Source organism: Robbsia sp. KACC 23696, from assembly GCF_039852015.1.
Lineage (GTDB): Bacteria > Pseudomonadota > Gammaproteobacteria > Burkholderiales > Burkholderiaceae > Robbsia.
In genome coordinates this window covers 2132684-3055429 of record NZ_CP156626.1, presented here as the reverse complement: position 1 = coordinate 3055429, position 922746 = coordinate 2132684, and the positions used below count along the sequence as shown (strand labels likewise).

Sequence of the window (922746 nt, the reverse complement as noted above, 5' to 3'; positions counted from 1 at the left end):
CCGATGGCTTGCCGGAGGATCCCCGGCCGCATCCGCGGCTATGGGGGGCTTTTCCGCGCATCCTCGGTCATTACAGCCGCGATCTCGCGCTGATGCCGCGCAGCGTCGCCGTCCACAAGATGACCGGTCTGCCCGCATCGCGTTTCGGCCTGACCGAGCGGGGCGAGATCCGCTCCGGTTATTGGGCGGACCTGACCTTGTTCGATCCGGCCACGATCATCGACGTGGCCACCTTCGACGATCCGGTTCAAGCGGCGGCAGGCATCGCCGCGGTCTGGGTCAATGGCACGCTGACCTATCGCAACGGTCGACTGACGGGCGCACGGGGCGGCCGCTTCGTCGCACGCGGCCCGATCGACGCGGCAACGATGCCGACGATCTGACGACTTCAATTCCTTTTAATCGAGCAGGAGTATCGACAACATGACGGACATCAAACGCTATGGCGTAGAAGGCGGCAAAGGCACGGGCGGACAGAACTTGCCGTTTGCGCGGGCGACGCAAGCCGATGGGTGGCTGTGGGTGTCGGGGCAGACGCCGATGGTCAATGGCGAGGTGGTGGAGGGCGGTATCGTTACGCAATCGCATCAGGCCATCCGCAATCTGCTAGCCATCCTCGAAGAGGCCGGCTATGGTCCGGAGCACGTGATGCGCTGCGGCGTCTGGCTCGACGACGCGCGCGACTTCATGTCGTTCAATCGCGTCTTCGCCGAGTATTTCGGTGCGAACCCGCCCGCGCGCGCCTGTGTGCAATCGAGCATGGTCATCGACTGCAAGGTCGAAGTCGATTGCGTCGCCTATAAGAAGCCCTGAGAAAAGCGCCGCGGTGGGAACGCCGATGGTCATGGCAATGATCGCCGTGGCCAGGGTATCGCACCGCGCCGGCATCCGGCGATGCGCGGTGCGGAGCTCGCGTTGCCACCGCCGCCGAAATACGGCCGGAGCGATGTAAGCGTTGTCAACGGGGAGGCGTCCGCCCCCATTGGTCGCGCGTCGGGCACGCAACAAACGCATAAAAGAAGAACACCCGGGCTGGCGGATGCCCGAAAATACGCCGCCGCAGCCAACAATTTCAATACAATACGCGACCGATTCAGGAGAAAAAAAGATGGCACCCGTTCATGGAGGGATGCTGCTGGTGTACGCACTGGTAGCGGTGATCGCGCTGATCGTGCTGATCGCGAAATTCAAGTTGAACCCGTTCATCACCTTGATGGTGGTGTCGGTCGTGCTGGCGCTGGTGGTCGGCATGCCGATTCCGACGATCGTGAAGTCTTTTGAGACGGGCGTTGGCGGTGCATTGGGGCACATTGCCATCGTGGTGGGTCTCGGGACGATGCTCGGCAAGATGATGGCCGAATCGGGCGGCGCGGAACGCATCGCGCAGACCATGATCAACGCGTTCGGCGTGAAGAACGTCGAGTGGGCGATGATGTGCATCGGCTTCCTGGTCGGTCTGCCCGTGTTCTTCGAAGTGGGCTTCGTGCTGTTGGTGCCTATCGCGTTCAACGTGGCGCGTCGCACCGGCGTCTCGATGATCAAGGTCGGCTTGCCGATGATTGCCGGTCTGTCGGTCGTGCACGGTCTCGTGCCGCCGCATCCGGCCGCGCTGCTGGCGGTAAGTGCTTACAACGCCGATATCGGCCGAACGATCATGTTCGCGCTGATCGTGGGTATCCCGACGGCGATCTGCGCCGGTCCGCTGTGGGCGAAGTTCATCGCGCCGCACATCACCTTGCCGGAACACAATCCGATCGCCGATCAGTTTACGGCGAAGGATGACGGGACGAAGCGCGATTTGCCGAGCTTCGGCCTGACGCTGGTGACGGTGTTGCTGCCGGTTGCGTTGATGCTGGTCGGCAGTTGGGCCGATCTGATCACGACGCCGAAGTCGACGGCAAACGATCTGCTGCGCTTGCTCGGCAATCCCGATATGGCGCTGCTGCTGGCGGTGTTGTTGAGTTTCTATACGTTCGGCAAGGCGCGTGGCTTTACGCGCGACATGATCCTGAAGTGGTCGAACGATTGCCTCGCACCGACGGCCAGCATCACGCTGGTGGTGGGCGCCGGTGCCGGTTTCGGTCGTATCTTGATGGATAGCGGGACGTCGAAGGCGATCGTCGATGTGGCAACCGGTGCGCACGTGCCCTTGCTGATATTGGCCTGGCTGGTGGCGGCGCTGATCCGTCTGGCGACGGGTTCCGCCACGGTGGCGATGACGACGGCGGCCGGCATCATCGCCCCGATCGCGGCGGCGGCCACCGGGACGCGTCCGGAATTGCTGGTATTGGCAACCGGGGCGGGCTCCTTGATCTTCTCGCACGTCAACGACGGCGGCTTCTGGCTGATCAAGGAATACCTGAACATGACCGTCGCGCAGACCTTCAAGACGTGGTCCGTGCTGGAGACGATCATTTCCGTCGTGGCATTGGCATTGACCTTGGGGCTGTCCGTGGTGGTGTGATCACCCTGAACGGACTGCGGTAGAAAAGACGCCGGCGTGTGCATGACTGCACCGCCGGCGTTTTTTTACGCGCCGCGCACGCCGTGGTCGCGTCGACCGAAGAGGGCCGAGCCGTTTCAAAATGGACGACGAACGAAAATTTAACCTACTTGCCAAATTATACCAAGTAGGTTAAATTGCGTAATGGAAAAAAGTGCGCCTCACTGTAAGCTGTCGGTTATCAAAGTCTTAGTGGAAGCTGGCAACGTTCGTACTACGCACTCGGCTCGTGCGGGCGCAAACGCGCTAGGACTTTCGCTGAGCGACATGTTGGATATCGTGTTGGCGCTGACATCGGCGGATTTCTTCAAAAGCATGACCACTTACGCCGATCACACCGTGTGGCAAGACGTCTATCGTCCACGCACGCCAGTCGGCGATGTTTATCTAAAACTAACGGTCGTCGCTGACGTGCTGATCGTGTCTTTCAAGGAGCTATGACTGTGAAATGTCCAGTTTGTGGTGCTGCGGAATTGATTCACGATACGCGCGACCAAACCTACACTTATAAGGGCGCGCACACCGTCATCGCTGCCGTTACAGGTGATTTTTGTCCTGCTTGTTCGGAGTCCCTCCTCGATGCAGCCGAATCGGCGCGTGTCATGCGCGAGATGCGCGCGTTTTCCAAGCAGGTAAATGCAGCGATTGTCGATCCGAGCTTCATTGCGGAGGTGCGCAAGAAATTGGACCTCGATCAACGCGAGGCGGCCGAAATCTTTGGCGGCGGTATCAACGCTTTTTCGAGATACGAGAACGGAAAGACCAAGCCGCCCCTGGCTTTGGTCAAGTTGTTTAAGCTACTGGATCGCCATCCCGATTTGCTCGAAGAGGTCAGAACGGCTTGATGGATTAGCGTCCTATCCTGACAGGCTGATTACGCGCCGCGCACGCCGTGGCCGCGTCGACCGAAGAGGGCCGAGCCGATACGCACTAGCGTACTGCCTTCTTGAATGGCCGCCTCGAGATCGTCCGACATGCCCGCCGATACCGTGTCGAGGTCGAAACCCGCCTCGCGGGCCGCGATCAGCAACTGCTGCAAGGCGCGATGCGGCGCCCGCTTCGCTTCCGGCGATGCATCGCTGCCCACGGCAGCCGGAATAGCCATCAGGCCGCGCAACGTCAGACGCGGCAGTGCCGCGATGTCACGAATCAATGCCAGCGTATCGGCCGGCGCTACACCGCTCTTGCTCGGCTCATCGCTGATATTCACCTGAACGCAGATATTCAGCGGCGGTAAATCGGTCGGGCGCTGTTCCGACAGGCGCGTGGCGATCTTCAAGCGATCCACCGTATGCACCCAATCGAACGCCTCGGCGACCGCACGCGTCTTGTTGCTCTGCAACGGGCCGATGAAATGCCACTCCAAGTCCGCCCGCAGGTCGCGCAATGCGGCGATCTTCTCCACCGCTTCCTGTACATAGTTCTCGCCAAACGCATGCTGACCGAAGGCATGTACGCGACGCACATCGTCGGCGGGAAACGTTTTTGAGACAGCGAGCAGGCGAACGCTGTCCGGCGTGCGATGGGCTTGCCGGGCGGCGTCGCTTATTCGCGCCTGCACCGCGTCGAACTGCGCGTGCAAGCGTGTGCGGTCATGGCTGTCGGCGGGGGACGGAGAGGACGCAGGGGACGATGACATGGCGCGATCAAGGGGAAAGACAAAAGCCGAAGGTCTCACGGTATCACTTTCGTGCAGGGCCGGTTAGCGATATCAGCCGCCGAGCCAGGCGGCCAGCAAGGGCAGCAGGAAAGGGACGACGATCGCGGTGAAGATCGCATTGATGCCCATTCCCAGCCCTGAGAACGCACCCATTTCGGCGCTGGTCTGGAAGGCGCGGGCCGTGCCGATACCGTGCGATGCCACGCCGATCGCAAAGCCGCCCGCCTCGTGCTCACGCACGCGCAGCAGGCGCAGGATCGTCGGGCCGAGCACGGCGCCGGTGATGCCGGTGGCGATGACCAGCACCGCCGTCAGGGAAGGCAGGCCGCCGATTTTTTCGGAAATGGCCATCGCGATCGGCGTCGTCACCGATTTCGGTGCCAATGACGCCACCGTCTGCCACGGGAGCCCCAGCCAGTGCGCGACGAAGACTGCGGACAGAATGGCGGTCAGCGAGCCGGCGACCAGGCCGCCCAGCAAGGGCAGCAGCGAGCGCCGCAGCTTTGCCGATTGGCGGAACAAAGGCACCGCGAGCGCCACCGTTGCCGGACCGAGCAGAAAGTGAATCATCTGCGCGCCCTGGAAGTACGTTGCGTACGGCGTATGCGTCAGCGACAACACCAGCACGATCAGGACGATCGAGATCAATACCGGATTGGCCAGCGGATGCGAGCCGGACCGGCGAAAGAGCACCAAGGCGATCAGGTAGGCACAGAGCGTGAGCACCAAGGCAAACACCGGCGATGCCGATATATGCGTCCAGATTGCCGCCAGGTCGAGAGAGCCGGTCATTGCGCCACCTGCCGGTGTTTCTCTTTGCTGCAGACCCGCATCAAGGCGCGTGTGACCAGCGCCGTGACGGCGATCGCGAGAATGGCACTGATCAACAAGGTGACGACGATGGCCGGCAGTTCTCCGCCAACCTGCGAACCGAAGGCCATCACGCCGGCTCCGGCCGGCACGAACAGCAGCGACAAATGCTTAAGCAAGGTATCGGCCGCCGGTTCGACGGTCCGGGCCGCGCCCGGACGGCATAACAGGAAAATGAATAACAGGATCATGCCGATGACCGGACCCGGGATCGGCAGATGAAACAACAGGGCGAGGGCTTCGCCCAGCAATTGAAAGCCCAGCAGGGCGGCTAATGCGGCAAGCATATGCAACGATCGGATAAGCAAAAAAAATCCTCGGCGCGAAGCCGAGGGGGGCGACCGGGCTGATGCCGCGGTCGTCTCGAATAGACTGTGCGCGTCCTGTCGATGCATCGCCGGTGCGCCGCTGAGGCACGCCGGACGACGCCGTCAGATCAGGCAGCGGCGAGAGGCAGCGTCGGCCCGTCGAAGGCGAAGATCTTGCCCGGGTTCATCAGATTCTTCGGATCGAGCGCATGCTTGATCGCGCGCATCACGCCGATCAGATCTTCGCCGTGTTCCTCGATCAGGAAGCCCATCTTGTGCAGGCCGATGCCATGCTCGCCGGTACAGGTGCCGTCCATCGCGATCGCGCGACGCACCAGGCGCTGGTTCAAGGCCTCGCCCTTTTCAAACTCGCCCTCGGTATTCGGATCGACCAGAATCAGCACGTGGAAATTACCGTCCCCGACGTGTCCGACGATCGGACATAGCAGACCCGAGGCGGCGAGATCGGTGGCGGTCTCGTTGACGCAGTCCGCCAGACGCGAGATCGGCACGCAGACATCGGTCGTGATCGCCTTGCAGCCGGGACGCAATTGCAGGAAGGCAAACAGCGCATTGTGCCGTGCGGTCCACAGCTTGTTACGGTCTTCGGGCTTCGTCGCCCATTGAAAATCCGATGCGCCGTGGCCGTCGGCCAGCTCGCGCACGGTGGCGATCTGCTCGTCGATGGCCGATTGCGAGCCTTGAAATTCGAAGAAAAGCGTCGGCGCTTCCGTCATCGACAGCTTCGAATACTCGTTCAAGGCGCGGATCGCGAGCGGATCGATGAACTCGACGCGCGAGACCGGCACACCCAGCTGGATCGTCTCGATCACCGTCTGCACCGCCTCGTTCATCGACGGGAAGGTGCAGATGGCCACCGACAGATGCTCCGGCTGCGGATACAGTCGAACCGTGACCTCGGTGATGATGCCGAGCGTGCCTTCCGAGCCGACGAACAGGCGCGTCAGGTCATAGCCCGCCGAGGACTTGCGCGCGCGCGTGCCCGTCTTGATCACGCGGCCATCGGCCAGCACAACGGTCAGGTCGAGCACATTCTCGCGCATCGAGCCGTAGTGGACCGCATTCGTGCCGGACGCGCGCGTGGACGCCATGCCGCCCAGGCTGGCATCGGCACCCGGATCGATCGGGAAGAACAAGCCCGTGTCGCGCAGGTGCTCGTTCAGCGCCTTGCGCGTCACGCCGGCCTGGACGGTGGCGGTCAGATCTTCCGCGTGCACCGACACGAGCGCATTCATTTCGGATAAATCGATCGAGATGCCGCCTTCGATCGCCAGCAATTGCCCTTCGATCGACGAACCGGCGCCGTAGGGAATGATCGGCGTGTCGTACTTGGCGCACAGCTTGACGATGTCGCTGACTTCCTCGGTTGAGTGCGCAAAGACCACGGCGTCGGGCGGCACCGGATCATAGGGCGACTCGTCACGGCCGTGGTGTTCACGGACCGCGTCGGACGTGCTGAAGCGCGTGCCGAAGCGACTCTGCAAGGCATCGAGCAATGCAGCAGACAGCGGACCGCGCGATTTCACGCCGTGCGGCGCGTGGGCGGAGGAAGCGGCCGAAGCCGAATGAGGCGCTGAGGTCATGATGGAAAGCGCGTGCCGAAGCGACGTCGTAAGTCATGGGATGACCTGAATTCTACGCTTGATTGCCGCGGCATCACGCGGTGCAACTATTCAAAGTAAGACTTCGGGTATTCGCCATCCGTTCTAAAATGCGCGATTGTCGGGCGTTGGGCTGTATTCGGACCGTGGCGCCTGGCCAAGGTCATAAAAGGAGCGGGCAAAAATGGCGACGGGAAAAGGCAACAGGCTGACGAAGATCGTGACGCGGACCGGCGACGACGGGACGACCGGGCTCGGCGATCTGTCGCGGGTGCCGAAAACGGCTTTGCGCATCGCCGCAATCGGCGACGTCGACGAGTTGAATGCGACGCTCGGGCTCTTTTCCACCGAAGCGATTCCCGAGGCCGTTCGCGCGCGCGTGATCGAAATCCAGCATCACTTGTTCAACCTCGGCGGCGAACTGGCGATGCCGGGGATGCAATATCCCGGCATCGACGACGCCGACGTCGCGCAGCTCGACGCCTGGATTGCCGACGTGAACGCCGAGCTGCCGCCGCTGCGCGAATTCATCCTGCCGGGCGGTAGCCGCGCGGCAGCGTCGGCGCATGTGGCGCGCACCGTCTGCCGACGGGCCGAACGCACCGTATGGCGTCTGGCCGCGGAAGCAGGCGCGCCGGCTGATGCCGTCTCGCGGGCCAGCCGTCTGTATCTGAATCGGCTCTCCGACCTGCTCTTCGTCATGTCGCGTCAGGTCAATCTCGCGGCCGGTCATGCCGAGGTGTACTGGCGCTCCGGACGCAATGCGTAAGATCGGTCCGGCACGCGGATAACGCAGCCTGCGGCCTGCCTGAGCCCGTCCGTCCGCGTTGCACGCACGGTTCGTCCAAGCGGCGGTGACCAGCGCCATAGTCCTATCGATATAGGTCGAGCGCTAACGCCGTGCTTTGCCTCGACGTTCCGATGAAATGCGGCAAAATAGAAACGCATTCCAGTGATCCCGTTCTTCTTGCTATAGGTGTTCTACGAGGCAGTGGTGCGACCCCAATCCTTCAGGATAACGATATATGTCGAGCGAACCCTCTGCATCGACGGCGTTCAACGCAGGGCCGAGAACCTGCGCACCGGTCCCTGGCCGCGGTGCGGTAATGAATCGCACCGTGTTTCCTGAGCCGGAAGCGGAACCGGCTGACGCGCACGCTGCGTATCAGCTGTATCAGGACATCGCGCGCAACCGCGCGCGCAATGGCTTTCTCGATTTTCACAGCAACCAGATGGATCGCGATGCGATGCCGTTTCTGGTGCGGGCGCTGCCTGTCGCGCACGAGATGGCATCCTATCCGACCTTATCGGCCTTTGTCGCCGATCTGCAGCGTCACACGGCCTCGGATCGGTCCGTCTATTTCAATGCCATCGTACCGATGAACGATAGGGCGTCGCAAACGGTGCATACGGTTGCCATGTCGGTGCGGCGCGACGAAGCGCGCACGGGTGCACGGCTCTCGCTGGTCTACGTCGAGCCGGCGTCACTGCCGGCGTTCGATATCGCGGAAGTGCAGGCGGTATCCGAATTGACGCCGATGCACCGAATGGGTCTGGTACTCGCCTCGGTGTATCACGATTTTTTCGGCACGATCTTGCCAGCCGCGTTCGATCCGGCAAGCGCGCCGTATCGATTGGTCATCTCGATGAACTTGCAGAAATCGGCACGGGACTGTGCGATGTTCAGTTTTTTCCTCGCGCGCAGAATGACGCGGGAACTGACCGATCCCTGGCACAGAGACGCCTCCCTGGCGCCATGGCCGCGCGTCCTGCAGGACGCGGCGCTGGCATTGCCGCCGCGTTTCTACAAGCACGCATCGTCGGTGGGTCACATCGGGCAAGTAGTGGAGCAAGCGGGTGGCGATGCCATTATCAATAAACGCGGCGAATCGCTGATGACGCGCACGCACCGATATGTCATGCGTCGTTCCGACAAGCTGAGCGCGAACCACAACGGATCGATTCTGCTGAAACGCGAAGATTACGTGAAGCGCGCGCTCGCCACCTTGCAACAAACGTAATCAGTTGCCGCGGCCATGCAGGACGCGGCGCTGACGCACGGCGGCCGCCAGTGTTTCCAGTACGCCGAGGCTGTCTTCCCAGCCGATACAGGCATCGGTGATGCTTTGACCGTATTGCAGATCGTCGAGCGTGCAGCCCGGGGCCAGGTCTTGACGTCCCGCCACCAGGTGCGATTCGACCATCACGCCGACGATGCGCTGCTCGCCACCGGCGATCTGCGCACCGATATTCGCGCACACCGGAATCTGGTTCTGATGCTTCTTCTCGCTGTTGGCATGGCTCGCGTCCACCATCAGGCGCGGCGCCAGGCCGGCCTGGCCGATCTGCGTGCAGGCGGCATCGACGCTCGCGGCATCGTAGTTCGGCGTCTTGCCACCGCGCAGGATCACATGGCAATCCTCGTTGCCGGCCGTCGAGACGATCGCCGAATGGCCGCCCTTCGTCACCGAGAGGAAGTGATGCGGTTGCGATGCCGACTTGATCGCGTCCACGGCGATCTTCACGTTGCCATCGGTGCCATTCTTGAAGCCGACCGGGCAGGAGAGGCCGGAAGCGAGTTCCCGATGCACCTGGGATTCCGTCGTCCGCGCCCCGATTGCGCCCCACGACACCAGGTCGGCAATGTATTGCGGGCTGATCATGTCGAGGAATTCCGTGCCGGCCGGCACGCCCAGTCGATTGATTTCCACCAGCAGTTCACGCGCGGTACGCAATCCTTCGTTGATCTTGAAACTGTTATCGAGCTTCGGATCGTTGATCAGGCCTTTCCAGCCGACGGTCGTACGCGGCTTCTCGAAGTACACCCGCATGATGACTTCGAGCTCGCCCTTGAAGCGCTCGCGTTGTTCGCGCAGGCGGGCGGCGTATTCGAGCGCCGCTTTCGTATCGTGGATCGAACAGGGCCCGACGATGACGATCAAGCGGTCTTCCATCCCGTGCAGTATCCGATGCAGCGCGGCGCGGGATTCGAAGATCAGTTGCGAGGAAGCCTCGTCGCATGGGAATTCACGCAGCAGGTGCGCGGGGGGCGTCAGCTCTTTCATTTCGCGAATCCGAACGTCATCGGTGTTGTGCGGGCTCATATCGTTTTCCTGGTCTGTCTATCTGTGTTGTCTGCGCTTGGCCGACGTTCCATTCCGTACTTGTCTGGTCACGACACAGCGCGACCGGGCGACAAAAAAGCGAAGCAAAAAAAAACCGCCAGACGGAGCTGGCGGTTCGTTTCGGTGTGTTCAGTGCGTCAGCACGCCTCTCCGTCCGCCATGGGCTCGAGATAAAAATAAAACGCAAAATAAAAGCGGGCGGAATGAGACATGGTCATCACTGGCAACAGTCGTTCAGAGAGGCAGCCGCGGCACCGTCGCGATATCCCTGCGACACGACGCCGCGGCGGCGTCGATAGAGAAACGTTATACGCCCCGCATTCGCGCAAGGCAAGCGGGTCGGTTAATTATGCGGACAATCCTCATAATTGACGCTTCTCATGCGAATAGTCCGCATAATTTTGTTGTTTTTCGCAGATTGCGATAATTCTTAAGCGGTCCCACCCACGGTCATGCGGTCGATCCGCAGCGTCGGTTGCCCCACGCCCACGGGGACGCTTTGGCCATCCTTGCCGCATACGCCCACGCCGCGATCCAGCGCCATGTCGTTGCCGATCATGCTGACGTATTTCAGCGATTCGGGTCCGCTGCCGATCAGGGTCGCGCCCTTGACCGGATAGGTGATCTTGCCGTCTTCGATCATATAGGCCTCGGACGCGGAGAACACGAACTTGCCGTTCGTGATGTCCACCTGGCCGCCGCCGAAGTTGACGGCATATAGACCCTTTTTCACCGAGGCGATGATCTCCTCGGGGGCCTTGTCGCCGTTCAACATATAGGTGTTGGTCATGCGCGGCATGGGCAGTGCCGAGTAGGACTCCCGGCGCGCATTGCCCGTTACCGGCATATTCATCAGGCGGGCATTCAAGGTGTCCTGGATATAGCCTTTCAGAATGCCGTCCTCGATCAGCGTCGTGCACTGCGTGGGATTGCCTTCGTCATCGATATTCAGCGAACCGCGTCGATTCGGCAGCGTGCCGTCGTCGACGATGGTGATGCCCGGCGCGGCCACGCGCTCGCCGATCTTGCCGGCGAAGGCGGACGAGCCCTTACGGTTGAAATCGCCTTCCAGACCGTGTCCCACCGCTTCGTGCAGCAGCACGCCAGGCCAACCCGGGCCGAGTACGACACTCATATTGCCGGCCGGCGCCGGCTTCGCTTCCAGATTCACCAGTGCCGAGCGTACGGCGTCATCGACATAGCTCTCGAGCTTTTCGTCGGTGAAATACAGGTAGTCGAAGCGACCGCCGCCACCGCCGCTGCCCACCTCACGGCGGCCGTCCTGCTCGGCGATCACCGTGACCGAGAGGCGCACCAGCGGGCGAATGTCGGCTGCCATGATGCCGTCGCTGCGGGCGACCATGACGATGTCGTATTCGCCCGCGAGGCCGGCCATCACTTGCTTGATGCGCGGGTCGCGCTTGCGCGCCATCTTTTCCACGCGCTCAAGCAGTTTCACCTTGGTTGTCGCATCCATCGATTCCAAGGGGTCGTGCGGCAGATACAGATCGCGACCATGGACGCCGCGTAACGCGCTGGCGGGCACGATCCGTTTGCCGCCCTTGCCACTGCCGGGTACCTTGATCTTGCCGCTGCCCTGATTGAAGGTGCCGATCGCGCGCGTGGCTTCGGCTGCCTGCATCAGGGCCTGCGGCGACAGATCGTCCGAATAGGCGAAGGCCGTACGATCACCGGCGACGGCACGCACGCCAACGCCCTGATCGATGCTGAAGGAGCCGGATTTGACGATGCCTTCTTCCAGGCTCCAGGCTTCGGAGCGGGTGGTCTGGAAATACAGGTCCGCGTAATCGACGCGTGCCTTGAAAATGCTGCCGAGCGTGCGCAGCAATTGCGCTTCGTCGAGGCCATGCGGTGCCAGCAACGCCTGTTGGGCGACGCTCAGGGAACGGATGGCGGAATCGGTCGGATGCATGCGGAATCCTCGCAAAAGGGAGAAGCGCGCCCTACGGCGGCTTCGGAAAAAATTGCCGGCTTCAGTGCGCCGGTGCCGGCTGCTGGGACACGGCAGTACCGGCTGTTGGGGCAATGTTACCGCGATTGTCATCGCTTCGTCGGACCTCCGGCTTGTTCCAATGGCCCTGCACTTGATAGTGCCGCGTGAGGCTGCGCGAGATCGGTTCGGCCAGCGCCAATTGCGCCACCAAGGTACCGAGGCCGACGATCGGGTTGATGACCGCCGCGGCGATCGATGCGGACACGGCGTTCAAGTGCGGCACCACGGTCACGCGGAAATCCTGCGTTTCGTCGACGACATTGGCCGAGCCGGACATCGTCACCCGCGCCGGTGCCGTCGTCAGTGTCGCATCCTGCGTCGTTGCGATGCCATCATGGATCGCCGTCGTGCCCGACAGTTTGTTGAAGGCCAAGCCTTTGCCGAAGACGCTCTTGAAGTCCAATTGCAGGAAGCGCACCAGCCCTTGCAGACTCAGGATGCCCAGCAGTCGCGCCGCGCCGGGATTGACCTTCAAGAACTGCCCACGGGTCAATTCCAGATTCAGTTTCCCCTCCAGCGTCTTCAGGTCCGGTGTGCCGGGATTGCCGTTCCAGTTCAATGCGCCGTCGAGGCTGCCTTTGCCGCCCTTGATCGTGTTGGGCATCCCGAGTGCCGTCAACAGGGCGCCGGCATCATGAATCCCGAGTTGAAAAATCACGCCGGTATGGGCGTTGGTGCCTGCCGTGTCGACGCGCCAGTTGCCGCTGGCGTGCAAGGTCGCCGACGGATGGGCGAGCGTGAGGTCATCGATCTGCCATATGGTGTCGTCGGCGGTCGCGACATTGTGCGCGAGCAAAGACAGCTTGCCGACGGGCTTGCCTGCGATGCTGAATTGATCGGCCACCAGATCGATTGCAGGGAAACGCTTAGTCGTCTGCGGGACGGCCGCCAGCGTGCGCGTCGTGCGCTCGGCCTGCTGTTGCGCCGCGCCGGTCGCGATGGCGCCGTCATTTGCCGTTGTCGGGTCGGTGGCCGGAATCAGGAGTTTGCTCAATCGGGCGTGCAGGGCGCTGCCGCCTTGCGGCTGCCAACTGGTTTGCCCTGCCACCTCGCGCGAGGCGATATGCGCATGCCAGCCCTGACGGGCGCTCCGGCCTCCCTCGATATGGACATCGTGCCAATGCCGCGAGAGCAGATGGACATCGTCGATGGCGATATCGAAGCGATCCGGCAGCCAGCCACGGCCGGTGCGGTTGGCATCGATGTCCGGCGAGGCATCGGCGGGATCCGGTGCGAAGTTACGCGTGTGCGTGGCGACCGGTACCGCCGCGGGGCGCTCGATTTCGGCCAGCACGGCACGCCAGGCGTCGACATCGAGTTGCGCGGTATGCAACTCACCTAGCACGCCGTGCTCCGGCAACGGCGGCAGATGATTCAAGCCAATGGCGCCGGCGATCACGCTGGATGTCGTGTTGGACGTAGCGTTGCCGGTATGGCTTGCCGGTGCGCTGCCGGCGCCGTTGGGGGTGACCGGCGTGGACGGCACGGTGCGGCGCAGATAGGCCGCGTGCACCGGACCCGCCAGCAGATCGATCCGCTGCACGCTGCTCGACGACTGCGCCGCCGCGCCCCGGGCGCCGGATTTCACGGCTTCGCCATTGCTGCTCACCGTGCGCCAATCCACCGAGACCGGCATCGGTGCGTCGGCGGCTTTATTCAGCGGCGCCGGGAGATCGATGCCAAGCCCCAGCAGGTCGGACTGCAGCGTCAAGCGGGTGGGCTCCACGCCGTCGCGTCTGACTTGCACTTGATAGGGCGCGACGCCGGAGAACCGACGCAATAGCGACGCGTAGCGTGGATCGCTGGCATGGGCCACTCGTTCCGGCGCGACGTGACCGTGAATCTGGATGTTCAAGCTCGCGTCGGCGGCCATCGATCCTTCGGCACGGATATCGCCACCGAGGAAGCGGCCCTGCAGATTGCGGGACGTACCGGTATGCGTGGTGAAGGCCACGTCGCCGGTCAGATTATCGACAGGCGGCGCGTCGCCATAGACGACGCGATTACGTTCGAAATGCAGTTTCCCGGAAACGCTGACCGGATCGACGCGCGGCTTGCCGCCCTTCGTGCCCGAGGTGTTGGGCGGGCCTTGCGTGGTTGCGGCGGCTGGAGCGGCTAGCACCGCGGTGCTGCCTGGCGCGGCGTCCGATGCAGGCGCCTGGGTCGTGGCGGTTTCTGTCCCGCTTGCCAGACTGGTCGCGCCGGGCGTGCCGTGGCGCGAAACATCGATGCGCATCGTCAACGTGGCGTCGCCCTGCGCCTTGGCCGGTGCGGCGATCTGATGACTCCAATAGCCGAGCGGGCTGCGGCCGGCGAAGTCGATGAAATCGGCGAGCGGGCCGCGTATCCGGCTGTCGATCCGCAGCACGCTGTTACGATCGCCCAGATCGGCAATGCGTCCTTGCAGCGTGCTGATTCGGGCCTGCCGGTAGTGCCCTTCGTCGATGTCGAAGCCCAACTGACGGCCATCCACGAACAATCGGCCGGCCAGCCCGTCGAATGCCGGCCATTTTTCCGGCTCGCCATTCGAGAGCCGGACCGCGTCGGATGGCGACACATCGGCAATGGCATCGGTAAAGGGCGCGTTGACGTGGAATACGCTGGTGCCCCCGGCCGGTGCCCCGTCGTCCGGCGTATCGATCTGCGCCACCGCCGGCGCCGGCGCATTGGGCGCGGCGCTCGCGGCTGGCGCGGCTATCCGATAGATACCGCGCGGATAGGGCAGGTCATTGAGTCGGCCATGCGCCTCCACCGTCGCGCCCGTCGAGGTTCCCGCTTTCAACATCCGCGTCAGGTATTCCCGCACCGGTGCGCCGATCGACGTGGGGAGATAACGCGGCACCATCGGCACGCTGGCGCGATCGAGCGCGGCGTTGAGATCGAGATAGCCGTCCTGAGACGTATTGAGCAGCGTGCGGAAGCGCGCCTGAACGTGTCCGGAGAGGTCGGGATTGGACAATGTCACATCGTCGAAATGGGCGTCGAGCCGCTTCGTATCGCCATGCGGCACGATCTGCCAACGCGCGGTGCCGGTCAACGTGTCCAACTGCAAGGTCGGCGCGTCGAACATGCCGCGGATCGTGACGGTGGCATGCCGTGAGTCCAGCTGCACTTGTCCGCCGTCCTGGTCTGCATCGATCACGCCGCGCAGATTGGAAAAGCCCGGTTGTCCGATATGGGGATGGCCCGCCGCATTGACACCGGGGCGCGGCGGCATGGCCGCGAGCGTGACGCCATCGAGGCGTGCATGCAGCTTGAAGCGACGCAACGGCACATCGCCCTGAACTTGGGCAGCCGAGGCGGCGGCCGCGTCGGCCGGCGGATCGCGTTCCCATTCGAGCGCGTAATCGGACAGGACGCCGCTCGGATCGTAGCGGTCGATATTGCGTTTCAATCGGCGCGGCAGCGGCAGCGTGCGAGAGAAATCCGCGAGCAGCCCGATGTCCAGGATATCGCCGGACAGGGCGATTTTCTCGCCGCGTCCGATGCTCGGGACGCGATATTCGCCATCGAAGCGCGACACGTTCAACATGCGCCCGAGCGTCGTGCCATCGGGCAGTGCCGCCTGATCGTCCAGTTCCAGCGAGAGGTCGCGTACCGATGCGTGGTAATCGCCGTCGTGCTGGTTCGCCGCGAACTGGGTATCGACCTTCGGGATACGCAAGGGCGGCAAGCCCTGGCGCAATTGCAGCGCGAGGCCGCGGCCCTTCAGCGACCCGCTGACCTGTCCAACCTCGCCGTGCGCGAATTGCCACCAGCTATGAACATCGATGTGGCCGGCGCGCGCGCCGATCGTGTTGTCGACGTAGTCGTTCAAGGCAGCGACATCCAATGCCGTCGCGCCCAGATAGAGGTCGCCGTCCCAGTTTTGCGGATTGCCGCGGCCGGCCCGGCCGGCGAGCCAGGAGCGAAACGGCGCATGCTGGAAATTGGCGCGGATATCGATCGGCATCACGGCGGCCGCGGTGCCGATGCACGGCGCCTGCGCGCAAGGCTCGCCGGTGGGGTGCACGGTCATGCTCCCCTGCACGCCGAAACGGTGGAAGCGGCCGCTATTGACCAGCGCCATGCGCGCATGGGCCAGTTGCAACAGCGGCGGGGGCGGGGCGCCATGGCCGGGACCGGCTTGATCGATCCATCGGAAGTCCAGATCCCGAACGACGATCTCGCGTTGTCCCAGAAGCCAGCTGGGCACGGTGTAGGGGTTTTCCGCGTGATGCTGACCGACGGCAATACCGCCGATCCGAATCAGTCCGGACGGATCGCGCACGGCGGTCACGCGCGCATGATCGATCGACAGTTGCGACAGGATGGGTTGCAGGCGCAAGAGCGATCGCCACGCCAGCGTGGCTTGGATACGGTCGACGCTCGCATCGGATTGCGCCGGGTCGTTTTCGCCGATATGGAGGTCGGTGACGGTGAACGTCGGTTTGAAGCCGGTCCAATGCGCGCCGATCCGGCCGATGTGAACCGGCGCATGCAACTGCGCGCTGACAAGCGCTTCCACCTTGGGGCGAAAGCGATCGACATTCGGCATCACGACATAGCGCAGCATCAAGGCAACGGCGCCGAAGACGAAATAGACGATCAAGGCAATGATCGTCACGACCGCCAGTACGCGCTTCAATACCCGCATCGAACAAGCGAAATAGCGCGCGCGTCGGCTGCGCTCGTCGGGGCCCGAGGGGTCGCGACCGTCATCGTCGCCACCGCTGCCCCCCCCATCACCGCTCCCCCCATTGCCACCTGCGGAGGCACCGGAAACGATGCCCGGCGCGTTCTGGACGGCCCACTTGCCGCCGCTGGCAAAGGACGCGAGATGCGACGCTACACGGCCCACGCTCTTGGCGCCTGCCCGATGTACGCGGTCTTGCGATTGCGCTGGCGACGGTGACGGGGTGGCGGGCGCGCGGCGATCGAGCATGCGGCGGTAGTTGGGCAGGCAGTGTGAGTTGAGGGCGACGTTCCAATGTATCACAGTGCCGCTGCAGGCCAGGTGAAGCGCGACGCGATGACGGGCCCGTCCTTCGGGCGAACGCTATCTCAGAATGTTCAACAAGCCGCGACCGAGGCCCCGCTGACGCATGGGGTTCAAATACACTCGGATTCGATAAAAACAGGAGTGCAAAAATGCGAACCCAGGTCATGGCAGCGATAACGATAACGCTGACGGCATTGGCGGGTTGTGTGACGGACGCCCAGTTCGAAGCGGGGGTTGGCGCCCTGAAGGGGCGGCCCTTGTCGGATGCGATACAGGTACTGGGCTATCCCACCGGCGAGCGTCGGATCGCCGGGACGCACATCGTTCATTGGGGCGCGAAAACCACCGATATGGTGCCGGTCACGACGTTTGCGCAATCGACGCAGACGGGGTCCATCGGTAAAACCGATTTCGATACATCGAAAACGACGCGGTCGACGCAGTTCGTCCCGGTCACGACCACGTGCGACATCAATCTGCAAGTCAACGAAAACAACATCATCGTCGGCGGGAGCTATGCCGGCGATCTGGACGGCTGCCACAAGGCTATCCGGGCGATGGATGCGTATCGCGCCTCCCGCGGCATCACCTGACGCGTGCCCGAATACGGTTGACCAGGATTTCCGCTGTGACGCGTTTTGGCATACGCTTCCGGTTCTACCGGTGAATCGTGTGTGCGTGCCATGTCCCAACTTCCTTCCGCAGTTCCTTCAGCCGCGTCTGCGGCCCCATCCGATGCTGGCGGGGAGGGCGGCGCGCCGACGCTGTCTCTGTCGCCGACGCTGTCGCAGCGCTGCGCGGCCTATTCCCGCTATGCGGCCCGAACCTTCATGGCACGTCCCGACGTTGCCGGCTATGTCGACGCACAAGGTGCCCAGCCTCTGACCCGTGAAAGCATCGTCGCGCGTCATGCCTGTCGTCGCGATGAGGCGGAGGCCGAGATCCGTGCGACGCACACGCTGCGCGCCGATGCGGTGCTCGATGACGATCAGCGCCACGATGCCCTGTGCACGGCGCTGCGCCGCCTGCGTGCCGACATTTTCTGCACGGTGATGGCCCGTGACCTGGCGGGGCTGGCCGACGTCGCGGAGGTCACCGGTGCGATGAGCGATCTGGCCGAGGTCGTCGTTGCGGAGGCGCTGGACACGATCCAGAGTGCCATGATCCGCCGCTTCGGCACGCCCACGGCGGAATCCGACGGCGCGCCGCTGACGCTCGGCGTCGTCGGCATGGGCAAGCTCGGTGGTCGCGAATTGAATGTGTCGTCCGATATCGATCTGATCTTCGTCTACGAGGAAGAGGGACAGACCACCGGCGGCGAACGCGCGGGTATCGACAATCACGACTTTTTCACGCGGGTGGGGCGCAAGCTGATCGGGGCGCTGTCCGAACGCACCGCGGATGACTATGTCTTCCGTGTCGACATGCGTTTGCGGCCGAACGGCGATTCCGGCCCGCTGGTCTGCAGCATGGCGATGCTGGAGGCCTACTTCTTCGTGCAAGGTCGCGAGTGGGAGCGCTACGCGTGGATCAAGGGGCGCTTGCTGCCGTGTGTCGATCAAAGCGTCGTGCGCGATGCGCAGGCGCGGCTTGCGGTGCAACTCGATCAATTGGTGCGGCCCTTCGTCTATCGGCGCTATCTGGATTTCGGCGTCATCGACGCGATTCGTTCGCTGCATCGGCAGATCGGCGAGGAGGCACGGCGACGGGCGCTGCTCCGGCCGGACCTGTCCGACGACGTGAAACTGGGACGCGGCGGCATTCGCGAAATCGAATTCGGCGCTCAGGTGTTTCAACTCGTGCGGGGCGGGCAGGATCCGGCGCTCCGACTGCGACCGACATTGCAGGTCTTAGCAATTGCAGCGCAGCGCGGCTTGATCGGTGACGCCAACGTCGATGCGCTGCGTGCCGCCTATGATTTTCTGCGGCGCATCGAGCATCGTTTGCAATATGCGGAAGATGCGCAGACGCACGCGATGCCGGTGGAAGCGTCGCGCCGTGTCGCTTTGGCTGCCGCGATGGGATATGCCGATGCGCAAGGCATCGGCGATTACGCGGCGCTGCAAGCGGCTTTGGCCGGGCATCGCGACGTGGTGGAACGGGAGTTCGAACAGGTCTTCGCGCCACAGGATGCACCGCCGGCCGGCACCTTGCCGACCGGCGCATCGGCCGACGGTCCGGCCTTGCGTGTGGGCGGCGATGCGCCGGCGGCGCTGTCCGCCGTTCCGCCGTCTCACGCCGTTGACGATGCGGCCGCGGCCTTGTGGCATGAAACCTCGGCGGAGGGCGGATCGGATGGGCCGCAAGGGCGCGCCGCATTGCGGCAGTACGCGGTCAGCCTCGGGTTGATCGACAGCGACGACGCGGAAAAGGGAGGCGAGGCGCGTGCGGAGGCGACAAGCAAACGCCCCGGCGCTGATGATGTCGCGCTCGACGAGCTGGTCGCGCGGATGCGGGCGATGCATACGGCCTCGCGTTATCAGCAGTTGCCGTCGGAAAGTCGCGAGCGGGTCGATGCACTGGTCCGCCGTGCGCTGGTCGAACTGTCGGCATCGGCCTCCGCGGCATCGCGTGACGCGGCTGCCGCGGGCGAGTCCGGCCCGAGTGCCCGACGCCTGGTGTTCGTGCGCTGGCTCGATCTGCTGGAACGGATTTGCGGCCGCCGCGCTTATCTGGCCTTACTGACCGAGTTTCCGGCGGCCTTACGCCGTGTACTCGACGTGCTCGCCGGCGCGCAGTGGGCGGCCAGCTATTTGATCAAGCATCCGCAATTGCTCGATGAATTGCTCGACGACCGCACCGTGCACGCGCCCTTCGATTGGCCGGCGTTCGCGCGGGATCTGCGCGAGAAGCTGCGCGGCACGGCCAAGGCTGCCGGCGTTGGCGGCGCCCGCGTCCAGGCCGCGCCCGACGTCGAGCAGCAGATGGACCTGCTGCGTCATGCCCAGCATGCCGAAACCTTTCGCATTCTGCTACGGGATCTGTACGGCGTATTGAGCGTGGAAGCGGTCAGCGACCGCCTATCGGAATTGGCCGACACGATCCTCGACGTGACGTTGGAGACCGTCTGGCGCGCGATTGCCGAGCGGCCGATGCTGGATGGCGACCTGCCGCGCTTTGCGATCATCGCCTATGGGAAATTGGGCGGCAAAGAGTTGGGATATGGTTCGGACCTCGACCTGATCTTCCTCTACGACGACCAGCGCGAGGGCGACGACGTGGCGGAGCATTACACGCGTCTGGCGCGTCGGCTTATCAGTTGGTTGACGACGGCGACGGGAGCAGGCCAACTCTACGATGTCGATCTCCGGCTTCGGCCGAACGGTTCATCGGGCTTGCTGGTGACGCCGATCGACGGATTCCGTCGCTACCAACAACGCGCGGCGGGTCAGGCCAACACGGCGTGGGTGTGGGAGCATCAGGCCATCACGCGGGCGCGCTATTGCGCGGGCGATCCGGCGATCGGCGCGACGTTCGAGGCGATCCGCACCGAGGTGCTCGCGACGCCGCGCGACGGGCAGGCGCTAGCGGCCGAGATCGTCGCGATGCGCGATCGCGTGCATGACGGGCATCCGAATCACAGCGGTCTGTTCGATCTGAAGCATGACCGAGGCGGCATGGTCGATATCGAGTTCCTGGTGCAATACGGCGTTCTGTTGCATGCGGCGCACCATCCGGCGCTGATCCGCAATAGCGGCAATCTGGCCCTGCTCGATGTCCTGGCGGGATTGGGATTCGCGCCGATCGACGACATCCATGCGGTGCAGGCCGCGTATCGGCGTTATCGGATTCTGCAACATCGAGTGCGGCTGGACGGCGCCACGCATGCCCGCGTGGCATCGCCGCGGGTGGAAGCGGAGCGGCAAGCAGTCCGCCGACTATGGGACCACGTGTTCGGCAACACGACGCCGGCGTTGGATCCCACGTTGTCGGGGGATCCGATGGGCTAGGCGCCCCTCACGCGGACAGCATTTCCTTCGCATGTCGGCGCGTCGTCGCGGTGATGTCGATGCCGCCGAGCATCCGTGCGATCTCCTCGATGCGTTCGCTGCCATCGATCCGATTGACCGCGCTGACGGTCTCGCTTTCGGCGCCGATCTCGTCGCCGCCGACCGCGGCCTGCGTCGTGATGTCCCGAACCTGCTTTGCCACGCGCAGATGGCGATCGCCCCGTGCCGCGACTTGCGGCAAGTGCGTCACGCACAACACCTGGCGCATGCCACCCAACTGATGCAGCAGCCGTCCGACCACTTCCGCCACCGCGCCGCCGATACCGGTATCCACTTCATCGAAGATCAGCGTCGGCGTCGGGCTGGCGGCGCTGGCAATGACCGACAGCGCCAGACTGATCCGTGCCAACTCCCCACCCGATGCCACTCGGGCCAAGGGGCGGCGCGGCACGCCGGGATGCCCGGCCACCAGAAACTCGACCTGTTCCAGACCGTTCGGGCCGCCGACCAGATGATTGCTGTCGCCATCCCGGACGGACTGTAGCGGCGTCAGCGCAACTTCGAAACTGCCGCCCACCATCGACAGCTCCTGCATGCCGGTGGTGACGCCCGCCGATAGCACGCCCGCCGCGGCGTGCCGAATCGTCGACAACGCCTGCGCGGCTTCACGATAGGCCAGGGCCGCTTCCTGTTCTGCTTTTTCGAGCGCCGTGAAGTCCGCCTCGGCGTCCAGCGCCGCCAGTCGCGTGCGCCGTTCGCCCAAGGCATCGCCGAGCGCTTCCGGTGCGATGCGGAACTTCCGCGAGGCCGCGTGGAGCGCGTTCAAGCGCTCGTCGACTTGCTCCAGCCGCTGCGGATCGAGATCGAGGCGCTGCGCGTAATGCGTCAACGAGTAGACCGCTTCCTGCAGCTGAATTTGCGCGGGCTCCAGCGCGAGGAGGACATCGCGCAGATTCTCGTCGATATCGGCCAGTGCCTGGATACGGCTCGTGATCGCTGAGACGCGGCCGATCAGCGCATCGTCGGATTCGGACAGGACATCGATGGCACCGCGTACCCCGTCGATCAGATTGGCGGCGTGGAAAAGGCGCTGATGCTCCTGGCCGATTTCTTCCCACTCGCCGGCCTGCGGCGCCAGCGTCTCCAGTTCATTGACCTGCCAGGCCAACTGCTCGCGTTCGAGCTGAATCTGCTCGCTGCGCTTGCGCGCGTCGTCGATGCGCGCGCGTGCCGCACGCCAGTCTGCCCAGGCCGAGGCGGTGCGCGCAGCGGCTTGCGTCGCGCCGGCGTGGGTATCGAACAGCAGCCGCTGCGCATCGGGCCGCATCAAGGCCTGATGCGCGTGCTGGCCGTGGATATCGACGAGCATTTCGCCCAGTTCGCGCAACTGGCCCAGCGTTGCCGGCGTCCCGTTGATGAAAGCGCGCGAGCGTGCACCGGTCGCATCGACCACGCGGCGCAAAATCACCGGCGGTCCGACCGGCGCGGATCGTGGCGCGCCGCTGCGGGCGGATTTGCCACGCGTCGGCTTGGCGACGTCCTTCGTGTCCTTGGCCGCCGCAGCCGCGTGCGCCTCGGCCGCATAATCGGCGTCGTCGAGCGCATGGTCGCGCAGCCATTCGGCCAGCGCCGGCGGCGCGTCGAATACGGCACTCAGATCGGCGCGCACGGCCCCGTTGCGCACCACGCTGCCATCGCTGCGTGCGCCCAGGATCAGCGCCAGCGCATCGATCAGAATCGATTTGCCCGCGCCGGTCTCGCCGGAGAAAACGGTGAATCCCGCGTCGAACTCGATGTCGAGGCGGTCGACGATGACGAAATCGCGAATCGAAAGGTGTCGAAGCATGACGGCGTTCAGTTCTGCCGTGGATCGTTGGCCGGATGTTCATTCCAGTACAGCTTCTTGCGCAGCGTGGCGAAGTAGCTATATCCCACCGGATGGAGGAATGGCACCGTATGTGAGGAGCGCCGGATCTCGATGATGTCGTCGAGGGCCAGGGCCGTGAAGGATTGCATGTCGAAATTGACGTTGACCTCGCGGCCGCCGATGACCTGCACGCTGATCTCGGATTTGTCCGGCAGCACGATCGGGCGATTCGACAGCGCCTGCGGCGCGATCGGCACCAGCACGATCCCACCGGCCTGCGGATGCAGGATCGGGCCCTGGGATGCCAGCGCATAGGCAGTCGAGCCGGTCGGCGTTGCCACGATCAGGCCGTCCGAACGCTGCGAATACATAAAGCGCCCGTCCACGACGACGCGTAGTTCCGCCATGCCGGAGAAGCCGCTGCGGTTCACCACGACATCGTTGAAAGCGAGCGCGTCGTATATCTGCTTGCCGTCGCGCATGATCCGCGCCTCGAGCAGCGTGCGCTCCTCGCGTTCGTACTGACCGTCGAGCAGTTCCGGGACCACCCGGTTCATATCGGCGATCGGGATATCGGTGATGAATCCCAGACGCCCGTGGTTGATGCCGATCAACGGCGTGCCGTACGGCGCCAATTCGCGCCCGACGCCCAGCATCGTGCCATCGCCGCCGACGACCACCGCGACGTCGGCGCGCTCGCCGATCTCGGAGGTTGTCGCCACCGACGGCTTGGCCTGCAGCGAATCCAAATGATTCTTGAGATCGATCTCGCCAGCCGTCGCCGCTTCGAAAATCAATGTAAAGCCGCGTGCTTCGATGGCGCGAGCCAGCGTCAGCAACGGTTCGCCGATATTCGGCGTATTCGGCCTGCCGATCAGCGCGACGGTCTTGAAGGGGGAGCGTGTTTCCATTTGCGCATTACACCACAGGCGATGGGGAGAACTCTACCGCAACGGCATCGCCGCGTCCCTCGGGCATTCGGCCAGTGCCTTGGCGAAATGGCACGCGCAACGGTTGATCGACGCGCACGGCCGGCGGTCCCATTGCAACGACTCGCGGGGCGTCGGCTGCGGGCGCAATCGAACCGCAGTGGCGGAATTACCGCTATTCGCTTGTAATCGCTGCCGTTACCGGCCTGCTGGGGGCGGATTGCGCTAGAATTCCTTCATGCTAGACCCTCGCGCCCAAACACTGCTGACGACCCTGATCGAACGGTATATCGCCGAAGGTCAGCCTGTCGGCTCGCGCACGCTGTCTAAGTATTCCGGACTGGCGCTCAGTCCCGCGACGATCCGCAATGTGATGTCGGATCTGGAGGACCTCGGTCTGGTCACCAGCCCGCACACGTCGGCGGGTCGGATCCCGACGCCGCGCGGGTACCGGCTGTTCGTCGACACGATGCTGACGTCGAAGCCGCTGACCGTCGACGGCGAGGCCGCCGATTTTGCAAAGCGGGTGGCGGCGCAACTCCAGCAAGGCCAGCCGCAGAAGGTCGTGGCCGCCGCCGCGGGCATTCTGTCGAATTTGTCGCAGTTCGCCGGTGTTGTCCTGACGCCACGCCGCAGCCAGAGTTTCCGGCAAATCGAGTTCATGCGCTTGTCCGACAAACGCATCCTGCTCGTCATCGTCACGCCCGAGGGCGACATCCAGAACCGGATCATGGCGACGCAGCGCGAGTATTCGCCGTCGCAGCTGGTGGAAGCGTCGAACTATATCAATGCGAATTACGCCGGGCAGTCGTTCGAGGAAGTCCGTCGGCGCCTGCGTGAAGAAATCGACGCCGTGCGGGCCGATATGACGCATCTGATGCAGGCGGCGGTGGAGGTCGGCAGCGAGGAAGCGTCCGGCGACGGCGACACGCTGCTGATTTCCGGCGAGCGCAATCTGCTGGAAGTCACGGACCTCTCGTCCAGCATGGACCGGATGCGTCGTTTGTTCGATCTGTTCGACCAGAAGACCAGCCTGCTGCAATTGCTCGACGTATCGAGCCATGCGCAGGGCGTGCAGATCTATATCGGCGGCGAGTCTAGTCTGGTGCCCATCGAGGAGATGAGCGTGGTCACCGCGCCCTACGAGGTCGACGGCAAGATCGTCGGTACGCTCGGCGTGATCGGTCCGACGCGCATGGCCTATGACCGTGTGATTCCGATCGTCGATATCACCGCGCGACTGTTGTCGAACGCATTAAGTCAGCACTGATCCGGTCTCCCAGGCGCAGCGATGGCGCCTCGGGGTACACTGACGAACAGCCTGCCAATGCGCCTCACTATGAATTCACCGATCAGTGCCCTCGGCGCGGACCTTTTGTCCGAGCCATCCGCCGCAGCGTCCTCGGCCATGTCCGCATCGCCATCGCTTACCTCACCTTCAGCTGTCCCGCCGGCATCGTATGGTGCGTCGTCGTCCGTCGCCGATGCACGGGCAGCGTCGGGAACGGCGGTATTGCTGATCAATCTCGGTACGCCCGATGCGGCGGAACCGGGCGCGGTAGGACGCTACCTCACGGAATTTCTGTCGGATCCGCGTGTCGTCGAGATTCCGGCGCTGTTGTGGCAACCGTTGCTGCGGGGCGTCATCGTCCCGCTGCGCTCGCGCGCCTCCGCTAAAAAGTACGCGTCGGTGTGGATGGACGAAGGATCGCCGCTACGGGTCTACACCGTGCGGCAGACCGCCGCCTTGCGCAGTCGATTTGCCGAACTGGGTCTGCCGGTGCGCGTCGAGTATGCGATGCGGTACGGCACGCCGAACATCGGCGCGCAGATCCGCGCGCTGCAGGCCGACGGCATCGAGCGGATTCTGCTGTTGCCGATGTATCCGCAATATTCGGCGTCCACGACGGCGACCGCTTTCGATGCAGCCTACGATACCTTGCGCCAGATGCGCGACCAGCCAGCATTGCGGGCCGTCAAATCCTATCCGACGGACCCCGGCTATATTGCTGCGCTGGCCGAGCAGGTGGCGCGTTTCTGGCGGGAACACGGCGCCCCGGACTTTGCAGCCGGCGACAAGCTGCTGCTGAGTTTCCATGGCGTGCCGAAGCGCACCATTACGCTGGGAGACCCGTACCAGGCCGAGTGTCTGGCAACCGGCGCACGGCTGGCGGAAGTGCTTGAGCTAGACAGTGATGCCTGCCGGGTGACGTTCCAGTCGCGTTTTGGCAAGGCCGAATGGCTGCAGCCTTATACGGAACCGACGGCGATCGCCTTGGCGCAGTCGGGAACCCGACGCATCGACGTGTTCACGCCCGGCTTTACCGCCGATTGCCTGGAGACGATCGAGGAAATCGGCTTGGAAGTCCGCGATGCCTTCCTGCATGCCGGCGGTGACACATTCCGCCGCATTCCCTGCCTGAACGATGCGCCGGCATGGATTGCCGGCCTTGCCACCCTGTGCGCCGATAATCTCGCCGGCTGGCCCGGCGGTCCGTCGCGATGAGTCGCGGGCGGTCGGGCCGTTCCCAGCAAAAGGGGACGGAGGCCGGGGCACGTGACGACGCCGAGGCGCGGGGCCCGAGCAAGGGCGCCGACACGCAGGGCGGCAAGGCACGTATCGATAAATGGTTATGGGCGACGCGCTTCTTCAAAACCCGGTCGCTGGCGCAACAGGCGGTGCAGAACGGCCGCATCCGCGTGGGCGAAGATCCGGTCAAACCGTCGCGGGATGTCCGTATCGGGGAGGTCGTGACGATCGATATCGAGGCGGGGCGATGGATTGTCGTCGTGCGGGATGTCAGCGAAGTGCGGGGCCCGGCACCGGTGGCGCGGTTGCTCTACGAGGAAACCGAGGCGAGCGCTCAGGCGCGGGAGGCCGAACGCACGCGTCGTCAGCTGTTTCGCGAGCCGGCCGATGGCTGGCACGGCCGGCCGACGAAACGCGAGCGACGTGTTATTGCGCGAGTGGGGAGTTCAGCTCACGATACGCCCGATGGCTGGCCGGATAGGGATTGAGCCAGTCGCGGGTCAGCGCTTTCGCGGTGCCGTATTCCGAGGTCCGCGCGCTTACGGCGCCGGACAGGCAAATGGTCGTCGTTCCCGCCACCAGGAGCGTCAGGATGAAGACGACTGCGAATGTCAATTTCATTTATTCACCTCTTGTTTTGACTGCGCGGCGACGGGACTGGTCTATCCCAATGCACGTCGTCATTCTAATGCGGCCGCAGGGCGGCGTCATCGGGCTAAGTCCCTGTTTCGGGTAAAGAATGTAACCACGTGTTGCGGGTTTTCCCAGGGCTGCCGAGAAGGGGGCGGGAGAGCGGTAACAACGCCTCGTCGGACGCGCACGAGCGGTATTTTTGGGTCACCCGCGGCGCGTGACGAAATGCTGCGGCAGGCAGTCCACCGCGTCGCGTAAATTTCTGCGCTGTGGACTTGAAAACAACGGAATCGTCTCCAACTCGTGGGGAGAGGGCCGTGCGCCGGATCAATCACACAGACTCAGACGGGAAACGAGCATGCAAGACAATCCAGCGAACCGCGATCAGCAGACGACGGACAATGCCGCGGCGGACGCGGTGAATCAGGCATCGCAGGCCGACACGGCGGCGACGGCAGCGGCGTCGAGCGACCAGATCGATGGCGCCGACCAGCAAGCCGAAGCGGCACTGGCGGAAGCGCAGGCGCAGATCGCCGCGTTGAAGGAAGAATTCTTGCGGGCCAAGGCGGAGACGGAAAACGTCCGACGTCGCGGGCAGGACGAGAAGGAAAAAGCGCATAAGTTCGCAATCGAGAGTTTCGCCGAACACCTGCTGCCGGTGGTGGACAGCCTGGAAGCCGGGCTCGGCGCGGACGCCTCGAATGCCGAGAAGCTGCGCGAAGGGATGGACCTGACGCTGAAGCAACTGCTGGCGGCCTTGGAAAAGGGTCGTATCAAGGTTGTGGCGCCGGCGACGGGTGAAAAGTTCGATCCGCACTTTCACCAGGCCATTTCGATGGTGCCGGCGGAGCAAGAGCCGAATACCGTTGTCACGGTCCTGCAAAAGGGCTATGTGATCGCGGAGCGCGTGCTGCGCCCGGCGCTGGTGATGGTGGCCGCGCCGAAGTAAGCGTCGGCGGTCGCGCGACACGTAGCGCGCGACAAAAGGCAGCATTTTCGCGGTCCAGCCCTTGAAATTGGCGTGGCCGCACCTATTTTTCGAACATATTTGAATTGTTGCGCGGAGCCGCGCTCCGCCGGACGGCTGACACAGCCAGGAGAATGAATAAGATGGGCAAGATCATTGGCATTGACCTGGGAACGACGAATTCCTGCGTTGCGGTGATGGAAAGCAAGCAGGCCAAGGTCATTGAGAACGCCGAAGGCGCGCGGACCACGCCGTCGATCATCGGCTATTTGAAGGACGGCGAAATCGTCGTCGGCGCACCGGCGAAGCGCCAGGCCGTGACGAACCCGCGCGATACGCTGTATGCGGTCAAGCGCCTGATCGGTCGTAAGTTCAGCGAGAAGGAAGTTCAGAAGGACATCGATCTGATGCCCTACAAGATCGTGTCGGCCGACAACGGCGATGCGTGGGTCGAAGCGCACGGCGAAAAGCTGGCGCCGCAGCAGGTTTCCGCTGAAATCCTGCGCAAGATGAAGAAGACGGCCGAAGACTACCTGGGCGAGCCGGTCACGGAAGCCGTGATCACGGTGCCGGCGTACTTCAACGACAGCCAGCGTCAAGCGACGAAGGATGCGGGTCGCATCGCCGGTCTGGACGTGAAGCGCATCATCAACGAGCCGACCGCGGCGGCGCTGGCTTTCGGTCTGGACAAGAGCGAAAAGGGCGACCGCAAGGTTGCCGTGTATGACTTGGGCGGCGGTACGTTCGACGTGTCGATCATCGAAATCGCCGATGTTGACGGTGAGAAGCAGTTCGAAGTGCTGTCGACGAACGGTGACACGTTCCTGGGCGGCGAAGACTTCGACCAGCGCATCATCGACTACATCATCAGCGAGTTCAAGAAGGAACAGGGCGTCGATCTGAGCAAGGACGTGCTGGCATTGCAACGCCTGAAGGAAGCGGCTGAAAAGGCCAAGGTCGAGCTGTCAAGCGCGCAACAGACGGACGTGAACCTGCCGTACATCACGGCGGACGCGAGCGGCCCGAAGCACTTGAATCTGCGCATCACCCGCGCCAAGCTGGAAGCGTTGGTCGAGGACCTGATCGAGCGCAGCATGGAGCCGTGCCGTATCGCGATCAAGGACGCCGGTATCAAGGTCAGCGATATCGACGACGTGATCCTGGTCGGTGGCCAGACGCGTATGCCGAAGGTGCAGGAAAAGGTGAAGGAGATCTTCGGCAAGGAACCGCGTCGTGACGTGAATCCGGACGAAGCCGTGGCCGTTGGTGCCGCGATTCAGGGCGAAGTGCTGGGCGGTGGCCGTAGCGACGTGTTGTTGCTGGACGTGACGCCGCTGTCGCTGGGTATCGAAACGTTGGGCGGCGTGATGACGAAGATGATCACGAAGAACACGACGATCCCGACGAAGTTCTCGCAGGTCTACTCGACCGCCGACGACAACCAGCCGGCCGTGACGATCAAGGTCTACCAAGGCGAGCGCGAGTTGGCGGCAGCCAATAAGGCACTGGGCGAGTTCAACCTGGAAGGTATCGCGCCGGCGGCACGCGGGACGCCGCAGATCGAAGTGACGTTCGACATCGACGCGAACGGCATCCTGCACGTGTCGGCGAAGGACAAGGCGACCGGCAAGGAAAACAAGATCACGATCAAGGCGAATTCGGGTCTGTCGGACGAAGAGATCGAGCGCATGGTGGAGGATGCCGAGGCGAACGCAGAGGAAGACAAGAAGCTGCGCGAGCTGATCGACACCCGGAACCAGGGTGAAGCGCTGGTGCACAGCACGCAGAAGGCGCTGACTGAGCACGGCGATAAGGTCGATGCGGACACGAAGGGCAAGATCGAAGCCGCGATCAAGGACCTGGAAGAAGCGTTGAAGGGCAACGATAAGGCTGCCATCGACGAGAAGGTGACGGCGCTGGCAACCGCTTCGCAGCAACTGGGCGAGAAGATGTACGCGGACGCAGCGGCGGCCGGTGCAGCCGGTGGCCCGGACGGTGCGGGCGCGGCGGGTGCAGCAGGCGCCGCTGGTGCCGCGCCGGGCGCAAAGGCCGAAGACGACGTCGTGGACGCCGACTTCAAGGAAGTCAAGAAGGACTAAGCGTCACCTGCAACAGGTAGTGCCGTACCATGGCGGACGGCGCCGAAGCCTCGCTTCGGCGGCCGCCCGCCATCGGTTTTTCCGCTACTGCCTGACTGAATAACGCGTCATGCGGCGCGCGGGGATAGGCAAGCCGTCAAGAGGCGACACAAGGTACGACGATGTCAAAACGCGATTTTTACGAAATCCTGGGTGTAGCGAAGAACGCCAGCGAAGAAGAGCTGAAGAAGGCTTATCGGAAGCTGGCGATGAAGTACCACCCGGACCGGAATCCGGACAATAAGGAAGCGGAAGAGCACTTCAAAGAGGTCAAACAGGCCTACGAGATGCTTTCGGATCCGCAGAAACGCGCCGCCTATGACCAATATGGTCACGCCGGCGTGGACCCGAACATGGGTGGCGGCGCTGGCGCGCAAGGTTTTGGCGGTTTCGCCGATGCCTTCGGCGATATTTTCGGCGACATCTTCGGTCAAGCGGCCGGCGGTGGCGGCCGAGGCGGTCGGGGCGGCCCCCAGGTTTATCGGGGTGCCGACCTGCGCTACAGCATGGAAATCACGCTCGACCAGGCCGCGCATGGCTATGACACGCAGATCCGCGTGCCGGGATGGACCGAGTGCGACGTCTGTCACGGGCATGGCGCGAAGCCGGGCACGAAGGCGCAGACTTGCCCGACTTGTGCGGGGCAGGGTCAGGTGCGGATGTCGCAAGGGTTCTTCAGCGTCCAGCAGACCTGCCCGAAGTGTCATGGAACGGGCAGTTTCATCCCCGATCCCTGCGTGAAGTGTCATGGCGTCGGCAAGATCAAGGAAACGAAGACCCTTGAGGTCAAGATTCCGGCCGGCATCGACGATGGCATGCGGATCCGTTCGGCCGGAAACGGCGAACCCGGTGTCAACGGTGGGCCTGCGGGCGACTTGTATATCGAGATTCATATCAAGGCGCACCCGGTCTTCGAGCGCGATGGCGACGACCTGCATTGCCAGATGCCGATCTCGTTCACCACGGCGGCATTGGGTGGCGATATCGAAGTGCCGACCTTGAACGGGCGCGTGACCTTCCCGGTGCCGGAAGGCACGCAATCGGCCAAGACGTTCCGCCTGCGTGCCAAGGGCATCAAGGGCCTGCGTTCCAGCATTGCCGGCGATCTCTACGTGCACGTGCAGGTTGAGACACCGGTGAAGCTGACCGAGCAACAGCGCGCGCTGTTGCAACAGTTCGAAGCATCGCTTGCCGAAGGCGGTTCGCGGCACAACCCGCAAAGCAAGAGCTGGTTCGACAAGGTCAAGAGCTTCTTCGAGTGATCCGTCCGTGAGTGCGCCGCTGCCCGATTCTGATGACCGGCACGGTGCGCTCGCGCCGGTTTCCCTCTCTCCCTGTTCCCAAATGGCCACGCCGCCTGATCCTCAGGAAAGCGCTGGCCCAGGCGCATCGTGCTTCGCGTTGTTGGACGATGCGCAGTGCGCCGGCGCCTCGTCCGACAACGACGCCCCGATCCCCCTTGCCCCCCGAACGAGCCGGCTCTATACCGGCTTCGTCCGTGAGCACCGCTGCACCGACCCAACGCTGCTCGACGCGGCATGGGCCGGCGTCGAGCGGGACCTCGCGACGGGACTGCATGCGGTGGTGCTCGGCGATTACGAATGGGGTGTCGCGCTGGCCATGCCAGACGCGTGTCCCGACAGCGGCGCCGCGTTGCGCGTCCTTTGTTTCCGGCATTGCGCGCGACTCACACCGGAGCAGACCGATGCTTTTCTGGCATCGATCGCTACGAGCCCCGCCATGCCAAGCGGCATTGCCGACGTCTCGGCGAGCGTCACACCCGATGCATTCGATGCGGCGATCGCTGCGATCCATCGTGCTTTGCATGCTGGCGAAAGCTATCAAATCAATTACACGTTCCGCCTCCGTTTCGGCGTCTATGGCGATCCGATCGTACTCTATCGGCAATTGCGCGCGCGTCAGCCGGTGGCATTCGGGGCCTTGATACGCGCCTCCGACGGCTGGGTGCTCTCCGTTTCCCCGGAGCTTTTCGTGCGGCACGAACACGGCGTCATTCATGCCAAGCCGATGAAGGGGACGGCTGCGCGCGTGCTTGACGATCCGGACCGCGACGCGCTCGCCGCGCGGACCTTGCAGTCCGATGAGAAAAATCGCGCCGAGAATGTGATGATCGTGGATCTGCTGCGCAACGATCTCGGACGCATCGCGCAAGTGGGTAGCGTGCAGGTCACGCGCCTGTTCGAGGTCGACCCATTGCCGTCGGTCTGGCAAATGACGTCGACGGTGCGCGCGACCTTGGCGCCTCGCGTGCGCTTTCCCGATGTGTTGCGGGCCTTGTTTCCTTGCGGCTCGATCACCGGCGCGCCGAAGCACGCGTCAATGGCCCTGATTCGCCAGATCGAGACGACGCCGCGCGGCTTGTACACCGGCACCATCGGCTGGATCGAACCGGCGCCGGCAGGGGGTTCCGACAGCGATAGCGATAGCGACGACGACGACGGGCGCCAATGCGGGGCATTCTGCCTCTCGGTGACGATCAGGACAATTACGATCCACGACCCGCAGGTTTGCGAGACGCTGCCGACCGACGGCGCGCCGGAACCGATCGCCACCGAGCGGACCGGCTTACTGGCGGGCGAGGCGGGGATCGGTGCCGGCATCGTTCTCGACAGCCGCGCGGCGGACGAATACGAAGAATGTTGGCTGAAGGCGCGCTTTCTGACCGGCGCGGACCCGGGGTTCGCCCTGTTCGAAACCATCGCGCTGGATCTCGGAGCAATGCGCGCCGATGCGATGCCCTATCTACCACGCCATCTGGCACGGTTGCAGCACGCGGCACGCCGCCTCGGTTTTGCCTGTCCGATCGAGCGCGTCCTTGCGGCGATCGATGATCGGATCGCCGCGCTGCGCGCCGCCGCGCCGATGATCGATTCCGTATCGGCCGCACGTGAAAGCGGCGTGCGCGCGCCCAGCCATCGCTTGCGCCTTGCGCTAAGCAAGGACGGCACGGTGCACTGCACGGCCGCCCCCATGGCGCCGCTGCCGTCAGGACCCGTCGGTGTGCTGATGGCGCGGGACCATGGATATGCACCCACGCAGGCGAACGACTTCCTTCTCCGCTTCAAAACGACGGCGCGCGCGCAATACGACATGGCCTGGCAGGCCGCAGCCGAGAAAGGGGCGTTCGATATGCTTTTCGAGAATACGGCGGGCGAATTGACTGAGGGAGGGCGCAGCAATGTCTATCTGCAGCTCGACGGCCAATGGTTTACGCCGCCTTTGCAGTGCGGGCTGCTGCCCGGCGTGATGCGGCAAGCGATCCTGGACGGCGCCGTACCGGGCGCGCCTTCCGTCACGGAGCGGGTGCTCCAACGCAAGGATGTCGCCCGCGCGCAGGCCTGTGCGCTATCGAATGGGCTGCGAGGATGGTTCCGCGCGTCGCTGGCGCACTGAACACACCGTTCAGGCCGCCGCGTGGCATGCCGGCATCCGCCCGGGCAGGCGCCCGAGGATATGCCGCGGACGGCCGACCCGTCCCTTAGAACGAATGCTCTTCCGCGGGGAACTGACCTTCCTTCACCGCCTGAACATATGCCGCGACGCCGGCAGCGATCGACGGCTCGCCCGAGACGAAGTCCCGCACGAAACGCGGCCGTTTGCCGGGAAACACGCCGAGCAGATCGTGCAGGACCAGCACCTGGCCGGAGCAATCCGGGCCGGCGCCGATACCGATCGTCGGGACCGCAAGCGCGTCGGTCACTTCGGCCGCCAGCACGGCCGGCACGCCCTCGATGACGATCAATTGCGCGCCCGCATCCTGCAGCGCTTCGGCATCGTTTTTCAGCGACTGCGCACCCTCGATCGTGCGCCCCTGAATCTTGAAGCCGCCCATCGCATGCACCGACTGCGGCATCAGTCCGATATGGGCGCAGACCGGCACCGAGCGTTCGACCAGGAAGCGCACCGTTTCCGCCAGCCAGGCGCCGCCTTCCAGCTTGACCATTTCCGCGCCGGCACGCAATAACGCGACCGACGACGCAAAGGCGTCGGCAGGCGTGCCATAGGTGCCGAAGGGCAGATCGGCGATGATCAACGGCCGCTTCGCGCCGCGTGCGACGCAGGCGGTGTGGTACGCAATATCGTCGAGCGTCACGGGAAGCGTCGTGCCATGTCCCTGCAGGACATTGCCCAGCGAGTCCCCGATCAACAAGACATCCACGCCCACCTGTTCCAGCAATGCCGCGAAACTCGCGTCATAGCAGGTCAACATGGCGATCTTTTCCCCGGCGTCGCGCATTGCTTGCAGCGTAGGGACGGTGATCGCACGGCGTTCCGTGGCTTGAAGGTAACTCATATCGACATCGACCCTTTGACAAAAAATTCACGCGGGCCGCGCATGCGATGAATATGGTCAAGCAGCAGGGCCAGATCGGCTTCGTCCTCGGCGGGCGCCATATTCTCGGCATTGACCGTCAGCAACGGCGCCGCTTCGTAGTGATAGAAAAACTGGTTATAGGCGTCGCACAGCGCGCGGAGATAGGCATCGGACATCTGCAATTCGACGCCGCTGCCTCGCTTCTGAATACGCGCGAACAGCACTTCCGGACTGGCCTGTAGATAGATCACCAGGTCCGGCACCGGTGCGGCGCTGGGCAATTGCGCGGCCAGGCGTTGATAGAGCGCGAATTCGTCCGCATCCAGGTTCAACTCGGCATACAAGGCATCTTTTTCAAGCAGGAAATCGCTGATCACCGGACCGAGCCCGAGCGCTGCGCCACCGGTCACGCCGGCCATCGCGTTGGAGCTGGATGCCGCGGCCGGACCGAACGCGCCGCCGCCGGAGAAGGGTCCCGCGCCCACCGACGCGTTCTTCAGCCCCGCCGCCAAGCGGCGCCGTTCGAGCAGAAAGTGCTGCTGCACGGCCAGCGCGTGGCGTGCCGGATCGCGGTAGAAGCGTTCAAGAAAGGGATTGGTTTGCGGCTGCTCGAAAACCGGCGTCATGGCCCACTTTTCGGCCAGCACCTTCGCCAGCGCGCTCTTGCCGACGCCCACCGGACCTTCGATAACGACATAGCCGTAGCGCGGGCGTCCTTCGGCATCCACCGGTAATTCCGGCGCCGTGACCGGTCGCGATGGCGCCGTGATCGGCAGATCGGCAATGCTGTTCACACCGACGATCGTGCCCGGCGGCAGGGCGCCCGGTTCGATACCGCTGCCTGTACCGACCGCATCGCCGGACGCCCGGTCCGCGCCTGCGGTGGAAAAGGCGCCCAGCGGCGTGGAGGCAAAGCGGGAGCGATTCATCGGCAGCAGGAAAAGAGGGTGGAGGGGGCGACGTCGCGGCTAACGCGTGTTGCCGGGACCGCACGCACCGCGCGCGGCGGCAGCGGTGCTCGCGGTCGGGATGCGGCACTGACACGTCGTGACGATCTCGATACGCTGATCGCGCACCGCCGCGACGTAATCCGCCGCGCGTCCCTTGCCGGGCACGATGACATCGCCGTCGAGTTCCAGCAAGGGCAGCAGCGCGAAAGCCCGTTCCGTCATGCGCGGATGCGGGATGCGCAGGTCGGGCTCGGACATGTCGAGATCGCCGTACAGCAGGATGTCGACATCGAGCGTCCGGGGCGCATTGTGAAACGGGCGCTCGCGGCCGAACTCGCGCTCGACGTCCTGGCATAGCTCCAGCAGGGCGCGCGGTGTCAGGAGCGTGCCGATGGCGATCACGACGTTCAGGTAGTCGTCGCCGCTGGCGTCCACCGGGGCGGATTGATAGAGGCTCGATTTGCCGAGCACGATGATGCCGGGCCGTTGCGCCAGCGCGATGACCGCGTCTTTCAGCGACTGACGTGCATCGCCGAGATTGGCGCCCAGTCCCAGATAGGCAACTGTCATAGCGTAAAACCGTTACAGAGTGCGTCTACACCGTTGGAGTCGGGACATCGGCGCCACCATCATGGTCCTGGCCGCCGTCTTGCCTGCCCTGCCCACCGCGCCGCCGCCGACGTCGCGGCCGGGCGCGCGGGCCGGCTTCACGCGGGCTGTTATTCAGCAATGCCTCGCGTGCCTCGAAGTCGCCTGTGATGAAATCGGTCCACCATTGGCCCAGGGCCGGTTCCAACTCTTCCGATTCACAGCGCAACAATAGGAAATCATACGCCGCTCTGAATTTCGGGTGTTCAAGCAGTTTCAAAGCACTACGGCCAGCGCGCTTTTCCAGGCGCGGCTGCATGCCCCAGATTTCCTTCATATCGGTGACATAACGCCGCTGAATGGCCAGCTTGCCGATCTGCGCGTTCATGACCTCGTCCATCGCGCGGTGCAGCGCCGGAATCGGCAATTCCCCCGCGACCATGTAGCGCTTCCAGCTGCGCTGCGTTTCATGCCACAACAGTGCAGCGAACAGGAACCCCGGGGAGACCGGCTTGCCCGAGCGAATGCGCTGGTCGGTATTCGTCAGCGACAGCGTGATGAACTTCTCGCTGACGGGTTCGGACAATGCCGAGTCGAGCATCGGCAACAGATGACCGAGCAGGCCTTCGGTACGCAGCTTCGTCAGGCAGGCCAAGGCGTGCCCTGACAGCAGCAGCTTCAGCATCTCGTCGAAAATCCGCGCGGCCGGGACGTTGTTCAGCAGATCGGCCATCTCGGCGATCGGTGCACGCGTCGCCGGCTCGATATCGAAGCCGAGCTTCGCCGCAAACCGGACGACGCGCATCATCCGCACCGGATCCTCGCGATAGCGGGTCTCCGGGTCGCCGATCATGCGCAGCGTCCGCGCACGCATATCGGCCATTCCCTCGTGATAATCGAGTACCGTCTGGCTGGACGGATCGTAGTACATCGCGTTGATCGTGAAGTCGCGACGACGCGCGTCTTCGTGCTGTTCACCCCAGACGTTGTCGCGTACCACGCGGCCACTGGCGTCCACCGCATGCAAGCGACGGTCCGGATCCTCGCGTCGACGACGGTTGCGACGATCGCCGCGGCCGCCTTGGTTCGGCCCACGCGGTGCATCCTGGCCGCGCGGCTCGGCGCCGTCATGTCCGTTATCGCGTGCGTCGTCGTGCGATCCCGCATCGTCGCTGTCGTGTGCGTCGTCGGCATCGACGGCGCCGCTGCCGCTGCCGCTGTCGCTGTCGTTCGGCGTGACCGTGGTGCGCGCGGCGGCGCCGCGGCCCGCTTCGGCCGCCGATGCGACGATCGCGGCCTCGGCTTCGGCCGTCGCGGCGTTGTCGGCCGCCGCCGTTTCAGGCGTCGCCGCCGGATCGACCAGTGCCCGGAACGTCGAGACTTCGATGATGTCCTGACCGAATTGCACGTGATTGATCTGGAAGCGTCGACCGATGATGCGCGCGCGTCGGAACAGTTTCTGCACCTGATCCGGCGTGGCATCGGTGGCGACGTCGAAATCCTTGGGCGCGACCCCGAACAACAGATCGCGCACGGCGCCGCCGACGATGAAGGCGCGGAAACCGGCCTGCTGCAGCGTATCGGTCACGCGTACCGCGTTGCGCGAGATCAGATTGGGGTTGATGCCGTGCACGTCGGCGGGGATCACCACCGGGGTGTCCGAGCCGGTAAAGGCCGCCGCGCCGGGCTTTGCGCCGCCGCGCGCCACGTTGGCGTTGCCGCTGGCGGCGCGAATCGAGCGCGCGCGTCGTGCGACGCCGCCACCAGTGGCGCGCTCGGCACGGCCGGCCGCATCGGTCTCCGCTGCCACGCCGTCCGCTGCATCGCCGTTTTCGGTATGTTCACGCGCAGCTTGGGCCGCGCGCGCGGCCTTTTCTCGGGCGCGCGCCGCGGAGCCCGGTGCGGCCGGAGCTGGCGCCGTGCTGCGCGATCGGGGCCGGGCCGTGGCCGCCGGCGCGGCATCCGCGCCGCCATGCTCATCGGCCGACGGCGTATCGAGGGCCCCTTCCATTTCCGTCGAGGGGGACGTGTCGTCTTCCGGACGGCCTAGTAGTTTTTTAATAAATTTTGTAATCACGTCAATTAAAGAGTTCCAGGATGCGCCAGCCGTGCGCGACCGCATGCGCGCGCAACGTCTCGTCCGGGTTCGTCGCAACGGGGTCGCTGACCTCCTGCATCAGGGGCAGGTCGTTACGCGAATCGCTGTAGAAAAAAGTCTGCGAAAAATCGGCCAGTGTCTTGCCCTGGTCGGCGAGCCAGCTATGCAGTCGGGTGACTTTGCCTTCACGGAAGCTCGGCACGCCGACGATGTCGCCGGTGTAGCGGCCGCGCGGCGCACCGTCTTCCGTCGCCAATTCGATGGCCAGCAGATTGTCGACGCCGAACGCCGTCGCGATCGGGCGGGTCACAAAGGCGTTGGTGGCGGTGATGATGCAACACAAATCGCCTGCGTCCTGATGCGCACGGACCAGTTCGCGCGCGCTCGGCAGCAGGTTAGGGCCGATCACGTCGGCCATGAATTGACGGTGCCAGGCATCCAGCTCGTCGCGCGAATGGCGCGTGAGCGGCGCCACCGCCACCCGAAGGTAGGCGTGAATGTCGAGGCAACCGTTCTGGTAGTCCTCGTAGAAGCGCTCATTGTCCCGCTGAAATTGCACCGGGTCGACCAATCCGAGCTGGATCATGAAGCGTCCCCACGCATGATCGCTGTCAGTGGGGATCAGGGTGTGGTCGAGGTCGAATAATGCGAGTCGGGTCATGGAATGTGATTCTACTTGATGCGGCCGGTACGAGTCCGAGCGGAATGGGGAGAAGAGGCTGTTTTTGCGATTCCGACCGGTGCGGCGGCCGGAGGCGCGACGATGCCGTCAGGCGCATCGGCGAGCATCGCGCGCAGCAGCGGCAGCGTGATCGCGCGTTTGCGTTCCAGGGCGAATTGTCCCAGCGCATCGAGTAAACGCTTCAGGCTCGGCATGTCGCGCTGGTAATGGTGCAGCAGATGCGGCGGCACATCGGGTGCCAGCGCAAAGCCACGGTCGCGCGCCGCGATCTGCAGTGCCGCCATTTTTTCATCGTCGTTCAACGGCGCCAAACGATAAACCAGGCCCCAGCCGAGTCGTGTGCGCAGGTCGTCGCGGATCGTCAGACCACGCGGGGGCGCACCGCCGGTGGCGACAAAGGCGACTTTCGGGTCTGCCTGGATTTCATTGAAGAGATTGAAAACCGCGATCTGTCGGGCCGGCGGCAGCCGGTCGCAGTCGTCGATCGCGTAGAGCGTCACGTGCGGATCGAAGCCGAAACTCGACAGCGGGCTCTGCGGCGTCAGCAATCGTACGCGCTGTTGCGCGCTGCCAGCCGGCGCATCGGGCAGGTCGACGGCATCGCACAGTGCGTGCAATAGATGGCTACGGCCGCTGCCGGACTCGCCCCAGACGTAGAACACCCGATCGTCGGGGGCGCGGACCAGGCCTGGCCGCTGGATGTCGGGTGTGGCGAACACGCTACGGCGCAACTGCAACAGTCGGCTCACCAATTCCGTATTCGGGCCGGCGATGAAATTGTCGAAAGTGGCCGGCGGCGGGGTGCCCAGGTCGAGCAGCAACTGGCGGCTGATCGGCGCGGAAGCGGACGATGCCGCCGTCGGAAGATCGGATGCGGTGACGGCAGGCGGGGTCCGCGCCGCACCGGCGGGGGCGCCTGCGTGCAGGCGCGTCAAGACCCGTCTCCGGTCCGCGCGCGTGCCGCCGCGGCAGCCCCGCGCGGGGGCTGGCTGCTGGGGCAGGAGCGAAACGACAGCAAAATCATCGGCGAATCCATCGGGCGGCAGCCTGCATGGGGTAAAATCCGCATTTTACCGAACCTGCCGCGTGCAGACGGTGCCCTTTCACGATGCCGCGCGATTTTGCGTGTGCTTTTCACTGCTTTTCCGTCATGAATGAATCGAAAGACCTTCCCGTGAACGCATCCGCCGCCGGTCTGTCCTACCGCGACGCGGGGGTCGACATCGACGCGGGCGACGCGTTGGTCGATCGTATCAAGCCGCTGGCCAAGCGCACGATGCGTGAAGGCGTGCTGAACGGCATCGGCGGTTTCGGCGCGCTGTTCGAAATCCCGAAACGCTACAAAGAGCCGGTCCTCGTGTCCGGCACCGACGGCGTGGGCACCAAGCTGCGCCTCGCCTTCGAGCTGAATCGTCACGACACGGTGGGCCAGGATCTGGTCGCGATGAGCGTCAACGATATCCTGGTGCAGGGCGCTGAGCCGTTGTTCTTCCTCGACTATTTTGCTTGCGGCAAGCTCGACGTGGATACCGCGGCGCGCGTCGTCGGCGGCATTGCCACCGGCTGCGAGCTGGCCGGCTGTGCGCTGATCGGTGGCGAAACGGCGGAAATGCCGGGCATGTATCCGGACGGTGAGTACGATCTGGCCGGTTTTGCGGTGGGCGCGGTCGAGAAGAGCAAGATCATCGACGGTCGCACGATTCAGCCGGGCGATGTCGTGCTGGGCCTGGCGTCGAGCGGCATCCACTCGAATGGCTATTCGCTGGTCCGCAAGATCATCGAACGGGCGAATCCGGATCTGGACGCCGATTTCGACGGCCGTTCGCTGTCGGACGCATTGATGGCGCCCACGCGCATCTATGTCAAGCCGGTGCTGAGCCTGCTGGAACAGGTTGCCGTCAAGGGCATCGCCCATATCACCGGCGGCGGACTGGTCGAAAATATTCCGCGGATCCTGGCCGAAGGGCTGACCGCCGAGCTCGACCACAGCGCCTGGCCGCTGCCGCCGCTGTTCGGCTGGCTGCAGAAGCATGGCGGCGTGGCGGATGCGGAAATGCATCGGGTGTTCAACTGCGGTATCGGCCTGGTACTCGTCGTGTCCGAGCAGGACGCGGCTAAGGCCAGCGCGGCGCTGTCGGCTGCCGGTGAAGTGGTGTGGCAAATCGGCAAGGTGCGCGCGAGCGCGGCCGGCGAAGCACAGACCGTCGTGATCTAAGCGGGTCTTCTCGGTCTAGGCGCTGCGCGCCTGGGCCAGTGCGTCGATGACGGCGCGGCTGGCCTGCTCGACCACATCGTCGCGGACGCAATCGATCACCGAGCGTCCGCCGATCTTTCTCAGCCAGGTCAGTTGTCGCTTGCACAGCTGGCGCGTGGCGAAAATCCCCTTATCCCGCATCGTCGTTCGGTCGTCTCGACCGTCCAGATAGTCCCACGCCTGTCGATAGCCGACACAGCGCATCGATGCCAGGTCCGGATGCAAATCACCCCTGGCCCGCAGTCGCGCGACTTCATCGATGAATCCGTGGTCCAGCATCGCATCGAATCGCGTGGCGATCCGTGCGTGCAGCACGGCGCGATCGGACGGTTCCAGTGAAATCACCGTATAGCGCGACGCGGCCGACGCGGCGTCTGGCGCCGCGTCGGCCTCGGCTTTCTGGCGTGCCAGCCAGTAGGACATCGTCTGACCGCTGATGTGCAGAATTTCCAGCGCGCGCTGGATACGCTGCGCATCGTTCGGCGCCAGGCGTGCCGCGGTTTCCGGATCGTGCGCGGCCAGACGACGATGCATCGCGGGCCAGCCTTCTCGCGCGGCCTCCGCATCGAGTGCCGCGCGCACGGCGGCATCGGCCTGGGGGAGCGCTGCCAAGCCTTGCGTCAGTGCGTGAAAATACATCATCGTGCCGCCGACGATCACCGGTTGCGCACCACGGGCGCGGATCTCGGCGATCAGGGCGAGCGTGTCGTCGCGGAATTCGGCGGCGGAGTACGCCTGCACGGGATCGCGGATATCGATCAGCCAGTGCGGCACGTCCGCACGTTCGGCGGCGCTCGGTTTCGCCGTACCGATATCCATGTCGCGAAACACTAGCGCGGAGTCCAGGCTGATCAGCTCGACGGCACGTCCGGCCGCGCGTTCATGACGTGCGACCGCCAGCGCGCTCGCCGTCTTGCCCGATGCGGTGGGCCCCAATATGCAGACGACCGGCGCGGCAGTGGAAAGAGAGGGCGGCAACGTCATTGGCCACGCATGAACAGGCGGTCCAGATCACCGATGGTCAACTGATACCAGGTGGGACGGCCGTGATTGCATTGGTCCGCGCGTTCGGTCTGTTCCATCGATCGGAGCAGCGCATTCATCTCGTCGAGCGTGAGCCGACGATTCGCCCGCACCGCATGATGGCAGGCCAGCGTGCCGAGCAAGGTGTGTTGGTGCTCGGTCAACACACGCGAGCCGCCCCAGGCGTGCAGATCGGCGATCAAGGCGCGCGCGAGCGCGCCCAGATCGGCTTCCTTCAGCAAGGCCGGCACCGAGCGAATCGCCAGCGTCGTCGGCGAGATCGGCGCGATGTCGAAGCCGAGCGCCTCCAGCGTTTCGCGGTTTTCCTCGACGGTGCCTACTTCGATCGGATCGGCCGGCATCGACACCGGGATCAGCAGCGGCTGCACGGCGATGGTCCGGTTTGCAAGCGCCGTCTTGAATTGCTCGTACAGGATGCGCTCGTGCGCCGCGTGCATATCGACGATGACGATGCCGCGACCGTTCTGCGCCAGCACATAGATGCCATGCACCTGACCCAAGGCAAAGCCGAGCGGGTGGGCGTCGTCGTCGTCCCAATCGCTGGCCTTGCCGCCGGCGGCATTCGGCAGACCGAGTCCGCGCGCGGCGCGATCGTAGCCGTCGTAGCCGGCAGCGCTACCGATTGCGGCGTTTTCGATGCCGGCGCCTTCGCCGTTCAAGCCGTCCGGGTTGCGGGCGTACGTGGCGCCGGGCTCGGCGACGAACAGCGGCGAGGCGGGGCGCCAGTTCGGATCGTCAGCGCGCGCTGTGGCATCGGCGCCGTCCGCGCCCGGCGCGTCTTCCCGTTTGCCGAACAGCGCGCCGTAGTAGGACGTGCTGGCCGGTGACGCCGCGGGCCCGCCGCGGAAGCCGCCATTGGCACCGCCGAAATACGCGCCGGTATTGCCGCCGCCGGCACCGAGCCGACCAATCGGCAAGGACGCCTGCTGCGTGGCATGCAAAGGCGCCTGCGGGCGCCAGGCTGGCATCGTCTGTGCCGGTACGCCGCCATCGGCCGCGCCGGAGGTCGGGTCGGCAGCCAGGCCGTCCGGGCCGATCGCGGCGGCATGGCCGCCTTGCGTCGTTTCGGGCGACTGCCCGGCGTAACGCGACAAGGCGCGCTGCACGGCGTGGAATACGAACTGGTGGATCGATCGCGAATCGCGGAAACGTACTTCGATCTTCGATGGATGCACGTTGACGTCGACGGCTTCCGGCGGCAGGTCGAGGAACAGGCAATAGGCCGGGAAGCGGTCGCCGTGCAGCACATCCTCGTAGGCCGCGCGGACCGCATGGCCCAGCAGTCGATCGCGGACGAACCGGCCGTTGACGAAGAAATATTGCTGGTCTGCCCGCGTCCGGCTGGTGGTCGGCAAGCCGGCGCAGCCGTAGACGGCGATCGGTCCGGCTGCTTCGTCCACCGGCAGGAAGGCGCGGCTGAAGCCTTCGCCCATGACGGCACCCACGCGCTGCACCGGTTCCGCCGCATTCCAATGCTCGACGGCGCGGCCGTTGTGCAGCACGGAGATCGCGACATCGGGCCGCGACAGGGCCGCACGCCGGACCATCTCCAGGCAATGTCCGAATTCCGTCTGCTCGCTCTTCAGGAACTTGCGCCGCGCCGGCGTGTTGAAGTACAGCTCGCGGACGTCGATGACGGTGCCGGTGCCGCCCGCCGACGGCGCGATGACGCCGGTGTCGGCATCGATCCGCGTCGCATGCGGCGCCGCGGCCGTGCGGCTGGTGATACTCATCTGCGCCACCGACGCGATCGAGGCCAGCGCTTCGCCCCGAAAACCAAGCGTCGCGACCGATTCCAACTCCGCCAGCGAGCGGATCTTGCTGGTAGCGTGGCGCATCAAGGCCAACGGCAGCTCGTCGGCGGCAATGCCGCCGCCGTCGTCGGTGATGCTGATGCGCTTGACGCCGCCGGCCTCCAGCACGATGCGCAACGTGCTGGCGCCCGCGTCCAGTGCGTTCTCCAACAATTCCTTCACCACCGATGCCGGGCGCTCGACGACTTCGCCGGCCGCGATCTGACTGATCAGTTGATCGGGCAGGGCGCAGATCGGACGACTTGCTTGACGGCCACGGCGCGGCCCCGCCGCGGTTTCGGCGGCAGGCAGCGGTGCCCCGATGCCGAGCGAATCGGCATCGTGATCGGAGGTCTGGGAAGGGTTCAAGGTTAACGCGGTGTTAACAAACGATGCGGGAAACTAGCGGTGATCCAGACGGTGCGGCGCGCGGGCGATGCCACCGGGAACGCCATAGGACGATGACGAGAATTATAACGGCATTACCGGAAGGGCCCGCCGAATCCCTTGGCGCGCAGGTGATTCCGGTATGATGTTCTGCGCCTCGCTGGCATCGATCCACTTAACGCAAGGAATAACGATTTGGACACCGTTTTGCATTTCGCCGGCATGATTTTGCATATCGACAAATTCCTCGGCCCTTTCATCGCGAATTACGGGGCCTGGGTCTATGCGGTGCTGTTCCTGATCGTGTTCTGTGAAACCGGACTGGTGATCTTTCCCTTCCTGCCTGGCGACTCGCTGCTGTTTATCGGCGGTGCGTTCGCCGCCAGTGGCGCGATGTCCTTGAGCACCTTGCTGGTGCTGTTGCTGGTTGCGGCGGTGCTCGGCAATACGGTGAACTACCTGATCGGGCGGTCGATCGGACCGAAGGTCTATGAATCGAACTGGCGCTTCCTGGATCGCACGGCGCTGCAACGCACGCATGGCTTCTACGAACGCCATGGCGGCAAGACGCTGGTGCTGGCGCGCTTCGTCCCGGTGGTGCGGACGTTCGCGCCTTTCGTCGCCGGCGTCTCCGGCATGGGCATGGCGCGCTTTCAGCTGTTCAACGTCGTCGGCGCGGTGTTTTGGGTGGGGTTGCTGGTGATCTGCGGCTATTTCTTCGGCAACCTGCCGTTCATCCGCCAATACTTGAACGTGATCGCGCTGGTGGGCGTCTGTGCGGCGATCGTGCCGGTGGCCCTGGCCGGCGTGTACAAGATGGTGCGACAGAAGCGCGCGGCGTCTGGCGCAACGGATTCATCGCGCGGCGCCTGAGTCGCCGGCAGCCGCTCTGTCGGCTGCCCCGTGATCGGACGACGCTGTACGCGGACGATGCCGTGCCGCGGCCGGCCTTGTCTTGACGGCCGGCGCCAACCGACTCACACCATGGCAACCCGCCTCACACCACGGTGTTCTTCGCCAACGGCGGGTGGGCTGCCAGATACTTCTTGATCCCGCGCAGGATGGCGGACGCCATTTCATCGCGATAGCTGTCGCTTTTCAGCCGGGCTTCTTCGTCCGGATTGCTGATGAAGGCCGTTTCCACCAGCACCGACGGGATATCGGGCGACTTCAACACCGCGAATCCCGCCTGCTCGACGTTGTGGCTGTGCAACTTGTTGATGCCGCCGATTTCATTGAGCACGTAGTCGCCGTACTTCAGGCTGTCGCGGATCTGGGCGGTCGTCGACATATCCAACAGCGCGCGCGTCAGCGCGACATCTTTCGTGCCGGCGGGAACGCCGCCGATTTCATCGGACGCGTTTTCGCGATTCGCCATCCACCGGGCCGCCGCGCTGCTGGCGCCATGTTCGGACAGCGCGAACACCGACGAGCCCTTGGCTGTCGGTGTCGTGAACGCATCGGCGTGAATCGATACGAACAGGTCGGCACCGACGCGTCGCGCCTTCTGCGTGCGCACATACAGCGGCACGAAGAAGTCGGCATCGCGCGTCATCATCGAGCGCATATTCGGCTCGTTGTCGATCTTCTCGCGCAGCTTGTGACCGATATCGAGCACCACGGCTTTTTCGTGCATGCCGGTCTGTCCGGTCGCACCCGGGTCCTCGCCGCCATGGCCTGGATCGATCGCGATGGTCAGCAAACGCAGGGTCTTCGGTCCCGCCTTCGCCGGCCCCTTGAAGCCATAGTTGTCGCGCTGCGCAAGCTCGGTGGGTGCCGATTTCGCCGCGGGCGATTTTGCGCCGGACGCCGAGCGTCCACCGGACTCGGGCGACGACGAGAAAGGCTTGGCATCGGCCAGCGTGGAGGTCGACGGTGCGGCCTGCGGCGATGCCGGATTGGTCTGCTGCGCGTACTGACGGAAGAACGCTTCCGAATCGTCCGATTGCGCGGTCGTCGGTCCGGATAGTGGGGCGCGCGGCGGATTGTTCTGCTGCGCCAGCGCCTGCTCCTTCGCCTGCGTCTGTTTCAGCAGCGCCATCAGCGGGTCCGGCGGCACGGCCGGATACAGATCCAGCACCAGACGGTTGCGATAGTTGCCCACCGGCGCCAGCGTGAACGACTGTGGCTTGACGGCACCCTTCAGATCGAACACCAGACGCACGACACGCGGCTGAAATTGCCCGACGCGGACATTCTGGATCTGCGGGTCGTTCGGCTGGATCTTGGCAACGAGATCACGCAAGGACGTGTCCAGATCGACGCCTTGCAAGTCGACCACGAGCCGATCGGGATTCGACAGGATCTGTTGCTGGAAGCCCAGCGTTTCATCCGATTCGATGGTGACGCGGGTGTAGTCCTTGGCCGGCCAGACGCGGACGGCAGTGACGGCCGCGGCCTGCGCGAGGCGCGGCACGCCCAGCGCCAATGCCGCGGTGGACGCGCCGGCTTGCAGCACTTTGCGGCGGCTCCAGCCGCGGTCGGTGCCGGAACTAACTTCGATCGATCGAAAAGGCTTGATCAGCATTGGAGAAGATTCTGAAGAAAAACGCGCTAGTATCTGTTTTGTAAGAAAACTTTAGATCGCGGGCAGGGGATATCTTGCCAGAATCCGACGCAGATGTCCGGATTGCACGCCGTCCTATAGCGTCGTCTTGTAACCAAACATGACGTGGCAGGGGCGCGGGTGGTCGTTTAGGGGTGCGGTTCCAGGACGGCCGCGAGGCAGGCGACGCCGGCAGGACTGATCGCCTGGACCTGCAGCGTGCGGGGCGAACCGGAATCTGTCGCGTCGTCGACGTCCACCGGCTCGGCGACGCCGGGTGCGACCGAATCGGCATCGGTCGCCACATCGACGCGCAGCGTGAGGATCAGATCCGGCGTCGGCAGCACGCCAGCGGCCAGCGAGGGCCATTCGATCAGATTCAGCGCCCGCGCTGCGAGATAATCGTCGAAGCCGGCCTCGCGCCATTCGTCGGGGTCGGCGAAACGATAAAGGTCGAAGTGGTGGATCTGCAACGTGTGCGGCACCGGGTCGGTTCGCGGCAAGGCGTAGGGTTCGACCAGCGTATAGGTGGGGCTGCGCACCCGTCCCGCATGACCGAGCGCACGTAGCACGCCGCGTACGAACGCCGTCTTGCCCGCACCGAGGTCGCCGACCATATGCACCTGGAGGCCGGCAGCCAGGGGAGTGGATACGGAAGCCGCCGACTGCGCCACCGGTGACAGCGCGGCGGCGAAGGCCTGCGCGAATCGCGCGGCGAGCGCGGCGGTCGCGGTTTCGTCGGACAGCGTGAACTGATGTGATGTGGGCAAGGGCGGCGGAGCGGGCATTGCGTAAAATGGCGACGATGAATGCGATGGTAACCGCGCCCGGATCGGGCGCTGAAAATGCAGCCGGGCCGACAACGGGCACCGGCCCTGAAGGCGCCGTCCGCGATGACACCGCGGCGGCCCGGGGTAGCGTCACGCCCGTCGGCGAGCGCGGCAACGCCGACGCTCGCGAACTCGATGCGTCCAGGCTCGCGCAATTGGCTTCGTCGATCAAGGACTGGGCCCGCGCGCTTGGGTTCGACGCGGTGGGCATCAGCGATATCGACTTGCACGCGGCGGAGCCCGGCTTGCTTGCCTGGCTTGCCGCCGGGTACCACGGGCAGATGCATTATATGGAAAAACATGGCCTGAAGCGTGCCCGACCGGCGGAGTTGGTGCCGGGCACGCAACGGGTCATCAGCGTCCGGTTGCCTTATCTCCCCAGCAGCCTCGATGCGGGCTGGCGTGAGACGGAGGCTGGCAGGCTCGACGATCCGGAAGCCGCGGTCGTGTCGGTCTATGCGCGCGGTCGCGATTATCACAAAGTGATGCGGCAGCGTCTGCAACGGCTCGCCGATCGCATTGCCGAGGCGATCGGCCCGTTCGGCCATCGCGTCTTCACCGATTCCGCGCCGGTCATGGAAGTGGAGCTGGCGCGGCGTGCCGGCGTCGGTTGGCGCGGCAAGCACACGCTGTTGCTTGCCCGTGATGCCGGTTCGTTTTTCTTCCTCGGCGAGCTGTATCTGGACGTGCCACTGCCGGTGGATCGGCCCGGAAGCGCGGACGCCGACGCCGGTCCGGATGCGAGCGGACTGCATGATATGTCCGATATGCGGGATCCGGCCGTCGCGTCGCCGTCCGCCGATGGCGCGCATTGCGGCGGGTGCCGGCGTTGCATCGATGCCTGCCCGACCGGTGCGATCGTGGCACCGTTTCGGCTCGATGCGCGGCGTTGCATCTCTTACCTGACGATCGAATTCGACGGCAGTATTCCGGAGGCGATGCGTCCTGCGATCGGTAATCGCATTTATGGCTGTGACGATTGCCAGACGGTCTGTCCCTGGAATAAATTCGCGAAGCGCGCCGATACGCCCGACTTCGATACCCGCAACGACCTGGACAGCAGCCGTCTCGTGACGCTGTTTCATTGGACCGAGAGCGATTTCGACACCCGGCTGTCCGGGAGTGCGATCCGGCGTATCGGCCATTCGCGCTGGCTGCGTAATATTGCGGTCGCGCTGGGCAATGCCTTGCGCGTAACGTCGGACACGGCGGCCCGGCAGCGTCTGCGCGAAGCCTTGACGCGGCACGTGGATCACCCGGATCCTGTGGTGCGAGAGCATGTGGCCTGGGCGCTCGTGCAGGGGGCGGTGTCGACCCTGTCGCTAGCCCCGGCACCGGCGCGATCATGAAACCCACTACGACGGCAGTCGATGCGGCACGAAGGATAGGAAGCAGATGACGACAGGCGAGACAACGGCGCAGCCGCGAGCGAAAAATCGGCGAACGCCGACTGACGCGGGCACGGCGGAAACGGACGCCGCGGCCGGGGTGAAATCGACGCCGCCCGCCAAGCGGGCCGCGAAGACGAGCGCCAAGCTAGCCACCAAGTCGACCAAGGGCGCGACGAAAGTCGTGAAAAAAGTCGCCACAAAAGTCACGACCAGGCAGACCGCAAAGCCGGGCACGCGCCGTGTCGCGCGCGCTGCCGCCGATCCCGATGCACCGCAGGCCGCGCCGCGCAGCCTGACGCTGATCGACGCGTTCTGCGATGCCTTGTGGCTCGAGCACGGGCTGGCGAAGAACTCGCTCGAGGCCTACCGACGCGATCTCCGCCTGTTCGCCGAATGGCTGGCGGCGCGTGGTGCCCCGCCCTTGGATGCCGCCGATGAACCGGAGTTGACCGCCTATGTCGCGGCACGAGGCGATGGCCGGGCGACGTCCGCCAACCGACGGCTCGCGGCATTTCGGCGTTTCTACGGCTGGGCGCTGCGGGAGCATCACGTCCAACGCGATCCGACGCTGCGCCTGCGGGCCGCCAAACGCCCGCCGCGCTTTCCGTCGACGCTGTCCGAGAAACAGGTCGTGGCGCTGCTGGACGCGCCGGATGTCGATACCGATCTCGGCTTGCGTGACAGAACGATGCTGGAGCTGATGTATGCGAGCGGCTTACGCGTCTCGGAACTGGTGAATTTGAAGACAGTTGAAGTCGGCTTGAACGAAGGCGTGTTGCGCGTTTTCGGCAAGGGGTCGAAGGAGCGCCTGGTGCCGTTCGGCGACGAAGCGCAGGAATGGCTGCAGCGCTATTTGCGAGACGCGCGCCCGGCCTTGCTCGGCGCGCGTGCGGCCGATGCGATGTTCGTGACCACACGCGGCGATGGCATGACGCGTCAGGCCTTCTGGTATCTGATCAAGCGCTACGCCTTGCTGGCCGATGTGCGCGGGCCGCTATCGCCGCACACCTTGCGCCATGCCTTCGCGACCCATCTGCTCGATCACGGCGCCGACCTTCGGGCCGTGCAGATGCTGCTCGGCCATGCCGATATTTCGACAACGCAGATCTACACGCACGTTGCGCGCGAGCGTCTGCGTACCTTGCACGCGCGGCACCATCCACGGGGATAGCAGTGAAGAAGAAAGAGCATGTATCCGAGACGCCCGCGACGCAATTTCTGCGCAAGCACGCGGTGCCCTTCGACGGTCATGTGTACGAGTACGTCGAACACGGGGGGACATCGGAGTCGGCGCGCGCGCTGGCAGTGGACGAACACAGCGTGATTAAAACGCTTGTGATGGAAGACGAATCCGCCCAGCCGTTGATCGTCCTGATGCACGGCGACGCCAAGGTGTCGACCAAGGAGCTGGCCCGACAAGCGAAGCGAAAAAAAATCGAGCCTTGCAAACCGGAGGTCGCGAATCGGCATACCGGCTTCCTTGTGGGGGGGACGAGCCCCTTTGGTACGCGCAAGAAAATGCCGGTCTTCGTCGAGAAATCGATACTCGATTTGCCGACGATCTATATCAATGGTGGCCGCCGCGGTTATTTAGTTTCCATCAGTCCGCAGGATATGGTTCGCGTGCTCGATCCGATCGCGGTCGAGGTTGCCCTAATGTAAAAGGCCGCCGCGCAGGTACTTTTCGTGCAGAGAAACCGCTGTGTTATCGGCGGCAGCGTGCCGGAACCGCCGCGCCTGCGGCGTTACCAACGGTATGACCTCGGCGCGAGCGGTGTTGCTGTGACACGTCCTCGCTCAAGGTCTTTCCCGGCCTTCGCACGGCGACACCGTTAGACAACACGCTCTTCGAGGCGCGTATGAACTATGCACAGCTGCTCACCGCGCTAGGGTTGGAAATGCGCCTCGATCTGCAAGAGGCGACGAAGGCAGGCAGTTGCACGATTCAGTTCGACAGTGCTTTGGACGTCACGCTCGAAGCCGATGGCCAAGGCGATCAGCAAAACGTCCTGCAGTTGCATACCTCGCTTGGCAGCGTGCCCGCGTCGGACCGGGAAGCGTTATTCGCGCGTCTGCTGCAGCTTCATCTCTTCGGTCTGGCAACCGAGCAGTCGCACTTCGGTTTCGATCCGCAATTGCAGCGCATCGTTTTTTTTAAGACAGTGATGTTGGCGCACCAGACACGGCAAGAAGCGTTGGCGGCGGTGGAAAGCTTCGTCAATCAAAGTCTGCGCTGGCGCAATTTCCTGCCGACGCTGGCGGCGCACGACGGGGCGGCCGCGCCGAAAACGCATGCGGTTTTTCAGTCGGTGTAGGCATCCGTCTTATTGCCGGATGCGCAGCATGAGCCGGTGAGGTCATGCGGGATCCGGCCTCCAATCCCGCTTTATTTTGTCGCTGCCGTCGTCATGGGGTAAGCCGACGATCCGCTCTTCGATGAGGCGTTGATGGATTCCATCTCTGTGCGAGCGGGCGTCGGCTTGGCGCTGGATATGCTGGGCGCCAGCGTGTTGCGTGAGTCCGATAATCTCAACCGCTTCGTCGATTTTGTCACCGGCGGTCAGGTGAATCGCAACGTGCTGGCCGAGCGCGTATGGCATACCGTCGGTCAGATGGCGAGAGAGTTTGCCGCATCGCCAGCTTTCCTCAGTGAGCGCCATACGACATTGGCCCCGCTCGCGTTGACCGCATTACTGCTCGGCGAAAAAAGCGAGATGATCGACGCGGTCGGGAAACTGGCGAAGGAAGCCATCCATGTCAATCTGACCCAGGCCGATCAAAGTGGTATCAGAACGGAGGTGGTCGCGGCGTTGGGCGATGTCAGCGCCGATCTCGCCTCGAAATTGGCGGCGCACATCGACGAAAAATCCAGCGAAAAAATGCTTGCCACGATGGTGGGCAGGCATGGTTGGGAGCCGTTGGACAAGCTGCTGGGAAAAAGCCTCAACGCGTATGCCGGTGCGACGTTTCTCTATCGACAAATGAAAAACGTCATCGATATGGGCATCGTCGCCAATCCCGAGATCAATCGCGGCGCGGACGATCTAGGTTTCTACAGCGTGGTGGCCGACATGGCCAATCACGCGATCAATGACAGGGGGATTTTGGAGATCGTGCAGCCATTGCGCGCCTTTCTTCCGTCTCCGGACGGTGCGATCGCCGCGGTTGTCAGTGCCTATCAAGCGACATCGGCGGGCGTCACGCGCGGGATCGCGGCGGCTGGCGAGATCGCCGAAACCGTGATCGAACATATCGCCGACGCTTCGGCCGTCGTCGTCAACACGACGCATTACGTTGCCGAAACCGTGCCGTTGATACTGGAGAATCTCCAACTGGCGACGGGCATCGGCATGGAGAGCGTGGTAATAAGCGACGCGTTCGCGCAGGAGGCAAGCAAGCTGCAGGGCGACGCGACACCGATCCCCGTCGATGCCAAGGATAGCGAGATCGCCGAACGCTATCTGACGGAGTTGCTGATCGCATCCAATCGGCGGCCGCGCGAAGAAGAGGACGTGCCGGCCGGCGCGGCACCGCCTGCGCCTGAAACGGTTCGCGCCAGCACGACGGAAGCGGTGGATCCCGCCGCCACGGCGGCGTCGAACGTCATGCAGGCATTGACGGAGATGGGAGAGGCGGACCCCGCGCGCGCCAGCGAGGCGATGCAGATCGTAGATGCTTTGTCGGAGCAGCAGCTCGCCCCGTTGGATCGTAGCGGCATTGCCGTCGTCAAAACGCTCACCGGCAAGATGACGGAGATCGACGCTGTCAGTCACCGCTTGCTGGAGCGAAATACGCGGTACTCGGAGGATGTCGAGAAAGGACTGACGATCATGCCGGTCGCGGTGTCTGATTTGAGCGGCTATCGCGTGGACAGTGCATTCGCCGACGATTTCGAACGGCTCGCTTTAGTCATGTCCGACGACGCTTATGGAATGAGCGACACCGCTGTCGAAGGCGCACGGACGATGTTGAACACGTTTTGGGGCGCGTGGGGATCGGAGACCAGCGATCTCTCGCATGCAGGCAATACGCAACTGAAGCAGCTATGGAATGTCTGCGGCCGAAATGCACAGGTCATGCAGGAGGCAACGCAATACTTAAGTCTGGGCGTGGCGCAAACGGCCCTCGCCGATCCGTTGAAAGCCCATTTTTTGATCGCCGGTTCGGATAAGGCGCGCGTCGACGTCGGCAACGGGGTGTGGGTCGATCTGGAGAGCATCGATGCGCCCGAATATCGATTCGATATCCGCAACCACGATGGCTTGGTCAATGTATCGATCGAAGCGCATTGGCCGATAAGCGCTTTCGGCGCATCGGAGGCGGCCATGCGCACGCCGCAAGGGGAGCAGAACAGCGCATTGATCAGCACCGTCAGCGTCACGATCCGCGCAATGCCCGACGACAGCCTCGCCGTCAACTATTACGCGATGGGCACCACGGCGACGATTGAAAACAAAATCGCCTTCGACTCCGCCACCGGCCGTCTGGCCGACCCGCTGGCCCTCTGAATGCCTGAACGGCAGCCCCCTCGATAGGGGCGGCCCCCGCATTAGGGCGCCGGTGATGGATTGCGCTCGCCAACGCGGTACAATCGCGGCGTTCCGCTGCCGTCTGTCGTGATCGGCGCGGTCCGTAAAATTCAGATGCTCCAGCGAGACCCGTCTTGATCAGCCAACTCATTGCCATCGTGCTCAGCTATCTGCTGGGCTCCGTCTCCTTTGCCGTCGTCGTCAGTTCGGCGATGGGACTGTCGGATCCGCGCTCCTATGGTTCCGGTAACCCGGGCGCCACCAATGTGCTGCGTAGCGGCAATCGGAAAGCGGCCATTCTGACGTTGATCGGGGATGCGCTGAAAGGCTGGCTCGCCGTCTGGCTCGTGAGCCTCTGGGTGCATACGCATGGTTGGGCCGATGCGGATGCGCAGTGCGCGATTGCCGCTTCCGGTATCGCCGTGTTTATCGGGCATCTCTGGCCGATCTTCTTCCGTTTCAAAGGCGGCAAGGGCGTGGCGACTGCGGCTGGGGTGCTGCTGGCCTTCCATCCCTTGCTCGGCGCCGCGACGCTGCTGACCTGGCTGCTGGTCGCCGCCTTGACGCGATACTCGTCGCTGGCAGCGTTGATCGCCGCGATCGCCGCGCCGTTCTACCAAGCCTTTCTGGCCGGCGGCGCCAATCGCGTGACGTGGGCCGTGGCGGTGATGAGCCTGCTGCTGATCTGGCGCCACAAGGCCAATATCACGAAGCTGCTATCCGGCGAGGAAAGCAAGATCGGCGCAAAAAAGAAGGTCGGCTAGGGTTTTGCCACGCGCCTTTTAGTCGCGGAAGTTGTTGAAATCGAGCGGCGTGTCGGTGATCTCTTTCTTCAACAGTGCGATGGTCGCTTGCAGATCGTCGCGCTTGGTGCCGGACACGCGCACGGCATCGCCTTGAATGCTCGCCTGGACCTTGATCTTGGCGTCCTTGATCGTCTTGACGATCTTCTTGGCCAGATCGCCGCTGACGCCCTTCTTGATGGTGATGACCTGCTTGACCTTGTCGCCGCCGATTTTCTCGACCTTGCCGTAGTCGAGGAAACGGACGTCGACATTGCGCTTGGCCATCTTCGACACCATCACGTCCTTGACCTGGCCGAGCTTGAAGTCGTCGTCGGCATGCGCGGTCAGTTCCGTGTCCTTATGCTCGAGGCGCGAATCCGACCCCTTGAAATCGAAGCGGGTCGAAATTTCCTTGTTCGCCTGCTCGACCGCGTTCTTCACTTCGATCATATTGGCTTCGCAAACGACGTCGAATGTTGGCATGGTGCTTGACTCCTGATAGTGCTGATAGGGCGGTCCGCGTCCTTGGGGCGCAGACCGTTATAATCTCTGACCGCGTTATTTTACCGTTGTCGGCATGCCTGGCGGTATGCCCATGTGGGGCGCGCTGTCCCGACCGATCCTGATTTCCACCGATTCCCCGAAACCCTCGATGTCCGTCGACGCTTCCTCCCCGCCCGATGCGTCCCGCGCTGGCGATGCCGACCGCGCCTTCGCGCAAGACCTGCTGCAGCCCGACATCCCGTTGAAGGACTGGAATACTTTCGGCTTCGACGTTCGCGCCCGCTTCGGCGCCACCGTCGACAGCGCCGAGGCCTTGCGTGCGGTCTTGCGCGATACGCGTGTGGCAGGGCTGCCGGTGCATGTCCTGGGCGGCGGCAGCAATATCGTGCTGACGGGCGACCTCGATGCCCTGGTGCTGCGCATCGCCCTGCGCGGGCGGTCGATTGTATCCGCTTCGGACGTTGTCGACGATGGGCGCCGGGTCCGCGTCCAGGCCGGCGCCGGTGAGCCCTGGCATGCTTTCGTCGATTGGACCTTGGCGCAAGGCTGTCCCGGACTGGAAAACCTGGCGCTGATCCCCGGCACGGTGGGGGCGGCGCCGGTGCAGAACATTGGGGCCTACGGCGTCGAAATCGCCGATTTCTTCGACACGTTGACGGCGATGGATCGGCAGACCGGAGACATTCGTCGCTTCGATTGCGCGGACTGCCGTTTCGGCTATCGCGACAGCGTCTTCAAGCAGCCCGGCGGGGAGCGTTGGATCATTCTGTCGGTGACCTTTTCATTGCCGAAGCAATGGGCGCCGCGCCGTGCATATGCCGACCTCGACAAGGTCTTGCAGGCAAGACAATGCACGGCGCCCACGCCACGCGATATCTTCGACGCCGTCGTCGCCGTACGGCAGGCCAAATTACCGGATCCGGCCGTCATCGGCAATGCCGGGAGCTTCTTCAAGAATCCCGTCATCGACGCGGCGCAGTGGGCGTCATTGCAGGCACGTGAGCCGGGCCTGATCGCGTATCCGCAGACGGACGGTCGGTACAAGCTCGCGGCCGGTTGGCTGATCGATCAATGCGGCTGGAAGGGGCGGGGCATCGCCGCCGGCAGCGCGGCGCGGGTGCACGATCGCCAGGCGCTCGTTCTGACGAACACGGGCGGCGCGACCGGGCACGACGTCATGCAGTTGGCCGCATGTATCGTCGATGACGTCGCTGCCCGTTTTGGCGTGCGTCTCGAAGCGGAACCGCTGGTGCTCTAAGCCGGGCGCGCCGCACGGCCAGCGTGGCCGCGTGCGCCCCGGGTCAGGGGTCTTTTCTGCGAATGCAAAAAACAACGGCCCGCCGACGTTTCCGTCAGGCGGGCCGCTGTGTATCCGGCTATCGATCGGGCGTATCCCCGATCACCGGGATTGCATCAACCGCGTTGGCGACGTGCGTTTTCGGCAATCCGCATACGCAGCGCGTTCAGCTTGATGAAGCCGCCAGCATCCGCCTGGTTGTAGGCGCCGCCGTCGTCGTCGAACGTCGCGATCGTCTTGTCGAACAGCGTGTCCTTCGAGTCGCGTGCGACCACCGAGACGCTGCCCTTGTACAGCTTCAGGCGCACCCAGCCGTTGACGTTCTTCTGCGTGTGGTCGATCAAGACCTGCAGCGCCACGCGCTCCGGGCTCCACCAATAGCCGTTATAGATCAACGACGCATAGCGTGCCAGCAGATCGTCCTTCAGGTGGGCCACTTCGCGGTCAAGCGTGATCGACTCGATGCCACGGTGCGCCTTCAGCAGGATCGTCCCGCCCGGCGTTTCATAGCAGCCGCGCGACTTCATGCCGACGTAGCGGTTTTCCACCAGATCCAGACGACCGATGCCATGCTTGCCGCCCAGGCTGTTCAGCTCCGTCAGGATCTCGGCCGGCGACATCGCCTTGCCGTTGATCGCGATCGGATCGCCATTCGCGTACTCGATGTCCAGATATTCCGCTGCATCGGGCGCCTGCTCCGGCGACACCGTCCAGCGCCACATATCGGCTTCGGCTTCGTTTTTCGGATCTTCCAGGTGGCGACCTTCGAACGAGATGTGCAGCAGGTTCGCGTCCATCGAATACGGCGCGCCGCCTTGCTTGTGCTTCATATCGATCGGGATACCGGCGTTCTCGGCGTAGGCGAGCAGCTTTTCACGCGAGAGCAGATCCCATTCGCGCCACGGCGCGATGACCTTGATACCCGGCTCGAGACCGTAGTAGCCGAGCTCGAAGCGAACTTGGTCGTTGCCTTTGCCGGTGGCGCCGTGCGACACCGCTTCCGCACCGGTGGCGCGCGCGATTTCGATCTGGCGCTTGGCGATCAGCGGACGGGCGATCGACGTGCCCAGCAGGTACTCGCCTTCGTAGATCGCGTTCGCACGGAACATCGGGAACACGAAGTCGCGCACGAATTCTTCGCGCAGATCGTCGATATAGATGTTTTCCGGCTTGATGCCCAGCTTCAGGGCCTTCGCGCGTGCGGGCTCCAGCTCTTCGCCCTGACCGATGTCGGCGGTGAACGTGACCACTTCCGCATCGTAGTTGTCTTGCAACCACTTCAGAATGACGGAGGTATCGAGGCCGCCCGAATAGGCGAGCACGACTTTCTTGATATCGCTCATGGTGAACTCTTGACTGGCGAGGAACAGGAAAACCCGTATTCTGCCATTTTCCGGGCCGCTAGCCGTGGTTTTTGCGACATGACCCTGTTACACACCCGGAGTCATGCCAGCGGAAATCCCAACGGCGCGGCAGTGATCGACAGCGGGCCGGATCGGCCCGTGTCGGCTTTTAGTGATTCAATTCGCCCAACAGCAGAAATTCCATCAGCGCTTTTTGCACGTGCAGACGGTTTTCCGCTTCCTCCCACACCACGCTCTGCGGACCGTCGATGACGGCTGCGGTCACTTCTTCGCCGCGGTGTGCCGGCAGGCAATGCATGAATAGCGCGTCCGCTGCGGCCACGCCCATCATCTCCTCGTCCACGCACCAGTCGGCGAACGCCGTCTTGCGCGCGTCGTTCTCCGCCTCGAAACCCATGCTGGTCCAGACGTCGGTGGTCACCAGATGCGCGCCGCGGCACGCTTCCAGCGGATCGTCGATCAGTTTGTAGCCGCCGATCACGCCGTCCGGTGCCGGCTCGCCGGCCAGTGCCGGATCCAGGCGATAGCCGGGCGGGGTCGAGATATGCAGCGTGAAACCGAGGATCCGCGCCGCGTCGATCCACGTATAGGCCATATTGTTCGCGTCACCCACCCACGCGACGGTCTTGCCGCGGATCGTGCCGCCGGTCTTCTCGTGGTAGGTAAAGATATCCGCCAGCACCTGGCACGGGTGATATTCGTTCGTCAGGCCATTGATGACCGGGACGCGCGAATGCGCCGCAAAACGCTCGAGGATTTCCTGACCGAAGGTCCGGATCATGATGATGTCCGTCATGCGCGAGATGACCTGCGCGGCATCTTCGATCGGCTCGCCTCGGCCCAATTGCGTGTCGCGGGTATTCAGATAGACCGCGTGACCGCCCAATTGGTGAATGCCGGCTTCGAAGGACAGCCGGGTGCGCGTCGAACTCTTCTCGAAGATCATCGCCAGCGTGCGGTCGTGCAGCGGATGATAGGTCTCGTATCGCTTGAACTTCTGCTTCAGCAGCCGGGTGCGTTCGAGCAGATAGTCGTACTCGGTGTTCGTCAGGTCCGTGAAGCGGAGATAGTGGCGGAGCGTTTTGTTGGTCATAAGAAGGCGGTGGCCCCGTTTCGTTTCAGTCAGCCGCAGCGAAGCGTGCGCAGGTGCGTTGGCGGCCGGGTGCGCGCAACAGTGCGCAGGGTCGTACGAACGCAATCCACCGTATTGTTTCGGATCGTGTCAGAAAGGATAGAGGATTATGCCTGTTTTGACGAGTATTGCGGACCGTGCTGGCGGCGGGGTCAGGCCGATCACGCTATAATTGCACTCTGGTTCGACAGAACTACGGTTTGCATTCCTTCGGGCAACCCCTCTGTCCTGACTCTGCCGGTATCGCGTGTGCGGCAGGAACCAGCCGACGGGAAGGGGACAGGTGAAAGCTTGCCCGCTTCCTGTTTGCCGGGCTGCGCACGTCAGAGTTGGGACCGACGTTTCAACTGCAACGCTATGGCCGATACTCCACCGCGCGAATATTTCGTTCAGGGCATTACCTCGTCCGGTAAGACGTTTCGGCCGAGTGACTGGTCCGAGCGTCTTGCGGGCGTGATGTCGGCCTTCGGGCCCGGCGCGAGCGGCCCGAACGCACGTCTGAAGTATTCCCTGTACGTCCGGCCGGTGATTCTTTCGGGGATCAAATGCGTGATCGTCGATGAACGGCTGCGCCAGAAGGAACCGATGGCCTTCGATTTCGTGATGAACTTCGCGAAAGACAACGACCTACAGGTCTCGGAAGGCTGTCTCATTTTCGAAGACCGACCGCGCTGATTTCCCGCGCGCACCGCGCCCGCGCCCCTTAGGCCCCTTACGCTGCTATCCCGAGCCCGCAGTCGATCCGGCTCGGCCCAATGCCCTGGCACTCATCGGCGTCTCACCTGATCCGCGTCGGACCAATACAAAAAGCCCGCAAGCGGGCTTTTTTGTAAGCGAAAACGTCGATTCTCCGACGCAATGCTTGATGGCGTATCCGATAAAATGCTATCCAAGAACAGCAGTGAGGCGGATACGCGGGACAGGCGGACGCATCGAAACGCGTCGCCGGCCGTCCGCATCATGCGATGCGGGCGTGTGCCTATTTAGGCAGCAGCTTGCGGAGCCAGAGCAGCCTTCTTCAGGCGAGCAGCCAGACGGCTCTTCAGGCGCGCAGCCTTGTTCTTGTGGATCACGCGCTTGTCAGCCATGATATCCAGCGTCTTGGCCGACAGCTTGAATGCAACCGTCGCCTTCGGCAGATCGCCAGACGTCAGTGCTTTCGCGACGCTCTTGATCGAGGTGCGCGCTTGAGCGCGTTGCGCCGAGCGCAGGGCGTTGCGTTGCTTGCTTTGACGAGCACGCTTGATAGCTTGGGCGGAATTTGCCATGAAAATTACCTTGTCCTGTGCTTCGGCTGTTTTTCAACCGTGCTTCGATTGTTGTTGAAGACAGACCGGTTGACGAGCAACCGAAAACAACCGGAGAAGCGAAATGGAATGATTCGGAACCGTCGAGTATAGCGCGATTCGGATTGGCGAAGCAAGCACCGCGGCAAGAATCTGTGGGGCCGGATGCATTCCGGCGTTGATCCGTATAATAGCCGCAACATGAATCTACTCAAAGCGCTCGTCACTGTCAGCGGCTTCACGCTGCTTTCCCGGATCACCGGACTCGCCCGCGAAACGTTGATAGCCCGCGCATTCGGCGCCAGCATATACACCGACGCCTTCAACGTCGCGTTCCGGATCCCCAATTTGCTAAGACGCCTGTCGGCGGAGGGGGCGTTTTCCCAAGCCTTCGTGCCGATCCTCGCTGAGTTTAAGAATCAGCGCGGACACGATGAGACCAAGGCGCTCGTCGATGCGATGGCGACGGTGCTCGCCTGGTTCCTGGCGATCCTCTCGGTGCTCGGCATCGCCGGCGCCAGCTGGGTGGTCTATGCGGTGGCGTCCGGCCTGGAGCACGAGGGGACGGCCTTCCCCGAGGCGGTCTGGATGACGCGGATCATGTTCCCGTACATCGCACTGATCTCGCTGACGTCGCTCGCGGCCGGCGTGCTGAACACGTATAAGAATTTCTCGATGCCGGCGTTCGCGCCGCTGTTGCTGAACGTCAGCTTCATTGTTGCCGCCACCGTCGTCGCGCCGCATCTGAAGACGCCGATCTACGCCCTGCCGTTTGCCGTCATCGTCGGCGGACTGTTGCAGTTTCTGGTGCAGATCCCGGCCCTGAAGAAAATCGACATGGCGCCACGCATCATGCTCGATCCGATCAAGGCGCTCGGCCACCGCGGCGTCAAACGCGTGTTGGCGAAGATGGTGCCGGCGACCTTTGGCGTATCCGTCGCGCAGTTGAGCCTGATCATCAACACCAATATCGCGTCGCATCTCCCGGCCGGTAGCGTGTCCTGGCTGTCGTACGCCGACCGTTTGATGGAATTTCCGAACGCGTTATTGGGCGTGGCACTGGGGACCATCCTGTTGCCCAGCCTGTCGAAGGCACACACGGACAAAGCGCATGCGGAATATTCGTCGCTGCTGGACTGGGGGCTCCGGCTGACCTTTCTATTTGCGGCGCCCGCCGCCGTGGCGCTGTTCGTCTTCGCCGAGCCGCTGACGGCCACCTTGTTCGGCTATGGCAAGCTCAACGACGCCCATGACGTGACGATGGTGGCGCGCGCGCTCGGCCTGTACGGCGTCGGTCTGCTGGGCTTTACCTTGCTGAAGATCCTGACGCCGGCTTTCTACGCGCGGCAAGATATCAAGACGCCGGTCCGTGTGGCGGTCTGCACGCTGATCTTCACGCAGCTGTGCAACTACCTGTTCGTGCCGGTCTTTGCGCACGCGGGACTGGCCTTGTCGATCGGCGTCGGCGCGACCGCCAATGCGCTGGCCTTGTTCGTCATTTTGCGGATGCGGGGCATCTACCGTCCTGAACCCGGCTGGCCGATCTTTTTTGCGCAAATGTTGGGCGCCTGCCTGATCCTGGCCGGCGTGATGCTGTGGTTTGCACAATCGTTCGACTGGGTCGGCCTGGGGCAGTCGCCCTGGCTGCGCATCGCATTGCTGGGCGCGAGCCTTGTCCTCTTCGCCGCGCTATATTTTGCGATACTGATGCTGATGGGTTTCAAATACAGCTACTTCCGACGGAGGGTGTAACGTGGCGAAGTCGACGGTTGTATTGGATTACTTCGGCGTGCTGGTTGCCGACGACGAGAGCTTGCCGCTGACGGAAGCGGCGCTGTCGCTCGCGCAGGACGCGTATCCGCAACTGGACGTGCAGGCCGCGCTGGCGGATATCGATGCGCTGGTCGACAAATTACGTAAGCGACTGCCGAAACAGGCCGGCGCCGCGCAGAAGCTGCATCTGCTGAACCGCTATTTCTTTCGCGAGCTGGGCTTTGCCGGCAACCGGAACGATTACTACGACCCCGACAACAGCCATCTGAACGCGGTGCTGCACAAGCGGCAGGGCATCCCGATCTCGCTCGCGGTGCTGTATCTCGAAATGGCGCAGCAACTGGGTTTGAAAGTCAGCGGCGTCTCGTTTCCCGGGCATTTCATGTTGCGCGCGACCTTGCCGGCAGGGGAGGTCATCATGGATCCTACCACCGGCGACTCGCTGAGCGAATCGCAGCTGATGGAGATGCTCGAGCCGTACATGATCAGCGCGGGCGAGCCGGTGGCCAGCGCCTTGCGCGCCATTCTGCAGCCGGCATCGGCGCGTGAGGTGGTCGCGCGCATGCTGCGCAATTTGAAGATGATCTATCTGCAAACCGAGCAGTGGCCGCTACTGCTTGCGGTGCAGCAACGGTTGGCGATTTTGCTGCCGCAGAATATCGAAGAGCGTCGTGATCGCGGGCTGGCCTTTGCGCGTGTCGATGCCTATCGTCCGGCCATTGCCGATCTGCAGGCCTATCTGGAAGAACGGCCTGCATCCGAGGACGCGACGATCATCGAAACGCAACTGACCGATCTCCGGCAACGCGCCAGTCAACGGCGCGGAGACGACGAAGCGCGCCTGTAGTCCTACCAGAGCGCGCTTCCTGTGCCGGCCATCGTATTTGGCGGCAGCGGGGTATTGCCGTCGGCGCCGACGTGATCCGGATAGATCCCGCCGACGCCGCCGTCGATCAATCCTTCAACGCGTCCAATGCGCGTTCGCGGATCTCATCGACCTTGCCCAGACCGGCGATGCGACGATAGATCGGCGCGCCTTCGCTGTCGTTCGACTTGGCCCATTGCTGGTAGAAATCGACCAAGGGGCGCGTTTGCGCGTTATAGACTTCCAGGCGCTTGCGGACGACGTCTTCCTTGTCGTCGTCGCGTTGGATCAGCGGTTCACCGGTAACGTCGTCCTTGCCTTCTTCCTTCGGCGGGTTGAACGTCACGTGATAGGTGCGGCCCGACGGTGCATGCACGCGACGACCGCTGATACGGCCGATGATCTCGTCGAACGGTACGTCGATTTCGAGCACGTGATCGATCGCGACATGGCTTTCGCGCATTGCTTCCGCCTGGGGAATCGTCCGCGGGAAACCGTCGAACAGATAGCCGTTCTCGCAGTCCGGCTGCTGCAGGCGTTCCTTCACCAGATTGATGATCAGCTCATCGGTGACCAGTTCGCCGGCGTCCATGAAACGCTTCGCTTCCAGTCCCAGCGGCGAACCCGCCTTGACCGCGGCGCGTAGCATGTCGCCCGTCGAGATCTGCGGAATACCGAAATGTTCCTTGATGAATGCAGCTTGGGTGCCCTTGCCCGCGCCGGGCGCGCCTAACAGGATCAAACGCATGACGATCACTCCGTTTATATGGATCTTGTGCCAAGCTGCCGGCGGGCCAGACGCGTCGCCCCGAAGGTCGTATCGCTTCCTCGCGGCGTATGCCGCAGGGTGCAACATGCGTGCGCCGCGGCGGGAGATTCACGCCGCAGGCCTGCCGACAACTTGAAATTGGGTGTGAAAAAAAGATGATCAACAGCCCGTGGAGGTATCCACGGTGGATCAACGCCGGCGCGCCGACCGCGTTTTAGCCCATCCGCTAGAACGGCGGCGTCATCACGCTGTCGTCGAGGGCGTTTATCTTGGTCACAGACGAGGGCCATGCGAGAGGCCCGTCCCGTCGGTCGAGGACGCGTCGAATTAGACGCGTTCTACCAGCGCGAACGCTGATTATGCCATGGTTGTTGCCGATGAAACCGGCCTGTCACACCGGTTCGGATCAGCGGGCATGCGACATGCTGTCATCGGCGCTTGCGTATGCAAAGCCCTCGCCGTTCAGCTGGCGCGCCTTGCATACGCTTCCCGAGCCCGTGCCAGGTCCTCCGGTGTATCCACGCCCGGAGGGGGCGCATCGGCCGTCACCAGCACCGCGATCCGCTCGCCATGCCACATGGCACGGAGCTGTTCAAGCGATTCGGCGCGTTCCAGCGGTGCCGGCGATAGCGTCGGATAGCGGCGCAGGAAACCGACGCGATACGCGTAGATGCCTACATGGCGATAAACCGGCGCGGGGGCATCCTCGGCCAATTGGCTGCGGCGATCCGCCGCGGCGTCGCGAGAAGCCGCCAGGGCGCTTTCCAGCGTCGGCGCAACAGAGGACGTCGCGGTATTGACAGATGGCGCCGCAGCGTCATGCGCAGCCGTTCCGGATGTCGAAGCGGGCAGCGCGGATGCGTCGTCAGCAAGGGGCACAGCCAGTGCGATCGGGCGTGCATAGCCTTCCCGAAACCACGGGATCGGCGCGCGCGAGAAGTACATCGCCACGCCTTTCGCATCCAGCACCACCTTGACGGCGTTCGGATCGAAGATTTCGTGAATGCCATGGATCGGATGCGCGGCCGTCGCGATCGCGCATTCCGGATGCGCATTCAGATGGGCGGCCACGCCGCGCACCAATGCCGGCGCGATCAGCGGTTCATCGCCTTGAACGTTGACGACGATGGTGTCGTCGGACCAGCCCAGGCGCGTGGCCACTTCGGCCAGACGATCGGTGCCCGACGGGTGATCGGGGCGCGTCAGCATCGCGTCGAATCCCGCGGCGGTCACCGCATCGAAGACCGATTGGGCGTCTGTCGCCACGACCACGGCGCGGGCACCGGACGCCTGCGCGCGTTCCGCGACGTGGACGACCATCGGCTTGCCGCCGATATCGGCCAGCGGCTTGTTCGGCAGGCGGGTGGATGCCAGGCGGGCCGGGACGACGGCAACGAAGTCCGGCGACGCATCGTCACCGATGGACGGGGACGATGCGGGGGAGGAGGCGGGCAGGGACACGGTCGGGTCGATCGGTCAGACGGTGCCGGCAGCCGCATCGGGGCCGGCCGGATTGACCCGTTGCCCTTCGACCGTCGTACGCGCCTCGTCGGCCAGCATGACGGGGATGCCATCCTGAATCGGGTAGGCGAGTTTATCGACGGCGCAGATCAATTCCTGCGCATTGCGATCATGTTTCAGCGGTCCCTTGCACAACGGACACACGAGGATTTCAAGCAGACGAGCGTCCACGGACCTTCTCCACGACAAGCGCTATCAAACGGGGATCCAGCATGCCCTTCACCGGGACGGCCCAGATACGGGGATCATGCCAATCGCCGCATTTTACCGCATCCTTCTCGGTTACAAGGATCGTCTCGGCAGGGTCGTCTTCAAAGGGGTTCCGATCGAAACGATGATGATCGGGTAGCGGCAGCGTGCGCGCTGCGATACCGAGGCCGCGCAACATGTCGAAGAAGCGCTCCGGCGCACCGATGCCGGCTGCGGCGAGGGTGTGTGCGGCATCGCGCCCGGCAAAGGAAGCAAGGGGGCGATGCGGGGTCGGCGCGGGCGCCGAACGGGATGCGGCCTTCTCGGCGGGAGGACAGACTTGCCAGGCGTCGCCCGGCACCAGCGTCATGGCATAGGTATGGGGCCAATCGGCCGGCGCGATCGAGACGGGCGCATTGTTGATCACTGTCGCGTCGCGCGCGCGTGACAGCGGTTCGCGCAACGGGCCGGCGGGAATCAGAAAACCGTTGCCGCCCAGGCGCGAATCGAAGACGACGATTTCGACATCGCGCGCCAACCGATAATGTTGGAGTCCGTCGTCGCACAGGATGACATCAATCGAGGGCGTCTGCGTCAACAACGCCTGCGCCGCGGCGACGCGATCGCGCCCGACGGCCAGCGGCGCACCGGTGCGCCGCACGATCAAGGCGGGCTCATCGCCGATATCGGCGGGGTCCGCCTGCCGTGTCGAGACCGTCGAGAAGCCAGGCGGGACCGTGTCGTTCGAATCGCAACCCGCCGCGACGACCGTCGGCGCCGGGCGTCGGCTTGCCGCGCTGCCATACCCGCGCGACACGACGCCCGGCGTGAAGCCTTGCGCACGCAAGGCCTCGATCAAGGCGATCACGGTCGGCGTCTTTCCGGCGCCCCCCACCGTCACATTACCGACGACGACCACCGGCACCGGCATGCGGACGGACTGGCGCCAGCCTCGCTTGAAACTCGCGCGACGTACGGCGGCGATACCGCAGAACACGACCGAGAGCGGCCAGAGCGACCATGCCAATGGTCCGCGGCGCTGCCATGCAGCCGTGATGATCGCCTCTCCCTTGCCAACGGTCATGCTGCCCTCCCTGCTTGCCGAACCGCGCAATGTAACGCGCCCGACCCAGCGCGGCAAGCGGGGTAGGGCCTGTCACGCGAATGTCATCCACAGGTGCGCGCCGGAAACCTGTGGGAAACAGCCGGAACGTCTTCCTAAGTCCTTGTCATGGCTCGTCTTTCAGGGTGTGCTTATTTTTTGAGCAATTGCGGGGCGGACGCGCGGCGACGGTCCTTTTCCTATCCCCACCTAAACTCGGTTTACATGTGGACAACTTGGGGAGGGGCAAGCTAACCCAATGCCCCACCTACCAAAATTGCCGATGACTAAAATTTAGGCAGCGTCTTCCGCTCGGATTCCTGTCTACCGCGTTCACCGGGCAGGCCCGGTGAACGCGGGGTTGTCCACAGCCTCGTGAGCGCGGGATGGCGGTTTCATCCCCAGTATGCGGCCCCTTTCATGTGAACAACTTGGGGAAGGGACACGTAAACCCTGATTCGATTGGACTTTTTTACACGTGCTGCATTTTTGAGCAAATGCGACAAAATCGGGCGGGGACGGGCGGCCGGACCGCCGTTTCGGGCCAGCTTATTCCCTATCGGTCGTTTGCGGGGGGGCGGTAACTGCCCTACAATCGCCGAAGTGGTCAAAATAAGCCTCGCTGCGCCGTCGGACGTGCCGCCCATTGGGCGTCGTCGATCGGCGAACGAACAAAGTGGGTTCCCGCAATAGGAAGCACAGCGCGTCCCGCTGGTTCGCTCCACGGTCTGCGACGTCGCGCCAAGCGGCGTGGTCGACCCGGCGCATGCGAGGTTAAACATACCCTGCAAACCAACGACAAGGATGCCAACAGCTATGTCATTTGAACTGCCCCCGCTGCCCTACGCGAAAGACGCGCTGCAACCGCATATGTCGCTCGAGACGCTCGAGTACCACTACGGCAAGCATCATCAGACGTACGTGACGAACCTGAACAAGCTGATCCCGGGTACCGAATTCGAAAGCCTCTCGCTGGAAGAAATCATCAAGAAGTCGTCGGGCGGCGTGTTCAATAATGCAGCGCAGATTTGGAACCACACGTTCTTCTGGAGTTCGCTGGCACCCAACGGCGGCGGCGCGCCGACGGGCGCACTGGCCGATGCGATCACGGCGAAGTGGGGCAGCTTCGACAAGTTCAAGGAAGCGTTTGCCGCTGCCGCTGCCGCGAACTTCGGTTCGGGCTGGACCTGGCTGGTGAAGAAGGCCGACGGTTCGGTGGACATCGTTTCGACGAGCAACGCCGCCACGCCGTTGACGACCGATGCCAAGGCACTGCTGACGATCGACGTGTGGGAACACGCTTACTACATCGATCACCGTAATTCCCGCCCGAACTTCCTGGCTGCATTCTGGAACATCGCGAACTGGGAATTCGCGGCGAAGAACTTCGCCTGATCGAATCGAAAAGGTTCGGCAATTCCTAGAAGCGGGCGAACGCCGCGTCGTCCGCGGGTTCAAAGGCTTCCAGGAATCGCATGGCACCGCAAGGCCCTCCGTCGTGAGGGCTTTTTTTATGGCGCCGCGCCTGCCGCGCGGCTAGCGGGGCACGTCGTTCAGTCGGTCGTCGCCACCGCCTGGTTCAGGCCGATCAGGGCCGCACGCCGCGAAGGCCTTCGCACTTATAACGTTCGACCACATTCCCTTCGGCATCCACGCTTTCGAGTTTCACGTCGAAGCCCCACAGCCGGGTCATGTGCCGTAATACTTCGTCGGTCGAACTGTCCAGCGGTCGATTGTCCGCCCGTACGTGCCGCAACGTTAGGCTTCGATCGCCGCGTCGATCGACGGACCAGACCTGGATATTCGGCTCCCGGTGATGCAGGTCGTACTGTTTGGAAAGCGCCTGCCGGACATAGCGATAGCCGCTCTCGTCGTGGATCGCGGAGATGGCGAGCGCATCGTCGTGCTCGTCGTCGAGGACGGAGAAGAAGCGCATATCGCGGATGACTTTCGGCGACAGGTATTGCGCGATAAAGCTTTCGTCCTTGAAGTTGCGCATCGCGTAGTGCAAGGTTTCCAGCCAATCCGAGCCGGCCATATCGGGGAACCAGTAACGATCCTCTTCCGTCGGATGTTCGCAGATGCGCCGGATATCGGTCATCATCGAAAAGCCGAGCGCGTAGGGATTGATCCCCGTGTAGTACGGCTTGCTCACCGGCGGCTGGAAGACGACGTTACTGTGTGAATGGAGGAACTCCATCATGAAGCCGTCCGACAGTTTCCCTTGGTCGTACAAGGTGTTCAGCAAGGTGTAGTGCCAGAACGTGGCCCAGCCTTCGTTCATCACCTGCGTCTGCCGTTGCGGATAGAAATATTGCGCGACCTTTCGCACGATACGAATGACTTCGCGCTCCCATGGCTCCAGCAGCGGCGCTTTCTTTTCGGCAAAGTAGAGCAGGTTCTCCTGCGGCTCGTCGGGGAACCGCTCTTCCACCGCATCGACCGTTTCGATCTTCCGCGGCGGCAGCGTGCGCCACAGCTCGTTGATCTGCGACTGCAGATAGGCTTCGCGCTCGCGCTGCCGCAGCCGTTCCTTTTCCAGCGACAGCTTCTGCGGCCGCTTGTAGCGGTCGACGCCATAATTCATCAATGCATGGCAGGAATCGAGCAATTCCTCGACCCGGCCCAGTCCGTGCCGCTCCTCGCATTCGGTGATGTAGTTCTTTGCGTATACCAGATAGTCGATGATCGCACTGGCATCGGTCCACATCTGGAACAGATAGTTGCCCTTGAAGAAGGAGTTATGGCCGTATGCCGCATGCGCGATGACGAGCGCCTGCATCGTCAGCGTGTTCTCCTCCATCAAATACGAGATACAGGGATTCGAGTTGATCACGATCTCGTAGGCCAGCCCCATCTGCCCGCGACGATAGCCTTTTTCCGTCGACAGAAAATGCTTGCCGAACGACCAATGCCGATAGTTCACCGGCATGCCGATCGAGGCATAGGCGTCCATCATCTGCTCGGAGCTGATGATCTCAAGCTGGTTCGGATAGGTATCGAGTTTGTACGACTTCGCCGCCGCATCAATATGTTTGTTGTACTCCTCGATCAACTCGAACGTCCAGTCGGATGGACTCGGCAAGGGGTCGCGCTTTCTTGCCACGCCGCTCGCCGTCTTCGATGCTCGTTGCGCTTCCTCGTTTGCCTGGTCGATCCACATATTCGTCTCGCCCATCGCTTTCCCCTTTGCGCCCCGCCATGGGAGCGCCCAAACGGATCAATTACCCAGATCAGCCGTGTTTCGCGTTCGCGCGTTTTTCGAAAAGCTCGCGGAACACCGGATAGATATCCGCCGCCGTCTGCACTTTCTTCATGGCGAACTGCGGATGATCGACGGCCATCTGTTCATATTCCTGCCACAGGTTCTGCTCTTCCGGTGCGACCTGGATGTAGGCGAAGTAACGGCATGCCGGCAGAATCGCCTTGCTCAGCAATTGCCGGCATTTCGGCGAATCGTCATTCCAGTTATCGCCATCGGACGCCTGCGCGCCGTAGATATTCCACTCGTTTGGTGAGTATCGTTCCTCGATGATCTTCGCCATCAATTCCAGCGCGCTCGACACGACGGTGCCGCCGCTTTCCCGCGAATGGAAGAACGTCTCTTCATTCACTTCATCGGCGCGCGTATGGTGACGTATGAAGACCATCTCGATACGCTCGTAATTCCGCGTCAGAAACAGGTAAAGCAGGATAAAAAAGCGCTTCGACAAGTCCTTGCGCTGCTCGTCCATCGATCCGGAAACGTCCATGACGCAGAACATCACGGCCTGGCTCGACGGCGTGCTTTGCCGCGTGCGATTGACGTAGCGCAAGTCGAACGGGTCGATAAAAGGAATGCGCGTGATCCGACCTTCCAGCGCGACGATATCCGCCTTCAGCTTGCGGATTTCGTCGAGCTTGGCAGGATCGGCGGCCGTGTCTGGCGCACGTTCCAGTTCCCAAAGCTGCGCCTTCATTTCGCGCACTTCCGCGGCGAGCGGGCCACCTAGGGCGATGCGGCGACCGAGTGCACCGCGTAGCGAGCGCACGATATGGATATTGTTCGGCGTCCCTTCCGCCGCATACCCAGTACGAACACTTTTCCAATTGGGCACGGTCAGGAATTCGCTCGCGATCAGACGCGGCAACTCGAGATCCTCGAAGAAGTACTGCATGAATTCTTCACGGCTCAATTCGAAAGCAAATTCATCCTCGCCTTCGCCGTCCTTGCTGGCCTGACCGCTGCCGGTGCCGCCGCCTCCACCGCCGCCACCGCTGGGGCGCTGGATGCGGTCACCGCGCATGTAGTCGGAATTGCCCGGATGCACCATTTCGCGGGTACCGCCCGGGCCATGCCCGAACACCGGTTCCGACACGTCCTTGCGGGGAATCGTTATTTTTTCCGACTTCTCGATATCCTTGATGCCGCGATCCCGAATCGCTTCGGTTACCGCGCCGCGGATATGACTGCGAAAGCGCCGCAGAAAGCGTTCGCGATTCGCGATGCTTTTGTTTTTGCCGGAAAGTCTGCGGTCGATAATTTGCGGCAAGATGCGTCTCCTGCTGATGAGTCGTCGCGGTCAGTCCTCACCTCACGCCTGCTAGCGTGGATGGACTATTGGACTGCACCACACGCCGTACGAGCGCCGCATGCATAAATCGCATGCGGCGACGTTGGCATCAAGACGCTTTGCGTACGCGCAGATACCATTCGCACAGCAGGCGGACCTGCTTTGGCGTGTACCCCTTTTCCACCATCCGGTTGACGAATTCGTCGTGCTTGCGCTGCTCTTCCGCCGAGCCCTTCGCATTGAACGACACCACCGGCAGCAACTCTTCCGTGTTCGAGAACATCTTCTTCTCGATCACCCGACGCAGCTTTTCATAGCTGGTCCAGTGCGGATTGTTGCCCGCATTGCCGGCCCGCGCGCGAAGCACGAAATTGACGATTTCGTTGCGGAAATCCTTCGGGTTGCTGATACCAGCCGGTTTCTCGATTTTTTCGAGTTCGGCATTCAACGCAGCCCGATCGAAACTCTCGCCCGTGTCGTGATCGCGGAACTCCTGATCCTGAATCCAGAAATCCGCATAGGTCACATAGCGGTCGAAAATGTTTTGACCATACTCGGAATACGACTCGAGATAGGCGGTCTGGATCTCCTTCCCAATGAATTCGACATAGCGTGAAGCCAGTTGATCTTTAACGAAGGACAGGTATTTTTGTTCCTGCTCCGCCGGAAATTGCTCGCGCTCGATCTGCTGTTCCAGCACATACATCAAATGCACTGGATTGGCGGCCACTTCAGTGGAATCGAAGTTGAAGACGCGTGAGAGGATCTTGAACGCGAACCGCGTAGAGGTTCCGTTCATGCCCTCGTCAACGCCCGCGAAGTCGCGATACTCCTGGTATGACTTGGCCTTCGGGTCGGTATCTTTAAGATTCTCGCCGTCGTAGACCTGCATCTTGGAATAGATGCTGGAATTTTCCGGTTCGTGCAGCCGGGTCAAGGCCGAGAATTGCGCCATCATCTTCAAGGTGCCCGGAGCGCAGATGGCGTCCGCCAAAGACGAATTGCGCAGCAGCTTCTCATAAATGCGCACTTCCTCGCTCACGCGCAAGCAATACGGGACCTTGACGATATAGATCCGATCCAGCATTGCCTCGTTGTTCTTGTTGTTGCGGAAGACTTTCCACTCGGACTCGTTCGAGTGCGCGAGAATGATGCCGTCGAACGGAATCGCGCCAAAGCCTTCTGTTCCCTTGAAGTTGCCTTCCTGGGTTGCCGTCAACAACGGGTGCAGCACCTTGATCGGCGCTTTGAACATTTCGACGAATTCGAGTAAACCCTGATTCGCCAAGCAGAGGCCGCCCGAGTAGCTATACGCATCCGCGTCGTCTTGCGAGAACTGTTCGAGCTTGCGGATGTCGACCTTCCCGACCAACGACGAGATATCCTGATTGTTTTCGTCGCCCGGTTCGGTCTTCGCAATGCCCAACTGGCGCAGCACGGACGGGTAGCGCTTGACCACCTTGAACTTGCGGATATCGCCGTTGTACTCGTGCAAACGTTTGACCGCCCACGGGCTGAGGATGCTCTTCAGATAGCGGCGCGGAATGCCGAACTGTTCTTCCAGAATCGGGCCGTCCTCCTCGTAGTCGAACAAGCCCAGCGGCGACTCGTTGACGGGAGAATCCTTGATCGAATAAAAAGGCACCCGTTCCATTAGCTGTTTAAGCCGTTCGGCAATCGACGACTTACCGCCGCCCACCGGACCCAACAGATAAAGGATCTGTTTCTTTTCCTCGAGGCCTTGCGCCGCGTGGCGGAAGTACGAGACCACTTGCTCGATGACTTCCTCGGCACCGTAAAATTCGCGGAACGCCGGGTAGATCTTCATCACCTTGTTCGCGAAAATGCGCGACAGGCGAGGATCATTGCGTGTATCGAGCGTCTCGGGCTCACCGATTGCCATCAACATACGCTCGCTGGCGCTCGCATATACCGACGGATCTGCCTTACAAAGCTCGAGATACTCTTCCAGCGAGAATTCCTCCTCGCGGGACTTATCGAAACGCGTCGCGAAACTGCTGTAGATATCCATGCTTTCCCCTCGCCAACGTGAAACGAATACCCGGTGAAACATAATGCTTCGCCGGTCTGTCCAGTTATTGCCAAGAATTGCATTCCATCTCGTTCCACCTTCGTCGAGCTTAGTACCATTGTGCGCTCAACTCGTGCCAAGTGTAATTCGGCGGATGCACACAACGTCGGAAATCCGTCGCTGTGTGAGTCATCGAGCATCGCATGGTGACTTTGCTATCTATCGATCGCACTGATAGTGATAATCAGCGCAAGAGACGAAGAAAGAACCTTATGAGTCACATGGTAAGCCAATGTCCGAATGTGCGGGGCTGCAAAATAATGGCCCGAACGGGGGTGGGTGTTTTGCAACATGGCATCGAGAACGGCGTGGAACCGTATCCGCTGAGGAACACGGCGCACCGGAATGCATGCGCCGCGCGCACATCGCTGCCGATCAGAACGCGTGTCGCAATCCGACGCGGACGTGCGCTTGAGTTCTGACATTCGACGGTCCTACACCGTTGATAAACGAAAAGGGCGTATCGCCCGACCCACGTTGCACGCCTGCGGTCGTGTAGATTTCGGTGCGTCGCGACAGCGCATAGGCGGCGCCGGCAGTGAGGCCATGAAATTGTAACGTCGCCGCATAGCCGCCGTTTTGCCGCACACGCAGCCGGGTATAGCTGTATCCCAGTCCCAGGCTGACCGTAGGATTGACCTTGAAGGTGCCGCTGAGTTCCGCGATATGGGCGGTGAACGTGGTGGTGTTACCGGCTGTGCCGGCGAGCGCGCCAGCACGGCCGTCGATGCTGCTGTGGACCAGGCTATACGTTGCGGCCAAGCTGGCTTGCCCGAAGTCATAGCTACCACCGATCGCCCCGACGCGGTAACGCGAACCCGATTGTCCCGTTGCGGGCACATTGCCGATGGGCACCGCTGCCGTCGATAAGACCGTGCGCACGCCCGGCGCGTCGAGTTTGGCCAGCAGCGGATTGAAAGCCGCGTTTTTCGAGTCGGTGTAGGCCAGGCCGGCTTTGAAGGGACCGTGGTCATACCCGGCGCCGAGGGACCACACCAGGTTCTGGCCCGTCGCGCCCGCCACGCCACTCAGGCTGACGGCCCCGCCGACATAAAAATGACCGAACAGCGGACTGACGTACTTGATCGCGTTCTGCAGCTGATGGGTGTAATCGAAGTTGTTCAGGTCGAACGGTGCCCCACCGACCGATCGCGCGAAGCGAGCAATCTGGCTGTGCGGCGCGACGAAATCGCTGACGAAATCCGCCTGCCGACCCAGTGCGATGCTACCGAAGGTGCTGCTGCGCAGGCCCACCAGTGCTTTCCGGTTGAACAAGGTGTTGTTTTCGGTAAAGCGGCCCGTGCCCAGATCCATGCCGCTTTCCACCTGGAAGAAGGCACTGAGCCCGTTCCCCAGGTCTTCGCTGCCGCGCAGGCCCCAGCGGCTGCCTTCGAGTCCACCTGCCGGATACAGACCGAACTGGCTGCCTGCCGTGCCATTGCCGTTCTGGACATGCGAGGTGAAGCCCACCGATTGGTCGAGGACGCCATACAGCGTGACGTTGCTTTGTGCCATGACGCTGGAGGCACAGGAGAGGGCTGCGAGAGCAATGAGCGTTTTTTTCATGAGCGTTCCGTTCGGTTCCATTTCTTTGCCGCATCAGCAGACGCCATTTTTGAGCGCAAGCCCCTATGACATCTGAGACGCAAAGCCATTTGCGAGAAGCGGAAGCGACGTTACAAGTGTTGCTGGTGCAAACGCTATTGGCCGAGTGCGCTTTCAGACCAAGGGACAGCACGGAAAAGGGTGGGCAGGCCAAATAAAAAAAGGCGAGCCTGCGAGGCTCGCCCTTATCGCTACTACCGTGGGTCAGACAAGGAATCCGCTGGAGAGTGGATCAGAACGCGTGACGCAGGCCGACGCGGCCGGTGATCTGCGTGTCTTTGTTGGAAGCCCCGACACCATTGATGCCCGTGCCGATGACGTTATCCTTACCCGAGCGTTGCGCGGCGATCGTGGCATAAACTTCCGTGCGACGCGACAGCGCGTAATTGGCACCGGCGGTGATCTGGTGGAATTGGAACTTACCGCGTCCGCTTTGCGTCGCAGTAGTAGCGCCTGCATTGCCGCGAGTGTAGGTATATCCGAGTCCCAGGCCGACAGCCGACGTCAGTTGGTACGTGCCGCTGATTTCCGCGATGTGCGCTTTCAGATCGATGCTGGCTCCGGGCGCATTCACGTCGTTGCGGACGTAGCTATAGGCTGCCGCGATCGTGGCCGGGCCGAAAGCGTAAGCGCCGCCGGCGGCCCCTACGCGATAACGCGTCTGAACGTCGGATAAGCCGCTAATTTGCTGAAACTGTGTCGGTGCACCGCTATTCGGCCGGCCGAGATTCGTCAGGAAGGGATTAAAGCTCGCATTCTTCGAGTCCGTGTAGGCCAAGCCGAACTTGAACGGGCCATTGTCATAGCCTGCGCCCGCGGACCAGAGGATATTGTCCCTGTTCCGTCCCGGAATGCCTGCCAGGCTGACCGCCGCACCAAAGTGGAAGCCGGAGAACGACGGGCTGACATATTTGATCGAGTTCTGCATCTGACTCGAATAGTCGAAGTTGTTCATATCGAATCGCGCGCCGCCGATCGTCCGCGCATAGCGAGCGACCTGGCTGAACGGCGCGACGAAATCAACGACGAAGTCCGATTGCCGTCCAAGGGAGATCGCGCCGAACTGCTGGCTGCGCAAGCCGACCAAGGCCCGCCGATTGAAGAGCGTGCCGTCTTCGGTGAAGCGGCCGTTACCAAGATTCAAACCGCTTTCCACATTGAAGAATGCGCTGAGGCCCGCGCCCAGATCTTCCGAGCCACGCAAGCCCCAACGGCTGCCTTCGAGACCCCCTGCGGGATAGAGTGCGAATTGCCGGCCCGCATTGCCGTTCTGGCCAATTACGTTCGACGTACCGCCGACCGAGTGATCGAGAACGCCATACAGCGTTACGTTGCTCTGCGCCTGAACACCGGCCGCGCATGCCAGCGCGGCGACGGCGATAAGGGTTTTCTTCATTGTGAATCTCCATTCCAGTTATTCGTCACGCCGTGCGTCGATCCGATCGGTTCGAGCGGCAAGACATACGCGAGAAGCTGGAAAGGAAATTAACAACATTGTTTCGTCAAACGAAACACTGAACGCTTAATAGATTTTGTTGACGCTACAGATGCAACAATGCGCCGTCTGCCGCCTTGCGAGGCAGGTCGTTTCGCGATAGCACGTTGCGGGAGCGGAAGAAGGGGGGAGGAGCGAAATGAAGTGGCGCGAGGCCGTGCGAAGCGATCGACGCGGTCAGCCGCGTCCGTCCGTGATGCATGCGTTCACGCGCGAGCGTCGGACCGAAATCCTACGTCCGCGTCCGGCAAGCACGTCACGGCGAGTCTTATTCAAAAGCACCGCCGAGCGCGGCACCGGACATCGGCGATGCATTACCGGCGCGCCGTCCCACGGCAGGCAGGGGCAGCACGATCGGGGGGGTATGCATCGCTTCTTCCGCATCGAGCCACCCTTGCAGTACCTGCAATGGCATGGCGAGCTCACGTGCGACCGCTTCGGCATCCTTGCCTTCGAGCAATACGCGCTCGAGCGCCGCGCGTTTGAACGCGTGACTGAAATAACTTCGGGGAATTTCGTAACCCGTCATGACCGCTACCTCCATCGTTTTTCACCGGGTTCGCCACCGTCGGCGAAGTAACACCAGGGCGGATACCGAGGGGATATCCTGTGCGAGGAGGCGGGCGCGATCGAACGTTTGATCGTCGGGAAGCGCGGCGGACCTCGCAGTACGGCTGCGGGGATCCGCCACGTCGGTCACCGGATCTCGATGACCGGACGGCGGCTCACGTCACGCGACGTGCAGCCAGTGGAAAATTCACGATACTCCGAAAAAATGAACGTTGCATGACACTGCCGTGACGCGGTGTTTCATCGGATGACGCAGGTCAGGAATAACTATAAAAAATCGGCCTGATAGGCCGATGGCGACATTGCGCGTGGCAACGACGCGACAGGCATCCTGCCGCGCCGTTGCGCTTCAACTGCTTGGAAAGAGGCAGTCGAAACGCTTACTTCCCACCTTTCGCACTAATGATGGCGTCCGCAACGTTCCGCGGCGCGTCGGAATAGTGCTTGAACTCCATCGTATACGTCGCGCGGCCTTGTGTGGCGGATCGCAGGGATGTGGAATACCCGAACATCTCGGACAGCGGAACCTCGGCACGAACGATCTTGCCGCCGCCGCCCGGCAGATCGTCCATCCCTTGAACGATGCCACGACGGGACGAAAGGTCGCCCATCACATTGCCCATGAACTCTTCCGGCGTTTCCACTTCCACCGCCATCATTGGTTCGAGCAGACTGGGTTGCGCGCGCCGCATCGCGTCCTTGAACGCCATCGATCCCGCCATGCGGAATGCGTTTTCATTCGAGTCCACATCGTGATACGAACCGAAGGTCAAGGTCACCTTCACGTCGACCACCGGATAGCCGGCCAGGATGCCGGCCTTCAGCGTGTCCTGGATGCCCTTGTCCACCGCCGGAATGTATTCCCGGGGCACCACGCCGCCCTTGATCGCGTCGACGAACTCATAGCCCTTTCCGGCTTCGTTCGGTTCGAGCGTAATCACCGCATGACCGTATTGGCCCCGTCCGCCGGATTGCTTGACGAACTTGCCATCGACATCCTTTGCGGTGCCCCGTACCGTTTCTCGGTAGGCCACCTGGGGTTTGCCGACGGTCGCTTCCACATTGAACTCGCGCTTCATCCGGTCGACGAGAATTTCCAAGTGCAGCTCGCCCATCCCGGAGATGATCGTCTGACCGGATTCCTCGTCCGTCTGCACGCGGAACGACGGGTCTTCCTGCGCCAGTCGATTCAGTGCGATCCCCATTTTTTCCTGGTCCGCCTTCGTCTTCGGCTCGACCGCCTGCGAAATCACCGGCTCCGGGAAAATCATCCGTTCGAGGATGATCACCGCATTGGGATCGCACAAGGTGTCGCCGGTGGTAGCTTCCTTCAGGCCGACCGCCGCGGCGATGTCGCCGGCAAAGACCTCCTTGATTTCCTCGCGCTGATTCGCGTGCATCAACAAGATGCGCCCGAGACGTTCCTTTTTTTGCTTGACGGAGTTGTATAGCGTCTCGCCCGATGTCACGCTGCCGGAATAGACGCGGAAAAAGATCAATTGACCGACAAAAGGATCGGTCATGATCTTGAAGGCCAGCGCTGAGAATTTTTCAGAATCCGACGGCAAACGCTCGGCTTCCTGATCGTTTTCGAGATGTCCTTTGATCGCGGGCACGTCGATGGGCGACGGCAGCAATTCGATCACCGCGTCCAGCATCGCCTGCACGCCCTTGTTCTTGAAGGCACTGCCGCATAGCATCGGCATGATCTCGCCTTTGATGGTGCGGTCGCGCAGCGCGCCCTTGATTTCTTCCTCGGTCAGTTTCTCGCCGCCCAGATATTTATCGAGCAAGGCTTCGCTCGACTCCGCGGCGGCCTCGACCATCTTGTCGTGCCATTCTTGCGCGAGCGCGACGAGGTTCTCGGGAATCTCGCCATAGGTGAATTTGACGCCTTGCGATGCGTCGTCCCAGATGATCGACTTCATCTTGACCAGATCGACGACGCCTTGGAAATGGTCCTCGGCGCCGATCGGGATCTGGATCGGCACCGGATTGCCTTTCAGCCGGGAGATGATTTGTTCGCGCACGCGGAAGAAGTTGGCGCCGACGCGATCCATCTTGTTGACGAAGGCCAGCCGCGGCACGCCGTATTTATTGGCCTGGCGCCAGACGGTCTCCGACTGCGGCTGCACGCCGCCCACCGAGTCATAGACCATGCAGGCGCCGTCGAGCACGCGCATGGAGCGTTCGACCTCGATGGTGAAGTCGACGTGTCCTGGCGTGTCGATGATGTTGATCCGGTGCTCGGGGAAATTCCCGGCCATGCCTTTCCAGAAGGTGGTCGTGGCCGCCGAGGTGATCGTGATGCCGCGTTCCTGTTCCTGCTCCATCCAATCCATCGTCGCGGCGCCTTCGTGCACTTCACCGATTTTATGATTCACGCCGGTGTAGAACAGGATCCGTTCGGTCGTCGTCGTCTTGCCGGCGTCGATGTGGGCACTGATACCGATATTACGGTAGCGCTCGATGGGGGTTTTGCGGGGCACGGTGTCTCTCCAGAGAGGGGCCGCTGCCTGCCGGAAGCCAAGAAAAAGAGGGAGCATGAAACAAGCCAACCCGGGCCGATTCGCGTCGATGCGAATCCAGTCGGGCCAGGTCGCCACTCCAGGCAGCGGATCATATGCAAGCGTCAGCATACTCCAAGCGCCTGGGATACGTGCGTAAGTCCTGCTGGCGCACAAGGTCCTTCGTTCGGCCTTGATGCGCGGTATCGGGCCGCGACAGGCCGACGCGTGGGTAACCCGGACGGCGTCCCGGTTACCCGGCGGCGCTATTACTGACCGCTCAAGCCGCCGATCTGCGAGCCGGGCTTGATGCCATGGCTCGTGAACCAGCCCTTGTCCATCTCCAGCGCATAGCGGATCGCGCGGGTCGGGCAATGGTTGTTCTCGGTTTCCGCCTGCATCTCGTCGATGTCGGTGATCGTGCCGTCATCGGCGATGAAGGCGATCGACAAGGGGATCAGCGTGTTCTTCATCCAGAAGCAATGGCCGGCGCGATCCGGGAAAACGAACAGCATGCCGGCATTGTTGGCCAACGATTTGCGATACATCAGACCCTGCTCGCGATCGGCTTCATTTGCCGCCACCTCCGCGTGGATCACATTGATGCCTGCCGTCAACGTGACGGTCGGGAAGTCGCCCGGTTGCTTGATCGGCGGCGTGGCGCCGGCCAGCGGCTGCGCGATCGCGGGTGCGACCGGCAGCGCCAGGCCGATGACGATGCCGAGCATGCTCAGCAAGCCGAGCGCTGCCGGCGCGGCGGCGCGGCGGGGCGTGGCGAGCCCATGGTCAGGCCGGCCGGGCGTCGTTTGCGTCGATTGAAGGGGGGCGAGGGACAGGCGCGGCACAGACCGCGACGACAGCAGCTTCGTCAGGCGATTCAAGAGGATCACTCCGTCTAGGGGGACGTGCAAGATGGTACTGCACAATTGAAAACAGGCGGATACCCATTGAGTATCCGCCTGCTATGCGCGCGCAAATCAGTGCGCAGCGCGCGTCGCTTGTCGCTGCGCGAGGCCGACAAGGCCGGCCCCGGCGAGCGCCACGATGCTTACTTAGCTGCCGAAGCTGCCGAAGCCGAAGCTGCCTTCTTGGCGTGCTTCTTAGCGTGCTTCTTGTGCGTCGACTTCTTTGCCGTCGAAGCCGCTGCCGGTGCAGCAGCGTCCGAAGCCGGGGTTTGTGCGAAAGCGGCGGTTGCGAACAGGCCAACGATCACGGCAGCGATCAGTTTCTTCATGACGTCCTCGATATCTCGAAATTTACGGAATTTTGGTAAGACCGGCCGTCTTATGCGGCCTGTCATAGCGATTAACGCGCGCCAGCGACATCGGTTGACATCGAACTCAAACTTTTTTTGCGCGCCGTCCGCTGGCCGGGGTGTCGCCGCGCAGACCGTGCCATGGGGCGTCCGCGGCAAGTGCCGTGTAGGCGCCGGGGGCCAAGCCCAGATCGAACAGGTTCACGGCGCCCACCGCGACGCGAACCAGACGCAGCGTCGGATGCCCCACGGCGGCGGTCATCCGACGTACCTGCCGGTTTTTGCCTTCGGTGATCTCCAATGCGATCCATGTCGTCGGAATCGCCGCGCGATACCGGACGGGCGGATCGCGCGGCCAAAGATGATCGGGGGCCGCGATCCTTTGTACGCGGGCCTTGGCGGTGACGAAGTCGCCCAGATCGACGCCCTCGGCCAGTCGGGCGAGCGCCGTCTCGTCGGGTTCGCCATCGACCTGCGCCCAGTAGCGCTTCACGAGCTTCTGACGCGGTTCGGCGATGCGGGCCTGCAGCGTGCCGTCGTTGGTCAGCAGTAACAGCCCTTCGCTGTCGGCATCCAGGCGTCCCGCCGGATAGACGTCGGGCAACGGCACATGCGTCGCCAAGGTCGGGCGAGTGGGATGCGGTGAGAATTGGCAGATCGTGCCAAACGGTTTGTTGAGGGCGAGCAGTGACATAGAAGGGTGTAGAACCGGGCCGGCGGCATCGGGCTGACGAAAAGTGGGCGCCGGCGGACCGGACGACGCGTGCTGGAAGGCGTCGCGAAGGGCGTCCGAGAAGCGTCGCGCGGGATCGATTGGGCGTCTGCCGAAGCCGCGCCGGGAAAATCGCGCGATGAGAGCGTAAAATACCATGTCCCGAGGCGCCCCCACGCCCGCCCGTCGTCGAGTGGAGTCGATCATGCCGTACCAGCACATTCAGGTTCCTGCCCAAGGCGCACGCATCGTCGTGCGCGACGATCACACGTTGACGGTGCCCGATAATCCGATCATTCCCTTCATCGAAGGCGATGGCGTTGGCGCCGATATCACGCCGGTGATGATGAAAGTCGTCGACGCTGCCGTCCGCGATGCTTACGCGGGGCGACGCCAGATTCACTGGATGGAAATCTACGCCGGGGAGAAGGCGCATCGACTCTACGGCGATACCGTCTGGCTGCCGGACGAAACGCTGCAGGCGCTGCGCGAGCATGCAGTGGCGATCAAGGGCCCGCTGACGACACCGGTCGGCAAAGGCTATCGTTCATTGAACGTCGCGTTGCGGCAAAAGCTCGATCTCTACGTCTGTCTGCGGCCGATCCACTATTTCGCGGGCGTGCCGTCGCCATTGCGCGAGCCACAGTACACGGACATGGTCGTCTTCCGTGAGAACTCGGAAGACGTGTATGCCGGCATCGAATGGATGGCCGGTTCGCCCGAAGCCAAGAAATTGATCCGTTTCTTGCAGGAGGAGATGGGCGTTACCGGACTCCGATTCCCGGAGACGTCTTCGATCGGGATCAAGCCGGTGTCGAGCGAAGGCACGAAGCGTCTGGTCCGAAAGGCGATCCAATATGCGATCGACCATGAGCGTCGCTCGGTGACCCTGGTCCATAAGGGCAACATCATGAAGTTCACCGAGGGCGCGTTTCGGGACTGGGGTTATGAAGTCGCCATCGAGGAATTCGACGGAAAGCTGATCGACAATGGCCCCTGGGTCAGCGTACGCAATCCGCGCACCGGTGAGGACATTACGATCAAGGACGCGATCGCCGATGCCTTTCTCGAACGCACGCTGCTGCGGCCGCGCGAGTACGATGTGATCGCAACGCTGAATCTGAACGGCGACTATGCGTCCGACGTACTGGCGGCGCAGGTGGGCGGCGTGGGCATCGCGCCGGGTGCGAATCTATCGGACGATATCGCCATTTTCGAGGCCACGCACGGGACGGCGCCCAAATATGCCGGCATGAACTACGTGAATCCGGGCTCGGAAATCCTGTCGGCAGCGATGATGTTGCGGCATATTGGATGGATCGAGGCGGCTGACAAGATCGTGGAAGCGATGCGTCGGGCGATCGCGCAGAAACGCGTCACCTATGATTTCGCGCGGCTCATGTCGGGTGCCGAACAAGTGAGCTGTTCCGGATTCGGCGACGCCTTGATCGAAAATCTCTAAGCGGCGCGCTTGAACGCAAACAGCCCTCGATTCACTGACACTTGGCGCGGTCCATTGGAGCGCGTTGTGTCGGGAATCGAGGGCTGTTGGCGCTGCGGCTGCCGAACAAGGCGCCAGTCAGGCAGCGCGTGGTTCGCTATCGCCGGGGGCTGTCCGGCGAGTCAGGCGGCTTCCTGAATATTGGAGGCCTGCTTCCCCTTCGGACCTTGCACGACGTCGAAGCTGACTTTCTGGCCTTCCTTGAGCGTTTTGAAGCCGCTCATCTGAATCGCGGAAAAATGCGCAAACAAATCTTCGCCGCCTTCGTCCGGGGTGATGAAGCCGAACCCCTTCGCGTCATTGAACCACTTGACCGTCCCTGTTGCCATCCTGCATCCCCTCTGAAGCGCTTTGTCGCTCAACTGTCACTGAACACCGCCTTGGAACAGCGCGCGGCCCGGTGAAACAGGGTCGCGGCCGGGCGGCAGGCCAAAACGATATTCCCCGGAAATACGGTGTAGAGGGAATATGCGATTTGATTTTTGTGGCTCTTTATTCGACTGTCAAGCGTTTTTTCCTCACATGCTTTCATGGCATTCGCCTATCGCGCGATGACGCCGCGCGTCCTGTTTTTTCTAGGGGAAGACCCTAGGATCAGATGGCGTTCCCGCTGCGCGTCACGCCAATCTTGCAAGGGGCAGCCGGAGAAAAGAATAAGATCGTCTCTCTGAGCGTGTCCGGGTTCTTCGTTTCTTGCCGCATGCCCGAGGGGCAGGGCTTGTCCGCCTTTCGTCGAGGGGTATTCTGATAACGAAGCGCCTGGTCTTGAAAACGGTGATAATCGCCCAAGATAGTTGTCAAGACGCAATGCAAGTCGGCAGCGGTCCGAACGGCCTTGAGGCCGAATGTTCCGGATGGATATGCCGCCATGCAGTGCGTGCGGTTTGGTTTCTTTCCCCCACAGTGAGTGCACTGCGTCTGTTCTGCATGCCTTGCGCGTACCGTCACACTGGAATCGGTCAATTTGTCCGGTGGCGAGGGTGGCAGCAACGTTGTACCGTTGCTGTTAACGCAAAGGCGCATTCCCGATCAGGTTCGGATTGCAGGGCAGCGCGAGATGTTTAGAATGGACGTATGGCGATCATCCCGAACAAGCAGGACGGAACCGTTCTAGAGCGGCAGGAGCAGAAGCTAAAGCCGCCGTCGATGTTCAAGGTCGTGCTGCTGAACGACGATTTCACGCCGATGGAATTCGTGATCTTTGTTATTCAGCAATACTTCAACAAAGATCGTGAGACGGCTTCACAGATCATGCTGAAGGTTCACCGCGAGGGCAGGGGAGTTTGTGGGGTCTATTCGCGAGATGTCGCGGCGACCAAAGTTGAGCAAGTCGTTACCCATGCGCGGCAAGCGGGGCATCCGCTGCAGTGTGTGATGGAGGAAGCATGATTGCCCAGGAACTGGAAGTCAGTCTGCACATGGCGTTCATGGAAGCGCGTCAAGCGCGCCATGAATTCATTACTGTCGAGCATCTTTTGCTGGCGTTGTTGGATAACCCAACGGCTGCAGAAGTGCTGCGCGCCTGCGCGGCGAACATCGACGACCTGCGTCAGAATCTGCGTAATTTCATTCATGACAATACGCCGACGGTACCTGGGACCGACGATGTCGATACGCAGCCGACGTTGGGATTTCAGCGTGTGATTCAGCGCGCGATCATGCACGTGCAGTCGACGTCGAACGGCAAGAAGGAGGTGACAGGTGCCAATGTGCTCGTGGCCATCTTCGGCGAGAAGGATTCGCATGCCGTGTACTACCTGCAGCAGCAGGGCGTGACGCGTCTGGATGTCGTGAATTTCATTTCGCACGGCATCGCGAAGACGGGCGGCGCCGATCCGGCGAAGGCCGCCGACGCCAGTGTCGAGGCGGAAGAAGGCGGGGCGCAGAAGGAAACGCCGCTCGCGCAATTCACGCAGAACCTGAATCAATCCGCCAAGGATGGCCGTATCGACCCGTTGATCGGTCGTGAAGCCGAGGTGGAGCGCGTGGTGCAGGTCCTGTGCCGACGACGCAAGAACAATCCGCTGCTGGTGGGTGAAGCAGGCGTGGGGAAGACCGCGATCGCCGAAGGTCTGGCATGGCGGATCACGCGGGGTGAAGTGCCGGATATTTTGTCCGACGCCATCGTCTACTCGCTCGATATGGGTGCCTTGCTGGCCGGCACGAAGTATCGCGGCGACTTCGAGCAGCGTCTGAAGACGGTCTTGAAGGAGCTGAAGGACCGTCCGCACGCGGTGTTGTTCATCGACGAGATCCATACGCTGATCGGCGCGGGTGCGGCATCGGGTGGGACGCTCGACGCGTCCAATCTGCTGAAGCCGGCGTTATCGTCGGGTCAGTTGAAATGCATCGGCGCGACGACGTTCACCGAGTACCGGGGGATTTTTGAGAAAGACGCCGCGTTGTCGCGTCGCTTCCAGAAGATCGATGTTCCGGAACCCACGGTCGAGCAGACCGTCGCGATCCTGCGCGGTTTGAAGTCGCGCTTTGAAGAGCACCACGGCGTGAAGTATTCGTCGGGTGCGCTGTCGGCGGCGGCGGAGCTGTCGGCGCGCTTTATCACCGATCGCCATCTGCCGGACAAGGCGATCGACGTCATCGACGAGGCCGGTGCGGCGCAACGCATTTTGCCGAAGTCGAAGCAGAAGCGGACGATCGGCAAGTCGGAAATCGAGGACATCATCTCGAAGGTCGCGCGCGTCCCACCGCAAAGTGTGTCGCAGGACGATCGCAGCAAGCTGCAGACGCTCGATCGCGATTTGCGCTCGGTCGTCTTCGGCCAGGATCCGGCCATCGACGCGCTGGCGGCCGCTATCAAGATGGCGCGGGCCGGCTTGGGCAAAACCGACAAGCCGATCGGCTCCTTCCTCTTCTCGGGGCCGACCGGCGTCGGGAAGACCGAAGTGGCGAAGCAGCTCGCGTTCACCTTGGGCATCGAGCTGATCCGTTTCGATATGTCCGAGTACATGGAGCGTCACGCGGTGAGCCGGTTGATCGGCGCGCCGCCAGGATATGTCGGCTTCGATCAGGGCGGTCTGCTGACGGAAGCGGTATCGAAGAAGCCGCACTGCGTGTTGCTGCTCGATGAAATCGAGAAAGCGCATCCGGACATCTACAACGTGCTGTTGCAGGTGATGGATCACGGTACGCTGACCGATAACAACGGTCGGAAATCGGACTTCCGCAACGTCATCATCATCATGACGACGAATGCGGGTGCGGAAGCGATGCAGAAGTCGACGATCGGGTTCACGACGAAGCGTGAAACCGGCGACGAGATGGCCGACATCAAGCGGATGTTCACGCCGGAATTCCGGAACCGCCTGGATGCGATCATCAACTTCCGTGCGCTGGACGAGGAGATCATCCTGCGGGTGGTCGACAAGTTCCTGATGCAGCTCGAAGATCAACTGCACGAGAAGAAGGTGGACGTGCAGTTCAGCGATACTTTGCGCAAGCATCTGGCAAAGCATGGCTTCGATCCGCTGATGGGGGCGCGTCCGATGCAGCGCCTGATCCAGGATACGATCCGTCGTGCCTTGGCCGACGAGCTGTTGTTCGGCAAGTTGGCGACCGGTGGCCGTGTCTCCGTCGATGTCGACGAAGAAGGCAAGGTGCAGTTGACGTTCGACGACAGCGGCGCGCCGCGTAGTCCGAGTCCGGAAACGGTCGAAGTCGAGTAAAGCCGCGGTGTCTCGCAGTGGCGTCGCATCCGACGTCGCTGCGGCACGAGTCGTCATAGGTGGCAGCGTGCCTTTGCAGGGCGATGAAAAAACCCCGCTCGTTGGTGACAACGGGCGGGGTTTTTTACGTCTGACGTTACGTCCGAAAGCGGGCAGCTTAGTGTTTCCCGGTGCTGCCAAAGCCACCGATGCCACGTTCGCTGGCGGTGAATTCCTCGACCAGGTCAAAGGTCGCTTGCACCACCGGTACGATGACCATTTGCGCGATTCGTTCGAATGGCGCGATCGTGAAGGCGGTCTGACCGCGGTTCCACGTCGATACCATTAGTTGGCCCTGATAATCCGAATCGATCAGTCCGACCAGATTGCCCAAGACAATGCCGTGCTTATGACCCAAGCCGGAACGCGGGAGGATCATCGCGGCAAAACCTGGGTTCTCGAGATGAATCGCGAGGCCGGTGGGGATTAGCGTAGTTTGTCCTGGTTCCAGGACCAAAGGCGCGTCGAGGCAGGCCCGCAGATCGAGTCCGGCGCTGCCGGTGGTCGCGTAGGCGGGCAGGTGATCGCGCATGCGCGCGTCGACAATTTTCAGTTGCAGATTCATAGTCAAGGCGAGGAAGGGGAGGCGGATGCCGCCAGGCGATGGGCGATTTCGCCAATCAAGATGCGCGCCAAGCTGGCCTTGTCGCCACGCGGCAGCGGATGACGGCCGGCATCGTCGAACAGCACGATTTCGTTGTCGTCCTTGCCGAACGTCAAATGACCAAGGTTGCCGACCAGCAAAGGCACGCGCTTGCGCGCGCGCTTCTCGGCGGCGTACGTATCGAGGTCGTTGGTTTCCGCGGCAAAGCCGACGCAATACGGCGGATTCGGCCCGTGCGCCACTTCGCGCAGGATGTCGGGATTTTCGACGAAGGCCAGCGTTGGCGCAGGGTCGTCGGAGCGTTTGATTTTCTCGTTTGCCGCCGATGCCGGACGCCAGTCGGCCACTGCCGCCACGGCGATAAAAACGGACCGGGCACGGTCTGGCGTAAGCAGCACCGCCTGCACCGCTTCACGCATCTGCTGCGCCGTCTCGACATCGATGCGACGCACGCCCCATGGCGCCGGCAGCGCGGTCGGCCCGCTGATCAGCGTGACATCGGCGCCGGCGTTGGCGGCGGCCCGGGCGATCGCATAGCCCATCTTGCCGCTCGACCGGTTCGTAATGCCGCGGACGGGATCGATCGGCTCGAAGGTCGGCCCGGCGGTGATCACGACGCGTTTGCCCTGCAGGACTTTTGGCGTGAACCAGGCGATAACGGCATCGCGAATCGCCTCGGGTTCCAGCATGCGTCCATCGCCGACTTCGCCACACGCCTGGTCGCCGGAGTCCGGGCCCCAGATCGCGATGTCGTCGGCCCGCAGTTGCGCGGCATTGCGTTGCGTCGCCGGATTGCTCCACATCTGACGGTTCATCGCCGGCACCATGGCCAACGGACAATCGCGCGCCAGACAGAGCGTCGATAGCAGGTCATTGGCCATACCGTGCGCGACACGCGCCATGAAATCCGCCGAGGCGGGCGCGACGATGATGCCATCGGCCTGGCGCGACAGATCGATATGCGCCATGCCGTTGCCGCCCTGGGACGTCCATTCGTCGACAAAGACCGGGCGACCGGTCAGGGCCTGCATCGTCAACGGTGTGATGAAGCGTGTGGCGGCGTCGGTCATCGCGACCTGGACGGTGGCGCCGGCTTTGATCAGCAGGCGTGCCAGCTCTGCGACTTTGTAGCAGGCGATGCCGCCGGTCAGTCCCAGCACCAGATGCCTGCCGGCGAGCGCGCCGCCGGCAGGCGCGATGGCACCGTGTGGCAGGACGAGATCGTCAGCGGCATCGTCCATCAGCGGCTCCGACGCGCGCGCCGCAGCTCGTCGATGACGAGCAGGGCCGCGCCGATGCAGATGGCACTGTCGGCGATGTTGAATGCCGGCCAGTGCCGTGCATCGACATGAACGTCCAGGAAGTCGATCACATGGCCATGAATCAGGCGGTCGATCACATTGCCCAAGGCACCGCCCATGATCAGCGACAACGCCGTACAGAAGAGGCGCTGGGCGCTGTTGCGGCGGAGCAGATAGCCGATCACCAGTGCGGCGACCACGCCAAGCACGGTGAATCCCCAGCGCTGCCACCCACCGGCGCCGGCGAGGAAACTGAATGCGGCGCCCGGGTTATAGACCAGCACCAGATTGAAGAAACCGGTGACCGCGCGTCCTTCGCCGTAGGCGAAGTTTTGCAGGATGGCGACCTTCGACAACTGGTCGAGCAGGATCACGACGACGGCCAGCCCGAGCCAGGGCAGCAGCGAGCCCCCCGCGCGGCTGTCCACGGTCATCGTTTTTCCTACGGATTTGCTCATTACATTGCTCCTGCCGGCCATTGCCGCATTGTCGCGTTACGTATCGTTATCATTTCGCAGCATTGCCGATGCCCGCGCCTGCGCGCATCGGCCTGCCGATGTCCCGGCGTCAGGCAGCGTGGCGCGTTTCGCCGGCGCCGAACAGATTGCTGAAGCAGCGGCCGCACAGCGTCGGATGGGCCGCGTCGATGCCCACGTCGCCGCGATGATGCCAGCACCGTTCGCATTTCTGTGCCGTCGACGGCGTCACGTCAACCGATTGTTCGCCTTCCGACTCAACCCGTGCGACCACCGCTTGCGAGGTGATCATCACGAACTTCAGGTCGTCGCCCAGACTGGTGAGGGCGTCGAAACGGGCACCGGCCGCACGCACGACGATTTCCGCCTGCAGCGACGAACCGATCTGGCCCGCGGTACGGGCTTCTTCCAACGCCTTCGTCACTTCGCCGCGCACCGTACGCAGCAAGGCCCATTTCTCGATCAGCGCGGCGGCGTCCGCGACCTCCGGATACTGATGATACAGCCCCGTGAAGATCGTTTCGCTTGCCGGATGCAACACCTTCCAGGCTTCCTCGGCCGTGAACGATGCGAACGGCGCCATCAGGTGCAGCAGGCCATTCGCGATATGCCACAAGGCCGTCTGGGCCGCCCGGCGAGCGGACGAGCCCGGTGCCGACGTGTACAGGCGGTCCTTCAGCACATCCAGATAGAAGCCGCCGAGATCTTCGGAGCAGAACGTCTGGATGGCCGCGACCACCGGGTGGAACTCGTATCGTTCGTAATGGCCCAGCAACTGCTTCTGCCAGGTGGTCGTGTGCGCCACCGCGTAACGGTCGATTTCAAGCCAATCGGCAACCGGCACCGCGTCCTTTTCGATATCGAAGTCGGACAGGTTTGCCAGCAGGAAGCGCAAGGTATTGCGGATCCGTCGATAGCCCTCCACCACGCGCTTCAGGATTTCGTCCGAGATCGACAGCTCACCGGAATAGTCGGTGGAAGCGACCCACAGGCGAATGATTTCGGCGCCCAATTTGCTTGAAACCTGCTGCGGCACGATGACGTTGCCGACGGACTTCGACATCTTCCGGCCTTCGCCGTCGACGGTGAAGCCGTGCGTCAGCAATGCTTTGTACGGCGCATGGCCATCCAGCATCGCGCCGCTCAGTAGCGACGAGTGGAACCAGCCGCGATGCTGATCCGAGCCTTCCAGATACAAGTCGGCCGGGAACGACGACACATTCTTGTGCGAGCCGCGCAGCACATGCCAGTGCGTCGTGCCCGAATCGAACCAGACATCCAGCGTGTCGCGGTTTTTTTCGTATTGCGACGCCTCGTCGCCGAGCAGGTCGGCCGGCTCGATCGATTGCCAGGCTTCGATCCCGTGTTGTTCGACGCGTTGCGCGATTTGTTCCAGCAATTCGACCGAGCGCGGATGCAATTCGCCGGTTTCCTTATGGACGAAGAAGGCCATCGGCACGCCCCATTGGCGTTGCCGCGACAGCGTCCAGTCCGGGCGATTCGCGATCATATTGAACAGACGCTGCTTACCCCAGGCGGGGAAGAACTGCGTTTGTTCGACGGCGGCCAGCGCCGATTCGCGCAGCGTCGCACCGCCGTCGGCTGGCGTCAGATCCATGCCGGCAAACCATTGCGACGTGGCGCGATAGATGATCGGCGTCTTGTGGCGCCAGCAGTGCATATAGCTGTGTGCGTGCATCTCGTCGTGCCACAGCGTGCCGGCTTCGCGCAGCGTCTCGACGACCTTCGGATTCGCTTCCCAGATGCTCAGGCCACCGAACAGCGGCAGCGTCGACACGTAACGGCCATCGCCCATCACCGGATTGATGAAGTCGTCGTCGGTCATGCCGTGCGCCTTGCACGAGATGAAGTCTTCGATACCATAGGCCGGTGCCGAGTGGACGACACCGGTGCCGGCGTCCAGCGTCACGTAGTCGCCGAGGTAGATCGGCGCCGTCCGGGCAAAGCCGGCGTGGACTTCGGCCAGCGGGTGATGGAAGCGGATGTCTGCCAGCTTTTCGCCGGTCGTCGTCGCGACGATCCGGCTGTGCTTGGCGGTATCGCCGTCGTCTTCGTCACCGTCGGCCAGCGGCGCGAGGCCGTATTGCGCGAGCGACGGGGCGACGCGATCGGTCGCCAGCAGCAACAGGCCCCAGGCCGTCGCCACCAGCGCGTACTCGATCTCTGGGTGCACATTCAGTGCTTGGTTCGACGGAATCGTCCACGGCGTCGTGGTCCAGATGACGATTTGGCCGGTCTGATCCGGGCGGCCGCCGGTGTTGGGCGGCAATTGGTCGAGACCGAACGCCGCCGCCAGCTTTTCTGGCTCGGCAAAGGGGAAACCGACGTCGATCGCCGGGTCCGTGCGGTCTTTATACTCGACCTCGGCTTCGGCCAATGCCGAGCCACAGTCGAAACACCAGTTCACCGGTTTCAGGCCGCGATAGATATAGCCGCTGTCCAGGATCTTGGCCAGCGCGCGCAGCTCGCCGGCTTCGTTCTGGAAATTCATCGTCTTATACGGATCGTCCCAGTCGCCCAGCACGCCGAGTCGCTTGAAATCGGCCATCTGACGCGTGATCTGTTCGCTGGCGTAGATGCGCGCGCGGCGCTGCACTTCGGCGGTCGGCAGGTTTTTGCCGAACTGCTTCTCGATCTGGATTTCGATCGGCATGCCGTGACAGTCCCAACCCGGCACGTAGGCGGCGTCGAAGCCCGCCAACGTACGGGCCTTGACGATCATGTCCTTCAGGATCTTGTTGACCGCGTGACCCAGGTGGATGTCGCCGTTCGCATAGGGGGGGCCGTCATGCAACGTGAACTTCGGCCGGCCGGCGCTGGCGTCCCGGATCTTCTGGTAGACACCGCGGTCTTCCCATTCCTGCACCCACAGCGGCTCGCGCTTCGGCAAATCGCCCCGCATCGGGAAGGGCGTATCGAGCAAATTGACCGGGTAACGCGACGGCGCGCTGTCCTTGCCGCCTTGCTTGGCCGCTTTCTTGTTGCCGGCGGTCGGGTTCGCGTTGGCCTGGGGCGTCTGCTCGGGTGAAGTGTTGTCGCTCATTGCAATCCTTGTACTCTGACTTTGTACTTTTCTATGCGCCCGGTTCCCGGCGCTCGGCAGGCTTGGTGTCGGTGTCCTGGCGGCCGGCGACTGCATTGTCGCTGGTCTATCGGGCCATTGCTCGACAAAAGCGGACTCAAAAAAGCGGTATGTTCGAGGGGCGGTCGCACGCTGTTCGGCGGTGCGATCGCGGTATCGCTTCAGCGAGGCCGGGTCCGATCGCGACACGGGGCGGGAAACCGCCGCCGCTGTCGGCGTCGCACCGGCGGCGTATGCCGGGCGTCATTAGCGTCTTTCGGCGGGCCCGTGGTTCGGGAAAGCGCCGATCAGCTAATTCGGTCAGTGACGCCGGTCGCGGCGCCCCGTGAGGGCTGTATGGCCGGGGGGAGGCTGAAATACGCGCGTGCCTGGGCGACATCGCGACCGATGGCGGCCTTCAACGCGTCCAGATCGACGTAGCGCGCTTCGCTACGCAATTTCTTCATGAATTCGACGCGGACGATCTTGCCGTAGGCGTCGCCGTGCCAATCGAAGATAAAAACTTCAAGCAGGATACGGCCCGAATCGTCGACCGTCGGTCGCAATCCGAGGCTGGCCACGCCCATCAGCGGCTCCGGCGCGAGGCCATGCACACGCACGACGAGAATGCCCGCGAGCGCAAGCCGCTTGTGGGTGATACGGATATTCAGTGTCGGGAAACCGAGATCGCGCCCGAGCTTTTGCCCGTGGATGACGTGACCGGAGATCATATAGGGACGGCCGAGCAGTCGCGTCGCGTCGTCGATCTCGCCGGCCATCAGCGCGGCGCGGACGGCGGAGCTCGATACCCGCGCACCTTCCGGATCGGCGAGCGTCGCCATCTGTTCGACTTCGAAGCCGTATTCCTTGCCAGCCGATTGCAGTGCCGTGAAGTCGCCGGCGCGCTTCGCGCCGTAGCGGAAATCGTCGCCGACAAGGATCCAGCGGGCATGCAGGCCGTTCACCAGCGTGTCGTGCACGAACGCGTCCGCGGACTGGGAGGCGAATCGCTGATTGAAATGTTCGACGACGACGCGATCAACGCCCGCCGCGCGCAACGCTTCCAGCTTGTCGCGCAGCAAGGCGATACGGGGCGGCGCACCGGCCGGATTGAAGAATTCCCGGGGGTGTGGCTCGAACGTCATGACGCACAGCGGCAAGCCACGGGCATCGGCCGCAGCACGTGCTCGCGCCAGCAGCGCCTGATGGCCGCGATGGACGCCGTCGAAATTGCCGATCGTCAAGGCGCAGGGCGCCTTGCTTTCGGCGTTGGGGAGACCCCTGAAAACTCTCACGATAGCCGTCGGTCGATTTCCAGAAAAGCGTTTGATTATAGACGAAAATGGACGCTTTCGGCGACGCCCGCCACTTATCGGACGATCCGGGCACTTGGATGCGATTGACGTGGTGTTCGGCGGCCCGCGGACGAGGCGGAATGTTAGAATTCGCCGGATGAAAAATATTGTCATCCTGCTGTCGGGTCGCGGCAGCAATATGCGTGCGATTCTCAAGGCATGCGAGGCGCAACGTTGGCCGGCGCGGATCGCTGCGGTGGTCTCGAACCGCGCCGATGCGCCCGCCCTTGAATTCGCCCGAGCGCGGGGAATTCCCACCATCGTGCAAACGGCGGCGGGTTTTGCGTCCCGTGACGATTACGACGCCGCGTTGCAGCGGCAAATCGACGCGTATGCCCCGGACGTGCTGGTGTTGGCCGGGTTCATGCGCGTCCTGAGTGCCGCGTTCACCGGGCATTACGCCGGGCGGCTGCTGAATGTGCATCCGTCCTTATTGCCCAGTTTTGCCGGTCTGCATACGCACCAGCGGGTGCTGGATGCGGGTTTGCCGGTGCATGGCGCGACCGTGCATTTCGTCACGGCGGAATTGGATGCGGGGCCGGTGATTGCACAGGCGGTCGTGCCGGTACGCGCCGACGACGATGCCGAGTCGCTGGCTGCGCGCGTGCTGCGTGCCGAGCACCTCATTTATCCGAACGCAGTACGCTGGTTCGTCGAAGACCGATTGACGGTCGACGGCGCCCGGGTGCGTGCGCGGCTTGATTACCCTGATACACAGTGGCTGTTCGCCACGGAGTTCGCATGAAATTGCATGGTTTCCTGATCGGCCAGACCGAGACATTGCTGGCTGAAGTGCTGCAGTTCAGCGGGCCCGCCGACGCGGCTGTCAGCCGTTTTTTTCGTGTCCATTCCAAATTGGGCCATGCCGAGCGCGGCGTGATCGCCGAAGCCATCTATGCTGTTCTGCGCCGCAAGATGGAGTTCTCGCATCTGGCCGAAGGCGGTAGTGGCTCTCCCACGCGACGCCTGACCTTGCTTGGCCTGATGCAAACGGTCGGCCGGGCGGCGTTGAAGCATGTCGTATCGCCGCAAGAGCGCGATTGGCTCGAACATATCGCGACGATCGATCCGGCGAGCCTGCCGCTGCGCGTGCGCACGAATTTGCCGGACTGGCTCTACCATTCGCTGGCAGCGCGCTTCGAAGGCGAGGAGCTGGCGGCGCTGGCGGCCGCCTTGAACTACCCGGCACCGCTGGATCTCCGCGTGAATACGCTCAAGGTCAACCGCGACAAGGCGGGCGAGACGATGGTCGAACTGGGCCAGGAGCTCGAGCAGACGCCGTATTCGCCGTTGGGCCTGCGGTTGGAGGCGAAGCCGGCACTGACGAAGATGCAGCCGTTCCAGGACGGCTGGGTCGAGGTGCAGGACGAAGGGAGTCAGTTGCTGTGCCAACTGGTTGCGCCGAAGCGCGGCGAGATGGTCGTCGACTTTTGTGCCGGCGCGGGCGGCAAGACGCTGGCGCTGGGCGCGATGATGCGCTCGTCGGGGCGTCTGTATGCCTTCGATATTTCCGAGCGGCGATTGGCGAAGCTGAAGCCGCGTATGGCGCGCAGCGGCCTGTCCAACGTGCATCCGATCGTCATCGACAGCGAGAACGACGTCAAGATCCGACGTCTGGCGGGGAAAATCGATCGCGTGTTGGTGGATGCACCGTGTAGCGGTCTGGGAACGCTGCGCCGGAATCCGGATCTGAAGTGGCGTCAGTCGCCGGCGACGATCGCCGAGCTTCAGCCGAAGCAGTTGTCGATCTTGAAGGCGGCATCGCGTCTGGTGAAGCCGGGCGGCCGTCTCGTGTATGCGACCTGCAGTCTGATGCGCGAGGAAAACGAGACGATCGTCGAGCGTTTCCTGGAAGCGCACCCGGAATTTGTGCTGGTGCCGGCTAACACGGTCCTTGCCGAGCAAAAAGTACCGTTGGACACAGGGTCATACCTATCATTGTTGCCGCATCGCCACGCTACGGACGGCTTTTTTGCAGCCGTGTTGACGCGTGTGAAGACGCCGGTTGCACCGGTGCCGGCAGCCGAGGATGACGTCGCCGCCGAGTGATCCGGAAAACCCTGCTTTAAGTAAGGCAAACGCTTGTCCCAGCGAGGGGATGCCCGTGTAGCGGGTGTCCCTGTTCGACGCCGTGGTGGAGCAGGGAAAATCCATACCGCCTGCGACTGCGCAACGCCACTCCCCTTGGGCTTTCGGGCCTTGTCACGAACGCTGTTTTATCGACGCGGGACGCTCGCCGACGAGGATTTTGACGCCGCGCAAGGTCCTGCCGTGGCCTGACGTTACAATTTCCTCTCAAATTGGCGGGAACCGATGGGTTAGAATCGGCTCTCACCAATGCGTATTTGCTGTCAAGCAAATTTGTTGCTGCGGCATGCGCGTGGCGGGCCCTGAGGGACGCGCTGCAATGCGAGTTGGTGTTGTTGTCCTATCTTCGTCTTCGAGATACATACCTTGGTCGATTCTCTGCTTCAATTCCTCGCGCACGGCTTGCTGGGTTGGCACTGGTGGCAGATTGCGCTGTTCACGCTAGGCGCCACACACGTGACGATCCTGGCCACGACGATTTATCTGCATCGTTGCCAGGCGCACCGCGCGCTGGATTTGCATCCCGCTGCCAGTCACTTTTTCCGTGCATGGCTCTGGCTCACCACGGGCATGGTCACGAAGGAGTGGGCGGCTATTCACCGTAAGCACCATGCCAAGTGCGAAACGGAGGAAGATCCGCACAGCCCACAGACCCGTGGTCTGAAGAAGGTGCTCTGGGAAGGCGCGGAGTTGTATCGCGAAGAATCGCGGAATGAAGAAACGCTGAAGAAGTTCGGCCATGGTACGCCGGACGACTGGCTCGAGCGCAATGTGTACTCGCGCTACTCGATCATGGGCGTTGCACTGTGCATGGTCCTGGATGTCGCGATGTTCGGGCTCGTCGGTCTGTCCGTCTGGGCGATCCAGATGGTGTGGATTCCGTTCTGGGCCGCCGGCGTGGTCAATGGCGTGGGTCACTATTTTGGCTATCGCAATTTCAACTGCGAAGATGCGAGCACGAATCTGCTGCCGATCGGTCTCTTGATCGGTGGCGAGGAACTGCACAATAACCACCATACGTTCGCGACATCGGCGCGTTTTTCGAACAAGTGGTACGAGTTCGATATCGGCTGGATGTGGATCTGCATCCTCTCGACGTTCAAGCTGGCCAAGGTGAAGAAGGTCGCGCCGACGCCGAAGCTGCAACGCGGCAAGACGACGATCGACTTCGAAACGCTGCAGGCCGTGCTGTCGAACCGGTATGAAGTGATGGAGCGCTACGCCATGACGTTGCGCCGTGCGTATCGTCAGGAGTTGGTTCATATCAAGTCGCTGGGTTCCAGCGACAAGTACCAGATCTTCAAGAGCGGTCGTAAGTGGTTCCACAAGGACGAGGCTGTGCTGGGCGAGCACCAGAAGCAGCAAGTGCCGCAGATCATCGAAAACAGCAACGCGCTGCGTACTTACTACGAACTGCGCGGTGAACTGACGAAGATCTGGGAGCGTTCGAACGTGTCCCGCGAGCAGTTGCTGGCGCAGTTGCAGGAATGGTGTCATCGGGCAGAGCAGAGCGGTATTCAGTCGCTGCACGAATTTGCGACCCGTCTGCGTCGTTACGCGTGATGTGACGGCTTGATGCGTGGAAGAAGGGCGCCGGCTTGGCAAAAGCGGCGCCCTTTTTTTATGCTCGGGTGCTTGGGGCAAAAGAGCCGATGTGTGAAGCGGTGATGGACGACCGTACGAGGGTGGTGCGGGGGCTGGCAGGGAGGAAGGTGGTAAGGCAAGGGGGCGGGAGGCAGGGGGCGCAGGAAGCCGCATCGGCTTATTTCTGCGCGCCAATGCAAAAGGCCCGGCGAAGAGCCGGGCCTTTGAATATCGCGCGATAAACGCGACGACAGTAGAGCAAGGTTGGTAGTGCTGGTCAGAGACCAGCCTCACCTTACTTGATCTTCGTTTCCTTGTATTCGACGTGCTTACGAGCAACCGGGTCGAACTTGGAGATTGCCATCTTTTCCGGCATCGTCCGCTTGTTCTTGGTCGTCGTGTAGAAGTGACCCGTACCTGCGGTCGATTCCAGCTTGATCTTGTCGCGTGCGCCCTTGGCCATGAGAAATCTCCTTAAGCTGCGCTACGTGCGCGCAGGTCTGCGAGCACGGAGTCAATGCCGTTCTTGTCGATCAGGCGCAGTGCCGCGGTCGAAATGCGCAGGCGCACAAAGCGGTTCTCGCTTTCGACCCAAATGCGGCGGCTCTGCAGATTCGGCAGGAAACGACGCTTGGTCTTGTTGTTTGCGTGGGAAACGTTGTTGCCGACCTGCGGCCCTTTCCCCGTCACGATGCATTTGCGTGCCATGAAGCACTCCTAGTACGCTAACTTTGCTTGAATAGCCGGTCGATCGCTACCGGAACCTGTCTGCGGGGCGGGAACTGGGGCTCGGAGACTGTGCGATTTACCGCCGTCGCACACCGCCCCATCAAGCCGCCGCCCTACCTTCGCCGACCGAATCCAACCAACGGTCGAGGTGGTGACCCCGCCGCCGAGCAACCGAAAAACCGGCCGTGAACTCGGGTATCCGGGCTAGGCCGGAACACAAAGACGGAGATTTTAGCAGGCTTTCGGCAACGGAATCAAATACATTTACCGTTTAGCCTAGCATCCCGCTGTCTGCGAAGGAAAAATAACCGCGCGTACTCACGATCAGATGGTCCAGCAACCCAATACCGAGCAGCGACAAGCCGGCTTGCAACTGATCCGTCAATGATTTGTCTTCCGCGCTCGGTATCAAGGCGCCGGAGGGGTGATTGTGCGCCACGATCAAGGAACTGGCGTTCAGGCTCAACGCCCGTTTTGCGATTTCGCGTGGATAGACGGCGCTGCGGTCGACGGTGCCATGGGCCATTTCCTCTGCGCGCAGCAGGCGGCAGCCGCAATCCAGAAATAAGGCGACGAACACTTCGCGTGGACTGTTGCCGATCATCAGACGCAGATAATCGGCAACGACCCGGGCATTGTCCAATGCCACGCCGTGTTCGCTGAGGCTCTCGCCCAGCGCGCGGCGCACAGTCTCTTTTATCGCGCGCAGCTGCGCCCGTTTTGCCGGACCAATGCCCGGTATCGCTTCCAATGTCTTGTCGTCTGCTCGCAACACCCCCGTCAGGGAGCCGCAGCGTAACAACAGCGTCCGGGCAATATCGACAGCATTGTGGCCTCGCAGCCCCGTACGGATGAACAGCGCCAGAAGCTCGATATCGCTCAGCACGGTCGCTCCCAGGCGGCTGAGTCGTTCGCGAGGGCGTTCATGCGCCGGCCAGCGCAGGATCGGGATCGTGTCTTGTGGCGTGCTTACGACGGTCAACGCAGGGAGTGGTCTTTTGACCCGCTCCGTGTGGCTTTCCGCGAGGCCCGCAGCGGCCGCGCGACTGCCCGTGGCGTATCGGGCCGTCGGAAGCGGGATAGCGGGCGCACGAAGCGTGGCGAGCGGCGGGTGGGGCATGGTGCGGCTCCAAAAGGGGATGCGGCATGGCGTGGGTGTCGTAATACAGTGGCGCGGCGTGTGCGTTCGCGCGACCAGCTCGCCGCAGTGGCTTACAATGGCGGTCTGTCACTCGGCGCGGACCTCTCGGCCGCCCGACCGGCCAGCGGATAGACTGCGGTTGGACTGATTCGGACATTCTCATGACGTTGATCGACCTTGCCCGCATCGAAGCGGGTTCCCATGTCACGTTGCACTATCGTCTGTCGCTCGCCGACGGGACGGATATCGTCAACACGTTCGCGGACAAGCCGGCCACCTTGCTGTTGGGGGCGGGCCAGTTGGCACCGCCGCTTGAAGCTATTTTGCTGGGGATGAAGACGGGTGCCCACTCGACCTTTCAGCTAAAAGCGGACGAGGCGTTTGGACCGCGGAACCCGGAACTGTTGCAGTGGGTGTCGATGGCCACGTTGCGCGCCAACAGCATGGTCGGCGAGGATTTTTCGCCGGGTGATCTGATCGAATTCAACGCGCCCGGCGGTGGCCGGTATGCGGGCGTCCTGAAGCAGATTGGCGAGACATCGGCGCTGTTCGATTTCAACCATCCGCTCGCAGGCCAGGCCGTTAACTTCGAAGTGCAGGTTATCGGCATCCTTTGATTTCATACCCATCTGTTAGATATGGGGAGTACCTACAAGATGAACGCGGACACGAACGTATTGGAAGCAACGGCACCGGTGGCGCCCATTATCGATGGGGAAATTCTGCTGGCGCAACCGCGCGGATTCTGCGCGGGCGTCGATCGGGCCATCGACATCGTCGAACGCGCGATCGCCTTGTTCGGCGCACCCATCTATGTGCGTCACGAGATTGTCCACAACGCGTATGTGGTTCAGGATCTCCGCCAGAAAGGGGCAATCTTCATCGAATCGCTCGATGACGTCCCCACCGGCAGCACTCTGGTCTTCAGTGCCCACGGCGTGTCGAAGGCGGTTCGGGCCGAAGCGGAATCGCGTGGCTTGCGTATCTATGATGCGACTTGCCCGCTGGTGACCAAGGTCCACGTCGAAGTGGCCAAGATGCGCGCCGAGGAATACGAGATCGTTATGATCGGCCATAAGGGGCACCCGGAAGTCGAAGGGACGATGGGCCAGTCGCCGAAGGGCATGTATCTGATCGAAAGCACGGCCGACGTCGCGACGTTGGAAGTGCGTGACCCGGAGCGTCTGGCGCTGGTGACGCAGACCACGCTGTCGATCGACGACGCGGCCGAGATCATCACGGCATTGAAGGGGCGTTTCCCCAATATCCGTGAGCCGAAGAAGCAGGACATCTGCTATGCGACGCAAAACCGCCAGGATGCCGTCAAGTTCATGGCGCCGCGTTGCGATCTCGTGATCGTCGTCGGAAGCCCGAACAGCTCGAATTCGAATCGCCTGCGCGAATTGGCTGAAAAGCTCGGTGTCCCGTCTTATATGGTGGATTCGCCGGACCAGTTGCAGGAAGCCTGGTTCATCGGCAAGAAGCGCGTCGGCGTGACCGCCGGCGCGTCGGCGCCCGAGGTGCTGGCGCAGTCCGTCATCGCGCGTATCCACGAATTCGGCAAGCGCGACGTGCGTCCGCTCGAAGGCATCGAGGAAAATATCTCCTTCCCGCTGCCGCGCGGCTTGACCTGATGTCACGCGCGGGCGACGATGCGGGGGGCTTCCCCTGCTGATGTTGTCGCCTGCTGCCGCGGTCCGGCATCTGTCTGGCTGCGGCGCCCGGATGTAATCTCCTCCCATCCCGCGCTTCTCGGTCCATCGGCGCCTTTGTGCGAAGCGACGGCATCGTGCCGTCAGTCGTTATCGTGCCTCCGCTTTTCACTACCGGCCGTCCTAAAGATCGCGCCGCCAGCGCTGCCCCGTACTTTGTATCGGTCGCATTCGCCCGAAATCCATTGAATCCTCGCTTTCGTACGCCGTGACATCGCCTCGTCTATTCGACGTCGGTGCAGTCGTCTATCGATCGGTCGAACCATAACGCCTCATCGTTCGTCTTATTTTTCGGTCATTTTGATTAAAGGTGTCATAGAAATTTGACTAGATGACTAGGCTGAGTAGGGTGAATGCGCACGCCGAATCCGGAGCCTTCCTAATATCTCAGGACATTCCCGTTTCACGGCACCGGGTTTGGTTAGACACTTCCCTCTAAATAAACCGATTAAGACACACAAGTCTTGCCACATTTTTTTATTAAACGATGCACCGCGACGGGGCGCCGCAAGCCCCCAAGGCCGTGCGGCGGCCTTGCGGCTTACAGGTTTTCCCTAGAACGGCATCCTAAAACCGGAACGGCTCGACGGTTTGAACACTTGCTGAAAGTATTTGTCCGCACCATGATTGTGCGTTGGCAAAAAAAGCGGATGCACCGCCTTGGCGAAAAGTGGTGCAACTGGGGAAAAATGTTGTTGCAACCCTAGTCATTCGGGGTTGCAACCAATATTGCGCATCGAATAAATAACGGTACAATTCGCCCGACTTTGCAGCTGGACTGTTATGGACAGCTGCCATGGCGGGGATTTGGAGTATGTCGATGACGTTGTTGGGCAAGACCACATCGCGTGTTGATGTCATGGTGACGTTCGCGCGGTTCGCGAATCAGCGAACGCGCTCCCTGTCCTATGGGCAGCTGTCGGGGCCGTCCCGACAGCAGCGTGACATGCCCCTCCCGGACCGGCCTCCGAGGTCCCTATAGGCGACGAGCTGCGTATCTCGTCCAGATTCGTGCCGCGTAGGGACCGCATGAAGCGGCATACGGACAGGCCGCACCCCCCATTGCTTCAAACCGTTTCAGACGCAAGCCCAATTCGCATGTCGGGAAGTTCTCGACGCGCGTGTCGGGCGTAACGAGGGACAAGGCCAAACGCACCGTCGGTGATGTTTGGACCATGCGATGCGCAACCCGCCGGGCAACCGGCACGACAGGCGCCGCCGTTCGCGGCGGTAACAAGGAAGGAGTAGCGAATGGATACCTTCATCCAGCAGATCATCAACGGGCTGGTGCTGGGAAGCATCTACGCGATCATCGCGCTGGGTTATACGATGGTGTACGGGATCCTGGGCATCATCAATTTCGCGCACGGCGACGTGCTGATGGTGGGGGCGATGGTCGCGTTGTCGGCGATCAATGTCCTGCAGGCACACTTTCCGAATCTTCCGGGCTGGGTGACGCTGATCATCGCGTTGGTCATTGCGGCAGTCGTGTGTTCGGTCGTCGGTTACCTGATCGAGCGGGGCGCCTATCGTCCGCTGCGCCGTGCGCCGCGCCTGGCGCCGCTGATTACCGCGATCGGCGTGTCGATCCTGTTGGAAACGGTCGCGATGATGATCTGGGGCCGTAACCCGTTGATGTTCCCGCAGTTGCTGCCGACCGATCCGTTGAATGTCATTGCCGCAACGGACACCACGCCGGGTGCGGTGATTTCCGGAACGGAAATCATCATCATCGTCACCGCTTTCCTGGTCATGGGTGGTCTGCTGTTGCTGGTCAACAAGACGCGACTCGGCCGGGCGATGCGTGCGACTTCCGAGAACCGTAACGTCGCCGGCCTGATGGGCGTCAACCCGAACTTTGTGATTTCCGCGACGTTCATGATCGGCTCCGCTCTGGCGGCGCTGGCTGGGGTGATGATCGCGTCCGAATACGGCAACGTGCACTTCTACATGGGCTTCCTGCCAGGGATGAAGGCGTTCACCGCGGCGGTGCTGGGCGGGATCGGGAATCTGGGCGGTGCGATGGTCGGTGGCATCGTGCTCGGCTTGATCGAGCAGTTGGGTGCCGGTTATATCGGTGGCCTGACCGGCGGCGTCTTCGGCAGTAATTATCAGGACGTGTTCGCATTCATCGTGCTGATCGTCGTGCTGGTGTTCCGTCCGTCCGGTCTGCTGGGCGAACGGGTCGCGGACCGCGCCTGATCGCAGGCGCCGTGTAGAAATAGACGGGCCGGGGCGCCAGCAAGCGTCCCTGTTCGGGAGGGTGAAGGGCCGCGGCGATGCCGCACCGCCTGCCACCTTCTTGCCAAAGCGCAAACGAGTTTAGGAAGACACGAAATGGGTTCCATTCCTCCGATTCAAACCACCAACGAGCTGACGCCGGCTAAGCCGTCGCCAGGCCGAACGGCCAAGTGGCTCGTCGGTGCCATCCTGGTGCTGGCACTGCCGATGGTGGTGGGTACCGCCGGCGGCGACTACTGGGTTCGCGTGCTGGACTTCGCGATGCTGTACGTGATGCTCGCGCTCGGCTTGAACGTGGTGGTCGGTTTTGCCGGTCTGCTGGATCTCGGCTATATCGCGTTTTATGCCGTGGGCGCGTATATGGCGGCGTTCCTCTCGTCGCCGCAGCTGTCGCAGAACTTCGCCTGGATTGCGGCGATATGGCCGCATGGTCCGCATTTCTCGATCTGGTTGATCGTGCCGGTGTCGATGGCCGTGGCCGCGATCTGCGGGATCATCCTGGGTGCGCCGACATTGCGCCTGCGGGGTGACTATCTGGCGATCGTGACGCTGGGCTTCGGTGAAATCGTACGGATCTTCATGAACAACATGGACCGTCCGATCAATATCACCAACGGTCCGAAGGGCATCACCGACGTCAAGCCCGTCAATCTGTTCGGGGTCGATTTCTCGAAGGCGCATGACCTCTTCGGGTTTCACTTCACCGCGGTCTACCCGTATTACTACCTGTTCCTCGTATTTTCGGTGTTCGTGATCTTCGTCTGCGTGCGCTTGCAGCACTCGCGTATCGGCCGTGCATGGGCGGCGATCCGCGAGGACGAAATCGCGGCGAAGGCGATGGGGATCAATACCCGTAACGTGAAGCTGCTGGCATTCGCCATGGGCGCATCGTTCGGTGGCATGTCGGGTGCGATGTTCGGCGCGTTCCAGGGCTTCGTTTCCCCGGAATCGTTCACGTATTGGGAATCGGTCGTCGTCCTGGCTTGCGTGGTGTTGGGCGGCATGGGCCATATCCCCGGCGTGATCCTGGGCGCGGTGCTGCTGTCGCTGTTGCCGGAAGTACTGCGTTCGACGATGGGACCGCTGCAGCATTTCCTGTTCGGCCACACGATCGTCGACGTGGAAGTGATTCGTCAGCTGATCTATGGCCTCGCCATGGTGCTGATCATGTTGTACCGCTCGGAAGGCCTGTGGCCGGCGCCGAAGCATGAAGACCGTGTGGCGAAGATCGCCAAGCGGGACAGTAAGACGATCCGCGCATGAGCTGGCGCAATCTGACGGAGCGGATGAGAAATGAGCAATAACAAGGTGCGCCTGTTCATCAAGGGCGTAAACAAGCGGTTCGGCGGCCTGCAGGCTTTGTCCGATGTCGGCATGACGATCATGGAAGGCCAGATCTATGGCCTGATTGGCCCGAACGGCGCCGGCAAGACGACGTTCTTCAATGTGGTAACGGGGCTGTACGAGCCGGACTCGGGCGAATTCGTGCTGGACGGCTCGACCTATAAGCCGACCACGGTGCACGAAGTGGCGAAGGCGGGCATTGCGCGGACGTTCCAGAATATCCGCCTGTTCGGCGGCATGACCGCGTTGGAAAACGTGATGACCGGTCGCCATGTGCGGACCAAGCAAGGTCTGATCGGCGCGGTGTTGCGGACGCCGGGCGAACGCAGGGAAGAGCGCGAAGTGAAGGAACGCGCAATGGAGCTGCTCGAATACGTCGGCGTGGCGAAGTACGCGGACTACACGGCGCGGAATCTGTCCTACGGCCATCAACGCCGTCTGGAAATTGCTCGTGCGTTGGCGACCGATCCAAAACTGCTGGCGCTGGACGAACCGGCCGCCGGTATGAACGCAACCGAGAAGGTCGAGCTGCGCGCGCTGCTCGACAAGATCCGTTCCGATGGCCGTACGATCCTGTTGATCGAACACGACGTGAAACTGATGATGGGGCTGTGCGACCGTATCACCGTGCTGGACTACGGCAAAGTGATCGCGGAAGGCGTGCCGCAAGACATTCAGAAGGATCCGAAAGTGATTGAAGCCTATTTGGGCTCCGGGGGCCATTGATGAGCGAAGCGATGTTGAGTATCAAGGGCCTGGAAGTGAAATACGGCGGTATCCAGGCGGTCAAGGGCGTGGATCTCGAGGTGCACCAGGGTGAACTGGTGACGCTGATCGGTGCGAACGGCGCCGGCAAGACCACGACGATGAAGGCCATCACCGGTCTGCAAGGGATCAGTGGCGGCGACATTCAATACCAGGGCCAGTCCATCAAGGGCGTCCCTCCGTACGAGCTGTTGAAGCGCGGCCTGGCGATGGTGCCGGAAGGCCGTGGCATCTTCGCGCGGATGTCGATTCTCGAAAATATGCAGATGGGGGCCTATCTGCGTCGCGACACCGCGGCGATCAAGAGCGACACGGAGCGGATGTTCAACTTCTTCCCGCGTCTGCGCGAGCGTCAGGCGCAGTACGCCGGTACGTTGTCGGGCGGCGAGCAGCAGATGTTGGCGATGGCGCGTGCCTTGTTGAGTCGCCCGAAGCTGCTGCTGCTGGATGAGCCGTCGATGGGCCTGTCGCCGATCATGGTCGAGAAGATCTTCGAAGTCGTGCGTGAAATCTCGTCGGAAGGCTTGACGGTGCTGCTGGTCGAGCAGAATGCCCGTCTGGCACTGCAAGCGGCCAATCGCGGCTACGTGATGGATTCGGGCATCATCACGATGAACGGCGACGCGAAGGACATGCTGAACGATCCGAAGGTCCGCGCTGCCTACCTGGGCGAGTAAGCGGTACGCTAGCCGAAAGGGAGAACACGGTCGTCCGTGTGGTCCCGTCGGGGTATAAAAGAAAGGGGGATGGCCTTGCAAGGCCATCCCCCTTTCTTTATTTCGCGCGCCGCTTTTTGCAGGCCCGCGGAAGAAGCACTACGCGGCGCGCCGCAACGCGCCGTGGCTACCTTTACTTCTTGACGACTTTGTCGATCGCCAGACGCAACAGGGCGATCATGTCGTCGATATCGGCGGTGGTCACATTCAGCGCCGGCATGAAGCGCAGCAGGTTCGGGCGCGCCGCATTGATCAACAGACCGGTCGGCGTCAGCAGGCGTGCTTCTTCCACGATCTGCGGGCCGATATCGCTGCCCAGTAGCAGGGCGCGCAACAGGCCTTCGCCACGCTCGCCGGCGAAACCGTACTCCTCGGACAGCTTCAGCAACTGACTACGCAGGTATTCGGCACACGTGCGGACATTTTCCAGGAAGCCCGGCGCCACCATGCGGCTGATGACTTCATAGCCCACCGCCGTCATCGGCGGGTTGCCGTTGTACGTGCCGCCCTGGTCGCCGGCTACGAACACCGACGCCGATTCCTTTGCCAGCAGTGCGGCCAGCGGGAAGCCGCCACCGATGCCCTTGCCCAGCGTCATGATGTCCGGCTCGACACCCGACAACTCATAGGCGAACAACTGGCCGGTACGGCCGCAACCGGTCTGCACTTCGTCGACGATCAGCAGCAGATTGTGCTTGGTCGTCAACGCGCGCAGTTGCTGCATGAATTCGCGCGTGGCCGGAATCACGCCGCCTTCGCCTTGAACCGGCTCGAGCATGACCGCGACGGTCTTGTCGGTGATCAGCTTCTCCACCGATGCGATATCGTTCAAGTCCGCCTTCGGGAATCCCGGCACCTGCGGCGCGAAGATCGTGTCCCAACCCGGCTTGCCGCTGGCCGACATCGTTGCCAATGTCCGACCGTGGAAGCTGTGATCGAAGGTGATGATCTCGTAGGCGCCGTTCCGGTTTTTCTGGCCCCACTTACGCGCCAGCTTGATCGCGCCTTCGTTCGCTTCGGCGCCGCTATTGGCGAAGAACACTTTGTCGAAGACGCTATTTTCCGTCAACAGGCCGGCCAGACGCGCCATCGGCGCGTTGTAGTAGGCCGGGCTCGGATTGATCAGCTTGCGCGACTGTTCCGTCAGCGCATCGACCATGCCGTCGTCGCTATGTCCGAGCGAGTTGACCGCCCAACCCTGGATGAAGTCCAGATATCGCTTGTCGTTGTTGTCGTATAACCAATTGCCCTTGCCGTGCGTAAACACGATTTCGGGACGGTTCGTGATGTACATCAACGAGTTGGTCGGATATTCCTGGAAATTCATCAAAGGCTCCACGGGGAAAAACGGTGACTACTGGATGATGAGCCGACATTGCGGCATTACCGTGAACGCGTGGAGGCGCAGTGCCGTTTTCGATCAAGGCAATGGCGCAGCGGGCCACTCCGACGGCTGATAGGACCGACGCCAGGGTGGCCCGCTGCTGGGCGCAACGCACGAGGCGAAACGCTTTGGAGCAATATCGGGACAATTCGGACAGAAACGCTGCCCGAAACCGCTTCCTGCAAGCAAGGCCGAACGGGTCGGCACCTTGCTTCGCCACATCGGCCTTTACACCGCGTTCGCGAGATCCGCTTCGCTGGTGAAGGCGTCCGCATAGAATTCTTCCGCCGGCAGACCGTGCTGCGCCGTGAAATCGCGAACCGCGGATTCCACCATGACCGGCGCGCCACAGGCATAGACCTGATGGCCCGAAAGGTCGGGCGTGTCGGCGATCACTGCATGATGCACGAAGCCGGTCCTTCCCGTCCAGCCGTCTGCATCCAGCGGATCCGACAAAACCGGGACGAACGTGAAGTTCGGCAGCGCCGCGGACCATCCGTTCGCCAACGTTTCGAGATACAGATCGGCGCGTTTGCGGGCACCCCAGTACAAGGTGATCGGACGCGTGATCTGCTTGTGGATCGCGTGCTCGACGATGGCCTTGATCGGCGCAAAGCCGGTGCCCGATGCCAGCAGAACGATCGGCTTGTCGCTGTCTTCGCGCAGGAAGAAGGAGCCTAGCGGGCCTTCGAAGCGGAGAATATCGCGCGCCTTCATCGCCGAGAACACGTGGTCGGTGAATTGACCGCCGGGCAGGTGACGGATATGCAGTTCGATCGGCCCCTCGTGGTGCGGCGGCGTCGCGATCGAATACGCGCGACGCTTGCCGTCCTTGAGAATGAATTCGAGGAACTGGCCGGCCAGATATTGCAGGCGCTCATTGGCCGGCAATTGCAGCTTCAGAATCATGACGTCGTCTGCGGCTTTTTCGAGTTCCGCCACGCGGCACGGCAACTTCTTCGCCGGCATGTCGCCGACGCCGGCGATTTCGCGAATCTGGATATCGAGATCGGACGTAGCCTGGGCGCAGCAGACCAGCAGATGACCGCGGGTCTTTTCATCGTTGCCGAGGGCCGACGACGAGTGCGGACCTTGCTCGACGGTGCCTTCGACGACCAGACCCTTGCACGAGCCGCATGCGCCGTTCTTGCAGCCGTACGGCAGGCCGACGCCCTGGCGCAATGCTGCGGCGAGGATGGTTTCGTCGGCATCGACTTGGAATTGGCGGCCGCTCGGCCGTAGCGTGACGTTGAAGCTCATGGATCAATAAAATCGGGTCGAAGGGGGAATCGTTCGGCGCGCAATCCGGAGGTTGCGCACCAGCGGACGTTCGGCACGCCCGCGCTACAATGACGACATGATCGCTACGCGTTTGCTCCGCCGACCGCGTGTCGTCATCGTCGGTTACGGCGATGTCGCCGCGCGCACCATACCACTGCTTGCCCCGCGCTACCGGGTCGTCGCCGTGCGGCGTCATGCTGCACGGCGCGAACCCGATGTTGATCAGCGCGAATCGCCATCACCCGTGACGCCGATCGCCGGCGATCTCGATGCGAGACGCTCGCTGCGGCGCGCGGCGGCGTTGACCGCCTCGGCGTTCGGCGTGCTGTACTTCGCACCGCCGGCACCGCAGGGGGCATCCGACCCGCGTACGCGCCGTTGGATCGCGGCGGTGTCGGCCGCGGCGGCAGGGCAGGCGCGTCGCCTGGGGCGGCGTCGCTTCGGGGGTATTGTACCCGAGCACACCGCGCCGGCGTCGTCACGCGGCGCATATGCACTATTGCGCGTCGTGTATGCGAGTACCAGCGGCGTCTACGGCGATTGCGGTGGTGCCGAAGTCGCGGAAACACGTCCGGTGGCCCCGAGCAATGCGCGCGCGGTGCGTCGCGTCGATGCGGAGCGGCAATGGCGCGAGACGGCGAAAAATCAGGCCGCCAGCGGGCAGGGCGGCCGTCGTCTCGCGGTGTCGATTTTGCGTATTCCGGGTATCTATGCCGCCGACCGATTGCCGGTGACGCGTCTGCGCGAGGCGATGCCGGCGTTGCGCGAAAGCGACGACGTATTCACCAATCACATCCAGGCAGACGACCTCGCCGCCATCGCGGTGCGGGCGTTGACGCATGGACGGTCGCAGCGGCTGTATCACGCGAGCGATGATAGTCGCCTCAGAATGGGCGACTATTTCGACAAGGTTGCCGATGCGGTGGGACTGCCGCGCCCACCGCGTCTGCCACGCGATGCGGCGGCGGAACGCCTGTCGCCGGCGATGTGGTCGTTTATGAGAGAGTCGCGGCAGCTGCTTAACGCGCGCTTGCATCGCGAGCTTGGGGTGCGTCTGCGCTATCCGGACGTCGATGCCTTGCTGCGAACGCTCGGCACGTCGGCGCGGTCGGAGGGATCGACGGGAGCCAGCGTTGCACCTAGCCGGCAGGATCAGCCCTGACCGTCTGTCCGGTTGCGCGTTGCCGGGTTCGTTCAGTTGGGCGTCGTGCGCAACGCGACGAGGTCGGCCTCGGTGAGCCAGCGCCATTCGCCTGGCGCGAGGTCGTCGGGCAGCACCAGTTTGCCGATGGCGGCGCGGTGCAAGGCCTCGACGCGATTGCCGGCGGCCGCCACCATGCGTTTCACCTGGTGATATTTCCCTTCGCTGATCGTCAGCGCCAGTTCGTGCGACTCCCGCATCGTCGCGGCGGCCGGGACGCTTGCGACCGTTTCGCCATGCAACAGCACGCCACGGCGCAACGTCTCCAACTGCGCGTCGTCGAGCGCGTGCTTCACGGTTGCGTGATAGCGCTTGGGCACATGTCGCCGCGGCGAGGCCATCGCATGCACGAAGGCGCCGTCATCGGAAAGCAGCAACAGCCCTGTCGTATCCTGGTCGAGCCGTCCCACGCATTGCAGGCCCCGCGTGGCCAATTGCGAAGGTAGCAGCGAAAACACGCTCGGATGATGTTGCGGATCCCGCGAACACTCGACGCCGGATGGCTTGTGCAGCATCACATAGGCTTTTTCGTGAAACGGCCAGATCCGGCCGTCTACTTCGAACTGCAGGTCGGCGGTCGCGAATGCCGCGTCGGCATCCGATTGCACGGTGCCGTCGATCCGGATCGCACCGCGTTCGATCAGCGCCCGGCATTCCCGCCGCCCGCCGAATCCTTGCGAGAAAAGCAGCGTTTCGAGATCCATGCTGCCGGCCGTCGCGCGGCGGTTGTTACGCTTGCTCATTCCCGCGCGTCGTGTCGTCGGCGGACGCATTCGATGCGGCATCCGACGCGGGCCGATCGGCGTCGTCGCGCTTCTGTACCAGCACCCACGGTGCCACGACGACCGCCCACAGTGAGGCATCGTGCGATTCATACGCGCTGGCCGTTTCAGCCGGCATCCGTTGCAGCAGACCGCTGGCTGCCCAGGCGGCGACCTGTTGCGCGTCGTCGCCCGCAACGGCTTCCGCGACGCTGACCAGATCGAGATCGCCGGCGATATGCAGCAGGGTCCCGCGAAGATGCAGCGGGGCCAATTCGGACCATCGGACCTGGGCGGTTTCGCCAAGGAGTTTCAGATAGCGTTCGGAAGGTTCGGAGGACTCGGGCGGCACGGTGATGATGTCAGGACGGAAAATCGGGGAGAGGATTGCGGAGGTATTGTACGCTGCCCGACGCCGGCAGGGCATTCGACCCTCGATCGGCACATAGCGCGATGCAACGCGGGTCGGCCCCGCGCGCGGCCGTCGAGGCCGTTGCGCACATGTGCCTTATTGCGGATCGAGCGTGGCGAAATGACTCACCAGCACGATGACGATCAGCGCCACGCCGATTTCGATCCAGGTCAATGCGCGGAATGCGTTTTGCAAGCGGCCCAGGCGCGCGGCGTCGGACGCGCGTGCGTGGGGGTGCGTCTGCTGCCTGAGCTGCATGGCGGGGACGATGCCATAACGGTTCACCAAAGCGATGCCGATCATCACGGCGACGAGCAGGCACTTGGACATCAAACCATCGCGATACGGCGCGCTCGAAGCGGCCCCATGCCACGGCACGGCGCCGAGTATCCAGGCGATATTGGCGACCCCGGTGGCGACGGCCAAAGCGACAGCGATATGGCCGGCAGTGGAAAAGCGCCGCAGCGTGCGCCGCGCCTGATCGTCGCCGGCGTCCAGCAGCGGCAACGTACATAACAGCATCGGCAGCATGCCGGCCCACGCGGCCGTGGATAGCAGATGGAGCGCGTGATTTGCCCGTTGCAAGCCGCCGGCCCACCCGCAGAGCATCGCGGCATGGCCTTCCAATCCGAGCGTGGCCAGCAGGATGCCGGTGCCGCTCAGCGTCAGACAGGCGATGCGTTGCGCGCCCGCCTTGTCGGGGAGGGCGCACGCGTCGCGGGGCAGGTCGGACGGGAGCGAGCGCGTGGCGCCACGCGGCTCGACCCATGTCAGCAGCAGCGTCGCCAGCGCGATGAGCAAACGCCAGCGCCAGACGGTGCCGAAGGGCGTGTCGAGGACGGCAAGCCAGAGGTCGGGTTGCCAGGCGTCGTCCCAGCCGCCACTCATCTCGGCGGTCTGCACCGGCACCCAGGCGCAGGCGCTCAGCAATGTCAGAGCGCCCAGCCAGCGCGTCGCCTGGCGCGTCTGCGCGGTCAGACGGTGTGCAATGCGCGGCGTGATCCCCGGTCGGGCGATCACGCAGACGTACAGCATCCGTCCGAACCAGGCGATGAGCGCGGTGAAGTGGATGAAACGGCAAAGGACGAGCGCGCTTTCTACGGACATCGAGAGGACGGTGGCAGGCGAAGGGCGGAAAAACGGTATCCGCGCGATCTTACTGCACCCGCCTTTCAAGCGGCATCGAGACACCCTTGACGCGCATGGGGTCTTTACACCCGATGGCGCCGCGCGCGCGTCCGCTTACGTTGCGCGCTACTGCCGTCTCAGAATCGTTAAAGCGTGATGCCGACGATTTTCGGGAATTCCACGCCGATCACCGAGTAGTCGTCATTCGGGCGCTTCAGGTCGCCCAGCGCTAGCGTTTGCGCGGCGGCAGCCAAGGTGCCGGCCGGTACGCCCAGACGGTTCAGCTCGTCGAGCAGCAGACGCATGTCCTTGCTCATCAAGCGGCTTGGGAACTGCGAGGTGAAATCACCCGAGCGGATCGACTTCAGCTTGCGGCCATGGTGCGGCGATACGGCAGCGATGCCGCCCAGCACGTCGAACAGCGTGTCTTTCTCGATGCCGGCCTTCAGACCATAGGTGAACGCTTCCGTCAGCGCGATCATGCCGGCGCCCATGATGCCGTTGATCACCAACTTCATCTTCGAGCCATAGCCCGGGCCGCCGATGTGGTGCACGGCCTTCGCGATCATCGCCAACACCGGCTGCGCACGTTGAAAGTCCGCCGCGTCGCCGCCAGCGATGACGACCAGTTGCGCCGCTTCGGCTTCCGGCGTGCTGCCGCTGACCGGCGCGTCCACGGCCGCGATCCCGCGCGCCTTGGCGGCTTCATACAGGTCGATCGATACTTGCGGCGAGTTCGACGTCGTATTGATCAGCAATTGGCCGGCGCGCATATGGGCGAGTGCACCGTCGTCGCCATACATCGCGGCGCTGACTTGTTCGTCTGCCGGCAGCGACACGATGACGGCATCGACATCGGCCACCAGCGCCGCGATCGATGCGGCCATCGGCGTACCCGCGCGTTCTCCGCTCGTCTGGCTGGGAGCGTAGGCTTTTACCGTCTTGATGCCTTTTTCGCGCAAGTGCACGGCCATACGTTGCGCCATCGCGCCGAAACCGATAAATCCAACGCTGTTGATATCCAGCATGATGGGTCCTTGAAAGGGAAGAGTTGTCGTGATCTGAACCGAGGTTCGCATGCTATCTCGAAAAGAAAACACGCGCGTGTCGGTGGCCTGATAGGCACTATTCGTTTTAAGGGGGTGGCGAGGCGCGATACGAATACTTCGCCGGAGACGGATTTTCAGACGCACGGCTCCTGCGCCAGGCCGTATCGCGCGAGGTTTGCGCGACGTCTTAGAAGCCTGCGAATCGTTGCCCATCAGGGTGCGCGCGCAGTGCCGCATCGATGTGGGCGACGAGATGGTCGACGACGATGGGTTTGCGCAGCAGTACGGCTTCGACGGGCAGGTCGGCCCGTACCAGATCGAGATCGATATGTCCGGTCACGAACAACACCGGCAGGCGCGGATGGGTCGCGCCAAGTACGCGCCCGAGCAAGGCGCCGTTGAAACCGTGCATGGCGCAATCGCTGACGACGATATCGGGCACTGCTTCGTCGATCCGCTGCAGCGCGGTCAAGCCATTCGATGCATGGACGACGCGGAAGCCGGCTTCTTCGAGCAAGGCGGCGACGGCGATACGTAACGCATCCTGATCGTCGACCAGCAGCACCGTGGGCCGCGACAGCGTAGCTCCGCCGGCCAGATCGGTCTTGCTTGGCAATAGGGCGGGCATCGACACCGCGGCTGCGGCGCAATTTGCCGCGCGGCCGACCGGGGGCGCGATGCTCGCCGCGATGGGCGCCGGTTCGGTCGCCGCGACATCATCGGTAGCGCCGATGCGAAGCCATAAGGTGATGGTCGTGCCGGTGCGCGCCGAGGTGTCGATGCGTGCCGTTCCGCCGGCTTTCAACGCGGCGGCCTGCACTTGCGCCAGCCCGAGTCCGGTTCCCTTGTTTGCCGGTTTCGTCGTGAAGAACGGTTCGAAGGCGCGCGCGGCGACGTCCTCCGGCATGCCCGGTCCGGTATCCGAGACCACCAGCATGACGTAATCGCCCGGTGTCAACGGCGGCTCCGCTGCTGCGCCCTCGGGTGCAAACGGGGCGGTCGCGGCGGGCGTCGCGTTCTCGAAAACGGATGCAGAGAGGCTGCAGGCCGCCGCCCCGTCCGATACGGAGGCATCGTTCGACGCCGTTTGCGGTGGGGTGTCGATGCGCGTGCGCATTGTCGTTACCCGGATCGCGCCGACATTGCGCATCGCATCGCGCGCATTGATGACGAGGTTCATCAGCGCCGCCTCGATCTGCGTGGGCGAACAATCGATGCACGCCGTTCCGGCATTCAGCGCAAACGTCAGTCGTATCTCGGGCCCCAGTACCCGGGCCAGCAAGTCCTGGACGCGTTCGATCGTGGCATCGATAAAGCACACCGGCTGTTGCGCCTCGGCATCGTCGTCCTCCTTGGCACTGCGCGAAAACGCCAACAACTGCGACACCAGGCTGGCGCCATGTTCGACGGCGACCATTCCGCTGTTTGCCCAGCGTTTCACATGTTCCGGATGGTCGGCCTTGCGTAGCACCAGCTGCAGGCTGGTGCTGACCGTCTGCAGCAGATTGTTGAAGTCGTGAGCGATGCCGCTGGCCAATTGCCCCACGGCACTGACACGTTGCTCGTGCCGAAGCCGCGAGTAGACGCCGCCCGACGCATCCGGTTCCTCGGCCAGCGCATCGCTAATCTTGCGCCGCAGCGCGAGCGTCTGTCGCGCGCGGTTAATACTCAGTTCGCGGAGCTGGATCAGCGCGGCGGCTTGCCGGGCGAGGGCTAGGAGTCCCTGTTGCTGTTGTTCCGTGAAAGGCGTATGCGGCCCATCGATGTCGATCGATCGCGGCTCGCGTCCGATCACGCACAGGGTGCCCAGCGCATGGCCATCAGGGGAGAGCAGCGGCGCACCGGCATAGAAACGAATGTGTGGATCGCCAGTCACCAGCGGGTTGTGACAGAAACGGGGGTCCTCCGCGGCGTTCTCGACGATCATCAACGCGTCCGGATGCAGGATCGCGTGCGCGCAGAACGCCAGGTCGCGATGCGTCTCCGTGGCGTTCAGCCCGACGCGAGCCTTGAACCATTGTCGATCGCGATCCACTAGCGATATCAGGGCGATGGGCACATCGCATAGCGTCGCGGCCAGCTGGACCAGATCGTCGAAGGCAATTTCGGGCTCCGTGTCGAGGAGGGCCAGCCGATCGAGCGCGTCTAGCCGCTGCGCTTCATCGATGGGGGGCGCGGGCGGCGAGGTATCGGGCGTGTTGACGAGTGACGGGTCAGGCATGCGGGTGCGGTACGGCCTAGGTAAAAAACAGGAGCGGCTCAGTAAAAGCGTAGGAGGAAGCCGCATCGGTATGCCACGGCTAACCCTGCTTGATGCGCGTCGCCCCGAGGCAAAGGGATGCATGTCGGCGCTCCATCTGCCCGTCGCGATGACACCGCAAAAAGAGTCATTTTAGTATGACAGATTCCACTTTTTACGTTTGTCGTGGCTCGAATCGGCGCTTCGAGAGCGGTTTCGCGCCAGTTCCGCCGGTTCGAAGGGAAAACGTAAGCACATCACGTGCCTGAATAAACGTGGAGAACGAGTTTGTCTTGTTTTCGGCTTTTTTCGTTCATTCAAACCCTGAAAAGTCATTTATACAACCAGATGTGTAGGTGTTAACCCGCGATTTCCTCGATCTGCGGGGCCAGCCCGCCGTCGCCGCCGACAAACGGTGCTTTAATACGCGCCGTTCCTGGCTTCATTGTTTCGACAACCATGCGCTCCTGGTCACCGGAATCTTTCGATTTTCTTTCGATGGCTCGGCCGCGCGGCTTTTTCGGATGACACGAATATGACCCACGCTCTTGCGGCCAGCGCCTGGTTGCCGCACGACACGCAATTGATCGTCGCTTGTATTTTGGCGCTGGCGACCGTCGTCACGTTGATCGCTGCGCTGCGCATCGCGCCGTTCTTCGCTATTTTGATCGGCACGTTCGTCGCCGGGGCAGTGGCTGGCTTGCCGATGGAGAAGGTCGCCAAGGCCTTCAGTCAGGGCGCCGGCGGATTGCTCGGCGACGTGGGCGTGATCATCGCGCTGGGGGCGATGCTCGGCGCGTTGATGGCGGAGTCGGGCGCGGCGGACCAACTCGTCGATGCGATGTTGCGCCGCTCGACACCACGGACCTTGCCCTGGATGATGGCCGGCGTCGCCGTGATCATCGGTCTGCCGTTGTTCTTCGAGGTCGGTCTGGTCGTCATGGTGCCGATCATTTTCGTGATGGCGCGCCGCGCGAAACAGCCGGTGCTGCGCATCGCGATTCCGGCGCTGGCCGGCATGACGACCTTGCATGCGCTGTTGCCGCCGCATCCGGGTCCGCTGATTGCCGTCAGTGCGTTGCACGCCGACCTGGGCATGACGATCCTTCTGGGTTTTATCGCCGCCATTCCGGCCATCATCATCGCCGGCCCCGTGTACGGAATGTGGCTCGCGCCGCGTATCGCCGCAAAACGCGTGAAGGACGGCGAAGCGGATGCCGGTGTCGAGGCCATCGGCGCCTCGTTCGACAGTGAACACGCGGCAACCCCGGCACCGGATGCGGCGCACTATCGTCGTCCCAGCTTCGGCATTTCCTTGATCACGATTTTGTTGCCGGTGATCTTGATGCTCGGCCGTACGATCGCGCGACTGCTGCTGCCGCCTACCTCGCCGTTGACGCAGGCGCTGGAATTCCTCGGCGAACCGATCATCGCGCTCAGTCTTACCGTTATCGTCGCCATCATCGGTTTCGGATGGGCGACCGGCCGCGGCAAGAATGAAGTCGGCAACATTCTGCGCCGCAGCCTGCCGCCGATCTGCATTCTATTGCTGACCATCGGCGCCGGCGGCGGCTTGAAGCAGACGCTCGTGCTGGCCGGCATCAGCGATACGGTTGGCAAGATCGCCACCGGCTCGCATCTGCCGCTGGTGCTGCTGGCTTATCTGATCGCCATCTGCCTGCGTCAGGCCACCGGTTCCGCAACCGTGGCGACCACGACGACTGCCGGTATCGTTGCGCCGCTGGCGGCTGCGATGCCGGCGACGCACGGTGCGTTGATGGCGCTGTCGATCGGTGCCGGCTCCGTGTTTTTCTGCCACGTGAACGATGCCGGTTTTTGGATGGTGCGCGAATTCTTCGGTTTGAAATTGAAGGAGACGATCTGGGTGTGGTCGCTGCTGCAGACGATCGTCTCCGTGGTGGGTATCGTCATGGTCCTCGTCATGTGGCAAATATTGACCTGATCGAGAATTGACCTGATCGAGAAAAGGCGCCCACGCGCGTCGCGCTGATGGCGTTTGATCTCAGAACGTTTCTCCAGGGCCGGCATCGGTCCTGAATCGTGCGACTTGCTTCAGAGCCGCTTGGCCATGAAGCAAGTGTTCTCGACCGGCGTCTCATAATATGCCGGGATATCGATGAATCCGGCATCTCGATAAATGCGTTGCGCCGCGGTCATCGTGGTCAGCGTATCGAGCCGCATCTCGCGATATCCGAGTTTGCGCGCATGGTCGACGGCCGTGGCCACCATTGCTTTCCCCAGACCCATTCCTCGCGCCGCCGTTACGACGTATAGCCGCTTCACTTCGCACAGCCCCGAATCCGGCGGACCGGGCAGCGGGCGCAAACAGACGCATGCGAGCGGCATACCGTCGGTTACATGGCGCGCGAGCCACAGCTCACCTGCCGGCGGCGCATATTTTCCCGGTAGCGCCGCCATCTCCGCATCGATCGATTGGAAAGACAAATCGATATCGAGCGACGCGACATAGGCGCGAATCAGCGCGATGCTGGCGGTCAGATCGGCATCGTTACGTACCGGCGTAATCGTAAAGGCGGGCTGCATGGCGGTGTCCTGCGTGAAACGACGAAGGGGCATTTTCACACGATCTTGTGTGATATCGCCGCTGGAAAGGGGCGGCGACCTGTCTCGTTCGCATCGGTCTTTCGTTCAGCGCGCCATCCGCGAGGACATCCCGGACAGGATATCGGGATGTGCCTGCACGACATCGCCGATCGATAACAGCAAGACGGAGAGGTGCAATAGCGAAGCTTGCATCGCGACGTCGGTGCTGCCGACGCTGGCGGCCTGGCGTTGCAGTCGTGCGGCGGCGAGCAGACAGATTCTGACCTGGCGTGATACCGGACTGCGCCCCAGATGGCTAAGTGCGGCTTCCACGGGACGTCGCGCGCGCGGTACGCGCGACGTCAGCAAACGGATCGTCATGACGGTACTGCCGAGTAGCCAGCTGGCCAGCAAGCGGCGAATCGCCTGTTCCTTGTCTTGGTCGCTCAGCGCCTTGCCGCCTGCGCCGATCGCACGCATCCGGTCGGCCGTTCGGCTCAGCCATACGCGTGGATGCGGCGGCCCGCCGGGATAGCTGCCAGTGGCGATTGCATGGCCGCGGACGATGCGCCTCAGATCGCGAAACATGGCGCGATCGAGGCGTTCGCGTATGCGTTGCGGGCGTTGCAAGAAGGCGAACGACAGCACGCCGAACACCAAGGCGCTGAAGGCGATGCCGCTTGCCGTGCTCATTGCGGCGTTCAGGAAGGTCACATCGGCGGTCCGGTGCGTGTTATCGGGGCCGATGAAATCGAGGAAGAAAATCGAAAAGCCGGTGGCGATCGCGGCCCATTGCGGCGTGCGCATGGCTACACCTACCAGGAGCAAGAAGGGCCCCAGCACGACGCATAACATCTCGAACCCCGAAATGGCGGGGATAAAGAAAGCGTTGCAGATTAACGCTGCAACGAACGCCCAGAGCGTGCCGGTGAGAAAGCCGATGCTGCCTTTCACCGGATTGGGGCGCGTTGCAAACAGGCCGCAAACGACAGCGGTGATTGCGACAAAGCCGCCGCCGTTCTGCCAGGCCGTGCCCCACCAGATCAGCGCGGCCGCCAAGACGGCGACGAATGCGCGAATGCCGTTCTGCCAGACCTTGGCCGTATCGACATGAAATGCGAAGCCTTGCAGCGTTTCGCGCCAGGAGGTCAGTGCGGCTTGCCTGCCGGGTGGCGTGTTGCCGGAAAGCGCATCACGGGCTTCGGCCAGCGCAGACAGCAGCAGCATCAGGCGGTCGAGCATGACCAGCCGCTGCGGGCTTGAACTGCCGTCGGGGTGCAATGCTTCTGCTTGCAGTCGCGCATCGGTCTCGGTGCGCAAGCGGGTGAGCAGTCGATCATCTTCGGCCATCTCGTTTTCGGGACGGCTGCCGGTATTCGCCAATCTCAAAAGGAGGGCCGCGGACGTTTCGATCAGCGGATCGACATCGGCGTCATAGCGCGGATCGTCGCGTTGCTCGCGAATCGATTGCGTTGCGGCCAGCATCTGCAGTACGGCGGCGTCGCCGCGCCGATATTGCCTTGCCTGTGCACGCACTTCGGCGGATGCCGCAGCCGCATATTCCAACACGGTGTCGCGCTCGCTCAGATCGGCGATCAAGCGATGCAGGGCCGTCGCGTTCGGTTCGGCCTTCAACGCGCGCCCGCATACCTCGGCGGCTTGTTTCAGATAGGTGAGGTAGCGGGTTCGAATGGCGGGACCCGGATCGTCGATCGAAAAGACGGCCGACATCAGGCCTTCGACGATGATGCCCAGCACGATGTAGATGACACGAGCCGTCGCGATATCGAAGGCCTGGCCGGGTGACGGCAGCGCCGCCATGGCGACGATCGCCGCCGTGTACCCGGCCAGGACGGCGCCGTATGAACGAAAGTTGCGCAATGCCGTCGCTAGCCCGGTACAGACGCCGACCCATAGCGCGAGGGCCGCCATCAGCAGGATTTCGGTTTGTGCAAAAAACGCGATCAAACCCAGTGCGACGATGGCGCCGGTCAGCGTACCGAGGATGCGATTGCGGCCCTTCGACAGGCTCATGCCGCGTGCGCCCTGTGCGACGATCCATACCGTCATCGCGGCCCACTTCGGCTCGTCGAGCTGCATCAGGAAGGCGATATACAGCGCCAGCATCGATGCGGTGGTGGTGCGGAGCGCAAACCACAAGGTACTGCGATTGATCAGCAGGAGCGGCGGCGCGCGATCGGGTCCCGCCTTCGATGGTGGCGATGGTGGCGTTGGCGGAGGGGGCGTGACGCGCGGTGACCGCGACGTCGTAGGGTGCGGAGGTGAAACGGAAGGATCGGGCCTTCGAGTGAGCCGGGACGTCAGGGACCAGATCATGCGGCAGGCGTGCGTCATCCGGAGAAGCGGCGCACGCGTATTGGGTGAGGGCACGTCCCATTGTAGCGGCGTAGCGCGAGAAGGTCCGAGGCGCTACTTACGACGGGCTTTCGGATTTGATGCTGGCGGGCGCGTCACATCGGGGCGTCATCGATTGTTGCGTGGTTGGTGTGGAGTCTTGTCGTGCGTCGTGCGGACCAAAGCAAAAGGCCGCAATCTCGTGAGAGATTGCGGCCTTTTGATGATACTGGTGGCGAATCAGGGAGGACATACCACTCTCTGAAAATGTCACACCGATTCAACAGGTTGCCGCGAAGTGAGCCAGGGTTCGAATGAAAAAACTGGCTCACGGATGCTATCACAGCCGATTCAACCATGCGAAACCAGCCGATCCACCCATGCGAAAAAGTGGGCGAAGGTCCAAATGCTGTCTTTTGCCCGGCATTGCTCGATAAAGTCGCTCGGGGCTGGCAAGGGGGCTGCCGTTTGTATTGGCTCCGCCTGGGTTGGTTGGGCCGACTGTTTCTTCACGAGCGGTGTGGGAAACGGAGGGACGCCCTCTGGTGGCTTGTAGGCCTTCACTTGGATCGCGACGTTCCAATCCGAACAGGTCGCTACGGACACGATGCCATTGTTGTGCAAGCGGATTCGATCGTTCCCCACGCCAGGATAATCGGGGGCGTTTTCGTAGTCGGCGGCGAAGGCCAAGATCCTGATCACGGACGGGGTCGCTAGTTGCAATAGCCAAGCCCCTCCAAGTGATAAGGCGACAGCGGTAAAAAAAGCACCGAACAATCCGTATCCCAAGCGATCAGCCCATGAGGCAGTCCTCCGAGCTTTGACAGCTAGGCTCGAGGATCGACGGCCATCCTCCGATTCAAAAAATACAGCCACGGACCTTGCGATCTGTGAAACAAAAGAAGGGAGCGGCAAAAAAAAACCGACGGTTGCCAAGAAGCCCCCGCCCAACACCATCCAGATTCCAATGACGCCCCAAAAAACCAAAATGGTGGTGGTAATAGGGAAATCCTCAGGCGGTAGGCGCAGTGCATCGGAAATGAAACCTTTCGCGAGGACGAGTCCGAATATGGTGAAAGTGGCATTAAAGAGAAGAAAAAATGCTCCTCCTACGAAACTTGTCTTGATTTTTAAAACGGTCGGCACCGCTCGAACGAGGAATGCACCGCAGACCATTCCAATACTGAGGGTGCCAGGGACGAGAAACCACTGACTTTTCGAACGAAATATGGCCAGCATGGCCACCGCCACGAGAGCATTGGCCAGGGACAGCCGTTGAGAAAAAAGTTGCCAGTTGCGACCCGGAACGGCGGCGTTTTGATCGGAAGCTTCAGGTGGCTGATATTGTGATTGATCCGTCATGTTTCTATAATTCTAGCGATGGGAATGGCCTCTCCGTCGCGGCAGGTTCCACGGTGAGAGATAGGCTAGATTTCTTTCGCTCTTGCATAGGCACCGCATCCGTCGGCAAAAGGGCAGCGACGTATTGGATCCTGGTCGAACCAGTGGTTCGACTGGCAAACACCCGAGTTGAAATCAATGTGATCCGCGATTTCAATTTTTCGTGCATAGACACGGTCTGCCCAAAACCCGCACACGACATCGGTTGGGGTCGGCACCAGCTGTGCGTTGAGATGGTGGAAGATCAGGCCGATGAAGATGTTGATCTGTTGTGCAAACTCGTCAAGTTCCGCAAAGACGTCATCGATCATCAAGACGGTGCCGTTTTTTTGAATACCGTGGTGGACGTAGGAGATTTTGTTGGTTTTGTCATCCAAGTGACACGATCCGATCGTCGCGTGCGTGAGTTCGTCGCGAATGCTTCTAATCTCATTGAACCAAGTGGCCGATTGGAGGGCCAAGAGTAGCTGCGGTGGAAAATCATCACCGATTTCGCCTTTGAACGCCCGGTCAAATGTTCGTCGAGTCGATTCGGGCAGATTCCGAATGCCTTTGTAAATGGCGTAGAGCACTTTTTGCGTGCAGTCCACGGAGGAATACAGCTCCGTGAACACCTCTTCGACCACGGCCGAAAACTCTTGCGAATGCTCTGCACTCGTGACTTTTTTGGTGTTGAGTTCTTCGTTATCGATTTTTAGATTGGGTGCCAGTTTCTGGGCAAGGCGTCGCAGGATCAATGCCTTGTTGAAATGGTTGGCGACTCCGGCGACTGCCTTTTTTTCGTAAGGTTTGAAAGTGTGCGTGCTTTCGTAAAATTGCTTGAACTTGTCCACTTGCCCCCAGTGCTCAGGGCCGAACACAAGCACGTAAGTGTATGGGATCAATTTGCTAACCGGATAAAGAAGGCATCGGCTATTCCGTGGCCTTGTGGACGAACGGTAGAGTGAACAGCGGGTTTCATCTGTGGACTCCCCATTGTTTAAGCCCGGAGCTGTGCCCGCTATACACAGAAACCCCATTGGCCTCCATCGATGTGCCTTGGATGATCAAGATAAGCGTGCTGACGCGAACGGCAGAGCGTTGTATGAGCCTCGAAAAGGCGTCGCGGTCCGTCATGGATGCACTCGGGCGAGCTTCGGGGTGTGTGTGCCATTCGCCCAAATACAAAAGCCCCCTCTGGGAACATTGGTCAATGTTGCGTTGAGCCGCGATTGGATTGGATCGAAAGGAGGTCCTCCGCCTCTCATCGCTTCGAAAGGGGCCCCAGGCCTCTGTGATTCGGACGGTGTCGTGTTCAACCTTCCCGAATAGTTGACCTCCTGCTTCGGTCGACCAGGGCCGCAACTGCCTGTATCTCGCGAGATGAACAAGTGCCGCCGCATCGATTTCCACGGTCTGCTCGAAGTCGTCATGCTCAAAGGTTAGTGATGTCATAACCTGTCTTGTGCGGATCAAGGCCACGGCATGATCCTCTCAGTCATGCTCGCGTCGAACTCCGCAGACACCGTTGCCCCCAACTCGATGGCTCGGGAGCGATCGCCAAGCCAGACCCGATAGATCGGAGTCAGGCATTTGTCGAGCAGTGTGTCGAGAGCAAGACGGGCGGCGAGTCCCACAGTGCTGTGCAAGTCTGTGGCTCCGTAGGGTTGAAACTCGTTGCCGCATCCAGCTTCAATGTGCGTGCCGACGGCGGGGGGCCAGTCGAGGGTCATGCGTAGCTTAGGAGCGCCTTTTGTGTCGAACAAGGAATGCAGTCTGGCGTCATTTGTGATCAGGACGGCATGCCCAGCAAGGGCGAACTCTTCGGTCCAGGCCACCAACCATTTTTGTTCCGATTTTTTGCTTTCCCGCCTGCGATCAATGCGTAGGTCCGTCGCAAGCGACAGACCCGCAGTAATCAATAAATCAGCGCTGTCTACCAACGAAGATTGTTCCGGCGACAAGTTCTCCCATTTTTTGCCCATGATCTCGACAGAACCGATATGAGGAAAATCTTTTTTGATCCGTTCACCCAGGGCGAGTGCTTTGTTTTTGCCGACATCTGCGGAACCCAGCAAATGTCGTGATGTGTTGTGACTGGCGAGTGGGTCATGATCCGACAGAATGAAATGGCCCACACCAGCCTGCGCCAACAGTCTGGCCAATTCACTGCCCAATGCTCCGCATCCGATCAGTGCAACCGTTTTATTGCTGAGGCGGTCGCCGGAGGGGTTGTGATCACGCCCATGGACCCATGATCTATCCGCACGCTGCACATTGAATCGATCAATCTTCTGTCCGGAATAGCAGGCAACAACGTGCTTTTCGGGGAGGCGATCGATGTTTCGAAAGCCTCTTAGTATTGATTTTTTTGCGGGGCATCGAAGCAATACCCCGGTGAATATCGGTCCGGTTGGCGTCGACATGCCCAGCAGAATTGGGCAGACGTTGGGGGGCTTCAACAGCGGGACGATAGATGATCGATCGACCATGGCGAAAATGTCATGACCATCGATCGGGTATTGTGCTGGGGTCAGTGGCTCATCCAGCATTTGAAACCATGCCCATAATGGGTCTTCGGGTTTCTTCTGACCTGCGTTTCGAAGCCACGAAAGCAGTTGGTCGCTCGATTCCGCAAAGACGAGTGTCCCTTGGTGAAGTCCGTAAACGATTGGCCGCGATTGCCCACCCGGGGCAAACAAAGCCAAGGCCCGCTGTTTCGTCGTCGATTCATGCGTCCAGTAGGAAACCGCTTCGCGTCGAAACTCCTCATTTCTTTTTTCTTCGTCAAAGCACAGGGCATTTATCGCATCTGATACGGCGAGTTCAACTCGACGAGAGATTTCCAAGTGCAAGGGGCGACGGACAAGGCACATCAGACCCGCAGACTCTATATGAGGCCAGCGGTTACCTAATGTGCCCAGAGATTGAGGAGCAAAAACTCGGATGTCCGATAGCGGAAAAACGTCATCAACGGCGAGGTAGAGGTGATCGACTGATGGGCGGGCTAACACTTCGCTGGGCACGTCAAGCCGCCAAGCCGCTGAGAATGCGAAACTTTGCGCTAAGGCCGTGAGCTCTGGCTTTCGAAGGCGTCGCCACTCTCCTGGCCAACGCTCTTCAAGTGCCGTTTCGACGTCAGCGTGCGCCGTCGTCGCGATCGGAGAAAGCATATGGTTCAACCGTATCGTGTTTCCCCGTCGTCGCGTCGATCGCTCGCAGATTCAGAGGCCACAGTAAAGCGTGCCTTTCCAGACCCATTATCTCCGCCGTCATTGGGGGACGGCTGCTTCGAAAAGAAGTCTGTTGCAAAAACATCATCCCAGGCTTGGCGGGCTTCGCGCCGAGTTGGGAAGTTGTCGAAAACGTTGAGCGTTTTCAAGGCGTCGCGAAGACGATCGCGAAGGTATGCAGCCTTTTCATCACCCTCAGCCGCAAGAGGATCGTCGCCCACTGGATGTTCCACGACCAAGGACAACACTAGGCGAGAATGAATCTTTGCCCATGTTTCCCGCAGCGATTCGTCGTCGCGGTCCGCCACCGGGACAAACTCGTCGCAGACCAACCGAGTCATCAAGATCCCGCTACCGGTTTTTTCTTTCCAGTCGCGACGGCTTCTGGCGTAGAACTTGGTCAATCGCACGACTTTACGCAATTGCTTGCCGTGAGCACCGACGTTGGCTTGTTGGTCTTTGAACCACCGGGAGACCTGGCGAGCGTCAGACACTGTCCACTCATCGCCGCTTGCCAGCTCATAGGTCTCTTTGCGATTGCCGTCCGCGTCCCTGCTGATTAGGGTTCGATAGACAGGAATATCGATGTGGTACCCCTGCGGATAGGGCTGCCTAACACAATTGTTGTGCACTTCGGCTTCTGATGCCAATCGTTGATCTTGTGCCAATGCACTGCGCACCCGTTCTTTCGCTTGTGCCGGGCTGATGACATTGCCATTGGCGTCATTGAGATCGTTTTCTTTGAAGTAGGCACCATCATCAATGTCGTATGCACACTCATCATCTTGCACCATCGTGTGCATGGCGTATGAGCCTTGCGAGTGATGGTTTGGAAGCGGATGTCCTTCGCGTTCGAGCCCGGTATTGAGTCGGGTCCGACCATTGTTGCGACGGTCGCGCATTTCCGTGCGGTCTGCGCCGGTCAGCGTGACTTTTTCGCCGTGGAAATTGCACATCTCTTTATGACAGTCGAACATTTCAGTTCTCCGCGACTTGCAGGTTGTTCGGGGGCGGTGCAAATGCCTGTAAAAATGCCTTAGCACACGGTTCGTTTCTAGCCTCAGCAGCCCAGAGAAAATCGACGTCTGATATGGCTTGACGTGAAAGGGCATTCAACACGTGAGGGCGAGCATCATCCATATTGGCCAAGTATTTTTGAAGTTCCGTGGATGGGCACTGGGCGGGCATCCGCCAAGCCGTGCTGCCTCCCCCTCGGATTTCTAAGATTTTCTTGGCGATATAATCGTATCCGACAGCTTGCGCATCGATGGAAGCACTGAGAATCCGCAGACCGCCCACCCATCCAAAAGCACCGCGATGGCGGCGAGCATCTTTGATTTCTTCGCCACCCTGGGCCGGCAACGACCCGAGCATGAAAAGTTCGATGGATTGTTGTGGACGCCCACCATCCTTACAAATCTCGACCGCCTCAATGGCACCCAGAGCTCCGGGATTGTTTGCCCACAGTCCCCCATCGGTGTAGACGGCTTGAACCCCTGTGTCTGGCTCGGTCAATCGAGCGAGGGAGCGGAGGATGGGTGCGGCCGTGCTGGCCATGCAAGCATCAACGAGCGTTCGATTGTCGTCGCGACCATTGAGCCGGCTCATGTGCCGCGTTTTGAAGACCACGGAAGCGTGGCGGCTCATGTCCACGGTGGGAATTGCCAAGGCAATTTTCCGGTGCTCGAGAACGTCAGCGAAAGTGGTTTGGCCGAGAGCCTTTTCCAGGACTTGGCGAAGGGCGATTTCGCCTTGCTTGTTGCCGGGGCCGAAGGCTTGAATTACCTTACCCAATCCGGGGATGGCTCTCCAAGCTTGGTAAGGAAAGATGGATGAGCCGTGTTTCTCGTAAAGATCGCGAACTTGGGATAGGGGGGTGCCAGTGGCGAGCGCGCATGCCACGATCGCGCCCGTGCTAGTCCCGACGATCAAATCGAAACACTGTCCGGGGTCCCGCATCGTCGACCCCGGATATTTCGCCGCCATCCGTTTCGCAACGATGTCCAGATAAGCGGCTTGATAGACTCCCCGCATTCCTCCGCCATCCAAGCACAATACTCTGTACGGCTTTGCCACCTTTCACCTGCTTTTTTAGCCAAACATGAAGGGACACGGAGCGGTCGCTCATCAGCTTTCCATGAGGCGAAGCTCATGCAAGTGAATTGCCATCGCGTAGATTGAAACTCCAAACAGTCAGCGAGCAAAACAATGCGGCGAACACTGAATTGACGCACCGCGCTCATCGCTGTCGCCAACAAGATATAAACGAGCGTTTCGTTCAAGTGAAAATGGGGTTTTCCTTGGAAAGTTAGAAGTTCGGCTCGATCATTACTCCCCTAGATCATACACCATATGTTGTGTTTTTTTGGGGGGATAATGGCATATATAGTTTGGTTGTGCCGCGCAGCCTGGATCTAGAACGACCTCTACATCGGTCTCGCAGCTGGCCGTTAGCCATTGCGACGAAACAAATTAGCAAAGGCTGTGCTCTTAGAGAGCAAGTTTTTTTTGGTTTAAGCCGTTGATTGAGATGCTTTACAATTTCGCCGGAGCGTTTTCGACGAACAACGTGCCACCTTGCAAAAAAGGTGCCGACAGGACGAGGGAATTTTATTTATGAAAGCTTGGGGAAAAATAAAACAAACGGCAGAGATAATCAAAGATGACGTTAAGAAAAATATATTTAGATTGTTAATTCTTTTTTTGATAATAGGTGTTCTTATATATTTGTTGAAACAATTTGGCGGGCTAGAAAAGACAAACTACAAAGCTTGGTTGGAGATTTTAGGGGCGGTATATGTGCTAATGGGCTCACTGGTCGCCGGTCTAGCTATCAATCCTTCTATTTCAGCCGCAAATGATGAGGCAAAAAGATTGGGTGAGATCGAAAAAAATCTCGTTACTTTCGAAAACAGCATTCCAGATCTGTTTCGATATGTGCGGGAAATTGTTGAATTTAACAAAAAAAAATGCAATCGAAAAGCGAGCAAATGCAATTGCATCGATATTTTATTTTCTGCTGTCGTTGCTTATTATGTTTGTGGGGACATTTTTTTTGGCGGCAGGTGCGTGAAATCTTCCGGGTGCATTATTTCGTAATTGACGCGAAGTGTGTGAATGAGAACAAAAGGAGTCACCGTTACTGCAATAAAAACTACCGCAAGTGCAATTTTATCAATCATGGAAAATCCCGTTTCGTTCGGCTTTTTCATACATCTCTCCAACCGGTGTGTTGATGGTGACTGTTGATTGGCACTGAGGCCGCGCGCACATTAGTTGCAGACAAAGGAGTTGTCAATGAGTCGATGGGGGGGGCAGGCCGACGGCTAGCCCGGGAAGGGGCCTTCGTAAATCATGGCATTACAATTTCATTCGTTACATATACACCTGACGCACTTGGCTGTGCCTTAGTTGTCTGCCGTCCCGGCAGACAATGTCTGCCACCCGAAAAGCTCGGTGTCTGACATCGAAAAAACGGCCACTGCCGAACCCACGCCGGTGTCGCCGATGCTATGAACGTGGACGAGCCACTTCCCGCCTTGCCGCCGCTCTGCCCACAGAAAATAAGGGGCACTGCCGCCTGAAATCGGAGCTGTCGCCTTTGTTTGTAAGGGTTTCGACAAAACGACTTCGCCATAGTCCGGCCAATTTGCCATGTCCACGGATCCCGGGGGGCCCATTCCATGGCCGTCAATGGCGACAAGCCGGCACTGCAACCGTCCTGTGTCGAGCCCGTCGCCCCTCGAATCCAGGGCACGCCGAGCCAGAATGATGGCCGTCGTCGCAGAAGAGTTTCCATGCCGCTCCAATTCCAATGTCAGCCAAGCCGGGAGCCGTTTCGGATCGTTGTTAGACATTTTTCTACTGATCCCCGCCACGTCTGCCAAATGTCTGACATGGATCGGTGCGGCACCGCGCCGCTGGATTGGAATGTCAGACATAGTGTCTGCCACGGTGCGTGCTGGGTTTGCAATGTCAGACACGATGTCTGCCATGCCGCCCGCCGGATTTGGAATGTCAGCCACGATGTCTGCCAGGGTGTCTGCTGGGCGTGAAAAGTCAGACAGCATGTCCGACAGCGTATGCGCCGAGGCCATCACGACCCGGGAGGCATCCGCACCACGAAGGTAAAGGGAAGCCAATTCGATTGCTCGGTCAATTGCCTCAACCGGTGGCGTGATTCGGCCTTCAACGCTCGCGATAGCCATCAACGCTTCCCGTCGAGCTTTCGTCAGTCGCAAAGTCAGGCGTTCCTGCATCCAAACCGCGTCCGTCCCGGACGATGGGGGGCGCGAGCTAGTGGAAGACAAATTGTCGATGCTCAAAGCTTGTTCCATGAATGGCGGCCTGCTACTTAAACGATTGGATGGGCGAGGGGAGTGAAGGGGCTGGGCGTCCACAAACGAAAGGGGTGTAGGAGCATCCCATGACCAAACCCCGACCCCAGCGACATGCGAGGCCAAGGTCAGCGACGCAGAATTAGTGTTGCGACCGGCGGTGGGCCTTGTGCGGGTTGAGGCGTCTTCGAGAAGCAACCCTCTGAGACAACAACAGGCGGTTGACTCGCCGATGGCCCATAAGACTGCGCAAGATCACTCATGACTGGCAACCCGTCGCGCTGCCTCGAAGGCTCAAGGTGTCGCTTGCCGAGATCGTTTTTCATACGGTCAACAGACTCGACAGCACTGCGCAGTGGTGCGGCCCAAACCACCGCCGTGGCTTCCCGTTCCGTTCGCAAATTGTCGAGAAGGCCACGGCTTTGGCGGGCGATGGCGACAACACGCGCCAATAGCGATTCGACCTTGTTTTGAGCCCAGCCCTCGAAGAAGCTCATGACTGACGTGCGTGAAAAACCGGCCTGGGGTTGCGTCACCGTCTCCGACGGCAAGGTAATCGAGGGCGTCGGCATGACTGTCAATTTGGCGTCTGGCATCGCGGGAGTTGCTTCCGATGACTTCTGTTGTCGTCTAGGCGTCGCCTCGTGCGCCATCTCTGCCCGCGCTTCCGATGCGGCTGCCGCGTAGTCGAGTGTCGTGCCTTTGGCTCGACTCGGAGCCAGCCGGGCCGCTAGTGCTTTCACCATGTCTGGTCGTGAGAGCGTCGGGGCCTCCCCGGAAGCGACCGAAACAAACTCGGATGCCTCGGCGAGCAGTGCCGACTCGTCCACGAACAAATCCGTCGAGAACCGTGAGCGACTCGCCGCGACATACGCCCACTCCCGACCCGCCACGTTTGGATTGAGCAACACGTGAGCGGAATCAAAGGTGCGCCCCTGGCTCTTGTGATTCGTCAGGCAATAGGCCAGATCAAACCGGGCAAAGGCGGCTGGAATAAATAGGTGAGTGCGCCCATTGGCGTTCGGTTCGTCGAGTTCAACGATCAGTGTTGCCTGCGGCTGATCCGCCAAGGTCGCGGGGGCCGCCGTTGCCACGGAAGCTGTAAGTTCCATGGAAGTGGACGAACCCGATGGGGAAGAATGGGACGGCATCGAGAAGGGCTTCGATGCCGGAGTGCGAAAGGCGCGAAGGGTTCCGGTCGCCCCGTTGACGACGCCCAACCGATCGTCGTTCTTTGTGAAGACGATGCGGTCGCCTGGCGCGAACCGCCGCAAACTCAAGGATTCATCCCGTTGTTCGATGAGCAGATCAAGCCCTTGTGCATCGTTGACGGCATGACGCTCGATCTGGGATCGTCTGGCCAACGCGTTGAGCTCGGCAACTTCCAAGCGAGTCGCCGCTATCATCGTTTTTTGCAATAACGGCGTGGGGTCATTAAGCCAGGACGCAACGATGGCCTCCCTAGCCGCAGTGGCGTTTGCCGCAGTATGCAACTTGCCTTTGGCGTCGAGGGTCGTGAGCGCTTCTAGGGCGTTGCCGGTGGCCAGTTGCTTGACGGCCTCTCGGGACCATGCGTAATCGAAGCGGGCTCGCCAGTCCGTGAAACCGATCTTCAATCGCTCGTCGCGTTGGCACAGTTGCTCCACGGCAGCGAGCTTGCATTCTTCCGGCAATCGCCGCAATGCCTGCGTCTGCGACGCAGTTAAGCCGTGGCCGAGCAGGGCTTGCTGATCCAGCCAATCGAGCAGTGGGGCGAAGTCTGTCTTTTGTCGCTGGATATTCGAGAGTTCCGCTTTCCCGTGCTCCCGCACAAGAGACGCAAAGATTCCGCCCCCTTCAACAGGCTGCAACTGTTTCTGATCGCCAACGCAGACCAATTTTGCCCCGTGCTTCAAGACGGCCTCTTGCAGCGTCGCAAACTCGGACGATCCCACCATCCCCGCTTCATCGAGAATGAGCACCGTCCGGTCAGTGATTCGGTTTTTCCCGCGACCCAGTGTCAGCAGCAAGCGAGCGATCGTGCCCGAGCGAACGCCAGTCTCTCGTCCGAGATTGAGTGCGGCGGCGGCAGACTGCGCACATCCCACAACGCTGAAACCTGCTTCTTTGTAAGCGTCGCTTACGGCTTTGAGGAGCGTGGTTTTGCCTGTTCCGGCCCATCCTTCAACAAAGGCATGGCGTCCCGTCTCGCAGCCGATATGATGGGCAGCCGCCCGTTGTTGATTCAAAACGACTGGCACCCCAACCTGGGAGGACAATTCCGCTTCGAGGGCATAGAAATGCTTGTCCAACAATGTCGTTGCGAGAGCATGATCGCGGCACGCAGCGTTTTCCGAGACCCGAGCCGAAATCGATTGCTCTTGATGGACCGTGGTCTGGGTCGTCAGAACAGGCGTGAGCATTTCAGTCGCCCCCAAATGAATGACGTGTTCGCTTGTCAGCGTGCGATCCAGATGGGCGAGACATTCTTGCGCATCCCAACGACCCATCGCCATGCGGCAGATGATGAGAAGGGCGTCGGAGGGAGCGATGCACGACTTCTCCCGTGTCAGCTCAGCAAGAAGCGTCTCTTGGTCGATAGCGAAGTGGTCAACTCCCCCGGATTGACCTGTCGCCGATGCAGCAGGCTTCAAGGTCGGGGCCGCCCGCATCGCCTTCACCGAATCCGGTGTGATTCCAAGCGCCGACGCCTTGCTTCGGAACAGGCCCAGTAGTTCCGCTAGCGGCGGCTCCGCTTTGGCGGATCGTGTTTGCAAGGCTGCGCGCCCCTTGGCCCTTGCGTCGGGGCGAGCGTCAGCGTCTGTCGCGGGTGCGTCGCCGGCACTTCTCTCAGTAGCAGCTTTTGCTGCAAGATAATCTGCAATCTGGTGGCTGCGCGTCGACAATGCAGAGCGTTGCGCATCCGTGATTCCGTTAATCGTGAAATAGCCATCGGGCGTGGGCTCAACGGTAAAGCCGAGAGCACGCATTTGCGCCGCCAATTCCACACGAAAGAGAATGCCCGCCGCCATTTTTCTCTCAAACACGGGTCGGGTTTCGAGTCCACTCCATTCATTCACCCCCGCTCGCTTGCCAAGGTTGAAGAAAAACCCATGGACATGCAGTTGGGGGTCGTTCTCCCGACTAGCGAAATGAAAGTAGCAGGCGGCCAGGGTGGCGTCGGCCCGTTGCTTCTCGCGACCGCCCGCGCTATGGCGGGTCAGCGCTCCGGTTTGGGCGTATTGCAGTGCAACTGCTGCCGCCAACTGCACACTGCGAATGATCTCGCGTTGCAATGTCGCGTCGGCCCCAGCAAAAACAGCGGAGACATCTTTTGGGGGTGAAAGCGTCATGTCTAGACCCATCACATGATTGTCGCCAGCAGTTTTGAATAGCGGTGCACCAGTCAGTGGATGAAATCCACGGGCCAAGCGATCCACCTGGTCAGCCGCGACGTGCTCGCTCAGGCCTAGTGCCTCCACACCGCGCCCAATCCAAAACGGTGGTGGGCCTTCGAGCTCTTTCCCCAAGACGTAGTCAGCGAAGTCCGACTGATTCGACATGCGCGGGATGTCAAGATATTCGTGGTAGTTGATATTGCTCCAGCCTGCACTCCGTTGAGTGCCAGCGCTGTGGATTTTTGTGATTGAAAGCATGGCGTCCCCGTTGATATTTTTGTTTTACTTGCAGAAGCTGCCGCCGCTTCGATTAGGGCGGCCATTCGACAGGCATTACTGCATCCGAGCAACCATGTCATCCGCACGCAAGTTCGCGTAGCGGTTGAGCATGTCGAGACTGGAATGACCGACAATGCGCATGATTTCGAAGACGCTCAGCTCGCGTTTGTTTTCGATCATCCGGCTCACCCCCTCATGCCGAAGATCGTGAAAACGAAAATCTTGAAGCCCGGCTCGCCTCACATAGCGTTGGAACATTGATGAAACACTGTGCACGTTTTGCATCGGATGGAAGACACGGGTCTGTTCCGGATCGCGGTAGTGCCACAGCAGTGTCATTACCCGCATGGCGCGACGGCTCAGCGGAATCGCTCGTTTTTTCTTGCCTTTGGTATGGTTCGCGGGAATCGTCCATACGCGTTTGGACAGATCAAACTCAGACCAATCCGACAGAATCAGCTCCTGCTGTCGAGCTGCCGTCTCAATGGCCAGCCAGATCAGATAACGCCAGTGTTGCCGCCTGGGTGTCGTGATCGCTCGCAGTTGCTGCATCAGAAGCCGCATCTCGGGCTGTGGCAGGCGACGTTCCCGTGCGTTTTCCCAATGCTTTGGAAACATCTTGGTTGAAAAGCGCAGCCTGGGGACCTCGATATCCAGGATGTCCGCTTGCCATGCCAATGCTCCGGACATCACAATCATGTGCTTGCTGATTGTGTCGTAAGTGAACGGTGTTTTGCGGTTGGTTAATTTCCCGCGCATGCGATCGATGTATCCACGAATCCACGACGGTGTCATTGCACCGATTTTCACGCTGCCAATGTTGTTGATGATGGTCTTGGACAACGACTTATTCATTTGCGTCGCTTCGGGGCGCGCGACGAAACGCTGGATCACGTCGCGTGCGAGCATGTCTTTGTAAGCGACTGAGCAGGGTGGTTTCACCTTTTTCGCAAGTTTGGCTTGCTTGGTTGATTCCTTTTGCAGCAAGGTCTGAGCTTCTTGCGCAAAGAGCTCAGCCTCCTCGCGTAGAGAAAAAGTTTTTACAAGTGAGGGTTGTCCTTTCACGCGCACATGCACTTGCCAAGTAGAGGGGGCGTTCTTGCGTGGGCGTTCGACGATACTGGCCATGGGTCTTCTCCTTTTGCGAGCGGATATCTATTAAGGCGGTCGAGAAGGCCAGAAAAAGATACCGCTCGGCGGTTGTGCTGCAACACGCTATCCCGGGGTGGGTTGTAGCGCTGCAATCGCGGACATTTCCATCCCAAAAAAAACGAGGCCCCGCAAGGGCCTCGAAGGAGTAGAACAGTGAGGTTACCTAAGCGTCGATTTGTGGGAGAAGGAGACGATCGGAACGAATAAAATTGGACGTTTCTGATAAATTATTGATAAATAAGATCTTATTTTTTTGGCGGAGCCGGGCTTAGACATTGACTTTGCGTGCTTTTCGACGAAAAAAAGCCTATTGCTGCGCTGCAAGTTTCTGTTTTTGTCCGACGAACGGTGGATGAATGGAGGGATCGGAGGGCGTTCATTGCCGCCGCAGAAAAGCCGTTTGTCTGCATCATGCGATTTTGCTGTGAACATTGCTGGACTGGGCCGCCATAAGAAAGAAGGGCAGGATTTCACTGCACACACAAAGCGGAGGCGGCCATGACATCAAGAGAACTCAGCCCAGTCGGATCGGGTTCAAGCGAACAACACCAACCCAGGCAAGACACGCGGGATTGGCTTAGAGACCGGTATGGGATTGACGGTGAAGTCGTGAGAGCCGCAGCGTTGGCTCGTGTGTTAGGCATGACACCGCAGAGCATTCGCCGGGGCATGCAGAGCGGTCAGTTCTTTTTGCCTTGCACGCGAATCTTGTCCCGCACCGTTGTCAAAGTCGAGGACTTGGTGCGGTGGTTGTCCCGATCTGCCCCGACTGCACAAGTCGACAAAGGTCAACCAAAAAACTCTGTGGGGGACGCTCGAATCAAAGAACGAGCATTGGTCAATATGCGGAAAAAGCAAAGCTTGCTGGGCAGAACACAGCAAGATTGACCCGTAAAAAAACCGCTTATTCGAAGCGGTTTTCCGATTTATCCCTATGCCTGTCGAGCTCGGACTTCGCATCGGACCCTCAGAGAACGGCCGCTTGCAGAACGTCCCAAAGGAACGCCGTCATAGCGGTTGCGGGCCTTTGAGATGGCCCGTTTGACGCGTTCGCGAGCCGCCACATAGGTCTTCACAGGGATGTGCAGAGCCTCACAAGTTTGCTTCCTAGACCGTTCGGCCACGATGCCGTCGAGAACGAGATTGGCAAGCGGATCATTGACCAAAATTGCACGAGCATAGGCGATGACCCGGGCCGCTGACTGCACGCGCTCCATCATGAGCATTCGATCTTCTTCGGACGGCCCGTTCTCCTCAAAATGCACCCGCATGGACGCCCCATCATCGTCACCATAGTCGCTCAATGAGCACGCTTTGTGATCGTGCAGTTGTCGGTCAGCGTCAGCAACACTTCGAATCGCATTGCACATGAAAGACGTGAAGCGAACGTCGAGACACCACCGCCGTTCTTTTTCCAGTGCTTTCAGGAGCACCTCGTGAAGCAAGTCCGATGGTTCTGAAAAAGAAGTGGCACGGCAATAAAAGCTGGCCACTTTTTCGAGTCGAGAGCGTTGTCCTTTCGTGAGTTTGCAGAAGGCTTGAAAGATTTGATCGACGCTGGCTTGTTTCTTCATGCTCGTTCCCTTTGCCCTGCCTCTTTGCGCGGATTACACAATTCAAGCGGCGTGGCCTTATTGACTAAGGCTGGTCAAAACGGTTATTGACGTGTCAACCTTCGCGTTTTCTGACCGACGGCACTTCCCGCCGTTGGTCAGTTCGCCGTGAATTAAGCCTTCGACACCCGCCTTAACGCTTATGGAGTGCTGGAAAAGACCTGTCTTTTCGTGCTCCGGAGTCCGTGCTATTGGCACGCAACAGGCGAAGGAGCAAGGAGGCAAGGGTGCGAAGAAAAATCGGAACAGAGAGCGGCCATGCGGGCTCACCGCCAACCCTGCCGAGACGGCAATGGTCGGCGTGGGCGGCAGCCAGTTCGGTGTATGGCTTCATGGCGGCCATAGCGGTGTTGATTTTGGTTTGGCGACCGTTGTTAGGGTGGTCCGCGCCCTCCGGGTCATTGGCATTGCACGCTAGCTATTGGGGCAAATTGGGAGTCGGCCTCGTGTTTCCTGACGTTTTTGTAGACGACCGAATCGCCTATATCAATTATTGGTCGAGCTTGGGTGCATGGCCATGGTTCGCCGTGGTGGGGCGACTGGCCCTTGCAATGGGATCCGCCCTCGCTCCGAGCGTTTTTCTCGCGCGTCACTATCTATCGGCTCAAGATCGGCTGATCCACCTGCGTGGAGGGCGGCGGTATGTGGGGCGTGTTGCACTCAAAGAGCTCAATCGCAAGCTGAAAAGCCGCGTGCGACGCCATGCAGACCACCCGATTGCACCGGGCGTCGTTTTCCCCGCAGATCTCTGGACACGCCATGTATTGATCGTGGGCGGCGTTGGGGCTGGCAAATCAACGTTGTTGCGTCCACTGATCAACACCATCATTCGAGCTGACGAATTGCTGTTTCTTTTCGATCCGAAGGGCGAGTTCACCAGCAGCTTTACCAAGCCCGTGCTGATTGCACCTTGGGACAAGCGTTCTTACGCCTGGGATATCGGTCGAGATTTGCGAAACTCGGCGGACATGACCCGCTTCGCTGCGGCTACTATTGCTGATAGTCATGATCCACTGTGGTCCAACGCGTCGCGTCAAATCTTGGTGGGACTGATGCTGTATCTACAAGGCACGATGGGAACCGGGTGGGGATGGCAGGACTTGGCTGATGCGATTCGACTGCCGCAAAAGCAGCTTCTCGTGATCATGAAGCAATGGCACCCCGTGGCGATTCGGGCAGTCGAGGAAGCGAGCATCACAACCACTGGCATTCTGATCAACCTCGGTGCTTTTTGCTCGCCCATCTTCGACTTAGCTGCCGCTTGGGGCCATCTTCCACAGGAGCGTCGCGTTAGCCTCGTCGATTGGATATCTGAAAAAGCTCGGCATCGACAGCTATTGGTGCAAGGCCATGGTTCGTATTCTGAGCTTACCAAAAGCTATGTCGCGGCGATGGTCGAGACCATTTCCGGTGTGGTGAACAGTGTTGAAATGTCGGACAGCTTCACGCGCAAGGTGTGGTTTGTTGCGGATGAGTTTCCGAAAATGGGCCGCATTCCCGTGTTGCCGTTGTTCGAGGTCGGTCGCTCGCGGGGCGTCAGGTGCGTTGTCGCCTGTCAAGATTTTGGGCAACTCGAAGAGCTTCACGGTGAAAAAGCGGTGCGAGCACTGCTCGCAATGTGCGGAACGCTTGTCGTGGGGCAGATGATGTCGGGAAAGACGGCAAAAGAAATCTGTGAGGTTTTGGGCATGCGAGAAGTGGAACGCCCCTCTTCTGGCCAGGGCGGTGGATCACGCTCGACGACCAGTGGAGGGGCCGTTGGAACGTCATATAGCCGCGACGAAATGCAGATGTATCATCCGTCCGAGTTCGCTAGCCGGCTGGGGCCGACGCCGGATCAACGCGGCGTGCGAATGATTGTCTTCACGCAGGGCGATGCGCACGAACTCGTGTGGCCCCACTTCCCAATGCCTGTGCGTCGGCGAGCCCACGTGCCTGCTCAATGGACGATAGGGGCCCTTGCAGGGCCGCAGTCATTGCCGCCAAATGGCCCCTCCGGTGAGTCGCTCGCCCATCGGGGGCACGGCATCGACAGTCCCGGGGACGACGCTGATGCCGCGCGTGTCGCCGTGCTCAACGAGTGGCTCGGCCGCCCAGCTTTGCGGTCGAATGGGAAACCAATCCATTCCTCTGATCAGTGATCGCTCTCTTGGGATAGAACACCATGGACAATGCAGGAACACAATACGCTAGGGCACAAGCCACTGACCTTCATGGTCGGGAATGCGTAGCCCCGGAAATCACAGGCCCGTTTGCAGGGGCACTGGATGACTTCGACTGCGAAATCCTAACTCCCGGGGCGAGCGACGAGCCGCACTACTATCGAAGGAGTGTCAGGGAGCTCCGAGAACGCCTTCGCAGAGACAGGCTCAACGTATTGAAGACGTCCGTATCGGAGCTGAGGGGCTTCGCAAAAGGTCTGGTCGTAAACGTCTGCCAACTTTGTGCACGACGCTTTTTTTGAAAGCAGGCACCGGACCAGTTCATTAAAAAAACTTGCTTTCGAAGCCACGGCTTACGTCTCTGTTTTCGCGGAGGTAAGTCGCGAGGCCTTTCCCTTCATTTGCCAAAGACTTTAGTTTTTCGACCTCGAAGTGTCCCGTCGCTGCATACGAATAGCGGTATTTCATTCCGGTTTTGAACTGAACCACAATGAAGTCTGCACCGATTTCGAAGCCCGCCACAGGTGAATCACCCGCGATGTTTTTGTATCGTTCCATGGTTCGATTCCAATGCTCGAAACTCGATCGATTTATTCTACGGCTGATCAAAAGAGCGGGAAGGCGAGAGGTTGGGCCAAAGGTGCGGTCAAATCCGATCGTAGCCGTATTTGACCTCAGGGTGGGCCGCCACATATTGGGCCAGTCCAGAGCCCTCGGAGGCCAATTGTTTCATGGCCTCCACATGCTCATTTCCAACCCCCGCATGCGAATAACAATAAATCTTTGCATTGCGGACGAACTTAATCTTGATGTGCTGTGGGCCGAGTTCGTAAGCTTCAATCAGTGACACGCCCGAGCGGTTCAGATAGCGTTCCATTCTTCCTCCAACGGGAGTTCGAGAAAGGCACTATTTTAATCCGTGGCGCACGGGCTGTTGTAAGCGTTTGAACGAAGAGCCAACTGTGGGCGTTTCGGTGTAAAGATTGTGACAATCTGCTTCGAAATAAACGTTTACCCCGACCTCTCGCTCGACCCCTGTTTGAGCGGGGACGAAATGCATTCCCCGACGCCCGCAGCTATACCAGGATGGGTGAAGAGCAGACAAACGAACTCGGTAGGCACCGGGCAATGACTCAAAATCGGTGTTCATATCCTTTTCGAACGGCGGGATGGGTTTGGATGTAGCTGCCCAACCCGCGGCCGGTGGTCGCCAAGCTTTTCATGCGATCGACGTAGACCATGCCGGGGCGACTGTACGAATAGCGGTAGATGGCGGAGCCACCCAAAAATTTGACGAGAATAAAATCGGGTCCAATTTCGAATGACTCCACCGAAGAGTCGCCTCCGAGGTTTGCGTATCTCTGCATCATCGCCTCCCATTGTCCATCATAGACTGATCGGTATTGTAGGCCGGGTTGATGGCAGCGGACAGTCTTTCTCGCACGAGTCGTCGGACATTGGCGATGAGAAGGGCGGAAAGACTGGGGGGGAAGATCCCGCCGCCGCAAATAGGCCAGCGGGGGGGGCGAGCAAGATGCAGCCTTAGTCTGAGCCTTTTCTCGCGTGCGAGATGGCGTGGAACGACATCAAATCAGTCGGACACGAGCCAACCGTTCGACCCCTTTACGAACCGTCCAGTGATGGCCTTCCCCGCCAGTTGAAGGTCGCAGTTGTAGGCTTTGTCGCCATCCGCTTTGCAACTGAGAAGTTTGAGAGAATCCAAAGCTTTCTGCTGTTGAGCAAATTGCTCATCGAGAATTGGGCTGTCGCCGAGGGCGGCTTTCTGAGCTTTTTGCTGTTCTTGCATTTGCTGAGAAACGGCTTGGCGGACGTCCCCTTCACTGGGGGCTCCGGAACAGGCCGCGAGCAAGACGCAGGTGAGAAGGGGCAGCGACGAGAAGCGAATGGAGATCATGGGTCGGATGGGAAAAGGATCAACGGGCCGCCGAGAGGCGGGTTGCTCAAACCTTGGCAAGAGCGTCTTTATCGATGTAGAGATGGCCCAATTTGCCGAGCACGATCCACCAATAAACGACGGCCCGAATGATTGCTCCGAGAAACACGGATGGCCATGGCGTTGTGTAGTTGAGCATGGGAAGAACGGGATACGCCAGCATGCCCGCAAGGCACAGAACGGTGCCTAGGAGCAGCCATCCCAAATCGACTCCGACATTTGCACTTTTCGTGAACACGGGCATGGCAAGCGAGAGGAGAACGATGAATCCAATGAGCAGGTTAAGCAGTGGGATGCCTAGGGCAAAGACGAAAATGACAATGCCATAGACCCCACCCAGCATCGCCACCGCTCGTTTCGCTTCGACATTGGCGTTCACTGTTTTTGATTGCTGCGTGTTCATGCGAGACCTCTTTCAAGAGAAAGGTGAGAATCAGCGGGGAGCGGAAGGCTGCGAAGCTGAATGCGTAAAGGGAGCGGGCATCATCATGGAGGGTTCAGTGATCGGCTCGGGTGGTTTGGCACATCCGCCCAGCCCCGCGACAACAGCGACAAGCGACAAGGCGGCAAGCCGTCGGACATTCAACTGGATGGCCCGTTGCCCGACCGGTTCGAAGATCGTTTTCACAAAGGCTTTCCTGATTACTGACTCAGTTGATGTTGCGGGCTGGGCATGACCATCGTCGGCGTGCCGGTGCTCGCCGTCGCGGGCGTAGGCGTGCCCGTGGTCGAAGCGGTGGTGCCGGTTGCGGCGAGGGCGTTGAGTTGCGATGACGCAGTCAAGCGGCTCGGCGCGTCATACGGCACATTCACGGCCCCCGTGGTGAACTCCCACTGCAAGTCAAACGCTTGGGCCACGCCGCCCATCTTCGTCATCGTGCCCTTGGCCGAGACGATGTAGGACGTGTTGGCCGTCAGGGGGGCCAACGGGGTGCACACGGCCATACCAGCCGATTCGGCCTCCACCGATTCATCGATTTCTTGGCACGGCACGTTGGTGCCTGCGGCCGTGGCGATCGTGAAGCTCGACACGGTCATGGAGGCTCCCAGGCCGGCGGACAGCAGCACCGGATAGCCCACGTTCGTGTTGTTATACGACGTGTTGAACTCGAAGGGGCTGGGCGACTCGCTCGCATACCAAGTGGTCTCGACGTTCGATTGGCCGTTGTATGGCGATGCGATCATTTGAAGGCTGCCCAACGCGTTTTGCTGGCCTGCATAGTCCATGGTCAGTGAAGAGACCTTGGACGTGTCGCCCGATTGTTTGTAGCCCACACCCGACACCAAAAAGTCGTCGAGCATCACGTTGCGGTGAAACGGGGCCTCAAACAGGGCTTGGATCGGCTGTGAGCTGCTGGGAAAGGCCGTGATGCCCTGGTAGGCGATGACGACTTCACCCGTGGTGTTCGAGGAATACACCGCGTCGATGCGATCCTCAGGCGAATTGCCGGTGTAGCCCGTCAAGCCCGCCGTTTCGTAATGCCCGACTTGCGTGTTGTCATACAAATACAGCGAGTGGTTCGCTGCCGCGGTCGCAATTGCCGTGTTGTTGCTCAGTGCCGGCATGCCCACCTGAGCACGTTGATAGTTCACGAAGGTGAGCGAGTCGGCGGCCGGGTCGGCCGTTTCAGTGAAACCCGTGGCGGCCGAGGCGACCGGAGGCAGGAACGTCACCGCTCCACTGAGAGTCGTCACCGCAAGACCGCCACCGGTGTTTGATTGAGTCGTCGTTGGCGTTGAGGCTGTTGGAGTGCTTGTTCCCCCTCCGCCTCCACCGCATCCGTACAGCACCGCAGTCGCGGCGACCGCCGCGACCTGAAGTCCTCGTGTTGCTCTTCTCATGGTTGACGTCTTGTCGTTTCTAGGCAGTTCGGTGGGGCCCGCACGAACCTTGCATCGTGGTCCATCCGTTGGGACATCGAAGACGCCATTGTTTTCGGGTGGGTCAGATTTCGATGCAAATGTTCGCATTTGGTCAGTTTGTGATTTTAAGAATCACAATCGTAACGTAAACGGTCACCATCGTATCGAGGCCTCCCGGGAAAATGTCGCAAAACATCACAGATGTGATGCTGGAGGGCAACGTGGCGGTGAGAAAACGAGAATCAACGAGCCAACTCGTCGTCTCGAAGGTGGGGGCGGCGATCGCGGCGAGACGCCAAGTCGTGGGCTTGTCCCAATTGCAAGTTGCTCATGCGATTGGCGTGGAGCGGGAGACGGTGGCGCGAATGGAAGGCGGTTCGATTGCCCCGAGCTTGCCGCGGCTGGCTCAATTGGCCGAGGTCCTGAGCTACCCGATCGGTGCGTTTTTTGACGGGTATTCGGATTTGGCCGAGAGCGATGCTCTGCGAATGAGCGGTATCATTGCGGATTTGCCCAAGGCGAACAGGGACGCCATTGTTCAGATCGTTTCGTATGTCGCCCAGGCGATGCGGATGACGGTTCCGCCAGTTCAACCCGGGACACACTGAATTCCTCGCTCCTGCCCGGCGGGATGGGGTTCATGAGGGCGTGACGAGTGAACGCTACACTGCTGTGTCCAACTAGGGAGTGCGTCTGGTCCGTCCGAAATGGACCCGTCGGTCAAAAGCCCGACCGGCGCATCCGCCTCTGTTCGGGACAGTGCCAGTGACACAACGGGCGCTTTTGGGGAGAATCCAGAGGATGCATCTTGGTGTCGGTTTTTCGGCCCTAGCGGACGTTGAAATGTCGATGAGCGAATGATCGAAACGGGCCTACGTGCGGCCCTTCGCGGCATGCACCGGAAAATTTCATGGAAACGTCGTAATGGGTCATATCGCTGCTCGCGGCGGCAAGACCCACCTTTTCAAAGGCCGGTGCGATCCTAATAACGCACAGTGCGTACAGAAGTATGAATCGGTACGATGGCGGAAAGTCCATCAAAATTGCAAAGCAGGACGAAGCTCGCAACTCATGTTTATCGACTAGTCAAGTATAAATATTGCGTTATGAAAGAGTTGAAATCGTCCCCGATGGCTGTTCGTTAGCTTGTTCCAACGCCGCCCTGACAGCATTGCTGATTTTTTGAAAGTGTGGCCCTTTCCTTGATGCACCAAATGCCATCAACTGCTTGCTACTAAATTTGATGTCACGTTTCGTAGCCGATAATTGCCGCAGGAGCAACGCGAAGAGTGATTTTCCTCTCAGAGTATGTGCATAATTAAATTCGATTTCCTTTCGAAATTCCTCTGGGTACAGCTCATTTTCATGAAGTGTTGTCTCGGAAGAAAAAAAATCTTCGTCGTCTAATAATTTCCCCGGATGAGTGCGGAAAGTTGTGTGGCTGCCAGAACGATACCGAGCGACAGCGAGTGCATACCAATGTATAAATTTATGCATCTCAAGCTTAAATTTCCCATTTTCTGGGGGAGTCAGCAAGCTCTCAAGATCTCCGTCGATAAATAAGTCATTTTCGATTGAGTATCCGCTTGTTGTTATTAACGAACTATCTTGCACTACATCGCCTTCATGCACCCACAAGTCTTTATCCACAATAAAAATGATAGGGACAGAAATTGAAGCAGTCTTTATTTTCTGCTTCAAGTTAAGCACAGCTTCTTTATTGCCGGCAGGCAACATATCAACGTCGAATTTTTGTAATTCGTGCTCGACAGCTCGATAAAAAATTATGTCATCTCGTCCCTCCACTAAGACGGTGGGAAGGGAGGTGCGTTTCAAAAGTTCAAAGATTTCATCAACAGTCAGTCGAGGTTTATCGGCAGGCATAGTTAATCTCCTTTGTCGATGCCGATACTCACCTCTTTCTCAGGATATTTCCCATAGATGAAAGGTGAGTGTGTTGCGAAAATGAATTGATTTCCGGATTCTTGTGACTCCAGTATCGCATACAACCGCCGTTGCCAGTCGACGTGCAAACTTAGCTCGGGCTCATCAATGAAGATAATAGAGTTTTTGTAAAATGCGTTATAGCAAATGAAGCTAAGCATCTGCTTCTCGCCTGCCGATAATGCATCACTGTTGACGGCAGCCGCAGCATCGCCAAAGCTTAGCCTTTTTCCGAACGAGATGCCTGAATGTTGAAATAATTTTTCAACAAGTGCGCGAATTGCAGTAAGAGGGGCTAAAGTTTTAGAACTGAACTCCTCAATTTTTTCAATCTCAGCGCGGGTTTCGGAAAGTAACGCATCAGCGTCTTGCTTAACTGTTTGCGTATTTTCATACTGACGAATTTTTTCGATTACACTTCGAGTTACTTCTCCTTGAAAAGCGTTGATTTCTTCAGAAAAATTAGCATATCGCTTTAAAAGCAAGCTAACGATATCTTGACTGGAAATGGCCGCAACGAAAATATGCTCCTTATTCGTTAGGGTCTTAGAGATGGAAACAAGAGAATCGTCGAGATCTAACCCTAATTTCTGACCGGGCCGAGCTCGTGTGGGAGTGTTGGGCACCATAGAGAATCCGCCCTCGATCCGGCGGAAAGTGGGGAAAAAGATCGACCCGCCCTTCGAAATAAGAATCGGGCCCGCTTTATCCTCAGCGGACTCCATGAACGGCTCATCCGGATCACTATTATCATCCTCAAAATCTTGGCGGCCTTCCTCCGTCTCCAATTCGATCCTACAATGGACCGGGCCAGTTCTTACGACCGTGCAAGAATATTCATCGGTCACCACGACGCACGACTTGAAATTAATTTCTCGCAATGCCAAAAGGATATTCCCACTGATTATTGACCATGCAAGCTTAATTATAGTAGTTTTGCCAGATCCGTTTCTACCGGTGAGAATGTTTAAATCATTATTAAAGTGATATGTAACACTTCCAGGCCTACCAAAAATCCCATGGACAGTAACTTCTATAATTTTCACAATTGAATCCTTTTGCTTTAGCGAAATTTCTCGAATGCAGGATACCCAAAAATTCTAATTACTTTAACACTTTCTTTAAATGCGGCGCGTGAAAAATACACTGGCGCGGTTGGCCATCGTAACACGTGATGGTTTCAGAATTCTACCTGAAAGGCACAACGTAACGATTTGCTATTTTGTCTTGGCAACATGCGAATGCAAGCACCGCAAGTCACCCGCTCGAAAATGCGTATATGTCGGCGTTTTGTGCATTCCGCATACCTAATTCGTTGACCGCAGCGGCTTTGCATCGCCACCTTGTAGAGATACCGATATGCGGCGAGGGTTGCTTTGTAACAGCTACGCAGACTAGTGTGACAGCATGCGGATCCTAAGGAATCGTACGAAAGTGATTGATTTAGTAGGTGACCGCTTTATTAACGATTGCGGGCGCTCCTAGAGCGTGAGGTAGATACGGTACGGCCGAGTTACTGTCGCTGGTACGCAATTGACCCGAGAGTGACATAGGCGCAGCAATGCCTGCGGAGACAGGTTTGCGGGCCGACATTTTGGCGGTAGACCGGTTTTCTGTAAGATGTGCTGCGTTCTTTTATCGAACTAGCTAACGGCCGGGACGCGTCTTTATTGCTGCCGCGACCTTGCAGTCGAACGAATTTGCAACGCTTTCCATAACCAATCAGGGGGCATTAGGATGCAATGTGATCTTGTCGAAGGGCTTAATGTCGGGGTTGGTCACGGCGAGAAACTTCATGATGCGGCCACCCAAGATCCGGGCAAACTCGTCATCAACGACATGATCGTGTTCGTCCAGACGCATGTCGAATGGCATCGCTGACGCGATCAGTGAACGCACCTTCGTCGCGTCCACCCCATAAGAAACCACTGCTTTTTCTTCGTCGTCCCAGACGGAAATGATGCATTGGGGCTGGCGTGGGGTCATTTCAATATCCTCTACACGATTGATAGCGGGCGAAGGCCCGTTCTTTACAGGCAAGATACGACCGAGCACCAGCCCGGCCTCCCCGCATGGCGGCGTCCGCAGAACACATGTCCATGTCGATATTGTATTGGGCCAGGCATTCCGCCTCCTCGGAGGAGCTCACCCCGCGAGCGGCAATCTGAGTGGCAGATCCTGTCGTCGTGATGGATTGCATATCGAAGGGGGCTGCTGACAGCGGTGTCGAGGACGTCGCTGCCATGGCGACGGGGGCCGATGCCGTCGAGGCGTCGTCGGAGAACGAAATGGTGGTTTGAGAGGCAATCAATCGCGGCGGGGTGGGGCATTTGCACATGCACACGTCGTCGCTCAACGCTACGCGCTTGTTCATAAATCGCATGCGGTTGTAAGCTCCAACCGGCACGATCATTCCGATCGACTTGCACGCGGGGCAATCGACGGCGTCCCCCTCCACCGCAGTGGATTTGTTGTAACCGGTGTGTTGGATCTGGCCCACTAACACCGTTCCATTGGCTGTCGTCTTGTCGTTGCCGTGGACCACGTATCTCTTAACCATGCGCTTCCTTGGAGCATACAGTGCCGAAGATCAGACGGGATGGTATCGCATTTTAATGGCTGGCATAGATCACCCGGGAGCGGCCAGTTCAAGGACGCCTCATCGACCCTTCCGAGGACCGACAGAGGTTGATTCGTGACGGTCTTGTCGTCAAGTTAGTGAGGGGCAACGCGATGCGCTCACCCAATGCGCAGCTTTCCCCGCGATTTATAGCGCTGGTTTGAGAGCGTGGAGGTGAAATAGCCTTCATCCAGAACGTCTAGCAGCTCCTTTAAGACTTTCTTGTCAGTCGGCATGACAATTTTCCCGTCGCCATCGATTTCGAGCCGCACGTCATAGTGCTGGGCATACTCCAAGATTCGATCGGACGGGTAGCGGTCCAGAATCCCTGAGTCCAAAATGACCGCAATGCGCTTGCGGATCGTGGAGCTCGCATTGGCCTTAAACAAATCGGCGTCGGCCACGGCGATTTTTTCATGCTCAGCAAACTGTACAACCTGCTCATCTGTGGCTTCTTTCAGATAGGCTTGCAAATCGAAAAGTTGGCGGGCGAAGAAGAAGTTCCTGAACGTCAAGGACGTGCCGTCCAGGACGGCAGTCAAACGGTGATCGAGGGTCAGACCGGCCCCAGAGACAGGACGGAAGGTGTCATTTGAGAAGAACATGGCCGGACCGGCCCGAGCAATCACACGTTTTTTCTCAAAAACCTGAAACAGGATGTGAGTTTGCTGGCCTTGCGTCAGTCCCCAAAATACGCCTTTGATGTTGTCCAACGGAACGACGTTGGGATCAAGCGTGTCGATGGTCAGAGGGTTGTCGATCGCGGCGGCGAGCCCGTAAGGGTCGACTAGGTTTTCAATGACCAGCAGTTCGTCCGCTTCCGGTGTGTTCCTGCCGTCGAAAGCAATGGCCTCGACAATTCCATTTCGAAACACCCGGTATTGCTCCTCAAATGCGGCGGCGACCTGACGTTCCAGCTCAGCGTTCAGATGAAATCGCAACACCGGCGTCTGAGGGTCTCTCATTAAAGCGAACAACGCCATTTGCCGTTCCTTTTCTTTATTTGATTTGCAACAGCCCGTAGTCGCTCAGCTGCACCACGGTCTTGATGGATGACACATTGGTGATTTTGCCTCGGGTGATCATCAGATACGTGAGGCCACCCTGGGTATCCACCTCGTAAAAATGAAAACCCATGATGCCCAGAACCGGATTGATTTGTAGACTGTGGGTGCCCCAGATGACGGTTAATAGCATGACCGCGGCCACCATCCAAGAGGTGAGATCCGGGGCGGCTTGTCCTTTCAATACCAGGGGCAACGCGTAGGCGACAAAAAAGGCGATGACCTCCTTGTCCGCGCTCTTGGCTTTCGAGACTGTGATCGCGAGCGGGGCCAGTTTTCTTCCCGCCGTGGTGATGATCCAGCGAGCCAAAAACGCCAGGAGGATGCAAGCACCAGCCGCCGCGAGAGCCCATCCATAGTTGTGTTCGCGTGCAAAGGCGTAAGCCAGCGACACCGACAGTGGAGCCACGGCGGTCAAGGAGAAGACCAGACGGATCAGGCGGCTGAGCATGGGTTCTAGAAGGCCCTGGGCAGTTCTAGATCAAAGCGATCGATGGTCTGCTTCAATTCTGCCAACGCCTTGTTGTGCTGGTAATTCGAAAAATGCGGGCTGCTGAAATCCACTCGCGACTGCTCGTAATGACCGACCAACGCCATCAGCATGGCCGGGTGAACACTGAGCTCGGTCATTCGATTGATAAATGTGTGCCGGAAACTGTGAAACACTTTCCGATCATCTGTGATTGTTAATTCGTCGAGGTAGTCCGCAAATCGGCGCGTCACGTTTTTACCGTAGCCGTTTTTCCCCGGCTTCAAATCTGGGAAGACCTGAACTTGCTTGGCGACTCGTTGGCGGTCGACATAGGTGAGGAAATCGGATTCGACGACGGTGCGATGCAAGGGGATGCGTCGCAATGAGTTCGAGTTTTTGCCCTTGGTAATTTCAAAAAACCACACGTCGCCGTCGCGTTGGACCTGCTCAATCGACAAGCTGGCGAGTTCTTCGAGGCGGGCACCGGTATAGAGGGCAAGGAAGGGCAGCCAATAATAAGCAGGCTTGTCCATGCGGACCGAATAGCTGTCCGGGGAGAAGATCCGGCGGAGGTCGCCCGATGAGAACGGTTTATACGATCGTTTCTGTTGTTCGAGCTTGGATTTTGACGATACCTTGGCCGCCGCAAACGGATTTCCCCCGACATACAAGCCGTTGTTGATCGCGTAAGCGAACAAATCCCGCAAGAACGACAGCTTGGCATTGATCCGGCTCGCACTGCCATTGGCTTCGATCAAGCCGTTCTTGAACGCCACGGCGTCGGCGAGGGCATAGTCGTCCATCGGCTTTTCACCAGCGGATGCTGCAAACTCACTGAACGCTTGGCGTTTCGCCGAAAGGGTTCGTGCGGCGTTGTCGAGGGCCTTCTCTTTGAGATAGAGACCAATGACATCGGTCAGTGGCTTGCTGCGTCGCTTTGCGACGGCTTGCTCGGCTTGGTGATGAACAACAGCAGTGAGGGTGTTGGGGGCCAGTGTCGGGAGGTCGAGAGTCGGCAAAGGGCCAACATTGAGCAGGCGATCGCCGAAGAGTTGCTTGACGAGGCTGACGTCTTCCGGTGTTTTGATGTCTTTGATTTGCGTGCCATCGGGTAGCACGACATCAAACTCACGGACCCCGGAGAGGTCGAAATTGAAATCGGTGATCTTCGGCCGGTTGCTGCTCATCGCGAGTTCAAGATTGAACGACAGTGCGAAGAGTTTAGCTTGCTTGAAATCTTTCGTGCGAAGAGAGCGTTTGACTTCACGACCGTGGCTGGTCAGCCGCAGGTAGTAGACACCGAATCGATTGCGGTAGAGATGAGGCAATTTGTGCATGAGTGGCTCACAAACTGGCTCACTGCGCGAGACAAAGCAAAAAGCCGCAAACCCTTACGGGCTGCGGCTTTTTGATGATACTGGTGGCGAATCAGGGATTCGAACCCCGGACCTGCGGATTATGATTCCGTCGCTCTAACCGGCTGAGCTAATTCGCCGAGAGAGCAAATATTAGAGAGTATCTTTCCCGTCGTCAAGCACTTTCTACGAAAAACCTAAAATAGTGCATCGACGGGTCGGGAAAAGGTTCGACACCGACATCACTCGATCGCGTTGATGTCGCGGTCCTTCGTTTCCTTGACGAAGAACAGGCCGATAAAGAAGGTCGCCACGGCGATCACAACCGGATACCACAGCCCGGAATAGATATTCCCGTTTGCCGCCACCATGGCGAACGAGGTGGCGGGCAGGAATCCCCCCAGCCAGCCATTGCCGATGTGATAGGGCAGCGACATCGAGGTATAGCGGATTCGCGTCGGGAACATCTCCACCAGCATTGCGGCGATCGGGCCGTACACCATCCCGACATAGATCACCATGATGGCCAGGATGATCACCGTCATCGGCTTGTTGATCTGCGCGGTGTCCGCCTTTGCCGGATAGCCGTCACCCCGCAAGGTCGCACTCAGTTTCGACTCGAACGCCGCATTCGCCGCCTTCGCATCGCTGCTGCTGCGGGTATCGAACGACGGGATGATCTCGCTACCGACCTTGATCGATGCGATCGTGCCCGGCGCGGCGGCGACGTTCTCGTAGTTCAAGCCGGCGCGCGACAGATAGCTCTTGGCGATATCGCAAGATGACGTGAATTTCGACGTTCCTACCGGATTGAACTGGAAGGAGCATTCGGCCGGATCGGCGGTGACGACGATCGGCGCGCGCGCCTGTGCCGCTTCGAGTGCCGGGTTCGCATAGTGCGTCAAGGCCTTGAACATCGGGAAGTAGGTCAGCGCCGCGATGGCGCAGCCTGCCAGGATGATCGGCTTACGTCCGATCTTGTCCGACAAGGTGCCGAAGATAACGAAGAACGGCGTGCCGATGATCAAGGCGATCGCCATCAGAATATTCGCCGTACTGCCATCGACCTTCAGCGTCTGCGTCAGGAAGAACAGCGAATAGAACTGGCTCGTGTAGAACACCACGGCTTGGCCGGCCGCCAACCCGAACAGCGCGATCAACACGATCTTCAGGTTCTTCCATTGACCGAACGACTCGGTCAGCGGCGCCTTCGATGTCTTGCCTTCTTCCTTCATCTTTTGGAAGGTCGGCGATTCGCTCAGTTGCAGACGAATCCAGACGGAGATAGCCAGCAGCACGATCGACAACAGGAAGGGAACGCGCCAGCCCCAGGCGCCGAAAGCGTCTTCGCCTAACGTGGTCCGGACGCCCAGGATCACGAGCAGGGACAGGATCAGGCCGCCCGTCGCCGTGGTCTGAATCCAGGACGTATAGGCGCCGCGCTTGCCATGCGGTGCATGTTCCGCAACGTAAGTGGCGGCGCCGCCGTATTCGCCGCCGAGCGCCAGGCCCTGCAGCATCCGCATCACGATGAAGAAAACCGGCGCGGTCATGCCCAATGTCGCATAACCCGGCAGCAGACCGACCAGGAAGGTCGAGGCACCCATGATCAGGATGGTGATCAGGAAGGTGTATTTACGCCCGACCATGTCTCCGAGTCGCCCGAACACGATTGCGCCGAAGGGCCGCATCGCGAAGCCGGCGGCAAAGCTCAACAAGGTGAAGATGAAGGCGGCCGTCGGATTGACGCCCGAGAAGAAAGTTCGGCTGATATAGAGAGCGAGGGAGCCCGCCAGATAAAAGTCATACCATTCGAAGATGGTCCCCAGCGATGCGGCAAAAATCACTTTGCGCTCCGAGGACGTCATCGTTTGGGGTGCCGGTGCCGGGCCCCCTGTTCTGATCGCTGACATGCTTGTCTCCTGCTTTTGTTCGAATGATGTGTCGTTCCCGGATGGCTGCTGTCCAGGATCGTGCGGCATTATTGAAATGCCAACCTTACCTGGCGCTGACACGAAACTGACGTGAAACTGACTGCCTGGGAAACGGCGCTTTGATGGGGGTTTTTGATGCCCTCGCCAGGATAAGCGGGGCTTCGCGGAAAGATCGCGGAGGGCACGTATTCAGGGCCTTCCACGCGAAGCACCGGCTTGACAGGGCGACGATGCTGGCCGATTTCGTTCGAATGACGGGCCGAACGAGCAAGGGTAAATCGGGAGGCCGAAAGGGGAAAATACGGGGTTTAGGCGGCGGGCGTTGCCGACGGTGCGCGTTGCGGTAACGTGACGCGCACCGAGGTTCCCGCTAGCCGGGGAGCGGTCTGATAGACATGATCCTCGATGGTCAATGTGCCGTCGTGCATGGTCACGATTTCCTGCACGATCGCCAGTCCCAGGCCGCTGCCGTCGCCTTCGCGGCCGAGGATGCGATAGAACCGCTCCACCACCCGAGGGCGCTCGGCAATCGGGATGCCGGGGCCATCGTCTTCGACATCGATCAGCGTCGGCGCGTCGTCGTGCAAGCCCGGCTGCAGACGGACGGTAACCCGTCCGCCGCTAGGCGTGTAGCGGATCGCGTTGTCGATCAGATTCGTCAGCATCTCGCGTAGCAACAGAGGCTGACCGACGATCGTCACGCCGTTGTCCGGCCCCTCATAACCGAGGTCGATGACTTTGTCGATCGCCGCGCGGGCCCAGTCGTGCACGACTTCGCGACACAGCATCGCCGCGTCCAGCGCCACTGCCGTGCGAAGCGGCGCGGCTTCCTCCGTGCGGGCCAGCGCTAAGAGTTGGCTGACCAACCGTGCCGCCTGATGCGAACTGGTCGCGATCTGTTCCAGCGACCGACGCACGTCAGGGGGCACCGGATGACGCAACGCCATTTCCGCCTGCATGCGCAAACCCGCTAGCGGCGTCTTCATCTGGTGCGCCGCTTGCGCGATAAAACGCTTCTGCGCCGTCGTGTTCGCGTCGAGCCGACCCAGTAGCTCGTTGAAGGACGATAGCAGGGGTGCCAACTCCGTCGGGGCGTCGCCCGGCATCAACGGTGAGCGGTCGTCGGGGCTGCGTGTGCGGATTCGGCGCTGCAGGACGTGGAGCGGCGCCAGGCCGCGCGTCAGGCCGAACCAGACCAGCAGGATCACCACGGGCAGGATGATCAACTGCGGCAGTATCACGCCCTTGATCACATCGTTGGCGAGTGCATTGCGCTTGTTGAGCGTCTCGGCGACCTGGATCACAAGCACGCGAGGCGGCGCCTGGGGCGATGGCGCTGCAATGGCAGAGGGTGATGCGGTCGTTTGCGGGGAAGGAGGCGCGTCGCTGGCTGGCGGGCCCCATGCGCGCGTCCAGGCCAAGCGCATATTGCGGCCCGCCACGACAACGTCGCGCATTCGCACGATGCCAGGCTCGACGTCGGCGTCGGCATCCAGTGCTAGATTGTCAGCGCCGGCATCGCGCGCGCCGCTGCGCAATGGCGGCGCCGGCAATTGCGCAGTGCCGGCGACGACCTTGCCCTGGGCATCGCGTACCTGAAACAAGACGGTGTCGTCCGGATCGTCCAGCAACCAGTCGGCATCGGTTGTCGGCAACGGTGACAGCACAGCAGGCCCTGCCTGATGCACTTGCCGCGCCAAGACGGCGAGCCGGCGTTCCAAGGCATGATCGAACGGCGCGCCGGCAATCGATTTGGCGATCAGCCAGGTGACGGCGATACTGAGCGGCCATAACATCAGCAATGGCGCGAGCATCCAGTCGAGGATCTCGGCAAGCAGGGATCGGGCGACGCGCGGCGGGGGAGGGGTCGTATCGCCGTCGGCGCGCGATGCATCGGCCGCGTGCCCTGTCGGGTCGGCGGCGCGCGGCGCGCGGTGCAGCCAACGGGGCCGCATCAGCGGTAGGCGTCGCTACGAGACGGCGTCGCGGGGGCGGCCGAAGCGGACGGCGATGGCGTCTCCGAATGCACCGGCCGATCCAGACAATAGCCGATGCCGCGGACGGTCGTGACGCGCACGCCGCCGGGTTCGATCTTTTTGCGCAAACGGTGCATATAGACTTCGATCGCGTTGGTACTTACCTCGTCGCCCCATTCGCACAGGTGATCGACCAGTTGCTCCTTCGATACCAATCGGCCGACGCGTTGCAGCAACACTTCGAGCAAAGCGATCTCGCGCGCAGAAAGTTCGATCATCTGCCCGTGCAAACTGGCTGTGCGGCCGACCTGATCGAAAGCGAGCGCGCCATGCCGCATAATCGCGGCACCGCCGCCGGTGCCGCGACGGGTCAGCGCGCGGATCCGTGCCTCCAGCTCCGACAGGGCGAAGGGCTTGGCCATATAGTCGTCCGCCCCGAGGTCAAGTCCCATTACCCGATCTTCCACGCTGTCCGCCGCAGTCAGAATCAGGACCGGCAAGGTCGCGTTGGCGCCCTGGCGCGCGCGCAGACGGCGCAAAATCTCCTGGCCGGACAGCTTGGGCAGTCCTAAATCGAGGATCAGCAGGTCGTAGGCTTGCAGGGCGAGGGCGCGATCGACGTCGCCGCCATCGCCGAAATGGTCGACGGCATAGCCCGCTTGGCGGAGGGTTCGCGTCAAGCCGTCGGCGAGTATGCTGTCATCCTCAGCTATTAGAATGCGCATCGGTCTCCTGGCAGCACGCGAAAGGGCCGGATGAGCGCATCCAGCGGGCGTAGGGGGCAGGCGCGAACGCAATCGATGCGCTTTCGACTTGCCAGACGCACTGTTTTTTTATACAGTATCATTCATATCGACGCTTGCGGGCGGAACTACGTGTTTACACGGGCGTGGCGCCGCTGCTGACGTCCCATCATAGCAAAGGACGATTCATGGAAGATAGCAAGAAAGGCTCGAACGGCATGACTGCAGATAAGAGCAAGGCGCTGGCCGCAGCGCTCGCCCAGATCGAAAAGCAGTTCGGCAAAGGGTCGATCATGCAGATGGGCGTGAACGACAAGCCCGCTGACATCCAGGTTGTGTCGACCGGCTCGCTCGGGCTCGATATCGCACTGGGCGTCGGCGGTCTGCCGCGCGGCCGCGTGGTTGAGATCTACGGTCCGGAATCGTCGGGTAAGACCACGTTGACGCTGCAAGTGGTCGCGGAAATGCAAAAGCTGGGCGGCACCTGCGCATTCGTCGATGCGGAACATGCGCTGGATTCGAAGTACGCGGCAAAGCTGGGCGTGAAGCTGGACGAACTGCTGATCTCGCAGCCGGACACCGGCGAGCAGGCCTTGGAAATCACCGATTCGCTGGTGCGCTCGGGTGCGGTCGACTTGATCGTCATCGACTCGGTGGCGGCCCTGGTGCCGAAGGCCGAAATCGAAGGGGAGATGGGCGATTCATTGCCGGGTCTGCAAGCGCGTTTGATGTCGCAGGCATTGCGGAAGCTGACCGGTACGATCCAGAAGACCAACTGCATGGTCATCTTTATTAACCAGATCCGGATGAAGATCGGCGTGATGTTCGGCAGCCCGGAAACGACGACCGGCGGTAATGCGCTGAAGTTCTACGCCTCCGTGCGTCTGGATATTCGTCGTATCGGCTCGATCAAGAAGAACGATGAAGTGATCGGCAATGAAACGCGGGTCAAGGTCGTCAAGAACAAGGTCTCGCCGCCGTTCCGTGAAGCCATCTTCGATATCTTGTACGGCGAAGGGGTGTCACGCGAAGGCGAGATCATCGATCTGGGCGTGACGCACAAGATCGTCGAAAAGGCCGGTGCCTGGTATAGCTATAACGGCGATCGCGTCGGCCAGGGTAAGGATAATGCGCGTGAATTCCTGCGTGAAAATCCGGCGATTGCGTTCGAGATCGAAAACCGCGTCCGTGAAAAGCTCGATATCAAGCTGCTGCCGGGCACGGCGCCTAGCGCGCCTGCAAAGGCCGAAAAAGCCAGCAAGGCGGACAAGGCCGATTTGCTCGACGCTGAGTAAATGCGTAATGGCTTCTCACGGGGGCGGGGGACCGCGTGGCGCGGTTCATCGGACTCGTCCGAGCCATCCGGCGTAGCGCCGGAAAGCCGTCGCTCGGCCGCATCGCGGCCACCGCGCAGTTTGAAAGCGCGGGCACTGGATTATCTGTCCCGCCGCGAATACAGCCGGGTCGAGTTGATGCGTAAGCTCGCGCCGTTTGCTGCCGCACAATGCGAAGCAGCGGCACAGGATGAGGCCCGCGCGCACGCTGAGGTCGAAGTCGAGGATCCGCTACCGGCCTTGCTCGATGCATTGGAGCGCGAGGGCTGGCTGTCCGATAGTCGCTTCACTGATAGTGTCGTACATCGGAAAGCGACGCGCTTTGGCACATCCCGGATCGTCGGGGAGCTAAAGCAGCATGCGATCGATGCAGACCGTCTGGCCGAAGTGCGCGAGACATTGCGGGAAACGGAGGCCTCACGTGCGCGGGGGGTGTGGCAACGCAAGTTCGGCACCTTGCCGGATTCCCCGCAGGCCCGCGCAAAGCAAGCGCGTTTTCTCGCTGCCCGGGGCTTCTCAATCGATGTCATTCGGCGATTGCTCAGTGCCAGCGACGAAGAATTGCCCGAATAGTCCATCGACCGCGATGCGCCGACAATGCCGGATACGGCGGATCAGCGTTGCCGGTTTAGATGTGCCGGATACCTTTCAGCGCATCATTCTCATTGCGTCAAACTGACGCAAGCACTGATTCCCATTCGATATTTCCTGTTGCGCGCGCCTTACAGCGGCGCTTTGCCGCATGTTGTTGCGCGCACCAGCATGTAAAAATGCGTCCCTCATCCTACAGTGACAGATTCGGGTCCTTTAACTTGGCCGGTCTCTGCTCGTCCAAACTCGGGATAGCCCTATGCTAGAATACGGAATCTTTTGATCCCGTTTGTCTGCCCACGCATGGCGCAATCCTGTCCCGCTAAGCGATGTCGTTCGACCGATAGGGCGGTTAATCCGCTCCGGTCGTGCATTGCTTTGCGAGCGCTACCGCCGACACGCCTTTCACCGTGCCGCGCCGCCAATACGTGTTTCAGTCAGGCCAGACCCTCGAGATCGATCGGGCGCCCTTCGCTTTCTCGCCCGCTTACGTCCGATTCATCGATTCGTTCCCTTCTTTCCGCTGTGCTATCCCTAGCCGAACGCATGTCGACGCCCCCATCGCTTCACGCCATGCGTGCGCCGAGCGGGCGTGTCATGCACGACGCCGTGGATACGCGCGGACCGACTTCAAATCCACTCTTAGACGGAAGGTAATCACGCATGAAGATCCACGAGTACCAGGGCAAGGACATTCTGCGCAAGTTCGGCGTTGCCGTACCGCGCGGTGAGGCCGTGTTCAGCGTTGATGAAGCAGTCAAGGCAGCCGAAAAGCTCGGCGGACCGGTCTGGGTCGTCAAAGCCCAGATTCACGCAGGCGGTCGCGGTAAGGGCGGTGGCGTCAAGGTAGCGAAGTCGCTGGATCAAGTTCGCGAATACGCGGGACAGATCCTCGGCATGCAGTTGGTGACGCATCAGACGAGCCCTGAAGGCCAAAAGGTCCGTCGCCTGCTTATCGAAGAGGGCGCCGACATCAAGAAGGAACTCTATGTCAGCCTGATCGTCGATCGCGTCTCGCAACGTGTCGTGTTCATGGCGTCGTCGGAAGGCGGTATGGACATCGAGGAAGTGGCTGAAAAGTCGCCGGACCTGATTCACCAGATCGCTGTCGATCCGAAAACGGGCCTGACCGATGCGGAAGCCGATGCACTGGCCAGCAAGATCGGTGTGCCGCAAGGTTCGCTGTCGCAGTCGCGTGTGATCCTGCACGGACTGTACAAGGCCTTCGTCGAAACCGACGCATCGCTCGCCGAAATCAACCCGCTGGTCATCACCGGCAGCGGTGACGTCATCGCACTGGACGCGAAGTTCAACTTCGACTCCAACGCGCTGTATCGTCACCCGGAGATCGTGGCCTACCGCGACCTCGACGAAGAGGACGCCGCTGAAATCGAAGCGTCGAAATTCGACCTCGCTTACATCTCGCTCGACGGCAATATCGGTTGCCTCGTCAACGGCGCTGGCCTGGCCATGGCGACGATGGACACCATCAAGCTGTTCGGCGGCGAGCCGGCCAACTTCCTCGACGTCGGCGGTGGCGCGACGACGGAGAAGGTGACCGAAGCGTTCAAGATCATGTTGAAGAATCCGAACCTGAAGGCCATCCTGGTCAACATCTTCGGCGGCATCATGCGTTGCGACGTGATCGCCGAAGGCGTCATCACGGCTTCCAAGGCCGTGTCGCTGAAGGTGCCGTTGGTCGTCCGGATGAAGGGCACGAACGAACAGCTGGGCAAGCAATTGCTCGCCGATTCGGGCCTGCCGATCATCTCGGCGGACAGCATGGAAGAGGCCGCGCAGAAGGTGGTCGAGGCAGCCAAGGGCTAACAACGGACGCGATGGCCAGGATGGGGCGCCTTGCGTATTTCCCCCGCGTCATGACGCCGGGGAAAGGTCCGCGGCTCCCGTCCTCGGCCCGCACGAACATACAGACAGAGGTCTTAGATGTCGATTCTGATCAATAAAGATACGAAGGTTATTACGCAGGGGATCACCGGCAAGACCGGCCAATTCCATACGCGTACGTGCCGTGATTACGCCAATGGCCGCGCGGCCTATGTGGCAGGCGTGAACCCGAAGAAGGCCGGCGAGGACTTCGAAGGCATTCCGATCTATGGCACCGTGTCGGAAGCAGCCAAGCAGACGGGCGCGACCGTGTCGGTGATCTATGTGCCGCCGGCAGGCGCAGCCGCCGCAATCTGGGAAGCCGTGGAAGCGGACCTGGATCTGGCGATCTGCATCACCGAAGGGATTCCAGTGCGCGACATGATGGAACTGCGCGATCGCATGCGCCGTGAAAATCGCAAGACCTTGCTGCTCGGACCGAACTGCCCGGGCGTGATCACGCCGGACGAGTTGAAGATCGGCATCATGCCGGGCCATATCCACAAGAAGGGCCGCATCGGCGTGGTGTCGCGCTCCGGCACGCTGACGTACGAAGCGGTCGGGCAATTGACGGCATTGGGCCTGGGCCAGTCGACGGCAGTCGGGATCGGCGGCGATCCGATCAACGGCCTGAAGCATATCGACGTGATGAAGATGTTCAACGACGATCCGGAAACGGACGCCGTCATCATGATCGGCGAAATCGGCGGTCCGGATGAAGCGAATGCCTCGTACTGGATCAAGGAAAACATGAAGAAGCCGGTGGTCGGCTTTATCGCCGGTGTCACCGCGCCCCCCGGAAAGCGCATGGGCCATGCCGGCGCCTTGATCTCCGGCGGCGCCGATACCGCGGAAGCCAAGCTCGAGATCATGGATGCCTGCGGCATCAAGGTCACGAAGAACCCGTCGGAAATGGCACGTCTGTTGAAATCGATCCTGTAAGGGCCGGCATTGCGGAAGCCCATTGCGCAACAGACAGGATGTGACACGTTGAAATAATCGGTGCGACGCCGCAGGGTGCCGCGCATGATGGATCGGGTCGATTGCTGATAAGATGCTGCAATGGTTCCGTAAGGTTTGCGTCGAAGAAGAAAGCGCTCCTGTCGGGGCGCTTTTTTTTCGACGACGCGAAGTCGAGCGTCGATTTCAAGACACGGAAAATCGAGGTGCGATGGTGGAATGGGTAGCAAACATACACTGGGGAGCGGTGCTCCAGATCGTGATCATCGATATCCTGCTGGGGGGCGACAACGCCGTCGTCATCGCGCTGGCCTGCCGCAATCTGCCTGCACAGCAACGCACCCGCGGCGTTCTATTGGGGACCGCCGGCGCCATCGTACTGCGCCTGGTGCTGGTGTCATTTGCGGTTTTCCTGCTCGAAATTCCCTTCTTGAAACTCGCGGGAGGATTGCTGTTGTTCTGGATCGGCGCGAAGTTGCTGTTGCCGGAGGACGGACCCCATAAAGACGTCACCGCGACGAATCAGCTTTGGGGCGCGGTGAAAACGATCATCATCGCGGACTTCGTGATGAGCCTCGACAATGTCATCGCCATTGCCGGCGCGGCACAGTCCGCGGATGCCTCGCATCAAGTCTGGCTCGTTGCGTTCGGACTGATTCTCAGTATTCCGATCATCGTCTGGGGCAGCACCTTGGTGTTGAAACTGATCGACCGTTTCCCGGTCATCATCATGGCCGGTGCCGCCTTGCTCGGTTGGATCGGCGGCGGCTTGATTGTCAACGATCCCGTGACCGACGACTGGCCTTCGTTCGACACGATGCAGGCGCAATACGGCGCTCACATCGCGGGTGCCATTCTGGTCGTCGTCGCGGGGCTGTGGTGGAAGCGCATCCGGTTGTCGCGCCAACCGGCATCGCATTGAGTCCGTCTTACCGCTTTTGGCCGACTGGTTGGCCGTCTGCCTGTTCCGTACCCTGAATGGATTGCCGGTTGCCTCGACCGGTCCTTCATCAGCAGGGAGACGGGATGTTCCAAACGGCCCACGCGCGAAAGCGTCCGCACGATCGCGTACTTTCCATACCCTTCGGTTTTTCCTTGGTCGAATTGATGATCGTGCTGGCGATCATCGCAGTGACTGCCGCCTATGCGGTCCCGGCCTATCAGGATTATGTGGCGCGCGGCCGCGTCGGAGAGGGATTGTCGTTAGCGGCACCGCTCCGATTGGCTGTCGCGGAAAATGCCGCCTTTGGCTTGCCCTTCGATAGCGGACAGCAAAAAACCGCCGCCACGGCGAACGTCGTCGGCATCGACGTCGCATCGCAGAATGGCGAGATCACCATCCGCTATACCACACGCGTTGCACCCGCCGAGGCGAACGCGCTGGTGTTGAAGCCTTCGATCGCGGACGGCAAGGGCGGCCGTGCGGCGTTGAAGGTCGGGGTGCCGTCCGACGGCACATTGATTTGGGAATGCTTTGCGGCGGGGAAGACGTCGCAGCCGCGCGCGGGAATGGGCGGCCAGTCCGGATCGCATGACGGGCAGGGCGCCGATATCGGCCCCTTACCGGTTGGCGTGGCGACGTTGGCGGGCCGCTTGGCGATGGGCGCGTGTCGGTAAAGACCGCACGGGTCTGGACGCACGCGGACCTGATCGGCGGTAAGCGCCGCCGACTTTTCACGTCGATTTGCCGACCTTGCAGTGCAGCGCGCAGGGATTTGACCGCGTGATCGTTAGAGACGGCGTTGCACCTTGCGCTACAGCATCTCGATAAATTCCTTGCGCCGATTTCGCGTATAGCCCGAGCAGGCGAGGCGTGCGGCGCGTGCGGCGGCGGCAACGGTCGGTGTCGTTTCCACCGGCATGCAAAGTGACACGACGATAGGCGGCAGCGCCGGCTTTAGCGGCAGTTCGACGAATTCCCCGCTTTCCAATTCGTCGGCAACGAACAGACGGGGGATGCCGGCCAGCCCGAAACCATCCCGCAGCATCTGCACGATCGCGGCGACCGAGGGGGAACAGGTGATGCGAACCTGTTCTGCCGGCACGCGCTGTTCTCGCGCGAGCCCATGCACGATGCTGTCGAGCGCGACCTGGGGGGCAGTGCCCCGACCAAACGTCAGAATCGGGCGCTTCAATATGCGGCTTGGCAGATCTCGCGCCCTCGGCGATATCAGACCGCGGCGCGCAATCCAGCAGACGGGATAATTCGCCAAGGCATTCGACACGATGCGCGTGCTGTCGATGCCTTCTACACGCAGCAACAAATCAAGTTCGCCCGCGAGCAGCCGTCGTTGCAATACCGCGCTGGCATCCACCGTCAGATCTACCTCGATATCGGGATAGTGGTTATTCAGGTATGCGATGTAATGCGAAAGCCAGCTATGCACGACGGTCTCGATAACGCCCAGACGCAATCGTCCACCGATCACCATCTCTTGTCCCGCCGCCACGCGCAACGCTTGCGCCGCGTCGACGACGGCACGCGCAGGCCCCAACAGCGCCTGGCCCGCGGGGGTCAGGCGGAAGACCGGATGATCCCGGTCGACCAGTACCGTTTTTAATTCGGTTTCCAACGACTTAATCCGCAGTGACACCGCCGCTGGGGTCGCGTGCAGCACGCGTGCGGTCGCGCGGAAGCTCTCGAGTTCCGCCAAGGTGACGAAAGTTTCCAGAAAACGGGTGTTCATATGAGCGTGTATGGCCGACGGGAAACGATATTTTTTATTATCGCCGAATGAAAAATGACGCGTTGTCGAAGCGACTTTACGCCAATAAATTACAGTAAAAAATAGAGCATTATCGGAAAAAGACGTTAAGAAAAACTTAACGGATGTGAGCAGAATAACTCGCTGGTCAATGCTTTTTGATCTTTTTACGCTGAAGGGCATTGCAGTACAGGCGTCGCTCGACGGATGAGGCACCGGCACCGCGGGACGTCCCCTCCGTCATTTTCGTGTCGCACCGTTCGTGCATTGCGCCGTCTTTTAAATCAACGGGCCCGTCCCACAAAAAACACAACCGTCATGTCCATCGACCTCGATCAGTCCATCCTTGCCGCCGACCGCCGCCGTGTACATGCCGAAACAATGTCTCCGTACGCGTTCCGGCAGCAGGTGCGCGACCAGCTGTTTTTTGCGCCCACCGCCGGTTATTGCGGACCGTATGCGCAGGCCAATCTCGCGATTATGCCGAGCGAGTATGCCGACGACTTCCTCCGTTTTTGCATGCGCAATCCCAAGGCGTGTCCGCTATTGGGCGTGAGCGAACCGGGGCAATGGGTCATTCCGGCGCTGGGCCGGGATATCGATATCCGCCGGGATGTACCGGGCTTCAATGTCTACCGCGACGGCAGATTGGTCGAGCAGCCGAACGATCTGTCGGCCCTGTGGCGTGACGATCTCGTCGTGTTCGCGGTGGGATGTTCGTTTTCTTTCGAGCAAATGCTGGCCGAGGCCGGCATCGGATTGCGACATATCGACGAGGGCGTCAATGTGCCGATGTACCGCACAACGATCGATAACCAGCGAAGCGGACCGTTCGGCGGCCAGCTGGTGGTTTCGATGCGCCCGATGTCTGGCGCCGATGCGGTACGCGCAATCCAGATCACCAGCCGCTTCCCGGCAATCCACGGCGCGCCGATCCATGTAGGTGCGCCGGAAGCCTTGGGTATCGCGGATCTCGGTCGTCCCGATTATGGCGACGCCGTGACGATTCGGCCACACGAAATACCGGTTTTTTGGGCATGCGGGGTCACACCTCAGACAGCAATCGAAAGCGCGCGGTTGCCGTTCGCCATCGCGCATCGCCCCGGACATATGTTGATCACCGATATCCCCAATGCCTCGCTGGCGGCGTTTTGACCGCGTCCTGCAAGCGCACGACGTCGCCGGACTTGATGATGCGGCAGTGTGAACCGCGCCAACCACCTCGAACCGATATCTCAAAAAATGAATAGCTCACAAGACCGTGCCGCACCGTTGGCGCCGTATTCATCGAATAGGGCCGCCAGTACTGCATCGAATGCAATGCCGGCCTTTGCCACGACGACCTCGCCGCCCGCCGGATCGTCAGCGGCCTCGACCTCGCTTACCGATGGCGACGCAGATGCCGGCACGGGCGGCTTGTTCGGCTGGTACAAGGAAACCGGACCCAGCGAGCGCCGCGCCTTTTGGAGCTGCAAGGTCGGTTATGCATTGGACGCGATGGACACACAGTTCCTGAGCTTTGTTATCCCCACCTTGATGCTCACTTTTGGGTTGACACAGGCCGGCGCCGGATTGATCGGAACCGTCACGTTGCTGACATCGGCGCTAGGCGGATGGCTTGCGGGGCTGCTGTCCGATCGCGTCGGCCGCGTGCGAACCTTGCAGATCACGATTCTGTTCTTCGCCGTATTCACCGTCTTATGCGCGGTGGCGCAGAACTTCACGCAGTTGTTGATCTTCCGCGGTCTGATGGGCCTGGGCTTCGGCGGTGAATGGACGGCGGGTGCCGTCCTGATCGGCGAGGCGATTCGACCGAAGGATCGCGGTCGTGCGGTGGGGCTGGTGCAGGCCGGCTGGGCAATCGGTTGGGCCGTCTCGGCCGGCTTGTATGTGCTGGTATTCTCGCTGTTCGAAGCGCACCTCGCCTGGCGCGTGTTGTTCGCCGTCGGCGTTTTGCCGGTGCCCTTTGTTTTCGTGATTCGGCGCTTGGTCGAGGAGCCGGAAGTGCATCGTGCCGCGGTGCAGGCATCCCACGACGCGCCGCGTTTCTGGGAGATTTTCAATCGCGAGATGTGGTGGACCACGGTCCGCACTTCCGTGCTGGCAATGGGCGTGCAGGGCGGTTATTACGCCATCACCACTTGGTTGCCGACGTATCTTAAAAATGAGCAGCACTTGAGCGTCGTGGGTACGGGCAGTTACCTCGCGGTGATCATTGCCGGATCGTATTGCGGTTATCTGAGTGGGGCTTACATCAGCGATCGCTTCGGGCGGAAGCGGGCATTCATCGGATTCGCCGTGATGTCTTTGCTCATCGCTTTGATTTACACCCGGGTGCCGATGAACAACACGATCCTGTTGATTCTGGGATTCCCCCTCGGATTTTTCGCATCGGGCATCTTCGCCGGGCTGGGGGCCTTCATGACCGAGCTGTATCCGACGCGGATTCGCGGATCGGGACAGGGATTCTGCTACAACGTCGGACGGGCCGTGGGCGCGACCTTTCCGTTCTTGATCGGTTATGTATCGCAGAAAATGGCGCTGGGTGCTGCAATCGGCACGTTCGCCGCATGTGCCTACGGGGTCGTGATTCTGGCCGCCCTCACGCTGCCGGAGACGCGCGGTCGCGCATTGCAAGCATGACGGTCTGACGCCCTATAAGGGAAAACGCGAATTTGTCCCATCTAAAGCGCATGCGAGTGGCATGCGCTTTTGCTTTTTGCGAAGTTGTCGCTATTCCGCCGCAGTGTATAAAGAAAATTAGTTGCTCCAGCGCCGAAAACGCTGAAAATCGCGTCCGCATGCGAAATTTAGGCATGGAAAGGGCAAAGAATCGGTCTTCGGGTCTTCCCGGGTATCGAAATTCTTTATACCTCGCATTTAAATTTCTGGCTCGACGTGCCCGGGCGGCCGCTCGACAATCCAGCGATCAACCGTGGTTCGTTCGACAATTCTGGAGTGCTTTCGATGCAATCCGCAGTCAATCTTTATCCGCTGCTAGGCGTTGCGGTGATCGTGGTGGGTTTCCTGCTGCGATTTAATCCGATGCTGATCGTCACCGTCGCGGCGATCGTCACCGGCTTTGCCGCGCATTTCTCGCTGGATCATATCTTGGCGACGATCGGTACCGGCGCGCTCAAAACGCGGGTGATTCCGCTGATCATTCTGTTACCGCTCGCGGTGATCGGCCTGTTGGAGCGACACGGATTGCGCGAACGCGCTCAGATCTGGATTGCCGGCATTCGTGCGGCGACACCGGGCCGCCTGCTGATCGTCTATCTGTTCGTGCGCCAAGTCACTGCCGCGCTCGGCTTGACCGGACTCGGCGGCCATCCGCAGATGGTCCGTCCGCTGGTCGCGCCGATGACCGAAGGTGCGGCCACGACGAAGTACGGGCGCATCAGCGAGTCCGTGCGCAATCGGCTCAAGGCGTTTTCGGCGGCAACGGACAATGTCGGCCTGTTCTTCGGTGAAGACATTTTCGTCGCATTCGGGGCGATCGTGCTGATGGTGACCTTCCTGAAAGAAGCCGGCATCAGCGTGGAGCCGATTCACGTTGCCGTCTGGGGCATTCCTACCGCTATCGCTGCTTTCCTCATTCATGCATTCCGTCTGTACCGGCTCGATCTCTGGCTGGCCAAGAATGCGACGAAGGAAGACGACAAGGACACATCGGCCGATACCGCCGTCAATGTGCCGACGAATGCTGCCGCGCGTGGAGAAAAGGCATGATCTCGCTGAATTGGTTTCTGGACCTGGTAGGTATCCTGCTGTTCGTGATCGGCGGCATCGTCATCAGCGACAAGGCGCATCCGAAACGCTTCTCGTCGGGTTTGTTCTGGATTTTGTACGGTGTCATTTTCGTTGCAGGTGACTATCTCCCGCCGATCGTCGTGGGCGTGTTGGTCGTGATCATGGCCTTGATCGCCGGCTTCGGTGGCGTGCTTGGGCGCAAGCCGAAAGTTCGCAGCGATAAGGACCGTCACGACAGCGCCGTGAAACTGGGCAATAAGCTGTTTGTACCGGCATTGGCGATTCCAGTCGTGACCGTGCTCGGCACCTTGCTCGCGCCGCACTCCTTTGGCTTGATCGAAACGAAGAACGCGACGTTGGTATCTTTCGGACTCGGCTGCATCGTTTCGCTGATCATCGCCTGCATCATGACGCGCGATTCGGTGGGGCAGTCGGTGCAAGAAGCGCGTCGCCTGACGGATGCGCTGTCGTGGGCGGTCGTGCTGCCGCAGATGCTGGGTATGCTCGGCTTGGTCTTCGCCGATGCCGGCGTCGGCAAGGCGGTTGCCCACCTGAGCACGGCTTATATCAATATGGACTACCGCTTTGTCGCAGTCGCCGTGTATTGCATCGGGATGGCGCTTTTCACGATCATCATGGGGAATGGCTTTGCCGCGTTCCCGGTGATGACCGGCGGTGTCGGCGTGCCGATCCTGGTCGGTGTGTTCCACGGCAATCCGGCACCGATGGTCGCCATCGGCATGATGTCCGGTTATTGCGGCACGCTGCTGACGCCGATGGCGGCGAACTTCAATATCGTACCGGCGGCGCTGCTGGAACTGCCGGATAAGTACGGTGTTATTCGCGCGCAAGTCGCCACGGCCGTTCCCTTGTTGATCGTCAATATCGTATTGCTCAACGTCCTGATGTTCTAAGGCCCGAATCGCGCGCATCAAGGTTTCCGGGGATCGGTATCGATATCGGAAATCAGTGCTGCGATTGAAACGCCCGTTCGTGACGATGTCACGAACGGGCGTTTTCTTTTGTGATGCGATGTCGTGGCGCGAAGCCGACATCCAGCGGGTTTTAGTGCACTTCCATAAGCAAAGCAATGCCGCCTCGCGTGCGTCACTTGACGTATCGATCCTTACTACGTGTAATGAAGGAAACGGCTGCCCGGGCGTGGGTGCAGGCGCGTGCCAGGCACGGGCGCTCGCGGAATCCGTTCTCCTCGACAAGCGTGCTGGAATCGACATGACCCGCCGTGCCGCGCCCGTAATCATTCGGGCGATCCTACTGATTTCGCTATCCTGCATCGCGCTCATCGGATTCGATTCCTGGCGAAGCTGGAGCGAACGGACGGTGCAGTTGCGCGAGATGAACGACGCCACGCACAATCTGGCGCGTGCCATGGAAGCGCACGCGCAAAATGCCGTCGATGGCGCCGACGTCGCATTGGTCGGCATGGTCGAGCGTATCGAACACGATGGCATGGGGCCGGCGGCACTATCTCGCCTCAACAAAGTGATGCTGATGCGCAAGCGGGCATTGCCTCAGCTCGATGGTCTGTTCGTCTTCGATGCGCAAGGGCAGTGGAAGGCCTATACGCAGCCGCCCTCGGCGGGGCAGGTGGCGAATAACGCCGATCGCGATTACTTTATTTATCATCGAGACCACCGGGAACGCGACGTGGTGCTGGGCAAGCCGGTGATCAGTCGGTCTACTGAGCATTGGGTGATACCGGTTTCGCGTCGGCTGGAAACGTCGACCGGTCAGTTCGCCGGTATCGCGCTCGCGACGTTGAGTCTCGATTACTTCAAAACCTTTTACGACTCGCTAGAGATCGGCAGTGAAGGCGCGGTTGCCCTGGTCTCGACCGACGGCTATCTGTTGATGCGCCGTCCCTACGCGACGCGTTACCTGGGCAAGAATATCGAACATTCCGAGTTATTCACCACCTATCAAAAACTCGCGCCGCAAGGCACCCGTTTCATTCGATCCGCGCAAGACGAGATCACGCGACTCAATACGTTTCGCAAAGTCGACAACTACGCCTTGTTCGTGACCGCGGCCTTGTCGAAGGACGAGATCCTGGCGGACTGGCACAAGAACACGATCGTGCATCTGTTATCGGATGCGCTGTTCGTCGGATTGTTGTCGGTGCTAGGGTGGCGTTTGATCCGTAAAGTGCTGGAGGGCGCGGCGTCCGAAGATGATCTGGTGCAGGCGCATGCGGCGCTGGAGCGGATGAATCGCCGCTTGGAGCACTTGGCCATGCAAGACGGCCTGACTGGCTTGGCCAATCGTCGGCAATTCGACCTGGCACTGGAAAGCGCCTGGTCGGGCGCATCACGTGAACGCCGAGAGATTGCTTTGATCCTGTGCGATATCGATTACTTCAAACAGTACAACGATACTTACGGTCACCTCGGCGGCGACGATTGCCTGCGCAGGATCGCCGAGACGATCAAAAGCGCGGACGGTCGCAGCGAGGATATCGTCGCACGGTACGGTGGCGAGGAAATCGCGATCCTGGTGCCCGGTCTGGCAGAAGATCAGGCTTTCGAGATCGCGTGTCGTCTGTCGCGTGCCGTGGCCGATCTGCGTATGCCGCATGAGGCCTCGCCGTTCGGCATCGTCACGATGAGTGCCGGCGTCGCGGTCGTGTCGTTCAAGGAAAAGCAAAGTGACCGAACGGTGCCGGCCAGCGCGCTGATCGTCAGCGCGGACAAGGCCCTTTATCAAGCGAAAGCGGAAGGGCGCAATACGGTGCGCACTTACGCGGCGTGCAAGCCTTGCGGAAAACCAGTACCGCCGAGCGCGTAATCTAAGGCGCAGTAGCGAACATCGGAATGCGCTCGGTCATCCACTGAAGCAAGGTATCGGCCGCCGCGGTCAGCGGGCGGTCGCTTCGCACGAGCAGCCGTGACTGCGCCGACTTGAAGAGTGCGTGCTCGATGGGCAGCGCCACCATTGTCCCGGTCTCCACTTCGGCGCGGGCACCGAAGGCACCTATCAACGTGCCGCCGTTGCCGCTTTGTACGAAGCGCCGCAACACGGCCAGGGAATTGGACGTCAGCGTGGGGCGTAAATGCACGTTATCGGTATAGGCCAGCATCTGGACGATCTGCCCGAGGCCGAAACTCGGCGGCATCAGGGCGAGCGGACAATCCAGCATTTCCGTCACGCTGACCGCCGTGCCGCGCTGCGCGAGCGCGTGATCCGCGCGCAGCAGCAGAACCACCGGTTGTGGCGAGGAGGCGAGGGTCGTCACTTCAGGATGCACCGGCGGGTTATAGGCGATGCCGATTTGCGCGCTGCCTTCCGCCACCTCGCTCAACACTTCGTTGACGGACAGCACGTCGACGCTAACGTCCAGCCGCGGGTAGGTGCCGCAAAACGCGCTGAGTACCGTGTCCATCAGGACGTCGATATAGCCTTCACTGATTGCAATGCGAACCTGACCTAATTGCAGGCCGTTCAACGCTTGTAGCCGGCTCTCGAACTGTGACTGCTGCGCATGGCAGGCCTGCCAGAACTCGGCGAGATGCGCCGCCGCCGCCGTTGGTGCGACGCCGCGCGCATGGCGTTCGAACAAGGTCGCGCCGATCTCCTCCTCCAGGAGCCGGATCTGCCGGGTAATGACCGACGCGGCCGTGTTCAAGCTGTCTGCCGCGCCCCGGATCGAGCCATGGACCAATACCTCATGGAAGTACCTGAGCCGGCGCTGATTGATTTCTCGCATCGTGAGGGTCTGGAACAGGATGGCAAAGGGATCGACGGAGCGTTGCCTGGCAGGCAACGCTCCGTCTCTAGAGTTGCTCTTGCTCGTCAGTTTATGGCTGGCGACGATGTTCTGTCGAGGCGGTGTATTGGGTGCTGTGGCCGCCCGGATTCGAATAAGACGGCCGCTGGCGCCGCGCCAGTACCCCTTTTACTCCTGGAGTTCGACGTGTCCGCGAATTATCCGACCTCTGTCGGCACCGGTCCGCTCGCGGCCGTGTACAGCCGACTCAACTGGCGCATCCTGCCGTTCTTGATGGTGTGCTACCTGTTTGCCTGTCTCGATCGCTTGAATATCGGATTTGCGAAACTGCAGATGCAGGATGCCCTCGGCATGTCGGATGCGGCCTACGGGCTGGGCGCCGGCATCTTCTTTTTGGGATATGTGCTCTTCGAGTTGCCGAGCAATCTGCTGCTGCCGAAGGTGGGCGCACGTAAGACCATCAGTCGCATTCTGGTGCTATGGGGACTGACATCGGCGGCCATGCTGTTTACGCGCAACGTTCCGATGTTCTACGCCTTACGCTTCCTGCTCGGCGTTTTCGAGGCCGGGTTCGCGCCCGGGATGATCTTCTATCTCACCTATTGGTATGGCGAGGCACGCATGGCGCGGGCGATCGCCATCGTGATGCTGGCCGGACCGCTGAGCGGTGTGATCGGTGGTCCCTTGTCGGGTTGGATCATGACGGCGTTCGCCGGGACGCATGGTCTGGCGGGGTGGCAGTGGATGTTTTTGATCGAAGGGCTACCGTGCGTTTTCTTGGGCGTCGTCGCGTGGTTTTTTCTATCGGACACCCCGAGGCAGGCGACCTGGCTGAGCGACGACGAACGCGCGGTGTTGGCGGCCGAAGTCGAGGCAGGAGAGGGACCGCGTTACGGCCATCGCTCGTTCCTGCAGGTAGCGCGCGACCCGAAAGTCTATCTGATGGCCATCGCCTATTTCTGCGTGATTTGTGGGATCTATGCCGTCAATTTCTGGCTGCCCAGCATCTTGAAGGCCGACGGGGTCAGTTCGCCTTTGGAGATCGGCATGTATTCGGCCATCCCCTTTCTGGTATCGATGATCGCGATGGTCGTGGTGGGATATAGCTCGGATAAACGCGGTGAACGTCGCTGGCACAGTGCCGTGCCGGCGGTTATCGGGACGATCGCATTGGCGCTGGCCGCGTCGACGACGCACCTTGGCGCCTCGTTGCTTTGCATGACCGTCGCCACGGCGGGCATGTGGGTCGCCTACACGGTGTTCTGGGCGATACCGTCCGATTATCTGAAAGGTGAGGTGGCGGCCGGTGGCATCGCCTTGATCAATACGATTGGCCTGCTCGGCGGCTTTTTCAGTCCGACCATCATCGGCTGGGCGCGTACCGCCACCGGCAGCCTGGCCGCCGGTCTCTACGTGATGGTTGGTCTGCTGCTGCTTGGCGCCGTGCTGCTGTTCTTGATTCGGGTGCCGGTCGTGAAGGCCGGTGCGCGTATGCCATAACGATCGCATTGGCGGACCGACGTTGCGGCAGCGGCCCGACGTCGGCGAAGCATCGATGCTGAAAAAATCAGGAGAATGACGTCGTGTCCAAGACCATATTGATTGCAGGCTTCCAGCATGAAACGAACACCTTCGCGCCCTCGCGCGCGGGATTCGACAACTTCTTGCATGGAGAAGGCCATCCGCCGCTGACGCGCGGCGAGCCTATTCTGGCCTTTCGAGATGTCAATTTGCCGATTGGCGGCTTTATACAAGCAGCCGAAGCAATGGGTTATACGCTACGCCCCGTGATCTGGGCCGGCGCCAGTCCGTCGGCGCATGTCACGCGTGATGCATACGAGCGCATCACAAGCGAAATCATCGAGGCAGCGAAGGTCGGCGGCTTCGATGCCATCTATCTGGATTTGCACGGTGCGATGGTCGCCGAGCATGTGGATGATGGTGAGGGCGAGTTGCTGCATCGTCTTCGTACGGTGCTTGGTCCGGATCTGCCGATCGTCACGTCGCTGGATTCTCACGCGAATGTCACACGCAGGATGCTCGATAACGCGAGTGGCCTGGTTGCCTATCGCACCTATCCGCATGTCGATATGGCCGAGACAGGGGCGCGTTGTGCACGTCTGCTCGAACGGTTGCTAAGCGGGCCTAAACCGCTGACAAAGGTCGATCGTCGCTTGCCGTTCCTGATTCCGATCAATGGCATGTGCACGATGTTGGAGCCGGCCAAGGGGATGTACGCGCGTCTTGCCTCTCTCGAAAATGAGCGGGTTTTCTCCTTGTCGTTTGCGCCGGGTTTTCCGGCTGCGGATTTCCCCGAGTGCGGTGCGGTGATTTGGGGATATGGAGAAGACAGCGGCGCGATCCTCGATGCGGTTGAGACGCTCTACGAAAAGATGTTGCGCGATGAGGCCTTGTGGCAAGTGCCTTTTCTCGAACCGGACGAAGCGGTGCAGGAAGCGATGCGTCTCGCGACCGGGGCGTCGCGGCCGGTCGTCATCGCCGATACGCAGGACAATCCCGGCGCCGGCGCGGACGCGAACACGATGGGGATGTTGCGGGCCTTGTTGCGCAATGACGCCAAGGGTGCCGCGTTGGGTCTGATATTCGATCCGGCGGCTGCCGCGGCGGCGCATGAGGCGGGAGTCGGCGCGACCGTCAGGCTGAAGTTGGGTGGTCAGTCCGGCGTGCCAGGCGATTCGCCGTTCGAGGGGGCGTTCGAAGTGCTTGCTTTATCGGACGGTCGTTGCCATTACGACGGTCCGATGATGCATGGCATCGACGTCGAAATGGGCGCGAGTGCGTGCTTGGGCATTGGCGGTCCGGATGGCATCAAGATCGCCGTGGCATCGCGCAAGGCGCAGATGTGGGAGCGCAACTTGTATCGAATGGTGGGCATTCAACCGGAAGCGATGCGCATTCTGGTGAATAAGAGTTCCGTGCATTTCCGCGCGGACTTTCAGCCGATTGCGGAAGCGGTGCTGGTGGCAAAGTCGCCCGGACCGATGATCGCCGATCCGGCTGATCTGCCATGGAAGAGGCTCACGCCGGGCGTGCGCCTGAAGCCGATGGGGGAGGCGTTTGTGGCGAAGTAGAGGGAGGGGCCGCGCAGTCGCGCGCGGCTGCGAGCACGGGCGAAGATGCGTAAGCCTCGCTCTGGTGCTGACCTAGGCATCCATGGCCCCAAAAGCAAAAACCCCCGCAAGCAAACACGCTGACGGGGGTTTTACAGACATTCTGGCGGAGGGCGTGGGATTCGAACCCACGAAGACCGCGAGGCCTCGCCAGTTTTCAAGACTGGTGCATTCAACCGCTCTGCCAGCCCTCCGAGACCGGGATTGTACATGGTTTTGTCGCGGCGTCGCCACCGGGGGCGCCTCGTCGGCCGTTCCACGCAACGATCGAGGCGAACGCCTTCGTCCTTCAACCCGCCAGAAAGATCTCTTGCAGGTCGTTCAAAAAGCGCTGCCCCAGCGGCGTCGGCATGATGCGCAGCGGATCCGGCACTAAAAACCCGCGCCGCTCCGCTTCATCGCGGTGCTTCGACAGCACCGTCGCCGGCAAACCGGTCCGCTCGGCGAACATTTGCACCGGCACGCCTTCATCGAGCCGCAGCGCATTCAGCATGAACTCGAACGGTAGATCCGCATTTGCGACCTCGTTAGACTCCTGCACCGCGTCGCCGGCTATGGCTTTCGCCATATACGTCGCCGGGTGTTTGTAGCGCACCTGACGCACGATCCGCTCGGGAAACGACAGCTTCCCATGCGCGCCCGCGCCAATGCCGAGATAGTCGCCGAATTGCCAATAGTTGGTGTTGTGCTGACTGCGCCGCCCCGGCTGCGCGTAAGCCGACACTTCATAGTGCCGATAGCCCGCATCGCCCATCGTTTGCGTGATCCACTCGTGCATATCGGCGGCGCTATCGTCATCGGGCAGCGCTGGCGGCGGAAATTTGTGGAACAGCGTGTTCGGTTCCAGCGTCAGGTGATACAGCGACAGATGCGGCGGCGCGAAGGACAGCGCCGTACGCAAGTCTTCCTGACAGCCCGCCAGATCTTGACCCGGCAAGGCAAACATCAGGTCGAGGTTGAAGTTGTCGAAGGTCCGCGCCGCAATCTCCACGGCCGCCCGCGCTTCCTTCGCGTCATGGATGCGCCCCAGCTTTTTCAACATCGCCTCGTCGAAACTCTGGATGCCGATCGACAGCCGATTCACGCCACTTTCGCGATAGCGCGCGAACTTTTCCGCCTCGAACGTACCCGGATTCGCTTCCAGTGTGATCTCGGCCTGCGGATCGAGCTGCAGGCGTGCGCGAATGTCTGCCAGCAGGCGATCGAGTCCCGCGGCACTCATCAGGCTCGGCGTGCCGCCACCGATGAAGATGCTATGAATCCGTCGCCCCCAGATCAAGGGCAGCGCGCTTTCCAGATCCGCGCACAGCGCATCGAGATAGGCTTGCTCGGGCAAACCATCGGCACCTTGCCACTCATGCGAATTGAAGTCGCAATAGGGGCACTTGCGCACACACCACGGGAAGTGGATATACAAGGACAACGGCGGTAAAGCACTCAGTCGCAAACGGCCCGGGGCGAGAAATGCCCGTGCCGCATCGGCTGGTCCTTCAGGTAACGGATCCGGATAGACAGGGCCGAGCGTTCCTCCGGTGCCGAGTGCCCCGGTCGTGCTGACCGACCCGGCAGGCACGAGCGGTATCGTGCGGCGAACCGGCTTGTCCGTCGTCGCCGAAACAGGACGCGACGCACCGTCTTCCGTCACGCGGAAAGCGTCGCCGTCCGGGGAATGCGGATCGCGCGGCGAGGTCATTGCAACTTTGCGAGCAAGGCCCGCAGCGCTTGCGCGCGATGGCTGACCTGGTTCTTTTCCTCGGGCGCGATCTCGGCCGCGCTGCGTTGCATCGACGGGATGAACAGCAGCGGATCGTAACCAAAGCCGTTCGCACCGCGCGCTTCATCCAACAGCACGCCGTCCCACCGGCCGTCGGCGATCACCGGCTGCGGATCGTCCGCGTGGCGGACCATGACCAGCACGCAATAGAAGTACGCATGCCGCGCCGCATCGCCTTTATGCGATGCCATGTCGGTCAGCAAGCGCGTATTGTTCGCCGCGTCGGACTTTTCGCCGCCATTCAGCAGCGCGTAACGCGCTGAATACACACCGGGCGCGCCGCCAAGCGCAGTAACGCAGAGACCGGAGTCGTCGGCGATGGCCGGCAGGCCGGTCGCGCGCGACGCGTGACGGGCTTTTTCGAGCGCGTTCTCGACAAACGTCGCATAGGGCTCTTCGGCTTCGCTGACGCCCAACTCGCCCTGCGGAATCAGATCGATGCCGGCGGCGCCCAACAGCGAGGCGAATTCGCGCAGCTTGCCTTTATTGTTCGACGCGAGAACGACGCGTCGGCGGACGTCGCCGTCGGTGGACAGCGGGACGGCGCCGTGCGCACCGCCGGAGAGGTCATCGTGATTCGTCATGGTGAGACTGCCTGCGAGCTAATACGGTAGGGACATGCGCCGTCGTGCGGCGTTTAGGGGACCGTCAACCGGTCGTGCGATCCAATGCGGCCTTTTGCGCCGCGATCAATTGCGCGATGCCCGATTGCGCCAGATCCAGAAGACGATTCATATCGTCGCGCGAGAACGGCTCGCCCTCGGCGGTGCCTTGCACTTCGACAAAGCGCCCATTTCCCGTCATCACGACGTTCATATCGGTGTCGCACTGCGAATCCTCGCTGTAATCGAGATCGAGCAGCGCCGCGTTGTCATAGACCCCTACCGAAATGGCGGCGACGAAATCGCGGATCGGCGATTCGGTGATCCGGCCGGCTTCGATCAGCTTGCGCACCGCATCGTGCGCGGCGACAAAGGCACCGGTGATGCTGGCGGTGCGCGTCCCGCCATCGGCCTGGATGACATCGCAATCGATGTGCAGGGTGCGCGGGCCGAGCTTTTCGAGATCGAACACGGCACGCAACGCGCGGCCGATCAGGCGCTGAATTTCCTGCGTCCGTCCGGTCTGCTTGCCGCGCGCCGCTTCACGGTCGCTGCGCGTGTGCGTCGCGCGCGGCAACATGCCGTATTCGGCAGTCAGCCAACCCTCGCCGCGCCCGCGCAGAAACTCCGGAACGCGTTCGGAGACGCTGGCGGTACAGATCACCTTCGTATCGCCGAACTCGACCAACACCGAGCCCTCGGCGTGCTTCGTGAAGTGCCGCGTGATGTGCACCGGGCGCAGCGCATCCGCAGGACGGCCGTGCGCGCGTTGATTCGGCAGATTCGGTACGTCCGAGGGGGCGCCGGAAGCGGGCGCGGACGTGATCGACGTGTCGGAGGAGGCGGTCATGGCGATTCCTGAAAGGCGAAACGGAGCAAAACGAAACGGAACGGTGATCGAAGCGATTGCCGAACGTGATGCAAAGGGGAGAGGGGCGGTCGACGCCCCGACGATGCGCAAGTGTACCGCGCTCGCCGCAGCGTCGGAATGCCCATGTGGCCGCACGGTGCCCCCGACGCGATCGCGACGGCTATTTTGGTCGCCGATGCGTCGGGATGCGATAATACGCTTTTGGCGCCGGGCCGCCATTTCCGTGTGACACAGAGATTCCCAATGATTTATAGCATGACCGGTTTCGCTACCGCGAGCCGCGCTTTGTGGCCCGCGCCTCCCACGCCCGTCGGCGGGGACACGCCCGCCGTCGATGCGCCCGCCCAGGGCGCGCCGACGCATCTCCAAGTGGAGGTCCGTAGCGTCAATTCACGTTTCCTGGACATCCATTTCAAGATGCCGGACGAGGCGCGCTCGAGCGAACCGGCGATTCGTGAAATGCTGATGGCGTCGCTGTCGCGCGGCAAGGTGGAAGTGCGAGTCGCCATTCACCGTGCCGATCTGGCCGGCGCCGCCACGGCGACGTCGGCGGCCGGCAATGGCTTGCAGGCGCACGTCCTGACACAGTTGGCGGCGTTGCAGGCGGACGTCCAAGCGCGATTTCCGCAAGCGGCATCGTTGAGCGTCGCGGAAATCCTGCGTTGGCCCGGCATCCTCGGCGACGCGTCGATCGAACCCGATACGCTGCGCGATGCCATCGTCGCGGCAACGCGCGAAGCGATCGACGAACTGATCGATGTGCGCGCCCGCGAAGGGGCGGCGCTGCGGGCCGTTCTGCTCGACAAGGCGACCGAAATGGAAGCCATCGTCGCGCGCATCAGCCCGCTGGTGCCGGAGTTGGTCAAGCGCCAGCAGCAGAAGATCGTCGAGCGCCTGAGCGACGCGCTGGGCATCGTCTTGGCCGAGGGTGCCGGCGCGGTCAGCCCGATACCCGCGCCCGCGGCCGAGCCCGATCCGTCGGCGCCGATCTCCGCCGCCACCAAGGGCGCGGGCGCCGCGCCCGCATCGAACACATCGCTGAGCCGTGCGGACGTGGAGGAGCGAATCCGCCAGGAGGTCACCGTCTATGGTGTCCGCATCGATATCGCCGAGGAGCTGGCGCGACTGGGCGCCCATCTGGCCGAGACGCGGCATGTCCTGGACCAGGGCGGCAAGGTCGGCAAACGGCTTGATTTCATGATGCAGGAATTGAATCGCGAAGCAAACACGGTCGGCTCGAAAGCGGCCGCCAAGGAACTGGCCGACGCGGCCATGGCGCTGAAGCTGCTGATCGAGCAGATGCGCGAGCAAGTGCAGAATCTGGAATAAATCACCATCATGCAAAATCATTCGAACGGGCAGGACCAACGCGCACACGCAACGCACGGAACGCAGGGACAGGGGTTCGATCAACTGTTTCCCGGCAATCTGTTCATCGTGGTCGCGCCGTCCGGCGCCGGCAAGTCCTCGCTGGTCAATGCGCTGCTGAAGGACGATCATGGGATCACGCTGTCCATCTCGTACACGACGCGCGCGCCGCGTCCTGGCGAGGAGGATGGCGTCCATTACCATTTCGTCTCCAAGGAAGACTTCCTCGCGCGCCGCGCTGCTGGGGAATTCCTCGAGTGCGCCGAGGTCCATGGGAATTATTACGGCACGTCGCGGGTCTGGATCGAGAACCAGATGCGTACCGGGAACGACGTTTTGCTGGAAATCGACTGGCAGGGCGCGCAGCAGGTCCGGCGCCAATTTCATAACGCGGTCAGTATCTTCATCCTGCCGCCGTCGCTGCAGGCACTCGAAGAGCGTTTGCGCAAGCGTGGGCAAGACGAAGCGAACGTCATCACTCGTCGGCTGCTCGCGGCCGGGGGCGAAATGGCGCATGCGCCGGAAGCGGAATATGTCGTGATCAACGATGTATTCGACACGGCGTTGCAGGCGTTGCGGCAGGTGGTATCGGCCACGCGTCTGCGCTTTGCATCGCAGTATTCTCGCCACACTACGTTGTTTATCGAGCTGGGTATTCACCTCCCTAGTATTGACTAAGGTGGACTGACGCCAGGTTGTTGTAAAATACATCGACATCACGAAGGATTTTCGAACATGGCACGTATCACCGTTGACGACTGCATCAAGCGCGTCCCGAACCGTTTCGAACTCGCGCTGGCAGCCACGTACCGTGCACGCCAGCTGGCACAAGGCCACACGCCGAAAATCGACAGCCGCGACAAGCCGACCGTTATCGCCTTGCGCGAAATCGCAGCCGGTTATTTCACCGCGGAAGAGTTGTTGAAGAAGGTGCCGGTCTAAACACTGGATACCTGAACGTCCCGCGCGGTTCCGGCCGACGCGCTCGCTGACCCTGAACGCCCGTATCAATGGGGCCGTAACGGTCAGGGGCGCAGAAACGGGCCCCCGCGAGGACGGCGGAAGCCCATTGGACGCGGAGGCGACGCCTTGCGCGTCCTTTCCCGTTTTGGCACCCTGTCGTCACTGCAGGGTTAGGCGCGCGTAAAGCGCTTCGCGTATCGTAGCGAAGCAGGCCGCCAGCGCCGAAATGTAATACGCGGTCCGGGTCCGGCTTTTTTGCCCCGTTCGTCAGGGATGGTTCGTGCATCGTCAGGCTTTCAACGCGGTACTCACTCTGGAGGCGAAATGAGCAATACCCCAACGACCGCCTCCCCCGCATCCGTCTCCAGCGAGACGTCCCACGACGCCGCCGGCGGCGATATGCCGTCGAGCCGGGCCCGTACCTATATCGACGCGGTGCTGGAACAATCGTTCCGGCACCTGTTCGGTCCGACCGCCACGCCCGAGCAGCCCCGCAAGCACGAGATCGTCTCGATTGCCAAGCTGACCGAGCGACTGTCGGAGTATTTGACCGAAGCCGAGATTCGCGACGTCAAGTTAGCTTTCCATTTCAGCGATGAATCGCACCTCGGCCAGTACCGGCAGAGCGGCGAGCCTTACATCACGCACCCGGTAGCGGTGGCTGAGATTTGTGCCGGCTGGAAGCTCGACGCGCAATCGATCATGGCTGCCTTGCTGCACGATGTGATCGAGGACACCGGCGTTGCGAAGATGGAGCTCGCCGAGCGGTTCGGACCCAAAGTAGCCGAATTGGTCGACGGCTTGTCGAAACTCGACAAGATGGAGTTCCGCAACCGCGAAGAAGCGCAGGCGGAGAATTTCCGCAAGATGTTGCTGGCGATGGCGCGCGATGTGCGCGTGATCATCGTCAAGCTCGCCGATCGTCTGCACAATATGCGGACCTTGGGCGCCGTTCCGCCGGAAAAACGACGACGGGTGGCGCGCGAGACGAATGATATCTACGCGCCCATCGCCCATCGTCTCGGTTTGAACAATACGTATCGCGAGCTGCAGGACCTGAGCCTCGCGAACTATAACCCGGTGCGCTACGCCACCTTGTTCAAGGCCGTGAAGGCCGCCCGCGGCAATCGCCGTGAGGTCGTGGGCAAGATCCTGGAGTCGGTGCAGCAGGCGCTGAGCGACGCGAAAATCTCCGCCGAAGTGTCCGGACGCGAGAAGACGATCTACAGCATTTATCACAAGATGCGCGAGAAGCAGCTGTCGTTCTCGCAGGTGCTGGATGTCTATGGTTTCCGCGTGGTCGTGAACGATCCGATCGAATGCTATATGTGCATCGGCGCGTTGCACGCCTTGTACAAGCCGGTGCCCGGCAAGTTCAAGGACTACATCGCGATCCCCAAGGTCAACGGGTATCAGTCCCTGCATACGACGCTGGTCGGCCCGTTCGGCACGCCGGTGGAGTTTCAGATCCGTACCGTTTCGATGCACGAGATCGCCGAATCGGGCGTTGCCGCGCATTGGCTGTATAAGAACGGCAGCGCCGATCTGAACGACGTGCAGGCGCGCGCGCATCAGTGGCTGAAATCCTTGCTCGATCTGCAGTCCGAGGCGGGCGATTCGGCCGAGTTCCTCGAGCACGTCAAGATCGACCTGTTCCCCGACGCAGTGTATGTCTTTACGCCGAAGTCCAAGATCATGGCGCTACCACGCGGTGCGACCGCCTTGGACTTTGCTTATTCGGTGCACAGCGAGCTGGGCAATCAGTGTGTCGCGGTCAAGATCAACAACGAACTGCTGCCGCTGCGCACCGAGTTGAAGAGCGGCGACATCGTCGAAGTGATCACGGCGCCGTATTCCAAGCCGAATCCGGCCTGGCTCGGCTTCGTGCGGAGCGGCAAGGCCCGTTCGGCGATCCGCCACTACCTGAAGACGATGCGCTTCAACGAGAGCGTGCAACTGGGCGAGCGCCTGGTGGACCAATCGCTGAAGCCGTATGGCCTGACCTTGGCGGCCGTGACGCCGGAAGTCTGGGAAAAGCTCGGACAATGGACCGGCAATACGACGCGGCAGGAGATCTATGCCGACATCGGCCTGGGACGCCGTTTCGCGGCGGTCATGGCGAAGCGCATCGAGCTGTTGATGAGCGGACGCGACGGCGAGGAAGATGCGAGCCGAGCTGCCGAGACCGCGCCGGGCGACGGCGAGGCATCGCCGGTGCTGGGCCCGACGGGCGGCCCGCCGGTGGTCATCACCGGCACCGAGGGCATGGCGGTGCAATTGTCTGCCTGCTGTCGTCCGATCCCTGGCGACGACATCATGGGCTATATCGGTATCGGCCTGGGCATGGCGATCCATACCACCGACTGTCGGAATGCGCGCCGTATCCATCACCGCGATCCGAGCCGTTGGATCGACGTGGCCTGGGCGCCGCAGCCGGGACGTCAATTCGACGTCGGCGTGCGTGTGCTGGTGAAGAACACGAAGGGCGTGTTCGCGCGGGTGGCGGCCGACATCTCGACGGCGGCCAATATCGCCCACGTGGCAATGGACGAGAACACCGATCAGGAATCGACGACGCTGCGCTTCCTGATCCAGGTCAGCGACCGCGTGCATCTGGCCAATGTCATGCGACGCGTGCGGACCAATCCGGATGTCATGCGGATCGCGCGCGAGAAGCCGAGCGAACAGCAGAGCGGGCGCTTCGACGCCCTGGGTTTGCGAGTGAACCGCGACGCCCAAGCCTACTGAGCGCGGACGCCTTTCCGGTCGTATCAGGGGGCGGGCGGGTAATGCACATCGAGGATTTCGAGATGTTCGATACCCGCCGGCGTCTGTAGCGTCACCGTGTCGCCGATCCGTGCCTTCAGCAAAGCGCGGGCAACCGGTGAAATCCAACTGATGTGTCCGTGATCGAGGTCGACCTCGTCCACGCCGACGATCGTAATCGTCGTCTCGTCACCGGCCTTGTTCGCATAGTCGACCGTCGCGCCGAAGAACACCTGATCCACATTCTCCTGCTTGCTCGCATCGACGACTTCCGCCAGGTCCAGGCGCTTGGTTAGGAAACGGATGCGTCGATCGATCTCGCGCAGGCGTCGCTTGCCATAGATATAGTCCCCGTTCTCCGATCGGTCGCCGTTCGAGGCGGCCCATGAGACCAGTTTCACGACCTCGGGACGATCCTCGTCCAACAAATGCAGCAATTCGTTGCGCATGGCCTGATGACCGGCTGGCGTCATGTAGTTCTTGGCACCCGCGGGGATCGGCGTGGCGCCGGTTTCGAGATCGTCGTCGTCATCGTTCGACGTCTCTTTTACGAAGGCTTTGTTCATATTCAGGTCCTGCCGACAATGGCTCAGGCGGCGCGCGTGTGGCGCGGCCGCGACATTTTTATCAGGTTACACGAAAGCGACAGCGATAGCGTGATGCATAGCCGCAAGTCGACAAAAAACGCTTCCATTTTTCAATGACATCGCTATAATTACGTCTCTTAGTCGTGCGGCTGTAGCTCAGTTGGATAGAGTACTTGGCTACGAACCAAGGGGTCGTGGGTTCGAATCCTGCCAGCCGCACCAGTAATACCGTAGTCCGCAAAGGCCAGGGTGTTAATCACCCGGGCCTTTGTTCTTTCGGTGCAACGAGATTCACGTGAATAAGTTCGACCTCGAAAAGAACAAAGGCCTGAAGCTCAACAATTCGTTGAAGCAAGCTGCGACGTCCGCGCGTTTCGGGCAAGGCGCAGCAGTGGTTCCGGATCGTCGTGAACAGCGGCGGCTCGATCAACAGAAAGGTTTGCTACCGTTCGCGTGCAAACTGGATGGTGAGTTGATCAAGCAGCTGCAGCAACGTGCGGCGGAACACGAAGGCGGCATGTCCGCCGTGCTGACCGAGTTGTTGATTGCCGGCGGTCTTAAGGCGAAAGCCGCAGACCCGTCCTGAAAAGGACCTGCGCGGATTGCTTAAAGTCGTAGTGTAGTACCAAGCGTGCGGCTGTAGCTCAGTTGGATAGAGTACTTGGCTACGAACCAAGGGGTCGTGGGTTCGAATCCTGCCAGCCGCACCACCAATAGTGAAAGAAGCCCGGATACGTGATCGTATCCGGGTTTTTTTTCGTCCTCATTTTTTTGGGGGTTGGGTCTCCCATGTAGATGGCGTGCATTGGCCTTTGCAGCGCGGGAATGCAATATGCTTACGATGGTGCGTCGCAGTCGGTCACGCGATTCGCGTATGACAATAACGGAGATGCCGCATGATTGATTTGGAAAGACTGGCCGCCCATCCCGAAGAGGCGACCCCGGACGACGTTCGCGAATTGATCCGCCTGCTGAGCCTGGCGCGTGCCGAGCTGCCGAACTATGGCGTGAAGGAGGGCGCCGGTACACCGGCGACACCGGACGGGGAGATCGGGGACATCAAGAGTGTCGCGCGCCAGTAAGGGCCGATGTTGCAGGACACACTCCGCGCTTTGAAAACCTGAAAGCCGCGCTGGGTGTAGATGCATGTCGCGCGACCTACACCTTTGCCACAGGCGAAAAAAAACGCCCCGAGGGGCGTTTGAGATAGGCGGGTCGCCGCGGCGGCCCGCCAGTGCCGACTGCCCGAAAGCAGCCGGCTTTGTCTTATGCTTGTTTAGAAGCGGTGACGCATGCCCACAGCGACGGACACTTGCTTGTTCGACGAGCTCGGCGTACCGGCACCGTTGATCGACGCGCCGCCCAGGTAGTTCGTACCCGTGAACTGTTGGTACACGCCTTCTGCGTAGACGTCCGTGCGCTTCGACAGCGAGTACGACGTCATCAGCGTGCCGGTTTGGAACTTCGGCGACGACGACGGTTGCGTACCGAAGCCAGACTCACGACCTTGCGTGTACGTGTACGAAGCGGACACGTTCCAAGCCGGCGTCAGGCTGTAACGGCCGTTGACTTCGTAGTTGTTGAAGCGGATGTACGAACCGGTCGGCAGGCCAACAGCCGTTGCAACGTTGTAGTTGTCCGCCGATGCGTGGTCGTACTTGCTTTGCGTGAACACGAAACCGATGACGGCCGGGCCGAACGCGTAGTTCAGGCCTGCACCGAAAATGCGATTACGTGCGGCGGCGATCGTAGCTTGACCGACTGCGCCCGTAGCCGTGTTCGAGCCCGAGTTGTTCACTTGCGTGTAACCGCCGGCGAAGTTGAAGCCAGCGTATTGGTACGACGCACCCGCGCTGTACACGCGGTTGTTCGAGAAGCCGCCTGCGGCATTGCTGAAGCCGTACATACCGCCGAACTTCAGGCCGTTGTAGTCGACGCTCGTGTACTTGACCGTGTTGTTGACGCGCAGCGATGCGTTCAACGTGTCGTTGTCGTACGGGTGAGCAGCCATCGTACCGCCGTAGCCGCTACCGGTCAGAGCCAACGGGCCCAGGTAGTCATATACGGACTCGTATTGGCGACCGGCGGTGATCGTACCGAACTGGTTACTCGACAGACCGACGAATGCTTGACGACCGAATTCACGGCTTTGTTGCAACATCGTGCCGTTGGAGATGCTGAAGCCATTCTCCAACACGAAGATGGCCTTCAGGCCGCCACCGAGGTCTTCCGCACCGCGCAGGCCCCAACGACTACCGTTGATGCTGCCGCTGTTCATGGCATAGCGCGCACCGCTGCCGGTGTTGTTCGTGTACATGATGCTGGCATCGATCAAGCCGTAGAGCGTGACGCTGCTTTGTGCATGAGCTGCCGACGCGAGCAAGCTCGATGCGCCAGCCAGTGCTGCGACGATAAGGGTCTTTTTCATTTGGTTCTCACTCCATTGAAGAACGTTTGGCTGCCCCCGTGCATGTCACAGCGCCATCCTGACATCCAGCTTTCGCTGCGGCATAGTGCCGCATCAGGTGTCGCCGAGCGGCCTGTCAGTCGCCTTGCGGGGCGCCAACGGCATTCGGCCGGGGTTGTTTCCAGACAAGGAGAGTGTAGGGATTCGAGTCCCAACGGCCCATTCATTGCGACACAACAGTCTGTTGCGATTTATGGAATAAAAAACTGATAAATTAAATTTCTTTAAAAACATCGTGTTACATGCTTGTTTCGAAAGTGTAACTTTGAATGTCGGTTTCAAACGTTGCCTTGACACCACTTTTTCATAGTGCATCTGATGCGTTGCGACATCGTTAAGGGAGCGCTTGTAGGAGGGCGCCTACGGCACGCGACAATGACGCGGTCAAGAAAATCTCAAAAATGTAAGCGCCTTCGCCGAAGTGCGAGTCTTTCGTCTGAGCAGCCGTGTTATTCGCATGAAAGTTTCGGGCTGGAAACGCTTGGCAAATCGAAGGGAAGGGACACGTGCGCGCGAGCACGTTGGCACGCTTTGCGATAGGGCGGGGAGAGGGGGGGATTTAGAGGGAGAGGCGCCGCAGGCATCGATCGCACCGGAGAGGGGCCATCGACCTGCGGTAAAACTCAGGCAAGCGATTAAACGCGGTGCCGTTTTTCAGCTAAACGAACGTACCTTACGACCTGAAAACGAGTCGATACGCGCGTCGTCGTCGACATCGGTGACGGGTTCGACCGTGTCGTTCCAATCTTCAAGAATGTAGCGACGGGCATCCATCGGCGACGACAGCAGGTTCTGCCAATGATCACCGTGCCAGCTCAATGCCGATTCGTTGACGTTTGCCAGGACGGCGTCGTCGTGGATCGCTTCATCCGACGGGGTGCTACGGAAAGCGTCAGCCAAGTGCGAAAGCGCTTTGTTCAGTCCGTTGATCATCGTCATCGTCCGCTCCTTATAACGGGCAAGCGCCAGAAATGCAGGATGCGCCATCGCAAGGATCGGGCGCGCATTTCCTTTGCTGCTTTACCGTCAGTATAAGGCGCTAACACCTTGTTACAACACGTGGAAACCCCGAGGATTTATTGCCGACCAGCCTGTCTTGCCATGGCATTGTTTGACAGGAAATATTTACTCGGTAAAAACGACTTCTTAGCGCAATGTTGTCGTGTGTTTTTGCAACGCCGTAGACATAATGCAACACTCGGGAAAGCCTTATGTTGGTAATATAAGTCGTTGTTAAAAAAGAGTAATTTTTAGTAGGTAAAAATGACGCATGAAATCATCGTCGCAGCGCTTGGCTCCGCGTGACAACTTCATGTATAAACGCAACTGGACGGTGTCGTCCTTCTTTCAATCTTCCTCGAGTACCGCCGTGTGGAAATATTTACTTGCGATTGTCGCGCTTCAGCTTGTGCTGGCGTTCGTCAGTTTTGCGATCGTTCGCGCGGGCACGGATCGAGAGCTCGAGGACGATAACCTGATCGAAGGCGCAGACGCGAATCCGGAAGTTTCGGTTCGCGTCGCCTGATGGTAGACGCCGAACGTAACGGGGCAGGGCAGCGCGGGGCCAGTGCTGTTCGTAGTCGACACTTGGCGGCGGCTTGTGCGGCCGTCATAGCATCCGTGACGTTCGGTATCAATATGCGGGATGCCAATCCCGATCAGCAATATGCAACTGCGGTTGCACGCGCGGCAGTCGTAACTGGGGTGGGTGGTGCCTCCCGGACGGCTGTCGGATCGGATCTGGCGCATTTCGCACAGTCGGGTTCTCGGCGCGCGGACGCGGAGGCTGCAGTAAATGCCTCTGCCCCCCGTACGCCGTCCATCTCTTCCCTGGCATACGGTTCCGGCCGCGGTGCCGATACGCAGGGTGCATCGGAAAGTCTTCCGACGTTACGCCCCGATGCTGCCGTCGGCGGCAACCCATATGCAGCGTATCTGATCGACGAAGCGGCGCAACGCGCTGCCTATAGCCGTCGGCATCCTCTGAAACGGTGGTGGCCGGTCGTGTCGCTTGCGCTGTACGCCGGCGCGATCGTGCCGTTATGGCTGCTGCTCGGTCATATCGCGCGGCGATACAACCCCGCCGCGCGATAATCGCGGGCGGCGCGTTCGCACTTTTCCCCTTACGCCGTTCCGCCTACTCCGCCTCGGCACACGTGCGCCAGCGCGGTCGGTAGCGCCTTGCGTTGTTCCGACGACAGTGTCGCCATCTGCGTCGTCCAATGCGTGATGGCTTGGGATAGCATCATCGGACAGTCGCCGCGGTCACGCAGTGATTGCACCTGGGTCAATGCGCCCAATAGCGATTGGGACAATTGATACAGCGTGCCCCGTGCGCCTTGATAAGCGCTGTCGTCGACGCGCGGTGCACCACCGCTTTGTTTCCAGTCGGCGAAGAGCTGCGTTTGCAATTGCTCGCTCGCTCGCGTTTGGTCCAGGATCACCGCATTCGCGAAGTCGGCGGGCAGGCCGAAGTGCGGTGCCATCTTGATCGTGCCCTGTTCGGTCTCGTCATCGCGCTGAACGTCGCCGGGCGATTTTCCGGCTTGTTGCTGCTGCCATGCCCAACCGGCGAACGTCTGTGCAAGCGACAAACGCGTGGAGGCGACGGAGACGATATTCAGGAAAGCGGCCTGCGCCGCGTTATCGCGACTCGCACCGGCGTTCGGCAGCGTTTCCTTGACCTCGGGCGTCTGCGCCAATGCGGGGGGTGAGATCGTCGCGAACGAGATCCCGGCGAGTATGACTGCGACGGCGAGCGGTGCGGTTCGGCGGATGGGAGTGCGAAGCGCGGAGCGCACGGCCTTGACGGCGCGTCGACGGACGGCCGCGCCTGATAAAGCGAAAGACATAAGCACCTGCGAGAGACGCCCCTGGGGGCCATGCGCGTAAGCATACCGCAGCGCGCGCCACGCGGCCGCGATACCCCCAGGACCCTCGCCTACCGTAATCGCTTTCAGCCTGTTACGAGACCGCGTTGCCGCGCAACGGTGCCGCCGGCAGCTTCTGCCCCTGCTGTTCCGCAAGAAACGCCTGAACGTGCAGCGGCAGGGCCGTATCAAGGAACTCGACTGCGACCGGATCAGGGTCTGCCTTGTTGACCTGGGCGGGCGGAGGGGCGATCGGGCGGGCGTTCATGGCAGTCCTCGACGGCATGCGGGTGGTGTAAAGCCATTATCTGCCTAGGCGCAAACATTTGCCATGATCGCCATCAGCTACAGAGCGGTCGTCGCGAGGATGCGACAGATCGCCGCACGGCATTTCGACATCGTCCTGTCACGCAAATGCGCATGACCCGCTGCTGCCGCCACGGCCGTACCGCGTGCGCCCGCGCGGTACGAAAGGGTGTCGCAAATGCAAAAAGGGCAGCCCATGTGGGCTGCCCTTCTTACTTTTTTGGTGCCGCTTGCCGGAATCGAACTGGCGACCTTTTCATTACGAATGAACTGCTCTACCAACTGAGCTAAAGCGGCGAAACCTAAAAAACAAAAACTGCTTTGCTGACCTGCTGCGCTGTTAATCGTTTCTAACAGTGTGCTGCTGGCTGCGAAGAAGCGAAATTATAGCCCAGCCTTTGAATTATGCAAGCCCTTTTTCAAGGTATTTTGCATTCGGCCGAAATCAGCTTTCCAGGTGGTACTGCGTGACCCGTTCGACTTCCTGCTTCGAGCCCAGGAACACGGCGACGCGTTCGTGGAGCTTGGTCGGCACGATGTCCAGAATCCGGCGCTTGCCATCGGTTGCCGCGCCGCCCGCCTGTTCGATCAGGAAGGACATCGGATTGGCTTCATACATCAGACGCAGCTTGCCCGGCTTCGACGGGTCGCGCTTGTCGGCGGGATACATGAAGATGCCGCCGCGCGTCAGCACGCGATGTACATCGGCCACCATCGATGCGATCCAGCGCATATTGAAGTCGCTACCGCGCGGGCCATCGGTGCCCGCCTCGAGTTCGTCGATATAACGCGTGACCGGCGGATACCAGTGACGGGCATTCGAGGCATTGATCGCGTATTCGCGGGTTTCGACCGGTACCGTCATCGCCGGGTGCGTCAGGACCCACGAGCCCAGTTCGCGATCCAGCGTGAAGCCGTTGACGCCGTCGCCGGTCGTCAGCACCAGCACCGTCTGCGGACCGTACACAGCATAGCCGGCAGCAACCTGGCGCGTGCCCGCTTGCAGAAACGAGGCGGTGGTCGTGTTCTCACCGTCGGCCGATTCCAGCACCGAGAAGATCGTCCCGATCGACACGTCGACGTCGATATTCGACGAACCGTCGAGCGGGTCGAACAGCAGCAGATAGCGGCCCTTCGGATATTCGCTCGGAATCGGGTGGATTTCCTCCAGCTCCTCCGAGGCCATGGCCGCGAGGTTGCCGCCCCATTCATTGGCTTCCAACAGGATCTCGTTCGAGATCACGTCCAGCTTTTTCTGGACTTCGCCCTGGACGTTCTCGCTGCCGGCACTGCCAAGAACGCCACCGAGGGCGCCTTTGCTGACGTTATAGCCAATGGACTTGCAGGCCCGGGCGACCACTTCGATCAGCAGCCGAAGATCGGCCGGCAACTTCTGCGTTTTGCGTTGTTGCTCGATCAAGTACTGACTGAGCGTGGTACGGCGTTGCTGCATGGCGTGACTCCGCGATGGTTCGATTATGTAGATTCTACCTTGGCGCGTCGGAATGCCGCGCCAATGCCTCACGCGTTGGCCAATGCTTTCTCGATCACCTCGCGCACATCCTTCGAGCGTACGTGGGCCGCGACGCGTTCCAGGGCCGGTTTCATTTGCTGCTGCAGCGCGGGCGTGAATTTACGCCAGCGTTCCAGCGTGCGGGCGAGGCGGGCGGCAACCTGCGGGTTCAGCGCATCGAGATCGATGACCTGATCGGCCCAGAACGCATAGCCGCTGCCGTCCGGGGCATGGAACTCGGAGAGATTCCCGGCGCAGAAGCTGAAGATCAGCGAGCGAGCGCGATTCGGATTGCGCAGGTTGAACGCCGGGTGGCCCATCAATGCGCGCACCGTGTCGATCGTGGCCGCGGCGCCGGGACGTGCTGCTTGCATGGCTTGGAGGGCAAACCACTTGTCGATCACCAGCGCTTCGCGTTCGAAGCGGCGATAGAAGTCGTCGAGGGCGCCGCGCGCCGCGTCGCCACCGAGGCGCACCAACGCCGATAACGCCGCGAAGCGGTCGGTCATATTGTTCGCTTCGTCGTACTGCGTTCGTGCCGCTGACGCGGCATCGGTGCGGTCGTCGGATTCGGCGAGATAGCCCAAGGCCAACTGCCGGAGTCCGCGCTTGCCGGATGCGACCGGTGACGGATCGTAGGCGCCTGGCGTCCGGTTGGCGTCGTAGGTTTCACGCCATTCGGCATGGAGCGCGTTTGCCAGGCGACGGCGCAGGGCCTGCCGCGCGACGTGTACCGCGCGCGGATCGGCGCGTTCCAGCTGTTCGATCAGATAAGCCTCCGATGGCAGCGTCAACGCAAGCTCGCGGAAGGCCGGGGCCAATGCGGTGTCGCGCAGTACGCGGCCGAAGGCATCGACCACGGCGTCGTCGAAGACCGGCGTCTCACCGCGCGCGGCGGCGGCCGCCGCCGTCAGCAGCGCACGCGTGGCGAGGCGCTGCCCGGCATCCCAACGATTGAAAGGATCGCTGTCATGCGCCAGCAGGTAGGCCAGTTGCGCATCCGAGTAGGCAAAGTCGACGACCACCGGCGCGGAGAATCCGCGCAGCAGCGAGGGCACCGGCGCCGCGTCGATATTGTCGAACCGCAGCGTGGTTTCCCGCTCCGTCAACTCGAAGACCTCGGTGATGCCGGCCGCATCGTCCTGCGGTCGATGGCGCGGCGCCGCGCCGCTGATCTGAAGCGGAATATCCTGTCCGTCGGCACCGACCAGGCCGACGGCAAACGGCAGCAGCAGCGGATCCTTGGCGGTCGTGATCGCCGGATTGTTCGGATAGGACTGCGTGATCGTCAGCGCGTACGTGCGGCTTGCGGCATCGTAATGGTCGCGCACCGTCAGCAGCGGCGTGCCAGCTTGGCTATACCACCGTTCGAACTGGCTCAGATCGCGGCCATTCGCGTCCGCCATCGCATGCCGGAAATCGTCGCAGGTGACGGCTTGGCCATCGTGCCGCGAGAAGTACAGGTCCATGCCGCGACGGAAACCATCACGCCCCAGCAGCGTCTGATACATCCGCACGACTTCGGCGCCTTTCTCGTAAATCGTGACGGTGTAGAAGTTGTTGATCTCGGAATAGCTCTCCGGGCGAACCGGGTGGGCCATCGGGCCCGCGTCTTCGGCAAACTGGGTCTGTCGCAGGACCCGGACGTCTTCGATCCGCTTGGTCGCGTAGGCGCTCGCTGCCGCCACCGGATCGACCGCGCCGTCGAGGACGCCGGCCGCCATGTCCGCGGAGAACTCCTGATCGCGGAAGACGGTCAGGCCTTCCTTCAGGCTCAGTTGGAACCAGTCGCGGCAGGTCACGCGATTGCCGGTCCAATTGTGGAAATACTCATGGCCCACCACGGCTTCGATATTCGCGTAATCGACATCGGTGGCGGTTTCAGGACGGGCCAGCACGTACTTCGTATTGAAGATATTGAGGCCCTTGTTTTCCATCGCGCCCATATTGAAGTCGCCGACGGCGACGATCATGAAGCGATCGAGATCGAGACTGAGGCCAAAGCGGTGTTCGTCCCAGCGAATGGAATGGATCAGCGAGTCCATTGCGTGACGGGTCTTATCGAGGTCCGCTGCCTCCACCCATACCTGCAGCAGCTTCTGTTTGCCGGTGGCATCAATGATCGTTTCCTCGATGCGTTCCAGCTTGCCGGCCACCAGCGCGAACAGATAGCTCGGTTTGCGGAATGGGTCTTCCCATCGCGCGAAATGGCGGCCTTCGGGCAGATCGCCCGCTTCCAGCAGATTGCCGTTGGACAACAGCACCGGGTAGGCGGACTTATCGGCGCGCAACGTCACCGTGTAGACCGACATCACGTCCGGGCGATCAAGGAAATAGCTGATGCGACGAAAACCTTCCGCTTCGCACTGCGTGAAGAAGTTGCCGTTCGAGACATAGAGCCCGGACAGCGACGTGTTCTGGGCCGGCGCGCAGCTGGTTTCCAGCGTCAGCGTGAACGGCGACGCTGTTGTCGGCAGCGCGTCGAAGATCAATGCCGTGCCGACTTGACGGGGCGTCACCGCCTGTCCGTCGATCGTCGCGGACAGCAGCGTCATCTGTTCGCCGGTCAACGACAGGGACTGCCCGGGCGCGGCGTCCGGATTGCGGCGCAGCGTCATGCGGTTCGTCACGACGGTGCGTTCGGGAATCAGATCGAAGGCGAGATCCACGGTATCGATCAGGAACGCCGGCGGCGCGTAGTCGCGGCGATGGATCACCGACGTGCCGTTGCTGATATCGGGCTGATGCGCGGGAACGGAGGCTGCGGAAGAAATATCGGGCATGGCGAATCCGAGGACGAAATCCGGGGGCAGAGTGCGTATCGTCGCCAGCGCGGCATCCCATGCAGGACGTCCGCGTCAATGCCTGCCTTGGCGACGAAACCGCTATGTGCTGTCATTGTACAAAATTGGCCGGACTCCCATCGAGGTTGGATATCCGGGGGGGCGTTTTGCAGCGATAATGATTTGCAGGGCTGCCTCGTGCGCAGCTCGCCAGAAGCGATGGGTGCGCAATGGATGGGACGGTGAAAGAGAAGACGAGCAGTAGCGTGAGCGGGGCAGGATCGATTGGCGCGCCGGCGCGGCCGACGACGCGTCGCGCCGTGTGGCGACGGGTAGCGGGGGCGGGCGTGTTGACTGGCGTGGCATTGCTGGGCGGTTGCGCCAGCTACGTTACGAGCAATGTCACGGCCTTCCAGGACTGGCGCGGTAGCGATGCGCAGCGCACCTATGCCTTCCAGGCCGACCCGGCGCATCAGAACGATCTGGAGCAAAGCACCTATCAATCGCTTGTTGCCGAGACCCTGTCGACGTATGGGTTTTCGCAGGTCCCGCGGGCGCAGGCCCACTATGCGGTGTCCGTCGCATTCGCGCAGCGTCAAACCACCGGCTATGCGCCGCAGGCCATTTATCCAGGCGGGCCCTTCGGGTTCGGCTATGACCCGGTGTGGCGCGGACGACGGGGCTGGGGGCCAGGCGCGTACTGGGCCGCGCAGCCCACCATCGTGAATCTGCCGTACGCCGCGTCCGCGTCCGAATTGACGATTCGGATCGCTGCGCTCCCCGATGGCAAGGAAGTCTATAAGGTGACGGCGCGTCATGTCGGCGATCAGACGCCGTTGCCGGTCGTGATGCCCTATCTGGTCCGTAGCGCCCTGTTCGATTTCCCGATGCCGAACGGGACCGTACGCGACGTGAAGTTGCCCGCCGATCGCCGCAACCCGGCGACGAACGCCGGTCTTTGAGCCGGCCGCATCGGCCTAGGCGTTACGGCGTACGGCGTTATCGCGTCACTGCAACCAGTGCCGATCCACGGCGGCGCGCATCGTACGCCGTGCGTCGTCGTCGATGAAGGCGGCGTCGAAAGCATTCGCCACGATCCGATGCAATTCCGCTTCGTTCAACTGCAAGGCCTCGGCAATGGCAATGTAGTTGGCATTCACATAGCCGCCGAAATAGGCGGGATCGTCGGAATTAACCGTCACGGCGACGCCGGCGTCCAGCAAGGTCTTCAGCGTGTGTTTTTCGAGGTCGTCGAAAACGCAGAGCTTCAGGTTCGACAGCGGACAGACGGTCAGGGCGACGCGGGTGTCGGCGAGATGCTGGACCAGTGCTGCGTCTTCGACGGCGCGCACGCCATGATCGATACGCTCCACTTGCAATAGCTGCAGCGCCTGCCAGATGTAGTCGGCCGGCCCTTCTTCCCCGGCATGGGCGACGGCGCGCAGGCCGGCCTCGCGCGCGGCGGCAAAGACCCGCTCGAATTTCGACGGCGGATTGCCGCGCTCGGACGAATCCAGCCCCACGCCCACCAGACGGTGCCGATAGGTATCGAGCAGCGGCAGCGCCTGGGCCAGCGTTTCAAGTGCCGACTCCTCGGACAGATGCCGCAGGAAGCAGAGAATCAGACGGCTCGAGATGCCATGGTCGCGTTCGGCGTCGACCATGGCCGCTTCCATGCCTTCGAGCATCGTCGCCATCGACACGCCGCGCTCCAGATGCGTCTGCGGATCGAAGAATAGCTCCGTGTGAATGACATTGTCCGCATGCGCGCGTGCCAGATAGGCCGCCGTCATCGCCTTGAAATCGTCGGCGTCGAGCAAAACGCCGGCGCCGGCGTAGTAGACATCGAGAAACGATTGCAGGTCCGTGAAGGCATAGGCCGCACGCAATGCGTCGATGGTCGGGTAGGGCAGGGTCACGCCATGCTTTTGCGCCAACTGAAAAATCAGCTCGGGCTCCAGTGAGCCCTCGATATGCATATGCAGTTCGGCCTTAGGCGAACGGATCAATTTGTCCAGTAGGGCGGCTTCCATCGTTACTCCTAAAAAAACGTCAAGCCGGTGCGCCCGCTGTAGGGGCGACACCTTCGCGCTCGAGCAAGAGCTGAGCGATTGCCGAGAGCGCGATGTATTCGGGGGCATCGCCGCGCAGCCCGTCGAGTCCCATCGGACAGCGCAGCATCGCGATATGCGCCGGATCGATGCCGCGCATGGCCAGCCAATGCGCGAGCACGCGGCGTTTGGCTTTCGAGCCGATCACGCCGAGCGATGCGGCATCGCCGCGCCGCAGAATCTGTTCCGCGATGGCCTGATCGAGTGTGTCGCTATGGGTCACGACGAGATAGTGCGCCCGCGCGGGCGCTTGAGCGACGGCGGCGACGGGGTCGTCGATGGCCAGCGTCGCCACGTTCGGTGGATCGCCGCATTGCCCGGCATGCGCTTCCAGCAACGCCGGGCGGTCGTCGATCCACAAGGCCTGACAGGGTAGCGTCGCAAGCAATCGAACGATGGCGGCGCCCACATGCCCGGCGCCGAACAATACGACCGGAAACGGAGCGACGACAAGGGTTTCGGTCAGCAGTGGGCCAGCGTCCCAGAGCAGGCAGTCCGGCTGGGCGCCCGCGCCCTCCTGCGGGTCCGAGAGCACGACGGCGCTGCTGTCGGCGAAGCTGACCGTGCGCACCGTCGCGAGGCCGGCCGGCAAGCGCTTGGCGAGCACCGACACCCAGCCGAGGTCGGCGATCGTCAGCCGTTCGTACGCGAGCGTCACGGCGCCGTCGTGGCGCGTGGCGTCGTTTTGAAAGGCGGACCCGGCGGCTGGCAAGGCGCCGAAAGCGCCGCCCGTCGACGCGGCGCCCGGCCGCGAGGCCGCAATGGCGCCAATGCCAATCTCGATGCGTTCGAGGTGCCGCGTGACCGCCGCCATATTGTCGCGCAGCATGTGCCGCGCGGTGTCGATCGCGTGCAGCTCGACCGCGCCGCCGCCCACCGTGTCAAACGTGCGGTCACGGACGACGATCATCCGCGCGCCGGCCGTCCGCGGCGTGACCCCTTCGGTGCGGGCGACGGTGACCAGCACGGCGGGGTCGCCGTGCGTCAAGACCGTCTGCAGGTCGGTCAACCAGTTCCGGGCGCCATGCATCCGCGCGTCGCTCCGCTCAGCGCAGCCGCGCACGTTGCCGACGCAGCGCACCGGCCAGGCCGATAAAGGCCAGACCGAAGCCGATCAACGCCCAGGCCGGCAGCGACAGCCCGAGCAGCGGCGGGTAAGGCGTCTCGCACAGACCCTGCGTCTTGAACACGCCCGGCAACCATTGTGCCGGCGGCAGGGCATCGACGATCGGTTGCAGCGTGTCGAAACCGCAGCTCTGCAGCGACGACAACACGTAGACGTGCTTGGCCGAGGCGGCAATACCACCGACCGCGGCGATCAAGGCTAGCCACATGAAGCCGTTGCGCGCGCCACTGCCCTGACGGCCTGCCGCCGCGATGAAGGAGAACAGGGCAAGGAACAGATAGGCATAGCGCTGCAGGATGCACAGCGGGCACGGATCTTCACCATGGAAATACTGCAGATACAGCGCACCGCCGACGAGGCCCAGCGAAATCAAGCCGAGCAGGATCAGCAAGCGGCGTTCGACGGGTGAGGTCTGGAGGGGATAGCTGTTCGAGATCATGAGTGACGAAGTAGAAGGCGCTGGAGCACGTGGCTGGGATCGGTTGAAAATTCAGGACCGGAACGCAAGCAGGACCGGACGCGAAGGCGTCGATGCACGGATGGCCTGCTCCGCGGCACGACAGCGCGCACCCTGCGCCTGGATTGTAGCGCGCCCGGACCCTTCGTGACGCAAGGCCGATTTATCGGGTCGGAGGGCGTTACGGCGACACTGAATGCCCGATGTAAGCGAGCGCGAAACAAATAGTTTGCGGATGTGCGTGGATCGTGGTCGAATATTTCAGTTAGCTTACAAATTACACGGAGAGCGCACATGCATCACACGGTGGGATTCATCCAGGATCTGGCCGTGATCATGGCGATCGCGGGCGCGATCACGCTTTTGTTCCATCGGATCCGGCAGCCGGTGGTGTTGGGCTACATCCTGGCGGGCGTGGTGATCGGTCCGCATACGCCGCCTTTCAATCTGATCGGCAACGAGCAGACGATCTCGACGCTCGCCGAGTTGGGCGTGGTCTTTCTGCTGTTCTCGCTGGGCCTCGAGTTCAGCATGAAAAAGTTGTTCCGCGTCGGTTTGACGGCGGTGGTCGCCGCGGTCACGGAAATCGCGTTGATGTTGTGGCTCGGCTATGGCATCGGCCGCTACTTCGGCTGGAGCGCGATGGATTCGCTGTTCCTCGGCGCGATGTTGGCGATCTCGTCGACGACGATTATCGTCAAGGCCCTCGATGAGCTGAAATTGAAGCGCGAGCGGTTCGCGCAACTGGTCTTCGGCATTCTAATCGTCGAGGACATCCTTGCGATCGCGATGATCGCGTTGCTGTCCGGCGTGGCCGGAAGCGGCTCGGTCGATCCCTACCAGGTGGCCGTGACGCTGTGCAAGCTGGTGCTGTTCATGACCGTTTCCCTGCTGGTGGGCTTTCTGCTGGTACCGCGGTTTCTCGACTATGTCGCACGCTTTCGGAACGCGGAAGTGCTGCTGATCACGACCTTGGGCCTGTGCTTCGGTTTTTGTCTGATCGTCGTCAAGCTGGACTACAGCATCGCCTTGGGCGCCTTCCTGATCGGCGCCATCATCGCCGAATCGCGTCAGGTCCATGCCATCGAGGCGCTGATCCGCCCGGTACGCGATCTTTTCAGCGCTATTTTCTTCGTGACGATCGGCTTGATGCTGGATCCGGCCATTCTGGCCCAGCATGGATGGGCGATCGCGGTGATCACGGTGGCGGTGGTCCTCGGGAAGGTGCTCGGCTGCGGTCTGGGCGCCTTCGTCACCGGCAACGACGGCCGGACGTCGATGCAGGTCGGGATGAGTCTCGCGCAGATCGGCGAATTTTCGTTCATCATCGCCGCGCTCGGTCTTTCCCTGCATGTGACCAGTGATTTCCTCTATCCGGTCGCCGTGGCGGTGTCGGCGTTGACGACGCTGTTCACGCCTTATCTGATCCGGGCCGCGAGTCCGCTCTCGGCCTTGATCGGCCGTCGCATGCCGACGCGCGTCGCGCGCGTAGGGGGGGTGTACACGCAGTGGCTGCAGAATCTCGCGCCGGAAGGGAACGGGACGGTCCTCCTGCAACTGGTCCGGCGCGTGTTGCTGCAGATCGCGCTGAACCTGGCGCTGGTGGCTGCCATCTTTCTCGCGATCTCGTATTTCTCGCCGTCGCTGGACCACTGGCTGGGCCGCTGGATCGGGCCGGTGCCGTTGCGGCATGCGGCGCTGTGGGGGGCGGCTTTGTTGGCGTCGATGCCCTGTCTGGTCGCCGTTTATCGGAAATTGAAGTCCCTCGCGCTGTTATTGGCGGAAGTCAGCGTGACGCCGCGGCATGCCGGGCGCTACACGAGCGGCCTGCGGCGCGTCATCGCGGAATGCATCCCTGTTTTCGCGATGTTGGGTATCTTCCTGTTGATGGTGGCGCTCAGCGGTCGTATCCTGCCACCACGCGATCTGCTTATCGTGGTGCTTGCGGCGGCGGCGGTGCTGCTGGGCATCACATGGCGTTGGTTCGTCCGCGTGCATGCGCGCTTGCAGATCGCGTTGCGCGAGACGCTGGACAGGAACCGCGACGAGCACGTAGAGGAAGCCCACGATGCCGCAAACGCGGGACGACACGAAGCATCCGAACCCTAACGCCGGGTCTGCCGCGACGGCAGCCCCGGACCCCGCGGTGCGCGCCGCCCCCTCGATCGACCCGCTTGCCTCGCCGAGCGCGGCCGACGCCGCCGCAGCGACGTCGGTGGCGAGCGATGCGCCAGCGGGGACGTTCCCCGGGACGCCGCCCGGGCCGCAGCCCGATGCCGCGACAGCGAAGCCTGCCGATTCGGCGGAGCGGTTTCCTCGCGATATTCCCCACTACGATACGAAGCATTCGGAGCCGTCCTGGTCGGTGCTGGGACGGGTGATCGCGGCCCGCGTGCGGGCCTGGGCGGATCGCGCGGGGCATCGCGCCGCCAAGCGCACGCTGCGCATCGGTGTATCGGCCCGGATCTTCCATCCAGAGCCCGGCGGCAAGGGGCTGCGCGGCAAGACCTTGCAGTATTTGGAGGAGTCGATCTCGCATTGGGTGATGTCGCGCGATGTCCTCGTGTTCATGGTCCCCACGGTCGGTAAGCAAGGCATGCTGCACGCGAGCAATATCCGACTGCGCGATTACGCGAAGCATCTGGATGCCCTGGTACTCCAGGGCGGCGCCGACGTGTCGCCGCAATCGTACGCGGAACCGGCAACGCGCCCGGAATGGCCCGGAGACCGCGTTCGCGATATGTACGAGCTCGAGCTGCTGCACGAATTCATCGAGTCCGGCAAACCGGTGCTCGGCGTCTGCCGAGGATGCCAATTGATCAATGTCGCTTTCGGCGGCACGCTGTATCAGGACATTGCGACCGATGTCCCCACCGCGCTGCCGCACGTCAACGAAGAATACGACCGGCTCACGCATGCGATCCGTTTCGCCGAGGGCGCCTCGTTCGCTGGCATGTTCGGGGGACGGGCAGAGGCGCAGGTGAATTCGATTCATCACCAGGCCGTTGACCGCCTTGGCCGCGATCTGGTCGTGGAGGCCGTGTCGAGCGACGATGGCATCGTCGAAGCGATCCGCTATCAGAAGGCGCCGTTTGTCGTCGGTGTGCAATGGCACCCCGAATTCCATCGCCCTAATTCCGATGCGCTGCTGGATTGCTCGCCGCTGCTCGATCATTTCCTGCGAGCAGCGCGTGAAACACGGTTCTAAGCGTGGGGTCTCCGGCGGGCTAGCCGGGCGTTGTTACATTCCTTTCACGGCCTAAGGTAGGTATTAGGGTTTGTGCGGCAAAACGACGCGCCTTGCTTTATCATTACGGGACCGTTGACCGGGCGACTATTGTTCCGCCGAGAAACGATTTCGGGAGCGCTTACCGGGTTCCCGATGCGAGAGGATCGGCGGCGTCTTATGGGACGCCGATCGGTCCGGATCGATTCCCCATAATAGGTAGACCATGAGCCAATCACCAGAATTGCAACCGGGCGGCGCTTCGCGCGCCAAGCCGGAAAGCAAGGCACGCACGGTATTTCGCGTGACCAGCGGCAATTTCCTCGAAATGTACGACTTCATGGTGTACGGGTACTACGCCAATGCGATTGCGAAGGCGTACTTCCCCAGCCAGAACGCGTTTGCGTCGTTGATGCTGTCCTTGTCCGTCTTCGGTGTCGGCTTCCTGATGCGACCGTTGGGCGCCATCTTCCTTGGCGCCTATATCGACCATCACGGCCGTCGCAAAGGCTTGATCGTCACCTTGATGTTGATGGCCGCAGGCACCTTGCTGGTGGCCGTCGTGCCGGGCTATGCGACGATTGGCGTGCTGGCGCCGGCCCTGGTGCTGGTGGGGCGCTTGCTGCAGGGATTTTCGGCGGGCGTGGAGCTGGGTGGTGTGTCGGTCTATCTGGCCGAGATGGCGGGTCCGCGCAATCGTGGCTTCTTCTGCTCCTGGCAATCCGGCAGCCAGCAGGTGGCCGTGATCTTTGCCGCCTTGCTCGGCGTGGTCCTGCATGACCTGTTGCCGGTCGAACAGATGACGTCGTGGGGCTGGCGGATTCCGTTTATCGTCGGTTGCCTGATCGTGCCGTTCATCTTCATCATCCGTCGCTCGCTGCAGGAAACCGAGGAGTTCCAGAAACGGCATCATCGCCCGTCGGTCTCGGAAATCTATCGTTCCATGATCGTGAACTGGAAGATCGTCATCGCCGGCATGATGATGGTCGTGATGACGACGGTGTCGTTCTACTTGATCACCGCCTATACGCCGACCTTCGGTCGGAACGAGCTGCATCTGTCGCAGGTGGATGTACTGGTGGTGACGGTCTGCGTGGGCATCTCGAATTTGATCTGGCTGCCGCTGATGGGCGCGCTGTCCGATCGTATCGGGCGTATGCCGATCCTGGTCGTCTTCACGGTACTGGCCCTGCTGACCGCCTACCCGTCGATGAATTACCTGGTCCAGGCACCGTCGTTCATGCGTCTGCTGTGCGTCGAACTGTGGCTGTCTTTCATCTACGCCAGCTATAACGGCGCGATGGTCGTGGCGCTGACCGAAGTGATGCCGGTGGAAGTGCGGACGGCCGGCTTCTCGCTGGCCTATAGCCTGGCAACGGCGATTTTCGGCGGCTTCACGCCGGCCATTTCCACTTGGCTGATCCACTACACGGGGAACCGTGCGGCGCCCGGGCTCTGGATGTCCTTTGCGGCAATCTGCGGTCTGATCGCGACCTTCGTGCTGTTCCGCGATCGTCAATCCCGCGAGCGCTATAAGTTGGCCTGACGGTTGCAGTGGACGGCAGCATCGCGGTTGCCGTCGCTCGCAAGAGAACGCCCTGGTGTCCGGACGCTGTCGGACACCAGGGCGTTTTGCTTTCAGGGCGTCGGATCGAGCAGCGCCGCGGCACGAGCGATGACGCTCGTCCAATCGCCGTTACGTGGCTGCCGGATGATGCGAATCGACGGGTACCACAGGCTGACGTCGACGCCCTCCGTGCGTGCATTCCCCAGGCTGCCGGTCCAACGCCAGTCCGCGACATGCGACAGCAGCAAGGTAGTCGGCTTGCCCATCGCGCCCGCGAGGTGGGCGATCGAGGTGTCGATGGTCACCACGTGATCGAGCGCGGCAATGCGCCGGGCCGTCGTTGCGAAATCGCGGGCCGGCCTTGTCGGCAAGACGATGCGCGCTTGTGCCGACAAGGCATCCAACAACGCATATTCATCGCCTCGGATATCGGTCTGCAACGGGTGCCACTCGGTATGCGCCAGGTTCAGCAGCGGCGCCAGTTCGTCCAACGGGATCGCGCGCTTGTCGAAGCGCACGACGGCATTGTCGAAGTCCTCGTCCGATGCCGCGCACGCCTCGATAGGCGCTGAATCGGTCACGCCGGTCGCGCGCGCGGCGTCGCGCGCCGTGCGTTGCCGTGCTGCTGTCGCACCCGGCCGACGTCCGGACCAGGCGAAACCGAGTTTGACGATCCGCGGAGCCGCCACCGCGGGCGCGCCGCGCGTCGTTACGCCCGCAGGCCGCTTTGGCGGTGCCGCTGCGTGCACCGTCGGTGGCAATGGCGCCTCGTCCGTTACGTCTGCCACGTCTGCCGAGGCGAATAGATAGGGCGTCGTCCACGTGCCGGCATCGCCGGGACGGGGGAGTTTGCCGATCCGAAGACAGGCGGGAATGCTGCCGATGTGGCAGTACGCATCGATGCCGGAGGGCAGCGGATCGACACCCTGCGTGATCACTGTCAATCGACGGCCCCGCGCGGAATCCGCCAGCGCGGTGTTGCCGCGCATCAGGGCGCATAGGGCGGGTTGCAGGGCCAGCACCACGTTCGCGCCGCGCGCGGTCAAACAGCCGATGAAGCGCAGGAATTGCATCGTGTCGCCATAGCCTTGCTCGGCGAGCACCAGCAGCGTCCGGCCAGGCAAGCGCAAGTAAGTTGCCTCGTCGGTGGTGTCGTACGGCGACTCGTCTGTGGCACCGTACTTGGCGATCATCGGGCGGCCGCTTTGCGCAGCGGGACGCGGTGGCAGAGGCATGCGATGCTGGCCGGCGGGTTCACCGAGCCAGCGGGGAAGGGGCGATCCGTTTGTGCGGATGGGGGCCAGCGCGCGACGGTTACCGTCTCCCAGCGCCAACCTTGCTTCGAATTGACGCCAGCCCGCGGGACTGCCGCCGTCGCTGAGCAGCAGGCAGGCACGACTGAACCGCGCCAATGCGTAAATCGGGGCCAGGCGCAAAATCGGATCGGCCAAATGCGTGGGCGCGGCGCTGCCGTTCTCGGCAAACGGCGCGACCGGCAAGGCGGCCGCTGCCGCACGCGCCGGCACCGGCGTCAATGCAATGACGCGATCGAAGGCTTTCGCCGCACCAGCGGCATCGCCCGTCTCGAAACGCGCGACGCCGAGATTCTGCCAACCGGTCGGCCCGTCCGGCGCAATCTCGACGGCGCGCTCCGCGTGCTGCAACGCGGCGGCTTCCTTGCCCTGCGCATGAAAGGCTTGCGCCAACTCGCACTGCACGAGGTCGAGATCCGGTGCGAGTTGGGCCGCGCGCAAGAGCGGCGCGGTTGCCTGATCGTGCTCGCCTTGCAATGCGACGGTTTGACCCAGATTGATCAAGGCCGGCACGAAATCGGGCATACCACGGAGCGCATCGCGGAATGCCGCCGCTGCGTCGTCGAGTTGCCCCTGCGCCTTCAAGGCGATGCCCAGATTGTTTGCATAACCCGGATGACCCGGCTGCAGTGCCAGCGCGCGACGATGCGCCGTCTCGGCGTCCGCATAGCGCCCCAACGCCGCCAATACCAGACCGCGTTGATCGTGCGTCGCCGGATGGGCATCGAAACATTGCAGCGCCGCATCGAAACAGGCGAGGGCATTCGCGAGCAGGCTGCCCTTGTCGGGCGATGTCGTGGTGGAAGCGGATCTCGGCGCGTGTCGCGACGTGCTTGCAGCGGTGCCCGCGGCGATGGACGACGCCAGGGACGGAACGCCGGATTCGGACTCCCCCGCCGCCTCTTCGGCCTGCAGGCTGCCCAGAGCGGACAGTGCCGCCGCAGCCAGTTGCGGTTCTCGCGCGGCACTGCGCGGGGCAGGCGACGCGTCGGGCGAGAGGTCGGATTGCGCGACGGTGGCGGGAGCGGTCCCGCTGTTGTCATCGGACAGTCCCGCCGCGCGCAGGCGGATACCGCAGAGGGCGATGGCCGACGAATAGGCCGCGCGGGCCGCCTCGCGCTTGCCGGATTGCCGGAATGCATGGCCGCGATTCAACTGGGCGGCCGGATGCGCCGGGTAGAGCGCCAGGGCGGCATCGAACGCGCGCAAGGCGTCGGCGATCAATGCGATATCGGGGCCGGTCTCATGGGGGGCGTCATCGCGAGCGGGGACGGTATTGCATTGCTGCAAGGCCAGCACGCCGCGCCAATAGTACGCATCGGTGCGTAGGGAAACGGGCACCGTGGGATCGGTGGTTAGCGCCTCATACCGTTGCGCGGCAATATCACATTGCCCGCGTCGGTGCGCGTCGAGGGCGGCAGCCAAAAGTGCGTCGGACATCGGAACTCGGGTGTCGATAGACGGGCGCAACAGAGACAAATACGCGCGCAGAAATAACAACGGCCCCCGAAGGGGCCGCGTCCCTATTCTGTTGCCAAGCCGGGAAGGCTCCGTAAGCGGATATTAGGCCGCTACAGCGAAACGCTCGTCATTTGCATTTACGAGATTGTGCGCATTACGTGCGTCACCTTACGAGCCGTCCGCTTCAGTATCCTCACCCCGTCGAAACCAGGTCGACCCCATCAGATAACGACGTTGCCTTTGCTGAACAGCAAGGCACATCGGTATCTGGTGGAGCCGGGGGGAATCGAACCCCCGTCCGGAGCGCCCCAACGTGGCGGTCTTTATACGACTATGCGCGAAGTTTAACACGCCCGACCACGCTGGCCCAGCTTCCCCGCATCGACGACGCGGGAAAAGCATCAGTTTCGGGGGGTATCCAGCAATGGCAGCAAAGCCATCGGCGTATCGATCAAATGGTCGGCACTCCATTCGGCGGCGGGCAGTGCATCGCCGCAATAGCCATAGGCCGCCGCAACGGTCATCATGCCGGCTGCGCGGCCTGCTTGAATATCGCGGAGATCGTCGCCCACATAGACGATGCGCGAGGGTGCCACATCGATCAGCGACGCCGCGTGCAGCAAGGGCGCCGGATGCGGCTTGGCATGTGGGGTGGTGTCGCCACTGACAATGCAGGCATTGGTCGGATGCAGCGGCAGTTGCGCCACCAATGGGAGCGTCAGCCGCTCGGCCTTATTGGTGACGATGCCCCAGCGAATGCCGCGCTGATCCAGCGCGGCCAGCAGCTCGGCAATGCCCGGGAACAAGGTAGTCTCGATGCACAGGTCGCGCGCGTAATTCGCGAGGAATTCGTCGCGCATCGATGGGAAATCGGCGTGATCGGGCCCGATGTCGAAGGCGACGCCCAATAATCCGCGCGCGCCCGACGACGCGACGCGACGCAGCGGATCGAGCGGCAGCAAGGGCAGGCCACGGACGCGTCGCATGGTATTCGCGGCGGCGGCCAGATCGGGCGCGGTGTCGGCCAGGGTACCGTCGAGATCGAACAGCACCGCATCGACGGTCCCCAGCAGGGGGGCGCGGACCGGCGCATCGGCCGGCGAAGGAAGGCCGATGTCGGCGTCGTTCATCGTGAGAATCGAGGTAGCGAGAGGAAAAGGGCTCCGCCCCGGTCGCACAGACCCGGGATCGAATGGCCGTCAGAGCGGGCGACGGCAGGCGAGCATGTAGTTGATGCTGGTATCGTCGGACAAGCCGAAGCGCTGGCTCAAAGGGCGATAGGTGAGGCCCTTGAGGGCGTGGGCGTTGAGCTCGGCGGCGCGCGCGAAGCCGGCGAGTTCCGAGGGCTTGATGAAGCGGTCGTAGTCGTGCGTGCCCCGCGGCAGCAGGCGCGCGATATATTCGGCGCCGATGACGGCGAATAGATAGGCCTTCACATTCCGGTTCAGCGTCGAGAAAAACACCCAGCCGCCCGGCTTGACCAAGGTGGCGCAGGCGCGAACGATGGCGGCCGGATCGGGAACGTGTTCCAGCATTTCCATGCACGTCACGACGTCGAAGGTGGCAGGCTCGCGCGCGGCCAGGTCTTCGGCGGCAATTTCCTCGTATTCCACCGGCACGCCGCTTTCGAGCGTGTGCAGGTCGGCAACGCCCAAGGCTTCGTGCGACAGATCGATGCCCTTAACCGATGCGCCGAGTTTGGCCATCGATTCAGACAGGATGCCACCGCCGCAGCCGATATCGAGAACGCGCTTGCCCGGTAACTGCGCCAGCGAATCGATCCAGCCGAGACGAACCGGATTCAGCTCGTGCAGCGGCCGGAATTCGGCGTTGGGATCCCACCAGCGAGAGGCGAGGTCACTGAATTTCTGCAATTCCTGCGGATCTGCGTTCATGGTGTGCGGTGCGTACTCAATGTGGCCAAGTATAGCGTTCGGCGCGGGCCCTCGCATCCGGTGAAGCGTTGGGGGCGCGCCAGAAACGACAAAGCCCTGCCGAAGCAGGGCTTTGGATCAACGTCATGTCATGCGGCCGATGGCAGGAATCCGCCGTCGGACCGCACTGCCGACATTAACGCTGGACTTGCTGCGTACCGACCACTTCAACTTCCACGCGGCGGTTCGGAGCCAGGCAGCTGATCAGCGCTGCACGGTTCTTCTGGTTGCAGTTCGTCACGACCGGGTTACGCTTGCCCTTGCCTTCCGTGTAGATACGGTTAGCCGGAACGCCCTTCGACACCAGGTACGACTTGACTGCTTGCGCGCGGCGCAGCGACAGACGGTCGTTGTACTTGTCCGAACCGATACGGTCCGTGTAACCCGTTGCCACGACGACTTCCAGGTTCAGCGCTTGCAGCTTCGATGCCAGGTCGTCCAGTTGCTGACGGCCAGCCGGCTTCAGGATTGCCTTGTCGAAGTCGAACAGTGCGTCGGCTTGGTACGTAACCTTTTGGCTCGTGATGACCGGAGCCGGCGGCACGACCGGAGCGGCCGGTGCCGGTTGCTGAGCAACCAGAGCGCCGTCGCACTTTGCGTTAGCCGTTGCCGGCGTCCAGAACGCGTCGCGCCAGCACAGTTCGTTCGTGCCGTTCATCCACACGTAGTCGCCCGAGCCATTGACCCAGTTGTCGTTCGTTGCTTGACGCGATGCCGGAACCGATTGCGCAAATGCCGACGCTGCGGTCAGCGCGGTCGCCGCGACGAGGGCGATCTTCGAAAACTTGTTCATATTTCTCCTCTCGATTGTGAGATTACCGCAGCTTTCCTGCGAGCCTGATCACGAAGACAAGTCCTTTGACCGCCCGGAGTATATCACCGCTCCCAGCACGTTTCGGACCCTAGTCCAAACGGGGGAAGTGGCAATCTCACCATGCAGATCGGACCTCTGATAACCATTCTGCCACAGTGCGGAAAACCATTCGATAAATTTTTTGAACCTTCCCGAAACTTTGCTGTCGCGGCCGTTGTCGTCCTGCCACAACAGCGCGTCGCCGGGCCGCCAAAAAATGAAACATCGCATTGCTTTGCGATAAAAGTTGTGAATCACATTCTTCGATCGTGGGGAGGGTAGGTAGGGGGCGATTCCGGCCGGCAACGGGGCAAAAACGGCGCGCACGGCGATGCGGCGGCAATCGGAAGGGGAAAGCGGGGCGCGGCATGGTAAAATCGCGTGATTCGCAACCGACGGGCGGTTGCCGGGCGCCATCCTGGGCGCGCGGCGGTTTCCGGAGCGCGAGGTCCCGGGTGCGGTGAGCGGCTATATGTATACAGCTGCGCGGTATCCGGGCCTTGCACGACAGCCGAAACGGCCGCCGTTCGCCAACGACACGGATAATGGATCAATTCGCGAAAGAGACTATTCCAATCTCCCTAGAGGAGGAAATGCGCCGTTCCTATCTCGATTACGCCATGAGCGTGATCGTGGGACGCGCCCTCCCAGACGTGCGCGACGGCCTCAAGCCGGTGCACCGGCGCGTGCTGTATGCCATGCACGAGCTGAACAACGATTGGAACCGGGCCTACAAGAAGTCTGCGCGTATTGTCGGGGATGTCATCGGTAAATATCACCCGCACGGTGATACCGCCGCGTACGACACGATCGTACGGATGGCGCAGACGTTCTCGTTGCGGTACATGCTGGTCGACGGGCAGGGTAACTTCGGCTCGGTCGATGGCGACAGTGCCGCGGCGATGCGCTATACGGAAATCCGCATGGCGAAGATCGGCCACGAGCTGTTGGCCGATCTCGACAAGGAGACCGTCGACTTCGTGCCGAACTACGACGGATCGGAACGCGAACCGGCGGTGATGCCGGCGCGCGTGCCGAACCTGCTGATCAACGGTTCGTCCGGGATCGCCGTGGGGATGGCGACGAATATTCCGCCGCACAACCTCAATGAGGTCGTCGACGCCTGCCGCTATCTGCTCGATAACCCCGACGCCACCGTCGAGGATCTGCTCAACTTCATTCCGGCGCCCGATTTCCCGACGGCCGGCATCATCTATGGCGTGACCGGCGTGCGCGAAGGGTATCGCACCGGCCGCGGCCGCGTGGTGATGCGTGCGAAGACACACTTCGAGGACATCGACCGGGGTCAGCGCGAAGCGATCATCGTCGACGAGCTGCCGTATCAGGTCAACAAGCGGACCTTGCTCGAGCGTATTGCCGAGCTGGTGCGCGAGAAGAAGATCGAGGGCATTTCGGACCTGCGCGACGAGTCCGACAAGAGCGGTATGCGCGTCGTGATCGAGTTGAAGCGCGGTGAAGTGCCGGAAGTCGTGCTGAACAATCTGTACAAGCAGACGCAGTTGCAGGACACCTTCGGCATGAATATGGTGGCGCTGGTCGATGGCCAGCCGAAGCTGCTGAATCTGCGCGAATTGCTGGAATGCTTCCTGTCGCACCGGCGCGAAGTGGTCACGCGTCGCACGGTATTCGAATTGCGCCGTGCGCGCGAGCGTGGTCATGTGCTGGAAGGCCTGGCCGTGGCGTTGGCGAATATCGACGAATTCATCGAGCTGATCAAGGCTGCGCCGACACCGCCGGTGGCGAAGCAGGAATTGATGGCGCGTTCGTGGGATGCCGGCCTCGTGCGTGACATGCTGTCGCGCGCCGAGTCCGAGACGCCGGGCGGTCGCGAAGCCTATCGTCCGGACAGTCTGCTGCCGATCTACGGCATGAGCGCGGAAGGCCTGTACCGTCTGTCGGATACGCAGGCGCAGGAAATCCTGCAGATGCGTCTGCAGCGCTTGACCGGTCTCGAGCAGGACAAGATCACCAGCGAATACCGGGACATCATGGCCCAGATCGCCGACTTGCTGGACATCCTGGCGAAGCCGGAGCGGATTACGGCGATCATTTCGGACGAACTGGTGGCGGTCAAGGCGGAATTCGGCGATGCTCGTCGCTCGCACGTCGAGTTGAACGCGACCGAACTGAATACCGAAGACCTGATCACGCCGCAGGACATGGTCGTGACGATGTCACACGGCGGCTACGTGAAGTCGCAACCGCTGTCCGAATACGCCGCGCAGCGACGCGGCGGACGCGGCAAGCAGGCGACGCAGATGAAGGAAGACGATTGGATCGAGACGCTGTTCATTGCGAACACGCACGATTACATCCTCTGCTTCTCGAACCGCGGCCGTGTGTACTGGGTCAAGGTGTATGAAGTGCCGCAGGGCTCCCGCAATGCGCGTGGCCGGCCGATCGTCAATATGTTCCCGCTGCAACCTGGCGAGAAGATCAATGTCGTGTTGCCGGTCCGTGAATTCTCGGATGACCGTTACGTCTTCATGTCGACCGCGCTCGGTACCGTGAAGAAGACGCCGCTGGAGCAATTCAGTCGGCCGCTGCGCAAGGGCATCATCGCGGTGAGCCTGGACGAGGGCGATTATCTGATCGGCGCGGCCATCACCGATGGCAAGCACGATGTGATGTTGTTCTCGGATGCCGGCAAGGCCGTGCGTTTCGACGAAGGCGATGTTCGGGCGATGGGCCGCGATGCGCGTGGCGTGCGCGGCATGCAGTTGGAAGACGGGCAGTCCGTCATTGCGATGCTGGTGGCGGAGAACGATCAGCAATCGGTGTTGACGGCGACGGCGAACGGCTTCGGCAAGCGCACGCCGATCGAGGAATATACGCGTCATGGCCGTGGTACGAAGGGCATGATCGCGATCCAGACCTCGGAGCGCAACGGCAAGGTGGTGGCCGCTACTCTGGTCGAACCGAACAGCGAATTGATGTTGATCACGACTGGCGGTGTGCTGATTCGTACGCGGGTTTCGGAAATTCGCGAGATGGGTCGCGCGACGCAAGGTGTTACGCTGATCAGTCTGGATGACGGAACCTACCTGTCGGGTCTGCAGAAAGTCGCCGAGGCCGAAGTGGCCGCTGTATTGGGCGAAGCGGGCCTGGAAGAGGGTGAGCTCGACGATGGGCCGACCGATGACGCATCGGGCGACACATCTGGTAACGCGGATTCTGGCGAAAGTAGTGGCACGCCCACCGGCGAGGAGTAGAATCCCGTGCGATAGGGGATGTCGGGTTCGTGAAAGGCGTCCGTTGTGCGAGCATGAATTTGACATGTTCGCCCCCTAGGATGCGCGAACCTGGCGTGCGCCGGTTGCGAGGCGTGAGTCTCAGCAGTTATAACAATGGAGCGATGATGCAAAAACGTTTTACACATCTGGTGTTGGCAGCCCTGTTCGTGTCCCCGCTGGCGATGTCGCAAGCGTTGCAAACCCAGCAGCAAGCGCCCGTGCAACAGGCACCGGTCGCGCCGCCGGACGCAGCGAAGACGGCCGCCATCGCTGATCTGCTGAAGGCGATCGATGCTGACAAGCTGGCCGGCGCGATCGGCAACAGCGCTCAGATGCAAGCGAAGCAGTTGGTCCCGGCGATCCTGTCCGACGCACTGTCGGAAAACAAGACGCTGACGGACGATCAAAAGCAAGCGGCTGTGCCGACGCTGCAGCAAAACGAAGTGCCGAAGCTGGTAAACAGCGCCGGCCAAGTGTTCGCCACGTCGCAGTTCCACAGCGAAGCGGTTCAGGCGCAGAAGGATGCCTACAACCGTTACTACACGACGGCTGAAATCAAGGACTTGACGAAGTTCTACACCAGCCCGACCGGTAAGAAGTTCATCGAAGTGCAGGATCAAGTGGGTCGTGACGTCGTCAACGGTCTGATGCAGAAGTACATGCCGCAATCGATCCAAGCCACGCGCTCGGAAGCCGATCGCGATGTCGCATCGACGAAGTCGGCAGCAGGATCGACGACGAAGTCGAAGTAAGTTCCTCGCGCAATTCCGGCGGCGCCCAGCGCCGCGGATTGCAGTTCACGGCGCAACCCTTGGGGGCAATTTTCGCCTCCCAGGGGGCGTTGGTGAGATAATGGTCGTTTGCGCTAGCGTGCAAACGACCATTTTGTTTTGGGCGTGTCGTCCGTGGCGGGCCTGTTCGCCTCGCTGCGATGTCGTTCGGAGCCGGAGGCGCGGGGCAGGTGCGCGCCCTCCACCCGAGCGATTGTCCTGTTCTTCCTTGCTTGCAGGTTCTCCATGCGTGTATTTAATTTCTCCGCCGGACCGGCGACCTTGCCGGAATCAGTGCTGCGACAGGCAGCCGACGAGATGCTGGACTGGCGCGGTAGCGGCATGAGCGTGATGGAGATGAGTCATCGCGGCAAGGAATACATGGAGATTCACGCCACGGCACTGGCCGATCTGCGGGAGTTGCTGGCGGTCCCCGACAATTACCGCATCCTGTTTTTGCAGGGCGGGGGATTGGGCGAGAACGCCATCGTGCCGATGAATCTGCTGGGCGGCCCGGCTGCCGGTCGTGAAGCGAATTTCGTCGTCACCGGTTCGTGGTCGACCAAGTCGCAGAAAGAGGCCGAGCGCTACGGCAGCGTGCATATCGCGGCATCGGGCAAGGCCGATGGCTTCCACGGGATTCCGGCGCCTGCCGCCTGGAACGTGTCGCCGAATCCGGCCTATGTCCACGTCTGCACCAACGAGACGATCAACGGTATCGAATTCTCCCCGGCGCATATCGATCAGGCCTTCGATCGCCTGCCGGCTGAGGTGCCCTTGGTCGCCGATATTTCGTCGCATATGTTGTCGCGGGCAATGAATGTGGCGCAGTACGGCGTCCTGTTCGGCGGCGCGCAGAAGAACGTCGGCATTGCCGGTTTGACGGTCGTGATCGTGCGCGACGACCTGCTGGATCGCGCCATGCCGATCTGCCCGTCGGCGTTCGAATGGAAGACCGTCGATGCGAACGACTCGATGTTCAACACGCCGCCGACCTATGCGATCTACATCGCGGGCCTGGTGTTCCAGTGGCTGAAGGCGCAGGGTGGCCTCGCGGCGATCGAGGCACGCAATATCGAGAAAGCGCGTCTGCTCTACGACACGATCGATGCGAGCAGTTTGTATCGGAATCCGATCCAGCTGGATGCCCGCTCGCGGATGAACGTGCCGTTCACGCTGGCGGACGAAGCGCTGAACACGGCGTTTCTGGATGGCGCGAAAGCCCGTGGCTTGATTCAGTTGAAGGGACATAAGAGCGTCGGCGGCATGCGTGCGTCGATCTACAACGCCATGCCGATCGAAGGGGTGCGCGCGCTGGTGGACTTTATGCGGGAATTCGAGCAACGCGCCTGACGACGTTGCCGGGCGCTCCGGGATTCAGGTCGCGGATCGGTGTCGACGACGGGTTTCGCACGAGCGAAGTGAATGAGCAGGATGCACAAGGTGGAGCGGCAGATGGAAGGACAGACGGCACAAGACGCAAAAACGGTGGGCGGCACGCTCGAAGCGCAGCTGCAGCCGCTGCGCGAGAAGATCGATCATCTCGATACGCAGTTGATCCGCCTGCTGAACGAGCGGGCAGCGGTCGCGCATGAAGTGGGCGAAGTCAAAAAGGGCTTCGATGCGCCGGTGTATCGTCCGGAGCGCGAACAACAGGTGATCGCGCGGCTGCAGCAGATGAGCACGGGCCCGTTGCGCGACGAGCATATCGCCCACATCTGGCTCGAAATCATGTCCGCAAGCCGGGCGTTGGAAAAGTCGACGACCGTCGCTTTCCTTGGGCCCGTCGGTACGTATAGCGAAGCGGCGGCACTCGATTATTTCGGCAATTCGGCCAGCGGGCTGCCGTGTCCTTCCATCGACGAAGTGTTCCGCTCGGTGGAAACCGGCGCATCGGAATTCGGGGTCGTACCGGTCGAGAATTCGACTGAAGGCGCGGTGTCGCGGACGCTGGATCTGTTGCTGAACACGACCTTGCCGATCACCGGCGAGATTGCGCTGCCGATCCATCACTCGCTCCTGTCGCGCAGTGGTGCCTTGGCTGAGGTCGAGATCGTGTGCGCGCATCCACAAGCGCTCGCGCAGTGTCAGCGCTGGCTTTCGACGCATCTGCCGAAGGCCGAGCGCCGCGCCGTGTCGAGCAACGCCGAGGGCGCAAGGCTCGCCGCGGAAGACTCCCGCATTGCCGCGATCGCCGGTGAGCGTGCCGCGTCGCACTATAAGTTGCAGACCGCCGCGCCAATGATTCAGGACGATGCGCATAATCGGACCCGCTTCTACGTGCTGGGCGGCACGCCGCCGCTGTCGAGCGGTGCGGACCAGACGTCGCTGATCCTGTCGGTGAAGAACGAAGCCGGTGCCGTGTATCGGATGCTCGAGCCGTTTGCCCGTTACGGGGTATCGATGACGCGTTTCGAGTCGCGCCCGGCGCGCAGCGGCAGCTGGGCCTACTACTTCTATATCGACGTCGAAGGGCACCGCGACGATGCGAAAGTGGCCGACGCGCTGCACGCGCTGACCGATCAGGCCGCGTTCGTGCGGATCGTCGGTTCCTACCCGCGGGCGAAGTAGGCGCGCGGCGTGAACGTTCAGCATAAAGCAGTCGATCCGGCGGCGCAATTCGATACCCTGCTCGTTTGCGGGGTCGGACTGATCGGGGGATCGTTCGCTCGCGCATTGCGAGAGGCGCACCACGCGGGCCGGGTGGGCGGTATCGGGCGAATCGTCGGCGTCGATCGTGACCCCGCCGCCCTTGCGCAGGCGCGATCGCTCGGCGTCATCGACGAAGGCGTCGTGTTCGACGGCTTGCCGGCAATGGCCGCGCCGACAGATGCTTTACCCACGGTCGATGGCGCGCGTGTCGGGTCGGTCCGCGCGTCGAGCGGGGGCACGCCGGTTCCCGGCCTGTCGCTGTCGGAACAGATCGCGCAAGCGGACGTGATCGTCCTTTGCATGCCGGTGGCGGCCAGCGTCGCCTTGCTGCAACGGATTGCGCAGTCGATGCGCGCCGATGCGGTACTGACCGACGTCGGCAGCACGAAGCAGGATATTTGCACCGCTGCAGCGGCCAGCTTGGGGCCGATGATCGATCGTTTTGTCGCTGGGCATCCGATCGCCGGCGCCGCCAGCAGCGGCATCGCGGCGAGCACCGCGGATCTGTTTCAGCAGCGCGATGTCATTCTGTGCCCGCTCGAGGCGGAGAATGCCGGGCCGACCGAGCGCGTAACGGCGCTGTGGCAGGCCGTCGGTGCGCGCGTGAGACTGATGTCGGCGACCACCCACGATGCGGTGTTCGCAAGCGTCAGCCATTTGCCGCACCTGCTTGCTTTCGCCTATATCACGCATATTCTGGAAACATCGGATCCCGTCCAACGGTTTGCGATGGCCGGGACCGGATTCCGTGATTTTTCCAGGATCGCGGCGTCGAGCCCGGATATGTGGCGGGACATCTGTGTCGCGAATCGCGATGCGATCCTGACCGAGTTGGACGCCTATACGGCCGTCCTGGCGCGCTTACGCACGGCTGTCGATGCCGGCGATACGGCGGCGACGCGGGCGTTGTTCGACCGAGCGCGCGATGCGCGTGCCGGCTGGACGATGGGCGCGGCACCGGCAACATCGGCAGACAAAGCGCAATAAAGGTGGTGTTCGGTCCGCGCACCCCACGAATCAGTCATAACCGCACGGCAGGCGCGCCTGTTCGTCAAAACCGTAAGAGAAAACATGAAGCAGCTAGCACTGGGGCCCGCATCGGCAGCCCGTGGCAGCGTGACATTGCCCGGGTCGAAAAGCATTTCGAATCGGGCCTTGCTGATGGCGGCGCTCGCCGATGGTGAGACGCGTCTGCGCAATCTGCTGGATTCCGACGATACCCGTGTGATGCTCGAGGCACTGCGCGTGCTCGGCATCGAATGGCGTACCGAGGGCGACGAGACCGTGGTGCGTGGCAATCCGGCCGGATTCCCGGTCCGCGACGCCGATATTTTCGTCGGGAATGCCGGCACTGCTGTGCGACCCTTGACGGCGGCATTGGCGCTGAACGGCGGCGATTACCGTGTCAGTGGCGTCAAGCGCATGCATGAACGGCCGATCGGCGATCTCGTCGAGGGCCTGGTCGGCGTGGGGGCGGTAATCGATTATCTCGGCAATCCCGGCTTCCCGCCGCTGCATATTCGTCCCGGTCATCTCGCCGGTGCCGGCACGACGCGGGAGATTCGCGTGCGCGGCGATGTGTCGAGTCAGTTCCTGACGGCCTTGCTGCTATCGTTGCCGCGTTTGTCCGAGCAGGCGGCACCGGGTGAGATGGTGCGCGTATTCGTCGACGGTGAACTGATTTCGAAACCCTATGTCGATATCACCACCGGCATGATGGCGCGCTTCGGCGTGGACGTCGTGCGGGACGGTTGGTCGAGCTTCGGCGTCGCCGCCGGCAGTCGCTTTCGTTCGCCGGGCAGCTATGACGTGGAAGGGGACGCCTCGTCGGCATCTTACTTCCTGGCCGCGGGCGCCTTGGGTGGCGGTCCGGTGCGTGTCGAGGGCGTGGGTCGCGACAGTATTCAAGGCGACGTGCGTTTTGCCGATGCGCTGACGCTGATGGGCGCGAACGTGATGATGGGCGACACGTGGATCGAAGTGCGCGGCGTCGCCTCCGACGACGGCCTGCTGGAGCCGATCGACATGGATTGCAACCTGATTCCCGACGCGGCGATGACCTTGGCCGTGGCGGCATTGCGCGCGCGCGGACCGTCGACGTTGCGCAATATCGCAAGCTGGCGCGTAAAGGAAACGGATCGCATCGCCGCGATGGCGTGCGAACTGCGCAAGCTTGGGGCGGAAATCGAAGAGGGCCCGGACTGGTTGCGCATAACGCCGCCGGCGCGACTGCGCGACGGGGCCGCGATCGACACCTATGACGATCATCGGATGGCCATGTGCTTCTCGCTGGCCAGCCTGTTGGGCGTCGGCGTGATCATCAACGACCCGGATTGTGTCGCAAAGACCTTTCCGGACTATTTCGACCGTTTTGCCAAAGTGGTGATCGCATGAGCGGAGCACAGCGTGCAGTGCAGGGAATCGGCGGAGCGCCGGTCATCACGATCGACGGACCGACGGCGTCCGGGAAGGGCACGGTGGCGGCCCGCGTCGCGGCCGCCTTGGGCTTCCATCTCCTGGACAGCGGTGCCTTGTACCGGCTCGTTGCCTTGCAGAGCGTGCGCGGCGACGTAGCCGTGGACGACGTCCCGAGCCTGGTTCGGATCGCCGAAAGCCTCGATATCCGTTTTACCGACAGTGCGATTCTGTTGGAAGGACGCGACGTCGCCGATGCGCTTCGCTTCGAGGCGATCGGCGTCCGCGCGTCCAGCATCGCCGTGCATGGCCCGGTACGCGAGGCCTTGGTGACGCGGCAACGGGCGTTCTGCACCGCGCCGGGCCTGGTGGCCGACGGGCGCGACATGGGCACGGTGATCTTTCCCGATGCCGGCGTAAAGATCTTCTTGACGGCCAGCGTCGAGGCACGTGCCGAACGTCGGTATAAACAATTGAACGACAAAGGCTTTTCTGTTAACATGGATGACCTGCTAAAGGATTTGCGGGAGCGCGACGCGCGCGACATGCAACGCACGGTCGCCCCGTTGAAGCCCGCACCGGATGCACACCTGCTGGACACCTCGTCGATGGGTATTGATGAGGCGGTCGAACAGGTGTTGAATTGGAGTCAGGCGGCACGCGCCGCCTGACTTTTGCAGTCGTCGTACGCAGTACCGGTAGTTCCTGGCTAAACCGGCATGGGCCGGTCGCCTGTTTTTTTTAACCTTAACCCCCCCGCGTCACGTTGCCGGCAGTAACTCCGTGTCAGGATTCGACGGCCTATCGATAGGTCAGCAAGATCCGCACGTCGCGGCAAAAACCGGGGAGTAAACCCAATTTATGTCCGACCTCCAAACCGCAACCCCCAACACCGAATCCTTCGCAGCGCTGTTCGAAGAGTCTTTGACTAAGCAAGACATGCGCGCGGGCGAAGTGATTTCGGCCGAAGTCGTCCGTATCGACCACAACTTTGTCGTGGTCAACGCTGGCCTGAAGTCCGAAGCGTACATTCCGGTCGAAGAGTTCCATAACGACGCTGGCGAAATCGAAGTGCAACCGGGCGATTTCGTCTCGGTGGCCATCGACGCGCTGGAAAACGGCTATGGCGACACGATCCTGTCGCGCGACAAGGCGAAGCGTCTGGCATCGTGGCTGGCCCTGGAAAAGGCGCTGGACAACGACGAGATCGTCTCCGGCACGATCACCGGCAAGGTGAAGGGCGGTATGACGGTCATGATCAACGGTATCCGCGCATTCTTGCCGGGTTCGCTGGTCGACACGCGTCCGGTCAAGGACACGACCGCGTACGAAGGCAAGACGCTGGAATTCCGCGTCATCAAGCTGGACCGCAAGCGTAACAACGTCGTGGTGTCGCGTCGTGCCGTCGTGGAAGCGACGCAAGGCGAAGAGCGCGCGAAGTTGCTGCAAACGCTGAAGGAAGGCGCGATCGTCAACGGCGTGGTCAAGAACATCACCGACTACGGCGCATTCGTGGATCTGGGCGGTATCGATGGCCTGCTGCACATCACCGACATCGCTTGGCGCCGTGTGCGTCACCCGAGCGAAGTGCTGTCCGTCGGCCAAGACGTGACCGCCAAGGTCCTGAAGTTCGACCAAGAAAAGAACCGCGTTTCGCTGGGCATGAAGCAGCTGGGCGACGATCCGTGGGAAGGTATTTCCCGCCGTTACCCGTCGAACACGCGTCTGTTCGGCAAGGTCACGAACATCACCGAATACGGTGCATTCGTCGAGATCGAAACGGGCATCGAAGGCTTGGTTCACGTGTCCGAAATGGACTGGACCAACAAGAACGTCGCGCCGAACAAGGTTGTTCAGCTGGGCGACGAAGTCGAAGTCATGGTGCTGGAAATCGACGAAGACCGTCGTCGTATCAGCCTCGGCATGAAGCAGTGCAAGCCGAACCCGTGGGACGATTTCAGCCGTAACTACAAGAAGGGCGACCGTCTGCATGGCGCGATCAAGTCGATCACCGACTTCGGCGTGTTCATCGGTCTGCCGGGCGGCATCGACGGTCTGGTTCACCTGTCCGACCTGTCCTGGAACGAAAGCGGCGAAGAAGCCGTTCGCAAGTACAAGAAGGGCGACGAAGTCGACGCTATCGTGTTGGGCATCGACGTGGACAAGGAACGGATCTCGCTGGGCATCAAGCAGATGGAAGGCGACCCGTTCAGCAACTTCGTGGCACTGAACGACAAGGGCTCGTTGGTTAAGGGCACCGTGAAGGCAGTGGATCCGAAGGGCGCCGTGGTCCTCCTGTCGGCTGAAGTGGAAGGCTATCTGCGCGCGTCGGAAATCTCGCAAGACCGCGTGGAAGATGCTCGCAACGTGCTGAAGGAAGGCGAAGAAGTGACGGCGATCATCATCAACGTCGATCGCAAGTCGCGTGGCATCAGCCTGTCCGTGAAGGCGAAGGATTCGGCAGAGCAACAAGAAGCAGTCCAGAAGTTCCAATCGGACAGCTCGGTTGCCGGCACGACGAATCTGGGCGCACTGCTCAAGGCTAAGCTGGACGGCCAAGGTCAGTAATAGCACCACAGCAATCACGTGGTTTAGCGAACGGGTAAGGGTAGGGAATGACTAGATCGGAGTTGGTGATCCAGTTGGCATCGCGTTTTCCGCAACTTGTCGTCAAGGATGCGGACTTCGCGGTGAAGACGATGCTTGATGCGATGTCGGACGCGTTGGCGAGCGGACATCGGATCGAAATTCGCGGATTCGGCAGCTTTGCGTTGAATCGTCGGCCCTCGCGCGAAGGCCGTAATCCGAAATCGGGTGAAAAAGTGCTGGTGCCGGAGAAATTCGTCCCCCACTTCAAACCGGGCAAGGAATTGCGTGAGCGCGTGGACCGGGGTGCCGGCCAGCCCTTGAAGGCGTCCAAGGACGACGACGAGGTCTGAGCAGGCGGCAGCGTGCCGTGTTCATCGTTTCCGCCTGAGTCCTGCGCCGGCGCGTTGTCATGCCGGTGGGATCAAGCCAAAGAGGCGCCTTCGGGCGCCTCTTTGTTTTTGGGCGTTGGGCGGTGCGACCTGGGCCCCGAGGATTACGAGGGCTCGCAGGGTCCGCTTCCTTTACAATATCGTGGTCACACTGACCCACCACTGAGGGCGCGCGTCTATGAAGTTCATCGTCTGGCTGATTCGACTCATCATCTTTGTCGTCTTTCTGGTCCTCGCACTGGGAAATCTGCAGGATGTCCAACTGAATCTGCTGGCGGGCTATGTCTGGAACGCGCCGATGATCGTGGTGGGTCTGGTGTTTTTTGTCATCGGCGCGTTGGCGGGGCTTTTGGCCGCGCTGCCGGGACTGCTGCGCCGCGGCCGCGAAATATCACGCCTGCGTCGCGAAGTGAAGACGCTTCGCGAGCAACAGGCCAATACGGTAACGGCGCCGCACGACGTGCCGCCAATGCCGCCGATCATTTGATGGCAGTCTGATATGGATCTTGATTTTTGGTGGCTGCTGGTCATCCCTGTCGTGTTCTTTCTGGGATGGGGCGCTGCTCGCTTCGATTTGAAGCACCTGTTGTCGGATGCCGCCAACCTGCCGCGCTCGTATTTCCGCGGTCTGAATTTTCTGCTCAACGAACAGCCGGACAAGGCGATCGATGCGTTTATCGAGGTCGTCAAACTGGATCCGGAGACGACAGAGCTGCACTTTGCCTTGGGTAGCCTGTTTCGTCGGCGTGGCGAAACCGAGCGCGCCATTCGCGTGCATCAGAATTTGTTGAACCGCCAGGACCTGCCGGTCAACGAACGCGACCATGCCTTGTACGAGCTTGGTCAGGATTTTCTGAAGGCCGGGCTGCTGGATCGTGCCGAACAGACCTTCGAGCAAATCGAGGTCGGTCTCTATCGCACCGAAGCGGAAAAAGCGCTGCTGACGATTTTCCAGATCGAGAAGGACTGGCGACGCTCGATCACGGCGGCGCAGGCGCTGGAGAATTCAGGCGTACCGTCGCTGAAAAAGGATATTTCGCAATTTCATTGTGAGATTGCTTCCGAGGCATTGCAGCGCGGGCAGCGCGATGACGCGCGCGAAGCGCTGACATTGGCCTTGCAGGTCAACCCCGCCAATGTGCGCGCCACGATTCTGCTGGGCGATCTGGCCGCCGCGGAAGGGCGCATCGACGATGCGATTGCGTGCTACAGCCGCGTCGAAGCGCAGGATCCGGTGTATCTGCCCTTGGTCGCGGAGCCGATGATGAAGGCGTTCATCGCCGGCGAGCGCGCCGCGGAAGGCGCACGCCGGCTGGTGGGTTATCTGGACACGCATCCGAGCGTCGATCTGCTCGACACGGCGTACAAGCACGTATTGGCTACTTCCGGCGTAGAGGAAGCGCATGCGCTGGCCTTGCGCCAGATGGAGCGCGCGCCGAGCGCGGCGGCCACGTTATTGTTGCTCGATGCGCAGATTGCCACCAGCGATACGGCGCGGGGTAAGGAACTGACATTGATGCGCAACCTGATCAAACAGCGCACGCGCAACCTGCCGCGTTACACTTGCGGAAATTGCGGTTTCCGCGCGCGGCTGTTCTATTGGCAGTGCCCTGGGTGCAGCCATTGGGAAAGTTATGTCCCGCGTCGTTCCGAGTCGCTTGCCGGCAGCAATTGATGCTGCCGGGGACGGCCCTATTTGATCGGATTGTCTGTTGATGTCTTCTACTACGTCTTTTCCGCAGCCCGCGTCGGGCGAACGCCCGGTGCGGCTGGATTCCCCCGACGCCATTGTCGCGTCATCGGCGCCTGCATCGTCCGCGTCCGGGTCCCCGGTGAAGCGCGAGACCCTGGCCGGGGCCTCGATCCTGGTCGTCGGTGATGTGATGCTGGACCGTTACTGGTTCGGCGACGTCAATCGTATTTCGCCGGAAGCGCCGGTGCCGGTGGTGTTGGCGCAGCGTATCGAGGAACGGTTGGGCGGCGCGGCAAACGTCGCGCGCAATGTGGCGGCGTTGGGCGCCCACGGCGGCTTGCTCTGCGTGATCGGCAACGACGAGCCGGGGCAGCGCATCATCGAGCTGCTGGCCGAAAGCAAGGTCGAAGCGCATATCGAGCGCGATGCGGCCCTGCCGACGACGATCAAACTGCGGGTGCTTGCGCGTCAGCAGCAACTGCTGCGCGTCGATTTCGAAAGCAGTCCGGGGCACGAGGTATTGTTGACCTGTCTCGACCGCTTCGACGCCTTGCTGCCGAATACCGGCGTCGTCGTACTGTCCGATTACGCCAAGGGCGGGCTTACGCATGTGGGCGAGATGATCCGGCGCGCCCGTGCCGCGGGCAAGGCGGTGCTGGTCGATCCGAAGGGAAGCGACTGGGCGCGCTATCGCGGCGCCACGTTGTTGACGCCGAATCGTGCGGAGTTGCAGCAGGTCATCGGCGGCTGGTCGTCGGAGGCTGATTTGAATGCCAAGGTCGACGCGTTGCGCGCCGATCTGGCGCTCGACGCCTTGCTGCTGACCCGTTCCGAGGACGGCATGACGCTGTTCACGGCGCAGCCGCCGGTGTCGGTGCCGGCGCAGGCACGCGAAGTGTATGATGTCTCGGGCGCCGGCGACACGGTGATTGCGACGCTCGCGGTCATGTTGGGCGCGGGTCAGCCCCTGGTCGAGGCGGTGCGCCTCGCCAACCGCGCTGGCGGCATCGTCGTCGGCAAGCTGGGTACGGCAACCGTCGAATACGACGAACTGTTTCCGGCCTGATTTTCTTTCTGTCTTTTCTGAGCGCGAACTCCCATGACTGTGATCGTCACCGGTGCGGCCGGCTTTGTCGGCGCCAATATCGTCAAGGCGTTGAATGACCGCGGTGAACGCGACATCATCGCGGTGGACAACCTGACCCGCGCCGACAAATTCCACAATCTCGTCGACTGCGAAATCAGCGATTATCTGGACAAGCAAGATTTCGTCGCGCGTTTCGCGCGCGGTGAATTCGGCAAGGTCAGTGCGATTTTTCATGAAGGCGCCTGCTCGGACACGATGGAAACCGACGGGCGCTATATGATGGAAAACAATTTCCGTTATTCGCGCGCCTTGCTCGACGCCTGCCTGGAACAGCGCGTGGCGTTTCTGTATGCGTCGTCGGCCGCCACCTATGGCGCATCGACGACCTTCGTCGAAAAGCGCGAGTTCGAAAAGCCGTTGAACGTGTACGGCTATTCGAAATTCCTCTTCGACCAGATCGTGCGCCAGAAGCTGCCGCACGCGCAGAGCCAGATCGCCGGCTTCCGTTACTTCAATGTGTATGGGCAGCGCGAGTCACACAAGGGCCGGATGGCGTCGGTCGCCTTCCACAACTACAACGAATTCCGCGCGAACGGCTCGGTTCGCCTCTTCGGCGAGTACAACGGCTATGCGGCCGGCGAGCAGACGCGGGACTTCGTCTCGGTCGAGGATGTGGCGAAAGTGAATCTGTTCTTCTTCGACAATCCGTCGAAGTCGGGCATCTTCAATCTGGGCACGGGCGCGGCGCAGCCGTTCAACGATATCGCGCGCACGGTCGTGAACACGCTGCGGGCAAAGGAAGGCCATGAGCCGTTGAGCCTGGAAGCACTGGTCAGCGCCGGCTTGCTCGAATATACAGCCTTCCCGGATGCACTGCGTGGCAAGTATCAATGCTTCACGCAGGCCGATATCGGTGCGCTGCGGGCGGCCGGCTATGACCAGCCGTTCCTGACGGTGGAGCAGGGCGTGTCGCGTTATGTGGAGTGGCTGTCGGCGGCGGTGAAGTAAGCGGGCAGATAGCAGATAGCGAACGTGTCGTCGGTCTGCCATTGCGTGCCGGCCGACGACTACCACGCCCCCATAGAAAAGGTCGCCTCGTCACGAGTCGGCCTTTTTTTTGCGAAAGTTGTGTTGTCCAATCCTATGCCATTCGGTTAGCTTCAACAAAACATCGTTGCTCTTTAAAGTAAGGATTGCAGACTAATCACCAGCCCGGTAGAGGATGTCTGCGCTTCAAACGAGGAGAAATCTATGTTGAAGAAATTATTGGCCGCCGCCGTCCTGTTCGTTTCGACAGCGTCGATGGCGTGGGCCGTCAATATGAACACGGCCAATGCGGAAGATATTGCGCAATCGGTGAATGGTGTCGGCCCGATCCTGGCGCGTGCGATTGTCGCCGAACGGGAAAAACAGCCTTTTGCCAATGCCAATGACATGGGACGGGTCCGCGGCATCGGGCAGAAACTGATCGACCGTATCGCGCAATCCGGCGCCACGTTCGATTAAACGCCGCGCTGCCGCGCCTGCGCACCGGCCGCTGCGATGATCGGTGCTTGACGCGAACGTCGTGTGACAGCGCGACGTCCTGACGGCACCGCGACCGCGCAATAGGCCTGCCGCGCGAGCGCGTCGGCGGCATGACTTACCTGCCCACGGATCGGGGGATTGCCCGCTGTGGCCGGACGATAAAGCATGAACGGTTTAGCCAACCGGTCATGCTTTTTTCATGGATATCCGCTTTTACGCACATGCACGGCGTTGCGCCGGTGCTGACCCGCTGCGCCTGGAAGTCGTAATGCGGGCAGTGTGGCATTGGGCGACCATCGGTCGGATCCGGCCCAATCGGCTACAATCCTCGCACGGTAGCAATGAACAATGCGAGCGCGATGATGGCCTATAAAACGATTGAAGATACGATCGGCAACACGCCGTTGGTGCAGTTGGTGCGGCTGGTCGACGATGACGTACGGGCGCGCGGCAATGTCGTCCTGGCCAAATTGGAAGGGAATAATCCGGCGGGGTCCGTGAAGGATCGTCCGGCCCTGTCGATGATCAAGAAGGCCGAGGCGCGGGGCACGATCAAGCCGGGCGATACGCTGATCGAATCCACCAGTGGCAATACCGGTATTGCGTTGGCGATGGCGGCCGCGCTGCGCGGTTACAAGATGATCCTGATCATGCCCGAGGATCTGTCGATCGAACGGCGCCAGAGCATGGCGGCCTACGGCGCGGAGATCGTGCTGACGCCGGTTAGCGGCGGCATGGAATATGCCCGCGACCTGGCCGACAAGATGCAGCGCGAAGGGCGCGGCGTGATCCTCGACCAGTTCGGTAATCCGGATAATCCGGTGGCGCATTACGAAGGAACCGGCCCGGAGATCTGGCGTGACACGGAAGGGCGCATCACGCATTTCGTCTCGTCGATGGGCACCACCGGCACGATCATGGGGACGTCGCGCTTTCTGAAGGAACAGAATGCCGGCATCCAGATCGTCGGTGCGCAACCGGCGGAAGGATCGCGGATTCCGGGTATTCGGAAATGGCCGGAAGCGTATATGCCGTCGATCTTCGACCGCAGCCGTGTCGATCGCGTCGAGTCGGTGTCGCAAGTGGAGGCCGAGACGATGACGCGCAAAATGGCATCGGTGGAAGGTATTTTTGCCGGAATCTCGAGCGGCGGCGCCGGCCATATCGCGCTGAAGCTGGCGCGCGAGCTCGAAAACGCGACGATCGTGTTTATCGTCTGCGACCGCGGCGACCGCTACCTGTCGACCGGCGTGTTCCCGGCATAAACAGCGCCGCTGCGACTACCTTTGTAGTCGTACGGCCGCCGCGTGCCGATACGGCGGCTTAGCCGCCGCCCGCCAACATCTTCGCCTTGATCGCCTGGGCCAGCTGATAGACCGAGGTCGCGTAGAAGAAACTGCGGTTGTAGCGCGTGATCACGTAGAAGTTGTTCAACCCCAGCGCATATTGCGTCGCTTGACCCGGCGTCGGTAGATCGACAACGGCGACTGGCGTGCCCTGCACCGCGTCGAGGTCGAGGCCCGGCTCGTTGAGCAGCATCCCGGCCTTGGTCAATTGATTCAGCGCCCAATGCGGCTCCGGCTTGCCGTCTGCCGCCGCTTGCGCAATGCCCTGGCTGCCGGCGTCGTCACCGATACGCCACATGACCGGCTTGCCGCTATCCCACCCGTTCTGTTTCAGGTAGTTCGCAACGCTGCCGATTGCGTCCGCCGGATTGTTGCGCAGATCGATCGAGTTCGAATTATCGAAATCCACCGCGTACTGCGAGATGCTGGAAGGCATGAACTGCGGAATGCCGATCGCCCCGGCGTACGAGCCCTGGATCGCGGCAGGATCGATATTCTGGTCGCGCGTCCAGATCAGATAGTCGGCCAGGTTCTTGCGAAACATCTGCATCCGATCTTCGCGATTCGGCGTGTTCGGATAGTCGAAGGACAAGGTCGTCAACACATCGAGTATGCGGAAGTTGCCCATATACTTGCCGTATAGGGTCTCCACGCCGATGATGGCGACGATGATTTCCTGCGGCACACCGTATTGCGCCGCCGCCTTGTCGAGCCACTGGCGGTTTGCCTGCCAGAACTTGACGCCCCCGTTAATGCGTATCGGCTCGATGAAGCGGTGCTGGTAGGCACTCCAGTTCTTGGTCGAGGGCGTCGGCGACGGGGTGACCAGTTTGACGGCGCTGGCGGAATAGCTGACCTGATTGAAGATCTGATGCAGCGCGGCCGGATCGAAGTCGTAGCGCGCAACCAGATCGTCGATGAATGCGCTTACCTGCGGATCGTTTTCGAAACGCTGCGGAACGATTTCTTCCTCGAATACCTGGCCGTTCGCCGGCGCGGCTTCCGGCGCACCTTGTGCATGGGCGGCGGAACCGGCAATGCTCAGCGCCACCACGCCGCAACTCAGCATCAGGCGTATCGACAAGGTCGCCAACGAAAATCGGCCTGCAGGACTGGGCGTGGATGCGCGCGCGCAGGTCCTCAACCCCTGGTGAAACGTCAAGGTCATGGTCATGTATCGTTGCGGTGTTGTTTGGGAGTATAACGTACGACATCGAGTGTGCTCGGCCATGGACCGGGCGCGCCCCCGGAGACCGTAATGCCCAGCGCTTTCTTTTCGCATCCCGACTGCCTTCGGCATCAGCCCGACGCCGGGCATCCAGAATGTCCGGAGCGGCTCCAGGCCATCGACGATCAGATGATTGCCGCGCGCCTCGATACCTGGTGGCTGCCGCAAATGGCGCCGCTTGCCGATCGCGATAGCCTGCTGCGAGCCCATGATGCCGCTTATCTGGACCGTCTGGCGCACTGCGTCGAGACGCCGGACGGTGGAATGGTGTCGCTCGATGGCGATACCGTCGTCGGCCCGGGGTCGTGGCAGGCGGCGTTGCGGGCGGCCGGCGCCGCGCTGGCGGCGACCGATGCGGTGATCGACGGCACATTCGACAACGCCTTCTGCAGTGTTCGTCCTCCGGGACACCACGCGACGCGTGACCGCGCGATGGGGTTCTGTCTGATTAATAATGTCGCTGTCGCGGCGCTGCATGCCTTGGACGTGCGGGGACTGCGGCGCGTCGCCATCGTCGATTTCGATGTGCATCACGGCAACGGGACCGAGTCGATCTTTGCCGACGACCCGCGCGTCCTGATGTGCAGCACCTTCCGCCATCCCTTCTATCCGCATTGCGGCGTCCCCGCGGCGGCGGACAATATCGTCAATGCGCCGCTGCCTGCCGGCGCCGATGGCCAGGCATTTCGGGCGGCGGTCGAGGCACACTGGATGCCGCGCCTGCAGGCGTTCGCGCCGGAAATGGTGTTCGTCTCGGCCGGCTTCGATGCGCATCGGGAAGACGAGATGGGCGGTCTGGCGCTGGTCGAGGCGGACTACGCCTGGGTGACCGAGGCGATCCGTCGGGTTGCCGAGCAGCACGCGGGCGGCCGGATCGTCAGCGTACTGGAGGGCGGCTATGCCTTCTCGGCCCTCGGCCGCAGCGTGGTGGCGCATTTGCGCGCGATGGCCAATCTCTAACGCCAGGACATCACACGACAGGGCGCGACTAGCGCGTCAAATTGCCTCGCATCATAGTTTTTGCTTATATGCTGATGGCGAACGTTTCTGATCGGTCGGGTTGCAGCAGGGTAGAATGCGGATCTTTCGCAGCTTGAAGGGCGTGTTTCGTCACGTCTTTTGGCCGCTTTGTCCGGCCCTGTGTGCCGTGCAAATGCGGCACCGGCCCGCGCGTCGCTGCGCCCCGCCAGGCGGCCGGGACCGGTAGGCGGCGCCTGATTCCCTGTTGGAATCGCCTACAGACCGTTTCATGATCGACATATCGGACCTGACGCAACGCTTTCCCGGCCCAAAAGGCCCGGTGGAAGCCTTGCGCGCCATTAACCTGAAGATCGAGGCCGGCGAAGTCTTCGGCATCATCGGCCGTAGCGGCGCCGGTAAGAGCACGCTGGTACGGACGATGAACCTGCTCACGCGCCCCACGGAAGGGCGCGTGGTCGTGGCCGGCCGCGACCTGACGGCCTTGTCGCCCGCTGCGCTGCGCGCCGCGCGTCGCGACATCGGCATGATCTTCCAGCACTTCAATCTGCTGTCTTCACGGACCGTTTACGGGAATATCGCCCTGCCACTCGAATTGGCCGGCGTACCGAAGGCGAAAATCGAGCAGACCGTGAGCGCCTTGCTCGAACTGGTGGGCTTGAGCGGTCAACGCGATCGCTATCCCGCCCAGATCAGCGGCGGTCAGAAGCAGCGCGTCGGTATCGCCCGTGCGCTGGCCAGCGAGCCCAAGGTGCTGCTGTGCGACGAAGCGACGTCGGCGCTCGATCCCGAGACCACGCGCTCGATCCTCGATCTGCTGCGCAAGATCAACAAGGAATTGGGCCTGACCATCGTGCTGATCACGCACCAGATGGAAGTGATCCGGCATATCTGCGATCGCGTGGCCGTGCTCGATGCCGGTCGCGTAGTGGAGAGCGGGCGCGTCATCGACGTCTTCCTGCAGCCGCGCCACGACGTCACACGCGCCATGATCGGCGATGTGATCGCGCAGGAATTGCCGCCGGGCCTGAAGTCGCGCATCGGCGAGCGTCTGGTGGCCGGGCGCGATCACTTGTTCCGATTGGCATTTTCCGGCGATGGCGTGGGCGAGCCGGTGATCTCGGAGACGATTCGCCGTTTTGCCATCGATATCACGATCCTGCATGGCCAGGTGGCCGAGATCCAGGGGCAGGCCTTCGGCTCGCTGGCGGTATTGGCCACTGGAGAACCCGGAACCGTGGCCGAGGCGATGGCCTCGCTGCGCACGCGGGGCGTGATTGTCGAGGAGTTGTCGCATGCTTAGCCAAATGTACGATCTGTTTCTCTCGTCGTTCTGGGAGACGCTGATCATGGTCGGCATCTCCGGCGTCATCGGCGCAGCAGTGGGGGTGCCCATCGGCATCGTGCTGTATCTGACCGATCGCCAAGGTGTGCTGGCCAACCGGGCCGTCAACGGCGTGCTCGGTATCGTCATCAATGCCGTGCGCAGTACGCCTTTCATCATTCTGCTGGTGGCGGTGATCCCCTTCACCCGACTTATCGTCGGGACGTCGATCGGGACCGCCGCGGCCATCGTGCCGCTAACCATTTCCGCCGCGCCTTTCGTCGCCCGTCTGGTCGAAACCGCGCTGCGCGAAGTGGACCGCGGCTTGATCGAAGCGGCGCAGTCGATGGGCGCGTCGAACTGGCAGATCGTGACGAAGGTTCTGCTGCCGGAGGCCTGGCCTGGCGTGATCGCCGGTCTGACGATCACGTTCGTCAGCCTGGTCGGTTATTCGGCTATGGCGGGCGCGATCGGCGGTGGCGGCCTGGGCGACCTGGGCATCCGCTACGGCTATCAACGCTTCCTGCCGGAAGTCATGGTCGCCGTCGTGTTGATCCTGATCGTGTTCGTGCAATTGGTACAGTCCGCCGGCGATTGGCTGGTGCGCCGACTGAGCCATAAATAATTACATACTCAAACGAGGAAGACCGCGCATGCAACGCCGTTCTGTCTGCAAATTGATCGCAACCGCCGTCTCGGCGTTTGCCTTGTCCACCGCCGCGTTGAATGCACTGGCCGCCGATGAGACCATCAAGGTCGGGGTAACGGCAGGGCCGCACGCTCAGATCATGGAGCAGGTGAAGAAGGTTGCCGCGCGCGAAGGCCTGAACCTGCAGATCGTCGAATTCAGCGATTACGTGCAGCCGAACGCCGCCTTGGCTGCCGGCGACATCGAAGCGAATAGCTATCAGCATCAGCCTTATCTGGATGCACAGGTACGGGATCGTGGCTACAAGCTCGTCAGCGTCGCGCAGACGGTCAATTTCCCGATGGGGATCTATTCGCGCAAGATCAAGTCGCTGAAGGATCTGAAGCCGGGTGCGCGCGTCGCGGTGCCGAACGATCCGACCAATGGCGGCCGGGCGTATCTGTTGCTGCAAAAGGCCGGACTGATCAAGTTGCGCGCCGGCGCGGGCTTGTCGGCGACGTCGATCGATGTCGCGGAGAATCCGAAAAAGCTGAAATTCGTCGAATTGGACGCGGCGCAGATTCCGCATTCGCTGGATGATGTGGATATCGCCGCGATCAACACGAATTTCGCATTGGAAGCCGGTTTGTCGCCGGCGAAGGATGCGATCGAAGTCGATCCGCCGACGGGACCCTATGCGAACGTGTTGGTCGTGCGGGCGCAGGACAAGGACAAGCCGTGGGTCGCCAAGTTGATCAAGGCCTACCGCTCGCCCGAGGTGAAGCAGTTCGTGGCGACGACCTTCAAGGGATCCGTCATCACGTCGTGGTAATGCCGGATTCGTCGACCCGGCCCCCGTCGTAAGGCGAAAGGGCGGCCGGTCGGCGGCATTGGACCGGGGCGAAGCATCCCGCCTTCTGTCTGATTCCGGGGCTAAACCCCTTCACTAGAGTGCGGTATCGGTGACGGCGGTAGAATTTTCGAAGTTTTCCCATATAGAATAGAACGATCGTTCGTGATTGTTCTGAGCCGAGGAGTGTTTGCATGAAAATCCTGGTGCCCGTCAAGCGCGTGGTCGACTACAACGTCAAGGTCCGCGTGAAATCCGATGGCACGGGCGTCGATATCGCCAATGTGAAGATGTCGATGAACCCGTTCGATGAAATTGCCATCGAAGAAGCGGTGCGATTGAAGGAAGCCGGCGTGGCGACGGAAATCGTTGCCGTGTCGTGTGGTGTCACCCAGTCTCAGGAAACGCTGCGCACGGCGCTGGCGATCGGCGCCGACCGCGCCATCCTGGTGGAATCGACGGTCGAGCTGCAGCCGCTGGCGGTCGCCAAGATCCTGAAGGCATTGGTCGACAAGGAACAGCCGCAACTGGTGATCCTGGGCAAGCAGGCGATCGACGACGATTCGAACCAGACGGGCCAGATGCTGGCGGCGCTGGCGAGTCTGCCGCAGGCGACGTTTGCCTCGAAGGTCACCGTGGCCGATGGTCGCGTGACCGTCGCGCGCGAAGTGGACGGCGGCGCGGAAACGCTGTCGCTGTCGTTGCCGGCCGTCATCACGACGGACCTGCGCCTGAACGAGCCGCGCTATGTCACGTTGCCCAACATCATGAAGGCGAAGAAGAAGCCGCTCGAAACGGTAACGCCCGACGCGCTCGGCGTGGACGTGACGCCGCGCCTGAAGACGCTGAAAGTGGCCGAGCCGCCGCAGCGCAAGGCGGGTGTGACGGTGCCCGACGTCGCCACGTTGGTCGATAAACTGAAGAACGAAGCGAAGGTGCTGTAATCATGACGATTCTGTTGATCGCGGAACACGACAATCGAGAAATCAAGAGCGCGACGCTGAACGCCGTGATGGCGGCGCAGCAGATCGCACAGGCCGGTGGCGGCGATATCCACGTGCTGGTGGCCGGTGCCGATGCACGCGGCGCGGCCGATGCGGCGGCGAAAATCGCCGGCGTGGCAAAGGTGCTGCTGGCGGACGACGCGACGCTAGCCGACGGCCTGGCCGAAAACGTCGAGAAGACGGTGCTCGGCATAGCCGGCGCCTATTCGCACATCGTGCTGCCGGCAACGGCATACGGCAAGAACATCGCGCCGCGCATTGCCGCGAAGCTGGATGTGGCACAGGTCTCGGACATCACGGCCGTGGTCGGCGCCGACACGTTCGAGCGTCCGATCTATGCGGGCGCGGCGGTGGCGACGGTGCAAGCGACCGATGCGATCAAGGTCGTGACGGTGCGTGCCACCGGTTTCGACGCCGCGGCGGCCGAAGGCGGCAGCGCGGCGGTGGAATCGGCGGCAGCCGGTGGCGATGCGGGTGTCTCGCAATTCGTCGGTCGCGAGCTGACGAAGCTGGAGCGTCCGGAACTGACGTCGGCACAGATCGTCGTATCGGGTGGCCGGGGGATGGGCAGCGCCGAGAACTACAACAGCGTGCTGGAACCGCTGGCCGACAAGCTCGGCGCCGCCCTGGGCGCATCGCGCGCCGCGGTGGACTCGGGCTTCGCGCCGAACGATTCGCAAGTCGGCCAGACCGGTAAGATCGTGGCGCCGCAGCTGTATGTGGCGGTGGGTATCTCCGGTGCGATCCAGCATTTGGCCGGTATGAAGGATTCGAAGGTGATCGTTGCGATCAACAAGGATCCGGAAGCGCCGATCTTCGGCGTGGCCGACTATGGGCTGACAGCCGATCTGTTCGAAGCCGTTCCGGCGCTGGTCAAGGCGCTGTGATGGCCATCGTCCGGATCAGGCTGGGCCTTGATCACGGAAAATTATAATAAAAAGACGAAGGGGCCCTGCGGGGTCCCTTTTTTTTCATCGGAGGAGACGAATCATGGATTACCAGGCGCCGGTTGAAGACATGTTGTTCCTGATGACGCGGCTGGGCGGGCTCGATCGCATTGCCCGCCTCCCGGGTTTCGAGGAGGCCACGCCTGATACCGCCGCGGCGGTGTTGGACGAGGCGGCGCGATTCGCCAGCGGTGTGCTGGCGCCGTTGAATGCCGTGGGCGATCGCACGCCGGCAGGGTGGCAAGGCGGTCGGGTCAAGACGACGCCCGGCTTCGGTGAGGCCTTCACGCAGTTTGCAAACAGTGGCTGGCAGGGTTTGCGGCATCCGGTGGAACATGGCGGCCAGGGCATGCCGCGGGTGCTCGCCACCGCGTGCCTGGAGATGTGGAATGCGGCCAATCTGTCGTTCGCGCTGTGTCCCTTGCTGACCGATGGTGCCGTGGAAGCGCTGTTGGCTGCCGGTAGCGAGGATCAATGTCGGCGTTATCTGCCGCCGTTGATCGCCGGCACCTGGACCGGCACGATGAATCTGACCGAGCCGCAGGCCGGATCTGATCTGGCACGGGTACGGACGCGCGCGGAACCGCAGGAGGACGGCAGTTATCGCTTGTTCGGGACCAAGATCTTCATCACGTATGGCGATCACGATATGGCCGAAAACATTGTCCATCTGGTTCTCGCCCGGCTTCCCGACGCGCCCCCCGGCGTGAAAGGCATCTCGCTTTTCTTGGTACCGAAGTTCCTGCTGACGGCGGACGAGGCGGTGCTCAATGCGGAGCCTGCCAGCGCGATGGCGCTGGGGGATGGGGTGCGGAACGATGTCAGTTGCACATCGATCGAGCACAAGCTCGGCATTCATGGCAGCCCGACCGCCGTGCTGCAATTCGGCGACAAAGGCGGGGCATGGGGCGAAATGCTCGGCAAGCCGAATCAGGGCTTGCAGACGATGTTCATCATGATGAATGCCGCGCGATTCGGCGTGGGCGTCCAAGGTATCGGGCAAGCGGATCGGGCGACGCAGGCCGCACGCGCTTACGCAAAGCAGCGGCTGCAGGGGCAGGCGGTGTCGACACCGTTGCCCGCGCTGGATGCGTCGGCTGGCGCTGAGGCGGGCCATGCCGCGAATGCGGCGCAGCGTGCGATCATTGCGCATCCCGATGTTCGTCGTAGCGTCGCAACGATGCGTGCCTTGACTGAGGCGGCCCGCGCCTTGGCGATTTTTGCCGCCAGTCGCGGCGATCACGCCGAGCACGGCACCGATGCCGCGGCGCGCCGGGTGGCGCAGGCGCAATACGAATTCCTGGTGCCCATCATCAAGGGCTGGTCGACGGAAATGGCGGTGGAAGTCGCCAATATCGGCATCCAGGTGCACGGCGGGATGGGGTATATCGAAGAGACCGGCGTGGCGCAGTATTATCGCGACGCGCGGATTCTGCCGATCTACGAAGGGACGACCGCGATTCAGGCGAACGACCTGGTAGGCCGCAAGACGGTACGCGACGAGGGCTTGGTGGCGCAGCACTGGCTCTCTTGCATCGACGACTGCATCGATGCCTTGGAGCGCGCGGCGCTCGGGAGTAGTGCGAAGGCTGGGCAGAGCGATCTGGGTGGGCAGGAGAGGCAAGCGGCCGATAGCGTGGCTGTCGATGCGGATGCGGCGGCGAGCTGGTCGTCGATTGCCGCACAGCTTTCCCAAGCGCGTGTGGCCTATGCCGCGGTCGTCGACTTTATCGTCAATACCGCACAGACGGATCCCGTTGCCGCGTATGCGGGCAGTGTCGCCTATCTCCACTTGGCGGGCGTGACGTTGGCAGGCTGGCAATTGGCGCGCGCCGCCTTGCTGGCGGCAGGCCTGGATGATGGTTATGTGCAGCCGGAGGGGGAAGGCGAGGCGACGGCTAGCGGCGCGTTACCGATGGCGGTCAGCGCCGAGTTTGCCAGGACGAAACGGGCCGTCGCGCGATGCTTTGCGGAGCAAGTGATGCCTCGCACGTCGGCATGGCGGATCGCGATCGTTAGTACGCGAGGAGATCAGGGGATTTACGCGTTGCCGGACGCGTGGCTCTGACCGGCTAGCGTGGTTCTGAGCTGTTCGCTTGGGGCGCGAAGGCGCGCCGTCACGCCGACCGGTAAAGACGGCGTTCGAGCACTACTCAAGCGAAAGCGGGCTGGCCATTTGGCTGGGCGATCTCGCGGAGGTAGCGGAAGATCGACAGGTCGTCCGACGCGATTTCCGGCGTCTTGCCGCTGATCAGATCGGCGAGCAATTGCGCCGATCCGCAGGACATCGTCCAGCCGAGCGTGCCATGGCCGGTGTTCAAAAACAGGTTGCGCACTGGCGTGGCGCCGACGATCGGCGTGCCGTCAGGCGTCATCGGTCGCAGGCCGGTCCAAAAGCTGGCTTGCTTCGTGTCGCCCGCGCCCGGAAAGAGATCGTTGACGCACATCTCCAGCGTGGCGCGCCGTGCCGGTTTCAGGCGCTGATCATAGCCGACGATTTCAGCCATGCCACCGACGCGGATCCGATCGTCAAAGCGGGTGATGGCGATCTTGTAGGTTTCATCCAGCACCGTGGACACGGGCGCGCGCGTGGCGTCGGTGATCGGCACGGTGATTGAATATCCCTTTAGCGGATACACCGGCACGCGCACGAGGCCGCGCATGAATTGCGTCGAGAACGAACCGAGCGCAACGACGATTCGGTCCGCTCGCACCAATTCATTGCCGCACTGCACGCCGATTGCCGTATCGCCTGCGAGCGCAAGGGCATCGATCGGGGTGTTGTAGCGGAATGTCACGCCTTGTTCCTCGCACATCCGGGCGAGATGCGTCGTGAAGCGCTGGCAATCGCCGGTTTCGTCGTTCGGCAGACGCAAGCCACCGGTCAGCTTACCGCCGGCGGCGGCCAATGCGGGCTCCGCCTGCGCCAACGCGGCCCCTTCGAGCAATTCGAACGGGACGCCGGCATCGCGTAAAACCTGGATGTCCTTGGCGGCGCCATCGAATTGCGCCTGCGTACGGAACAATTGCAAGGTCCCGCCCTGGCGCCCCTCGTACTGAATGCCGGTGTCGTCGCGCAATGCACGAATGCAGTCGCGGCTGTATTCGGCCAGACGCACCATGCGCCCTTTGTTGATCGCGTAGCGGTCTGCCGTGCACTGGGTCAGCATATGCCACATCCAGCGTAACTGGGCGCCGGACCCGTCCGGGCGGATGGTCAGTGGGGGATGCTTGGCGAACATCCACTTGATCGCTTTCAGCGGCACGCCGGGGGCCGCCCACGGCGAGGCATAGCCCGGCGAGATCTGGCCTGCATTGGCGAAGCTCGTCTCCAACGCAGGGCCCGGTTGCCGGTCGATCACCGTGACGTCATGCCCGGCACGGGACAGGTAATACGCGCTGGTTGTACCGATGACACCCGCACCAAGAACGATGATTTTCATCGCAGCTTCCGTTAGAAATCGTCCGCACGTCTCACGTTACGCAGGGTCCGCGTGGTGAGCGTTATCGTAGTAATTGCGGCTATACTATTGCGAGTTTCGCGGATTTTGTTATTGAATATTTGCTGCTTTTCAGAAAATATTCTGGTCTTCTCGCTTCTCTCAATGTCTACGCCGTCATGCGCACCCAACATAAAGCGATTCGTACCCTGGATCGGATCGACCGACGGATCCTGACGTTGCTACAAGACGACGGTCGGATGGCGATGAAGGATCTGGCCGAGCAAGTGGGCCTGTCGATTACGCCGTGCATTGAGCGGGTCAAACGCATGGAGCGCGACGGCGTGATCCTCGGCTATTTCGCGCGCGTCGATCCCGCCCAGCTCGGCGCATCGTTGCTGGTATTCGTGGAGATCACGTTGGATCACAAGAACGGCAATATGTTCGAGAAATTCCGGCGGGAAGTGATGAAGGTGCCGGAAGTGCTCGAGTGTCACCTGGTTTCCGGCGACTTCGATTACCTGATCAAGGCGCGTATCGGCGAGATGGCCGACTATCGCAAGATCCTCGGGAACGTGCTGCTGCAACTGCCCGGTGCGACGCAGTCGAAAAGCTATGTCGTGATGGAAGAGGTCAAGGAAACGCTGACGATACCGATCACCGAAAGGCCCGATTGATCCGGCTGATTGCCTGATTGCCTGTTTGTCCCTTTGTTTATCGGGCCGTGCCGTTTTCAGCGTTCGGCTGTTGATTGCGCCGTCAATGGTGCCGAAAACAGATCGAGTTGCGGATTCACCCGGGGCGCCGCCGTACTGGTCGATGGCGGAGCGGTGTCTTTTCCCGACGCGCCGTTTGCCGTGCTGCCCGTTTGCGTGCGCTTGTCCCTGCGCGCCAACGCGTCGAGGCGTGCGGGACTGCTCGCAAAGAGATCGGTGCGCAGCGGTGGACGGGACGCATTCAAGCCATACCGTCGGCATGCCATCGTGAAGCGTTGCGCCAATAGCTCGGCGAACAGGCCCGTGCCGCGCATCCGCTGACCGAACGTGGCGTCGTAATGGCGGCCGCCCCGCATCTGTTCAATCAGGCTCAGCACATGTCGCCGTCGATCCGGGTAATGCGTATCGAGCCAGGCCACGAATAGATCGCGCACCTCGAGCGGGAGTCGCAGCATGACATAGCCGGCATGTTGTGCGCCCGCTCGCGCGGCCTCCTGGAGGACGTGCTCGACGTCGAAATCCGTCAGCGCAGGGATCACCGGTGCGACGACCACGCCACAGGGAATGCCACGCGCCTGCAATTGTCGTATCGCCTCGATGCGACGCGGTGGCGTGCTGGCGCGCGGTTCGAGCTTGCGCGCAATCTCGGCGTCCAAGGTACCGATCGACATGAATACGCGAACCAGACCCATCGCTGCCATTCGCTCCAGGATGTCGATATCGCGGACGACCAAGGCGGATTTCGTGGTGATGGCGATCGGATGGCGGTACGCCTCGGCGAGGGCCAGCACGTCGCGGGTGATGCGATAGGTCTTTTCGATCGGTTGATACGGGTCCGTGTTGGCGCCCAATGCCAGGACGTCCGCGCGATAGCCCGGCTTGTCGAACGCCTCGCGCAGTTTTTCGACGGCATTGGTCTTGACGAAAAGCTTGGTTTCGAAATCGATACCCGGCGACAAATCCAGATACGCATGCGTGGGCCGTGCGAAACAATACACGCAGCCGTGCTCGCAGCCGCGATACGCATTCAACGACCGATCGAAGGGAATGTCGGGGGAGGTATTACGGGCAATAATCGTCCGCGCCGTCTCCGTCGTGACCGTCGTCTGTAGCCGAATCATCGGCTTCTCGAGACAGGTCTCCACGGCCGTCCGGGCTTCGCGGGAGCCGCTGGCGTCGTCCGCTTCGTCGCCTGCGGCATCCCACGTTTGTCCTATGTCGTCTTGACGGCAATGCGGGTCCGCCTCGCGCGACCAGCTCTGGAAGCGCGGCACGGGATTGCTGACGGCGCCTCGGCCGCGGGCCTTGGTGCTTCCCCTGTCGGGATGGAACGGCGCCGCGACGGTGCCTCTGCGCGCGACGGCGCGGCGTTCGGCGTCGATTGCAGACCTGTCCGGCGCCGTGGACCCACGCGATCGTCCGCCGCCTGGATTGCCGTCGCCTACGTCGTTTCGTTTGCCGTTGCTGTTTTCCATCGCCTGCCGTCCGTGTCGTGCTCGCGCATCGGCGCGCAGTCATCAACGGATACTGTATGGGTATACAGTATTTTGCGCAAGAGGCCCGCGTTTTGGCTTGGCCATTCGACCAGTAGCGATGTGCCTGGGGATCTGTCTCTCGGTCGCAACGTTCCGTTGCGCACACGCTGCGGTCAGGGCGCGGGCGATGAGGGGCGGGAGCGCGGTGAATGCCGGGCTGGCCTGGGACAAGGGGCCTTGCTAGGGCTGCGCGCGCACTAAGTGTTTGGTAGCTAGCCGAATTCCCGCTATAATCGCGTGTTTCACGCTGCACACACACCAGATTTCTAGGAATTCAGTATGGTCATCATCCGCCTGTCCCGCGGTGGCGCGAAGAAGCGCCCGTTCTACAACATCGTTGCGACCGATTCGCGTAATCGTCGCGACGGCCGTTTCATCGAGCGCATCGGGTTCTACAACCCGGTCGCGCAAAAGGGTGAAACGCTGCGTATCGCTCAAGACCGCCTGACGTACTGGGTTGGCACGGGTGCACAATTGTCGCCGGCAGTCGCGCGTCTGGCGAAGGAAGCCGCTAAGGCAACCGTCGCCGCAGCGCCGGCAGCAGCTTAATAGAAGCTGGTGCAGGTTTGACGTCGTCGTCAGGATCGAACGTGCCCGATTTCGGCGCTTTTCGTCCGCGTCCGGCAAAAGGGGGCGTGGCGGAGAAATCCGTCGATGCGTCGCCGAACGCTGAGCGCGATGCCGAGCAGTCCGGCGATGCTGTCGCATCGATGGAAGTCGCGTCGTTCGCGCTTCCGGACGATCTGATCGAGGTCGGTGTGATCGGGCAGGCGTACGGTGTACGCGGTCAGGTCAAGGTGTTCCCGCATGCGGGCGCCCCCGATGGCGATGCCGCCATGCTGAATGCGCGGCATTGGTGGTTGCGGGGTCCGCGTGACGCGGCGCCTCGGCGCTTGGCCGTCCGCGGTCCACGCGTGCACAGCGGCGCGATTGCTGCGTCGATTGCCGGTTGCGACGATCGGGATGCGGCGATGGCCTTGAAGGGGACCGCGGTGCTGGTGCGCCGCGCGGACTTTCCGGCCTTGCCCGACGGCGAGTATTACTGGGTCGATCTGATCGATCTGGCGGTGGTGAACCCGGCTGGGACGGCGTTGGGCCGGGTCCGCGACCTGATGGACAATGGCGCCCACTCGGTCCTGCGTGTGGTGTACGACGCGCAGGACGCCGACGGTCTGACGGTCGAGCGCGAGCGTTTGATTCCGTTCGTCGATGCGTATTTGCGTGAGGTCGATCTGCCCGGCAAGCGCATCGTCGTCGATTGGGATGTCGATTATTGATACCCCGCAACGCGGCGTGTCGGCATCGCCCGAAGGGGCGGCGGCACGACCGGCGGAGACAGGCATGCGGTTCGACGTGCTGACGCTGTTCCCGGAAATGTTCCGCGCGCTGACCGACTGGGGCGTCACGTCCCGGGCGGTCAAGCAGGGGCGTTACGCGCTGCACACCTGGAATCCGCGTGATTTCACGGTGGACTCGCACCGTACGGTCGATGATCGACCCTATGGTGGGGGCCCCGGCATGGTGATGCTGGCGCGGCCGTTGGAAGCGGCAATTGCAGCCGCGAAAGCGGCGCAGCAGGCGGAAGGTCGGCCCACGCCGCGTGTGGTGATGTTGTCGCCGCAAGGCGCGCCGTTGACGCATCGCCGTGTCACGTCGCTCGCGACCGAGCCGGGTCTGGTGTTGCTGTGCGGCCGGTACGAAGCGGTGGACCAGCGTTTGTTGGATCGCTGCGTGGACGAGGAAATCAGCGTTGGCGACTTCGTCCTGTCGGGCGGGGAGCTGCCGGCAATGGCGCTGATGGATGCCGTCATTCGCTTGCTGCCTGGCGTGCTGGGCGATGCGCAATCGGCGCAGCAGGATAGTTTTGTCGACGGTTTGTTGGATTGTCCGCACTACACGCGTCCCGAGGAATACGAAGGCATGCGGGTGCCGGACATTTTGTTGGGCGGGCACCATGCGCAGATCATTGCATGGCGCCGCCAGCGAGCGTTGTCGAAAACCCGGGCGCGGCGCCCGGATCTGATCGATGCCGCTCGTCGTGACGGATTGTTGAGCAAGGCCGATGAGGCCTGGCTCGCCAATCCGGCGTCTGCCGATTCAGCATAAGGGCTCGGTGTTATTCCGAGACATGTGTCTGGATGGTGGGCGCCGGACTACGGCGGCAGGAAGACTTTCCTGCCGGTTTCCCATCCTCTGCCGGGGCCTGCGCTCAGCGCGGTATACAACGTCGGCACGATGGTTTAAGGAGTTAATATGAATCTGATCGATCAACTCGAACAAGAAGAAATCGCACGCGCTCTGGGCGAAAAGACCATTCCGGAATTCGCACCGGGTGATACGGTCGTCGTGAGCGTGAACGTTGTCGAAGGCACGCGTAAGCGGGTCCAGGCATACGAAGGCGTCGTGATTGCCAAGCGTAATCGCGGCCTGAATTCGTCGTTCATCGTCCGTAAGATTTCGTCGGGTGAAGGCGTCGAGCGTACGTTCCAAACGTACTCGCCGCAATTGGCCAGCATCGTCGTCAAGCGTCGTGGTGACGTGCGTCGTGCGAAGCTGTACTACCTGCGCGACCTGTCGGGCAAGAAGGCACGTATCAAGGAAAAGCTGGTCCGCAAGGACACGGCGGCAGCTGCGGCGGAGTAAGCCACAGTGTCCCGGGACAGCGTTCTCGGGACGGCCTTGCGGGAGGGTGCGAGCGATCGCGCCTCTCGTCCAGGGCCGGTATGCGGTATTTGGCAAAGGCACCTCAGGGTGCCTTTGTGCGTTTCATAAACGAAGATCGATCCCGATGCCCCATCGCCTGCTATTCGATCCCGCGCTGTTGCCCATCGAGGCGTTCGATGCCTCCGGCGCGGCGCCACTCGCTCCCGTGCCGCTCGCCGAGCTGGACGCGGATGCGCTGCGCCGACGCTTTTCTGCCGCGGCCTCGCTGCGCTGGGCGCCAGAGCAGGCGGAGGCGGCATGGCGTGGCGATCCGGAGCGCCGCACGGGACTCCGCGCGGCCGCGGTGTTGGTGCCCATGGTCACGCGCGAAGCAGGGTTGACGGTGCTGCTGACGCACCGCGCCGCGCATCTGACGGACCATGCGGGGCAGATCTCGTTTCCCGGTGGGCGATGCGATCCGGAGGACCGGGACGTTACCGCCACTGCCTTGCGCGAGGCATGGGAAGAAATCGCACTCGATGCGCGGCATGTCGAGCCGCTGGGTACGATGCCCGAATATGTGACCGGGACCGGTTATGCGGTGACACCGGTCGTCGCCTTGGTTCATCCGCCGTTCGACGTGCATCCGGCCGAACGCGAGGTGGCCGAATGCTTCGAAGTGCCGCTGGCTTTCCTGATGGACCCATCGAATCATCAACTGCGCGTCTATCAGCCGCCTGCGCCGCAGCCCGGTGTCACGCCGTCCCAGGATCCGTCGGCAAACGTCGCGCGACGTTTCTTCTCCATGCCGTATCCGCGTAGCGACGGCGAGGGCGAGCACTTCATCTGGGGCGCCACCGCAGGGATGTTGCGAAACCTATACCGCTTCCTTTCGGCCTAGCGTGAATGACGCCGTCGAATGTAACATTTGATGTTATTGTTACGACCACATCGGCGAGGGCGATTGCGGTTCGCGGGATAAGACGACGGCTAGCCGGGACGTCTGCCGATGCGGTTCAGTATGCTCTGTCTTACGATTTGTGCAGCCGATAGCATGACTTTCTTTTCTGTACTCATTGCCCTGGTCCTCGAGCAATTTCGTGCGCTCGACTCGAATAACGCCGTCGCGCGTTTGCTACGTCGCCACGCCGAGCGCATGGGGCGCGGCATGGACGGCGGCCGCGGCAAGCACGGCATGCTCGCCTGGTTCGGCGTCGTCGTGCCGTGGACCGTGGGCGTCGGCGCCATTTACTATCTGCTGTGGCATGTGAGCTTCGTGCTCGCCTTTGCCTGGAATGTCGCAGTCTTGTATCTGACGCTCGGATTCCGCCAATTCAGTCACTACTTCACCGATATCCAGGTAGCACTCAATAACGACGACGTGCCGCTCGCACGCGAGTTGTTGCAGACCTGGACCGGGATGGAAACCAGCGAGATGCCGGTGAGTGAGATCGTGCGGAACACGCTTATCTACGCGGTCATTGCATCGCACCGGCATGTTTTCGGCGTCTTCTTCTGGTTCCTGATTCCGGTGGGGCCGGCCGGTGCCGTCTGCTATCGGATTGCGTCGCATCTGGCCGCGACGTGGACCGAGACGTCCGCCGAGCGTAGTCCCGCCTTCTCGAATTTCGCGCGTCGTGCCTTCTTTTATATCGATTGGCTTCCGGCGCGGCTGACTGCGCTGGGTTTTGCCATCGTCGGGAATTTCGAGGATGCGGTCTACGCCTGGCGCCACTATGGCGGCGTCTGGGCCGACACGAACGAAGGCGTGCTTCTAGCGGCGGGTAGCGGTGCGCTGGGCGCCCGCTTGGTCGAGCCGCAGGCCGAGCCGGTGGCGACGGAGTCGTTCGGCACGCTGGATACGATGCTCGATCCCTACAATCGGCCCACGCCGTTGCCGGTGGGCGAGGACTGCACACCCCGGACGCTACGCTCGGCAGTCGGTCTGGTCTGGCGCGCGGTGATTCTGTGGATGATCCTGTTGCTGATGATCACGCTATCGGTCTGGTTGGCATAATCTTGATCCCGCGCACCGGCGCGACCGCGAATGAGGCCATTGCGCGTCATCCGCCGCCGCGCTCGGGTTTAGCGGACGATCGGGCTTAGCGGACGACCTGGTTCGTCTCGTGTACCAGTTGCGCATAGAGCGCATGCCGGTTCGGCGCGATGCGACCGTCTTCCACCGCTTCCAGGATCGCGCAACCCGGCTCGTGCAGATGCCGGCAGTTGTAGAAACGGCAACCACCCAGCAGCGGACGAAAGTCCGGCAGCGCGCGTTCCAAGGTGCCTTCGGTGAGATGATGCAGGCCGAACTCCTGGAATCCCGGCGAGTCCAGCAGGGCCGTCGGCGCATCGTCGCCGTCTGCCACGGCCGGCAAGGCATAGCGGCGGGTGAAGGTGGTCGTGTGCTTACCGGCATGCAGCGCCGCTGAAATCTCGCGCGTCGCGGCTTCCGCACCGGGGACCAGCACATTGATCAGCGTCGATTTTCCCATTCCCGACTGTCCCAGCAGCAGCGTCGTGCGTCCGGCCAATGCTGGTGTCAAGGTCGCGTGTGCGCCTTCGGGATCCGCGCCGGCCGACAATTCGAAAACCCGGTAACCGAGCGCGACATAGGGCGCGAGACGGCCCCGCGCATGCGCCAGCGCATCGGTAACGTCCACCTTGTTGAGGATGATGCAGGCGTCCAGGCCATGTGCATCGGCGGCGACCAAGGCACGCCCCAGCAGGTCCTCGCTGAAATGCGGCTCCGTGGCCACGACGATGGCAATCTGATCGAGGTTGGCCGCGAACAGCTTGGATTTGTATTGATCGGAGCGGTACAGCAGGTTCCGACGCGGCAACACCGCGTCGATGACGCCCTGGTCGGCCGACTGGCGCACGACGCTGACGCGGTCGTTGACCGCGACATCGCTTTTCTTGCCGCGCGGAAATGCCTGGGTCAACGCACTGCCATCGTCGGGCGCGACCACGTAGTGTCGGCCGTGGGCGGCGATGACCGTTCCTTCGAACGTTTCCTGAGGTGCCGTACGGGCAGGGACTTGCTTAGGTTGCGCCACGAATACCTTCCAACTGCAGCAGGCGGTCGATGCGCTGCGATGCGGGGGGATGCGAATAATAGAAAGCCGAGTACATCGGGTCCGGCGTCAGCGTCGACGCATTGTCCTGATACAGCTTGACCAGCGCGTTGACGAGATCCTGCGCGCGCGTCTGGTCCGCCGCAAACGCGTCGGCTTCGAACTCGTGCTTGCGGGAGGTCAGGGCGCTCAACGGACCGGCGAAAAACAGGAAAACCGGCGCGATCAGGAAAAACAACAGCAGGGCGAGCCCGGCATTGCCGGCGCCGCTGTCGTCCGGCGTCACATGCAGATCCGTGTAGAACCACGTCTGCTGCATCAACCAACCCAACAAGGCCAGCAACGCCAGGCTGATGCCGAAGGTCGCCACCATGCGTTTGATGACATGGCGGCGCTTGAAGTGGCCCAGCTCATGCGCCAATACGGCTTCGATCTCATCGCCGGACAAACGCGAAATCAGCGTGTCGAAAAAGACGATGCGCTTTGCCGCGCCAAAGCCGGTGAAATAGGCATTGCCATGCGCCGAACGGCGGCTGCCGTCCATGACGAACAGCCCCTTTGCCGCAAAGCCGCAGCGTTGCAGCAGGGACTCGATTCGGATCCGCAGCGCGTCGTCATCCAAGGGCTTGAATTTGTTGAACATCGGCGCGATCAAGGTGGGATAGAGCACCAGCACCAGGACATTGAAGCCGACCCAGACGGCCCAGGCATATAGCCACCACAAGGCGCCGGCGCGGGCCATCAGCCAGAGCACGACGAGCAACAGGGGCAGGCCCAGCACGGTGCCGATCGCCGTCGATTTGATCAGATCGGCGAAAAACACGCCGGGTGTCATCTTGTTGAAGCCGAAGCGCTCCTCCACCACGAAGTGTCGGAGATAGTCGAAGGGCAGATCCACCAGGCTCGTGATCGCCACCACGACGCCGATCAATACGACCTGCTGCACGATGCCATGACCGAGCAGGCCCGAGAGCCAGATGTCGAGGGTACCGGTGCCGCCGCCCAGCGTCAGCAGGGCCAGCACGACGGCGCCGGCGACGACTTCCGTGGCGCTCAATTTGGCAAGGGCGACCGTGTAGTCGGCGGCACGTTGGTGCGAGCGCAGCGGGATCGTGTCGACGAAGCGGGCCGGCACGCTGGCACGGTGTGCGGCGACGTGGCGAATCTGGCGCAGGCCGAGCCACAGTTTGGTGGCAACCATCGCAGCCAGGGCGATGGCGAACAAGATCGAGAACATGACAAAGCGTCCGTCAAATTACGCAACATCGTGCGCTGAACTGCCCCGTCGCGGCTGCCAGCCGCGTGATTTACAGGGCGGAGGTGGGCATATCACAGACCGTATGGCACTATGCGGGAATTATCGTTTCTTCGCTACTGTCGCCGTCATGTCCGTTCCTTCGTCTGAAACACCGGGCGCATCGTCGCCCTCCGAGTCCGCTTCCGCGCCCGTGACACTTGCGCGCAGCGAGTTCAACCTTGTCTGGGTCGACATGGAGATGACCGGTCTGTTCCCGGACACCGATCGCATCATCGAAATTGCCGTGGTCGTGACCGATCCGCAACTGCAGATTCTGGTGGAGGGCCCGGTGCTCGCCATCCACCAATCGGATGCGGCGTTGGACGCGATGGACGACTGGAACAAGAATACGCACGGCCGTTCGGGCCTGATCGATCGCGTCAAGGCATCGACCGTGTCCGAAGCGGACGCGATCGCCCAGATTCGCGCCTTCCTTGGGCAATACGTGCCGCCGGGCAAGTCGCCGATGTGCGGCAATTCGATTTGCCAGGACCGTCGCTTCATGGCGCGCTGGATGCCCGAACTGGAGGACTTCTTCCATTATCGCAATCTGGACGTCAGCACGCTGAAGGAACTGGTACGCCGCTGGCGCCCGGACTTGATGAAGGGCTTCCAGAAGCGGGCGATGCATACGGCGCTTGCCGACATCGTCGAATCGATCGACGAATTGAAGTACTACCGCCAGCATTTCCTCCGCGCCGACGCGCCCGTCGCCTAAAGCGGGGCGCATCGTCGGCCGCCGCTTCAGGCGTCCGGTTTGGCGCGGCGTGCCGACTTCGGCCGAAAGGCGTCGACGACGGCAGCTTGGGTCTCCATATACGGGCCACCGATCAGGTCGACGCAGTACGGTATCGCCGCGAAAATGCCCGGGACCTTGAGAGTCCCATCGGCTTCGCGTAATCCTTCCAACGTTTCCTTGATCGACTTCGGCTGCCCCGGCAGGTTGACGATCAACGCCGCGTGCGTGTCGGTCTCCCGAATCACGGCGACCTGCCGCGACAGGATCGCCGTCGGCACGAAAGCCAGGCTGATCTGGCGCATCTGCTCGCCAAAGCCCGGCATCGTCTTTGTCCCTACTGCAAGTGTGGCCTCCGGCGTCACGTCCCGACGGGACGGCCCGGTGCCGCCGGTGGTCAGCACGAGATCGCATTCGAGCTGATCGACAAGCTCGATCAGTGTCGCCGAGATGGCGGGAATCTCGTCCGGGATCAGGCGTGTTTCGATACGGAAGGGGCTGCGCAACGCTGCTGCCAGCCATTCCGTCAGGGCCGGGATGCCGGCATCCTGATAGGTGCCGGCGCTGGCCCGATCACTGATCGAGACCAGACCGATCACGACTTCATCCGGATGGCTGCGGCCGGGGCGCAACACTTTAGCGCTCGGCGCGCCCGATGCGTCAGTCGCGGTCGTCGAAATCGTCATCGTCGTCCTCGTCGCTGTCTGCGTCATCCGTTTCCTCGTCGCTACCGCCGCCCTCGTGCGCCTCATGGGCGGCCTTCACCCATTGGAACAGTTCGCGGTAGTAACGCGGCGAGCCTTGCTGCTGGCCTTCGCGGCGCGCATTGCGGATCAGCGTGCGGCCCTGCTGCACGTCGGCTTCCGGGTAGCGTTGCATGAAGTCGGTCAGCGCCTCGTCGGATTCGATCAGCACGTCGCGCCACCGTTCGATGGCGTGCAGCTTGACTGTCTCAGCGCGGCTGATGCCCCGGATCTTGTCGAGCGTCTGCCGCAACGCGGCCACATCCTCGTCGTCCAGGCGTCGCATGACCTTGCCGACGAACTGCAGTTGTCGGCGACGGCCTTCGTGGTCAGAGATTCGACGTGTTTCCGTGAGGGCGTCGAACAGCGCTTCAGGCAGCGGCAATTTGCGGAAGGCCTCTTTTGGCAGTTCCGCTAATTCTTTGCCCAATTTCTGAAGCGCGGTCATATCGCGCTTGAGTTGTGTTTTACTGGGCCGGTCATAGACCGGTTGACCATCAGGACCCAGCGGGCTTTCGGGGAGTTCATTGGGCCGGCCGGCTTCCCCTGCACGGCTGGCGTTTCGTTTGCGAGTCATTCGCGAATTGTACAGACCCAGCGCGCCCCTGTGCGGGTTGGCAGGGTTTGATATGATCGGGCGATGGCCGCCTGGTCCCTATCCAGGCTTCCGAGGAGATACGTCAACCCATGCCTGCAGCTCATACGTCCAAGACCTCGCGTTTGTTCCCGCATTCCCAGGACCAGTTGAAGGGGATCGCCAGCGATATCCTGAAGTACGCGAAGGAAATCGGCGGCACCGATGCCGCCACCGAAATTTCGGAAAGCGACGGCCTGTCCGTCAGCGTACGCCGTGGCCAGGTAGAGACGATCGAGCACAACCGCGATAAATCCGTCGGTGTCACGGTGTTCATCGGCAACCGTCGCGGCAACGCCAGCACGTCCGATTTCACGGCGAAGGCCTTGCGCGACACGGTCGCCGCCGCTTACAACATCGCCCGCTTTACCGCCGAAGACGACTGCGCCGGCCTGGCCGAGGAAGCGTTGCTCGAAACGGCCCCGCGCGATCTCGACCTGTTCCACCCGTGGGATCTGCAGGCGGAAGCCGCCGTCGAGATTGCCCGGCGGGCCGAACAGGCAGCGTTCGACGTCGATCCGCATATCGAAAATTCCGACGGCGCGACGGTGGCGGCGCAGCATTCGCAGTTCGTGCTGGCCACCAGTCGGGGCTTTATCGGCGGTTACCCGGTGTCGCGGCATTTTGTCTCGTGCGCCCCGATCGCCGGGCTGAACGGCCAGATGCAGCGCGACGACTGGCATTCGGTCAAGCGTAACGCCGATCAGTTGAGCGCGCCGGAGAAGATCGGTCGCTACGCTGCCGAGCGCGCTTTGTCGCGACTGGGCGCGCGGCCGATCGATACGCGCAAGGCGCCGGTGTTGTTCGAGGCACCGATCGCGATGGGCCTGATCGGGTCCTTGACGCAGGCCGTGGGCGGGGGCGCCTTATATCGCAAGGCGACTTTTCTGCTCGATAGCCTCGATCGTCCGGTATTGGCCGATCACATCAGCATCACCGAGGATCCGTTCGTCGTCGGTGCCATGGGCAGCGCGCCGTTCGACGACGAAGGGGTGCGCGTCACCAAGCGCGCCTTCGTCGAGGACGGCATCCTGCGCGGCTATTTCCTGTCGACGTATTCGGCGCGAAAGCTCGGCATGCCGACCACCGGCAACGCCGGCGGCGCGCATAACCTGACGATTCGCAGCAAGCTGACCCAGCCGGGTGACGATCTCGACGCGATGTTGCGCAAACTCGGCACCGGCCTGCTGGTGACCGATCTGATGGGCCAGGGCGTCAATCTAATCACCGGCGATTACTCGCGCGGCGCATCGGGTTTCTGGGTCGAAAACGGCAAGATCCAGTATCCGGTCGAGGAAATCACGATCGCCGGCAATCTGGGCGATATGCTGCGGCATATCGTGGCCGTCGGCGCCGACGAGCTGGTGCGCGGCAATAAAACCTGCGGTTCGATCCTGATCGAAAAGATGACGATCGCGGGTCGCGCCTAAGGACGGTCAGCGACGGCGATACGTGACAAAGGCATAGCCCAGCCGGGTCGAGCCGTCGTCGCGCGTCAGGGCCGGATGGCTATCGCGGCCCGTTTCCTCCCAGACGGCGGGATCCGGGGCGGCGAAATGCGCGTCGCCTTCGACGTCGGCATCCACTTCGGTGATCAGCAGGCGCTGCGCCAGCCCGATGCCTTCCGCATACAGCTGCGCGCCGCCGATCAGAAACACCTCCGATACGCCATCGCTTGCACAGGCGTCGAGGGCCTGCTCCAGGCTGTTTACGGTATCGCAGCCGGCAAACTGACGCGCCGAATCGCGCGTGACCACGACATTGCGGCGCCCTGGCAACGGGCGACCGATCGACTCGTGGGTCTTCCGCCCCATGACGACCGGCGCCCCCATCGTCGTTTTCTTGAAATAGGCCAGATCCTCGGGCAGATGCCAGGGGAGTTGGTTGTCGCGCCCGATCACGCCGTTACGCGCGCGGGCGACGATCAGGGTGAGATGCGGTGCGGGTTGGGGCGTTTGCTGAGTCATGGGCGCTTCGATAAAGGCGTGGATGCCGCGGGATGTCGTTGGCCGGATATTGTAGCGCCAGAGCTTCAGCGGACCGCGCCGATCGGAATCCGCCCCGCGACGAGGAGCGGGAGTAAAATACGTCCGTCAGCTATTTCTCTACGAGTGTTCGCGCATGGACCAGCAGTACCTCGCCGTTATGCGGCAACTTCTCGAGCAGGGTCACGTCAAGGGAGACCGGACCGGTACGGGAACGCGGTCGATTTTCGGGGTGATGTATCGCCACGACCTGGCCGACGGTTTTCCGCTGCTGACGACGAAGAAGCTGCATATCCGCTCGATCCTGCATGAGCTGCTGTGGTTTCTGCGCGGCGACACCAATCTGCGCTATCTGCACGAAAACAAGGTCACGATCTGGGACGAATGGGCGACGCCGGACGGCGAATTGGGGCCGGTCTATGGTGCGCAATGGCGTCACTGGCCGAACCCGGATGGCTCGACGACGGACCAGATTGCGGCCTTGGTCGATTCGCTGACGCGTAAGCCGAACAGCCGGCGCCATATTCTGAATGCGTGGAATGTGTCCTACCTGCCCGATGAATCGCGCTCGCCGGTGGAAAACGCGGCGGCGGGCCGGATGGCGTTGCCGCCTTGCCACGTCATGTACCAGTTCAATGTGACCGACGGTCGGCTGAGCTGCATGCTGACGCAGCGATCCGGCGACTGGTTCCTGGGCGTGCCGTATAACTGCGCGTCGGTGGCGTTCCTGACGCATATGTTGGCGCAACAAGTGGGCTTGGAGCCGGGCGAGATCATTCACTCGATAGGCGATGCGCATTTGTATTCGAACCACGTCGAGCAGGCGGCGCTGCAGTTGGAGCGCGCGCCGCGCGCGCTGCCGAAGCTGAAAATCCACCGCAAGCCGGCGTCGATTCTGGATTACCGCTTCGAAGACTTCGAGATCGTCGATTATGACCCGCATCCGCATATTGCCGCGCCCATCGCTATCTGAACCGCGTGGCGCGCGTCCCATTCTGCGGAAGGGCCTGCGTCGTGCGGGCATGGCGGGCGTCCTGCTCGCCGCGACGATCGTCCTGGGCGGATGCGCGGGCAGCGGCGGGGGCGGTGCGCAAAGCGCCAACGGGATTTCGATGTACGGCACGATCGATCAGGGCGTCTCGTTTCGGAGTCGCTGAGCGGCCTGGTCTTGATGCCCGCGCATAAAAAAACGGCCCGTCGGGCCGTTTTGTATTTCGGGAGGCGCCTGGATCCGTCTGGCAGGCGTCTAGCCGGGATCAGCGCTTGCCGACCATGTCTTCCGGGCGCACCCATTCATCGAACTGCGCATCGGTGACGTGGCCAAGGGCGAGCGCGGCCGCTTTCAGCGTCGAGCCGTCCTTATGCGCTTTCTTGGCAATCTGCGCGGCCTTGTCATAGCCGATGTGCGGGTTCAGCGCCGTTACCAGCATCAACGATTCATTCATCAGCGACGTGATGCGTTCGCGATTGGGTTCGATGCCGATCGCGCAGTTGTCGTTGAAACTGCGTGCACCGTCGGCGAGCAGACGCACCGATTGCAGCACGTTGTGCGCAATCATCGGACGGAACACATTCAACTCGAAGTTGCCGCTCGCGCCGCCGAAGTTCACGGCGACGTCGTTGCCGAACACCTGGCAGCACAGCATCGTGACTGCTTCCGATTGGGTCGGATTGACCTTGCCCGGCATGATCGAGCTGCCCGGTTCGTTTTCCGGAATCGACAGTTCGCCCAGGCCGCATCGCGGACCGCTGGCGAGCCAACGGATGTCGTTGGTGATCTTCATCAGGCCCGCGGCCACCGTTTTCAACGCACCATGCGCATGCACCAGTGCATCGGCGGCAGCCATTACCTCGAACTTGTTCGGCGCGGTGACGAAGGGAAGCTTGGTCAGGCGCGCAATTTCAGCCGCCACCTTCACGGCGAATTCCGGATGCGCGTTCAGGCCGGTACCGACGGCGGTGCCACCCAGCGCCAATTCGTACAGATGCGGTTGCGCCGCTTCCGCGTGCTTGATCGCCTGGTTGAGCTGCGCGACATAGCCGGAGAACTCCTGGCCCAATGTCAGCGGCGTCGCATCTTGCAAATGGGTCCGACCGATCTTTACGATGTCGTCAAACGCCTTCGACTTTGCTTGCAGCGTGTCGCGCAACAACGCGAGGGCCGGCAACAGCGTGTTGTGTACCGCGTAGGCGGCAGCGACGTGCATCGCGGTGGGGAAGACGTCGTTCGACGACTGGCCGCGATTGACGTCATCGTTCGGGTGCACCTTGCGGGATTCGCCACGCTCTCCGCCCATCAACTCGCTCGCCCGGTTCGCCAGCACCTCGTTGAGGTTCATATTGGTCTGCGTACCGGAGCCGGTCTGCCATACCGCGAGCGGGAATTCGTCCGAGTGCTTGCCCTCGATGACCTCGTCGGCGGCGGCGATGATCGCCTTTGCGCGATCGTCCGCCAGCACGCCCAATTGCTGATTCACGGCGGCGGCGGCGCGCTTGACGATAGCCAGCGCGTGGATCATTTCCAGCGATTGCTTCTCGGTGGAAATCTTGAAATTCTGCAGGGATCGCTGCGTTTGCGCGCCCCATAGCTTGTCGGACGGCACCGCGATCTCGCCGAACGTGTCGCGTTCCATGCGGACCGCGCCGTGATCGGCGGGGTGGGAAGAAGCCTGCTTCGCGTCTGCTGTCATCATGCACTCCAGAATGCGCCGTCGTGCGACCGGTCGTCGGGCTGCCGCTGGGGGGAGCGACGCCTCGGGACGTCTCATGCTGGCGCGCAGGCACGTCGGGGCCGCGCCGGTATCACGGTGCGGCGCGTGCGTGGATCTGGCTGCGCGCAGGGTCGTTCGCTTCTTACAACTGGTTTTTCAACGGCAAGATAAAAAAGATGCCGGTCAGTACGTTCCGCCACAGCCCGGCATCGGGATCGAAGTTGTACGTCTGCAACTGGCCGTGATCGCGCGTCGTCCAGATCAACGGCGACGGTGGCGCGCCGGAGGAACCGGTTTGCGACAAGGCGTCGCGATCAGCCAGCGTCACATGGTAACTCTCATCGAGCGAAGCTGCTTTATCGAACAGGTCCGTGACCTGGGCCGCCAGTATCGGACTGTCGACTTCGATCGCCATCTCGGTATTCAGACCGGCGGAACGCGGATCGAGGTTGGGAGAGCCGATCAGCAGGATCTTGTTGTCGAACACATAGGCCTTCGCGTGCAGACTGGCGCGAGAGTGCGAGCCGATCAGACCGGGGCGGTGCTCGCCGTTGATGGCTTTGAACTCATACAGGGCCACGCCCCTTTTCAGCAAGGGCACCCGCGCCGGGGCATAGCCGGCCTGCACGGCCGGTGCATCGGTGGCGGCTAGCGAATTGGTCAATACGGAGACGTGAACGCCATTGGCCACCATCGCACCGAGGTGATCGATGCTGTCGTTGTGCGGGACGAAATACGGCGAGATGAGGATAAAACTCTGCGAGGACTGGTCCGCGAGTTGCCAGATGCGCTGCGTTGGCGGACTCACGTAGTCATCGGTCGGCGTGATGATCTTGCGCGGCGTATCGGTGAAAAAGGTCGCTTTCGCCCAGACCAACGGCGTCTGGCCGGTGCGGATCTGACGTGCCAACGGCGGTTCGTCCAAATCCGCGCCGCCCGTCATCGTCGACATTTCTTCCCAATGCTGGCGAAGTTGGGAACGCACCTTGGCGATCTTCGCTGCCTTGAAGCGCTGATTGTTCAACGCCTTCAGCGGATAGCTTTCCTCGCTGTTCCAGAAAATGTCGAAGCTGCGCGAAATATCCGGCACGATCGGCCCGACGGACAGGATGTCGATGTCGCGGAAAGTGATCGAGGGGCTGGCATCGAAGTACTCGTCGCCGACATTGCGTCCGCCGGTGATCGATGCCTGATTATCGGCAATCATCGCCTTGTTGTGCATGCGGCGCGTCAAGGTGTCGAGATGCGTGACGACATTGCCCATGCGGCGCAAGGCGCCTTCGTCGTGCGTGGCAAACGGATTGAAGACGCGGATCTCGATATTCGGCGTGGAATTCAACACCGCCATGGTCGAGTCGATGTCCTTGAAATTCATGTCGTCGATGAGCATGCGCACCCGCACGCCGCGTTCGGCGGCACGGACGGCTGCTTCGAGCAACAGCTTGCCGGTGTTGTCTTCGTTGGCGATGTAGTACTGGATATCGAGCGTGCGCGTGGCGGAGCGGGCGAGCGCGATGCGTGCCGCCAGCGCTTCCTTGCCCTGAATCAGCAGATGGAAACCGGATTCGCCGGGATGGGCGGCGCGGGCGGCGGCAAACGATGCGGCCAGCGGGGTGGGCGTATCGGGTGAGAGTGCCTGGGATTGCTGGCGAACGAAGCTGGAGGCGGCAGGGCGCGTCGTGGCGCAGCCGGTCAGGGCAAGCAATGCGGCTGCCGCCAGGATGAGCCAAAAGCGGCTTAAAAGATCAGACCCATTTTTAAAACCCGGCGCTGCCGCCGACCACTGAAACCCGTGCTGAAACCGCATATTGGCTATGTCTTTTAAATTAATCGTCGGAAAGTGGGCGCGTCGTCAGCGGGCCGTCCAATTCATTCTATGAGAAATCGCGCTTCCGATCGTGCGGCACTTCGTCGGTTGGGGCGGTCGCGCGAAATGGATCTAAGCACGGTACGTGCCGGGATGCGGATGGCGAAGATGGGAAGAACGCGAGGGGGCCTTGGCACCCCGGTCGGCGGGGCGGCCAGCTGCTTGGCGGGGGCCATGCATTGTCAGCGCACGAATAGTCGGACGGTCAGCAGCCCGAGGCTGGTGGCGCAGAGGGATCCGATCAAGTTGGCGGCGATCGATGCGATTGCCCATCCCATACGGCCGGCTTGCAGCAAGCCAACGGTTTCAGCGGAGAAGGTGGAAAACGTCGTCAAACCGCCGCAGAAGCCGGTGGTGATGAGCACACGCCAGACCGGGCTGATGGACGGTACCGCCGCGAAACTGGCGATGGCGACGCCGATGACATAGCCACCGATCAGATTGGCGGCAAGGGTGCCCATCGGCATACCGGGCAACAGTGCGTTTAGCCGAAGCGCCAGAAACCAGCGAAACAGCGCGCCGAGCGCCGATCCGATTGCAATGGCGAGGATCGATTTGCAGAGAGCGGAACTGAGCAGCGTCATAAAACGGATGCGTGAAGTGAGCGCGGCGGAATTGCCGCGAATCGCGCACATTGTGACGTCAAACTACCCTCGCCGCCATGATGCGGACAAATTGCGCGCGATGGGGTGACGACAGGGAACGTCGCTGGTAGTATATGAAACGACTACACTTCGTATATTCGAGGGCGACATGGGAATTGTCAAAATATCGGACGTCATGCATGCCAATTTGCGCGCGACGAGCGGCGCATTGGGCCGTTCGATCAATGCGCAGGCGGAACATTGGATGCGGGTCGGCATGTTGTCGGAGCTGTATCCGTCGCTGGCGTATGGCGAGATTTGCCGAATCCTGATCCAGGCGGACATGCAGGGCGCCGCGCCGGAGGGGGACGGGGCGTTGCAGGAAAACGATCAACACGCTGGCGCGGAAATCAACGCGACCACGAATAATGCTCGCCGACACGAGGCGATGGGGAAAGCAGCATGAGGGAGAAGACCAAGGTCTCGATTCGCAACGAAGCGGAGATCGCGCAGGCGGCAGCGGCGGGCGCGTTGGCGGCGGACGTGTTGCGGATGATCACGCCACACGTGAAGCCGGGCGTGACGACGGAACAGCTGGACCGGATCTGCCACGATTACATCGTCGAGGAGTTGCGGGCGATTCCGGCCAATATCGGCTATCACGGATATCAGCATACGATTTGCGCGTCGGTGAATAACGTGGTCTGTCACGGTATTCCGACATCGAAAGCGCTGAAGGACGGCGACACCGTCAATATCGACGTGGCCTTGATCAAGGATGGTTGGTATGGCGACACCAGCCGGATGTATAGCGCGGGGACGCCGAGCGTGCTGGCGAGCCGTTTGATCCGCACGACGTACGACGCGATGTGTGCAGGTATCCGTGCGGTCCGTCCGGGCGCGACGCTCGGGGATGTCGGCTTCGCGATTCAATCGGTCGCGCACGCTGCGGGCTATGGCGTGGTGCGGGAGTATTGCGGGCACGGGATCGGCACGATCTATCACGATGCGCCGCAAGTGCTGCATTACGGCCGACCGGGCGAGGGCATGACGCTGAAGGCGGGCATGATTTTCACGATCGAACCGATGATTAATGCGGGCTTGGCTGCGGTGAAGCAATTACCGGATGGATGGACCGTTGTGACCCGCGATCGTAGCCTGTCCGCACAGTGGGAACATATGGTTCTGGTGACCGACGATGGCTATCGCGTGCTGACCGAATGGCCGGATGGGGTTGGGGAGTTTGGGGCGATTTAAGCCGGCGCGATGGGTCGTTGATGAGTCGTTGCGCGGGTGCGCCTTACCGACCTCGGCGGTGCGTTTCGATCCTCGCGCTCAGCTTTTCGCGACATCCAGCGGATCGGCCGATCCGGTATTGAGCTTTGCGGCAAGGGCTTGGTTATATCTACGAACCATGCCCGGGATCAAAAAAGCATCGACGATCTGCCAGACGATGATGGCGCACACCGAGAGCGCGAAAAGTGTCGGGCCGATCGCACCCAAGGTGTCCTTCATGCTTATTGCAAAAGCGACACCGATCGGAAAAAGCGCTGCTTGAAGAAGCCCCGTGGGAATACGCTTCAGATAGTAGCGATGGCCGCCCAGAAAACCCAGGCAAAACCAGAGCAGATAGGCGGCGGAAAGCTCCTTCTTGCCGGCGTCGTACTTCATCAATGTGTTTGCAGTCGAATTCATTATTGAGACCCATTTACTTTTTCTGTACTTCTTGCACCCGATAACTGTCTCATCTGCGGTGCATTTCTGGCACGCCGATCAGCGATACGAATTATGGGCTTCAGATAAGGGGTTGAATCTCATTTTCAGTCAGCCGTCGTCGCGATGCGATGCCCGCCAGTGAGCGGGCATTTTGCGTTCTGCAGCGAAGGCTTGCCGTGGGCGAACTAGACGTCGTTTTTTTGTGCGGCTTTGACGGGGGCGATATTCGACGCGGGCAGATCTTCCGTAGTGCGTCGTGATTTTGTGGCGATCGACTGATCCTCGAATGCCCTCCCGCCTGCGTATAGTCGCTCGAATTCTTTCGTGTAGACGCGCGCTAATGGGCCTGCGTTCGAGAAGACATTCCAATTTTCCGCGTTGCGCGCCTCGCCGGCATCGGTCGCATTCATCGAGCCGAACGCGACCTTGTCATCGACGACGACAAACTTGTGATGCATGATCGCGTAGGCATGATGGGAGCGCACATCGATTCCTGCCGCTTGTAAATTCATACCCTTCGAATGTCGAGAGTGAACGTTACTTTTGTCGATGACGACTTGGACTTTTACACCGCGCTTGTGGGCATTGATAAGCGCTTGCGCAATGGCGTCGGACGTAAAGCCATAGCCGGCGAGTAGCACGCGGGTTTTCGCCGTGTCGATCAGATCGACTCGGGCTTGGACTGCACCGCCGTTGGGGGAGAAATACGTGGCGACGCTGGCGTCCTTCAGTAGCGAGACGTTTTGCGCATGTGTCAGACGAGGGCTGCAGGCTAAGACAGCGGGAAGGAGGAGGCAGGCTACCCAGAGGTTTCGACTGTTCTTATCAGTCTTGGCTAGGACTGCGCCAGTACCTCGTCTTTGGACCGCGACGACTGTTGAACCGCTCTCAAACGTTCTGCGCTGCATAGCTGCTCCCTTGGATCGCCGAACAAACCAAATTGGCCTGTCGGTTTTATCGTTTGGAATGCTACCTAATTTTTCTGGGCAGACAAAGTCGTCCGAATGGACGATCGATGGGTGAAAGGCTTTAGAAGAGGGTAAGCGGAGCGTGCTGAATTTTTGACTCGGGCGTGTGCCGGGATGGGGCAACGATGTGTGTCGAGGGCCGGTATGCGAGAGGAGTAATCGCGTGGATTGGCGCTGAGTCGGGGCGCGAAAGAGAGCGGTGCGTTATAAGAAAGACGCCCGCGAAAGCGGGCGCCGAGGTTCTGCGATCATGCGAAGGGCGATCTAGACTTGGCCCGGTCGCGGTAAGGGCGCTATTGGATCGATGTCTCCGGGCTCCGTAGGTAACGCTTCTCCGTCTTCGTCCGCTTCATTCGGCGGTGCGTCAGCGGGATCGTCCAGTTCTGGCATTCAGATCTGGCTCGGTGGTGATATTCGGATCTTGTGTCATGTCGTTCCTCCTGGAACGTGGGTCCTGCATCCCAAACGTGCGCAAGGAACGTTCCGCCAGCGAGCACCAATCTAAAGTTTTTCTTAAACCGCGGCGAATGGCGGCGCGGCCGGGCAAATGCGCGAAAGGAGGCGACAGAATGTCGATTCCTAAAGGATCCTCACGGGCGGCCGTTTACCTAAAAGTGAACGGAAAGGAGAAAAATGATGGAAAACGCTGGGCGATTCCTCTTAGGCACCGTGGCCACTCTGATCTCCTGCGCCATCCTCTGGCAGGCGCAGAACACCATGGATTTGACGGGCGCGCATCTCGTGAATCGGGCGATTGCGTCGCTCCACGCTGGCGGGGCGACAACCGTGGCTGAATCGTTGCCACGACGCTGACGTTCTTTGACAGCTTTCGATGTTCCCGCTGGTGTACGGCAAGCGTCGTCACCGGCTGAATGTGTTGCATTGCCAAGAACCAGCAAGCACGCCCTATCTACGCGGTCTTTGACGCTGGCGACATCGTTACCGATGATAAAAGAGAAGGATTTCGGGTGGAGACTATCGAAGTCTTGCGTTGCCCAAAGTGCTGGGAAAGAACGGCGACGGTTCGGAAGAAGCCGCTGAGTCAGTCCCTGGGGTGGTTGCGTTCGGTGGATCAGCCGAGCCCAGCCGACGATGCCATCGGAATCTTCGTGTTGGTGATCACGATTCTGGTGGTGTTTTTCGGCGCACCCGTTTGTTTCGTCGTCTGGCTGTTTCAACGTAATCGTCAACACTACGGCGTGTGCAAATCGTGCCGCCATCAGTGGCGATTGGGGTAAGGCGGTCTGTATTTGACACGCCAATCATTCATGCGCCGTTTGTTTCTATTTTTCACCACGGCAGACATCAGCACTACCGTTTGGCGACGTCGTGTCAGAAAGGTGGATACCTATCCCTTGGCGGGTTCTATATGCCTGCCTCAAGCACCTGATCAATGATGTGACGATATGAGACGGTGCGAGATGTTCCGGCATTGATCAATCGTATCCAGTGGGATACACTTGTTCTATGATCGAATTGCGCAAAACAATCGAATTTGCTGACTGGCTTGACGGCCTGAGAGACGTGCGCGCACGCGCTCGCATTCAGGTGCGGGTGCAAAGGCTGGCGGACGGCAACCCGGGCGATGCCAAGCCAGTTGGCGAGGGTGTATCGGAAATGCGTATCGACTACGGCCCTGGTTATCGGGTGTACTACACGCAACGCCGTGGCGTGTTCATCATTCTGCTGTGTGGCGGCGACAAAGGCAGCCAAGACAAAGACATTAGACAAGCACTGCGACTTGCCAACGAACTTGAGGACTGAGCCATGGCTAAAACCACAACCCGTTTCGACGTAGCCGAGCATCTGCGGACCGAAGAAGAAATGCAAGCGTATATCGAGGCCGCTTTCGAGGACGCGGGTGACGATGCGGCATTCATCGCTCGCGCTGTGGGCGATGTGGCGCGTGCTCGTGGTATGTCTTATATCGCGCGTGATGCCGGGCTGTCCCGCGAAAGCCTTTATAAAGCCCTTTCTGGAGAACGTAGTCCGGACTTCGCCACAATGCTCAAGGTGCTACGTGCACTCGGTCTAAGACTTCACCCGGAACCTCTGACGACGTAATTTTGCGTTCAGCCGCTAGTCTCGTTGCTGCCAATGGGCAAACTTCCTGAACGTGGGCAATAAAAAACCCCGTAGCACGGGGCTCGACGGGGTTAACTTAGCGTTGCTTGCAATCTTTGGGATGTTCTTGGTCCCCCCGACAGGAATCGAACCTGTATCTAGCGCTTAGGAGGCACTTGTTCTATCCATTGAACTACGGGGAGACGCGGGGCAGAGTATAGCAGAGGGTGTTTAGGCGATCCTAGCGGGCGGGTAGGGGCGTCGTTCAAAATGCCGCCAAATTAGCCGATCGGACGGCACCCGAAATTCCTTGCAACAAGATTACAGTCGCAGAGCCCGATTTGCACCCCGGAAAAAGCCTTCCTACACCTAAGACCCAATCCGCCAATCCAGAAAAGCAAATCAAGAAAATACCTTTCAAAACATTGCCGTAGCAGAAGATCCTCATCCAAAACCCCGCACCACATCCTCCGCAGAGAATAATTGTTGCTTGCCCGCATCGCCCGAGCGGATTCTTGTGTAAAAAAGCATTGCGTCAGCTTCGTGTCAATTTATTTTCAGCTAACGTAGTAGGTATGGTGATTCGTTTTCCGTGACATGGGTCGGGGATAGAAAATGGGCGTGGAATGGTTGGCGGGTGGTGCTGCAGTCTTCGGTTTGGCGGTTGTAACCGTGTTTCATGACACATTGCGCAATGTGCGTCGCAAGCGGACGTTGTCCGCCGCCGCATCGCGTCATACCAAGAAGGCCTGAAAGGGTATCGTTCTGACCTGACCGATCTCCTCGCCGTCCTATGCCGTCGTCAAGGAGATCGGGAAGCAAAATGCCGGTCGGCAGGCTGACGGCCGAGCGTGCAACCGATACGCCCCGAATCGCGTCACCCCAGCCTCACCGCCAAGCTGAAGCAAAACCGCCGCGCCGTTCTGACGCCACCGGCTCAGCCCACGCCATTTCCGCTGCTCCCGTACTCCGGCCCTAAAGCCAATCCCGCGCGCATTCCCATACTTCCCCGTTTGCGTCACGCGCAGCCGGTACAATAGCGGCCAACCGATTTCCCCTTTTGCGGCGGCCGTAGTGCCGGGATCGTCGATTCCCGCCAGGTTCGCTGCTGGACAGCCTTCTCATGTCGATGTACTCCATCACCGGCGCCCAATTGGCGTTCGGTCACGTGGCTTTGTTGGATCACGCCGATTTCTCCATCGAGCAGGGCGAACGCGTCGGCCTGATCGGCCGCAACGGCGCCGGCAAGTCCTCGCTGCTCAAGATCGTTGCGGGCCTCAGCCGCCCGGACGATGGCCTGGTTTCGCGCCAATCCAATCTGAAAACGATCTTCGTCGCGCAGGAGCCGGAATTCACCGAAGGTGAGACCATTTTCGAGGCAGTCGCCTCCGGCCTCGCCGACGCGATGCGTCTCCTTGCCGAATACGACGAGGTCTCGTCCCAGTTGGGCGCCGAGGGCAGTGACTCCGACGCCCTGATGGCGCGCCTGACCGAACTGCAAGGCGACCTCGACGCGACCGACGCCTGGTCATGGCGCAATCGCGTCGAAACGACGCTGGAACAGCTCGGTCTCGACGAGACGATGCGCGTCGATGATCTGTCCGGCGGGATGCGCAAGCGCGTCGCCATCGCACGGGCGCTCGTCAGCGCGCCGGATCTGCTGCTGCTCGACGAACCGACCAACCACCTCGATTTCGACGCGATCCGCTGGCTCGAATCGCTGGTGATCTCGCTGCGCACCAGCCTGCTCTTCATTACCCACGATCGACGCTTCCTGGATTCCGTCGCCACCCGTATCGTCGAACTGGATCGCGGACGTTTGCTGTCCTATCCCGGCAATTTCGCCGCATACCAGCTTCGCAAGGAACAGCAACTCGAAGCCGAAAGCGTCGAAAACGCCAAGTTCGACAAGCTGCTGGCGCAAGAGGAAGTCTGGATCCGCAAAGGCGTCCAAGCCCGCCGTACCCGCAGCGTGGGCCGTATCGCACGGCTGGAAGCCATGCGCGGCGAGCGCTCGGAACGACGCAACGTGCAAGGCAATGTGAAACTGGACGTCAGTCAGGCCGACCGCTCGGGCAAGATCGTCGCCGAGATGATCGACGTGTCGAAGGGCTATGAAGGCTGGACCCTGATCAATAAGCTCACCGCCACGGTGATGCGCGGCGACAAGATCGGTTTGATCGGCCCGAACGGGGCAGGTAAGACCACGCTGATCAAGCTGATGCTCGGCGAGATCGCGCCCGACAGCGGCTCGCTGCGGACTGGTACCAATATCCAGGTGGCCTATTTCGACCAGATGCGCGCGCAACTGGATCCGGAGCGCAGCCTGGCCGATACCATCGCACCGGGCTCGGACTGGGTCGAGATCAACGGCGCGCGCAAGCACGTGATGAGCTATCTGGCCGACTTCCTGTTCTCGCCGGAGCGTTCGCGCTCCCCGGTGAAATCGCTGTCCGGTGGCGAGCGCAACCGCCTGCTGCTGGCACGCCTGTTCGCCCGCCCGTCGAATGTGCTAGTGCTCGACGAACCGACCAACGACCTCGATATCCCGACGCTGGAGCTGCTCGAGGAGTTGCTGGCCGACTATCCGGGCACCGTCCTGTTGGTCAGCCACGATCGGACCTTCCTCGACAACGTGGTGACGTCGGTCATCGCCTTCGAAGGCAATGGCGTCTGGCGCGAATACGTCGGTGGTTTCTCGGATTGGCGTACCCAGTCCGCTCGGGCGCAGCATACGAGCGGCGATGCCTTGCCGGCCACGCCCTGGTCCGCCGGCGGCAAAGCGGCGCGTAAGCCGGATGCCTCTGCGGCATCGGGCGCGGCGGCCGGAAAAGACAGCGCGGGCGCGACGTCGGCTGCACCGAGCGTGGCCGCGAGTGTCCCCGCCGTCCCGAAGGGAAAGCCGGTCAAGCTGTCCTTCAAGGAACAACGCGAACTGGAGACCTTGCCGGCGACGATCGCCGAGCTGGAGACCGAGCAGCGGCATCTGTCGGCGCTGATCGAGGACGGCAAGATCTTCGTCGACAATCCGGCCGAAGGGACTAAGCTGACGGAGCGTTTCGCCGAAATCGACGACGAGCTGATGCTCGCGTTGGAACGCTGGGAAACGCTGGAAGGGAAGACCCGCGGCGAAGTCTGACCGAGCCTGCCGGGACGGGCCGCGACAATGTGCCGTCCTTGCTCCCCCAAGCGGCCAATCGCACGCGCGCAAGGTACACTCGATCGTCCGAGACAGTAAAATACGCGCGGCCAGCAGTGTGTTCTGGCCCCGTTTCGTGTCAGAACATCGGTTGCGGGTTGTCCGCAAGCCGGCTTCCGTATTCCGATGTGTCGGCCGCGACCGGCGGGCGCGGGCAGGGATTTTCCTGCCTCGCCCGCCTGGCGCGGCATCGCCATTTGTATTTTTTGTGGTCGGTGGGGCGTCGTCAGACCCCGCCGGCCCGATGCTGAATTCCGAACCACATGTCCAAAAAACCGACGAATCCTGCCTATAGCGAAGCCTCGATCAAGGTGCTGAAGGGCCTCGAGCCCGTCAAGCAGCGGCCGGGCATGTACACGCGGACGGAAAATCCGCTGCACATAATCCAGGAAGTCATCGACAACGCCTCCGACGAAGCGCTCGGTGGCAACGGCAAGCGCATCGCCGTGACCTTGCACGCCAACGGCGCCATCAGCGTCGACGACGAAGGCCGCGGTATTCCGTTCGGCCTGCATCCCGAGGAAGGCGTCAGCGTCATCGAGATCGTCTTCACCCGCCTGCACGCGGGCGGTAAGTTCGACAAGGCCTCGGGCGGCGCCTACTCGTTCTCCGGCGGTCTGCACGGCGTGGGCGTCTCCGTGACGAACGCGCTGTCCACCCACCTCGACGTCACCGTGTGGCGCGACGGCAAAGTGGCCGATGTCGGCTTCGAACACGGCGCGGTCACGCGCGAATTGACGATACGGCCGGCCAATCGAGGCGAGCGCCGCAATGGCACGCGCGTCACCGTGATGCCGGATCCGAAGTATTTCGATTCCGCCACGCTGCCGCAGGCCGAACTGCAACGACTGCTGCGCTCGAAGGCCGTGCTGCTGGCCGGCGTCGAAGTGGAGCTGACGATCGAGAAGACCGGCGAGCGCATCGTATGGCAATACGAGGACGGCTTGCGCGGTTACCTGAGCGAAGGCCTGAACGGCGCGGAGCCGCTGGTGCCGCTGTTCGAGGGCGAGCGCTTTGCCGATCCGGCGCGTAACGGCGAAGAAAACTTCGCGCCCGGCGAAGGCGCTGCCTGGGTGGTCGCATGGACCGAGGAAGGCACGCTGCTGCGTGAATCCTATGTGAACCTGATCCCCACGCCCGCGCACGGCACGCACGAGTCCGGTTTGCGCGACGGTCTGTTCCAGGCGGTACGGAGTTTCATCGAGCTGCACGGCCTGCTGCCGAAGGGCGTGAAACTGCTGGCCGACGACGTGTTCTCGCGCGTCTCCTATGTGCTGTCGGCAAAGGTGTTGGACCCGCAATTCCAAGGGCAGATCAAGGAACGTCTGAACAGTCGCGATGCGGTCAAGCTGGTCTCGGCTTTCACCCGTCCGGCGCTCGAATTGTGGCTCAATCAGCACGTCGAGCACGGCAAGAAGCTGGCGGACCTGGTGATCAAACAGGCGCAGGCGCGCACCCGCGCCGGCCAGAAAATCGAGAAGCGCAAGAGCTCGGGCGTGGCCGTGCTGCCCGGCAAGCTGACCGATTGCGAGTCGACCGATATCACGCGCAACGAGCTGTTCCTGGTCGAGGGTGACTCCGCCGGCGGCTCCGCGAAGATGGGGCGCGAAAAAGAATTCCAGGCGATCCTGCCGTTGCGCGGCAAGGTCTTGAATACCTGGGAGACCGAGCGCGATCGGCTGTTCGGCAATAACGAAGTGCATGACATTTCCGTGGCCATCGGCGTCGACCCGCACGGGCCGAACGACACGGTGGACCTGTCGAACCTGCGCTACGGCAAGATCTGCATCCTGTCCGATGCGGACGTCGACGGCTCGCACATCCAGGTGCTGTTGCTGACGCTCTTCTTCAAGCACTTTCCGCAGTTGGTGGCGCGGCAGCATATCTATGTCGCTCGGCCGCCGCTGTTCCGCGTCGATGCGCCGGCACGGGGCAAGCGTCCCGCGCAAAAGCTGTATGCGCTCGACGAAGCCGAGCTGGAATCGATTCTCGACAAGCTGCGCAAGGACGGCGTGCGCGAGACGCAATGGAGCATCAGCCGCTTCAAGGGCCTGGGTGAAATGAATCCCGAGCAATTGTGGGATACGACGATGAATCCCGACACGCGGCGCCTGTCGCCGATCACCTTGGGACAGTTCGACTTCGACACCACCGTCACGATGATGACGATGCTGATGGGCAAGGGCGAAGCCGCCGCGCGCCGCAGCTGGTTGGAAGAGAAGGGCAACGAAGTCGAAGCGGACATTTAAAGCAGGTAGGACATGGTCATGGAATACGACACTATCGAGACAAGCCCGCCGGACGACGCGCTGACGCTGAGCGTCTACGCGGAGCGGGCGTACCTGGATTACGCGGTCTCGGTCGTGAAGGGGCGCGCGCTCCCGGACGTCTGCGACGGGCAGAAGCCGGTGCAACGCCGCATCCTTTACGCAATGAGCGAAATGGGCCTGGCCTCCGATGCGAAGCCGGTGAAATCGGCACGCGTGGTCGGGGATGTGCTGGGTAAGTACCATCCGCACGGCGACCAGTCGGCATACGACGCTTTGGTGCGTCTGGCGCAAGACTTCTCGTTGCGCTATCCCTTGATCGACGGCCAGGGCAACTTTGGCTCGCGCGATGGCGACGGCGCGGCGGCGATGCGTTATACCGAAGCACGCCTGACGCCGATCGCGAAATTGCTGCTCGATGAAATCGGCATGGGTACCGTCGATTTCATGCCGAACTACGACGGCGCGTTCGAAGAGCCCCGGCTCTTGCCGGCACGTCTGCCCTTCGTGCTGTTGAACGGTGCTTCCGGTATCGCGGTGGGGATGGCCACGGAAATCCCGTCGCATAATCTGCGCGAGACGGCGGCGGCGGCGGTGGCCTTGATCCGCAATCCGAAGATGTCGCTGGAAGAAGTGCTGGCCTTGATGCCGGGCCCGGATTTTCCCGGTGGCGGCCAAATCATTTCGAGCCCGGCGGAAATCGCCGCCGCATATGAAAGCGGCCGTGGCTCGCTGAAGGTCCGTGCGCGCTGGAAGATCGAAGAGCTGGCACGCGGGCAGTGGAATCTGGTGGTGACGGAGTTGCCGCCGAACACGTCGGGTCAGAAGGTCCTCGAAGAAATCGAGGATCTGACCAATCCGAAGATCAAGCTCGGCAAGAAGGCGCTGACGCCGGAGCAACTGGCGGGCAAGCAGACGATCCTGGGCCTGCTCGACGCGGTGCGCGACGAGTCCGGCAAGGATGCGGCGGTACGGCTGGTGTTCGAGCCGAAGTCGAGCCGGATCGATCAGACCGAGTTCATCAATACACTTCTGGCGCATACCAGCATGGAATCGAACGCGCCGATCAATCTGGTGATGATCGGTGGCGACGGTCGACCGCGTCAGAAGTCGCTTCCGGACATTCTCGGCGAGTGGGTGACGTTCCGTCAGGCGACGATGACCCGCCGCACGCAGCATCGTCTCGGCAAGGTCAACGACCGCATCCATATCCTGGAAGGGCGCCTGATCGTCTTTCTGAATATCGACGAAGTCATTCAGACCATCCGCGAATCGGATGAGCCGAAGCCGGCGCTGATCGATCGGTTCAAGCTGACCGATCGGCAAGCCGAGGACATCCTCGAAATCCGGCTGCGCCAATTGGCGCGTCTGGAACGGCTGAAGATCGAACGCGAATTGTCCGAACTGTCCGACGAGAAGAAGAAGCTCGAGGAACTGCTTGGTAGCGAGTCGGCAATGCGTCGCTTGATGATCCGCGAGATCGAAGCGGATGCGAAGCAATACGGCGACGAGCGTCGTACGTTGATCCAGCAGGAAAAGCGCGCGAGCGCCGAAGCCCGCATCGTCGACGAGCCGGTGACGGTCATCGTGTCGGCGCGCGGCTGGGTCCGCACGCAGAAGGGCCATGGCCTGGACAGCGCGATGTTCACCTTCAAGGCGGGCGATGCCTTGTACGGTGCCTTCGAATGCCGCACCACGGACAATCTGATCGCCTGGGGCGACAACGGCCGCGTGTATTCGTCGGCGGTGGCTGGGCTGCCGGGCGGTCGCGGCGACGGCGTGCCGGTGACCTCGCTGGTCGATCTCGAATCGGGCACGCGTCTGTTGCATTACTACGCCGCGTCGCCCGACCGCTTGCTGTTGCTGGCGACCAGTGCCGGCTATGGTTTCCTGTCGAAAATCGGCGATCTGGTCAGTCGGAATCGCAGCGGCAAGGCCTTCATGACGATCGAAGGCGAAGGCGCCGCTCAACCGGTGCCCTTGATGCCGACGCCGGTGCTCGCCGGTTCGACCGAAGTGGGCTGTCTCGCCAGCGATGGCCGTTTGCTGGTCTTCGGCATCGATGAGATGAAAACGATGTCCGGCGGCGGTCGCGGTGTGACCTTGATCGGATTGGACGAAGGACAGTCCTTGCTGCAAAGCGTGGCCTTCACGTCGGCCGGGCTCGTGCTGCAGGGCGAGCGCGGCGGCAAGCCGGTGGAAGCGCTGTTGAATGGTGTCGCGCTGGATCCGCATCGCGCGAAACGCGCGAAGCGTGGCAAGGTGCCGGCAAACCGTTTGAAGCCCACGGGCCTGCGTCCGGAAATCCGCTGACGCGAGCGCGGGCGGCGGGACTGCCGCTGCCTGTCGCTCGTCCGCCCATCCCCCGTCATGGCGGGGCGAACCTTCTCTGCAAAAGGATGTTGTCTCGATGAACCACGTCGTAGAACTCGCGCTATTCCTGCATCTGCTCGCCGTCGTCGTCTGGGTAGGGGGCATGTTCTTCGCACACCTTTGCCTGCGGCCCGCGGTCGCCGATATCGCGCCGCAGATGCGCATGCCGCTTTGGTTGGGCGTGCTGCAACGCTTCTTCACCTGGGTGGCCGTGTGCATCGGGGTGATTCTGATTTCGGGCGGCTTCCTGATGAGCCGCTTCGGCGGAGGCGGTCAGTCGCCCTGGCCCGTCCAGGCAATGACCGGTTTCGGCGTGATGATGATGCTGATTTTCGGGCACCTTCGCTTTGCGCTGTTCCCGCGTTTGCGCCGCGCGGTGCAGGCGGAAAAATGGCAGGACGGTGCAAAGGCGCTGGCCGGCATTCGCATGATGGTGACCATTAATCTGGTGCTCGGCGTCTGTACCATCGCCTTCGGCGTATTAGGTCTCGTTTAAGCCGGTTCCCGTATCGCGCGTGCTAGCGCGCGTTCCGCCGCAGGCGCAACAGGACGCTCACGCTTTCTTCGGCGCGTCGCTGACCTCGGGAGATGCCGCCGCGTCGGTTGCGGGGCCGGGCAGCTCGGTGCCGGATATCCCAATGTGACGTAACGCTTCCAGCGCCGCCTCCGCACGCAGCGGCCGCGAGAACAGGAAGCCTTGCGCATCCAGACTCCCTAGTCGCGACAGCCATTCGGCCTGTTCGTCGTTCTCGATGCCTTCGACGACCACGGTCAGGCCGAGCGACTTCGCCAGCCCCACGATCGCCGAAATCATCGAGCAGACGCTGCGATCGTTCGGGATCGCATGCACGAAAGAGCGATCGATCTTCAGTGTGTCCACAGGGAAACGGTGTAGATAGGACAGGGAGGAATAGCCGGTTCCGAAGTCGTCCAAGGCGATGCGTACGCCCAGCGCCTTCAGCGCGGTGATCTTGTCGGAGACCAGCTCGGGATACTCGATCATCGCCGTTTCGGTGATTTCCAGCTCCAACTGGCCCGGCGGGACATTGTATTTATCCAGCGCCCGCCGCACGGTATCGACAAGATCGCCGCGCCAGAACTGGACCGACGAGACATTGACCGCCAACGTCAAGGCCTCGAAGCCTTGCGCGCGCCACAGCGATAACTGACTGCAGGCGGCATCCAGCGCGAAGTCGCCGAGCGGCAGGATCAGTCCGGTGGATTCGGCGATCGGAATGAAATCCCCCGCGAGAATCAGCCCCTGATCCGGATGATGCCAGCGCAGCAAGGTTTCGAATCCGACGATGCGGCGATCCTGTAGATTGAAAATCGGCTGGTATTCGACGAAGAATTGTTTTTGCGACAGCGCGACGCGCAGCTGCTGCTCCCACTTCATCAAGCGATCCGCGCGACGTGCGAGGTGCGGCGAATAGAACTGGTAGCAGGCCTTGCCGGCTTCCTTGGCGCTGTACATCGCCAGATCCGCTTTCTTCAGCAGGTCCGCTTCGTTCTCGCCGTTTTCCATATACAGCGCGATACCGACACTGGCGTTCAACACCAGCGGAATGCCGCGCACGGTGAACGGGGGCTGCAATGCTTCCGCGATCGCTTCGGCCAGCAGCGCCGATTCCTCGCGCACCGCCGGTCCCTTGATGGCGATCAGGAAGGCGTCGCCGCCACTGCGCGCGAGGATCAGGACCTCGCTGCTCAGGCGCGCGGACAAGTCTCCCAAACGCCCGGCTGTCTTGATCAACACTTGGTCACCAGCGCCATGCCCGAGTGAATCGTTGATCGTCTTGAAATTATCGAGGCCGACCATCAGCAGCGCGATGCGCCCCACATTTTCGAGCGGCAGGACTTCGCGGCGCAGCATTCGCAGGCTCTGATAGCGATTCGGCAATCCGGTCAGAATGTCCGTCTCGGCAAGCAGCCGCATTTCCTGTTCGCGTTGCATCAGCTTGCGCATCAGCAACCAGACGTAAAAGAGGAAGACGATGATGGCCGCCGAGATGAAGGCGGTCATCATCAGATAGACGTTACGCGTGTGATTGAACGCAGCCAATTCGTCGTTGACGGCCAGGCCGGCCATGATGCCGAGCGGGTAACCGACGATATGGCGATAGGCGACGATGCGCGCGACGTTATCCACCGGATCCTCGATCTGGCCGGACAAGTGCTGCGGTTCCGGATAACGGACGCCCGCCGTGAAGCGATGCTCCGGATCGTGATTGCCAGTCTGGCGCGACAGCACGGTGCCGTCGTCGCTGATCACGGCAATGACGCCACTCTCACCGAGCGCGGCGGTGTTATAGAAATCCGATGTGAAGTAGCGCGGGTCCACCGAGACCACGACGATGCCGTCGAACTGATTTGCGGCATCGTTGAGGCGCCGCGTGAACTGCAGCGTCCATTGTCCCGATGCGCGGCCGAGGACCGGCTTGCTGATAAACAGCTCGTCGTTGTCGTGGGTGACGTGATAGCGGAAATGTTCGCGGTCGGAGACGTCCACCGGTGTCTTTGCGCCGGAGGTTACCGTGATGCCACGTTGTCCCGGTCGCGTGCTGACCGCCTCGAGCATCTTGCCGTTGGCATCGATCAGCGAGACTTGGAGCAGCACATCGGGTGGGACGAGGCCCTGCGAGAAGGCAAGGTCCAAATTGAAGTGCGCCGGATCCTTCTCGAATTCGAACTTGATGAAGCGCGTGATCTGGTCGATCTGATGGATCGCCTTGACCGTGTGCTGTTCGAGCGCGGACGCGAGGATGTCCGCCGATGCGGCGGAGTCTGCACTGACCGAACGATGTTCGACCGATAAGCGCGTGCCGATCACCGACCATAAAATCGCCAGCAAAACGATACCCAGCGCCGGAATGGCGAACAGGGCCCATTTGCGGGTATCGCGATGGTCGTCGTATTGCGGATCGAACGGCCGCGATGCGCCATCCCCCGGCGGCTGTAGCTCAGTCATATCTCGTAAGTGGATCGGCCCGCGCCAGCGGCTAGGGCTGAGAGATAGTAACCCAAGCCTATCTATTTTAGGAGTTCGTCACAACGCCGATCTGAGGGCCGTGCGAAGACGATCTGCGCGGTCCTGCCAGATCGCGGCCAGTCATCTCGTAATACATTAGCGAACGGTGAACGGGATACGACTATGTACGACCGCGCGACCGTTTTTTTAGCGCAGACATGTCGCCCGATTCGCGTCACGGGGAACCATTGTTCGACCGCATGTAAGCGTATCCATGCGTCACCTGCACGATGCGAAGGGATCGATTCCATCTTGCTGCATGATCGATGCAGTAAAACAGTCGTTCGACATCTGCAGAGGTTTGTACCTAAGAGGCGCGCGTGGAGGCGGCGATTGCAGTAAGGCGGGAGCGTCCGTCGGCATCGACGTACGACGGACATCTGCGGCAAGGGTGTCGTGCATTTGCGACGTTGCTTCGATATGGGCGCAACGTCGCGGCGCGATTCAGGGTGCGCTGAGTTCCGCGATCATCTCGATTTCCACGCAGACGCCGAAGGGTAATTGCGCGACGCCGAATGCCGAGCGCGCATGCTTGCCCTGATCGCCGAAGATCTCGACCATCAATTCCGACGCGCCGTTGGTGACCAGATGCTGTTCCGTAAAGGTGGACGCCGAATGCACCAGGCTAACGAGCTTGACGATGCGCGACACGCGGCCGAGATCGCCGGTATGGGCATGCAGCGTCGCCAGCAGGTCGATGGCTACGCTGCGCGCTGCCGCTTTGCCGGTGGCGGTGTCCAGTTCATCGCCGAGGCGGCCGACCCAGGGTTGGCCGTCCTTGCGTGCGATATGCCCGGAGAGATGCACCAGATTGCCCGACTGCGCGGCCATGACATAGGCGGCGGCCGGCGCGTTTGCGGCCGGCAGCGTGATACCGGCGGCTTCCAGGCGGGTATAGACAGCGGATTGCGACATCGATTTATCTCCTTAGAGGACAGGCTGGGCCGCCGGGTCCTTGGGCCAGGCGGCGATCAGGCGGCCTAGTATAGCGATGCCTTCGTCGATCCGTGCCGGCGGGACGGTCGAGAAACACAGGCGCATCGATCGCGATGCCAACGGTGCGGCGCGTCCATCGGCATAGAAGGGCTCGCCGGGCACGAAGGCGACATGTTCCACGATGGCCGCTTGCAGCAAGGCGGTGGCGTCGATCGCTTCCGGCAAGGTCAGCCAGACGAACATGCCACCGGCCGGAGCGTTCCAACGCACGCCTTCCGGCATTTCGCGTTCCAGCGCGGTGAGCATCGCGTCGCATTGCGCGCGGTACAGCGCGCGCACGTCGGGCAGGTGCCGCGACAGCAGATCGTTCTTGACCGCTTCGTAGACGATGCGTTGCGTCAAGATCGGCGTATGCAGATCCGCTGCCTGCTTGGCCTGAACAAGCTTCATCAGCAGCGGTTCGGGCGCGATCACATACCCCACGCGCAATCCCGGCGCCAGGACTTTCGAGAAGGTGCCGAAATGGACAATGTGGTTCGGCGCCATCGACAACAACGTCGGCAAGGGCTCGCCGCGGTAATACAGCTCGCCATACGGATCGTCTTCGATCACCGGGAAGCCGGCCCCTTTTGCAAACTCGGCCAGGGCGAGGCGGCGCTCCAGCGGCAGACGTCGGGCCGTCGGATTCTGAAAATTCGGCTGCGTGTAGAGAAGCCGCGCACCCTCGGTCAGCGCGGGCGTCAAGGCGTCGGGCTGCAGCCCGTCGTCATCGGACGGCACCGACACGAAGGTCGGCTCGAACATCGCGAACGACTGCAAGGCACCCAGATAGGACGGCGTTTCGACCAAGGCGCGGCTGCCTGGATCGAGCATGACCTTGCCCATCAGATCGAGCGCCTGCTGCGAGCCGGTGGTGATCAGTACCTGCTCGGGGCGAATCGTCACCCCGTTGCCGGAATGGTGCGCCGCCACCCACTCGCGCAACGGACGATAGCCCTCGGTCGGCGAGTATTGCAGTGCGCCTACCGCATCGTCGGTCAGTACACGCTCGGCCGCCGCACGCATCGCCTCTACCGGAAACGTCGCCGGGGCCGGCAGGCCACCGGCGAACGAGATGATCTCGGGACGCTCGGTGACTTTCAGGATTTCCCGGATGGCCGAGCTGGTCAGCTTGCGTGCGCGTTGCGACAAGGGCCAGTGGCTGGCGGCTGCCGTGGCAGTCTCATATCCGGACGGCGTGCCGGAGGACGTGTGTTCCGATGACATAGCGGTGTGGCCTTCGATTTCGTGCGGGTGAGAAACAGGGGCAATGCAGGGGTGACGCGCCGCCAGCGCGCATCGTCTTACGCGCCAGGACATTGCTATCGGGAAAGCGGACGAAATGAATCTTAAACACGGTCGGCTCGCCAGTGCAAGGCGAGATCGACCGCAAATCAATCTTAAGTAAATGTACCGATACAGTCTCGGTACAATTGGCTGAATAGTTTGTGATACAGTTGCGCGAATTGTGAAAAGCCGGCTTGGGGAGGGCGGGAAATGTCGACGATGCTGGAACAGATTCCGCCGCCGGTAGGCTCGGATCAGCTGACGCTGGTCGAGCAGCTGGTGATGTGGGCGCGGCGCCGTATCGACGAGCGCGTGTTCCGGCCGGGGCTACGCATGCCGTCGATTCGCCGCCTTGCCTCGGAGAAGGGCGTGTCGCCGGCCACGGTCGTCGATGCCTACGAGCGTCTGGTCAATTACGGCTATCTCGAGGCGCGGCGAGGCTCCGGTTTTTATGTGCTGGACCGGCAGCGCGAACAGGGCGGCGCGGCGCATCCGACGGGTGCCGGGCTTGCGGCGGGGGCGACCTCGAATGGGACGGTTCGTGCCGGCGTGAGTGGGCCGGGCGTCGGCACCGGTACGTCGCGTGCCGCCGGCGGTGGCGCGGGCGGGCGCGCCCGGGCGACCGGCAACGCACCGCTCGCGCCGCCGTCGACGATCGACGTCCCTTGGCTGCTGAACAACATCATGCACACCACGGCGCCGGAAAAAGCGCCCGGCCTCGGCTTTCTGCCGAACGACTGGCTCGACGGCGAGATGTTGGCGCAGGCGGTGAAACGGATCGGCCGCCAAAGTGGGGGCGCGCTGTTGCGTTACGGGCTGCCCCAGGGCTCGCTGCCGCTGCGGCAACAGTTGCAGATCCATCTGGCCGGTATCGAGATTGGCGCGACACCGGACCAGATCGTCACGCTGTCCGGTATCACCAATGCCGTCGACCTGATTTCACGCCTGTATCTGCAGCCGGGCGATTCGGTATTGGTGGGCGATCCGGCCTGGTTCCAGATGTTCGGGCGGATCGTCGGGCAGGGCGCGCGTTTGCTGGGCGTGCCCTATACCGCGAACGGCCCGGACCTCGATGCCTTGGAAATGTTGGCGGAAACCTGGCGGCCGAAGCTGATGGTGATCAACTCGGTGCTGCATAATCCCACCGGAACGTCGCTGAGCGCGGCGCAGGCCTATCGGATTCTGCAGATCGCGGAGCGCTATGATTTCATCATCGTCGAGGACGACATCTACGGCGATCTCTGCCCACCGAATCATCCGGCCGTGCGGCTGGCGAGTCTCGACCAACTGCGGCGCGTGATCTATGCGGGCAGCTTCAGCAAGACCTTGGCGCCGAATCTTCGCGTCGGCTATATCGCCTGCGACCCCGTGCTGGCAAAACGCCTCTCCGATCAGAAGCTGCTGGCCGCGCTGACCACGCCGGAGCTGGGCGAGCGCATCATCTACGGCGTGCTGACCGAAGGCCATTATCGACGCCATGTCGAGCGCTTGCGACTCAAGCTGGATGGCGTCCGTGCGCCGGCGCTGGCCGCCTTGAAGCAGGCGGGCGCGACCTTGCTCTGCGAGCCCGACGCGGGCATGTTTGTCTGGGCGAACGTACATTGCGACAGCAGCGCGATGACGGCAGCGGCGCACGAAGCCGGCTTCCTGCTGGCGCCGGGCGCGTTGTTTTCCCCGTCTCAGACACCGTCGACCTATCTGCGCCTGAACATCTGCAGCAGCACGCATCCGGATTTCCTGGTCTTCCTGTCCGACTATATCCAGCGACACGGCCAGTAGCATGCAAAACGGTGCGTCGGCCCTTGAATTTGCCGATCGCGCCCTGATATGGGTTCCATTACGTTTTCCTATCCACCGCGGCGTGGCGGGAAAACATTCGGACCCCTGGCGCCCACGCCGCCAGCTAAGCGGCGAGGTGTCCGCGCGACGGCGCGCGGCAGTATCGGGGGATCGTGAACGTCACTTTGTATCGGGAATCGGCATGACGCAACAAACAATGAGTTTTCAGGCAGAAACGAAGCAGCTTCTGCAGTTGATGATCCATTCGCTGTACAGCAACAAGGAAATCTTCCTGCGGGAATTGATCTCCAATGCATCGGACGCGGCCGACAAGCTGCGCTTCGAGGGGATCGCCGATGCCTCGCTGTACGAGAACGACCCGGAACTGAAAATTCGCGTCACGCACGACGCCGAAGCTCGCACGATTTCGATCGAGGACAACGGCATCGGCATGAGCCGTGACGACGCGATTGCGCATCTCGGCACCATCGCCAAATCCGGTACGAAGGAATTCTTCTCGAAGTTGTCCGGCGATCAGCAGAAGGATGCGGCGCTGATCGGTCAGTTCGGCGTGGGCTTCTATTCGGGCTTCATCGTCGCCGACAAGATGACGGTGGAATCGCGCCGCGCCGGTGCCCCGGCAGCGGAAGGCGTGCGTTGGGAAAGCGCCGGTGACGGCGAATTCACCGTCGACAATATCGACAAGACGTCGCGCGGCACGAAGATCACCTTGCATCTGCGCGCCGACGAAGACGAACTGCTGTCGTCGTGGAAGCTGAAGTCGATCATCCAGAAATACTCGGATCACATCGCGCTGCCCATCCTGATGCAAAAGGAAGAGTGGGATGCCGAGGCGAGCAAGATGGTCGTCCAGGAAGAATTCGAGACGGTGAACCAGGCCAGCGCGCTGTGGACCCGGTCGAAGAACGACATCGACGACGAACAGTACAAGAGCTTCTACAAGCATCTGACGCACGCGCAGGAAGATCCGTTGGCGTGGACGCATAACCGTGTCGAGGGCCGCAGCGAGTACACGCAGCTGCTATACGTGCCGGCCAAGGCGCCGTTCGATATGTGGGACCGCAATCAGCGCGGCGGTTTGAAGCTGTATGTGAAGCGCGTCTTCATCATGGACGATGCCGAACAGTTGTTGCCGTCCTACCTGCGCTTTATCCGCGGCGTGGTGGACTCGAGCGATCTGCCGTTGAACGTGTCGCGTGAAATCCTGCAGGAAAGCCGGGATGTGAAGGCGATCCGCGAAGGTGTGTCGAAGCGTGCGTTGCAGATGCTGGAAGATCTGGCCGAGAACCATGTCGAGAAGTACAAGACGTTCTGGAGCGAATTCGGTCAGGTGCTGAAGGAAGGCGCGGGCGAAGACTTCGGCAACAAGGATCGGATCGCGAAGTTGTTGCGTTTCGCCAGCACGAACGGCGATACCGACGAGCAGAACGTGTCGCTGGCCGACTACGTGTCGCGGATGAAGGATACGCAAACCAAGATCTATTACGTCAATGCCGATAGCTGGCGCGCGGCGCGTAACAGTCCGCATCTGGAAGTGTTCCGCAAGAAGGGCATCGAAGTGCTGCTGCTGTCGGATCGCGTCGACGAGTGGATGTTGTCGTTCCTGAACGAGTTCGATGGCAAGCCGCTGAGCAGCGTGGCGCGCGGCGATCTCGACTTGACGCCGGACGATGAAGAAAAGGCCGCTCAGGAAAAGGTGGGCGACACGATGCAGCCGCTGGTCGAGAAGGCAAAGGAATTGTTGAAGGACAAGGCGAAGGACGTGCGCTTGACCTTCCGCCTGACCGATTCGCCTTCCTGCCTGGTGGCCGACGATGGTGCGATGAGCGGCTATCTGCAACGGATGTTGAAGCAAGCCGGCCAGCAGGCACCGGATGCGCAGCCGATCCTGGAACTGAATCCGGACCATCCCTTGGTCAAGCAGTTGCAAGCCGATTCGCCGCAGATCGACGACTGGGTGCATCTGTTGTTCGACCAGGCGCTGCTGGCGGAAGGCGGTAGCCTGGAAGATCCGGCGGCGTATGTGCGTCGCGCCAATGCGCTGCTGCTGGGTGCGGCCGGGCGTGCCTGAAACAGGATCGTTGCAGTCCGTGCCGAGCGCAGCGAGTGCGCTTTCGGTGGCGCGGCGGCGGACGCGGCTGGCCACGCGTCGCTTGCCGACGCAGGCGGGTGCGCGAGCGGGGCGCATGCGCGATGCCGATCTGGTGCCGGCGCATGGCATGGGGCGCTGGCGGGTATCGCCCGCCGCAACCGTGCCGCACGATCGGCGCGGTTGGTTGATGGCGGGCGGTGCGCTGACCTTGCACCTTGCGCGTTTGGCGGGGCGTCCTGACGCAGTGGAGCGCGCGGGTACGTCGGCGTATCCAGTGACGGTGCGGGTCATCAAGGAGCGGCGCGAACGCCCTTGGCCTGACGAGGCGCCGTTACTGGGTGCAAAGGCGCGGAGTGTCGCCTGGGTGCGCGAGGTCGAGTTATCGGTCGAAGGCGTTCCCTGTGTGGTGGCGCACAGCGTGACGGGATTGGTGCACAGCCGTGGTACATGGCGAGCGATGCGGACTTTAAGGACGCGTCCGCTCGCCATTTTGCTTTATCGGGATCCAACCGTGCGACGGTCGATGTTGACGTCGCGTGGGGTCGGGCGTACCGATGCGCGCCGCGCGGACCCGCTGGCGCGACTCTATGCGCGACAGCAGGCGCGAGTTTCCGCCGACGCGCGTCCGCTGTCCGCGGCGGAGCGCGACGCGCAGTCGCCGCGTTCGTCACGTTCGCCGTGTTCGCTTATTGCCCGCCGTTCGGTCTTCGAACGGCATGGTGCGCCGCTCATCATCACAGAGTGTTTTCTGCCGGCATTCTGGCAACTGCTGGATCGCGCCGCCGCGCGGTGACGGTTGGCGTCCGGCTTCCTAATCGCGCGATGCGCACCGGGCGCGTCGGCCAATGTGCGCCTTTCGATGACGTCGTCTTCTCTGCTACAAAGTTTCCCCGCCGTCTGTGACGCCAACACGCGCGTCATGATTTTCGGCAGTCTTCCCGGCGTGCGGTCCTTGGCGGCGGCGCAGTATTACGCGCATCCACGGAATCTTTTTTGGGATCTGCTGGGGGAGGTGATCGGTACGCCGCTGCGATCCTTGACGTACGACGAACGCTTGACGACCGTGCTGGCCCACGGCGTCGGACTGTGGGATGTGATTGCCGAAGCGCGGCGGGACGGGAGTCTCGATAGCGCGATCCGGAATCATATGGGCAACGATCTGCGGACCTTGCTGGCAAGCCTGCCCAAGCTTCAGACGATTGGCTTCAATGGCGGCACCGCTGCCAAGATAGGCGAAAAGGCGCTGGGCGATCTGGCACGGCGGTATCGGATCGTGCGCTTGCCGTCCAGCAGCCCTGCCTACGCGTCGATGCCGTATGAAGCGAAGCTGGCGGTGTGGCAGTCGCTGCGCGGCTAGCGTGGCAAGGCGTTCCTTCTCATCAAATCGGAATCACGCCCAAGCCAATCGCCACCGCCAGCAGCACCAAGGAAAACGCCCACATCGTGGGTAGCGCAAAGCGGATATACCGGCCGATATCGAGCCCGGCGAGCCCCAGGCCGAGCCACAATGCCGGCGAGAACGGGCTGATGAAGGTGCCGGCGATATTGCCGATGCCGAGCGCATACACGGTGCTGGCTGCCGATACCCCATGAGGCGCGACGATCTCGCTGACGATCGGCAGCAAGGCGAAATAATAGGCATCGGTCGATAGCAGCAATTCCATGGGCAGACCGACCAGGCCCAACACCAGGTGCAATCGCGGCACCACCGCATTCGGCAGCCAATCGACGATCGTCTGGGCCAAGGCCCGAAGCATGCCGCTGCCGTCCAGAACGCCCAGGAAAGCACCCGCCGATAAAATGATCGACGCCATGACCATGGCATTGGGCGCGTGCTGCTTGATGCACTCCAATTGCGCCGCCTGCGTGCGATGGTTCAACAGCAGCGCAAGCGCGACGCCGATCATAAAGGTCAGGGCCGACGGAAACAGGCCGCTGACCAAAGCGCCAAAGACCATCAGACCCAAGGCGGCATTCGCAAAGAAGCGCCACCGTGGCACGTCTTCGACGCCCTTGCTCAGCGATGGGGCACTGCGCGGCGCAGCGGTCGCACCCTTCCGCGGTCCTGCCGTTTCTGACGTTGCGCCATGCATCGACGAGAGGAGGGCGCCCGACGGAGTCGGGGTCTCATCGTCGCCTGCCGCCGTTGTGTCGATACAGACTGCTTCGCGCGCAAGTCGGCGTTGTTCCCGCCATCCTAGCAAGGCTGCCAACGCCAAGAGCAAGACGGCGCCGATGGCCTGGAGCGGGATCAGCGGATGCCACAAGGTGGTGGCATCCAGTCCGGTCACCGCCGAGGAGCGACCGAGCGGGCCCGCCCACGGTGTCATATTCATCAGTCCGGCGCCGAGCGCGATCAGCATCAGCATCAGGTAGGGGCTCAGTCGCAGCCGTTTGTACAAGGGCAGCAAGGCCGGGACGGTCAGCAGGAAGGTCGTGGCGCCCGCGCCATCGAGGTGCGCGGCAAGACCCAATGCCGCAGTGCCCACGCAGACTGCGATGACGTTGCCACGGGTCAGGCGCAATAAGCCGTTAACCAAGGGCGTGAACAAACCTGCTTGCTGCAGGATGCCGAAAAACAAAATGGCGAAGATGAACATCGTCGCGACCGGCGCCACCTTTGCCACGCCCTTGCTGTAGAAGTCCGCGATCTCCACTAGGGAAAATCCGGCCGCGATCGCGCCAATCAAGGGTCCCAGGATGAGGCCGATCAGCGGCGCGCTCTTGCCTGACAGCAATGTCCCGACAACGGTCAGGATAATCAGGATTCCAATCAAAGTCAGCATGCCGTTGTCCCCTGCCACTTAGGCTGTTATGTGTATTGACTTCAAAACGACTAAACATTCTGAGGTCAAAGTACGCAGGGGTCTATCGGACAGCAGCGAATTACAGCGCCGAATAGGCCTTAGGCTCGGCAAGCGATGCAGCGATTTCTCACGCAATGTGCAAAAGACTTAGGAGCCAAACAGCACGATGGCGCTTGACGGAATGCATGGCCAAGCCAGTCCGCTATGGACGAACGGGAAAGGCAACGAGACGGCGGGTCATTCGGCTAGGCCTTCCGACATCATTTATAAATCGCGCTTTATTTTGCTCAAGCGGCGTCGGCACGGAGCGCGCTGCCGACGTGGCGGTTCTCGGCCGCTTGGTGCGAAAACGTGTCCGCCATGCCGATCGCGCGACCCACCAGAATGACGGCGGGGCTCTGCAAACCCGCTGAGCCGGCTCGCTCGGCGATGTCGTCCAACTGCCCGATACAGCGTCGCTCGCGCGTCGTACCTGCCCACTCGACGACCGCGGCGGGTGTCGTCGCCGGCAGATGTTCGGCCAGCGTGGCGCAAATGCGGTGAATGCGGTGCATCCCCATATAGATGGCGAGCGTCGTGTTACTGGCAGCCAGTGCGCGCCAGTCGGGTTCGTCGTGATCCTGTTTGTGGGCGGTGACAAAGGTCACGCCGTCGCAATGCGCGCGATGCGTCAGTGAGATACCGAGGCCGGCCGCTGCCGCAAAGCCCGACGAAATGCCATTGACGATATCGACGGCGATGTTCGCGCCGCGCAACGTGTGGATTTCTTCTCCCGCCCGACCGAACAGCAGCGCATCGCCCCCTTTGGCGCGTACGACGTGACAGCCCCGGCGCGCATAACGGCACATCAGACGCTCGATGAAAGCCTGCGGTGTTGATCGACAGCCGCCGCGTTTGCCCACCCGAATCACGCGGGCTTGAGGCGCGAGCGTGACGATGTCCGGATTGGCCAGGTCGTCGAGCAGGAGCACGTCGGCGCTGGCCAGGACGCGCGCCGCACGTATCGTCAGCAGGTCGATCTCGCCGGGTCCCGTGCCTAGCAACGTGACGCGGCCGGCCTTGCGTTCGCCGCCCTCATGCTGCGTCGCTTCGAACGCGGTAGGCGCGGGAAGGGCGTAAAGGGAATCACTCTTCATAACAATCTCCGTACTGCGAGGACGTTCTCATCGTGTGAATCGGTCGGACACCATGCGATATCGATGCGCGGTCCGTATGCCGGTCGGCGTCTCCACAGGCCTAGCGTCAACAAAGAAACGCCGAAGCCGACGACAAAAAGCAAACGGCGTCCGCTCGCCGTGATGCGAGGGGACGCCGTTGTCCGCGATGCCGATCTGAATGGTGTGTGCACCGCATGCCGATGCACGATGCCTGCGATTTCGAAAACACATGATGCAAGACCCAGGCCAAGCGACGCGCCACGACAGTACGGCCTTGTCCGATGAGACACGTCCTTCGGAGTCGATGCATTACGGTGCATCGACATGACGCCTGCACTATCGAAGTGCGTCCGTGCATCGAAACAGGGCCGACAGCCTTGCGCGAGAATCCCGTCGTTCGCGCGTTCGGCGCGATGCCACGACCCGGCTCATACCCCCGCACGCCTTGTACTGCCTGGGCTCCTCGGTGTCGATTGGAGAAAGTTTCGTTCGCTGGCACACCCTATGCATAGGGGGTATCGCGGATCAACGGCGATCACGCGAAGGACATTCTCTGCCGATGCAGCGATTGCATCGGTAAAGACAGATTACGAAGACAGTCAGACGCATTACGCGTCTATCGGACAAAGGCGTCCCATGGAACCCGCAAGCTTGCTTGCGCGGTCCCTGGGACGCCTTTTTTGTTTTTGCGTTTTTTCGAGCACCAGGAATAGGAGCGGCCCAGCAATGAGGATCATCGTCATCGGGAATGGCATGGTTGGCCACAAGTTCGTCGAAGCCTTGATGGCCGCCGAGCATCAGGGCCCGCGTGCAAAGGGACCGCTGCAGGTCACCGTGCTCGGCGAGGAGTCGCGTGCCGCCTACGATCGCGTGCAACTGTCGTCCTTCTTCACCGGTACGACGGCCGACGGCTTGTCGCTGGTGGCGCCGGGCTATTACGATGCCGATCATCCTACCGGTACGACGTCGCTGCGCTTGAACGCCCGCGTTGCGCGTGTCGATGCCGCGTCGCATACGGTGTACCTCGTCGACGGCACGGCGCTTCCCTACGACAAGCTGGTCCTGGCGACGGGCTCCTACCCCTTCGTGCCGCCGATCCCGGGCAAGGACGCCGGCGATTGCTTCGTTTACCGAACGATCGACGACCTCGAAGCGATGCAGGCTTGCGGGGCGCGCTCCCGCGTGGGCGTCGTAATCGGCGGGGGGCTCCTCGGTCTGGAGTGCGCGAAAGCGTTGCGTGACATGGGGCTGCAGACGCATGTCGTGGAATTCGCGCCGCGCTTGATGGCGGCGCAACTCGACGAGGCCGGTGCACGGATGCTGCGCAGCAAGATCGAAGCGCTGGGCGTGACCGTGCATACCGGCAAGCAAACGCAATCGATCGATGCGCTAGACGTATCGGACGGGATGGATGCGACGTCCGGCGGTGGCGATGGCACGCCGCGTCGGCGCATGATGTTCGCCGATGGCAGCGCGCTCGATACGGACATGATCGTGTTCTCCGCGGGCATTCGTCCGCGCGACGAACTCGGCCGTCAGGCCGGCTTGAAAATGGGTGCGCGCGGCGGCGTGGCGATCGATGACCAATGTCGTACCAGCGATGCGGATATCTATGCCGTCGGCGAGTGCGCGGCATGGCAGGACCGCGTCTATGGCCTCGTCGCACCGGGCTATCAAATGGCCCGTGTCGCGGCGGCGCATCTGCACGCGCTGGCCGCCGAGGTCGACGACGCCTCCCATCTGGATGCCACGCAGATGATGGCATTCACCGGTGCCGACATGAGCACGAAGTTGAAGTTGCTCGGTGTCGATGTCGCGAGCATCGGCGACGCCCAGGCGGCGACGCCGGGCGCGCGCAGTTATCAATATAGCGACGAGCGTCGCGAGGTGTACAAGAAGATCGTCGTCTCGGCATGCGGACGCTTTCTGGAAGGGGCCATTCTCGTCGGCGACACCGCCGAATACGGCACCTTGCTGCAGATGATGTTGAATCGGATCGCACTGCCGGAGGCCCCGGAATGGCTGATTCTGCCGACCGCCGACGGTGCGCCCGCAGTGGCCGGCATCGGCGTGGATGCCTTGCCCGACAGCGCGCAGGTGTGTTCGTGTAACGACGTATCGAAGGGCGCGATCTGCGCCGCCGTGCGCGCTGGCGCGACGTCGATCGGCGCGGTGAAATCGGCGTGCAAAGCCGGGACGACCTGCGGCGGCTGCGTGCCGCTGACGACGCAGGTGATGAAAGCCGAAATGAAGCGGCTCGGCCTGGAAGTGAACAATCATCTCTGCGAGCATTTTCCGTTCTCGCGGCAGCAGCTGTATCACATCGTCCGCGTGGAAGGGATTCGTACCTTCAGTACGCTGCTGGCGCGGCACGGCAAGGGCCTTGGCTGCGATATCTGCAAGCCGACGGCGGCAAGCATCTTTGCCTCCTGCTGGAACGACTTCGTGCTGCAACGCGACCATGCGCCGCTGCAGGACTCCAACGATTACTACCTTGCCAACATCCAGCGCGACGGCACGTATTCGGTCGTGCCGCGGATGGCGGGCGGCGAAGTCACGCCCGATGGCTTGATCGCGGTGGGGCAGGTGGCCAAGCGTTATGGCCTCTATACGAAGATCACCGGGGGGCAGCGGGTCGATCTCTTCGGCGCGCGCGTCGAACAGTTGCCGTTGATCTGGGAGGAGTTGATCGCTGCCGGATTCGAATCCGGTCATGCCTACGGCAAGTCGTTGCGGACGGTGAAGTCCTGCGTTGGGTCGACATGGTGCCGTTTCGGCGTGGGCGATTCGGTCGGTCTCGCGATCGAGTTGGAGAATCGCTACAAGGGACTGCGCGCGCCGCACAAGATCAAGTTCGGCGTTTCGGGCTGCACGCGGGAGTGCGCCGAGGCGCAGGGCAAGGATATCGGCGTGATCGCCACCGAGCGTGGCTGGAATCTCTATGTCTGCGGCAATGGCGGCATGAAGCCGCGCCACGCGGAACTGCTCGCATCCGATCTCGATAAAGAGACCTTGATCCGCTATATCGATCGCGTGTTGATGTTCTATGTGAAAACCGGCGACCGCTTGCAACGCACCAGTGTCTGGCGCGACAACCTCGAAGGCGGATTGCCTTATCTGGTCGACGTGGTCGTCAACGATTCGCTGGGCATCGGTGCGGAGCTGGAAGCGCAGATGGCGCACGTCGTCGATACCTACGAATGCGAATGGCGCAAGGCCGTCACGGATCCGGAGACGCGCAAGCGCTTCCGGCACTTCGTCAACAGCGATGCCGCGGACGACCGGGTGCTGTTCGTCGAGGAGCGCGGTCAGATTCGTCCCGCCAACGAGGCGGAGCGGGCGGCCCATCCGACGGCCGTGCAGGACGAGGAACCAAGCGATAACGCCTTGGTGGGCGACGGAATGTGATGTTGGCGAACCGCGACGGTGTCGCTTCGATCGATCCAGGAGTATCCGATGCAAATGACTGAAACAGCGCCGCTCCCGAGCGCACTGCAATCCCCCGATCTGGCCGGACTGCATATCGATGCGACCTGGCAGCGCGTGTGCCGCCTCGACGACATCGTGCCCGACACGGGCGTATGCGCCTTGCTCGGCCAGGCGCAGGTTGCCGTATTCCGCGTGACCGTGCCGGAGGGCGCGTTGGCCCTCGGTTCACAAGAAGCGGTAATCGGCACGTCGACATCGGGCAGCCAGGAAGCGCTGTTTGCGATCGGCAACGTCGACCCGCACTCCGGCGCCGCGGTGCTGTCGCGCGGCGTGACAGGCAGCCTGGGTGCGCGGATCGTCGTCGCCTCGCCGCTGTACAAGCAACATTTCGATCTCCGCACGGGCGAGTGTATCGAGTCGCCCGCGCATGCGGTGCGCGCCTATCGCGTTGCGCTGAAAGACGGTGCGGTCTGGCTGGCTGCTTGATCCGACTTCGCGTGTGGCGGCCGTCATCTCGCGGTGACGGCCCGGCATACACGCTTTCGTCCCTCCTCCTCTGCAAAGTCCGATGAACGATTCGATGAAGGCCTCGATAGCATCGACGGTATCCACACAGGATGCCGCAGACCTTTCGGACAGTCCGCGCCAGGTGCGCGGTGCCTGCCCGTATTGCGGGGTGGGATGCGGCATCGTCATGCATGTGAAGCAGGAACGCATCGTTCGAATCACCGGCGATGCCGCCCATCCGACGAACCGCGGCCGGCTTTGCACGAAGGGGCAAACCGCGCATCAGGCGATCGGCGATTCGGGCCGTCTCGCGCAGGCCTATGTGCGGCATGCCCGTAACGCCGACCCGGCGCCGATGCCGATGCCGCGCGCGATTGCGGAGACGGCACGCCGACTGCGCGCCATCGTCGATCGTGACGGCCCGGGCGCGGTGGCATTCTATCTGTCGGGGCAGATGTCGATCGAGGCGCAATACCTGGCGACCAAGCTGGCGAAAGGCTTTATCCGTACGCCGCATGTGGAGGCGAACTCGCGGTTGTGCATGGCGAGCGCGGCCAGCGGCTACAAGCAATCGTTGGGCGCTGACGGGCCGCCGGGGTCCTATGACGACATCGATCATGCCGATGTGTTCCTGGTGACGGGCGCCAACATGGCCGATTGCCATCCCATCCTGTTCCTGCGGATGATGGATCGCGTGAAAGCCGGTGCCAAGCTGATCGTCGTCGATCCGCGGCGCACGAGTACGGCCGATAAAGCCAGCTTGTATTTGCGGATTCGTCCCGGCACCGACCTTGCCTTGCTCAACGGCCTGTTGCATCTGCTCCGACAAAACGGTCAGACGGACCCGGCCTTTATCGCGGCCCATACGGAAGGTTGGGATGCGATGTCGGCGCTCCTCGACGACTACACGCCGCGTCATGTATCGCAGGTCACTGGTATTGCCGAGGCGGATCTCCGCACGGCGGCGCAATGGATCGGCGAGGCAGGAGAGTGGAGCAGCTTCTGGACGATGGGCTTGAACCAGAGCACGCATGGCGCCGATCACACGACGGCGCTCTGCAATCTGCACCTCGCGACAGGGAAGATCTGCCGGCGCGGTAGCGGGCCGTTTTCCCTGACGGGCCAGCCCAATGCGATGGGCGGCCGCGAGATGGGGTATATGGGCCCGGGCCTGCCGGGGCAACGGGTATTGCAGGACCCGCGCGATCGCGCCTTCGTCGAGGACCTCTGGGGGCTGCCGCCGGATAGCCTGAAGGCGCTGCCGTCGTCATCGTTGCCGCCGGCGGGCGGCACCATCGATCTGTTCGAACGGATGGCGACCGGCGAGATCAAGGCGATCTGGATCATCTGCACGAACCCGGTGGCGTCGGTGCCGAATCGGCAGACGGTGATCGACGGCTTGCGTCGCGCGGAATGCGTGATCACGCAGGACGCCTTCATGGATACCGAGACGAATCATTACGCCGATGTGCTGCTGCCCGGTGCGTTGTGGGCGGAAGGCGAAGGGGTGATGATCAACTCCGAACGCACGCTGACGCTGACGCCGCAAGCGGTGCCGGCACCGGGCGACGCACAGGCCGATTGGCGCATTATCGCGGCCGTCGCGCGGGCGATGGGCTATGGCGACGCCTTCGACTATGCCGATGCGGCCGCCGTGTTCGAGGAGATTCGTCGCAGCACGAATCCGGACACCGGCTATGACCTGCGCGGCGCGAGCCACGCCCGCCTGGAGGACGGGCCGTTGCAATGGCCTTGCCCGCCGACGGCCGAGCAGGGACGCAATCCGATTCGTTACCTGAACGATGGCCTCAGCCAAGCGCTGCGCGTCGGCGAGGATGGCATGCGTCCCGCCTTGGTGTTCCCGACGCCGAACGGCAAGGCGCGCTTTCATGCGCGTTCCTATCGCGCGCCGGCCGAGCATCTCGATAGCGTGTATGGCGTCGTGTTGAACACCGGCCGCGTGCAGCATCAGTGGCACACGATGACGAAGACGGGAAAGATCGCGACCTTGAACAAGCTGAACGGCGCGCCCTTTGTCGAAGTGCATCCGGACGATGCACTCGCGGCCGGCATCGTCAACGACGATCCCGTCGAAATTCGGTCCCGCCGCGGCCGTGCGGTGTTACCCGCCATCGTTACGGACCGCGTGGCGCCAGGCGAGTGTTTTGCGCCGATTCACTGGAACGATGTATTCGGCGATGCGCTGTGCATCAACACGGTGACGCAGGACGCGGTCGATCCGGTCTCGTTGCAACCGGAAATGAAATACAGCGCGGTGACCCTGACCCGAATGGACAAACCCGAACCGGCGCGGGTGGAAACGCCTGCAGTAGCGGCGACCACAGCGGCGGCATCGTCGTCGTGGGAGAAGATCCTCGTGGAAGGCATGGCATTGGCGGACATGCATGCACCGAAGCCCGGCGTGACCGCCTTGGCTGCCGCGTGCGGATTGACATCGGTGTTGGCTGCCAGCCCGCCGCCGGCTTTGAACGAGATCGAACAGCGTTATCTCGCCGGCTTTTTGCACGGCCTCGATGCGCGGCGTGCCTTGTCGGAAGCGCGGCAGGCGGCATCCGGCGCCGTGGCGCGGGAAGGCGGAACGCCGCCGCCGACGTTGCCGTCGAATGCACCGTTCGACCCTCTGCATCGCGCCTGGATCGACGGCATGCTCGCGGGCGGCCTCGACACGTGGATGCGCGGCGCCGAGGGCGCGTCTGCGGCGATAGCGGCACCGCCAAGCGGTGGCGTAAGCAACGTATCGGGTGCCAAACCGCGGCCGAAAGTGACGTTGCTGTGGGCATCGCAGACCGGCACGGTGGAAGGTCTCGTCGAACCGTTCGCGATGCGCCTGATGGGGGCCGGTTGCGAAATACGCACTGCCTGCATGAGCGATGTCGTGCCGTCGGCGTTTGCCGCGACGGCGACGGGCGCTGCGGCGATCCATGCCGCCCAGGGCGAGGCGGGACGCTATTTGCTGCTGATGAGCAGCACCTTCGGCGACGGGGAGGCACCCGATAACGGACGCGCTTTCTGGGACGGCTTGACCGAGATGCCATCGGACAGTTTCGCGCAGACGGGCTTCGCGGTGCTGGCCTTCGGCGATCGGCATTACGACCAGTTTTGCGGCCATGGCGCGCGGCTCGATGCACGCTTCGACGCATTGGGCGGTCGTCGTCTGCATGCACGCGTCGAATGTGAATCCGACGACCTGACGTTGGCGGACCAGTGGCTGGATCAAGTGATCGTCGCGATCAAGCGCGACCATGCGGGAAGCGGTGCGAATGCCTCCGCTGCGACGGCTAACACGATGGCCGGCACGACGCCGATGCCCGGCGCAATGACGAGCGCAAACGGAAACGTAAACGCACTCCCGACCGCGCCGATCGCTACGCGTGCGACGAACGATGCAGCGCCCGGACAGGCGCGGGGCGGCAGCGCTGCCGCATCGGTCGGCATCGCCTCGGCGGTGCCGAGCAAGATGCGTCCGGCGAGAGTCTCGGTGATCGCGAATATTCGCCTGAACGGCGAGGGCGCCACAAAGGACACGCGGCGTATCGCACTCTCGATCAAAGGCACGGGGCTGCAATACGAGGCGGGCGACGCCTTGGGCATCTGGCCGACCAATTGTCCGGCGCTGGTGGACGAAATCCTGGCGCTGACCGGTGCCGACCCGGATGCGATGGTGCCGTTGACGGGCCCGTCGCCGATGTTCGGCCATGACATGCCGACCGCCGTGCGATTGGCCGACGGCCTGCTGCACTATTTCGAGATCGGTCGGCCGCATGCCGCCTTGCTGGAACGGATTGCCGAGCATACGTCCGAGCCGGGGCGCGGCGCGCTGCGCAGCTTGCTCGCGCCCGATCGCAAGACCGAATTGCAGGCCTGGCTCTGGGGGCGCCAACTGGCGGATGTGCTCGATGCCTTTCCGGTACGGCTCGATGCGTTAGCGCTCGCGACCGTCCTGAAACGGCTGCAGCCGCGGCTGTATTCGATCGCCTCGAGCCCGCTCACGCATCCGGATGAAATTCACCTCACGGTCGGCACGGTTCGCTATCTGAGTCAGCCCAACGGCATGCGCCCGGTTCGCGACGAACAGGTGATCTTCGATGGTGGCGGCCATCTGCATGCGACCGCGTTCACGCAAGCGCGGCGTGCCGATGGCGCCGATCGTGACGCGACCGATAACGCCGAGGAGGCGATGCATCGCCGGGCCGGCGGCATCGAGGGCGTGTCCTCTGGCGTGCGTTGGCGTAAGGGCGTGTCGTCGACATTTCTCGCCGATCGTGCAGCGGATGCGGTGGTTCCGGTCTTCGTACAGTCGTCGCCGCATTTTCGCGCGCCCCGTGATGCCACGACGCCGATGATCATGGTCGGCCCCGGCACCGGGATCGCACCGTTTCGCGGCTTCCTGCAGGAACGACAAGCCCGTGGCCATACGGGGCGCAATTGGCTCTTCTTCGGCGAACGCAATGCCGACACCGATTACTACTATCGCGACGAGCTGCTTGGTTGGCAGCGTGACGGACTGCTGACGCGACTCGATACGGCGTTTTCGCGCGATCAATCACATAAATGCTATGTGCAGGACCGTTTGCGTGAGCAGGGTGCACAGCTATGGTCCTGGCTCCGCGACGGCGCGGTGTTCTATGTCTGTGGCGACGCGAGCCGCATGGCCAAGGATGTCGATATGGCACTGCGGGATGTCGTCGCGCGACACGGCGGGATGGACGAGGCGCAAGCGAGCGCATATCTGCGCGACATGATGCGCGACAAGCGGTATTTGCGGGATGTGTATTGACGAGTAAGCAAGCGGGTGAGGGTGGTGTGGCGTGCGCGGCGGTATTGCATGGCGGTATTGCGTAGCGGCGAAGTCGGGGCGGGCATACGCGCGGTAAGCGATGTATCGCGTCCCAGGCGCTCGCGGCGGGGTTTTCAAGACATTTATCTATTTAGAGAAACGGCGATGAAGAATGTCCTAGCATCTTTGCGGTCCGGTGACTGGCGGGCCCTGCTGGCCTGCTTCCTGTACTTCGATACCGGCTTTACGGTATGGGTGTTGTATGGTCCGCTGGCGCCGTTCATCGGCAAGAGCATTGCGATGTCTCCATCGCAGCAAGGCTTTCTGGTGGCCGTGCCGGTATTGGCGGCGGCCATCCTGCGGGTGACGCTGGGCAATCTCTATCAGAGTGCGCCCGGCAAACGTGTGGCCTTGCTGGGCGTCGCCCTGTCGGCGATTCCGGTTGTCGTGCTGCCGATCATGGGCATGATGGGGATTCAGGCATCGGTGCCGGTCCTGATGGTTCTGGGGGTGTTCCTTGGCGTGGGCGGCGCGAGCTTCGCCGTGGCACTGCCGATGGCGGGCAGCAACTATCCGCCGCGCGTGCAGGGCCTGGTCCTGGGGCTTGCCGCCGCGGGGAATATCGGTGCGGTGCTGGACGGCTTCCTGTTCCCGCGTCTGGCGAACGCCTATGGTTGGGAGCTGGCTGTGGGCGGTGCCGTGCCGTTGCTGGCGATCGCTGCCCTGGCCTTGTATTTCTGGGCGAACGACAGCGGCGCGAAGTCGGGCAGTGCACGTCGCGCGTTGGTCGGCTTCACCGTCACCGTGGTGGGACTGATCGCGCTGGTACTGATGGTCTCGGAGGGCGTGTTCGGCACTGGCAAGACCGGCGTGCTGCTGTTGCCGGTCATGGGGGCCGCCCTGGCGATCGCCGTATTGCCGAAACACTATCGCGCGGTGCTGGGCGAGCGTGACACCTGGGTGGTCATGCTGGTGTACAGCATCACGTTTGGCGGCTTCGTCGGCATGTCCTCGTATGTGGCCTTGCTGCTGACGAACCTCTACCAACTGTCGAAGATCGACGCGGGCCTTTTCATGGCCTTGCTCGCGGCCATCGGGGCGCTGGTACGGCCGATCGGCGGTTTGATCGCCGACCGCGTCTCCGGCGTGCGTGCGCTGACGGTGCTGCTGGCGGTGATCTGCGGCGCCGACATGGTGTTCGCCTTGACGACACCGGCGCTGCCGGCCGGTATCGCGGTACTGATCGTGCTCTATCTCGCGTTCGGCATGGGCAATGGCGCCACGTTTCAACTGGTGCCGCATCGGTGGGCCGGTCGCACCGGTTTGCTGTCCGGGATCATCGGCGCGGCCGGCGGTATCGGCGGTTTCTATCTGCCGGTGATCATGGGCATCGCGAAAGAAAGCACGGGCAGCTATCAGATGGGCTTCGCCACGTTCGCGGCGCTCGCGGGCCTTGCGTTCGTCGCCGTCGTCGCATTGCGTCGGGCCTGGCTGGGTTGGTCGCTGCGCGCGCATGACGCCGGTGCGACGCCGATGCACGCGACCGAATAAGCGCAGGGCCAGCGCACGCCGCGTCGCGACGGAGTCATCCATCCTGACGCGGTGGAGGCGGGATGCTATCCTCTCGGTCGCCGGCCCGTGCCGGCGTCGACGCGGCGGCATTCCGCTCGCGATCGGCGCCCCGCACCGGCTTCCCGAATCGCCCGAGAGTTTTGTTCCGCCATGAATCCTTTGATCAAACGCGCGTCTGCCGAAGCACGCGCCTTCTCCCGCGGCAAGCGGGCGACCGCCGCGTCGCGCGCGTCCGTCGCGCAGGACCTGGACGACGATGTCGCGCCGCGCGTCGAGCGATCATCGCGCAAGCGACGCACGCCGCGGGAAGCGATGCCCGACGACCTGGCGCGGGCCGACCAGTCGATGCGCAAGGCGGCGCCGCGCACCGAGCCGCGCTTCGCCCCTGTGACGTTCTCCGAGATGGACGGCGTGCGTTTCCTGCATTTCGGGACCGAGTGGGTGCAGGGCGCCATGCGGCTGCGCAAGCCCTACGATCTGGAACTGGAATACGCACAGCAGATGATGGCCTGGCTACTGTTCCTGGACGCCCCGACGCAGATCACGCAACTTGGCCTGGGTTCGGCATCGTTGACGAAGTGGTGCCATCGCTTCCTGCCGAAGTCGCACGTGGAAGCGGTCGAACTGAATGCGTCGGTGGTGGTGGCCGCGCGTAGCATGTTCGGCTTGCCGGACGACGATGCGCGACTGGCTGTCGTGCAGGCCGATGCGTGGGATTACGTGCATGACGCGGCCAATGGCGGACGCGTCGGTGTCCTGCAAGTGGACCTGTACGATGCCACCGCGCGCGGTCCGGTGCTGGACTCCGCTGCGTTCTACCGTGCCTGCCGTCTGTCGCTGACGACGCCGGGCATGCTGACCGTCAATCTATTCGGCGATCATCCGAGTTTTGCGCGCAATATGCGCAACCTCGAAGCGGCGTTCGACGGGCGCGTCATCGCGCTGCCGATCGTCCATGACGGAAATCGGATCGCACTCGCTTTTTCGGGGCCGCCCTTGTCCTTTCCGTGGTCATTCCTCGAAGAACGGGGCAAACTGTTGCAAAAAACCACGAGTTTGCCTGCGATCTCCTGGGTTCGGGCATTACGCGAGGCCGTTGGCGGCAGTCAGGGCACCGAAAGTTTCACGATTTGATTTAGAATGCTTTCCCGATAGGGATGCTTCATAAAATCATCCCGCCTCGTCGTTTCCCCGCCGCGCGGGGCGCCACCTTACCGGTTGGCGTTTCGCGCCCAACTGGCACCGGATCGACACCGAACCGGTGTCTTCCCTGTGTCGGCTGGCTGGTTTTAGCGCCTTCGACGCCCAGGCCACGAGCCCCGGCAAAAGTGCGCCCTGACGGGTGGCAACGCCGTCATCGCCCGATCGTCTCGCCACGCTCGGGCCGGTGATCCGCGCTGCTACCGTCAGGGCCACGCGCCCGCGCCCGTACGACGATCCCTTCGTCGACCGGCCCATTTTCACCCCGCTTTGAGGTTTCGACGCCGCCGCGCCGTAATGGCCGCCACGCGTCCTTGCCGTTGGAGAACTCCATGTCGCGCCCGGACCCGTCCGATGCACGAGCCAAGCACTGGCTGTGGCTCTTGCTGGTGCCCTATATCGCCTTGATGTGGGTGCCGTTCTATAACAAGATCGAGCCCACGTTGTGGGGCTTTCCGTATTTCTATTGGTACCAGCTGTTGTGGGTGGTGTTGAGCTCGGCCATCACCGCGTTCGTGTATTTCAAGACAAAGCGCTATTTCCTGAGCCGGCGTCAAAAGGGAGAGGGCGCATGAACGTCGTCGCTACCGCAGTCTTTATTCTGTTCTTCGTCGGCGTGACGATCGTCGGCTTCATGGCCGCGCGGTGGCGTCGGGGCGATCTGGCGCAGCTCGACGAGTGGGGCCTGGGCGGTCGCCGTTTCGGTACGCTGATCACGTGGTTCCTGCTGGGCGGCGATCTGTACACCGCCTATACGTTCGTGGCGGTGCCGGCGCTGGTGTTCGGTGCCGGCGCGACCGGCTTCTTCGCGATTCCGTATTCGGTGCTGATCTATCCGTTCGCCTTCGTCGTTTTCCCGAAATTGTGGGCGGTCGCGAAGAAGCACGGCTACATCACCGCCGCCGATTTCGTGCATGCGCGCTTCGGCAGCCGGACGCTGGCACTGCTGGTGGCCGTCACCGGCATCGTCGCGACGATGCCGTATATCGCCTTGCAATTGGTCGGGATCGAAGTCGTCATCGGCGGCCTGGGTCTGCCGACCCATGGCTGGGTGGGTGAACTGCCCTTGCTGATCGCTTTCCTGATCCTGGCGGCTTATACCTATACCAGCGGCCTGCGCGCGCCGGCGATGATCGCCGTCGTCAAGGACGTGCTGATCTATATCGTGATCGCCGCGGCGATCATCGTGATCCCGGCACAGTTGGGTGGCTTCGGTCATATCTTCGCGGCTGTGCCTGTCGAGAAGTTGATCATGAAGGCGCCGGATGCGACGAGCCTGAACGGCTATAGCGCGTACTCGACATTGATGATCGGTTCGGCCGTTGCGGTGTTCCTGTATCCGCACTCGGTGACGGCCTTGTTGAGCGCATCGTCGGGCGGCGCGATCCGTCGCAATATGGCGATGCTGCCGGCTTACTCGATCGTGTTGGGTCTGTTGGGTCTGCTGGGCTTCATGGCCTTGGCCTCCGGCGTCAAGGACATGCCGGAATTCGTGCCGTACTTCAAGGTCTATGGTCCGAACTTCGCGGTACCGGCGCTGTTCCTGCACTTCTTCCCGTCATGGTTCGTCGGCGTCGCTTTCGCGGCGATCGGTATCGGTGCCCTGGTGCCGGCAGCAATCATGTCGATTGCGGCGGCGAATCTGTACACGCGTAATATCCACCGCGTGTTCGTTAACAAGAACATGACCGGCAAGCAGGAAACCGATGTTGCAAAGCTGGTGTCGCTGGTGGTCAAGCTCGGCGCCGTGGCCTTCATCGTCTTCCTGCCGTTGCAGTTCGCGATTCAATTGCAACTGCTCGGCGGGATCTGGATCATCCAGACGCTGCCGTCCATTGCGCTCGGTCTGTTCACGCGTTTGCTGGATTACCGCGGTCTGATCCTCGGCTGGCTCGCGGGCATCGTGACCGGTACGTCGATGGCTGCCTCGCTGCACTTCAAGGGCACGATGTATGTGCTGCATATCGGCGGCATGGACGTGCCGGGCTATGCCGCGGTGTGGGCCCTGATCGTCAATCTGGTGGTCTCGATCATTGCCAGCATCGTCATCCGCGCACTGAAGTTGAAGGGCCCGGAAGACCGGACCCGTCCGGAAGACTATCTGGAAATGGCCGAGCATTGAGCCATGAAAAACCCCGAGGAAGGACGGAGGTCCTTTGCTCGGGGTGTCGGGCCCGGGTGCTATCACCCGGGCTGTCCCACCGCGACGAGTGGGCGATCGAAAGCCTGCTTACTTCTGCAATTCGACGATCAGCTTTTCCAGCTTGACCGCATCGGCTGCGAACTGGCGAATCCCTTCGGCCAGCTTTTCCGTCGCCATCGCATCGTCGTTCAACGCGAAACGGAACGACGACTCGTCGACATTGACGCGCGCGATATCGGACGCCTTCGACGCTGCCGGATCCAATTTGCGTGACACCGGCTCGTTCGAGTCGTGCAGCTTCTGCAACAGATCCGGGCTGATCGTCAGCAGGTCGCAACCGGCCAGCTCGGTGATTTGCGAAACGGTACGGAAGCTCGCGCCCATCACTTCGGTCGGATGGCCGAACTTCTTGTAGTACCCGTAGATGCTCTTGACCGATTGCACGCCCGGGTCATTGGCACCGCCGTCGCGCGCTTCGTCCCAGTTTGCACCGGCGCTCTTCTTGTACCAGTCATAGATCCGGCCGACGAACGGCGAGATCAGCTTCGCCTTGGCCTCGGCGCAGGCAACCGCCTGCGGCAACGAGAACAGCAATGTCATATTGCAGTCAATGCCTGCCGCTTGCAGCTTTTCGGCGGCACGGATGCCTTCCCACGTCGACGCGATCTTGATCAGGACGCGCTTCGGATCCACGCCGTAACCCTTGTACGACTCGATCAGCGAATGCGCCTTCTTGATCGTCGCTTCGGTGTCGAAGGACAGGCGAGCATCGACTTCGGTCGACACGCGGCCCGGAATGATCTTGAGGATTTCCTGACCGAAGGCCAGGATCAACTCGTCGATGATTTCCGGCAGCGGTTTGTTTTTGTGATCCTTGACGGTCTTTTCGAGCAGCGGACGGTACTCCGCCTTCTGCACGGACTTCAGGATCAACGACGGGTTGGTCGTGGCGTCTTGCGGCTTGTACTGTTCGAGGAGCTGGAAATCGCCCGAGTCGGCGACCACTGTGGTGTATTGCTTGAGCTGGTCTAACGATGTCATGTTCAGGCCTCCTTGTTCGGTGCTAACGGATGCGTCGGGCTAGGGCGCACCGGATGATGTTCTACGGGTGTGGGCGAATCGTCGGTGCGGCGGCGAGACACGGGCGGCAGAGGCGCGCGCGACAGCCGGGGCCGGAATCGCAAATCACTTCCGCTATTGTATGCCGCAACCGAGGCCGGCGCATGACGCAGGGCAGCCGTCGCACGGGGCCGCGCCGCAAGAAAGCGGGGGCCGCTGGCTCAGTGGCGCGTCGCGCGGCGTCTAATCCGCGTGATGTAGGCGGCGGCGTCCATTTCCGTACGGTTGCGCTGCGCTTCCCAAATGGTTTCGCCCAGGCAGTCGATGATTTCGTGCTGCGCGGCATGGGGATCGTCCAGCCGGGCGGCCAGGGCGTCGTAGGCCGCCCGGATGCCCGGTGGCTGGTCGATCGACAGTTGCTCCGACACCGCCAGGTGCAGCGACAGGTGCAGGAAGGGGTTGGTCTTGCCCTGCTCGGGCGTGTAGTCGCGCGCGACCGCGTCAGGGTCCTCGAGCGTTGGATGGGTTTCCGGATGATCGAGGATCCAGTCGGCGGCAATGGCTTCCATCGGCGTCAGGATCTCGCCCTCGCGGCGCTTGCGCCAGGTTTCGCAGAAAAAGCGACGGACATCGTCTCGGCTGGGATCGAACATGAGGGTGCTCGGGGTCAAACCGGTATTTTACGCTTCGCGGCAATCTGCCGTGCCTTTGCACCGGCCTCGCCAGACACGCCGACCGACTTGCGCGGCGCAGCCGCTTTTTTGGCCGCCGGCGACTTTGCCGCGGCGCCGCTTGCTTTCGCGCTGCCGGGCCGTTTCGCCGCGGCGGCCATTTGTTCCGGCAGCGTCAGGCGCGGCAGCGTTTTACTGCGGTTGGCGACCTTCATCACCTGACGCACATGGGCTTCGTCGGACGGGGCCGGCGTCTTTTCGCGGAATTCGCACAGCGGCTCGATGGCGCAATGCCAGCATTCGGGACGCCGGGCCTTGCAGACGTAGCGACCATGCAGCAGCAGCCAATGGTGCGCATCGTGCAGAAATTCGTCGGGCGTGAACTTGAGCAGTTTGTTTTCGACGACGGTGACGTCCTTGCCCGGGGCCATGCCGGTGCGGTTGGCCACGCGGAAGATATGGGTATCCACGGCGATCATCGGATGACCGAACGCCGTATTGAGGATCACGTTTGCCGTTTTGCGGCCGACGCCAGGCAGCGCTTCCAGTGCGTCCCGATCCTCCGGCACATCGCCGCCGTGCTTTTCCAGCAGCAGACCGCATAGCGCGATCAGATTGCGCGCCTTCGTTTTATATAAGCCGATCGTCTTGATGTACTGGGTCACGCCCGCTTCGCCCAGCGCCTGGATCGTCGAAGGCGTGTTCGCGACCGGAAACATCAAACGCATCGCCTTGTTCACGGAAACGTCGGTCGCCTGCGCCGACAGCATCACCGCCACCAGCAGTTCGAACGGCGTCTTGAATTCCAGCTCCGTCGTCGGGTGCGGATTCAGTTCACGCAGGGTCTCGTAGATCGCGCGGCGCTTTTCAGCGTTCATTCTGATCGTTCCTGGAGGCGGTAAACATAAGGGCGGGTTCGAGGGGGGAGACCGTCCGACGTCGCGCCGGTCGCGTCACCACGCGACGCCGGCGGGCGGGGTGTCAGGTTCCCGGCGGTTTGCGGGCGCTCGAGGCATCGGGCTGGCCGGCGGCGCGACGCGCGCGCGCGCGATCCAGCGCGGCCTGGATGATCGCTTGTTTGCGGGCCCGTTCGAGCGCTTCGATCGACACGCCGCCGTCATCGCCGGCAACAGGCGGACGGGACGCCTGGGACGCCGAGGATGCCGTCGTCTGGGCGTCGGATGTCGCGGAGCCGGTGCCGGCGCCCGACGTGATTTCCGCACCGTTCGGCGCAGCGGCGGCGCCCGTGTCGACGCCGCCGGCTGCGGGGATCGGCGGCCAGGGCATCCGTGCCTGGCGCACGCGCAGCGCCGCGCGTTCGTCCGCCGCCTGTTGTTCGGCGGCAAGCCGTGCGTTGCGTCGGGCGTGTTGTTCGCGTGCCGCCGCGGCCTGCGTCGCGGTCCAGGCGTCCCAGCCGGTGGCGTCGCCGGTAATCGGGACCATCTCGATGCAATCGACGGGGCAGGGGGCCACGCATAAGTCGCAGCCGGTGCAGGCGTCGTTCAACACGGTGTGCATCAGCTTTGCCGCGCCAACGATGGCGTCCACGGGGCAGGCTTTCGCACACAGCGTGCAGCCGATGCAGACGGACTCGTCGATGACGGCGCGCGGCCGTGGCCGCTCCACGCCGTGCGAGATGTCCAGTGGCTTTGCGGGGCGGCCCAGAAGCTGGGCGAGCCGAACCACGCCTTCCTGTCCGCCAGGAGGGCATTGATTGAAGTCGGCGCGGCCTTCGGCGATCGCGCGCGCATACGGCGTGCAGCCATCGAAGCCACACTTCGTGCATTGGGTTTGCGGCAGCAGGTCGTCGATGCGCTGCGCCAACTCGGATATCACGGGGAGAAATGTCCTGGGAATCATCGGCCGGCACGTCGATCGCGACGCGTCGGCGCGGTTTGTGCCTTGGCTGGCGGCTTCGGGAGGCCACCTGTTTATCTGCGTATTATCCGCTATTTGTGGCGCGACCTGCAAAAAGCCATGCTGTCCTTCCTTCGCGCCGGGCCAGGAAGCGATACGTGTGCCGGAAGCGTCGATCGCAGCACGAATGCGATGTCATTCGCTCGATCGGGAGCGGCAGATTCTCGGCGAAATCCGCTGATCCGGCGGCCGCTTCAGACCTGTCCTAAAGCTGCGTGCCATAATCGGGCCATCACGAAGAAGATCAGTGATACGAAGGACTTTAATCGAGAAGAGCACGCATGCTGGCGAACGGCGCCGTACGGGGCACAGGCTGGGTCTGCGTTATTTTTCTCGAGGGGCGTCAATCATTGGACAAGGAGGCGACATGACCCATGCGCTTGCGTTACATCCGAGCAATAGCCGACGTGACCCGGCCGGGACGCGACATCGCATTCTAACTGCCGCGATAGAGGAGTTTCGCTGCGGCGGACTCGCGGGCGCGCGGGTGGACAGCATTGCGAGACGGGCGCAAACGAATGAACGCATGCTGTATTACTATTTCGGCAACAAAGAGCAGCTCTTCGTGGCCGTTGTCGAAGACGTATATCAAAAATTTGCCGATGCGCAGGCAGGCATGGATCTCAGTCATGAGTCGCCCGAGTTGGCCATGCGACGTTTTGTGCGATTTATTTGGGAGTACTGTTATTTGCACCCGGAGGTCGTGCGCGTCATCAACAATGAAAATCTGCAGGAAGGGGTGCATCTGCGGTCGTCCGGCGCACGCAATGCGATGCGTCCCGTCATTGCGGCCTTGAGTCATTTATTGGAACGCGGCATCGCCGACGGGGCATTTCGTCAGCATGTCGATCCGCTGCATTTCTACCTGGCCATTTCGGGACTCGGGTATTACCTCGTCTCGAATCGTTTCACCTTGCATGCCGCGTTCGCGCGGGACCCGGCGGAGCCGTCGGAGCGCGAGCACCTGCTGACCCTGCATCTGGACATGTTGCTGGCCTATCTGCGCTGCGATGACGCATCGGTGCCCAGTCACGGTCGCGACCTGGTCGATGCGCTGGGAAGGGTGGGTGCGCCGGAGCGGGCCGCCGACTGCCTGTCTTCCGGCCGCGTGGCCGATGCGCGGTCCGCGCTGCACGACACGCGTCGGAACCGGGGCATCGATGCCGGCCCTGGGGCCGATCCGCTGCGGCAGCCGGTGCCGTCTTTCTTCCCGGGTATCGTACGGGCGGCCAATGCGGAAACGGAGCGCGGCGACGCTTCGGTGTCGGACGCGGCGCTGCGGCACAGAGGCGATGGGTTAGCAGAAGAGGGCGCGCCGGATGGAGAGGCGGCGCGTGCCGAGGCGGCATGCCGCGATGGCGCGACGCGCGCTCATAACGCCGGCGCGGAGCCGGCAGAGCGCCTTCGCGGCACCGTGGCGCTGACGTCGGTAGCGAGCACGACCGCCGGCCTGCCGACGAAGACCGCTTCCGGCGTCGGCGGCACGGGCGAACGACCTGCGGTGTTCTGGCCTAAGAGCCGTTTCCCTTCGCTGTAGTCTTGCTGCTGGCCGTGACGGCCCGCGCCGTTTTGCCGGCGGGCGCGGCGCGTGTCTTGCGAGCGGTCCGCGTTGGCGCCACGGCGACATCGCCGTCGTCCTCGGTGGCGCGCGCACGGCGCCGGGTGTTTTCCGGCGCGTCCGTCTCCGCTCCATCCGCCGCCCGACGGGTTTCAGCGGCGGCGATAAAGTCCCGGATGCGCGGGTAGACCTGCTGCCGCCAGCGACGGCCGGAAAAGATGCCGTAGTGTCCGGCCCCTTCAGCCGTGTAGTGGTGCTTTTGCGCGGCGGGGATGCCGCTGCACAGGTCATGGGCGGCCCGCGTCTGACCGTGCCCGGAGATATCGTCCAACGCCCCTTCCACCGTCAGCAGGGCGGTGTTGCGGATGGCCGCGGGACGCACGGGCTCGCCATCGACAGACCACGTGCCTTCGGCCAATCCAAACTCCTGGAAGACCACGCGGATCGTCTCGAGGTAATACTCGGCGGCCATGTCCAGCACGGCGTTGTATTCGTCGTAGAAGCGCCGATGTACATCGGCATCCTCTTCGTCGCCGCGCACCAAGTCCAGGTAATAGTCCCAGTGCGAGGCGAGATGGCGTTGCGGATTCATCGCGACGAAGCCGGTGTGCTGCAGGAAGCCCGGATACACCTGGCGACCGATGCCCGGATAGTGCGATGGCACGGTCCAGATCACATTCGATTCGAACCATTCGATGCTGTGCTGCGTCGCCAGCGAGTTCACCGATGTCGGCGATTTCCGGGCATCGATCGGGCCGCCCATCATCGTCATCGTCAAGGGCGTGTCTTCGCCGCGCGCCGCCATCAGCGCGACGGCGCCCAGCACCGGCACCGTCGGCTGGCAAACCGAAATAACATGCAGTTTGCGCGCACCGATAAAGCGGATGAAGCGCTCGATATAGTGGACGTAGTCGCTCAGGTCGAAGCGACCTGCCGAGAGCGGCACCATCCGGGCATCCGTCCAGTCGGTGACATACACCTTGTGATCAGCGAGCAGCGTCAGCACCGTGTCCCGCAGCAGCGTCGCATGATGCCCCGACAATGGCGCGCAGACCATGACCGATGGGTCGTCCTTCAACTCGACGATCGTGTCGTGATCGTCGGTATAGCGCTTGAAACGCAGCAGGCGGCAAAAAGGCAGTTCGAGCACCGTCTGCTGCACGATCGGAATAGCGCGGCCGTCGCGCATGATGTGGTCGATGCCGAAGCTCGGCTTTTCGTATTCCTTGCCAAGCCGATGCAGCAGCTCGAAGCCCGCCGAGGAGCGGCTGGCGCCCGGGACGAAAGAAAGCGGGTTGGCCGGATCGGCAAACGCCTTCGACACCATGTCCGCCCACGAGCTGAGCGGGGTCAGCATGGCGCGTTGCCATTCCACGAATTGATACAGCATCGTTCGGCCCTCCCTGTTGCTGCATGACGGTGCGGCGTCCTGTGCCGCACCGCCTGGGTTTCATGCCGACACGTCGACATGTGCCGGGGCATCCCGGCCGAAACTCAGCGTGTATCGCCTGACTACGCCGCCGAGGTCTCCTCATCGGATGAATCGATTTGTTCGGATGCAGGTGTCGTGCCGTCGGAGCGTGCCGAGGTCGTCTCGCTCGACGATGCCTCCGTGGCGTTGCCGGTTTGCCCGGTCACGGCGTGCACGAAAGCTTCGTTGTGCTGCATCAGATTCATTCCCGTATGCACCAGCGCGACATGCGAGAACGCCTGCGGGAAATTGCCGACCTGTCGCTGCGTATGCGGATCGAATTCCTCGGCCAACAGGCCCACGTCGTTGCAAAGCGCCAGCAAGCGCTCGTACAGCGCCACCGCTTCTGCCTCGCGGCCCTGCATATGATAGTTGTCCGCCAACCAGAAACTACAGGCGAGGAAGGTGCCCTCGCCGGGCGGCAAACCATCGGCGGTCTCGTGCGTGTGATAACGCTGAACCAGACCGTCGACGGTCAGATCGCGCGCGATGGCGTCCACCGTCGAGACGATACGGGGATCGTCCGCCGGCAGGAAGCCCACACTGGCCATCAACAGCAGGCTGGCGTCCAGCGCCTCGCCACCATACACCTGCGTGAAGCTGCCTACATTCGGGTTATAGCCTTTCTCGCAGACGTCGGCGTGGACCGCCGCGCGTACCGCGCGCCATTCGTCCAGCGGGCCTTCGAGGTGAAACTCCTCGGCGGAGCGGATCGCGCGGTCGAATGCCACCCAGGCCATGACCTTCGAGAAGGTGAAATGCTGGCGTCCGCCACGTACTTCCCAGATGCCTTCGTCCGGCTGATTCCACACCAGAACCAGATGATCGACCAAGGCTCGCTCGACCGCCCAGGCAGTATCGTCGGCCGGCAATCCTCCCACGCGCGCCACGTGCAGGGCGCTGAGAACTTCGCCGAACACGTCCAACTGCAGCTGGTCTACCGCGCCATTGCCGATGCGGACCGGTTTGGCGCCCTGATAGCCGGGCAACCAATCCACTTCCCATTCCGGCAGGCGACGTTCGCCGGCGATGCCATACATGATCTGCAGTTGTTTCGGCGATCCCGCGATCGCGCGGGTCAGCCAGGCGCGCCAGGCTGACGCTTCGTCGTAATACCCGGCCCGCATCAAGGCGAGCAGCGTGATGGTCGCGTCGCGCAGCCAGCAGTACCGATAGTCCCAGTTTCGGACCCCGCCGAGCTGTTCCGGCAACGACGTCGTGGCGGCGGCAACGATGCCGCCGGTCGGCTCGTAGGCCAGCGCCTTCAGCGTGATCAAGGAGCGCCGGACCTGCGCGGCCCATGGGCCGGTGACATTGCAGCGGGCTGCCCAGTCGCGCCAGTATGTCTGCGTGCGCGCCAAGGTCGAGCGCGGGTCGCTGGCGGGCGGGAGCGGGTGATGAGACGGCGCATAGGCCATCACGAAGGGCACCGTTTCCCCCTCGGATACGGTGAACGTCGCGTGAGTTTGCAAGCCTTCGCCCGTCATCTCGACCGGCGTCCGTAGCGTCACCATGTCCGGGCCGGAAATCGCGCGCATGCCGCTGCCGTCCTCGAGGCGGCTGACCCAGGGCACCGCATAGCCATAGTCGAAGCGCAGGGCCAGATCCATTTGCATATCGACTTTGCCTGATTGGCCGACCACCAGTCGCACGACTTCCGACCAGCCATTGCGCATCGGCATGAAGTCGATGACGACGACGCTCCCAGACGGCGTGTGATATTCCGTCTCGAGAATCAGCGTGTCGTCGCGGTAACGTCTGGCGTGCGCGGTGAGCGTGGGCGCCAGCGCCGCGGACGTCGTGCCCGCTGCGGAAGGGGGGTGCGCGCTATCGGCGGCGGCGCCATCGCCCACGGCGTGCGCCACCGGCGCGATTTGCCAGCGGCCATGCCGTGGCTCGCCCAAGAGAGCGGCAAAACAAGCCGCCGAGTCGAATCTCGGCCAGCACAACCAATCGATCGATCCGGTGCGGTCCACCAAGGCAGCGGTCTGGCCGTCGCCGATCAGCGCATAGTCTTCAATATTGGATGGCATTCAGTATCCCAATGTCAGAAAGGTGGATGCCTTCGTCATACGGGTCCTGCCGTGCTTCCGACGATAGCGGAGCGCGATGACGCCGATACGACGCCCGCCTTCCAGAATACGCTTTGCTGCGGTGCAGTGCCTGCGGCTTTTGCTTTTCCGCAACGGCGGTGAGGGATCGCATCGACAAAAAAAACGGCCCGCATCGAAACCGATGCGGGCCAATATCCGCCGTCTCACGGGGGCTTGACGGCGGTAGACCTGAAAAACCACCACATTTGCGCAATGGGGGAGTTGCGCGTCATATGGCATCGAATACGGACGCTTTCCGGGGAGAAAAGTGTGCGTGTTCTCAAGGCAATATTTAGCAAGGGGTGTGCCAGCAGAGTGTGCCGGAAGGGTTTGAAAGAATAGAGAAGGAAGAATCGTTGCGCGCGGCGGATTTTCGGACTTTTCTCGAATTTGCGTCGTTCCGGCAACGATATCTTGCCGGCCGCGTGCAACATTTACCTGCCTGGGCTGCTTGTTTTGTTACGGGCCTCCGGAACGTGTCACTTGGCGTTACGGGAACATCCTCGGCGCGTGCGTTACCCGGTCTGCAAGCGCGAGGTGGTCCGCCACGGCCGCCGCGTACGGCGAGCTGACGATACCCTTGCAGTCCAACTTCTCGCTATGCTAGCCAATAGGCCGATCAACGGCGAAAGTGCATTGAAAGATTAAGGATAGCAAGGACTTATGGAACAGCAGGGACAGGGCAGCATCGATACGGCGCGGGCGCCGTCGATTACCGACAACGTGGTGCATTCGGCGCCGGATGGCTATGTCTGTGGCTATGTATTCGAACATGGACGGGCGACGGCGATGCAGTGGCCGGAAACGCAGACCTTGCCGGGCGCGCCGGACACGCCCGTCTGGATGCATCTCTCGGCAGCCGATGAGGCGGTCAACGGCTGGCTGCAATGCCGCGAAGCGTTGCCGGTCTCGGTGCGCGAGTTTCTCTGCGGCCGCGACAGACGGCCGCGGGTGCATCTCGGCAACGCCTACTTTTTCGGCGTCATCTCGGATTTCGAACTGGGCGGCGGTGGCGATATCGACAAGGGCACCAGCGCCTTGCGCTTCTATATCGATGCGTCACGTTTGATCACCGTCCGCACGGTGCGGATGCAGTCCACCGACAAACTGCGCCATGCGGTCCTCGATGGCGACACGTTTCGCGACACCACGGAACTGTTCGCAACGCTGATTCGCGGGCTGAATGAGACCTTCGCCGAGAAGGTCAATGATCTCGGCGATCGACTCGACGATGTGGAAGAGGGGGTATTGGACGGGCGTCATACCGACCAGCGCGCCGAGTTGGGCGCGATCCGTCGCGATCTGGTGGAACTGAAGCGCTACGTCGATCCGGAACGCACGGCACTGGCGCAATTGGTGGCGCCGCGATTGGAGTGGTCCGATCCGCGATCGGCCGAGACCCTCGTTCAGGCCGTCCAGACGATGAACAGCATTGGTGGATCGCTGGAAGCGATTTATGAGCGGGCGAAGCTGATGCAGGACGAGATGGCCTCGCTGCTGGCGGAGGACATTAATCGCAAGCTGCTGGCGCTGTCGATCATGTCGGCCTTGCTGCTGCCCGCGTCGTTGATCTCCGGCATCTTCGGGATGAATGTGGGCGGCCTGCCGGGAACGCATGGCAACTATGCGTTCTGGTTCGTCATGGGCGCGATGGTGTTTCTTGCTGTTCTGACCGTGGGCGTGTTGAAGCGACTGCGACTCTGGTAACGGCGGCGGGCGCGAGTCGGCTCGCGCACCGTGCGGTTCCAGGAAACGGGGAGGGGCGAGTCGGCTGGCGCGCTCGCGCAGATCGCTGACGGCGCTGCGCGAAAACCCGTGCGACGTCCCTTTGCACGACGTCGACGCCCCAAAGCAAAAAGCCCTTTCAGTTTCCTGAAAGGGCTTTTTATTACTGCATGTTCCTTGGCTCCCCGACCTGGGCTCGAACCAGGGACCTACGGATTAACAGTCCGGCGCTCTACCGACTGAGCTATCGGGGAACAGCAGAGAAAAAGATTATAAGGAGCAAATCTTTATCTGTCAAACTTTTTTTTGCAGTGCCACCGAAATTTCTTCGCTGACCGCGTTGGAACTTACTGCTTTCCCACGCTTCCTGCAGTCATCACCGATCTCAGTCGTACTCGTTTCCGCAGCACGCTGTCGAAGCATCGATGATGACCGAATCAACTTTTGCGTCTGCTTTCTTCCCGCCGACAACGCGGGGCAAAACAGAACTTGGCTGACCAGGGCCGCAATATTACAAGCGTCCGGGTCAGCCTGCAAGCGTTTTTTTAGCGCTCGAGCAAATCGAGCTTTCCTTCCTTGTCTTTCCAGTCGTCGGCGTCGGCCAGCGGCGGAATCGTCTTCGTGATGCTCGGCCAAATCGAGGCCAATTCCGCGTTCAACGACGTGAAGGCTTGCTGATCGCCCGGCACGTCTTCTTCCGCGTAGATGGCATTCGCCGGACACTCGGCCACGCAGACGGCGCAGTCGATGCACTCATCCGGATCGATGACGAGGAAATTCGGGCCTTCACGGAAGCAATCGACCGGACAGACGTCGACGCAATCGGTGTAGCGGCACTTGATGCAATTTTCGGTAACGACGTGCGTCATGCACTCACTCCTACGTCTTGGCGCCAAACGGCTGTATACGAAAGGCGTTATTGTAACCGAAGGCTCAGTCCATGCGATGATCGATGCAACGTTCGCTCAGACAGTTGCGTAATGTCGTTATGACGCCGCACTACCGAGTCTTGCGTAATGCCGCACCGCGCGTCCTGCTTTGGGCTGGATTAAGAAAATTCGGTTACCATCGACGCCACATTGCAGGGTGGGGCAAATTGCCGCGTATGCGCGCCTGTGCCGCAGTGCTGGCGGCGTGTCGCTGCTATGGTGGCACACCCTTTCGTGCGTTCATATCGTTGGAAGATTGCGATTCGATGATCATCACTTCGTTGTTCGACACTGATCTCTATAAATTCACGATGATGCAGGTCGTCCTGCATCATTTCCCGGCGGCCGACGTCGAGTATCGCTTCAAATGTCGGACGCCGGGCGTCATGCTCGCGCCCTTCGTCGAAGAGATCCGACAAGAGATCGACCACCTCTGCGCGCTGCGTTTCACGCAGGCGGAGCAGCAGTGGTTGCGCAAACTGCGCTTCATCAAGAGCGACTTCGTCGATTTCCTGGACCTGTTCCACCTGAATCAGAAGTACATCACGGTGATGCCGTCCGGTGAAAACCATGGCGAGATCGAAATCACGATCAAGGGTCCCTGGCTCCACACGATCCTGTTCGAAATCCCCGTGCTCGCCATCGTCAACGAGGTCTACTTCCGCAATACGCAGCGCGCGCCCGATTATCGGGAAGGGCGCGAGCGGCTGAAAAGCAAGATCGCGATGCTGGGCGCGAGCCCGGAATACGCCGAGTGCAAGATCGCCGACTACGGTACGCGCCGCCGTTTCTCCAAGCGTTGGCACGAAGAGGTGCTGCTCTCGCTGAAGGACAATCTGGGCCCGCAGTTCGCCGGCACCAGCAACGTCTTGTTCGCGATGCAGCACGATCTGACCCCGCTCGGCACGATGGCGCACGAATATCTGCAGGCCTGTCAGGGTCTGGGACCGCGCCTGCGCGATTCGCAGATTTTCGGTTTCGAGATGTGGGCGAAGGAGTATCGCGGCGATCTGGGGATCGCGCTGTCCGATGTCTACGGGATGACGTCCTTCCTGAAAGACTTCGACATGTACTTCTGCAAACTGTTCGACGGCGCACGTCATGATTCGGGTGACCCGTTCGAATGGGGCGAGCGTCTGCTCAAGCACTACGAAGACAATCGCGTCGATCCGCGCACGAAGATCATGGTGTTCAGCGACGCGCTCGATATCCCGAAGGTGCTGCAGTTGTACGAGCGCTTCCAGGGCCGCTGCCGACTGGCGTTCGGCGTGGGAACGAATCTGACCAACGACCTGGGCTATGAGCCGTTGCAAGTCGTGATCAAGATGGTGCGTTGCAATGGCCAACCGGTTGCCAAGCTGTCGGACTCACCCGGCAAGAATATGTGCGATGACCAGGCCTATCTGACCTATCTGCGCCAGGTGTTCGGCATCAAGCATTTGCCGGAGTAATCCGCTTTCTTGTCATCGGTCGTTGTCCGATTCGGGCGGAATACGCGCCGATGCGCTGCGGGACGGCCAATGGACCGCCCTGGTGGCGGGCGCGACGCTATAATCCCGAGGCCACTCACGCCTTGGAATTGTATGCAAAGTCAAATACTTGAGCATCGACAGACCGATCTCATCCGGCGTGCAAAGCGGATTCCATCCGACGGTTTGACGCCTCGCGTCCTGGCACGATGGATTGCGCTCGCATGGCTGGCGCTGCCGGGTTTGGCGCATGCCGCCTCGCCGACGCCCGCCTTATCGCTGATCTGGGGGCTGCCGTTTGCCGGCCTGCTGCTGTCGATCGCCGTGTTCCCCCTGGTCGCCGGTCCGTTCTGGCATCACCACTTCGGCAAGATCGCCGCGGCCTGGGGCGCGGTGTTCCTGCTGCCCTTCGCCTGGCAGTACGGCGCCGGCACCGCCGTCGGCGTGGTCGTCCATGCGATGGTCGCCGAATATATCCCCTTTATCGCCTTGCTGGCGGCGCTCTATACGGTCTCGGGCGGGATCTGCCTGCAGGGCCGTCTACCGGCGACCGCGGCCAGCAACACCGGGTTTCTGGTGCTGGGTGCGGCGCTTGCCAGTCTGATGGGCACGACCGGTGCGGCCATGTTGCTGATCCGGCCGCTGCTGCGGGCCAACGAAGGGCGCCGGCATCGCGTGCATCTGGTCGTGTTCTTCATTTTCCTGGTGGCGAATGCCGGCGGTTCCTTGACGCCGCTCGGTGATCCGCCCTTGTTTCTCGGCTTTCTGAAGGGCGTGAGTTTTCTTTGGACGACGCAGCATTTGCTGATGCCGATGCTCTTCCTTTGTGGCGTCTTGTGCGTGATCTTTTTCTTTGTCGATCGCCATTTGCTGCGAGGCGACGCGCGGTTGGCCGCGAACGCCTCGGCCGCTCCCGGCATCGCCGCCGGTGCCGCGAGGGTGCCGGCGGCCGCTGCGACTGATACGGACGCCGCATCGCCAACCTTGTCCGGCATCGCGACCGACGATACGGCGTTGCGCATCGACGGCAAGCGCAACTTCTTCCTGCTGTTGGCCATTATCGGGCTGGTGTTGATGAGCGGCTTCTGGCGGCCGGGTATCACGTTCGATATCGCCGGCACGCCGCTGGCTTTACAAGATGCCGTGCGCGACGTGCTGCTGTTCGCGGTGCTGGGCCTGTCGCTGTGGATCACGCCGGCATCGGCGCGGCTCGGCAATCAGTTCGACTGGGCGCCGATCGCCGAAGTGGGCAAATTGTTCGCGGCCATTTTCGTCACGATCGCGCCGGTGATCGCGATGCTGTCGATGGGTGCGCAGGGGCCGTTTGCGCCGTTGCTCGCGCTCGTCACCGATGCGCATGGCGCGCCGCGCGATGCCGTGTATTTCTGGGCCACCGGTTTGCTCTCCGGCTTTCTCGATAATGCCCCCACCTATCTGGTCTTTTTCAATACCGCCGGTGGCGATGCCAAGACCTTGATGACCGACTATGCCTCCACCTTGCTGGCGATATCGGCGGGCTCGGTTTTCATGGGGGCCCTGAGCTATATCGGCAATGCGCCTAACTTCATGGTCAAGGCGATTGCCGAAGAGCGGGGCGTGGCGATGCCCAGCTTTTTCGGATACATGGTATGGTCGGTGCCGATTCTGTTGCCACTTTTCGCGGTCATGACCTGGCTGTTTCTGTGATGTGCGCACCGTGATCCGCCGACGGTGATCACGGTAGGCGGCGGCCCCGCGGAACGTGGCAGGACGGTTCTCGTTCGATCCATCTTCCAGGGGTATTCCGATGCAGTCAGACAAGCAAAAGATCCTAGTCACGCACGCGATTTTTCCGGATGTCATCGCGCGACTACAAACCCATTTCGATGTCGAGGTCAATGACAGCGGCACGGCGTTGACGGAGGCGGAGTTGATCCGGCGCGGAGCGGACAAAGACGGTCTGATGGTGATCGGCGACCGTATTCCAGCCGAATTGATCGCCCAGGCGCCGCGCTTGAAGGCCCTGGCGAACATGGCGGTCGGATACAACAATCTGCCGTTGGATGCCATGACGCCACGCGGCATCGTCGGCACCAATACGCCCGATGTGCTCAATGAAACCACCGCCGATCTGGGGTGGGCGCTATTGATGGCCACCGCACGGCGCATCACCGAGGCCGAGCATTATTTGCGGGCCGGCAAATGGCAATCCTGGCATTACGATATGTTGACCGGCGTCGATATTCACGGCGCCACACTGGGTGTCGTCGGCATGGGCCGCATCGGACAGGCCGTGGCGCGACGTGCCCTCGGTTTCGGCATGCGCGTGATCTATCACAACCGCTCGCAGGTGGCGCCGGAGATCGAGCAGGCCTTGCACGCCGAGTGGGTCGATCGCGATACGCTGCTGCGTCAGGCCGACCACGTGGTTTTGGTGCTGCCTTATACCCCGCAGGCGCACCATTTGATCGGCGCGCGCGAGTTGCAGTTGATGAAGCCGACGGCGACCTTGGTGAATATCGCACGCGGGGGTATCGTCGATGATGCGGCACTGGTGACGGCTTTGCGCGAGAAGCGGATCGCCGGTGCGGGGCTCGATGTGTTCGAAGGGGAGCCGGCCTTGCATCCGGGCCTGCTCGAATTGAACAATGTCGTGCTGACGCCGCATATCGGCAGTGCCAGTATTCCGACGCGCCGGGCCATGGCGAATCTCGCGGCGGACAATCTGATCGCGGCGCTCGGCGTGGGGCCGCATGCCGGCAATCCGCCGAATGTGGTCAATCCCGACGCGCGCCTTCATCGGCCCGCATCGGGCGGCGCGCAGGCGTAGGTCAGATGGAGTGACCTGAACGCAGGGACAGGGGCTGCCGCGTGTGCGGCAGCCGGTATCGAACAGGAATAAAGCAGGATGACGATGACGGAGATCGCCGGCGCAGCGCTGGCGATGGCAGTGGTGACGGTCCTGGCGCTGATCGTCGCGGCGATCGCGATCATGCGTGGCGGGCGGCCGCGCGGCGACGATGACGCTGCCGATGCGGAAGCGCGTACGGCCTTCGACGAGCGCTTCGATACGATCGGCGATGCCCTGCACGGATCGAGCGAGTTGCTGAAACGCGAGCTCGAACGCGTCGAGCGCACCTTGCGTGGCGATGCCGCGGAGACCGCGCGGATCGCCCGCAGCGAGTCGAGCGGGGTGCTGACGCAGTTTCAACAAGCGGTCGCGGCGCAGCTCAGTAGCGTGGCCAGTTTGCAGAACCAGAAAGTGGATGGGTTCGCCCGCGATCTCGCGCAGCTGACGCAGAGCAATGCGGCGCAGCTCGAGGCCGTGCGCGTGACGCTCGCCGACCAGGCCCGTATCGGACGAGAGGAGCAGACCGCGGGTCTGCGCCACGTCAGTGAAACGCTCGAACGTCGCCTGCACGATCTCGCGCAGGGCAACGATCAACGCATGGCGGAGATGCGCACGACGTTGGAGCGCAAGCTTCAGGATCTCGAAGCCGGTAATGCGGCCAAGCTGGAGGAGATGCGGCAGACCGTCGACGAGAAATTGCACGCGACGCTCGAGCATCGGCTGGGCGAGTCGTTCAAGCTCGTGTCGGATCGGCTGGAGCAGGTGCATCGTGGCCTGGGCGAGATGCAGACGCTGGCGGCGGGCGTGGGCGACCTGAAGAAGGTACTGACCAATGTGAAGACGCGCGGTACCTGGGGCGAGGTGCAATTGGGCGGCCTGCTCGAACAGATTTTGACGCAGGAACAGTTCGCCCGTAACGTCGCCACGGTGCCGGGCAGCAGCGAGCGCGTCGAGTTCGCCATCCGTCTGCCGGGCCGTGCGGCGCTGGATGCGGCCGAGCGCCATACGCCTGCCACCGCGGGCCGCGGCGCCGGGGACGCCGGCGTCGTCTGGCTGCCGATCGATGCGAAGTTTCCGCGTGAGGATTACGAACGGCTGGTGGAGGCGCAGGATCGGGCCGATCCGGTCGCTGTCGAGGAAGCCGGTAAGGCGCTGGAGGGCCGGGTGCGCGTCGAGGCTCGGCGGATTGCCGAGAAATACGTATCGCCGCCGCATACGACCGATTTCGCATTGCTGTTTCTGCCGACCGAGGGGCTTTATGCGGAAGTGCTGCGACGCCCGGGCTTGAGCGATGCGCTGCAACGCGACTATCGCATTACCATCGCCGGTCCGACGACCTTGACCGCGCTGTTGAACAGTCTGCAGATGGGGTTCCGGACGCTGGCCATCGAGCAGCGCTCCAGCGAGGTATGGCAGGTGTTGGGCGCGGTCAAGACGGAGTTCACGAAGTTCGGCAGCGTGCTGGCAAAGACGCGCGCCCAATTGGAAACGGTGACGCGTTCGATCGACCTTGCCGAACAGCGGACGCGCGTCATGCACCAGAAGCTTCGTCAGGTCGAAGCGCTGCCCGGTGATGCCGCCGCGCAGGCGCTGGGTACCTTACCGGAATCCTATGCCGGCGATCCCGCGTCGTCTTCGCCGAATGCCGGTACGGCAGAGGCCGCGAACGCGGGGTCTAGCGCACCCGACACCCCGGCGATGCCGACGGGTGCATCCGCTGCATCGCCCGAGGCCTGAGGCCTGAGCCAGGCGATGGGCGTCACACGTCCTTCGGCGGATCCGAGAGCGTGATCTCGATACCGCCGAAGCGCGAAGCGATCCAGTTGTAGGCGCGGCAGGCAATCCACAGCAGGACGAAGCCGACGATGCCGTTCAGGATCAAGGCGCTGAACAGCGCGCCCAAGGCGCCGCGAATATCCATCTCGCCGCCGTTGCGGACAAAGCCCAGCACCAGCGCCAACAACACCAACGGGACGCTGAACGTCAGATAGGCCAACATCAGCGCCTTAACGGTCTGTCCCGGTGCGATATACGAAATTTGCTTCTTCACCTCGGTGCCCGGAACCGAGTGCGCAAACAGCATATGCGACAGGTCATGGCGGTGATGGCCCTGTGCCGCCGCGGCACTTGCCGCCGCCGTCGGGGCGTCGCTCGGTGTGGCATCCGGTGTCGATGCCGGCGCGGACTCCTGCGACTGGTCGTCGGAGTGCGGAGTCGTTGTCATATCAAACCCTCAAAGAAAACAATATCCACCCAGTCGCCCGCGTGAAGATCGGCGCTGTCGTGCGGCAGGATGATAAAACAATTGCCCTTGCTCATGGAGCTTAGAACGCCAGAACCTTGCGCGCCGCTCAAGGCGACGCGCCAATCCTCGTCCGCCGACGCCGCGTCGAATTCGGCGCCCGCCTCGACGTCATGCTGCTCACGCCCGGTCGGCAATGCGCGACCGCGCCGTGCGATGCCGCGCGCGAACTCGGTGCGTCCGGCGCGCTTGCGAACGCCTGCTTCCAGGCGGGCGCGGATGCGGGGCGGAGCTTGCGGCGCGGCCCCCATCGCGATCAGCAACGCATCGCGGACGATGTGATAGAAGCTCGCCACCACGGCGACCGGATTGCCGGGCAGACCGAAAAACGGAATGGCACATGCCGCGTTTGCGTTGCCGTGTCCCGTCGCCGATGAAAGCAGGCCAAACGCAAAGGGCCGACCGGGGCGCATCGCCAGCTTCCAGAATACGATATCGCCCGCTTTGCTGAAGACGTCGCGCACGAAATCGGCGTCGCCAGCGGATACCCCACCCGAGCTGATGACGGCATCGGCGCACGCGGCGGCGCGCTGTAGCGCTTCGCTGAGCGCCGTCGGATCATCCCGTACCACGCCCAGATCGATCGCTTCGACGCCCAACCGGGTGAGCATGCCATGCAGCGTGTAGCGATTGCTATCGTACAGCCCGCCCGGGGGCAGGTCACTGCCTACCGGATAGAGTTCGTCGCCAGTGGAGAAAAACGCGACACGTAGCCGCGCGCGCACGCGCACCGATGCGATCCCCAGCGACGCCAGCACGCCGAGATCGGGCGCGCGCAATGTGCGTCCCGTCTCAAAAACGATCTGTCCGCGCTGAACGTCCTCGCCGACGCGCCGTCGATTCGAGCCCTTGCGAAAATTGGCCGTGGACAAGACGACGTCGCGCGTCACGGGATAGGCCGAAGCCGCCGTCCCGGTTTGGCCGGCTTGGTCGGCTTGCCCGCCGACGTCCGCGACATCGTTCGTATCGTCGGCATGCGTCGCGCCGACGCCGACGGCATATTCGTGCGGAATCAGCGTGTCGGTGCCGGGCGGCATCGGCGCGCCGGTCATGACGCGCGCGCATTCGCCGGCCCGCACCGTCCGCGTCATCGGATGTCCGGCGTAGGCCTGGCCGACGACCGTCAAGGTGAGCGTGGCAGGGCGGGGATCGACGTCGAGCAGCGTGCCGTCGAAGGCATAGCCGTCCATCGCGGCGTTGTCGAAAGACGGCACGTCGATCGGCGCGTGAATCGCTTCCGACAACGAGCGACCGAGCGCCTGCAACAAGCCGACGGTCTCGGTCCGCGCCACCGGGGTCATCACATCGCGCAACATCTCCCGCGCCGCGTCCACATGTAAGGCGTCAGGGTCTTCCGCGCTGAGACAACTCGCGACATACGACGCCAGCGTGCCGGTCGCCGCTGCGGCACGGGCCGCGGCGGCGAGGTCGGTAGAGGCAGGCGGCACGGCGGTTGGAGCGGTAGGCGGCACGGCAGAGGGCAAAGTGTCTGGCAAGGTCAGGGAGCGCCGATGGGCGTCATGGCGTCGCGTCGCTGGCATGTTCCAGCAACGCAGGCGTGTTGATATTGTAGAACGCGGTCGAATCGGCAAAATCGACAGTCCGGCCGTTGTGGCGCCTGAGCCACGACATCATGCGGCGTTCGCCTTGTCGCAACCCGGCTTCGCTGCTGTCGAGGATGGTGCGGTCGATTAGCGCGATGACGGGATGGACGCGGCGGCCTGTCGTGTCGTGCGTCGCGGCCACGGCCACGGTCGCCGCGCCATCCTCGCCGGCTTGGTACAGCAAGCCGTGCGCCAGACCCTGCACCAGATCGCTCGGCAAGCGCGGCACATCGCAGGGAATGCAGGCGAGATACGGTGTCGTCGTGGCGTGTAGTGCCGCGACGATGCCTGCCAGCGGTCCGGGAAAATCGGGCTCCGTGTCCGTCACGACCGGTGCGAGCGCCGCATAACGGTCGATATTGCGATTGGCGCTGATTAGCAGCGTGCCGACCTGCGGCGCGAATCGGGCCAGGGCGTGCTGCACCAGCGGCTGCCCGTCGAAGTCGATCCAGCCCTTGTCGATGCCCCCCATTCTGCTGCCCTGGCCACCGCACAGGATCACGCCGGTGATCGCTTCGCGGGGAATGGCATCGAGCGGGGAGGGGGTCATCGTTTCATCTTGCACGGTAAGCGGCGTGAGTATGGCCTGCGCGATCAGCCTTTTGCGCGGCAGCGATAGGGCGCTCCGCGGCAGCCAGGCGATCGTCGACGTCAACCGCCGATATAGGACATCTCGATTCGACGTGCGTTTCCTTTCGGGGCGGCGGGGTCGGCCGGCTGACGACCGCGCAGTTCGGAGTAACGATCGTCCCGACCTTGCCACAACCCGGCCAGTACGGCGGTCAGTTGCGCATCATCGACCGAGGGGTCGCGCACGAGCGCGCGCAGGTCATAGCCGCGGGTAGCGAAAAGGCAATGATACAGCGCGCCTTCGGTAGACAGCCGCGCACGGGTGCAATCCCCGCAGAACGCATGCGTGACGCTAGAGATGACGCCGATTTCACCGCCGCCATCGACATAACGCCAACGCTCGGCCGGCTCCGATGCATGATGACGGCCCACCGGAATCAACGGGAGGGCGGCACCGACGGTATCGATAATATTGCGCGACGGCAGCGTGTGGTCCCGCTGCCAGCCGTTGGTTTCGCCGACGTCCATATATTCGATGAAACGCAGGATCGCACCGCTACCGTGGAAGTAGCGCGCCATCGGCAGAATCTGATCTTCATTGACGCCGCGTTTGACCACCATATTGATCTTGAGCGGGGCCAGACCGGCCTCGCGCGCGGCATCGATCCCATCGAGCACGTCGGCGACGGGAAAGTCGACATCGTTCATGCCGCGAAAGATCGCATCGTCGAGCGCGTCCAGGCTCACCGTGACGCGGTTCAATCCCGCGTCGGCGAGACTGCGTGCCTTGCGGCGCAGCAGCGCGCCATTCGTCGTCATCGCGAGTTCGAGCGAGCGGCCGTCGGGCGTGCGGATGGCTGCCAGCTTCTCGATCAACTGTTCGATATTCTTGCGCAGCAACGGCTCGCCACCGGTCAGCCGGATCTTGCGTACGCCCAACGCGGCGCCGGCACGGGCGATGCGCTCGATTTCCTCGAACCGCAGCAGCGACTGCTGCGGCAGAAAAGCGAAGTCCTTGCCGAAGGTGGCCTTGGGCATGCAGTAGACGCAACGGAAGTTGCAGCGGTCCGTGACCGAGATGCGCAGATCGCGCATCGGCCGATCGAGACGGTCCCGCACGCCCTGTTGGGCCATCGCCACCGGTAACGCGATCGCATGGCGCAATAAGGCCGCGGTCGTGTCGGAAGCGCCCGGGCCGTCTTGCGAAGGCGTATGGGCGGGGGAAATCGCTTGGATCGGTATGACCTTCTGCACGGTGCGTCTCGGATGCGTCGGATGTCTGGCTTGCCTTGCTGATGGTTTTATTCTACGGGAAGCGTTTCCTTCAGGGGCTGAGACTGTACTTCCAGCACAACTGTATACGGTAAAAAGCCCGATACAGCGGGTGCCGTACCGGGCTTTTTGAGATTTTCCGTCTCGGGCTGCCGCGTGGCAGGCCCGACCGGGTGCGGCGCTACGACGCACCGCACCCGGTCGATCGACGCGGTTTAGGCGTTCGGCGTGCCGCTGTCGTTCGAGACACGGCCTTGTGTCTCAACTTGCACGAGCGGCTCGCTCGACACGGCAGGCTGCGACTTGCGCTGTCTCGGCGCATGCGCGACCGGTGCAACGCTGGCGGCCGCATCGGCTGCCGCGCGCCATTTGGCGGCATCGGTGTTGACCCACGTGAGGCCGGCTTCGGCCAACATCGGCTCGAAGTGCTGCGGATCGATGCTGACTGCCTTGGCCGGCGTTGCCGCCGGCACGACCGCCACCGGTTCCGCTTCGGCCCGTGCCACCGGCTCGGCGGCGACTGGCGTCGCTGCGGCAGCGACGACCGCCTCGTGCTGAACCGGCGTCGCCGGTGCAGCCGCGATGTCGGCCGGCTGCGACGGGGCCGCCGCTTCGGCACGGACGGCGTCGCCCGCCGGGGTCGCCAGCGAGGTGGCCGCAGCCAACGACAAGGCCGCATCCGATGTCGATGTCAGCTGCGTATGCGCCTCGGCATGCGCCGCGTCGCGCGACGGCGTCGCCGGCGTCACGTCGGGCACGGCATGCGCCGGTGCGGGCGTCTCCGCGGCAACGGGCGTCGGTTCGGCGTGGGTGGCCGGAACGGCTGTCGCTGCCACCGCCGGCTCGACGGACGGGGCATGCGCCGGTACGCCGTACGCGCTCGGTGCGTGCGCGACGACGCCATCGGCGGGGGCCGGGGTTGCCTGCGCCGAAGCGACCGGAGCCGATTCGGTGTGCGCGGCGCTTGCCGGTGCCGGTGCGGGTGTCGGCGTCGTCGGTGCCAGATGGCCATCGCCTTCAGCGAGATCGGCCGCGTGGTTCACATTGCCCGACGCACCGTCTTCCGATACGCCGTCGCCTTGGGAGTCACGCTCGGCCTGGTCTTCCTCGCGCTCACGACGACCGCCACGACGACCGCGTCGGCGGCGACGGCGTTCCTCGCCGTCACGCGGGCCGTCGGCCCGCTCGCCTTGCACCGCCTGCAGATCGCCTGCCACCGTTGCCGGGTCCGGCAGCGCGTCGTGGGCGATCGCGACCGCGCCCAACGCTTCCACCGGCTCCGTCGACAGATTCGGCGCACGCGGCGCCGTATCGGCTTCGTGGGCGACCGGCGTCGACACGCCGGCTTGCGCCGATGCCGTCAACGCATCCACGGTCGCTTCGGCGCCCGCTTCGCCCCGTTCGGCTGCGACGGCGTCTGCCGGGCGACGCTCACGTCGCTCGCCCCGTGCTTGCGCCGGACGTTCGCCGCGTTCCGGACGATCCGGACGTTCGGCCTTCTCGACCCGTTCGCCCGCTTCGCCGCGTTCCTGACGTTCGCGACGCGGCCGCTCGGCCGCTGCACCATTTGCCGCCGTACGCGGTTCACGGCCTTCGCGACCCTCACGCGGCTCGCGGCCTTCGCGCGGCTCGCGTGCTTCACGTCCTTCGCGACCTTCACGGACCTCCTTACCTTCGACGGCACCCACCGCCGCATTGGCACCGTTCACCGGTGCACCGGCGGCGCGCTCGTCGCGACGCCCGTTACGCGGTTTCTGGCCCTCGCGTGCGGCGCCATTGGCCGCCGCCGCGCGGTCCGTGCGCTCGGCACGCTCGCCGTTGCGCGCTGCACCGCGTTCACCGGTACCTCGCTCGCCGCGTTCGCCACGCTCCGCGCCATCGGCGCGATTGCCGCCACGATTACCGCGCTCACCGCGGCCGTTGCGTTCGCCGCGGGCATTGCCCGGAGCGGCTTGCGTGCCGGCCGGCGTGGCGGGTTGCGGCGCCGCGTTGCTGCTTGCCGCGCTTCCGGACCCACCGCCCAGACCGAGCGCACGCTTGATCCAGCCGAAGAACCCGGCTTCCGCGGGTGCCGACGCCGGCGTGGCCGGCGCGACCGCGGCGCTGGCCGGAGCGGCTTGCTCCAGACCTTCGCCACGCGAGGAGATCGGCGCCGGTTGGTCCGGCGTGATGCCCTTGACGGCCGCTTCCTGACGCGGCTTGGTCTCAACGGCACGGCGGCTGACGGTGTTCTCCGCTTCCAGCGCCTGGGCCGCGGCAATCGCCATCTTGTAGCTGCTGCGCGGCTCGTCCAGACGCGCGTCGTCGTGACGCAGACGCTCCAGCTTGTAATGCGGCGTATCCAGATGCTTGTTCGGAATCATCAGGACGGCGACCTTGAAACGCGTTTCGATCTTATGGATCTCCGAGCGCTTCTCGTTCAGCAGGAAAGCCGCCACGTCCACCGGTACCTCGGTGTGGATCGCGGCGGTGTTTTCCTTCATCGCCTCTTCTTGAATGATGCGCAGCACTTGCAGCGCCGACGATTCGGTATCGCGGATGTGGCCGGTGCCGTTGCAACGCGGGCAGGTCACGTGGCTGCCTTCGGACAGGGCGGGGCGTAGGCGCTGGCGCGACAGCTCCATCAGGCCGAAGCGCGAGATCTTGCCCATCTGCACGCGGGCGCGGTCATGGCGCAGCGCGTCCTTCAGGCGTTGCTCGACTTCGCGCTGGCTCTTCGACGACTCCATATCGATGAAGTCGATGACGATCAGGCCGCCGAGGTCGCGCAGCCGCAACTGGCGCGCGACTTCGTCGGCGGCTTCCAGATTGGTGCGGGTCGCCGTTTCCTCGATGTCCGCGCCTTTGGTCGCGCGCGCCGAGTTGACGTCGATCGATACCAACGCTTCCGTGTGATCGATGACGATCGCGCCGCCGGACGGCAACTGGACGGTACGCGAATACGCGGTTTCGATCTGGTGCTCGATCTGGAAGCGCGAGAACAGCGGCACGTCGTCGTGATAACGCTTGACCTTGCCCATGCTGCCCGGCATGACCACGCTCATGAAGGCACGGGCCTGTTCCTCGATTTCCTGCGTGTCGATCAGGATTTCGCCGATATCCGGCTGGAAGTAATCGCGGATCGCGCGGATCACCAGGCTCGATTCGAGATAAATCAGCAGCGGCGCCTTCATGCTCTCGGCCGCGCCCTCGACGGCGCGCCAGAGTTGCAGCAGGTAGTTCAAGTCCCACTGCAATTCTTCCGCGCTGCGGCCGATACCGGCCGTGCGGGCGATCATGCTCATGCCTTCCGGGCAGACCAGTTGCGCCATCGTCTCGCGCAGTTCCTGACGGTCGTCTCCCTCGATACGGCGCGATACGCCGCCGCCGCGCGGGTTGTTCGGCATCAGGACCAGATAGCGCCCGGCCAGCGAAATGAACGTGGTCAGCGCGGCGCCCTTATTGCCACGCTCTTCCTTTTCGACCTGAACGATCAGTTCCTGGCCTTCGCGCAATGCGTCCTGGATACGCGCGGTGCGCATATCCACGCCTTCGCGGAAGTACTGACGGGCGACTTCCTTGAACGGCAGGAAGCCGTGGCGATCTTCGCCGTAATTGACGAAGCAGGCTTCCAGCGACGGCTCGATCCGGGTGATGACGCCCTTGTAGATATTGCCCTTACGCTGTTCGCGACCTGCGGTCTCGATGTCGATGTCGATCAGCTTCTGGCCGTCGACGATCGCGACGCGCAGTTCTTCTTGCTGCGTCGCGTTGAACAACATGCGTTTCATAAACGACTCCAGTGCGGCTTTGCGGGCTGATGTCCGAATGACGGATAGCCGCGTGCGCCGCGCTTTTTAAAAATGCAAAACACGCGGGAGTCGAAGCGATGGCGGAGAACGGCGTCGGCGCCGGGGACGGTGCCCCGGACAGGCCGCATGCAGGCCGCCGGAGGGCGGGTGCACGCAGGGCCTGCCACGGCCGAAGCGCACGTGAAGCGGGAACCGTACCGGTGTCGTGGGCCGCTGCACCGCGGTTTCTCGCGAAAGCGCGGCACGCGCTGACAACGTGCGCCGCAGGGGCGCCGCGCTGCCGATGCGGCTGTACACGGTCAAGATGCGCGGGACGCGCCGGACGAAACGCGTCCGGCGGCGCGCCGAAAGGCCTGCCGACACACTCAAGACGCCACGAAGCTCGCGACGCCAGGAGGTGCCACACGATTGCACGCCGGCGCTGGGTGGCTCACCACGTCGCGCCATGCGGTACACGGATGCACTGCCCAGATCCAGGCAGGCGTCGCCGGCGGCCACCGCGTACAGGGGCGGGCGTTCCGACGCCGCAAGGGCGGAGGGGGCAAGCAGAGAGCAGGGGCGCCGTCGCGACAGGGAGCGCCGCATGGCGGCCTGTCCGGGAGCGCTTCCCCTTCTACTGCATAGTGGCGGTCCCCTTGTTCCGAGGCCGGCACCTTTACCCGATCGGCCTGGTAGGCCGGTCTCCGCTGCTGCATCCGTGCGCCGTCGTGAACATCGTGTACAACGGCAACACCTTTCATTGCATCTTGTTCGCCGGCGGCGAGGCGCTCATACAAGGCGCGTCGGCCACCGGTCCCAACTACTTCACAACCGGCCAGCGTGCCGTCGTCGAAACGCCGAAGTCGAGGCGGGACGTCACGCTGGTCGGAAAAATTCTTTAATGCCACAACTCGATGCCCATCGGCGCGAGACGATGACCGAACCCGCCTGTGGGCGGAGTCCTTGCCGGTCTCTTGCGACGTGCGTGCTACGTATTGCCCGGTATTGTCGGGTGGGCAACCCCCGTGGTGCGGTAAAATACCGATTGGTCGCACCAGGGCAAGTCCGGTCCTGGATGCATGCCGGACAGACGCCGTCTGGGTCGGGAAAGACCTCGGGGCCGTGAGACCGTACTACCGGACTCACGAAGCGTCTGCACCGTCAGGTCTCTGCAGACGCGACTTGCTGGGCAAATTATAGGCAGAATGAAAGAGTTAGGCAAAATGTCCCGGCAACAGGCATTCGCGGATCGTGCCGCGATGATCGAAATCGACGACGAAGATGCGGGGCAACGCATCGACAACTTCTTGCTGCGCGTCTGTAAAGGCGTGCCGAAGAGTCATGTCTACCGCATCTTGCGATCGGGCGAAGTCAGGGTAAACAAGGGGCGCATCGACGCAACATATCGGCTGGTCAGCGGCGACACCGTCCGCGTGCCGCCGATACGCACGGCCACGAATGGGACCGAAGAGGACGGTGCGGCACCGGCGCGCAGTGCGTATGTGCCGGCCGCCGACTTTCCGATCCTGTTCGAAGATCCGCACCTGCTGGTCATCGATAAACCGGCGGGGGTGGCGGTGCACGGCGGCAGCGGCGTCAGTCACGGCGTCATCGAGCAGCTGCGCGCGGCGCGTCCCGATGCGCGTTTCCTCGAGTTGGTGCACCGGCTCGACCGCGAGACGTCGGGCATCCTGATGCTGGCAAAGAAGCGCGCGGCGTTGACGCATCTGCATGCGCAATTGCGCGAGAACCAGACCGACAAGCGTTATCTGGCCTGTGTCCGTGCGCCGGAGGGCGGGTGGCGGGACGCCAAGCGGGTCGTCAAGGCCGCGCTGCACAAATACGTGAACGCCGAAGGGGAGCGCCGCGTGACGGTCAATCCCGAGGGGCAGGCCGCGCACACCGTGTTCACGCTGATCGAACGGTTCCGGACCGCCGATGGCCAGGGCGCGGGACGGCCGGTGGCGGGTGCGCCCGACGGCTTCGCGTTGGTGGAGGCGCAGTTGAAGACGGGCCGTACGCACCAGATCCGCGTGCATCTGGCGCATTTGGACGCGCCCATCGCCGGTGACGACAAATACGGGGACTTCGCCTTGAACAAGGCGCTGGGTCGGGCAAATGCCGATCCGGGCCTGAAGCGCATGTTTTTGCATGCGGCAAAATTGCGCATAACCCACCCGGCAACCGGAGAGCCGCTGCAATTCGAAGCCGCGCTCCCTGCCGAGTGCCAACGATTTCTGGTCCAATTGCGGGCTGCAGACTGAACCTTATTACGAAGCCGATGGCCAGAGACCGATACGACCTGATTGTGTTCGACTGGGACGGAACGCTCAGCGATTCGACCGCCCATATTGCCCATTGCCTGCAATCCGCCTGCCGGGACCTGCGGCTGCCGGTTCCGGGCGGCGATGCCGCGCGCTATGTGATCGGCCTGGGATTGCGCGATGCGTTGGAAACAGTCGCGCCCACGTTGGACCCCGTCGACTATCCCAAGCTCGTCGAGCGCTACAAATATCACTTTGTCTCGGGCGAGCCGCATCTTGCGTTGTTCGACGGCGCGCGCGATATGCTGGAATCGCTGCGCGAGGCCGGCTATTTCCTGGCGGTCGCGACCGGCAAGAGCCGCGTGGGCCTGACGCGGGCGCTGGCGCAGACGCGGCTGGCGACGCTGTTCGATGCCACGCGCTGCGCCGACGAAACGTTTTCCAAGCCGCATCCGGCGATGTTGCAGGAATTGATGCGCGAGCTCGGACAGGATGCCGACCGGACGGTGATGATTGGCGATACGACGCACGATCTGCAGATGGCGATCAATGCCGGCGTCGCCGGCATCGGCGTGACCTACGGCGCGCATCGTCCGGAGCCTTTACTGGCGCTGGCGCCGCGTTTTTGCGCCAATTCGGTGGCCGAGTTGCACGCATGGCTGACTTCCAACGGTTGATGGCGAGCCGACACGCGGTAAAACAGGCTGTAAGCGATCCGTACCGGATCTGACAAGGGGCGCCAGAGAAGATGAATGTGGATGACAACGGCCGGACCACGGTCGAGCGGGAACCGGTGTGGCGCGCGGCAGGTAGCGGCGCCGAAGCGCCGTCGATGTCTTCCTCTGCGGCCCCGGGCCCGGTGACGAACGCCGGATACGGCGCCGGCAGCGGTGGCGCGAGCGGCGCCAGCGATGGCAGCAATGGCGGCAATGGCGGCAATGGCGGCAATGGCGGCAATGGCGGCGGTGATGGCCCGTACGGACCGCCGGGCAACGGCGTTCCCCCGGGGCCGCAAGGGCCTTTCGGCCCCCGCGGCGACGGCTGGGCCAGCGAGGCACTGGCGAATGCGGCGCTGGCCGCGATTCGCGAGCAGCGTGCCGCACGACGCTGGCGCATTTTCTTCCGGCTGATCTGGTTGGCGATCGTCGTGGCGATCCTCGTCGGCGTTTTTTGGATGCGTGAAGACCGCAAGCCGGTGGTCGACGCCAGCAGCAAGTTCACGGCCGTCGTCACCTTGACTGGCGTCATCGCGGCCAACACGCAGGCCAGTTCCGACAATATCGACGCCTCGCTGGAAGCGGCCTTCAAGAATCCGGGCACGGCCGGCATCGTATTGAAGATCAACAGCCCGGGCGGCAGTCCGGTGGAAGCGGGCATCATCAATCGCAACCTGACCCGCTTGCGCAAGCAGTACCCGAAGATTCCGGTCTATGCGGTGATCGGCGACGTCGGCGCATCGGGCGCTTACTATGTCGCCGTCGCGGCGGACAAGATCTACGTCGATCAGGCCAGTATCGTCGGGTCGATCGGCGTGATCATGGAGGGCTTCGGCTTCCCTGGCCTGCTCGACAAGCTGGGCGTGGAGCGGCGAGTGCAGACGGCTGGCGTCAACAAGGCGATCGGCGATCCGTTCTCGCCGCAGACTGACGACCAGAAGCAACGGCTGCAAGTGATGCTCGATGGCATTCATCAGCAGTTCATCACCGCCGTCAAACAGGGCCGCGGCAGCCGCTTGCATGAAACGCCGGATATGTTCTCCGGTGCCTTCTGGGACGGCGAGCAGAGTATTCAGATGGGCTTGGCCGACGCGCTCGGCGACACCGGCAGCGTGGCGCGCGATGTGATCAAGGTCGAGCGCACCCGTGACTTCACCGTCAAGGACAGCCTGGCCGATCGGGTTGCGCGTCGTCTCGGTACGTCGTTGGGGGCCTCGCTGGGTGCGGCGGCCGTCGGCGAGGTGATCGACAGCGCGAATACGCTGCGCTAAGCCGGTCAGCCGCGCCGCCGTCGGCGGCACGGACAGTCAGGGCGCCGATGGCACGCACTGCCTCGGCGCCTTTTCTATTAGTGCGCCAGCATCAGGAAGATGGCGGGTCGCTTCCCCATATCCGGGCGCTGTGCGGCCGCGAGGGCGCGCCATTGGGCCAGCGTTAGCGTCACGATCTGTTCCGTCGGCAGCGTCAGGTCGGCAGCGAAGCAGAGGTGCGTTTGCGGCGCGCAGGCTGCCAACAGCGCGTCGAGCATGGCCGCATTGCGATACGGCGTCTCGATGAAAAGCTGCGTTTGACGCTGCGCCCGTGATTGCTTTTCCAGCTCGCGCAGCCGTTGCGTCCGTTCCGCCGCGTCGGTCGGCAGATAGCCGTGAAACGCAAAGCGCTGGCCGTCCAGCCCCGATGCCATCAGTGCGAGCAAAATCGAGCTCGGCCCGACCAGCGGCGCGACGCGAATCCCGAGCGCGTGCGCACGCCGTACCAGCAGGGCGCCGGGATCGGCGACGGCCGGACAGCCGGCGTCCGACACCAGGCCGCCATCGTGGCCTTGCAGTAACGGCGCCAGCATGGCATCGAGGACGGCATCCGAGGGCGAGGATTGCGTGCGGATATTCAGCTCGCTGATCTGGATGTCCTGAATCGGGATCTCGGTGCCCACGCGCTTCAGAAAGGCGCGCGTGGCTTTCGCATTTTCCCCGACGATATAGCGCAGACGCTGCGCGACGGCCCGCACCGGGTCGGGCAATACCTGGCGCAGCGCGGCGTCGTCGCCTTCGCCAAGGGTATTCGGAATCAGATACAAGGTGCCCGCTTGGCTCATGAAAATCTCTCGTTTTTTTGATACGGGTGAGGCGCGGAGGCTGTGGCCCGCATCTTAGCCGCAAGCGGCCAGTTCGAACAACGGGATGCCGGCCTGCAGCAGCCAGCCGCTGACGGTCACCAACGGCAAACCGATCAAGGCGGTGGGGTCGTCGCTCTGAACGTGGTCGAGCAGGGCGATACCGAGGCCCTCAGCCTTGGCGCTGCCCGCCACGTCGTAGGGCCGCTCTGCACGGAGGTAGGCGTCGAGAGTCGCATCGTCGACATCGCGCATCGTCACCGTCGTCAGCACATCGGCGGTCTGGCAGGGCGCACGGTCCGCCGCGGCGCTGCGTCCGTCGAGCAGACACACGGCGGTATGGAAAACGATCCGTCGCCCCCGCATTTGCTGCAGCTGGGCCAGCGCCCGCGCATGGTCGCCCGGCTTGCCCAATTGGACGCCCTCGCAGACGGCGACCTGATCGGAGCCGATGACCAGTGCGCCGACATGGCGCCCCGCGACGGCACGCGCTTTCGCGATGGCGAGCCGCATCGCGGTGTCGGGCGGAGACTCGTCCGCGCGCGGTGTTTCATCGAGATCCGGCGTGTCGCACACAAACGGCAGCCGTAGCCGCGACAGCAATTCGGCGCGATAGCGCGAGCCGCTGGCTAGCACGAGGGCCGGCGCCTTATCGGGCGTACGCGCAGCGGCGGACGCTTCCGGGGCGCCTGCGACGAGGCCGGGACGGGGGGCGGATAGCAGATCGGACATAGGGCAAAACCTGCGATAACTACTTGACGGGAAACAACTCGCATCTTACTATTTTCTGTTTTTCGCCGGGCAGGGTTGGCGCGGAGACTGTAATGGGTGGGAACGGCACGGGAAACAAGGCGGGAATGCCGGGAAGCGAAGCGGATTCGCCGATGTCCGGGCAGGGCGCCGACCGGCCTGATCACGCCGAGCGTGATGGCGGCGATGTCGCGTCGACGGCGGCCCACGGTACGGGACGATCCCGCGCCGAGGCATTGCGCGCCTTCGACCTCGAAGCCTTTATCCGCGCTGCCCGAGAAACGCGGGGCGTGGTGCCACTGTCGGCATTGCCGCGCGTGGCGGATTTGATGCCCGCCGACGCGCCGGCCGAAGCGGCCGATTCGCCGCTACGCTGGCATGCCGAAGGGGAGATGCGCAAGGTCCTGCGCCGACGCAGCGGCTTCCTGCCCGCATCGAGCGCGGCGGCCCGCCCGGCACGGGGCGAGGGCGACAGCGCCGAGAAAACGGTGGGCGCCTTCCAGGCGACCGAGCCGCATCTGACGGTGACCATCGAGGGCGCCGTCTGGCTCGAATGCCAGCGTTGCATGCAGCCGTTTTCCTGGCCCGTATCGGTGGAAGCCGGCTATCGCGTGGCGCGGGACGAGCGGCAGGCCGACTCCCTGGCGGGCGACGACGCGGAGGACGATGTCATAGTCGGCTCGGCGGATTTCGATCTGCTCGACCTGATCGACGAGGAAATCGTGCTGTCCCTGCCGATGGTGCCGAAACATCGTGTCTGCCCGGCCGTGCATGCGAGCGTCGTCAGCGGCGCCGACGGTGCCTTGGGGGTTGATCGCGTCGAAGATATCGATGCGCGGTTGGCGGACGCCGCCGGTGACGATCCGACGCCGCTGCCGGGCGAGCGCGTCGACATCTCCGCCGCATCGCCCGACGTGGCGGACGATGCGGATGCGTCGGCAGTGCCGCAGGCCGGGAAGGCCCGAGGCAAGCCCGGTGCGATAAAAGGGGGTGCCTCGGCCAGTGGGCCGACGCGCAAACCTTTCGCATCGGCATTGGCGGGATGGAAGGCGGCGGCCGGCGACAAGTCTGAAAGTGTCGATCGCGGCCAGTCGGATCAGGGATCCGATACGTCTGATCCAAGCGGCAAGAACTAAGACGAGCGCTCGCATAGCGGTTGAGGGAAGGATCGGCGGTCGAATGCACCGCGTTTTCCCTGATCCGGGCGAGCGATCACAGCAGAATACGAGGCGGCCGCAATGGCGACCGCGTCGTCCCGATGTTGCATCGATGCAGCATCGGTTATCCCGACGCGGCCTGGCCGACTGGCGGTTCGTCAGCGGTGCATCGAGTTGTGTTAGAATTCGCACCCTATTTAGGAGCATTTCATGGCAGTCCAGCAAAACAAGAAGTCGCCGTCGAAGCGCGGCATGCACCGTTCGCACGATTTCATCGAAGCCGCACCGCTGGCTGTCGATGCTACGTCGGGTGAAACGCACCGTCGTCACCACATCAGCCCGAACGGTTTCTACCGTGGCAAAAAAGTCGTTAAGACCAAGAACGACTGATTGTCTTGAAGGCACGAACCGATGTTCGTCTGCCGCTGTCCGGTTTCAGGCCGGATAGGGCGGTTGTACCGCGGTTATCCGTTGCCTGGCTGTCAATCGCCGACGCTTGTCATTCGATGTCTGCCGTCAGGTGGGCGCGGGCGAGCGTCTTGCGTGTTCCCGATGTTTGGCGTAATACGAACACATTGTCCAAAGCGATGATGCTGTCCCGATGGCCATTCCACTCGAAGGGGTGCCTGCGCGTCGATGCGCCGGCACTCGGGATCGCGTATTGTGGTTGGCAGGCTTTCCCGATTTTTCGTGACGCCTCCCGCTTGCGGCCTGTGCGACCCGTCAGCTTGCTGACCTGTCGCCGTCTGCTCGCGGGCGCTGTGCTTGCATCGAAAGATGCTGCGTGGCGCCTGGCGTGCTCCGGTAATTCCTCGCGCCTTTCCCCGGGCGCGGTGCACGCATGACCGTAAAAATCACCATTGATTGCATGGGCGGCGACTTCGGCCCGTCCGTGACCGTGCCGGCCGCGGTCGAATTCGCCCGTGACCACGACGATGTCGAGCTGATCCTGGTTGGCCAGGAAGCAGCGGTCCAGGCACAACTGGCGAAATGCAAGGCTGTCGGCGCGCCGCGCCTGCGGGTGGTGAATGCCACCGAAGTCGTCAGTTCCGACGATCCGGTCGAAGTCGCGCTGCGGCGCAAGAAAGACTCTTCGATGCGTGTCGCCCTGAACCTCGTCAAGGAAGGGCAGGCGCAGGCTTGCGTGTCGGCGGGCAATACCGGCGCGCTGATGGCCGTCTCGCGCTATGTCCTAAAAACGCTTGCCGGCATCGAACGTCCGGCGCTGGCGACGCTGATGCCGAACGAGAAGGGCTTCACGACGGTGCTCGATCTGGGCGCGAACGTCGATTGCGAACCGCAGCATCTGCTGCAGTTCGCCGAGATGGGTCACGCGCTCGTTTCCGCGACGGAGAACAAGGATCGGCCTACGGTCGGCTTGCTCAATATCGGCGAGGAAGTGATCAAGGGCAACGACGTGATCAAGCGCGCCGGCGAATTGCTGCGCGCGAGCACTTTGAACTTCTACGGCAACGTCGAGGGTAACGACATCTTCAAGGGCACGACCGATATCGTCGTCTGCGACGGCTTTGTCGGCAACGTCGCGTTGAAGACGTCCGAAGGCCTGGCGCAGATGCTCTCGCGCATCATCAAGGAAGAGTTCAGCCGCTCGATCTTCACCAAGTTACTAGCGGTGCTGGCCTGGCCAGTGCTCTCGCAAGTACGCAAACGCGTGGATCACCGCCGATACAGCGGCGCCGCCTTGCTCGGCCTGCGCGGCATCGTCATCAAGAGCCATGGCTCGGCCGATGCCTACGCTTTCGGCTGGGCGCTGAAACGCGGGTATGATGCGGTAAAGAACGGGGTGCAGTCACGGCTCGAAAAGGCGCTCGAGGAAAATGTCGATCCGCTCGGCCTGCAGGCCAGAGTAACGCCGATTTCGGCGGCAACGGCGGTCTCGGAGACGCCGGCTGCCGTGACGGTCCCGCTTGCCGTTCCCGGCGAAACGCTTTCCGCAAAGGCATGATGGCTTCAACCAGCGACTCCCTTCGTTCGTCTCCCCGTTACGCCCGCATCGTCGGCACCGGCAGTTACCTGCCCGCCAACCGTGTATCGAATCAGGCGCTGACGGAACAACTGGCCGCGCGCGATATCGAAACCAGCGACGAGTGGATCGTCGCGCGTACCGGTATCCGAGCCCGTTATTTCGCCGCGCCGGATGAGCGCACCAGCGATCTGGCGGTCGAGGCAGCCAAGCAGGCGATTGCCGCCTCCGGCCTCGGCAAGGAGCAGATCGACCTCATCATCGTCGCGACGTCGACGCCGGATTTCGTGTTCCCGAGTACGGCTTGCCTGGTGCAACAGAAACTCGGTATCGCGAACGGCAGCGCGGCATTCGACGTGCAGGCGGTCTGTTCCGGCTTCGTCTATGCCTTGTCGACTGCCGATGCGTATATCCGCAGTGGCATGTACGACAATGTGCTGGTGATCGGCGCCGAAACGTTCTCGCGCATTCTCGATTTCAACGACCGTACCACCTGCGTGCTGTTTGGCGATGGCGCCGGCGCCGTGATGCTGTCCGCTTCGGAAACGCCGGGCGTGCTGGCCAATGCCTTGCATGCGGACGGCAGCCAGTCCGACATCCTGTGCGTGCCGGGTCATGTCAGCGGCGGCGTGGTGGCTGGCAATGCCTTCCTGCACATGGATGGCCAGGCCGTGTTCAAATTGGCGGTCAACGTGCTTGGCAAGGTGGCGGTCGAGGTGCTCGAAAAGGCCGGAAAGACGGCCGACGACATCGATTGGCTGATCCCGCATCAGGCCAATATCCGCATCATGGAAGGCACGTGCCGCAAGCTGCGCCTGCCGCTCGACAAGATGGTCGTGACGGTGGACGAACACGGCAACACGTCGGCGGCCTCCATCCCGTTGGCGCTCGATGTGGCGGTTCGCGATGGCCGCATCAAGCCGGGTCAGCTGGTGATGGTGGAAGGCGTCGGCGGCGGGTTTACCTGGGGCGCCTCGCTGCTCCACATGTAATGTCTACAATGGCTCGGATCGATGGCGATCCGGCCTGATTCGATCGCTGTTGTTCGACGCTTTTATTCGATTGTTTGTCGCCCCCTGTGCGCGGGATGCCCGGTGTCGGCATTCTGGACGGGCGGTGTGGCATGCTGCGTAACGCGCGGCGCAACCCAATTAAAGACGCATATGACTTTCGCCTTTGTTTTTCCCGGTCAAGGATCGCAATCCGTCGGCATGCTCGACGCCTTCGCCGATAACGCGGTGGTGCGCGAGACGCTGCAGGAAGCGTCCGATGCCCTTGGCTTCGATGTGGCGGCGATGATCGCCGCCGGTCCGGCCGATGCGCTGAACCTGACGACGAACACGCAGCCGGTGATGCTAAGCGCCGCCTACGCGATCTATCGCGTATGGCAGACCGCCGGCGGCCCGGCGCCGAGCGTCGTCGCGGGCCATAGCCTGGGCGAGTACACGGCCCTGGTGGCCGCGGGTGCCTTGAGCTTTGCCGATGCGGTGCAATTGGTGCGTTTCCGCGCCGATGCGATGCAGTCGGCGGTGCCGGTGGGCGTGGGCGGCATGGCGGCGATCCTCGGTCTCGACGACGACACGGTGCGGGCAGTCTGCGACGAAGCAGCGCAGGCGGCCGGTGCCGGCGAAGTGGTCGAAGCGGTGAATTTCAACGCGCCGTCCCAGGTCGTGATCGCCGGCTCCAAGGCCGGCGTGGAAAAAGCGTGCGAAATCGCCAAGGCGCGGGGCGCGAAACGCGCGTTGCCGCTGCCGGTTTCGGCGCCATTTCACTCGTCGTTGCTGAAACCCGCATCGGATCGCTTGCGCGAGCGGCTATCTGACGTTACGATCCGCACGCCGGCCATTCCTGTGGTCAACAACATCGACGTCGCCGTGGTCAGCGACCCGGACGGCATCCGTGAGGCGCTGGTGCGCCAGGCATCGGGACCGGTGCAATGGGTGCAGTGCGTCCAGGCGATCGCGCGGATGGATGTCCGCACGATCATCGAGTGTGGCCCGGGCAAGGTGTTGAGCGGCCTGACCAAGCGCATCGACCCGGAGCGGGCGGGTGCGGGGATCAGCGACCCTGCCTCGCTCAGCGACGCATTGGCGGCGATCTCGGGCCAGGCCTGAGCCAACGCGGCGGCGATGCGCGACGCGGCGGCAGCAGGCGCGTAGGTCGCGGGCATCCCGGGCCGAGCGCGCGGTGGGCCGGCGGAATGGCAGCAAACGAATCACAAAAGGGTGCACGCGAATTTTCATGGAAAAGATGCTCGACAATCAGATCGCATTGGTGACCGGCGCTTCGCGCGGCATCGGCCGGGCCGTGGCGCTCGGGCTGGCAAAAGCTGGCGCGACGGTGATCGGTACGGCCACCTCGCAGGCGGGTGCCGATGGCATCACCGCGGCGTTGACCGAAGCGGGCCTGAAAGGGCGCGGTGTGGTGCTGAATGTCAACGACGCACCGGCAGCGGATGCCTTGATCGATACGATCGTCAAGCAGGACGGTCGTCTGGATGTGCTGGTGAACAACGCCGGCATCACGCGCGATCAGCTGATCATGCGGATGAAGGACGAAGACTGGGACGACGTGATCGACACGAATATGAAGGCGGTGTTCCGCCTGTCCCGTGCCGTGATTCGCCCGATGATGAAGGCGCGCACGGGCCGCATCATCAATATCACATCGGTCGTGGGTGCCGCCGGCAATGCCGGACAGGTCAACTACGCGGCAGCGAAGGCCGGCGTGGCCGGCCTGACGCGCTCGTTGGCTCGCGAAGTGGGTAGCCGCGGCATCACCGTGAATTGTGTAGCACCTGGATTTATCGCAACAGACATGACAGCGGAACTCGGCGAGGCGCAGCAGACGGCGCTGAAGGCGCAGATTCCGTTGGGCCGCCTGGGCAGTACCGACGACATCGCCCACGCGGTCGCGTTTCTGGCATCGCCGCAGGCGGCATATATCACCGGTACGACGTTGCACGTCAACGGCGGTATGTTTATGGGGTAGGGAGCCCGATTGGCAAGCGTCTTTTGTCCGCGGTTCGCCGCGGTGGCGTTTTCCAGTCGCCCATCACGCGGAGGCGATGCTTTCAGCGGTTACAAACCTGCTAAAATGCGCGCACTCGCAATTTGAACTTATATTTCCTCCTGGAGGCCTGAATGGACAACATCGAACAGCGCGTCAAAAAGATCGTCGTCGAGCAACTCGGCGTTGGTGAGTCGGAAGTCAAGAATGAGGCTTCGTTCGTCAACGACCTGGGCGCTGACTCGCTGGACACGGTGGAACTGGTGATGGCACTGGAAGACGAATTCGGAATGGAAATTCCGGACGAAGCTGCCGAGAAGATCACGACCGTGCAACAAGCGATCGATTACGCTCGCGCGAACGTGAAGGCCTGATTTCGGGCACACTGGCATTCCGGATATGCCGGGACCGCACACGCATCGATCATCGATCCGCGTGTTGCATCCCGGGGCGAGCCGCCAGAGGGATGTTAGGCAACGGAACGTCGTGTCGGCACGGGTCTCGGTTGAGATGAGACTGCAGTGCCGTGCAGCCGATCGTTCCGGGCCGATCAAACAGGGCCACGAGAGTGACAGGGCGTGTCCTGTTGCTGTCGTGGCTTTTGTTTTTTATTGCGTGTTATGAAACTCAAGAGGTCAATGTGAGTCGCCGTGTCGTTGTTACGGGCCTTGGGCACATTTCCCCAGTCGGCAATACCGTTGTCGATGGATGGGCCAATCTGGTCGCCGGCAAGACCGGCATTGCCAACATCACCAAATTCGACGCGGAAGCGGTCGACGCAAACGGGAACAAGAAGTACAAGACCCGTTTTGCTGGTGAGGTGAAGGATTTCGACGCCGAGCAGTACATTCCGGCGAAGGAATTGAAGATGATGGACACCTTCATCCACTACGGCATTGCCGCAGGGATGCAGGCGATGCAAGACAGCGGCCTAGTGGTCACCGAGGCCAATGCCGAGCGCATCGGTGTCATCGTCGGTTCCGGTATTGGCGGTCTGCCGCGGATCGAAGAAACGCAGATGATCCTGGCCGAAAAAGGCCCGGGACGTATCTCGCCGTTCTTCGTGCCGGGCTCGATCATCAATATGGTCGCCGGCCATCTGTCGATCAAGTTCGGCCTGAAGGGTCCGAACCTCGCCATCGTCACTGCCTGCACGACCGGCACGCATTCCATCGGCGACGCGTTCCGCGCGATCGTCTACGGTGAAGTGGATGCGATGCTGGCCGGCGGCACCGAAGCCACGGTCTCGCCGCTCGGTATCGGCGGATTCGCCGCGGCGCGTGCCTTGTCGCAGCGCAACGACGATCCGGCGACGGCCAGCCGGCCGTGGGACACGGAGCGCGATGGTTTCGTGCTCGGTGAAGGTGCCGGCGTGCTGATGCTCGAAGAGTATGAGCATGCGAAGGCCCGTGGCGCGAAGATCTATTGCGAAGTTATCGGCTATGGTCGCAGCAGCGACGCGCATCATATGACGGCACCGCCGGAAGATGGTGACGGCGCCCGCCGCGCGATGGTGTTGGCTATGCGCGATGCCAAGATCGATCCGAGCAAGATCGACTACATCAACGCCCATGGCACGTCCACCGGGCTGGGCGATGTGGCCGAGACGATCGCGATCAAGCGGGCACTCGGCGACCACGCACAGAAAGTTGTCGTGAACTCGACGAAGTCGATGACCGGTCACTTGCTGGGCGCCGCGGGCGGTATTGAAGCGGTGTACTCGGTCTTGGCGATTCATCACCAGATGTCGCCACCCACCATCAATATCTTCAATCAGGATATCGAAGGGGGCTGTGACCTCGACTACTGCGCGAATGTGGCACGGCCGATGAAGATCGACTATGCGATGTCGAATTCGTTCGGCTTCGGCGGTACCAACGGCACGCTCGTCTTCGCGAAGATCTGACGAACGGCCATATCGCGTCCCGACAGGGAACGCGATCGCTCCCGAGCTGTCTGACACCGGCGTTCCGCGTAAGCGGGCGCCGGTGTTTGCATTGGGCGGACGGAAGGGAGCAGCAGGGATGCGGGTCGATATCGCAGGTTCGCGCTGCATGCGCTGGGGCCGGGGAAGCGTAATCGCACTCGGCACCGCCGCGTGGGCCCAGATCGGTGTGCTGCGCGGCGGTAGTGTCGGCGGTTGGCTGGCAGGGCTGATGTTTCTGGCGCTGGTCGCCTGCCTTCTTGCGCTTGCCCCGCATCGTCAGCGTCGACATTACACACGGCTGGTCCTCCTCGGCCATGCCGACGCGCGCTTGTACTGGCGCGCGGCGCCGTTATGGCGATGGCAAAATGCCCGGCTGCGCCTGCTGGCTGGCTGCCGGCGTCATGGGGCGCATAAGGAAGGTTTGTCGGTGCCTGAGGCGTCGAAGGCGGGGCCGGCAGCCGACGGCGTCGACGAAGTGTGTATTGTTGAGATGGTGCAGTGGGGCGGTCTCTGTCTCTGGTTGACCGTCTGCCCGCGCTATCCGGGCGGCCAGTCGGCCGCGCATGCCGCACCGGGCGGACGGCGCTCTCGGACCGAGGAAGGCGGGGCGCCGGCGCGATTTTGCCTATGCCTGCCTGCCGATACCATGACGCCGGAACGCTTTCATGCGCTGTGCGCGCGGTGCCAGGCGATGCGGCGCGGCGCCGGATTTCTGTCGCCCTGGTGAAGGCCGGCTCGGGTGGCATCGAAAGGGATGAAGGGGATGCAGTGAAACGGCTACAATTTTCCAGAGACGCCTGGGCGAACCGGGCGGACGCAAAGGACGTGGACGCACGGTGAGTGAAAAAGATATCGATCAGGAACTGGTAGAACGCGTGCAACGCGGCGACAAAGTGGCTTTCGAGCTGCTCGTCGGCAAGTACCAGCGCAAGATCGTGCGTCTGATCTCGCGTCTCGTGCGCGATCCGTCGGAGGTCGAGGATGTCGCGCAGGAGGCTTTCATCAAGGCGTACCGCGCGATTCCCCAATTTCGAGGCGAATCGGCGTTCTATACCTGGCTTTACCGGATTGCCGTCAACACGGCGAAGAACTATTTGGCGAGTCAAGGACGTCGTGCGCCTACCGCGACCGACACAGATAGTGAAGATGCGGAAACTTTTGACGATGCGAGCCTTCTAAGGGATATCAACACGCCGGAATCGGTGTTGATGAGCAAGCAGATCGCTGAAACGGTGAATGCCGTGATGGCGGGATTGCCGGAGGAATTGCGTAATGCGATCGCGCTGCGCGAAATCGACGGTCTGAGTTACGAAGAGATCGCCGAGCTGATGCAATGTCCGATTGGCACGGTACGGTCGCGGATCTTTCGTGCCCGCGAGGCGATCGCGACGAAGCTGCGGCCGATGCTGGAGCGGCAAAGCGGGAAGCGTTGGTAGAATAAGGGAGCTTCGGGACGGTGGCGCTGGTGCACAATGCAACGGCGTGATCGTCCCGGTGCAGTCCGGGCGTTCGTCCCGACGCGGCGCGGCAATGACTGAAATCGGGCGTTGCCGCGCCGGGTACGGGGCGGGCCACAAGGAGTGTCGATGAAGCAGGATGCGATGAGAGCGACAGGAATGAGCAAGGACGGCCAGATCGGACAAGGCGACAGCGGTGCCACGGGTCAGTCCGTCGCACTACCGTCGGATGGCGCGAATTGGGCGGGTGGCGAGCGCGACTCGCTGGCCCAGCGTTTTGCCGAACGCCTGTCGGCCGCCATTGACGGCGAGGCGCCGTTGACGACCGGGAGCACGGGCGGTCCGGCTTTTGCGTCCTGGACGACGACGCAAAAGCAAGATTGGTCGGTATATCACCTGATCGGCGATGCGCTGCGCTCCGACGACCTTGCCCATGCGCATCGCGGCGGCTGGGATTTCGCCGCACGGTTCTCCGCGCGATTGGCGGAGGAGCCGACGATCGTGGCACCGCAGCGCGCCGAAACTCCCTGGGACGATCGGCGTGCCGGTGCCGCCGCCGCCGCGCCTGCCGGCACCGTGGGCGATGCGTTCCGGCATCATGAACGCGGCGCCGGGCAGCGCGGGGCGGCAGGTCAGCTGGCGGGCTGGCTCGGCGGGCGACGTCGCATGCCGGCCGCGGCGGCCGCCGCAGCAGCCGTCGTCACGCTGGCCTGGGCGTTGACGCCAGGTTGGCATGCCGGCTCGTCCAGTACCACTGCGGCGCCGACGACGCTGGCATCAACGGGCAACTGGCAAAGGGTGAACCTGGGCGGTGACCGGGATCTCGACCCGTATCTCGCCGCGCATCAGGAATTTGCGTCCGATCGTGGCAGCCTGGGCTATGTCGCCTACGCTGGGGCGGGGCGCTGATCGGATGAGAGGGTGCGGTCGGAGCCTAGGCGGCGGGCAGATGCGCCGTGCGGGTCGCCGTGCAGCGCGCGGCGTGATTTCGGCGGGCGCGCTGCCGTTGGCATGGGCATTGGTGGCGGCGCTATGGAGCGTCGGTGCGAATGCGACGCCAGCGCCCGTGACGCCGGCACCCAGCAGCGGTGCCACGCGCGCCGCAATGGTGCCGGCGTCGGCGTCGACGACCACCACAGGGAACACAGCCGCGGCGCCGACGATGGCTCGCGCAGCCGCGTTGTTGGCGGGATTGAACGCCGCGGCCGAGCATCGCCCCTATGAGGGCACCTTTGTCTTTCAACGCGGTGCATCGGTTCGCTCCTCGCGGATCGTGCATATGGCCGACGGTCAGGGCCAGTTTCAGCGCATCGACAGTCTCGACGGTGAGGCGCGTTGGGTCATCGAGCACGATGACGACCTTTACACGTACCTGCCCGCGAGCAAGACGGTCATCGTCGATCGGCGCCGCAAGGGGCAGGATAATTTTCCGGCCATGCTGTCGGCGGACAGCGCGCTGGTCCTCCAGCACTACATGCTCGCGCTCGACGGCAGCGACCGTGTCGCCGGCGTCGACTGCGTGGTCCTGACGCTGGCGCCGCGTGACGCTTACCGCTTCACCTATCGACTATCCGTCGATCCTGCGACGGGCCTGTTGATCAAGGCGCAGACGCTTGACGCGCAGGGTCAGGTGCTGGAGCAGGTGGCTTTTTCCCAGATTCGACAGGCGGGACCGGACAAGGCGACCGTGCAATCGTTGCACACGGCTGTTATCGATATGAAACGGGGCGATGCCGGCGTCGGATGGAAAATCGTCCGTGCGCCGTCGGCGGATGTCGATCTTGCCAAAGCGGGTTGGTCGCTCGACCCGGGTGTGGTCGGTTTCCGCAAGATGTTGGAATTGCGACGTCCGATGGCGGCGCGCCAGGCCGGCGCGCCGCCTGTACCGGTGGATCAGGCCGTCTTCAGCGACGGCGTGACGGCGGTGTCTTTGTTTATCGAGCCGGTGGGCACTAGCGATCGCAAGCAGGGCCAAGGCCAGTCGGGCGCCACGCATCTGCTGGCCGAGCGCCACGGGGATTTTTGGGTCACGCTGATTGGCGAGGTGCCGGCGGAAACGCTGCGTCGCTTTGCCGATGCGATCCAATTCACGCCCGGCGCCGCCACCCGTTCCGACGCCACAAAAGGCGGCGCCGCGTGACCGGGATGCTATGCTGCGACGTTTGCGCGGTCTTCCAGTCTGCGCCGCCCCGGGCCCTGCGGTCGCTTCCCGTTTCTGCCGCGGGCCGGATCATCCGGCCGGTGTCCTACCCACTGCCTGTTCCCTTGCCGTCCACGATTCGCCGATGAGCTGTACGCTTTCCCACGACCTCGGGCGACACCCGAGACCGCTGCTTGCGTCGCTGTCCCGGAAGCTCGCGCCTTGTGTAGGCGCCGGTTTGCTGGGTCTGTCCGTGCTCGTCGCGCCAGGCGCGTATGCCGCCCCGGAGACGCAGCAAGGCCACGCGACGACCGATATCACGACCACCGGTTCCGCGACGGCATCCGAGACCGCCCGGTCAGCGCAAAGCCAAGGCACGACCTCGCCGGGCGGCCGGAGCGCTGCGCGGTCAGTCGCCGGACCCGCCGCGTCGGCGCCATCGGTCGCGCCGGTGACACGGACCGGCAAGGGCGCGGTTCGCGCGGCCGATTCGACGGGCGCGCTGGGGGCGGGTAATGCCGTCGGCTCGCGTGCAACCGTGCCGGGCGCGGCTTCGGGCTTGCCGCAGGGTACCGTTCTCATCAGACCCTTTGTCGCGCCGCCGCCGGCCTTATCGCCTTTCAGTACCGTCGTGCCGCCGTTGGCCGCGTCGCAGGCGGGACTGCAGCCTGTGCCGTCGGTCCAGGTGGCGCCCAGCGGCATGGTGCCATCGACGGCCATACCGGGTTCGGTCGGTGTGCCGGGTATCGCCGGCGCGCGACTCGTCCCGAATGTGATTCCCGGCGCGCCGCCGATGTTGTTGCTGCCGGATTTCGCGTCGTTGGTCGACCGGGTCGGGCCAGCCGTCGTGAATATCCGCACGACGCAACGGGTGCCGTTGGCGCCGGCGGGAAGTCGCTCGCGTCGCGGCGGGGCCGGTGACGGCGCGCGTGGCGGTCAACCCGGTGGCGCCGATGGCAGCGGCGACGGCTCGCCATCGAGCCCATCGGACGATATGTCCGAGTTCTTCAAGCGCTTCTTCGGTATTCCCTTGCCGCCGGGCATGTTCGACAAGGGCGGCGCGTCGGGAAATGGCGGCGCCGACAACGCGCCGGCCGAAGTCGAGCGCGACAATGGTGTCGGCTCGGGCTTCATCCTGTCCGCCGATGGTTTTGTAATGACCAATGCCCACGTGGTCCAGGGCGCCGATGCCATCTACGTCACGCTGACGGACCGGCGCCAGTACAAGGCGCGCTTGATCGGCGTCGATAAACTGACTGACGTCGCCGTGGTCAAGATCGATGCGAAGAACCTGCCCGCGGTAACGATCGGCGATTCGTCGGATGTCCGCGTCGGCGAGTGGGTGCTCGCGATCGGCTCGCCCTTTGGCCTCGAAAACACGGTCACCGCGGGCATCGTCAGCGCGAAAAGCCGCTACACCGGTGAATACTTGCCCTTCATTCAGACCGATGTGGCGGTGAATCCCGGCAATTCCGGCGGCCCGCTGATCGATCTTCAGGGCAATGTGATCGGCATCAATTCGCAGATCTACAGTAACAGTGGCGGTTTCATGGGCATTTCCTTCTCGATTCCGATCGACGAGGCGATGCGCGTCGCCAATCAGCTCGAGAAGAGCGGCGTGGTCACCCGCGGGCGGATCGGCGTCATGATCGGACCGGTCACCGCCGATGTTGCCGAGGCATTGAATCTGCCGCGTGCCGAAGGGGCGCTGGTCACCGGCACCGTCGCCGACAGCCCGGCGCGCAAGGGGGGACTGTTGCCTGGCGACATCATCCTGAACTATGACGGCCGGGCCATCGACCAGTACGGCGAGCTGCCGCGGCTGGTCGGCGCGGCCACGCCGGGTACCGATGCGCCGTTGACCGTCTGGCGCAAGGGTCGCACGCGCACGCTGACGGTGACGGTTGCCCAGCAAGAAAATGCCAGTGTGCCGATGGGCGCCGCCGCGGCGCGACCGGACACGTCGTCGCGCGCGCTGACGTCGAATCCGCTGGGCCTGCGTGTCGCCGATCTCACCGAAGCGCAGGCGCGGACGCTCGGTTCCCGCAACGGCGTGCAGGTGGTGGCGAGCGAGGGACCGTCGCTGACGGCCGGCATCATGAAGGGCGATATCCTGCTGCGCGTCGGCGACACCGATATCGCCGATCAACGCCAGTTCGATGCGCTGGCGGCGCGCCAAGGCGGCGATCGGCCGCTGGCCTTGCTGGTGCAGCGCGGCGATCTGGCGACCTTCGTGCCGGTGGTCCCACGCGCCGCGCGGCATTGAATCCGTCGGCGTTATGCCGCGGGTTTCTCGCCGCCCTCGCCGGTAGGGGGGAATTGGGCTAGAATGCCGGGATTCCTTCCAGCGCAGGCGCGCCCGGCTGTGGTATGCGGCAGCGCATCCGGGACCGTTCAGCGGTCCACCTCGCTCGGCCGCCAGGTCGCTCCCCGCGACGTGTTTGTAGCGTGCGGCGGGCGATGCCCTGTTTGTTATACCCTGTTGACGCATAGACAGCATGCTCGCCGGGCCATTCCGTTTTCAGCGCGCTTGCGCGCTGATTGCAATGCGCTTGCGACCTGCCCCGCGCCGGAACGCCTTTCTTTTTGACCCGTCCGAATGGATCACATCCGCAATTTTTCGATCATCGCGCACATCGACCACGGTAAGTCGACGCTCGCGGACCGCATCATCCAACTCTGCGGCGGCCTGTCCGACCGCGAGATGGAGGCGCAGGTTCTCGACTCGATGGACCTCGAGCGCGAACGCGGCATCACGATCAAGGCGCAGACCGCAGCGCTAAGCTACCGCGCCCGTGATGGCAAGGTGTACAACCTGAACCTGATCGACACGCCGGGCCACGTCGACTTCTCCTATGAAGTCAGCCGCTCGCTGTCTGCCTGCGAAGGCGCGCTGCTGGTCGTCGACGCCAGTCAGGGCGTGGAAGCCCAGACGGTGGCGAACTGCTACACGGCGCTCGAGCTGGGCGTGGAAGTGGTACCGGTCTTGAACAAGATCGATCTGCCGGCCGCCGATCCCGACAACGCGATCTCCGAGATCGAAGACGTCATCGGCATCGAAGCGACCGATGCCGTGCATTGCAGCGCGAAGACCGGCCTTGGTGTCGAGGACGTGCTGGAATCGTTGATTCTCAAGGTACCGCCGCCGAAGGGCGACCCGAGCGCGCCGTTGCAGGCGCTGCTGGTCGACTCCTGGTTCGACAACTATGTCGGCGTCGTGATGTTGGTACGAATCATGAACGGCACGTTGCGTGCGAAGGACCGCATCGAACTGATGGCCAATGGGGCCCAGTATCCGGTGGAATCGGTTGGCGTGTTCGCACCGAAGTCGCGACCGCTCGAAAGCCTGTCGGCCGGGCAGGTGGGCTTCATCATCGCCGGCATCAAGGAATTGGCGGTTGCCAAGGTGGGCGATACGATCACGCTGGCGAACCGCCGCGCGCCCGCCGCGTTGCCGGGCTTCAAGGAAGTCAAGCCGCAGGTGTTCGCCGGTCTGTATCCGGTCGAGTCGAATCAATACGACGCCTTGCGGGAATCGCTGACGAAGCTGAAGCTGAACGATGCCGCGCTGCAGTTTGAGCCGGAAGTGTCGCAGGCGCTGGGCTTTGGTTTCCGTTGCGGCTTCCTGGGCCTGCTCCATATGGAGATCGTCCAGGAGCGGCTCGAGCGCGAATTCGATATGGATCTCATCACCACGGCGCCGACCGTGGTCTACGAGGTCGTGAAGCGCGACGGCGAGACGATCATCGTCGAGAACCCGTCGAAGATGCCGGATCCGACCTTTATCGAGGAAATCCGCGAACCGATCGTCACCTTGAATCTGTACCTGCCGCAGGAGTACGTCGGTTCGGTGATCACGCTCTGTACCGGCAAGCGCGGCCTGCAGACCAATATGGATTACCGCGGCAAGCAGGTCCAGTTGACCTATGAAATGCCGATGGCCGAGGTCGTGACGAATTTCTTCGATCGCTTGAAGTCGGTGTCGCGCGGCTATGCGTCGATGGACTACGAGTTCAAGGAATATCGGACCTCGGATGTCGTGAAAGTGGACATCCTGGTCAACGGCGATCGCGTTGATGCGTTGTCTGTCATTGTGCACCGCTCGCAATCGCAGTATCGCGGCCGCGAAGTGGCGGCGAAGATGCGTGAGATCATCCCGCGCCAGATGTACGACGTGGCCTTGCAGGCCGCGATCGGACCGAATATCGTGGCGCGGGAAAACATCAAGGCCCTGCGCAAGAACGTGTTGGCCAAGTGCTATGGTGGCGACATCTCGCGGAAGAAGAAGCTGCTGGAAAAGCAGAAGGCCGGCAAGAAGCGGATGAAGCAGGTGGGTAGCGTAGAGATTCCGCAGGAGGCGTTCCTTGCCATCCTGCAGGTGGACGACAAATAACGGAAATGCCGCATGAACTTCGAGTTGATTTTGCTGTTGTTGGTCGTGCTCACCGGTTTGGCATGGATTGCGGATAAGGTGGTGTTTCAACCGTCGCGTCGCCGTCAAGCGGATGCCGCAGTCGTCGAATTCGATCGCCAACAGGCAGCAGCCGGCCCGGCGGGGGCCCTTTCCCTCTCCGACGCGCCGGCCGAGCGCGCTCGCCGTCACGACGAAAAACTGCGTCAGCCCTGGTGGCTCGAATATTCGGCCAGCTTCTTTCCGGTGATTCTGGCGGTCTTTGTGGTGCGCTCCTTCGTGATCGAACCGTTCAAGATTCCGTCGGGTTCGATGATCCCGACGCTGTTGGTTGGCGATTTCATCCTGGTCAACAAGTTCGACTACGGCCTGCGCATGCCGGTCTTCGATACGAAGATCGTGCCGGTGGGCGAGCCGAAGCGCGGCGACGTCGTCGTGTTCCGCTATCCGAAGGATCCGTCGATCGACTACATCAAGCGCGTGATCGGCGAGCCGGGCGATGTCGTGGCCTACGAGAACAAGCGCTTGACGATCAACGGTCAGCCGATCGCGCAAACGTCGCTGCCGGATTATTTCGACACGGATCGCGTGTCCTATTCGAAGCAATTCGAGGAAACGATCGACGGCCGCAAGAATGCCATCCTGAATTCGCCGCAGATTCCGCCGTACATCCTCGGCGCGGACGATTTCCCGTTCAAGCAGAACTGCCAATATGACAGTGCTGGCGTGACCTGCAAGGTCCCGGCAGGACACTATTTCATGATGGGCGACAACCGTGACGACAGTGCGGACAGTCGTTACTGGGGCTTCGTGCCGGAGAAGAATATCGTCGGCAGAGCCTTCTTCGTCTGGATGAATTTCTCGAACTTGAAGCGGATTGGTTCGTTCCATTGATGGCGCAGTTGGATGAGGTGCGGCGGCCCACGGGTTCGGCCGCCGGAGAAGCGCGATGACACGGGCATCGTCGCCGCTGGACGCCATGGCGCAGCGGCTTGCGCATACATTCGAACAGCCTGCCTTGTTACGGCAGGCTTTGACGCATCGAAGCCATAGTGCCACGCACAACGAGCGTCTTGAATTTCTCGGCGACTCGGTGCTCAACTGCGTTGTCGCCACCTTGCTGTATCAGCGTTTTCCGGATCTGGACGAGGGCGAGCTCTCGCGTGTGCGCGCCAATCTCGTCCGGCAGGAGACACTGCACGGCATTGCGCAGCGGCTCGACGTGTCGGGCGCGCTGGCGCTCGGTGAAGGCGAGCTGAAAAGCGGCGGCAAGCAACGGCCGTCGATTCTGGCCGATGCGGTGGAAGCGCTGTTCGGCGCGATCTATATCGACGGCGGTTTCGACGCGGCCTTCCGCGCGATCTCGCTGGCGTATGAGCCGGTGTTCGGCGCGCTCGATCCGACGATGCTCGGCAAGGACGCCAACAAGGATCCGAAAACGCTGTTGCAGGAGCGCCTGCAAGGGCGCCAGCTAGCGTTGCCGGTCTATACGGTGGTGGCCACCGTGGGGGCGGCGCATAATCAAGAATTCGAGGTGGCGTGTACCATCGACGCCCTGGGTATCGAAGCCCGCGGGCATGGCACGAGCCGCCGCGCGGCCGAGATGGCCGCGGCAAAAGCCACGCTCGCGCTGATGCATCCGAACGATGGGGCCAAGCCCGCGCCGGTGCGGCGCGGTGATCGCACGGCAAAAGGTGCGCCCGCGCCCAGACGCGCGGCCGACGATGCCCGCGGTGACACGCGTGGCAACGGCGGCAGCGGTGGCGGCCCGGCCGGTGCTGGAGGCGCCGACGGTCGCCGCCCGACGGTGCCTTCGGCACAGACTTTGCGCGTCAACCGCGCCCGTCGCGATCAGGCGGACAGTGGCGATAAGACGTCAGCAGACACGGCCGGCGCGAAAACAGGGGACCCTTCTTCCGACACCGGAAGGCCCCGACAGATCCGTCGTAGCGGACCCGCCATAAAATAGCGTGAAATGCAGTAATTTTCGAGATGTGACCACAATGACCGTATCCGCGAGGAACGTCGCCATGAATTCCAGCCCTTCCAAACCTTCCGACGCCGACGATCACCAGCCGGACACCGCCGTTCCCGACAGTGGCGCCGAGGCGGACGGTTTGCCGGCGTTCGACTGGGCGGCCGCGCCCAAAGCACCGGTGGCGGGTTTCCGCTGCGGCACCGTGGCGATCATCGGTCGTCCGAACGTCGGCAAATCGACGCTGATGAATGCGATGGTCGGCCAGAAGGTCAGCATCACGTCGCGCAAGGCACAGACCACGCGCCATCGGATCACCGGCATCCAGACGCTCGACGATGCGCAGTTCATCTTCATCGATACGCCGGGTTTTCAGACCCGTCACAGCAACGCGCTGAACCGGACGCTGAACCGGACGGTGACGTCGACGCTCGCGACGGTGGACGTGATCCTGCTGGTGGTCGAGGCGGGGCGTTTCCGGCCCGAGGACAAGCTCGTCCTCGACCTGATTCCGCCGAATGCAAAGGTCGTGCTGGTCACCAACAAGATCGACCAGGTGAAGGACAAGCAACAGCTGCTGCCTTTCCTGGCAGAGATCCAGCCCTTGCGCGATTTCACCGAAGTCGTGCCGATGTCGGCAAAAGACGTCGATGATGTCCGACGTCTGCTCGGCGTGCTGCGCACCCACTTGCCGGAAGGCGATCCGATTTACGACGAGGAAGCGTTCACCGATCGCAGCGAGCGTTTCATGGCTGCGGAAATCGTCCGCGAGAAGGTGTTCCGCTGGACCGGCGACGAAATTCCTTACACCAGCACGGTCATCATCGATAAGTTCGAGATCGAAGGACGGCTGCGTCGGATCTTCGTCACGATCCTGATCGCGCGCGATACCCACAAGGCGATGATCATCGGCCAAAAGGGCGCGAAGCTGAAGCAGATCAGCACCGATGCGCGTCTCGATATGGAAAAGCTCTTCGATGGTCCCGTGTACCTGGAGGTCTGGATCAAGGTGAAGTCGAACTGGGCCGACAACGAAGCCGGCTTGCGTGCCTACGGATATGACTGATGTCGTCTGCGTCTGCGGAGTCGCAACGTAGGGTTGCCGATCAACCCGCCTTCGTGCTGCACAGTTATCCGTATCGAGAAACGAGTCTGATCATCGACGTGCTCACGCGCGATCATGGTCGGATGGCGCTGGTGGCAAAGGGCGCGAAGCGGCCGCACTCGGCGCTGCGCGGCGTGTTGCAGACCTTTCAGCCGCTGTCGTTGCGATGGAGCGGCAAGGGCGAGGTGAGGACATTGACGGGCGCCGAGTGGGTGGGCGGCATGCTGCCGCTGGCCGGCGACGCGCTCGTCTGCGGTTTCTATGTGAACGAATTGATCGTCCGCTTTTGCGCGCGTGAAGACCCGCATCCGGCCTTGTTCCATCATTATGCGGTGACGATGGCACGCCTTGCGCACGATGAGCCGGCCGCGCTGGTCTTGCGTTCCTTTGAACGGATGCTGTTGCGCGAAACTGGTTATGCGGTGACCTTCAATCCAGGCAGTCTCGCTGAGAGGGCGGCCGCGCCGGATCCGGCAGCGGCCTATGTTTTCGATCCGGAGCGGGGCGCGCGGCTGGCCCGTGCCAATGATCCGGGCGACTGGCCTCGCATCGATGGCCGTACCTTGCTGGACATGGACGCCGACGATTACTCCGCGCCACGGACGATCGCGCAAAGCAAGACGTTGATGCGGTTCCTGCTGCACTACCATCTGGGCGGCGTGCCGTTGAACACGCGCCAGATCCTGATCGACTTGCAAAAGCTGTAGCGAACTGGAGGCTTGTTTTATGAATCCCCTCGCGGCATTCGGCGCGGCGCCGGCCTTTATCGGCCTGGGCGTGAACATCGACCACGTCGCCACGTTGCGCAATGCGCGCGGCACGACCTATCCGGATCCGATCGCGGCCGCGCTGCGCGCCGAGGATGCCGGCGCCGACGCGATCACGCTGCACCTGCGCGAAGACCGACGCCATATCCGGGACGCCGATGTCCGTGCGATCCGCCCGGCCTTGCGTACGCGGATGAACCTCGAATGCGCGGTGACGTCGGAAATGATCGACATCGCCTGCGAGATCGCGCCACAGGACGTCTGCCTCGTGCCTGAAAAGCGCGAGGAAGTCACCACCGAGGGCGGCCTGGACGTGGTGGGGAATTTCGACGCCGTGCAGCGCGCCTGTGCGACGTTCGCGCGTGCCGGCATCCGCGTGTCGCTGTTTATCGATCCCGACGCCGCGCAGATTCGCGCCGCGCGGCAGGCCGGCGCGCCGCTGATCGAACTGCATACCGGACGCTATGCCGAGACCGAAGGTGCCGCGCAGCAGGCGGAATTGGCCCGCGTCGCGGACGGGGTCGATCTGGGCGTTGCGCTGGGGCTGACGGTCAATGCCGGCCATGGCCTGCATTATCAGAATGTGCAGCCGGTCGCCGCGCTGCAAGGCATCACCGAGCTGAATATCGGTCATGCGATCGTGGCGCATGCGGTCTTTGCGGGCTGGGAAAATGCCGTCCGCGAAATGAAGGCGATCATGGTGGCGGCGCGCTTTGCCGCACAGGGTATCGGACGCTGATCGAACCGCCCGCGCGGCGGCTGGAACGCCGCGCGAGGGGGCGTCTTCCGACGACGTCTGCGGCGCGATCGGCCGAAAGGCAGCCCGATCGCGCGCGGCGCGTCCTACGCAACCGCGGGAGCAAGGCATATGATTTTTGGCACCGGTAGCGACATCATCGACATCCGCCGCGTGGCCGCGGTGATGGAACGCACGGAGGGGCGCTTTGCGGAAAAAGTGCTCGGTCCGGAAGAAATCGCGATCTACGAGGCGCGTCGCGCACGCTCAGCAGCGCGCGGGCTGGCCTTTCTGTCAACGCGATTTGCCGCCAAGGAAGCGTTTTCCAAAGCGATCGGCCTGGGCATCCATATGCCGATGACGTGGCGCGCCGTGCAGACGCTGAACCGCGCCGGCGGCGCCCCGATCATCCAGACCAGCGGCGCATTGACCGAGTGGGTCGATGCGCGTGGCCTGAACTTTCAGGTGACACTCAGCGACGAGCGAGACTACGCGATTGCCTACGTCATCGCCGAACAACGCAGGGGCGCCGCCAAAGAATAGGAGCAGACGAGACACCGATGACAGAACAACGTACTGGCAACTGGACCGAAAGTAGCACGCTGGATCTGACGCGCCGCGGGCCGGGCCCCGTCATGATCGATGTGCCGGGCCTGGTATTGGATGAGCACGATGCGAGACGGATCGCGCACCCGCTGACCGGTGGCGTGATCCTCTTCGCACGCAACTACCAGAACCGCGCGCAGCTGGGTTTGCTGACGCATCAGATTCGCGCCTTGCGGCCGGACATCCTGATCGCCGTGGACCAGGAAGGGGGGCGCGTTCAGCGCTTCAAGACCGATGGTTTCACGCCCTTGCCGCCGATGTCGCGACTTGGGGAGCGCTGGGACGAGGATGTACTCGGCGCCATCGACGATGCGACTTCGGTGGGCTATTTGCTCGGTAGCGAGTTGCGGGCGAGCGGCATCGATCTGAGCTTTACGCCGGTTCTGGATCTGGATTACGGCGTCTCGAAAGTGATCGGCACGCGTGCCTTTCATCACGACCCGCGCGTGGTGACCCTGTTGTCGCGGGCCTTGAGTCACGGCTTGTCGCTGGCCGGCATGGCGAACTGCGCCAAGCATTTTCCGGGGCACGGTTTCGTCGAGGCCGACACCCATTTGCGCGCGGCGATCGATGACCGGCCGCTGGCGGAAATCATGGAGAAGGATCTGCGTCCCTATCTATGGTCCGGCGTCGCGCTGTCCGCCGTCATGGCCGCGCACGTACTGTATCCCCAGGTCGATCCAAGCTTGCCGGCGGGCTTCTCGCGTATTTGGTTGCAGCGGATTCTGCGGCGCGAGCTGGGTTTCCACGGCGCGATCTTCAGCGACGATCTGTCGATGGAAGGGGCGCGTGTGGCAGGCGATGTGGTTCGCGGCGCGCAGATGGCGCTGGATGCCGGCTGCGATATGGTCTTGGTCTGCAACAGCCCCGAGCGTGCCGATCAAGTGCTGAACAATCTGCACCGGGGCGCGACGCGGGCATCGATGCGTCGCATCAAGCGGCTGCAGGCGCGCGGCAAACCGGTGATCTGGAGCAAGCTTCTTCGCCAGCCGGAGTATCTCGCCGCCAAGGCCAAGGTGCAAAAGCTGATGGGCGTCTCGGAGTCGGCAACATCAACGCCGACGTCAACGCCATCGGGCGTGACGTCGCCGGCCTGATCAGTCTTCCAGCTTCATGCGCTGCAGCTTGTTGTAGAGCGTCTTGGGACTGATGCCGAGCATCGAGGCCGCGCGATGGCGCGTGCCACCCACTGCTTCCAGCGTGGCGCGAATCAGCAGTTCTTCCACTTCTTCGAGCGGCATGCCGACGGTGATTTCGACGCTGCCCGGACGGATTTTCTGGCCGCCGCTGACCGGGGCCAGTGACTCGATCGTTGCCTCCATTGGTCCGGCCTGCTTATAGGCGGATTCCACCGCCTCCTGCAGCTCACGGACATTGCCCGGCCATTGGTATTGCTCCAGGCCGCGCAACGCTAACGACGCCAAATATTTGGGGACGCTCTGCGGCAGGCTGCCGTCGTTGCCCTGTGTCCCGGCGAGCGCCAGTGTCGACTCATTCAACTGATCGACGAAATATTGCGCCAACATCTCGACATCGCCAAAGCGTTCGCGCAAGGCCGGGACCGCGATGGCCTGCGGCACCAGCAGACGATAGAGGTCGTCACGCAGGCGGCCTTCGCCCAGTGCTTGCATCGGGTCTTCGTTCGATCCTGCCACCAGCCTGAAATCGGCGGGGATATCGTGTGTGCCGCCGACACGCCGGAAGGTGTGTTGCGTCATCACCGCCACCAACTGCCGTTGTTGCTCGACGGAGAGGTGTGTCACATCGTCGATATACAGGGTCCCCCCCGTGGCACGTTCGCAGGCGCCGAAGGTCCGACCTTCGCCCATGACGGTCTGCAGCGGCGCACCGGTGCGCTCCTGACCGAACAGCAGCACTGAAGCGGGCCGTGAATCCTGCTCGCCGGTGCTGCTGCGACTGTCGAAGGACACGAACGGCGCTTTGCGCCGTCGGCTGCCGTGATGAATGGCGCGCGCCACCGTTTCTTTTCCGCTACCACTTTCACCGACCAACAACACCGGCCCTTCGGTCGCGGCAATGCGGTCGATATCGTCGTATAGACGCTGCATGGCGGGCGATCGACCCACCAGCGGACCATAGCGACCGAGTTGCCGCAGCGTTAGCTTCAAGGCTTGGACTTCTTCGGTCAATTCGTAAGGACGCGGAATGCGCGCAAGCAGGCTGCGCAGGCGCGGAATGCTGACGGGCTTCAGCAAATAATCCCAGATTCCATGACGGAGGCCGGCAATCGCGCTCTCGACGGTGGCGTTGCCGGTCATGACGATCACCGGCACATTGCCGTCCGGAGGCGTGACCGGTAGGCTGGGCAACAGATCGAGCCCCTTGCCGTCGGGCAAGTTCAAATCGATCAGCACGACATCGGGAATGAAGCGGGTCAGCGCTTGACGCGCTTCCGCGAGCGTCATCGCGGTGTCGACCGAAAAACCGTCGGCATCTAAAATGGCTGCCAAGCCGGACAAACTGTTCGGGTCGTCTTCGACGATCAAGGCGTGCGGCATGAGCTTACTCGGAGCGAGAAGTTTTTGGGGAATCGGTCCTGGCCGATTCGCTTATGGAAGCCGGGGCGGTGACACCCAGCGACGCGGCAGCCCGCAGATGCAGATCGCTCTGCACCGAATGCACACCGCCGACGCTGCGAACGGCGGCCAGCGCATCCGCCATTTGCATGACGTTATCCGCGTCGCCGAGCAGGGTCACATTGCCATGCATGACCCGAATTCGGATGCGGCCCGCCTCTAGTGCTGCTGCGGTCTGCGTATCCGCCGACATGGCCTGATGCACCCGATCGGCAATCGCCGTATCGCTGTCGTAGGCCAGCGATGCGTTCGATCGGGAGCTTGCACATCCGCCGAGCGTAATGGCCGTGCTCAACAAACCGGCGCACACCACGGCATAGCCGGGCGAAAGCATGCGCGGCAATAAGGACATGAGCTTCCCCCGATAACAGTAATGGCCGGACGCGATCCGGGATAACAATCGTTTTCGTGCAGCATCCGCCGCCATCCACTGTCGCGCAACACCTCGGCGATCTCTTTCATTGGCATAACAAATTTATGCAATGCATAAACCATGCCATGTAAAGACGTCGCACCGTGTCCAGCGTGTCGGCGGTAATGGATACGCGATTGGCGTGGTTTCGACATGGAAATCAGCGTTCCTTCCGACCGACTTAACGCCGATGGTAAAAGCAAATTCGGTAAAAATGGGGGAAAAAGGTAAATGTTGCAGTTCTTGGAAAAAGAACAGGCCCGCCGTCTCATTCGAGAGGGCGGGCCTGTTGATTTCCAGATCGGCATGGGCCGAACGGAGGAAGGCGGAAGGCGAGACGCTTTACAGCATTTGCCAGACACCGAGTGGCGCCTGGCAGCGCGGCGCGGCAGACTCAGCCGGCATTAAGCACGGCTACGATATTCGCCGGTACGCGTATCGATTTCGATCTTGTCGCCGATGTTGCAGAACAGCGGCACCGGAATGTTCTTGCGGTCGTTGATCTTGGCCGGCTTCATGACCTTGCCCGACGTGTCGCCCTTGACTGCCGGTTCCGTGTACAGAATTTCACGAACGATCACGGTCGGCATATCGACGGCGATGGCGCGTTCGTTGTAGAACACGATTTCCACGCCCATACCGTCTTCCAGGTAATCGAGCGCGTCGCCCATGCTTTCTTCGTCGATTTCGAACTGGTTGTAATCGGCGTCCATGAACACGTACATCGGGTCCGCGAAGTACGAGTACGTCACTTCCTTACGTTCCAGTACCACGACGTCGAACTTGTCGTCGGCCTTGTAGACCGTTTCTTGGCCGGCGTTCGTCAGAAGATTCTTCATCTTCATCTTGACGACGGCGGAGTTACGGCCCGACTTGTTGTATTCGGCCTTCAAAATGACCATCGCGTCGCTGCCGACCATCACGACATTACCGACACGGAGTTCTTGAGCTGTCTTCATAAAAAAATAGTCCTGTGCAAAAAGCGTCGGCCTGCACGGCCGGTTCGGTTGCCAACCCACCTACGCGTCGGGGCGCGTCGGCACGCAAAGTCGACCCATCGGTTCACACCGCCTCCCGCCCGTTCCTGACATGCAGGATCGAGCTTGAGGCAACCGTGGCACGATATTGTGGGAGTCGCAGCTTACGTGCGCCGCACGACCAGACGATGACGAGGTTCGGCCCGATACCGGCGATATCTCGCGTCCGCCATGGCACTGTGAGAGCAAGGGTAAGGCAAACCGTTCATTTTACCCGAGTTTTTTACACCTGAGGCAGGGTTTATGCAGCGCTGTTGCCTAAGGCAAAACCCTTTTTTCCGCACAAAACTGCGCCAGATTGCTTGCCAGATCGCCGGGCGCCTGCAGGCGGACCGCCCAGGCAGCAGCGCCCTCTCGTAACGGCGCAAGGTGGCGGAGGCCGTTCTGCCAGCGCTGCCGCCAGTCATCGTCGGAGAGGGCGGCGGTCATGGTTGCGTCCGCCTCCGCTTCGTTCCAGCCCTGCCAGATCGCGCGCAGTGCCGCGGCTGCCGGATCGGACAAGCGCGCGCCGTCGATATATGCGTCGAGCGCGGCTTCCAGTTTTGGCAGGTGGGCCGCGTCGTCTTGTGGATAGATGTGCCAGATAAACGGGCGCTCGGCCCATTGGGCACGAACGAAGGAGTCTTCGCCACGGACGAAGTTCACGTCTGCTAGCCACAGCAGACGATCGTAATCGTCCTGCGCGACGAAGGGGATCGCGTGTACGGTCAATGCGCCCCGGCGCAGGGTTTCGCCCACTTCGAGTTGGTCGCGATCGAAAAAACGTGCGACCTGCGGCGAGATGCGGCCCTCGGGGACGAAGACCGTCACGCCGCGCCAGCGTATGTCGACATCTTGCGCGCGCGTGCCAATCGGATCCGACCAGGCGTTGAGGAGCGGATGCATGGCCTCGTTTTCATACGCGAAGAGCGTGATCAGCAGTTGATCGGATGCGGGGGAACGAAGACCCAGCGTGGACCACAGTGCGTCTTGGGCGTCGGGGTCTTGCAGGAATTGTCGTCGTCGTTCGCCGAGGTCGCGCTCCCGCAGGACGCCGCCGGTTCTCGGCCGCACGCCGGGGAAAAAGAAGGTTTTTTCCAGGCCCAGGCGCGGATGTCGTGACGGCATCAGATGACAGTCGTTGACCCAGTCCTCGGCGCTTAAATATTCGAGATTGATCCAGATCGGTGCAGTGTTGCGCGCCGCCATCGCCAGGAGGACCGGCTCGGGGAGATCGCAGGCGAATGCTTCGATGACAATGTCGCCCGGGTCCGCACCCTCCGGCCAGACGACCCCATCGGTCCGCGCCTTACCCTCGACCGTCAGGCCGGGCCAGGGCAGGATGTCGACGCCATCGACCGTGACAAGATCGTGCCGCGTCGATGGCGCATCGGACGCTTTCGACGCGGTGGCATCGTCGGCCGGGTATGTCCTGGCTGCTGCGTCGGCAGTCGGGAGGCGATAAGCGGGCAGGAAAGCCTGCAACACTGCGGGCACATCGATATAGAGCCGCACTTTCCAGCCGTGTTCCCGCGCCAATTGCCGGGCGAGGCGCCAACAGACGCCAGCGTCGCCGAAGTTATCGACGACGCGGCAGAACAAGGCGCAACGCGGCGCCGGCACGCGGACCGGCGTCTCGGGGACGGGCACGGAAGGACGGTGAGAGGGGGGGGCGGCGTGCATCGGATGATCAGGGCTGGGCGATTGCTCTAGAATCGGGATTTTAGAGCAATCGCCGACGCCGCCCGAATGTCCGTTTCCGATACCCCCGCTTCCGACGCCTCCGACCCGCCTGTAGAACCGGCTGCCGTCGCCGTTATCGCTGCGCCCGCCATCGCACCGGCCGCGCCCTTCGACGCCAAGTCCGCCCTCGCGCAGTTGCCGAACTTGCCCGGGGTGTACCGGTATTTCGATGCCGAAGGCAATGTGCTGTACGTGGGCAAGGCGCGCGACCTGAAAAAACGCGTGTCCAGCTACTTCACGAAGACGCTGGCCTCGCCGCGCATCGCGATGATGGTGTCCCGGATCGCCCGACTCGAAACCACGGTGACGCGCTCCGAGGCCGAGGCACTGCTGCTCGAAAACAACCTGATCAAGGCACTCGTTCCGCGATACAACATTCTGTTCCGCGACGACAAGTCCTATCCCTTCTTGAAGCTGACCGGGCACGCCTTTCCGCGGATGGTGTATTACCGCGGCGCGGTGGATCGCAAGAATCAGTACTTCGGCCCGTTCCCGAGCGCGTGGGCGGTGCGCGAGAGCATCCAGATCCTGCAGCGGGTCTTTCAGTTGCGGACCTGCGAGGACTCGGTCTTCAACAATCGCACGCGGCCCTGTCTCTTGCATCCGATCGGTCGCTGCACGGCACCTTGCGTCGGGGAAATCAATGAAGAGGACTATGCGCGCGACGTGCGGAATGCCTCGCGATTCTTGTTGGGGCAACAGAGCGAGGTGATGCGCGACCTCGAGGGCAAGATGCAGGGCTTCGCCATGGACCTGAAGTTCGAGCAGGCCGCCGTGGTGCGCAATCAGATGAGTGCGCTATCGAAGGTGCTGCATCAACAGACGGTGGAAACCGAGGGCGGCAGCGATGTCGACATCATCGCCGTGGCCGCACAGGGCGGCAAGGTCTGTGTCAATCTCGCCATGGTGCGGGGCGGCCGGCATCTGGGCGACAAGGCCTATTTTCCGACGCAGGTGGAGAGCGGACTGGCGATGGCGGGCGCTGAAGATGCGCTGGTCTCGGACGTCGCGCCGGAACCCGATCGCGATGGGGCCGATGTCGATATCGATGTAGCCGGTAGCGGTGCGGTGGCGTTGGAAGTCGAGGTGTTGGAGGCCTTTATCGGTCAGCACTACACCGGGCAGCCGGTGCCGCCGATTCTGATCGTCAGCCATGCACTGGCCAATCGCGAACTGATCACGATGCTCGGCGAACAGGCGCAGCGGCGCGTGACGGTGCTGCGTCAGCCACAGGGACAGCGCAAGGTCTGGCTGACGATGGCCGAGCACAATGCACGGCTGTCCTTGGCGCGCATTCTATCGGAGCAGGGCGCGCAGCGTTCGCGCACGCAGGCCTTGGTCGATACCTTGCGCATGGAGTTCGACGACCTCGACACCCTCAGGGTCGAGTGCTTCGACATCAGCCATACGATGGGCGAGGCGACCCAGGCATCGTGTGTCGTCTATCACCATCACAAGATGCAGAACGGCGAATACCGGCGCTATAACATCACCGGCATCACGCCGGGCGACGACTATGCCGCCATGCGTCAGGTCCTGATGCGTCGCTACGAGAAGATGGTCGTGCATGACGACGAGGTTGTCGACGTGCTGGACGAGGGTGGCCTGGGCGACGAGACGGATCGGGACGACGAGGACGAGCAAGGCAACGAGATTGCATCGGCGCCCGACGCGCCGGAATCCGCACCGACGCGCACCGTGGCGCGTTTTCCGAATATCGTGCTGATCGATGGCGGTAAGGGGCAGGTCGAGATGGCGCGCCAGGTGTTCAGCGAGCTGGGCCTGGATATCGGCTTGATCGTCGGCGTGGCGAAAGGGGAGGGGCGCAAGGTGGGATTGGAGACGCTGATCTTCGCCGATGGCCGCACGGCGCTCGAATTGGGCAAGGACAGTGCGGCCTTGATGCTGATCGCGCAGATTCGCGACGAAGCGCACCGTTTCGCGATCACGGGCATGCGCGCGAAGCGGGCCAAAACGCGACAACAGAGCCGTCTGGAAGAACTGGACGGGGTTGGGGCGAAACGACGGCAGCGATTACTCGCCCGTTTTGGCGGCTTGCGCGGCGTGATGGCCGCCAGTATCGACGAGATCGCCAGCGTCGAGGGAATTTCACACACGCTGGCGGAGCAGATCTACCAGCAATTGCATTGAGCGGCGCGGCGCCGCACAATTCGACTGCCGACGCGCAGGGAGCACCGTCGGCAGTGCATCGAGGGCGTCCTGTTGCCCAATCAACGTTATGATGCATCTATAGCCACGACGCTCCCGTTTCCCGCATGTTTTTCCAATCGCCACACTGATGCCGTTCAATCTTCCGATTTTCCTGACCTGGCTGCGTATTGTCGCCATCCCACTGGTGGTGGGCGTCTTCTATCTGCCCGATAGTGTGATGCAGCCCACGACGCGTGACGTGGTGGCCTGTGTGCTATTCGTCGTTGCCGCGCTGACCGATTGGTTCGACGGTTACCTGGCACGCAAGCTGAATCAGACATCGGCCTTTGGCGCCTTTCTCGATCCGGTTGCCGACAAGTTGATGGTGACCGCCTCCTTGCTGGTGCTGGTGCATCTGACACGGGTGGACTCGGCGATCGCGTTGGTCATCGTCGGTCGGGAAATCACGATATCGGCGCTGCGTGAATGGATGGCGCAGATCGGGGCGTCGAAGAGTGTCGCCGTCAATTCGCTCGGCAAGATCAAAACCGTTTGCCAGATGGTGGCCATCCCGATGCTGCTGTTCCATCAAGTGCTCGTCGTCGGTCCGTTGGCGATCGATATCCAGCGCTGGGGCACTTGGTTGCTCTACGTGGCGGCGGTACTGACCATCTGGTCGATGCTGTATTACATGAAGCTGGCTTGGCCGCAGATCCGCGAGAAGACCGAGGCGGAAGCGGCGCAGAAACGGTCGTCCTAAGGCATCCGACAAAAACTTCAAATATTTTCGCAAAAGATGTTGACACGCCAGATGGGTTTGGACATAATTTCGTTCTCCCGCAGCGAGTGACTGGCAGCGAAGGCAGCGGGAAATAAGTGTGGTGAATAATGCGGGAGTAGCTCAGTTGGTAGAGCGCAACCTTGCCAAGGTTGAGGTCGCGAGTTCGAGCCTCGTCTCCCGCTCCAAATTTCAAGTCGTTTCCTGGGGTTGTAATCAGGAACGAATGCAGCAAAGCACGGGCAGTATGCCGGTGTGAGTGGATGCAGTACCAGTTTTGCGGGAGTAGCTCAGTTGGTAGAGCGCAACCTTGCCAAGGTTGAGGTCGCGAGTTCGAGCCTCGTCTCCCGCTCCAAACAAAAAGGGAAGCAGGGCTTCCCTTTTTACTTTCTTCGCCAGAGGGTCGGCGAAGAATCCTTTTTTAGCGTCGGTGGTAAAGCGACGTTCGGATGGTTGGCCTTTTCGGGTCTCGTTCGTTCGGCGAAGCATTCACCGATAGCTTGCCGTTTCAAGGCGCGGTAGCAAAGCGGTTATGCAGGGGACTGCAAATCCCTCCAGGCCGGTTCGACTCCGGCCCGCGCCTCCAAATACATGTTTTGCCCTATTAGAACCAGCGCCGATATTGATCGACGCTGGTTTTTTTCATTGGGCGACGGCTTTCGCTTCGCATGCATGGACATCGGGTTCGCTATCGTCGACGGCACGGTTTCGCAGCGACGTTCGCGTGCAGGTAAAGTTGAGGAAATGGCAAGATTTGGCGTGAGCGTCTTTCAAGGCAGTAAGTCGGTGCTGGCGTCCGAAGACGTTTTCGTTCTTCAGAACGATGGTTAGTATGTTCAGCGTCCGCAAGACGGCAAACAGCGGGAGATAGGCGATTTCGCGGTCATCCACGTCGGTACGGCTCGTGTAGCCTTCAATGAATGCGATCCATTGCGCGGCAATCAATCGATCGATCGCCTGCGATTCTTATGAGCCGCCACGAGTTCTTCGAAAAAATTGGCCAGATCCAGCGCAAGATAGCCCGGCGCGGCGTCGTCGAAATCAATGAAGGCAATCGCGAGCCGCTCATTTTCGTCCCGTTGTTCCAGTCGATTGCGATACGGGTCGCCATGGAAATGACCACGCCGCCAGTGAGAACGGTCCGACCGGCTCTCCTCTTGCAATGTGTCCAGTCTGGCCTTGAGTTCCAGATAGGCGCGCGTGCCACGCTCGTCGAGCAAATGTGAAGAGAGGACGGTATCGAAGGCTTTGGCGAATGATGCGTCGAGCGTCATCGCCGCCGGTTGTCCTAATAGCGATACCTTCAGGCTAGCGTTGTGTAGATTTGCAAGTCCGGCGCCGGACATGCGCAGCGACGTTTCTTCTGCTAATGGCTCAATGCCTCTCACTTCTTCGAATAAGGTGAAGTGTTTCAGTCCGCCAGGGACGGCGATTGTCACGGTCCACTCTCCGCTGTAAAGCGGGATGGCAGCGCACACGGGCAAGTTGGCCTTTGCGAGTACGGTCAATAGCGCAAATTCGTATGGGACATTTTTCGGTACGACTTTTACGATACGCTCAAGGCGTCCGAAAACGGTGACGCCGTCAGAAAGCGATATACGGTAGACCTCGTTGTATGAGGCTCTTTCGAATTCGCAAAGTCGCACGCTGCCGACCTCGTAATACCGGGCAACGATGGCGACGACATCGTCTGGTGCGAGGCGCGTGGTGGCAGCGGGGTAAGCCGGTGTATATACCGCGGCGTCTGTTTGCGAGGATGGCAGTTCTGTAGGGATAAAGGCTGGAAAGGCCGTGACACGATCGTCCCAGTCGGAGTCTGCTGAACTGCGAGCGTTGATCATGGCGTCCCTATGTAGGAAGATCGGTCGAACGGCTGCGGGCATGTCCAGTGTAGGAACTGCGCGCACAAGTGGGTTCGTCGATCCGCAAACGCGAACGATGCTCCGCAGGTATCACGTTCTGGCAATTTCGAAAGATCGAGAGTCGGCCAGGCGCGGGACGGCGGGGTGCCGATCGGGCTTTTTCGGCATTACTTTGCGATGCAACAAAGCAGGGTTTGCGATAGCATGACGTTCTCTGGTCGCATTGGCGGGGAGCAAGAATGATCGAGTGGTATTGCAAGCGCTTTGACGAATTGACCGTCAAGGAGCTATATAGTGTGCTGGAGGCGCGGTCGACGGTTTTCGTCGTCGAGCAGCGGTGCGTCTATATGGACATCGATGGGCGCGACGAAACGGCCCGACACCTGTTCGCGCGGGATAGCAGTTTGCCTGCCGCGCCACTTGTTGCTTATGCCCGGCTTTTTGGCCCCGACGACGAAAGCAAGGATGCTCGTATCGGCCGGGTACTGACGGTCTCGGAGTTCCGCGATCGCGGTTTGGGCAAGATCCTGATGCAGAAGGCGCTGCAGCAGGTCGAGGATCTGTGGCCCGGTGTGCCGGTCCGATTGAACGCGCAGCAATATCTGCGAGTCTTCTACGAGTCGTTCGGCTTTTCCAAGGTCAGTGGTCCCTATCTGGAAGATGGCATTCCCCATCTGGACATGCGTCGCGCCTGATTGACGCCGATTTGGGGCACGTTGGGGTGTCCCGTCTCACAGCATGCTATTTCTAACCACGCGCCCGCTTTCAGCGGGCGTTTGCGTTGTGTGCAGCGCTTTGGCTTCAACGAAGCCGTGTCGGGGGGCTGACCGGCATCGGGACGACAATCGTGCTGCCGTCGGCCAAGCGCAGATGCAGGGAGATGCGCATGCCGACCGCGATCGGATGGCTGGCCTGCATCAGCATCCAGTGATAGCCGTCGGCTGCGTCCGGCGCCGCCCGCACCGTCGCTCCGGCAGGGATGGGCCAGGATGCGATCGCTGTCATCGTGTCATGACCGTCGGCATGTTCGGTTCGATGCAGCATCACCATGCCGTAGTCCGGGCTGCTCGCGCCGACGATGCTCAGCGTGCGGCTGCCCGTGTTGGTCAGCGTCATATAGCCCGCCGCCGGCAAGGCCCCAGGTAGCCAGCGTACCCAGGCGTCGCGGACGACGAGCGTCGGCGACGGGACGTTGCTACCCGGCATTTGCGCGGCGCTGCCGTGCGCCGGTCCGGCTGTTTGATGGGACGTTAGATCTGAAGCCGTAGCGGCGCCGATGGCCGGCTGCAGCGCCAGCATCAGACTCAGCGCCAAGGCGGACCGGTATCCTGTGAAACGTGGGCGTGGCGTGGAGCGCATGGCGAGCAAAAAAGTCAGGGCCGGAATGTAACCGCGCGCTCGGCTTGTTACGACGACGTTACCCATTCTCTGTCATGCCGTCACAGCGCGGGGAGCGCCCCATTGTAAGATGCGAATGATCTGAACGTATCGGACGCCATTAGCGCTCTGGCCGCGCCGCGTGATGTGGCCAACGCGTCGGCTTCCGAGGCCCTGGACCCTTTTCTCGGAGCACTCCCGCGATGTCTGCTTCTCATTCGCTGCCGCGTCTCAACGAGACCGCTTTCTTTTTCGACTTCGACGGCACGCTGGCGCCGTTGGCGCCGACGCCCGATGCCGTCCAGGTCGCCGAAGGCGCCATCGCCGCCTTGCAGACTTTGCAGACCGCCACCGGCGGTGCGGTCGCGATCGTCAGCGGTCGGCCAATCCACGAGATCGACCGCTTCCTGGCGCCGCTGGCCCTGCCGATCGCGGGCTCGCACGGCGCGGAGATGCGTCGGGGTGCGCAGGCCGATAGCGAGGTCGTCCGCATTGGCTTCGGTGATCCGCGTCTCGAAGCCATGCGCGTGCAGCTCGAACCGATGGTCGCCGCGCAGAATGGGTTGTTGTTGGAAGTAAAAGGGGCCGGACTCGCCGTACACTATCGCGCCGCGCCACAATTGCAGTCTTTGGTCGAGCAGGTCACCACGGATGTGGTGCGCGCCGCCAATGCCGCCGAAGAAGCGTTCGTGCTGCAACCCGGCAAGATGGTCGTCGAGATCAAGCCGCATGGCGTGGACAAGGGCCGCGCGATCGAACTGTTCCTGGAGCAGGCGCCGTTCGCCGGTCGCAAGCCCTTCTTTGTCGGCGACGACCTGACCGATGAGAAAGGGTTCAAGGTCGTCAATGCGCGGGGCGGCTTGTCCGTCAAGATTGGAGAGGGCGACAGCATCGCGGGGCATCGTGAGCCGTCGGTCGAGGCCTTCGTCGCCTGGCTGAAGCAGTTAGTTGATCAATAACACGCGGCAGCCCTAGTAGAGCAGAGCTATACCGAATAGCCAGACACACGCAAACAAGAGCGGGAATGAGTTTATGGGACGTTTGATAATCGTATCGAATCGGGTCGCACCGATTTCGGAGGGCGGTCCGGCCGCTGGCGGTCTGGCGGTGGGCGTCTACGACGCGCTGCGTGAAACCGGGGGCATGTGGTTTGGATGGAGCGGGGACGTCATCGAAGAGGACGATCCCGGCAGGCTGCATGTCAGCGTCGAACAGCGCGGTCCGGTGACCTTCGCGACGATCGGCCTGACGCGTCGCGACTACGATCAGTATTATCGCGGCTTCTCCAACGCCACGTTGTGGCCGACGCTACATTATCGGACCGATCTCACGGAGTACGACCGTGTCGAGTACGAGGGTTATAAGCGCGTCAACGGCTGGCTCGCCCGTCAGTTGCTGCCGCTGCTGCGCGAAGACGATGTGATCTGGGTGCATGACTATCACCTGATGCCGTTTGCCGAGACCTTGCGGGCCGCCGGCGTGCGCAACCGCATCGGCTTCTTTCTGCATACGCCGTTTCCCGCCGCTCAGGTGTTTGCCACGGTGCCCCCGCACGCGGACTTGGCGCGCGGCCTGTGCGCCTATGATCTGGTGGGCCTGCAGACCGATCCCGACCTGCGCGCCTTTATCGATTACATCGAGCACGAAGCAGGCGGCACCGTCGATGCAGATGGCACCGTGCGCGCGCATGGCCGTACGCTGGCGGCGCATGCCTATCCGATCGGCATCTATCCCGATGAACTCGCGAAGCTAGCCGAGAGCGGCAGCCAGAGCGAGGTGCTGATGAATCTTCGCAAGACCTTGCTGGATACGAATCTGATCGTCAGCGTCGATCGTCTCGATTATTCGAAGGGATTGACGGCGCGTTTTCGCGCCTTCGAGTCGCTATTGGCAACGCACCCCGAGGAGCGCCAGAAGGTTTCCTTCATGCAGATCGCGCCGCCCACGCGCAGCGATGTGCACGCGTATCAGAATATTCGCGATCAGTTGGAATCCGAGGCCGGCCGCATCAATGGCCGCTACGGAGAGATGCACTGGACGCCGATTCGTTACATCCACCGACAGTACGATCGGCCGGTATTGGCCTCGGTGTTCCGCCTCGCGCATGTGGGCTTCGTGACGCCGTTGCGCGATGGGATGAATCTGGTGGCGAAAGAGTATGTGGCGGCGCAGGACCCGGAAAACCCCGGCGTGCTGGTGCTGTCCCGCTTTGCCGGCGCGGCGCAGCAGATGAGCGGCGCCTTGATCGTCAATCCGCTCGATATCGAGGGCATGGCCGATGCGTTGTCGCAGGCGCTGCATATGCCGCTTGAAGAACGTCGCAGTCGCTATCACGACATGATGGATATGATGCGCCGCGAAAGCGTCTCGATCTGGCGCGATACCTTCCTGCGTGATTTGGGACGGGTATAAAGCGCAGAAGGACGTGGGGCCGGGAAAGCGCCGGCACTAAGGTGAAACGGGCGGCCCTGAGGCCGCCCGTTTCATTATCAGCGGTGTACCGCCGCCAATTCGCTTTCCGGTACTTCGCCGTCCAGCGCGCCCGGATTGCTTTGGCGGCTGAGCAGCTCGCGGTACAGGCCCGGTCGCGCGCGCAACACGCTCGGCGCGCCATCGTCGATGACCTTGCCCTGATTCATCACGACGATACGATCAAAGCCCTGCAGCGTCGACAGACGGTGCGCGATCGCCACCACGGTACGGCCGCGCATCAGACGATCCAAGGCCTGCTGGATCGCGACTTCCGATTCGCTGTCCAGTGCAGACGTCGCTTCGTCGAGCAGGAGGATCGGCGCATTCTTCAAAATCGCCCGCGCGATGGCGATCCGCTGCCGTTGGCCACCCGACAGCTTCACGCCGCGGTCGCCAACGATCGTATCGAATCCTTCCGGCATCGCTTCGATAAATTCCGTACACCGCGCTTCGCGGGCCGCGGCATGCACTTCCTCTTCGGTGGCATCCGGGCGACCGTACTGGATGTTCTCGTAGACGGTGCGGTGAAACAGCGAAATGTCCTGCGGCACCAGCGCGATGGAATGGCGCAGGCTGTCCTGCGTCACGCCGGCGATATTCTGGCCGTCGACACGGACTTCGCCGCCTTGCGGGTCATAGAAACGCTGGAGCAAGGCCAGCACCGTCGACTTGCCGGCGCCCGAGCGACCGATCAGGCCAACGCGCTGCCCCGGCTCGATCGTCAGATTGAAATGCTCCAGAATCGGATCGCGACGCGGGTAGGCAAACGACGCATCGACAAAATCGACGCGACCGCCTTTTTCAACCAATTGCTTGGCATCGTCGGTGTCGGGCATGCCGTGCGGTTGCAGCAGCGTTTCGACTGCCTCGGCGAGGCGGGCCACGTGCTGCGTGACATCGACCAAGGCGACGGCGAGGTCACGCGTGCCGTGCAGGATCGTGAAACCGAGCGAGCTGACCAGCACGATATCGCCCGACGTCGCTTGGCCTTTCTGCCATAAAATCAAGGCCCAGCCGAGCAATCCCGCGGACAGCAAGGCCGTGACGACCGCGTGCAACAGCCGCAGTTTTTCGAGATAAATCAGGCTGGCGGTGCGGGCGTGCATTTCGTCGCCGACCGTGGTGGCGAAGCGTCCCTGCTCGCGGAACGTGGCGCCAAAAGCGCGGACCAGTCCCATATTGCCGATCACGTCCACCAGCTCGCCGTCCACTGAGGCAGCGCGTGTGGCGAACGCGTGATGGCGCTTCGTCCCCCGTCCGGCGAGCTTGTAGAGCACGTAAGACAGGATCGCCGACGAGGCCAACAGCCCCGCCGCCATCATCGGATTGACCGCGATGATCATGAAAATGGCGCCGACCACCGCGATGCAAGGCGGCAGCACGTTCCACGAGAACGTGTTCTCGGCGATATAGCTGGCATTCGACGTGGCGGTGATACGGCTGGCCAGCATGCCCGGTTGCTTCTCGGCAAAGAAACTCGGGGAGTGTCCGCTCAGGTAGCGGAACAGATCCCGTCGGAGATCGCCGGTGACCTGAACGAAGGTATGGCCGGCGATCCAGCCGCCGACGCGCCATGACAGGTTATCGGCGGCAATCAGCGCCACCAGGATGCCGAAGGCGGACCACACGGCGGTATTGTGCTCGCGGCCTTGGCCCAAGACGTCGATCAGGTGTTTGATCGCATATTGAGATGCGAGAGCGCACCCAACGGCGAAGAACACGCTGACGAGCACCACCAAGTGCGAAACCGGGCGGCGTTTGATGTAACTGAAGAGGAACGCCAGCGGGCGCTTGGCGTAGTTCGCCATCGCCGCGTAGTGCGCATTACGTTCGGCCGGCGAAAGCTGCTCGAAAGCGGTATCGGTCGGACCGTTATAAGAATTCGACATATTTCTGGACCAGGTACGGATCGAGGCGGATCAAAATGTGCGGTTCGAACGGGTGACGTCCGGCGCTTGCGCCAACGGACCGCGGAGCAGGTAGGGCAGCAAAGACCGGCAATCGGCTGCAAAAAATCATCTACCGCTCTTAAACAGTCTGCCATCGATCGTTGTCGGCTGCCGAGTACGTGCCAATGTGTCGAAATAAATCCGACCGAGGCACATGTCCCTAGGCAGGCGGACAAGTCACTGTACGCGAGCACCGTGTACGCGTGATTGTCTTAGTGTTTCATTAATGTAACAACGTAAATAGTTTGAAAGTTGCCAAAGACAGCTCCCAGGCGTGCATGGATAATCCGCCGTGTCGTACCCTGGCATTGACTTACTGTGTCATCGCGCATCGCCCTATGGCACACTTCGTCAAGGCAGCCGACGGTCGGATCACGTTCGACTGTTTGTCTTATTTTTAGCGTATCCCGATATATTCCGAAAGGGGAATTGCAATGCGTATCGCCCAGATCGCCCCGTTGCACGAAGCCGTACCGCCGAAACTCTACGGCGGCACGGAACGGGTCGTATCTTATCTCACTGAGGCACTGGTGGAGCTTGGCCATGATGTGACGCTGTTCGCCAGTGGCGACTCCGTGACGACGGCGAAGCTGGATGCGGTCTGGCCGCAGGCATTGCGCCTCGACCCGACAATTCGGGATACGGTGGCACCGCACATGCTGCTGGTCGAGCACGTCCGTCAGCGGGCGGAAGAATTCGATGTGCTGCATTTCCACATCGATTACTACCCGTTCGCGCTGATGAGCCGTCAGTCGGTGCCGCATATGACGACGATGCACGGCCGGCTCGATCTGCCGGAACTGCAGCCGATCTTCCGTGCGTTCCCCAACGAATACGTCAATTCGATCTCGGACCACCAGCGCAAGCCGCTGCCGCAGGCGAACTGGCTGACGACGGTACTCCATGGCCTGCCGGAAAAGCTACTGCAGCCGCGCAAGGACATCAAGCCGAGCTATCTGGCCTTCCTGGGCCGTATCTCGCCGGAAAAGGGCCTGGACCGCGCAATCCGCATTGCCGCGCGTGCCGGCCTGCCGTTGAAGATCGCCGCAAAGCTGGACAACGCCGACCGCGCTTACTATGAGCGCGATATCAAGCCGCTGCTGTCCCAAGCGCACGTCGAATTCATCGGCGAAATCGGCGAATCGCAAAAGGCCGAGTTCCTGAGCGGTGCGCATGCGCTGGTGTTCCCGATCGATTGGCCGGAGCCCTTCGGTCTGGTGATGATCGAAGCCATGGCGTGTGGCACGCCGGTCATCGCGTATAACCGCGGTTCGGTGCCGGAAGTGATCGACGACGGCAAGTCGGGCTTCATCGTCGAAGACGAAATCGGCGCGGTGGCGGCGATCAATCGCTTGCACCTGCTGCCGCGCGACGGCGTGCGTCGATGCTTCGAAGAGCGTTTCACGTCCAAGCGCATGGCGCTCGAGTACGTGAAGGCCTACGAGCAGTTGATCGATATGCAGCGCCAGCAACGTCCGTCGTTGCGTGAAGTCGGCGCCGCGAAGTAAAAAGTAGGACGCGCGGACATCGCGTGATACCCACGATTCCAGCAGGGCCGTTGTGTGGAAATACAACGGCCCTGTTTGCGTTTCAGTCGGGTTTCCCGGGCACCTGGTGATTTTCCGGTGACGTACCGTAGTGCTCGCGGGTTGCGATCATCGATCGTGAATCTTTCTGTTTGCTTTCGATCGATCATGCCACGAATCAACGGCGTAAATTCCTCCGGTCTTTATAATGCAGGGCAAGGTTCCCGCGATCGATCGGAGAAGGAGCAGTGCTGAGCACGCAGCAGGAAATAGAAGATGCCGCACCAGGAAGCGGTGCAATGGTCGCCTTGCGCGCGATCGGGATGTTGTTCGCGGCGCGTTGGTTGCAGGCGATGTCGGAGACAGGGTTTTCCGAGGTATTGCGCGATATCGGCTCGTCGCCGATCGCGATATTGCATCTGCTGTACATCTTTTTGTTGATCGCGCTGCCGGGTGCACGACCGGGGCCGGCGCATCCGTATCAACCGTTACCCGCCTGGCTGCGTCAGAGCCTGCGCGGTCTGTCCCTGCTGTGTCTCGCACTCGCGGTGGCGTCGATCATTGCCTTTACCTTGAGAGCGGGCTTGCCGGCATTGGTCGAGGCGGTCAAGACATCGAACGGCTGGCTTGTAATGGCGCCGGCACTGTACCTGCTGGCCAGTTGGCTCTGTCGGCGTCGCGCCTTGTGGCGCACACGTGCGACGGCGAACCGGTTTGCGATCGGCTCGATTGGTATCGCGTTGGATCCGGAGGCGCGCACGGTCGTGGTCTGGGATCAAAATCGCCAAATCGGACAGTATCTGGCAAGCGAGCTTGGTCTGCAACAGGCCCGCTCGGGCCTGTTCACCCGCATCGAACTGATCTGGACCTCGCTCGCCGCGGCCGGACATAATCGGAAACGGGTGTTCCGCGTTCGCTCTTTCAGCACCCGCGATCGCGCGTCCGCGCTGGCCCTGGATACGGCATTGAAGCGACTCTGATGCCGCGTTGATGCGGCTTTTCGCTTACCTTTCGCGGGCCGCGTCGCGATAAACCGTCAGACGTTCACGCGTATCGCCTTGTCGGGCACCATCCCAATAATGTTGCCACGATGCGGATGAGGCGGATGTGGCTCTTGCGTCGATTGGCGTCGGCAGGCTGCCCGGGGATTGCACGATGACCCAGCGACAACCCGACGTTGCCAGCGCCGACGCGTTGGCGACCGGCTTTGCCGTGCGACCGGTGAAATACTCCAGCATCGGTGCTTCCGACTCGCCCAGATGAACTCCCGCAACGCAGTCGTCGGCACGCCAGTCGTGCACCCATTTGAACGCGAGGTTTTCGTAGACGGGGCCATAGGATTTCGCGCGGTCGATCCAAGGCAACAACAGCGTATTGATCAGGCCCCATACGAGTGTGGTCCCTGCGCACCAGGACATGACGCCGCGCCAAGGACCGGTGCGACGCAGATAACACATCAGGCTCAGCCAGCCGATGCTCAGCCCGAGCGCTGCGCCGATGGCGATCCAATGGCTGTGCAGTAGAAAATCCAGCGGTAACCAACGTCCGAGTTGCTGCGTTGCGACAATGCCTTGCTGCAGCGGGCGGGAAAACGCGGTGAGGGCGTCCGGGTCGAGTGGCGTCTCGCCGGGTCGTGCCTCGTCGTGGCCCCATGTCCGCACGGCCCAGACGAACCACACCAGCAAGGCCAATGCGCCAAAAAGCATGCGGCAGGCCCAGTCCCAGCCTATGCCGGTCAGCGGCGACACAATGCGCGCCGCCCATGCCGAGAGGCGGCCGCTGGGTTCGCAAGTCACCAGTCGCTGCAGCGCCTCGAAGGCCAGCAAGGCGGCTGGGACGGTGAAGGGCAACAGATATAACTGGCGTACCGTCGCCGACTGGGCCAATGCGACCACGCCCATACCGGCGAACAGCGCGGCGATGCCCAAGGTCGGAATACGCAGGCGGCCCCATCCGCCGAATACGAGCCCCACGAGCGCCAATGGCCCAACCGGGAAACAGACGCCCAGCATCGCTTTCCAAATCAATCCTGGCTCGTTTCCCGAACCCAGATGCGCGACGGAAAATCCGAGAAAGCGGCCTACGTTGTTGTCCCAAAACCAGACGAGAAATAAATCAGGGGAAGCGCGATATAGCAGCGCAGGCCAGATAAGCAGGAAGGGCGCGCTGCTGAGCAGTGCAATGCCGAACACCGCCCAGTAACGAACGCTCCGACAACTGCGATAGCAGATGGGCACCGCGAGAGCGGTCAGCAGGAACAGTCCCGGCACAAAGACGCCTTTGGACAGGAATGCGATACCGACGCCAATGCCAAACAGGATGGCCTCGCCAAACGGCAAGGGGGCGTGGCTGGCGGTCTTTGTTGCCGGCATCGACGGATGGGCTGCGTCGTTCGACATCCAGATAGCGGCCAGTGCCACGCCTTTTCGACACGCGTCATCCAAGGCGCATGTTTGCGCGATGCGGCAGAGAGCCGCGAACGCGATCGCCGTGCCGGCCAGCAGCGATACATCGGAAAACAGATCGTGCGTATGCTTGACGACCAGCATGGTGCCGGCGAACAGCGCGACAGTCGCAGGGGCGGCGAAGCGTTGGCCGGCGTTTGTGCTGCCGACCTCGTACGACGGCACGGCGAAATCGATGCGCGAGGCGACGCCTGCTGCCGCCCTGGCGACGAATCCGAGTGTCAGCGCGGTGTAAAAGGCGGACGCGAGACGGGCGCCGTCGTGTAACGGCAGGAACGCGCGCATCGACCAGGCGAAAGCGCTCGCCGTCCACATGAACCAGGGCGGCTTTTCCAGGAACGGTTGGCCGGCGTTGATAGGAAGCAACCACGCATCGGTGCGCAGGAAATGGTTGATGATGCCGAAGGTATAGGTTTCATCCTGCTTCCAGGGTTCGTGGCCAAGGATCCCTGGAAAGATATATGCCAATACCCATGCGATGCAGGCCGCTTTCATCCCTATGCTGGCGCCGCTGAGACCTGGCAGTACAAACCACTGGTTCGATGTGTTCGATGTGGTCGACGTCAACGTGGCAACGCGAGGGGCGCGCGGCATCATTGCCCCCTCGAAACGGCTGCGCGGCAGGAGGGGACGCAAAATCTTTGGTATGGCATTTAAAGTCGGAGTGCTAAGTATTTTTGAGAATGTGGAGGAGAACCGAACCGGGTCCGCGCACGGCAAGCAAGATTATCCGTTTTTCGGCGCTAGGCGAATCGATATATCGCGTTTCGGACAGTCCAGGCCTGTCGATTTGATGACTCTCTCACTTTATCCAGCCATTCGCAATGTGATATTCAGGCGTTCGTCGCCGACAATCGGGTGGTGCGCGGTTTTGACCGGCAGGACGCCATGGAAGCGGAGCCGATCCACGCCGCCCCATACCACCACGTCTCCATGGATCAGCGGCACGCGTTGCGTCGGATCACTGCGTTGCAAGCCGCCGAACTGGAAGATCGCCGGGATGCCGAGAGATACCGAGACGATCGGCTGGCGCATATCGCGCTCGTCCTTGTCTTGATGCAGCGACATTTTCGTGCCGGGCAGATAGCGATTGATCAAGCAGGCATCCGCGTCGAAACCGTCGAAACCGGCGGCGCGTGCCGCCGCCCGGCCGAGGTCGCGGATGACGTCCGGCATCGGCGGCCAAGCCGCACCGGTCAGGGGGTCTTGCCGGGCATAGCGGTAACCGCGCCGGTCCGTGATCCATCCCAGCGCGCCACAATTCGTCAGTGTCACGGACATCGTATAGCCGCCGGGCGTCACCATCTGGCGGAACGGCGCGCCCGCGCTGACCGACGCGACGGCAGACAACAGGCCGTCGGCGACGGGCAGGGCAAAGCCGCGTAGAAGGACGCTCTGCGCGCCCAGCTCGACACGCTCGGGGAGGGGGCTGGCGGTGTTGTCGTCAGCGAAAAGGTCGGCGGTATGCATGTCACTATTCTAGCGCCGTCGGCGGATAGGGCGCGGAACGCGCACAATCATTTGTAAGACAGATCATTATTGTCTTGTGTGTGGTATCGCTTGATCGGAAGCTGGTTCATTCCTACAATGGGCCGCAATACACACCTTTCTCGACCTTTCGCCTGAGCATCGATACAGGCTGGGTGGTCCTTACAAGGCAATTTCGGCATGGAAAGCATCACAGAGGCACTCGGAGCGGGCGCGTCGGCGTTGACTTCGCTGCTGGGCGGCCCGCTGCAGCAGGCGCGGCTGCTGCAATTGGACACGCCGCTTGACAAGAACGCGCAGGGCCAACGGACCGGCACTGGCGTCTGCGTGCCGCATCGTGTGCTGGGACGGTCGAGTGCGGCGGACCATTTTTCCTTCACTGTCGATGCGGTGTCGGCGCGCGACGACATCCCGTTGAAGGCGCTGATCGCCCAGCCGGTGACGTTGTGGATCCAGCAGGACAGCGGCACCGGGGGGGCCGGCGTCGCGGGCGCCGGCGCCAGCGGTGATCGCAGCGGGTATGCGCCGCATCATGGGTATGTGCATACGGCGCGGAGGCTCGGCGGTGATGGCAGCCTGACCACCTACCAACTGGAATTCGCGAGTTGGCTCCATTTCCTGAAATTCCGCAAGGACGCACGGATCTGGCAGGATAAGACCGCCGACCAGATCATTACCGATGTATTCCAGGTGCATCCGCAGGCGCAAGGCGCTTTCCGCTTTGTCTTGTCGGGCGCGCTGGCCCAAAGGTCGTTCTGCGTGCAATACGAGAGCGACTGGGATTTCGTCCATCGCCTGATGGAGCAGGAAGGGCTCTACGGCTATTTCGAGCAGGCTGCCGACGGCACGCATCACACGTTCGTCATCACGGATCAGCTCGACACGTTCCAGCCGATGCAACCGCAGCAAGTGGCTTTCTCGCGAGCTGGCACCGGCGCGCAGACCGATGCGCTGACGCAATGGAGCGACACGCGCACCTTGCAAAGCGTAGCGCTGAGCACGCGGACCTACGACTACAAGGCGCCTGCCACGGCAGTGCAACCGAAGGCCACCGCGACGCAGACAATGGCCACTCAGGGCGATCTGCCGCAGCAGGCGGAAGTCTACGAGTACACCGGCGCCTATACCTTCAATGCGCAGGGGCGCGGCGATACGCTGTCCAAGATCCGAATGCAGGAGTGGGAATCGCGCGCGAAGCGGTTCCACGGGGTGGGCGGCGTACGCGGCGTCGATGTGGGTCGGTGGTTCGAGCTGACGTCGCATCCCGCGCTGGCGTTGGACAGTGCCGCGCAGCGGCAATTCGCGGTGCTGGCGGTGCAATGGAGCATCGAGAACAATTTGCCCGTTTCCCTGGACGCGACCGATTATCCCGGTAGTTTGAAAGCCGAACTCGCGGCTATCCGAAAACGCCACCAGGACAGCGCGCAGGATCATGCGAACACGGTGACCGGCGTGATTCAGCGCGCGACGGGCTTGCTGTCGGGCAGTGGGCAGAGCGCGCGGGCAAGTAGCAATGCAGCGGGTGATAGTGCCGGCTTCTATCTGGTGGAAATCGAGACGCAGCGTCGGACGGTGCCGTACCGCGCTCCCTTCGCGCATCCCAAGCCGCCGATGACATTGCAGACCGCGACGGTATCGGGCCCGCAAAACGAAGCGGTTTATACCGATAGCTTGAACCGGATCAAGATCCTGATGCATTGGGATCGCATCAATGGTGGCGACGAGAACGCGTCGTGCTGGGTTCGCGTCGTGCAGTCGGATGGCGGGGCGTCGTACGGCAGCGTGCATCCGCCGCGCGTGGGCGAAGAGGTCATCGTCGATTGGCTCGATGGCGACTGCGATCGCCCAGTGGTGGTGGGTCGCGTCTATAACGGCAGCACGACGCCGGACTGGCATTCGAACGGCATCCTGTCCGGCTATAAGTCGCGGGAGTACGGTGGCAGCGGCTATAACCAGTTGGTGATGGACGATGCCAGCGGACAGAACCGCGTCCAGTTGGCAAGCTCCAGCGCTGGTACGCAACTGCATCTGGGCTATCTGATCGCACAGTCGGGCAATACGCGCGGTGCCTATCTCGGAACGGGCTTCGATCTGTCCAGTGATGCCCAAGGAGCGGTGCGCGCGGTGCAGGGCTTGTATCTCGGCACGCATCCGGCAACGCAGCAGCCGATGGCCGTGGACACCGCGCGCGCGCAGTTGCGTGCGTCGTATGACGCGGCGGATGCATTGTCGACGGCATCGACCACGGCCGGTGCCGCTTCCCTCGCCGAGGGGCAGGCTGCGCTGAAGGACTTCACCGATGCGACCGAACATACGCAGCAAGGCGCGGTGGCGGGGAGCGCGGCGGATAGCAGCAGTGGGACGAATACCGCGGGCGGTGGCACGGGGAACGCGAACGGGTTTTCGAAACCGGTGATGTTGCTCGCGTCGCCATCGGGGATCGGCCTCTCTACACAGGATGCGATTCATCTCGCCGCGAACGATCAGACGACGGTGGTATCGGGGCAGGGCACGAATTTGGCCGTGGGGCGATCGTTGCTGGCGAGTGTTGGTCAGTCCTTGAGTTTGTTTGCGCAGAATGCCGGCATCAAGTTGTTTGCCGGCAAAGGCGCGGTGCAAGTTCAGGCGCAGGACGACGCGATCGAAATGACGGCGCAGAAGGGCGTGAAGGTGTTGTCGGTCACCGATCTTATCGAGATGGCGGCGGACAAGGATGTGCTGTTGACGAGTGGCGGCGCATATATTCGGATCTCGGGCGGGAATATTCAGATTCACGCGCCTGGGCAGGTTGATATCAAAGGCGCGGATCATCCTTTTTCGGGACCGACCAGTCAGGGCTATCCGCTGCCTTCGCCCCGGCCGGATACCCCCGGGCAGTTGGAGATTTTCCACGATTATGTCGCGAAGGGGGCGCCCGTTGCTGGAGGGAGATATACGGTAGCGGATGCCGATGGAAACACATTGCGCAGTGGCGCATTGGATGCCAGCGGCCACACGGTGGTGAGCGGGATTCCGGCTGGCGCGGCGCGCGTCACGTTAGGCACCGATCCGCGTAACCCGACGACCACACCGATCGCTGTCGAAGAGACGTTCAAGTGGCCCTCGGAAGGCGTGAATGGAAACGATGCAAGTGCCGCATCTTCAGCCAGTTCGGTGGTGCCATCACAAGCCGGTACCACTTCCGCGCTTGGCGCGACCATCAAGGACGAAGCAACACAGCGTGGTAGCGCTGCGTTGCTCGGCGTCGCGGGCAATATCGCGCCGCAAGCGACACGCGTTGCGTCGGCTGCACGTTCGGCTCTGCCGCTATTAAAGGGAATGTAACAAGATGGCAACTGCAGCGGCAAGCGCGGGCACCAACACCGCAGCACCGGCGCCGGCAATTTATGGGACAGTTGCTCTGGCTGCGAGAATTCCCGCCGCGGATGCAGGGGACGCACTGCATCGGATCGATGAATGGCTGCGTGAAATAAGCGCCGGTTATCTGACGCTGGATCGCGTCAAGACTGCGGCCAACGTCATCCCCGTCGTCTCGAATATTCTCGCGGCAGCCGATGTGATTCTTGATATACGCGATATCGCGATGTCGAAGGAATCGCCCGGCGTGTTCGACTGGTTGAATTTGGGCATCGATCTTATCGGCGTGATTGCGGTGGCCGGCGGGGGCGAGGTGCGCATGGCGGCTCGGCCGTTATTGCATCTCGCGCGCGAGAACGTCTTGCGTCTGGGAAAGGATGCGGCACAGGCAGGCGTGCAGTTAATCGGCGATGCGGTGATCGAGATGCTAGTAGCGCATCTTCAGTCCCATTTTCAGGGCGAGATCGAGGCATTCCTACAAGCGTTGCAAGGGATGCTACAGGGGTTTCTGAGCGCATGCGCCGACAAGGCACAAGAGATCATCAACGCGCTGGCGCAAGTGTTTGAGGATGCTGCCGATCCCGAGCATAGCAGCCTGCTAGCCGCGGGACAGAACCAAAAAGCATCGGAAGCTGCATTGGACAAGGCATCGAAAGCATTCGATGCGCATAATCCGCGCGCGGTCGCGTCGGGCTTGTTTCACTACCTCGCAGAAGGGGCGACCGCACTTGTCAAGGAAGGTGGGCAAAAGGCTGCTTCCTTGGCAGGCCCGCCGCCGGCGGAAGTCGTTGCCATGCTCAAGGGCTTGGCGTCCTCGCTTCGGCAAAAGGGGCCATTGATCAAGCAGAAAATCTTGGCGCTGAACGGCAACGACGTTGGCGAATTGATGTGGCTGATGCAGATCCTGCAGCAATCGGTGCAAATGTGGCGTCGCCGCAAGCACAAGGCGGGATCGGTTGTCGGCATTCTGCCGAGCGGTACGGCAAAGGTCGAAGAACATCGGCCTGACGGCGCGTTGGAGCATGTGCGCGGCGCTAAGGAGGCGAAAGGTGCAGGGGCGGGCTGTCCTGCGATATGCGAGATAGGTGCTGTATCAGGCTCGGGCGGATCGATCAGTTACGCTTTGGGCTTCGAACGATTCTCGCACGAGGACTTCACTATTCCGGGGGCACTTCCGATCGTTTGGGAACGTACTTATCACTCCCGTCTCGAATCGTACGATGACGGCGATCTCGGTGCGCGATGGACGACACCGTTCAGCACACGCATCGACGAGCGTTCGACCGGTGCGCTGCAGTATCACGATGCGCTCGGAAGAACCCTGTTTTATCCGGCGCTGGCGGTGGAGGCGACTCATGAGGACCTGACCGAATCGTTGACACTGACGCGCGAGAGCGCTGATTGGCTCGTCGTGAAGCGTGGTTCGGAGATGACGGAAGCGTATGAGCGTCGTGGCGCGCACTATCGGCTTGCTTATATTCAGATGCGTAATGGCACGCAGGTGGTTCTCGACTATGACGCGAAGGATCGTCTGAGCCGGCTAGGGTATGCGGAAGGCGTGCTCGGGTTTCGACACGATGCGTCAGGACGTATCGCTGAAATTCTGCAGTTCGACCGGAACGGCGAACCTGTCGGTACTCACCCTTTGGCGCGCTACCAATACGACGCGAAGGGAGACCTCGTCGTCGCCTTCGATCGCTATGGCAACCGTCGCGACTATACGTATCAGCATCACCTGGTCACGCGCTATACGGATCGAACAGGGCGGGGCATCACGCTGGAGTGGGATGGCACCAACGCCAGTGCGCGATGCGTGCGAGAGTGTGCCGACGACGGTAGCCTCGACATTCGGCTGCATTGGCACGACGATATGCGCTTGACCGAGGTCAGCGATGCGAGTGGCGCGCGGACGCTTTATTGGTACGACATCGACGGGTATGTTTATCGTGTGCAGCAAGCCGATGGTAAAGAGGAATGGCTGCATTGGAATAAGCATCATTGGCTGACGCAGCGTGTGTTTGCGGATGGTAGTCGCGAGCGTTATGAGTATGATGCTCGCGGGAACCGAACGCGCACGTTCGGACGCACCGGTGACGTGACGGAAATGCGCTATGACGACAAGGATCAGGTCGTCGCGTTGGTCGATCCGGTTGGCGGGCATTGGTTGCGTGAATATGACGATGTGGGGAATGTCGTTGTCGAAACAGATCCGCTGGAACGCAAGACGCAGTATCAATACGACGGTGCGGGACGACCGACGACGATCGTCGATGCCAAGGGCGGTACCAAAAAGCTGGCTTACGATGCATCCGGCAACCTGATTCGCTACACCGACTGCTCCAGTAAGACAACGCAGTGGAAATACGATGATGCAGGCCGTCTGCTAGAGACGCGCGATGCGACAGATGGCTTGACGCAATACGCGTATGGCACGAATGGGCAGTTGGCCTCCGTTGCGACGCCGGCGGGCGTGGAGCGTGTGCAATATGACGCTGAGGCACGGTTGCTGGAGCACGAGGATGGTCTTGCTCGGATTACGCGCTATGACTACGACGCGGCTGGGCGCATTCGTGTGCGGCGTGACGCGTTGGGGCAGACGCTTTCCTATTCGTATGACCGACAAGGTCGGTTGAGCAGCTTGGTCGATCCTAATGGGGCGCAATATCGGTTCGCGTATGACCCTGTCGGCCGCTTGCTGGAAGAGGTTGGGTTTGACAGCATTGCGACGGAATACCGCTACGATGAAGGTACTGGTAGGCTGAAAGAAATCGAAGAGGCCGGGCGCACGACGGGGCTAATCGTCGATGCCGCTGGCAGAGTGACCCAGCGAGGCGATGCGAAATTTGCCTATGACCAAGCCGGACGACTTGCTTACGCGAGCAACGAATTCAGTAAGACGTCGCATTTCTATGATGCGGTTGGTAATCTGATTCGCGAGCACCATGCTTATAGCGTGTTCGGCGACAAGCGCAGCTATGTATGGCGTCATGAGTATGACGCGCTAGACAATCGCATTGCCAGCGTACGGCCGGATGGGCATCGGGTGGATTGGCTGCGGTACGGTTCGGGTCACGTGCACGGCATGCTGATCGATGGTGCGGAGCACGTGCAGATCGAGCGGGATGATTTGCATCGCGAGACGTCGCGAACGCTAGCGAATCGGATTACGCAGAACACGCGCTATGACGAAGCCGGGCGTTTGCACAAGCAGACGCTGACAAGAGGCGGGATGCCGTCGGCGTTTGCGGTGCGTGAGTATCGCTATGACCGTGCCGGGCAGCTCACGCACATTCAGGATAGCCGGCGCGGAGAGATCGCTTATCGCTATGATCCGGTTGGACGCTTGCTTGAAGCGAATGGTCCATTGGGCAGAGAGCGGTTTGCATTCGATCCGGCGAGCAATATCGTCGACTTGCCGAATAGCGCGTCAAACAATAGCGGGAACAGCCTTGCCGATGCGTATGCGCGTAAAGATCTATCAGGTGAGCGAGGGCGTGGGCGCGAGGAGAATAGCTTTGGCGCTGAAGTGCCGAAGGTGCTTGGGAATTTGCTAAAGGGTTACGCGGGTACGCACTACGAGTACGATGCGCACGGCAACCTTGCGATGAAGACATCGCCGCGCGGGCAACAGCGGTATGAGTGGGATGGGTTTGATCGGTTGGTGCGTGCCGATGTGGCAGAGACGGGAAGGCGGCATCAGGCGAGGTATTTCTATGACGCGTTTAGTCGGCGGATCGCGAAAGATGTTGATGGCGAACAGACAGTTTTTGGATGGGATGGGGATCGGCTAGCGTTCGAGACGATGGGTGCGGGTAGTACGCATTACTTATACGAAGCTGAGACCTTTGTGCCTCTGGCGCAATATCGAGCTGCAGCCGTCAGCGGTATCGAGACGCCTACGTGGCAACCGGGAGATCGCTACGTTCCGGAGAGCGATCCGCTGATGCAGCCGCCTTCGGCAGATGGCGATATGGTGATGTATTACTACCAGTGCGATCAGATCGGGACGCCGCACTACCTGAGCGATGCAAGAGGCGATATCGCTGTCGAGATGTCGTATAAGGCTTGGGGGGAAGCGCGAGAGGTGATCAGTGATGCAGCGAAGGCGGCTGGGATCACGAATCCGCTGCGGTTCCAGGGGCAGTATTTCGATGCCGAGACGGGGGCGCATTACAATCGGTACCGGTATTACGATCCGAACCACGGGCGTTTCATCACGAAAGACCCCATCGGTCTTTTCGGGGGTGTCAACGCCTATTTGTATGCACCAAACCACGTCGAGTGGATTGACCCGCTAGGGTTGGCGAGATTGAGTCTCCCGGGAAGTCGTCCGGGAAAAGATTTTACTAAAGCGGGGAAGGCGATAGTCAAGCGCGAAAACGCAGAAAGCAACGGCGGCTTGATGACTTGCACGCAGTGCGGTGAAAAGGTTTTGAATGGGGCCCAGCATCAGAGCGGCGTTACCCCCCCAAACAACGAAGCGCATGTTGATCACATACAGCCAAAATCTAAAGGAGGATCTGGAACGCCAGAGAATGGACAGGTCCTCTGCAGAGTCTGTAACCTAGACAAAAGCAATACATGGTGAGGGAGAACGATGCAAAAAGTCTTTTTTACGTTGGACGTCGTAGATGATTACCCTCCAGTTTCGGTGGAAAGCCTATGGTCAGAAAAATTGCCCTCCGGATTTTTTAAAGTTAAAAACATACCTTTTTACACGAAGCAGGCTAGTTTTGACGATGAGGTACATACAGTAGTCGGGGTCGATGGCGAGCTTGTTTTTGATCGCATTGCCCAGCCAAGTATGAACAGCACCGTGAGATTAATCATATTTGACGAAGCGATTTCACAGATCAAGTTGATACAAGATACGTTGGTGCAAATGGGTTGCGCCTGGGAGGGGCTAAGTAAAAAATTCTTGTCGGTGAATGTACCGTGCGAAACAAATCTAGATAACGTTCTGGTTTTTTTAGACAAAGCGAGCGACGACGGTTGGCTTGATTACGAGTTTGGCATGATTCGTCAGTGAGCAACGTAGAAAATGATGATAGATCGGAGCGCCGTCGCGATGTTGACGTTCAAGATCTTCTTGCCAAGCAAGCGCTGCTATTCTTGCGGGTACCTGACAACGTTGAGGCCAGAACTCCGGCCGTGTCAGCATCTCCATCGTTTCACGCCTGTCGTTTTTCCTAAACGCAACGGCATGGCAAGCCATTAGATTAAGGCATAGACCATGTCTGGAGATCCAAGGGGCCGTTCCACAAGCGAAACGGAGGGTAAACGGGCTGGGTGTAGTTATTCATTTTCGAACTGGCTGAACAGCTCAGGTGGGCCGTTAGTAATGATGGAGGAAAGAAAGGCGCATTTATGGACGGGCGTAAACGGCACGACCGCGGATTACGAAGTTGCATGCCAATCCGACGATTATGCCTCCCAGATATTGTCGCATGGAGCGAACGTCCTCATTCTCGGTGATGAGCCGCTTCAGACAATGGTTGCCATCGGCAGCGGTGTTCAGTTGCTTGTGCGGTGGAAATGGGCTGACAGTGACGCTGACGTTCGATCTGCTATCGAGCAACTTGATCTCAGTGCTGCATCGCCGATCGAAACGTTAGCGATTAATTGGCCGAGTGAATCGCTGGTAATTTTTGATTCCGCCGACACTTTTAATCCAGCGGCAAATTTGAAATTTTCGGCATCGGTCGGTATGAATGCTGTATCAACATTCATACATGAACCGACACCAAGGCTCTCACTCCTCATTCACGCCGTTAGAGCAATGTAGTAAAAACGGCGGCGCAATACCTTTGATGCCGAGATGTCAAAGGTGTTAGGGAGTCTGCTGAAGGGTTAGGCCGGTACACATTACGCGTACAAATGCGCACGGCAGCCTAGCTATAAAGACCTCGCCCGCGGGCAGCATCGGTATGTAGTAACCAAGTCACGCCGGACACGGGGTTCAGTTTCTCCTCTGCGATCGCTGGCGCAACACTGTCACTGAACTGATGTGGTCGTATCCAGTTGTACCGCTGCATCAGGTGATAGCTGACGTCGCGATGTGCTTCGTCATCACGTCTAATCCGGCGGTCAGAGCCCGTTCCGCCCGGGGACGAATGCTCGAAAGTTCATGGGTTCGACTTGCTCGAAGATGCAAAGGCGATTATCGAAACGTGGTGGCTCAATGAGTAGCTGCCTGCATGGGTGATCGGTGACGATACGTATGCGCTGCTCGCATCTCCTGGGCTGGCGTTCAACCTGGCGAACGCAGTCGCCAGCGCCGAGATGTACGCGGCATGGCGAGAGGGCGGGGACAATCCGGTAACGCAGGCGTTTCTGGAGAAAGTCGTTCGTGTGCGCGCGAAGCCGATGGATGCCACGGCACGTGGACAGAAGTCCAGAAAATGATGCGCGCGATAGCAATCTATCGCGCGCGGGGCAATGCATGCGCTGTCATTCCATCGGCGTGACGACAGGCCCGCTCGATGCGGCCCCGGTCGTCGTCGGCGCCTGGCGAAGATAACGCACCGTACACGCCAGCAGAATCGCAACCAGAATCGTCTCGGCAATCAGCGTCGCCACGATGGCATGCAGATATTGCCCGTTGCTCGAGTGCAGTGCTTGCGCGAACACACCGCCCAACAGCGTTGCACCCAGCGCAAAGGCAGCCTGCTGGAGCGTGCTCAACATCGCACTGCCGCCGCCGGCCAGATGCATTGGAATCTCCGACAATCCGATGCGGAAGAAGTTGCTGACGATAAACGCTTGCGCGAAACCGATCAGAATCGATGCCGGCACCATGGCCCACAGCGTCAGATGCGGCCAGGTATGTACCAACGTGAAGATCAGTGCGACCAGGCCGACGATCTGCAGCGCGCACGCACACAGCAGGGTAGGGAGCTTGCCGAAGCGCTCCACCATCCGCGCTGTCAGCATCGCGGAAGCGAAATAGGCGGTGCCCAGTGCGATAAACGAATTACCCGATTGCAAGGCACTCATGCCGACGCCCACCTGCAAAAACAGCGCCATCGCGAACATGAAGCCGGACCAGCAGCAGAAAAACAAGATGCCGAGCAGCAAGGCAAACCGAACGCTACCGACGCGCAACAACGAAGGCGGAAGCAGCGGCATGGGGAAGGGCGAAAGCTTCGCGCCGACATGGTTAAGCAATACCGCGGCGGGTTCCAACGGCGCGCGACTGGCTTCGTCCTGCAAGGCTCGGCGCTCCTGACGCTGTTCGACGCGCCACAAGGCCCAGCCGAACACCGGCACGAACAGCAGCGGCACGATGCTCTCCCAAGGCCAGTGATGCACCGGACCCACCGACAGCGGCACTAGCAGACACAGAATGACCAGCGACAGCAGGATCGTTCCCGGCCAGTCGATTCGTGAAGCGCGGGGCGCCAATGTCTCCGGCAAGGCTTTGCGCATATTCCACAACACGATCACGCAAATCGGCAGATTGATGAAAAACACATTCCGCCATCCCAGGCCGCCGATATTCAGCGTCACCAGTAAGCCGCCCAGCACCTGACCGATCACGAACGCCAGGCCGCCTACCCCGCCATAAAGCGCCAGGGCACGCGAGTGTTCACGTCCCTTTAGCGTGACGTGGATCATCGCAAGAATCTGCGGCACGATCAAGGCGGCGCCTACCCCTTGCAACATCCGTGCGGCAAGCATCAGCGGAACGCTGCTAGAGAGGCCGCATAGCAGCGAGGCGATGCCGAAGAGGGCGACGCCCCAGCCAAAGACGCGCCGTCGACCCAAGCGATCGCCCAGCCGGCTGCCCATCGCCAGACAGACCGCAAACGCGACACCATATACGGCGACGACCAGCTCGAGCTGGGCTTGGTTGGCGCCTAGCGCTTTGGCGATCGGGTCCAGCGCGACGTTGATGATCGAGAAGTCGATCAGCGGCAACAACTGGCCGGCCAACAGGATGTAAAGACCGGAGCGTCCGAGTCGCGGAGTGTCGTTTTGCATGTGAGGCGCAATGCGGGAAAAGTGACCGCCGTCTGGAATGACGGCAGGTCCCTTGTTTTTATTGGAATTCGGTAGGGGGCGATCGACGCTTCGCGCGCGATGCAGGCGCATCATATGCCCATTAGGGAAAACGCGCGCCGGCGCTGATGAAAAGGCGCACTTCGAGTGCGGATAAGCCGCTTCTCTCCGCTTGGGAATACTGCTCCACCATCGGAAAAAATCGGCTGCGCACCGTAAGATGGCGTTCAGGAAAGCGGCAAACAGGCTGTCGGCACGACGGCCGCCTTGAAACAGGAGAAACGATGAGCGACGCAAAGCTGCCGAGCCACGCTGAAGGAAAGCATGACGCGCAAAGCCGCGATGGCGCACCGCGCGCGCAGGGAGCCGATCCGTCATGGTCGCTTCAGTCATTGATCGACGCGCTCGCGCTCCAGCCGCATCCGGAAGGGGGGTATTACCGAGAGACTTACCGCGACGAGGTCCGCGTAGTGCGAGAGTCAGCGCTCTCGGAGCAGGCCGACGCAACGCCATCGGTCGACGACAGCGCCTTTCGCAGCGCCTCCACGGCGATCTATTACCTCTTGTGCGGCGATGCGTTTTCCGCCTGGCATCGTATTCGTTCCGACGAAATCTGGCACTTCTACGCGGGCGACGCACTCGACGTGCATGTGCTGCGGGCCGATGGCAGCGCGTACGTCAGGCATCGCTTAGGCAATCCGCTGCAACAAGGCGGCATCCTCCCGCGCGAGACACGCGCGGATGCCGATACGCACGCATCGGACGACGCACCGGTGCCGGTATTTCAGGCCGTCGTCAAAGCGGGGGATTGGTTCGCCGCGGGTCTTCCGCCCGCCAAAACCGCCGCGCCATTCGCGCTGGTCGGTTGCACCGTCGCGCCCGGTTTCACTTTCTCCGATTTCGAGATAGCCGACCCGGCGCAACTCCGCGCGTTGCATGCCGCTTACCCGGCTCACACGGCCTTGATCGAGCGCTTCACGCGACGCCCGGAATCATCGCCGCACAACGTGCCATCTCACGCGTGACCCAGTCGGCGAAGCGCCGGCATTTCGGGTCGTCATCGAGCGAATAGGTCGACAGCAGGCAATAGGCGGAGCCGTCGCGCACGAAGCCATGGGGCGCGATCAGATGCTTGCTGGCCAGTTCGTCCTGAACCATGAAATACGACGACATGGCGATGCCGAGGCCGGCCACCGCCGCCTGGATGCAGAGGTAGAAGTGCTCGTAGTCGATGCGCGCGCTGCTGCCCAGCGTCAAGCCGCTGGCGACCGACCAATTCTTCCATGCGTTCGGCCGTGACTTGGTGTGCAGCAACAGTTGCCGATCCTCGGGCTGATCGAAGGCCTCGCGGCTGGAGACGGGGCCGACCCATTCGTCGCAGATCGTCAGCGCCTGCACGCTCGTGTCCCAGGTGAAGTCGTTGCGTCGCAATGCGAGATCGACACCTGTTTTCTGGAAATCGATCGGACCGCCGGCCGCGGACAGATGCAGCTGGATATCCGGATGGGCATGTTGAAACGACGGCAGCCGCGGAATCAGCCATTTCATCGCGATCGTCGGCTCGCACGACAGCACCAGCGTGTTCTCGTGCGCCTGCTGGCGCAGCCGATGCACCGTCCCCTCCAACTGGTCGAAGATCGACGACGTAGTGGACTGTAACGCCCGCCCCGCGGCGGTCAGGAACACGGCGCGATTACGTCGCTCGAACAAGGCCACCCCCAACGCGGCTTCCAACTGACGCACTTGGCGACTGACGGCGCCGTGGGTCACGTGCAGGCTTTCCGCGGCTTTGACGAAACTCTCCGTCTGTGCCGCTACGTCAAAGACTTTGAATGCTCCTAACGGTGGAAGCCGCATGGCGTGGTCCTTAATCAACCGTTTGTTTGATGGATCGGTGAGAAATAGTAGCAGATCAAGGGCAATTTAAATCGCTTTTGTGAATCGTCAAAGGACTCAATAATCTGTTTGCGCCGCGACGTTCCATTAAACGTTCCGGTTGACGATACCTACATATCCAGGGGGCGTGATGATGGAGCAACTGTTTGAACACCGGCCGCGTTCGACACCAGAGCATCATGCGCAAGTCTCGCTAAATCGTGAGGCTGCCAGTTTGTGCGAATTTATCGCACAGAAGGATTTCTGCTTTTTGCCGGCGGGGAAGAGCCGGCGTCTGTTGGGTACCGTGGCCGACGTGGCCGCGGAAGAATGGCAGCAATTTGCGGAAAGTTGGAACCGTCTGTCGCTGGACACCTTCATGGGCGATGGCGGTCGCTATCGCTACCGACGCCATGGCGTCTACAGCGCGCTGCCCTCCGGCCGCCGTGCCTATCCGGAAGCGCCGCAGCCGCATTACCAGAGCCTCAACTACAACCATCTGAACGGTGGCGTGCCGCGTCACTTCGAGCCGATCGAGGCAACCGTTGCCCACAGCGAGGCAATGACGGCGATTTTGACGTTCTGCTGCGAAATCTTCGGTCGACTCGCGCCTTACTACGCCTGGCATATCGAAGTGCATCAGTTCCGTATCAATGCGACGGGCGGCGAGGGCTTACCGACGCCGGAAGGCATGCATCGCGATGGCGTGAATTTCGTCTTTATGATGCTGATGGATCGCCAAAACGTTTGCAATGGCGAGTCGAAAATCTCGGATCGACATGGCGAGCGTCTGGCCGCCTACACGATGGCCTCGCCGTTCGACGTCGCCATCGTCAACGATGAACGGGTGCTGCATGGCGTGACGCCGATCGAGCGGATCGAAGCCGATCTCCCGGCATATCGCGACATGCTGGTGGTGACGTTCTGTAAGAAATAGCACCGGCTTGTCGGAGTCGCCGTCCGGCGCGCCAGCGTTATCTGCGTGCGGCACCGGGCGGAGGTGGCAGGCCATGAAAGAAAGATCGAACAAATGCGGAGAGAAGGATGAATGAACTGCTCGCAGTTGCGCTGATTACGGTATTGGCGGTGATCAGCCCTGGACCCGACTTCGCGATGGTGACGCGCAACAGCTATGCGTTTGGCCGTCGGGCGGGCTTGGTGTCCGCATTGGGTATCGCGATCGGCGTGCAAGTGCATGTGATGTACACCGTGTTCGGCGTGGCCATCGTCATCGCGCATTCGCCTACGTTGTTCACCGTCATGAAGTTGATCGGTGCCGGGTATTTGATCTACATCGGATACAAGTCGCTGACGAACACCAAGAAGTTGTCATTGGATCTGGATCAGGGCGGCGGCATCTCGATGTTCACCGCCTTCCGTACCGGCTTCCTGACCAACGCACTGAATCCGAAGACGATGCTGTTCGTCGTTAGCTCCTACACCCAGGTGGTGAAGCCGGGCAGTCCCTTGATCGTGGACTTCGGGTATGGCCTTTTTATGTCGGTTGCCCACTGGGCCTGGTTCAGCCTGGTCGCCATTTTCTTCTCGTCCGAGGTACTGCGTCGCACGATGCTCGACAAGCAACGTGCGGTGGACCGGGTGATCGGAACGGCGCTGATGGGCCTGGGAGTGACTTTGGCGCTGTCCGGCGTCGCACACTGACGGAGAAACGCGGATGAACAAGATTGCTTGTATCGATCTGGAAGGCGTGTTGATGCCCGAATTGTGGCCCTACCTCGGACAGCAGACCGGCAACGACGCCTTCCTGGCCACGACGCGGGAAGTACCGGACTACGACTGGTTGATGCGCAAGCGCATCGATGCATTGCGCGAAAGCGATCTGCGGCTAAAGGATGTGCAGGCGATCTTCTCGGCCTTGTCGCCGCTCGACGGCGCGGAAGCGTTCCTCGATACGCTGCGGGCGCAGGATTACGAGATCCAGATCGTGTCCGATTGTTTTCTGGAACTGGCCGCGCCGATCCTGGCGCAGTTGGGCGGTCCGCCGGCGCAATGTCATCGACTCGAAGTGGATCACGGCGGTTTTGTCACGGCCTGCGCTTTCGCGCCGCGGCGTGGCAAGGAGGACGTGGTCCGGCGCTACTTGAACGATGGTGCCACCGTGCTGGCCGTCGGCGATGCGTTCAATGATCTCGCCATGCTTTCTCTCGCGACGCACGGTTTTCTACTGCGGCCGTCGATTCCGACGCGCGCCGCCGCGCCGCATTTGCGCACGGTCGAACGCCTCGATGACATCACCGAGGCGATGTTCGGTGACGATCTGATGCGTCATTGTGGGCCGCATCATCCGTCGCGTAACGCCGTGACGACGTGGACCGCACCGGGCTTGCGCGTCAATTGACGCGGCGCCGCGCCGAATATCTCTCGGGCGCGTGGCGGTGAACGCTTTACTCGTAGCACGCAGTATCGGCATTTAGCAGCACGCAGTACGGCAGCGGCTTTCCGTTGATCCGAATCGTTTCATTTTTAAATCAGAAGGGGGTATGCGATGAGCCATGCGATGAAGATGTTGGATCTGTCCCAGGCCAAGGTTGCCGTCCTCTCCGGTGGTATCGAATCCGCGATGCTGCGCGCGGACGGTGCGGCGTTTTTTGTCGAACTGGAGACGCGAAATGCGGGAGCGGCGGTACTGGTGACATCGAATCGCCGGCGCCCTCGCGCGTTCCGCAATCCGATCAAGGCGCTCGAAGTCATCATGCGCTTGGGTCTGGAAGCGGGGCAGTTCTCGCTGGAAGGGTGGAAGCCGGAGCAAGCCGAAACGGAACGTCGCAGCCGTCCGGATCGCGCGATGGCATTGCGGCAGACCTACGCCAACGCGGCAACCTACGATCGCTGGGTGCGTGAGCAGAGCCTGGACGATGCGATGAACGAACCGATCAGCGGCGATCGCCCGCATGCCGCGGAACGCGCCGACGCGATGCTGTCCCAACCCCGTATGGCCTCGATGCGCAAAGGCTGAGCCGACACCGGCATTGCGCCGCGATTTTTGAGATGCGTCGGGGCGTACATCGGCATTTGAAGGAATTTGTAACAAAATCAAAGCGTGTTGGCGGTTGTTGGTTGGAGTTGTGTGCTGGGCGCAGAAAGTATTAAAGATGTGTGGGAAGGCGGCCGTAAACGAACGTATGACGATTCGCCTAAACTCCGCCGGCGCGTCGTATGCAAGGGCCGAAAGCGCAGAGTTTCCCACGCATAGTTGACATGGAAGATCAGGACGAGTCGCTTGGACGTACCGCCGTGCGCGGTGACGTCGATGCACGTCCGCTTCCGTCGGAAACGCCGACCGTCGCGTCGTCCACAGCTCAGGCCTTCACGCCTGAAATGGCGGATGCGGGCGGCGCGCCGGTTCACGACGGGGGGCCGTCGCCGCCGCCAAAGTCAGGCGACGCGACGACTGTCGACACTGCGCCAGATAGCGGTATCTATCAGCGATTGGTACAGAGCATCACGGACTATGCAATCTACATGCTGGATACCGAGGGTCTGGTCCGCACGTGGAATGCCGGCGCGCAACGCGCGAAAGGGTATACGGCCGAGGAAATCGTCGGACGTCACTATGGCTGCTTTTATTCGGCGGAGGACCGTGCGAAGGACCTGCCCGCGATCAACCTCCGGATTGCCCGAGAAGAGGGTAAGTTCGAGGCCGAGGGGTGGCGTACGCGCAAGGACGGGTCGCAGTTCTGGGCGCACGTCGTCATCGACCCGCTGTACAGCCCGGAAGGGGAGCTGTTCGGCTATGGCAAGGTAACGCGCGATTGCACGTCGCAGCGCCGGATGCGCGAGCAGGTTGCGGCTAGCGAGCGTCGGTTCAAATATCTCGTCCAGGGCGTGACCGATTACGCCATCTATATGCTGGACGTGAACGGGATCGTCACGAACTGGAATGCGGGGGCGGAGCGGGCAAAGGGCTATACCGCGTCCGAGATCGTCGGCAAGCATTTCTCCTGTTTTCATACGCAGGAAGACCGGCTTGCCGGATTGCCGATGGTCAGCCTGCATGAGGCGCGCCAGCACGGCAAGTTTCAGGTAGAAGGCTGGCGGGTCCGCAAGGACGGCTCGCAATTCTGGGCACATGTCGTCATCGATCCGATTTACGACGATGAGGGCGAGCTGCTCGGCTTCGGCAAAGTCACTCGCGATTGTACCGAGGCGCGGCGTTTGCTCGCGCGGACGAAGGAACAGGAGCAGCGCTTCCGCGCCTTGGTCGAAGGCGTGACCGATTACGCGATCTATATGCTCGATCCGCACGGCATCGTCTCCAATTGGAACGCGGGTGCCGAGCGGGCAAAGGGCTATAAGGCCGGCGAAATCGTCGGCAAGCATTTCTCGACCTTCTACACGCCGGAAGATCAGGCGAAGGGCATTCCCGCCCTCGGGATCGAGACGGCGAAACGGGTCGGCAAGTTCGATGCCGAAGGCTGGCGCGTACGCAAGGACGGCACGCAATTCTGGGCGCATGTCGTGATCCAGCCGGTCTACGACGATAACGGTGCACTTTTCGGCTTCGCGAAGATCACCCGTGACTGTTCGGAACAGCGCAAGCACGCCAATGTGCTGGCGGCCACCTCTCAGAACCTGAACCTCGCCTTGACGAATATGCGTCAGGGCTTGTGCCTGTTCAATCAGAGCGGCGAATTGGTGCTGTCGAATCGCCGTTTTTCCGATGTCTTCGAGTTGCCGCCGGATGCTCTGACACCAGGGATGTCCTTGGAGCAAGTGGTCGCGCGTATCTCAGAAGTCGTGCCGCTGTATGAGCAGCCGGCAGTCGCGGAGCATCTGCGGCGCCTGACGGTCTCCCTAGCCGATCGCGAAAGCTGGGTGCGCGAGACGATGGAGTTGGAGGTGTCGTTCCGCCAACGCACGATCTCGGTCAGCACGCGGATGCTGGCGCATGGCGGCTGGGTGTCGACGGTCGAGGATGTGACCGAACAGCGGATGACGGAGCAGCGCATCCAGCATCTGGCGCATCACGATACGTTGACGAATCTGCCGAATCGGACCAGTTTCCAGAATCGGATCCGCCAGCTGTTGAACGCGACCGGCATCGAGCGTAGCGGTTTCGCGCTGCTCTATCTCGATCTGGATCGATTCAAGCCGGTGAACGATTCTCTCGGCCATCATATCGGCGACCTGTTGTTGAAGGCGGTCAGTCAGCGGCTATTGCATATTCTGGGTGAGGGCGAGCAACTCGCTCGGCTCGGCGGCGACGAGTTCACGATCGTGACCACGTCCTGTCGAACGGCGGCGCAGGCGCGGGCCTTGGCGCAGCGATGCATCGATCAGCTCGATCATCCGTTCGAGATCGCCAGCAATGAAATCAGCATCGGCGTCAGCGTCGGTGTGGTACTGCACGCGGACAACGCGACCGACGCTGATCACCTGCTGCAACAGGCGGATCTGGCTTTGTACAAGGCCAAGCGCGAAGGACGGAATCGTTTCTGCCTGTACGAACCCGGCATGAGCGATCCGCTGCGTACGCGTAACGAGATCGAGGAAGACCTGCGTCGTGCCTTGCGCAGCGACGAGCTGACCTTGCACTATCAGCCGATCATCGATGCCGCGACCGGCCGCGTCACGGCCTGCGAAGCGTTGCTGCGGTGGCGCCATCGTCGCCGCGGCGTGATGGCGCCGGCGCAGTTTATTCCTGTGGCGGAAGAGCGCGGGATGATGCATGAATTGGGCGCCTGGGTCATGAAGCGCGCCTGTATCGATGCGATGAGCTGGCCCGACGATGTGCGCTTGAGCTTGAACGTGTCGCCATCGCAATTGCTCTATCACGAATTCATCGGCGCACTGGCCATTGCGCTCGACGAGTCAGGTTTCCCGGCGCGGCGTCTCGAGCTGGAGATCACCGAGACGGCCCTGCTGGAAAACGCCGAGACACCCAGGCAGATCCTGAAGGAAGTGCGGGCGATGGGGATCGGCGTGGCGATGGATGATTTTGGCACCGGCTATTCGTCCTTGAGCTTGTTACAGAGCTTTCCGTTTACGCGGATCAAGGTCGATCGCAGTTTCATCAAGGAACTGGGACGCAATCCGAAGTCGATGGCAATCGTGCGATCGGTAATGAGCCTTTGCCGTAGCCTCGGCATGGCCACGATCGCCGAAGGTGTCGAAACGCAGGCGCAACGTGAAACGCTGCTGGCCGAGCACTGCACGGAACTGCAGGGCTTTCTGGTGTGCCGACCGATGCCGCTCGTCGATGTGCTGCGGTGGTTCGACACCCTGCCGGAAGCGGTTCGCTCCGGGCGCAAGTCCGGTACCGAAATACGTGCTGGCTTGGCGCAGACGTCGGCGACGGCCGCTCAGCCGAACATCGCCTCCGATAAGGCCTGACGACCGAAGGCGGCGGGGCCGATCAGGCCGCCCGTTGTCGCATCGCCGCGGCGACGGGCGCTTGCACCAGGCCGAGCCGCTCAAGCGTGGCGGCCACGCATAGGACCTGGTCTTCGCGCCAGGGTGCGCCGATGATTTGGACGCCGACCGGCAAGGTCGGATGCGCATGCCAGACGGGGACCGTGCAGACCGGCAGGCCGATGCAGGAAATGGGTTGCGTCAGGATGCCCATGTTCGCGCGCACCGCCAGCGTATGACAACCCACTTCCATCATTTCTTGACCGGCGAGCGTCGCGGCGCACGGCGTGGCCGGTGCAAGCAGGATATCGACATCGGCCAACAGCGCGGCGACGGCTTCGGCATACGCGCGCCGCACGCGGTAGGCGCGATGCACCCAGGCGGCAGGCAGCAATGCGCCGGCGAGGAAACGGTCGCGTGACAAAGGCTCGAACGCCTCCGGCTGCGTGCGCAAGTCAGGAAGATGCAGCGCGGCCCCTTCGGCATTGGTGATCAGGAAGGCGGCCGCGCGCCCGGCTTCCACCATTGGCAGCGCGACCGCACGTTGGACGTTCAGCGCCTTGGCGATGCGGTCGACGGCGGCCAGGCTTTCCGGCTCCGCATACTCCCGGAACCAGCCATTCAGGACGGCGATGCGCAATGGGCGGCCGTTGTCCGATTCGCCTGCCAGTGTTTTGAGGACCGGCGCCAGCGTTGGCTCGACCGGACGCCCCGCGCAGCCGGCGTCACCATCGGACGACGCCTGTTGCATCACGTCGTAGCTCAGCGCCAGATCGCGCACGCTGCGCGCGAACGGGCCGAGATGATCGAGGCTGTCGACAAAAGGGTAGGTGCCGGTACGCGGCAGGCGGCCAAAGGTCGGCTTCAGGGCGAACGTGCCGCATAGCGAGGCGGGCACCCGGATCGAGCCGTTGGTGTCGGAGCCGAGCGATATGGGCACCTGGCCCGCGGCGACGGCAGCGGCGGAGCCGCCGGAAGAGCCACCGGCGATCCGTTCGATATCGTGTGGATTGCGCACCGTGCCGTGGTGTGAGTTCTCGGTCGTAAAGCCGTAGGCGTACTCGTCCATATTACAGGCGCCCACGAGGATCGCGCCGGCGGCTTCCAGTGCGGCGATCAACGGGGCGTCGGTCCTGGCCGGCGGCCGCGATGCTTCGATCTTCGAACCGGCGAGCGTCGTCAACTCGGCGATGTCGAACAGGTTCTTCACCGCGAAGGGGACGCCAGCGAGCGGCAGGGCAGAGAACGCCTCGACATCGCGCGTGCGCAATGCATCGAGTGCGTTCGCGCGCTGTTTTGCGCGGGTCTCCAATACGGCGGTGAAGGCGCGCAAGCGGCCATTCGTTGCGTCAATCTGTGCCAAGGCGGCTTCGACGAGTTCGATGGCGCGCACTTCACCTTGTCGCACCGCGTGCGCCATGCCGGTCGCGTCCCCTTGAAACAGCCGTGCGACGGCCGCTTGCGGAGTGGGTGACGTTGCCGTCATGCGGCGCCTGCCGTATCGGCATGGGGCGCTCGCGTAGGCGGGCAGACCGGCGCGAAACGGACCGCCGGTTCGACACGCTCCGATAACGGGATCTGATCCAGTTGCCGCGCCATGGCGGCAGCCAGGCCGAGATAGCGCAAGACGCCGGGGCGATACGCGGGATCGAGCGGCAGATCGAGCGCGACGGAGGCCGCGTTCATAAACGCATCGAGGTCGGCAGCGGAGAGGCCATTGCCATGCGGTGGCGCGGCATTGATCTTGGGGGCGTCTTCGGCGCCGGTGGCGTCGGCATGGCTGAGTGTCTCAGCGGGGTCGGGCGTGGCCGGGGAGGTCGGCCAGGTCGAAGGGAGACTGTTTTGCGGCATCATCGGCATGGGCTTCCGGCTGACGTCTGGCATGACAGGGTGTTCCTCCCATGCCGACTTGGGAATCATGGTACGCATCATAGTCGCTGCGCGCTGCGTATCAAAATTCGACAAACGCTTGAAAGGCGCTATTGCCGATGACGCCGCCCGTTCCCGCGTCGCCAAAAGAAAAAAGCCCCACGATCTGTATCGTGGGGCCTTTCCTGCAACGAAATGAGTACCGTCGCGAATTTGGTGGGTAGTACAGGGTTCGAACCTGTGACCCCTGCCGTGTGAAGGCAGTGCTCTACCGCTGAGCTAACCACCCGAGGTCTTTTCGCCAGCGCCGCAGTGCGGTTGCTGCTTGCTTGTGCTGTCGAGGAACGAAATTATAGCAGCGTTTTTTCGCTTTGCAAGCGTAATTTCCGAGACCGTCGCCTACACGGTGACGCCGCGTCGTCGGCGCAACATCCGGGGCGACTGTCCCGCTGGCGTTCTCTCTTCAGGCGGCGGGCGCAACGTCTTCCGCAACCGGTTCCTGCAACCAGACGCATTTGCCTTTCGAGGCCTTGTTCAAGTCGGCAAGCATCGCGTCGTGCGTGGCGCCTTCCTCATCGGTCGCGCGCAAAACCGGGAGCACCAGCGTGGCCATCGCCGCGGCGGATCGCGCCGCCGTCGCCTGGCCGCTGCCTGCGTGATGCTCGTGGTCGCCATCGCTGTCGTCGATCACCAGGCTTTCCTGGCCACGCGTCAGCGACAGATACACCTCGGCGAGCAATTCCGAGTCGAGCAGCGCGCCGTGCAAGGTCCGATGCGCATTACTGATACCAAAGCGGTCGCATAGCGCGTCGAGCGAATTGCGTTTGCCTGGGAAGGCCGCTTTCGCCATGACCAGCGAGTCGATGATCTCACCCACTTGGCTGACGAAGGACGGCCAGCCCAGGCGCGCGTATTCGGCCTCGATAAAGCCGACGTCGAACGGCGCATTGTGAATGATCAGATCCGCGCCCAGCGTGAAGTCGCGGAAGGCCTCGGCGATTTCGGCGAACTTGGGCTTGTCCGACAGGAATTCCGTCGTCAGGCCGTGAACGGCGAGTGCGCCCGGATCGCTGTCGCGTTCCGGGTTGATATAAAAGTGCAGGTTCTTGCCGGTCAGCCGACGGTTGACCAGTTCCACCGCACCGATTTCGATGATCCGGTCACCGGTCCGAGGATTTAGGCCCGTGGTTTCGGTATCGAAGACAAGTTGTCGCAGCATGGTGTGTCGCAGAAGCAGGGAGGGCGGCAGCCAAGGGCGCAGGCGCCGCTACTCGGGCATGAAAGGGGGCGTCATGATGCAGCGCTGACGCCCGTCGCCGCGATGCGGCGAGGGGATGGGGCGATTATAGCCGGTGGAGGGAGGCGGGTTCGACTTCCGCATGCGACATGCGAGATGCCGCTGCTCGAACGCAGGTTCGGATCTTGTGCCACCTTGAACGAGGCCAGTACGCGCTTAGGCGACGTCGTGCGCCTGCTTCAACGACTTGGCCGCATCGATCGGCAGCGCCGGGATGGGTGGGCAGTTTTTGGCTTTTCGCGCTTTATGCAAGACACGCTCACGTTCGTCGGCGCTGTCCTCAGCATAGGCTTCGTCGATTGCATCGCTTATGCCGTAATCGAGGAAATAGGATCCGACATCCCATAACGAAAATTCACTAGCCTTGCTGACATGGGCGCGGAATGTGTTGATCTTCGCCATTTCCGCGACCGTTTGTTCGCACGTCATCGATCGTACGTCTTGGGCTTTCAATGGCGGCATCTCGCCGTAACTCGAGCAAGCGGTCAAGGCGGAAACGAGGGCGATCATGGCGATGGCCTGCATTCTTTTGGGCATCGCGAAGGCTCGTCTTGAGTCGTATCACTCGTGAGTAAGGGGGATCTTTTGCCTTACGCCTGACAGCAGTGTATGCGTAAGTAAGGAAATATTATGTTTTAAATCAATTGCTTGAGAAATGGGGTGGGGTCTTAATTGTATTTGATCTGTGGAGTGCCCATGCAAAGATAGTGAGGCGATCGACACTGCGATTGGGGAGGTGGGGATGGCAGTGGGCGGGGCGCGAAGAGTCTCCGCGCCCGTCCATGCGGTGCGGTACGCCGGAATCCAAGCATGCTCCGGCGTTGCGCGCTGCTACCCCGGCGCGCGCAACGATTCCACGCCGCGATTCGCCAGCGCGTCGGCGTGCTCATTGCCCGGGTGTCCGGCGTGGCCCTTGACCCAGCGCCATTCCACCTCGTGTTTCGCGGCGATGACGTCCAATTGGCGCCACAGGTCGGCATTTTTCACCGGGGCCTTCGTCGAAGTGACCCAGTTACGCGCCTTCCAACCGTGGATCCACTCACTGATGCCTTTCTGCACATACTGCGAGTCGGTCCAAATCAGCACCTTGCAGGGCCGCTTCAATGCCGTCAGCGCGGAAATGACCGCGAGCAATTCCATCCGATTGTTGGTCGTGTTCGGCTCGCCGCCGAACAACTCTTTTTCCTTGTCGCCGAAGCGCAATACCGCGCCCCAGCCGCCTGGGCCCGGATTGCCCTTGCAGGCGCCGTCGGCGTAGATTTCGACGATGCCGTCATCACTCATGTCTGTCCTTACTTACAGTCGCGATGCCGACGTAGGTGTCGGCGCCGCTGCAGGCGTCAGTGCCGAAGGCACCGCCGCCGTTTTCTTTTTCCAAGTCGGGCCCACTAGCCGCATGCGTCGTTCGCGCTTGACGGCGGTGATCAGATAGACCGCACCGAAGATCGGCCACCACCGGTCGCCCGCCGCTTCCATGAAGCGGCAACGCTCCAACCATTTCGCGCTTGTCAACGGTGGCCGGTAGCAGCCGAAGCGGCCCCGGCTCAGTTCGAAGCCGAGCAGCTTGATCCAATCCTTCAGCCGCGTAAAGGCAATCAAGTCCGTTTCCGCCGGCACGAAGGGCCGATGTGTCCGGCGTCCCACGGATTGCCGCACGCCCCAAAGGCTCAAGGAGTTGAAGGCCGTGATGACCAACTTTCCTTCCGGCACCAATACGCGTTCCGCCTCGCGCAATAGCGCATGCGGCTCGGCCGTGAATTCGAGCGTATGCGGCATCACCAGCAAATCGAGACTTTGGCTCTCGTACGGCAATTCGCCGAAATCGGCCCAGAGTGTCGTACGCTCCGGTGGCGCGTGCAGCAGCGGCACATCGGTTTGCGCAAGCAAGGCATTATCCGAGCGCCGCCGCGGCCCACGTCCGCCCGCATGATGACCATGCAGGCCGGCATGCGGCATTTGCCCCGGATGCACGAGGCGGTCCGCACCGGGTCGGGTCGGGGGAAGGAGATACGGCGAACTCAGCGGACTTTCCGGGTCGAGCGTCAGCACGCGGCTCGGCATCCGGTTCTCTCGCAACGCATCCAGTTGCGGCAGCCCGAGTTGCACCGCGCGGTATCCGAACATATCGCTGACGACGCGGTCTGCCTGCGCCTGCTCCCATGCCAGGACATAACGCCCTGCGGGAGATTGCGTCCAGTCGGACCAGTCTATAATCGGTCGCTCAGCCATGCGCCCCCAATCGAAAACACCGGCAGCTTACCGCGCTGCCCCCATTCCAAGCCCATGATGCCGCCTGCCTCGTCCATACCCTCGCCGCTGTCCACCGATGCCGATGCCCGGTTCGACGTCGTCCCGCTTCCTGCATTCAACGATAACTATATCTGGATGCTGGTGCCGCGGTCACCCTCGGCAGACCTGTCCGCATGGCCGGCCGTCGAGGTGGCGCCCGGCGTGCAGCGGCCGGTGGGCATCACCGTCGTCGATCCCGGTCAGGCCGCACCGGTCATGGCCTACCTGGACGCGAACAATGCGTATCTGAGCGCTATTCTACTCACGCATCATCACGCGGACCATGTCGGCGGCGTACCGGAACTGTTGGTCTTCGCCGAACAACAGGTGCAGGAAGGACAGGCGCCGTCTGTTCCGCCGGTGTATGGGCCCGTTGGCGAAGACATCGCGACCGTGACGCATCCGGTATCGGGCGGCACGGTGGTTGAGACGGTGTCGCCGCGGGCGCATTTTACGGTAATCGACGTGCCCGGCCACACCCGCGCGCACATCGCCTACTTCATGGCGGGCGCGAGTGCGAGCGCAGACGGGGCGGCGCCGCCTCCGGCCGACGGCGCGGGCACGGCGCCCGCCAGTATCGACCAGAATCAGCCCCCGCGGGTTTTTTGTGGTGATACGCTTTTCGCGACCGGATGCGGCCGCTTGTTCGAAGGCACGCCGGCGCAGATGTTGGCGTCGCTCGACCGCTTGGCGGCATTGCCGGACGCGACGCTGGTGCACTGCGCCCACGAGTACACGCTGTCGAATATTCGCTTTGCGCGGGCTGCCGATCCGGAAAACGCCGATCTGTCGGCCTGGTCGGAACAAGCCGAGGCGCTGCGTGCGGCTGGCCGCCCGACGGTGCCGACGACGCTGGCGCTCGAGCGGCGTGTCAATCCGTTCCTGCGCGCCGATGCGCCGGCCATCGCCCCGCAACTGCGCGCGGCGATGGCGGGGCAGGCGCACGGTGCGGTGTCCGAGGGACCCATGTCGCGACTCGCTGCGTTCACGCAATTGCGTGCGTGGAAAGATCGATTCTGATTCCGGGCGCGGGGTTATTGCATGCTCTTACTTTAAAAAATGCTTGCAGCCCCGCGATTTCATTGAGATTTTTTTGTAACGGTGGTTGACGCGCGGGGCGGGTTTCCTTACCATCCTGACAACTCCCGCCCTGGTTTCCCGTTATCGAGACGGCTTCTTCATGCGATTGATCCTTTGTGCGCTGCTGGCGCTAATGCTGTCTGCTTGTGCCGGCACGGCGAATATGGCGAATGGCTCCGATGGCTATACCAACGCCTACGCCACCAATCAGGACCAAGGCAAGGAAACCGCGCAAAGCAAAGCCTTGCGCCGCGCTTCGGCGAGCAAGACGATCGACGTCGATCATAGCTCCGTCGATTCGCTTGCATCGAACGATACCGATCTTTGGGGCCGTATCCGTCGCGGCTTCCAGATTCCGGATCTCTCCGGCGATCTGGTCGACAGCCAAACGAACTGGTACGTCACGCGTCCGGACTATGTCCAACGGATGACCGATCGTTCGCGTCTCTATCTCTATCACATCGTCGAACAGCTCGAAGCGCGGCATATGCCGACCGAGCTGGCGTTGTTGCCGTTCATCGAGAGCGCGTACAACCCGCAGGCGCTGTCAGTCGCGAAGGCGGCAGGGATGTGGCAGTTCATTCCGGGCACGGGCCGCGACTACAACCTCGCGCAGAACATGTTCCAGGATCAGCGGCGTGACGTGCTGGCATCGACCGATGCGGCACTGGACTATCTGTCTCGCCTCCACGATATGTTCGGCGACTGGCAATTGGCGCTGGCGGCGTACAACTGGGGTGAGGGCAATGTGCAGAAGGCCATCGCCCGAAATGCCGCGAAGGGCTTGCCGACCGACTATGCCAGCCTGAATATGCCGAACGAGACGCGCAACTACGTCCCGAAGCTGCAGGCGGTGAAGAACCTGATCGCGGATCCGGCCAAGTATGGTCTGACCCTGCCGGAAATCCCGAATCACCCGTATTTCGTCACGGTGACCACGTCGCGTGATATCGATGTGAAAGTGGCTGCGCAACTCGCCGATATGAAGCTCGACGACTTCAAGGCGCTAAACCCGTCGTTCACGAAGCCGGTGATCCTGGGCTCGACGCAACCGCAGATCCTACTGCCGTTCGATAGCGCCGAAGTGTTCGCGCGCAATCTGAAGCACTATTCGCTGCCCCTTTCGAGCTGGACCACGTATCAAGTCAGTGCACGGGAACGGCCGAAGGACCTCGCCGAAAAGATCGGCGTCGATCCCAAGTTGCTGATGGCGGTCAACAAGATTCCGTCGGGCATGCGCCTGAAGCCGGGTTCGACGATCCTGGTGCCGAAGTCCGATGACGGTCCGGCTGTAGGCGATATCAGCGCCACCGTCGCAGAAAATGCCGTGTTGTCGATCGAGCCGGACCAGCCGATCTATCGTCGCGTGTCGGTGCGCGTGCCGCAGCGTGAGTCGGTGACGTCGCTTGCGTCGCGGCTCGGCGTGTCGGTGTCGGAATTGCGTCGCTGGAACCGGACGCGTGCCGCATCGGTGCGGGCCGGTACGCAACTGGTGGTGTATGTCCGCGAAGATGTCGACGGCGGTGCACGGCCGGTGAAATTGGAGACGGTGTCCTTGCGGGATGACGATGACTCGCGTGGTCGGGTGATCCGGGCGTCGGATCGTGTCGATGCGCCTGCACCGGAAGAAAAGCCGGCAACGCGGACGACGCGGCGGGCTGCAACGACCGCACGTGCCCGCACCGAAAGTCGTAGCGCCAAGGCGGAAAGCCGCCCGGCCATGCGGGAAGTCGCGCGCGAAACCAAGCACGAAACAAAGACGGTGGCGTCGAGCCGCCGTGCCGTGCCGGAGAAGCGGGTCGCGAAATCTGAAAAGGCCGCGCCGAAGGTGGCTGCCAAGCCCGCGGCGAAAACCGAGAAGTCGGCGGGCAAGTCCACGACGCGCCGCGTCGCGTCCCGCTGATCGGTTCCTGCCGCTGCGCTTCCTCGCGAAGCGCGCACGTTGCCTCCTGCCTCGCCCCTCCCTTCTCACATCGCGTTCGCCCTCTTGGGGCGTCGTTCGCCCTCGCTGCGGGGCAAGCGAATCACGCGTTGAAAATCACTTCGATATCCGAGCGTAGCGCGATGGGTTTGAGCGTGCCGTCGATCCATTCCTGATCGATCTTGAGGGTGGGGACTTTCTTGTCGATGTCCGTAGGCGAGCGGATCCAGATGGATTGGGGATCGGTGATCGTCAGCGTCTCCAGCATCACCATCCCGAGTAATGTCTGAACCCATTCGCGTCTGAGCGGCACCGTTATCAGCGTCAAGGACGCGATATGCAGATTCAGCGCCAGCGCGTGCGTGGCGATCTTTCCGAACGTGCCCTTGACCAGCGTCAGCGCAACAACGGGCAAAACCAGCAGTGTCTTGCCACTCGCCTGACCGCGGGCGGGCGTACAGATCAATTCATGCAATTTGACGGTACGTCTTCGCAGCGGCGCGAACAACCAAGTGTCCCCGGTATGGATTCCGGTGTTGGCGATATCGAGCCGATGCAATGGCGGCGCGTAGATCAGCGAGGCCAGTTGGCCGATGCGGCCATGCAATGTCAGGTTCAACGTTGCATCGAGGCATTTAATGGCATCGCAGGTCCCTTTGCTTAGACCGACATGCCCGATGTAGTCGATATGGCGGATGTTCAACGCTTTTAAAAGCCGTGCAAAGGTCAGGTCGCAATGCTCCGGAATGTCGACATCGATGATCTCCATTGTTAAAACGTATCGCAAACCGAGCAATTGACCGATGGTCGCATCATTCACACTGCCATCCCGTAACTGCAGATGCTCCGACTCTCGATCATATTGAATCTCGGGCTTTCTCGGAGAGGCACCGGAGCGCGGCGAGTTGCCCTCGTCGATCGAAAGCGTCTCGGAAATACACGAGTTGATGGCTGACGCGAAGGTAAAATGCCTCGCGGAAACAGAGGAAAGAGTGAAAGTATTCATTGGAACTCCACGGCAGCGTTGGATTGTGCTTTGCTAGAGCACCTTAACGTTTCCTCCGACTGACCGTGCGGGGCTGGCTACGCCAGACAGGTCAATCGTTCGGGCTTGCCTGTGACACAGGAAGGGAACCGCGATGCCGCGCGCCGGTCTGGCGCCCTGGCGTTGGCCCGTCGCGCGGGTCTGCATGATCGTTTCTTTAAATAAAAATGATGGCGCAGCCGGGCGCCCCCGGCTTTGTCTCAAGCCATTTCGTATCGATAGGCGCCGGCGGCAAGACGTTTCCGAGGTGAGGCTCCCTTTTTGCTGGAGTGGGATGCCTGATGAAAAGTGTTTTCAAGCTTTTCATTGACGATAGTTTCACCACCCAGTCGCGATGGAGGGGAACACGGACGAACATTAACGATTCGATCGTCGTATTCCAAGCCAGTCCGTCTATGGCGATATCATCGATCGCGCCGGTCAGTGTTAGCCGGGACACGTTCAAGTGCGACAATATTCGCCCACTCCGATCGCCCGGCGCGCTCTTGCATATCAACTGCTTCAGCGTTGTCGTACGCTTGCAAAGGTGGATACAGCATTCATGGCTCGTGTCGATATCGGACTCGCCGAGATTGAGCAATTCCAAATGACCATATCGCGCGAGTGCATCGAAGTCTTGCCCTGGGATCGCGTGGTTGACCTTGCAAATCAGCTTGGTACCGATAGATTCAAGCGCTTCAATGAAGGCGGAATCGGGGAGTGTCCACGTCGTGAGCACAAGCCCGCTTAAGGCGTGGAGGCGTATTGCCGCCGCCAGCCCCTTGGCTTCGCTCGCGACCAGCGTAACGTCAATCAGTTGAAGTGCGTTCAACGTCTTCAACTTCATTAAGGCGTAAATTGCCGACGCGTCTAACGTGCCGTTGACGAGCGTCAGTTCCATCGGTCCGTCGGGCAGGGCGGCCCAGTCCTCCCTATGCCAGTTCGGCCAGCCCCCATTGACGATTTCGGAGCCGGCCGGGTCCCAGACGTCATACCGGGGTATCAGGCATTTTTGAAGACACGGGGAGTGCGAAATAGGTTCCGCGCTGTCGCGGACGAGGGGAAGGGCGGTAAGCATCGGCGGGCGAGTCCTGGAAAGTGATCGGCGCGAGGCAAGTTGGGGATCGCGGCTCTCAGTCACCCCGTGAAGACAACCGTGCCCTCTATTGCAGACTGAACGCACACAGACGTCGCCGCATCACGCGCAACTTCGCCTGCTGGAATGGTTAGCCTGCCAGCGGATGTTGTGTCCTTACGCGTAATCGCTGAATGAGATCTTGTTTTGATCGATACTGCTCAAGCCGGACACAAAATCGTGATCGATGGGCGACGCGAATTGCGCTGTCGCTTCGACTGCGGTACGGACCGATCTCGGGCGCACGAGTTTCAGCGACGCTAAACGGCTCATCCGCAGTAACTGACGCACCCAGTCTCGGGTGAGCGGTACGTCGACGAGCGTGATCGATTCGATGCGCGTATTCCACTCGAGTCCGAGTGCGGTGTTGTCGCCGAAGTGAGGCCCGGTGAGAATTAAGTGACGCACGCGCAAATGTGTCAGCGCTTTGGCGCTGCCGCCGTCGCAATTTTCCGATTTGCAAATCAAGGTATCCAGCAACGGATCGCCCGATACCAGCGACATCTGATTGATACACGCTAGCGTCAATGCCTCTCTCGCATCGAGGCGATGCAGATGCGATGCGCCGATCCATTCGTTGCGAAAGTACGATCCGGTCTTCACGTACAGCGTCGACGGAATTTTTTCGAGAGTTGGATCGATCCATTTCGGCGCATATAAGCCGGTGTAGTAAATTCTTTCGATTTTTCGTGCCATCAATGTGCAATGAAACAGCGTTTCCATTTCCGGCGGAATGGTGACGTTGACCAACTCCAATGTCGTCAACTTATCTAAACGCATCACCGTGGCGATCACAGTTGTGTCGAGTGTGCCGCGTTGCAGCGTTAGATGCGCAATGTCCCCGCTTAGCGCATCCAGCGCTTCGTCGTTCCAATTCTGACTGTCGGACCAACTGGGCGTAATGGTCATGCGCTTGGGGTGGAAGTCGAAGGACGCATCATTGATTTGATCGAACGCCGGCTCCGCGCTATAGCGGATCAGGGGAAGCGGGGTAAGCATTGGTCGGGCGTTCCTGGACGTTTGTCGGCGAAAGCGGGCGCACGGTTCACTGCGCCTTGGCATGGCGTGAAGAGCATGGTGCCGTGTTTTGTCGCAGTATCAAATGGGTAAAGCGCAGCGTCGTCAGGAAATTCGCTTGCCAGAGCGGGGCGTTCTCACCGAGTCGCCGCGCGGTTCTACCTTCGCTATCCGGACGTCGACCGGATCGTAATCGAAGGGCGATTTTTTTTTATGACGCTGCGATTGCCAGAACAGGATGGGCTACGTGGGCCCGGCACGGTCAGGCGCGGTCCTTGAATGTAACTTTGCCTTGGTCGTGGCGACTCAGGCCAGACACAAAGTCCTGATTCACCATCGGTTCGAAGGTCGTTTCACGCGCGCCCACGGTGGCGAAGGGCTTTGGTCGTACGAGCGTCAGTGACTGAATGTTGGGCATCCGCAATAGTTGTTGCACCCATTCGCGTTTGAGCGGCACGTTCATCAGCGTGACTGATTCGAGATGGGTATTGCCCTCAAGCGCTAGCGCGGTGCTGTCGTCTAACGTGCCGTCTGCGAGGATTAAATTGCGCACCGGAATGTCTTTCAGCGCGTCCGCTTTGCGTGTGTCCCATTGAGAGGGTTCTAAAATCAAGGTGTCCAACAAGCGCTTGCCGTGCATCAGCGAGATTCTGTGCATCGGCAGAACCGACGGTGAAGCGACTGCTCTCGCGTCGAGGCGCTGTAAACCCGGTGCATCGCCCCATGCGATGGCGCTGAATCCGACGATTTTCATATAGAGCTTCGAAGAGATGCACTTCAGGCCGACATTCATCCATGTGGGATCGTCGAAGCCACTGTAGTACATCCGCTCCACCGCCACCTCTCGTTGCCGCAATGTGTCGATGAACGGCATACCGAGCCGAGACGGGATGTCAACGCCAACCAGCTCTAGCGATGTCAGCTTCTCCAAACGCTTCACGGTGTCGATGACGGCCTCGTTGAGTTCGCCGAGGTGCAACGTCAGGTGGGCGACCCCGTCGTCGAGTTCGCTCAGTGTCTCGTCGTTCCAATTCGGGGCGGTCGAATAAATGTGCCCAGGCCAAGTGACATTCTTGTCGGTTTCGAATTGTCCATTCACCAATCTGTGTAGTCGCGGTGCATTGACTTGGTCGAAAGCGGGCTCCGCGCTATCGCGGACGAGGGGAAAGGGGCTAGGAGTGAGCATCGATTCGGTAGTCCTTAAAGATTGTATATGCAATGTCCGTGACGGACCGCCACATTGAGTTGCACCGTGCAGGTTCTGGTTCCGTGCCTGCTCGCAGCGCGGATGTCGGTTTCGTTGCCGCGTTGCAAACGTCGCGTGCTCAAGGCACGTGCTGCCTCGGGAAACTTCCTTACACCCGCGCGGCATGGTTTTCACGCTCGACTTCTGAACAGGATCTTGAGTTGTTGGCTTTGACGCAGGCCCGACGTGAACGACAGCTTTGCCAGCTCTGCCGACGTCGCGTCCGGGACCGGCTTCGGGCGCACGAGCGTCACCGACTTCAGATTGGACATCCTAAGAATTTGCTGCACCCATTCTTGTTTGAGGGGCACATCGACAAGGGTGACCGACTCGATGCGCGTATTACATTGCAGCCCGAGCGCCGTTTTGTAGCCGAAATCGCCGCCGGTGAGTATCAAGCTCCGTACCCGGAGGTGGGCGAGCGCCTTGCCACTGTCGCTGTTGTTCTCGGAACGGCAAATCAAGGTATCCAGCAATTCATCGCCGCGGACCAGCGATGATTCGTTCATTCCCCCGAGTGTGAGCGCCTCTCTTGCATCGAGGCGCTGCACATTCGTCCCACTTATCCGTTGATTCTTGCCGACATGCGTCCCGATCTTCATATAGAGCGTGGCGGGAAGTTGCTCGAGGTTGGCACTCATCGACGGGGGTGCGTACAAGCCGGTGTAGTAAATCTTTTTCACGTGGTGCGCCATCATTAACGCGTACTGGAGGACGGTCTCGATCTCCGATGGAATCTCGACATTGACCATTTCCAGCGAGGTCAGCGTATTCAGGCGCATCAAGGTGGCGATCACGACCTTGTTGAGCGTTCCGCGTTGCAGTGTCAAATGCGCGACGTGATCGCCTAGTCCCTCCAGCGCTTCATCGCTCCAGTTGGGCAGATCGGCCCAATTGGGCGAGCAGTCGATGATTCCCGGATGGAAGTCGAAGGTGTGGTCGTTGACCTGATCGAAGGCGGGCTCCGCACTATCGCGGACGAGGGGGAGGGGCGTAAGCATCGGTCGACGTTCCTGGGAAAGTGTCTGCACGTTGCGTGCTGCAGATCGCCAGTGTCAGTAACCAGGTCAATACCTCGGTGCCGTTGCGTTGCGCGCGCACAGGCGATGAAGTCGTCCCGAGGTTGGCTATTTCGTCAGACTCGCGTTTGGCGACGACGTTGTCAGCCGCGCTCTTTGAATCCCATTTCGATGAAGGGCATTTTCACTTCCTCGCGAAAGCGCATGAGGTCATCCACAAAAACTTCGTCGACATGGGGTGCGAACTGCAATGTCGGCGTGGACGCGATTTGCATCAATTGTGGGCGCACGAATGTCAACGACGCGAGCTTCGTCATCCGGAGCATCTGATGCACCCAATCCTGTTTCAGCGGCACGTCGATCAGCGTGACCGATTGAATGTGGCGATTCCATTCGAGTCCCCTTGCGGTGTCGTCGCCAAAGCCGCCGCCAGTGAGTGTCAAATGGCGCACCCGAAGATGTACCAGTGCGCGGCCAGCGTCGGGGCCGTTGCTGGCATTGCAAATCAGGCTATTCAGGATTTGATCGCCATGCACCAAGGAGAGATCGTTCAAAGACGCGAGTGGCAGTGTGTCTCTCGTGTCGAGTCTTTGTAGATTCGATGTTCCGATCCATTGATCCGTGCCGTAACAGGCGAGCTTCACGAATAGCGACGACGCGATTTTTTCTGGTTCCCTGGTCAGCCAATACGGCGCGGTGAAGCCGGTGAAATAGATTCTTTCCAAGGGACACGCCACCAATGCGTTGTGAAGTGCGATATCGATTCCAGGCGTGATCTCGACATTCACCAGCTCCAGCGATGTCAGTCGGGTCAGGCGCATCATGGTGTCGATCACCGCTTCATTGAGCGTTCCGCGTTGTAGCGTCAGATGCGCGGCGTTGTCGCTGACGGCATCCAAGGCCTGGTCACTCCAGTTTTGCGCATCGGCCCAATTCGGGACGGTATCCGTTTCATCGAAAAGAAGCGCGAAGGACGAATCGTTGACTTGATCGAAGGCGGGCTCCGCGCTATCGCGGATCAGGGGCAGGGTGCTAAGCATGGGGCGGGCGTTCCTAAGAAGCGGTTGGCGAAATGTGAATCGCAGTTCGCCACGCTCTGTGACCAGGGGGAGACCCGGGTGCCCCGTCTTGTGGCCGGAACGGATAGAGACGTCGTCGCGTCGTCGGGAAGTTCGTATGGCGGCGTTGCGGTCTCGCTGGCGGCGGCGTGGTGTCTTGCGCCCGAGCGCCGTCCCAAAACCGACCGCGCTGCGGCACGGCGACTGTCGCGCCTAAGCCATTCGGGTGTCGCCGGGCTGTCGTGGGCGGCCGTCTTAGGCTATAATTTGCCGGTTTAGCCCAATCAACACCTAGCCCTAGCGCCTACCTCCTCCCTAAATCGCCAGCCCCGTGCTTGCCGTATCAGCCTTTCGGGCGGTCGGTGTACGAGTGCCGCCGCAGCGCCGCCGTGACCCAGCAATGAGCATGGCCGAGCGCGCGATGGCGCGGATGCGGGAGTCGGCGGGTCGGCCAGGGCAATCCATCAGGAGCTCCCTGTGCTGCCGTCTTTTCCTCCCGCTTTGCTCGCACTTGCCGACGGCACGATTTTCCGTGGCTGGTCGATCGGGGCCGAGGGCCATACGACCGGTGAAGTGGTGTTCAACACCGCTCTGACCGGTTATCAGGAAATTCTGACCGACCCCAGCTATGCGCGTCAGATTGTCACGCTGACCTATCCGCATATCGGCAATGTCGGCACCAATGACGAGGACGTCGAGTCCGCGTCGATTGCCGCAGCCGGCCTGGTCATCCGTGACCTGCCGCTGGTCGCCTCGAATTTCCGCTCGCAGCAAACGCTGAGCGATTATCTCCGTGGCGGCAACGTGCTCGGCATCGCCGGCATCGATACCCGCCGCCTGACGCGCCTGCTGCGCGACAAGGGCGCGCAGAACGGCGCCATCCTCGCCGGTGAAGACAATCCGGCACGCGCGATCGAGCTTGCGCGCTCGTTCCCGGGCCTGAGCGGCATGGATCTGGCGAAGGAAGTGTCGACCAAGCAATCGTATGTGTGGACGCAGCGCGAGTGGCAACTCGGCGTCGGGCAGCCGGAACAGACGCAACCGCGCTTCCATGTGGTCGCCTTCGACTACGGCGTCAAGTACAACATCCTGCGGATGCTGGCGGAGCGGGGCTGCAAGGTCACCGTGCTGCCGGCACAGAGCACGATCGACGACGCGATGGCCTTGAACCCGGACGGGATCTTCCTGTCCAACGGTCCGGGAGATCCGGAGCCGTGCGACTACGCCATCCGCGCAACGCGCGAGGCGATCGCCCGCGGCATCCCGACGTTCGGCATCTGCCTGGGTCACCAGATCATGGCGCTGGCTGTCGGCGCGAAGACGCTGAAGATGAAGACCGGTCACCACGGTGCGAACCATCCGGTAAAGGATCTCGACGACGGCCGCGTGGTCATCACGTCGCAGAATCACGGTTTTGCCGTCGATGCGGATTCGCTGCCGGCCAATGCTCGCGTGACGCACGTGTCGCTGTTCGACGGTACCTTGCAGGGCTTCGCGCTGACGGACAAGCCGGCGTTCTGCTTCCAGGGTCATCCGGAAGCATCCCCGGGCCCGACGGACCTGGCCTACCTGTTCGATCGCTTTATCACCTCGATGGACCAGCACGGTCAATCGACGCAGCGCGCGAGCTGAGGCGGACGCGGCATGGTGTAGTCGGGTCGACGCTGTGCGCGGGATCGCAAATGCCACCCCGTCCACGCCGCCCCACAGGCCTTGCCGCGCCGTGCATCCAGTGGATGCACCCGCTGCTCCGTACCTAATTCAGTAAAAAATATCGCCAGACATGCCAAAGCGCACAGACATAAGCACCATCCTCATCATCGGCGCCGGCCCGATCATCATCGGCCAGGCCTGCGAGTTCGACTATTCGGGCGCGCAAGCGTGCAAGGCCCTGCGCGAGGAAGGGTATCGCGTGGTGCTGGTCAACAGCAATCCGGCCACGATCATGACGGACCCGGACACGGCTGACGTGACCTATATCGAGCCGATCACCTGGGAAGTGGTCGAACGCATCATTGCGAAGGAAAAGCCCGACGCGATCCTGCCGACGATGGGCGGCCAGACGGCGCTGAATTGCGCGCTGGAACTGCATCGCCAGGGCGTGCTCGAAAAGTACAACGTCGAGCTGATCGGCGCGAAGCCGAAGGCCATCGACATGGCCGAGGATCGTCAGAAGTTCAAGGAAGCGATGACGCGCATCGGCCTGGGTTCGGCCAAGTCCGGCATTGCCCATTCGATGGAAGAGGCGCTGAAGGTCCAGGCCGAGATCGCGGTACTGACGGGCGGCAGCGGCTACCCGACGGTGATCCGTCCGTCGTTCACGCTGGGCGGTTCCGGCGGCGGCATCGCGTACAACCGCGAGGAGTTCGAGGAAATCTGCAAGCGCGGCCTCGACCTGTCGCCGACGCACGAGCTGCTGATCGAAGAATCGCTGCTCGGCTGGAAGGAATACGAGATGGAGGTCGTGCGTGACACGGCCGACAATTGCATCATCGTCTGCTCGATCGAAAACTTGGATCCGATGGGGATCCACACGGGCGACTCGATCACCGTCGCCCCGGCGCAGACGCTGACGGACAAGGAATACCAACTGCTGCGGAATGCATCGCTGGCCGTGCTGCGCGAAATCGGCGTGGATACCGGCGGTTCGAACGTGCAGTTCTCGATCAATCCGAAAGATGGTCGGATGATCGTGATCGAGATGAATCCGCGGGTCTCGCGTTCATCGGCGTTGGCCTCGAAGGCGACCGGTTTCCCGATCGCCAAGATCGCGGCCAAGTTGGCCGTGGGCTATACGTTGGACGAACTGCGCAATGAAATCACCGGCGGTCAAACGCCGGCGTCGTTCGAACCGTCGATCGACTACGTGGTCGTCAAGGTGCCGCGTTTCGCCTTCGAGAAGTTCCGCGAAGCCGACTCGCGTCTCACGACGCAGATGAAGTCCGTGGGCGAGGTGATGGCAATTGGCCGCACCTTCCAGGAATCGTTCCAGAAGGCACTGCGTGGTCTGGAAGTCGGCGTGGACGGCTTGGACGAAAAGTCCACCGATCGCGACGAGATCGTTCAGGAAATCAGCGATGCCGGTCCGGATCGGATCTGGTATCTGGCCGATGCGTTCCGGATCGGCATGACGGTGGACGAAGTGTACGAGGAAACCGCGGTGGATCCGTGGTTCCTGGCGCAAATCGAAAACATCGTGCAACTGGAAAAGGGCCTCGCCGGTCGCGCGCTGTCGGGCTTGAGCGTCGACGAACTGCGTTTCCTGAAGCGTGCCGGTTTCTCCGATCGTCGCCTGGCCAAGCTGCTCGGCACGACGCAGACGGAAGTGCGCGCCCAGCGGATCGCCATGAATGTGCGCCCCGTGTACAAGCGCGTGGACACCTGCGCGGCCGAATTCGCGACCGATACGGCCTATCTGTACTCGACCTACGAGGAAGAGTGCGAGGCCGAGCCGACCAATAACAAGAAGATCATGGTGTTGGGGGGCGGTCCGAACCGGATCGGTCAGGGCATCGAGTTCGATTACTGCTGCGTCCACGCGGCACTCGCACTGCGCGAAGATGGCTATGAGACGATCATGGTCAACTGCAATCCGGAAACGGTCTCGACGGACTTCGATACGTCCGATCGTCTGTACTTCGAGCCGCTGACGCTCGAAGACGTGCTGGAAATCGTCGACAAGGAAAAACCGGTTGGCGTGATCGTGCAGTACGGCGGTCAGACGCCGCTGAAGCTGGCGCTCGATCTGGAAGCGAACGGTGTGCCGATCGTCGGTACGTCGCCGGACATGATCGACGCCGCGGAAGACCGCGAGCGTTTCCAAAAGCTGCTGCACGATCTGTCGCTGCGTCAGCCGCCGAACCGCACCGCGCGCACCGAGGCCGATGCACTGACCTTGGCGGCCGAAATCGGTTATCCGCTGGTCGTACGCCCGTCGTACGTGCTGGGTGGCCGCGCGATGGAAATCGTGCACGAGCCGCGCGATCTCGAACGCTATATGCGTGAGGCAGTCAAGGTATCGCACGACTCGCCGGTGTTGCTGGATCGCTTCCTCAACGACGCGATCGAATGCGACGTCGACTGTATCTGCGACGGCGAAGCGGTCTTTATCGGCGGCGTGATGCAGCATATCGAGCAAGCCGGCGTCCACTCGGGCGATTCGGCCTGCTCGCTGCCGCCGTATTCGCTGTCCGCGGCGACGGTCGACGAACTGAAGCGTCAGACCGCCGCGATGGCGCGCGGCCTGAACGTGGTCGGCCTGATGAATGTGCAGTTCGCGATCCAGCAGGGGACCGATGCCGACGGCAAGCCGTCGGATGTCATCTATGTGCTGGAAGTGAACCCGCGTGCCTCGCGTACGGTGCCGTATGTGTCGAAGGCGACCGGCCTGCAACTGGCGAAGATCGCCGCGCGGGCGATGGTCGGACAGACGCTGGCGCAGCAGGGCGTGACGAAGGAAGTGGTACCGCCGTACTTCAGCGTCAAGGAAGCGGTGTTCCCCTTCACGAAGTTCCCGACCGTCGACCCGGTGCTCGGACCGGAAATGCGTTCGACCGGCGAAGTGATGGGTGTCGGCCGCACGTTCGGCGAGGCGCTATTCAAGTCGCAATTGGCGGCAGGCTCGCGTCTGCCGGCGTCCGGCACCGTGCTGTTGACGGTGATGGACTCGGACAAGCCGGCCGCGGTCGAGATTGCGCGTCGCCTTGACCAACTGGGCTATCAGATCGTCGCGACGAAGGGCACGGCCGCGGCGATTTCGGCGGCGGGCGTGCCGGTCCGCGTCGTGAACAAGGTCAAGGACGGACGTCCGCACGTCGTGGACATGATCAAGAACGGCGAAATCGCGCTGGTCATGACGACGGTCGACGAAACCCGCACGGCCATCGCGGACTCGCGTTCGATCCGGATGAGCGCGCTGGCGAACAATGTGACGTACTACACGACCATCTCGGGCGCCCGCGCGGCGGTCGAAGGCCTGAATTCGCTGCAGTCGCTTGAGGTCTATGATTTACAAGGGCTGCATGCTCGCCTAAACTAAACCTTTCGTGGGTGCGTTCGGCCAGCCGGTCTGTCCGGCTAGCGCCGATGCCTACCACATTGGATGCAATGAGCCGCGGCTGGGCGGTATCGGTGCTGTGTCGTTACGAACGGCGCTGGTCTTTCCGGCTGCGGCGATTTTTTTGTGCGCGGCTTTTAAGCGCGAACTTTGTATGGGCAATTTGCTATGAGCACCATCCCTCTGACGAAACGTGGCGCAGAATTACTGAAGGAAGAGCTGCATCGGCTCAAGTCCGTCGAGCGTCCGTCGGTGATCAATTCGATCTCCGAGGCGCGCGCACAGGGCGATTTGTCGGAAAACGCCGAATACGATGCGGCCAAGGAAAAGCAATCCTTCGTCGAAGGACGGATTGCGGAACTGGAAGGCAAGATGTCGGTGGCGCAGATCATCGATCCGAAGACGCTGGCCGAGAGCGCCGAAGGGCGCGTGGTGTTTGCATCGACGGTCGATCTGGAAGATCAGGAAACCGGCAACAAGGTGACCTATCAGATCGTTGGCGACGACGAGGCCGATTTGGAGCATGGCCTGGTATCGATCAGCTCGCCGATCGCGCGCGCTTTGATCGGCAAGTACGAAGGCGATATGGCGGCCGTCGTGGCGCCGGGCGGCACGCGTGAGTATGAAATCACGGGCGTGCGCTACGTGTAACGTGTTTTGTCGGGCCCGCGGCAGCCAAGCCGCCGCGCGGGCCGATAAAAAAAACGGACCGTTCTCGTGACGGTCCGTTTCGTTTTTGGGCGGTGCTCAGTCGTTCTGATGCACGCGCTTGATGCTGACCTTGCGTTTCTTGGCCCGTTTCACCTGGCCGCCGAAGGTGACGCGTTCATTGCCGCGCACCAGGACGTCGGTGGGGCGCGCACGGCGGCGTTCGTTTCCGGTGGGCTTGATCACCTTGACGATCCGCGGCGCGCCGCCCTTGGCTTTGCTGCCAGGGACGTTGCGGGACGCGGGCAGGTCGGCCACGGCGCGCGCCGCAGCGGCACGCGACACCGGGCCACTGGCCCGTTTCGCGTCCTGCTGCGCCGATTCACGCGTCGGCTTGACCTTCGGCACCGGGCGGAACAGCACCAGCAGCTTGCCGATGTGTTGCACCAGTCCTGCGTTGAGCTGATCGCACAGGGCCGTGGCGGTTTCGATACGCGTCTCGCGATCGTCGCCGAACACGCGGACTTTAATCAGTTGATGGGACGTCAGTGCACGGTCTGTTTCTGCCAAAACGGCATCGGTCAGGCCATCACCGCCGATCAGGATGACAGGCTTCAGGGCGTGCGCCTGCGAACGAAATTCGGCACGGGCAGCAGGAGTCAGGGTCAGGGCGGGCATCGCGATACAGATCAGAAGCAGACAGGGGCCGCCGTTACGGCGGAAAAGCAGCGTATTATCCCCCAAATCAGGGGTATTCGATCAGTTTCATGGCAAAGAACCGTTTTAATTCCGCGTGGTTGCATGACCACATCAACGATCCGTACGTCAAAATGGCCCAGCGGGAGGGCTATCGCGCGCGTGCGGCGTATAAATTGAAAGAGATCGACGAGCAGGACAAGTTGATCCGACCGGGCATGATCATCGTCGACTTGGGCTCGGCGCCGGGCAGTTGGAGTCAGTACGTCCGCAACCGTCTGGGTCAGTTGACGCGCAAGAAAAGTGATGCCGCCGCGCAACAGGGCACAGCAGCGGGCGGCGATGCCGCCAAGCTGTCCGGCGATCCATCGATCAGTTCCGCGGCAGCGCCGGGACGCGCTGGGGCGGACAAGACGGCGCTGCCGTCGGCCGGCTTGAATGGCCGCGTCATCGCGCTGGACATGTTGCCGATGGAACCGATCGCCGATGTCGAATTCCTGCAAGGCGATTTCCGGGAAGACGACATATTGGAAAAGCTGGAAAAAATGTTGGGCGGGTGTAAGGTGGATCTTGTGATCTCGGATATGGCCCCCAACTTGAGTGGTGTGGCTTCGGCCGATGCCGCGCGGATCGAGCACGTGTGCGATCTTGCGATGGAGTTTTCGCAGCGGCACCTGAAGCCTGAAGGCGCATTGCTGGTCAAGTGTTTCCACGGCAGCGGGTATAGCCAGATTATCGAAAAGTTCAAGAACCAGTTCCTGGTCGTGGCGCCGCGCAAGCCGAAAGCGTCGCGCGACAAGTCGTCCGAAACGTTCATTTTGGGAAAGCGCTTGAAGCATCCGGAATGACGTGCCGAGCGTGTATTGCCTGATTTCCGCACCGGTCCGCAACATTCTGAAACATCTTTTCAGCGTGTATGGGCTTAGGATCGTAATGAAAGGTGCCGCGCGGCCGTGAGGTCGCAACGGGTTTTAGCGGGATAAAGCGGAAATAGGACGGGAAAACGCCCGGAATGCCATTTCGACGACCAAGACTCCGCCTGGCGGACCAGGCCGTTCATCACGGCCCTGTCTATGGCGGGGGTTGTCGGAGTGGATTAGAATGCGCTGGAGCAGCTCGGACATGGCCTTGATGTCCCGGCCGGCCGGCGATATCAGTGAAGGAGTGGTGCCTTGAACAACAATATGTTCTCGAAAGCGGCAGTGTGGCTGGTCATCGCACTGGTGCTGTTTACGGTGTTCAAGCAGTTCGACAAGCCTCGCGTTCAGGAAGGCGTGCCGTACTCGCAGTTCATGGATGACGCGAAGAACGGCAAGATCAAAGCCGTGACGGTCCAGGGACGCACGTTGAACGTGACGCCGTCGGACGGCAACAAGTACACGATCGTGCAGCCGGGCGATATCTGGATGGTCGGCGATCTGATGAAGTACGGTGTTCAGGTCAGCGGCAAGCCGGAAGACGAACCGAATCTGCTGGTATCGATCCTGACGTACGTGGGGCCCTCCATCCTGTTGATGGTGTTCTGGTTCTACATGATGCGACAGATGCAGGGCGGGGGTAAGGGCGGCGCCTTTTCTTTCGGTAAATCCCGAGCGCGGCTGATCGACGAGAACAACAACGCGATCAACTTCACCGATGTCGCCGGTTGCGACGAGGCGAAGGAAGAAGTCAGCGAACTGGTCGACTTCCTGCGCGACCCGCAGAAATTCCAGAAACTGGGTGGGCGTATCCCGCGCGGCGTGCTGCTGGTCGGGCCGCCGGGTACCGGTAAAACCTTGCTGGCGCGGGCGATTGCTGGCGAAGCGAAGGTGCCGTTCTTCAGCATTTCCGGTTCGGACTTTGTCGAAATGTTCGTCGGTGTGGGCGCGGCCCGCGTTCGCGACATGTTCGAGCAAGCAAAGAAGCACGCACCGTGTATCGTTTTCATTGATGAAATCGATGCGGTGGGTCGTCATCGCGGTGCCGGGATGGGCGGCGGTAATGACGAACGCGAACAGACCTTGAACCAGATGCTGGTCGAGATGGACGGTTTCGAGGCCAACTCGGGCGTCATCGTGATCGCGGCGACGAACCGTTCGGACGTGCTGGACAAAGCGCTGCTGCGTCCGGGTCGTTTCGACCGTCAAGTCTACGTCGGCCTGCCGGATATCCGCGGTCGCGAGCAGATCTTGAAGGTCCACCTGCGCAAGGTGCCGATTTCGGGCGACGTCGATGCGGCAGTGATTGCACGCGGCACGCCGGGCTTCTCGGGCGCCGATCTGGCGAACCTGGTCAACGAATCAGCGCTGTTCGCAGCACGTCGCGGCAAGCGGATCGTCGAGATGCAGGATTTCGAAGATGCGAAGGACAAGATCTTCATGGGTCCGGAGCGTCGGTCAGCCGTGATGCGCGAGGAAGAGCGTCGCAATACGGCGTATCACGAGTCGGGTCATGCGGTGGTCGCCAAGCTGTTGCCGCTGGCGGATCCGGTGCACAAGGTGTCGATCATGCCGCGTGGCTGGGCATTGGGGATCACCTGGCAGTTGCCGGAACACGATCGCGTGAATCTGTATCGTGAACGGATGTATGAAGAAATCGCGATCCTGTTCGGTGGCCGTGCTGCTGAGGAAGTGTTCCTGAATTCGATGTCGACCGGTGCGTCCAACGACTTCGAGCGTGCGACGAAGATGGCGCGCGATATGGTGACGCGTTACGGCATGTCCGATGTGCTTGGCACGATGGTGTATGTCGATACGGAGCAAGACGGTGTGTTCGGCCGTATGTCGTCGAAGACGGTGTCGGAAGCGACGCAGCAGAAGGTCGACGCGGAAATCCGTCGCATCCTCGACGATCAGTACGCTCGTGCACGGGGCCTGTTGGAAGAGCACCGCGCGAAGGTCGAAGTGATGGTCACCGCACTGCTCGAATGGGAAACCATCGATGCGGATCAGGTCGACGACATCATGTCGGGTAAGAACCCGCGACCGCCGAAGAATTTGCCGCCACCGTCGGGGGGTAGCCCGACGAACGGTGGCGGTGGCTCCGATGCAAAAGCGCCCACCAGTGTGACGGCGCCAGCTTAATAAGCGGATACACTAATGGGCCGGTGCAGATTGCACCGGCCCTTTTTCTTTGGTGCGGCGTACAGTGTGGTGTGACGGATGCCGCCATCGCCGCTGCCACGCGGTTCCTTTTGATGTAGAGCAATACCTTGACTTCCTCTTCCTCCGCACCCGGCTTGCCGGGCTCGCTTTCGACCGCACCCTTGTCCTCGGATGCGTCTTCCTCCGGTATGGCACAGGGCGCGTCCGCTGTCTCGGCCGACACCGCGTTGGTCTCAGCGGCTGCCTCGCTGGTGTCGAGCGGCGCCTCGCGCGCACCGTCGCTGTATGGGGTACTTCCGTCCGGCTTGGCTGGCGACCATGGCATTCTGCGCTGCGGGCGTTTCCGTTTTTCATTGGCGCAGCCGCTCGTGATGGGTATTCTGAATGTCACGCCGGATTCGTTTTCCGATGGCGGCAAGTTTCAGATGCGCGACGCTGCGTTACGGCGCGCCGAGGCGATGATCCGAGAAGGGGTGCATATCCTCGATATCGGCGGCGAATCGACGCGGCCCGGTGCGCCCGAGGTCTCGCTCGGCGAGGAGCTGGATCGCGTATTGCCGGTGGTCGAGGCATTGCGCGATTGCGGTGTGGCCTTGTCGATCGACACGTATAAGCCGGAAGTGATGCGCGCGACGCTCGAAGCGGGCGCCGACATGATTAACGACATTCGTGCGTTTACCGAGGACGGGGCGCTCGAAGTGGTGGCGCGCAGCCAATGCGGCGTCTGTGCGATGCATATGCAGGGCGCACCGGCGACGATGCAGGATGCGCCGTCCTATGAAGATGTCGTCGACGAGGTGCGCCACTTTCTTGAACGGCGCGTGATTGCCTTGGAATCGTCGGGTATCGCGCGTGAGCGTATCGTCGTCGATCCCGGCTTTGGCTTCGGCAAGTCCGTTGCGCACAACTTCCGCCTATTGCGGGATCTGCCGATGACGTCGCCGGGCGGCTTGCCGATTCTGGTCGGCATGTCGCGCAAATCGATGCTGGCGGCGGTGATGCCGTCGCAGGGCGGCGAGGCGCCTACGCCTGCCGAGCGGGTGATCGCCAGCGTGGCGGCGGCTGTCTGTGCGGCAGAGCGCGGCGCCGCGATCGTCCGTGTCCACGACGTTGCGCAGACGGTGGAAGCGTTGTCGGTCTGGAGCGCCATCGGTCAGGACGACCCGGCCGCGCCGCAGCCGCGCAGTGCGATCGTCGAGATGGCATCCGATCGCCGCGGTGAGGCGCGGACCGGCGACGAATTCGCGCAGGACGGGGCGCCGTCGCGGCGCGATGCCGCTACGGAGCGCGCCGCGGATGCGATCGCTCTGGGCGTCGATGACGGCGCCGGCGAACGTCGCGCCGATTGAGCCGTATCGAACGCATAATCAGTTGGTGAAGCGGTTTGTGAAGCAGACGGACGCTGTGTGCGCGTTGGCACGCTGCGCGCGACAGCACCGGCACGACTAGTAGAGGAGAAGCCATGGCTGGCCGGCGATATTTTGGAACCGATGGGATCCGTGGGCGCGTAGGCGAAGCGCCGATCACGCCCGATTTTGTACTGAAGCTGGGCTATGCGGCAGGCGAAGTGCTGGTGCACGCGACCGATTCGGCGCCACGCGCGCCCGAACCGCGTCCGCTGCCGGGCGCGGCCCCGCAACGACCGTCCTACGACGACGAGGCCGATGCCTTGGTGGCGGCTGCCGGGCAGGGCGCCGCTGAGGCCGAGCAGCGATCGGGCGAGCGTTCGATCGGCAAGGACGGGGAGCGGCGCGGTTTGTTTCGGGCCGGTCGCCCGACCGTCCTGATCGGCAAGGACACGCGTATTTCCGGTTATATGCTGGAGGCGGCGCTGGAAGCCGGCTTCGCCGCAGCCGGCGTCGACGTGATGCTGGCGGGGCCGATGCCGACGCCGGCCATTGCCTATCTGACGCGCGCGTTGCGCCTGTCGGCCGGTGTCGTGATCAGTGCCTCGCACAACCCCTACTACGACAACGGTATCAAGTTCTTCAGCGCCGACGGGAACAAGCTGCCCGACGATATCGAGCGTCAGATCGAGGCGCGGCTGGAAGAACCGCAATCCTGTGCGCCGTCCGAGAAGCTCGGCCGTGCACGTCGGCTCGACGATGCGGCCGGTCGCTATATCGAGTTCTGCAAGAGCACGTTCCCGGCCAACTACGATCTGCGCGGCATGCGTCTGGTCGTCGATTGCGCAAACGGTGCGGCGTACGACATCGCGCCCAGCGTGTTTCATGAGCTGGGCGCGGAAGTGATCCCCATCGGCGTCCGGCCGAACGGCTTCAACATCAACGACGGCGTCGGTGCTACAGCACCCGATGCCTTGATCGAGTCGGTGCGCCAGAACCAGGCAGACCTCGGCATCGCGCTGGACGGCGACGCCGATCGTCTGCTGGTGGTGGACGCGAGCGGACGCTTGTTCAACGGCGACGAGTTGCTGTATGTGCTGGTCCAGGACCGGATCGCGACCGACGGTTCCGTGCCCGGGGCCGTGGGCACGTTGATGACGAATCTGGCGGTCGAACAGGCTCTGGGGCGCCTCAACGTCGGCTTCGTGCGCGCCGCGGTCGGCGACCGCTATGTCCTCGAGCAACTGCGCGAGCGCGACTGGCAGCTGGGCGCGGAGGGATCGGGACATATTCTGTCGCTGGATCGTCACACGACCGGCGACGGCATCGTCTCGGCATTGCTGGTCCTGGCGGCAATGCGCCGCAGTGGCAAGACGCTGGCGGCCCTGCTCGAGGGTCTGACGCTGTTCCCGCAGAAGCTGATCAATGTGCGTATTGCGGCCGGCGCCGATTGGAAAGCCGATCCGTCGATCAGCGCGGCGATCGATCATGCGAATACGGCGCTGTCGGGCACCGGTCGGGTGCTGATCCGTGCCTCCGGCACGGAACCGGTCCTGCGCGTCATGGTCGAGGCAGAGAAGGCCGAGGCGGCGACGCAACACGCGGAAGCCATCTCCGAGGCGGTAAGGAAGGCTTTCGCCTGAGCGCGTTCAAACGATTGCCCGATAGCGGGCATGCGGTAGAAAAAACGTGCATTTCCGCTGGGAGTGCACGTTTTTTTATTAAAAATAACGACAATACCGACCTACGGTTTCGTGGTGCGGTCATTTCGACCGATTCTTGCAATACCAAGCGTCGATTGCGACTGTCACATGACTGTCATGTTCGTCACTTAAGCTCCGTTCTGTCCTGCGGCATTGTCCGCATTTCACTTCAATGGAGAGGTCATGAACTTGATGAAAACCGCGATCGCCGGCTTGGTCACCGCCCTCGTCGCCACCGCGGGCCACGCCGCAGACATCACGGGTGCCGGTAGCACGTTCGCCGCACCGGTCTATGGCAAGTGGGCAGCCGACTATCAAAAAGCGACCGGCAACAAGGTCAACTATCAAGGCATCGGCTCTTCCGGGGGCATCAAGCAAATTCAAGCGAAGACGGTTGACTTCGCAGGTTCCGACGTTCCGATGACGGACGAGGAACTGGCCAAGAACGGTCTGGTCGAATTCCCGACGGTTGTCGGCGGCATCGTGCCGGTCGTGAACATTCCGGGCGTGAAGGCCGGCCAACTGGTGTTGTCGGGCCAAGTCCTGGCCGACATCTATCAAGGCAAGATCACGAAGTGGAATGCGCCGGAAATCGTCGCATTGAATCCGAAGCTGAAGCTGCCGGATACGGACATCGCCGTGGTGCGTCGTGCCGACGGTTCGGGCACGTCGTTCGTGTTCACGAACTACCTGTCGAAGGTCAGCGCGGACTGGAAGGCGAAGATCGGCGAAGGCGCAACGGTCAACTGGCCGACGGGTACGGGCGGCAAGGGTAACGACGGCGTGGCGGCATTCGTGCAACGCCTGCCCGGCGCGATCGGTTACGTCGAGTCGGCTTACGCGACGCAGAACCACATGACCTACGCGGACATGAAGAACGCGGCAGGCAAGGTTGTCGCGCCGACGGTCGACACGTTCAAGGCTGCTTCGGGTAGCGCGGACTGGAACAAGACGTTCTACCAGATCCTGACCAACACCGACGGCGCCAACGCGTGGCCGATCGTGGCTGCCACGTACGTGATGATCCATGCATCGCAGGACAAGCCGGAACAAGGCGCGGCCGTGCTGAAGTTCTTCGACTGGTCGTTCAAGAACGGTAATGCCGGCGCGTCGTCGCTGGATTACATCCCGCTGCCGGCATCGGTCGTCTCGCAAATCCACAATGCGTGGAAGAACGTGAAGGACGGCTCGGGCAAGGTTGTCGCGGCAGAGTAAGGTAGGGCAGGCACGCCGTGCCGGTTCTCACGGGAATCGCGCCACGGTGGCATCAAAAAAAACAGTGTGCAGTACGGGGTACTCAGCGGGACGGCTACGCGCGGCGTGGCGGCGACGATGGGTACCCATAAACGTATCCAACGCCATTCGATGACATTTTGGTGACGTTTCGGTGACGGCGTGCTGCCTGCAGTGCCGACCGGATGTCCCGCGGTGTCGGCGGGTGGCAGTGTATTTTCGGGCGGCAGAAGGGGTGGCTTCCATCCTATTTGCCATCGTGCCTTTCAGGCACTTGTGCCATCGCGACTCGACATCATGTCAGATATCTCTTCCGCAGCCTCCCAAGGCGGCGTCTCCCCCGGCGCGATGCCGCCGGGCGCGTCGTCGGCGCCGCCACGCGCGCCAGGTCAGTTCGGCGATATGCTGTTCGGCCTGCTTACCCGCGCGAGTGCCTTGATCACCCTGGTGCTGCTCGGCGGCATCATCGTCTCTCTGGTCGTCGAATCCTGGCCGACCTTGCACACCTTCGGCTTCAGTTTCCTGACCAATAGCGAATGGGATCCGCCGAATCAGCACTTCGGCGCGCTGGTGCCGATCTACGGCACGATCGTCACGTCGGTCATCGCGATGATCATCGCCGTGCCGGTGAGCTTCGGTATTGCGTTGTTCCTGACGGAACTGTCGCCGGCATGGTTGCGCCGTCCGCTCGGTATCGCGATCGAGCTGCTCGCGGCCATTCCGTCGATCGTCTACGGCATGTGGGGCCTGCTGGTCTTCGCGCCGATCTTCTCGACGTATTTCCAGGCACCGCTGAAGCATCTGCTCGGTGGCTTGCCGCTCGTCGGTGCCTTGTTTCAGGGGCCGCCGATCGGCATCGGTCTGCTGTGTGCCGGCGTGATCCTGGCCATCATGATCATTCCCTACATCTCGGCCGTGATGCGCGACGTGTTTGAAGTGACGCCGGTGCTGTTGAAAGAATCGGCCTACGGGATCGGCTGCACGACCTGGGAAGTGATGTGGCGCGTGGTCTTGCCGTTCACGAAAACGGGCGTCATCGGCGGGGTCATGCTCGGCCTCGGCCGTGCGCTCGGAGAAACGATGGCGGTGACCTTCGTTATCGGCAATACGAATATGTTCTCCGGCATCTCGCTGTTCGCGCCGGGTAACAGCATCACGTCGGCGTTGGCGAATGAATTCGCCGAAGCGGAACCGGGTCTGCATACGTCCGCGCTGATGGAACTGGGTCTGATCCTCTTCGTCATCACCTTCATCGTGCTGGCGCTGTCGAAACTGATGCTGTTGCGTCTGCAAAAACAAGAGGGCCGCAAGTGAGCGATCAATCGATGAGTCTGCAACGTCCGCAAGCGCGCGAACAGCGCGACGCGATCATCAAGGAAAAGCTTCAGGCCAAGCGCCGTCGCGTCAATGGCGTCGCGCTGACGCTGTCTTTGGCGGCGATGGTGTTCGGTCTGGTCTGGCTGCTGTGGATCCTGTACACGACCATTCATCTGGGCGTGGGTGGCCTTAGCATCAATCTGTTCACCGAGTCGACGCCGGCGCCGAATTCGGGCGACGGCGGTCTGGCGAACGCGATCGTCGGCAGTTTCGAGATGGTCGGCGTGGCCACGCTGATCGGCACGCCGTTGGGCGTGATGGCCGGTGTGTATCTGGCCGAATACGGTCGCGCGAGCTGGCTGGCCAGTCTGGTGCGTTTTCTGAACGACGTGTTGCTGTCGGCGCCGTCGATCGTCATCGGCTTGTTCGTCTATGCGATCGTCGTGGCGACGATGGGGCACTTCAGCGGTTTTGCCGGCGTGATCGCATTGGCCTTGCTGCAGATCCCGATCGTGATTCGTACCACAGAGAATATGTTGAACCTGGTGCCGGTGGCACTGCGTGAAGCGTCGTTCGCACTGGGTATCCCGAAGTGGAAGATGATCGGCTCGATCACGCTGCGTGCGTCGATCGGCGGCATCATCACCGGCGTGTTGCTGGGTGTCGCCCGGATCGCCGGCGAAACGGCGCCCTTGCTCTTCACCGCCTTGTCGAATCAGTTCTTCAATGCGGATCTGAGCAAGCCGATGGCCAGCCTGCCGGTGACGATTTATCAGTTCGCGATGAGTCCCTTCGCCGATTGGCAATCGCTCGCATGGGCCGGCGTCTTCCTGATCACGCTCGGCGTGCTCGCTCTGAATGTCGCCGCGCGTCTGATCACGCGGAAAAAGTAAACAAGGATAAGGTCGACCATCATGGCAACGGTTCAAACGAACGATACCGCGGTGAAGCACGCAGACAACGCGCCCTTGGCATCGGCAGCCGGTCCGAATTCGGCACCGATCCGCGGCCGCGCGAAGATCCAGGTCCGCGACCTGAACTTCTACTACAACCACTTCCATGCGCTGAAGCACATCGCGCTGGATATCCCGGAAAAGAAGGTCACGGCCTTTATCGGCCCGTCGGGCTGCGGCAAGTCCACGTTGCTGCGCACGTTCAATCGCATGTATGCGCTGTACCCGGAGCAACGCGCCGAGGGTCAGATCCTGATGGATGGCGACAATCTGCTGACGACGTCGATGGACATTTCGCTGCTGCGCGCGCGCGTCGGCATGGTGTTCCAGAAACCGACGCCGTTCCCGATGTCGATCTATGACAACATCGCCTTCGGTGTGCGGATGTTTGAAAAGCTCAGCCGCAGCGAGATGGACGATCGTGTGGAGTGGGCTTTGACGAAGGCCGCGCTGTGGACTGAAGTGAAAGACAAGCTGCAGCAAAGCGGCTATGGCCTGTCCGGCGGTCAGCAGCAGCGTCTGTGCATCGCCCGCGGCATCGCGGTGCGTCCGGAAGTGCTGTTGCTGGACGAGCCGTGCTCGGCATTGGATCCCATCTCGACGGGTCGTATCGAAGAGCTGATCGACGAATTAAAGCACGACTATACGGTCGTGATCGTGACGCACAACATGCAGCAGGCGGCACGTTGCTCCGATTACACGGCGTATATGTACCTGGGGGAACTGATCGAGTTCGGCGAGACACAGAAGATTTTCGTGAAGCCGACGCGCCGTGAAACGGAAGACTACATCACTGGCCGCTTCGGTTGATGCCGCACCGCGTGCGGATTCGATAGAGTGACAAGCCAAGAGGACGGGCCATGCAACAGGAAAAACAACATCTGTCGAGTCAGTTCGACGCCGATCTGAACTTGCTGTCCTCCAAGCTGCTCGAAATGGGCGGCTTGGTGGAGTCGCAGATCGTCAATGCGATGGATGCATTGAACAACTACAACGAGACCGCCATCCGTCACGTTGCCACGGCCGAACGGCGTGTCAACGAGATGGAAATCGAGATCGATCAGCAATGCAACGACATCATCGCGCGTCGGCAGCCTGCCGCACGTGATCTGCGTTTGCTGATGGCGGTGTCGAAGGCGATCACGAATCTGGAACGCGCCGGCGACGAAGCACAGAAGGTCGCGAAGCGCACGCAACGGATCATCGACGATGGCGCCGGTCGTGCGATCAATACGGCCGAGATCCGTCTGTCCGGTGAAATGGCCGCATCGATTCTGCACAATGTGCTGGACGCGTTCGCGCGCCTGGACATCAATGCCGCGCTGCAGATCATCCGTGACGATCGTTCGATCGATAGCGAATTCGATGCCTTCGTGCGTAAGCTGGCGACGTATATGATGGAGGATCCACGGACGATTTCGGTCGGACTGGATTATCTGTTCGTGGCGAAGGCCATCGAGCGCATTGGCGATCATGCAAAAAATATCGCCGAATTGATCATCTACATCGTCAAGGGCACCGATGTGCGGCATATGCCGCGCGAGACGATGGAACGTGAAGCGTTGAGCTGATCGGGTTTTATCGGCGGCGGTCTGCGTGACGCGGAGATCCGACGGATCATCCGCCACGCAGGCCCCGCTGGTCCGATGTGGCGGTGAGGGGCGCGATTGCCCGTTGCCGTGTTGTTGACCTGTGTTGTCGAACAGGGTTTCTCCAGGAGAGTCGCCAAGATGCCCAGCAGTATCCTCGTCGTCGAAGACGAACCGTCGATTTCGGAGCTGATCGCCGTCAACCTCGAGCATGCCGGCCATTATGCGATCCGCGCCTATAACGCCGAGCAGGCGGAGCATCTGATCGGGGACGTCCTGCCGGATCTGATCCTGCTGGACTGGATGTTGCCGGGCAAATCCGGTATCGCTTTCGCGCGTGAGTTGCGCAGCGATGAACGCACGCGCAGCATTCCGCTGATCATGCTGACGGCCCGCGGTGAAGAGGCGGACAAGGTCGCGGCGCTGGAAACCGGTGCCGACGATTACGTGACCAAACCGTTCTCGCCGAAGGAATTGATGGCGCGGATCAAGGCGGTGCTACGTCGCCGCGCGCCGCAGTTGACGGAAGACGTGGTCTCAATCAACGGTCTGCGCCTGGATCCGACGACGCACCGCGTCAGCGCCCGACGTCTTGCGACGGCCGGCGAGATCGGACCGGATACGACGGATCTGAGCGAAGACGTGCGGCTGGAGTTGGGGCCGACGGAATTTCGTCTGCTGCATTTCCTGATGACGCATCCCGAGCGAGTGCATAGCCGGACGCAATTGCTGGATCGCGTCTGGGGCGACCACGTTTTCGTCGAGGAACGGACCGTGGACGTGCACATCAAGCGCCTGCGCGCCGCACTGAAGCCGGCGGGATGCGACCTGATGATCGAGACGGTACGGGGCAGCGGTTACCGACTCTCCAAACACGCGTAATACAATACGGGCACGCGTTGGGGACTGTATCGCCTTTTAGGGCCTTTAGCGGGACCTTTGGGGGGCCGTCCCGTGCCGTAGTGGGGTACGGGTGCCGACAGGGTGGGCGCGCAAAGTCGCCACGTCGCCGGCGCCGTTCAGACGCGCGGAAGTTACGGCCAGGGCCGGACTTCCGCGCGTTGTTGTTTTTGGGGAACGAAAAATGAATGTGATCTGGGCGCGTGCCACTGCGTCGCTGGTGCTGTTTCTGGTGCTGATCGGTGGCGTGACCCTGGCGCTGGGCGTCAAGGTCGGGTTGGCCGCGGCGGTCGTCGGTCTGCTGCTGCACTGGGGGTTTGCGACGTATCAGGCGCAACGGCTATGGCGTCTGCTCGACCGCCCGGCCTATGGCACCGTGCCGAGCGCACCGGGCGTCTGGGGCGAAATCTACTATCGCCTGTTCCGTTTCTCCAAGCGCTGGTATCAGCAGGTCCGCGATGTCGAGGCACAACATGCGCGGTTCATCGAAGCCATCCAGGTTTCGCCGAACGGCATCATCCTGCTGGACAACGAGCAGCGGATCGAATGGTGTAATGCGAACGCGGAGCGGCATTTCGGGGTCGATGCGGAACGCGACGTCGGTCAGCACATCACCCATCTGATTCGGCAGCCGGACTTTATCCACTACATCGGCTCGCCGCGGGAAGGCATGGATCTGCGGATGAGCGGAATGGGCCGCAAGTTTCACAAGGTGTTGTCGGTTCAGGTGCTACCGTATGGCGACCACCGCAAGGTGGTGATTTCGCAGGACGTGACGAAGTTGGAGCGCACCGATTCGATGCGCCGGGATTTCGTTGCCAATGTCTCGCATGAATTGAAGACGCCGCTGACGGTCCTGGCCGGTTTCCTGGAGACGGTACGCGAGTTGCCGCTGAGCGAAGCGGATCGGGCGCGCTATCTCGGATTGATGGAGCAGCAGTCGCTGCGGATGCAGGCGATCGTCAACGATCTGCTGGTGCTGGCGCATATCGAAGGCGATCCGAAACCGCCGGGCGAACAACGTGTGAATGTCCGCACATTAACGCAGCATTTGCGCGACGAAGCGATGGGCCTGTCAGGCGGCAAGCACACGATCCATCTCGATATCGACCCGGGCGTCGGCATCACCGGTGCGGAAAACGAGATTGCCAGCGCGTTCGGCAATCTGGTGAGCAATGCCGTGCGTTATACGCCGGAGGGTGGCGTGATCGATGTGTCGTGGCGTGCCGAGGACGGTTATGGCGTGTTCACGGTGACCGACGACGGTATTGGTATTCCGGCCGAGCATATCCCGCGACTGACGGAGCGTTTCTACCGGGTGGATCGCAGCCGTTCGCGTGGAACGGGCGGCACGGGGCTCGGGCTTGCAATCGTCAAACACGTGCTGCAACGGCACGAGGCGCGTTTGAGCATTCGCAGTCAGGTGGGCCGGGGCAGCCAGTTTGCAGTCCATTTTCCGCGGCATCGTACCGTGTTACTTACGGTCACCGATGAGGAAATGGATGATGCCGACTATCCCTATGACGCTGAGGTTTCCGCCGATGTCGCTGCCGACGTGGCGGCACGAATCGGTGACTAAGCGCATTGTGAGATGAGAAGTAGGGCGATGCCGAGCCGGACGTCGCAGGGGTCTTCCGATACCTTGGTCTGGCAGCATTGGCCTCTGGCCCGCGATCGGATCGCACGCGGCGCAATGCTGTCGTCGGATACCCCGTCAGACGCAGAACTTCTGCAGCAGGCTCAACTGGGCGCTACGGGTGGTCTTACCCGGCCGGCGGCGATGATATTCCCCATCGCTTTGCATGACCCAGGCATTCAGGTTGTCGCCGATGAAGGCAGACAGACCCTCGGCGATCACGCGTCTTTTTAATCGACGATCCAATACCGGAAACGCCACTTCGACGCGACGGAAGAAGTTGCGGTCCATCCAGTCCGCGCTGGACAGATAGACGTCTTCCGCCCCATCGGCGTAGAAGTAATAGATCCGATGATGCTCGAGGAAGCGGCCGATGATCGAGCGCACGGTGATATTGTCGGACAAGCCCGGCACGCCGGGTTGCAACGAACATACGCCGCGCACGATCAAATCGATCTTCACGCCCGCCATCGAGGCCTCGTAGAGGGCGGCGATCGTCGTCGGTTCGAGCAAGGCATTCATCTTCGCGACGATCCGCGCCTTGCGCCCGGCGCGTGCCGCCTCGGCCTCGCGATTGATCGCTTCGACCAACTTCGTATGCAGCGTGAACGGCGACTGCCACAGATAGTTCAGCGACAACTGGCCATTGATGCCGGTCAGTTGCTGGAAGACATGATGCACGTCCTCGCAGATGCCCGGATGGCTCGTCATGACACCGAAGTCCGTGTACAGGCGGGCGGTTTTCGGATGATAGTTTCCGGTGCCCAGATGGACGTAGCGACGCAGCGTGGCCTGACCATTGATCGTGCTGCGGCGGACGATCAGCATCATCTTCGCGTGACACTTGTGGCCGACCACGCCGTAGACGACATGCGCGCCCGCCTGTTCCAGGCGCTCGGCCCAGTTGATATTCGTTTCCTCGTCGAAACGCGCGAGCAGTTCCACGACGACGGTGACGGCCTTGCCATTGCGCACGGCCAGCATCAACGCATCCATCAGCGCCGAATCACTGCCGGTCCGATAGATCGTTTGCTTGATGGCCACCACGTGCGGATCTTTTGCCGCCTGCAGCAACAGCTCCAAGACCGGCTGGAAGCTCTCGTACGGATGATGCAGCAGGATATCGCCGTGATCGATCGCATCGAACAACGTCGCCGTCGGTGGGTTCAATTGCGGCGCGGCGGGAACGTGAGGCACGAACTTCAGATCGGGACGGTCCACCAGGTCGGGTAATTGCATCAGGCGCACGAGATTGACCGGGCCATCCACACGATAGCAATCGCGTTCCGAAAGACCCGATTCCTCGCGCAGCCGGCGCAACAGCTCGGCCGGGGTATCGGCGGAGACTTCCAGACGCACCGGGCTGCCGAAGTGGCGCGCGCTCAACTCGCCCTGCAAGGCCACGCGCAGGTCGGTGATCTCATCCTCGTCGACGAACAGCTCGCTGTTGCGCGTTACGCGGAACTGATTGCAACTGCGCAGTTCCAGACCCGGGAACAGGTCGCCGACGAACCGTTCCATGAAGCTGCTCAACAGCACGAAGCCGTACGGATGGCCGGAGAGTTCGGCCGGCATCCGTACCAGACGTGGCAGCACGCGCGGCGCCTGGACGATGCCCAGTACCGCGTCGCGCCCGAACGCGTCCTTGCCGGCCAGTTCGACGGCAAAGTTCAAGCTCTTGTTCAAGACGCGCGGGAACGGGTGCGCCGGGTCCAGGCCGATCGGCGTGAGCACCGGCGTCAGTTCGGTATGGAAGTAGTGATGCGCCCAAGCCGTCTGTTCGGCGTTCCACGAGGCCGGTTCATGAAAGACGATGCCTTCCTTGCGCAGCGCCGGCAGTACCGTGTCGTGCAACATTGCATATTGGCGCTTCACCAGCCGGTGCGCACGCTCCGCGATGACCGTGTAAGCTTGCTGCATCGACATGCCGTCGGGTGTCATCAGCCCGGGGGTGTCGCGCATCTCCTCTTGCAGGCCGGCCATGCGCACTTCGAAGAACTCGTCGAGGTTGCTGCTGGTGATGCAGAGGAAACGCAGTCGCTCGAGCAACGGCACCGCGGGGTCGGCCGCTTGCGCCAGTACGCGCTCGTTGAATGCCAGCACGCCCAGTTCACGATTCAGCAGCGGATAGTGGGAACTTCCCCGGCGTACGCGCACGCCGGTGGCCAGGACGGCGGTACGGGGCGAGGCCGCGCTTTCGGCGTTCAAGTCGTCGTCGAAGCTCGACGAGGGAAGGGGTGCGGAAGCATCGGTGGGCGCCATAAGTCTTGCAATGAAGTGTCCGCGTAACCGGCGACCCGCGGTCCGGGCAAAAGACCCCGAAGCGGCGTCGCTGGATGACGAAGACGTGCGTTTAAGAATGGCATGCTGCGTCGTGGACTGGCAAGATGGGTCTGTCTGACTATGGCAGGTCCTGCCGGTCCGCGCGCTGGCCGAATTGCCGATGCATACATTCTTCCAGATCAACATGTCCATAATATGACATTGATGTGACTGTCACATTCGCTCGGGCGTTCGTTTGATCGGACAGGGACCGCGACGCAGCGGGTGGATTGCGTGGTCCGCGCTTTGCAGCAAGCACGTGCTTGGCTAACATGGCAGAATTCGCCTCCCCGGCCGTGCGGCGCGCAGCGTTTTCCGCGCCGGCCCGGACTTTCTCCTCATTGCGGATCGAAGACGATTTTTATGGCGGATACTCCCACCTTGTTGGCAGCAGTCGATATGGGGTCGAACAGCTTTCGGCTGATCGTGGGCCGGGTGGAAACCACGCCGGCCGGCAGCCAGATTCAGCAGATCGACGCCATGCGCGAACCCGTTCGGCTGGGCGCGGGACTGACCGACGACAAAATCCTCGACGAAGCGGCGCAGCTGCGCGGGTTGGAAGCCCTGGAGCGTTTTGGCGAGCGCCTGCGCGGATTTCCGCACAAGCGGGTCCGTGCCGTGGCGACCAATACGCTGCGGGTGGCCAAAAACGCGCAGGAATTCATCGACCGCGCACACAAGGCGCTGGGTTTTCCGATCGAAGTCATCGCCGGCCGGGAAGAGGCGCGCCTGATCTACGCCGGTGCCGCGCATACGGTGCCTCCAGCGCCCGACAAGCGTCTGGTTGTCGATATCGGCGGCGGGTCGACCGAATTCATCATCGGCCGCGGGTTCGAGCCCCTGTTGATGGAGAGTCTCTACATCGGTTGCGTCAGTCACAGTCGGCTGTATTTCGCGGACGACGTGGTGACCGAATCGGCGATGCACCAGGCGATCCTGGCCGCACGTCGCGAAATCGAACTGATCTCGCATGCTTACCGCGATGCCGGTTGGGAGCAGTCGATCGGTTCGTCGGGCACCGCACGGGCCCTGGCGGAGCTGATCGAGGACAACGGTTTCAACGATAGCGGTATCAGCCATGGCATTACCCGCAATGGGCTGGAGCGCTTGCGGCGCGCGCTGGTGAAGGCCGGTAGCGCCACCGATGCGAAGCTGGTCGGATTGAAGCCGGATCGGATTCCCGTGCTGCCGGGCGGCCTGTCGATCATGATCGGCGTGTTCGAGGAATTGGGGATCGACTATGCCGATGTGACCGACGGCGCGCTGCGGCTAGGCGTGCTGTACGACCTGATGGGGCGCGGCGCGAAGCAGGACGTGCGAACCGTGACGGTCGAATCGTTCATGCAACGCTATGCGGTGGACCGACGTCAGGCGGCGCGTATCGGCGCGCTGTCCACGCTGCTGCTCGACCAGTTCTTCGACGACGACAGTGCGACGCCACAGCGCGACGCCAAGGACCAGAAGGAGCCGAAAGGCAAGGACGCGAAAGCGGCGCGCCGACAGGCCGCCGAAGAGCAGGACGCGCAGGCGGCCCCGTCGCATCACGCCGGCAGCGGCAATGGCAATGGCAGTGCCGAAAACGGCGATTCGCCGCGCGAGATCGGTCGCACCTTTCTCGGCTGGGCGGCGTCGCTGCATGAGATCGGCTTGTCGATCGGCCATGGCGGCTATCATAAGCATTCGGCCTATATCGCCAGCAATGCCGACATGCCGGGTTTCTCGCGCACCGATCAGCATCGGCTGTCGACCTTGCTGTTGGGCCATATCGGCAAGCTCGGCAAGTTTCAGGCATCGAGCGATATCGACTGGGACTGGCTGTTCTGTCTGCGTACGGCGGTCCTGCTGTCACGCCGCCGTACCGACGACGCCTTACCCTCGCTACGTGCCCGGCGCACGCGACAAGGCTATGAGTTGACCTTGCCACGGGCCTGGGCCGATGCCCATCCGATGAGTGAAGTGAATCTGGCGCGCGAAGCGGCCGAATGGACGCGTGTCGGGCGTACCTTCAAGATCGTCTACGCCTGAGCATCGGCGGCGCGAGTCTGCGCCGTTCCCCAAACCCAAAGCACGAGCTGCTTATTCGGTGGTGGCCACCGGCTGCGCCAGTGCGTTGGCCGCTGCGGATGCCGGCACCAGCGTGCCGCCGAACAGACCGTGTTGTGCTTCCGCGCGGCCCATGCCGTCATGGCCGCGTACCTGGGCCAGTGCCAGCGCTTCCTCGACCGGGCGTCCGAAGTAATAGCCCTGCATCAAACGGCATCCCACCTGCTGCAACATTTCCACCTGCGTCACATTTTCAACGCCTTCGATGACGCATTCGAGGTGCAGGTTGGCGCACAGATCGGCGATGCTCTTGACGATCTTCTGGCATTGCGGCTCGGTTTCCAGTTGCGCGATAAACGCGCGGTCCACCTTGATCTTGTCCAGCGGCAGGCGATGGACACGGCTCAGGCTGGAGAAGCCGGTGCCGAAATCGTCGAGCGCGATTTGGGCGCCGATCGCCTTCAACGTCGCCAACGCCGCCGAGGCGCGTTCGAAGTCGTTGATGATCGCGGTCTCGGTGATTTCGAATTCGATCCGCGCCGGCGCGACGCCGCTTTGCTCGACGATCGCGACGATGCCGTCCAGCGCGCCGTCGGATGTCAGGTCGAGCGACGACAGATTGAACGAAATCCGAATCGATTCCGGGCATTTCCGGATAAAGGCGAGTGCGCGGCGCAGCAGCGACTGCGAAATCACCGTGATCATGCCGGTGCGTTCGGCGATGCCGATGAATTCGCTCGGATCGACGCGTCCGATCGTCGGACTGTTCCAGCGCGCCAGCGACTCGAAGGCGACGATGCGCCGTTCTGTGGCGTCGAAGATCGGCTGGAACACCAGCGTCACTTCTTCGCTCAAGGTCTCGGTTCGCATTGCCTGCTCGATGGCCGCCACATGCCGGATTTCGGTTTCATGTTCGGTCGAGAAAACGGCGGCACTGCCGCGACGCTGCTTTTTGGCGAAGTATAGCGCGTAGTCCGCGCGTTCGAATAACTGTTCCGGGGTGTCGCCGGCTTCGGGAAACAGCGCGAGGCCAAGCGAGGCGGACATCCGCGCCACGGCCTCGCGCACGGCGTGCGTATGATGCAGCGCGGCGCAGACGGCATTACCCAGTTCGACCGCTGCCTCGCGGCTGACCGCATGCATCAGGATCAGGCCGAACTCATCGCCGCCGAGTCGTGCGAAAAACACGTCGTCGCGATTGAAGTCGAGCAGCCGTTTGCCGACCTCGGCCAGCACGCTGTCGCCGAACCGGTGCCCGTATAGATCGTTGACCTGCTTGAAACCATCGAGGTCGAGCACGCCCACCGCAAACGGGGTGGGCGACTGTCCGGCCCGGGACCGGGTCGACAGCAGTTCGTCGATGATCGAGAAAAAATGTCGACGGTTGGGCAGTAGCGTCAGGCTGTCGATATTCGCCAGACGGAAGTTTTCATCGCTCAGCTGCTGCATATCGTGATTCGTATGCAGCAACCGTTTCTTCGAGTCGATCAGGTCGCGGAAGTCCTGCGCGTGATTGCGCAGGATCAACGTCATCGACATCAAGACCAGCACGACATTGATGGCGATCGCGATCAAGACCTGATTGCCGGTCCAGAAGAAGTAACTCGAGTAGGGCACCATGACGATGCCCGTCAGCAGCAGCGCGGCAACCCGGAGATGGGTCAGGCAGCAGATGACGGTGATGACCGTGATGGCCATGTAGAACGCCACGTGGCTGCGTTGATAGGCGTCGCCGTATTGGAACAGCGTGACGCCCCAGCTCGTAAATAGAATGCCGAGCACGGCGATGACCTTGCTCACATTGCGTATGCGCTGCGCGATGTCCGCGTCGCTGAGGTGCACGTGCCGGCTCAGACGCCACATCGTCATGCGAACGATGCACCCGAGGATCAACAGGCCTGGCGCATACAGCGTCAGCCAGGCAGGCGCCGAACCCATATGGGTATAGGACACCGTCGCGGTGTTGATCGTCAGGACGAAATAGAGCAACGGTACCTGACGCGAGAACGCGAGGTACTGCGAGCGGACCAGTTCCTTGTCCTGGTGTCGGAACATCGTCAACAAGCGCGCCAAGGCGAGAACCGAGCGCACGGCGTATTGCATCGCGGAAGACATGGCATCGAGCGCCGAAGTGGCATGCGGCGGCTGGTCGCACCGCTGTTAAATCGCAAATCGGGATCGGACGACGTCGGTCTCTCGGTTTCCCCAGTACGCAGCACCTCTCGACAAGCGGTGTCGATCGCGCGGTAAGGGGACGGACAGAGCCGAAACGTGCCGGGCCAAAATAGGGAGGCCGCCGGTCTGAGCCGCCTTCCTGGGATATCAGTGTATACGGCCGACGCGAAGAAAAGTTGAGATAAATAGCCGTTGCGTGTCATTTGGCGGCCGCGCGACCTTGGAAACGTCGGGTGTCGCTGGGGGAGGAGAAGGTGCGGAAAGAAGGCGGCCGAACAGTGGCCAAAGAAAAAGCGCCGCCGGCAAGCCGGAGGCGCTTTTAATACCTGCTCGATGAGGAGACAGGCGTCAGACGTTGCATGGGACAGGCAAAAAATCTGTCGGGCTGCACGCCTTATGTGTCCTGGTCGGAGCGAAAGGATTCGAACCTTCGACCCTCTGGTCCCAAACCAGATGCGCTACCAGGCTGCGCTACGCTCCGAGGAATCCGTGATTCTATGCATGTAAGGCACGGCCGTCAATCGGCGATGGTGGGTTTCGCGCATTCCCCCGCCCGTCGGTCGTCTGGCGGAGGGACGGGGACGCAAAACCGATGCCGATCGATGCCCAACGGAATCATCCCTGCAGATCCGGGAGAGGCGGCCGATAATGAATCATCGACTGACGACTTTCACTTTTCTGAGGAGGCACGATGCACCTGATCCTCTGGCGGCATGCGGACGCATTCGATGCCAGCGCCGGCGCGGGCGATGCCCGGCAACGCGATCTCGCGCGCGAATTGACGACAAAGGGGGAGAAACAGGCACGGAAGACCGCGGAATGGTTGCGCCCGCGACTGCCCGCGGGTGCCATCGTGCTGGCCAGTCCGGCCGTCCGCGCATGGCAGACGGCGCAGCAGTTGACGTCGGATCTGGTGCGCTGTGAGGCGATTGCGCCTGATCTCACGCCACAGTCGATGCTGGATGCCGCAGGCTGGCCGGATGCGAGCGATCGCGTCGTGGTGGTGGTCAGCCATCAGCCGACGCTTGGTCGCGTCGCCAGTCTGCTTTTGACGGGGCGAGATCAGGCGCTGGGCTTCGGCAAAAGCGCGGCGTGGTGGCTGGAACCGGCCGCCGGTGACGGCCCGGGCCAAGCCAAGCTGCGTGCGGCCTTCGACGCGGCATTGCTGTAGCAGGCAAGACCTTGTCGGCAATGTGACCGCGCCGCGCGCGCCGGGAAAATCGCATTTCTTGCGACACGCTGTCATGTTGCTGACGTGTTTCTGTCATTCCCATGTCGTGTCGCGTCCCTAGCATCGGTTCCGCCAACCACTCTGGACGGAACGCGCATGCTCGATTCGACTCTCACGCCCATCGACGCTCACCAAGACCGTCAGGACAGCTCTTTTGACGGCGATCGCCAGTCCCCACGTCACGCCCGCGCCGAACGCCCGCAGGCACAGCGCCGGCAAGACAAAGGACTGCTGTTGAACTGGGTCCATAGCGAAAGCGACTTGCGGGAAGCACAACGGCTGCGCTACCGCGTATTCGCCGACGAGATGGGCGCACGTCTCAAAGGCCCGGAGGGCCTGGACGTTGACGAGTTCGATGCGCGATGCGAACACCTGCTGGTGCGGGACCGCGAGACGCTCCGTGTCGTGGGGACGTACCGCATCCTGCCGCCTCAAGGTGCACCGCAGATCGCACAGCGCTATTCGGCGCAGGAGTTCGATCTGCGGCGTCTGGCCGTGCTGAACAGCAAAATGGTGGAAGTTGGGCGCGCATGCGTGGATCCCGACTACCGCAGTGGTGCCGTGATCATGACCTTGTGGGCCGGTCTGGCCGCGTATATGCGTCGCTGGGGCTTTGAGACGATGCTGGGGTGTTCCAGCGTCTCAATGAGCGATGGCGGTCACCATGCGGCCAATCTGCACGTGCGGCTGACGCAGACGCATACGGTCGCGCCGGAATATCACGTGTTCCCGCATACCCCGCTGCCGGTCGATGCATTGACCGACGGCGGCGACGGGAGCGCGCCGCCGTTGCTGGCCGCGTATTTGCGGCTGGGGGCCCGCGTGTGCGGCGCCCCGGCGTGGGACGCGGATTTCCACACGGCGGATTTCCTGACGCTGCTGCGGCTCGACGACCTCGATATGCGCTACGCGAAGCGCTTTATTGGCTAATGCGCCGCAGCGAATGAGGTGCGCCTCATGGGCCGCCGCACATGACTCGCGGCGACGGGCTAGCCGCCCACGGCCAATTCGCCGACGCCGTCGTTGATCGCCTGTTGCGGCGTATCGGTGTAATCCTGGGTATAGGCGACCGTACGGTTTCGGCCTTCGTGCTTGGCGGCGTAGAGCGCTTGATCGGCGCGCGCCATCAGGCTTTCGAGATTATCGCCGGGACGGAAAGTCGCCACGCCGGCACTGAACGTGAAGGGCACCGCGCGTGCGCCGTCCCAGCAGGGCGCGCCGAGCAGCTTGGTGCGAAGGCGATCGATGACGTCGGTCGCGGCAAAGATATCGGTTTCAGGCAGCAACAGCGCGAACTCCTCGCCGCCAATCCGCGCGCAGACGTCATTGGCGCGGACCGACGTGGGCAACAGTCGCGCGAAGTGCATGAGGACGTGGTCGCCGACGCCGTGTCCAAGGCGGTCGTTGATCTGCTTGAAGAAATCGAGATCGAGCATCGCGATCGCCAGCGGCCGGCCGAAGCGTGCCGCGCGCAGGCACTCTTTCTCCGCCACCTCGGCGAAGGCCCGGCGCCCCGGGAGATCCGTCAGAAAATCGATATTGGCATGGCGTTCCAGCGCCGCAGCCATCCGGTCGTGGGCCATCATGATCATGCCGATCGTCAAGGCGGGCGTGCCCAACGTGCCGATCGCCAGAAAGAAAATGTGCACCGGCGTCGACACCATCGGCCCGGTTGGCGGGACCCAGCCGAAGGCGTAGGCCAGGCCGCGTACCGCGTTCATGACGACGGCGATGATGCAGATGCCTGCCATGAACAGATAGGCATACTGCGGCCGGTTGCGTGGCCGGTGTCGCAGCATCGTCGCCGAGGTAGCGACGTGGATCAACCCGTGATACAGCGAGAACACGACGACGCGCGCGGGAAAATCATCCCGCACAAAATGAAAATAGCTGATGGCGACCAGCATCAGCATGACCGCGCCGACCACGAGCGGCAATGGCGTCTGGCAGCGGAAGAAGCGCCGCATTCCGAGCAATTGCAGTGCCGTGGCACCGCCGGTGCAGGCGTTCGCCAGCACGATGCTCAGGAGCGCTGGGAAATGGCCCATATTGATCGTCAGGAACATTCCGACCGCATATAGCCCGTTGGCCCAGCACCATTCCACCGTGCCAGGCAGGCGCTTGCGCGCGAGCGAACCCATCACGATCAGCGAGAGCACCGCTGACAGTGAACTGATGCCGATGATAGTGATCGGATCGCTCATCTGAGCAATTCCATTCGACGTGAAGGGGCCGGGGGACGATACGTTCCACAGGGCGCCACCGTGATTGCATATTGCTCGGTGGCAGCCGCACGGTTAGTCACGAACGAGCCGCGCAAGTTCGGTGATCAAGGCATCGCATTCGGCGTCCGTACCGATCGTAATACGCAGAAAATCGGCGATGCGCGGTTTGTCGAAACGTCGGACGATGATGCCTTCCGCGCGCAGCCCGGCTTGCAAGGTGGCACCGCTGTGTTCCGGGTGCCGAGCGAAGACGAAATTGGCCGAGGAGGGCAGCACGTCGAAACCGAGTGCCTGCATTTGTGCGACGGTCCGCTCGCGCGTCGTGACGATGGCCTCGCAGCGGTCCTTGAAGTACGCCTCGTCCTCGATCGCGGCCAAGGCCGCCGCTTGCGCGAGCTGATCGAGCGGGTAGGAGTTGAAGCTGCTCTTGACGCGTTCGAGCGCCGTGATCAGGTTCGGATGCGCGATGGCGAAGCCGGCCCGCATGCCTGCCAGCGAACGCGACTTCGACAAGGTCTGCACGACAAGCAGGTTCGGATACTTGTCCACCAGGCCCGCCGCCGATTGGGCGCCGAAATCGACATAGGCCTCATCGATCAATACGACGGATTCCGTATTCGCCTGCAGCAGCCGCTCGATCTGATCGAGCGGCAAGGCCGTGCCGGTCGGTGCGTTCGGATTGGCCAGCAGGATGCCGTTATTCGGCCGACGGTAGGCGTCGAGGTCGATCGCCAGCGTGCCGTCGCGCACCGGCACGCGCTCGTAGACGACGCTGTACAGGCCGCAATAGACCGGATAGAAGCTGTAGCTGATGTCGGCGAACAGCAGCGGCTTTGCCGGGTCCGGGGCGTACTGGAAGAAAGCCGGAAAGGCGTGCGCGAGCACTTCGTCCGAGCCGTTGCCGACAAACACGTGCGCCGAACTGACGTTGAACCGCGCCGCGATGGCCGCTTTCAGCTTGCTGGCGTCGGGATCGGGATACAGGCGCAGTCGCGCATCGCTGGCCTGGTGGATCGCTTCCATGACCCGCGGCGACGGCGGATAGGGATTTTCGTTCGTGTTCAGCTTGATCAGGTTGGCGATCTTCGGTTGCTCACCCGGAACATACGGGTCGAGCGAACGGGCGAGGGGAGTCCAGTATTGATCCATGGCGCGTGCGGCTGAGAGCAGTGAGGTGTGCTGCCTGCCAACGCGATCATTGGCGGGCCTTGCAAGAAGGGCAGTGGCGGCGCGACGAACAGACGGGCCGGTCTGAGACCGACCGAGACGCCGACATTGCTGCGCCAGCACAAAAGCCATGTTTATAGCATGGCCCTGTATCATTAGTCACCACAGTGGCGCCGATCGATTTCTTGCCGCGGCACCTTCCTCTCGCTTTCCTAGTCCACCATCGTGATTGTCAGACCGAAGCTGAGTTGGTTCAAAATGTTGTTCATCTGGCGGGGTTCCGTCTTGCGGACCGTATTGCCGCCACTGGGGCTGGTCTTGCTGGCGTCGGTGCTGGCACTTGGCTGGCATACCTTGGGCGGGCAGATGCCGCTGCGGCTCGATCTTCATCTCGATCCGCGGCCCTTCAGCCTGATCGGTATCGCGCTCGCCATTTTCGTCGGCTTCCGCAATACCGCGAGCTACGATCGATTCTGGGAGGCCCGCAAGTTATGGGGAGCCTTGCTCAACGATACGCGTTCGCTTGCGCGACAGGCCGGCAGCCTGACCACGTTGCGGGCCGACGATCCGCGCTTGCGCGGTTTCGTGATGTTGCTGGTCGCGTTCACCTACAGTCTGAAGCATCAATTGCGCAGCTCGGACGATCGTTCCGATCTGAACCGCCTGTTGCCGCCCGAGCTGGCGGATCGCATTTCCATGGCAGAGTACCGGCCGGCCATGGCGCTTTTGCTGTTGGGCGAGACGCTGCGGCAATGGCGCGACGAGGGCGTTGTCAGCGATTGGATGGCGGCGCAGATCGATCAGAAACTCAGTGCCCTCGCGGATGTGCTGGGAGGCTGCGAACGGCTGAGCAATACGCTGATTCCGTTCTCCTACGACGTCCTGCTCCATCGGACCGTGTATTTCTACTGTTTGCTGCTGCCATTCGGTCTGGTCAGCAGTCTGGGAATTTTCACGCCGGTCATCACCGTATTTATCGGTTATGCCTTCATGGCGCTGAACGCGATCGCGAACGAGTTGGAAGAGCCGTTCGGTGTCGAGCCGAACGATCTGGCCCTCGATGCGCTCAGCCGCACGATCGAGCGGTCACTGCGCGAAATGCTGGGTGACCGCGAGTTGCCGGCGCCGGTGGCGCCGCGCGGCGGTTATTGGCTGACCTGACGACCCGGCAGCGCCGGGTCAGCGTCAGGCGGCGCCTTGCATGGCGTCGTCGGCCTGCAGCAGGGCGTCCACTTCGGCACGCGTCGGGGCATGGGCGCCGGTCTGGGTGCAGGCACAGGCGGCGGTGGCCGCGGCAAAGCGCACGTGGAGGTCGAGGCGTTCGCTCGGCTGCAGCAACAAGCTGGCAAGCAGGCCGCCGATACAGGCATCGCCCGCGCCGACGGTATCCGAGACGGCCACCGGGATTGCCTTTTGTGCGATCCGCTGCGTCCCGGAGAAAAGCGTCATGCCTTCGGCGCCGCGCGTATAAAGCAGCATCCGGCCTGTCTCGTCGGGCGCGGCGCCGGATCGGAGCGCACGGCGCGGCGGGGGCGGGGCTTGCATCATCGCCAGCACGGCGTCGAGCGAGGCCTGCGGGTCACGCTGCGGATAGATTTGCGACAGGTCTTCGTCGGAGACCTTGACGACGTCCGAGTGGGCCACCATGTCTTCGAAGAATGCCGGGTAATCCGGTCCCATCAGATTGCGATAGTTCGCGTCGAAGCTAATGCGGCTGCCACCGTCGCGGAGTCGCCGCGCGATGGCGACCAGACGGCTGGCGAGCGGCTGGCGTACCAGACTGATGCAACCGAAATGTGCCAGTGTGCAGGCACTTTCCCATCCTGGCGGCAGTCGCGTCTCATCGAAGGCGAGATCCGCGGCATCGTTTCCGAGAAAGGCGTATTCGGGCGGATGGGTGCGGTGGACCATCGCGATCAGCGCCGGCTTGTCGACTACCTGCAGATAGCGCATATCCAGATCGGCCTGCTCCGACAGCGTGACGATTTCCTGGCCGAAGGGATCGTTGCTAACCGCGCCGCCCCATCCCGTATGGATGCCGAGTACCGCGGCGACACGGGCGACATTCCAGCAGGCGCCCCCAGCGGCGCTTTGCCATTGGCCGTTGCCGCGATGAACGAAATCGGTCAAGGCTTCGCCGAATACCAGCAAGCGGGGTAAATCGCGTGCGGCGGCGCCAGGGAGGGACGCCACGGGAGAGGGGGCCGCGGCCGCGCGCTTATCTGGATCTGAGTGCATGTATCGAAAGGATCAAATGACGAACGGAATACACCGATCCTATCAACACTCGCGAGGCCGCGTGTATCCGGATGTATCCGCGTGGCGCGGTTGCCGGGTAAGCGCTCATGACGCGGCATGCGCCACGCGCTGGCCGATCGAATGCACGAACGAGAAAGGCAAACGAAAAGCGCAAACGAGATAGGCAAACGAAAAAAGGCCGGAAGGTTTCCCTTCCGGCCTCTGGATGCTGTGTCGCGTTACCGTACCGGGATCAGTACAGCTTCGGGGCCAGCATGTCGCGGCTCAGGCGCTTGCGCGTACGGCTCTTCGCCGCTGCCTTCTTGCGCTTACGCTCGGTGGTCGGCTTTTCATAAGCCTGACGAGCACGGACTTCAGTGATCAGCCCTTGGCTTTGGATACTCCGGCGAAAACGCCGCAACGCAACTTCGAACGGCTCGTTTTCTTTGATAACGATAGAGGTCACAGGCCTTCCTTTAAGGGATATTGAGTCAGTTTTACGGTTCCCCAACCGTAAAACCAAGGCAAATCGGCAACAGCATGTACGGATTCCGCACATTGCACGCCCTCCGGCGTGCCGCTGTCCGAACGCTTTCCGAACCTTACGGTGTCGAAACGCGTCCTTAGCGGCTTGCGCGAGGCAAGGCCAATCCACCCTGGAAACGATAATCCTCCTTTATACGCGACACCATCCTCACTGTCAATCATTCCGCCGATTCGATAGGCAACAGTCGGGATCAGGTGCACGCCAGGGTCGCCATTCGGCAAAAAATGCCGTCACCGCACTGGGGCGATGTGGGGTCGTCGCAACGCTGCTGCGCCCTGGGCTTAGTCGAAATTAGGACTCTTCTCATCGGCTGATGCGGCCCGCTCTGCTTATCCTTGTCGAGGTAACGAACTGAGGAGCCGATGAAGACAAAGACCAGAATTGTGACACTCGACGATCACCCGGTGATTCAACACGCGCTGGCGCTGGAGTTGACATGGCACCCTGATTTCGACCTCCTCGCGCAGCCGACGACGCTGGCGGCGTGGGAGGACCATCGCCTGCGTCATGGGGATCCCGATGTGTTGGTCACGGATCTGTCGTTCCGCGGCGCCGAGTGTGAGGACGGGCTGCGATTTTTACGGCGTCTGCGCCATCTCTGCCCGCTGCTGCGCGTGGTCGTGCTGAGCGAATATGCGAGTCCGGCGTTGATCCGCGGCGCATTTGGCCTGGGGGTCTGGGCCTTTATCGGAAAGGGCGATACGCTCAGTTGCGTGATCGCGGGGTTGCGGGCGACATTGCGCCGCGAACGTTATCTGAGCGATGCCTTGCGGCCGCGTTTCGAGCATGCGCAATCGCGTCTGCCGCCTGGCGTACGCGCGGCGCGGCTGACGGCGCGCGAGCGAGATGTCCTGCATTTCTACGCCGGCGGCGCCGACATTCGCGAGGTGGCGGCACGCATGGCGCGCAATGTGAAAACCATCACCGCGCTGCGGGGCAATGCGATGCGCAAACTGTGTCTGGGATCCGACGCGGAATTGTTCGAATACGTGTCCTTGGGCGGGTGCGAGGGCTGGCTCGATGGACGCAGCAGCGACGCGCACGATGCGGCGCTGCCGTTACCGAGCGATTTGCCCTCTTTCCGCGTCCGCCCGCTGGATCCGGTCCCCAACGCGCGGGACTAGCACGTCAGGCGCGTGTCGCCCCCGGCGGCACGCAGGTCGACGACGGGGATCACCGCGACGACATCGACCGCGTCGTGCGTTACTTCTTGCATTGGATGACCATCGACCGGTTCTTGATATTGGCGCCGAAGACGCCGATCAGCGACCCGCCGGATGCCGCGCCTTTCTCGTCGTCCTTCGAGACGATGTCATAGCCATAGGCACCGCAGGCATCGCTGGCCTGCTTATAGCAATCGCCCCATCCGGAGCTGGCATCGCTGCCGCTGCAGTTGATGGCGAAGCCGGTGTTGCCGTTCGGCAGATAGGTGAGCTTTGCCGAGTTCGCGCAGCCACCCAGTGCGAGTAGCAGGCCGACGCTCGCGAGCGCCCCGCTACGGAGGGCTAGGCGGCGCGCCGTGGTGGCGGGGGAGCGGAAAAAAAGAAACATCGTCATCACTTTCCAGGCAAGGAATGTTGCGGATCAACGGGCACGCCATTACAGCGCAGCTCGAAGTGCAGCATCGGCCGGCTCGATTCGGTATGACCCATCTGCGCGATGGTCTGTCCGGCGTTGACCGTTTGGCCTTCGCGGACCGTTGCGCGCTGCAAATGGGCATACGACGTCAGATAGCCGTTGCTGTGCTTGATGATCAATAGATTGCCATAACCGCGCAGTTGTCCCACGAATGCGACTTGGCCCGTCGCCGCGGCAATGATCGGCGTGCCGTCCGTGCCGCCGATATCGATGCCCTTGTTTCGGCGGCCGTCGAAGGTGCCGATGACCTGACCGGCTGCCGGCAGACGCAAGCTGACAGGCCCGCATTTCGCCGGCGTCGGCAGTGCCGGGGCCGGTGCCGGGACGGCACGTGGCCGTGCTGCGGGGGCGGCATTGCGCGACGGTGCGGTGCCGGCGCGATCCGGAGACGGCGTGCGCCACACGCTGCCGGTGTCGACGTTAGCAGCGCTTGCCGAGCCTGGCGGGGGCGCCACCCGAAGCACTTGCCCGACCTCGATCCGGTCCGGATTGTCGATTTTGTTCCACCGGATCACGTCCGCTGTCGAGCGGCCGTTGCGTTGCGCGATCGACGACAGGTTGTCGCCGCGCTCGACGCGATAGAAGCCGGGGCCGACGGGTGGCGCCGAGGAGCAGGCCGACAGAAATACGGCAACACTCAGCGCGACGGCCGAGGCGGCCGGAGCGGCGGTGAGCGCGCGCAGGGGATGACGAAGACAGCGTGAGATGTGCCCGCGGCGCGGGGCTTCTGTCACCGTTGTCACATCCGCCGCAGCGGGATCTTCATTGGGCGAACGCACGGACCGGGACAAACCTGTCTACTCCCTTCAACAAAACAATGGAAACCACAACTACGCCTACGCCGCTATGGTCGGATTCGGTGACAGAGGGCGAGGCGCATTATTCTACCGTGTCGGACCGTATCGCCGCCGGGGCGATAGGATCAAAGTGGCGTCACGTGCAGCCGACAGTGCGCCACTTCGTGTGCGCCCGGTGCCACCCACCGCAAACCCTTGCCGTGATGAATCGCGTTCGGCAAGCCGAGCCAGGGTTCGACGCAGTAGAAATCCGATTGATCGGACTCGGCCCACGTCGTGACTGCATACCACGGTGCCGTATGGGCGCCGCCGGGAGCGTCGAGCTCGATCGACAGCGATCGCCGCAAGGGTGGCATGCTCAGACGCGCCGACGTCTTCGTCGTCCTGCCCTTGGCCAATAGGTGGAAGACGTCCTGGATGGCGGGGTCGCCCGGTGTATAGACGGCCTGGCTGCGATCGACGCCGCTTTCGTCGCCGGCATCGTCGGGCAAGGTTTCGATATTGCCGTCGCCGCCCTGGCGTGCCCGATCGTGCGTGGGCAGCGTCAGCCGACATTCCCCACGCGCCGTGTGCGGCAGCGCGAAGTAAAAATGGTGGCCAGCGTAATAGGGGAGGGCGTCGACGCCGCTGTTATGCGTCGTCAGCGTGACATCCAGTGCATCGCCGTCGAGTCGGTAACGCGCGGTGAAAACGAAGTCGAACGGATAGCCTTGCCGGTCGGCGGCGCTGAGCATCGATGGGGTCAGCGTCATCGTAACGCCCTTGCCATCGTCGTCGACGCGATGGGTGAACGGCGTGTGGCGCGCGAAGCCATGCTGCGCCAGATCCCGGACGACGTCACCGGCTTGACGGTCGATCCACTGATTGGGGTGATCGCCCACGCGGTGCCGGCCGAGAAACGGGAAGAGCAAAGGATTGCCGCCCCGCAGCTTCGCCACTTTCTCGGGATCGGCAAGCAGCGCCGGGGATGCCGCATCGGCCGGCCAGTATAGCAATTCCTGGCCGTCGACGGCCCAGCGCATCAAGCGTCCGCCGGCACCCGGCGCGAACACCGCGACGCTGTGCGCATCCTGGATCGTAATGACGCCGCTGGCAGCAGGCCAGGGTGACGACGAAGGCAAGGCGGCAACGGTCGGCGCGGCGGCGGATGCGGCGGCGCCGGCTGTCGGGGAAGCATCGGCGGGCGGGCTAAGCGGGCGATCGGTCATAGGTCGCTTTACTGACGTGGAGGAGGGTGGCGTTCAGTATGACGCAAAAGCCGTTTGAGGATTTCTACCCGTCTCCACGGTCCGGCGCCGGGGCAAAAAAAAGCCCGCTCATATGAGCGGGCTTCACAATCCCCGTAGCTTCCTCTGGTGCCGGCCCACGTCTGACGGTAGGCTCAAGCTGTCATCATTAGGGTGGCTCAATCGTAGTACGCGCGATCCGTGTAAACACGTCCGAACCGTCTCGAGAGTGTCCCGCCGGGCCTTCTAATACCGCGGTGACGACGGAATGGATTATCGGGGTAATCGGATCGTTGTGTAGAAAAAAGTTGCACGTTAAACGATAAAGTGTCGCGTGGTCACAACTCGCTTTTTTGGGGGCTCGCGGCGCCGCGAAAACAGGACGTTCGAGCGCACCGGGCGCGGCCGCACGGCACGCGCCAAGCGCTTGTTTGCACACCGGAAAAAGACGTTCGGCCAGGGGCGGTGATGTCGCCGACTGCCATCGGCGCGACCGATGGGCGGCGTGCGCGAAATCGCACAGACGCGTCCGCCGACGCGCGCGCTTTCTCACTCGGACTTGCCGCAATTTCTGCTATTTAAGTAGAGGCTAAGACAAGGCGTGATTTCATCACGTCACGCTGCGCTGCCGCAAATGCCATGTAGAATTTTCTTCTTTCCACTCCAGACAGAGCGAAACCCGTGAGCCTAGCCTTTCTCGTATTCCTCAGCGTGCTTCAGGGCGTGACCGAATTGTTCCCGGTCAGCAGCCTGGGGCATACGTTGCTCGTGCCGGGCCTGCTTGGCCTGCGGATCGACGAACACGCCCCGCAGTTGATCCCCTTCCTCGTCGCCTTGCACCTGGGGACGGCCGTGGCATTGCTGTGGTACTTCCGGGCGCGCTGGGTAGCGATCGTTCGCGGCTGGTTCGGCAGTTTGGCGGGACATCGCAGCGACGACGGGCATTTGGCCTGGGCCTTGATCATCGGCACGATCCCGGCCGGCCTGGTCGGTTTGCTGGCCAAGAAGCATATCGAGGTGATGTTCCATGACTTGCGCATCGTCGCCGTGGCGCTGATGCTGAACGGCGTGCTGCTATGGGTGGGCGACCGGGTGCAGCGCAAGCGGGACGCGCAGCCGCGGTCCGAGTCGCTGGAAAAGCTGACCTTCGGGCGCGCCGCCATCGTCGGTCTCGCGCAGATTGGTGCCTTGATCCCCGGCTTCTCGCGCAGTGGTCTGACGATGATCGCCGGCGTGGGCGCGGGGATGAATGCGAGCAAGGCCGCGGAGTTTTCCTTTTTGCTGGGTACGCCGATCATTTTCGCCGCCGGCCTGCTGGAAGTGCCGAAGCTGTTTCATGCTGGGGGGCAGCAATTGTCCGATGCGCTGTTGGGCGGCGTTCTCACTGGCATCGCCGCTTATCTCAGTATTCGCTTCCTGATGCACTACTTCGAGGGCAAGGGGCGTCTGGCATCGTTCGGCGTGTACTGCCTGATCGCCGGCCTGGCATCGCTGATCTGGCTGCAAATGCACCACCAAGTGGTGTGATATCCGGCGCGGCATCCAGATGAATGGGTGCCATCGGGCCGGTCGAGATCACTATGCGACCGCTTCGATCGACCAAAAAGTCGAGTCGATGCGGTCGATTGGGCAAAGTTGATGCCTCGTCGGGGCGGAGTTTGGTAGAATTGCGGTCTTTGTTGGACCGGACCGCCCTTAGCTCAGCCGGATAGAGCACTCGCCTTCTAAGCGAGCGGTCACACGTTCGAGTCGTGTAGGGCGGGCCACTTCTGTTTGTCCTGGGTATTTCAGTCGTCGCGCAATGCCACGACATGCGATCCATACCCAAACGCCATTCCCCATCCCGTCTTATCATGGATCGATATCGGTCCCGTTCCCTGTCGGCTTCGACGACTTCAGGCACTGCCGTACCGTGACTTACAGACTTGCGTCGCCATTCCCGCTCGCCTTGGCTGCGCTTTTATTCCTTCCCAGGAGACCTCTGCTTGCTCTCCCGACACGATCTTCCCGCGTTGCGCCGTCTGGCGCGTTTCGCCGCGCAGCGTTGCGCGCGAGATCGCGTGCCACAGGTGGCCGGCAGCCTGACGTTCACGACGGTGTTGTCGATCGTGCCGTTGATCACCGTCGCCTTCGCGATTTTCTCGGCGTTCCCGATCTTCTCCTCGTTTCAATATGCGGTCCAAGGCTTCCTGTCTGATCGGCTGATGCCGCCGTCGGTGAACGAACAGGTATTCGATTACCTGAACGAATTTGCCGCGAAGGCGAAAACGATGACCACGGCGGGTACGGCTTTCCTGGTCCTCACGGCGCTGATCACGATGATGACCATCGAGTCCGCGCTCAATGTGATCTGGCGCGTGCGCAAACCACGCCCCATCGGACAGCGACTGCTGATCTACTGGGCCGTTCTCACATTGGCGCCGGTGATCTTCGGTATCAGCGTCTCCTTGTCGACGTATTTGCTTACGCAGTCACTGTCGCGGGTCAGTGGTGCCCTGCAGTCGGAACCGACGCTGAAAGACTGGGCGCTGTCATTTGTGGCGATGCCGATCACGGCCGCCGGTTTCATGCTGCTCTATGTCTTTGTGCCGAATTGTCGGGTGGCGTGGAAAGATGCGCTGATCGGCGGCTGCAGTGCCGCGGTGGCGATTGAATTGACGAAACGCGGCTTCGGCCTCTACATCCGGCACTTTCCCACATACACGGCCGTGTACGGGGCCTTTGCCGCGGTGCCGATTTTTTTGATCTGGGTGTATCTGAGCTGGTTCATCACCTTGTTCGGAGCAACGCTGACATCGGCGCTGCCGGCAATCCGCGCGGGCCACTTTTTTCGCCCGCGCTTCGCGGGCAGCGATCTGTTCGACGCCTTGGGCTTGCTCGCGCGCTTCGTCCGCGCGCGGGACATGGGCCGATTTGGATATAACGAAGGCGAGTTGACCCGGATGCTGCGCCGCGACCTGGATACGACCCTGCGACTATTGGCCGCGCTGGAGCAGCGGCAATGGATTGCGCGGCTGCACCGCGACGGAATGCCGGAGCGTTGGCTGCTGATCGCCAATCCGGCATCGATTACGCTGATGGCGTTGTTCGACGTCTTTGTCGTCGACCGCGAGGAACTGGCTTATCAAGCCAATCTCGAAAGTTCGCGCGTCGACGGGCCGCTGTTGCTCGAAGCCTTGCATCACGACGGTTTGACGGTGACGCTGCGCGACCTGATGACCGCGCGTGAGGCACGGATGAAGACAGAGACGGCGGAAACGGCCGAGTCGGACGCGCAGGATGTCGACGGTGCGTCCGAGGCAAGCGGCAGGGCGCCAGACGGGCGCGATGTTGCAATGCAAAATCGTTAAAAACGGTCGGAACGTGCAGTGATTAGCCGTGAATCCTCGTCTTACCTGTTTGCCGGGTCGCTTTTCTTTTCCCGGTGTTTCCGCTAGGATCAATTCATTCATTGTTAGCTTCGGGTGGTCATCATGCGAGTCAAGGACATACTGCGGTTGAAGAATGTGCCGGCAGCCGATGTGCAATTGAACGACGGGCCTGCCGGTGCCGTGCGCACTCCTGCGTTGCAGGGCGCGACAGACGAAATGGACGCATTGAAATCGACGGCTTTGTACACGATTTCATCGGACCAGAAATTGTCGGTTGCGACCGATCTGATGGCCGATCACGATATCGGCTCATTGGTTGTTGTCGAGGCAGGCGAAGTGGTGGGCATGCTGACCTTCCGTGAAGTGCTTAAGGCACTGAAGGATAACGGCGGTACGGTCGGCGATAAGACCGTGCGCTCGGCGATGGACAGTGCGTTCATCTCCGGGACGCTGAATATGCACATCGACCAGTTGCGTCAGTCGTTCCTGCAGCGGCATGCGCGCTACATCCCGGTGATCGAGAACCGGATGCTAATGGGCGTGATTTCGCTCTACGATGTCGCGCGCGCCGTGGTCGAGGCCCAGGGCTTTGAAAATCAGATGTTGAAGGCCTATATCCGCGATTGGCCGCATGAGGATGTCGTCGCCGACGATCTGCGGATCTGATCCGCGCACCGGGGGCGATGAACCCGCCAGACGCCCCAGAGGACTCGGACCAGCCTTCCAATAAGGCTGGGGACGGGCAACGACCGTCGCCAGCACGACTGTCCGAGCAGTCGCTCGGGCAATCGGTGCAGCGGGTGTCGGACCCTCCATCGTCGGACCCTTCCCGGTTAGCCACGGGCAGCGGCCGTGCCTTGCTGTCGCAGCGACGCTTCGGGCCTTTCTACGGCGCGCAATTTCTAGCCGTATTGAACGACCACCTGTTCACGGTCGGGGTCGTTTCCGTCGTGACCTTCCAGGCGAGCCTGTTCGGCGTCGATCATCCCCGCGACGTGGCCTTCGTCACGGCCGCGTTGTTCGTCCTGCCTTTTCTGTGTCTCTCCGCGATCGCGGAACGCCTCGCCGATACGATCGACCCCACGCGTGTGATCCGTGCCATGAACACGCTCGAAGTCGTGATCATGGTCATCGCGAGCGCCGGCTTTCTGATGCACGACGCCCGCATTTTGGATTTCGGCGTTCTATTGCTCGGCTTGCGCGCCACGCTATTCCGGGCGGCGAAGTACGCCTATTTGCCGATCCACTTGCGTGGCGCAGACATCGTGGCGGGGAACGGCTGGATACAAAGCGGCACCTTTTTCTCGATTTTGTTGGGCATGTCGGTGGGCGGCATGGTGGCCGCGAAGGTGGCGGGCGGCATGCTACTGGCCGTGCTGTGCCTCAGTGCCGCTTTGCTCGGGCGGGTGTCCGCCTCGATGATGCCGTCGGCCCAGCCGGGTACACCGGAGCAAGGGCGGCGTATCGGCTGGAATCCGTTGACGGAAGCCTGGCGCAGTCTGCGCGACGCCGCGCGCGATCGAATCGCCGCCAAAGCGCTGATCGGTATTGCCTGGCTGTGGTCCGTCGGGGCATTGATGACGATGTCCCTCTTCGGTTTTGCACGCGATACCTTGCACGCTGGACCGGCCGTGGTGACCTTGCTGCTGGCGGTGCTGGTCGCCGGCGTGGGCGGCGGCGTGTCGATGTGTGTGCGCCTTGTCGACATGCGACGCGGTTTGCGTTTCGTGCCATTGGGCGGCGTCGGGGTGACCGTGTTCGCGATCGATCTTTATCTCGCGTCGCACGGCTTGCCGGGGCCGCCGCCGAGCCAGGAGGCCGGCGCGCTATATGATCTGCTGCCGTTTTTGCGTGGGGTCGCACACTGGCGCATCCTGTCCGACTTGCTTTTGATGGCGATGACGGGCGGCGTGTGCAGCGTGCCGCTGTACGCGCTGGCCGAGCAACGTACGGGTATCCGGCATCGTCCCCGGATCGCGCAGGCCAATTCGGTATTGAATGCGGCGTTCATCATCGCCGCAGCCATGTTTGCGCTCGGCTTCGATGCCATGGGCGGCCCGCAGCCCTTGCTTTTCCTGCTTGTCGCAGCGGCGAACGCCGTCGTGATCGCCGTCTTGTGCGTGACGTTACCGGGCATGATGGCAACAGTCCGCGGCGGAGTGCGGCGGGTGCGGTAAAATGCCTGTCTTTCCCACGTTCTTCTGCAGGCCTCCCGCATCATGTCCGGAAACACGCTCGGCACTTTGTTCACAGTCACCACCTTCGGTGAATCGCATGGCCCGGCCATTGGCTGCGTGATCGATGGCTGCCCACCCGGCATGACGCTGACCGAAGCCGACATCCAGATCGAACTGGACCGGCGCCGTCCGGGCACGTCCCGTCACGTGACGCAACGGCAGGAGGCCGATCAGGTCGAGATCCTTTCCGGCGTCTTCGAGGGCAAGACGACTGGTACGCCGATCGGCCTGCTGATTCGCAATACGGACCAGCGCAGCAAGGATTACGGCAATATCGCGCAGACGTTCCGCCCGGGGCATGCCGACTATCCGTACTGGCAGAAATACGGGATTCGCGACTTTCGCGGCGGCGGCCGCTCGTCGGCACGACTGACGGCGCCGCTGGTGGCGGCCGGCGCCGTGGCGAAGAAATGGCTGCGCGAGCGCATCGGCGTCGAGGTGCGCGCGCATATGAGCGCGCTCGGGCCGATCGAGATTCCGTTTGTCGCCTGGGACGACGTCCCGGGCAATCCTTTCTTTGCCCCAAACGCCGCGCTGGTGCCGGAGCTCGAAGCGTATATGGATCAGTTGCGCAAGGACGGCGACTCGATCGGCGCGCGCATCCGTGTGGTGGCGAGCGGTGTGCCGGTGGGCTGGGGCGAGCCGTTGTTCGATCGCCTGGATGCCGATCTCGCGCATGCGCTGATGGGCATCAACGCCGTGAAGGGGGTCGAAATCGGCGACGGCTTCGACAGCGTGCGACAGCGCGGTTCCGAGCACGGCGATGAAATCACGGCGGACGGTTTCGCGTCGAACCATGCGGGTGGCGTCGTGGGCGGCATCAGCACCGGACAGGACATTGTCGCTTCCATCGCGATCAAGCCGACATCGAGCATCCGCGTGCCGCGCGAGTCGATCGACCTGAATGGCGCGGCGGCGACGGTGGAGACGTTCGGCCGTCATGATCCGTGCGTCGGGATCCGTGCGACGCCGATCGCCGAATCCGTGGTGGCACTCGTCTTGATCGATCATGCTCTGCGCCATCGCGCGCAGAATGCCGACGTGCGCACCGATACGCCACGCGTCCCCGCCGCGAAGCCTTGAACGTCTTGAACGTTAGGCCGACGGTCCGCCTTCGCGTTGCCGGAGAAGCTCGACCGGATCGCGCGAGCCAGGACTGAAAGGCGCGTCTCGCGGCGACGTTCATCTCGGTTGGCGCACGGCCGTGCTATTTTAGCGGTTCCTGCCATCATCCCAATACGGAGGTGTCGATGAACGATGCAAGCGGGCCGACCGAGCCGTTCCTTTCCAAAGCCTCCCCCGCCGGCGGCGTCGTCGATGCCGCGCGCGCGTCGGCGTCGGGCGCTTCGGGTCCTGCGGCGGCCGACGAAAGCGACTTCCAGCAAGTCTTCCAGACCGTCCTGACGATCCGGTGGGGCGATATGGATGCCTACGGCCATGTCAACAACAGCATCTACTTCGTCTACATGGACCAGGTCCGCATCCTGTGGCTCGAGTCGATGGGCTTGCAGCGGCCGGAGGGGCAGGGTCCCGCGGTCGTCCATGCTTTCATGAACTACCGTCGGCAACTGGTCTATCCGGCCGATATCGTCTGTACGCTGAAAGCGCGGCCACCGGGACGCAGCAGTATGGAAACCCGCTTCGAGGTGCGGCGTCAGGATCAAGCGGATCTCCCTGAAAATATCGTCGCCCAAGGCGGCGCGACGGTGGTGTGGACCAACTACGCCGCGGGTCGCTCGGTCGCATTGCCTGATGCCTTGCGCGCGCGCCTGCCCATGCCGGCGGCATCCTGAGTCGGCGGCACGCGGCGGGCGCTGCCCCTGCGATCCCTTTCATACGACGGGTCGATGCCGTCCTGAGCGGTCATCGGGGTTTTCCTGTAAACCTTTGTCAATGTGCATCCTGGGCGCCTCTTCCAGGGTGAGCGTCTGCTATGCTGCACTGAACAAAAGATTGAAGCGCCAAACAATAGGCGCACGACGACTCGGTCTGTGGGATCGCCGCGGCGTGTGCGGCGGTCGGACGTAATCCGGTTGCCCTACGCGGCGCGGAACGGACGTAGCGAATGTGACGGACGGGACGCGCCCTGGCGCAGCGGCAGCCTATCTCGAACGAATCTATTGCGGGAGGAGGCAGATGAACAAGGTGTATCCGAGTGCGGCGGCGGCGCTGTCCGACGTCGTACGGGGCGGTCAATTGCTGGCCGTAGGGGGCTTCGGCCTGTGCGGCATTCCGGAGGCGCTGATCGCCGCGCTGCGCGACAGCGGCGTCAAGGATTTGACCTGCATCAGCAATAACGCCGGCGTCGACGGATTCGGCCTCGGACTATTGCTGGAGAGTCGGCAGATTCGCAAGATGATCTCGTCGTATGTCGGCGAGAACAAGGAGTTCGAGCGGCAATTCCTCGCCGGCGAGCTGGAGCTGGAATTTACGCCGCAGGGCACGCTGGCCGAGAAGCTGCGGGCCGGCGGCGCCGGTATCCCCGCCTTCTTCACACGAACCGGCGTGGGGACGATGGTCGCCGAAGGGAAGGAGGTGCGTGCCTTCGACGGCGTCGACCACGTGCTCGAACCGTCGCTGCGCGCCGACGTCGCGCTGGTCAAGGCGTGGAAGGGCGATCGTGCCGGGAACTTGATCTTCCGGGCCACCGCGCGAAATTTCAATCCGCTCTGCGCGATGTCGGGCCGCGTCACGATTGCCGAAGTGGAAGAGTTGGTCGACGTCGGTCAGCTCGACCCCGATGCCATTCATACCCCCGGCATTTTCGTGCAACGGATCGTCGTCAACGCCCATCCGGAGAAGCGCATCGAGAAGCGCGTCATCCGTGCATCGGCCAGCGCCACCTGACCCTGGAGAATAGCGAGCATGCCTTGGACACGTGAACAAATGGCGGCCCGTGCCGCCCAGGAACTCGAAGACGGCTTCTATGTGAATCTCGGTATCGGTCTGCCGACGCTGGTGGCGAACTACGTGCCGTCCGACGTCGAGGTCTGGTTGCAATCCGAGAACGGCCTGCTCGGCATCGGCCCGTCGCCCACCGCCGAGCAGATCGATGCGGATCTGATCAACGCTGGCAAGGAAACGGTGACGACGCTGCCCGGCTCCTCGTTTTTCTCCTCGGCGGATTCCTTTGCGATGATCCGCGGCGGCCATGTCGATCTGGCGATCCTCGGGGCGATGCAGGTAAGCGCGCGCGGCGATCTCGCCAATTGGATGATTCCCGGCAAGATGATCAAAGGCATGGGCGGCGCGATGGATCTGGTGGCGGGCGTGCGCCGCGTCGTCGTGCTGATGGAACATGTCGCAAAGGGCGACGGGCACAAGATCCTGCCCGAATGCAATTTGCCGTTGACCGGTCTGGGCGTGGTCGATCGCATCATCACCGATCTGTGCGTGATCGACGTGACCGACGACGGTTTGCAGGTGGTCGAACTCGCACCGGACGTGACGCCCGATATCGTGCGGCAAAAGACCGGCGCGCCGGTGCATTTCGCGGAGACGGTCAGCGCCACGACGCAGGCGCTGCCGCCCGACGCCGACGCATGAGCCCGGCTCCCCGCCATGGCACGATCGTCTGTGCCAGCCCGTCCGGCACGCATCGCATGGCCTATGTCGAGTGGGGCGATCCGGACAATCCACGCGTGCTCGTCTGCGTGCATGGCTTGAGTCGGACCGGCCGCGATTTCGACGTGCTGGCGTCGCGGATGGCACAGACGCACCGGGTTATCTGTCCCGATGTCGTGGGGCGGGGAAAGTCTGACTGGTTGCGCGACCCGGCCGGTTATATCCTGCCGCAATACGTCGGCGATATGCTGGCACTGTTCACGCAACTGCATCTGACGCGCCTTGCTTACGTGGGCACGTCGATGGGCGGCCTGATCGGCATGCTGCTGGCGGCCATGCCGATCACGCCGATCGCGCGCATGGTGATCAACGATGTCGGTCCGCATATCGAGCCTTCGTCGCTGCTTCGCCTGCGCGCCTATCTGGACGAGGTGGCGACGCGCAATGTCACCGCGGCGGCGCCGTCCGAGGCCGCTTCGGGTGCGCCGCGGCAGACGCCGGCGATGCCGATGTTTGCGACCGCGCAGGAGGGCGTCGATTATCTGGTGGCGCACAGTACCGGCTTCGGTCCGCATACGCCCGAGCAATGGCGCGCCTTGAATGCGCCGTTGCTGAAAAGGGTCTATGGCGCCGATGGCGGCATTGCCGGCTATGCGATCCGTGCCGATCCGGGCATTGCCGATGCGTTCAAAATGGCGGCCACCTTGGATGCGGCGATGCTCGAGGCGGCCGAGGCCGGGATGTGGCACGCGTTCGAATCGATCCGCTGTCCCACGCTGATCGTGCGAGGCGCCGAGTCCGATCTGTTTTCCGCGCAGACGCTGGCTCGCATGCTCGCCTGCGGTCCGCGGTTTTCCAGCGTGACCGTCCCCGGTGTCGGACACGCGCCGACGTTTGTCGATCCGGCGCAGACCGGTCTGCTTACGCAGTTTTTGCACGCGTCCTGACGGAATAGCGGCTGCGTCGCTTAAAATGGCGAGTGAGTTCGCCATTTCCACCTTTTCAGGGATCCATTGCATGTCGATCGTTCGTCATCACGTCGGCGCGCGTCTCTCCGAGACCGCGATTTTCAACCGTACCGTCTATCTGGCGGGCCAGATCGCCGAAGACACGACCGCCGATGCTTATGCGCAGACCGTCGAGGTCCTCGGGCATATCGATCGCCTGCTGGGTGAAGCGAACAGCGACAAGGCCCATCTGCTGTCGGTGCAGATTTATATCGCCGACTTGACCTATTTCCCGGAAATGAACCGTGCCTGGGACGAGTGGGTCGAGGCCGGTCACACGCCGCCGCGCGCAACGGTGGAAGCCAAGCTGGCGAATCCCGCCTGCCTGGTCGAAATCGTCGTGGTTGCCGCACAGAAGGACTGACCGAGAGTAGGCTTGGCAGGTCATCGGTCTTGATGAATTTCATGGATACAGCACACAACGCATCGTCTCTCCCGGCGCTGGGCACTCCGCCCGAGGCTTCGCCCCTGTTGGAGGCGGCGCGGTCGCTCGTCCGCGATGTGGCGTCGGATGCGACGATGAAGTCGGGCGAATCGGTTGTCGATCACGCTGCCGGCACGTCCCGTATCCTGGCCTCGCTCGACGCGGACCTGCCGTCGTTGCTGGCCGCCGTGCTGTATCCGATCGCCGATCGGACCGACAGCATCACGGCCTTGCTCGGCGAGCCGATGGCCGCCGAGGTGCTGCGCCTGATTGCCGATGTGCGAAAACTGTCCCAACTCGGCGTCGTCGGCGTGCGGGCGGCCGAGAAGGGCAAGAGCCTGGACCGCGACGCCGAGGCGGCGCGGCGCGCTCACGTGGAGTCGTTGCGCAAGTTATTGCTGGCGTTCGCGCAAGACATCCGCGTCGTATTGATCCGATTCGCCTCGCGGCTCCAGACGCTGCGCCACCACGCGGCCTCGAAGACGGCGCCAACGCCGGATCTCGCTCGCGAGACGCTGGAAATCTATGCGCCGCTGGCAAATCGTCTCGGCATCTGGCAGGTGAAGTGGGAGCTGGAAGACCTGGCGTTCCGCTTCGAGGATCCGGACACCTATAAGCGCATCGCGCGTTTGCTCGACGAGAAGCGTATCGAGCGCGAAGCGTATGTCACCGCCGCGATCGAACAGCTGCGCGCGGAACTCGCGCAGTCCGACATCGTCGCGGAAGTCAGTGGCCGTCCAAAGCATATCTACAGCATCTGGCGCAAGATGCGCGGCAAGGATCTGGACTTCTCGGAGCTGTACGACGTGCGTGCCTTCCGCGTCATCGTCCGTGACGTGAAGGATTGCTATGCCGTGCTCGGGATCGTCCACAATATGTGGCAGCCGATTCCGAAGGAATTCGACGACTACATCTCGCGGCCCAAGCCGAACGGCTATAAGTCGCTGCACACGGTGGTGATCGGTGACGACGGTCGTGCCTTCGAGGTGCAGATCCGCACCCGCGAAATGCACGAGTTCGCCGAGTACGGCGTGGCAGCGCATTGGCGCTACAAGGAAGCGGGAACGCGCGGGTACGCCGGGCAGTTCGCGGCGGACGAGCGCTACGACGAGAAGATCGCCTGGCTGCGCCAATTGCTGGCCTGGAAGGACGATATCGCCGGCGACCGCGGCGAGGGGCAGGACGAAGGATCGGACGGCAACGCCGCGCGCCTCGACCGGCCGGAAAGCGCCTCGCGGGCGTGGGAGCAGATCAAGCAGACGCCGGTCGACGACCATATCTATGTGCTGACGCCGCAGGCGCGCGTGATCGCCTTGCCGCAAGGGGCGACGGCGGTCGACTTCGCCTATCACCTGCACTCCGATCTCGGGCACCGTTGCCGGGGTGCGCGCGTCGATGGCGCGATGGTGCCGTTGAACACGCCGCTGCGCAATGGTCAGACCGTCGAGATCATCGCCGTCAAGCAGGGCGGCCCGTCGCGCGACTGGCTGAATGTGAACCTCGGCTATCTGCAGAGCCCGCGCGCGCGGCAAAAGGTGCGCAACTGGTTCAATGCGCTGGACTTGCAGGAGAGCGTCGCGACCGGCCGCGCGATGGTGGAAAAGACGCTGCAGCGCGAAGGCAAGACGTCGGTGAGCCTGGACGATCTGGCGAGCAAGCTCGGCTTCAAGTCGCCGGAAGCGCTGTTCGTCGTCGTCGGCAAGGAAGAGTTCAGTCTGCGCCAGGTCGAGCAGGCGCTGCACGACGGGCCGCCGCCGGTGGACGAGCAGCCGGAGATCGTCGCGAAGTCCAGCAGCGGGCGCAGCGTGGCCAGCGGCGCGTCCAGCGGGGTATTGGTGGTCGGCGTCGGCGCGTTGATGACGCAACTCGCGCGGTGCTGCCGCCCGGCGCCGCCCGACGGCATCGCGGGCTTCGTGACGCGGGGGAAGGGCGTATCGATCCACCGTACCGATTGCCCGACGTTTGCGCGCATGGCGACGGAAGCGCCCGAGCGGGTGCTGGAGACCGCGTGGTCCGACGAAGCGATCGGCGGCCGTGGCGATACCGTCTATCCGGTCGATCTGATGATCGAGGCCACCGATCGCCAGGGCCTGCTGCGGGACATCTCGGACATCTTCGCACGCGAGAAAATCAACGTCGTCGGCGTCAATACGGTCTCGAAACGGCACCACGCGTATATGCATTTCACCGTCGAAGTGCGAAGTGCCGAACAATGTCGTCGCGCACTACTTGTATTATCTGAAATTTCGGGTATGATTCGGGCCTCGCGTCGGTTGTGAAGCAAAGGCGCGGTGGAGCAGGTGGCAGGTGATCAGCAGGGGGTGTGAAAATAATCCTTGCAACTTTCTACAGATGCTCTACAATATTGCTTCTTTAGGCTCGTAGCTCAGTTGGTTAGAGCACCACCTTGACATGGTGGGGGTCGTTGGTTCGAATCCAATCGAGCCTACCAACGAATTCGCAGTAAGTGATGTAAGTCCGGATTGATGTCGAAGCGGTACAGTCCGGATGCGGTGCCCGATAGACGAAGGTGACGAGGAAATAGGATGTTCCTGCGAACGCTGACCGGTACGACTCAGGAATCCTGATAGGGACCGGTTCAGTTCGTTTATCGATATCGCGAAAATGAAATGCGGCCCCATCAGGGGCCGCTTTTTTTTTGCCTGTTGAAATTGGCGTTTTGCCGATGGGTTTTGCAGTGACGTCTGACGGGCGTCGCGCGGAAGGCATCGGCGGCTGCGCAGTATGAATCAATTGATCCGCGCCGAAGGGCGGGATGGGAGAGCAGCATGATTTCGGTACGCTTGCCTGATGGTTCCGTGCGCGAGTATGCGCAACCGGTGACCGTGGCGGAAGTCGCGGCGTCGATCGGTCCTGGCTTGGCCAAGGCCGCGTTGGGCGGCAAGATCGATGGCCAGGAGGTGGATACCTCCGCCCTGATCGATCGCGACGTCGCGTTGGCGATCATCACCGACAAGGACCCGGAAGGCCTCGATATCGTGCGCCACTCTGCCGCGCACTTGCTGGCCTATGCGGTCAAGGATCTGTATCCCGAGGCGCAGGTCACGATCGGCCCGGTCATCGATAACGGCTTCTACTACGACTTCGCCTATTCGCGGCCGTTCACGCCGGAAGATCTGGAAAAGATCGAGAAGCGCATGCAGGAACTGGCCAAGCGTGACGAGCCGGTGTCGCGTCGCGTCGTGTCGCGTGACGAGGCGGTTGCCTATTTCGCCGGCATCGGTGAAAAGTACAAGGCCGAACTGATCGCGGCAATCCCGGGCAACGAGGAAATCAAACTCTATTCGCATGGCGGCTTCACGGATCTGTGTCGTGGCCCGCACGTGCCGAGCACCGGCAAGTTGAAGGTGTTCAAGCTGATGAAGGTGGCCGGCGCTTATTGGCGCGGCGACGCCAACAACGAGCAGCTGCAGCGGATTTACGGTACCGCCTGGACCAAGAAGGAAGACCAGGAAGCCTATCTGCATATGCTCGAAGAAGCGGAAAAGCGCGATCACCGCAAGCTCGGCAAGCAGTTGGACCTGTTCCATCTGCAGGAAGAAGCGCCAGGCATGGTGTTCTGGCACCCGAAGGGCTGGGCGCTTTGGCAGGCCGTCGAACAGTACATGCGCTTGCGGTTGAACGCGTCGGGGTACAGCGAGATTAAGACCCCGATGGTGATGGACAAGTCGCTGTGGGAGCGCTCGGGGCACTGGGACAACTATCGCGAGAATATGTTCGTCACGGAGTCGGAGAAGCGCGAGTACGCGGTCAAGCCGATGAACTGTCCGGGCCATGTGCAGGTGTTCAACCATGGTCTGCGCTCGTATCGCGACCTGCCGCTGCGTTTTGCCGAGTTCGGTTCCTGTCACCGGAACGAGCCGTCGGGGTCCTTGCACGGCCTGATGCGCGTGCGCGGTTTCGTCCAGGACGATGCACACATTTTCTGTACCGAAGATCAGATCAATTCGGAGGCGATCGCCTTCAACGAATTGACGATGCAGATCTACAAGGATTTCGGCTTCAAGGACGTTGCGGTCAAGTTGTCGCTGCGTCCGGAGAAGCGCGCCGGCGACGACGCCCAGTGGGATCGTGCCGAGGAAGGGCTGCGCGAAGCGCTGCGCAAGTGCGGTCTGTCGTGGGAGGAATTGCCGGGTGAGGGCGCCTTCTACGGCCCGAAGATCGAATATCACATCAAGGATGCGATCGGTCGTTCCTGGCAGTGCGGCACGCTGCAGCTCGATTTTGTGCTGCCGGAGCGTCTGGATGCGGAGTACGTGGCCGAGGATAATTCGCGTAAGCGGCCGGTCATGTTGCACCGGGCGATCATCGGTTCATTCGAGCGTTTCCTCGGCATGTTGATCGAAAACCACGCCGGCGCGATGCCCGCCTGGATGGCGCCGGTACAGGTCGTCGTGATGAATATCACTAGCGATCAGGCTGATTATGCGCAAGCTGTTGCCCAAACGTTGCAAAAACAAGGGGTTAGGGCGGAGCTTGATTTGCGCAATGAAAAGATAAGCTATAAAATACGCGAGCATACTATGCAGAAGATTCCTTATCTGCTCGTCGTAGGCGGAAAGGAACGCGAATCGCAAACCGTCGCGGTGCGTGCGCGGGGCAATGTAGATCTGGGCACCATGGCTGTGGACGCTTTTTCGGCCCGGCTTCTGGAAGAAATCCGGACCTACCAATAAGCCTGCGCACCACCGCATCGCATTTTAACGATCATAGGGGAAACCTAACATCGCTACGGAAAAGTCTCATCGTCTGAACGGTGAAATCTTCGCACCTGAAGTGCGTCTGAATGGCGTCGAGAACGAGCCGCTGGGCATCGTGAAACTGGCAGAAGCGATACGGCTCGCCAGCGAAGCCGATGTCGACCTGGTGGAAATCGCGCCGAACGCCGCACCGCCGGTGTGCCGCCTGATGGACTACGGTAAGTTCAAATACCAAGAGTCGAAGAAGGCACACGAGGCGAAGCTCAAGCAGAAGATCGTCGAAGTCAAGGAAGTCAAGTTCCGTCCGGGTACCGATGACGGCGACTACCACGTCAAGTTGCGTAACTTGACGCGCTTCCTCGAGGAAGGTGACAAGGCGAAGATCACGCTGCGTTTCCGCGGTCGCGAAATGGCGCACCAGGAAATTGGCATGCGCATGCTCGAGCGCCTGCGCACGGATCTGGAAGAAGTCGGTCAGGTCGAGCAGATGCCGAAGATGGAAGGTCGCCAGATGGTCATGGTGATCGGCGCCAAGCGAAAGAAGTAAAAGCAGTAAGCGTTACCTGGACGCGGTTGAACGGGTGTGACGTGAAGGGTCGGCGTGCTGGATTTTTTCTGGAGCGCCGCCTATTCGTGAAGCACCGGCGTGCAGGTGACGTGCAGGGCTCCGTCGACGCAGTCAGGTTGCCGGGGGCGGTACGGCGAGGGTGCGTGCAGTGCGCATCGCGCGGTATCGCGAAAACAAGTGAGATCGGGTCAAGCAAGGACGGCGGAAGCCGGACACCTGATCTCATGCCAAAGAGTTGGAGTAGGTTCTCATGCCGAAGATGAAGACGAAGAAAAGCGCCTCCAAGCGCTTTGTCGTGCGTCCGGGCGGTACCGTCAAGCGCGGTCAAGCCTTCAAGCGCCACATCCTGACCAAGAAGACGACGAAGAACAAGCGTCAACTTCGTGGTACCGAAGGTGTCCACGCATCGGACGTCGCGTCCGTGCGCGCGATGATGCCGTACGCTTAACCCTGCAAATAGGAGCATTCCATGCCTAGAGTAAAACGCGGGGTCACAGCGCGGGCCCGTCACAAGAAGATCATTGTCAAGGCCAAGGGTTTCCGCGGCCGTCGCAATAACGTTTATCGTATCGCCAAGCAGGCCGTCATGCGTGCCGGCCAATACGCATACCGCGATCGTCGCAACAAGAAGCGCGTGTTCCGTGCGCTTTGGATTGCACGTATCAATGCGGCATCGCGTGAGCATGGCGTGACGTACAGCGTGTTCATGAACGGTTTGAAGAAGCTGGCTATCGAGCTGGACCGTAAGGTTCTGTCCGACATGGCGATCTTCGACAAGCCGGCATTTGCTGCAATCGTTGCTCGCGTGAAGGAAGTGCAAGCAGCGTAAAGGACAGCGCGTGCCGTGCAGTCCGACGTGCACGCGACGTTCTGCCATCGCTTTCCGGATGGCAAGCGCGGCGGTATCGCGCTGTAGTGCGGGAAAGGGGGCTGGTGGCCCCCTTTTTTGTTGACCTTGCAGGGTGGTGAGTAGGCCCATCAGGCGACGAATATTTCGCCGACGTTATCAGTCCACCGGGAGCGATGGCATGGACGGGTTTCGATACCGCATGCGTCGCGCGGATCGAAGACCGGAATGCACGATCCGGATTGGATGGCCCGCATGGCAATGACGGCGGCGCATCAAAAAGAGATTTATGGACCTGGACCAGATTGTGACGGTCGCGCTGGACGGCTTTGCGCAATGCAATGACGTCGTGGCGCTCGAAAATGAAAAGGCCAAGTATCTCGGCAAGGCGGGACAACTGACCGAGCTGCTCAAGGGCCTGGGCAAGCTTGATCCGGAAGTGCGCAAGCAGGAAGGGGCGCGGATCAATGTCGCGAAACAAGCCATCGAGAATGGCTTGAATGCGCGGCGCCAGGCACTGGCGGATGCCTTGCTGAACCAGCGGCTGACGGCCGAAGCGATCGATGTGACGCTGCCGGGTCGTCGTGCGCAGACCGGTACGTTGCACCCGGTGATGCAGACCCGTGAACGCGTGGAGCGCATCTTCGCGTCGATTGGTTTCGACGTGGCCGATGGTCCGGAAATCGAAAACGATTGGTTCAATTTCTCGGCGCTGAACAGCCCCGAGAATCATCCTGCGCGTTCGATGCAGGATACGTTCTATATCGAGGACAAGGACGAGCAGGGCCGTCCGCTGCTGCTGCGCACGCACACGAGTCCGATGCAGGTGCGTTACGCGCGTACGCATACGCCGCCGATCAAGGTGATCGTGCCGGGTCGGACCTATCGCGTGGACAGCGACGCGACGCACTCGCCGATGTTCAACCAGGTCGAAGGCCTGTGGATCGACGAGAACGTCAGCTTTGCCGACTTGAAGGGCGTCTATACGGACTTCCTGCGCCAGTTCTTCGAACGCGACGATATCGTCGTGCGTTTCCGCCCGTCGTACTTCCCGTTCACGGAACCGTCGGCGGAAATCGATATGAAGTTCGAGCGCGGTGCGAATGCCGGCCGTTGGCTCGAAATCTCCGGCGCGGGGCAGGTGCATCCCACCGTCGTGCGCAATATGGGCCTGGATCCGGAGCGCTTTGTCGGTTTTGCTTTCGGCAGCGGTCTGGAGCGTCTGACGATGCTGCGTTATGGCGTGCAGGATCTGCGGCCGTTCTTCGAAAACGACCTGCGCTTCCTCAAGCAGTTCGCGTAACGCCGGCGGGACGGTGGCATGAGGCGTGGCGCATGCGTGTGCATACACCCGTAGCCATCGACACCGTCCTTCGATAGCTGTCGAACCGATCGGATCGCGCGATGCGCGGCGATGTTCGACGCGAGCTCGGTCCGCGCGAGGCCCGCTTCGACGAACGCCCGAGAGGGCTGCAGTGCATAGCGCGCATCTCGGATCGAGATTGCAACAAGGAAACGAACAAGATGTTATTCCCAGAATCCTGGCTGAGAAAAGTCGTCAACCCGCCTTTGTCGACGGAAGCGCTCGCGCACGCCTTGACGATGTCCGGTATCGAAGTGGAAGGGATGACGCCGGCGGCGGCGCCTTTCACGAAGGTCGTGATCGGACACGTGCTCGAGATCCAGAAGCATCCCGATGCCGATCGCCTGAATGTCTGCCGCGTCGATGTCGGGCAGGGTGAGCCGCTGCAGATCGTGTGCGGCGCGCCGAATGTCGCCGTCGGGATCAAGGTGCCTGCCGCGCTGGTGGGGGCCGAACTGCCGCCCGCCGAAGCCGGTGGCGATCCGTTCAAGATCAAGCTGGGCAAGTTGCGCGGCGTCGAAAGCGCGGGCATGTTGTGCTCGGCGCGCGAGCTGAAGCTGTCCGAGGATCATGGCGGCCTGATGATTCTGGCCGACGACGCGCCGGTTGGCGTGTCGATCCGCGAGTATCTCGATCTCGACGACCAGGTGTTCGAAGTCAAGCTGACGCCGAACAAAGCTGATTGTCTGTCCGTGCACGGTATCGCGCGTGAAGTGGCCGCCATCACCGGCGCGCCGATGCAACGCGAGACGTTCACGCCGGTGGCGGTGACCTTGGACGAATTGCGCAAGGTCACCATCAGCGCGCCGGATCTGTGCGGCCGCTTCTCGGGACGCGTGGTTCGTGGCGTCAATGCACGCGCGAAGACGCCGGACTGGATGGCGCGGCGCCTCGAGCGTTGCGGGCAGCGCAGTGTCTCCGCGCTGGTCGACATCTCGAATTACGTGATGCTCGAACTGGGTCGTCCGACGCACGTCTTCGATCTCGACAAGATTCATGGCGATCTGGATGTCCGTTGGGGCAAGGCCGGCGAGACGTTGAAGCTGTTGAACGGCAACACCGTCACGCTGGACGAAACGGTGGGCGTCATCGCCGACGCGGAATGCGTCGAAAGTCTTGCCGGCATCATGGGCGGCGACAGTACCGCGGTGACGTTGGACACGACGAACATCTATGTGGAAGCCGCCTTCTGGTGGCCGGACAGCGTGCGCGGTCGCGGTCGCCGTTATAACTTCTCGACGGATGCGGCACACCGCTTCGAGCGCGGCGTGGATTACGCGACGACGGTCGAGCATCTCGAGTGGATCACCCGTCTGTTGGTGGACGTGTGTGGCGGCCAGGTCGGTCCGATCGACGACCAGATCGTCAATCTGCCGCAGCGCGCGCCGGTGACGATGCGCGTCTCGCGCGCCGAACGCATCATCGGCATCCCCTTGGACGCCGAGATCGTCAAGGACGTTTTCACGCGGCTGCATTTGTCGTTCACGCAGGACGGCGAGGTGTTCTCCGTCACGCCGCCGTCCTATCGTTTCGATATCGAGATCGAGGAAGATCTGATCGAGGAAGTCGCGCGTATCTACGGTTTCGAGAAGATTCCGTCGCGCGCGCCGATGGCACCGAACCAGATGCGCGGGACCGATGAAACGCATCGTTCGTCGCACGACATCCGGCACCGTACCGCCGCGCGCGATTACGCCGAGACGGTCAGCTTCGGTTTCGTCGATGCGCAGTGGGAGACGGACTTCGCGGCGAACGCCGCACCGATCAAGCTGCTGAACCCGATCGCGAGTCAGTTGTCGGTGATGCGCAGCACGCTGATCGGCAGCCTGGTCGAAGTGTTGAAGCACAACCTGAGCCGCCGCGCGGATCGGGTGCGCGTGTTCGAATTGGGCCGCGTGTTTATCCGTGACGCCGCATTGGCGGCGGGTCCGATGGCGATTGCCGGGATTGCACAGCCGGTGAAGCTGGGCGCGCTGGCGTATGGCGCCGTGGCCGACGAGCAGTGGGGCGAGGCGGCGCGTCAGGTCGATTTCTTCGACGTGAAGGGCGATCTGGAAGCGCTGTTTGCACCGGTGGTACCGCGCTTTGTGTCGGCCGAGCATCCGGCTTTGCATCCGGGGCGCAGCGCCCGCGTGGAAGTGGATGGCAAGGTCGTGGGCTGGATCGGGGAACTGCATCCGAGTTGGCAGCGCAAATATGATTTACCGCGCGCGCCGGTGGTGTTTGAAGTAGACGTATCGGCACTGTCGAATCGGGCGTTGCCAGATCCGTCATCGGTGTCTAAATTCCCGCCTGCGCGACGCGATATTGCCGTTGTCGTGAACCGCGAAGTGGGGGTGCAAGCGCTGCTGGATGCACTGCAGGAAGCGCGTCGCGACCCGGCTTGCCAGATTGTGCAACATATTGCTTTGTTTGATGAATTTCGCCCGAAGGATGGGCAATCCGGTGGCTTGGCAGCGACCGAGAAAAGCCTTGCTTTCAGAATTGGCTTGCAAGATACTGGCGGGACGCTTCAGGAGGGTGCGGCCGATGCGGCCGTGCAGATCCTCGTCGACCGATTGGCGCGAGATTTTGGCGCGCGGCTGCGTGGTTGATGGACGGAGAGTGGCACAGTGCGATGTGACCGACGCGTCTCGTCTGAACGGATTGATCGTAATCCGAGACGCGGCGCGGGGTAGAAGGGACATGGCACGACCGTCATCCCGACGCACATCACCGCGCGGTGCGCAGTGTGCCCGACGTGTTTCCGATCGGATTCTGAGCATCCAACTAGGGAAACGACAACGGCGAGGATGCCTGGTGGCATCCGGTATTTGATATGAATGAAATGGACTCCAGTGAATTCGAGGCTTTGGTGTCGGCCCAGCGCAGCACGCTAGCCCGTGAATCGGCGAGCGGTGTGGGCGCGAATGTGTCCGAGACGCCAACCTTGACGAAGGCCGAATTGGCCGAATTGCTGTTCGATAATGTGGGATTGAACAAGCGTGAAGCGAAGGACATGGTCGAGGCTTTTTTCGACGTGTTGCGCAGCGCGTTGGAAAGCGGGGAGTGTGTGAAGCTGTCGGGGTTCGGCAACTTCCAGTTGCGTGACAAGCCGCAACGCCCTGGCCGGAATCCGAAGACCGGCGAAGCCATTCCCATTGCGGCGCGTCGGGTAGTGACCTTCCATGCGAGCCAGAAGCTGAAAGGTCTGGTTGAAGGTGGAACGTCCAAGACGGCTTTCGTTCGCTGAACGGTGGCGCCATGGATGCCCAGGCTGATCGCCGCTGACCCCTCGCGCTAACCATGGATAAAGCTGCCGCTGTTGCCCTACCGCTTCCGCCGATTCCGGCGAAACGCTATTTCACGATAGGCGAAGTCAGTGAGCTATGTGGCGTGAAGCCACATGTCCTGCGGTATTGGGAGCAGGAGTTCACGCAGCTCAAGCCGGTCAAGCGTCGCGGCAATCGCCGCTATTATCAGCATCACGAAGTATTGCTTATCCGCCGCATTCGGGACTTGCTCTATGAGCAGGGCTTCACGATCAACGGGGCGCGCAATAGGCTGTCGGGCGGCGCGCACGCGCATGACGAGGAAGACGATCTCGATGTCGTACAGGCATGGCCCGAAGGCGGCGTTGCAAAGGCGCTTGGCGGCGGCGTAGATGAGGGCGGGGCATCGTCCTCTGGCGCGCAGGGTGGGGCGGCGGTCGATCTGGACCGCTTACGTAGCGACATTGTCGAAGTGCGTGACGCGCTGCGCGCCGCCGCCGAGCAGGTTGCCGCGAAGGCCGCCGCGAAGTCGGCAGGTCGCCAAGGCACGAAATTAGCAGCGAGCGGGGCAGCAAGCGCGGTCACGAATGTACCGTCATCGCCCGAGACCGGCGACGCCGCGCAAGAGCTCGAATTCGACTTTGGCAACGACGCGACGCCGATGCATTCGCCGGAACAAGAAACTTGATGATTTGTTGACGCGTGGCGCTTGTTCGAATGGAACGGAGTGGTTATAATTGCGTTCTTTCGGGGCGTAGCGCAGCCTGGTAGCGTACCTGCATGGGGTGCAGGTGGTCGGAGGTTCAAATCCTCTCGCCCCGACCAAGAGAATTCGAAGCCTTACAGATTAACGTCTGTAGGGCTTTTTCTTTTTCTTTTTGTGTTTGCGGCCCCCCCCCCCGTCCGTTTGCATGTCTGTAGCGTGCGATAGGGGCGTATCGGCAATGCTGCGCCGCCTTCGCTTGCCGCATTGCTTCTGCGGCTTCCGTATCTGTTGAATAAGAATCGGCGCCTACCATCGGTCTGGCAAAGCTGCTAAGGTCTTCCGTGAAGTAATCAATAAGGAATCCGAATGAAACCACGCGCCGCGATAACAAGCTGTTTACTTGTCATGACCCCGCTCTCCGCCTGGGCCAATGAGCCGGATCTCGATCTTGTGGTCGTGTACTCGCAGCCTGACGCGCAGAGCGCGAAGATGACCGGCACGACGGCACGCTATACCAAGCAATTCCGCATCGGCCTGGCCTATCTTTCCGAAGAAAAGCTCGATCTGAGCAAGCTCTGTTTGTCGGCCTATTCTCCCGACGGCAAGCGCTTCCCGCTCGCCGCTATCGATGCGAAACTGACAGAAGGCCATTTGAGGACGCCCGATGTTGTCAAAGGCCGGGCCTCTTTCGATGCGGACGACCCGTCGGTCTACTCTGCGGTCATCGTCAAAGCGGCGAAATGTGGTGCCGTTGCGGAAAATCATTCCGATAGCGTCACGCCGAAGCATGAGTGAAAAGCAACGCTCCAGACAGCGCTTCCCACTCGCAATTAGGCGGGATAGACTGCGTCCCGCAGAACGTCTCCGCGCTGTGCCGGTCCCGCCGACACATACAGCTAAACTGCTGTTAAAAAACGCTTTATTAGAAGAAATTGTCACGCGGAAGAAACAGACGTTCGTTTACATATCTGCTACGATTACAACGCATTCCTTACTTGGCAAACGTCGTTATTGACTAGTCTTTCTGCACCGGTCAAGGCGGTATAAAAAGCGTTTCCAGGGACGTTGCCGCGGGTGTCGGTGACGAGGACAAGCGAAAGACCGGAGCAATCCGGAGAGGGCCGGTCGCGCGCCCGCCGCACCATGCCGAAGACAGTCGAATCGATGTCGACGGCATGACGTAGGCGCCGGTGTCACCGTCCGCCAACGCGAGATTTCATAGAGAGTATCGGCTGTGAAGGTACCGACCGGCTTACCGTCCTCGAACGGCGACCACGAAAAAGTAGTGAGTCTGATGCGGCGCGAGGAACCGACGCTCATCGGCCAAAAATCCGCCGGGAAATCCTTGCCGAATTTCGCAGGCGCTCCACGCTCAAGGACGCCTGCTCCGGCAGCTCCGGCATCGCCCGCACCGGCAGCGCCCGAGCGTCGCCCGGCGGCACCGGCCTGGCCCACGGCCGCGCCGGCCATGGCCATGCCGACGCGGGACGCGGACGCCGATCCGTTCGAAGGACTCGATGCCGCCGATGACGCGGTCTTGCTCGATATCGAGACCTCCGACTTCGACGTCAAGCCCGGCCCGCTCAATCCGGAAGATGTGCCGATCGGTCGCCCCCTTGCATGGCGCATCTGCGATGTCGGGGGAGCATTGCTGCTGGATGCCGGTGCGATCCTGCCCAGCGAGCGCGATCGGGATTTCCTGTTCGAACAATTCGAGCCGCATTGCGATTACGGTTCCGGCGTGTTCCCGATGGGCGGCGAGCGCGGCGACGAGGGCGCGGCTGGGACAGGCGCGATCAAGTTGCTCGATATGGGCCTGAAGATCGGTTCCCGCCTGGGCGTGCGCAGCCGGCTAAATGGCGTGGAGGCCGCTTGCGGTAGCCGCGTGATCGGCATGGCACCGAACGAGGCGATCTTCATCACGCCGCCGGCATCGAGCACCGGCCGTCTCGCGATCGAGGCGCGCGATACCGTGCAGGTGGTCGCCGTATCGGCACGCGCGGTCTATCTCTTTATCTGCGACGTCGAACACGTCAGTCATTCGCCGACGCCGTATGTGATCCTGTCCAAGCCACGCAGCATCCGTCGCGTGCGCGAACGCCGCGCCGAGCGGATCAAGACGCGCTTCCCGGTGATCTTCGCGCGCAAGTCCGCGCCGATCCCGGCCATGAAGGTACTGGAGCGCGGCATGGGCATCGCCAACGACATCAGCGAGCTTGGCATGGCCCTATCGACCCAGCACCCGATCGGCGGGGCAGGCGAACGCATCATCGTGCGCTTCTATCTCGATATGCATGCGTCCACGGTCTGCGTCGAGGCCGAAAGCACGATCCGGAATGTGAAGGTCGCCGACGGCAGTAGCGATGATGGCGTTGGTTTCGAATACGGTCTGGAGTTCGAGGACCTGCCGATGGAAGCCAAGCTCGCGCTGCATAACTTCGTATTGAGCCATCGCAGCATGGGATAAAGCCGCGCGCCACATCGCGACAGCGTTGATGGCGTTTGCCTGCTGTTTTTACGGCGAGTGAAACCGAAAACGCCAACGCGGCGTAGCGCCCTTTGAATGGGCCCTGCGCCGCGTTGGCGTTTTGCTATGTCTTTACCGCGGCTTTACGCGGTCATCGGCTGCCAGGCCGGCGTGGCGCCCGACATCTCTGCCTTATCCGATGATGCGCTCATGGACGCACTCATGGACCCTGCGCCGGCCTCGGTGCGGAACACTGCAACGGCAAGGCTCAACTCGTCGGCCTGACGGGCCAGCGATTGGGCTGCCGCCGCAGCCTGCTCCACCAAGGCCGCGTTCTGCTGCGTCACCTCGTCCATCTGCACGACCGCCCGGTTCACCTGCTCGATGCCGTTGCTTTGCTCGCTGGAGGCGGCGGAGATTTCGCCCATGATGTCGGTGACGCGCCGCACCGCGTTGGACATCTGACCCATCGTCGATTGCGCCTGCGTGACTTGATCGACGCCATCACCGATCCCGGAAACAGTCTTTTCGATCAGTTCCTTGATTTCACGGGCCGAGGCCGCGCTGCGTTGCGCGAGCGTCCGGACTTCCCCCGCCACCACGGCGAAGCCACGGCCTTGCTCGCCGGCGCGGGCGGCTTCCACCGCGGCGTTCAGGGCCAGGATATTGGTCTGGAACGCGATGCTGTCGATGATGCCGACGATATCGGCGACTTTCTTCGATTGACCGTCGACGGTCTGCATCGTCGATGCCACGCCGCTGACCACGGTCGCCCCTTCGTTGGCAATGCGCGCAGCGCCTTCCGCCAGTTGGCTGGCCTGACGTGCATTGTCGCTATTGTGGCGAACCGTGGACGTCAGCTGCTCCATGCTGGCGGCCGTTTCCTGCAAGGACGCGGCTTGCTCTTCCGTGCGTTGCGACAAGTCCGCATTGCCTTGCGCCAATTCGGCGCTGGCAACGGTGATATGCGAGGCGGCAGTTTTGACGCGACCGACGATCTGGCTGATCTGCACCACGGCGGCTTCGAGCGAGCGCATCATGGCGGCCACTTCATCGCGGCCCTGCGCCTTGATCGGATAGGTGAGGTCGCCTTGCGCGATTGCATCGGCACAGGCGGCGGCTTCGCCGAGCGGACGGATGATCGATCGCGAGATGGTCATCGCCACCGCTGCCACGATCACCAGTGCCGCCACGGCGATGATCGCCAGCAGCAAGCGGATATTGCGATACAAGGCGGCGTTCTGTTCGACGGAAGCATGCACCTCTTTGGCTTCCAGGGTGCTCAATTCGTCCAACGATTGATAGTAGTTGGACTGCGGTTCGACGAGCTCGCGCAGGCGGCTGGCGAGCAGATCGCGATCGCCGGAGTTCAAGCCGCTGATGGCATTGTTCAGCGCGACCTTGTACGCGTCGTTGACGGTGTTGATCTTGGCCAGCGCGGTTTTTTCGTCGCTCGCGATCGACAGCTTGGTGATCTGGGCCATCGTCTTCCGATTGTTCTCGCGCAGCGGGATCAGCTTCACCAGCGCGTCGCCGACATTGTCGGTCGAGGGAACGAGTGCCGTATCGGATACCAGCTTCCCAACGGTCAATGAGCCGTACTTGATGTCGCTGATCGCCTGCATCAACGCGACGCGCTGGTTCACCAGCGCTTCCGTGGACGCGTTCATCCGAGCCATGCCGATAAAGGCCAGAATCAGGACGGCAAGCATCGCGATCAGCGCGGTGCCGAATCCGACCGAAAGCCTTCCGCCGATTCGCAAATTCGTAAGCATTGTTACTCTTCCCCCGTTGGACGTAGATCAAGCAAAATCGCCTCGCACGATCGTAGACAGCGATGCGGGCGCCAGACCGCGGAGCGGCATCTTGAATTACGGTTTACGACGGGTGAAGTCGAATCTTGACGAGGCAGATTCAGGCCAAGCACGAACATCGCGCGCCTGCGGTCAGGTTGCCAGACGAATCAGTTGCGCAGCGGTATTTTTTTGGTATACAAATCGTTCTCGTTTTCAGCGGCTTACGTCGGAAATTACGTAATACGAAAAGAGGCGGTATGGACCGAGGCGGCGTGCGCAAAGACCTATGCGGCAAATTGACGCATGGCCCCGTGCGGCGCGGCCAGACCGCATCGCACGCGGCCGCGAACTACAGCATCTTGCCCGGATTGAGCAGGTGGTTCGGATCGAAAGCCTGCTTGATGCGCAGCATCAATTCCATCTCGATCGGCGATTTGTACGATTTAAGCGCCTCGCGACGGAGCTGCCCCACGCCGTGTTCGGCGCTGATGCTGCCGCCATGCTCGGCCACCAGGTCGTGCACGATGCGATTCATGGCGACCACATTGCGGTCATAGCTGTCGTCGTCGATCGCTTTGTCCACCAGGACGTTGTAATGCAGATTGCCGTCGCCGATGTGGCCGAAATTGGCCAAGCGCCCATGCGGGAACTGGCGTGCAATGGCGGCGTCCGCGGTCTCGATGAAAGCGGCGAGCCGTGACACCGGCAAGGCGACGTCGTGCTTGATCGCCTTGCCCGCATGCACCTGCGCGTCCGAGATGCGCTCGCGGATTTGCCAGAATGCCGCGCGTTGCGCCTCATTGCGCGCCATCACCGCATCGCTGGCGAGGCCGCTCTCCAACGCGTCATCGACCGCGCTCTCGAGGACAGTGCCCATGGCATCCGAATCGGTATCCGACAGTTCGATCAGCAGATGGTAGGGGTGCGGGCCGATCGGCAGCACGGTGTCGCCGTGATGTTCGACGACCAGATCGATGCAGGCGTGGGACATCATCTCGAAGGCATTCAGCCGCTCACCGCAGCGCGCGCGCAATGCGGTGAGCAGCGTCACCGCGTTCTGCGGCGATTGCACGCCGAGCCATGCGGTGGTGCGTCCACGCTGCGCCGGGAATAATTTCAGGACAACGCCGGTGATGATGCCGAGCGTGCCTTCGGAGCCGATAAACAGCTCGCGCAGACCGTAGCCGGTGTTGTCCTTGCGCAGCCCGCGCAGGCCGTCCCATAGTCGGCCGTCGGGCAGAACCACTTCGATGCCGAGCACCAGATCGCGTGTATTGCCGTAGCGTAGTACGGCGGTGCCGCCGGCATTGGTCGCCAGATTGCCGCCGATCGTGCATCGATCCTCGGCACCCAAGCTCAACGGGAATAAGCGATCCGCTTCCTGTGCCGCAGTTTGAATGGCCGTCAGAATCACGCCGGCATCGGCCGTCAGCGTGTTGTTGATCGGGTCGATATGCCGGATCCGATTCATCCGCGACAGGCTCAGCAACACCTGCTCGCCACTGGCGTCCGGCGTGGCGCCACCGCTCATGCCGGTATTGCCGCCCTGCGGCACGATGGGCGTCCGCGTCGCGTGGCAGATACGAACGATGTCAGCGACTTCGGCGGGGGTAGCGGGCTGCACGATCACCGCGGCGGCACCGTGCCATTTGCCGAGCCAGTCCGTCAAATAGCCTTCGCGCTGGGCGGCGTCTGTGACGAGGCCGGCATCGCCGACGATCGCATGCAGACGCTCGATAAGTCGTCGATTCATCTTGAAATAGTGCGTGGCGCCGGGGCAGCGCCAGTGCGACCGAGTATAAGGGCACGATTTTCCGACCCCCTCATGCTTGTTCGTGCGACTGACTTAACATCCGGTTATGCGCGGTTTTCTGCTATCGTCGGGCACCCACTCATGCGAACGATATGCGCGATGGCATTGAATTTAAGACAAATCGAAGTGTTCCGGGCGGTAATGACGACCGGTTCGATCAGTGCCGCGGCACGGGTGTTATGCGTCTCGCAACCGGCTGTGAGCCGCTTGCTGTCCTATACCGAGTCGCGGTTGGGCTTCCCGCTCTTCCAGCGGATCAAGGGACGTCTGTATCCCACTCCCGAGGCGCGTGAGCTGTTTCGTCGGGTGGACGACGTGTATCAGGGCGTTCAACGCGTCAACGAATGTGCGCAGGAACTGGCCGAGTTGCGGCACGGCATCGTGCACGTGGTGGCGAGCCCCAGCATCAGTCACCAGATCGTGCCGCATGCCATTACCCGTTTCCGCGAGCAGCACCCCGACGTGAAGGTGACGCTGCGCGGGCAGAATTACGGCGCCCTCGTCGATAGCCTGGTCTCGCATGAAGCGGAACTGGGCATTACGATCATGCCCGTCGCGCATCCCAATTTGACCGTGACGCCGCTGCGGCAGGGGCGCATCGTCTGCATCGTGCCGTATGGACATCCCTTGGGCCATCGGGCGCGTCTGCAGATCGCGGACCTGCGACAGTATCCGTTGATCGGTTATGCGCCCGGGACACCATTCGGGCGGCTTGTCGAGACCATGTACGAGCAGGCCGACGAGCCGTTGCGCGTGGCTGTGGAAGTGCCGTCGCCGCAAAACGCCTGTTCGATTGTCGCCGCCGGTGCCGGCGTCGCGCTAGTCGACGAGTTTTCCGTGAAAAGCCGCACCGCCGGCGAGTTCGTCGTGCGTCCCATCGACGAGGGTGCGGAGCTGACGGTCAGCCTCGTTCATTCCAGTTTCGAGCCCTTGTCCTTGCTGGCGCGCGCTTTTGCCGACCGCGTCACCGAGGTGCTGGAGGGGCAGGGCTTCGAGCAAGCGGGCGAGTCGGCGTGAGCGCCGCCATGGCCCGATGTCCTGATGTCTGAAAACGGCGAGTTTACGCTCTGCCGATGCGCTAGAGTGTCGGGATGGAACTCGACCCCGCCACCTGCTATGCCAGTTTGCTCGCCAAGGACCGCCGCTTCGACGGCTGGTTCTACGTCGGCGTGTCGTCCACGGGAATCTATTGCCGCCCGGTCTGCGCGGTGCGGGCGCCGCAACAGCGCAATTGCCATTTTTTCAACACCGCGGCGGCGGCCGAACATGCCGGCTTTCGGCCCTGCCTGCGATGCCGTCCGGAGCTGGCGCCGGCACGTCGTGCGTTGTCCGAGTCATCGGGGACCGACGCTTTTCTGACCTCGCATATCCCGGATGCGGCCGCGGCGCTGATCGCCGAAGGGTTTCTGAATCAGCACGACGTGGATGCGCTGGCGGGCCGGATGGGGGTGACGCCACGGCATCTGCTGCGCCTGTTTCAGGCCAGCTACGGCGTATCGATCGTCGCGTTCGCGCAGACGCAGCGTCTGTTGCTGGCCAAACGGCTGCTGACCGATACGGCCTTGCCGGTGACGGCGATCGCCCATGCCGCCGGTTTTGGCAGCGTGCGTCGGTTCAACGATCTGTTTCAGCAGCGCTACGGACTCAGCCCGGGGCGCTTGCGCAAGCATGCGCCGGACGACGCGAACGGGGCTCCCTCGGCGGGCGGGCGTGCGGCAAGGGCCGAGGCGGCACCGCCGCTCGTGCTGCCGTTGGTCTATCGGCCGCCCTACGCATGGGACCATGTGCTGGCTTTTCTGCGGCGCCGCGTGATTGCCGGGGTCGAGTTCGCCGATGACGACAGTTACGCACGCGTGTTGTCCTGGCCGGTTCCGACAGGGACCGCGATGGCGGCGCAACAAGGCGTGGCGGAGGCGGAGACGCCCCCGGGACGCGTCGCGATGCGCGACGGTTGGTTCCGGGTAACGCATGCGCCGCGCAACAATGCGATCGTCGTGCAGATATCGGCTTCGTTGACGCCGGTATTGGCGCAGGTGTTGCCCTGTATTCGACGCCTGTTCGATCTCGATGCGCAGCCGGATCGGATCGATGCCCATCTAGGTAGTCTGGCGGACGGATTGCGTGGCATCCGCGTACCCGGCGCGGTCGATGGTTTCGAGATGGGCGTGCGGGCGGTGCTGGGGCAGCAGGTCAGCGTAACGCAATGCGTGGCCAAGTTGGGCCGCTTTGCCGCGACGTTCGGGCGCCCCCTTGCCGACGATCCCTATCGGCCGACCGCATTGACCCGAACCTTTCCCGATGCGGCGGCATTCGACGACGCACTGCGAAACCTGTCGCTCGATGCGATAGCGGACCGGCTCTGTCCCATCGGCATGACGCGGATGCGGGCGCGGGCGATCGTCGGTCTGGCGCAGGCGCTGAGCGAGGGTCGGGTGACGCTGCGCCCGCTGGCCGTGAGTGGCGCGACCTTGGACGATACGCTGGCCGCGTTGCAGGCCTTGCCGGGCATCGGGGCGTGGACGGCGCAGTATCTGGCCATGCGGGTGTTGGGCTGGCCCAATGCTTGGCCGGAAGCGGACGGCGTCCTGCTGAAACAGACCGGCTGCACGTCGGCGACGGCGCTGCGTGCGCACGCGGCGCGATGGGAGCCGTGGCGTGCCTACGCGGTGATGCACCTGTGGCGTCTGGCGGGTGATGGCGTCGCCGATAAGGGCGCCGTTCGGCAGACGCAGACATAGACGTAGACGTAGACGATGCCGACAACGCGAACGATGCGGGCAAGCGGCATCCAAGCAGCAAGCCCGATGAATCGCTGGAGAAGACAATGAAACGATACGACGCACAGGACGCCCCCGCGACGACCCCGACGAAGCGTTCTGCGGCGCCTTCCCGACGCACGCAGAGCGGTCACGCGGCGCTCGCGGGACCGGCGGGACAAATGGACCACATCGATCATGCCGGCCATACCGTCGCCGGTCAAAAAATGACGGTGCAGGCGGATGCGTCACCGCTCCGCGCGGCCCAACCGGAAGTGAAACGCCGCTCGGCGCATGCCCCGGATAGCCGCCCGGGTTTTCTGCTCCCCAGTCCTCTGGGCGATATCGTGCTGCGGGGCGACGATCGCCATCTGAGCGGGCTCTGGTTCGCCGGACAGAAGCATTTCCCGACCCAGCTCGCGGTGCTGTCGCCCGAGCAGGACGGGACGCAACTTCCGGAGGCGGTACGGCAGGGGCACGACGAAATCGTTGCCTACTTTTCCGGGAAACTGAAGGCGTTCCGCGTGCCGCTGACCTTGTCCGGAACGCCGTTTCAACAGCAAGTGTGGGCGATGTTGCTGGATATCCCGTTCGGCAAGCAAGTCAGCTATGGCAGTCTGGCGAATGCGGCGGGTCTGCCGCCTGGCGGCTCGCGGGCCATCGGCAACGCCGTGGGGCGCAATCCGATATCGGTCATCGTGCCATGCCATCGCGTCATCGGCGCCAGCGGCACCTTGACCGGTTATGCCGGCGGTCTGGAGCGCAAGCAGCATCTGCTGACGCTGGAGGGCGGCGTTGCAGGCCATCGCGGTTTGTTCTATTAAGCGGCCGGCGCTCACATGCCCGTGAATTTATCTCAATAGGCAAGCGTCATCCGCTGCGTTACGCTGGCAGTCCCGTGCGCCGGACGTGGTCGGAACCAGGTGAGATGCCGTCACACCGTCGAGCGTTTCGCGCGCGCATGGTCACCGAGAGCGAAGGAGCGAGATGAAGCTGATTGGCATGTTGGATTCGCCGTACGTACGCCGCGTGGCGATATCGCTGCACGAATGGGGAATGGCCTTCGAACACGACGCGTTGTCGGTGTTCCGCCATTACGACGATTTCAAGCGCGTTAATCCAATCGTCAAGGCACCAACGCTGGTGCTCGACGACGGACAATGGCTGATCGATTCCACGTTGATCATCGCGTATCTGGAAGACCTGGCCGCGGCGCGTGGTTTGCGCAGTCTGATGCCGCGCGGTCCGGCGGCGCGTATTCAGGCGCTTCGCGTGATCGGGTTGAGCCTTGCCGCCAGCGAGAAGACGATGCAGATCGTCTACGAAAGGCATCTGCGTCCGGAAGAAAAACAGCATGCGCCGTGGGTCGCACGCGTGACCGAGCAGTTACAGGCCGCTTACCGGACCCTGGAGACGGCCGTCAGCGCGCAGGCCCTCGATAGCGGCGACACGCTCACGCAGGACGGCATCACCGCTGCGGTGGTGTTCCGTTTCACGCAGCATATGCTTGGCGATACCGTGCCGGGCTTCCGCCTGGAAGACTATCCGACGCTCGGCGCCTATTCGCGCATCGTCGAGCAACGTGCCAGTTTCGTGCAGACGCCACTGGACTGAGGCAGCGACGGCGGGATGCAAGGTCCCGCCGTATCGCGACCGGTGCCGACGACTCGCTCGCACACGCGGTCGCGAATCCGGGGCCGGTTTAGTCGGCCGCCAATCCCGTGACGGTGATTTCGACCAGGATATCCGGGAGCGCCAGCTTCGACTCGACGCAGGCGCGGGTCGGACCGCAACCGGGCGCAACCCAGGCGTCCCACACTTCATTCATCGCGGCAAAGTCACGGTCGATATCACGAAGCCAGATCTGCGAGCTAAGCAGGCGGGTCTTGTCGATGCCGGCTTGTGCCAGGAAACCGTCGATCTTCGCCAGGACTTGGGCGGTCTGGCCTTTCACGTCCTGCGAACGGTCGTTGGCTGTCTGACCGCCGACGAATACCAGGCCTGCGGCCTTGACCACGCGGCTGCTGCGCTGCGCGGTTTCAATGCGAACGATTTCGCTCATTTCTATCTTCCCAAGAGTTCTCGAATTGCCGGCGAGCATGCACCGGCCTCGCCAGTCGCCGCATGCGACGCGCAATGCGTGTGCATGGAGCGTGAGGGCGGATTGTAAAGCACCGTCGGCGCGCGGACCGAAATCGGCGATCGCTGTCGGTTGTTGTTAAGGCGGCAAGTCGCCCTTACCGTCCATGACATGTCACGTACCGGACATATTGCGTCTCGATAATCGGTCCGTCCACACCGACGACATAATAAGGGATGCAATCCTGCCATGACGATTCGACACCGTATCACGCTACTGGGCATTTTGATGTTCGTCGCGCTATCGGCCATCGGAGGCTATGCGGCCTTTCGTTCGCAGCACAGCGCTGCTGCCGTGCGCGAGGTGACGCAGGGTGTGGTGCCCAGCGCCTTGGCCTCGTCCGATCTCGTCGCGCAGTTGAAAGACGTGCAACTGGCGACGATGACTTTGGTTTACGCCACCGATCCCGAGTTGATCAAGCAGGCGGAGGCGCAACTGAAGACGGCCCAGGCTGCCGTGCAGACGCAACTGGCGCTGCAACAGCGCGGCGCCCATACGCAGGCGCAAAAGGGGTTGGTCACGCAAGCCAATGAGAGCGTGGCGAATTACTACGCCGCCATCAACGACACCGTGAAGATGAAGGCGGCAGGTAAGGATGCGCTCGCGCAAGCCTATCTGTTTGCCAATGTCGCTGAATATCAAACCGAGCTCGAAGGCATCGTCAATACCTTGCGTATCGAGAAGAACCGGGACAAGGATCAGGCGATCGACACCTTGAACGGCAGCCTGGCGACGACTGTTACGGCGATCTCGGCGGTGACCTTGTTCGCGGTGCTGCTGTTGACGACGATCGGCATCGTGCTGTATCGCCAGATCGCCGGCCCGCTGGGCAAGATGCAGAAGATGATGAGCGAGATCGCGAGCAGTCAGGACTTCACGCGTCGGCTACCGGTCGAACGCATGGACGAGGTCGGACACTCGATGGTCGCGTTCAATGGCATGATCGAACGCATCCAGCAAGGCGCGGCGCAGTTGAAGCAAAAAAATGCCGACATCCAGGCGATGCTGCAGAACATGCAGCAGGGCATCCTGACGGTGGTCCCGCGCGCGGGCGATGCGGATGGCCACCATGGCCATCCCGTGGTCCATCCGGAGTACTCCGCCCATCTCGAATCGATTTTCGAGACGCAGCACGTGGCGGGTCGCGACGTGATGGAATTGGTGTTCTCGGACACGTCTCTGGGTGCCGATACGCTGTCGCAGGTGGACGCCGCGATGGGCGCCTGTCTCGGCGAGGATATGCTGAACTTCGCATTCAACCAGGACCTCTTGGTGCGAGAAGTCGAGAAGCGCATGCCGGACGGGCGGGTGAAGATCCTCGACTTGAGCTGGTCCGCGATCACCAACGAAGAGGACGTGATCCTGCGGCTGATGCTCTGCATTCGCGATGTAACGGAGTTGCGCGAACTCGCCGCCGAAGCGAGCGAGCAGAAACATCGTCTCGAAATCATCGGCGAAATCCTCGCGGTCAGCCAGGAAAAATTCGATCACTTCCTCGACAGTGCGAATACCTTCGTGCGCGAGAACGAACGCATCATCCGCGAAACCTCGCATGCCGACAGCGATGCCATTGCCGAGCTGTTCCGCAATATGCACACGGTGAAGGGCAATGCGCGGACCTACAATCTTCAGCATCTGACGAACGTCGTACACGAGACCGAGCAAACCTACGATGCGCTGCGTCGCTCGGAGGCGGAAGTCCGCTCGCAGTGGGATCAGGACGCCTTGATGTTCGAGCTGAGCCGCGTACGCGAAGCGCTGGAACGCTATGAGTCGATCAGCGCGACGAGCCTGGGCCGCAAGTCCGGTGTTGTCGATGCGAGCGGTGTGCGCAGCGATGACGCGGAATGGATTGCGCAGAGCCTGCGCCTGCTCGATCAGACCGATGTCGGCGATCATGCCGCCGCCCTGGCGATGCGCGATGCCGTGCGCCATCGTCTGAGCCTGGTGTCCACGCGTTCCTTCAACGATGCGCTGTCTGGCGTGTTTGGTTCCTTGCCGTCGCTGGCGCGGGAGCTGGGCAAGGCGCCGCCGGCCGTGCTGGTCGACGATAAGGCCTACCGTCTGCGCGACGAGGGCATCGACGTCTTGAAAAACGTGTTCATGCATCTGCTGCGTAACAGCATGGATCACGGTATTGAAACCGCCGAAGAACGGCAGGCGCTCGGTAAGGCGATCAACGGCGTGATCGAGCTCGCCGTGGCGGCCGAAGGCGAGACGGTGCAACTGACGCTGAGCGATGACGGTCGCGGGCTCGCCCTGGGCCGGATTCGCGAGAAAGCGGTGGAAAAGGGCTGGCTCGACGCTACCGACGTCATCGACGACGAAGACATCGCGCATCTGATCTTCCGCGCCGGATTTTCGACGGCGACGACGGTCAGCGAGGTGTCGGGGCGCGGTGTCGGGATGGACGCCGTGCGCGACTTCGTTGCGCGACATGAAGGCACGATCGCGTTGCGCTTCACCGATTCTCACGTCGGCGCCGCGTTTCGCGCATTCGAGACGGTGATCCGTCTGCCGCGTCGCTTCGTCGTCGATGCCTTGCCTATTCAGACAATGGCGGCCGAGGCCTCGAACATCGCCTCTGCGCCGGCCGCGAGACCGATGTCGCGCGCTGCCGATAACGAAGAAGCACTGGCATAAAGCGCCGACGTCGCACGCCATTGATCGGCGCCGACGATCGGTATGAAACGGAATGGCGGGGCGCCGATGGTCGGCGTGTCCGCACGGCATGAGGTTGGATGTGATGGTTTATATGTTGATCGCGGCACTGGTGGGCGCCCTGGCAACCGCTGCAGTTGCAGCATGCTGGCATGCATTCGCGCGTGCGCGCATCGTGCGGGAGCTGGCGGCGGACAGTGCGCGCCGCATCGCTGCGTTACGTACGCAGGAAGAGGCGCATGCGGCACAGCTCGCGCGGAGCGAGGAAGCGAACCGCGCGCTGGCAGTCCGCAACGACAGCCTGCGTGATGCGGTCTCCCAGCGCGAGCAGGACGCCGAGGCGATGCGGGATGCCTTGGCCCGCCTGACCGGGGAACGTCAGGGCTGGGCGATGCAGGCCGCGCGCCTGACTGCGGAAGCCGAGCGGCTGGCCGCCTTGAAGACGACGTTCGAGCGGTGGCACGAACAGATGACATCGCTGATGACGCAGAATCAGGACATGCATGCGAAGAACGCGTCGCTGTCGTCGATCGTGCGCCATGTCGTCATCGTGTCCTTGAACGCGTCGATCGAAGCGGCGCGGGCCGGTGAAGCGGGACGCGGCTTTGCCGTGGTCGCGGGCGAAGTGCGTTCCCTGGCCGCACGGTCCGAGGCGTTGTCCAAAGACTATAGCCACAGCCTGCATCGCAACGACCTGACCACGACGGCCACCTTTCAGGATATCCAGGCCGGCGGCAAGATGATCGCCGCGTCGTTGGGCGCGTTGGGCGCGATGGCACACGGCTTCCAGTCGGCGTTGGCGGAGGAAGCATCGTGATCACCGAACGTGCCGCGGAGAGCTTTCGCCGCATCTTCGAAAAAGCGGCGTTGACCCGGCTGGTCGTACAGCCCGGCGATCGTTGCGAGGTCATCGTCCAGGGTCAGGCGCCGCATGCGCAGACGGCGGAACGCGCGGTGATCCTGACGATTTCGTCGATCGTATTCCGCCTGATGCTGGTGCTGCATGTACAGGATAACGCGAGAAGCCGCGCCTACTATCTGCGTGAAGACAGCGCCGTGTCGTTCGACGACAGCTTCCTGGAGGTTGCGAATCTGTGTGCCGGCGCGATCAATCAGGAACTGTTGCGGGACTTTCCCGACTTGGGCATGTCGACGCCTTACGTGCTCGGACCGCAGTGTGAACTGCATTTCGACAGCATGAAGCCGGATTATCTGTGCCGCTTTGCAGTCGATGTCGGCGGCGATGCGGAGGGCGAGGTCGCGCCGGTCCGCCTCGCCGCCACGCTGTGCGTCTGTACCGATGCCACGCTGGACTTTGCCACCGAGATCGACATGGCGGAGGCGGGTGGCGGCGAATTGGAATTGTTTTAACGCGTGACGGGTCGGGTGACTCGTGCGCCATACGCAGGTAAAAGAAAAGAAGGGGGAAGCATGTCGAAGATTCTGGTCGTGGACGATTCCGGTACCGTGCGGGATGAAGTCGCCGGTTTTTTGCGCAAGAACGGTCTGGATGTGGCAACGGCGGTGGACGGCAAGGACGGCCTGGCAAAATTGAAGGCGGCGCCCGGCGTGAAGCTGGTGATCAGCGACGTCAACATGCCGAATATGGACGGCCTGACGATGGTCGAAAAAATCCGCGGAGAGCTGGGGAATAAGACCGTCAACGTGATCATGCTGACCACGGAAAGCAGTCCGGCGATGAAAGAGCGCGGCAAGGCTGCCGGCGTGAAGGGCTGGATCGTCAAGCCGTTCCGCGGCGAGGCGGTGCTCGAAACGTTCAAGAAGTTGGCCAACTGAACGGCGGTCGGCGCGCGACACACGACACGCGACGCTGCGCCGACGATCTCGCCACGCAGCGCGTCTAACGTCAAGCGGCAAACGACACGGCCCGGCATGTCTTCAAGACATGCCGGGCCGTGCTTCCTATCGGCCGTCGATCGGTCGCCCGGCCGACAGCTTAGGCGCGGATCAGGCCTGTGCCGTTTCCGGCGTGGCGATTTCCACTTCGTCGATATCCGAATGACGGATCAGGTAATCGAATGCCGACAGGGCGGCCTTCGCACCTTCGCCGACGGCGATCACGATCTGCTTGTACGGCACGGTCGTGACGTCGCCTGCGGCAAACACGCCCGGCACCGAGGTTTGACCCTTCGCATCGATCTGGATCTCGCCGGTCTTCGACAAGGCCAGGCTTTCCTTGATCCATTCCGTATTCGGTACCAGACCGATTTGCACAAATACGCCTTCCAGCGCGAGGTGCTTGATCGTGTCGGTCGAACGGTCCTTGAATGCCAGGCCGTTCACCTTGCTGCCGTCACCGGTGACTTCGGTGGTTTGCGCTTCGGTGATGATCGTGACGTTCGACAGGCTGCGCAGCTTCTTCTGCAGCACCGCGTCCGCACGCAATTCCGTGCCGAATTCGAGCAACGTTACCTCGGCCACGATACCGGCCAGATCGATCGCCGCTTCCACGCCGGAGTTTCCGCCGCCCACCACCGCCACGCGCTTGCCCTTGAACAGCGGACCATCGCAGTGCGGGCAGTAGGCCACGCCGCGGTTACGATATTCGCGTTCGCCCGGCACATTCAGCTCGCGCCACCGTGCGCCGGTGGCCAGGATGACGGTCTTGCTTTTCAGCACGGCACCATTTTCCAGCGTGATGCTGACCTTCTTGCCATCGCTTTCCAGATGCGCCGCGCGCTGCGTGTCCATGATGTCGACGTCGTACGACTTGACGTGCTGCTCCAGCGCCGCAGCGAACTTCGGCCCTTCCGTTTCCGTCACCGAGATGAAGTTCTCGATTGCCAAGGTATCGAGCACCTGACCGCCGAAGCGTTCCGACACGACACCGGTCTTGATGCCCTTACGTGCTGCATACACTGCCGCCGCTGCTGCGGCCGGGCCACCGCCGACGATCAGCACGTCGAACGTGCCTTTCTTCGCGATTTCCGTGGCCTTGCGTTCCGCGGCGCCGGTATCGAGCTTCGCCAGGATCTCTTCGATGCTGGTGCGGCCCTGGCCAAACACCTGACCGTTCAGATAGACGGTGGGCACGGCCATGATTTGTTTCTGTTCGACTTCGTCCTGGAACAGGGCGCCGTCGATCGTCGTGTTGCGGATTCTCGGATTGATCAGCGACATCACATTCAGTGCCTGCACGACGTCCGGGCAGTTTTGGCACGACAGCGAAATATAGCTGTCGAACGTGTAGTCGCCGTCCAGGTTGCGGATTTGCTCGATCACTTCCGGTTCGAGCTTCAGCGGATGGCCGCCGACTTGCAGCAACGCCAGCACCAACGAGGTGAATTCATGACCCATCGGAATGGCGGCAAAGCGGATACCGGTCTGCTCGCCAGGGCGATTGATCGAAAACGACGGCTTGCGTTCCGCGTCGTCTACCCGCTCGGTCACGGTGATGTGGGTGGACAGTTCTGCGATTTCGCGCAGCAGGCCCTGCAGCTCGAGCGACTTCTCGCCGCCGTCGAGCGATACGACGATTTCGATCGGCTGCGTGACGCGTTCGAGATAGCCTTTCAGTTGCGTTTTGAGATTAGCGTCGAGCATGACGAATTTCCGTGAAAAAAAAGTAAGCGAGGCACACGACGCGACCACAAGGGGGCGTCCCGGCACGGGAAAAGGGGAGCGGCTGGCCAGCCCGGCTTGCTTGTTCGCACCGACCTCAGCGGTGGTGCGAACCAAACAAGCCGGCCGGCAGGCCGGTACCACTACCCCGGCCGATGCCGGATCGCACGAACATCCGGTGCGAATCCGGCGTCGCGGTCATGCGCGATCCATCGATGGCATGACCGCCTGTTGCGTACTGCGTCAGGCGACGCGCGAGGCGTCGCGCTGCCGGCAGTATTAGATCTTGCCAACCAGATCCAGCGACGGCGACAGCGTTGCAGCGCCTTCCTTCCACTTCGCCGGGCAGACTTCGCCCGGGTGTGCTGCAATGTATTGTGCTGCCTTCGTCTTGCGCAGCGTTTCCAGTGCTTCGCGGCCGATGCCGTTGTCGTTCACTTCGGCGAACTTGATCTTGCCTTCCGGATCGATCAAGAACGTGCCACGATAGGCCAGGCCTTCTTCTTCGATCAGCACGTCGAAGTTGCGCGCCAGGACGTGCGTCGGGTCGCCCAGCAGCGGGTACTTGACCTTGCTGATGGCCGGCGACGTTTCGGCCCAAGCCTTGTGTGCGAAGTGCGTATCGGTCGAAACGCCGTACACTTCCACGCCGAGCTTTTGGAATTCAGCGTAGTGATCCGCGAGGTCTTCCAGTTCAGTCGGGCAAACGAACGTGAAATCGGCCGGGTAGAAAACAAACAGGGACCACTTACCCTTCAACGAAGCTTCGGTAACTTCGAAGAACTTGCCGTTTTGGTAGGCTTGGTTCTTGAACGGCTTGACTTGCGAATTGATGATCGGCATGTCTTTTCCTTTGTGGTTGAGGTTGCTCGTGGATCGATGAAACACAGTATGTGCCATCGCATGCTATTTTAAAAGTTAATTAAATAAAATGAAACGATTGTTTTTAGCTATCGCATCGCGGACAGTTTTCATGTCCATTTCAGCCGTTTCCGGCCGCCCCGTCGTGCGGAATACCGCGGTAAAGCCAGGCGGGGCGGTATGACACAGGACAACGTTAACGATAGCAAGTCTTCGGCCGACGGGTCGCCGCAAAATGGGGCCGAGCGTCGTACGCTGGCGCATGACGCCGCGGCCGGCGCTGCCCAGGGAGCCGCCCGCGGCGCGGTCGGGGCCGCCACCGGACGCTCGCAGCATACCGCGCTTTTATGTCTGTATGGCGTCTTGACGCTGTTGGCGATATGGGTTGTCCATGCCTTCGTGCCGGCTGTTGTCTGGGCCGCGGTGCTGGCGATCGCGCTCTGGCCGTCGTTGGAAAAGGTAGAGAGCTGGCCAGGTCTCAAGGGGCGTCCGCGACTCGTTGCCGCATTGATCGTGGTCGCCGTAGCCGTCGTCTTTGTACTGCCGCTGATCATGGCGGGGTCGAGCCTCGGCGGCGATACCCACGCGATCATGGATCAGGTGCATCAGATTCAGGACAACGGCATCGCGCCGCCGAGCTGGCTCGAACGTTTGCCGTTTTTTGGCGCTCAGGCGACCAGCTGGTGGCAGAACAACCTGGCCGACCCCCATCCGGGTAAGAACCTGTTGTCGCACGTCGCGCACGGGTCCCTGATGACCGTGGGCGGCTCCTTCGGCAGACGGTTGGTCCATGCGTTGATCACCTTTGCCTTCATGCTGCTGGTGCTGTTCTTTATCTTTGCGGCCGGTACGTCGTTGCGGGAACAGGCGCTGCGAGGAATCGGTCGCTTGTTCGGAGAGGAAGGGGCGTCGCTGGCGTCGCAGATGGCCGTCTCCGTGCGAGGCACTGTTAGCGGCCTGGTCCTGGTAGGTCTGGGCGAGGGTGCGCTGATGTGCATCAGCTACTTCATTGCGCATGTGCCCCATGCGGTCGTGCTCGGGGCGCTGACTGCCGTGGCCGCGATGCTGCCGATGTGCGCACCCATCCTGATCGTCGCGGTAGGCGGTTATCTGTTCGTCCAGGGCGCCACGGGCGCGGCTATCGCGGTGCTGGTCTGGGGGGGCATCGTCGTATTCATTGCCGAGCACTTCGTACGCCCGACTTTGATCGGTGGCGCCGCGCGCTTGCCGTTTCTATTGGTGTTGCTCGGCATCCTGGGCGGAGCGGAGACGCTTGGCTTGTTGGGCATTTTTATCGGCCCGGCGCTGATGACCATTCTGATGGTCCTTTGGCGCGACTACGTGCAGGCGTGACCCGCAAACGACGACGGCCCCGGCGCGTCCGCGATTCCGTAGTGGCAATCGCGAACGCGCTGGGGCCGTGAAAACCCCGTCTTCGCCGTCGAGAGGGCGGGACGGGTCAGCGCGGTGTGACAGGCGTCGACTCTCCGTCAAATCGCCTGCGGACGATCAACGCGGACCGCCGCCAGGGCCGCCACCGGGACCGCCCCCACCAGGGCCGCCGCCATGGTCATGGTGACCCCATCCGCCGCCGCCACCCGGAGGCGGTCCCCACCAGCAACCGCCCAGTGACGCGACGGTGATCGCAATCACTGCTACCGAAATCATCTTGCGCATGCGATTCTCCTTATTCATTACGACCTCGGACCGGGACACTGCGCCGTGAAGGCAGTCTTGCCTTGTCACGCCGTAGCCGCGGTCGCGATGAGGTGCGATGCTTGTCCGTAGTGGCGAAGTCATCGCGTCCTTGTTTCCAAGGTAACAGTGTCTGGAAAAGGGGATTGCTAGCGAATGTAACAATTGTCAGTGCAGTGGCGCCCTGCAACGGGGCTCAGGCCGCGCCGACGCGCCATTCGGCTCGGCGCGATACAATCGGTTAAGAAAACCGTTGCTGCGTAATCGAAAGTAACCTTTTCGATACACCTAAGACGCGGCTATCGTTTGACAATGCAGTTATGGCGAAGGAACAGCGACATTCCCGATTCAGGCAGTCGTTCGAATTCCAAAGCGCAGTCTGCGTGGCCCGCGAAGACGGGCTGCGTACTAGGAGGAAATGATGAGAAAGATCGCAATGGCCGCGTTATTGGTCGGCGGTATCGCCGTGGCAGGTCAAGCCAGCGCACGGGGCGGTTGGGGTGGTGGCGGTGCGTTTGCGGGCGGCGCGGCCCTGGGCGCCGTGACGGGCTTACTCGTCGGTTCGGCCGTCAGCCAACCGCGCGCGGCAGTCGTGTATGAGCAGCCGGTTTATGCGCAGCCGGTCTACGCCGCGCCTCCTGGCTATTGCTATGACGCCTACGGCCGTGCCTACGCCTGCGCACCGGCACCGGTGCCGGCCTACGGCCCGCCGCCCCCGCCGCCGGGTTGGTAAAGAAAGCGGTAAAGGAGAGGCCGTGTTGGTGCGGCCCCTGACGAAAGAAGGGCGCATCCGGTCAGCCGGCATGCGCCCTTCTTTGTTTTCACCGCCGGGCCGGCCTTTTAGTGAAAGTGCTGCTGTCCCGGCGCGGCATCTTCCGGCATCTCCGCATGGACGATATCGCCGTGCGGATCGGCATAGAGCGGTACGCCGCAGTCCTCGCAGTATTCCGGGTCAAAGCGTTCGTTCAGACGGCGAATGTCGGTCACGCCGCATTCGCGCAGTAGCGTGACAATCGTTTCCAGCGGTGCATTCTCCGCTTCGTCGGCCGGATCGACATCGTCCTCGCCGTCTTCCATGTCGCCATTCTCGCGGCCATACAGCGGCCATATCACGCCGTACAGCACGTCGTTGTCGCCGCGGCGCGTGAAGCCGACGCGGTATTCGTCGATATGCTGTTCGCCAAAGCCGCCGATTACCGCCCGTAACTCTTTCGCTTCCGACTTCAGCGTGTCTTCCAGGTAACGCACGGCCGTACGGATCGTATGGGGACGGATTCGTTCATCGGCATCCCGGCAGGCCGAGTGATAGGCGTCCGGCAGCAGGCATTCGAATTCGCAACCGGCGAACACCGATGCCAAGGTCGGCCCCGCCTGCGCGCGCCATTGCTCCAGGCAATGCGCACGCTCGATACGTTGGCCGCGCGGCGCGTTGTCGTCGGTTTCCTGCCAACGGAACAGCGCTTCACCGGCGGGCGCCGCGATGACAGCCAGCAGGAATCGCGGGTCCGCCAGAATTGGCGCACTTTCCGGCAGGTCGGCCAGGCTGACCTTGAGCGGCGCGCCTTCCACGGTCGCCTTCGCCAGTTGATGGGACAACTTGAAGGCGTCTGCATGCGCACGAGGCAACTGATCGATGCTGTACAGATAGGGCACCAGCGAGACCTTGCTGCCCGACGCGCTCAGATGCGCCTGAAACTGGTTGCGCAAGGCGTCGAGAGGCTCGCCCTTCAGCGGGCCGGAGGGAATCAGGAAGCGTGTCCAGGCCAGAATCGGCGCGGCGACCAGGACGACATCCCAGGATTGTCCCTCGTGCTCGATCGTGACCGATTCGCTCTGCGTTTCCGCGAGATCGGCCAAGGCGCCGTACGCTTGTGCGTAATGTGCCTGCAAATGGTCCAATGCGGCGTCGAGCGCGGCCTGATGCCCGGCGCGTAGCATGCGCGCGAGCAGGGCGTCGATCTTTTGCTCCCAGAACCGGTCTTCGATTCGGCTGCCCGAGGCATACAGGGCGAGCGACAGGCCGATGAGTTTTTCCGCGTCGGCGGGGAGACGTTTGGCAACAGGGCGCGATCGCATGACTTAGAGCGTGTTTCCGATAAGCTAACCGCGTATTTTAAACCCAACGGTGCGCCGGGGGGCTAAGAATCGCGGTGCGTATGCCTGACGATCGGGCGGCGGACGGCGAAGACCCTTCGAAGAATCATTACACAGGGGCGACGCAGGCACGCGGAAGACGGCGGAGCCTGAGCCGCATGCCGATTCGTCTGAAACAGAAGGAGACGCGGGCAGGGGGCAGAAACGACGCGACCCGGACAAGCCGGGTCGGAGGGAATGCGTACCGGCGCAGGGGATCCTCGCAGAAGCCCTGTCGGTGATGTGGCTTAGGCCGCCAACAGCTGACGCAATACGAACGGCAGGATGCCGCCGTGCTTGTAGTAGTCGACTTCGATCGGCGTATCGATGCGCAACAGCAGCTTCACGCGATCGGTCTTGCCCTCACCGCGGTGGATCACCAGCGTGACCTCCTGTTGCGGCTTGAAATCGTCGCCCAAGTCCTCGATGTCGTACGTCTCGTCACCGGTGATGTTCAGCGAAGCGGCGCTGTCGCCGTCCTTGAACTGCAGCGGCAACACGCCCATGCCGACCAGATTCGACCGGTGGATCCGCTCGAAGCTCCGTGCGACCACGGCGCGTACGCCCAGCAACTGCGTGCCCTTCGCTGCCCAGTCACGCGAGCTGCCCGTGCCGTACTCTTCACCGCCGAAAACGATCGACGGCGTGCCGGCATCGACGTAGCGCATGGCCGCATCGTAGATCGACATCTGCTCGCCGCTCGGCTTGTGAATCGTCAGGCCGCCTTCGATGCGGTTACCGTTGGCATCCAGCGGGATCATCAGATTCTTGATCCGGACGTTGGCGAACGTGCCGCGCATCATCACTTCATGGTTGCCGCGACGCGAGCCATAGCTGTTGAAGTCGGCCTTCTGCACGCCGTTGGCCTTCAGCCAGACGCCGGCGGGCGAGGATTCCTTGATCGAGCCGGCCGGGCTGATGTGGTCCGTCGTCACCGAGTCACCGAAAATGCCCAGCGCGCGCGCGCCCTTGACCGGTTCGATCGACGCGGCCGGCGTCATGCTGAAGTCCTTGCCGAAGAACGGCGGCTCCGCGATATAGGTCGACTTCGGCCAATCGTAGACTTGCCCTTCGGCGCCCTCGATCTTGCTCCACAGATCGCCCTTCTTGGTCAACTGCGAGTAGTTCTTCTGGAACACTTCGGAGTTCAGTGCGTACTTCAGCAGCGATTGGACTTCCTCGCTGCTCGGCCACAGATCGCCCAGGAAGACGTCCTTGCCGGCGGCGGTGCGGCCAACCGGTTCGGTCATCAGATCGCGGGTGATGTTGCCGGCGATCGCGTAGGCCACGACCAAGGGCGGCGATGCCAGGAAGTTGGCACGAATGTTCGGGTGGATCCGGGCTTCGAAGTTCCGATTGCCCGACAGCACGGCGGCGGCAACCACGTCGTTCGATGTAATGGCTTCGTTCAGTGCCGGCGTCAGATCGCCTGCGTTACCGATACAGGTCGTGCAACCGTAGGCGGCCAGTTCGAAACCGAGCTTCGACAGATAGGGCAGCAGGCCGGTGGCCGTCAGGTAGTCGGTGACGATCCGCGATCCCGGTGCCAGCGACGTCTTGATGTGCGGCGCGACCGTCAAGCCCAGCTCGACGGCTTTCTTCGCCACCAGGCCGGCGGCCAGCAGGACGCTCGGGTTCGACGTATTCGTGCAGGACGTGATGGCGGCGATCAGGATGTCGCCGTTGTGCAGCGCCACGCCATCTTTCGTCGTGTACGTTTCATCCAGTTGCGCGGCCGTCTTGGCAAAACCGTTCTCGGCGACCGGCTTCGTGAACAGGTCCTTGAAGTTGGCCTTCACATTGCCGATTTCGATCCGATCCTGCGGCCGCTTCGGGCCTGCGAGCGACGGCGTCACGCTGCCCAGGTCGAGCTTCACGACCTTCGTGTAGTCGATGTCGCCAGCCTTCGGCACGCCCCACAATTCTTGCGCCTTGAAGTAGTTTTCGAACGCGCTGATTTCGGCTTCCGTGCGGCCCGTGCCTTGGAAGTACTCGATCGTCTTTTCGTCGACCGGGAAGAAGCCCATCGTCGCGCCGTATTCCGGCGCCATATTGCCGATGGTCGCGCGGTCCGGCACTTGCAGCGATGCCGTGCCTTCACCGAAGAATTCGACGAACTTGCCGACGACCTTCTCGCGGCGCAGCATTTCGGTGATGGTCAAGACCAGATCGGTCGCGGTGACGCCTTCGCGCAGACGACCCGTCAGTTCGACACCGACGACGTCCGGCGTCAGGAAGTACACCGGCTGGCCGAGCATGCCGGCTTCCGCTTCGATACCGCCCACGCCCCAGCCCACGACACCGATGCCGTTGATCATCGTCGTGTGGCTGTCGGTACCCACCAGCGTGTCCGGGTAGTAGACCGTATCCGCGCCGTCGGCGCGCTTATGCACGCCGCGCGCCAGGTATTCCAGATTGACCTGGTGGACAATGCCGATGCCCGGGGGTACGACCTTGAACGTGTCGAAGGCCTGCATGCCCCACTTCATGAACTGGTAGCGCTCGTTGTTGCGCTGGAATTCCAGTTTCATATTGAGATCGAGCGCATCCTTCTGGCGGAAGTAGTCGATCTGCACCGAGTGATCGACGACCAGATCGACCGGGACCAGCGGTTCGATGGACTTCGGATCCTTGCCGGCGCGTTCGGCCACACCGCGCATTGCGGCGATGTCGGCCAGCAGTGGCACACCGGTGAAGTCCTGCAGCACGACGCGTGCGACGACGAACGGGATTTCATCCGTGCGCTTCTCATTCGGCTTCCAGTTCACCAGTTGCTTGACGTGTTCTTCGGCGACTTTCTTGCCGTCGAAGTTGCGTAGCACCGACTCGAGTACCAAACGGATCGATACCGGTAGGCGCGACACATCGACACCCAGCGCACGGCCTAGCTGGGGCAGTGAGTAGTACTTGCCAGTACCGGCGCCGCTTTTGAATTCCTTTAGCGTTTGGTGCAGATTGTGGGCCATGGTATGTCCTTGGTTTTTTATCGCGTCGTTGCCGCGTGTCTCGGGGGAGTGGGTCGCCGCACCGGTACCGGCAAGAAGTGCGCGATACCGTGAGGGCGGCCCGGGATGCTGCTTACACTACCAAACCGACTTTCCAACATGCCCTAAGAAAGGGCGTCATGCATCGTTACTTGCGAATCAATTCATTCGATTGCGTAGGTGCCGGTGCGCCATGTTCGCGCATTTCAACGGTCATGCAATCATCAGCCAGACGAGTCTGATCACCCTTGTCCATGAACAGCATGCCCTTCGTCGGGATCACGACGAGGTCCATGCCCGATGCCGGATCGTAGAAGCGGTCCGCGCCGGTCGTCGTGGTTTCACGCGGCAGTTTGTAGTCGCGACCCTTCCAGTACATCGTCAGGATCTGGTCGCGCTTCATATTGCCGGCGATGAACATCGATTCGCCTTCACCGCAGGACCACTTTTCCGCGCCTGCCGGAATGGCGGACGCCACCGGGAGGAGCGGGTCGGTCTTGCGGGTCGCGCGACGGCGGGATTTGCGTTCGGTACGCTTGGCGGGGGCTTTCTTCGCGACCGGCTTCTTCGCCGGGGCGTTAGCCGTCGTGCTCGACGTGCCTTGTGCAAAAGCCGGAGCCGATGCGGCGCCGGTCAACAACAGACCGCAGGTCAAGAACGCGGCGGTCAAGTTTTTCATCTTCGACATAAAAACCTTTCAGATCAAACGTGAGAGAGTCAGCTAACGTGGGAATTGCGCTGCCGTCCGGTGTGGGCGGCCCAGCATGCGTCGCCGAGGTGCGGAGTTTCCGCCGATGGCGAGCCGGGCCGCGCCGGGCCGATCCGGCCTACGGCGAATCTGCGCGCGCAGCCGCTATTCTGGCGCATTCGACGGCGCCTCTCTCAAATTTATCCGTTGGGGAAAACGACGGTACGGATTCGGCGTTGCCAACGCGCATCGAAAAACCACTGACGAACCCTTGCTAGAAGGGGTCTTCACCGAAAAAGGTGCAGCGGAGGATGCCGGATCTGGCATCAGGCCAAAGTCGTCCATCGTCGTGGGGAAGGGGTTTTCTACTGCTATTGTCTTGTTGCACACTGCAACCCCGGCGCGCCGCGACGGCGCGCCGGGGGCACGCGTTACAGCAAATGCTTGACGCCGTCGCGCTCTTCTTCGAGCTCGGCCAACGTCTTGGCGATCAGGCCCTTCGAAAAGGCGTCGATCTCCAAACCTTCAATCAGCTTGTATTCGCCGTTTTCGGTCGTGACCGGCAGGCCGAAGACGATATCTTCCGGCACGCCGTACACGCCGGCCGACGGAATACCCATCGTGACCCACTTGCCGTTGCTGCCCAGGACCCAGTCACGCACGTGATCGATCGCTGCATTGGCGGCGGAGGCCGCCGACGACAGGCCGCGCGCTTCGATGATCGCCGCGCCGCGCTTGCCGACGGTCGGGATGAAGGTATCGGCAATCCATGCCTGATCGAGCGCCGGATGCAATGCCTTGCCGCCGCTGGTCGCGAAACGGGTATCCGGGTACATCGTCGGCGAGTGGTTGCCCCACACGACCAGCTTCTCGATGCTGCCGACCGGGACGCCGGACTTCGCCGCCAATTGCGACAGGGCGCGGTTGTGATCGAGGCGCAGCATGGCCGTGAAGTTCTTCTTCGGCAGATCCGGCGCCGACTTCATGGCGATATAGGCGTTGGTGTTAGCCGGGTTGCCCACGACCAGCACCTTGACATCGCGGCTCGCCACGTCGTTCAGTGCCTTGCCTTGCACGGTGAAGATCTCGGCATTCGCGCTCAGCAGATCCTTACGTTCCATGCCCTTGCTGCGGGGACGCGCACCGACGAGTAAGGCAATGTCCGCGTCCTTGAACGCAACCTTCGGGTCGTCCGACGTGACGACGCCTTCGAGCAGCGGGAACGCGCAGTCTTCCAGCTCCATCACGACGCCCTTGAGCGCGTTCTGGGCTTGCGGCAGGTCCAGCAATTGCAGGATCACGGGCTGGTCCGGACCGAGCATCGCGCCACTGGCGATGCGGAACAGCAGCGAATAACCAATCTGACCTGCGGCGCCGGTGACGGCGACGCGCTTGGCGGCTTTAGCCATGGACGACTCTCCTATTTATTCGATGTCGACAGATCTCTCGATCTGCATCTTTTCAGGCCGTCCCGGGGTGTGCCCCGCCGCGCATCGCGCATCGCATCGCCCGCGTCTAGCGGCGGGCTGGAGGGCGCGGCGTACAGCACACGGCAACGTTTGACGCGTTGCCTTTCACCGGTCGTGACCGTGTCTCGCTATTGTAGGCGCGTGCAGGCGCTTTTCGCCATCGCGGCCGTTCTCTCTTGAATCGCGAGCAAGTGTAGGAGTCGCCGCGATGAAAGTCAAACCCTATCTTATGTCTTATATAAGACATGATATTTTCCGGACAAAACAATGGACGCCATTTGACAGGTTGTGATGAAATGGCGGCCATGAGTGCCATCCCGTCCTTGCCGTCCACGATGTCCAGCCTTTGCGGGCCTGCCGAAGCGTCGCGTGGCGCCTCGGGGGCGGCATCGACGGCTGTCGTCAAGCCCGACGCGCAGGGCGAACAAAATAGCCCCGTGCCGTCGGCGAAGCGCGAAGCGGACACCGTGTCGCCCGCCGCGGCCGCACCCGGCGTCGCCGATGGCGCCGCAGCGTCGTCTTCGACGGCTGCGGCTACGGCCGCGGGGGCAGGCGGCGCGCCGATGCCCGGGCCGGCGACATTCAGCCCCCCGACATTCAGTCCTCTCTACCGTCAGATCAAGGGTTTGATCACACAAAGTCTGGAGAGCGGCGAATGGCGCCCCGGCGATGTGATTCCGAGCGAGATCGAACTGGCCGCGCGCTATGGCGTCAGCCAGGGCACGGTGCGCAAGGCCATCGACGAACTGGCGGCCGACAACCTCGTCGTGCGACGGCAAGGGAAGGGCACATTCGTCGCCACCCATAACGAAGATCGGGTCCAGTTTCGCTTTCTACGGTTACTGCCGGATGACGGTACCATTCGTCCGCACGTCAGCGACGTCCATCAGTGCCGACGTACCCGCGCACCGGCCGACATCGCGCGCCAGCTCGATATGAAGCCGGCCGAGAGCGTGGTACAGATCAAGCGAGTGCTGCGTTTCGACGGGGAGATCCAGCCGACGGTGTTCGAGGAGATCTGGCTGCCGGGTGCGACGTTCAAGGGTTTGACGATGGAGCGGCTCGCCGGCTACAAGGGCCCGTTTTATGCGATGTTCGAGAGCGAGTTCAACACACGCATGATTCGCGCCAGCGAACATGTGCGTGCGGTGGCGGCGGATAAGGAAGTGGCGGCGATCCTGGCGATCCGCGAGGGCTCGCCGCTGTTGAGTGTAGAGCGGCTGTCTTACACCTACGGCGATCGCCCGGTGGAGGTACGTCGCGGTTGGTATCAGACGGATCGCTTTCATTATCAGAACGATCTAAGCTGAAGAATAGAGATAATCTGGGATGGACAGAATGACCGACATTGTCGCACTGACCTTGCGTCCGCGGGTTCTGGTGTCCCATTCTTTCGGTTTGCAAGAAGCGCTCGGCGCTTTATCTGGGACGGTCTTCCCGATCTCGTGGGCCTGGCGGCGCGCGAATTGGGGCGTACCGGCCTCGGGAAGTGGGGGCGGGGCGCGGCACGGCGGTCGACGAAACCGCAGGCCTGTCACCGCAAGCGATTACAATGCGCGCAAATCATTGTTGTCAAAATCTTGCAAGGGTGTGCGCTGATTCGTCGCAGCGGCGAGACGAAAAAGCGCTAAAATTGCGAATTCGCGTTCTAACGAGGGGTCTAGCAATGGCTGAAGCAGTAAAGAAACCGAGGCCGGAATACCGGAATATCGGGATTGGGCAATTAGCGGGATACCGCTTGCCGCTGGCGGGTAAGATTTCCATCCTGCACCGGTTAAGCGGCGGACTGCTGTTCCTGCTTATCCCTTTCGCGCTTTACTTGTTCGAACAGAGTTTGACGTCGGAACTCTCGTTCGGTCAGCTCAAAGCCTTTTTTGCGAACATTATCGTAAAGCTGGTGGTGCTGGTTCTCTCGTGGGCATTCGCATTCCACTTCTTCGCCGGCCTGCGTTTCCTGCTCGCCGACACGCACAAATATGTCAGCAAGGAAGGCGGACGCAATACCGCCGGCATCGTGCTCGTGCTCTCGTCGCTGTTGACGATCGTGATCGCGCTGAAACTGTTCGGGGCTTTCTGATATGGCTAGCAAAAATAATATCGGCGCAAAGCGCCTCGTGGTTGGTGCCCACTACGGCATGTTCGACTGGCTCGCGCAACGCGTGACGGCGGTCATCATGGCGGTATTCACCGTCGTGCTGCTGGTCTGGTTCTTTGCGGCGTCGAATTTCTCGTATGAAGGCTGGGCGTCGATGTTCGCGCATCAGTGGATGAAGCTGCTGACGTTCGTCACGCTGCTCTCGTTGTTCTATCACGCCTGGGTCGGCATCCGCGATATCTGGATGGACTACGTGAAACCGGCGGGTATCCGGCTGTTGCTGCAAGTGTTGACGATCCTCTGGCTGGTCGCCAGTGCCGGTTACGCTGTACAGATCTTGTGGAGAGTTTGAGCATGGCTGCAATCAAGAATTCGCTTCCCCGTCGCAAGTACGACGTCGTGATCGTCGGCGGCGGCGGCTCGGGTTTGCGTGCCGCGCTGCAACTGTCCCGTGCCGGCCTGTCGGTTTGCGTGCTGTCCAAGGTGTTTCCCACGCGCTCGCACACGGTGGCGGCGCAGGGCGGTATCGGCGCGTCGCTGGGCAATATGAGCGAGGACAACTGGCACTATCACTTTTACGACACCATCAAGGGCTCGGATTGGCTGGGTGACCAGGACGCCATCGAGTTCATGTGTCGTGAGGCACCGAACGCTGTTTACGAACTCGAACATATGGGCATGCCGTTCGACCGGAACGCCGACGGCACGATCTACCAGCGTCCATTCGGCGGTCACACGGCAAACTATGGCGAGAAACCGGTGCAACGCGCTTGCGCGGCCGCAGACCGTACCGGTCACGCGCTGCTGCATACGTTGTATCAGCAGAACGTCCAGTCCAAGACGCACTTCTACACCGAGTGGATGGCGCTCGACCTGATCCGCGACGCCGAAGGCGACGTACTGGGCGTGACCGCGCTCGAAATGGAAACGGGCGACATCTATATCCTCGAAGGCAAGACGACGCTGTTCGCCACGGGCGGCGCCGGTCGGATCTTCGCGGCGTCGACGAATGCCTTCATCAATACCGGGGACGGTCTGGGCATGGCGGCGCGCTCGGGCATCCCGCTGCAGGACATGGAATTCTGGCAATTCCACCCGACCGGCGTGGCCGGCGCGGGCGTGCTGATTACCGAAGGGGTACGCGGCGAAGGCGGCATCCTGCGGAATTCGAACGGTGAGCGTTTCATGGAACGCTATGCGCCGACGCTGAAGGATCTGGCGCCGCGCGACTTCGTTTCCCGCTCGATGGACCAGGAAATCAAGGAAGGCCGCGGTTGCGGCCCGAATTCGGACTATGTGCTGCTCGACCTGTCGCACATCGGCGCCGAAACGATCATGAAGCGGTTGCCGTCGATTCGTGAGATCGCGATGAAGTTCGCCAACGTCGACTGCATCAAGGAGCCGATCCCGGTCGTGCCGACGATCCATTACCAGATGGGCGGCATTCCGACGAATATCTACGGTCAGGTGGTCGGCAAGGGCAGCGAGTACGACGCACCGATCAACGGTTTCTATGCCGTGGGCGAATGCTCCTGCGTGTCCGTGCATGGCGCGAACCGCTTGGGCACGAATTCGCTGCTGGATCTGGTCGTGTTCGGCCGCGCGGCCGGCAACCATATCGTCAAGCATGTGGCGGAACTCGGTCGCGAACACAAGCCGCTGCCGGCGGACGCCGCCGACGCAACGCTGGCGCGTCTGGCGAAGCTCGAAGGCACGACGTCGGGCGAATATACGCAGGACATCGCGAACGACATCCGCAAGACGATGCAGGCGCATGCCGGCGTGTTCCGGACCTCGTCGCTGATGGCCGAGGGCGTCGGCAAGATGGGCGAGCTGATCGCGCGCACCGGACACGTGCATCTGAAGGACAAGTCGAAGGTATTCAACACCGCGCGTGTGGAAGCGTTGGAACTGGCCAACCTGATCGAAGTCGCGAAGGCGACGATGATCTCGGCCGAAGCGCGCAAGGAAAGCCGCGGCGCGCATGCGCACAGCGACTTCGAGCATCGCGACGACGAGAACTGGATGAAGCACACGCTGTTCTACAGTGACGATCATCGCCTTGAATACAAGCCCGTGAAGATGAAGCCGTTGACGGTCGAATCGGTGCCGCCGAAGGCACGGACGTTCTGATTGGTCGGTCTTACTACCCCACGATAAAAGGTTTGCCGGCCGGGTCGGGGCGAGGCGCAGCAGGGCGGGAACCGAGAACACCGGTTTCCGCCGTGGCGAGCAGCAGGGACGGTGCCACCGAGGCACTTGTCCGAGAACGGGTCCCCACCCGGAGGCAGCAGAGGAAAGAGAGATGAGCAAACGAATCTTTGAGGTGTACCGCTACGATCCGGATGCGGACGCGGCGCCGCGGATGCAACGTTACGAGATCGAAATCGGCCCGGGCGAGCGGATGTTGCTCGACGCGCTGGTCAAGCTGAAGGCCGTCGACGAAGGGATCGGCTTCCGCCGCTCCTGCCGCGAAGGCGTCTGCGGCTCCGACGCGATGAACATCAACGGCAAGAACGGTCTGGCGTGCCTGACGAATATGAACGATCTGCCGGAAAAGATCGTGCTGCGCCCGTTGCCGGGCCTGCCGGTCATCCGTGACCTGATCGTCGACATGACGCTGTTCTTCAATCAGTACCACTCGATCAAGCCCTATCTGATCAACGATACGCCGCCGCCGGAGAAGGAACGCCTGCAGACGCCGGAAGAGCGTGACGAGCTGGACGGTTTGTACGAATGCATTTTGTGTTCGTGCTGCTCGACGGCTTGCCCGAGCTTCTGGTGGAATCCGGACAAGTTCGTCGGCCCGGCCGGTTTGCTGCAAGCGTATCGCTTCATCGCGGACAGCCGCGACCAGGCGACCGGCGAGCGTCTGGACAATCTGGAAGATCCGTATCGCCTGTTCCGCTGCCACACGATCATGAATTGCCTGGACGTCTGCCCGAAGGGTCTGAACCCGACGCAGGCCATCGGCAAGATCAAGGAACTGATGTTCCGGCGCGCGGTGTAAGAAGAGAAGCAAGGAGGAAGACATGGGTTCGACTTTTGAGAACGGGTCCGCCCCGGAACCGCTGCTGGCGACCGTTCCGGCCGTCGGCACGCGGGCGTGGCAGCGGGCTCCCGAGGCGGAAGCCGTGTCGTATGACCAGAACGATCACGCGCATCAGGCGGATCCGTTGCGTCGCGCCCGGCTACGTTGGCGCGCACGCCGCGGTCTGCTGGAAAACGATCTGTTCCTGCAACGTTTCTTCGACCGGTATGAGCACGACCTGAGCGATCCGGACGTGGCCGGGCTGACGCGTTTGCTGGACCTGACCGACAATGACCTGATGGATCTGTTGCTCGGCCGGCGCGAGCCGGACGGCGAGTTGGCGGTGCCCGAGGTGACACGGGTACTGGGGCGGCTGCGGGAGGCGTGATCGCCGTTGCCCGGCCCTGACAAGACCGTGAACGCGGGCTGCGCAGCGAAGGACCATGCGCGCCCCCGCTCGATTTATTCAATTCGATTACAGGAAGAGACACATGACACCGACCACGTCAGACGTAAAAGCCACGCTATCGTTTTCGGACGATTCGCCCAGTGTCGAACTGCCGATTTACAAGGGGACGCTCGGCCCCGATGTGATCGACATCCGCAAACTGTATGGCCAGACCGGGAAGTTCACGTACGATCCGGGTTTCATGTCCACCGCATCCTGTAATTCGGAAATCACCTATATCGATGGCGATAAGGGTGAGTTGCTGTATCGCGGTATCAAGATCGACGATCTGGCGGTGAACGCCGACTTCCTGGAAACCTGCTACCTGCTGTTGAAGGGCCAACTGCCGAACCAGGCACAGAAGGAAGAATTCGTCGAAACGGTCACCAAGCACACGCTGGTGCACGAGCAGATGCAATTCTTCTTCCGCGGTTTCCGTCGCGATGCGCACCCGATGGCCGTGCTGACGGGATCGGTCGGCGCACTGTCCGCTTTCTATCACGACTCGCTCGACATCACGAATGCCCAGCATCGTGAAGTCTCGGCGATTCGTTTGATCGCGAAGCTGCCGACGCTGGTCGCAATGGCGTACAAGTATTCGATCGGTCAGCCTTTCGTCTATCCGCAGAACGATCTGTCGTACTCCGCAAACTTCATGCGAATGATGTTCGCCAATCCGTGCGAAGAGTACAAGGTCAACGAAGTGCTGGTGCGTGCGCTGGATCGTATCCTGATCCTGCACGCGGATCACGAACAGAATGCGTCGACGTCGACGGTCCGTCTGGCCGGTTCATCGGGTGCCAACCCGTTTGCCTGTATCGCTGCCGGTATCGCCTGTCTGTGGGGCCCGGCGCACGGTGGTGCGAACGAAGCGGCGTTGAGCATGCTGGAAGAAATTGGCTCGGTCGACAACATTCCGGAGTTCATCAAGCAGGTCAAGGACAAGAACTCCGGCGTGAAGCTGATGGGCTTCGGTCACCGGGTCTATAAGAACTACGATCCGCGCGCCAAGCTGATGCGCGAAACGTGCCACGAAGTGCTCGAAGAGTTGGGTCTGCATGACGACCCGCTGTTCAAGCTGGCGATGGAACTGGAAAAGATCGCGCTCGAAGACGAATACTTCGTGTCGCGCAAACTCTACCCGAACGTCGACTTCTATTCGGGCATCGTGCAACGTGCGCTGGGTATCCCGACGTCGATGTTCACCTGCATCTTCGCGATGGCACGTACCGTCGGCTGGATTGCGCAGTGGAACGAAATGATCGCCGATAAGGAACAGAAGATCGGCCGTCCGCGTCAGCTGTATGTCGGCGAAGCGGCGCGTTCGGCACCGGAAATCGCCAAGCGCTAAGGATCGCTTGCCGTCGCCCATCGCGGCGCGACGGTGCGCTTTGCTTGAATAGCCAAACGGCCCCTTAGCGGGCCGTTTTTTATTGGCACGTTGGGGAATGTCGCTCCAGTCAGCGCCTCTATCGAATGAAGTAGGTATTTCGCCACCGTCGGGAACGCGCCGTTCTAGCCATTCGGCCAGTGTTCGTGCTGCTGACAGCGACGGCGGCACGGCGCATGCTGCCAACTCCTGGGATGGCGAGGGGAGCGATTGTGTCGGAGAGCGTTGACCGGAATTGGGCAAATGTGCTGACGCGCGAAGCCAGGGGCTTGATTGCATCGGCCTTGTTGCAGTCGGTCGCGCATCGCACGCGCGTGCCGCGCTCCGAGCCCTGGACCACGGTGGAGTCGCGCGATCTGCGACGGACACAGGAATGGGTGCGGCAGCCGGACGGCGACGACGACTTGCCCGTCGTCGGCCCCTTGCAGGATATCCGCGCGGCGTTGGCGCGCGTTACGATGGGCGGCAATGGCGACGTGGGCGACGATGTTCCGATGGCGCATCTTCGACCCGACAGTACCGGCAACGCCGCATTGGATGACGCCATCGCCGGACTGCCTGATCGCGCCCTCGGCGGCGACAAGGATGCGGTACACATCGTCGGCATTTTTTCGACCGACTCGATGATCCAACGTATCGGGCTGCGGGAGTTGTTCAATCGGGAGGCCCGCCTGTTGTTTGTCGCGCAGGGGGGCGATATTCCGGCGCCCCCGAAGTTCTACCGCTGGCAGCAAGGGCCCGCGGACGAGGCCGAGGATCGGCAAGCACCGGCCTTGCCCAGTTGCACGATACCTGCGGAAATGGATGCGGGGCTCTGGCGTACCTTGGCGCGAGAAGGGCTGCTCAATGCGCATTGTCGCGCCTGGCTCGGCGGGTTCTTCACCAGCGTGGCGGCGCAATCGTTGATGGCCGAAGCGCGGCAGTCGGACTGGGGCCGCGGCGAGCTGCGCTTACGTTTGGTCGGGCATGGCACGACGATCGATGCGGACGGTCGTCATCCCCTTCGACGCTTTGCGCACACGCCGGCAGCGGCATTGGCGGCCTATCTGTCGACGGCGGTATTGCCCGTCTTCGCGCCGTCCGCGCCGTCCGCGGTATCGTCGGCGCCGATCCGCATCGATTTCGTTGCATGCGCGCTGGCGGTGCCCGGCGAATGCGCGACGTCCCGGCATTCTTATATCGGCGTCTTTCTTCGCACCTTGCACGAGCGCGACAAGACCGGACCCCTGATGCGACGGATTTGCGTCAGCGCCTGCAGCCATGTGCTGATGTTCCAGCCCGGCAATTTCAAGAAACGTCGTGAGATCGTCGTCGCCGGGCTGACACTGACGCCTACGCGCGAACAATTGCGCGAATTCGGCCTGGCCAGCATGGTGACGGTGGCGTGGCAACGGGGGGCGCCGTGGCATCGCGATAGCGATGAACCGAAACTAAGCCAACGCGAGCGTGTCTTGCTCCACGCCTATGCGGCGGCATGGATGGATTGGGAAAAACGGGGGCGACGCTGGCATAAGAAGGACATGCCGAGCCGCTTCGTCCTGCTCGACAATCTGATGGATACCGCAATTCGGTTGGAACACCCGGACGATATCGCCATCTTTCAGGCCTTTGTCGATCGGGTCAGTCCGGGCGGCTTGAACGCTGGTTCGACCGTGCCCTCGCCGGAAACATCGTCGGGCGTGTGGTCCCTCGGGAACACCTGGCGTCCGGCGGCGATGCGGCCACGCTCCAAGGCCGTGCCGATAAAACCGTTTCTGCGCACCGTCAGTCTCGATCATGGGCAGTGGCGCGCGCATTACGACACGCCGCTACAGGGCGCCCCGGCACCCGGGTCGTCCGGCGTCGCGGGCCTAGCGCTGCGCTTAGGCCGCAACGCGGAGCAGGAGGCGGCGGTGCCGTGGGCGACGCGCGACGGACGGGGCGCCGTGCCCTCCACCGGCTCGCTGGAAGGGTGTGCGGTCTCGCTAGCCTTGGCGCTGCAAAAAATCATGACCTCGCGGGCCTGTCTGGCCGGCTTGAGCAAGGCCAAGCAAAAGGCGCTGCGCCGTTACTACATGACGCCCTGGCGTCTGGTCGACGAGGCGATTTTTCGTCGAATCGGATTGCCCGCCAATGGCAACGATTTCGTGGTCCGATGGAAGGCGCTGGCATCGCCTTCCCGGCCGGTTCGAGTCGGGGGCGAGGTCCTCCACGGCTTGATCACGATCGGCTCGGCCCATGATGCCAAGGCGGCGCGGCGCGTCATCGATCTGGCGCTCTACCAGGGCGCGCTCGGCAGGTTGACCGATCCCGATCGGCAAGCGTTTTTGAGCGGCGATGGTGCCGTGGTGTACTACGGCGGCGACGTGGACCGGGCGCGCGATGACACGGTCTCGCAGGCCTCGCCGACGGCAATGCGCGACGCCGATCAACGGGTAGGGTGGCATGTGCATGCGTTTGAAAATGGCCAACCCGTCTGTCAAATCATCCCGGACGCCGCCTGCTGGGAAACGGCCTTGGGCGCGTTGGGGAAAAGTGTCACGAAGCAGGCGGCGGACGTGCTGCGCGAGATCGATGCGGTGCGGCTGCGTCTGGTCAAAGCGGTCGCGAGGACCGTGCCGAACAAGCGCGGTACCGAGGGGACGGCCTCACCCAGCACGTCGATGTCCGATGCGGACAGTGCCAATGACGCTGAACGCAGCGATGGTCCGGGCGGCGCCGTCGAGCCGACGTACGGTCCGCGTGCCGACGCGGGTCGCGTGGGGGGCGACCCGCCGCCGCCGGGCGCCGGCGATCTCGCGATCGCGCAACCGATCTGGCTGCCCTGGTGCGACGCGCGCGCGCGTCGCACCGTCGACGACGATCGGCACGGCTGTAGCGGCAGTCCGAGTCAATGAACGCGTGGTAAAGCGCGGAGGCGGACACGCTATCGATGGATCGGCATAGGACCGATCGCCGAGCCTAATTGGCCCGAAATTCGCATTTACTATGGCATAATATTCAATTCAACCCCCCAATATGCAGTAAAAATGCCCGGCATCGGCCAACGGTGCGATTTTTCCCGCATCGATCGGTCGCCGGGGTGTCCGCGCCGGCTTCGGCCGGCAGTTTCGAGATAGAAGCGAGATGGCTCAGACCCTGTACGACAAGCTGTGGGACGCGCATGTGGTCCGCACGGAAGAGGACGGGACGGCGACGTTGTATATCGACCGTCAACTTTTGCACGAAGTGACCAGTCCGCAAGCGTTCGAGGGTCTAAAGCTAGCCAATCGGCCGGTATGGCGTCTGAGCGCCAATCTGGCAACGTCGGACCACAATGTCCCGACGCTGGGCCGTAAGAACGGCATCGCCGACCCGATCTCGAAACTGCAGATCGACACGCTCGATGCGAATTGCGATGCAAGCGGTATCACGCAATTCAAGATGAACGATCTCCGTCAGGGCATCGTGCACATCATCGGGCCGGAACAGGGCGCCACGCTGCCCGGAATGACGGTCGTCTGCGGTGACTCGCACACGTCGACGCATGGCGCGTTCGGCGCGCTGGCCTTCGGCATCGGCACGTCGGAAGTCGAGCACGTGCTGGCCACGCAGACCTTGCTGCAGAAGAAGAGCAAGAACATGCTGGTCAAGGTCGACGGGCCGTTGCCGCGGGGTTGCAGCGCGAAGGATGTCGTGCTCGCGATCATCGGCAAGATCGGCACGGCGGGCGGCACCGGCTATGCGATCGAATTCGGCGGCTCGACGATTCGCGCGCTGTCGATGGAAGGCCGGATGACCGTCTGCAATATGGCGATCGAAGCTGGCGCTCGCGCCGGCATGGTGGCCGTCGACGACACGACGATCGACTACGTGCGTGGCCGTCCATTCGCACCGTCCGACGTGGAATTCCCGTCGGCCGAGCGCTACTGGCGCACGCTGGTGTCCGATGCCGGCGCCAAGTTCGATCGTGTCGTCGAATTGTCGTCCGCCGACATCGTGCCGCAGGTCACGTGGGGCACGTCGCCGGAAATGGTGTTGCCGATCGACGGCCGCGTGCCGGATCCGGATCAAATCAAGGATCCGGTCAAGCGCGATGCGGTCGAGCGCGCGCTGAAGTATATGGGCCTGACGCCGAACACGCCGATGGAGTCGGTCAATATCGACCGCGTTTTCATCGGCTCGTGCACGAACGCGCGGATCGAGGATCTGCGGGCGGCGGCGTATGTCGTGAAGCGTTTGAACCGGAAGGTCGCGGCCAATGTGCGGCAGGCGATGGTCGTGCCGGGTTCGGGCCTGGTGAAGGCGCAGGCCGAGCAGGAAGGTCTGGACCGCGTGTTCGTCGACGCGGGCTTCGAATGGCGTGAGCCGGGGTGCTCGATGTGTCTGGCGATGAACGCGGACCGTCTGGAGCCGGGTGAGCGCTGCGCATCGACGTCGAACCGTAACTTCGAAGGCCGGCAAGGCGCGGGCGGTCGGACGCATTTGTTGAGCCCGGCCATGGCGGCGGCAGCGGCGATCGAAGGTCACTTCGTCGACATTCGGAAGATGGCCTAAAGGATCAGCGGGAGCGAATACTCATGGAAAAATTTACCGTCCATCACGGTTTGGTCGCACCGATGGATCGCGCGAACGTCGATACCGACGCGATCATCCCGAAGCAATTCTTGAAGTCGATCAAGCGCACCGGCTTCGGCCAGAACCTATTCGACGAGTGGCGTTATCTGGATCATGGCGAGCCGGGTCAGGATTGTTCAACGCGGCCCTTGAATCCGGATTTCTCGCTGAACCAGGCGCGGTACACGGGCGCCACGGTGCTATTGGCGCGTGAAAACTTCGGGTGCGGCAGCTCGCGCGAACACGCGCCCTGGGCACTGACGCAGTTCGGTTTTCGGGCGGTGATCGCGCCGAGTTTTGCCGATATCTTCTTCAACAATTCGTTTAAGAACGGTCTGCTGCCGATCGTCTTGACGGAACAGCAAGTGGATCGGCTATTTCAGGACACGCTGGCGTTCGTCGGTTTCAAGCTGGTGATCGACCTGGAAGCGCAGGTCGTGCGGACCGAAGACGGCAGCGTCAGCTATCCGTTCGAGATTTCGTCGTTCCGCCGCTATTGCATGCTGAACGGCTTCGACGATATCGGACTGACGCTGCAACACGCCGACACGATTCGGAAGTTCGAGGCGGAGCGCCTGTTGCGCCAGCCCTGGTTGGGCAAGCGCGTCCTGTAAGGTGCGCGTGGTGCGCGCGGCACGGATGTCGCGGACCCGGTGAGGAGCTTCCCGGCCGGCCCGTGCCGCGCGCGGACCCTTTCGAAGAGAGACAGATATGAAGATTGCGGTATTGCCCGGTGATGGCATTGGGCCGGAAATCGTCGCGGAAGCGACCAAGGTCCTGAACGCGTTGGACGAGCGTTTCGAATTGGAAACGGCACCAGTGGGCGGCGCCGGTTATGAGGCCAGCGGGCATCCGCTGCCCGAGGCGACGCTGGCGCTGGCGAAGGCCGCCGACGCGATCCTGTTCGGCGCGGTGGGCGATTGGAAGTACGACACGCTCGACCGTCCGCTGCGTCCGGAGCAAGCCATTCTGGGGCTGCGCAAGGAACTGCAACTGTTCGCGAATTTCCGTCCGGCGATCCTGTATCCGGAGTTGGCGGGTGCATCGACGCTGAAGCCGGAAGTGGTGTCGGGTCTGGATATCCTGATCATCCGCGAGCTGAATGGCGATATCTACTTCGGGCAGCCGCGTGGCCGCCGCGAAGCGACGGACGGTTTGTTCCCCGGTGCGCAGGAAGGCTTCGACACGATGCGCTACAGCGTGCCGGAAATCGAGCGAATCGCGCACGTGGCATTCCAGGCCGCGTCCAAGCGTGGCAAGAAGCTGTGCAGCGTCGACAAGTCGAATGTGCTCGAGACGTCGCAGCTGTGGCGCGATGTGATGACCGAGATATCGAAGCAATACGCCGATGTCGCGCTCTCGCATATGTATGTCGACAACGCCGCGATGCAATTGGTGCGTGCGCCGAAGGCATTCGACGTGGTGGTGACCGGCAATATGTTCGGCGACATCCTGTCGGATCAGGCGTCGATGCTGACGGGCTCGATCGGCATGCTGCCGTCGGCTTCGCTGGACAAGGCGAACAAGGGTCTGTACGAGCCTTCGCACGGTTCGGCGCCGGATATCGCCGGCAAGGGCGTGGCAAATCCGCTGGCGACGATCCTGTCGGCGGCCATGATGCTGCGCTATACGCTGGGCCGTGCCGAGCAGGCGGACCGGATCGAAGCAGCCGTGAAGCAAGTGTTGCGCGATGGTCTGCGCACAACCGATATCTGGGAAGCCGGGTCGGAGAAGGTGGGTACCGCGCAGATGGGTGACGCGGTGGTGAAGGCGCTGCGCGCATAGGGCGTGCGGCGATACTGAGACGAGTGGGTGACGCGATGAAGACGGTAGGTCTCGTAGGCTGGCGGGGTATGGTGGGGTCGGTTCTGATGCAGCGGATGCAGTCGGAAGGCGACTTCGCGCTGATCGAACCGGTGTTTTTCAGCACCAGCAATGCGGGCGGCGCTGCGCCGACGTTCGCCAAAAACGAGACACGCCTGAAAGACGCGACGTCGATCGACGACCTGAAGCGGTGCGACATCATCATCACCGCTCAGGGCGGCGACTACACGACCGAGGTCTATCCGAAGCTGCGTGCAGCGGGCTGGACGGGCTATTGGATCGATGCCGCGTCGACGTTGCGGATGAAGGAAGACGCGATCATTATCCTGGACCCGGTCAATCGCTCGGTCATCGATCAAGGGCTGCGCGACGGCATCCGCGATTACATCGGCGGCAATTGCACGGTCAGCCTGATGATGATGGCGCTCGGCGGTCTGTTCCAGCACGATCTGGTGGAATGGATCAGCGCGATGACCTACCAGGCCGCATCGGGCGCGGGCGCGCAGAATATGCGCGAGCTGCTGTCGCAGATGGGAACGCTGCAACACGCGGTGGCGCCGGAGCTGGCCGATCCGGCGTCCGCGATTCTCGACATCGACCGTAAAGTGTCCGAGACGATGAATGGCGCGGCGATGCCGATCGCACAGTTCGGCGTGCCGCTGGCAGGCTCCTTGATTCCGTGGATCGACAAGGACCTGGGTAACGGTCAGTCGAAGGAAGAATGGAAGGGGCCGGCAGAGACCAATAAGATTCTGGGCAAGATCGCCGGTCAGCCGGGATCCATCCCGGTCGATGGTCTGTGCGTGCGAATCGGCGCGATGCGCTGTCACTCGCAAGCATTGACGATCAAGCTGAAAAAGGACGTGCCGTTGGCCGATATCGAAGGCTTGATGGCGCAGGCGAACGACTGGGTGCGCGTGGTTCCGAATACGCGTGAAGCGTCGATGCGCGATCTGTCGCCGGCCGTCGTGACCGGGACGCTCGGCGTGCCGGTGGGCCGTTTGAAGAAGATGTCGATGGGTGAAGACTACCTGTCGGCTTTTACGGTGGGCGACCAGTTGCTGTGGGGCGCTGCCGAGCCGCTGCGCCGGATGTTGCGTATCCTGCTGGAGGCCTGATCTGGTTCGCTTCAATTGGTGGAAAGGGCGTTCGGGCCGGACGAAGTCGGACGGCTCGCAGGAGTCGGCCGCGGAGCTGGCGCGCAAGCGCCTGGTCAGCGAACGGCTGATGACGGCGGCTGCGCTACACCGGCACACGCCTGAAGGCTTGTCCGGTGCGCCGCGCCGCGAGGACGCGGCGCAGGCCGGCGCGATGAACACGCCGAATCTCGCCGCCGCATCGGTGTCTGATGGCGCGCCGGCATTGCCTGACAACGCAGCGGCACTGCCCGCCACGGTGCCGGCGGTCAGTCGGACGGACGCGAAGGAAGCGCAGGGCGCGGCGTCCGACGACGAACGCGTGCCCGCCGATGCGACGCTGGCGTCGACGCCAGCGCCTGCAAAACGGGCCGCGCTGCCGCTCGGCCTGCCGGCCGATATCTTGGCATTGGACCTGAATCTCGGCGAGTTGCCCGAGACGCCCACGCCCGAGCAAACACGGCCGATCGCGCCGACGCACGCCGTCGACGCGCTGCCCGCCGATCATCCGGATCGTCCACGATGACCGCGCCAGAGACCCGCGCCTCGCAGACCGGCGCTCTCGAACCGACCGCGCCTGAACCGAACGCGGCCGACACAATAACGCCCGAGACGATAGCGGCCACTACAACCGCGCCGACGATCCGCATTGCCGCGGGCGTCGAATATGACGGCTCGCGGTTTCACGGCTGGCAGTGTCAGCCGAACCGGGCAACGGTGCAGGGCGCGGTGGAAGCTGCGTTATCGGTGTTTGCCCAGGAAGCCATCAAGGTCACTACGGCGGGACGTACCGACACCGGCGTCCATGCATTGAATCAGGTGATCCACTTCGATTCCGCCGCCAAACGCAGTGATTTTTCCTGGGTGCGCGGCGTCAATGCCCATCTGCCGCCCGGTGTCGCCATTCAATGGGCGAAGCCGGTGCCGGACACGTTCAACGCGCGATTCTCCGCGTTCGAGCGCAGTTACGACTATGTGATTCTGCAGCATGCGGTGAAGCCGACCTTGCTGGCGGCCCGCGTCGGGTGGGTGCATACGCCGCTCGATATCGCCGCGATGCAGGATGCGGCGGCGCGGCTGTTGGGCCAGCATGACTTCTCGTCGTTCCGTTCCTCGGAATGTCAGGCGAAATCGCCAATCAAGATGATGAAGCAGGTCGATGTCGTGCAAAACGGCGCCTTCATCCACTTCCGCTTTACCGCATCGGCCTTCCTGCATCATATGGTGCGGAATCTGGTGGGCAGCCTGATCGCGGTCGGGCGCGGACGGTATCCGCCCGAATGGATCGATTCGCTGTTGATCGCACGCGACCGAAAGTTGGCGGCGCCGACCTTCATGCCGGACGGCTTGTATCTGACGCGCGTCGGTTATCCCGCGGAGTTCGATATGCCGCCTCCGAATGTGGTCGCGCGGCCAGGAGGATGGCAATGGCAGGATTGAACACCGACGCAACGCCCGCGCAACGGCTCGCGGACCCGATCGTCCCGGCGCGCGTGCGCACGCGCATCAAGTTTTGTGGGATGACGCGCGAACAGGATGTCGATGCCGCCGTCGCGCTGGGTGTCGACGCGATCGGCATGGTTTTCTACGAAAAAGCCGCGCGCGCGGTCAGCATGTCACGGGCCGCGGACTTGGTCCGACGCGTGCCGCCTTTCGTGACCGCTGTCGGTCTGTTCGTCAATGCCGACGAGCAGACCGTCGTCCGTGCCGTTCAGGAAGCCGGGATCGCGATGTTGCAGTTCCATGGGGATGAGACGCCTGAGATCTGTGCCCGTCTGGCGCAGGCCGCGGGGCGCCCTTGGATTCGCGCATTGCGCATCGCGCCGACGATGACGTCGGCATCGATCGACGCGCTCGCGTCGGCCTATGCGGCCGTTGGCGCGCGGGGCGTGGTGCTCGATGCCCTCGTCGACGGATTCGGCGGCGGCGGTCATGTCTTCGACTGGTCGGTGATCCCGGCGACGATGGGGCAGCGCGCCATTCTCGGCGGTGGCTTGCACGCCGGGAACGTGGCGGCGGCCGTGCAGCGGGTGCGACCCTTCGCCGTGGATGTCTCCAGCGGCACGGAGCGGCCGGCCAGCGAAGGCGGCGCGAAGGGCGTGAAAGACCTCGTGCGGATGCAGGCCTTCATCGATGCCGTTCGTCAGGCCGATGCCGCGTTGGCGGCACCGTGATACATACCGGTCGCCAAGGAGGCGGCCGACGGCGGCGAATTTGCTAGAATACGACTTTGCTATCCCGGCGGCATCGACGATGTCCGTGGGATAAATGCTTTTTTCTTGTCGAACCCTGATGAAACTCCAGCGAACACGGGCTTCCGGACGCTTCGAATGGTGGGTCGGGCGCGCTAAGCGTCGGTGATCCGGGGCAGTGCGCGCCATGACGGCGCTTGCACGGCTACCGTGTCATCCCCTTTTTCGACCACGCTCGCTCGTGGCGTTTCACACAGGATCCATCATGTACGATTTCCCCGATGCGCAAGGCCATTTCGGCCAATACGGCGGCACCTTCGTTGCCGAGACGCTGGTTCACGCCCTCGATGAGCTGGTGCAGCAGTACGACAAATATCGCCAGGACCCCGCTTTTCTCGCGGAATACGCCTATGAACTGAAGCACTACGTCGGTCGTCCGTCGCCGATCTATCACGCACAACGCTGGAGCCGCGAGCTGGGCGGCGCGCAATTGTTTTTCAAGCGCGAGGACCTGAATCACACCGGCGCGCACAAGATCAACAATGTGATCGGTCAGGCGCTGCTGGCGCGCCGGATGGGCAAGCCGCGCGTGATCGCCGAGACTGGCGCCGGGCAGCACGGCGTGGCGACGGCGACGATCGCCGCGCGTTTCGGCATGGAGTGCGTGGTCTATATGGGCGCGGAAGACGTGCGTCGGCAGGCCGCCAATGTGTACCGGATGAAGCTGCTCGGCGCGACGGTCGTGCCGGTGGAGTCGGGCTCCCGCACGCTGAAGGACGCGCTGAACGAAGCCATGCGCGACTGGGTGTCGAATATCGAAAACACCTTCTACATCATCGGCACGGTGGCCGGCCCGCATCCCTATCCGATGATGGTGCGTGACTTCCAGCGCGTGATCGGCGACGAGTGCCAGGTGCAGATGCCGGAGATGACCGGACGGCAGCCGGACAGCGTCATCGCCTGCGTTGGCGGCGGTTCGAACGCGATGGGGATTTTCTACCCCTATATCAATCACGCCGACGTCGCATTGATCGGTGTCGAGGCGGCCGGCGACGGCATGGACACAGGCCGTCATTCGGCATCGATCACCGGTGGCACGCCCGGCGTGCTGCACGGCAACCGGACCTATCTACTGCAGGACGAGGACGGTCAGATCATCGAGACGCACTCGGTCTCGGCAGGGCTCGACTATCCGGGCGTCGGTCCGGAGCATTCCTGGTTGAACGATCTCGGTCGCGCGCAATACGTGACGATCACCGATGAAGAGGCGCTGCAGGCCTTCCACGATTGCTGCCGGATCGAGGGCATCATTCCGGCGCTCGAATCGAGCCATGCGATCGCCCATGCGGTGAAGATCGCGCCGACCTTGCCGAAGGACAAGCTGTTGCTGGTCAATCTGTCGGGCCGGGGCGATAAGGACATGCATACCGTCGCCGAACGTGGGGGCCTGGTCCTGTAGTGGGCAAATCGCCATTCCTGATGCCGTCCGACATGGACGCGCCCGGCGCCGCACCGGCCTTGCGCGGTCACGCCGCCTCGGCGGCGTCCGACGATACGTCGTCGGTGCCGCTGGCCACGCCGGTGCGGCCGAATCCGTCGATCGTGATCGAGAACCTCGATTACTGCGCGGAGCTCGGCCATATCGCGCCCGAATCGATCGACCTGGTCATCGCTGATCCGCCCTATGGTCTGGGCAAGGATTACGGCAACGATTCGGACAAGCTCGACGCGGATGCGCACCTGGAATGGACCGAGCATTGGCTCGAGCGCACGATCCCCTTGCTGAAGCCCACCGGCTCGCTGTACATCTTCTGCAGCTGGCAGTTCGCGCCGGAGATCTTCAGTTTCTTGAAGCGCCGGATGACGATGGCGAACGAGATCATCTGGGACCGACGGGTGCCCAGCATGGGCGGTACGACGCGACGATTCAGCTCGGTACACGACAATATCGGTCTATTCGTCCGGGGCAAGCAGTATTACTTCGACCTGGACCCGGTGCGCATCCCTTACGATGCCGCCACCAAGAAAGCGCGGACCCGCAAGCTGTTCGCGGGCAGCAAATGGCTCGAAATGGGCTATAACCCGAAAGATGTTTGGTCGGTGTCCCGATTGCATCGGCAGCACGCCGAACGCGTCGCGCATCCCACGCAAAAGCCGCTGGAAATCATCGAGCGGATGGTGCTCGCGAGTTGCCCGCCGGGGGGCACGGTGCTGGATCCCTTCATGGGCAGCGGCACCACGGCGATCGCTTGCGCGCGTCAGGGCCGCCATTTCCTCGGCTATGAGATCAATGCCGAATATTGCGATATTGCGCGTGCGCGGCTGGATGCCCTGCGCGCGGTGCAATTCGCGCCTGGCAGCGACGCACTGCTGACGCCGATGCGTCAGAGCGTGCTGGCCGCGCAAGGCGACCCGGTCGCGACCGACGGCCTGATGACCGAAACCGATGACGGTGGCGCCGCCGCGGCGAGCACGACGCCGGACACCCCTTCCGAAGAGAATCCTATTCATGTCTCGTATTGAAAAACGTTTCGCGGCGCTGGCCGCGGCCGGCCGCAAGGGGTTGATCCCGTTCATGACGGCTGGCGATCCGGACCCTGCGCGCACTGTCGAATTCATGCATGCGCTGGCCGATGGCGGTGCCGACGTGATCGAGCTCGGCGTGCCGTTCTCGGACCCGATGGCCGATGGGCCGGTGATCCAGCGCGCGTCGGAACGGGCGTTGGCGCGGGGCGTGCGGCTGCGCGACGTGCTCGATAATGTGCGCGCGTTTCGTGAGCGCGATGCCGAAACGCCGGTGGTGTTGATGGGCTATGCCAATCCGATCGAACGGATGGGCGTGGCGACGTTCGCGCGCGCGGCGGCCGATGCCGGCGTGGACGGCGTGCTGGTGGTGGATTACACCCCGGAGGAAGCCACCGAATTCGCCGCGACGCTACGCGAAGTCGGGCTCGATCCGATCTTCCTGCTGGCACCGACGTCGACGCCGGAGCGCATCGAATTGGTGGGCAAGATCGCCAGTGGTTATATCTATTACGTGTCGTTGAAAGGCGTCACGGGTGCCGGAAATCTGGACGTCGCCGCGATCGCAGGTAGAATGCCGACCATTCGCGAGCGGGTGCCGGTGCCGGTAGGTGTCGGTTTTGGCATTCGCGACGCCGAGACGGCGCGCGCGGTTGCGCACGTTTCGGACGCGGTCGTGATCGGCAGCCGGATCGTCCAGCTGCTGGAGCAGGCCGCGCCGGCCGACGCCGTCGCCGAGCTGACCCGCTTCATCGCCGACATCCGTCGCGCGATCGACGCTTGAAAGATTGAGAGGAGCGCCTGATGAGCTGGCTCGACAAACTGCTGCCCCCGAAGATTCAACAATCGAATCGTGCCGCACGCCGGGGTATCCCGGAAGGCCTGTGGATCAAGTGCCCGTCCTGCGAGGCGGTGCTGTACCGCAACGACGTGGACGCGAACCTGTACGTCTGCCCGAAGTGCAACCATCACATGCGGATCGGCGCCCGTGCGCGGATCGATTCGCTGTTGGACGCGGAAGGCCGTTATGAGATCGGCAGTGAAGTGGTGCCGATTGATGCGCTGAAGTTCAAGGACAGCAAGAAGTATCCGGATCGCATCAAGGATGCGATGGAAGACACCGGCGAGACCGATGCGATGGTCGTGATGGGCGGTGCAATCCATACGCAACCGGTGGTCGTCGCCGCATTCGAATTCGCCTTCATGGGCGGTTCGATGGGTTCGGTCGTGGGCGAGCGCTTTGCCCGCGGCGCGCAGAACGCGCTGGACCAGAACGCGCCTTTCATCTGCGTGACGGCCTCCGGCGGCGCGCGGATGCAGGAAAGCCTGCTGTCGTTGATGCAGATGGCCAAGACGACCGCGATGTTGACGCAGTTGGCGGAAAAGAAGCTGCCCTTTATTTCGGTACTGACCGATCCGACGATGGGCGGCGTGTCCGCGAGCTTCGCCTTCCTCGGCGACGTGGTGATCGCCGAACCGAAGGCGCTGATCGGTTTTGCCGGTCCGCGCGTGATCGAACAAACGGTGCGTGAGAAGCTGCCGGAAGGCTTCCAGCGCTCGGAGTTCCTGCTGCAGAAGGGCGCTATCGACATGATCGTCGACCGCCGCAAGATGCGCGACGAAATCGCGCGTCTGATCGCCTTGTTGGGTCGCTCGATGCAGGACCCGGTCCTGACCTCGCCGGTCTGATACGTCTGACACCCCAGCGGTCGCCCTCGGGCGGCCGCGCGCGCCCCCCTTTCCCACATCGATGACGTCCGATCCTACAGCGCCGCTTCCTTCCTCGTCCGATGACGCCGATCGCCAGACCGTGACGGCGCCCCCGGGCGCGCACGGCGATTTTTCGACGCTCGACGCCTGGCTGAGTTGGCTGGAAACGGCGCACCCGGTCGGCATCGATATGGGGTTGCGGCGTATCGGCCTGGTCCGCGACGCGATGGATCTGCAGTTCGCCTGTCCGGTCATCACCGTCGGCGGAACGAATGGCAAGGGCTCGACGTGCGCGATGCTGGAGGCCATGCTGCTGGCGGCCGGCTATCGGGTCGGCTGTCATACCTCGCCACATTTGCTGACGTTCAACGAACGCGCGCGCATCAATGGCGAACAGGCCAGCGACGCCGAGCTGGTGCCGCATTTTCAGGCGGTGGAACGGGCGCGTGCCGGAATGCGCGAACCGGTATCGCTGACGTATTTCGAATTCACCTTGCTGGCCATCCTGCATCTATTCGCCTCGCGCGGGCTCGATGCGGTGATTCTGGAAGTCGGCCTGGGCGGCCGGCTCGACGGCACGAATATCATCGATGCGGACGTGGCGGTTATCACCAGCGTCGACATCGATCACACGCAGTTTCTCGGATCGACGCGCGAGGCGATCGGTCTGGAAAAGGCGGGGATTTTCCGCGCCGGCCGACCGGCCATCGTCGGCGATCCCTTGCCGCCCGAGAGCATGATCCGCTACGGCGAATCCTTGGGCGCGGACCTCTGGCTCGTCGGCCGCGATTTCCGGCTGCAGACGATCGAAGGGGATCGGCAGCAGTGGTCATATCGTGGGCGCACGGTGAGCCATCGGGCGCTGGCGTATCCGGCCTTGCGCGGTGCAAATCAATTGCTGAACGCCTGTGCGGCGTTGGGCGCGCTGGAAGTGTTGCGTGATCGCCTGCCGGTGACAGCGCAGGACGTGCGAATGGGGCTGGCCAATGTCGAATTGCCCGGGCGCTTTCAGGTTCTGCCCGGACGGCCGAGCGTGATCCTGGATGTCGCGCACAATCCGCATGCGGCGGCGGTGCTGGCCCAGAATCTGGGCAGCATGGGCTATTTCCCGTACACCTATGCGGTTTTCGGCGCGATGGAAGACAAGGACATCGCGAAGATCGTCGCGACATTGAAAGACCAGGTCGATCATTGGTGCCTGACCGACTTGCCGATCCCGCGTGCGGCAAGCGCCGAGGCACTGGCGGCGATCGTGCGCGAGCAGGTCGGCCTGGACGACGATGGCGATGCGGATGGCAAGACCGGGCACGGTGCGGCAAGCGAGCGCACGGCGGCCGTCAAGGCGGAGAAGTCCGCCGAGGAACCGACTGAAGCCCACGGTATTTCGGTCGGTAAGCCGCAGGGCATGGGCATCGGTCGTAGCGTTAAAGCAACGCCCGACGACGCGCGCTCGGTGCGGACGTTCTCCTCCCCGGCATCGGCCTATCAGGATGCCGCAAGCCGGGTGACGGAGAATGATAGAATCATTGTCTTCGGGTCTTTCCTGACCGTATCGGGTGTATTGGCGCATCGACGCCTACAACAGCACTGACGTGCTCAGGCGCGGCGGCGACTGTGAAAGACGCTGCCGCACATTGCCGGAATCGAGGATTCAACCGGGTTTTATGGGCATTTTTTCGTTCGGCAGCAAGCGTTCAGGATCGTCGGCGACGTCGGGTCGAACCGAAGGTGGCGGGCGCGGTCGCGCGTCCACGACTAATAGCCGGTCGCGCCGACTCGAGCCGGGACTGGACATCGGAGCGGGCGATAGCGAACGCGCTGCCGGCCGCTCGCGCCGTGCGCGGGGCGTCGGTCAGGAAGCGATGCTCGATCCCACCTTGCCTGAAAAACAACGCGCGCGCCGCCGATTGGTGGGCGCGATCGCGCTTGTGCTGGCGGCCGTGATCATCTTGCCGATGGTTCTGGATGCGACGCCGAAGCCGGCTAGTGGCGATATCGCCATCGATATTCCGGACCAAGGGCAGGGCGCGGGCACCGCGTCGTCGGCCGCGCGCTCGAATGCGGTGATCGATAGCGGCGCCGATGCCGTGCATCAGGATGTCGCGGCCGCCGCGTCGAATACCGATGCCGCCCGGAGCGCGCCGACATCGGGCAATGCGCCCGCCGTGCCGCCCGCGACGGCCAAATCGCCGACCTCGAGCACGCCGAACGCCGGGAACGCCGCGCCCAAGTCCGCGGCCGGTGCCACGTCGCAACGTTTCGCCGAAGTCTTCGACAGCGCGTCCAGCGCGATCGACGGCGGGACCTCCTCTGCCAGTAAATCCGGAACGCGTGCGAGCGGTGGCGTCGCGGCGACCGCGGCTGCAGACAGTGATCTGGCAGCGCGCGTCGCGGCCTTGCCGGCGACGCCGGCCACGCCCGGCGCACGCTATGTCGTGCAATTGGGCAGTTTCGAAAGCACGGCCAGCGCACAGGAATGGGTGCGCAAGCTGAAGCGTATCGGCGTGCCGGCTTTCGTGAACACCGATAAGGGCGCCGATGGCGCGGTGCGGGCGCAGCTGCGCGCCGGACCGTTCGCCGATCGCACGACCGCGCAGGCCGCCGTACAAAAAGTCCGGCTCGCCGGATTGGCACAGACGGCGGATGCCGGCGGCGGACGCTGACACCGATGCCTGACACGCAAGCGGCGGCATCGCGGACGGCGGACGACGCGCACGATCTGGCGCACGACGTCGGCAATGTCGCGCGTGCTGCTGGCACCGACGCAACGCACGCGATGTCGGGTGTGGTCACGCAGTCGCTGGATGCCGCCCAGAACTGGGCGAGCCGGATGATGCGTCCGGCCTCGTCGACACAGGCCGCGGCCTCGGAGGCGCCGGCGTCTTCCGCGGCATCGCCGCACTATGCGTCGACGAGCGCGACATCGTGGGCGGCATCGGACGTCGATGCGATGCCGTCACAGCCCGGTACGGTGCTGACGGCCTTCGACTATGTCGTGATCGCGGTGATTCTGCTCTCCGCCTTGCGCGGTGCCTGGCGCGGACTGGTCAGTGAGCTGTTCGCGCTGGTGGGCTGGATCGTGGCCTTTATCGTTGCCGCGCGCTTTGCAGACAAGGCCGCCGCCTACGTGCCGGCGAATTGGCCGGGTGGCGCATTGACGCAGTGGGCGGTGGGCTTCATCGTGATCGCTGCGGCGGTGCTGGTGATTAGTACCGTGGGGAGCGCGCTGCTTGGACGCTTGACCGACATCGGCGGCCTGCGCGCGGTAGACCGCGGCCTGGGCCTGATGTTCGGATTGGCACGCGGCGTGGTCATCGTCGTCATTTTATTTGCGGCAGCAAAGTTCACGGAGCTGCCGAAAACGGCGTTCTGGCGTCAGGCGATGCTGCGGCCTTATGTGGCGCAGACGGTGGCCAGCGTGGCGCCGCTGCTGCCGGTTCAGATCAGCGGATTGCTGAAACGTTGAAATTGGGCGTTGCGGGCCCATCTACTTCAGGCCCTGGTGGTGCCGGAGAAAGGAAGGTGCGAATCGCAATGTACGAACGGTCGTGCGGTTGGCCAGACAATCCGGGAGCGTAGTGTGATCCCGAACTGTGTCAATTGAATGGATGTGTCCCGTATTCCGGCGTGCACTGTCTTCATCGGGCGGTCGCTGGTGTGTCGTTGATCGCGACGGCGCCCACAAGGCGCGGTCGGCAGCGTGCGCGACGGAAGCGGTGTGTCGGTTTTTATTTTATGGATGGTTCCTGCCATGTGCGGCATCGTCGGCGTAGTGTCGAATTCTCCGGTCAACCAGCTTATCTATGACAGCCTGCTGCTGCTGCAGCACCGTGGTCAGGATGCCGCTGGTATCGCCACCCTCAACGGCCGTACGTTTCACATGCACAAGGCCAACGGCATGGTGCGCGACGTGTTCCGTACGCGGAATATGCGTAGCCTGCCGGGCACGAGCGGAATCGGACAAGTTCGCTATCCCACGGCCGGTTCGGCCAGTAGCGAAGAAGAAGCGCAACCGTTCTACGTGAACGCGCCGTACGGCATCATTCTCGCGCACAACGGCAATGTGACGAATACGACGCAGCTGAAGGACGAGCTGTATCGGATCGATCGTCGCCACATCAACACCAGTTCGGATACCGAAGTCCTGCTGAACGTGTTCGCGCACGAACTGCAGACGGCGAGCGACGGCTATACGCTGGAACCGGAAGCGCTGTTCACGGCGGTCAGCGGCACGCACCGCCGTGTGCGCGGCTCGTATGCGATCGTCGCCCTGGTGGCGGGCTTCGGCCTGCTGGCATTCCGCGATCCGAACGGTATCCGTCCGCTGTGCCTGGGCCGTAACGATGGCCCGGAAGGCGTGGAATGGATGCTGGCATCGGAATCGGTGGCGCTGGAAGGCATCGGTTTCACCTTCGTGCGCGACGTGGCTCCGGGTGAAGCGGTCTTCATCGATCTGAACGGTCAACTGCATTCTCAGCAGTGCGCCGAGAACCCGAGCCTGAATCCCTGCATCTTCGAGTACGTGTATCTGGCCCGTCCGGATTCGGTCCTGGATGGCGTGCCGGTGTACGACGCTCGTCTGCGCATGGGCGACTACCTGGCCGACAAGATCAAGCGGACGCTGCCGGCGGGGTCGATCGACGTCGTGATGCCGATTCCGGACTCGAGCCGGCCGGCTGCGATGCAGGTGGCGAACAAGCTCGGCGTGGAATACCGCGAAGGCTTCTTCAAGAACCGCTATGTCGGCCGGACCTTCATCATGCCGGGGCAGGCGGTGCGGAAGAAGTCGGTGCGTCAGAAGCTGAATGCGATGGGCGTCGAGTTCAAGGGCAAGAATGTCTTGATCGTCGACGACTCGATCGTGCGCGGCACCACTAGCCATGAAATCGTTCAGATGGCGCGCGATGCCGGCGCGAACAAGGTGATCTTCGCGTCGGCCGCGCCGCCGGTGAAGTTCCCGAACGTCTATGGCATCGATATGCCGACACGCGGCGAACTCGTCGCGCACGGCCGCACGCACGAAGAAGTGGCCGAGTTGATCGGGGCGGACGGACTGATCTATCAGGACGTCGAGGATATGAAGCAGGCGGTCGCCGATATCAATCCGGCATTGCGCAATTTCGATGCATCGTGCTTCGACGGTTGCTACATCACCGGTGACATCACGTCCGAATACCTGGACGAACTCGAGCGCGCTCGCCTGGCGCCGTCGGCCCAGCAAGATCGGAACGACGACGATGACGCTCCCGATTCGCGTCACTCGACGGTGCGTCGCGACGACGGCCATGGCCGCTCGCAATTGCATCTGCAGTTAGCTGGCGAATAGCAGGCGCACGTCGCCTCCGCGGTATCCTACGCCGGCACGGTATACACCGCGCCGGCGTTGTCATTTTCCTGTGCACCGGGCAGGGCATCGTGTCGCAGTCGCGCCGCGCGCGTCCGTTTTCTTCCTTAAAAAATCCCCATTGATCCCCGCTCGCGACCGTTTCGGTGGCAGTGTTTTCCGATATATTTCATCTGTATTCCTAATGGATGGAATCGACTGGTAATTGATGTGGAATGCTTATTAAATAATAGATTGGATTTCATGCTATTTTCGTGTGCGACATCGGCGTCCGTCCTCGTGGGTGGACAAAAGCATCATCATTTGCTATAGTTTTGCTTCACAAACATTTAAAACCTCTGTCGGTAATGGGGTCAAAGCCTTCGTTGACGGCTCCATCATGACCGACAAAGCCCCCAGGCAAGGGGCCGAGGCGTCCCTGCGAATGGCATGGACGATCTGGGTCTCGCGCCTTGAGGGGCGGTGCGTTGTGTGGCGGGGCGGAAGGCGTAGCGGTCAGCAGGGGCTGGCCGATTAAGATTGTGGTCCAAAATCTCGCCAACCGTTTCTCCTGGCTGAATCTCGTCTTATAAATCAGATGATTCGCCGCGCGCCAGTGTGATCATCGACCTATTCGTCCAACGCCGTACCCAATGAAGGGTGGCGTCGGATCATCAATCCAGTGCACGCACGGTTCGTGTCTTTCGCCCACTTGTCGTAGGGCGTCGTCCTCCGTGCGAGACATCGTGTAACTGTGTTTTAGCGGTGTTGCAAGACAACACCGTCGATTGTGCCGGCAATGCCGGTCATGAAAGACACCGTCCGCACGGAGCGCCTTTTGGCCTCCAATTACGTCTATCGCTGTCGTGCGAAACGGGATGAACTCGTCTTCGCGCTTCGGTTGGCGCCGGCGTGCGTGTTTCTGAAGAACACGCTGCTTCGGTGTCATGTTCGTGCATCGCGGATATCCGCGATGCCTGCCATTTCGCTTTCGGGTCCACAGGCGTCGGCGTGCGTCGTTTGCACCCGACGGTTGGTCTGCCTGCTGTCCATGCGTTGCCGGACAAGGGCCCAGCCTTGCCTTTTGGGAAACACCATGACAACAAACCACATCGCTAGCCAATCCCATCCGACGTCCTCGGCGCCACGGGCCAGCCAGAACCGGCAAGGCGAGCCGCAGAACCGTTCGGCTGGCCTGGCTACCGCGGCGGCCCCATCGGGCCGTGGCGACGCCGGGACGGGCAAGGCTCGGGAGAGCGCCATCTCGTCCGCGGCGGTGTGGCGACGCGTCGTCATTGCCGCGCTCATCGTCGCCTTGCTGACGTGGTGGATCGGCCCGGCGACGTTTGCGACCTATCGCGGCGAACTGCTCTTCGATCTGAGCGCGCATTTGCAACTGGTTGGCTGGTCGATGCTGGGGGCGGTCGTGACCGGCGTCCCGTCCGGCGTGCTGCTGAGCAGGCCCGGCGTGGTCCGCTACGCGGAACGCCTGATGCAGATTTTCAATATCGGCAACACGATTCCTTCCTTGGCGGTACTGGTGCTGGCTCTGGCGGTGCTCGGTATCGGCGATGGCCCGGCCATCGTCGCGCTGTGGCTGGCGTCGGTGCTGCCGATCACGCGCAACACGTATGAAGGGCTGCGTAGCGTGCCGATGTCCTTGCGTGAAGCGGCGAAGGGTATCGGCATGACCAAGCGGCAATCGTTGTTCCAGGTTGAATTGCCGAATGCCTTGCCGATGATTTTCGGGGGATTCCGGACCGCACTGGCGGTCAATGTCGGCACGGCGCCGCTGGCATTTCTGATCGGCGCGGACAGTCTCGGCACACTGATTTTCCCGGGTATCTATCTCAATAATCAGCCGCAATTGCTGTTGGGCGCCGCGGCAACCGCCGTGCTGGCGTTGGCATTGGATGGCATCGTCGCCGCCATCGCCCGTTCCGTGTTGCGCAGCCGCGGTTTGTCGGATCAGGCGGGGGCATAAGGAGACAGCATGACGGTAATGAACGTTAAAACGATGAAGCAGTGGACGATCGCGGCTTGTGCCACGGTCTTGGCGGCATGCGTGACATTCGGCAGCGTGCCGGCACGGGCCGCCGATGCCCAGACGGGACAGGCCAACTCCGGTCGGATCGTCGTGGGGGGCAAGAACTTTACCGAGCAGTTGGTGCTGTCCACGTTGACGTCGCAATACCTGGCCGCGCTCGGCTATCAGACGGTCTTGAAAAACGGTCTGGGCAGCACGCTGATGCGCTCGGCCCAGGTCAACGGGGAGTTGGATGTCGTCTGGGAATACACAGGCACCTCGTTGATTCTGTACAACCATGTGAACGACAAGCTGTCGCCGGAGGAGACCTATCAACGGGTCAAATCGCTCGATGCGAAGCAGGGCCTGGCCTGGTTGAACGAGTCGGGCATCAACAACACCTATGCGATCGCGCTGCCGGCGCATGCAGACCCCTCGATCAAATCGATTTCAGACTACGCGGCGTGGATGGCCGCGCGGCCGAAGCAGGCACACCTGTTTGCCTCGGATGCCGAATTCGCCGGTCGCTCGGATGGTTTGAAGCCGATGCTCGCCGCGTACGGGATTCCCTTCAAGCGTCGCGATCTGAAGCAGATGGATCCCGGTCTTGTCTATACGGCCTTGCATAACGGCCAGGTGGAAGCGGGTGTCGTCTACACGACGGATGGCCGCGTGGTCGGTTTCGGGCTGCATGTGCTGGCGGACGACAAGCATTATTTCCCTGTCTATCAGGCGACGCCCGTGGTGCGCACCGTCGTATTGAAAGCGCATCCGCAGTTGGAGAAGCAGTTGAATGCGTTGGCCGCGGTGTTGGACACGCCGACGATGACCGCGCTGAACAAGCAGGTCGACATCGATCAGGTGCCGGTGGACAAGGTGGCACATGACTTTCTGGTCAGCAAACACCTGCTGCCGCAGTAACGACGAACGAGGTTCTGGCTATGACGGTATTTCAATTTCTGCAGGCCAATTGGCCTGACTTGTTGCGGCTCTCGCTGCAACATATCGAGTTGGTGGGACTGGCGGTGGGCGCGGCGATCATCGTCGGCGTGCCGGTGGGCGTGATGATGAGCCGGCACCGTTGGCTTGCCTCGTCGATGCTCGCGATCGGTACGGTATTGTTGACGTTACCGTCGATCGCGCTGTTCGGCTTGATGATCCCGGTGTTTTCCTTGATCGGGCAGGGCATCGGTACCTTGCCTGCCGTGGTCGCGGTGTTTCTGTACTCGCTGCTGCCGATCATGCGCAACACCTATCTCGCCTTGAACAATGTGGACGCGGGTATCCGTGAAGCGGGTACCGGCATCGGCATGACCTTCTGGCAGCGTCTGCGCTATGTGGATCTGCCGCTGGCCGTGCCGGGTATCTTGAGTGGCGTGCGAACCGCGGTCGTGATGAATATCGGTGTGATGACGATCGCCGCCGTGATCGGCGCCGGGGGGCTGGGCGTGTTGATCCTGCACGCAATCAGCCAGAGCAATATGATGAAAGTCGCCGTGGGCGCTATCTTGGTGAGCGTGCTCGCCATCGTGGCCGACCTGCTGTTGGCGCGACTGCAACGGGCACTGACGCCCAAGGGGATGCAACGATCATGATCGAACTCGACAAGCTTTCTAAGACATTCCGACAAAAGGACGGCACCGAGGTCAAGGCCGTCGATGCCGTGAGCATGCGCGTCGAGGAAGGGGAGATCTGCGTGTTCCTCGGCCCGTCGGGCTGCGGCAAGACGACCACGCTGAAGATGATCAACCGCTTGATCACGCCGACATCGGGCCGCGTGCTGGTGAATGGCGAGGACACGTCCGGTGTCGACGAAGTCACCTTGCGCCGTCATATCGGTTATGTGATCCAGCAGATCGGTCTGTTCCCCAATATGACGATCGAGGAAAATATCACCGTCGTACCGCGCCTGTTGGGCTGGGATCGCAAGCGGTGCCGTGAACGGGCGCGCGAATTGATGTCGATGGTGGCGCTCGATCCGAACCGCTATCTGTCGCGTTATCCGCGCGAATTGTCGGGCGGTCAGCAGCAGCGCATCGGCGTGATCCGTGCCTTGGCGGCCGATCCGCCAGTCCTGCTGATGGACGAGCCATTCGGCGCCGTCGATCCGATCAATCGCGAGACGATCCAGAACGAATTCTTCCAGATGCAGCGTCAGTTGAAGAAGACCGTGATCATGGTCAGCCACGATATCGACGAGGCGATCAAGCTGGGCGACAAGGTCGCCGTGTTCCGCGCCGGCAAGCTGGTGCAGCTCGATCATCCGGATACGTTGCTGGCGCATCCGGCGGACGACTTCGTCAGCCAGTTCACGGGCCAGGACAGCACGTTGAAGCGCCTGCTGCTGGTTAAGGCCGGCGATGCGGCGACGCAACCGCTGACGGCGAATCCGGGCACCAGCGCGCTCCAGGCGCTGGCCATGATGGACGACGCCGACTCACGCTACTTGACGGTCACCGATGGCCAGCAGCAGGGCCTGGGGTATGTGCGCCGTCGCGACGTGCGGGCGGCCGTGGCGGATCCGTCGCGCGCTACCGGCGATATCGGAGCGATGCTGCAGCCTTTCACGACGACGGCGACGCCGGACGAACATCTGCGCATCCTGCTCTCGCGGATGTACGAGTTCAACGCTTCCTGGCTGCCGGTGATCGACGCCGACGGCGTGTATCACGGCGAGGTGACGCAGGATTCGATCGCCGAATACCTGAGCTCGGGTCGCTCACGCGGCCGCAGCGTGGGCGCGATCGTGAGTCCGGCCGATATCGCGGCAGCGGCGGTCTAAGCAGCCGCCTAAGCGTCAGTTCAAGTGTCCGTCTAAGCGGCGCGAGGCTGGCCTTATGCGGGCAGGGCGATGTGCCGGCCCGACACGAAAACGTCGAGGACACGCAGCCCGGCGTCGAGCACGACGATATCGGCAAGCGCGCCCGTCGTAAGACGGCCACGCTGCGTCTCGTCGAGATAATCGGCGGGATATTGCGACAGCCTCCGCGAGGCATCGGCGAGCGGCAAACCGATCTCGACGAGGTTGCGTAAGGCCTGATCCATCGTCAGCGCGCTCCCGGCGAGCGTGCCGTCCGCCAGGCGCACGGCACCCAGGCACTTATTGACGGGCTGGCTTCCCAGCTTATAGTCGCCGTCCGGCATGCCGCAGGCGGCGGTGCCGTCGGTCACGCAGTACAGATGCGGGATCGCGCGGAAAGCGGCTCGCATCGCCCCCGGATGCACATGCAGCAGATCCGGGATCAACTCCGCATAGTCGGCGTGCGCCAGCGCCGCCCCGACGACGCCGGGCGCGCGATGCTGCAATGGCGTCATCGCATTGAACAGATGCGTAAAACCGGACGCGCCGTGATGCAAGGCGTCACACGCCTGTTCATACGTGGCTAGGCTGTGTCCCATCTGGACCCGGACGCCGCGCCGCGCCAGCTCGCCGATGATGTCGAGGCGATCGTGGATTTCCGGCGCTAGCGTCAATACGCGGATGGGCGCGAGGCCGAGGTAGTGCAGGACTTCGTCGAGCGTCGCCGTCACCGCCGCATCGGGCTGCGCGCCAAGCCGCCCCGGGTTCAGATACGGCCCTTCGAGATGCAGTCCCAGCGGCGTGGCGCCATCGGTCGCGCCGGGCAAGCAGCACGCGGCCAGTGCCGGCAAGACCGTATCCAGCTCGGCGCGTGGCGCGGTCATCGTGGTGATCAGGAAACTGGTCGTGCCGTACGCGGCATGCGTGCGCGCGATGACGGACACGGCAGCGGCGCCTTCCATGGCGTCCGCGCCCCCCCCACCATGCACGTGGAGGTCGATGAAGCCAGGGAGGATCCAACGAGGCGAGGTGCCGCTCGCGAGGGCGGCAGCGACGTCGGCATCGGACACCGGCACACCGTCGATCGCGACGACGGTGCCGGGCGCGTCAGGCGCGCGAGGGCCCGATCGCGGCGCCGTACGGGTGTCGGATTCCGGGGCCGTCCATTGGATGGTCCCGTCGATCCAGCCGCAGGGTGTCAGGATGCGGCCATGCAGCGTGGTCTGAGACATCGTATTGGAGGCAACGCCAGAATAAGTGCTGCTGCAATGCAAAATGCCCGCGGAGCGTCTTGTCGCCGTCCGAGGGCATGAAGGGATGCGGTAGGCGGCGCGCAGGGCGATCCGCCGGCCGCCGCCGCGCACGCGACATTACACCGCGAGCAGTTCCACTTCGAACACCAGCGTCGCGTTCGGCGGAATCACGCCGCCCGCGCCGCGTGCGCCATAGCCCAGCTCGGCCGGGATCGTCAGCTTGCGCGTGCCGCCGACTTTCATGCCTTGCACGCCTTCGTCCCAGCCGCGGATCACCATGCCGGCGCCCAGCGAGAATTGGAACGGCGCGTTGCGGTCTTTGCTCGAATCGAACTTCTGACCGTCAGTCAGCCAGCCGGTGTAGTGCACGCTGACGTTTTGGCCGGCCTTGGCTTCGGCACCTTCGCCGACGATCAGGTCTTCGTATTGCAGACCGGATTCGGTCTTGGTCTTGTTGTCCGACATGCGGGTTTCTCCTGGTAGTCCTGGCTGATCTCACGATGCGCTGAAAGACCCGGGATCGCCCGCGAACAGGTGTTCCGGGGGCGATCGCCCTTAGCCCTTCAGCCTCGTTTCGTCCGCCATTCTACCCGATGCCGCCGAGGCGTCATTCCCCCGTCAACCGAATCGTCCGCGCGCGCATATAATGAATCGATAGCCCGTCGGGCCAGCTGTAGGGGCGCATCGCGCCTACGTTCGAATCAAAGCCGTTCGATGCGGATGACGGATGATCGTCCGCGCCGGCACATCCCTTGTTGTGGAGCGTTACCTTGTCGACACCGCCTCGGGGCAATGACGCCCTTTTTTCCAATGCTTCCCACGCGTCCGGTGGGGCCGGCGCAGCGACTGCCGTTCCGGAAGCGCTTGCTGCGGACGAGGTCCTCGCGCGCGAGCACGCGGCCCGCGTCTGCGCCGAGGCGACCGTTTTCAGTCGGGATCGGGTGTTGTCGCTCGTGTCTCACGATCTGCGCGGACCGCTCAATGCGATTCATAGCTGGGCCCATGTGCTCGAACGCAAGTTGGCAGTCGAGGACCCGGGTATCGCGCGCGCCATCGCCGGCATTCGTACCGGGGTCGAGCAGCAGGTCAAGCTGATCGAGGACGTCATCGATCGTACGCGAAAGGAGACGCGGCATCTGACGCTGGCCCTGGCGCCAGTGGCGCTGCTCCAATGCGTGCAGACGGAGCTGGATTCGATCGATCGCACCGTGGGCGCGGCCGACGTGGGCGCGGTCCACCGTGCGCTGGCGCTGGATGGTCTGACGGCGACACTCGATGCGCCCCGGTTCTCGCAAGCACTGTGGACCATCGTTATCTACGCCTTGGCACAACGGGCAGCCGGTACGGCGGTTGACGTCACCGGCAATCAGGACGGCGATCGGATCGAACTGGCTGCCATGTTCACTCCCGCCGCGTCCGATGCCGATGCGGGCGCCGACGCTGCGTCAATCGGGGCCGGGACACCGGCCAACGAGGCATCGTATGAAGCCTATGCGGCGTTTCTGAATGCGCCGCCGCAATTGGACAATGGCATGCTGCCCCTCGCGCTGCCACAGCGCGTGGCAAATGCGCACGGCGGCGAGCTGATCGATGAGACGCTCGCCGACGGTCGCCGCCGCCTGGCAATTCGTCAGCCACTGCACGCACGGCCGCCGCAATACTGACGGTGGCCCAGGGCGCGCCTTGCGCCCTGGCTGGCAGCTCAGGCCGCGTCGGCCAGCACCGCGACGGGCAGATGCCCCAGCAATGCCGCAACCGACAGCGTGACGCTCGTCGCGTCGCCGGTAGCTAACACGGTGCTGGTGCGCGTGGCGCCGACGGCGGTGGCGGCAAACCCGCTGCCGCTGATCATCGCCGCATCGGCCATCGCGGCCTCCGTTTCCACTTCCGTGGCAGGCGTATCGCCCTCGGTGCCCGAGGCGGGCGCGGTAGGCACCGTCACGCGGCGGCGCGTGAAGATATCCTCCAATACCTGTCCCGACAGTGCCGCGGGCAATACGATCCGTGTATCTTCCCAGCGCGCGACCGGCACACGCGGTAGCGTGCGATCGTTCGCGCTCGAGCCCGCATCGTCCGCCTCGGCGTCAATGCCGAGCAGGCCCGCGGCAAGTCGGGTGGCGACGGTGATCGACCACTGAGGTGTGGCGCCACCGTCGCTGTCCGCCGCGCGCGGCATATGTCGCGCGAATGCGATGATTGATCGCGCATGCGGGCCTTCGACGGTCAACGGCATATAGTCGCCACGGGTGTAGAGACCCGGCGCCCGTTGGCGCAGCGCGAGGAGGGCTTGAATGATCCACTGCTTGACGCGGCCGTCGCGCCAATGAACGAGCAGATCGTCACACAGCCCGGCCTGCGCGAGGCCGGTTTCCGATGCCGAGGTAGCGGCCGTGTTCGCGCTCGCGCGCATCGTGTCGAGCGCCGTGGCGCGGGCGGTATAGTCCACCGGTCGGCGATTGTCCGGATCGACGAGGGACCAATCCCACCAGTCGGTACCTTGGTACAGGTCGGGGACGCCGGGCGATGTCAGGCGCAGCACCGTCTGTTGCAGGCTGTTGATCACGCCTGCCGGCGCGATTCGCTCGACGAAAGCATGCAATTGCGCGAGAAACCCGTCGCTTTCTCCGGGGCGCAGGATGTCCAGCAGAAAGGCGCGGCTGGCGTCCTCGTAGGCACCGTTCGGCGCGGACCAATCGGTCTCGAGCTTGGCCTCGCGCAATGCTTTTTCCTGCCAGCCCGCCACGCGCTGCGCCAGTGCCTCGACGGCGGGCGCGTCGTTCGGGTCGAGCGTCGACGGCCAGCAGCCCACCAGAGTTTGATACAGCATCGCTTCGGGACCCGGGCCCGGCGCCAGCCGCACCGCCTCTACCGACGCGTCGGCAACCGCTGCCGTGTCGCCTGCTTGCCGCGCATTCAACGTCGACCAGCGCTGCCACACACCCGCCCACAGGTCTGGAAGCTCGGAGAGCACGGCCAAGCGGGCTCGGACATCCTCTCCGCGCTTATGATCGTGCGTGGCGGTGGTCAACATCGCGTACGGGAACCGCTGCTGGCGCTCGCTGTTCGCGGCGTGAAACGCTGCCACCGACATGGCGAAATCATCGGGGTCGGCGCCCACCTCGTTGCGCGACAGCAGTCGGCCGTAGCGGTAGCAGCCAGTGTCCTCGACCGACTTGGCGGCCACCGGTGAAGTCAATTGCGAGAACAAGGTCAGCGCGAGGCGGCGTTGGGCCGCACGCGCTTCCTCGTTACGGTCGGCGCGCGGTTGGCGTGCCGGGGTCGCGACGCGTCCCGAGGCCGACGCGCCGCTCTGGCTGGCCGACAATGCGAGCGCATCGGCGCGCGGGGTGTCGCTGCCCGCACGATTGGACGTCGCGGCGCCCAGCCATTGGTCGATCTGGTCGAGCAAAGGGTGATCGGCGCGTCGCAGCGATTGGCGCGCGGCCTCGCGCGCAGACGCGAAATACGGTTCGTCGATCGCGCTGCGCTGGCCTTCCAGCGGGTAGATCCGATAGACGCCGTAGTGGACAACCAACTCCGTCAACACGCGGCGGATCGATGTCAGCGGCCAGTCGCGGGTCTGCGGCACATCGCGCGCGATGCGGTGCAGCGCGCGCGATGCGCGGTCGAGTTCGGCGGCGAGGTTTTCCGCGAGGATCTTGCGGCGGGCAGGCAAGGCTTCGTCAGCGAAGTCGGCCGGGCGCCCGGACAACGCGGACCATATGGCCGCCAGCGGTTCGGCGCCAGCGGGATCGTGCAGCAGCGCTCCGACATCATTCATGAAGTCATAGCCGGTGGTGCCGTCGATGCGCCAGTCGCCGCGCATCGGTTCGCCGCGGGCCAGGATTTTCTCCACGACCAGATAGGGCGGGGCGTCGCGCAGCGATGCCGGGCGCTCGGCGCGCGCCGCTTCCAGTCGCGTGCGCAGACGATGGCAATATTCTCGCGGCTCGGCCATGCCATCGACGTGATCGATGCGGACGCCGTCGATTAAGCCTTCGGCATAGAGTCGCAGTATCAGCATATGCGAGGCATCGAAGACGTCGCCGCGCTCCATGCGCATCCCGGCCAGGGAACTGATATCGAAAAACCGGCGCCAGTTCACCTCATCAGACGCGGTACGCCAGCTGGCGAGGCGATAGTGCTGTCGTTCGAGCAGGCGGTGCAATGCGTCGCGCGCGGCGGCTCGGCGAGTTTGACCGCCGGCGTCTTCACTGGGCCGTGATGCTTTCTCGGAAACATCATCGTCCGTAGGCATCTGGAAGGCGGCCAATGCACCGGCAATGGCCTGCTGGCCTTCCGCGGTCATCGCATAAGCGGCCAGCGCCTGTTGCCCGGCCGCCGCGCGAATATGGTCGTCGGGCTGAGAGGTCAGGTCGGCGAAACGCGCCGCAAGGGCCTGCAAGGAAGCGGATGCCGATTGACCGAGCACCATCGGATAGTCCACCGGGCAGATCGGAAAGCGATGGTCGTAATAGGCCACGTAGAAGCGGCCTTCGTCGGCTTCCAGCACTACCGACAGCTTGCCGCTGTCCAGCGCCTCGCCATACGCTTCACCCAAAAACGGCGCCAATACCTTGCCTCGCAATGCCGGATCCGGCGAGTGCCAGTCGACATCGAAAAATCGTGCGTGAGCGGCGTGGCGACCCCATTCCAGGATGTCCCGCCACCAAGCATTCGCGCTGCCGCCCACGCCCATATGGTTCGGCACGATGTCGGCAATCAGGCCCATGTTTCGCACGCGTAGTGCCTTTACCAGCGTGCGCAACCCATCTTCGCCGCCTAGCTCCGGGTTGACGCGGGTGTAGTCGACCGTGTCATACCCATGTGTCGAGCCAGGCTGCGCGGTGGTGATCGGCGAGGCGTACAGATGACTGATGCCGAGCGCGGCGAAATAATCGACGTGCCGCAAGGCATCGGCAAACGTGAAATCCTTGTGAAATTGCAGTCTTAATGTGGCGAGTGGGCGGGTCATGTGGGCGGCTGTATTGTTGATTGAATTCGCTCAAGACGACGAAACGGGTGTCCGCGCGGCGGCGATATCGCCGAGACGCTGCTGGATCGGCTGTGCGTCGGGCGTGGTATCTGGGATGAACCAACTGCGATCGATCGGGTAAGGCATGCGGCGGCGCCAATTCGGATGGACGGTGGACGGCCCCGGTAGATTCGGCTGCTCGGCCAGACCCAAAACATCCTCCAGCGGTAATAGCGCAAGAGGCGCCGGCGTGGCGGCGACGAAGCGCAGCATTGCGTCGATCGGTGGTGAGTCAGGCACGTTGGACACTTCCGTGGCGCCGGCATCGCTGTTGGTCAGCCCGGCGGCGCATAGCGCGGACCACAACGCAGCGCGGTCCCGCAGGCGATCGCGCATATCGTCCGCCTTGCCAGCCTTGGCGCGGTCCAGAAGGGCGTCGAGATCACCGTCCGTCGCGGGCATTGCTGGCGCTTCGCCGTCCGGCGTGGCTGTGGATTGCGCCGCTGCAGTCTCTACATAGGCGCGCCATGCGATGTCGTCGCCGCGCCACCAACCGGCCAGTGTCGGCAGATCGTGCGTCGAGGTCATCGCCACCGCGTCGCGCGACCACCGTGCCGGCGCGGTGAATCCGGCGGCTGCCGGCTCGTTCGGACGCGATGCGTCCGCCACCGCCTCGGTCGATGCGTCGGTCGCCGCGTTTTCCTCGCGTTCGAACCACAGGACGCGCATGCCGAGCAAGCCGGCGTCGGCCAAGGTTTCGCGCAATCCCGGCGGCACGGTGCCGAGGTCCTCGCCGATGACGATCGCGCGATGGCGCCATGATTCGAGCGCCAGCAAGCGCAGCAGATCGTCGAGCGGATAACGAAGATAAGCACCGCGGCTGGCGGATTCGCCATCGGGCACTAGCCACAGGCGACGCAATCCCAGGATATGATCGACGCGCAGGCCGCCGGCATGGCGCAGGGCGGCGCGCACCATCTCGATGAACGGCGCAAAGCCCTGCTGCGCCAGAGCGCGCGGCGAGAACGTCGTCAGTCCCCAGCGCTGTCCTTCACGATTGAACAGATCCGGCGGCGCGCCGACGCTCAAGCCATGCAGCATGGCCTGCGGATCGGCCCAGGTCTGGCTGCCGGCGCTGTCGCAGCCGACGGCGAGATCGGCGATAAGACCGATCGGCATGCCGGCGGCGCGGGCCGCCTCCTGTGCGCGAGCCAGGCCGAGCGAAGCCTGCCACTGCAGGAACAGCTGGAAATCGACTTCGCGGCGGTGTGCTTCGACGAACGCGGCGACGTCGGCGCTTTCGGGATCTTGCAGCGCGGCCGGCCATTGGCGCCAGTCATATCCCTGTGCGGTGTCGCCTTCGATGGCATCGCCCGTCAGCGCGGTGGTTTGCTGTCCGGCCGATTCGGTATGCCGTTGCGCCTGTTGTGCTGCGGCTGCGATGCGCGCGGCGTGCAGCGTTTCGAAACGGGCATGACGCTCGAGCGCGACCCCGCCGGCACGACGGAATGCATCGAAACCCGCGCGCGCCGCACGCTTTTCCGCTGCGGCGGCAATCGCGTCGGCATTGGCGCCAATAGGGGCGCGTAGCGACGCGTCGCTGTCGTGTGCAGTCGGCGCCGATGGCGGGGCGCCACCGTCTGCGTCGGCAGGATCGCTCAGATCGGTGAAGTGCGTATCGAACAAATAGCGCAGGATGGCAAGGCGCGCGCGCACGGCAGTGGGCCAGTCGATCAACGGCGCATTGCCGAGCGCATCAAGCGTCGGGCCCAGATTTAGCGCGTCGATTGCCGCGTCCAGCGCGTCGGTGCCGAGGACGGCGGCCGGGTCCACATGCCAAGCATTCAGAAAGAGTCGGCTCGAAGGGGAGTAGGGACTGTATTTCCCGGGATCGGCGTTCGACATTGCATGCAAGGGGCTGATCGCCAAGGCGCCGGCGCCCGCCTGCGCAGCGGTGCGCGTCAGCGCCGCTAGCATCGTGAAATCGCCGAGCCCCATATCCCGCGCCGCCAATGCCTCATCCGATGAAGGACGCAGACCATAAACCTGCGCGGTCAGCCCCCAGACGCGAGGGGCCGCTACGGTGTCGGAAGGCGTTTGCACCTCTTCGGACAGGTTACCGGACGAACTGCCGACGGCGGAAGTATCCGTGTCCGGGCGTGCGGCCACGATTGCGACATCGCGCGGCTGCAGCGTCGCCAGCGCATCGTCGACGCCGAAGCACCGCGGCGGAGCTATCGCCAAGCGCACCGTTGTCCGGTATTCGTCGAATAGCTGCAGCGTGTGATAACCGGGATAGTCGATCGGTGCGATCGCCACGTACTCGGCGGCGGTCGCATCAGGTGCATCGCTCGACAGCGGTGCGTCCGCGCGTTTCGTACGCCCGCGCAGCGTACGCAGATGCGATTCCGCTTGTCCGTCGCTGCCTTCACTGCCGGCGCTGCCGCTGCCGTCCGTCGCGCTGGCGACGGTTGTCCCGGCCAATTCGGCGGAGGCCGACGAGGCCGCGGCGCCGGCAGCCAGACGCGTGGCAGCATGCGGCAGCGCGGCCTCCAGCGGCAAGCCTTCCGGCGTGTCCCACGCGCCTGGCGGGATGCTCGCATCGATGGCAATGCTATACGTCATATCTGCTTGCAACCAGCCGGCAGGGACGATCAACGGCTTGCCGACGGTGCCCGTCAGCAGCGGCGGCGGCCGCTGTGCCAGGGACTCGCTGTCGAGCATGGCGAGACTGGCGTCGCATTGTGCGACTGTGTCGCACTGCAAACCGATTCGACTCAGCAACACGGCGAGTACATCGGCGGCCACATATTGCGGTTTATCGCTTGCATCGCGCCACTCCACGAGGAAGCCGGCACGTTCGGCCAGCGCCGCGCGCCGTTGCGCGAGTGGGTCCGCTGTCCGGTCCGTGGCGTCGTCGGACGCGTGCTCGGAAAGCGTTTCGGCGGCGGTCGGCCGTGCGCCCGGCGCCGTACTCATGCAGTCGCTCCCGGCACGCTGCGCCCAATGTCTTCCGATCGGGTGCCCGCCGCCGTACCCGTGCGGCCGCTCGGCAGCAGCGCGCCGTGCGGTTCGCAAAGCATGGCCACGAAGCTGCGCGCCAGCAACCGACCTTCACCGAAGGCATCGGCGGCGCCCGCCTGCGTTTCGAATATCGGCGAATCGACGCAGGTCGGCGCCGCTTCGAGGGTGGTGGTGTCGCCATCGGCGCTGTCGATCGACGTCGCGGTATGGCAGGGAAGCGCCAGCGGTTCACCGTGCGCGTCGCGCGGCGGGCAGGCCGGCACGCTCGCATCCCGTTCGCCGAGATTGATCGCCAGCGTCAAGCGGTTGCCATTGGTGAGGCGCCAGCGGGCGATCACCGCGCCATCGACGACCTCGGCGCCCAAGGCGCGCGCGCCGCCAAACAGGCCCGGAACGATGCATTGACGCCGTACCGCCAGCGCATCGTGGTAGAAGCCGCGCCAGGCTGCGATGTCGTCGGCGTCCTGCTCGATATGCGGGCCGAAAGGCTGCGACAGCTGGAAGGTCGATTCCGCGTTCGGATCGGGAATACGGGCGCGTTTTTCCGGATCGTTGAAGGCGTCGAACTTGGCAAATTCCTTACGCCGTCCCTCGCGCACGGCGTCGGCCAGATCGCCGGTATACCCGGTGAAGAAGCAGAAGGGCTGGCGCGAGCCGGTTTCCTCGCCCATGAACAGCATTGGTATCTGCGGCGACAGCAGCATCAGCGCGGTGGCCGCGCGCAGGCTGTCGTCGTCGGTCAACGCGCGCAGCCGTTCGCCGAAGGCGCGGTTGCCGGTTTGGTCGTGATTTTGCAGAAAGAACACGAAGGCGGAGGGCGGCAATGATCCGCTCGGCTCGCCGCGTGGTTCGCCATCGTGAATCGGCGAGGGCTCGCCTTGATAGACAAACCCCTCGCCGAGGACGCGTGCGAGATTCTCGAGCGGGTGATCGGCAAACGCTTCGTAATAGCTTTCGCGCTCGCCGGTCAGCAGCACGTGCAGCGTGTTGTGTGCGTCGTCGCTCCACTGCGCTTGGAAATGGTGCACCAGCAAGCTCGACGTGTTGCGTTCGTTTTCCAAGACAAGGTGCACATGGCGGCCCTGCGATACCGTCGATTGCACGCGCTCGGACAATTCGCGCAGCCAGCCGTCGTTATCGATCGCATGGACCGCGTCGAGGCGCAAGCCGTCGAAGCGATATTCGAGCAACCAGTACAGCGCGTTCTCGAAAAAGAAATCGCGCACTTGCGCGCGATCGAAATCGATCGCCGGACCCCATGGCGTATGCGTGCCCGCTTTGAAGAACGGTTCGGCATAGGCATGCAGGTAATTGCCATCGGGGCCGAAGTGGTTGTAGACGACATCGAGAAACACCATCAGGCCTAACCCATGCGCCGCGTCGATCAGTGCTTTCAGGTCTTCCGGACGGCCATAGCTGGCATCCGGTGCGAACGGCAACACGCCGTCATAGCCCCAATTACGCGCGCCGGGAAAATCGTTCAGCGGCATCAATTCGATCGCCGTGACGCCCAGTGCCTTGATGTCGGCCAGTTTGTCGATGACGCCGCGGTAGCCGCCGAACGCGCCGACATGCAGTTCGTACAAAACCGTTTCTTCCCAATGCAGCCCACGCCACTCCGGATGCTGCCAGGCATAGTCCGCCGGCGCGATGACTTCGCTCGCACCATGCACATCGTCCGGTTGAAAACGCGAGGCCGGATCCGGCACGTTCAAAGCCTCGGCTTGCTCGCCTTCCGGGTGTACACGGTACTGGTAACGGGTTCCCGCGCCGCATGCCGCCTCGAGTTCGAACCAGCCGTCCTCGACGGCCGACATCGGCAACACGGTGCCGTCGCCGGCCGCGCCCGACTGCGCGACGAGCACCAGATCCACCGCTTTGGCCGATGGCGCCCATAGGCGAAAACGCGTGTGATCGGTGCCCGTCGGTTGCGCGCCGAACGGGAGCGTGCGCGAGAAATGCGCACCCGGCGTCATGCCCGGTTGCGCGCCCAGATGGGGGGCGATATTCGAAACCGAGAGGGGGCTGGCGTCGATGCTGCGTGCGGTCATGGCGAGGTCGTCCTGGATCGGTGGCAGGATGGTTACGCAAAAACCGGGCCATCCGCCAAGTGCCGCGTTGTCAAGGCCAGGATGGACAACGATTGGGCGGGACATGAGTAGCTTTGACACACCGATGTGCCGGACGACGTGTCGTTGTCCGTCGGCTCGGCGGAAGCGGGCCTGTCTTGTTCGTCCGCGCGCGCAACGAGGACGGCCGCCGCCTGCGCCGTTTCGAGAACCGCGTGCCATCGATCCTGCCCCGGCAACGTGAAGGTGCAGTCGTCGGTGCCGCTGTTGATGATCAGCAGCAGCGCCATCACCTTGCCTTGCGCATCGATTCCCGCGCGGCGACACAGCAAGCGCTTGCCGCTGGGATCGTTCCAGGCGTCGATCGACATCGGCGCCCCGTTTTCGTCGAACCAGTCGACATCGTGCCAATCGGTGCCGGGCACCGGATGCGCGCCGTCGAGAAAGCGCGTATCGCGCAGCAGCGGCTGCGCGCGCCGTAGCGCCGTCAGTTGCGCGATATAGCGGCATAAGGCCTGCGCGTCCGGCTGCGCGGCCTGACCCCAATCAAGCCAGGACAGCGCATTGTCCTGGCAGTAGGCATTGTTGTTGCCGTGCTGGGTACGGCCGAATTCATCGCCGGCGGCCAGCATCGGCGTTCCCAGCGAGATGAAAGGCATGGCCAGCAGCGCATGCAGCACGCGCATGCGTTGCGCGTTCACGGCCGCGTCGTCGCTCGGCCCCTCAACACCCCAGTTGGCGCTGCAGTTATCGCTATGACCGTCGCGGTTGTCCTCGCCGTTGGCCGCGTTATGCTTCTCCGCGTAGCGTACGACGTCGCCGGCCGGAAAGCCGTCGTGCGAGGCGACATAGTTGATCGACGCCCAGGGCCGGCGATGGCGACGATTGAACAGATCGGCCGAGCCGGTGATGCGTGCGGCGATCTCCGGGCGTTGGCCATCGTCGCCGCGCCACAGACGTCGCGCGCCGTCACGAAAGCGGTCGTTCCACTCGGCGAATCCGGGCGGATGCGCGCCGAGCTGATACCCGTCCGGACCCACGTCCCAGGGTTCCGAAATCAATTTCAGTCGCGACAGCACCGGATCTTGCCGTACCGCGTCGAAGAAGCCCGAGCCGGGATCGAAGCCATGCCCTTCGCGCCCCAAGGTCACGCCCAGATCGAAGCGATAGCCGTCGATGCGGAAGGTCTCGGCCCAGTAGCGCAACGAGTCCATCACCATCTGAAGGACCCGCGGATGCGACAGGTTGACGGTGTTACCGCAGCCGGTCTCGTCGATGTAATGCCGCTCGTTGCCGGGGATCAGACGGTAGTAGCTGGCGTTGTCGAGCCCGCGCCAGGACAATGTGGGGCCGAGCGCATTGCCTTCGCAGGTGTGATTGAAGACGACGTCGAGCAGCACCTCGATACCGGCATCATGTAATTTGCGCACGGCGATGCGGATCTCGTCGAGATGGCGCAGCGACGAAGATATCGACGACAGCGCCGCATGCGCGCCGGCAGCCGAGCCTCGCGACAGATAGGCCGGTTCCGGGGCGAAGAAGGACAGCGTGCTGTAGCCCCAATAGTTACGCAGACCGCGCTCGACGAGAAACCGATCTTGCAGGAAGGCGTGTACCGGCATCAGTTCGAGTGCGGTGACGCCGAGCTTTTGCAGATGGTCGATGAAGGCGGGCGATGCCAATGCGGCGAATGTGCCACGCTGCGGCGGCAGTACTTCCTCACGCGTCATCGAGACGCCGCGTACATGCGCCTCGTAAATCACCGTGTCCGACCACGGCCGATTCGGGTTGCGGTCGTTCGACCAGTCGAAGTTCGGTGACGTCACCACGCCTTTCGGCATGGCCGCGGCGCTGTCGCGACGATCGAAGGACAGGTCCGCGCGTCGCGACGACAGGCGATAGCCGAACAAGGCGTCGGACCAACGCACCTGGCCGGCCAGCTGTTTCGCATACGGGTCGAGCAGCAGTTTGTGCGGATTGAAACGATGCCCGTGCTGCGGTTGCCAGGGACCATGCGCGCGCAGGCCGTACAGCATGCCGGGGTGCGCATCGGGGAGATAGCCGTGCCAGATTTCGTCGGTGCATTCGGGCAGGCGGAGGCGGGCGATTTCGCGCCGCCCGGAGGGATCGAAGATGCAGAGGTCGATGGCGGCCGCATTCGCGGAAAACACCGCGAAATTGGTGCCAAGTCCATCCCAGGTCGCGCCCAGAGGGTAGGGCACGCCAGGCAAAAGCCGGTCGGCGATCATGCGCAGTCCTGTCGAATGAGGTGGCTGATCAAAGCTATCGGAACGCTTAGAACATTCGCGACGGGCAAACGCCAGCGCCCGACGCTTAGAACGCCGCGAGGACGATGGTGGCCAACGGCGGCAATGTCAGCGCGATCGACCAGCCATGACCATGCGAGGGAATCGCCTGCGCCTGCACTCCGCCACCGTTCCCGACATTGCTGCCGCCATAGATCTGCGCATCGGTGTTCAGCATCTCGCGCCACCAGCCTTCGTGGGGCACACCGATGCGATATTGCTCGCGCGGCACCGGCGTCAGATTGACCGCCGCCAGCACGGTCCGTTCGGCATACTTTCGGGCGAAGACATAGACGCTGTTGACGGCATCGTCGCCGACCAGCCATTGGAAGCCGGCTGGATCGCTGTCGCTGGCGTAGAGCGCGGGCTCATGCGTATAGAGGCGGTTCAGATCGCCGATCACCCGCTGCACACCGGCATGCAGCGTGTCGTCGAGCAGATGCCAGTGCGGCGTGGCATCGTGGTTCCACTCGGCGTACTGGCCCAGCTCGCCACCCATGAACAGCAGCTTCTTGCCCGGATGCAAGTACATAAAGGCGAGGTAGGCGCGCAGATTCGCAAAGCGCTGCCAGGTATCGCCGGGCATCCGCCCGAGCAATGAGCCCTTGCCGTGAACGACTTCGTCATGCGACAGCGGCAGGACGAAGCGTTCCGAGTAGGCATAGACCATGCCGAACGTCATCTCGTGATGATGATGCGGCCGATAGATCGGATCGCGATGCATATAGTCCAACGTGTCATGCATCCATCCCATATTCCACTTGAAATCGAAACCGAGGCCGCCTTGATCGACGGGCGCGGTGACGCCTGGCCAGGCGGTCGATTCCTCGGCGATCGTGATCGCGCCGGGCGCGTGGTGATGCACTTCGTGGTTCAAGCGGCGCAGGAAGGCAATCGATTCCTCGTTCTCCCGGCCGCCCCATTGGTTTGGCACCCACTCCCCATGCTTGCGGCTGTAGTCCCGATACAGCATCGATGCCACCGCATCCACGCGCAGCCCGTCGATATGGAAGCGCTCCAACCAGGCGAGAGCCGAGGCCAACATGAAGCCCGACACTTCGTTACGCCCGAGATTGAAGATCCAGGTGTTCCAATCCGGGTGATAGCCCTCGCGCGGATCGGCATGCTCGTAGAGCGGCGTGCCGTCGAAGTAAATCATCCCGTGGGCATCGTTGGGAAAGTGCGCCGGCACCCAGTCGACGATCACACCGAGACCTTCACGGTGCGCACGATCGACGAAGGCGGCGAATTGCGTCGGCGAGCCGAATCGCGCCGACGGCGCAAATGGGCTCAAGGGCTGATAACCCCATGAGCCGCCGAACGGATGCTCGGCCAGCGGCAGAAATTCGAGATGGGTAAAACCGAGCGATTTTGCATACGGAATCAGGCGCTCGCCCAGCTCGTCCCAATTCATCGGTCGATTGCCTTCCTCGGGCACGCGCATCCACGATTCCGCGTGGACCTCGTAGATCGCGATCGGCGAGCCGGCGGTCTGCCGTCCCCCACGCTGCGTCATCCACGCTTCGTCGGTCCAGCGGATCGCGCTGTCGTCCGCGACGATCGAGGCGGTGGCTGGCGGACGTTCGGTCTGACGTGCCACCGGATCCGCCTTCAGCGGCAGGGCCTGGCCGTCTGGGCCGATCAGCTCGTACTTATAGCGGGTGCCGGCGCCGATGTCGGGAATGAACAGCTCCCAGACGCCGCCATGATGCCGCACACGCATCGGATGGCGTCGACCGTCCCAGGTGTTGAAGTCGCCCACGACGGAGACGCGCCGTGCATTCGGCGCCCACACGGCGAACAGCACTCCGTCGATACCGTCGACACGCGTCAGCCGCGAGCCCAGGCAGGTATTGACGGCGGTGGGATCGCCCCATGCCAAGCGGTCGAGGTCGCCGTCGTGCAGCACCGGGCCGAAGGCATAGGTATCGGCGCTGTGCTGTGTCGCACCGCCCCAGTCGATCTGCAGACGATAGTCGGCGGCGCCCACCTTGCCAGGCAGCTGGCCGATGAACAAGGCGTCCGCGTCAGGCAGCGGGTGCATCGGTGCGAGCGTCTTGCCGGCGGCATCGACCAGCGTGACGTTGCGCGCGCCGGGCAGTAACGCGCGCACCAGCGTCCCGCTGCCATTGGATGCTTCATGCGGGCCAAGCACCGCGAACGGGTCCCAATGGCGGCCGTTCAGCAGGGCGTCGATATCATGTTGGCCGAGGCCGGCGCGTGACGCCCCGTTGCGCTCATGGCGCCCGTCGTCCCCCTGTTCGGTCTGGGCAACGGACTGCGCTGTCGGTTCTGTCATGTCTTGCTCCGTGTCGGATATCGTTATCGTTTCAGGTACCGGTCCGGCGCCGCGCCGACGCGACGTTCGGGCCGCGCGGCCGCGGGCGGCCGGTGTACAGCGTGCATGCGTTCTGGTTCAGCGCGTCGGCCGCTCCTTGCCGCCGCCGTCGCCATTGCCGTCGCCGGCATCGAGATTTGCCGCACCGGCCACGTCGGAGGCCGCATTGGCCTCGGTGTCGCCGAGCAAACGTGCCGCCAGCGCCGCCAGGCCCCGCAGCGGCAGGGCCAACCAGCTCGGCCGATTGGCTGCCTCGTAGCGGATCTCGTAACCGGCCTTTTCCACGAGGAACAGGTCGATCAGTGCCGCTTCGGTGCGCGCATCGGCCAACGGTTGCGCCGCGCCAGCGATCGCCGTGCGATACGCCTCGAGGAAGCGGTCGCGGGCACGCGCGCTGAAGGCCTCCAGCAGCATCCGACGTCGATCGTTCGACGGCAGTTGCGCGGTCTCGTTGGCGCTGGCCGTTAAGGCCGCGGCACCCGCATACGAGAAGGAACGCAGCAGACCTGCTACGTCGCGATACGGGCTCATCTTGCGGCGGCGATCGGCGACGCTGCGCGCCGGCTCGCCTTCGAAGTCGATCAGATAGGCATCCAATTGCGCGATGAGGATCTGGCCGAGATGGAAGTCGCCATGGATTCGCGTGCGCAGCGCCTGCGGTTTGTCGCCGACGATGCCCTTGACCGCTTTGACCAGGTCCTTGCGACGCGAAAGCAGCGTCGTGGCCAAGGCCCGCGCATCGTCGTCCAAGCCGTCCACGTGTTGCGACAGCGTATCGAGCGCATCGTCGAGTTGCGTCACCGTCTCGTCGATCCAGCCCTTTACATCCCGTGCGCTGGCCTGCTCCGGCGAGAAGGCCGGATCGTCGGTGGGCGCGGCGAGGATGACATGCAGCTCGCCCAGACGCTTGCCGATGGTCGCTGCCATCGTGCCATAGCCCTCGATCGACTTGGCATAGTCCTCCTCGCGGATCGACGTGCCCGAATCGATTTGCCGGCCGGCTTGTTTCGGCGACTTGCCAGTCGTGGCGTCGTCGAGACCGACGGTGACCGCGACGGCGAGGTCGTCGGTGGCCCGACGCAGGTAGTCGAGGACCCAATGCCAAGCATCGCCCTGGTTCTCGATGAACCCTTGCAGGATCGCCAGCGTGTGCGGTTCGCCGGATGCGTCGGTGCGGACCACTTCGCCGAGCAGCGCCGCCGTATTGGCATAAGCGTGTTCGGTCAGATAGCGCGTCATTTCCGCTTCCGGGTGGATGCCGGGAACGATACGTCTGACCAGCTTCAACACCGCTGCATCGCCAATGACCAGCGAGCTATTGCTTTGTTCCGCGGACAACCAGCGGATCTCCGGGGCCAGCGTGTCGGCGGCGTCGGCCGGCAGCACCTGTTGCAAGGCGTCCGACGGCAAAAACGCAACGACACCCTGGGGTGTCTCAACGCTGGCTTTCTCGTGCAACATGCGCACCATCGCGATCGGCAGCGCGGCCAGCGAGAAAGCGTCCGTCAGATAGCCGACAGTCCGTCCGCTGCGCACGCGGGCCAGCGCCAACTGTTGCGGCAGCGGCGAAGCGGTCGCCGAGTTGTCCCACGACACGGCCAGCGGCAGGAAGTAGCGTTCGGTGCGGATCGCCGCGCCATCCTGTTTGCCTTGCGCGCCCGGGCCCGCGGACAGATCCGCTTCCACTTCGGCCAGCAGGATGTTTTCGATACCCGGCGTCATCAGCGTGTAGTAGGCCAGACGCACCGCCCGCATTGTCGCATCCTTTGCGGAGAACCAGCGGCGCATGCCGAGATAGGTCGGCAGCACTTCCGTCTCGAGTGTGCGTTGTTGCGCGGTGGCGCTCGGCAATTGCACGCCCTTGCGCACGACAAACGTGACGAATTCCGGCAGTTGTTCCGACGGCGCCACGCTCCAAGATGGCCGTACGCCGTCCGGGCAAAGCGTGAACCAATAGAAGCCGTAGGGCGGCAGCGTCAGCAGATAGGTCAATTGCCCGATCGGCGGAAACGCGGAGTCGGCCGTCATCTCGACCGGCACATGCCCGGCGAATTCGGACAGATCGAGTTCGACAGCCTCCGGCGCGCGACCGAGATTCGCCACGCACAAGACCGGGGGTTCGCCATCGAGCTCGCGCAGATAGGCGAGGACTTTACGGTTCGCCGGGCGCAAGAAACGGATGCGGCCGCGACCGAACGCCTGACGAGCGCGCCGCGTCACCAACATGCGCCGCATCCAATTCAACAGCGAATGGGGATCGCGGCTCTGCGATTCCACATTGACGGCATCGAAACCGTACAGCGATCCCATCACCGGCGGCAGCACCAACTGTTCGGGATCGGCGCGGGAGAAGCCGCCATTGCGATCCGACGACCATTGCATCGGCGTGCGCACGCCATCGCGGTCGCCCAGATGAATGTTGTCGCCCATGCCGATCTCGTCACCGTAATAGATGACCGGCGTACCCGGCATCGACAGCAGCAGCGAGTTGATCAATTCGATGCGACGGCGGTCCCGTTCGAGCAACGGGGCGAGACGCCGCCGAATGCCCATATTGATGCGGGCGCGCCGATCGCTGGCATACGTGTTCCACAAATAATCGCGTTCCTTGTCGGTCACCATTTCGAGCGTCAGCTCGTCATGGTTGCGCAGGAAGATCGCCCATTGGCAGGTCTCCGGAATATCCGGGGTCTGCCGCATGATGTCGGTGATCGGGAAGCGGTCCTCGCTGGCGATCGCCATATAGATGCGCGGCATCAGCGGGAAGTGGAAGGCCATATGGCATTCGTCGCTGTCGCCGAAATATTCCTGCACGTCCTCCGGCCATTGATTCGCTTCGGCCAGTAGCATCCGATTCGGAAAAGAGGCATCCAGCGCGGCACGAATCTGCTTCAGAACCGTATGCGTTTCGGGCAGGTTTTCGTTATTCGTCCCTTCGCGTTCGACGAGATAGGGGATGGCATCCAGACGCAGGCCGTCGACGCCCATCTCCAGCCAGAACTTCATGACCGACAACACCTCCTGCAACACGCGCGGATTGTCGAAATTCAGATCGGGCTGGTGCGAGTAGAAGCGGTGCCAGTAATACGCCTGGGCGACCGGGTCATAGGTCCAGTTCGACGTTTCGGTGTCGTTGAAGATGATCCGCGTGTCGCCGTATTTCTTGTCGTCGTCGGACCAGACATAGTAGTTGCGATGGTTCGAACCGGGCTTGGCCTTGCGCGCGCGTTGGAACCAGGGATGTTGGTCGGACGTGTGGTTGATGACCAGTTCGGTGATCACCCGCAATCCGCGTGCATGCGCTTCGTGGATGAAGCGCTTGAAATCGGCGAGCGTGCCGTAGTCGGCATTGACGCCGCGGTAGTCGGAGATGTCATAGCCGTCGTCGCGTCGCGGCGATGGATAGAAGGGCAATATCCAGATGACATCCACGCCCAGTTCGGCGATGTAGTCGAGCTTGGATAGCAGCCCGGGGAAGTCTCCGACGCCGTCATGGTTCGAGTCGAAGAAAGACTTCACGTGAAGCTGATAAATGATCGCGTCCTTGTACCAGAGCGGATCGTCCTTCAGCAGCGCAACTTTTTGGTGTTTCATCAATGCGCTCCTTCGTGTGGGGTACTGCCGCCTTGGCCTGCATCGCTGTCGTCGCCGCCGGAATCGGGCGGCGCGGACAGCGGCGGTTGCCAGCCCGGTGCGCTGACGCGGCGGATGGCGAACGGCAATACCTGCGGATCGAGACGGATCGTTTGAACCTTGCCCTGCATCTGAAAACGTTCGCCGCTAACGAGGTCGTGCGCGTCCAGCGCGTCGCCGTCGCCGCGCGCCCACCGCCATAGCGGTATTTCGACCGTCGATTCCTGGACGTCCCATGGCGTCATGCTGACGGCGATCAGCAGGACATTGTCGCGATTCGGCGTGGCTTTCTCGAAGAACAGGACATTCGGATTCGACGACGGCAGGAACGTCACGTTGAGATGCGTCTGCAGCGCCGGATTGGCACGGCGGATGCGATTCAGCAGCGCGATTTCGGCGATGATGTTGCCGGGCTTCTCCCAATCCCAGCTACGAATCTGATACTTCTCGGAGTCGAGGTATTCCTCGCTGTTCGGCAAGGCGGCCGCGTCGCACAGCTCGAAGCCGCTGTAGACGCCCCAGACCCCGGACAGCGTGGCGGCAAGCGCCGCACGGATCACGAAGCCGGCGCGACCGTTCTGTTGCAGGAAGCGCGGATTGATGTCCGGCGTATTGACAAAGAAGTTCGGCCGGAAATATTCCCGCACCGGCGTCTGCGTCAAGTCTTCCAGATAGGCGCTCAGATCGCGCTTTTCGTCGCGCCAGGTGAAGTACGTATAGGACTGCGAGAAGCCAACTTTTGCGAGGCGGTTCATTACCTTCGGCCGCGTGAAGGCTTCCGACAGGAAAATCGTCTGCGGATGGCGACGACGCACCTCGCCGATCATCCATTCCCAGAAAGGGAAGGGCTTCGTGTGCGGGTTGTCGACGCGGAAGATGTCGACGCCTTCGCGTACCCAGAAAAGTACGGCATCGCGCAGTTCCAGCCAGAGATCGGGTACTGCCGCCGCGGCATAGAAATCCGGGTTGACGATGTCCTGATATTTCTTCGGTGGATTCTCCGCGTAACGCAGCGAGCCATCGGGGCGCCAGGCAAACCAGTCCGGATGTTCCTTCAGCCAGGGATGATCCGGTGAGCATTGAATGGCGAAGTCCAAAGCCAATTCAAGACCGTGTTCGCGTGCGGCATGCAGGAGCGTCCTGAAATCGTCGAGCGTGCCCAACTCCGGATGCACGGCCGTGTGACCGCCGGCCGCGCCGCCAATGGCATAGGGACTGCCGACGTCGTCGGGGCCCGCGGTCAGCGTGTTGTTCGGGCCTTTGCGATTGGCCAGGCCGATCGGATGGATCGGCGGAAAATAAAGCACGTCGAAGCCCATCGCGCGGATTGCAGGCAGGCGCGCGATGACATCGATAAACGTCCCGTGGCGATGCGGATCGCCGGAGGCGGAGCGCGGAAACAGCTCATACCAGGAAGCGAAACGGGCGGCGCGCCGTTCGGCTTGAATGGTCAGCACGCGTGGATGCCGGACGCGGAAATCGCGATGACCGCTTGCGCGGACCGCGGCGGCCGTTTTCTCCGACAACACGATATCGAGGCGTGTCGCGGCATTCGCTGCGTCGTAGGCGGCAGCGATCGTTTGCAGTGCCTGGCTGGCGGACGGCGTTGCGGACGTTGCGGACGTCGCTGCCGTTGTTGCGACGGCGGTGCCGTCCTTTGCCGTCGGTTTCGCGCTGCCTTTAAGCGAGGCGGGCGCGACCTTCGCCACGGCGGCGCCGGTATCGGCGGCCTTGCTCGATTTGGTGCTGCGCTTCGCCGGCTTGAACTCGTCCGTGTTGCTTGCTTTTTCGCTGTCGGCGGGGACGGGTTTCGCGTCTTTGCCCGGCTTCGCCTGCGCCGTGCGGGCGGTCGCCGTGGCACCGCCGCTTCCTGTTTCGTGCAGTATGCGGCTGAACAGCAATGCCGCCTCCTGCAACTCCAGATCGACGGCCTGCGCTGCCGCCTGTTTTTTTCGAATGTGATCGACCAGCGTATCGAAGGTATCGCGCCACGCTTCGATCGTGAATTCATAGGCGCCCAGCCGCTTTAGCGGCAAGATGGCCTGCCAGCGGTCATTGCCGCTGGGTCGCATCGGGATTTCGCGCCAGCCCTCGTTCGCCAGCGTCTGCGCGTTGAGCGTGTCCGTGCGCGAGGCCCAGTCCGCTTCGCGCCATAGCACCGCCGCGGCCAGGTGATCGTGACCATCGATAAAGACGTCGGCTTCGATCGTCACCGGCTCGCCGACCACACGCTTTGCTGCAAAGCGCCCGTCGTCGACGCTCGGCGTGACGTCCTCGATAGCGATGCGGGGCATCTGGATCACATCGATCGTGGCCTTGCGTTCGGCGGCCGAGGGGCGCACCGGCTTGGCGGCGGATTTGAGCGCGCCTTTCGCCGTGCCGCCTTTACCCACCAGATCCGGCGTCAGCACCACCGCGGCGGGTCGCGTCGCGTGCAGCAGCCGCACCTCGGCAGGGGCCAAGGTGATGACCTCCGGCAATGTCGTGGCGCTTGGGCTCGCGGCGTCGTGCGTCGTCGGCGCCGCGATCGGCAGGACGCTGTATTGGGTAAATCCGCCCGGCATCGCGTCGCGCCAGCGTTGCAGATCCGCAAGGGCGGGACGATAGAGATCGGGATTGACGAGCACGATCACGGCGTCACGGGAACGACGGGGATCGACACCGTCCGTTCGGAGCAGCGCAGTGGCGCTCGCGTCGGGTCCGGTCAACGGCGTCAACGCGCTGCGGCTGCGCAATACGCCCGCAATATCGGTGTTCACCGTGCTGGCGCCGGTGCCTGCCACTGCGTGTGATGCCGCGCCGCCAGCGGCGGCGTGTCGTCCTTTTGCGCCTGCGGCTTTCTTCGGTTTGGCATAGGCGTTCACGGTAGCGATCGTGTCGGTCAGATCGACTCGCGGCGTGGCGCCTCCCGCAGGCGTCCGGTCGCGGTAGTCGGCGCGTGCGCCGTTCAGCGGGGTGCGACTCAAGGGACGATCGACGCCGAATTCGAAGCCCATCGGCATCATCCAGCCTGTCCCGGTCAAAGCGGCGATCTGTACCGCGCGACGGTAGGCACGCGCGACGGCCGCGGTATCGGAGGGCGCCGATAGTGTCGGCAAATCGCTGAGCAGACGCGGACCGAACGGCGTTTCCGGGAAGGCGATCGGCGGGGCGATGCGCGCCAGTGCCTGCACTTCGTCGGCGAGCCAATCGGCGCGGGCATCCCACCAGCGCACCGACGAGAAAACACCATCGAAGGCCGCGCTTTCCAAATCACGCAGCGCATCGCGGCTCGCGCCCGGTGTCCAGGCGAGAAAGCGCTGCGTTGGGTAGGTCTCGCGTACGCCCGCTGCAAGCCGGCGCCAGACATGCGGCGCAATGCCGTCGATCCCGTCGAAGCGGAAACCGGCGACGCCCGACTCCGCGTAACGCCGCAACTGCCGGATCCACCAGTCGACCAGCGGCGATTGAGTGTCGGGATGGCCAAAATCGGCATGCGCGATCAAATCCGCGCGGGGATCATGACGCGGGTCGATCCGGCCGTGTTGCGCGCCAGGGGGATGGAACCAGCCGGGGTGGTCGCGATACAGACCGGCATCGGTGCCGATGCGATCGATGACGACGTCCAGCATCAAGGTCAGGCCGTGCGCGCGTGCCGCTTTGGACATCATCGCGAGCCAGTCGAGCGCGTCCGGCTCCTTCCCGTGCGGCGCGTGCGCCGCGCTATCGCGCGGTATCCCGTCGCCGCTCTCCGCAGCCGCGCGATCCTGGTCGGCGGCGCCAGGCAGCAGCGAGCGACAGAGGCGGTGGTGATCGGCGGTGACGAAGCAGTCGTTCGCGCCGCCGGGCAAGAAGGGCGGTGCGATCAGGAGATGATCGAAGCCCATCGATGCGGCGCGCGCCAGTGTCTGTGCCCAGTCTTCGCCGATAGCACTACCCGCGTCGGCCACGTCAGCCGATCCATGTAAAGGGCCGAGCAAGGACGGTTGCACATAGTAAATGCGCGGAGCGAACAAGGGGGTGGGGGACGCGGGAGTCGCGGTGCCGTGCGAAGCCTCTGCCGAAACACCGGTGAGGGCGGAGTGGCCGGCGGTGTCGCCGGAATGCCGAAGGTCGGAATCCATCTGTTGCGTGTCTCCTTTTTTATAGGCCGGGTCCGACACGCTGGACGCTCGAACCGGCCCACGGGAGCACGCGTACTGGGTGCCACAACCGGCGCGCAGTCGCTGCGGCGGCCGCGACGCCGTGCTCATCGAACATTCCGTGAGCTGGGTACCGGGCAACAGGCACGCGTGCAAACCGGCTTTCATCTGGCATTCGATGCACTCGGGCGCATCGAATGATGTTGCGGGCATTGCCGCTTTGGCTTTAATACAGCGTCGGTTCGGTACGCTTGCCCTGTTTTAGCGACCTCGAAAGGTCAGGCCAACAATTGCTCTAACGGTTCGGCCGCGCCGGTCGTCAGCGCGATGTCGGTCGCGCCGTCCTTGCTGCCTGCGCGCGTCCGTTTGGCGGAGGCCGAGGATGACGCGCTGGCGGATCCCGACGTGCGCGCCGTTGCGCCAATCGCGCCGTTTGCGTCGCTCGTCGATTGGACCAGCGATTCGCGCATCTCGCCGAGGGTGCCGTCCATGCGCGCCGGCGCACGATCGTTCGCCGCCTGGCGACGACGTACGGCAGCCCGTACCTTCGCCACATTGGCACGCACGGGGCGCTTGCCGCTCAGTGCCGCATACAACGCGGTATACCGTGCGGCAGGTGCCTGCCAACGGAAGTCGGCCAGCATTGCGTGCCGTTGAAGCTCGCGCCATGCCTGCGGCCGCATATAAGCGTCCACCGCGCGGCACGCGGCCTCGGTCATCGCTTCGACAGTTTCACCGTCGAAAAGGAAGCCCGTGCCTCGGCTCGGATCGTCGCTTGCATCGACGATACTGTCGGCCAGGCCACCCACGCGCGAGGCGATCGGCAGCGTGCCATAGCGCATCGAATACATCGGCGTCAGGCCGCATGGTTCGAAGCGGCTACCGTGCAACAGGATATCGGCGCCGGCGTGGAGCAGATGCGCTCGCCGTTCGTCGAAACCGATATGAACGGCAACGCGATCCGGGAAGCGTTGCGCGAGGCGGGCCATGCCCAATTCGATCCGGCCATCACCCTTGCCGAGCACGATCACCTGGAGACGCGGGTACGCGTCCATCAGCGCCGGGATGGTTTCCAGCGCCAGATCGGCCATTTTCTGACCGGTGAGGCGACTTCCCATCGCGACCACCGGGACGAACGGGTCCGTGGGCAGTCCGAACGCCTGTTGCAGCTCACGCTTGCAGGCGTGCTTGCCGCGCATTTCATCGAGCGAGAAGTGACGCGGGATCATCGGGTCGTGCGCCGGGTCCCAGGCATCGACGTCGATGCCATTCATGATGCCGATGAGCTTGTGCGACTCGGCTTGCAGCAAGCCTTCCATCAGATGGCCGAAGCGCGGCGTCGTGATTTCGCGCGCATAGGTTTCGCTGACGGTCGTCACGCGGTCCGCATAGCGAATGGCCGCCTTCATGAAGCTCAGCTGTCCGTAAAATTCGATCCCGGGCGCGTCCTGATTGCAATCCAACAGTTCGACGGGGATGCCGAGCTTCGGTGCCAGGTCCATCGGATAGTTGCCTTGGAAGGCCAGGTTATGGATCGTGAAAACCGACGGCGTACGCAGCCCGGCGAGTTTCATCAGCATCGGCGTCAGGCCCGTATGCCAATCGTGCGCATGCACGACGTCGACTTTGGGCAGGCCCGGGATGCCCTGCGCCACACGAACCGCGGCCGCGCTCAGCGTGCCGAAACGAATGGCATTGTCGCCCCAGTCCGCGCCGTTCTCATCCTGATACAAGCCATCCCGCGCATACAGTGCATCGCACTTGACGAGCAGAACCGGGATGCCGCTATCGGGCATCGATCCGCTCATCAGGACGGCGTCACCGCCGGGCAGGCCGTCGAGGGTCGCAACCGCCTGTAATCCATGCGCCTTTTCCAGCGCTTCCGGATAGCCGGGTAGCATGATCGTCGTGGCCACGCCGCCTTCCTGCAATGCAGACGCGTAGGCACTGAGCATATCGCCCAATCCGCCGGTCTTGGCAAGTGGCAGGGCTTCGGAGGCAACCAACAGGACGTGAAGTGACAAGATAGACTCCGGGGCGAAAGGTCGGCGATGCAAGTCATCTTTTGACTGATCGATCAGGGCGATCGGCATCGTTTAGATAGCAAATTTCACTACACACTGCGTTGGCGCGAAGTGCAGAAACGAGTCGCGGTTTGCTTCGCGTCGTTCTCGTATCGAAGGGGGAATGCGCTGGCGGTCGAGTGTCGAAAACCGCCTGCCAGAAGCCTCATCGATACGGCGTTTCGCGAGGGCGATGCCGGATCCGTCCTGCTTTCCTACCGCGCCGGCGTCGTTACCGTCGCCCAAACAGCCTGGACCCAGAGATGCACATCGCTCGCCAAGCGGTCGCTCAAATCAGCGATCCTTTCCGCCTGACTCTCTGTTCCGATGCTGAATGGGGTAAATGACAACACCACGTTCATGCAGGGTTCATGCCTATATAAGCAATGGCTGTGCCAGTGCTAGCTACGCGGTTTTTCTGGCTATTTTTCCGTCGATTCCTGCCTCTTTTTCGGATCCCTCTAGCAGCCGCCGACACTTTTTTTGATTCGCGATCCGCCCAGCGGATCGGAGATCAGTCGAGCCGATTGGCGACGCGCGAGAGCGGGATGCCATGCGCGTCGCCACGCTGCGACACAAGCGCGCACCTTAATGGCGCCGAGTCGACGCCGTCTGCTTGAAATCGGTGCCAAGTCCGTCAGACCGACGTTTCGTCAATTGCGCTCACGCACCATTGCGGCGCTCGATCACGCTCCCCGCGCGGAAGACGTCTGCGGACGCGACATTCGCATGCACCGATTTTGCGCCCCGAGGAATGACAATTGCGTGACGCCCGGCGATTGCATTCGACGCGTGAAAACGCCATAAACGGCCGAACGTCGTCTTTTCGATTCGCCTCTTTCGGCACGGTCGTTCGTTTGATCCGGCGTTTGCAATTGCGCGGTAAAAGTGACATCCGGCATACGGCTTTTACATGCAGTTACAGCGCGTATGGCACCGCTGTCTCGCATCGAACGGGAACGCACCGAGTTGGCGAGCTCGCGCAGGGCGTATAGGTCCCGCGTGGGCGTTGCGGCAGATCTGATAAGTGAAACAACGAAATGACTGATCGAGAAAAGGCGAGCGAGCGACTCGCGGATGCGTTGGCCGACGGCCTTGTCTACGTCGATGGTCAGCGCGAGGGTTTTACGCGTCGTCGCCGTGGGAAGGCGTTCCAATATATGGATTTGACCGGAAAAACGATACGTGATCCGGCAGTCCTGTCGCGTATCCGTGCACTGGCGATTCCGCCCGCCTATGAGGCGGTGTGGATATGCCCGGATGCGAACGGGCATTTGCAGGCGCACGGCCGCGACGCGCGAGGCCGAAAGCAATACCGATATCACGCGCAATGGCGCGAAACCCGCGATGCCACGAAATATCACCGGACCCAGGCCTTCGGCGAAGCGTTGCCGCGCATTCGCGAGTGCGTGAAGCGCGATTTGGCAAAGCCAGGGCTGACGCGCGAAAAAGTATTGGCCACCGTCATCTGGCTGCTCGACAGCACGCTGATCCGTATCGGCAATGCGGACTATGCGCGCGACAACAAATCCTATGGACTGACGACGCTGCGGCACCGCCATGTCAGCATCGATGCGGGCGCCTTGCGGTTCCAGTTTCGGGGCAAGAGTGGCGTCGAGCACGACGTCGCCGTGGACGATCCCAAAATCGCGCGAATCATCCGGCGCTGCATGGCCCTGCCGGGGCACGATCTGTTTCAATATCAGGACGCGGAAGGGCAACGGCACACCGTCGATTCCACGGCGATCAATGCGTATCTGAAAACGGCCAGCGGCGGCGACTTCACGGCCAAAGACTATCGCACCTGGGCGGCCAGTGTATTGGCCCTGTCTGCCCTGCAGGCGGCGGAACCCAAGCCACTCGCCGATACCCAGACCGACGCGGACGAGGCGCCGGAGGCGATCTCGAAGACCGAGCGACATCGTCGACTGGTCGCGGTTATTCGGGAGATTGCCGCGCGACTCGGCAATACGCCGGCCGTGTGCCGGAAGTGCTATATCCACCCAGCGGTGATCGAAGCCTTTGAATCGGGAGCACTAGGGTGTGTGGCGCGGGTATCGGCATCGGAGGATCCGTCGCGCTTGTTGAGCGCGGGCCAGCGCCGTGTCTTGAAACGCGACGAGCGCGCGTTTGCGTGTTTTCTGCTGGCGCAGCCCCAAGGCTGCGCCATTGCGGCTTAGGTCAAATATGCCCGGTCAGTAGCAAAATAATGACGATGATGACGATGATCCCGACGAAGCCCGAAGGACGGTAGCCCCACGACCGGCTGTGCGGCCAGGTCGGCACGGCGCCGATCAGAAGGAGAATCAGAATAATCAGAAGAATGGTGCCCAACATGGCGCGCTCCTTGTCGTTAGTTGTGATCTTTATGGTCGATTTGCACACCACCGGAACCGCGTCGACATCCCCTCGACAAGCATGACGTCGCTGCCGCATTCCGATAAATGCTGGCATAGCAATCGCTGTACCTGCTCCGATGAGGGCTCGCTGTCGGGTCGAGACAATAATAGGCAAATTCAATTGATAATAAGAATCGTTATCAATTAAGATTGTGCTTTATCCGATGTTTTGCGAGACCGATCATGGTGGAAGCCCAACGCGCTAGACCTGCATTGCATTTATTGCCCGGTGGAGCGGCCCTGGCGACGACGCCGATCAACGGCGGCGCCACCGCTGCCCACGAAGATAACGGGATGGCAGTGCCGGTCGTCTCGCGTCGGGCGCGCCGCAAGGCCTTGCCCTCGCTCTCCGCCGCAGTCGCGCCGCTCGTGCATTGGACGCCGGCCGATGCGCGGGCCGGTGACGCGTTCCGATGGGCCGCCGCGATGGCACTGCTGTGCGAGAAAGGCGAGCCTTTCGTGCTGCTGCTGCACGGCGGCTTGCGAGATGGGGCGGATCTCGGCGCATGGCGGCCTTACGCGGCCTGGCTGAGTCGGCATCGTGCTGCATGGCAGCGCGCATGCCGCGGCGTGATCGTCATCGCTTCCGATATCGTGACGCGGGTGGAGGCGCGTAACAATGCGCTGTCTCTATTCAATGAGGGGACGCGCGTCGTGGCGGTGTCGCAGGAGACGCTGGCGCGGCAGTTGGCGCGTGTGCTGATCGCCGAACGCGGCGCATCGGCATGCAAAGACCGAGCGGCTGACGCCGTCGCGCGCGGCTCGATGTAAAGCCGGCGCCGCAGCGCCGGCCGAGCTGGCCGACATCGTCGACATTCTCGATACGGCCAACAAGGCCGACACGACTCAGCCGCTCACATCCCACGCGGTGCGTAGGTCGAGCGATCGTGCCGCGTCCAATCGACGTCCGCGCACAGGACGCGCATCCCGTCCGCGCTGCGATACGCCACCGAGACGGTCACGCACAGATGCGCCTCGTTGATAGATAGATAGGGGCGGGTGGTCTGTACCTCGCCGGAATCGGCGATCGCGCGTCGGAAATACGGGCGCCGATCCCAGCGCGCGCCTTCGGAATTCATCAGGGGCATGAAGCGCCGTGCGCGAGGGCGTAGCGGCCGGGGGGGCAGCAGATTGTCGCCGCATTGCCGGCCACGCTCGTCCAGCACGAAGCAGCGGGCCGCATCGGGTAGCTGCAGGTAAGCATTGCAAGCCTGCTCGAGCGCGACGCCACTGGCTAGCAGTTTCGCCGCCACCGCCACGGCCTCCACATAAGGTGCCAGCGCTGCCGTGTCGTCTCGCTCCCGGGCTTCCACGCGATCGCGATAGTGATCGATCAACGTGTCGAAGCACTGATAGCTGGCGTTGGCATCGGCCGGACTGACGCTGGGGCGGGCGAAATAGTGGCCCTGAACGAAGTCGACATTCGCCTCGATGGCGATCAAAGCCTCCTGCTCGCTGGCAATGCCTTCGACCAGAACCAGGCGTCCCGACTCGTGCAGCAGGGAAACCAGCCCCGGGAGAATCCGCGCGACATGGGCCTGCTGCGTGGCCTGGAACATCATGCTCCGATCCAACTTGACGATATCGGGTTGGACCTTCCATACCCGGTCGATATTCGAATGGCCGGCGCCGAAGTCGTCAAGGGCGATCAGGAAGCCATGCCGGCGGAACAGCTGAACGGCCTCCAGCACGCGTCGGGGGTCGGTGTTCGGTTGTTCCAGAACCTGCAAAACGATGCGTTGCGGCGAAATTTCGAGGCGACGCAGTTCGTCGATCAGTGCCGCGCCGTGCCGGAAATCGGCAATCGCGGCGGGGTGGATGTTCAGAAACAGCCAGCCATGATCTTGTCGCAGTCCGCGGAAATTGGCCAGGTGCAGGGATTGGCTCAAGCGATCCAGCTCCAGCAGATCCCCGAGGCGGGCCGCTTGGCTGAAGACGGACAGCGGTGAGACGCTTTGATTCAATTCATCGTGCGCGCGCAGCTTCGCCTCATAACCGGCAGCGCGCATATGCGAGACGCTGAAAATCGGCTCGAAGGCGCTGAACAAGGTCAAGTTGCCGTAGCGCACGGTGCGGCGCCGGCCATCGTCGTCGATATGAGGGCGTGGCGTCAGCGGGGCGTCGTCGATTAGAGCGCTTTCGTGTCCTTCATACATATCGTGCGGATCCTGCACGTCCGCCACCGCAGCGGCAGCGGGCGTGTCGTTCGTTTGGCGGTCCGATTTGGGGCCCATCGGGGCCTCGGGCTCGGTGCGCAATTCGGTCATTTTGTCGGTCTCCTGGCGGTCCGAAGTCCAGACCGTGGGATCTCTCGCGTGCGGCGGCTTCACCGGACGGAGTCCGTCTCGCTAGCCGTGTTCCGCGACGCTTGGCCGGTGGGGATGATAAAGCAAGCTTTGTGCGCATGCGAGGCTCCGGCCCACCGGAATGGCGATAATTTTCCCGATGGCGGCTGTCGAGGTGGCATCGCGAGGGTATTCACCGTGCTTTGTTCCGCACTTATCGATTCGACGTGGTTGCCGCGCCGCGCGTCACGCCGCCGCCGTGCCGCATGCTTCGGTGCATGGCGGCCCAGCCCCGTCACGCGCCCGCGCGCCACGTCTCTATCTGGTGCATCGATGCTATTTACCGGTGCGTCGCAGCGCGCCTTCCGGCGCGAATGCTTGACATGACACTTTTGGCGCATGGCAATGTCGCTATCGGTGGGATGCGGGACGGGGGCGAATCATGGTGGGACATAAGGAGCGGCGTGATGCCGCACTATTTACCGACGGTTGGGCATCCGATCTGTCCGGCCTGCTGCTATTGGGATGGCCCAAGCTCCGCTATGCCGGGGCCCGGACGATCGATGGGGCGCCGGGCTTGCTGATCACGGCACCGCGCAATGCGGCGGCCCGTTACGAGGCGCCATTAAATACGTTTCTCGCCTTGACGCCCGAGGGGCTGGCTGCATTCGCCCAGGACGATCTGATCGGCTATGCGCGCTTCAATGCCTCGGTCCGCTGGCTGGGCACCTATTGCCTGCAATTCGATGTGGACCTGGCCGGCGGCTCGCAGCAGGGCGCACGCACAAGGGTCGTATCGCTGGATCCGGTGTTCATCCCGTCACACGGCGCCGCCCCGACGCCGCCGGCCATGTCGCCGCTGGTCCCGGAGGAGGACGTTCTTCCCGAAATCGGGCGGCCCAGAGGGACCGGCATGGCCGGCGGCGGTGCCGATGAAACCTCTGGTAACGCGATTTAATGGGTCCGAGGTCTCGATTTCCGAAGTTTTTGGCACTGAGAGGGGCGACAGCGGTAAAATGCCCGGCTGATCCCGCGGAAACAGGCCGTGGCGCCAGCAAAAGGATTCCATGAAACGTCAGTCAGTGTCATCCCAGTCGTTCCCGTCGTCATCCATCGCTGCCGAACGCAAGCCGTCTCTTTCGACGCCGCTCCGTAAAAGTGTGCTCGTGGCGGGCTTCGCTGTCGTCGCCACCGGCTATCTGGCGGCGTGCAGTTCGCCCGACCCGCAGGCGATCGACTATCAAAGCAGCAGCCGGTCGGCGAAGAAGTCGACGGCTCCGTCGCTTGCCGCACCGCCCGATTTGATGACCGATGCGCGTACGCGTGCCGATGCGGCCGGAGGCGGCGACGCCTCCTTGGCCGATTACCACACCAGCACCGGCACGCTGGCCAGCACCACGACCGTGCTGCCGTCGACCCCGGGCCTCGCGCTGCAGGGCGACGGCAGCCAGCGCTGGTTGGTGGTTTCGGGCTCGCGCTTCTCTCGCGACCAGTTATGGGCACGTTTGCGCGTGTTCTGGCAGGAGCAAGGTTTCTTCCTGACCGAAGACACCGAATCGCGCGGCATCATGCAGACGGACTGGCAACAGAGCCGTGCAAAGCTGGACCAGGGCATCATCCGCAATACGTTGTCGATGGCTGTGGACAACGCCTACGTCAGCGCCGAGCGCAATCGCTATCGCACGCGATTGCAGGCGGGGCCGGACGGCGCCATCTACGTTTTCATCAGCCAGCAAGGGCTGCATGAGGTGCTGAGCGGCTCGACCAACGACTCGACGCAATGGACGAGCCGTCCGAACGATCCGGGCCTCGAAGCCGATTATCTCGGCCGTCTGCAGCGGGCCCTGGCCGAGGCGCCGAGCGCCCCGGTGGTGGGACCGGAGGCAGTCGCGCAGGCGAAGGCAAATGCGGCGAAGAAGAATGCGCCGCCGCCGATGCCGGTGCTGGACGAGCCGGCGCCGACGTCGAATGCGCAGACCACCTTGCCCGCAGGCGTGACGCCGGCAGAGCAAGGCGCGTTGGATCTGAGTGAAGACTACGATCACACGTGGGCGCGAGTGGGTCAGGCGCTCGATCGGGGCAACTTCACTGTCGACACGCGCGATAAGGCGCGTGGCGTGTATGAAATCCGTTATGCCGATCCGAACGATCTCGGCACGGCCGCGCAGGGCTTCTGGAACCAGGTGTTCCATGGCAAGAAGGAGAAGGTCGCCACGCCGTACCACATCAATGTGAAGGCGCTGACCGAAAACCAGACGCGCGTCGCAATCGTCGACAACAACGGCCAGGTCCTCGCGACGCCGCTGACGCAGCGCATCATGCGTCTGCTGGTCGGCAATATGTAAAGCGTCAGGCCGCCGCCCGGTGTGGGCGGCCGAAGGCAAAACGCCGCGTGTGACCCGATCCGGGCAACACGCGGCGTTTTTATTTATTCCGGCAGATCCAGGATCAGCACGATCCGCCAATCGCCGCCGTCGCCATCTTCATGATGGTATTGCCGCTCCACGACGATGAAGGGCTCTTGCTTGCCCTTTGGCCCCAGAAACAGCACATCGCCTTCCGCCGGCAGACATTCGATGGGAGGGAGGGCCAGCAGCGGCGCCTCGGCGTTGGGACCATTCTTCGCACCCATCAGCCGTTGAATCTTCTTCAACGCGGGTTCGGTCCACTCGATTTCCAGTTCGATATTAGTCAGGATGTTCTCCTCGGGCTATCTGTTGACGACATGGCCGCATTATCGCTCAGCGGCTGCGTCGCCGGGGAGATCAATACTTGCCGATCATGCGGTAGACATGAAACACCACGGTGCCGATGATTTCATGCAGGGCGGTGTCGGATAGCAAGAATGCCGGTAAGGACGGCCAGAGGGCGAGGTGCGTCGCGTGCCAGGGCGGGGCCACCGGGGTCGGCGTCATGCCGAAGCGGGCGAAGTTCAACAGGCTGCGATGCATATGCAGCGCGGTCGTGATCAGAAATTGCGGATCGGGCCGTGTTGCATCGGCCCCCGGACTCCCGATCAACGGCGCGACGAATTCGGCATTCTGATAGGTGTTCCAACTTTTGTTTTCGACGATCAGATCCTCGCGCCGGATACCCAGCGCGATCAGATCGGGCGCATAGACGTCGCCTTCCGCCATCGGGTGACGCTGCGGATTGCCGCCGCTGACGATCACGCGAGGCAGGGCGCCTTCAGCGCGGGCGCGCGCATAGCAGGCACCGGCCATCGCGATTTTCTCGATGGCATCGCTTTTGGGCTGCAGCGAATCGTGCGGACCGGTGAAGTCGGTGCCGCCGCCCAATACGATGATTACCGGATGCGTGCCCGCCGTGAAGTGCAATTGCGTTGCGGCCTCGTCGCGTGTGGGCGCAGGCGAAGGCGTTGCGCACGTCATGCTGTGGGCGTCCAGCGTACGGTTATACAGCGGTTGCAACCAGCCGCAGGCATTGACCCAGAACCAGATCGCGCCAAGGGCGAACGCCGGGCGCATCAAGGCAGCGGTGCCGAAGCGACCGCGCCGCCACGCGGGCACGCAGAGAAGCAGCGCCAGCACTGCGCAAAGCGGCAAGGCCGCCAACTGGAAAACGATCATGAAAGGGCCGACACACAGAGGTTCGGCCGCGATTGTACTGGATCAAGCGGGCACGCCGTAACACGGGATAGGGCGGCACGGGACGCGGGCCGTCCATCGCACCCGGTCCGTGTGCGTCAATGGCCGCCAAATCCGGGGCGCGGGCCGGCGTCGCGGTTGGCATCCGAAATGTCCTTGCGCAGATCGCCGCGCGGTACCGCAAAGTCATGTTCGGGCGCGCCCGTCGACGCCTTGTGCGGCAGTGGCGATAGGACGGTCCCGGATGCGTTGCGATCGGCGACGCGCATCCAGTGGGTTTTGCCGGTAGGGCGCGAAGCGTCTCGCGCCGGAACCGAGAGTGTCGCAGATCGCAAACCGGGGTCGGTGTTCCAATGCGCCAATGTCGGTGCAGCCCAAAGCCCGAACGCGATGCCGGCCATGACACCGGTCACCGAAACCGAATGGGCCAGACGCGACCAGTACGCGGTCCCTGGCAGAGACTGCCACACCGCATTTCGCAACTGATGCATCGATTCCGGCACCGACGGCCCGCGGGCGCGGTATCGGCTCGTTTCGCGCTGGCAGGCGCGGGCGTCCACTCTCACCGCATGTAATGGCAAAAGCGGGCGAAGCGGCGACAGGCGAGCGCTCCTCGCGTCAGCAAATGACGCGCCGAGCACAGGCGCCGGTCGCAGAAACATCCTGCCGTGCGTGGCCGGCGCCAGCGCGGACAGCACTATCCGGCGATACCGCCCGTGCTGGGCGGAAACCGGTTCATTGATCGCGCGGTTGCGCTTATGGCGAGGTGTGAACATCATCCCCTCCTGTTATGTTCCGCGCCGGGCCTGGGATCCGGCGTACCAGACGAGCTGGCCACCGCGGCGGGGCGAGGCGATACGCGTCGTTCGGCAAGGGCCGATTGAACGACGACGCGGCACAGGCGGGTGGGACCCGATATTCACCACTGTGGCGACGCTTTCACGCATATCGATAGGCACACTATAGGAGTGTGCGAGCGCGCGGACTGTAAAGCTTCGTGAGGAATTGTTTCGGTGGGGGAGAGATCGGCAGCGTTACCGGGTGCGTCTAGGGAAATCCCTGCCCTAACGGGATATCCTGAAAAACAACACCCCCGGGTAACGCCATTAGGCATTTACCCGGGGGTGCGTATCGATTCAACGGCAGCCCGAGGGTTGCGACCGCAATCAGGCCATCTTGACCGGCGCGCGCCAGGATTCCGGATTCGTCCAAAAGGCGCCACGCAGACGGTCGCGGCTCGGCGGTGCCGGCGGCTTGGCGGCCATCGATCCGGCGCGGCCACGCAGCGACACGCTACGGCCCGAACAGGCCAGCAGCTTGACCATTTCGGCCAGCGTGCCGTCTGCTTGCCATTCGTCGAAGCGGCGGCGGCAGGTCGGCGGCGAGGGGTAGCGGCCCGGCAGCTTCGACCAGCCTTCGCCCGTGCTCAATACCCACAAAACAGCGTTCACAACCGCACGCGGTTCAACGCGTGGCCGACCGCGCCGTTCGCTGCGCTTCGGCTCGTCGTTGAACAGCATCTCGACAAGTTCCCACTCGTGATCTTTCAGGTCGTCAAACAGCATGTTTCACCTCAATAAAACGAAATCGGGTAAACCGTTGTCGTTTGGCGTCGCGTGTATCGCGCGCCCCCGTGTCGTCCGGCCTGCCGCCTATACTGCTTTTTTCGGCGATGGCTCCTTGCCATCGTCGTCCCCGTGTTGCAGGGACCGGACTGCGTCTGCGAGGCTATAAAGCATCAGCCGTGCCATGTGACGCGGGAGCGCTCGCTTACCTTGCTAAATCACTGATCTTAAAAAAGTTTAATTGTGAATTCATGTTTCTGGATATTGGTGATGCGACTAGTTGATTAATCACCAAACTCGTGCATGCACCGAAGGCGTGCGTGAAAATCCCCTGATATTGCACCAAGGACAGTCGTAAGCACGATGGCGAGCGCGGGCAGCGGCGTCGGAGACGTCGCGTGAAAAGTGGCAAACCGGCCGGATGGATCGCGTCCGATGCGGCGGTTTTGCCCGGCAGTGACGACACGGTCCGAAACGGTCGGACGTGCCCGAGAGGGTGGTTCGCGAATGGATGCGGAACTTGCATTACTATCACGCATCAATAAAGTTTCCGGTTTCAGACAAAAACATGAATGTCACGCTGCGACAGCTTCGGGTATTCATTGCGGTGGCGCGCCATGGCAGCTTCAGCCGCGCCGGTGATGAGATCGGATTAACCCAATCCGCCGTCAGTCGCGGGATTCGCGAGCTGGAAACGGAGTTGGGCCTGCGGCTGATCGATCGCACCACGCGCGACGTGCAACTGACGGCGGCGGGCGCGAATCTGCAATCCAGCGTAGAGCGCTTGCTTGCCGACCTGGACGGGGCATTGCGGGAAATCAAGGACATTGGCGAGCAACGGCGCGGGCGGGTGGTCGTTTGCGCCAGTCCCACCGTCTCGGCGCGCTTGATGCCGCAATGCGTCGCAGCATGCGAGGCGCGCTATCCCTATGTCTCGCTGGCATTGCGCGACGACGTGCAGCGCGACGTCCTGGCGAAGGTGCGGTCCGGCGAGGCCGACTTCGGCGTCGTGATCGGCCCCTTGGAGGCGGACGATCTGATCGTGGAGACGGTATTTCACGATCCCTTCGTTTTGATCTGTCGCAACGATCACCCGCTCGCGACGCAAGCGGATGTGCATTGGCGGTCCTTGGAAGGCGAGCGTCTGGTCATGCTCGATCATCAATCCGGCAGCCGGCCGGTGATCGAGCGCCTGATGCATCAGCATGGCGTAGCGCCCCGGGTGGTCCAGGAACTGGCCCATTCCAGTACCGTTTTCGGGCTCGTCGAGGCCGGTGTCGGCGTCAGCGTCCTGCCAGCGCTATCGTTGCCGCTGCCGGCGGGCGGCACCTTGAAAGCGCTGTCGTTGACGCCGCGTGGCGAGCGCACCGTGGCGCGCGTCCGGCGACGCGGCCGCTCGCTATCGCCGGCCGCCGACGCGGTCTGGGGACTGATCGGCGATGTGCAGTCGGCCTAACGGCGTCGTGTCGCGGCGGTGGAATCGTTGCCGGTGGCCGTGCCGCGGCCTTTTCGAGATGCGATGCCGACGCTACACTGCTCCTTTCCTCTTTTTGTCCTGATCCATGTCTTCGTCTCCCGTAGCAGGCCAGGCGGTCACGCCCGGCGCATCCGCATCGATCGATACCTCCCTCTCCACCGATCTCACGCGCTCGCCAGCCGTGGCGCGGGCCGCGGTCGCCAATCTGCGCGCGTCCAAGATCCGTGAAGTGGCCAATGCGGGTTTCGGGTTGCCGGACGTGCTGCCGTTCTGGTTCGGCGAGTCGAATCAGGTGACGCCGGCATTCATTCGCGAAGCGGCCAGTGCCGCGCTGGCGGACGGGCATGTCTTCTATACCCATAATCTGGGAATCGCGCCGCTTCGCGAAGCATTGGCGGACTATGTCTCGCGCTTGCACGGTCCGACGCATGCCGGTCAGATCGCCGTGACCAGCGCGGGCGTCAGCGCCTTGATGTTGGCGACGCAGTTGTTGGTCGGTCCCGGCGATCGGGTTGTCGCGGTGACGCCGCTCTGGCCGAATCTGGTGGAAATGCCGAAAATCGTCGGCGCGACGGTCGACACCGTCTCACTGGACTATGGCGAAAATGGCTGGGCACTCGATATCGACGCGCTACTGCGGGCATTGACGCCCGGCACGCGCATGGTGCTGGTCAACTCGCCGAACAATCCGACCGGTTGGACCATGCCGCGCGCGCAGCAGGCGATCTTGCTGGACCACTGCCGCACGCATGGCATCTGGATCCTCGCGGACGAAGTCTACGAGCGTCTCTATTACGGCGCTCCGGAAGCCGGAACGGCACCGGCTGGCGCCGAAACGCGACCACTGACGGCCCCCTCGTTTCTGGACCTTGCGTCCCGGGACGAGCGCGTCATCGTCGTCAATTCGTTTTCGAAAGCGTGGTTGATGACCGGTTGGCGCCTGGGATGGGTCGTGGCGCCCGCGTCGGTGATGGAGGACTGGGGCAAGCTGGCGGAATACAACACGTCCTGCGCGCCGGACTTCGTGCAACGTGCGGGAATGGTCGCCGTGCAGCAGGGCGAGGCGGTGACCGCCGCCCTGCGGACCGATATGCTGGTGCGGCGTCAGCGTCTGTTCGATGGCCTGTCGGCCGTGCCCGGCGTCGACGTCAAGATGTCGGACGGAGCCATGTATCTGTTCTTCCGCATCGCCGGTCATGACGATAGTCTGGCCTTGTGCAAGGCCCTCGTCCGTGACGCGCGGATCGGTCTGGCGCCGGGCGCCGCGTTTGGCGAGGAGGGCGAGGGGTTTATCCGTTGGTGCTATGCGAGCGACGTCGACATGATCGACGAGGGCGTTCGGCGCCTGGCAGGCTATCTGAGATAGCGATATATCCATCGTCGTCCTTTACCGGTCCGGGATTTATTTGTAGAATGGGTCGAACTCAGGTGGACGGGCGTGGCGCCCGGCTGGCCGGAGTACGCTGTGTGACAATGCGAAGGACGCCACGCGCTGCCATTCCGCGACATTCCCATGCGAAGGAAATGTCGATCGATGCGAATGGGGTGCGCGTCCACCGGGTAGGCGTGAGTGCGGCCCGTTCCGCGCGCGCCGGACTTCTCCGGGCACCTTGACCGTCCGAAGCCGAAGCTTGACGCGCCATGCGGGCGAAGGGGACGGGGTTGATGTTTTTTCGCCATTAAATGGCGGGAAGCGCGCCTTGTCGGTCGATTCTGGCGTTTTTCGCTGCATACTCGCGGTAATAGATGGTTTCCTGCGCGCACGACGCTGCCGCTTTTCAGAACATCATTTGCGTACGCGATCTCAGACCCGCCCGGCATGCAGCCGGCGCAGGATATGCGAGCCGCTACGTATGTGACCCAAAGGGTCAGACCTTGGTTTCATGAATACCCAAGAGGCGACAATCGTCCTCGAAACCGCGTTGATTTGTGCGCATGAGCCGCTGCGGCTGAACGATCTGCGCAGGCTTTTCGACGACGACATCTCGGCCGATACCATCAAATCCCTGCTCGACCTGTTGAAAGAGCGTTGGGCGGGACGGGGTGTCGAGTTGGTCGCGCTGGCGTCGGGGTGGCGTTTTCAAAGCCTGCCGCCGATGCAGAAATATCTCGACCGATTGAATCCGGAAAAGCCGCCGAAATATTCGCGCGCGGTTCTGGAGACCCTTGCGATCATTGCGTACCGTCAGCCGGTGACGCGCGGTGATATCGAGGAAATTCGCGGCGTGACAGTCAATACGCAGGTGATTCGACAGCTCGAGGAGCGGGATTGGATCGAAGTGATCGGTCATCGCGAGGCGCCGGGACGTCCGGCACTGTATGCGACGACACGCTCGTTCCTCGACGACCTCGGTTTGCAGACGCTGGGTGAATTGCCGCCACTCGCCGATCCGGCGGATCCGACGAGTGGTTTGCAGGCATCGCTGGCCTTTCCGCTCGACGCTGCCGCGGTGGCGCAAGCCGCTGACGAAGCCGACGAGGCCAAGGCCGCGGATCTGGTGGACATGGCATTGGCAACGGCATCGCCTGCCGCGCGGGAGCGCCCCGACGGTGCTGTCGCTGGCGACGGTGCCGAAGCCGTCGCGGTCGATGCGGCAGAGGACGATGCGCATTCGGCGGTTGCCGACGCCGCCGCTGCCGAACCCGCGGCGACGGCGCCAGACGATGCCGAAGTTGCGCACGAACAGACGCGTCCAGCGGATTGAGGCTGGCGCACGATACCGATTTTGGACATGCGCGCACGGGGAACGTGCGCCTATGCCGGCGAAACGAAGCCGGCCCGCTGTGCGGCGGTATGGCTGCCGCGTACGGGCCCGGTAATGCGTATCAGGTTTGCTCTTTGAGCGGACCCCATGGCCAGGTCCGACCGGCATGCCTTGGCGGCATGCCGGCTGGGCAAGCCTGACGCACCGTCGATCGCCCGGCACTTTACTTGAATTCAGAGGTGCTTTTGAAGCAGACCCACGATAGCGCCGCGCCTGAGGGTGTGGACGACGCCGGTGGCGCACGACGCGCATCCGCAGCGGACACATCCGCGCAGAACGCGACCGATGCAGCCCTGCCCACGAACGACGCGGCGTCCGGCGAGGAGCGGCCACGCCGTGGCCTCCGTCGCGGCCCCCGTAGTCTCATTGCGCGTCGCCGTTCCGGCAAGGGCAAGGGGGCGGACGGTGGCGACGACGCACCGGCGGGCGCGGCGGTGGAAGCGGCGCCGGCCGGCGGCATAGCGGGCGGTTTCGACGCCGATACCGACGCGGCGGCGGCTAAGCCGGCGCGTGCGCCGCGCAAGCCGCGCGCACCGAAGGTCGTGGCGGCCGATAACGTGGGGACGGCGCAATTCGATTTGCCGCTCGATGCCGACGGCGTATCGGACCGTGCGGCGCGCGCCGCCGCCGATCGGGCCATTCGTGAGGCGGAAGCGATGGAAGCGGGCGAGGCACCGGCACCGCGTCGGGCACGCGCGCCGCGTGCCCCGCGTGCGTCGGCCCGTCCGGTCGCCGATGCGGCCGATCAGCCGCAGGAAGCGGCCGCATCGGCAGAGGCGGTGGACAGTCGGGTGCAAGCAGCGCCGCACGATGGCGAGGGACGTCGCGGTGCGCGGCCGCCGCGCCAACCGCGTGCGCCGCGCGCGCCGCGCGAGGCGGCGGAAAACGGCGACGTGAGCCAAGCAGGCACGGGGACGCGGGCTGATGTCGCCCGTTCGGCCCGTGCCCGGGATGCCGAACGCCGCGGACATGGCGGTCGGAACGCGGGTCAGGGCTCGGCGGGCGCACAAGGCGCGGCGCCGGCATCGAACGGACCGAAGCAAGGGCCGCGTCAGCGACCGCAGCAAGGTGCGCAACAAGGCGCGAAGCGCCATGAGCGCGGCGATGCGGACGACGCGGTCGTCGAGACGGGCGATGTATTTGCCTACGTGACGTCGCCGGCCTTCGATGCGGACAACCACGGCTCGTCGTTGCGCGCGCCGATGCTGGGCCGCGGACGAAAGCAACAGCCCGCCAAGCGCGTGCTCGCCCCCGACGACGATGCGCCGAAGCTGCACAAGGTGTTGGCGGAAGCCGGCATGGGTTCGCGTCGCGAAATGGAAGAGCTGATCGTCGCTGGTCGCGTGACCGTCAACGGCGAGCCGGCGCATATCGGTCAGCGCATCCTGCCGGCCGACCAGGTTCGCATCAACGGCAAGCCGGTGCGTCGCAAAATTCAGAACAAGCCGCCGCGCGTGCTGCTGTATCACAAGCCGGCCGGTGAGATCGTCAGCCACGCGGATCCGGAAGGCCGTCCGTCGGTATTCGACAAGTTGCCGTCGATGAAGACGGCGAAGTGGCTCGCCGTGGGACGCCTCGACTTCAATACCGAAGGTCTGTTGCTGCTGACGACTTCGGGCGATCTGGCGAACCGCTTCATGCATCCGCGCTACAACGTCGAGCGCGAGTATGCCGTTCGCGTGGTCGGTCAGTTGGCCGAGGGAGCGCGTCAGAAATTGCTGTCGGGTATCGAACTCGACGACGGTCCGGCGAAGTTCCTGCGGATCGTCGATGGCATCGACGACGGCGAAGGGTCGAACCGCTGGTATCACGTCACGCTGTCCGAAGGGCGCAATCGTGAAGTGCGTCGGATGTTCCAGGAAGCGGGTTTGCTGGTCAGCCGACTGATTCGTACGCGTCACGGCCCGATCACCTTATCGCGCGCCGTGCGTCGCGGGCGCTACGAGGAGCTGGACGAGGCACAAGTCCGTGCGCTGATGGCGGCGGTCGGCATGAAGGCGGTCGTCGACAAGCCGGGCAAGGGCCCGCGTGGCGATGCACCGCCCCGTGTGCAACCCGATCCGATGCAGTCCTTCCTGGGCGTCATCGTGCCGGAAAATGGCGCGATGACGAATTCGGGTCGCTATAGTTACGGTGCGCAACGCCCGCCGCGACGCGGTGCGCCGGCGCCGGGCGTGCAGCGCCCGAAGGGCCATATGAGCGCGACCTTCCTGATGCGCGATACGCCGCGTCCGGATACCGCGCGACCGCCGCGTGAAGTCAACGGCAATGTCGCACGCAGCGGTGCCGGGCGTAACGGCAACGGCGGTGCGGCAGGCGGTGGTATGCCGGGCAACAATGCCGGTGGTCCTGGCCGGGGTGGTCCGCGTCGGGGCGCCCCTGGCGGGTCGAGCGGGGGTCCGGGCGAGGGGAATCGCGCAGCAGGACCGCGCGGTCCGCGTGGCCCGGGCGCGGGTCCGGGGCGCGGGGGTCCGCGGGGCGCAGGTGGCCCTGGCGGCAAGCCGCGCGGCCCGGGCAACCGCAGCCGTTGAGCGACGGCGGGCTTATGCGCAGCGTTAAATAACGTTGCCGCATAAGCCTTAATCTGTCCCGTCGAGTTTGCCTTCGGTTGGCGTTTCGCGTACAATGCGAGCGTCGCTGGTGACGTAGGGCTTCTTGCTTGTGGTTAAGCGCGGGGTCGACGCACCAGCATCGTCGTTTTCGTACGATCCGTATGGCTAGCTTGGGTGTCGACGTATAAGGCGGCACACGGACTTGACGGCGCGTACGCGACCGGTGGCATGCGCGTAAAGCGGCATGGCTACAGGATTGCAGGGTAGCGACGAAGAGATGGGCGTGTGCCCATTTTTTTTTGCGCGGACGTTTTGCACGCTGTCGAGCGGGCCGCCGCAAAGCGTATTGGGGTGTATGTGCAACTGACCGAATTGATTGAAACGGCTCTGGCCGGCATGGGCTATGAGTTGGTCGACCTCGAACGGTCGGGCCGCGGGCTGCTGACCGTCTACATCGACTTCCCGTCTGGCGACGCGCACATCGCGATCGAAGATTGCGAGAAGGTGACGCGCCAACTGCAGCACGTCTTCACGGTCGAGAACATCGACTTCGATCGCCTTGAAGTCTCGTCGCCCGGCCTGGACCGGCCGCTCCGGAAGCTGGCCGATTTCGTCCGCTTCGCCGGGTCGGAAGTGGCGGTGACGCTGAAGCGCCCGCTGGATGGCCGCAAGCAGTTCCGGGGCATTTTGCAAGCCCCGCAAGGCGAAAATATCGGTTTGGAATTTGAGGGGACGACCGGCCCTGCGATGCTCGATTTCACGTTGGCGGAAATCGATCGTGCGCGGCTGGTGCCTCACGTGGATTTTAGGAGCCGCAAACAATGAGTCGCGAAGTATTGATGCTGGTGGACGCGCTCGCTCGCGAGAAGAACGTGGACAAGGACGTCGTCTTCGGCGCGCTCGAAGCTGCGTTGGCCTCCGCCACCAAGAAGCTTTACGACCGCGACGTCGAGGTTCGGGTGGAGATCGACCGGACCACCGGTGAGCACCAGACGTACCGCCGCTGGCTGGTCGTGCCCGACGAGGCAGGCCTGCAAGAGCCGGACAAGCAGATTCTGCTGTTCGAAGCGAAAGAGCAGCAGGCCGATATCGCCCTCGAGGAATTCATCGAGGAGCCGGTGGCATCGATCGAATTCGGCCGTATCGGCGCGCAGGCCGCGAAACAGGTGATCCTGCAGCGCATCCGCGATGCCGAGCGCGAGCAGATCCTGAATGACTTCCTGGCGCGCGGCGACCAGATCATGACGGGTTCCGTAAAGCGGATGGACAAGGGCAATCTCGTGATTGAGACCGGCCGTGTCGAAGCCTTGCTGCGTCGCGATCAGATGATCCCGAAGGAAAACCTGCGCGTGGGCGACCGTGCGCGGGCGTTCATCACGAAGGTCGATCGTACCGCACGCGGTCCGCAGATCGAGCTGTCGCGTACGGCGCCGGAATTCCTGATGAAGCTGTTCGAGATGGAAGTGCCGGAAATCGAGCAGGGCCTGCTGGAGATCAAAGCGGCGGCCCGCGACCCGGGCATGCGCGCGAAGATCGCGGTTGTGGCTTACGACAAACGGATCGACCCGATCGGCACCTGTGTCGGTATCCGCGGCTCGCGGGTACAGGCGGTGCGCAATGAGTTGGGTGGCGAAAACGTTGACATCGTGCTATGGTCGGAGGATCCTGCACAGTTCGTCATCGGCGCGCTTGCGCCGGCGGCGGTGCAGTCGATCGTCGTCGATGAAGAAAAGCACTCGATGGACGTCGTTGTCGACGAGACCGAGCTTGCCATCGCGATTGGCCGCAGCGGCCAAAACGTGCGCCTCGCCAGCGAGTTGACCGGCTGGCAAATCAATATCATGACGCCGGACGAGTCGGCTGCGAAGCAGGACAAGGAGCGCGCGGGGTTGCGCGAGCTGTTCATGGCGCGGCTGGATGTCGATGAAGAAGTTGCGGACATCCTGATCGACGAAGGCTTTACGAGCCTCGAAGAAATCGCTTATGTGCCGTTGAACGAAATGCTTGAAATCGAAGCATTCGACGCGGACACCGTCAATGAGCTCCGTAACCGTGCACGCGACGCGCTGCTGACTCAGGCGATCGCGAACGAGGAAAAGGCCGAGAACATCGTTCCCGAGCTGGAAACCCTCGATGGCATCACGCCTGAATTGCTGGCGAAGCTCCACGAAAATCAGATCCAGACGCGTGACGACCTGGCCGAGCTGGCCGTCGACGAAATCGTCGAATTGACCGGTTTGTCGAATGAAGCCGCCACGGAGCTGGTAATGAAGGCCCGCGAACATTGGTTCACGTCCGAAGAATGACGCAATGACACCGATGTACGCGACGATCGATGCACGGGGGCCAGACCGGTCTCCGTCGCCGGCGCAAACCATGCGGGCCGCATGATGCGCAGACGAATACGCATGACGCACGGGAACGTGCACGTATAACCGCAGGGAGCGCCGCTCCTTGCTTCCAAGAGGGATGAATGGCGAGTAACAACGTAGCCCAATTTGCCGCTGAACTGAAGATGCCTGCCGGCGTGCTCCTCGAGCAATTGCAAGCAGCAGGGGTGCAGAAGCGTAGCGCGGACGATGCCGTGTCCGAGGCGGACAAGGCCCGCCTGCTCGAGCACCTGCGCCGCTCGCACGGCTCCGATGCCGAGGGCGACAAGCGCAAGATCACGCTGACCCGTCGGCAAACATCGGAAATCAAGCAGGCGGACTCGACAGGGCGGGCTCGTACCATTCAGGTCGAAGTGCGGAAGAAACGCGTATTCGTCAAGCGTGACGACGAAGCGGGTGAAGGCGCGCAGGCGGCGGTCGCTCAAGAAGAAGAGATCGATCCGGTGCAGGCCGCGGAACTCGCTCGCCGCGAGGAAGAGGCGCGTCGCGAAGCGGAGGCTCTGGAACGTCAGGCGTCCGAACTGCGCGAACGCCAGGAAGCCATGGAGCGTGAGGAAGCGGCGCGCCGCGCTCGCGAGAGCGCTGCCGAGGACGTTCGCCGTCGCGCAGAGGAAGAGGCGGCGCAACGCGCTGCGGAAGCTGCCGCGGAGGCGGCCCGTCTCGAGGCGCATCGCAAGGAAGTGGGCGCCGCCGCACGAGTAGAGTCGGCCGCGCGTGCCGTCGAGCAGGATACGTCGAGCGTGGAACAGAGTACCCGTGACGAAGAAGCGGCCGCCGCGAAGCGTGCCGCCGACAAGAAGGCCGCGGAAGACGCCCGCGCCGCCGCCGAACAGGCAGCGGTCGAGAAGCGTCAGGCCGTGCAAGCCGAGCAGGATGAAATCGCGCGTCGTCGTGCGCGTGCCGAGGCGGAAGCCGCGGCCATCCGTGAAATGATGAACACGCCGCGCAAGGCGAAGGTCGTCGAACCGAAGCCTGCGGAAGTGCCGGTCGTGAAGCCGGCGGCACCGGCGGCGGACGCGGCGACTGCCGCTGGCGCCGCACCGGGCGCGAAGACGGCCGACGGCAAGGGCACCTTGCATCGTCCGGCGCGGCCGGAAGGCGCGGCAGGGACGGCGGTCAAGCGCGAGACGCGCCCGGCTGCCGCACCGGCCACGACGGCACCGGCTGCCGGCGCTGCGGACAAGAAGAAGGGCAAGGGCGGTTGGCAGGACGATGCGTCGAAGCGTCGAGGCGGCCTGAAGACGCGCGGCGATGCGAGCGGCGGTGCCGATCGCAATTGGCGCGGCGGTCCGAAGGGACGCAATCGTCACCAGGGCGACAACTCGTCGTTCCAGGCGCCGACCGAGCCAGTGATCCGCGAAGTGCACGTGCCGGAGACCATCACGGTCGCCGATCTCGCGCACAAGATGTCGATTAAGGCATCCGAAGTCATCAAGATCATGATGAAGTCGGGTCAGATGGTAACGATCAATCAGCCGCTGGACCAGGAAACGGCGATGATCGTCGTCGAAGAACTGGGTCACACGGCCGTTGCCGCGAAGCTGGACGATCCGGAAGCCTTGCTGACGGACGACGGCGATACGCATGCGAATGCGGAATCGTTGCCGCGTCCGCCGGTGGTGACCGTTATGGGTCACGTCGACCATGGTAAGACGTCGCTGCTGGACTACATCCGACGCGCCAAAGTGGCGGCGGGCGAAGCCGGCGGCATTACGCAGCATATCGGCGCTTATCACGTCGAAACGCCGCGTGGCGTGGTCACCTTCCTCGATACCCCGGGTCACGAGGCCTTCACGGCCATGCGTGCTCGCGGTGCGAAGGCGACCGACATCGTTATTCTGGTCGTGGCGGCCGACGACGGCGTGATGCCGCAAACGAAGGAAGCCATTGCCCACGCGAAGGCGGGCGGAGTGCCGATCGTCGTCGCAATGAACAAGATCGACAAGCCGGATGCCAACCTCGACCGCGTCAAGCAGGAGCTGGTTGCGGAAGGCGTCGTGCCGGAAGAGTACGGCGGCGATGCACCGTTTATCGGCGTGTCGGCGAAGACCGGTCAGGGCATCGACGATCTGCTGGAAAACGTGCTGTTGCAAGCCGAAGTGCTGGAACTGAAGGCACCGGTGGAAACGCCGGCCAAGGGTCTCGTCATCGAAGCCAAGCTCGACAAGGGCCGCGGTGCGGTGGCAACGATCCTGGTGACCTCGGGTACCTTGAACCGTGGCGACATGGTGTTGGCTGGCTCGGCCTACGGCCGGGTTCGGGCCATGCTGGACGAGACGGGCAAGTCGGTGAAGTCGGCTGGACCGTCGATTCCGGTGGAAATCCAGGGCTTGTCGGAAGTGCCGGCGGCGGGCGAAGAAGTCATCGTTATGCCGGACGAACGCAAGGCGCGCGAAATCGCCAACTTCCGTCAGGGCAAGTTCCGCGACGTGAAGCTGGCGAAGCAGCAGGCGGCAAAGCTGGAAAACATGTTCGAGAACATGGGCGAAGGCGAGATGCAGTCGCTGCCGTTGATCGTCAAGGCCGACGTGCAGGGTTCGCAGGAAGCGTTGGTGCAGTCGCTGCTCAAGCTGTCGACGTCCGAAGTGCGCGTGCAGATCGTGCACGCTGCAGTGGGCGGCATCAGCGAATCCGACGTCAATCTGGCGACGGCTTCGAAGGCGGTCATCATCGGCTTCAACACGCGGGCCGATGCGCTGGCGCGGAAGCTGGCCGAGAGCAACGGCGTGGACATCCGCTACTACAACATCATCTATGACGCTGTGGATGAAGTGAAGGCAGCGATGTCCGGTATGTTGGCGCCGGAGAAGCGCGAAGTCATCACCGGTACGGTCGAAGTGCGTCAGGTGTTCCGCGTGCCGAAGATCGGTGCGGTGGGCGGCTGTATGGTCACCGACGGTGTGGTCAAGCGCACGTCGCTGGTCCGCGTGCTGCGCAACAACGTCGTGGTCCACACGGGCGAGCTGGATTCGTTGAAGCGCTTCAAGGACGACGTGAAGGAAGTGCGCGGCGGTTTCGAGTGCGGTCTGTCGGTCAAGAACTTTAACGACATCGCCGAAGGCGACCAGTTGGAAGTGTTCGAGATCACCGAGGTCGCCCGGACGCTGTAATCGGCGGGCAGTCGACGCCGTTCACCTGCTGGTCCGCGATGGCCGGTGAGGTGAACAGACAACGAGGGTGGATTCAGGAGGGTGCTTGAAAAAGCGCGGTATCTCTCCCTGATTCCACCCTTTTTCTTTTGCTGGAACGGTCATTGACCGGGCCGGTATGCAGGAGGCATACGATGCCAACGAAAAAACGCAGTGGCGGCGATCGCTCCACGAAGATTGCCGATCAGATCCAACGGGACCTGTCGGAGCTGATCATGCGCGAGATCAAGGATCCGCGCGTGGGCTTGATCACGATCCAGAGCATCGAGCTGTCACCCGACTACGCGCATGCGAAGATCTATTTCACGACGCTGTCCGAAGATACGGCGGCGACGCAGAAGGCGCTGAACGACGCGTCCGGTTATCTGCATAATCTGTTGTTCAAGCGTCTGCACATTCATACGGTGCCGACGCTGCATTTCCATCACGATAAAACACTGGCCAATGCATTCGAGATTTCGAAATTGATTGACCAGGCGAATGCGACGCGCGCAAAGGAATGAAGCCGGTATGAAGCGTCCTGCACGCGGTCCGATGCGACCGCGTCTTTTATTGGATGGCGTGTTGTTGATCGACAAGCCCTTGGGGCTGTCGAGTAACGATGTGTTGATCAAGGCCAAGGGCATGTTGCGGGCGAAAAAAGCGGGCCATACGGGCACGCTCGATCCGCTGGCGTCGGGGCTGTTGCCAGTCTGTTTCGGCGAGGCGACCAAGTTCTCGCAGGACTTGCTCGACGCGGATAAGACCTACGAGGCGACGATGCAACTGGGCGCGCGCTCGACGACCGGCGACGCCGAGGGCGAGATCATCGATCGACGTCCGGTCGAGGTGACATTCGCGCAACTCGCGCCGGTGTTCGCGCGCTTCACGGGGACCATCGCGCAAGTGCCGCCGATGTACTCTGCGCTGAAGCGCGACGGCAAGCCGCTGTACGAGTACGCGCGTGCCGGCGTCGAAGTCGAGCGCGAGGCACGTGAAGTACAGATCCTCGCGCTGACGGTGTTGTCCGATGAAGGGCCATTGCTGCAGGACGGGCAGGTGCGGTTTCGCGTGACATGCAGCAAGGGCACCTACGTGCGCACCTTGGCGGAAGATCTCGGCGAGGCCTTGGGGTGCGGTGCCTACCTGATCGCCTTGCGACGCACCGGTGTGGCGACGTTGTCGATCGACGACGCCATCACCCTCGATGCGTTGCAGGAACGGGCCGATGCCGTGTGGGGCGCGAAAGAGGGCGGCGAGACGAGCGATGACGTTCGAGAACGGCAAGCGGAAGCCGCAACGGCGGCGATCTCTGCTTGCCTGCAACCGGTGGACGCGCTGCTACAAAGACTGCCGCAAGTGACGCTCGATGCAGCGTTCAGCACACGCTTCTTGCATGGGCAGCGCTTGCGGCTCGCGGCGGGCGCTGTCGATATGCCGGAAGGGTATGCCGGTCTGGTGCGCGTGTATGCCGCCGATGCAGCCGCACCTCGACTGCTGGGAACCGCAAACTGGGACGACGGCTTATTGGCCCCGGCGCGCTTGATCGGAACCGGCGGCTGATTTCAGCGCAATGCGGAACGGCGGCCCTGTTGCTGCCGACCTGTGCCGCGTCGTCGCTTACCGCGAACGACAGCGCGCCTTACGCGGCGCTGTCGATCCCACGTCTTCAGTGCGCGCCCGACGCCGCTGCATCGGCGCCAGCCGAAGCGCGCTGCCGTTGCGTGATCCAGACCAGCCCGATCAACGCGAGGAAGACACCCGCGGACAGATAGAACAGGTCGTTGACGCCCATCGTCGCCGCTTGTTGATTTACAAGGCGGTCGAAGGTTCCCAGAGCCTGCTCGTGCGTCATCCCCAGCGCCTGCATCTGATCGACGCTCTGATTGAAAATCGGGTTGTATGCGTTCGCCTGCTCGGTCAGCTGAGCATGGTGCAGATCCGAGCGTCGATCCCAGGCCGTCGTGAATACCGACGAACCCACGCCTCCCAGCATGATCCGCACGAAATTCGAGAGTCCGGACGCCGCCGGCATCCGATGGCCGGGCAAGCCAGACAAGGTGATCGTGACCAGCGGAATAAAGAACCCCGCCAATGCCGCACCCTGCAACAGCGTGGGCAGCGTCAATGAGAACGTGTCGACATCCACCGTGTAGCGCGAGCGCATCCAGAACACCACGGCAAACACGACGAAGGCGGCCGTCGCGATATAGCGGGGATCCGTCTTCGACATATACTTCCCGGTCAGCGGTGACAGCAGAACGGCAAACACGCCGACCGGTGCCATCACCAGGCCGGCTGCCGTCGCGGTATAGCCGATTGTCGTTTGCAGCCACAGCGGCAGCAGGACCAGATTGCCGAAATACAAGCCATAGCCGACGGCCAAGGCCACGGTACCCCCTGTAAAATTGCGCGTGGCGAACAGAGACAGGTCGACGATGGGGTGCGTGGCCGTCAGTTCCCAGATGACGAACACCACCAGGCCGACGACGGCGACCAGCGCCAGGACGACGATCGTCGTCGAGCTGAACCAGTCGAGATCCTTGCCTTTGTCGAGCATGACCTGCATCGATCCGACCCAGACGATGAGCAGGCCGAGCCCTACCGTGTCGATGGGCAGCCGGCGCGTCGCGGATTCGCGTTTGCGGTAAATCGCCCACGTCGCGGCGGCGGCGACGATCCCGACCGGGATATTCACATAGAAAATCCAGGGCCAACTATAGTTGTCCGAAATATAGCCGCCCAGAATCGGGCCCGCGACCGGCGCGATCAACGTCGTCATCGACCATAAGGCCAGTGCCATCGGCGCTTTTGCCTTCGGATAGCTGGCCAGTAGCAAGGTCTGCGACAGCGGAATCATCGGACCCGCCACGGCGCCTTGCAGCACGCGGGAGGCGAGCAGAAAAGGCAATGTCGGCGCGAGACCGCACATCCACGAGGCGATGACGAACAGGACGATCGACCAGAAGAACAGACGGACCTGACCGATCCGCTGCGTCAACCAGCCGGTGAGCGGCACCGAGATCGCATTGGCCACGGCGAACGACGTGATGACCCAGGTACCCTGGTCCGACGCCACGCCCAGATCGCCGGAAATGGCGGGGATCGAGACGTTGGCGATCGACGTGTCGAGCACGTTCATGAAGACGGCCAGCGACACGGCAATCGTGCCCAGCGCCAGTGCGCCACCGCTCAACGGCGGATGGGCGGCACCGGGACTAGCTGGTGCGGGGGACGCGGGCGGCGTCGATGCGGCCGGGCCGCGCGGAGCGGACGGCGCGGAAGAGGGGGAGGTCATGGATGAACTCGGTGCGGCGGCGGTCCCTCACGGGCCGCCGCCATAACGCGGTGCGTGCGATGACGGCGCGTCGTCGCGATACGCGATACGTTCTAGGGATGACGTCGGTGACGGCGAAACGGGCCGACCGGCGTCTTTCGTGCTACTTACTTCGATTTCGCCGAACCCTGCACCGCAACGTTGTCGGCGATGATCTTGGCGATTTCGGCATCGGCTTGCGCACCGTATTCGGCGAACACGTCCGTTTGATAGACGGTGTTCTTCGTGCTGGCCAGCAGGCCGCCGTTCTGATCGTGCGTCGTGACATCGACGTTCATCGACAGACCGATACGCAGCGGATGGTTTTTCAGCTCGTTTGCATCCAAGGCGATGCGCACTGGCAGGCGTTGCACGACCTTGATCCAGTTGCCGGTCGCGTTCTGCGCCGGCAGCAGCGAAAACGCACTGCCGGTACCGGCCGAGAAGCCTTGCACGCGACCGTGATAGACGACATCGGAACCGTAGACGTCGGCGGTCAATTCGACCGGCTGCCCGATCCGGACCTTACGCAGTTGCACTTCCTTGAAGTTCGCGTCCACCCACACATCGGTCAGCGGCACGATCGCCATCAGCGGCGTACCCGGCGACACGCGTTGGCCGACTTGCACCGAACGTTTGGCGACAAAGCCGCTGACCGGTGCCGGCAGCGTGTTGCGCGCATAGCTCAAATAGGCATCGCGCACTTTCGCGGCGGCAAGCTTGACGTTCGGGTGATCGGAAACCGTCAGGTTGTCCGTCAAGGCACGGTTCGAGGCGAATTGCTGCTTGGCTGCGTTCAAGGCCGCTTGCGCGCCGCTGACCGCATCGCGAGCATGCGAAATTTCTTCCGCGGAGACGGCGCCAGTACGCGCGATCGCCAGGCGACGCGTCAAGTCGGATTTCGCCTTGGCGAGATCCGATTCGCGCTCGGCGACGGTGGCCTGATAGGCGCCCGTGTTCGCGTACAGCGTGCGCACCTGGCGCACTGCCTGCGCCAGACCCGCTTCCGCTTGTTCCAGCGCGACCTTCGCGTCGGCGCCATCGAGGCGGATCAACGGATCGCCGACCTTCACCGTCTGCGTATCGTCGGCATTGACCGCGACGACCGTCCCGGTGACCTGCGGCGTGATCTGCACGACATTGCCGTTGACGTAGGCATCGTCGGTCTCTTCATGGAACTGCGCGACCAGGAAGTAGTAGAAGCCGTAGGCGACGGCGGCGATGATGATGATCAGCGCGACAATCGCCAGCCAGAGCTTGCGACGTCCCGACGACGGCTTGGCTTGTTGCGGTGCCGGGCCGCCAGGCTGCCCCTGATTCGGAGCCTGACTCGGGGCTTGATTGGGCGCCCCGGCGGCCGGTTGATTCGAACTCATGCTTGACTCCCTCTTAGACCTTGTCCGGCGCACGTTGTGAGATGGACGTGCGCGTCTTTGCTTTTTTTCAGCCCCGACAGCGGGGCCGCCTTGTCATCTCGTCGCTATCAGCGGGCCGCGCTGACGGACGCGGTGGCGTCCGAGGCCGGTGCCGCGCCGATCGCGCCGCCCGGCTTGATATCCGGCATGTCCGCATTGGCATCGAAGCCGCCACCGAGCGCCTTGATCAAGGCGATCTGCTGATCGCGCCGCTGCGCATCGAGCGACACCACCGTCTGGCGCTGCGCCAGCAGCGACTGGTCGGCATTCAATACTTGCAGTTGCGTGGACAGGCCGCCCTTGTAGCGGATCACGGCTAGGCTATAAGCCTTTTCCGCGGCGCCGTAAGCGGCTTGCGCGTCCGTCTGTTGGCGCTCGGTCGAGCGGATCTGCGCCACCTGCGTCGCGACGTCGTTCAGCGACTGGACTAGCGTGCTGTCATAAGTCGCGACGGCGTTGTCGAACATCGCGTAGCGATCCTTCAACTGCGCGCGCAGGGCGCCCGCATCGAAGATCGGCAGATCGATGGCGGGGCCGACCTGAATCTGTCGGCTGCCGAACTTCAGAAAATCGCCGAAGCCGAACGCGTCGAAACCGAAGGCCGCGCGCAGATTCAAATTCGGATAGAAGTTGGCCTTGGCCACCTTGACGCCCGACATCGCCGCTTCCACACGCCAGCGCGCGGCGACGATATCGGGACGACGCGACACGAGGTTGGCCGGAAGGTCGGCTGGCAACGCATAAGCGTCTGGCGCGGCGAGCGTTGTGAGCGTGGGTCGCGCGATCTGCAAGCCGCGATCCGGGCCCTTGCCGAGCAGTGCCGCCAATTGATAGCGCGTGACGACGATCGCCCCTTCGAGCTGACTGATCTGCGTGCGCGTGCTGGCCAGATCGGCTTCCGACGTGCGCGTTTCCACCTGCGTGTCGAGGCCGGCATCGAAGCGCGTGCGGCTGATCGTGCCGATGTCCTGGCGTTGTTGCGACTCTTCCTTCGCCACGTCCAACAGCGCGTACTGGCGCGCCAGCGCGCTATAAGCCTGTGCGATCGAGACGGCCAGCGTCAGCCGCGCTTCCTGCGTCTCGGCGAGGGCTGCACGTTCCTGCGAAATGGCCTGCTTCAGGCCGTTGCGGTTCTTGCCCCACAGGTCGAGTTCATAGGACGCCGTGGCGCCCACGTTGTTCTCGGTATACCAGCTTCCGCCGTACGGCGGCGGATACAGCGCGTTGCCCGAATACAACTCGCGCGTCAGCGAATAGCTGGCATTCACATGCGGCAACAGCGCGGCACCGGCGCTGCCGGTATAGGCGACGGCCTGATTCAGGCGCGCCTGGGCTTCGGCGATCGATGGGCTGTTTGCGATGCCTTCGTCGATCAGCGTCTGCAGTTGGGCGTCGCCAAAGGCCGCGGCCCATTGCATCGTCGGCCAGTTGCCGCCCTGCAGGGGCAGGCTCTGCGCCGAGTCGTACTGTGCGAGTTCCGCCGGCTTCTTGTCGCTATGAATGCCGATGTAATTAGCGCAGCCCGACAGCGCCAAGCTGACGGTCGCGCTGGCCAGCAGCACCGCCCGGAATGCGGGCCGTGCAGGTCGAATTGCTGTCATTGCCGGTGTTGGTTGGTCGAAAAATAGTGGACGTTGCAATCTTTTTGTCATGATCCGTCTCCCCCTGATTCACGGTCTGCCGCGCGCTCTGCCGCCTTGACCTGCCGCTGCGACGCGACCGCCGGTGTCCCCGCCAACGGCGGCGCCGTTCGAGGCTGTTCGCAATTGACGATGATGCGTCGCAGCAAGCTCTTGAGAAATCCCGCTTCTTCCTGGGTGAAGCCGGCCAGCATCCGCTCCATGACTTGGATATAGAGCGGTTTGAGCCGGGCGACGATCAGCCGGCCTTCATCGGTCAGCTGCAAATTGACGACACGCCGGTCGGCACTGCTGCGAACCCGTGTGACCAGGCCCCGCCGCTCCAGCTTGTCGAGCAGTCGCGTCACGGCGCTGGCATCCAATCCGTATTCGCGTGCCAGATCGGCACCGCTCAGGGCGCCGCGCTTGAGCAGCAAGAGAATGCTCGCCTGGGTGCTGGTGATATCGAGCTCGGCGACGGTCAGCTGGTTCGTCTCGCTGGCCATCGTCGATCGCACGCGAGCCATCAAATAGCCGACAGACTCGTCGAGACACCACTCGAAGTCTTCGGGAGGCGGTCGGTCCAGCGGGGAGGGCGTCGTTGCCATAGGGGAGAAACGGAGATGCGTGCAAATGCAATGATTGAATGAGCACGGAGTATAGGCGCCTTCATTAGCCTTGGCAACGAGGCGGAGGAAGGCCCTGCAAGTAATATGTATTTGTCGGTGAAAGCGCCACGCAGGCGGGCGTGGCGCGAGTGTTGCCCGGTACCCACACGCGGTGGAAAAATCGCGTGCGGTGGGACGATGGGCGGGCAATTCCCGATTTACCCGGCGTGAGAGGCGACTCTGTCACTTATCGGTGCTATACTCACGGGTTCTAGAAAATGTGCAGAGCAGGCAGTTGCAATACCGATTCCGCAGTCGTTTTTCGGTATGGTGGCGGTCGCCCGGTCTGGCCCCTTTTTTAGGTTCGGTTCAGACCGAAGCGTCGGGTGATGTCGTCAACTCACTATCACTGCCGACGCGGACCCCATTTTCACGCATCCGAGTTCCCCTCTGAGTTCACCAATGACCCGCGCGCTACGCAATATCGCCATCATCGCCCACGTCGACCACGGCAAGACCACGCTGGTTGACAAACTGCTCCGTCAATCGGGCACTTTCCGTGAGAACCAACAGACCGCCGAGCGGGTGATGGATTCGAACGATATTGAAAAAGAACGCGGCATCACGATTCTCGCGAAGAATTGCGCGGTCGAGTACGAAGGTACGCACATCAATATCATCGACACCCCGGGCCACGCCGACTTCGGCGGTGAGGTCGAGCGCGTGATGTCGATGGTCGACTCCGTGTTGCTGCTGGTCGATGCCGTCGACGGTCCGATGCCGCAAACGCGCTTCGTGACGATGAAGGCTCTGGCCATGGGCCTGCGCCCGATCGTCGTGATCAACAAGATCGACCGTCCGGGCGCACGTCCGGACTGGGTCCATGGCGAAACCATGGATCTGTTCGACAAGCTGGGCGCCACCGAAGACCAATTGGACTTCCCGGTCGTCTACGCATCGGCGTTGAACGGCTATGCCAGCCTCGACCCGGAAACCCGCGAAGGCGATATGCGCCCGCTGTTCGAAGCGATTCTCGAGCACGTGCCGGTGCGTCCGGCCGATCCGGATGCGCCGCTGCAGTTGCAGATCGTGTCGCTCGATTTCTCGACCTTCCTGGGCAAGATCGGTATCGGTCGCGTCAACCGTGGTCGCATCAAGCCGGGTCAGAACGTCACCTATCAATTCGGCGCGGATGACGAGCCGAAGAACGGCAAGATCAATCAGGTCCAAGGTTTCTCGGGCGTCGATCGCGTGCAGTTGCCGTCGGCCGAAGCCGGCGACATCGTGCTGATCAACGGCATCGAAGGCATCAGCATCGGCGCGACGATCTGCGACGTCGGTACGCCGGAACCGCTGCCGCTGATCAGCGTCGACGAACCGACGCTGACGATGAACTTCATGGTCAACTCCTCGCCGCTGGCCGGCCGGGACAAGAAGACGAAGTACGTGACGAGCCGTCAGATCCGTGACCGCCTGCACAGCGAACTGCGCCATAACGTGGCACTGCGCGTCAAGGATACGGACGAAGAAGGCTCGTTCGAAGTGTCGGGTCGCGGTGAACTGCACTTGACCATCCTGATCGAAAACATGCGTCGCGAAGGCTATGAGCTGGGCGTGTCGCGTCCGCGCGTGGTCATGAAGGAAATCGACGGCGTGAAGCACGAGCCGTTCGAAAACCTGACCGTGGACGTCGAAGACGAACACCAGGGCGGCGTGATGGAAGAGCTGGGTCGTCGTAAGGGCGAGCTGTCGAACATGGTGTCGGACGGCCGCGGCCGTACGCGTCTGGAATACCTGATCCCGGCCCGTGGCCTGATCGGTTTCCAAGGCGAATTCCTGACGCTGACGCGCGGCACGGGCCTGATCAGCCACACCTTCAATGGCTTCCAGCCGGCGAAGGAAGGCAAGATCGGCGAACGTCGTAACGGCGTGCTGATCTCGCAGGACGATGGCGATGCCGTCGCCTACGCACTGTGGAAGCTGCAGGACCGCGGCCGCATGCTGGTCGAGCCGGGCGATCCGTTGTACGAAGGCATGATCATCGGTATCCACAGCCGCGACAATGACCTGGTCGTCAATCCGATCAAGGGCAAGCAGCTGACCAACGTCCGTTCGTCGGGTACCGACGAAGCGGTGCGCCTGGTGCCGTCGATCAAGACGACGCTGGAATACGCGGTCGAGTTCATCGATGACGATGAGCTGGTCGAAGTGACGCCGGAATCGGTGCGGATCCGCAAGCGCTACCTGAAGGAACACGAGCGCAAGCGTTCGTCGCGTGAGTAAATAGTCTGTTGCGGTCCCTGACGGGACCCTGGCACGGCAAAAGCCGGCTGTCTCATCGGATAACGATGGCGCAGCTGGCTTTTTTGCATGTTGCGCGGGAAAGACGTGGGTTAGCAGTTGTAACGCCCCCTTGCGTCGGTTTTTAAACGGACGATAATGCGGCTGTCGCATCGCGTCAGAAAAGCCACACCGAGGGTGGGGTGACGCGATGATTTATATTGCCTTGTCAATAGGTGGAGAACCCAGCACTAGACAGATCGCAAAGTGCGACGGCATGACGCAGGGCATAGGCCATCCGTGCTATGCTTTGAAAATAAGAAGCTCGGTCCTTCCAAGCACTACTTGATTCGCAATCCGCCAAACGGTCAGGCCGTGTCGCGGAAGGTTTCTGTAACCCGCTATTTCTCGAGAAACTCGAAGAAAAGTGAGCGTGTAAAAATGATGAAGCAATTTCAGTCGAACTCTTACCTGTTCGGCGGCAACGCGTCGTACGTTGAAGAAATGTACGAGCTGTATCTCGACAATCCGGCATCCGTCCCGGATACGTGGCGCGACTACTTCGACGCGCTGCAGCACGTCCCAGCGGCCGATGGCAGCGCCACCAACGACGTCGCCCACCGCCCCATCGTCGAATCGTTCGAGCAGCGCGCTCGCGGCAACGGCTTCACGCCGCGCACCGGCGAAAGCGGCTTGGCGACGGCCGGCAAACAAGTTTTCGTGCAAGCGTTGATTGGTGCATACCGTTTCCTCGGTGCCCGTTGGGCCAATCTGGATCCGTTGAAGCGCCAGGAACGTGTTGCGATCAAGGAACTGGAACCCGGTTTCTACGATTTCACCGAAGCGGACATGGATCAGAAGTTCAGCGCGAACAGCCTGTACTTCGGTTATGACACCGCCACGCTGCGTCAAATCCTCCAGGACCTCCGTGACACGTACTGCGGCACCATCGGTGTCGAGTACATGTACATCAGCGATCCCGAGCAAAAGCGTTGGTTCCAGAAAAATCTGGAAGGCACGCGCTCGACGCCGAAGTTCGATGCGAAGAAGAAGACCCGTATCCTCGAGCGTCTGACGGCGTCGGAAGGTCTGGAACGTTACCTCCATACGAAGTACGTCGGTCAGAAGCGCTTCTCGCTGGAAGGCGGGGAAAGCTTCATCGTCGCGATGGACGCGCTGGTGCAGCGCGCCGCGTCGGTCGGCGTGCAGGAAGTCGTGATCGGCATGGCCCACCGTGGCCGCCTGAACGTGCTCGTCAACACGCTGGGCAAGATGCCGGCGAATCTGTTTGCCGAATTCGAAGGCAAGCATGTCGACGATCTGCCGGCCGGTGACGTCAAGTATCACAAGGGCTTCTCGAGCGATGTCGCCACCGAATCGGGTCCGATCCACTTGTCGCTGGCGTTCAACCCGTCGCACTTGGAAATCGTCAACCCGGTGGTCGAAGGCTCGGCGAAGGCGCGTCTCGATCGCCGCGGCGATCTGGAAGGCCGCGAAGTGCTGCCGGTGCAAGTCCACGGCGACGCGGCCTTCGCAGGTCAGGGCGTCGTGATGGAAACGCTGAACCTGGCGCAAACGCGCGGTTACGGCACACACGGCACCGTGCACATCGTCATCAATAACCAGATCGGTTTCACGACGTCGGATCCGCGCGACTCGCGCTCGACGCTGTACTGTACCGATGTGGTCAAGATGATCGAAGCACCGGTCTTGCACGTGAACGGCGACGACCCGGAAGCGGTCGTGTTCGCCGTCGAGCTGGCCATCGATTATCGGGCGACCTTCCATCAAGACATCGTCATCGATATCGTGTGTTTCCGGAAGCTCGGCCACAACGAGCAGGACACGCCGGCGGTGACGCAGCCGTTGATGTACAAGAAGATCGCACAGCATCCGGGTACGCGTGCGCTGTACGCCGAAAAGCTGGTTGCGCAGCAGGTATTGCCGACCGAAGGTCCGGACGAGCTGGTCAAGGCATTCCGTACCGCGATGGACGAAGGGCATCACACCGTCGATCCGGTGCTGTCGAACTACAAGAGCAAGTACGCGCAAGACTGGGCGCCGTTCCTGAATAAGAAGTGGACCGACGCCGCCGATACGCAAGTGCCGCTGGCTGAATTGAAGCGTCTGGGCAGTGCCATCACGACCTATCCGGAAAACTTCAAGGTTCACCCGCTGGTCAATCGCGTCATCAGCGATCGCCGCGAAATGGCCGAAGGAACGAAGCCGCTGGACTGGGGCATGGGCGAGCATCTGGCCTACGCCTCGTTGGTCGCTGCCGGCTTCGCGGTGCGTCTGACCGGACAGGACAGTGGCCGCGGCACGTTCTCGCATCGCCACTCCGTGCTGCACGATCAGAACCGTGAGCGTTGGAACGACGGTACGTACATCCCGCTGCAGAATGTGTCGCCGAATCAAGCCAATTTCACGGTGATCGACTCGGTGCTGTCTGAAGAGGCGGTGCTGGGCTTCGAATACGGCTACTCGACGGCCGAACCGAATACGCTCGTGGCCTGGGAAGCGCAGTTCGGCGACTTCGTCAACGGTGCCCAGGTCGTCATCGATCAGTTCATCTCGAGCGGCGAAGTGAAGTGGGGCCGCGTGTCGGGCCTGACGATGTTGTTGCCGCACGGTTATGAAGGGCAGGGTCCGGAACACTCGTCCGCACGGATGGAGCGCTTCCTGCAGCTCTGCGGCGATTCGAACATGCAAGTGGTTCAGCCGACCACGCCGGCACAGATTTTCCACGTGCTGCGTCGTCAGATGATCCGTCAGTTCCGCAAGCCGCTGATCGTCTTCACACCGAAGTCCCTGCTGCGTCACAAGGAAGCGATCAGCACCTTGGACGAATTGGCATCGGGCACCTTCCTGCCGGTGATCGGCGATCGCAGCGATGTGACCGACAACAAGCCTTTGGAAGCCAGCAAGGTCAAGCGGATGATCGTCTGCTCGGGTCGTGTCTATTACGATCTGGTCGCACATCGCCGCGAGACGAATGCGCAGGTCGCCATCGTCCGCATCGAACAGCTCTATCCGTTTGCCCACAAGGCCTTCGATACCGAGTGCAAGAAGTACGACAATCTGGCCGAGATCGTCTGGGTGCAGGACGAGCCGCAAAACCAGGGTCCGTGGTTCTACGTCGAACATCACCTGTTCGAGGCGCTGAAGGAAGGGCAGAAGCTGGCATACAGCGGCCGTCCGGCATCGGCATCGCCGGCCGTCGGCTATTACGCAAAGCACTACGAGCAGCAGAAGGCGCTGGTCGAGGGCGCGTTCGGCCGCCTCAAAGGCGCAATGACCAAGTAAAGCAATAGCGGCGCGAACTGCGCCTCGCACACCGGTGTCACGAAAGCTTGCCAGCATGGGGTTGGCGGCGACATCGGAGGGCGAGGCGGTCCGCGCGCCGTGCCGTGCGCGTCTTGCGTTTCGATATGCGCCTGCGCGGCCCCGCACGTCCCCCGTCCATCCATTTACTGTATTGTCCAGGAAGCGTTATGGCTCTCAAAGATGTCTTAGTTCCCCAGTTTTCGGAATCGGTCGACGAAGGAACGTTGATCACGTGGAAGAAGAAGGCCGGTGACGCCGTCACGGCCGATGAAATCCTGATCGAGATTGAAACGGACAAGGTTGTCCTGGAAGTGCCGGCACCGGCATCGGGCGTATTGTCGGAAGTCCTGATCGGCGACGGCGAAACGGTGAAGTCCGAGCAAGTCCTGGCGAAGATCGACACGGAAGGCAAGGCAGGCGCCGCAGCACCGGCAGCCGCCGCAGCCGCACCGGAAGCGAAGCCCGCCGCCACGCCGGCACCGTCGCCGGCGGCACAGCCGGAAGCCGCACCGGCCTCGTCGTCGGGCCCGGCCTCGCCGGCTGCAGCAAAGATCCTCGCCGAGAAGGGCGTTCCGGAGTCGTCGGTCTCCGGCACCGGCCGTGACGGCCGCGTGACGAAGGGCGACGCGCTGTCCGCCCAAGCCGGTGCCGCGCCGAAGGCCGCACCCGCACCGTTGGCGCAGCCGAAGGCACCGGCCGGCGTCAGCGAAGCGCTGGACGGTCGCACCGAGCAACGTGTGCCGATGTCGCGTCTGCGTGCGCGTATCGCCGAGCGTCTGCTGCAATCGCAACAGACCAATGCGATCCTGACGACGTTCAACGAAGTGAACATGAAGCCCGTGATCGATCTGCGGAGCAAGTACAAGGATCACTTCGAGAAGGAACACGGCGTGAAGCTGGGCTTCATGTCCTTCTTCGTCAAGGCGGCAGTGCACGCGCTGAAGAAGTACCCGCTGGTCAATGCCTCGATCGATGGCAACGACATCGTCTATCACGGGTATTTCGACATCGGGATCGCGGTGGGTTCGCCGCGTGGTCTGGTGGTGCCGATCCTGCGCAATGCCGATCAGCTGAGCGTGGCGGACATCGAGAAGAAGATCGCCGAATTTGGTCAGAAGGCCAAGGAAGGCAAGTTGTCGATCGAAGACATGACCGGCGGTACGTTCTCGATCTCGAACGGCGGTGTGTTCGGCTCGATGCTGTCGACGCCGATCATCAACCCGCCGCAATCGGCCATCCTCGGCGTGCACGCGACGAAGGATCGTGCCGTCGTCGAAAACGGCCAGATCGTCATCCGTCCGATGAACTACCTCGCGCTGTCCTACGATCACCGCATCATCGACGGCCGCGAAGCGGTGCTGTCGTTGGTGGCGATGAAGGATGCGCTGGAAGATCCGGCGCGCCTGCTGCTCGACATCTGATCCGTCTGCGCGCACACGGTGCAGCGTCCCGGTCTCTACTCGTCAGCGGGTAGGTGCCGCGCGCATCGTGGCGACAGCGATTTTGCCCGGCAGCGGATGCCAGGCCCGCGCGCCGCGCGGACCTGCCGTGCCGGCTCCAAGGAAGAACACATAGAGGAGCGTTATGTCCCAGGAATTTGACGTCGTCGTCATCGGCGGCGGCCCCGGCGGTTACATCGCCGCGATCCGTGCGGCGCAGCTTGGCAAGAAGGTCGCCTGTATTGAAAAGTGGAAGAATCCCAAGGGCGAGCTGAAGTTGGGCGGTACCTGCCTGAACGTCGGCTGCATTCCGTCGAAGGCGCTGCTGGCCTCGTCGGAAGAATTCGAGAAGGCATCGCACCATCTGGGCGAGCATGGCATCAATGTGTCCGGCGTGTCGCTCGATCTGGCGACGCTGCATGGGCGTAAGGATGGCATCGTCGAGAAGATGACCAAGGGTATCGAGTTCCTGTTTCGCAAGAACAAGATCACTTGGCTGAAGGGGCATGGCACGTTCACCGGCAAGACCGATGCGGGCTATCAAATTCAAGTCAGCGGCGACAGCAACGAGTCGGTCTCGGCGAAGTACGTGATCATCGCCACCGGTTCGAAGGCGCGCCATCTGCCGACGCTCCCGGTCGACAACAAGATCGTCTCTGACAACGAAGGCGCGCTCGCGTTCGACAGCGTGCCGAAGAAGCTGGCCGTGATCGGCGCCGGCGTCATCGGTCTGGAGCTGGGTTCGGTCTGGCGTCGTCTGGGCGCCGATGTGACGATCCTGGAAGCGTTGCCGGCCTTCCTGGGCGCGGCGGACGATTCGCTGGCCAAGGAAGCGAGCAAGCAACTGACGAAGCAAGGCCTGAAGATCCATCTCGGTGTGAAGATCGGCGAAGTCAAGGCCGGCGACGCATCGGTGTCGATTGCCTACACGGACAGCGAAGGCAAGGAACAGACGCTGGAAGCGGACCGCTTGATCGTCTCGGTAGGCCGCGTGCCGAATACCGATAACCTGGGTCTGGAAGCGATTGGCCTGAAGGCGGATGAGCGCGGTTTCATTCCGGTGGATGCGCATTGCGCCACTTCCGCGCCGAACGTCTATGCGATCGGCGACGTGGTGCGTGGGCCGATGCTCGCGCACAAGGCCGAGGACGAAGGCGTCGCGGTCGCCGAGATCATCGACGGCCAGAAGCCGCATATCGACTACAACTGCATTCCGTGGGTGATCTACACGTCGCCGGAAATCGCTTGGGTCGGCAAGACCGAGAAGCAGTTGAAGAGCGAAGGCCGCGACGTCAAGGCAGGGCAGTTCCCCTTCATGGCCAACGGCCGTGCGCTGGGAATCGGGCAGTCCGACGGCTTCGTCAAGGTCATCGCCGATGCGAAGACCGACGAAATCCTGGGCGTGCATATCGTCGGCCCGAACGCCTCGGATCTGATCGCCGAGGCGGTCGTGGCGATGGAATTCAAGGCAGCTGCTGAAGATATCGGTCGTATCTGCCATCCGCACCCGTCGCTGTCCGAAGTGATGCGTGAGGCGGCGCTGGCCGTCGACAAGCGCGCGTTGAATATGTAAGAGACTTGCCCGCGGCCATGAAGCGGGCCGGCCGGGTAGCAGGAAGGCGGTCGGGCGAGATTCCCGACCGCCTTTTTTTCCGTCTGGACTACAATCCGGGCTGCATTTCACTCCGTCATCGACGCTGCAATCCGATGCAAACGAGCAGGACAAGACGAGTCTGGGGCCGATGAACGTCACCGAATACTACGAACACGTACTGCAGGAACGCGGCTATACGTCCGACGCGGCGCAACTCGCGGCGGTCGCCCGACTGCAGCGTTGCTACGACGACTGGGCCGCATACAAGGCGCAACGCGCGAATGCGTTCAAGCGCCTGGTGAACCGCCCGGCCATCCCGAAGGGGGTGTATATGTGGGGCGGCGTCGGACGCGGCAAGAGCTTTCTGATGGACAGCTTTTTTTCCGTCGTGCCGCTGACGCGCAAGACGCGTCTCCACTTTCACGAGTTCATGCGCGAAGTGCATCGCGAGCTTGAAACGTTGAAGGGACAGGCCGATCCGCTGGACGAACTGGCGCGTCGTATCGCCAAACGTTTCCGCTTGATCTGCTTCGACGAGTTTCATGTCTCCGATGTCGCCGATGCGATGATGCTGCACCGCCTGCTTGATCCCTTGTTCAAGCATGGCGTGCAGTTCGTGATGACGTCGAACTATCCGCCGGATGCGCTCTATCCCGATGGGCTGCATCGCGACCGTCTGCTGCCGGCGATCGCCTTGATCAAGGAAAAGCTCGATGTGATCAATGTCGATGCAGGCATCGATTATCGTCGCCGCACTTTATCGCAGGTGCAGGCGTATCACGTGCCGGCCGACGCGGCGGCCGATCATGCCATGCGCGACGCGTTCCAGAAATTGGCCGGCATGCCGGACGAGAGCCCGTTGTTGCATATCGAAAAGCGCGAGTTGAAGGCGCTTCGTCACGCCGGTGCCGTGGTCTGGTTCAACTTTGCAACGCTGTGTGGGGGGCCCCGCTCGCAGAACGACTATCTGGAACTCGCCACGCGATTTCATACGATCTTTCTGTCGGACGTCCCGCAAATGCCGCCGCGGATGGCCTCCGAGGCGCGCCGCTTCACCTGGCTGATCGACGTGCTGTACGATCATCGCGTCAAATTGATCATGTCCGCCGCGGTGCCGGCCGAGGATCTGTATCCGGATGGCCCGATGGCGAACGAATTTTCGCGAACGGTGTCGCGCATAACCGAGATGCAGTCGGAAGAATATCTGCAGTCGGAACGCCGCATCGTCGATACGTCACTGACCTGATTGGCATGGTGCCACCATCGGTACGGCAGCTTCCTCATTTTGTCTGCTCCGACCGTCCTATTTAAGGCGCCTGCCAACGTTCGGTAGGCGCATAAATCCGGTTTTTTGCCGAACTATGCGAAGCATTGTCGCCCCATCGGCATTTTCCGACGCATCCTATTTAAAAAAATTCGGTGTCCCGATAATGTTCTCCGAGCTGCACGGCGTGATGGACCTTTACAGGCCGTTACCCCGTCGTCAGCGCCGATACGTGCCGACTGTGCATGTGTATTTAGGAGACAGGGATGAAAGCGTTTCGCGAAATAACCGATCAGGAATGGGGTAGTGTCGAACCGTTGCTGCCAGAATGCCGGCCGCAATCGAACCGTGATCCGCGGGGGCGGCCGATGAAGAATCGGCGTGCCTGCATGAATGCGACGCTGTTCGTGATGTTCACCGGCGTCTCCTGGCAGATGCTGCCGCGTAAATATCCGTCGTATCAAACGTGTCATCGTTGCTTCAAGGCGTGGTATGACGCCGGCGTGATGCACAAGGTATCGACGGTATTGTTCGGCAATGACGCACCCTCCTTTCTGGCACTGGTGGCGGCGCGCGTCCGTATTGCGTTGCGCGAGACGCGCGGCGGCGTCGACCGCGCCGTGAAGCGCCCTTTAAAAAGTCCGGTGAAGAGCCCGCTCAAAGGGGCGTCGAAGGGACGCTTGAAAAAGACGCCAGGTGCGACGAAATTGGCCCACGTGCCGGCGCCGGCGCCGGTGTCGGCGTCGGCGTCGGAGAAGCCGCGCGCATCGACCAAGGCGGTCGGCGCGACGAAGGTGACAAAACGCGCGAAGGTCCTGCAAGCGCCTAAGACGCCGAAGGAAGCGATACCGGGCGTATCGCTGCGGCAGGCAGCGTTGACCAAGCAACCGTCCAAGGTGGTCGCGAAAGCCGATACGGCAAGTATGAAACGCGCAGTCAAGCCGAGCGCCGACAAACGCAGCACGCCGTCGGCGTCGCCTATCGTGGCGAGTGCGGCAGGCGGTACGAAGCGCGTCGTGGGAAGAGGGGCTGTGCCGCTGAAGGCACCGATGGCGGTGCGTGCAACGGCCGATACGGCGCGATCGCTGAAAGGGGCCGGCGCGCGCCCGGTGCCGTCGTCGAAGTCGGCGAAACCGGTGGTGCAGGCGGCGGGTGCCCGTCGTGCTTCAAAGGCGTTGGCCGCCTGAAAGGCCAAGCAGGGCTCGGTGCGGCAGCGGGGCGCCGCCGCACCTTTGGCAACTCAATGGGCGACCGCGTCGTCCCGAATCCACGTTTGGGAACGGCCGATCAGCGATATGCCGATATAACCCCGGACGACCAATTTCTTGCCGCCCTCGGCCAGCGTCATCTTGGCGCGGTACACCTTGCCGTTTTCCGGATCCAGGATCGTACCCTGATCCCAGGTTTCGCCATCGGCGTGCATCTTCTCGATGATGCGCAGGCCCTGAATCGGATGATCCTTGCGATCGCCGGTGCACTTGTCGCACCGCTTGTCCGGATTGGCGTCCTTATCCAAGACTTTCATGATCTCGCCCGACAGGGTTCCATCGGCATCCGTGTAAATACGGATCAATGCGCGTGGTTCGTGCGTTGTGTCATCAATGGTCTTCCAGTTCCCCACCGGCGTCATGGCTGGCATGGCGGCACCGGTCGCGGCCGACGTCGTGCTGGCGCCGGCCGTGTGCGTCTGGGCCTCCGCCGATATCATGGCCGCGGACAGACCGATCACGGCAACGGCGGAGGTGACGAGCCAGGCCAGCGAGCGGCGCGACTGGGCGACCGAACCGTCCGGTGCGTGCCGCTGGGCGGGAGACGTGCCGGCGCGCGCCGGACGGGGAATAGCAAAGATCGACGACATGCCAAATGCTCCTAAGGACGGGCAAACGTGTGAAAGCATACGGTATAACCGCCATGCGGCACAGGGAGCGCAGCGAGGATCGGTCTCCAAACAGCGATCGTTTGTCTGCGGAAATTGGCGCGGCTACACTGAAAGCGTGCCCGTTATCGCGGGCGACGCGTTGTGCCGACGCTTCGCGCGACGTTCGACGCGCCCCATGGACAAAGGAGAAAGAGGACGATGGTGTTGCTGGTGAAATCGGGTGGACCGGCGGCGTTGCCAGAGTGGCAGGCGCTGTTTGGGGAAGTCTTGCCGGACGTGACGGTGAAAGGCTGGGACGATGCCGACGTCGATCCGCTGTCGGTGCGCTATGTGCTCGTGTGGGAGCCGACGCAGGGCCGCATCGCGCAGTTTCCGAATCTGGAATTGGTGCTGAGCACGGCCGCGGGCGTCGATCACATCCTTGCCGATACGGCGCTGCCGACGCACCTCGACATCATTCGGATGGTGACCGAGGAAACGTCGACGCGGATGGCGGACTTCGTCACGATGGCCAGCTATGCTTTGCTGCGCGAGATGCCGCAGTTGGTGTCCGCGCAGCGCGAGGGCCGCTGGGACGAGGCGCGCCTGGGTGGCGTCGCCAAAGAGACGCCGGTGGCGATCCTCGGACTGGGCGAGCTGGGCAGTGTCGCCGCCGCCCGTCTCGCCGCCAATGGTTTCCCCGTTCTGGGATGGTCGCGCACGCAAAAGTCTTTGCCCGGGGTGGCGTGCCACAGCGGCGAAGCCGGCCTGGACCGCGTGCTGGCGCAGGCGCGTATCGTCGTCAATCTGTTGCCCGATACGGCGCAGACGAAGGACCTCTTCGGCGCGGCGCTGTTCGCGAAACTGCCGCGCGGCGCGAGCGTGATCAATGCCGGCCGGGGCGCGCAACTCGATACCGCGGCCCTGCTGGCGGCGCTCGACAGCGGGCAGGTGGGCGCGGCGATCCTCGACGTGTTCAAGGTCGAACCGCTGCCGCAGGACGACCCGCTGTGGCGTCACCCGCACGTCATCGTCACGCCGCATGTCGCCTCCGATGCGTCGCGCAAGGAGAAGGCGCGGCAAGCGGCGCTGAACATCCGCGCCCACCAGGCCGGCGCGGCGATCGTCCATCGCTTCGACCGCGCGCGCGGCTATTGAGCGGCGAAATCGGACAGTACCGCGCCGCCCCTGGCGCGGACTCAGCTTAATCTGAGTATTTAATCGTTCTCTTGCGCCCCCGCTGCGGGACAATAGCGGGATTTTGCGCACCGGTTTCACGTTGCGGTAAGGGCGTGGGTGCGCTGGCAAGGTAGCGCATGATGACGAATGGGCAGCACGCAGGGAACAAGGCGGGGACGGCGCGAGCCGATGATCGGGTTGGCACGCCTTTACGCGACGGCACGCAGGGCGATGCGGGGCCGATGGATCCCGGGGCGGCATCGATACCGACGCCGGCCCCGACGCCCGGACTGCATCGGGGCCTGAAGAACCGACATATCCAATTGATCGCTTTGGGCGGGGCCGTCGGAACGGGCCTGTTCCTCGGCATCGCGCAGTCGATCGCGCTGGCCGGACCGTCGGTGTTGCTGGGCTATGCGATTGCCGGATTGATCTCTTTTTTCATCATGCGGCAGTTGGCGGAAATGGTCGTCGACGAACCGGTGTCGGGCTCATTCAGTTACTTTGCCGGGAAATACTGCGGCAATCTGGCCGGTACGATCGCCGGCTGGAATTACTGGACCTTGTACGTGCTGGTCAGCATGGCCGAATTGAGCGCCGTCGGGGTCTATCTGCACTTTTGGTGGCCGCAATTGCCCACCTGGGTGGCGGCGGCCATCTGCTTTTTCCTGATCAACGGGCTGAACCTGTTGCAGGTGAAAGCCTTCGGTGAGGTGGAGTTCTGGTTCGCCTTGATCAAGGTGACCGTGATCGTGGCGATGATCGCTTTTGGCGGCTGGCTGCTCGTCAGCGGGCAGGGCGGCCCGCAGGCCGACGTCGCGAATCTCTGGCGTGACGGCGGTTTCTTCCCGCACGGCGTCGGTGGACTGGTCGCGGCGCTGGCCATCATCATCTTTTCCTTCGGTGGCCTGGAATTGGTCGGCATCACCGCGGCCGAAGCGGAGGATCCGGGTCGCAGTATTCCAAAAGCGACGAATCAGGTGATCTACCGCATCCTGCTGTTTTATGTCGGCGCACTCGGCATCCTGCTGTCGCTGTATCCCTGGCGTCAGGTCAGTGCTGGCGCCAGTCCCTTCGTCATGATTTTCAGTGCGCTGGGCAACCGCTATCTGGCCGATGTGCTGAATCTCGTCGTGTTGACCGCTGCGCTGTCGGTGTACAACAGTTGCGTTTATGCAAATAGCCGGATGCTGCATGGAATGGCCGGGCAGGGCCGCGCGCCGGCTTGGCTAGGCAAGGTCGATCGACGCGGCATTCCCTTGGCCGCCTTGGGCGTATCCGCCGGCGCGACGGCTATCTGTGTGGTGTTGAACTACGTGATGCCGGGCGAGGCGTTGTCCCTGCTGATGGCGCTGGTGGTATCGGCCTTGATGATCAACTGGGCCATGATCAGCGTCACGCACTGGCGTTTCCGACGGGCCAAGGCGGCGCGCGGCGAGCAGACGGCGTTCCGTAGCCTCGGTTATCCGATCACGAATCTCGTCTGCCTCGCATTTATGGTCCTGGTGCTCGTCGTGCTCTGGCGCGACGCCCAGACGCGGCTGTCGGTGTGGCTGATCCCGCTCTGGCTGGTGCTCCTGACGCTCGGTTATCGGATGGCGCGACGTCGGTCTGGACGCCGCAGCTGAGGAGAAGCCCGCTTGGCGCGCATGGGCAGCCCATCTGCGCTAACATGTTGCCGTGGCGGCTATGTGGCGCCTGTCGGGAAATAGGGCGGTAGGCCCGCAAAAATAGATGGAAAAACTTTTCATGTCGCGCAAGGCGGTCATTGCGTGGCTGATCGAAATTCGTCGCAAGGCATTCGATGACACCAATCCCATGCGGAACGGCTCGGCAAATGCCGACCTCGAAGCGCTGGATCGCCTGATCCTGGACGTGCGTGCCTCGCGAATCGATACCTTTGCCATGCGACACCCGCGTGAGTGTCAGGTGGTGATCGCGGCCGGCTGACGCCCGTCGTGAGCAGATGTGCCAACATGCGCCGATATCGGCGATCCATCGAATCGGTCATCTTATAATGACGTTAGCCACGACTACGATGCACGCCGCCAACCCGGGCGGCGCGGCGTAGCGGGGCACGCGGATGCGCGCGACGCCAGGGATGCCGCCTGTCCTGTCCGCGCCAACGCGCTGCGCATCGATCTCGGAACACTGTGAATCTCAAATTCCTGGAAACCTTCATCTGGGTTGCGAAACTGCGCAGCTTCAGTCTGGCGGCCGATAAGCTCCATTCGACGCAAGCCGCTATTTCGAGCCGGATCTCGGTGCTCGAACAGGAATTGGGCAATAAACTTTTTACCCGTGATCCGAAAGGCGTCAAGCTGACGCGTGCCGGCGAGCGCGTGCTGCTGCATGCTGAGCAGGTCGCCGAATCGATGACGCGACTGCGCGCCTCCCTGCACGACGAAAAGTGGGCTTTCGGTACCATCCGCGTGGGGGCGATGGACAGCGCCGTGCATTCCTGGTTCGTCGATTTCGTCGCGGACGTCATGGCGCATTATCCGAATCTCGATATCGAGGTGACATCGGATACCGCCTTGACGCTAAACGAGCAATTGCGCCGCGGCATGCTCGACATCGTCATCCAGACCGATATGTTGCGCGACGAGACGATCCGCAGCATGGAGCTGCTGCAACTGCCGGTCAGCTGGATCGCCGCCTCGCATAGTCCCGTCGTGTCCGATGTCGCCGCGTGGTCGCGCGGGACGAGCGCCGATGCGTCGGCCGATAGTTCGGAGACGGCGGATACCGCCGACGCCGCCGATACCGGCGCGCCGCCGCGTGCGCGCAAGCGTGCACCGACGGTGCCGCCCGATCCGACGGCCGGTCTGCGGATATTGGGCCGCGAGCGGCTTATCACGTATTCCCGTCACTCTCGCCCGCATCAGGATCTGCTGCGACTGATGCAGTCGTACGGCATCAGCGAGTCGCGCGTCAGTTGCGTCAATTCCGTTGCCGCGATGATTCAGCTGACGCAGGCGGGTTTTGGCGTCGCCGCAATGCCGCCGGTACTCGTGCAGAGCCGCTTGGAAAGCGGCGAGCTGCGCATCCTGGATGGGCTGACCGCGCCGCCGTCGCTGCCCTTTGTCATCGCCTGGCGTTCCGGCACGGACTGGACCGAGCGGTTGGTCGAGATCGCGCGCGAATCGGTGCGCAGCTATGCCGAAAAACTCGGTCCGGAACGGGTCACGCTGACGGTGTGACGCGCGGATCTGCATGCGGAGCATAATCTCCACTTGACGCGCGATATTTGTATACAAATGATATGCATATCATATGCATTTGTAGAGAGCGTTCGCACCATGGCCCATACCGCGTTTCAAGGCACCTATACGGTCCTGATCACCCCTTTCACCGAAGACGGCCGTCAGGTCGATGTCGCCGCATTGCGCAAGCTGGTGAACTGGCAGATCGAGGAAGGCATCCATGGGCTGATTCCGCTAGGCAGCACCGGCGAATTCCTGTCCTTGAAGGACGATGAGCGCATTCTGGTCGCCCAGACGGTGATCGATGCCGCTGCCGGGCGGGTCCCGGTCCTGCTCGGCACCGGCATGGAGTGGACCGATGACGCGGTGGCACGCTCCAAGGAGGCGCAGGAACTCGGTGCCGACGGCGTCATGGTCATCCCGCCGTTTTACAGCACGCCGACCGAGGACGAGCTGTTCGCGCACTATCGCGCGATCGGCGAGGCGATCGATTTGCCGATCATGATCTACAACAATCCCGCCACGGCCAATGTCGATATGAAGCCGGATCTGGTGTCGCGACTGTCGCGCATCGATAACGTTTGCTATATCAAGGAATCGACGTTGGAAGTGACCCGGGTGCGCGACATCGTCGAGGCCTGCGGGGATCGGATGACGGTGTTCGCCGGGATTCTTGGATACGAATCGATGTGCGTCGGCGCGCGCGGGTGGGTGGCGGTCTGTTCGAACCTGTTGCCGAAGATGTCCGCGGAATTATTCGAGCGCACCGCCATCGACAAGGATATCGATGCCGGGTTGGCGATCTACCGCAAGATGCTGCTGATCGTGCGGTGGGTCGGGGGACATCGCTATGTGGCGGCCTCGAAGGCGGGGCTGGATATGATGGGCTTGCCTTGCGGTATTCCGCGCGCGCCGCGGCTGCCGTTGCCGGAAGCGGATCGCGTCGCATTGCGCGCCGATCTCGATGCGTTGGGCGTGATCGGCACGCTGCGATAAGCGAAAAAACGCATGACCGGCCGGTGCTGAACGGGCGATAAGTGGACCTTCATCGGGCGGTACGCCGGCGATGAAAGGGCCTGATACGCCGGCTGAAACAGAAGTGGAGTAACGCCGTGCGCATGCGATGGCGCGGTTTTAAATATCGTAAGGAATCCTCTTCATAAGGAGCATGTGATGCAGCAGCGGGCACGGGGTGAAGTGGCAGGCCAGGTATTGCGCGTATCGCGTTGGGTGGTCAAGGGTGGCCTCGTCGCGGCGATCGGCATGATCGGCGTGGCAACGCAGGCTCAGGCAGCGTGTGTATCGGTGCCGACCGACGCATTGATCAAGCCGGGCATCTTGGTCATGGCGACCAATCCGACGCTGCCGCCGCTGCAGTATGTGGACGGTCAGGGAGCGCTGAAGGGGATGCGCATCGAACTGGGCGCGGAGATCGCCAAACGTCTGTGCCTGAAGCCGGAATACGTGAAGATCGATTTCGACGCGATGGTGCCGGGTTTGCAGTCGGGGCGCTGGGATGTCATCAACACCGGCATTTTCGTCACCGACGCGCGTAAGAAGATGATGCAGATGATCCCTTACGAAAACCAGGCGATCAGCCTGTCCACGTCCAAGGGCAATCCGTTGAAGATCGCCAAGCTCGACGATCTGTCGGGTAAGACCGTCGGTGTGGAAATCGGCGGGTTCGAGGAGGCGCAGGCACGTCAGATGATCAAGGATATGCAGGGTCGCGGCTTGACGCCGTTCACGCTGCGGACCTTCGACTCCTACGGCGTCGCCTATCAGGCGCTGGCGGCGAAGCAGGTGGATGCCGTGGTGTCGATCGACGCGGTGGCCGGCGGCTATCAGCAGAAGGACGGCTTCACGCGTGCCCTCAGTGGCATTGCGCCGACCCCGGTGGCGCTCGCCGCCAAGCAGGCCGCCTTGGCCGCCGCCATCACGAAGGTATTGGACGAGATGCAGCAGGACGGCAGCTATGCGAAGTTGTTCGCACGCTACGGCATGCAGCCGTTCACGACGCCGATCGCCATCGCGCAGCCCTGACGCGCGGCGCGGCCTGCGCTTTTCCCTCGATGGGCGCACCATCGAGCACACCACCGATCGCGAACCCACGCATCTGCGGCACAATGTCGGCATGCAGATGGCGGCAAACGAGCAATGACAATAGCGGGCGGCGATGGGTGGACGGGAAGGGGCGACAATGGTGAAGCGGCAAGCAGCGCAGGCGCAGGACGCGTCTGACGGGACGGCGCGGCGTGCTGCGTCACGCACGCCGCGTATTCCCAAAATGACGCGTGCCGGCGGCGGCGCGCCCGAGGTCGCGGACGGGCCGGCGGATCAGGATCTCGACAGCTCCGCCGGCCCGCTGGGCGCGATCGGGCGCATCAGCCTGAGCGAACGCGCCTATCGTCAACTGCGCGACATGATCCTCGATCGGCAGCTCGCATCGGGCGATCTGCTCAACGAACAGCGCGTGGCGGATCGATTGGCGATGTCGCGTACGCCGATCCGCGAAGCCTTGCTGCGCTTGACCGGTGAAGGCCTGCTGATTCGTGCCGGCGCCCGCAGTTTCTCGGTACGAACCGTCTCGTCACGGACGTTTTTCGAAAGCATGCGCGTGCGGGAAACGTTGGAAGCGCAGGCGATCGAATGGAGCGTCCAGCGTCTGAGCATCGAGACGCTGGACGACCTCGAAGCGCGTGTTCACGCGATCGAGCATCTGCCGCACGCGGCCGCCGCGCATCGGGAGGTCGACGACCTGTTGCATCGGACCCTCGCCGAGGCGTCCGGCAACGCCGTTCTCGTACAGATGATTCTGGACATGCGGCTCAATGCGCGACTTTTTCGCGTCAGCAGCACGCTGCACCGACAGCAGGAAAATCATATCGAGCACCTCGCCATCCTGGCAGCATTACGTGCGCGCGATGCCGCCGGCGCGCGCCATGCGATGGTGCAGCATATCCGTGGCCTGCAAGACGATGTGATTCACGCAATCACGGGCTGAGGGGCACGGTGGCGACGCCACAAGGCGTGGCTGTATTGTTTTGTAACATTCTGTATAATCCCGCCGGTTTTCCTGCACTATCTTTTGATCTGCGCGCCTGCGCGCATGCGATAGTGTGCGGGGGAACCGCGACCGTGCCGATGCCACTAAACGTGCGCTGATCAAGCAGGCAGTGTTACTAGAGGGTTGTCCTTTTCGGGCGTAAGACGAGATGACCGATTTGCATTGGATCGTGCCGGTGGCGCGCTGGGCGGCCGTTCCGGCTGCGACGAAGGCAGCCACGGGGCTCGAATTTGTCGATCCGATGCTGCGTCGGCGTCTGTCGAATCTGTCGCGGATGGCACTGCTGGCTGCGGCCACGTGCCTGAAAGATTCGCCGATATCGAAACACTCCAACGCAGCGGGCGAGGGTGTTGCGTCGGCGACCGTCGCGACCGAAAGGGCAACGAAAGGCGTTCGTGTTGTATTTGCGTCACGTCATGGTGAACTGCGGCGCAGCACCGATATTCTGCGCACGATCAGCGTCGGGGAGACGGTATCGCCCACCGCTTTCAGCCTGTCCGTGATGAATGCGATGACCGGCGTGTTCAGCATCGCGCGGCAGGATCGGAGTGCCTCGACCGCGTTGTCGGCCGGCCCTGAAACGCTGGGGTATGCCTTGCTCGAAGGCTATGCGCAGTACGTCAGCGATCCGAGCGCGCCGGTATTGGTGGTATACGCCGACGAAACGGCCGACCCGATATTCGGTGAGATCCAGGATGAGATCGAGGGGGGCGCCGTCGCCGTCTTGATTTCGGGCGACGCAACGACCCGTCTCGGCTGTCGTTTGCGGCCTGCTGCGGCCGACCCGGTCGCCACGCCGATCGCGGCGCGCGATGGCAGCTTCGACGATGCGGGAGACGATACCGCCGCGACGGTGTGCGCGACGCAAAGCGCCGCCGTCCTGCAGGCGCTAAGCGGCGCGGCGGCGGTGTGGCAAGGGGCGTCGGGGCAGTGGTGTTGGAGCGGGATCGATGCATGACGACCGGCCTTTGCCGGGAGGGCGATTGGACCGGTGGTGGCGCCTGCTTGCGACGGGTCTCGCTTTTGTCGTTTTTGGTATAAGCGGCGGGTTTTTCTCCGTGTGTTTTTTACCGTTGATGCTATTGTGGCCGCATCGATCGTCGCGGCAACGGGCGGTGACATTCGGCATCCATTGTTTTTTTCGCTATCTCGTCGCCGTCTTGGGACGGCTGCGCGTCATGTATGTGGATGTGCAGGGCGCGGAACGTTTGCGACGGCTTGGACCGCGCATTGTGGTGGCGAACCATCCCACCTATCTCGATGTGATGGTGCTGCTGTCGATGACGCCGCGCGCCTGCTGCGTAGTGAAGAACGCGCATTGGCGAAATCCGTGTTTTTGGGGCATCGTCCGCGCCGCGTCCTACGTCAGCAATGCCGATCCGGAGGCCTTGATTCGAGACGGTGCGAAGCAGCTTTCGCGGGGCTATACGGTCATCGTGTTTCCGGAGGGAACGCGCAGTCCGGGGCCGGATCGCCTGCATGCCTTTTCGCGGGGATTCGCGCATATGGCCCTGCATGCAGGCGCCGAGATTCAGCCGGTGTTGCTGCACTGTGCGCCAGCGGCATTCACGAAACGCATGCGCTGGTATGACGTGCCGACGAAAGCGTTCACGCTGTACGTGCGAATGCTCGACGTATTGACACCGCAGCAGCAGATGGCGGCACAGAGGGATGACACGACCAGGCCCCCCTCGGTGGCCCTGGCGGCACGACGCTTGACCGCGTCGGTCGAGACACTGATGTATCAGCGCTTGAAGGATCATGGATACATTGAAATTTGAATTGAAACAGTTGTTGATCGATGCGTTGGATCTCGAGGATATGAGCCCGGCCGACATCGACGATGACGCACCGTTGTTCGAGTCCGATGGCATCGGCTTGGATTCCATCGACGCATTGGAGGTCGGCATCGTGCTGCGCAAGCATTACGGTCTGACGATCGCCGCCAACGATGAAAGCACGCATCGTCATTTCCGATCCATTTCGACTCTTGCCGCGATGATCGCGGCCGCGCAGGCCGACGGCACCGCGAAGGGCGCCGATGTGGCACGTGCAGGCGGTAACGGAGAACCATCGTGACCGAGCAGGAAATCCTCGATCGCATTCGCGATATTTTCGAAGAGAACTTCGATATTGCGCCGTCCCGTGTGACGATCGACGCGCATTTGTTCACCGACCTCGACCTTGACAGCATCGATGCGGTGGACCTCGCCATCAAGCTGCAGGAAATGACGGGCCGACGCTTGCAGCCCGAAGAATTCAAATCGGTGCGGACGGTGGGCGATGTCGTGCGCGCGGTGGAATCGTTGCTTGCAGCCCAGCAATGATGCTGACGGTGGCGCGTGTCGCGGTGCGGCTGGCCTATCCGGTATTGATTCTCGGTAGTTGGTACTGGGATGCGCCACGATTGATGGGCCTGTTGCTGCTGGTGCTGTTATGGCTGCAACGCGCGCTCGGTGGTGGCATCGTCGGCAATGCGCTGCGGCGCATGTCGCGGCTGGACTGGATCGTCGCCCTCATGTTGAGCGGGATGTCGAGCGCGATCGCGTGGACCGGCGACGCGACGTTGTTGCGTCTCTATCCCGCGCTCGTCAATCTGGGGTTACTGGTGGCTTTCGGCGCCACGCTGCATCGCGGCCCGTCGATGATCGAGCGCTTCGCCCGGATCGGCACACCCGATCTGCGTCCCGACGCGCAGGCCTATACGCGCCGCGTCACCGTTCTCTGGTGTGGCTTCTTTATTGCAAACGGGCTGTTTTCCGGCTACACCGGATTGGTCTGGAATCTCGCGGACTGGGCCGTGTACAACGGCATCGTCGCCTATCTGCTGATTGGCGCATTGCTGTCCGGCGAATGGCTGTGGCGACGCTTCGTCGTGATGCCGCGTCATCGTAGCGCTGCGGACAACGAGGATCGCCGCGCGTCGGGGCAGACGGAAAAAGGTGGAGCACGTGCATGAGCCGCTTGCAGCCGCTGCATCGCGTCTATTGCTGGAGGCCCGACGCGGGCATGCCTCCGGCCTCGTCGCCGTCGGCGTACCCGACGTTTGCGCCCGATACGCCACTTTGTCTGGACCGAGCGCGTGGGCACGGGGCGCCGCTGTTGACGCGGGGCGATTTCGCCATCGCGGGGCGGCAGGTGCACGATTGGATCCTGGGCCATCCGACACGGTGCGATCGCACCGACGATGCACGCGTCAGCGGTGCCGCGGCGGCGCGGGTCCTGATCTATCTGGACGATCCCTTCGATTTTTTGTGCGCCTTGTTCGGCACGCTGGCGGCCGGCTGCATGCCGGTGCTGCCCGCACACGATGCGCCGGCTTATTGGGATGCCCTCGCGGCGGCGGATGCGTACGATCTGACGTTGACGGCCGAGAAGTACGCCGGGCTTACCGCGCGGCGCGATCCGCATCGCGACACCGTCTTCGCCAATTGCCTCATCGATCCGCAGGCCCGTTTGACGTTGTTCACGTCAGGCAGTACCGGCGCACCCAAGCCGGTGCACAAGACGCTCGCACAGCTGGATGCCGAGGTGCAAAGCTATGCGGTGCAGTGGGGCGACCGATTCGATCAGGCAGTTTTCCAAGCCAGCGTCCCGCATCATCATATTTATGGGATGACGTTTTTCCTGCTCTGGCCGCTGGCCGCGGGGGGCGTTTTCGATCGCATGCGTTGCACCGGACCGGGCGATTGGTGTCATGCCGGCATGCCGGTGCAAACGCGCCTGCGCGACGGCAGGGCGGATGCGTCGGATGCATCGGATGCGTCGGATGCGTCGATCGCGAAAGCGGTTCGGCGCGTCATCGTGTCGACGCCGCCGCAATTGGCGCGATGGCCGGGGCTGTCGGGTTTCGACGCGCCGCTGGAACGGGCCGACGCCTATGCCTTCCTGTCCGCCGGCGCGGCTTTGTCGCGCGAGACGGCGCATGCGTATCTGAGGGTATTCGGCGCGGCACCTGTCGAGGTGTATGGCAGTACCGAAACCGGCGCGATCGCGACGCGACAGCAGCGCGCGGATGCGTCCGGAGATCGATGGCTGCCGCTGCCCGGGCAGATCGTCTGGCGCACCGAGGACGGCACGCTGGCGGTGCGATCGCCGCACCTCCGCGCGGGCGATGACAGCGCGCTCGCGCGCGACGGCTACGTGACGGCCGATGCCGTCACCTTCGGCGATGCCGATGCCGATGTCGATGCCGATGCCGCCGGCGGGAGCGTTGCTTCCGGCACGACCCCGTTCCTGCTGGGCGGCCGCGTCGATCGTATCGCAAAGGTATCGGGCAAACGCGTGTCCTTGCCGGAAATCGAGATGGCCTTGGGGTCGCACCCGATGGTCGACCAAGCCGCGGCGGTGACATTGATGAGATCGTCCGCCGATACGCCGCACCGGCGCGAACGCATCGGCATCCTGATCGTCTTGCGCGAGGTGGGAAGTGGCGTGCTGTTCGAGCAGGGGCGGGCGGCTGTGATACGCATACTGCGTCTGTTTCTGGCCGCGCACGTCGATCCGGCGGCGGTGCCGCACTATTGGCGTTTCGTGGCGGCGCTCCCGTTCGATCAGCGCGGCAAATTGCCGGCGATAGCACTGCGGGCCGCGTTCGCGACCACGTCGGCGATGCCGGAGGTCTTGTCCTACGCGCACGCGGTGGCTGTCGATAGACCGGATGCCCCGCGGCGATGGCGCTATACGATGCGGATCGCGGCATCGTTGATTCAATTCGAAGGACATTTTCCGATGCAGCCGATTCTGCCCGGCGTCGCGCAACTGCATTGGGCCGTGCAGTTCGCGCAACGTCATGTTGTGGCGCTTGCGAGAATGCGGTCCGTCGAGCAATTGAAGTTCACGACGCCGATCATGCCGGGCGCGACGTTGACGCTGACCTTGACGGACGATGTCGCGCGACATCGCGTGGCGTTCGTCTACGAAGCGAATGGTCGGTCCTGCGCCACCGGGCTGCTGTGCTATGGGATGGAAAAACGGACCGAGCACGCCGGCATCGTAACCGGTGATGCCGGCGTGTCGGCGCAGGCGCAGGCGCGGCCGGAGGCGGCAGGCTGATGAGCACGTTTAATCCCTGCATTGTCATTCCGATCTATAACCATAAGGATCAGATCGGCCACACGGTCAGTCGCCTGGCCGTCCATGGATTGCCGATCCTGATCGTCAACGACGGCAGCGATGCGGCCACGCGTGCGGTATTGGAAGCGCTCGCCGCCGCGATGAATGGGCGTGCCTCTGCCTCGCCCGCTGCGTCGGCCTCTGAGTCGGCGTCATCGTCGATACCGCGTCCGCTAACCTTGCTGCATCTGCCGCAGAACGGCGGAAAAGGCGCGGCGGTCATGGCCGGATTACGCGCGGCGCGCGATGCCGGCTATTCGCATGCGCTGCAAATCGACGCCGACGGGCAGCACGACGCGGGCGACGTGCCGCGCTTCGTCACGGCCGCGCGGGCGGCGCCGGCCGCGATGATCGTCGGTCGTCCGATCTACGACGAAACGGTGCCGCGCGCGCGCCTGTACGGTCGCCTGCTGACCAATGTCTGGGTGTGGATCGAGACCTTGTCGCTGACGATCCGGGATGCGATGTGCGGCTATCGGATTTATCCGCTCGCGGCGGCTTGCGCCTTGATCGATACGGTGCGATTGCCCACGCGGATGGACTTCGATATCGAGATTCTCGTACGCCTCTATTGGCGACGACTCGCCTTCGTTACCGTACCGACGCGCGTTGTCTATGCGGAAGCGGGTTTGTCGCACTTCGATATGCTCTGGGACAACGTTCGTATCAGCCGCAGTCATACGCGGCTGGTCTGCGGCATGGTGTTGCGTTTGCCGATGCTGCTCGCGCACAAGCTGATGCCGCGACGTACGGCCGACGTCGCATCGTCGTCGGATGCGACAACGCAGACCCAGATACAGCCCCAGACGCAACTCGGATGGTGGCGCATGCGCGAGCGTGGCAGCGGCCTTGGGCTGGCCTTGCTCGGATTGAGCCAGCGCGTGCTGGGTCCGCGCGTGACGCGATGGTGGTTGCATCCGGTGGTGGCGTATTTTCTGTTGACCGGCGGCGCGGCACGTCGGGCCTCGTTCGATTACTTCACGCGGCTGGCGCGCCATAGTGGCGGCACGTCGCCGGCGCCCGGTTGGCGCAGTGCGTACCGGCAGATGTTCGCATTCGCCGAGTCCGGGCTCGACAAGGTGCTGGCCTGGTCGGGGAGGATGCCGCGGGCCGAGATCACGTTCCGCGATACGACCGACTTCGATGCCTTGGTGCGCAGCGGTCGCGGTGCCTTGATCGTCGGTGCGCACCTGGGCAATTTGGAGATGGCTCGCGCGCTGGGGGCGCATGGCGGTCGCGCCGCAGGCCTCGGCCGACCGGTCCGCGTCACGGCCATCGTCTACACCGAGCACGCGAAGCGGTTCAACGCGATGCTGGAAAAAGCGCATCCCGATTTTGCCGCGCATCTGGTGCAGGTGGACGACTTCGGGCCGCAGACGGCCATCATGATGCAGCAGCGCATCGATGCCGGCGAGTGGCTGGTGATCGTCGGCGATCGCGTGCCGGCGCGCGAGGGCGGCCGGACCGTACAGGTGCCGTTCCTCGGGGTGCCCGCGCCGTTCGCACAGGGGCCGTGGGTCCTCGCGCACGCGCTGTCCTGCCCGGTCTTTCTGTTTTTCAGCGTCAAGCAGCAGGGGCGTTACCATCTGTTCTTCGAAGCGTTCGCCGAGCGCATCGTCTTGCCGCGTCGCGACCGACAGGCCCATATCGCCGAGTGGGCGGGGCGCTTTGCGGACCGTCTGGCAAGCTACTGCCGGGCCACGCCCGACCAGTGGTTCAATTTCTACGATTTCTGGGCCGGCGCCCGATCACTTGGAGACACTCCCTCCGATGGCCGTCGATGACAAAGCCGATGGAGGCGTCCTGCTGAGTGCCAGCACGACCCTCGAGGTTCCCTTCCATGATGTCGATGCCATGTGCGTCTGCTGGCATGGTCACTATGTGAAGTATCTGGAACTGGCGCGCGCGGCCTTGCTGCGCCGGTTCGACTACGACTATCCGCAGATGCAGGCGTCCGGCTATCTCTGGCCGGTCGTCGATCTGCGCCTGCGCTATGTCAAACCGGCCATCTATGGCCAACGGATCGTTGTGCGGGCGGATTTGCTCGAGTTCGAAAATCGCCTGCGAATCGTCTATGAAATTCGCGACGAGGCGAGCGGCAAACGGCTGACGAAAGGGCAGACGGTGCAGGTCGCCGTCGAGGCCGCAACACAGTCCTTGCAATTCGTCTCGCCGCCGATCGTCGGCGAGAAGCTGGCGCGCGTGCGGGGAGCCGCGTGATGCGCCATCCGACACGCATGACCGCGCCGATGCGACGCATCGGCATGACGGTGTCGCTCCTCGTGGCGACCTGCTCGGTATCGGTATCCGCGATGGCGCAAGCAGCGGGGACATCGAAGCCGTATGCCGCTAGCGCTGCCATCGCCGCGCCGTCGGCGTCCACGCCGCGCGCGGCGCCGGCGTCGGCACAGCAGGGGGACGCCGCGCTGGTGCAACGTATCGCCGCGCAATTGGGCCGGCATCCGGTCGTACAGTCTCGCTACACGCAGACGCAGACGCGTGCCGCGCTGCGGCGCCCCTTGATCAGCGCCGGGACCTTGCTGTTCGCGCGTGACAGCGGCGTCGTGTGGACCGTGAGTCGACCGGTTCAGGCCGTTTATGCGATCACCGATCACGGCGTGCGTCAGGTCGCCGACGCCGCCCCGGCTGCCGGGGCCGACACGCGCAATGTCGTCACCGCGGGGCGCGTTGGGCAGGCGGGGGCGTCCGACAGCGTGCCGGCGTCGCCGCCCGCGAACGGCATGCCTGCCAAGGCGCCGCCGGCCGCGGCCGCGCAGGTTTCGGGGATGATGCGGTCCATGCTCGGAGGCGATCTGTCCGCGCTGTACAGTCAGTTCGATGTCAGTGCGCAAGGTACCGTCGCACGATGGCGACTGCGGCTGACACCGAATCAGCCGCAAATTGCGACGGCCGTGCGTCAGATCGATCTGGAGGGCAGTGACTTCGTCACCTCGCTCGACATCGTGCAGGCGAATGGCGATACGTTGCAATGGACCTTCGACGACGCGCATGCCTTGCCCGCCTTGCCTGAACGCGAGCGTGCCTGGTTGTCCGCGAAATGACGCAACGCGAAGCGGCCGGCGCCGGCACGGACCAGCACCAGGACCGCGGTGGACGCCCCTGGCGGGTATGGCTGGCGTGGATCGTCCTGGCCGCCTGCGCCCTGGGCTTTGCCGGCTGGCGCATGTGGGGCGTGCCGCAGCCGGCGCCGCTGCAGACCGATCTGCTGGCCTTGCTGCCGCGCAGTGCGGCCGACCCGGTTGCCGATCAGGCGGTGGATCGGCTGACCGATGCGGTCGGCCAGCGGATCGTCTTCCTCGTCGAAGCCGACGACCCGGCGCAGGCGCGCGCCGCCGCGCAGACGTTCGCCGATACCCTGGCGAAGGCTAGCGCCGATACGCGCGCACTGCTGTTCACCAGCGTGATCGCCAAATTGCCGGCGTTCGATCTGTCGCGCATCGGTTCGACCTATTTGCCGTTTCGCTTCGGCCTGTTGACGCCGGACGATCGCGCCGCCTTGCAAGCGCTCGTGGGGGCCGCGCCAAGCGCGCGGGACGCGGCGCTTCGCCAATGGCTCGACGCGCGGCTGTATGCGCCCGATGCAGCGGCGGGCGGCGGCCCGCTCCAGGCATCGCTGGCCGACGATCCATTCGGATGGTTGTCGCATTGGCTGTCCGATCTGCCGCTTGCGCAGACGCGGCTGCAGTTCGATCAGGGCTATCTCGTGGCGCATATCGCTGCCGATGGGCAGCGGGCCAGCACCGGGCACCACCGGATCGGCGTGCTCGTGCTGGCGACGCTGGCCGGATCGCCCTATGCGACACAGACGCAGCAGGCGGTGCTCGATGCGGTCGGGTCCGGCGACGCCGCGATGCGACACACGGCGGCACCCGGTCTGACGCTGACGCGATTCGGCGCGGTCTTTTACGCGGCGTCGGCGCGGGCCTCGGCACAACACGAAGTGCATGTGATCGGGCTGGCCTCGCTGGCCGGCATCGCGGTCCTGATGGTGTGGGTGTTTCGCTCGGCACGGCTGCTGCTGCTGGGCTTTCTGTCGACGGCGCTGGGCGTGCTGTTCGCCTTCGATATCACGCTCGCCGTATTCGGACAGATCCATTTGCTGACGCTGGTGTTTGGTGCAAGCCTCATCGGGGAAGCGGTCGATTACGCGATCCAGTACTTTGTCGCCTATCTCGAACAGGGGGTGGCGATCCGCGCGACGTCGTCGGCGCGGAGGGCATCGCGTGTGGTGCGTCCAGCGTTGACGGTGGCGCTGGCGACCAGCTTGCTCGGTTATGCGGTGCTGGCGGCAGTGCCGTTTCCGGCGTTGCGACAGATTGCCTGCTTCGCATTCGTCGGCATCGCGACGGCCTTCCTCAGCGTCCTGACGCTGCTGCCGACCTTGCTGCCTCGACTGAAGGCGCGGACGGCGGCGTCGCGTACCGTCTTCTTCGCGCGAGCCGGTCGCGGACTCGCCCTGGCCTATCGTCTGTTGCAGGCGCGTCGGGTCTGGCCCGTCGCCGTGATAGTGGCGCTGCTGGCGGCGCCCGGATGGCGCCTGCTGCACAGCGACGACGACATCCATCTGTTGGTGAAGCGCGATCCGACGCTGTTGGCACAGGAGAATCGCATCCGCCGTGCCTTGGGCAGCGACGAGAGCACGCAATTCTTTTTGGTCCGCGGTCGCGACGACGAGGCCGTGCTGCAGGGGCTGGCGCGGATCGATGCGCGCCTGCGTGCATCGCCCCTGCTGCCGGCCTGGCAGAGCGTGACGTCGTTCGTGCCGTCGACGGCGCGACAGCAGGCCGACGCGGCGTTGGTGAATCGCGTCGTGTTCGCGGACCCTGAGGCATTGCGCCGGATCCTCGTCGATGCCGGGTTACGCGACGACGTGATCGACCGTTGGTTCGACGCGCATCGACACGAGGGCGACACCGTGCATGTCGCGGATTGGCTCGCGGCCTCGTGGTCGCAGCCGTATGCGCATCTCTGGCTGGGCACGTTGAACGGCGCTGCGGGAACGTCGGGCACCGCCGCCGCGCCGCCGGTGCAGGCCGCCGTGATGCCGCTGCAGGGTGTCGATGACAGCAAGGTGGCGGCGTTGCGGGCGTTGGCCGAGCAAGCGAGTAGCGCGGAGGCGCGCATCGTCTTCGTCGATAAGGCGCGTAGCGTGTCGGACTTGTTCGGCGCCTATCGGGTTCGCGGCGCGTTCTGGTTGCTGGGTGTGTCGGCGCTGATCCTCGGCTTGCTATCATGCCGCTATCGGTTGCGAGGCGCCGTGCGGGTCATGTTGCCGACCGCGCTGTCGGTGGCGGTCGTGCTCGGCGCCTTCGGTTATCTGCATCAAGCCTTGACCCTGTTCAACATCCTGGCGCTGATGCTGGTTTTGGGGGTCGGTGTCAATTACGCGGTGTTTCTCCGTGAGGGTTGCTTGCGCATCGCACGCGACGGCAGCCAGGGCAGCGTGGCGTCCGAGGATGCCGACAGTGCCTTGGGCGCCGTGTGGGTGGGTGTGCTGCTGTCGGCCGCCACCACCTTTCTGTCGTTCGGCCTGCTGGCATGCAGTGCGATGCCGGCGTTGCGCGGCTTTGGCTTGACGCTGTCCCTCGGCATCGGTGTGGCGGTGCTGTTGTCGCCGCTCGGCATGCCGTTCGATCCGGGCCGTCCTGCCGGACAGCGAGACGAGGCGAATGGGCGAGAGGAATGGGCTTTTCGAAACGGCTGAACGGCGTGGGCGATAGAACGCGCACGTCGATCGTCGTGCACAGAACGGGTAAGGTATGAGTGCATTTTTTTCGTCGCCGGTCTATCTGCGCGCGCTTGGCCTGACCAATGCGTTGGGCGACGGGGCGGACGCGGTCGTGGCGTCGCTGCGCAATGGCGTGGCGCCCGGCATGGGCCTGATGCAGACGCGGACCGGGCCCGCCTATGTGGGCCGCGTGCCGACGCTGCCGTCGTGGAACGACGCCTTGCAGGCCTTGCATGCGGGACTGCCGTCGGGCAGCGCACGTCCGGTGTTTGCGCAATGGCAGGCGGCCCTGTCGCGTTACGACTGCCGACATAACCGGATGCTGCTGGCGGCACTGCTGCAGATCCTGCCCGCGATCGCCGATGCCATCACCCGTTTCGGCGCCGCGCGTGTCGGCGTGGTGCTGGGCACCAGCACCTCGGGTATCGAGGCGGCTGAAATCGCGTTCCAGACGCCGTCGCCCTCGGGATCGCTGCCCGCGAGCTTCGACTACCGGCAGATGGAAATCGGCTCGGCCGGTCCGTTGGCGGCGCGCGTGCTCGGCGTGCGCGGACCGGCTTATACGCTTTCCACGGCCTGTACCTCCAGTGGCAAGGCGATCGCGGCCGCACGGCGGCTGTTGCGTCTCGGCCTCTGCGACGCGGTCATCACCGGCGGCGTCGACTCGCTGTGTGAGCTGACCTTGCAGGGTTTCGCTTCGCTGGCGTCCACCAGTCTGACGCCGACCAATCCCTTGAGCGTGAACCGTCGCGGCATCAATATCGGCGAAGGCGCGGCCTTGTTCCTGATGTCGCGCGAAGCGGGGACGACGGACAAAGCGGACAAAGCGGACGAAGCGGACGCAGCGAGCGGAGCGCGCGATAGTGCTGAGGCGGCAGCCATCGGCGGCGCGGGCGGGGTCTGCCTCGCCGGCGTCGGCGAGTCGAGCGATGCGCATCACATCTCGTCGCCGGACCCCGCCGGGGTCGGCGGCGAGCTGGCATTGCGCATGGCGCTCGACGACGCCGGCATCGCTCCCGAGGCCATCGACTATGTCAATCTGCACGCCACCGCGACGCCAAAGAACGACGAAATGGAAGCGGCGATGATAGCGCGGGTGTTTCCGGCCGGCGTGCCGGTCAGCGGCACGAAGCCGCTGACCGGTCATACGCTCGGCGCGGCGTCGGCGACCGAGCTTGGCCTGCTGTACCTGATGCTGACGCGTGACGATATGCCGATTCCGCCGCACTGCTGGGACGGCCAGCCGGACCCGGCCTTGCCGGCGCTGGACGTGGTCGCGCCGGGACGGTATCTGCGGCGTGCCGCGCAGACGGGATCGCAGCACGGTCGCCGCTTTTTGATGAGTAATTCCTTTGCTTTCGGCGGCAACAATATCAGTCTCATCGTGGGGGACCGATGACCGCGTTTCCGTCGATCGCCGATTGCCTGCCGCATCGCGGGCCGATGCTGCTGCTCGATCGGATTCTCGCCAGTTCCGCCGATACCATCCGCGTGGCGGCGCAGGTCGATGCCGCTGCGTGGTACGCCGATGCGGACGGCGCGATGCCGGCCTGGATCGGTGTCGAATTGATGGCGCAGACGACCGGCGCGCATATCGGCTTGCTGGCGCTGATGGGCACCGCGGCCGCGCGTCCCGGCGTGCTGTTGGGCACACGGCGTTATACGATGCAGGCGTCGCGCTTCGCTGCCGCGACCTGGCTCGTCATCGACGCCGAACGGGTCTTGTGGACCGAGGAAGGTCACGGCGCCTACGCTTGCACGATCCGTCCGCTCGCGCAAGCGCCGACGCTTGACGCCACGATGGACGGCGGCCCGGACGCGACGACCGCGGTGCTGGCGGAAGGGGTGATCAAAGTATTTCAGCCTGCGGACTTTGCCGCATTCAGTGAGAGGAGTGAAGGGGAATGAACCGACGCGTATTGGTGACAGGCGCCAGCCGGGGTATCGGTCGTGCGATCGCCTATCGTCTGGCCGAGGACGGCTTTTCGATCGGGGTGCACAGCCGTGTCGGCACGGACGCCGCGCAGGGCGTGGTGCAAGGTATCGTCGCGCAGGGCGGCGCCGCGCGCGTGGTCCAGTTCGATGTCCGTGACCGGGCGGCAAGCCGTACGGCATTGGAGGCTGACGTCGCCGCGAACGGTCCGTACTACGGCATCGTCTGCAGTGCGGGCATCACGCGCGACGCGGCGTTTCCGGCTTTGAGCGGCGACGATTGGGACAGCGTCATCGAGACCAGTCTCGACGGTTTCTTCAACGTCGTGCATCCGTTGACGATGCCGATGGTACGCGCGCGCAGCGGCGGCCGCATCGTCACGATCGCGTCGGTGTCCGGCGTGATGGGGAATCGCGGGCAGGTGAATTACAGCGCGGCGAAGGCCGGCTTGATCGGGGCGACGAAGGCCTTGGCCGTCGAGCTGGCGACGCGCGGCATCACCGTCAACTGCGTCGCGCCCGGCTTGGTCGATACCGGCATGCTGGACGGCGTGGCGGTCGAACACGCGCTGAAACAGGTGCCGATGAATCGCATCGGCGAACCGGCCGAGGTCGCGGCCGTGGTGGGGTTCCTGATGTCGGATGCGGCATCGTATGTCACGCGCCAGGTGATCGGCGTCAACGGTGGAATGATCTGATGAACAGCCTTCACGCAGCGTCGTCCGGTGGCCACGCGTCCGTGCCGTCGCGATCGGCCTCGGGGCGCCGTCGCGTGGTCGTCACCGGCTTCGGCGGCGTCACGCCGTTCGGTGACGATTGGGATGCTATCGCGCAACGTCTGGCCAGCGGCCGGAACGCGGTGCGGCGCTACGATGCCTGGGATGCGTTCGATGGGCTGCATACGCGGCTGGCCTGTCCGTTGCCGAACTTTGTCGTGCCGTCACACTATCCGCGCAAGAAGACGCGGGCGATGGGGCCGGTGTCGCTCTATGCGGTGCGGGCGAGCGAACATGCGCTCGCCGATGCCGGTCTGGGCGACGGCGGCGCGCACGATGTGCCGATCGCCGATGGTCGGATGGGCGTGGCCTATGGATCGTCGTCCGGATCGGTCGAACCGATTCGCGCCTTCGGCACGATGTTGCAGACCGGCTCGATGCGCGATGTCACGTCGAACACCTATGTGCAGATGATGCCGCATACGGCCGCCGTCAACGTCGGTCTATTCTGGGAGTTGAAGGGCCGCATCATTCCGACCTCCTGCGCCTGTGCCTCCGGCTCGCAGGCGATCGGGTATGCCTACGAGGCAATTGCCTATGGCATGCAGGACATGATGCTGGCGGGCGGCGCGGAGGAGTTGTCCGGCCCTGCCGTCGCCGTGTTCGATACGCTGTACGCCACCAGCACGCGCAACGATGCACCGGAATCGACGCCCCGGCCCTTCGATCGTGACCGCGACGGTCTGGTCGTCGGCGAGGGTGCGGTCACGCTCGTGCTGGAGGCGTATGAACATGCGCTTGCGCGCGGGGCGCGTATCCATGCCGAGATCGTCGGTTTCGGGTGCAACTCCGATGGCGGGCATATGACGCAGCCGTCCAGCGCGACGATGGCCGTGGCGATGCACGCCGCCTTGCGCGATGCCGGATTGACGCCGTCCGCGATTGGTTATCTGAACGCGCACGGTACGTCCACCGACCGTGGCGACCAGGCCGAAAGCGAGGCCTCGCACGCGGTGTTCGGCGAGCGTATTCCGGTCAGCTCGCTTAAAAGTTATGTCGGTCATACGCTGGGCGCCTGCGGGGCGTTGGAGGCCTGGTGGACAATCGAGATGATGAATCGCGACTGGTTCGCTCCCACGCTGAATCTCGATCATGTCGATCCGGCCTGCGCCCCGCTGGACCATATCGTCGGCGCACCCCGGACGATGCGCGTCGAGTATGCGATGAGCAACAATTTCGCGTTCGGCGGCATCAATACCTCGCTGATCTTCGCACGCCATCAGGGCAGTGCCACGCTTGCCGCGCCGCTGCCCGCCGTCGCGCAGCAAGACATCGGGGATGCGCCGTGACGACATCGCCACGGCAGGTCGCGATCACCGGCATCGGCATCCTGTCCTGCCTCGGGAACACCCCGGCCGCCGTTTCGGCGGCATTGCGCGCAGGCCGCAGCGGCATTGTCGCGATGCCGCGCTGGCGCGAGCGGGGCATGGGCTCGCAGGTGGCGGCACGCGTGCATCGGGAGGACGACGCGGCGATGCCGCCGTTCAGCCGTCGCTACGAACGCTTCATGGGCGATACCGCACGCTTTGCCTGTCATGCGGCGCGCCTCGCGCTCGATGACGCCCGCCTGGATGCCGCGGCCTTGCATTCACCGCGCGCCGGCGTGGTGATCGGTTCCGGTAGCGGCACATTGCAGGTCTACGACGACGCGATGGCCTTGGTCGCGGCACGGGGCATCGAACGCGCGCCTCCCTTCATCGTGCCGCAGGTGATGGGCAATACCGCGTGCGCGAGCGTTGCCCAGGTGTTTGGCGTGCAGGGCATCAGCTACGCCGTGTCGGCCGCCTGCACGACGTCGACGATCGCCTTGGGTCAGGCGGCGCATCTGATCGCGTCCGGCGCGCAGGACGTGATGCTCGCCGGCGGCAGCGAAGCGCTGCATGACAACACAGCCCTGATGTTCGATGCGATGGGCACCTTGTCGCGGGGATTCAACGCGACGCCGCATACGGCATCGCGCCCCTATGACCGCGCGCGGGACGGCTTCGTGATTGGGGAAGGGGCGGGCGTGCTGGTGCTCGAATCCCTGGATCATGCAGTGGCGCGCGGGGCGAACGTGATCGCCTTGCTCGACGGCTATGGCCAGAGTACCGATCCAGGCAGCTTCGTCTCGCCAGGCGCGCGAGGCATCGCGCGTGCCGTGGCGGCGGCGTGGCGCGCAGCGGGACAGGCACCGATCGACTACATCAATACGCATGCGCCATCGACGCCGCAGGGCGATCTGGCGGAGACCGATGCGTTGCGCCAGGTCTTCGGCGGCGCGGCAGGCATGCCGGCGTTTTCGTCGACGAAAGCGTTCAGCGGGCATGCGTTGGGCGCCTGTGGCGTGCATGAGGCGATCTACACGCTACTGATGATGCGCGACGGCTTCATCGCCGGCGGCATCGGAACGGACGCGGCGCAAACGACACCGACCGACGGCTCGGCGCTGCAGCGCGATCCGGTCTTTGCCGATCTGCCGATGGTCGAACGCACGCGCGACGCACGGCTCACTCGGACGATGTCCGTGTCCTTCGGTTTCGGCGGCAGTTGCGCCGCCCTATGTTTTGCCGCGCGCGATACCGTGGCGCCGTCCCCCTTATCCGATGGGTCGGCGCTGCCGCCCGCATCGGCCGAACTGCAAAAAATCCGAGGCCCGGTAAATGCACCGCGGCCGAAAAAGGCACCATGATGACGACTGGCGACGGTAAGACGATCGACGTGGACGTGGCGGTCATCGGCGCGGGACCGGCGGGTGCCGTGGCGGCGGCGCTGCTGCGCCGTGATGGCCATCGGGTACGCGTAATCGAACGCCAGCAGTTTCCGCGTTTCTCGATCGGCGAGAGTTTGTTGCCGCAGAGCATGGCGTATATCGAAGAAGCCGGCATGCTGCAGGCCGTGGTGGAAGCCGGTTTTCAATACAAGAACGGCGCCGCATTCTTCCGTGGCGAGGAACGTTCGGAGTACGATTTTCGAGATAAGTCCTCGCCCGGTTGGGGCACGACGTTTCAAGTGGTGCGTGCCGACTTCGACAACGTGCTGGCGCGTTGCGCGGCCGAGCAGGGCGCCGATGTGCGTTTCGGCGAGACGGTGACGGCGTTTCGCGGCGGCGCCACGCCGGAGCTCGATATCGTCGATGCCGAGCAGGTGGCCACGACGCTGCGTGCGCGCTTCGTGTTGGATGCGAGCGGCTTCGGGCGCGTGCTACCGCGTTTATTGCAGCTCGAGACGCCGACGGGCCTGCCGCAACGGGCCGCGCTGTTCGGGCACTTCGCCGAAGGCGATGCCGCACGACAAAGCGATCGCACGAAGATCGGCGTCTTTGTGCACCCGTCGCATCGCGATGTCTGGTTCTGGCGAATTCCGCTGTCCGACGGACGCTCGTCGATCGGCTGCGTGGCCGCGCCAGCCTTCCTTTCTCCGGACGACGGCCTGCCCTTATCGGCACGTCCCGAGTCCGAACAAGACGCATGGCGCGAAGCGCGTCTGCGCGCCTTGATCGCCGAGGAGCCATTGCTCGCGCGCCTGTTCGACGGTGCCCCGTTGCGGATGCCGGTTCGCACGCTGACCGGCTATTCGGCGAATGTCGCCTCATTGCATGGCGATGGGTATGCCTTGCTCGGCAATGCCGGCGAATTCCTCGATCCGGTCTTTTCCTCTGGCGTCACGATCGCGGTACGGTCCGCGCATCAGGCGACGCAGGTGTTGAAACGACAATTGCGCGGCGAGGCGGTGGATTGGCAACGCGAGTACGACGCGCCGCTGCGCAAGGGCATCGATACGTTCCGTGCCTTCGTCGAGCGTTGGTATTCGGGTGAATTGCAGGACATCATCTTCTACAAGGCGCAGACGCCGATGATTCGCCGGATGATCAGCGCGGTGCTGGCCGGCTATGCCTGGGATGAAAGCAATCCTTATGTAAAGGATCCGGTGCGTCGCCTCAACGCGCTTCACGCGGTGTGCGCGCTGCCGACGGCGGGTTGATGGTGCTAGCCGGCGCCGGCGCCGGTGTCTGTGTCGGCGCGGCGCGGATCGCTGAAGCCTTCGCGTAGCGTGACGCAGCGTAACTGTCGCGCGGCGATCGCCTGCAGCACGCGCGGCAGGACGACGAGCGCAACGGAGTCGTCGCTACCGGGCAGGCGTGCCGCGCCGCGATCGTGCAGCAGCAGAATATCGCGCGGCGCGAGATCGTCGAGTAGCCGCCGCGCGACCTTGTCCGGATCGGCTTCGCGGGTATCGAATCCGCGTCGGGTCCAGCTTGCCAGGCGCAGATCCGCCTGTTGCAGGATCGGATCGAGGAAGAGATTCCGCAATCCCGCCGGTGCACGGAAAAAAACCGCGGTCTGCCCCGTCAGCGTTTTAAGCGTCTGTTGCCCGGCTAGCACTTCGGCGCGAATTCGCGCGGGCAGGCTGACCGAAAACGTATGGCGATGATGTTGCGAATGGTTTTCGACGCAGTGACCGCGCGCCACGATGTCCTGCACGATGCGCGGATGTTGGCGCGCCCGTTCGCCGATACAGAAAAACGTCGCTTTCGCGCCGGCGGCGTCGAGCAGGTCGAGAACGCGCGGCGTTTCCTCGGGATCCGGGCCGTCGTCGAAGGTCAGGGCGACGGCGTCGCGATTGGCGGGATAGTCTGGGAGTCGTCGCAGATTGTGGCCGAGCAGTGTGCTGCGGGGCAACAGGCCGGCGACGGTGACCGTCGCGTGATTGACGACGGTGCCGGCGAGCCACCACGGCCAGTCGGCCGGGGCGAGGGCGCACCCGAGGAAGGCGGCCGCGTGCCAGGCATAAGTCGCATCGACTGCGATATTGCGCCGCGCGACTGGCCAGAAACGCCGGTCAGGCGCGGATACGACCGAATCGTCGTCTTCCGGCAATATTCGCATTTTGGACGCTGAATGAAAAAAAGGTCTGCAATTGCAGACCTTTTTCAAAATTTTGGTGCCCAGGAGAGGACTCGAACCTCCACACCTTGCGGCACATGGACCTGAACCATGCGCGTCTACCAATTCCGCCACCTGGGCCAAAAAACGCGAGCCAGGAAATTGTTGGTGCCCAGAAGAGGACTCGAACCTCCACACCTTGCGGCACATGGACCTGAACCATGCGCGTCTACCAATTCCGCCATCTGGGCCAACTAAATCTGCTGCGCTTCCAACCTTACTGCTTTCGGCTTATCCGATTCGTCCTTGCGGCGTCATCGGCTTACCGAATCCCGCGCCCGGCAACACGGTGAATCAAGTGCTGCGTTCGCTGAGAGAAGCGTATTATATAGATCGAACTCTTCGTGTCAACACATTTATCAGGGCAACACGAAAATTCGGCCACCGTCCCGTTGGTGACGTCGCATCCTGCGCCATGACGATCGCCGGTAATCGGCAGGCTAGCCGAAAGCGCGGGGCATTTCGGACCCTGATGGTAGAATGTGCCGATATAGTTCGTGCCGGGGCACGGGATAGGCGAAGCGCCTATCCATTCCGTGAGCCACAGCCGGCACGCCGACAGCCGATTCAGATCAGGTACGACACATCCGCGTGAAAAGCCGAAAAGCCCGGGAAAAGATGACCGAGAAGCCCGCCGACCAGACGGCTCGGGAGCAGGCCCCAAAACAGGGTAACAAACCAGCCCCCAAGCACGCTTCGAATCAAGCGCCGAATCACGCTTCGAAGCAGTCGCATCAGCCGACGCATCACTCAGCGAGCAAACCGAGCATGAAATCAGGTGCCAAACCGGCCCGTTCCTTCGGGGACAAGTTCGCCCCGCGTCCTCCCGTGAAGTTTGCCTATACCGTGCCGAGCCGCGAGGAAATCCTCGGCGTGCTGCGCGCGTCTAGCACGGTGTTGACCGCGGAAGGCGCTGCCGACGCCATGTCCATCAAGCTCGAGGAGCGCGACGGCTTCTTCAAGCGCCTCAACGCGATGGAGCGTGATGCGCAGGTGCACGTCGATGTGAAGGGTCTCGTGCATCCGGCACCGGCCTCCAGTTTCACGGCGGGCCGCGTGCAGGCGCACCGCGACGGCTTCGGCTTCCTCGTCCCGGACGACGGCAGCGACGATCTTTTCCTGTCGCATCAGGAAATGTCGAAGATCATGCATGGCGACCGTGTACTGGCGCGCGTAACGGGTCAAGACCGTCGCGGCCGTCCGGAAGGGCATGTCGTCGAGATCACCGAGCGCGCGATCAAGCGCGTGATCGGCCGCGTGATCCAGGAAAACGGCACCTATGTGGTGGCGCCGGAAGACAAGCGTATCGGTCGCGACGTGATGATCGCCGCCGGCGGTTTGAACGGCGCGAAGGCCGGACAGATCGTCAGCCTGCAGATCACCGATTATCCGAGCCGTCATTCGCAGGCCAGCGGCAAGGTTGTCGAAGTGCTGGGCGAAGTCGATGATCCGGGGATGGAAATCGAGATCGCCGTGCGCAAGTACGGCGTGCCGCATCTGTTCTCGGAAGCCGCCATGGCGCAATCGTCGCGTCTGTCGGACGAAGTGCAGGGCCATGATCTGCATGATCGCGTCGACCTGCGCGACGTGCCTTTGGTGACGATCGACGGGGAAGATGCGCGCGACTTCGACGATGCCGTCTATTGCGAACCGGTCAAGATCGGCCGCGTCAATGGCTTCCGCCTGCTGGTGGCGATTGCCGACGTCTCGCACTATGTGACGCCGGGCGCCGCGCTGGACGCCGATGCGATCGAACGCAGCACGTCCGTCTATTTCCCGCGTCGCGTGATTCCGATGCTGCCGGAGAAGCTGTCGAACGGACTGTGCTCGCTGAATCCGGAAGTCGACCGTTGCGTGCTGACCTGCGACATGCTGATCACGGCCAAGGGCGAGGTCAAGGCGTACCAGTTCTACCCGGCAGTGATCCACTCCGCGGCACGCTTGACGTATAACGAAGTGGCGGCGGCGCTGGCGAACACCAAGGGGCCGGAAGCAGCGAAGCGCGCGGCGGTGCTGCCGCAGTTGCAGGATCTGTACTCGGTCTATCGTGCCTTGCTCGAAGCACGCCAACAGCGCGGCGCGATCGATTTCGAGACGACCGAAACGTGCATCGTCTGCAATCCGCAGGGCAAGATCGAACAGATCATCCCGCGAACGCGGAACGACGCGCACAAGCTGATCGAAGAGTGCATGCTGTCGGCGAACGTCTGCGCGGCGGACTTCCTGAAACGCAATAAGCACCCGGGTCTGTATCGTGTGCACGGCGGCCCGAACGCCGAGAAGCTGGAAAATCTGCGGACTTTCCTGCGCGGCGTCGGTCTGACCTTGAACGGCGGCGACACGCCGCACGCGAGCGATTTTGCCTCGCTGATCCTGCAGATCAAGCAACGCCCGGATGCGCCGATGCTGCAGACGATGTTGCTGCGCTCGATGCAGCAAGCCGTGTACAGCCCGGAAAACGTCGGCCACTTCGGTCTGGCGTATGAAGCCTATGCGCACTTCACCAGCCCGATCCGTCGTTATCCGGATCTGCTGACGCACCGTGCGATCAAGGCGATTCTGCACGGCAAGCAGTATGTGCCGGATGCCGGCGATGTCGCGCTGAACACGGCGATGTCGATGAAGGTGCGCAAGCCGAAGCCGGGCGCGAAGGCGAGCGAAGCAAGCGACGCATCGAAGAAGCCGAAGGGCGCGAACGTCGCAATCTGGGAATCGCTGGGTCTGCATTGCTCCTCGAACGAGCGTCGTGCCGATGAAGCGTCGCGCGATGTGGAAGCCTGGCTGAAGTGCTATTTCATGCGCGACAAGCTTGGCGAAGAGTTTGGCGGCTCGATCAGCGGCGTGGCGCCGTTCGGCGTGTTCGTCACCTTGGATTCGCTGTTTGTCGAAGGCCTCGTGCATATCTCGGAGTTGGGTAGCGATTACTTCGAATACGACGAAGTGCGCAACGAACTGCGAGGTGAGCGCACCGGTATCCGTTACGGTCTGACCGATCGCGTACGCGTACAGGTTGGCCGTGTCGATCTGGATGCACGCAAGATGGACTTCCGTCTGATCCGCGATACGCCGGATGCAGGCGGTCCGGCCGGCAAGATGGGCGGCCGAAACAAGACAGGCAAGGGTGGTAAAGGCGGCAAGGGAAATGGCGGTAACGGCAACAACAACGGCAATGCAGGAAACGGCAACGGCGCACGTGTCGAAACCGTCACGGCGGCCGTTGTCGACACCCCAGCGGTCGTGACGCCGGTCAGCGCGCCGGTGGTTGCAGCACCGGCCGCGCGTGCTGTGCCGACCGCGCCGGTCGCGGCAGCCCCGGCACCGGCATCGACGCCAGTAGCCCCGACGCCGGCAGCGGTTCCGACGAAGAAGGCAGCAGCCAAGAAGGCGCCGGCATCGAAGTCCGCCGCACCGAAGCAGGTTGCGGCGAAGCAGGCAGCACCGACGGTGCCGGCCGCGAAGCCGGTTGTCGAAAAGCCGGCCGCTGTGGAAAAGCGTGCGGTAGAGAAGGCACCGGCGAAGAAGGCCGCGGTTAAGAAAGCGCCCGCGAAGAAGGCGGTTGTCGAGAAGGCAGTCGCAGAAAAGGCGCCGGCCAAGAAAGTGGCCGCCAAGCGTGCCGCTAAAACGGCTGCCAAGGCCGCCCCCGAGGTGGTAGCGGCGGTCGCGCCGGCAAAGAAGGCCGCGGCGAAGACGCCGGTGGCCGCGAAGAAGGCGACGCGTGGCCGCGGCAAGCAGGCTGCCGCGGCCGGTGATCTGTTCGCCGACCTCGAGGCGCCGGTCGCTTCCGCCAAGAGCCCGACACGCGGTGGCGCTGCATTGGGCGCGGGCAGCGGGCTGGCTGTGCCTGCCAAGAAGGCGGCGGCCAAGCGCACACGGGCGAAGTAGACGTAGACCGTACAACAGCGCGTGGCCCGTTGGCACGCGGTATGACTGACCCACGCCGGCGTCCTGCCGGACGTGGGTTCATTACTTTTTGACAGTAGCAGGTATCGAGCATGGCGAAGTCCAGGGTCCTTTACGGTTTTCACGCGGTCACGGCCCGGTTGCGGCACGACGCGGTCAGTGTCGAAGAGATCTATTACGAGGCGTCGCGGCGTGACCGACGCATGCTCGACTTTCTGAAGAGCGCGAAGGAAACCGGCGTGCGTCTGATCGCGGCCGACGGCGTGCGTCTGACGAAGATGACCGGGGGGCGCGATCACCAGGGTGTGGTGGCGCTGGCCGCCGAGGCGCCGTTGGCGCAATCGCTGACGGAACTGCTCGACGTCGTCGAAGGGGCGCCGCTGTTGCTGGTGCTCGACGGCGTGACCGATCCGCACAATCTGGGTGCCTGTCTGCGCGTCGCCAATGCGGCGGGCGCGCACGCGGTGGTGGCACCGCGCGACAAGGCGGTCGGGATAAACGCGACGGTGGCGAAGGTGGCCAGCGGCGCGGCGGAGACGACGCCTTACATCATGGTCACGAATCTCGCCCGCGCATTACGCGAGTTGAAGGAAGCCGGCGTGTGGATCATCGGCACCTCTGACGACGCCGTGCCGAGCGTTTTTCAGACCAAGCTCGAAGGGCCGGTCGCCATCGTCATGGGCGCCGAAGGCGAGGGCATGCGCCGCCTGACGCGCGAGACTTGCGATGAGCTGATGCATATCCCGATGATGGGCAGCGTCGAGAGCTTGAACGTCTCGGTGGCGAGCGGTATCTGCCTGTTCGAATCGGTGCGGCAACGGATGGTCGCGGCACCGAAGGCGTAAGGGCATTCGGCGGCGATTCGCCAGAATAACGGACAACAACACAGCGAAAGCGCGGCGAGACACGCGCGAGCAATCAGCAGGGGCGACGACAATGGACAAAGCCAAGCAGGATGAATTGAAGCAGTGGGTCGGTCGGGCCGCCGCGGACCATGTGCTGAAGTCGGTGCCGGAAGGCGCCGTCGTGGGCGTGGGCACCGGCTCGACGGTGAACTGTTTCATCGACGCCTTGGCGCCGCACCGCGCGCGTTATCGCGGCGCGGTCTCGAGTTCACTGGCCACGACGCATCGGTTGAAGCAACACGGCTTCCACGTCATCGACGCCAACGACATCGCGTCCCTGCCGATCTATGTCGATGGTGCCGATGAAATCGACGCACACGGCAATATGATCAAGGGCGGCGGCGGCGCATTGACGCGCGAGAAAATCGTCGCTGCGATGTCCGAGACCTTCCTCTGCATTGCCGACGAATCGAAGCGCGTGCCGGTATTGGGCGGTTTCCCGCTGCCGGTGGAAGTGGTGCCGATGGCGCTCGAAGCGGTATCGCGCAAGCTGATCGCCTTGGGCGGCACGCCCGTTCTACGCGTGAAGGGCGATGGCACGCCCTTGGTCACCGATAACGGTTTGCACATCCTGGACGTCAAGGGTTTGCGCATCGATGCGCCGCTTGCGCTGGAACGTCAGCTCAACGACGTGCCCGGTGTCCTGACCGTCGGCGTGTTTGCGCTACAGCGCGCGTCGCTCGCGATGTTCGCCACCGCGCAAGGCGTTGAGACCGTCGCCTATCCCACCGCCTGATCGCACGGTGGGCGGGCAATCGCAGCGCGGTTTTTGTTGCCGCCGACTGTAGTCGATTTCTCCCGACCCTTGCCGATATCGTCGCGTTCGATATCGCGATGTCGGGGAGTGCCGATTACCGACTTACCTACTATCGGTAATGGGTGATGAGATAAAGTAAGGGGAGGGGGAGGGGCGCACCATCGCATGCGGCGATGTTGCCGCATGCAGGGATGTCTCTTTATTCGGCGCTGGGCGGCGGCGGAACGAAGCCGGTTGCCGTATCGGCGCCTTCACCGAAGAAGTATTTCTCCGTCTGCTTCAGCAGATACTGACGGGCGCGCGCATCGGCCATGTTCAGGCGATTTTCGTTGATCAGCATCGTCTGCTGTTTCAGCCATTCCTGCCACGCCTCTTTCGAGACGCTTTCATACACTCGCTGACCCAGCGGGCCCGGCACGGGCGGAAAGTCGAAACCTTCCGCGTCCTTGTTCAGTTTCACGCAATGGACGATTCGCGCCATGATGTTTCTCCTTCTTTGAGGGTTCCAGCCATTCTCACAGCTGTTTGATGAGCACCAGCGACCGACGCTGCCAGTTGTACAGGCGCCGCCGGTCTTCCGGCAGATCGTCGACCGACGCCTTGACGAAGCCGCGCTTCAGGAACCAGTGCTCGGTTCGGGTGGTCAATACGAAAATGCGTTTCAGGCCGCGGGCCCGCGCACGTTGCTCGATCCGCTTCATCAGCCGCTCGCCGTCGCCGGAGCCTTGCGCTTCGGGCGACACCGTCAGGCAAGCCATTTCGCCGATCTTTTCCTGCGGATAGGCATACAGCGCGACGCAGCCGAACAGCACGCCATCGTGCTCGATCACCGAGAAGTGATCGATATCGCGTTCCAGCTGATGGCGATCGCGGCGCACCAGCGTGCCGTCGTTCTCCAGTGGCTCGATGAGCTGGATGATATTGGCGACATCGTCCGGCGTGGCTTCGCGCAGACTCTCCAGATTGTCGTAGGCCACCATCGTGCCGACGCCATCGTGCGAGAACAATTCGAGCAGAATCGAACCGTCCAGCGTGTAGGGAATCAAATGCGCACGCGGCACGCCGCTGCGGCAAGCCTTGACGACATGCTTCAGGCAGAAGCCGATGTCGTCGTGCAGCGTCGCGCTGCCGTCGTGATGCGCGTCGCGCAGCCGTTGCGCATCGTCCAGCGATAATTCGTGCACCAGGGCGCCCTCGGGATTCAGAACGCCCGGTTGATCGGTGATGAAGATCAACTTGTCGGCGCGCAGCGCGATCGCCGTTGTCGTCGCCACATCTTCCATCGCCAGATTGAAAGCCTCGCCCGTGGGCGAGAATCCCAGCGGCGACAGCAAGACGAGCTTGCGATTCGCCAGGGCCTGGCGGATCGAGTCGGCATCGACCTTGCGGACAATGCCGGTGTGCTGAAAATCGACGCCGTCGACGATCCCGACCGGACGCGCGGTCACGAAGTTCCCCGAGACGATGCCGAGACGCGCATGCGCCATCGGCGTATTCGGCAAGCCCTGGCTGATGGCGGCCTCGATATCGAGGCGCACTTCGCCGGCTGCTTCCTTCGCCGATTCCAATGCCGGAGCGTCGGTGATGCGCATGCCGCCCGCGAACTGCGATTCGAGATTGCGCAGGCGCATCGAATCCTCGACCTGCGGCCGGCAGCCATGCACGAGAACGATCTGCATGCCCATCGCGTGCAGCAGCGCCACGTCCTGGATCAAGGCGTTCAACGCGCCGTCGCGCACCAGTTCGCCGCCGAAAGCGACGACAAAGGTCTTGTTGCGGAAGGCGTGAATGTACGGCGCCACCGCGCGCAGCCAGTCGACGAACTGCGCCTGGGTCGCGGCCTCGGCTTCCGCCGATGGACGATTGGCGGCGCCCGATGCGGCAGGCGACGTCGATGCGATGGACGCGGGCGTCACGACCGGACGGACGGCGGCCAGGGTCGCGGGATCACCCGGCGCCGTGTCGCGTTCGGCGTGTGGGGCCGACGACGAGGAGGGCGCTTGCGCGGCGGAGGGCGTGCTGGGGGGAGGGCGAAGCGGATCGGTCACAGCGGCAGTTTCAGTGGCGATTGAATTGCGGTAAAGGGCGTGGCATCGCTCGCGCGGGTGCCGATGAATGGGCCGATGGGGCTGCGGCATGCGGGCAGCGGCGGTATGGCCCGCATGGCGCGATTATAATGCGCTGCTATGTCGAATGCTGCCAAACCTGATCTGCCGTCGCGCGACCTCGCGCCGACCGCCCCCGAAACCGCGCCGGCGCCCGCCGTGCGGCCCGCCACGCCTGACGCCCGCGCCGATCGCCCTGATAACGCCGGGGGTATCGGACCGAGTGGGCGCGGGGACCGTGCGGCGGCCCCGGCTGGCGGCCCTGCGCGCGGCGACCGTCGCGATCGGGCCGGCCGAGGCGAGCGCCATCACGGCGGCGGCCGCAACAACGGCGGTCCGCGTACCGAATTCGCCGCCGATACGGCGCGTAGCGGGCCGCCCGCCAACCCGGTCGGCGTCATCACCTTCCCGGACGCCTTGCCCGTCTCGGCGCGCCGAGACGAGATCGCACGGGCTATTTCGGCGCATCAGGTCGTCATTGTCAGCGGCGAAACCGGCTCCGGCAAAACCACGCAGCTGCCGAAAATCTGCCTGGCCCTCGGCCGCGGTCGTGGCGCCGGCGGTACCGGCCTGATCGGTCATACGCAGCCGCGTCGGATTGCCGCATCGGCGACGGCACGCCGTATCGCCGAGGAATTGCAGTCGCCGCCGGGAGAAATCGTCGGCTATAAAGTGCGCTTCAACGACACATTGTCGCCCGGCGCATCGGTCAAGTTGATGACGGACGGCATCCTGCTGGCGGAAACGCAGTCCGATCCGTTGTTGCGCGCCTACGACACCCTGATCATCGATGAGGCGCATGAGCGCAGTCTTAATATCGATTTCCTGCTGGGGTATCTGAAGCAACTGTTGCCGAAGCGGCCCGATCTCAAAGTGATCGTGACATCGGCAACGATCGATGCCGCGCGGTTTGCGCGTCATTTCGGACGTCCGCGCCGGCCGGGTGAGCCCTCGCCTTCGTCGAACGTCGCGCGCGCCACGGAAGGCGAGCCGACCAAGTCGACGAAGCCAACGAACGCGACGTCGGAGCGGGAGGGGCGGGCGGTGGCGCCGGAGGACGATATCGTGCCGGCGCCTGCGATCGAGGTCAGCGGGCGACTGTATCCGGTCGAGATTCGCTACCGGCCAGTGCAGCCCGATGGTATCGGGCCGGGCGGCGCTGCGGCGAAAGGCGACGGGAAGACGGACGCCGGTGCCGGCCGACGGACGCCGACGACGGCGCAACGGGAGGCGGCAGGGGATTCGGTCCGCGGAACGAAACGCGCCGAGCGCGATCTGATCGATGCCATCGTCGACGCCGTGGACGAGCTCGCGCGCGTGGGCTCCGGCGACGTGCTGGTTTTTCTGCCGGGTGAGCGCGAGATTCGCGAGGCCGCCGAGGCATTGCGCAAGCACCATCCGCCGCATACCGAGATCCTGCCGTTGTTCGCCCGGCTGTCCGCGGCCGAACAGGAGCGCGTGTTCAAGCCGTCGAATGCGCGGCGTATCGTGCTGGCGACGAATGTCGCCGAGACCTCGTTGACGGTGCCGGGCATCCGCTATGTCGTCGATACGGGGCTCGCGCGGGTCAAACGCTATTCGTACCGGAACAAGGTCGAGCAGCTGCAGGTCGAACCGGCGTCGCAGGCTGCGGCGAATCAGCGTGCCGGCCGTTGCGGGCGTGTGGCCGACGGCGTCTGCATCCGCCTTTACGACGAAGCCGACTTTCAGTCGCGGCCGCGCTTCACCGATCCCGAAATCCTGCGCTCGTCGCTGGCCTCGGTGATTCTGCGGATGAAGTCGCTGCATCTCGCCGATATCGAGACATTCCCTTTTCTGGAGGCGCCGACGGGCCGCGCCATCGCCGACGGCTATCAGCTGTTGGCGGAACTCGGCGCGGTGGACGAGGAAAACCAGCTGACGCGCAGCGGACGTGAGCTCGCGCGCCTGCCGCTCGATCCGCGTGTCGGTCGGATGATCCTTGCCGGCCGGGACAGCGGCGCCCTGCGCGAGATGCTGATCATCGCTGCCGCGCTCTCGGTGCAGGATCCGCGTGACCGGCCGATGGAGGCACAAGAAGCGGCCGATCAGGCGCATCGACAATTCGTCGACGAGCGCTCGGAATTCCTGATCTGGCTGAATATCTGGAAGTGGTTCGGCGAGGCGGTCGAACACAAGAAGACCAATCGGCAACTGATCGATCAGTGCCGCGCGCGATTCCTCTCGCACCTGCGTCTGCGGGAATGGCGCGATGTGCATACGCAATTGCTGACGGTGGCCCGCGAACAGGGCTGGCGTCTGAGCGACGCGGACGCGACCTATGAGCAGATCCACGTGGCGCTGTTGGCCGGCTTGCTCGGCAATATCGGCCTGCGTGCCGAGGACGAGCCACATTACCTCGGCGCGCGCAGCATCAAGTTCCACCTCTGGCCCGGCTCGACGCTGGGCAAGAAAGCGGGCAAGTGGGTGATCGCGGCGGAAATGATCGAGACGACGCGTCTCTATGCCCGCTGCGTCGCGCGCGTCGAGCCAGAGTGGATCGAGAAGGTGGGAGCGCATCTGCTACGCACGTCGCTGTCCGAGCCCCATTGGGAAAAGAAGGCGGCGCAGGTCGTCGCGTTTGAAAGGGCGACCTTGTACGGCTTGCCCATCTATCAGCGTCGCCGTGTCGACTTCGGCAAGCGCGACCCGGCGCGGGCGCGCGAACTGTTTATCCGCGGCGCGCTGGTCGAGGGAGAATTTGAGACGCGGCTGCCGTTCTTTGCGCACAACCGACGGCTGCTGGCCGATATCGCTCAGCTGGAACACAAGTCGCGGCGCCAGGACGTGCTCGTCGATGACGAGCTGATCTTTGCGTTCTACGATCAGCAGATTCCGGCCGAGGTGACCACCGCCGTCGATTTCGAGCAATGGTATCGGCAGGCGAATGCCGGAAGCCGGCGAGACGGCGGCGCGGCAAAGGCGGGCGCGGGCAATGCACCGGCGGCCGGCAATGCGAACGGCGCAGCGGCCAAGTTGCTGTATTTGTCGCGCGACGATCTGATGCGTCACGAAGCGGCCGGCATCACCACTGATCTGTTCCCGAAGCGCGTGACGATCGCGGGCCAGGACATGGGGCTGTCGTATCACTTCGAGCCGGGTTCGCCGCGCGACGGCGTGACCCTGACGATTCCGCTGTTCGCCTTGAACCAGGTGGGCGAGCGTCGCTGCGAATGGCTGGTGGCCGGGATGTTGAAGGAAAAAGTCCAGGCGCTGCTGAAGTCCTTGCCGCAGAAGCTGCGACGCCATTGCGTGCCGTTGCCGGACTATGCCGCGGCGTTTCTGGACCGCCATGCGCCGCGCGTCTACGGCAGCGGCAGCACGATGGTGGCGGAGGGGCTGGTCGATGCCCTTTGCACCGATGTGCGGCTGCAGACGCAGCAGCAATTGCGCCCCTCGGATTTCAAGCTCGAAACTCTTGCCGCGCATTTGTTCATGAATTTCAAGCTGGTGGACGAGCACGGTCGCCAGTTGGCGATGGCCCGCAGCCTGTCCGCCTTGCGCGTCGAATATGGCGGTCAGGCGCAGCAGCAATTTGCGCAGATCGCCCTGGCGAGCGCTAACGTGGCGGGGGCCGACGCGGCGGCTGCCGATGACGCGGCGGCCGATATGTCGGCCGGGTCTGCCGCCGCCGTTGCCGCGTTCGGCAAGAAAACGGATCGGACCGCATCAGGTGCGTTGTCAGCGCGGGGCAACGCTCAGTCGGGCGCTTCCGCCACCGGTAAAGCGAGCGACAGCACGGGAGCAAAACACGGGGCGTCGAAGCAAGGCACTGGAACGGGCGGCGGCGTGACGTCGGCGGCCGGCGCCGCACCGATGTCCTCGGGCATCGCGCTGTACGATAATCTGACGAACTGGACGTTCGGCAAATTGCCGGAGTTGCTGGAGGTTCGCCGTGGCGGCAACACGCTGTACGGCTATCCGGCGCTGGTCGATCGGGGCACGCATGTCGAGGTGCAGGTGTTCGACTCGCCGGAAGAGGCCGGTGCCAGGCATCGCAGCGGCTTGCGCCGGCTCTTCGCCTTGCAATTGCGCGAGCCGTTGAAATATCTCGAAAAGAACCTGCCGGGATTGCAGCAGATGGCGATGCAGTACATGCCCTTGGGCACGCAAGACGAGCTGCGGGCGCAATTGCTTGATTGCGCGATCGAGCGCGCCTGTTTGAGCGATCCGCTGCCGGACGACGACGCATCGTTCGCGGTGCGTCGGGACGAAGGGCGCGCACGGCTGTCCTTACTGGCGCAGGAGGTGGCGCGGCTGGTGGGAACGATCCTGACCGAGTACACCGACGTCAGCAAGAAGCTCGCGCAGGCGAAAAGCTTCGGCGCGCCGCATGACGACATGCAGCAGCAACTGCGCGCGCTGATGGGGAAGCGTTTCATCGCCGAGACGCCGTATGCGCAACTGTCGCATTTCCCGCGTTATCTGCAGGGCATCGCCACGCGTCTGACGAAGTTGAAAACCGATGCGCAGCGCGACGCGCGTGCGAGTGCCGAAATGGCGCCGTTGCGCATGCAGTACCAACGCGTCGCATCGCAATGGCGGGCCGGTTCGGATCCGCGGCTGGAGCAATTCCGCTGGTTGCTCGAAGAACTGCGCATCTCGTTGTTCGCGCAGGAACTGAAGACACCGATGCCGGTGTCGGTGAAACGACTGCACAAGGTGTGGGATGCCCTCCAACGGTGAGTTTAGACAGAATACGGAAGTGGTGGCGTCGCTGGCACGCGCCATTTCCGGTTTCCTTAATCCGCGTGTCTGGTGGTTGACGGTTGCGCCCTTCGTGATGTCCGCGGCAATCTGGGGCTTGATCCTGTTTGCCGGTTGGGAACGTGCCAATGCCTGGGTGCGGGGGTTTCTGGCGCAATGGCCGGCGCTCGACGGGGTGGAGCGGGCAATCGCCTTCATCGGTCTGGGCGGCCTGCATATGGTCTTCGCGCCGTTCCTGATCATCGCTTTCGCGATTCCGCTGATCGTCGCGACGATCCTGTTGCTGATCGGCGTCACGTCGATGCCGGCCGTCATCGCGCATCTGGGCCGTCGTCGTTTCGCGCACCTCGATACCTTGCGTGGCGGCAGCCTGCTCGGCAGCATCGGCTATGGCAGCTGGTCGACGCTGATCTTCCTGGTCCTGATGATCGTCACCTTGCCGCTCTGGTTCGTGCCGCCGTTTTTGGCGATCGTACCGCCGGTGTTGTGGGGCTGGCTGACCTATCGCATGATGAGCTATGACGCGCTGGCATTGCACGCCAGCGCCGACGAGCGGCGCATTCTGCTGCGACGGCATCGCGTGCCCTTGCTCGTCATCGGTATCGCGTGCGGCCTGCTGGGCGCCATCCCGGCGTTCTTGTGGGCCACGTCGATCATCGCGATCGTGCTTTTTCCGATCATCGCCTTGGTCTCGGTATGGCTGTATGTGGTGATTTTCGTCTTCTCCGCGCTGTGGTTCGGGCATTACTGTCTGCGCGCGCTCGAAGCACTGCGCGCGCAGACGCCGCCGCCGGTGACGCGCGTCGAACCCGGACTGTAAGCGCGCGACGCGTCTCCCGGCAGGTCCGAGGAGCCTGAGGTATCCTGACAGCATGCGCCCGAGGGCGTTCCTGCAGATCCTTGCTGCTGCTCGACTGCATGATGCAAGGGCCCACCGGTGGCGTGCCGGATGGCCCGTTCGTGCGATCGGCCTTGCGTTTTGCGCGCAGCACTCACCGGGTTTTCCGTATGGCAATCGGCATCATCATCATCGGCGACGAGATCCTTTCAGGGCGTCGAACAGACAAGCATTTGCAACACGTGATCGGTTTGCTGACCGCGCGCGGCCTGTCGCTGGACTGGGCGGAATACGTCGGCGACGATCCCGCGCGCATCACCGCCACGCTGAAGCGGACGATGGCCGGGGGCGACGTAGTGTTCAGCACCGGTGGCATCGGTGCGACGCCGGACGATCACACGCGGCAGTGCGCGGCCGATGCGCTCGGTGTGCCGCTCGCGCTGCACGAATCGGCCAAGGCCTTGATCGTCGAGCGCATGCGCGAGATGACGGGGCAGGCCGAGCCGGATCTGACGCTGCCGGAAAATCGGCAACGGCTGAAGATGGGCGAGTTTCCGGCCGGCGCGGCGATCATCCCGAATCCCTACAACAAGATTCCTGGATTCACGCTCGCAAACCACCATTTCGTCCCGGGATTCCCGGTGATGGCCTGGCCGATGATCGAGTGGGTGCTCGACACGCATTACGCGCACCTCCATCACGTCGATACCCGTGTCGAGCGCTCGATCCTGGTGTTCGGCCTGGCGGAATCGACGATCGCCCCGTTGATGAATCAGATCGAAACATCGTTCCCGAGCGTCAAGGCGTTCAGTTTGCCGAGCGTCGGCGATGCGCAGCGCGGGGAGCTGTATGCGCGCCACCATATCGACCTGGGCGTCAAGGGCGACGCCGTCTCGGTCGACGCCGCCTTTGCCGTGCTGCGCGAGGGCGTCAGTGCCTTGGGCGGTGAAATGGTCGAGCACCCGCCGGCGTCGGCAGCAGCTTAAGCGGACAGCTAATGCCGATAGGGTGCGCCAAGGTCGCCGCCCCGGCCCTAGCGCCGGGGCGGCGGTCTTACATGTCTTAAGCGCCTTGCCACGGCAGTTGGCGCGCGCACCAGCCGCCGACGGACTTCCGATGTCCGTGGACATCCTTGTCACCTTCGAATCCCTCGAGCACATCGAACACTTGCGTAAAACCCTGTTCCGTCGCCCATTGCGCGGCGGCCTTGGACCGCGCCGCACTGCGGCACAGCAACAGCACCGGCCGATCGGTACCATCCGCGCCGCATGCGTCGCGCAGTTGATCGACAAATTGTGTATTGCGTGCACCGCCGGGCCAAGCATTCCATTCGATATGGGCATACTGTCCGGCGGCAACGGTCGGGCGACCGACCCAGGTTAGCTCCGCAAGCGTGCGCACGTCGACGAGCAGCACATCGGGCGTTTGCAGCAGCGCGAAAGCTTCGTCCGGCGTCACGGCGCCGGCGTAGGGCAGCGTCCCTTCGACCGCACGGGCGCGGCCACGGGCGAGCAGCGTGTCGACGGTATCGGCCGAACCGGCCGCGTGTGGCACCGCGGCGGAGAGAGAGGGCGAGTCAGCAGTCATCGTGGCGCATCCAGGTGCATTAACGTGCCATGCAGGATCGTCGGACGTCATCGATCCGTCACGGCGGGCGGTCAGTATGAATAAGCGTATTCTAGCAACCGGCTCTGGCGCGCGACACTCGGCCGAACGGTCTATCGCGAAGCCCTATTATGGTGCGCGCCTCAATATGGTGCATAATCATGCGCATTCCTGGGGCGTAATGGCCGCGCGACGCGGGGCACGGACGGAAATCGACGGGCTTGCAGGGGAGCGCGGAGGAAAAAACGCAATCGGCGCGCCGGGATAGCGCGTGCGCGCCTCGTTGCGGTGCATCGGGCACGCTTCATGCATTAAGAGGCGTATCCGCCCGGCGTGCCGCCGGACGGCAAGTGTGCGCCGCACTCAGGCGTGGCACGAATGCGGCAGGCGCGCGGCATCCGTCGGGCAACAAAACGCAGAACCGGCATCAAGAACCTGCAGTACCTCACGTGCACACACGGGCGGCGACGGATCGCCGCCAAAATGGTCTATCTGGAGATATGTAATGAGCAAAACCGTGGCCGACGTCATCAAGCTCGTCAAGGACGAGGACGTCAAGTTTGTCGATTTCCGCTTCACCGACACGAAGGGTAAGGAACAGCACGTGTCGGTGCCGGTGTCGGCATTCGACGAAGACAAGTTCGAGAGCGGCCACGCTTTCGACGGCTCCTCGATCGCAGGCTGGAAGGGTATCGAAGCGTCGGACATGCTGCTGATTCCGGACGCATCGACCGCCTTCATCGACCCGTTCTATGAAGAATCGACGCTGGTGCTGTCGTGCGACGTCATCGAACCGTCGGACGGCAAGGGCTATGAGCGCGATCCGCGCTCGCTGGCAAAGCGCGCTGAAGCCTACCTGAAGAGCTCGGGTCTGGGCGACACGGCGTACTTCGGTCCGGAACCGGAATTCTTCATTTTCGACTCCGTGCGTTGGAACGTCGATATGCAAGGTTCCTTCGTCCAGATCGGTTCGGAAGAAGCACCGTGGTCGTCGAAGGCGAAGTTCGAAGGCGGCAACACCGGTCACCGTCCGGGCGTGAAGGGCGGCTATTTTCCGGTTGCCCCGGTCGACACGTTCCAGGACATGCGTTCGGAAATGTGTCTGCTGCTGGAAGCGGCAGGCGTGCCGGTCGAAGTGCACCACCACGAAGTGGCGGGCCAAGGCCAGAACGAACTGGGCACGAAGTTCTCGACGCTGGTGCAGCGCGCCGACTGGACGATGCTGACGAAGTACATCGTGCAAAACGTCGCGCACACGTACGGCAAGACGGCTACGTTCATGCCGAAGCCGATCGTTGGCGACAACGGTTCGGGCATGCACGTGCACCAATCGATCTGGAAGGACGGCAAGAACCTGTTCGCCGGTGACGGCTATGCAGGCCTGTCGGAATTCGCGCTGTTCTACATCGGCGGCATCATCAAGCACGCTCGCGCGCTGAACGCCATCACGAACCCGACGACGAACTCGTACAAGCGTCTAGTTCCGGGCTTCGAAGCACCGGTGAAGCTGGCGTACTCGGCACGTAACCGTTCGGCATCGATCCGTATTCCGCACGTGTCGAACCCGAAGGGTCGTCGTATCGAAACGCGTTTCCCTGATCCGATGGCGAATCCGTACCTGGCCTTCTCCGCGCTGATGATGGCGGGTCTGGACGGCGTGCAGAACAAGATCCATCCGGGCGAAGCTTCGGACAAGAACCTGTACGATCTGCCGCCGGAAGAAGACAAGCTGATCCCGACCGTTTGCGCGAGCCTCGAAGAAGCGCTCGAGCACCTGGACAAGGATCGCGAGTTCCTGACCCGTGGTGGCGTGTTCACGGACAGCATGATCGATGCGTACATCGCGTTGAAGATGGAAGAAGTCACGCGTTTCCGCATGACGACGCATCCGGTCGAATTCGAGATGTACTACTCGCTCTGATCGAGGGTCGGACGGGCGGCGCCGGCGGTATTGGCGCTGTCCCGTCTCCGTTCGTCTGTGATCCAGCACTGCGAGGCGTCCGGGACGTGTGCCGAGAGGGAAGGCACGCGATTCACGGGCGCCACGCAACGAAAAAGGGGACGGGGGTGCCGTCCCCTTTTTCGTTGCGTGCTACCGATACCACCCGGAAACCAAGGCTTCGACGATCCGATGGTACTGAAGAACCTGATGCGAGGACGCAAGTCCCAGAACGATGCCGCGGCGTCCGACGCCGCCGCCACCGCGCGCGCCAATATTGGCCCGACAGCCCCGCAAGCCTTGCTCGATGCGGGTCTGCTGCCCGGGCTCGAAGCACTGCCGTCGGTCGTGCTGGTCCTGGAGCGCAGCAGTTGGCGGATCGTCTTCGCCAATCCTGCCGCCGAAGCGCTACTCGAGTTGTCGCGGCGGCAACTGATGCAGATGGCCTGGGGCGATCTGTTCACCAGTGATCTTGGGCCCCTGGAATCGATCACTGCGTTGAGCCAGGACTATTTCCAGGCGACGCATCTGGATGCGGTGATCGAGCGGCACGGCCATGAACCGCTGCGCGTGCTGGCGGTACTGGGCGTGTTGGAATCGGTGCCGGATTATCTGCTCGTCGAAGTGTTCGAGAACGAGCAGAAACTGCGCAACGACCGTGAGGAGCGGATCGCCGATCTTTCGGCGGCCAACAAGCAGTTGATCCGCAATCTGGCGCACGAGATCAAGAATCCGTTGGGCGGTATTCGTGGCGCTGCGCAATTGCTCGAGTTCGAATTGAACGAGAACGCGCGTGAGCTGAAGGAATACACGCAGGTCATCATCAAGGAATCCGATCGGCTGCAGACGCTGGTGGATCGTTTGCTGGAACCGCATCGCCATCCGCACATCGTACGCGACGTAAATATCCATGAGGTCTTCGAGCGCGTGCGTGCGGTGATTCTCGCCGAGTTCCCGCGCGGTTTGACGATCGAGCGCGACTTCGATGTCTCCGTGCCGGATCTGCGTGGCGATATGGAGCAGTTGATTCAGGCAGTACTGAATATCGTGCGCAATGCGGCGGAGGCACTTCGCTCGCAGATCGCCGAGGGCACGGCGGTGATCGAGTTTCGGACACGGATCGCGCGACGTATCGTGATCGCGAAGCGTCAATGCAAACTGGCATTGGACTTGCGTATCACGGACAACGGTCCGGGCATTCCCGACGAGATCCGGGATCGGATCTTTTATCCGCTGGTCTCCGGCCGTGAGGACGGAAGCGGTCTCGGGCTGACGCTGGCGCAGACCTTCGTGCAGCAGCACGATGGACTGATCGAATGCGAAAGCCGACCTGGTAAGACCGAGTTCCAGATCCTGTTGCCATTGAACTACTGAAGACCATGAAACCGATCTGGATAGTAGACGACGATCAATCGATCCGATGGGTTCTCGAAAAAGCCCTGGCGCGGGAGAACTTTCCCACGCGTAGCTTCAGCAATGTGCGCGATGCGACCATTGCGCTAGAGAGCGATCGGCCCCAGGTCCTCGTATCCGATATCCGGATGCCGGGGGGCTCGGGTCTCGACCTGCTGCAACGGGTGCGTGAACGCGTGCCCGGGCTGCCCGTCATCATCATGACGGCATTTTCCGATCTGGACAGTGCCGTCGCCGCGTTTCAAGGCGGGGCATTCGAATACCTGGCCAAGCCCTTCGATATCGATCGTGCGGTGGAACTGATTCGCCGCGCGGTGGAGGAAAGCCAGCGCGGGGAGCACCACGACGACGACCGGCCGACGGAAGCGCCCGAGATGCTCGGGCAGGCCAGCGCGATGCAGGACATGTTTCGCGCGATCGGCCGGCTTTCCAACTCGAGCGCGACGGTACTGATCACCGGCGAGTCCGGTACCGGTAAAGAGCTTGTCGCACGCGCCTTGCATCGGCACAGCCCGCGGGCCAACGGGCCCTTCATCGCACTGAATACCGCTGCGATTCCGAAGGATCTGCTGGAATCCGAGCTGTTCGGGCATGAGCGTGGCGCCTTCACCGGTGCGCAAGCGATGCGGCAGGGCCGCTTCGAGCAAGCCGAGAACGGCACGTTGTTTCTCGATGAAATCGGCGATATGCCGTTCGATCTGCAGACCCGCTTGTTGCGCGTGTTATCCGATGGGCAGTTCTATCGTGTGGGCGGCCACAACCCGCTGCGCGCCAATGTACGCGTGATTGCCGCGACTCACCAGAATCTGGAAACGCGCGTCCGTCAGGGTATGTTCCGCGAGGACTTGTACCATCGGCTCAATGTCATCCGGCTGCGTCTGCCGCCGTTGCGCGAGCGCTCCGACGATATCGCGCTGCTGACCAAGCACTTTCTGCTGAAGAGCGCCCGCGATCTGGGCGTCGAACCGAAGCGGGTTACTGACGATGCGCTGGCCTATCTGTCGTCGCTGCCGTTCCCCGGTAACGTGCGGCAGTTGGAGAATCTGTGTAACTGGCTGACGGTGATGGCGCCGGCACAGACGATCGAAGTCAAGGATTTGCCGGCGGAGATGCGCTCCACCGGATCGACCGGCACCCTCGGTGCGAGTCTCGGTGAAGGCAATAGCGCGCTGAGTAGCGGCTCGGGTGCGCCGGTGTCCTTGTCCGACGCGGGCGGCGATGCGGACGTGTCGGATAGTCTGTCGCCCAATGTGCCTGCCGGCGCTGCGGTAGGCGCGTCTGGCGGTGTTGCGAGCGATGGCGCCGCTGCAGGCGGCGTGGCCGAGCGTAGCGAAAGCTGGGAAAGTAGCTTGCGTAGCGAGGTCGCACGATTGCTACGCAGCAGCGCGCCGGACGTAATGGATCAGGTGACGCGTCGCTTCGAAGCTGCCGTGATCAAAGAGGCGCTGGATTTCACGCGCGGACGGAAAGTCGAGGCCGCCGAGCGTCTGGGTATCGGCCGCAATACGATTACGCGGAAGATACAGGAGCTTGATCTGGAGGCGTGAGCATTCGCTCGCCGCACATTGTCGCCGGTGTGCCCTGAGCGGGGCGCGCCAGTAGAACGGGACAGCACGACCCTTTTGGGGCGGCGCTGTCCCGCTTTCCTTTTGGGGCGTCAGACGAGCGGTCATACCCTCAAACCAAGTCAATATCCGGATATTCGCACCTTCATTTTATATCGTAGTGCTTACAGAGTTGTGCGTTGGCCGCGAGCGGCGCGTGCCTTGTTCCGTTAATGTTCCGGGGCGCGGCGGTCCGTGCGCGTCGATGCCTTTCGCGCAGCAGATTCGGTCCATCCGGTGTACCGCCGATCATATTGGCCGGTCGGATAGCGTGGTGGATACCGTTATTGCTGATGGCCGGCATGGTGCCGGTATTGGTTGTTCGTGTGCGCACCGGGCAGGCGAGCTGGGGCGTATGCGAACGCAATACCGGGATGTTCAATGCCATACGTCTGCTGGATCGGATTCTCACGCAGCCGGCTTTCGCCAAGGACTTGCGGATGTTTCACATGCAGGCGCCGCTGCTGGCGACCTGGCGTGAGCGGTATGGTCGCTTCTTGCGTGAAGCGCGCCGTGTGAGGATGCGCGGCGCTTGGCGGCTGCTGCTTGCGTCGACTTTCGCCGGCGCCTGCCTTTTCCCCGCTTTTATCTTTGTGATCAATGGTTTTTCCGCCGGACGCGCTTCCAACGACATCACGGGAGGACCGGTGACGGCGGGCACCTTGGTCGTCTTTTTCGGCTGTCTGGTCCAAATCAGCCAGGGTTTGTCGACGCTGATTTTCCACTGGGGGTGATGTACTAGGCATTGTCTACGCGATGCGTCCTTGCCAGCGCTTGCGGGTGGCTTTCGACACCGCCAGGACTGGCGGCACGTCGATGGCGCGCGACGATACCGCGATCGTCACGTTCCGAGAGGTACGCTTCCGATACGGCGACGCGACGAAGCACGATGAAGCTGATGAAGCCGACTAAGCCGACTAAGCCGACTAAGCCGACGAAAGCAACGATGCTTGCAGCGAAGGCGAAGGCGAAGGCGAGCCTCTACGCTAGCGGGCTGCGGGACCGCTCAGATATCGAACGTCGCCGTCACGGGCGTGTGGTCGGACGGCTGCTCCAGCGCACGAGGCGTCTTGTCGATCTCGCAGGCCGTACACGCTTTTGCCAGCGGCTCGCTCAGCAGCACGTGATCGATCCGCAATCCGGCATTTCGGCGAAATGCGAACATCCGGTAATCCCACCAACTGAACGATTTCTCCGCCTGATCGAACTGGCGGAAGCTGTCGCTCAGGCCCAAGTCGATCAGGCGCATGAAGGCCCCGCGCTCTTCCGGCGACACCAGATTCTGGCCGACCCATTTTGCCGGATCGTGGACGTCCCGATCGTCGGGCGCGATATTGAAATCGCCGGTCAGCGCGAGGCGCGGATGGCGCGTCAGTTCGGCAGCGATCCACTTCTCCAAAGCGGCCAACCATTCGAGCTTGTAGGCGAACTTCTCGGTCCCTGGCGCCTGGCCATTCGGGAAATACGCCGAGATCACGCGGACACCCGACACCGTCACGGCGATCAGTCGCTGCTGCGGGTCGTCGAAGCCGGGGATATTGCGCGTGATGTCGACTTCGTCGATCTCGAGCCCGTCGCGGACCAGGATCGCTACCCCGTTATACGTCTTCTGACCGATGAAAAAGCTGCGATAACCGGCCGCGGCGATCTCGGCGACCGGGAACTTGTCGTCTGTCAGTTTCAGTTCCTGCAGACACAATGCATCGACAGGATTTGCTGCCAGCCATTCGAGTACATGCCCCAGTCGTACCTTCAGCGAATTGACGTTCCAGGTGGTGATGCGCATGTAAGTGACTACCTATTTGAAAGTAACGAAAAAATTTTTGCCGCGGTGTGCCGGAAATGGCACAGTTTCCGGCATTTTACGTCGTACTGGGCCGTCGCACGGTCAAACGATGCGGAGACGCGCGCAACGGCCAGGTCCGCGCGAACAGGCAGCCGGCAAAGCAGGGCGAAAGACACACTAGCCGTGGAACACGTTTTGCTTAGTGGTTCGATAGCATTGCCCGCGTGGATGCGCGACATCATCCCGCACGCAGTCCCTATTTTCATGGCTCGGTCCTGACAATCCCAGCCCGAACGCCTTGCCGGAAATCCTATTTTGTCCTCTGTCGACGCTCCTACCGCAGACACCGTCACGTCCCCGCCTGAGGTGGCAGAACGGCTCTTTCGCCCCGGTGAGAACTGCTGGCGTGTGGAGCAGGCGCATCGGTTTCGGATGTTGATCGATGGCGAGGAATATTTCACCGCACTGCGGGAAGCGATCCGGAACGCGCGGCAGACCGTATTCATTTTAGGATGGGACCTCGACAGCCGGATGAAATTGGTCCCGGGCGGCGCCAATGACGGTTTCCCGGATCCGCTCGCGGAGTTTTTGCACGCCATCGTGGCGAAGCGCCCCGGACTGCGCGTGTATGTGTTGAGCTGGGATTTCGCCATGCTCTACGCCTTCGAGCGCGAATGGTTGCCGGTTTTCAAGATGGGCTGGCGCGCGCACCGACGGTTCGCTTTTCTGCAGGATGGACGGCATCCGATCGGTGGTTCGCATCATCAAAAAATCGCGCTGATCGACGATCGCGTGGCATTCGTCGGCGGCTTGGATCTGACGCGTTCGCGTTGGGACACGCAGGCGCACGCGCCAAAGCAACCTTTGCGACGCGATCCGAACGGCGAGCCGTACGGACCCTTCCACGATATCCAGGTCATGTTCGATGGCGCGGCGGCGGCGGCCATCGGCGAGCTGGTACGCGAGCGCTGGCTTCGCGCCAATGGCCGGCGCGTGGCGGTGCTGAGCGCGCAAATGCGCGCCGCGCAACACGATCCCTGGCCCGCGTCGGTAGCGCCCGATGTCGAGGATGTCTCGCTCGCCATTTGCCGTACCGAGCCCGAATATGGCGGCCGCCCGGCAGTGCAGGAAATTCGCCAGATGTATCTGGACATGATCCGACGCGCCAAGCGCCATGTGTTATGCGAGAACCAGTATTTTACGTCCGGCATCGTGGGCGAAGTCCTGCGCGAGCGCTTGCAGGATCCGCAGGGGCCGGAAGTCGCGATCATCTCGCGGCGTGTCGAGGGCGGCTGGTTGCAGGAAGCGACGATGGGCGTCCTGCGTGCGCGTTTGCATCGCGACCTGCGCGGGGTGGCCGATGCGCAGCGCTACCGCATGTTCTGCCCCCAGGTGCCAGGCTTGGGTGAGGATTGCGTCAACGTGCACAGCAAAGTGATGTTTGTCGACGATGACTTGCTGTTCGTTGGATCCGCAAATCTGAATAATCGCTCGATGGTCCTCGACACCGAATGCAATATCGCGCTTGAAGGGCCGGCCATTCCGGCGATGCGAAATCGCCTGCTTGGCGAACATCTCGGACAGGCGCCGGATCGCGTCGGCGAAGAGATTGCGCGCACCGGCTCCGTGCTGCAGGCCATCGATGCGCTTGGCCATGGCGAGCGTACATTGGCCCCACACGATCCGGTGGTAACGCCGGATCTCGATAATCTGGTGCCGAGCGAAGCGATCATCGATCCGGAAACGCCGATCGCGCCCGAGGCGCTGGTGACGCAATTCGTCCCGGCGGAAAAGCGCCGTGGTCTGTCGGGACGCTATGCCTGGCTCGGATTGCTCGCGCTATTGCTGGCCGGTGCGGCCGTTTTATGGCAATGGACGCCATTGAAGCAGTACATGAGCATCAATATGCTGACGCAGTTGACGGAGACGCTTGCCCGCATGCCGTTCAGCCCGCTGGTGATTCTGGCGGCCTATGTGCTCGGTGGCCTCGTGTCGGTGCCGATCACGTTGATGATCGCGGCCACGGGCCTGGTGTTCGGCGCGGTGCAGGGGGGCGCGTATGCGTTGATCGGCACGGCGGCCAGTGCAACGGTGACTTACTTACTGGGACGCTGGCTGGGGCGAGAGACGGTTCGCCGCCTTGCCGGACCGCGCATCAACGGACTCTCGGAGCGCCTGGCGGAACGCGGTCTGGTGGCGATGGTCATTTTGCGGATTCTGCCGGTGGCGCCATTCACCGTGGTCAATGTTATTGCCGGCGCGTCGCAGATCGGTTTGCGGGATTACCTGCTCGGGACCTTGATCGGCATGGGCCCGGGTATCATCGTGACCGTCTCGTTCGCCCATCAATTGGTGCAGACCTTGCGGCACCCGACGATGGGGTCCTTTGCCGCATTGGCGGCGATCGGCATTGCCCTGGTTGGCTTGTCGATTGCCCTGCAACGCTTCTTCCGCAAACGGGAAGTACATCGAAAGCGCGAGCGCCAGGATAAAGAGACGGTCGATTCCAACAATGCGCCACGCCGGGGCGCGGCGGGAGCGGCATCGGTGCGTGCGGCAAAGCACACCCCGTCGTCGGCATCTTGAACGCTACACGGCATGGCGCCGTTAGATCATTCGGGGAACGTACCATCGATAGCACAAGCAATCTCGTGGAAACCATCGATGTCACCCGCGACGCCAGCGCCTTGCTGGAAGGCGACGCGCGCGAGCGCGCGCATGTCCGCGAAGCACAGGGCTCGCCTTGGCCACTGCGTATCGCCTCGTACAATATTCACGGGGCAGTTGGTGCCGACGGTCGCCGTCGCCCCGATCGCATTGCGGGCGTGCTGGCCGAGATCGATGCCGACGTCATTGCGCTCCAGGAAGTGCCGATGGGGGGGCATGTGTTGCCCGATGTCCTGCAATCGCTCGTCAAAGCCACTGGTTTTCATTACGTGGAGGGCGTGACGATCGATACCGAGGAGCGTCGTTTCGGCAATGCCGTCTTGAGTCGCTATCCGATCATCGAAACGCGTGCGATCGATCTTTCCTTTGGGGCCCGGGAGCCGCGCGGCGCGGTTGACGCGGACATCGATTGCAATGGTCATCGTATTCGATTCATTGCCACGCATCTGGGGCTCCGCGCCGCCGAAAGGCGTGCACAGGTCAGGCGACTGCTCGCGACGTTCGATACGCGCGATATGCCGATCGTCCTGACGGGAGATCTGAACGAGTGGTTCCTCTGGGGCCGCACGTTGCGCTGGCTGACCAGCCATTTTCAGCGCACGCATGCGCCGAGGACGTTTCCCTCCCGTTTTCCGGTATTCGCATTGGACCGCGTATGGGTACGTCCGCGCGAGCGGCTGGTACGCGTGGCCGTCCATCGGACCGCATTGGCGCGGGCGGCGTCCGACCATTTGCCGCTGGTGGCGCAGATCGATCGCTAATCGTTCGCTCGCACCTGTCGGGCTCCTTCGGCCGAGCGCGGGCGCAAGCCGGTTTTGTACCCGCCGCGGGCTACGTCGTTTGGGTAGCAGCGCGCGAAGCGATTCCGCGCGGGGTTTTTGCACTGCGCTCGGCGGCCTTCCCGACCGATCGCGGATCGCGTGCGTTGCGGCCCTTGTCATCGGTAGTCAGAACCAGCTTGCCCAATACGGCGCCCGCTTGCAGCCGTTCCAGCGCATCGGCCGCCTGCATGAAGCCATAGGTCTCCTGTACCACCACCTTCACCTGGCCGTTGTCGATCAAGGTGGCGATCTCGCGTAATTGCGCCGCGCTGGGATGGGCGACGAAGTGCCGCGCGCGTACGGTGCGTAGCCGCGCTTCGTATTCGCACGGCTCGCTGATGGTCGAGATCAACGCACCGCCGTCACGCAGCACGTCCCACGAACGATGCTGAGTTTCGCCGCCGATCAGGTCGAACACGACATCGACGCCGCTGGCTGAGGTCGATGTGCTAATCGTCGGAGTGGTCGATTCCCCTTGCGCCACCGTGCCAGCCCGTGCACGTTCAGCGAGCGCCGCCGGCACCGCGATCTCGAAAATCTCCGCGCGCATGTCGATCACGACGTCGGCGCCCATTTCCCGGGCGAACGCGATGCCTTGCGTACTTTGTTCCGTGGCGATGACGAAGGCGCCGTGCGCCCGCGCGAACTGGATTGCGAAGTGACCGACACCGCCTGCCGCGCCGTGGATCAGCACCGTCTGGCCGGCTTGCAAGCGTCCTTGCGTGAACAGGCCTTGCCATGCCGTCAAGGCGGCGACGGGAACGGCCGCTGCCTGCGCGGCATCGAGGCACCGCGGGCGCACGCAGACTTCGCCCAGCTTCACGATCACCCGTTCCGCATACGTGCCACGGTCGATGCCGAGCATGCCGAAGACCGCGTCGCCGACGGCGAAGCCAGTGCCTTCGCCATTGACCGCTTCAACGACGCCGGCGAAATCCCGGCCCAGCGCGAACGGCAACTGCGCGACGTCGACCAGATCCGAATGGCCGTCGCGGATCTTGAAATCAAGGGGATTGATACCGGCCGCTTCCACGCGCACCAACAGCTCACCCATTTGCAAGGCGGGTAGGGCGACGGTATCGACGCGAAGCGCTTCCGGACCGCCGAAGGCATGAATGCGCACGGAACGGGTCTGCCATTCCGATTTCAGCGCCACCCGAGTACCGACGGCGGGAGAACGCGCGCTCGTGGGCCGGACGACCGACGCGGTATTGCCGGCGATCGGAGCACGATGGGTCCGCGCGAGCGCCGAATCCGGCACGCCGCAGGAAGGGCGTAGCGTAGCGGAGGTTTTCAACGTCAGCGACGCGGGGAGGGGGGAAGAGGGGGCCGCACCGGCCGATGATGAAGACATGATTCGCTCCGCGAGGCTGCGTCGCGGGCGCGGCGCATCACGCGTATGTCGCAAGACACATGCCCAGCGCTGCATAACTCGGGAAAGTCAGTATGCCTGACGGCAAAAAGGCTATCCGACGGATGCCGGATAGCCTTTTTGCGGAGGAAACGATCTGCGACGTCGTCTCGAGCGCAGGGAAAAAAAAACGCGTTTGCCCGAAACTACCGGGCGGCGATGTCACCGTTACGGGGTGTCACGACGACATCCGGCGACGACGTTTCGTGCCTCAATCGACGCGGTGCTTGCCGTCGGCGAGACGCGGCAACTTCCACGGATTGCCAGCCTGCAGGGCGGCCGGCAGCAGCGCGTCCGGCAGCGATTGGTACGACACCGGACGCAGGAAGCGTTCGATGGCGGCGGTTCCGACCGAGGTCGAGCGGCCGTCGGACGTCGACGGGAAAGGGCCGCCGTGAACCATTGCATCGGCCACTTCGACGCCGGTCGGCCAGCCGTTCGCGAGGATACGGCCGACTTTGCGCTCCAGCGCTGGCAGCAGGCTGCGCGCGATATCGTAGTCGCCTTCGTCCATTTGCAGCGTGGCCGTCAGTTGGCCTTCGAGGCGCTCGGTCAGCGCATGCAACTCGGCCAGATCCTGGCATTCGACCAGCAGCGATGCCGGCCCGAAGATTTCTTCGGCCAGCGCATCGTCGCTCAGCAATTCTGCCGCGGTGGTACGGAACAGCTGCGGTTGCGCGCGGCAGCCGCTGCCGGCCTGGCCTTGCGCGACGGCGCGCGCATCCTTACGCGATTGGAGGCGCGAGATGCCGTTCTGATACGCGGATTGGATGCCTTGCGTCAACATCACGCCGGCCGGCTTGGCGGTCAGTGCCTGAGCGGCGGCGCCGACGAATGCCTCGAAGTCCTTGCCTGCCAGCGCGAGCACGACGCCGGGGTTCGTACAGAACTGCCCGGTGCCCAGCACCAGCGAATCGACAAATCCTTCCGCCAATTTCTGGCCGCGTGCGGCGAGCGCTGCCGGCAGCAGATACACCGGATTGATGCTACTCATTTCAGCATAGACCGGGATCGGCACCTTGCGCTCTTGGGCGATCTTCACCAATGCCAGGCCACCACGGCGGGAGCCGGTGAAACCAACGGCCGCGATGGCCGGATTCGCCACCAGCGCCGCGCCCACTTCGAACCCGCTGTCGACGAGCAGGGAGAACACGCCCTCTGGAAGACCCGCGCCCTTGACGGCGGCCTGAATCGCCCGACCCACCAACTCCGAGGTACCCGGGTGCGCCGCATGGGCCTTGACGATGACCGGTGCGCCGGCTGCGAGCGCCGACGCGGTATCGCCACCGGCAACGGAGAAGGCCAGCGGGAAGTTGCTGGCGCCAAAGACGGCGACCGGACCGACTGGAATCCGGCGCAGACGCAGATCGGGGCGCGGCAGCGGCTGACGGTCCGGGAGCGCCACGTCGATGCGGGCGTCGACCCAGTCGCCGCGACGCAGCAGTTGTGCAAACATCTTCAACTGACCGACCGTGCGCCCGCGCTCGCCTTGCAGACGCGCCGTCGGCAGGCCGCTCTCGGCGCTGCCGCGCTCGATCAATTCGTCGCCGAGTTTCATGATCTCGTCGCCGATGCGTTCGAGAAACGCGGCGCGTTCCTCCGGCGATGTTTCGCGATAGATATCGAATGCCGCATGCGCCAGCGCCGCGGCGCGTTCGACGTCCGCGGTGGTGCTCGATGCGAACGTCGGTTCCATGGATTCACCCGTCGTCGGGTTGAACGCCTGGAAGGTCGCGCCGGTGCCGCGCTGCGCGGTAGCGCCAATCAGCGCTTCGCCTTTGATCGTCATGTCATCTCCTGTTGGTGTTCGTATTACGTGCTGCGGATAAAATTTCGTATCGTCAAGATATGACGTCAGACAATTATGATCCTCCTACTCGACCGAACCGACCCGTTATGACTGCATGGGATCGATCGACGGTCTTGCGGAGCACCCGGCTATCTCGCCGTGATCGATGGTCGCAAAAAACGCCGAACGTCTTTCTGGCGCGCGACGCCCCTTACGCTGAAACGCAATCGTTTGCAGCCCCGAGGCCATCCTGCCGGCTTGTGCCGGCGCAGGGCGCGGACAGGATCGCCGACTGGAAATCCCCAGCGTTATCCGCGCTATGCTCGCATGAATTTGAGACGAAACCAAGGCAGTCGCGTCCTGGTCGCGCGTCTGTGCCCTTCAGATGGTAACGCGTCGCATCCCAATAATCGAGGGCGATACGCATCTTGACGCCCAATCTAGGGAAAACCCTTGCAGCCGCCGCATGCCGCAATGCGCGCCGTTTCCGGGGATGCCGACGTGGTTTCCGGGTAGCGGAATTCTACTATTTGTCCGCCGAAAAACGTGAACAAAGCGTCCATGATAAACGACGTCGTACAACATGGCAGGCTGCAGCAAGGCCACCTCGTTGCCGATTTATTACGTCGTCACGTCACGTCACGGCGCAGCGGGGCCGTCCCCTGGGCATATTTCAAGATGCCGCTAAAGCCTCCGATCCCGCTGGCAGCCGTCGTCTCGACCGGGCCGGCGCGCCGGAGCGATAAGCCGAGATGTCATGAGCAATGCGGACATTCTCACGCGTAAAACCGTCCAGAAAATCACCGGCGGTGCCTGGCACGAGCGGCGCGATTCTCTCATACTGTCTGCGCGCGTCCCTGGCGGCGGGTGGTCGATCGATGTGTGCCGGGTCAGGTGCGAAGCAGGGCGGCGCGGGCCGAAACGTCGCGCCGCGCAACGGCGGACAGGGGAGGCGGGACAACGTTCGCCCGGTACGTTTTTTTAAGATGGAATAGAAGCTATGTCGTGGTGTCGTGGTGCGTATTATCGTAAGTCGGTGTTCGGCGCGGGCGTCGCGCTCGCGCTCCTCCTGATCGTGCGAACGAGCCAGGCCGCGCCGGCCATCGCCCAATATGGTGAACCGCACTATGCGCCCGGCTTCACGCACTTCGACTATGTCAATCCGGACGCGCCGAAGGGCGGCACCTTGACCTTGTCGAATCCGTCGCGAACGACGCACTTCGACAAATTCAATCCTTTTACGCTGCGCGGCAATGCGGCGCCGGGCGTGGGCCTGTTATTCGAGACGTTGACGACCGGCGCCAGCGATGAAGCATCCAGCGCATACGGACTGCTTGCCGACGACATTGCCATTGCGCCCGATCGCCGCTCGGTGCGGTTCCATCTGAACCCGGCCGCACGCTTTTCGAATGGCGATCCGGTGCGGGCGGCCGATGTCAAATATTCCTTCGACACGCTGATGAGCAAGGCGGCGGCGCCGAACTACCGGACCGTCTGGCAGGCCGTCACGGGCGTCACCGTCGTCGATCCGCAGACGGTCGAATTCACGTTTTCAGAAGCCAATCCCGAATTGCCGCTACTGATCGGCAGTCTGCCGGTGTTCTCGCCGAAATGGGGCGAGCGTCCGGATGGGACACGCATCGCGTTCGACCAATTGGATTTTCAGAAGCCGATCGGCAGCGGGCCCTATGTCATCGACAGCTATAGCGGCGGCACGCAGATTGTCCTGAAACGTAACCCGCAATACTGGGCCGCGAATCTGCCGGTACGGCGCGGCATGTATAACTTCGACCGCATCGTGTACAAGCTCTATGGCGACAATACGGCAAAGCTCGAAGCGTTCAAGGCCGGCGAGTACGATGTCAGCGTCGAATATCGGGCGCGCGCCTGGGTACGCGACTATATCGGCAAACGCTTCCGCAACGGCGAGATCGAGAAGACCGTTTTCACGCATCGCAACGATGCCGGGATGCAGGGCTTTTATCTGAACACGCGACACCCGCTTTTTCAGGATGTCCGTGTGCGTCAGGCGCTGGATCTGGCGCTCGATTTTCAATACTTGAACCGCCAGCTTTTCTACAATCAATATCGCCGCAGCGACAGCTTTTTCACCAACAGCGATCTTGCCGCGCACGGCCTGCCCGACGCCGGCGAACGGGCCTTGCTCGAACCGCTTGTACAACGTTACCCAAAGGACGTCGACCCAGCGGTGTTGGGGCCCATGGTCGTACAGCCGAGTACGGCGGCGCCGCAATCGCTGCGCAAGAATCTGCTGCTCGCGCGTCGATTGCTGGCCGACGCCGGCTGGACTTATCGCGATGGGGCGCTGCGTAATCGCGCCGGGCAACCCTTCGTGTTCGAGATCCTCGACGACTCGGGCGGCGCCCTCGGTGCCGTAGTCGCGTCCTACGCGCGCAACCTCGCCAAGCTCGGCATCACGGTGAATTTCCGCTCGACCGATTTCGCCCTGTATCAACAACGATTGCAGAACTTCGACTTTGATGCGACCACGCTCGCCATGCCGGCGGGGCAGAGCCCCGGCAGCGAATTGCTCGACGAATTCGGCAGCAAGGCCGCCGCGATCGAGGGGTCGAGCAATTTCGCCGGCATCCGCTCGCCGGTCGTGGATGCCTTGATTCAAGACGTATTGGCGGCGCATTCGCGCCCGGATCTGGTGGATGCGTCGCGCGCCCTGGACCGGGTGCTGATGCATGGGTATTACGTGATTCCGCAATGGTTTGCCGACGGTCACCGGGTTGCCTACCGCACCACTCTCGCGTTTCCGTCCACCTTGCCGCTGTATTATGCTGCGGAGGATTGGGTCGTCTCCACCTGGTGGCATCGATAATCGGATCGATAATTGGATCCATATACGCATCAATCAAAAATGCGGGCGCGTGGCGCCGGCGCTGATGAAGGTTTCCTCGATGGTATGGCGCTATATTTTAAGAAGACTGCTGTTGATGATTCCCACCTTGCTGGGCGTCGTCACGCTGACTTTCGTCGTGATTCAATTCGTGCCGGGCGGTCCGGTCGAGCAGATGATGTTCCAGTTGCGGGGCGTCGGCCATGGCGAGGCATCGGGCGGCGCGGCGGCGACGGCGGGCGGCGTTTCCGGCTATAGCGCCAACCGCGGCATCGACAAGCAACAGGTGGCGGAACTGCAAGCCTTATACGGCTTCGACAAGCCGCCGTTGACGCGGTATTTCAGTATGCTCGGCCGCTTCGCACGCTTTGACCTCGGGCAAAGCTATTACTATCACCAAAGCGTCGCCTCGTTGATCGTTTCCCGACTGCCGGTATCGATCAGCATCGGCGTCTGGACCTTTCTGATCAGCTATCTGATATCGATCCCGCTCGGTATCGCGAAGGCCGTGCGCGACGGCTCGCGGTTCGACACGATAACGAGCCTGATCGTCCTGATCGGTTATGCGATCCCCGGCTTCGTGTTGGGCGTGCTGCTCCTGGTGCTGTTCGGCGGCGGCAGCTTTCTGCAATGGTTTCCGTTGCGGGGATTGCATTCGGATGACTGGGCGCAACTAAGCGTCGGCGGCAAAATCGTCGATTACTTCTGGCACATCGCCATGCCGATCATCGCGTCGGTGGCAGGCAGTTTTGCCGTCTTGACGATCCTGACGAAAAACGCCTTTGTCGAGGAACTCGGCAAGCAGTATGTGCTGACCGCACGGGCCAAGGGGCTGCCGCAACGGCGCGTGCTGTTCAAGCACGTCTTCCGCAATGCGATGCTGCCGCTCGTCACCGGCTTTCCCGCGGCTTTCATCGGCGCCTTCTTTACCGGAAGCCTGTTGATCGAGACCTTGTTTTCGTTGGACGGCCTGGGCCTGCTGTCTTACGACGCCGTGATGCGACGCGATTATCCGGTGGTATTGGGGACGCTTTACTTGTTCACCTTGATCGGGCTGGCAACCAAACTCATTTCGGACCTTTGCTATATGTGGGTGGATCCGCGAATCCGTTTCGATACGGTAGGGCGCTGATGGCACAGGACGGCAATAACTTGCGTGTGGCGTCGACGACGCCGGCCAGCGATGCCCGCGCGTACGAAGGTCAGGGCGGTATCTGGCGCCGTTTTAAGCGGCAGCGGCTCGGATTTTGGAGCCTGATCGTCTTTGTCGTGCTGTTCGCGATCAGTCTCTGCGGCAATCTATTGTCGAACGACCGGCCGCTGTTGCTGCGGTATCAGGGACATTGGTATTTCCCGATGTTCCAGGACTACGCGGAGACCACTTTCGGCGGCGACTTTCCGACGCCCGCCGATTACCTCGACCCGGATATTCGCGCGCGCTTGCAGCAGCCGGGCAATTGGGTCGTGTTCGCGCCGAATCGCTATTCGGCGAATACGTTGAACTATTTCGCGAAGCAGCCCGATCCGGCGCCGCCCTCGCGCGACAACTGGCTCGGTACCGACGACCGGGGCCGCGACGTCCTCGCGCGCTTGTTGTTCGGCTTTCGCGTGTCGGTGATATTCGGTCTGGTGCTGACGGTCATCGGTGCGACATTGGGTATTGCCGCGGGGGCGATACAAGGCTATTTCGGCGGCCGCACGGACCTGATCGGGCAGCGCCTGATCGAAATCTGGGGATCGATGCCGGAGTTGTATTTGCTGATCATCTTCGCCTCGATCTTCGCGCCGTCCCTCGGCCTGTTGATCGTGCTGCTGTCCGCCTTCGGTTGGATCGGCATGTCCGACTACGTTCGCGCCGAGTTCCTGCGGAACCGCGCGCAGGACTATGTGCGCGCGGCGCGGGCGATGGGCTTGTCCCATGCGCAGATCGTCTGGCGGCACCTGCTGCCAAACAGCCTGACGCCGGTCATCACGCTGTTGCCCTTCCAGGTGAGCGGCGCGATTCTGTCACTGACCAGTCTCGATTTTCTCGGCCTCGGCGTGCCGTCGACGGTACCGAGCCTGGGCGAGTTGCTGGCGCAGGGCAAGGCGAACCTTGATGCATGGTGGATTTCGGCATCGACCTTTGGCGTGCTGGCGGTGACGCTGCTGTTGCTGACCTTCATCGGTGACGGCTTGCGGCGGGCGATGGATACGCGTCGCGCGGACCTGATGCGCGCCGGGGGCCAGTCATGAGTCCGGACACAACGTTGTTATCGGTGCGGGATCTGCACGTTCGCTTCGGCGGTGCCGCGATCAGTGCAGGCAAGGCCCTTAATGGCACGGAAAAGACGGCAGACGATGCGGCCGTGGGCGGCATCTCCTTCGACATCGGCGAAGGCGAACGCTTTGCGCTGGTCGGCGAGTCCGGATCGGGCAAGAGCGTCACGGCGCTGGCGATATTGCAGTTGTTGCGGGGGGCCGGTACGGCCGGACGGATCGACTTTGCCGGACGCGATCTGACGGCGCTCGACGAGCGCGCAATGCGCCGCGTGCGTGGCGCCGATATCGCGATGGTGTTTCAGGAGCCGATGACGGCGCTCAACGCGCTGTATACAGTAGGCGATCAGATTGCCGAGACATTGCGCCTGCACGAAGGCTGCGACGGCCGCGAGGCCGCGCGGCGAACGGTGGCCTTGCTCGCGCGGTGCGGACTGTCCGATCCCGCGCGACGCGCCCGGCAATACCCGCATCAATTGTCGGGTGGCGAGCGGCAGCGCGCGGTGATCGCGATGGCACTGGCCTGCCGACCGCGCTTGCTGATCGCCGACGAGCCGACCACCGCGCTCGATATGACGTTGCGCGCCCAGATCATCGACTTGCTGCTGGATCTGCAGCGCGAGGCGATGGCCGCGCTGGCTAGCGGCGGCAACGATGCCGATCCGCTGCTGCCCCCGCCACGCCCGATGGCGGTGCTGCTGATCACGCACGATCTGCCGCTGGTGCGGCGTTTCGCGCAAAGGGTGGCCGTGATGTCACGCGGCCGGATCGTCGAGCAAGGGTCGGTCGAGCGCGTGTTCGACGCGCCGGAACATCCGTACACCCGGCGTTTGCTCGACAGCATGCCGCGCCGTGCCGTACTGCCGATGCCGGAAGATGCCGCGACGGTCTTGCGGGCGGCGGATCTGTCCGTCTCCTTTGCCGAATCGGGCGCTTGGCCGGTCTGGCTGGGCGGACGTCCCGGGCAGACCCATCGGGCGGTGCGCGATGTCTCGCTCGATCTCAGAGAGGGGGAGACGCTGGGGATCGTCGGCGAGTCCGGCTCGGGCAAGTCCACGTTGGCGATGGCCTTGCTCGGCCTGCAGCGGGTGAACGCCGGGCAGGTCTGGTTCGAGGGTAGGCCGTTTGCTGGATTGCACGCGGTGAGGCGCGGCGCGGCGCGGGCGGTGCGGGCGCAGTTCCAGGTCGTGTTTCAGGACCCCTACAGCGCCTTGTCGCCTCGTCAGACCGTGGCGCAGATCGTCGAGGAGGGCCTGGCGCTGAATGCGCCGACGCGCGATGCGGCACAACGCCGTGCGAAGGTTGTCGAAGCGCTCCGTGAGGTCGGTCTGGATGCCGACGTATTGCATCGCTATCCGCACGCATTTTCCGGCGGCCAACGCCAGCGGATCGCGATCGCGCGCGCGCTCGTCCTCGCCCCGAAGGTGCTGGTGCTGGACGAACCCACGAGCGCGCTCGACGTGTCCGTGCAGCGTCAGGTCCTCGATCTCTTGACCGCGTTGCAAGGAAAACACCGTATTGCTTACCTGTTCATCAGTCACGATCTGGACGTCATTGCGGCCATGTCGCATCGCGTCGCCGTGATGAAACAGGGGGAAATCGTCGAGATGGGCGCGGCCGATATGGTGATGGAACATCCCTCGCATCCGTATGCGCGGCAACTTTTACATGCTCGTCCGAGCACCGCCGCGCGGGCGGCGGACGCCGAACGCTCGACAGTCATACGTCTGTAACACGTTATTTTTACGACGTTTTTACTGACGCATATTTACGCATTGCCGATTTATCTTTGCAATTTTTGCCAAACGGTTTGACGAGTCGATTTGATCTGTTAGTATCGGTCGAAGCTTTCCTGTTAGCCCACCGCCCTGGCAAAAATTACCGTCCGATGCAGCTACGTTCTCCGAATCACGCCCTCCTCAGATTGACCGTCGGCCTTGTTGCCACGGTGTCAGTCGCCGCCTCCCCCCTTGCATTTGCAGATGACGCCGGTACGTTTCCGAGTCTTTCGCAGCAGCAATTGACGAATTCAAGCAACGCGCAATCGGCAGCCGGGTATTCGAGCGTGGATCGGTCGGGTGTGCGGATGACGGTGCAATCGCCGGGAGCCGCAGCCTTGGCCGTGGCGCCGACGATGCAGCCCACGGCCTTGCAGCCAGCGCCGGATCTCGGCGTCGCGGCGATGGGGCAGGGCGCGCCGGCCGGTCTGACGCAGGGTGCGATTCGCGGTCCGTCGAGTGCGGACCTGGCGTCGGCGGCGAAGGATGCGCCGAAGCCCTCCTTCCTCGCGGGCGTGGCGAGTAAGGCTGGCGATGTGGTGGACGGGGCCTTGAATCTGATTGGCGTGCATTATCGCTGGGGCGGAAATTCGCCGGATTCGGGACTGGATTGCAGCGGTTTCGTCCGCTATGTTTTCCAAGATGCGCTGGGCTTCACCTTGCCGCGTCGCGCGGAAGACATGAGCCGCGTGGGTGAGAAGGTCGCCGTCAGTGATCTGAAGCCGGGCGATCTGGTGTTCTTCAATACGATGCGCCGTACGATTTCGCACGTCGGCATCTACATCGGCAACAACCAATTCGTGCACTCGCCGTCGACCGGTAGTTCGATCCGTGTCGACGACATGGGCGACAAGTACTGGTTCACGCGTTATCGCGGTGCCCGTCGTGTCGACCTGCCGGATGGTGAGGGCGGTACCGATATCGCCACGCGCCTGCAACAAGCCAGCCGCGTCGCTTATTGATCGGCGATCCGCGCCGGAGATAAGCAAAACGCCGCCGAGCCTGAAGAGGCCGGCGGCGTTTTTGCGTGGAGCGGCGCTGCGTGGCGAGAGCGCCTGACATCCTGCACGTGACGTCAACCGCGCGCGCCACGCACCCGACGTCATGCGCGAAGCGTTACGCGGTCCGTGCGGTGGCCAGCTTGGCCTTCAACTGCGGCAGCATGCGCGCCACGGCTTCTTCGCCGGAGAGGATGGCCAGGTTGCGCTGTTGAAAGTCGCTGCCACCCATCGCCGGAAGTTCCGGATGAATGACGACATTCGCGTATTTGTCCAACTCGTAGGCCTTGATCGATTGGCCCATGATCGTGAAGGTCTGCATCAGCACATCGAATGAGCTGGAAGTGGCCTGATCGGACGGGCGCGCGGAGATATCCACGGCGATCACGAAATCGGCGCCCATCTTGTGCGCGAAAGCGGCCGGTACCGGGCTGACCAGACCACCGTCGACATAGTCGCGCCCGCCGATGCGCACCGGTTCGAACACCGACGGCACGCTGCACGAGGCGCGCACCGCAATGCCGGTATTGCCGCGTTGGAACAGGATCGGTTCCCCACTGGCAAGATCCGTTGCGACGATACCCAAGGGGCGGCTCATCTTTTCGATCGGACGGCCCTTTACCGCCTTCTCGACAAAATCCTGCAGCGCGACGCCTTTGAGGAAGCCACGCCCAAAGAAGGGCAGTGCCCAATCGCTGAGCGAGCCCGCATCCAGATCCAGCGCAAGGCGGTTCAATTGCAGCCCGGTCATGCCGGTGGCATACAAGCTGCCGACCACCGAGCCGGCACTGGTGCCGGCGATCAGGTCGGCCTGGATGCCTTGCGCTTCCAATGCCTTGATCACGCCGATGTGGGCGAAGCCCCGTGCCGCGCCGCCGCCCAGGGCCAGACCGATGCGCAGCGGGCGTCCGGTCGGCGCCGTCGGTGCTGTGGGCGGCGGCGCTTTGGCGGCACCGCTGCCGCCCAGACCGATGCTGCCACAGGCGGCGAGGCTGGCCGACAGACCCGCTGCCATCACCGCCGCGCCGGCACGCAGACCGGCACGTCGCGAGGGTTGAAAGTGCGGATCGCGGGGGGCGGCGCTGGGGGCGCCGGACGCATCGATAGGCGTGTCGGAGGAGGCGGAGGGCGTCTTGAGGAGTTTGTCTGTATCGCGCATGTCGTACCGCGTGGTGGGCTGTGAAGTGCCGTCTTGCCGACGATGTCGGCTATTGTAGCGTTCCTGTACGGTTCATCGCGCTTGCACGCGCTTGCACGCGCCCTCACTGCCTGAAGGACTGTCTCGTCGGCGGAGTATAATTTCGCTTTTCCTCACGCCGTTCCAGACCGTTCATGACTGAATCCACCGCGTCGCCCTCGTCGTCCCCGTCGGCCTCTTCCTCCTCGCCGTCGGCCGGCTCCGCCGTGGTCCGGACCCGTTTCGCCCCGAGCCCGACGGGTTTCATCCACCTCGGCAATATTCGCTCGGCGCTGTATCCCTGGGCCTTTGCGCGCAGCAAGGGCGGGGTGTTCGTCCTCCGTATCGAGGATACCGACGTCGAGCGCTCCAGCGACGCGTCCGTCGAAGTAATCCTGGAAGGGATGGCATGGCTCGATCTCGACATCGACGAAGGCCCGTTCTATCAGATGCAGCGCATGGACCGCTATCGCGAAGTGCTGGCGTCGATGCTGGAACAAGGGCTGGCCTATCCCTGTTATATGTCCACCGAGGAATTGGACGCCTTGCGCGAACAGCAGCGCGCCGAGGGTCTTAAGCCGCGCTACGACGGTCGCTGGCGCCCGGAGCCGGGCAAGGTGCTGCCGACACCGCCCGAAGGCGTCAAGCCTGTCACGCGCTTCCGTAATCCGCTCGATGGCGTGGTGGTGTGGGACGACGCAGTGAAGGGACGTATCGAGATCGCCAACGACGAGCTCGACGATCTGGTGATCGCGCGTCCGGACGGTACGCCGACATATAACTTCTGCGTCGTCGTCGATGACGCCGATATGCAGATCACGCACGTGATTCGCGGCGACGATCACGTCAACAACACGCCGCGACAGATCAATATCCTGCGTGCGCTTGGACACACGCCGCCGGTCTATGCCCATTTGCCCACCGTGCTCAACGAGCAGGGCGAAAAGATGTCGAAGCGCGCCGGTGCGATGGCGGTGACGCAGTATCGCGACGAAGGCTTCCTGCCCGAAGCGGTGCTCAACTATCTGGCGCGTCTGGGCTGGGCCCATGGCGACGCCGAAATTTTCTCGCGCGAGCAATTCGTCTCGTGGTTCGATCTTGACCATTTGGGTAAGTCGCCGGCGCAATACGATCCGGAGAAACTGAAATGGCTGAACAGCCATTACATCAAGACCGGCGATCCGGTGCGCCTGGCGGCACTGACCGCGCCCTTCATGGCCGCGCTGGGTGTCGATGTCGACGCGCCGGGCGCGCCTGACTGGGTCGGCGTGGTGACGCTGATGAAGGACCGCGCGGCGACGTTGAAGGAACTGGCGGACAGCGCCGTGATGTTCTATCGCGAACCCGCACCGACCGCCGAAGAGCTGGCACACCATGTCACGGAAGCGGTAAAGCCGGCGATTGCCGCTTTGCGCGATGCACTGACGAACGTGGACTGGAACCGCGCCGCGATCAACCCGGTGTTCAAGCAGGTGCTCGCCGCGCATACGCTGAAAATGCCAGTCTTGGCAATGCCCGTGCGTTTATTGGTTGCGGGAACGACACACACGCCGTCGATCGACGCGGTGCTTGAACTTTTTGGGAAGGACCGTGTATTATCACGCCTCGCTAACGGCATTGCTTGATGTGGCGCCGGAGCGAAAGCGGTAAAGCGTTTTTGCGAAAGCGAGGAACGTGGCAGTAAATAGTCGTACTAAGGGCGGCAAGCGCGTAAGTAGGGCGGCATCGAACCCAAACGATGTCGCAACGCAGGGGAGTACAGGGCGGTCAAGCCAGTCCCCCGCTCGTTAAAGCGGTCGGTTTCGAAAGCAGAAAAAAGCGAACGAAATTGATTGACGAATACGACAAACCTACATATAATCTTGTTTCTCTGTCGGGGGTATAGCTCAGCTGGGAGAGCGCTTGCATGGCATGCAAGAGGTCAGCGGTTCGATCCCGCTTACCTCCACCAGAACGAAGGTTTCGTCCCCTTCGTCTAGAGGCCTAGGACATCACCCTTTCACGGTGAGTACAGGGGTTCGAATCCCCTAGGGGACGCCAGAACGTCGGAGCGATAGCGGGTGACACCGTATCGTTCCCATCGCAGGGAAGCGCTGAACGGCGATTCGCTACGATGATGATGAGCAGTTTGGAGTGGTAGTTCAGTTGGTTAGAATACCGGCCTGTCACGCCGGGGGTCGCGGGTTCGAGTCCCGTCCACTCCGCCAATCAGAAAGCCCGTTCAAGCATTCCTTGTACGGGCTTTTTCTTTCTCTTCGGTGTTGACGCATCGGATGGAGGAAGGATGCAGTAAATCCGCGTTTGCGAGCTGTTCAATGCGTAAAAGTTGAGAAATAGCTTGACGAAGAAGAAATTCTTCCTTAGAATACGGGTCTTTCGCAGTAAGTGATGCGCGAAACGCGTCACGGTGGTTGAAGCAGCGGTAAGCGGTAGCTGTGTAGAGCACGTAACGCGACGGTGGTAAGCAGCATAAACCGAAGGTTTCGTCCCCTTCGTCTAGAGGCCTAGGACATCACCCTTTCACGGTGAGTACAGGGGTTCGAATCCCCTAGGGGACGCCAGAACGTCGGAGCGGTAGCGGGTGGAACCGTATCGTTCCCATCGTAGGGAAGCGCTGAAAACAGCGATTCGCTGTGATGTTGATGTAAAGTTTGGAGTGGTAGTTCAGTTGGTTAGAATACCGGCCTGTCACGCCGGGGGTCGCGGGTTCGAGTCCCGTCCACTCCGCCAGCAGTAGCAGTAATCGAAGCCCCCGCCGTCGCAAGACGCGCGGGGGTTTTCGTTTTTAGGTTTCAAATCGAGGACTGCGCCAGGCCAGGCCAAGCACTCGGCATCACCAAGTGCGCACACTCTCGGCGCATTTCCGTCGCACCTCCGCACGCACTCGCTGCGGTACTCCCTATGCTTGGCGATTGCCTTTGAAGCGCCGCACGACGTGTCGGCGATAGAGACCGAGTCCGATACCGGCCATGCCGAGGCTCAGCGTATTGGCGATCCAGAAACCATTGGCACCGGTCCAGACGTGGGGCAGATGCCCCCCAAGGTCGAAGCCCATCCAATACCCCCCGCCAAGGCCGACGCCCCACAGCGCAATCGCATAGATCGCCGTTGGAATGACGGTCACCTGATAGCTTCGCAGAACGAAAGCGGTGCTGACCTGAAACGCGTCGAACACGTGGTAGGCCGCGACGATCATCAGCAGGCCGGCGGCCGTTGCCGCGACATGCGCATCCGATGTATAAGCCGCGGCAATCTGTCCTCGCAGCAGCAGCACGGCGCCGGCGTAGAACAGCCCCACGATGCTCGCCAGCAAGATGCCGCTCCCGGAGAGGCGACGTGCCGCCTCGAGCCTGTCTGCGCCGATCCGCTGCGCCACCAAGGTAGCCGTGCCGATGCCGATCGACAGGGGCGTCATATACAGCACCGCACCCATATTGCCGGCGATCTGATGCGCGGCGAGCGTCGCCGTGCCGAAGCGGGCGATAAAGAGCGCCATGAAGGTGTAGGACGTCACCTCGATCAGATAGGACACGCCCATCGGAATGCCGAGTTTCAGCAAGGCGCGCTGATGCGGCCATTGCGGCCAGGAGAACCGGGAAAAGATCTGCAGTGGCTGAAAGGCACTCCCGCGCGCCATGATCCATAGCGCCGCGCAGGCATCGATGCCATTGATCAAGGTGCTGGCAAGCGCGCAGCCGATGCCGCCCATCGGCGCCAAACCGGCGAAGCCGAAGATCAAGGCGTAATTGGCGGGAATCTTCACGGCCAGACTGACGATCTGCAGCGTCATGACGATGCGCGGCTTGCCGATCGCCGTCGAAAGCGAGTTGAAGATGCGAAAGAGCAGGGCGGCGGGCAAGCCTACGGCGAGGATGCGCAAGTAGCGTGTGGCGTCCGCGCGCAGTGCGGCATCCGCCTTTGCGACATCGAGTAAGGGGGCGGGGAAGGTCAGCAGAACGGCGCCGATCACGCTCAGCGCCACGGCAAGCCAGATTGCCTGGCGCGTCTGTTCACCGATCTCGGCGACGCGCCCCGCACCGTAGAGATTCCCGGCAATGGGCGAGAGCGCTACCAGGATGCCGGTCAAGGCGACGAAAACACTGATATAGATCGAGGCGCCCAGCCCGAGTGAGGCGAGACTCTCGGCCGAATAGCGCCCGACCATCGCGGTGTCGATGACGCCGAAGGCAATGATCGCCAACTGCCCGACCAGGACGGGCCACGCCAAGACGACGATCGCCCGGACGTCGGCAAGACGCAGGGCGAGGGATGCGCGGGAAACGGGAGATTCGGACGGCGGTAATACGGACACGGACGCGCTCACGAAACAGGGCAAAGGCGCCGACATGCTCCTGGCCCGGCCGCGTTCGATGCGCGGCCGGGCTTAATGGGGAGCGGCCTGGGAGGGGCGTGATCGCGCTTGCGCATCGAGCACGCGGACGTACAGTCGGAACCTTTCGTCGCGGTCGGCGGCTCGGCGCCCTTCCCAGACCTTTTGCCAGCGATAGGGTTTCAGATCGGTCGGATCGGAAAAATCCGCAGTGTCTTGCCGGAGCAAAACATCACAATCGTCACGACCAAAACCGAAATGCATATTCTGAAAATACCCGAATGAGGCAATCTGTGCGTCGCCCAGGCGGACCGGGGCGATGCAACGATAGCCGACGGGCAGATGCGTCGCGATCTGCGACGCGACATCCCGGTAGGTGCGGCTGTAGTTGATGATCGGCAGCCACAATGTCATCAACAGCACCCACATCAGCGTCGTGCCGAAGCTCGACAGCACCACGCTGCGCCACAACACTTCCGGCCGCGTCGCCAGGCGCCAACGGACCAGCGCGAGCCAGCAGCCGGTGATCAGGACCGCGCCTAGCAAGGCGATCCACTTGAACGAGGGATGGAAGCCCGGCACCAGGCGAGCGAGATTGCGCGCGATCGGCATCGGATAGCCCGTCACGCTGGCGATCCAGACCAGCCAGACGAAGCCGCCCAGGACGGTGAAGCTGAGTACGGCAAACCAATCGATGGCGTTGATCGCGCCCCGCTTCAGCGTGGGAAGCGAGAAAGCAGCCAGCATCGACATCCCCGGCAGCAGCAGGATGAACATCCGGTTGGTCTCGTGACTCTGGAGTACGACCAGCACCAGCAAAGGCACGACGACCGACAACGGCGCGATGATATGGGGCGCACGGCGCCAGCCGCGCCAGCTGAACCAGGCCCAGGCGGCGAGCGGCCAGGCCGGCCAGGTGAACAAGGGCAGGTTCTTCGCCGCATAGAACAGCACGCTGCTGAGCGGGCCGCTGTAGAAGTCGAAGTTGCCATGCACCCAGGCGCGCAGGTAATCGTGCGCGGACTGCGGATCCACCCAATATGCCAGCACCGGCCAGGAACCGGCCAGCACCACCGCCAGCGGCACGCCGACCAGCAGCATCGTGCGACTGCGGAAATGCGTGCTCAGATAGGCGGCGATCGCCGTGCAGACTCCGATCACGACCGGGAGCAGCGGATTGGCCGCCAGGGTCAGCAGTCCAAGGCCGCCTCCCCAATACGCACCGCCTTGCAAAGGCTTGTCGGATGCGCGGACCAGGCCGTACAGAATCATCGCGATCGACAGAAACTGCATCAACTGCGGCGTCGTTTCGTGACCGCGCTCGGCGAGACCGAAGCAGGCCAACAAGATCAGTACGGCACCGTCGGCGATCGTGCGACCGTAGTCGGCCGGAAGCGGCTCGCCGCCGAAGACGTATTTGAAGGGCTGGACTTCGGGTCGGCGTCCCAGAAGATAGGTGCCGTACCAGACCAGGCCGCAACAGAGTGAAAACAGCAGGGCGGTGACGACCCGCGCCGCGCTGCCGGGGTCGATCATCGGGAGTGCACGGATGGCCAGCGCACCCAACCAGTAGGCCATGGGCCCATCGGCCGGCATTGGTTTGCCGAACAGGTTGGGGAAGAGCCAATCGTGCAGATCGCCCCTGGCGGCGGTCCACATCACGCCGAATCCAGCTGCATCCTCGTTTTTCCAGGGATCCCGACCGAACAGGCCGAACGCCGCGTACACAACGCAGATCGCGAGCAATACCACCCGTGGCAATGGCCGGGTGGCGGAGGCGGTCAGGCGAACGACGGATTTAAAACCGGTGGTCATGGCAAGGCTACAAACGGCAACAGGCGTGAAGAGGATGACGCGCAGACAAAAAAGGGCAGCCACGGCTGCCCCTTTTTTGTCGCGACCAATGCCGGTAGTGAAAACCTTGGCATTGGCGGATTCCGCTTACTCGGCCTTGGCGGCACCGCCGGTGCGGCTGAACTTCGCGAACTTCGCCTTGAACTTTTCGATACGGCCACCCGTGTCGAGGATCTTTTGCGTACCCGTGTAGAACGGGTGCGTTTCCGACGACGTTTCAACCTTCAGCAACGGGTATTCCTTGCCGTCGATTTCGATCTTTTCGCGCGTGTTGACCGTCGAACGCGTGATGAAGATGAAGCCGTCCGAAGACAGATCTTGCACAGCGATTTCGCGGTAATTCGGGTGAATGTCTTTTTTCATGATGACTTCCTCAGTCTGGCGGTAGCCAGCTCGCCGGGGTCGCAAAGCGTCACCGTCCGTGCGCGGGCCGCCCGTCTGGGATCAGTCTGAAAGTCGCCGCGAGGCGACAAGCTGAAACCAGACCGGCGTGGACCTTGCCGCGAGCCACTTGCCTGGGTGTAAAAGCGAAGCTGCAGATTATGCCAGAAATTACCGGCACGGCGTAGCGTTGTTTGCCTGCACCCCGCGCGCGCCGACCGTTGCCGGCGCACGCTGTTGTATCAAGGCAGCGCTGTCGCGATCAGCGACGCATCATGTCGAAGAACTCGGCATTCGATCGCGTTTCCTTGATCTTGCCGAGGATCATTTCCATTGCCGCCACATCGTCCATTTCCGACATGACCTTGCGCAGCGGCCACAGCTTCTTGTGCAGCACGTCGGAATCGATCAGCAGGTCCTCGCGACGCGTACCCGATTTGTTCAGGTTGATCGCCGGGTAGATGCGCTTCTCCGCCAAGCGACGTTCCAAGTGCACTTCCATATTACCGGTGCCCTTGAACTCTTCGAAGATCACATCGTCCATCCGGCTGCCGGTTTCGATCAACGCGGTACCGATGATGGTCAGCGAACCGCCTTCCTCGATATTCCGTGCCGCGCCGAAGAAACGCTTCGGACGTTGCAGTGCGTTCGCATCGACGCCGCCGGTCAAGACCTTGCCGGAGGCCGGCACGACAGTATTGTAGGCGCGGGCGAGACGGGTGATCGAGTCCAGCAGGATCACCACGTCGCGCTTCATTTCAACCAGACGCTTGGCCTTCTCGATGACCATTTCGGCCACCTGGACGTGGCGCGATGCCGGTTCGTCGAAGGTCGAGGCAATCACTTCGCCCTTAACCGAACGTTGCATTTCGGTCACTTCTTCCGGCCGTTCGTCGATCAACAGCACGAACAGCTGGACGTCGGGGTAGTTCGTCGCGATCGAGTGCGCAATATGTTGCAGCATGACCGTCTTGCCCGACTTCGGCGACGCGACCAGCAAGCCGCGTTGGCCGCGGCCAACCGGCGCGATCATGTCGATGACGCGGCACGTGGCGTTCTCGGTACGGCTCGACAGCGCGCCGCGGGCGTTCGGATCGGTGATTTCGGATTCGAGGCGCAGCGGACGGTTCGGATGCAGCGGCGTGAGGTTCTCGAACATGATCTTATGTTTCGAGGCCTCGGGCGGCATCATATTGACCTTGTCGACCTTGACCAGCGCGAAGTAGCGCTCGCCGTCTTTCGGCACGCGCACTTCGCCTTCGATCGTATCGCCGGTGTGCAGATTGAAACGGCGAATCTGCGATGGGCTGATATAAATGTCGTCGGTGCTTGCCAGATACGAGGTTTCCGGTGAACGCAGGAAACCAAAGCCGTCGGGCAATACTTCGAGCGTCCCATCACCGAAGATGGTCTCCCCGGTTTTCGCTTTCTTTTTAAGAATCGCGAACATCAGCTCTTGCTTGCGCAGGCGATTCGCGTTTTCGATATCAAGGCCGCCGGCCATCTCGATCAATTCAGAGACGTGCTTGGATTTGAGCTCGGATAGATGCATACAGGGTGACCGCCTACGGAGGGAAGACGACGAATAAAGTGAGAGGTGAGCGGACGCTCGGGAGAATATACAGCGTGATGTTTTAATTTTGCCGGCGCTGGCATGCGACGCCGTCGTGCCACCGCTGCCCGTTACACACTACGATGTATTGATACGCAGGGCTGCGGAGGGGGTAATGGACGCGGAAAGGAAAGCGCGGGGAAGCCGATTTCGCAGAGGAAGCATGGAGACCGGGCTGACAGACCCGTCCACGTTTTTCCCCTTGGTTGCGGGGCTTCACCCTATCGTGTGCCGTCGATCGGATTGAAAATCAAAAGACCAGAGTCGATCGACGTCAATCAAACATATCGTTTGGCACAACAGGCGCCTACGTCCATCACGGTAGTGTAACAGATGTCGCGGCGGGAGCAATAGCCGACGTCAAAAATGCTTGCACCGGTGCCGCCGCGCGTCTATTCGGACGCGCAGCGGCGGTGTGACGTCTTACAGATGGCTGTCCAGGAAGGCGGTCAGCTGGGACTTCGACAGCGCGCCAACCTTTTGCGCTGCAACCGAGCCGTTCTTGAACAAGATCAGGGTCGGGATGCCGCGGACGCCGAACTTGGCCGGCGTCGACTGGTTTTCGTCCACGTTGAGCTTGGCGATCTGCACTTTATCGCCGTACTGCTGCGCCACTTCGTCGAGGATGGGGGCAATCATCTTGCACGGGCCGCACCATTCTGCCCAGAAATCCAGCAAAACCGGCTTGTCCGCTTTGATCACGTCGCCGTCGAAGGAGGCGTCGCTGATGTGTTTGATGTGTTCGCTCATGGATGAAATAACCTTGTTGCGTCCGCGCTCGCGTCGGGAGTCGCTGGCCTGAACGGCATAGCGCTCAGGAGTAGGGGGCCTCGCCGGTCGGTAGGGGTGCCTGGGAAGCCCAGCCATCCTTGTCTACCGTGCCACGAAGGGGGGTGCCCGTCGCAAGTGAACTAGGTTGTCAAGATACACTAAATCGGCCAATGTGTCCGGCGCCGCCGTGGCGTCACATGCCACGCCTAACGACAATATGAATGCATTCGCGCGAATAACAAGGGCCCCCGGTCTTCTCTGGTTCACCGCAAGATGCTTGCCTGACGCCCGAGGTTCACGCTATAATCGCGAGTTCTCCCTTGCCACACCGGCGGGGCGGTCAGGTTCTCTCGGCTTTCCCCGGGTTTTTTCGGGGCAAGCCGGCGTAGGGCTCCGGCCGCGGCGACCGGGTGGCTGTTAACCCAGAAGGAGCGCGTATGTCGCGTCACTACGAAATCGTCTTTATCGTACACCCGGATCAGAGCGAGCAAGTGCCCGCCATGATCGACCGGTACAAGTCCACGATCACCGCCAAGGGCGGCCAGATCCACCGCGTGGAAGACTGGGGCCGCCGTCAATTGGCGTACCAGATCGAGAAGCTGGTGAAGGCACACTATATCTGCCTGAATGTCGAGTGCGGCCAGGAAACGCTGGAAGAGCTGGAACACGCATTCAAGTTCAACGATGCGGTGCTGCGTCACCTGATCGTCAAGACGAAGAAGGCCGAGACCGCCCCGTCGCCGATGATGAAGGAAGTGCAGCGCGAAGAAGCGCGTAAGTCGGCGGCAGCAGCCCGCCCGGCCGACGCGGCCCAGGCTTCGGCCTGAGTGCAGTCGTCCAGGACGTTCAACGCAGGGAAGGTTTCGCGATGAACCGCTTGCAGCTGGATGGAACGGTGCTTGAGCGCAATACACTGCGCTTCACCCCTGCGGGGGTGCCCGTTCTCGATCTGAAACTGCATGGGGTCTCGCAAGTCGAGGAGGCCGGCTTCAGCCGGCGCGTCGAAGTGGTCGTCCCGGCACGGGTTGCCGGCGGTCTGACCGACGCGTTGCAGAAGTTGGCACTCGACAAGCCGGTGCGATTCACCGGTTTCCTCGCTCCGCTGAAACAGCAGTCCCGGACACTGATTTTTCACATCACCGATTTGCAAGACATCGTTTAGCAAGATTAAGGATAAGGACACATCATGCCGCGTCCCACCGGAAAGAAGTTCGAAAAGCGCCGCCCGCAACAAAACCCGCTGTTCAAGCGGAAGAAGTTCTGCCGCTTCACGGCAGCTGGCGTCGACTACATCGACTATAAAGACATCGATACGCTGAAGGACTTCCTCAGCGAAAACGGCAAGATCACGCCGGCCCGTCTGACGGGTACGAAGGCACGCTACCAGCGCCAGCTGGGTACGGCTATCGAGCGCGCACGCTATTTGTCGCTGCTGCCGTACTCGGACCAGCACAACAGCTAAGCCTTCGGCATAAGGAGAATTCGAAATGGAAGTTATTTTGCTGGAAAAGACCCAGAACCTGGGCAACCTCGGTGACATCGTGCGCGTGAAGGACGGCTATGCCCGTAACTTCCTGTTGCCGCGCAAGATTGCTCGTCGTGCGACGGCATCGGCTGTGAAGGAATTCGAAGCACGCCGCGCCGATCTGGAAAAGCTGGCAGCCGAGAAGCTGGCAGTCGCGCAAGCGGCTGGCGAAAAGCTGGCAGCCTTGACGGTCACGCTGTCGCAAAAGGCGGGCGTTGACGGCCGTCTGTTCGGTTCGGTGACGAACCACGACGTGTCGGCCGAGCTGAACAAGCTGGGTATCGAAGTGTCGAAGCAACAAGTTCGTCTGCCGGAAGGCATCATGAAGACGATCGGCGAACACCCGGCGCAAGTGCTGCTGCACACGGACGTGGTGGTCGACATCACCGTGACCGTGGTTGGCGAAGCGGTGTAATAGACAGCGCCGCCTGTCCGCTCGGCAGACTGTGTCTTGCCGGTGTCGGACAGTGTGAGCGTATGATCCGGAGCGGCTCGACCGCGCCCGGATGCGCCACGTAAATGCGTGGTGTTGTCTACGAAGGCAAAGGCCGGGTTTCCGGCCTTTGCCTTTTTTCATTTGTCCTGCGCTGCATTCCGCTTCGTCGCGGCAGCCCTTTATAATGGGTCCCCATGAACGTACCGAATAAAGATCCGCAGCTCGACTCGCTGAAAGTCCCGCCCCATTCCATCGAGGCGGAGCAATCGGTATTGGGCGGCTTATTGCTCGACAATGCCGCCTGGGACCGGATTGCGGACTTCGTCAACGAAGGCGATTTCTATCGTTACGATCATCGGATCATCTTTCAGCATATCGGTCGACTGATCTCGACGGCCCGTCCGGCCGATGTCATCACCGTTTTCGAGTCGCTGACGCTCGCCGGCAAGGCCGACGACGTCGGTGGGCTGACCTATTTGAATTCGCTGGCGCAAAACACGCCCAGCGCGGCGAATATCCGTCGCTACGCGGAAATCGTGCGAGATCGCGGCGTGCTGCGCAAACTCGTCACGATCGCCGACGATATTTCCGGCGGCGCCTTCAACCCGCAGGGACGGGAGGTCCGGCAACTGCTGGACGAGGCCGAATCGAAGATTTTCGCCATCGCCGAGGAAGGCGCGCGCTCGCAACAGGGCTTTCTCGAAATTAAGCCGTTGCTGTCGCAAGTGGTCGAGCGGATCGATACGCTGTATCACCAGGACAACAGCAGCGATGTGACCGGCACGCCGACCGGTTTCATCGATCTGGACCGGATGACCTCGGGGATGCATGGCGGCGAGCTGATCATTATCGCGGGTCGTCCGTCGATGGGGAAAACCTCATTGGCGATGAATATCGGCGAGTATGTCGCCATTGAATATGGCTTGCCGATCGCCGTCTTCTCGATGGAAATGCCGGGTACGCAGTTGGCCATGCGGATGCTCGGTTCCACCGGACGTCTCGACGCGCATCGCCTGCGTACCGGCAAGTTGACTGACGACGACTGGCCGAAACTGACGCACGCGGTGCAGAAGATGGGCGAGGCGCAGATCTTTATCGACGAGCAGGGCGGTCTGAACCCGATGGAGCTGCGCGCGCGGGCGCGGCGCCTGTCGCGGCAATGCGGCCAACTCGGCCTGATCGTGATCGATTACTTGCAGCTGATGTCCGGTTCGAGTTCCGGCGAGAACCGTGCGACGGAAATTTCCGAAATCTCGCGCTCGCTGAAGAGCTTGGCAAAAGAGCTCAATGTGCCCGTCATCGCGCTGTCGCAGTTGAATCGGAGTCTGGAACAGCGGCCGAATAAGCGCCCGGTCATGTCCGATCTGCGTGAATCCGGCGCTATCGAACAGGATGCCGACGTGATCCTGTTCATTTACCGCGACGAAGTCTACAACCCGGACACGCCCGACAAGGGCACGGCCGAGCTGATCATCGGTAAGCAGCGGAATGGTCCGATCGGCACGGTGCGCCTCACCTTCCTGGGGCAATATACGAAGTTCGACAACTTCGCCGGTGGCAATGCTTTCTTCGCTGCAGAGTAGCGATCCGAACACGGAGTCTAATCCGAGGGACATGCAGGCGTCGGGGCGGTTACAATACGACTTTTTTGTGACAGCGAAACCTGGCGTGAGCCGGGTCGCCCCGGGGTCTCCTTATGTTTGGTCGGTTCATGCCTACCGAAGGCAAGTTTTTCGAAATCTTCAATGCCCATGCGCGCTGCATCTCTGAAGCCAGTATTGAGCTGAAGTTGTTGATCGAGCATATCGACGACGTCGAGGTCTACAAGCGCAATGTGACGGCCCTTGAAAAGCAGGCGGACAAGCTCACGCGCGATACGACGGACTTGCTGCACAAGACCTTCATCACGCCGCTCGATCGCGATGAAATCCACAAGCTGATCACGACGATGGACGACATCATCGATCTGATCGAAGACGTCGCGACCGCGGTGTCGCTGTACGACGTCACCAGCGTGCCGTCCGATGCGGCCGAGCTGGCCGAGATCTGCGTCAAGTGCTGCAAGGAAGTGGAAAACGTCGTTCAGCGCCTGCACGATCTGCGCGATCCGGCGGCCATCCTCAAAGGCTGCGAGATCATCGACCGTCTGGAATCGGATGCCGACAAGATCCTGCGTTCGGCCATCTCGCGTCTGTTCCGTCAGGAATCGGATGTGAAAAATCTCATCAAGCTGAAGGCCATCTACGAATTGCTCGAAGAGGTCACCGACAAGTGCGAGGATGTGGCAAACATCATCGAAGGCATCGTGCTTGAAAATGCATAACGGATAGCTGATGGCTTCGATACATATGGCTTTATGGGCGCTCGTCGCGTTGGTGGCGGTCGCATTGGTTTTCGACTTTCTGAATGGTTTCCACGACGCGGCGAATTCGATCGCGACCGTGGTTTCCACCGGGGTGTTGAAGCCGCAGCAGGCCGTCGCGTTCGCGGCTTTCGCCAATGTGCTGGCGTACTTCATCTTCCATTTGAAGGTGGCGGCGACGGTCGGGCGGGGTACGATCGATCCGGAAATCATCGATCAGTACGTGATTTTCGGGGCGCTGCTCGGCGCGATCGGCTGGAACATCATCACTTGGGTGTTTGGTATTCCGTCCAGCTCCTCGCACGCCTTGATCGGCGGCCTGGTCGGTGCGGCGGTGGCGAAAACCGGCGGGTTCGCCGCGTTGAATTACGACGGCCTGTTGAAGACCGTCGCCTTCATCTTCATCTCGCCGCTGCTCGGTTTCGTCTTGGGCTCGATGTTCATGGTGTGCGTTTCCTGGATCTTTTTCCGAACGCCTCCGTCGCGCGTCGATCGGCATTTCCGACGTCTGCAATTGGTGTCGGCGGGCCTTTACTCGCTCGGCCATGGCGGCAATGATGCGCAGAAAACCATCGGCGTGATCTGGATGTTGCTGATCGCCAGCGGCTATGTCAGCGCCACGGCCGACGCGCCACCGTTATGGGTGATCGCCTGCTGTTACTTCGCGATCGGCCTTGGCACCTTGTTCGGCGGCTGGCGTGTGGTGCGCACGATGGGGCAGAAGATCACGAAGTTGAAGCCGGTGGGCGGTTTCTGTGCCGAGGCCGGGGGTGCGGTGACGCTGTTCACCGCGTCCTGGCTCGGCATCCCGGTGTCGACGACCCATACGATCACCGGTGCGATCGTCGGCGTGGGTGCGACGCAGAAGCTGTCGGCCGTGCGTTGGGGCGTGGCGGGGCGGATCGTCTGGGCCTGGGTCCTGACGATTCCGGCCTCCGCGGTGCTCGCCGCCGCAGGCTGGTGGTGCGGCCGCTGGCTGTTCTGATCCGGCCTTGAACCGGCGCTAACGCGCCGCGCACCGCGCGCCGCCTGAACCGTGAGGCGGCCTGCGGTGCGGTCTGCGGTGTTGATGCGCTGGATGTCTCTCGGCGGGTCAGCGTGCCTGCGCGGCGATTCGTGCGATCGGATCGTCGATGTTGCGGCTTGCCGCGTCGGCGCGCGCGATCACGGCACCGATCGGATCATCGCTCGACGGTGCCGTCGCGCGTGCGGCGATCGATGGCGGCGACTGTGGCACCACTTGGGGCGCCGCTTGTGGACGGGGCGCCACATCGCTGACCGGTGTCCGGGATTGTTGTGCATAGGCCGTTTCCGGCGCGATCACCGGCGCCACGCCAGGCGGCGTCATCGGGGCACTTGGATCGAGCGGCACCGGCGCCGTCGCGCGGCGGCCCGCGATGCGGCGGATGCCGTCGAAGTGGCGCGCCCAGTACGGATTCGAGATGTAATCGATGCGCACGGTCCCGCCAGTGGACGGCGCATTGACGAAGCGGTAATTGCCGACATAGACGCCGACGTGCGAGTACGGCCGTCCATCGGTGTTGAAGAACACCAGATCACCCGGCGCGATTTCATCCGGCTCGACACTGCTGCCGGAATATTGCATTTGCGAGGTCGTCCGCGGCAATTGCACATCGGCCGCATTTTCAACAACATAGCGCACCAGCCCGCTGCAATCGAAGCCGGACGCGGGCGTATTGCCGCCCCACTTATACGGAATGCCGACGAGGCCCATGGCCTGCATCGAGATCTCTTCCTGTCCCACGCTGTGATCGACGAATTTCGGTAAGCCGCGCGGCGGCGTTTTCGGCCCCCAGCCATCGAGTTTGGTGCGAACCCCCCCGGCCGCGGCCGATTGGCTCGAGCGCTCGCCGGGTGCCGTCCCGCAGGCACCCAGCACCAGTAAGCACGTCAATGTGGCAGCGGAGACGATCAGCCGCGTGGCGGGGATCGCCGACGCGTGCTGACCCGCTGCACGCGCAGGGGTGGCGGGCAACAGGATTAGCTCGGTCGAACGCGAAGCTCGGCGCATACGGGGCGATGGCGTACTGAAAAACGGGCCGCGCGGTGCCGCCATAGCGCTACAGGGCGCAGGCAAGGCCGTTCGGCGGAACAGATACGCAGAAGGGAACGATCCTTTTATCTTAACTGCCGCCGTCGGGGACGGCAACCGATGTTGACGCCTCACATCAGAAATACGCCGTAAACGGCTGAAATCGGAGTCTTTTTTCGCGGCTTAGCCTCGGCGCGCTCCGTACGCGGCGTGGCGCCAAATACAATGGCCCGGCACGCATGCGCGACGCCGGGCCATAAGGAAAACGCCCGCGGGGCAGCGAACTGCTCTGCGGGCGCGGGAGAGAGGCGGTGGCCGACGGTACCGTAACGGCGCACCTTCGGCGAAATCGTCGCCGTCTTACAACATATCGGATGCGTAGTCGGCCAGACGCGAGCGTTCGCCGCGTGCCAGCGTCACGTGACCGCCGTGCGGCCAGCCCTTCAGTCGATCGACGACGTAGGTCAGGCCCGAGCTGCCTTCGGTCAGGTAAGGCGTGTCGATCTGCGCGATATTGCCCAGACACACGATCTTCGTGCCCGGACCGGCGCGCGTGACCAGCGTCTTCATCTGCTTCGGCGTCAGATTTTGCGCCTCGTCGATGATCACGTACTTGTCGACGAAGGTCCGGCCGCGCATGAAGTTCATGCTCTTCACCTTCAAGCGCGAACGGATCAGATCCTGCGTCGCGGCACGGCCCCATTCGCCGGCCGAGTCGTCGCTCTTCTGCAGCACTTCCAGGTTGTCGTCGAATGCGCCCATCCACGGCTGCATCTTCTCTTCCTCGGTGCCCGGCAGGAAACCGATATCCTCGCCCACCGGCACGGTGGCGCGGGTGACGATGATTTCGTTATAGCGCTTGTCGTCGAGCACCTGCGCCAAGCCCGCTGCCAGTGCCAGCAGGGTCTTGCCGGTACCGGCCTGGCCCAACAGGCTGACGAAATCGACTTCCGGGTTCATCAGCAGGTTCAGGGCGAAGTTCTGCTCGCGATTGCGCGCCGTGACGCCCCAGACGTTGTTCTTGTGATGTCCGTAGTCGCGCAGCGTTTGCAGCAAGGCGGTGCGGCCGTTGAGTTCTCGGACGATCGCATGGAAGGCCGGTTCGCCGTTGTTCGGCTCGAGATAGACGAACTGGTTGACCAGCATCGCCGGCACCGATGGGCCGGTCAGGCGATAGAAGGTCGTACCGGTCTTGACGTCCTGCCAGCTTTCCATCCCCTTGCCATGACGGGTCCAGAAATCCTTCTGCAGGGCGAACACGCCGGTGTACAACAGATCCTTGTCTTCGAGGACCTGGTCGTTGTAGTAATCCTCGGCGGCGAGCTGCAAGGCATGCGCCTTGATGCGCATATTGATGTCTTTCGACACCAGGACGATATCGCGCTCGGGCTGCGAGACTTCCAGCGCGCGGACGACGCCGAGAATCTGGTTGTCGGCCTTGCCGGCCGGGAGGCCCGCCACCGGCGGCACTTCCTTCAGCGAGGTCTGGAAGAACAGGCGGCCGCGCGCTTCGCGGTTGCCGAGACGGGACAGTTGCAGGCCCGCCTGGATATCGGCGTCGCCGGCGACCAGACCATCGAGGATACGGCTGACCTGACGCGCGTTACGCGCGACTTCAGACATGCCCTTTTTGTTGTTGTCGAGTTCTTCCAACGTCATCATCGGCAGATAGACGTCGTGTTCCTCGAAGCGGAACAGCGAGCTCGGGTCGTGCAGCAGGACGTTCGTATCGAGCACGAACAACTTCGTGCGCGTACTGACGGCCGCGCGCGCGCCGCCCTTGGCGGGGCGTTGCGGTTGCGCGCCGGCTTGATTGCCGCCCGTGTGATGACGCAGATTCTCCGGGATCTTTTGATGATCGCGGGCGTGGAGCGGTGCGTCGTCAGCCGTTTCGATACGCTCGGCACGTTGTTGCGCCGGCACGGGCGTCGAACGGTCGGGCGTATGGGCTGCACGGGCCGGAACGTCGGCCGGCGCGGCATGTTGCGGCGCGGACGTTGCCGCGGCCTGCACGGCAGGCGCGACGGCCGGCGCGGGGTGTCCCGCGGCCTTGGCCGAGTGCGTCGTTGTTTCGGGATCGCGCAGAGCGGCGGGAATGGCTGCCGGGATCGACGTACCGCTCAGTTCGGCGGTGGCGGTCGGCAAATATTCGACCTCGTCGATGGTGGCGACATCGGCATCTTCCGCACGCGCGGATTTCTTTTTCGACGCCGGGGACGGGCGCAAACGCGCCTTATATTGGTCCGCCGGTAGCAGGTCGCCAAGCTTCGAAGGCAAGGAGGGCAAAGGCATCAAGAACTCCTATCGGACACAAGCGGACGGCGCGGCCGAATGACCGCGCCATGGATAGCGAAACTAGGGGTGCCGCTGGCTTGCCATGGGGTTGAGGTTGGAAAACATAAGCGAAAAAGCCGCCTCGCCCGAAAGGAGCGACGGCGGCTTTCTTCGCGCCAGGTCCGACAGACATCGCGGACGGCGCGGTAAGCAAAGCAGGCAGTGAGGGCCTCGGCAGGGAGGCATGCGGAACGAGTCCGTGCGAATGCGTGCGTCATTGACCTCACTATATCCCGGCTTAGCGCGATGATTCAAGTGTTTGCACGGCGGCCAGGACGTCGTCCGCGTGGCTGTCGACTTTCAAGCCGCGCCAGGCGTTGCGAATCGTGCCGTCGGCGTCGATGACGAAGGTCGATCGCTCGATGCCACGCACCGTTTTGCCGTACATCTTCTTCTCTTTCATCACGCCGTACAGCGCGCAGACGGCTTCGTCCTTGTCCGAGACCAGCCCAAACGGCAGTTCCAATTTTGCCTTGAAGCGCTCGTGCGAGGGCAGGCTGTCGCGGGAGACACCGACGATCACTGCATTGGCATCGGCAAATGCCGGCGCCAGATCGCGGAAAGCCATGCTTTCCTTCGTGCATCCGGGCGTGCCGTCCTTCGGGTAGAAATACAACACGACGTGTTTGCCGCGCAAAGCACGCAGCGTCAGCACGCCTTTTGTCGCATCGGTTTCATCGCCTTGGGTGACGGGCGCGGTAAAGTCCGGCGCCGTCATTGCTACCGTCACCGCCGCGACCACGCCGCCGTTCACGTCCGGAACGGAAGCGGCGGCGCCGGCGGTGGGAGCGAGGGAGGCAGTCGACATTGCGCAATTCCTTTTTTTTATGGGTGCCGTCCCCCTCGGGCCGGCGGGTGAATGGGGCGGCTTACCGTGCGGCGCGGAGCCTCAGACCGTCCCCGGCTCAATCATCAGCTCCCCGGAGCGTCCGGGAATGCTGCCCCAGGCAAACTGCCGGACCGGCAGCGTCGCGGGATCGAGCGTGGCATGGTAATCGGCCATCGAAACCAGCCGATGTCCTTGTGCGACCCAGCCGCGCAGCAAGTCCCGGAACACCGGAGCGAGTTTTTGACCCTCCAGTTCCGCATGGAGGGTGAAGACATGATCGCGTGGCCCGTGTTGCGCCGCCGCATCACCTGGCCCACCGGCTGCCGTATAGGTCAGCAGATGGTCGGCGACATTGTCCACGGTGACGTCGTCGATGCCGATCAGTTCATCGAGCGTCGGCAACGTTGTCGGCATCTGTATATGGGATAGCACGCGCTCGCCGATTATCGGCCGGTAGGGCGCATCGCCACGACCGTCCGAGGCATACGTCATGCCCCATTTGTCGATCAGCGCAAGTCCGTGCTCGTTCATCTGCCAACCCGCGGCGCCATGCGTCGACGGGGCGGCGCCGAAGATCGACACGAAGCGATCGTGCGCGCGTTGCATTTGCGCGCAGGTCCAGCGCGCATCGTTGCTGCGGCCGCGAACATTGTCCTGCCAGTAGACATGATCCCAGCAATGAATGCCGACTTCGAAACCGGCATCCCGCACGGCACGCATCTCCGCGGCCGCGCGCACACCGATATCGGGGCCCGGCAGCAGCGTGCCGTACATCAGCGTCTTGAGCCCGTAGTGCTCGACGACCGATGTACGGGAAACCTTTTTGAGGAAGCCCGGGCGAAATACCCGGCGCAGCGCCCAGCCCGTGTGATCCGGGCCGAGGCTGAAGAGAAACGTGGCGCCCGCGCCGACGTCGCGCAGCATGTCGACGAGCGTCGGCACGCCTTCGCGGGTGCCCCGCAGCGTGTCGACGTCAATCTTCAGAACGATGAGAGCCAAATGTCAGTCCATCAAGGCGCGGGCTTCGACGACTTGCGAGCGGTAGGCTTCGAACAGCTGCCGCAGCGCGTCGTCCATCGAGACTTCTGGCTTCCAGTCCAATTCGGCCATCGTGTTGTCGATCTTCGGCACGCGATGCTGAACGTCCTGGTAACCGGTGCCATAGTAGGCGCCGGACGACGTTTCCACGACTTGCACGGCCTTTGCGCCATCCCGGTATTCAGGAAATTCCGCTGCCAATGCCAGCATCTTCGTCGCCAGTTCGCGTACCGAGATGTTGTTGGTCGGGTTACCGATGTTATAGATCTTGCCGCTGGCGATGCCGCCGGCGTTGTCGATGATCTTCATCAGCGCCGAGATCCCGTCGCCAATCCACGTGAACGCGCGCTTCTGTGCACCGCCGTCGACGAGATTGATATTCTCGCCGCGAACGATATGCCCGAGGAACTGCGTGACCACGCGGGAACTGCCTTCCTTCGCCGTATGGATCGAGTCCAGGCCCGGGCCCATCCAGTTGAACGGGCGGAACAGCGTGAAGTTCAGGCCTTCCTGCATGCCGTAACCCCAGATCACGCGATCGAGCAATTGCTTCGAACAGGCGTAGATCCAGCGCGGCTTGTTGATCGGGCCATACACCAGCGACGAGCTTTCCGGATCGAATTCGCCGTCTTCGCACATACCGTACACTTCGGACGTCGACGGGAAAACGAGGTGCTTGCGATACTTGACCGCGGACCGGATGATCGGCATGTTCGCCTCGAAATCGAGTTCGAACACGCGCAGCGGCTGCTGCACATAGGTAGCGGGCGTCGCGATGGCAACCAGCGGCAGGATCACGTCGCACTTGCGCACGTGATACTCGACCCACTCCTTGTTGATCGTGATGTCGCCCTCGAAGAAATGCATGCGTTCATGCTTTGCCAGATCGCCCAGGCGATCGCTCTGCATGTCCATGCCGTACACGTCCCAGTCCGTCGTTTCCAGAATGCGCTTCGACAGGTGGTGGCCGATAAAGCCGTTGACGCCAAATATGAGAACCTTTTTCTTCATGAGTCGCGAGAAGGGAGTGAAAGTCGCAACCAGTCGGCGGCCGTAATCGGCACATCGTCCAGCCGCAGTTCGCGGATCGCGAGGGCGCGCCCATCGCCACATACGCCAACGATTGCATTATCCACCACATGAAAGCCGGGCGGCAAATCCGCGTGAAGCGCGGCGTTGCCGGACGGCATGCGTGCGGCGGCAAGGATAAAGCGCCGGCCGGCGGCATCTTCCCAGAAGGCACCTGGGTAGGGCGGCGCGACCGCTCTGACCAGGTTATACACCTGCTGTGCCGGCTGGGACCAGTCGATACGACCGTCTTCCGGCTTGCGGCCACCGAAGTAAGACCCGGCAGCCAGATCGTTCGCCAGCCGCGGCGCCGAGCCGGCCAACAAGGCCGGCAGCACGCCCCAGAGCGTCTGCTCGGCGGCCACGGTCACTTTCTCGAACACCTGATGCGCGGTGTCGTCGGGCAGGATCGGCACCGCCGTCTGAGCCAGAATCGCGCCGGCATCCGGCTTGGCCGTCATTTCATGCAGCGTCGCACCGGTTTCGGTTTCGCCGCGCAGGACGGCCCAGTTGACTGGGACCCGGCCACGGTATCGCGGCAATAGCGAGCCATGCAGATTATAGGCGCCGCGCGGCGTGAGGCCCAGCACATCCACCGGCAACATATGCCGATAGTAGAAAGAGAACAGGAAATCAGGCGCGCCGCCGGGCAGGCCTTGCAGCGCCGCCTGCAACGTCCGGCCATCGGCAATCTCTGCCGCACTGGGCCGAATCGTCGGAATGCCGTAATCGGCCGCCACGGCCGCGACACTTTCGAACCAGATCAGTTCTTCGGGGTTGTCCTCGTGCGTCACCACCAGCGCCACGTCCACGCCGCGCGCCAGCAGCACGCGCAGGCAGCGCGCGCCGACGTTGTGGTACGCGAACACGACGGCTCGCCGCCCCGAGGACGCGATAGAGGCGCTCATCGATCGACCCCAGTGGGGCGATCGGATGGCGTCGATGCGGGCACCGTGCTGCCGTAAGCGCCCGGCATGTCCGATGCCAGCGGCACCGGTACGGTCGCCTGGTCGGCAAAGCGCGTCGGGTGATCCGTCGCGTTCGGCGCAGCCGCCGACGGGCCGGACGAACCGGGTGCGGGCGCATCGCCGCTCAGCAGCGTCTGCACGAGATAACGCGGCCGGCCGCGCACCTGTTGGTAGATGCGGCCGATGTATTCGCCGAGCAAGCCCAGGGCGAACAGGATGATGCCGATCATGAAAAAGTTGATCGCGAACAGCGTGAATACCCCCTGGACTTCCGCGCCCAGCAGGAAGCGGCGGAACATCAGCAGGAAGAACAGCGCCGCGGAGCCGGCCGACATCAGCACGCCGACAAACGACAGCATTTGCAACGGCACGACCGAGAAGCCGGTGACCAGGTCGAAATTCAGGCGAATCAGCGCATACAGCGAGTATTTCGACTCACCGGCAAAGCGTTCCTCGTGGGCGACGTCGATCTCGGTCGGATTCTGCGCGAACGTGTAGGCGAGCGCCGGAATGAAGGTGTTGATCTCGCCGCAACGGTTGATCGTCGAGACGATGCGCTTGCTGTAGGCGCGCAGCATGCATCCCTGATCGGTCATCTTGATGCGCGTGATCCGCTCGCGCAGCCGGTTCATCGAGCGCGACGCCGTGCGTCGGAACCACGTGTCCTGGCGATTCGCGCGAATCGTGCCGACGTAGTCATAGCCTTCGCGCATCTTGTGCAGCAGCTTGCCGATTTCTTCCGGTGGGTTCTGCAGATCGGCGTCGAGCGTCACGATGACGTCGCCGCGCGCGTATTCGAACCCCGACAGAATGGCCATGTGCTGGCCATAGTTGCCGTTCAGCAGGATGACGCGGGTGACGTCGTCGCGCAGCGCGAACTGGTCGGCGAGCATCGCCGCCGAGCGATCGCGACTGCCGTCGTTGATGAAGATGATCTCGTAGGCGGCGCCGAGTGCGTCCAAGGCCGGATAGAGCCGGTCGAACAAGGCGGTAAGGCCAGCTTCCTCGTTGTAGACGGGGATGATGACGGAGAGCTCAGGTGACGTCATTGAAAATCGATGGTTCGTGAAACGGAAACGCGCGCAGGCGCCGGCGTCCGCTGCCTACAAGCGGCAGGGTGCGATATATCGTGCTTGCCGCGCGGCGGACGCCGGGACAAGGCGTCGGAGCCAGCGCGCGCGTGCAAGGTAAGGGCGTCGTCAGAATTGCGCATCCACAGCCGCCACGACGCGATCGACGTCGGCGTCGGTCATCGCCGTGAACAGCGGCAGCGAGACCGTGCCGGCGCCGATGCGTTCGGTGTGGGGGAACATGCCCTCACCGAAGCCCCGTTGCCGGTAGAGGGTAAACAAGTGGACCGGCGGATAATGGACGCTGGTGCCGATGCCGCTTTCCTTCATCGCCATCATGAAGTCTGGCCGGGTAGGACAGCCGGCTTCGCCGATCGGCAAAACGATCTGGAACATATGCCAGTTGCTATTGTCGAAATCGGCCAACGGCAGCGCGACGCCGGCACGCACCGCCGCACCGTCCTTGAACCGGTCGAAGTAGCGCTGCGCCAAGACGCGGCGCCGTGCGTTGAAACGGTCCAGATGCGGCAATTGCCCCAGTCCGACGCGCGCGGCGACGTCGGTCAGGTTGAATTTTCCGCCCAGCACATCGACGTCCATGCCGTCGATGCCGGTGCGCGTCACGCCCTGCAGGCGGTATTTTTCCGCCAGCCGCGCTTCCTCGGCGTTGTTCAGCACGAGGGCGCCGCCCTCGATCGAGGTCAGGTTCTTGTTCGGATGAAAACTGAACGAGATCATATCGCCGAAACTGCCGATTTCCCGGCCGTTCCAGCGCGCACCCAGCGCCTGCGCCGCGTCTTCCACGACACGCAGACCGTGGCGCTCGGCAATGGCGTAGAGACGATCCATATCGGTCGGCAAGCCCGCCAGGTGAACGGGCATCAGCGCGCGCGTACGCGGCGTGATGGCCGCTTCCAGCAGATCCAGGTCGATATTGCGCGTTTTCGGATCGACATCGACGAAGATCGGCGTCGCCCCCACGGCAATGATGACATTGCTGGTCGCGACCCAGGTCAGTGGCGTCGTGATGACTTCGTCGCCAGGACCGATGCCGGCAACGCGCAGGCCGATCTCGAGTGTTGCCGTGCCGCTGTTGAAGGTCCGCACCGGACGGCCGCCGAAACGCTCCGAGAGCGCGGCCTCGAAGCGCTGGTTCTGCGGGCCGGTGGTGATCCAGCCGGACCGCAGAACCTCGGCGACTCCGGCGATCGTCTCTTCGTCGATCTCGGGGCGGGTAAAGGGCAGGAATTCGGCCTGCACCGCGGGCGTTTGCGTCATGAAAAGAGGTGTCCTAGTGCTGCGGGCCGAAGCGACCGTGGAAAGGGCTCTGGCGCGCGGTTGCGATCATGCCATCAATTGCCTTAGGTATCCATTAAAGCACGACGTTGGCGTGGACCAAAGCGTATCTGGGACGGCATCCCCGTCCGGTGGAATCCGCCGCGAGGCGCTTTCACTGCCCCGATTGTGCCATGTCCGGCGGGCGCGTCCGGGAAACGCCGCTTGCGAGCGGCGTACGCGATACCACGACGCGCCGGGCATCGTAGGCGACGATCGTCATCGGAAGATGCTTGGCATGGAGCACGTGATACAGCGTCGGCGTCATGATGGCATAGGCCGGGCCGCCGTCGCGCCAGCGGGTTTCCCACGCATCGCTCGACGCGGCCACCGACGTGAAGGTGCGACGCAAATAGAACGATAGCGCCTCGTCGATCGGCCCGACCGCGTAGAACGGCGGGTCCACGGCGTTCTGCGGTGCTTGCGCGATCACGGCACGGACGCGCGCCGCCAGTTGCACGCCGGCCGTCGGGCGCCCCAGCAACTCGTGCGCGTTGCCCGCGATCGCCAGGCCGGCATACCAGGCGGCGGCATAGACGAGCCAGGTCCGTGCGCCCAACCGCCGCGCGAGCACGCCCGCGACGGCCAGGCCGAGCAGCGCGACGCCGAGCCCGAGCCATAGCCATGTCTGAAAGTGCCGATACAGCACATTCGGCGTGGCCGCGCTGCCGAAATTCGTCAGGTAGACGATGCCCAGCGCTAGGGTGATCAGCAGCACCGCATAGCCGGCCAGATGGCGTCGAATCCGGTGGGCATCCCGACTGGGCAGGTAGGCGCCCACCAGCAACGCCAGGGCCGGCGTGACCGGCAGCGTATCGGACAGCAGCTTCGATGCCGACGCGCTGAAAAAAAGACAGATCGTCGCCACCCAGGCCACCAGCAGGCAGGCGGGCGAGAAGCGGTTGGTCTGTCGCGGCAGCCGGAGCGCACGGCGCATACTTTGCCAAAGCAGAGATAGCCACGGCAATGCGCCGATCAGACAGACGGGGATGAAAAAGTAGAACGGCTGAGTCGGATGCAGGCCGCCGACGAGATAGTCTTGCAGCGGGGTCGTGACGAAAAATCCTGCCACAAAGCCGGGATAGCGCCATTGCATCGCGATGAACCAGGGAGCGGCGACGACGCAGAACAGCAGCAGGCCACTGAACAGGTAGAGCCTGCGCCAGATCGCGAAGTCCCGGGCCACGACGGAGTAGATGAGCAGCACGATCGCCGGCAGCGCGATGCCGATCACCCCCTTGCTGAGGACGGCTAGGGCCATGGCAATCCAGCAGAGCCACATCCAGCCGCGTCGGCCGCGCAGCACGTCGATCGCGCTGCCGCCGATTGCCCCGGCACCGCCGACCGAGCCGCCAGGGCCGATTGCGCCGATTGCGCCGATTGCGCTGACCGAGCCGACGGCGCCGCCCCCGCGCATGCCCACCAGGGTGTCCGGCGCACGCTGGGCCAGCAGCATCGCGCACAACGCGACCGTCATCATGGCCGACAGCCCCATGTCCAGCGAGGCGTAATGCCCCAGCAGGTGCCAGTAAGGGGTGGCGAACAGGGCGGTCGCCGCCAGGATGCCTGCCGGGCGGCCGTACAGTCGGACCCCGGTATAGCCGACGAACAGCACGGCGCCGAAGCCGCACAGGGCGGTCCATAGCCTTGCCTGCCATTCGCCCAGTCCGAACAGCGCAAAGCCGGCCGCCGTCGCCCATAGCTGCAGCGGCGGCGTGGTCAGCGCGGGGAGGCCGTTGTAGCGGGGCGTGAGCCAATCGCCGCTCGCCAGCATTTCGCGTGCGATCTCGGCATAACGGCCTTCATCGGCCGGCAGCAGCGAGCGCACGCCCAAGGGGGCGAACCAGGCGAGGGCGAAGAGCCCCACCAGCAGCAGAACCGCGCCACGGGTCAGCGTCAGCGGGGCGCTGCCGAGGGGGGCACGCCGGGAACTGGCGGAAGCGATCAATCGGCTTTTTCGAGGAGCAGCGCGGCCGCCACCCGGCGGCCTTCGGCGGCCAGGATATTGAAGGTCCGGCAGGCGGCGCCGATATCCATCGTTTCCACCCCGATGCGCTTGGCGGTCAGGGCCGCGTACAGACGCGGATGCCCGAAACGCAGCTTTTTGCCGGTTCCGAGGAGCACCAGTTCGGGCGTTGCATTGACCAGCGGCTCGAAATGCGCGGGCGCCAGCGCCTCGAAGCGCGTCGGATCCCAGGGCAAGGCCGGGCCGTTCGGCAGCAGCAGGACGCTGTGTGCGAATCGGGTCTTGTTGATCTCGACATAGTCGTCGCCGTACCCGGTCACGACATTCAGCACGCCGGCGGCTTCAATGGATTCCTGCTCCAGTTTCACGCGTTGCTCCCTGTCCGCTGTTGGTCCAAACTCTGTCATAATTCACCGGATTATAGCGTTGCCCAGCCGCTTCCCATCAGGAAGTCCCAGGAAGTCCCGGCCTGTCCGCACCCATCGGTGCCGATCGTGTCGCGCAGCCGTCTCGCACGACCTTCGGCCCAGCCGCTTGCCATCCATCCGCTTTCCGTTCCACTTTGCCGCCGTGAAATCCATCCATAAATCGAACAAGCTGGCCAACGTTTGCTATGACATTCGCGGTCCGGTGCTCGACGAGGCCCGCCGTCTCGAAGACGAAGGGCATAAGATCATCAAGCTGAACATCGGCAATCTTGCGCCGTTCGGCTTCGATGCGCCCGACGAGATCGTGCAGGACATGATCCGGAACCTGCCGGCCTCGTCCGGCTATTCGGATTCGAAAGGGGTCTTCGCCGCGCGCAAGGCGGTGATGCATTACTCGCAGCAGAAAAATATCGCGGGGGTGGGTCTCGACGATATCTACATCGGGAACGGCGCGTCGGAACTGATCGTGATGGCGATGCAGGCGCTGCTCAACGAGGGCGATGAAGTGCTGCTGCCGGCGCCGGACTACCCGCTGTGGACGGCGGCGGTCAGCCTGTCGGGCGGAACCCCGGTGCACTATGTCTGTGACGAGGGCAACGACTGGCTGCCGGATATGGACGATATCCGCGCGAAGCTGACGCCGAACACGCGCGCGATCGTCGTCATCAACCCGAATAATCCGACCGGGGCCCTGTACCCGGACGATCTGTTGCGCGAGATCATCGCCTTCGCGCGCGAACACGATCTGATCGTCTATGCCGATGAGATCTACGACAAGATCCTGTACGACGGCGCGACGCATACGTCGATGGCGGCGCTGTCCGAGGACGTGCTGACGGTCACGTTCAACGGCTTGTCGAAGAGCTATCGCTCCTGCGGTTTTCGTGCCGGCTGGATGATCGTCTCCGGCGACAAGCGGCGCGCGCGGGACTACATCGAAGGCCTGAACATCCTCGCGTCGATGCGCCTGTGCGCCAATGTGCCGGGGCAGTACGCGATCCAGACCGCGCTGGGCGGCTATCAGAGCATCAACGATCTCTTGCTGCCGGGCGGGCGTCTGTACGAGCAGCGCAACCTGGCCTACGACATGTTGACGTCGATCCCCGGCGTCACCTGCGTGAAGCCGAAGGCGGCGTTGTATCTGTTCCCGCGCCTCGACCCGAAGATGTATCCGATCGCCGACGACCAGCAGTTCATTCTCGAGCTGCTGCGCGAGGAGCGCGTGCTGCTGGTGCAGGGGACGGGTTTCAACTGGGCGACGCCGGACCATTTCCGCGTGGTGTTCCTGCCGAACGTCGTGGATCTGAAGGTCTCCGTCGAGCGGATCGGCCGTTTCCTCGAAAGCTATCGAAAACGTCACGGCGCCTGAGCGCCGCTTCATTCATCTCTTGGACTGACACTGCAGTATGGAATCGATCAAAGCAGGCCTACTGGGCTTCGGAACCGTCGGTGGCGGCACGTATTCGGTCTTGCGCCGGAATCAGGAAGAAATCAAGCGGCGCGCCGGACGGGGCATTGAAGTCGCGCGCATCGCCGTGCGCACGCCGGCCAAGGCGCAGGCGGCGCTGAGCGCAATCGTGACGCAGGAAGCCGGTGCGGAAACAGCGCTGGCCGCGGGTGCCGGCAGCTTGCCGTTGATCGACAGTGACTTCGACGCGCTGGTGCGCGATCCGGCCATCGATATCGTCATCGAGACGATCGGCGGCACCGACCGGGCCCGCGAGTTGGTGCTGGCGGCCATCGCGCACGGCAAGCACGTCGTCACGGCGAACAAGGCACTGCTCGCCGTCCATGGGATGGAGATCTTCCAGGCCGCGCACAGCAAGGGCGTGATGGTCGCCTTCGAGGCGGCGGTGGCCGGCGGTATTCCGATCATCAAGGCGCTGCGTGAAGGCCTGACCGCGAACCGCATCACCTGGATCGCCGGCATCATCAACGGCACGACCAATTTCATCCTGTCCGAGATGCGCGACAAGGGCTTGGACTTCGCGACGGCATTGGCCGATGCGCAGCGCTTAGGCTATGCGGAAGCGGACCCGACCTTCGACGTCGAGGGTGTGGATGCCGCGCACAAGCTGACGCTGATGAGCGCGATCGCGTTCGGCGTGCCGATCCAATTCGATCGCGCGCACATCGAAGGCATCAGCAAGCTCGATGCGATCGATATCAAATACGCGGAACAACTGGGCTATCGGATCAAGCTGCTCGGCATCACGCGGCGCTCGGCGAAGGGCATCGAACTGCGCGTGCATCCGACGCTGGTGCCGTCGTCGATGCTGATCGCCAATGTCGAGGGCGCGATGAATGCGGTGGCCGTCAACGGCGATGCGGTCGGCATGACGCTGTATTACGGCAAGGGCGCCGGCGCGGAGCCGACCGCTTCGGCCGTCGTCGCCGATCTCGTCGACGTGACCCGCCTGCACACGGCCGATCCGGAGCATCGCACGCCGCATCTGGCGTTCCAGCCGGACCAGCTGTCGGACTTGCCGGTGTTGCCGATCGATCAGATCACCAGCGCTTACTACCTGCGGTTGCGCGTTGCCGACGAGCCGGGCGTGCTGGCCGCCATCGCGAGCCTGCTGGCGGATCGGGGCATCTCGGTGGACGCGCTGATCCAGAAAGAGTCGCGCGAAGGCGAGGGCGAGACGGACCTGATCGTGCTGACGCACGGGACCGTCGAAGGCAATCTGCGCCAGGCGTTGGCGAAGATCGAAGCCTTGTCGAGCGTGAAGTCGCCCGTGTCGCTGCTGCGCACCGAGAACCTGTAATCGCGAAATTCCGTTAAAGGCCAGTCATGCACTACGTATCCACCCGTGCCCCGCGTGCCGGACACGAACTTGCCGCCGCGGCGCGGTTTTCCGACATTCTGCTAGCCGGTCTGGCACCGGACGGCGGCCTCTATATGCCGGCGCGTTACCCGCAGGTCGACGCGGCGCTGCTGGAAAAGTGGCGCACGCTGTCCTATGCGGACCTGGCGTTCGAAGTGCTGTCGCTGTATTGCGACGACGTGCCGTCCGCGGACCTGCGCGCGCTGCTGCGCCGCACCTATACGGCCGAGGTCTACTGCAATCTGCGCGACGGGCAACGCGCGGAGGACATCACGCCGCTGAAGTTGCTCGGCGAGGAAGCGGTTGCGGGAACGTCGGACAAGACGACGTTGTCGCTGCTGGAACTGTCGAACGGGCCGACGCTGGCGTTCAAGGATATGGCGATGCAGTTGTTGGGCAGCCTGTTCGAATACGTGCTGGACAAGCAGGGCGATACGCTGAACATTCTGGGCGCCACGTCCGGCGATACCGGCAGCGCGGCGGAATATGCGATGCGCGGCAAGCGCGGCGTGCGCGTGTTCATGCTGTCGCCGCATGGCAAGATGAGCCCGTTCCAAAGCGCGCAGATGTACAGCCTGCAGGATCCGAACATCTTCAATCTGGCGGTCGAGGGCGTGTTCGACGACTGTCAGGACATGGTGAAGGCGGTGTCGAACGATCACGCCTACAAGGCGGCGCATCGGATCGGTACCGTCAACTCGATTAACTGGGCGCGCGTCGTGGCCCAGGTCGTTTATTACTTCAAGGGTTATCTGGCGGCCACCGCCGGCAAGCCCTATGTCGATGGCGCGATGCCGCCGGTATCATTCACCGTGCCGTCGGGTAATTTCGGCAATGTCTGCGCCGGGCATATCGCGCGGATGATGGGGCTGCCGATCCGGCGCCTCGTGGTCGCCACCAACGAGAACGACGTGCTCGACGAGTTTTTCCGCACCGGGCATTACCGCGTGCGGACGTCGGCGCAGACGTTGCAGACCAGCAGCCCGAGCATGGATATCTCGAAAGCATCGAATTTCGAACGCTTCGTTTTCGATCTGCTCGAGCGCGACGGCGATGCCTTGAAGACGCTGTTCGGCAAGGTCGACCATGAGGGCGGTTTCAGCCTCGCCGGCACTGCGGCGTTTGATCGCATCGCCGACTTCGGCTTCGTCTCCGGCCGTAGCGATCACGCGCAGCGGCTGGCGGTGATCCGCGATATCGATGCGCGCTACAAGACGACGATCGATACGCATACGGCCGATGGCGTCCACACGGCGCGGCAACACCTGGAAGCCGGTGTGCCGATGATCGTGCTGGAGACCGCACAACCGGTGAAGTTCGGCGAAACGATCAAGGAAGCGCTCGGCCGCGAGCCGGAGAGACCCCACGCCTTTGCCGGTATCGAGGCGCTGCCGCAACGCAGCACGGTGATCCCGGCGGACGTTGCGGCGGTCAAGCAATTCATTACGGCGCATACTGAAGGCTGAAAGCGTTCGCGGCGCCGGGCCCGGTCGAGTAGAGTCGTGTAGGAACCCGCCGCGCCGCTGCGCTCCCGCCTATCGCTTCCGTCTTTCTTCCTATGTCTGAAAACGCTACGCCTCACGCTGATCCGTCCGTCTCGCATAATGGCGCGCCCGCCACCCCCCGATCGACGCCGCCCGGCGGCCGCGCACCGATGCTGACGACGGCAGAGGCACTGCAAACGCTGCTGGCTGCCGCCGACGCGCCACGCGGTGCGAAGGGCGGCGGCGCGGACACCGAGATTTCGGCGGCGTCCGCGGTGCATCCGGCAATCGAGACTCTCCCGACCGAAGTTGCTTTGGGCCGGGTGCTGGCGGCCGATATCGTGTCCCCGATCGATGTTCCGCCGATGGATGTCAGCGCCATGGACGGGTATGCGGTGCGCCTGGCCGAGTTGGCGGTGCATCTGGGTGCGGCGGCCGGGGATCACGCCGACGTGACGCCATTGGGCCATCCTTTCCCGGTGTCGCAGCGCATTCCCGCCGGCGCGTCGCCGACACCGCTGGCGTCCGGGACAGTCGCGCGCATTTTTACCGGCGCCCCAGTGCCGGAACACGCCGATCTGATCGTGATCCAGGAGGACGCGCAGGTGGAGTCGACCGGCGTACGCTTTACGCAGGACGACGTGCCGCGGGCCGGGCAGTGGATCAATCGGCGCGGTGCCGATATCCGCGCCGGCGCGGTGATCCTGCCGCGTGGGACGCGGTTGACGCCGCAGGCCCTTGGCCTCGCCGCATCGGTCGGCGTCGCGTCGTTGCCGGTGATCCGACGCCTGAAGGTCGCGATGCTGTTTACCGGCGACGAATTGCGACGGCCCGGTGAAGCGCTCGCGCCCGGTGCGATCTACAACTCGAATCGCTATACCTTGGGCGGCATGCTCCAGGCGCTCGGTTGCGACGTCACCGATATCGGTATCGTCGCCGATCGGCTCGACGCGACGCGTGCGGCCTTGCGCGATGCGGCGGCCTCGCATGATCTGGTACTGACCAGCGGTGGCGTGTCGGTTGGCGAGGAGGACCACGTCAAGGCGGCGGTGGAAGCGGAAGGCACGTTGGCGCTGTGGAAAATCGCGATGAAACCCGGCAAGCCGCTGGCTTTCGGGACGTTGAAGTCCGCTGTGGGCAGCGCGTTCTTTATCGGGTTGCCGGGCAATCCGGTATCGACCTTCGTCACCTTCCTGCTATTCGTCCGCCCCTTTATCCTGCGTCTGCAGGGCGTTCCCAACGTCGCTCCGAAAGCGCTGCAGGTGCGTGCCGACTTCGCCTTGAAAGGCGACCGACGCAACGAGTTCCTGCGCGTCCGTTTGAATGATGCCGGCGGCCTCGATCTCTATCCCTCGCAGAGTTCGGCAGTGTTGACCTCCACCGTGTGGGGCGATGGCCTAGTGGACAATCCCCCGGGGCGCGATATCGCACCGGGCGATCTGGTCCGTTACCTGCCGTTTACCGACCTGCTGTTCTGACCTCAGCAAACGAAAAAATCATGGAAATCGCTCTACGTTATTTCGCCAGCTTGCGCGAGGCGGTCGGCACGGCCGAGGAGCGCGTCGTCGTGCCGGAATCGGTGAACACGGTGGGCGATGTACGCGCCTGGCTCTGCACGCGTGGTGGGGCGTGGGCCGATGCGCTGGCCGGTACGCGGTCGCTGCGCATGGCCTGCAATCACGAAATGACGGGGGCTGAAACGCGGATTTCGCCGGGATGCGAGGTGGCATTTTTCCCGCCGGTAACCGGCGGTTGACGAGGGAGACCATGTCCGATCGATCGACGGCCGATGGGCCGGTTTCGCCGCCCGCCGCGCCTGTGCTAACGACGTCCGCGGGCGCGCCTTCCGGTGGCGTGAACAAGACGGTGCGTATCGCCGTGCAAGAGGCGGATTTCGATACCGGTAAGGAATTGGCCGCCTTGCGCCTCGCCCATCCCGGCGCCGGCGCGGTGGCGGCTTTCATCGGTGCCGTGCGTGACGTCAGCCAGGGCGCGCCGGTCGATGCGCTGGAACTCGAACACTACCCGGGCATGACCGAACAGGCCCTCGGCGACATCGTGGCGCAGGCACATGCGCGCTGGGTGCTTCAAGGCGTGACGGTGATTCATCGATATGGCGGCCCGCTACGACCGACCGATCAGATCGTGCTGGTGGCCGTGGCGAGTGCGCATCGCGGCGATGCTTTCGACGCCTGTGAGTACATCATGGACTACCTGAAAACCGAAGCGCCGTTCTGGAAAAAGGAAGGCGCGGGCGAGGCCCGGCACTGGGTGGACGCGCGCGAAAGCGACGACCACGCGCGGGCGCGATGGCAGTCGGCAGGGTAGATCGCACGTCCGACGCAGGCGAGGGTGGTGCGATCCGCGCCGACCGTTGAAGCAAGGCTGTCGACGTTCCAATACTTCTTTTGTTTTGGAGTCCTTAGCGAAATTGTGCGAACTATGACGAAAGGTTCTTGGCCGAATCGTCGGCGTGGCCGACCTATCCCTTTGGCCGATTGAGATTTGCCTGGCGCCACGATAAGGTTGCCGGGTGTCCAATCGATCGAAGGATTTTATGATGCGTTCCGCGCAGTGTAGCGATCGGCCGACAGCGGGGGCGTCGGCACAACGTGCGCTCGGCCGTGCGCATTCGACGCGGCGATCCGGGGTGGAGACAATCGATTTGTCCGGTGAGGAGGCCGTCTGCCCGCGCAGCGCGCGTCCGACCGTGCGCGAACAGTTGGCGCAGACGCGTGCCTTGCTGCGTGCGATGCCCCGTTTTCCGTCGCGGGAGGGCGTGTCACGCTGGCTACCCGTGCCGGCGGCGCCCGCGGTCGCGGTGGCCACGCGATCGATGCCGGTGCCATTGCCGTTGCGGCTCCCGATGCCCTTACCGTGGGCTTCCGTGGCGGCGTCTGTGCATGCAATGCCGGGTGTCGCGTCTGATTCGCCGCTCGATCTGTCGTTGCCCAGCCGTCGGAGGAATGAAACGGCGGCAAGCAGCGCTTCGCACGCCGAAGCGGCGAGTGTCGAAGCGGCGGAGGCATTGCGCGAGATCGTCATGCAGCGCACTCAGATGCTGCGGCTGGTGGCCGGCGTGGCCGGACGTAAGATCCTGATTGGCCAAACCGGGCCGACCGGGCCGTTTTGCATTCAGTACGATGCGCGCAATGTCCTCGTCGCCGCCTTTATGGCGCTCAATGGCGCGGAGGGCATCTCGCAGCGGGAATTCTCGCGGGCGATGCACCTTCTGTATCGAACGTTCAATTCCTGGCTTACGCGCTATCGTCGGAATCCCGACGGTGCCGACGTTTTTTGGGCGGCCATCGCACCCGACACGGCGCACTATGCGCCCTTGCTCGTTCAGCAGTTGCGGGCCTCTCGGCGGCTGCCGGCCCCGACGTTTTCGGACCTCGTCGCCAGTCCCCTGCATGGTAGATTGTGGCAGACGGTCAATGGCTCGACGCGTCAGCAAATCGCATGTCGGCGTGCGGTCAAGCGCGCTTGACGCTACGTCGGGGGCGCCGAACGGCCGCGCACCGTGTCCTCGCGCGCAGCAATGGGCAGTAGTGGGCAGCGATAGGCAGCGATAGACTGCGGCGCACAGCGGGAATCGGCAGCCACTATTTTGGTCGACATCCTCTTGAAATTATTACCATGCGCCGCATTTAGGTAGCATGAATTTCAAAACGAACGATGCAATGCCTGGAGGATCTCCGTGAGAATCGACAAGCTGACTACGAAGTTTCAAGAAGCCGTCGCCGACGCCCAAAGTCTGGCGGTCGGCCGCGACAACCAATATATCGATCCCTTGCACGTCCTCGCGGCCCTGCTCGCGCAAACGGATGGATCGACGCGCTCGCTGCTATCCCGCGCGGGCGTGCAACTGCAGCCGTTGCAGGCGGCCGTCACGCAGGCGATGGATCGCCTGCCGAAGGTGCAGGGCACCGATGGCAATGTCCAGGTCAGTCGCGAGTTAACCGGCCTGTTCAATCAGGCCGACCGCGAGGCGCAGAAGCAAGGCGACGCTTTTATCTCGACCGAAATGTTTCTGCTGGCGGCGGTCGACGATAAGGGCGATAGCGGCCGCCTGTTGCGCGAGCATGGACTGAGCCGCAAGACGCTCGACGCGGCCGTGCAGGCAGTGCGGGGCGGGCAGCCCGTCAACAGCGCCGATGCCGAAAGCCAACGCGAAGCGCTGAAGAAATACACGCTCGACCTGACGGAGCGGGCACGCTCGGGCAAGCTCGATCCGGTGATCGGTCGTGACGATGAGATTCGGCGTGCGATTCAGATCCTGCAACGCCGCACGAAGAACAATCCGGTGTTGATCGGCGAACCGGGCGTCGGCAAGACCGCGATCGTCGAAGGTTTGGCGCAGCGGATCGTCAATGGCGAGGTGCCGGAGTCGCTGAAGAACAAGCGGGTGCTGGTGCTCGATATGGCGCTGCTGCTGGCGGGTGCGAAATACCGCGGTGAATTCGAGGAACGCCTGAAAGCGGTGCTGAGCGACGTCGCCAAGGACGAGGGCCAGACCATCGTCTTCATCGATGAAATCCATACGATGGTCGGTGCCGGCAAGGCCGAAGGGGCAATGGACGCCGGCAATATGCTGAAGCCGGCGCTGGCGCGCGGCGAGCTGCATTGCATCGGTGCGACCACGCTCGACGAGTATCGGAAATACATCGAGAAGGATGCCGCGCTGGAGCGTCGTTTCCAACGCGTCCAGGTGGATGAGCCGTCGGTGGAAGCGACTATCGCGATCTTGCGCGGCTTGCAAGAAAAGTACGAGCTGCATCACGGCGTGGAGATCACTGATCCGGCCATCGTCGCGGCGGCGGAGCTGAGTCACCGCTATATCACCGATCGCTTTCTGCCTGACAAGGCGATCGATCTGATCGACGAAGCGGCCTCGCGGATCAAGATGGAAATCGATTCGAAGCCGGAGGAAATGGACCGGCTCGATCGGCGCCTGATCCAGTTGAAGATCGAGCGCGAAGCGGTGCGCAAGGAGAAGGACGAAGCGTCGCAGAAACGGCTCGGCCTGATCGAGGACGAGATCGAGCGCTTGCAGCGCGAGTACGCCGATCTGGAAGAGATCTGGACTGCCGAGAAAGCGGCGGTGCTGGGCAGTGCGCAACTGAAGGAGGATATCGAGCGCGCACGCGCCGATATCGTCAAGTTGCAGCGCGAAGGGCGCCTCGACAAAGTGGCCGAGCTGCAGTACGGCAAGCTGCCGCAACTCGAAGCGCGGCTGAAGGAAGTCACGCAGGCCGAGGCGAGCCAGGGTAGCGGTACGGCCGCGCGTCCGCGTCTGCTGCGTACGCAGGTGGGCGCCGAGGAGATCGCGGAAGTGGTATCGCGCTCGACCGGGATTCCCGTGTCGCGGATGATGCAGGGCGAGCGGGACAAGTTGCTGCATATCGAGGACAAGCTGCACGAGCGGGTGGTCGGGCAGAACGAGGCGATCACCGCGGTGGCCGATGCGATCCGTCGTTCGCGCGCCGGCTTGTCGGATCCGAACCGGCCCTATGGTTCCTTCCTGTTTCTGGGGCCGACCGGTGTGGGGAAGACCGAGTTGTGCAAGGCATTGGCCGGCTTCCTGTTCGATTCGGAAGAGCAGTTGATCCGTATCGACATGAGCGAGTTCATGGAGAAGCACAGCGTCGCGCGTTTGATCGGCGCGCCGCCCGGATATGTCGGGTATGAAGAAGGCGGTTATCTGACCGAAGCGGTACGGCGCAAGCCCTATAGCGTGATCTTGCTCGACGAAGTCGAAAAGGCGCACCCGGATGTCTTCAACGTCTTGCTGCAAGTGCTGGACGACGGGCGGATGACCGACGGGCAGGGGCGCACTGTGGATTTCAAGAACACGGTGATCGTGATGACGTCGAACCTCGGATCACAATTGATCCAGTCGATGGTGGACGCGCCGCAGGAAGAAGTCCGTTCCGCGGTGTGGGATGAGGTGAAGCTGCATTTCCGGCCGGAATTCCTGAACCGGATCGACGAGGTCGTCGTCTTTCATGGTCTGGATCGGTCGAATATCGAGGCGATCGCGCGCATCCAGTTGCGTGTGCTCACCGAGCGTCTCGCGAAGCTGGATATGCAGCTCGATATCAGCGAAGCGGCATTGGCTGAGATCGCGAAGGTCGGGTATGACCCCTTGTTCGGTGCGCGGCCGTTGAAGCGCGCCATCCAGCAGGAGATCGAGAACCCGGTGGCGAAGTTGATCCTCAGCGGCCGGTTCGGCGCGAAGGATGTCATTCCGGTCGATTTCAGCGACGGGGACTTTTCGTTCGAGCGGATCGTTCACTGATCCGTCGCGGACTGCAGTATCGAAGGGCCGACTTCGAACCTTTCTCTCGCCTTGGAGGGCGTTTTCTTCAGGGTGCGGGAAAGTGCCGAGGCGGCCCTTTTTTAGTTTTCGGCCTGGCAGCGGTAGACGGTGGTTTGCCGATAACGCTGCGCGGGACGCAGCGTGACCCCTTGCGCATCGGCCGTATTGATCTGGTTCGGCTGCGCCTGCGTTTCGAAACACACGGCATCGTGCGCCCGTAGCGCATGACCGGCCCCGTCGACGACGCCTCTCAGATTCGAGGCGGTATAAAACTGAACGGTCCGCTCGGTGGTGGCGATCGTCAGCCGGCGCCCCGAATGCGGATGGAAGGCGGCTGCGACGTCGCGGAGCGGCGTTTCGATGCGATCCGGTGGGGACAGCACATAGCAGTGGTCGTATCCCTGCATCGCGACCAGTGCCGGGTCGCGGCTCGCGAGGCGGGCGCCTACCGTGGCACCGTCTCGGAGATCGAACACCGTGCCGGCGACAGACACCTGCTGCTGCGGAATCCCATGCACATCCGGCAACAGGACCTGTTCCGCATCGATGCGAACGACGTGATCGAGGATCGTGCCGTCATCCGGCGTGTCTTCCAATAATGGCTTGCTTGCCGTATCCGACGCCGCATTCGCGCCCGTTGCGCGACCGCGCAGTCCGGAGAGGTTGAAATAGCTGTGGTTCGTGACATTGAATGCCGTGGGCGCCGCGCACTGCGCGTCATAGTCGATGCGGATGGCCGTCCCGTCGAAGGTATAGCGAACCTGCAAGGTCAGCGCGCCGGGAAAACCGCTGTCGCCGTCCGGCGAATGCAGCGTGAAGAGCACGCTGCCCGAGTCGGGCGCGAGCGAATAGTCCCAGAGGCGTCGATCGAACCCGTCATGGCCGCCGTGCAGCGTATTGGCACCGTCATTCGCTTCGAGGCGATAGTCCTGGCCGTCCAGCGTGAAATGCGCGCCGGCGATCCGGTTGGCGAAGCGCCCGATCGTGCCGCCCATATGCGTGCTGCTGTCGAGGTAGGCCTGCGGCGTCGCGAAGCCGAGCACGATGTTGTCGAATCGGCCGTCGCGATCCGCTGCGTCCCAGCGCACCAAGGTCGCCCCGAGATTGCTGAGCACGGCCTGCGCGCCATGCGCGTCGCGCAGTGTAATCCGATGGACGGGCGTGCCGTCTTTGAGCGTGCCCCACGGGCTGGCCTCGCAAGTGATCGTCGTCATATTCGCCATCGTCTCCTGTCGTCGTGTTCCTGCGCCCGCCATTGCGTCCCGCAGCGGCCGCGCTTTTTGCTAGGCTGTCGTCTTCGTTTCCTTCCCGGTGCGCCGAACGTGAGCCTCAGCCCTTCCTCCTCCATCGAGACGTGCGACGTCTTCGTCTACGGCACGCTGCGGCATGGCGAGATCAACGATATCGCCTTGGCCGCCATGCGTTTTGGGCGCCCCGATTTGCCCGCGCCGCGGCACGTCGCCGTCGGCCGTGTGCGGGGGCACCTGGTCGATTTCGGCGATTGGCCGGGCCTGGTGCCGCCGCACGGCGCGGACGCGGCGGGAAAGACAGCCCGGTGCGCCACAGTGCGCGGCGACGTTTTTCGCATCGATCGGGCGCTCCTTTCCATTCTGGACGAGATCGAGGGGATTCGCCCGGACGGACGCGGCGCCTTTTATCGCAGCGAGATCGACGTGATACCGGATCGGCCCGCGCGCGCGGACGGCAGCGATGCGCATGCCGCCGTGCCAGCCGAAGCGCCGCGCCAGGCCTTGCGATGCGTCTACTATCCCATCGATCCCGAGGCGGGGCGGGGACGACCGCCGATTTCCGGCGGCGATTGGATCGTGCACAGGCTGGCGCGGTGTCGTTGAGCACGACAACTGCTGCCGTGGCATTTTTGCGCGACGCGGGACGTACTAGAATGGAGTCGCAGTGTGGTGCAGTGTCTGGCCGCGCGCTGCGTAGATCCGCGCAGCGCGTGCGATTGAGCACGATCAACGGCGTTCCTCCGACCGGGAGCCTCTGCCATGTTCAAGCACATTTTCGTACCCACCGACGGTTCCGAACTGTCGCAAAAGGCGGTGAATGCCGCCGTCCAACTCGCCGCCACGACGGGCGGCACGCTGACAGGCTATGCCTGCCTGCCGGCGTATCCGGTGTCGCCGTTTACCGAGGTCATCGTCGAGCCGCCGATGGACTTTCAAATGCGTTGCGAGCGCGATGCGCAACGACATCTCGATGAAGTTTCGTCCCTGGCGGCGTCACGGGGCGTGCCCTGTACGACGCGCGTCAGCACGCATGCCTCGCCCTACCTCGGCATTGTCGAGACCGCCGAGGGGGCGGGCTGCGATGTGATCCTGATGGCGTCGCACGGGCGCCATGGTCTGGCGCAAATGCTGGTCGGCAGCGAAACCCAGCGTGTCTTGTCGCACACGCGGATTCCGGTGCTGATCTACCGCTGATCCGGCAACGGTAGCGGCAACGGTGGCAGTAGCGGCACCGCGTCAGGCAAACTGCGCTTCTTCCGTCGATCCGGTAAGGGCGGTGGTCGACGACTGGCGTTCGATCGTCTGCGTGACCGCGTCGAAATAGCCGGTGCCCACTTCGTGCTGGTGCTTGACGGCGGTGAAGCCGCGATCGGCCGCATCGAATTCCCGTTGTTGCAGCTGGACGAAGGCGCTCATCTGTTCGCGCGCATAGCCGTGCGCCAGATCGAACATGCTGTAGTTCAAGCTATGGAAGCCGGCCAGCGTGATGAATTGGAAGGTGTAGCCCATTTCCGCCAGCGCATGCTGGAACCGGGCAATCGTCGCATCGTCCAGATTCCGTTTCCAGTTGAACGACGGCGAGCAGTTATACGCCAGTGCCTTACCTGGAAACTGCGCATGGATGGCGTCGGCGAAGCGGCGCGCTTCGAGCAGATCGGGCTTGCCGGTTTCGCACCAGATCAAATCGGCATACGGCGCATAGGCGAGGCCGCGCGCGATCGCCTGTTCCAGTCCGGCGTGGGTCCGGTAAAAGCCTTCGACGGTCCGTTTGCCGGTCAGGAAGGGCTGATCGAGCGGATCGATGTCCGAGGTGATCAGGTTCGCTGCCTGGGCGTCGGTGCGCGCGATCAGCAAGGTAGGCACGCCGCTGACGTCCGCCGCGAGGCGGGCCGCGAGCAATTTGCCGATGGCTTCCCGTGTCGGGACCAGCACCTTGCCGCCTAGATGACCGCATTTTTTCGCCGAGGCCAACTGATCCTCGAAATGCACCCCGGCCGCGCCCGCATCGATCATCGCCTTCATCAGCTCGAAGGCATTCAGCACCCCGCCGAAACCTGCTTCCGCGTCGGCGACGATCGGCGCGAAATAATCGATATATCCGGGATCGCCCGGGCGGGTGCCATCCGCCCACTGGATCTGATCGGCGCGGGTAAGGGTGTTATTGATCGCGCGAACCACCTGCGGCACCGAGTTGACCGGATACAGCGATTGGTCCGGATACATCGCTCCCGCCTGGTTCGCATCGCCGGCCACCTGCCATCCCGACAAATAGATGGCCTGAAGGCCGGCTTTGACCTGCTGCATGGCCTGATTGCCGGTCAGCGCGCCCAAGGCGTTGACGAAGGGTCGATCGACGCCGTGCCGGCCGCTTCCCGCCGGCAGCGATTGACGCTGCAATAAAGACCACAGCCGCTCGGCACCGCGCCGCGCCAGCGTATGTTCCGGCTGAACCGAACCGCGCAGGCGACAAACCTCCTCGGCATCGTAACCGCGCTTGATGCCTGCCCAACGGGGTGAAACCGCCCAGTCGTGACGCAAGGCGGCGCAGGCGTCGCGATCGTGTCGTTTGCCATCACTACCGTTCGATAAGGACTGCTGATTGCTTGCATCATGCTTGCGATGATCGTTCGTCATGGTGGTGCTCCAAGCTAGGTCGATGGAAAGGGAGACGCATGCGGGAGCGCGGACGATGGCGCCGATGACACTCGGCTGTTCGTGCCGTCCCGTCGTTAAACCCAGTCTAGGCAGGCGCGACGATCGTGTCGACCGTCATTCGTCTTGCAACGATTAAAATTTACTTCTTATTAATCAATGCGGTATCGCCAAAATCCCATATCGTGAAATGAGCGGCGGATGGTGAAACGCTTTTCTGCTGCGCTGCCACAGCCGATTTCATGCATTGCACAAGATTTTCACATTGTGAAAATTCGAGGGTTGCGCCGAATCGGCGGGGCGCTTGGGTGAGGGGGCGTTTCCCGACAGACGGGAAGCCAAAAGGAAAACCCCCGCGACACATTGCGTGTCGCGGGGGTTCGGTTCAGCAGGCACGGCATTGATCGACCGGTCGGGACCGGCCGACTTACGCCAGCCGCTTAGCCGCGGTCGGACGAACCGCCGTCACGGCGACGGCCATAGCCTTCGCTCGCGCTGCGGCCGGCGTAACCACCACCGCTGCCGCTACGGCCAGCGTAACCGCCGCCGTTGCCGCTACGGCCAGCATAGCCACCGCCGCCGCCCGTACCGGTGCCGCGGTTGCCCGCATAGCCGCCACGGCCAGCGCCGGCGCTGCCGCCACCGCCGTTACCGAAAGAACGGCCACGTGCACCACCACGCGGTGCCGACGACATCGACGGCGTACGACGCGGTTCGAAACCGACGATCACCGACACCGGCAGCGGCTGATGCGTGAAGCGTTCGATACGCTTCACTGCTTGCGCTTCGGCGTGGTGCGCCAGGCTGATTGCCGTGCCGGTACGGCCAGCGCGGCCGGTACGACCGATACGGTGAACGTAGTCTTCCGCGAACTTCGGCAGATCGTAGTTGAACACGTGCGTGATGCCCGGCACGTCAATGCCGCGGGCTGCGACGTCGGTTGCCACCAGGACACGAACCTTACGCTCGCGCAGTGCGTTCAGCGTGCGGTTACGCGCGCCTTGCGGCAGATCGCCGTGCAGTGCCGCCGACGAGAAACCTTCGTCGGACAGGCGGCCTGCGAGCATGTCGGCATCGCTCTTCGTGGCCGTGAAGATGATCGCTTGATCCAGCGATTCGTCGTTCAACAGATGCGACAGCAGACGGTCCTTGTGGGCACGGTCATCGACCCACAGGATCGACTGGGCGATATTCGCCTTTTGTTGCGCGCCACGGGCGATCTCGATCGACACCGGGTCGTTCAGCAGGCGCTTGGTCAGCGAGCTGATCTTCTGGTCGATCGTTGCCGAGAACAACAGCGTCTGACGCGTCGCCGGCGTTGCCGCGACGATCGTTTCGATGTCGTCGATGAAGCCCATGTCCAGCATACGGTCGGCTTCGTCCAGCACCAGCATCTGCAGTTGCGACAGATCGATGCGGCCACGTTCGATATGGTCCAGCAGACGGCCCGGCGTTGCCACCAGGATTTCCGGCTGCTTGGCCAACAGCGCCAACTGTTGGCGATACGGCACGCCACCGAGGACGCTGACGCAACGCAGCTTGCGCAAGTTCTTGCCGAACTGTTCAGCGGCCGTGGTGACCTGCATTGCCAGTTCACGGGTGGGGGTCAGTACCAACAGGCTCGGACGTGCCGGTTGGTATTGCGGGCGTCGACGCTCGGTTTCAGCACGCGGGCCGGCAGCCGGCTTTGCAGCGGCAGCCTGTGCCGCAGCGCGTGCGACGGAGAAACGTTGGATGGCGGGCAGCATGAACGCTGCGGTCTTGCCCGAACCGGTCGGGCTGGAGACCAGCAGATCGCGGCCGGAAATCGCTGCGGGAACCGCTTTTTCCTGCACGGGCGTCGGGCCGGTAAAACCGGCAGCCACCAGCGCGGAAACGATCTCCGGTGCGAGACCGAGAGCGGCGAACGCTTCGCCACTCGGCAGTGCTTCGGCTGCGACTGCCGTTTCGGGCAGGTCGGTTGCCGGCACGTCAGCCTGGGTAGCGATCGTTGCGTCGCCGTTCTGGGTCGTTGAGCTAAAAGTCATGTATTCGAAATCCTCGAGTGTGAAATGAGGCGTCGGCGCCAATCGGCGTCGCCAAGTCATCGAATGCACGAAGCAAAACGAGAAGCGGGACGTGGCCGGTTAGGCGCATCCGGAAACCGGATGCGCCCACCGTCGTTAGAACCTATCGGACAGCAAACAGGGCTGGCACAGCCGCTGGTCCTTTTCGGGACTGGCAGTGCACCGCCTGCTTCTTCGTGAACCGTGCCCCGACGCGCTGATTACTTCGCGTGTCGGCAGCAGGGAGCAGGGGGACAGTTTCTAAACTGGGATTGGGGCAAAACGCTTGCACGCTGGCGGCGTGCTTCGCTTCGTGTCCGGGCGCCGATGACTTGGCCAATCCGGAAAGGGGTCGGTTTTACGACTTGTTAACCGACGGGTTAACTACGAAGCACGAAAGCAGTAACGCCAGCGATTGCCGAGTATAACGGTTTTTGCACAGAAGTGCTATCGGCATTTTCGTCAGGGCGCCCTGTGGTGTTTCGGTGCCCAAACTGCGCGCCACTAGGCGTCGGCGGCCAGCAATTCGTCGACGGCAGCGGCGTAGGCGCGCATCGCCGCATCGGCCGGCGTGCCGCGGAGCATGGCCCAGGCGTCGAACTTAGCTCGACCGGCGAAGTCCGTCATGCCGGGTCGCTCGCCGGTGGCGTCGCCCACCGTCGCCTGCTTATAGAGACTATAGAGGCGCAGCAGGTGGATCGGCCCGGGCTTGGCCGACAGCGTCTTCACGCGTTCCTGCGCGAGTGCGAAAGCCGCTGCCGCCTCGGTGTCGGTCGCCTGCGCGGCGGCAGCGGTGGGGAGCGGGGACTGCGGCTGGTCGGCCATGATGTCGGATTCCGGTGGACTGCGTGAAAGGATGCGCAGGCCATCGTACGCGTGCAACGTCGCCGACGGGGCCGTTTGGAATCGAATAGTGCCTCTGCTCGTATGCGCGCGACCGGGAAGGTACAATGCGCGAATGAATCATATCGCTGCACATCGCTCCGCTGCCGCGGGTTCGGCCGATCCGTCGTCTGACCCGACAGGTTTTCGTTCGGCCTCTGTATCCGTCGGCGGTCCGTCCGCGCGGACGGCCTTGCTCGTCATCGATACATCGACCGACGCCTGTGCCGTGGCCGTCTGTCTGCCATTGCCCCTTTCCGACACGTCGCCTCCGGTATCGCCTGCCGTCGCGGCGGCTGCCGACATGGCCGCCTCGGAGATCACGACGATCACGATACGCGACGACATCGTTGCGGGCGCGCGGATCGTCGCCTGTTGGCGGCGGACCGGTGCGGTATCGAGCGAGGCCTTGCTGCCGATGGTGCAAGCCGTGCTCGACGCGGCCGGCATCGCCTTGCCGTCCTGTGGGGCGATCGCATTCGGCGCCGGCCCAGGTTCGTTCACGGGCGTGCGTACGGCGACAGGCGCCGCGCAAGGCCTCGCCTTCGCCAACGATATGCCGGTGGTGCCGCTCGATACCTTGATGGCGTGTGCCGAGTCGGCGCGCCTGCGGGCAGCGCCGCACGTCCGGCCGAGGCGCGTCTATGTGGCCGTCGATGCGCGCATGGGCGAGTGCTATGCGGCGGCCTTCGGCTGGGAGGCGGACGGCGGATGGCGTGTCGAGATCGACGCGCACGTGGCGCCGCCGCAGCATCTTCAGGCGCCGCCGGCTTCGTGGTCGGCCGCGCCGTCCAACGCGTCGGATTCGGCCACGGCGGATAGGGCCGCCGGCTTCGTGCTGGCCGGCAATGCCGCAGCGATTTTCGGGGATGCGTTGCCGTTGCGCGCGCAGGCATCGGCCTGCGACGAGGCGGCCTGGCCCGAGCCGCTGGCGCTGGCCGCACTGGGATGGCGCGCCTGGCACGCGGGCGCGGCGGTGCCGGCGGCGATGGCACAGCCCCGTTACGTGCGCGACAAGGTCGCGTTGACCACGAAGGAGCGGCTGGCGGCCAAGGAGGCCAAATCCGTATCGAAGGAGGCAGGGGCATGAGTGCGCAACCGGTGCCGACGCCCGTCGGCCTGCCGATCGTCATCCGCGATATGACGTCCGACGATGTAGCCGCCATCATGGCGATCGAACATCGGGCCTACGAGTTTCCTTGGACCGATGTCAACTTTCTTGATTCGTTGCGGTCGGGCTATATCGGCCGCATCGCCGAACGGCAGGGCGGCGAACTGGTCGGCTATGCGATGCTGATGCCCGCCGTCGACGATCTGCACGTATTGAATCTCTGTGTTGCGCCGTTGTTCCAGGGCCGGGGCATCGGCCAGCAACTGTTGCGCGATGCGCGTCGGGTGGCGCTATCGCGGGATATTTACGCGGTGCTGCTTGAAGTTCGGCCGTCCAATACGCATGCCATTCGTCTGTATGAGCGGTTCGGTTTCCATGAGATCGGGCGGCGCCGCAATTACTATCCGGCGCGCAACAACACGCGCGAAGACGCCATCGTGATGCGTGTCAAAGTCAAACGGGAGCCGGTCAATGACGTTGCCGTCTGAGCGGGGCCGCCCGTCGCGTCCGTCCGGCCCGGGTCCGCGTGGAACGAAGCCGGCGCCGGTTGCATCCGAGACGATCGATCCGGTGATGGAAGTATTCGGCCTCTCGGCGTTATGGCGTTTGCGCACCGCGTCCGATGAGACGCCACCATCGCCGGCGACGGCGACTGACACGGCTGACGCGGTCTATGTCGGTGCCGATGCCGACGCACCACGGGCGGCCGATGGCCCCCCGCAGCGGATCGCCGCGCGGGCGTCGTCGCCTGCCGAGGCCCGCAGCGAAGCGGTGCCGGTCCGTCCTGTCGTTACGCGGACGATCGATCTCGCGACGCTCGATTTCGACGGTTTGCGGCGGCACGCGCAGGGTTGCGAGGCATGCCGTCTCTGTGAAACCCGAAAGAACGTCGTCTTCGGCGTCGGCGATCCGCGCGCGAACTGGCTCTTCGTCGGCGAGGGGCCGGGCGCGAACGAGGACGAGCAAGGCGAGCCTTTCGTCGGGCAGGCGGGGAAGCTGCTGGACAATATGCTGCGCGCCCTCGGTCTGCGGCGCGACGAAAACGTCTTTATCGCGAATGTGGTGAAGTGTCGGCCGCCGGGCAATCGGGATCCCTTGCCCGATGAGATCGCGGCCTGTGAAGGCTATCTGCAACGTCAGATCGCCCTGATTCAGCCGAAAATCATCGTGGCGCTCGGGCGGTTCGCGGCGCAAACCCTGCTGCGCAGCGATGCGACGATCGGTGCCTTGCGTCGCCTCAACGCGGGCAGTGGCAACGACGGCCAGCGTGAGGACAGCGCGAGCACGCCGGTGCACCATTACGAGGGCGTCCCGGTCGTCGTGACCTACCATCCGGCTTATCTGCTGCGCACGCCGTCGGACAAGGCGAAGGTATGGGAAGACCTCTGCCGGGCGCGCGATGTCTTCGCCCGATAGACCGCATCCCGGGGGCGGCGCCGACCCGGCCGACGATGCCGGATCGGGGCGCATGGGCCTGGGTATTTTCGAGGCCTATGAAGCGGTGCGTCGTGCACGTCGATGGGAGGCGGCCAGTAAAGCGCCGCCGCTATCGCATCGGGCGAGGCAGTTACGTCAGGGCGGCTCACCGCGACCCGCGCCGCTCGGGCGCGCATCGACCACCTTGCCTCGGACCACCGATTTCACCGAGCAGACCGTCCGGGATTTGTCCTGGTTGCTGCGCTCGCCCGCCTTGCTGGCACGTAGCGCGTTCGGCGATCTGCTGGCGGATCCGTTCGCGGAGCGCCTGTTCGGCACGGATCCGGCTGCCGCGATGGCGGAGCTGCTGCAACGTCTCGAACGCGATCCGACGCCGCTGGCTGCCACCCAGGCGAGTGGTCGCGAGCGGCGGCTCGGCCGCTATGCGGAACGCCTGTTCTCCGTCTGGCTGGGCGAAGTCCCCGCGCTGAAACGGACGGCGATGGGGCTGGCCGTACGGGAGCCGCAACCGGGCGGCAGAACGCTTGGCGAATGCGATGCCTTGTTCGAAACCCCCACTGGCGCGTTCGAGCATTGGGAACTGGCGGTCAAGTTTTATCTGGAAATCGACGATGGCGGGGCCGGTGAGCCGGCGACGCTCGGCAATCCGGAAGGCGGGCCGTTACCCGACTTGCGCGGATGCGACCGCTATGTGGGCGCGGGCTTGGCCGACCGTTTCGACTGGAAGCTGCAGCGGCTGCTGCGTCATCAACTGCCCTTGAGCGCGCATCCGGCGCTGCAGGCGCTTGCGCCGGGCCCCTGGACGCCGCGCATGTTCGTCAAGGGCCGCTTGTTCTATCCCCTGACACGCTGGCAGCGATTGGACTGCGGAGCCGATGTGCCGGCGCTCGCCACCGATCATCCGCGCGGATGGTGGGCGACGCTCAGTGAATGGCTGACGTGGAGTTACCAGGCGGATTGCCGCTGGACGAGTCTGGAACGGATGGACTGGTTGGCGCCGTTGCGACTCGACGATCCCGAAGCGGGGCAGTCCGATAGCGGCGTGCGCGCCGATGCGGCGGGGAGGGCGGATGCCGAGGCGGACGCTGCCGCAGAGGGCGCGGGCGACGGCGCCGCGGACGCCGCGCCCGTCCGGATCTATGACGCGGTGGCCTTCGCGCGCATGCTGCACGCGCATTTCGATAGCGACATGCCGTCGTCGGCGATGCCGCGTCAGGTGGCGGCGTTGACGCCGCCGGTGGCGGGACAGCCGGCGCGCGAGATGTCGCGCGGCTTCATCGTGCCGGACAGTTGGCCGGCACGCGCGCGCGTCTTCAGCCGGCTGCCTGCGCCGGCGTAGTCGCGACGTCCGCTACCAGTAGTGATGAAAGTGGTGGACCGGGCCATGGCCTTGCAGCGAATCGGCGCCTAGCGTTGCCGGGTGCGCGCTGGCCGCTGTATCGGACGCGGCAGTCGCCCCGGTCGCCTCGGTCTCGCGTTCCGGGCCGCCGCCGACCGACAGGCGATCCGCCTGAATCAAGGCATTGGTCAGATAGGATTTCGCGTCGCTGACGGCGGTCGCCAGGTCCGGACGCTGCGGCCGCAGCGCGGCGATCGCGGCGGACAGCGTGCAGCCGGTGCCATGCGTCGAGCGCGTCGGCACCCGTGCGGCACCGAACTTCGCCTGACTGCCGGCCTCGACGAGCCAGTCCGGACTCTGCGCACCGGCCAGATGGCCACCCTTCATCAAGACTGCCGGTGCCCCTATTTCCCGCAAGGCCTGCGCCTGCGCCACCATCTCTTCATTGTCGCCGGCCTCGATGCAATCGAGCAGGGCCGCGGCCTCGGCGAGGTTGGGCGTCAATAACGAGACGCGTGGCAGCAAATGCGCCCGCAAGGCGTTCACCGCGTCCGGGTCGAGCAATCGATGTCCGCTCGTCGAAATCATCACCGGATCGAGGACGACGAAGCGCGGCCGCCACCGCGCCAATGCTTCGGCGACTGCCAGCACGTTGTCCCGATTCGCCAGCATGCCGATCTTCACCGCATCCAGCCGGAGATCGCGAAACACCGCATCCAATTGCGCGGCGACGATCTCGACGGGGGGCACGAAGACCGCGTGGACACCGAGGGTGTTCTGCGCGGTCAGCGCGGTGACGACGCTCGCCCCATAGCTGCCCAGCGCGGAGAAGGTCTTGAGATCGGCCTGCAGTCCCGCGCCGCCGCTGGAATCCGAGCCGGCGATCGTCAGGATATTCGGGATGCGGGGTGCCATCGCGGCCTCCGGTGGTTGGCCGGCGCGGACTTAGTGCGCCGAGTCGTCGTGCCGCGCCTCGCCGATCAGCGCGAGCAGGTTTTCTCGCTTCTGATTGTGGCGATGCAATTGCATCACGAGGAACATGGCGATGCAGACGAACAGGCCGAACAGAATGATGACGAAGCGAACCGGCGTGTTCAGCCAGATCAGCACCGCATACAGGCACAGCATCACGAGCACGGACAGGTTTTCGTTGAAGTTCTGCACGGCGATGGAATGGCCCGCCGACAACAGCACATAGCCGCGGTGCTGCAGCAGCGCGTTCATCGGCACCACGAAAAAGCCCGCCATCGCGCCGACGATCAGCAGGAAGAAATAGGCGGCGAACAGGTAGGCCTGGACGCCATGACGACCGATCGGGACAATCCAGTGGTGCGGGAAGATATCGCGCGTGAAGAAGGCCATCAAGGTCACGCCGAGCCCCATCGCCACGCCCACGGGCAGGACCGACAATGAGCGATTCAGCGGAATCCGGGCCGCCGCCGCCATCGCGCCCACCGCCACGCCGACGGCGAAGATGGCCTGCAACACCGCCCCCTGGGACAAGGTCATGCCCAGCGCGACCTCGGCCCACTTCAGCACGATGAACTGCAAGGTGGCGCCGGCGCCCCAGAACAGCGTCGTCACCGCCAGTGAGATTTGTCCTAATTTATCGCGCCAGAGCGTGACGAAACAATCGGCGAAATCGCGGATCAGCTTGCCCGGTTCGTGCGCCTGCTCCGGGTAGCGCGCCCCGGTATCGGGGATCCCGAGGTTGAATAGCGCGGCCAGGATATAGACGAAGGTGATGACGAGGATGGCCGCGTCGGGATGCGTGTGGATGCCTGGGATGCCCAGGTGCGTGATATGGTGCGAGATCGTCGGGCTGATCAAGGCCCCGCCCAGCACGGTGCCGAGGATGATCGAGGACACGGTCGTGCCTTCGATCCAGCCATTGGCCGCCACCAATTTCTCGGGCGGTAGCAATTCGGTCAAGATGCCGTATTTGGCGGGCGAATACGCCGCCGCGCCGAAGCCGACGACGCCATAAGCGAACAGCGGATGGCCGCCTGTCAGCATGATCAGACAGCCGAAAACTTTGATGAGATTGGTGTTGAACATCACGCGACCTTTCGGCCGCGAATCCGCGTAGGCGCCCACAAAGGCGGCCAAAACAACGTATGACAGCACAAAGAAAAGCTTCAACAACGGCGTCATCCATGCGGGTGCGCGGTCGTTGTTCAGGACGGAGATGGCGGCGATCAGCAGCGCGCTGTCTGCCAGCGACGAGAAAAACTGCGCCGCCATGATCGTGTAAAACCCTTTTTTCATCGGAAAGCTTGCTGTCCTGTCATATCGTCGCGTGGGGTAGGGCCGCTTGCTGAAATGGATTGTGCGCCCGGCTTTATAACACGAAAATACGAAGATAAAACCGGGTGGGCGCCGTCGGCCCGACCTTCCGGGTCTGCTTTTCCTTGCCCACGCTTTCGGCCTATTTTGACACGGCTCGCGGCGCGGGGTGAGGCCAGCCCTTGGGCCCGCCGTTTCGCGCACGCCCTGACGCGCCGCGCGGTGCCCCCATTCCTACCGGCGCTTCTTCGACCGACGTACTTTCCGGACCTGTCATTGGCAAAGATCAAGAACACGTATATTTGTACCGCTTGCGGCCATCAATCGCCCAAATGGAGCGGCCAGTGCCCTGGATGCGGGGCGTGGAATACCCTCGTCGAGGGCGTGGCGGAAAGCCCGTCGGCGCACCGTTTTCAGGCGCTGGCGAAATCGTCGCCGGTCCGCTCGCTCCATGAGATCGAGTCGGCCGACGTGCCGCGGTACTCGACCGGCATCGGCGAATTCGACCGTGTACTGGGCGGCGGCCTGGTCAGCGGCGGCGTCGTGCTGATCGGCGGCGACCCCGGTATCGGCAAATCGACGCTGCTGCTGCAGGCATTGGCGATGCTCGCCGAATCCCGCAAGGTGCTGTACGTCAGCGGCGAGGAATCCGACGCGCAAATCGCGCTCCGGGCCGAGCGGCTGGGGCTGTTGGACGAGGGGCGCCCCGACAAAGGGGTGGGCGCCTTGCGCCTGTTCGCCGAAATCCAGCTCGAAAAGATTCAGGTGGCGATCGATACCGAACGGCCGGCCGTCGCCGTGATCGACTCGATTCAGACCGTGTACTCCGAGGCCCTTACTTCGGCGCCGGGGTCCGTCGCCCAGGTCCGCGAATGCGCCGCGCAACTGACGCGGCTGGCCAAGCAGACCGGGGTGACGATCATCATGGTCGGCCATGTGACGAAGGAAGGAGCGCTGGCGGGGCCGCGCGTGCTCGAACACATCGTCGACACGGTTCTTTACTTCGAGGGCGATACGCACTCCTCCTTCCGTCTGATTCGCGCGATCAAAAACCGGTTTGGTGCGGTGAACGAGTTGGGCGTGTTCGCCATGACCGAAAAAGGCCTGCGCGGCGTCTCGAATCCATCGGCGCTTTTCCTGTCGCAGCACGAGCATACGGTGCCGGGCTCCTGCGTCCTCGTGACGCAGGAGGGCACGCGTCCGCTATTGGTCGAGATCCAGGCGCTGGTCGATAGTTCGCATGTGCCGAACCCGCGTCGCCTGACCGTGGGACTGGAACAGAACCGCCTGGCGATGCTGTTGGCCGTGCTGAATAGGCACGCGGGTATCGCCTGCTTCGACCAGGATGTGTTTTTGAACGCAGTTGGGGGCGTTAAAATCAGCGAACCAGCCGTGGATTTGGCGGTGCTGCTGGCGATTCACTCGTCGATGCGCAATAAGCCGCTGCCGAAGGGCCTGGTGACTTTCGGCGAAGTGGGCCTGGCCGGGGAAATCCGACCGTCGCCGCGCGGTCAGGACCGCTTGAAAGAGGCGGCCAAGCTCGGTTTCACGCAGGCCATCGTGCCGAAGGCCAATGCGCCGAAGCAGCCGATCGAGGGATTGACCGTCATCGCCGTCGAACGCATCGAGCAGGCGATCGATCGAGCGCGCGAGCTGGAGTAGCGTCAGCCGATCTTGCTGACCACGGCGCCCGACATCTCGCGCATCTCGCCGAAGGACACCGCGGGATAGGTTTCCTTCAGTGCCTGAATTTCCGACTGGTGCGCGGCCAGCAGCGTCATCTGGTCGGCGGCGTCGTATGCCATCCGGGCACTGTTGAACTTGATGAACTTCTGCATGGCGGCGGCATCGGTGGACGAGACCCAGCGCGACAGGCGATAGCGCGACGGCGAAAAGCGCACGTCGACACGGTATTCGCCCGCCAGGCGGTGCGACACCACTTCGAACTGCAGCGCCCCGACGGCGCCCAGCAGGATCGGGCCGCCGAGCATCGGCCGGAACACCTGAATCGCCCCTTCCTCGCTGAGGTGACGCAAGGCCTCGCTCAACTGCTTGGCCCGCATCGGGTCCTTCGCTTCCACCGTCTGGAACAGTTCCGGCGAGAAGAAGGGCAGCCCGGAGAAGGTCAGCGCCTCGCCTTCGGTCAGCGTATCGCCCAGACACAGCACGCCGTGGTTCGGGATACCGATGATGTCGCCCGGATAAGCCTCCTCGGTCAATTCCCGACGCTGCGACAGGAAGCTCACCACATTGCTGGTCTTGATCTTCTTGCCGGAGCGCGTGATCGTCAGGGCCATGCCGCGTTCGAAGCGGCCCGAACAGACGCGCACGAAAGCGACGCGGTCCCGGTGTTGGGGATCCATATTCGCCTGGACCTTGAACACCATGCCGGTGAAGCGCGGCTCCACCGGCTCCACCGGCCGTTGCATCGCGGCACGCACCTTCGGCGGCGGCGCGAGTTCGACCAGTGCGTCGAGGATTTCGCGGATACCGAAATTGTTGATCGCCGAACCGAACAGCACCGGCGATTGCTTGCCCGCCAGGAAGGCCTCGCGCGACAAGTCCGGCGAAGCGCCGGCGATCAGTTCGATCTCGTCCTTCGCGCGAACCCAGGTCTCGCCGAATTGTTCGACGGCACGCGGATCTTCCAGACCTTGCAGCGTCACCGTATCGTCGTTGCGCATCGTGTCCTGGCCGGCACGGAAGACGCGGATCTGTTCGCGGCGCAGGTCGTAGACGCCGCGGAAATCCTTGCCGGTACCCACCGGCCAGGAAAACGGGATGGCGGCCACGCCCAGGTGATGCTCGACTTCGCTCAACAATTCGAGCGGCGCGCGCACGTCGCGGTCGAGCTTGTTGACGAAGGTGATGATCGGCGTGTTCTGGCGGCGGCACACCTCCAGCAGCTTCAAGGTCTGCGCTTCCACCCCGTTCGCGCCATCGATGACCATCACGGCGGCATCGACGGCCGTCAGCACGCGGTAGGTGTCTTCGGAGAAGTCCTGGTGGCCGGGGGTATCCAGCAGGTTGATGACGGCGTCGCCGTACTCGAACTGCATCACCGAGCTGGCGACGGAAATGCCGCGCTGCTTTTCGATTTCCATCCAGTCCGAGGTCGCGAAGCGCGCGCTCTTACGGCCCTTCACGGCACCGGCGATATGGATGGCACCCGAGAACAGCAACAGCTTCTCGGTCAGCGTGGTCTTCCCTGCGTCAGGGTGGGAAATCACCGCGAAAGTACGGCGGCGTTTCACTTCGTTCGATACGTCGGACATGATGACGGGTGTCGGCTGAGTCAAATACTGCGTCAAATAAAAAGGGCCCTGCGTGAGCGCCCGACGGGCGCCCGCAATGCGAGATCAGGACGCTGCCGCGATCGTTGCGTCCAGCGCTTCGAGAGCTTCGAGCGCGGCCATCCAATCGGTTTCTACGGTGCCGATACGCGTGCTCAGCTCGCCCTGACGACGCAAGGTCTCCGTCAAGGCGGCTTTGTGCTGCGCTTCATAACTATCGGGGGCGGCGATGAAGACATCGCACGTCGCCTTCTCGGCGTTCAGCTTTTCCAGTTCGCGTTCCAGCGTCTCGATCCGCTTCTGCAACGGTTTGCGCTGTGACGCCGCATTCTGGCGGGCCTGCGCTTCCTGCTTGCGTTGTTCCTTGCGCGCGGCCGGATCGACGGGAAGGGCCGGTGCGCTCGCGACCGGCGCAGGCGCGGCGGCCGCTGCCGGGGCTGGGGCGCGGTCGCTGCCATTGCCAGCCTGCTTGCTCTTGCCGGTCGATCCCTTGGCGCCGTCGTTGCCCGTCGTTTTGCCCGGCTTGGCCGGTGCACCGGCCTGCGCGCGCGCCTTGGTCGCTTCCAGCAACCAGCGCTTGTAGTCGTCCAGATCGCCGTCGAACGGTTCGACCTTGCCGTCACCCACCAGCAGGAAAGCATCGGTGGTGGCGCGCAGCAGATGGCGATCGTGCGAGACGAGGATCAACGTGCCGTCGAATTGGGCGAGCGCGGTGGTCAGCGCATGCCGTGTTTCGAGATCCAGGTGGTTCGTCGGTTCATCCAGCAGCAACAGGTTCGGCTTCGTCCAGATGATCAGCGCCAACGCGAGGCGGGCTTTTTCGCCACCGGAGAACGGCTTGACCGGTGACGTCGCCATGTCGCCATGGAAGTTGAAGCTGCCGAGGAAGTTGCGCAATTCCTGCTCGCGCGCACCGCCGGCGATCCGCGTCAGATGCATCAAGGGGCTGTCGTCCTCGCGCAGCGTTTCCAACTGATGCTGCGCGAAATAACCGATGACCAGACCCTTGCCGCGACGCACTTCGCCTTGCAATGGCGCGAGTTCACCGAACAGCGTCTTGATCAGCGTCGACTTGCCCTGACCGTTGGCGCCGAGCAGGCCGATCCGCTGTTCGTTCTGAATCGACAGATTGACGTCGCCCAGGATGCGGACGATTTCGCCATCCGCGGGCGCCACCGACGCGGCAGCGGTGCCGTCATGCGCGTCGTCGTCATCGAGCGGGCGCGGCCCATAGCCGCAATCGACTTCCTCGACCACCAGCATCGGATTCGGTGCGCGATCCGGCTCGCGGAACGAGAAGGTAAACGGCGAGGACTCGTAGACCGGCGCGATCATCTCGATCCGTTCCAACGCCTTGACCCGGCTCTGTGCCTGGCGTGCCTTCGTCGCCTGCGCCTTGAAGCGATCGATGAAGTGCTGCAGGTGGGCAACGGTCTTCTGTTGCTTTGCATAAGCGCTTTGCTGCAGCAACAGATGTTGCGCGCGTTGCGTCTCGAACTGGGTGTAGTTGCCGCCGTAGCGCTTGATCTGACGATTTTCCAGATGCAGCGTCACATTGGTCACGGCATCGAGGAATTCGCGATCGTGGGAAATCACCAGGATCGTGCCGGGATAGCGGCGCAGCCAGTCTTCGAGCCAGACGATCGCGTCCAGATCCAAGTGGTTGGTCGGTTCGTCCAGCAGCAACAGGTCCGAACGGCACATCAGCGCCTGCGCCAGATTCAGACGCATCCGCCAGCCGCCCGAGAAGCTCGTCACCGGGCGCTGCATCTCCACCTGCGAAAAGCCCAGGCCGGCCAGCAGCGTTTCCGCGCGCGAGGCCGCCGTATAGCCGTCCGCGTCGGCGTAGGCGCCGTGCGCAAGCGCTTCCGCCTCGCCGTCGCCGGATTCGGACGCGTCCGCGATGCGCTGTTCGATCGCGCGCAATTCGGCATCGCCGTCGAGCGTGTATTCGACGGCGGTGCGGGACACTGCAGGCGTTTCCTGCGAAACGTGGGCCACTTGCCACGTCGGCGGGAAGGAGGCGTCGCCGGCGTCCGGATGCAGACGACCGAGCAACACGGCGAACAAGGTCGACTTGCCCGCGCCGTTGGCGCCGATCAGACCGGCTTTTTCTCCGGGGTTCAGCGTAAACGTCGCGTTTTCGAATAGCGGCTTGGTGCCGCGGGCAAGGGTGAATTGTTGGAAACGGATCACGGGCAGTCTGGGTGATTCAGGCGCGCCGCGCCCGAGGCAAAGAGCGCTATTCTACTCTGCGCGGCCCGAGACGCGGCGCAGCAGAAGCGGCCGGAGTGCAATACACTGGCGGCTGCGCAAGTGTGCAGGGTCGGACACGCGCGAAAAGGGTCCTCGACGACGCGTGGCAAAGTGCTCGGGGATCGTCGGATTCGCGCTGTGCGATACCCGCGCAAAACCGCTGTAGGACCACTGAAGGACCGCCACACGGCCGCAAGACTCGCCATATCGACAACATCGTGACTCAAGATCTCTACGACTTCACCGCAAATGCATTGGACGGCAGCGCCGTCGACCTGTCACGTTACGCCGGCAAGGTGTTGCTGATCGTCAACACTGCCAGCCACTGCGGTTTCACGCCGCAGTACGCGGGCTTGCAGCAATTGCACACGCGTTATGCGGGCCGGGGCTTCGAGGTATTGGCCTTTCCCTGCAACCAATTTGGACGGCAGGAGCCGGGTGACAGCCAGACGATCGGCGATTTCTGCACGCAGAATTTCGGTCTGACGTTTCCGGTGTTCGAGAAAATCGAGGTCAACGGCGCGGGCGCGCATCCGCTGTTTCGCTGGCTCACCGGTAGCCGCCCCGGCGTCTTCGGCAGCGAAGGCATCAAGTGGAACTTCACGAAGTTTCTGGTCGATCGTCGCGGCCATGTCGTGGAACGCTATGCGCCGATCACCAAGCCCGATGCGATTGCGCACGATATCGAAAAGCTGCTCGGCACCGCGCCCGATAATTCGATGCCGGATGTCGTCGGCTAGCAGTGCGGTGGGGCCGGCGCGGCCGGTCGCTACAGAATCGGCGAGAACAGGCAGGCGATGCGCATCGCCGCACGCTGCCAGGCGGGATGATTTGCAAACTCGTCGTCGCTGACTTCATTGGCGTTGGCGAAGTCTTCGACGAGCATTGCCTCGACATCGGCGGCAAAGCCGCGATCGACGGTGAGTACCGTGAATTCGAAGTTCAGACGGAAGGACCGGTTGTCGAGATTGGGGCTGCCGATCGCGGCCGCCACATCGTCGATCAGCACCACTTTCTGGTGCAGGAAACCGGGTTGATAGCGGAACATGCGCACGCCCGCGCGCACCGCCTCCGACACATAGACGTTCGACGCTGAGAATACCACCAGGTGATCGCGGCGGGAGGGGATCAGAATCCGGACGTCGACGCCGCGCATGACCGCCAGCTTCAATGCCGAAAACACCGCTTCATCGGGCACGAAGTAGGGGCTCGTCAGCCAGATCCGCGATTGCGCGGCATTGATGGCGGTGACGAAGAACAGCGAGCAGGTTTCGAACTCGTCCGCCGGCCCGCTGGCAATCGCCTGGCAGCACATGTTCGCACTGTCGTTCTGCTCGCATCGGACCAGATCCGGGACCTTGCGCGTGGCCCAGAACCAGTCTTCGACAAAGATGAACTGCACGCTGGACACCACCGGGCCGGTGATGTCGATATGCGTATCGCGCCATGGCGAGAGCGGAAACTTCTCGCCCAGATACTCGTCGCCCACATTGTGTCCGCCGACGAAGGCTCGGCGCCCATCGACGACGACGATCTTGCGGTGATTGCGGAAGTTCAGCTGGAAGCGATTGACGAAGCGGCGCGTCGAGAATTTATGCGTCTGGACGCCGACGGCCCGCAGCGCGCTCACGTAGTCACGCGACAGCTGGTGCGAGCCGATGCCGTCGTACAGCACGAAGACCGCCACGCCGCGTTTCGCGGCATGGGTCAGCGCGCGATGCAGCCGTCGACCGAGCGTATCGTCGCGGATGACGAAGAACTGTACCAGCACATAGCGTTCGGCGCTGTCGATGGCCGCGAGGATCGTATCGAAGGTCTGCGTGCCGTTGACCAGCAGCGACACGCGGTTGCCCGGCAGCAGGGGCATCCCGCTCAAACGGTCGAAGGCGAGCTTCGCGCCGGGACCGAGCGCGGCCTTGGCGCGCCCTGATGCCTCGGGGTCCGCCGGCGTGCCGGGTTGCGCGGCAAGGCTGCGCAACTGACGGTTGCCGCTGCGGCGTGCGTCCACATAGCCGCGGAAATAGCTCTGACCGAGGAAAAGATAGGGCAGCAGCGTCAGATAGGGCATCGTCACCAAGGCGACGGCCCAGGCGATCGCGCCCTGCGAGGTGCGAGTGTTCACCACCGCATGCACGGCGGCAAACATGCCGGCTACATGCACCAGCAACACCAGCGTACCGATGTCGAGGGCCACCGAATCGAACGGCGACACTATCTCCAGTATCCGCATCAGCGCCGCCCCTCGGTCGCGCGCATCAATCGGGCAGGTCGGCGGCGTGAATCAGGAAGACCGCATCGTCGCCGGCGCTGGTGGGCAGCCAAACCAGGTCGAGTCCGCCGAACGCCGCTTCCGCGTGCGCCCGTTCATTGCCGATTTCGACGATCAGCAGGCCGTCGTCGCTCAGATGCTCGCGCGCCTGTTCGATGATGCTGCGGACCAGATCCATCCCGTCGTGCCCGCCGGCCAGGGCCATTTCCGGTTCATGCCGATACTCGGGCGGCAGCGCCGCCATCGACTCGGCATTGACGTAGGGCGGATTCGTGATGATCAGGTCGTATTTCCGGCCGGCCGGCAGCGGCGCGTAGAGATCGCCCTCGTACAGCGTGATCCGGTCTTGCAGGCCGTAGTCGCCGACATTGCGCTCGGCAACCTGCAAGGCGTCGGCGCTGAGGTCGACGGCATCGATGTCGGCATCGGGGAACATATCGGCCGCGATGATCGACAGGCAGCCGGAGCCGGTGCAGAGTTCCAGCACGTTATGCACATTATCCGGGCGGCTCACCCACGGCGACAGCTGTTGCACCAGCAACTCGCCGATCAACGAGCGCGGCACGATGACGCGCGGATCGACGGTGAAGCGATAGCCATGCATCCAGGCTTCGCCGGTCAGGTAGGCGGCGGGCAAGCGATCGCCGGCGCGCCGTTCGATCAGTGTCAGCAGGGTCTGGATTTCGGCGTCGGTCAGACGCGCATCCAGAAACGGTTCGAGCGTGTCCAACGGCAGATGCAGCGCGTGCAGCAGCAGATAGGCGGCTTCGTCGTATGCGTTCGCATTGCCGTGTCCGAAGGCGAGATGCGCCTGATTGAAGCGGCTGACGGCAAAACGCAGCAGATCGCGCAAAGTCTGGAAAGGATAAGGCGTGGTCATGATGGACCCTCGTGTAAAGCGTATGAACGGCGCCCGGCTGGCACGCAGGGCGCCAGAAGGACCGCGGCGGTGCAGTCCCCCGAGCGCGGGCGATCAGGCTGTCAGGCGATCAAGCGTTCCAGCACGCGCCGGTAGATATTTTTCAGCGGATCGATTGCCGACAACGCTATATGTTCGTCGATTTTGTGAATGCTGGCATTGACCGGGCCAAATTCGACCACCTGCTTACAAAGCGTCGCGATGAAGCGTCCGTCCGAGGTGCCCCCGGTCGTCGACAAGGCGGTCGTGATGCCGGTCTCGTCGAGGATGGCCTGTCCGAGCGCGTCGGACAGATCGCCCTTCGGCGTCAGGAAGGGCATGCCGCTCAGATTCCACTCGATCGTATAGTCGCTCTCCGCGAAGCCCGATTCGGCGAGGATGGCCGCCACGCGAGCCTTCAGCGTTTCCGGCGTATTTTCGGTCGAGAAGCGGAAATTGAAATCGATGACCGCGTCGCCCGGAATCACATTCGAGGCGCCGGTGCCGGCGTGCATATTCGATACCTGCCAGCTGGTCGGCGGGAAATAGTCGTTGCCGTGGTCCCAGACGGTGCCGACCAGCGCGGCGAGCGCCGAGGCCACCATATGGACCGGATTACGCGCGAGATGCGGGTAGGCGATATGGCCTTGCACCCCTTTGACGGTGAGGCGGCCGCCGAGGCTGCCGCGTCGACCGTTCTTGATCATGTCGCCCAGCGTATCGACCGAGGTCGGTTCGCCGACGATGCAATAGTCCAGGCGTTCGCCGCGGGCGCGCAGTGCCTCGATGACCTTGACGGTGCCGTCCTTGGACGGGCCCTCCTCATCGCTGGTGATCAGCAGCGCGATGCTGCCGGCATGCGTCGGCTGCGCGGCGACGAATTCCTCGATGGCGACGATGAAGCCGGCGATCGAGGTTTTCATGTCGGCGGCGCCACGGCCGTAGAGATTCCCGTCCCGATGCGTCGGCTCGAACGGTGCCGAGGTCCAGGCGGTCAGCGGGCCGGTGGGCACGACATCGGTATGGCCGGCGAACACCAGCAGTTTGCCCTGCGTGCCTGCCGTGCCGCGGCGCACCGCCCACAGATTGATCACGTCACCGAACACCAGCGATTCGCATTCGAAGCCGATCGCCTGGAGGCGGGCCGTCAAAACGGCCTGACAGTCCTGATCGGCGGGGGTCACCGACGGGCGACGGATAAGGTCTTCCGTCAGAGCCAGCGTGGCGGACGGCAGGAAGGCGGACATGGGTGATTCCTTAAAAAGCGTCGGCGTAGAGTTGATCCGAGAAACCCACGGTCTTCACGTGGCCGTCGTCGCCGACGACGACCGGGCGCTTGATCAAGGAGGGATTCTCGGTCATCAGCGCGACCGCGCCGGCGGGCGTATCGGCGATGGCGCGCTGCACGTCGTCGAGGTTGCGCCAGGTCGTGCCGCGCCGGTTCAGCAGCGTGTCCAGCGGCACGTCGCCCAGCCAGGCCTGCAAGGTTTCCGGCGCGATGCCGGCCTTCTTGTAGTCATGGAAGTCGTACGCGTGCTGATGCGACGTGAGCCAGTCACGTGCCTTCTTGACGGTCGAGCAGTTGGGGATGCCGTAGACACGCAGCGCCATCAGTCGCCTCGCAGCAGTTCGTTGATGGCGGTCTTCGCACGGGTCTTCTCGTCGACCTTCTTGACGATGATCGCCGCGTACAGCTGGCAGTTGCCTTCCTTCGACGGCAGGCTGCCCGGCACGACGACCGAGCCGGCCGGCACGCGGCCGTACAGTACTTCACCGGTTTCACGATCGAAGATCTTCGTGCTTTGGCCGATGTAGACGCCCATCGAGATCACGGCGTTCTTTTCGACGATCACGCCTTCGACGATTTCCGAACGCGCACCGATGAAGCAGTTGTCTTCGATGATGACCGGGTTCGCTTGCAGCGGCTCCAGCACGCCACCGATGCCGACGCCGCCGGACAGGTGGACGTTCTTGCCGATCTGCGCGCAGGAACCGACGGTGGCCCAGGTATCGACCATCGTGCCTTCATCGATATAGGCGCCGATATTCGTGTACGACGGCATCAGCACGACATTGCGTGCGACGAAAGCGCCGCGGCGCGCGATGGCGGGCGGCACGACGCGGAAGCCGCCGGCTTCGAAGTCGGCGGGCGTGTAGTTCGCGAACTTGCTCGGCACCTTGTCGTAGAACTGCGTATAGCCGCCAGCCGGCATCGGCTCGTTGTCCGACAGACGGAACGACAGCAGCACGGCCTTCTTCAGCCATTGGTTGACGATCCAGCCGCCCGGTGCCGAAGCGTCCGGCTGCGCCACGCGCGCCGAACCGTTATCGAGGCTGGCCAGCGCGGCGGCGACCGCTTCGCGGATGTCGGACGGGGCGCTCTTCGGCGACAGCGACGCGCGGTCTTCCCAGGCGGCGTCGATGATGGTTTGCAGGTCTTGGCTCATGATCTTCTGTCTATTGAGGAGTGACGGATGGAAAGGAAGTGGCGGCGGGCGATCGGATCGCGCAAAGTGCGAGGCCTCGACACGCGGCCGGCCCGCCGCGACGACAAACTCAGTGTTTCGGTGCGGCTTGACGCGCGGCGCAGAAGTCGACGATGCGCTGCGCGCCTTCGACACATTCTTCGACGCTGGCAACCAGCGCCAGGCGCACATAACCGGCGCCCGGATTCGTGCCCTGCGCCTCGCGGGCGAGATAGCTGCCCGGCAGGACCGTCAGGGACTGGCTGGCGTAGAGTTCGCGCGCGAAAGTGACGTCGTCGAGACCGCTGCGCGCGACGTTCACCCACAGGTAGAACGACGCGTCCGGCAATGTGACATCGAGCACCTCGGCCAGCATCGGCGTGACGATATCGAATTTGCGACGATACGCGGCGCGGTTTTCGTCGACGTGCGACTCATCGCCCCAGGCAACGATGCTGACCTGCTGCACCGTCTGCGACAGCGCGCTGCCGTGATAGGTGCGATACAGCAGATAGGCGCGCATCAGCGCGGCGTCGCCGGCGACGAAACCGGAGCGCAGGCCCGGCACGTTCGACCGCTTCGACAGGCTGGTGAAGGCGAGCAGGCGGTCGTCGCCACGCCCCAGCAGGCGCGCCGCTTCGAGCGAGCCCAAGGGCGGCGTGTCGCCGAAATAGATTTCCGAGTAGCACTCGTCCGACGCGATGACGAAACCGTGCTTGTCCGACAAGGCGAACAAAGCCTTCCAGCCGTCGAGGTCGAGCGTCGCGCCGGTCGGATTGCCCGGCGAGCAGACGTAGAGCAGTTGCGTCTTGGCCCAGACGCTGTCCGGGATGCTGTCGTAGTCGGGAGCGAAATTGCGCTCGGGAACCGCATTCGCGTAATACGGCGTCGCGCCGGCCAGCAGCGCCGCGCCTTCGTAGATCTGGTAGAACGGATTCGGGCAGACGACGATCGCCTCGCCGCCGGTCGGATCGATCACCGTCTGGGCAATCGAAAACAACGCCTCGCGGGTGCCGGATACCGGCAGTATCTGCGTGGCGGCGTCCAGCGGTTTGGCCGCGATCGCCGGATAGCGCGTCTGCAGCCAACGAGCGGCCGCCTCACGCAGCGCCTCGGTGCCGGCCGTGGCCGGATAGACGGCCAGGCCGCCCAATGCGTCCCGATAGCTGTCGAGGATGAACGACGGCGTCGGGTGTTTCGGCTCGCCGATGCCGAAGCTGATCGGTTTCAGCGCAGCTGGCGGCGTCACGTCGCGAAACAGGACGCGCAGCTTTTCGAAAGGATAGGGCTGAAGCTTCTCGAGGAGCGGATTCACGGCAATCGGGTCGGGATGGCGAGCGGCTGGCGCGCGCCGGATAGAGTGTCTGCGCAAACCGGCGTGAACCAGGCGCAGGCGAAGGGCGTCAATTATACCTCGCGCGGCCCCGCTTGCCCGCAGACATTGGCCCCGCTGTGTGTCCGCGCAGGCGGCTGGAGACGGATCGACCTGTCCGACCTTGCCCGATCGATGCAGCCTGCCGCAGGACGGCTGTCACAGAATGTCACGAAATAGTCACCGTGCCGACGGGCCAGGCAGGCCGAGCGGGCGCAACGAGAGGCCGCAAGCGACGTAGACGGTGCGGAGCGGGGCGATCGCGATGGTATCATCCGTTGCAATCCTGTCGGTTTCCCCGCCGACGACCGATCCTGATGTAATTTACTGGCAAACCCGTAACGATCCCGTGCGTCTTACCTCGATCAAACTAGCCGGCTTCAAATCCTTCGTCGACCCGACGCACTTTCAGGTGCCCGGGCAGCTCGTGGGCGTCGTGGGGCCGAATGGCTGCGGCAAATCGAACATCATCGACGCGGTGCGATGGGTGTTGGGCGAATCACGCGCATCGGAACTGCGCGGCGAGTCGATGCAGGACGTGATCTTCAATGGCTCGACCAACCGCAAGCCCGGCAGTCGCGCCAGCGTCGAACTCGTCTTCGACAACAGCGCGCACCGTGCCGGCGGCCAATGGGGCCAATACGCCGAGATTTCCGTCAAGCGCGTACTGACCCGCGACGGCACGTCGAGCTACTACATCAACAATCTGCCGGCGCGGCGCCGCGACATCCAGGATATCTTCCTCGGCACCGGGCTCGGCCCGCGCGCCTACGCCATCATCGGGCAGGGGATGATCTCGCGGATCATCGAAGCCAAGCCGGAAGAGCTGCGCGTGTTCCTGGAAGAAGCGGCCGGTGTCTCGAAGTACAAGGAACGCCGTCGGGAAACCGAGAACCGCCTGCAGGACACCCGTGAAAATCTGATCCGGGTCGAGGACATCGTCCGCGAACTCGACGCGAATCTGGAAAAGCTGGAAGCTCAGGCGGCGGTGGCCGAGCATTTCCGCGGCTTGCAACAGGAAGGCGAGGAAAAGCAGCGTCTGCTCTGGTTGCTGCGGCAGACGGAAGCGGAAGCCGAACGTCGGCGTCATCAGAATCAGATGGAAGCGGCGCAGAACGAGGTCGAGGCGCAGACGGCGAAGCTGCGCGAGGTCGAACTCGATCTGGAAACGCTGCGCGTGGCGCATTACTCGGCCAGCGACACGGTGCAGGCGGCGCAGGCGCAACTGTACGAGGCGAACGCCGAGGTCTCGAAGATCGAGGCCGAGATCCGCTTCATCATCGACGCCCGTAACCGCGTCACCGCGCAGATCAACACGCTGGAATCGCAGCGGCAGCAATGGCAGACGCAGGCGCAGAACGCCCGCGCCGACGCCGATGCCGCCGATGCCGCCTTGGCCGATGCCGGTGCCCGCAACGAGGAAGCGGCCGCGGCGGCGGTGATGGCTGGCGATGCCTTGCCGGACCTGGAGCAACGCTGGCGCGATGCGCAGACGCGGCTGACGCAGGCGCGCGCGACGATCGCGGCATCCGAACAGGCACTGAAGCTGGAGGCGGCGCAGCGGCGCAATGCCGAGCAGCAGTTGCAGCAGCTCGATACGCGGCGCGAGCGCTTGCGCAACGAGGCGAACGGCCTCGATGTGCCGGACGACGCGGCGCTCGAAGAAGCGCGCGTGGCGCTAGCCGAGCAAGAGGCGATTCGCGACGAGGCGACGGCGGCCTTGGCCGACGCGCAGCAAGCGGTGCCGACGCGGGATGCGGCACGCCGCGAAGCGGAACGACGGTTACGCGACGAAACCGGAAAGATTGCAAAGCTCGATGCGCGATTGAGCGCTTTGAAGGCCTTGCAGCAGAGCGTGCAGACCGAGGGGCAGGTACAGCCCTGGCTGCAGAAGCACGAGTTGCAGGACCTGCCGCGGCTGTGGAAGCGCCTGAATGTGGAGCGCGGCTGGGAAACGGCCGTGGAGTCGGTACTGCGCGAGCGCTTGGCCGCGCTCGAGATCTCGAATCTCGATTGGGTCAAGGGCTTTGCCTCCGATGCGCCGCCGGCCAAGCTGGCCTTCTACTCGCCGCCCGCCGCCGGTCGCCCGATTCCGGTCGTGGAAGGCTTGCGTCCGCTATCAGGGCTGATTCGCATTGACGATCCGGGGCTGCGCGCGGTGGTATCGGACTGGCTGGCGCATGCATTTGCCGCCGACGATCTGGCCGCCGCGCTGGCCAGCCGCGCGGCGCTGCCGGACGGCGCCTGCCTGGTGGTGCCGGAGGGGCATCAGGTCAGCCGCGTCGGCATCGCCTTGTATGCAGCCGATTCGGAGAGCGCCGGCATGTTGGCGCGGGCGCAGGAAATCGAGAATCTGTCGCGCGAAGTGCGCGCGCAGACGCTGCTGGCCGACGACGCGAAGGTCCTTGCCGGACGCGCCGAGGCGGCCCATACGGAGGCGGTTAGTCGCGAAGCGGACTTGCGTCGTCAGGCGGATAACGCGACGCGCGATGCGCACGCCTTGCAGTTGACGGCGCTGAAGCTGAACCAGGCGCACGAACGCTTCACGTCGCGGCACACGCAGATTAGCGACGAGCTGGACGAAATCGCGGCTCAGATCGACGAGCAGCGCGCGATTTGCGAGACGGCCGAAGCGGCTTTCGAACAGCACGATCAAACGCTGGCGGAAAGCCAGGCGGCGTTCGAGGACCAGCAAGCGGCCTTCGAACGTCTGCAGCGCGAACTCGACGATGCACGCCGGGCCTTGCGCGAGTTGGAGCGCGCCGCTCAGGACGCCGGCTTCGAAGAGCGCAATCTGCGCGCCCGGATCGACGAATTGCGTCGCTCGATCGACGTCTGCGGCGAGCAGTTGGAGCGCATCGACGCCGAGCTGGAGGATGCACGCATCGAGCTGGCGGGCATCGAGGACAAAACGCAGGACACCGGTCTGCAGGAAGCGCTGGAAGTCCGTACCGGCCGCGAGCAGGCGCTGGCGTCGGCACGCACCGAGCTGGACGACCTGACCGGTCGCCTGCGCGGCGCCGACGAGCAACGCTTGACGACGGAGCGTTCCTTGCAGCCGCTGCGTGAGCGGATCACCGAATGCCAGTTGAAGGAGCAGGCGGCGCGTTTGAGCGCCGAGCAATTCGGCGAGCAATTGCAGGGCGCGCAGCTCGATATCGAGGTGCTGCGTGCGCGTTTGACGCCGGATCTGAAACCGTCCTGGCTGCAAGGCGAGGTGACGCGAATCAATAACGCGATTCAGGCCCTCGGTGCGGTGAATATGGCGGCGCTGGAGGAGTTGAGCGTCGCGCGCGAGCGCAAGACCTTCCTCGATTCGCAGTCGGCCGATCTAACCTCGGCGATCGAAACGCTGGAAGATGCGATCCGCAAGATCGACCAGGAAACGCGGCAATTGCTGCAATCGACGTTCGACGAGGTCAACCGCCATTTCAGCGAGATGTTCCCGCGTCTGTTCGGTGGCGGTCAGGCGAGACTGCAGATGACCGGCGACGAGATTCTCGACTCCGGCGTCCAGGTGATGGCGCAGCCGCCCGGCAAGAAGAATTCGACGATTCATCTGTTGTCCGGTGGCGAGAAGGCGTTGACGGCCACGGCCTTGGTGTTTGCGATGTTCCAGTTGAATCCGGCGCCGTTCTGCTTGCTGGACGAGGTCGATGCGCCGTTGGACGACGCCAATACCGAGCGTTATGCGAACCTGGTACGGGCGATGTCGGCGAAGACGCAGTTCCTGTTCATCTCGCACAATAAGATCGCGATGGAAATGGCGCAGCAATTGATTGGCGTGACGATGCAGGAACAGGGCGTGTCGCGCATCGTGGCCGTGGATATGGAATCGGCGGCAGGTTTCGTCGAGAATAGACAATAAGACCAGATTGTGGCCGGCTTCGCCGGTCGCGGGGCATGGGATGGAGCATGCATGAACCAGTTGCAACTCGGATTGATCGTCGCGGGCGTCATTATCGTCGTCGCGGTCGTTGTATATAACGGCGTTCAGGGAAAGCGGGTACGCCGTCGCCTGCCGCGCACGATGGATGACGCGCCGGTTGACGGTGGCGGCGCCTCGGGCCTGCCTGACGGTGACGAGGCGCCCTTTATCGCGCCGGATCGCGTGAGCCGTCGTGAGCAGAGCGGCGAGGCGGGCACGCGCGCCGCGGCTTCGGCGGGCGCCGAGGCCCCGGTGTGGGGCGATGCACGCGGCACGGCGCCCGGCACCGCGGCGCCGCCGGCCGCGGGGAGCGAGGTGGCGAAGCAGCAGGCTCGCGAGGCCGCGGCGGAACGCGAGCGTCGCGAGCCGACTTTCGGCCCGGCGGCGCAGTCGAACGCAGCCGACGCCGACGGCGCTGCGCACGCCGATCGAGAGGCGCAGCTGGTCGAGGGCGTTGAGGGGTACGAGGCGGCCGTCGGCGCGGACGGCGCGAATATCGAAAGCGCGGCCGTGTTCGGCACCGCCGCGCCGGTCGCTGCGGCGACTGGGGCCACGGCTGCCACCGATGCGACGGCTTCGGCGCATCCGGGCGACGGCGCATCGGCGCCCGGCGCCTTGCCCGGTCAGGGCCGCGCTGGCACGACGGTATCGAATCTGCCGCCGGTGGTGGTCGATTCGCGTCTGGACTGCATCGTGCCGTTGAGCTTGGGCGAGCCGGTGACCGGCGACCGCGTGATCCCGTTCGCCGTGCGTTTGCGTCGCGCCGGCAGCAAGCCCGTGTTTGTCGAAGGCTGCGACACCGACGGGCAGTGGGGCACGCTGCGTCCGGGCACGCGCTACGAGAGCCTGCGGGTCGCGGTGCAGCTTGCAAACCGTTCGGGGCCGCTGAACGAATTGGAATTCAGCGAATTCGTCGGCAGCGTGCATCAGCTTGCCGATGCGCTCGACGCCTCGGCGGACTTTCCGGACATGGGCGCCGTCGTGCAGATGGCGCGCGAGTTGGATGGTTTCGCCGCCCAATGCGATGCGCAACTGTCGGTCAATGTGTTGACCGATGGCGCGCCCTGGTCGGGCAGTTATGTGCAGGCGGTGGCGTCGCAGGACGGCTTGCTGCTGTCGCGCGACGGCACGCGCTTCGTGAAGCTCGACGCGCAGCAGAATCCGGTGTTCACGATGACCTTCGAGAACATGAATTTCCTGCGCGACGATCTGACGTACAAGGGCGGTCAGATGATCACGCTGCTGCTCGATGTGCCGGTCGCGGATGAAGACATCCTGCCGTGGCGCCTGATGTGCGACTACGCGCGCTCGCTGGCGCAACGCATTGGCGCGCGCGTCGTCGACGATCAGCGTCGGGTACTGCCGGACGCGTCGATGCAGGCCATCGACGACCGCCTGATGACCTTGTACGCGCGTCTCGAAAAAGCAGGGTTGCCTGCCGGTTCGACCGCCACACGACGTTTGTTTTCCTCCTGATCGCGTGATCGGCTTGGTGGCACGACGGTTGCGCAGACGCGTCATGTCGCCTGCCATTCGTCACGGTGTATGTTGAACTATCGATGAGCCATCCTGCTTCCAAGGCGCCCACGCGCGCCGGCCGCCCCGCACCTGCCGATCTCGACAGCGCTGATCCCGCGCTGCGGGTCGGCGCATTGCGCATGGAATTGGCGCGACTGAACTACGCCTATTACGTCGAGGACGATCCCGAGGTCCCGGACAGCGAGTACGATCGCCTGTTCAGCGATCTGCAGGCGATCGAGGCCGCGCATCCGGATCTCGTCACGCCGGATTCTCCGACGCAGCGAGTCGGTGGCGAAGCATTGACGGCCTTCGCGACGGTCACTCATACGGTACCGATGCTGTCGCTGAACAACGCGTTCGACGACGAGGAAGTGGCTGCGTTCGATCGACGCTGTGCGGAAGGCCTGGCCAAATTGGCGGCCGGTGCGCCGATCGACGAAGCGGCCGCGCCGCCGGATCCGGACGCGGTCGCGCCGGCGGAAGGGCGCGATGCGATCGCCTATGCCTGCGAGCTGAAGTTCGACGGGCTGGCCATGTCGTTGCGCTACGAGAACGGGCAGTTCGTCCGCGGCGCGACACGCGGTGACGGCGCCACCGGGGAAGACGTCACCGACAATATCCGCACGATTCGTACGATTCCGTTGCAGCTCAAAGCGGTGAAGGGTGTGCCGATGCCGGCGGTGCTGGAAGTGCGTGGCGAAGTGCTGATGTACAAGCGCGATTTCGATCGCCTGAACGAGCGTCAGCGCGCAGCCGACGAGAAAACCTTTGCCAATCCGCGCAACGCCGCGGCCGGCAGCCTGCGGCAACTCGACTCGAAAATCACCGCGAAGCGCCCCTTGTCGTTCTTCGCTTACGGTATCGGCGCGCTCGAAGGGGTGTCGATGCCGGCAACGCACGATGCGCTGATGGACTGGTACCAGGCGCTCGGCCTGCCGGTATGCAAGGAGCGCGCGGTGGTGCAGGGCGCGGAGGGATTGCTCGCCTTCTATCGCGATATCGGTGTCCGGCGCGATGCGCTGCCGTACGATATCGATGGCGTCGTCTACAAGGTCAACGATGCGGCGCAACGGGCCGCATTGGGATTCGTCTCGCGTGCCCCGCGCTTCGCGCTGGCGCACAAGTTCCCGGCGCAGGAAGCGATGACGTTGCTGCTCGGCATCGATGTCCAGGTGGGACGAACCGGGGCGATTACGCCGGTGGCGCGGTTGGAGCCGGTATCGGTCAGCGGCGTGACGGTCACCAATGCGACCTTGCATAACGAGGACGAAATCACGCGCAAGGACATCCTGATCGGCGATACGGTGATCGTGCGTCGGGCCGGCGACGTGATTCCCGAAGTCGTCGGCGCCGTCCAGGCACGCCGTCCGGCCGACGCTCGCGCCTTCGTCATGCCGACCGCCTGTCCGGTTTGCGGCTCCGCCATCGAACGCCTGCCGGACGAAGCGGTCGCCCGTTGCACCGGCGGGCTGTTCTGCCCGGCGCAACGCAAGCAGGCGCTCTGGCATTTTGCGCAGCGTCGCGCGCTGGACATCGATGGACTCGGCGACAAGATCATCGATCAGTTGGTCGAGCAGCAATTGGTGCGCACGCCGGCCGATCTTTTCAAGCTCGGTTTCGGTACATTGGCGGCCTTGGATCGTTTTGCCGACAAGTCCGCGCAGAACCTGCTCGACTCCCTGGAGAAGGCGCGCCATACGACCTTGCCACGCTTCATCTTCGCCTTGGGTATTCGACAAGTGGGAGAAAGCACCGCGAAAGCATTGGCTCAGCATTTCGGCAACATGGACGCGATCATCGCGGCCGATCTCGACGCCCTGCTGGCCGTGCGCGATATCGGACCGATCGTAGCGGAATCGATTCTTACGTTTTTTGCACAACCTCATAATGTCGAGGTGATTGAGCAATTGCGCGCGTCCGGTGTAGAGTGGGCGGAGGGCGAGGGCTTGGCGCAGTCACAGGTGAGCTTGCCCTTGTCCGGCAAGACTGTCGTCTTGACAGGCACGCTGCCGACCTTGAGTCGTGACGACGCGAAAGCGCGGCTGGAAGCGGCCGGGGCGAAGGTGGCGGGTTCAGTCTCATCGAAGACGTCGTTCGTCGTGGCGGGATCCGATGCCGGCAGCAAATTGGCAAAAGCGGAGAGTTTGGGCGTCGAGGTCATCGACGAGGCCGCGATGCTGGCGCGTCTCGCGGAGCTGGGTGCCTAGGAGCAGAGTCGGGCGTGCCGCGCGGGATGTCGCCGCGTGGCCGCGATAGCGTATGTGCGCGCCTTCGTGCGACGCGGTGGCAGGGCAGGATAGTCGAGCGCTGAGGAGAAACGGATGATTCGCGAAATACTGAGAATGGGTGATCCCCGCTTGCTGCGGATTGCCAAGACGGTCGACGAATCCGAATTCAACTCCCCGGAATTGCAGGCGTTGATCGCGGATATGTTCGACACGATGCGTGCGGCGAATGGGGCGGGTTTGGCGGCGCCGCAGATCGGCGTGGACAAGCAAGTGGTGATTTTTGGGTTTGCGCCGGATGTGCAACGCTATCCGGATGCGCCGCCAGTGCCGGAGACGGTGCTAATCAATCCGGTGATCGCGCCGAAGTCGCACGATATGGAAGAGGGCTGGGAAGGCTGTCTGTCCGTGCCCGGCATGCGCGGCTTGGTGAAGCGCTTCTCGATGATCCGCTACGAAGGCTATGATCAGTTCGGCAATCCGATCGATCGGGTGGCCGAAGGGTTTCACGCCCGGGTCGTGCAGCACGAGTGCGATCACCTGATCGGCAAGCTCTATCCGATGCGGATGGATGACCTGTCGAAGCTCGGTTTTGTCGACGTGCTGTTTCCGGATGCGAACTCGGCGCCGGGAGATGATTGAACACGCACGCCGAACAGCGTCCGTGCTCAGCGAAGCGGTGAAGCCAAAGTACGTTTCAGATCGGCGTGTCGCCGAATAGGTCGCGCTTTCATCCGGCTATTGCAGACTGCTTGCGTGAAAGCGCGACCGCCCTGATCAGAACGTCTCGCCTTCGGCCAGATAACGCCACTGACCCGGTGGCAAGGCACCCAGCATGACGCCACCAATGCGCACGCGTTTCAGACCCAGCACTTCCAGGCCGACGGCCTCGCACATCCGACGGATCTGACGCTTGCGACCTTCGCGCAGCACGAAGCGCAACTGCTCCCCGTTTTGCCAGTCCACTTGCGCCGGCTGCAGTTCCACGTCGTCGAGCGACAGGCCATGGCGCAGCAGTGCCAGTTGGTCTTCCGGGAAATGCGAGGCGAGATCCTCGGTATGGCGGCCATAGGCGACCCGCACCAGATATTCCTTATCGACTTCGGAATGCTCGCCGATCAATTGCTTCGCGACGCGACCATCCTGCGTGAAGACCAACAGACCGGTGGAGTCGATATCGAGACGGCCGGCGGGCGCCAATGCGCGCAGATGCAGTGCCGTGAAGCGCAGCATCGTGCCATCCATATCCCAATGATTGTCCGGCGTCACCAAGGCGACCGCGGGCGGATGACCGTCCTCCGGCTGGCCGGAGACATGGCCGACCGGCTTATGCAGCAGGATCGTCACCAGCTTTTGCTGTGCCGCCATCGCCTGCGGTGCGATATCGATTTTCTGCTCCGGCTTCACGCGTACGCCGAGCGTGTCGGCAACTTCGCCGTCCACTTTTACCCAGCCTTTCTCGATCCACTCGTCGGCTTCGCGTCGCGAGCACATACCCAGCTCGGACATGCGCTTCGACAGGCGTACGCCCTCATCGGTCGCGGCCGCTTCGTCGAGATATTCGCGAACGCTCTTCGAGCGCGCGGCGCCATCGGACTTCGACGCCCCGGGGCGTGTCGGCACCGCTGGTGGCAGGGGCGGACGACCGTGACGATTCGTCTCCGTCGTGCGTGCCGGACCGGTGTAGCGGCTGTCCGGTCGCGCGCGGGTGTCGCTCGGACGACCCTCGCCGCGATTGTCCGCACCCGCGCGAGCGGGGCGACGGTCAGTGCGGACGCCACGGTCGTCGGGCCGGCCTTCCGGGCGGCGGAAGCCGCGATCATCGCTACGCACCGCGGAGAGACCCCGATCGCCACTGCGCGCTGCAGAGGGACCGCGATCGCCGCTACGCACTGCGGAGGGACCACGATCGCCGCTACGCGCTGCGGCCGGGCCGCGATCACTGCGGCTGTCCGGGCGTCGATCGCCACCGTCGCCACGTGCCTCGGGGCGGCTATCGGTGCGACGTTCCCCGCGACCTTCCGGGCGGCTGCCGCTGCGTGCGCCGGCAGGTCCTTCCCGTCGTCCCTCGGCCCGGCCGGGCGCAAAGCCGGCAGGCCTTACACCGGCGCGCGCCGGTCCGGCAGGGCGACGATCCGGTGTGCCCGCACGGTCGTCGCGACGTTCGAAACTGCGAGGGCGGTCCTGACCTTCTGGACGTGCGCGGCCTTCGCCGCGATCGCCTCTGTCGCCGCGCGGTGCGCCCGGGCGGTTGCCGGACATGCCGGACGGTCGTGCAGCGGAGTACTTGCCGTCGCCGTGGCGCGCGCGCGGCGCGCCGCTGCCTTCTGCACCGGTTCCGGGGCTGCGTCGCGGTGCGCCGGCGTCGCGTTCATACCGCGGTGCCGACCCATCACGATCGGGACGTGGCGCGCGCGGCGCGCGAGGCGCCGACGTGGCTTCACCGCGTGGCCCCGCTGCCGCACCGTTGCTGCGGAAACGCCCGCCCTCGGATGCCCCGGCCGCCCCGCGTGCGCCTGCGGGACGCGGCGCGCGTGCACCGCCGCCCGCACCTGCCGGTTTGCGATCGGAGGCGCCCCGCGCAGGGGGGGCTTTGCGCTTGTCGCCAGCGCTGTCGTCGCGCGTGGGTTTCACGCGCCGCGCCAGCGGCGAGGCCGCGGAGGCGCGGACCGGCGCACGCGCGGCGCGCTTGGCGCTCGGCGCGGTAGTGGACGAATCCTCACCCGATGCGGGGCGAGAGACGGAGAGTTTGTTTCGCATAATGTTTCCTGGGGGCCGCGCCGTCGGATAGGAGTCGGCTGGCTGACCCGCATGTTCGGCCGCGCTGTCGCTGCGGTCAAGACAAAAGGCACGGCGTGGTACAGGGACACCGCCCCGTCCCACGCCGTGCCGGGTTCGCCATGACATACCATGGCGAAACGATGAATGAATGGCAGTACGAGATGCGCCATCGACCCGGAGAGAACGCGCTTGCCTGGCCTTGCCTCGCGCGCCCCGCGTCGATCGGGGCGTCGTTGGCTGGCGTCAAATGGCCAGTGTGTCGAGCAGCTCCGTTTCGAGCTTGAGCTGCAGGCGGCTGTCCACCAGACGGTCGCTCTGGATCAGGAAAACGTCTTCTACGCGATCGCCAAGCGTATGAATCCGGGCGCTGCGCACCCCGATACGGTGCTGCGCGAGAATGCGCGCGATCGTGTAAAGCAGACCGGCCCGGTCGTTCGCGGACACCGACAGAATGAAATATTGACCGCGTTCATCCGGCCGCAGATCGATACGCGGCGAGATCGGGAAGACGCGGGACAGACGTGACAAACGTCCCTTGACCGGTTCCGGCAGGCCGGCGTTTGCTTCGAGCTGCTGCGACAACTGCTGCTCGACCAGATTGGCGATATTGCGATGATTATCGAGATTCGTCGCCTCGCGGTCCGGGTCGAGCACGAGGAAATCGTCGAGCGCATAGCCGTGCCGCGTCGTATGAATCACCGCCTGCTGCACCGACAGTCCTTGACGGCTGAAATAGCCGCAGATGCTGGCGAACAGATCGGGGCGGTCCTTCGAATAGACGAGCACCTGCAAACCTTCGCCGATGGGCGAAGGGCGGGCGCGCACGATCGGCCGCTCAGTCATCAGATGCGGCAGCAGCTTTTGCGTCTGCCATGCGATCTCGTCCGGATCGTGTCGCAGGAAGTAGCTGACATCGAGCTGTTCCCACAGCGGTTTTTCGGCATCGGGCGACACCAGGCGATGCCGCAGTGCCGCGCGCGCCGCATCACGCCGACGGACCAGTTCGGTATCGGCGTCCGGCGTCGCGCCGCCCAGCGCTTGATAGGTGAGGCGGTACAAGTTTTCCAGCAGCTTGCCTTTCCAGGCATTCCAGACCTTCGGACTGGTGCCGCGAATATCGGCGACCGTCAGCAGATAGAGCGCCGTCAAGCGACGCTCGGTGCCCACCGTGTCCGTAAAGGACTTGATCACGTCCGGATCGCTGGTGTCCTGTTTCTGCGCGACCTGGCTCATCGTTAAATGATGCTCGACCAGCCAAACGACCAGGGCCGTGTCGGCTTCCTCGACGCCATGCTCGCGGCAGAACTTTCGCGCATCCACCATGCCGAGTGTCGAGTGATCGCCACCACGGCCCTTGGCGATATCGTGGAACAGCGCGGCGATATACAGCACCCAGGGACGCTCGAAATTGGCGAACAATTCGCTGCAGAACGGGTATTCGTGCGTATGTTCGGCGCTGCCGAATCGGCGAATATTGCGCAGCACCGTCAGGATGTGCTGATCGACAGTGAACACGTGGTACAGATCGTGTTGCATTTGCCCGACAATACGCCCGAAATTCGTCAGATAGCTGCCCAAGACGCTGGTCTGGTTCATCAATCGCAGCGCATGGGTGATGCCCGACGGCTGCTTCAGAATTTCAAGGAACAGGCGACGATTTTCCGGATTACGGCGCCAGCTCAGCGTCATGCTCCGGCGGGAGTGGTACAGCGCGCGCAGCGTGCGTGCCGACAGACCCTTGACGCCCTGCACCTTCTCATAAAGCAGGAAGGCTTCCAGAATCGCGGTGGGTTCACGTTCGAACAGATCGTCGGAGACGATTTCGATCATGCCCTGTTTTTCGACGAAATTCGGCGACAGAACCCGGGTAATGCCACTCTGATCCGGGTTCAGGCGCGCATCGATGTTTTGCACGAGGATCGTGCTCAGCTGCGTCACTGCCTTGGCCGCCCAGTAATAGCGGCGCATCAGCGGCTCGCTGGCCCGGCGGCTGGCACTGGCGCGATAGCCAAAGGCCTCGGCGAGGGCGGTCTGCAGATCGAAAACCAGCACGTCCTGGCGTCGGTTGGCAAGGATGTGCAGCCGAGCGCGGAGCGTCTTCAGGAAGAACTCGTTGCGCCGCAGCTCGTGCGCCTCGTGTTCGGTGATCAGGCCCGATTGTTCGAGTTCCTGCCAGGTCGAACCGAAGCCGGCCGCGCGGGCCATCCAGATGATGACCTGCAGGTCGCGCAGGCCGCCAGGGCTTTCCTTGCAGTTCGGTTCGAGGCTGTACGGCGTGTCCTGATACTTCGCGTGCCGCTGCCGCAATTCCAGCAATTTGGACTGGAAGAAGGCGCGCGGATCGAGGCTGTCCTGGAACGCCTTGGCAAACCGCTCGAACAATTGCGTATTGCCGACGATGCGCCGTGATTCGAGCAAGGCGGTCTGAATCGTGATGTCGGCCTGCGCCGCGTCGATGCAATCCTCGATCGTCCGCACGCTGCTACCGACATCAAGACCTGCGTCCCAAGCGGCGCCGATAAAGCGCTCGAGGCGCGATGCGAGCGCATCGTCGGGCTCGGCAGGCATCAGGACGACGATATCGATGTCCGAATGCGGCGCCAGTTCGCCACGGCCGTAACCGCCCACGGCAACGAGGGTCAGCATGCCCGGCAGTTTGCAGTCGTGCCAGATATCGGTCAGCACGCGATCGGCGTTGCGTGCCAGATGGCGCATCAGTACGTCGATCTTACCGTTGCTGCGGTATTTATCGATCTGCGCGGTCTTTTCGGCACGATAGTACTGGCGCAGCTCGACGCTGCTCATGGGCGTGCCATCCGGATGCGGATGCGGCGGATGGGAAGGCGACGGGGAGGCGGACGCTGTCATGGTGATCCGTTGGCCGGAAGGCCGAAGCGCAAAAAAGGCAGACGGTCGAAAAAGCATCGAACCGTCGATCGACGACCCCAGGTCACGATCATCGCTGAAACAATATTCGACAATATTCGCGCGAGGCGGAACAGGTCGGGAGACGACGTTTTACGCAACCGCCACAGCGGAACGCGGACGCGGTTGCGTCGCGGCCGATACGGTCAGCACGTCGAACCCGTCCGGCGTCACGAGAACCGTGTGCTCCCACTGCGCGGACAGGCTGCGATCACGGGTCTTCACGGTCCACTGGTCGGGCATCGTCCGAATATCGCGCTTGCCGGCGTTGATCATCGGCTCGATCGTGAAGATCATGCCGGCTTCCAGTTCCATGCCGGTGCCGGGCCGTCCGTAATGGACCACCTGCGGTTCCTCATGGAAAACCGTGCCGATGCCGTGGCCGCAATACTCGCGCACGACGCTATAACCGGCCGCTTCCGCATGGCGTTGGATCGCATGCCCGATATCCCCGAGGCGGGCGCCCGGCCGGACCTGCTCGATGCCCAGCCACATGCATTCGAACGTGGTCTGCACCAGTCGCTTGCACAGGATCGACCCTTCGCCGACGATGAACATCCGGCTCGTGTCGCCGAAATAGCCGTCTTTGATCACCGTGACGTCGATATTCAGCGCGTCGCCATTTTTCAGGACTTTGACGCCCGGAATGCCGTGGCAAATCACGTCGTTGACGGAAATGCAGGTGGCGGCCGGGTAGGGCGGATAGCCGGGCGGCTGATAATTCAGCGGCGCGGGCACCGTGCCTTGCTCCTTGACCATATATTCATGGCAGAGCCGGTCCAACTCGCCCGTGGTCACACCCGCCTTTACAAAGGGCGTGATGTAGTCCAGCACCTCGCTTGCGAGACGGCAGGCGACGCGCATCTGCGCGATGTCGTGTTCGGTTTTCAGCGTAACGGACATGATTCCAATCGATAAGCGCAATCAAGGCCGCATTATCTCACAGTCAAATGCTCCGCTGGCCGGCCCATGAGCTGCCGGACCCGTTTGCACCGTTTGGCCAGGATGCGCGCGACGGCCAGCGCACAGCAAAACGGGCGTCTCGCCGATGGTTGAGCCTGGCGCTGGATTGGTGCTATAATCGCGGGCTGGATTTCTTACGCTTGCCTTCAGGCGCGCCGCTGGTCGGGGTTCTTGCCCCAGCCGGCCGGGTTTGGCGCCGTTGGAAAGCGGGTAAAAGAAGAGATTCAAATCGCAAATCGGCGCACCCAGGGTGTCGCTGCCTCGGCAATTATTATGATCGATGCCAGGCGGGGATGTCGCAGCCGGTTTTAGTCCAAACCCTCATGGAGTAAGTAATCATGGCAGTCTCGATGCGAGAAATGCTGGAAGCCGGTGTCCACTTCGGTCACCAAACGCGCTTCTGGAACCCGAAGATGTCCCAATACATCTACGGTTCGCGTAACAAGGTCCACATCATCAACCTGGACAAGACGCTGCCGCTGTTCAACGACGCGCTGAAGTATGTGCGTACGCTGTCGGCAAATCGCGGCACGGTCCTGTTCGTCGGTACGAAGCGTCAGTCGCGCGAAACGATCGCAGCGGAAGCGGCGCGTGCCGGCATGCCGTATGTGAACAGCCGTTGGCTGGGCGGCATGATGACGAACTTCAAGACCTTGAAGGCGTCGATCAAGAAGCTGAAGGACATGGAAGTCCAGGTCGAAGCCGGCGAACTGGAAAAGATGACGAAGAAGGAAGGCCTGCTGTTCGAACGCGAAATGGCAAAGCTGGAGCGCTCGATCGGTGGCGTGAAGAACATGCCGGGTATCCCGGACGCGATCTTCATCGTCGACGTCGGCTATCACAAGATTGCCGTCGCGGAAGCGAAGACGCTGGGCGTGCCTATCATCGCCGTGGTCGACACGAACCACTCGCCGGAAGGCCTGGACTACGTGATCCCGGGTAACGACGACTCGAGCAAGGCCGTCGCGCTGTACGCGGCAGCGGTTGCCGACGCGGTGCTGGAAGGTCGTGAAACGGCTGTGAAGGAAACGGTCGAAGCCGTGCGTGGCGATCAAGGCGATGAATTCGTCGAAGTGGCCAGCGAAGCGTAAAGTCCTGTTTCGAGCGGGCGCGGGCGCACGCTCGACACGCGCATTGCCTCGCCTCATCGGGGTGCCCGGACAATGTGCGTCGCATTTCAGGGTCGCGCAGTCGCGTCGCGGATCACGATTGCTGCGGATTCGTGAGGCGGGTACGTCGATCTTGGTGCAGGAAGCATGACGAAAAAGGGGCTCTCTACAAGCCCCTTTTTTTTGAACTACCGAATAGCGTTTTTCCACACCGACGTTTTGACATGCTGTTGTGCCATTCTCGGGATTGCCTTGAGAGTGTGCGCCGGGTGGCCGGTATGCGCCGGTATGTCAGGGACGTCGGTAAGACTGAATCAAGGAGCAAATAGACATGGCAGCGATTACTGCAAGCATGGTGGGTGAACTGCGCGCGAAGACCGATGCGCCGATGATGGAATGCAAGAAGGCACTGACCGAGGCCGATGGCGATATGGCTCGCGCCGAGGAAATCCTGCGCGTCAAGCTGGGCAACAAGGCCAGCAAGGCCGCATCGCGCGTGACGGCGGAAGGCATCATCGTTGCACACGTGGCGAATGGCGTCGGCGTCTTGATCGAATTGAACTGCGAAACGGACTTCGTGGCGCAAAACGTCGACTTCCTGACGTTCGGCAAGGCCGTGGCGGAGCTGGTTGCAACGCAAAACCCGGCCGACGTGGCCGCGTTGTCGGCGCTGGCGCTGGAAAGCTCGACCGTCGACGCAGTGCGTCTTGCGCTGGTCGGCAAGATCGGTGAAAACCTGTCGATTCGTCGTTTCGAGCGTATCGAAAGCGCGAAGAAGCTGGCGTCCTACCTGCACGGCACCCGTATCGGCGTGCTGGTCGAGTTCGACGGCGGTGACGAGCAAGTCGGTAAGGACGTGGCCATGCACATCGCGGCGATGAAGCCGGCGGCGTTGCAAGCCAGCGACGTTTCGGCCGATCTGGTCGAGAAGGAACGCAAGATCGCCGCCGAGAAGGCCGCTGAATCGGGCAAGCCGGCTGAAATCGTCGAAAAGATGGTCGAAGGTTCGGTGCAGAAGTTCCTGAAGGAAGTGTCGCTGCTGAACCAGCCGTTCGTGAAGAACGACAAGCAGTCGATCGAGCAGATGCTGAAGGCAGCGGACGCAACGGTCAGCCAGTTCAAGTTGTACGTCGTCGGCGAAGGCATCGAAAAGCGTCAAGACGACTTCGCGGCAGAAGTGGCTGCGCAAGTTGCCGCTGCAAAGCAGTCGCAGGGCTGATCGACCGGTCCGGGGCCCTTTCTGCGTCCCGCGTGGTGATGCCGACGCGTCGGCATCACCACGCGAGCGACGAGATTTGTTCCCGGTCGAGTTGTGTCATGATGACGGAGGCAATGCCTCCGTCATCGGTATTCAGGGCTTGTTGGGACAATTCGCCGGATCTTGCGCGCACGTGTCGCGCGATCGTGCCGGTTGTCGCGGAAGCCTCGCATACGGGGAACGAGGTTGCCTGTATGTCGTTTCATCTCTAAAGTTCTACCGTTGCCGTCGCCGGCGTTATCAGGAATCCCATATGCCAACTTCCTATAAGCGCGTCTTGTTGAAACTCTCCGGCGAAGCACTGATGGGCGATGACGCCTTCGGTATTAATCGCGCCACCATCGAACGGATGGTGCACGACGTCGCCGAGATTGTTCGCCTTGGCACGCAGGTGGCCGTCGTGATCGGTGGTGGCAATATCTTCCGCGGTGTCGCGGGAGGGGCCGCCGGGATGGATCGCGCCACCGCCGACTACATGGGCATGCTGGCCACGATGATGAACGCGTTGGCCTTGCAGGATGCCATGCGTCATGCAGGCATTGTGGCCCGAGTGCAATCGGCGCTGCGCATGGACCAAGTGGTCGAGCCTTACATCCGTCCCCGGGCCATTCGTCAGCTCGAGGAAGGAAAAGTGGTCATTTTCGCGGCCGGTACCGGCAATCCGTTCTTTACGACGGATACCGCTGCCGCGTTGCGTGGCGCCGAAATCGGCGCTGAAGTGGTCTTGAAAGCAACGAAGGTAGATGGCGTATACTCGGCGGACCCGAAGAAGGATGCCTCCGCAGTCCGCTATTCGACCATCACGTTCGACGAAGCCATCAGCAAGAATCTGCAGGTGATGGATGCGACGGCCTTTGCGCTGTGTCGTGACCAGAAGTTGCCGATTCGGGTGTTCTCGATCGTGAAGCCGGGCGCGCTGCGTCGGGTTATCTTGGGCGAGGAAGAGGGTACGCTCGTTCACGTCTAAAAAGACGTGTTGGGGGGGAGCGCCCAGGTGGGCGCTCCCGGGCAGGGCAGCAGCTTGGCGGAATGGTGGTGCCGGAAGGGCATCATCGGTGCGGGGCAGGTTGTCATACTTTCGAACGTTTGACCGTTCCGTCTGTTGCGCATGCGCCGCGAAAGCGTGGCTGCGGCGGGAGAGCGGGACGGCGTAATCGATCGATAAGAATGCCGCCGCACAATGCACTATAGGTTGGGAGAACAAGATGGCAATCGCTGATATCAAGAAGCAGCTCGATCAGAAGATGGTGCGTACGATCGACTCGTTCAAGGCCGATCTGGCCAAGATCCGTACCGGCCGCGCGCACACGGGCTTGTTGGATCACATTCAGGTGGATTACTACGGCTCGCCGGTGCCGATCGGGCAAGTCGCTAACGTGACGCTCGTGGATGCGCGAACGATTGGCGTGCAGCCCTGGGAAAAGCCGATGGTCGCGAAGGTCGAGAAGGCAATTCGCGAGTCGGATCTGGGTTTGAACCCGTCGACGCAAGGTGAAGTGATCCGTGTGCCGATGCCGATGTTGACCGAAGAGCGTCGTCGCGAACTGGTGAAGGTTGTGAAGAGCGAGGCTGAATCGGCCAAGATCGCGCTGCGCAATCTGCGTCGCGATGCGAACGAGCAATCGAAGAAATTGGTCAAGGACAAGGAAATCTCCGAAGACGACGACCGTCGCGCGCAGGACGAGATCCAGAAAGCCACCGACAAGTTCGTTGCGGAGGTCGACAAATTGGTGGTGGCGAAGGAAGCGGAGATCATGACCGTCTGAGTGACGGCCCGATGTTTTCGGGGCCGCTTTGTAAAACGTCTGACCACGCGCTGGCCGGCGCAGTCGCCACGCCCGTGGTTTTGACCCTTCACGACCCGACCCGGCAACGGTGTCGGCGCCTATGACCCATACCAGCTCAACCCTGTGTGTTCCGGATTCGACCTCGATCCCGCGTCATATCGCGATCATCCTGGACGGTAACGGCCGCTGGGCGCAAAAGCGCCATCTGCCTCGCGTTGCGGGGCATACGAAAGGCGTGGAAGCCATTCATCGCACCGTATCGCTGTGCCTGGATCGGGGCGTCGAATATCTGACGCTGTTCGCTTTCAGCTCTGAAAATTGGCGTCGTCCGGAAGACGAGGTGTCTTTCCTGATGCGTCTGTTCATTGCCGTGCTCGAGCGGGAAGTGGCGAAGATGCATGCAAACGGGATCCGCTTGCGCATCGTCGGCGATCTGTCGCGCTTCAATAAACGCATTATCGAACTGGCGGCACGCGCCGAAGCGAAAACCGCCAAGAACACGCGGATGACGCTGACCATCGCCGCCAACTACGGCGGTCGCTGGGACATCCTGCAGGCCACGCGCAAGATCGCCGAAGAGGCCGCGGCGCGTGGCGATATCGGCGAAATCGACGAAGAGCGTTTCGAGCAACACCTTGCCATGGCCTACGCGCCTGAGCCGGATTTGTTTATTCGCACCGGTGGCGAGCAGCGCGTCAGTAATTTTCTGCTGTGGCAATTGGCTTATACCGAGCTGTATTTCACGCCGTCCTTCTGGCCCGACTTCGACGAGAAAGTCTTTAACGAAGCGATTGCGTCGTTCCGGCATCGGGAACGTCGATTCGGCCGGACCAGCGCGCAGTTGGCGTCGGATGGCGGTGTCGAAGCGGACACGGCGGCGCAGGCGACTGAGCAAGGACTGGGTTCCTTGCCATGCTGAAAACCCGCGTCATTACCGCCATCGTCCTCCTGCTGATCCTGGTGCCGGTCACCTTGTGGGCCCCCATTTCCGGTTTTGGCGCCATGATCGGCATCGTGCTGGTCTGCGCCGCCTGGGAGTGGGCGCGGCTCTTGAAGCTGAAGGGCGTCGCCCCTTACCTCTACGCGGCCGTGGCGGCGCTGGCCTTGCTCGTCAGCATGCGCGGCATGTCCAGTGGCGCCGTCGCGCCGCTCGGTCTCTATAAAGCGTGCGCCTTGTTCTGGGTGCTGTTAGTGCCCTATGTGTTCGTTCGGCGCCCGACATTGGCTGCCGGGGCCTGGCGTGTCTTCATGCTGCTCGCCGGTATCGTCGTCTTCCTCGGTTGTTGGCATGCGCTGGTGTCCGCGCGTCGGGACTGGGGCGTCGCGCTTGTGCTGTCGATGATGATCGTGGTCTGGCTCGCCGATATCGGCGCTTATTTTGTCGGCCGTCAGTTCGGCAAGCGCAAGCTGGCGGTGACGATCAGTCCGGGCAAGAGCTGGGAAGGCGCGATCGGCGGCGCGGTGGTCGTCTTGATCGTCGCCGGCCTCGCGATCGCGACCCATGCCTTCGCGCCGACGATTTTCACCGAGTACGCCGGTCGTTTCGGTGTCGGCCGGGCCTTGGCCGCGGTGCTGGTGCTGGTGGTGTTCAGTGTGATCGGCGACTTGTTCGAGTCGCTGATGAAGCGTCAGGCCGGCGTCAAGGATTCGAGTCAGTTGCTGCCCGGTCATGGCGGTGTGTTGGACCGTGTCGATGCGTTGTTGCCCGTCCTGCCGTTGGCGATGCTGCTGCTGGGGTCGGGCAATCTGGTGTGATGCCGGCCCAGCGAATACGGTCGGTTTTTTGAGTGTGATATGACACAACGGATTTCCTTGCTCGGCTCGACCGGGTCCATCGGCAAGAGCACGCTGGATGTGGTGGCGCGCCATCCGGAGCGATACAGCATCTATGCCCTGTCGGCACAGCGCAATTGGGAAGCCCTCGCCGAGCAATGCGCGGTTTTCCGCCCGGCCTTGGCCGTGATCGGCAGTGCGGAGGCGGCGAAATCGTTGCAGCAGGCGTTGCGCGAGCGCGGCCTGAGCACCGAAGTCGCGTATGGCCCCGAGGCGCTGTGCGATATCGCGGCATCGCCCGAATGCGATACCGTCGTGGCGGCGATCGTCGGCGCCGCCGGGCTGCCGAGTGCCTTGGCCGCGGCGCGTACCGGCAAGCGCATCCTGCTGGCGAACAAAGAGGCGCTGGTGATGTCCGGCGCGCTGTACATGGCCGCCGTTCAGGAAAGCGGCGCCACCTTGCTGCCCTTGGACAGCGAACACAACGCGATCTTCCAATGCCTGCCCCCGGCGCAGCAAGCGGGTAAGGCGGCGGTGCAGGACCCACGCGGCGGCATCGAAAAAATCATCCTGACGGCGTCGGGGGGCCCGTTCCGCACGCGCGATCCGGCCAGCTTGGCCGACGTGACGCCGGATCAGGCCTGTGCCCATCCGAACTGGGTGATGGGTCGCAAGATCTCGGTCGATTCCGCGACGATGATGAATAAGGGCCTCGAGGTCATCGAGGCGCACTGGCTGTTCGGGTTACCGCCGTCGCGCATCGACGTCCTGATCCATCCGCAAAGCGTGATTCATTCGATGGTGTCGTATTCGGATGGCTCGGTGCTCGCGGAGCTGGGTAATCCCGATATGCGCACGCCGATCGCGCATGCGCTGGCGTTCCCGGAGCGTATCGCCTCCGGCGTCGGCCCGCTGGATCTCGCGGCAATCGGCCAGTTGCAGTTCGAAAAGCCCGATCTGGTGCGTTTCCCGTGTCTGCGTTTGGCGTTTGCCTCGCTGGAGCAGGGCGGCACGGCGAGTGCCGCGATGAATGCGGCAAATGAAGTCGCCGTCGACGCCTTCCTGGAAGGGCGGATCCGATTTACCGCGATTGCGACGGTGGTTGAAGACGTCATGAATGCGATGACGCACGGGGCCGCATCGCGGCTGGAAGACGTGTTCGCGGCCGACGAGGCCGCGCGATCGCAGGCACGTGCGTGTCTCGAAAGGCACCGTTGGCATCATTGAGGGGCAAGACAGGCCTATGTTCGACTTCGTGACGTCGGTGATCGGATTTATTGTCGCCATCGGCATCCTGGTGGTGTTCCACGAGTTGGGCCATTACAGCGTGGCACGATGGTGCGGCGTCAAGGTGCTCCGTTTCTCGATCGGTTTCGGCAAGCCGCTGCTGTCCCGTCGGGGCCGTGACGGCACGCTCTGGACCATCGGTTGGCTGCCGCTCGGCGGCTATGTACGGATGCTCGACGAGCGCGATCCGACGCAAGTGCTGTCACCGGACGCCGCGGCGCCGGCTGAGGCTGTCGTACCCGCCCGCACCCCGGGCGGCGCAGCGTCCGCTGCGACGACCGTCGCCACCGCCGTGGATGCGGCGGCCGACGACGCGTCGATCTTCCGTATTGATCGCGCCGATCTCCCGCACGCGTTCAACCGGCAGTCGGTGGGCAAACGCTTCGCGATCGTCGCGGCCGGCCCCATTGCGAATTTCATTCTCGCGATCGCCTTATTCGCCTCGCTGTCCTTATACGGGCAGCCGGAACCGGAAGCGATCCTGGGCACGCCGGTCCCCGGCAGCGTCGCCGCGCGCGCGGGCATCGTCAGCGGCGAGCATGTCGAAGCGATCCGTGTAGCGCAGCGCGACGGCAGCGACGAGGGCGATGCCGCTTACCGCGATCTCCGATCCTGGCCCGAGTTGCGCCATTGGTTGGCGAAGGATGCTGGTACCGATGCGAGTACGGTGGTGCTGCGCACGCGCCGTGACGGCGTCCTGACGACGCATGCCTTGTCGTTGTCGGCGTTGGGCCCGTCCCGAGACGGCGCCAGCGACGGCGAGACGGCCGGCCAAACGGATCTCGCGGCGCGCTTGGGCCTCTTGCCGGGTGGCGCGGCGCCGCTGATAGCCGGCGTGCAAGCGGGCACCCCTGCCGCACGTGCCGGTCTGCGCGAAGGCGATAAGGTCCTGCGGGCGCAGGGCGAGCCGGTGGATGACGCCAACGCGCTGGTGCTGTTGATGCGCGCCCGGCCGGGACGGGACACGACGCTCGATATCGCACGCGGCACGACGACGATGACGGTGCATGTGGTCCCCGACGCGGTGGCGGACCCGAAGGGCGGTCCGTCGTTCGGTCGCATCGGCGCGGCACTCGGCATGGAGATGCCGACGGTCGATGTGCATTACGGCCCATTGCAGTCGTTACAAATGGCAGCGGGCCGGACGTGGGATGTGGCCTCGTTTTCGGTGAAGATGTTTGGCCGGATGCTGACCGGACAGGCGTCTATACGCAATCTGAGCGGCCCTGTGACCATCGCGGACTACGCGGGGCGCAGCGCGCGAATGGGTGTCGCAGCTTTCGTCTCCTTTCTCGCTTTGGTCAGTATCAGCCTTGGCGTATTGAATCTACTTCCGATTCCCGTTTTGGATGGGGGGCATCTGTTATATTATGCGGTCGAAGCGCTGACTGGCCGGGCAGTGTCCGAACGATGGCAGGGAATCCTGCAGCGGGCGGGCCTGGTTTGCATCGTCGCGCTGTCGGTTGTCGCGCTGTTCAACGACCTGACGCGGCTCGTGCATACCTGAGTCCGCATCGTACGCACCGGACAGGCCTTGAAGGCGCCCCCTAAGAGTGGGCTTTCAAGGCCCGGAATATTCTTCGCCAAAAAACTTCCATTGAATCGGGAGCAAGTTGTTGAAATCTCATCACCTCGTGCCGAAGTCGGTTGCCGTTGCCGCTATTGCGGCGCACACCCTCATCGCACATGCAGCAGCGCCGTTCGTGGTTCAAGACATTCGGATCGAGGGACTGCAGCGCGTCGAGCCGGGCACGGTGTTCGCGTATCTGCCCATCAAGAAGGGCGATACGTTCACCGACGACAAAGCCTCGGCGGCGATTCGCGCACTGTATGCAACGGGATTCTTCAATGACGTCCGTGTAGACGTCGAGGGCGCCACGGTTGTCGTTCAGGTTTCCGAGCGGCCGTCGATCGCGACAATCGACTTCACCGGCACCAAGGAATTCGACAAGGACACGTTGTCGAAAGCGCTGCGCTCCAGCGGCATGGCGCCGGGCCGTTACTTCGACAAATCGCTCGCCGACAAGGCCGAGCAGGAGTTGAAGCGTCAGTACCTGACGCGCGGCTACTATGCCGCCGAGGTGACGACGACGGTTACGCCGGTGGACCGCAGCCGCGTGGCGATCCTGTTTTCGGTGATCGAAGGCCCGAGTGCGAAGATCCGCCAGGTCAACTTCATCGGTAACAAGGCATTCTCCAGCGGCACGCTGCGCGATGAAATGCAGCTGTCCACGCCGAACTGGTTCTCGTGGTACACGAAGAACGACCTGTATTCGAAGGACAAGCTGACCACCGATCTGGAGCATGTCCGCAGCTACTATCTGGATCGCGGCTATCTCGAGTTCAGCATCGAATCGACGCAGGTGTCGATCACGCCGGACAAGAAGAATATGTACCTGACGCTCAGCCTGCATGAAGGCGAGCCGTACAAGGTATCGTCGATTCAGCTGTCGGGTGAGTTGCTGGACAAGAAGGCCGAGCTGGAAAAGCTGCTGAAACTGAAGGCCGGCGACCGGTTCTCGGCCGCCAAGCTGCAGGATTCGACGAAGGCGATCGTCAACAAGCTCGGTGAGTACGGCTACGCGTTCGCGACCGTGAACGCCGAGCCGCAGATCGATCAGGCCGACCACACGGTGGCATTGAACCTGAAGGTCGAGACCGGCCGTCGCGTCTATGTGCGCCATGTGAACATCACCGGCAACACGAAGACGCGCGACGAAGTCGTGCGCCGTGAAATGCGCCAGTTCGAATCGTCGTGGTTCGACAGTAATCGCCTGAAGTTGTCGCAGGATCGGATCAACCGCCTCGGCTATTTCACCGACGTCAATGTGACCACGCAGCCGGTCGCCGGCACGCCGGATCAGGTCGACGTCGATGTCGCGGTCAAGGAAAAGCCGACCGGTGCGATCACGCTGGGCGCCGGCTTCTCCTCGACGGACAAGGTCGTGCTGTCGGCGGGCGTGTCGCAGGACAACGTATTCGGTTCGGGCACCAGCCTGGCAGTCAACGTCAACACGTCGAGCTACTACCGTACGCTGTCGGTGACGCAGACGGACCCGTACTTCACCGTGGACGGCATCAGCCGGATCACGAGTGCCTACTATCAAACGTCGACGCCGCTGTACTACTCGACGGACAGTAGCTTCCGGATCATCACGGCCGGTGCCGACTTGAAGTTCGGCGTGCCGTTCTCGGAATTCGATACCGTCTACTTCGGTCTCGGTTTCCAACAGTATCGCCTGGACGTCGATGCCGCCACGCCGCAGTCCTACAAGGACTACGTGAACGAGTACGGTCGCATCTCGAATGCCGTGCCGGTGACGATGGGCTGGTCGCGCGACGCGCGTGATAGCGCGCTGGTGCCGAGCCGCGGTTACTTCACGCGTGCAAACGCCGAAGTGGGTACGCCGGCGGGCAGCACGAAGTACTGGAAAGTGGACTTGCAACAGCAGTTCTACTACTCGTTCGCGCGCGGCTTCGTGCTGGGTCTGAACGGCCAGTTTGGCTATGGTAAGGGCATCGGCGGCGCCTACCCGATCTTCAAGAACTACTACGCCGGCGGTATCGGCTCGGTTCGCGGCTATGAGCCGAGCTCGCTGGGTCCGCGTGATGCGGTCACCAACGATCCGATCGGTGGCGCGAAGATGCTGGTGGGTAACGTCGAATTGACGTTCCCGTTGCCGGGCACCGGCTATGACCGGACGTTGCGCGTCTTCACGTTCTTCGACGCGGGTAATGTCTGGGGCGATTCGCAGAATATTCAGCTGAGCGATCTGCGTTATGGCTATGGTGTGGGTCTGGCGTGGATCTCGCCGATCGGTCCGCTGAAGTTGAGCTTGGGTTTCCCGCTGGTCAAGAAGGAAGGCGATCAGTACCAGAAGTTCCAGTTCCAGATTGGTACTGCGTTCTGACGACCGTGTATGTGGTTAGCGGGTCCGGGCGTGCCGCGTCCGCTGTTGCGGCGCGCCCGGGCCCGTTGTATTCGATGAGGATGGGCTGAGTGACCTCGACAAACATTTGTTCTGGCGCAGCCGGAATGTATGAAACGCCGCTCGCGCAAATGCGCGAGGCCGCATCGCTGCGCGCGGGCGGCGTCCGCTCTAGCGCACCCCGCGCACGGACGGCGCGCCTGGCTTTGTGCACCTCGCTTCTGGTCTGTTTTGCACCGGTCGTCCACGCGGACGAGCATATCGCGGTGGTCAAATCGGACCAGATCCTCAAGGAATCGGCGCCGGCGAAAGCCTTGTCGTCGCAAATCGACGAGATGTTTCGCAAGCGCGGGGCCGATTTGCAGTCGCGCGTGAACAAATTCCAAAGCGATGCGTCAAACTTCGACAAATCGTCTGCCTCGCTGAGTGCGGACGACCGCGCCGCCCGTCAGGCGCGTTTGCAGTCGGCCGATATGGCCTTGCAACGTGACCGTCGGAATTTCGCCGATGATTTGACGCAGTGCCAGAATCAAGCCTATCAACTCGTGCTCAGTGTGGCCAATCGGGCCATCGAGCAAGTGGCGAAGCAGGGGAATTACGACCTAATCGTCGAGGAAGGCGTCTATTTCAATCCGCGGATCGACATCACCGACAAGGTGCTGAGCGCGCTGGCTACACAGCCGGCGCCGCCGCTGCCGGATGTCTGCAAGCCGCGCAGCAGTAAGTAGGAGTGTGGATGGCTTATTCGATTCAACAGTTGGTCGAGCGTTTTGGCGGCAGCGTCGAAGGGGATGCGGGCCTGAAGATTCGCGGCCTGGCCCCGCTCGATCGGGCACAGGCTGACCAGTTGTCCTTTCTGGCCAACCCGAAGTATTTTCCCCAAGTGGCCGATAGCCACGCAGGCGCGATACTGATCTCGGCGCGTGACCTCGACAAATTCCCCAAGGAAGAGCGGGCCGCGGTTCCGGTGACCTGGGTGATCGTGCCGAATCCGTACGCGTATTTCGCCCGTGTCGCCCAGCTGTATGTGGCGGCCGCCGAGCCGACCTTGGCGTCCGGTGTGCATCCCAGCGCGCGGGTGGATCCGAGCGCCCAGGTGGCGGCATCGGCTTCCATCGGACCGAATGTCAGCATCGAAGCGGGTGCGGTCGTCGGCGAGCGGGTACGCGTGGGTGCCAATGTCGTCGTCGGCCGTGGCGCCAAGCTCGGTGACGATGTACGGCTCTATCCAAACGTGACGATTTACCACGGTTGCCGACTGGGCGCCCGTGTCATCGTGCATGCGGGTGCCGTGATCGGTGCTGACGGTTTCGGTTTCGCGCCGGATTTCCCTGAGGGCGACGGCGCCGATATCGAAGGCGAATGGGTCAAGATCCCGCAGGTCGGCGCCGTCACGATTGGTGACGATGTCGAAATTGGGGCGAACACGACGATCGACCGCGGTGCGATGGCGGATACCGTCATCGAGAATTCGGTCAAGATCGACAATCTGGTGCAAATCGCCCATAACTGCCGCATCGGCGCCTACACGGTGATTGCCGCGTGCGCGGGCATCGCGGGCAGCACGGTGATCGGGCGTCATTGCATGATCGGCGGCGCGGTAGGCATTGCCGGCCATGTGACGCTGGCCGACCGGGTGATCGTGACGGCAAAGTCCGGCGTGTCGAAGTCCTTGACGCGCCCGGGCCTGTACACGAGCGCTTTCCCGGCGATCGAGCACCGGGATTGGAACAAGAACGCGGCGGTGATGCGCAATCTCGATACGATGCGCGTCCGCCTCAAGCAACTCGAAGCGGCTGTTGCAGCGCTGAAAGACAAGCAGTGAAGACTATGGAACAAGACAATACGAGCGCCAAGATCACGCTGGATATCCACAAGATCTTGACCCTGCTGCCGCATCGTTACCCGATCCTGCTGGTGGATCGCGTGACGGAACTGGTGCCGCACAAATCCATCCGCGCGTTGAAAAACGTGACGATCAACGAGCCGTTTTTCCAGGGTCATTTCCCGACGCGTCCCGTGATGCCCGGTGTCCTGATCCTCGAAGCGCTGGCACAGGCCGCGGCCTTGCTGACGTTCGCGGAAGACACCGAACCGCACGACCCGTCGACGACCTTGTATTACTTCGCCGGTATCGACAATGCGCGCTTCAAGAAGGTGGTCGAGCCGGGCGATCAGATGGTGCTGGACGTGACGTTCGAGCGCAAGGTGCGCAGTATCTACAAATTCAAGGCGAAGGCCTCGGTGGACGGGAAATTGGCGGCGGAAGCCGATTTGACCTGTGCCGTGCAGCATATCGAAAAGCCGACGGTAGCCGACGCGCTGCCGCTCGTGACCGACGGTAAAGCCAGCTAGATTGGCGGGATAGAGAGCCATGACAATTCATCCGACAGCGATCATCGAGCCGGGCGCACACATCGATTCTTCGGCGACGATCGGACCGTACGCGGTGATCGGCGCCAATGTGCGCATCGGTGCGAAAACGACCGTAGGTTCGCATACGGTTATCGAAGGCCATACGACCATCGGCGAAGCCAATCGGATCGGGCATTTCGCCTCGGTTGGCGGCGCTCCGCAGGATATGAAGTACGCCGGGGAGCCGACGCGTCTCGAAATCGGCGACCGCAACGTCATCCGTGAATTCACGACGATCCATACCGGGACGTCGCAGGATCAGGGCGTGACGAAGATCGGCAACGACAACTGGATCATGGCCTATGTGCATATCGCGCATGACTGCGATGTGGGCAATAACGTCGTGTTCTCGAGCAATGCGCAGATCGCCGGTCATGTGACCGTGGGCGATTGGGCGATTCTCGGCGGCATGTCCGGCGTGCACCAGTTCGTCCGTATCGGCGCGCATTCCTTCCTGGGCGGCGCCTCGGCGCTGGTTCAGGATTTGCCGCCCTTCGTTATCGCCGCCGGCGAAAAGGCGACGCCGCACGGTATCAATGTGGAAGGTCTGCGCCGCCGGGGTTTCTCGGCAGCCGAGATCAGCGCATTGCGCTCAGGCTACCGCACCTTGTACAAGGCGGGCCTGTCGCTCGAAGAAGCGAAGACGCAGATCCGCACGGATCTCGATGCGCTGGACGAGGGCAAGCAGCAGTTGGGAGCGTTCCTGTCGTTTATCGACACGGCGAAGCGCGGCATCATTCGCTGATTTATGAACGAGGCACCGGCGGTGGCGGCAACAGAAGCGGTCGATGACGCAGACGCATTGGCGCGGGCGGCGGGGCAACTGACGCGCCAGATTTCGATGGTCGCGGGCGAGGCGTCGGGCGATTTGTTGGGCGCGGCGCTGATGCAGGGTCTCGCGCGGTATCTGCCCGGTCCGGGGACCATCGTCGGCGCGCCGCCAGCGCAAAGCGCGGCCTATGCCTTGCCGATGACGGGCATTGGCGGTCCGCGCATGCAGGCGGCGGGCTTCGATGCCTGGTGGGATGCCGAGCGCCTTGCGGTACGTGGTTACGTGGAGGCCTTGTCGAGCATTCCGGGCATCCTGCGGATCCGCCGCGCGTTGACGCAGCGCCTGCTTGCCGATCCGCCGTCGGTCTTCGTCGGCATCGATGCCCCCGATTTCAATTTCACGCTCGAACGGGCGCTACGGCAGGCCGGCGTGCCAGTCGTGCATTTCGTCAGCCCGTCGATCTGGGCCTGGCGCGCGGGCCGGATCAAGACTGTCGCCAAGGCGGTCGATCATATGCTCTGCGTGTTTCCGTTCGAGAAGGCGATCTACGACAAGGCGGGCATTCCCGCCTCGTACGTCGGCCATCCGTTGGGCACGATGATCCCGATGACGCCGGATCCGGCAGCTGCGCGTGTCCGTCTGGGCTTGCCGGCGGACCGTCCCTTGATCGGCGTCATGCCAGGCAGCCGCCGCTCCGAAATCCAATTGATCGGCCCGACCTTTTTCGCGGCGATGGCGCTGATGCACCAGCGGGAGCCGGACGTGCATTTTGTCCTGCCTGCCGCGTCGCCGACCGTGCGCGCCTTGTTGGCGCCGCTGCTGGCGACCTATCCGGAATTGCCGTTGACGGTAACCGACGGGGCATCGCATGACGTCATGGAAGCGGCCGACGCCTTGCTGATCAAGAGCGGGACATCGACGCTGGAAGCGGCACTGTTCAAGAAGCCGATGGTGATCTCCTACAAGGTGCCCTGGCTGACCGGGCAGATCATGCGGCGCCAGGGCTATCTGCCTTATGTCGGCCTGCCGAATGTGCTCGCCGGGCGCTTTGTCGTGCCGGAGATCCTGCAGCATTTCGCCACGCCGCAGGCGCTCGCCGACGCGACGCTGAAGCAACTGCACGACGACGCGAACCGCCGTGAGCTGCAGGCCATTTTCACCGACATTCACGCATCGTTGCAGCGGGACACCGGCGCCTTGGCCGCCGAGGCCGTGTTGCGCGTCGCCACGCGTGCGCCGGGGGCCGTGAAATGACGACCCCGCGCAAACTTGCCGCGAAGGCCGGAACGGAAGGGACGAAAGCGCCCAAAATGGCAAAAACGCCGAAAGCCACCACGACCGCGCCCGCCAAGCGCGCCCGACGTAACGCCTCGGCGGCGTTGCAGTCGTCGCTCTGTTTCGACGTGCCCGGGCAGCTTGCCTGCGGCGTCGACGAAGCGGGGCGCGGTCCTTTGGCCGGGACGGTGGTGGCTGCCGCGGTGATCCTCGATCCGGCGCGTCCGATCGCCGGCCTCGACGATTCGAAAGCGCTGTCGGCGAAGACGCGCGAGCGGCTGTACGACGAGATCGTCGCGAACGCGCTGTCGTACTCGATCGCCGAAGCGAGTGTCGCGGAAATCGATACCTTGAATATCCTGCAGGCCACGATGCTGGCCATGCGCCGCGCGGTCGAAGGTTTGCACGTCACGCCCGATATCGCTTATATCGACGGTAATCGCTGCCCGGCCATCGCCGTCCGCGCCGAAGCGGTTGTTGGCGGCGATGCCTTGGTGCCGTCGATTTCCGCGGCATCGATTCTTGCGAAGGTGACGCGGGATCGTCAGTTGGCGGCGCTGCATCTGGCGCATCCGCATTACGGTTTCAACGCGCATATGGGCTACGGCACCGCGCAACATCTGGCCGCGCTGGCCGAGCACGGGCCGTGTGCGCACCATCGGCGGTCATTTGCGCCGGTGCGGGAAGCCTGGGCGCGTATCGAGGCGGCGCAGACCTCGACCGACATCTCCGTCGCGCCGACCGCGACGATCGGTGAAGGGAACGATGCATCGGCTGCAGTGCCGCCGGCGTTCACGACGCAAACCAGCGACATGCAAGGCGGTGACGCGAGGTCGGCCCCGTGACGATGTCGCTCGATCTTACCGCGATGCCGATCGTGCAATCGCGATCCAATGCATTGTTCAAACGCTTACGCACGCTTGCCGGCGCCGCGCAGAAACAGCGCCGCGAGGGCGTGGCGATTCTTGAGGGCGTGCATCTGGCGGACGCCTATCTGCAAGCGCTGACGGCCGATCGCGCGGCGCTGGCCGCTGCATCGGACGGTCGCACGACGGGACAGCGCGATGCGATGCCGCTGGAGCGGGTCGTGGTGTCGCAATCGGCAGCCGCGCGTGACGATGTCCGCGCGATTCTCGTGCGGATTCACGCACTATGGCTTGATCGTACGACTGTGTTCGACGACGGCTTGTTCGAACAGGTGTCGCCGGTGTCCGATGGTGGTATCGGCATCTTGCTGTTGATCGCCGCACCCCAGATTACGTTGGCGTCGCTGTGCTTGCCGGCGTCGTCATCGACGTCCATCGCGGCCGCGCGTGCGGGCGATGGTGGTCGCGATGATGTGCCAGGCGATGCCGATGAAGGGCATGCCCGAATCGTGCAGAACTGCGTGATCCTGGATGGCGTGCAGGACGCGGGCAATGTCGGTTCGATCCTTCGCAGCGCGGCGGCGGCAGGCGTCACACTGGCGTTTTGCCTGCCAGGCACGGCCACCGTCTGGTCGACGAAGGTGCTGCGCGCCGCGATGGGCGCACACTTCGTCATGCGCATCGTCGAACAGGCGCCGTCCGACGCCGTTGCGGCGGTACTCGGCGTACCGGTGGTGATCACGGATTCGCACGCGAGCGAATCGATATACGAGGCCGATCTCTGTCGTCCGCTGGCCTGGGTCATGGGCAACGAGGGCGCCGGCGTATCGGCCTTCTGGCGCGAACGCGCGGCGGTACGCCTGACGATTCCGCAGCCGGGCCGCATCGAGTCCTTGAACGTCGCCGCGGCCGCGGCGGTCTGCCTGTTCGAGCAGACGCGACAGCTCAGTACACCGCGCGTTCGATCTTGATTTCCTGCAGCACCGTCGTCGCGATCTCCTCGATCGACTTGTGAGTCGACGACAGCCAGCGAATCCCTTCGCGGCGCATCAAATCTTCGGCCTCATTGATCTCGTAGCGACAGTTTTCCAAGGCCGCGTACTTACTGCCGGGGCGCCGTTGATTACGGATCTCGGACAGGCGGGCGGGCTCGATCGACAGCCCGAACAGCTTGGACTTGAATTCGGACAGCCCCGACGGCAATTTACGCCGCTCGAAGTCTTCCGGAATCAACGGATAGTTCGCCGCTTTGACGCCGTATTGCATGGCCAGATAGAGCGTCGTCGGCGTCTTGCCGCACCGTGACACGCCGACCAGGATCACGTCGGCTTCGGCGAGATTGCGGTTCGACTGGCCGTCGTCGTGTTCCAGCGAAAAATTGATGGCCTCGATGCGATTCTTGTATTCGTCGGTATCGGCTTTCTTGTGGCCCCGTCCGATTTCGTGGCTCGATTTGATACCGAGCTCGTTCTCGAGCGGTTCGACGAAGGTCTGGAACATATCCAGCACCAGCGCATTGGCGCCTTTGACAATGGCATTCGACACGCTGTCGACCAGCGTCGTGAACACGATCGGGCGTTTGCCGTCGGCGGCCGTCGCATTGTTGATCGTCCGCGCCGCCGCATAGGCTTTGTCGGGATCATCGACGAAGGGGACGCGCACGAGTCGGAATCGCAGGTCGAATTGAGAAAGGATCGAATGCGCGAAGGTTTCGGCGGTGATGCCGGTGCCATCGGACACCACGTAAACGGTGGGCGGAGTAGTCAAGGCAGATTGACTCGAAAGAACGATAAAAAATGACGCGTGTCGGCCGAGAACGGCCCGAAGCACCGTCGGACGGCCCTCCCGCTCGTCAAAGCGGGAGGGCCGTCATCAGTGGCACGCAGATGGGTGCCCGCCACGGTAGAATAGCACGGTACAATGGTCTACCCGCCCTCCTTGTAAGCGGGAACATGCCGCGCCGGCGGGGTGGGTGCCGCCGCGATGCGCGGTGGATAGCAGCCGGTTTTTGCCGTTTCGCGAGTTCGTTCGATAAGCGAGTGCAGTCGCCCGATAAAAGGGTACCGCGCGCATTTATCCAACTGCTTGACGATGCGCATGGTTTCGCAGCCTGGGCAATTATCTCTGCGCCGGTATGTTCCGGTGGCGCAGTGCTTTTGTTTGTGGCGCGACCTTGCCTGGCCCAATCGGCAGGTAAAGATTTTTTTTACTTTAGGGGCTGTAACATGACGCAAACCACTCAACAAGGAGCGTTGGACGCACTGGTTCTACCGTTCGAACAATTACGAAAGGAAGACGTCGATACCGTCGGCGGCAAGAACTCGTCGCTTGGCGAGATGATCAGCCAATTGGCGGACGCGGGCGTTGCCGTGCCCACCGGTTTTGCGACGACGGCGCAAGCCTTCCGCGATTTCCTGCATTTCAACGATTTGACGGCGCGCATCGCCGACAAGTTGATCGGCCTCGATGTCGACAATGTGAAGGTGCTGGCCGAGTCGGGCAAGCTGATCCGCCAATGGATCATCGATGCGCCGTTGCAGCCGGAACTCGAAAAGCAGATCCGCGAGCAGTTCGACGTGCTGACCGGTAGTTCGCCGGCCGAGCTGTCGTTCGCCGTGCGTTCTTCGGCCACCGCCGAGGATTTGCCCGACGCGTCGTTCGCGGGTCAGCAGGAAAGCTATCTGAACGTCGAAGGCATCGACAACGTTCTGATCGCTATCAAACAGGTCTTCGCGTCGCTGTATAACGACCGCGCTATTTCGTATCGCGTCCATAAGGGCTTCGAACACGCCGAGGTCGCACTGTCGGCCGGCGTGCAACGGATGGTGCGTTCGGACGTGGGCGCCTCGGGCGTCATGTTCACGTTGGATACGGAATCCGGTTTCCGCGATGCCGTGTTCATCACGTCGAGCTATGGTCTGGGCGAAACGGTCGTCCAAGGCGCCGTGAACCCGGATGAATTCTACGTTTTCAAGAAAACGCTGGCGGACGGCAAATACCCGATCATTCGTCGCTCGATCGGCTCGAAGCTGATCAAGATGGAATTCACGCAGGCCGGCGAGGAAGGCCGCGTGAAGACCGTCGATGTCCCGAGCGACCAACGTAACCGTTTCTCGATTTCCGATGAAGACGTCATCGAGCTGGCGAAGTTCGCCGTGATCATCGAGAAGCACTACGGTCGTCCGATGGATATCGAGTGGGGCAAGGACGGTCGCGACGGCAAGATTTTCATCCTGCAGGCACGTCCTGAAACGGTTAAGAGCCAGTCGGCCGGCAAGGTCGAGCAACGCTTCAAGCTGAAGGGCCAGGCGCCGATCCTGACGACCGGCCGTGCCATCGGTCAGAAGATTGGTGCAGGTACCGTGCGTGTCGTCCGTGATGCGGCGGAAATGGACCGTGTTCAACCGGGCGACGTGCTCGTGGCGGACATGACCGACCCGAATTGGGAGCCGGTGATGAAGCGCGCGGCGGCGATCGTCACGAACCGTGGCGGTCGGACCTGCCACGCGGCGATCATTGCGCGTGAGTTGGGCGTGCCGGCAGTCGTCGGTTGCGGCAACGCGACCGACGTGCTGAAGGATGGCGCGCTGGTGACGGTTTCGTGCGCGGAAGGCGACGAAGGCAAGATCTACGACGGTATGCTGGAAGCCGAAGTGACCGAGGTCGAGCGTGGCGAGTTGCCGGAGATTCCGGTCAAGATCATGATGAACGTCGGTAACCCGCAACTGGCGTTCGATTTCAGCCAGTTGCCGAACGGCGGCGTGGGCCTGGCGCGTCTTGAATTCATCATCAACAACAATATCGGCGTTCACCCGAAGGCGATTCTCGACTATCCGAACATCGATGCCGACCTGAAGAAGGCCGTCGAAAGCGTTGCGCGTGGCCATGCTTCGCCGCGTGCGTTCTATGTCGACAAGTTGACGGAAGGGATCGCGACGATCGGCGCGGCGTTCTATCCGAAGCCGGTGATTGTCCGTCTGTCGGACTTCAAGTCGAACGAGTACAAGAAGTTGATCGGCGGTACGCGCTACGAGCCGGACGAAGAAAACCCGATGTTGGGTTTCCGCGGTGCATCGCGCTATGTCTCGGAGTCGTTCGCCGAGGCATTCGAGATGGAATGCCTTGCGTTGAAGCGGGTCCGTGAGGAAATGGGCCTGAACAACGTCGAGATCATGGTGCCGTTCGTGCGCACGCTGGCCCAGGCAAAGGGCGTCGTCGATCTGCTGGCGAAGTTCGGTCTGAAGCGCGGTGAAAACGGTCTGCGTCTGATCATGATGTGCGAAGTGCCGTCGAACGCGATTCTGGCCGAACAGTTCCTCGAGCATTTCGACGGTTTCTCGATCGGTTCCAACGATCTGACGCAGCTGACGCTGGGCCTGGATCGCGACTCGGGCCTCGAGTTGCTGGCGAAGGACTTCGACGAGCGCGATCCGGCGCTCCAGTTCCTGTTGAAGCGCGCGATCGACGCGTGCAAGAAGCAGGGCAAGTATGTGGGTATCTGCGGTCAAGGGCCGTCCGATCACCCGGACTTCGCGCAATGGCTGGCCGATGAAGGCATCGCCTCGATTTCGCTGAACCCGGATACGGTGATCGATACCTGGAAGGCGCTGGCGAAGAAGTAGGCGCGTCGTCGGCGGTGCGCGATGGCGAGAGGCGTTGCCCTCGCCATCGCGCACCGACTGATCTTGAAACACCCCGATAGATCGTGGCTCGTGCACGATCTATCGGGGTGTTTTGCATTGCGCGCGAGGATCGACGCGTCGGCTCTTTCAGTTATGCGCTGCAACCGCGATAGATTGGAAGGTTGTTCACGCAATAATGTTATCGTCTTCACAACGTTATGACAGGCGCTTGCCCGGTCGAGCCGGACAGAAGAGGGGTTGCAAAACGCATGACTGAGAATGCACTGACGTGGGGATGGTGGGCGGCAGCCGGAGTGCTACTGGTGGCGGAATTGCTCACCGGGACCTTCTATCTGTTGATGATCTCGATCGGCTTGGCTGCGGCCGGGGTCTCCCATTTGATGGGGGCATCCATTGCGATGCAAATGACGACGGCGGCGGTCTTGGCCCTGCTGTTGCTCGGGGTATTGCATCGCTGCCGCCTGTCTCGAAAGCGGGCGGCGGCGCGCTCGGCGTCGGGCGATATGTCGGGCGCGCTATGGCGCGCGTCGTCGAACGATGCGCTGCCGGGACCGTCTGCGCGCGCCGCATCGTGGTACGGCGACGCGGCAGCGGCGGGCGCCTCCCAGCTGTTGGATATCGGCGCCGAGGTCGAGGTCAAGGCCTGGGACGCGGGCAATCGTACCCGCGTGCGATATCGGGGAACCGAGTGGCACGCGATCGGCGAGCCGCCGCCGGCGCAGTTGGAGGCGGGACGATATCGGATTGTCGGCATGGACGGCATTCGGCTGGTCCTGCAAGCCGTCGATGCCGGCGGCGAGGCGTCGGATGCGATAAGCGACGCGGATCACCGATAGGGCGTGTGTTTCGCTAAATGCCATTAACAGGAAATCCCCGCTGTTCGTCACGGATCGGTGTAGACCGCGCGTAGGCCGAATGGGAGGGGATCACTGAACGAGGGGGAAGTATGGAAGGGAATTTGATCGCATTGGTGTTGTTGGTCGTGGTTATCGTCGTCATCGCACGCGCAGTCAAGATCGTCCCGCAGCAGCATGCGTGGGTGATCGAACGGCTGGGCCGCTATAACGCCACCTTGTCGCCGGGATTGACGATCGTCATCCCCTTTGTCGATCGGGTCGCTTATAAGCATTTGCTGAAGGAAATCGCGTTGGATGTGCCGAGCCAGGTATGTATCACGCGTGACAACACGCAGTTGCAGGTGGATGGGGTCTTGTATTTCCAAGTAACGGACGCGATGAAGGCCTCGTACGGGTCGAGCAATTTCGTCATGGCGATCACGCAGTTGTCGCAAACGACGCTCCGCTCGGTCATCGGGAAGTTGGAGCTGGACAAGACCTTCGAGGAGCGCGAGTCGATCAATCGCGGCGTCGTGGACTCGCTCGACGAGGCCGCCGCGAACTGGGGCGTCAAAGTCCTGCGCTACGAAATCAAGGATCTGACGCCGCCGGCGGAAATCCTTCGCGCGATGCAGTCGCAGATTACCGCTGAACGGGAGAAGCGCGCGTTGATCGCTGCGTCCGAAGGACGGCGTCAGGAACAGATCAATATCGCCGACGGCTCGCGCCAGGCAGCGATCCAGCAATCCGAGGGCGAGCGTCAAGCGGCGATGAATCGTGCGGAAGGGGAAGCGCAGGCGATCCTGGCCGTGGCAAAGGCGAACGCCGAGGCAATTCAGGCCGTGGCGGTCGCGATGCAGAACCCCGGCGGGCTGGAAGCCGTGAATATGAAGGTTGCGGAGCAGTATGTCGCCGCGTTCGCCAATCTGGCGAAAACGGGCAATACCTTGATCGTACCCGGCAATATGGCCGATATGAGCACGATGATCGCGTCGGCATTGCAGATCGTGCAGGCCGGCGGGGGCAAAGTGGGGGGCGCCTCGCCGTTGGGATTCGGCGGCAAAGCGACGCGTTAAGACATCACCGTCGTCGTCCGGCTCGCACACGTGGGAGCCGGACAAAGGCGTTGGTCACGGTATCGATTTGCGACCAGAGATCGGTGATCGATGATCGCCGCTCAGGAAGAGGTCCGCAGAATGCGGGCCTTTTCACGTTCCCAGTCCCGTGTCTTCTCGGTTTCGCGCTTGTCGTGCTGCTTTTTCCCCTTTGCCAGACCGATATCGCACTTGATCAGGCCGCGGGCGAAATGCAGGTTCAGTGGCACGAGCGTATAGCCGCGCTGTTGCACCCGCCCGATCAGCTTCTTGATCTCGGCGCCGTGCAGCAACAGCTTACGGAGTCGCGTCTGGTCGGGGTTGACGTGCGTGGAGGCCGAGCCTAAGGGGCTGATGTGCGCGCCGAGCAGCCATAGCTCCTCGTCGCGGATCACCACATAGCCTTCCTTGATCTGTGCGCGGCCCGCGCGAATGGCCTTGACTTCCCAGCCTTCCAGCACGATCCCGGCCTCATAGCGCTCTTCGATGAAGTAATCGAAATGCGCGCGTTTGTTTTCTGCAATGCTCATTATGGGCGGGTCACCGTCTAATCCGGCCAAGTCGGATAAAATTGACATTCTAGCAAAACGCTTGCGCGGCATCGCTCGATTGCCGCGGCATCTTTCGTATCATCTTTTATGGCCGACGTCCAGAAAACGCTTCTCATTCGGTACTCTGCCGCGCAGATGTACGATCTCGTCACCGACGTGGCCGATTATCCGAATTTCCTCCCCTGGTGTGGCGGGGTCGAGGTGCTGCATTCCGACGACACGTCGATGGATGCCCGCATCCTGATCAGCTTCAAGGGGGTCAAGCAACAGTTTGCCACGCACAACGTCCAGCAGCGGCCCACGCGCATCGATATGGAGTTCCGCGAGGGTCCCTTCAAGAATTTCACCGGTAGCTGGCGGTTTACGCCGCTCCGGGAGGACGCCTGCAAGATCGAGTTTGCCCTGCATTACGAATTCACGAATTTCATCGTCGAAAAAATTATCGGCCCGGTCTTCAATATGATCGCCAATACTTTCGTCGATTCCTTCGTCAAGCGCGCCGAGACCCGCTATGGCAAGCGGTGAAGGGCTGACGGCGGTGCAGCGCGCGGCAGTGGACGCTTCGGCGCTCGGGGTCCCCGCGACCTTGGCGGGGGCCTCAGGGACGGATCTGATCGATATCGAAGTGTGTTATCTCGCGCCGGGCGTGCAGGTGCTGCAGTCGGTTACGGTGCCGGCATCGATTTCGGTACGCGAGGCATTGACCCGCAGCGGGGTGCTGTCGACGCATCCGGAAATCGACATCACGACGCAGAAAGTGGGCGTATACGGCAAGGTGCGTGCGCTCGACGATCCGGTGCGGGCAGGCGATCGCATCGAGATCTATCGACCGCTCATGGTGGATCCGAAAGTCGCGCGTGCGCGCCGGGTGGCCAAAACGCGTCGGGGCGGCAGCCGTGAAGGCCGCAGATGGGTGGTCAAAGAACATCGTTGATTCGCACGTGGTGTTGCAGCGGGATCCGCACGCTGATTCGCACGTCGAATCGGCTCAGCGATCGGCGCCTGTGGGCGCGGCGGATTGCCGCGGCGCTGGCGCGTGCAGGCGCACCGACCACATTACGCCCACGCCCAGCAGCAGAATCGCCGCGCCTTCCAATGGGCGCGGAAAGCGCTGCGCGTGGACAAAACCGTAGAGCAGCGCAAACAAAGTCTCAAACACGATCATCTGCCCCGACAGCGTCAGCGGCAGGCGTCGTGCTGCCGCATTCCACAGCGTGTTGCCGAGCCAGGATGCGCCCAGCGCCAGCGCGATATTGACCGCCCAGAACACGATCTGACGATCGACGGGAGCATGGCGGCTGCCCAGCGCATTGCCGAGCGGCAAGGGCAGTGCCAACAGCACGCCCCAGATCACGAGGGCCATCACGCCGCTGACCAGTCCTTGGAGGACGGACCATTCGGCATTCGAGAACGTCGGGTGTGCTTCCAATCCCCGGGCATTGCCGACGGCGTACCAGGTCCAGGCCGCCAGCGCGCCGAGCGCGGCGGCGACGCCCAACAGCGCTTGACGCCGGTCCGCGTCGTCGCCTCCGCCGCCGATTTCGGTGGCGCCGTGCCAGGAAAATACATCGGCATTGACGCAGGCGATGCCGAGCAGAATCAGCAGCAGGGCAGGCGCGAGATCGCGTAGCCGTGGCTGAGCGAGACGTGCGATGGTGGACGATTGCGCGGCCGGGCGGTCAGCCGGCGACGCGATGTCGCGTCCTCGGGAGCCGAGCAGCGTGATGGTCACGGGCAGCGTGCCGATGATCAGCGATGTGGCGGCGACACCGACGGCCTGGACGGCGGCGCTGAGAAGCGCGTAATAGACGAGATTGCCGATCAGCGCGAGTCGCGCGGCCAGCCACCAGTGCTCGGCGCGAACCTTGCGCAGCAGTGCCAGCGCGGAAGCGCGGCCCGAAATGAGCACCGCCAGCAGCGACACGATGCCGTAGGCGAGGTAGCGCCCGGCGCTCAGCTCGATGGTCGTAAAGTCGGGAATGACTGCCGGTGCCAGGAAGACCAGGCCCCATAGCGCGCCGGAACCGACTCCGTACGCGACGCCTCCGCGCATCGACTTCTCCATCCCTACTGCTCCAGCGTGTCTACAAACGGCTACAAAAGACGGCGAGAATAGCATGGCTGCCCCTGTTTCCGGCTGCCCTCCCCATTTCCCGGCGCCTCGGACTCGCGTATAATCTGCTTTTGCGCCTATAGGATTTGCCATGCGTCTGATCCAAACCGCACTCACGTTCGATGATGTGCTTCTTGTTCCGGCGTTTTCGAACGTCCTGCCGACCGATACGGTCCTCAAAACCCGACTGACCCGCAACATCTCACTGAACATTCCGCTGGTTTCCGCGGCGATGGATACGGTGACGGAAGGCCGTCTGGCAATCGCCATGGCCCAATCGGGTGGTATCGGTATCGTCCATAAGAACTTGACCGCTGCCGAACAGGCGCGGGAAGTACTGCGCGTGAAGCGGTATGAGTCCGGCGTCGTTCGCGACCCGATCACGGTGACCGGCGATATGCGCGTGCGCGATGTGTTGGAACTGTCCCGCCTGCATGGCATCTCCGGATTCCCGGTCGTCGAGGGATCGACGGTGATCGGTATCGTCACGAACCGCGACTTGCGTTTCGAGCCGCGCCTCGATGTAGAAGTGCGCACGGTGATGACGCCGCGCGAGCGCCTGATCACGGTGAAGGAAGGTGCGTCGTTGGCAGAAGCCAAAGAGCTGATGCACACGAACCGTCTGGAGCGCGTGCTGGTGATTAACGACGCGTTCGAGTTGCGCGGCTTGATGACGGTGAAAGACATTCTGAAGGCGACCGAACATCCGGCAGCCAGCAAGGACGAGCAAGGCAAGCTGCGCGTGGGCGCGGCCGTGGGCGTCGGTAAGGATTCCGACGAGCGCGTCGATGCCCTGGTGAAAGCCGGCGTCGATGTGATCGTCGTCGACACGGCGCATGGCCACAGCCAGGGCGTGCTGGATCGCGTCAAGTGGGTCAAGCGCAACTACGACGGCGTGGAAGTCATCGGCGGCAATATCGCGACGGCAGCGGCGGCGCGTGCTTTGGTCGAATATGGCGCGGACGGCGTCAAGGTCGGGATCGGCCCGGGCTCGATCTGCACGACGCGGATCGTCGCCGGTGTTGGCGTGCCGCAGATCACGGCGATTGCAAACGTCGCCGAAGCGTTGAAGGGGACGGGCGTGCCGCTGATCGGTGATGGCGGTATCCGCTATTCCGGCGATGTGTCGAAAGCGCTGTCGGCCGGCGCGAATGCGGTGATGATGGGCGGCATGTTCGCCGGCACTGATGAGGCACCGGGCGAGGTGTTCCTGTATCAGGGTCGCTCGTTCAAGTCCTACCGCGGCATGGGTTCGGTTGGCGCGATGAAGGACGGCGCGGCGGACCGTTACTTCCAGGACAGCTCGGCGAATGTCGAGAAGCTGGTACCGGAAGGGATCGAAGGGCGCGTGCCCTACAAGGGCGCGTTGACGCCGATCCTGTTCCAGCTGACTGGCGGTATCAAGTCGAGCATGGGCTATTGCGGTTGCCGGACGATCGACGAATTGCACGAGAAGGCGGAATTCGTTCAGATCACGTCGGCAGGTATTCGCGAGTCGCACGTGCATGACGTACAGATCACGAAAGAAGCGCCTAACTACCAAATGGAGTAACAGGTCATGAAGCCCTTGCTACGGACGTTTCTCGCGATCAACGCGGTGTTCGTCGCGTTGCTAGGGCTTTTTTTCCTGATGACGCCGTGGTTGACGGTGTCGGCGCCATTGGCGCCGCTGGCCAGTTCGCCGGCGCTGATCGGACAACTGCTCGGCGTCTTCCTGTTGGGCTTTGCGTGGATGCTGTTGGCGGGCATGGTGCGAGGCCCGGCGAGTGCAACGATTGCCTGGGTGGCTGGCCACGTGCAGTGGCTTGCCGGGGCCGTGGTTCTCGTCTGGCAGGTAAGGTATCACCAGCCGGCCATGCAGGACGATCTGACGTTTATCGTGCCGATCGTGGCGATCGCCATCGTCGTTTTGGGTCTGGTGCAAGCCAGATTGGCGTCGATGGTGGGGCGCCGCGAACGTCTGGAGCGTCGACGATTTGCCGAAGGGCAGGCGGCGGCGCGGGGAACGCAGAGGCGTGAACGAACGGCGGTTGCGCCGCCGCTGCAGCGCGATCCGTATATCGGCAGTCCGGTCGCGGGTGTGCCGGACGCGGAGTCCGAACCGCGTCGCGTGCCACCGGCGTTTTAAGGATGCCTTATCGGATCTGGCGCCCCTCCAACGCTTCCGTTGGTGCTTCGCGGGGAGGCCGATGCAGTAGAAGATGGGCAGAGTAGCGGGATGCCGGAGAGCGTCCCCCACGAGACAAGATTGAACGTATGGCGCGAAGACACGACGACGCGACACACGAGCAGGACATCGAGCAGCACCTCTTATAACCTTCCATTCCAGCGCATGTTCGCATGCTAGCCACGATGCACGACAAGATCCTCATTCTCGATTTCGGTTCCCAGGTCACGCAATTGATCGCCCGTCGCGTGCGCGAAGCACACGTCTACTCGGAAATCCATCCGTATGATGTGAGCGAGGCATTCATTCGCGAGTTCGCGCCGAAGGGCATCATTCTGTCTGGCGGCCCGAGCTCGGTAACCGAGGGCGACACCCCCCGCGTGCCGGATGCGGTGTTTGCCATCGGCGTGCCGGTGTTCGGGATCTGCTACGGCATGCAAGCGATGGCGGAGCAGTTGGGCGGCAAGGTGCAAAGCAGCAACACGCGTGAATTCGGTTATGCGGCGGTGCGCGCGCACGGCCACACGAAGCTGCTCGACGGCATCGAGGACTATGCCACGGCCGAAGGTCATGGCATGTTGGACGTGTGGATGAGCCATGGCGACAAGGTCGAAGCCTTGCCGGAGGGGTTCAAGCTGATGGCGTCGACGCCGTCCTGCCCGATCGCCGCGATGGCGAATGAGGAAAAGGGCTTTTACGCGGTGCAGTTCCATCCGGAAGTGACGCATACGAAGCAGGGTACGCCGATCCTGCGTCGCTTCGTGCTGGACATCTGCGGGGCGAAGGCCGATTGGGCGATGGGCAACTACGTCTCCGAAGCGGTCGAGAAGATTCGTGCGCAGGTGGGTAACGAGCAGGTGATTCTGGGCTTGTCGGGTGGCGTGGATTCGTCGGTGGCCGCTGCGCTGCTGCATCAGGCGATCGGCGACCAATTGACCTGTGTGTTCGTCGATCATGGCCTGTTGCGCCTGAACGAGGCGGAGCAGGTGATGAAGACCTTCGCCGACAATCTGGGCGTCAAGGTGATCCACGTGGACGCCAGCACGGACTTCCTCGGCAAGCTGGCGGGTGTCAGCGATCCGGAAGCGAAGCGCAAGATCATTGGTCGTGAGTTCGTCGAAGTGTTCAAGGCGGAGTCGGCGAAGCTGACGTCGGCGAAGTGGCTGGCGCAGGGCACGATCTATCCGGACGTGATCGAATCGGCCGGGCATGGCAAGAAGGGCGCGGCGAAGATCAAGAGCCACCACAATGTGGGCGGTTTGCCGGAAGACATGCAATTGAAGCTGGTCGAGCCGTTGCGCGAATTGTTCAAGGACGAAGTGCGCGAGTTGGGTATTGAACTGGGTCTGCCGCCGGAAATGGTGTATCGCCACCCCTTCCCGGGCCCGGGCCTGGGCGTGCGCATCCTCGGCGAAGTGAAGCGTGAATTCGCCGACCTGCTGCGCCGCGCCGATGCGATTTTTATCGAAACGCTGCGTGATCCGCGTTTTGCCTGCGAGAAGACCGGCAAGACCTGGTACGAATTGACGAGCCAGGCGTTCGCCGTGTTCTTGCCGGTGAAGAGCGTCGGCGTGATGGGCGATGGCCGGACGTATGACTATGTGGTGGCCTTGCGCGCAGTGCAGACGCAGGATTTCATGACGGCGCATTGGGCACACCTGCCGCATGAGCTGCTCGGCCATGTGTCGAACCGGATCATCAACGAAGTGCGCGGGATCAATCGGGTTGTGTACGATATTTCGGGCAAGCCGCCCGCGACGATCGAGTGGGAATGATTTGACGGTCGACATCGACCCGCGATAGCTAGCCGTTAAACACCCGGAAGCCCGCGAATTCGCGGGCTTTTTGCTTGGTGCTAACGGGCGCCATAGATCGTCAAACGTACTTGTGGGCGGTGCGCGTTTCGATTATTGCGTTTTTCGAATATTTCGAATAATATGTTCGCGTAGTCGCTTTTTACCAGGAACCGCCATGAACACCACTGCCCATTCCAAGATGAGTTTGCCCGCCGAGGGCGAGATGAAGGCGGCCGTGCAGGGACAGCGTGCCTTGGCGGCCTTTTTGGCTACCCAATTTGAAACGCAGTACATCCAGATTGTTGATAAGCAGCAGCAAGCACACCAAGTGGAGCTTCCTACCTCGGCACTGCGTCTGCTAGTGGACATTCTGGCTGAACTGGCCGATGGCAACGCCGTGAAGGTCGTGCCGGTCCATGCGGAATTGACAACTCAAGAGGCGGCGGATCTGCTCAACGTATCCCGTCCCCATCTGGTCAAATTGCTGGAGGATGGGGTGTTGGCGTTTCATCGGACCGGCAAGCACCGTAGGGTAAGGTTTGCCGACTTGATGCAGTACAAGGAGGTGCGTGAGAACGCCAGCGCGCAAGCGTTGGCTGAACTCGCCCAGCAGTCGCAGGAGTTGAGAATGGGATATGAATGAGACATTCTCCCTTCACGGTCGTCTACGACGCATGCGTTCTTTATCCCGCGCCTCTGCGCGACTTCCTCATGTGGCTGGCATTGTCAGGAAGATTTCGGGCGCGATGGAGCCAGACGATTCATGAGGAGTGGAAGCGCAATCTACTGATCAACCGTCCTGATCTTACTAAGGTACAGGTCGACCGGACATCCGATCTGATGGATCGCGCGATCCCTGATTGCTTGGTGGAGGACTATGAAGCGCTTGTGGCGGGGCTAGCTTTGCCGGATCCGGACGACCGTCATGTGCTGGCGGCGGCAATTCGTTGCGGGGCAAGCGTGATTGTGACCTTTAATCAGAGGGACTTCCCGGCAGAGATCCTGGCCCCCTACGGAATCGAATCACAGCATCCCGATGAGTTCGTGGACAACCTATTGGACCTAGACGCGGCTGCGGTCGTGTCGGCCGCACAGCGCCAGCGAGCCCAGCTGAAAAATCCACCGATCGACGTGGACCACTACCTGGACATGTTGCTGCGCCAAGGTTTGGTTCAAACCACTAAGATGCTCATAACCTATCGCGCCATTCTCTGATCTTTTGAGAAACACGGATTGAATGCCGCAACGCTGGCGTAGCGACATTTACCGCGTTAGCATTCGCCTTCGAATTTTAAGATAATAGCGGCGTCAACTGACTGATCTTTCTGTGGTGCACGACGCAAGCGACGCTGGCCACGCAGTAATGGACTGGGGAAACGATGGATTCGTCGAATTTTGGTTTCTTGGGTGCGCACAATAAGCAATTAGTGACCCTTGGTGGTCTTGCGGAGCGCTATTTCCCCAGTGATCCGTCCACGGCGATCGTCAAGCTTCGTCTGACCATGCCTCGAAACGACGTACAGCAGAGATGTTAGATAATCTGTTGAACGGAGGTCGAGATGGGCGAAAAAAACGTACCGTATCGTCGCTACACGGAGGAATTCCGAGTGGAAGCGGCAAGGCTGGCAAATTCTGTTGGGCACAACGAGGCAGCACGTCGTCTTGGCGTGCCGGTGGCGACGATCGGCAACTGGGCACGCAAGCAGCAGCGTGAAGGTGCTGCGTCAGCGGCTAGCACGCCGGTGCCGACTAGTCGCACCAAGCCGGGCGTCTCGGAGCTGGAAGCGGAGGTCAGTCGGCTTCGCAAAGAGTTGGCAAGTGCGAAACTGGACGTGGAGATTCTCTCAAAAGCGACGGTGGGTTCGATGGGTCATTGCAACACCTTCCTATTAATATCGAATGAGGGAGGGTTGACGAATGGCACAGATGGGAAGGCCTGGGTTGCCGACAGAAGGCAAGGCGGAAGTTTGGCGGAGGTGGCGCGCCGGAGAATCGTTTCTTGGCATCGGCAAAGCGCTGGGCAAACCAGCCGGATCGATCTACGGCGTAATCCGGCTATGCGGAGGTTACAGCCCTGCTGTGCGCAAGCGATCGTCGCGGGCATTGACTCTCAGTGAACGTGAAGAGATTTCGCGCGGCGTGTCAGCCGGGCTTTCCATTCGGGCCATAGCGCGTGAGTTGCATCGTGCGCCATCCACCATTTCGCGTGAGATTGCGCGTAACGGTGGAACGGGCCACTATCGGGCTCTGGACGCCGATGAGAGAGCCTTGAAGGTTAGCTTGCGTCCCAAAGATTGCCTGCTGGAGCGCAACCCGCGCTTGCGCTACGCTGTTGAACGTAAGCTCTCTCGCGAATGGTCTGCGGAACAAGTAAGCGGCTGACTTAAGCTCCGACGATGACGAGTCGATGCGCGTGTCACACGAAACGATCTATCGTAGCCTGTTTGTGCAGGCGCGCGGCGTTCTAAAGAAAGCGTTGCAGTATCATTTGCGGACCCAGCGCAAGATGCGTCATTCGCGCTTCTCCAGCACCAAGGGCGCGCGCAACAAGATAGCTGGGGCTGTTTCGATTCACGAGCGCCCGCCCGAAGCGGCCGACCGCGCCGTGCCTGGGCACTGGGAGGGCGATCTTGTCAGCGGCGCGAACAATACTCACGTCGCCACGCTGGTCGAGCGGCGCTCAAGGTTCACCATCCTCGTCAAGGTTAAAGGCAAGGACACGGTGAGCGTTGTGGCGGGCCTTAAACGCGAGGTAAAGCGGTTGCCGCAGCATCTACGCAAGACGCTCACCTGGGACCGTGGCATAGAATTGGCAAACCACAAAGACTTCACGATCGCCACGGATGTGAAGGTCTACTTCTGTGACCCACGAAGTCCCTGGCAACGCGGCACCAACGAAAATACGAACCGACTTCTGCGACAGTATCTGCTCCATGGTACGCAGCTTGATCAATACTCGCAGGCGCAACTGAACAAAATCGCAGCGCGCCTCAATGAACGGCCGAGAAAGACCTTGGGCTTCATGTCTCCGGCCGATAAACTACGCGAGGCTGTTGCGACGACCCATTGAACCCACCACGGCATACTTCGCGAAAGGGTCGCGGTGAAGTATGCATGGATCGACGCTAGCCGCGACCAATATGACGTCAGCAGACTATGTCGGGTGTTGGGCGTCTCGCGCAGCGGTTACTGCCAGTGGCGCGTGCGAAAGCCCAGCGAAAGCGCGCGGCGTCGAGCCGATCTGGATGCCCAGGTGTCGATGTTACATGCGCGAAGTCGCGCCACGTACGGCCGCCCGCGACTGGTGAAGGAACTGGCCGCGCAGGGCGTAAAAACGAGCGCTGAGCGCGTGCGTAGAAGCCTTGTGCGTCAGGGGTTACGGTCCGTGTACAAGCGGGCATGGAAAGCAACGACGGACTCGGCGCATCGATTGCCTGTGGCACCCAATGTATTGGCACGTCGCTTTGACGGCTGGGAGCGGAATCGAGCGTGGGTCGCAGATATCACGTATTTATCGACGGGCGAAGGCTGGCTGTATCTGGCCGCGATCTTGGACCTGGGAAGCCGGCGTATCGTGGGATGGTCGATGTCCGATCGCATCGATGCGACACTGGTCTGCAATGCATTGCGTTCGGCGTATTGGCAACGTCGCCCGCCACGTGGACTGATTGTGCATAGCGATCGCGGGGTGCAATATGCGTAAGCGTCGAGCCACGGCATCTTGTACTGACGGATTTATTTGCAGGTGTGGCGTGCGTGTAAGTCCCCACTTCGCGTGAAGTGGGGACTTATTCTGGCGTTTTAAGCTTCGGGAAGTTTGCTGCTGCCGATGTTCCACGGCAATAAATCATCGATTTGATTTACCGGATGCTCGGCGATTTGCGCGAGAACCTCACGTAGGTAAGACTCGGGCTCAACACCGTTTAGCTTGGCCGTGCCGATGAGGCTGTACATCGCCGCAGCGCGTTCGCCGCCGGACTCGGAACCCGCGAACAGATAGTTTTTGCGCCCGAGCGCGACGGCACGAAGCGAGCGCTCCACGGCGTTGTTATCTATCTCGGCACGTCCGTCATGGACGAACGTGTTCAGCGCTTCCCATCGGTTTAGCGCGTATTGGATGGCACCGGCCAGCGCCGATTTGCTCGATAGGGTTGGCAGCAAGCCATCCAGCCATGCTCGCATGCTATCGAGTAGTGGTCGACTGTGTTCTTGTCGGATGCGCGCGCGTTTGTCCGGTGGTTCGCCCTTAATCAGATCTTCGATCGCATAGAGCGCCGCGATTCGGCGAACCGCCTCGCCGGCAGCTGGCGACGGGCTGGACTTCGTCAGCTCGTAGAACTTGCGCCTTGCATGTGCCCAGCATGCCGACTGTGTGCGTTTGTCGTCGTACAGCGCGTCGTAGCCCGCGAAGCCGTCAGCGTGGATGATGTCCTCGAAGTGCTTGAGATGTTCCTGCGGGTGTTCGCCTTTGCGATCGGGCGTGAACGCCATCCACATCGCTGCCGGTTTGTCTGAACCTGCTGGGCGTTCGTCACGCACGTAGGCCCACAACCGACCTGTTGCGGTCTTGCCCTTGCCGGGGGCGAGCAGTGGCACCGGCGTGTCGTCGGCGTGCACCGTGCTGCCCGCCATGACGTAGCGCCGCAATGCGTCGACCAAGGGGCGCAGCAGTCGCGAGACGCCGCCGACCCATTCGCTGAGCGTCGAGCGATCTAAATCCAAGCCATCTCTGGCGTAGATTTGTGCCTGACGGTACAGCGGTAAATGATCGGCGTATTTGCCGATGATCACATGCGCTAATAGCCCCGGTCCTGCTATGCCCCTCGCAATCGGTCGTGACGGCGCACTTGCCTGAACGAGGCTCTGGCAGCAGGCGCAACTGTACTTGGGCCGAACATGTCGGATGACACGCCAGCTTCCCGGTACGTATTCGAGCTGTTCGGCGACATCTTCGCCGATGTGTTTGAGTGATGCCCCGCAGTCCGCGCAGGCATTGCTTGCCGGCAGATGCTCGACGGTATCGCGAGGCAGGTGTTCCGGCAGAGGCTTGCGCTTACGGCTCACGCGTTCCTCTGAGGCCGCTGTTGCCGGCGGCGGGTCCTCGCCGTTATCGAGCAGCAGCTCTTCGAGTTTGAGTTCAAGCTGACCAATCTGCGCTTCCAACTTCTCGGACTTGCGGCCGAACATCTGGCGGCGCAGTGCCGCAATTTGGATTTGCAGATGCTCGATCAACAGCTCGCGCGCACCCAGATTAGACTGGAGCTTGCGCACTTGGCCAGCCAGATCCGCGACCATGCGCTGGAGCGCTTCGACGTCAGTGGGTAGCGGTGCGGGTGGAGTGTCGGCCATAGGCGTAGCTTACGCATATCGATGACCGTTTACAACTGTTGGCTAGGCTGCGCGGGGCGTGAAGGTGCGTTGTGGACGCCGCCAATCAATCCCTTCGAGCAGCATCGACAGTTGGGCAGCACTCAGATGCACGCTGCCGGAATCAGCCTGTGGCCAAACGAAGTAGCCCCGCTCAAGGCGCTTGCACAGTAAGCATAGGCCCTGGCCGTCCCACCACAACACCTTGATACGGTCGCCGTGGCGGCCTCTGAAGACGAAGACGTGGCCGCCGTATGGATTGCTTGCCAGCTTCGACTGAACGACGGCAGCAAGGCCGTCAAATTCGCGTCGCATGTCGGTCACACCCGCAACCAGCCACACCTGCGTACCGGGAGGGATGCCGATCATACTGCCCGCGCAGATGCCAAGGTTTGCGAGATGATCGCGCGCAAGATCTGGGCGTCGACATGGCCTCGTACGACAACTCTCGAAGCGCCGTGGCGCCATTCGATCTCGCCAATAGCCTCTACGGGCGTTGGCATCGGGTTGCATTCTGAGACGACAGGCGCGACGTTGACCGGCACCAAAGTCGCGACTTCCATCGTGCCTTCTGCACGCTGATGTTCACGGCACCAGCGTGAGAGCTGGTTGGGATTGATCTGGTTGGCTTGGGCCAAAGCAGCCATCGAGACATCCGGCAACATCGCCTGTCGTACTAGGTCGCGCTTGAACTGCTTGGTAAAAATGCGTCTTGTCGTGCGCGGTGTCACGCTCACCACCTGCTTGTCTTCCATCGTCAGCCTCCGTCGAGAAAATCCGACAGCATGCTGAACTTCACATCACGATGAAAGATGCCGTGGCTGGACGCTTACCTTGAACCCGCCCGAACGGGGCGGGTTTTTCGTTGGTGAACATCCGGCTTCGAGACACGATCGCGAGGGGCTTGCTTGCGCACCTCGATCCACGCTTCCACTTCGGCCAAGTCCCACACGACGCAGCGCGGTGTCAGGTTAAAGCGGCGCGGGAACTCGCCGCGGCGCTCCATTTGGTAGATCGTCGTCTCGGCCAAAGGGACGATCTGCCGAAGTTCCTGGCGGCGGATGGTGCGCCGGAAGGGAAGGGGGTTCTTCGGAAATTGCGGTAGCGCCTCGTAGGCTTCCGTCCCTGGCAAGGGAAGCGCATTGAATGCTTGCGATAGCTGTTCCACTTCGGACTCCATGAGTACGCTGCATGGAGACATGGTGAAGTTCATTACCTATCGGAGCAACTTACTGTGGCGTAGCGAGGCGAATTCGGTGCGACCATGATTGCATCGCTTTGAGAGAAATTCGAGATAGTTTCTCGGAAATCCGAACTTGGTTTTCGGACGTGATGTCCTGCCGCTTTGGATTCATGCTCCTAGGCTGTGGTTCGTGCAAGCGATGAAACTGTGTGTCGAGGGGAGTGCATAGCTGGCACAACGCGTATCATTCATCTTCGGTCAGCCAGTCATAGGACGCTGATGGGTAGAGGCGAGTGGTTCGACATCAATTGCTCCCAAGTCGGATGTCGGCATGGGCGCGATCATGTCGCCGTCAGCGAACGCCGAAAAGGAGGTCTTCGGCATCTTCCCAGGGCTGTTGGCCGATGAACTGAGGGTAGTCATCTGTTGCTGTCGAAGACCCATTGCTGAAAAATCCAAGACGAGCGGTTGCAGCAACGCACGGGTTGCTTCCCCGCCACGCGATAGCACGTCGATGAAATCCTCTTGGTTGGGCTGTCCGAGGGCCAGTCGGTAGATCATGCGCTGTTCTCGAAGTTGAGCGAAACGGAGCATGTCTCGACCGAAAGGGCGCTCGAAAACATGCCGGCGAATTTCGGCGCCATCGAGCACCCACCATGGGCGAAGGCCGCTCTTATCGACAAAACGCTCCGCGTGCCGTTCCACGCATCGCCAGGGAGAGCCTTGACCCATGGCGGGATCGCCAAGCACTTCGTCACGCAATTCTTCCGCCAGCTTCCGTCTGACCGATAGGCCTGCATATCGCTGGATGCGGCCTTCGCGTTGCTCGAGATCGAGCGGGTTGGAGGAAAGATCCCAATGAAGTACGTGCGAACACCAGGGATGAAAATCCAGCCCCTCTTGTCCAACGGATGTCGTCGCTAGGACATGCGGCCAGAAAGGTGTGTTGAAGCTTCGGCGCACTTCATCTGGGCGCGCCGGGGGCGACGGCGTTACGCCTCCCTCGACCTTGACCACGGGCTCGGCTTCCGCGTCGCCAAAAGGCACGGCGACATGGCAACGAACAGGAATTTTGTGCGGCTGCCCGCCGATCCCATGAAAACTGAAACTGCCGGCACGGAGCCCGAGCGACGCTTTTAGATCCCTGGCAAGACCCGCCGCGCCCTCGTGGAGATTCTGCGCGCTGAGCCAGAAATGCTCGTCGAGAACGCTCTCGAAACCACCATCGACCACCGCTCCCATGACCTGCTCGACCGCGTTTCCGCCCCGCAGCGATGACAATATGACTGGATTGTCGAGATAGGCGCGCAGGCCCTGCCAACTGAGTTGGACCAGTTCGGAGTAGCGCGTGACGTCCAGGATCGTAGAGTCATGGCGCCGTAGAGCCCGGCCGAGCACGACGCCCGGCGCGCCAATGGCATAGTCCACGAGATCGGAAAGTTCGATCGGCGAAAGCCTGTCGATCGGGAGCGCCTGGCGCCACTTTTGTACCGCCGATTGCGCGGCACGATCATCACTGATCGCGCTACTCCATCCCGACGCCGACTGCTCCGCAAGACTCGCTATACGTTCGATGGACGCCAGGACGCGGGCAATCGATCGGTGGCGTCGGCGGGCCTTGACGGTGTCCCGTTCGACAATGCCTCTCGGCAGAGCAGCTAGAATCTGCCGGCGAACTTCCTTGCGGACAACGCTGAGCGGCGCGCCCGCTTTTACGAGCGGGTCGGTGTTAAGGATCAGCCATGGCGAGGGATGGAACGCCGCCATCACGGGGCCAGGGGTCGCCGTCAGCTTGAAGCGACGGCGCCTGTAGGCTTTTTCGTATCCTCCGTGTTTTCTGGGAAGGCAGCGGGCTTCGACACCGAAGCTCAGAAGTGCGGCGACGCTGGGGGGCGTTGCACGGAACCGGCTGAAGATAAGGAGCTTGGGATCAGCCCCGGCTGTCGGATCGGCCGCTGCCCACCCTCCGCGAAGCGGCCACCATGCAAGCGATGGAGCGACCCAGGGCAACGACAACAATTCGGGTGGAGCGATACCATTTAGCGCACGAAGTTTGGCGTCGGGCCAGTCAGCAGGAGCGTTGAGTTTGTTGCGGCGCTCGCGCGTCATTCGGGTGAGCTTCGGCGCAGCTTTGATTCTGGCTTTCTTCCAGGCCACATAACCCGGGCCGAGGGACTGGGCCGGCAGCGGAACCGACGACCAGTAGGGCAACGCCTCGTAGCGCATTTGCTCGGCGAAACTCTCCGCCAGATGCCGATACACCTGAAAATCTTCGGGCAGGGGGGCCGCATGAAGAAACTTCGTACCGGCGAGCGGATCGGACGAAGCCACGCTGTCCCGCTCCGTGCGCGACATCACCGGTGTCATGAGCTGCCTAAGCTCATCCCTGAACCGACGCGCTTCCGCCACCTTTTCCATCAGCTCCGGGTGGCTCGCGTCAGAATGGCTGGCGATGGCGCGCAGCGTGTCGCCAAAATTTGCAAAAAGCTCCCTTGCGCGATCGCGTGCGTCTGAGCCGGCAAGAAATTCAATCAATTTCAGAAGCTCCGCATGAGCAAGCGCGCCGCGAGCCTCTTCCCATCGGGTGGCCAGATACGGATATGGCGTGGCGCTCAGCAGCAGGATAGCCGGAGGTCTGACCGAGTCTTCGGGCTCCAGTAGCGCCTGCAGAAGCGGGTCGGCGTCCTTCTCGTCCAGAAGCTGCCGGTAGCGCTGGAACTCGTCGAGAATGACGAGATCAGGCGGTTGATGGCGCAACGTCGCCAGCGCCAAGGCTCGCCGGAGACGGCCAACGAAGGTGGTCGGTCTGAGCGGCTTGATCTTGCGTTCAGCGTCCCCGTGCAGTGCCAGATCGAACATCGCACGCACAGGTTCGCCAAATTCGACCTCCAGCGCCTCACGAAACCTCTGCCGCAAACCGGGTGGCGACACTGCAAACTTCTTCTCAGCCTCCGTGACAGCCCAGTCCCAGGAACCGCGCGCACTGAGCCGCAAGATGTCGGGATCGAGATCGCGGGCGAAAGCCGGGTAGCTCTGTTCTAGCAGCACCTTCAGAAACGCCCGTTCTTCCTTGCGTCCGCCGGTCAGGCGAGCCTTCGCGCCCGGAAACGAGGTCGCAGGGGTAAGCGCATAGATCAAAACCGGGGTGCTCGGTCGCTTCTCGATTGCGATCAGCGAAAGCCGATCGGGCGTCTTGATTGCATCCTGTAGTTGGGAGTCGCCCAGGAAGCCGACAACCCGGCTCTTGTTCTGGTACGAAACAGCGTGCCCGTTGGCGATGTAATAGATGGTCAGGGGCAGGCGACCGCCATCGGCCATCCGGCGAACCAGCTCCTTTGCCACGACCGTTTTTCCGAGGCCGACCTCATCGGCGACCAGAAAGCGTCGCCGGCCCCCAAGGTCTGCAAAGGCCGCGAACGCCGCATTGACGGCCGCCATCTGAAACGGTTTGGGTGCGCTCATGGGCGCTTGCCCTTGATCTCGGCAACCCCGAGTCCACTGCGGAGCTTGTCCCACAGATCACCGAAGCGGCGAAGCATATCCGCAGTCTGAGAGCCTTCCTGCTTGGCCTCCTCAAGCACGGCGGGCAGATATTGGGACACCCGGCGCTCGATCTCGCGGAACCTTTCGGGATCACGCGCCCATGCTGCCAACATCTCCTCCAATGTGGGCAACGAGGCGTCATGCGCCGCATTCATTCCCGGATCAGCCCGATTCCGTGGTTCGTCATTCGTCCAGTCGCCATCCCCCTCGCGACCGTCGTCTGCCAGCAATCCGGCCAGCCACAAGAGGAACCCTCTGGCTCCCAGAAAGCGCACGAACGCCGCGTGGTCGCGATCTTCCCCAAATGGCGGATCTACGGGCGCGCGTTGCAGCCAGGAGAGTCCCCTTCCAGCACGGCTCACGCGCAGCCGCACGAACTCGCTCCGCTCTGCGGGAGAAATCGGTCCTAGAGGCACGGTGGTTTGCCCGCAGGGCCACGAAACCAGTTCGCCGTAGAGCGTACCTACGTCGAGCACGATGTCCGGCTCGTCCGGGTGAGGACCACCTGGATGGAGATCCGAACGATGTGCGAGGCGCGCGCCCTCATCGTCAAAGCCGATTTGCGCCGCCCATCGGGCCGCGACCTGCGCTCGCGCGCGTTCGAGCGCCTCCTCCTCCAAGGCCGCGGCGTCGGACGTATGTTCCACAAGGGGCGCCTCAACCAACCGGGCTGAACCGAGAAGTGCTTTCAGTCCTCTCTCGACCGACTCCGTGACGACCAGCTCGGCGGTGACTTCAGCATTACGACCGCTCCAGGCTCGCATGGTCGCGTTCGCGCTGCCGAGCCATAGCCGCCGCTTTTGTCCCGACCGCATGAACAGCAACTTGGCGTGAAGGCCACGGCCGAGTTCCTCTTCCTCGTCGCTAACCGGGTCACGGTTGGAAGCCGCCACGGAAATCTCTGCATCGGGTTCGGGGTCGCCGACGGGATAGTCCGGCGCGTCCAGCGCGAGCAGATCGTCGAAGGCCGCCAGCGAGGGACCAATCCGCTCGATCTCGCGCATTGTCGTTAACAGCACCCGGCGCGTCGGTTTCGACCCCGGTGGAGCTTGTCGGGCGAGGAAAGTCTTGTCGATGAACGGGCTCACCACCACGACTTCATCCGTTCCTTCCGACGGCACGGGGACCGTCATATCGCCACTTCCCTCCGACCAGCGAAGTCGCTCGACGCGCACACCTGCCGGAGCGCGCCAAGCTACTTTTGCGACGGCAGCGCCCAATGAAGCAGGCCGCACGCCTTTGAGCGCAGCCCTCTCGGCCAATGCACAGGCCACGTCCTCTGCGCCTGGGATGGAAGTGCCGCCTTTCTCACCTGATAGGAGCAGCAGTCCGATGTCCCGGTTCACATTTTCCGTAAGATTGCGGCTCCCGATCCAAAAGCGCCAGCCGGCCTTCCCGTTCGCATCGCGGGTGCGAACCAGTGCTGCCTTGGGATGCCAGCTATGGGTCGCTTCATCGAAATCGACTTCGCGCACGAACTGGTCTAGCACCGCCGCAATACGCGGTGTCCGACGCATTTTCGCAAGGCGACCCCGCTGGACGACGATGCGTACCTTTCCACGAAGGCGCTCGACCGCGTCGACGAAGTCGGATGGGCTCCCGCGGCCCGCATCTGTGTCCTTGCCGGCCAGGGCGAGCAGCGTCGCGCCAATCGATCCCAGATCTGCCGAATATGAAGCCAGCAAGGCCAATTCGACATTCTCGTCGGGACCGGGGCGAAGACCCTCGAGAAACGAGAGCGCCGGCCAGTTATCGACTGTCCCGCTCATTCGGCGTTCGCCAGATCGTCAAGGAGTGTGCTGACCTGCTCCCATCTATAGTGGAGAGGTCCAGCCAGACCATGTTCGTCGTTCGACCATTCGAGCCGCCGCATACGGCCGTTGGGCGTCAATGAAAGCCGCGCGCGAGGCCCCTTTCGGCCTTCGGCTGCCGAATAGACCTCGAAAAGCGGCCGGGGATCAGTCGATTTCGAAGCTATCCATTCTTTCGTCGCCGTCACGACGGCGCGCAATTTCGGCGGCAGCGCGCCTATGTCTGCCTCAAGCGCATTGACATCGAGTTTGGCCGCGACAGTGCCGTGTTCGGCAACGGTGGAGGCGAGGTGATCGCGATGTCGGGTTGACGCTTCTCTTTTGTCGTCGGTCTCGACGATATATTCGAGGAGAGCGTCATAGACAGCGCGGCCCACGCCGGCCAGATTGGCCGCCTGCTGCGCCCGCGCCAGCGGCGCTCGGTCGGGACCGGCAATCGCACGGGTCTCGTCAGTCCACATTCCCGGCGGTGATGCGGCTTCTGTCCGAACAAGGCGCGCAAGCAAGGAAAGCTCATGGCCTTCGCTGCCGCGCAACTGCGCGAGGCGCTCGCGAAGAAATGTGGCCTCCGCAGCCGCCAACCGGAGAGAGATCGATCCATTGCGCCAGCCATCAGGGCGCCTCGGTAGTGGGACGAACGGTGGATCGAAGCCGAGGAGTGGCTGTCCGTCATCGTCGGTCGCCGCACTGACGCTCTTCAACAGTCTATGCGCTTGCGCCCGAGAAATTGTCCGCCCGTCTGGACGCGGGCGTAGGATTCCCCAAACTGCGAGCGCATTCCAATAAACGGTCGATGGCGGCTGACTGGATGGTTTGGGAAAGACACGACCGCCGATCACTTGGGATTCGCCTGCCTCCCGGAGCCGCCCGGCAAGTACTCTTTCACGTTCGCGTAGGGCACGTTCGGCTGCCGGTCCCGTCAACCCCCCTAGGTCCTCGAACAACCAAGGTACGAAGATTGCATAACGCGCCCGCGTATGCAGGACCGATGTGCCTGGGAAGAAGTGATCTGCATACCGCTGATGAATGGTCAGAAAGCCGACTTCGTCGCGCACACCCATGGACTCTTCGTCCATTTGTGCCCTGGCACGGGCCAGCGCCTCGCGGGACAAATAGGTCCACCCCAAAGCAGGTTCGAGTTGCGGGGTGCGGCGTGCATGTGACGATCTCGTGGGCTGGCGCATCACTTTCACATCGACGAGGCGGGCATTGAAGAGCTATTCATGACTTCTCGCGCCTCGTCTTGGTGATGCCGTTGACATCGAAGGGCAACGCCTTGTCTGTGGCGACTCGGGTGAGGAGCATCCGAATGACATCTGAGACAGACAAACCTATTCGCGCCAAGACGGCGTTGGCTTCCTCTTTGATTTGTCTGTCGATTCTGGCTCGGACGACATCAGTACACGCCATCGGCTTGTCCTCGGATCGGTTGTAGCTACATTGTGGCCCATTTGGGCTATCAAGTCATTCGCGGGCTTTCACAAGGCAGGGTGGCGTCCAAGCGTTCCGCCTTCGGGCTCGCGGGCTACGTACCACTTCTCGCGCCGAGTCGCGGCCATCCGGTCTTGATCCCTAGCGTCTTCGGCCCTCGCGGGCCCGCGCGCTCCGCGTGCCAAAGGACAGGGCAGTGGGGCGGTCTTGTTGATCCCTTCACCGTATCACGGCGTTCTCGCCGTCAAGGGCTGCGCGTGCCTGCACGCTTGCGGCCGTGGCCGGCTGCGCCCCCTGACTGCTGCGCTGCGCCGTGCTGGCGACGGTTCCGGGCAATTCCGCCCGTGCAACCGGAGATCACCATGAGCGCACTCATCACTGACGAACAACGCTTCCTGCTGCTGGCCAACGGCCGCGAATCCTTGGAGAACTCGGACTTCGATCCGGCACCTGTGGTCAAGCTGTTCACGCCGGATGCCGGCGCGACCTGGCTGCTGACCGAGATCGACCCGGACGATCACGACCACGCTTTCGGCTTGTGCGACCTGGGCCTGGGGGAACCCGAACTCGGCTGGGTCAGCTTCAAGGAGTTGGCGACAGTGCGTGGACGCCTCGGCCTGCCGATCGAGCGTGATTTGCACTTCCGCGCGGAGAAACGCCTAAGCGCCTACGCGCGCGACGCGCGGCGGGCCGGGCAGATCGTCGTGTAGCCGGAACAAGCGCGTCTCCCATTGGGCGACGCGCTGTTTCACAGCCACGGCCGACCGTGTGCGTCAGTTTCCTACGCTGCGTTCGCGCTGACGGAGCCGTTTCACGTATGCGCTGTCGGCCAGATCATCCGGGCCGAAATCCAATACGCAATTAGCCAACGAGGCAAGCGTGATGTCCGTCAATTTGAAGCCCTTGGGAAGCTGGCCGTAATTGTCTGCGCCGTTTTCCTCGATGGCGGCAAACAGCGCCCTGAAAAAGTCGGCTCGTGAAGGGCGCGTGGCTGCGGTGGCCGCCGCGGTCAAGGGATTGGTGGCTTCCATGCTGGCGTGTTCTGCATCGGAGGCAATCACCTGGAGAAATTGGCCCAACGACGGCCAATATTTGAGGTCAAATTGCCCGGTAAGGGCGTCAAGACGTTCCTTGACGTAGGACTGGAACAGGTAGTTCTTTTCGCAGGCCGCTTCGATCACATCACAGACGTGATAGTGCGTGCTGCTGCTGAAACCTGATGTGTTGTGCAATTCCGAGCGACGCTCCAGCAATTCCGCCAGTTCCTCGGCCTTGCTTGCAATCTGGCGATTGACGTTGGCGAGATCGTCTCGTTCGGATCGTGCTTTCGTGATTTTTCTGGACTCCAAAACGCTGCCGTACTCAACAGCAAATCCAGGAAGACCTTGAGCGCGGGAGGATGCTGATGCAGCTTCTCGTGCAGTTCTTCGTAAGCGTCTTTCAGTTCAAGGCTGCGCGAAAGTAGTCGATCGGCCACCGCGTTTTCGCTGGGCAGAATCTCGTGCTCGATGTTGTAGCGTTTTCCTTCGATGAGGATGTTTTCGCAGATTGCCTGCGGAGTCGTCGGTTGCGGTGAACTCATGGTCTTTCCCTGATGTTGTAGACGCTTCACAGCGTACTTGACCAAGGCCGGCCTGTCGGTACCCCAGTCATTGTCGCCGATCGGGGTCTCGGGTACCTAAAGCATTGGGACGTCACCGGCCAGGAAACGGCCGGTCGCGCTCTCGTGCTTCGCATCGAACCTCGCTGCGCGAGTTTCGCCCCCTTCGGGCTTCCATCGCTGACGCCTACGGCCCGGATTTCTCGATCCGGGCCTGCGCGCTTCGCTTGCGTGCGGTCGGCACACAGGGATGGCCGTTGCCTTGTCCAGCCGTCTTCCCTGACTTCATCACCTTGTCCGCGACTGTAGCCCGCTCCCGTGTGCCGTCAAGGCGCGCAGGGCCGTGTCCTCGGCTTCGCCTGCGGGCCGCACCAACCCTGCGCTTGCCTCCTTGACGGTCCCCGTCCGCGCGCTCCTGACCGTCGCGGGCGATGAACTCAGGAAAGACGGTGGCAACAGGGCCAACCGGGTTCCTCGTGCCGACCGCACAGAACCGCCGAAAGGCGGGCTCCGAATCTAGGAATCCGGTTGCGGTGAACAGCAAACCATTCTTTGTCAGGAGAAATGCCATGCAACTCGCTTCCCGTTTCGCGTCCCGTTCGCCGGGGCTGCGTTCCGACTATCCGCTGTCGGATGACCAAATCCGCGCCGTCGCGCCGTCCATTTTCGCGGACGCCCCGCACGAAAGCCGTTCCGAGCGGTACAGCTACATCCCCACCGCGACCGTGCTGCAAGAATTGCGCGGCGAAGGCTTCGAGCTGTTCATGGTGTGCCAGACCCGCGTGCGGCAGGACGACCGACGCGACTACACTAAGCACATGATCCGGCTGCGCCACGCCAGCCAGATCAACGGCCGCGAAGCCAACGAAATCATCCTGCTGAACTCGCATGACGGCACCAGCAGTTATCAGATGCTGGCCGGCATGTTCCGGTTCGTGTGCAGCAATGGCCTTGTCTGCGGCGACACCGTGGCGGACGTGCGCGTACCCCACAACGGCAATGTAGCCGAGCAGGTTATCGAAGGCGCTTACGAAGTCCTGCACGGCTTCGACCGGGCGCAGCAATCCCGCGATGCGATGCAGTCCATCACGCTCGACAACGGCGAGGCGGAAGTGTTCGCCCGTGCTGCGCTCGCGTTGAAGTACGACGAGGACAAGCCCGCGCCCATCACGGAATCGCAAATCCTGATGCCACGCCGTCACGACGACAGCTGCCGCGACCTGTGGAGCGTGTTCAACCGCACGCAGGAAAACCTCATCAAAGGCGGCCTGTCCGCTCGCGCCGCGAACGGACGCCGCCAGACCACGCGCCCGGTGCAGGGCATCGAAAACGGTATCCGTCTCAATCGCGCCCTGTGGCTACTGGCCGATGGCCTGCGCCAGTTGAAAGCCTGAATCCCAAGGCGACAGGGGCAGGCAGCAGCCCTTGCCGCTTCTCTCGCTGCTGCGTCCCTAACCGCAAGGAGTTGTCACCATGAACGCCGTTACCAAAACCGAAACGATCACCCTCGAAACCGCCGCGCCGCTGGAAGTGGCCGACCCGACCAAGAACCTGATTCTGGTTCCGCTGTCGCAACTGTTGCCGCGCCGCTCCAAGCGTAACGTCCGCACGACCCCGCGCCAGTCCATTCCCGAACTGGCCGCGAGCATCGCGCGCGTCGGCCTGCTGCAGAACCTCATCGTCATCCTGTCCGCCGATGGCGAGCAGTACGAAGTCGTTGCAGGCGACCGCCGCCTGACCGCGTTGAAGCTGCTGGCGAAGAAGAAGCGCATCGCCGCCGATGTTGAGGTGCCGTGCCTGCTGGTGGCCGATGCGTCCGCCCGTACGGTCAGCCTCGCCGAGAACGTGCAGCGCGAGGCCATGCACCCCGCCGACCAGTTCGCGGCGTTCGCCGCGCTGGTCAAGGAAGGCCGACCCATCGAGGACATTGCCGCCGACTTCGGCGTGTCTCCGCTGGTGGTCCAGCGCCGCCTCAAGCTCGCCAACGTCTCGCCGCGCCTGCTGGCCGACTACCGCGCCGGAGCCTCCACGCTGGAACAGTTGATGGCCTTGACCATCACCGACGACCACGCCGCACAGGAAGCCGCGTACTACGGTGCGCCCGAATGGCAGCGCGGCGCATCCGCGCTGCGCGATCGTCTGACCGAGCGCGAAATCACCGCCACGCATCCGCTGGTGCGTTTCGTCGGACTGGACGCCTACACGCAGGCAGGCGGGGGTATCCGCCGCGACCTGTTCGCGGAAGGCGATGCCGGAACCTACCTCACCGACGCTGTGCTGCTGGAAACGCTGGTACGCGGCAAGCTGGACGCGCACGCCGAGGACGTGCGCGCCGAGGGCTGGGCGTGGGTGGAAGCCGTACCGCACATGAGCCATGCCGAGCGCCAGACGTTCCAGAACGCGCCGCACCAGCGTCGCGAGCCGACCAGCCGCGAAGCCCGCCGCATCGCGTCGCTGCAAACCCACCTCGACAAGCTCGACGCCGAACTCGAAGCAGCCTACGACGCCGAGAACGAGGGCAAGACCGAGGCGCTGGAACCGCGCCGCGAGCAGGTGGCCGAGGAACTGCAAGCCATCGAGGAAGGCTTGCGCGACTACGCCCCGGATGTGCGCGCCGTGGCCGGTGCCATCGTCACGCTCGACCGCGAAGGCGAGGCCGTGATTCATCGCGGGCTGCTGCGCGAGGCCGAGGCGAAGGCGCTGCGGACGCTCGAAAAGCTGCGGCAGGGTTGCAGCGCAGGCGACGGCGCGAACGACGAGGAAGGCCACGACGAAGGCGAAACGCCCAAGCCCGCGAGCCTGTCCGACCGGCTGGCGCAGCGGTTGAGCGCGCACCGCACGGCGGCGCTGCAAATCGAAGTCGCACGGCATCCGCACGTCGCGCTGGCCGCGCTGGTGCGGCATGGTGCAGACCGTGTTGCAGGCCGACGCCTACGGCGACGGCTTGCCGCTCGGCGTGAGCCTGAAAGTGCAAGACCGGCTGGAAGGCATCGCCCCGGACGTGCCGGAATCGCCCGCCGCCGTGGCGCTGCGCACCTTGCAGGAAGTCGTGGGCGAAGCGTTGCCGGAGGGCAGCGCCGAACTGTTCGCCGCGCTGCTGGCGAAGCCGCAAGACGAACTGGTGCGCCTGCTGGCCGTATGCGTGGCTTCCACAGTGGACGTGGTGACGCCTCGCCCCACGCAGCAGCAACCCGGCGCGGAACTGGCGCAAGCCGTGGGTCTGGACATGGCCGCATGGTGGAAGCCGACCGCCGAGGGTTATTTCCGCCACATCGCCAAGCCTGCGATTCTGGACGCCGTGAACCAGTACGCCCCGGAGCACGTTACCCGCCTGTCGAAGTTGAAGAAAGGCGACATTGCTAGCGAAGCGGAACGGCTGGCGGATGGCACCGGCTGGATGCCCGCCGTGTTCCAGATCGACCACCACACGGAGCTGGAAGGTGCGCCCGAGGCGAAGGACGAAGCGGATGCACCGAACGATGCCGCCGAGATGGAGGAAGCGCACGCGCTGGCCGCGTGAGCGCGCGGCCAACCGCAACATCGTCGCGCTGGCCGTTGATGGCGTGTACCACACCGATCATCATTTGGCGCTCGTCCAAGGTCAGGCCACGCCCGACCGCGATCCGCGCGAGGTGGTGGCCGCCCATGTGCGCCGGCTCGAAGCCCTGCGCCGTGCAGGCATCGTGAAGCGCGAGGCCGAAGGCGTTTGGCGCATCCCCGGCGACCTGGCCGAACAAGGGCGCAAATACGATGCGCAGCGGCTCGGCGAGGGCGTGGCGGTGGAGTTGAAATCGCACCTGCCGATCGAGCGGCAGGCGCGCGTGATCGGCGCTACCTGGCTCGATCAGCAGTTGATCGGTGGAGGCAAGGGGCTGGGCGACCTGGGCTTTGGGGCCGAGGTCAAGGACACGCTGCGCCATCGTGCCGACTTTCTGGTCGAGCAGGGATTGGCTGAGCAGCGCGGGCAGCGCGTCGTCCTCGCGCGCAACCTGCTGGCAACGCTGCGCGGGCGCGAGCTAGCGCGGGCCGCGAAGGACATAGCCGCCGAAACCGGACTGGAGCATCGGCCGGTGGCCGACGGGCAGCGTGTGGCCGGCATCTACCGGCGCAGCGTCATGCTCGCCAGCGGACGCTACGCGATGCTCGACGATGGCAAGGACTTCTCGCTGGTGCCGTGGAGGCCGGTGATCGAACAGCGGCTGGGCCAGCAGCTCGCCGCTACATTACGCGGTGGTGGCGTGTCTTGGGAAATCGGACGACAGCGCGGCCCTCAACTTTAGGCGTGAATCGCCGCCTTTGTGAACCGGCATCCAGCGATTCCTGCTCTCGCAAGTACAGAGAAGTATGGCCAATCCATTATTCAATCCGGCCAAGAATACACTCTATTAGTTTTGTGGCCGTCTTGCGAAATAAATTGACCTGGTTTCGCAATGTGTCAATTCGGTCGCGCGGGTAGGCTGCGTCTCATCGTGGCCTGCTATGCCCAATCCTGAGTGCTTGGCCGGCCGAATGAGCACTTTGTTCTTCCCGAGGAATCTCCCATGCACCCATTCCGTCCCGTTGGATCGGCCATGCAAAGCCGGTCGCGTTTCTCCTTGAACCTAGCAATTCAGGAAGTGCGCGCATGAGTGCCGCCATTGCCTCCCGTGCAAAACCCATCGCTATCAGCCTGATAAGTCTCGCCGTGGTCTTCGGTCTGCTGTACGCGTGGCGTACGACCCGCAGCGGTGGCGCAGACCATCAGGCCATGCCGCCGATACCGGTTTCGACGCTCCGCGCGGTAACCCGCAGCGTTGCCGACGAACTGCAAGCCGTCGGCAGCTTGCAAGCCGTACGTGAAGTGCTGTTGGCCCCGGACACCGCCGGTCGCGTCACCGCCATCCATTTCGAGCCGGGGCAGTTCGTGAAGGAAGGGACGGTACTGGTTCAGCTCTACGATGCTCCCGAACAGGCGGATCGCGCAGCCGCATCGGCAAAGGCCGATTTCGCGCAGTTGCAACTCAAGCGCTCGCTGGAACTGGCGCCTACCGGCGCCGAGCCGCGCGAAACGCTCGAACAACGCAAGGCGGAAGCTGCCGAAGCCGTCGCGGCGGTTCGGCAACTGGACGCGCGCATCGAACAGAAAGCCATCCGCGCACCATTCACCGGTCAACTCGGCATTCGCCGTATCAATCCCGGCCAGTACCTCAACGCCGGTGACGCGATCTCCACGTTGACCCAGCTCGACCCGCTCTATGTCAACTTCACGCTGCCGCAGCAGGATTTGCCCGAGCTGACGCCGGGCGCGCCGGTACACGTTACCGTGGATGCGGCGCCGGGCAAGGTATTCGACGCCAAGGTCAGCACCATCGAGCCGCGCATCGACGGCGAAACTCGCAACGTTGCCGTTCAAGCTCTGCTCCCCAATGCCGGGCGGTCGCTGAAGTCAGGGATGTACGCAACGGCACGGTTGATGTTGCCTGCGACAGCCGATGCCATCGTGCTGCCGCTGACTGCGATTCAGACCTCGGCTTCCGGCGACAGCGTGGTGGTCGTGCAAGGTGCCGATGCACAGGGAATCGGCAAGGCGGTTGCAGTGCCTGTCGTTACCGGTCGACGGATCGGGGAAGACGTCGTGGTCACGCAAGGCGTCAAATCCGGCGACATCGTAGTGACCGCGGGCCAGAACCGGCTGCCGCCTGGGGCGACCGTCAAGATCAGCACCACGCCTCCTTCGGCAGCAGCGACTTCTACGGCGCAGACCGTCGCCAGCGTGCGGTAAGGGGACGACACCATGCACTTCACCGACATCTTCATCCGCCGGCCCATCCTGGCGCTGGTGGTCAGCCTGTTGATCCTGCTGATGGGCGCCACCGCTCTGTTCCTGCTACCTGTCCGGCAATATCCCTATTTGGAAAACGCCACTATCACGGTCAGCACCTCGCTTCCAGGGGCGACCCAGGACGTGATGCAGGGTTTCGTCACCACGCCGATAGCGCAGTCCATCGCCACCGCCAGCGGCATCGAATACCTCAGTTCAACCACCACGCAGGGTAAAAGCGAGATCAAGGCGCGCTTGGTGCTCAACGCCAACGCTGATCGCGCGATGACTGAAATCCTCGCCAAGGTGCAGCAGGTCAAGTACCAGCTGCCGGCGGGCGTCACCGATCCGGTCATCAGCAAGTCCACCGAAGGTGGCACGGCGGTGCAGTACATCGCCTTCTACAGCACGACCCTTTCGATCCCGCAGGTGACGGATTTCGTGTCCCGGGTGGCGCAGCCGCTGTTCACCAGCATTCCGGGGGTTGCCTCGGCCGACGTCTATGGAGGCCAGTCGCTGGCCATGCGCATCTGGATCGACCCGTTACGGTTGGCAGCCCATGGGCTGTCGGCCGGCGAGATTTCGGCCGCGCTACGTGCTAACAACGTGCAAGCAGCGCCTGGCCAGCTCAAAAGTTCGCTGACCGTCACCAACATCAGCGCGGCCACAGACCTGCGCAGTGCCGATGACTTCCGCCAGATGGTCGTCAAGTCCAGCCCTGGCGGTGGTGTGGTGCGGCTGTCGGATGTCGCGACGGTGGAAGTCGGTGGCCAGAACTACAACAACATATCGTTCGCGACGGGCGCGCCTGCAATCTTCGTTGCTCTCCAGCCCACGCCCGATGGCAATCCCTTGGAGATCGTCAAGCAAGCCAACGCATTGCTGCCAAAGATCCGCGCGATGGCACCGCCGGGGCTCACCGTCGCTCCCAACTACGACGTGGCACGTTTCGTCAACGCTTCCATTAAGGAAGTGAAACATACGCTGATCGAAGCGATCGTGATCGTGATCGCGGTGATCTTCCTGTTTCTCGGCACCTTCCGCGCGGTCATCATTCCAGTGGTCACCATCCCGTTGTCGCTGGTCGGCACCGCGGCGCTGATGCTGGCCTGCGGCTTCTCGATCAATCTGCTGACACTGTTGGCGATGGTGCTGGCGATCGGCCTCGTGGTGGACGATGCGATCGTCGTGGTGGAAAACATCCATCGACACATCGAGGAAGGACTGACGCCCGTGCGCGCGGCATTGCTCGGCGCTCGTGAAATCGTCGGGCCGGTAATCGCCATGACGATTACATTGGCGGCAGTCTATGCGCCCATCGGCATGATGGGTGGCCTCACCGGCGCGCTGTTCAAGGAGTTCGCCTTCACCCTGGCCGGCTCGGTGATCGTCTCGGGAATCGTCGCGCTGACGCTTTCACCGGTGATGAGTTCGATGTTGCTCAGCTCCAAGCAAGGCGAGGGGCGGCTAGCGAAGCGGATCGAACATTCCATGGAAGGGCTGACGGCATTCTATGGACGCCTGCTTGCGCATACCCTGGCTGCGCGCGGCGCTGTTCTACTGGTCGGCGCGGTTGTGCTGGTCGCGATCGTGGTGTTGTTCACCGGCACCCGCCGCGAACTGGCGCCGACGGAGGATCAGGGCGTCGTCATCGTCGTCACCAAGGCACCGCAATATGCTGGCGTGGGCTACAGCGCTCGCTATGCTAAGCAGATCGAAAAGCTTTTCGAGCAGATTCCGGAGTTCGACAGCAGCTTCATGAATATCGGAGACGCCGCCGGTGGCCAGAACATGATGCTCGGTGGTGCGATCCTCAAGGACTGGTCGCAACGCAAGCGGTCGGCTGCCGAAATCCAGGGCCAGATCCAGGCGGCAGGCAGCGCCATCAATGGCGAGACCTTGACCGCGGTGCAGTTGCCCCCGCTACCAGGATCCAGCGGAGGCCTGCCGGTGCAGATGGTGCTGCGCTCGCCCGACGACTTCAAAACCCTGTACGAGACCGGCGAGAAGATCAAGATGGCAGCGTATGCCAGCGGGCTTTTCCTGTATGTGCAGAACGACCTGTCCTACGACAGTCCGCAGGCGCACATCACCGTCGAAAATGCGAAAGCCCGCGAAATGGGCGTGACCATGCAGTCCGTCGCCGATACCTTGGCCGTGCTGGTCGGCGAGAACTACGTCAATCGCTTCAACTTCCACGACCGCTCCTACGACGTGATCCCACAGGTGCGGGGCGGCGAGCGCATGACGCCGGACGACCTCGGACGCTTTTATGTCAAGGCGACCTCCGGTGCGCTGGTGCCACTATCGACCGTGGCTCACGTCGAGATACGCCCGCAGGCGAACCAGCTCACCCAGTTCGGCCAGATGAACTCGACCACGCTGGAAATGCTGCCGGCCCCAGGCGTGAGCATGGGCGAAGCGGTGAAGTTTCTGCAATCGCAGCCGCTGCCGCGCGGCACCAGCGTGGACTGGCTCAGCGATAGCCGCCAGTTCGTGCAGGAAGGCAACAGATTGTTGGTGTCGTTCTGCTTCGCGCTGGTTGTCATCTTCCTGGTGCTGGCGGCGCAATTCGAGAGCCTGCGCGATCCGCTGGTGATCCTGGTGACGGTGCCTTTGGCAGTCTGCGGCGCGTTGGTGCCGTTATGGCTGGGTTTTGCGACGCTCAACATCTACACGCAGATCGGGCTGGTCACGTTGATCGGCTTGATCTCCAAGCACGGCATCCTGATGGTCACGTTTGCCAACCATATCCAGCACCACGAAAACGTGAGCCGCATCGAGGCCATCGAGAAGGCTGCGGCGGTGCGTATGCGTCCCGTGTTGATGACCACAGCTGCGATGGTCGCGGGTCTGGTGCCGTTGCTGTTCGCCAACGGCGCGGGTTCGGCCAGTCGCTTCTCTATCGGCATCGTCGTGGTGATGGGCATGCTGATCGGCACGTTCTTCACGCTGTTCGTTCTGCCCACCATATACAGCTTCATCGCCAAAGATCACCGTGCGGCAGCGGAAAGCCCTCGCGCCCGTGAACTTGCTACTGCGGAGGCTCCCAGTGTCGAACTCTAAGTTGTTATCTATCTACGTTGACGCTAGGACTATTGCTCCGCTCCGGCCAGCGCTTCGCGCTTGGCGTACTACCTTCCTGGCGATTGCCGTCGCTGCTCTCGTCGCCGGTTGCGCGAGTGGCCCTGACTACCACACCCCAGCTTTGCCGGAAAACGCAGCTGGCCCCTTTGTCAGCCAACCAACCAATACGAACACTGCCGCAACATTGCCAGCCGATTGGTGGAAGCTGTACGACGATCCCGCACTCGACAACCTGGTGCGGGAGGCCTTGTCAGCCAATACCAACCTACGCGTGGCACTGGCTAATCTTGATCGCGCGCGGGCCATCTACAAGGAAGCGCGCGGCGGGCTTTTCCCGTCGACCAACATATCGGCGGGCGCGAACTACGGACGCGACCAGACCACATGGACGGGCGCCGGCCAAGCCCCCAAGACATGGAGCTACACAGGCGGGCTTGATGTTTCCTACGAGGTCGATCTGTTCGGCCGGGTAAGGCGTGACATTGAGGCCTCACGCGCCGACACCGAGGCAGTCGCCGCTGCCTACGATGCTGCCAAGGTGGTCGTTGTTGCGGAAACGACGCGAGCCTATGTGGACGCTTGTAGCTATGGCGAATCGATCGACGTCGCGAACTCGTCCATCGAGCTTGCCCGGCGCAGCATGGATATTGTCAGCAGCGAGGAGCACGCGGGCTCGGCGTCGCATCTGGATGTGGAACGGGCTGGCGTCACGCTGGCGCAGGCCCAAGCCGCCTTGCCGCCATTGCAAGGCCAGCGCGAAGCCGCACTCTTCGAGCTAGCCGCGTTGATGGGGCGCACGCCCTCGCAAGTGCCGGAGCCGGCGCGTGCCTGCACCAAGGCTCCCGAGATTGCCGGTGCGTTGCCGGTCGGCGATGGCACTGCGCTGCTGCGCCGTCGCCCTGACGTACGTCAGGCCGAACGCCAACTGGCGGCCGACACCGCCCGTATCGGCGTGGCCGTAGCTGACTTGTATCCGCGCGTTACGCTAGGCACCTCGGGCAACTACCTGCGCAATGACTATCTGAAAGGCAATCGCACCTTGTCCTTCTCTTTTGGGCCACTCATCTCCTGGACGTTCCCCAACATGATGGTCGCTCGCAGTCGCATTGCGCAGGCGAGGGCACAAAGCGCAGCATCGCTGGCCAGCTTCGACGGTGCCGTGCTGAACGCACTGAAAGAGTCGGAGCAATCGTTAAGCGCCTATGACGCGGCGATGCAGCAGCGCGATGCGCTGGTCGAGGCGCGCGACCGTGCAGAAAACGCCTTCCGGCTGGCTGACCAGCGTTACCGCGTCGGTTCCATTAGCTACCTCGATGTGATCGTGGCGCAGACCAGCTTGATCGATGCAAAGTCGCAGGTGGCTGCGGCTGACCAGCGAGTAGGTTCCGCACGGATCAGTGTGTTCAAGGCGCTGGGCGGCGGATGGGAACAGGCCAGTACGCAGTAACACTTTTGGGCATCGGCGCAATGGCGGTCTCGCCATCGTGTAATGCCTGCGATGCCCACTACTAGCCAAGCCGCTCCACGTCGCGATGAGCATCCTGAGGAAGTCGGCATAGCGAAGGAAACGGATATGGCCCCGCACGACGAACCCCCTCGGATCATTGACTTGATTACATCATTTGGCGGCAAGAGGAATCTGTTATCCAAACGCGTGAAACGCACCGCCCCCAATCTCGCATCCATCGACGCGAAGTCGTCTCATGAACGACGATTGCTGGCGTGCGACTTGCGCCCCACGCTTGCACGCACCAGTGTCTTGGAAGCTCTAGAGAAGGCGGTGCCTCGTTGTCTCGATGCGAGCCAGGTGTATCGTATTCTCAACTCGCAATTCGAGAGCCTTACATCGGCCACGGTCTACCGCACATTGAACGATTTGTGGACGGCGGGACTGCTGATTCGCACCGAAGGGGCACATGGCCGCGGGTTTTACGCCATCAAGCCTGATGGGCAACGTGCCCACTACGACACACTGCGCTGCCACTGTGGTGCCCGGCTGGTTTTTATCGAAGATCAGACATTGCGAGAAGACCTGCGGGCACTCGCCGCCAAGGAGGACTTCGATCTCGGCATCGAGCCGGCTTTTACTGTCACCGTGATGTGTGCGGACTGTCGGCAACTTCGCAGAGGCGGCCGATAGCGGGCGTTGATTTCCGCATCCGCAAGTGCCGCGGTGGACGGTGACCACCGGCCATACCTGCAACTTGCTCCTTTACCGATGCGCAGCGTGCCGCCCGGCATGCCCCATAGGGCGTTTCATTAGCACTGCCTTACTGCGTCCTCGCCTGCCAATGGCCGAATCGAATAATAACTTGGCCGGATTGGCTAATGCGTCATTGTGACAGGCGCTCCAAAATTGTGAATGAGAATTAATGTCATTTATGTTTGGGAGTTCGGACAGTGAACCAAGCACGGAATCGTGGGTCGGCCCCGGCGCTTGATCAACATGCCGCTTTCTTGCCGAGCTTGGGTCTTCGATCTTTCCTGTCTGTGCGCGACGAGTCAGCCCAAACGCAGACTCCGATGATCGTGCAGATCCGCGCTCAACGAGTTACGGAAGAACAACTTCGTCATCTGCTGGTACGCAATCCTGGCGATGCCGTCCGCTGGATTTCGACGGCGGCGAAAGCCGGGTTCCCAGGAGCACAAGTCGTTTGGGGGCAGCTACTCCTGGATGGCCGTAGCGTGGCCCGTGATCCTAGCGCTGCATTCGGCTGGTTCGAGAAAGCCGCCATCGCAGGCGACCTTGAAGCACGCAACATGGTCGGGCGCTGCTACGAGCAAGGTTGGGGCGTCGCGCAAGATTGGACGCGGGCGACCGAGAACTTCGAGATCGCCGCGCAGGCAGGCCATATATGGGGGCAGGTAAATCTCGCGCAGATGCTGATGCGTGCCGGCAATCCTGCGGACCGGCCACGCTGCTTCGCGCTGTTCAAGGCGGCTGCCGAAAGCGGTACGACCAAGCCGCACCTCAAGGCAATGAACTCGCTTGCCCGCTTTCTCGAGGAGGGCTGGGCAGGCACACCGAATCCGGCTAGCGCGGCCTCCTGGTACTTGAAGGCCGCGAACCTCGGCGATCACTGGGCGCAATACAACCTCGCCACGATCCTGTTTCGCCAAGGAGACCACGCAGCGGCCGACCAGTGCTTGCGCAGCGCCGTCGCCGCCAGTGACAACGGTTTTCGTCGCCGAATCGCGCCGCTGTTGCTGGCGCGACCGGAGCTGGCACTGCGACAGCGTGGCCTTGACGCCCTGGCGCGATGCGCGGAAGGCAAGGCCCCCGACGATCTCTACGCCTATGGTCTGGCCCTTGACGAAGGCATCGCCGGCACCTCCGACCGCGGCAAAGCCGCGGCGCTTTTCAAGGCAGCGGCAACCCAAGGGCATGCGCAGGCCGCCATGCGCATTCGGTCGAAAAGCAGGTTCGACGCAATACGCCGCCTTGCAGGCCAGGCACTCACGGTTGTGCGCCGCTTTTCCGGTTTCTCCGGGCCTGCCCCATTATCTACAGGAAAACACAGATGAGAGTCGAAACCTTGCGGCCGGTATTGTCCGGTGTTGGCGCAGTGGCAAGCCTTGCCAGCAGCGCGATTTTTGTCGCGCCCGACCAGGCCCGTGCCCAAGAGGCAGCACCTGCGTCAAAGCCGGATGATGCGACGATCCTGCTTCCGGCCGTCAAGGTTGAAGGCACGGCAGTGCCATCGACCAACGCCTTGGATTCTAGCACTGGCCTTGGCCGTCTTCCCGACTCGCTACAGAGCACCCCGCAGACGATCACCGTCATCCCGCAGGTGATGATCGAACAGCAGCACGCGACGACGGTCGATCAGGTCCTCAAGTATGTGCCTGGCGTCACCGTTTCCACCGGCGAGGGGGGCGGCGGCATCAATGGTGACCAGTTCCGTATCCGCGGCTTCGATGCCTCGGGCGACATCTACGTCGATGGCTTGCGCGATTTCGGCTCCTATGTGCGCGACAGCTTCGCCACCGAGAATGTCATGGTGCTCAAGGGACCATCGTCAACGAGCTTCGGCAACGGCACCACGGGCGGTGCAATCGAACTGCAAAGCAAGAAAGCCCATCTTGGCGATGCCAATTCGCTGGATGTGACCGCAGGCCAAGGGCCTTATGAGCGAGGCGTACTCGACGTCAATCACCAGATCAACGGCACGACCGCGGTTCGAGCGGTAGTGATGGGGCAGAGGCAGGACATCGTTGACCGCGATCACGTTTACTCCAACCGGGTCGGATTTCTCGGATCGATTGGCTTCGGTCTTGACACCAGCCAGCAGCTCACTCTGAATTATTTCCACCAGACGAGCAACGCCCGCCCTGACTTTGGCGTACCAATGGGCAGCATCGGTTCGTCCGTTGGCGAGCCTCTCACCGAATATAGCGTGCCGCGCTCCACCTATTACGGCCGTGAAAGCGATCACGACAGGATGAACGCCGATGTTATTTCGGCCCTATACAAAGGCGAGTTCGGCGACTGGTTGACTCTCACCAACGATACGCGCGTTGGCTACTACACGCGCGATCTCAAGTTCACACCGGCCTTCTGCATGGATTTTCCTGCTTACCTGGCGGCTGGTTACGGCGTTGCCCCAAGTACCTGCGCCAGCGATGTGGCGGCGGGGAATTTCAACACCGACTACACCCGCTGGCCGGTTGGCGGCGACAAGCTGACCAGCTATGGCGCAGAGAATGTCACCACCGCCGTCATGCGCTTTGACACGGCAGGCTTCCGCCACGAATTGATCGCGGGCGTCGATGTGTATTACCAGCACCAGAAAGCGAACTTCTATTTGCCGACCGGATCGGGCGCCACCGGCACCTTGCTGAATCCGATCTACCAGAACCCGCCAGGCTTCTCCCTCAATTTGGCTGCCAACGGCATCACGGCGCATAGCTGGGATGTCGGACCCTTTGTCAGTGACCGCGTGTGGCTGACGCCGGAGCTGTCCGTTCTGGGCGGTGTGCGTTGGGATCATTACGAAGTTGATGGGGCCAACGCGGGTGCGCCGATCGCAAGCACCACGAACTTCGCCAGCCCCAAGGCTTCGGTGATCTGGGAGCCTACATCTCATCAAACTTATTACATCAGTTATGCGCGTTCATTTACGCCGCCAGGCTCCAACATCACAACCCTTGGTTCCTCTTTGTCGCTCGCGGGAGGTGCAAACCTGTCCAGCATGAAGCCCGAAACTGCCACGACCTACGAAATTGGCGGCAAGTGGAGCTTTCTGGATGATCGCCTTGGCGCAACCGCCGCGCTTTTCCGGGTCAACAAGGGCAATACGTCCTACACCGATCCGACTTCGGGCATCCAAACCATGACGGACGACAAGGCTCGGGTGCAGGGCGTCGAACTGGGTCTGACCGGGAAAATCACTGCGCACTGGGACCTGCAGGCTGCCTACTCCTACCAGGACAGCAAAGTCACTTACTCGGCAATTAGCGCTTTTAACCCTCTGCCTGCTGTTGGCAACTGGGTGCCGTATGTTTCCAGGCAGAATGCCTCGCTCTGGACGACCTATGACGTGACAAGGCTGTTAGGGCTGCCTGGCCATTTCTTGATCGGCGGCGGCATCAATTATCGATCCGCGTATTACCTCAACGATGCGATGACGTTGCGCATTCCAGCTGCTGTCACGGCCGACGCAATGCTGTCCTACGACGTTGACCGTTATCACGTCGCGCTCAACGTGACGAACCTGACCAACAAGCTGGCTTATAGCGCTGCGTTCGCCAATGGCTACGCGACCCCGATCGCGGGACGCACGATCTCGCTTACTGCTGGCTTGATGTTCTGAGGCCAGTATGCTGATCGAGATTCCAGAAGTACTGACATCAGGTGAACTGGCCGAAGTCCGCGGCCTCATTCAGGCGGCGGACCTGGTCGACGGACGAGTGACAGCGGGTGAATTGGCGGCGCAGGCCAAGCACAACCGCCAGCTTCCACAAGACGCGCCGGCCGCGCGGCAGGCCGGCGAAATTATCCTCAAGGCGCTCGGCCGCAATGCATTGTTCAACAGCGCAGCGTTGCCGTTCCGTGTGCTACCGCCGCTGTTCAACCGCTATGACACGGGCATGAGATTCGATGCTCACGTCGATGGCGCCGTGCGTGCTGTGCCTGGCGCTGGCATCCGCATGCGCGCTGATGTGTCTTCGACGCTTTTCCTGACCGATCCGCAGGATTACGACGGCGGCGAGCTGGTCATCGAACATGCCTACGGCACCAATGCCGTCAAATTGGCGGCGGGTTCGATGGTCGTCTATCCAGCGGGCAGCTTGCACCGTGTTAATGAGGTCATGCGGGGCTCTCGCTGGGGCGCCTTCTTCTGGACACAGTCCATGATCAAGGACGATGGTCTGCGCACGCTGCTCTACGACCTTGACATGGCGATTATCGAGGTGCGCCAGCAACTCGGCCATGACACCCGCGGCACGCTCGCGCTGACCAGCGTCTATCACAACCTGCTCAGGCGTGGAGCGGAATTGTGAATCATCACGCTATCACCCGGCGGTGCATAACCGCGAGTGCACACGAAAACGCCTGCCGGAGACAAAATTGATGTCGCTACCGAGGCCGTCCGTGCAATCGCCGGTGCGCAGCAAGCGCGACGTCGTCTCGCGGGTCTGTGCCGCGATCTTTGGTGGCTACGTGGTTGCAACTGCGCTCAGTGTACTGCTGGCGCGCCTGTTACCCCTGTCCAAGGCCAGCGCGGTGACGGCCGCGATCATGGTGACTCCGGTACTGTACCTGGCCGCGATGCTGTGGGCGTTTGCGGCACGTTCGCCCTCGCGCGCGTGGGTAGGACAGGGCATCGTCACGCTCGTGGCCGGCTTACTAGCCGCGGGACTGATCGCATGGGGAGGCCGCTGATGAAAGGAAGCTTCCGACTTTCGATGCAATGGCTGCACACATGGGCCGGCGTGTGTGCGGGCTGGATCATCTTCCTGATCTTCTTCAACGGCACCGCCGCCTACTTCAAGCAGGAAATCAGCACTTGGATGAAACCCGAGATCGCGGCCGCCATTGATCCGGTGAAATCGGTCGATGGCGCCGTGGCATTTCTGCGCACGAAGGCGCCAGACGCTGGCGCATGGATCATCCACGTGCCGAACGAACGCAATCCGGTTGCCGAAGTCAGTTGGCGGCCACGACCAAAGCCCGGAGTCGCACCTGTCGAAGAAGATGATGACGACGATGACCGGATACCGCCCGATCGCCGCGCATCCATCGACGCCAACGGCCATCCCTTGGCGGCACGGGACACCGAAGGCGGGGACTACTTTTTCCAGTTCCACTTCGCCCTGCATTACCTGCCGGTGCTCGGACTGATCCTGGTGGTGCTCGCCAGCATCGCCTTGATGGTCGCGTTGACCACCGGCCTCATCACACACCGCCGCATCTTCGCCGAGTTCTTCACTTTCCGGCCACGCAGCGGTGCGCGCTCGTGGCGCGACGCGCACACCACATTCGCCGTTCTCGTGCTGCCATTTCATTTGATGATTACTTATACCGGCGTCGGCATCCTGGTGTTCTTCCTGATGCCGTGGGCTCTGTTCGCGCACTACCCGAATCCGCAGGGCTTCTACGCGGAACTGGTATCGCACCCGCGCGCGGAGGCACCAAGCGGCCATTCGGCGCCGCTGGTTCCACTCACTTTGGTGCTGCGGCAAGCGGAAATGATCTGGAACGGCGGCCACGCTGAAACCATCCGCATCAGCAATCCGGGCGACGACACCGCGACCATCCAGGTGGATCGACAGACGCACGATCTGGTGCCGGGCGCCGGCAACAGCCTGACCTTCAATGCGATCAGTGGCGCGCTGGTGCAAACCTCGCCGGCACCGAACGCGGCGGCGACTGCCGCTACTGCAGTGTTCGGTCTGCATCAGGCGCGCTTCGCACGTCCGGAATTGCGCTGGCTGCTGTTCCTGTGCGGCCTGGCCGGCACTGCGATGGTGGCGACGGGCCTACTTCTGTGGACCGCCAAGCGAAAGCGCAATCTCCTGAACCCGGAATACGGCAGCCGTGGATTCAAGCTGGTTGAAACACTGAATGTCGTGGTGATCGCCGGTTATCCCGCATCGACGGCGGCGTATTTTTGGGCGAATCGCCTTTTACCTCTGTCGATCCCCTCGCGGGCGAATGCCGAAGTTCTCTGCGCCTTCGCCTGCTGGGGTGCGCTGCTGGCGTGGTCGGTGCGGCGGCCGAAACGCCGTGCCTGGATCGAGGTGTTGGGCGCCACGGCCTTTCTTTTTCTGGCGCTGCCCTTCGTCAACGCTGAGACCGCCTCGCGCGGAACCCTCGCCAACTTGTTGCAGGGCGACGTGCTGTACCTCGCGTTCGACGGGGTTACGTTGGCGCTGGGCGTATTCTTCGCCGCGTGCGCGCTCTGGCTTCGCTTTCGCCGCGCCGAGAACGACCTGCCGCCGGCTTGGAGAGAACAACGGGACAGTATCGGCCTGAGCGTGTCGAGAGGCTCCAAGTGATGGGATTGTCATTTACCTTGGCGGTATTCGGCTTTGCCATGCTTGCATTGGCGATGCGTAGTCACCATCGAGAAATGTTAGGAGCGGACTGTTCTCGACGCCGGAGCGGACTTCTTCGCGTCGTTGCTACCGTGCTACTGGCCGCCTCCTATAACTGCCTCCGTGTCGTCTGGGGCGTCATTGAAGGCGCGATCGACTGGTTTTGCCTGGCGTCGATGGCGGCGCTCGTCATCGTCCTCTTTCTCAGCGTCTCTACTTCGCTGCGGGCATACCCGCGTCGGGGCGGCGGCCCTCAACACCCGGAGGCGACAGCGTACGCGCCCGGCAATACTCCAGGTTTGAGTGAAGATGCGCCGCGATGAGAGCCGTCGGTCCTGGGCGGTGAATTGACCACGCACCATCGACGCCATAGAAACCGACGACACCACGTACCCGGATGGCATCCAGGATTTCAGCCAAACGATCCAATCCATTTACCTGAATAACTAATCGGAACTCATGCAATGAACGAAACCGCTACGAAGAAACGTGCCAGCCTGCTCGAATCGGCGGTGCTCAAATTGTTCACGCGCAATGCGAACGTGCTGAGTATTGAGGATATCAGCAGAAATTTCCGTCTTATCACCCTCGGTGGCAATGCGCTGAAAAACGTGCAGTGGACGCCCGGCGATAAGCTTCAGATTCAACTGGGCGGCTGGGCGCAGCGCACTTACACGCCGATGGAATGGGACGCAGAAAATGGGCGCACGCGCATCCTCGCCTACATGCATGGCGATGCGCTTGGTGCGAACTGGGCGCGCGCGTTGCGCAAGGGTGAAGATTGCATCGTGTTCGGCCCGCGCAAGTCAATTGACCTGACCCGGCTCCGCTTTTCTGATGCGGTGCTGTTCGGCGACGAGACTTCGTTCGGTCTGGCTGCGGCGCGGGTCAATGTCACGCAATCGGAAAAAACGCATCTGTTCTTCGAGGTGTCTTCGCTGGCTGAATCGAAAGCGGTGCTGGCTCAGCTCGGCCTGGGCGAATCCATCGTCCATGAACGCGCCGGCAACGACGCGCAGCAGCTTGTGCTAAAAGAAAAGATGCGGGCCGTATTGCAGGCGAAGCCGGATGCACGTGTCGTGCTGTCTGGCAAGGCCAGTTCGATCCAGCACATGCGCCAACTGCTCAGACGATTGAACATTGGCTCGAACCGCTTCCAGACAAAAGCGCATTGGACACCCGGAAAAAAGGGGCTGGACTAACTCTTCCTCAACCCGTCGCGGTGCCGCAGCAATCGATCAGCTCAGCTCCTGATCGGAAAACACGATGCCCGGTACGGAGGCAGATTCCCGGTCGGTCACTCGTTCAGAGAGGTATCGTGCAGGCGGCTTGCCTACGGCCTTGCGGAACATGGTGACGAAACCGCTGGCATTTTCGTAGCCCAGTTCCAATGCCACCGTTTGCACGCTTTCTCCTTTGGTCAAGCGTTGTAGCGCGAGGATGACATGGAGTTGCCGGCGCCACTGTCCGAAGCTCATGCCGATTTCGTGCAGAAGGAGCCGACTCATGCTCCGCTCGCTCATGCCGATGCGGATAGCCCAATCGCCCTTCGACGTTTTGTCGGTCGGGTCGGCCAACAGCATTTCCGCAAGCCTACGCAGCCGAGGGTCGCGCGGCATCGGCAAGTGTAAGTCTTCCACGGGAGCGGCCACTAACTCATCCAGCAAGGTGGCGATCAGACGGTCTTCGCGGCCGCCGCGTGGGTACAACTCCGGGAATCCCGCTGCGGTCAGAAGCAGCTCGCGCAACAGTGGGGATACAGCGATCGTGCAGCAGGTCTCCGGAAGATTCGGTGCGGCATCAGGCTCCACGAACAGGCAATAACACTCCGTCTCGCCGGAGCCGCGCGCCGAGTGTGGCAAGTCTCCGGGTATCCATACGGCGCATTGCGGCGGCACGATCCAGACGCCGTCTTCAATCTCGCAGTTGAGGATGCCGCGCACGGAGTAGAGCAATTGCGCCTTGCGATGCTGATGCCGCGCATGTTCCCAATCCCTGGATACCGATGCGGCACTCAGGGCGAAAACGGGACGAGGGACGCTACCGACATCCTTGTTCTCGGTCAGATCGATGATGGCAGTGCTCGACATAGCAGGTCGGTTTGAGCCTCGAACCGAAGACGAGGCATGCTGGCCTAAATGAATAATATTATGGCCAACTTGTGCAATGACGTCCAGCCCGCCCGTCAGTATTATGCGACTAACCACGCTGGTCGCTCTGCCCATCAGGAGTGTCTCCCGATACAGAGGAACCCATTTCCTAACGCGGCTGGGCTACTGGCGATTCTCGCTATGTATCGAAGGAGTATTGGTATGTTGATTGACGCCGCGCGGTTCCCCTTGGTCTGGATGCGAATGAACGCACCCAGCAACAACCCCGATGCTTCGCCGTTTTCCGAATTCGAGGCATTACTTGCACGCAAGGAGCCTTTCGTTCTGTTCAATGACGAGGGACTTGATACGGGCGAACATGCACATTCGCCGGAGGAAATGAAGCAAACCTCGCTTTGGATGAAACGCCATAAAGGCGAACTGCGGACTTTCGTCAAGGCAATGGTCTGCATTGAGTCGAGCGCTGCCAAAAGGCTGGCGGCCAAGGCATTCGCCGTGGTGTACGAGAAGTTTTGGGGCTATCCCATACTCATGGCGGCCAACAAGGAGGACGCGCTTACCTTGGCGCAGGAGTTATTGTCGGCGCAGAAGGCGGGTGCACCGATACTTTAGGCACAGCTGACTCCCATGATTTTTAGCGATGGGAGTTAGCTGCGTTGAGATGATAACAATGGAACTACGCCACCTCCGTTGTTTCATGGCTGTTGCGACGTCACCCCGGTATTGAGTAGCGCGAGGATTTAGAGTCCAATCACGTAGTCAGGAGATTGGGCATGAAGAAGCGGTTCAGCGAAGAACAGATCATTGGGTTTCTGCGCGAGGCAGATGCCGGCTTGCCGATCAAGGAGCTTTGCCGGCAGCACGGCTTCTCGGAGGCAAGCTACTACCTGTGGCGAAGCAAGTTTGGCGGCATGAACGTGTCCGACGCCAAGCGGCTCAAGGAGGTTGAGGCGGAGAACACGCGCCTGAAGAAGTTGCTGGCCGAGTCGATGCTGGAAATCGAGGTCACACGCGAGGCGTTACGAAAAAAGTGGTGAGCGCACCGTCACGCCGAGACTTGGTGCGCCATATGACCCACAGCGGCTTGAGCGAACGACATGCGCTGCGGGTGATCGGCATGAGTGCGAGCTCGTATCGTTATGCGGCTGCGGCGGATAAGAATCAGGCTCTGCGGGAGCAGATTGTGGCGCTGGCTCAGCGGCATCGCCGATACGGCTCTGGCATGATTTATCTGAAGCTTCGTCAGTCGGGCCTAGTCGTCAATCACAAGCGCGTGGAGCGGCTGTACGCCCAGGAGAACCTGCAAGTACGTCGTCGCAAGCGCAAGAAGGTGCCGGTGTCTGAGCGTCAGCCGTTGGGCAGACCGTCAGCGGCGAATCAGATGTGGTCGATGGATTTCGTGTTCGATCGTACCGCCGAGGGCCGTGTCATCAAGAATTTGACGGTCGTAGACGATGCGACGCATGAAGCCGTTGCGATTGTTCCGGAGCGAGCCATTGGTGGGCACGTTCTCACGAGAATCCTCGACCGACTGGCGGTGCTGCGCGGCTTACCAAAAGGGATACGGACAGACAACGGGAAAGAGTTCTGCGGTAAAGCGATGCTGACGTGGGCGCATCGGCGTGGCGTGAGGCTGTTTCTTATCGAGCCTGGCAAGCCAAACCAGAACGCTTACATCGAGTCGTTCAATGGCCGATTCCGCGACGAATGCCTCAATGAAAACTGGTTCACGAGTCTTGCCCATGCACGCGTTCTGATCGAAACATGGCGCAGGGAATATAACGAAGAGCGGCCGAAGAAATCACTGGGCGGTCTGACGCCAATGGCTTACGCTCAGCAACTGACGACAAACGCCATCATATTAACCCCGGATTCTGAAGCCCAGTGCTACTGAAAACGGGGTGACGTCGCTAACGGGCGCCATAGAAGCGTCAAACGTACTGGTGGACGGCGCGTGAGAACGCCAGCGCGCAAGCGATGGCTGAACTCGCCCAGCAGTCGCAGGAGTTGAGAATGGGATATGAACGAGACATTCTCCCTTCACGGTCGTCTACGACGCATGCGTTCTTTATCCCGCGCTCCGGCGCCTTTCTTTATCTATTAAACCCTCCCAAGTTATAGCCAATTTAGGGGGTTCTACACAAACCATATAGAACTGGATAAATTCCCTAGAATGGATCCACGACGCAATCCTTTCGCCCCTGGCGCCGGCAGTCGGCCGCCCGAATTGGCAGGTCGCGAGCAAATTCTCGAGACCGTTGCCGTCGCCCTCGACCGCATCCGTGGCGGACGTCACGCGCAGAGCCTGATTTTGCTCGGCCTGCGAGGGGTGGGCAAGACGGTGCTGCTCAACGCCATGCGACGGGCCGCCGAAGGGGAGGGCTCGATGCGTGCCGATCAAGGCGCCTGAAGGCCAGTCAATGCCAATGCCGGCCATGCTCGTTCCCGCGCTTCGAACCGCGCTGCTGAAGCTCGACCACGGGCAAGCGCAGCTGATCACGGCGCTTCACCGTGCCCGCCAAAACGACCGCCCCATCACGCTGGTAGCAGCGGGTCTTCCGCAACTGGCGGGGCAACTGGGCTTGGTGAAGGGCCCTTCGCCTCTACCGCCATCGCCGACCATATCGGCCGCAAGCCATCCAGTTTCGGTCCGGTGCGTGCATCGTTAATTGCCAAGGGCATGATCTATACGCCGGGATATGGTGAAACCGCGTTTACCGTGCCTATGTTCGGCGCCTTCATGCGGCGGCCGATGCCGGAAGACGGCGCTGCGACTGCGTCGGGTGCCTAGCTAAACGACGCGTACCGCTAGGCAGGCCAGTCACGATCACCGACGAATGCACGTCGCGGGACATCCCATCTTAAAACTGGTGAAGAATACCGGCGATGCCGCTGACGATATTCTTCCCAGCCGCGACGGTAATGCCAGGTCCCGCCGCGTCAGCGGTACTGAACGACGCATTGCTGTGATTGCGCACTTCCGAGATACCGACATAGACACCGGTCCGCTTCGACAAGCGATAGTCATACCGCACGGCATAGGATGTCGAGTCGCCCTGGCTATTCCCTTTGAGTAAATACTGGCCGAAACTCACAAGTACGCTGCCACCGATAACGTTTCGAATCAGCGCATTCACTTCATAGAAGTCATGGTTCGGCGATGCATATGCACTCGATAGCGCCGCGCCCACGCCGCTAGCATTCCGATGAAGTTGATAAAGAATAGCCGGTTTGACGAAGCCGAAATCATATGAACCGCCAAACACATAGTACTTTCCAGTACTAACCGACGATATCGGCGAAATCGTCGTGGCATTCGTGAATCGCTGTTGCAGATAGTCGGCATCGGCGGAGAAGCTGCCCATCTTGAAATTGACGCCTGCGGAAAGCGTGTCGCCGAGCGAGGCAGGCACGCCGGCACTACCATTGGCACCTCGCGCATATAAAGCGCGTAGCGTGAAGCCGGCGACCGGCGATGAAACATAGCGAATGGAATTGGCGGTGCGCGCCATCGGAACGAAAACGTAATTGTTGGCGGCGTTACCCCAAGCAAGTGCGTTTAGCTCGCCGAGCGAATACGCCAGATAGGTGGTGAAGACGGGCGTGTAGTTATTGCCCAACTGAACCTGGCCGAAGGGCCCCTTGATGCCGACCCACGCCTCCCGGTTGAAGAGTGCGCCATTTCCCGCAATGGCACCGGTGTTGACGTTGAAACCATCTTCCAACTTGAAGACGGCAGCATAGCCGCCGCCCAACTCCTCCTTGCCGATCAGTCCCCAGCGCGAAGGCGCGACGGCGCTGGAATCTTCACGAACGGTGGTCTTGCCGCCGGTGCTCCCGTACTGAATAGCCGCGTCGATGATCCCGTATAGCGTGACGGAACTCTGGGCCCTGGATGTCGACGGAATCGCGAAAGCCAAGGCCGCGGCCAACGCCGAGGCGAGGGTGATCCCCAATGCCGGAAACGATGCGTTTCTTCGGGTCATGCTTGTCTCCTATTGGCCAGTCAATGGCCTGTTTTTATTTCGCGACGATCTATCGTTTTAGTTTCAAGCGATGGTCCGCGACGTACCGCGTGCTTCTGTGGCAACGCGATTACGAGCGGATTCTCCGAGCTGGAGTTTTATTCGTCAATTCGATTGCCTGGATAGCGGCAATTCGACAAACGAATAGCAATAGAGGGGAAACCAGAGGAAGGGACGGCGTATCGGGCGCCAAGCCAGGGCGCACGGCCCTATCCGTTGCGTGGATTCGAATTATCCATTCGCCGATGTGGACGGATGGACCGTCGCTCCCTAGGATTTGTCACACGTTGCGCCACGGTGGGATAGGGGACTCGCCTGTCACCGCGAAAGTGATCACCGTATGAGGCCTGCTGGACGAGACGCGCCGACGATAAAAATACCTGGAGACAAAGTTTATGAGACAGCCGCCTGTTGCGCCCGTGGATGTTCTATCCGAGACGGCCGAATCCCGCGAGCGTGTCGCAACGAAGCGATTGCTGGTCGCCGCCTCGTTGGGCACGGCGATCGAGCACTACGATTTCTTTTGCTATGCCTTTGTGGCGCCTGTCGTGTTCGGTGTCGCCTTTTTCCCGCGAATGGATTCCCTCGTGGGCTCGCTCGCCGTTTATACGACCTTTGCCATCGGCTTTATCGCGCGACCCTTTGGCGGAATGGTCTTCGGACATTTCGGCGACCGTGTCGGTCGGAAATTCGTGTTGCTGCTGACCTTGCTGTTGATGGGGGGCGCAAGCTTCCTGATCGGCTGTTTGCCGACGTATGCCAGTGCCGGGCTCTGGGCGCCGGGCTTGCTGGTACTGTTGCGCTTTCTTCAGGGCTTCGCCTTCGGCGGGGAATACATGAACGCCGTGACGCTGATGTTGGAGGGCGCGCCAAGCGATCGCCGAGGCTTGTTCGCGTCGGCGATCAACGCGTCCGGGCCGGCCGGCATTATCGCGGCGTCGGGTTTGATCGCGATGTTGAGCGGTGCGTTCGGTAATCAAGCATTTCAAGAATGGGGCTGGCGCTTACCGTTTCTGTTGAGCATCGTCATGGTCGTGATCGGCACCTATGTTCGCTCCCAGGTGGACGAGTCCATGCTGTTTCGCCAGCTTCAGGCGAGCAAGAAAATCGCTCGGATCCCGCTGCTCGACGTACTCCGCTCGTGGAAGATCGCAACCGTGCGCGCCGTGCTGATCAATATGGTCCATAGCGCGTTCCAGTATCTCTGCACGGTATTCGTCTTGGGCTATGCGGTGCGAGAACTCGGCATGTCGGCCGCAGGCGTTACGACCGGCGCGACGCTGGCCAATATCGCCGAATTCATTGCGGTACCGCTTCTCGCGATGACAAGCGATAAGTGGGGACGTCGGCCCTTGATTCTGGTGGGAATCGTGCTCGCTGCCTTGTGGTTTCCGATGTTCTTGCGGATCGTCGAGACGCGCAATATCACGCTACTGATATTCGGCATGGTAGTGTCGATCGGCCTCGTGCATGCGTTGATGTTCGCGCCGGAAGCCGCTTTCACCGCCGAACAGTTTCCTACCGAAGTGCGTAGCAGTGGGGGCTCACTCGGCAAGCAACTCGGCATCGTGTTCGGTGGCGGCTGCGCGCCTCTGGTCGCGACCGCATTGATGGGGCACGGAGGCAGCCTGTCGGCCGTCGTCTGGTATTTCGAGGCGATCGCGGTGTGCGCGTTTTTCGGCATACTACTGGCGCCCGAATCCGCGCGTCGGATGCTGTAGACGCAGCGGATCCTATGTTCGGCTTACCCATCAAGGCGGCCCGAACAGATCCGATACGATCTTGCGCAGCCAGATATGCGCAGGATCATGATGGAAACGGCGATGCCAGAACTGATGCAGGTCGATGATCGGCGAGTCCATCGGTGTCGGCAGCGAGCGAATTTTGCCGTACTGCCGCATGACGTCGGCGAGGTCGCGGGGCACGGTCGCGATCAGGTCGGTCGACGAGATACTGGGCAGCAGCGCCATGAAGTGCGATACCTCGAGCTTCACCTTGCGTTGAATCCCTTCGGCCAGTAGAAACTGCTCGAACAGGTGCGCGCGGCCGTCGGGGCGCACGATCACATGATCGGCCGCTAGAAATTCCGCCATCGTCAGCGAGGACCCGATCGTCGGATGTTCGTCGCGCAAGACGATCACATATTTATTCCGAAACAGCCTTTGCTGAAAGAAGTTGGCCTTCTGCAAATCGGGGTAATAGCCGAGCGCCAGATCTGCCATGCCGGACTCGAGCGCTTCCGTTGTCGCGTTACGCGGCATCGACATCGACTTCAGGCAAACCCCGGGCGCATCCTTCACGAGCCGCGCATAAAGCTTGGGAATCAGGTTGATTTCGCCAATGTCAGGCGTCAACACGGTGAACGAGCGCGCGGTCGTCGCGGGGTCGAAATCACCGCGCGGCAGGATTTCCTCTTTGACGGCGGTCAGTATCCGGCGCACCGGCTCGATCAAGGCCTTCGCGCGTGGCGTCGGTCGCATCTCCGAACCCACTTTCACGAATAAGGGATCGCCGAGCAGCTTGCGCAATCGGGCCAGTGCGGCGCTCGTCGCCGGTTGGCTTAGTCCGATTGCCTCGGCGGTGCGAGTGACGCTGCCATGTTCGGCCATCGTTTCGAACACGACCAACAGATTGAGATCAACGCTGCGCAAGTCCATTTCCGTGTTCGCTCTCTGAGGTCGTCGTATCCAACAGGTGAATACTGTCTATCCGTGCTATTGCATTGATGGATGTCGAGGATACTTCGATACTGGGGGCCATGCAAGTAGACACCTCCCTCCGCTCTCTCGGTATCGACGTCCATGCGCACGTCGTTCCCTCGACGTTTCCCGCGTGGCTCGGCGCCGGCGCGAGACCTGCCGCCTGGCCGTCCACGGTGCCCGCGCACGCTTGCCATTGCCACGTGATGATCGATCGCAAGGTGTATCGGACGGTCTCTCAGAAATGTTGGAACGTCGCGGAGCGCTTGGCCGATCTTGGGGACATGGGCCTGCGTCTTCAAGCGCTGTCGCCGATGCCTGAACTGTTGTCCTACTGGATGTCGGCATCGCAAGCGACGCCGCTGATCCGCTATCTGAACGAAGAGATTGCCAGGATGGTCAGCGAGTCCGGTGGCCGCTTGGTGGGGCTCGGTGCGGTGCCGTTGCAGGACATCGATGCCGCAATCGACGAGCTGCGCTACGTGATGCATTCGCTGTCTTTTGCGGGCGTGGAGATCGGTAGCAATGTGAATGGCGTGCCGATCGGCGACCGACGTTTCGATCCTTTCTTCGAAGCATGCGAAGCGATGGGCGCAGCGGTCTTCGTTCATGCGCTGAAGCCGACGGGCATGGATCGACTCGTGGGGCCGGCACCGTTGCAGCAGGTGCTCGCCTATCCGACCGATGTGGGCTTGGCCGCCGCATCGTGTCTCACTAGCAATCTGATCGTTCGATTTCCTGATCTACGCATGGCATTCAGCCATGGCGGCGGCACGCTCGCATCGCTGCTGCCGCGTCTGCAGCAGGGCTGGCAGACGTTTCCGGCATTGAAGACATCGGTCGATCCGTCACCGGCCGAGCAGGCGCGCAAGCTGTATTACGACACACTTGTTTTCGACGCGCAGACGTTGCGTCACTTGGTGGATCGCTTTGGCGCGTCGCAACTGCTAGTCGGGACCGACTATCCGTTCAACTTTCACGACCGTACGCCGATCGCGCGTATCGCCGCCGCCGGCCTAGACACGGCGGACGCGCACGCGCTGGCTTATCACAATGCCGAGCGCTTCCTCGGCCTGGAGACTTCACGATGAGTTCCCCTTGGATTTCGGCGCTCCGCAGCGTCGCCTTGATCGTTCCCGATGTCGACGCATCCACCCGCTTTTATATCGATACATGGCATCTCACGGTCGCTGACCGAAGCGAGACCGCAGTCTATCTGCGCGCGACCGGCGATGCACATCATGTGCTGTCACTGCATCGGGGCGATCGTGTCGCGCTGCGCGACGTTACCTTCACGGCCCGCAACGCCGACGCGCTTGACGCGATCGCGCAAGCGGCCGTGGCAGCCGGCGGTCGCATTCTGACATCGCCGGGTATCGTCGATGAGCCGGGCGGGGGACAAGGCGTCACGCTGGGCGACCCGATGGGGCGCGTGTTCCGCGTGGTGCATGGCGATCAGCGCCACCGCGATGCTTCGCCGAAGGCAGATTGTCCGAGTCGTCTCGCACACGTGGTGCTCAACAGTCATGACGTGGCGGCCACGCAGCGCTTCCTCGAACAGGCACTGGCTTTCCGCCTGTCGGACCGTACGCGGATCATGGCCTTCATGAATTGCAATAACGACCACCACAGCGTGGCGATCGGCGACACCGACAATGACGCACTGAACCATATCGCTTTCCTGATGCCGGATCTCGAATCGGTGATGCGAGGGGGTGGCCGTATGCGCGATGCCGGCTATGTGATCGAGTGGGGCCCTGGACGACATGGCCCGGGCAACAACGCGTTCAACTATTTCGTCGGACCCGATGGCGTCGTAATCGAGTACACCGCCGAGGTGCAGCAGATCGATGACAGCTATCTGGCCGGTGGTCCCGAAGACTGGAAATGGCCGCCTGGCCGAATCGACCAGTGGGGCATTTCCGTTGTTCCAGGCGCAAGCCTGAAAGACGCACAACGCGCCGTCCACTTCCAACCGGAGAGTTCCCAATGAAGTTTGCCACCTATATTCGCCAAGGCGCGGCCCGCTTGGCGGTCGTCGACGGCGATGCGCTGATCGACCTGTCCGATGCATCCCCAGACGCGCCGTCGGATCTGCGACAAGCGTTGCTGGCAGGTATCGATCTGCATGCTCTCGCCGGGGCAGTGCTGCGCTCCGATGCGCCGCGTCTGTCGCTCGCAAAGGCCGAATTCGCGCCTCTGCTTCCCGAGCCCGGCAAGATCGTCTGTCTTGGGCTCAACTACTATGATCACGCAAAGGAGAGCGGTCGCGAGAAGCCGGACTATCCGTGGTTTTTCTATCGGGGCGCAAGCTCGCTTCTGGCGCATGGCAAGGAAGCGCTGCGCCCCAAGGTGTCGGAGCGATTCGACTACGAGGCCGAGTTGGCCGTCGTGATCGGCACACGGGGCAAGCATGTATCGCAGGACGCGGCACTTGATCTCGTGTTCGGCTATACCTGTTTCAACGATATGTCGGTCCGTGATTATCAAAAGCGCACCCCGCAGTGGACGATCGGCAAGAACTTCGACGCGACGGGCGGCTTCGGTCCGGTGCTGGTAACCGCCGATACCTTGCCGGCCGGTGCGAGCGGATTGCCGATTCAGTGTCGCGTGAACGGTCGGATCATGCAGGACGCCAACACGGAAGACATGATCTGGAGCGTTGCCGAGACGATCTCGCTGTTGACCGAATGTCTGACTTTGGAGCCGGGCGATGTGATCGTGATGGGTACACCGGCCGGGGTCGGTCAGAGCCGTACCCCGCCGGCCTGGATGAAAGCCGGCGATCGTGTCGAAGTCGAAATCGGTGACATCGGCGTGCTGGTCAATACGATCGTCGATGAGGTCTGAAATGGAGGCGTCGCTGCAACAGGCGCGGTATGACGTCGCCATCGTCGGCTTCGGGCCGTCGGGGGCCGTCGCCGCGGGATTGTTGGCACAACACGGGCTCACCGTCTGGGTGGGCGATCAAGCGCATGGCATCTACGATAAGCCGCGCGCGATCGCGCTCGATCACGAGATCCTGCGCGTGTTCCAGCAACTCGGTGTGATCGATGAGGTGATGCCGCACGTCGAGCCTTTCACGCCGTCGGAGTATTACGGGGTCGACGGTCAACTGATCAAGCGCCTTGCCATGGTCGCGCCGCCTTATCCGCTCGGTTATACCCCCTCGAACGTCTTCACACAGCCGGCGATCGAGGCGGTATTGCGCCGTCATGTCCACGGCATGCCGAACGTGTGCGTGATGCTTGGCGTCGAAGTGGTGAATGTCGCGCAGCAGGCGTCGCATGCGACGCTGCGTATCAAGCATTCCGACGGCCGCGAAAGCGATGTCGAGGCGCGCTATGTCATCGGCTGCGACGGGGCGCGCAGTGCCGTTCGTGAAGGTGCGGGGATTCAGCTCGAAGATCTCGATTTCGACGAGCCCTGGCTTGTCGTCGACGTCGTCGTCAACGAGAAAGGACTGGCAAAGCTGCCAACCACGAGCGTCCAGTACTGCGATCCGAATCGTCCCTGCACCTTCGTGATCGGGCCAGGAAATCACCGACGTTGGGAAATCTCCTTGCATGAGGACGAGGATCCGCTGGAGGCGGCCACGCCTGCGCGCACGTGGGAACTGCTGTCGCGCTGGATCGGACCCGAGGACGGGGCGCTATGGCGGCAGGCGAGCTATCGTTTCCACGCACTGGTGGCCGATCGCTGGCGCGACGGTCGCATTTTTATCGCAGGCGATGCCGCGCATCAGCAGCCCCCTTTCCTCGGTCAAGGTATGTGCCAGGGACTGCGCGATGTGGCGAACCTGAGCTGGAAACTGGCGTCTGTCTTGAACGCTGCGGTGGTGGGGCCGGCGGCCGAGCGCTTGCTCGACAGCTATGGCGAGGAACGCAAGGCACACGTTCGAGAGCTGACGACACGCATCAAGCAGATCGGCTCGGTCATTTGCGAGCGTGATCCGATACGCGCGCGGGCGCGTGACGCGCAGTTGCTGGCCGAGCAGGCAGGGCAGATCAAGGATCAACCGCGCCAAGCGGTGCTGCCTGCTCTGGATCGCGGCCTGCTCTCGGACCACGCGGGCAGTGCCCGAGGCACCCTTTTTCCACAGCCGTGGGTCTGCCGTGAAGGCGATGCACCCATGCGGTTCGACGACGCATATGGCGCGGGTTGGCGATTACTGTCGACAGGGGGTGTCGATGCACCCGTGGTCGACGGCGTAACGCGCGTGCAGCTCGGTCGGGACGTGCAGGAGGTGGACGGTGTTCTGGCTCGCTGGATGGCGACGCATGCGTGCTGCGCCGCACTTGTGAGGCCGGATCATTACGTCTTCGGCACGGCTGCCTCGCCTGCTGACGTCGGGGCCTTACTCGCGGAGTGGCATGGCCGTTTGCAATAAGACGCCATTCTTCGAAAGCCCGCCGCCACCTCCGGCCCCTCAAGCAATCGAGCGCAGCACGCCGCCGTCCACGCGCAATGCCGCGCCGGTTGTTGCCGAGGAGAAATTCGAGCACGTATAGACGACCATGTTCGCAACCTCTTCGGTGGTGGCAAAGCGCTTGATCAGCGTCGTGGGGCGTGCGCTATTCAAGAATTGTTGTTCCGCCTCCGCCGCGCTGATCCCTTGCTCCTGCGCCGCCGACGTCATCCAATTCGACAGGATCTCGGAATTCGTCGGGCCAGGCAGAATGGCATTGACAGTCACGCCACTCCCCGCGACCCATTCCGCGAGCCCTCGGGAGACGGCGAGGAGGGCGGTTTTCGTAACGCCGTAGTCGATCATTTCCTTGGGGATGTTCAAGGCGGATTCGCTACTGATAAACACGACGCGTCCCCAGCCGCGCTGCATCATCTTCGGCAGATAGTGACGCGCGGTCCGCACACCGCTCATCACGTTGAGTTGGAACAGATCGAGCCATTCCTGGTCATCTTGCTCGAAGAAATTATTCAAATGCGCGGTGCCTGCGTTATTGACGAGGATATCCGCATCCGGCACCTTGTCGACCAAGGTCGCGCACCCTTCGCGGGTTGCCACATCGGCGACGACCCCGGTGATTTCCGTCTGCGGGAACTGCGTGCGCAGGGCGCGCAGTGCCTCGTCCACGCGTGCCTGCGTTCGACCATTGATCACAACCGACGCGCCCGCGCGCGCCAAGCCTTCGGCAATCGCACGACCGATGCCGGCCGTTGAACCGGTCACGATCGCTTTACGGCCTGTCATGTCGATCTGCATGAATATCACCCTTGATGGAATTAGACTGCGTCTCGCGGCGCTTTGGCCGCGTGTCACGTCGTCAGCGCGTCTGGATAGCAGGGCGCGCCTAGCGGTACGGTTTGATATCAGGCTTTCGCCCGTGCGACTTCTGCTTCTGCGGCCAGGCCGAGCCGCTCGACCCAATCCTGGTGATAGCGGTACAGCGCGCCGGGATATTGGTGACCGATGACGTCGAGGAAGAAGTCGCCTTGTTGGGTTTCCTCGGTCAACACATGGCAGCCTTCCGGCGTGGGGGTAATCACCCAGCCGTGATAGGCGGTCGAGCCGGTTTCATCGCCATCCACGGTTGTCGACCACGCAAGTCGCCGCCCGGGAATGCACTCGGTGATAACGAGATGCATCGGGAAGCCGACAGTGACACGGCTATATCGTGTGCCGAGCTTCAACTCCGATTCGCCGGACAAGATCTTGACCTGATCTTCGGGAGGGAAATACGTCGACCAATTTTCCGCGTCGACCAGTAATTTCCATACGACATCCGCGGGGGCTTTTACGTCGATATCGTTTAGTGCGTAGATAGGCGAGGTTTTCGGATGAAACGCTTCGGGCCAGATGACTTTGTCGATCATTTTTCAAACTCCATTGGTTGAGGGAAGCGGGAGCCGCTAGCGTCAGCGTCGGCCCCGTTCGTATTCGATGGCGACGTCGGCCAAGTCTCGGAGCAGCTTCTCGTGAGCCAGCCAGAATGCATCGGGCGCATGCTTTGCCAGCGCGATCCAATGCGGTCCCTGCATCGTTTCTTCCGTCCAGAGATGGCAACCGTCGGCCGTCGGTGTGATGATCCAGGCGTGATAAGCCTGCGAGTCTTGGGCAATCTTCGGATAGCCGCCCCAGGCGATGCGCTGCATCGGCTCGAATTCCTGCACCGAGGCAAAAACATCTTGGCCGGCGAGATTTGTCTCGAAGCGCGTACCCAGGCGTAGTGATTGATGGCCGTCCAGCAGGTCGACATGTTGGACGCCGGGATAGTAGCGCGGCCAGGTTTTCGGATCGGTGAGCAAGGCCCAAATCGTTTCCGGTGCCACGGGGACCGCCAATTCATTCGTGAAGTGAATCGGGCTGCGGCTTGGTTGCAGATGCTCGGGCCAGTGGATGGTTTCGTACATGGCTTTTCTATTGGTATGGACTACGTAATAAAAATGATCGATCTACGTTTTGTAGAAGGTGTCGACGGATTGGCGCGACGAGACGAAACCACTCCACTCGACGCGCGCCGCTCCAGCGGCGTGCTATTCCGCTTTGTCAGGTTTCACGAGATCCTGAAAAATAAGCTTCGCCCAGTTCCGGCCGCGCGCCTGAACCAGCGTGCCACCTTCAGCGAGTGTGCCGAGATCGATCGGGGCAAAGCCGAGTTGCGCGACCCAGTCCGATACCTGCGTCACGGCGCGTTCGTCGTCGCTTGCCAGAAACACGACGCGACGGCCGCCCGGCAGGTGCGGGTCCGCCGCGAGGACCGCTGCGGGGAGGTGATTGAATGCCTTTACCAGTGTGCCCCCAGGGAATGCCTTGGCGATGACGGTTGAGGACGGAAGACCGTCCAGTTCTTCCACGGGCACGCCGTACGCGTTCGTGGCATCGACGATCGTCCGGCCCTGCCAATTGGCACGCGCCTTGGCGACGGTGCGGTGCTCCCAAAACGGCACGGCCAGGATGACGGTATCGGCCTCGATCGCCTCTTCCAGCGTCACGGGTTTTACCGAGGGGCCGATCTCCCGCGCCAGCGGCAGTAATTCCGAGACAGGGCGCCGGCCGGCTACCGCGACGTCTCTATGGTTGCGTGCGAAAGCCCAGGCCAGAGCCTGGCCAACTTGTCCGAATCCGATAATGGCGTGGCGCATGACGTATCTCCTACAGAACGTGGGCATGGAGAAAATAGTAATTGATGCCAGAGGCGGTGATAATCCTGCTATGTGAGATGATATTCATTCCAAATCGAGATAAATCGCGGGCGATGTTCTCGATCACAATGCGGACGGCGGAATCCGGATTGCAAGGGCGCTTCTCGCGCGCGTATGGCCGAAACACGGCAAGCTCGCGCTTACGACGCGTGTGCGGATGCCGCAAAAAAGCAAGGTTCGACGGAGAGGGCAATGGATCGGTTTCATGAATTGGATAGCTTCATCGCCGTGGTGGAGACCGGGGGCTTTTCCGCGGCGGCACGCAAGCTCGGGGAATCGCAATCCGCCATCAGCAAGGCGGTCAATGCACTCGAAAAGCGGCTCGGCGTGGCGCTGCTGCATCGGAGCACGCGCAAGGTGACCCTGACGGACCAAGGGCAGAAGTACTACGAGCGCACCAAGCCCCTGATCGATGAAATCCAGGCGGCGGACGGCGAACTGATCAGCAGCCGTCTGGATGCCGCCGGCTTGATCCGGATCGCCGCGCCATCGACGTTCGGTCGGCTGCATGTCCTGCCTTTGATCCCCGATCTGTTGTCGGCCCATCCCGGCTTGCGCGTAGATTTGCTGCTCTCCGACGCACTGCGCGATATGGTCGACGATCGCATCGATCTGGCCATCCGGGTCAGTCCGATCGACGACCCGGATTCGGTGGTGCGGCGTGTCGCCGCCACTGGGCTTGTCTGCGTGGGCGCCCGCGGGTATTTCGCCCGTCGCGGCGTGCCACAGGTCCCGGCCGACCTCGCGCATCACAACTGTCTGATTTATGGAGACATGACCGAGTGGGCGTTCGTCGGGCCCGAGGGACGTTACACCATCCCGGTGCGCGGCAATCTGTCATCGAACAGTGTCGAAACGATTTTGAGCGGGGTCCGGGACGGCGTCGGTATCGGCATGTTTCATCGCGCATCGTTGGTCGGGGAATATCGGTCTCCGGATCTGATGACGGTGCTCGGCCCGTTCATGAATGAACCGCGAGACGTCAGCTTGATCTGGCCGAAACGACGCTTCGTGCCGACGCGCGTACGTCTGGCAAGCGATTTTCTGGCGGCGGCCCTTGCCGAGCAACTTTAGGCCCGCGCTGTACCTTTCATTTTCCTGATGATTTGTGCCGTTTTCGGCGCAAAAAGCGTGGAAATCGCGGCGGATAACACCGTTATCGAAATTGTTATTTTTTGTATAATAGATTCACTGATCGACTTTAGGACGCGGGTGGTATGCATACCGGGCTATCGACATGACGCGAGACGCAGCGAACGCTGCGCATCAATGGCCGGCTAGGGAGCTGCTGACCGATAAACACCAAGGCTTGGCGTCCGCGCTTGATCCTCACTTGCTCGAAGCGTACTGGCGCACCGACTATCGTGTGAGCGCGAGCGAACCGGTGATCATGCGTATCGGCACACGCAGTGCGGCAATGGATGGTTTGCTGACGACGCAGGACGCGCGGTTCGCGCTGTTCGTCACCGCCTGGAATCCGCGAAGCCGTCCTTTGTCGGTGCTCGAGAACGCGGCGCGGCAGGCGGAGCTGATTCGCGGCCTGCAAGCCCGTAATGCGCGATGGCTCAATGCATTGGGCGCCCACGAAACCGGTGAGTGGCCTGCGGAAGAAAGTGTCTTCATCCTTGATCCCACTGTGTTGATGGCGGATCGTCTGATGACGGAATGGGATCAGAATGCCGTGGTGTGGGTCGAGCATGGCAAACCTCCGGCACTCGTACTGCATCCGCGCTTCCGACGTGCCGCCATGCCGCGTGTTTTTTGATACACTCTCGCTGCGGGCCGGTCTGTCTCGGTTCGCCGTAAGCGTTCACGTCAACCAACGCGCAACCCGTCGTCTTGCCGGACGATAGGATGCGCTCGGTTGCGTGAACGCTTTTTGCATTGCGGACAGCGGTCACATAAATCGGCGCATCGCCAGGCGCCGTGTCCTATGCGTCCTGCCTTCGTTCCGGTAAGCCGACGCGCTTTTTATGGGATTGACTCGATGTCCACACGTTCCACCGCTTCGACGCCGAACCAGGTTGGAGGCGCCGACCGCGCGCCCGCGCAGGTCCTGCGCCTGGCGTTCGCGCTGTTCCTCTCCTATCTCGCCGTCGCGTCGGCGCTGCCGGTCGTGTCCACGTACACGGTGCACCGCTTGCATCTGTCGAATGCCATGGGCGGCCTTGCGGTCGGCATCGCGTTCTTCTCGACGATTCTCACGCGCAATTACGCCGGTCGGCTCGTGGATCAACATGGCGGCCGCTATGCGATGCGACGTGGCTTATTGATCTATAGCGTGGCATCGTTGATCTGCCTGTTGTCGCTGCTGCCGTTCTTCGGCGCTGCCATCGGTTTTGTCGTGCTGCTGGCAGGCCGGCTGCTGCTTGGGGTAGGGGAAAGCCTCGTCGTGGTAGGGATGCTCGGATGGGGCATTGGGCTGATGGGCGCGCCGCGCTCGGGTAAGGTCATGGCATGGGTCGGCGCGGGAATGTATGGCGCCTTCGCCGTTGGCGGTCCGCTGGGCTTGGGCCTGTATGACGCTTGGGGCTTTGCCGGGGTGATGGCCGCGGCCATCCTGTTTCCGCTGCTCGGCCTGGCACTGATTCAAGGCGTTGCCGGCGTGACGCCGCAAGCGGGACGTCGCGAGTCCTTTTGGCGCATCATCGGGCGCATCTGGCGCGCCGGCGCGGCGGTCGGCCTGCAAGGCGTCGGTTTCGCCGCATTGGGGGCCTTCATCTCGCTTTATTTTCAACAGAAGGGCTGGCCCTATGCCGGCGTGGGACTGACGGCATTCGGCGTCGGCTTTGTGCTGGTACGGATGGTCTGCGGCAGTCTGCCGGATCGCATCGGGGGCAGCCGCGTTGCTATCGTGTCCTTGATCGTCGAAGCCATCGGGCAATTTTTAATATGGAGCGCCCCGGGACCGGCGCTCGCGCTGGTGGGCGCGTTGCTCACCGGACTCGGTTGTTCGATGGTCTTCCCGGGCATGGGTTCCGAGGTGGTCAAGCAAGTGCCACCGCAGTTGCGCGGCACCGCGGTCGGCGGCTTCGCGGCATTCCAGGATATTGCCTATGGTGCGACCGGGCCCGTGGCCGGTGTGCTGGCGGATCATGCCGGATATGCGATGGTGTTCCTGATAGGCGGCATCTGCGCCTTGTTGGGCTTGGCGGCGGCGATATCCGCGCATCGCCAGCCCGCGGCGGAATCGTCATAATGACGCACATCTGCTAGCGCACCGATAACAAAAAGGACGATGGGGGAGAGATGATGGGGCACGACAATTCGCCGACGCAGGAAACGGGCGCGACACCGCTGGCGCACCTACACGATGCCTGGCGCGATCCAGTTGCGGCGATCGGCACCGGTTTCGTCGGTAATCCGCTCGATCGATGTTCCGAACGGCGCGACGACATGGCCTTCGTTGCCGGACTGCGTCGCGATCCCCGTGCCCGGGTCCTCCTGTTCGCCGGCGATGTGCCCTTGGTGCTGTGCCCCGATGTTGCGGACGCGGGAAGTGCCGATGCGGCGTCGGCTGCCGGGATCGCCGCCCATACCGCCGCCCCGGAGAATCCGCCGGACGCGGTGAAACTCGAAAGTAGCATCGGCGTCTCCTTGAATGCGATTCTGGCGTCGGGCGTGGACACCGTGGCGCTCCCGTACGCCCTTCACGAGACGCTGACGCGTATGTTGGCCGGGGCCGGCTTCGCCTCCGATGCAAAAGATCACGCGAATGCCGATGAAGAAAGCGTTTTGCTCGGCATCGATGCGGACGGTGCGCCGTGGTTTGCGCAGCGCGCCGATCGCGCGCCGGACGCGGTGAACGCGGCCTTCTCCGAGATCCGTTTGACCTGGCCTGCCGCCGAGGGCGCATCGGCTGCGTCGATACCGTCTGCCACCGCGCGCGTTTCTGGCACGGTGCGCTTGCGCGCGGAGGGGCTGCGGGTGCTGGCATCGCAAGGGCGTATCGCGCCGGCGGAGTTGGCGATGCTCGCACAGGCAAAGGCCGTCTTGGATTGGCATGTGCGTCACCGCTTCTGCGCGCGCTGCGGTACTGCGTCGCGCGTTGCCGCGGCGGGCTGGCGGCGCGAATGTCCTGCCTGCGCGGCCGTGCATTTCCCGCGCGTCGATCCGGTGGTCATCATGATCGTGATCGATATCGACGGCCCGAATGGTCCCCGTTGTCTGCTGGGTCGTCAGCCGCAGTTTGCGCCGGGAATGTATTCGGCACTGGCCGGCTTCCTGGAGCCGGGGGAGGCCATCGAGGATGCGGTGCGGCGCGAGGTGTTGGAAGAGGCCGGCATTCAGACTGGCGCGGTTCGTTATCTTGCGTCGCAACCATGGCCCTTCCCAGGCTCGTTAATGATCGGCTGCGCCGCGCTCGCGACTTCCACGGCCCTGCAAGTCGATAAGAACGAGTTGGAGGATGCGCGCTGGTTCGATCGCGCGGAGGTGTTGCAGATGTTGCAGCGCACCCATCCGCGGCAGTTGACGACGCCTCAGCCCATCGCCATCGCGTCGACGCTGATCCGCGCTTTCGCAGAAGGCGTGCTCGACTGAGGCTTTGCGCGATACCGACGCATCGCACGGACAAACGCTTGTTTCAAATAACGCTGTTTTAGCGCTTGTCAGAGGGGTTTTTCATGAAATCACGGGCCTTTGCCACGCGCAATCGGTTTCCCGGTTTATGATGACTAACGAGCATGCCGAGCGCTGCGCAGTTGCGCGAGTTCCCGAGAGCCGCAGTACGACGAGGGACACGATCGCAGCCTTATCGCCGTAGTCGATGAGGTCTCCGAAAACATCGTGCAATTGTGATTCGTTGGTCATTCCCATGGCCCGCTTCGCCCACGCTCGTTCTGGTAAACGATTTGGCACGCCTTGCCCCTTGCAAGCGTGCGCTCTTGGGAGTGAAACATGGCAATCCAGCATCACGGGGTCGGCGTACGCCGTTGGGCGGCAATCGGTGCGCTTGCGCTCGGGCTCGGCATGATGTCGACGCAGTCGGCACACGCGCAGGCGAGCGCCACCGCGAGCGCCACGGCGACGAAGGAAATGCACGGCGACTGGGCGGTCACCTGCGCAGATCGCACGCAGGGTCAGCAACGCGCCAAGGCCTGCGTGGTATCGCAAACGCAAGTCGATCCCAAGACCCAGCAACGCGTGGTGACGTTGGAGTTGGCGCCCCCCACCGCGAGTGGTGGGGAAACCGCCGCGACGCTCCTGATGCCGTTCGGACTCGTGCTCGACCGCGGCGTGGCCGTGCAGATCGACAATGCGCCGAGTGGCGCCCCCGCGCGCTTCCAAACCTGCCTGCCGGTGGGTTGCGTGGTGCAATTGCGCTTGGACGCGAAGACCTTGAGCATGTTGCGCTCCGGATCCAATATCAAGTTCATCGCCATTGCCGCCACCGATGGCCGGCGCATGCTCTTCACGGTGCCGCTGCAGGGCTTGGGACCGGCGGTGGACCGCGCCGTTTCGCTCGCGAAGACCTGAATCGGGCTGGCAGTGGCGCGTTACCGAGGGGATCGTGGCGGTAGGCCCTGCGGTCCGCGCCGCGCCAGTCGCGCGCGCTTGCTTGTGTAGATCTCTATGTCGACCGGGCGGCCGCGCGGTATGATGCGTGTGGTTGGAGATCGCCAGCAAGGACAGCGTTTGAAACTCTACGAGAAACTGGCCGCCGATATCGAAGGACAGATTCGACGGGGCGTGTTCGCCGCGGGCGAACGCGTGCCGTCGGTCCGGCAGGCAAGCCAACATCATCGTCTCAGTATCACGACGGTGCTGCGCGCCTATCTGCTGCTCGAAAGCCGCGGCTTGATCGAAAGTCGCCCGCAATCCGGCTATTTCGTTCGTCGTCAAGGAGAGGGTCCGCAGATCGCGCAGCTTCGCTCCAGCGCTCCGATTGCCGTCTCGGCGACGGTGGACGTGAGTCACCTCGTCCTCTCGACCTTGCGCTCGATCGGCAGCGGCAGCGCCGTGCCGCTTGGCTCACCCTATCCCGATCCCACTTTATATCCGTCGGCGCGCATCCACAGTTATGTGCATGCATTCGCGCGTCGTAATCCCGGTGCCGGCATTATCGACGATCTGCCGCCCGGCAATCCCGAGTTGATCCGGCAGATCACGCGACGCTATCTTGAAAGTGGCATGGTGGTCGATCCGAACGAGATCATCGTCACGTTAGGCGGCACCGAAGCCATCAATCTCTGTTTGCAGGCAGTAGCGAAGCCTGGTGACGTGATCGCCGTGGAATCTCCGACGTTCTATGCGATGCTGCATGCGATCGAGCGGATGGGGATGAAGGCGCTCGAAGTGGCGACGCATCCCAATGACGGCATCGATCTGCAAGCATTGGAGCTGGCGATGGGCCAGCAGCGGATTGCGGCCTGTATGGTAATGCCGAATTTCCAGAATCCGCTCGGATTCCAGATGAGCGACGAGCGTAAACGGGCGCTGGTTGCGCTTTGCGCACGCTTCGATATTCCGCTGATCGAGAACGATGTCTATCAGGAGCTGTATTTCGGGACGACGCATCCGAGCGCCTTGAAGCAATACGACGAAAAGGGCTTGGTACTGCACTGCTCCTCGTTCTCGAAAAGCCTCGCGCCCACCGCACGCGTGGGGTGGGCGATGCCGGGGCGTTTCCGCGATCAAGTGGAAAAACTGAAATTTCTGAATACGCTGACGACCTCGGCCGTGCAGCAGCAGGCGCTGGCGGAGTATCTACGCAAGGATGGGTATGAGCATCATCTGCGACGCGTGCGCTCGCAGTATCGACAGCAGTCCCATCTGATGACGGCGATCGTGCGCCGTTTCTTTCCGGAAGGAACGCGTATTTCGACGCCGCAGGGCGGCTATGTGCTGTGGATCGAACTGCCGGCGGCAGTGGATTCGATGGCCCTGTACGAGCAGGCACTGCAATCCGGTATTACGGTGGGGCCGGGCTATATGTTTTCGACTACCCGGGCCTACCGCAATTTCATCCGTCTGAACTACAGCTACACATGGAATCCGCAGATCGAGCGCGCGGTGATCGCACTCGGCAGGATGGTGCATGCGATGACGCAAGCGGCCGTCACGGAGCGATAAAAGCGGCGCGTGACGAATCGCACGCGCCGTGTTGCTTAGCGAACGTTGCTGCCCGATTGCACGGAACCCGTCGCTTGTTCGGTCTGGCTCGACGGTGCGGTCTGGCGAGTGTCCTGCAGCCAGTAACCGAGACCCATGAAAACCGCGCCGCCCACCAGATTGCCCAGCGTGACGAAGATTTCGTTGTGGATGGCGCCGGCGAACGTGACGTCGGCCGGGTGATCGCCCATCAGCGCCAGTGCGAACATGAACATATTGGCGACGCTGTGTTCAAACCCGCTGGCGACGAAGGCAAAGATCGCCCAGAAGATGACGCCCAACTTCGCGGAGTCGCTGGCGGTACGCGCAGCCATCCAGACGGCAAGGCAAACCAGCCAGTTGCACAGCAGGCCCTTGGCGAACAGAACGCTGCCCGGCGACGACATCTTTACCGTCATCGCTTTGTAGAAGCCGGTGGCGCCATCGGTCAGCAGCACGCCACCGCCGGCCGTGTGCATGATGGCGGCGAGGATGATGGCACCGATCAAATTGCCGATCCAGCAGACGATCCAGACCGCGATCATGCCGCCGAGCGACGTCTGGCGCCGGAACACGGCGATCGGCATATACATCGCCGTGCCCGTGAACAGCTCGGAGCCGGCAAAGATCACGAAGGTCAGCGCGCAGGCGAACACGCCGCCCATGACGAGGTGTGCATACGCCGGATCGACGTGCACGCCGACGCTGAACATCAAGATATCGCCGAAACCGATGTAGACGCCGGCCATGGCGGCGCCTATCAGGTAGGCGAGGGGATTGCGGGCGATTTGCGCGACTTTGTCGGCGCCCGTCTTGGCAAATTTATCGATGGTCTCTGCGTACATGGTGTGGTCTTCCGGGGTGCCGCAGCGTACTGAAATACGCTGTCTGGGTGCGTCAATCTGGCGCACATGATAATGCGCGAGATCTCACTACAGCGTTGTTTCGACGTGTGAAACAGACGGCTTGACGCGTTTTGGATGCTGTAATGGGCGGCATTATGCACCTCTGTACTCTTTTTTCAAGAAAATGTAATGAATGAAAGGTTTCCTTGTGTACAGACCTGCCGGAAGGTGCTGCCCGGCGCGGCGGCATCGTGCCGCGCCGGGCTTTCGGCTCAACCGGAGATCGCCGTTTTGACATGACCTGCATCGTCGCGGGGGATCGCCAGCCGGTGCTGTTGCCTGCCATGCCGATCGAAGTTGTGCGGCGCGAGCCACGCGTCGTAGGCGGCACGAACGGTGGGCCATTCGCTATCCAGCATGGAGAACCAGGCCGTATCGCGATTACGACCATGCGTGACGATGGCTTGCCGAAAGGTTCCTTCGTAGCTAAAACCGAAACGTGCCGCTGCGTCGCGCGATGGTTGATTCAGCGCATCGCATTTCCATTCGAGGCGCCGATAACCGAGCACGTCGAAGACGTATTTCGCCAACAGGTAGAGCGTCTCGCTGGCGGCACGCGTGCGGCGCAGGCGCGGCGAAAAGGCAACCCAGCCCACTTCGATCACGCCGTTGTCGGGATCCTGTCGCATCAAGGCAATCGTGCCCACCGCACTGGTTTCGACAGGGCGGTCCAGATCGAAGATCGTGTAATGCAGCGGGTCGTTGTGGGCGGCGACGGTCTGCAGATACGCGCGATAGTCGCCGACAGTGTCGAACGGGCCGGCTTTCAGATATGTCCAGATCGGGACGTCGGTCGGATTCTGGTAGGCATCGAAGAGTGCCTCGGCGTGATGCGCCGCGTCGACCGGTACGAGACGCGTGTAATGACCTGCCAGGGTGATGCGTTGCGGGCGCCGTGCCGCTTTCCAATCCGGCAGCGGCTGTCCTACAGGCTGACCATGCGCGTTAACGACTGCTGACATCGAGGGCTCCGTAATCGGGTAGGGATCGGACCGCCTCGCGCGAGGGGCGTCATTGCGTCCGCGCAAGCCATCGAAGGGCATCCGGCGGGCAAGCAGCGCCGGTCCGCGCGAGGCGAATGTCATAATAAGCGCAAAGGCCGATCGCTCGCCATTGGGATAGGATGCCGCGTCCCGGCGTCGCCGGCCGCTCACCGCCATGTGGCATGACCGCGTCGAAACATGATTCGCCAGGAGCGTACAACGATGTCTTCTTTCAACCACGCCGATGGTTCGCCGTCGCCGGCTCTCGACTATGAAGCACCCATTGAAATCGAATCCGGTGCGAACCCGAGCGCGAGTGTGATCTGGCTGCACGGTCTTGGTGCCGATGGCAGCGATTTCGTGCCGATCGTTCCGGAATTGCGTTTGCCGGCAAGCCTGCCGATTCGTTTCATTTTCCCGCATGCGCGACGGATGCCGGTCACCTGGAACAACGGCTATGTGATGCGTGCGTGGTACGACATCGTCTCGGTCGACGACGACAAGCGACATGCGGACGACGCCGGCGTGCGCGCCTCGCGGGACGCGGTGCGCGCGTGGATCAAGCAGGAGCAAGCGCGCGGCATCGCTGCGTCGCGCATTATCGTCGCGGGATTTTCACAAGGCGGCGCGATCGCTTATACGACCGGCATGACGCATCCGGAACCGCTCGGCGGCATCCTGGCGCTTTCGACGTATATTCCGGCACCGACGATCGTGGCCGAAGAGGGGCGCACCGGCAGCGTTAGCACGCCGGTATTCGCGGCGCACGGCATCGAGGACGCGGTCGTGCCCTTGTCTCTGGGCGAGCGGGCCGCCGAGTCGGCGCGCGAGACCGGCCATCCGGTCCAGTGGCGGACCTATCCGATGGGCCATTCGGTGCACCCGCAGGAGATCGCCGATATCGGCGCCTGGCTGGTCGAACGACTCGCGACGCACTGAATCAGCCGCCGCCGACGAGGCGGCGGACGCTTGCCGATTCGCATCGAACGACGCGGCGCGGCCTTGCGCCTTTCGCGTCTCTCGCGTTACGCGGCGGCGAGGGCGTGACCCTGCGACGCTGCAGGGTAGACGGCGTCGAGCACCGCCGACTGCGGCGCTACATCGTGCAAGCCGTCACGCGTGCCGAGCAACGTACGCATCGTCGAGGACAGGAGCGTCAGCGTACTGGCCTTCGTCATGCCGTGATCGGTCACCGCCTGGCTGATCATCAACAGCGTGTTCGCATTCAGGCCGACGCCCGGCAATGCGAAGGCCAGCGTATTGAGATGCCAGCGCACCGTATTCGCATCCAGCCAAGGCGTGCTACGGCAGAACGCGGTGACAAAGCGCGTTTCGACATGTGCATAACGCTGAGTCAGGAACTGGCGCAAGGGCTGGGACAGATCGGTGCCGACACGGATCATGAAATCCCGTTGCTCCGGCGCCTCGATGATGTCGAACGAATCCTGCATCAGGCTCTTGGCGAGGACGGTCATGATGTGCTCGCTGCGCAACTGGTCGCCCAATGCTGCTTCCAGCCGCGTCAGTTCGGCGAGTCGCGACTCGTTGATGACATCGAGCCGTCGGGCGACCATCGCACAGACCAAGGCGTTTTTCGAGCCGAAGTGATAGTTCACCGCAGCTAGATTGACGCCGGCGTGTTCCGTCAGGTCGCGCAAAGACAGGCTGTCGGGACCGGAGCGGGTGTACAACTGCTCGGCGGCATCCAGCAAGCGGGCCTTCGTGTTCCTGGATGAATCGTCACTCGATACGCGATCCATGGCTTACCTCTCGAATGAATGCAACATGTGGATCCTGCTGGTGCCCGGACGATTTCGCGATGTTGGTGTCTCGCTTTATCATTGTTCCGGACTGCAAGAGGGTAAAACGTGATACGTACTGCGACGGCACGCCATCGGTCCGGGCCACGACAATGCCGTGACATGACCCGCCGCGTGCCATTTTCTTCGCACCGCAGGTCGGCGAACTAATTGCGCAAACGTTTGCAGCACCAAACCTGCAGGCCGAGCAAGGGCAGAATACTAAGACAGTACCACTTTCTCATAATTAGTCCAGCTGATAGGAGAAGGTTGCGTTTACTCGGGGGCTACGCGTGCTGCTGCCCGAGGGTTTATCCCCTACAGGTTGCGCGACGGAGAGATCAAGCGAGTAGAAGCGACTGTCGCTGACGCGGAAGCCCAGCGCCAACGACTGTAGATCCAGCGGCAACGTCCCCGGTACATTCAGATAGGTCCGCGCGAGCGCGTACGAGATGTACGGGACCCATGTCTTCAAGTACTTCATCGAAAAGGTGAAGGTCCGGTTCAACTCCGCCGATGTCCCCCAGCCTTTGTCGCCCGCGGCCTCGCCAGGCTGGTAAGCCAGCGCATAGCGTTGCCCGCCGAACGTGATCTGTTCGCTGGTGGGGAGAGCTTGCGCGCTGTACTGACCCGTCGCGGAAACCACCGTCGCAAAACCCAGCGGCCATTGATTCGTTTGCATCGCCGAAGCGCCGATGCGGAAAAAGCTCAGATCGACGGGATTCGCTACCGTCGCGCCGATCACATTGGTATAGCCTTCGCGGGACGCGCCCAGCGCATCGATCCCTTTCCCAACCGTTAGACTGACGCGCCGCGATAACTTGGGCTGACTCTCCGCGTAAACGATTTCAGTCTGCAGGACACGCGATTGCGAGCGCAGCCCGACGATGGCACCACCGTCGGCAGAATAGCGGTCGTCATTGCGCACCGCATAACCGGAGCCGTTCACCGTCAACGAGCGCGTGTTATTCAAGATGATCGGATAGCTGAGCGTCACGCCGACGCGATCCTGTTCGGTGCGTCGATGCACATTGGACGCCAAGCCCGGCGTGGTGCGCGGCTCGCCGCTGAAGCGTGAGGCGTCCACTTTGGCCGTCAGGCCGTCGCTGCCGATCGGCTGGGTGTAGTTGACGCCGAAGTAGGTCTGCCCGTCGCGGCCGCGCGGCGCCAGCGCGGAAATGCTTAATTGTTCGCCGAGCGACAGCAAACCATTTTCCGAGATCGTGAACAGACCCTGGATGCCGGGTTGATTCAAGGACACGCCGGTCGTGAAACCGATCTTCTGACGCACGACGCTCAGTTTCATCTCGGTCGCGCCATCGGTGCTCTGCGGCGGCGCGATGTTCGCGGCCACCTTCAAACCCGGAATCTGGCCCAGTAGGGCGGTGTAGCGTTCGAATGCTTCGCGCCGTAGCGGGCGCTGGTTCAACAGGTGATCGGCAATGGCCCGCAGATGGCGCTCGGCATTGCCGACCTTGCCATCGATCGTGACTTTCGAAACATAGCCCTCGACCGCCACCACGCGTACGACGCCGTTGGCGAAGTCCTGCGCCGGAACGAAGGCGAACGACAGCGCGAAGCCATGCTCCTGGTAGCGTTTCGTGACCGCGTTCGCTGCCTCGATCAGTTGCTGGATCGTCGTCGGCTTGCCGACAAAGCCAGTGAACGCCGCCGACGCTTCGTCGAAGGGGATGCTCTTGACGCCTTCGAGGCGAATCGACTTCGGCACGATCGTCTTCGATAGCAATCCTTCCATCGTGTTCGGTTCCGGAGTATCGACGGTGATATTGACCTTCTGAGCGGGCGGAGGGGTGACCCGCGGCAAGCTCTGTAGACCGTTACCGCTGATGCGTGCCTGTGCCAACGCAGCGCCCGGCATCAAAGCGGCGCAGAGGCAAGCCATGCCCGTCATCAGCGTCGGGGCATAAATCGGGTAGCAGGTCGGAAAACGATATGTCATCTGTCGGTGTTCGTCGCACGACACGACCGCGCCGACCGAATGGATATCTCTTGCCGAGATGCCCTTCAGCCGTCGTGGTACGTGGAGATCGGGGAGGCCCGGAGGCACCTCGACTACAGGCCGTCGATCTGACCGACGGACCACGCAGACCTGCGATAGTCTTCTACTGCAAGCGCTTGCCGTTCGGGCCTTGGGTCAGTTGCTCCCGCGCATCCTCACCTGCAATCGCTCAGCCGCACAAGGGCGACGTTCGCACCCGTCCGGTTGTTTGCCACTTAGTGACGCAACAAGGACCCCGTCGAGTTCAACAAGGAGCCGATGCTGCTGCCGAGCGTCCCGGTGCCCGCCGTGGCGGTCGTCGAGCTGGTCGTCGTTCCACCGGTCAAGCCGCTGACGACGCCACCCACACCCGACACGACACTGGTGACGGCACCACCGAGGCCGGCCGTATTGACGGTCGCACCGGCACCGGCGGCTACCGTCGTAACCGGAACCAGGCTGGCGACCGAGTTCAACGTGCTGCCCAACGTCGACGTGACGCTGTTCAACGTACTACCCACCGTTGTACCCACCGCACCCAACGTCGTGCCGGCCGTCGATGTCACGCCTGCCACCAGTGAAGTCACCGGCGTCAACACGCTAGTCAGCGAGCCCGTCGATCCGCCGGTAGTCACGCCGGACACGATTGTCGTCAAGCCGCCGTTCGCACCCGAGGTCAGATTCGATGCCAAGGTCGTGACGGGACTCAAAACGCCCGCCGTCGTACCCGACGTCAGGTTCGAGGCCAGCGAGGTAACGGGGGCGAGCAGGCCCGTGGTGCTACCGTCACTCAAACCGGAAGTTGCGCCGGCGACGATCGTCGTAATCGGTGCCAACAAGGACGAGCCGGTACCGGTGCTACCGGAGAGGGCGGTCGGCAGATCGGACAACAGGACCGTGACGGGCGTGGTAACAGTGCCGATCGTGCTGGCAAGCCCGCTCGTGCCGGTGCCGCCCGATACGCCGGACAGCGCGCCACTTAATGTGCTACCCAAGCCTGCCAGCGTCGTCGTGACCGGCGTCAGATCGAGGCCACCAAGCGGCGTCGACGATGCGGCGCCGCCGGTCAGTCCGGACAGTACCGACGTCACCGGACCGAGCAACGTGGCAAGTGACGTACCGCCATCGCCGCCCGTGTTGTTCGCACTACTCAATAGTCCACCAACGCCGGTAACCGTCGTTCCCACGTCGCCGACCGTCCCGCCCAAATTGCTGGCGAGCGTGCCGGTGCTGCCGCCAGCGATGGCCGTGCCGGCAGTCCCGAGCGAGTTGCCGACGGTCGTCAACACGTTCGTCAAGGTTCCGCCCACGCCCAGCGCGTCACCCACTTGCTGCGTCGTATTCGAGAGCGAGGCGGTGATCGGCGTGATGACGCTGGACACGCCGGTCGTCACGTTTTCCACCCCGGCACCGGCAACCGTGTTGCCGAGCGACGTTGCGACGTCCGAAATCAATCCGCCCGTCGTGCCGGCGACGCTGTCCACCGTTGCGGTAATCGGCGCAAGACCCGCCAGACTGCCGGTGCCCAGACTGCCGACCAGCGCGCCGGCATCTTGAACCGTCGTCGCCGTATTGTTCAGCGTCGCCGGGATCACGCCGAGCGTCGTGCCGACGGGATCCGTCGACGTGCCGATTTGTCCCAGGCCGCTGGCCAAACTGCTGCCCACCGTGGCAACCGTGGTGCCGACGTCGCTGACCACATTGCCGGTCGCGGTATCGACGCCCGTTGTACCGAGCGTCGAATCGACGAGGCCGGTGCCACCCACCGTGCTGCCAAGCGCGGAAACCGTGTTGCCAGCGCCTGTCACGATATTGCCGGTCGTCTTGACGACGGTAGCAAGGCCGTTGGTCGCCGTCGTGGTCGTGGTGTCGCCGCCGCCACTGCCGGGCGTGTTGGCGCCCGTACCTGTTGCGCCGGTACTCGAGCCGGTACCCGTCGTCTGCGTCCCGCTGCCGCTGGACGCATGGCCGACGGAGCCACTCCCGCCGCAGGCGCCAAGCGCCAATAATGCCGATATTGCCGTAGCCAGCAGGGTCTTTTGAAAGATGCGTTCTTGATATAGCACGGTATATCTCCGTCGAGGTTGTTTCCGCATCTCCGCTAATGCAATTCCAATACCAGCAGTTTCGGTGAGGCGTCTGTTCATATTTAGATTAGCCGAGGAGCCAAGAAAAACAAAGGACTTGAAAGGTTTTTTTAAATATCGAATTGCGATTTGTGGTGTAACGGTAACGGCTAGTTACGGGCGTTTGAACGAGTGATGTAACGTGACGTCGTAACGAGGCGGCGTTTTGAAAAACAAACCCCGGCTTATAATCGTTTGTCCGTTTTATTCAAACGACTGTTTATTTTATATTGACTACACGAATAGTCATTTAAAGATGCAGCTTTCGATTGAATTAAACGAACGATTAAATAAAATAAAGTCTTTGTAAAACAGTATGTTGAGTGATTGATGTATTGTGATGGGCATCGCCTCACATGCCGTAGTTATTTTGTTGTATTCACAGTAAAAGGCGCGTTTGCTTTGTTGAATCCATTGCGAGAAACGTTGCGATCTTGAATGGGGTGTGGCAAATTAAGGTCGTGGACTCGATTTTCTGATTTTTTCAGCGGTTCGATGTGTGGCAGTCGGTGGAGGGTGGGCGACGTCACTCTGTTAATGATGTCGACGGGCTCGATCAGGCTGGAACGGGGTGTACTTTGGTGCTCTCTGTATTAATCGTCAGCACAGCCTGGTTGAGAGCAGATGCACGATCCGATAAAAAAGCTCTTTTAAAAGGTTGGCCATGATGAACGGTGAACTTTCTCAATTGGTGAAATCCCGCATTCAAACGTTTGCGCAGGACGAAACGGGCGCCACGGCGATTGAATATGGGTTGATCGCGGGATTGATCGCGGTGGCGATCATCGCGGCGCTGACGACATTGGGTGGCAATCTGGGCACGATGTTCTCGAATGTGGCAACGACGATTGGGGCCCAAGCCACGAAGGCGGGGGGCTGACCTTTCGGATCGTGGCGACCGGGACGTCGGCGTGGGCAGGAAGCGATGCAGTCGTTCCGCGTTGCTGCGTGAAGTTAAGGAAGTGTCGTTGACGTTTGTGGTGTAGAGCGTCTTTTTTGTGTGCTTTGGTGACGCAAGCCGGCGGTAGCGCGGCCGGTTGTAAGCCAAGTTGAATCGAGGTGAATCATGTCTTTTGAAATCTTGAAGCAAGTCACGGACAAATCGGTTGCACAGGTTAAGCACTTTGCCCAGGATGAGACCGGCGCCACCGCGATTGAATATGGCCTGATTGCAGGGCTGATTGCTGTCGTGATCATCGGCGGCGTCACCGCATTGGGTGGGAAGCTCAGTACTTTGTTCACGAACCTCAGCGGCAAGATTCCCGCAGGCTCCTGACCCGTTTGTCCTTAGACGTGTCGCTCCAGCGGTCTGAACGAGCGTCCGAGCGAGCGCGAGGCGGTTGAAGCATGGTCTAACGTCAAGGTTTGCGAGGGAATGCAGATTCCGTTGCTGTTCTTCAGCTGTGTGGTCGTCACTGGATGGGACTTGGTTGCGCGTCGCGTACCAAATCCCTTTTTGATTGTCTGCGCGGCGATGCAATGTGCATTGACCGCGTCGAGCCCGTTTGCGACAGGGTGGGTGCAGGCCGGTGCCGGCTTCTTGCTCGCGGCGGTATGTTTGCTGCCTTTCTATGCGGTTCGTCTGATGGGCGCGGGTGATGTGAAGTTCGGTGCACTGCTCGGTTTGATGACCGGGCCGACGGCTTTCCTGACGGCGTGGATCATCGGGAGTTTGCTCGCGGGCTTGCACAGTGTGGTCGCCTTGCGATTGCGCGCCAATCCCGAAATTCCGGGCATGGTGCTGGCGGCCAGCGGCGGACAACGTCTGGTCGGGACCCTGACGGGTTCGGAAAAAGTGCACCGCGTCGAACGGTTTGTTGTACGGATGCGGCAAGGTCGAAAGGGCATTCCCTACGCGGCCTACCTCGCGATCGGTGCCGTGCTGGGGTGGTGGTCGATGTTGCATTTGCGTTGAGTGACGGCGTTGGCATGCGTGACGCGTCTCGGATCGGAGCCTGGCAATACGGTAGTAGCGCGGCAAGGCACGCTTGTATGCAGCGCGGTAAACAGCCGACTGAAGTGCGTAGCGTGTGCTGGCGGGGCAAGGATCGACGGTGACAACGCCGCGGTCGATAAAAACAAAGAAGGTACAGGGCTTGGCAGGGGATCACATGGGGCGTGATCCGTATGCGATGTCAAGTCGGCAAGTCCAATTGGCGCGTCGCGCCCCGGGCGACGCAGCGCAAGGAAAGACAGCATGGCAAGACCGTTTGCGCAGCATCGGTGTCCCGGGCCTGAAGGGCTCGTGTGTGATGATGTCGCGCAATGCAATGCGCGCTCAGCACCGACGGCGCCGTGCCTGGCGATTATCGTTGCCCCCAGGCTGCATGAGGAGGTTTGCCGATGAGCACGCCTACCAAACTCATTGCAGCGGCCCTGGTCATTTTGGCGATTTTGCTGGGGGTCTTGTCGATTTTCGTCGGCAGGCGGCCAGCGCCGGCCGCACTGGGCACAGCCGTCACGCCGGTGGCGACTTTCCCCGTCGTGATCGCCTCTCAACTTTTGCCCGCAGGCCAGGCGATCTCGGCTGACGCCGTACGCGTCGTGCAGTTGCCGGTTCAGCCCACCGGGGCCTATACCAAGGTCGAGGAAGTTGTCGGTCATATTCCCCGTGTGCCGATCGATACCGGTTTGCCATTGACGATCAATGGTTTGGCGCAAGGACTGACATTGACATTGAAGGCCGGCGAACGTGGCGTGGCTGTGCCGGTGGACGAGGTCAGCGGAGCCGGCAACGCCATCCAGGCCGGCGACTATGTCGATGTGTTCTTCACGATGAAGGCGCCTGAAGCCGGTACGGCGGGCGCGGGGGGCGGCCCGAGCGATCGCAATATCGCGCGTCTGCTCGTATCGCGCGCGCGCGTCCTGGCTTATGGCGCGAGTTCTTTGACAAATGGAGCCGCACCGGCCGCTCAAGGCGGCACGCCGGCGCCCGGCACCAATTCACAGGCGATGATCGATCAGCAACGGCAGATGGCACGCAGTGCCGTTTTGGCCGTGCCGGTCGAAGATGTCGATGCCCTGGTGCTGGCGACGCAGGCAGGTCGCCTGACCCTCGCATTACGTTATCCCGAAGACAGCGGCGTCGTGCAAAGCGCGTTGTTCCAGGCGCCGGCACCGGTGGTGCGGGCGCGTTCCGACCTGCCCGCCACCGAACGCAGTCGCTTGCTCGATCCGGATAACCGCGCCTATGCCGGTATCGACACCTTGGGCCTGGGTGGCGGTCTGTCATCGCCGATGTCGGCGGTTCCGCTGCCCAGCGCCGTGCCAACGGTGCGCACGCCGCGCGCGGGTGGCCGGGCGCCGGGTCTCGTGGAAGTGATTCGCGGTACCGATATCAGCCACGAAGCGGCAAACGGCACGACCGGTCGCACATCCGGCGGGACAGCGGGACAGTCGATGCCTGCGGCGACGGACGGGGGTGCCGGGACAACGCCGCCGCCGCTGCCGGCCGGCTTGATGAATGGGTCGGGAGGCGCGCGATGAGCCGACCGAGGTTGACGGATCGTATCAAGAAGGGCGTCCGCGCCGTGACGGCGGGGTATGCGCAGTGTGCGCTGCACGTGGAGAACCGCAGGAGACGACCGTTGCAGACATCGAAAGGCGCTGCCCCCGCGCGGCGCCGCATCGCAGGAGCCGCATGGACCGCCATGGTGCTGGGACTGGCCGTGTCGACCGCCGGCACGGAAGCGCAAACCACCGTCCGCAGCGCGACGCGGACGCCGGATCTCGCGCCGATGTCGGGGTCCGCGCCGGTCAGCGATCTGACCGCCCCGGCCGTAACACCCCTTCGCGTGTCCGACAGCACGCCGACGGCGGCCGAGCCGGCAGCGGGACGGACATCGCGACCGCGGCAAAACGCGACCACCGCCCGTCAGCGGACGCTGGCGCGTAATCAACATCGTGCCGCTACGCAGGCAAGCCGGTCGAGCGGTGCCGCAACCGGTGCTGTGGTGGCGGCCGGAGCGGTGCTGAGTCAGTCGGCGCCGGATCCCTTGCCCTTTGCGATGGTGGTCAGTGAGCAACGCATCCTGCCTGCCGCGCAATTGACGCGCGTCGCGGTGGGGGATTCGGCGGTTGCCGACGTGCAACCGATCACCGGCGGCATTCTGATCGTGGCGAAAAAACCAGGGGCGACGCGGTTGTCGATCTGGGAGCGTAATCGTACCGCACCGCGCGAGGTGGCCATTACCGTGCGGGCCCTGTCGGCGGATGCCTTGCTATCGAATACCGGCGGGTCGGTGCAGGTGTACGGCGACACGGCGGTATTGAGTGGTCAGATGGCGTCTGCCGCGGATCACCAGGCGGCCTTGGCCGTCGCGCAACAGTCCGGCGCGAAAGTGCTCGACCGCTCGACGGTCGGCACGGGCGGGGTGGTGCAAGTCGACGTCAAGGTCGTGGAATTCAGTAAGTCGGTGCTGAAGGAGGCCGGATTCAATCTGTTCTCGACGCGCTCGAACGGCTTCGGTTTCGGCGTATTCGGTCCGAGCCAGCTCAGCACGTATTCGCCGTCGACAACCGGCGTTTCGTTCGGCAGCAGTGTCGGCACGAATCTCGCAAGTGCATTCAATTTGGTGGCGGGTCCCTTCGCGAATGGTCTGTTCGGCAACCTCAGCATCATGGAGACGAACGGACTCGCGCGAGTCTTGGCGGAACCGACGTTGGTAGCGCTCTCCGGCCAGTCGGCGAGTTTTCTCGCCGGGGGGGAGTTGCCGGTGCCGCAGTCCGGTGGCCTGGGAACGACGACGATCGTCTACAAGCAGTTCGGTGTCGGTCTGACGGTGACGCCGACGGTGTTGGGGCCGGGACAAATCGCCTTGAAGGTGGCGCCGGAGGCGAGCGATCTCGACTACACGCACGCGATCACGGAGTCCGGGATCTCGATTCCGGCCATCACGACGCGGCGCGCCGACACGACGGTGCAGTTGGGCGATGGCGAAAGTTTCATCATCGGCGGTCTGGTGTCGCGCTCGACGGTGGCAAGTGTCAACAAGGTGCCGTTGCTGGGCGATCTGCCCATCATCGGCGTGTTTTTCAAGAATTTGAGTTACACGCAGGACGACCGGGAATTGGTGATTCTGGTGACGCCGCATCTGGTGAAACCGATTGCTAAAGGCGTGGCATTGCCGCTGCCCGGTGCCGGACGCGATTCGAGCACGCAGCCCGTCTGGGGCAGTTTCCTGCGGGGTCCGGGGTCCGGTAACGATGTACCGGGGTTCAGTCGCTGAACGTCAGTTGCCGAGGGGTAGGTCACGCAGGTCATGGACAAAAACTTCGAACAACCGCGCGTGCTGTCGCGCGCACAGAATTTCGTGTTCTTCACGCCGTCGGCGCAGCGTGCGGACGTGTTGTCGCGTGCACTCGATGGCCTCGGACGCGTGGATCGTCTGGCCGGCGACGCGGCCTACATCACGCGTTCCGTGGTCATCCTGAAACCGGCGCTGGCCTTTGTGGATTTCACGGCGCCCACCGGATCGAGCGCGGCGGCCGACGCACTTCCGGACGGCGCCTTGGCACCGCAGGCAGTGGTGGAAACCTTGCGTCGTTGCCTACCCGACGCGCTGTTGATCGGGGTCGGCAACGCTAGCGATGCGACGATGACCTTGACGGCGTTGCGCAGCGGCGTGGCGGATTTTCTCGATCTCGAAGGGCCTGCCGACGTGATGCGGGCCTCGGTAACGAAGCTGACGGACAAGCTGAGTGCGTCGACCCGACGCGCCGTCACCATCGCGATTGCCGGAGCCCGCATCGGCGTTGGCACCAGCACATTGGCTACGCATCTGGCGACGATGCTTGCCGAGGAAGAAAACGCGCCGCGTCGCGTGGCCTTGCTCGATCTCGGGCTGCCGGTGGGCGACGGGCTGCTTTATACCAATACGCCGACCGGCTTCGACTTTGCCGATGCGGTCACCGCGCTGAGTCGGCTTGACGAAACGCTGGTTCGCACCGCCTTGCCGGTGTCGCCGAAAGGCGTCAGTGTCCTCGCGCTGCCCGCCGATCTCAGTCGGATGCGTTCCCTACCGCAGGCCGATGCGGTCTCGCTGGTCGATCAGATTCGTCGCTATTTCGACGCCATCATCGTCGATCTGGGCGGCGCCGGCAGCGCCGATCTGACCGCCAGCGTCCTGAACATGGCCGATCTCAAATTGGTGCTGACGGACCAGGGGATTGCGTCGGTGGTGTCCTTGTCGGAGCTGCTTTCGCAGCTCGACGAGCGCTCGGTCGACCGCAAGGCCTTGCGTCTGGTGGTCAATAAATACGACGAGAGTTATGGCATGGCGGCGGCGCAATTGACCGAACGCTTTTCGATCGCGCTCGGCGGGACGCTGCCGGATCGACGACTGGCCTTGGGGCGGGCGGCGTCGCTCGGACAGTTATTGACCGGCAGCAAGCAGGATCCGTATGTGCGGGGCGTGCAGCGATTTATCGAGATGGTCCAGGCACTGGCGGTCGAGGCCGGCGGCCTGTCGATCGGCGCGGCGGCGTTGCCGGGTGCGCGCAACGGCAATGCCTGGTCGAACGTCAGCAAGTTGTGGCGGCGCGGTTAGCTCTTTGGAGAGGCAGATGTTGAACGAAATCGAGTTTGCTGACGACAGCACGCCAGGCTTCACCCAATCGCAGCGCTTCGTGGAAATCAAGGCCGCGGTCCATGCCCATCTGCTGAGTCGGATCGAGGAACTGGGCACCGAGTTCGGTCGATGGTCGCGCCGGGCCATCGAACAGTTCGTCGAGTTGGAGGTCGACGCCTACGTGCGATTGCGACGCGTCGGCCTCAACGAGAATGAGCTGAAGATCGTCGTCGACTCGTTGACAAAGGAACTGGTCGGCCTCGGCCCCTTGGAAGACCTGCTGCAGGATCCGGGTGTCGAGGACATTCTGATCAACGGTTTCGAGGATATCTTCGTATCCCGAAAAGGCGTGCTGCGCCGCGAGGCCGTCCGCTTCGCCGATAACCAGCATGTCCTGCGGATCGTGCGGCGTGTGCTAGCGCCCCTCGGGCGGCGCATCGACGAATCGAATCCGATGGTTGATGCGCGGCTGCCCGACGGCGGTCGCCTGAACGTGGTGATCGAACCGTTGGCGGTGGACGGCCCGATGGTGTCGATTCGGAAGTTTCGCAAGCAGCCGCTGACACCCGAAGAGTTGTTGACGATGGGCACGATGGACCGCGGTATTTATCAACTGCTGCGTCTGGCGGTGAAAGGGCGCTGCAACATTCTCGTGTCAGGCGGTACCAGCTCGGGGAAGACCTCGCTGCTGAACGCGCTGGCGAGTTTCATCAACGAGGCGGAGCGGATCCTGACGGTCGAGGACACCGCCGAGTTGTCGCTGAACCACCCGCATGTGGTGCGTCTGGAAAGTCGGCATGGCACGTTCGAAGGCAGTGGCGAGGTGACGATTCGCGATTTGATCCGCAACAGCTTGCGGATGCGCCCCGATCGCGTCGTCGTGGGCGAAGTGCGCGGGGCCGAGGTTCTGGAAATGCTGCAGGCGATGAACACCGGTCACGACGGCTCGATGGCGACGATCCACGCGAACAACCCGCGCGAATGCCTGTACCGCATCGAGATGCTGGCCGGTTTCGCCGGCTATGTCGGCAGCGAAAGCAGCTTGCGCCGTCAGATCGCCAGCGCGCTGGACTTCATCATTCAGATCGGTCGTCTGCCCGGTGGTCAGCGACGCATTCTGTCGGTGACGGAAGTCACCGGCTATGGCGACAACATCGTCACGACGCAGGAACTTTTCCGCCACGAGACGCAGGTCGATGGCGATGGCCAGGAAAGCGATATGTGGCATGCGCTAGGCGTGGCGCCGCATACGCCGAAGCTGGCGCGTTTTCGCGACCAACTGCTGCCCGGCAATGCGTTTCAGGAAGGCGGTGACGGTAACGGTGGCCGGGAGGGCGATCGAGGCGGTCCCGGCATGCCGCAGGGCGGCAAGGGCGGTGGCGGCAGCGGCGGGAACAATGAGGGTCAGTCGTGGGGTGGCTGGTTCGGGAGGAAATGATGGGCAGCACGATGTTGTTGCTCGCCGCCGTGTTGCTTGCGGCCGCGGGCATCGTGATCTGGCACTCGCAGCGCGTCGAACGCAAGCGGGCGCAGCACGCCGGCGCCTTCGTCGATCGACGCATCGAGGCGGCGCGGATGCCGGCGCCCCCCGGCGGCCGCGCCGGCACGCTAGACGTCAATGGCAATGGGAATGGCGGGCGGGGTGCGGCGTCGGGAAATGCGGCGGGCAACGGCAATGGCGCGGCAGGCAATCGCGGCAAGAAGGGCGATACCGGGTCGCCGATACGGCAGGCGGTTGCCCGCGTGATGCAGTCGCCGATGATCGAAAGCCTCGTGCTGCGCGCGAATATCGTGACGCCGGGGAGCTGGCTGGCGATCCGCGTCGGTCTGATCGCCGGGCTCGCCGCGATGGCCTGGTTGTTGGTCGGCTGGCAGATGGGCGCGCTCGCCTTGGTATTCGGCGTGGCCGTGTGCGCCTTCCTGCTGCATATGGCAATCGGTCGTCGACGTAATCGTATCGTGCGGCAGTTGCCGGTCTTTCTGGATCTGATGGTCCGACAGGTCACCGTGGGCACAAGCTTGAATTCGGCGTTTCAGCAACTGGCATCGAAGACTGCGCTGCCGCTGGGCGCCATCGTGGAACGAGCGGCGCAGATGAACCGCGCCGGCATCGAATTGGATAGTGCGGTGAAGCAGGTCGCGCGCCTGTATGGCATTCAGCAATTGCAGATGATTGGGGCGATCTTGGGCGTCTCGACGAAATACGGCGGCAGAAGCGACCAGGTGCTGGAGCGCATCGCCGGCTTCATGCGCGATACCGAGCAGGCGCACGATGAGTTGGTTGCCCTGTCGGCCGAAACGCGGTTGTCGGCCTGGATTCTGGGCGCCTTGCCGCTGGCGGTCGTGCTGTTTCTGATGTGTTTCAACCCGCGATTCTTCCTTGGCATGTGGGAGGACCCGATAGGGTCACGAATGTTGATCGGCGCGGCGTGCCTGCAGATTATCGGCAGTTTCATGCTTTATCGAATGGCGAAGTCGGTGTGAGCGTGAACCGGCCAATGGACCTGAAACGATGAATGCCACTACTGAAGGGCTGATCGCATTGGCGCTCATCCTCGCCGCCCTGGCGGCAGCGGTGATGGGCGCGGCTTTGATTTCGCGCGCGCGGTCGCTGCGCAAGCGCTCGATGCGCCTGGACGAGGCCGTTGCCGCGCGTGCCGGCAAGGCGGTGTCGGCGAAACCGTCGAAACGGCAGGGCTGGCGCGACCGCATCGAGGAGATCGGCATCAAGGGGCTGGCCACGTCGATCGGTCAGTCGCTTGTTGCCGATGAAGACCGTGTGCTGTTGGACCAATGCGGGGTGGACACCGCGGCGGGTCGTGCATGGTTCTTTCTCGCGCGCGCCGCCTTGTGTATTGCATTACCGCTGGGCGGCTATCTTCTGTTCGGCGATAAGTCCTTGGTGGAGGCGTGTCTGACGGTGTTTTTCGGCTTCGGCTTCGGTTATATGGGGCCGAAGTGGTACATGAGCAAACGCGCGGGCGTACGCCGCAAGAGCGCCGATACCGAGTTGCCGCTGCTGATCGATCTATTGCGTTTGCTGCAGGGCGTGGGTTTGAGCGTTGATCAGGCGATGCAACTGATCGAGCAGGATTTCAATACGTCGATGCCGGTGCTGGTGACGGAGCTGCGCCACGCGAGTGCGCAATACCGTAGCGGGCAAACGCGCGAGTCGTCGCTGACGCGCTTCGCCACCGTCTACAAGAACGAAGATATGGCGTCCATCGCAGAGCTGATCGTGCAGGTGGATCGGTATGGCGGTGGCGTGCAGGAACCGTTACGGCAGTTCGGCGATCGGATGCGCGAACGGCGTCGCTTCGATATGAAAGCACGCATCGGACAATTGACGGTCAAGATGACTGGTGTGATGGTTCTGACGTTATTGCCGGCCTTGATCATCGTCACGGGCGGCGCGGGATTCATCGCAATTTTGCGCGGTTTGTCGCAATTTGGGGGAATGGGATGAAGCCGAAAATCATCGGGCCATCTTGCCGCACGGCGAGCGGTACGCCTTCATTGCGCGGCGTCGTCGGACTGTCGGTGCTGGCCGGCGTATTGTGCATTTTGAATGGCTGCGCCGCACGCACGACGACGGCCGACACCGTGTGGCGCGATCAACAGATCGCTCGGCAACAGGCGGAACAAAAGCCGCAGACGCCGAATGACCGTGGCTTGTATTTGTCGCTGATCGTGCAGATGCAGAGCAAGGGTTTGTATTTCGCCTCACTGGCGCATATCGATGCGTTCGAGAAGAAATTCGGCACGGCCGGCGATATCGCCTTGCTGCGCGCCGATGCGTTGCGCGAAACCGGACAGCCGGATCTTGCCATCGCCGTTTATCAGGCCTGGGCAAAGGGCGATACCGAGGCGGCCGCCGAGCATGGGATCGGCCGCGCGATGGCGGCACGACACGATCGCGCCGGCGCGATGGTCGCGCTGCAGCGCGCCGTGGAACTGGATCCGACGAACGTGTCCTATCTGAACGATCTGGCCTACGTACGCATGCTCAATGGCGATATCGCCGGTGCGCGTATTCCGGTGGCGCAGGCAGCGGAACTGGCCGCGGAGAACCCGAAGGTGATTGCCAACCTGGCGCTGTATCTGATGCTGTCGGGGCAGCCGACGCAAGCCGATACGGTCATGCAGCGGGCGAAGATGTCGCCCGAGGCGCAACAGACGACGCGGGCGATGGCCGCTTCGATGGCAAGTACGCGTGATCGGGCGGCCGGTGGCGTCCCGACCGCGCAGGCGGGGCAGGCCGATGTCGCGCGTGTCGATGACGACGGCACCGACGGCGCCGTGCAGGCAGACGCCGTACGCGCTGCCGCCGCCGATCCGGAAAACAGCGCGATTCGTCGCGATGCGCTCGCCTGGCAAGGCGGCTCGGTATTGCAGCGTTTTGCGCAGACGCGCTAGGTTCTCCGGCAACGGGATGGAGTAAGAGCATGAATCAACAATGGCAGATGGGACGTGGCGCGGTCGCGCTGTCGACGCAACGTGGCGGGCCGCGCAAGTCGTTGTCGGAAGTTGTGTCGTCGGCGACGTGGGTCGCGTTGTTCGTCGTGTTCGCCGCGCTGGTGGCAGTGCCGTTCACGCCGGCCTGGTCGCAAGGCATCGGCAGCGGCGCGGGCAGTGCGCCCGCGAATCAGAGGGCGCGCGGGACAGGCGATCCGGATGCGCAAGACGGGCTAGGCAGCGCGACGCGGGGCTTGCTTGCCTTGCAGGTCAGCGGTGCGGCGGCCGGTCCGCAGCAAGCGATGACCGGCGATGCGACATCGGCGGCGTACAAGCGCTACACCGATAGCTTCACGCATGCGGTACCGGAGTATTTTCAGCAGAAGGTTCGTAGTGACAGTAGCGGTTCATAGCTGTTAGCGCAGCAAATGCAGGGGCCTGTGAGAAGGGCGCGGAGAAGAATGATGCAAGCGACTAAAGACGTGCGCCCGACCATGCGCGCACAAACGCGTCGGGCGGGACCCGCGGCACGGAATGACATGATGCGACGCCTCGTCGCGTCGGAGCCGATTCGCGCCTGCGACGGCGTCGCACAGTCGACGTCGACCGCGCTGCCGCCGTCGAAGGTGCGCGCACGGCGGCGGCGATTGGATCGGCGCGGCCAGCGCGGCGTTGCCGCCGTCGAATTTGCCTTGGTGTTCCCGGTCGTCTTCCTGCTGGTGTACGGACTGATCACGTGGGCGCTGATCCTGCTTGCGCAGCAGACGCTGACGCTGGCGGTTGGCGAGGGTGCCCGCGCCGCGCTGCGCTACAGTACCAGTCCGGTCACGGCCGCTTGCTCGGCGGTCAACAATGCGACGACCTGGCTCGGCAGTACCGCCTGCGTGGCCTCGACGCCGAGTGCGACGGCGTGCCCCTATCTGTCCACGCAATCTTGCTTGAAGGTCACGGCGAGCTATAACTATGCGTCGAAACCGCTGGTGCCCACCTTGCCGTTTTTGAACCTGGTATTGCCCGCCACGTTGACGGCCAGCACCATCGTGCAACTCGAACCGGACGCGATCATAAAATGAAGCCGCGTCGCTTTGCCGGCGCCTGGCGCGCCCGTCGTTCGGAGCGTGGCTCGATGGCGGTCACGATCGGCCTGTTCATGCTGCTGGGCGTGATCCTGCTCGAGTCCCTGGTGCTCGGCTATCAGTTTTACCTCCGACGGCAGATGCAGAATATCGCCGATCTGGCAGCGCTGGCCGGCGCGCAGACCTTGAGCGGCATCAGTTGCAGCGCGGCAATCGCGGCGGCGAAGAGCAATGCCGCGCTGAACGGCACCACCAGTTCCTTGACGGTGGATTGTGGCAACTGGAGCCCGAGTTCCGCGGCAACGGATCACTACACGGTTCTCAGCGGCATCCCAGCGACCGATCCGAATGCCGTGCGCGTATCGGTGACCGGCACGATGCCGTTTGCCGCGAGCTGGATGCCCTCTTCCCAAGTGTATGCGCAGGCGATCGCGATACGGAACGGCACGCCGGTGGCCGTGTTTTCGATCGGTTCAAGCCTGATCTGTTCGCTGTATGCCAATGTGCTGTGCGGCAGCGCCGTCGCCAATGTGAACCTGAGCATGATTTCACTGCTGCGTGCGCTGGGATATACGGTGCCGACCAATATCACGCTGGCCGGTCTGAATACCTTGTTGTCGACGAATGCCGTCACCTTGAATCAACTCATCGGCGCGGTGGCCTCGGTCACCGGCGTGTCGAACTTGTCCGCCTTGGTCGGCGTCAGCGGCGCCGTGGGCAATATGTCGATTCCGCTCTTGTCGGCCAGTGCCACGACGCGTGGCTTGCTGACGATGGACAGTCTGTCGTCCACCTCGACCAGCGTGGCCACCAGCGTATTGAACGCACAGCTGAATGCGCTCGATGTCATCACGGCGGGGCTCGGCATTGCGAACAAGAACAGCGCGATCAGTGCGACGATCGGCGCTGCCGGCATCACCGCGCAGGCCTTCCTGGTGGCGCCGCCGTCGATCGGCATCGGCGGGGTAGGCGCCTCTGCCTATGCCGGCCAGGTGCGCGTCTATGCGCATATCACCTCGGCCGGGCTCACGGGGGCCATTCCCTTGCTCGGCCTCGTCGCGAGTTTCGACTTGCCGATCGAAATCGATGTAGCAGGGGCGCAAGCGACGGTGACCTCCTTATGCACGGCGCGGGACAGCAGTTATAACGACCTCGCCAGCTTCGCCGTGACGAACCCGTTGTTGCAGGCCTGTGTCGGCGATATCACCGCGTCGTCGGTGATGAGCACGGCAACCAGTTGTAGCGCCGGCGTCAGCTCGAAGACCATTTTGTCACTGGTCGGTGGCTTGGCCACGATCAATGCGGGCCTGACCTTGCAGGCCTTCCCCAACAGCGGCAACTACACATTGGCCGCAGGGCAGAGCGTCACGACCGGCACCAATTCGCTGGCGCTGGGCACCACCTTGTCGCAAGTCCTTACCGCGCTGAATACGCAACTGGTGGCCTCGCTGCTGCCGGGCGCGTCGACGTCGTCCGGCGTCGTCGGCAACGCCAGCGGCAGCAATAGCGCGACGGGCAGTTCGACCTTGGCGTCCGCGTTGTTGAATCCCCTCGGCGCGACGCTGTCCACAGCGGCGACGGCGGCCCAGACCGGGCTTGGCGCGTTGACGACCTTGACGGGGGCGTTGACGTCCACCGGCACGGCGGTACTGAGCGGACAACAGTTGACGCTTGCGAGCTTGTTGTCGGGGACAGTCGGCGTCGTGTCGTCGTTATTGACCTCGGTGCAGCAAATCGTCGGCGGTCTGGTATCCGGTCTGCTCTATCCTTGCGGCCTGCTCGGCAACGCCCAGGCGTGTCTGGCATCGAAACTCGCGGGTACCGGGACGGCCAACGGCACCACTGTCTACAACAGCTTGCTGACGACACTGGGTCTGGTAGCGAATCTGCTGCAACCGGTGCTGGATTCGCTGGGGCTACTGGTTTCGAATGCGCTGCAAGGTCTGTTGGGCGCCAATGTCGGGCAGGCCACCCTGAAGCTGATCAGCTTGAACTGCCTGGGCACCGATGTGCGGCTGGTGAAATAGCCGTGCGCTTGCAACATCAACCTCGGGCGATGCAGGTGCCTCACCTGACGGACGCGACTTTTATATGATCAAGGACCTGACCTTTCTCGATGGCCTCGAAGTCTACGTAGCCGAAGGCTATGCCGACATCATCGACCGCATCGAACGCTGCCTGAGCGGGCCGGACAGCGTCGTGCGGCGGCTCGATCACGACCTGTCGGCGGCGCGTCGTTCGCAGCGCAGCCTCGCGATCGTCAGCGTCAGTGCGATCGACGGTGCCAATTGGGCGCGTGACTGGGAAGCGTCGCAGGGGATGCCGGTGATCTGGGTCGGGGCCGCCCCGCGCGGGCAGGATGGTCGCAGCGTGGGCGACTATCCTGCCGACTATCGCTATGTCTTGCCGCTGGACTTCACTTGCGCCGAATTGCGATCGCTGGTGATGAAGGTGGTCACGCAGCTGAATGCGGCATTGGCGCCGGTGCGCGATACCGATCGTTTCATCGCCGACTCCGAGCCGATGCGGCACCTGCTCACCGAGGTCGATCTGTTCGCCGATTGCGATGCCAGCGTTCTGATTCATGGCGAGACCGGGGTGGGCAAGGAACGTATCGCGCACCGGCTGCATGCGGGGCACGTCGTGTATGGGAAAGGGCCTTTTGTTGCGGTAAACTGCGGAGCGATTCCGGAGGGCTTGTTCGAGTCGTTGTTCTTCGGACATGCGAAGGGCGCCTTCACCGGCGCGGCGGCGCAGCATCGTGGATTTTTCGAGCAGGCCTCGGGCGGCACGCTGTTCCTCGATGAAATAGGCGACTTGCCGGTGTTCCAGCAGGTCAAGCTATTGCGCGTTCTGGAGGACGGCACATTGATGCGGCTCGGCTCGACGGCGCCGTTGAAAGTCGATTTCAGGCTGATCGCGGCGACCAACCGCGATATGCTCGAATTGGTGGCGAGCGACCGCTTTCGGGCAGATCTGTATTATCGGATCGCGGTGATCGAACTTGCGGTGCCGAACCTGGAAGCGCGGGGGCCGGCGGACAAGGTGGCGATATTTAAGTCTTTCGTTACGCATATTCTGGGTGCGGAGCGCGCGAAGACATTGCCGGAAATTCCGTATTGGCTCACAGATGCGGTGTCTAATATGCGTTTTTCGGGTAATGTGCGGGAGTTGCGGAACTTGGCCGAAAGAATCGCGGTCGTGGTACGGCAACTGGGCCAATGGGATGTCGCTCGCATACAACGCATGTTGGTCGCGGCGCGTACCGAGCGCGAAGCGGTGGCAGTATCGTCGCTTGCCGCACCCAGTGCCGATCGCGGGCGGTGGGACACCGGGGAACGGGCCCGCGTGATCGCGGTACTCGAGGAAAACGGCTGGCGCCGACAGGCCAGCGCGCATGCGCTGGGCATCAGCCGTAAGGTGTTGTGGGAAAAGATGCGCAAATATCAATTATTCGACGAAGAACCGGCGACGCGAGAAGGGAGAGGTTGAATGATCGCAGTTGATGCGAGGACGGCAAACATCCGCTTGGCGGTGCGCGGCATGTTGGCTGGCGCAGTGTTTCTTTGCGCGGTACCTGTCGTGCACGCGCAGTCGCTCGCTACCCAGCGAGGCGGGCAGGCGGGCGTGCAACAGGTCAATGGCAGTCAGGAATCCCTGCCGGCCTTGAACTCGGATGCGGCGCGTCAGGCGCAGGCGATTCGCTCGCAATCGGGGGCACCTTCGGGAATGCAGACGCCGCAAGACGTCGCGGCCAATGGCGGCAATGTCGCCGAGCTGCAGCGTCGGATCGCCGGCAAGGAGCTGGCGGAATTGCGTACGGCCTACAACGGCAGCTATGGCGCCAGTCTGCTGATGGCGACGAACGACACGACCTACTATGTCGCCTTGTTCGAGCGCAAGAATTTCTGGCGCGTCGTGAAGACCTCCGATATCGCGCGCGCCGAAGCGGTTTTCCGCGACTTCTCCGCGCAGACCGAACAATTGGCGCAGTCCGAGATTCGCTCGGTGCAACTGTCCGCGCAGCGCAGCCAGACCGAGATGCTGATCGACCTGAACAAGGATCGCGCCGCGCGTATTCAAGCGGATCTGGCGATCCAGCAGGCACAGCAGCAAGCCGTCGACGAACGTCAGCGTCAGTCGCAGGCCCAGATGGCGCAACTGGCGGAAGAAAACCGCACGGCGCAAGCGCAATTGGCCGACTTGCAAAAGCAGCTGGCCGATCTGCAGCGTCAGCAGAACGAGGGCTTACCTTCGACGGCGTCGACGCGTAGCAGCGCCAAGCGCAGCCGATGACCGGGGGCGCCGCGCAGGCGGCGTCCGCTGGCGGCACCGTTGCCGTCGCGGCGACTGCCGCCGCTCCGTCGGGCCGCCCGACGATGCTGGCAGCCGCGCCATTGGTGCTATCGATTCAGTCCCATGTCGCCTTCGGTCATGTGGGCAATGCGGCCGCCGTGCTGCCGTTGCAGCTGCTCGGCATCCAGCCGGTGGTCGTCAACACGGTACAGTTCTCGAACCATACCGGTTACGGCGAATTCAAAGGCCAGGTCTTCCCGGCGTCACATGTTGGCGAGGTGCTCGACGGCTTGCGCGGGCGCGGCATCCTGCAGCGCTGCGTGGCGGTGTTGTCGGGCTATCTTGGTGACGCGGACACCGGCGAGCAGATTCTTGCCGCGGTCGCCGAGATCCGGCGCAGCCAGCCGGAGATGTGCTATCTCTGCGATCCAGTTATCGGCGACACGGGGCGGGGCGTTTTCGTCCGCCCCGGTATTCCTGATTTTCTTCGCGACCGTGCGGTACCGGCGGCCACGGTGATCACGCCGAATCACTTTGAATTCGCCTACCTGCATGGCGCGCCGGTGCGAACCGTCGATGCGGCGATCGCCGCCGCGCGTGCGATGCTGGGCACGCCGGCGCGCCCAGGGCCGCGTATCATCGTCATCACCAGCTTCACCGATGGCGTGGACGACGGCGCATTGCTAACGCTCGGGATCGATGCCGTCGGTGCCTGGGCGGTATCGACGCCGCGCGTGCCGCTGGATCCGTTGCCGAACGGAATGGGCGATGTCTTTTCGGCTTTGCTGCTGGGGCATCTGCTGCAGGGAATGGCGTTCCCCGATGCGCTGTCCGAAACCGTCAGTGCGCTATATGCGCTGGTCGCCCGGACGGTGCAGGGGGATCGCGATCTGCCGCTGGTGGCGGCGCGAGAGCAATTGGTCGCGCCGCTCGAGCGCTTTTCGGCCGTTCTCGTCGCGCACGCGCCCTAGTTTCACGCCGCAGGTGCAGCGCCATTTTCGAGCGTCTCATCGGTGCGCGTGCGGACAACCGTCAAACAATAGAATCCGTCTCCTGTGAACGTTTTTTCCCGCACCGCGCCCGGTGCCGATTCCTCGCTCCTGCCGCCCGATGCTCCCGCTGCGGGCGGCCGCGTGTCGGGAACGGCATCGTCGCTGCTCGCCGCTCCGCGCGACGGCGCCGAACGCGATGCGCATTTCATGCAGCGCGCACGCGAGGCGGCGCAACTGGCGCGCGCGCGCGGCGAAGTGCCGGTGGGCGCGATCGTCGTTCTGGGCGAAGAGGTAATCGCCACCGGTTTCAATCAGCCGATTGGCGAGCACGACCCATCGGCCCATGCTGAAATGGTGGCATTGCGTGCGGCGGCCAAGGCATTGCACAATTACCGCTTGCCGGGCTGCGAACTGTTCGTGACACTCGAGCCTTGCGCGATGTGCGCCGGTGCGATCATGCATGCGCGCATCGCGCGGGTGGTCTACGGCGCCCCCGACCCGAAGACCGGCGCGGCGGGCAGTGTCGTGAACCTGTTCGGCGAGCCGCGACTCAACCATCATGCCGCCGTCAGCGGTGGGGTAATGGAAGCGGAGTGCGCGGCGGATCTGCGCGCTTTCTTCGCGGAACGGCGTGCGGCGGTCAAGGCCGAGCGGATCGCAAAGGCGCAAGCCGCTTCTATGGACCCGCAGGACTGGGGCGACTGAGGCCGGCCGCGTGGCGTGACCGACCGATCGATCGTGCCCGTCGCCGTCGCTCGATCGCGCGTGACAACCCCTCGGAGAGGCCATGAGTACACCGTTTGACGAGACGACCGCCACCGCGACACCGTATGCCGACCTGTCCGTCGGCGTGGCCGCCCCTGCGCCCGCTTCGACGCGCGGCGCGGGCGACAGCGACCGCGAGGCGGCGGCACGCGACATCCCGCAGCGACCCAGCACGATCCGTCTGGTGGCGCCGTCCGGCTATGCCGATCTGGCCCGCGTCGCGCGCGGCGTCGCCTATTTGCGCGGACGGGGGCATCGCATCGACGGTTTCGAGGCGGGTATCCGCAAATTCGAGCGCTTTGCCGGCACCGACGCGGAGCGGCTCGCCGACTGGCATGCGCTAAGCGATCCCGACCGGGAGATCCCGGATATCGTGATGGCCGTTCGGGGTGGCTATGGCGCCGTTCGCTCGATCGAGGGCATCGACTACGGCGCCTTGCGCGAACGCTTTACGGCGGCTGGCGCGCGGATGCCGATCATTACCGGCTATAGCGATGTCACCGCCTTGCATCTGGCGCTATATCAACGCGCTGGATTGGTGACGTTTGCCGGTCCGATGCTGGCGTCGAACTTCGGCGCCGAGACGGTCAGCGCCTTTACCGAGTCACACTTCTGGTCCTTGTTGCAGTCGCCGCGCCATATGATCGATGGGACCCTGGCGGATCAGCCCGCGCTGGATGTCGAGGGCCGGCTCTGGGGCGGGAATCTGGCGATGCTCGGCGCGTTTGCCGGAACGCCGTACATGCCGCGGATCGACGGCGGCATCCTCTTCCTCGAAGACATCAACGAACAGCCTTATCGGATAGAGCGCACACTGTACCAATTGCAGCTCTGCGGCATCCTGCAACGGCAGCAGGCCATCGTGCTGGGCCACTTCACCGGGGCCGATGGCGCGCAGGCCTACAACAACGGCTATACACTGGCGACGACGATTGCGCAGATCGGCGAGATCAGCGGCGTGCCGATCATCCAGGGCTTGCCGTTCGGGCATGTCGACGATATCGCCACGCTGCCGTTCGGCGCCACGGCGCGGCTGCAGTCGGGATCCCACGGGTTCACGCTGACGCTGTCCGATTACCCGACGCTGTTGTGATTCGGCGATAGGCCGGACGGCGATTTGCCCCCGCGAGGGGCGGGGAACGCCTGAGCGGGCGCGGCGAATGGTAAAATGCCGGATTGACGCAGGCGCGTTTTCCTTCCTGCTGCCTCGGCGGCGTCCGGAAAGTCCACTTTTTTCCCGTTTTTCCGCTCGTTCGGTTCAAACGCGCCGCGCGCCGCTTTTGGCATTCATCCGTATTCATCGAGAACACCAGTGCTGTCCACCGCGAATATCACCATGCAGTTTGGGCCGAAGCCCTTGTTCGAGAACATCTCGGTCAAGTTCGGCGAAGGCAATCGTTACGGCCTGATCGGCGCCAACGGCTGCGGCAAGTCCACGTTCATGAAGATTCTGGGCGGCGATCTGGAGCCGTCGGCGGGCAATGTGTCGCTGGACGCGCACATGCGCCTGGGCAAGTTGTCGCAGAATCAGTTCGGCTATGAAGACATGCGGGTGCTCGACGTCGTGATGATGGGGCACACGGAGATGTGGGCGGCGATGGCCGAGCGTGACGCGATCTACGCCAACCCGGAGGCCAGCGAAGACGACTACATGCGCGCGGCGGATCTGGAAGCGAAGTTCGCCGAATACGACGGTTATACCGCCGAGGCCCGTGCCGGGGAATTATTGCTCGGCCTGAGCGTGCCGATGGAGCAGCACAACGGCCTGATGAGCGAAGTCGCACCGGGCTGGAAGCTGCGGGTATTGCTGGCGCAGGCGCTGTTCTCGAATCCCGATGTCTTGCTGCTGGACGAGCCGACCAATAACCTCGACATCAACACGATTCGTTGGTTGGGGAACGTGCTGGACCAGCGCAACTCGACGATGGTGATCATTTCCCACGATCGACACTTCCTGAACCAGGTCTGTACGCACATGGCGGATATGGACTACGGCACATTGAAGGTCTATCCGGGCAATTACGACGACTATATGCGCGCATCGACGGAAGCCCGCGAGCGCGCGATGGCGAACAATGCACGGGCGAAGGAAAAGATCGCCGAACTGCAGGATTTCGTCCGTCGTTTCTCGGCGAACAAGTCGAAGGCCAGCCAGGCAACCAGCCGCCGAAAGATGATCGACAAGATCAAGGTGGAGGACATCAAGCCGTCGTCGCGTCAGAACCCCTTCATCCGTTTCGAGTACGAGAAGAAGCTGCACAACCTGGCCGTGACCGGCGAAAACCTGAAGAAGGCCTTCGATCGCACCTTGTTCCAGAAGACCAATGTCACGGTGCAGGCGGGCGAGAAGGTGGCAATCATCGGAGAAAACGGCGCGGGCAAGACCACGCTGTTGCGGACGTTGTTGGGCAGCTTGCCGCCGGACGAAGGCACGGTCAAATGGGCCGAGAATGCCAATGTCGGCTATATGCCGCAGGATACGAACGAAGCTTTCCCGCAACCGTTGACGCTGACCGAATGGATCTCGCAATATGCGCAGGAAGGCGACGACGATCAGGTGCTGCGCGGCACGCTGGGACGTCTGCTGTTCGGTGGCGACGATGTGGGCAAGTCGGTCAAGGTGTTGTCCGGTGGCGAAAAGGGCCGGATGATCTGGGGCAAGCTGATGCTCGGCAAGCACAACGTGCTGCTGATGGACGAGCCGACCAACCACATGGACATGGAATCGATCGAATCGCTGCAGGCGGCACTCGATCGTTTCCCCGGCACCTTGATCTTCGTCTCGCATGACCGGGAATTCGTCAGCGGTCTGGCGCAGCGCATTATTGAAATCCGCCCGAGCGGCGAAGTGGTGGACTACCACGGCACCTACGACGAGTACCTGCAATCACAAGGTATCAATTAAGTCGGCGATAGGCGTGCGCGCGCATGAGCGGCTGCGGAACACGGCTGCCATGTGACGCTGAGTGCTGCTGCTGGAATGCTGAAAGCCCCCTGGATGGATGGCGACACGGATCGTGGCGACATTCCTCCAGGGGGCTTTTTCTATTGAATCGACGTGACGACTGCGATCGAAGGCGTGCTGCATTCGCTGCACGATCCTTATTTCCACGCCGGGATACTGCGCGTGGGATAAGGATTGGTCGCTAGCGTGAGATTATTTCGCTCGGGAGAATGGCTGACTTTGTTTTATGTCGCGCTTACCTAAAATAGCGAACGGGATCGGCAATAAGCGATTTACCTTCAGGGAGCAGCCTATGTTCGGATTCAGCCATTCGACCCGCGCGTTGCAAGAAGGCGCCAACGTTGACGATCGCGCCTCACACGACATGATGGGCCGCAGTGTGTCGGTCGACAGCGTGTTCGCGGACGCTTCGACGGAGCACGCGGACCTGTATCCTGCAATCCCTTTACATCGACCCGCCTTGGGGGACGCGATGGTGGGCGCGTCATTGCGGGCAATCGGTCGGCGGCGCACGGTGGTCGACGAGGAGGATCGCGTATGGCGCTCCTCAGTGCTTGTCCCAACCGATGCCGTCGTGCGGGGGGCGCTGTTCAGCGCTGGTGGGGACGGTCAGCTATTCGATACGAATGTTCCCGGGTTTCTGCTCAAGGAAGCGAAGGCGAACACGTATTTCGACCCGGAGGCGGTCATACGCGGCGGGGAAGTGGAATGCTTCCAGGCAATGTATGGCGTCGATTCGGCGCGACATATCGGTCGAGACACATTTTTGATACGTAAATTTTCCGGCGACGACCTTGGCCGTGTAGACGCAGTATTGACGGTCGACGACGCCAGGAATTTATTGAAACACGTCTCGGAAATGCATGCCAGGGGGATCGTGCACGGTGACATCACCAACGCCAACAGCTCGCTTGTCAAAAACGTTCTGTTTGATCGTGACACCCAGGCATTTCATATCATTGATTTCGGCAACTCGGTGTATTTCAAGGAAGAATCGATGTCGAGCGACGATGCGCAAGCGCGATTTTCCGAGGAATACGCCAGGGTTAGAGAAAGCATCCTTTATATGATGGATTTACTGGGTTCGCCAGAGGCTGAAACAGTCTAGAAAAAGTCGCGCATCGAGAATGTGTTTGATCTTTGGAGATTAGCATGCCTAAGTATACAAACCCGACGCGTACCGAATCGCCAGGCGGTAAACGCTCCGGGAATGCTCGGATTGCTGCAGCCTGCTGCGGGCGCTCGCTCGACGATATATCGGATGATCTTCTTGATCGAGGAGACGGGTTTGCTTGCACCGATCGCGCGCCTACGGCGCGATCTGGGTCACGCGATGCGATGATCGGAACCGCGCTCGATGCGATCGGCAGAGAGGAAAGTCGCATCGATATCGATATCGATGCCTGCGGTGTTGCCCGTGCGCAGCCGCAAGCGGGGGCAATGGGCGATATCGCAATAGACGCGGTAACGATCGGCGCGTTCTTCAAGAGCGGATGCGACGGCAAACTGTTCGAAACGGACCGGCCGGGATTTCTGCTGAAGGAAACCGAGCCCTACGGCTCGATGTCTCCTGAGGACGAGCGCGGCGGCGAGGTCGAATGCTTCCAGGCTATGTACGGCGAGGACGCCGCGAGGCGCGTAGGCAAGGATCGCTTCCTGCTGCGAAAATTTCCCGGTGTCGATATCGGTGACGTGTATGGCGAACTCGATATCGACGACGCAAGGAACCTACTGCGAAAAGTCGCCGAGATGCATGCGAAGGGCATTGCGCATCGTGACATCACGATGACCTTCGGCTGTCTGGTCAAAAACGTCTTGTTCGATCGTGCGACCCGCGAGTTTTATATCATCGACTTCGGCGCTTCGACCTTTTACACCGAGGAAGCGATGAAGCGACCCCCCGCCATTGCGCAGTTCACGCACGAGTACGCGAAGGTCCGGGAAAGCATTCTGGAAGAAATCGGCCTGTCCGGGTCGGCCGAGGCCGACAGCGTCTAGCCGATGCGCCTGCCGTCAGGACTTACGATGAAAGCGCATGGCCGTGCCTTCGGCGTTGATGCGCGCCCAGACGGCGCGTTTTTCATCGTCGGAGAGGAATACCCAGTTGCTGACCTCGAAGGCGGTGCGGCCGCAGCCCTTGCAGACATCGTCGAACAACGTCGAGCAGATGCCGATGCAGGGGCTGTCCGGCACTTCGTGGAGATTGGAGGCGGAGGAGGAATCTTCGTTGGACATCGGGGTCAGTGCGGCAAATCGGCGTGTTCGGGAGCAGCGGCGTAGGCAGCGCTCCCGCCTGCCTACGCCGCCACCGAATCACCGATAGATGCTGTAGCCGACGCGAACGTTCCAGTGCTGGCGGTTATTGTAATCCAGCAGGCTCTGACCATAGCCGTTGAAATAGCCCAGCCACAGATAACCGCCCACGGCGCCGCCGAATAGACGTTGCACCGGATAAGTCAGTTGGGCGTCGATACTGCCGTACATCGCGTGGTTACCCTTGCGCAGCGTCGTGAACAGCTCAAGCCCGTCCGGGCGGCCGTAGCGAATCTGGAAGTCCGTATAGCCGCGATATTTGGCGATATCGGAGTTTTCGCTGTTTTGCAGATAGTAATAAATCTTCGGCGCCAGCGTTAACTGCGTCGCCCACGGCATCGAAAAATGCACGATCGGTTGCACGTAGGCGATATTGATGCTGCGTGAATCGTCGCCCGCCTGGCCGTTCGATTCGTGTTCGATCCCCGCCTGGAAGCCTAGCGAGTCGAACCAATGGCTGCGCAAGCCCGTATCGGGGAGGTAGTAGAAGATCGACGGTTTGTAGCTGGTATCGCGGAACGGCTTCGAGTTCGCGCTCAAGTCCCAGATCGACACCTGGGTATAGCCGAAATACAGATTGTCGATCAGGCTACGCGAACGGGGGTCTGCCGGCTTCACGATGCGATACTTGAAGCTCAACTGGAAGCGTGCCGTGGTGTGGCCGTTCCGTCCCGCGCCGATATACATCGGCTCGTAAAACGACAGGCGACTTTCTGGACTTGTCGCCGCGATCGCCGCTTGCTGCTGACCGATCGACGTATCGCTGGCGGGCACGGCACCGGTTGCGGTCGTCGCGGTCGGCGACGCCGCGGTCCCCGGGGTGGCATTGGGCAACGTTGCCGACGGGCCGGTCGCGCCATCCTTTGCACCGTCGGAGACGGCTGCGGCCGCTACCGCGCCCGGGCCGATTTGCCGGGCAGCCTGGTTGGCGGCGATCGTCAGGTCCTGCTGTTTGCCACGGTCGAGCGTGATCAAGGCCGGCGATGCATTGAAATCCGCCACCTGCACGCGCACGGTACCGCGCGCATCGGCAGGCCAGGGCGTGCTATAGGTCACGCGCCGGAATTGCCCTGGCCGTAGCGACAACGCTGCCGGCGCCGCGGGATCCCGCGTCAACGTCAACGTTTGCGGGGGCAGGTCGCCGCTGGCCAATGCCACTCGCAGTGTTGGCGGTACGGCGTAATGGACGCCATTGCGTCCCACCGGCTTGGCACTCCGCCCGTTGTCGGCCGCATCTTCGGCAAACAGCAGCGTCACGCGCATCGGTAACGAGGCCGCAACGACTGTCGGCGGCGATACGACCGTCACATCGGCGTGGGCGGCGCTGCTTGCGGCCGCGAGCAAGACGGACCCGCCGAGCAGCCGCGCCCATGCCGTCCTGCCCTGTGGCATGGCACTTTCCTGCATCGACGGATAGACTGAAAGTCGCGGAAGCGGCGCGTCGGCCAGTAGGCGGGTGTCACGATCGCGCGAGAGGGTGGCAGGGGAAGCGGTGGCGGCTAGCGGCATGGCAGGGGACGATAAGGATTCGAAAAGTTCTCATCGACTATACCGTGCGTTGGGTGGCCTTGCTTGCATTCGGATTGCAGCGCTTTACGATAATAGCTGAACGATCAATAAGCCATTCAGCAGCACGATCGCCGCGGTAATGCCCCAGTTGAGTGCGCTGCGGATGCCGCGTACCGCCCATCGTCCCATCAATGCCCGATTCTGCGCGAACAGCATCAACGGAATGACGGCCAGCGGTAGTTGCATCGACAGTACGACCTGGCTGGCCACCAGCAGGCGATTCGATCCTTGCGGGCCGTACCACGCCACGGCCAACAAGGCCGGCCCGAGCGCGAGCGCCCGCGTCAGCAGCGTGCGTTGCCACTCCTGCAGTCGCCAGCGCATGAACCCCTCCATGACGACTTGCCCCGCGAGCGTGCCGGTCACCGTCGAGTTCAAACCGCAGGCGAGCAAGGCACAGGCGAATAGCGTGGCGGACCAGCCGTTGCCAGCCAACGGGGCGAGGAGTCGGTGTGCATCGGCCAGATCGTTGATCTGTGTCCAGCCCGCTTCATGAAAAACCGCCGCTGCTAGCACCAGCAACGCGGCGTTGATAAAGAACGCTAGCGTCAGCGCTGCAAACGTGTCGATGCCCACCGTGCGCAATGCGCCGTCGATCACGCTCGGCGCGACGCTCGCATGCGGGGGCAGATGGAACGCAGGCGACGACGCGGACGGCACCGCGTCGTCGCCTGCGTTCGATGCCGTGACGACCGCACCTGGGTCACCGCTCCGATTGCCCCGTTCCTCGTCATGGACGTGGCGTTTGACCAGCGCGGAATGCAGATAGAGGTTATGCGGCATAACCGTGGCGCCAAGGATGCCGGCGGCAAGCCAGACCATCCCGGCATGCCGGATCAGTTCAGGCGTGGGAACCAGCCCCTGCGCCACGGCCGACCAATCGGGATGCACGGCGGCCAGTTGCGCCGCGAAAGAGGTGCCGACAAAGAGGATCAGCGCGGTCACAGCGATCTCGATCGCCCGTGCGCCCAAGCGCCGTAGTCCGAGCATCGCGACAGTGGCGATCGCGCACAGAACGACCCCGACCGATAACGACACGCCGAGCAACAGTTGTAGCGCAACCGCGCTGCCGACGACTTCCGCGACATCGCATGCAATGATGGCGATCTCGCTGGTCACCCATAAAAATGTGGCCGTGCGTCGACCGAATCGATCGCGGCACAGCTGCGCCAGATCCCGGCCCGTGACGAGACCCACGCGTGACGCGGTCCATTGGAGCAGCATCGCCGCGACGCTGGCCAGCAACACGACGCTCAGCAGCGTATAGCCGAACTGGGCGCCGGCGGCGAGATCGGTCGCCCAATTGCCGGGATCCATATATCCGACGGCAATCATCGCCCCGGCGCCGACAAAGCGCAGCCAGCGCGGCGCCAACGCGGATGCGGCGCTCGCCCGGGCTGCCTCGGTCGTCTGGCATGCGCCATCGCGTGCGTCGGCGTTTGCCTCCGCGTCGCGTTCCGGTGCGCCCGGATGGCCCAATGCGTAGGCGGCGGGAAGACCCGGGTTCTGCTCACCGAGGATGTCATGATTCACAGGCAAACCGCTCCAAAGCGTTAGGCGTTCAAGGTATCCGTCGGTTCCGCTCGGGGGGGGCGATGCCCGCAGTGCGCGACGGCACGAGCCCCGTAGGTGTTACATGATAACGATTCCCATTCTCATTATGACAGGAAATCGGTTTGCCCATTCCAGCAGGCTTAGCAACTACCGTGCCCTCGGCGCAACGGCATGCAAATAGCGCTTAGCGGGGCAGCGAGCAAAGCACCAAAGTGGGGCATTTGTCTGGGACTGAAAGTGCTTCGTCAGGCTGATGCGAATTCTTTTTGTCCTGAACCAAAAGAATGTTAGCTTTCGCTTTTTCGGCCAGGCGGCTGGGATGGGAAACGGGCACGCGGCTTCGGACTCAGCACCGCACGCCGGGCTTGATTTTGTCGCCGATTCAGGTACTTTACTCCGCAATAAATGGCGGGGTATTCGCGGAGGAAGCAAGATGAGAAAACTGCGGTCGGCGGCAGCCGTCCATGTGCAATCGCAGCGGCGTCGCGTCGCGCGGGGTGCCATTGCCGGCGTGCTCGGTTCCATGATGGCGTTGACCGGATTGGCGGTGTCCGCGGGTGCTCATGCACAGACGACCACGTTGAATATCTACAACTGGTCCGACTATATCGCCAAGGATACGGTGTCGAATTTCGAGAAGCAGACCGGTATCAAGGTCCGCTACGATAACTACGACAGTAACGACACCTTGCAGGCGAAGCTGCTGACCGGCAATTCGGGCTATGACATCGTCGTGCCGACCAGCAACTACGCGGGTCGCCAGATCGCCGCGGGCATGTTCGCGCCCTTGGACAAGTCGCAGATTCCGAATCTGAAATACCTCGATCCGAATCTGATGAAACTCGTCGAGGGCGCCGATCCGGGCAACAAGTACGTCGTGCCATGGGCCTATGGCACCACCGGGCTCGGCTACAACGTGACGAAGGCGAAGCAGCTGCTGGGCGACAAGGTCGATCTGGACAGTTGGGACGTGTTCTTCAAGCCTGAAAACCTGTCGAAGTTGAAGCAGTGCGGCGTGTCGGTGCTGGATGCACCGGACCAGGTGTTCGCCGCGGCGCTGCACTATCTGAACCTGCCGACCGACAGTACCAATCCGGCGGACTATCAGAAGGCGCTGGCGCTGCTGAAAACGGTACGCCCCTACATCACGCAGTTCAGCTCGTCGGGTTACATCAACGATATGGTCGGCGGTGACGTATGCTTCACCTTGGGGTGGTCCGGCGATATCACGATCGCCCGGCATCGTGCCGAAGAGGCGAAGAAGCCGTTCAAGATCCAATACTTCATTCCCAAGGGCGGCGCACCGGTATTTTTCGATGTGATGGCGATTCCGAAGGACGCGAAGAACAAGGAAGCGGCGATGAAGTGGATCAACTACATCGAAACGCCCCAGGTCCATGCGGCCATCACCGACACCGTGTTCTATCCGAGCGCCAATATGGAAGCGCGGAAATACGTGAGCAAGGCGGTGGCGGAGGATCCGGCGATCTACCCGTCGCAGGACGTGGTGAAGACCTTGTTCCTGATGAAGCCGCTGCCGCCGGCGATTCTGCGCCTGCAGACGCGCCTTTGGACCGAACTGAAAACAGGCCACTGATTGGCTGATCGGGCTTCCGGGCCCGGCGGAAGCGGGAGTTCCGCTACGGGGTGAGACGCCTTTTGGCGGACTCACCCTTTTCCTCATTCAAGAGTGTGATGCGAGTACGAAGCAATGAGTAGAGCACGGGACGCCTCGTCCGGCGCCACCGTGCGCCCGGCATCGGATGAGGGCTTCATCCAGATCGTCGACGTCATGAAGCAGTTTGGCGATACGACGGCTGTCAAGCATGTCGCCTTGTCGATTGCACGCAAGGAAATCTTTGCGCTGCTCGGCAGTTCGGGTTGCGGCAAGTCGACGCTGCTGCGGATGCTGGCGGGTTTCGAGGCGCCGAGTGCCGGCCGGATCCTGATCGACGGGCAGGACGTCACGGCCTTGCCGCCGTATAAGCGGCCGGTCAATATGATGTTCCAGTCGTACGCCTTGTTTCCGCATATGAGTGTCAGCGGCAATGTGGCTTATGGCTTGAAGCAGGAGGGAGTACGCGGCAGCGAATTGCGCGATCGCGTCGCGCGCGTGCTTGACCTCGTGCAGATGGGCAAATACGCGAACCGCAAGCCGCATCAGTTGTCGGGCGGCCAGCAACAGCGGGTTGCCCTCGCGCGCAGCCTGGTCAAGCAGCCGAAACTGCTGCTCCTCGACGAGCCGATGTCCGCCTTGGACAAACAGATCCGGCAACGCACGCAACTGGAACTGATCGAGATCCTGGAATCGGTGGGCGTCACCTGCATCATGGTCACGCACGACCAGGAAGAAGCGATGACGATGGCCGACCGCGTGGCGGTGATGAGCGAAGGGGAAATCATCCAGGTCGGGCCGCCGCACGAAGTCTATGAGTTTCCCAATACCCGTTTTTCCGCGCAATTCATCGGCACCACCAATCTGTTCGAGGGCGAGGTGATCGAGGACGAATCGGATCATGTGCTGGTGCGCGTCGGCGCCCTCGATCGTCCGATCCTGATCTCGCATGGCATCACCGGTCCGAAGGGGATGGCCGTTGCCGTGTCCGTGCGCCCGGAACGGGTGGAGGTCAGTCGCGAGCAGCCGTCTGCCGCGCATAACTGGACGCCGGGCCTGGTCGAGCAGACCGCCTATATGGGCGCCTATACGATGTGCCATGTCCGACTGGCATCGGACATGGTCGTCGTGGCCAATGTGTCGAGCCTGACGCTGGCGCGGCTGGGCGTGCCGGCGATCGGCGAAACGGTGTATCTGAGCTGGGGCGCCGATGCCGGCGTCGTCTTGACATCATGAGCGCGCTGCAACCCGGGTCCGCCGACGCGGTCCGTGCGCCGGGTAGTGATAGCGGCCCGGCCGACGGGCGCGGCAACGGTCGCCACGACGACGATCGCCATGAGAGACACGCCGCGCGACGCCACCGTTTCGGCCGAAAGGCGGTCATCGCGGTGCCGTTCCTATGGCTGTTCGTCTTCTTCTTCATTCCGTTCCTGCTGGTCGTCAAGATCAGCTTCGCGGATCAGGAGATGGGCATCCCGCCGTACACGCAGTTGGTCGAATTCGCCGACGGCGTGCTCAAGATCAGCCTGCAGCTGGGGCACTATGCCTTCCTGGCGACGGACTCGCTGTATTTCGCGACATACATCAGCTCGCTGAAAATCGCGGCGATCTCGACGTTTTTTTGCCTGCTGATCGGCTATCCGATGGCGTATCAGATTGCCCGCTCGGATCCGGCGCGCCGCAATCTGTACTTGATGGCCGTCATGTTGCCTTTTTGGACGTCCTTTCTGATTCGCGTCTACGCCTGGATCGGCATCCTGAAAAACAATGGCCTGCTGAATCAGTTTCTGATGGCAACGGGTCTCGTGCATTCGCCGGTGGCGCTGTACCACACGACATGGGGCGTCTATATCGGCATGGTGTATTCCTATCTGCCGTTCCTGGTGATGCCGCTTTATGCGCATCTGGTGAAGATGGATCGCTCGGTGCTCGAAGCCGCCTACGACCTTGGCGCAAAACCCTGGCAGGCCTTCTGGCAGATCACCATCCCGTTGTCGCGCAACGGCATCATTGCCGGTTGCATGCTGGTCTTCATTCCCTCGGTGGGCGAATACGTGATTCCGGGGATGTTGGGCGGCGCCGATACCTTGATGATCGGGCGCGTGATGTGGGATGAGTTTTTCAGTAACGCCGACTGGCCGATGGCATCGGCTGTCACGTGTGCAATGGTGTTGTTGCTGCTGGTGCCGATGGCGCTGTTCCAATATACGCAGAACAAGGAGGCACAGAGCCGATGAGTCGCGCCTCTTCCCTGTCTAATGGCGCATCGGACCGCCCGAAATGGTCGGCGGTGCGTGGCCTCTCGCTGGGCATCGGTTTCGTTTTTCTCTATGTGCCTATCCTCTCGCTGATCGTCTATTCCTTCACGGCCTCGGACCTGGGCACGGTCTGGACGCATTTCTCGTTGCGCTGGTACGGTGCGCTGTTTCAGGACGACGAGTTGATCTCGGCGTTCTGGTTATCGTTGAAGATCGCCGTGGCCACGGCGTTCATGTCGGTCGGCATCGGCACCTGGGCGGGGTTCGTCCTGGCCCGCATGGGGCGATTTCGCGGTGCGACGCTGTACAGCGGCATGCTGAACGCACCGCTGGTGATTCCCGAGGTGATTCAAGGCATCTCGCTGTTATTGCTTTTCGTCGAGGTGGCGAAGTACGTCGGCTGGCCGGCGGAGCGCGGTTTCTTCACGATCTGGATCGGCCATGTGATGATGTGCATGTCTTATGTGGCCGTGATCGTGCAGTCGCGCGTGCGGGAATTGAATCCGGCGATCGAAGAGGCGGCACTGGATCTGGGTGCCACGCCGCTGCGCGTGTTTTTCACGATCACGCTGCCGATGCTGTCGCAGGGTTTGGTCGCCGGCTGGCTGCTGTCGTTTACGCTGTCGTTCGACAACGTCGTGTTGTCCGCTTTCCTGTCGGGGCCGGGATCGACGACGCTGCCGCTGATCGTGTTCTCGCGCGTCCGTCTCGGATTGAATCCGGAAATGAACGCCTTGGCGACGCTGTTTATCTGCGTCGTGACCGTGGGCGTCGTGTTGGCGAATCAGTGGAGCCTGCGACGGCAGCGGGCCCGGGAAGGCCGTGCGATGGCGGCGCCCTGAAGCTAGCGGCGCTTTCCGGCCGCCTGGCTGCCTCGCTCAGAGGCTGCGTTCGGCGTAGGCGCGCAGCAACTGCTGCGAGTAGACGTCAGGATCGGTATTGCTGCCGCTCAGCACGATGCCGACGCGCTTGCCCGTCAGTTCGCGCCGCAACGGGCCTAGCAGGGCCGCGAGCGGGGCCGCGCAGCTGGGTTCCACGGCCATCTTCAATTGATCGAAGAGGCGCAACATCGCATCGCTCAGCTCGGCATCCGTTACCGTGACAACGCGGTCGAGATGCCGGCGACACAACTCATAGCTATATTGACCGACGTCGTTCGGCGCGAGTCGTTCGTCGAACGAGGCGCGCGTCCCGGTGCGTACCGGCTCGCCCGTCATGATGCTGCGGGCCAGCGCGTCCGCGTCGCGTGGTTCGACACCGAACACGCGGCAGTCGGGATTCGTCAGCCGGAAGGCAATCGACATGCCCGCCGCGAGGCCGCCGCCGATCGGGACGATCACCGCATCCAGCTTCGACGCCTGCGTCGCCCATTCATAGCCAAGCGTCGCCGTGCCGAGCACGGTCCGATAGCCATGAAACGGCGAAAGAAAAGTCCGGCCCTCGTCGGCGACGATGCGTTCCACCTCGTCGAGCGCGGCGTTGGCATTGCCGACGACCACCACATCGGCGCCATAGTGTTCGGCGAGGGCGGTGCGTGAGCGGATCGCGCCGTCGGTAACGACGATCTTCGCGCTGATCCCCAGTCGCATCGCCGCATAGGCGACGGCGACCGCATGGTTGCCGGCGCTGGCGCACGTCACGCCCATGCTGCGCTGCGTATGATTCAGCGCAAGCATGTTCGAATAGGCGGCCCGCGTCTTGAAGGTGCCGGCGTACTGCAGCAATTCCAACTTGAAATGCAGCTGCGTATCCTCGAGCGAGACGAAGTCGTTCTTCTCGAAATGGGGCGTCCGGGTGACCCATGGGGCCAGGGCCATATGTTCGGCGGCGATATCGTCCAACGTGGGAACCGGAATGCCGGCAACGATATCGGCCGCCGCGCTGCCGCCGGGGGCAAAGGTGGGAAGTCCCTGAAGTCCTGATGTGTTCGACGGATAGGCCATCGTCTTGTCGTTCATCCGGTTAGCCCCGTTCCACCTGACGCTTGCGCGAGGGGTCCCGTGACACGTTTCCTTTGCCCTGTGCCGCCGCCGGCGTGCCGGAAACAGCCCGGTCTCCGGCGCCGCCGGGCGCCGCTCCGCCCGTGGGATGCGCGGACGGTAGCGGTGCGCCCAGTGCGCGCAGCGTTTCCTTGATCGTCGCCACGCGGATCGCGAGATCCGGGCTGCTGGCTTCGATCCTCAACTTATCCTGACCCGCCAATTTGATGTGACGATTCTTCTGGACCATCGTGATGATCCGCATGCCGTCGATCGGTGGATTCGGAATGAATTGCAGCGCAATCGCATTTTCCGATGCATCGATTTTCGCGATACCCAAAGGCCGCGCTTCGAGTCGCAAGCGATGAATTTCGACCAGGGCCTGCGCCTGTGGCGGCAGCTTGCCGAAGCGGTCTATCAATTCCTCGTGCACCGTATCCACGGCCGTTGCAGTCTCGCAGTTTGCAAGCCGTTTGTACAGTGACAATCGTTCCTGTACATCGGTGCAGTAATCGGACGGCAGGATGGCCGGAACATGCAGATTGATTTCCGTCGTCGCCGCTAGCGGCGAGACCAGATCGGGCTCGCGCCCGGCCTTCAGCGCCTTGACGGCATCGGCCAGCATCTCGGTGTAAAGCTGGAAGCCGATTTCGGTGATATCGCCGGACTGCTTGTCGCCCAGCACTTCACCGGCGCCGCGGATTTCGAGGTCGTGCATGGCGAGATAGAAGCCCGAGCCGAGTTCTTCCATCTGTTGAATCGCCTCGAGCCGACGGGTGGCCTGTGTCGTCAAGCCGTCGACGTCGCGCACCAGCAAATAGGCGTAGGCCTGATGGTGCGAGCGACCGACGCGGCCGCGCAACTGGTGCAATTGCGCCAGGCCGAAACGATCCGCGCGATGCATCAGGATCGTGTTGGCGCTCGGCACGTCGATGCCGGTCTCGATGATCGTTGTGCAGAGCAGCACGTTGTAGCGACGGCCGGTGAAGTCGCGCATCACGCGTTCGAGTTCGCGTTCGTGCATTTGGCCATGCGCCACGACGACACGGGCTTCCGGCACCAAGGCTTCCAGCATCTCGCGGCGAGCGTCGATGGTTTCCACTTCGTTATGGAGGAAGTAGACCTGGCCGCCGCGCTTCAACTCGCGCAGCATCGCCTCGCGGATCACGCTGTCTTCCTCGCGCCGCACAAAGGTCTTGATCGCCAGCCGTTTTTGCGGCGCTGTGGCGATCACCGAGAAATCACGCAGGCCTTCGAGCGCCATGCCCAAGGTCCGGGGAATCGGCGTGGCGGTCAGTGCCAGCATATCCACTTCGGCCCGCAGGGACTTCAATTGCTCCTTCTGCCGCACGCCAAAACGATGCTCTTCGTCGATGAGCACCAGCCCGAGTCGCTTGAACTTCGCATCGCCGGACAGCAGCTTGTGCGTGCCGATGACGATATCGACGGTGCCGTCTTCCATCGCCTGCAGGGCGGCGGTCGTTTCCTTGCCGGTGCGGAAGCGGGACAATTCGGCGATGCGAATTGGCCATTGCGAAAAACGGTCCGAGAAGGTCTGGAAATGCTGCTCGGCGAGCAGCGTGGTCGGGCAGAGCAGGGCGACCTGCTTGCCATCCATCACTGCGATAAACGCGGCGCGCAAGGCCACTTCGGTCTTGCCGAAACCGACGTCGCCGCAGACCAGGCGGTCCATCGGTCGGCCGCTGGTCATATCGGCGATCACCGCCGCGATGGCCGCGGCCTGGTCCGGCGTTTCCTCGAAGCCGAAGGTTTCGGCAAACGCGTCGTAGTCGCGCGGCGAGAGCTGGAAGGAATGCCCCTCGCGCATCGCGCGGCGTGCGTACAAATTCAACAACTCGGCCGCGGTGTCGCGGATCTGCTGCGCGGCTTTACGCTTGGCCTTTTCCCATTGTCCGGAGCCGAGTGCATGCAACGGCGCCGTTTCCGGATCGGCGCCGCTATAGCGTGAGATCACGTGCAACTGCGACACGGGGACATAGAGCTTGCTGGCGCCGTTGTATTCCAGATGCAGGAATTCCGTATCGCCTTCGCCCATATCCATCGTCACCAGGCCATGATAGCGACCGATCCCATGCTGGCTGTGCACTACCGGGTCGCCGATCTTCAGCTCCGACAGGTCGCGCACCATCGAGTCGACGGAGCTGGCCTGTTCCTGCCGACGACGTCCGCCACGCCGCGCGATCTGCCCGTAGAGTTCCGTCTCGGTGATCAGCGCGACGCGTTCTTCGGGCAGCGTGAAGCCGGAGGCGAGCGGGGCGATCCCGAGCGCAAACGTCGCCGCCTGTTTGGCCGCGGCGGACTTGCCCGTGGGCAAGCCGCCCAGGAAAGAGGCGAAGTCGTCGACCAGGACCGGCTTCAATCCTGCGTCGCTGAGCATTTGCGCGATGGTCTCGCGCCGTCCCGCCGATTCCGCCGCGAGGAAGACATGTCGGCCGGGCGCCGACACGAATGCCCGCAAGGCGCTGACCGGATCCTCGGCATGACGATCGACGGCGAGCACCGGCAGCGACGTCGCGAACGATTCGTCGTTCGCGGCGCCGGCAGGTGTTTGCGCGGCGGCATCGGGCGTGTCGCCGGCGACGTGGTCCGCGTCGGATGCCGACGTGGCCGACGTGGCCGGTGCGGCGAGCGTGGCCGCATCCGCTTCGCCGCGCGGCCGCGTCAACGCCAGCCGTGCGAACGGTTTGGCGCGCGTGAAGAAATCCTCTGCCGACAGAAACAGCCGTTCCGGGGGCAGCAAGGGGCGATCGCGATCGTGCCCGAGGAAGCCGTAGCGCTGTCGGGTGTCGTTGCTGAATCGGTTGATGGCCGCTTTGATGTCGCCGATCATCACCAGCTGCGAATGGGGCGGCAGATAGTCGAGGAAAGTCGCCGTTTCGTCGAAAAACAGCGGCAAATAATATTCGATGCCGCCGGGCGGCACGCCGTTGCCGATATCGCGATAGATCGTCGAGCGGCTCGGATCGCCCTCGAAAACCTCGCGCCAGCGCCGGCGGAACGCGGTGCGGGCAGTTTCGTCGAACGGAAACTCCCGTCCCGGCAGCAAGCGCACATCGGGCACCGGATACAGACTACGTTGCGAGTCCGGGTCGAATGCGCGAATCGACTCGACTTCGTCATCGAACAGGTCGATCCGATATGGCAGCGGGGAGCCCATCGGGAACAGATCGATCAGACTGCCGCGTACGCAGTACTCACCGGGCCGCATCACCTGGCTCACGTGTTCATAGCTGGCGAGCGTCAACTGCGCCTTCAGCCGCGCCTCGTTGAGCTGCGCGCCTTGCTTGAAGGCGAACGTGTAGGCGGCGAGGAAGGAGGCGGGCGGCATGCGATAGGTCGCCGTCGTTGCCGGAATGATGACGATGTCGCAGCGCCGTTCGCCCAGCGCGCTCAATTCATGGAGCGTCGCCAACCGTTCCGAGATCAAATCCTGGTGCGGCGAAAACGAGTCGTAGGGCAGCGTTTCCCAATCCGGCAGCAGACGGATGCGCAGGCCCGGCGCGAAATAGGGCAGTTCGGTGGCCAGGCGCTGCGCATCGAGGGCGTTCGCGCAGACGACGGCGAGCAGGCCCGGCGCATTCGCCTCGGCGCCGGCCTTGGTCGCGGCGCGACCATTGGCCGCGCCGTCGGCAGGGCGATTGCGCGCGTAAGCGGCAAAGTAGCGAGCGATCAGCAGCGCATCGGACGATCCTGGCGGGGCGCTGACCGCGTATCGATTGCCCGGCTTGACCAGCGGCACCGGGGAGCCTGCGGCGGTCATCGCCGCGAAGGCATCGGCCGCGGCCGCCTGGGCTTCGGGAGCGGGCGTCAACGCGGGATCGGTCGATTGGGCGGCCGGGGACGTGGCGGTGCCTGTGCGAGCGCCCCGCTGAGAGGATTTGGACGTATCTTGCATAGTGTTCCGTTCGGCGCGCCGGAGGCCGCGCGTGTCGCTGCACCCGGTGCGTAGAACATTATTATAGAATCCGTCGGCGTGACTGGCGTTTCTCGTTTTCTAGATTACGGACAAGATGGTCGAATCTCCGACAGTTGATGGCGGCAACGCCCCCGCCGCACCCCCGCCGGCGCAGGCCGGCGCCGGCGCGCGCGCCCCGCAACAGCGGGCCCACGCACGGCTTTTTGCCGTGATTCCCTGTGCGGGAACCGGCACGCGGGCCGGCGGCGGCTTGCCGAAGCAGTATCGCACCGTTGCCGGTCGTAATATGTTGTACCACGCGCTAGCCGCGTTCGACGCCTGCGCGGAGTTCGCGCAGACCTTGATCGTGCTGTCGCCGGACGACACCGCTTTCGACCCGCGCCGTTTCGAAGGCCTGCGCTACGCCATCCGCCGTTGCGGCGGCAATAGCCGGCACGCGAGCGTGCGGAACGGTCTGGCGGTGCTACAGTCCGACTTCGGCGCCCAGCCGCATGATTGGGTGCTGGTGCATGATGCGGCGCGACCCGGCGTGACGCCGGCATTGATCCGGACGTTGATTTCAGCGGTCAGCCACGATCCGGTGGGCGGCATCGTCGCCTTGCCCTTGGCGGACACGCTGAAGCGTGAACGGGCTATGCCGGTTGGCGACGACGCGGCGGCATCGGCGGCCGGAGAGACGGTGCGTATCGCGCGGACCGAGCCGCGAGACGGGCTCTGGCTCGCGCAAACGCCGCAGATGTTCCGGCTGGGGCTATTGCGCGATGCGCTCGATGCTGCCGATGCAGCAGGTCGCGCCGTCACCGACGAAGCCAGCGCGATCGAGGCCGCCGGCCATGCGCCGCAACTGGTCCGCGGCCATATGCGCAATTTCAAAGTCACCTATCCGGAGGACTTTGCGTTGGCGGAAGCGTTGCTGCTCGCCACGCAAGCCTCGTAGTCAGGAAGAGCAGATGAAGATTCGAGTAGGACAGGGGTACGACATCCACGCATTGGTTCCGGACCGGCCATTGATCATCGGCGGTGTGCAGATCGCGTACGACCGTGGGCTATTGGGGCACTCGGACGCCGATGTCCTGTTGCACGCCATTACCGATGCCTTGTTCGGCGCCGCCGGACTGGGCGATATCGGCACGCATTTCCCCGATACCGCCGTCGAATTCAAGGGTGCGGACAGCCGGGTGTTGCTGCGCGAAGCGGTTCGCCGTGTGACGGCGCAGGGTTGGCGCATCGAGAATGTGGACTGTACCGTCATCGCGCAACAGCCCAAGCTCGCCTCGTATATGCCGGCCATTCGCGAGACGATCGCCGAGGATCTCGGTATCGCCGGCGATACCGTCAACGTCAAGGCAAAGACCAACGAGAAACTGGGTGCGCTGGGTCGCAGCGAAGGCATCGCGGCACAGGCTGCCGTGTTGTTGCTGCAGGACTGACATCGGCCGCAGCGGGGGCCGCTGGATGTTGCGCGGGCCTTAGCCGTTAGGCCAGCGCGTCGCTGCCTGCGCCGACGGGAGGGACTGTCGCTCCGGCGTGCCGGACGATGGGAAAGCTCAGCGTGATTTCCAGACCGGGCCCAGGGACGCGGTTTGCAAGTCGCATCGTTCCCCGATGCCGTGTCACGAGGCGCTGAACGATGGCCATACCCAGCCCGGTACCGTCCGCCTTGGTGCGGGCTTCATCGACGCGATAGAACGGCCGCGTGATCAGCGGCAGTTGCGCTTCCGGGATGCCCGCGCCGGCGTCGCCCACGCTCAGGATGGCGCGGTCATCGCTGGTGGCACTTAGCCAAAGCGAAATATGGGTCTTGCCGTCTTCGCTGCGGCCGTACTTCTTCGCATTTTCGACGAGATTATCGACGATACGGCGCATATCGGTGGGCTCCGCCTCGACGACGACGGCTTCGGCCACCTGCACGGATTCCAGCGTGACCTGATCATCGCTGCCCAGCCGGGCGACGATGTCGCGGCACATGCCGCTCAGGTCGAAGCGTTCCATGCCTCTTTGTCCGGGCCGCGCATAGTCGAGGAAGCGCCCGATGATGCGATCCATCTGCTCGATGTCGTCGACCATGGCGTCCTTGGTCGCCTCATCGGCCGGGCTCATTTCGGTTTCCAGCCGGAGTCGGGCGAGCGGCGTGCGCAGATCGTGCGAAATACCGGCGAGCATCAAGGCGCGATCGGTTTCCAGCTGTTCGAGATCGCGCACCATCTGGTTGAAGCTGCGGTTCGTATCCGCGGCCACGCCCAGCCCCCGTTCGGGGAGCGGGTCGGGCATATTGCCTGAACCCACTTTACGCGCCGCGCGCGCGAGTCGTGCAAAGGGGCGATTGACGAGACTCGTAATAAACGCCGCCCCGAACAACGAGAGGGCCAGCGCGAACACGCCCCAGCCCAGCCATTGCAGGCCGGTGGCATTGTCGAGTTGGTCTCGATTCAGCGATACCCAATAATCGTCGTCGTCGATCTTGAAGCTGATCCAGACGCCGGGAATGCTATTGACCGACGACGCAATGGCGGTGTCGTCGCCCAGGCGTTTTCGCAGGTCGAGTTCGATCAGGCGATTGACGGGATCGTCGGGCTGTCGGGTGAAGCGGTCGGATGTCTCGCGCGGATAGACACGCACGCCCTCGTTGCTCTCGAGGTCCTGCAGCAAGGCGCGACGCAGATCCGGGTCGGAATACAGAAGCGCGGTCCGCGTCAGCTTGACGATGGAGACGAGCTGAAGCGCCACGCGCTGGGCGCGGGGTTCACGCTCGATCACGCGAAAGCTCTGGAACCAGGCGGTCAGGCTCACGGTGATCAGCAGCGCGATCAATAGGAAGGTGCGCCAGAACAGACCGCCGAAAGCCAGCGACAGCAGACGCCGATCGATTCTGACCAAGACTTACGCGGCTCCGTCCGGGATGAAGACGTAACCGAGACCCCAGACCGTCTGGATAAAGCGCGGGCTGCTGGGATCGGGTTCGACCAATTTGCGAAGGCGCGAAATCTGCACGTCGAGGCTGCGATCGAAGACTTCGTATTCGCGTCCACGCGCTAGCTCCATCAGCTTTTCGCGGGAAAGCGGCTGACGCGGATGGCGGGCGAACACTTTCAGCACGGAGAACTCGCCGGTGGTCAGCGGGATCTCTTGGCCGGCCTTCGTCAATGTCCGGGTCGCGAGGTTCAGCGAGAATTCGCCAAACTCGAAGACTTCGGTCGTTTCCGACGGTGCACCCGGCAGTTCCGCCGGCGCGCGGCGGCGCAATACGGCGTGAATCCGCGCAACCAGCTCGCGCGGATTGAAGGGCTTCGGCAGGTAGTCGTCCGCGCCCATTTCCAGGCCGACGATACGATCGACGTCTTCGCCCTTCGCGGTCAGCATGATGATGGGCGTGCGGTCGTTGCCTCCGCGCAAGCGGCGGCAGATCGACAGACCATCTTCTCCGGGAAGCATCAGGTCCAGCACAAGCAGATCGAAACGCTCGCGGACCCAAAGCTTATTCATCGATGGGGCATTTTCAGCCACATAGACATTGAAACCTTGTTCCCCGAGATAGCGGCGCAGCAGGTCGCGAAGACGAGGATCGTCGTCGACGACAAGTATTTTTGATGGGCTTTTATTTTCCATGTCGTCATCTTATCGCGGTTTTGCCGCGTGTACGATTTGCAAAATGAGCGGATTTACAAAGCGTTACGTGATTTACCAATGGTGCCGCGGGGGCGGCTGCCCGACTCCCCGGTTCGCTCGTCGAAGCGGTTCTTCCCGTGCCCGCGTCGATGTACTGAATGTCCAGCGTTCAACCATCGCCTGGGCAGGGGTGAACCCTCCGGTCCATATTGTGTCACGACTCGCGCCTTATCCGCTCGTGGCCGTGTAAAGGAAGGCCTAAAGGGTTGCCCACCACGAAACCAGAAGATTGCGCACCGGGGTCAGCGCGATTCGCTGATGCAGGACCGAGACGTCGTCACGAATGACTTCATCGAGCAGGCGTTGCGCCATGGCTGCCTCGGCCAGCAAGGTTCGTTGGCGCCGTCGCCGGGCGCGGGGCAGGGCCGATGCCGCGGTGCGCGCGTCGAGCAAGATATTGCGGCTTCGCGCTGCCTGCTCCTGCAACAACGTTTTCATGGCGGGGGTATAGCGTCGATTCAACACATCGGAGGCGGGCACGTTATGCGCCTGCATGTCGTTGACCGGCAGGTAGATGCGGCCGTGCCGGGCGTGATCGCCGATCGAGGCGATCAGTTGCGCGAGCCGTGTGGCCGCACCGAGTGACACGGCCCATTCCGGAAGGTCGGCGTCGTCGAGGGCCTTGATGGCATGGGTGGCATTCCCTGCCGATGCGGCATCGACCGGCGCTGGCGCTTTTGTCGTCGGCGTCGGACCGGTTTTCATCGCCTTGCCATCGGCGTGTTCCGCGCAATACGCGAGCACGCCGGCGAGCCGGCCGCTGCTTGCGCGTAATTGCCGCTGCAAGGCGTCGAAGTCGACATAGCGGGCTTTTTCGAGGTCCTCACGATAGGCGCCGACGACGCTGATCAGCAGCGGTGCCAGTTGCGGCAACCAGTTGCCCGGGGCGGCGGCCAGTGTCTTGGTGATGGGGTGAGAAGGCAATGGCGACACGCCGACGCCGGAAGCGGATGCGATTTCCTGCTCCCACCAGGCGAGCTTGGTCTGCGCGACGCTCGGCTCGCTTGCTTGCGTCACCGTATCCTCGCACTCCTTTTGCAGCGCATAGAGCGGGGCGAACAGCTGGCGCTGTGCGGGCGACGCATAACGCAGCGCGTAGTAGAGGGGGGAGCCAGCGGGCGCTGCTTGCTGCAGACAGTAGTCGAGTGGATTCACGCGGGGAAAAGGCTGAGTGTTCGTTGGGTGCTGAAAGGCCAGCCACGCGGGCTGCGACGGCCCTCGTCGAGGATCGCGAAGGCCGGAATCGATGCTTTCGCGATTATGCCTGATGCGTGAGCAGCCACTCGCGCAAGGCATCATTCATTTGCGTTTGCCAGCCACTTCCTCGTGCCTTAAACGCTTCGACGATATCCGCGTCGTAACGGACGCTCAACAGCACCTTGGGCGCAAGCGATTTGGGACGTCCACGCGCGCCAAGTTTCTTCATCTGCCTGAATTGCGTCGCCGAGACCTCGAACGTATCGCGGTCGGCGGCGGTCGGCGGCGGACGGAGGCGGCGGGGCGGTCAGCGTTCGGCGGCGCCGATGGATCGCATTGCGTGGGTGCTGGAGACGCGCGTGGAGATATTGATCGGCAGGCAAGCGGGGGGACGACCGCGTCGGGTGGTACTCAGTCGATTATCTCTGACGGTAGCGGATCGACAACCTTCGCGAACATAGCGGCTGGAACTCAAGCAGAAAGGGCGCTAACAGGTTGCCGGCCCATGAATAATTTCTCTTCGCGCTCGGGGTCAATACTTCTTAGGCTTTGTCGCGGTTTTAATCGCCTCGGTCAAATGCGGCTTCAAATCTTCGATTTCCCATTCGTCGAAAGTTTTGGCGCATCCTCCGCCCATCGAGCTACAAGCAGATTTAAACTTGCCGAGCTTCCGGTCGTAAGCGATGCTGAGGCAAGGATTTTTCCGTATATCTCTTAATTGGACGATCGCATCGTCCTCCGCGCATACAAAGTTCTTGTCGGAATTTAAAGAGCGTATTGCAAAGCCACCCGCCGATGTTCCCCCGCTCAAGCCGATGTAGTAATCCTTGTACCAATCCTCGATCGCGGAATAGGGGTTGTATGCCCACATCAGACAGACCGTAGGCGAACTAAGATAGTCGATTCGTTTTTTTTGATATTTAAATGACGAGATGCATTTCGACTTTAAGTCGTAAGCTGACGTCTTGTTTAATATATGTTGAATTAAGAGTGCGGTCCTGTGCGCGCGCATTCCGAAAACTGTGTTGAGAGTCGGCAGCTTCAATATATTATTGTTCGACGGCACCTCTCCCCCTTCCTGATCAGTTTATTGTTAAATGTTCCAAATCCCATACGTCGATTCAGTCGTCATCATAGCTTTTGCAAAGAAAGAGGAGTTCGGTTTTATAAAAAATATTTAGCGCGATGGCGCGTCCAGCCTTGAGCATTGGCTTCCAGCTGGCCGACTCGATCTTGTCGCGGCGCGCGTCGATCATTGGGGGAATTTGCGCGAGACAGCCCAGTGCGGGCGGAATCCCCGCCACACCGACGGCATTTGCCCGCCCCAATAGGGCAACACCGGTACGCGTCCAGGCCCGGCGTTGAAGCGCGGACTGTGCTCGTCTATGACGGCGTGCGCCTGCCGCATGCCTTTACAGCCTCGACACAGTATTGCCTCGCAGAAGATTGACCGATGCGACCGCACATCCGCAAATCGGTTCGTCGAAGAGCCGCGCTGGAAAAATGAACGTCAGCAAGCCACCGTCGATGCGCACAGGGGGGGGGGGCCACGTTTGAGAAGGGGAAAGATGTAGCGTAAAAGTCGCTTAATCAGAGTTAAATCAGGGCAAAAAACGGCCGTTTTCACCGTCTTTTGCCTGACCAAAAATCATCTAACTAATTGATTTTTATAGAGTGATGGTGGTGCGAGGAGCGGGACTCGAACCCGCACACCATTGCTGGCGTCAGGACCTAAACCTGGTGCGTCTACCAATTTCGCCATCCTCGCACGCTTGTCCATGCCACGTCTTAAGGACGCTTCATGGACAGCCGAAGATTATATCAGAGCGGAGCGGCTGCAGCTATCCATTTTGCTTCGTTTCGCTGCCAGCCCGCTCAGCGCATCAACGCCCCAAAGACCGGAGCGATTTGCCTGCAAACAGATTGCGCTCGATATGTTCAAGCGAGACGCCCTTGGTTTCCGGTACCAGCACGATCGTCAGCACGATGAAAATCGCATTCATCACCGCATAGCCGGCGAACGTGGCCGGTGCGCCGAAGTCGTTGATAAAGGTCAGGAAGGTCGCGCCGGCTGCCATATTGGCAATCCAGTTCGTGAACGTCGAGATCCCGATACCGAAATCGCGGCCCTTGGTCGGCTGAATTTCCGAGCACAGGATCCAGATCAGCGGGCCGGCCGACATTGCAAAACCGACGATGAAGATCAGCAGCGTCGCGGCAGCCGTCATCTGCTGCGCCGGCGTGTGAACGCCCATGTGCAGCAGCAGGCTCAACGTACCCATGCCCGCAGCCATCACGACAAAGCCGGTGTAAAGGATCGGCTTGCGGCCCCAGCGGTCGACGAGGCCGATGGCGATAAAGGTCGCCGCCACGTTGACGGCACCCACCAGCACCGTGCCCATCAACTGGTCATGCGCGCTGCTGAAACCCGCCAAGCCGAAAATGCGCGGGGCGTAGTACATGACGACATTGATGCCGGTCAGCTGCTGCATCACCTGCAGCAGGATGCCCAAGGCGATCGAGCGGCGGAAATTCGGGTTCGCCTTCAGCAGCGAGAACCCTTCCTGCTTGACCTGCAATTGCTCCTTGATTTCATTCACTTCCTGCTGCGCCGTTTCACGATCCGGGCGCAACTGGAGCAATACCTCGAAGGCTTCCTGCTCGCGGCCGCGCATCATCAGCCAGCGCGGACTACGCGGCAGCACCAGGACGCCGAGCAGCAACAGGATGGCCGGGAAAGCGATGACGCCCAGCATCCAGCGCCAGTTTCCGGTCGAGGACAGGGCGGTGTTGGAAATAAACGCGGCGAGGATGCCCACCGTGATCATCAACTGATACAGCGAGATCATCGCGCCCCGAACCGATTGCGGCGCGATTTCCGACAGGTACAGCGGCGCGGTGAAGGACGCGATGCCGACGGCCAGTCCGAGCAGGATCCGACCGCCGATCAGTGCCGTCGGTGACCAGGCAAAGCCGCATATCAAAGAGCCCACCACGAACAGAATGGCGCCCAAAACCAAGGAATATTTCCGGCCGAGCTGCCAGGAGAGGTAACTTGCCAGCACGGCACCCACCGCCGCGCCGAACATCATGGAGCTGACGATCCATTCCTGCATCTTGTCCGAGATTTCGAACGTCTTGGCGATGAAAGGCAGGGCGCCCGAAATCACACCAATATCAAGGCCGAAAAGAAGGCCGGCGAGCGCGGCCATCACACAAGTAAAAATGACTCTGGCGCGCGATGTCTGGGGCGCCGATGCCGTGATCGTATTCAATGACTGTCTCCTGCGACATCCGGTTGTCGGCCGGCACGTCGCGCTGTGTTGATATCGCAGCGTATTACGCCGCGTGTTTTTACTCATCCTGCCAGCAAGCGGGATCGCCACTTGCTGGCGATACCCGGTTGAGGAGGATTGCTTGTCGCAACAAGCAATTTGTACGCCAATCTTGCCATGTTCCGGGGCAGTGTGTCTGTTCGCGGGTTGCAAAACCCGGGGCAAGGGTGCAGCGCACTGAAAGACTGCCGCGTTTCCTGGGTGCGTGCTTACATCTCTCTTTCTATGTTTTTACGTGAAATTTACGTTTAGTAAGGCGACATTTCCGCGCATGCCTTGCTTTTCGTCGCCCCGATTGTAAAAGCGCGGCACGTGGGCGATCCAGGTCCTTCCTAGGCCGTCGTCGGAAGCGGAAAGTGGCGCGTTGCACTCGCGGCAGATGTCGAGGGTTAGCCCGGACGCGCCCGAGGTACCTCCTGTCGTTTCGCGATCGGGGCACGCCGGCGCTGGCACTGCGATCGCGCGCGTTTTGTCAGTCCACCGTCCCTTGGCCGCGAAGGCAGGAAAAAGCTGCAACAATACAGGTAGGGGGTTGTGAGTAATTTTGTCTGCATTGCATCGAGGCCGTCGCGCATGCGTGTCAACGAGTCCATCGGCATGCGACTTACTCATTGACCTATCAACGGACCATCGCGGGGCTTGTGCGCCGCGTTTTACGCGACATCCGATGTCTAAACGTTTTTTCTCTTTTGCCTCACTCGCGATACCGCGTGCGCGGATGCCCTTCGTTGCGGCGCTGCTGGCAGCTTGCCTGGTCTCGTCGGCGTGGGCGCAAACCCCTGCCGGCGCGTCGGGGAGTGCCTCCGACGCAAAAGCGTTCATGTCCACGGACACACCGGCCACCTCGCAGAAGTCGGCTGCGACCGATGCAAATGGGGGCGACAGCAGCGCCGATCGTGGCGCGTCGTCCGCGATTGCCGCTTCGCAGGCGCAGGCCGCTGTGCCTTCGAGCGCAGAGAGCGCGGGACCCATCCTCACCGCGAGCGATGTCTCGCCCGCTACCGCACAGCGCGCCCTCGGCGTATTGCAAGATAGCCGGCAGCGCGAGGCCGCAGTGCACACGCTGCAAGCCATCGCCGCGGTCGCGCCGGTCACGTCGGCGTATGGTGCCGAGGCAGGGCGGGACGCGAGCGCGCCTACTGCCGCCCGTCGCCTTCCGGTATCCGAGTCAGAGGTCGCGTCAGCGCCGGCCGCCAGTGCGGCCGCTCCCGCAGCGCCCGCGCCGACATCGGCCGCTCCTAGCGCGGCCGCCGCGCCCTCGGCATCGGCCGCATCGGCGGCGCAGGCGAATGCGCCAATCCAGGCAAACGGTCTGATCGCTCAGTTGCTGCGTCTGGTCGCGCACTGGGCCGACGGTTTGAGCGATCAGGTCCATAAGCTGGCCCAGTCCGTCGCGGCGTTTCCGGCCTTCGTGAAATGGCTGGCGGCCACTTTCAGCACATCGCGCGGGCAGTCTCTGGGAATGCAGGGTCTGGAAGCCTTGGGCGCGGTCTTTCTGATCGGGCTGGCGTTGGAGTGGGGGCTGCGATTCGCGCTGAAGAAGCCGCGGCTTGCACTGGTGCATCAAGCCGATGCCAGCGAGAATCGCGCGATTGCGCGCGAACGCGCGCGGGAACTGGCGGCGCGCAAGCGAGAGATCCAGGAAGCGCGCGATGCGCGACTGGCTGAGGCCGCGGCGCAAGCCGCCAGCCGAGAGAATGGCGACGATGTCCCGGGCCATGATGCCGGCGCCCCGCCAAGCGATGCGGCGCATAAAGCGCCGGCCGCCGTTGACGCCAAGCGCAAGTCGGCGCAACCCAACGCCAAATCCGCGGCCCAGGCGGCGAGCGATGGGCCGCCATCCGACGTCGCGCTGGTACGGACCGTCGTCGATGGGGAGGAGCGTATCGAAGCGGTGCCGGTGGATGCCGGCGACGGCGTCTCGACGCAGAGCGACGCGGACCAGGCACGGGCCGACAAAGCGGCGAAGTTACGCGAAGCGGAGGGGAGGGAGGATCCGGAGGTCGCAGAGGCGGCGAAGAAGGCTGAGGCCGAGTCGGCGCGTCATTGGAGCACCTTGCGTCACGCACCCTATGCGATCGCAATGCTGATTCTCGAACTGTTGCCGATGCTGCTGTTCTTCATCGCAGCGGGCCTGGTATTGCGCTGGGTCGCGGTCGACAGTTCGCGCATCGATGACATGACCGAGGCCTTCATCGATGCCTACTTGACGACGCGCATCACGATGATCGTCATCCGACTGCTGTTCGTGCCCGAGTCGAAGGGCATGCGCTTGTTGGACGTAACACAGCACACCTCCGAGACGGTCGAGCGATGGGTGCGCGCGATTATCGTCGTCGCGGCATTCGGCGTGGCATTGGTGAAGGGTGGCGCGGCCTTTGGCGCGAGTCATCAAGGCCAGATCGCTTTCATGAAGTTGGTCTCGCTGATCGTCCATACCTGTGCGGTCGTGCTCGTGTTGAAGACGCGCGTGGCGGCGGGCGGTGCCATTGCCGGATCGCCCGATGCGACCGGTTCCACCGCCGGCGTACGCCGCTGGCTTGCCGGCGTGTGGCCTGTTTTTGCCTGTTTCGTCATCGTCGCGGTTTGGGTGGTCTTTGCCTTGGGCGTAGAAGACGGCTTCCCCAAACTGGTCCACTTCTTCGCGATCACCATCGGCGTCATCGTCGCAGCACGCCTCCTGGCCATCGCTTTGCTGGGCGGTCTGGGCAGGCTGTTCCGCCATGAGGCGAAGGAAGGCGACCCGGTTAGCGCGAGCGCCAAGCTGGCGGACCGCTATTACCCGATCATTCGCGCCGTCGTCACGGCACTACTCTTCGTCTGTGCCGGTATCGCCTTGCTGCAATTGTGGGGCTTCGATGCGATCGCTTGGTTCACGCGCGGCACGGTCGGGCGCAATCTGACGTCTGCGATTTTGACGATTTTCATCGCGGCCATCATTGCGATCGTCGTGTGGGAGTCGGCCAATATCGGCGTCGACCGACGGCTGCAACGCTGGAACGATCGCGGCGATACGGTGCGTGCGGCGCGACTGAAAACCCTGGTGCCGATGCTGCGCACATCGCTCTTCATCTGCATCCTGTTGATCGTCGGCCTGACCGCCTTGAACGAGATCGGCATCAACACGACGCCGTTGCTGGCGGGTGCCAGTATCATCGGCGTGGCCCTGGGCTTCGGTTCGCAGAAACTGGTGCAGGATTTCATCACCGGTATCTTCCTGCTGATGGAAAACGCGATGCAGGTAGGCGATTGGGTGACAGTCGCCGGCGTGTCGGGCAGTGTCGAATATCTGTCCATTCGGACTGTGCGCTTGCGTGGCAGCGACGGCTCGCTCTACATCGTGCCTTTCAGCTCGGTCACGACTGTGAACAATGTGAACCGTGGGCTCGGCAATGCGGCGGTTCGCGTCAGCGTCGCGTACGACACCGATGTCGACCGCGTCATCGCCGAACTGAAGAAGCTGGGCGTGGCCATGCGTGAGGATGCCGATTTCAAGGACCTGATCATCAACGATCTGGAGATCTGGGGCGTCGATGCTGTCGATGGCGCGTCGGTAACCGTCGCGGGCCAGTTCCGATGCCTCGACAAGGGTCGTTGGGGCGTGCAGCGCGCCTTCAACAAGCGCATCTTCGAGCGCTTCCGTGAACTCGGCATCGAGATCGCGAATCCGCGCATCAATTATTGGCAGGACGTGGCGGGAAATGCCGGCCCGCGTGGCGCGGCCGAGCGGCCGGCAGACGGCGGAGAACCGGGGCGGATGCCGGAAACGCCGGACGACGCGGCGAAATCGTCAGGGCCTGCGAAATAGTTTGGTAGAATAGAGAGCTTTAACGCTCAACGCACAAGCCCTGGGCGCGCGCCACGTCTGATCGCGTGGTGTGAGGCATTGGGTTTTTTTCAGTGATTTCCGGAACCTAGCTGTCCGGTGCGTGAAAAAAACCTGGTGATATAGGCGGCGCTATCGCCCGGGCGAGAATTCAAGAGAAACGGATCGGAATCCATGGCAAACGTTGTAGAAACGCTCGGCAAGCTCGAACGGCGCGTCACGATTTCTGTGCCGCGCGATGCAGTACAGCAAGAAGTCGACGGCCGTCTGCGTCAACTCGCAAAGACCTTCCGCATGCCGGGTTTCCGCCCGGGTAAGGCGCCGATGAAGGTCGTGGCGTCCCAATACGGTGGTCAGGTTCAAGCCGAAGTGCTCAGCGATAAGGTGGGTAGCGCCTTCTTCGAAGTGCAGCGCGCGGAAAATCTGAAGGTGGCCGGTCAGCCGCGCTTCGAGCCGAAGCTGTCGGCCGAAGGCGATGCCGATGATTCGACGATCGCATTCGATGCGACGTTCGAGGTCTACCCGGAAGTGACGCTGGGCGATGTGGCGACGGCGGAAGTGAAGCGCACCGTGACGAATATCGGTGACGACGAAGTGACCCGTACGCTGGACATCCTGCGCAAGCAACGCGTGACGTTCGCGCCGCGCGGCGATGGCGAGAAGGTCCAGGATGGCGATCGCGTTACGGTCGACTTCGTGGGCAAGATCGACGGCGAAGCGTTCGCCGGTGGTAGCGCGGAAGACTTCGTCTTCACGCTGGGCGAAGGCCGCATGTTGCCCGAGTTCGAAAAGGCATCAGTCGGACTGGGCGCGGGCGAATCGCGCGAATTCGATCTGGCGTTTCCCGAGGACTATCACGGCAAGGATGTTGCCGGAAAGACGGCGCAGTTCACGGTGACGATCAAGCAGATCGAATTGCCGCAACTGCCGGAACTCGACGGTGAGTTCGCGAAGACGCTGGGCGTTGCTGACGGCGACATCGACAAGATGCGCACGGAAGTGAAGGACAATCTGGAGCGTGAAGCCAAGCGTCGCGCCCAGGCCGAGCTGAAGAACAGCGTGATGGACGCGTTGCTGAAGCTGGCGGCGGATTTGGAAGTGCCGAAGGCATTGGTTGAGCAAGACCAGCAACGTCTGGTCGAACTGGCTCGCCAAGACCTGGAGCAGCGCGGTGTGCCAAATGCAAAGACGGCCCCGATTCCGGCAGAGATGTTCCGTGATCAAGCCGAGCGCCGCGTGAAGCTGGGCCTGATTTTGGCCGAGCTGGTCGCTGCAAACGACCTTAAGGCCAAGCCGGACCAAATCCGCAAGGAAGTGGAAGAGTTCGCGAAGAGCTACGAAGATCCGAAGGAAGTCGTGCGTTGGTACTATTCGAACCAACAACGTCTGTCCGAAATGGAAGCGTATGTTGTCGAGAACAACGTCGTTGAATTCGTGACGGCACGTGCGAAAGTGACCGACGAAGAAGTGCCGTTCGAAAAGCTGGGCGCGACGGCCTGATAGCGGATATCGCTGACCGCTGCGGCTTGCTTTGAGCGCACGGTAGGGGCGCACCACGGTTTTCCGCGGCGCGCCTTTGTTTTTTTAGGGGCGGCATTTTGCCCGGGCTTCTCCCCGGCGACGGTCCGAGGCGGCAAGCCGATGAGGGCGCGTCGTTGCGCCGCGTCGGGAGGTGCGCCGATGATGACGCCCTATTGTGAAGTGCGCGTCACGCCCCATATAGGAAAGAATGGCGCGAGCCGCGTATCATGGCGGCAAGGCCGTACGCTCCGGTGGACGCGCCGGGGCCTGTCGGGGCGAGGCGATCTCGGTGACGATTTCGCGGGCCAGGGCAGGCGATGGCGTCGCGTTTCGCGGATCCACCGGTCCGCACGTTTCACTCCTGCTAGACATACTCGCAAAGGATCGATCGCATGACGTATCGCGAAAATTGGCAGTATCCCGCGCAATGGGGCTCCGCCGCCATTGAGGGCGCCCGCGCGGCTTCCGACCTGGATCCGAAGGCTCTCGGCCTCGTGCCGATGGTGGTGGAGACCAGTGGACGCGGCGAACGCGCCTATGACATCTATTCGCGTCTGCTGAAGGAACGCGTCATTTTCCTGGTGGGCGAGGTGAACGATCAGACGGCAAACGTCGTGGTCGCGCAGATGCTCTTCCTGGAAAGCGAGAATCCGGATAAAGAGATCTCCCTGTACATCAACAGCCCGGGTGGTTCGGTCTCGGCCGGGATGGCGATCTACGACACGATGCAGTTCATCAAGCCGAAGGTGTCGACGCTCTGCATGGGCTTGGCGGCAAGCATGGGTGCGTTCTTGCTGGCGGCTGGCGAGAAGGGCATGCGTCGCGCCTTGCCGAATGCCCGCGTGATGATCCACCAGCCGTTGGGTGGGGCGCGTGGTCAGGCGTCCGATATCGAGATTCAGGCACGTGAGATTTTGTTCCTGAAAGAGCGCCTCAATGGCTTGCTCGCCGAGCATACTGGTCAGCCGGTCGAGCGCATCGCGCGTGACACCGATCGCGACAACTTCATGTCGAGCGAGTCCGCGAAGGAGTACGGCTTGATCGATGAAGTGCTGGCGAAGCGTCCTTAAAGACGCTGATCCGGCGACGTCGTATCGCGGCCGCTCTGATGTGTTTCTCGGTATAAATTACCGCGTGTTCGAGTCATAAAGGGGATCGTCGCGGCGGCTTGTAGATCGCCGCCGATGTCGCGCCGAAATCGGCCAGGGCCGGCCTCAGCCGGATCCCTGGTCGCTGTTTTTCAGATCGTCGCAAACCGAACCACTGTGTCATGGATCGAAAGAGATTGAGCCGCCAGTTTGCCCCTTGGGGCGAATTGGGGATGACGCAGATGGGGTCTTTAACCGCGGTATTGGCGTGAAAAATACGTCATTCTGTTGTTTCGACGACGGGTCTGACGGCATCGGGCCCACCTCGCTTGGGACGACAAGGGAAGCATTCCTTTATGCGCCGAAGCGCGGCGGGTGCCGCGGGGGCTTGCAGGAAACGAGCGGTGAATCAAGGATTTGTCGGTGGCGTGCAGGGCGGCGTATTTTCGCGTTCGCATCTGCACAGGGCCGAATGGCGGCATGGACCAGCCGTCAGTGCGCCTGTATTCGGGTAGGCGGTTCGGACGAAGGGGCGCGGAACGCGCATTTCCTACCGCTTCGAATGAATCGGCGTATGATGAAGTCAACATGTCCGGAGGCATGAATACTTATGGCGGACAAGAAGGTAACGAGCGGCGAAAAGCTGCTGTACTGTTCGTTTTGCGGCAAAAGCCAGCACGAGGTCAAGAAGCTGATCGCGGGCCCATCGGTTTTCATCTGTGATGAATGTATCGATCTGTGCAACGAGATCATTCGTGACGAAGCCAGCGGCGCGGGCGACGAAACCAACAGTGCGAAGTCCGGACTGCCGGCACCGCAAGAGATCAGGACGATCCTCGATCAGTATGTGATCGGACAGGAACGTGCCAAGAAGATCCTCGCGGTTGCGGTGCACAACCATTACAAGCGCCTCAAGCATCTTTCGCCGGGCAGCAACGACGTCGAACTCTCCAAGAGCAATATTCTGCTGATCGGACCGACCGGTTCGGGCAAGACGTTGCTCGCACAAACGTTGGCACGTCTGCTGGACGTACCGTTCGTGATCGCCGATGCGACCACGCTGACGGAAGCCGGTTATGTGGGCGAGGACGTCGAGAACATCATTCAAAAGTTGCTGCAGAATTGCAACTACGAAGTGGAAAAGGCGCAGCGCGGCATCGTCTATATCGACGAAATCGACAAGATCAGCCGCAAGTCGGCCAATCCGTCGATCACGCGCGATGTATCGGGCGAGGGCGTGCAGCAGGCCTTGCTGAAGCTGGTTGAAGGGACGATGGCGTCGGTGCCCCCGCAAGGTGGGCGCAAGCATCCGAACCAGGACTTCATCCAGGTCGACACGACCAATATCCTGTTTATCTGCGGCGGTGCATTCGATGGCCTGGAAAAGGTCATCGTCGATCGCACGGAACGGACCGGTATCGGCTTCGGTGCTGCCGTGAAGACGGCGCAGGAGCGGGATTCGGGCGAGGTGCTGCAAGAGGTCGAGCCGGAAGATCTGATCAAGTTCGGTTTGATTCCGGAGTTGATCGGTCGGTTGCCGGTGGTGGCCACGCTGGGCTCGTTGAACGAGGAAGCGTTGATCCGCATCCTGATCGAGCCGAAGAACGCGGTCGTCAAGCAATACCAGAAGCTGTTCGCGATGGAACAGGTAGAACTGGAGTTGCGTCCTGACGCATTGCACGCGATTGCGCGTAAATCGATCAAACGCAAATCTGGGGCACGTGGATTGCGCTCGATCCTGGAGCAGGCGCTCCTCGAGACGATGTACGAGCTGCCGACGTATGAAGGCGTGTCCAAGGTCATCATCGATGCGAATGTCATCGAGGGCGACGGCAAGCCGCTGTTGATTTATGAAGAAGCACCGCGGGTATCCGGGTCGAATTAAGCCGACTCGGTCCTGCAAGTCGTGATGGGAGCCGTGTCGTGCGGCTTCCGACCTGTTTTTACCATCAACCCATTCGATGGGCGCGATTCGCAAGGATCGGGCGTCATCGTCCTAACCGGCATCTTCGTTCTTTGTCCCGTTGCGTTCCCGCTATCGCTAGCGCTGCGTACGATGTCCAGGATTTCCCGGACCTCGTGCTCTTGAAAGCGGATGCAGGCGACCCCAACTAGGTTCAAACCCGATTCCATTCATGGGGAAATGAAAATGTCAGGAACCCAACTCCTCCCGTCGGAACCCATCCGTTTGCCGCTGCTCCCGCTGCGCGACGTCGTGGTGTTTCCGCACATGGTAATTCCGCTGTTCGTTGGGCGTCCGAAATCGATCAAGGCGCTTGAGTCCGCGATGGAGGGCGGCAAGCACATCATGCTGGTTGCTCAAAAAGCGGCCGCCAAGGATGAGCCGACCTCGAAAGATCTGCATGAAGTGGGCTGTGTCGCCAATATTCTGCAGATGCTGAAGCTGCCCGACGGTACCGTCAAGGTCCTGGTCGAAGGCATCCAGCGCGCAAAAACGTTGTCGATCGAAGAAGAGGAAACGCAGTTTACCTGCGAGGCACTGCCGCTCGATCCGGATCGCGCCGATAGCGCGGAAACGGAAGCGTTGCGTCGTGCGATCGTTTCCCAGTTCGACCAATACGTCAAACTGAACAAGAAGATTCCGCCTGAGATCCTGACCTCGTTATCGGGCATCGACGACGCGGGTCGTCTCGCTGATACCATTGCCGCGCATCTGCCGCTCAAGTTGGATCAGAAGCAGAACGTGCTGGAAATGATGCCGGTCATCGAGCGTCTCGAGCATCTGCTCGGCCAGCTCGAATCGGAGATCGACATCCTGCAGGTGGAAAAGCGTATCCGTGGACGCGTGAAGCGTCAGATGGAGAAGAGCCAGCGCGAGTACTACCTGAACGAGCAGGTCAAGGCGATTCAGAAGGAACTCGGCGAAGGCGAGGAAGGTGCGGATCTCGAAGAACTCGAGAAGCGCATCGTCAATGCCAAGATGCCGAAGGAAGCCAAGAAGAAGGCCGATGCCGAGCTGAAGAAACTGAAGCTGATGTCGCCGATGTCGGCTGAAGCAACGGTGGTTCGCAACTACATCGACATTCTGGTCGGCCTGCCGTGGCGCAAGAAGAGCAAAGTGAACAATGACCTCTCCAACGCCGAAAAGGTATTGGATGAGGACCACTTTGGTCTCGAAAAGGTCAAGGAACGGATCCTCGAGTATCTCGCGGTCCAGCAACGTGTCGATAAGGTCAAAGCACCGATCCTCTGCCTCGTCGGCCCTCCGGGTGTCGGTAAGACGTCGCTCGGCCAGTCGATTGCTCGTGCAACGAATCGCAAGTTCGTGCGTATGGCGTTGGGCGGCGTGCGCGACGAAGCGGAAATCCGCGGTCACCGTCGGACGTATATCGGGTCCATGCCGGGCAAGATCCTGCAAAGTCTGTCGAAGGTTGCCGTTCGCAATCCGCTTTTCCTGCTCGACGAAGTCGACAAGATGGGCATGGATTTCCGCGGTGACCCGTCGTCGGCCTTGCTGGAAGTGCTCGATCCGGAACAGAACCATACGTTCGCCGATCACTATGTCGAAGTCGATTTCGACTTGTCGGATGTGATGTTCGTGGCGACGTCGAACTCGCTGAACATTCCGCCGCCGTTGTTGGATCGGATGGAGGTGATCCGCTTGTCCGGCTACACCGAGGACGAGAAGGTCAATATCGCGCAACGTTATCTGCTGCCGAAGCAGAAGATGAACAACGGCTTGAAGGACGGTGAGTTCCTCATCGAAGAAGAAGCCGTGCGTGACATCATCCGCTACTACACGCGGGAAGCGGGCGTGCGTTCGCTCGAGCGCGAAGTGTCGAAGATCTGCCGTAAGGTGGTGAAGCTGTTGTTGCTGAAGAAGGACGAAAAATCCGTCAAGGTCGACAGTTCGAACCTCAATACGTTCCTCGGCGTGCGTAAGGTCGACTTCGGCCTGGCAGCGAAGGAAAACCAAGTGGGTCAGGTGACCGGCTTGGCATGGACCGAGGTTGGCGGCGATCTGCTGACGATCGAAGCGGCCACGATGCCGGGTAAGGGCGTCGTGATTCGCACGGGTTCGCTCGGCGACGTGATGAAGGAATCGGTCGAGGCGGCACGATCCGTCGTGCGCAGCCGGGCTCGGAAGCTGGGCATTCGCGACGATGCGTTCGAGAAGCGCGATATGCACATCCACGTGCCCGAAGGGGCGACGCCGAAGGATGGTCCTTCGGCGGGCGCGGCGATGACGACGGCGATGGTGTCGGTGCTGACCGGGATTCCGGTTCGTGCGGACGTCGCGATGACCGGCGAAATCACGTTGCGTGGCGAAGTATTGCCGATTGGCGGCTTGAAGGAAAAGCTGCTGGCCGCGCACCGCGGCGGTATCAAGCTTGTGCTGATCCCGGAAGATAACGTCAAGGATTTGGCGGATATTCCGGACAATGTGAAGAACAATATCGAAATCGTTCCGGTGCGCTGGATCGACAAGGTGCTGGAACTTGCATTGGAGCGCGTGCCGGATGCGCTGCCGGACGACGAGCCGAAGGAAGTGCCGGTGGCGGCGGAAGCCAGCACCGATCCGCGTCCGAGCGGCGTGGTCAAGCACTGATAGCAGGGCGTGCGGCGGCGATCCGACAGGATCGTCGCCTATCGCAACGGTGGCGCATGCTGCTTTTCCGGTATTCATGCAGGCGCTGCAGTAGAAACAGAGCCGTATCTTGACGAGGTCAGGACGGGAGACCGCGGTCTTCCTTCCCGCTTTCGCAAGGTACGGCTTTTTTATTGCGCGCCGCTTGGACGCGTCGCTTCGGCAGGATTACTTGCATGCGATCCGTAACGTGCACGCGTCTCGAAGGGCCGGGGAGTATAATCGGCTTGTTTGCCCGTAGCGCGGCTCAAGAGGTTGTTCGCAAGGGCGCACGAGGGGCCTCTATTCCCTGGCCCGGTTCCTTTCTGCGATTTTTCCCCAGTTCCCATAATGCCCGCATACCGTTCAAAGACATCCACCGCCGGCCGCAACATGGCAGGCGCGCGCTCGTTGTGGCGCGCCACCGGCATGAAAGACGAAGATTTCTCGAAGCCGATCATCGCGGTCGTCAATTCCTTTACGCAATTCGTCCCGGGCCACGTCCACCTGAAGGACCTCGGCCAGTTGGTGGCACGCGAGATCGAGGCTTCCGGTGGCGTCGCCAAGGAATTCAACACGATCGCCGTGGATGATGGCATTGCAATGGGCCATGACGGCATGCTGTATTCGCTGCCGAGCCGCGATATCATCGCCGACTCGGTCGAGTACATGGTGAACGCCCACTGCGCCGACGCGATGGTGTGTATCTCCAATTGCGACAAGATCACCCCCGGGATGCTGATGGCCGCCATGCGCCTGAATATCCCGGTGATCTTCGTATCCGGCGGTCCGATGGAAGCAGGTAAGACCCGTCTGGCGAATCCCGTCACTAAGACGATGGAGTTCAAGAAGCTGGATCTGGTCGATGCGATGGTCATCGCGGCCGATTCGTCCTATTCGGACGCCGATGTCGCGGAAGTCGAACGCTCTGCGTGCCCGACGTGCGGTTCCTGCTCGGGCATGTTCACTGCAAACTCGATGAATTGCCTGACCGAGGCGTTGGGATTGTCGCTGCCGGGTAACGGTACGGTCGTGGCGACCCATGCCGACCGTGAGCAGCTGTTCAAGCGTGCGGGTCAGGGTATCGTCGGTCTGGCGCGCAAGTATTACGAAGAGGAAGATACGCGTGTGTTGCCGCGATCGGTCGGTTTCAAGGCCTTCGAAAACGCGATGACGCTGGATATCGCGATGGGCGGTTCGACCAATACGATCCTGCATTTGCTGGCAATCGCGCGGGAAGCCGAAATCGACTTCACGATGACCGATATCGACCGGATGTCGCGCATCGTCCCGCAACTGTGTAAGGTCGCGCCGAACACGAATAAATACCATATCGAGGACGTGCACCGTGCCGGCGGCATCATGGCGATCCTCGGCGAGTTGGACCGTGCCGGCAAGCTGCATACCGACGTGCCGACGGTCCATGCGCCGACGCTGAAGGATGCGCTCGACCAGTGGGACATCGTCCGGACGCAGGACGAGGCGGTTCGGACCTTCTATATGGCCGGTCCGGCCGGCGTGCCGTCGCAGGTGGCGTTCAGTCAGGCCACGCGCTGGCCGAGCCTGGATCTCGATCGCGCCGAGGGCTGTATCCGTTCCTACGAACACGCGTTCTCGAAAGAGGGTGGCTTGGCCGTGCTGACCGGCAATATCGCCTTGGACGGCTGCGTCGTGAAGACGGCGGGCGTCGACGAAAGCATCCATGTCTTCGAAGGATCGGCGCATGTGACCGAATCGCAGGACGAGGCGGTCGAACATATCCTCGATGGCAAGGTCAAGGCCGGCGATATCGTCATCGTGCGCTATGAAGGTCCGAAGGGCGGCCCGGGTATGCAGGAAATGCTCTATCCGACGAGCTACATCAAGTCGAAAGGCTTGGGCAAGGATTGCGCGTTGTTGACCGATGGTCGCTTCTCGGGCGGCACGTCGGGACTGTCGATCGGCCATTGCTCGCCGGAAGCTGCCGCCGGCGGCGCGATCGGTCTCGTGCGCGATGGCGACAAGATCCGGATCGATATCCCGAATCGTACGATCGACGTGCTGTTGTCGGATGAAGAGCTGGCGCAACGTCGCATCGAGCAAAACGCGAAGGGCTGGAAGCCGGCGCAGCCGCGTCCGCGGAAGGTGTCCGCTGCCCTGAAGGCCTATGCCAAATTGGTGATGTCGGCCGACAAGGGTGCCGTGCGCGATCTGTCCTTGCTCGACGACTGAGCATCGATGACCGGGTCGACAGCAGTCGCCGGCTAGCCTGCGGCGGCCGGTGTCGCCCGCCTGAATGGCCGCAATGATCCTGACCGGTGAATGCCATGGCACCGGGACCGACCGATAAAACGCACTCCGTGTCAGAGTGCGTTTTTTTTCGACCGCATGATCCCCTGTCCGAATGGTCTAGATTGCGGCTCGGGTGACCGGTCCGCGCAACTTTCCATCACGCCGAGTACTCGAACCCCTCGTATTACAGGTCGATCACCATGACATAAAATAAGGACTGCAAATGATTGAAACGGTGTATTTTGGAACGAAGCATGAGGCGCCCCTCGTTTTGCGACGCAGCGCGCATTTGTTGGTGGTCAGGATGCATCCGGATCCGGTATGGCAGTCCGCCCGGTCGACGACGCCGAATGTGTCCGCGGCAGGTGTCGATCCGCGATGGGACGATGCCCGTTTCCATCATGCGGCGTCCTTGCAGGATTGCACCGAGGTCGTGCGTTTCGCCAACGCCGGTGTCGGCGTCTTTTCGGTACCGGCGGCGGGACTGCCGGTCGAAGACCGCTTGGACGATCTACGCCGGGCGGCGGACGTGCGCTTCGCCGGTGCGGGTTGGGTGGAGGACAGCAGCGATAGCCCGATCGTCTACACCGGCAATGCTTATGTGCGCTTCGCCGAGGACGTGACGCCCGCGCAGTGCCTGGATCGGATTGCCGCGGCGGGGTTGCGCATCAAGCGCCGCGTCGAATATGCGACTAATGCGTACTTTGTCGCAGTGCCGGAAGAAGACGGTCGACGCGTCTTCGACGCATCCAACGCGCTTCGGGCCGAGGGCGGCATCGCATTCTGTCATCCTGAAATCCTGTTCCCGATGCAGGCCTATGGCATTCACCGTAATCAGTGGCACCTGCAGCGCAGTGCGGTGACCTATGCGCGGCCGGTCTCGCCGGACATTGTCTATCCGGCCATCGTCGATGCGCATGCGAACGTGGCGGAGGCGCACACCCTGTCCACCGGGAAGGGCGCAGTCGTCGCGATCATCGATGACGCGATCGATATCGACCATCCTGAGTTTCGGCAGAAGGTCGTGTCACCGCGCTCCTATACGGGACCTTACCAGGTCGACGAGAATCCGCGCCCGCGCCTTAGCGCTGAGTTTCACGGCACCTGCGTGGCTGGCGTGGCGGTCGCCAGCGGTCGCTTTGGGGCGAGCGGTGTCGCGCCCGATGCGTGGCTGATGCCCATTCGTCTGATGCTGCAACAAGCGTCGGCGGAAGTCATCGCGCAAGCGATCTACTGGGCGGCGAGTCGCGGTGCCGATGTGATCAATGTCAGTTTGGGTCCGGACCTTGGCGAGTGGAACAATGCCGATGATCCGCGGCGGGGGATCTGGTGGCCCATGGCCGCCTATGTGCGCGATGCCTTGACCTATGCGACGACGCAGGGCCGGAACGGCAAGGGTTGCGCGGTCGTCTATGCGGCGGGCAATAGCAATAACAATGTGGCGCGAATCGGTCATGCGTCGCATCCGGGGATCCTCGTCGTCGGCGCCTGCAACGAACACGGGCGACGTAGCGCGTATAGCAATCACGGCGCGGCGCTGAGTTGCTGCTTTCCGTCGAACGACTTCCGTATCGCCGGACGTCCGGCGTTGCGAACGCACGGCATACGGACGACGTCGGCGCAATGGCAACGGGCGCCGCGCCAGAGCGGCGATTCGGAGATGGGGGATTACACCGAGATGTTCGGCGGGACCTCGGCGGCGGCGCCCGGTGTGGCCGGTGTCCTGGCATTGATGGTGGCCGCCAATCCCGACCTGACCCAGTCCGAGCTCAGCCGCTGCCTGGTCGGCACCTGTGAGCGGATCGGCGATCCGTCGCTGGAAGGTCCCGCCGCCGAATACGACGAAGGCGGCCATAGCGTGCTTTACGGCCACGGTCGCGTCAATGCATTCGAGGCGGTCCGGGCGGCCCGGGATTGGCCGGATGCCGACCGGCACGCGGGTGCGGCGGTTTTTTCCGACGCCGATGTCTAGCTGCTTGACAGGGCGCGGGGAGATGGCCATAATCTTCGTCTTCGCTGTGGATTTATCCGGACGGGTGCTTAGCTCAGTTGGTAGAGCGGCGCCCTTACAAGGCGTAGGTCGGGGGTTCGAGCCCCTCAGCACCCACCACCGTCCGAGTAGTGAATTCAAGGTGCGGTATCGCATCGCGTAAGACAGCTGTGTGGAAGGCGAGGCCTTCTTCCCGGTGCATGATCCTGATTGACGGGCATGCATTGCATGCCGAAAAGACAACCCGCACTGCTATAGCGCTGCGGGTTTTTTGTTTTCAAGCGCGTGCGACTCTGGCGCGTTCGCCTATGGATGCCTCGTTTTCTTGGCCTGTGCGGCGACTGCGCGGGTCTCCTGAGGTAATATTCGGTCTTTCGTTCCCGGTTCGGTAAGCATGTTAGATTTCATCCGTAGCCATCGCCGCCTGATGATGATCATCCTGGCGGCGTTCGTCGTACCCGGTCTCGGCCTGGTAGGCATCCAGGGTTTCCGCGGTATGTGGGACGACAGCGCGAACGCGGCCAAGGTCAATGGCGACATCATCACGCGCCAACAGTTCGACGCGGCGGTACGTGACCAGAACCAGCGCGCGCAGCAAATGTTGGGCGCGAATTACGACGCGTCGATGTTCGACACGCCGGCCTCGCGTCGCGCGATCCTGGACAACCTGATTCAGCAGCGGTTGGTGTCCCAACAGACGCGTGACCTGAATCTGACGGCCAGCGACAACGCCGTGCGTCAAGCCATCATGAGCATTCCGGCGATCGCCTCGCTGAAGCGGCCCGATGGCAGCTTCGATTCGCAGGCATACGGTCAGCTGTTGGCGGCGCAAGGCCTGAGCGGTCCGCAATTCGACGAGATCGAGCGTTTCCAGCTGGCCAGCCAGCAGATCTCGCAGAGCATCGCGACCAGTGCCTTCGTGCCGGCGTCATTGGCGCAGTCGCTCAACGGCATGATCACCCAGCAGCGTGACGTGCGCGGTTTGGTGCTGCGCGCGGCCGATTACCGCGCTCAGGCGCAGCCGAGCGAGGCGGACATCAAGGCGTATTACGATGCCCATCATGCCGACTTCACGACGCCCGAGCAGGCACAGATCGAATATGTCGTGCTTAGCGCGCAGGCGCTGTCCGCTGCGTCCGCGCCCAGCGACGCCGACATCCAGAAGTATTATCAAGCGAATATCAAGCAGTACCAGACCGAAGGGCAGGTGCGCGCGAGCCATATCCTGATCGCCGTGCCCAAGGACGCCAGCGCCGCCGACCGTGCGAAGGCTAAGACCCACGCCGAAGACGTGTTGAAGGAAGTGAAGGCGCATCCGGACCAGTTCGCGGCGCTCGCGAAGAAGGAGTCGCAGGATCCGGGCTCGGCGGACAAGGGCGGCGATCTGGGTTTCTTCGATCGCTCGATGATGGTCAAGCCGTTCGCAGACGCCGCTTTCGCGTTGCAGAAGGGCCAGATCAGCGACCTCGTGCAGTCGGACTTCGGTTATCACATCATCGAAGTGACCGATACGAAGCCGGCCGTGACGCGTCCGCTGGCAGACGTGCGTGATGCGATCGTGCGCACGCTGCAGACGCAATCGGGTACCGACAAGTACACGGCGGATGCGGATGGTTTCGGCAGCCTGGTCTATGAGAAGGCCGACAGCCTGAAGCCGGCCGCAGACAAGTACGGCCTGACGGTCCGTACGGCCACCGTGACGCGACACCCGGCGGCGAATGCCAATGCGGCCGACCCGGCGAACAACCCGAAGGTGCTGGCAGCGGTATTCAGTGACGACGCTTTGAAGTCGAAGCACAACACCGCGGCGATCGATCTGGGAAACAACGCGCTGGTATCGGCGCGCGTGGTCAATTATCAGGCGGCAACGCTGCAGCCTTTCGATCAGGTCCGCGAAACGGCGCGCAATAAGGTGGTTGATCAACAGGCATCGGCGCTGGCCCGCAAAGACGGTGCGGCCAAGTTGGATGCCTTGCGCAAGGCGCCTGACGGCGTAGCGGCGGCAGGTTTCTCGCCGGTGACGTCGGTGACGCGCTCGAATCCGCAGGGCCTGTCCCAGCCGGTGTTGAGCGAGGTCTTCAAGGCGGACGCCGCCAAGCTGCCGGCCTTCGTCGGCGTGGACGTGCCGGACGGCGGCTATGCCATCTACGAAATCACCAAGGTCGGCAGTGGCGCTACCGCCGATCCGACCCAAGTGACGCAGATCGAAGCGCAGTTGTCGCAGGTCGAGGGGCAGACCGAAAACGCGGCCTATCTGGCAGCATTGCGCAAGCGGGCCAGCGTCAAAGTCTATGACCTCTCCGGCGATGTCTCGCAGCAGGACAACAGCGACGGCAACTGACGAGCGGATAGGTAGTACGTAAAAAAGCCATTGCATCGCCTATCTTGTCGCCCCTGTGGGAGGCGCGCTAGGCAAGATGCAATGGCTTTGTTTTTACGTGGCTGCCGACTGGAAAGTCGGCGGCCACGATGCGATTTACAGGCAGTTGCTGATCGCGGCGGTAACGGACGGGTCCGGTGCCGTGTTGTGCAGCGAGCGATAGCCCACCCAGGTACCCGGACCTTGCGGCGACTGGCGAACCACTGCCGCGTCCCCGCCAGGCTGTTGGCCCGGCACCAGCACATCGACGCCGAAGTCGTTTGCCACGCGGGTTTGCGACACCACCGGCGTCTGCGTCGTGTCGGCCCAGCTGGTAGAGATGCATTGCGCCACGGCTTGCGGCGCCTTGGCGCTCTTGCCGATGGACGTCATTTGCGGTTCCTGCGTTGCACATGCACCCAATGCCACCAGTGCGCCCGCTGCCATGAAGGTCGGTATAAATTTCACGTCGTCATCTCCTTGTAGTTGTGCCGAAGCATGCCGAACGTGCGGAAATACCCTCTGTCCTCGTCTCCCTTCATGGCCTGTAACGGGTCATTGCAGCAGCGGTGACAGCGGCGCCCACACGTTGTCGAGTAATACCGGTTGGGCTGTCGCTAGCGGATGCATCTGATCCGCCTGAAACATTTCCGGCTTGTCGGCGATACCTTGGAGCAAGAATGGGACCAGGGCAGTGTGATATCGCTTCGCGAGGGTCGGGAATAGCGACGAAAATGCCTGCGTGTAGCTCGGTCCGTAGTTTGGCGGAATCTGCATTCCCACCAGCACGACCTTCGCGCCGGCAGCTTGGCTCATCTCGATGATCGCTTCCAGATTGGATTGGGTCACCGACATCGGCAGGCCGCGCAGCGCATCGTTTGCACCGAGTTCGACGATCACGACTGCAGGATGGGACCGCGCCAGGGCGCCCGGTAAGCGGCTGCGGCCGCCGCTCGTGGTGTCCCCGCTGATGCTGCTATTGACGACGGTATAATGATTTTTACCGGCTGGGTGATCGGTCAAGCGCTGTGTCAGCAAGGTCACCCATCCGGTATTCGGCGGTAAGCCATACCCGGCCGAGAGGCTATCCCCCAGCACGACGATGGTCGGGCGTGGTGCCTGCGTTGGACTGCGCGCGGCATCGCTCGCGGCGTGGTCCATCGGTGCGCCGTGCTGCGTTGTGCCCTGCGCGTGCGCCACCGATGCAACGGTAACGAGCGTCGCGAGCATCATCCCAGCCGCCAGGCGCAGGGCGGGGAGCGAAAGGCGGGGGCGGCATATCGCCTTCATGCGGAAAGACAAGCTGGCACTCATGCGGGAATCCATGCGGAAAGAATCGGATCGTGTCATAGCGGTAAAAGGCGTCAGCAAGCGTGTGGTGGATGCGTCTGGCGAGTTGGCGATACTCGATGATATCGGCATGCATGTCGACGCCGGTGAGACTGTCGCGATCGTCGGCGAGTCGGGCTCCGGGAAGTCGACGTTGTTGGGTCTGCTAGCCGGACTCGACACGGCCAGTTCCGGCACGATCCATTTGCTCGGACAAGAACTCGGTGCACTGGACGAGGATGCGCGGGCCGCACTGCGTGCGCGCGGCGTCGGCTTCGTGTTTCAGGCATTTCAGTTGATGCCGCATTTGACCGCGCTGGAAAATGTGATGCTGCCGCTGGAATTACGCGGCGATGTGTCGCGTCGTCAGGCTCGCGAACAGGCGCATGCGCTGCTCGAACGCGTCGGCTTGGGCAGTCGCGTCTCCCATTACCCCCGGGTCCTCTCGGGCGGGGAGCAGCAGCGCGTGGCACTCGCGCGGGCCTTCGTGACGCAGCCTGCCGTGCTTTTTGCCGATGAACCGACCGGCAGCCTGGATGCCGCAACCGGCGAGGCGGTCAGTGCCTTGATGTTCGAAATGAACCGCAGTCATGGCGCGACCTTGGTATTGGTCACCCATGATCTCAGCCTCGCGCGCCGCTGCGATCGCGTCATCACGATGCGAGCCGGCCGACTCGCCGAGGCGGCCTGAAGGCGGCACGCCGTTCCGCGATGGGACATGCCAAACCCCATCGCGTCGCGTCTTACTTCGCTTGCAGGGCGGCGCGTGCCCGGGCGATCAAGGCACTGGTCGACGAGTCGTGCCGGCCTTGGCCCGCGCCTTCCAGATCGGCCTCGACGACCTTGCCCAGCACCTTGCCCAGCTCGACACCGTACTGATCGAAGGAATTGACGTTCCAGATCGTGCCTTGCACGAGCACCTTCTGTTCGTACAAGGCGATCAGGGCGCCCAGTGCGTGCGGGGTGAGCGCATCCAGAATGATCGTCGTGCTGGGACGGTTGCCAGGGAAGGCCAGGTGCGGCGCGAGATCCTGATGGTCCGGACCGGCGATCTTGCGGGCTTCATCGAGCGTGCGGCCCAGCATCAATGCCTCGCTCTGCGCGAAGCAATTGGCCAGTAATTTGGCATGGTGGTCGACGAAGCCGTGTTCCGGCGTCAGGACGGCGATGAAGTCGATGGGGATCAAGGTCGGGCCTTGATGCAGCATCTGGAAGAAAGCGTGTTGGCCGTTCGTACCCGGCTCGCCCCAGATCACCGCGGCGGTGGGCTCGCGTACCGGCTCGCCATCGAGCCGTGCCGATTTGCCATTGCTCTCCATCTCGAGCTGTTGCAGATAGGACGGCAGGTAGTGCAACGCTTCCGAATACGGCGCCACCAGCACGCTTTGCGATTCGAAGATGTCGCGATACCAGATGCCGATCAACGCCATCAGCACCGGCAGATTGCGTTCGAGCGGCGCTTCGCGGAAATGCTGGTCCATTGCGTCCGCGCCGGCAAGCAAGGCGTCGAAGTTTGCCGGACCGACCGACAACATGATCGACAGACCAACCGCACTCCACAACGAGTACCGGCCGCCGACCCAATCCCACATCTGGAAGACGTTTTCCCGCGCGATACCGAATTTCACGACCTCGTCGGTGTTCGCCGAGACGCCGACGAAGTGATGATGCAGCTTGTCTTCGGGGCAGCCGCGCTGGACGAACCATTGCCGCAAGGAGCGGGCATTGGTCATCGTTTCGAGCGTCGTGAACGTTTTCGATACGATGATCGCCAGCGTCGTTTCAGGATCGATCTGATCGACGACGCGCTGCAAATCGGCGCCGTCCACGTTCGACACGAAGTGGCTCTTGATTTCCGGGTCCGACAGATGATGCAGCGCGTAGCACACCATCTTCGGGCCGAGATCCGAGCCACCTATGCCGATGTTCACGATATGACGGATCGGCTTGCCGGTATACCCATGCCATTGACCGCCGCGAACTTGTTCGGCGAAGGCAGCCATCTTTTTGCGCTCGGCCTGCACTTCGGCGAAGTGCGGCGTGGCCGGATCCGTCGCGCGCAGCGCCGTGTGCAAGACCTGACGCCCTTCGGTCGGGTTGGCGATCTCGCCGCTGAACACGGCATCGCGTCGTGCCTCGACGCCCGCATCACGTGCCAATTGCACCAGCAGCTTCAGCGTGTCGTCGGTGATCCGGTTTTTGGAGAAATCGATCGAGAGTCCGCCGCCGTCCAGCGTGAATCGTTCGGCGCGCGTCGGCGCCTTGTCCTGAGCCGGATCGAACCAGTCGCGCAGTCGCGCGTCGCGGATCTGATCGTAATGGGCGCGCAGCGCGGCCCAGGTGGGAAGCACGGGCAGCGGCGCGTTCTTCGGCGAGTTGTTCGATGTCATGAGCCTGTCTCGTTGTTGTGGTGAGCAAACGCATACGGCCGTCGGCGTGACGTCTTCGTCGCGATCGCACCAAGTGCCGGCGACGCAATCGACGTTACGCGAGAGGCCGCGTTTTCGACCTGTCGCACAAAGTATAAATCGCGACGGCAAACCCCGCCTGAACCCGCGCGCGTGCGCGTGGTCGCGTAGGGACGCGTAGGGTCATTATCGCGATGAGGTGCTTCTTGAAATCAACCGGCGATCAATCGGTATTGCCGCAGGTGATCGTTCATCAGCCGCCGGAGCATCGGTGCCAGTTCGCCTGCGGTCAAACCGGCTGGCCCTTCACCGGCGTGGCCCAGGGCTTCGGCGGCCAGTCCATGCAGATAGACGCCTGCCATCGCCGCTTCGCGCGGCGGCAGATGCTGGGCGAGCAGGGCGCCGATTACCCCGCTCAACACGTCGCCGGTGCCTCCTGTGGCAAGGCCGGTGTTGCCGGTCGTGTTCATGACGATATCGACCGCGGTGTCATCAGCCGAGGCCGCGTCCCGCGCCTGTCGCGGTGACGCGATCAGCGTGCCGGCGCCTTTGAGCACGATCGTGCAGTGGAAGCGGGCGACCAGCGCGCGCGCCGCGGCGAGCCGATCGTGCTCGATCTCCTGGGTGTCGACGTCGAGCAAGCGTGCCGCTTCGCCCGGATGCGGGGTCATCACGAGCCAGCGCCCGGCTGACGCCACCGCTTGGGCGAGCGCGGGCTCACGCGACACCAGGTTTAGCGCGTCGGCATCGAGCAGCGCGTGGCAATGCTCGCCGACCACCTCGTGCAGTACGCGTCGAACGATGTCGGATGCGCGCGTCGAGGTGCCCAAGCCTGGGCCGATACTGAGCGCATCCATCGTGTCCAGCGCAATGGCATCGATCCGGCGCAGCATGATTTCAGGATGAGGCGGATCGTACGGCGGCGCGCCGTCGCCGATTAGCGCCGTGTGTACGCGACCGGCGCCCGTGTAAAGCGCGGCGCGCGCGCTCAGGATCGCCGCGCCGCACGTGCCGGTATCGCCGCCAATGATGGCGACACTGCCGAATGTGCCCTTGTGCGACGACGGTCGCCGCTTCGTGAAGCGGTGCATGAACGAGGCCGGCGCATTCAGTTGCAATGGCGCGTGCGCGTCGGGTTGCGCGGTGGCGGCGGGCACCGAGAAATCGGCTTGTGACAGCGGCGCGAGGAACAAGTGGCCCGTGTAATCACGTCCGCTGCCGGTGAACAAGCCGGGCGTCGCACCGAGAAAACTCATCGTGTGTGTCGCGCTCACCGCGCAACCCGGCGCCGAAGGCTGCGATATCGGCTGGCCGGTCCGCGCGTCGAGGCCGCTGGGGACGTCGAGCGCCAACACGCGGCCCCCTTGGTCGGCGTGCGTGTTCATCCAGCTGACCCACTGCGCATAGGGCTCGCCGATGGGTCGGTTCAGGCCGATGCCGAACACGCCGTCGACGCACCAACCGGTGTCGCGCAAGACCTTGCATTGCGCCTCTGTCGGGCCATTCTCTTGGATCGGCACGCGCGCGCGTTGCGCTTCCGTCAAGGCCCATAAGGCGTCGCCGTGTGTCGGTGCGACGGGAAGCGTCACGCCGATCGCCACGCCGTGCCGGTGTAATTGCGTGGCCGCGACCAAGGCGTCGCCGCCATTGTTCCCCGGGCCGACGAAAAACCAGACACGCACCGGGGCGCTCGATGCCGCTGGTGCGTCGCTGTCGCACGCCGCCTGGGGCGCTTGATCGGGCGGCGCCTCGCCGCGTATGACAGCGCTGTCGTGTACGCGCTGCTGCAACAGGAAGTCGGCAGCGGCGGCGCCGGCACGCGCCATCAAGGCGTGCGGCCCGGCGCTTTTCGCGGCGCGGGCCTCCAGCTTCTGCAAATCGTCAGGCAAGGCGACCGGGAGTGGCAGCAGATGCGTGTCGATCGCGAACCACGGTGGCGGGGCGACGGTCGGCGCACCGCCCGGGGTGCTGTCCGAGTGCGCGGCGCGGCGAATCGAATCGAGGGAAAAAGGGAGGGAATGGCGACCGACGGACATGATGGTGTACGGAGGAGAGGATCTCCCTACCATACACCGGATGCGCATCCGTCGATTCGGACACGCACCGCGATCGGCGCGGTTCAGTGGCCGAAACGGGCCGGTGACAAGGCCATGCGCGCAGCGCTGTCAAAGGTATCGCGGGCATCGCGTACCGGCACCGGTGCTGGTACATCGGTCGTGCTCTCGGTCGTGCCGTGCGCATTCTCGTCGCCATCGCTCTTCACCGTATGTCCCCACTGCGCAAACAACAGGTCGGCGGCGCCGAACGCGAGGCCCCAGCCACGATGCGCGCCGCTGAGCACCAGATGCAGGCGGCCACCGGTTTGGCGGCCGCGCAGGGTACCGATCACCGGCAGACCGTCGGCGCCGACGAGGGCGACCGATTCACCGGGCGGTCCGTCGAAGCGCGCGGCGCCCGGAACCAGCGAATCGCGCCATCGATGCAATTGCGCGGGCAGTGCTTGCAGGGCTTTTGCGGGAGGCCCCGGCGGCAAGCTGGCGCCTTTGCGCGAGACTTTGCCGATCGTCGCGGCTTGACCGTAGAGGCAGCTGCTGACGCGCACCCGCCGATCGAAGCGCACGATCGCCGCCCCGTTCTCCGCGTCCACGAGCAAATGGCGCGGCGCATAGTCCTCGCGGAGCACTGTCCCGGTCAGCGTGGTGCGCGTGACGCGTTGCAGCGGCAGGGCGATGCCCATGTCACCGAGCAACTTCGCGCTGCCGGCGCCAGCGGCAATGACGACGTTCGTGCCGCAGATCTTTTCCACGTGCTGCGCGGGATCGGTCTGCCGTGCATCGAGTCCCAGTATCGGAGCCGTCGAGGGCGCCATGAAACCCCGGGCCTGGACGCCGGAAAAGGCGCCGACGGCTTGCTGTGCCGGTCGAATCGAAACATCGACGCCATTGCCATGCACGTCGATCCGGATCGCCTCCCGCGCCAGCAGGAAGCGGACATCGGCCGCATCTAGGCACTGTTTCAGGCGTTTCGCCATGACGGCGGCATTGCCGCTCGACAGGCCATCGAAAGCGACGCCGCCCGCGAGCGCTTCCGCATGTTCGAGCGCCGGCTCCATGGCCCGGCATGCCTCGGCGTCCAGAATGCGCGCGGTGTGACCGTACAGGTCGATGCGCGCCGCAGCGCTCGTCGCCTCCGGCGTGGGCGGCGTGGTCGGTGTGGATGCTGTGGTCGGGGTGTCGTCGGCGGTACCGTCCGATGTCGCGGGCGGCACGTCGCGCTCGGCGGCTGGATCGGGTGCCGCGCACGCCGCGGTGGCCGCCGACGCGCCGGGCCACTCGGCGATCAGCGCTTTCACACGCTGGAAAGCGGTGGCGTTGCGCCAGGCGTACAGCGCGCCGTCGCGACGTTCGAAATCGATCTCGTAGCGGCGCGCGAGCGCTTCTAACCGCGACGCGGACTGCGCGATTAGCGGCTGGAGCGGCGCGAGCCGGGCGTGCCGCTGCGCATCGGCCGCGCGTTCGCGGGCACTGCGACGCCATGGCACGCCGCCGGGCGTGGGCAGCGCGGCATCGGGCCCAAACCACGGGTCGAGCGGCGGCGGCAGCATCACCCCGCTGTGAAAAAACGACGCACCCTCGCCGACGGTCGCATGATCGTCGACGAGCGCCACGTGCATGCCGGCCTCGATGGCCCGCATCGCGACGGCCATGCCGCTGATACCGGCCCCAATCACGATCAGGTCGAACTGCTTCATTTCTCGAATTCCCTTGGCCACCGGGGCGCAATCATAACGTCTCCGCGCGCGGGCAACCATCAGATCAGTTGTCAACGACCGACATTCGCCATTCGGCCAGTGTTGCAGCGTAGCAAGAAGCCGGCCGTCGGGTGGCTCAGGCGCGGTATAATCCGAGTCTTCCCTTCGTTTTCCGCCGCGCCCGCGCGGTGCATCCATTTCCGCTCAATGGCCCATTTCTCGTGCTTTCCCGGCGCTTCGGCCCTCTCCGATTTCCGCAAGACCCGTTTGCTCGCCACGTTGAAGGCGATCGATGCGAACATTGTCGATGTCAGTGCGGTCTATCTGCATTTCGTCCACAGCGATGCCGCCCTCACGCCGGAGCAGGTCCACGTCCTGGACGCGTTGCTGGAGTACGGCCAACCGGCCGCGCAGGCTGACGCGCCGAAAGGTGCGACGCTGCCCGTCCTGGTGTTGCCGCGCTTCGGCACCCTCTCGCCGTGGGCGAGCAAGGCCACCGACATCGCGCACAACTGCGGCTTGCAGCATGTGCGCCGCATCGAACGCGGCGTCGAATTCACCCTGGTGCTGAAGACCGGCCTGCTGGGCGGTCGCAAATCGCTCGACGACCGCGCCCTCGACGCTGTCCACGCGGCGCTGCACGACCGGATGACCGAGTCGATCGCCGCCGATCGCGAGCAGGCCTACCGCCTGTTCGACGAACTGCCGTCCACGCCGCTGTCGCGTGTGGACGTCATCGGCGCCGGCCGCTCCGCACTGGCCACGGCCAATTCGGAACTGGGTCTGGCGCTGGCCGACGACGAAATCGATTATCTGGTCGACGCTTTCACGCAACTCGGACGTAATCCGAGCGACGTCGAGCTGATGATGTTTGCCCAAGCGAACAGCGAGCACTGCCGTCACAAGATCTTCAATGCGAATTGGACGGTCGACGGCGAAGCGCAGGAACTGTCGCTGTTCGCGATGATTCGCAACACGCACAAGCTGCATCCGGAAGGGACGATCGTCGCTTATTCGGACAATGCGGCCGTGATGCGCGGCACCACGGCGCAGCGTTGGTATCCGCGTGGCGAGTCTCAGGTCTACGAGGCAAGCGAAGCGCTGACGCATACCTTGATGAAGGTGGAGACGCACAATCACCCGACGGCGATTTCGCCGTTCCCGGGCGCGTCGACCGGTGCCGGCGGTGAAATCCGTGACGAAGGCGCGACCGGTCGCGGCGCGCGTCCGAAGGCCGGCATGGCCGGTTTCTCGGTGTCGAATCTGCATCTGCCGGATGCCGCGCGACCCTGGGAAACGGCGACCGATACCGCGATCCCGTTTGCGCAACGTCCGCAGCCACTGGCTGACGGTGCCGTAGCCGATGCGACCCCGGCCGGTGTCGGCTATGGCCGTCCGGATCGGATCGCGTCGCCGCTGCAGATCATGACCGACGGCCCGCTGGGTGGCGCCGCGTTCAATAACGAATTTGGGCGTCCGAACCTGGCCGGCTATTTCCGCGTCTACGAGCAGAACGTCGGCGGCACGGTGCGCGGCTATCACAAGCCGGTGATGATCGCCGGCGGTATCGGCAATATCGACGATGCGCACACGCACAAGCACGATCTGCCGGCCGGCACGCTGCTGATTCAAATCGGCGGCCCGGGCATGCGGATCGGCATGGGGGGCGGTGCGGCGAGCTCGATGGCGACCGGCACGAACACCGCCGAACTGGATTTCAATTCGGTGCAACGTGGCAATCCCGAAATTCAGCGCCGTGCGCAGGAAGTGATCAACAGCTGCTGGCAGCTCGGTTCGGATAATCCGATCCTGAGCATCCATGACGTCGGTGCCGGTGGCCTGTCGAATGCTTTCCCGGAGTTGGTGGAAGGCGCGGGCCGCGGCGCGCGCTTTGCCATCGATGCGATTCATTTGGAAGAGTCGGGTCTGGCGCCGCGCGAGATCTGGAGTAACGAGGCACAGGAGCGCTATGTCCTGGCCATCGCACCGGAAAGCGCCGAGCAGTTCGAGGCGATCTGCAAGCGTGAACGTTGCCCGATGGCGATCGTCGGTGTCGCGACCGACGAGCAGGTGTTGAAGTTAGCGGAGGCGACGCAACTGGCGCAAGGCGCCGATGCGAAGGCCGACGGCGATGTCGCGGTCGACATGCCGATGGATGTGCTGTTCGGCAAGGCGCCACGGATGCACCGCGACGTGAAGCGCGAGGCGCGCAGCTGTCCGCCGCTGGTGCTCGACGACGTGACGCTGGAGCAGGCCGTCGACGGCGTGCTCGCGCACCCGACCGTAGCCAGCAAGTCCTTCCTGATCACCATCGGCGACCGGACCGTGGGCGCGATGAGTGCACGTGACCAGATGGTCGGACCCTGGCAGGTGCCGGTGGCCGACTGTGCGGTGACGACGATGGACTACCGCGGCTTCGCCGGTGAAGCGATGACGATGGCCGAGCGTGCGCCGCTGGCCGTCATCGACGCGCCGGCATCGGGCCGCATGGCGATTGGCGAGGCGATCACCAATATCGCCGCGGCGCCGATCGACGCGTTGACGTCGATCAAGCTGTCGGCGAACTGGATGGCCGCGTGCGGCACGCCGGGTGAAGACGCGGCGCTGTACGACACGGTACGGACGGTCGGGATGGATCTGTGCCCGGCCTTGGGCCTGTCGATCCCGGTCGGCAAGGATTCGCTGTCGATGCGCACGCAGTGGCGCGATGGCGAGACGGCGAAGGAGGTGGTCGCGCCGGTGACCTTGATCGTGTCGGCGTTCGCGCCGGTGGCCGATGTCCGTCAGCATTTGACGCCGCAACTGCGCCGCGCCGACGATACGTTCCGCGGCGAGACCGTTGGCGAGACGCTGCTGGTGTCGATCGATCTGGGTCGCGGCAAGAACCGGATGGCGGGCAGCATCCTGGCGCAGGTCGCGCAGCAGATGGGCGACCAGGCGCCGGATTTGGACGACAGCGAAGATCTGAAGCGTTTCTTCGGCGCGATCCAGAAGCTGAACGCGGACGACAAGTTGCTGGCCTATCACGATCGTTCGGACGGCGGCTTGTTCGCGACGGTCGCTGAAATGGCGTTTGCCGGGCACGTGGGCGTGTCGCTGAACGTCGATATGCTGACGCTGGATCCGAATCATGAGTCGGATTTCGGCGATGCCAAGGATTGGGCAAAGCAAACGTCCGGTCGTCGTCACGACCAGACGCTGCGGGCCTTGTTCAACGAAGAATTGGGTGCCGTCGTACAGATTCGCGCCAGCGAGCGCGATGCCGTGTTCGCGGTACTGCGCGAGCAGGGCCTGTCGGCGTGCAGCCATCAGATCGGCAAGCTGAACGATCGTGGCGATATCGAGGTCTACCGCGACGCGAAGCGTGTCTACCATGCCGCGCGTACGGATCTGCAACGCGTCTGGACCGATGTGAGCTGGCGCATCGCGCGTCTGCGCGACAACCCGGCGTGTGCCGATGCTGAAGTGGCGGCTATCGCCGATGCGGCGGACCCGGGTATCTCGCCGATTTTGACGTTCGACACGACGCAGAACGTGGCGGCGCCGTTTATCCAGAAGGGCGAGCGTCCGCGTGTCGCGATCCTGCGTGAGCAAGGCGTGAACTCGCATCTGGAAATGGCGCATGCCTTCGATCGGGCCGGTTTCGAAACCCGCGACGTGCATATGAGCGATCTGATCGAAGGCCGCGCGACGCTGGCGGATTTTGCCGGTGCCGTGGCGTGCGGTGGATTTGCCTATGGCGATGTACTGGGTGCCGGCGAGGGCTGGGCGAAGACGATTCGTTTCAATCCGATCTTGGCCGATATGTTCGCGGCGTTCTTCGGGCGCCAGGACACGTTCGCGCTGGGCGTCTGCAACGGTTGCCAGATGATGTCGAGCCTGGCATCGATGATCCCCGGTGCCGAGCACTGGCCGAACTTCACGCGCAACAAATCGGAGCAGTTCGAAGCCCGATTCGCGACGGTGGAGATCGCACAATCGCCGTCGATATTCTTCGACGGCATGGCCGGCTCGCGGATTCCGGTGGCGGTATCACATGGTGAAGGCTTTGCCGATTTCTCGAAGCAAGGCAATGCGGCGCAGGTATTGGGGGCCGTGCACTATGTCGATAATCGCGGCCAGGCGACCGAGCAGTATCCGCTGAACCCGAACGGCTCGGCCGGCGGTTTGACGTCGGTGACGACGGCCGATGGTCGTTTCACCGTGTTGATGCCGCACCCGGAACGCGTGGCACGCGCCGTGACGATGAGCTGGCATCCGGAAGACTGGGCTGCCGGCGAAGGCGATAGCCCGTGGATGCGCCTCTTCCAGAACGCACGGAAGTGGGTCGGGTAAAACGGCTGGCGCGCTGCATCGCGCAATAGACGCAGGATGGCTGCGTCGAAATAGACCCAGGGGGCGTTTCGCTCCCTGGGTTTTTTTGCGCCGCGCGGACCTGTCGATCATGCGAAGTAAGACCTTTCCCCCCTTTCTTATAGCTAAATCAGGCGCTCCATCGGCTCGCGTCGGGTGGAACGCTTTAAGATCGACGCGGTTACGCTAAAAACAGCATGGTCAGGACATGATGTTGTACGGCGTGCATCGGTGCAGCGTTGGAAACATTCAATAAGGATGACTAATGAAACCCAAGCGCGATTTGTCGCCTTCTTCGTCGCCATCGTCTCCAGCGAGCAGGCGTCGACGAACAGATGCTGTTTCTGATCGAATATCGCCTTTCGGGACCGTGGACCATGTGGCGCTTGCCAATGCATTGGGTATCGATGATGACGAGGGCGAACACATGGCACCGTGGCCGACACGCGCGATGACATCGCAGCCGGGCCACGCCGAGAGCGGAACGTCGTCAAACCTATGCGTCACGACAACCGATTCAAGCGGCACGTTGCTGGGGCCATTGGACGGGCTGGTGCCGGTAACGGATCGCATTGCCGCGTATCTAACGGCAGGGCCCGCACCGCAACGGGAGATGGTACGACGCCTGGCGGCCGGCTCCTCGGGGCTGCGGCAGTCGTTGGAGGCCCTGTCTTCACGACGGGCCGCGGCCTACAAGCGCTTCTCCGATGCGGTTTCGGCGTGGCGCGGGCATAACGCGCCGGTGTTGCCGATGGCGCGCGACACGTTGATCGATGCGGTCGCGCGCTTGACCAGCAACGAAGAAAAGGTAACGCCGGCGCGATGGCGCTACGTCGCGCGAGCCGTCGACGAATGGATCCGTGACGATCTATTGACCGAGAACGTCGATCGGTATCTACGGGAGTTTCTACGGCACAATCGACTCCCCGTCGCGCGGATCGGCGGTGCGTTAAACGATCTCCGCCATGCGCCCCACGACGACAGTGACGAGGAAGTCGATGAAGACCTCGACGAGGAAGGCGCCGCGGCACCGCCTACGTATGCCCAATGGCATGACGATTACAGCAACGTTTTGGCCGCACGCAATCTCTCGCATTACGAATTACAGCGTTGGTTCGACCTGCTGTATTGCGCGGAAGACAGCGACGGGCGAAGGAGTTCGCATGTTGCGTACTCCGTATGGCGGCGGGTCGTGCTGTTCGAGCAGGAGGGCGCACGCGATGACGACATGGCCTCCGAACGTCTGGAAAATCATCTCGACGCTGTCGCGGACACGGTCTTGCCCTACCACTTCGATCGTGCGCTCAACGCGGCGTGGTTTGAAACGGTCTTGTTCGATCCCGTCATCGCGCCCTATGCATCGAGCCTTTTTGCCATAGCCGAACGGGCTTTGCCGCAGGTGTACGACTGGGAGCAGTTTTCCGTCGAATGGGTCCGTACGCTCCAGCGCTCGCCGATATTTGTCGAGAATCTGCTTGTTGCCGCCGCGACCCTGGCTGTCCTGCCGGCGACGCCGCCAGTGTTGCCTGCGGAGCCGCACTATTTCTCGCTGTCGCCGCTGTTCGATCGACTGCTTCTGGATAGCAGCATGACGGAAGCGCGAGCAAGCACCTTTTTGCGCTATGTCTCGCAGATTCAGGCTGCCCTTCGCGACGCGTCGGCATCGGACGCCGCGCAAAGCATCGGGCTTTTGCTATCGGGGGAGTGGTCTGATTTGCTTGTCGACAGTATCTTGCGCGACCTGAGCGCCACGCATCGCACATTCGTGCTCGCGAATGCGGAGAATCTGGGGCGTGTACTGCAGTTCGGCAGAAGGCTGTATGAGCGGGAATCCGGGGATCCGGGCTGACGACACCGATGGCGCGCAGCCGATCGGTTCAGCGCCGGGTGCGCGATGCGCCGCCATCGAAGGGCGGCGGCGCATCGCGCGGTCGTGCGAGGTGAATTACTGGATCTTCGCTTGACCGCGAAGCTTCGATTCCAGATCCTGGACCGTCTGCTTCTGCGCTTCCTGGGCCAATTGGCTCTTCACGCTTTCGAACGGCGGCAGGGCCGGCGCCGTCGCGGCACGTTCGCCGTCGAGGCGAATGATGTGCCAGCCGAATTGCGTATGCACCGGCGTATCGGTGATCTGGCCTTGCTTCAGCGCTTCCGCTGCCTTGGCGAATTCCGGCACATAGGCGTCGGCCGGCGACCACGGCAGATCACCGCCGTTCTTCGCCGAACCCGGGTCCTTCGAGTACTGCTTGGCCAAATCCTCGAAGCTTGCGCCGCCCTTGATCTTGGCGATCAGGTCCTTCGCTTGCTGCTCGTTGTCGACGAGGATGTGATGCAGGTGATATTCCTCACCGCTGCTCTGTGCCTTCATCTTGGCGGCGATCTCGTCGTACTGCGCATGCAACTGCGCATCGGATGCCGGATGCGCTGCGATGTACTTCTCGAGATAGGCGCGGATCACGACCGTCTGCGATGCGATGGCCATCTGTTGCTGGATCAGCGGATCCTTCGTCAGACCGTCCTTGGTGGCGGCTTGCAGCAGCACTTCGCGGTTGATCAGCTCGTCGCGGATCGCCTGGCGGATCTGCGGCGAATCGCCTTGGGCGCCTTGCGGCAAGGAGGCGATCATCGCGTCCACGCGGGCCGACGGAATAGCCGTACCGTTCACGACGGCGGCGTTCTGCGCGAACACGGGCATGCTCATCGCGGCGAGGCTCAGGGCCGTCGCCGTCACAGTGGCAACGCGGGTCTTGCTGAAAATCATCGATCAGTCCTGTTTGCGTGTTCTTCGGGGGTGTATGCCACGATCGCGAGCGCATGCAGTCCCGCCCGGATCGCCTCAGCGAGGGCATCATACACTAGGCGATGCCGCGCTACCCGCGACTTGCCGGCGAAGGCGGCGCTGACGATCGTCACATTGAAATGGGAGCCGCCGATGCTGCCGTCTTCATTGCGGGCGCCGGCGTGGCCGGCGTGACGGCCGCTGTCGTCCTCGACATCGAGGAAGCCGGGGGCGAGGGCATCGCGCAGTCGCTGCTCGATCCAGTCACGTCGTGCATCGCCGGCCGGCACGGCGGCGCTCGAGGGCGTGGGGGAGTGGGAGGCGGTCATGGTCGCTTACTCGCTCTTCAAATAGCGGCTCAACCAGATGCTCTGGCAGATGACGAAAACCACCATCAATGCGGTGCCGCCGAACAATTTGTAGTTGACCCAGGCATCGGTGGAGAAGTGGAATGCGATGATCAGGTTCAAGATGCCCAGCACGATGAAGAACACGGCCCAGGCCAAGTTCAATTGGCGCCAGACCGGGGCCGGCAAGGTCATCTGCTTGCCCATCATCGCTTCGATTGGATTCTTCTTCAGCAGATGGGCCACGCCCAGCGCGATCGCGAAGGCCCAGTACAGCACCGTCGGCTTCCATTTGATGAAATTCTCGTCGTGCAGCAGCAGCGTCGCGCCGCCGAAGACGACGACGATCGCGAAGCTGACCCACAACATCGGCTCCACACGGCGGAACCGCACCGCCATCCAGATAATTTGACAGACGGTAGCGGCGATGGTGACGGCTGTCGCCGTGTAGATCCCCCAGATCTTGAACGCAATAAAGAACAGGATGACGGGGAAGAGATCAAAAAGAAATTTCATTGTCCGAATGTCATAGCCGCGGAGTTAATGCAGTAACGCAGGCCCGTCGGCGCCGGACCGTCTTCGAACACATGGCCCAGGTGCGCATCGCAGGCCTTGCATTTGACTTCGATGCGCAGCATTCCATGCGAGCGGTCCGTGTGTTCGGCGATCACTTCGCCGTTAATGGGTTTGAAATAGCTCGGCCAACCGCATCCGGCATCGAATTTCGTCGATGACTCGAATAATGGCGTACCGCAGCACACGCAATAATACGTGCCTTTTTCCCAGTGATCCCAGTAATCGCCGGTAAACGGGCGTTCAGTCGCCGCTTGGCGGGCCACTTGGTACTGCACCGGCGTTAATTCGGCACGGTATTCGGCGTCGGTCCGCGGGGCCTTTGGTGCGGCGGCGGGCGTGGCACCCGGCGCTTGCGTGGCGTCGTCGGCGCGATCATTCGGTGCCTGTGCGGCGTGCGGATTGTGCGTGTCGCTCATATCGGATCTCCGGAGACAAAGGGGGCGGGCGCGCTGATCGGCGCCCGCGGGGTTCATGAGGAGCAGCTCACCTCGAGTCCCGCTGCCCAGTCGGGCGGCGGGGCCGCGTAGTCGGCATACGCCTCTTGTTCGTCGAACGGCTTGCGCAAGACCGACGCCAGCCGCTGCGTTTCGCTGAAATCGCCGTCGCGAGCCGCGCGGATGGCGGTTTCCGCCAAATGGTTGCGCAGCACGTATTTCGGGTTGACCCGTCGCATTTGCGCCGCGCGCGACGCGTCGTCCATGCCTTGTTGACGCAACCGCGCCCGGTAATCGGACAGCCAGGCATCGACGGCCGGCAGGTCGAGGAAGGCGTCGCGGAACGACGGCGTCGTCTTGGTCGGCGCGGCGCTATCGGCCAGCGGATCGCTGTCGGGCGCGCCTTCCTGTTGCCGCACATTCGCCAAGCCACGGAAGCTCAGCGTGAAATCGGCCCGGCTGCCGTCCATCAGTTGCAACAGGCGGTCGATCAGGGCGCCATCTTCGGCCGTGGGCTGCTGAAGTCCGATTTTCGCTGCCATCCGCGCTTGATAGTGCGTGCTGAACACCGATCCATATGGGGTCAGAGCCGATTTAGTCAATGCGATCGCCGCGTCGGCCGCCGGCGTGCCCGATTCCGGCATCGACGTGCCGGCCTGCGGCGTGGCAATCAGCGGCAACAGCGCCTGGGCCAACGCGAATAGATTCCAGCGCCCGATCTCGGGCTGACGATGGTAGGCGTAACGGCCTTGGGAGTCCGTGTGATTGCAGATATGACGCGGATCGAAGCCGTCCAGGAAGCCGAACGGGCCATAGTCGATCGTCAATCCAAGAATCGACATATTGTCCGTATTCATCACGCCATGACAGAAACCCACGCTCTGCCACTGCGCGATCATCTCGGCCGTACGCGTGGCCACGCACTCCAGCAAGCCGAAATAGGGGTTGTCGCTGCCCTCAAGTTCCGGGTAGTGATGCGCGATCACATGGTCGGCGAGACGTCGCAGCGCGTCGAAGTCATCGATCGACCAGAAGTGCTCGAAATGACCGAATCGTACGAAACTGGGTGCGAAGCGTGTCACGATCGCGGCAGTCTCGATCGACTCGCGTCGGACCGGCATCGCGGAGCCGGTGAGGGCCAGCGCGCGGGTGGTCGGGATGCCGAGCGCATGCATCGCTTCGGAGCACAGGAATTCCCGGATCGACGAGCGCAGGACGGCACGGCCATCGCCCATCCGCGAATACGGTGTCAAGCCGCTGCCCTTGAGCTGTACCTCCTGCCAGACGCCGGCGGGGTCCGCGATCTCGCCGATCGTCAACGCCCGTCCATCGCCCAATTGTCCGGCCCACTGACCGAACTGGTGGCCGGAGTAGACGCTTGCCAGCGGCAGTTGCGCGTGCGGGATCTCTGCCGGCCAGGGCAAGGCGGCCCGGTCGAGCGCCGCAGCGCCGCTGTCGCGCGTATCCAGCCCCGGCGGGTGTCCGGCGAGGCGCAGGATGGCCGCCGGGTCGTCCAGGCTGTCGCTTGGCAGCCCCAGATCGCGCAGCGCATCGGCCGAGACGGCGACCAGATAGGGCGAAGGTATCGGCTGGGCCGGCAAGCGGGTGTAGAATCGCTCGCCGAGCGCGGCGAAGCCGCCTTCGAGCCGCTGCGTGATGCCGAGCGAGTCGGTCGGGGACTGGGGCGTGTTGGACATAGGCGGGACAGGGGCGGTACGTGAGCGCTGCTGAGACGCGAAAAACGCGGAAACGCCGACTGGCCGAATCCGGCCGATCCGATCGTTCCGCACGTCGAAAGGTCTATTTTAGAACGTGGTACGTTAGCATGCGCACCGTGCGGGTATTTAGCATGGCTGCCGGCAACGGAGGACAGGATGTGACACATGTTGTCATGTGGAAAGTGAAGGACCAGGCCGCAGGCGCGACGACGGCCGAGAGTCTGGCCAAGATGCGCGAGCAAACCCTTGCCTGCGCGTCGAGCGACAGAAGACAAGCAAAACAACGATAAAGAGAGACGCGGGCCCGCTGCCTTCCCCTTTGGCATAGAAGCGTACCCGGCAGGCTCGAAAGCGAGACCGACATGGCTGATCAGCCGATGGCGACCGAATCCGACTATCCGGACGGCGCAAACCCTTTCCTGAACGCACTCGGTGTGCAGACCTTGCGTGCCGATTCCGAGGGCAGCGAACTGCTGCTGACACTGGCCGACTGGCATATGAACCGCTGGGCGATCGCCCACGGCGGCGTCACGATGACCTTGCTCGATGCCGCCCTGGGCAAAGCCGCTCGTGAGATCGAGCGGCCGCCCGGCTATGCGGGGAACGACCGCTCGCGCGGCGTGGTGACCGTCGATATGAGCGTCACCTTCATTCAGCCCGGGCAGGGCAGTTTGACCGCGCGTGGCCGCGTCGTACACCGTTCCACGACGATGGCGTTCTGCGAGGGCGAGGTCGTGGATGCCGACGGGGGGCTCGTCGCCAAGGCGCTGGGAACGTTCAAATATTTGCGGAAGTTGCCGCTTGGCCGGAAGGTCCGCGCCGAGCGTCGCGAGGGCCCAGTCTCGTCCAGCGAAGCCTAGCGCTCGCTGGGACGAGGCTGTCGGTCCGACCTGCTCGGCGCCGGCGCCGGCGCCGCGTTCCGCGTGTTCGGGCGTTACGCCGCGGGCAGCGTATACGGCAGGCCGTAGACCGACAGTGCCGCCGTCGCCGTAACCGGCGTGGCCGACACGTCGTGTTGCGGTGTATCCGTTGCCGCCGATCGCAGCACGACACGCAATGCCGCGTTCGACGGCGTCGCCGTTTTCAATTCGATCAGGCAATCGACGCCGCCATCGGGCGCCGGCGCCGCATTGACCACGCGCCCGCACGGCTGCCATTGCTCGGCCGAGCCCTGATTGGCGGGATCGTTCAAATCGATGATTTCGTCGCCGGCGGCGGCCTGCTCGGCGTGCGCGAGCGTGGCGCGTCGCTTCACGGTCCCGCGATACTGGCTGCGCGCCACCACTTCCTGTCCCGGATAGCATCCCTTGCGGAAGTTGACGCCGCCAATGGCTTCGAAGTTGATCATCTGCGGCACGAAGGCATCCTGCGTTGCCGCGGTGATGCGCGGCGCTGCCGCTTGGATGTCCAGCCAGTTCCAATGGGCCGGATCGAGCGCGCCGAAGCGGCCAGCCAGCGCAGCCAGCCAGCTGTCGCGGCCCGCTGCCGGTACACAGAGCAGGAAACGGCGTTGCCCGGCCGCGTCGGCCAGTCGCAGCAGCGTGACGCCGTTGCCGTCGGCGCTGTCGTGCCGAACCAGAGGTAAAGCCGGCGCGATTTGCGCATCGCCGGCCACGGTGCCGGCCAGCAAGCTGACCAGAGACGCCGACCCCGCTGGTACCGTCACCGATTCCAGAGCGACGGCGACGCCCGCGGCATCGGCGGTCGGCGCGCTGCCGATGCCGCGTTCGATCAGCAAGGCCGCCAGCGCCGTGTCGAATGCGGGGTCATCGACGCGGGCGGCGAGACCGAACAACGCCACATCGTGGCTGTGATCGGCCAGTTTCACCTTGGTGCGCAAGACGAACATATGCAGGCGCTTGCGGATCGCCTCGGCAATATCGGCGCTGATCAGCAAGCGGATATCCGGCCAATGCGCGAGGTCGTCATGGTGGGTGGGCACCGGCACCGCGTGCGGCGCCTGCGCGGTGGAGGCGGCGGCACTCAGCTGCGGCGCGGCCAGCGGCCAGTACAGCATCGACGCAAGCAGTCGTCCTTTCGGCGAGCAGAATCCGCCGAGCGCCGCCTGGCTGGGCGGCAGATGCGTGACGTCGTTGGTCAACTGGTTATGCAGGAAGCTGCGCGCTTCCGGACCCCGCGCATCGATGACGGCCCAGGGGCCCGGCGTCGGGAGCGTGGCAAAGCCGCCATGCGGCGGCACCACGCGCGACGCTTGCGCTGCCTTGGCCTGCAAGGTCGCGGGCGAGGCGACAAGATCCACCGATGCGAGATCGATGGCAGCGGAGGGGGACAGGATTTCGGACGTGTCGGACATGGTCTGCTGGGTGCCTCGCCGTGCGTAATAGGGACCGGTGACCGAGGAGTCAACCGATCGCGTGTCAGGGACGTGTTCGAACAAGCTTTCTACGACAAACCAGACCGACCTATCCGGCCTGCGACTTCCCGCTGCCGAGACGCGGCCGCGAGTCGTGCAAAATGCAGGCAAACGGCAGCGAACGATACAGACTGTGTTGGCCGGTCGCTAGCGGAAAGGCGTCTGGAAGGAAGCGAAAATCACCCCGAATCACAGTATTATATTGGGTTCGGGTCAACTAATGGAAACGCATGTCCCTCGGAAATTTCGGCCGCTGGCTGCGCAGATCGGTCGCGACCCTTATCGTCGCTGCCGCAGGCGCCTCCGGCGCGGTGTATTGGTGGGCGAACACGCCGATGCGGCTGGTTCAACCCGAACTCGATGTCTCGGTCACGCCCGGGCCGCTGCGGGCGGTCGCTGCGCAATTGCGGCAGAACGGTCTGCCGATGAACCCACACGGCTTCGAGCTGATTACGCGGCTTCTGCATTTGTCGACATCGTTGAAGTCCGGCAACTACGCCTTCGAGACGGGTATCACGCCGTATCAGGTCCTGTTGAAGGTGGCGCGGGGCGACGTGAATCAATCGTCCGTGATGGTCATCGAAGGATGGACCGTCGCGCACATGCGCGCCGAGATCAACGCCAACCCGGCGTTGCGTCACGATACCGCCGACATGAGCGATGCGCAATTGATGGCGGCCCTCGGTGCGGCGGATACGCCGGCCGAGGGCATGTTCTTCCCCGATACCTACCTGTTTTCGAAAGGCGCCAGCGATCTGAGCGTCTACCATCGGGCTTATGCGGTGGCGCAACAGCGGCTGGCGCAGGTATGGGCGTCCCGCGCCCCGGATCTGTCGCTGACGACGCCATACCAGGCATTGACGCTGGCCTCGCTGGTCGAGAAAGAGACCGGCAAGGCTGTCGAACGCAGTGAGGTGGCGAGCGTGTTTCTGAATCGTCTGAAGATTGGCATGCCGCTGCAGACCGATCCGAGCGTCATCTACGGCGTCGGCAGTGGTTATGGCGGACGGCTGACCAAGAAGGACTTGCAGACTGACACCCCGTACAATACGTACACGCGTCGCGGGCTGCCGCCGACGCCTATCGCGCTGCCGGGCATGGCGGCGTTGCGAGCGGCCACGCACCCGGCGTCATCGAAGGCCCTGTACTTTGTCGCACGGGGCGATGGCACGAGCGTGTTCTCCGAATCACTGGTCGAGCACAATCGCGCCGTCAACCTCTACCAGCGCAATCTGGGCGCGGCGGGGCGCGCCGCCTTGGCGGGCGGCGTGCCGGCTGCCAGCGATGTCGATGCGGCCGTCGGCGCGGCGGCGGCTCCCGCGCCGGGCGCCCCGAGCGGCATGGCCGGCGCGCCGGCCGGGACGGTGGTGCCGAGTACGACGTCGGTCACCGCACCGGCGACCAGCGCGCGCGACAATGCAGGATCGAATAATCGCCATCAGGGCAACACCGTACCGGGGAGATCATAAATGCGGGCGCCAGGAAAATTCATCACCTTCGAAGGCATCGACGGCGCGGGTAAGACGACGCACCTGTCCTGGTTCCGTACGCAATTGGAAGCGCGCCTGAAGGGCGATGGGCGGCGCGTGGTACAAACGCGCGAACCGGGCGGCACGCCGCTCGGCGAAACCTTGCGCGAAACGCTGCTGCACCAACCGATGGATCTCGAAACCGAGGCGCTGTTGATGTTTGCCGCGCGGAGGGAGCATCTGGTGCGCGTCATCCGCCCCGCGCTGGCGCGCGGCGACTGGGTGCTGTGTGACCGCTTCACCGATGCGACCTTTGCCTATCAAGGCGGCGGTCGCGGGCTGCCGCTGGCCAAGCTGGAAACGTTGGAGACCTGGGTGCAGGAAGGCTTCCAGCCCGATCTGACGCTGTTGTTCGACGTGCCGATCGATACGGCGCAGGCGCGTCGCGACGGGGCGCGCGTAGCGGACCGGTTCGAACGGGAATCGGAATCGTTCTTCGAACGGACGCGTGGCGAATATCTGCGCCGCGCGGCTGCGTCGCCGGATCGCTTCCGGATCATCGACGCGAGCCGTGGCATCTCGGAAATCCAGAGCGATCTGAAAACCATCGTTTCGGAAATCTGAGGCGGTGTGGTGCGCATCGGCGTCCGACGACCGGTGCTGCCCGTGAGGAGAAGAAAAGTATGTTGTACCCGTGGCAAACGGCGTCGTGGGACGCGCTGACCGCGCAGTTGCAGCCTGACGGCCGGTTTCCGCACGCGCTGGTGTTGCACGGCCAGTCGGGAATCGGTAAGGAAGCGTTTGCGCGACATCTGGCCCAGGCACTGTTGTGCGAAGAAGGGCAGGGTGCCGAGGTAATGCGCAGTCGACCGTGCGGTCGTTGTTCGGCCTGCCATTGGTTCGAACAGGGGAACCATCCGGATTTTCATGCAGTCTATCCGGAGAATCTGGCACCGCCGGCGCCGCCCTCGGCCGATGGCGATGTGCCGGAAAAGGGCAAGGGCGCGAAGGCCAAAGGATCGGCCGGTGGCGCCGACGCCGGCGGCGACGACGGTGACGCCAAGAGCAAGGCGCTCAGCAAGGAAATCAAGATCGAGCAGATTCGCGCGCTGTTGGCGTTCTGCGGCATCGGTGCGCACCGCGGGGGGCGTCGCGTCGTCCTGATCTATCCGGCCGAGACCTTGAACGGCGCGGCCGCCAATGCGATGTTGAAGACGCTGGAGGAACCCCCGGCCGGCGTGACCTTTCTGTTGGTGAGCGCCAACCTTGCGCGGCTGTTGCCGACGATCGTGAGCCGCTGTCGGCAATGGCCGATGTCGGGACCCGATCGCCCGCTGGCCACGACATGGCTGGCGGCACAACCGGGCGTGCCGTCCCCGACGGCGGCGCGCGACGCGCTGGCACAAACCGGCGGCGCGCCGCTGGCTGCACTCGCCTTGTTCGGCGATCCTTTGCATGCCGCGCTGTTGCCGCTACGCGATGGTCTGATCCAGCAGTGGTCCGCCGGAGCGCGCTGCGACGCGTTTGTCTGTGCCGACGCCGTGCAGAAGACGGCGGTGCCGGTCGTGCTCGCGTGGTTGCAACGGTGGGTCTACGATTTGTGCAGCGTCAAGCTGACCGGTCGGGTGCGGTATTTTCCCGGCCATGAAGTCGCATTACAGCGTTGTGCCGGGCAGGCTGATGCGCTCGCGCTGACGCAATTCCAGCAGACCTTGCTGCGTGAAAGGATGAGCGAGCAGCATCCGTTGAATCCGCGCCTGGTGTTCGAATCGTTATTCGTCCGCTATCGCGCGGTGTTTCCGCCGCAGGCGGGCTGACAACCGTTGCAGCGTCTGGCGCCGGCATGCGGCGGCGCCGCATTGTTGCCTTCGCATCGCCACCGCTTCGCCGCCCCCTTGCGCGCCCATCGCCGATCCGCTTGGTCGCGCGGTGATACGCTATAGTCAAAACAGGATATTGCCGTGTTTGTCGATTCTCACTGCCACATCAACTTCGAAACGTTTACGGCGCAGATGCCGGCGTTGCTGGACCGGATGCAGCAGCGTCAGGTCAGCCATGCGCTCTGCGTCAGCGTCGATCTGGAGACGTTTCCGCAGGTGCTCGACGTCGCGACGGCGCATGCCAATGTCTTCGCCTCGGTCGGCGTGCATCCGGATCACGAGGATGTCGAGGAGCCGGACGTCGAGCGGCTGCTGGCGCTGAGCGCGCATCCGAAAATCGTGGCGATCGGGGAAACCGGTCTTGATTATTTCCGCCTCGAGGATCGGACGGTTGCCGACATGGAATGGCAGCGGCAACGATTCCGCACGCATATCCGCGCCGCGCGGGCCTCGGGCAAACCCTTGATCGTGCACACGCGGGCCTCGGCCGAAGACACGCTGCGGCTGATGCGCGAGGAGCGCGCCGACGAGATCGGCGGCGTTTTACACTGTTTCACCGAGACCTGGGAGGTCGCGCAAGCCGCGCTGGATATGAATTTCTATATTTCCCTGTCCGGCATCGTGACGTTCAAGAACGCCGTGGCGCTGCAGGATGTGGCGCGACGCGTTCCGGAAGATCGCTTGTTGATAGAAACGGACTCGCCGTATCTGGCACCGGTGCCGTACCGCGGTAAAACGAATGAGCCGTCCTACGTGGCGGATGTCGGGCATTTTGTCGCTCAGTTGCGGGGGCAGACGCCGGAAGCGCTCGGCGCGATGACGACCGCGAATTTCTTTCGGTTGTTTTCGCACGCCGCGCAGTAGGATGGGACTATCGCCGAGAGGGCTCGGCAGCATTTCAATGGGGAGTAGTAATTTGACTCGGATGACGATGTTGAGCCGTATGCGGACGCTGGCTTTCGGCGCTGCAACGATGACGACCCTGCACGCAGCAGGCGAGCGTAAGCGTGTGCGTGGATCGGTGCGTCAAGCGCTGGCGGGTGTCGCGGCCGTGTCGGTGCTGGCCGGCTGCGGCGTGAACGCGCAGATGGCGAGCGCGGCTTCGCCCGACGCGGTGATCAAGGCGGTCAAGTTCGATGACGATGCCGCCGTGCGCCGAGCGCTCCAGGCCGGTTTCGACCCGAACACGGTCGACCCGCAAGGCATGCCGTTGTTAGCACTGGCCGCACGCGAGAAATCGGAGAAGGTCACGGGCGTCTTGCTGGCGGATAGCCGTACCGATGCCGACAAAACGGATGCCGCGGGCGAAAATGCCATGATGCTGGCGGCCATCGTCAAAGACGCGCCGATCGTGCAGATGTTGATTGCAAAGGGCGCGAAGGTCGACAAACCGGGTTGGACGCCGTTGCATTATGCGGCGAGCACCGGCGACGACGACATCGTGACGATGCTGCTGACGGCCCATGCGGACGTCAACGCGCGCTCGCCGAACGATACGACGCCGCTGATGATGGCCGCGCGCGGCGGTTATGCCTCGACGATCCAGTTGCTGGTTCAGCACGGCGCGAATCCCTTGGCGAAGAATCAGCTCGGCATGACGGCGCTGGATTTCGGTAAGCGCTATTCGGAACCCGATTCGGTCAAGCTGCTGACCGGCATCGAGCAGCAGTACCGCACGCAACATCCGCAAGCCGCGCAGTAAAGTCGCGCGCGCATCTCAGGCGCGGTCTAATCGACCGCGTCTATTTTTCTCCCCTCGCACACTGCCTACCGTATGAAGCTTTTGGACATCGGCACGCGGATCGTGGAAGCCCCGTTGAATGCCTGGCCAGGGGTGCTGGCCCTGACGCTGCTGACCCTGTTGTTTGCCTGGGCCGCGCATCGTATCGGCCTGGCCGTGTTACGCCGCCTGACGCGCCCTTATCCGATGATCGGCATGCTGGTTCAGTATCTCGATCGACCGGCGCAATGGGCTGTCACCGTGCTGTTGCTGCAGCTCGTCTGGTGGAATACGAACGACGACCTGTTTCTGGTCAATCCGCTGCGGCGGGTATCGGTGCTCGTGCTGATCGCGGCATTGACCTGGCTGGCGCTACGCACCGTCGAAGCGTTCGTGCAAGGCGTCATCACGCTGAATCCACTCGAACAAACCGACAATCTACGAACGCGCTCGCTGCATACGAAGGTGCACGTCCTGGCCCGCTGCGTGATGGCGGCGATCGTCGTGGTGGGCGTGGGCGCGATGTTGATGACGGTGCCGAATGTGCGTCAGATCGGCGCCAGTCTGCTGGCCTCGGCCGGCGTGGCGGGCTTGGTCGCCGGTATTGCCGCGCGACCGGTGCTCGGTAATCTGATCGCCGGTTTGCAGATTGCCATTTCGCAGCCGGTGCGGATCGACGACGTCGTCGTGATTCAAGGCGAATGGGGCCGCGTCGAGGCGATCACGGGCACCTATATCGCCGTTCGCATCTGGGACGAGCGGCGCTTGATCGTGCCCTTGCAATGGTTTATCGAGAATTCGTTCCAGAACTGGACGCGCACCACGTCGCAGATCATCGGCAGCGTGTTTTTGTGGGTCGATTTCCGGATGCCGATCGATCCGCTGCGTGCGGAGCTGGTACGACTGTGCGAGGCCGCCGGTGAATGGGATAGGCGCGTTCAGGTCTTGCAGGTGACCGATGCGAGCGACCGCGCGGTGCAACTGCGCGCCCTGGTCAGTTCGAGCGATTCGCCGTTGAACTGGGATCTGCGGTGCAAGGTCCGCGAGGGCCTGATTGCCTATATGCAAAAGCATTATCCCGAGTATCTGCCGCGCACGCGAAACGAGGTCCATCCAATCTCGGCCGACGTCACGGAGCGCGTTTCCGCGGCGGACATGGCGTCGCCGCATGACGCGCCTTATCCGGGCGGCAACGTTGCATCGCCGGATGGCGGAAGCGGCACGGCCGACGGCTTTGTGCCACTGTCCGGGCTTTCCTCTCCCGGGATCACGCATGGCCAGCCTGCCGGCTGGGGCGTGATGCCGGCACCGGGCGGCCGCGCTGGCCGCTAGCGACTTCCGGTCATTCCCAACGATCGCCAAGGTCCGCAAAGCGTGTTGAGACGGACAACGCCGCCTTGAGACGTGGTGTATGATCAAAAGGCGGTCGGACGTTTGATACCGCCTTTTTTGCGAGAAACCGACGCGGGAAACGCCTTATGAAGGCGTTCCGTTGGTGTCGTTTTTTGCGCCATTCCGAATCGTCTCGGAACAAGCCGACGGATGGCTGGCGCGTCCGAGGGATGCTGCCGCCATGGCGGCGTGTTTGCCGGCGCCGCGCGCCCTCGAAACAGCCCTTCGTGCGGCGCGGCCGCCCGGTCTCTCGACAGGCCGACCCATTTTTTGCCTGTCCACCCGTCCGACGACCGACCGTATGCGGATCGCCTGCCGCCGCACGGGCTGCGTTCCATCGAATCATCGAACATAAGGACCCAAGCCATCCAATGAGTCGACTCGTCGTTGTATCCAATCGTGTTGCCACCCCTACGGAAAGCAAGGGATCGGCCGGCGGCCTCGCGGTCGGTGTTTTTGGCGCGTTAAAGGATGCGGGTGGGGTGTGGTTTGGCTGGAGCGGCGACATTGTCGCCGAAGCCTCCTTGAACGCGGCGCCGCACGTCGAACAGGATGGGGCGGTGACTTTCGCGACGGTCGATCTGGCGCGCCGGGATTACGATCAGTATTACCGCGGGTTTTCGAACGCGATGCTGTGGCCGGTCTTCCATTATCGCAACGACTTGGCGCGTTACGATAGGCAGGAGTACCAGGGATATTGCCGCGTCAACGCCTGGCTCGCCCAGCAGCTTTTGCCGCTACTTGAACCCGACGATGTGATCTGGGTGCATGACTACCATTTGATTCCGTTCGCCGAGGCATTGCGGCTTGCCGGCGTGAAGAATCGTATCGGCTTTTTCCTGCATATCCCGTTTCCCACGCCGCAAGTGCTCCTGAATATTCCGCCGCATGACGAGCTGGTGCGTGCGCTGTGTTGCTACGATGTGGTGGGTTTTCAAACCGATTCGGATCGCGTTGCATTCGGCGATTACATCACCCGATATGCGGGCGGCACTATCTCGGCGGACCATACCGATGTCGAGGCCTACGGACGCAAGCTGAAGGCCGGCGTCTATCGGATCGGCGTATTTCCGGACGATATCGCCGCGCAGGCGAAGCGTTTCGAAACGCGTAAGGACGTGCGGGAGCTGACGCAGAGTCTGCAAAACCGCAAGCTGATCATGAGCGTCGATCGTCTCGATTATTCGAAAGGCATCGTCGAACGCTTCCGCGCGTTCGAGCGCCTGCTGGAAACCGCGCCGGATCTGCAGAGCAAGGTCAGCCTCGTGCAGGTTGCCCCGCCGACGCGTTCGGATGTCCAGACCTATCAGCATATCCGGCAAAACCTGGAGTACGAGGCAGGGCGTATCAATGGACGCTTCTCCGGTCTCGACTGGACGCCGATCCGCTACCTGAACCGCCGCTATGACCGATGGGTGCTGATGTCGTTGTTCCGGGCCTCGCAGGTGGGCTTCGTCACGCCATTGCGCGACGGGATGAATCTGGTGGCGAAGGAGTATGTCGCGGCCCAGGACCCGGCCGACCCGGGCGTGTTGGTGCTGTCCCGATTTGCCGGGGCGGCCGCGGAGCTGACGGACGCGTTGATCGTCAATCCGCACGATATCATCGATATGACAGAGGCCCTGCAACGGGCGTTGACGATGCCGTTGGAAGAGCGCCAGCGCCGCCACAGGAGTATGGTCGAAGTATTGCGGAAGAACGATCTGGGCGTATGGCGCGACAGTTTCCTGGCCGACCTTCGGGCCGTCAAGGAGCACAAGCGCTGACGTTCCGGCGAACCGCGCCGGGCCGCCGAGCGGCGGCAGTGCGGGCCCGATGCGCCGTGTCGCCGTGGAAGGTGAGGTGCCACGTGTGTGAGATGGGCGAATCCCTCGGGGAGACGCGTCGGCACACGGGTGGATCGGAAAGAGGGAGACCATAATGAAAATCGCGCAAATCGCACCGCTGACGGAGTCCGTGCCGCCGACGCTGTACGGGGGTACCGAGCGGGTCGTCTCTTACCTGACGGAATCCTTGGTGGCATTGGGTCACGAGGTGACGCTGTTCGCCAGTGGCGACTCGGTCACCGACGCCAAGCTGGAAGCCATCTGGCCGCGTGCCTTGCGCCGCGACCCCAGCATCCGGGACCCGATCGCGCCGCATATGCTGATGTTGGAAAGGGTGCGTCAATTGGCGCCCGAATTCGATATCGTGCATTCGCATCTGCACTTTTATCCGTTTTCGATTTTTCGACGACAGGACACGCCTTTCGTCACGACGCTGCACGGCCGATTGGATCTGCCGGAGCATCAAAGCCTGTACGAAGCGTTCGACGATGTCCCCTTGATCTCGCTGTCGATGGGCCAGCGCCGCTATCTTCCGGGCGGGAATTGGATCGGCAATGTGCCGTATGGCGTGCCGGAGGATCTCTATCGGCCACAAGCGGTCGCGCCGTCCTATCTCGCCTATCTGGGCCGTATCTCACCCGAGAAACGGCTGGACCGCGCGATCGCGATTGCGGGCCGCTGCGGCTTGCCGATCAAAATCGCGGCCAAGATCGATAGCGCCGACAGGCATTATTTCGAATCGGAAATCGCGCCGCTGCTGACATTGCCTCACGTCGAATATATCGGTGAAATTCGCGACAGCCAGAAAGCGGCCTTTCTGTCGGGAGCGCATGCCTTGCTGTCGCCGATCGACTGGCCGGAGCCATTCAGCCTGGCAATGGTCGAGGCGATGGCCTGCGGCACGCCAGTCATTTCGTTCAAGCGCGGCGCGGTGGGCGAGGTGCTGCGCGACGGGGAAACCGGCTATATCGTCGAGGATGAAATCGGGGCGATTGCCGCGGTGGACAAGTTACCGTCGCTGTCTCGCTCGCATATTCGACGTCACTTCGAGCAGCATTACACGGCGCGTCATATGGCGGAGCGTTATCTCGAAGTGTACCGGGCCGCCGCGCGCGCGCAACGCAAGGCACAGCTGCGTCTGATCACCGATTAAAAGGCCGGCTGTTGGCAAGATATCGTTGCGGCCGCCGCGTTGGCGCGTCAAGTTGGCGCGCGGGGTGACGAATGATTCATCCCTCGGGCGTCGCGCGGTTCGGTAGGTCGGTTCGACAAAACAAAACGCCGCTTTCTCTGATCGAGGAAGCGGCGTTTTGTTTTATCGAGGCAATGGGACGCAACGCCGCGCCCCATTCGACCAAGCTTACAGATCCAGACGGTTGACCTTCGTGCCTTCCAGCGTCAGGTTTGCCATCAGACCGGCGTTCGTCAACACGAAAGCGTCGATCGGAGCACGGACGCTGTTGCTGTCGATCGCACCGTTTGCACCCACCTTGATGACCGCGACCGATGCGTCGCCGCCGACCGACCAGCCCTTCACTGCGCGGAACTTGTCCAGTGCGTCCTGCGTCATGAAGAGAATAACGATCGCCTTCGATTGCGCGCCGATTTGCAGGCCAACCGAAGCGGACGTCGTGCTGTAGTAGCCGGCTGTTTCGTTGCCAACGCGCAGCGCGCCTTCGCCGTACTGACCGCCTACGACAAAGCCGGCAGCCAGAACGCTCGGGAACACCAGAACGCCACGTGCCTTACCCACCAGTTCGCGCGAACCCGGGACCGTCGTGTACAGACGCGACAGGGTTTGATCGACGTTTGCATTGATGCTATGGCGCTTGTCCATCGACGAGCTGTTTTGGTTGCCGGACGGCGTCGTTGCCGTCGTCGTGCAACCTGCCAGTGCCAGCGTGGCGGCGGCAACGATGGTACCCAGCTTCAATGCGATCTTGGTCTTTTTCATGGTTTGCTACTCCCTCTTGTCGATATCTGTCGGTGGTTAGCCGTCGTGGAAAACGCCTTAGCGTGTCTATTCTCGCCTTCATCCGTCAGCGGTTGCCGGTCGCGTCTACCGTCGATGCGGTTGGCGCGGCAGGCGACTGTCCGATCGGACGACCGCTTTATGGGTGCTGCCTGTTTTCTTGGACGCGCACTTCAGCCCAGTGCATGCAATACGCCATCGGCATCCGCATAGTCCCGTTCCGGGATACCGTCCAACGCGACCAGTATCTCGTTGCTGACGCCGCTTGCACGCGCCGCGTCGATCACGCGATCCTTATTTGCCGGAAACGGTACCGTTGCCAGCGCCGCCTGCAGATCCGCCGTGATCGAATCCGGACTTCCTTGTCCATCTCCGTGGAATCCCGTTGCCATGCGCTCACCTTCGTATAACTGGGTTGCCAATGGTCCCGGCAAAATACGCTTGCCGAGCCATTCCTTCGTCGCATCGTTGTTCGCCGGTTTGCGCCGTCGACCTGCTCCCCTTGAGCAAAAGCCGTGCCAGGGTTGTTTTTCCCACATATCGGCGCGCGTGGCGGTCAAAACACCGCGATTTGGCGCCATGGCAGCACTTCGCCGAGCGGCGATGGCAAAAGCGGGGGAGGGGACACGCCAACGGGTGCACTTTCTGCAGAGGAATCGGTCAAAAAGCACAAAGTCTGGAAAGAATTACCAGAGTAGGGCGATGCCGCTGGAGGATGAAGACAATTCGACCGAGCGCGGCGAGGCACCGCGCGTCGCGTTGCGCTAGGCCTCAGCGCTTCCTGGCGGTCTTGTTGACGGCGTCCTTGAAGCCTTTGCCGACCGATACCTTCACCGTCTTGGCGGCGGGGATCTTGATCGCTTCCCCGGTGGCGGGATTGCGGCCATTTCGGGCAGCGCGCTTGCCCTGGGAGAACGTGGCAAATCCGGTGATCTGCACGTCCTCGTTCTTGGTAACGGCCTTCGTGACGATATCGATCAGCGCGTTCAATACTTCAGCCGCTTTGGCAGTCGACAGTCCTGTTTCTTCTGCCAATTTTTCAGTCAATTCGCTTTTCTTCATTGCGGATCCCGGTTAAAAAATCTCGGCACTTCGCTGCATATCGTGAGCATATCCGACGTTCGATTCCTATCGCAACCGGGAAGACGCGATAGCTGTCGAAACCGCGTGCGCCAAGGAAAGCAGGCGCAACGGACTGCTGCATCGCAGCACACGATAGGCCCGCCTGCGACGCCCGAAATCGATGTATCGAAATCGGAATCATGCGGATAATACATATCTGTATTATGGCGTTGGTCCGGGCGCTTCCTGTTGCGCGCATCACGACCTAGCGGATCCATCGGGGAAGGTTTGCCGGAAGGGGCGCGCGGTCGCGCGTATTCCCGCTTGTGCCAGTACACCGCGGCAGGCACCTTGAGGCACAATGCGAGTCGGGATGGACTGCGCCACGATGCGTTTGGAGAATAATAGGGATGCTTTCACGTTTTTTTGGCCTTCAGGCCGCCGGTACGACGGTGCGCACCGAGGTGGTGGCCGGCGTCACGACCTTCCTGACGATGGCCTATATCATTTTCGTGAACCCCTCGATCTTGAGTGAGGCCGGCATGCCGGCCTCGTCGGTCTTCGTTGCCACCTGCCTGGTGGCCGCCTTGGCGACGATCATCATGGGCTTGCTTGCAAATTACCCGGTCGCCTGCGCGCCGGGCATGGGGCTGAACGCTTATTTTGCCTTCGCCGTCGTGCAAGGCATGGGATATAAGTGGGAAACGGCCCTGGGCGCGGTGTTTATTTCCGGCTGTTTGTTTCTGCTCCTGACCCTGGTGGGATTGCGCAGTGCCTTGATCACGGCGATTCCGACGTCGATACGGAGCGGCATCACGGCCGGCATCGGCTTGTTTCTCGGCATCATCGCGTTGAAATCGGCCGGGATCGTCGTCGCGAACCCGGCGACGCTGGTCGGCCTGGGCAATCTGCATCAGCCGACGGTACTGCTGTCGATCCTGGGCTTTCTCGCGATCGTGGCGCTGGACGCCTTGAAGATCCGCGGCGCGATTCTCATCGGCATTCTGCTGGTCACCGCACTGAGCTTCGCCGTCGGCGGGAACACGTTTCACGGCCTGGTGTCGATGCCGCCGTCGATCGCGCCGACGTTTCTTAAATTAGATATCGCCGGTGCCTTGTCGGGCGGCATCTGGCACGTCGTGCTGGTTTTCTTCCTGGTCGAGCTGTTCGACGCCACCGGTACGCTGATGGGAGTAGCGCAGCGCGCCGGCCTGATGCCGCGCGTGCCGGCCGGAGCCGGGCGCGACGCGCCGACCGACCGCCGGATGCGACGCGCGCTGTTTGCGGACAGCGCGGCCATTGTCGCCGGATCGGTTCTGGGCACATCGTCGACGACGGCCTATGTGGAAAGTGCGGCCGGCGTGCAAGCGGGCGGTCGCACGGGTTTGACGGCCGTTGTCGTGGCATTGCTGTTCCTGGCGGCGCTGTTTTTCTCGCCGCTTGCTGGCGCGGTGCCCGCCTATGCAACGGCGCCGGCGCTGCTTTATGTCGCCTGCCTGATGTTGCGGGATATCGGCGAGCTGCCTTGGCATGATGCGACCGAATCGGTGCCGGCGATCCTGACCGTGGTCGCCATGCCGTTCACGTATTCGATCGCCAACGGGATCGCCTTCGGTTTCATCTCGTACGCGGCGCTGAAGCTGCTGACGGGCAGAGCGCGCACGGTCGCGCCTGCCGTCTGGGTCATCGCGGCCATTTTCCTGCTGCGATACGCGTATCTCGGCGCCGGGTAGCGCGCCGCGCCTATCTGTCGCAGGCCGCCCTCTGGGAACGCCCGCTGGGTACGCGTGCGGGGTGCGACGTCGTTGTCGGGTGGGCGTGCTTCTGTCTTACAAATGGCTTGATGTGGTGGACGCGCGACACGCGCGCGCTCCGACGGAGGATAATCCTGGTTGACGCAATGGCGTGCTGGCGTTCCGGAAGTGAGGACGACTGGACGGCGCCCCATTTTGAACAAGCAGGCTGGAAGACGCAGGCTGGAAAGCGCAGCAATCAAGGGCAGCATATATGGCAGCAATAGACGAAGGGCGGCCGACCCCGGTGTCGGCGGCGCACAGCGGCATGGACGGCGGTACGGGATCGCCGACGGCGAAGTCGGGGCAGGGCCGCGGTGCCGGGCCTGAGATCGGTACGGTAGCGGGCATCGATGCCGGCGCGCGGGACACGGTTCGCGTCGAGCGCGTTGCGACCGCGCGCATGCCGACCGCGCACGGCCATTTCACCGGGCATGTCTACCGCGACCTCGTAACGGGCGCGGAACACGTCGCGCTCGCGCGTGGTGATTTAACGGGCGCGGGTGGCGTATTGGTGCGACTGCACTCCGAGTGTCTGACAGGCGACGCTTTCGGCTCGCTCCGTTGCGACTGCGGTCCGCAATTGGCCAGTGCCTTGGCGCGCGTTCAACTCGAAGGGCGGGGTGTGGTGGTCTATCTGCGAGGGCAGGAAGGACGCGGCATCGGGCTGGTCAACAAGATCCGCGCCTATGCGCTGCAGGATCAGGGGCGTGACACGGTGGATGCGAACACCGATCTCGGTCTGCCCGTCGATGCGCGCGACTATCAGGCCGGCATCGAGATTCTGCATGATCTGGGTGTGCGCGCGGTGCGCTTGATGAGCAATAACCCGACGAAGCTCGCGGCGGTGCGCAAGGCCGGCATCGACGTGATCGAGCGGGTGGTCCTCGCCATCGAGCCGAATCCCGAAAACCAGGCCTATCTGGAAACCAAGCGCGCGCGGATGGGCCACTTGCTGGATGCGCTCGGCGGTCCATTGCTCTAAGGCTCGGCCTAACATTGTCGCTGTCGATTGGGATTCGGCCCATTCAAGCACTAGGCATCTACCTGTTCTGCTCTATCCATCTTGTTTGTCCAATCGGCTGAGTGGCACACTCGCCGAATGGCCTAGCGGCGCCGTGCAACGGCCTGCGGTCAGGACATCCGCCCTCGTATGTTTGCTATCCGGGCGGGGAGGCGCTTGGAGAGAACGCATGGACAGGAAACGCGTCGTGATCGTGGATGACCATGACATGATCCGCTTGGGAGTACGTGTGCTGCTCGAGAATCACCGGCACGGGCGATTCGGTTTCGACGTCGTCATGGAAGCGGTGGACGGGCAGCAGGGTTGGCAGGCGGTGCAGCGTTGTCAGCCGGATCTGGTGGTGCTCGACATCGATCTTCCCGGGCTCGACGGTTATGAGGTGTTGCGACGGATCAAGCGCTTGCCGGCGCCGCCGAAGGTCGTGATGTTTTCGCGCCATCAGGGCGTGCTGCCTGTGCGGCGTGCGCAGAGTGCGCAAGCGGACGGCTTTATCTACAAGACGGATCCGCCGGAACGGTTGATCCAAGGCGTGGACGGTGCCTTGCGGGGGCGAGCCTGGGGCTTTCGCCTGGGCGCGGAGCAGATGCTGACACCGCATGCGACGCGGCCCTGCGCGCTGTCGCTGCGGGAGCGCTGCGTGGCGGAAAATCTGATGCTCGGTCATACCAATAAGGCGATCGCGCGAGACTTGTGTCTCAGTCCCAAAACCGTCAGCGCCCATAAGCGCAATATCTTCCGCAAATTGGCCATCTCGAATCTGATCGAGCTGGCCGATTGTCTACGCGATACCGACAGCTTCGGATTGCCGCGCGATGCCGGTGAGACAGTGCACGAAGCGCATTTCGATGGGGAAACGCTGGCCTAGCGCGGATGGGTCGTGTTATACTTTTTTGTGACGGGCCTCCTCGCATGGCGGCGCGGTTAACCTGGTCAGGTCGGGAACGAAGCAGCCACGATCGCTTTCCACCAGTGCCGAGGGTCCGGCTCGTCACCTCCTCCCCCTTCGTTGTTCTGTCGTTGATTCCCCTTATTTTTAGCTTGGCGTTACGCATTGGCGTCTTCACGCGTGCGATTTCGACGGTGCACGTCCGTTCGCGTCGGGTATGAGGCGATCAATGTCTTCGCGTGTGCGTGTTTGCCGCGTTCGGACTGCGGCGGAGCACGGCGATCCTGATAGAATTCGCCGATGACCTACCAAGTTCTCGCTCGCAAATGGCGGCCCCGGGATTTCCCCTCGCTCGTCGGACAAGATCACGTTGTCCGTGCGCTGACGCACGCCCTCGATCAACAGCGGCTGCATCATGCCTATCTCTTCACCGGTACCCGTGGTGTCGGCAAAACGACGCTGTCCCGGATCCTTGCGAAAGCATTGAATTGTGAGACGGGTATTACCTCGCAGCCGTGCGGTGTCTGTCGCGCCTGTACGGAAATCGATGCCGGTCGGTTCGTCGATTATGTCGAGATGGATGCGGCATCCAATCGCGGCGTCGATGAAATGGCGGCCTTGCTGGAGCGGGCAATCTACGCGCCGGTGGATGCGCGCTTCAAGGTCTATATGATCGACGAAGTGCATATGCTGACGAACCACGCGTTCAATGCCATGCTGAAGACGCTGGAGGAGCCGCCGGCGCACGTCAAATTCATTCTCGCCACCACGGATCCGCAGAAAATCCCGGTGACGGTGTTGTCGCGATGCCTGCAATTCAATCTGAAGCAGATGCCGGCGCACGATATCGTCGATCATCTCGGCCGGGTACTGGGCGAGGAGCAAATCGCGTTCGAACCGCAGGCTTTGCGTCTGCTGGCGCGTGCAGCCGATGGCAGTATGCGTGACGCATTGTCGCTGACGGACCAGGCGATCGCGTATGCCGCGGGCATGGTCAGCGACGAGGCCGTGCGCGGCATGCTGGGCGCGCTGGACCAACATTATCTGGTGCGGTTGCTCGATGGTTTGATCGCGAACGATGGCGCCGCGGTGCTGGCCGTCGCCGACGATATGGCAACGCGCAGTCTGTCGTTCTCGACCGCCTTGCAGGACTTGGCGCAATGGCTGAATCGTATCGGTTGGGCGCAGAGTGCCCCGGGTTCCGTCCTGGCCGAATGGCCGGAGGCGGACGATATCCGACGCTTCGCGCAATCCTTGGGAGCGGAGCAGATTCAGCTCTACTACCAGATCGCGACGATCGGGCGCAGCGAGATGGGGCTGGCGCCGGACGAGTACGCCGGTTTTACGATGACGCTGCTGCGCATGCTTGCATTCCGGCCGGTCTCGGGTACGCCGTTCGGCGGGGGCGGCGGCATATCGCCGTCATCGGCCGGCGTGGGCTCGAGCGGCGGTGGTGCGGTACGCGGGGTATCGGCAGCCGCATCGGTGCCCGCCGCCTCGGCGCGAGCCGATGCACCAGCGGTGGCGACACCCGCACCGGTCGCGCCACGGGCATCGCTTGACGACGAAGACGATGCGGCGGCGACGATGCGGGCATTCGGCGAGCCGGCCGGGGCCGCTAAAGCGTCGCCTGCGACGGTTCAGACGGCTGCCCTTATCGACGTGCCGAGCGCTGTCGAAACATCGACGCCTGCCGTCATCGCGGAACCGACAGGCGACGCCATGCGCCAGCCCTCGGCAATAGCGTCGGCAGTGCAGGCGACGCCGGCGCCGACGTCGGAGACCGCAACGGAGCAAGCCGATACCGCGTTGCCCGACGTCGTGCCGTCCGTGCCGCCGACGGATGCGCCAGCGCAGCGCGCAGCCGATGTCGAAGGCGATACCGTTACGCCGCCGTCACCCTCCGCATCGACCCCGGTCGCGCCGACACCGCAGACGCGTGCGCCGCTAGCCGACGACGAGTCTGCCTCACCGGCGTCTGGTGCTCGCGCCGCTTTGGCAGCGCTTGGTGTCTTGCGTCGCAGTCCATCCACTGCCGCGCCGACGGGACGCCGGCCGCCTGCTGCCGGCGCGACGAAGGCGCCCCCTTCGTCGCCTTCGTCGCTTTCATCGCCGACGCCGTCGGCCCCATCGGCGCGTGATGCAGCGCGTCCCGCGCCGGAGCGCGGAGCAGCGGACGGCGCGCGTCCCGGTCGTACGTCCGGCATGCCGGCGCCATGGGAGGATCAGCAGGATCCGGACAGCGCCGCCGCCGATGCTTTTCTCGCGTCGATGGGCTCGGGCCCTTCGTTGCTGGTGACCGACGAGGCACCGCGCCCTGTAACGGGCGCCGCGCATGGCGGTGAAAGTCGGGGCGCGCGTGAGCGGGGGCAGGGCGACGGGGCAGGATCGGCGCAGGCCTTGAACACGGCGGAAATTCCGCCGCCCCCGCCGGGCATCCCGATGACGGCGGTTGGCGTGGCGTCGGATTGGCCGGCCTTTGCGATGACGTTGGACGTCAAGGGGTTGGCGCAGCAACTCGCGCATCAAAGCGAATTGATCGCCGTCGATCAGGACCGTCTGCAATTGCGCGTCCCGGTGACGACATTGGCGTCCGGTGCGCATGTCGAGAAAGTGCGCGCCGCCATCCTGGACCGGCTGGGCCGCGAGGTGCAGTTACAGGTGGAAGTGGGCGCGGCGCATTGCACGGCGGCCGCGGTCTACGCGGCGGAACGGGCCGCATTGCAGCGTCGCGCCGAGGCGTCGATTCGCGATGACGCTTTTGTTCGCTCGTTGATAGACGATTTCGGTGCCTCGATCCTGCCGGGCGCCACGCGGCCATTGTCCGCGCGCTGAGGCTGGGTCGAGGCGGTACCTCGACGGGAACGTCGATGGTCAATATTATTTTTGTTGGATAAGGGAGCTCCGCATCATGATGAAGGGACAACTGGCCGGTTTGATGAAGCAGGCGCAGGCCATGCAGGACAATATGAAGAAGATGCAGGAAAAGCTGGCCGCCACCGAGGTGACCGGTGAATCCGGCGCCGGCTTGGTGAAGGTCGTGATGACCGGCGACCACGCCGTCAAGCGCGTCATCCTCGACAAGAGCCTGCGCGATGACGACATCGAGATGGAAGAGGACCTGATCACGGCGGCCTTTGCCGATGCGAAGCGCAAGGCCGATGAGTTGTCGCAGCAGATGATGGGCGGCGCCACGGCAGGCATGGGCCTGCCGCCGGGTTTCAAGCTGCCGTTCTGATCTTAGCCCGTGTCGACCATCAAACCGCCATCGTCGTTGTCGTCGTTGATCGACGCGCTGCGCATTCTGCCCGGTGTCGGTCCGAAGAGCGCGCAGCGTATCGCCTATCATCTGATGCAACATGATCGCGATGGGGCCGCGCGCCTGAGTCAGGCGCTGGCGGGCGCGGCGCGGGCGTTGCGCCATTGCGAGCGCTGCAATACGTTCACCGAAGCACCCGTCTGTTCCACCTGCCTGGACGACGAGCGTGATGCCGCCTTGCTGTGCGTGGTGGAGACGCCGGCCGATCAGGTCATGCTCGAACAGACCTTGTCGTATAAAGGGCTGTACTTCGTGCTGATGGGACGGCTCAGCCCCTTGGACGGTGTTGGTCCCAAGGACATCCACTTCGACAAGCTGCTGCAGCGCGCCGACGATGGCGTGGTGCGCGAGGTCGTGTTGGCGACCAACTTCACGAACGAAGGGGAGGCCACCGCGCATTACCTCGGTCAGGCGTTGAAAGCGCGCGGCCTGTCGGTGTCCCGGCTGGCGCGCGGCGTGCCGGTGGGCGGCGAGCTCGAATATGTCGATGCCGGCACGATCGCGCGTGCGATGCATGACCGGCGCGCGTTGTAAGTGATCCACCTCTCGCGGCGCGCGGTTCCTGCAACGGGGCGCGCTGCCTCGGTTACAATCTTTTCATGCATATTCTGCTCAGCAACGACGACGGTTACCTTGCGCCCGGCCTGGCGGCGCTGTATCAGGCATTGCTGCCGCTGGCCGATCGCGTCGACGTCGTGGCGCCGGAGCAGAATTGCAGTGGGGCATCGAATTCGCTGACCTTGTCGCGACCGCTCAGTGCGGGCCGGGCAGCAAACGGCTTTCATTACGTCAATGGGACGCCGACCGATTGCGTGCATGTGGCCTTGACCGGCTTGCTTGATGGGCGCCCCGACCTGGTGGTCTCCGGCATCAACAATGGGCAGAACATGGGCGAGGACACGCTGTATTCCGGTACCGTGGCCGCGGCGACCGAGGGCTTTCTGTTCGGCATCCCCTCGATCGCTTTCTCGCTGGTCGATTACGGTTGGGGGCATCTGGACGCGGCGGCGCAGGAAGCGGCACGCATCGTTGCACATCATCGCGACGCGCCACTTCCCGCCACCTCGTTGCTGAATGTCAATATCCCGAATCTGCCCGCGACGGCATTGCAGGGATGGCGGGTGACGCGGCTCGGCAAGCGCCATCCCTCGCAGCCGGTGATCCGACAGACGAGTCCACGCGGCGAGCCGATTTATTGGATCGGTCCTTCCGGCGAGCAACGGGATGCCGGCGAGGGGACCGATTTTGCCGCCGTGCGTGAAGGGTATGTCTCGATGACGCCGTTGCAGTTGGACCTGACCGATACCCGACGCTTGCCGGCGTTACAGGAATGGGTTGGGCGTAGACCATGACCGGATCCCGCGACGGCCAGCCCAAACGGTTTCCGTTGACCTTGTCGGATCTGACAAAGGCGCCGGCCCGGCCTGATCTGCCGTCGCGGCAACGTCCGCTGGCCGGCGCCACGGCATCGGTGACGGGTATGACCACGTCACGGGCGCAGGCGGGGACGCCGGGCGGCAAGCCGTTGCCGACCGCGTCGGGCTTGCCGCCGCGGCCCGGTTATATCGCGCCGGCGGCTGTGAAGCCGCCGCCCGGGATGCCGGCACGCTCGGGAAGCGCGACCGGGGCGCCGGGCATCGGTCGGTCGCCGGCGCCCCAGGCGGCTGGCAAGACGCCGGTGGTATCGCTGGCGTTGACGTCCGAACGGGTCCGTTCGCGGATGGTCGAGCGCGTGCGCGACGGTGGCGTGAGTCATCCCGGTGTGCTGGCCGCGTTGCAAGCGGTGCCGCGGCATGCGTTTGTCGATGCCGCGCTCGCGCCGCAGGCGTACGAAGAGGCGGCATTACCGATCGGGCATCATCAGACGATCTCGAAACCGGGTGTCGTCGGGCGCATGATCGAAGTGGCAATGCATGGCCGGCCGCATCTTGAGCGGGTGCTCGAGGTCGGCACCGGCTGTGGCTATCAGGCAGCGATATTGAGTCACCTTGCGCAGGATGTGTTCTCGATCGAGCGGATCAAACCGCTGCATGAGCGCGCAAAAAGGAATCTGCGACCGTTGCGCGTGCCAAACATTCGGCTACATTATGGCGATGGGCGTTTGGGTCTGCCGGACTCCGCGCCCTTCGACGCGATTATCGTGGCTGCGGCGGGACTCGATGTCCCGGCCGCGCTGGCGGAGCAACTTCGTATCGGTGGACGATTGATCGCCCCGGTCGGAGGAGACTCCCAGGTGTTGACGCTTGTCGAGCGTATCGGTGCCCATCAATGGCGCGAGACGGTACTCGACAGGGTGTTTTTTGTTCCTTTGAAATCCGGAGTGATCTGAAACCGATGAGTATGTTGATGATTGGCAGCGGTCGATCCCTGTGGACGCATTTTCAACGTGGCGCTTGCGTGGTGGCGTTGTCCGCACTGGCCGCCTGTGCCTCGCGGATGGATAGCGCTCCGGTGGTCGATCGGACCGGCACCGCGCCCGGCCTGCCCACGGCGGGAGCGTCCAATGTACCGCCGGGGCCGCCGCCTCCGGGGTTCTACCAGGTGCAGCCGGGCGATACGCTGTATCGCGTGGCGCTGAAGAACGGCCAGAACTATCGCGATATCGCGACGTGGAACAATCTGACCAACCCGAATCAGATCGAGGTCGGTCAGGTTCTGCGCGTGGCGCCGCCGGGTTCGACGCCCGATAGCAGCGGCGTGACGACGACGCCGTTGGGTGGTGGCGCGGTGCAGACCGCGCCGCTGGCTGGTTCGGCGTCGCCTTATGCATCGCCGTACGCAAGCGGCGGCGCGCCGCCGGCCAATGCGGGTGGCTATCCTTCGCCCTATGCGAACGGTGCCGGTGGCGCCCAGAGCAATACGCTGGCGCAGAACGTGCCGCCGCCGTCGTATGGTCCGGCCTCGACGCCGGGTGTGACGGCCTTGCCGGCCGCCCCTGTCGCGTCGGCTGCGGCGCCGGTGCCGCCGGTGGCCGCGAACGGCAAGATCGACTTCATGTGGCCGGTGCAGGGCGGCGGATCGAACCCGATCCTGCAACGCTTCGATGGCGTGAAGAGCAAGGGCGTCGATATCGGCGGGACGGCGGGCACGCCGATTCTCGCGGCGGCTGCCGGACGGGTGTTATACGCCGGGAGCGAGCTGCGCGGATATGGCAATCTGATTATCATCAAACATGATGATCATTACCTGACGGCCTACGGCCACAATCGAACCTTGCTGGTCAAGAACAACGATGTCGTGACGAAGGGCCAGCAGATCGCCGAAATGGGCGATACGCAAGCCAGCCGCGTGGAGCTGCACTTCGAAGTTCGTAAAGATTCCACTCCGGTGGATCCACTGACGTATCTGCCTCCTCGATAAAGGGAGCGTTATGCCGAAGTCGAAGCGTCGGGTTGTCGAGGAGGGCGCGGCGTCCGAGGGCAAGCGCCCGGGACGGACGCTGTCGCGTGACGGTCCACCGGACGACGCACTTCGGCCGGGGCAGACTACGGCATCCACACCGTCGGGCATCGCAACGGCCCCGGTGGCAACGCCGCAGGCCGCGGAGAGCAGCACCTCTCGTGGCCGCCGCGCCGTTCACTACGATGATGAGGCGGACGACGCAGATTTGTCCGATGCATCCGATGCCTTGACGGGGGCAGACGGCGGCGAATTGAGCGACACGTCAGACGCTGACGTTGGCGACGACGCCGATGGATCGCACCGTGGCGGGACGCAAGCCGCTTCCGCTAGCGGTTCGACCGAGAGCGATCCCGCCGAATTCCGAAATTTGCTTCAGGCCGAGCTGACAGCCGATACGATCCAGCACTATTTGAATCGGATCAGCCTGAAGCCGCTATTGACTGTCGAGCAGGAACAGCATTTCTCGCGCCGCGCGAAAGAGGGGACGTTCGAGGCGCGGCAGGTGATGATCGAACACAATCTTCGCCTGGTGGTCAGCATTGCGAAGGCCTATTCCAATCGCGGCCTGCCCCTGCTCGACGTGATTGCCGAAGGCAACCTCGGCTTGATGCATGCGATCGAGAAATTCGATCCCGAGCGGGGCTTTCGCTTTTCCACCTATGCCACCTGGTGGATTCGGCAAAGCATCGAACGCGCGATCATGAATCAGGCGCGCACGGTGCGCCTGCCGGTCCATGTCATCCGCGAATTGAACCAGGTGCTGCGTGCGAAGCGGCATCTGGAGCGCAGTGCCTGGGCCGAATTCCCCGGCGAGCGGCGCGAGGCCAGCGTCGACGATATCGCGCACCTGACCGGCAAGAGCGCTGACGAAATCGCCGACATCCTCGCTTTGAACGAACACACGGCGTCGCTCGATGCGCCGCTGGATCTGGACCCGGGCAGCAGTCTGCTCGATCTGCTGTCCGACGATCAGGCGCATGCGCCTGAGACGGAGGTGCAGAATCGGGAGGTCGAGGTGTTGACGCGGACCTGGCTTTCGCGTTTATCCGATAAGCATCGGCTCGTGGTGGAACGCCGTTTCGGCCTGAATAATCTCGAACCGGCAACATTGGAGCAATTGGCTGAAGAACTGCATCTCACGCGGGAGCGCGTGCGTCAGATTCAGCAAGAGGCGCTGGTGCGGCTGAAGCGCTATCTCGCGTCGAACGGCGTGGGCAAGGATTCTGTGTTGTGAATGCCATTTTAGTATTCGATATCGAGACGGTCCCCGATGTGGCCGGTTTGCGGGCCCTGGGTGAGAGCGGTCCCGCCGGTGCCGCGGCGCTTGCGGCCAGTCGCCCCGCGCCGACGAAGGGGACTGACGGGGACGATGCGCCCGCGCTGTTCGACAGCGAAACTGACACCGACACCGATGGGGATGCGGCCGCATTCGCGGCACCGCTCGCGACGCTGGACGACGATGCAGTGGCCCAGCGCGCCTTCGACGCCCGTCGGGGTAAGACGGGATCGGACTTTCTGCCGCATCATCTGCAGCGGATCGTGGCCATTTCCTGCGTGCTGCGCGGCAGCAAAGGCTTTGTAGTGCGCTCGCTCGGTCAGCCGGACGATCCCGAGCCCGTGCTGATCGCGGCGTTTTTCGACATGATCGAGCGGTATGGTCCGGTTCTCGTGTCGTGGAACGGGAGCGGTTTCGATCTGCCGGTCCTGCACTATCGAGCGCTGATTCATGGCATCACCGCGCAGCGTTATTGGGACATGGGGGGCATCGATCGCGATGCGAAGTGGAACAACTACATCAGTCGCTACCACTTTCGGCATACTGATCTGATGGATGTGCTAGCTGCCTATCAGCCCCGCGCGAGCGCGCCTTTGGACGCATTGGCCAAGCTTTGCGGCTTTCCCGGCAAGATGGGGATGGATGGGTCGCAGGTCTGGCCGGCGTATCGCGCAGGGCAGATCGAGGCTATCCGCCATTACTGCGAAACCGACGTGGTCAATACCTATCTGATGTATTGCCGCTTCCAGTTGATGCGCGGTGAGTTGTCGACGCTCGAGTACCAGGACGAGATCCAACTGGTGAAGCAGGCGCTGGCCGAACGCCCGGAAGCGCA

General features: G+C 62.6%; 718 protein-coding genes, 24 tRNA genes, 2 other RNA genes and 31 pseudogenes (2 of these 775 only partly in view). 474 read left to right on the top strand and 301 right to left on the bottom strand.

All coding sequences use genetic code 11. The features are described from left to right. From ABEG21_RS12795 to ABEG21_RS12775, 5 genes are all read left to right on the top strand, one after another. Nucleotides 1-383, top strand: partial view of a D-aminoacylase gene (locus tag ABEG21_RS12795; protein WP_347556777.1) — the 3' end only. The gene continues 1138 nt to the left of window position 1, outside the view; the window shows 383 of its 1521 coding nt (coding positions 1139-1521); its start codon lies off the left edge, out of view; its stop codon occupies nucleotides 381-383. Between the two features lie 40 nt (nucleotides 384-423). Beyond that, nucleotides 424-813 carry a RidA family protein gene (locus ABEG21_RS12790; protein WP_347554947.1) on the top strand — a complete coding sequence of 130 codons (390 nt, stop codon included), beginning with the start codon at nucleotides 424-426 and terminating at the stop codon, nucleotides 811-813. Nucleotides 814-1108: 295 nt separating this feature from the next. Next, nucleotides 1109-2464 (top strand): gluconate:H+ symporter, encoded by a 1356-nt coding sequence (locus ABEG21_RS12785; protein ID WP_347554946.1) that lies wholly within the window; start codon nucleotides 1109-1111, stop codon nucleotides 2462-2464. Nucleotides 2465-2647: 183 nt separating this feature from the next. Further along, nucleotides 2648-2944: a type II toxin-antitoxin system MqsR family toxin gene (locus ABEG21_RS12780; protein ID WP_347554945.1), complete on the top strand. Its 297-nt coding sequence runs from the start codon at nucleotides 2648-2650 to the stop codon at nucleotides 2942-2944. Nucleotides 2945-2946: 2 nt separating this feature from the next. Next, nucleotides 2947-3348, top strand: a complete 402-nt coding sequence (locus tag ABEG21_RS12775) for a type II toxin-antitoxin system MqsA family antitoxin (RefSeq protein WP_347556776.1) — start codon at nucleotides 2947-2949, stop codon at nucleotides 3346-3348. A gap of 29 nt (nucleotides 3349-3377) precedes the next feature. Here ABEG21_RS12775 and ABEG21_RS12770 read toward each other — a convergent pair whose 3' ends face one another. The 4 genes from ABEG21_RS12770 to ABEG21_RS12755 all read right to left on the bottom strand — a co-directional run bounded on the left by ABEG21_RS12770 (nucleotide 3378) and on the right by ABEG21_RS12755 (nucleotide 6945). Next, entirely contained in the window at nucleotides 3378-4142 is a 765-nt protein-coding gene (locus tag ABEG21_RS12770; RefSeq protein ID WP_347554944.1) for a YggS family pyridoxal phosphate-dependent enzyme, read from the bottom strand. Between the two features lie 72 nt (nucleotides 4143-4214). After that, nucleotides 4215-4955, bottom strand: a complete 741-nt coding sequence (locus tag ABEG21_RS12765; protein WP_347554943.1) for an LrgB family protein — start codon at nucleotides 4953-4955, stop codon at nucleotides 4215-4217. Next, the gene (locus tag ABEG21_RS12760; RefSeq protein ID WP_347554942.1) at nucleotides 4952-5320 is read right to left on the bottom strand and encodes a CidA/LrgA family protein; all 369 of its coding nucleotides are present in this window, start codon (nucleotides 5318-5320) and stop codon (nucleotides 4952-4954) included. The genes ABEG21_RS12765 and ABEG21_RS12760 overlap by 4 nt, the downstream gene beginning before the upstream one ends. Nucleotides 5321-5469: 149 nt before the next feature. Beyond that, nucleotides 5470-6945: an FAD-linked oxidase C-terminal domain-containing protein gene (locus ABEG21_RS12755; RefSeq protein ID WP_347554941.1), complete on the bottom strand. Its 1476-nt coding sequence runs from the start codon at nucleotides 6943-6945 to the stop codon at nucleotides 5470-5472. A gap of 202 nt (nucleotides 6946-7147) precedes the next feature. Here ABEG21_RS12755 and ABEG21_RS12750 point away from each other — a divergent pair, with 202 nt between their 5' ends. Both ABEG21_RS12750 and ABEG21_RS12745 read left to right on the top strand, forming a co-directional pair. Further along, the gene (locus tag ABEG21_RS12750; protein WP_347554940.1) at nucleotides 7148-7732 is read left to right on the top strand and encodes a cob(I)yrinic acid a,c-diamide adenosyltransferase; all 585 of its coding nucleotides are present in this window, start codon (nucleotides 7148-7150) and stop codon (nucleotides 7730-7732) included. 337 nt (nucleotides 7733-8069) lie between these two features. Beyond that, nucleotides 8070-8984 carry a hypothetical protein gene (locus ABEG21_RS12745; RefSeq protein ID WP_347554939.1) on the top strand — a complete coding sequence of 305 codons (915 nt, stop codon included), beginning with the start codon at nucleotides 8070-8072 and terminating at the stop codon, nucleotides 8982-8984. Here ABEG21_RS12745 and aroG read toward each other — a convergent pair whose 3' ends face one another. The 3 genes from aroG to ABEG21_RS12730 all read right to left on the bottom strand — a co-directional run bounded on the left by aroG (nucleotide 8985) and on the right by ABEG21_RS12730 (nucleotide 17026). Continuing rightward, nucleotides 8985-10067: a 3-deoxy-7-phosphoheptulonate synthase AroG gene (gene aroG, locus ABEG21_RS12740; RefSeq protein ID WP_347554938.1), complete on the bottom strand. Its 1083-nt coding sequence runs from the start codon at nucleotides 10065-10067 to the stop codon at nucleotides 8985-8987. Nucleotides 10068-10518: 451 nt separating this feature from the next. Further along, nucleotides 10519-12021, bottom strand: coding sequence for a metalloprotease TldD (gene tldD, locus ABEG21_RS12735; protein WP_347554937.1), 1503 nt, complete (start codon nucleotides 12019-12021; stop codon nucleotides 10519-10521). Between the two features lie 61 nt (nucleotides 12022-12082). Further along, entirely contained in the window at nucleotides 12083-17026 is a 4944-nt protein-coding gene (locus ABEG21_RS12730) for an AsmA-like C-terminal region-containing protein (protein WP_347554936.1), read from the bottom strand. A 206-nt stretch (nucleotides 17027-17232) separates the two neighbouring features. On the opposite strand from ABEG21_RS12730, the gene ABEG21_RS12725 reads away from it, so the two are divergent. Further along, on the top strand, nucleotides 17233-17676 hold the full coding sequence (locus ABEG21_RS12725; protein WP_347554935.1) for a hypothetical protein: 444 nt from the start codon (nucleotides 17233-17235) through the stop codon (nucleotides 17674-17676). 237 nt (nucleotides 17677-17913) lie between these two features. Beyond that, nucleotides 17914-21033, top strand: coding sequence for a bifunctional [glutamate--ammonia ligase]-adenylyl-L-tyrosine phosphorylase/[glutamate--ammonia-ligase] adenylyltransferase (glnE, locus tag ABEG21_RS12720; RefSeq protein ID WP_347556775.1), 3120 nt, complete (start codon nucleotides 17914-17916; stop codon nucleotides 21031-21033). Nucleotides 21034-21040: 7 nt separating this feature from the next. Here the strand turns inward: glnE and ABEG21_RS12715 are convergent. From ABEG21_RS12715 to ABEG21_RS12705, 3 genes and pseudogenes are all read right to left on the bottom strand, one after another. Further along, a pseudogene (locus ABEG21_RS12715) lies at nucleotides 21041-22501 on the bottom strand (DNA repair protein RecN); the annotation flags it as partial. A gap of 126 nt (nucleotides 22502-22627) precedes the next feature. Then, nucleotides 22628-22879: pseudogene (locus tag ABEG21_RS12710) on the bottom strand (AAA family ATPase); the annotation flags it as partial. An 8-nt stretch (nucleotides 22880-22887) separates the two neighbouring features. After that, entirely contained in the window at nucleotides 22888-23811 is a 924-nt protein-coding gene (locus ABEG21_RS12705) for an NAD kinase (protein ID WP_347554934.1), read from the bottom strand. A gap of 256 nt (nucleotides 23812-24067) precedes the next feature. On the opposite strand from ABEG21_RS12705, the gene hrcA reads away from it, so the two are divergent. The 3 genes from hrcA (at nucleotide 24068) to ABEG21_RS12690 (ending at nucleotide 26847) form a co-directional block, all read left to right on the top strand. Beyond that, nucleotides 24068-25099 carry a heat-inducible transcriptional repressor HrcA gene (hrcA, locus tag ABEG21_RS12700; protein ID WP_347554933.1) on the top strand — a complete coding sequence of 344 codons (1032 nt, stop codon included), beginning with the start codon at nucleotides 24068-24070 and terminating at the stop codon, nucleotides 25097-25099. 69 nt (nucleotides 25100-25168) lie between these two features. Then, nucleotides 25169-26335 carry a ferrochelatase gene (hemH, locus tag ABEG21_RS12695; RefSeq protein ID WP_347554932.1) on the top strand — a complete coding sequence of 389 codons (1167 nt, stop codon included), beginning with the start codon at nucleotides 25169-25171 and terminating at the stop codon, nucleotides 26333-26335. Next, nucleotides 26332-26847: an RNA-binding S4 domain-containing protein gene (locus ABEG21_RS12690; RefSeq protein WP_347554931.1), complete on the top strand. Its 516-nt coding sequence runs from the start codon at nucleotides 26332-26334 to the stop codon at nucleotides 26845-26847. Before hemH ends, ABEG21_RS12690 begins: the two co-directional genes overlap by 4 nt. Here the strand turns inward: ABEG21_RS12690 and ABEG21_RS12685 are convergent. Continuing rightward, entirely contained in the window at nucleotides 26786-26980 is a 195-nt protein-coding gene (locus ABEG21_RS12685) for a hypothetical protein (RefSeq protein WP_347556841.1), read from the bottom strand. The genes ABEG21_RS12690 and ABEG21_RS12685 overlap by 62 nt on opposite strands. Before the next feature lie 370 nt (nucleotides 26981-27350). On the opposite strand from ABEG21_RS12685, the gene grpE reads away from it, so the two are divergent. The 4 genes from grpE to ABEG21_RS12665 all read left to right on the top strand — a co-directional run bounded on the left by grpE (nucleotide 27351) and on the right by ABEG21_RS12665 (nucleotide 33511). Then, nucleotides 27351-27941: a nucleotide exchange factor GrpE gene (gene grpE / locus ABEG21_RS12680; RefSeq protein WP_347554930.1), complete on the top strand. Its 591-nt coding sequence runs from the start codon at nucleotides 27351-27353 to the stop codon at nucleotides 27939-27941. 161 nt (nucleotides 27942-28102) lie between these two features. Continuing rightward, on the top strand, nucleotides 28103-30058 hold the full coding sequence (gene dnaK, locus ABEG21_RS12675; protein WP_347554929.1) for a molecular chaperone DnaK: 1956 nt from the start codon (nucleotides 28103-28105) through the stop codon (nucleotides 30056-30058). Nucleotides 30059-30219: 161 nt separating this feature from the next. Further along, the gene (gene dnaJ / locus ABEG21_RS12670) at nucleotides 30220-31359 is read left to right on the top strand and encodes a molecular chaperone DnaJ (protein ID WP_347554928.1); all 1140 of its coding nucleotides are present in this window, start codon (nucleotides 30220-30222) and stop codon (nucleotides 31357-31359) included. A gap of 7 nt (nucleotides 31360-31366) precedes the next feature. Further along, complete coding sequence (locus ABEG21_RS12665) at nucleotides 31367-33511, top strand: chorismate-binding protein (protein ID WP_347554927.1); 2145 nt, start codon at nucleotides 31367-31369, stop codon at nucleotides 33509-33511. An 85-nt stretch (nucleotides 33512-33596) separates the two neighbouring features. On the opposite strand, the gene panB is transcribed toward ABEG21_RS12665, so the two are convergent. The 6 genes from panB to hda form a co-directional block, all read right to left on the bottom strand. Beyond that, on the bottom strand, nucleotides 33597-34412 hold the full coding sequence (gene panB / locus ABEG21_RS12660; protein ID WP_347554926.1) for a 3-methyl-2-oxobutanoate hydroxymethyltransferase: 816 nt from the start codon (nucleotides 34410-34412) through the stop codon (nucleotides 33597-33599). After that, nucleotides 34409-35161: a deoxynucleoside kinase gene (locus ABEG21_RS12655; RefSeq protein ID WP_347556774.1), complete on the bottom strand. Its 753-nt coding sequence runs from the start codon at nucleotides 35159-35161 to the stop codon at nucleotides 34409-34411. The genes panB and ABEG21_RS12655 overlap by 4 nt, the downstream gene beginning before the upstream one ends. 240 nt (nucleotides 35162-35401) lie before the next feature. After that, nucleotides 35402-35953 carry a 2-amino-4-hydroxy-6-hydroxymethyldihydropteridine diphosphokinase gene (gene folK, locus ABEG21_RS12650; protein ID WP_347554925.1) on the bottom strand — a complete coding sequence of 184 codons (552 nt, stop codon included), beginning with the start codon at nucleotides 35951-35953 and terminating at the stop codon, nucleotides 35402-35404. Between the two features lie 25 nt (nucleotides 35954-35978). Then, complete coding sequence (gene pcnB, locus ABEG21_RS12645; RefSeq protein ID WP_347556773.1) at nucleotides 35979-37781, bottom strand: polynucleotide adenylyltransferase PcnB; 1803 nt, start codon at nucleotides 37779-37781, stop codon at nucleotides 35979-35981. A 268-nt stretch (nucleotides 37782-38049) separates the two neighbouring features. Continuing rightward, nucleotides 38050-38730: an HAD family hydrolase gene (locus ABEG21_RS12640; protein ID WP_347554924.1), complete on the bottom strand. Its 681-nt coding sequence runs from the start codon at nucleotides 38728-38730 to the stop codon at nucleotides 38050-38052. 11 nt (nucleotides 38731-38741) lie between these two features. Then, nucleotides 38742-39584 carry a DnaA regulatory inactivator Hda gene (hda, locus tag ABEG21_RS12635; RefSeq protein WP_347556772.1) on the bottom strand — a complete coding sequence of 281 codons (843 nt, stop codon included), beginning with the start codon at nucleotides 39582-39584 and terminating at the stop codon, nucleotides 38742-38744. Between the two features lie 317 nt (nucleotides 39585-39901). Between hda and purM the strand changes: the two genes are divergently transcribed. Further along, complete coding sequence (gene purM / locus ABEG21_RS12630) at nucleotides 39902-40966, top strand: phosphoribosylformylglycinamidine cyclo-ligase (RefSeq protein WP_347554923.1); 1065 nt, start codon at nucleotides 39902-39904, stop codon at nucleotides 40964-40966. A 15-nt stretch (nucleotides 40967-40981) separates the two neighbouring features. Here purM and miaA read toward each other — a convergent pair whose 3' ends face one another. Beyond that, the gene (miaA, locus tag ABEG21_RS12625; protein WP_347554922.1) at nucleotides 40982-41989 is read right to left on the bottom strand and encodes a tRNA (adenosine(37)-N6)-dimethylallyltransferase MiaA; all 1008 of its coding nucleotides are present in this window, start codon (nucleotides 41987-41989) and stop codon (nucleotides 40982-40984) included. After that, the gene (mutL, locus tag ABEG21_RS12620) at nucleotides 41986-44154 is read right to left on the bottom strand and encodes a DNA mismatch repair endonuclease MutL (RefSeq protein ID WP_347556771.1); all 2169 of its coding nucleotides are present in this window, start codon (nucleotides 44152-44154) and stop codon (nucleotides 41986-41988) included. Before mutL ends, miaA begins: the two co-directional genes overlap by 4 nt. Before the next feature lie 270 nt (nucleotides 44155-44424). Between mutL and ABEG21_RS12615 the strand changes: the two genes are divergently transcribed. Then, the gene (locus tag ABEG21_RS12615) at nucleotides 44425-45102 is read left to right on the top strand and encodes a DedA family protein (RefSeq protein WP_347554921.1); all 678 of its coding nucleotides are present in this window, start codon (nucleotides 44425-44427) and stop codon (nucleotides 45100-45102) included. Between the two features lie 124 nt (nucleotides 45103-45226). Here ABEG21_RS12615 and ABEG21_RS12610 read toward each other — a convergent pair whose 3' ends face one another. Together ABEG21_RS12610 and tsaE are read right to left on the bottom strand one after the other, a co-directional pair. Beyond that, nucleotides 45227-46756 carry an N-acetylmuramoyl-L-alanine amidase gene (locus ABEG21_RS12610; RefSeq protein ID WP_347554920.1) on the bottom strand — a complete coding sequence of 510 codons (1530 nt, stop codon included), beginning with the start codon at nucleotides 46754-46756 and terminating at the stop codon, nucleotides 45227-45229. A 167-nt stretch (nucleotides 46757-46923) separates the two neighbouring features. After that, on the bottom strand, nucleotides 46924-47544 hold the full coding sequence (gene tsaE, locus ABEG21_RS12605; protein WP_347554919.1) for a tRNA (adenosine(37)-N6)-threonylcarbamoyltransferase complex ATPase subunit type 1 TsaE: 621 nt from the start codon (nucleotides 47542-47544) through the stop codon (nucleotides 46924-46926). Between the two features lie 26 nt (nucleotides 47545-47570). Here tsaE and queG point away from each other — a divergent pair, with 26 nt between their 5' ends. From queG to plsY, 6 genes are all read left to right on the top strand, one after another. Continuing rightward, nucleotides 47571-48953, top strand: a complete 1383-nt coding sequence (gene queG / locus ABEG21_RS12600) for a tRNA epoxyqueuosine(34) reductase QueG (protein ID WP_347554918.1) — start codon at nucleotides 47571-47573, stop codon at nucleotides 48951-48953. A 334-nt stretch (nucleotides 48954-49287) separates the two neighbouring features. After that, nucleotides 49288-50166: a site-specific tyrosine recombinase XerD gene (xerD, locus tag ABEG21_RS12595; RefSeq protein ID WP_347556770.1), complete on the top strand. Its 879-nt coding sequence runs from the start codon at nucleotides 49288-49290 to the stop codon at nucleotides 50164-50166. Nucleotides 50167-50168: 2 nt separating this feature from the next. Next, complete coding sequence (gene ybaK, locus ABEG21_RS12590; RefSeq protein ID WP_347554917.1) at nucleotides 50169-50657, top strand: Cys-tRNA(Pro) deacylase; 489 nt, start codon at nucleotides 50169-50171, stop codon at nucleotides 50655-50657. A 197-nt stretch (nucleotides 50658-50854) separates the two neighbouring features. Beyond that, nucleotides 50855-51310 carry a type III secretion system chaperone gene (locus tag ABEG21_RS12585; RefSeq protein WP_347554916.1) on the top strand — a complete coding sequence of 152 codons (456 nt, stop codon included), beginning with the start codon at nucleotides 50855-50857 and terminating at the stop codon, nucleotides 51308-51310. 132 nt (nucleotides 51311-51442) lie between these two features. Next, the gene (locus ABEG21_RS12580; protein WP_347554915.1) at nucleotides 51443-53503 is read left to right on the top strand and encodes a hypothetical protein; all 2061 of its coding nucleotides are present in this window, start codon (nucleotides 51443-51445) and stop codon (nucleotides 53501-53503) included. A 158-nt stretch (nucleotides 53504-53661) separates the two neighbouring features. Then, on the top strand, nucleotides 53662-54288 hold the full coding sequence (gene plsY, locus ABEG21_RS12575) for a glycerol-3-phosphate 1-O-acyltransferase PlsY (RefSeq protein ID WP_347556769.1): 627 nt from the start codon (nucleotides 53662-53664) through the stop codon (nucleotides 54286-54288). 18 nt (nucleotides 54289-54306) lie between these two features. Here plsY and ABEG21_RS12570 read toward each other — a convergent pair whose 3' ends face one another. Beyond that, nucleotides 54307-54792: a YajQ family cyclic di-GMP-binding protein gene (locus ABEG21_RS12570; protein ID WP_347554914.1), complete on the bottom strand. Its 486-nt coding sequence runs from the start codon at nucleotides 54790-54792 to the stop codon at nucleotides 54307-54309. A 169-nt stretch (nucleotides 54793-54961) separates the two neighbouring features. Between ABEG21_RS12570 and murB the strand changes: the two genes are divergently transcribed. Further along, nucleotides 54962-56071: a UDP-N-acetylmuramate dehydrogenase gene (gene murB, locus ABEG21_RS12565; protein WP_347554913.1), complete on the top strand. Its 1110-nt coding sequence runs from the start codon at nucleotides 54962-54964 to the stop codon at nucleotides 56069-56071. Between the two features lie 155 nt (nucleotides 56072-56226). Here murB and ABEG21_RS12560 read toward each other — a convergent pair whose 3' ends face one another. Together ABEG21_RS12560 and argF are read right to left on the bottom strand one after the other, a co-directional pair. Beyond that, the gene (locus tag ABEG21_RS12560) at nucleotides 56227-57453 is read right to left on the bottom strand and encodes an argininosuccinate synthase (protein ID WP_347554912.1); all 1227 of its coding nucleotides are present in this window, start codon (nucleotides 57451-57453) and stop codon (nucleotides 56227-56229) included. A gap of 169 nt (nucleotides 57454-57622) precedes the next feature. Then, the gene (gene argF, locus ABEG21_RS12555) at nucleotides 57623-58567 is read right to left on the bottom strand and encodes an ornithine carbamoyltransferase (RefSeq protein ID WP_347554911.1); all 945 of its coding nucleotides are present in this window, start codon (nucleotides 58565-58567) and stop codon (nucleotides 57623-57625) included. Between the two features lie 396 nt (nucleotides 58568-58963). On the opposite strand from argF, the gene ABEG21_RS12550 reads away from it, so the two are divergent. Next, entirely contained in the window at nucleotides 58964-59281 is a 318-nt protein-coding gene (locus ABEG21_RS12550) for a DUF3579 domain-containing protein (protein ID WP_347554910.1), read from the top strand. A gap of 308 nt (nucleotides 59282-59589) precedes the next feature. Here the strand turns inward: ABEG21_RS12550 and rpsT are convergent, their stop codons facing one another. Next, the gene (gene rpsT / locus ABEG21_RS12545; protein WP_347554909.1) at nucleotides 59590-59874 is read right to left on the bottom strand and encodes a 30S ribosomal protein S20; all 285 of its coding nucleotides are present in this window, start codon (nucleotides 59872-59874) and stop codon (nucleotides 59590-59592) included. 219 nt (nucleotides 59875-60093) lie between these two features. On the opposite strand from rpsT, the gene murJ reads away from it, so the two are divergent. Together murJ and ABEG21_RS12535 are read left to right on the top strand one after the other, a co-directional pair. Beyond that, nucleotides 60094-61644 (top strand): murein biosynthesis integral membrane protein MurJ, encoded by a 1551-nt coding sequence (gene murJ / locus ABEG21_RS12540; RefSeq protein ID WP_347554908.1) that lies wholly within the window; start codon nucleotides 60094-60096, stop codon nucleotides 61642-61644. A gap of 1 nt (nucleotide 61645) precedes the next feature. Further along, nucleotides 61646-62512 (top strand): SirB1 family protein, encoded by an 867-nt coding sequence (locus tag ABEG21_RS12535; RefSeq protein WP_347554906.1) that lies wholly within the window; start codon nucleotides 61646-61648, stop codon nucleotides 62510-62512. Between the two features lie 106 nt (nucleotides 62513-62618). On the opposite strand, the gene adk is transcribed toward ABEG21_RS12535, so the two are convergent. The 5 genes and pseudogenes from adk to lpxK all read right to left on the bottom strand — a co-directional run bounded on the left by adk (nucleotide 62619) and on the right by lpxK (nucleotide 66093). Then, complete coding sequence (gene adk, locus ABEG21_RS12530) at nucleotides 62619-63278, bottom strand: adenylate kinase (protein ID WP_347554905.1); 660 nt, start codon at nucleotides 63276-63278, stop codon at nucleotides 62619-62621. Between the two features lie 483 nt (nucleotides 63279-63761). Next, a complete protein-coding gene (locus ABEG21_RS12525; RefSeq protein WP_347556768.1) occupies nucleotides 63762-64178 on the bottom strand; it encodes a hypothetical protein in 417 nt (138 codons plus the stop codon). A 21-nt stretch (nucleotides 64179-64199) separates the two neighbouring features. After that, nucleotides 64200-64721 (bottom strand): annotated as a pseudogene (gene kdsB / locus ABEG21_RS12520) (3-deoxy-manno-octulosonate cytidylyltransferase); the annotation flags it as partial. Nucleotides 64722-64775: 54 nt separating this feature from the next. After that, the gene (locus tag ABEG21_RS12515; RefSeq protein WP_347554904.1) at nucleotides 64776-64991 is read right to left on the bottom strand and encodes a Trm112 family protein; all 216 of its coding nucleotides are present in this window, start codon (nucleotides 64989-64991) and stop codon (nucleotides 64776-64778) included. Next, on the bottom strand, nucleotides 64972-66093 hold the full coding sequence (lpxK, locus tag ABEG21_RS12510) for a tetraacyldisaccharide 4'-kinase (RefSeq protein WP_347554903.1): 1122 nt from the start codon (nucleotides 66091-66093) through the stop codon (nucleotides 64972-64974). Before lpxK ends, ABEG21_RS12515 begins: the two co-directional genes overlap by 20 nt. A gap of 834 nt (nucleotides 66094-66927) precedes the next feature. Here lpxK and ABEG21_RS12505 point away from each other — a divergent pair. Next, nucleotides 66928-67506 (top strand): Fe-Mn family superoxide dismutase, encoded by a 579-nt coding sequence (locus ABEG21_RS12505; protein ID WP_347554902.1) that lies wholly within the window; start codon nucleotides 66928-66930, stop codon nucleotides 67504-67506. 193 nt (nucleotides 67507-67699) lie between these two features. On the opposite strand, the gene ABEG21_RS12500 is transcribed toward ABEG21_RS12505, so the two are convergent. The 10 genes from ABEG21_RS12500 to ABEG21_RS12455 all read right to left on the bottom strand — a co-directional run bounded on the left by ABEG21_RS12500 (nucleotide 67700) and on the right by ABEG21_RS12455 (nucleotide 80882). Continuing rightward, nucleotides 67700-69274, bottom strand: a complete 1575-nt coding sequence (locus ABEG21_RS12500; RefSeq protein WP_347556767.1) for a SpoVR family protein — start codon at nucleotides 69272-69274, stop codon at nucleotides 67700-67702. Nucleotides 69275-69344: 70 nt separating this feature from the next. Beyond that, nucleotides 69345-70646, bottom strand: a complete 1302-nt coding sequence (locus tag ABEG21_RS12495; protein WP_347556766.1) for a YeaH/YhbH family protein — start codon at nucleotides 70644-70646, stop codon at nucleotides 69345-69347. Between the two features lie 127 nt (nucleotides 70647-70773). Beyond that, entirely contained in the window at nucleotides 70774-72696 is a 1923-nt protein-coding gene (locus ABEG21_RS12490) for a PrkA family serine protein kinase (protein ID WP_347554901.1), read from the bottom strand. A gap of 435 nt (nucleotides 72697-73131) precedes the next feature. Beyond that, nucleotides 73132-74322 (bottom strand): porin, encoded by a 1191-nt coding sequence (locus ABEG21_RS12485; protein WP_347554900.1) that lies wholly within the window; start codon nucleotides 74320-74322, stop codon nucleotides 73132-73134. Between the two features lie 271 nt (nucleotides 74323-74593). Beyond that, a complete protein-coding gene (locus ABEG21_RS12480) occupies nucleotides 74594-75757 on the bottom strand; it encodes a porin (protein ID WP_347554899.1) in 1164 nt (387 codons plus the stop codon). Between the two features lie 367 nt (nucleotides 75758-76124). Continuing rightward, nucleotides 76125-76385 (bottom strand): hypothetical protein, encoded by a 261-nt coding sequence (locus ABEG21_RS12475; RefSeq protein ID WP_347554898.1) that lies wholly within the window; start codon nucleotides 76383-76385, stop codon nucleotides 76125-76127. A 421-nt stretch (nucleotides 76386-76806) separates the two neighbouring features. Continuing rightward, nucleotides 76807-78915 carry an elongation factor G gene (gene fusA / locus ABEG21_RS12470; protein WP_347554897.1) on the bottom strand — a complete coding sequence of 703 codons (2109 nt, stop codon included), beginning with the start codon at nucleotides 78913-78915 and terminating at the stop codon, nucleotides 76807-76809. Between the two features lie 287 nt (nucleotides 78916-79202). After that, nucleotides 79203-79661 carry a DUF192 domain-containing protein gene (locus ABEG21_RS12465; RefSeq protein WP_347556765.1) on the bottom strand — a complete coding sequence of 153 codons (459 nt, stop codon included), beginning with the start codon at nucleotides 79659-79661 and terminating at the stop codon, nucleotides 79203-79205. A 320-nt stretch (nucleotides 79662-79981) separates the two neighbouring features. Then, on the bottom strand, nucleotides 79982-80167 hold the full coding sequence (locus tag ABEG21_RS12460; RefSeq protein WP_347554896.1) for a hypothetical protein: 186 nt from the start codon (nucleotides 80165-80167) through the stop codon (nucleotides 79982-79984). A gap of 106 nt (nucleotides 80168-80273) precedes the next feature. Then, the gene (locus tag ABEG21_RS12455; protein ID WP_347554895.1) at nucleotides 80274-80882 is read right to left on the bottom strand and encodes a pseudouridine synthase; all 609 of its coding nucleotides are present in this window, start codon (nucleotides 80880-80882) and stop codon (nucleotides 80274-80276) included. A 223-nt stretch (nucleotides 80883-81105) separates the two neighbouring features. Here ABEG21_RS12455 and icd point away from each other — a divergent pair, with 223 nt between their 5' ends. Next, complete coding sequence (gene icd, locus ABEG21_RS12450; protein ID WP_347554894.1) at nucleotides 81106-82362, top strand: NADP-dependent isocitrate dehydrogenase; 1257 nt, start codon at nucleotides 81106-81108, stop codon at nucleotides 82360-82362. Between the two features lie 161 nt (nucleotides 82363-82523). On the opposite strand, the gene cspD is transcribed toward icd, so the two are convergent. Then, nucleotides 82524-82730, bottom strand: coding sequence for a cold shock domain-containing protein CspD (cspD, locus tag ABEG21_RS12445; protein ID WP_347554893.1), 207 nt, complete (start codon nucleotides 82728-82730; stop codon nucleotides 82524-82526). Nucleotides 82731-83475: 745 nt separating this feature from the next. On the opposite strand from cspD, the gene clpS reads away from it, so the two are divergent. Continuing rightward, nucleotides 83476-83790 carry an ATP-dependent Clp protease adapter ClpS gene (gene clpS / locus ABEG21_RS12440; protein ID WP_347554892.1) on the top strand — a complete coding sequence of 105 codons (315 nt, stop codon included), beginning with the start codon at nucleotides 83476-83478 and terminating at the stop codon, nucleotides 83788-83790. Beyond that, on the top strand, nucleotides 83787-86084 hold the full coding sequence (clpA, locus tag ABEG21_RS12435) for an ATP-dependent Clp protease ATP-binding subunit ClpA (RefSeq protein WP_347554891.1): 2298 nt from the start codon (nucleotides 83787-83789) through the stop codon (nucleotides 86082-86084). Before clpS ends, clpA begins: the two co-directional genes overlap by 4 nt. A gap of 157 nt (nucleotides 86085-86241) precedes the next feature. Here clpA and dut read toward each other — a convergent pair whose 3' ends face one another. The 5 genes from dut to ABEG21_RS12410 all read right to left on the bottom strand — a co-directional run bounded on the left by dut (nucleotide 86242) and on the right by ABEG21_RS12410 (nucleotide 92881). Next, a complete protein-coding gene (dut, locus tag ABEG21_RS12430; RefSeq protein WP_347554890.1) occupies nucleotides 86242-86688 on the bottom strand; it encodes a dUTP diphosphatase in 447 nt (148 codons plus the stop codon). Between the two features lie 2 nt (nucleotides 86689-86690). Further along, nucleotides 86691-87968, bottom strand: coding sequence for a bifunctional phosphopantothenoylcysteine decarboxylase/phosphopantothenate--cysteine ligase CoaBC (gene coaBC, locus ABEG21_RS12425; protein WP_347554889.1), 1278 nt, complete (start codon nucleotides 87966-87968; stop codon nucleotides 86691-86693). Beyond that, entirely contained in the window at nucleotides 87968-88486 is a 519-nt protein-coding gene (lspA, locus tag ABEG21_RS12420) for a signal peptidase II (RefSeq protein ID WP_347554888.1), read from the bottom strand. Before lspA ends, coaBC begins: the two co-directional genes overlap by 1 nt. A 109-nt stretch (nucleotides 88487-88595) precedes the next feature. Next, on the bottom strand, nucleotides 88596-91427 hold the full coding sequence (ileS, locus tag ABEG21_RS12415) for an isoleucine--tRNA ligase (RefSeq protein WP_347556764.1): 2832 nt from the start codon (nucleotides 91425-91427) through the stop codon (nucleotides 88596-88598). 467 nt (nucleotides 91428-91894) lie between these two features. Beyond that, entirely contained in the window at nucleotides 91895-92881 is a 987-nt protein-coding gene (locus ABEG21_RS12410; RefSeq protein WP_347554887.1) for a bifunctional riboflavin kinase/FAD synthetase, read from the bottom strand. Nucleotides 92882-93038: 157 nt separating this feature from the next. Between ABEG21_RS12410 and purN the strand changes: the two genes are divergently transcribed. From purN to ABEG21_RS12395, 3 genes are all read left to right on the top strand, one after another. Next, the gene (gene purN / locus ABEG21_RS12405; protein ID WP_347554886.1) at nucleotides 93039-93686 is read left to right on the top strand and encodes a phosphoribosylglycinamide formyltransferase; all 648 of its coding nucleotides are present in this window, start codon (nucleotides 93039-93041) and stop codon (nucleotides 93684-93686) included. Next, nucleotides 93683-94990, top strand: coding sequence for an RsmB/NOP family class I SAM-dependent RNA methyltransferase (locus ABEG21_RS12400; protein ID WP_347554885.1), 1308 nt, complete (start codon nucleotides 93683-93685; stop codon nucleotides 94988-94990). Before purN ends, ABEG21_RS12400 begins: the two co-directional genes overlap by 4 nt. A 405-nt stretch (nucleotides 94991-95395) precedes the next feature. After that, nucleotides 95396-96592 carry a fatty acid desaturase gene (locus tag ABEG21_RS12395; protein WP_347554884.1) on the top strand — a complete coding sequence of 399 codons (1197 nt, stop codon included), beginning with the start codon at nucleotides 95396-95398 and terminating at the stop codon, nucleotides 96590-96592. Between the two features lie 316 nt (nucleotides 96593-96908). Here the strand turns inward: ABEG21_RS12395 and rpmG are convergent, their stop codons facing one another. The 3 genes from rpmG to radC all read right to left on the bottom strand — a co-directional run bounded on the left by rpmG (nucleotide 96909) and on the right by radC (nucleotide 98462). Next, a complete protein-coding gene (gene rpmG / locus ABEG21_RS12390) occupies nucleotides 96909-97076 on the bottom strand; it encodes a 50S ribosomal protein L33 (RefSeq protein ID WP_024901710.1) in 168 nt (55 codons plus the stop codon). Nucleotides 97077-97087: 11 nt separating this feature from the next. Continuing rightward, complete coding sequence (gene rpmB, locus ABEG21_RS12385; protein ID WP_347554883.1) at nucleotides 97088-97321, bottom strand: 50S ribosomal protein L28; 234 nt, start codon at nucleotides 97319-97321, stop codon at nucleotides 97088-97090. 292 nt (nucleotides 97322-97613) lie between these two features. Further along, nucleotides 97614-98462 carry a DNA repair protein RadC gene (radC, locus tag ABEG21_RS12380; RefSeq protein WP_347554882.1) on the bottom strand — a complete coding sequence of 283 codons (849 nt, stop codon included), beginning with the start codon at nucleotides 98460-98462 and terminating at the stop codon, nucleotides 97614-97616. A gap of 182 nt (nucleotides 98463-98644) precedes the next feature. Between radC and ABEG21_RS12375 the strand changes: the two genes are divergently transcribed. From ABEG21_RS12375 to ABEG21_RS12350, 6 genes and pseudogenes are all read left to right on the top strand, one after another. Continuing rightward, nucleotides 98645-99100 carry a peptidylprolyl isomerase gene (locus ABEG21_RS12375; protein WP_347554881.1) on the top strand — a complete coding sequence of 152 codons (456 nt, stop codon included), beginning with the start codon at nucleotides 98645-98647 and terminating at the stop codon, nucleotides 99098-99100. A gap of 39 nt (nucleotides 99101-99139) precedes the next feature. Further along, the gene (ispH, locus tag ABEG21_RS12370) at nucleotides 99140-100117 is read left to right on the top strand and encodes a 4-hydroxy-3-methylbut-2-enyl diphosphate reductase (protein ID WP_347554880.1); all 978 of its coding nucleotides are present in this window, start codon (nucleotides 99140-99142) and stop codon (nucleotides 100115-100117) included. A 1329-nt stretch (nucleotides 100118-101446) separates the two neighbouring features. Then, complete coding sequence (locus ABEG21_RS12365; RefSeq protein WP_347554879.1) at nucleotides 101447-102397, top strand: branched-chain amino acid ABC transporter permease; 951 nt, start codon at nucleotides 101447-101449, stop codon at nucleotides 102395-102397. 231 nt (nucleotides 102398-102628) lie between these two features. Beyond that, a pseudogene (locus ABEG21_RS12360) lies at nucleotides 102629-103699 on the top strand (ABC transporter ATP-binding protein); the annotation flags it as partial. A gap of 30 nt (nucleotides 103700-103729) precedes the next feature. Further along, nucleotides 103730-104506, top strand: a complete 777-nt coding sequence (locus ABEG21_RS12355) for an ABC transporter ATP-binding protein (protein ID WP_347554878.1) — start codon at nucleotides 103730-103732, stop codon at nucleotides 104504-104506. Then, complete coding sequence (locus ABEG21_RS12350; RefSeq protein ID WP_347554877.1) at nucleotides 104506-105222, top strand: ABC transporter ATP-binding protein; 717 nt, start codon at nucleotides 104506-104508, stop codon at nucleotides 105220-105222. Before ABEG21_RS12355 ends, ABEG21_RS12350 begins: the two co-directional genes overlap by 1 nt. A 172-nt stretch (nucleotides 105223-105394) precedes the next feature. Here the strand turns inward: ABEG21_RS12350 and ABEG21_RS12345 are convergent, their stop codons facing one another. Then, the gene (locus ABEG21_RS12345) at nucleotides 105395-106588 is read right to left on the bottom strand and encodes an acetylornithine transaminase (RefSeq protein WP_347554876.1); all 1194 of its coding nucleotides are present in this window, start codon (nucleotides 106586-106588) and stop codon (nucleotides 105395-105397) included. Nucleotides 106589-106873: 285 nt separating this feature from the next. Further along, on the bottom strand, nucleotides 106874-107905 hold the full coding sequence (locus ABEG21_RS12340) for a CDP-6-deoxy-delta-3,4-glucoseen reductase (protein ID WP_347554875.1): 1032 nt from the start codon (nucleotides 107903-107905) through the stop codon (nucleotides 106874-106876). A 97-nt stretch (nucleotides 107906-108002) separates the two neighbouring features. On the opposite strand from ABEG21_RS12340, the gene ABEG21_RS12335 reads away from it, so the two are divergent. Continuing rightward, the gene (locus ABEG21_RS12335; protein ID WP_347554874.1) at nucleotides 108003-109088 is read left to right on the top strand and encodes an SDR family NAD(P)-dependent oxidoreductase; all 1086 of its coding nucleotides are present in this window, start codon (nucleotides 108003-108005) and stop codon (nucleotides 109086-109088) included. 32 nt (nucleotides 109089-109120) lie between these two features. Here the strand turns inward: ABEG21_RS12335 and ABEG21_RS12330 are convergent, their stop codons facing one another. The 5 genes and pseudogenes from ABEG21_RS12330 to ABEG21_RS12310 form a co-directional block, all read right to left on the bottom strand. Further along, a complete protein-coding gene (locus ABEG21_RS12330) occupies nucleotides 109121-109831 on the bottom strand; it encodes a 16S rRNA pseudouridine(516) synthase (protein ID WP_347556763.1) in 711 nt (236 codons plus the stop codon). Nucleotides 109832-109937: 106 nt separating this feature from the next. Next, a pseudogene (locus tag ABEG21_RS12325) lies at nucleotides 109938-110249 on the bottom strand (DUF2288 domain-containing protein); the annotation flags it as partial. Between the two features lie 147 nt (nucleotides 110250-110396). Then, nucleotides 110397-111407: a copper homeostasis membrane protein CopD gene (gene copD / locus ABEG21_RS12320; protein ID WP_347554873.1), complete on the bottom strand. Its 1011-nt coding sequence runs from the start codon at nucleotides 111405-111407 to the stop codon at nucleotides 110397-110399. A gap of 167 nt (nucleotides 111408-111574) precedes the next feature. Beyond that, nucleotides 111575-112456: an NAD(P)-dependent oxidoreductase gene (locus ABEG21_RS12315; protein ID WP_347554872.1), complete on the bottom strand. Its 882-nt coding sequence runs from the start codon at nucleotides 112454-112456 to the stop codon at nucleotides 111575-111577. A gap of 208 nt (nucleotides 112457-112664) precedes the next feature. Next, nucleotides 112665-114698, bottom strand: a complete 2034-nt coding sequence (locus ABEG21_RS12310) for a response regulator (protein ID WP_347554871.1) — start codon at nucleotides 114696-114698, stop codon at nucleotides 112665-112667. A 553-nt stretch (nucleotides 114699-115251) separates the two neighbouring features. Here ABEG21_RS12310 and ABEG21_RS12305 point away from each other — a divergent pair. Then, a complete protein-coding gene (locus ABEG21_RS12305) occupies nucleotides 115252-116679 on the top strand; it encodes a gluconate:H+ symporter (RefSeq protein ID WP_347554870.1) in 1428 nt (475 codons plus the stop codon). Between the two features lie 110 nt (nucleotides 116680-116789). On the opposite strand, the gene ABEG21_RS12300 is transcribed toward ABEG21_RS12305, so the two are convergent. The 7 genes from ABEG21_RS12300 to ABEG21_RS12270 form a co-directional block, all read right to left on the bottom strand. Next, on the bottom strand, nucleotides 116790-117314 hold the full coding sequence (locus ABEG21_RS12300) for a GNAT family N-acetyltransferase (protein WP_347554869.1): 525 nt from the start codon (nucleotides 117312-117314) through the stop codon (nucleotides 116790-116792). 72 nt (nucleotides 117315-117386) lie between these two features. After that, nucleotides 117387-119441, bottom strand: coding sequence for an FUSC family protein (locus tag ABEG21_RS12295; RefSeq protein WP_347554868.1), 2055 nt, complete (start codon nucleotides 119439-119441; stop codon nucleotides 117387-117389). Between the two features lie 546 nt (nucleotides 119442-119987). Then, on the bottom strand, nucleotides 119988-120998 hold the full coding sequence (locus ABEG21_RS12290; RefSeq protein WP_347554867.1) for a hypothetical protein: 1011 nt from the start codon (nucleotides 120996-120998) through the stop codon (nucleotides 119988-119990). 65 nt (nucleotides 120999-121063) lie between these two features. Beyond that, nucleotides 121064-121870, bottom strand: a complete 807-nt coding sequence (locus ABEG21_RS12285; RefSeq protein ID WP_347554866.1) for a hypothetical protein — start codon at nucleotides 121868-121870, stop codon at nucleotides 121064-121066. A gap of 618 nt (nucleotides 121871-122488) precedes the next feature. Beyond that, the gene (locus ABEG21_RS12280; protein WP_347554865.1) at nucleotides 122489-124189 is read right to left on the bottom strand and encodes a ThiF family adenylyltransferase; all 1701 of its coding nucleotides are present in this window, start codon (nucleotides 124187-124189) and stop codon (nucleotides 122489-122491) included. Nucleotides 124190-124194: 5 nt separating this feature from the next. Beyond that, nucleotides 124195-125226: a cyclic GMP-AMP synthase DncV-like nucleotidyltransferase gene (locus ABEG21_RS12275; protein ID WP_347554864.1), complete on the bottom strand. Its 1032-nt coding sequence runs from the start codon at nucleotides 125224-125226 to the stop codon at nucleotides 124195-124197. A 1-nt stretch (nucleotide 125227) separates the two neighbouring features. After that, nucleotides 125228-126325, bottom strand: a complete 1098-nt coding sequence (locus tag ABEG21_RS12270) for a patatin-like phospholipase family protein (protein WP_347554863.1) — start codon at nucleotides 126323-126325, stop codon at nucleotides 125228-125230. 540 nt (nucleotides 126326-126865) lie between these two features. Here ABEG21_RS12270 and ABEG21_RS12265 point away from each other — a divergent pair. Beyond that, on the top strand, nucleotides 126866-127348 hold the full coding sequence (locus ABEG21_RS12265) for a hypothetical protein (RefSeq protein ID WP_347554862.1): 483 nt from the start codon (nucleotides 126866-126868) through the stop codon (nucleotides 127346-127348). A 308-nt stretch (nucleotides 127349-127656) separates the two neighbouring features. Here ABEG21_RS12265 and ABEG21_RS12260 read toward each other — a convergent pair whose 3' ends face one another. From ABEG21_RS12260 to ABEG21_RS12245, 4 genes are all read right to left on the bottom strand, one after another. After that, a complete protein-coding gene (locus tag ABEG21_RS12260) occupies nucleotides 127657-128586 on the bottom strand; it encodes a hypothetical protein (RefSeq protein ID WP_347554861.1) in 930 nt (309 codons plus the stop codon). A 128-nt stretch (nucleotides 128587-128714) separates the two neighbouring features. Beyond that, complete coding sequence (gene mobF / locus ABEG21_RS12255; RefSeq protein ID WP_347554860.1) at nucleotides 128715-132221, bottom strand: MobF family relaxase; 3507 nt, start codon at nucleotides 132219-132221, stop codon at nucleotides 128715-128717. Between the two features lie 75 nt (nucleotides 132222-132296). Beyond that, complete coding sequence (locus ABEG21_RS12250; protein WP_347554859.1) at nucleotides 132297-133370, bottom strand: site-specific integrase; 1074 nt, start codon at nucleotides 133368-133370, stop codon at nucleotides 132297-132299. A gap of 956 nt (nucleotides 133371-134326) precedes the next feature. Further along, on the bottom strand, nucleotides 134327-134968 hold the full coding sequence (locus ABEG21_RS12245) for a hypothetical protein (protein WP_347554858.1): 642 nt from the start codon (nucleotides 134966-134968) through the stop codon (nucleotides 134327-134329). Between the two features lie 266 nt (nucleotides 134969-135234). Between ABEG21_RS12245 and ABEG21_RS12240 the strand changes: the two genes are divergently transcribed. After that, nucleotides 135235-137148 (top strand): type IV secretion system DNA-binding domain-containing protein, encoded by a 1914-nt coding sequence (locus tag ABEG21_RS12240; protein WP_347554857.1) that lies wholly within the window; start codon nucleotides 135235-135237, stop codon nucleotides 137146-137148. A gap of 345 nt (nucleotides 137149-137493) precedes the next feature. On the opposite strand, the gene ABEG21_RS12235 is transcribed toward ABEG21_RS12240, so the two are convergent. From ABEG21_RS12235 to ABEG21_RS12215, 5 genes are all read right to left on the bottom strand, one after another. After that, nucleotides 137494-137727, bottom strand: a complete 234-nt coding sequence (locus ABEG21_RS12235) for a hypothetical protein (RefSeq protein ID WP_347554856.1) — start codon at nucleotides 137725-137727, stop codon at nucleotides 137494-137496. Between the two features lie 88 nt (nucleotides 137728-137815). Then, nucleotides 137816-138046, bottom strand: coding sequence for a hypothetical protein (locus ABEG21_RS12230; protein ID WP_347554855.1), 231 nt, complete (start codon nucleotides 138044-138046; stop codon nucleotides 137816-137818). 714 nt (nucleotides 138047-138760) lie between these two features. Further along, the gene (locus ABEG21_RS12225; protein WP_347554854.1) at nucleotides 138761-139084 is read right to left on the bottom strand and encodes a hypothetical protein; all 324 of its coding nucleotides are present in this window, start codon (nucleotides 139082-139084) and stop codon (nucleotides 138761-138763) included. Nucleotides 139085-139130: 46 nt separating this feature from the next. Beyond that, the gene (locus ABEG21_RS12220) at nucleotides 139131-139526 is read right to left on the bottom strand and encodes a hypothetical protein (protein ID WP_347554853.1); all 396 of its coding nucleotides are present in this window, start codon (nucleotides 139524-139526) and stop codon (nucleotides 139131-139133) included. 239 nt (nucleotides 139527-139765) lie between these two features. Continuing rightward, nucleotides 139766-140797: a CAP domain-containing protein gene (locus ABEG21_RS12215; protein ID WP_347554852.1), complete on the bottom strand. Its 1032-nt coding sequence runs from the start codon at nucleotides 140795-140797 to the stop codon at nucleotides 139766-139768. Between the two features lie 371 nt (nucleotides 140798-141168). On the opposite strand from ABEG21_RS12215, the gene ABEG21_RS12210 reads away from it, so the two are divergent. After that, on the top strand, nucleotides 141169-141594 hold the full coding sequence (locus ABEG21_RS12210) for a helix-turn-helix transcriptional regulator (protein WP_347554851.1): 426 nt from the start codon (nucleotides 141169-141171) through the stop codon (nucleotides 141592-141594). A 496-nt stretch (nucleotides 141595-142090) separates the two neighbouring features. Here ABEG21_RS12210 and ABEG21_RS12205 read toward each other — a convergent pair whose 3' ends face one another. The 11 genes from ABEG21_RS12205 to ABEG21_RS12155 all read right to left on the bottom strand — a co-directional run bounded on the left by ABEG21_RS12205 (nucleotide 142091) and on the right by ABEG21_RS12155 (nucleotide 153076). Further along, nucleotides 142091-142870: a DUF4435 domain-containing protein gene (locus tag ABEG21_RS12205; protein WP_347554850.1), complete on the bottom strand. Its 780-nt coding sequence runs from the start codon at nucleotides 142868-142870 to the stop codon at nucleotides 142091-142093. A 2-nt stretch (nucleotides 142871-142872) separates the two neighbouring features. Continuing rightward, nucleotides 142873-143976: an AAA family ATPase gene (locus ABEG21_RS12200; protein WP_347554849.1), complete on the bottom strand. Its 1104-nt coding sequence runs from the start codon at nucleotides 143974-143976 to the stop codon at nucleotides 142873-142875. A gap of 676 nt (nucleotides 143977-144652) precedes the next feature. Next, complete coding sequence (locus ABEG21_RS12195; protein ID WP_347554848.1) at nucleotides 144653-144916, bottom strand: hypothetical protein; 264 nt, start codon at nucleotides 144914-144916, stop codon at nucleotides 144653-144655. Nucleotide 144917: 1 nt separating this feature from the next. Beyond that, on the bottom strand, nucleotides 144918-145490 hold the full coding sequence (locus tag ABEG21_RS12190) for a PAAR domain-containing protein (protein WP_347554847.1): 573 nt from the start codon (nucleotides 145488-145490) through the stop codon (nucleotides 144918-144920). Between the two features lie 179 nt (nucleotides 145491-145669). Then, entirely contained in the window at nucleotides 145670-146533 is an 864-nt protein-coding gene (locus ABEG21_RS12185) for a Kiwa anti-phage protein KwaB-like domain-containing protein (protein WP_347554846.1), read from the bottom strand. Nucleotides 146534-146549: 16 nt separating this feature from the next. After that, nucleotides 146550-147065, bottom strand: coding sequence for a hypothetical protein (locus tag ABEG21_RS12180; RefSeq protein ID WP_347554845.1), 516 nt, complete (start codon nucleotides 147063-147065; stop codon nucleotides 146550-146552). A 5-nt stretch (nucleotides 147066-147070) separates the two neighbouring features. Further along, the gene (locus ABEG21_RS12175) at nucleotides 147071-148423 is read right to left on the bottom strand and encodes a site-specific integrase (protein ID WP_347554844.1); all 1353 of its coding nucleotides are present in this window, start codon (nucleotides 148421-148423) and stop codon (nucleotides 147071-147073) included. A gap of 81 nt (nucleotides 148424-148504) precedes the next feature. Then, nucleotides 148505-148581, bottom strand: a tRNA-Met gene (locus ABEG21_RS12170). A gap of 102 nt (nucleotides 148582-148683) precedes the next feature. Further along, complete coding sequence (locus ABEG21_RS12165; protein WP_347556762.1) at nucleotides 148684-150309, bottom strand: MFS transporter; 1626 nt, start codon at nucleotides 150307-150309, stop codon at nucleotides 148684-148686. A 374-nt stretch (nucleotides 150310-150683) separates the two neighbouring features. Next, the gene (locus tag ABEG21_RS12160) at nucleotides 150684-152330 is read right to left on the bottom strand and encodes a sensor histidine kinase N-terminal domain-containing protein (protein WP_347554843.1); all 1647 of its coding nucleotides are present in this window, start codon (nucleotides 152328-152330) and stop codon (nucleotides 150684-150686) included. Continuing rightward, nucleotides 152330-153076, bottom strand: a complete 747-nt coding sequence (locus ABEG21_RS12155) for a response regulator transcription factor (protein WP_347554842.1) — start codon at nucleotides 153074-153076, stop codon at nucleotides 152330-152332. Before ABEG21_RS12155 ends, ABEG21_RS12160 begins: the two co-directional genes overlap by 1 nt. 206 nt (nucleotides 153077-153282) lie before the next feature. Here ABEG21_RS12155 and recA point away from each other — a divergent pair, with 206 nt between their 5' ends. The 6 genes from recA to ABEG21_RS12125 all read left to right on the top strand — a co-directional run bounded on the left by recA (nucleotide 153283) and on the right by ABEG21_RS12125 (nucleotide 159480). Further along, on the top strand, nucleotides 153283-154389 hold the full coding sequence (gene recA / locus ABEG21_RS12150) for a recombinase RecA (RefSeq protein WP_347554841.1): 1107 nt from the start codon (nucleotides 153283-153285) through the stop codon (nucleotides 154387-154389). Further along, entirely contained in the window at nucleotides 154390-155001 is a 612-nt protein-coding gene (recX, locus tag ABEG21_RS12145) for a recombination regulator RecX (RefSeq protein ID WP_347554840.1), read from the top strand. It begins immediately after the preceding gene. 681 nt (nucleotides 155002-155682) lie between these two features. Next, entirely contained in the window at nucleotides 155683-156846 is a 1164-nt protein-coding gene (gene sucC, locus ABEG21_RS12140; protein ID WP_347554839.1) for an ADP-forming succinate--CoA ligase subunit beta, read from the top strand. Between the two features lie 117 nt (nucleotides 156847-156963). Continuing rightward, nucleotides 156964-157845 carry a succinate--CoA ligase subunit alpha gene (gene sucD, locus ABEG21_RS12135; RefSeq protein ID WP_347554838.1) on the top strand — a complete coding sequence of 294 codons (882 nt, stop codon included), beginning with the start codon at nucleotides 156964-156966 and terminating at the stop codon, nucleotides 157843-157845. Nucleotides 157846-158074: 229 nt separating this feature from the next. Then, nucleotides 158075-158785, top strand: a complete 711-nt coding sequence (locus ABEG21_RS12130) for a TerC family protein (RefSeq protein ID WP_347554837.1) — start codon at nucleotides 158075-158077, stop codon at nucleotides 158783-158785. 104 nt (nucleotides 158786-158889) lie between these two features. Next, entirely contained in the window at nucleotides 158890-159480 is a 591-nt protein-coding gene (locus ABEG21_RS12125; RefSeq protein WP_347554836.1) for a pilin, read from the top strand. Nucleotides 159481-159617: 137 nt separating this feature from the next. On the opposite strand, the gene ABEG21_RS12120 is transcribed toward ABEG21_RS12125, so the two are convergent. Beyond that, entirely contained in the window at nucleotides 159618-160550 is a 933-nt protein-coding gene (locus ABEG21_RS12120) for a LysR family transcriptional regulator (protein WP_347554835.1), read from the bottom strand. A 399-nt stretch (nucleotides 160551-160949) separates the two neighbouring features. Here ABEG21_RS12120 and ABEG21_RS12115 point away from each other — a divergent pair, with 399 nt between their 5' ends. From ABEG21_RS12115 to ABEG21_RS12095, 5 genes are all read left to right on the top strand, one after another. Next, nucleotides 160950-161723 carry a putative hydro-lyase gene (locus ABEG21_RS12115; protein WP_347556761.1) on the top strand — a complete coding sequence of 258 codons (774 nt, stop codon included), beginning with the start codon at nucleotides 160950-160952 and terminating at the stop codon, nucleotides 161721-161723. Nucleotides 161724-161810: 87 nt separating this feature from the next. After that, the gene (locus ABEG21_RS12110) at nucleotides 161811-163211 is read left to right on the top strand and encodes an MFS transporter (protein WP_347554834.1); all 1401 of its coding nucleotides are present in this window, start codon (nucleotides 161811-161813) and stop codon (nucleotides 163209-163211) included. A 324-nt stretch (nucleotides 163212-163535) separates the two neighbouring features. Next, nucleotides 163536-164300, top strand: a complete 765-nt coding sequence (locus tag ABEG21_RS12105) for a DUF969 domain-containing protein (RefSeq protein ID WP_347554833.1) — start codon at nucleotides 163536-163538, stop codon at nucleotides 164298-164300. Continuing rightward, complete coding sequence (locus tag ABEG21_RS12100; RefSeq protein ID WP_347554832.1) at nucleotides 164297-165235, top strand: DUF979 domain-containing protein; 939 nt, start codon at nucleotides 164297-164299, stop codon at nucleotides 165233-165235. The genes ABEG21_RS12105 and ABEG21_RS12100 overlap by 4 nt, the downstream gene beginning before the upstream one ends. A 319-nt stretch (nucleotides 165236-165554) precedes the next feature. Then, nucleotides 165555-167126 (top strand): sensor domain-containing diguanylate cyclase, encoded by a 1572-nt coding sequence (locus ABEG21_RS12095; protein WP_347554831.1) that lies wholly within the window; start codon nucleotides 165555-165557, stop codon nucleotides 167124-167126. A 1-nt stretch (nucleotide 167127) separates the two neighbouring features. Here ABEG21_RS12095 and ABEG21_RS12090 read toward each other — a convergent pair whose 3' ends face one another. Then, a complete protein-coding gene (locus ABEG21_RS12090) occupies nucleotides 167128-168045 on the bottom strand; it encodes a LysR family transcriptional regulator (RefSeq protein WP_347556760.1) in 918 nt (305 codons plus the stop codon). A 294-nt stretch (nucleotides 168046-168339) separates the two neighbouring features. Between ABEG21_RS12090 and ABEG21_RS12085 the strand changes: the two genes are divergently transcribed. Next, nucleotides 168340-169566: an MFS transporter gene (locus tag ABEG21_RS12085; RefSeq protein WP_347556759.1), complete on the top strand. Its 1227-nt coding sequence runs from the start codon at nucleotides 168340-168342 to the stop codon at nucleotides 169564-169566. Nucleotides 169567-169649: 83 nt separating this feature from the next. Next, a complete protein-coding gene (locus ABEG21_RS12080) occupies nucleotides 169650-171158 on the top strand; it encodes a M81 family metallopeptidase (RefSeq protein WP_347554830.1) in 1509 nt (502 codons plus the stop codon). Between the two features lie 143 nt (nucleotides 171159-171301). Here the strand turns inward: ABEG21_RS12080 and ABEG21_RS12075 are convergent. The 4 genes from ABEG21_RS12075 to rph form a co-directional block, all read right to left on the bottom strand. Beyond that, nucleotides 171302-171391: transfer RNA gene (locus tag ABEG21_RS12075), tRNA-Ser, on the bottom strand. Nucleotides 171392-171486: 95 nt separating this feature from the next. Next, nucleotides 171487-172890 carry a radical SAM family heme chaperone HemW gene (gene hemW, locus ABEG21_RS12070; RefSeq protein ID WP_347554829.1) on the bottom strand — a complete coding sequence of 468 codons (1404 nt, stop codon included), beginning with the start codon at nucleotides 172888-172890 and terminating at the stop codon, nucleotides 171487-171489. Next, a complete protein-coding gene (gene rdgB, locus ABEG21_RS12065; protein ID WP_347554828.1) occupies nucleotides 172887-173555 on the bottom strand; it encodes an RdgB/HAM1 family non-canonical purine NTP pyrophosphatase in 669 nt (222 codons plus the stop codon). The genes hemW and rdgB overlap by 4 nt, the downstream gene beginning before the upstream one ends. 64 nt (nucleotides 173556-173619) lie before the next feature. Next, on the bottom strand, nucleotides 173620-174423 hold the full coding sequence (gene rph, locus ABEG21_RS12060; protein WP_347554827.1) for a ribonuclease PH: 804 nt from the start codon (nucleotides 174421-174423) through the stop codon (nucleotides 173620-173622). A 264-nt stretch (nucleotides 174424-174687) separates the two neighbouring features. On the opposite strand from rph, the gene ABEG21_RS12055 reads away from it, so the two are divergent. The 4 genes from ABEG21_RS12055 to ABEG21_RS12040 all read left to right on the top strand — a co-directional run bounded on the left by ABEG21_RS12055 (nucleotide 174688) and on the right by ABEG21_RS12040 (nucleotide 179523). Next, entirely contained in the window at nucleotides 174688-175773 is a 1086-nt protein-coding gene (locus ABEG21_RS12055) for a DUF1732 domain-containing protein (protein ID WP_347554826.1), read from the top strand. 9 nt (nucleotides 175774-175782) lie between these two features. After that, nucleotides 175783-176490 (top strand): guanylate kinase, encoded by a 708-nt coding sequence (gene gmk, locus ABEG21_RS12050; RefSeq protein WP_347554825.1) that lies wholly within the window; start codon nucleotides 175783-175785, stop codon nucleotides 176488-176490. Nucleotides 176491-176547: 57 nt separating this feature from the next. Further along, nucleotides 176548-176754, top strand: coding sequence for a DNA-directed RNA polymerase subunit omega (gene rpoZ, locus ABEG21_RS12045; RefSeq protein ID WP_347554824.1), 207 nt, complete (start codon nucleotides 176548-176550; stop codon nucleotides 176752-176754). Between the two features lie 420 nt (nucleotides 176755-177174). After that, complete coding sequence (locus ABEG21_RS12040) at nucleotides 177175-179523, top strand: bifunctional (p)ppGpp synthetase/guanosine-3',5'-bis(diphosphate) 3'-pyrophosphohydrolase (RefSeq protein WP_347556758.1); 2349 nt, start codon at nucleotides 177175-177177, stop codon at nucleotides 179521-179523. 23 nt (nucleotides 179524-179546) lie between these two features. On the opposite strand, the gene greB is transcribed toward ABEG21_RS12040, so the two are convergent. Next, nucleotides 179547-180107: a transcription elongation factor GreB gene (gene greB, locus ABEG21_RS12035; RefSeq protein ID WP_347554823.1), complete on the bottom strand. Its 561-nt coding sequence runs from the start codon at nucleotides 180105-180107 to the stop codon at nucleotides 179547-179549. Between the two features lie 166 nt (nucleotides 180108-180273). On the opposite strand from greB, the gene ABEG21_RS12030 reads away from it, so the two are divergent. From ABEG21_RS12030 to ABEG21_RS12015, 4 genes are all read left to right on the top strand, one after another. Continuing rightward, nucleotides 180274-180350, top strand: a tRNA-Arg gene (locus tag ABEG21_RS12030). Nucleotides 180351-180423: 73 nt separating this feature from the next. Beyond that, on the top strand, nucleotides 180424-180714 hold the full coding sequence (locus tag ABEG21_RS12025) for a hypothetical protein (protein ID WP_347554822.1): 291 nt from the start codon (nucleotides 180424-180426) through the stop codon (nucleotides 180712-180714). Nucleotides 180715-180761: 47 nt separating this feature from the next. Next, nucleotides 180762-180838 (top strand) — tRNA-Arg (locus tag ABEG21_RS12020). Between the two features lie 186 nt (nucleotides 180839-181024). Then, nucleotides 181025-181210, top strand: coding sequence for a hypothetical protein (locus ABEG21_RS12015; protein WP_347554821.1), 186 nt, complete (start codon nucleotides 181025-181027; stop codon nucleotides 181208-181210). Nucleotides 181211-181404: 194 nt separating this feature from the next. Here the strand turns inward: ABEG21_RS12015 and ABEG21_RS12010 are convergent, their stop codons facing one another. Both ABEG21_RS12010 and ABEG21_RS12005 read right to left on the bottom strand, forming a co-directional pair. Beyond that, nucleotides 181405-182556 carry a porin gene (locus tag ABEG21_RS12010; protein ID WP_347554820.1) on the bottom strand — a complete coding sequence of 384 codons (1152 nt, stop codon included), beginning with the start codon at nucleotides 182554-182556 and terminating at the stop codon, nucleotides 181405-181407. A 693-nt stretch (nucleotides 182557-183249) separates the two neighbouring features. Beyond that, entirely contained in the window at nucleotides 183250-183534 is a 285-nt protein-coding gene (locus tag ABEG21_RS12005; RefSeq protein ID WP_347554819.1) for a hypothetical protein, read from the bottom strand. Between the two features lie 331 nt (nucleotides 183535-183865). Here ABEG21_RS12005 and ABEG21_RS12000 point away from each other — a divergent pair, with 331 nt between their 5' ends. Both ABEG21_RS12000 and ABEG21_RS11995 read left to right on the top strand, forming a co-directional pair. Further along, the gene (locus ABEG21_RS12000) at nucleotides 183866-184120 is read left to right on the top strand and encodes a hypothetical protein (protein ID WP_347554818.1); all 255 of its coding nucleotides are present in this window, start codon (nucleotides 183866-183868) and stop codon (nucleotides 184118-184120) included. After that, on the top strand, nucleotides 184120-184689 hold the full coding sequence (locus tag ABEG21_RS11995) for a hypothetical protein (RefSeq protein WP_347554817.1): 570 nt from the start codon (nucleotides 184120-184122) through the stop codon (nucleotides 184687-184689). The genes ABEG21_RS12000 and ABEG21_RS11995 overlap by 1 nt, the downstream gene beginning before the upstream one ends. Nucleotides 184690-184718: 29 nt before the next feature. On the opposite strand, the gene ABEG21_RS11990 is transcribed toward ABEG21_RS11995, so the two are convergent. The 5 genes from ABEG21_RS11990 to pepN form a co-directional block, all read right to left on the bottom strand. Continuing rightward, nucleotides 184719-185447, bottom strand: a complete 729-nt coding sequence (locus tag ABEG21_RS11990) for a hypothetical protein (protein ID WP_347554816.1) — start codon at nucleotides 185445-185447, stop codon at nucleotides 184719-184721. 112 nt (nucleotides 185448-185559) lie between these two features. After that, nucleotides 185560-185733, bottom strand: a complete 174-nt coding sequence (locus ABEG21_RS11985; RefSeq protein WP_347554815.1) for a hypothetical protein — start codon at nucleotides 185731-185733, stop codon at nucleotides 185560-185562. A gap of 259 nt (nucleotides 185734-185992) precedes the next feature. Further along, a tRNA-Thr gene (locus tag ABEG21_RS11980) sits at nucleotides 185993-186068 on the bottom strand. A gap of 148 nt (nucleotides 186069-186216) precedes the next feature. Next, nucleotides 186217-187224 carry a class 1 fructose-bisphosphatase gene (locus ABEG21_RS11975; RefSeq protein ID WP_347554814.1) on the bottom strand — a complete coding sequence of 336 codons (1008 nt, stop codon included), beginning with the start codon at nucleotides 187222-187224 and terminating at the stop codon, nucleotides 186217-186219. Nucleotides 187225-187292: 68 nt separating this feature from the next. Then, the gene (gene pepN / locus ABEG21_RS11970) at nucleotides 187293-190067 is read right to left on the bottom strand and encodes an aminopeptidase N (RefSeq protein ID WP_347554813.1); all 2775 of its coding nucleotides are present in this window, start codon (nucleotides 190065-190067) and stop codon (nucleotides 187293-187295) included. Between the two features lie 242 nt (nucleotides 190068-190309). On the opposite strand from pepN, the gene ABEG21_RS11965 reads away from it, so the two are divergent. Then, nucleotides 190310-191029: a DUF4136 domain-containing protein gene (locus ABEG21_RS11965; RefSeq protein ID WP_347554812.1), complete on the top strand. Its 720-nt coding sequence runs from the start codon at nucleotides 190310-190312 to the stop codon at nucleotides 191027-191029. A 45-nt stretch (nucleotides 191030-191074) separates the two neighbouring features. On the opposite strand, the gene ABEG21_RS11960 is transcribed toward ABEG21_RS11965, so the two are convergent. The 3 genes from ABEG21_RS11960 to ABEG21_RS11950 are packed head-to-tail and all read right to left on the bottom strand — an operon-like array spanning nucleotide 191075 to nucleotide 193743. Next, complete coding sequence (locus ABEG21_RS11960) at nucleotides 191075-192100, bottom strand: adenosine deaminase (RefSeq protein ID WP_347554811.1); 1026 nt, start codon at nucleotides 192098-192100, stop codon at nucleotides 191075-191077. A gap of 19 nt (nucleotides 192101-192119) precedes the next feature. Continuing rightward, complete coding sequence (locus ABEG21_RS11955; protein ID WP_347554810.1) at nucleotides 192120-193208, bottom strand: XdhC family protein; 1089 nt, start codon at nucleotides 193206-193208, stop codon at nucleotides 192120-192122. A 16-nt stretch (nucleotides 193209-193224) separates the two neighbouring features. Then, entirely contained in the window at nucleotides 193225-193743 is a 519-nt protein-coding gene (locus ABEG21_RS11950) for a disulfide bond formation protein B (RefSeq protein WP_347554809.1), read from the bottom strand. A gap of 312 nt (nucleotides 193744-194055) precedes the next feature. Between ABEG21_RS11950 and ABEG21_RS11945 the strand changes: the two genes are divergently transcribed. The 3 genes from ABEG21_RS11945 to ABEG21_RS11935 all read left to right on the top strand — a co-directional run bounded on the left by ABEG21_RS11945 (nucleotide 194056) and on the right by ABEG21_RS11935 (nucleotide 198533). After that, nucleotides 194056-195870 carry a cation:proton antiporter gene (locus tag ABEG21_RS11945; protein ID WP_347554808.1) on the top strand — a complete coding sequence of 605 codons (1815 nt, stop codon included), beginning with the start codon at nucleotides 194056-194058 and terminating at the stop codon, nucleotides 195868-195870. Further along, the gene (locus ABEG21_RS11940; protein ID WP_347554807.1) at nucleotides 195830-196969 is read left to right on the top strand and encodes a type 1 glutamine amidotransferase; all 1140 of its coding nucleotides are present in this window, start codon (nucleotides 195830-195832) and stop codon (nucleotides 196967-196969) included. Before ABEG21_RS11945 ends, ABEG21_RS11940 begins: the two co-directional genes overlap by 41 nt. A 244-nt stretch (nucleotides 196970-197213) precedes the next feature. Continuing rightward, nucleotides 197214-198533 (top strand): MFS transporter, encoded by a 1320-nt coding sequence (locus tag ABEG21_RS11935; protein WP_347554806.1) that lies wholly within the window; start codon nucleotides 197214-197216, stop codon nucleotides 198531-198533. Between the two features lie 92 nt (nucleotides 198534-198625). Here ABEG21_RS11935 and ABEG21_RS11930 read toward each other — a convergent pair whose 3' ends face one another. From ABEG21_RS11930 to ompA, 5 genes are all read right to left on the bottom strand, one after another. Further along, nucleotides 198626-201307, bottom strand: a complete 2682-nt coding sequence (locus tag ABEG21_RS11930; RefSeq protein ID WP_347554805.1) for a tetratricopeptide repeat protein — start codon at nucleotides 201305-201307, stop codon at nucleotides 198626-198628. 54 nt (nucleotides 201308-201361) lie between these two features. Continuing rightward, nucleotides 201362-201712: a transfer-messenger RNA gene (ssrA, locus tag ABEG21_RS11925) on the bottom strand. A gap of 17 nt (nucleotides 201713-201729) precedes the next feature. Then, nucleotides 201730-202458, bottom strand: a complete 729-nt coding sequence (locus ABEG21_RS11920) for an HAD-IA family hydrolase (RefSeq protein WP_347554804.1) — start codon at nucleotides 202456-202458, stop codon at nucleotides 201730-201732. A 69-nt stretch (nucleotides 202459-202527) separates the two neighbouring features. Further along, the gene (gene ubiG / locus ABEG21_RS11915) at nucleotides 202528-203223 is read right to left on the bottom strand and encodes a bifunctional 2-polyprenyl-6-hydroxyphenol methylase/3-demethylubiquinol 3-O-methyltransferase UbiG (protein ID WP_347554803.1); all 696 of its coding nucleotides are present in this window, start codon (nucleotides 203221-203223) and stop codon (nucleotides 202528-202530) included. A gap of 175 nt (nucleotides 203224-203398) precedes the next feature. Beyond that, the gene (gene ompA, locus ABEG21_RS11910; RefSeq protein WP_347554802.1) at nucleotides 203399-204055 is read right to left on the bottom strand and encodes an outer membrane protein OmpA; all 657 of its coding nucleotides are present in this window, start codon (nucleotides 204053-204055) and stop codon (nucleotides 203399-203401) included. A 605-nt stretch (nucleotides 204056-204660) separates the two neighbouring features. Between ompA and gyrA the strand changes: the two genes are divergently transcribed. The 15 genes from gyrA (at nucleotide 204661) to cysM (ending at nucleotide 221756) form a co-directional block, all read left to right on the top strand. Then, a complete protein-coding gene (gene gyrA / locus ABEG21_RS11905; RefSeq protein WP_347554801.1) occupies nucleotides 204661-207348 on the top strand; it encodes a DNA gyrase subunit A in 2688 nt (895 codons plus the stop codon). A gap of 146 nt (nucleotides 207349-207494) precedes the next feature. Further along, nucleotides 207495-208121 carry a DUF2059 domain-containing protein gene (locus ABEG21_RS11900; protein ID WP_347556757.1) on the top strand — a complete coding sequence of 209 codons (627 nt, stop codon included), beginning with the start codon at nucleotides 207495-207497 and terminating at the stop codon, nucleotides 208119-208121. Nucleotides 208122-208385: 264 nt separating this feature from the next. Then, entirely contained in the window at nucleotides 208386-209492 is a 1107-nt protein-coding gene (gene serC, locus ABEG21_RS11895; RefSeq protein WP_347554800.1) for a 3-phosphoserine/phosphohydroxythreonine transaminase, read from the top strand. 135 nt (nucleotides 209493-209627) lie between these two features. Continuing rightward, nucleotides 209628-210710 (top strand): prephenate dehydratase, encoded by a 1083-nt coding sequence (pheA, locus tag ABEG21_RS11890; RefSeq protein ID WP_347556756.1) that lies wholly within the window; start codon nucleotides 209628-209630, stop codon nucleotides 210708-210710. 9 nt (nucleotides 210711-210719) lie between these two features. Then, nucleotides 210720-211778: a prephenate dehydrogenase/arogenate dehydrogenase family protein gene (locus ABEG21_RS11885; protein ID WP_347554799.1), complete on the top strand. Its 1059-nt coding sequence runs from the start codon at nucleotides 210720-210722 to the stop codon at nucleotides 211776-211778. An 84-nt stretch (nucleotides 211779-211862) separates the two neighbouring features. Beyond that, nucleotides 211863-213185 carry a 3-phosphoshikimate 1-carboxyvinyltransferase gene (aroA, locus tag ABEG21_RS11880; RefSeq protein WP_347554798.1) on the top strand — a complete coding sequence of 441 codons (1323 nt, stop codon included), beginning with the start codon at nucleotides 211863-211865 and terminating at the stop codon, nucleotides 213183-213185. Continuing rightward, entirely contained in the window at nucleotides 213182-213877 is a 696-nt protein-coding gene (gene cmk, locus ABEG21_RS11875; RefSeq protein WP_347554797.1) for a (d)CMP kinase, read from the top strand. The genes aroA and cmk overlap by 4 nt, the downstream gene beginning before the upstream one ends. Nucleotides 213878-214067: 190 nt before the next feature. Next, nucleotides 214068-215774, top strand: a complete 1707-nt coding sequence (gene rpsA, locus ABEG21_RS11870; RefSeq protein ID WP_347554796.1) for a 30S ribosomal protein S1 — start codon at nucleotides 214068-214070, stop codon at nucleotides 215772-215774. A 47-nt stretch (nucleotides 215775-215821) separates the two neighbouring features. Beyond that, nucleotides 215822-216145: an integration host factor subunit beta gene (locus ABEG21_RS11865; protein ID WP_347554795.1), complete on the top strand. Its 324-nt coding sequence runs from the start codon at nucleotides 215822-215824 to the stop codon at nucleotides 216143-216145. A 217-nt stretch (nucleotides 216146-216362) separates the two neighbouring features. Continuing rightward, nucleotides 216363-216671: a lipopolysaccharide assembly protein LapA domain-containing protein gene (locus tag ABEG21_RS11860; protein WP_347554794.1), complete on the top strand. Its 309-nt coding sequence runs from the start codon at nucleotides 216363-216365 to the stop codon at nucleotides 216669-216671. Nucleotides 216672-216683: 12 nt separating this feature from the next. After that, nucleotides 216684-217859: a lipopolysaccharide assembly protein LapB gene (lapB, locus tag ABEG21_RS11855; RefSeq protein WP_347554793.1), complete on the top strand. Its 1176-nt coding sequence runs from the start codon at nucleotides 216684-216686 to the stop codon at nucleotides 217857-217859. Nucleotides 217860-217899: 40 nt separating this feature from the next. Then, on the top strand, nucleotides 217900-218943 hold the full coding sequence (gene rfaE1, locus ABEG21_RS11850) for a D-glycero-beta-D-manno-heptose-7-phosphate kinase (RefSeq protein ID WP_347554792.1): 1044 nt from the start codon (nucleotides 217900-217902) through the stop codon (nucleotides 218941-218943). 33 nt (nucleotides 218944-218976) lie between these two features. Continuing rightward, nucleotides 218977-219972: an ADP-glyceromanno-heptose 6-epimerase gene (gene rfaD, locus ABEG21_RS11845; RefSeq protein WP_347554791.1), complete on the top strand. Its 996-nt coding sequence runs from the start codon at nucleotides 218977-218979 to the stop codon at nucleotides 219970-219972. Nucleotides 219973-220215: 243 nt separating this feature from the next. After that, nucleotides 220216-220470, top strand: a complete 255-nt coding sequence (locus ABEG21_RS11840; protein WP_347554790.1) for a helix-hairpin-helix domain-containing protein — start codon at nucleotides 220216-220218, stop codon at nucleotides 220468-220470. Nucleotides 220471-220853: 383 nt separating this feature from the next. Continuing rightward, complete coding sequence (gene cysM, locus ABEG21_RS11835) at nucleotides 220854-221756, top strand: cysteine synthase CysM (protein WP_347556755.1); 903 nt, start codon at nucleotides 220854-220856, stop codon at nucleotides 221754-221756. A 58-nt stretch (nucleotides 221757-221814) separates the two neighbouring features. Here the strand turns inward: cysM and mltB are convergent, their stop codons facing one another. Next, entirely contained in the window at nucleotides 221815-222906 is a 1092-nt protein-coding gene (mltB, locus tag ABEG21_RS11830) for a lytic murein transglycosylase B (protein WP_347556754.1), read from the bottom strand. Between the two features lie 189 nt (nucleotides 222907-223095). Here mltB and ABEG21_RS11825 point away from each other — a divergent pair, with 189 nt between their 5' ends. The 7 genes from ABEG21_RS11825 (at nucleotide 223096) to ABEG21_RS11795 (ending at nucleotide 230864) form a co-directional block, all read left to right on the top strand. Continuing rightward, nucleotides 223096-224025, top strand: coding sequence for a histone deacetylase family protein (locus tag ABEG21_RS11825; protein WP_347554789.1), 930 nt, complete (start codon nucleotides 223096-223098; stop codon nucleotides 224023-224025). Nucleotides 224026-224314: 289 nt separating this feature from the next. Then, entirely contained in the window at nucleotides 224315-225346 is a 1032-nt protein-coding gene (locus ABEG21_RS11820) for a methionine ABC transporter ATP-binding protein (protein ID WP_347554788.1), read from the top strand. After that, a complete protein-coding gene (locus ABEG21_RS11815) occupies nucleotides 225339-225992 on the top strand; it encodes a methionine ABC transporter permease (RefSeq protein ID WP_347554787.1) in 654 nt (217 codons plus the stop codon). The genes ABEG21_RS11820 and ABEG21_RS11815 overlap by 8 nt, the downstream gene beginning before the upstream one ends. 28 nt (nucleotides 225993-226020) lie before the next feature. Next, nucleotides 226021-226827: a MetQ/NlpA family ABC transporter substrate-binding protein gene (locus tag ABEG21_RS11810; protein WP_347554786.1), complete on the top strand. Its 807-nt coding sequence runs from the start codon at nucleotides 226021-226023 to the stop codon at nucleotides 226825-226827. Nucleotides 226828-227039: 212 nt separating this feature from the next. Continuing rightward, nucleotides 227040-227789 carry an electron transfer flavoprotein subunit beta/FixA family protein gene (locus ABEG21_RS11805; RefSeq protein ID WP_347554785.1) on the top strand — a complete coding sequence of 250 codons (750 nt, stop codon included), beginning with the start codon at nucleotides 227040-227042 and terminating at the stop codon, nucleotides 227787-227789. Between the two features lie 2 nt (nucleotides 227790-227791). Then, on the top strand, nucleotides 227792-228736 hold the full coding sequence (locus ABEG21_RS11800; RefSeq protein WP_347554784.1) for an FAD-binding protein: 945 nt from the start codon (nucleotides 227792-227794) through the stop codon (nucleotides 228734-228736). Between the two features lie 103 nt (nucleotides 228737-228839). Beyond that, nucleotides 228840-230864: an acyl-CoA dehydrogenase gene (locus ABEG21_RS11795; RefSeq protein ID WP_347554783.1), complete on the top strand. Its 2025-nt coding sequence runs from the start codon at nucleotides 228840-228842 to the stop codon at nucleotides 230862-230864. An 85-nt stretch (nucleotides 230865-230949) separates the two neighbouring features. Here the strand turns inward: ABEG21_RS11795 and ABEG21_RS11790 are convergent, their stop codons facing one another. After that, nucleotides 230950-232239 (bottom strand): D-amino acid dehydrogenase, encoded by a 1290-nt coding sequence (locus tag ABEG21_RS11790; RefSeq protein ID WP_347554782.1) that lies wholly within the window; start codon nucleotides 232237-232239, stop codon nucleotides 230950-230952. 176 nt (nucleotides 232240-232415) lie between these two features. On the opposite strand from ABEG21_RS11790, the gene ABEG21_RS11785 reads away from it, so the two are divergent. Continuing rightward, the gene (locus ABEG21_RS11785; protein ID WP_347554781.1) at nucleotides 232416-232913 is read left to right on the top strand and encodes an Lrp/AsnC ligand binding domain-containing protein; all 498 of its coding nucleotides are present in this window, start codon (nucleotides 232416-232418) and stop codon (nucleotides 232911-232913) included. A 56-nt stretch (nucleotides 232914-232969) separates the two neighbouring features. Here ABEG21_RS11785 and ABEG21_RS11780 read toward each other — a convergent pair whose 3' ends face one another. Then, a complete protein-coding gene (locus tag ABEG21_RS11780; protein ID WP_347554780.1) occupies nucleotides 232970-234427 on the bottom strand; it encodes a PA0069 family radical SAM protein in 1458 nt (485 codons plus the stop codon). 339 nt (nucleotides 234428-234766) lie between these two features. Here ABEG21_RS11780 and rpsP point away from each other — a divergent pair, with 339 nt between their 5' ends. The 6 genes from rpsP to ABEG21_RS11750 all read left to right on the top strand — a co-directional run bounded on the left by rpsP (nucleotide 234767) and on the right by ABEG21_RS11750 (nucleotide 239147). Then, nucleotides 234767-235036: a 30S ribosomal protein S16 gene (rpsP, locus tag ABEG21_RS11775; protein ID WP_024901608.1), complete on the top strand. Its 270-nt coding sequence runs from the start codon at nucleotides 234767-234769 to the stop codon at nucleotides 235034-235036. Nucleotides 235037-235077: 41 nt separating this feature from the next. Beyond that, the gene (gene rimM / locus ABEG21_RS11770) at nucleotides 235078-235764 is read left to right on the top strand and encodes a ribosome maturation factor RimM (RefSeq protein ID WP_347554779.1); all 687 of its coding nucleotides are present in this window, start codon (nucleotides 235078-235080) and stop codon (nucleotides 235762-235764) included. A 64-nt stretch (nucleotides 235765-235828) separates the two neighbouring features. Then, nucleotides 235829-236593 carry a tRNA (guanosine(37)-N1)-methyltransferase TrmD gene (gene trmD / locus ABEG21_RS11765; protein WP_347556753.1) on the top strand — a complete coding sequence of 255 codons (765 nt, stop codon included), beginning with the start codon at nucleotides 235829-235831 and terminating at the stop codon, nucleotides 236591-236593. Between the two features lie 147 nt (nucleotides 236594-236740). Further along, nucleotides 236741-237130, top strand: coding sequence for a 50S ribosomal protein L19 (rplS, locus tag ABEG21_RS11760; protein ID WP_347554778.1), 390 nt, complete (start codon nucleotides 236741-236743; stop codon nucleotides 237128-237130). Between the two features lie 145 nt (nucleotides 237131-237275). Further along, nucleotides 237276-238031, top strand: coding sequence for a CoA pyrophosphatase (locus ABEG21_RS11755; RefSeq protein ID WP_347554777.1), 756 nt, complete (start codon nucleotides 237276-237278; stop codon nucleotides 238029-238031). Between the two features lie 153 nt (nucleotides 238032-238184). Further along, on the top strand, nucleotides 238185-239147 hold the full coding sequence (locus tag ABEG21_RS11750) for a CobD/CbiB family protein (RefSeq protein ID WP_347554776.1): 963 nt from the start codon (nucleotides 238185-238187) through the stop codon (nucleotides 239145-239147). Nucleotides 239148-239232: 85 nt separating this feature from the next. Here ABEG21_RS11750 and rsgA read toward each other — a convergent pair whose 3' ends face one another. Together rsgA and ABEG21_RS11740 are read right to left on the bottom strand one after the other, a co-directional pair. Then, nucleotides 239233-240189 carry a ribosome small subunit-dependent GTPase A gene (rsgA, locus tag ABEG21_RS11745; RefSeq protein WP_347554775.1) on the bottom strand — a complete coding sequence of 319 codons (957 nt, stop codon included), beginning with the start codon at nucleotides 240187-240189 and terminating at the stop codon, nucleotides 239233-239235. Next, nucleotides 240176-241444, bottom strand: a complete 1269-nt coding sequence (locus ABEG21_RS11740) for a M48 family metallopeptidase (protein ID WP_347554774.1) — start codon at nucleotides 241442-241444, stop codon at nucleotides 240176-240178. Before ABEG21_RS11740 ends, rsgA begins: the two co-directional genes overlap by 14 nt. A 148-nt stretch (nucleotides 241445-241592) precedes the next feature. On the opposite strand from ABEG21_RS11740, the gene orn reads away from it, so the two are divergent. Continuing rightward, nucleotides 241593-242222, top strand: a complete 630-nt coding sequence (gene orn, locus ABEG21_RS11735; RefSeq protein ID WP_347554773.1) for an oligoribonuclease — start codon at nucleotides 241593-241595, stop codon at nucleotides 242220-242222. A 26-nt stretch (nucleotides 242223-242248) separates the two neighbouring features. Here the strand turns inward: orn and mog are convergent, their stop codons facing one another. Together mog and yjgA are read right to left on the bottom strand one after the other, a co-directional pair. Beyond that, a complete protein-coding gene (gene mog, locus ABEG21_RS11730) occupies nucleotides 242249-242872 on the bottom strand; it encodes a molybdopterin adenylyltransferase (protein ID WP_347556752.1) in 624 nt (207 codons plus the stop codon). Between the two features lie 28 nt (nucleotides 242873-242900). Then, nucleotides 242901-243560 carry a ribosome biogenesis factor YjgA gene (gene yjgA, locus ABEG21_RS11725; protein WP_347554772.1) on the bottom strand — a complete coding sequence of 220 codons (660 nt, stop codon included), beginning with the start codon at nucleotides 243558-243560 and terminating at the stop codon, nucleotides 242901-242903. 110 nt (nucleotides 243561-243670) lie between these two features. On the opposite strand from yjgA, the gene pmbA reads away from it, so the two are divergent. Further along, nucleotides 243671-245047 (top strand): metalloprotease PmbA, encoded by a 1377-nt coding sequence (pmbA, locus tag ABEG21_RS11720; RefSeq protein WP_347554771.1) that lies wholly within the window; start codon nucleotides 243671-243673, stop codon nucleotides 245045-245047. Between the two features lie 6 nt (nucleotides 245048-245053). Here pmbA and ABEG21_RS11715 read toward each other — a convergent pair whose 3' ends face one another. Continuing rightward, nucleotides 245054-245584 (bottom strand): dihydrofolate reductase, encoded by a 531-nt coding sequence (locus tag ABEG21_RS11715; RefSeq protein ID WP_347554770.1) that lies wholly within the window; start codon nucleotides 245582-245584, stop codon nucleotides 245054-245056. Between the two features lie 154 nt (nucleotides 245585-245738). Here ABEG21_RS11715 and ABEG21_RS11710 point away from each other — a divergent pair, with 154 nt between their 5' ends. Together ABEG21_RS11710 and ABEG21_RS11705 are read left to right on the top strand one after the other, a co-directional pair. Further along, nucleotides 245739-246575 carry a thymidylate synthase gene (locus tag ABEG21_RS11710; RefSeq protein WP_347554769.1) on the top strand — a complete coding sequence of 279 codons (837 nt, stop codon included), beginning with the start codon at nucleotides 245739-245741 and terminating at the stop codon, nucleotides 246573-246575. Further along, nucleotides 246535-246759 (top strand): hypothetical protein, encoded by a 225-nt coding sequence (locus ABEG21_RS11705; RefSeq protein WP_347554768.1) that lies wholly within the window; start codon nucleotides 246535-246537, stop codon nucleotides 246757-246759. Before ABEG21_RS11710 ends, ABEG21_RS11705 begins: the two co-directional genes overlap by 41 nt. A 99-nt stretch (nucleotides 246760-246858) precedes the next feature. On the opposite strand, the gene fumC is transcribed toward ABEG21_RS11705, so the two are convergent. From fumC to crcB, 3 genes are all read right to left on the bottom strand, one after another. Further along, nucleotides 246859-248292, bottom strand: coding sequence for a class II fumarate hydratase (gene fumC, locus ABEG21_RS11700; RefSeq protein WP_347556751.1), 1434 nt, complete (start codon nucleotides 248290-248292; stop codon nucleotides 246859-246861). Between the two features lie 163 nt (nucleotides 248293-248455). Continuing rightward, entirely contained in the window at nucleotides 248456-250120 is a 1665-nt protein-coding gene (locus tag ABEG21_RS11695; protein WP_347554767.1) for a phospholipase D family protein, read from the bottom strand. A gap of 242 nt (nucleotides 250121-250362) precedes the next feature. Beyond that, complete coding sequence (crcB, locus tag ABEG21_RS11690; protein ID WP_347554766.1) at nucleotides 250363-250764, bottom strand: fluoride efflux transporter CrcB; 402 nt, start codon at nucleotides 250762-250764, stop codon at nucleotides 250363-250365. Between the two features lie 169 nt (nucleotides 250765-250933). Between crcB and ABEG21_RS11685 the strand changes: the two genes are divergently transcribed. Together ABEG21_RS11685 and map (ABEG21_RS11680) are read left to right on the top strand one after the other, a co-directional pair. Continuing rightward, on the top strand, nucleotides 250934-251230 hold the full coding sequence (locus ABEG21_RS11685) for a ParD-like family protein (RefSeq protein WP_347554765.1): 297 nt from the start codon (nucleotides 250934-250936) through the stop codon (nucleotides 251228-251230). Then, nucleotides 251227-252021, top strand: a complete 795-nt coding sequence (gene map / locus ABEG21_RS11680; protein ID WP_347554764.1) for a type I methionyl aminopeptidase — start codon at nucleotides 251227-251229, stop codon at nucleotides 252019-252021. Before ABEG21_RS11685 ends, map (ABEG21_RS11680) begins: the two co-directional genes overlap by 4 nt. 78 nt (nucleotides 252022-252099) lie before the next feature. On the opposite strand, the gene ABEG21_RS11675 is transcribed toward map (ABEG21_RS11680), so the two are convergent. Both ABEG21_RS11675 and ABEG21_RS11670 read right to left on the bottom strand, forming a co-directional pair. Beyond that, nucleotides 252100-252459 carry a TM2 domain-containing protein gene (locus ABEG21_RS11675; RefSeq protein WP_347554763.1) on the bottom strand — a complete coding sequence of 120 codons (360 nt, stop codon included), beginning with the start codon at nucleotides 252457-252459 and terminating at the stop codon, nucleotides 252100-252102. Nucleotides 252460-252665: 206 nt separating this feature from the next. Further along, nucleotides 252666-253388 carry a phospholipase D family protein gene (locus ABEG21_RS11670; RefSeq protein WP_347554762.1) on the bottom strand — a complete coding sequence of 241 codons (723 nt, stop codon included), beginning with the start codon at nucleotides 253386-253388 and terminating at the stop codon, nucleotides 252666-252668. Between the two features lie 1028 nt (nucleotides 253389-254416). On the opposite strand from ABEG21_RS11670, the gene ABEG21_RS11665 reads away from it, so the two are divergent. The 3 genes from ABEG21_RS11665 (at nucleotide 254417) to ABEG21_RS11655 (ending at nucleotide 255512) form a co-directional block, all read left to right on the top strand. Further along, a complete protein-coding gene (locus ABEG21_RS11665) occupies nucleotides 254417-254686 on the top strand; it encodes a hypothetical protein (protein WP_347554761.1) in 270 nt (89 codons plus the stop codon). A 229-nt stretch (nucleotides 254687-254915) separates the two neighbouring features. Then, entirely contained in the window at nucleotides 254916-255212 is a 297-nt protein-coding gene (locus ABEG21_RS11660; RefSeq protein ID WP_347554760.1) for a type II toxin-antitoxin system RelE/ParE family toxin, read from the top strand. 3 nt (nucleotides 255213-255215) lie between these two features. Further along, nucleotides 255216-255512 (top strand): addiction module antidote protein, encoded by a 297-nt coding sequence (locus ABEG21_RS11655; RefSeq protein ID WP_347554759.1) that lies wholly within the window; start codon nucleotides 255216-255218, stop codon nucleotides 255510-255512. 128 nt (nucleotides 255513-255640) lie between these two features. Here the strand turns inward: ABEG21_RS11655 and ABEG21_RS11650 are convergent. After that, a tRNA-Arg gene (locus ABEG21_RS11650) sits at nucleotides 255641-255715 on the bottom strand. A gap of 920 nt (nucleotides 255716-256635) precedes the next feature. Here ABEG21_RS11650 and ABEG21_RS11645 point away from each other — a divergent pair. The 4 genes from ABEG21_RS11645 (at nucleotide 256636) to ABEG21_RS11630 (ending at nucleotide 263847) form a co-directional block, all read left to right on the top strand. Continuing rightward, on the top strand, nucleotides 256636-258651 hold the full coding sequence (locus ABEG21_RS11645) for an ATP-binding cassette domain-containing protein (RefSeq protein WP_347554758.1): 2016 nt from the start codon (nucleotides 256636-256638) through the stop codon (nucleotides 258649-258651). Nucleotides 258652-258974: 323 nt separating this feature from the next. Then, nucleotides 258975-260960: a DNA topoisomerase IV subunit B gene (locus tag ABEG21_RS11640; RefSeq protein ID WP_347554757.1), complete on the top strand. Its 1986-nt coding sequence runs from the start codon at nucleotides 258975-258977 to the stop codon at nucleotides 260958-260960. A gap of 18 nt (nucleotides 260961-260978) precedes the next feature. Continuing rightward, nucleotides 260979-263291, top strand: coding sequence for a DNA topoisomerase IV subunit A (gene parC, locus ABEG21_RS11635; protein ID WP_347554756.1), 2313 nt, complete (start codon nucleotides 260979-260981; stop codon nucleotides 263289-263291). A gap of 97 nt (nucleotides 263292-263388) precedes the next feature. Continuing rightward, entirely contained in the window at nucleotides 263389-263847 is a 459-nt protein-coding gene (locus ABEG21_RS11630; RefSeq protein WP_347554755.1) for a CopD family protein, read from the top strand. A 57-nt stretch (nucleotides 263848-263904) separates the two neighbouring features. Here ABEG21_RS11630 and ABEG21_RS11625 read toward each other — a convergent pair whose 3' ends face one another. The 3 genes from ABEG21_RS11625 to ABEG21_RS11615 form a co-directional block, all read right to left on the bottom strand. Beyond that, nucleotides 263905-266319 (bottom strand): EAL domain-containing protein, encoded by a 2415-nt coding sequence (locus tag ABEG21_RS11625; protein ID WP_347554754.1) that lies wholly within the window; start codon nucleotides 266317-266319, stop codon nucleotides 263905-263907. A 504-nt stretch (nucleotides 266320-266823) separates the two neighbouring features. Continuing rightward, nucleotides 266824-267294 (bottom strand): RidA family protein, encoded by a 471-nt coding sequence (locus ABEG21_RS11620; RefSeq protein ID WP_347554753.1) that lies wholly within the window; start codon nucleotides 267292-267294, stop codon nucleotides 266824-266826. A 12-nt stretch (nucleotides 267295-267306) separates the two neighbouring features. Further along, on the bottom strand, nucleotides 267307-268581 hold the full coding sequence (locus ABEG21_RS11615; protein ID WP_347554752.1) for a PLP-dependent aminotransferase family protein: 1275 nt from the start codon (nucleotides 268579-268581) through the stop codon (nucleotides 267307-267309). Nucleotides 268582-268851: 270 nt separating this feature from the next. On the opposite strand from ABEG21_RS11615, the pseudogene ABEG21_RS11610 reads away from it, so the two are divergent. The 4 genes and pseudogenes from ABEG21_RS11610 to ABEG21_RS11595 all read left to right on the top strand — a co-directional run. Then, nucleotides 268852-270360 (top strand): annotated as a pseudogene (locus ABEG21_RS11610) (PLP-dependent aminotransferase family protein); the annotation flags it as partial. Between the two features lie 262 nt (nucleotides 270361-270622). After that, a complete protein-coding gene (gene htpG / locus ABEG21_RS11605) occupies nucleotides 270623-272512 on the top strand; it encodes a molecular chaperone HtpG (RefSeq protein WP_347554751.1) in 1890 nt (629 codons plus the stop codon). Then, nucleotides 272505-273326, top strand: a complete 822-nt coding sequence (locus tag ABEG21_RS11600) for a chorismate lyase (RefSeq protein ID WP_347554750.1) — start codon at nucleotides 272505-272507, stop codon at nucleotides 273324-273326. Before htpG ends, ABEG21_RS11600 begins: the two co-directional genes overlap by 8 nt. Before the next feature lie 66 nt (nucleotides 273327-273392). Continuing rightward, nucleotides 273393-273890, top strand: a complete 498-nt coding sequence (locus tag ABEG21_RS11595; RefSeq protein ID WP_347554749.1) for a DNA-deoxyinosine glycosylase — start codon at nucleotides 273393-273395, stop codon at nucleotides 273888-273890. A 22-nt stretch (nucleotides 273891-273912) separates the two neighbouring features. Here ABEG21_RS11595 and ABEG21_RS11590 read toward each other — a convergent pair whose 3' ends face one another. Next, on the bottom strand, nucleotides 273913-275319 hold the full coding sequence (locus ABEG21_RS11590; RefSeq protein ID WP_347554748.1) for an SLC13 family permease: 1407 nt from the start codon (nucleotides 275317-275319) through the stop codon (nucleotides 273913-273915). A gap of 308 nt (nucleotides 275320-275627) precedes the next feature. Continuing rightward, nucleotides 275628-276476: a uroporphyrinogen-III C-methyltransferase gene (gene cobA / locus ABEG21_RS11585; protein ID WP_347554747.1), complete on the bottom strand. Its 849-nt coding sequence runs from the start codon at nucleotides 276474-276476 to the stop codon at nucleotides 275628-275630. A 747-nt stretch (nucleotides 276477-277223) separates the two neighbouring features. Between cobA and nirB the strand changes: the two genes are divergently transcribed. The 7 genes from nirB (at nucleotide 277224) to ABEG21_RS11550 (ending at nucleotide 290125) form a co-directional block, all read left to right on the top strand. Beyond that, entirely contained in the window at nucleotides 277224-279905 is a 2682-nt protein-coding gene (nirB, locus tag ABEG21_RS11580; RefSeq protein WP_347554746.1) for a nitrite reductase large subunit NirB, read from the top strand. 54 nt (nucleotides 279906-279959) lie between these two features. Beyond that, nucleotides 279960-280412: a nitrite reductase (NAD(P)H) small subunit family protein gene (locus ABEG21_RS11575; protein WP_347556750.1), complete on the top strand. Its 453-nt coding sequence runs from the start codon at nucleotides 279960-279962 to the stop codon at nucleotides 280410-280412. Between the two features lie 94 nt (nucleotides 280413-280506). Then, nucleotides 280507-285231: a molybdopterin-dependent oxidoreductase gene (locus ABEG21_RS11570; protein WP_347554745.1), complete on the top strand. Its 4725-nt coding sequence runs from the start codon at nucleotides 280507-280509 to the stop codon at nucleotides 285229-285231. 165 nt (nucleotides 285232-285396) lie between these two features. Beyond that, the gene (locus ABEG21_RS11565; RefSeq protein ID WP_347554744.1) at nucleotides 285397-286782 is read left to right on the top strand and encodes an MFS transporter; all 1386 of its coding nucleotides are present in this window, start codon (nucleotides 285397-285399) and stop codon (nucleotides 286780-286782) included. 171 nt (nucleotides 286783-286953) lie between these two features. Then, a complete protein-coding gene (locus tag ABEG21_RS11560) occupies nucleotides 286954-287937 on the top strand; it encodes a spermidine synthase (protein WP_347554743.1) in 984 nt (327 codons plus the stop codon). Nucleotides 287938-288335: 398 nt separating this feature from the next. Beyond that, nucleotides 288336-288578, top strand: coding sequence for a DUF3311 domain-containing protein (locus ABEG21_RS11555; RefSeq protein WP_347554742.1), 243 nt, complete (start codon nucleotides 288336-288338; stop codon nucleotides 288576-288578). Continuing rightward, nucleotides 288575-290125, top strand: coding sequence for a sodium:solute symporter (locus tag ABEG21_RS11550; RefSeq protein WP_347554740.1), 1551 nt, complete (start codon nucleotides 288575-288577; stop codon nucleotides 290123-290125). The genes ABEG21_RS11555 and ABEG21_RS11550 overlap by 4 nt, the downstream gene beginning before the upstream one ends. A 108-nt stretch (nucleotides 290126-290233) precedes the next feature. Here the strand turns inward: ABEG21_RS11550 and tal are convergent, their stop codons facing one another. The 4 genes and pseudogenes from tal to rsxB all read right to left on the bottom strand — a co-directional run bounded on the left by tal (nucleotide 290234) and on the right by rsxB (nucleotide 293736). After that, the gene (gene tal, locus ABEG21_RS11545; RefSeq protein WP_347554739.1) at nucleotides 290234-291187 is read right to left on the bottom strand and encodes a transaldolase; all 954 of its coding nucleotides are present in this window, start codon (nucleotides 291185-291187) and stop codon (nucleotides 290234-290236) included. 239 nt (nucleotides 291188-291426) lie between these two features. Continuing rightward, on the bottom strand, nucleotides 291427-291858 hold the full coding sequence (locus tag ABEG21_RS11540; RefSeq protein ID WP_347554738.1) for a DUF1841 family protein: 432 nt from the start codon (nucleotides 291856-291858) through the stop codon (nucleotides 291427-291429). 254 nt (nucleotides 291859-292112) lie between these two features. Then, nucleotides 292113-292754: pseudogene (gene nth, locus ABEG21_RS11535) on the bottom strand (endonuclease III); the annotation flags it as partial. Nucleotides 292755-292857: 103 nt separating this feature from the next. Then, nucleotides 292858-293736 carry an electron transport complex subunit RsxB gene (gene rsxB, locus ABEG21_RS11530; protein ID WP_347554737.1) on the bottom strand — a complete coding sequence of 293 codons (879 nt, stop codon included), beginning with the start codon at nucleotides 293734-293736 and terminating at the stop codon, nucleotides 292858-292860. A 424-nt stretch (nucleotides 293737-294160) separates the two neighbouring features. Between rsxB and ABEG21_RS11525 the strand changes: the two are divergent. Continuing rightward, a pseudogene (locus ABEG21_RS11525) lies at nucleotides 294161-294796 on the top strand (TetR/AcrR family transcriptional regulator); the annotation flags it as partial. A gap of 508 nt (nucleotides 294797-295304) precedes the next feature. Here the strand turns inward: ABEG21_RS11525 and phaZ are convergent. Together phaZ and ABEG21_RS11515 are read right to left on the bottom strand one after the other, a co-directional pair. After that, nucleotides 295305-296741, bottom strand: a complete 1437-nt coding sequence (gene phaZ / locus ABEG21_RS11520; RefSeq protein WP_347554735.1) for a polyhydroxyalkanoate depolymerase — start codon at nucleotides 296739-296741, stop codon at nucleotides 295305-295307. A 122-nt stretch (nucleotides 296742-296863) separates the two neighbouring features. Next, the gene (locus ABEG21_RS11515) at nucleotides 296864-298855 is read right to left on the bottom strand and encodes a glycoside hydrolase family 15 protein (RefSeq protein WP_347554734.1); all 1992 of its coding nucleotides are present in this window, start codon (nucleotides 298853-298855) and stop codon (nucleotides 296864-296866) included. Between the two features lie 723 nt (nucleotides 298856-299578). Here ABEG21_RS11515 and ABEG21_RS11510 point away from each other — a divergent pair. Further along, a complete protein-coding gene (locus tag ABEG21_RS11510) occupies nucleotides 299579-300622 on the top strand; it encodes a CorA family divalent cation transporter (protein ID WP_347554733.1) in 1044 nt (347 codons plus the stop codon). Between the two features lie 196 nt (nucleotides 300623-300818). Here the strand turns inward: ABEG21_RS11510 and ABEG21_RS11505 are convergent. Both ABEG21_RS11505 and fdxA read right to left on the bottom strand, forming a co-directional pair. Next, a tRNA-Asn gene (locus tag ABEG21_RS11505) sits at nucleotides 300819-300894 on the bottom strand. Nucleotides 300895-301185: 291 nt separating this feature from the next. Further along, nucleotides 301186-301509, bottom strand: coding sequence for a ferredoxin FdxA (fdxA, locus tag ABEG21_RS11500; RefSeq protein ID WP_347554732.1), 324 nt, complete (start codon nucleotides 301507-301509; stop codon nucleotides 301186-301188). Nucleotides 301510-301835: 326 nt separating this feature from the next. On the opposite strand from fdxA, the gene pncB reads away from it, so the two are divergent. The 4 genes and pseudogenes from pncB to rmuC all read left to right on the top strand — a co-directional run. Then, entirely contained in the window at nucleotides 301836-303020 is a 1185-nt protein-coding gene (pncB, locus tag ABEG21_RS11495) for a nicotinate phosphoribosyltransferase (RefSeq protein ID WP_347554731.1), read from the top strand. 132 nt (nucleotides 303021-303152) lie between these two features. Further along, nucleotides 303153-304724: a sodium:proton antiporter gene (locus ABEG21_RS11490; protein WP_347554730.1), complete on the top strand. Its 1572-nt coding sequence runs from the start codon at nucleotides 303153-303155 to the stop codon at nucleotides 304722-304724. Nucleotides 304725-304824: 100 nt separating this feature from the next. Beyond that, nucleotides 304825-305847: a D-glycerate dehydrogenase gene (locus tag ABEG21_RS11485; RefSeq protein WP_347554729.1), complete on the top strand. Its 1023-nt coding sequence runs from the start codon at nucleotides 304825-304827 to the stop codon at nucleotides 305845-305847. Nucleotides 305848-305925: 78 nt separating this feature from the next. Then, nucleotides 305926-307452, top strand: a pseudogene (rmuC, locus tag ABEG21_RS11480) (DNA recombination protein RmuC); the annotation flags it as partial. A 175-nt stretch (nucleotides 307453-307627) separates the two neighbouring features. On the opposite strand, the gene ABEG21_RS11475 reads toward rmuC, so the two are convergent. From ABEG21_RS11475 to ABEG21_RS11455, 5 genes are all read right to left on the bottom strand, one after another. Next, nucleotides 307628-307918 carry a hypothetical protein gene (locus ABEG21_RS11475; protein ID WP_347556749.1) on the bottom strand — a complete coding sequence of 97 codons (291 nt, stop codon included), beginning with the start codon at nucleotides 307916-307918 and terminating at the stop codon, nucleotides 307628-307630. A gap of 170 nt (nucleotides 307919-308088) precedes the next feature. Beyond that, on the bottom strand, nucleotides 308089-309666 hold the full coding sequence (gene glp / locus ABEG21_RS11470; RefSeq protein ID WP_347554728.1) for a gephyrin-like molybdotransferase Glp: 1578 nt from the start codon (nucleotides 309664-309666) through the stop codon (nucleotides 308089-308091). 22 nt (nucleotides 309667-309688) lie between these two features. Beyond that, nucleotides 309689-310324, bottom strand: a complete 636-nt coding sequence (gene mobA / locus ABEG21_RS11465; protein ID WP_347554727.1) for a molybdenum cofactor guanylyltransferase MobA — start codon at nucleotides 310322-310324, stop codon at nucleotides 309689-309691. A 101-nt stretch (nucleotides 310325-310425) separates the two neighbouring features. Further along, the gene (gene moaA, locus ABEG21_RS11460) at nucleotides 310426-311496 is read right to left on the bottom strand and encodes a GTP 3',8-cyclase MoaA (RefSeq protein WP_347556748.1); all 1071 of its coding nucleotides are present in this window, start codon (nucleotides 311494-311496) and stop codon (nucleotides 310426-310428) included. Nucleotides 311497-311831: 335 nt separating this feature from the next. Beyond that, entirely contained in the window at nucleotides 311832-315386 is a 3555-nt protein-coding gene (locus ABEG21_RS11455; protein ID WP_347554726.1) for an Rne/Rng family ribonuclease, read from the bottom strand. A gap of 737 nt (nucleotides 315387-316123) precedes the next feature. Here ABEG21_RS11455 and ABEG21_RS11450 point away from each other — a divergent pair. From ABEG21_RS11450 to ABEG21_RS11435, 4 genes are all read left to right on the top strand, one after another. Continuing rightward, entirely contained in the window at nucleotides 316124-316288 is a 165-nt protein-coding gene (locus tag ABEG21_RS11450) for a hypothetical protein (RefSeq protein ID WP_347554725.1), read from the top strand. Nucleotides 316289-316591: 303 nt separating this feature from the next. Next, nucleotides 316592-317650: an RluA family pseudouridine synthase gene (locus ABEG21_RS11445; protein WP_347554724.1), complete on the top strand. Its 1059-nt coding sequence runs from the start codon at nucleotides 316592-316594 to the stop codon at nucleotides 317648-317650. 17 nt (nucleotides 317651-317667) lie between these two features. After that, entirely contained in the window at nucleotides 317668-318327 is a 660-nt protein-coding gene (locus ABEG21_RS11440; RefSeq protein ID WP_347554723.1) for an HAD-IA family hydrolase, read from the top strand. Nucleotides 318328-318398: 71 nt separating this feature from the next. After that, complete coding sequence (locus ABEG21_RS11435; protein WP_347554722.1) at nucleotides 318399-319637, top strand: S49 family peptidase; 1239 nt, start codon at nucleotides 318399-318401, stop codon at nucleotides 319635-319637. A gap of 77 nt (nucleotides 319638-319714) precedes the next feature. On the opposite strand, the gene ABEG21_RS11430 is transcribed toward ABEG21_RS11435, so the two are convergent. Together ABEG21_RS11430 and ABEG21_RS11425 are read right to left on the bottom strand one after the other, a co-directional pair. Then, nucleotides 319715-320461: an SAM-dependent methyltransferase gene (locus ABEG21_RS11430; protein ID WP_347554721.1), complete on the bottom strand. Its 747-nt coding sequence runs from the start codon at nucleotides 320459-320461 to the stop codon at nucleotides 319715-319717. Between the two features lie 54 nt (nucleotides 320462-320515). Further along, nucleotides 320516-321211, bottom strand: coding sequence for a Maf family nucleotide pyrophosphatase (locus ABEG21_RS11425; RefSeq protein ID WP_347554720.1), 696 nt, complete (start codon nucleotides 321209-321211; stop codon nucleotides 320516-320518). Nucleotides 321212-321303: 92 nt separating this feature from the next. On the opposite strand from ABEG21_RS11425, the gene ABEG21_RS11420 reads away from it, so the two are divergent. The 21 genes and pseudogenes from ABEG21_RS11420 to nagZ all read left to right on the top strand — a co-directional run bounded on the left by ABEG21_RS11420 (nucleotide 321304) and on the right by nagZ (nucleotide 343600). Continuing rightward, the gene (locus ABEG21_RS11420; RefSeq protein ID WP_347554719.1) at nucleotides 321304-322365 is read left to right on the top strand and encodes a DUF177 domain-containing protein; all 1062 of its coding nucleotides are present in this window, start codon (nucleotides 321304-321306) and stop codon (nucleotides 322363-322365) included. 231 nt (nucleotides 322366-322596) lie between these two features. Further along, entirely contained in the window at nucleotides 322597-322776 is a 180-nt protein-coding gene (gene rpmF / locus ABEG21_RS11415) for a 50S ribosomal protein L32 (RefSeq protein WP_347554718.1), read from the top strand. Between the two features lie 451 nt (nucleotides 322777-323227). Then, nucleotides 323228-324352, top strand: coding sequence for a phosphate acyltransferase PlsX (gene plsX / locus ABEG21_RS11410; protein ID WP_347554717.1), 1125 nt, complete (start codon nucleotides 323228-323230; stop codon nucleotides 324350-324352). Further along, a complete protein-coding gene (locus ABEG21_RS11405; RefSeq protein WP_347556747.1) occupies nucleotides 324352-325362 on the top strand; it encodes a beta-ketoacyl-ACP synthase III in 1011 nt (336 codons plus the stop codon). The genes plsX and ABEG21_RS11405 overlap by 1 nt, the downstream gene beginning before the upstream one ends. Nucleotides 325363-325533: 171 nt before the next feature. Then, a complete protein-coding gene (fabD, locus tag ABEG21_RS11400) occupies nucleotides 325534-326484 on the top strand; it encodes an ACP S-malonyltransferase (RefSeq protein ID WP_347554716.1) in 951 nt (316 codons plus the stop codon). Nucleotides 326485-326611: 127 nt separating this feature from the next. Further along, nucleotides 326612-327361, top strand: coding sequence for a 3-oxoacyl-ACP reductase FabG (gene fabG, locus ABEG21_RS11395; RefSeq protein WP_347554715.1), 750 nt, complete (start codon nucleotides 326612-326614; stop codon nucleotides 327359-327361). 152 nt (nucleotides 327362-327513) lie between these two features. Then, the gene (gene acpP / locus ABEG21_RS11390; RefSeq protein WP_347554714.1) at nucleotides 327514-327753 is read left to right on the top strand and encodes an acyl carrier protein; all 240 of its coding nucleotides are present in this window, start codon (nucleotides 327514-327516) and stop codon (nucleotides 327751-327753) included. A gap of 266 nt (nucleotides 327754-328019) precedes the next feature. Next, a complete protein-coding gene (gene fabF / locus ABEG21_RS11385; protein ID WP_347554713.1) occupies nucleotides 328020-329285 on the top strand; it encodes a beta-ketoacyl-ACP synthase II in 1266 nt (421 codons plus the stop codon). Nucleotides 329286-329403: 118 nt separating this feature from the next. Then, a complete protein-coding gene (locus tag ABEG21_RS11380; RefSeq protein ID WP_347554712.1) occupies nucleotides 329404-330033 on the top strand; it encodes a hypothetical protein in 630 nt (209 codons plus the stop codon). Between the two features lie 109 nt (nucleotides 330034-330142). After that, complete coding sequence (rpoE, locus tag ABEG21_RS11375; protein ID WP_347554711.1) at nucleotides 330143-330742, top strand: RNA polymerase sigma factor RpoE; 600 nt, start codon at nucleotides 330143-330145, stop codon at nucleotides 330740-330742. Between the two features lie 150 nt (nucleotides 330743-330892). Then, nucleotides 330893-331672 carry an RseA family anti-sigma factor gene (locus tag ABEG21_RS11370; RefSeq protein WP_347554710.1) on the top strand — a complete coding sequence of 260 codons (780 nt, stop codon included), beginning with the start codon at nucleotides 330893-330895 and terminating at the stop codon, nucleotides 331670-331672. 40 nt (nucleotides 331673-331712) lie between these two features. Then, on the top strand, nucleotides 331713-332903 hold the full coding sequence (locus ABEG21_RS11365; protein WP_347554709.1) for a MucB/RseB C-terminal domain-containing protein: 1191 nt from the start codon (nucleotides 331713-331715) through the stop codon (nucleotides 332901-332903). A gap of 700 nt (nucleotides 332904-333603) precedes the next feature. After that, nucleotides 333604-335169 carry a Do family serine endopeptidase gene (locus ABEG21_RS11360; protein ID WP_347556746.1) on the top strand — a complete coding sequence of 522 codons (1566 nt, stop codon included), beginning with the start codon at nucleotides 333604-333606 and terminating at the stop codon, nucleotides 335167-335169. 333 nt (nucleotides 335170-335502) lie between these two features. Continuing rightward, entirely contained in the window at nucleotides 335503-337296 is a 1794-nt protein-coding gene (gene lepA, locus ABEG21_RS11355) for a translation elongation factor 4 (protein ID WP_347554708.1), read from the top strand. 12 nt (nucleotides 337297-337308) lie between these two features. Next, complete coding sequence (gene lepB / locus ABEG21_RS11350; protein ID WP_347554707.1) at nucleotides 337309-338208, top strand: signal peptidase I; 900 nt, start codon at nucleotides 337309-337311, stop codon at nucleotides 338206-338208. 85 nt (nucleotides 338209-338293) lie between these two features. Beyond that, nucleotides 338294-339283, top strand: coding sequence for a ribonuclease III (gene rnc / locus ABEG21_RS11345; protein WP_347556745.1), 990 nt, complete (start codon nucleotides 338294-338296; stop codon nucleotides 339281-339283). Nucleotides 339284-339344: 61 nt separating this feature from the next. Beyond that, a complete protein-coding gene (era, locus tag ABEG21_RS11340; RefSeq protein WP_347554706.1) occupies nucleotides 339345-340355 on the top strand; it encodes a GTPase Era in 1011 nt (336 codons plus the stop codon). 20 nt (nucleotides 340356-340375) lie between these two features. Next, a pseudogene (recO, locus tag ABEG21_RS11335) lies at nucleotides 340376-341101 on the top strand (DNA repair protein RecO); the annotation flags it as partial. A gap of 19 nt (nucleotides 341102-341120) precedes the next feature. Then, nucleotides 341121-341900 (top strand): pyridoxine 5'-phosphate synthase, encoded by a 780-nt coding sequence (gene pdxJ, locus ABEG21_RS11330; RefSeq protein WP_347554705.1) that lies wholly within the window; start codon nucleotides 341121-341123, stop codon nucleotides 341898-341900. A gap of 129 nt (nucleotides 341901-342029) precedes the next feature. Beyond that, nucleotides 342030-342440: a holo-ACP synthase gene (gene acpS, locus ABEG21_RS11325; protein WP_347554704.1), complete on the top strand. Its 411-nt coding sequence runs from the start codon at nucleotides 342030-342032 to the stop codon at nucleotides 342438-342440. A 92-nt stretch (nucleotides 342441-342532) separates the two neighbouring features. Then, the gene (nagZ, locus tag ABEG21_RS11320; RefSeq protein ID WP_347556744.1) at nucleotides 342533-343600 is read left to right on the top strand and encodes a beta-N-acetylhexosaminidase; all 1068 of its coding nucleotides are present in this window, start codon (nucleotides 342533-342535) and stop codon (nucleotides 343598-343600) included. Here the strand turns inward: nagZ and ABEG21_RS11315 are convergent, their stop codons facing one another. The 4 genes from ABEG21_RS11315 to earP form a co-directional block, all read right to left on the bottom strand. Next, nucleotides 343601-345022 (bottom strand): sigma-54 dependent transcriptional regulator, encoded by a 1422-nt coding sequence (locus ABEG21_RS11315; protein WP_347554703.1) that lies wholly within the window; start codon nucleotides 345020-345022, stop codon nucleotides 343601-343603. A 4-nt stretch (nucleotides 345023-345026) separates the two neighbouring features. Next, the gene (locus ABEG21_RS11310) at nucleotides 345027-345452 is read right to left on the bottom strand and encodes a BON domain-containing protein (protein WP_347554702.1); all 426 of its coding nucleotides are present in this window, start codon (nucleotides 345450-345452) and stop codon (nucleotides 345027-345029) included. 464 nt (nucleotides 345453-345916) lie between these two features. After that, a complete protein-coding gene (efp, locus tag ABEG21_RS11305; protein WP_347554701.1) occupies nucleotides 345917-346471 on the bottom strand; it encodes an elongation factor P in 555 nt (184 codons plus the stop codon). Nucleotides 346472-346807: 336 nt separating this feature from the next. Beyond that, the gene (gene earP, locus ABEG21_RS11300) at nucleotides 346808-348211 is read right to left on the bottom strand and encodes an elongation factor P maturation arginine rhamnosyltransferase EarP (protein WP_347554700.1); all 1404 of its coding nucleotides are present in this window, start codon (nucleotides 348209-348211) and stop codon (nucleotides 346808-346810) included. Nucleotides 348212-348346: 135 nt separating this feature from the next. Here earP and uvrC point away from each other — a divergent pair, with 135 nt between their 5' ends. The 5 genes from uvrC (at nucleotide 348347) to ABEG21_RS11275 (ending at nucleotide 351786) form a co-directional block, all read left to right on the top strand. After that, entirely contained in the window at nucleotides 348347-350422 is a 2076-nt protein-coding gene (uvrC, locus tag ABEG21_RS11295) for an excinuclease ABC subunit UvrC (protein WP_347556743.1), read from the top strand. Nucleotides 350423-350570: 148 nt separating this feature from the next. Further along, the gene (gene pgsA, locus ABEG21_RS11290) at nucleotides 350571-351182 is read left to right on the top strand and encodes a CDP-diacylglycerol--glycerol-3-phosphate 3-phosphatidyltransferase (protein ID WP_347554699.1); all 612 of its coding nucleotides are present in this window, start codon (nucleotides 350571-350573) and stop codon (nucleotides 351180-351182) included. Between the two features lie 130 nt (nucleotides 351183-351312). Next, nucleotides 351313-351388 (top strand) — tRNA-Gly (locus ABEG21_RS11285). 91 nt (nucleotides 351389-351479) lie between these two features. After that, a tRNA-Gly gene (locus ABEG21_RS11280) sits at nucleotides 351480-351555 on the top strand. A gap of 157 nt (nucleotides 351556-351712) precedes the next feature. After that, nucleotides 351713-351786, top strand: a tRNA-Cys gene (locus tag ABEG21_RS11275). Nucleotides 351787-351842: 56 nt separating this feature from the next. Here the strand turns inward: ABEG21_RS11275 and ABEG21_RS11270 are convergent. Together ABEG21_RS11270 and ABEG21_RS11265 are read right to left on the bottom strand one after the other, a co-directional pair. Beyond that, nucleotides 351843-352145, bottom strand: coding sequence for a hypothetical protein (locus ABEG21_RS11270; RefSeq protein ID WP_347554698.1), 303 nt, complete (start codon nucleotides 352143-352145; stop codon nucleotides 351843-351845). Further along, entirely contained in the window at nucleotides 352142-353041 is a 900-nt protein-coding gene (locus ABEG21_RS11265) for a phosphotransferase (protein WP_347554697.1), read from the bottom strand. Before ABEG21_RS11265 ends, ABEG21_RS11270 begins: the two co-directional genes overlap by 4 nt. 260 nt (nucleotides 353042-353301) lie before the next feature. On the opposite strand from ABEG21_RS11265, the gene ABEG21_RS11260 reads away from it, so the two are divergent. After that, nucleotides 353302-353757 (top strand): GNAT family N-acetyltransferase, encoded by a 456-nt coding sequence (locus ABEG21_RS11260; protein WP_347554696.1) that lies wholly within the window; start codon nucleotides 353302-353304, stop codon nucleotides 353755-353757. A 106-nt stretch (nucleotides 353758-353863) separates the two neighbouring features. Here ABEG21_RS11260 and ABEG21_RS11255 read toward each other — a convergent pair whose 3' ends face one another. Continuing rightward, complete coding sequence (locus ABEG21_RS11255; protein ID WP_347554695.1) at nucleotides 353864-354376, bottom strand: copper chaperone PCu(A)C; 513 nt, start codon at nucleotides 354374-354376, stop codon at nucleotides 353864-353866. 266 nt (nucleotides 354377-354642) lie between these two features. On the opposite strand from ABEG21_RS11255, the gene otsB reads away from it, so the two are divergent. Next, the gene (otsB, locus tag ABEG21_RS11250; RefSeq protein WP_347554694.1) at nucleotides 354643-355398 is read left to right on the top strand and encodes a trehalose-phosphatase; all 756 of its coding nucleotides are present in this window, start codon (nucleotides 354643-354645) and stop codon (nucleotides 355396-355398) included. A 73-nt stretch (nucleotides 355399-355471) separates the two neighbouring features. Then, a complete protein-coding gene (gene otsA, locus ABEG21_RS11245; protein WP_347554693.1) occupies nucleotides 355472-356851 on the top strand; it encodes an alpha,alpha-trehalose-phosphate synthase (UDP-forming) in 1380 nt (459 codons plus the stop codon). 77 nt (nucleotides 356852-356928) lie between these two features. Here otsA (ABEG21_RS11245) and ABEG21_RS11240 read toward each other — a convergent pair whose 3' ends face one another. Then, nucleotides 356929-358800: an ABC transporter ATP-binding protein gene (locus ABEG21_RS11240; protein ID WP_347554692.1), complete on the bottom strand. Its 1872-nt coding sequence runs from the start codon at nucleotides 358798-358800 to the stop codon at nucleotides 356929-356931. A gap of 494 nt (nucleotides 358801-359294) precedes the next feature. Here ABEG21_RS11240 and ABEG21_RS11235 point away from each other — a divergent pair, with 494 nt between their 5' ends. Further along, the gene (locus tag ABEG21_RS11235; RefSeq protein ID WP_347554691.1) at nucleotides 359295-360368 is read left to right on the top strand and encodes a glycosyltransferase family 4 protein; all 1074 of its coding nucleotides are present in this window, start codon (nucleotides 359295-359297) and stop codon (nucleotides 360366-360368) included. Between the two features lie 317 nt (nucleotides 360369-360685). After that, on the top strand, nucleotides 360686-361366 hold the full coding sequence (locus ABEG21_RS11230; protein WP_347556742.1) for a hypothetical protein: 681 nt from the start codon (nucleotides 360686-360688) through the stop codon (nucleotides 361364-361366). Nucleotides 361367-361390: 24 nt separating this feature from the next. Here the strand turns inward: ABEG21_RS11230 and ABEG21_RS11225 are convergent, their stop codons facing one another. Next, nucleotides 361391-363448 carry a glycosyl transferase gene (locus tag ABEG21_RS11225; protein ID WP_347554690.1) on the bottom strand — a complete coding sequence of 686 codons (2058 nt, stop codon included), beginning with the start codon at nucleotides 363446-363448 and terminating at the stop codon, nucleotides 361391-361393. A 210-nt stretch (nucleotides 363449-363658) separates the two neighbouring features. Beyond that, complete coding sequence (gene alkB / locus ABEG21_RS11220; RefSeq protein ID WP_347554689.1) at nucleotides 363659-364321, bottom strand: DNA oxidative demethylase AlkB; 663 nt, start codon at nucleotides 364319-364321, stop codon at nucleotides 363659-363661. A gap of 198 nt (nucleotides 364322-364519) precedes the next feature. On the opposite strand from alkB, the gene ABEG21_RS11215 reads away from it, so the two are divergent. The 5 genes from ABEG21_RS11215 to ABEG21_RS11195 all read left to right on the top strand — a co-directional run bounded on the left by ABEG21_RS11215 (nucleotide 364520) and on the right by ABEG21_RS11195 (nucleotide 374101). Then, nucleotides 364520-367663 carry a type VI secretion system Vgr family protein gene (locus ABEG21_RS11215; RefSeq protein ID WP_347554688.1) on the top strand — a complete coding sequence of 1048 codons (3144 nt, stop codon included), beginning with the start codon at nucleotides 364520-364522 and terminating at the stop codon, nucleotides 367661-367663. Nucleotides 367664-367667: 4 nt separating this feature from the next. Beyond that, nucleotides 367668-372284, top strand: coding sequence for an RHS repeat-associated core domain-containing protein (locus tag ABEG21_RS11210; protein ID WP_347554687.1), 4617 nt, complete (start codon nucleotides 367668-367670; stop codon nucleotides 372282-372284). Nucleotides 372285-372293: 9 nt separating this feature from the next. Continuing rightward, complete coding sequence (locus ABEG21_RS11205) at nucleotides 372294-372725, top strand: DUF4265 domain-containing protein (protein WP_347554686.1); 432 nt, start codon at nucleotides 372294-372296, stop codon at nucleotides 372723-372725. Between the two features lie 204 nt (nucleotides 372726-372929). After that, on the top strand, nucleotides 372930-373481 hold the full coding sequence (locus ABEG21_RS11200; RefSeq protein ID WP_347554685.1) for an Imm21 family immunity protein: 552 nt from the start codon (nucleotides 372930-372932) through the stop codon (nucleotides 373479-373481). A gap of 416 nt (nucleotides 373482-373897) precedes the next feature. Beyond that, nucleotides 373898-374101, top strand: coding sequence for a hypothetical protein (locus ABEG21_RS11195; RefSeq protein WP_347554684.1), 204 nt, complete (start codon nucleotides 373898-373900; stop codon nucleotides 374099-374101). Between the two features lie 45 nt (nucleotides 374102-374146). Here ABEG21_RS11195 and ABEG21_RS11190 read toward each other — a convergent pair whose 3' ends face one another. After that, nucleotides 374147-375679 (bottom strand): MFS transporter, encoded by a 1533-nt coding sequence (locus tag ABEG21_RS11190; protein WP_347554683.1) that lies wholly within the window; start codon nucleotides 375677-375679, stop codon nucleotides 374147-374149. Between the two features lie 302 nt (nucleotides 375680-375981). Here ABEG21_RS11190 and ABEG21_RS11185 point away from each other — a divergent pair, with 302 nt between their 5' ends. After that, nucleotides 375982-376722 (top strand): cupin domain-containing protein, encoded by a 741-nt coding sequence (locus ABEG21_RS11185; protein ID WP_347554682.1) that lies wholly within the window; start codon nucleotides 375982-375984, stop codon nucleotides 376720-376722. On the opposite strand, the gene ABEG21_RS11180 is transcribed toward ABEG21_RS11185, so the two are convergent. Then, nucleotides 376673-377554, bottom strand: a complete 882-nt coding sequence (locus ABEG21_RS11180; RefSeq protein WP_347554681.1) for a LysR substrate-binding domain-containing protein — start codon at nucleotides 377552-377554, stop codon at nucleotides 376673-376675. The genes ABEG21_RS11185 and ABEG21_RS11180 overlap by 50 nt on opposite strands. Nucleotides 377555-377723: 169 nt before the next feature. Between ABEG21_RS11180 and ABEG21_RS11175 the strand changes: the two genes are divergently transcribed. The 5 genes from ABEG21_RS11175 (at nucleotide 377724) to ABEG21_RS11155 (ending at nucleotide 383926) form a co-directional block, all read left to right on the top strand. Next, nucleotides 377724-378509: a 2OG-Fe dioxygenase family protein gene (locus tag ABEG21_RS11175; protein ID WP_347554680.1), complete on the top strand. Its 786-nt coding sequence runs from the start codon at nucleotides 377724-377726 to the stop codon at nucleotides 378507-378509. A gap of 107 nt (nucleotides 378510-378616) precedes the next feature. Further along, nucleotides 378617-379234, top strand: a complete 618-nt coding sequence (locus ABEG21_RS11170) for a LysE family transporter (protein WP_347554679.1) — start codon at nucleotides 378617-378619, stop codon at nucleotides 379232-379234. 13 nt (nucleotides 379235-379247) lie between these two features. Beyond that, on the top strand, nucleotides 379248-379931 hold the full coding sequence (gene thrH, locus ABEG21_RS11165) for a bifunctional phosphoserine phosphatase/homoserine phosphotransferase ThrH (RefSeq protein ID WP_347554678.1): 684 nt from the start codon (nucleotides 379248-379250) through the stop codon (nucleotides 379929-379931). 159 nt (nucleotides 379932-380090) lie between these two features. Next, nucleotides 380091-380549, top strand: coding sequence for a hypothetical protein (locus ABEG21_RS11160; RefSeq protein WP_347556741.1), 459 nt, complete (start codon nucleotides 380091-380093; stop codon nucleotides 380547-380549). A 242-nt stretch (nucleotides 380550-380791) separates the two neighbouring features. Further along, entirely contained in the window at nucleotides 380792-383926 is a 3135-nt protein-coding gene (locus ABEG21_RS11155; protein ID WP_347554677.1) for an EAL domain-containing protein, read from the top strand. Nucleotides 383927-383948: 22 nt separating this feature from the next. Here ABEG21_RS11155 and ABEG21_RS11150 read toward each other — a convergent pair whose 3' ends face one another. From ABEG21_RS11150 to ABEG21_RS11120, 7 genes are all read right to left on the bottom strand, one after another. After that, complete coding sequence (locus ABEG21_RS11150) at nucleotides 383949-385430, bottom strand: AtzE family amidohydrolase (protein ID WP_347554676.1); 1482 nt, start codon at nucleotides 385428-385430, stop codon at nucleotides 383949-383951. After that, nucleotides 385427-385828 (bottom strand): DUF4089 domain-containing protein, encoded by a 402-nt coding sequence (locus tag ABEG21_RS11145; RefSeq protein ID WP_347554675.1) that lies wholly within the window; start codon nucleotides 385826-385828, stop codon nucleotides 385427-385429. The genes ABEG21_RS11150 and ABEG21_RS11145 overlap by 4 nt, the downstream gene beginning before the upstream one ends. Before the next feature lie 199 nt (nucleotides 385829-386027). Further along, nucleotides 386028-386102 (bottom strand) — tRNA-Val (locus ABEG21_RS11140). A 174-nt stretch (nucleotides 386103-386276) separates the two neighbouring features. Then, the gene (gene dnaQ / locus ABEG21_RS11135) at nucleotides 386277-387029 is read right to left on the bottom strand and encodes a DNA polymerase III subunit epsilon (protein ID WP_347556740.1); all 753 of its coding nucleotides are present in this window, start codon (nucleotides 387027-387029) and stop codon (nucleotides 386277-386279) included. 237 nt (nucleotides 387030-387266) lie between these two features. Then, nucleotides 387267-387647, bottom strand: a complete 381-nt coding sequence (locus ABEG21_RS11130) for a hypothetical protein (protein ID WP_347554674.1) — start codon at nucleotides 387645-387647, stop codon at nucleotides 387267-387269. Between the two features lie 294 nt (nucleotides 387648-387941). Then, nucleotides 387942-388394, bottom strand: a complete 453-nt coding sequence (gene rnhA, locus ABEG21_RS11125) for a ribonuclease HI (RefSeq protein WP_347554673.1) — start codon at nucleotides 388392-388394, stop codon at nucleotides 387942-387944. Nucleotides 388395-388406: 12 nt separating this feature from the next. Beyond that, on the bottom strand, nucleotides 388407-389339 hold the full coding sequence (locus ABEG21_RS11120) for a methyltransferase domain-containing protein (protein ID WP_347554672.1): 933 nt from the start codon (nucleotides 389337-389339) through the stop codon (nucleotides 388407-388409). 57 nt (nucleotides 389340-389396) lie between these two features. Between ABEG21_RS11120 and gloB the strand changes: the two genes are divergently transcribed. Then, nucleotides 389397-390419: a hydroxyacylglutathione hydrolase gene (gene gloB / locus ABEG21_RS11115; protein WP_347556739.1), complete on the top strand. Its 1023-nt coding sequence runs from the start codon at nucleotides 389397-389399 to the stop codon at nucleotides 390417-390419. A 160-nt stretch (nucleotides 390420-390579) separates the two neighbouring features. Next, nucleotides 390580-392382 carry a transglycosylase SLT domain-containing protein gene (locus ABEG21_RS11110; protein ID WP_347554671.1) on the top strand — a complete coding sequence of 601 codons (1803 nt, stop codon included), beginning with the start codon at nucleotides 390580-390582 and terminating at the stop codon, nucleotides 392380-392382. Between the two features lie 121 nt (nucleotides 392383-392503). Here the strand turns inward: ABEG21_RS11110 and ABEG21_RS11105 are convergent, their stop codons facing one another. The 6 genes from ABEG21_RS11105 to ABEG21_RS11080 all read right to left on the bottom strand — a co-directional run bounded on the left by ABEG21_RS11105 (nucleotide 392504) and on the right by ABEG21_RS11080 (nucleotide 398881). Further along, complete coding sequence (locus ABEG21_RS11105) at nucleotides 392504-393220, bottom strand: hypothetical protein (RefSeq protein ID WP_347554670.1); 717 nt, start codon at nucleotides 393218-393220, stop codon at nucleotides 392504-392506. A gap of 382 nt (nucleotides 393221-393602) precedes the next feature. Then, entirely contained in the window at nucleotides 393603-394325 is a 723-nt protein-coding gene (locus tag ABEG21_RS11100) for a hypothetical protein (RefSeq protein ID WP_347554669.1), read from the bottom strand. 351 nt (nucleotides 394326-394676) lie between these two features. Then, nucleotides 394677-395558 carry a hypothetical protein gene (locus ABEG21_RS11095; RefSeq protein ID WP_347554668.1) on the bottom strand — a complete coding sequence of 294 codons (882 nt, stop codon included), beginning with the start codon at nucleotides 395556-395558 and terminating at the stop codon, nucleotides 394677-394679. 280 nt (nucleotides 395559-395838) lie between these two features. After that, nucleotides 395839-396762, bottom strand: a complete 924-nt coding sequence (locus ABEG21_RS11090) for a hypothetical protein (protein ID WP_347554667.1) — start codon at nucleotides 396760-396762, stop codon at nucleotides 395839-395841. A gap of 191 nt (nucleotides 396763-396953) precedes the next feature. After that, complete coding sequence (locus ABEG21_RS11085; protein WP_347554666.1) at nucleotides 396954-397823, bottom strand: hypothetical protein; 870 nt, start codon at nucleotides 397821-397823, stop codon at nucleotides 396954-396956. A gap of 161 nt (nucleotides 397824-397984) precedes the next feature. Continuing rightward, nucleotides 397985-398881: a hypothetical protein gene (locus ABEG21_RS11080; protein WP_347554665.1), complete on the bottom strand. Its 897-nt coding sequence runs from the start codon at nucleotides 398879-398881 to the stop codon at nucleotides 397985-397987. A 495-nt stretch (nucleotides 398882-399376) separates the two neighbouring features. On the opposite strand from ABEG21_RS11080, the gene carA reads away from it, so the two are divergent. From carA to greA, 3 genes are all read left to right on the top strand, one after another. Continuing rightward, nucleotides 399377-400531, top strand: coding sequence for a glutamine-hydrolyzing carbamoyl-phosphate synthase small subunit (carA, locus tag ABEG21_RS11075; RefSeq protein ID WP_347554664.1), 1155 nt, complete (start codon nucleotides 399377-399379; stop codon nucleotides 400529-400531). 151 nt (nucleotides 400532-400682) lie between these two features. Then, entirely contained in the window at nucleotides 400683-403937 is a 3255-nt protein-coding gene (carB, locus tag ABEG21_RS11070; protein WP_347554663.1) for a carbamoyl-phosphate synthase large subunit, read from the top strand. A gap of 186 nt (nucleotides 403938-404123) precedes the next feature. Continuing rightward, nucleotides 404124-404606: a transcription elongation factor GreA gene (gene greA / locus ABEG21_RS11065; RefSeq protein ID WP_347554662.1), complete on the top strand. Its 483-nt coding sequence runs from the start codon at nucleotides 404124-404126 to the stop codon at nucleotides 404604-404606. A gap of 96 nt (nucleotides 404607-404702) precedes the next feature. On the opposite strand, the gene ABEG21_RS11060 is transcribed toward greA, so the two are convergent. Beyond that, nucleotides 404703-405281, bottom strand: coding sequence for a YhbY family RNA-binding protein (locus ABEG21_RS11060; RefSeq protein ID WP_347554661.1), 579 nt, complete (start codon nucleotides 405279-405281; stop codon nucleotides 404703-404705). A gap of 89 nt (nucleotides 405282-405370) precedes the next feature. On the opposite strand from ABEG21_RS11060, the pseudogene ABEG21_RS11055 reads away from it, so the two are divergent. The 12 genes and pseudogenes from ABEG21_RS11055 to phoR form a co-directional block, all read left to right on the top strand. Continuing rightward, nucleotides 405371-405580, top strand: a pseudogene (locus ABEG21_RS11055) (RlmE family RNA methyltransferase); the annotation flags it as partial. A 150-nt stretch (nucleotides 405581-405730) separates the two neighbouring features. Next, nucleotides 405731-406147: pseudogene (locus ABEG21_RS11050) on the top strand (RlmE family RNA methyltransferase); the annotation flags it as partial. Nucleotides 406148-406471: 324 nt separating this feature from the next. Beyond that, nucleotides 406472-408361 carry an ATP-dependent zinc metalloprotease FtsH gene (gene ftsH, locus ABEG21_RS11045; protein WP_347554660.1) on the top strand — a complete coding sequence of 630 codons (1890 nt, stop codon included), beginning with the start codon at nucleotides 406472-406474 and terminating at the stop codon, nucleotides 408359-408361. A 392-nt stretch (nucleotides 408362-408753) separates the two neighbouring features. Next, nucleotides 408754-409533 (top strand): annotated as a pseudogene (gene folP / locus ABEG21_RS11040) (dihydropteroate synthase); the annotation flags it as partial. A gap of 311 nt (nucleotides 409534-409844) precedes the next feature. Beyond that, nucleotides 409845-411371 carry a phosphoglucosamine mutase gene (glmM, locus tag ABEG21_RS11035; protein WP_347554659.1) on the top strand — a complete coding sequence of 509 codons (1527 nt, stop codon included), beginning with the start codon at nucleotides 409845-409847 and terminating at the stop codon, nucleotides 411369-411371. Nucleotides 411372-411614: 243 nt separating this feature from the next. Continuing rightward, nucleotides 411615-412646, top strand: coding sequence for a phosphate ABC transporter substrate-binding protein PstS (gene pstS / locus ABEG21_RS11030; protein ID WP_347554658.1), 1032 nt, complete (start codon nucleotides 411615-411617; stop codon nucleotides 412644-412646). 315 nt (nucleotides 412647-412961) lie between these two features. Next, the gene (gene pstC / locus ABEG21_RS11025; RefSeq protein WP_347554657.1) at nucleotides 412962-413978 is read left to right on the top strand and encodes a phosphate ABC transporter permease PstC; all 1017 of its coding nucleotides are present in this window, start codon (nucleotides 412962-412964) and stop codon (nucleotides 413976-413978) included. An 11-nt stretch (nucleotides 413979-413989) separates the two neighbouring features. After that, on the top strand, nucleotides 413990-414874 hold the full coding sequence (pstA, locus tag ABEG21_RS11020; protein WP_347556738.1) for a phosphate ABC transporter permease PstA: 885 nt from the start codon (nucleotides 413990-413992) through the stop codon (nucleotides 414872-414874). A gap of 21 nt (nucleotides 414875-414895) precedes the next feature. Then, a complete protein-coding gene (gene pstB / locus ABEG21_RS11015; RefSeq protein ID WP_347554656.1) occupies nucleotides 414896-415744 on the top strand; it encodes a phosphate ABC transporter ATP-binding protein PstB in 849 nt (282 codons plus the stop codon). 50 nt (nucleotides 415745-415794) lie between these two features. Beyond that, the gene (gene phoU / locus ABEG21_RS11010) at nucleotides 415795-416505 is read left to right on the top strand and encodes a phosphate signaling complex protein PhoU (RefSeq protein ID WP_347554655.1); all 711 of its coding nucleotides are present in this window, start codon (nucleotides 415795-415797) and stop codon (nucleotides 416503-416505) included. A gap of 159 nt (nucleotides 416506-416664) precedes the next feature. Beyond that, nucleotides 416665-417405: a phosphate regulon transcriptional regulator PhoB gene (gene phoB, locus ABEG21_RS11005; RefSeq protein ID WP_347554654.1), complete on the top strand. Its 741-nt coding sequence runs from the start codon at nucleotides 416665-416667 to the stop codon at nucleotides 417403-417405. Nucleotides 417406-417607: 202 nt separating this feature from the next. Beyond that, nucleotides 417608-419002, top strand: a complete 1395-nt coding sequence (gene phoR, locus ABEG21_RS11000; protein WP_347554653.1) for a phosphate regulon sensor histidine kinase PhoR — start codon at nucleotides 417608-417610, stop codon at nucleotides 419000-419002. Between the two features lie 135 nt (nucleotides 419003-419137). Here the strand turns inward: phoR and ppk1 are convergent, their stop codons facing one another. After that, nucleotides 419138-421321, bottom strand: a complete 2184-nt coding sequence (ppk1, locus tag ABEG21_RS10995; RefSeq protein ID WP_347554652.1) for a polyphosphate kinase 1 — start codon at nucleotides 421319-421321, stop codon at nucleotides 419138-419140. 423 nt (nucleotides 421322-421744) lie between these two features. Here ppk1 and ppx point away from each other — a divergent pair. After that, nucleotides 421745-422776 (top strand): annotated as a pseudogene (gene ppx, locus ABEG21_RS10990) (exopolyphosphatase); the annotation flags it as partial. Between the two features lie 213 nt (nucleotides 422777-422989). Further along, nucleotides 422990-423406 (top strand): annotated as a pseudogene (locus tag ABEG21_RS10985) (exopolyphosphatase); the annotation flags it as partial. A 51-nt stretch (nucleotides 423407-423457) separates the two neighbouring features. Here the strand turns inward: ABEG21_RS10985 and ABEG21_RS10980 are convergent. Then, complete coding sequence (locus ABEG21_RS10980) at nucleotides 423458-425539, bottom strand: EAL domain-containing protein (protein WP_347554651.1); 2082 nt, start codon at nucleotides 425537-425539, stop codon at nucleotides 423458-423460. A gap of 464 nt (nucleotides 425540-426003) precedes the next feature. Continuing rightward, nucleotides 426004-426080 (bottom strand) — tRNA-Pro (locus ABEG21_RS10975). A 210-nt stretch (nucleotides 426081-426290) separates the two neighbouring features. Here ABEG21_RS10975 and ABEG21_RS10970 point away from each other — a divergent pair. Both ABEG21_RS10970 and ABEG21_RS10965 read left to right on the top strand, forming a co-directional pair. Then, entirely contained in the window at nucleotides 426291-426770 is a 480-nt protein-coding gene (locus ABEG21_RS10970; RefSeq protein ID WP_347554650.1) for a histidine phosphatase family protein, read from the top strand. A gap of 156 nt (nucleotides 426771-426926) precedes the next feature. Then, nucleotides 426927-427760 carry a GNAT family N-acyltransferase gene (locus tag ABEG21_RS10965; RefSeq protein ID WP_347554648.1) on the top strand — a complete coding sequence of 278 codons (834 nt, stop codon included), beginning with the start codon at nucleotides 426927-426929 and terminating at the stop codon, nucleotides 427758-427760. Nucleotides 427761-427819: 59 nt separating this feature from the next. On the opposite strand, the gene ABEG21_RS10960 is transcribed toward ABEG21_RS10965, so the two are convergent. Together ABEG21_RS10960 and hisC are read right to left on the bottom strand one after the other, a co-directional pair. Further along, complete coding sequence (locus tag ABEG21_RS10960; RefSeq protein ID WP_347554647.1) at nucleotides 427820-429034, bottom strand: GGDEF domain-containing protein; 1215 nt, start codon at nucleotides 429032-429034, stop codon at nucleotides 427820-427822. A 93-nt stretch (nucleotides 429035-429127) separates the two neighbouring features. Next, the gene (gene hisC / locus ABEG21_RS10955) at nucleotides 429128-430204 is read right to left on the bottom strand and encodes a histidinol-phosphate transaminase (protein WP_347554646.1); all 1077 of its coding nucleotides are present in this window, start codon (nucleotides 430202-430204) and stop codon (nucleotides 429128-429130) included. 243 nt (nucleotides 430205-430447) lie between these two features. Here hisC and ABEG21_RS10950 point away from each other — a divergent pair, with 243 nt between their 5' ends. Further along, a complete protein-coding gene (locus ABEG21_RS10950; RefSeq protein WP_347554645.1) occupies nucleotides 430448-431383 on the top strand; it encodes a bestrophin family ion channel in 936 nt (311 codons plus the stop codon). Between the two features lie 24 nt (nucleotides 431384-431407). Here the strand turns inward: ABEG21_RS10950 and ABEG21_RS10945 are convergent, their stop codons facing one another. From ABEG21_RS10945 to ABEG21_RS10935, 3 genes are all read right to left on the bottom strand, one after another. Further along, entirely contained in the window at nucleotides 431408-432460 is a 1053-nt protein-coding gene (locus ABEG21_RS10945) for a carbohydrate kinase (protein ID WP_347554644.1), read from the bottom strand. A 253-nt stretch (nucleotides 432461-432713) separates the two neighbouring features. Next, nucleotides 432714-432926 (bottom strand): 30S ribosomal protein S21, encoded by a 213-nt coding sequence (rpsU, locus tag ABEG21_RS10940; RefSeq protein ID WP_347554643.1) that lies wholly within the window; start codon nucleotides 432924-432926, stop codon nucleotides 432714-432716. Further along, a complete protein-coding gene (locus ABEG21_RS10935) occupies nucleotides 432923-433207 on the bottom strand; it encodes a hypothetical protein (protein WP_347554642.1) in 285 nt (94 codons plus the stop codon). Before ABEG21_RS10935 ends, rpsU begins: the two co-directional genes overlap by 4 nt. 162 nt (nucleotides 433208-433369) lie before the next feature. Between ABEG21_RS10935 and ABEG21_RS10930 the strand changes: the two genes are divergently transcribed. After that, complete coding sequence (locus ABEG21_RS10930; RefSeq protein WP_347554641.1) at nucleotides 433370-434131, top strand: response regulator transcription factor; 762 nt, start codon at nucleotides 433370-433372, stop codon at nucleotides 434129-434131. A 79-nt stretch (nucleotides 434132-434210) separates the two neighbouring features. Here the strand turns inward: ABEG21_RS10930 and ABEG21_RS10925 are convergent, their stop codons facing one another. The 3 genes from ABEG21_RS10925 to ABEG21_RS10915 all read right to left on the bottom strand — a co-directional run bounded on the left by ABEG21_RS10925 (nucleotide 434211) and on the right by ABEG21_RS10915 (nucleotide 436650). After that, nucleotides 434211-434564, bottom strand: coding sequence for a hypothetical protein (locus ABEG21_RS10925; protein WP_347554640.1), 354 nt, complete (start codon nucleotides 434562-434564; stop codon nucleotides 434211-434213). Further along, nucleotides 434564-435286: a M23 family metallopeptidase gene (locus ABEG21_RS10920; RefSeq protein WP_347556737.1), complete on the bottom strand. Its 723-nt coding sequence runs from the start codon at nucleotides 435284-435286 to the stop codon at nucleotides 434564-434566. The genes ABEG21_RS10925 and ABEG21_RS10920 overlap by 1 nt, the downstream gene beginning before the upstream one ends. 281 nt (nucleotides 435287-435567) lie before the next feature. Beyond that, the gene (locus tag ABEG21_RS10915; RefSeq protein WP_347554639.1) at nucleotides 435568-436650 is read right to left on the bottom strand and encodes an aldose epimerase; all 1083 of its coding nucleotides are present in this window, start codon (nucleotides 436648-436650) and stop codon (nucleotides 435568-435570) included. 699 nt (nucleotides 436651-437349) lie between these two features. Here ABEG21_RS10915 and ABEG21_RS10910 point away from each other — a divergent pair. The 24 genes and pseudogenes from ABEG21_RS10910 to ABEG21_RS10795 all read left to right on the top strand — a co-directional run bounded on the left by ABEG21_RS10910 (nucleotide 437350) and on the right by ABEG21_RS10795 (nucleotide 461194). Beyond that, nucleotides 437350-438195: an undecaprenyl-diphosphate phosphatase gene (locus ABEG21_RS10910; protein ID WP_347554638.1), complete on the top strand. Its 846-nt coding sequence runs from the start codon at nucleotides 437350-437352 to the stop codon at nucleotides 438193-438195. A 162-nt stretch (nucleotides 438196-438357) separates the two neighbouring features. Then, nucleotides 438358-438434: transfer RNA gene (locus ABEG21_RS10905), tRNA-Arg, on the top strand. 219 nt (nucleotides 438435-438653) lie between these two features. Next, nucleotides 438654-440018: a YihY family inner membrane protein gene (locus ABEG21_RS10900; RefSeq protein WP_347554637.1), complete on the top strand. Its 1365-nt coding sequence runs from the start codon at nucleotides 438654-438656 to the stop codon at nucleotides 440016-440018. 237 nt (nucleotides 440019-440255) lie between these two features. Next, entirely contained in the window at nucleotides 440256-440705 is a 450-nt protein-coding gene (locus ABEG21_RS10895; RefSeq protein ID WP_347556736.1) for a CBS domain-containing protein, read from the top strand. A 17-nt stretch (nucleotides 440706-440722) separates the two neighbouring features. Further along, nucleotides 440723-442216, top strand: coding sequence for a hypothetical protein (locus ABEG21_RS10890; RefSeq protein ID WP_347554636.1), 1494 nt, complete (start codon nucleotides 440723-440725; stop codon nucleotides 442214-442216). A gap of 42 nt (nucleotides 442217-442258) precedes the next feature. Next, entirely contained in the window at nucleotides 442259-443359 is a 1101-nt protein-coding gene (gene aroC / locus ABEG21_RS10885; RefSeq protein ID WP_347554635.1) for a chorismate synthase, read from the top strand. Between the two features lie 287 nt (nucleotides 443360-443646). Further along, nucleotides 443647-444069 (top strand): annotated as a pseudogene (locus ABEG21_RS10880) (thioesterase family protein); the annotation flags it as partial. 343 nt (nucleotides 444070-444412) lie between these two features. Continuing rightward, nucleotides 444413-445123, top strand: a complete 711-nt coding sequence (locus tag ABEG21_RS10875; protein ID WP_347554634.1) for a CoA transferase subunit A — start codon at nucleotides 444413-444415, stop codon at nucleotides 445121-445123. An 18-nt stretch (nucleotides 445124-445141) separates the two neighbouring features. Continuing rightward, nucleotides 445142-445822 carry a 3-oxoacid CoA-transferase subunit B gene (locus tag ABEG21_RS10870; protein ID WP_347554633.1) on the top strand — a complete coding sequence of 227 codons (681 nt, stop codon included), beginning with the start codon at nucleotides 445142-445144 and terminating at the stop codon, nucleotides 445820-445822. Continuing rightward, nucleotides 445819-446787: an alpha/beta hydrolase gene (locus tag ABEG21_RS10865; protein ID WP_347554632.1), complete on the top strand. Its 969-nt coding sequence runs from the start codon at nucleotides 445819-445821 to the stop codon at nucleotides 446785-446787. Before ABEG21_RS10870 ends, ABEG21_RS10865 begins: the two co-directional genes overlap by 4 nt. 70 nt (nucleotides 446788-446857) lie before the next feature. Beyond that, nucleotides 446858-447211 (top strand): RidA family protein, encoded by a 354-nt coding sequence (locus tag ABEG21_RS10860; protein ID WP_347554631.1) that lies wholly within the window; start codon nucleotides 446858-446860, stop codon nucleotides 447209-447211. 41 nt (nucleotides 447212-447252) lie between these two features. Next, nucleotides 447253-449550, top strand: a complete 2298-nt coding sequence (locus ABEG21_RS10855) for a bifunctional (p)ppGpp synthetase/guanosine-3',5'-bis(diphosphate) 3'-pyrophosphohydrolase (protein WP_347554630.1) — start codon at nucleotides 447253-447255, stop codon at nucleotides 449548-449550. 96 nt (nucleotides 449551-449646) lie between these two features. Then, a tRNA-Val gene (locus tag ABEG21_RS10850) sits at nucleotides 449647-449723 on the top strand. 337 nt (nucleotides 449724-450060) lie between these two features. Then, nucleotides 450061-451968, top strand: a complete 1908-nt coding sequence (thrS, locus tag ABEG21_RS10845; protein WP_347554629.1) for a threonine--tRNA ligase — start codon at nucleotides 450061-450063, stop codon at nucleotides 451966-451968. Between the two features lie 49 nt (nucleotides 451969-452017). Further along, nucleotides 452018-452539 carry a translation initiation factor IF-3 gene (infC, locus tag ABEG21_RS10840; protein WP_347556735.1) on the top strand — a complete coding sequence of 174 codons (522 nt, stop codon included), beginning with the start codon at nucleotides 452018-452020 and terminating at the stop codon, nucleotides 452537-452539. A 271-nt stretch (nucleotides 452540-452810) separates the two neighbouring features. Continuing rightward, nucleotides 452811-453008, top strand: coding sequence for a 50S ribosomal protein L35 (gene rpmI, locus ABEG21_RS10835; protein ID WP_347554628.1), 198 nt, complete (start codon nucleotides 452811-452813; stop codon nucleotides 453006-453008). A gap of 21 nt (nucleotides 453009-453029) precedes the next feature. Continuing rightward, a complete protein-coding gene (gene rplT / locus ABEG21_RS10830) occupies nucleotides 453030-453389 on the top strand; it encodes a 50S ribosomal protein L20 (RefSeq protein WP_347554627.1) in 360 nt (119 codons plus the stop codon). Between the two features lie 307 nt (nucleotides 453390-453696). Continuing rightward, entirely contained in the window at nucleotides 453697-454710 is a 1014-nt protein-coding gene (pheS, locus tag ABEG21_RS10825) for a phenylalanine--tRNA ligase subunit alpha (protein ID WP_347554626.1), read from the top strand. Nucleotides 454711-454931: 221 nt separating this feature from the next. After that, a complete protein-coding gene (gene pheT, locus ABEG21_RS10820; protein ID WP_347554624.1) occupies nucleotides 454932-457364 on the top strand; it encodes a phenylalanine--tRNA ligase subunit beta in 2433 nt (810 codons plus the stop codon). Between the two features lie 224 nt (nucleotides 457365-457588). Continuing rightward, a complete protein-coding gene (locus tag ABEG21_RS10815; protein ID WP_347554623.1) occupies nucleotides 457589-458002 on the top strand; it encodes an integration host factor subunit alpha in 414 nt (137 codons plus the stop codon). A gap of 53 nt (nucleotides 458003-458055) precedes the next feature. Beyond that, nucleotides 458056-458511 (top strand): annotated as a pseudogene (locus ABEG21_RS10810) (MerR family transcriptional regulator); the annotation flags it as partial. A gap of 258 nt (nucleotides 458512-458769) precedes the next feature. Then, nucleotides 458770-458846 (top strand) — tRNA-Pro (locus ABEG21_RS10805). A gap of 247 nt (nucleotides 458847-459093) precedes the next feature. Continuing rightward, a complete protein-coding gene (locus ABEG21_RS10800) occupies nucleotides 459094-459522 on the top strand; it encodes a DUF4354 family protein (protein ID WP_347554621.1) in 429 nt (142 codons plus the stop codon). A 439-nt stretch (nucleotides 459523-459961) separates the two neighbouring features. Next, on the top strand, nucleotides 459962-461194 hold the full coding sequence (locus ABEG21_RS10795) for a flagellar brake protein (RefSeq protein WP_347554620.1): 1233 nt from the start codon (nucleotides 459962-459964) through the stop codon (nucleotides 461192-461194). 143 nt (nucleotides 461195-461337) lie between these two features. On the opposite strand, the gene ABEG21_RS10790 is transcribed toward ABEG21_RS10795, so the two are convergent. Both ABEG21_RS10790 and ABEG21_RS10785 read right to left on the bottom strand, forming a co-directional pair. Beyond that, nucleotides 461338-462969, bottom strand: a complete 1632-nt coding sequence (locus ABEG21_RS10790) for a methyl-accepting chemotaxis protein (RefSeq protein WP_347554619.1) — start codon at nucleotides 462967-462969, stop codon at nucleotides 461338-461340. Between the two features lie 370 nt (nucleotides 462970-463339). After that, complete coding sequence (locus ABEG21_RS10785) at nucleotides 463340-464743, bottom strand: FAD-binding oxidoreductase (protein ID WP_347554618.1); 1404 nt, start codon at nucleotides 464741-464743, stop codon at nucleotides 463340-463342. A 159-nt stretch (nucleotides 464744-464902) separates the two neighbouring features. Here ABEG21_RS10785 and ABEG21_RS10780 point away from each other — a divergent pair, with 159 nt between their 5' ends. From ABEG21_RS10780 to ABEG21_RS10765, 4 genes are all read left to right on the top strand, one after another. Beyond that, nucleotides 464903-465820 carry a LysR substrate-binding domain-containing protein gene (locus ABEG21_RS10780; protein ID WP_347554617.1) on the top strand — a complete coding sequence of 306 codons (918 nt, stop codon included), beginning with the start codon at nucleotides 464903-464905 and terminating at the stop codon, nucleotides 465818-465820. 74 nt (nucleotides 465821-465894) lie between these two features. Continuing rightward, the gene (locus ABEG21_RS10775; protein WP_347554616.1) at nucleotides 465895-467541 is read left to right on the top strand and encodes an AlkA N-terminal domain-containing protein; all 1647 of its coding nucleotides are present in this window, start codon (nucleotides 465895-465897) and stop codon (nucleotides 467539-467541) included. Between the two features lie 338 nt (nucleotides 467542-467879). Further along, complete coding sequence (locus ABEG21_RS10770; protein WP_347556734.1) at nucleotides 467880-468383, top strand: methylated-DNA--[protein]-cysteine S-methyltransferase; 504 nt, start codon at nucleotides 467880-467882, stop codon at nucleotides 468381-468383. A gap of 163 nt (nucleotides 468384-468546) precedes the next feature. Next, nucleotides 468547-469173 carry a glutathione S-transferase family protein gene (locus ABEG21_RS10765; RefSeq protein WP_347554615.1) on the top strand — a complete coding sequence of 209 codons (627 nt, stop codon included), beginning with the start codon at nucleotides 468547-468549 and terminating at the stop codon, nucleotides 469171-469173. An 88-nt stretch (nucleotides 469174-469261) separates the two neighbouring features. On the opposite strand, the gene ABEG21_RS10760 is transcribed toward ABEG21_RS10765, so the two are convergent. Then, a complete protein-coding gene (locus ABEG21_RS10760) occupies nucleotides 469262-469621 on the bottom strand; it encodes a RidA family protein (protein WP_347554614.1) in 360 nt (119 codons plus the stop codon). 267 nt (nucleotides 469622-469888) lie between these two features. Here ABEG21_RS10760 and ABEG21_RS10755 point away from each other — a divergent pair, with 267 nt between their 5' ends. The 4 genes from ABEG21_RS10755 to ABEG21_RS10740 all read left to right on the top strand — a co-directional run bounded on the left by ABEG21_RS10755 (nucleotide 469889) and on the right by ABEG21_RS10740 (nucleotide 474157). Next, on the top strand, nucleotides 469889-472342 hold the full coding sequence (locus ABEG21_RS10755) for an ATP-binding protein (RefSeq protein WP_347554613.1): 2454 nt from the start codon (nucleotides 469889-469891) through the stop codon (nucleotides 472340-472342). Between the two features lie 103 nt (nucleotides 472343-472445). Continuing rightward, nucleotides 472446-473177, top strand: coding sequence for a methyl-accepting chemotaxis protein (locus ABEG21_RS10750; protein ID WP_347554612.1), 732 nt, complete (start codon nucleotides 472446-472448; stop codon nucleotides 473175-473177). Continuing rightward, nucleotides 473174-473731, top strand: a complete 558-nt coding sequence (locus tag ABEG21_RS10745) for a hypothetical protein (RefSeq protein WP_347554611.1) — start codon at nucleotides 473174-473176, stop codon at nucleotides 473729-473731. Before ABEG21_RS10750 ends, ABEG21_RS10745 begins: the two co-directional genes overlap by 4 nt. Before the next feature lie 60 nt (nucleotides 473732-473791). Beyond that, entirely contained in the window at nucleotides 473792-474157 is a 366-nt protein-coding gene (locus ABEG21_RS10740) for a response regulator (protein WP_347554610.1), read from the top strand. 171 nt (nucleotides 474158-474328) lie between these two features. Here ABEG21_RS10740 and ahpF read toward each other — a convergent pair whose 3' ends face one another. Both ahpF and ahpC read right to left on the bottom strand, forming a co-directional pair. Beyond that, nucleotides 474329-475924: an alkyl hydroperoxide reductase subunit F gene (gene ahpF / locus ABEG21_RS10735; protein WP_347554609.1), complete on the bottom strand. Its 1596-nt coding sequence runs from the start codon at nucleotides 475922-475924 to the stop codon at nucleotides 474329-474331. A 297-nt stretch (nucleotides 475925-476221) separates the two neighbouring features. Then, nucleotides 476222-476785 (bottom strand): alkyl hydroperoxide reductase subunit C, encoded by a 564-nt coding sequence (ahpC, locus tag ABEG21_RS10730; RefSeq protein ID WP_347554608.1) that lies wholly within the window; start codon nucleotides 476783-476785, stop codon nucleotides 476222-476224. Between the two features lie 198 nt (nucleotides 476786-476983). Here ahpC and ABEG21_RS10725 point away from each other — a divergent pair, with 198 nt between their 5' ends. After that, the gene (locus tag ABEG21_RS10725; RefSeq protein WP_347554607.1) at nucleotides 476984-478156 is read left to right on the top strand and encodes an AI-2E family transporter; all 1173 of its coding nucleotides are present in this window, start codon (nucleotides 476984-476986) and stop codon (nucleotides 478154-478156) included. 156 nt (nucleotides 478157-478312) lie between these two features. On the opposite strand, the gene ABEG21_RS10720 is transcribed toward ABEG21_RS10725, so the two are convergent. Beyond that, the gene (locus ABEG21_RS10720) at nucleotides 478313-478480 is read right to left on the bottom strand and encodes a hypothetical protein (protein WP_347554606.1); all 168 of its coding nucleotides are present in this window, start codon (nucleotides 478478-478480) and stop codon (nucleotides 478313-478315) included. Nucleotides 478481-478916: 436 nt separating this feature from the next. Between ABEG21_RS10720 and ABEG21_RS10715 the strand changes: the two genes are divergently transcribed. After that, a complete protein-coding gene (locus ABEG21_RS10715; RefSeq protein WP_347554605.1) occupies nucleotides 478917-479231 on the top strand; it encodes an ecotin precursor in 315 nt (104 codons plus the stop codon). Between the two features lie 107 nt (nucleotides 479232-479338). Here ABEG21_RS10715 and ABEG21_RS10710 read toward each other — a convergent pair whose 3' ends face one another. From ABEG21_RS10710 to ABEG21_RS10695, 4 genes are all read right to left on the bottom strand, one after another. After that, entirely contained in the window at nucleotides 479339-480574 is a 1236-nt protein-coding gene (locus ABEG21_RS10710) for a DUF2863 family protein (RefSeq protein WP_347554604.1), read from the bottom strand. Nucleotides 480575-480879: 305 nt separating this feature from the next. After that, nucleotides 480880-483597: an aconitate hydratase AcnA gene (gene acnA / locus ABEG21_RS10705; RefSeq protein ID WP_347554603.1), complete on the bottom strand. Its 2718-nt coding sequence runs from the start codon at nucleotides 483595-483597 to the stop codon at nucleotides 480880-480882. 166 nt (nucleotides 483598-483763) lie between these two features. Further along, nucleotides 483764-484294 (bottom strand): hypothetical protein, encoded by a 531-nt coding sequence (locus ABEG21_RS10700; protein ID WP_347554602.1) that lies wholly within the window; start codon nucleotides 484292-484294, stop codon nucleotides 483764-483766. Between the two features lie 440 nt (nucleotides 484295-484734). Then, nucleotides 484735-485712, bottom strand: coding sequence for a malate dehydrogenase (locus ABEG21_RS10695; protein WP_347554601.1), 978 nt, complete (start codon nucleotides 485710-485712; stop codon nucleotides 484735-484737). 623 nt (nucleotides 485713-486335) lie between these two features. Here ABEG21_RS10695 and ABEG21_RS10690 point away from each other — a divergent pair. The 27 genes and pseudogenes from ABEG21_RS10690 (at nucleotide 486336) to ABEG21_RS10560 (ending at nucleotide 516827) form a co-directional block, all read left to right on the top strand. Continuing rightward, on the top strand, nucleotides 486336-487082 hold the full coding sequence (locus tag ABEG21_RS10690) for a GntR family transcriptional regulator (RefSeq protein WP_347556733.1): 747 nt from the start codon (nucleotides 486336-486338) through the stop codon (nucleotides 487080-487082). A 356-nt stretch (nucleotides 487083-487438) separates the two neighbouring features. After that, nucleotides 487439-487849, top strand: a complete 411-nt coding sequence (gene sdhC, locus ABEG21_RS10685) for a succinate dehydrogenase, cytochrome b556 subunit (protein WP_347554600.1) — start codon at nucleotides 487439-487441, stop codon at nucleotides 487847-487849. Nucleotide 487850: 1 nt separating this feature from the next. Next, nucleotides 487851-488219, top strand: a complete 369-nt coding sequence (gene sdhD / locus ABEG21_RS10680) for a succinate dehydrogenase, hydrophobic membrane anchor protein (RefSeq protein WP_347554599.1) — start codon at nucleotides 487851-487853, stop codon at nucleotides 488217-488219. Nucleotides 488220-488221: 2 nt separating this feature from the next. Next, nucleotides 488222-490000, top strand: coding sequence for a succinate dehydrogenase flavoprotein subunit (gene sdhA, locus ABEG21_RS10675; protein ID WP_347554598.1), 1779 nt, complete (start codon nucleotides 488222-488224; stop codon nucleotides 489998-490000). 172 nt (nucleotides 490001-490172) lie between these two features. After that, on the top strand, nucleotides 490173-490877 hold the full coding sequence (locus ABEG21_RS10670) for a succinate dehydrogenase iron-sulfur subunit (RefSeq protein ID WP_347554597.1): 705 nt from the start codon (nucleotides 490173-490175) through the stop codon (nucleotides 490875-490877). 124 nt (nucleotides 490878-491001) lie between these two features. Further along, the gene (locus ABEG21_RS10665) at nucleotides 491002-491286 is read left to right on the top strand and encodes a succinate dehydrogenase assembly factor 2 (protein WP_347556732.1); all 285 of its coding nucleotides are present in this window, start codon (nucleotides 491002-491004) and stop codon (nucleotides 491284-491286) included. A 103-nt stretch (nucleotides 491287-491389) separates the two neighbouring features. Next, on the top strand, nucleotides 491390-492697 hold the full coding sequence (gltA, locus tag ABEG21_RS10660) for a citrate synthase (protein WP_347554596.1): 1308 nt from the start codon (nucleotides 491390-491392) through the stop codon (nucleotides 492695-492697). 251 nt (nucleotides 492698-492948) lie between these two features. Continuing rightward, the gene (locus ABEG21_RS10655; protein WP_347554595.1) at nucleotides 492949-495612 is read left to right on the top strand and encodes a hypothetical protein; all 2664 of its coding nucleotides are present in this window, start codon (nucleotides 492949-492951) and stop codon (nucleotides 495610-495612) included. 229 nt (nucleotides 495613-495841) lie between these two features. Further along, nucleotides 495842-497251 (top strand): 3-isopropylmalate dehydratase large subunit, encoded by a 1410-nt coding sequence (gene leuC / locus ABEG21_RS10650; protein ID WP_347554594.1) that lies wholly within the window; start codon nucleotides 495842-495844, stop codon nucleotides 497249-497251. Between the two features lie 23 nt (nucleotides 497252-497274). Continuing rightward, on the top strand, nucleotides 497275-497925 hold the full coding sequence (gene leuD, locus ABEG21_RS10645; protein WP_347554593.1) for a 3-isopropylmalate dehydratase small subunit: 651 nt from the start codon (nucleotides 497275-497277) through the stop codon (nucleotides 497923-497925). Between the two features lie 97 nt (nucleotides 497926-498022). Then, on the top strand, nucleotides 498023-499096 hold the full coding sequence (leuB, locus tag ABEG21_RS10640; RefSeq protein ID WP_347554592.1) for a 3-isopropylmalate dehydrogenase: 1074 nt from the start codon (nucleotides 498023-498025) through the stop codon (nucleotides 499094-499096). 35 nt (nucleotides 499097-499131) lie between these two features. Then, nucleotides 499132-500253 carry an aspartate-semialdehyde dehydrogenase gene (asd, locus tag ABEG21_RS10635; RefSeq protein WP_347554591.1) on the top strand — a complete coding sequence of 374 codons (1122 nt, stop codon included), beginning with the start codon at nucleotides 499132-499134 and terminating at the stop codon, nucleotides 500251-500253. A 109-nt stretch (nucleotides 500254-500362) separates the two neighbouring features. Further along, the gene (locus ABEG21_RS10630; RefSeq protein WP_347554590.1) at nucleotides 500363-500797 is read left to right on the top strand and encodes a hypothetical protein; all 435 of its coding nucleotides are present in this window, start codon (nucleotides 500363-500365) and stop codon (nucleotides 500795-500797) included. A 116-nt stretch (nucleotides 500798-500913) separates the two neighbouring features. Then, nucleotides 500914-501711, top strand: a complete 798-nt coding sequence (truA, locus tag ABEG21_RS10625; protein WP_347556731.1) for a tRNA pseudouridine(38-40) synthase TruA — start codon at nucleotides 500914-500916, stop codon at nucleotides 501709-501711. Further along, nucleotides 501699-502445, top strand: a complete 747-nt coding sequence (locus tag ABEG21_RS10620) for a phosphoribosylanthranilate isomerase (RefSeq protein WP_347554589.1) — start codon at nucleotides 501699-501701, stop codon at nucleotides 502443-502445. The genes truA and ABEG21_RS10620 overlap by 13 nt, the downstream gene beginning before the upstream one ends. Before the next feature lie 283 nt (nucleotides 502446-502728). Continuing rightward, nucleotides 502729-503922 carry a tryptophan synthase subunit beta gene (gene trpB, locus ABEG21_RS10615; RefSeq protein ID WP_347554588.1) on the top strand — a complete coding sequence of 398 codons (1194 nt, stop codon included), beginning with the start codon at nucleotides 502729-502731 and terminating at the stop codon, nucleotides 503920-503922. Nucleotides 503923-503942: 20 nt separating this feature from the next. Next, a pseudogene (locus tag ABEG21_RS10610) lies at nucleotides 503943-504815 on the top strand (site-specific DNA-methyltransferase); the annotation flags it as partial. Nucleotides 504816-504972: 157 nt separating this feature from the next. Beyond that, nucleotides 504973-505770, top strand: a complete 798-nt coding sequence (gene trpA, locus ABEG21_RS10605) for a tryptophan synthase subunit alpha (RefSeq protein WP_347554587.1) — start codon at nucleotides 504973-504975, stop codon at nucleotides 505768-505770. Between the two features lie 20 nt (nucleotides 505771-505790). Further along, nucleotides 505791-506675 carry an acetyl-CoA carboxylase, carboxyltransferase subunit beta gene (gene accD, locus ABEG21_RS10600; protein ID WP_347554586.1) on the top strand — a complete coding sequence of 295 codons (885 nt, stop codon included), beginning with the start codon at nucleotides 505791-505793 and terminating at the stop codon, nucleotides 506673-506675. Nucleotides 506676-506736: 61 nt separating this feature from the next. Beyond that, entirely contained in the window at nucleotides 506737-508287 is a 1551-nt protein-coding gene (folC, locus tag ABEG21_RS10595) for a bifunctional tetrahydrofolate synthase/dihydrofolate synthase (protein ID WP_347554585.1), read from the top strand. A gap of 73 nt (nucleotides 508288-508360) precedes the next feature. Continuing rightward, entirely contained in the window at nucleotides 508361-509359 is a 999-nt protein-coding gene (locus tag ABEG21_RS10590; RefSeq protein ID WP_347554584.1) for an SPOR domain-containing protein, read from the top strand. A gap of 308 nt (nucleotides 509360-509667) precedes the next feature. Continuing rightward, nucleotides 509668-510162, top strand: coding sequence for a CvpA family protein (locus ABEG21_RS10585; protein ID WP_347556730.1), 495 nt, complete (start codon nucleotides 509668-509670; stop codon nucleotides 510160-510162). A gap of 285 nt (nucleotides 510163-510447) precedes the next feature. Then, nucleotides 510448-512022, top strand: coding sequence for an amidophosphoribosyltransferase (purF, locus tag ABEG21_RS10580; protein WP_347554583.1), 1575 nt, complete (start codon nucleotides 510448-510450; stop codon nucleotides 512020-512022). 1093 nt (nucleotides 512023-513115) lie between these two features. Continuing rightward, complete coding sequence (locus tag ABEG21_RS10575) at nucleotides 513116-514003, top strand: ABC transporter permease (protein ID WP_347554582.1); 888 nt, start codon at nucleotides 513116-513118, stop codon at nucleotides 514001-514003. A 9-nt stretch (nucleotides 514004-514012) separates the two neighbouring features. After that, on the top strand, nucleotides 514013-514966 hold the full coding sequence (locus ABEG21_RS10570) for a glycine betaine ABC transporter substrate-binding protein (protein WP_347554581.1): 954 nt from the start codon (nucleotides 514013-514015) through the stop codon (nucleotides 514964-514966). 20 nt (nucleotides 514967-514986) lie between these two features. Continuing rightward, on the top strand, nucleotides 514987-515640 hold the full coding sequence (locus tag ABEG21_RS10565) for an ABC transporter permease (RefSeq protein ID WP_347554580.1): 654 nt from the start codon (nucleotides 514987-514989) through the stop codon (nucleotides 515638-515640). Further along, nucleotides 515637-516827 (top strand): ABC transporter ATP-binding protein, encoded by a 1191-nt coding sequence (locus tag ABEG21_RS10560; protein WP_347554579.1) that lies wholly within the window; start codon nucleotides 515637-515639, stop codon nucleotides 516825-516827. Before ABEG21_RS10565 ends, ABEG21_RS10560 begins: the two co-directional genes overlap by 4 nt. A gap of 53 nt (nucleotides 516828-516880) precedes the next feature. Here the strand turns inward: ABEG21_RS10560 and nagA are convergent, their stop codons facing one another. After that, nucleotides 516881-518077 (bottom strand): N-acetylglucosamine-6-phosphate deacetylase, encoded by a 1197-nt coding sequence (nagA, locus tag ABEG21_RS10555; RefSeq protein ID WP_347554578.1) that lies wholly within the window; start codon nucleotides 518075-518077, stop codon nucleotides 516881-516883. 138 nt (nucleotides 518078-518215) lie between these two features. Next, the gene (locus tag ABEG21_RS10550; RefSeq protein ID WP_347554577.1) at nucleotides 518216-518563 is read right to left on the bottom strand and encodes an FKBP-type peptidyl-prolyl cis-trans isomerase; all 348 of its coding nucleotides are present in this window, start codon (nucleotides 518561-518563) and stop codon (nucleotides 518216-518218) included. Between the two features lie 305 nt (nucleotides 518564-518868). Here ABEG21_RS10550 and ABEG21_RS10545 point away from each other — a divergent pair, with 305 nt between their 5' ends. Beyond that, the gene (locus tag ABEG21_RS10545; RefSeq protein ID WP_347554576.1) at nucleotides 518869-519762 is read left to right on the top strand and encodes a histidine kinase dimerization/phospho-acceptor domain-containing protein; all 894 of its coding nucleotides are present in this window, start codon (nucleotides 518869-518871) and stop codon (nucleotides 519760-519762) included. 38 nt (nucleotides 519763-519800) lie between these two features. Here the strand turns inward: ABEG21_RS10545 and treY are convergent, their stop codons facing one another. The 8 genes from treY to glgA form a co-directional block, all read right to left on the bottom strand. Beyond that, nucleotides 519801-523073, bottom strand: coding sequence for a malto-oligosyltrehalose synthase (treY, locus tag ABEG21_RS10540; protein ID WP_347554575.1), 3273 nt, complete (start codon nucleotides 523071-523073; stop codon nucleotides 519801-519803). Nucleotides 523074-523103: 30 nt separating this feature from the next. Beyond that, entirely contained in the window at nucleotides 523104-526052 is a 2949-nt protein-coding gene (gene malQ, locus ABEG21_RS10535; protein ID WP_347554574.1) for a 4-alpha-glucanotransferase, read from the bottom strand. Then, nucleotides 526049-528073 (bottom strand): malto-oligosyltrehalose trehalohydrolase, encoded by a 2025-nt coding sequence (treZ, locus tag ABEG21_RS10530; protein ID WP_347556729.1) that lies wholly within the window; start codon nucleotides 528071-528073, stop codon nucleotides 526049-526051. Before treZ ends, malQ begins: the two co-directional genes overlap by 4 nt. Nucleotides 528074-528180: 107 nt before the next feature. After that, nucleotides 528181-530415 carry a glycogen debranching protein GlgX gene (gene glgX / locus ABEG21_RS10525; RefSeq protein WP_347554573.1) on the bottom strand — a complete coding sequence of 745 codons (2235 nt, stop codon included), beginning with the start codon at nucleotides 530413-530415 and terminating at the stop codon, nucleotides 528181-528183. 85 nt (nucleotides 530416-530500) lie between these two features. Beyond that, the gene (glgB, locus tag ABEG21_RS10520; RefSeq protein ID WP_347554572.1) at nucleotides 530501-532771 is read right to left on the bottom strand and encodes a 1,4-alpha-glucan branching protein GlgB; all 2271 of its coding nucleotides are present in this window, start codon (nucleotides 532769-532771) and stop codon (nucleotides 530501-530503) included. Nucleotides 532772-532888: 117 nt separating this feature from the next. After that, entirely contained in the window at nucleotides 532889-536404 is a 3516-nt protein-coding gene (gene treS / locus ABEG21_RS10515) for a maltose alpha-D-glucosyltransferase (protein WP_347554571.1), read from the bottom strand. Continuing rightward, entirely contained in the window at nucleotides 536404-540546 is a 4143-nt protein-coding gene (locus ABEG21_RS10510) for a maltotransferase domain-containing protein (protein WP_347554570.1), read from the bottom strand. Before ABEG21_RS10510 ends, treS begins: the two co-directional genes overlap by 1 nt. Nucleotides 540547-540842: 296 nt before the next feature. Beyond that, on the bottom strand, nucleotides 540843-542588 hold the full coding sequence (gene glgA / locus ABEG21_RS10505) for a glycogen synthase GlgA (protein WP_347554569.1): 1746 nt from the start codon (nucleotides 542586-542588) through the stop codon (nucleotides 540843-540845). 1079 nt (nucleotides 542589-543667) lie between these two features. Here glgA and ABEG21_RS10500 point away from each other — a divergent pair. Beyond that, nucleotides 543668-544807 (top strand): DNA topoisomerase IB, encoded by a 1140-nt coding sequence (locus ABEG21_RS10500; protein WP_347554568.1) that lies wholly within the window; start codon nucleotides 543668-543670, stop codon nucleotides 544805-544807. 1 nt (nucleotide 544808) lies between these two features. Here ABEG21_RS10500 and ABEG21_RS10495 read toward each other — a convergent pair whose 3' ends face one another. Continuing rightward, nucleotides 544809-544964 carry a DUF3309 family protein gene (locus ABEG21_RS10495; RefSeq protein ID WP_347554567.1) on the bottom strand — a complete coding sequence of 52 codons (156 nt, stop codon included), beginning with the start codon at nucleotides 544962-544964 and terminating at the stop codon, nucleotides 544809-544811. 245 nt (nucleotides 544965-545209) lie between these two features. Here ABEG21_RS10495 and ABEG21_RS10490 point away from each other — a divergent pair, with 245 nt between their 5' ends. Continuing rightward, complete coding sequence (locus ABEG21_RS10490) at nucleotides 545210-545797, top strand: hypothetical protein (protein ID WP_347554566.1); 588 nt, start codon at nucleotides 545210-545212, stop codon at nucleotides 545795-545797. An 83-nt stretch (nucleotides 545798-545880) separates the two neighbouring features. Here the strand turns inward: ABEG21_RS10490 and ABEG21_RS10485 are convergent, their stop codons facing one another. After that, complete coding sequence (locus ABEG21_RS10485) at nucleotides 545881-547182, bottom strand: EAL domain-containing protein (RefSeq protein WP_347556728.1); 1302 nt, start codon at nucleotides 547180-547182, stop codon at nucleotides 545881-545883. 571 nt (nucleotides 547183-547753) lie between these two features. Between ABEG21_RS10485 and ABEG21_RS10480 the strand changes: the two genes are divergently transcribed. Further along, nucleotides 547754-548269, top strand: a complete 516-nt coding sequence (locus ABEG21_RS10480; protein ID WP_347554565.1) for a hypothetical protein — start codon at nucleotides 547754-547756, stop codon at nucleotides 548267-548269. Between the two features lie 109 nt (nucleotides 548270-548378). Next, nucleotides 548379-549656, top strand: coding sequence for an outer membrane protein assembly factor BamC (bamC, locus tag ABEG21_RS10475; RefSeq protein WP_347554564.1), 1278 nt, complete (start codon nucleotides 548379-548381; stop codon nucleotides 549654-549656). Between the two features lie 83 nt (nucleotides 549657-549739). Here the strand turns inward: bamC and ABEG21_RS10470 are convergent, their stop codons facing one another. From ABEG21_RS10470 to ABEG21_RS10455, 4 genes and pseudogenes are all read right to left on the bottom strand, one after another. After that, a complete protein-coding gene (locus ABEG21_RS10470) occupies nucleotides 549740-550006 on the bottom strand; it encodes a DNA-binding protein (protein ID WP_347556727.1) in 267 nt (88 codons plus the stop codon). A gap of 70 nt (nucleotides 550007-550076) precedes the next feature. After that, nucleotides 550077-550901 (bottom strand): YdcF family protein, encoded by an 825-nt coding sequence (locus ABEG21_RS10465; RefSeq protein ID WP_347554563.1) that lies wholly within the window; start codon nucleotides 550899-550901, stop codon nucleotides 550077-550079. 116 nt (nucleotides 550902-551017) lie between these two features. Then, nucleotides 551018-551410, bottom strand: coding sequence for a hypothetical protein (locus ABEG21_RS10460; RefSeq protein WP_347554562.1), 393 nt, complete (start codon nucleotides 551408-551410; stop codon nucleotides 551018-551020). Between the two features lie 687 nt (nucleotides 551411-552097). Next, a pseudogene (locus ABEG21_RS10455) lies at nucleotides 552098-552484 on the bottom strand (transposase); the annotation flags it as partial. Nucleotides 552485-553052: 568 nt separating this feature from the next. Between ABEG21_RS10455 and ABEG21_RS10450 the strand changes: the two are divergent. From ABEG21_RS10450 to truB, 9 genes are all read left to right on the top strand, one after another. After that, on the top strand, nucleotides 553053-553940 hold the full coding sequence (locus tag ABEG21_RS10450) for a LysR family transcriptional regulator (protein ID WP_347554561.1): 888 nt from the start codon (nucleotides 553053-553055) through the stop codon (nucleotides 553938-553940). Between the two features lie 106 nt (nucleotides 553941-554046). Beyond that, nucleotides 554047-555327: a pyridoxal phosphate-dependent aminotransferase gene (locus ABEG21_RS10445; RefSeq protein WP_347554560.1), complete on the top strand. Its 1281-nt coding sequence runs from the start codon at nucleotides 554047-554049 to the stop codon at nucleotides 555325-555327. A 517-nt stretch (nucleotides 555328-555844) separates the two neighbouring features. Next, on the top strand, nucleotides 555845-556666 hold the full coding sequence (gene scpB, locus ABEG21_RS10440) for an SMC-Scp complex subunit ScpB (protein WP_347554559.1): 822 nt from the start codon (nucleotides 555845-555847) through the stop codon (nucleotides 556664-556666). Nucleotides 556667-557382: 716 nt separating this feature from the next. Further along, a complete protein-coding gene (locus tag ABEG21_RS10435) occupies nucleotides 557383-559257 on the top strand; it encodes a pseudouridine synthase (protein WP_347556726.1) in 1875 nt (624 codons plus the stop codon). A 378-nt stretch (nucleotides 559258-559635) separates the two neighbouring features. Beyond that, a complete protein-coding gene (rimP, locus tag ABEG21_RS10430; RefSeq protein ID WP_347554558.1) occupies nucleotides 559636-560103 on the top strand; it encodes a ribosome maturation factor RimP in 468 nt (155 codons plus the stop codon). Continuing rightward, nucleotides 560100-561584, top strand: a complete 1485-nt coding sequence (gene nusA / locus ABEG21_RS10425) for a transcription termination factor NusA (protein WP_347554557.1) — start codon at nucleotides 560100-560102, stop codon at nucleotides 561582-561584. The genes rimP and nusA overlap by 4 nt, the downstream gene beginning before the upstream one ends. A 167-nt stretch (nucleotides 561585-561751) precedes the next feature. Further along, the gene (gene infB / locus ABEG21_RS10420) at nucleotides 561752-564778 is read left to right on the top strand and encodes a translation initiation factor IF-2 (RefSeq protein ID WP_347554556.1); all 3027 of its coding nucleotides are present in this window, start codon (nucleotides 561752-561754) and stop codon (nucleotides 564776-564778) included. A gap of 173 nt (nucleotides 564779-564951) precedes the next feature. Beyond that, nucleotides 564952-565320 (top strand): 30S ribosome-binding factor RbfA, encoded by a 369-nt coding sequence (gene rbfA / locus ABEG21_RS10415; RefSeq protein WP_347554555.1) that lies wholly within the window; start codon nucleotides 564952-564954, stop codon nucleotides 565318-565320. Between the two features lie 7 nt (nucleotides 565321-565327). Further along, nucleotides 565328-566359, top strand: a complete 1032-nt coding sequence (gene truB / locus ABEG21_RS10410; protein WP_347554554.1) for a tRNA pseudouridine(55) synthase TruB — start codon at nucleotides 565328-565330, stop codon at nucleotides 566357-566359. 106 nt (nucleotides 566360-566465) lie between these two features. On the opposite strand, the gene ABEG21_RS10405 is transcribed toward truB, so the two are convergent. The 4 genes from ABEG21_RS10405 to ABEG21_RS10390 all read right to left on the bottom strand — a co-directional run bounded on the left by ABEG21_RS10405 (nucleotide 566466) and on the right by ABEG21_RS10390 (nucleotide 571754). Then, complete coding sequence (locus ABEG21_RS10405; protein ID WP_347554553.1) at nucleotides 566466-568094, bottom strand: DHA2 family efflux MFS transporter permease subunit; 1629 nt, start codon at nucleotides 568092-568094, stop codon at nucleotides 566466-566468. Between the two features lie 146 nt (nucleotides 568095-568240). After that, on the bottom strand, nucleotides 568241-569488 hold the full coding sequence (locus tag ABEG21_RS10400; RefSeq protein ID WP_347554552.1) for an efflux RND transporter periplasmic adaptor subunit: 1248 nt from the start codon (nucleotides 569486-569488) through the stop codon (nucleotides 568241-568243). A gap of 107 nt (nucleotides 569489-569595) precedes the next feature. Beyond that, nucleotides 569596-571128, bottom strand: coding sequence for an efflux transporter outer membrane subunit (locus ABEG21_RS10395; protein ID WP_347554551.1), 1533 nt, complete (start codon nucleotides 571126-571128; stop codon nucleotides 569596-569598). Nucleotides 571129-571175: 47 nt separating this feature from the next. Further along, a complete protein-coding gene (locus tag ABEG21_RS10390) occupies nucleotides 571176-571754 on the bottom strand; it encodes a MarR family transcriptional regulator (protein ID WP_347554550.1) in 579 nt (192 codons plus the stop codon). A gap of 462 nt (nucleotides 571755-572216) precedes the next feature. Here ABEG21_RS10390 and typA point away from each other — a divergent pair, with 462 nt between their 5' ends. From typA to ABEG21_RS10360, 6 genes are all read left to right on the top strand, one after another. After that, nucleotides 572217-574037, top strand: coding sequence for a translational GTPase TypA (typA, locus tag ABEG21_RS10385; RefSeq protein ID WP_347554549.1), 1821 nt, complete (start codon nucleotides 572217-572219; stop codon nucleotides 574035-574037). Between the two features lie 438 nt (nucleotides 574038-574475). Further along, nucleotides 574476-577340: a 2-oxoglutarate dehydrogenase E1 component gene (locus ABEG21_RS10380; protein WP_347554548.1), complete on the top strand. Its 2865-nt coding sequence runs from the start codon at nucleotides 574476-574478 to the stop codon at nucleotides 577338-577340. 188 nt (nucleotides 577341-577528) lie between these two features. Further along, entirely contained in the window at nucleotides 577529-578782 is a 1254-nt protein-coding gene (gene odhB, locus ABEG21_RS10375) for a 2-oxoglutarate dehydrogenase complex dihydrolipoyllysine-residue succinyltransferase (RefSeq protein ID WP_347554547.1), read from the top strand. Nucleotides 578783-578945: 163 nt separating this feature from the next. Next, nucleotides 578946-580373, top strand: a complete 1428-nt coding sequence (gene lpdA / locus ABEG21_RS10370; protein ID WP_347554546.1) for a dihydrolipoyl dehydrogenase — start codon at nucleotides 578946-578948, stop codon at nucleotides 580371-580373. A gap of 169 nt (nucleotides 580374-580542) precedes the next feature. Continuing rightward, on the top strand, nucleotides 580543-581640 hold the full coding sequence (zapE, locus tag ABEG21_RS10365; RefSeq protein ID WP_347554545.1) for a cell division protein ZapE: 1098 nt from the start codon (nucleotides 580543-580545) through the stop codon (nucleotides 581638-581640). A 284-nt stretch (nucleotides 581641-581924) separates the two neighbouring features. Then, nucleotides 581925-582845 (top strand): transposase, encoded by a 921-nt coding sequence (locus tag ABEG21_RS10360; protein WP_347554544.1) that lies wholly within the window; start codon nucleotides 581925-581927, stop codon nucleotides 582843-582845. A 53-nt stretch (nucleotides 582846-582898) separates the two neighbouring features. On the opposite strand, the gene ABEG21_RS10355 is transcribed toward ABEG21_RS10360, so the two are convergent. Next, entirely contained in the window at nucleotides 582899-583297 is a 399-nt protein-coding gene (locus ABEG21_RS10355; protein WP_347556725.1) for a DUF2147 domain-containing protein, read from the bottom strand. A 438-nt stretch (nucleotides 583298-583735) separates the two neighbouring features. On the opposite strand from ABEG21_RS10355, the gene ABEG21_RS10350 reads away from it, so the two are divergent. The 23 genes and pseudogenes from ABEG21_RS10350 to ABEG21_RS10240 all read left to right on the top strand — a co-directional run bounded on the left by ABEG21_RS10350 (nucleotide 583736) and on the right by ABEG21_RS10240 (nucleotide 608503). After that, a complete protein-coding gene (locus tag ABEG21_RS10350) occupies nucleotides 583736-584674 on the top strand; it encodes a glyoxylate/hydroxypyruvate reductase A (protein ID WP_347554543.1) in 939 nt (312 codons plus the stop codon). Nucleotides 584675-584937: 263 nt separating this feature from the next. Further along, nucleotides 584938-586323 carry an amino acid permease gene (locus tag ABEG21_RS10345; RefSeq protein WP_347556724.1) on the top strand — a complete coding sequence of 462 codons (1386 nt, stop codon included), beginning with the start codon at nucleotides 584938-584940 and terminating at the stop codon, nucleotides 586321-586323. A 106-nt stretch (nucleotides 586324-586429) separates the two neighbouring features. Then, nucleotides 586430-586645: a hypothetical protein gene (locus tag ABEG21_RS10340; RefSeq protein WP_347554542.1), complete on the top strand. Its 216-nt coding sequence runs from the start codon at nucleotides 586430-586432 to the stop codon at nucleotides 586643-586645. A gap of 203 nt (nucleotides 586646-586848) precedes the next feature. Continuing rightward, nucleotides 586849-587898, top strand: coding sequence for a LysR family transcriptional regulator (locus ABEG21_RS10335; protein ID WP_347554541.1), 1050 nt, complete (start codon nucleotides 586849-586851; stop codon nucleotides 587896-587898). A gap of 99 nt (nucleotides 587899-587997) precedes the next feature. Next, nucleotides 587998-588897 carry a dihydrodipicolinate synthase family protein gene (locus ABEG21_RS10330; RefSeq protein ID WP_347554540.1) on the top strand — a complete coding sequence of 300 codons (900 nt, stop codon included), beginning with the start codon at nucleotides 587998-588000 and terminating at the stop codon, nucleotides 588895-588897. A gap of 177 nt (nucleotides 588898-589074) precedes the next feature. Beyond that, a complete protein-coding gene (locus ABEG21_RS10325) occupies nucleotides 589075-589944 on the top strand; it encodes an ABC transporter substrate-binding protein (RefSeq protein ID WP_347554539.1) in 870 nt (289 codons plus the stop codon). Between the two features lie 157 nt (nucleotides 589945-590101). Then, nucleotides 590102-590905, top strand: a complete 804-nt coding sequence (locus ABEG21_RS10320) for a GntR family transcriptional regulator (RefSeq protein WP_347554538.1) — start codon at nucleotides 590102-590104, stop codon at nucleotides 590903-590905. A 211-nt stretch (nucleotides 590906-591116) separates the two neighbouring features. Continuing rightward, entirely contained in the window at nucleotides 591117-591926 is an 810-nt protein-coding gene (locus ABEG21_RS10315; protein WP_347554537.1) for a beta-ketoacyl synthase chain length factor, read from the top strand. Next, nucleotides 591919-592749, top strand: coding sequence for a lysophospholipid acyltransferase family protein (locus ABEG21_RS10310; RefSeq protein WP_347554536.1), 831 nt, complete (start codon nucleotides 591919-591921; stop codon nucleotides 592747-592749). Before ABEG21_RS10315 ends, ABEG21_RS10310 begins: the two co-directional genes overlap by 8 nt. Next, on the top strand, nucleotides 592730-593047 hold the full coding sequence (locus ABEG21_RS10305) for a phosphopantetheine-binding protein (protein WP_347554535.1): 318 nt from the start codon (nucleotides 592730-592732) through the stop codon (nucleotides 593045-593047). Before ABEG21_RS10310 ends, ABEG21_RS10305 begins: the two co-directional genes overlap by 20 nt. Continuing rightward, nucleotides 593044-593295: an acyl carrier protein gene (locus ABEG21_RS10300; protein ID WP_347554534.1), complete on the top strand. Its 252-nt coding sequence runs from the start codon at nucleotides 593044-593046 to the stop codon at nucleotides 593293-593295. The genes ABEG21_RS10305 and ABEG21_RS10300 overlap by 4 nt, the downstream gene beginning before the upstream one ends. Continuing rightward, nucleotides 593292-593927, top strand: coding sequence for a hypothetical protein (locus ABEG21_RS10295; protein WP_347554533.1), 636 nt, complete (start codon nucleotides 593292-593294; stop codon nucleotides 593925-593927). The genes ABEG21_RS10300 and ABEG21_RS10295 overlap by 4 nt, the downstream gene beginning before the upstream one ends. Beyond that, entirely contained in the window at nucleotides 593924-596023 is a 2100-nt protein-coding gene (locus ABEG21_RS10290) for an AMP-binding protein (protein ID WP_347554532.1), read from the top strand. Before ABEG21_RS10295 ends, ABEG21_RS10290 begins: the two co-directional genes overlap by 4 nt. Further along, nucleotides 596023-597867, top strand: coding sequence for a glycosyltransferase (locus ABEG21_RS10285; protein ID WP_347554531.1), 1845 nt, complete (start codon nucleotides 596023-596025; stop codon nucleotides 597865-597867). The genes ABEG21_RS10290 and ABEG21_RS10285 overlap by 1 nt, the downstream gene beginning before the upstream one ends. After that, entirely contained in the window at nucleotides 597854-598303 is a 450-nt protein-coding gene (locus ABEG21_RS10280; protein WP_347554530.1) for a thioesterase family protein, read from the top strand. The genes ABEG21_RS10285 and ABEG21_RS10280 overlap by 14 nt, the downstream gene beginning before the upstream one ends. Then, nucleotides 598303-599145, top strand: a complete 843-nt coding sequence (locus ABEG21_RS10275; RefSeq protein ID WP_347554529.1) for an outer membrane lipoprotein carrier protein LolA — start codon at nucleotides 598303-598305, stop codon at nucleotides 599143-599145. Before ABEG21_RS10280 ends, ABEG21_RS10275 begins: the two co-directional genes overlap by 1 nt. Beyond that, nucleotides 599142-601808, top strand: coding sequence for an MMPL family transporter (locus ABEG21_RS10270; protein WP_347554528.1), 2667 nt, complete (start codon nucleotides 599142-599144; stop codon nucleotides 601806-601808). Before ABEG21_RS10275 ends, ABEG21_RS10270 begins: the two co-directional genes overlap by 4 nt. 55 nt (nucleotides 601809-601863) lie before the next feature. Next, nucleotides 601864-603231, top strand: a complete 1368-nt coding sequence (locus ABEG21_RS10265) for a beta-ketoacyl-[acyl-carrier-protein] synthase family protein (RefSeq protein ID WP_347554527.1) — start codon at nucleotides 601864-601866, stop codon at nucleotides 603229-603231. Then, nucleotides 603228-603740 (top strand): beta-hydroxyacyl-ACP dehydratase, encoded by a 513-nt coding sequence (locus ABEG21_RS10260; protein ID WP_347554526.1) that lies wholly within the window; start codon nucleotides 603228-603230, stop codon nucleotides 603738-603740. The genes ABEG21_RS10265 and ABEG21_RS10260 overlap by 4 nt, the downstream gene beginning before the upstream one ends. Then, the gene (locus tag ABEG21_RS10255; protein WP_347554525.1) at nucleotides 603737-604462 is read left to right on the top strand and encodes a 3-ketoacyl-ACP reductase FabG2; all 726 of its coding nucleotides are present in this window, start codon (nucleotides 603737-603739) and stop codon (nucleotides 604460-604462) included. The genes ABEG21_RS10260 and ABEG21_RS10255 overlap by 4 nt, the downstream gene beginning before the upstream one ends. Next, nucleotides 604462-605763 (top strand): annotated as a pseudogene (locus ABEG21_RS10250) (beta-ketoacyl-ACP synthase); the annotation flags it as partial. The gene ABEG21_RS10255 and the pseudogene ABEG21_RS10250, both read left to right, overlap by 1 nt. Before the next feature lie 62 nt (nucleotides 605764-605825). Beyond that, nucleotides 605826-607211 carry a beta-ketoacyl-[acyl-carrier-protein] synthase family protein gene (locus ABEG21_RS10245; RefSeq protein WP_347554524.1) on the top strand — a complete coding sequence of 462 codons (1386 nt, stop codon included), beginning with the start codon at nucleotides 605826-605828 and terminating at the stop codon, nucleotides 607209-607211. Next, complete coding sequence (locus ABEG21_RS10240; RefSeq protein WP_347556723.1) at nucleotides 607211-608503, top strand: NAD(P)/FAD-dependent oxidoreductase; 1293 nt, start codon at nucleotides 607211-607213, stop codon at nucleotides 608501-608503. Before ABEG21_RS10245 ends, ABEG21_RS10240 begins: the two co-directional genes overlap by 1 nt. 5 nt (nucleotides 608504-608508) lie before the next feature. On the opposite strand, the gene ABEG21_RS10235 is transcribed toward ABEG21_RS10240, so the two are convergent. From ABEG21_RS10235 to ABEG21_RS10225, 3 genes are all read right to left on the bottom strand, one after another. Continuing rightward, nucleotides 608509-609408, bottom strand: a complete 900-nt coding sequence (locus ABEG21_RS10235; protein ID WP_347554523.1) for a polysaccharide deacetylase family protein — start codon at nucleotides 609406-609408, stop codon at nucleotides 608509-608511. A gap of 53 nt (nucleotides 609409-609461) precedes the next feature. Further along, nucleotides 609462-609546, bottom strand: a tRNA-Leu gene (locus tag ABEG21_RS10230). A gap of 25 nt (nucleotides 609547-609571) precedes the next feature. Continuing rightward, nucleotides 609572-609656, bottom strand: a tRNA-Leu gene (locus tag ABEG21_RS10225). 577 nt (nucleotides 609657-610233) lie between these two features. Here ABEG21_RS10225 and rnr point away from each other — a divergent pair. From rnr to rpiA, 3 genes and pseudogenes are all read left to right on the top strand, one after another. Further along, nucleotides 610234-612534 (top strand): annotated as a pseudogene (gene rnr / locus ABEG21_RS10220) (ribonuclease R); the annotation flags it as partial. A 923-nt stretch (nucleotides 612535-613457) separates the two neighbouring features. Beyond that, nucleotides 613458-614210 carry a 23S rRNA (guanosine(2251)-2'-O)-methyltransferase RlmB gene (rlmB, locus tag ABEG21_RS10215; RefSeq protein WP_347554522.1) on the top strand — a complete coding sequence of 251 codons (753 nt, stop codon included), beginning with the start codon at nucleotides 613458-613460 and terminating at the stop codon, nucleotides 614208-614210. Nucleotides 614211-614301: 91 nt separating this feature from the next. Next, nucleotides 614302-615006, top strand: a complete 705-nt coding sequence (gene rpiA / locus ABEG21_RS10210) for a ribose-5-phosphate isomerase RpiA (RefSeq protein WP_347554521.1) — start codon at nucleotides 614302-614304, stop codon at nucleotides 615004-615006. 220 nt (nucleotides 615007-615226) lie between these two features. Here rpiA and ABEG21_RS10205 read toward each other — a convergent pair whose 3' ends face one another. Together ABEG21_RS10205 and argA are read right to left on the bottom strand one after the other, a co-directional pair. Next, a complete protein-coding gene (locus ABEG21_RS10205; RefSeq protein WP_347554520.1) occupies nucleotides 615227-615508 on the bottom strand; it encodes an oxidative damage protection protein in 282 nt (93 codons plus the stop codon). Between the two features lie 34 nt (nucleotides 615509-615542). Then, on the bottom strand, nucleotides 615543-617165 hold the full coding sequence (gene argA, locus ABEG21_RS10200) for an amino-acid N-acetyltransferase (RefSeq protein ID WP_347554519.1): 1623 nt from the start codon (nucleotides 617163-617165) through the stop codon (nucleotides 615543-615545). Between the two features lie 48 nt (nucleotides 617166-617213). Here argA and hrpA point away from each other — a divergent pair, with 48 nt between their 5' ends. The 3 genes from hrpA to ABEG21_RS10185 all read left to right on the top strand — a co-directional run bounded on the left by hrpA (nucleotide 617214) and on the right by ABEG21_RS10185 (nucleotide 623681). After that, complete coding sequence (hrpA, locus tag ABEG21_RS10195) at nucleotides 617214-621836, top strand: ATP-dependent RNA helicase HrpA (protein ID WP_347554518.1); 4623 nt, start codon at nucleotides 617214-617216, stop codon at nucleotides 621834-621836. Beyond that, on the top strand, nucleotides 621820-622677 hold the full coding sequence (locus ABEG21_RS10190; RefSeq protein ID WP_347554517.1) for an EI24 domain-containing protein: 858 nt from the start codon (nucleotides 621820-621822) through the stop codon (nucleotides 622675-622677). The genes hrpA and ABEG21_RS10190 overlap by 17 nt, the downstream gene beginning before the upstream one ends. Before the next feature lie 188 nt (nucleotides 622678-622865). After that, on the top strand, nucleotides 622866-623681 hold the full coding sequence (locus ABEG21_RS10185; RefSeq protein WP_347556722.1) for a molybdopterin-binding protein: 816 nt from the start codon (nucleotides 622866-622868) through the stop codon (nucleotides 623679-623681). A gap of 76 nt (nucleotides 623682-623757) precedes the next feature. Here the strand turns inward: ABEG21_RS10185 and ABEG21_RS10180 are convergent, their stop codons facing one another. Beyond that, a complete protein-coding gene (locus ABEG21_RS10180) occupies nucleotides 623758-624282 on the bottom strand; it encodes a rhodanese-like domain-containing protein (RefSeq protein WP_347554516.1) in 525 nt (174 codons plus the stop codon). Between the two features lie 523 nt (nucleotides 624283-624805). Between ABEG21_RS10180 and glnA the strand changes: the two genes are divergently transcribed. The 4 genes from glnA (at nucleotide 624806) to ABEG21_RS10160 (ending at nucleotide 629990) form a co-directional block, all read left to right on the top strand. Next, the gene (glnA, locus tag ABEG21_RS10175) at nucleotides 624806-626221 is read left to right on the top strand and encodes a type I glutamate--ammonia ligase (protein ID WP_347554514.1); all 1416 of its coding nucleotides are present in this window, start codon (nucleotides 624806-624808) and stop codon (nucleotides 626219-626221) included. Nucleotides 626222-626431: 210 nt separating this feature from the next. Next, a complete protein-coding gene (glnL, locus tag ABEG21_RS10170) occupies nucleotides 626432-627613 on the top strand; it encodes a nitrogen regulation protein NR(II) (protein WP_347554513.1) in 1182 nt (393 codons plus the stop codon). Between the two features lie 5 nt (nucleotides 627614-627618). Then, the gene (ntrC, locus tag ABEG21_RS10165) at nucleotides 627619-629199 is read left to right on the top strand and encodes a nitrogen regulation protein NR(I) (protein WP_347554512.1); all 1581 of its coding nucleotides are present in this window, start codon (nucleotides 627619-627621) and stop codon (nucleotides 629197-629199) included. A gap of 311 nt (nucleotides 629200-629510) precedes the next feature. After that, nucleotides 629511-629990, top strand: a complete 480-nt coding sequence (locus ABEG21_RS10160; protein ID WP_347554511.1) for a hypothetical protein — start codon at nucleotides 629511-629513, stop codon at nucleotides 629988-629990. A 272-nt stretch (nucleotides 629991-630262) separates the two neighbouring features. On the opposite strand, the gene xth is transcribed toward ABEG21_RS10160, so the two are convergent. Then, nucleotides 630263-631042: an exodeoxyribonuclease III gene (gene xth / locus ABEG21_RS10155; protein WP_347554510.1), complete on the bottom strand. Its 780-nt coding sequence runs from the start codon at nucleotides 631040-631042 to the stop codon at nucleotides 630263-630265. 315 nt (nucleotides 631043-631357) lie between these two features. Here xth and ABEG21_RS10150 point away from each other — a divergent pair, with 315 nt between their 5' ends. Further along, the gene (locus ABEG21_RS10150) at nucleotides 631358-633628 is read left to right on the top strand and encodes a VTT domain-containing protein (protein ID WP_347554509.1); all 2271 of its coding nucleotides are present in this window, start codon (nucleotides 631358-631360) and stop codon (nucleotides 633626-633628) included. 104 nt (nucleotides 633629-633732) lie between these two features. Next, nucleotides 633733-634470, top strand: a complete 738-nt coding sequence (locus ABEG21_RS10145; protein WP_347556721.1) for an endonuclease/exonuclease/phosphatase family protein — start codon at nucleotides 633733-633735, stop codon at nucleotides 634468-634470. Nucleotides 634471-634540: 70 nt separating this feature from the next. On the opposite strand, the gene ABEG21_RS10140 is transcribed toward ABEG21_RS10145, so the two are convergent. Together ABEG21_RS10140 and ABEG21_RS10135 are read right to left on the bottom strand one after the other, a co-directional pair. Continuing rightward, a complete protein-coding gene (locus tag ABEG21_RS10140; RefSeq protein WP_347554508.1) occupies nucleotides 634541-635884 on the bottom strand; it encodes an NADP-dependent oxidoreductase in 1344 nt (447 codons plus the stop codon). 268 nt (nucleotides 635885-636152) lie between these two features. Next, entirely contained in the window at nucleotides 636153-637730 is a 1578-nt protein-coding gene (locus ABEG21_RS10135; protein ID WP_347554507.1) for an aldehyde dehydrogenase (NADP(+)), read from the bottom strand. A gap of 1000 nt (nucleotides 637731-638730) precedes the next feature. Here ABEG21_RS10135 and ABEG21_RS10130 point away from each other — a divergent pair. The 5 genes from ABEG21_RS10130 (at nucleotide 638731) to ABEG21_RS10110 (ending at nucleotide 645595) form a co-directional block, all read left to right on the top strand. Continuing rightward, entirely contained in the window at nucleotides 638731-640578 is a 1848-nt protein-coding gene (locus ABEG21_RS10130; RefSeq protein ID WP_347554506.1) for an extracellular solute-binding protein, read from the top strand. Between the two features lie 64 nt (nucleotides 640579-640642). Next, nucleotides 640643-641728: an ABC transporter permease subunit gene (locus ABEG21_RS10125; protein WP_347554505.1), complete on the top strand. Its 1086-nt coding sequence runs from the start codon at nucleotides 640643-640645 to the stop codon at nucleotides 641726-641728. Then, a complete protein-coding gene (locus ABEG21_RS10120) occupies nucleotides 641728-642831 on the top strand; it encodes an ABC transporter permease (RefSeq protein WP_347554504.1) in 1104 nt (367 codons plus the stop codon). The genes ABEG21_RS10125 and ABEG21_RS10120 overlap by 1 nt, the downstream gene beginning before the upstream one ends. After that, nucleotides 642828-644588, top strand: a complete 1761-nt coding sequence (locus tag ABEG21_RS10115) for a dipeptide ABC transporter ATP-binding protein (RefSeq protein WP_347554503.1) — start codon at nucleotides 642828-642830, stop codon at nucleotides 644586-644588. The genes ABEG21_RS10120 and ABEG21_RS10115 overlap by 4 nt, the downstream gene beginning before the upstream one ends. A 353-nt stretch (nucleotides 644589-644941) precedes the next feature. Next, nucleotides 644942-645595 carry a C40 family peptidase gene (locus ABEG21_RS10110; RefSeq protein ID WP_347556720.1) on the top strand — a complete coding sequence of 218 codons (654 nt, stop codon included), beginning with the start codon at nucleotides 644942-644944 and terminating at the stop codon, nucleotides 645593-645595. Between the two features lie 154 nt (nucleotides 645596-645749). Here the strand turns inward: ABEG21_RS10110 and ABEG21_RS10105 are convergent, their stop codons facing one another. Continuing rightward, nucleotides 645750-646790, bottom strand: coding sequence for a patatin-like phospholipase family protein (locus ABEG21_RS10105; protein ID WP_347554502.1), 1041 nt, complete (start codon nucleotides 646788-646790; stop codon nucleotides 645750-645752). 173 nt (nucleotides 646791-646963) lie between these two features. Between ABEG21_RS10105 and gltX the strand changes: the two genes are divergently transcribed. The 6 genes from gltX to ABEG21_RS10075 all read left to right on the top strand — a co-directional run bounded on the left by gltX (nucleotide 646964) and on the right by ABEG21_RS10075 (nucleotide 649538). Next, on the top strand, nucleotides 646964-648433 hold the full coding sequence (gene gltX, locus ABEG21_RS10100) for a glutamate--tRNA ligase (RefSeq protein ID WP_347554501.1): 1470 nt from the start codon (nucleotides 646964-646966) through the stop codon (nucleotides 648431-648433). A 250-nt stretch (nucleotides 648434-648683) separates the two neighbouring features. After that, a tRNA-Ala gene (locus tag ABEG21_RS10095) sits at nucleotides 648684-648759 on the top strand. A 13-nt stretch (nucleotides 648760-648772) separates the two neighbouring features. Next, nucleotides 648773-648848, top strand: a tRNA-Glu gene (locus tag ABEG21_RS10090). 90 nt (nucleotides 648849-648938) lie between these two features. Then, nucleotides 648939-649015 (top strand) — tRNA-Asp (locus ABEG21_RS10085). Nucleotides 649016-649293: 278 nt separating this feature from the next. Next, nucleotides 649294-649369, top strand: a tRNA-Glu gene (locus ABEG21_RS10080). Between the two features lie 92 nt (nucleotides 649370-649461). Beyond that, a tRNA-Asp gene (locus ABEG21_RS10075) sits at nucleotides 649462-649538 on the top strand. Nucleotides 649539-649707: 169 nt separating this feature from the next. Here ABEG21_RS10075 and ABEG21_RS10070 read toward each other — a convergent pair. The 5 genes from ABEG21_RS10070 to trxA all read right to left on the bottom strand — a co-directional run bounded on the left by ABEG21_RS10070 (nucleotide 649708) and on the right by trxA (nucleotide 655735). Further along, nucleotides 649708-651120, bottom strand: coding sequence for an MATE family efflux transporter (locus ABEG21_RS10070; RefSeq protein ID WP_347554500.1), 1413 nt, complete (start codon nucleotides 651118-651120; stop codon nucleotides 649708-649710). A 72-nt stretch (nucleotides 651121-651192) separates the two neighbouring features. Next, nucleotides 651193-652953, bottom strand: coding sequence for a glycosyltransferase family 39 protein (locus ABEG21_RS10065; protein WP_347556719.1), 1761 nt, complete (start codon nucleotides 652951-652953; stop codon nucleotides 651193-651195). 126 nt (nucleotides 652954-653079) lie between these two features. Continuing rightward, complete coding sequence (locus tag ABEG21_RS10060; protein WP_347554499.1) at nucleotides 653080-653355, bottom strand: type B 50S ribosomal protein L31; 276 nt, start codon at nucleotides 653353-653355, stop codon at nucleotides 653080-653082. Between the two features lie 280 nt (nucleotides 653356-653635). Further along, nucleotides 653636-654925: a transcription termination factor Rho gene (gene rho, locus ABEG21_RS10055; protein WP_347554498.1), complete on the bottom strand. Its 1290-nt coding sequence runs from the start codon at nucleotides 654923-654925 to the stop codon at nucleotides 653636-653638. Nucleotides 654926-655408: 483 nt separating this feature from the next. Further along, nucleotides 655409-655735: a thioredoxin TrxA gene (trxA, locus tag ABEG21_RS10050; protein ID WP_347554497.1), complete on the bottom strand. Its 327-nt coding sequence runs from the start codon at nucleotides 655733-655735 to the stop codon at nucleotides 655409-655411. A gap of 458 nt (nucleotides 655736-656193) precedes the next feature. On the opposite strand from trxA, the gene rpsF reads away from it, so the two are divergent. From rpsF to ABEG21_RS10015, 7 genes are all read left to right on the top strand, one after another. After that, nucleotides 656194-656583: a 30S ribosomal protein S6 gene (gene rpsF, locus ABEG21_RS10045; RefSeq protein ID WP_347554496.1), complete on the top strand. Its 390-nt coding sequence runs from the start codon at nucleotides 656194-656196 to the stop codon at nucleotides 656581-656583. A gap of 41 nt (nucleotides 656584-656624) precedes the next feature. Continuing rightward, entirely contained in the window at nucleotides 656625-656918 is a 294-nt protein-coding gene (priB, locus tag ABEG21_RS10040; RefSeq protein ID WP_347554495.1) for a primosomal replication protein N, read from the top strand. A gap of 24 nt (nucleotides 656919-656942) precedes the next feature. After that, complete coding sequence (rpsR, locus tag ABEG21_RS10035; RefSeq protein ID WP_347554494.1) at nucleotides 656943-657218, top strand: 30S ribosomal protein S18; 276 nt, start codon at nucleotides 656943-656945, stop codon at nucleotides 657216-657218. 25 nt (nucleotides 657219-657243) lie between these two features. Continuing rightward, entirely contained in the window at nucleotides 657244-657696 is a 453-nt protein-coding gene (gene rplI / locus ABEG21_RS10030) for a 50S ribosomal protein L9 (RefSeq protein ID WP_347554493.1), read from the top strand. Between the two features lie 215 nt (nucleotides 657697-657911). Beyond that, the gene (locus tag ABEG21_RS10025) at nucleotides 657912-659300 is read left to right on the top strand and encodes a replicative DNA helicase (RefSeq protein WP_347554492.1); all 1389 of its coding nucleotides are present in this window, start codon (nucleotides 657912-657914) and stop codon (nucleotides 659298-659300) included. A 113-nt stretch (nucleotides 659301-659413) separates the two neighbouring features. Further along, nucleotides 659414-660040, top strand: a complete 627-nt coding sequence (locus tag ABEG21_RS10020) for a DUF47 domain-containing protein (RefSeq protein WP_347554491.1) — start codon at nucleotides 659414-659416, stop codon at nucleotides 660038-660040. Between the two features lie 10 nt (nucleotides 660041-660050). After that, complete coding sequence (locus tag ABEG21_RS10015) at nucleotides 660051-661064, top strand: inorganic phosphate transporter (protein ID WP_347554489.1); 1014 nt, start codon at nucleotides 660051-660053, stop codon at nucleotides 661062-661064. A 408-nt stretch (nucleotides 661065-661472) separates the two neighbouring features. Here the strand turns inward: ABEG21_RS10015 and ABEG21_RS10010 are convergent. The 10 genes and pseudogenes from ABEG21_RS10010 to ABEG21_RS09965 all read right to left on the bottom strand — a co-directional run. Next, a pseudogene (locus ABEG21_RS10010) lies at nucleotides 661473-662015 on the bottom strand (C40 family peptidase); the annotation flags it as partial. Nucleotides 662016-662492: 477 nt separating this feature from the next. Then, complete coding sequence (locus tag ABEG21_RS10005) at nucleotides 662493-664424, bottom strand: PhoH family protein (protein ID WP_347554488.1); 1932 nt, start codon at nucleotides 664422-664424, stop codon at nucleotides 662493-662495. 280 nt (nucleotides 664425-664704) lie between these two features. Next, entirely contained in the window at nucleotides 664705-665184 is a 480-nt protein-coding gene (locus ABEG21_RS10000) for a peroxiredoxin (protein WP_347556718.1), read from the bottom strand. 171 nt (nucleotides 665185-665355) lie between these two features. Continuing rightward, on the bottom strand, nucleotides 665356-666294 hold the full coding sequence (locus ABEG21_RS09995) for a 4-deoxy-4-formamido-L-arabinose-phosphoundecaprenol deformylase (RefSeq protein ID WP_347554487.1): 939 nt from the start codon (nucleotides 666292-666294) through the stop codon (nucleotides 665356-665358). A gap of 3 nt (nucleotides 666295-666297) precedes the next feature. Continuing rightward, complete coding sequence (locus ABEG21_RS09990) at nucleotides 666298-667344, bottom strand: bifunctional UDP-4-keto-pentose/UDP-xylose synthase (RefSeq protein WP_347554486.1); 1047 nt, start codon at nucleotides 667342-667344, stop codon at nucleotides 666298-666300. Next, on the bottom strand, nucleotides 667341-668309 hold the full coding sequence (locus ABEG21_RS09985) for a formyltransferase (protein WP_347554485.1): 969 nt from the start codon (nucleotides 668307-668309) through the stop codon (nucleotides 667341-667343). Before ABEG21_RS09985 ends, ABEG21_RS09990 begins: the two co-directional genes overlap by 4 nt. Next, nucleotides 668306-669418: a glycosyltransferase gene (locus ABEG21_RS09980; RefSeq protein ID WP_347554484.1), complete on the bottom strand. Its 1113-nt coding sequence runs from the start codon at nucleotides 669416-669418 to the stop codon at nucleotides 668306-668308. The genes ABEG21_RS09985 and ABEG21_RS09980 overlap by 4 nt, the downstream gene beginning before the upstream one ends. Before the next feature lie 150 nt (nucleotides 669419-669568). Then, nucleotides 669569-670717 carry a DegT/DnrJ/EryC1/StrS aminotransferase family protein gene (locus tag ABEG21_RS09975; protein ID WP_347554483.1) on the bottom strand — a complete coding sequence of 383 codons (1149 nt, stop codon included), beginning with the start codon at nucleotides 670715-670717 and terminating at the stop codon, nucleotides 669569-669571. Nucleotides 670718-670889: 172 nt separating this feature from the next. Next, on the bottom strand, nucleotides 670890-672722 hold the full coding sequence (locus tag ABEG21_RS09970) for a phospholipid carrier-dependent glycosyltransferase (protein WP_347554482.1): 1833 nt from the start codon (nucleotides 672720-672722) through the stop codon (nucleotides 670890-670892). After that, nucleotides 672719-673108, bottom strand: coding sequence for an Mth938-like domain-containing protein (locus tag ABEG21_RS09965; RefSeq protein WP_347554481.1), 390 nt, complete (start codon nucleotides 673106-673108; stop codon nucleotides 672719-672721). Before ABEG21_RS09965 ends, ABEG21_RS09970 begins: the two co-directional genes overlap by 4 nt. Nucleotides 673109-673310: 202 nt before the next feature. Between ABEG21_RS09965 and ABEG21_RS09960 the strand changes: the two genes are divergently transcribed. The 8 genes from ABEG21_RS09960 (at nucleotide 673311) to clpB (ending at nucleotide 683781) form a co-directional block, all read left to right on the top strand. Then, on the top strand, nucleotides 673311-674537 hold the full coding sequence (locus ABEG21_RS09960; protein WP_347556717.1) for a pyridoxal phosphate-dependent aminotransferase: 1227 nt from the start codon (nucleotides 673311-673313) through the stop codon (nucleotides 674535-674537). A 37-nt stretch (nucleotides 674538-674574) separates the two neighbouring features. Further along, the gene (locus tag ABEG21_RS09955; RefSeq protein WP_347554480.1) at nucleotides 674575-675936 is read left to right on the top strand and encodes a homoserine dehydrogenase; all 1362 of its coding nucleotides are present in this window, start codon (nucleotides 674575-674577) and stop codon (nucleotides 675934-675936) included. A 26-nt stretch (nucleotides 675937-675962) separates the two neighbouring features. After that, nucleotides 675963-677462 (top strand): threonine synthase, encoded by a 1500-nt coding sequence (gene thrC, locus ABEG21_RS09950; protein WP_347554479.1) that lies wholly within the window; start codon nucleotides 675963-675965, stop codon nucleotides 677460-677462. A 188-nt stretch (nucleotides 677463-677650) separates the two neighbouring features. Next, a complete protein-coding gene (glp, locus tag ABEG21_RS09945; RefSeq protein ID WP_347556716.1) occupies nucleotides 677651-678958 on the top strand; it encodes a gephyrin-like molybdotransferase Glp in 1308 nt (435 codons plus the stop codon). Nucleotides 678959-678978: 20 nt separating this feature from the next. Continuing rightward, on the top strand, nucleotides 678979-679236 hold the full coding sequence (gene moaD, locus ABEG21_RS09940) for a molybdopterin converting factor subunit 1 (RefSeq protein ID WP_347554478.1): 258 nt from the start codon (nucleotides 678979-678981) through the stop codon (nucleotides 679234-679236). A 110-nt stretch (nucleotides 679237-679346) separates the two neighbouring features. Beyond that, a complete protein-coding gene (locus ABEG21_RS09935) occupies nucleotides 679347-679808 on the top strand; it encodes a molybdenum cofactor biosynthesis protein MoaE (RefSeq protein WP_347556715.1) in 462 nt (153 codons plus the stop codon). Between the two features lie 229 nt (nucleotides 679809-680037). Further along, complete coding sequence (locus ABEG21_RS09930; protein ID WP_347554477.1) at nucleotides 680038-680970, top strand: hypothetical protein; 933 nt, start codon at nucleotides 680038-680040, stop codon at nucleotides 680968-680970. Between the two features lie 210 nt (nucleotides 680971-681180). Then, nucleotides 681181-683781: an ATP-dependent chaperone ClpB gene (clpB, locus tag ABEG21_RS09925; RefSeq protein ID WP_347554476.1), complete on the top strand. Its 2601-nt coding sequence runs from the start codon at nucleotides 681181-681183 to the stop codon at nucleotides 683779-683781. 101 nt (nucleotides 683782-683882) lie between these two features. Here the strand turns inward: clpB and ABEG21_RS09920 are convergent, their stop codons facing one another. Further along, a complete protein-coding gene (locus tag ABEG21_RS09920) occupies nucleotides 683883-685016 on the bottom strand; it encodes an aldose epimerase family protein (protein WP_347554475.1) in 1134 nt (377 codons plus the stop codon). A gap of 108 nt (nucleotides 685017-685124) precedes the next feature. Between ABEG21_RS09920 and ABEG21_RS09915 the strand changes: the two genes are divergently transcribed. Together ABEG21_RS09915 and ABEG21_RS09910 are read left to right on the top strand one after the other, a co-directional pair. Next, nucleotides 685125-685655, top strand: coding sequence for a gamma-glutamylcyclotransferase family protein (locus ABEG21_RS09915; protein ID WP_347554474.1), 531 nt, complete (start codon nucleotides 685125-685127; stop codon nucleotides 685653-685655). A 156-nt stretch (nucleotides 685656-685811) separates the two neighbouring features. Then, complete coding sequence (locus ABEG21_RS09910; protein WP_347554473.1) at nucleotides 685812-686246, top strand: universal stress protein; 435 nt, start codon at nucleotides 685812-685814, stop codon at nucleotides 686244-686246. Nucleotides 686247-686288: 42 nt separating this feature from the next. Here ABEG21_RS09910 and aceA read toward each other — a convergent pair whose 3' ends face one another. From aceA to ABEG21_RS09895, 3 genes are all read right to left on the bottom strand, one after another. Then, nucleotides 686289-687686: an isocitrate lyase gene (gene aceA / locus ABEG21_RS09905; RefSeq protein WP_347554472.1), complete on the bottom strand. Its 1398-nt coding sequence runs from the start codon at nucleotides 687684-687686 to the stop codon at nucleotides 686289-686291. Nucleotides 687687-688144: 458 nt separating this feature from the next. Then, complete coding sequence (locus ABEG21_RS09900; protein ID WP_347554471.1) at nucleotides 688145-689731, bottom strand: DEAD/DEAH box helicase; 1587 nt, start codon at nucleotides 689729-689731, stop codon at nucleotides 688145-688147. 522 nt (nucleotides 689732-690253) lie between these two features. Then, entirely contained in the window at nucleotides 690254-690574 is a 321-nt protein-coding gene (locus ABEG21_RS09895; RefSeq protein WP_347556714.1) for an acyl-CoA-binding protein, read from the bottom strand. 133 nt (nucleotides 690575-690707) lie between these two features. Here ABEG21_RS09895 and tsaB point away from each other — a divergent pair, with 133 nt between their 5' ends. The 4 genes from tsaB to ABEG21_RS09875 are packed head-to-tail and all read left to right on the top strand — an operon-like array spanning nucleotide 690708 to nucleotide 694518. Then, entirely contained in the window at nucleotides 690708-691721 is a 1014-nt protein-coding gene (tsaB, locus tag ABEG21_RS09890) for a tRNA (adenosine(37)-N6)-threonylcarbamoyltransferase complex dimerization subunit type 1 TsaB (RefSeq protein ID WP_347554470.1), read from the top strand. Then, nucleotides 691718-692230 (top strand): ribosomal protein S18-alanine N-acetyltransferase, encoded by a 513-nt coding sequence (gene rimI / locus ABEG21_RS09885; protein ID WP_347554469.1) that lies wholly within the window; start codon nucleotides 691718-691720, stop codon nucleotides 692228-692230. The genes tsaB and rimI overlap by 4 nt, the downstream gene beginning before the upstream one ends. After that, entirely contained in the window at nucleotides 692214-693158 is a 945-nt protein-coding gene (locus tag ABEG21_RS09880) for a uracil-DNA glycosylase (RefSeq protein WP_347554468.1), read from the top strand. Before rimI ends, ABEG21_RS09880 begins: the two co-directional genes overlap by 17 nt. Then, the gene (locus tag ABEG21_RS09875) at nucleotides 693142-694518 is read left to right on the top strand and encodes a DUF1853 family protein (protein ID WP_347554467.1); all 1377 of its coding nucleotides are present in this window, start codon (nucleotides 693142-693144) and stop codon (nucleotides 694516-694518) included. The genes ABEG21_RS09880 and ABEG21_RS09875 overlap by 17 nt, the downstream gene beginning before the upstream one ends. 12 nt (nucleotides 694519-694530) lie before the next feature. On the opposite strand, the gene thiD is transcribed toward ABEG21_RS09875, so the two are convergent. Together thiD and lplT are read right to left on the bottom strand one after the other, a co-directional pair. Continuing rightward, the gene (gene thiD / locus ABEG21_RS09870; RefSeq protein ID WP_347554466.1) at nucleotides 694531-695433 is read right to left on the bottom strand and encodes a bifunctional hydroxymethylpyrimidine kinase/phosphomethylpyrimidine kinase; all 903 of its coding nucleotides are present in this window, start codon (nucleotides 695431-695433) and stop codon (nucleotides 694531-694533) included. Between the two features lie 30 nt (nucleotides 695434-695463). Then, a complete protein-coding gene (gene lplT, locus ABEG21_RS09865; RefSeq protein ID WP_347554465.1) occupies nucleotides 695464-696786 on the bottom strand; it encodes a lysophospholipid transporter LplT in 1323 nt (440 codons plus the stop codon). A 294-nt stretch (nucleotides 696787-697080) separates the two neighbouring features. Here lplT and radA point away from each other — a divergent pair, with 294 nt between their 5' ends. Beyond that, nucleotides 697081-698466 carry a DNA repair protein RadA gene (radA, locus tag ABEG21_RS09860; protein ID WP_347554464.1) on the top strand — a complete coding sequence of 462 codons (1386 nt, stop codon included), beginning with the start codon at nucleotides 697081-697083 and terminating at the stop codon, nucleotides 698464-698466. A 2-nt stretch (nucleotides 698467-698468) separates the two neighbouring features. Here radA and ABEG21_RS09855 read toward each other — a convergent pair whose 3' ends face one another. After that, nucleotides 698469-700079, bottom strand: a complete 1611-nt coding sequence (locus tag ABEG21_RS09855; RefSeq protein ID WP_347554463.1) for a peptide chain release factor 3 — start codon at nucleotides 700077-700079, stop codon at nucleotides 698469-698471. 84 nt (nucleotides 700080-700163) lie between these two features. Continuing rightward, nucleotides 700164-702293: an ATP-binding cassette domain-containing protein gene (locus ABEG21_RS09850; RefSeq protein ID WP_347554462.1), complete on the bottom strand. Its 2130-nt coding sequence runs from the start codon at nucleotides 702291-702293 to the stop codon at nucleotides 700164-700166. Nucleotides 702294-702571: 278 nt separating this feature from the next. On the opposite strand from ABEG21_RS09850, the gene ABEG21_RS09845 reads away from it, so the two are divergent. Continuing rightward, nucleotides 702572-703093, top strand: a complete 522-nt coding sequence (locus ABEG21_RS09845; protein ID WP_347554461.1) for a glutathione peroxidase — start codon at nucleotides 702572-702574, stop codon at nucleotides 703091-703093. Between the two features lie 29 nt (nucleotides 703094-703122). On the opposite strand, the gene cls is transcribed toward ABEG21_RS09845, so the two are convergent. The 6 genes from cls to dapC form a co-directional block, all read right to left on the bottom strand. Further along, on the bottom strand, nucleotides 703123-704499 hold the full coding sequence (gene cls, locus ABEG21_RS09840; RefSeq protein ID WP_347556713.1) for a cardiolipin synthase: 1377 nt from the start codon (nucleotides 704497-704499) through the stop codon (nucleotides 703123-703125). Between the two features lie 109 nt (nucleotides 704500-704608). Further along, entirely contained in the window at nucleotides 704609-705502 is an 894-nt protein-coding gene (gene prmB / locus ABEG21_RS09835) for a 50S ribosomal protein L3 N(5)-glutamine methyltransferase (RefSeq protein ID WP_347554460.1), read from the bottom strand. 101 nt (nucleotides 705503-705603) lie between these two features. Next, nucleotides 705604-706767, bottom strand: coding sequence for a succinyl-diaminopimelate desuccinylase (dapE, locus tag ABEG21_RS09830; protein WP_347554459.1), 1164 nt, complete (start codon nucleotides 706765-706767; stop codon nucleotides 705604-705606). Nucleotides 706768-706777: 10 nt separating this feature from the next. After that, on the bottom strand, nucleotides 706778-707131 hold the full coding sequence (locus tag ABEG21_RS09825) for an arsenate reductase (protein ID WP_347554458.1): 354 nt from the start codon (nucleotides 707129-707131) through the stop codon (nucleotides 706778-706780). After that, the gene (dapD, locus tag ABEG21_RS09820; protein ID WP_347554457.1) at nucleotides 707131-707967 is read right to left on the bottom strand and encodes a 2,3,4,5-tetrahydropyridine-2,6-dicarboxylate N-succinyltransferase; all 837 of its coding nucleotides are present in this window, start codon (nucleotides 707965-707967) and stop codon (nucleotides 707131-707133) included. Before dapD ends, ABEG21_RS09825 begins: the two co-directional genes overlap by 1 nt. Nucleotides 707968-708076: 109 nt before the next feature. Then, complete coding sequence (gene dapC / locus ABEG21_RS09815; protein ID WP_347554456.1) at nucleotides 708077-709300, bottom strand: succinyldiaminopimelate transaminase; 1224 nt, start codon at nucleotides 709298-709300, stop codon at nucleotides 708077-708079. Nucleotides 709301-709706: 406 nt separating this feature from the next. Between dapC and smc the strand changes: the two genes are divergently transcribed. From smc to def, 4 genes are all read left to right on the top strand, one after another. Further along, nucleotides 709707-713225 carry a chromosome segregation protein SMC gene (gene smc, locus ABEG21_RS09810; RefSeq protein ID WP_347556712.1) on the top strand — a complete coding sequence of 1173 codons (3519 nt, stop codon included), beginning with the start codon at nucleotides 709707-709709 and terminating at the stop codon, nucleotides 713223-713225. 51 nt (nucleotides 713226-713276) lie between these two features. Further along, complete coding sequence (locus tag ABEG21_RS09805) at nucleotides 713277-714761, top strand: cell division protein ZipA C-terminal FtsZ-binding domain-containing protein (protein ID WP_347554455.1); 1485 nt, start codon at nucleotides 713277-713279, stop codon at nucleotides 714759-714761. A gap of 83 nt (nucleotides 714762-714844) precedes the next feature. After that, the gene (ligA, locus tag ABEG21_RS09800) at nucleotides 714845-717013 is read left to right on the top strand and encodes an NAD-dependent DNA ligase LigA (protein WP_347554454.1); all 2169 of its coding nucleotides are present in this window, start codon (nucleotides 714845-714847) and stop codon (nucleotides 717011-717013) included. Between the two features lie 114 nt (nucleotides 717014-717127). Then, entirely contained in the window at nucleotides 717128-717673 is a 546-nt protein-coding gene (gene def / locus ABEG21_RS09795) for a peptide deformylase (protein ID WP_347554453.1), read from the top strand. A 135-nt stretch (nucleotides 717674-717808) separates the two neighbouring features. Here the strand turns inward: def and ABEG21_RS09790 are convergent, their stop codons facing one another. From ABEG21_RS09790 to map (ABEG21_RS09780), 3 genes are all read right to left on the bottom strand, one after another. Further along, nucleotides 717809-719791 (bottom strand): pseudouridine synthase, encoded by a 1983-nt coding sequence (locus tag ABEG21_RS09790; RefSeq protein ID WP_347554452.1) that lies wholly within the window; start codon nucleotides 719789-719791, stop codon nucleotides 717809-717811. Nucleotides 719792-720055: 264 nt separating this feature from the next. Then, complete coding sequence (locus ABEG21_RS09785) at nucleotides 720056-722617, bottom strand: [protein-PII] uridylyltransferase (protein WP_347556711.1); 2562 nt, start codon at nucleotides 722615-722617, stop codon at nucleotides 720056-720058. Between the two features lie 213 nt (nucleotides 722618-722830). Beyond that, on the bottom strand, nucleotides 722831-723640 hold the full coding sequence (gene map, locus ABEG21_RS09780; protein WP_347554451.1) for a type I methionyl aminopeptidase: 810 nt from the start codon (nucleotides 723638-723640) through the stop codon (nucleotides 722831-722833). Nucleotides 723641-724038: 398 nt separating this feature from the next. Between map (ABEG21_RS09780) and rpsB the strand changes: the two genes are divergently transcribed. The 16 genes from rpsB (at nucleotide 724039) to ABEG21_RS09700 (ending at nucleotide 741142) form a co-directional block, all read left to right on the top strand. Beyond that, a complete protein-coding gene (gene rpsB / locus ABEG21_RS09775; RefSeq protein WP_347554450.1) occupies nucleotides 724039-724791 on the top strand; it encodes a 30S ribosomal protein S2 in 753 nt (250 codons plus the stop codon). A gap of 349 nt (nucleotides 724792-725140) precedes the next feature. Further along, nucleotides 725141-726028 carry a translation elongation factor Ts gene (tsf, locus tag ABEG21_RS09770; RefSeq protein ID WP_347554449.1) on the top strand — a complete coding sequence of 296 codons (888 nt, stop codon included), beginning with the start codon at nucleotides 725141-725143 and terminating at the stop codon, nucleotides 726026-726028. A 292-nt stretch (nucleotides 726029-726320) separates the two neighbouring features. Further along, nucleotides 726321-727034: a UMP kinase gene (pyrH, locus tag ABEG21_RS09765; protein WP_347554448.1), complete on the top strand. Its 714-nt coding sequence runs from the start codon at nucleotides 726321-726323 to the stop codon at nucleotides 727032-727034. A 238-nt stretch (nucleotides 727035-727272) separates the two neighbouring features. Further along, nucleotides 727273-727833 carry a ribosome recycling factor gene (gene frr / locus ABEG21_RS09760; protein WP_347554447.1) on the top strand — a complete coding sequence of 187 codons (561 nt, stop codon included), beginning with the start codon at nucleotides 727273-727275 and terminating at the stop codon, nucleotides 727831-727833. Between the two features lie 121 nt (nucleotides 727834-727954). Continuing rightward, a complete protein-coding gene (gene uppS / locus ABEG21_RS09755; RefSeq protein WP_347554446.1) occupies nucleotides 727955-728773 on the top strand; it encodes a polyprenyl diphosphate synthase in 819 nt (272 codons plus the stop codon). After that, the gene (locus tag ABEG21_RS09750) at nucleotides 728767-729609 is read left to right on the top strand and encodes a phosphatidate cytidylyltransferase (RefSeq protein ID WP_347554445.1); all 843 of its coding nucleotides are present in this window, start codon (nucleotides 728767-728769) and stop codon (nucleotides 729607-729609) included. Before uppS ends, ABEG21_RS09750 begins: the two co-directional genes overlap by 7 nt. 39 nt (nucleotides 729610-729648) lie before the next feature. After that, nucleotides 729649-730854, top strand: a complete 1206-nt coding sequence (gene ispC, locus ABEG21_RS09745) for a 1-deoxy-D-xylulose-5-phosphate reductoisomerase (protein ID WP_347554444.1) — start codon at nucleotides 729649-729651, stop codon at nucleotides 730852-730854. Nucleotides 730855-730870: 16 nt separating this feature from the next. Continuing rightward, a complete protein-coding gene (rseP, locus tag ABEG21_RS09740) occupies nucleotides 730871-732421 on the top strand; it encodes an RIP metalloprotease RseP (RefSeq protein WP_347554443.1) in 1551 nt (516 codons plus the stop codon). A gap of 106 nt (nucleotides 732422-732527) precedes the next feature. Continuing rightward, nucleotides 732528-734825, top strand: coding sequence for an outer membrane protein assembly factor BamA (gene bamA / locus ABEG21_RS09735; protein ID WP_347554442.1), 2298 nt, complete (start codon nucleotides 732528-732530; stop codon nucleotides 734823-734825). Nucleotides 734826-734950: 125 nt separating this feature from the next. Beyond that, nucleotides 734951-735571 carry an OmpH family outer membrane protein gene (locus tag ABEG21_RS09730; RefSeq protein ID WP_347554441.1) on the top strand — a complete coding sequence of 207 codons (621 nt, stop codon included), beginning with the start codon at nucleotides 734951-734953 and terminating at the stop codon, nucleotides 735569-735571. A gap of 8 nt (nucleotides 735572-735579) precedes the next feature. Next, on the top strand, nucleotides 735580-736668 hold the full coding sequence (gene lpxD / locus ABEG21_RS09725) for a UDP-3-O-(3-hydroxymyristoyl)glucosamine N-acyltransferase (protein ID WP_347554440.1): 1089 nt from the start codon (nucleotides 735580-735582) through the stop codon (nucleotides 736666-736668). 5 nt (nucleotides 736669-736673) lie between these two features. Continuing rightward, nucleotides 736674-737198, top strand: coding sequence for a 3-hydroxyacyl-ACP dehydratase FabZ (gene fabZ / locus ABEG21_RS09720; protein WP_347554439.1), 525 nt, complete (start codon nucleotides 736674-736676; stop codon nucleotides 737196-737198). Nucleotides 737199-737217: 19 nt separating this feature from the next. Further along, nucleotides 737218-738003, top strand: a complete 786-nt coding sequence (gene lpxA, locus ABEG21_RS09715; RefSeq protein WP_347554438.1) for an acyl-ACP--UDP-N-acetylglucosamine O-acyltransferase — start codon at nucleotides 737218-737220, stop codon at nucleotides 738001-738003. A gap of 96 nt (nucleotides 738004-738099) precedes the next feature. Further along, nucleotides 738100-739284 (top strand): lipid-A-disaccharide synthase, encoded by a 1185-nt coding sequence (lpxB, locus tag ABEG21_RS09710; RefSeq protein ID WP_347556710.1) that lies wholly within the window; start codon nucleotides 738100-738102, stop codon nucleotides 739282-739284. Between the two features lie 56 nt (nucleotides 739285-739340). Then, nucleotides 739341-740150, top strand: a complete 810-nt coding sequence (gene rnhB, locus ABEG21_RS09705) for a ribonuclease HII (RefSeq protein ID WP_347554437.1) — start codon at nucleotides 739341-739343, stop codon at nucleotides 740148-740150. 2 nt (nucleotides 740151-740152) lie between these two features. Beyond that, a complete protein-coding gene (locus ABEG21_RS09700) occupies nucleotides 740153-741142 on the top strand; it encodes an RNA methyltransferase (RefSeq protein WP_347554436.1) in 990 nt (329 codons plus the stop codon). Here the strand turns inward: ABEG21_RS09700 and ABEG21_RS09695 are convergent. Further along, the gene (locus ABEG21_RS09695; RefSeq protein WP_347554435.1) at nucleotides 741117-741938 is read right to left on the bottom strand and encodes a pyruvate, water dikinase regulatory protein; all 822 of its coding nucleotides are present in this window, start codon (nucleotides 741936-741938) and stop codon (nucleotides 741117-741119) included. The genes ABEG21_RS09700 and ABEG21_RS09695 overlap by 26 nt on opposite strands. 458 nt (nucleotides 741939-742396) lie before the next feature. Here ABEG21_RS09695 and ppsA point away from each other — a divergent pair, with 458 nt between their 5' ends. The 3 genes from ppsA (at nucleotide 742397) to ABEG21_RS09680 (ending at nucleotide 746726) form a co-directional block, all read left to right on the top strand. Next, complete coding sequence (gene ppsA / locus ABEG21_RS09690; RefSeq protein WP_347554434.1) at nucleotides 742397-744793, top strand: phosphoenolpyruvate synthase; 2397 nt, start codon at nucleotides 742397-742399, stop codon at nucleotides 744791-744793. A 269-nt stretch (nucleotides 744794-745062) separates the two neighbouring features. Then, the gene (locus tag ABEG21_RS09685; RefSeq protein WP_347554433.1) at nucleotides 745063-745650 is read left to right on the top strand and encodes a hypothetical protein; all 588 of its coding nucleotides are present in this window, start codon (nucleotides 745063-745065) and stop codon (nucleotides 745648-745650) included. A gap of 110 nt (nucleotides 745651-745760) precedes the next feature. After that, complete coding sequence (locus ABEG21_RS09680; protein ID WP_347554432.1) at nucleotides 745761-746726, top strand: stomatin-like protein; 966 nt, start codon at nucleotides 745761-745763, stop codon at nucleotides 746724-746726. Between the two features lie 101 nt (nucleotides 746727-746827). Here ABEG21_RS09680 and smpB read toward each other — a convergent pair whose 3' ends face one another. Continuing rightward, a complete protein-coding gene (gene smpB, locus ABEG21_RS09675; RefSeq protein WP_347554431.1) occupies nucleotides 746828-747274 on the bottom strand; it encodes an SsrA-binding protein SmpB in 447 nt (148 codons plus the stop codon). Nucleotides 747275-747382: 108 nt separating this feature from the next. On the opposite strand from smpB, the gene ABEG21_RS09670 reads away from it, so the two are divergent. Together ABEG21_RS09670 and ABEG21_RS09665 are read left to right on the top strand one after the other, a co-directional pair. Further along, complete coding sequence (locus ABEG21_RS09670) at nucleotides 747383-747820, top strand: type II toxin-antitoxin system RatA family toxin (protein ID WP_347554430.1); 438 nt, start codon at nucleotides 747383-747385, stop codon at nucleotides 747818-747820. 85 nt (nucleotides 747821-747905) lie between these two features. After that, nucleotides 747906-748229, top strand: a complete 324-nt coding sequence (locus ABEG21_RS09665) for an RnfH family protein (RefSeq protein ID WP_347556709.1) — start codon at nucleotides 747906-747908, stop codon at nucleotides 748227-748229. Nucleotides 748230-748283: 54 nt separating this feature from the next. Here ABEG21_RS09665 and ABEG21_RS09660 read toward each other — a convergent pair whose 3' ends face one another. Next, nucleotides 748284-749348: an EamA family transporter gene (locus ABEG21_RS09660; protein WP_347556708.1), complete on the bottom strand. Its 1065-nt coding sequence runs from the start codon at nucleotides 749346-749348 to the stop codon at nucleotides 748284-748286. 151 nt (nucleotides 749349-749499) lie between these two features. Between ABEG21_RS09660 and guaB the strand changes: the two genes are divergently transcribed. From guaB to ABEG21_RS09620, 8 genes and pseudogenes are all read left to right on the top strand, one after another. Continuing rightward, on the top strand, nucleotides 749500-750960 hold the full coding sequence (gene guaB, locus ABEG21_RS09655; protein WP_347554429.1) for an IMP dehydrogenase: 1461 nt from the start codon (nucleotides 749500-749502) through the stop codon (nucleotides 750958-750960). Between the two features lie 6 nt (nucleotides 750961-750966). Then, entirely contained in the window at nucleotides 750967-751536 is a 570-nt protein-coding gene (locus tag ABEG21_RS09650) for a hypothetical protein (RefSeq protein WP_347554428.1), read from the top strand. A 224-nt stretch (nucleotides 751537-751760) separates the two neighbouring features. Beyond that, complete coding sequence (guaA, locus tag ABEG21_RS09645; protein WP_347556707.1) at nucleotides 751761-753350, top strand: glutamine-hydrolyzing GMP synthase; 1590 nt, start codon at nucleotides 751761-751763, stop codon at nucleotides 753348-753350. A 196-nt stretch (nucleotides 753351-753546) separates the two neighbouring features. After that, nucleotides 753547-754014: a helix-turn-helix domain-containing protein gene (locus ABEG21_RS09640; protein ID WP_347554427.1), complete on the top strand. Its 468-nt coding sequence runs from the start codon at nucleotides 753547-753549 to the stop codon at nucleotides 754012-754014. Beyond that, the gene (locus ABEG21_RS09635; protein WP_347554426.1) at nucleotides 754011-754586 is read left to right on the top strand and encodes a PIN domain-containing protein; all 576 of its coding nucleotides are present in this window, start codon (nucleotides 754011-754013) and stop codon (nucleotides 754584-754586) included. The genes ABEG21_RS09640 and ABEG21_RS09635 overlap by 4 nt, the downstream gene beginning before the upstream one ends. A gap of 344 nt (nucleotides 754587-754930) precedes the next feature. Further along, a pseudogene (locus ABEG21_RS09630) lies at nucleotides 754931-755221 on the top strand (transposase); the annotation flags it as partial. A 67-nt stretch (nucleotides 755222-755288) separates the two neighbouring features. Then, a pseudogene (locus tag ABEG21_RS09625) lies at nucleotides 755289-756441 on the top strand (IS30 family transposase). A gap of 9 nt (nucleotides 756442-756450) precedes the next feature. Further along, nucleotides 756451-757071, top strand: a pseudogene (locus tag ABEG21_RS09620) (IS3 family transposase); the annotation flags it as partial. A gap of 101 nt (nucleotides 757072-757172) precedes the next feature. Here ABEG21_RS09620 and ABEG21_RS09615 read toward each other — a convergent pair. The 8 genes from ABEG21_RS09615 to ABEG21_RS09580 all read right to left on the bottom strand — a co-directional run bounded on the left by ABEG21_RS09615 (nucleotide 757173) and on the right by ABEG21_RS09580 (nucleotide 766685). Beyond that, nucleotides 757173-758720, bottom strand: coding sequence for an IS66 family transposase (locus ABEG21_RS09615; RefSeq protein ID WP_347554425.1), 1548 nt, complete (start codon nucleotides 758718-758720; stop codon nucleotides 757173-757175). Nucleotides 758721-758762: 42 nt separating this feature from the next. After that, nucleotides 758763-759107, bottom strand: a complete 345-nt coding sequence (gene tnpB / locus ABEG21_RS09610) for an IS66 family insertion sequence element accessory protein TnpB (RefSeq protein WP_347554424.1) — start codon at nucleotides 759105-759107, stop codon at nucleotides 758763-758765. After that, complete coding sequence (locus ABEG21_RS09605; RefSeq protein WP_347554423.1) at nucleotides 759104-759493, bottom strand: transposase; 390 nt, start codon at nucleotides 759491-759493, stop codon at nucleotides 759104-759106. The genes tnpB and ABEG21_RS09605 overlap by 4 nt, the downstream gene beginning before the upstream one ends. Before the next feature lie 74 nt (nucleotides 759494-759567). Next, nucleotides 759568-759918 (bottom strand): AlpA family phage regulatory protein, encoded by a 351-nt coding sequence (locus tag ABEG21_RS09600; protein WP_347554422.1) that lies wholly within the window; start codon nucleotides 759916-759918, stop codon nucleotides 759568-759570. A gap of 261 nt (nucleotides 759919-760179) precedes the next feature. Beyond that, entirely contained in the window at nucleotides 760180-763383 is a 3204-nt protein-coding gene (locus tag ABEG21_RS09595) for a helicase-related protein (protein WP_347554421.1), read from the bottom strand. Then, entirely contained in the window at nucleotides 763380-765233 is a 1854-nt protein-coding gene (locus ABEG21_RS09590) for a phospholipase D family protein (RefSeq protein ID WP_347554420.1), read from the bottom strand. The genes ABEG21_RS09595 and ABEG21_RS09590 overlap by 4 nt, the downstream gene beginning before the upstream one ends. Continuing rightward, entirely contained in the window at nucleotides 765230-766459 is a 1230-nt protein-coding gene (locus tag ABEG21_RS09585; RefSeq protein WP_333983507.1) for a DUF6361 family protein, read from the bottom strand. Before ABEG21_RS09585 ends, ABEG21_RS09590 begins: the two co-directional genes overlap by 4 nt. 37 nt (nucleotides 766460-766496) lie before the next feature. After that, the gene (locus ABEG21_RS09580) at nucleotides 766497-766685 is read right to left on the bottom strand and encodes a type II toxin-antitoxin system RelB/DinJ family antitoxin (RefSeq protein WP_347554419.1); all 189 of its coding nucleotides are present in this window, start codon (nucleotides 766683-766685) and stop codon (nucleotides 766497-766499) included. Between the two features lie 383 nt (nucleotides 766686-767068). Between ABEG21_RS09580 and ABEG21_RS09575 the strand changes: the two genes are divergently transcribed. Next, entirely contained in the window at nucleotides 767069-767416 is a 348-nt protein-coding gene (locus ABEG21_RS09575; RefSeq protein WP_347554418.1) for a DUF2958 domain-containing protein, read from the top strand. A 63-nt stretch (nucleotides 767417-767479) separates the two neighbouring features. Here ABEG21_RS09575 and ABEG21_RS09570 read toward each other — a convergent pair whose 3' ends face one another. Both ABEG21_RS09570 and ABEG21_RS09565 read right to left on the bottom strand, forming a co-directional pair. After that, nucleotides 767480-767959, bottom strand: a complete 480-nt coding sequence (locus ABEG21_RS09570; protein ID WP_347554417.1) for a hypothetical protein — start codon at nucleotides 767957-767959, stop codon at nucleotides 767480-767482. Beyond that, nucleotides 767884-768288: a hypothetical protein gene (locus ABEG21_RS09565; protein ID WP_347554416.1), complete on the bottom strand. Its 405-nt coding sequence runs from the start codon at nucleotides 768286-768288 to the stop codon at nucleotides 767884-767886. The genes ABEG21_RS09570 and ABEG21_RS09565 overlap by 76 nt, the downstream gene beginning before the upstream one ends. A 587-nt stretch (nucleotides 768289-768875) precedes the next feature. Here ABEG21_RS09565 and ABEG21_RS09560 point away from each other — a divergent pair. The 13 genes and pseudogenes from ABEG21_RS09560 (at nucleotide 768876) to ABEG21_RS09500 (ending at nucleotide 786936) form a co-directional block, all read left to right on the top strand. Further along, nucleotides 768876-769700 carry a DUF932 domain-containing protein gene (locus ABEG21_RS09560; RefSeq protein ID WP_347554415.1) on the top strand — a complete coding sequence of 275 codons (825 nt, stop codon included), beginning with the start codon at nucleotides 768876-768878 and terminating at the stop codon, nucleotides 769698-769700. 79 nt (nucleotides 769701-769779) lie between these two features. Next, a pseudogene (locus ABEG21_RS09555) lies at nucleotides 769780-771826 on the top strand (ParB/RepB/Spo0J family partition protein). A 1-nt stretch (nucleotide 771827) separates the two neighbouring features. Then, nucleotides 771828-772586 (top strand): annotated as a pseudogene (locus tag ABEG21_RS09550) (DUF3363 domain-containing protein); the annotation flags it as partial. A 344-nt stretch (nucleotides 772587-772930) separates the two neighbouring features. Further along, a complete protein-coding gene (locus ABEG21_RS09545; protein ID WP_347554414.1) occupies nucleotides 772931-774067 on the top strand; it encodes an efflux RND transporter periplasmic adaptor subunit in 1137 nt (378 codons plus the stop codon). 12 nt (nucleotides 774068-774079) lie between these two features. Then, nucleotides 774080-777172, top strand: coding sequence for an efflux RND transporter permease subunit (locus ABEG21_RS09540; RefSeq protein WP_347554412.1), 3093 nt, complete (start codon nucleotides 774080-774082; stop codon nucleotides 777170-777172). 31 nt (nucleotides 777173-777203) lie between these two features. Next, complete coding sequence (locus ABEG21_RS09535) at nucleotides 777204-778640, top strand: efflux transporter outer membrane subunit (protein ID WP_347556706.1); 1437 nt, start codon at nucleotides 777204-777206, stop codon at nucleotides 778638-778640. Nucleotides 778641-778766: 126 nt separating this feature from the next. After that, nucleotides 778767-779333 carry a transcriptional repressor gene (locus ABEG21_RS09530; protein WP_347554411.1) on the top strand — a complete coding sequence of 189 codons (567 nt, stop codon included), beginning with the start codon at nucleotides 778767-778769 and terminating at the stop codon, nucleotides 779331-779333. A 383-nt stretch (nucleotides 779334-779716) separates the two neighbouring features. Continuing rightward, nucleotides 779717-780718, top strand: a complete 1002-nt coding sequence (locus ABEG21_RS09525; protein ID WP_347554409.1) for a tetratricopeptide repeat protein — start codon at nucleotides 779717-779719, stop codon at nucleotides 780716-780718. Continuing rightward, nucleotides 780715-783006, top strand: a complete 2292-nt coding sequence (locus ABEG21_RS09520; protein ID WP_347554407.1) for a TonB-dependent siderophore receptor — start codon at nucleotides 780715-780717, stop codon at nucleotides 783004-783006. The genes ABEG21_RS09525 and ABEG21_RS09520 overlap by 4 nt, the downstream gene beginning before the upstream one ends. Before the next feature lie 7 nt (nucleotides 783007-783013). Further along, nucleotides 783014-783697, top strand: coding sequence for a Fe2+-dependent dioxygenase (locus tag ABEG21_RS09515; RefSeq protein ID WP_110856255.1), 684 nt, complete (start codon nucleotides 783014-783016; stop codon nucleotides 783695-783697). Nucleotides 783698-783767: 70 nt separating this feature from the next. Further along, nucleotides 783768-784079, top strand: a complete 312-nt coding sequence (locus ABEG21_RS09510) for a DUF3649 domain-containing protein (protein ID WP_347554405.1) — start codon at nucleotides 783768-783770, stop codon at nucleotides 784077-784079. Continuing rightward, complete coding sequence (locus tag ABEG21_RS09505; RefSeq protein ID WP_347554404.1) at nucleotides 783971-785695, top strand: PepSY-associated TM helix domain-containing protein; 1725 nt, start codon at nucleotides 783971-783973, stop codon at nucleotides 785693-785695. Before ABEG21_RS09510 ends, ABEG21_RS09505 begins: the two co-directional genes overlap by 109 nt. Before the next feature lie 503 nt (nucleotides 785696-786198). Next, nucleotides 786199-786936, top strand: a complete 738-nt coding sequence (locus ABEG21_RS09500; protein ID WP_347554403.1) for a siderophore-interacting protein — start codon at nucleotides 786199-786201, stop codon at nucleotides 786934-786936. A 36-nt stretch (nucleotides 786937-786972) separates the two neighbouring features. Here ABEG21_RS09500 and ABEG21_RS09495 read toward each other — a convergent pair whose 3' ends face one another. Next, nucleotides 786973-787824 (bottom strand): helix-turn-helix transcriptional regulator, encoded by an 852-nt coding sequence (locus tag ABEG21_RS09495; RefSeq protein ID WP_347554402.1) that lies wholly within the window; start codon nucleotides 787822-787824, stop codon nucleotides 786973-786975. A gap of 222 nt (nucleotides 787825-788046) precedes the next feature. On the opposite strand from ABEG21_RS09495, the gene ABEG21_RS09490 reads away from it, so the two are divergent. The 4 genes and pseudogenes from ABEG21_RS09490 to ABEG21_RS09475 all read left to right on the top strand — a co-directional run bounded on the left by ABEG21_RS09490 (nucleotide 788047) and on the right by ABEG21_RS09475 (nucleotide 790255). Next, on the top strand, nucleotides 788047-788457 hold the full coding sequence (locus ABEG21_RS09490; protein WP_347554401.1) for a hypothetical protein: 411 nt from the start codon (nucleotides 788047-788049) through the stop codon (nucleotides 788455-788457). Nucleotides 788458-788618: 161 nt separating this feature from the next. Then, a protein-coding gene (locus ABEG21_RS09485; RefSeq protein ID WP_347554400.1) for an IS3 family transposase occupies nucleotides 788619-789739 on the top strand; the annotation gives its coding sequence in 2 pieces (ribosomal slippage) (nucleotides 788619-788874 and nucleotides 788874-789739; 1122 coding nt in all). Between the two features lie 56 nt (nucleotides 789740-789795). Continuing rightward, nucleotides 789796-789870 (top strand): annotated as a pseudogene (locus ABEG21_RS09480) (DNA-binding protein); the annotation flags it as partial. A 148-nt stretch (nucleotides 789871-790018) separates the two neighbouring features. Next, the gene (locus ABEG21_RS09475) at nucleotides 790019-790255 is read left to right on the top strand and encodes an ATP-binding protein (RefSeq protein WP_347554399.1); all 237 of its coding nucleotides are present in this window, start codon (nucleotides 790019-790021) and stop codon (nucleotides 790253-790255) included. Between the two features lie 451 nt (nucleotides 790256-790706). Here ABEG21_RS09475 and ABEG21_RS09470 read toward each other — a convergent pair whose 3' ends face one another. Next, a complete protein-coding gene (locus ABEG21_RS09470) occupies nucleotides 790707-791831 on the bottom strand; it encodes a porin (RefSeq protein WP_347554398.1) in 1125 nt (374 codons plus the stop codon). Between the two features lie 434 nt (nucleotides 791832-792265). Here ABEG21_RS09470 and ABEG21_RS09465 point away from each other — a divergent pair, with 434 nt between their 5' ends. Continuing rightward, on the top strand, nucleotides 792266-793591 hold the full coding sequence (locus ABEG21_RS09465) for an MFS transporter (protein WP_347554397.1): 1326 nt from the start codon (nucleotides 792266-792268) through the stop codon (nucleotides 793589-793591). A gap of 30 nt (nucleotides 793592-793621) precedes the next feature. Here ABEG21_RS09465 and ABEG21_RS09460 read toward each other — a convergent pair whose 3' ends face one another. Continuing rightward, nucleotides 793622-794527 carry a LysR family transcriptional regulator gene (locus tag ABEG21_RS09460; protein WP_347554396.1) on the bottom strand — a complete coding sequence of 302 codons (906 nt, stop codon included), beginning with the start codon at nucleotides 794525-794527 and terminating at the stop codon, nucleotides 793622-793624. 101 nt (nucleotides 794528-794628) lie between these two features. Here ABEG21_RS09460 and ABEG21_RS09455 point away from each other — a divergent pair, with 101 nt between their 5' ends. Genes ABEG21_RS09455 through ABEG21_RS09440 form a run of 4 tightly spaced genes read left to right on the top strand, consistent with a single transcriptional unit; the run spans nucleotide 794629 to nucleotide 798959 of the window. Then, entirely contained in the window at nucleotides 794629-795660 is a 1032-nt protein-coding gene (locus ABEG21_RS09455; RefSeq protein ID WP_347554395.1) for an amidohydrolase family protein, read from the top strand. Continuing rightward, on the top strand, nucleotides 795657-796562 hold the full coding sequence (locus ABEG21_RS09450) for a VOC family protein (protein WP_347554394.1): 906 nt from the start codon (nucleotides 795657-795659) through the stop codon (nucleotides 796560-796562). Before ABEG21_RS09455 ends, ABEG21_RS09450 begins: the two co-directional genes overlap by 4 nt. Further along, complete coding sequence (locus ABEG21_RS09445) at nucleotides 796559-797419, top strand: fumarylacetoacetate hydrolase family protein (protein WP_347554393.1); 861 nt, start codon at nucleotides 796559-796561, stop codon at nucleotides 797417-797419. The genes ABEG21_RS09450 and ABEG21_RS09445 overlap by 4 nt, the downstream gene beginning before the upstream one ends. Further along, on the top strand, nucleotides 797409-798959 hold the full coding sequence (locus tag ABEG21_RS09440; RefSeq protein WP_347554392.1) for a bifunctional 3-(3-hydroxy-phenyl)propionate/3-hydroxycinnamic acid hydroxylase: 1551 nt from the start codon (nucleotides 797409-797411) through the stop codon (nucleotides 798957-798959). Before ABEG21_RS09445 ends, ABEG21_RS09440 begins: the two co-directional genes overlap by 11 nt. A gap of 39 nt (nucleotides 798960-798998) precedes the next feature. On the opposite strand, the gene ABEG21_RS09435 is transcribed toward ABEG21_RS09440, so the two are convergent. From ABEG21_RS09435 to ABEG21_RS09420, 4 genes are all read right to left on the bottom strand, one after another. Then, nucleotides 798999-799793, bottom strand: a complete 795-nt coding sequence (locus ABEG21_RS09435) for an SDR family oxidoreductase (protein WP_347554391.1) — start codon at nucleotides 799791-799793, stop codon at nucleotides 798999-799001. 107 nt (nucleotides 799794-799900) lie between these two features. Then, complete coding sequence (locus tag ABEG21_RS09430) at nucleotides 799901-800404, bottom strand: SRPBCC domain-containing protein (protein ID WP_347554390.1); 504 nt, start codon at nucleotides 800402-800404, stop codon at nucleotides 799901-799903. Between the two features lie 42 nt (nucleotides 800405-800446). Next, nucleotides 800447-800941 carry an SRPBCC domain-containing protein gene (locus tag ABEG21_RS09425; RefSeq protein ID WP_347554389.1) on the bottom strand — a complete coding sequence of 165 codons (495 nt, stop codon included), beginning with the start codon at nucleotides 800939-800941 and terminating at the stop codon, nucleotides 800447-800449. A gap of 123 nt (nucleotides 800942-801064) precedes the next feature. After that, complete coding sequence (locus tag ABEG21_RS09420) at nucleotides 801065-801673, bottom strand: NAD(P)-binding domain-containing protein (RefSeq protein WP_347554388.1); 609 nt, start codon at nucleotides 801671-801673, stop codon at nucleotides 801065-801067. Between the two features lie 252 nt (nucleotides 801674-801925). On the opposite strand from ABEG21_RS09420, the gene ABEG21_RS09415 reads away from it, so the two are divergent. From ABEG21_RS09415 to ABEG21_RS09390, 6 genes are all read left to right on the top strand, one after another. Next, nucleotides 801926-802807, top strand: coding sequence for a LysR family transcriptional regulator (locus ABEG21_RS09415; protein ID WP_347554387.1), 882 nt, complete (start codon nucleotides 801926-801928; stop codon nucleotides 802805-802807). Nucleotides 802808-802970: 163 nt separating this feature from the next. Beyond that, the gene (locus ABEG21_RS09410; protein ID WP_347554386.1) at nucleotides 802971-803498 is read left to right on the top strand and encodes a DUF3293 domain-containing protein; all 528 of its coding nucleotides are present in this window, start codon (nucleotides 802971-802973) and stop codon (nucleotides 803496-803498) included. A gap of 222 nt (nucleotides 803499-803720) precedes the next feature. Then, the gene (locus ABEG21_RS09405; RefSeq protein WP_347554385.1) at nucleotides 803721-804932 is read left to right on the top strand and encodes an arabinose transporter; all 1212 of its coding nucleotides are present in this window, start codon (nucleotides 803721-803723) and stop codon (nucleotides 804930-804932) included. A gap of 50 nt (nucleotides 804933-804982) precedes the next feature. After that, nucleotides 804983-806275, top strand: coding sequence for an NAD(+) diphosphatase (nudC, locus tag ABEG21_RS09400; RefSeq protein ID WP_347554384.1), 1293 nt, complete (start codon nucleotides 804983-804985; stop codon nucleotides 806273-806275). A gap of 357 nt (nucleotides 806276-806632) precedes the next feature. Further along, on the top strand, nucleotides 806633-807211 hold the full coding sequence (locus ABEG21_RS09395) for an invasion associated locus B family protein (RefSeq protein ID WP_347554383.1): 579 nt from the start codon (nucleotides 806633-806635) through the stop codon (nucleotides 807209-807211). 159 nt (nucleotides 807212-807370) lie between these two features. Further along, nucleotides 807371-808807, top strand: coding sequence for a PLP-dependent aminotransferase family protein (locus ABEG21_RS09390; protein WP_347554382.1), 1437 nt, complete (start codon nucleotides 807371-807373; stop codon nucleotides 808805-808807). A 35-nt stretch (nucleotides 808808-808842) separates the two neighbouring features. On the opposite strand, the gene ABEG21_RS09385 is transcribed toward ABEG21_RS09390, so the two are convergent. Together ABEG21_RS09385 and ABEG21_RS09380 are read right to left on the bottom strand one after the other, a co-directional pair. Continuing rightward, complete coding sequence (locus tag ABEG21_RS09385; RefSeq protein WP_347554381.1) at nucleotides 808843-809670, bottom strand: formate/nitrite transporter family protein; 828 nt, start codon at nucleotides 809668-809670, stop codon at nucleotides 808843-808845. A 272-nt stretch (nucleotides 809671-809942) separates the two neighbouring features. Continuing rightward, complete coding sequence (locus tag ABEG21_RS09380; RefSeq protein WP_347554380.1) at nucleotides 809943-810692, bottom strand: GNAT family protein; 750 nt, start codon at nucleotides 810690-810692, stop codon at nucleotides 809943-809945. Nucleotides 810693-810935: 243 nt separating this feature from the next. Between ABEG21_RS09380 and ABEG21_RS09375 the strand changes: the two genes are divergently transcribed. Next, nucleotides 810936-811652 (top strand): alpha/beta hydrolase, encoded by a 717-nt coding sequence (locus ABEG21_RS09375; protein ID WP_347554379.1) that lies wholly within the window; start codon nucleotides 810936-810938, stop codon nucleotides 811650-811652. 86 nt (nucleotides 811653-811738) lie between these two features. Here ABEG21_RS09375 and ABEG21_RS09370 read toward each other — a convergent pair whose 3' ends face one another. The 3 genes from ABEG21_RS09370 to ABEG21_RS09360 form a co-directional block, all read right to left on the bottom strand. Further along, nucleotides 811739-812473 (bottom strand): TetR/AcrR family transcriptional regulator, encoded by a 735-nt coding sequence (locus ABEG21_RS09370; protein WP_347554378.1) that lies wholly within the window; start codon nucleotides 812471-812473, stop codon nucleotides 811739-811741. Between the two features lie 286 nt (nucleotides 812474-812759). After that, a complete protein-coding gene (locus tag ABEG21_RS09365) occupies nucleotides 812760-814472 on the bottom strand; it encodes a POTRA domain-containing protein (RefSeq protein WP_347554377.1) in 1713 nt (570 codons plus the stop codon). Nucleotides 814473-814747: 275 nt separating this feature from the next. Beyond that, the gene (locus ABEG21_RS09360; protein ID WP_347554376.1) at nucleotides 814748-816577 is read right to left on the bottom strand and encodes a collagen-like triple helix repeat-containing protein; all 1830 of its coding nucleotides are present in this window, start codon (nucleotides 816575-816577) and stop codon (nucleotides 814748-814750) included. 724 nt (nucleotides 816578-817301) lie between these two features. Between ABEG21_RS09360 and ABEG21_RS09355 the strand changes: the two genes are divergently transcribed. From ABEG21_RS09355 to ABEG21_RS09255, 21 genes are all read left to right on the top strand, one after another. Beyond that, nucleotides 817302-817517, top strand: coding sequence for a Flp family type IVb pilin (locus tag ABEG21_RS09355; protein WP_347554375.1), 216 nt, complete (start codon nucleotides 817302-817304; stop codon nucleotides 817515-817517). A 186-nt stretch (nucleotides 817518-817703) separates the two neighbouring features. Continuing rightward, the gene (locus ABEG21_RS09350) at nucleotides 817704-817913 is read left to right on the top strand and encodes a Flp family type IVb pilin (protein ID WP_347554374.1); all 210 of its coding nucleotides are present in this window, start codon (nucleotides 817704-817706) and stop codon (nucleotides 817911-817913) included. A gap of 99 nt (nucleotides 817914-818012) precedes the next feature. Beyond that, entirely contained in the window at nucleotides 818013-818552 is a 540-nt protein-coding gene (locus ABEG21_RS09345) for a prepilin peptidase (protein WP_347554373.1), read from the top strand. 428 nt (nucleotides 818553-818980) lie between these two features. Beyond that, nucleotides 818981-820123, top strand: coding sequence for a Flp pilus assembly protein CpaB (gene cpaB, locus ABEG21_RS09340; RefSeq protein ID WP_347554372.1), 1143 nt, complete (start codon nucleotides 818981-818983; stop codon nucleotides 820121-820123). Then, nucleotides 820120-821865: a type II and III secretion system protein family protein gene (locus ABEG21_RS09335; protein ID WP_347554371.1), complete on the top strand. Its 1746-nt coding sequence runs from the start codon at nucleotides 820120-820122 to the stop codon at nucleotides 821863-821865. Before cpaB ends, ABEG21_RS09335 begins: the two co-directional genes overlap by 4 nt. Nucleotides 821866-821898: 33 nt before the next feature. Next, nucleotides 821899-823185 carry a hypothetical protein gene (locus tag ABEG21_RS09330; RefSeq protein WP_347554370.1) on the top strand — a complete coding sequence of 429 codons (1287 nt, stop codon included), beginning with the start codon at nucleotides 821899-821901 and terminating at the stop codon, nucleotides 823183-823185. Nucleotides 823186-823201: 16 nt separating this feature from the next. Next, nucleotides 823202-824644, top strand: coding sequence for a CpaF family protein (locus ABEG21_RS09325; RefSeq protein WP_347554369.1), 1443 nt, complete (start codon nucleotides 823202-823204; stop codon nucleotides 824642-824644). Further along, a complete protein-coding gene (locus tag ABEG21_RS09320; RefSeq protein WP_347554368.1) occupies nucleotides 824617-825690 on the top strand; it encodes a type II secretion system F family protein in 1074 nt (357 codons plus the stop codon). The genes ABEG21_RS09325 and ABEG21_RS09320 overlap by 28 nt, the downstream gene beginning before the upstream one ends. A gap of 28 nt (nucleotides 825691-825718) precedes the next feature. After that, on the top strand, nucleotides 825719-826672 hold the full coding sequence (locus ABEG21_RS09315) for a type II secretion system F family protein (protein ID WP_347554367.1): 954 nt from the start codon (nucleotides 825719-825721) through the stop codon (nucleotides 826670-826672). Beyond that, on the top strand, nucleotides 826669-827622 hold the full coding sequence (locus tag ABEG21_RS09310) for a tetratricopeptide repeat protein (RefSeq protein WP_347554366.1): 954 nt from the start codon (nucleotides 826669-826671) through the stop codon (nucleotides 827620-827622). The genes ABEG21_RS09315 and ABEG21_RS09310 overlap by 4 nt, the downstream gene beginning before the upstream one ends. Nucleotides 827623-827651: 29 nt before the next feature. Beyond that, nucleotides 827652-828074, top strand: a complete 423-nt coding sequence (locus ABEG21_RS09305; protein ID WP_347554365.1) for a DUF3613 domain-containing protein — start codon at nucleotides 827652-827654, stop codon at nucleotides 828072-828074. A gap of 126 nt (nucleotides 828075-828200) precedes the next feature. Next, nucleotides 828201-828734, top strand: a complete 534-nt coding sequence (locus ABEG21_RS09300) for a TadE/TadG family type IV pilus assembly protein (RefSeq protein ID WP_347554364.1) — start codon at nucleotides 828201-828203, stop codon at nucleotides 828732-828734. Further along, nucleotides 828731-830764, top strand: coding sequence for a TadG family pilus assembly protein (locus tag ABEG21_RS09295; RefSeq protein ID WP_347554363.1), 2034 nt, complete (start codon nucleotides 828731-828733; stop codon nucleotides 830762-830764). Before ABEG21_RS09300 ends, ABEG21_RS09295 begins: the two co-directional genes overlap by 4 nt. A gap of 67 nt (nucleotides 830765-830831) precedes the next feature. Beyond that, complete coding sequence (locus ABEG21_RS09290; protein WP_347556705.1) at nucleotides 830832-832229, top strand: sigma 54-interacting transcriptional regulator; 1398 nt, start codon at nucleotides 830832-830834, stop codon at nucleotides 832227-832229. After that, the gene (locus ABEG21_RS09285) at nucleotides 832230-833033 is read left to right on the top strand and encodes a DUF2968 domain-containing protein (protein ID WP_347554362.1); all 804 of its coding nucleotides are present in this window, start codon (nucleotides 832230-832232) and stop codon (nucleotides 833031-833033) included. After that, nucleotides 833030-834004, top strand: a complete 975-nt coding sequence (pdxY, locus tag ABEG21_RS09280; RefSeq protein ID WP_347554361.1) for a pyridoxal kinase PdxY — start codon at nucleotides 833030-833032, stop codon at nucleotides 834002-834004. The genes ABEG21_RS09285 and pdxY overlap by 4 nt, the downstream gene beginning before the upstream one ends. A gap of 162 nt (nucleotides 834005-834166) precedes the next feature. Next, nucleotides 834167-834730 carry a tRNA adenosine(34) deaminase TadA gene (tadA, locus tag ABEG21_RS09275; protein WP_347556704.1) on the top strand — a complete coding sequence of 188 codons (564 nt, stop codon included), beginning with the start codon at nucleotides 834167-834169 and terminating at the stop codon, nucleotides 834728-834730. 82 nt (nucleotides 834731-834812) lie between these two features. After that, nucleotides 834813-835883, top strand: coding sequence for a muramoyltetrapeptide carboxypeptidase (gene ldcA, locus ABEG21_RS09270; RefSeq protein ID WP_347554360.1), 1071 nt, complete (start codon nucleotides 834813-834815; stop codon nucleotides 835881-835883). 219 nt (nucleotides 835884-836102) lie between these two features. Next, nucleotides 836103-837695 (top strand): ABC-F family ATPase, encoded by a 1593-nt coding sequence (locus ABEG21_RS09265; protein WP_347554359.1) that lies wholly within the window; start codon nucleotides 836103-836105, stop codon nucleotides 837693-837695. A 352-nt stretch (nucleotides 837696-838047) separates the two neighbouring features. Beyond that, nucleotides 838048-838863 carry a hypothetical protein gene (locus ABEG21_RS09260; protein ID WP_347554358.1) on the top strand — a complete coding sequence of 272 codons (816 nt, stop codon included), beginning with the start codon at nucleotides 838048-838050 and terminating at the stop codon, nucleotides 838861-838863. Nucleotides 838864-839093: 230 nt separating this feature from the next. Continuing rightward, nucleotides 839094-839753, top strand: coding sequence for a hypothetical protein (locus ABEG21_RS09255; protein WP_347554357.1), 660 nt, complete (start codon nucleotides 839094-839096; stop codon nucleotides 839751-839753). 15 nt (nucleotides 839754-839768) lie between these two features. Here ABEG21_RS09255 and ABEG21_RS09250 read toward each other — a convergent pair whose 3' ends face one another. The 3 genes from ABEG21_RS09250 to ABEG21_RS09240 form a co-directional block, all read right to left on the bottom strand. After that, the gene (locus tag ABEG21_RS09250) at nucleotides 839769-839990 is read right to left on the bottom strand and encodes a DUF1289 domain-containing protein (RefSeq protein ID WP_347554356.1); all 222 of its coding nucleotides are present in this window, start codon (nucleotides 839988-839990) and stop codon (nucleotides 839769-839771) included. Between the two features lie 78 nt (nucleotides 839991-840068). Beyond that, the gene (locus ABEG21_RS09245) at nucleotides 840069-841460 is read right to left on the bottom strand and encodes a phospholipase A (protein ID WP_347554355.1); all 1392 of its coding nucleotides are present in this window, start codon (nucleotides 841458-841460) and stop codon (nucleotides 840069-840071) included. 201 nt (nucleotides 841461-841661) lie between these two features. Continuing rightward, nucleotides 841662-842972, bottom strand: coding sequence for an Nramp family divalent metal transporter (locus ABEG21_RS09240; protein WP_347556703.1), 1311 nt, complete (start codon nucleotides 842970-842972; stop codon nucleotides 841662-841664). Between the two features lie 742 nt (nucleotides 842973-843714). On the opposite strand from ABEG21_RS09240, the gene ABEG21_RS09235 reads away from it, so the two are divergent. The 4 genes from ABEG21_RS09235 to ABEG21_RS09220 all read left to right on the top strand — a co-directional run bounded on the left by ABEG21_RS09235 (nucleotide 843715) and on the right by ABEG21_RS09220 (nucleotide 847906). Beyond that, nucleotides 843715-844788 carry a polyamine ABC transporter substrate-binding protein gene (locus ABEG21_RS09235; RefSeq protein ID WP_347556702.1) on the top strand — a complete coding sequence of 358 codons (1074 nt, stop codon included), beginning with the start codon at nucleotides 843715-843717 and terminating at the stop codon, nucleotides 844786-844788. Between the two features lie 114 nt (nucleotides 844789-844902). Beyond that, the gene (gene potA / locus ABEG21_RS09230) at nucleotides 844903-846042 is read left to right on the top strand and encodes a polyamine ABC transporter ATP-binding protein (RefSeq protein ID WP_347554354.1); all 1140 of its coding nucleotides are present in this window, start codon (nucleotides 844903-844905) and stop codon (nucleotides 846040-846042) included. Beyond that, the gene (locus ABEG21_RS09225; protein WP_347554353.1) at nucleotides 846039-847043 is read left to right on the top strand and encodes an ABC transporter permease subunit; all 1005 of its coding nucleotides are present in this window, start codon (nucleotides 846039-846041) and stop codon (nucleotides 847041-847043) included. The genes potA and ABEG21_RS09225 overlap by 4 nt, the downstream gene beginning before the upstream one ends. Continuing rightward, a complete protein-coding gene (locus ABEG21_RS09220; RefSeq protein ID WP_347554352.1) occupies nucleotides 847040-847906 on the top strand; it encodes an ABC transporter permease subunit in 867 nt (288 codons plus the stop codon). Before ABEG21_RS09225 ends, ABEG21_RS09220 begins: the two co-directional genes overlap by 4 nt. A 36-nt stretch (nucleotides 847907-847942) precedes the next feature. On the opposite strand, the gene ABEG21_RS09215 is transcribed toward ABEG21_RS09220, so the two are convergent. After that, nucleotides 847943-849022, bottom strand: coding sequence for a threonine/serine dehydratase (locus tag ABEG21_RS09215; protein WP_347554351.1), 1080 nt, complete (start codon nucleotides 849020-849022; stop codon nucleotides 847943-847945). Between the two features lie 214 nt (nucleotides 849023-849236). Then, nucleotides 849237-852824: pseudogene (gene mfd / locus ABEG21_RS09210) on the bottom strand (transcription-repair coupling factor); the annotation flags it as partial. A 250-nt stretch (nucleotides 852825-853074) separates the two neighbouring features. Between mfd and ispD the strand changes: the two are divergent. Both ispD and ispF read left to right on the top strand, forming a co-directional pair. Beyond that, entirely contained in the window at nucleotides 853075-853917 is an 843-nt protein-coding gene (gene ispD / locus ABEG21_RS09205) for a 2-C-methyl-D-erythritol 4-phosphate cytidylyltransferase (RefSeq protein WP_347554350.1), read from the top strand. A 13-nt stretch (nucleotides 853918-853930) separates the two neighbouring features. Beyond that, a complete protein-coding gene (ispF, locus tag ABEG21_RS09200; RefSeq protein WP_347554349.1) occupies nucleotides 853931-854410 on the top strand; it encodes a 2-C-methyl-D-erythritol 2,4-cyclodiphosphate synthase in 480 nt (159 codons plus the stop codon). Between the two features lie 46 nt (nucleotides 854411-854456). On the opposite strand, the gene ABEG21_RS09195 is transcribed toward ispF, so the two are convergent. The 8 genes and pseudogenes from ABEG21_RS09195 to ABEG21_RS09160 form a co-directional block, all read right to left on the bottom strand. Next, nucleotides 854457-855857, bottom strand: coding sequence for an ATP-binding protein (locus ABEG21_RS09195; RefSeq protein WP_347554348.1), 1401 nt, complete (start codon nucleotides 855855-855857; stop codon nucleotides 854457-854459). Between the two features lie 3 nt (nucleotides 855858-855860). Then, nucleotides 855861-856586: a two-component system response regulator OmpR gene (gene ompR, locus ABEG21_RS09190; RefSeq protein WP_024903006.1), complete on the bottom strand. Its 726-nt coding sequence runs from the start codon at nucleotides 856584-856586 to the stop codon at nucleotides 855861-855863. Nucleotides 856587-856844: 258 nt separating this feature from the next. Beyond that, a complete protein-coding gene (locus ABEG21_RS09185; protein ID WP_347554347.1) occupies nucleotides 856845-857801 on the bottom strand; it encodes a squalene/phytoene synthase family protein in 957 nt (318 codons plus the stop codon). 103 nt (nucleotides 857802-857904) lie between these two features. Next, nucleotides 857905-858087 (bottom strand): annotated as a pseudogene (locus tag ABEG21_RS09180) (BrnA antitoxin family protein); the annotation flags it as partial. A 288-nt stretch (nucleotides 858088-858375) separates the two neighbouring features. Beyond that, nucleotides 858376-858714, bottom strand: a complete 339-nt coding sequence (locus ABEG21_RS09175; protein ID WP_347554346.1) for a hypothetical protein — start codon at nucleotides 858712-858714, stop codon at nucleotides 858376-858378. 250 nt (nucleotides 858715-858964) lie between these two features. Further along, on the bottom strand, nucleotides 858965-859147 hold the full coding sequence (locus ABEG21_RS09170; RefSeq protein ID WP_347554345.1) for a hypothetical protein: 183 nt from the start codon (nucleotides 859145-859147) through the stop codon (nucleotides 858965-858967). Between the two features lie 377 nt (nucleotides 859148-859524). Continuing rightward, nucleotides 859525-859611 (bottom strand) — tRNA-Leu (locus ABEG21_RS09165). A 115-nt stretch (nucleotides 859612-859726) separates the two neighbouring features. Beyond that, the gene (locus ABEG21_RS09160) at nucleotides 859727-861118 is read right to left on the bottom strand and encodes a sugar porter family MFS transporter (RefSeq protein WP_347554344.1); all 1392 of its coding nucleotides are present in this window, start codon (nucleotides 861116-861118) and stop codon (nucleotides 859727-859729) included. 727 nt (nucleotides 861119-861845) lie between these two features. Here ABEG21_RS09160 and ABEG21_RS09155 point away from each other — a divergent pair. From ABEG21_RS09155 to ABEG21_RS09115, 9 genes are all read left to right on the top strand, one after another. Further along, on the top strand, nucleotides 861846-864986 hold the full coding sequence (locus tag ABEG21_RS09155) for a mechanosensitive ion channel family protein (RefSeq protein WP_347554343.1): 3141 nt from the start codon (nucleotides 861846-861848) through the stop codon (nucleotides 864984-864986). Nucleotides 864987-865178: 192 nt separating this feature from the next. Continuing rightward, nucleotides 865179-866504 carry a trigger factor gene (tig, locus tag ABEG21_RS09150; protein ID WP_347554342.1) on the top strand — a complete coding sequence of 442 codons (1326 nt, stop codon included), beginning with the start codon at nucleotides 865179-865181 and terminating at the stop codon, nucleotides 866502-866504. A gap of 413 nt (nucleotides 866505-866917) precedes the next feature. Continuing rightward, nucleotides 866918-867595, top strand: coding sequence for an ATP-dependent Clp endopeptidase proteolytic subunit ClpP (gene clpP / locus ABEG21_RS09145; RefSeq protein WP_347554341.1), 678 nt, complete (start codon nucleotides 866918-866920; stop codon nucleotides 867593-867595). Between the two features lie 628 nt (nucleotides 867596-868223). Continuing rightward, nucleotides 868224-869498, top strand: a complete 1275-nt coding sequence (gene clpX, locus ABEG21_RS09140) for an ATP-dependent Clp protease ATP-binding subunit ClpX (RefSeq protein WP_347554340.1) — start codon at nucleotides 868224-868226, stop codon at nucleotides 869496-869498. A gap of 264 nt (nucleotides 869499-869762) precedes the next feature. Then, the gene (lon, locus tag ABEG21_RS09135; RefSeq protein WP_347556701.1) at nucleotides 869763-872183 is read left to right on the top strand and encodes an endopeptidase La; all 2421 of its coding nucleotides are present in this window, start codon (nucleotides 869763-869765) and stop codon (nucleotides 872181-872183) included. A 369-nt stretch (nucleotides 872184-872552) separates the two neighbouring features. Then, nucleotides 872553-874412, top strand: a complete 1860-nt coding sequence (gene ilvD / locus ABEG21_RS09130) for a dihydroxy-acid dehydratase (protein ID WP_347554339.1) — start codon at nucleotides 872553-872555, stop codon at nucleotides 874410-874412. A 283-nt stretch (nucleotides 874413-874695) separates the two neighbouring features. After that, nucleotides 874696-876444 (top strand): S8 family serine peptidase, encoded by a 1749-nt coding sequence (locus ABEG21_RS09125; protein ID WP_347554338.1) that lies wholly within the window; start codon nucleotides 874696-874698, stop codon nucleotides 876442-876444. A gap of 62 nt (nucleotides 876445-876506) precedes the next feature. Continuing rightward, nucleotides 876507-876582, top strand: a tRNA-Val gene (locus ABEG21_RS09120). 274 nt (nucleotides 876583-876856) lie between these two features. Then, nucleotides 876857-878803 (top strand): SurA N-terminal domain-containing protein, encoded by a 1947-nt coding sequence (locus ABEG21_RS09115; RefSeq protein ID WP_347554337.1) that lies wholly within the window; start codon nucleotides 876857-876859, stop codon nucleotides 878801-878803. A 135-nt stretch (nucleotides 878804-878938) separates the two neighbouring features. Here ABEG21_RS09115 and ABEG21_RS09110 read toward each other — a convergent pair whose 3' ends face one another. Beyond that, nucleotides 878939-879268, bottom strand: coding sequence for a hypothetical protein (locus ABEG21_RS09110; RefSeq protein WP_347556700.1), 330 nt, complete (start codon nucleotides 879266-879268; stop codon nucleotides 878939-878941). A gap of 108 nt (nucleotides 879269-879376) precedes the next feature. Then, the gene (locus ABEG21_RS09105) at nucleotides 879377-879982 is read right to left on the bottom strand and encodes an arylesterase (protein ID WP_347556699.1); all 606 of its coding nucleotides are present in this window, start codon (nucleotides 879980-879982) and stop codon (nucleotides 879377-879379) included. A 163-nt stretch (nucleotides 879983-880145) separates the two neighbouring features. On the opposite strand from ABEG21_RS09105, the gene ABEG21_RS09100 reads away from it, so the two are divergent. Continuing rightward, nucleotides 880146-880841, top strand: a complete 696-nt coding sequence (locus ABEG21_RS09100; protein ID WP_347554336.1) for an ABC transporter ATP-binding protein — start codon at nucleotides 880146-880148, stop codon at nucleotides 880839-880841. 52 nt (nucleotides 880842-880893) lie between these two features. On the opposite strand, the gene pgi is transcribed toward ABEG21_RS09100, so the two are convergent. The 3 genes from pgi to ABEG21_RS09085 form a co-directional block, all read right to left on the bottom strand. Beyond that, nucleotides 880894-882540, bottom strand: a complete 1647-nt coding sequence (pgi, locus tag ABEG21_RS09095; protein ID WP_347554335.1) for a glucose-6-phosphate isomerase — start codon at nucleotides 882538-882540, stop codon at nucleotides 880894-880896. Between the two features lie 230 nt (nucleotides 882541-882770). Then, nucleotides 882771-884594, bottom strand: coding sequence for an NAD(P)H-hydrate dehydratase (locus ABEG21_RS09090; RefSeq protein WP_347554334.1), 1824 nt, complete (start codon nucleotides 884592-884594; stop codon nucleotides 882771-882773). 83 nt (nucleotides 884595-884677) lie between these two features. Continuing rightward, complete coding sequence (locus ABEG21_RS09085; RefSeq protein WP_347554333.1) at nucleotides 884678-886309, bottom strand: FAD-dependent oxidoreductase; 1632 nt, start codon at nucleotides 886307-886309, stop codon at nucleotides 884678-884680. Nucleotides 886310-886516: 207 nt separating this feature from the next. Between ABEG21_RS09085 and purL the strand changes: the two genes are divergently transcribed. Beyond that, nucleotides 886517-890644, top strand: a complete 4128-nt coding sequence (purL, locus tag ABEG21_RS09080; RefSeq protein WP_347554332.1) for a phosphoribosylformylglycinamidine synthase — start codon at nucleotides 886517-886519, stop codon at nucleotides 890642-890644. A 445-nt stretch (nucleotides 890645-891089) separates the two neighbouring features. Beyond that, a complete protein-coding gene (locus ABEG21_RS09075; RefSeq protein ID WP_347554331.1) occupies nucleotides 891090-892511 on the top strand; it encodes a hypothetical protein in 1422 nt (473 codons plus the stop codon). A gap of 96 nt (nucleotides 892512-892607) precedes the next feature. Here the strand turns inward: ABEG21_RS09075 and ABEG21_RS09070 are convergent, their stop codons facing one another. The 5 genes from ABEG21_RS09070 to ABEG21_RS09050 are packed head-to-tail and all read right to left on the bottom strand — an operon-like array spanning nucleotide 892608 to nucleotide 896495. Beyond that, nucleotides 892608-893363: a peptidylprolyl isomerase gene (locus ABEG21_RS09070; RefSeq protein ID WP_347556698.1), complete on the bottom strand. Its 756-nt coding sequence runs from the start codon at nucleotides 893361-893363 to the stop codon at nucleotides 892608-892610. 56 nt (nucleotides 893364-893419) lie between these two features. Then, nucleotides 893420-893770 (bottom strand): BolA family protein, encoded by a 351-nt coding sequence (locus tag ABEG21_RS09065; RefSeq protein ID WP_347554330.1) that lies wholly within the window; start codon nucleotides 893768-893770, stop codon nucleotides 893420-893422. A gap of 6 nt (nucleotides 893771-893776) precedes the next feature. Continuing rightward, a complete protein-coding gene (locus tag ABEG21_RS09060; protein WP_347554329.1) occupies nucleotides 893777-894304 on the bottom strand; it encodes a septation protein A in 528 nt (175 codons plus the stop codon). Further along, nucleotides 894301-894780 carry a peptide-methionine (R)-S-oxide reductase MsrB gene (msrB, locus tag ABEG21_RS09055; RefSeq protein ID WP_347554328.1) on the bottom strand — a complete coding sequence of 160 codons (480 nt, stop codon included), beginning with the start codon at nucleotides 894778-894780 and terminating at the stop codon, nucleotides 894301-894303. Before msrB ends, ABEG21_RS09060 begins: the two co-directional genes overlap by 4 nt. A 53-nt stretch (nucleotides 894781-894833) precedes the next feature. Continuing rightward, on the bottom strand, nucleotides 894834-896495 hold the full coding sequence (locus ABEG21_RS09050) for a protein adenylyltransferase SelO (protein ID WP_347554327.1): 1662 nt from the start codon (nucleotides 896493-896495) through the stop codon (nucleotides 894834-894836). 383 nt (nucleotides 896496-896878) lie between these two features. Between ABEG21_RS09050 and ABEG21_RS09045 the strand changes: the two genes are divergently transcribed. Then, on the top strand, nucleotides 896879-897376 hold the full coding sequence (locus ABEG21_RS09045; protein ID WP_347554326.1) for a PaaI family thioesterase: 498 nt from the start codon (nucleotides 896879-896881) through the stop codon (nucleotides 897374-897376). A 74-nt stretch (nucleotides 897377-897450) separates the two neighbouring features. Here ABEG21_RS09045 and ABEG21_RS09040 read toward each other — a convergent pair whose 3' ends face one another. Further along, nucleotides 897451-898830, bottom strand: a complete 1380-nt coding sequence (locus ABEG21_RS09040; protein WP_347554325.1) for a hypothetical protein — start codon at nucleotides 898828-898830, stop codon at nucleotides 897451-897453. A 290-nt stretch (nucleotides 898831-899120) separates the two neighbouring features. Between ABEG21_RS09040 and mltG the strand changes: the two are divergent. The 8 genes and pseudogenes from mltG to ABEG21_RS09000 all read left to right on the top strand — a co-directional run. Further along, nucleotides 899121-900119 (top strand): annotated as a pseudogene (mltG, locus tag ABEG21_RS09035) (endolytic transglycosylase MltG); the annotation flags it as partial. 240 nt (nucleotides 900120-900359) lie between these two features. Then, a complete protein-coding gene (gene tmk / locus ABEG21_RS09030) occupies nucleotides 900360-900983 on the top strand; it encodes a dTMP kinase (RefSeq protein ID WP_347554324.1) in 624 nt (207 codons plus the stop codon). Nucleotides 900984-901042: 59 nt separating this feature from the next. Beyond that, nucleotides 901043-902176: a DNA polymerase III subunit delta' gene (gene holB, locus ABEG21_RS09025; protein ID WP_347554323.1), complete on the top strand. Its 1134-nt coding sequence runs from the start codon at nucleotides 901043-901045 to the stop codon at nucleotides 902174-902176. A gap of 144 nt (nucleotides 902177-902320) precedes the next feature. Next, complete coding sequence (locus tag ABEG21_RS09020) at nucleotides 902321-903103, top strand: TatD family hydrolase (RefSeq protein ID WP_347554322.1); 783 nt, start codon at nucleotides 902321-902323, stop codon at nucleotides 903101-903103. Nucleotides 903104-903212: 109 nt separating this feature from the next. Beyond that, nucleotides 903213-903941, top strand: coding sequence for an ankyrin repeat domain-containing protein (locus tag ABEG21_RS09015; protein WP_347554321.1), 729 nt, complete (start codon nucleotides 903213-903215; stop codon nucleotides 903939-903941). A 72-nt stretch (nucleotides 903942-904013) separates the two neighbouring features. Then, complete coding sequence (locus ABEG21_RS09010; protein WP_347554320.1) at nucleotides 904014-905291, top strand: mechanosensitive ion channel family protein; 1278 nt, start codon at nucleotides 904014-904016, stop codon at nucleotides 905289-905291. Nucleotides 905292-905722: 431 nt separating this feature from the next. Next, on the top strand, nucleotides 905723-907117 hold the full coding sequence (otsA, locus tag ABEG21_RS09005; protein ID WP_347554319.1) for an alpha,alpha-trehalose-phosphate synthase (UDP-forming): 1395 nt from the start codon (nucleotides 905723-905725) through the stop codon (nucleotides 907115-907117). Nucleotides 907118-907271: 154 nt separating this feature from the next. Then, complete coding sequence (locus ABEG21_RS09000; protein WP_347554318.1) at nucleotides 907272-908330, top strand: glycosyltransferase family 4 protein; 1059 nt, start codon at nucleotides 907272-907274, stop codon at nucleotides 908328-908330. A gap of 207 nt (nucleotides 908331-908537) precedes the next feature. On the opposite strand, the gene ABEG21_RS08995 is transcribed toward ABEG21_RS09000, so the two are convergent. The 3 genes from ABEG21_RS08995 to ABEG21_RS08985 all read right to left on the bottom strand — a co-directional run bounded on the left by ABEG21_RS08995 (nucleotide 908538) and on the right by ABEG21_RS08985 (nucleotide 910211). Further along, nucleotides 908538-909131: a YSC84-related protein gene (locus ABEG21_RS08995; protein ID WP_347554317.1), complete on the bottom strand. Its 594-nt coding sequence runs from the start codon at nucleotides 909129-909131 to the stop codon at nucleotides 908538-908540. A gap of 191 nt (nucleotides 909132-909322) precedes the next feature. After that, entirely contained in the window at nucleotides 909323-909541 is a 219-nt protein-coding gene (locus ABEG21_RS08990; RefSeq protein ID WP_347556697.1) for a DUF2795 domain-containing protein, read from the bottom strand. A 379-nt stretch (nucleotides 909542-909920) separates the two neighbouring features. Next, nucleotides 909921-910211 (bottom strand): HU family DNA-binding protein, encoded by a 291-nt coding sequence (locus ABEG21_RS08985; protein WP_347554316.1) that lies wholly within the window; start codon nucleotides 910209-910211, stop codon nucleotides 909921-909923. Between the two features lie 404 nt (nucleotides 910212-910615). On the opposite strand from ABEG21_RS08985, the gene ABEG21_RS08980 reads away from it, so the two are divergent. The 12 genes from ABEG21_RS08980 to ABEG21_RS08925 form a co-directional block, all read left to right on the top strand. Next, nucleotides 910616-911944 carry an NCS2 family permease gene (locus tag ABEG21_RS08980; protein ID WP_347556696.1) on the top strand — a complete coding sequence of 443 codons (1329 nt, stop codon included), beginning with the start codon at nucleotides 910616-910618 and terminating at the stop codon, nucleotides 911942-911944. A gap of 409 nt (nucleotides 911945-912353) precedes the next feature. Next, nucleotides 912354-912989, top strand: coding sequence for a GTP cyclohydrolase II (gene ribA / locus ABEG21_RS08975; RefSeq protein WP_347556695.1), 636 nt, complete (start codon nucleotides 912354-912356; stop codon nucleotides 912987-912989). Between the two features lie 208 nt (nucleotides 912990-913197). After that, a complete protein-coding gene (locus tag ABEG21_RS08970; protein WP_347554315.1) occupies nucleotides 913198-913893 on the top strand; it encodes a response regulator transcription factor in 696 nt (231 codons plus the stop codon). Nucleotides 913894-913922: 29 nt separating this feature from the next. After that, nucleotides 913923-914021: signal recognition particle sRNA small type (gene ffs / locus ABEG21_RS08965), an RNA gene on the top strand. A gap of 193 nt (nucleotides 914022-914214) precedes the next feature. Continuing rightward, nucleotides 914215-916749 (top strand): DNA polymerase III subunit gamma/tau, encoded by a 2535-nt coding sequence (gene dnaX / locus ABEG21_RS08960; protein WP_347554314.1) that lies wholly within the window; start codon nucleotides 914215-914217, stop codon nucleotides 916747-916749. 76 nt (nucleotides 916750-916825) lie between these two features. Then, a complete protein-coding gene (locus tag ABEG21_RS08955) occupies nucleotides 916826-917152 on the top strand; it encodes a YbaB/EbfC family nucleoid-associated protein (RefSeq protein ID WP_347554313.1) in 327 nt (108 codons plus the stop codon). Nucleotides 917153-917170: 18 nt separating this feature from the next. Further along, nucleotides 917171-917767 carry a recombination mediator RecR gene (gene recR, locus ABEG21_RS08950; protein ID WP_347556694.1) on the top strand — a complete coding sequence of 199 codons (597 nt, stop codon included), beginning with the start codon at nucleotides 917171-917173 and terminating at the stop codon, nucleotides 917765-917767. Nucleotides 917768-917832: 65 nt separating this feature from the next. Continuing rightward, a complete protein-coding gene (gene surE / locus ABEG21_RS08945) occupies nucleotides 917833-918585 on the top strand; it encodes a 5'/3'-nucleotidase SurE (RefSeq protein WP_347554312.1) in 753 nt (250 codons plus the stop codon). Continuing rightward, entirely contained in the window at nucleotides 918582-919562 is a 981-nt protein-coding gene (locus tag ABEG21_RS08940; protein WP_347554311.1) for a protein-L-isoaspartate(D-aspartate) O-methyltransferase, read from the top strand. The genes surE and ABEG21_RS08940 overlap by 4 nt, the downstream gene beginning before the upstream one ends. A gap of 5 nt (nucleotides 919563-919567) precedes the next feature. Continuing rightward, the gene (locus tag ABEG21_RS08935) at nucleotides 919568-920593 is read left to right on the top strand and encodes a peptidoglycan DD-metalloendopeptidase family protein (protein ID WP_347554310.1); all 1026 of its coding nucleotides are present in this window, start codon (nucleotides 919568-919570) and stop codon (nucleotides 920591-920593) included. Between the two features lie 247 nt (nucleotides 920594-920840). Continuing rightward, nucleotides 920841-921869 carry an RNA polymerase sigma factor RpoS gene (rpoS, locus tag ABEG21_RS08930; RefSeq protein ID WP_347556693.1) on the top strand — a complete coding sequence of 343 codons (1029 nt, stop codon included), beginning with the start codon at nucleotides 920841-920843 and terminating at the stop codon, nucleotides 921867-921869. Between the two features lie 146 nt (nucleotides 921870-922015). Further along, nucleotides 922016-922746: the 5' portion of a 3'-5' exonuclease gene (locus ABEG21_RS08925; protein ID WP_347556692.1), read on the top strand. Its footprint extends 31 nt past the window's final position; only the first 731 of its 762 coding nucleotides appear in the window; it begins with the start codon at nucleotides 922016-922018; the stop codon falls past the right edge of the window.

Coding starts and splice junctions, on each gene's coding strand:
- ABEG21_RS12790 (WP_347554947.1), top strand. CDS start 424: ATGACGGACATCAAACGCTATGGCGTAGAAGGCGGCAAAGGCACGGGC.
- ABEG21_RS12785 (WP_347554946.1), top strand. CDS start 1,109: ATGGCACCCGTTCATGGAGGGATGCTGCTGGTGTACGCACTGGTAGCG.
- ABEG21_RS12780 (WP_347554945.1), top strand. CDS start 2,648: ATGGAAAAAAGTGCGCCTCACTGTAAGCTGTCGGTTATCAAAGTCTTA.
- ABEG21_RS12770 (WP_347554944.1), bottom strand. CDS start 4,142: ATGTCATCGTCCCCTGCGTCCTCTCCGTCCCCCGCCGACAGCCATGAC.
- ABEG21_RS12765 (WP_347554943.1), bottom strand. CDS start 4,955: ATGACCGGCTCTCTCGACCTGGCGGCAATCTGGACGCATATATCGGCA.
- ABEG21_RS12760 (WP_347554942.1), bottom strand. CDS start 5,320: ATGCTTGCCGCATTAGCCGCCCTGCTGGGCTTTCAATTGCTGGGCGAA.
- ABEG21_RS12755 (WP_347554941.1), bottom strand. CDS start 6,945: ATGACCTCAGCGCCTCATTCGGCTTCGGCCGCTTCCTCCGCCCACGCG.
- ABEG21_RS12750 (WP_347554940.1), top strand. CDS start 7,148: ATGGCGACGGGAAAAGGCAACAGGCTGACGAAGATCGTGACGCGGACC.
- ABEG21_RS12745 (WP_347554939.1), top strand. CDS start 8,070: ATGAATCGCACCGTGTTTCCTGAGCCGGAAGCGGAACCGGCTGACGCG.
- aroG (WP_347554938.1), bottom strand. CDS start 10,067: ATGAGCCCGCACAACACCGATGACGTTCGGATTCGCGAAATGAAAGAG.
- tldD (WP_347554937.1), bottom strand. CDS start 12,021: ATGCATCCGACCGATTCCGCCATCCGTTCCCTGAGCGTCGCCCAACAG.
- ABEG21_RS12730 (WP_347554936.1), bottom strand. CDS start 17,026: ATGCTCGATCGCCGCGCGCCCGCCACCCCGTCACCGTCGCCAGCGCAA.
- ABEG21_RS12725 (WP_347554935.1), top strand. CDS start 17,233: ATGCGAACCCAGGTCATGGCAGCGATAACGATAACGCTGACGGCATTG.
- glnE (WP_347556775.1), top strand. CDS start 17,914: ATGGCACGTCCCGACGTTGCCGGCTATGTCGACGCACAAGGTGCCCAG.
- ABEG21_RS12705 (WP_347554934.1), bottom strand. CDS start 23,811: ATGGAAACACGCTCCCCCTTCAAGACCGTCGCGCTGATCGGCAGGCCG.
- hrcA (WP_347554933.1), top strand. CDS start 24,068: ATGCTAGACCCTCGCGCCCAAACACTGCTGACGACCCTGATCGAACGG.
- hemH (WP_347554932.1), top strand. CDS start 25,169: ATGAATTCACCGATCAGTGCCCTCGGCGCGGACCTTTTGTCCGAGCCA.
- ABEG21_RS12690 (WP_347554931.1), top strand. CDS start 26,332: ATGAGTCGCGGGCGGTCGGGCCGTTCCCAGCAAAAGGGGACGGAGGCC.
- ABEG21_RS12685 (WP_347556841.1), bottom strand. CDS start 26,980: ATGAAATTGACATTCGCAGTCGTCTTCATCCTGACGCTCCTGGTGGCG.
- grpE (WP_347554930.1), top strand. CDS start 27,351: ATGCAAGACAATCCAGCGAACCGCGATCAGCAGACGACGGACAATGCC.
- dnaK (WP_347554929.1), top strand. CDS start 28,103: ATGGGCAAGATCATTGGCATTGACCTGGGAACGACGAATTCCTGCGTT.
- dnaJ (WP_347554928.1), top strand. CDS start 30,220: ATGTCAAAACGCGATTTTTACGAAATCCTGGGTGTAGCGAAGAACGCC.
- panB (WP_347554926.1), bottom strand. CDS start 34,412: ATGAGTTACCTTCAAGCCACGGAACGCCGTGCGATCACCGTCCCTACG.
- folK (WP_347554925.1), bottom strand. CDS start 35,953: ATGACAGTTGCCTATCTGGGACTGGGCGCCAATCTCGGCGATGCACGT.
- ABEG21_RS12640 (WP_347554924.1), bottom strand. CDS start 38,730: ATGACCCGACTCGCATTATTCGACCTCGACCACACCCTGATCCCCACT.
- purM (WP_347554923.1), top strand. CDS start 39,902: ATGAATGAATCGAAAGACCTTCCCGTGAACGCATCCGCCGCCGGTCTG.
- miaA (WP_347554922.1), bottom strand. CDS start 41,989: ATGACGTTGCCGCCCTCTCTTTCCACTGCCGCGCCGGTCGTCTGCATA.
- ABEG21_RS12610 (WP_347554920.1), bottom strand. CDS start 46,756: ATGCTGATCAAGCCTTTTCGATCGATCGAAGTTAGTTCCGGCACCGAC.
- queG (WP_347554918.1), top strand. CDS start 47,571: ATGGCGACGATGAATGCGATGGTAACCGCGCCCGGATCGGGCGCTGAA.
- ABEG21_RS12585 (WP_347554916.1), top strand. CDS start 50,855: ATGAACTATGCACAGCTGCTCACCGCGCTAGGGTTGGAAATGCGCCTC.
- ABEG21_RS12580 (WP_347554915.1), top strand. CDS start 51,443: ATGGATTCCATCTCTGTGCGAGCGGGCGTCGGCTTGGCGCTGGATATG.
- ABEG21_RS12570 (WP_347554914.1), bottom strand. CDS start 54,792: ATGCCAACATTCGACGTCGTTTGCGAAGCCAATATGATCGAAGTGAAG.
- murB (WP_347554913.1), top strand. CDS start 54,962: ATGTCCGTCGACGCTTCCTCCCCGCCCGATGCGTCCCGCGCTGGCGAT.
- ABEG21_RS12560 (WP_347554912.1), bottom strand. CDS start 57,453: ATGAGCGATATCAAGAAAGTCGTGCTCGCCTATTCGGGCGGCCTCGAT.
- argF (WP_347554911.1), bottom strand. CDS start 58,567: ATGACCAACAAAACGCTCCGCCACTATCTCCGCTTCACGGACCTGACG.
- ABEG21_RS12550 (WP_347554910.1), top strand. CDS start 58,964: ATGGCCGATACTCCACCGCGCGAATATTTCGTTCAGGGCATTACCTCG.
- rpsT (WP_347554909.1), bottom strand. CDS start 59,874: ATGGCAAATTCCGCCCAAGCTATCAAGCGTGCTCGTCAAAGCAAGCAA.
- murJ (WP_347554908.1), top strand. CDS start 60,094: ATGAATCTACTCAAAGCGCTCGTCACTGTCAGCGGCTTCACGCTGCTT.
- adk (WP_347554905.1), bottom strand. CDS start 63,278: ATGCGTTTGATCCTGTTAGGCGCGCCCGGCGCGGGCAAGGGCACCCAA.
- lpxK (WP_347554903.1), bottom strand. CDS start 66,093: ATGACCGTTGGCAAGGGAGAGGCGATCATCACGGCTGCATGGCAGCGC.
- ABEG21_RS12505 (WP_347554902.1), top strand. CDS start 66,928: ATGTCATTTGAACTGCCCCCGCTGCCCTACGCGAAAGACGCGCTGCAA.
- ABEG21_RS12500 (WP_347556767.1), bottom strand. CDS start 69,274: ATGTGGATCGACCAGGCAAACGAGGAAGCGCAACGAGCATCGAAGACG.
- ABEG21_RS12490 (WP_347554901.1), bottom strand. CDS start 72,696: ATGGATATCTACAGCAGTTTCGCGACGCGTTTCGATAAGTCCCGCGAG.
- ABEG21_RS12485 (WP_347554900.1), bottom strand. CDS start 74,322: ATGAAAAAAACGCTCATTGCTCTCGCAGCCCTCTCCTGTGCCTCCAGC.
- ABEG21_RS12480 (WP_347554899.1), bottom strand. CDS start 75,757: ATGAAGAAAACCCTTATCGCCGTCGCCGCGCTGGCATGCGCGGCCGGT.
- ABEG21_RS12475 (WP_347554898.1), bottom strand. CDS start 76,385: ATGACGGGTTACGAAATTCCCCGAAGTTATTTCAGTCACGCGTTCAAA.
- ABEG21_RS12465 (WP_347556765.1), bottom strand. CDS start 79,661: ATGCTCGGCATCGTCATCGGCCTGGCGCTGCCGGTCGCACCCGCGATC.
- ABEG21_RS12460 (WP_347554896.1), bottom strand. CDS start 80,167: ATGAAGAAACTGATCGCTGCCGTGATCGTTGGCCTGTTCGCAACCGCC.
- ABEG21_RS12455 (WP_347554895.1), bottom strand. CDS start 80,882: ATGTCACTGCTCGCCCTCAACAAACCGTTTGGCACGATCTGCCAATTC.
- icd (WP_347554894.1), top strand. CDS start 81,106: ATGCCGTACCAGCACATTCAGGTTCCTGCCCAAGGCGCACGCATCGTC.
- cspD (WP_347554893.1), bottom strand. CDS start 82,730: ATGGCAACAGGGACGGTCAAGTGGTTCAATGACGCGAAGGGGTTCGGC.
- clpS (WP_347554892.1), top strand. CDS start 83,476: ATGGCGATCATCCCGAACAAGCAGGACGGAACCGTTCTAGAGCGGCAG.
- clpA (WP_347554891.1), top strand. CDS start 83,787: ATGATTGCCCAGGAACTGGAAGTCAGTCTGCACATGGCGTTCATGGAA.
- dut (WP_347554890.1), bottom strand. CDS start 86,688: ATGAATCTGCAACTGAAAATTGTCGACGCGCGCATGCGCGATCACCTG.
- coaBC (WP_347554889.1), bottom strand. CDS start 87,968: ATGGACGATGCCGCTGACGATCTCGTCCTGCCACACGGTGCCATCGCG.
- lspA (WP_347554888.1), bottom strand. CDS start 88,486: ATGAGCAAATCCGTAGGAAAAACGATGACCGTGGACAGCCGCGCGGGG.
- ileS (WP_347556764.1), bottom strand. CDS start 91,427: ATGCGGGGCGATTTGCCGAAGCGCGAGCCGCTGTGGGTGCAGGAATGG.
- purN (WP_347554886.1), top strand. CDS start 93,039: ATGAAAAATATTGTCATCCTGCTGTCGGGTCGCGGCAGCAATATGCGT.
- ABEG21_RS12400 (WP_347554885.1), top strand. CDS start 93,683: ATGAAATTGCATGGTTTCCTGATCGGCCAGACCGAGACATTGCTGGCT.
- rpmG (WP_024901710.1), bottom strand. CDS start 97,076: ATGGCCAAGGGCGCACGCGACAAGATCAAGCTGGAATCGACCGCAGGT.
- rpmB (WP_347554883.1), bottom strand. CDS start 97,321: ATGGCACGCAAATGCATCGTGACGGGGAAAGGGCCGCAGGTCGGCAAC.
- radC (WP_347554882.1), bottom strand. CDS start 98,462: ATGCCCCACCCGCCGCTCGCCACGCTTCGTGCGCCCGCTATCCCGCTT.
- ABEG21_RS12375 (WP_347554881.1), top strand. CDS start 98,645: ATGACGTTGATCGACCTTGCCCGCATCGAAGCGGGTTCCCATGTCACG.
- ispH (WP_347554880.1), top strand. CDS start 99,140: ATGAACGCGGACACGAACGTATTGGAAGCAACGGCACCGGTGGCGCCC.
- ABEG21_RS12365 (WP_347554879.1), top strand. CDS start 101,447: ATGGATACCTTCATCCAGCAGATCATCAACGGGCTGGTGCTGGGAAGC.
- ABEG21_RS12355 (WP_347554878.1), top strand. CDS start 103,730: ATGAGCAATAACAAGGTGCGCCTGTTCATCAAGGGCGTAAACAAGCGG.
- ABEG21_RS12350 (WP_347554877.1), top strand. CDS start 104,506: ATGAGCGAAGCGATGTTGAGTATCAAGGGCCTGGAAGTGAAATACGGC.
- ABEG21_RS12345 (WP_347554876.1), bottom strand. CDS start 106,588: ATGAATTTCCAGGAATATCCGACCAACTCGTTGATGTACATCACGAAC.
- ABEG21_RS12340 (WP_347554875.1), bottom strand. CDS start 107,905: ATGAGCTTCAACGTCACGCTACGGCCGAGCGGCCGCCAATTCCAAGTC.
- ABEG21_RS12335 (WP_347554874.1), top strand. CDS start 108,003: ATGATCGCTACGCGTTTGCTCCGCCGACCGCGTGTCGTCATCGTCGGT.
- ABEG21_RS12330 (WP_347556763.1), bottom strand. CDS start 109,831: ATGGATCTCGAAACGCTGCTTTTCTCGCAAGGATTCGGCGGGCGGCGG.
- copD (WP_347554873.1), bottom strand. CDS start 111,407: ATGTCCGTAGAAAGCGCGCTCGTCCTTTGCCGTTTCATCCACTTCACC.
- ABEG21_RS12315 (WP_347554872.1), bottom strand. CDS start 112,456: ATGCTGGATATCAACAGCGTTGGATTTATCGGTTTCGGCGCGATGGCG.
- ABEG21_RS12310 (WP_347554871.1), bottom strand. CDS start 114,698: ATGCCTGACCCGTCACTCGTCAACACGCCCGATACCTCGCCGCCCGCG.
- ABEG21_RS12305 (WP_347554870.1), top strand. CDS start 115,252: ATGACCCACGCTCTTGCGGCCAGCGCCTGGTTGCCGCACGACACGCAA.
- ABEG21_RS12300 (WP_347554869.1), bottom strand. CDS start 117,314: ATGCCCCTTCGTCGTTTCACGCAGGACACCGCCATGCAGCCCGCCTTT.
- ABEG21_RS12290 (WP_347554867.1), bottom strand. CDS start 120,998: ATGACGGATCAATCACAATATCAGCCACCTGAAGCTTCCGATCAAAAC.
- ABEG21_RS12280 (WP_347554865.1), bottom strand. CDS start 124,189: ATGCTTTCTCCGATCGCGACGACGGCGCACGCTGACGTCGAAACGGCA.
- ABEG21_RS12275 (WP_347554864.1), bottom strand. CDS start 125,226: ATGTTCGACTGTCATAAAGAGATGTGCAATTTCCACGGCGAAAAAGTC.
- ABEG21_RS12265 (WP_347554862.1), top strand. CDS start 126,866: ATGAAAGCTTGGGGAAAAATAAAACAAACGGCAGAGATAATCAAAGAT.
- ABEG21_RS12260 (WP_347554861.1), bottom strand. CDS start 128,586: ATGGAACAAGCTTTGAGCATCGACAATTTGTCTTCCACTAGCTCGCGC.
- mobF (WP_347554860.1), bottom strand. CDS start 132,221: ATGCTTTCAATCACAAAAATCCACAGCGCTGGCACTCAACGGAGTGCA.
- ABEG21_RS12250 (WP_347554859.1), bottom strand. CDS start 133,370: ATGGCCAGTATCGTCGAACGCCCACGCAAGAACGCCCCCTCTACTTGG.
- ABEG21_RS12245 (WP_347554858.1), bottom strand. CDS start 134,968: ATGAAGAAACAAGCCAGCGTCGATCAAATCTTTCAAGCCTTCTGCAAA.
- ABEG21_RS12235 (WP_347554856.1), bottom strand. CDS start 137,727: ATGGAACGATACAAAAACATCGCGGGTGATTCACCTGTGGCGGGCTTC.
- ABEG21_RS12230 (WP_347554855.1), bottom strand. CDS start 138,046: ATGGAACGCTATCTGAACCGCTCGGGCGTGTCACTGATTGAAGCTTAC.
- ABEG21_RS12225 (WP_347554854.1), bottom strand. CDS start 139,084: ATGATCTCCATTCGCTTCTCGTCGCTGCCCCTTCTCACCTGCGTCTTG.
- ABEG21_RS12220 (WP_347554853.1), bottom strand. CDS start 139,526: ATGAACACGCAGCAATCAAAAACAGTGAACGCCAATGTCGAAGCGAAA.
- ABEG21_RS12210 (WP_347554851.1), top strand. CDS start 141,169: ATGTCGCAAAACATCACAGATGTGATGCTGGAGGGCAACGTGGCGGTG.
- ABEG21_RS12205 (WP_347554850.1), bottom strand. CDS start 142,870: ATGCCTGCCGATAAACCTCGACTGACTGTTGATGAAATCTTTGAACTT.
- ABEG21_RS12195 (WP_347554848.1), bottom strand. CDS start 144,916: ATGACCCCACGCCAGCCCCAATGCATCATTTCCGTCTGGGACGACGAA.
- ABEG21_RS12190 (WP_347554847.1), bottom strand. CDS start 145,490: ATGGTTAAGAGATACGTGGTCCACGGCAACGACAAGACGACAGCCAAT.
- ABEG21_RS12185 (WP_347554846.1), bottom strand. CDS start 146,533: ATGGCGTTGTTCGCTTTAATGAGAGACCCTCAGACGCCGGTGTTGCGA.
- ABEG21_RS12180 (WP_347554845.1), bottom strand. CDS start 147,065: ATGCTCAGCCGCCTGATCCGTCTGGTCTTCTCCTTGACCGCCGTGGCT.
- ABEG21_RS12175 (WP_347554844.1), bottom strand. CDS start 148,423: ATGCACAAATTGCCTCATCTCTACCGCAATCGATTCGGTGTCTACTAC.
- ABEG21_RS12165 (WP_347556762.1), bottom strand. CDS start 150,309: ATGACGTCCTCGGAGCGCAAAGTGATTTTTGCCGCATCGCTGGGGACC.
- ABEG21_RS12160 (WP_347554843.1), bottom strand. CDS start 152,330: ATGCGGCCCCGTTGGCTGCACCGCGCGCCGCGCGCCGCCGACCCGACA.
- ABEG21_RS12155 (WP_347554842.1), bottom strand. CDS start 153,076: ATGCGCATTCTAATAGCTGAGGATGACAGCATACTCGCCGACGGCTTG.
- recA (WP_347554841.1), top strand. CDS start 153,283: ATGGAAGATAGCAAGAAAGGCTCGAACGGCATGACTGCAGATAAGAGC.
- recX (WP_347554840.1), top strand. CDS start 154,390: ATGCGTAATGGCTTCTCACGGGGGCGGGGGACCGCGTGGCGCGGTTCA.
- sucC (WP_347554839.1), top strand. CDS start 155,683: ATGAAGATCCACGAGTACCAGGGCAAGGACATTCTGCGCAAGTTCGGC.
- sucD (WP_347554838.1), top strand. CDS start 156,964: ATGTCGATTCTGATCAATAAAGATACGAAGGTTATTACGCAGGGGATC.
- ABEG21_RS12130 (WP_347554837.1), top strand. CDS start 158,075: ATGGTGGAATGGGTAGCAAACATACACTGGGGAGCGGTGCTCCAGATC.
- ABEG21_RS12125 (WP_347554836.1), top strand. CDS start 158,890: ATGTTCCAAACGGCCCACGCGCGAAAGCGTCCGCACGATCGCGTACTT.
- ABEG21_RS12120 (WP_347554835.1), bottom strand. CDS start 160,550: ATGAACACCCGTTTTCTGGAAACTTTCGTCACCTTGGCGGAACTCGAG.
- ABEG21_RS12115 (WP_347556761.1), top strand. CDS start 160,950: ATGTCTCCGTACGCGTTCCGGCAGCAGGTGCGCGACCAGCTGTTTTTT.
- ABEG21_RS12110 (WP_347554834.1), top strand. CDS start 161,811: ATGAATAGCTCACAAGACCGTGCCGCACCGTTGGCGCCGTATTCATCG.
- ABEG21_RS12105 (WP_347554833.1), top strand. CDS start 163,536: ATGCAATCCGCAGTCAATCTTTATCCGCTGCTAGGCGTTGCGGTGATC.
- ABEG21_RS12100 (WP_347554832.1), top strand. CDS start 164,297: ATGATCTCGCTGAATTGGTTTCTGGACCTGGTAGGTATCCTGCTGTTC.
- ABEG21_RS12095 (WP_347554831.1), top strand. CDS start 165,555: ATGACCCGCCGTGCCGCGCCCGTAATCATTCGGGCGATCCTACTGATT.
- ABEG21_RS12090 (WP_347556760.1), bottom strand. CDS start 168,045: ATGCGAGAAATCAATCAGCGCCGGCTCAGGTACTTCCATGAGGTATTG.
- ABEG21_RS12085 (WP_347556759.1), top strand. CDS start 168,340: ATGGTGTGCTACCTGTTTGCCTGTCTCGATCGCTTGAATATCGGATTT.
- hemW (WP_347554829.1), bottom strand. CDS start 172,890: ATGACCTCGCCGCGCGATCCGCATTCCCCGGACGGCGACGCTTTCCGC.
- rdgB (WP_347554828.1), bottom strand. CDS start 173,555: ATGACGAATCACGATGACCTCTCCGGCGGTGCGCACGGCGCCGTCCCG.
- rph (WP_347554827.1), bottom strand. CDS start 174,423: ATGACCGCCTCCTCCGACACGTCGATCACGTCCGCGCCCGCTTCCGGC.
- ABEG21_RS12055 (WP_347554826.1), top strand. CDS start 174,688: ATGATTTATAGCATGACCGGTTTCGCTACCGCGAGCCGCGCTTTGTGG.
- gmk (WP_347554825.1), top strand. CDS start 175,783: ATGCAAAATCATTCGAACGGGCAGGACCAACGCGCACACGCAACGCAC.
- rpoZ (WP_347554824.1), top strand. CDS start 176,548: ATGGCACGTATCACCGTTGACGACTGCATCAAGCGCGTCCCGAACCGT.
- ABEG21_RS12040 (WP_347556758.1), top strand. CDS start 177,175: ATGCCGTCGAGCCGGGCCCGTACCTATATCGACGCGGTGCTGGAACAA.
- greB (WP_347554823.1), bottom strand. CDS start 180,107: ATGAACAAAGCCTTCGTAAAAGAGACGTCGAACGATGACGACGACGAT.
- ABEG21_RS12015 (WP_347554821.1), top strand. CDS start 181,025: ATGATTGATTTGGAAAGACTGGCCGCCCATCCCGAAGAGGCGACCCCG.
- ABEG21_RS12010 (WP_347554820.1), bottom strand. CDS start 182,556: ATGAAAAAGACCCTTATCGTCGCAGCACTGGCTGGCGCATCGAGCTTG.
- ABEG21_RS12005 (WP_347554819.1), bottom strand. CDS start 183,534: ATGACGATGATCAACGGACTGAACAAAGCGCTTTCGCACTTGGCTGAC.
- ABEG21_RS12000 (WP_347554818.1), top strand. CDS start 183,866: ATGAAATCATCGTCGCAGCGCTTGGCTCCGCGTGACAACTTCATGTAT.
- ABEG21_RS11995 (WP_347554817.1), top strand. CDS start 184,120: ATGGTAGACGCCGAACGTAACGGGGCAGGGCAGCGCGGGGCCAGTGCT.
- ABEG21_RS11990 (WP_347554816.1), bottom strand. CDS start 185,447: ATGTCTTTCGCTTTATCAGGCGCGGCCGTCCGTCGACGCGCCGTCAAG.
- ABEG21_RS11985 (WP_347554815.1), bottom strand. CDS start 185,733: ATGAACGCCCGCCCGATCGCCCCTCCGCCCGCCCAGGTCAACAAGGCA.
- ABEG21_RS11975 (WP_347554814.1), bottom strand. CDS start 187,224: ATGCAGCAACGCCGTACCACGCTCAGTCAGTACTTGATCGAGCAACAA.
- pepN (WP_347554813.1), bottom strand. CDS start 190,067: ATGCCCGATATTTCTTCCGCAGCCTCCGTTCCCGCGCATCAGCCCGAT.
- ABEG21_RS11960 (WP_347554811.1), bottom strand. CDS start 192,100: ATGGAAGCCGCCCTACTGGACAAATTGATCCGTTCGCCTAAGGCCGAA.
- ABEG21_RS11955 (WP_347554810.1), bottom strand. CDS start 193,208: ATGCATGGCGCCCGGAACTGGTTGACCGACCTGCAGACGGTCTTGACG.
- ABEG21_RS11950 (WP_347554809.1), bottom strand. CDS start 193,743: ATGATCTCGAACAGCTATCCCCTCCAGACCTCACCCGTCGAACGCCGC.
- ABEG21_RS11945 (WP_347554808.1), top strand. CDS start 194,056: ATGCATCACACGGTGGGATTCATCCAGGATCTGGCCGTGATCATGGCG.
- ABEG21_RS11940 (WP_347554807.1), top strand. CDS start 195,830: ATGCCGCAAACGCGGGACGACACGAAGCATCCGAACCCTAACGCCGGG.
- ABEG21_RS11935 (WP_347554806.1), top strand. CDS start 197,214: ATGAGCCAATCACCAGAATTGCAACCGGGCGGCGCTTCGCGCGCCAAG.
- ABEG21_RS11930 (WP_347554805.1), bottom strand. CDS start 201,307: ATGTCCGACGCACTTTTGGCTGCCGCCCTCGACGCGCACCGACGCGGG.
- ABEG21_RS11920 (WP_347554804.1), bottom strand. CDS start 202,458: ATGAACGACGCCGACATCGGCCTTCCTTCGCCGGCCGATGCGCCGGTC.
- ubiG (WP_347554803.1), bottom strand. CDS start 203,223: ATGAACGCAGATCCGCAGGAATTGCAGAAATTCAGTGACCTCGCCTCT.
- ompA (WP_347554802.1), bottom strand. CDS start 204,055: ATGAACAAGTTTTCGAAGATCGCCCTCGTCGCGGCGACCGCGCTGACC.
- gyrA (WP_347554801.1), top strand. CDS start 204,661: ATGGATCAATTCGCGAAAGAGACTATTCCAATCTCCCTAGAGGAGGAA.
- ABEG21_RS11900 (WP_347556757.1), top strand. CDS start 207,495: ATGCAAAAACGTTTTACACATCTGGTGTTGGCAGCCCTGTTCGTGTCC.
- serC (WP_347554800.1), top strand. CDS start 208,386: ATGCGTGTATTTAATTTCTCCGCCGGACCGGCGACCTTGCCGGAATCA.
- aroA (WP_347554798.1), top strand. CDS start 211,863: ATGAAGCAGCTAGCACTGGGGCCCGCATCGGCAGCCCGTGGCAGCGTG.
- cmk (WP_347554797.1), top strand. CDS start 213,182: ATGAGCGGAGCACAGCGTGCAGTGCAGGGAATCGGCGGAGCGCCGGTC.
- rpsA (WP_347554796.1), top strand. CDS start 214,068: ATGTCCGACCTCCAAACCGCAACCCCCAACACCGAATCCTTCGCAGCG.
- ABEG21_RS11865 (WP_347554795.1), top strand. CDS start 215,822: ATGACTAGATCGGAGTTGGTGATCCAGTTGGCATCGCGTTTTCCGCAA.
- ABEG21_RS11860 (WP_347554794.1), top strand. CDS start 216,363: ATGAAGTTCATCGTCTGGCTGATTCGACTCATCATCTTTGTCGTCTTT.
- lapB (WP_347554793.1), top strand. CDS start 216,684: ATGGATCTTGATTTTTGGTGGCTGCTGGTCATCCCTGTCGTGTTCTTT.
- rfaE1 (WP_347554792.1), top strand. CDS start 217,900: ATGTCTTCTACTACGTCTTTTCCGCAGCCCGCGTCGGGCGAACGCCCG.
- rfaD (WP_347554791.1), top strand. CDS start 218,977: ATGACTGTGATCGTCACCGGTGCGGCCGGCTTTGTCGGCGCCAATATC.
- ABEG21_RS11840 (WP_347554790.1), top strand. CDS start 220,216: ATGTTGAAGAAATTATTGGCCGCCGCCGTCCTGTTCGTTTCGACAGCG.
- cysM (WP_347556755.1), top strand. CDS start 220,854: ATGGCCTATAAAACGATTGAAGATACGATCGGCAACACGCCGTTGGTG.
- mltB (WP_347556754.1), bottom strand. CDS start 222,906: ATGCTGAGTTGCGGCGTGGTGGCGCTGAGCATTGCCGGTTCCGCCGCC.
- ABEG21_RS11825 (WP_347554789.1), top strand. CDS start 223,096: ATGCCCAGCGCTTTCTTTTCGCATCCCGACTGCCTTCGGCATCAGCCC.
- ABEG21_RS11820 (WP_347554788.1), top strand. CDS start 224,315: ATGATCGACATATCGGACCTGACGCAACGCTTTCCCGGCCCAAAAGGC.
- ABEG21_RS11815 (WP_347554787.1), top strand. CDS start 225,339: ATGCTTAGCCAAATGTACGATCTGTTTCTCTCGTCGTTCTGGGAGACG.
- ABEG21_RS11810 (WP_347554786.1), top strand. CDS start 226,021: ATGCAACGCCGTTCTGTCTGCAAATTGATCGCAACCGCCGTCTCGGCG.
- ABEG21_RS11805 (WP_347554785.1), top strand. CDS start 227,040: ATGAAAATCCTGGTGCCCGTCAAGCGCGTGGTCGACTACAACGTCAAG.
- ABEG21_RS11800 (WP_347554784.1), top strand. CDS start 227,792: ATGACGATTCTGTTGATCGCGGAACACGACAATCGAGAAATCAAGAGC.
- ABEG21_RS11795 (WP_347554783.1), top strand. CDS start 228,840: ATGGATTACCAGGCGCCGGTTGAAGACATGTTGTTCCTGATGACGCGG.
- ABEG21_RS11790 (WP_347554782.1), bottom strand. CDS start 232,239: ATGAAAATCATCGTTCTTGGTGCGGGTGTCATCGGTACAACCAGCGCG.
- ABEG21_RS11785 (WP_347554781.1), top strand. CDS start 232,416: ATGCGCACCCAACATAAAGCGATTCGTACCCTGGATCGGATCGACCGA.
- ABEG21_RS11780 (WP_347554780.1), bottom strand. CDS start 234,427: ATGGAAAACAGCAACGGCAAACGAAACGACGTAGGCGACGGCAATCCA.
- rpsP (WP_024901608.1), top strand. CDS start 234,767: ATGGTCATCATCCGCCTGTCCCGCGGTGGCGCGAAGAAGCGCCCGTTC.
- trmD (WP_347556753.1), top strand. CDS start 235,829: ATGCGGTTCGACGTGCTGACGCTGTTCCCGGAAATGTTCCGCGCGCTG.
- rplS (WP_347554778.1), top strand. CDS start 236,741: ATGAATCTGATCGATCAACTCGAACAAGAAGAAATCGCACGCGCTCTG.
- ABEG21_RS11755 (WP_347554777.1), top strand. CDS start 237,276: ATGCCCCATCGCCTGCTATTCGATCCCGCGCTGTTGCCCATCGAGGCG.
- ABEG21_RS11750 (WP_347554776.1), top strand. CDS start 238,185: ATGACTTTCTTTTCTGTACTCATTGCCCTGGTCCTCGAGCAATTTCGT.
- ABEG21_RS11740 (WP_347554774.1), bottom strand. CDS start 241,444: ATGTTCTCGATCTTGTTCGCCATCGCCCTGGCTGCGATGGTTGCCACC.
- orn (WP_347554773.1), top strand. CDS start 241,593: ATGTCCGTTCCTTCGTCTGAAACACCGGGCGCATCGTCGCCCTCCGAG.
- yjgA (WP_347554772.1), bottom strand. CDS start 243,560: ATGACTCGCAAACGAAACGCCAGCCGTGCAGGGGAAGCCGGCCGGCCC.
- pmbA (WP_347554771.1), top strand. CDS start 243,671: ATGCCTGCAGCTCATACGTCCAAGACCTCGCGTTTGTTCCCGCATTCC.
- ABEG21_RS11715 (WP_347554770.1), bottom strand. CDS start 245,584: ATGACTCAGCAAACGCCCCAACCCGCACCGCATCTCACCCTGATCGTC.
- ABEG21_RS11710 (WP_347554769.1), top strand. CDS start 245,739: ATGGACCAGCAGTACCTCGCCGTTATGCGGCAACTTCTCGAGCAGGGT.
- ABEG21_RS11705 (WP_347554768.1), top strand. CDS start 246,535: ATGACCCGCATCCGCATATTGCCGCGCCCATCGCTATCTGAACCGCGT.
- fumC (WP_347556751.1), bottom strand. CDS start 248,292: ATGACAGCAGACGCGAAGCAGGCTTCTTCCCACCCCGCCGATCACGGC.
- ABEG21_RS11695 (WP_347554767.1), bottom strand. CDS start 250,120: ATGCGGTTTCAGCACGGGTTTCAGTGGTCGGCGGCAGCGCCGGGTTTT.
- crcB (WP_347554766.1), bottom strand. CDS start 250,764: ATGACGCTGCTCAGTTCCGCTCTCTGCAAATCGATCCTCGCCATTGCA.
- ABEG21_RS11685 (WP_347554765.1), top strand. CDS start 250,934: ATGGGAATTGTCAAAATATCGGACGTCATGCATGCCAATTTGCGCGCG.
- map (WP_347554764.1), top strand. CDS start 251,227: ATGAGGGAGAAGACCAAGGTCTCGATTCGCAACGAAGCGGAGATCGCG.
- ABEG21_RS11675 (WP_347554763.1), bottom strand. CDS start 252,459: ATGAATTCGACTGCAAACACATTGATGAAGTACGACGCCGGCAAGAAG.
- ABEG21_RS11670 (WP_347554762.1), bottom strand. CDS start 253,388: ATGCAGCGCAGAACGTTTGAGAGCGGTTCAACAGTCGTCGCGGTCCAA.
- ABEG21_RS11660 (WP_347554760.1), top strand. CDS start 254,916: ATGATCGAATTGCGCAAAACAATCGAATTTGCTGACTGGCTTGACGGC.
- ABEG21_RS11655 (WP_347554759.1), top strand. CDS start 255,216: ATGGCTAAAACCACAACCCGTTTCGACGTAGCCGAGCATCTGCGGACC.
- ABEG21_RS11645 (WP_347554758.1), top strand. CDS start 256,636: ATGTCGATGTACTCCATCACCGGCGCCCAATTGGCGTTCGGTCACGTG.
- ABEG21_RS11640 (WP_347554757.1), top strand. CDS start 258,975: ATGTCCAAAAAACCGACGAATCCTGCCTATAGCGAAGCCTCGATCAAG.
- parC (WP_347554756.1), top strand. CDS start 260,979: ATGGAATACGACACTATCGAGACAAGCCCGCCGGACGACGCGCTGACG.
- ABEG21_RS11630 (WP_347554755.1), top strand. CDS start 263,389: ATGAACCACGTCGTAGAACTCGCGCTATTCCTGCATCTGCTCGCCGTC.
- ABEG21_RS11625 (WP_347554754.1), bottom strand. CDS start 266,319: ATGACTGAGCTACAGCCGCCGGGGGATGGCGCATCGCGGCCGTTCGAT.
- ABEG21_RS11620 (WP_347554753.1), bottom strand. CDS start 267,294: ATGTCGCAATCCGCTGTCTATACCCGCCTGGAAGCCGCCGGTATCACG.
- ABEG21_RS11615 (WP_347554752.1), bottom strand. CDS start 268,581: ATGTCATCGGAACACACGTCCTCCGGCACGCCGTCCGGATATGAGACT.
- htpG (WP_347554751.1), top strand. CDS start 270,623: ATGACGCAACAAACAATGAGTTTTCAGGCAGAAACGAAGCAGCTTCTG.
- ABEG21_RS11595 (WP_347554749.1), top strand. CDS start 273,393: ATGACGTCGTCTTCTCTGCTACAAAGTTTCCCCGCCGTCTGTGACGCC.
- ABEG21_RS11590 (WP_347554748.1), bottom strand. CDS start 275,319: ATGCTGACTTTGATTGGAATCCTGATTATCCTGACCGTTGTCGGGACA.
- cobA (WP_347554747.1), bottom strand. CDS start 276,476: ATGAAGAGTGATTCCCTTTACGCCCTTCCCGCGCCTACCGCGTTCGAA.
- nirB (WP_347554746.1), top strand. CDS start 277,224: ATGAGGATCATCGTCATCGGGAATGGCATGGTTGGCCACAAGTTCGTC.
- ABEG21_RS11575 (WP_347556750.1), top strand. CDS start 279,960: ATGACTGAAACAGCGCCGCTCCCGAGCGCACTGCAATCCCCCGATCTG.
- ABEG21_RS11570 (WP_347554745.1), top strand. CDS start 280,507: ATGAAGGCCTCGATAGCATCGACGGTATCCACACAGGATGCCGCAGAC.
- ABEG21_RS11565 (WP_347554744.1), top strand. CDS start 285,397: ATGAAGAATGTCCTAGCATCTTTGCGGTCCGGTGACTGGCGGGCCCTG.
- ABEG21_RS11560 (WP_347554743.1), top strand. CDS start 286,954: ATGAATCCTTTGATCAAACGCGCGTCTGCCGAAGCACGCGCCTTCTCC.
- ABEG21_RS11555 (WP_347554742.1), top strand. CDS start 288,336: ATGTCGCGCCCGGACCCGTCCGATGCACGAGCCAAGCACTGGCTGTGG.
- ABEG21_RS11550 (WP_347554740.1), top strand. CDS start 288,575: ATGAACGTCGTCGCTACCGCAGTCTTTATTCTGTTCTTCGTCGGCGTG.
- tal (WP_347554739.1), bottom strand. CDS start 291,187: ATGACATCGTTAGACCAGCTCAAGCAATACACCACAGTGGTCGCCGAC.
- ABEG21_RS11540 (WP_347554738.1), bottom strand. CDS start 291,858: ATGTTCGATCCCAGCCGAGACGATGTCCGTCGCTTTTTCTGCGAAACC.
- rsxB (WP_347554737.1), bottom strand. CDS start 293,736: ATGATTCCCAGGACATTTCTCCCCGTGATATCCGAGTTGGCGCAGCGC.
- phaZ (WP_347554735.1), bottom strand. CDS start 296,741: ATGCTGTATCAATTCGTGGAATGGCAACGCGCCATGCTGACCCCGCTC.
- ABEG21_RS11515 (WP_347554734.1), bottom strand. CDS start 298,855: ATGCCATCCAATATTGAAGACTATGCGCTGATCGGCGACGGCCAGACC.
- ABEG21_RS11510 (WP_347554733.1), top strand. CDS start 299,579: ATGGAACAGCAGGGACAGGGCAGCATCGATACGGCGCGGGCGCCGTCG.
- fdxA (WP_347554732.1), bottom strand. CDS start 301,509: ATGACGCACGTCGTTACCGAAAATTGCATCAAGTGCCGCTACACCGAT.
- pncB (WP_347554731.1), top strand. CDS start 301,836: ATGATCATCACTTCGTTGTTCGACACTGATCTCTATAAATTCACGATG.
- ABEG21_RS11490 (WP_347554730.1), top strand. CDS start 303,153: ATGCAAAGTCAAATACTTGAGCATCGACAGACCGATCTCATCCGGCGT.
- ABEG21_RS11485 (WP_347554729.1), top strand. CDS start 304,825: ATGCAGTCAGACAAGCAAAAGATCCTAGTCACGCACGCGATTTTTCCG.
- mobA (WP_347554727.1), bottom strand. CDS start 310,324: ATGACCCCCTCCCCGCTCGATGCCATTCCCCGCGAAGCGATCACCGGC.
- ABEG21_RS11455 (WP_347554726.1), bottom strand. CDS start 315,386: ATGAAACGCATGTTGTTCAACGCGACGCAGCAAGAAGAACTGCGCGTC.
- ABEG21_RS11445 (WP_347554724.1), top strand. CDS start 316,592: ATGAAAGAGTTAGGCAAAATGTCCCGGCAACAGGCATTCGCGGATCGT.
- ABEG21_RS11440 (WP_347554723.1), top strand. CDS start 317,668: ATGGCCAGAGACCGATACGACCTGATTGTGTTCGACTGGGACGGAACG.
- ABEG21_RS11435 (WP_347554722.1), top strand. CDS start 318,399: ATGAATGTGGATGACAACGGCCGGACCACGGTCGAGCGGGAACCGGTG.
- ABEG21_RS11430 (WP_347554721.1), bottom strand. CDS start 320,461: ATGAGCCAAGCGGGCACCTTGTATCTGATTCCGAATACCCTTGGCGAA.
- ABEG21_RS11425 (WP_347554720.1), bottom strand. CDS start 321,211: ATGTCCGATCTGCTATCCGCCCCCCGTCCCGGCCTCGTCGCAGGCGCC.
- ABEG21_RS11420 (WP_347554719.1), top strand. CDS start 321,304: ATGGGTGGGAACGGCACGGGAAACAAGGCGGGAATGCCGGGAAGCGAA.
- rpmF (WP_347554718.1), top strand. CDS start 322,597: ATGGCAGTCCAGCAAAACAAGAAGTCGCCGTCGAAGCGCGGCATGCAC.
- plsX (WP_347554717.1), top strand. CDS start 323,228: ATGACCGTAAAAATCACCATTGATTGCATGGGCGGCGACTTCGGCCCG.
- ABEG21_RS11405 (WP_347556747.1), top strand. CDS start 324,352: ATGGCTTCAACCAGCGACTCCCTTCGTTCGTCTCCCCGTTACGCCCGC.
- fabD (WP_347554716.1), top strand. CDS start 325,534: ATGACTTTCGCCTTTGTTTTTCCCGGTCAAGGATCGCAATCCGTCGGC.
- fabG (WP_347554715.1), top strand. CDS start 326,612: ATGGAAAAGATGCTCGACAATCAGATCGCATTGGTGACCGGCGCTTCG.
- acpP (WP_347554714.1), top strand. CDS start 327,514: ATGGACAACATCGAACAGCGCGTCAAAAAGATCGTCGTCGAGCAACTC.
- ABEG21_RS11380 (WP_347554712.1), top strand. CDS start 329,404: ATGCGGGTCGATATCGCAGGTTCGCGCTGCATGCGCTGGGGCCGGGGA.
- ABEG21_RS11370 (WP_347554710.1), top strand. CDS start 330,893: ATGAAGCAGGATGCGATGAGAGCGACAGGAATGAGCAAGGACGGCCAG.
- ABEG21_RS11365 (WP_347554709.1), top strand. CDS start 331,713: ATGCGCCGTGCGGGTCGCCGTGCAGCGCGCGGCGTGATTTCGGCGGGC.
- ABEG21_RS11360 (WP_347556746.1), top strand. CDS start 333,604: ATGGTGCCATCGACGGCCATACCGGGTTCGGTCGGTGTGCCGGGTATC.
- lepA (WP_347554708.1), top strand. CDS start 335,503: ATGGATCACATCCGCAATTTTTCGATCATCGCGCACATCGACCACGGT.
- lepB (WP_347554707.1), top strand. CDS start 337,309: ATGAACTTCGAGTTGATTTTGCTGTTGTTGGTCGTGCTCACCGGTTTG.
- rnc (WP_347556745.1), top strand. CDS start 338,294: ATGGCGCAGCGGCTTGCGCATACATTCGAACAGCCTGCCTTGTTACGG.
- era (WP_347554706.1), top strand. CDS start 339,345: ATGAATTCCAGCCCTTCCAAACCTTCCGACGCCGACGATCACCAGCCG.
- pdxJ (WP_347554705.1), top strand. CDS start 341,121: ATGAATCCCCTCGCGGCATTCGGCGCGGCGCCGGCCTTTATCGGCCTG.
- acpS (WP_347554704.1), top strand. CDS start 342,030: ATGATTTTTGGCACCGGTAGCGACATCATCGACATCCGCCGCGTGGCC.
- nagZ (WP_347556744.1), top strand. CDS start 342,533: ATGATCGATGTGCCGGGCCTGGTATTGGATGAGCACGATGCGAGACGG.
- ABEG21_RS11315 (WP_347554703.1), bottom strand. CDS start 345,022: ATGCCGCACGCCTTGATCGTCGAAGACGACCCGAACAGTTTGTCCGGC.
- ABEG21_RS11310 (WP_347554702.1), bottom strand. CDS start 345,452: ATGTCCTTATTGCCGCGCATGCTTTCGCCCGGCTATGCCGTGGTGTGC.
- efp (WP_347554701.1), bottom strand. CDS start 346,471: ATGAAGACAGCTCAAGAACTCCGTGTCGGTAATGTCGTGATGGTCGGC.
- earP (WP_347554700.1), bottom strand. CDS start 348,211: ATGCACGCCGCCCCCCCCTCTCACCGTCCTTCCGTGCCCGTCCCCGAG.
- pgsA (WP_347554699.1), top strand. CDS start 350,571: ATGCCGTTCAATCTTCCGATTTTCCTGACCTGGCTGCGTATTGTCGCC.
- ABEG21_RS11265 (WP_347554697.1), bottom strand. CDS start 353,041: ATGATCAACGCTCGCAGTTCAGCAGACTCCGACTGGGACGATCGTGTC.
- ABEG21_RS11260 (WP_347554696.1), top strand. CDS start 353,302: ATGATCGAGTGGTATTGCAAGCGCTTTGACGAATTGACCGTCAAGGAG.
- otsB (WP_347554694.1), top strand. CDS start 354,643: ATGTCTGCTTCTCATTCGCTGCCGCGTCTCAACGAGACCGCTTTCTTT.
- otsA (WP_347554693.1), top strand. CDS start 355,472: ATGGGACGTTTGATAATCGTATCGAATCGGGTCGCACCGATTTCGGAG.
- ABEG21_RS11240 (WP_347554692.1), bottom strand. CDS start 358,800: ATGTCGAATTCTTATAACGGTCCGACCGATACCGCTTTCGAGCAGCTT.
- ABEG21_RS11235 (WP_347554691.1), top strand. CDS start 359,295: ATGCGTATCGCCCAGATCGCCCCGTTGCACGAAGCCGTACCGCCGAAA.
- ABEG21_RS11230 (WP_347556742.1), top strand. CDS start 360,686: ATGGTCGCCTTGCGCGCGATCGGGATGTTGTTCGCGGCGCGTTGGTTG.
- ABEG21_RS11225 (WP_347554690.1), bottom strand. CDS start 363,448: ATGATGCCGCGCGCCCCTCGCGTTGCCACGTTGACGTCGACCACATCG.
- alkB (WP_347554689.1), bottom strand. CDS start 364,321: ATGCATACCGCCGACCTTTTCGCTGACGACAACACCGCCAGCCCCCTC.
- ABEG21_RS11215 (WP_347554688.1), top strand. CDS start 364,520: ATGGAAAGCATCACAGAGGCACTCGGAGCGGGCGCGTCGGCGTTGACT.
- ABEG21_RS11210 (WP_347554687.1), top strand. CDS start 367,668: ATGGCAACTGCAGCGGCAAGCGCGGGCACCAACACCGCAGCACCGGCG.
- ABEG21_RS11205 (WP_347554686.1), top strand. CDS start 372,294: ATGCAAAAAGTCTTTTTTACGTTGGACGTCGTAGATGATTACCCTCCA.
- ABEG21_RS11200 (WP_347554685.1), top strand. CDS start 372,930: ATGTCTGGAGATCCAAGGGGCCGTTCCACAAGCGAAACGGAGGGTAAA.
- ABEG21_RS11190 (WP_347554683.1), bottom strand. CDS start 375,679: ATGCAAAACGACACTCCGCGACTCGGACGCTCCGGTCTTTACATCCTG.
- ABEG21_RS11185 (WP_347554682.1), top strand. CDS start 375,982: ATGAGCGACGCAAAGCTGCCGAGCCACGCTGAAGGAAAGCATGACGCG.
- ABEG21_RS11180 (WP_347554681.1), bottom strand. CDS start 377,554: ATGCGGCTTCCACCGTTAGGAGCATTCAAAGTCTTTGACGTAGCGGCA.
- ABEG21_RS11175 (WP_347554680.1), top strand. CDS start 377,724: ATGATGGAGCAACTGTTTGAACACCGGCCGCGTTCGACACCAGAGCAT.
- ABEG21_RS11170 (WP_347554679.1), top strand. CDS start 378,617: ATGAATGAACTGCTCGCAGTTGCGCTGATTACGGTATTGGCGGTGATC.
- thrH (WP_347554678.1), top strand. CDS start 379,248: ATGAACAAGATTGCTTGTATCGATCTGGAAGGCGTGTTGATGCCCGAA.
- ABEG21_RS11160 (WP_347556741.1), top strand. CDS start 380,091: ATGAAGATGTTGGATCTGTCCCAGGCCAAGGTTGCCGTCCTCTCCGGT.
- ABEG21_RS11155 (WP_347554677.1), top strand. CDS start 380,792: ATGGAAGATCAGGACGAGTCGCTTGGACGTACCGCCGTGCGCGGTGAC.
- ABEG21_RS11150 (WP_347554676.1), bottom strand. CDS start 385,430: ATGACGGCAACGTCACCCACTCCGCAAGCGGCCGTCGCACGGCTGTTT.
- ABEG21_RS11145 (WP_347554675.1), bottom strand. CDS start 385,828: ATGCCAGACGTCAGCCGGAAGCCCATGCCGATGATGCCGCAAAACAGT.
- ABEG21_RS11130 (WP_347554674.1), bottom strand. CDS start 387,647: ATGCCCAAAAGAATGCAGGCCATCGCCATGATCGCCCTCGTTTCCGCC.
- rnhA (WP_347554673.1), bottom strand. CDS start 388,394: ATGAGTGATGACGGCATCGTCGAAATCTACGCCGACGGCGCCTGCAAG.
- ABEG21_RS11120 (WP_347554672.1), bottom strand. CDS start 389,339: ATGGCTGAGCGACCGATTATAGACTGGTCCGACTGGACGCAATCTCCC.
- gloB (WP_347556739.1), top strand. CDS start 389,397: ATGCCGCCTGCCTCGTCCATACCCTCGCCGCTGTCCACCGATGCCGAT.
- ABEG21_RS11110 (WP_347554671.1), top strand. CDS start 390,580: ATGCGATTGATCCTTTGTGCGCTGCTGGCGCTAATGCTGTCTGCTTGT.
- ABEG21_RS11100 (WP_347554669.1), bottom strand. CDS start 394,325: ATGGAACTGACGCTCGTCAACGGCACGTTAGACGCGTCGGCAATTTAC.
- ABEG21_RS11095 (WP_347554668.1), bottom strand. CDS start 395,558: ATGCTTACCCCGCTTCCCCTGATCCGCTATAGCGCGGAGCCGGCGTTC.
- ABEG21_RS11090 (WP_347554667.1), bottom strand. CDS start 396,762: ATGCTCACTCCTAGCCCCTTTCCCCTCGTCCGCGATAGCGCGGAGCCC.
- ABEG21_RS11085 (WP_347554666.1), bottom strand. CDS start 397,823: ATGCTTACGCCCCTCCCCCTCGTCCGCGATAGTGCGGAGCCCGCCTTC.
- ABEG21_RS11080 (WP_347554665.1), bottom strand. CDS start 398,881: ATGCTTAGCACCCTGCCCCTGATCCGCGATAGCGCGGAGCCCGCCTTC.
- carB (WP_347554663.1), top strand. CDS start 400,683: ATGCCAAAGCGCACAGACATAAGCACCATCCTCATCATCGGCGCCGGC.
- greA (WP_347554662.1), top strand. CDS start 404,124: ATGAGCACCATCCCTCTGACGAAACGTGGCGCAGAATTACTGAAGGAA.
- ABEG21_RS11060 (WP_347554661.1), bottom strand. CDS start 405,281: ATGCCCGCCCTGACCCTGACTCCTGCTGCCCGTGCCGAATTTCGTTCG.
- glmM (WP_347554659.1), top strand. CDS start 409,845: ATGGCTGGCCGGCGATATTTTGGAACCGATGGGATCCGTGGGCGCGTA.
- pstS (WP_347554658.1), top strand. CDS start 411,615: ATGAACTTGATGAAAACCGCGATCGCCGGCTTGGTCACCGCCCTCGTC.
- pstC (WP_347554657.1), top strand. CDS start 412,962: ATGTCAGATATCTCTTCCGCAGCCTCCCAAGGCGGCGTCTCCCCCGGC.
- pstA (WP_347556738.1), top strand. CDS start 413,990: ATGAGTCTGCAACGTCCGCAAGCGCGCGAACAGCGCGACGCGATCATC.
- pstB (WP_347554656.1), top strand. CDS start 414,896: ATGGCAACGGTTCAAACGAACGATACCGCGGTGAAGCACGCAGACAAC.
- phoU (WP_347554655.1), top strand. CDS start 415,795: ATGCAACAGGAAAAACAACATCTGTCGAGTCAGTTCGACGCCGATCTG.
- phoB (WP_347554654.1), top strand. CDS start 416,665: ATGCCCAGCAGTATCCTCGTCGTCGAAGACGAACCGTCGATTTCGGAG.
- phoR (WP_347554653.1), top strand. CDS start 417,608: ATGAATGTGATCTGGGCGCGTGCCACTGCGTCGCTGGTGCTGTTTCTG.
- ppk1 (WP_347554652.1), bottom strand. CDS start 421,321: ATGGCGCCCACCGATGCTTCCGCACCCCTTCCCTCGTCGAGCTTCGAC.
- ABEG21_RS10980 (WP_347554651.1), bottom strand. CDS start 425,539: ATGTCTTCCGCGATGCAATACGCCGTGCGCTCGGTTCTCGCCTTGGCG.
- ABEG21_RS10970 (WP_347554650.1), top strand. CDS start 426,291: ATGCACCTGATCCTCTGGCGGCATGCGGACGCATTCGATGCCAGCGCC.
- ABEG21_RS10965 (WP_347554648.1), top strand. CDS start 426,927: ATGCTCGATTCGACTCTCACGCCCATCGACGCTCACCAAGACCGTCAG.
- ABEG21_RS10960 (WP_347554647.1), bottom strand. CDS start 429,034: ATGAGCGATCCGATCACTATCATCGGCATCAGTTCACTGTCAGCGGTG.
- hisC (WP_347554646.1), bottom strand. CDS start 430,204: ATGGATCAATACTGGACTCCCCTCGCCCGTTCGCTCGACCCGTATGTT.
- ABEG21_RS10945 (WP_347554644.1), bottom strand. CDS start 432,460: ATGCACTCAGATCCAGATAAGCGCGCGGCCGCGGCCCCCTCTCCCGTG.
- ABEG21_RS10930 (WP_347554641.1), top strand. CDS start 433,370: ATGAAGACAAAGACCAGAATTGTGACACTCGACGATCACCCGGTGATT.
- ABEG21_RS10925 (WP_347554640.1), bottom strand. CDS start 434,564: ATGACGATGTTTCTTTTTTTCCGCTCCCCCGCCACCACGGCGCGCCGC.
- ABEG21_RS10915 (WP_347554639.1), bottom strand. CDS start 436,650: ATGACCGATCGCCCGCTTAGCCCGCCCGCCGATGCTTCCCCGACAGCC.
- ABEG21_RS10895 (WP_347556736.1), top strand. CDS start 440,256: ATGGACGCATTGAAATCGACGGCTTTGTACACGATTTCATCGGACCAG.
- ABEG21_RS10890 (WP_347554636.1), top strand. CDS start 440,723: ATGAACCCGCCAGACGCCCCAGAGGACTCGGACCAGCCTTCCAATAAG.
- aroC (WP_347554635.1), top strand. CDS start 442,259: ATGTCCGGAAACACGCTCGGCACTTTGTTCACAGTCACCACCTTCGGT.
- ABEG21_RS10875 (WP_347554634.1), top strand. CDS start 444,413: ATGAACAAGGTGTATCCGAGTGCGGCGGCGGCGCTGTCCGACGTCGTA.
- ABEG21_RS10870 (WP_347554633.1), top strand. CDS start 445,142: ATGCCTTGGACACGTGAACAAATGGCGGCCCGTGCCGCCCAGGAACTC.
- ABEG21_RS10865 (WP_347554632.1), top strand. CDS start 445,819: ATGAGCCCGGCTCCCCGCCATGGCACGATCGTCTGTGCCAGCCCGTCC.
- ABEG21_RS10860 (WP_347554631.1), top strand. CDS start 446,858: ATGTCGATCGTTCGTCATCACGTCGGCGCGCGTCTCTCCGAGACCGCG.
- ABEG21_RS10855 (WP_347554630.1), top strand. CDS start 447,253: ATGGATACAGCACACAACGCATCGTCTCTCCCGGCGCTGGGCACTCCG.
- thrS (WP_347554629.1), top strand. CDS start 450,061: ATGATTTCGGTACGCTTGCCTGATGGTTCCGTGCGCGAGTATGCGCAA.
- rpmI (WP_347554628.1), top strand. CDS start 452,811: ATGCCGAAGATGAAGACGAAGAAAAGCGCCTCCAAGCGCTTTGTCGTG.
- rplT (WP_347554627.1), top strand. CDS start 453,030: ATGCCTAGAGTAAAACGCGGGGTCACAGCGCGGGCCCGTCACAAGAAG.
- pheS (WP_347554626.1), top strand. CDS start 453,697: ATGGACCTGGACCAGATTGTGACGGTCGCGCTGGACGGCTTTGCGCAA.
- pheT (WP_347554624.1), top strand. CDS start 454,932: ATGTTATTCCCAGAATCCTGGCTGAGAAAAGTCGTCAACCCGCCTTTG.
- ABEG21_RS10815 (WP_347554623.1), top strand. CDS start 457,589: ATGAATGAAATGGACTCCAGTGAATTCGAGGCTTTGGTGTCGGCCCAG.
- ABEG21_RS10800 (WP_347554621.1), top strand. CDS start 459,094: ATGAAACCACGCGCCGCGATAACAAGCTGTTTACTTGTCATGACCCCG.
- ABEG21_RS10790 (WP_347554619.1), bottom strand. CDS start 462,969: ATGCTTACGAATTTGCGAATCGGCGGAAGGCTTTCGGTCGGATTCGGC.
- ABEG21_RS10785 (WP_347554618.1), bottom strand. CDS start 464,743: ATGAATCGACGACTTATCGAGCGTCTGCATGCGATCGTCGGCGATGCC.
- ABEG21_RS10780 (WP_347554617.1), top strand. CDS start 464,903: ATGGCATTGAATTTAAGACAAATCGAAGTGTTCCGGGCGGTAATGACG.
- ABEG21_RS10775 (WP_347554616.1), top strand. CDS start 465,895: ATGGAACTCGACCCCGCCACCTGCTATGCCAGTTTGCTCGCCAAGGAC.
- ABEG21_RS10765 (WP_347554615.1), top strand. CDS start 468,547: ATGAAGCTGATTGGCATGTTGGATTCGCCGTACGTACGCCGCGTGGCG.
- ABEG21_RS10760 (WP_347554614.1), bottom strand. CDS start 469,621: ATGAGCGAAATCGTTCGCATTGAAACCGCGCAGCGCAGCAGCCGCGTG.
- ABEG21_RS10755 (WP_347554613.1), top strand. CDS start 469,889: ATGACGATTCGACACCGTATCACGCTACTGGGCATTTTGATGTTCGTC.
- ABEG21_RS10750 (WP_347554612.1), top strand. CDS start 472,446: ATGGTTTATATGTTGATCGCGGCACTGGTGGGCGCCCTGGCAACCGCT.
- ABEG21_RS10740 (WP_347554610.1), top strand. CDS start 473,792: ATGTCGAAGATTCTGGTCGTGGACGATTCCGGTACCGTGCGGGATGAA.
- ahpF (WP_347554609.1), bottom strand. CDS start 475,924: ATGCTCGACGCTAATCTCAAAACGCAACTGAAAGGCTATCTCGAACGC.
- ahpC (WP_347554608.1), bottom strand. CDS start 476,785: ATGCCGATCATCAATTCGCAAGTCAAGCCGTTCAAGAACCAAGCCTAC.
- ABEG21_RS10725 (WP_347554607.1), top strand. CDS start 476,984: ATGACACAGGACAACGTTAACGATAGCAAGTCTTCGGCCGACGGGTCG.
- ABEG21_RS10720 (WP_347554606.1), bottom strand. CDS start 478,480: ATGCGCAAGATGATTTCGGTAGCAGTGATTGCGATCACCGTCGCGTCA.
- ABEG21_RS10715 (WP_347554605.1), top strand. CDS start 478,917: ATGATGAGAAAGATCGCAATGGCCGCGTTATTGGTCGGCGGTATCGCC.
- ABEG21_RS10710 (WP_347554604.1), bottom strand. CDS start 480,574: ATGCGATCGCGCCCTGTTGCCAAACGTCTCCCCGCCGACGCGGAAAAA.
- acnA (WP_347554603.1), bottom strand. CDS start 483,597: ATGGCCCACAATCTGCACCAAACGCTAAAGGAATTCAAAAGCGGCGCC.
- ABEG21_RS10700 (WP_347554602.1), bottom strand. CDS start 484,294: ATGAAAAACTTGACCGCCGCGTTCTTGACCTGCGGTCTGTTGTTGACC.
- ABEG21_RS10695 (WP_347554601.1), bottom strand. CDS start 485,712: ATGGCTAAAGCCGCCAAGCGCGTCGCCGTCACCGGCGCCGCAGGTCAG.
- ABEG21_RS10690 (WP_347556733.1), top strand. CDS start 486,336: ATGCCCGGGCCGGCGACATTCAGCCCCCCGACATTCAGTCCTCTCTAC.
- sdhC (WP_347554600.1), top strand. CDS start 487,439: ATGGCTGAAGCAGTAAAGAAACCGAGGCCGGAATACCGGAATATCGGG.
- sdhD (WP_347554599.1), top strand. CDS start 487,851: ATGGCTAGCAAAAATAATATCGGCGCAAAGCGCCTCGTGGTTGGTGCC.
- sdhA (WP_347554598.1), top strand. CDS start 488,222: ATGGCTGCAATCAAGAATTCGCTTCCCCGTCGCAAGTACGACGTCGTG.
- ABEG21_RS10670 (WP_347554597.1), top strand. CDS start 490,173: ATGAGCAAACGAATCTTTGAGGTGTACCGCTACGATCCGGATGCGGAC.
- gltA (WP_347554596.1), top strand. CDS start 491,390: ATGACACCGACCACGTCAGACGTAAAAGCCACGCTATCGTTTTCGGAC.
- leuC (WP_347554594.1), top strand. CDS start 495,842: ATGGCTCAGACCCTGTACGACAAGCTGTGGGACGCGCATGTGGTCCGC.
- leuD (WP_347554593.1), top strand. CDS start 497,275: ATGGAAAAATTTACCGTCCATCACGGTTTGGTCGCACCGATGGATCGC.
- leuB (WP_347554592.1), top strand. CDS start 498,023: ATGAAGATTGCGGTATTGCCCGGTGATGGCATTGGGCCGGAAATCGTC.
- asd (WP_347554591.1), top strand. CDS start 499,132: ATGAAGACGGTAGGTCTCGTAGGCTGGCGGGGTATGGTGGGGTCGGTT.
- ABEG21_RS10630 (WP_347554590.1), top strand. CDS start 500,363: ATGACGGCGGCTGCGCTACACCGGCACACGCCTGAAGGCTTGTCCGGT.
- ABEG21_RS10620 (WP_347554589.1), top strand. CDS start 501,699: ATGGCAGGATTGAACACCGACGCAACGCCCGCGCAACGGCTCGCGGAC.
- trpB (WP_347554588.1), top strand. CDS start 502,729: ATGTACGATTTCCCCGATGCGCAAGGCCATTTCGGCCAATACGGCGGC.
- trpA (WP_347554587.1), top strand. CDS start 504,973: ATGTCTCGTATTGAAAAACGTTTCGCGGCGCTGGCCGCGGCCGGCCGC.
- accD (WP_347554586.1), top strand. CDS start 505,791: ATGAGCTGGCTCGACAAACTGCTGCCCCCGAAGATTCAACAATCGAAT.
- folC (WP_347554585.1), top strand. CDS start 506,737: ATGACGTCCGATCCTACAGCGCCGCTTCCTTCCTCGTCCGATGACGCC.
- ABEG21_RS10590 (WP_347554584.1), top strand. CDS start 508,361: ATGGGCATTTTTTCGTTCGGCAGCAAGCGTTCAGGATCGTCGGCGACG.
- purF (WP_347554583.1), top strand. CDS start 510,448: ATGTGCGGCATCGTCGGCGTAGTGTCGAATTCTCCGGTCAACCAGCTT.
- ABEG21_RS10575 (WP_347554582.1), top strand. CDS start 513,116: ATGACAACAAACCACATCGCTAGCCAATCCCATCCGACGTCCTCGGCG.
- ABEG21_RS10570 (WP_347554581.1), top strand. CDS start 514,013: ATGACGGTAATGAACGTTAAAACGATGAAGCAGTGGACGATCGCGGCT.
- ABEG21_RS10565 (WP_347554580.1), top strand. CDS start 514,987: ATGACGGTATTTCAATTTCTGCAGGCCAATTGGCCTGACTTGTTGCGG.
- ABEG21_RS10560 (WP_347554579.1), top strand. CDS start 515,637: ATGATCGAACTCGACAAGCTTTCTAAGACATTCCGACAAAAGGACGGC.
- nagA (WP_347554578.1), bottom strand. CDS start 518,077: ATGTCTCAGACCACGCTGCATGGCCGCATCCTGACACCCTGCGGCTGG.
- ABEG21_RS10550 (WP_347554577.1), bottom strand. CDS start 518,563: ATGTCGGACAACAAGACCAAGACCGAATCCGGTCTGCAATACGAAGAC.
- treY (WP_347554575.1), bottom strand. CDS start 523,073: ATGACCCGCCCACTCGCCACATTAAGACTGCAATTTCACAAGGATTTC.
- malQ (WP_347554574.1), bottom strand. CDS start 526,052: ATGAGTACGGCGCCGGGCGCACGGCCGACCGCCGCCGAAACGCTTTCC.
- treZ (WP_347556729.1), bottom strand. CDS start 528,073: ATGACGCCGGGTGCGCATTTCTCGCGCACGCTCCCGTTCGGCGCGCAA.
- glgX (WP_347554573.1), bottom strand. CDS start 530,415: ATGATCGCCGACCGGCTTTTGCCTGGCGTGCCCTACCCTCTGGGCGCG.
- glgB (WP_347554572.1), bottom strand. CDS start 532,771: ATGACAGAACCGACAGCGCAGTCCGTTGCCCAGACCGAACAGGGGGAC.
- treS (WP_347554571.1), bottom strand. CDS start 536,404: ATGAAACACCAAAAAGTTGCGCTGCTGAAGGACGATCCGCTCTGGTAC.
- ABEG21_RS10510 (WP_347554570.1), bottom strand. CDS start 540,546: ATGGATTCCGACCTTCGGCATTCCGGCGACACCGCCGGCCACTCCGCC.
- ABEG21_RS10500 (WP_347554568.1), top strand. CDS start 543,668: ATGACTGATCGAGAAAAGGCGAGCGAGCGACTCGCGGATGCGTTGGCC.
- ABEG21_RS10495 (WP_347554567.1), bottom strand. CDS start 544,964: ATGTTGGGCACCATTCTTCTGATTATTCTGATTCTCCTTCTGATCGGC.
- ABEG21_RS10490 (WP_347554566.1), top strand. CDS start 545,210: ATGGTGGAAGCCCAACGCGCTAGACCTGCATTGCATTTATTGCCCGGT.
- ABEG21_RS10485 (WP_347556728.1), bottom strand. CDS start 547,182: ATGTATGAAGGACACGAAAGCGCTCTAATCGACGACGCCCCGCTGACG.
- ABEG21_RS10480 (WP_347554565.1), top strand. CDS start 547,754: ATGGTGGGACATAAGGAGCGGCGTGATGCCGCACTATTTACCGACGGT.
- bamC (WP_347554564.1), top strand. CDS start 548,379: ATGAAACGTCAGTCAGTGTCATCCCAGTCGTTCCCGTCGTCATCCATC.
- ABEG21_RS10465 (WP_347554563.1), bottom strand. CDS start 550,901: ATGATCGTTTTCCAGTTGGCGGCCTTGCCGCTTTGCGCAGTGCTGGCG.
- ABEG21_RS10460 (WP_347554562.1), bottom strand. CDS start 551,410: ATGCATCAGTTGCGAAATGCGGTGTGGCAGTCTCTGCCAGGGACCGCG.
- ABEG21_RS10450 (WP_347554561.1), top strand. CDS start 553,053: ATGAATGTCACGCTGCGACAGCTTCGGGTATTCATTGCGGTGGCGCGC.
- ABEG21_RS10445 (WP_347554560.1), top strand. CDS start 554,047: ATGTCTTCGTCTCCCGTAGCAGGCCAGGCGGTCACGCCCGGCGCATCC.
- scpB (WP_347554559.1), top strand. CDS start 555,845: ATGAATACCCAAGAGGCGACAATCGTCCTCGAAACCGCGTTGATTTGT.
- ABEG21_RS10435 (WP_347556726.1), top strand. CDS start 557,383: ATGGAAGCGGGCGAGGCACCGGCACCGCGTCGGGCACGCGCGCCGCGT.
- nusA (WP_347554557.1), top strand. CDS start 560,100: ATGAGTCGCGAAGTATTGATGCTGGTGGACGCGCTCGCTCGCGAGAAG.
- infB (WP_347554556.1), top strand. CDS start 561,752: ATGGCGAGTAACAACGTAGCCCAATTTGCCGCTGAACTGAAGATGCCT.
- rbfA (WP_347554555.1), top strand. CDS start 564,952: ATGCCAACGAAAAAACGCAGTGGCGGCGATCGCTCCACGAAGATTGCC.
- truB (WP_347554554.1), top strand. CDS start 565,328: ATGAAGCGTCCTGCACGCGGTCCGATGCGACCGCGTCTTTTATTGGAT.
- ABEG21_RS10405 (WP_347554553.1), bottom strand. CDS start 568,094: ATGACCTCCCCCTCTTCCGCGCCGTCCGCTCCGCGCGGCCCGGCCGCA.
- ABEG21_RS10400 (WP_347554552.1), bottom strand. CDS start 569,488: ATGAGTTCGAATCAACCGGCCGCCGGGGCGCCCAATCAAGCCCCGAGT.
- ABEG21_RS10395 (WP_347554551.1), bottom strand. CDS start 571,128: ATGACAGCAATTCGACCTGCACGGCCCGCATTCCGGGCGGTGCTGCTG.
- ABEG21_RS10390 (WP_347554550.1), bottom strand. CDS start 571,754: ATGGCAACGACGCCCTCCCCGCTGGACCGACCGCCTCCCGAAGACTTC.
- typA (WP_347554549.1), top strand. CDS start 572,217: ATGACCCGCGCGCTACGCAATATCGCCATCATCGCCCACGTCGACCAC.
- ABEG21_RS10380 (WP_347554548.1), top strand. CDS start 574,476: ATGATGAAGCAATTTCAGTCGAACTCTTACCTGTTCGGCGGCAACGCG.
- odhB (WP_347554547.1), top strand. CDS start 577,529: ATGGCTCTCAAAGATGTCTTAGTTCCCCAGTTTTCGGAATCGGTCGAC.
- lpdA (WP_347554546.1), top strand. CDS start 578,946: ATGTCCCAGGAATTTGACGTCGTCGTCATCGGCGGCGGCCCCGGCGGT.
- zapE (WP_347554545.1), top strand. CDS start 580,543: ATGAACGTCACCGAATACTACGAACACGTACTGCAGGAACGCGGCTAT.
- ABEG21_RS10360 (WP_347554544.1), top strand. CDS start 581,925: ATGAAAGCGTTTCGCGAAATAACCGATCAGGAATGGGGTAGTGTCGAA.
- ABEG21_RS10355 (WP_347556725.1), bottom strand. CDS start 583,297: ATGCCAGCCATGACGCCGGTGGGGAACTGGAAGACCATTGATGACACA.
- ABEG21_RS10350 (WP_347554543.1), top strand. CDS start 583,736: ATGGTGTTGCTGGTGAAATCGGGTGGACCGGCGGCGTTGCCAGAGTGG.
- ABEG21_RS10345 (WP_347556724.1), top strand. CDS start 584,938: ATGGATCCCGGGGCGGCATCGATACCGACGCCGGCCCCGACGCCCGGA.
- ABEG21_RS10340 (WP_347554542.1), top strand. CDS start 586,430: ATGGAAAAACTTTTCATGTCGCGCAAGGCGGTCATTGCGTGGCTGATC.
- ABEG21_RS10330 (WP_347554540.1), top strand. CDS start 587,998: ATGGCCCATACCGCGTTTCAAGGCACCTATACGGTCCTGATCACCCCT.
- ABEG21_RS10325 (WP_347554539.1), top strand. CDS start 589,075: ATGCAGCAGCGGGCACGGGGTGAAGTGGCAGGCCAGGTATTGCGCGTA.
- ABEG21_RS10320 (WP_347554538.1), top strand. CDS start 590,102: ATGGTGAAGCGGCAAGCAGCGCAGGCGCAGGACGCGTCTGACGGGACG.
- ABEG21_RS10315 (WP_347554537.1), top strand. CDS start 591,117: ATGACCGATTTGCATTGGATCGTGCCGGTGGCGCGCTGGGCGGCCGTT.
- ABEG21_RS10310 (WP_347554536.1), top strand. CDS start 591,919: ATGCATGACGACCGGCCTTTGCCGGGAGGGCGATTGGACCGGTGGTGG.
- ABEG21_RS10305 (WP_347554535.1), top strand. CDS start 592,730: ATGGATACATTGAAATTTGAATTGAAACAGTTGTTGATCGATGCGTTG.
- ABEG21_RS10295 (WP_347554533.1), top strand. CDS start 593,292: ATGATGCTGACGGTGGCGCGTGTCGCGGTGCGGCTGGCCTATCCGGTA.
- ABEG21_RS10290 (WP_347554532.1), top strand. CDS start 593,924: ATGAGCCGCTTGCAGCCGCTGCATCGCGTCTATTGCTGGAGGCCCGAC.
- ABEG21_RS10285 (WP_347554531.1), top strand. CDS start 596,023: ATGAGCACGTTTAATCCCTGCATTGTCATTCCGATCTATAACCATAAG.
- ABEG21_RS10280 (WP_347554530.1), top strand. CDS start 597,854: ATGGCCGTCGATGACAAAGCCGATGGAGGCGTCCTGCTGAGTGCCAGC.
- ABEG21_RS10275 (WP_347554529.1), top strand. CDS start 598,303: ATGCGCCATCCGACACGCATGACCGCGCCGATGCGACGCATCGGCATG.
- ABEG21_RS10270 (WP_347554528.1), top strand. CDS start 599,142: ATGACGCAACGCGAAGCGGCCGGCGCCGGCACGGACCAGCACCAGGAC.
- ABEG21_RS10265 (WP_347554527.1), top strand. CDS start 601,864: ATGAGTGCATTTTTTTCGTCGCCGGTCTATCTGCGCGCGCTTGGCCTG.
- ABEG21_RS10260 (WP_347554526.1), top strand. CDS start 603,228: ATGACCGCGTTTCCGTCGATCGCCGATTGCCTGCCGCATCGCGGGCCG.
- ABEG21_RS10255 (WP_347554525.1), top strand. CDS start 603,737: ATGAACCGACGCGTATTGGTGACAGGCGCCAGCCGGGGTATCGGTCGT.
- ABEG21_RS10240 (WP_347556723.1), top strand. CDS start 607,211: ATGACGACTGGCGACGGTAAGACGATCGACGTGGACGTGGCGGTCATC.
- ABEG21_RS10235 (WP_347554523.1), bottom strand. CDS start 609,408: ATGCGAATATTGCCGGAAGACGACGATTCGGTCGTATCCGCGCCTGAC.
- rlmB (WP_347554522.1), top strand. CDS start 613,458: ATGGCGAAGTCCAGGGTCCTTTACGGTTTTCACGCGGTCACGGCCCGG.
- rpiA (WP_347554521.1), top strand. CDS start 614,302: ATGGACAAAGCCAAGCAGGATGAATTGAAGCAGTGGGTCGGTCGGGCC.
- ABEG21_RS10205 (WP_347554520.1), bottom strand. CDS start 615,508: ATGGCGCGAATCGTCCATTGCGTGAAACTGAACAAGGACGCGGAAGGT.
- argA (WP_347554519.1), bottom strand. CDS start 617,165: ATGCCGCAGCCCCATCGGCCCATTCATCGGCACCCGCGCGAGCGATGC.
- hrpA (WP_347554518.1), top strand. CDS start 617,214: ATGTCGAATGCTGCCAAACCTGATCTGCCGTCGCGCGACCTCGCGCCG.
- ABEG21_RS10190 (WP_347554517.1), top strand. CDS start 621,820: ATGCCCTCCAACGGTGAGTTTAGACAGAATACGGAAGTGGTGGCGTCG.
- ABEG21_RS10185 (WP_347556722.1), top strand. CDS start 622,866: ATGGCAATCGGCATCATCATCATCGGCGACGAGATCCTTTCAGGGCGT.
- ABEG21_RS10180 (WP_347554516.1), bottom strand. CDS start 624,282: ATGACTGCTGACTCGCCCTCTCTCTCCGCCGCGGTGCCACACGCGGCC.
- glnA (WP_347554514.1), top strand. CDS start 624,806: ATGAGCAAAACCGTGGCCGACGTCATCAAGCTCGTCAAGGACGAGGAC.
- glnL (WP_347554513.1), top strand. CDS start 626,432: ATGGTACTGAAGAACCTGATGCGAGGACGCAAGTCCCAGAACGATGCC.
- ntrC (WP_347554512.1), top strand. CDS start 627,619: ATGAAACCGATCTGGATAGTAGACGACGATCAATCGATCCGATGGGTT.
- xth (WP_347554510.1), bottom strand. CDS start 631,042: ATGCGCATCACCACCTGGAACGTCAATTCGCTGAAGGTACGACTGGGG.
- ABEG21_RS10140 (WP_347554508.1), bottom strand. CDS start 635,884: ATGTCTTCATCATCGGCCGGTGCGGCCCCCTCTTCCCCCCTCCCCGCG.
- ABEG21_RS10135 (WP_347554507.1), bottom strand. CDS start 637,730: ATGACGATCAAAGGCGAAGCGCTGATTGGCGCTACCGCGCAGCGCGGC.
- ABEG21_RS10130 (WP_347554506.1), top strand. CDS start 638,731: ATGTCGTGGTGTCGTGGTGCGTATTATCGTAAGTCGGTGTTCGGCGCG.
- ABEG21_RS10125 (WP_347554505.1), top strand. CDS start 640,643: ATGAAGGTTTCCTCGATGGTATGGCGCTATATTTTAAGAAGACTGCTG.
- ABEG21_RS10120 (WP_347554504.1), top strand. CDS start 641,728: ATGGCACAGGACGGCAATAACTTGCGTGTGGCGTCGACGACGCCGGCC.
- ABEG21_RS10115 (WP_347554503.1), top strand. CDS start 642,828: ATGAGTCCGGACACAACGTTGTTATCGGTGCGGGATCTGCACGTTCGC.
- ABEG21_RS10110 (WP_347556720.1), top strand. CDS start 644,942: ATGACGGTGCAATCGCCGGGAGCCGCAGCCTTGGCCGTGGCGCCGACG.
- ABEG21_RS10105 (WP_347554502.1), bottom strand. CDS start 646,790: ATGCGCGATACAGACAAACTCCTCAAGACGCCCTCCGCCTCCTCCGAC.
- gltX (WP_347554501.1), top strand. CDS start 646,964: ATGACTGAATCCACCGCGTCGCCCTCGTCGTCCCCGTCGGCCTCTTCC.
- ABEG21_RS10065 (WP_347556719.1), bottom strand. CDS start 652,953: ATGACCACCGGTTTTAAATCCGTCGTTCGCCTGACCGCCTCCGCCACC.
- ABEG21_RS10060 (WP_347554499.1), bottom strand. CDS start 653,355: ATGAAAAAAGACATTCACCCGAATTACCGCGAAATCGCTGTGCAAGAT.
- rho (WP_347554498.1), bottom strand. CDS start 654,925: ATGCATCTATCCGAGCTCAAATCCAAGCACGTCTCTGAATTGATCGAG.
- trxA (WP_347554497.1), bottom strand. CDS start 655,735: ATGAGCGAACACATCAAACACATCAGCGACGCCTCCTTCGACGGCGAC.
- rpsF (WP_347554496.1), top strand. CDS start 656,194: ATGTCGCGTCACTACGAAATCGTCTTTATCGTACACCCGGATCAGAGC.
- priB (WP_347554495.1), top strand. CDS start 656,625: ATGAACCGCTTGCAGCTGGATGGAACGGTGCTTGAGCGCAATACACTG.
- rpsR (WP_347554494.1), top strand. CDS start 656,943: ATGCCGCGTCCCACCGGAAAGAAGTTCGAAAAGCGCCGCCCGCAACAA.
- rplI (WP_347554493.1), top strand. CDS start 657,244: ATGGAAGTTATTTTGCTGGAAAAGACCCAGAACCTGGGCAACCTCGGT.
- ABEG21_RS10025 (WP_347554492.1), top strand. CDS start 657,912: ATGAACGTACCGAATAAAGATCCGCAGCTCGACTCGCTGAAAGTCCCG.
- ABEG21_RS10020 (WP_347554491.1), top strand. CDS start 659,414: ATGTTTGGTCGGTTCATGCCTACCGAAGGCAAGTTTTTCGAAATCTTC.
- ABEG21_RS10015 (WP_347554489.1), top strand. CDS start 660,051: ATGGCTTCGATACATATGGCTTTATGGGCGCTCGTCGCGTTGGTGGCG.
- ABEG21_RS10005 (WP_347554488.1), bottom strand. CDS start 664,424: ATGCCTTTGCCCTCCTTGCCTTCGAAGCTTGGCGACCTGCTACCGGCG.
- ABEG21_RS10000 (WP_347556718.1), bottom strand. CDS start 665,184: ATGACGGCGCCGGACTTTACCGCGCCCGTCACCCAAGGCGATGAAACC.
- ABEG21_RS09990 (WP_347554486.1), bottom strand. CDS start 667,344: ATGAAGAAAAAGGTTCTCATATTTGGCGTCAACGGCTTTATCGGCCAC.
- ABEG21_RS09985 (WP_347554485.1), bottom strand. CDS start 668,309: ATGAGCGCCTCTATCGCGTCCTCGGGGCGGCGAGCCGTCGTGTTCGCG.
- ABEG21_RS09980 (WP_347554484.1), bottom strand. CDS start 669,418: ATGACGTCACCTGAGCTCTCCGTCATCATCCCCGTCTACAACGAGGAA.
- ABEG21_RS09975 (WP_347554483.1), bottom strand. CDS start 670,717: ATGACGCAAACGCCCGCGGTGCAGGCCGAATTCCTGCCCTTTACCCGC.
- ABEG21_RS09955 (WP_347554480.1), top strand. CDS start 674,575: ATGGAATCGATCAAAGCAGGCCTACTGGGCTTCGGAACCGTCGGTGGC.
- thrC (WP_347554479.1), top strand. CDS start 675,963: ATGCACTACGTATCCACCCGTGCCCCGCGTGCCGGACACGAACTTGCC.
- glp (WP_347556716.1), top strand. CDS start 677,651: ATGCTGACGACGGCAGAGGCACTGCAAACGCTGCTGGCTGCCGCCGAC.
- moaD (WP_347554478.1), top strand. CDS start 678,979: ATGGAAATCGCTCTACGTTATTTCGCCAGCTTGCGCGAGGCGGTCGGC.
- ABEG21_RS09930 (WP_347554477.1), top strand. CDS start 680,038: ATGATGCGTTCCGCGCAGTGTAGCGATCGGCCGACAGCGGGGGCGTCG.
- ABEG21_RS09920 (WP_347554475.1), bottom strand. CDS start 685,016: ATGACGACGATCACTTGCGAGGCCAGCCCGTGGGGCACGCTCAAAGAC.
- ABEG21_RS09910 (WP_347554473.1), top strand. CDS start 685,812: ATGTTCAAGCACATTTTCGTACCCACCGACGGTTCCGAACTGTCGCAA.
- aceA (WP_347554472.1), bottom strand. CDS start 687,686: ATGACGAACGATCATCGCAAGCATGATGCAAGCAATCAGCAGTCCTTA.
- ABEG21_RS09900 (WP_347554471.1), bottom strand. CDS start 689,731: ATGACTTTTAGCTCAACGACCCAGAACGGCGACGCAACGATCGCTACC.
- ABEG21_RS09895 (WP_347556714.1), bottom strand. CDS start 690,574: ATGGCCGACCAGCCGCAGTCCCCGCTCCCCACCGCTGCCGCCGCGCAG.
- tsaB (WP_347554470.1), top strand. CDS start 690,708: ATGAATCATATCGCTGCACATCGCTCCGCTGCCGCGGGTTCGGCCGAT.
- rimI (WP_347554469.1), top strand. CDS start 691,718: ATGAGTGCGCAACCGGTGCCGACGCCCGTCGGCCTGCCGATCGTCATC.
- ABEG21_RS09880 (WP_347554468.1), top strand. CDS start 692,214: ATGACGTTGCCGTCTGAGCGGGGCCGCCCGTCGCGTCCGTCCGGCCCG.
- ABEG21_RS09875 (WP_347554467.1), top strand. CDS start 693,142: ATGTCTTCGCCCGATAGACCGCATCCCGGGGGCGGCGCCGACCCGGCC.
- thiD (WP_347554466.1), bottom strand. CDS start 695,433: ATGGCACCCCGCATCCCGAATATCCTGACGATCGCCGGCTCGGATTCC.
- lplT (WP_347554465.1), bottom strand. CDS start 696,786: ATGAAAAAAGGGTTTTACACGATCATGGCGGCGCAGTTTTTCTCGTCG.
- ABEG21_RS09855 (WP_347554463.1), bottom strand. CDS start 700,079: ATGTCCGACGTATCGAACGAAGTGAAACGCCGCCGTACTTTCGCGGTG.
- cls (WP_347556713.1), bottom strand. CDS start 704,499: ATGTTTGCCGCCGTGCATGCGGTGGTGAACACTCGCACCTCGCAGGGC.
- prmB (WP_347554460.1), bottom strand. CDS start 705,502: ATGACCACGCCTTATCCTTTCCAGACTTTGCGCGATCTGCTGCGTTTT.
- dapE (WP_347554459.1), bottom strand. CDS start 706,767: ATGTCCGCCTTCCTGCCGTCCGCCACGCTGGCTCTGACGGAAGACCTT.
- ABEG21_RS09825 (WP_347554458.1), bottom strand. CDS start 707,131: ATGGCGCTGCGTGTCTACGGCATCCCCAACTGCTCGACCGTCAAGAAG.
- dapD (WP_347554457.1), bottom strand. CDS start 707,967: ATGAGCCAAGACCTGCAAACCATCATCGACGCCGCCTGGGAAGACCGC.
- ABEG21_RS09805 (WP_347554455.1), top strand. CDS start 713,277: ATGAACCAGTTGCAACTCGGATTGATCGTCGCGGGCGTCATTATCGTC.
- ligA (WP_347554454.1), top strand. CDS start 714,845: ATGAGCCATCCTGCTTCCAAGGCGCCCACGCGCGCCGGCCGCCCCGCA.
- def (WP_347554453.1), top strand. CDS start 717,128: ATGATTCGCGAAATACTGAGAATGGGTGATCCCCGCTTGCTGCGGATT.
- ABEG21_RS09790 (WP_347554452.1), bottom strand. CDS start 719,791: ATGCGAAACAAACTCTCCGTCTCTCGCCCCGCATCGGGTGAGGATTCG.
- ABEG21_RS09785 (WP_347556711.1), bottom strand. CDS start 722,617: ATGAGCAGCGTCGAGCTGCGCCAGTACTATCGTGCCGAAAAGACCGCG.
- map (WP_347554451.1), bottom strand. CDS start 723,640: ATGTCCGTTACGCTGAAAACCGAACACGACATCGCGCAGATGCGCGTC.
- rpsB (WP_347554450.1), top strand. CDS start 724,039: ATGGCAGTCTCGATGCGAGAAATGCTGGAAGCCGGTGTCCACTTCGGT.
- tsf (WP_347554449.1), top strand. CDS start 725,141: ATGGCAGCGATTACTGCAAGCATGGTGGGTGAACTGCGCGCGAAGACC.
- pyrH (WP_347554448.1), top strand. CDS start 726,321: ATGCCAACTTCCTATAAGCGCGTCTTGTTGAAACTCTCCGGCGAAGCA.
- frr (WP_347554447.1), top strand. CDS start 727,273: ATGGCAATCGCTGATATCAAGAAGCAGCTCGATCAGAAGATGGTGCGT.
- uppS (WP_347554446.1), top strand. CDS start 727,955: ATGACCCATACCAGCTCAACCCTGTGTGTTCCGGATTCGACCTCGATC.
- ABEG21_RS09750 (WP_347554445.1), top strand. CDS start 728,767: ATGCTGAAAACCCGCGTCATTACCGCCATCGTCCTCCTGCTGATCCTG.
- ispC (WP_347554444.1), top strand. CDS start 729,649: ATGACACAACGGATTTCCTTGCTCGGCTCGACCGGGTCCATCGGCAAG.
- rseP (WP_347554443.1), top strand. CDS start 730,871: ATGTTCGACTTCGTGACGTCGGTGATCGGATTTATTGTCGCCATCGGC.
- ABEG21_RS09730 (WP_347554441.1), top strand. CDS start 734,951: ATGTATGAAACGCCGCTCGCGCAAATGCGCGAGGCCGCATCGCTGCGC.
- lpxD (WP_347554440.1), top strand. CDS start 735,580: ATGGCTTATTCGATTCAACAGTTGGTCGAGCGTTTTGGCGGCAGCGTC.
- fabZ (WP_347554439.1), top strand. CDS start 736,674: ATGGAACAAGACAATACGAGCGCCAAGATCACGCTGGATATCCACAAG.
- lpxA (WP_347554438.1), top strand. CDS start 737,218: ATGACAATTCATCCGACAGCGATCATCGAGCCGGGCGCACACATCGAT.
- lpxB (WP_347556710.1), top strand. CDS start 738,100: ATGGTCGCGGGCGAGGCGTCGGGCGATTTGTTGGGCGCGGCGCTGATG.
- rnhB (WP_347554437.1), top strand. CDS start 739,341: ATGGCAAAAACGCCGAAAGCCACCACGACCGCGCCCGCCAAGCGCGCC.
- ABEG21_RS09700 (WP_347554436.1), top strand. CDS start 740,153: ATGTCGCTCGATCTTACCGCGATGCCGATCGTGCAATCGCGATCCAAT.
- ppsA (WP_347554434.1), top strand. CDS start 742,397: ATGACGCAAACCACTCAACAAGGAGCGTTGGACGCACTGGTTCTACCG.
- ABEG21_RS09685 (WP_347554433.1), top strand. CDS start 745,063: ATGACTGAGAATGCACTGACGTGGGGATGGTGGGCGGCAGCCGGAGTG.
- ABEG21_RS09680 (WP_347554432.1), top strand. CDS start 745,761: ATGGAAGGGAATTTGATCGCATTGGTGTTGTTGGTCGTGGTTATCGTC.
- smpB (WP_347554431.1), bottom strand. CDS start 747,274: ATGAGCATTGCAGAAAACAAACGCGCGCATTTCGATTACTTCATCGAA.
- ABEG21_RS09670 (WP_347554430.1), top strand. CDS start 747,383: ATGGCCGACGTCCAGAAAACGCTTCTCATTCGGTACTCTGCCGCGCAG.
- ABEG21_RS09660 (WP_347556708.1), bottom strand. CDS start 749,348: ATGCGCGGAGGCGTCGCGTACGGAGTCGGTTCCGGCGCGCTATGGGGC.
- guaB (WP_347554429.1), top strand. CDS start 749,500: ATGCGTCTGATCCAAACCGCACTCACGTTCGATGATGTGCTTCTTGTT.
- ABEG21_RS09650 (WP_347554428.1), top strand. CDS start 750,967: ATGAAGCCCTTGCTACGGACGTTTCTCGCGATCAACGCGGTGTTCGTC.
- guaA (WP_347556707.1), top strand. CDS start 751,761: ATGCACGACAAGATCCTCATTCTCGATTTCGGTTCCCAGGTCACGCAA.
- ABEG21_RS09640 (WP_347554427.1), top strand. CDS start 753,547: ATGAACACCACTGCCCATTCCAAGATGAGTTTGCCCGCCGAGGGCGAG.
- ABEG21_RS09635 (WP_347554426.1), top strand. CDS start 754,011: ATGAGACATTCTCCCTTCACGGTCGTCTACGACGCATGCGTTCTTTAT.
- ABEG21_RS09615 (WP_347554425.1), bottom strand. CDS start 758,720: ATGGCCGACACTCCACCCGCACCGCTACCCACTGACGTCGAAGCGCTC.
- tnpB (WP_347554424.1), bottom strand. CDS start 759,107: ATGATCGGCATCCCTCCCGGTACGCAGGTGTGGCTGGTTGCGGGTGTG.
- ABEG21_RS09605 (WP_347554423.1), bottom strand. CDS start 759,493: ATGGAAGACAAGCAGGTGGTGAGCGTGACACCGCGCACGACAAGACGC.
- ABEG21_RS09600 (WP_347554422.1), bottom strand. CDS start 759,918: ATGGAGTCCGAAGTGGAACAGCTATCGCAAGCATTCAATGCGCTTCCC.
- ABEG21_RS09595 (WP_347554421.1), bottom strand. CDS start 763,383: ATGAGCGCACCCAAACCGTTTCAGATGGCGGCCGTCAATGCGGCGTTC.
- ABEG21_RS09590 (WP_347554420.1), bottom strand. CDS start 765,233: ATGAGCGGGACAGTCGATAACTGGCCGGCGCTCTCGTTTCTCGAGGGT.
- ABEG21_RS09585 (WP_333983507.1), bottom strand. CDS start 766,459: ATGCGCCAGCCCACGAGATCGTCACATGCACGCCGCACCCCGCAACTC.
- ABEG21_RS09580 (WP_347554419.1), bottom strand. CDS start 766,685: ATGGCGTGTACTGATGTCGTCCGAGCCAGAATCGACAGACAAATCAAA.
- ABEG21_RS09575 (WP_347554418.1), top strand. CDS start 767,069: ATGAGCGCACTCATCACTGACGAACAACGCTTCCTGCTGCTGGCCAAC.
- ABEG21_RS09565 (WP_347554416.1), bottom strand. CDS start 768,288: ATGAGTTCACCGCAACCGACGACTCCGCAGGCAATCTGCGAAAACATC.
- ABEG21_RS09560 (WP_347554415.1), top strand. CDS start 768,876: ATGCAACTCGCTTCCCGTTTCGCGTCCCGTTCGCCGGGGCTGCGTTCC.
- ABEG21_RS09545 (WP_347554414.1), top strand. CDS start 772,931: ATGAGTGCCGCCATTGCCTCCCGTGCAAAACCCATCGCTATCAGCCTG.
- ABEG21_RS09540 (WP_347554412.1), top strand. CDS start 774,080: ATGCACTTCACCGACATCTTCATCCGCCGGCCCATCCTGGCGCTGGTG.
- ABEG21_RS09530 (WP_347554411.1), top strand. CDS start 778,767: ATGGCCCCGCACGACGAACCCCCTCGGATCATTGACTTGATTACATCA.
- ABEG21_RS09525 (WP_347554409.1), top strand. CDS start 779,717: ATGATCGTGCAGATCCGCGCTCAACGAGTTACGGAAGAACAACTTCGT.
- ABEG21_RS09520 (WP_347554407.1), top strand. CDS start 780,715: ATGAGAGTCGAAACCTTGCGGCCGGTATTGTCCGGTGTTGGCGCAGTG.
- ABEG21_RS09515 (WP_110856255.1), top strand. CDS start 783,014: ATGCTGATCGAGATTCCAGAAGTACTGACATCAGGTGAACTGGCCGAA.
- ABEG21_RS09510 (WP_347554405.1), top strand. CDS start 783,768: ATGTCGCTACCGAGGCCGTCCGTGCAATCGCCGGTGCGCAGCAAGCGC.
- ABEG21_RS09500 (WP_347554403.1), top strand. CDS start 786,199: ATGAACGAAACCGCTACGAAGAAACGTGCCAGCCTGCTCGAATCGGCG.
- ABEG21_RS09495 (WP_347554402.1), bottom strand. CDS start 787,824: ATGTCGAGCACTGCCATCATCGATCTGACCGAGAACAAGGATGTCGGT.
- ABEG21_RS09490 (WP_347554401.1), top strand. CDS start 788,047: ATGTTGATTGACGCCGCGCGGTTCCCCTTGGTCTGGATGCGAATGAAC.
- ABEG21_RS09475 (WP_347554399.1), top strand. CDS start 790,019: ATGGATCCACGACGCAATCCTTTCGCCCCTGGCGCCGGCAGTCGGCCG.
- ABEG21_RS09470 (WP_347554398.1), bottom strand. CDS start 791,831: ATGACCCGAAGAAACGCATCGTTTCCGGCATTGGGGATCACCCTCGCC.
- ABEG21_RS09465 (WP_347554397.1), top strand. CDS start 792,266: ATGAGACAGCCGCCTGTTGCGCCCGTGGATGTTCTATCCGAGACGGCC.
- ABEG21_RS09460 (WP_347554396.1), bottom strand. CDS start 794,527: ATGGACTTGCGCAGCGTTGATCTCAATCTGTTGGTCGTGTTCGAAACG.
- ABEG21_RS09455 (WP_347554395.1), top strand. CDS start 794,629: ATGCAAGTAGACACCTCCCTCCGCTCTCTCGGTATCGACGTCCATGCG.
- ABEG21_RS09450 (WP_347554394.1), top strand. CDS start 795,657: ATGAGTTCCCCTTGGATTTCGGCGCTCCGCAGCGTCGCCTTGATCGTT.
- ABEG21_RS09445 (WP_347554393.1), top strand. CDS start 796,559: ATGAAGTTTGCCACCTATATTCGCCAAGGCGCGGCCCGCTTGGCGGTC.
- ABEG21_RS09440 (WP_347554392.1), top strand. CDS start 797,409: ATGAGGTCTGAAATGGAGGCGTCGCTGCAACAGGCGCGGTATGACGTC.
- ABEG21_RS09435 (WP_347554391.1), bottom strand. CDS start 799,793: ATGCAGATCGACATGACAGGCCGTAAAGCGATCGTGACCGGTTCAACG.
- ABEG21_RS09430 (WP_347554390.1), bottom strand. CDS start 800,404: ATGATCGACAAAGTCATCTGGCCCGAAGCGTTTCATCCGAAAACCTCG.
- ABEG21_RS09425 (WP_347554389.1), bottom strand. CDS start 800,941: ATGTACGAAACCATCCACTGGCCCGAGCATCTGCAACCAAGCCGCAGC.
- ABEG21_RS09420 (WP_347554388.1), bottom strand. CDS start 801,673: ATGCGCCACGCCATTATCGGATTCGGACAAGTTGGCCAGGCTCTGGCC.
- ABEG21_RS09415 (WP_347554387.1), top strand. CDS start 801,926: ATGGATCGGTTTCATGAATTGGATAGCTTCATCGCCGTGGTGGAGACC.
- ABEG21_RS09410 (WP_347554386.1), top strand. CDS start 802,971: ATGACGCGAGACGCAGCGAACGCTGCGCATCAATGGCCGGCTAGGGAG.
- ABEG21_RS09405 (WP_347554385.1), top strand. CDS start 803,721: ATGTCCACACGTTCCACCGCTTCGACGCCGAACCAGGTTGGAGGCGCC.
- nudC (WP_347554384.1), top strand. CDS start 804,983: ATGATGGGGCACGACAATTCGCCGACGCAGGAAACGGGCGCGACACCG.
- ABEG21_RS09395 (WP_347554383.1), top strand. CDS start 806,633: ATGGCAATCCAGCATCACGGGGTCGGCGTACGCCGTTGGGCGGCAATC.
- ABEG21_RS09385 (WP_347554381.1), bottom strand. CDS start 809,670: ATGTACGCAGAGACCATCGATAAATTTGCCAAGACGGGCGCCGACAAA.
- ABEG21_RS09380 (WP_347554380.1), bottom strand. CDS start 810,692: ATGTCAGCAGTCGTTAACGCGCATGGTCAGCCTGTAGGACAGCCGCTG.
- ABEG21_RS09375 (WP_347554379.1), top strand. CDS start 810,936: ATGTCTTCTTTCAACCACGCCGATGGTTCGCCGTCGCCGGCTCTCGAC.
- ABEG21_RS09370 (WP_347554378.1), bottom strand. CDS start 812,473: ATGGATCGCGTATCGAGTGACGATTCATCCAGGAACACGAAGGCCCGC.
- ABEG21_RS09365 (WP_347554377.1), bottom strand. CDS start 814,472: ATGACATATCGTTTTCCGACCTGCTACCCGATTTATGCCCCGACGCTG.
- ABEG21_RS09355 (WP_347554375.1), top strand. CDS start 817,302: ATGATGAACGGTGAACTTTCTCAATTGGTGAAATCCCGCATTCAAACG.
- ABEG21_RS09350 (WP_347554374.1), top strand. CDS start 817,704: ATGTCTTTTGAAATCTTGAAGCAAGTCACGGACAAATCGGTTGCACAG.
- ABEG21_RS09345 (WP_347554373.1), top strand. CDS start 818,013: ATGCAGATTCCGTTGCTGTTCTTCAGCTGTGTGGTCGTCACTGGATGG.
- cpaB (WP_347554372.1), top strand. CDS start 818,981: ATGAGCACGCCTACCAAACTCATTGCAGCGGCCCTGGTCATTTTGGCG.
- ABEG21_RS09335 (WP_347554371.1), top strand. CDS start 820,120: ATGAGCCGACCGAGGTTGACGGATCGTATCAAGAAGGGCGTCCGCGCC.
- ABEG21_RS09330 (WP_347554370.1), top strand. CDS start 821,899: ATGGACAAAAACTTCGAACAACCGCGCGTGCTGTCGCGCGCACAGAAT.
- ABEG21_RS09325 (WP_347554369.1), top strand. CDS start 823,202: ATGTTGAACGAAATCGAGTTTGCTGACGACAGCACGCCAGGCTTCACC.
- ABEG21_RS09315 (WP_347554367.1), top strand. CDS start 825,719: ATGAATGCCACTACTGAAGGGCTGATCGCATTGGCGCTCATCCTCGCC.
- ABEG21_RS09310 (WP_347554366.1), top strand. CDS start 826,669: ATGAAGCCGAAAATCATCGGGCCATCTTGCCGCACGGCGAGCGGTACG.
- ABEG21_RS09305 (WP_347554365.1), top strand. CDS start 827,652: ATGAATCAACAATGGCAGATGGGACGTGGCGCGGTCGCGCTGTCGACG.
- ABEG21_RS09300 (WP_347554364.1), top strand. CDS start 828,201: ATGATGCGACGCCTCGTCGCGTCGGAGCCGATTCGCGCCTGCGACGGC.
- ABEG21_RS09295 (WP_347554363.1), top strand. CDS start 828,731: ATGAAGCCGCGTCGCTTTGCCGGCGCCTGGCGCGCCCGTCGTTCGGAG.
- ABEG21_RS09285 (WP_347554362.1), top strand. CDS start 832,230: ATGATCGCAGTTGATGCGAGGACGGCAAACATCCGCTTGGCGGTGCGC.
- pdxY (WP_347554361.1), top strand. CDS start 833,030: ATGACCGGGGGCGCCGCGCAGGCGGCGTCCGCTGGCGGCACCGTTGCC.
- ldcA (WP_347554360.1), top strand. CDS start 834,813: ATGAGTACACCGTTTGACGAGACGACCGCCACCGCGACACCGTATGCC.
- ABEG21_RS09260 (WP_347554358.1), top strand. CDS start 838,048: ATGTTCGGATTCAGCCATTCGACCCGCGCGTTGCAAGAAGGCGCCAAC.
- ABEG21_RS09255 (WP_347554357.1), top strand. CDS start 839,094: ATGATCGGAACCGCGCTCGATGCGATCGGCAGAGAGGAAAGTCGCATC.
- ABEG21_RS09250 (WP_347554356.1), bottom strand. CDS start 839,990: ATGTCCAACGAAGATTCCTCCTCCGCCTCCAATCTCCACGAAGTGCCG.
- ABEG21_RS09245 (WP_347554355.1), bottom strand. CDS start 841,460: ATGCCACAGGGCAGGACGGCATGGGCGCGGCTGCTCGGCGGGTCCGTC.
- ABEG21_RS09240 (WP_347556703.1), bottom strand. CDS start 842,972: ATGATTGCCGTCGGATATATGGATCCCGGCAATTGGGCGACCGATCTC.
- ABEG21_RS09235 (WP_347556702.1), top strand. CDS start 843,715: ATGATGGCGTTGACCGGATTGGCGGTGTCCGCGGGTGCTCATGCACAG.
- potA (WP_347554354.1), top strand. CDS start 844,903: ATGAGTAGAGCACGGGACGCCTCGTCCGGCGCCACCGTGCGCCCGGCA.
- ABEG21_RS09225 (WP_347554353.1), top strand. CDS start 846,039: ATGAGCGCGCTGCAACCCGGGTCCGCCGACGCGGTCCGTGCGCCGGGT.
- ABEG21_RS09220 (WP_347554352.1), top strand. CDS start 847,040: ATGAGTCGCGCCTCTTCCCTGTCTAATGGCGCATCGGACCGCCCGAAA.
- ABEG21_RS09215 (WP_347554351.1), bottom strand. CDS start 849,022: ATGAACGACAAGACGATGGCCTATCCGTCGAACACATCAGGACTTCAG.
- ispD (WP_347554350.1), top strand. CDS start 853,075: ATGGTCGAATCTCCGACAGTTGATGGCGGCAACGCCCCCGCCGCACCC.
- ispF (WP_347554349.1), top strand. CDS start 853,931: ATGAAGATTCGAGTAGGACAGGGGTACGACATCCACGCATTGGTTCCG.
- ompR (WP_024903006.1), bottom strand. CDS start 856,586: ATGGAAAATAAAAGCCCATCAAAAATACTTGTCGTCGACGACGATCCT.
- ABEG21_RS09175 (WP_347554346.1), bottom strand. CDS start 858,714: ATGTGGGCATACAACCCCTATTCCGCGATCGAGGATTGGTACAAGGAT.
- ABEG21_RS09155 (WP_347554343.1), top strand. CDS start 861,846: ATGTCTAAACGTTTTTTCTCTTTTGCCTCACTCGCGATACCGCGTGCG.
- tig (WP_347554342.1), top strand. CDS start 865,179: ATGGCAAACGTTGTAGAAACGCTCGGCAAGCTCGAACGGCGCGTCACG.
- clpP (WP_347554341.1), top strand. CDS start 866,918: ATGACGTATCGCGAAAATTGGCAGTATCCCGCGCAATGGGGCTCCGCC.
- clpX (WP_347554340.1), top strand. CDS start 868,224: ATGGCGGACAAGAAGGTAACGAGCGGCGAAAAGCTGCTGTACTGTTCG.
- lon (WP_347556701.1), top strand. CDS start 869,763: ATGTCAGGAACCCAACTCCTCCCGTCGGAACCCATCCGTTTGCCGCTG.
- ilvD (WP_347554339.1), top strand. CDS start 872,553: ATGCCCGCATACCGTTCAAAGACATCCACCGCCGGCCGCAACATGGCA.
- ABEG21_RS09125 (WP_347554338.1), top strand. CDS start 874,696: ATGATTGAAACGGTGTATTTTGGAACGAAGCATGAGGCGCCCCTCGTT.
- ABEG21_RS09115 (WP_347554337.1), top strand. CDS start 876,857: ATGTTAGATTTCATCCGTAGCCATCGCCGCCTGATGATGATCATCCTG.
- ABEG21_RS09110 (WP_347556700.1), bottom strand. CDS start 879,268: ATGGCAGCGGGCGCACTGGTGGCATTGGGTGCATGTGCAACGCAGGAA.
- ABEG21_RS09105 (WP_347556699.1), bottom strand. CDS start 879,982: ATGGACCACGCCGCGAGCGATGCCGCGCGCAGTCCAACGCAGGCACCA.
- ABEG21_RS09100 (WP_347554336.1), top strand. CDS start 880,146: ATGCGGAAAGAATCGGATCGTGTCATAGCGGTAAAAGGCGTCAGCAAG.
- pgi (WP_347554335.1), bottom strand. CDS start 882,540: ATGACATCGAACAACTCGCCGAAGAACGCGCCGCTGCCCGTGCTTCCC.
- ABEG21_RS09090 (WP_347554334.1), bottom strand. CDS start 884,594: ATGTCCGTCGGTCGCCATTCCCTCCCTTTTTCCCTCGATTCGATTCGC.
- ABEG21_RS09085 (WP_347554333.1), bottom strand. CDS start 886,309: ATGAAGCAGTTCGACCTGATCGTGATTGGGGCCGGTATCAGCGGCATG.
- purL (WP_347554332.1), top strand. CDS start 886,517: ATGGCCCATTTCTCGTGCTTTCCCGGCGCTTCGGCCCTCTCCGATTTC.
- ABEG21_RS09075 (WP_347554331.1), top strand. CDS start 891,090: ATGGCACCGTGGCCGACACGCGCGATGACATCGCAGCCGGGCCACGCC.
- ABEG21_RS09070 (WP_347556698.1), bottom strand. CDS start 893,363: ATGAGCATGCCCGTGTTCGCGCAGAACGCCGCCGTCGTGAACGGTACG.
- ABEG21_RS09065 (WP_347554330.1), bottom strand. CDS start 893,770: ATGACCGCCTCCCACTCCCCCACGCCCTCGAGCGCCGCCGTGCCGGCC.
- ABEG21_RS09060 (WP_347554329.1), bottom strand. CDS start 894,304: ATGAAATTTCTTTTTGATCTCTTCCCCGTCATCCTGTTCTTTATTGCG.
- msrB (WP_347554328.1), bottom strand. CDS start 894,780: ATGAGCGACACGCACAATCCGCACGCCGCACAGGCACCGAATGATCGC.
- ABEG21_RS09050 (WP_347554327.1), bottom strand. CDS start 896,495: ATGTCCAACACGCCCCAGTCCCCGACCGACTCGCTCGGCATCACGCAG.
- ABEG21_RS09045 (WP_347554326.1), top strand. CDS start 896,879: ATGGCTGATCAGCCGATGGCGACCGAATCCGACTATCCGGACGGCGCA.
- ABEG21_RS09040 (WP_347554325.1), bottom strand. CDS start 898,830: ATGTCCGACACGTCCGAAATCCTGTCCCCCTCCGCTGCCATCGATCTC.
- tmk (WP_347554324.1), top strand. CDS start 900,360: ATGCGGGCGCCAGGAAAATTCATCACCTTCGAAGGCATCGACGGCGCG.
- holB (WP_347554323.1), top strand. CDS start 901,043: ATGTTGTACCCGTGGCAAACGGCGTCGTGGGACGCGCTGACCGCGCAG.
- ABEG21_RS09015 (WP_347554321.1), top strand. CDS start 903,213: ATGACGACCCTGCACGCAGCAGGCGAGCGTAAGCGTGTGCGTGGATCG.
- ABEG21_RS09010 (WP_347554320.1), top strand. CDS start 904,014: ATGAAGCTTTTGGACATCGGCACGCGGATCGTGGAAGCCCCGTTGAAT.
- otsA (WP_347554319.1), top strand. CDS start 905,723: ATGAGTCGACTCGTCGTTGTATCCAATCGTGTTGCCACCCCTACGGAA.
- ABEG21_RS09000 (WP_347554318.1), top strand. CDS start 907,272: ATGAAAATCGCGCAAATCGCACCGCTGACGGAGTCCGTGCCGCCGACG.
- ABEG21_RS08995 (WP_347554317.1), bottom strand. CDS start 909,131: ATGAAAAAGACCAAGATCGCATTGAAGCTGGGTACCATCGTTGCCGCC.
- ABEG21_RS08990 (WP_347556697.1), bottom strand. CDS start 909,541: ATGGCAACGGGATTCCACGGAGATGGACAAGGAAGTCCGGATTCGATC.
- ABEG21_RS08985 (WP_347554316.1), bottom strand. CDS start 910,211: ATGAAGAAAAGCGAATTGACTGAAAAATTGGCAGAAGAAACAGGACTG.
- ABEG21_RS08970 (WP_347554315.1), top strand. CDS start 913,198: ATGGACAGGAAACGCGTCGTGATCGTGGATGACCATGACATGATCCGC.
- dnaX (WP_347554314.1), top strand. CDS start 914,215: ATGACCTACCAAGTTCTCGCTCGCAAATGGCGGCCCCGGGATTTCCCC.
- ABEG21_RS08955 (WP_347554313.1), top strand. CDS start 916,826: ATGATGAAGGGACAACTGGCCGGTTTGATGAAGCAGGCGCAGGCCATG.
- surE (WP_347554312.1), top strand. CDS start 917,833: ATGCATATTCTGCTCAGCAACGACGACGGTTACCTTGCGCCCGGCCTG.
- ABEG21_RS08940 (WP_347554311.1), top strand. CDS start 918,582: ATGACCGGATCCCGCGACGGCCAGCCCAAACGGTTTCCGTTGACCTTG.
- ABEG21_RS08935 (WP_347554310.1), top strand. CDS start 919,568: ATGAGTATGTTGATGATTGGCAGCGGTCGATCCCTGTGGACGCATTTT.